Consider the following 867,838-nt stretch of genomic DNA (forward strand, 5'->3'; position numbering starts at 1 on the left):
ATCCTGGTCCTCCCGGGGCAAGTCCATCATCCGCGGCGCGCCCCCCGCCTCATGCGGCGCCAACCGGGCGGGAAAGGGGCGGCCGGCGAGGGCCTACGGCGGTAGCGCATGACCCGGATCAGCACAATCGCATCGGGAGGCGGGCGCTCCATTGCCGCAACCCGGGCCCGAGGGTACGGCCCAAGGAGTCGCCCACGTGCGAGAAGGCCGGCCCCGGATGTCCCCGGGGCCGGCCTCGTGTCTGTGCCGATCGTTTTGGGCGCGGGCCGGATTACATCCGGCCGCCGGCACCGCCCTGGCCGGCCTTGGCGCCACCGGTCTCGCCGCCCGGACGCGCGCCGCGCTGGGTGCTGCCGGTGGTCTCGGGGCCGGTGCCGCGGCCGCCCATCTGGCGGTCGTTGGCCTGACGCTCGTTCGCGCCGCCGCTCGTGCCGCGCTCGCCCGCGTCGCGGCCGGGCTGGCTGCCCGCCGCCTGCTCGGGCCGGGCGCCCTTGCCCTTGTCCATCTGGCGCTCGCCCATCTCGCGACGGTCCCTGCCGTCGGTCTTCATCTCGCCGCGGGACATGTCGCGGTTGCGCTCGCGATCCGCGGCGCCGTCGCGGCGCGACTCGCTCCGGCTCAGGCGGTCCTCGCGGCGCTCGCTGCCGCGCACGTCCTCACGGCCGCGGACGCTGCCGGTGACGCTGCTGCGCTCGCTGACCGACAGGCGGCGGTACTCGGGCGACCCGATGAGGACGCGCCGGCCCGAGATCGTCACGTAGCGGTCGGACCCGCCGCGCTCGGAGACGATCAGGCGACGGTATTCCGGCGAGCCGTAGATCACCCGCTGGCCGCGCACCACGACGGTGCGGCGCGGGCCGCTGCGCTCGCGGATCACCAGCCGGCGATACTCGGGCGAGCCGACCCGCACCCGGCGGCCCTGGATCTCGACGTACTCGACCCGGCCGGGGCGGGCGCGCTGCTCGCGCTGCTCGACGACGACGAGCCGGCGGTACTCGGGCGAGCCGTAGAGCACGCGCCGGCCCGAGATCGTCACGTAGCGCCGGCCGCCGACGGTCGTGACCCGGTCCTCGCGAGCCTCGCTGCGGAGGCCCGCCCGGCCTTCGCGGCGCTCGGCTCGCTCGTCGCGACGGTCGATCCGGCGATCGGCGTCGCGACGCTCGTCCATCGCCCGGCGGCCGTCGCGGCCCTCGGCCCGGTCGCGCATCCCGTCCTTGCGGTCCGCCATGTCCTTGCGGTCGGACGGGTCCTTACGGTCGGCCGTGTCCTTCCCGGACATGTCCTTGCGGTCGGCGCCGCGCTCCATGCCGGCAGCCTGCCCGTCACCCTTGCCGGCATCCTGTCGGGCCTGCTCGCCGCGCATCCCCGCCTGGCCGTCGGCCTTGCCCATCGCGCCATTGCCCATTTCGCCGCGGGCCTGCGACCCGGCCGCCGCGCCCGCCTTCGGGCCGGACTGGCTCGTCTCGCCGCCCCGGCCCGGCGCCCCACCCGCGCCCGGGCTCCCGGCCGTCTGAGCGTAAACCGAAGTGCTGAGGAGCAGCGCGGCCAGTCCAACTGTCAGTCTGTTCATGTTCGTCTGCCTCCCTGCGCGCCGGCACTTGGTAGGTCGGCGCCTCGAAGATGCTTCAAAACGCCGACTTCACAATATCGTTCCGGATTATGCGATCATCGGTGGGGGTTAGCATGTTAGATAATTGCCAAGCTTTCCGGCGACGACTTGACCCGACGGCCCGAGACGCCACCGAGACATGGTGCGGACTTCACTCGCCTGCGCGCTCTCGCGTGTGCGGGCGATCCCGCCGGAACTGTTTCCGTTGGGCCAACGTTCCAGGTGACCGTAGCCGTTCGCGCGGCCCGGGCCGTCCTCGCGCCGGCCGTCGGGGCGCGTCGGCGTCGAGGCCGGAGGTGATCGCGCAGGATGGTGGCGGAGCCGATGACGACGCAGCCCGGGAGGGACTGGCTCGACCTCGCCAGCCCGGCGGCGAAGCCCCGACGATCCGAGGCGCCGAGACCCGAGACGCCGGGAATCGAAGGAGCCGGGTCCCACCGGGCGATGTCCGGGACCGGGCCCGCCCCCTCACGCGTCTCCGCCGGGCGGCGCCGTATCTCCGAGGGCGTCGCGCAGGCGCGTTCCGTCGCGGCGCGGGCCGGCAGCGCTGCCGCCGGGCACCTCCAGCCGGTTCTGTCGGCCGCCGCGATGCCGCTGCGCCGGGTCGCTCCCGCCTGGCGGGGCGTGACGGATCGCGTCGGTTCCCACCCCCTCGCGTCCCGTGCCGCCGGTGCGGTGCGGCGGGCCGGGGCGGTGCCCTGGGGCCGCGCCCTCCTGGTCGGGAGCCTGGGACTGCTCGGCCTCGCCGCCCTGTTCCTCGCCTGGTGCGCCGCGACGCTGCCCCCGCTCGCCGGGCCACCCCACCCGGGCCGCACCCTCACGGTGCAGGCGCAGGACGGTACGCCGATCGCGCGCCGCGGCGTCGCGCAGGGGCGGGCGCTTCCCGTGGGAGCCGTCGCCCCGGTGATGCGCCGGGCCTTCCTGGCCGCGCAGGACCCGTGGTTCGAGGACCACTACCGGCTCGATGGGGCGGGCATCGCCGCGGTGATCAATCAAGCGTTCCGCGACACGATCAGCGACGGACCGCGGGCCGGCAGCCCGCGCCTGACCCAGCGCCTCGTCCGCCGCGACCTGATCGGGGCCGCGCCCGGGGCGCCGCGCAGCCTCGCCGACCGGGTGCGCGAGGCGATGCTGGTGCTGTGGCTCTCCGCCCGCGAGGACCGCCCGCGGATCCTCGGCCGGGCGCTGGACCTCGCCCGCTTCGGCCCCGGCCTCACGGGGATCGACGCCGCGGCCCGGTCCCTGTTCGGCAAGGAGGCCTCCGCCCTCGTGCCGGCCGAGGCCGCCTACCTCGCCGGGCTGTCCCTGGCGCCCGACCTCCAGCCCGACCGCGACGTGACGCGGATCCGGGCCCTCGGCCGCGACGTCCTCGACGGCATGGTGATGCGCGGCGACCTCTCCGCCGCCGGGGCCGCGGAAGCGGGGCTGGCGCTCGACGGCCTCAGCCCCGTCGGGACCAATCCGGTGACCCGCAGCGGCGTCCCGGACCTCGTCCTCGCCGAGGCCGCCGCCCGCCTCGGCCCCGAGCCGCCGCGCGAGGCGGTTCTGCGCACCACGCTCGACCGCGGCCTGCAGACCATGGCCGAGAAGGCGGTGGAGCGCCGCCTCGACGCCGCCGGGCGCGGCGCCCGGGCCGGCCTCCTCATCCTCGGGCCCGACGGCGCCGTGCAGGCGGTGGTCGCCGGCGGCAGCCCCCTCGCCGACACGCCGGAGGCTCGCCGCGCGGCGGCGGCCAGCCTGCGCCATCTCGGGCGCGACGGCCGCCCGGTCTACGACCGGCTCGTCGCCGGGCCGATGCCGGCGGCCGATCGGCGGACCGCCCTCCTCACGCTGCTCGCCGGCCTCGCCCGCCCGCCGGAGGGGAGCGACGATGCGGGGAGCCGGGACGGGCTGTTCGTCGGCACCGCCGACGACCTCCTGATCGGCACCTACCTGTCGGGCGCCTCGGTCGAGAACGGCGCCGGCGACGGCCCGGAGGCCCTGTTCCAGGACGTCGCGGCGCAGATCGCCAAGGCCCGCCCGGCGCCCCCGGTCGCGGAGCCCCGCGAGGCGGCGCGCGAGACCGGCGGCACGCCCCGCGGCGCGAGCCGCCCGGCCTGGCAGAACCCGGGCGAGCGCCCGTCCCCGGCCCCGACCTTGCGCGGCGTGCCGCGGGTGATCGATACCGGGCGGCTGCGCCTCGACGGCCAGGCGGTGCGGCTCGCCGGCGTCGAGGGCCAGGGCGGCACCTACGCCCGCGAGTTCCGCCAGTACCTGCGCCGGCGCGAGGTGACGTGCCAGCCGGCGGGGGCGGCGGACCTCTACCGCTGCCGGGCCGGAGAGCAGGACCTGTCCGAGGTGGTGCTGTTCAACGGCGCCGGCCGCGCCGCGCCGGGCGCGTCGCCGGACTTGCAGGCGGCGGAGGCGAATGCCCGGGCGCGCAAGGCGGGGGTGTGGCAGTGAGGGACGGGAGGCGGCGCCCGCCTGCCGGCATGCCGATCGGCACGTCGGATTCGCACGGAACCCGGCCCCTCACACCCCCAGATACGCCGCCGTCACCTCCGGGTTGCGGGCGATCTCGGCCGCCTGGCCCTGAAGGCGGATGCGGCCGGTCTCGAGCACGTAGGCGTAGTCGGCGATGGCGAGCGCCGCACTCGCATTCTGCTCGACGAGCAGGATCGTGCGCCCCTCCGCCCGCAAGGACGCGATGATCGAGAAGATCTCGTCGACGATGAGGGGGGCGAGGCCCATCGAGGGCTCGTCGAGGAGCAGGAGCACCGGCTCGGCCATGAGCGCGCGGCCCATCGCCAGCATCTGCTGCTCGCCGCCCGAGAGGTAGCCCGCCTGCTGGCGCAGCCGCTCGGCGAGCCGGGGAAAGCGCGCCTCGACCGCCTCCTGCCGCCGCGCGGCCTCGGGGCCCGGGACGTGGTAGGCGCCGAGCCGCAGGTTCTCCGCCACCGTCATGTTGGCGAAGACCTGGCGGCCCTCCGGCACCTGGACGATGCCGCGTCGGGCGATGCGGTGGGCCGCCTCGCCGGCGATGTCGACGGGCGCCTCGTCGCCGTACATCACCCGGCCGGCCCGGGGCTTCATCAGGCCCGACAGGCTGCGCAGGATCGTGGTCTTGCCGGCGCCGTTCGAGCCGATCAGCGAGACGATGCTGCCGCGCCGCACCGTCAGGCCGATGCCGTGGACCACGTCGGCCCGGCCGTAGCCGAGGCGCAGGCCCTCGACCGCCAGAAGCTCGCTCACGACACCGCTCCCCGGCTCGCGGCGACCTCGTGGCTGCCGGTGCCCAGATAGGCCTCGATCACCGCCGGGTGGGCACGCACCTCCGCGGGCGTGCCGTCGGCGATCCGGCGGCCGAAGTTCAGGACCGTCAGGCGGTCGCACAGGCTCATCACCAGGGGCATGTCGTGCTCGACGAGCAGCAGGGTCAGGCCGCGCTCGTCGCGCAGGCGGCGCAGGAGGCCCAGGAGGGCGTGGGTCTCGGCCGGGTTCATGCCGGCGGCGGGCTCGTCGAGGAGCACGAGGCGCGGCTCGCAGGCGAGCGCCCGGGCGATCTCGAGCCGGCGCTGGTCGCCGTAGGGCAGGTCGCCGGCGCGGGAATCGGCCGCCTCGGACAACCCGACGAAGGCGAGGAGATCGCGCGCCTTGGCCTTGGCCTGCCGCTCCTCGGCGCGAAAGGCCGGACCGCGCAGCAGGATGCCCCAGGTCGCGGACAGCCGCGTGTGAAGGCCGGTCATCACGTTCTCGAGCACCGTCATCTCGGAGAAGATGCGGATGTTCTGGAACGTGCGGGCCAGTCCCAGCGCCGTGCGCCGGTAGGGCGCCAGCCCGTCGAGCGGCTGGTCGCCGAGGCGCACGCTGCCGGCGCTGGGCGCCAGCACGCCGGAGACGAGGTTGAACAGGGTGGTCTTCCCGGCGCCGTTCGGGCCGATCAGGCCGTGCACGGTGCCGGGCTGGACGGTGAAATCGACGGAATCGACGGCGACGAGGCCCTGGAAGCGGCGGGTCAGGCCTTGGACGGTCAGGAGTGCCATCGGCGTCAGCCCGTCCGCGCGATGCGCCAGGGCAGGATGCCCCGCGGCATGAAGAGGACGGCGAGCACGATGATCAGGCCGTTCACCATCAGGCGGAAGTCGGCGAGCGGGCGCAGGACCTCCGGCAGCAGGGTCAGGATGGTCGAGCCGAGCACCGGCGCCAGCGGCGAGCCGATGCCGCCGAGGAGCGCGTAGCTCAGGATCGTCACCGCGGCCTCGAACCCGTACTCGTTCGGGCCGATGAACGAGGAGACGTGGGCCGAGAGGCAGCCCGCCACCCCGGCCATCGCCGAAGAGACGACGAGCGCGACGAGCCGGTAGCGCGGCAGGTTCACCCCCATCACGCCGGCCGCCGCCTCGTCCTCGCGCATCGCCTCCATGGCGCGGCCGACGCGGGAGCGCGCCACCAGCGTCAGGCCGACGAGCAGCACCGCGAGCGTGCCGTAGATCGCCGCGACGCCGCCGCGCTCCGGGATGCTCGACAGGCCGAGCGCCCCGCCGGCATAGTCCCAGTTGAGGAACACGATGCGGGTGATCTCGCCGAGCCCGATCGTCGCGATGGCGAGGTAGACGCCGGTGAGCCGCAGCGTCGGCCCGCCGACGACGAGGGCGAGCAGCGCCGGCACCAGGGCGGCGGCGACCATCGACACGCCGAAGGGCACGCCGAACTTCACCGTGAGGAGCGCGCCCGTATAGGCACCGACGCCCATGAAGGCGGCTTGGCCGAGAGAGAGCTGGCCCACCGCCAGCACCACGTAGACCGAGAGGGCCAGGATGCCGTTCACCCCGATCGCGTGGATCAGGCTCTGGTAGGTCCAGTAGAAGTCGTCGAGGGCTTCCCACATGACGGTCAGGCCCGCTTGGCGGCGGCGCGGCCGAACAGGCCGAGGGGGCGGAACCACAGGGTGGCGACGAGGAGCGCGAAGGCGATCATGTCCTTGAGGGTCGAGGAGAGGTAGGCGGCGGTGAGCACCTCGGCGAGGCCGAGGATGAGGCCGGCCAGCAGCGCGCCGCGCAGGTCGCCGAGCCCGCCCACGATGATGACCGCGAAGCCGCGCAGCATCATGTGCTCGCCCATGAAGGGCTGGATGGCGTTGAAGTTGAGCCCGACGAGCACGCCCGCCGCGCCCCCGATGGCGCCCGACAGGAACGACACCACCCGCAGCATCAGGGCGCCGTTGATGCCCATGAGGGAGGCGGCGTCCGGGTTCTCGGCCACCGCCCGGATGGCGAGGCCGATCCGCGAGCCGCGCACCAGCGCGAGCAGCGCCAGCATCAGCACGATCGCCGCGCCGAGGATCAGGAGCTGGGTCGTGCCGACCCGCACGTCGCCGAGGCTGTAGGCGCCGCCGGAGAACACCGCCGCCGGGAAGCGCCGGATCTCGGTGCCGAGCGCCGCCGCCATGCCGGCATAGAGGAACAGCGTGGCCCCCAGCGTCACCATCAGCGACGAGAGCTCGGGCGCCTTCGCCTTGCGCAGGCGGGTGAGGAGCAGCGTGTCGAGGACGACCGCGATCAGGCCCGCGATCAGCGCGCCGACGGGCAGCGCCGCCCAGATCGGCAGGTCCAGCCCTTGCGTGCTCCAGAGCGCCGCGAAGGCGCCGAGCGCGAAGTAGACCCCGTAGGTCAGGTTGATGACGCCCATCACCCCGAACATCAGCGTGAAGCCGATGGCGAAGAGGGCGTAGGTCGCGCCGAGCACGACGCCGTTGACGAGCTGCTGCTCAAGCATGGGTGAGGGCTTGGAACTTCGATGGGCGTCCGACGCCCGCTGCGGCCCGGCCTTCAGGGCCGAACAGGATGACGAGGGTGCGACGTGGCCGATATCGCGCGGCGGGTCAATCGGTTGGGGGCGAGAGGCGTAGGCCGCATCGCGTGAAGACAGGGCGCGGGTCCCCCTCTCCCGTTTGGGAGAGGGGATCCCGCGATTTATCCTTGGAAAGTTCTGGAACGGCGCCCGCTTACTGCAGCAGCTGGAACTTGCCGTCCTTCATCACCAGCACCACCACGCCCGACGTATCGGCCGGGTCGCGGCTGTCGGAGAAGGAGAACGGGCCCATCACGCCGGTGTACTTCACCTTGATCAGCGCATCCTTGATCTTCTCAGGCTCCGGGGCGCCGGCCGCGTCGATCGCCTTGGCGACGATGAACAGGGTGTCGTAGGCCTGGGCCGCGAACTGGTCGGGCAGGTCGCCGCCGTACTTGGCCTTGAAGGCGTTGACGAAGGCCTGGTTGGCCGCGTCCGGCTTGCCGATGAACCACGGGCTGCCGACGAGGGTGCCGTCCGCCGCCTTGCCGGCGATGTCGCCGAGCTTGGGCGAGTTCAGGCCGTTGCCGCCGATGAAGAACACCTTCTCGGGAATGCCGAGCTGGCGCGCCTGGAGCTCGATGCCGGAGGCCGCCTCGACCAGCGCCGACAGCACGATCGCGTCGGGGTTCAGCGCCTTGATCTTGGTGAGCTGGGCCGAGAAGTCCGAATCCTTCGAGCCGAAGGTCTCGGTCGTCAGGGTCTCGATGCCGAGCTTCTCGAGCGAGGCCTTCATCACGTCGTAGGCCGACTTGGTGAAGGCGTCGTCGTTGCCGTACATCACGGCGACGCGCTTGATGCCGAACTTCGCCTGCGCGGTCTTCAGCGTGACCGGGATGACGTCGGATTCCGGCAGCGAGGTGCGGAAGACGTAGGGGCCGATCGCCGTGATGCCGTTGGCGGTCGTCGAGGTGCCGACGATCGGCACCTTGCGCTCGTTGGCGACGGGGCCGGCGGCGAACATCTCGTTCGAGAGGGTCGGCCCGAGGATCAGCGGAACCTTGTCGCGGCCGATGAGCTTGCGGGCGGCGTTGAGCGCCTGCTCCTTGGCGCCGGCCGAATCCTCGTAGACGAGGGCGAGCGGACGGCCGCCGAGCACGCCGCCGGCCTTGTTGATGTCGGTCAGCGCCAGGTCGAAGCCGCGCTGGATGGCGACCCCGTAGCGGCTGTTGGGACCGGTCAGGATCTCGATCGCGCCGAGCTTCACCGGCGACTTGTCCTGCGCCTGCGCGCCGGCCAGGCTGCTCCCGAGCAACGCCGCCGCGAGCAGCACTCTCCTCGACATCGACCGCATCCCGGTTCCTCCTCGCATCCGCTGTTTCTGCTTAGCCCGCGCCGATGCCGTGCCGCACGGAAGGATCGGCGCCGACGCTGGATCGAAGAGCGCCTTAAAGCACTGAGAGGCGGCGGTAAATCGATTCCGGTGCCCGTGCCCATGCGCGAACGGCCCCGCCACGAGGGCGAGGCCGTTCCGGCATGCTGCGAAAGGATGACTCAGAGCGCGCGGTCGAAGCGCAGCTCGCCGGCCTGGCTCTTGATCACGAGCTGCGAGCCCACGAGGTCCCACTGGCCCGAGGTGCGCAGCGCCGTCAGGAACTGCATCTCCGAGGCGCCGACCACCTTGTCGCAGCTGCGCTTGGTCAGGGCGAGCGGGCCGACCGCCAGGTGCTGCTCCTTGAGCGGGAAGGCGGTCGCCGCGAAGGTGTTGCAGCCGCCGAAGCCGCGGGCACGGTACTGCTTGTCGATGATGAAGCTCGGCCGCTCGGCGCCGGCGAACGGCTTGCCGTTGAGGCTCACCGCAGTCCAGGTCGAGTCGAGCGGGAAGACCTTCTCCTGGGCCTTCAGCGGCGGGATGTACTGAGGCGCATTGGCCTTGTCCCGGTTCTTCTGTCCGTAGCCCAGCATGTTCTGCGCCGAAGCCTGCGTGGCCGACGCCAACAGCGCGACGGCGCCGGCGGCCAGCGCAACCTGCATCGCCTTCATCGCATTCCCCATCCGTCTTGTCGTGTTGGTCGCGGACCCTAGAGAGGCACTCCCCGACCCGCAACCCTGGCGGCCGAAGCGGCAGCCCCGCATCGGCATCTTGCCGACGACTGTTGCAATTATGCGGCAAGCTTGGCCGTAATGTGGCACGACTCGCGAAAGCTTGCCGGTGTGGCAACGAAAGCGGAGCCTCGCCGTTAGCCAAGGCCTGTGCGCGGCGCAGGAGATCCATCGGCGAGCGAGGGACGGGTTTCAGTGAACGGCGGAGACGACATCACGGCGGCGCAGCTGCGCCGCGCGCGGGACCTGCTCGGCTGGTCCGAGGACGAGCTGGCGCTGCGCGCCAACGTCGACGCGGAGAGCATCCGCCAGTTCGAGGCCGGCCGCTACCCGCCCTCGCCCGAGCAGCGGGCCGCGCTCCGCGGCGCCCTCGTGGCCGCCGGCGTGGAGCTGACCGACGGCGCCTACCCGGATGCCCGGCTGCGCCCGGACGACGCGCCGGACAAGGGCATCCACCCGAGCGAGCTCACCACCGAGAACGACCGCTGAGCCTCACGGCGCGCCCTCGATGACGGCCGCGACCGCCTCGACCGTGCCCGGGGCGAGGGGTAGGCCCGGATCCCGGTAGGCGGCGATGTTCGCGGCTCGGTCGTCTGGGGCGACCGCCTTGAACACGTGGTTGGCCTCCGGCAGCAGGGCGAGGCGCGAGGCCGGGTTCGCCCGGTGCAGCGCCTCCGCGTCGGCCCGGCCGACCTGCAGGTCGCGCTCCCCCTGGAGGATCAGCACCGGCGCCCGCACCTCCGCGATCAGCGCCGCCGGATCGACCCGCATCAGGCTGATCAGGAAGCCCTGCACCTCGGGCCGGAACAACGAAAGCAGCACCGGACTCACGGCCTCCACCCGCTCGCCGCCCTCGAGCCGCGCCAGGATGGCAAGGGCCTCGTCCATGATGACGGCGTTGGCCGGGTTGGCGGCGAGCTGCTCGCGCAGGACCGCGCCGAGCGGGCGCCCTGGCACCGCCGCCAGGATCAGGCCGGCGAGGTCCGACATGCCGCCGGCGGCCGCCGCCAGGGCCACCAGCCCGCCCTCGCTGTGGCCGAGGAGCCAGACCGGTGCCGCCGCGTCGCGGGCGCGGATCGCCGCGATCCAGGCGCGGACGTCGTCGACGTAGTCGCCGAGGGTGACGGCGTTGGCGTCGGACGCCGCCGGCCGGCTTCCGTACATGCCGCGCTTGTCGATCCGTAGGGAGGCGATGCCGCGCGCGCCTAAAGCATCGGCGAGGAGCCGGTAGGTGCCGGCCGCCACCCCGCCCGGATTGTTGCCGTCACGGTCGGTCGGGCCGGAGCCCGGGACGATCAGGACGACCGGAGCGCCGGCGGAGGCCGGCTGCCAGGTTCCCTCGAGCAGCCCACCCGGCCCCCTCGCGTGGATCTCGATGGCTTGCGCAGACGCCATCACGCGCATCTCCGGTGAGACATGACGATGCCTAGCATCGCCCCTCAGCCGAGCGCCAGGGCCTTGAGGTCGAAGCCGGGATCTGCCGCCTGGTCCGGGGCCGGGTTCCGTCCCGCCTGGAGCAGGCGGCGGGCGATCATGTGGTCGGCCGGGCGGTTGAGCGATTCGACCCCGGCGAGGCGCCCGTCGCGGTAGCAGAACACCGAGACTCCGCCTGCCTCCGGATCGCCCCGGCGCACCGCGAGGTCGTGCGGCTGGCACAGGCCGGCGATCTGGAGCTTGAGCGGGCCCTGGTCGCTCCAGAACCACGGCACCGCCGTGAAGGCGGCGGGCCGGCCGGTGAGGCGGGCGGCGACGCAGCGGGCGCCGTCGACGGCGTTCTGGACCGACTCGATCCGCACCCGCGCGCCGTCCGCGTGGGGCGAGGGGAAGCTGGCGCCGTCGCCGATGCCTGAGATCGCCGGGTCCTCGGTGGCGAGCATCGCGTCGACGGCGATCCCGTTCTCGATCCGCAGACCCGCCGCCGCCGCGAGATCGGCGTTCGGCAGGACGCCGATGCCGACGAGGATTAGGTCGGCCGCGATCTCGCGCCCGTCCGCGAGGGCGACCGCCCGGGCGCGGTCTGGCCCGAGGATGGCGGAGACCCCGCTGCCGAACAGGAAGCGCACCCCGGCCGCGAGGTGGGAGGCCTCGATCAGGGCCGCCATGCCGGCGGAGACCGAGCGGGCGAGGGGGCGCTCCAGCCCCTCGATCACCGTGACGGACACACCCTTCCGGGCGCAGACCGCCGCGAATTCGAGGCCGATGAAGCCCGCGCCCACCACCGCGACCGCCTTCGCCCCGGCGAGCGCCGCCTTCAGGGCGTCGGCCTCGGCGAGCGTGCGCAACTGGTGCACGCCGGCGAGATCCGCGCCCGGCACCGGCAGCGGGCGGTTGCGCGATCCCGTCGCCAGGACGAGGTGGTCGTAGGCCAGCGCCTCCCCGGAGGCGAGGTGGAGGCGACGCCCCGCCCGGTCGATCGCGACCGCCCGCTCACCGGCGCGCAGGGCGAGGCGGTGCTCGGCGAAATACGCCTCCGGTCGCAGGGAGAGTCCCGCCGCGTCGGTCTTGCCGAGCATGTAGGCCTTCGACAGCGGCGGCCGGCCATAGGGCAGGCCCGGCTCGTCGCCGACGAGGGTCACCGGGCCGGCATAGCCGCTCTCCCGCAGGGAAGCCCCGAGCTGAAACCCGGCCTGGCCGGTGCCGACCACCACGATTCCGTTCATGGGCACGGGCATATCCCGGAAGCCGGGCCGCCGTCGAGCGTGGCCGTCACCAGGCGACGCAGAGCTTGCCGAAATGGCCCCCGCTCTCCTGATGGCGAAAGGCCGCGGGCAGTTCATCGAAGGTGTAGATGCGGTCGATGACCGGGCGGATCCCGGTGCGGTCGAGGGCCGCGACGTAGTCCTGCTGCTGGCGCCGGCTGCCGACGATCAGGCCCTGGAGCCGGGCCTGCTTGGCCATCAGCGCGGAGGTCGGCACCTCGCCGGCCCTCCCGGTGAGCACGCCGATGAGCGCGATGTGGCCGCCGACGCGGACCGCCTCGATCGACTGCGCCAGGGTGCCGGGCCCGCCGACCTCGACGACGTGGTCGACGCCGCGCCCGCCGGTCCAGTCGCGCACCTGCCGGCCCCAGTCGGGATGGGTGCGGTAATTGACCGTGTGGTCGGCGCCCAAGCCGCGCACCCGCTCGAGCTTGGCGTCGGACGAGGAGGTGACGATCACCGCCGCACCCGTCGCCTTGGCGATCTGCAGGGCCGCGATCGAGACGCCGCCGGTGCCGAGCGCCAGCACGGCGTCGCCGGCCTTCAGGCCGCCGTCGCCGACGAGGGCCCGCCACGCCGTGAGGCCCGCGGTGGTGATGGTGGCGGATTCGGCGTGGGTCCAGCCGCGCGGCGCGCGGGTGAAGGCGGAAGCGGACCGGACCGCGTGGGTGAGGGCGAACCCGTCGACGCCGTCGCCGGGCACCTGCGCGAAGTTGCCGACCGGGGCCTGGGGCAGCCCGTCGGCCCAGTGCGGGAAGAAGCAGGAGACCACGGCGTCGCCGGGCGCGAACTCGGTGACGCCCGCGCCGACCGCCTCGACGGTCCCGGCCCCGTCCGACATCAGGATCCGGCCGTCCGCCGCCAGGGAGCGCCCGCTCGCCACCAGCAGGTCGTGGAAGTTGAGCGAGGTCGCGTGGACCGCGACCCGGATCTCGCCGGGGCCGGGCTGCCCGGGATCGGGCCGCTCGGCGATCTCCAGGCGGTCGAGGCCGCCGGGCGCTCGGACGACGAAGGCCTTCATCCTGTCCTCCTGACCGGTCGCCGCCACGCGGGCGGCGGGGTTCGGGTGAGGGGACGGAGGTAGAACGGGGGACGAGGGATTCGAGGCGGGGGATGCGGATTTCGAGGCCGGCGCAGCGAGACCCACCCGGTTCGCGACTTCCTGTTCATTCCGGGGCGGCGCAGCGGAGCCCGGACTGAACAGGAGGGTGAGGGGATCGACGGGCGGGCCGAGCAGCGCTCAATGCTCGGTCGCCGCCAGCACCGCCTCGGCGCGGATCTCCTCGGTGAGCTGCGCCTTCAGCCGGGAGAATTCCGGGCTCGTCTTCACCGTGTAGTGGCGCGGATGGCCGAGATCGACCGCGACGTCGGCCTTGATGCGCCCGGGCCGGGCCGTCATCACGATCACCCGCGAGGCCATGAAGATCGCCTCCTCGATGTCGTGGGTGACGAAGATCACGGTCTTGCGCTCGCGCTCCCAGATGCCGAGCAGCAATTCCTGCATCAGCCCGCGGGTCTGGTTGTCGAGCGCGCCGAACGGCTCGTCGAGGAGCAGGATGGCGGGATCGTTGGCGAGCGCCCGGGCGATGGCGGTGCGCTGCTGCATGCCGCCCGAGAGCTGCTTGGGATAATGCCCCTCGAAGCCGCGCAGGCCGACCTTGTCGATGAAGGCCGCGACGATCTCGCGGCGTCGGCTGAGCGGCACGCCGCGCTCGCGCAGGCCGAAGCCGATATTCTCGGCGACCGTCAGCCATGGGAACAGGGTGTAGGACTGGAACACCATGCCCCGGTCCGGGCCGGGCCCGCGCACCTCGCGGCCCTCGACGAGGACCCGGCCCGCGCTCGGCCGGTCGAGCCCGGCGACGATGCGCAGCAGCGTCGACTTCCCGCAGCCGGAGGGGCCGAGGATGGTGATGAAGTCGTTCTTGGCGACGGTCAGGTCCGTGGGGCTGAGGGCCTGCACGGGCCTGGCGCCCCGGGTCCCCGGGAAGACCCGCGCCACGCCCTCGACCGCGACCTCGATGGTGTCCCGCATCAGGCGAGCTTCCAGGGAAACAGGAGCCGGTTGGCCGCCTTGAACAGGAAGTCCGAGACGAGGCCGATCAGCCCGATGACGATGATGCCGAAGATGATCTGGCCGGTGGCGAGGAGCGCCTGGCTCTCGATGATCATGTGGCCGATGCCCGACGAGGAGCCGATCAGCTCGGCGACGATGACGTAGGTCCAGGCCCAGCCGAGCACGAGGCGCAGGATCTCGGCGATCTCGGGCGCGGTCGCCGGCAGCAGCACCCGGCGGATGATGCCGGCGTCGCTCGCTCCCAGCGTGTAGGCCGCCTCGACGAGGTCGCGCCGGACGTTGCCGACCGCGACCGCGATCATCAGGATGAGCTGGAACACCGAGCCGATGAAGATGACGAGGAGCTTCTGCGTCTCGCCGATGCCGGCCCAGAGGATCAGCAGCGGCACGAAGGCCGAGGCCGGCAGGTAGCGGGCGAAGGACACGAACGGCTCGAAGAACGCCTCGACCGGCTTGTAGGCGCCCATCATCACGCCGAGCGGCACCGCGATCACGGTTGCGAGCAGGAAGCCGCCGAGCACCCGCCACACCGTGATGCCGATATCCGACAGGAAGTCGAACCGGGTCAGCAGCAGCCAGCCGTCCTGCACCATGGTGACGGGGTCGGCCAGGAAGGTCTTCGGCACCAGCCCGCCGAGGGTCGCGGCGGCCCAGGCCGCCACGAACAGCACGAAGAAGCCGAGGCCGAGAACGACCTTCGCCGGGCCGCCGACCGGTTGCAGCGGGCGCACCATGCTCACTGCACGAAGCGGGGATCGGCGAGGGCGGCGATATCGGGCTTCTGCCGGATCACGCCGATCTCGAGCAGCAGGTCGGCCGCCTGCTCGGAGAACTTCTGGTGCTCGCCGGCGAAGAACGCCTTGTTGGCGGCGCGGTCCTGCCAGCGCAGGAATTGCGCGGACTTGCCGAAGGCCTCGCCCGTCTGCTTCACGTCGGCGCCCATGATCTCGTAGGATTTCTGCGGATCCTTGGCGATCATGTCGAGCGCCTCGAAGTAGCTGTCGGCGAGCGCCTTCGCGGCCTTCGGGTTCTGGTCGAGGAATTCGGGGGTGCAGCCGAAGGTGTCCATCACCATCGGGTAGTCGAGGGTGGTGGCGATGATCTTGCCCGATTGCGGCGCGGCGCGCACCGACGACAGGTAGGGCTCGTAGGTCATCGCGGCGTCGTTCTGGCCGGCGATGAACGCTTGCGCGGCCGGCCCCGGCTCGAGGTTGACGACCTTCACGTCCTTGAGCGACAGGCCGTTGGCCTTGAGGATCCAGGCCAGCCCGAAATACGGCGCGGTGCCGGGCACGGACGCCGCGACCGTCTTGCCCTTCAGGTCCTTGATCGACGCGACGTCGTTGCGCACGGCCAGGCCGTCGGCGCCGTAGGACTTGTCGAGCTGGAAGATCTGCTTCGTCGGCACGCCGTTGGCGTTCCACGCCACCCAGGTCTCGACCGTGGTGGCGGCGCATTGCACGTCGCCGGAGCGGATGGCGAGGTGGCGGCTCGCCTGCGGGATCTTCTTCAGCGAGACGTCGAGGCCGTTCTTCTTGAAGATGCCGGCCTCCTTGGCCAGCGTCAGGGGGGCGAAGCCGGTCCAGCCCGAGAGGCCGACCGTGACCTTCGTCTCCTGCGCCTGGACCGGAAGCGCCAGCGCCAGCGCTCCCACCACCCCTGCGGCCAACGCCTTCATCGTCCCCTCCCTGCCGGGTCCCGTCCGCCAGGCCGTTCCGGCCGGGCGCTCCTCGCGAGACTCGCCTGGTCAGGCGCACCTGCCGAGGCGCACCTGCCAAGCCTTTCCTGTCGTACCGGCACGCGAGCTTTGTGTATAGACATAATAGCGGGCAGCCTGCCCGCGGATCCGGCACCGCACCATCTCTCGTGAGGCTCTGCACCCGAAACGCCCCGGGCGCGTTGTCGGGGCTGACGCAATGTCATCGGGAGCAGTCGCATGAGCGGGAATTCGCGCCCCACCGTGGTGGTGACCGGCGGCAGCGCCGGGGTCGGGCGCGCGGTCGCGGTCGCCTTCGGGCGCCGGGGCTGGAACGTCGGCATCGTGGCGCGGGGCCGGGCCGGGATCGCGGCGGCGGTCGAGGAGGTCCGGTCGGTCGGCGGAACGGCGCTCGGCTACCGCGCCGACGTCGCCGATCCGAAGGCGGTCGACCGGGCGGCGGACGCCTTCGTCGAGGAGTTCGGCGGCATCGACGTCTGGGTCAACAACGCGATGGTGACGGTCTACGCCGAGGTCGAGCAGATGTCGGCCGAGGAGTTCCAGCGCGTCACCGACGTCACCTATCTCGGCCAGGTCCACGGCACGCTCGCGGCGCTCCGCCACATGAAGGCGTCGGACCGCGGCACCATCGTGCATGTCGGCTCGGCGCTCGCCTACCGGTCGATCCCGCTGCAATCGGCCTATTGCGCCGCCAAGGCGGCGGTGCGCGGCTTCGTCGACAGCCTGCGCACCGAGCTGCTGCACCACCGGAGCCACATCCGCCTGACCATGGTGCAGCTGCCGGCGGTGAACACGCCGCAATTCGACTGGGCTCGCTCGCGCCTGCCGCGCAAGCTCGAGCCGGTGCCGCCGATCTTCCAGCCCGAGGCGATCGCCGAGGAGATCGTGCGCGCCGCCCACGACGCGCCGCGCGAGCTCTGGATCGGCACCCCGTCCTGGCTGGCGATCTTCGGCGCGCAGGCGGCCCCCGCCTTCACCGACCACTACCTCGCCCGCCACGGCTACCGGGGCGAGATGACGTCGCAGGCGGCGCAGAAGGGCCGACCCGACAACCTGTTCGATCCGGTCGACGCGAAGCGCGATCACGGCGCCCACGGCCGCTTCGACGCGCGGGCCAAGGGCAGCGTCGTCGCGGCCGATCCGATGTGGCTGCATATCGGGATCATCGCGGCGGCGGGCCTGATCGGCGGTGCGGCGCTCGCGGCGGCGCGGCGCGACGGGCCGCGCTGACGCCGGCTCGACAGGCGCCCGCCCGTCGTGCAGCCTGACCACCGTCGGAGGAGGGGACGGGATGCAGACGGGCGGCCTGGATTTCGCCGGGGAGTTCCATCGCCTGGCCGGGCGGGGTGAGCGCGAGAGCACGACCGTGCTCGGCGGCGTCGCGGTCCGGCTGGTGCGGGTGGCCGGCGGCGGCGAGGGGCGGTGGGACAGCCACAACCGGACGACGGAGACGGTCGTGGTCTGGAGCGGCGACTTCCGCGTCGAGTTCCGCGACCACACCGTCGATCTCGGCCCCGGCCAGTGCTGCGTGGTGGCGGTGGGGGCCGAGCACCGGGGGACCTCCCGGGGCGGCGCCGAGGTCGTGCTGTTCACCGCCGCGGGCGGCTGAGGATCGCCGCGCGGTCGGCGTGTCCGGGCGGGCCGGTCCGCGACCTGCGGCCCGGTGGCTGTGCGGCCGGGCGGCGCGTCGGCTTCCCGCATGACGGGTAAGACCTTGACTGTCAGCGCCTGACCCGCACCCATGCCGGTCCGATGCCCGTCGACCGAAGCCGTCCCCGCCGCATGCCCGAGAGCCCCGCCCCCGCCGTCCCGCCCTTCCTCGCCGGCGGCGGGCAGGTGGGCGCGATGATGCGCGCCCACGACTGGTCGGGCTCCGTCCTCGGCCGGCCGGAGGCCTGGCCGGCCTGCCTGCGCGCCACCGTGAGCCTGGTGCTGGGCTCGCGCTTCCCGATGTTCGTGGCGTTCGGGCCCGAGCTCGGCTTCCTCTACAACGACGCCTACGCGGAGATCCTCGGCGACAAGCATCCGGCGGCCCTGGGCCGGCGCTTCCGCGACATCTGGTCGGAGATCTGGCCGAACATCGCGCCGCTCGTCGACCGGGCGCTGTCCGGCGAGCCGACCTGGTCGGAGGACATGCCGCTCCTGATGAACCGGCGCGGCTACGACGAGCGGACCTGGTTCACCTTCTCCTACTCGCCGCTGCGGGACGAGGAGGACCGGACCGTCGGCATGTTCTGCGCCTGCACCGAGACGACCGGGCGGGTGCAGGCCGAGACCGGCCTGCGCGAGGCGGAGGCGCGCCTGCGCGCCCTGACCGACCACCTGCCGGGCGGCTACGTGTTCCAGATCGCCACGCCCCGCGAGGGCGGCAGGACGCCCGTCGGCGGCGCGGAGCGGCGCTTCCTCACCGTCTCGCAGGGCTTCGAGCGGATGACCGGCGTGCCGGCCGAGGCCGTGCTCGCCGACCCGGCCGCGGCCTACGACCTGATCCTGCCCGAGCACCGCGGGCGGATCGCCGAGGCCGAGGCGACGGCGATCCGCGACCTCTCGCCGTTCGACGTCGAGGCGCCGATGCGCCGGCCCGACGGCGCCCTCGTCCACACCCGCATCATCTCGGCGCCGCGCCTTGCCGACGGCCAGGTGATCTGGGACGGGCTGCACCTCGACGACACCGCGCGCCGGCAGGCCGAGGACCGCTTGCGCGAGAGCGAGGCGCGGCTGCGGCTGGCCACCGAGGCGGCGGAAGTCGGCCTGTGGGACGTCGACGTCGTCGCCGACACCCTGTTCTGGCCGGCCCGCGTGAAGGCGATGTTCGGGATCTCGCCCGACGTGCCGGTCTCGATGGCCGACTACTATGCCGGGCTCCATCCCGACGACCGCGAGGCCACCAGCGCCGCCTTCGCGGCCGCCCTCGATCCCGTGCGGCGCGCCCTCTACGACGTCGAGTACCGCACGGTCGGCAAGGAGGACGGGGTCGTCCGCTGGGTCGCCGCCAAGGGCCGCGGCCTGTTCCGGGGCGAGGCCTGCGTGCGGGTCGTCGGCACCGCGATCGACATCACGGCGCGCCGGCAGGCCGAGGCGGCCCTGCGCGACAGCGAAGCGCGGTTCCGCGTGCTCTCGCAGGTGCTGCCCAACTTCGTCTGGGCCACCGACGCGATCGGCCGCGCCACCTGGTTCAACGAGCGGATCTACGCCTATGCGGGCGTCGCGCCGGGGGCGCTCGACGCCGCGGGCTGGCAGGGCATCGTCCACCCGGAGGACCGGGAGCGGGCGGCGGCGCAGTGGCGCGGCGCGGTCGCGGGCGGCGTCTCCTACCAGTGCGAGTACCGCCTGCGGCGCGCCGACGGGGCCTATCGATGGTTCCTGGCCCGGGCGCAGCTGGTCCTGTCCGACGACGGCGCGGTGGCGCGCTGGGTCGGCACCAGCACCGACATCGACGACCAGAAGCGGGTGATGGCCGAGCTGGTGCGGTTCAACGAGACCCTGGAGCAGCGCGTCGCCGAGCGCACCGCCGAGCGCGACCGGGTCTGGCGCAACTCCCGCGACCTGCTCGCCGTGGTCGGTGCCGACGGCGTGTTCCGCTCGGTCAACCCGGCCTGGGAGACGATCCTCGGCCACGGCCCCGCCGAGATGGAGGGGCGCAGCTTCCTCGACTTCATCTGGCCGGAGGACGCGGCGGCGACGCAGGCGGCGCTCGACGGCGCCGCCTCGGCCCGCGACCTGACGAATTTCGAGAACCGCTACCGCCACCGCGACGGCACCCCGCGCTGGATCTCCTGGCACTCCTCGGCCGAGGGCGGCCTGATCTTCGGCTACGGCCGCGACGTCACCGCCGAGAAGGCGCAGGCGGCCGCCCTCGCCCAGGCCGAGGAGGCGCTGCGCCAGTCGCAGAAGCTCGAGGCGGTGGGCCAGCTCACCGGCGGCGTCGCCCACGACTTCAACAACCTGCTCACCATCATCCGCTCCTCGGTCGATTTCCTGCGCCGGCCGGACCTGCCGGAGGCGCGGCGAAACCGCTACCTCACGGCGGTCTCCGAGACGGTGGACCGCGCCGCCAAGCTGACCTCGCAGCTCCTCGCCTTCGCGCGCCGCCAGGCCCTGAAGCCCGAGACGCTCGATGTCGGCGCCAGCCTGCGGGTCGTCGCCGACCTCCTCGACACGGTGACGGGCGCCCGGATCACGGTGGCGACGGATGTGCCGGAGCACCCCTGCTTCGTGCGGGTGGATGCCAGCCAGTTCGAGACCGCCCTGGTCAACATGGCGGTGAACGCCCGCGACGCCATGGACGGCGCCGGCACGCTCACCCTGCGCCTGGCCTGCGGGATGACCCTGCCGCCGATCCGGGGCCATGCCGGGGCGGAGGGGCCCTTCGCGGCGATCTCGCTGCACGATACCGGCTCCGGGATCGCCCCCGACCTGCTGTCACGGGTGTTCGAGCCGTTCTTCACCACCAAGGAGGTCGGGCGGGGCACGGGCCTCGGGCTGTCCCAGGTCTTCGGCTTCGCCAAGCAGTCGGGCGGCAACGTCGCGGTCGAGAGCAGCCCCGGCCGGGGCACGACCTTCACGCTCTACCTGCCCGAGGTCGAGGCCGAGTTCGCCGCCGCACCGGAGGCGGAGGCCGCCCCGGTCGATCCCGGCGGCGTCGGCCAGCGGGTGCTCGTCGTCGAGGACAACCTCGAGGTCGGGCGGTTCGCCACCCAGATCCTGGAGGATCTCGGCTACGCCGCGACCTGGGCGGTCAACGCCGAGGACGCGCTCGACAAGCTCGGGCCCGACGGCGCCGGCTTCGACGTGGTGTTCTCCGACGTGGTCATGCCGGGCATGGGCGGGATCGCGCTCGCCCGGCTCCTGGCCCGGCGCCTGCCGCACCTGCCGGTGGTGCTCGCCTCCGGCTACAGCCACGTGCTGGCGCAGGAGAACGCCAACGGCTTCGAGCTCCTGCACAAGCCCTACTCGGCCGAGCAGGTCTCGCGCATCCTGCGCAAGGTCACGCGGCGCAGGCCGGCGCCGGCCTGAGACGCCCGTACCGCGAGGTCGCGCGGGGTCGCCGACGGCTCCGGACGAATTCTCGGCAATCGTTCTCGCGGGACGACCGCGTCGGAAACCGGCATCGGCTGGCCGGGGACGGTCGTCGCCGTGGCGGGCGATCCGGCCCGGAACCTGCGTTCCCCTCACCGAGCACCGACCGCTAATAGTTGATCGTCGCCCGCAATCCCATGACGGTCGCGTTCTTCAGCCGGCGTCCCGTGTCGTCGGCAAGCCCGCCCCCGGGACGCATCACATATTGCAGGTCCGGCTGCAGGGTGAATCCCGGCAGCACCTCGGCCTGGTAGGTCGCCTCGAGCACCACCTCGCTGCTGCGGATCGGGCCGGTGCCCTGGCCGAACCGGATGGTGTCGCGATCGAAGGCCCGGGCCGCCGGGGAGATGCGCGAGTAGATCACGCCCAGCGCCGCGGTGTCGTTGGGCCGGCCGGGCAGCAGGCCTTTGTAGGCGATGCCGCCGTCGAGGTAGAAGTCGATCAGGTTGCGGTCGCCCGGCACCTTCGACAGCCGCAGGAAGGCGCTGGCGCCCTCGTCCTCGGTGCCGGGCTCGCGATAGAGCGTCTGGTCGACGATGCCGTAGACGCCGCGGTCGCCGCGGAAGCGCCGGGCGATGCCGCTCGCCTCCGGATCGGCGAGGAGGCGGCCCGAGACGCCGTCGAGGCGCGGGCTGTCGAAGCCGCCGAGATGGTTCCAGCCGCCGAGCGTCGCGGTGCCGTGCAGGTTCTCAGCCCCCAGGTTCAGCGTGTAGGCATACGCGACCTCGCCGATCAGCAGGGGCGGGTCGGCGATCCGGAAGCTGGTGCCGGTGCGGTTGATGCGCTGGGAATCGGTGTCGTCGCCCCGCCGCATTCCCGCCGGATCGCCGTTGAAGATCGCGGCCTGGAACGACAGGCGCTCGTCGGGGACGTACTTCACCCGGACCGCCGGCGTGGCCAGCGGATAGATCGGGCCGCCGCTCGGCAGCACCACGGCGCCGATATTCGGCCATCCGAAGCCGGCATTGAAGAACACCACCGCGGATTGCGCGATGGCGAACTCGGTGTCGGCCGAGACCTGGCCCAGCTTGATCGAGAGCGTGTCGTCGAACAGGCGCTGCTCCAGCCACAGCTCGAACAGCCGCGTCGCGGGCAGGGCCTCGATGCCGCTCACCGTCGTCAGGTTGTTGACGTAGGAGCGGGACATGCCGTGGCCGTGGATCTGGAAGAAGTCGGTGTGGAACCTCGCCCCGGTCCAGCCGGCGAGCTTGTCGAGGTCGACGTCGAGGGAGGTGTCGAGGCGCCCGCCGTAAGTGGCGCCGCGCCTCAGGCCCCCGCGCAGGTTGCCGAGCGCCTCGCCGATATACGTGATGGTGGTGGTGATGCCGCGCTCGGCGAGATAGGCGCGCAGGCCGAACGGGTCGCCGTAGGAGCCGAGCGACGACTGGATCGAGCCGCCGATCGTCACCGAAACCTGATCGGAGGTCCGCGCCTGGGCGATGGCGGTCTGGGGATCGCCGCCGGCGCCGGTCAGGGGAAAGCGGGCGAGGATCGGCAGGGTCGGGGCAGGGGTCTGCTGCGCGGCGGCCCCGCCGGCGGCGAGGACGAGGACGGAGATCGCCGCCGCGCGCGAGACCCCGCCCATGCGCCGCTCAGTACCGCGCCGGCACGTACATCTCGGCCGGGATCGGGCCGCGGACGTAGTCGGGGTTGCGCACCCGCTCGGGCAGGTGGACGGGCGGACGCTCGACGGTGCCGTAGGGCACCTGCGTGAGCAGGTGGCTGATGCAGTTGAGGCGGGCGCGCGGCTTGTCGACGGCGTCGACCACCCACCACGGCGCCTCCGGGATGTGGGTGCGGGCCAGCATGTCCTCCTTGGCCCGGGTGTAGCTCTCCCAGCGCCGGCGCGACTCGACGTCCATCGGGCTGAGCTTCCACTGCTTGAGGGGGTCGCGGATGCGCATCTCGAAGCGGTGGGCCTGCTCGGCGTCGGTGATCGAGAACCAGTACTTCACCAGGACGATCCCCGAGCGCACCAGCATGCGCTCGAATTCGGGCACCGAGCGGAAGAACTCCTCCACCTCCGCCTCCGAGCAGAAGCCCATGACGCGCTCGACGCCGGCCCGGTTGTACCAGGAGCGGTCGAACAGCACCATCTCGCCCCCGGTCGGCAGGTGGCTGACGTAGCGCTGGAAGTACCACTGGCCGCGCTCGCGCTCGCTCGGGGCGGGGAGGGCGGCGACGCGGCAGACCCGGGGGTTGAGGCGCTGGGTGATGCGCTTGATCACGCCGCCCTTGCCGGCGGAATCGCGCCCCTCGAACAGCACCACGACCTTGAGCCCCTGGGTGTGGACCCAGTCCTGGAGCCGGACCAGCTCGTGCTGCAGGCGCAGCAGCTCGCGGAAGTAGAGCCGGCGGTCGAGCGCCGGGCCGGCGCCCTCGGGCGGCGGGACGAGGCCGGCGAGGCGCTCCTCCTCGATCTCGAGCTCCAGCTCCTCGTCGTAGGCCTCGGCGATCTCGCGCCGCAGCGCCTCGATCACCGCCGATTGCCGCGATGCCTCGAACTCGCTCATGGTCGCCCCCGTCCTTCTCCCGTCACCGGTGCCGCCTTGAAGCAGCGGCCCATGACACCCGTGAGAAGACGCACCCGTGAGAAGACGCACCCGTGAGAGGACACGCGCGTGAGACGACCGGGTGAGGCCAGGCAGGGCCACGGCGCGGCGTCGCGCCGTGGCCTTCTCGGTTAGCGGCGGGTCGGGGAGCCGGTGCTGCCGGACTTCATGTCGCCGGTGCCGCGCGAGGTCGTCCCGGTCGTGTCGGACTTCATCTCGTGGCCCGGCGCGTAGCCTGACGCGCCGGGGCTGCCCTTCCGGCTGCCCCGGTCCTGCATCTCGTGGCCGGGCGAGCGGGCGGAGGCCCCGTACTGCCCGGCCGCCGAAGCGCCGCCGAGCCAAGCGCCGCCAACGAGCGTCGTCGCGGCCAGCAGGGTGATCGTGATCTGCTTCATGGCGGTCTCCCGTCGAAGATGGCCAGGAACGGCATGCCCGACGAAGTGGTTCCGCGGCATCTCCGTGCCGTCCCGCAATGATTTGGAAACGAAAGCTCTCGAGCGCGGGGCTGGAGATTGTGGAACGGTTTTCACGGCGGCGCCGTTGCTGGCGTCATTCGATCCGCATTTGACGCGATTCCGATGGAGATGTGCCGATGCGCAGGACCGTTCTTCCTCTCGCCTTCACCGCCCTGGCCGCGGCCGGCCTCCTCAGCGCCACCACGGCGGCCCAGGCCGATCCGCCCTGGGCCCGCGGCGGCTACGGCGAGGTCCGCGGCGGGCCGCCGTCCTGGGCGCCGGCGCATGGCTGGCGCCGCAAGGTCGAGCGCCGGGGCGACGACCGGCCCTACCGGGCGATGCGCTACCGGGAGGAGGGGCGCTCCTATGACCGATACTGAGCCGGCGACGCCGCGCGGGATCAGGCCCGGCCGCACCCGGCCGGGTCCCCTGCGCCGGCGCGGCGAGACCCGCGAGGGTTCCGGCTTCGTCGAGCACCGGCCGAGCTTCTATTGCCATCGACATTCGAACCGTTAAAAAGAGAGAATTCCGTCGCAATCAGGGGCTCTCTCGCGACAATGAAGACCGACTCGACCGCGCTCCCGTCCGAATTGCCCCAGCCCTCCGGCGCGCTTCCCGCCCACATCATCCAAGATCATCTCAGGCAGCCCCTGCAGGAGTACTTCCGGACCACTGACCAGGCTGTGCTGCCGGCGCGGCTCGCCGAGCTTCTGACCCGTTTCGAGGCAGCCCTGGCGGCGCGGGGCGAAGCGATCAGCTTCGACTTCCGTAACGCTTTGATGACGGCCCTGCCGGCCCTGCGCACCTTCGGCCTCTCGCTCTCGCACGACGTGGTGCGGGCCGACGACCTGGTTCAGGAAACCTGCGCCCGGGCCTGGGCCAACCAGCACCGGTTCCAGGCCGGCACGAACTTCACCGCCTGGCTGTTCACGATCATGCGCAACCAGTTCTACACGGAACTGCGGAAGGGGCGCCGGGAAGTCGAGGACAGCGACGGCCTGCTGGCGGGCCAACTGGCCGCGCCGGCCGACCAGGACCATGCCAGCACCCTGCGGGTGGTCCAGGAGCGGATGCAGGCCCTGCCGGAGGCCCAGCGCCAGGCGCTGCTGCTGATCGGCGCCGAGGGCTACACCTACGAGGAGGCGGCGGTCCGGCTCGGCTGCCAGGTCGGCACGGTGAAGAGCCGGGTGAGCCGGGCGCGGGCGTCCCTGCTGGCGGCCCTGGGCGAGGTGACGGAGCAATGACCCGCTGGCGCGGCATCCTCGCGGCCCGTTGCGATCATGAAGAGGAGGAGATGGTGGGGGAAGTAGGACTCGAACCTACGAAGGCATAGCCAGCGGATTTACAGTCCGCCCCCTTTGCCGCTCGGGACATTCCCCCACGCTGCCGTCGCCGGCAGGGGCCGCCGCGTCGGCGGCGGGTCCTTATGGTGGGGAGGCCTGCACCTGTCAAGGTGAGCACAACCCCAGCGATTCCCGTTACGGAGGCCTCGCGGCACCGTGATCACGGGACGAAGATCATGAAACGAAACTGTAAGATGAAGTGGTGGGGGAAGTAGGACTCGAACCTACGAAGGCATAGCCAGCGGATTTACAGTCCGCCCCCTTTGCCGCTCGGGACATTCCCCCACGCTGCCGTCACCGGCAGGGGCCGCCTGTCGGCGACGGGGCCCTTATGGTGGGGCGGCCGGGGGGTGTCAAGCCGGATACGGACCCGGTTCGCCCGGCAAAATTCCGGCGGCGCGCGGGTTGTCCGTCAGTCGGCCTCCGCCACGTCGCACAGCCGCAGCTCGACCCGGTCGGCCCCGCGCCAGCGGTCGCGGGAGAGGGTGCCGGCGGCGTGGACGTCGCGGCCGATATGCGAGAGCAGGAGCCGCCCGACCGGCGATTCCGCCGCCCGGAACGCGATGGCGCCGACCGCGACGCCGTCCCGGCCGCGCAGCTGCGCCTTGACGTGGCCGGTGCCGACGACGCGCGCATCGGCGACGCGGTGGCGGGCCAGCGCGAAGACCGGCTCCGGCGCGCCCTGGCCGAACGGGCCGGCCCGCTCGACGGCGTCGGCCAGGTCCGGCTGCACGCCGCCGGCGGAGACGAGGCCGTCGACGAGCAGCGCCTCGCCGAGGCGCGCCTCGGCCACGGAGGCCGCGAGGTCGCCCGACAGCGCCTCGCGAAACCGGTCGAGGTCGAGGGCGGCGAGCGTCACGCCCGCCGCCATGGCGTGGCCGCCGCCCTTGGCGGCGAGCCCGGCCTCGACGCAGGCCCGGACCGCGCGGCCGAGATCGGCGCCCGGGATCGAGCGGCCCGAGCCCGTGGCGGTGCCGTCCTGGCGCAGCGCGAAGGCGAAGGCCGGGCGGCCGAAGCGCTCCTTGAGGCGGGCCGCGATCAGCCCGACGACGCCCGGGTGCCAGTCCGGGCTGCCGGCGACGAGGACCGGCTGGTCGGGGTCGCGCTCGAGGCGCATCCCCATCTCGGCCTCGGCCTCGGCGACGGCAGCGGCCTCGATCGCCTGGCGCTCGCGGTTGAGCGCGTCGAGTTGCGCCGCGATGCCGGCGGCCTCGATCGGGTCCTCGCAGAGCAGGAGGCGGGCACCCAGCGTCGAATCGCCGATGCGCCCGCCGGCATTGATGCGGGGTCCGAGCAGGAAGCCGAGATGCCAGGCCTGCGGCGTCTCGGAGAGGCCGGCCGCGTCGAGGAGGGCGGCGAGGCCCCGCCGGCCGCGGCCGCGCATCACGGCGAGGCCCTGGCGCACGAAGGCGCGGTTGAGGCCGTGGAGCGGCACCACGTCGGCGATGGTGGCGAGCGCCACGAGGTCGAGCCCGGCCATCAGGTCGGGGATCGCGAGGCCGTCGCGGCGCAGGCGCCGGTTGAGCGCCACCAGCGTCAGGAAGACCACGCCGGCGGCGCAGAGATGACCGAGGCCCGAGAGGTCGTCGAGGCGGTTCGGGTTCACGACGGCGCGGGCCTGCGGGAGCACCTCGGGGGCGCCGTGATGGTCGAGCACCACCACGTCCATCCCGAGGCGGCCGGCCTCGGCGAGCGGCTCGTGCCCGGCGGTGCCGCAATCGACGGTGACGAGGAGCGTCGCGCCCTCCTCGGCCAGCATCCTGACCGCTGCGACGTTGGGGCCGTACCCTTCCGTGATGCGGTCGGGGATGTGGAGCCGGTAGGGTACGCCGAGGTCGCGCAGCGCGCTCGCCAGGAGCGCGGCGCTCGCCGCGCCGTCGACGTCGTAGTCGCCGAAGATCGCGACCCGCTCGCGCGTCTGGATCGCGGCGGCCAGCCGGTCGGCCGCCGCCTCCATGTCGACCAGCACGGCGGGGTCGGGCATCAGGTCGCGCAGGCGCGGCTCGAGGAAGCCCGGCACGGCGTGGAGGTCGACCCCGCGGCCGGCGAGCACCCGGGCCAGCACCTCCGGCAGGCCGTGCCCCTGCGCGATGGCGACCGCGAGCCCTTGCGCCTGCGCCGAGGCGCAGCGCTCGTGCCAGGGCCGCCCGAGGGCGGAGCGGTGAACGTCGAGGAGCGGGCGGGGCAGGTCGAGGAGCATGGACACGGGGCGGAGTGTAGCGGGATTCGCGGGTGCGCGCTGCCGCAGCCGGGCGACAGTGGGGGCGTTCGCTCTCTGATGGCGGCGCGTGAGAGCCCTCGCCCGCAGGAGGCAGGGCTGTCCGGGGAAAACCACCTTTAAAAACAAAGCGCGGGATCCCCTCTCCCGAGTGGGAGAGGGGTAGGGGTGAGGGTGGCGCGCTTCCGTGTGAAGCTGAAACCATTGAGCTGCGCAGCTCGACGGTCCTGGTTCATTGCGGAACCCGAGCCACCCTGCGCGATCTTCGATCGCCCCGACCCCTCTCCCACACGGGAGAGGGGAGGCGCCTCTTCTTTTCCCCGGACAGCTCTGCTGCAGAGGGGGGGAGGGTTCACCCGCGCGACCCCTTGAACGCGAAAAGCGGGGCACGAGGCCCCGCTTTCCCGGTCCGGAGCAGAGCGCTCCGGCAGATCGTGCCCTCGCGGGCCGACCGTCAGAAGTTCTTGACGATCTCGTCGACCACCTTCTTGGCGTCGCCGAACAGCATCATGGTGTTGTCGCGGAAGAACACCTCGTTCTCGACGCCGGCATAGCCTGAGCCCATGCCGCGCTTGATGAACAGCACGGTCTTCGCCCGCTCCACGTCGAGGATCGGCATGCCGTAGATCGGCGATTGCGGATCGGTCTTGGCGGCCGGGTTGGTGACGTCGTTGGCGCCGATCACGAAGGCCACGTCGGCCTGCGGGAACTCGCCGTTGATGTCCTCCAGCTCGTGCACCTCGTCGTAGGGCACGTTGGCCTCGGCGAGCAGCACGTTCATGTGGCCCGGCATGCGGCCCGCCACCGGGTGGATGGCGTACTTCACGTCGACGCCGGCCTTCTTGAGCTGGTCGGCCATCTCGCGGAGGGAGTGCTGGGCCTGCGCCACCGCCATGCCGTAGCCCGGCACGATGATGACCTTCTCGGCGTTCTTCATGATGAAGGCCGCGTCGTCGGCCGAGCCCTGCTTGACCGGCCGGGTCTCGACCTGGCCGCCACCGGCGCCGGCCGCCGCGGCGTCGCCGCCGAAGCCACCGAGGATCACCGAGATGAACGAGCGGTTCATCGCGTGGCACATGATGTAGGACAGGATCGCGCCGGACGACCCCACCAGCGCGCCGGTGATGATCAGCGCGAGGTTGCCGAGCGTGAAGCCGATGCCCGCGGCCGCCCAGCCCGAGTACGAGTTGAGCATCGAGACTACGACCGGCATGTCCGCGCCGCCGATCGGGATGATCAGGAGGCCGCCGAGCACGAAGGACAGGATCACGATCAGCCAGAACAGCACCTTGCTGCCGCCGCCGATGAAGCCGGCGAGGAGCGCCACCAGCACGATGGCGAGCACGATGTTGATGGCGTGGCGCTGCGGCAGCATGATCGGCTTGCCCGACATGCGGCCGTCGAGCTTCAGGAACGCGATCACCGAGCCGGTGAAGGTGATGGCGCCGATGGCGACACCGAGCCCCATCTCGAACAGCGACTGCTTGTGGATGGCGCCGTTCTCGATGATGCCGAAGGCCTGCGGCGCGTAGAGGGCGCCGGCCGCCACCGCGACGGCCGCGAGGCCGACGAGGGAGTGGAAGGCCGCGACGAGCTGGGGCATCGCCGTCATCGGCACGCGCTTGGCGATCACCGCACCGGCGCCGCCGCCGATGCCGAGGCCGAGCAGCACCAGGAACCACGCCCCGACGCCGGACGGCGCGTGGCCGACCAGCGTCGTTAGGATGGCGATGCCCATGCCGATCATGCCGTACAGGTTGCCCTGCCGGGAGGTGGTCGGGTGGGACAGGCCCCGCAGCGCCAGGATGAACAGGACGCCGGAGACGAGGTAGAGGAGCGAGGAGACGTTCTCCGACATCGCCTCAGGCCTTCTTCTTGTACATGCTGAGCATGCGCTGGGTGACGAGGAAGCCGCCGAAGATGTTCACGCTGGCGAAGACCAGGCCGATGAACCCGAAGAAGCGGGCCCAGCCGGTGCCCTTCTCGATCAGCGGCACGCCGACGGCGAGGAGCGCACCGACCACGATCACCGAGGAGATCGCGTTGGTGACGGACATCAGCGGGGTGTGGAGGGCCGGGGTCACCGACCAGACCACGTAGTAGCCGACGAAGATCGCCAGCACGAAGATCGCGAGGCGGAACACGGTCGGGTCGATGGCGCCGTGGGTCGCGGCGGCGACGCCGTGGCCGACGCTGTCGGCGATGATCGCCGCCTGGTCGGCGGCGCGGGCGGCGATGTCGGCCGCGTTGCGGGCGGCGGCGGCGGCGGCGCGCGCCTGCTCGGCCGCCTGGTCGGGGGGAAGGGTAGCCATGAGGTCTCCTCCGATTGCGGGCGAGGGCTTAAGCCGCCTTGGGCTGGAAGTTCGGGTGGACGACGGCGCCGTCGCGGGTCAGGCAGGTCGCCTTGACGAGCTCGTCGTCCCACTTCACCGCCAGCGCCTTCGAGGCCTTGTCGACGAGGGTCTCGACGAAGGCGTAGAGGTTGCGGGCGTAGAGGCTCGACGAGGTGGCGGCGAGCCGCCCCGGCACGTTGGCGTAGCCGACGATCTTCACGCCCCTCTCGGTCTCCACGACCTCGTCGGCCTTGACGCCCTCGACGTTGCCGCCGCGCTCGACCGCGAGGTCGACGAGGACCGAGCCCGGCCGCATCGCCGCCACCATGTCGGCGGTGACGAGCTTCGGCGCCGGCCGGCCCGGGATCAGCGCGGTGGTGACCACGATGTCCTGCTTGGCGATGTGGCTCGCCACCAGCTCGGCCTGCTTCTTCTTGTACTCGGCCGACATCTCCTTGGCGTAGCCGCCGGCGGTCTCGGCCTGCTTGAACTCGTCGTCCTCGACGGCGACGAACTTGGCGCCGAGCGACTCGACCTGCTCCTTGGCGGCGGGCCGCACGTCGGTGGCGGTCACCACCGCGCCGAGGCGGCGGGCGGTCGCGATGGCCTGGAGGCCGGCGACGCCGGCGCCCATCACGAAGATGCGGGCCGCCGGCACGGTGCCGGCCGCGGTCATCATCATCGGCAGCGCCCGGCCGTAGACGGCGGCGCCGTCGACCACCGCGCGGTAGCCCGCGAGATTGGCCTGGCTCGAGAGCACGTCCATCACCTGGGCGCGGGTGATGCGGGGCATCAGCTCCATGGCGATCGCCGCGACGCCGGCATCCGCCATCGCCTTGACCTCGGCCTCGTGGCCGTAAGGGTCCATGATGGCGACCACGATCGCACCGCGCTTCAGGGCCGGCAGCTCGTCGGCGCCGGGGCGGCGCACCTTGAGCACGACGTCCGCGCCCTCGGCCGCGGCCCTGGCGTCGGGCGCGATCGAGGCGCCGGCGGCCTCGTACTCGGCATCCGGCACGCCGGCCTTCAGGCCCGCGCCGGACTGCACGATCACCTCGGCCCCCAGAGCCTTGTACTTCTTCACCGTTTCCGGGACCGCCGCGACCCGCGGCTCCGCCGGATCGGTCTCGGATAGGACCGCGATCCGCATTCAGACTTCCTTTGGTCGATATCCGGCGCGGTGCGCCGATCCCCCCTAGGGGCCGGCATGTACAAGGCCACGCCTGCCCCACAACTGTAAAGCCGTTCCCTCGCGTGAGGGAACGGCTTCGGTTACAAATCTTCAACGATTAAGTCACGCGCAATTTATAGGCGCGGTGAGGAAAGGGCGGGCAGGCCGCCCGTCCCCTAGTAGAAGGCGAGAAGCAGCGCGAGCAGCACCGCCACGGCGGCGGGAGCGCGCCAGCGGATGCCCGGCGAGAGGGCGCCGATCGCTCCCGCGATGCCGCCGAGCACGACGCCGACGATGGCGGTGATCCAGGCCTCGCGCACGCCGCCGACGGCGAGCGACAGCACCCAGCAGATCACGACGCCGGTGGCGATCTCGACGAAGCTGACGAAGCCCCGGTAGGTGGCCTCGTGGGTCGGGCCGTCCATCTCCGGGCTGTAGGCGGAGTCGGTGGCGTGATCGATGTTGGCCATGATGCGGTAGACCCCGTCTTGTGCTCGTTGGGCGGGCTTTAGCGCAAGCTCAAGGTCCGGGCAATCAGCCGATGGGCGGGCCGCGGGCGCGGGACGAACAGGCCGGGTTTCGCCGTATGTCGTTGCGCCGGCACGCGTCTTGGGGGCGGGAACGGGCCCCGGATGCGATCCGGGGCCATCATGGATCAAGGGAGGGGGCGCGGATCCGCACCTTTTTCCAGTTCGAAGCGGCGGCGCACGCCGCGCCGCCCGCCGTCGCTCAGGCCGGCTGGGGCAGCCCCGCCTTCTCGAGAACCGCGTGCTGGCGCGCCGCGAGCTCGTCGAGGGAGAAGCGGTCGATCTGCGCCTCGAACAGGCGGTGGTAGTTCAGTTCCGAGCGCAGGTGGAGGAACACCGCGCCCAGGCCCACCGCCGCCCGGTCCATGAACACGAATTCCCGCGGCACCGTCACGGGCCCGCGCTCCTTGAGGGCGCGGTGGACCTCGAAGGCCTGGCGGCGGCCGTACTCGCTCGGCTTGACGCCGTCCGCCACCGTGCGGACCCGGTCCTCGAGCAGCGGGCCGTAGATGAAGCGGGCCCAGATGTTGAGGATGTCGACGAGCTCGCGGGTGAGGTTGCGGAAGCCCCAGCTCTCGTAGGCGTGGACGATGCGCGCCTCGTCGCCGTGCAGGAGCCCCTTGTAGAGATCGACCACGCCGCCGACGAAGCGGGGGTGGAAGATGCGGATGCAGCCGTAATCGAGCAGGTTGATGCCCGCGGGCTCACCCCCGTCCGAGAACACCGTGTAGTTGCCGAGATGGGGGTCGCCGTGGATCACCGCGGCGCGGCTGAAGGGGTGCCACCAGGCCTGGAACATCGCATGCGCCAGGCGGTTGCGCGTCTCCAGCGGCCCGCCGGTGAAATTGAGGATCTTCTCGCCCTCGAGCCAGCCCTGCGTGAGCAGGCGCTTGGTCGAGAGGTCGGGATGGACGACCGGGACCCGCACGGTCTCGACGCCCTTGAGCACGTCGGCGTAGAGGGCGGCGTGCTTGGCCTCGCGGGTGTAGTCGAGTTCCTCGCGCACCCGGTCGCCGATCTCCTTGGCGATCTCGCGGGTGTCGATGACCGAGCTGATGCGGCGGTGCAGGGCGAAGGCGAGCTCGAGCTGCTTGAGGTCCGCCTCGACGGCGGATTGCATGTCCGGATATTGCAGCTTGCAGGCGAGCGGGACGCCGTCCAGCGTCTCGGCGCGATGGACCTGGCCGAGGGAGGCGGCCGCCGCGGGGCGCAGGTCGAACTTGCCGAAGCGGCCCTGCCATTGCGGCCCGAGCTCGGCGGCCATGCGGCGCTTGACGAAGGCCGCGCCCATCGGCGGCGCCTCGGATTGCAGCTTCTGCAGCTCGGCGGCGTATTCGGGCGGCAGCAGGTCCGGCACGGTGGCGAGCAGCTGCGCCACCTTCATGATCGGCCCTTTGAGGCCGCCGAGCGCCTGGGCGAGGGCGGCGGCGCTCGACACGTCCTCGCCCTTGCGGCCGAGGAGCCGCGCCCCGGCCATCCGGGCGGCGACGCCGCCCACATTGGCGCCGACCTTCGCGTAGCGGGCGGCGCGGGCGGAGAAGCGATTGGCTTCGCTGTCGGAGGCGGACATGGAGGACGAGGCTCGTGCGAGGGGACGCGCGGGGCATCGCGCGTCGGGCATGGAGCCTAGATAAGACCGGGATCCGGCACCGCCAGGGCGACCGGACAGCGCGGGGGCGCCGGCCTCAGGTCTGCCGCAGGGCGGCGCGCAGCACCCGGGTCATCTCCTCGACGGCACCGTCGTGATCCTCGGCGCGCACCGCGTAGTCGACGGACGCGTCGAGATGCGTGCTGATGAGCTGCAGCACCGCCTCGCGCACCGCCGCCGTGATGGCGTTCATCTGCTGCACCTCGTCGAGGCAGTAGCGGTCCTCCTGCACCATGGCCTGGAGACCGCGCACCTGTCCCTCGATGCGCTTGAGGCGCTGGAGGATCGGCTTCTTCTCCTCCTCGGTCCGGCGGACCTGGAGATGGCCGTCGACGTACTGGTAATCCATGATGTGCCTTCCCCGACCGTGGGGCCGCTCGTCCGGGAGGGCGAAGTCGGCCCGGGCGACGTCGGGTCTGGTGATCGATTGCCGCCCTGTCCCTAAGGAACGGCAATCGATCTTACATCAGGGGCGCGCAGGTCAAGCTCAATCTTGGAGGCCCGACCGCGGGTGCGCCCCGTCCCGGTGGACTAGGTCTTGCTGTTGGTGACCGGCGCCGAGGCCATCTGCTCCTTCTGGGCGGCCGAATCGGGCCGGGCGGGCCCGAGCACCGGCTCCTCGCCGAGGGGCTCGAACGCCTTGAAGTGGAACTGGCCCTTGCCGTCGATCGACGGGCCCTGCGAGTAGCGGCCGGGCGGAACCGGCGTGCCGTTGCGCTCGGTGCCCATGAACATATAGCTGAATTCCTGCGCCTCCTTCGACTGGTCGAAGCTGTTGGGCACCGGCAGGCCTTCCTTCAGGCCGCCCATGTCCTCGATGATCGCCAGCCATTGCTGCTGGTGCATCGTGTCCCGGGCGATCAGGAAGCTGAGCATGTCCTGCATGCCCTTGTCGTGGGTGGAGTTGTAGAGCCGCACCGCCAGGGTGCGCCCGGTCGCCTCCGCGGCCACGTTGCAGAACATGTCGCCGACGAGGTTGCCGCTGGCATAGACGTGCGAGCAGTCGAACGGCGCGCCGTCGCAATCGACGGGCAGGGCCGCCATGCCGGTGGAGAGCAGGTGGCGCTGGAGCATGCCCTCGACGACGTGGCGCGGGCGCTCGCCGCCCATCACGGCACCGACGATCGGGTTGGCCTGGGCGGAGGTCTCCTGGAGCGTCGCGGGCGCGTCCTCGAGGTTGAGGGCGACCGCGGTCGACAGCATCTCGATGTGGCTGATCTCCTCGGTGGCGGTGTTCAGCAGCACGTCGCGGTACTTGGTGCTGGGTCCGCGGGCGCCCCAGGCCTGGAAGAAGTACTGCAGGCAGACGCGGATCTCGCCCTCGATGCCGCCGATCGCCTGCTGCAGCTGGCGAGCGAACAGGGGGTCGGGCTTCTCGACCTTGACCGGGTACTGCAGGCGCTTGTCGTGATAGTACATCGGGCTCTCCTGGCCGGTGTCCGGTGATCCCGGGCGCGGTTGCGCCGCTGGCTCCACTCCCGAGTGTTTATACTCAGTATGGGTATCGGGAATCGCCGACCAACGCCTCGCCGGTGGGGTGGTTCGAGCGTGGCGGAGGCATTTTTTCCGCGGTGCGGGAGCGGGGTGCGGGGCCGACGGGGAGGGCTGTGCTCGCCTCGTCGATCTTCCGTTCGCGGATTCGTCGGGCCGTGACGGCCGATCCGCTCACGACGAAGACCTTCGCCGGTCGGCCGATGCGAGACGCGACGAAACCGGGCTCCGGCCATCGCCGTCCCGGTCTCACGCCGTCAAGAACGAGTTCCGACCAAACAGAGGTTTGGTGGAGCTGAGGGGATTCGAACCCCTGACCTCCGCAGTGCGATTGCGGCGCTCTCCCATCTGAGCTACAGCCCCGCCGAAAGCGGGCATATGTCATATCGCCGAAGCGATGTCACCTACCCGGTGGCTTTCGCCACCTGCCCCGTCACCGGGCCAACCCTGCGTTAACCACGCTGGGCAGGCCTGGTGGAGCTGAGGGGATTCGAACCCCTGACCTCCGCAGTGCGATTGCGGCGCTCTCCCATCTGAGCTACAGCCCCGTCCGAGGCGGGTGCCTTGTAGGCCGGCCCTTCTCAGCCTGTCAATTCCCTTGGTGGCCCCGCCGCGTCGCGACTGCGCGCGGGCGCCCCGGGCTCGCACGGACCGCGCATGCGCTCGCTACTCTGGCTCTTCGACAACATCATCACGCTCTACGTGTACCTGCTCATCGCCAGCGCCGTGCTGAGCTGGCTCGTGGCCTTCAACGTGGTCAACGTGCGCAACCCGATCGTGTCGCAGATCGGGGAGTTCCTGTTCCGGGTGACCGAGCCGGCCCTGCGGCCGATCCGGCGCATCCTGCCGAACCTCGGCGGCATCGACATCTCGCCGATCATCCTGGTCCTCGGCCTGTTCTTCCTGCGCAACCTGGTGTTCGAGCTCTTCGCCAGCGTGGCGTGAGGCCGTGACGACCGCGGGGGCGGCGATGGCCGCGCCCTGGCGGATCACCCCCGGGGGGATCGAGGTCCGGGTCCGGGCCACCCCGCGGGGCGGGCGCGACGCCCTCGACGGCGTCGAGACCCGGGACGACGGCCTGCCCGTGCTGAAGGTGCGGGTGCGGGCGGCGCCGGAGGACGGCGCCGCCAACGCGGCGATCCGGGACGTGCTGCGGCGCGCCCTCGGGCTGCCGGCCTCGGCGGTGACCCTCGCCACCGGGGCCGCCGCCCGGATCAAGCTGTTTCGCGTCGCCGGCGACGGGCCGGCCCTGGCGGAGCGGCTCGCGGCCTTGACCGGCGGGCCACCCGCCGGTGGGGCTTGACCGGCCGGCGGGGCTGCCCCTCAACTCTCCCCGATGCACCGGCCGGACAGCGAAGCTTCCGGCCGGCCGAACGATCCGGAGCCTGCCCGGCGTCTCCCGCGCCCGGCAGGCTCTCGCACGAGAAGCGAAGATTCTCGCACGAGGGGCGACGATGAAGACCAATCCGGGCCGTTTCTTCGAGGATTTCCGCCTCGGGGAGACCATCCGCCACGCCACGCCGCGCACGGTGACCGCCGGCGACGTGGCGCTCTACACCGCGCTCTACGGCCCGCGCTTCGCGGTGCAATCCTCCGACGCCTTCGCGGCCGCCTTCGGCTACGCCCGGGCGCCCCTCGACGACCTGCTGGTGTTCCACGTCGTGTTCGGCAAGACGGTGCCGGACATCTCGCTCAACGCGGTCGCCAATCTCGGCTACGCGGAAGGGCGCTTCCTGCGCCCGGTCTATCCGGGCGAGACCCTGAACTCCGTCTCGGAGGTGATCGGCCTCAAGGAGAGCTCGAACCGCCAGACCGGCGTGGTCTACGTCCGCTCCACCGGGTACGACGCGCAGGGCGAGGCGGTGCTGAGCTATTGCCGCTGGGTGCTGGTGCGCAAGCGCGACCCCGAGGCTGGAATCGAGGCCGAGGCGGTGCCGAGCCTCGCCAAGGCGGTGGCGCCGGAGGAACTGGCGGCCGGCCTGCCGCCCCTGAATCCGGAGACCTACGATCTCGGCCTCGCCGGCAGCCCGCACCGCCTCGGCGACTACGCGGCCGGCGAGCGCATCGACCACGTCGACGGCATGACCGTCGAGGAGGCCGAGCACCAGATCGCCACCCGGCTGTTCCAGAACACCGCCAAGGTCCATTTCGACGGCTTTGCGGCCAAGGACACCCGCTTCGGCAAGCGGCTGATCTACGGCGGCCACGTCATCTCGCTCGCCCGGGCCCTCAGCTTCAACGGGCTGGGCAACGCCTTCTCGATCGCCGGCATCAATGCCGGGCGCCACGTCGCGCCCCTGTTCGCCGGCGACACGGTCTATGCCTGGAGCGAGGTGCTGGAGGTGGCCGACCTGCCGGGGCGCAGCGACGTCGGGGCGCTTCGCCTGCGCACGGTCGCGACCAAGAACCGGCCCTGCGGCACCCACCCGGACAAGTCCGGCGACGGCTACGACCCGGCGGTGATCCTCGACCTCGACTACTGGGCCCTGATGCCGCGCTGAGGACCGCCCGCGCGGCGTCGGGGCCGACGCCCCGACGCTGCGCAGCGAGCGGGTTCCGGCCGCGGCGACGAGGCCGGGACGCGAATCGATGGCGCTCCTGCGCTCGGGATCCCGGCCCATGACGTAACGTCCCCTTCACGGCTGCATCGTAGCGTCGTCGTCGATCCGAACGGAACGACGACCCGATGCTGAAGCGCTTCTCACGCCAGGACGGCTTTCTCGAACTGCTTGCGACCCGCGCCGGCGTCGGTTTGTGGGAGGTCATCCCGCACCAGGGCGACCTCGCGCATCCGAAGACCAAGGTCACCTGGACGCCGGAATTCCGCCGTGTCGTCGGCTACACGACGGCCGAGTCGTATCCGGACAAGCTGGAATCGTGGTCGAGCCGGATCTACTCCGAAGATCTCGTCCGGATCATGACCGCCTTCGCGGCAGCGATCAAGGACGTCAAGAACCAGGGCGCCTACGACGTCAAGTACCGGATCGTGATGCCGGACGGCCGGCCGCGCTGGTTCCGCGCCACCGGCGGCGCCGCCTACGACGCCCACGGCGTCCCGCTGCGGATCTGCGGCTCGCTCGTCGACATCCACGCCGAGATGGAGGCCAAGGCGAGGGACGAGACGCGGGCCCGCGAACTCGACGCGCTGATCGACGGCTTCGCCCGGGATTCCTCGGCCCTGTTCGCCAGCCTGTCGAGCGCCGCCGGGGAGATGCAGGCGGCGGCCTCTGCGATGGCCGGCACCGCCGACCAGACCAGCGCCCGCTCGACCGAGGTGGCGGGCTCGGCCACGCAGACCTCGGCCAACATCGACACGGTCGCGGCGGCCTCGGAGGAGCTGGGCGGCTCGGTCACCGAGATCGGGCGCCAGGTGCAGGGCTCGGCCACCCTCGCGGAGGCGGCGGTCGTCGAGGCCGACGGGACCGCGCGCCTGGTGCAGGAGCTGAGCGGCGCGGTGAGCAAGATCGGCGACGTCGTGAGCCTGATCTCGTCGATCGCCGGCCAGACCAACCTACTGGCGCTGAACGCCACGATCGAGGCGGCGCGGGCCGGCGAGGCGGGCCGCGGCTTCGCGGTGGTGGCCGCCGAGGTCAAGGAGCTCGCCAACCAGACCGCCAAGGCGACGGACGAGATCGCCTCGCAGATCACGCGGATCCAGGATTCGACGGCCCAGGCGGTGGCGGCGATCGGCGGGTTCGGGACGCGCATCCGCGAGATCAGCGGCCTGACGACGGCGATCGCCGCCGCGGTCGAGGAGCAGAACGCCGCGACCCACGAGATCGTCCGCAACGTCTCGCAGGCCGCCGCCGGGGCCGGCGACGTGATGGCCGGCACCGCGAGCGTGTCGGCCTCCGCCGAGGAGACCGGCAGGAATGCGGCGCGGGTGATCGCCGCCTCGTCCGAGGTCTCGGACCGCTCCCGCGAGCTGAGCGCGCAGACCGAGGGCTTCCTGCGAAGCGTCCGAGCGGCGTGAGGGACGTCCGCCGCCCGCCGGCGCTCAGGCGTCGGTCCGGGCGGCGGTGAAGCGGCGGAACGCCTCGAGGGTCTCGCGGCTGACGTGGTGCTCGATGCCTTCCGCGTCGCAGCGCGCCACGTCCGGGCTGACGCCGAGCGCGAGCAGGAACGATTCGACGACGCGGTGGCGCTCGCGCGCCTCCGCGGCCAGCGCCCGGCCGGCCTCGGTCAGGAACACGCCGCGATAGGGCCGCTGCTGCACCAGCCCGTCCTCGGCCAGGCGCTTGAGCATCTTGGCCACCGTCGGCTGCGCGACGCCGAGGCGGGCCGCGATGTCGACCTGCCGCGCCTCGCCGCCGTCGCCGATCAGGTCGGCGATCAGCTCGACGTAGTCCTCCACCAGCTCGAGCCGGCGCGCCTCGCGCACCTGCCGGAAGCCGGCGGAATGCGCCTCGGCATCGACCAGGGCGGCGGGCTCGGACGGGTGCTCGGGATCCTGCATGGGAGGGGGTCGTCGCCTCGTCGCTTGTCTCGGGATCACGCAGTCTTACCCGAGGACGGGCCGGGTGTGCAGAGGGGAGGGCCGGCGCGCCCGGGGCCTGCGCGGGCGCACCGGTATTTTCTCGCCCCTCGTCACTTCCGAGGAGAGACGCGGGCCGCCTTCCTCCGGATGAATGGGCCGCAAAGGAGCGCGGGGCGATCCCGGGCGGCGGAGGCGGCGGCGATGGATCACGGGCCCGGCGCCCTCGACGGGGAGACGCGCCCTCCGGCAGCGGAGCCCGGCGAGGACGATCACGCGGTCGCCGCCCCCCAGAGCCTGGCGGAGCGGCTGTCCGACAGCGTCGGATCGATGATCGTCGGGCTCGTCCTGGTGCCGCTCGCCTGCCTGGGCCTGCTCTGGAACGAGGGCCGCGCCGTGCGCGTCGCCCGCTCCCTGGCGGAGGCCGGCGCGGTGGTGCGCACCGTCCCGACCGATCGCCGCGACCCCGCCCTCGACGGGGCGCTGGTCCACCTCGCCGGCCCGGCCACCACCGTGGCCGGCGCCATCGACGACGAGCTCGGCCCGCGCTCGCGCGGGCTCGCCCTCGCGCGCAAGGTCGAGATGTACCAGTGGCGCGAGAGCGAGCAGGGCTCCGGAGCGGAGCGCAAGTTCGTCTACCGGCGCGAATGGTCGGAGCAGCCGGTCCACTCCACCGGCTTCCGCGTCGCCGGCCACGACAACCCGGCCTTCCCGGTGCGCTCGCGCAGCTTCGGCGCCGCCGACGCGCGGGTCGAGGCGGTGCCGGTCGGGGCCGAGGCATCCCGGCTGCTGCCGGCGCAGGGCGCGCTGCCGGCCGACGAGATCGGGGCCGCCGCCCTGCGGCAATCCCTCGGGCGCCCGGTGCGGGCGAGCGGCGGGGCCTACCACGTCGGAGCCGGCCCCGAGGCGCCGCGGGTCGGCGACCTGCGCGTCACCTACCTGCTGGCCCCCGAGGGACCGGCCTCGTTCCTCGGCCGCCAGGGAGCCGACGGCCTGACCCCGTACCGGGCCGCGAACGGCGAGGGCGTGCTGCTCGCGGCCACCGGCCTGCACCCGGCCGAAACCCTGGTCGCACGGGGCGAGGCGGACAATCGCCGCACGACGTGGCTCCTGCGCGGGCTCGGCCTCGTCTTCCTGTTCCTCGGCTTCGCCGGGCTGTTCGCGCCGGTCAACGTGCTGGCGCGCAGCCTGCCGGTGCTCGGCTCGATCGTCTCCGGCGCGGTCACGGTCGTGGCGCTCGCGGCGACGGCCCTGGTCGGCCCGGTGGTGATCGGCGCGGCCTGGATCGCCTATCGGCCGCTCCTCGCCAGCGGCCTCGTCGCGGGGGCGGTCCTCGTCTCCGTGCTGCTCTACGGGCTGGGGCGGCGCAGGTCCGCCGGTCCCGCCCGACCCGTCCCGGCCTGACCGCACCGTCGCGACTTTCCCCGACGCAGGAGAACATTCGTGGGACCATTCATGCTCCGGTTTCCCCTCGCGCTCGTTCTCGTGCTCTCGGCGAGCGCCGCCGGCGCGCAAACGAGCGGCGCACAGGCGAACGGCCCGCCGGGCTCGCCGCTGACGGGCCTGCGCTCCTTGCGCGTGGCGAGCGGCATCAACGCCCAGCCGGCAGTGCGGGAGGCCTGCGGGATCACGGCCGAGATCGATGCCGCCCTCAACGAGGCCTTGCGCGGCCGGGTCGCGCAGGCGGGCCTGGCCGTCGCACCGGGACGCCAGACGGTGCAGACCAGCCCCACCCTCACGATGCTCATCCCGCAGCCGAACGATCCGGCGGTGCCGGCCCTGCTCACGACGGTCAACGTGCAGGCCGTGCGGGCGGGGGAGGAGATCGTGTGTGCGGCGAGCGCCTTCACCGAGCTGCGGGCCGCGCTCGCCGGGGCCCGGGTGGTGGCGACCGGCCAGATGCTCGAGCCCAAGCCCATCGGCCTGTGGTCGCACGATTCCGCGCTGCTGATCGGGGCCGCGGCCCTGCCGGGCCGGCTGCCGGGCTTCGGCACGGCCGTCGCCGACGCTTTCGCGTCGGCCTGGACCAAGGCGAACCCGGCCCGCTGACGCGCCTCACACGATCGCCGATCGATTGCTTCGCGATGCGGATTTCGGCTTCGCTCATGCGCCGCGCGGGCTGGTGATGCGAAGTCCGGACGGGATCTTCCGGACTTCGCATCATTCCTCCGGCGCCCGCAGGTGGGCGACGAAATCCTGGGCGAAGGGGGGCAGGGCGGCGAGATCGCGCAGGCAGATCGTGAGGTCGCGCACCGCCCACGGGTCCTCCAGCGCCACGATGGCGACCGCCATGGTGCGGGCGGCCCGGCGCGCAGTCGTCTCCGGCACGATGCCCAGGCCGACCCGGCACTCGACCAGGCGGCAGACCGCGTCGAAGCCGCGCAGCTGCACCCGCAGGCGCAGGGGCTGGCCGCTGCGCCCGGCCTTCCCCGCGAGGAACCGGGTCAGCGCGCTCGCCCGGTCGAGCCCGACGAGGTCGTGGCCGAGCACCTCGGTGAAGGTCACCGAGTCCCGGGCGGCCAGCGGATGGTCCCTCGCCACCACCAGGACGAACCGGTCGCGGCGGAACGGATAGGTCTCGAGGCTACCGGTCTCGACCGTGCCGGCGACGAGGCCGAGATCCGCCGCGCCCTCGGCGACGAGGCCGACGATCTCGTCGGAGAGCCGCTCCTCGATGTCGACGCTCACCCCCGGATGCTCGGCGAGGTAGGCCGAGAGCACCTCGGGCAGGAACTCGGTCAGCGCGTTGGTGTTCGACAGGACGCGGATCTGCCCCGCCGCCCCGCCCGCGAAGGCGGCCAGATCCCCCTGCAGGCGCTCGACGCCCGAGAGGATCTGGCGGGCATGGGCGAGCAGCGTGCGCCCGGCCGGCGTCGGGGTGACGCCGAGGCGGGCCCGGGTGAGGAGGGCGGCGCCGAGCGAGGCCTCCATGCTGCGGATGCGGTGGCTCGCCGCGGCGAGCGCCAGGTTCGCGCGGTTCGCCCCGTGGGTGATCGAGCCCGCCTCGACGACGTGGCGGAACAGGCTGAGGTCGACGAGGTCGAAATGCATGGCGGCGCCTCCCGGGCGATCGACGAGGGGCGGTCGACCGTCCCGAACTCGACCGATCGTTTCGCCGGCCGCGAAGGTAGATCGGGCCGGCCGACGATGACCAGGGCCGGGATCGGCCTTCGCCGTTCGCGAAGCCTGGGTCAACGAGAACCGCATTGCGAATTGGACGCGTTCCAGGGAAACAGCTTGGGAAGTCTGTCACTCCCGTGCATCCGCGGCCACGTTGCGCTCCCGCGGCGGAGCCGTTAGGTGACCCAGTTTAGAGCCGGTACAGACCAGGGAACCCTGAGGATCACGATGGCGGACACCGCAAGGCCCACGAACCCCGCCGGCAGACCGGTCGTCCGACCGCTCTCGCCCCACCTCCAGATCTACCGCTGGACCTGGACCATGGCGATGTCGGTGGCGCACCGCATCACCGGCGTGGCGCTCTACGGCGGCACGGCTCTGCTGGCGCTCTGGCTCGTGGCGCTCGCCGCCGGCCCCGGCGCCTACGGCCCGGTGGCGTGGTTCTTCGGCTCGATCCTCGGGCGGCTGATCCTGTTCGTCTACACCTGGATCCTGCTGCACCACATGCTCGGCGGCATCCGCCACCTGGTCTGGGATTTCGGCCACGGCATGGAGCCCGGCACCCGCATCGCGATGGCCCGCTTCACCCTGATCGGCTCGGTCGCCCTGACCGTGGTGATCTGGCTCGTCGCCCTGGTGGCCCGCTGAAGGACGACGCAAGATGGTCGACAACCGCCCCGACATCCGCCCCTCGATCCGCACGCCCCGCGCCCGCATCAGCGGCCTCGGGCCCGCGCATCACGGCACCCGCGAGTGGTGGATGCACCGCGTCACCGCGGTCTCGAACGTGCCCCTCGTCCTCGCCTTCGTGGTGATCGTCGCCCTGATGGCCGGCCGGCCCTACCCGGAGGCGGTCGCCCTGGTGTCGCACCCGCTGGTGGCGATCCTGCTGATCCTTGGCGTCCTCTCGGTCACCAACCACATGCGGATGGGTCTGCAGATCGTCATCGAGGACTACGTCCACGACAAGGGCCTGCGCATCGCCGCGGTCATCGCCAACAACTTCTACTGCGTCGTCGTCGCGGTCGCCTGCCTCTACGCCATCGTGCGCGTGAGCCTGCGGGCCTTCGCGTAACGCCAGAACAGGATCACCGTCCATGGCCTCCACCGCTTCCGCCGCGCCGGCCCAGAACGGCAAGGCGTACACCATCATCGACCACACCTTCGACGTGGTGATCGTCGGCGCCGGCGGCGCGGGTCTGCGCGCCACCGTCGGCTGCTCGCAGGCGGGCCTGCGCACCGCCTGCATCACCAAGGTGTTCCCGACCCGCTCGCACACCGTGGCGGCGCAGGGCGGCATCTCGGCCTCGCTCGGCAACATGGGGCCGGACGACTGGCGCTGGCACATGTACGACACCGTGAAGGGGTCGGACTGGCTCGGCGACCAGGACGCGATCGAGTACCTGGTGCGCAACGCCCCGGCCGCGGTCTACGAGCTCGAGCACTGGGGCGTGCCGTTCTCGCGCACCGCCGAGGGCAAGATCTACCAGCGCCCGTTCGGCGGCATGACCACCGATTACGGCAAGGGCACCGCCCAGCGCACCTGCGCGGCGGCCGACCGCACCGGCCACGCCATGCTGCACACCCTCTACGGCCAGGCCGTGAAGGCGCAGACCAACTTCTTCATCGAGTACTTCGCCCTCGACCTGATCATGGACGAGGAGGGGCGCTGCCGCGGCGTCATCGCCATCGACCAGGCGACCGGCGAGATCCACCGCTTCCGCGCCGGCATGACGGTGCTGGCCACCGGCGGCTACGGCCGGGCCTACTTCTCGGCGACCTCGGCCCATACCTGCACCGGCGACGGCAACGCGATGGTGCTGCGGGCGGGCCTCGCGCTCGAGGACATGGAGTTCGTCCAGTTCCACCCGACCGGCATCTACGGCGCCGGCTGCCTCATCACGGAAGGCTCGCGCGGCGAGGGCGGCTACCTCACCAACTCCGAGGGTGAGCGCTTCATGGAGCGCTACGCTCCCTCGGCCAAGGACCTCGCCTCCCGCGACGTGGTCTCGCGCTCCATGACCATGGAGATCCGCGCCGGCCGCGGCGTCGGCAAGAGCAAGGACCACATCTTCCTCCACCTCGACCACCTCGACCCGAAGATCCTGCACGAGCGCCTGCCCGGCATCTCGGAGAGCGCGAAGATCTTCGCCGGCGTCGACGTGACCAAGGAGCCGATCCCGGTCATCCCGACCGTCCACTACAACATGGGCGGCATCCCGACGAACTACCACGGCGAGGTGCTGACCCTGAAGAACGGCAACCCCGACCACGTGGTGCCGGGCCTGATGGCGATCGGCGAGGCGGCCTGCGTCTCGGTCCACGGCGCCAATCGCCTCGGCTCGAACTCGCTCATCGACCTCGTGGTGTTCGGCCGCGCCGCGGGCCTGCGCTGCGCCGAGACGGTGGAGAAGGGCGGCCGCCTGCCGGAGCTGCCGAAGGACTCCGCCGACAAGGCGCTCGGCCGCCTCGACCGCTTCCGCTACGCCAACGGCGGCACGCCGACGGCGGAGCTGCGCCTCGAGATGCAGAAGACGATGCAGAACAACTGCGCCGTGTTCCGCACCGGCGAGGTGCTGGAGGAGGGCAAGGGCCTGATCCACAAGGTCTGGGCCGGCGCCGACGACGTGAAGGTGACCGACCGCTCGCTCGTGTGGAACACCGACCTGCTCGAGACCCTGGAATTCGACAACCTGATCGGCCAGGCCGTCGTCACCATGGAATCGGCCGCCAACCGGACCGAGTCGCGCGGCGCGCATGCCCGCGAGGACTTCCCGGACCGCGACGACAAGCAGTGGATGAAGCACACGCTCGCCTGGCTCGACCCCGACGCCCGCAAGGTCGCGATCGATTACCGGCCGGTCCACACCTACACGATGTCGAACGACATCGCGTATATCGAGCCGAAGGCGCGCGTGTACTGAGGCCACGTTGGAGGGATCGATGACCGAGTTCCCCCGGATCACCCGCGACCCGGCCGTCATGGCCGGGAAAGCCTGCATCCGCGGCAAGCGGGTGACGGTCGCGATGATCCTGGGGAATCTGGGCGAAGGCGTCGGCATCGACGAGTTGCTGGCGGCCTATCCCTACCTCGAGCGCGAGGACGTGCTCGAGGCTCTCCGCTACGCGGCCTGGATGGCGCAGGAGCGCGAGATCGGTCTCGAGCCGGCGGCGTGAGGATCGTGGTCGACATGAACCTTACCCCCGCCTGGGTTCCGTATCTCGCGAACCTCGGGCACGACGCGGTCCACTGGTCGGAGATGGGGGCGGAGGACGCGCCCGACACCGACATCATCGATTGGGCGCGGACGCACGGCCGCGCCGTCATGACGGCCGATCTCGATTTCGGGATTGCCCTGGCGCGGTCGGATGCGACCGCGCCGAGCGTCATCCAGCTCCGCACGGGAACCACGCTGCCCGGGCGCATCGGCCCCCTCGTCGCCCGCGCGATCGACGGGGCGCGGGCGGACCTCCTCGCCGGAGCCCTCCTCACCATCGAGACCGGACGGGTGCGAATGCGTCCCCTCGGGCTCGACCGCACCGATCAGGCATAGACAGATGGCCCAGTTCAACCTCCCCAAAGGCTCCCAGTACACCGAGGGCAAGACCTGGCCGAAGCCGGTCGGCGCCAAGAACGTCCAGGAGTTCCGGATCTACCGCTGGAACCAGGACGACGGTGCCAACCCGCGGATCGACACTTACTACGTCGATCGCGACGATTGCGGCCCGATGGTCCTCGACGCGCTGCTCTGGATCAAGAACAAGGTCGACGCGACCCTGACCTTCCGGCGCTCGTGCCGCGAGGGCATCTGCGGCTCCTGCGCCATGAACATCATGGGGCAGAACACGCTGGCCTGCACGCTCGGCATCGACGACTGCAAGTCGAACCAGGTCAAGATCTACCCGCTGCCGCACATGCCGGTGCTGAAGGACCTGGTGCCGGATCTCACCGCGTTCTTCGCCCAGCACGCGGCGATCGAGCCGTGGCTGCAGACCGAGACGCCCTCGCCCGAGAAGGAGTGGCAGCAGACCCCCGAGGACCGCGCGCGGCTCGACGGGCTCTACGAGTGCATCCTGTGCGCCTGCTGCACCACCTCGTGCCCGAGCTACTGGTGGAACGGCGACCGCTTCCTCGGCCCGGCGGCCCTGCTCCAGGCCTATCGCTGGCTGATCGACAGCCGCGACGAGCATACCGGCGAGCGCCTCGACGGGCTGCACGACCCGTTCCGGCTCTATCGCTGCCACACCATCATGAACTGCGCCAATACCTGCCCGAAGGGCCTGAACCCGGCGAAGGCCATCGCCGAGATCAAGAAGATGATGGTCGCTCGCGAGGTCTGATCCACCTCGCAGACCCTCTCCGGTGCGGCCGACTGGGTCCTGTCGGCCACACCCCCTCGAAAAGGCGCCTCCGGGCGCCTTTGTCGTTGGGGAAACCCCTGCGCGCGCCTTCGCGGGATCGTATTTCGCGGGGATCACCGATCCCCGACGATCGCCGCCCGCCCCAAGGCCCTCCACCCCAAGGCCCCCCACTCCAAGGCCCCGCAGGACCCCTCGATGCCGCGCCAGATCCTCTGCACCGTCGCCGCCCTGGCCCTCGCCGCGAGCGCCGGCGCCTGCTCCTCGTCGCGCTTCGACACCGGGGGAATCGGCGCCTCGACGCGCCCGGCGCCGCGCGTCGCCCGGCCGCTGCCGCCGGAGGAGCCGGATCTCGGCCCCGGCCTGTCCTCCGGCCCGGTGACCTCGGCCCCGCTGGCGCCGCCGCCCGGCGCCGCGGCGGTACCCGGCCCGGTCGTCGCCAACCCGTCCGGCCCGATCATGGCGGAGGCGAGCCCCCCGCCGGTGCAGCAGCAGGCCGCCATCGCCCCGCCGCCACCCCCGGTGGTCGCGAGCGGCGGACGCTCCGCGGTCGTCGGCGGCTGGACCGCCAAGGACGCCACCGGCGCGAGCTGCCGGGTCAGCCTGGCGAGCACGCCCGCCCTCGACCTCTACAAGGCGTCGTCCACGGGTTGCGCCAACAAGGACCTCGCCAAGGTCACGGCCTGGGATTTTCGCGACGGCGAGGTCTACCTCTACCAGCCCGGCGGCACGGTCGCGGCGCGCCTGCGCCCGGCGGGCGGCGCCATGGATGGCGCCCTGTCGAAGTCCGGCGCGCCGCTCGCAATGGTGCGCTGACCCGATCGTCGGCCATCACTCGGCAGCACTGAGCCGGAAGGCCTGGCGGCGAGGCGCCTCCGCCTCGCCAGCCGAGGGCCCGCCGGCCATCCGGCGGCAATCCGCGATGGTGGAGCGGGCGGTCTCGATCGCGATCATCACCGCCGCCATGGTGCGGGTGTCGGTCTCGCGCTCGCGGGTGTAGCGCACCACGTCGGCGGCGAGCGCATCGACCTCGCCGGTCAGCGTGTCGAGGCCGGCGGGATCCGCCCGGCGCGCCTCCGCCAGGATCTCCAGCAGGCGGTCCATCACCACGTCGATGCGCTCGCGCCGCAGGCGGCGCAGGCGCTGGCGCAGCCAGGCGAGCGCCGAGCCGAAGCCGCCGCCGAGCACCGCCAGCAGGTACACCCAGTCGCCGTAGCGCTCGATGAAGCCCTGCTGCTCGCGCTCGAAGTAGTCGATGGCGCCGGGATGGATCGGCAGGCGCGCGCTCGTCGCCTCGGCGGTGGTCTCGTAGGCGGGCGCCGCGACGTAATCCGCCGCCGGCGTCGCGTCGGAGAGGCGCGAGCGCAATTCGAACAGGTGCTGGGTCACGTCCGCCGCCACGGTGCGGCTCATCGAGGCCTTGGCCATCAGCCGGTAGGAGGCGCCGATGGTCTTCACCTCGTCCTCCGGCACCTTCGGGCTGCCGCCGAACAGGCCGGCCGGCACCGTCACCGCCTGGAGCCGGGGCAGGCGCTCGATGATCGCCGGCCCGTCCTCGACGCCGACGAAATCGACCTTGCGGGTCCGGCTCGCCGCCTGGACGGTGCCGACGAGGCGCAACGCCATCGGGGCGGCCGGGGCGATCACCGCCACCACCGCGTCGATGCGCTTGCTCGCGAAGGCCTGGGGCAGATCCTCCTCGGCCAGCGGCACCAGCCGCACCTGCCCCGCGGCGATCGGGCCCGTGCCGCCCTCCTGCAGGGTGAGGCCGTAGTAGCTCATCAGGCTCTTGAGCAGCCACAGATCCGCGTCGCGGTGAGCGACGATGCCGAGGCGCTTGCGGGCGAGCCCCGGGAAGGTGGTGATGCCAGAGGGCGCCGGCGAGGCGATCAGCATCGCCTGGTCGCGCAGGATCGCCAGCGTCAGGCCGTTCGCCGGCAGGTCGACGTCGGGCCGCACCACCGCGAGGTCGGCCCGTCCCTGCTCGAGCGCCCTCGCGCTCTCGCGCACGTCGTCGAAGGGCAGGATCTTGAGGCGCACGCCCTTGTGGGCGCTCTTCAGAGCTTCCGCGTAGGCGCGGATCAGCGCCGGCTCGGTGCCGTCCCGCGGCGCCACCGCGATGGTCAGCGTGGTCGCCTGCAGGAGGTACAGGGCCACCGCCGCCGCGACGGTCAGCACCAGGCTGGTGACCAGGAAGATGCGCTCGGGCCGGAACGCTGTCGTCATCGCGCGGACGAGCCCTCCCTCGGGAGCGGAGCCTTTGCGGCTCCGACCAGAGCTAACGGAGAGGAGGCGGTCCGGGTTGCGCAGCCTGCATGTCGCAGCGGAACCGGTGGTTAAAGCTCCAGTTCCACCGTCACCGGCACGTGGTCGGACGGCTTCTCCCAGGCGCGGGCGTGGCGCGCGACGGTGACGGATCTCACCGTGCCGGCGAGGTCCGGCGTGACCCAGATGTGGTCGAGGCGCCGTCCCTTGTCGGCGGCGGCCCAGTCGGGGGAGCGGTAGCTCCACCAGGTGTAGATCTTCTCCGGCGGCGGGCGCAGGTGGCGCATCGTGTCGATCCAGCCGGCCTCGCCGCGAAGGGTCTCCAGGCGCTCGGTCTCGATCGGGGTGTGGCTGACCACGTCGAGGAGCTGCTTGTGCGACCAGACGTCGTGCTCGAGCGGCGCCACGTTGAGGTCGCCGACGAGGATCGCCGGGCCGGAGGGGCGCCGCCCGCCCCAGGCGCGCAGCTCGTCCATGAAGGAGAGCTTGTGGGCGAACTTGTCGTTGAGCTTGGCGTCCGGCACGTCGCCGCCGGCCGGCACGTAGAAGTCGTGGACGGCGATGCCGGCGGCCGCTCCCGCCTCGGGCCCGAGCACCGCCGAGATGTGGCGCGCGTCCTGGCGCTCGCAGAAGCTCATCACCTCGCGGGTGACGAGCGGCAGCCGCGAGAGGATCGCGACGCCGTTATAGCCCTTCTGCCCGGCGAAGACGATGTGGGGATAGCCGAAGCCCTGCAATTCCTTGAGCGGGAAGCGGTCGTCCGGGCACTTGGTCTCCTGGAGGCAGAGCACGTCGGGCTTCGCCTCGTCGAGGAAGCGGCGCACGAGGTCGATGCGCAGGCGGACCGAGTTGATGTTCCAGGTGCTGACGGTGAGGCGCAACGGTCGGGTACTCGCGAGAAATCAGTTGGGGCGGGCCTGCTGCATCTTGGCCTCGAGCTCCTTGTCGACCGCCCGGCCGTAATTGATGACGAACATCATGCCGTCGACGGCGCGGCCGCGCTGGAGGTTGGAGAGCAGCACGGTGGTCTGGTAGCCCTGCGGGTCGGTGATCCGCCACTGGCTCAGGGTCTTCATCGCATCGTCGAAGTAGAGCGCGATGCGCGAGGTGCCCCCGAGCGTCGAGCGGTCGTCGAGCACGATGCGGATGCCGCCGGGCTCGGCCGAGACGTCGGTGACGGTGAGGTCGCGGGCGAGGTCGATCTTGTCGCGCAGCAGGAATTTCAGCGGCGTCTGCGAGATGAAGTAGAGGTCCTGGGTCGCGAGCTTGCGGTCGCGCACCGCCACCGAGGTCCCGTCGGCGACGACCTCGAGGGAGGAGGGCTGGTCGTAGTCGAAGCGCAGGCGGCCGGGCTTGGCGAGGGTGAGCTTGCCGCCGATCTTGCGCCCGTCGGCGCCGATCTGGACGAAGTTGCCGGTCAGGGTCGAGACGCCGTTGAAGTAGGCGTTGGCGCGCTCGATCACCGCGGCCGGGTTGGCCGGATCGACGGCCGCCGCGGTGGTCGCGGCGGCGACCTGCTGGGCGGGCCGGCCCGCTTCGGGGGCCGTCGGCACCGCGGCGGTCTCGACCGGCTCCGGCGCGGCGTTCTTGGTCCCCCCGAGGGAGGAGGGCCGGCGCGGCGGCAGCGGCGCCTTGGCGGACGCGCCGGAACCGGGCCCGGACGGTGCCGCCTGGGCCGGGGCCGCCTCGGGCTGGGCCTCGGGGCCTGAGTCCTTGCGGCCGAACAGGCCGTCGAGGAACGACGAGACCTGCGCCTCGGCCGGAGAGGCCGCGAGCACGGCCGGCATCGCGAGGGCGGCGACCGTGAGCGCGGCGCCGAGGGACGCCGCGCGGAGCGGGCCGGAGCGAGGACGGCCGTTCATCGGCAGGGTTCTCCGTGGTGGCGGACGGGGACGGACGGGCTCGCGCGGTCGAGCCGACGCCGCGCCCGCCCGACGGGTGGGTGTGCCGCAGGGGACCGGCGCCACGATAGAGCCGCCCCCTGTGGCGAATATGCGACGGCGGGGCCGCTCACGCCTCCTCGCCTCCCGCCTGCGGGGCGGGCTCGATCAGGATCTCGCGCTTGCCGGCATGGTTGGCGGGGCCGACGATGCCCTCGCGCTCCATCCGCTCCATCAAGGAGGCCGCCCGGTTGTAGCCGATCTGCAGGCGCCGCTGGATGTAGCTCGTCGAGGCCTTCTTGTCGCGCAGCACCACCGCCACCGCCTGGTCGTACAGGTCGGCCGCCGGATCGCCGAAGCTGCCCTGGTCCATGACCGGGGTGTCGGGGCTCGCTGCGGCCTCCTCGACCTCGTCGTCCGCCGTGACGGCGTCGAGATAGGAGGGGCGGCCCTGGCGCTTGAGGTGGGCCACGACCTGCTCGACCTCGTCGTCCGAGCAGAACGGCCCGTGCACCCGGGTCGTGCGCCCGCCGCCCGCCATGAACAGCATGTCGCCCTGGCCGAGCAGCTGCTCGGCGCCCATCTCGCCGAGGATCGTGCGCGAATCGATCTTCGAGGTCACCTGGAAGGAGATCCGGGTCGGGAAGTTCGCCTTGATCGTCCCGGTGATCACATCCACCGACGGGCGCTGCGTCGCCATGATCAGGTGCAGGCCGGCCGCGCGCGCCATCTGGGCGAGGCGCTGGATCGCCCCCTCGATGTCCTTGCCCGCCACCATCATCAGGTCGGCCATCTCGTCGACCACGATCACGATGTAGGGCAGGGCGGAGAGGTCCATGACCTCGTCCTCGTAGACCGCCTCGCCGGTCTCGCGGTCGAAGCCGGTCTGGACGGTGCGGGTGATCACCTCGCCGCGCGCGCGGGCCTCCGCCACCCGGGCGTTGAACCCGTCGATGTTGCGAACGCCGAGGCGCGCCATCTTCTTGTAGCGCTCCTCCATCTCGCGCACCGCCCATTTGAGGGCGATGACCGCCTTCTTGGGATCGGTGACGACCGGGGAGAGCAGGTGCGGGATGCCGTCGTAGACGGAGAGTTCCAGCATCTTCGGGTCGACCATGATCAGACGGCACTCCTCCGGCTTCATCCGGTAGAGGAGCGAGAGGATCATGGTGTTGATGGCGACCGACTTGCCCGAGCCGGTGGTGCCGGCCACCAGCAGGTGGGGCATGCGGGCGAGGTCGGCGATGATCGCCTCGCCGCCGATGTTCTTGCCCAGACACAGCGCGAGCTTCTGCTTGGTCTCGGTGAAGACCGGCGAGGTCAGGAGCTCGCGCAGGTAGACCGTCTCGCGCTTGAGGTTCGGCAGCTCGATGCCGATGGCGTTGCGGCCCTGGACCACCGCGACGCGGGCCGAGATGGCGGACATCGAGCGGGCGATGTCGTCGGCGAGCGAGATGACGCGGCTCGACTTGGTGCCGGGTGCGGGCTCCATCTCGTAGAGCGTGACCACCGGGCCGGGGCGCACCGCGAGGATCTCGCCGCGCACGCCGAAATCCTGGATCACCTGCTGCAGCTGCAGGGCGTTGTCCTCCAGCATCTCGGGATCGAGGTTGCTGCCGTCCGATTCCCGCGGCTCGGCCAGGAGGTCGACCGAGGGCAGCTCGTAGGGCACCTCGACCATGCGGGCGGCCGGGCGCAGCGGAATCGTGGCGACGGGCGCCAGGATGTCGTCCTCGTCCTCTCCGTCGTCGTCCGCGTCGAGGCCGAGATCGGTGACGAGTCCCGTCGTGCCGATGACGAGGCCGTGCGGCTCGGCGGCCGGTACCTCCGGCAGGGCGGCCGACCAGGCCGGCGTCACGGAATCCGGCTCGGGAGCGGGAGAGGCGGCCTCCATCGCGGCCGGCACCGGCTGCTCGGCCATCGGCACCGGTTGCGAAGCGATCGGCACCGGTTGCGAAGCGATCGGCACCGATGGCGAAGCGATCGGCAGGATGATGCGCGGCGGGCGCGGGGGGGCGGGCAGGGTCGGGGCCGGCGGCTGCGCGTTGAGGCGGCCGGTCGGCACGTACACGAAGGGCTGCGAGGCCGGCCGGCCGGCCGGCTCCGCCGCGGGATCCTCGACCGGCGCGGGCGCGAGGGCCGTCGCGGCCTGCGGTGCGTCGGCCTGCGCCGTCTCCTCGGCCATCGCGACCGGCAGCGTGCCGGCGGCGATGAACGACCACGGCACCGGGGCGAAGGCCATGGGCATGAAGGCGGGCTGGGGCGTTGCGGCCGACATCTCGTCGACGGGAAGAGGGGCGGCAAGGGGCAGCGGGGCGGCCGGAGGCTCGACCGCCACCGGCACGGAGATGATCGTCGCCTCCGGCGAGTCCGGCACGTCCGCCTCGTCGGCGAGGGGCGCGTAGGTGAGCGCCAGCATCGGAGCGGGCGCCGGCAGCAGGATCGTGGCGGGCAGCGCTCCCGCCACGGCGGAGAGATCCGACGAGGATGCCGGCTCGATCGCATCCGGCGTCGCCGCGGCGTTCCGCTCCGCCGCGGGAGCCGGCTCGCCCTCCGCGTCCGCCGGCACGATCACCGGGACGTCGGCCTCGATCACGATCTCGACCGGCGCGTCGCCGACCGATCCGGGCACGGCCCCAGCCTCCGCGACGACAACCTCGACCGTCGCTCTCGGCTCCTCGGCAGGGTGCAGGTTTTCGGCAGGTTGACGTTCGTCGGGCAGGGCCTCGATCGTCAGGACTTCGACTTGCAAAGCTTCGACTTGCAAAACTTCGACTTGCAAGGCCTCGACTTGCGGCGCCTCGACGACCGCCTCGGGCGGCAGCCGGTTGTCCTGCTCGGCCGCGGTCGGGAGCGGGCGGGTCCAGTCGTGCTGCAGCAGGCGGTCGAGGGCGTAGACCGGGCGCGGCGGCAGCGAGCGCAGGTGCGAGACGTCGACCGGCACCAGGATGGCGCTGTTCGGCACGTCGAAGACCTGCACCGGCGCCTCCATGGCGGTGGCGGGCTCGGGAATCGAGAGGTCCGGCGTCGACGGGAAGGTCCCGGCGAGGACGGCCGCGATCTCGGAAGCCGGAGCGGCGGGCTGCGGAACGGTGATCTCCTGGGCGCCGGCCCGGGTCTCCGGGGCAGCCGGTCCCTGTGCCGTGGGCTCGGCCACCGGCTCCATCATCGTGACGGGCTCGGTCGGCGCACCGGCGACGGCCGGCCCCTCGGCCGGAGACGTCGCCTCGGCGGTCGCAGCCGTCTCCAGGAACGTCACCGTCTCCCAGGACGCGACCGCTTCCCACGACACGATCGTCTCGTCGGACGCCGCCGTCTCCCGGGACACGCCGCCTTCTCGCGGCGCGGCCTCTCCCTGGGGAGCCGTCTCCTGGGGATGGCGCAGCAGGTGGTCCGGCGTGCGGGTGAAACGTACCCCCGGCGGCAGGACGTAGGGCTGGCGCCACAGGGGCACCGCCGCGGCGGCGGCCCGCGCCTCGGCTTCGGCCCGGGCGGCGTCGGCCTCGGCGCGCGCCGCCTCGGCGGCCGCGATCTCGGCGGCGGCGCGGGCGGCGGCCTCGGCCTCCGCGGCGAGCCGAGCCTCCTCCTTCTCCCGCACCGCCTGCTCGCGCCGGCGCTGGCGCGCCTGGAGCACGTGGTCGGGCGTGCGGGTGAAGCGCACGCCGGCCTCGGCGGGCCGTTCGACCGGCGCGGGGCGCGCCCGCACCTCCGGTGCCGCCTGGTCCGGCTCCGCCTCGCGGCGGCGGGCACGGGTCAGCACGGCCCGGGCCGGGCCGGCGGGGGGAATCGGCATCGACCAGCCGCCATCGGGCACGAGGGCGGGATCCGGCGCCCAGTGCGAGGCGCGGCGCGGGGCCGGTACTTCCGGCGCGACCTCCACGATCGGCGCGGCCACGGGCTCGGGCTGGGGCGCGGGATGGAGCACGGGCTTCATCACCGGCTCCTGGCGGTACGCCCGGGCCGGCTCGGCCGGGGGCGGGGGCACGAAGGCTCCGGGCGCGGGCGACCACGCGTCCGGGCCCGGGGAGAGGCGCGCGGCGCCGGCCCCCTCGACGGGGCCTCTGCCGTAACCGTCGTCAGCCCGGGCCTCGGGCTGCCGCGGCGGAGCGGCGCGCGCCGGCTCGGGCCAGGAAGCCGGCAGCGGTGCCGTCGGGCCCGGTTCCGGCGCCCAGGCCTCGGCCGGGGCGGCGAAGTGCGGCGGGGGAACCGCCCGCGCCGGGTGCGGGGCGGGATGCGGCCCCGGGGCGAACGGGCTCTCGCTCCACGGTTCCGGCGGCATCGCGGGAGCGGCGTCGGGCCGCGTCGCATCGGGCCGCACCAGGGCGTCGGCCATCCAGCTCGGAGCGGCGCGGCGGCTCAGGCCGTAGTCCCGCTGGGCCGGCGGCGCGGCCGGCGGCGCGAAGCGGCGGGCGAGGATCGCCCGCAGGCTCATGACGGTCTGGGCGAGGACGCCCAGCGGGCGCTCCCGGCGCCCGGGCGTGCGAAGATGGTCGCGCACCCGCTGGGGCGCGCGCGGCGAGGAGTCGGAGAAGGGTGGCCGTCCCGATTGTCTCATGATGCCGAAGGTGTGTGTGGGCGGCCCGCGGCCGCGTCGCGTGCCGCCAGTTAGCCACGGCATCGTTAACACCCGATTAGGCACGCGGGCCGGCGGCCGCCTCCGGGGTACCGGGCGACGCCCCGGCGCGTTAAGGACGAGGGGCATTTCCGGCGAGAAGGGACCTTTCGCGCGATGTTTCGATCCCTCTACCGGCACGGTTTCGCCCGCGTCGCGGCCTGCGTCGGCCGCAGCCACATCGCCGATCCGGACGCCAACGCGGCCGAGATCCGGCGGCTCGCCGAGACCTGCGACGCGCAGGGCGTCGCCGTGGCGGTGTTCCCCGAGCTCTGCCTGTCGGGTTACGCGCTCGAGGACCTGCTGCTGCAGGAGACGCTGCTGGAGCGGGTCGAGGCGGCGCTCCTCGCCCTCGTCGAGGCCAGCCGCGCGCTGATGCCGGTCCTCGTGATCGGCGCGCCGCTTCGCCACCGCAACCGGATCTACAACACCGCAGCGGTGATCCATCGCGGCCGGCTGCTCGGGGTGGTGCCGAAGAGCTACCTGCCGAACTACCGCGAGTTCTACGAGAAGCGCCACTTCGCCCCCGGCGTCGGGATCACGGCCGAGACCCTCCGCATCGGCGGGACGGAGGCGCCGTTCGGGACCGACCTGCTGTTTCCGGCCGAGGACCTGCCCGGCCTCGTCCTCGGGGTCGAGATCTGCGAGGACATGTGGATCCCGGTGCCGCCCTCGGCGCTCGCCGCGCTCGGCGGCGCGACCGTGCTCGCCAACCTCTCGGGCAGCCCGATCACCATCGGGCGGGCGGAGAGCCGCACGCTCCTGTGCCGCTCGACCTCGGCGCGCTGCCTCGCCGCCTACATCTACGCCGCGGCGGGCCCGGGCGAATCGACCACCGACCTCGCCTGGGACGGCCAGACCGCGATCTTCGAGGACGGCGAGACCCTCGCCGAGGGCGCGCGCTTCCCCGCCGAGCCGCAGGTGACGCTCGCCGACATCGACCTCGACCGCCTGCGCCAGGAGCGGGCCCAGATGGGCAGCTTCGACGACAACCGGGCGGCCCTGACGCCCGGCGCGCCGGCCTACCGCCGGGTGGCGTTCCGCCTGGCACCCCCGGACGCCGATCTCGGCTTCCACCGCACGGTCGAGCGCTTCCCCTTCGTGCCCGCCGATCCCGCCCGCCTCGCCCAGGATTGCTACGAGGGCTACAACATCCAGGTCGCCGGCCTCGCCCAGCGCCTGCAGGCGATCGGCACCCGCCGGGTGGTGATCGGCATCTCGGGCGGGCTCGATTCGACCCACGCGCTGATCGTGGCGGCCCGCGCCTTCGACCAGCTCGGCCTGCCGCGCTCGGACATCCTCACCTACACGATGCCGGGCTTCGCCACCTCGGACGAGACCAAGGGCAACGCCCACCGGCTGATGGCCTCCCTCGGGACCCGCGCGGCCGAGCTCGACATCCGGCCCGCCGCCCGGCAGATGCTCGCCGACATGGGCCACCCGTTCGGGCGGGGCGAGGAGGTCTACGACGTCACCTTCGAGAACGTGCAGGCGGGGCTTCGCACCGACTACCTGTTCCGCCTCGCCAACCAGCACGACGCGATCGTCATCGGCACCGGCGACCTGTCGGAGCTGGCGCTCGGCTGGTGCACCTACGGCGTCGGGGACCAGATGTCCCACTACGCGGTCAATGCGGGCGTGCCCAAGACCCTGATCCAGCACCTGATCCGCTGGGTGATCGCCTCGGGCCAGTTCACCGCTGAGGTCGGCCGCACCCTGGAGGCGATCCTCGAGACCGAGATCTCGCCCGAACTGGTGCCGGCCCGGGAGGGCGAGACGATCCAGAGCACGGAATCGAAGATCGGCCCCTACGCGCTGCAGGACTTCAACCTGTTCTACACGCTGCGCTACGGCTACCGGCCCTCGAAGATCGCCTTCCTGGCGCTGATGGCCTGGGAGGACGCCGCCCGCGGGCCCTGGCCGCCCGGCTTCCCGGAGGCGAAGCGGGGGACCTACGCCCTCCCGGAGATCCGGGCCTGGCTCGCGGTGTTCCTGCGCCGCTTCTTCGGCTTCAGCCAGTTCAAGCGCTCGGCCCTGCCGAACGGCCCGAAGGTGGCGGCCGGCGGCGCCCTCTCGCCCCGGGGCGACTGGCGCGCCCCCTCCGACGGCAACGCGCGGATCTGGCTCGAGGAACTGGAGAGCCACGTCCCGGAGGGATGATCCCGGACGCATGATCCCGCGGGGGCGATCCAGAAACCCCGCAGGAGTATGAGCGTTGGTCGGGCCCTGGGGCCGGAAAGAGCCCTCAGCACGGGAGCCCGACCCGCATGGCCGCCACGCCCGCCGACACCGACGCCCTGCCGAACGGCCCGCTCGACGAGACCGCGGTGCATGTCTGCGTCGACATGCAGAATCTCTTCGCCCGGAAGACCGCCTGGCATACCCCCTGGATGGGGCGGGTCCTGCCGCGGGTGCTGCACCTCGCGAGCGCCGTGCCGGAGCGCACGGTGTTCACCCGCTTCGTTCCGGCCCGGCATCCCGGCGAGGGCCGGGGCTGCTGGAAGCGCTACTGGGAACGCTGGGCCGAGATGACGGTGGACCGGCTCGGCGAGGAGATGGTCGAACTGGTGCCGGACCTCGCGGCGCTGACGCCCCCCGGCACGGTCGTCGACAAGACCGTCTACTCGCCCTGGATGGAGCCGGGCCTGGAGAACGCCCTGCGGGCGCGCCGGGCCGAGACCCTGGTGATCACCGGCGGCGAGACCGACGTCTGCGTGCTCGCGACCGTGCTCGGCGCCGTCGACCGCGGCTACCGCATCGTGCTCGCCACCGACGCGGTGTGCTCGTCGTCGGACGAGACCCACGACGCGATGATGACGCTCTATCGGCAACGCTTCGGCCAGCAGCTCGAAGTGGCGACGACCGACCAGATCCTGCAGAACTGGAATTTGTCCGAGTTGACGAAACGATGAGCGTGCCGCCTCCGGCGTTGCGCGAGCGTGACGCGCCCGTTTCCCATGTCGTTCCGAGGTTCCCGGCTCGCACGTTTTCGTGATTCGGCCCCGCTCGGCACCCACGCACCTAAGGTCATGGCCGAGATCGCGGTGGCGCCCGTCGGCGACGCCTGACATAGTCTCGGCCAAATCAGCCGGTAGCGATGGACGCCATGGCAGCACCTGCGAGCGGAGGCGATCCGATGCGAAGCTACAACCTGTTCTGCCTGAGGAGCATCGACGGCCTGGTCTGCGCCGTGCCGGAGGATTACGCCGTGCCGGCCTTCGTCACCGAGGCGCGCTGGGCCTTCGGCGGCAAGCTCGACGGCAGCACGCCCCGGCCGGTCGGCTTCGACGGCGCCGCCGCGGCGACCGCGGTCCGCTTCAACGGCTTCTACCTGTTCCAGCGCATGTCGGCGGCGCAGGGCTGACCGTGACCGGCCGGGAGAGGACCCGCGAGTCGGACATCGCGGCGAGCATTCCTTAAAGGTCGGTCAGGCATGATCGCGGCATCCGAAACCCGCGAGGCCGAACGGGGCTGGCCGCCATGTCCGACATGTCAGAGTTGCGCAGGGAGGCCCGCCTGCGGACGTTCCTGAAGGGACGCATCCTCTTCAACAACGGCAATTCCAGCATGGATTGCCTGGTGCGGGACCTCTCCGGCTCCGGCGCCCGCCTGATGCTGAGCCAGACCGCGACGCTGCCCGAAGGCTTCGACCTCCACATCCCGGCCAAGGATCGCACCCACCGGGTGACGCTGCGCTGGCGCAAGGAGGACAGCGTCGGCGTTACCTTCGCGGAGGAGCCCGTTCAACCGCCGGCGCCGGAGACCGATCCGGCGGCGCTTCTCGCCCGCATCCGCGCGCTGGAGGCCGAGAACGAATCCCTGCGTCGTCAGCTCAAGGAGGCGGAGACTCTCCTGCTCGAGCGCACGCCCTGACGCCTCGCACGGACGAGGCCCTCTGAACGACAGACGAGGCCCTCTGAACGACAAAGGCTTGAAACGGACGAAGGGCCGCCCCGTTGCCAGGGCGGCCCTTCCATTGCCGAACCGCGGTTCGACTCGTCGATCTGTCAGGATCTACCGATCCTGGACTGTTCGTCGTACGCTCAGGCCTTGAAGCCGGAGGCGACGATCCAGGTCCGGCGCGCAGACGACCGCGGCTGATGACAATGAGACACTGGATCACCTCCTTCCTGTTGTTGCCGATGATCCGAATGTAACCATCCGGCGGCGTTGTGCAATGCGGCCCGGGCGCGGCGAAGGGTCCGCGCATCCGCACCTTGACCTCGGCCTTCCCGCGGTCATCTCCCCCGCATGAAGAACCGCGGCTTCCTCAAATTCGCCAGCGCCATGACCGTGATGACGCTCGGCGGCGTCGGCTACGCCGCGCATCGGCGCAGCCGCAATCCCTATTACCGGGGCCCGGTCAGCGACCATTTCGATGGCGTACGGTTCTTCTCGCCGGGGCAGCCGCAGGACAAGGGCGTGGGCGAGGTGGCGCGCTGGCAGCTCGGCGGCGGCCGGACGGCCTGGCCCGCGAGCGTCCCGAGCCCGTTCCCGCAGGATACGCCGCCGGAGCGGGTCGAGGGCCTGCGGGTCGTCCACATCGGCCATGCGAGCTTCCTGATCCAGGTCGCCGGCCGCAACATCCTGATCGACCCGGTCTACGCCAGGCGCGCGAGCCCGGTCGGTTTCACCGGGCCGAAGCGCGTCAACCCGCCGGGCATCGCCTTCTCGGCCCTGCCGCCGATCGACGCGGTGCTGATCACCCACAACCACTACGACCATCTCGACGGGCCGATCCTGGCCCGGCTCTGGGCCGAGCACGCGCCGGCCTTCGTGGCGCCGCTCGGCAACGACGCGATCATCCGCAGCTACGACGCCACCATCCCGGTCGAGACCCGGGACTGGGGCGAGTCGGTCGATCTCGGCGCGGGAGTCACGGTGCACCTCGTGCCGGCCTACCACTGGTCGGCCCGGGGCGTGAACGACCGGCGCATGGCGCTGTGGTGCGCCTTCGTGCTCACCACCCCGCACGGCGTGCTCTACCATGTCGGCGATACCGGCTACGGCGACGGGGCGATCTTCCGGGCGGTGCGCGAGCGCTTCGGCGCGCCCCGCCTCGCCACCCTGCCGATCGGCGCCTACGAGCCGCGCTGGTTCATGCAGGCCCAGCACATGAACCCGGAGGACGCGGTGCGCGCCTTCCGGGAGGTCGGGGCCGAGCAGGGGCTCGGCCATCACTGGGGCACGTTCCGCCTCACCAACGAGGGCGTCGCCGAGCCGGCCGAGGCTTTGGCGCGGGCACTCGCGGAGGCCGAGGTGCCGGCGGAGCGCTTCCTCGCCCTGCGGCCGGGGCAGGTCTGGGGCGGGTGAGGGAACCTTGGTTCCTGTCGAGTGGCCCGACAGAGTTGAGACTCTCCTCGTCATACCGGGGCCGCGAAGCGGAGCCCGGGATCCGGAGCCGCAGGGCGTTCAGAAGCGAGCGGAACGCCATTCGCTTCATCCTGCATCATACCGCGGCTCTGGGCGTAGCCGCGGCAGAACTTCAAAAATGCGGAGGAGGCCAAAGACACCCTCTTGTCATTGAGGCGAGGATGTATAGCAAATTTTTTGATTCACCTCTTTAATATTAAATATATTTTATATATAAAATATGATATTAAATACAATGCCAGAATATGCGTAAAAAATATGTATGGAACAGCGAAAAACATCGCTTCTTTCGTATAGAAACGACTATCAAATGTATATTGAGCACATCCAAGAAGGCCGCACCAGAGATGTTTATTTATAATTAACAAGCAAACAAATATTATTGATAGCGGTACCAAATGCCCAATAATACATATCAAAATTGATATAATCATAGGGACAATGTCGCCGACCGTTGTAAATCTTAAATGATCCGGAGTTCTGAAGAAATTATCATTAACATAGGCATTATTTGCGATCAGTGGATAAAATATCAATGTCAATATTGCTATTCGTAGGCTGTTTCTGATAATTTTTACGGCTTTTTCCTTCGAAGGGGTTGTATATATATTCACTGTACTACCTTTCAAAAAATCATGGAATTATTGAGACATGTCTTCATTCCTTGTAACTTAGATCTTCATCATAATGCACGCAAGTGGATATAACGTACGTAGTTGATACTATTATTATACATTATCTGAAAATATCAAATATCCTGTAATATATATTAAGTAATATGAAAATTTTCAATAGTATAATATCACTTTCACATAGCAACTTGTTGAATGAACTTCAAATGTATACATTTTATAGATTACTCTTCAGCACCCCGGGCTCTCGCCTGCAGCGAGGCCCGGGATGACTCTGGGTGTGGGCGCGGTGTCGTGCACTTCAGACTACAAGATGAACCGACTCAGATCCGCGTTCTGCGCCAGGCTCTCGACGCGGTCACGCACGTAAGTCGCATCGATCGTCACCGTCTCGCCCGTGCGGTCGGGAGCCGTGAACGACACGTCGTCGAGCACCCGTTCCAGCACCGTCTGGAGCCGGCGTGCGCCGATATTCTCGACCGAGGAATTCACGTCGACGGCGACCTTGGCCAGCGCGTCGATGGCGTCGTCGGTAAAGTCGATCGTCACGCCTTCCGTCGCCATCAGCGCCACCGCCTGCTTGGTCAGGCTCGCCTCGGTCTCGGTCAGGATGCGGCGAAAGTCGTCGACGGTGAGCGGGCTCAGCTCGACCCGGATCGGCAGGCGGCCCTGCAGCTCCGGCAGGAGATCGGAGGGCTTCGAGACGTGGAAGGCGCCGCTGGCGATGAACAGGATATGGTCGGTCTTCACCGGCCCGTGCTTGGTCGCGACGGTGGTGCCCTCGATCAGCGGCAGCAGGTCGCGCTGCACGCCCTCGCGCGAGACGTCGGCGCCGGAGCGGCCTTCCCGGGCGCAGATCTTGTCGATCTCGTCGAGGAAGACGATGCCGTTGTCCTGCACGTCGCGCAGCGCCTCCTGCACCACGCTGTCCTGGTCGAGGAGCTTGTCGGATTCCTCGCTGATCAGCGGGGCGTAGGCGTCGCGCACGGTCATCCGCCGCGGCTTGCCCTTCTGGCCGCCGAGCGCCTTGCCGAGCATGTCGCCGAGGTTGATCGCGCCCATGGCGGCACCCGGCATGCCGGGGATCTCGAACATCGGCATGCCTTGGGGCACGCCCGCCGCCAGTTCGAGCTCGACCTCCTTGTCGTCGAGCTCGCCGGCGCGCAGGCGCTTGCGGAAGGCGTCGCGGGTGGCCTGGCTCGCGGTCGCGCCGACGAGGGCGTCGAGCACCCGGTTCTCGGCCGCGGCCTCCGCCTTGGCCTGCACGCCGCGGCGCTTCTCGTCGCGCTTCAGGCCGATCCCGATCTCGACGAGGTCGCGCACGATCTGCTCGACGTCGCGGCCGACATAGCCGACCTCGGTGAACTTCGTCGCCTCGACCTTCAGGAACGGCGCGCCGGCGAGCCGCGCGAGGCGGCGCGAGATCTCGGTCTTGCCGCAGCCGGTCGGGCCGATCATCAGGATGTTCTTCGGGGCCACCTCCTCGCGGAGCGGGCCCTGGAGCTGCTGGCGACGCCAGCGGTTGCGCAGCGCGATCGCGACCGCGCGCTTCGCGTCGCCCTGGCCGACGATGTAGCGGTCGAGCTCGGAGACGATTTCGCGGGGGGAGAAGGTGGTCATGAGGCTCTTCGAGCGGGCCCGCGGCCCTTGTGCGAGTGGGGTGGGTCGGGGAGCGGCTCAGGCCGCGTCCAGGCTCTCGATCACCAGGCTGCCGTTGGTGTAGACGCAGATCTCGGCGGCGATCCGCATGGCGCGGCGCACGATCGCCTCGGCGTCGAGATCCTGCTCCTCCAGCGCCCGCGCGGCGGCGAGGGCGTAGTTGCCGCCCGAGCCGATCGCCATCACGCCGCCCTCGGGCTCCAGCACGTCGCCGGCGCCGGAGAGGAGCAGGCTCACGTCCTTGTCGGCCACCAGCATCATCGCCTCGAGGCGGCGCAGGTAGCGGTCGGTGCGCCAGTCCTTGGTCAGCTCGACGCAGGCCCGGGTGAGCTGGCCCGGATACTGCTCGAGCTTGGCCTCCAGCCGCTCGAACAGCGTGAAGGCGTCGGCGGTGGCGCCGGCGAAGCCCCCGATCACCGACCCCTTGGCGAGGCGCCGCACCTTGCGGGCGTTGCCCTTGACGATGGTCTGGCCGAGGCTGACCTGGCCGTCGCCCCCGATCACCACCCGGCCGCCCTTGCGCACCATCAGGATCGTCGTCGCATGCATGCGGGGGGCGCCCCCCGCGTCGTCGTTGGCCAAGGATGTCTCTCCGGACGGGCTGTCTTTCGTCGTGCTGCGGCGTAGGTGGGGGTTGCGGGCGCGTTCGTCCAGCGGGGCTCAAGGTGCGGAGCGGGGATCGCGGCGCGGTAGCCGGCCTGGCGCCGGGTGATGTGATAGAGCCGGGCCGGAGGGGCGTGTCGCCGTCCTTCGCCTCGATCGCAATCGCCAGGAGCTCACGCCATGCTGATCGTGTTCGCGGGCCTGCCCGGCACCGGAAAGACCACCCTCTCCCGCGCCGTCGCCCGCGCCCTCGCGGCGACCCATCTGCGGGTCGACGTCATCGAGCAGGCGATCCGGGATTCGGGCGTGCCGGCGGACGCCGTGGGCATCTCCGGCTACGCGGTGGCGCAGGCCCTGGCGGGCGCGAATCTCGGCGACGGGCGGGTCGTCGTGGCCGATTGCGTCAACCCGGTCGCCGCCAGCCGCACGGGATGGCGGGCGGTGGCCGCCCGCGCCGCATTGCGGCTGATCGAGGTCGAGGTCGTGTGCCCGGACGCGCAAGAGCATCGCCGCCGCGTCGAGGAGCGGGTCTCCGACGTTCCCGGCCTCGTCCTGCCCTCGTGGGAGGCGGTCCGGCGCCTCGACTACCAGCCGTGGGACCGGCCACGCCTGGTCGTCGACAGCGCAGCCTCGTCGCCCTCGGAGGCGGTCGCCGCCGTGCTCGAGGTCATGGCGCAGGACCGGCCGGGCGTCAGGTGAGCGGCACGGCGGTGACGAGACGCCGCATCGATCCGTCCTGCGATTGCCACACGCTGCGGATCCGTGGCAGGCGGCCGTCCGGCGTCTCCGTCGGTCACTCGACGATCATCCGGCGGCAGGACCCGTGCTCCGCGGGGCGCAGGACGCACCGAGCGTCGGTGGCCTTGCACGATGAGAGCGTCCGCCATGACCTCGGGCTGCGCAGGATCGAAGCCGAAAGCCAGGAAGAACCGGGCTTTCGGACCGCCATTTGGAGGATCGACGTTCAGCAAGTAGGGAGCGAGCTTGCTGCCTGGCACTTCGAGGGCAGGACGCCACCCGTCCTCGCTCAAGGCCCCTACACCACCACCGTGATCGTCTCCGCCGCCCGGGTCAGCGCCGTGTAGAGCCAGCGCGCCCGGTGCTCGCGGAAGGCGTAGGACTCGTCGAACAGCACCACCTTGTCCCATTGCGAGCCCTGCGCCTTGTGCACGGTCAGCGCGTAGCCGTAGGTGAACTCCTCGGTCTCGCGCCGCAGGATCGCCGGCACCTCCTCGTCACTGGCGGCGATGACCGAGCGTAAGACCCGGATGTCCTGGGGCTTGCGGCGCAAGGCGGGGTCGTCCTCCGGCACCACCTCGAGGCGCACGAGGTCGGGGCGGGGGGCGGCGCGCAGGGCCTGCACGGTCCAGGTCGAGCCGTTGAGCAGGCCCTTGGTGCGGTCGTTGCGCAGGCAGACCAGCTTCTCGCCCACCGCCGGCATCGGGTCGGCATGGCCGATCAGCTCGCGGATGCGGCCGTTATAGAGCCGCCGCGTGCGGTTGAGCCCGACCAGCACCTGGTCGGCGGCGAGCACCGTCGCGGGGTCGATGTCGCGACGCGGGATCACCCGGCTCTCGCCGTAGGCGCCGTAGTCGAGCCGCCCGCCCTCCCGCACCGTCATGGCGAGGCGCACGATCGGGTTGTCGGCCGCCTGGCGGTGGACCTCCGTCAGCATCACGTCGGGCTCGGCCTCGGTGAAGAAGCCGCCGCCCTTCACCGGCGGCAGCTGCGCGGGATCGCCGAGCACCAGGACCGGCGTGCCGAACGAGAGCAGGTCGTTGCCGAGGTCGCCGTCGACCATCGAGCACTCGTCGATGACGACGAGGGCCGCCTTGCTCACCGGTCCGGTGCGGTTGAGGGTGAAGGCCGGCCCGCCCTCGGTATCCTCGCGGGTGCGGTAGATCAGGCTGTGGATGGTGGAGGCGTCCGGGCAGCCGCGGGCGCGCATGACGGAGGCCGCCTTGCCGGTATAGGCGCAGAACAGCACCCCGCCGTCGACGTCCTCGGCGAGGCGCTTCGCCAGCGTCGTCTTGCCGGTGCCGGCGAAGCCGAACAGGCGAAAGACCTGCGGGCTGCCGCGCTTGAGCCAGTCCGACACCGCCTTGAGCGCCGCTTCCTGCTGGGGGCCGACTCCGCTCACGATTCACTCACGGTCACTGGCGTCTCATGATCACTGGGGTTTCCCGACGGTGCGGCGGGCCTGGAAGGGAGCGGCTGGCGGCGCCTCCTTGCGGCGCAGGATCGCCCGGAACTCGTCGCGGCGCTCGTGGATCGAGGCGATGACGAGGCCCATCGGCACCCCGACATCGACCAGCACCGCCTCCGAGAGCTGGAGCGAGGCCTCGATCGTCTCCGGCACCGCGTCGTCGACGCCCATCTCGTAGAGGGCGGTGGCGTGGCGGGCGTCCCGGGCCCTCGCCACGATGGTCAGGTCGGGCCGCTCGGCGCGCGCGGCCGCCACCACCGCCTCGACGGCGCGGGGCTGGTCGAGGGTCACCACCAGGGCGCGGGCGGTGTCGATGCCGCAGCGGCGCAGGAGGTCGGGATTGGCCGAATCGCCGAAATAGACCGGGTTGCCGAGGCGGCGCTGGTCGGAGACGCGGGCGGCGTCCATGTCGAGGGCGATGTAGGGCACCTTGTGGCGGGCGAGCATCTCGGCGACGAGCCGGCCGACCCGACCGTAGCCCGCGACGATCACCCGGCCGGGCTGGCGCTCCGGCGGCGGCGGCTCGGCCCGCGCCCGGCCGAGCGACGTCCGGTCGATCCGCCGGCCGAGGCGGCGGGCGAGCGCCGCGAGCCCCGGGATCATCACCATCGTGGCGGTGGTGACGACGAGCGCCGCCTGGCCGAGATCGTCGGGCACGAGACCCGCGACGAGCGCGCTGCCGACGAGCACGAAGGCGAACTCGCCCCCGGGCCCGAGGAGGAGCGCCGATTCGAGCGCCACCGCCCGGGGCAGGCGCAGCAGGGTGGCGATCCCTAAGATCACCCCGCCCTTGAGGACGAGGAGGCCGAGGGCCAGCCCCAGGATGGTGAGCGGCGTCTTCATCAGCACCGCCGGGTCGATCCCCATCCCGACCGAGACGAAGAACACGCCGAGAAGCAGGCCCTTGAAGGGATCGATCGTGGCCTCGATCGCCCGGCGGTACTCGGTCTCGGCGAGGAGCAGCCCGGCCACGAAGGCGCCGAGCGTCATCGACAGGCCGCTCGCCGCCGCCACCAGCGCCGTCGCCGCGATGACGAGGAGGCAGGCCGCCATGAACAATTCGGGGCTGCGGGTGCGGGCGACGAGCTGGAACAGCGGACGCAGGCCCAAGCGGCCGGCGCCGACCAGCAGCGCCAGGGCCACCGCCGCCTGGCCGAGCGCGAGCGCCAGCCCGGTCACCGCGTCGCTGTCCTTGCGGCCGAGCACCGCGATGGCGAACAGGACGGGAGCGACGGCGAGGTCCTGGAACAGCAGCACCGCGAAGCTCGCCCGGCCGGCGGGCGTGTTGAGCCGCTTCTGCTCGGCGAGCACCGGCAGCACGATGGCGGTGGAGGACAAGGCCAGCGCCAGCCCGACCAGGATCGCGGCGGTGGGCGAGACGTCGAGCGCCATCAGCACCGCCCCGACGAGGAGGCTCGACACCACCACCTGCAGCGAGCCGAGGCCGAAGACGAGGCGGCGCAGGATGCGCAGGCGCTCCCACGACAGCTCGACCCCGATCATGAACATCAGGAACACCACGCCGAGCTCGGCGAGATGCGCGATCTCGGTGCGGTTCGCGATCGTCACCGCGCCGAGCCACGGCACCGTCTCGGTGAGCCGCCCGAGGCCCGACGGCCCGAGGAGGGCGCCGGCCCCGATGAAGCCGAGGACGGGGCTGACGCGCAGGCGATGGAACAACGGCACCACGATCCCGGCCGTGACCAGGAACAGGATGACCTCCTTGTAGGAGCCGGACGCGGCGTGCTCGGTCATCGGGAGCGGCGGGGCCTCTCTTCGCGGGCTGTCGGATGGGCGAGCGTCCCACCGCGCGGGCGGCCCAAGGAATCTCGCGGCCATCATGCGGAGGGAGGCCGGCGGGGCAAGCCGAAAGGGAGGGGCGGCGGGCGCTTTCGCGACCGCCGGCGCCGATTTTCAACCCAGCGTCGCGAGCGCCGCCTCCAGATCCGCCGCCAGATCCTCCGGATGCTCGATGCCGATCGAGACCCGGATCGTCGCGTCGGTGACGCCGAGGCGGTCGCGCACGGCTTTCGGCACCCCCGAATGGGTGGTCGAGGCCGGGTGGCTGGCGAGCGATTCGGTCCCCCCGAGACTCACCGCCAGCTTGAACAGCTGGAGCGCGTTGAGGACCCGGAACGCCCCCGGCTCGCCGCCCGCGACGTCGAACGAGAAGGTCGAGCCCGGCGCCGCGCATTGGGCGGCGTAGACCCTCGCCGCGCCGGAGCCGGGTTCGAGGTGGCCGAGATGGTGGAGCCGCGTCACCCTGGGGTGGGCGCGCAGGCGTTCGGCGATGATCTCGCCGTTGCGGTTCGCCTTCTCCATCCGCAGGGTCAGGGTCTCGAGCGAGCGCCCGAGCATCCAGCACGAATGCGGGTCGAGCTGGGTGCCGATCGCCGAGCGGAGCAGGCGCACCGGCTTCATCCGGGCGGCCGAGCCGAGAGCCGCCCCGGCGATGAGGTCGGAATGGCCGCCGACGTATTTCGTGAGCGAGTAGACCGAGATGTCGGCGCCGTGGCGCAAGGGGTGCTGGAAGAGGGGGCCGAGCAGGGTGTTGTCGCAGACCACGACCGGCGCCGGCCCGCCCTGGCGGGCGCCGATCCGGTCGGCCGCCTGGCGCACCAGCGCGAGGTCGACGAGCGTGTTCAGGGGATTGGACGGCGTCTCGACCATCACGACGCTGACGCGTCCGCCGCTCGTCCGCGCCAGCGCTTCCGCCGCCTCGGCGGCGGCCGCGACGCTCGCCTCGTCGGTGCCGTCCTGGAAGCCGACCGCGCCGATGCCGAATCCCGCGAGCGTCCTGGCGATCAGCGTCTCGGTGCCGCCGTAGAGCGGTTGCGAGTGCAGCACCACGTCGCCGGGCCGGGCATGCGCCAGGATCACGGTGGCGATCGCCGACATGCCCGACGAGAACAGGAGCGCGGCCTCCGCCTCCTCGAACACCGCCAGGCGGTCCTCGACGATCTCGCTGTTGGGATGGTTGAAGCGCGAATAGACGAGGCCCGCCGCCTCGCCGGCCGGCGGCTCGCGCCGCCCCGAGACGTAGTCGAAGAACGCCTTGCCGTGCTCGGCGGAGGTGAACACGAAGGTCGAGGTCAGGAAGACCGGCGGCTTCACCGCCCCCTCCGACAGGGCGGGGTCGTAGCCGTAGCCGAGCATCAGGGTCTCGGGCATCAGGCGGCGGCTGCCCAGGCGATCCTTGTGATAGCGGTCCTTGTGGTAGCGGTCGTCCGACATGCGGGGCCTCGCTCCGGTCTGGCGACGCCGCCTGAGCGGCGTCGGGTTCGCGGCGCGACGACCGCGCCACGCGCCAGTTCTAACGCGGGCGACGCGTTTTGCGGTGCGTAAACCGCCGCCCGGACGCTGCGCCGCGGCAAGCCCCACTCGCCCAGGGCGCATTTTCGGCGCAAAACCCGCTTAAGACGAAGGATTGAGAATCCGTGTACGCGGCCGCGGCCCCGGGCGGCCAGGCGAGGAGTGGTGCGAGGAGTGGTGATGAGCCGACAGCCTCCCGATCGGGTGGTGGTGCGCGAGCAGCGCGCCTGGACCGACGAGACCGACGCCTGGAAGCAGGACCGGGCGATCCGCAAGGGCTACCGCATCCGCTGGGGCTACGTCGCCATCGCGTACGTCGTCGAGGCGCTGGTGATCTGCACCTCGCTCGCCGGCGCCTGGTTCTTCGCCGAGACCTATGCCGACCGCAACGACCAGAGCTTCTGGTTCATGCTGCTGGCGCCGATCGTCTACGCGGCGATCGAGCTGTGCCGGGTGCCGCTCGGCATCCTGATCCGGGTCCAGCGCGACTGGCTGATCAAGAGCCTCGCGGTGATCGGCATCGTGATGGCGGCGGGCGTCACCACCAAGTCGGTGTCGCAGCTCGGCGAGATGATGTTCCATCCCCGCCTCGCCGAGGCCTCGAAGGCCCGCACCGTCCTGAAGGAGGCCGAGGCCGACCGCGGCACGATCGACAACCGCATCGCCCAGGCCGATGCCCGGGTGGCGCAGTACGCGGCGGAAGCCGCCGCGCTCGAGAAGCGCACCACCGAGGCCTCGTCCCAGCTCGCCGGCCTGCCGGGCCAGCGCTGCGAGCGCCTGTCGGGCACCAACAGCCGCGGCAAGCGCTACAATTACCTTCGCTGCGTCACCGACCCGCGCACCGCCACCATCGCGGGCAGCCTGAAATCCGCCGGCGACGAGCGGGCGGTGGTGGCCAAGAACCTGGCCGAGGCCCGCGCCGCCCGGGCCCAGCTCGACCGCGCCGCCGCCGACCGCCGGGTGACGGAAGCCGAAGGGGCCTACCGCGACGCGGTGCGGCGCTCGCAGCTCCACTCCTTCACCGCGATGGTCTACGGCGCCGATCCGGTCGACGTGACCGACCAGCAGGTCCACGCCTTCCTGCGCATCTTCGTCTTCGCGCCGGCTCTCTGCGCCGCCTTCGCCTCGACGCTGCTCGCGCTCTGCGCCGTGCAGCTGCGCCGGACCTACCGCGACGAGGACGACCTCGACGCGGTGATGCATGCCGAAGGCATGCCGCTCCTCCTCAACCAGATGGCCGAGAGCGCGACCCAGATCCAGGACGCGCAGCGGGCGATGCGCGAGGCCGCGGTGGCCTCGGGCGCCGCGATCCCCCTCGACCAGCGCCGCTCGCCGACCGTACCGCAGGCCGGCACGCCCCCGGCGCCGCCGGCGCGCGACGACGACCGCATCGAGAGGCCGAGACCGTGAGCTACCTCGCACCGGGCACGCCGGAGAACGTCGCGCTCGCCCAGCACGTCAACGGGCGCCTGCGGGCCGAGGCGCGGATCTCCAACGCCCGCGCCTTCCTGTTCCGGGCGATCGGGCTCGGGGCGCTCATAGGGCTGGCGGGCGCCGGCCTCGGCGCCGCCTTCTACGGCTACGCCACGATGAACGAGGTCGGCAACGCCTCCGACAAGCTCGCGAAGGCCCTGACCCAGGCCCTCGAGACCACGACGCTCAAGACGAGCGGCGAGGTCCGGCTCACCGACAACACCCTCAAGATCGAGGGCGCGGTGCCGGCGGCGAAGGGCCGACCCGACGTGTCCGCGCTCACCGGCAACCAGGGCAAGACCGAGGCGCCCGCGAGCGCCGCGGCCGCGGTGCGCACGAGCTTCACGGTGTTCAAGACCGTGCCCTACCTCGACGGCTCGATCGTCACCGGCTGGAACTTCAAGGGCGACGAGCAGAAGCCCGAGAAGCAGTATTGCTACGTGACCCGCCCCCAGACCTTCGGCGACGGCGCGACCTCGAACCAGACCACGGTCGCGATCGACGGCGAGCTGCTGCCCCAGCCGGCCCGCTCGGAGGTGAACTTCTCGGTGATCGCCCGCAGCTGCGTGTGGTTCGATCCGTCGAAGCTGTGAGGAGGGCGGGGCTCGCCAGCGCCGCCTTCGCCGCATAGGTTCGGGGAAATTCCCGAACGACAGGACTGACACGAGCCCGATGCGCTTCACCGGAACCGAGAATTACGTCGCCACCGGCGACCTCACCGTCGCGGTCAACGCCGCCATCACCCTGGAGCGCCCGCTCCTGGTCAAGGGCGAGCCGGGCACCGGCAAGACCGTGCTGGCGGAGGAGATCGCCCGGGGCTTGAACGCGCCGCTGCTCACCTGGCACATCAAGTCGACCACCAAGGCGCAGCAGGGCCTCTACGAGTACGACGCGGTCTCGCGCCTGCGCGACTCGCAGCTCGGCGACCCGCGGGTGTCGGACATCGCCAACTACATCCGCCGCGGCAAGCTGTGGGACGCCTTCACCGCCCCCGAGCGGCCGGTGCTGCTGATCGACGAGATCGACAAGGCCGACATCGAGTTCCCGAACGACCTGCTGCTCGAACTCGACCGGATGGAGTTCCACGTCTACGAGACCGGCGAGACCGTGCGGGCGGCGCGCCGGCCGATCGTCATCATCACCTCGAACAACGAGAAGGAGCTGCCGGACGCCTTCCTGCGCCGCTGCTTCTTCCACTACATCAAGTTCCCGGACGCCGACACGCTGAAAGCCATCGTCGACGTGCATTATCCGGGCATCAAGCAGCGCCTCGTCGAGGAGGCCCTGCGGATCTTCTTCGAGGTGCGCGAGGCGTCGGGCCTGAAGAAGAAACCCTCGACCTCCGAGCTCCTCGACTGGCTCAAGCTGCTGATGGCCGAGGATATCGGCCCGGAGCAGCTGCGCGAGCGCGACCCCCGCAAGCTGATCCCGCCGCTGCACGGGGCACTCCTGAAGAACGAGCAGGATGTCGGGCTGTTCGAGAAGCTCGCCTTCCTGAGCCGCCGCGAGGGACGCTAGAGCGATGCGCCGCCTGATCCTGCTCCGCCACGCCAAGTCCGACTGGCCGGACGGCGCCTCGGACGTCGACCGGCCGCTGGCGCCCCGCGGCCGGGACGCCGCGCCGAAGATGGCCGCCTACCTGGCGGCGGAGGGGCTGATCCCCGGAAGGGCGCTGGTCTCGCCGGCCCGGCGCACGCAGGAGACCTGGGATCTGGTCAAGCCGGCCCTCGGTGCGGTGCCGGACGAGACCGTGCCGCAGATCTACGAGGCGCCGGTCTCGCGCCTCCTCGACGTGGTGCGGGCGATCCCGGACGACGTCGCCACCGCCCTGATGATCGGCCACAATCCGGGCTTCCAGGATCTCGCCCGGCTGCTCGGCAAGCCCGGGGAGGCGCGCCGGGCGCTGACCAAGAAGTACCCGACGGCAGCGGTCGCGGTGATCGACCTGCCCGTGGAATCCTGGGTCGAGGTCGAGGCCGGGGAGGGCGATGTCGAGCGCTTCGTGACGCCGAAGAGCCTGGGGCACGGCGAGGACGAGTAGAGAGGTGGCGAACCGGATCGCCCCCGGGCCGTTTGAGAGAGCCCAAGCCTTGAACGGAGACCCACGGGCCCCGTGATCCTCGCCGCCTTCCTCGCCCTGAGCCTCGCGGCCGGACCCGCGGCCGACGCGGGCGCCGCCCTGGTCAGGGACGGCGCCGGGCGGATCGGCGACGGGCTCGCCGCGGCCTCCGCCCTGGCGGCACCCGTCCGCGAGAGGCCGGTCTACCGTCCCGAGGCGCGGGCGGTGTCGAACTGGCGAGCCGAGACCCGCGACGGGCTCAAGCCGCTCTCGCTGGCCTGGACCGCCTGGGCGGCGCCGGGCGATCCGGCCTTCGTGGCGCGCTGCGTCAAGCTCAACAACTACTGGTGCATCAAGCGGGCGCGCTGGGACGGCGAGATCGGCGGCGACCAGGAGGGGCATACCGGCTTCGCCACCGCCGGGCAGGGGGCGGATGCCGCGGTCTCGCTGCTGCGGCGCTACTACGGCGAGTACGGGCGGCGCTCGGCGCTCGCGATCGTCCGGCGCTGGGCGCCGGCCGAGTGCGGCGGTGCCACCGCGGCGCGCCCGGCCACCCCGGGGCGGGGGGCGGCCCCCGTGCGGGCCGCCTCGCCGGCTCTGGCGGCCCTGGCGCCCCAGGGCCTCGGCCGCACCCTACGGGCGCGCTTCCTCGCCACGCACGGCCGCGGCGGCGCCCCCCGGCGGGTCGTGCGCGCGCCGGGGGGCGCGGCTGCCGCCCGACCGGTCGCCGGCAACGCCCTGCGGGTCCAGCCCTGGTCGGCGCTCGCCCGGATGCAGGGGCGGCCGCGCCAGCCGGTGCGGGCCGTCAGGGCGGCCCCGCTCCCCGCCATCGCCACCGGCATCGGCGAGACGGCGCGCCCCGCGGCCGCGGTCGAGCCGGGCCGGATCCTCGACGGCGCCCGCCTCGCCGCGGAGGCCGCCGCCCTGCCGACGCTCGCCGTCGCCCCGGCCTCGTCGCTGCCGCCCTCCTTGCGCCCGCCGGCGCCGCTCTGCGGCTCCGACGAGATCCGCATCCAGAACTACGCCGCCCGCATCGCCGGCAGCGTCGGCGTCAAGCCCGGCGACGATCTCGGCCTGTTCACGCCCGACGGCCGGGCCACCGGGCGCCTCGCGCCCGTCCTCCTGGCGATGTCCTCGGTCGAGCTCGGGGCGCTCCGGGCGAGCCCGGCCCTCGTCGCCGCCGCGATCGCCCGGGCCGATGCCGAGCGCGGGGCGGCCGGCCGGCAGGCCGAGGCCGCGCCTTGAGGCCTCTCGCCCCGAGCCCTCTCGCCCCGAGCCCTCGCGCCCCGAGCCCTTGCGGAAGCCCGAGCGCCGCGCCACCTCCCGGATCACGATGAAGCGAGAGCGTACCGCGTGCCGCCCCTGACCGACCTCGCCGCGCGTGCCGGCTCCCTCGCCAAGTCCGTCACCGAGGCCACGCGTTCCCTGGCGGAGGCCTCGAACGATCTCCTGGTCCAGCCGACGGTGCGGCTCGGCGTCACCGGCCTCGCCCGCTCCGGCAAGACGGTGTTCACCACCGCGCTCGTGCACCAGCTCACCGGCCTCCACCCGCTGCCGGCGCTCCGCGCCTCGCAGGAGGGCCGCCTGCGCCGGGCTCGCCTGGTGCCGCAGCCCGACGACGCGGTGCCGCGCTTCCCCTACGAGGACCATTTCGCGGCGCTGACGGAGGCGCGGCGCTGGCCGCGCTCGACCGACCGGATCAGCCAGCTGCGCCTCGAGATCGACTACGAGCGCAAGAGCGGCTGGCGCACCGGTCCCGCGAGCCTGATGGTCGACATCGTCGACTACCCGGGCGAGTGGCTGCTCGACCTCGCGCTGATCGAGCAGACCTACGAGGGCTGGTCGCGCGAGACGATCGCCGCCGGCGAGCGCCCCGGCCGGGCCGCGATGGCGGCGCCCTGGTTCGCGTCCCTGCGGGCGCTCGACCCGAACCAGCCCCTCGACGAGATCGTTGCCGAGCGGGCGAGCGAGGCCTTCACCACCTACCTCGCCGCGGTGCGGGCCGGCCCCGAGGCGGTGGCGACGACGCCGCCCGGCCGCTTCCTGATGCCCGGCGACCTCGCCGGCTCGCCGGCGCTGACCTTCGCGCCGCTGATCCTGAACGGGCCGGTGAACGCGGACAGCTTGGGCGGCCTGATGCAGCGCCGCTTCGAGGCCTACAAGCACCGCGTCGTGACGCCGTTCTTCCGCGACCACTTCCAGCGCATCGACCGGCAGATCGTCCTCGTCGACGTGCTGGCGGCGGTCGATGCCGGGCCGGCGGCGCTCGCCGAGCTGGAAGAAGCCCTCGACCGGGTGCTGATGAGCCTGCGCGTCGGGCGCAACAGCCTCCTGTCGCGGTTCTTCGCGCCGCGGGCCGACCGGATCCTGTTCGCCGCCACCAAGGCCGACCACCTCCACCACGCGAGCCACGACCGGCTCGACGCGCTGCTGCGCCTCCTCGTCGCCCGCTCGCTTCGCCGCACCGAGGCCGCCGGCGCCCATGTCAGCACCCAGGCGCTCGCCTCGGTGCGCTCGACCCGCGAGACGGTGGTGCATGACGGGCCGGCCTCGTTCCGGGCGGTGGCCGGCACGCCGGAGGCGGGCGAGAGCATCGACGGCGAGACCTTCGACGGCGAGACCGAGGCCGCGATCTTCCCCGGCGAGCTGCCCGAGCGGCCCGAGGCCGTCCTGGAAGGGGCGGTGCCGCCGGGATCCTTGCGCTTCCCGCGCTTCCGCCCGCCGCTCGTCTCGCGCGATGCGCTCGGCCGCCCGGGCCGCCTGCCGCAGATCCGCCTCGACCGCGCCCTGCACTTCCTGATCGGCGACCGCCTCGCCTGAGGGTCTGATGACGAGTCCTCCCCCCCAGAAGCCCCGCGCCTTCCGCCTTCCGCCCGCCGGCACGGAGGCTCCGACCGCCCCGCCGCCCGGCACCGAGACGGCGCTCGCCGACGGCATCCGGGTGGTGGAGGAGCCGTTCGAGATCGTCGAGGCCGCCGACGGCGTGCCCGTGCCGGTGGCGCCGCGCTCGCGCGCGCCTTGGGCGACGCTGCTCCTCTCGGCCCTCGGGGGACTGGCCTCGCTCGGGATCGGCCTCGCGGTCGAGCGGCTGATCGCCGACCTGTTCTCCGCCGCGCCCTGGCTCGGGATCGTCGCCCTGGTGCTTCTCGCGGTCGCCGTGGTGGCGTTGCTCGCCATCGTCTGGCGCGAGGTGGCGGGGGTGCTCCGCGAGCGCCGCATCGAAACCTTGCGCGAGGAGGCCCTCGACGCGCTGCGCTCCCGCGACCACAGCGCCGCCAAGGCGGTGGTGCGCGATCTCTCCGCCCTCTACGCCGGGCGGCCGGCGGCCGCTGCCGCCCGCGCCCGGCTCGCCGCCCTCGACGACCAGATCCTCGACGTCGAGGACCGGATCGGCATCGCCGAGGCCGAGCTGCTAGCCTCCCTCGACCGCGCCGCCAAGGCGGCGGTGGCGGAGACCGCCAAGCAGGTCTCCGCCGTGACGGCGCTGAGCCCGCGGGCGATCGTCGATGTCGGCTTCGTCATCTTCGCGGCGGTCCGGCTCTTGCGCCGCATCGCCACCATCTACGGCGGCCGGCCCGGCCTGTTCGGCTTCCTGCGCCTCGCCCGGGCGGCCCTCGCCCATCTCGCCGTCACCGGCAGCGTCGCGGTCGGCGACAGCCTGGTGCAGCAGGTCCTGGGACTGGGGGTCGCCGCGCGGATCTCGGCGAAGCTCGGGGAGGGCGTGCTGAACGGGCTGATGACGGCGCGCTTCGGTCTCGCCGCCCTCGCCGTGTGCCGGCCGCTGCCCTTCACCCGCGAACCACCGCCGCGGCTCGGCGACGTGGCGGGAGAGCTGTTGCGGGGCGGGGGCGACGGGGAGGGGCGGGAGGCGACGCGGTAGGGCCGACGTGGAGCGAGCCGAGGGACCCCGCACGCCCATGGCCGGTGGTCCGGCACGGCCTCCCTCACATCCGGCGGACCTGCTCGGCTTGAAAACACCGATTTGGTGTTTTACTCTTCAGGCATGCCTCGCTCAGGAGCCTTTCCCTCCCGGCTGACGTACCGGCTCCTGCCCGGGCCCGAGGATCTCCGTGCGGTCCGGGCCCTGCTGGCGGCCTACCGGCGGATGTTCGTCGTCCTGGCGGAGATCCGGCGCGAGCACGGCCTGCGCGCCAACGTCGTCGCCCTGATCGAGCAGGGCTACCAGCGGGTGCGCGACGAGACGGGGCTGCCGGCCCGCCTCGTCACCCTGGGGATCCGCGACTTCGCCCGGCAGGCGGCGGACCTCGACCCGGAGCGGGTCACGTCCATGCCGCTCGACGACAAGCTGTTCAGCGTGAAGAGCGCCTCCGAGATCGCGCTCTCCACGCTCCATGGCCGGCGCACGATGCCCTACCGCGTCGAGGGCTACGACGGCCCGTGGCGCGACCTCGCGAGCGCCCGCCTCGCGCTCGCGGGCGACGTGCTCACCATCCAGGTGGGCGTCTCCGTCGCCGCACCGAAGGAGGAGACCCGCGTGACCGAGAACATCCTGACCCGCGTCGGCCGGATCATCGGCGGCCTGTCCAATGCCGCCCTCGACGCGGTGGAGGACCGCGCCCCCCTCGCGGTCGCCGAGCAGGCCCTGCGCGAGATCGATGCGGTGATCCAGGACGCCCGGCTCGACCTCGGCAAGGTCAAGGCGGAGGAGCACCGTCTCTCAGCCCGGTGCGGACAGCTCGACGCCGAGCTGTCCGCTCTGCCCGAGAAGCTGGCCCTGGCGCTCGCGAACGGGCGCGAGGACCTGGCGCGGGCCGGCATCGCGCGGCAGCTCGACCTGGAGAGCCAGATCGAGGCGATCGCCTCGAGCCTCGCCGACGTCGCCGAGCGGCACGCGGCGGCCGTCAAGGCGATGCAGGCCGCCACCGCCGCCCGGCGCGACGCCGAGCACCGGATCGCGCTGCTGCGCCGGCCTCCGGCCAAGGCGGCGGATCCCCTCGACGGCTACGGGAGCGAAGAGGCGGACCGCACCCGCCGGCTCGGGCAGTCGCTGCGGGCGATCGACCGGGCGACCGGCACCGCCGCGGCGGTCGCCGACCCCTCGATCGAGGAGCTGGACCGCCTCCACCGCGACGATGCCATCGAGCGGCGGCTCGCCGCGCTCAAGCAGGGCCGGTCGTCGTGACCGCGCTGGCGGGCGCGGTTGCCGGCCCGGGCCTGTTCCCCTTCGCCCTCGCGGCGGCGGTGATGGCCGGCCTCGTCGTGGTCGAGGCGGTCTCGCTCCTCGTCGGGCAATCCCTCTCGGGGCTGGTCGACGGGGCGCTCGGTCACGAGGCGGGTGGCGGCGGCGACCTCGCGACCGCGGCGGATGCGGACGGGGCGTTCTCGCCGGCGGCGCTGATGTCCTGGATCAATCTCGGCCGCGTGCCCTTCCTGATCCTCCTGATCCTGGGCCTCGCCGTCTTCGCGCTCGCGGGCTTCGCCCTCCAGGGCCTCGCCGCCGCGCTGCTCGCCCCCCTGCCGACCCCTGCCGCGGTCGGGCTCGCGGGCGCGGCGACGCTGCCCGCTCTGCGCGTCGCGACCCGGGCGCTCGCCCGGCTGATCCCGCGGGACGAGAGCTACGCCGTCACCGCCGACGACCTCGTCGGCGCGACCGCGGAGGTTACCCTCGGTCCCCTCGACGACGGGCTGCCCGGGCAGGTCCGGGCGATGGACCGTCACGGCAACCTCCACCTCCTGCGCGCCCGCGCCGCGTCCGGGACGCCGCCGATGCGGACCGGCACCCGCGTCCTGCTCGTGGACCGGGCCGACGCGGTCTACGTCGCGGTCCCGGCGACGCCGGACCTCTGATCCCTTCGCCTCCCGCAACCGAGGGAACGCCCCCGATGGACTTGGTCAGTTCCGGTCTCGTCAACCTGCTGGTGATCGCCGGCATCATCGTCGTCGCGCTCATCGGCATCGGCTTCGTGTTCAGCCGGCTCTACCGGCGCACCACCCGCGACACAGCCTTCGTCCGCACGGGCCTGGGCGGGCGCAAGGTCGTGGTCGACGGCGGCGCGGTGCTGCTGCCGGTGTTCCACTCCATCGCCATGGTGAACCTCAACACGCTGCGCCTCGAGGTGAAGCGCTCGGGCAACGAGTCGCTCATCACCAAGGACCGCCTGCGGGCCGACATCACCGTCGAGTTCTACGTCCGGGTCGAGCCCCGCGAGGAATCGATCGCGCTGGCCGCCCAGACGCTCGGCGAGCGGACCAACGACGCCATGCTCCTGCGCGAGCTGATCGAGGCGAAGTTCGTCGATGCGCTCCGGGCGGTGGCCGCCGGCATGACCCTGCCCGACCTCCAGGAGAAGCGCGCCGACTTCGTGAAGGGCGTGCAGGAGGCGGTCTCGGGCGACCTGCGCCACAACGGCCTCGAGCTCGAATCCGCCTCGCTGACCCGCCTCGACCAGACCTCGATCGAGCACTTCAACCCCGACAATTCCTTCGACGCGGAAGGGCTCGCCCGGCTGAAGGAGATCACCGAGCAGCGCCGCAAGGAGCGCAACGCCACCGAGCGCGACGCCGAGGTGGCCGTCGCCGAGAAGGACCGCGAGACCGCCTTGAAGCAGCTCGAGATCAAGCGCACCACCCGCGAGGCCCAGCTCGCCCAGGAGCGCGACATCGCCAACAAGACCGCCGAGACCCGCGCCGAGACCGCCCAGGCCGAGCAGCGCGCCCAGCAGAGCGAGGAGACCGCCCGGATCGAGCGCGAGCAGGCGGTACGCCTGCGCGAGGCCGAGGCGCGCAAGACCTCGGAGAGCGCCCGGATCGAGGCCGACCTCGCCATCTCTCAGCGCAACGCGGAGGCCGAGCGCGACCGCCAGTTGATCCTGCAGGACAACGCCATCAGGATCGCCGAGCGCTCGCAGAAGGAATCGGAGGCCCGCGCCGCCGCCAAGGAGGCGGAGGCCCTGGCGGTCGCGGCCGAGGAGCGCGTCGCGACGGCGAAGGCCAAGGAGATCGCCGAGCGCGAGCGCGAGATCGCCGTCATCGCGGCCCGCCGCGAGGCGGAGCGGGACGCCACCGGGGTCACCGTCACGGCGGAGGCCGAGCGGCGCGCGTCCGAGGACCGGGCCAACGCCATCACCACGCTGGCCGAGGCCGAGGCGACCGCCGCCGCCTCCAAGGCCGAGGCCATCGCGAGGCTCGGCCAGGCCGAGGCCGAGCGCGAGCGGGTGATGAACGAGGCCCGCAACGCCCTCTCGGCCGAGGCCCGTACCTACGAGACCGGCCTGAAGCGCCTCGGCATCATCCCGGAGGCCCTGCGCGAGAGCATGCGGGCGGTGGAGAAGATCGACTCGATCCGCATCTTCGACGCCGGCGGCCTGATGGGCGGGGGCGCCAACGGCGCCTCCGCGAGCTTCGGCGACAGCCTGTCCGGCCACCTGCTGCGCTACCAGTACAACAGCCCGATCCTCGGGGCGATCCTGAACGAGGCGGGCTTCGCCGAGGGCAACGGCAGTGTCGACGCACTGGTCGGCACGTTGCGTGGCGCCCGGTCACCGACAGCCAAGGGCGAGCGGATTGCCGCCGAACCATGAAGCCACGTCCACCGCATGCCGCCGGCTGGACATGGATGCCCCGGAGCCGGTTTGGCTGGACGAGCCGGCCGGTCCAGCGGCCCTGCGGGGACGTTCCGGCAGAAACCGGCCCTGGCGCGTCGACCCCTGAGCATCGCTCTTCCACTCGGGGCCGTCGTTCACCCCCTCACCGTTGCGCACCCGGCCCCATCGGCAACCCGACGTAGTTCTCCGCGATCACCGTCTGCGCCGCGTGCGACCCGCGGATGTAGGCCAGTTCCGCCACCTGCATCCGGCGGGCGAAGGCGTCCATGTCGGGGAAGCGGTGGGTGAGGCCGGTGAACCACCAGCTGAACCGCTCGGCCTTCCACACCCGGGCGAGCGCCCGGGCCGAGTAGCCGTCGAGGCCCGACGGGTCGCGATCGGCGTAGTGCAGGGTCAGGGCCTCGGCGAGCATCGCGACGTCGGAGACGGCGAGGTTCATGCCCTTCGCCCCCGTCGGCGGGACGATGTGGGCGGCGTCGCCCGCGAGGAACAGGCGGCCGTAGCGCATCGGCTCGGCGACGAAGCTGCGCAGGGGCGCGATGCTCTTCTCGAAGGAGGGGCCTCGCACGAGGCCCGCGGAGGCCTGCGGGCCGAGGCGCGTCTCGACCTCGTCCCAGAACCGCTCGTCCGACCAGTCCTCGATCCGCTCCTCGAGGCCGACCTGGACGTAGTAGCGGCTGCGGGTCGGCGAGCGCATGCTGGCGAGCGCGAAGCCGTTGGCGTGGTTGGCGTAGATCAGCTCGTGGTTGACCGGCGGCACCTCGGCCAGGATGCCGAGCCAGCCGAAGGGGTAGACCCGCTCGTAGACCTTGAGCACGTCGGCCGGGATCGAGGCCCGCCCGACGCCGTGGAAGCCGTCGCAGGCCGCCACGAACTCGCAGGCGAGGGTCTGCGCCACCCCGTCCTTGGTGAAGGCGACGCTCGGGCTGTTCCCGGCGAGGCCGTCGAGCCGCAGGTCCTCGGCCTCGAACACGATCTGCACGCCGCGGGGCTCGGCGGCGTCGAACAGGTCGCGCATCACCTCCTGCTGGCCGTAGACCGTGACGGCGGCGCCGCCGGTGAGCGCCGCCATGTCGATGCGGAAGATCTCGCCGTCATAGGCGAGGTTGGTGCCGGTATGGACGAGCCCCTCGGCCTTGAGGCGGGCGTCGAGGCCGAGTTCTTCCATCAACGCGACGGTGCCCTGCTCGAGCACGCCGGCCCGCACCCGGCCCTCGACGTAGTCGCGGGTGCGGCGCTCCAGCACCACCGCGTTGATCCCGGCCCGGGCCAGCAGGTGGGCGAGGAACAGGCCGGCCGGGCCGGCGCCGATGATGGCGACCTGTGTGCGCATGGGGCGTTTCCTCGGGTGTTTCCTTGACGGTGGCGCCACCGTCTCGGCGGTGGCTGCCCATGCCGGAGAAGGTGGCCGATGCAGGCTCCCTTGACGATGGACGGGGCGCGGGAAAAGTTGGATTTTCCATCCGTCCCGTCCGCCCCGCGAAGGCCCGCCCGCGATGCGCCTCGATCCGTCCCAACTCCCTGCGGTGCCGCATTTCTTCCTCTACGGCGAGGCGCCGCGGGACGCCGACGACCGCTTCCTGCACCTCGAGGCCTTGGACGATCGCAGCCGGCCGAACCGCTGGACCATCCGCCCGCACGTGCATTCCGGCCTGCACCAGGTGCTGCTCATCGCCGAAGGGGCGGGCGAGATGCGGGCCGAGGCCGAGCGCCTGGCCTTCGCGGCGCCGTGCCTGCTGGTGGTCCCGGCCGGCACCGCCCACGGCTTCCGCTTCGCCGACGGCACGGTCGGGGCGGTGCTGACCCTCTCGGCGCGCTACCTGCGCGACCTGTGCGGACGCGAGCCGGAGCTGGCGGCCCTGTTCGCCGGCCCCGCGGCACTGGCGCTCACGGAACCGGACCCGGTCGAGGAGGCCCTGGCCGAGCTCGCCCGGGAAGTCGCCTGGGCGGCGCCGGGCCGGCGCGGCGCGATCGAGGCGCACCTGATGCTGCTCCTGGTCGCGGGCCTGAGGCGGCTCGCGGCGACGAAGGCGCCGGCGACCCCGCCGGGCCCGCAGGCGCTCCTCGCCGCGCGCTTCCGCGACCTCGTCGAGGTGCAGCACCGCCGCGAGCGCCCGCTCTCGGCCTATGCCGACGACCTCGGGGTGACCGAGGCGCGCCTGCGGGCCGCCTGCCGGGCGGTGACGGGCCTGAGCCCGGGCCGGATCATTCGCGAGCGCCGCCTGATCGAGGCCAAGCGCAGCCTGCTCTACTCCGATCTCGGCATCGCCGAGATCGCCTACGGCCTCGGCTTCTCCGATCCGGCCTACTTCTCGCGCTTCTTCGCCAAGGGCACCGGGGAGTGCCCCCGGGCGTTTCGCGACAGGCGCGGCGCGGACAGGGGAGAGGCGCGATGAGCGTGGAGCACGGACTGACCCGGCAGGGTTTCCTCGGCGGCGCGCTGGCGGCCGCGGCGGCTCTCGGCGGCGGAGCGGCGCAAGGAACGCCGCAAGGAACGCAGCAAGGAACGCCGCAGGGCGCGGCCCTCCACCGGCGGCCGATCCCGGCGAGCGGCGAGACCCTGCCGGTGATCGGGCTCGGCACCTGGCGCGGCTTCGACGTCGGCGAGAAGCCCGCCGAGCGGGCGCCGTTGCGCGAGGTGGTGGCGACGCTGCTCGCGCAGGGCGGAACGGTGATCGATTCCTCGCCGATGTACGGCCGGGCCGAGGGGGTCACCGGCGATCTGGTGGCGGGGGCCGGCGCCCGCGAGAAGACCTTCCTCGCCACCAAGGTCTGGACCAGCGGGCGCGAGGCGGGAATCGCGCAGATGCGCCGCTCGCTCCAGCTCCTGCGCGCCGAGCGCCTCGACCTGATGCAGATCCACAACCTGCTCGACTGGCGCACCCACCTGCCGGCCCTGCGGGCCTGGAAGGAGGAGGGGCGCATCCGCTACCTCGGCGTCTCGCACTACACCGAGAGCGCCTACGACGCGGTCGAGGCGGTGCTGAAGGCCGAGCGGCTGGACTTCCTGCAGATCAACTACGCCCTCGACGACCGGGCGGCGGAGGCGCGCCTGCTGCCGCTCGCGGCGGATCGCGGCGGATCGCGGCGTGGCGGTGCTGGTCAACCGGCCCTTCGGCGGCGGCGGGCTGCTGCGCCGCCTCGGGGCGAAGCCGCTGCCGGACGAGGCGGCGGAGCTCGGCTGCGGCTCCTGGGCCGAGATCCTGCTCAAATACGTGGTCTCCCACCCGGCGGTGACCTGCGCGATCCCCGGCACCGCCGATCCCAGCCACATGGCGGCGAACCTGCGCGCCGGCACCGGCACGCTGCCGGACGAGGCCCTGCGCCGCCGCCTGGCGGCGATGCTTCCGGCCTGACTCCAAGCCGGACGCGTCGAACGGCCAAGCAGTATGGCCAAGCAAGCAGTATGGCCAAGTAGGTGAGCCGGCAGCTGAGCAGTACGCAAGCATTGGATCGCGCCCGATCTCAGTCGATCCGGTCAAGAGGCGCGATCGATCCGCCATATTGCTGCCGTTCTGCCAGCGTTAAGGATCCCCCATCCATATCGCTTCACGTCGAGGGCGCACCCGCAAGGCTTCATGCCGCAGCGTGTCGCGCTCCAAGCTCAAGAATCCGCCTGATCGGAACTCCCGGGGGTCTCATGCTCAAGTCGTCCGTCGCCGCTCTCGTCCTGTGCGCCGCCCTGCCGGCCAGCCTGCAGCCGGCGGCGGCGGAGGGGCGGAGCTACAACGGGACCTGGGCGGTGCAGCTCGTCACCGATTCGGGCCTGTGCGACAGCCGCTACACCGTCTCGCTGGCGATCAACGACGGCGACGTGCGGGTGGCCTCGGCGGGCGAGGGCGGCGCGATGGTGAGCGGGCGCATCGGCCAGGACGGCAATGTCGGGCTGACCGTCCGCCACGGCTCGGCGAGCGGCGCCGCCTCCGGCCGGCTCCAGGCCAATGCCGGCTCCGGCACCTGGAGCGTGTCGTCGCTGTGCTCGGGCCGCTGGACCGCCCAGCGCCGCTCGACCCGGGTCGCGCAGGCGGACTGATCCGGTCCCGGATCGCTGCAACAGGCAGCGATCCCCGTTCCTACCCGCCCGGGGTCGAGCGGGCGCAGAACCGGCTCCAGTGCTGCGCGTGCACGGTGCTGATGATGCCCGAGGCCCAGACCAGGCGACGGTCGGGCATCAGCGGGGCGTTGTGGCTCTCGAGGTGGTAGGCGCCCCGCTGCGAGCCGCGCAGGATCTTCTTCAGGAAGCGGTGCCCCTCCGCCGTGGCGACCGCGGCGTAGAGGTCGAGGAGGCGGTCCGGGCTCTCACCGGCCTCGGCGCAGAGCACCACATCGTCGGGCTCGTATTTCGGGTACATCGACAGCCCGGCGACCCGGAACGCGATGGTGCCGGGCGGGACCCCGAACGGCACCGTGATGCGGTAGAGGTCGCCCCCGGGCCCCAATTGCTCGTCCCCGGTGTCGATCAAGCCGCCGGCGCTGATCAATCCCTTCACTCCCACGACCACTCCCACGCTCTGGCCGCCCTCGGCGGGCGGCTCGGGCGCGTCGTCGTCGCCGAACAGCAGCCCCTTGGCGGTGACCTCGACGCCGTCGCGGCGGAAACGCGCGGCGTAGCGCTCGGCATCGTCCTGGCCGATCGTCCGGGTGCCGGCCTCGTGCGCCCGGTAGGTGCTCTCCGGCCAGGCATTCTGCAGGGCGGCGTCCCGCGCCGAGCGGTAGCCGGCGGCGATGCGCGCCTGCCGCAGCCGCTCCCCTTGCGCGGCCCGGACCCGGTTCTCTCCCGACTGGATCACCTCAGCGAACTTCCCCGACACTTGAGGTATTGAGCAAAATCATTACATCATGTAGCTACTGTGATCGCAAGCGGCGTATCAGGGCGTCGGCAAGCATCGTTGTTCGCGCGTGCCCCGCCCCGTCCTGTCCCCGAGGCATCCTACACCCCGGGCCGCCTTGCGCCGTATCCCTCGCTGCGGGAGTTCTTCCTATGGTCCACCGTTTCCTCGCGGCTCGCCGCGAACCGCCCGACGGCGAGGCGATCCGCCCGGGCAACGCCGGGGCGGAACGGGGCGATCCGGGGCGAGCGGCGCCGCGGCCGCCGGGCGGCGAATCGCCGCAACGGGGCGGGGTGGGGCGGCAGAGCCGCCGCGCCGCGGACGAAGGCGCTCGCGCGGCGCGCCGCCCCGGTGCAGGAGAGGCGGATGAAGGTTGCCCTGATCGTGCTCTGGACCCTCGCGGCGGGGGTCGGCCTGTTCCTGATGGTGCGCGCGCGGATCGTGCGCGCGACCGAGGCGCTGACGCGGAAGGCCGCGCGCGCGCGGATCGACCCGCCGGCGCCAGGTTCGCCGCCGGACCGCCCCGGCGGGGCCTGACCGCCGCCGAGTCCCGGACGGGGAGGGCGGCGTGACGGGCAAGAAGCGCCGCATCGCCCGCCGCCGCCGCGAGGCCCTTGCTCATGACCGCCCGCCCGACGCCGGCCGCGCCGCCGAGATCCGCCGCCGCCGCCGCCGGCGGCTGCGGCCCGCCCGGGTCGTGCTGGCGGCCGACCGGGTCTGGATGGTCGCCGAGACCAGGGCGCGCTGGGCCGCCCGGGCCGCCCGCGACCTCGAGGCCGCGGGCATCGCCGCCTTCGACCCGCGGGAGGAGGTCGAGCTGACCTCCGCGACCGGCCGGCGCCGCACCGCCCGGGTGCCGCTCCTGCACCGCACGCTCTTCGTGGGCCTGCGCGACGACGGCGACCTCGCGCGGGTCGAAGCGCATCCCGGCATCGACCGGATCCTGTTCCGCGACGGCCGCGCGGTCGTCGTCGCGGCGTCCGTGCTCCAGGGCTTCGCCGACGCGATCGCCGGGCATGACGGCGAAGAGGGCGGGGGCGAGGAGGCCGTGAGGGCGGTCCTGTTCGCCCTCGGGGACGGCGTGCGAGTCGTCGACGGGCCGCTCGCGGCCCTGCGCGGCACGGTCGAGGGGATCGAGCCGGGCCGCCGGCGCTACCGGGTCGCCCTGTCGCTGTTCGGGCGTGAGACCCCGGCCCTGCTCGACGAGGACAAGATCGCACGGGACTGACCGCCTGAGAAAATCGCGCCCCGTCGAAAAGAACATTTGACGAACATCGGCGGGGCGGGTACAAGGATCCCAGGTTATCCAGGTCTGCGGCCTGCTCTTCGAGGAAGTGGCCGCTCGACTGCCCCGCAATGCGGGGATGTGTCCCTGGACCCGGCCCACGGCATCACCGAGGCGAAGGGCGGCTCGTCCCCGCCGGCCGCGATTGCCGGTGCCTTCCGGGCCGCGCCGCGCTTCGGCGACATCCCCAAGAGGCGACATCCCCAAGAGGCGACATGGCCAAGAAGCACTCGGCACGGCGAGTCATCGACTGGGCGGGCATCGCGGCGGCCTACCGGGCCGAGCCGGGGGCCGGGCCCGCCATCGCGCGCAGGTTCGGCATCAGCCCGGCGACCCTGCGGCGCCGGGCACGGGCGGAGGGATGGGCGGGGGACGCCCCCGACGCTCCTGCCGCCGACGTGCGCGGCGGCCACCGCATCGTCGTGGCACAGGGCGCGGCCCTCACCCTTCGGCTGCTCGACGATCTCCAGGCAGCCTCCGCGGAAGATCCCGGATCCGAGGACGGCACCGAGGAGGGCGGGCTCGCCCGCGCGGCCATCCTGCAGAAGCGCGTCGCGGTCCTGCGCGACCTCGCCAGCGCGGCGCGGCTGTGGATCGCGCTCGAGCGCCAGGCCTGGGACATCGACCGCCAGGGAGAGGGCAAGCAGCGTGACGAGACCGCCTTCCCGGACCCCGAGGCCGCCTTCCGCCTCCTCGACGAGGGCCAGCGGGCCCAGCTCCGGGCCATCGCCGAGCGCCTGGCTGGCCGACCCGCCGGCCCTGCTGCGGGCCCTCGACCGGCTGGATAGCGAGGAGAGCCTGGCGGGCTTCGTGCGCCGGGCCTGGCCGGTGATCGAGCCGGGCGCCCCTTACGTCCACGGCTGGCACATCGATGCGGTCAGCGCCCATCTGGAGGCCGTCACCGCCGGCGAGATCACCCGGCTCCTGATCAACGTGCCGCCCGGCACGATGAAGAGCCTGCTCGCCGGCGTGTTCTGGCCGGCCTGGGAATGGGGTCCGAGAAACCGCCCGTCCTTGCGGACCGTCGCGGTCTCGCACACCGAGCGGCTGGCGCTTCGCGACAACCTGCGCACCCGGCGCCTGATCACCTCGCCCTGGTACCGGGCCCTGTGGGGCGAGCGCGTGCGGCTCACCCGCGACCAGAACCGCAAGGGCCGGTTCGAGACCACGGCGTCCGGCCTGCGCGAGGCGGTCTCGGCCGGCTCGATCACCGGCTCACGCGGCGACCGGGTGATCCTCGACGACCCGATCTCGGTCGAGGGCGCCAATTCCGAGCGGGTGCGCGAGGGGATCGCGCGGTGGTTCCTGGAGGCGGTGCCGACCCGCCTCAACGACCCCGTGCGCTCGGCCATCGTGGTCGTCATGCAGCGGCTGCACGAGCGCGACCTGTCGGGCGTGATCCTGGCGAAGAATCTCGGCTACGAGCACCTGATGCTGCCGATGGAGTTCGAGCCGGAGCGCGCCTGCGCCACCCGGATCGGCTTCTCAGATCCGCGCCGGGAGGCGGGCGAGCTGCTGTTTCCCGCTCGCTTCCCCCGCGCGGCGGTGGAGCGCGACAAGGCCGCGATGGGCGAGTACGCGGCGGCCGGCCAGTACCAGCAGCGGCCGGCGCCCCGGGACGGCGGGTTGTTCAAGCGCGGCTGGTTCACCCTCGTGCGGGCTCTGCCCGCCGGATGCATCCATGTGCGGGCCTGGGACCTCGCGGCGAGCGTGCCGAGGCCCGGGCGCCAGCCGGACTACACCGTCGGCGTCAAGCTCGCGCGCGGCCCCGACGGGCGGCTCTACGTCGTGGATGTCCGCCGCGACCGGCTCTCGGCCGGCGGCGTCGAGCGGCTGATCCTGGCGACCGCCGCGGAGGACGGGCCGTCCTGCCGGATCTCGCTGCCGCAGGATCCCGGCCAGGCCGGCAAGGCGCAGGCGCAGTACCTCGTCTCGCGCCTCGCCGGCTACGACGTCCGGGCGTCACCGGAGAGCGGGGACAAGGCGACCCGCGCCGCCCCGGTCTCGGCCCAGGCCGAGGCCGGCAACCTGCACCTCGTCGCCGGCCCCTGGAACGGGGCCTTCCTCGACGAGCTCTGCGCATTCCCCAACGGCGCCTTCCTCGACCAGGTCGACGCCCTCTCGCGCGCCTTCTCGGCGCTCGCCCGGCCTGGATACGGCCTGCTCGGAGTCCTGTGATGTGGCTCGCCGACCGCCTCGCCAACCTCGTCTCCGGCCTCGGCGGCCCGCGGGACAAGAGCACCGGCAACCTGCACGTCCACGTGCCCCGCGCGCCTGCAGAGCTCGACGCCGCCTACCGGGACAACTGGCTCGCCCGCAAGGTCGTCGACATCGTGCCGTTCGACATGCTGCGCGAGTGGCGCGCCTGGCAGGCGCCGCCCGAGGTCGCGGCGGCGCTCGCGGCGAGCGAGGAGCGCCTGGCCCTGCGCGACCGCCTGCTGCGGGGCTTGCGGCTCGCCCGCCTGCACGGCGGCGCCGCCCTCCTGATCGGCGACGGCGCGCCCGATCCGGCCCGGCCGCTCGATCCCGAGACGCTCGGGCAGGGGGAGTTGCGCTACCTCCACGTCCTCCCCCGCGGCCGGATCCAGGCCGGCGGCCTCGAGCGCGACCCGCTCTCGCCCTGGTTCGGCGAACCCCGGAGCTACACGATCGCGGGCGGGCAGGCGGTCCATCCCTCCCGGGTGGTGCGTCTCCTCGGCGCGGCCCTGCCGGACGACGCGGTGGGCGACGGCTGGGGCGACAGCGTGCTCCAGGCCCTCCTCGAGGCGATCGACCAGGCGACGGCGGCCGCCGCCCACATCGCCGCGATGCTGCCCGAGGCCAAGCAGGACGTAATCTCGGTGCCGGGCCTGTCGCAGCACCTCTCGACCGAGGACGGCACCCGCCACCTCACCGAGCGCTTCGCCTATGCGGCCCGGATGAAGGGCCTGTTCGGGATGCTGCTGCTGGAAGGCGACGGCCGCTCGCCGGAGGGCGAGCGCTACCAGCAGAAGCAGCTCGATTTCTCCGGCCTGCCGGAGGTGGCCCGGCTCTTCCTCCAGGTCGCGGCGGGCGCCGCCGACATCCCGGTCACGCGCCTTCTCGGCCAGTCGCCCGCCGGCCTCAACGCCACCGGCGAATCCGACACCCGCAACTACCACGACCACGTCGCGGCCCGTCAGACCGTCGAGCTCACCCCGGCGATCGCCCGCCTCGACCGTCTGCTCATCCGCGACGCGCTCGGCCGCTCCGACCCCTCCCTGCGCTACGCCTGGCGGCCGCTCGCCCAGGCGAGCGAGCGCGAGAAGGCGGAGGTCGGCCGCCTCAAGGCGGAGGCCGCCGCGATGCTCGCCCGCGAGGGCGTGGTCCCGGCGGGCGTGCTCGCCCGCGGCGTCGAGGGCTGGCTCTCCGCCGCCGACCTCTTCCCCGGCATCGCCGCGGCCTTCGGCCGGCCGGCGGGCTGAAGCCGCGTTCCCAACCCACTCCCGAGCGGGTCGAGACAGTCACGTTCACATCGCCGGACACGGCGCAGGTCCCCCCCTCTCCCGTGTGGGAGAGGGGCTGGGGGTGAGGGTGCTACGGTCCTGAGTCATGCTCTGACCGCCCCGCTACCAGCACCACGTTCAGTGCTTCACACTGAAGCGTGTCACCCTCACCCCTACCCCTCTCCCACACGGGAGAGGGGCCCGCGCCTGATCTTTGCAGCACTTCAATTGTGCCATCCGCACCCACCGATGCGACCGGTGGAGGCGGCGCATCCCGGCCTGTGACCTGACAAGCCCGAGCGGGAGCGAGACCACCCCCTCCCAACCCGAGACCACACCCCATGCACCTCTTCGACAGGCTCAGCCTCGGCCCCGCGGCCGAGATCGCGGGCGCGCGCCCGCTCGGCAACGGCGCCCTGGTGGTGCAGGCCCGCGCGGCGCGGGCCGGCAACGTGCAGGTCTATCGCGGCGACGAGGTCGCCCGGCCGGACCTCGCGGAGGTACGGATCTACCGCGACCCGGACGAGATCTTCCGGCCCGAGAGCTTGCGCAGCTTCGGCCACAAGCCGGTCACCCTCGATCATCCCTCCGAGGCGGTGACGCCGCGGACCTGGCGCGGGGTGGCGCGGGGCCATGTCGGCGACGAGGTGGCGCGCGACGGCGAGTTCGTCCGCATCCCGATGCTGCTCGCCGATTCCGCGGCCATCGCGGCCGTGCAGGGCGGGCGGCGCGAGGTCTCGGTTGGATACACCTGCGACCTCGACTGGACGCCCGGCACCGCCCCGGACGGCAGCCCCTACGACGCCCGCCAGACGAAGGTGATCGTCGACCACGTCGCCATCGTGGCGCAGGGGCGCGCCGGGCCGGAGTGCCGGATCGGCGATGCCGACCTGGCGCGGCGCCTCGCCGAGGCGGAACGGCGGGCGGAGACCGCCGAGGCGGTGCTGGCCGAGCGCGACGGCGAGGTGGCGGCGCTCCGCGCCCGGGTGCCGGACGCCGCCGCCCTCGACGCGCTCGCGGCCGAGCGCGGCGCCCTGGTCGCTGACGCCCGCCGGATCCTCGGCGACGCCTTCGACCCGGCCGGCCTGACGCCCGAGGCGATCCGGCGGGCCGCCGTCGCCCGGGCGCTCGGCGAGGCGGAAGCCGCCGCCATGAGCCCCGCAGCGATCGAGGGCGCCTTCCGGGTCGTCGCCGCCGGCCCGCCTCCCGCCACCCGCCACGCCCCTGACCCGCTGCGCGACGCCCTGCGCCAGCGCGCCGACGCCCCGACGCCCGAGGCGGCCCACGCCGCCATGGTCGAGACCCTCCGCACCGCCTGGAAACCCACCGGAGCCCGCTGATGCCCCCCGTCCAGACCAGCTATCCCGGTCGCCCGGCCGCCGCCTACGAGGGCATGGCCGCCGACCAGAACCCGGCGACCATCCTCAGTCGCACCGTCGAGACCCCGGAGGGGATCGGTTTCGGCCGGGCCGCCTTCCAGGGCGCCCGCGACGAGGGCATCGCCGCCGCGGGCGCGGTGTTCCGCGGCATCGTGCTCGCCGACCGCAACGCCCGGCCGAACGCGAGCGGATCCGACCTCCACGCCAAGGGCGAGACCGCCCCCGTGATGGTGCGCGGCGCCGTCTGGGTCGTCACCGCCTCGGCCGCGAGCGCGGGCGGTCCCGCCTACGTCACGCCCGCCGGCGCGGTCACGGCCACCGCCTCCGGCAACGCCCCGATTCCGAACGCCCTGTTCGACACCTCCGCCCCCGCCGGCGGCCTCGTCCGCCTGCGCCTGAACTGAGAGAGGCCCGCATGACCCGCACCCTCGTCACCGACGCGCCCCGGGCGCTCGCCTTCCTGGTCAGCCAGCAGGCCTTCATCGAGCCCACCGTCTACCGCGCCCAGTACCCGGCGATCCGCTACCCGCGCCTCGTGCCGGTCGACACCGCGGCGCCCGAATGGGTGCCGACCGTGACCTACTTCTCGGTCGACCGGGTCGGGCAGGCGACCTGGGTCCACGGCGGCGCCGCCGACGTGCCGAAGGTCGAGCTCACGCGCCGCCAGCACGAGACCGCCGTCGCGATGGCGGGGATCGGCTACGGCTACGACCTGGAGGAGCTCGGCAAGGCCCAGCTCCTCGGCATGACCCTCGACGCCGACAAGGCCGACGCGGCGCGGCTGGCGTCGGAGGAGTTCATCGACCAGGTCGCGCTCATGGGCGACCCCGCGAAGGGCTTCTCGGGCCTCCTCAACCACCCGGGCGTGACGGTCGGCAGCGCCGCGGCGACCGGCACGAACGGCAGCACCGCCTGGGCCCAGAAGACGCCCGAGCAGATCCTCGCCGACGTCAACGGCCAGCTGATCGGCATCTTCACCGGCTCGAACACCGTCGAGATGGCCGACACCCTGCTGCTCCCCTACGAGCAGATGCTCGGCATCGGCCTGCGCCGCCTCGACGGGATCAGCCCGCTCACCCTGCTCGACTGGATCCGGCGCCACAACGTCTACACCCTGGAGACCGGCCAGGAGCTGACGGTCTACGGCGTGCGGGCGCTCGAGACCGCCGGCACCGGCGGCACCGCCCGCCTCGTCGCCTATCGCCGCGATCCCTCGGTGCTGAAGCTGTGGCTGCCGATGCCGTTCCGGTTCTTCCCGGCCTGGCAGACCGGCCCGTGGCGCTTCGAGGTGCCGGGTGCCTTCCGGCTCGGCGGCCTCGACATCCGCCGCCCCGCCGCCTGCCGCTACCTCGACGGCATCTAGGGAGGGACGCGATGATGCGGGTGACGAACCACGCTGCCGGCCCCCGGCTGGTCTGGCCCAAGGGCGCGCGGGCGCCCCGGCTCCTGGTGCCGGGCGAGAGCGCGGTGATCGCGCTGCCCGACCGGCCCGATCCCTGCCTCGCCGCCTGGGAGGCGGCGGGGGAGGTGCGGATCGAGGCGGCGGAGCCCGGCGGGGATCCGCCGCGGCAGCAGGATCCGCGGCCCGAGCGCCGCCGCGGCCGCGAGCGGCCGCCCTTCGGCGGGGAGGCGTGAGATGGCGGATCCCACGCCCGCCGCCTTCCGGGCCCGCTTCCCGGCCTTCGCGTCCGTCCCCGACGCCGCGGTCGCGGGTGCGCTCGCGGAGGCCGCCCCCCGGATCGGCGTCGCCTGGCCCGACGCGGACGCGACCCTCGGACGGATGCTCCACGCCGCCCATACCCTGACCCTCGACGGGCAAGGGGGCCCCGAGGCCGAGCTCGCCCGGGCGGGCGCCCTCGACCTCAAGGGCTTTCGCAGCGGCACGCTCCACCTCGAGCGCCGCGACGGACCCGCCGAGGCGCTGCCCGGCACGCTCGGGCTGACCTCCTACGGGCGCCGCTTCCACGAGGTGATGCGCCGCAACGCCTTCGGCGTGGCGGTGGTGTGATGGGCCTCCTCGACGGACTCGGCCGCCATCTCGGCGGCGTCCTCGCTCCCCTGTTCGACGAGGCGGTCCTGCACCGGATCGGCCCGGACGGCATCGCTTCGGACACGCCCGTCCGGGCCCGGCGCGACGGCGTCCGGGAAGCGACCGAGGAGCCCGGACTGCCGGGCCGCCTCGTGCGGATGACCGTGCTGACGCCGAGCCTCCCCCCGAACCCCGACGACGAGATCACCCTGGCGGGGATCCGCCACCGCATCGTCGCGGTGGAGACCGACCCCGCCGGCAGCCACGCCCTCATCCAGGGGAGACCGTTGTGATCCAGAAAGTCGAGACCGGCCCGCTCCAGGCCCGGCTCGCGCGGCTCGCCCGGGCCGGCGGCGACGCCGCGCGGGCCCGGGCGCGGGCGGCGGCGAGCCTCCTCGCCGCCGAGATCGCGCAGGCGACCCCGGACGGGCGCGCCGAGGTCGCAGAAACGCCCGGCGGCGGCGCCGTCACGGTCGAGGCGCCGGGCCTGACCGGGCGGGAATTCGGCACCGCGACGCGGGCGGCCCGGCCGGTGATCGGGCCCGTCATCGCCCGCCTGCCGGGGAGGGGGTGATGGCTGGAACCGACCTGTCGCCCCACCTCCTGCGGGCGGTGCGCGCCCGCCTCCTCGCCGACCCGACCTTGCGCGCCCTCGTCGGCATCCGGGTGCGCGAGGCGGTGAGCGCCCGCGAGGAATGGCCGTTCCTGCGCGTCGATCCGCCGGAGGTCAGCCCCTACGAGGCGCAAGGCTGGCGCGGCTGCGCCTGTCGCCTGACGATCCACGCCTTCCTGCGCGACGCCCGGGACTTGAGGCCGGTGCAGGAGCTGCTCGCCGCCGTGGCAGGCGCCCTCGACGAGGCCGACCTGGCGCTCGCCCGCGGCGAGCTGCTGTGGCTGTCGCACGAGCGCAGCCTGGTGCTGCCGGAACCCCTCGGGCCCGGCTCCTGGCACGGCGTCGCCCGCTTCGGCGCGGTCGCCGCCGAAACCGTCTGACCTCCCTCTGTCCGGAGCGAACCCATGGCCCAGCCCACCACCCTGCCGTTCTCGGCCATCGCCGTGAAGCTCGAGAGCCTGACCAAGGCCGGGACCTTCGAGGCGCCCTGCGGCCTCACCGAGCGCGCGGCGCAATTCACCAAGGAGACCAACAGCTCGGTCGTGCCGGACTGTGCGAACGAGGACGCCGCGCCCTTCGTCGACCGGTTCGCGGTGTCGAAATCCGTGACGGTGTCAGGCAAGGGCGTGATGGCGCGCCAGAGCATCGCCCGCTGGCGCGCCGCCTACGAATCCGACGTCCCGGTCCGTGCCCGGGTCGAGGTGGGCGGCACGGGAGCCGACGGGGGCGGCGCCTGGGAGGGATTGTTCCACCTCACGAGCTTCGAGGTCGGTGCGGTGCGAGGCGAGCGCTGCACCGTCTCGGTGGCGCTGCAATCGACCGGGGCGGTGCCCTTCACGGCGGCGGCGTGAGCCGGTCATGAGCCGCGACGGCCATATCGACCTCGCCCTCGAGGACACCACCCATCGCTTCCGCCTCGCCATCGGCGACCTGGAGGCGCTGCAGGAAGCGACGGGCTCAGGGCCGGCCGACCTGCTGCACCGCTTTCATGCCGGCAGGCTTTATCGGTTCCGGGACGTGCGCGACGTGCTGCGCCTCGGCCTGATCGGCGGCGGCACCCCGGTGCCGCAGGCCCACGCCCTCGCCCGGCGCCTCGACGGGCTGCCCTGCATCCCGCTGATCGCCAAGGCCGCCCTGGTCCTGGCGGCGGCGCTGGAGGGCACCGAGGACGAGCGGGTCGGCCGCCCGGCCGACGCCGCCGGCCCCGAGGGGCGGATCGCCTTCGCGGCGTTCTACGGCGCCGCCGCCGCCATGGGCCTGCCCGCCGCCGACCTGCGGGCGATGAGCCTGTGGCAGCTCGCCGCCTACATCGACGGCTTCAACCGCGCCCGCGACCCCGACGCCGCCGACGCCCCCACGCCGCAGGAGGAGGACGCGCTCTGGGCCTGGCTGCAAGGCCTCCCGGGCCTCCCGGATGACGGATCCCCCGCATGACGACCGAGATCGAGCGCCTGGTGGTCTCCCTGGAGGCCAACGTCGAGGCCTACGAGCGCGAGCTCGCCCGGGCCGGCCCGCTCGCCGAGCGGGCGATGACCGAGGCCGAGCGCGCGGTCGAGGCCGGGGCCGGGCGCATCGCGGCCGCGATGGCGCGGGCCGGTGCCGAGGTGCGCGACGAGCTCGCCCGCATCTCCGCGCCGGAGGCCCTGGGGCGGCTCCAGCGGGCGATGGAGCAGGCGACCACCGTGCCCGCCGGCGACGGCGCCTCCTTGCGGCGGATCGACGATGCGGTCGGGAGCCTGGCGACCCGCCTCGGCGAGGCGGGATCCGCCTCCCGGGAGGCCGTGGCGGGGTTCGAGGCGGTGGCGGGCGCGGTCGGGGGCATCGCCGACAAGATCCCCGCCGCCGCCGACCTCGTCGCCGATCTCGGCCGGCGGGTGAAGGCCGCCGCCCAAGAGAGCGCTCAAGGGGGCGCGGCCATCCGCGCCCGCATCGCCGACGCCTTCGCGATCAGCGACGCCGCGCCCCGCGGCAGCCTCGCGCCGGCCGCGCCGGCCGCACCCGCCGCCGAGCCCGCGCGGGCGACCGTCCGGTCGCCGGCGAGGCCCGCCAGGGCCGCGGAGCCGGAGGACGACGCGTTTCGCGACGAGGTCGCGCGCCTCACCCGGCGCACCGGCCTCCTGAAGGTCGAGGCCGATGCCGTCGGCCAGGAGGAGGGCGCCGCCGCGAAGGCCGAAGCGGCCTTCCGCCTGCTGGAGGCGGCCAAGAAGGCCGACCTCGCGGTGACGCCGGCCCTGCGCGAGGAGGTCGACCGGGTGGCGGAGGCCTACGGCGCGGCGACCGCGCAGGTGGAGCGGGCGGAGGCCGCGCAACGCGCCGCCCACTCCGCCTCCCGGGAGCTCGGCTCGGCGCTCGCCGACAGCTTCAAGGGCGCGATCCTGCACGGCGAGCGCCTGACCACGGTCGTCGCGCGGCTCGCCACCACCCTGGCGAGCCGGGGCCTCGATCGGGCCTTCGACGGCCTGTTCGGCCGCGGCAGCCCCGGCAGCGACCTGGTCGGCGACGCCCTCGGGTCGCTCGGCCTGACCCAGAACCCGACCGGCCGCGCCGCCGGCGGCCCCGTCACCCCGGGCGTCGCCTACACGGTCGGCGAGAGCGGGCGCGAGACCTTCGTGCCGCTCCAGCCCGGTCGCATCCTGCCGGCGACGCACGGCGTCGCCCCGCAAGCCGCCGCCCCGACCGTCCAGGTCTCGGTGTCGATCGCCACCGCGGACGCCCCGAGCTTCCACCGCTCGGAGGCGCAGGTCAGCGCCGCCCTCGCCCGGGCGGTGCAGCGCGGCCTGAGAGGCCTGTGAGAACCGGGCTCGTCAGAACCAGGAGCCCGTGAGCCATGCCGAGCCCCTTCCACGAGGTCCGCTTTCCCCTCGCGCTGTCCTACGGCTCGCGCGGCGGGCCCGAGCGGCGCACCGAGATCGTCACGCTGGGTTCCGGCGACGAGGAGCGCAACAGCCTCTGGCGCCACTCCCGCCGCCGCTACGATGCCGGGCCGGCCTTGCGCTCGGCCGAGGACGTCGCCGTGCTCCTCGCCTTCTTCGAGGAGCGCCGCGGGCCGCTCTACGGCTTTCGCTGGCGCGACACCTTCGACCACGGCTCGGCCGCACCGGGCCGGGCGATCGCCCCCACCGACCAGCGCCTCGGCACCGGCGACGGGACCACCCGGGTCTTTCCGCTGACGAAGACCTACGGCGGCGCCTTCGCGCCCTATGCCCGCCCGATCACCAAGCCGGTCGCCGACTCGGTCACGGTCGCGGTCGGCGGCGTGGCGCTCGGGCCTTCCGCCTTCGCGCTCGATCCCGCCACCGGCCTCGTCACCCTCAAGGCCGCGCCCGGCCCCGGGGCCGTCGTCACCGCCGGCTTCCTGTTCGACGTGCCGGTGCGCTTCGCCACCGACCGCATCGAGATCGACCACCAGGCGCTGCGCGCCGGACTGGTCGCCGACATCCTGGTCCTCGAGATCCGCCGCTGAGCCCATGAAGACGCTCTCGTCCACCCTCGCCGCCAGCCTCGCGAGCGGGGTCACCACCCTGTGCCAGTGCTGGATCGTCACCCGCACCGACGGCCTGCGCCTCGGCTTCACCGACCACGACGAGGATCTGACCGTCGATGGCGTGAGCTGCTCGGCCGAGAGCGGCGCCGCCGGCACCGCCCTCGAACAGGGCACCGGCCTCTCGGCCGACAGCCTCGAGATCGTCGGGGCGCTGACCAGCGGGCGCCTGGCGGAAGCCGAGCTGGCGCGCGGCCTGTTCGACGGCGCCACGGTCGCGGTCTGGCGGGTCGACTGGTCGAGCCCGGCCGATCGCGTCCTCGTCCTCTCCGGCACCGTCGGCGAAGTCTCGCGCGGGCCCACCGCCTTCACGGCCGAGGTGCGCGGCCTCGCCGATCGCCTGAACCAGCCCCGCGGCCGGGTCTACCAGCGCTCGTGCGACGCGCTCCTCGGCGATGCCCGCTGCCGCCTCGACGCCACCGCCACCGCTTTCCGCGGCGCCGGGACGGTCGCGACGGTGCGGAGCGCCCGCACCGTCATCGCCTCCGGCCTCGCCGGGTACGCTTCCCGATGGTTCGAGGCCGGCCGGCTGGTCTGGACCTCCGGGGCGAATGCCGGCGCGGCGGTCGAGGTGCGGGCGCACGGCCGCGCCGGCACCCTCGCGGCTCTCGACCTGTGGGAACCGATGTCGGCGCCGATCGCGCCCGGCGACGCGTTCCAGCTCGTCGCCGGCTGCGACAAGTCCCTGGCGAGCTGCCGGGACAAGTTCGCCAACGTCGTCAACTTCCGCGGCTTCCCGGATCTTCCGGGCAACGACTACGCCGTGGCCTACGCGGTCCAGGGGGCAGACAATGACGGAGGCCGCTTCGGCTGACACTCGCGCGCGCGTCGTCGCGCTGGCGCGCACGTGGCTCGGCACGCCCTACCACCACCAGGCCAGCGTGCGGGGCGCCGGCTGCGATTGCCTCGGCCTGCTGCGGGGCGTCTACGCCGCGCTGTACGGCGCCGAGCCGGAGGTGCCGCCGCCCTATACGCCGAGCTGGGCGGAGGACTTGGGCGCCGAGACGTTGCGGGATGCCGCTGCCCGGCACCTGGTCGCGCTCGACCCGGCCGCGGCCGAGGCCGGCGACGTGCTGCTGTTTCGCTGGCGCGATGCCCTGCCGGCCAAGCATTGCGCGATCCTGGTCGCCCCGTCCGTGATGATCCACGCCTATGACGGCCATGCCGTGGTCGAGACGTGGATCCCGCCGGCCTGGTCCCGGCGCATCGCCTACGCCTTCCGCTTCCCGGACCCCTCGCCCGCGCCCGCCCCTTCGCCGGAGATCCCGACGTGAGCACGCTCGTCCTGTCCACTGTCGGCCAGGCGGTCGGCACCGCGATCGGCGGCCCGATCGGCGGCGCGATCGGCCAGATGGTCGGCGCTGCCGGCGGCAGCGCCCTCGACCGGGCCATGTTCGGCTCGCGCCCCAAGCCGCAGATCAACCTCGGCCCGCGCCTGTCTGACCTCCACGTCACCGCCTCGACCGAAGGGGCGGCCATCGCCCGCGTCTTCGGCCGCGTCCGCATCGGCGGGCAGATCATCTGGGCGACCAAGCTCAAGGAGGTGCAGAAGGTCGAGAAGGTCAAATCGTCCGGCGGCAAGGGCGGGGGCAGCCAAAAGCAGTTCAACGTGACGTATTCGTACAGCGTCAGCGTGGCGATTGCCTTGTGCGAAGGCCCGATCGTCGCCGTGGGACAGGTCTACGCCGACGGCAAGCCGATCGCGCTCGCCGCCCACGGCGCCCGGGTCTATCTCGGCGACGAGGCGCAGGGCCCGGATCCGAAGATTGCCGCGATCGAGGGCGCGGCGAGCGCCCCGGCCTATCGCGGCCTCGCCTACATCGTGTTCGAGGATCTGCCGCTCGCGGGCTTCGGCAACCGCGTCCCGGTCATCACCGCGGAGGTGATCCGGCGCGCACCCAACGCGTCGGGCCGGCCGAGGCTCGAGGAGCTGGTGACGGCGGTCACGATGATCCCGAGCATGGGCGAATTCACCTATGCGACGGTGCCGGTCAACGCCTCGACCTTCGGCGGGATCACCGGACAGAACACGGTCTCGGGCGGGGTCGACGCGTTGAAGGCGCTGGATCAGCTCGCGGTCGAGGCGCCGCGCTGCCGGCACGTCTCGCTCGTGGTCGCCTGGCAGGGCACGGATTTGCGGCTCGGGTCCTGCCGCATCGTCCCGAAGGCCGAGACGGCGAACAAGACCACGTCGCCGGAATGGATCGCCGGCGGGGTCGACCGGGCCGCGGCGGCGATCGTCAGCCGCGACGCGGCCGGCGCGCCGTTGCTCGGCGGCGCGCCGTCCGACCTGTCGGTGGTGCAGCTCATCCAGGCGCTCAAGGGCCGCGGTTACGCCGTCACCCTCTACCCGTTCGTGATGATGGACATTCCGGCCGGGAACGGCCTGCCCGATCCCTACGGGGCGGCGGAACAGGCCCCGTTCCCCTGGCGCGGGCGCGTGACCTGCCATCCGGCCCCCGGCCAGCCCGGCACGGTCGACAAGACCGCCGCCGCCGGCGACCAGGTCGCGGCGTTCTTCGGCACGGTGGCGCCGGCCGAGCTGGCGTGGAACGGCCGCACCGTGACCTGTGCCCGGGCCGAGTTCTCGTTCCGCCGCTTCATCCTGCATTGCGCGCGCCTCGCCGAGGCCGCCGGCGGGGTCGATACCTTCCTGATCGGCTCGGAGATGATCGGGCTCACCACATTGCGCTCAGACGCCTCGACTTATCCGGCGGTGGCGCAGCTCGTCAGCCTGGCGGCCGATACGCGCGCGATCCTGGGGGCTGCCACGAAGCTCGGCTACTCGGCCGACTGGACGGAATACGCCAATCACCGTCCGGCCGATGGAACCGGCGACGTGTATTTCCACCTGGATCCGTTGTGGTCGAGCCCGAACATCGACTTCGTCGGGATCGACAATTACATGCCGCTCGCCGATTGGCGCGACGGGTTCGACCATCTCGACGCCAAGGTGGGGGCCCCGTCGCCCTACGATGCGGGATACCTCACCGGCAACGTCGCGGCCGGCGAGCTGTTCGACTGGTACTACCCGACGCAAGCCGATCGCGACGCGCAGAACCGGGTGCCGATCGCCGACACCGCTTACGGCGAGCACTGGATCTTCCGGATCAAGGACTTACGCGCCTGGTGGGCGAACCCGCATCGCGACCGGCCGGGCGGAGTGCGCCAGACGAACGCAACCGGGTGGGTGCCGCAGGGCAAACCGGTTCGCTTCATCGAACTCGGCTGCCCGGCGGTCGACAAGGGCATGAACCAGCCCAACGTCTTCGTGGACCCGAAATCGTCGGAAAGCTTCCTGCCGTACTACTCGAACGGCCGGCGCGATCCGGCGGCGCAGAGGGCCTACCTGGAAGCCACCTTGGCGTACTGGCAGGCGCCGGCCGGCAACCCGGTGTCGACGGTCTACGGCGGCCGGATGGTCGATCCCGACCGCCTGTTCGTCTGGACGTGGGACGCCCGGCCCTATCCGGACTTCCCGCGCCAGGCGGCGGTCTGGAGCGACGGACCCAACTACCGGCTCGGCCACTGGATCAACGGGCGTCTCGGCCTGGCGCCGATCGCCGACGTGGTGGCGGAGCTGTGCGGGGGCCTCGGCGTGTCGATCGATGTCGGCCAGCTCACCGGCCTGGTGGAGGGCTTCGCCGTCACGGAGGTGCAGACGCCGCGCGCAAGCCTCGAACCTTTGCGCACGTGCTTCTTCTTCGACGCGGCGGAGTCGGCCGGGCGCCTGGTCTTCGCGCCGCTCGCCCGGGCGCCGGCAGCGGCCCTCACGGCCGACGACCTGGTGGCGCGGGGCGGCACCGGCGGCGACTACCGCCGCACCCGGGGAGAGGAAACCGCGCTTCCGGGGGTGGTGGCGCTGACCTACATCGATCCGCATCGCGGCTACCAGTCGGCATCCGTCGAGGCGCGCCGCACCAACGGCCGGGCGAATTCGGTGCAGCGGGTGGCGGTGCCGCTCTGCCTCGACGAGGGCGCGGCCCGGGGCATCGCGCAAGCGCTGCTCTATCAGGGCGTGGTCGAGCGCGAGCAGGTCGGGGCCACCTTGCCGCCGTCCTGCCTGGCGCTCGATGCCGGCGACGTCGTCACCCTCTCCCTCGCCGGGTCCTCGACCGACTACCGCCTCACCCGCCTCGGCCTGGAAGGGGGCCGGCCGGCGAGCGGCATCCGCACCGACCTGTCGGTGTTCGCCTACCGGGACGGCACCGCGACGCCGCGGCCGGCCGAGCCGCCGGCAACGGTGGGGGTGGCTTTGTTCCAGTTCCTCGACCTGCCGCTCCTGCGCTCGGACGCGGCACCGCACGCGCCCTACCTCGCCGCCTACACGGCGCCGTGGTCGCCCGTCGCGGTGCTGCGCTCGACCGCCGGCGGGGCGTTCGCGGACGACGCGACTTTGGGCGCCCGGTCGATCATCGGGCGTCTGACGGGCGAGCTCTACCCGGGCCCGGTCGCCCGGTGGGACCGGGTGAACACGGTGTTCGTGGAGGTGCCGCGCGGGGTCGAGCTGACCTCGGCTCCCGAGGTCGACGTGCTGAACGGGGCCAACGTCGCGGCCCTGCTGACGCCGTCGGGCGAGTGGGAGGTGCTGCAATGGGCGCAGGCCACCCTGCTCGCGCCCGGGCGCTACCGCCTCGCGACGCTGCTGCGCGGGCAGCTCGGGACGGACTTCGCGCTGGGCAACCCGACCCCGGCCGGGGCGCCGTTCGTGGTCCTCACCGATGCCCTCGTGCAGTCCGGGATGCCGCTGTCCTCGCGCACCCTGCCACTCGCCTGGCGCTGGGGGCCGCTCGGCCGGCCGTCCGACGATCCGAGCTTCGCCGGCGCCACCCTGGCGTTCCGGGGCGTGGGCCTGCGGCCCTACGCGCCGGTGCAGGCCCGGATGGTGCGGGCCGAGTCGGGCGACCTGGTGCTGTCGTGGATCCGGCGCACCCGGATCGACGGCGACCCGTGGGAACAGGTCGAGGTGCCCTTGGGCGAGGAGGGCGAGGCCTACGCCCTCGACGTGCTGGCCGGCTCCACCGTCGTCCGCACGTTCAGCCCGTCGGCGCCGTCCGTCACCTACAAAGCCGCCCACCAGGCGGCCGACTTCGGCGGGCCGGTCACCAGCCTGTCCGTCGCCATCCACCAAGTCTCGGCAACCTACGGCCGCGGCGCGGCCCTGAGGGCGACCCTGTATGCCTGACGCAGCCACCGCCAACCTCGCCCTGCCGCTGCTCCAGGCGGCGCAGGCGCAGAAGCACGTCACCCACAACGAGGCCCTCGTCGGCCTCGATACGCTGGTCCAGCTCGCGGTCCTCGACAAGGACCTGACGGCGCCGCCCGTCAGCCCGGCCGAGGGCGACCGCTACCTGATCGCCGGCGCTTCCCCGACGGGGGCGTGGGCGGGCTGGGCCGGCCGGGTGGTGCGCTACCAGGACGGGGCGTGGCGCAGCTTCGTGCCGCGCCCCGGCTGGCTCGCCTTCGTGGCGGACGAGGCGGACCTCTACACCTATACAGGTGTGGCCTGGGCCTCGTTCCGCTCCACCCTGACGGTGCTCCAGAACCTCACCCGGCTCGGGATCGGCACCACCGCCGACGCCCAGAACCCGTTTGCCGCCAAGCTGAACAAGGCGCTGTGGACCGCGCTCACCGTGCCTGAGGGCGGGACCGGGGACCTGCGCTACACCCTCAACAAGCAGGCCTCCGGCAACACCCTGTCGCTGCTGCTCCAGTCCGGCTTCTCCGGCCGGGCCGAGTTCGGCCTGACCGGCGACGACGATCTCCGGCTCAAGGTCTCGGCCGACGGGAGCACCTGGCGCGAGGCGCTGCGGGTCGAGGGCGCGACCGGCGCGGTCTCCGTCTCGGATGCGGTCACGTGCGGCAACCAGAGCCTCCAGTACGGCGCCGGTCTCGTCATCAGGGAGAGCGCGCACGCGAGCGGATCGAAGCGCGCGGCGATCAATCTCGGCACCCGCTGGAGCTTGTTGCAGGACAGCGGAGGAACCGGATATCGCGACTTCATGATCTTCAATGCCGGGACTGGCACGACAGCCCTGGTGCTGAACCCGCTCGACAACGCCCTGACGCTGAGTGGCGCGCTCAATACCACCGCCTCCCCCTTGGGGCAGACGGCTGGATCGGCGACGCGGCACGCCCGTTTGCAGCAGAACGCCGGCGGCAACGGCCTGTTTCTCGACGTCATCAATCGTCGGCATACCGCGGGCTCCGACTGGATAGGGACCAGCGCCCGCATACAGAGAACGGTCGACGTCACGCCGCACGGCTTCATCGATTTCGGGATCGACGGCCTCGCCGCCAATGCGGGTCTCGGTTTCGGCGTCGGCACCACGACGCTGCTGCGGGTCGATGGCGGCGGGGTCTCGGCCGCGGTTCCGCTGAGCGTCAGCGGCAGGCTGTCGTCGCTGGGCGACATCACCAATGGGGGATACATCGGGTTCGCTTTCGCGAATGCCGGTGGTCAGATCTACTGGGGCTGGGGCCTCGGGGACGCGCTCGGCGGCGGCAATGCGGGCGGAAACCTAAAGCTGTTCTCCTACGGCGACGGCGGCGGGTATCTCAGCGCTCCCGTCATCATCAACCGGGCGACCGGCCAGACGGGTCTCATGTCCCTGTCCGTCGTGGGCGGGACGACGCTCGGCGGCACCTTGCAGCTCGCCTCCTACACGGTGGCGACGCTGCCGGCCGGGCTGGCCGGGGGGCTGGTCTTCGTGGGCAACGCCCGCAAGCCCGGCGAGGGCGCCGGGGCCGGGACGGGCGTGGTCGCCTCCTACTCCAACGGCAACTGGCGGCGGCTGTCGGACGACGGCCCGGTCGCGGCGTGAGGGCAGCATGGATCACCCCTACCTGTACGAGTTCCTGTATCGCGGCCGGCCCCCGGGCTCGGCCGAGCCGCCGGCCTGGCACGTGGTGCTCGGCCGGCACGTGACGGCGCCGGGCGCGCGGGAGGCGCAGTTCCTGGCGAGCGGGGCGCTGACCCCGGCGCAAGCCGAGGCGGCGGGGTTCCCGCTCTCGGCGGTGCTGGCGGGGATCGACGCGGCGGCGCTGGCGGGGCGGGACGCGGCGCTGGCCGAGGCGGAGGCCGCGCGGCGGGAGCGCGATGCCGCGGCGGCCGAGCGCGACGCCCTGGCGGCGCAGCTCGCGGCGCTGCAAGCCGCGCCGGCGGCGGTGTCGGATCGGCAGTTCTTCCAGGCCTTGGCGCTCGCCGGCGCGATCACGCCCGACGAGGCGCTGGCGGCGGTGATGACGGGCGTGCTGCCGGCGCCGATCGCCGCGGCGGTGGCGGCCCTGCCGGAGGCGGAGCGGTTCGCCGCCCGGATGCTCCTGTCCGGCGCCACGGCGTTCGAGCGCAGCCATCCGATCGCGGCGCAGCTCGGCGCGGCGCTCGGCTACGACGCGGCGGAGCTGGACGCGCTGTGGCGCCAGGCCGCCGACCTCTGACTTTCCCCCGACCGCTGCGCCACCCGGCCCGGTCCTCGAGATCCCTGACAATCCGGAGAAGACGGTATGGCCGCGAGCACGTTCGAGCGGGCGCTTTCGCATGTCCTGCAGCACGAGGGCGGGTGGTCGGACGACCCGCACGACCCGGGCGGGGCGACGAACCTCGGGGTGACGATCGGCACCTTGAGCCTGTGGCTCGGCCGGCCGGCGACGAAGGCGGAGGTGCGGGCGCTGACGGTCGCGACCGTGGCGCCGCTCTACCGGCGCAAGTTCTGGGACGCGATCCAGGGCGACGCGCTGCCGGCCGGGCTCGATTACGCGCTGTTCGACTTCGCGGTGAATAGCGGGCCGAAACGCGCGGTGATCGGGCTCCAGCGGGCCTTAGGCGTGGCCGACGACGGACGGCTCGGCCCGGTGACGCTGGCGGCGCTCTCCGGCCGGGACGTGCCGGCGCTGATCGAAGCTCTGTGCGACGGGCGGCTGACGTTCCTGCGGGCCTTGTCGACCTGGCCGCGGTTCGGGCGCGGCTGGGGCCGACGGGTCGAGGAGGTGCGGGCGGCGGCGCTGGCCCTCCGGGTCGCCCCGGGCCCGGCCGCCTCCTGCCCGGCCTGCGGCCGGCGGTTCGCGGCCTGACCTGACGTTTCGAGACCCTCGCCACAGATCCGGCAGGAGACCTGCATGAACCAGGAACAGCTCACCACGTTGCTGCGCACCCTGCTGCAATTCGGCGGCGGCATCGCCGTCGGGCGCGGCTGGATCGATGCCGAGACCGCCACCGCCGTGAGCGGCGCGCTGGTGACGCTCCTCGTCACCGCCTGGAGCCTCTACGCGCGACGCAATGCCGGCCTCGTCGCCGCCGCAGCCGCGGTGCCCGCCGTCAAGGCGATCCTGGCCGACCCGGCGACCGCGCACGCGATCCCGAGCGCCAAGGTCCGGCCGGCGGAGTAGCGGCCGCTCCGGTTCCGGGATGCCGGGCCGTCGTCCCGGACGGTTCGCGGGTCCGTTCGCCGTGCTCCGGCGGATCATCGTCACCCGTAGGCGAGGCACCAGCCCGGGCCGCGCAGCCAGCAGCGGTCCTCGGGCAGCGCATCCCCGCGGTAGAGCGTCCGGACGGCCTCCTGGCCGCCGGCCGCCAGGGCGCGCGCCAAGGCCCGCTCGGCCTCCGGGTCGCGGGCACCGGCGCAGGGGTAGATCAGGGTCGGGGACAGGCAGCGGGCCGCGTAGCGTTCCTCCGCCTCGCGCTCGATCAGGAAGACGGCTCCGCGGGTGATCGGGGTGCCAGGCAACGCTCCGGCCGTGAGGGGCAGGATCAGCCGCCCGCCGGTCGCCAGCGCGTCGAGCCAGGTTTCGGCCGGGCGCGCCGCACCGGCATTGACCAGGATGAGGTCGGCCGCCGGCAGCGGCATCGCGGCGCCGTCGCCGGCGACGACGCGGACCTGCGGCAGGTCGCCGAGCGCCATGGTCGCGTGCTCCGCCAGGCCGGGATCGTGCTCGATGCCGAGCACCCGGCCCTCCCGGCCGGCGAGCCGGGCCATGAGAGCGGTGTAGTAGCCGGTCCCCGCGCCGACATGCACCGCGCTCATGCCCCGGCGCGGCCGTCCCCGGGCGACCAGGCCGGCGATGAAGGACGGCTGCCCGTTGTTGAGGTGCCGCTCCCGCCGGATCGCCACGGGCAGGTCCTGGTAGAGGGAGATCGGGTCGTCGTCGGGCGTCTCGGCGTAGCCGCCCTGCGGGCGGGCGAGGTGCCAGGGCCCGGGCGGCAGGAACCGCTCGCGGGGGATGGCGGCCAGGGCGGCCTCCAGGGCGCCCCGGAGGCCGGTATCGCCCGGCGCCGCCGCGTGGGCGACGTGCCGGGCGTAGATCTGCCGCGCCATGGCGGTCCGTACCTCCCGTGTCATGATGTCTGCTCCCGGTTCCGCTCTCGGGCCGACGCGGCGCGGCCACGGAAGAAGGCGCGGGAGCGGACCGGGCGCGGACCGGCCGGAATTCTTTATCGAGGCCTGTCCGCGCCCGGCTCGCCGGTGCGCATGACGCGGGGAGAGCGGGCAGGGCGGCGAAGAGTGACGGACGAGACCGATCAGCGGGACGTCGCGGGAGCGATCCGCGCCCTGTCGAACGTCGATCTCGCTCGGTTGCGGGCGCTCGCCCGGCTGCGGGTGCGCCGGCTTCCCGGAACCGACTGGGCCGACCTCCTGAACGAAGCGATCGTCCGGGCCCTCGATGGGACGCGGCTCTGGCCTCCCGAGGTTCCGATCCTGGCCTTCCTGGCCGGGTGCATGCGCTCGATCGAGCACGACCTTCGGCGCAGGGCGGCGCTGGAGCGGACGTGGCGGGAGCAGGACGAGCCGGCCGGGAGCATCGATCCCGAGCGGGCGATCGCCGCCGCGCAGGCGCTCGGCGCGATCGTGGCGCTGTTCTCCGGCGACGCGACGGTGCTGCGGATCATCGAGGAGCTGGGCTACGGTCGCTCCGCCGCCGAGATCTGCGCCCGGCACGGCCTGTCCCGGACGGATTACGCCAGCGCCCGCAAACGGCTGCGCCGCGCCCTGCTGCGGCTCGACACCTGAGGGAGGCCGATATGACGACCCCGTGGCGCCCCGACCGCGCGCTCGATCGGCTGACCGAGGCGCTCGAGGCCGAGATCCTGTCGGCCCCGCATCCGAGGTGCGCGCCCTCGTGGCGGAGACCCCGCGCGACGCGGAGGCCCTGCGGCGGTTCGTCTCGCAGGCCGTCGACCGCGCCGAGGAGGCGGCGGGCCTGCCCCCGGCCGCGGCCGGGGGACCGCCCGTCCTGCGGCGGCCCTGATCCGGCCGGCCGCGTCGGGCCTTCAGCCCAGCACCACCACCTGCGCGCCCACCGGCACCCGGACGTAGAGGTCGATCGCGTCCTGGTTGATCATCCGGATGCAACCCGACGAGACGCTGCGGCCGATGCTCTCCGGCTCGGTGGTGCCGTGGATGCGGTAGAGCGTGTCCTTGTTGTTCTGCCACAGGTAGAGGGCGCGGGCGCCGAGGGGATTGCGCGGGCCGCCCGGCACGCCGAGGCCGCTCTGGAGCTTGGATACGCTGCGGGCGAGCGCCGGCTGGCGGGCGATCATCTCCTTGGGCGGGTACCAGTCCGGCCAGGCCTGCTTGGAGTTGATGGTGGCCGCCCCGTTCCAGGCGAAACCCTGGCGGCCGACGCCGACGCCGTAGCGGCGGGCCCGGCCGCCCTCCTGGATCAGGTAGAGGTGGTGCGCCCGCGGATCGACCACGATCGTGCCGGGTGCGTAGCGGCCGCCATAGGCGACCTCCTGGCGCAGGAAGGACGGGTTGGCCCGGCGCCAGCGGAAGGCCGCCACCGGGAACGGCTCGGTGTCGAGCGCCGCGTAGGCGCGGGCGTAATCGATCGGCCCGTCATCGACCACCACGGTGGGAGACGGGTCGGCGGTGCCCTGCGGCGGCGAGTCGCTGCGCCGGCCGCCCCAGAAGGAATCCTCCTCCGGCGCCGGCGCGGCCTGGACGGGCTGGCCGCGATACGGGTCGGCGGGCTGAGCTCCGTACCCTTGCCCGCCATACCCTTGGCCGCCATACCCTTGGCCGCGGGTGTCGTAGAACGCCCCGTCCTCCGCCGGGACGGGATCGCGGGAGCGCCGGCGCCGGACGGGAGCGTAGTCCTGGTCCGTCCAGGCGAGGGCGGGGCGCGGCAAAGCGCCCGCCAGCAGCGTCGAGGCGAGGCCGGCGGCCGTGCCGGTGACCAGGAAGCGGCGGTTCTTGTCGGTCATGAGAGGTCTTGGCGATCGCGCTGACAGGACGGGCGCCGGATGGCGCAATGCAGCAACAGCTAGGGCATTTCCCCGGCGAGGGGAAACCGCCGCGCGCGAAAAAACCGTCAGGACCAACGGGCTAGCGCGACATCCCGGACGAGTGTGGCCCCGGTGCCGCCGGACCCGGAGCGCCTCCCGGAGAATGCGGAGCCTTTCGACAAATCGCGTACGATACTTTTTCTGTTCCGTATCGCGACTGATGAAATCTGTTGTTACGCATATCCTCTGTGGTTGACGCTCGCGAAAACACGTGGCCTCTTGAGCCGGTCACTTCGTTCTGGTGCGCCATGACCAACGATGATCCCACCCGATCGCTCGATATGATCGAGCTCGCCGCCGACGTCGTGTCGGCCTACGTCGCGAACAACTCGGTTCCGGCGGCGGACGTCCCCGGCCTGATCGCGTCGGTCCATGCCTCGCTGAGCCAGCTCGGCGCGCCGCCGGCGCCGGAGCCCGAGAAGGTGGCGCCACCGGTGCCGATCCGCCGGACCGTCACGCCCGATCACATCATCAGCCTCGAGGACGGCAAGCCCTACAAGACGCTCAAGCGTCACCTGGCCGGCCGCGGGCTCACCCCAGAACAGTATCGCCAGAAATGGGGCCTGCCGCCGGACTATCCGATGGTCGCCGCCAACTACGCCGCCCAGCGCTCCGAGCTCGCCAAGAGCTCGGGCCTCGGCCAGAGCCGGCGCGGCCGCGGCGCGGCGATGCGGGCGGCGGCCGATCCGGTCGTCTCCGAACCGGCCTCCGGGAAACGCCGGGGCCGCTGACCCGCGTCCGGGATGAGCGGAAGCCGACCGGCACGCTCATCGTGCATTCAGGTCGTTAGCCCTTTCCTGGGGCGGCAGGGCGGCCCGCGCGGCCGCCTTCACCTGAGGAGAGATCCCACGATGATGCACGTGAAGGTGCTCGGGATGGCGGCCCTCGTCGCCGGCAGCCTGGCCGGCGGCCTGGGCCTCGCATCGACCGCGCAGGCCGCCCCGATCGGCCTCGGTGCGGCGGGCACGCTCGCGACGGAGGCGGGCGTGATCCCGGTGGCCGGCGGCTGCGGCCCGGGCTTCGTCCCGAACCGCTTCGGCTATTGCCGGCCCTTCTACGGGCCCCGGCCGTTCTACGGGCCCCGGCCTTACGGTTACGGCCCGCGGCCGTACTGGCGGCGCCCGTATTACGGGCCGCCGCGCCGCTTCTACTACGGCTACTGATCAGGATTGCAGGAACGAGCGAGGCGCCCGACCGGCCGGTCGGGCGCCTCGTTTGCGTTCCGGGCCGAAGAAACCTCTCGATCCAAATGCCCGGCGCTGCGGCTAACCCGCACGCGCGGCCGGCTTGCGCCCGAACGGGTCGAACTCGATCACCGGCGCCTTGCGGCCGTGCAGGACCGGCAGCACCCGCTCGCCGAAGGCGTCGATGAAGGCCGGCTGGCTGCCGCCGACCTGATGCAGGTCGATGCTGTCGAAGCCGAGGGCCGCGCAGGCGGCGATGCGCTCGGTCAGCGCCGGCAGGTCGTGGGAGATCAGCACCGCCTCGTGCATGTCCTCGGGCCGCAGGTAGCGGGCGGCGGCCTCGAAATCGGCCGGGCGGGGCAGTTCCCAGGCCACCGAGGCCGGCAGGGCGTTGAAGCGCCACTCGGCATGGGCCTGGTGCAGGGCCTCGGCCGGATCGGGGGCGTAGCTCAGGTCCATCTTGAGGAAGACCGGCTTGTCGGCCCCGCCGTTCTCCCGGAAGGCGTCGACGATCGGCCCCAGGGTTTCGGGGCTCGTCCCGACGGTGAGGAGCCCGTCGGCCCAGGTGCCGAGCCAGGCCGCAGTCTCGACGCTGGTGGCGGCCCCCACGAGGCGGGTCGGGGTCTCGGGCAGGGACCACACCTTGGCATCCACCGCCGTCAGGCGGCCGCGCTGGGTCACGGTCTCGCCGGCGAGCAGCGCCCGCATGATCTCGGCGCCCTCGCGCAGGCGGGCGTTGCGCTCCGCCTTGTCGGGCCAGGGCCCGCCGGTGGCGCGCTCGTTCATCGCCTGCCCGCTGCCGAGCGCCACCCACGGCACCCGGCCCGGGAACATCTGCCCGAGAGTGGCCACGGCCTGGGCCAGCACCACCGGATGGTAGCGCCAGCCCCCCGGGACCGAGATGATGCCGAAGGTCAGGCGCTCGGTCGCCTGCAGGGCGGCGCCGAGCCAGGCCCAGGCGAAGCCGGATTCGCCCTGGCTCGGCGACCAGGGCTGGAGATGGTCGGAGGAGAAGGCCCCGTCGAAGCCGGCCTGCTCGGCCCTCTGGGCGAGCGCGAGCAGCGCCCGCGGCGGGCATTGCTCGTGGGAGATGTGGTAGCTGTACAGGGTCATCGCGGGGCTCCCGGCCCGGGGAATGCCCGAGCCCGGGCGGTCGTTCCGGGCGGGCGCGCTCGCGCCACGCCCCGTCGGCCGCTCCTCGGTGCTACATCCCCACCGCGACCCGGCGGCTGTTGCCCCGCTGGAGGTTGCGGTAGCGCGCCAGCGCCCAGAGCGGGAAGAACTTCGCGTAGCCGTGATAGCGCAGGTAGAACACCCGCGGGAAGCCGGTGCCGGTGTAGAACTCCTCGCCCCACAGCCCGTCCGCCCCTTGCGTGCGGGCGAGGTAGTTGACGCCGCGGGCCACCGCCGGGTGGTCGGCCTCGCCCGCCGCCATCAGGGCGATCAGCGCCCAGGCGGTCTGCGAGGCGGTGCTGCCGGCGCGCTCGTAGCCGCGATACTCGAGCTTGTAGCTCGCCGCGTCCTCGCCCCAGCCGCCATCCGGGTTCTGGATCGAGACCAGCCACTCCACCGCCTTGCGGATCGGCGCGGAGGCCGGATCCTGGCCGGCGGCGTTCAGCGCGCAGAGCGCCGACCACGTGCCGTAGATGTAGTTCATGCCCCAGCGGCCGTACCAGCTGCCGTCCTCCTCTTGATCGGCGAGCAGGTAGTCGCAGGCCCGGGCGAGGACGGGGCTCGTCTCCTTGGTCTCGCCGAGCTGGGCCAGCATCGAGATGCAGCGGGCGGTGACGTCGGCGGTCGGGGGATCGAGCAGCGCGCCGTGGTCGGAGAACGGGATGTAGTTCAGGTAGTGGTAGGTGTTGTCGGCGTCGAAGGCGGCAAAGCCCCCGTCGCGGCTCTGCAGGCCCTCGATCCACTCGCGGGCGCGGGCGATCGACTGGGTGTAGTCCGAGCCGCCCTCGCCGGGGCCGAGGCGGGTCTGGGCCCGGTCCATCGCCATCGCCACCACGGCGGTGTCGTCGAGGTCGGGGTAGTGCGGGTTGTTGTACTGGAACGCCCAGCCGCCCGGGCGGACGTCCGGCTTGCGGGCCGCCCAGTCGCCCTTGATGTCGAGGACCTGGAGGGGCTTGAGCCATTCGAGGGCGGCGCGGGCCTGGCGCTCGTTCTCCGGCCCGCCGGCCTCCATCAGGGCGTGGGCGGCGAGCGCCGTGTCCCAGACCGGCGACAGGCAGGGCTGGACGTAGGCCTCGTGCTCCTTGACGGTGACGAGCTTCTCCACCGCCGAACGCGCGGTGACCACCAGGGGGTGGTCCTCCGGGTAGCCCAGGGCCTCGTACATCAGCACCGAATTGGCGATGGCGGGGAAGATGGCCCCCAGGCCGTCCTCGCCGTTCAGCCGCTCGCTGACGAAGGCCACGGCCCTGTCGACCGCCTTGGCGCGGGGCCCGGCCGGGAACAGGGGCTCGACCACCCGCAGGACGTCGTCGATGACCGCGAAGACCGGGCGCCAGGGCGAGGATTCCTGGGCGCCGGAGGGCCAGCGCCGGATCCGCTCCGGGTCCTGGGTGAACAATTCGCGCACGCCGATGCCGCGCGGGTTCTTCGCCCGCGGCTTCTTCATCTGCAGGATGAAGAGCGGCACCATCACGGTGCGGGCCCAGTACGACACCTTGTCGAGGTGGAACGGGAACCACCGCGGCAGCAGCATCACCTCGACCGGCATCACCGGCACGGCGCTCCACGGCACCTCGCCGTAGAGGGCGAGCAGGGTGCGGGTGAAGACGTTGGCGTGGGCCGCGCCGCCGCGCTGCAGGATCGCGTCCCGGGCCCGGCGCATGTGGGGGGCGTCGATCGGGTCACCGATCATCTTCAGGGCGAAGTACGCCTTGACGGACGCGCTGATGTCGAGCGGTCCCTCGTGGACCAGCGCCCAGCCGTGGTGCAGCGGGCTCTGCGTGCGGCGCAGGTAGACGGCGATCTTCTCCTCCAGCTCCCGCGGCGGGATCGATGCGCGGAAGTGGTGGTAGAGGATGTACTCGGACGGGATGGTGGCGTCCGCCTCGAGCTCGAAGCACCAGTGCCCGTCGGCATGCGCCAGTTGCGTCAGCGCCCGGGACGCCGCCGACACCCGCCGCTCGACCTCGTCGAGGGTGATGTCCTGCGTGCTCTTGCGTTGCAGCGTCTCGACCTTGCCCACGGTGTCTCCGCCTTCCTCTCTGGCTGCGGCCGCCCCGCCGCCACGATTGTACCGCAGCGCACAAACGCTGCCCACGCCCACGCTGTTCCGGAACTCAGGCCCGGCGTCAAGCGGCTCCGCGCAACGCAGCGTTGCCGCCGCTGCCGGCTCCGGAGCCTGTCAGAACCTGCGCCGCGGCGGCGCCCGAGCGGATCGCCCCCTCGATGGTCGAGGGCAGGCCGGTCGCGGTCCAGTCGCCGGCGAGCGCGAGGTTCGCGATGTGCGTGCGCGCACCCGGGCGGCGCGCCGCCTCGGCGGGGGTCGCCGCGAAGGTCGCGCGCTTCTCCTTGACGATCTGCCACCGGGGCAGGGGCTCGCCGGCAAACCCTGAGAGCCGCGAGACCTCGTCCCAGATCGTGCGGGCGAGGTCCTCGCGCGGCACGTCGAGCAGGCGGTCGGCGCCGCTGATCGTCACCGAGAGCCGGTCCGGATAGGAGAACAGCCACTCGGTCACGCCGCCGACGACGCCGAGCAGCAGCGGCGCTCCCGGCTTCGGCGCCAGGGCGAAATGCGCGTTGACGATCGAGCGGTGGCTCTGCGGCGTCTCCAAGCCCGGCATCAGGTCGGCGGCGACCCAAGGAGGGAGCGCCAGCACCGCCGCGTCGTCGGGCCCGAGCTCCTCGGGTCCGTCCGAGAAGTCGAGCCGGGCGAGGCGCCCGCCCTCGATCCCGAGCGCCCGCAGGCGCCGGCCGAAGCGGATCTCGGTGCCGGCCTCCCGCAGCGCCGTCAGGGCCGGATCGACGAAGGCCGCCGACAGGCCCTCGACGGCGACGAGCGGCCGGCAGGCCCGGCCGCCGGCGCCGAGCGTCTCGCGCAGGATGGTGGCGGCGAGCCCCGCATCGCTCTCCTGCGGCTCGGTGTTGAGGGCGGCGAGCAGCACCGGGCGCCAGAGGCGGTCCCACAGCAGGCCTTCGCAGGCCATGCTCTCGCCGATCGTCGCGGCGCGGCCGGCGCCGCGGAAGATGCCGAGCGGCGCGAGGTAGTCGCGGGCGCGGCTGCCCGGCACCCGGCGGCGGGCATCGAGCACCCACCAGGGCAGGCGCCCGGCATTCGGGCGCAGGGTCCAGCGCTCGCCCGTGGCGAGGTCCGCGAAGGCGAAGGCGGCCTCCTCCGGCCCGGCGAGCACGCTCTCGGGCGCGCCGGCCAGCTTCAGGAAGTCGAGGGCGTCGCGGTTCCCCGACAGGAGCAGGTGGTTGCCGTTGTCGATCGTCAGCCCGAGGGCCGGATCGAAGTAGGAGCGGCAGCGCCCGCCGGCCTGCTTGGCCGCCTCGTGCACCACGACGCGCCGGCCGGCCTTGGCGAGCCGCAAGGCGGCCGAGATACCGGCGAGGCCGGCCCCGAGAACGTGAACCGTAGCCATCAGACGACCGCGTGGCGCAGGAGGACGCCGATCAGCGCGAGCTTGCCGGGCTTCACCCGCGCGCGGGGCGCCGCCCAGCCGCGCTTGCGCAGGCCGACGAGGATCAGGTGGTAGGCGGCTCCCATGATCCGCGGCGCCTTGGTGGCCCGGCGCGATTCGCGGTTCATGATCGCCCAGGAGGCGTCGTAGTGCCCTTGCGCCTCGTCGAGGAGCCGGGCGCAGACCTCCGCGAGGCGCGGATGGGCGAGCGCGCTCTCGGGGGCCGGATGGGACAGCCCGATCGCCGCCAGCGGCTCGGCCGGCAGGTAGAGCCGGCCGCGCTCGGCATCCTCGTCGATGTCGCGCAGGATGTTGGTGAGCTGGAGCGCCCGGCCGAGATGGTGGGCGAGCCTGATGCCCGGCTCCTCGGGCAGCCCGAAGATCCGCACCGAGAGCCGGCCGACGGCGCTCGCCACCCGGTCGCAATAGAGGTCGAGGGTGGCCGAATCGGGGGCGACGATGTCGGCCTCGGCGTCCATCGCCATGCCGTCGATCACCGCCTGGAAGTCCTCGCGCTTGAGCCCGAATTGCCGCACCGGGCCGACGAGGGCTTGCGTCCGCGGCACGGGGCGGCCCGCATAGAGCGCGTCGATGTCGGCGCGCCAGCGGTCGAGCTCGGCCGCGCGGACCTCGCGGGCGCCGCCGTCGTCGGCCACGTCGTCGACGGCGCGGCAGAATGCGTAGACCGCGTACATCGCGTCGCGCTGCTCGGCCGGCAGCAGCCGCATGGCGGTGTAGAACGACGAGCCGGCGGCCGGCAGGGCCGGGGCCTCGGTCGCGGCCTCGACGGGCTGGGAGGCGAGGGCGGTCACGGGCGGGCTCCCCGCAGGGCCGGATGGAGATGGCGGCGGAACGGCCGCCGGGCGAGCGTCGTGGCGGCGGCGCCGAGCGCGGTGAGCGCGAAGGCGGCCTTGCCGTGATGGACCTTCTCGCTCAGCGGATCGCGGACCAGGAGGCCGCGGGCGAGCAGCACCGCGAGGCGGTGGATCGCCGCGATCTCCATGGAGAGACGCGTGTCGTCGATCAGGTCGGGCAGGGGGCGGCCCTCATCGAGGAGGTCGAGGCAGCGCTGCGCCAGTTCGGCGATCACCGCGCGCAAACCCGGGGTGGCGCGCTCGGCCCCGAGATCCTCGATGCGGGCGCCGTGCTTCTCGAGGGTCTCCCGCGGCAGGTAGACCCGGTCGACGCTCCGATAATCCTTGCCGCAATCCTGCAGGTGGTTGATCACCTGGAGCGCGGTGCAGATCGCGTCGGAGGTGGTCCAGGTCCGGCCCGGATCCTCGCCGTGGACGTCGAGGACGAAGCGGCCGACCGGCACCGCCGAGTAGCGGCAGTAATGGGCGAGCTCGTCCCAATTGTCGTAGCGCGACTTGTGCGCGTCCATCCGGAACGCGTCGAGGAGCTCGAGCGCGTGGCGCGGCGGCAGCCCGCGCTCGGCGAGCGAGCGGCGCAAGGGGGCCGCCTCCGGATCGTCGGGGCCGCGGCCGGTCAGCGCGTCGGCGAGGCCGTCGAGAAGCGCGATCTTGCGCTCGGGCGACAGGCCGGCATTGTCCGCGACGTCGTCGCCGGCCCGGACGAAGTAGTAGAAATCCAGGATCGGGCCGCGGTGGCGCGGATGGATCAGGTGCGAGGCGACCGGGAAGTTCTCGTCGCGGTGCCCCTTGCCGGAGCGCGCCTCGGTGGCGGTTGTCATCGGATGTATCCAGCCTGACGGAACCAGGCGACGGCGTCGGTGAGGCCGTCGCGGTAGGGCCGGGCCGCGTAGCCGAGCTCGGCCCGCGCCTTGGCGTCGGAGAAGAACATGCGGTAGCGCGACATCCGGATGCCGTCGATCGTGGCGAGCGGCGCCTTGCCGGTGATCCGCGCGGCGAGCTCGGACACGAAGGCCACCGGATAGACCGCGGCTCGGGGCAGCCGCACGGTCGGGGGCTTTCGCCCGACGAGGCCGGCGATGTCGGCGAGCATGCGCGACAGGAGCACGTCCTCTCCCCCTAGGATGTAGCGCTCGCCGATGCGGCCCCGGTGCAGAGCCAGCAGGTGACCCTGCGCCACGTCGTCGACGTGGACGAGGTTCAAGCCCGTATCGACGAAGGCCGGCATCTTGCCGTTTCCCGCCTCGACGATGATCCGCCCGGTCGGGGTCGGCTTGACGTCGCGGGGACCGATCGGGGTCGAGGGGTTGACGATCACCGCCGGCAGGCCGTCGCGGGCGACCATCTCCTCGACCACCCGCTCGGCCACCACCTTGCTGCGCTTGTAGGCGCCGATGGCGGTCTCGGGCGTCAGCGGCCGGGTCTCGTCGGCCGGGGTGCCGTCGTCGTGCGGCCTGATGGTGGCGACGCTCGACGTGTAGACCACCCGCTCGACGCCCGCCTCCAACGCCGCCCGCATCAGCGCCCGGGTGCCGTCGCGGTTCGTGCGCACGATCTCGTCCGGGTCCGGCGCCCAGAGCCGATAATCCGCCGCCGCATGGACGAGGTAGCGCATGCCGCGCATCCCCGCGGCGGCCGCCTCGGGGTCGCGCATGTCGCCCTCGACGATCTCGACGTCGGGCCAGGTCAGGTTGGTGCGCGGGCTGGTCGCGCGCACGAGCACCCGGACCGGGAAGCCGGCGGCGCGGAACACGTCGACCAGGGCCGGGCCGAGGAAGCCGCTCGCGCCGGTGATCAGCACCGGGCCGGGCTCGAGGCCGGTCCCGGACGGGCTGCGGTCGGGCGAGGGGCGGTTCTGGGCCTCGGTCATGCGTTCCTTCTCGGGGGCTCGGGCGGCGGGCCCGATCGTCCGTCCGTCACTCAAGTCGGGAAGCCGGGCCGCTTCTGCCAGCCCGGCGCCATGCCTGCAAGGCATGGGCCGCCGATCGCGGGCAGGCGTGCTGCCCGCGCATCAGCATCGTGGCCCCGGGATGGGTATCTTGGCCCCGGGATGGGTCGGCCCGGCGAGACGTCTCAGGCGAGGCGCAGGCGCCCGCCCAGCTCGGCCGCTGCGCCGCGCGCCGGCAGGATCGCCTCGACGGCCGTGACGATCGACGCCGCGTCGAGCCCGGCCTCCGCGTACATCCGATCCGGCGTGTCGTGCTCCTGGTAGCTGTCCGGCAAGGTCAGCGTCCGCACCCGCACCTTGCCGTCGTCCAGCGCCCCGCGCGACGACAAAAGGTGCAGCACCATCGCCCCGAAGCCGCCCACCGACCCCTCTTCCAGCGTCACCAGGACCTCGTGGCTGCCCGCCAGGTCCAGGATCAGCGCCTCGTCCAGCGGCTTGGCGAACCGCGCATCCGCCACCGTCACGCCGATGCCTGCCGCTTCCAGACGCTCCGCCGCCTTCAGCGCTTCCGCCAGGCGCGTGCCGAGGCTCAGAAGCGCCACCCGCGCGCCCTCGGGACGCCGGATCACCCGGCCCTTGCCGATCGCCAGCGCCTCGCCCCGCTCCGGCAGCTCGACACCCACGCCCTCGCCCCGCGGATAGCGGAACGCGATCGGGCCGGTGTCGTGCGCGTGCGCGGTTGCCACCATGTGCACCAGCTCGGCCTCGTCGGCCGCCGCCATCACCGTCATGTTCGGCAGGCAGCACAGATACGCCAGGTCGAACGCGCCCGCATGCGTCGCACCGTCCGCACCCACCAGCCCGGCCCGGTCCAGCGCGAAGCGCACGGGCAGGTTCTGCAGCGCCACGTCGTGCACCAGCTGGTCGTAGCCGCGCTGCAGAAACGTCGAGTAGATCGCGCAGAACGGCTTGAACCCCTCCGTCGCCAGGCCCGCCGCGAAGGTCACCGCGTGCTGCTCGGCGATGCCGACGTCGAAGGTCCGCTCCGGATGCGCCTTCGAGAACAGGTCGACGCCCGTCCCCGACGGCATCGCGGCGGTGATCGCCACCACCTTGTCGTCGGCGTCCGCCGCCTTGATCAGGCTCTCGCCGAACACGCGGGTATAGGCCGGGGCGTTGGGCTTGGCCTTGGTCTGCTTGCCCGACACCACGTCGAACTTCACCACCGCGTGGCCGCGGTCGGCGGCGGCCTCGGCCGGCGCGTAGCCCTTGCCCTTCTGGGTCACGACGTGGACCAGCACCGGGCCGTCGGGCGCGTCGCGCACGTTCTTGAGGACGGGGAGCAGGTGGTCGAGGTTGTGGCCGTCGATCGGGCCGACGTAGTGGAAGCCGAGTTCCTCGAACATCGTGCCGCCGCCGGCCAGGATGCCGCGCGCGTACTCTTCCGCCCGCGCGGCGGTGTCGTAGATCGCCTTCGGCAGGAGGCGACCGAACTGCTTGGCGGTGTCGCGCAAGCTCCGGTAGGTGTCGCCCGAGACGAGCCGCGCGAGGTAGGACGACATGGCGCCGACCGGGGGCGCGATCGACATGTCGTTGTCGTTGAGGATGACGACGAGGCGCGACTTCAACGCGCCGGCATTGTTCATCGCCTCGTAGGCCATGCCGGCCGAGATCGAGCCGTCGCCGATGACGGCCACGACGTTGCGGCGCGGCGGCGTCTCGCCGCGGGCCTTCGCGGCGGCGTCCGCGAGGTCGCGGCCGATGGCCATGCCGAGGCCCGCGGAGATGGAGGTGGAGGAATGCGCCGCGCCGAAGGGGTCGTAGGGGCTCTCGGAGCGCTTGGTGAAGCCCGAGAGGCCGCCGCCCTGGCGCAGCGTGCGGATGCGGTCGCGGCGTCCGGTGAGGATCTTGTGGGGGTAGGCCTGGTGGCCGACGTCCCAGATGATGCGGTCGTCGGGGGTGTTGAAGACGTAGTGGAGGGCGACGGTGAGCTCGATGACGCCGAGGCCCGCGCCGAGATGGCCGCCGGTGACCGAGACGGCGTCGATGGTCTCGGCGCGCAGCTCCGCGGCGAGCTGCGTCAGGTCGCTCTCGGGCAGCTGGCGCAGGTCCGCGGGGACGCGGACGCGGTCGAGGAGGGGAAGAACCAGATCGGACACGTCGTGACACTCGCTCATTCGAAGGCGGACCCCGCCGGGCGTCGCGGCCCGGGATCCTCGCAGATGGCGGCCGTTATACCGCAAGCGAGGGATCGCGCCATCGGCGCCTCGCAGCCCCTAGGGTTGCGGCTGTGCGCGAGGCAACAACTCCCAAGAACATCCTGAACTCACGGTGAATTCCGGCCGCGAGGCGACAGGTGCGTGGGGATGCGTTAGAGTGACCGGGCGCGGCGCGATCTCGCCAATACGCATCCCACCAGGAGGTTCGATGGGACGGTCGATACCGGTGCGCGGGCTCGTCCTGGGCATCCTGCTGGCGGTGCCGGGTCAGGCGCGGGCGGTGCCGCTGTACCCGGCCCTGGACCCCGCCTGGCTGCCGCACTTGGCCCCTTGCACGCCCGCCGACCGCACCTGCGACACCGTCTCGCGGCGGCGTATTCCCGTCTGCACCTGGCGGGTGCGGCCGACGCCGGAGGGCCCGCGGCGGGTCCGGATCTGCGGGTGACCCGGATCGTGCCGCCGCCGGCCCGCGGCGCCCTTCTCCTCCTGCTGCTCGTCCTGCCGGGTCCGGCGCTGGCGCGCACCTGTCCGGAGCACTTCGCCGGCGGCACGCTCCCGGCGCTGTCCAATCCGCGCCTCTCCGCAGACACCGCGCTCCTGTGCTACCAGGCCTTCGCGGTGCTCTATTCAGGTCTCTCGCGCACGCCCCTCTACGCCGTCGAGCACCTCACCGCCGCGCGGGTCGAGGCCGCCCGCCGGGTCGACCGGGTCGACGCCTTCCACGAGGAGGAGCAGTTGCCGGAAGCGGCGCGCTCCGAACTCTCGGATTACGCCGGCAGCGGCTGGGACCGGGGCCACATGGCGCCCTCCGGCGACATGCCGACCCCGAGCGCGCAAGCCGAGTCCTTCAGCCTCGCCAACATCGTGCCGCAGAACCCGGACGACAACCGCCGGCTCTGGGCCGGGATCGAGAGCAGCGTCAGGGCGCTGGCGATCGAGCGCGGCGACCTCTTCGTCGTCACCGGACCGCTGTTCGAGGGCGCGAGCGTGCAATCCCTGCGCGGCCGGGTGCTGATCCCGACCCGGCTGTTCAAGGCGGTCTACGACGCCAATCGCGGCGAGGCGGGAGTCTACCTCGCCCGCAACGCCGCGGGCGACGCCTGGGAGGCGATCTCCCTCGAGCAGCTCGCCGCGATCGGCGGCATCGTCGCGTTCCCGGACCTGCCGGATTCCGTCCGCCGCCGCGTCATGGCGCTGCCCGAGCCGCGGCGCGACGAGTATGCCGGAGGCCCGCGCAGCCGCCGCGAGCCCGGCTTCCTCGACTGGCTCGCCGCCGAGCTGCGCCGCGCCGCCCGCCGCGCCTGGCGCGACTTCCTCCGCTCGCTGTTCTGACGAGGCCCTACCATGCCCGCGCGCGTGAAGCCCGCCTTCATCCCCTTCGCCGACGATGCCGGGGTCCAGACCCTCGGCGACCTGACCCTCGAGAACGGCACCGCGCGGATCGCGCTGCACGGCTCCCTCGATCTCGCCCGCGACCGCGAGAGCCTGGAGCGGGCACGCGCGCTGGCGAAGACCCTGGCGGCGATCGTGGCGGCGCTGGAGGGCGAGGCGGACCTGCCGGAGCGGGCGGACGAGGTCCGGGCGGCGACTCAGGCGGTGGAGAATCCGTTCGGGTGAGGGCGGTCCCGCGCCGCCTTGCACCCCCCCGGCGGCCCTGGTAAGCGCGGGAGCACTCCCCATTCCCACGCGCGGCCGGCCGCGCCGACGCCCGGCGATCCGATCGTGTCCCGGGGAACGGTTCGAATCCGGCAAGGATCGCTTCCGACAAGGATCACTCGGCCGGACCGCGCGCCAGAACCCGAAAAGGATCACCCCATGGCCCGTGAATTCATCTACCACATGCGGGGTCTGACCAAGACCTATTCCAGCGGCAAGAAGGTGCTCGACAACGTGCACCTGTCCTTCTACCCGGACGCCAAGATCGGCGTGCTCGGCGTCAACGGTGCCGGCAAGTCGACGCTCTTGCGCATCATGGCGGGCATCGACACCGAGTTCAACGGCGACGGGTTCGTGGCCGAGGGCGCGCGGGTCGGCTACCTGCCGCAGGAGCCGCAGCTCGATCCGGACAAGACCGTCCGCGAGAACGTGATGGAGGGCGTCGCCGAGTCCCAGGCGATCCTCGACCGCTACAACGAGCTCGCGATGAACTACTCCGAGGAGACGGCGGACGAGATGACCCGCCTCCAGGACGAGATCGAGGCCAAGGGCCTGTGGGATCTCGATTCCAAGGTCGACCAGGCGATGGATGCACTTCGCTGCCCGGGCGACGACGTGGCGGTGGCCACCCTGTCGGGCGGCGAGCGCCGCCGCGTCGCGCTGTGCCGCCTGCTGCTGTGGCAGCCCGAGCTCCTGCTCCTCGACGAGCCGACCAACCACCTCGACGCCGAGACCGTGGGCTGGCTCGAAGGGCACCTGCGCTCCTATCCGGGCGCGATCCTGATCGTCACCCACGACCGCTACTTCCTCGACAACGTCACGAGCTGGATCCTCGAGCTCGATCGCGGGCGGGGCATCCCCTACGAGGGCAACTACTCGTCCTGGCTGGTCCAGAAGCAGAAGCGCCTCGCCCAGGAGGGCCGCGAGGAGGAGTCGCGCCAGCGTACCATCGAGCGCGAGCAGGAATGGGTCTCGGCCTCGCCGAAGGCCCGGCAGGCCAAGTCCAAGGCCCGCATCGCCCGCTACGAGGACCTCGTCGCCAAGGCGCAGGAGAAAGGCCCCTCGACCGCCCAGATCGTCATCCCGATCGCCGAGCGGCTCGGCAACAACGTCATCGAGTTCGACCACCTGGAGAAGGCCTTCGGCGACCGGCTGCTGATCGACGACCTGTCGTTCAAGCTGCCGCCGGGCGGCATCGTCGGGGTGATCGGCCCGAACGGCGCCGGCAAGACCACCCTGTTCCGGATGATCAACGGCCTCGAGACGCCCGACAAGGGCGACATCCGCGTCGGCGAGAGCGTCAAGCTCGGCTACGTCGACCAGTCCCGCGACGCGCTGAACCCCGACGCCACCGTGTGGCAGGAGATTTCCGGCGGCAACGACATCCTGTATCTCGGCAAGCGCGAGATCAACAGCAGAGCCTATTGCGGCGCCTTCAACTTCAAGGGCTCCGACCAGCAGAAGAAGGTCGGCGTGCTGTCGGGCGGCGAGCGCAACCGCGTCCACCTCGCCAAGATCCTGAAGAGCGGTGCCAACGTGCTGCTGCTCGACGAGCCGACCAACGACCTCGACGTCGACACCCTCCGTGCCCTCGAAGAAGCGCTGGAGGATTACGCCGGCTGCGCGGTGATCATCAGCCACGATCGCTGGTTCCTCGACCGGATCGCGACCCACATCCTCGCCTTCGAGGGCGACAGCCACGTCGAGTGGTTCGAGGGCAACTTCGCCGATTACGAGGCGGACAAGAAGCGGCGCCTCGGCGTCGATTCCACCATCCCGCACCGGATCAAGTACAAGAAGTTCAGCCGCTGAGCGGCGTCGAGAGCGGCGCTCCGGCGCCGCCCTTCCTTCCCATATCGGGACCGACCGGAAAACGGGCCCCGCGGGGCCCGTCGTCGTTTGCGGGAATGCCCCGGGCCTACCGGGTCGCCGAGTAGAGCGAGGCGCCGGAGGCGAGCGGCGCGGTGACGGTGGAGAAGACGCTGAGCACCTTCTGGACCTCGGTGAAGGGCGCGTTCGAGACGTAGACGAGGTCGCGGTTGCGCATCCGGAACGCCTGGGAAACGAACAGGCTGTTGGGATCGCGCATGTTGATCCGGTAGACCACCGGCACGAAGTTCGCGGTCAGGAGCGGGCTTCCCGGGTGCAGGCGGCGCACCACCGAAGCCGGCTCGAACCGGAACACGAACACGCCGGCCGGGTCGGCCTGGAAGTCGCGAAGCCCCCCGGACTTGGCGAGCGCCTGGGCGAGCGTGATGCCCTCGGCCGAGAACGGAATCTCGTAATTCGCCCCCGTCGCGCCGACCGCCAGGAAGGTCTGCGGATCGCGCACCAGGGTGAGGGTGTCGCCCGGGCGCAGGAAGATGTTCTCGCGGGGGTTCGAGACGACCGCGGTGAGGGGCACCGTCGCGGTGGTCGCGCCGCGCGACAGCCGCACGAAGGTCTCGTTCACCGGCGCCGAGACGCCCCCCGCCGTGGCGATGACGTCGAGCAGGCGGTCGCCCTTCTCGGTCAGCGGCACGCGGCCGCCGCCGAGGTTGGACACCGGTCCGACGGCGCGGGACGCCGCCAGGCGGGCGGCGCCGCCTCCGGCCGCCGCCGCTTCGCCCAGCACCGTGACGCTGGTGCTGAGCGGCGAGTTCACGGTGAGGAGCACCTGCGGCTGGATCGCCTTGCCGGCGAGTTCCTGCTCGATCTGCGCCTGCACGTCCGGCGCGCGCTTGCCCGCGACCTTGATGCGGCCGGCATACGGCACCGAGATCGTGCCGTCGCGGGCCACGATCTGCTCGGGGATGCTGGAGGATTTCGAGCCGGTGGACATGCCCCCCATCATGGGGGCGGAGAACAGGCCGCCGCTGCCGGCCTCCCAGATCGTCACCGTCACGGCATCGCCGACGCCGATCACCGGCTGCACCGAGGGGCGCTGGTCGCCGAAGGAGGCGAGCAGGCTGTCGAGGGGCCGGCCGCGCAGGGCCTCGACCACGGCGGCGTTGACGTCCACGATCTCGTAGCGGGCGAGCAGGCCCTGGTCGGTGGCGATGTCGGCGCCCTCCGCGACCGCGCTCGCCGTCGGGCCGGCCGCAGGCAGGAAGCCGCTGCAACCCCCGACGAGGCAAGCCGCCGCCAGGACCGCTGGCAAACCGACGCGCACCATGCACCACCCTCCGAACCACGAGGGGACCGTCCGCGACGGGCCCTTCTCGGTCTTCACTCCATCGATCCCGGCCGCGGCCGGGCCGGCATCCGCAGCACCGCTCTGACGGCGCGGCGGCGCGTCCGCACGCGGCCACGCTTCGCCACCCTCCCTCTAGCATCCCGGATCGCTACGATCGAATGAACGGGACGCCGCGAGGGGCCTCGGCGTGCACGAGCGGCGCGTGTGTTGCGCCGGGCCCACGGCGGAGGGCGCGGTGCAGGAGGCCGTCGGCCGCAATTGCGTCGCGAGCGTGGCGGTAGGGGTGCGGTGCGTGGCGCGACCGCATCGCCTGGCTCCGCCCGGTGTGAATCCCGGGGAATGACCCCGGAATCTCCACGTTCCTGCCCAGATCGCAGGCCTTATGGCGGCGGTCGCTGGGATCGGCGCGAGGATGGCATCGGGCGCGTTCGCGACATCGCGATTTCTCGCAAGTGTTGCGAATTTGCCATTGCCCCCCGGGGTCCGGCCGATACTGTCCGCGTCGTCAGCGGCTCGCGCGCGGCTCGCGCGCCCCGAATGTCCGTCCGGGCAGGCTGGCAGCAGCCTGCTCGGGCCTTCGCCGTCCCAGGGCTCCGCCGGCAGACCGTGAGGGCGCCGGCTCCCGCCCCGACCCGAGGTGTGCCCGTGAGAGCTGATCCCGCGCGAACCGTCGAACCGAGCCGCCAGGAGTCCCTTCCGGACTCGCGCCAGGACTCGCGGAAGGAGGCCCGTCAGGGCCAGCGCCAGGTCTTCCTGTTCCTGCAGGGTCCGATCACGCCGTATTTCGCCCGGGTCGCCGACGCCCTGGAGGCGCGGGGCCACCGCTGCCTGCGGGTGAACCTCTGCTTCGGCGACTGGATGTTCTGGCGCCGGGCCGGCGGGGTCAACTTCCGCGGCACCCGGGAGACCTGGCCGGCCTTCATCGCCGACCTGATCGACCGCGAGGGCGTGACCGACCTGATGCTGCTCGGCGAGCAGCGCTACTACCACAAGGTCGCGATCGCCGCCGCCAAGGCCCGCGACCTGAACGTCACGGTGACGGATTTCGGCTACCTGCGGCCGGACTGGATCACGCTCGAGCGCGACGGCATGTCGGGCGACAGCTGCTTCCCCAAGGACCCGGACGCCGTGATGGCGCTGGCCGCGCAGGCGCCGGAGCCCGACCTGGTGCCGCGCTATCGCGACAGCTTCTGGCTCCAGGCCGTCTGGGACATGGGCTACCACCTGATGAGCAACTGGCTCTGGTGGCTCTATCCCGGCTACAAGTCGCACCAGGTGCACCACAATGCCCTGATCTATCTCGGCACCGGCCTGCACATGCTGCGCGCCAAGCGCACCGGCCCGCGGGTCGACGCCCTGGTGCGCCGCCTGCGGGAGGCCGGCACGACCTACTACGTGCTGCCGCTGCAGATGGAGAACGACTTCCAGCTGCGCGCCTACTCGCCGTTCTTCGACCTGAAGACGCCGATCCACGCGGTGATCCGCTCCTTCGCCGAGCACGCACCGGCCGAATCGCGCCTGCTGGTCAAGATCCATCCCCTCGATCCGGGCATCCGCAACTGGGCCCGCATCGTGCGCCGCTCGGCGGAGAAGTGGGGCGTGTCCGACCGGGTCGACTTCGCCGATGGCGGCGACCTCGGCGCGATGCTGGACGGCTGCCGCGGCGTCGTCACGGTCAACAGCACCGTCGGCCTGTGGTCGATGCGCGCCAACAAGCCGACCATGACGCTGGGTGCGGCGATCTACGACATCCAGGGCCTGACCTACCAGGGCGCGCTGGAGACGTTCTGGACGGAGGCCGAGCCGCCCCGGCGCGAGCTGTGGGACGCCTTCATCAAGGCGATCGTCGCCAACATCCAGATTCGTGGCGTCTACTACAAGGCCGAGGGCATGGCGGCAGCGGTGGAGGCGACGGCCTCCCGCCTCGACCTCACGCAGGGAGCCTGGCTCGAGGTCCGCTCGCGGGCCCGCACCCTGCCCGAGGCGGCCGACGAACTGTCGGGCATCGAGGCGCTGCAGAACGCCTGACCCGGGAAGCCCCGATCCCCGGATCGGGCCGGGCACGAGAAGAACCGGGCGGGGCCGTCGGCGGCCCCGCCCGGTTTTTTCGTTTCCGAGGCCCGGTCCTTCACCCCCGCCGCAGCACGCGGCGCCAGATCACCGACCAGACCTGCTTTGCCACCGCCTCGGGGGTGAGGGCGCGGCGCGCCAGCTCGGGATCGCCGGCGGCGAGGCGCTGCACCAGCACCTCGGGCGGGCAGGGCAGGCCGGTGCGCGGATCGACGTAGCGCGGGTAGAGGATCAGGGCGCCGGCCACCAGCTCGTCGAGGGTGAGGCGGCGGGTGCGGCGCGGGCAGCCGGGATCGTCGGTCAGGCCCCAGCCGGCGTAGAACGGCAGGCCGTGGGTGGTCACCGCCTTGCCGCGCAGGAGCGCCTCGAAGCCGATCAGCGAGGTCATGACCTCGATGCGGTCGGCCGCCTCGATGGCGTCGATCGCCGAGACATCGCGCAGGACCACGTCTGCATGGGCGGCGAGCTCGTCCGGCGGCACCCAGCCCGGCCTCAGGCCAGCCTCGACGTCGGGATGGGGCTTGAAGGCGATGACGGCGCCGGGGTTGCGCTCGCGGGCGAGGCGCAGGAGCGCGGCGTTGCCCGAGACGGTGGCAGCCCCGAGGCGGATCGAGGCGTCGTTCTCGACCTGGCCGGCGACGAGCACCACCGGGCCCGGCCGCGGCATCGCCGGCATCGCGGCGCTGCCGACATTGTACTTGCTCACCCGCGCGGCGACCACCGCCTCGCGTAGACGCGCCGCCCGGGCGAGGAGATCGGGCGGGAAGTCCCCGGTCTCGAGCAGCCGCTCGAGGTCGCTCGGACCGGTCGCGTCGTAGTAGACGCCGGCGGTGTCGAGAACGTGCGAGGCACCCGGCCGCAGGGCGACGCCGAGGCCGATCGAGCGCAGGAAGCCGTCCTCCATGCGCAGGAGCGGCACGCCGACCTCGCGGCAGACGGCCTCGGTTCCTGCCGGCATCCGGCTCGCCCAGGTCACCACGCGCCGGACCTGCGACAGCTCGCCCGCGGTGACAGGCGCATCGCCCCGGCGCACCACCGGGCGGTGGCCCGGCGCCGACAGGGTGCGGATGATCCAGTCCCGCTTCCAGGCCGAGAAGCCGACGCAGAGGGTCGGCACCGCGCTCTCGCGCCAGCGCGACGCCACGAGATCGAGGATCGCCACGGCGTCCTCGAACCGGGCCGGCGCGCCCGTATAGGGGTCGAAGTAGCGGGAGCAGACGAGGTAGGCGGCGGCGAAGACCTCCTCCGGCTGCCGCCGGCGGGTGCGCCGGGGCAGGTGGAGCCGGTCGTCGGTGAATCCCCAGCCGGCGTAGAAGGGCATGCCGAAGCAGGTCACCGGCGTGCCGGCAAGGGCCGCCTCGAAGCCGGCATGGGCCGAGACGACGTAGACCCGGTCGCTGGTCTCGGCCACCGACCAGGCGGCGACGGGATCGCTCACCAGGCGGGCGCCGGCCGCTTCCGCCGCCGCCGCGTCGATGTGGCCGCGCCGGCCGCTTCCGGCGGCGGGGTCCATCACCACCAGGCGCTCGGCTTCCGGCGCATCGGATGCGGCCGCTGCCAGCATCGCCGCGAAGGCACTGGCTCCGGCGAGGCCGAAGCCGACGGTCGGGTCGCCGACGGCCTGGTCGACGATGACGACGCGCCGGCGGCCGGCCTCGCGCGCCGGCAGGTCGCGGCGCCGGGGATCGTTGTCGAGGCTGAGCCGCCGCTCGCGCAGGCGCGCGATTCCGGATCGGGCGCGGGCCATGAGCTCGTCCGATTCCCAGCCGCCCTCCTCGAGCATCACCTCGAGCTCGCTCGGCGCCGTGGCGTCGTAGTGGATGCCCAGGCCGTCGATGATGTAGCTCAAGGAGCGCTCGGACCGGGCGTCGCCGAGACGCAGGAAGCCTTCGTCCCAGCGGTCGCTCAGGCGCACCCGCCGCGAGGTCGGCTCGCTGCCCAGGCGCCGCGAGCGCCGCGGGCCGGGCCCCTCCGACTCCGACGGCATCCGGGGCCACAACCGCTTCAGCTTGCCGCGATCCATCCGCCTCTCGCTCACTGCGGACCCGTGCCGCCCAGGCGCTGCGACCCGGAGCAGGGGCCGTTCCACATCGCCCCGGTCCCGTCAAGCACACGCACAGCGCGTGAAGGCGCCGGCGCCCGGGCCGCCTTCCGGCGCATCGGATACCGAGCCTTCCGAATTTCTCCTTAAAGCGGTTCCGATTACCCCATCCTGCCGCGACGGGATTTTTTCGCGACCCGGCGGAGGCCACCGTGCTACAGGCGCCGCCGTGCCGCCGCGTTCCGACAGTCCGGGAGAAGAGCCATGCCCGTCATCCTGATCACCGGCGCGTCGAGCGGCATCGGCGCGGCCCTGGCGCAGCATTACGCCGCGCCCGGCACGACGCTGGTCCTGAACGCCCGCGGGGCCGAGCGCCTCGAGGCGGTGGCGGAGTCCTGCCGGCGCAAGGGCGCCGCGGTCGAGGCCCGCGCCCTCGACGTGCGCGACCGGGATCGCGTGCGGGCCTGGATCGACGACGTCGCCGTGCGGCTCGGCCTCGATCTCGTCATCGCCAATGCGGGGGTCAATGGCGGCCACCCGGAGGGCGGGCTCGAAACCGAGGAGACCGCCTTCCTGGTGCTCGACGTGAACCTGATGGGCGCCCTCAACGTGGCGCTCCCGGCGGTCGCCCGGATGGCGGAGCGGGGGCGGGGGCAGGTCGCGCTGATCTCGTCGCTCGCGGCCTACGCGCCGCTCCCCGACGCGCCGGCCTATAGCGGCACCAAGGCGGCGCTGCTCGCCCACGGCCTCGCCCTGCGCGAGAAGCTGGCACCGAAGGGCGTGCGGATGAACGTGGTCTGCCCCGGCTACGTGAAGACCGCGATGGGCGCCGATTACGAGGGCTGGCGCCCGCTCGAGATGAGCGCCGAGGCGGCGGCGAAGCGCATCGCCAAGGGCCTGTCGCGCGACGAGGCGGTGATCGCCTTCCCGGGCCTCCTCGCCGCGGCGGCGCGGGGCGCCGCGCTGATCCCGGAATCCTGGCGTCGGCTGGGCATGCGCGGCTTCAGCTTCCGGATGAGCGAGCGCCAGCAGCGCTGACCTTTCCATTCGTCGCGGAGGCTTCGAAAAACCCGGTGCGGATCGCCCTGTTCACCCTCGAGGCCCTGCCCAACGCCCGGGCCGTGCGCCGCTTCGTCGCCGACAACGCCGCGCGGATCGCCTTCGTGGGCCTGTCCGACCCCGAGCGGCCGAGCACCGGCGGGCTGACCGGCCAGGTGCGGCGCCACCTGATGCGCTCCGGCCCCGGCTTCCTGCCGTATCTGGCGGTCAATTTCGGCCTGCCCGACCTCGCCCGCGGGCTGGCGCCGGCGACGCAGGCGCTCGCCGGCAGCCGCGACGTGCCGGAGGCGACGCCTCTCAGAACGTTGTGCCGGCGCCTCGGCCTGCCGCACGCCACGATCGCCGACGTGAACGGGCCGGAGACGACCGGGCACCTGCGGGAGCACCGGGCCGACCTGATCCTGTCGTTCCACTTCGACCAGATCTTCGACGCCGCGACCCTGGCGGCAGCCCCCCAGGGCGGGCTCAACGTCCATCCCTCGCTGCTGCCGCGCCATCGCGGCCCGGTCCCGACCCTGCACGCGCTCCTGGAGGACAGGCCGGATTTCGGCGTCACGGTGCACCGGCTCGCCCCGGCGATCGATGCCGGCGGCATCCTGGCGCAGGCGCCGGTGGCCCTCCCGGAGGATGTCACCGCCTCGCGGGCGGCGATCCTGCTGCACGAGGCCGGGCGGCCGCTGCTGGAGGGCGTGCTGGCCGAGGCCGCGCGGACGGGCGCGCTGCCGGAGGGGCGCAGCGTCCCGGTCCTGCCCTATTGCGGGTTTCCGACGCGGGCGCAGCTCAGTGACCTGAAGCGCCGGGGCCGGAGGCTCGTCGATGCCGGGGATCTGCGGGAGGCGATGAGCCTGTCGCTCAGGCCGTAGGCGGGGGCCCGTCAGGCCCCCGCACGAGTCCGTCACGCCCGCCGCGACATCAGCCGCTCGACCAGCGAGCCGCCCTGGTTCAGCTCGTCGAGCTCGTCGGCGAGTACCGTCACGGTCTCGCGGATCTGCTCGGGCGTGTGCTCGGAGGTGATGAAGAAGCGCAGGCGCGAGGAGCGCTCCGGTACCGCCGGATGGATGATCGGCTGCACGTTGATGCCGCGCTTGAACAGCCGGTCGGACAGGGTCACGGCCTTCAGCGAATCGCCGAGGATCACCGGCACCACGGCGAGGCCGAGGCTGGTACCGGTATCGAGGCCGCGCTCGCGGGCGCAGGCGAGGAACAAGGCGCCGTTGCGGCGCAGGCGGGCCACCCGCTCGGGCTCGCGGTGCATGAGCGCCAGCGACGCAGTCGCGGCGGCGGCGAGCGGCGGCGAGAGGCCGACCGAGTAGACGAAGCCGCCGGCGGTGCATTTCAGGAGTTCGACGAGCGCCGCGGCGCCCGCGATGTAGCCGCCGCATGAGGACAGCGTCTTCGACAGCGTGCCCATCCAGATGTCGACGCTGCCGGGGGGCACGTCGCACTGCTCGTGCAGCCCATGGCCGTCCCGTCCGAGGACGCCGAGGCCGTGGGCGTCGTCGACCATCAGCCAGGCCCCGTAGCGCTCCTTGAGGGCGACGACGCCGGCGAGGTCGGGGGCGTCCCCGTCCATGCTGTAGAGGCCTTCGATCACGATCAGCGCGCGGCGGTGCTCGTGGCGCGTCGCGTGCAGCAGCGATTCGAGGGCCTGGAGGTCGTTATGGGCGAAGCTGCGGCGCTGGGCGCCCGAGAGCTGCGCGCCGGTGACCACGGAATTGTGGATCAGGGCGTCGTGGTAGATCACGTCGCCGGGCTCGAGCAGAGCCGCGATGGTCGCCACGTTGGTGGCATGCCCGCTCACCATCACGACGCAGGCCTCGGTGCCGTAATGCGCGGCCAGCGCCTTCTCGAGCGTCAGGTGGCCCGGGCGCTCGCCGGCGACGATCCGGCTCGCCGAGGACGAGGTGCCGTAGGTCGCGAGCGCTTCCTGCGCCGCCGCGTTCACCTCCGGATGGCCGTTGAGCCCGAGGTAATCGTAGGACGAGAAGTTGGTGAAGGCGCGTCCGTCGATCCGCGTCGTCGCGCCGGCCTTGGCGTCGTGGACGCGGAAGAACGGGTTGCCGAGGCCGATCAGGTCGGCGGCGGAGCGCTGGAGCTTCAGCTCCTTGTAGGCCGGCAGGCTGTCGAAGCTCTGGGCCTGGGCCAGCGCCGGCTTGGGCTCCGGCCGAACTGGCGCGGGACGGACGGGAGCCTTGCCGAGGCGGGCGGCGACGAAGCCCGCCAGGGCCTCGCGCCCGCCCGCGCCGTTGGAGGATCCGCTGCTCATTGGGTGATGACCTTGATGTCCTGGCTGTTCTGCTCGACCAGCACCTGGAGGGACTGGAGCGAGGCCGCATCGACCGACTCGACCCCGCCGTGGCGCTGCGACAGGCTGAGCACCGCCGCCGCGCTCTCGTCGACCGGGGCCGCCACCGACTGGATCAGGGTGTCGGCGAGTTCGGTCACGGTCTGGCCGCTCGACACGCCGGAGGGCGGCGCGTCGAGGCCGAAGCGCTCCTGCAGGCTCGCGCCGAGCTCGACGCCCATCAGCGAGTCGAGGCCGATCTCCGAGAGCTGGCGCACCCGGCTGATATCGTCCTTCGGCAGGCGCAGGATGCGGGCGATGTCCTCCACGATGGCGTCCGCGACGGTCTTGCGGACGTCGTCGAGGTCGTGGGCCCGCAAGAGGCCCGGGATGCTGATCGCGACCTGCCCGCCGGCTTCCGCCTGCTGCTCGGAGCCGAGGCTGGCGTAGCTCGGCGAGCGCAGGGTCGCGAGGCGCTCGCGCGCCTTGCCCCAGTGCATCGCCGCGATGGCGATCACCGCGTCGTCGGGAGACGCGCCCTGCACCCCCAGCGCCTCGGCCATCAGGTCGAGGGACTTGCGGGCATCGACCGGGGTCACGCCGACGCGGCCGGCGAGCGTCTCCATCACCGCCTTGTTGCGGGCGAGCACGCCGACATCGCCGATGGCGCCCCAGGCCACCGCCAGGGCCGGCAGGCCGAGGCGGCGGCGCTGGCGGGCGAGGCCCTCCATGAAGCCGTTGGCGGCGACGTAGGAGCCCTGGCCCGGATTGCCGATGAAGGTCGTGGCCGAGGAGAACAGCACGAAGTAGTCGAGCGCCCGGTCGCGGGTCAGCGCGTCGAGATGGCCGGCACCGATCACCTTCGGGGCGATCACCGCCTCGAGGGCGGTGGGATCGAGGTTCGCGATCAGGCCGTCCTGCAGCACCATCGCGCCGTGGATGATACCGGCGAGCTTGCACCCCTTGGCCTCGACCCGCTCCAGCAGGCGCTGGACCGAGGCGCGGTCGGTGATGTCGCAGGATTCCACCTGCACGGCGACGCCGCGGGCCTTGAGGTCGGCGATGGTCGAGAGCGCCGGTTCGCCGGTCGGCGCCTTGCGGCCGACGAGCGCGATGTGGCGTGCCCCCCGGTCGGCGAGCCAGCGCGCCGCCTCGATGCCGAAGCCGCCCAGGCCCCCGGTGACGAGGTGGACGCGATCGGGCGCCACCACGAAGGGCTTCGTCGTCTCGGCCGGGATGGTGCCGGCCTTCGGCGGGGCGATCACGATCTTACCGACGTGGCCGGATTGCTGCATCAGCCGGAACGCGTCCGACACCTCTTCCGCCGCGAAGGGCTGGTAGGGCAGCGCCTTCAGGCTGCCATCGGTGAACAGAGCCATCACCTCGCGGAACAGCCGCTTGCCCTCGTCGGGCTGGAACTGGAGCAGCTGATCGAGGTCGACGCCGAAGTAGGACAGGTTCCGGCGGAACGGCCGCAGGCCGATATGGGTGTTGGCGACGTAGTCGCGCTTGCCGAGTTCCACGAAGCGCCCGAAGGGCTTCAGCGCGTTGAGGCTGCGCTCCATCGCTTCGCCGAACAGGCTGTTGAGCACCACGTCGACGCCGTCGCCGGTGATGCGGCGGATGTCGTCGACGAAGGCGAGAGAGCGGGAATCGAGCACGTGCTCGGCGCCCAGCGCCTTGACCAGCGCCCGCTTCTCGTTCGAGCCCGCGGTGGCGATGACCCGGGCGCCGCGCATCCGGGCGATCTGGAGCGCCGCGAGGCCGACGCCGCCGGCGCCGCCATGGACCAGCACCCACTCGCCGGCCTTGAGGCGGGCGAGCGTCACGAGGCCGTAATAGGCGGTGAGGAACGCCACCGGCGTGGTGGCGGCGGCCTCCGACGACAGCCCCTGAGGCGCGGCCGCAACAACCATCTCGGGCACCACGATGTGGGTCGAGAAGCCCGACTGGGCGAAGGCCACCACCCGGTCGCCGGGCTTGAAGGCTGTCACGCCCGCACCCGCCGCGGCGACGCGGCCGGCGCATTCGAGGCCGAGCCGCGGGCCGGCAAAGCCGTCCTCGAGGATTTCCTCGGGCAGCATCGACAGGGCCCAGAGCACGTCGCGGAAGTTGAGGCCGGTGGCCTCGACCGCGATCTCGATCTGGCCGGGGCCGGGCGCGACGCGCTCGGCCGGGCCCCAATGCATCTCGTTGAGGCCGCCGGTCGTGCTGCGCTCGAGCCGCGCGGCCGGCGCCGCCGGGCCGGAGCGCCGGGCGGACCGCGCGCCTTGCGAGAAGCGCACCACCCGGGTCGCGTCGTCGTCGACCACGATCTCGGTCTCCGGCGTGCCGGAGAGGATCAGGTCGCGCAGGCGCTCGGCGGCGCGCTTCGAGGCGATCGCCGTCGAGAGGTCGATGCGGCGCACGTCGAGCGAGGCCACCTCGTTGGCAAGCGTGCGGGTGAAGGCCCAGACACCGGCCTCGACGCCGCAGGCGAGCCCGCCGCGGTCGCGGGTGGCGCCGGGGCAGACGACCCAGAGACGGGTCGGGCGGGTGCCGAGATGCTCGACGCAGCGCTTGAGCCCGAGGCAGCGCTCGCGCAGCCGCTCGGCCGGCTCGCCGCCGCGGTTGAAGGCGCCGGCGAGGTAGACGACCGTGTCGGGCGTCTCGCGCTCCAGCTCGCGCAGGGAGGCCTCGGAGTCGAGGATGATCGAGACGTGGACCCCGCTCGCCACCAGGAGGGTCGCCAGCGACGAGGCGGTCTCGGCCGCGAACTCGTCCTCGGAGCCGATCACGAAGGCGAAGGTCTGGCCGGCGGCCGCCTTCGGCCGCGGCGGGGCTTCCGCCAGCAGCAGCAGGTCGTTGCCGTTGCGGGTGACGGCCCGGTCCGCCGCGACCTTGACGAGGCCGACGGCACTCAATGCGCGCTGCCAGGCGGCGACGTCGTCGAGGCGCCCGACCGGCACCTCCCCGACGTTCTCGAACCAGCCGGCATTCAGGCCGAACACCAGGTCGCGGAACAGCGAGGCACCGGGCTCGACCGCCGCGAACAGGCCGCCGGCCGCGAGGCTCGAGGCCAGGGGGCTGAGGAGGTCGCGGGAGGCGCGGTGGAGCACGTCGCTCGCCAGGACCGCGTCGAAGGCGGCGTGGCCGAGCGCCGCCGGATCCTCGACGATCGTGACGCCGGCCGGCAGGGCGAGGCGGGCGCGCTCGGCGAGGCGCCGGTCGGCCTCGAACACCGTCAGGCGCGCCTCGTGCATCCCCGCGAAGGTCGCGACCTGGGCCGAGAGCGGCCCGAACCCGACCTGGAGCAGGCGCAACGCCCGGTCGCGGGGGAGCGACGCGGCGCTCTCGGTGAGGAGCCGCATCACTGCGTCCGCCGAGGCCCGCACGGTGGCGCCGCGCAGGCAGAAGGCGTCGAGCGCCGCCTGCGGCAGGGACGGAGCGTCGGCGAGGATGCCCGCGAGGACGCGCGACACGACGGCGCCGAGATCGGCGCAGAGCAGGAGCTCCGCCGACAGCTCGGGATGGTCCGCCGCGATCCAGCGCATGATCTCGTCGGGCTCAGGGAGCGTCACGTCGGCGCGCAGGCGCCAGCGATCGCCGCCCATGCCTTCCGCGAGGCCGCTGACCTCGAGCGCCAGGAGCTGGTTGACGAGCCAGGGCCGCAAGCCCGCCGGCAGCCGGCGCGAGGCCGCGACGTCGACGACGCCGCCGACCGCGAGACCCCGGGCGAGCCGGTCGGCGAGCGAGGTCGCCCAGCCTTCGAGCAGCATGTGGCCGGCGCCGAGTGCCGCCTCGCCCTCGGCCGTCACGCTGCCTGCCTGCCGGCGGACCAGGGCCGCGACCGCGGGCTGCGGCTCGAGGGCGATCGCCGTCGGCTCGGTGGCGAGTTCGGTGAACTGGCGGATCGCGAACGCGTCGAGGTCGTTGCCCGCCTTCATCCGCAGGGCCTGGAACCGGCCCTCGCGCAAGGCCGCGATCACCTCGCCGGCCTCGTCCACCAGGGTGAAGTCGGCCAGGATGCTGCGCTCGTTGCAGCGCCGGGTGCGGATCACCGCCCGGGCGATCGCCGCGCCGGGGCGCAGGAGCCGGATCTCGCCGAAGCGGATCGGCACGTAGGCCCGGCTCGCCGCCTCGCCGAGGAGATCGGCGAAGAGCAGGATCAGCCCGTGGAAGCAGGAATCGAGGCGCGCCGGCGCCACGCCGTAGCGGGTGCCGCCCTCGGCCGGTAGAAGGTCGGAGACGATGGTGACGTCGTCGAGACGGGCCGAGCGGGCGACCTGGCGGAAGCTCGGGCCGAAGCCGAGGCCGGAAGCCTTGGCGCGGGCATAGAGCGCCTCGCCCTCGATCGTCGTCTCGGCAGGCAGGGCGGCGACGTCGCGGCCGGTCAGGCGCGGCGGCGGCAGGGTCTCGCCCTCGACCAGCTTGGCGACGGCGTGGAGCTGCCAGGGCGCCTGGCTCAGGCGCGGCCGGGACAGGATCTGCACCAGGTTGGCGCCCGGCGAGAACCGGGACAGCACCTCGCGCACCGCGTCCTCGGCGAAGACCATCGGCTGCTGGATCTCGAGATCGGCCAGCGTCACGGATTCGGAGCGCACGATCTCGCGGCCGACCGCCAGCGCCATCTCAGCAAAGCCCGCGCCGGGCAGGATCGCCTGGCCGTCGATGCGGTGGTCGTCGAGCTCGGGCACCGTCGCGACGTCGAGATGGGCCAGCCATTCCAGCCCGTCCGGACCCTGGCGGGTGCCGATCAGCGGGTGGTAGGGCCGGGCGCTCGCCGGGTTCATCGCCTCGGTGGTCTCCGGCAGGCGGAAGACCTTGCGCTGCCAAGGGTAGTGCGGCAGGGCCACGCCGCCGGCCGGGTCGGCGCCGAAGGCGATGTCCTTGTCGACCACGGCGCCGGCGGCGAGCGCTGCCGCGAGCGCGCGGCGGAACGGATCGGCCGAGAGCGCCTTCTTGGGCAGCACGCCGACGGTGGCGCCGTCGAGGCCGAGGGGCTCGAGGCAATCGCCGACATGGGGCAGCAGGGTCGGGCGCGGGCCGACCTCGACGAAGACCCGGGCCCCGGCTTGCGCCGCCGCCTGGATCGCCGCGCTGAATCGCACCGGCTCGCGGATGTTGCGCCACCAGTAGCCGGCGTCGAAGGCGCGGCCGTCGAGCACGTCGCCGGTCACCGTCGAGGCGAGGGCCACGGTGCCGGGGGAAGGAGCGATCCCGGCGAGGTCGCGCCGCAGCGGCGCCTCGATCGGGTTCATCAGCCGGCCGTGGAAGGCGTAGTCGAGGTCGAGCTTGCGGCCGCGGCGGCGCTTGCGCGCCAGCGCCTTCATGGCCGCGTCGATCACCGCCACGGGTCCCGCCACCGTCACGGCCTTGGGGCTGTTATAGGCGGCGATGTCGAGCTCGGGGAAGTCGGCGAGGAAGGCCTGCACCTCCTCGACGGGGGCGAGCAGCACCGCCATGGTGCCGAGGCCGCGGGTCGCCTCCTGGTGCTTCGAGCGGTAGTAGATGACCTTGACGGCCTGTTCGAGCGTCAGGATGCCGGCGGCTTCCGCCGCGCCGATCTCGCCGACCGAGTGGCCGACGATCGCGGTCGGCACGAGGCCGACCGCCCGCAGGGCCGCCGTCGAGGCGGTCTCGATGGCGAAGATCAGCGGCTGCGACACGCTGGTGAGGGCGAGCCGCTCCTCGAGGTCGTCGGCGTGCAGGACCTCCTTCAGCGACCAGCCGGCGAGGGGCCGGAACAGCGCGTCGGCCTCGTCGAAGCGGGCGCGGAAGACCGGGTTGAGGGCGTAGGCGTCCCGGCCCATCCCGGCCCACTGGCTGCCGTTGCCCGAATACACGAAGGCGACGCCGCCGGCGCGCTCGACCGCGGTGGCGACGACGGCGGCTTGCGTCTCCTCGCCCTCGGCGACCGCGCGCAGGGCTTCGGTCACGCCGTCGGAATCCAGGTCCTGCAGCGGGATCGCGGCCCGGACCGGCAGGCGCTCGCGGCGATGCGCCGCCGCGGCGGCGACGCGGGCGACCTCGGCAGCATTCGCCCCGTCGAGGCGGGTCGCGTAATCCTGGGCGAGATCGGCGAGCGCCGCCTTGGTCTGGGCCGAGACCAGCAGAACTTCCGGCGCCGGCTCCGCCGACGGCGCAGCCGCCGCGACGGGCGCCGGGTCGGTCAGGATGACGTGGGCGTTGGTGCCGCCGAAGCCGAACGAGTTGACGCCGGCGAAGCGCTCCCGGCCCGTGCGGGGCAAAGGCTGCAGCTCGCGGTTGACCGCAAGATTCAGCTCGTCGAACGGGATCGCCGGGTTGAGCTCGGCGCTGTGCAGCGAGGGCGGCAGCAGGTCGTGCTCGAGCGCCAGGCTGGCCTTGAGCAGGCCGGCGAGACCGGAGACCGGCTCGGTATGGCCGATATTGGTCTTGATCGAGCCGATCGGCAGCGGGGCCGAGCGACCGCGACCGAGCTTGCCGCCGATGGCGCCGGCCTCGATCGGGTCGCCGACCGGCGTACCCGTCCCGTGCGCCTCGACGAAGGCGATCGCGTCGAGGGCGACGCCGGCCTCGCGGTAGATCTCGTCGAGGAGCTCGCCCTGCGCGTAGCCCGAGGGCAGGGAGATGCCGGTGGTGCGCCCGTCGGAATTCACCTTCGAGGTGGCGATCACGCCGCGCACCGTCGCGCCGTTGCGGGCGGCCGCCGCCGCCGATTGCAGCACCAGGACGACGCCGCCCTCGGCGCGCACGTAGCCGTCGGCGCTGGCCGAGAAGGCCTGGCACAGGCCGGTGCGCGAGAGCATCGAGGCGTTGGAGAACGACACGAAGTTGAACGGGCTCACCAGCAGGTTGACGCCCGCCACGACCGCCGTGTCGATCCGCCCCGAGGCGATCGCCGCGACCGCGGCGTCGAGGGCGACGAGGGACGACGAGCAGGCGGTGTCGAGGGTGAAGCTCGGCCCCTTCAGGTCGAAGATGTAGGAGATGCGGTTCGACAGGATCGACAGCGTGTTGCCGGTCGCCGCGTAGGCGTCGCCGGAGGCGCTGTCGAGCACCCGCAGGTTGCCGTAATCGAGCGAGGAGGCGCCCACGAACACGCCGACCGGGCTGCCGGCGACCGCCGACGGCCGCAGGCCGGCGCTCTCCAGCGCCTCCCAGGTCAGCTCCAGCAGCAGGCGCTGCTGCGGGTCCATCTGCTCGGCCTCGCGGGGCGAGATGCCGAACACCGACGGGTCGAACGACCACGGATCGTCGATGACGCCCGCCGCCCAGGTGTAGCTCTTGCCCCGCTCCTGCGCCCGGGGATGGCCCATGCGCTCGAGGGACCAGCGGTCCTCCGGGATGCGCGAGACGGCGCACCGTCCCTCGACGAGCATCTGCCACAGGCTGTCGACGCCGGAGGCGCCCGGGAGCCGGCAGGCCCGACCGATGATCGCGATGTCAGGACGCTGTATCACGTTCGATTCGCTACACGCTCATTTACGGAGGACCGGACGCGACGGCGCCGCACCCGGGCAATTCAACCCAACCCATAGTATGAGGGCCGCATCGCGCCAACCCCGGACGGGCACCCCCCACCCCGGACAAGCAAGACATGGTCCACCTGTGACATGCCTTCATCAGTCGAAGTTCTGCCGCGCGGCCCGGCTTAAAGCCGACGTAACGGCAAACCATTGTCATCCGATAGACATGCGCGGCAGTGCATACGATCCGGTTGAGCTTGGTCGCGGGCCGGCCGGGCCGGAACGCGTCCGAGACGTTAGACCCGACGAATCGGGTCGCAATGCGGCAGACCCGGCCGGTCGCGACCCGGCACCGGGGACGCGGTCAGAATGCCTTGAAGGTGATGATGGTGCGGGTATCCTGGATATCCGCGATGGTCTGCACGTGCTCGGCCACGAAATGCCCGATATCGACGCCGTCATCGACGTGGAACTTGGCGAGCACGTCGTAGTGACCGGCCGTGGAATAGATCTCGGAGGCGATCTCGCGATCGGCGAGCGCGCTCGCCACGGTGTAGGTCTTGCCCAGGCGGCACTTGATCTCGACGAAGAAGGTCTGCATCGGCTCGCTCCCGGCGGCTGGCGGAATTCGCTCTATAAAAATTCGAAACGGCGGCGCCGTACTCTGCGGGACCGGCCCGGCCGGGACGCGGGCGGCGCCTCGACCCGGCCCCTCCTCGCCGGTCAGGGGCGCCCGACGCTGGCGTAGACGAAGCCGTGCTTGCGGACGTCCTCGGGCCGGTAGACGTTGCGCAGGTCGACGAGGACCGGCTCCGCCATCGCGCCACGCAGGCGCCGGAGGTCCAGCGCCCGGAACGCGTCCCACTCGGTCACGATCACGAGGGCGTGCGCTCCTTCGGCGCAGGCGTACGGATCGGCGGCGTAGTCCACCCCGCTCAGGTGGGTGCGGGCCTGCTCGACCCCCTCCGGGTCGTAGGCCGTCACCGCGGCACCCGCATCCTGCAGCCCGGCGATGATCGCGAGCGAGGGCGCCTCGCGCATGTCGTCGGTGTTCGGCTTGAACGTCAGCCCGAGCACCGCGACCCGCTTGCCCCGCACGCTCCCGCCGCAGGCTGCCACCACCTTGCGGGCCATCGCGCGCTTGCGTTGATCGTTGACCGCCACCACCGTCTCGACGAGGCGCACCGGCGAGCCCGCATCCTGCGCGGTCTTGACCAGCGCCAGGGTGTCCTTCGGGAAGCACGAGCCGCCGTAGCCCGGCCCGGCATGCAGGAACTTGCGCCCGATGCGGTTGTCGAGGCCGATGCCGCGGGCGACCTCCTGCACGTCGGCGCCGACCTGCTCGCACAGGTCCGCGATCTCGTTGATGAAGGTGATCTTGGTCGCCAGGAACGCGTTGGCCGCGTACTTGGTCAGCTCGGCGGTGCGGCGGCTCGTCACCAGGATCGGCGCGTGGTTGAGGTAGAGCGGGCGGTAGAGTTCGCTCACCACCGCGGCGGCCCGGGGCTCGTCGGCCCCGATGACGATGCGGTCGGGGCGCTTGAAATCGGAGATCGCCGCGCCCTCGCGCAGGAACTCGGGGTTGGAGGCGACCGCGATGGCGATCCCGGGCCGGGCCTCGCGCACGATGCGCTCGACCTCGTCGCCGGTGCCCACCGGCACCGTGGACTTGGTGACGACGACGGTCGGCCCGGTGACGGCGGCGGCGATGTCGCGGGCGGCCTGGTAGACGTAGGTCAGGTCGGCGAATCCGTCGCCGCGGCGGGACGGCGTGCCGACCGCGATGAACACCGCGTCGGCGCCGGCGACGGCTTGGGCGAGGTCGGTGGTGAAGGACAGGCGGTCCTGGCGCACGTTCTCGGCGACGAGCGTGTCGAGGCCGGGCTCGTAGATCGGGATGCGCCCGTCCTTCAGGGCAGCGATCTTCTCCGGCGCGGTGTCGACGCACACGACCGTGTGGCCGAAATCGGCGAAGCAGGCTCCGGAGACCAGGCCGACATAGCCAGCCCCCACCATCGCAACGCGCATCTCACGTCCTCTCGGCAGCGGCGCGGCCCGGCGCCCGCGGGCAACGCTGTAGCGTTGCAGTGCACAGCGAGCAACGGTGGCGCGGTCACCAGAGGCGGAACAGCGCCTTCGCCCGGGCGAGGTTCGGGTTGTAGTAGGGGTCGTTGCGCAGCTCCGGTCCCCAGCGCTCGGTCATGGTGGCGACCTCGGCCTCGAAGCGGGCGCGCTTCTCGGGCGTGTCCTCCTTGCCGCGGCTCTTCGATTCGTGGTGCGTCAGGGCGGCGTGCGGGGTCCAGATCACGCTGTAGCCGGCCTTGCGCACCCGCAGGCAGAGATCGATGTCGTTGAAGGCCACCGCCAGGCACTCGGCATCGAAGCGGCCCACCGCCTCGAACACCTCCCGCCGCATCATCAGGCAGGCGCCGGTCACCGCCGAGACCTCCTGCGCGATCACCATGCGGCCGAAATAGCCCGGATCGTCGGGACCGATATCGGGGTGGCTGTGGCCGGCGACGCCGCCCACCCCCAGCACCACGCCGCCGTGCTGCAGCGTGCCGTCCGGGTAGGACAGCTTGGCGCCAACCGCGCCGACCGCCGGCTCGACCGCGATCGAGGCCATCTCGGTCATCCAGCCCGGCTCGGCGATCTCGATGTCGTTGTTGAGGAACAGGAGCAGGGGGCCGCTCGCGGCCGCGGCCCCGTCGTTCGACAGGCCCGAGAAGTTGAACGGGCCGGGGCGGGAGAGCACCCGCACCCGCGGATCGGCGGCGGCCTCCTCCAGGAGCGCCAGGGCCGGGGGCTCGGTGCTGCCGTTGTCGACCACCACGACCTCGATGTCGGGATAGTCGGTGCCCGTGAGCAGCCCGTCGAGGACGACGCGCAGCAACTCGGCCCGGTCCTTCGTCGGGATGATCACCGAGACCCGCGGCGCCGGATCGGGCAGGGCGCGCACCAGCCGGTTGAAGCCGAGGGGCCCGCGCTCGACCCGGTGCGGCCAGCCGCGCCGCGCGACCAGCTCCTCGAGCGCCCTGAGGCGTGCCGCCTCGGCCCGGGCCAGGAACGCGTCCGAGAAGGTGCCGGAGCCGATCGCGGTGCGCCAGTGATAGAGGATCACCGGCAGGTGTCGCACGCGGGCGGGATCGAGCCGGTCGCTCAGGCGCAGCAGCAGGTCGTGATCCTGGCTGCCCTCGAAGCCCGGGCGCAAGCCCCCCACCGCCTCGACCAGGCTGCGGCGCACCACCGTCAGGTGGTTGAGGTAGTTCTGGCCGTAGAGGAGCTCCGGGTTCCAGTCGCCCTTGAAGTGGGGCTCGAACCGCCGCCCGGTCGCGTCGATCTTGTCCTCGTCGCTGTAGATCAGGTCGAGGTCGGGCTCGCGCCGGATCGCCTTCCCCACCTCGTAGAGGGCGTGGGCGGGCAGCACGTCGTCGTGGTCCATGAACGCGACGTAGGCGCCGCGCGCCAGCCCGAGCGCGGTGTTGGTGGCCGCCGCGATGTGGCCGTTCTCGGGCCGGCGCTCGACGCGGATGCGGGGATCCTCCGAAGCGGCCCGGGCGAGCAGGCGCGGCACCGCCGGATCGGTCGAGGCGTCGTCGGCGATGCACAGCTCCCAGTGCGGGTAGAGCTGGTCGCGCACCGAGCGCAGGGCCTCCTCGAGCACCTTCGGCCCGGGATCGTAGACCGGCATCACCACCGAGATCAGCGGAGGATCTCGCCATTGCGCCACCTCGGCGGCGATGCGGGCCCGGTCGGCCTCGCTCAAGCTGTCGAAGTGGCGGACCCAGGTGTCGTACCCGGTCAGCCCCGGGGGCACGAGGGCGCGGGCGAGGCGGTGCTGCGAGCGCACCCGCTTGCCGACCGCGCGCCAGAACAGCGCCTTCGCGGTGAGGACCGGCCGGCGCAGGGCCGCCCGGCCGACGAGGGCGAGGCGGCTTCGCACGGTGACGGTGAACTCGGCGATGCTGAGCGCCGGCTCCCCGAGCATCGGGGCCAGCCGCAGGGAGGTGGTGCCGGCGGGCAGCCGCCCGAGCCAGGTGAAGCGGCCGTGGCCGAAGGCGCGCTCCGACAGGCTGGTGCCCTGCGGCCCGTCCGTCCCCTCGGCGACCGCGCTCAGCTCGACCCGGCTGAAGGCGCCGTGGTTCTCGTCCTTGAAGGCGATGGAGACCCAGCGCGCGCCGAGGCCGAGATCCGCCACGTCGAGGCTCAGGGCCTCGACCCCGAATTCGAGCCGGACCCGGGCGAAATCCCGCGCGACGAGGCGCCCGCGCCCGAGGCGGAGCGAGGCGCGCAAGGGCGCGCGCAGGGGCGCATGAGTGGGCGCGGCGGGGGAAACGGTCTGGCCTGTCACCTGTCCTCGCGCCTCCCGGAGCCGCCTCGGCACCGCGCCATCATCGTCAATGAAATCAATTGGTTAGATCGATCGTTGCGGTGGTCCGTGTAGCAGGGGGGCCGCGCGGCTGGCAAGGGGGCGACCTCCCGCGGCAGCCCCCGCCGCGCCCGAAAGCCATGCCGGCGCAGGATCCCGCTTGTCACCCGCCGCAACAGCCTCTATACGCCCTCTCACACCGGGGCCGCGACACACGGCACCGAGGGCGCGTAGCTCAGCGGGAGAGCACTACGTTGACATCGTAGGGGTCACAGGTTCGATCCCTGTCGCGCCCACCATCACCGCTCCGGATGTCGGGGATTTGTCCCTCGGAGCGGTACCGGACCTGAACGGTCCGGAGCGGATGAAATCAGGAGATGGCCCCTCGGTCACGAGGGTTGCCGACCAAGGTCTCGGGCAGGCGTCGCGATCGTGACGCGCCGCGGGGCCGATGGGCGCGTAGCTCAGCGGGAGAGCACTACGTTGACATCGTAGGGGTCACAGGTTCGATCCCTGTCGCGCCCACCATCACCACCCCGGATCTGCCGCCGACATGACCGCCCAAGATCTCAGCTCCGAGGCGTCCGGCTCCAAGGCGACCAAATTCAAGGCGACCAGCTCCGCGACGACGGGGATGTCCCTCATGACGGAACAGGATGTCGGCGTGGCCTTCGCCACCCTGGCGACCGCGCTCGCGGTCGCGCTGCACAAGCAGGGCGTCGCCGACGGCGAGGCGTTGCTGGCCGAGACCGTCGGCACCCTCGAGGCCGTGCTGCAGGACGATTACCCGGAACAGGCCCGGGCGATCCTCTCCGCCTGCGCCCGCTCGCTGCGGGCGGCGGAAGGCTGAGGCGCTCAGCCCGCGGCAGTCACCGGGCGGCCCGCTCCATACCCGAGGGCGGGGCGAACCCGACCGTGTCCTTCTCGGCGTCGCCCGTCGGGGCTCCCACCCGCGTCGAGACACGGCCGCTCGCCGCGGACGCGACCGGCGGGGCGGGCTCGGGCTGCGCGCAGAACAGGCCGACCGTATCCTTCTCCGGATTTCCGGTCACCGGCCCGATCCGCATCGGCAGGTAGAGCGGGCAGCGCGCGACCGCCGGGCCGAGGCAGGCCAGCATCGCCAGCGGGATGATCAGCAGGCGCATGGTTTCCTCCTGAGACAAGTATTTTCGCCGATCCCGGTCGAGAGCCTGTCTCGTCTCGCCCCGATCACGTGCGGCACTGTCCTTCTTCTACCGTCGTCGCCCGAATTGCATCGTCAGATTGAAGGATTGTCATTGAAGGATCGCCTCGGCCGACGCGCCCCGGTCGGCGGCCGTCCGGCACGACGCGCCTCCCCGCTCGCCCACCGGCGCCTGTTTCCCAAAGGAGCGGACCGGAACGCCAGCTCGGCGCGGGCTGGAGCGCGCCGCGCATCCGTTCGGCAGTTCGGACGGCTCGCCGTGAACCGGGGGCAGGTCCGGCCCACACCGGCGATGGGTCGGGCACGCCCCGGTGAGCAGGACACGGGCCAAGCCCGGGCTCGGGCCGCACGAATCCCGGCACCCGATGCCCCGGCACCCGATGGCGACGGGCCTGCTGCGCGAACCCCGGCGAGACGGCGCGCGACCGCCTCGGCCAGGGAGCGACCGGCGCGGCGCCGACTTCCGCCGGACGCACGGACAGGCAGCGCTCGAACTGACGCGCAATCGGCGGTCTCGGTCGTGGAAGAATGCCGGGAGGACGCGCAGGGCGTCGATCGCCGGGCAGCGCCCAGAGCCACGGATCTAGAGCAAGCGTCTAGAACGATGCTGCATCCATCGACAAACGCGATGTCTCAGCTGCCGATGCCTGGAGAACCGAGTGGCTGGGGGACGTGGATTCGAACCACGACTAACGGAGTCAGAGTCCGCTGTTCTACCGTTAAACTATCCCCCAACGGGGCGCTGCGTGCGAGGGAGCAGAGGAAGGATCCGTCTGTCCGGGCCGGCACGTCACCGCCTCGGGTGCGGTGCTGATAGGCTGGTTCGCCGGGCCGGTCAAGGCCTTCTTGCGCGGCCGTCGTGGTCATCGGGTGAGCGGTGCGCCCGGCCTCGGCCGCGGCGGAATCGTTCCGCGCTCGCGCCGACGCCCCGCAAGGTTTCGGCGGGACGGGGAGCGACCACGCCGGTCTCGCTGTTCGGGTATGAAGGCTGAGGCAGGCGATGCTGCGATGCAACATGCAGAGTGCGCGGCGCGTGACCAACGGCGCGACCGCCGTCGCCCGGGAGAAGACCGATCGGGACGCGACCGAGCGCGCCCACGATACACAAGTTTTCCTTGGATCGACGATGGTTCCACTTGATGGCGACGCAGTTCGCCCGATATGCCTGGACGACTCGGAGCGTGCCGGGTTGCTCAGATCGGGATGGAACCTCGTGTCGGACGTCAACCTGGAGCAGCAGTCTGAGTTCGTCGGCCTCGCGGCCGACATCGTCTCGTCCTATGTCGCGAACAACAATGTTCAGGTGGCGGAGCTGCCGGCCCTGATCGCGTCGGTCCACGCCTCGCTGGCGGCGCTCGGCCAGCCGGCGGCACCGGCCGTCGAGGAGACCCGGGCGACGGCGGCACAGATCCGCAAGTCGGTCACGCCCGACCACCTGATCAGCTTCGTGGACGGCAAGCCCTACCGCTCGCTCAAGCGCCACCTCACCTCGCAGGGCCTGACACCGGCCGATTACCGGCAGAAGTTCGGCCTGCCGCACGACTACCCGATGGTCGCGGCGAGCTACGCCGCCCAGCGCTCGGCGCTGGCCAAGAGCCTGGGTCTCGGGCAGCGCCGCCGCGACGCCGCGGCGGCGGCCCAGGTCGCGGCGATCGAGGCCGAGGCGGCCGAGCCGGTGCCCGCGCCGGACGTCGCGGAGGAGAAGCCCGCGCCGCGTCGGCGCGCGCGCAAAGCCGCAGCCGAGTAGGATGGCGCTGGCCAATCCCTGGCGGCGGACGCGCGGACGGCGCCTCCCGTCGCGCGAGCAGGTGCTGCTGCTCGTCACCGGCGCGGTGATCGCGGCGGTCGGCGTCGCGCTGGCCGGGGGCGATCTCATGGGGAAGTGGCTCGGATGAGGCGGGCCTTCGGCACGGTCGGCCCGATGCTCGCCGTCGCGACCTCCGTCGCCGTCGCGGCGCCGGAGGGCAAGCCGGTCTCCACGACGGCCATCCTCCGCTCCTGCGCCGGCAAGGCGCTGCCGGAATACCGCAAGGGGGCCTGCCTCGACGATGCCGCCAAGGCGTTGCGGGCCCGGCTCGACGCGGCGGTGGAGCGCAAGCTCGCCGGCATCGCGGCGGTCGCCACCCGGCCGCCGAGTCCCGGCAGCCTCGCCGGCCGCGAGGATTCGGAGAACTGGCGCAAGGCCTTCCTGGCGGCACAGGCCGCCTGGGAGGAGTATTTCCGGCGCCACTGCGACAGCCTCTACGACTTCGACTACCATGGCGGCTCGGCGGCGGGGCAGCTCGCCTCGTCGTGCAAGATCCGGCTGCTCGCGGCGCGGATCGACGAGATGCGGGAGGGGACAGCCGTGAGCGACCCGGAAGGCCGCCGATGAGCGCGCCGCTGACCTTCGAGGACGACGTCGAGGCGCGCCTGGGCGCCCTCGAGCTGATCGTGACCGCCCTGCTGCGCGAGCGGGCGGAGCGCGACCCCGACGCGCGGGAGGCGGTGCTGCAGGCGCTGCGGCGCGAGGCCCAGGAGCCGGCCCCGCCGACGCCGAAGACCGAGGCCGCCCTGGCCAAGGCCCTCGCGCTCGCGGAGATCATCCTGGCGCCCTGACGGTGCTTCCCGGGACGCGCGGCGCGTCAGGCGCCGCCGATCGGCTCGGTCACCGTGCCGGTGCCGGCGCAGTCCGGGCAGGGCTCACCCGCGAGGCGGCCCGAGCCGGCGCAGCGCGGGCAGAGGTTCTCGCCGGTGCCGGGCGTCCCGGGATCGGCCTTGTCGCCGGGCTTGGGTGAATCGGCCATCACGTCACTCCCTGGAACCGGAGGGGCGAGCCGGGCGGAGGACCGCCCGGCTCGCCCCTCACGCGATTTCGTCCTCCGCATCGACCGCGTTGGACCGAGACAGGGCATCCGCCGCCGCGGTGCGGAAACCCAATGCGCTCACGCGTGCGAAGCTCCGCTCCACCTTTGCGGGCGCGCGAGACCGCCCGCGGCCGGTGGCGCGTCAGTAGCCGTAGCCGTAGGAGACGCAGGTCCCGTAGACCTCGTCGTAGGTCGCGTAAGGGCCGCAGCCGCCGTAATAGCCCCCGTAATACCCGCCGCCATAGCCGACGTTGGACAGGCCGTAGCCGAGCCCGAGACCCAGGCCGACCCCGGCGAGGCCGTAGCCGAGGCCGCGCCCGTAGCCGCCGCGATACCCGTAGCCGCGATACCCGCCGTAGCCGCCGCGATAGCCGCCGAAGCCGGCGCCGCGGTATCCGCCGAAGCCGCCACGATATCCGCCGCCGATCCCGACCCCGCGATAGCCGCCGCCGAAACCTGCACCCCGGAAGCCGCCGCCGAGGGCGCCGCCCCGGAAGCCGGCCCCGCCGAGGCCGCCGCGAAAGCCGCCGCCACCCAGGCCGCCACCCCGGAAGCCGCCGCCGCCGAAACCGCCGCCGTGGAAGCCGCCACCGCCGAAGCCGCCGCCCCGGAAGCCGCCGCGGGCATCGGCCCCTGCCGTGGACAGGGCGAGGGCGCCGGCGGCGAGCGCGGACGCGAGTACGAGATGCCTCATGGCACCATCTCCTGATCGTGAAGGAAGGTTTTCCTCAGAGCCTAACAACGTCGGCGGAGTAGGGCGGTTCGGAACGCTTTCGTCGCGCCCCGCCGTCTCGCGGGTTCGTGACCGGCAAGGCCGGTATCGGTGCCGGCGCGTCGGTAATCGGGAGATGGCGGGCTGATGCGCCCGACCGACGGCCCGAGAGGCTGACGCGTCAGGCGGTTGATCCATCGCGATTTTCCGATCGCAAGCCGAAGGCTTGGCGGCACTTCGAGAGCCGGGCCGGAGGTCGTTCTCAACGACCGTCGGTCTCAATCCCGGTGCATCACCCGCGGCTCGGCCAGGAGTGGCCAGGGACGGGCCGCCTCGAAGGCGCGCGAGGCGGCGAGCACCCGCGCATCCGCTCCCATCGGGCCGACGATCTGCAGGCCGACCGGCAGGCCGCTCCCGGTCAGCCCGCAGGGCACGCTCGCGGCGGGCTGGCCGGTGAGGTTGAAGGGATAGGAGAACGGCGTCCAGTTGAGCCAGTCGTCGCCGTAGCCCCCGTCCGGCGGGGTCAGGTTGCCGACCGCGAAGGACGGTATGGCGAGCGAGGGGGTGAGGAGCAGGTCGTAGGTCCGGTGGAAGCGCGCCATGGTGGTGAACAGCGCGCCCCGCGCGTTGAGGGCGGCGACGAAGTCCGGCGCCGCGATCGCGCGCCCGCGCTCGGCGGCTTCCCGCAGGGCCGGCTCGACGAGGCCGCGCCGCTCCTCCGGGATCCCCCGCAGCACGCACCAGGCGCCGACGAGCCAGATGCCGTTCAGGATGTCGACCGGGTCGGCGAAGCCCGGATCGGCCTCCTCGACGATCGCGCCGAGATCCGCGAAGGCTCTCGCCGCCGCCTCGGTCAGGCGGGCCACCTCGGGATCGACCGAGGCGGCGAAGCCGAGGCGCGGGCTCCAGGCGACGCGCAGGCCCCGCACCCCGTCCTCGAGGCCGGCCGCGTAGTCCGGCGGCTCAGCGAGGGAGGCGGCCATGTCGCGGGGATCGGGCCGGGCGATGGCCTGCATCATCAGGGCGGAATCGCGCACGGCCCGGGTCATCGGCCCGAGATGCGCCACTGGCCCGAAGGGCGAGGGCGGGAAGGCCGGCACCCGGCCGAAGCTGGGCTTCAGCCCGTAGACGCCGCAGAAGGCAGCCGGGATGCGGATCGAGCCCGCCCCGTCGGTGCCGATATGGAGAAGGCCGAGGTTGAGCGCCGCCGCGGCCGCCGCCCCGGCCGAGGAGCCGCCGGTGGTGGTGCGCGTGTCCCACGGGTTGCGGGTGGCCCCCGTGTGGGTCGAGTCGCCGAGGCCCTTCCAGCCGAATTCCGGCATCGTGGTCTTGGCGAGCGGGATGGCGCCGGCCTCGAGGAGGCGGTCGACGATGGGGGCGTTCTCGGCCGCCGGCGCGTCGGAGGTGGTGAGCGAGCCGCGGCGCATCGGCCGGCCGGCCCAGGCGATGTTGTCCTTGATCGTGAAGGTGACGCCGTCGAGGGGCCCGCGGGGCTCTCCCTTGGCCCAGCGGGCCTCGGAGGCCGCGGCGGCCTCCATCGCCCCGTCGCGGTCGACGAGCACGAAGGCGTCGAGGTCCGGGCCGTAGCGGTCGATGCGGGCGAGCGCATCCGCCACCACCTCGCGCGGGGAGAGGCTGCGGTCGCGGTAGGCCTGGAGCGTCGCGGTGCCGTCGAGGTCGCGGATCTCGGTCATGCTGTCCCTCTCGTGAGCGTCAGGCCGCCTGATGATTCACCCGGCCTGGCGATTCACCCCGCCTGGTAACTGCGCCCCTTCCAGGTGGCGACCCCGGCCCGGGCCGGGCGCAGGAGCGCGTTCCATTGCAAGGCCAGCGCCAGGGCCACGGTGAGGGGATGGAGCGGGATCGTCCAGGGGTCTTCGCGGGTGAACAGCGTGATCGCCGCCCGCGTGACGAGGGAGACGGCGAGGGCGGCCCCCGCCAGCGGCAGGCTGCCGGCCCCGAGGAGGGCGGCGAGAACCAGGAGCAGCGGCAGCACGTGGCCGCCGCCGAGCAGCAGGGTCCAGACCGGCAGGGCGCGGGGCGTCGCGAGGCCCTCGTGGGCGTTCTTCGAGAAGCCGGCCCAGGCCTGGGCAAAATCCGCGTACATCCGGCAGGTCGCGAGGTCGCTCGCGGCCACGAGGTCGGTGGTGAGGCCGGCGCGGCGAAACACCCGGGGCAGGCGCACGCCGTCGTGCAGGCTCCCGCGGATCGCCGCGTGGCCGCCGACCCGGCGATAGGCGTCCGCCTGCACCAGAACCAGCTGGCCGCACGCCGCCCCGAGGGCGGGATCGCGCAAGCGGCGCATCAGCGGGATCGGCAGGTAGCCGAGCAGCAGGAAGTTGATCATCGGCACGGTCAGGCGCTCGCCGACGCTGCCGGTGACCTGGCGGGGCACGCCGCTGACGAGCGCCGCGCCCGCCGCCTCGGCAGCGGCCACCAGGGACGCGGCGCCGTCGGGCGCGAGGCGCACGTCGGCGTCGATGAACAGCAGGTGGCGCCCGGTCGCTTCCTCCGCGAGGACGTGGCAGGCGTGGTTCTTGCCGGTCCAGCCCGGCGGCAGGGGCGGCACCGGGATCAGGCGCAGGCGGGGATCGCCGGCCGCCGCCTGCGCGACGATCGCCGCCGTCCCGTCGGTCGAGTGGTCGTCGGCGACGATCACCTCGATCGGGATTCCGGTGCTGGCGAGCGCCGCCGCCAGGGTCGGGCCGATGTTGCCGGCCTCGTTGCGGGCCGGGATCAGGATCGAGACCAGGCCGTCGGGTGCGGGCAGACCGGGCCGGGACTTGCGCAGGGCCAGCAGGTTGGCGAGGGCGAGGGCTGCCGGCAGCAGCGCCAGGGCGAGGGCGAGGATCGCCAGGACGGTCACGGCGCCCGGCCCTCGCGGTGGCCTGCCACGAAGCGGCGCCCGGCGAGGGCCGCGCCCAGCCGGTGCCAGGCGTCGTAGACGCCGCCGACGCCGCGCCGCCCGTCGAGCAGGGAGGTGAAGCGGGCGGGATCGCGGCTGCGCACGTCGGCGCCGAGGCGGTCGAGGGTGGCGGTCAGGTCGGCCTCCAGGCGGGCGAGGCGGTCCGGGCGGGGCAGGGCGAGGAGATCGCGGCCGGGAATTCCCGGCCCGAAGGCGGCGCAGGCCTCCGCCCCGCGCTCCTCCCAGAAAGCGTAGTCGAGGGCGAGCGGCACGAACAGGGCGTCGGGCGCGAGCTCGGCCAGGCGCGCGACGCCGGGGCGCAGCCCCAAGGGCCGCTCGCGCACGTCGCTGAAGCGGCCTTGCGCGGTGATCCACATCACCCGGCCCGGCCGGTCGAGGATCTTGCGCGAGGCGGCCATGAACGACGCCGCGCCGCGGGCCGAGTCGAGGTCGACCCCGAAGGCGCCCATGCGGGAAAAGATGCGGTAGCGGGCGAGCATCGCGGCGTCGAACGGCGCGTAGCTCTCGTCGTCGGGGAAGAAGCGCTGGGCGAGCAGGATGATCAGCGCCGCGTCCCACCAGGCCGGGTGGTTGGAATAGACCACCACCGGGCCGGCATCGGGCGAGGCCGGGGGCTGGCCCCATTGCACCAGCCGGACGGCGTTGAGGTGGCGCCTCACGTAGCGGGCGAAGTACACGCCCATGAAGCGCCAGATCAGGGGGGAGCGGGCCGCGACCGGATCCGGCGGCAGGCCCCCCCGGGAGGGCGAGACCCGCCGGGAGGGCGGGACCCGCCCGCTCACGAGGCCGCCTTCAGGTCCTCGGCGGTGCCGCGGGCATCCTGGTCGAGGGCGTCGGCGGCGATCCAGCCCGACATCATCACCATCGGCATGCCCGGCCCCGGATGGGCGGCGCCGCCGGCGAGGTAGAGGCCGCGCACCTCCCGCGAGCGGTTGCCGGGCTTGAACGCCCCCATGATCCGGCCGTGGGAGGCCAGGCCGTAGATCGCGCCGTTCAGCACCTTGTAGCGCGAATGGATGTCGGCCGGGGTCAGGTGGCGCTCGACGACGATGCGCTCCTCGATGTCCGGCATCCCGGCGGTGCGCTTGAGCTTGTCGAGGATCTTCTGGCGGTAGGCCGGGAACATCTGCGACCAGTCGTGGTGCGGGCGCAGGTAGGGCGTGTGGACCAGCACGTAGAGCGCCTCGCCGCCCTCGGGCGCCACCGACGGGTCGGTGCTGCTGGGTGCCGCGAGATAGGCGGTCGGGTCCGGCGCCGGCTCGCCCTTGCGGTAGATCGCGTCGAACTCCTCCTCGGGGTCGCGCGAGAACACGAAGTCGTGGTGGGCGAGGTGGTCGTAGCGCTTGTTCAAGCCGAGATACAGCACCACGCCCGAGCAGGCCGGCTCGAAGCTGCGCTTCTCGTACGTGCGCCCGACCTCGCCGCCGACGAGCTCGCGGTAGGTGCGCACCGCGTCCATGTTGGAGATGACCTTGTCGTAAGGCACGACCGTCCCGCCGACCCGCACGCCCTTGACGGCGCCGTTCTCGATCGCGACGCCTTCGACCTCGCTGTCGGCCTTCAGCGTCGCGCCGAGATCGCCGGCGAGCTTCATCAGCCCCTCGGCCACCGCCCTCGTGCCGCCCATCGGGTACCAGACCCCGTCGGCGGTCTGCATGTGGGCGATGGCGCAGAGCACCGCCGGCGCGCCGTAGGGCGAGGAACCGACATACTGCACGAAGTGGTCGAGCATCTGGGCGAGGCGGGCGTCGCGCACCTTGCCCCGGATGGTGCCGGCGACCGAGGCGTGCATGCGCAGCGAGAGCACGTCGCGCAGGGTGCCGGGATTGAGGTTGGCGCGGATGTCGATCGTGTCGAACAGGTCCTGGACCGGCTTCCAGAAGAAGAACTTCTCCGAGACGCCGTGCAGGTGCTCGGAGAGCGCGAGGAAGCGCTTGTAACCTTCGCCCGCCTTCTGGCCGGGGGCGAAGCGGTCCATCTCGGCCGCCATCGCCGAGACGTTCTCCATCAGGTCGATGCGGCTGCCGTCGTCGAAGAAGCAGCGCCATTGCGGGTCGAGGCGGCGCAGGTCCATGTAGTCGTGCACCGAGCGGCCGGACTCGGCGAAGATGCGCTCGAGGACGCGGGGCACCGTCAGGATGGTCGGCCCCATGTCGAAGCGGAATCCGCCCTCGCGCAGCACCGCGGCCTTGCCGCCGATCCAGGCGTTCTTGTCGTAGAGGGTGACGTCGTGCCCGCGCGAGGCGGCCACGCAGGCCGCCGCCAGCCCGCCCAACCCGCCGCCGACCACCGCGACCGAGGTCCCCGCCATCACAGCCTCTCCCGAGCGGGCGTAAGCGCCCGTTCCGGACAAGCTAGGCTCGGGCCGAGACGGGTCAACGCGCAGGCAACGGCACACGTTGCCGCGCCGGAGGCATGCCGGAGGGTCAGGAAACCGGCCCCGGCTCCGGCAGGTTGAACCGGCAGAAGGCGGCGGCACCGCCGCACCGGAGACACGCCACCATGAAGACGACACTCGCCCTCGTCGGCCTCCTCGGCCTCGGCCTCGCCGGCCCGGCCTTCGCCCAGGAAGCCCTCGACATCACCGTCAGCCCGCGCGCGACGCCGGTCGATCCGCTCGCGACCGGCAGCGTCCGGCCCCTGCGGCCGAACCCGAACGTCACGCCGAGCAACCCGATGGGCGTCGTCGGCTTCGACGGCCCGCCCGGCGGGACCACCAGCGTGATCGGCGACGACGAGCCCCTGGCCCCCGGCTCGCCCGCAGCGACCCCGGACGCGCCCTTCGCGCGGCCGTAAGAGGCCTTCGCCGCGACGTTTTCGCCGCGATCCGGTTGACTTTTCGGCCCCTCGCCGGGTAAGTCACGCGCCTCCGCACGGGCGGTGCTCCGCATCGCCCGGCGTCGGCGTTCGTCCTGGACCTTCTTCGTCCCGGGCATTCGCCGCGAGCCCGCTTTCCCATCCGCGCCCGGGCGTTCCGGCGCACCGACGTGAGACCAGACCGATGAAGATCCGCAACTCGCTGAAGTCGCTCCGCGGCCGGCACCGTGACAACCAGCTCGTGCGCCGCAAGGGCCGGGTCTACGTCATCAACAAGACCCAGAAGCGCTACAAGGCCCGCCAGGGCTGAAGCACGCGGATGGCGCGCCGCGGGGCGAACCGCGGCAAGCCATCGCGTTGACGGGACCGCGCCGGCGCCGGACAGTGCCGGCATGCGCCGTCTCCCTCTTCCGATCTGCATGATGGCCGGCCTCCTCGGAGCGCCGGCTTTCGTCGTTTCGGCGATCCTTCCCGTGGTCGCGGCACCGGATGCGCCTCGCAAGGATGCTCCGAAGGAGACGCCGCGCGCGCCCGTCACCCTCGACGACCTCTACGCCCGGCTCAAAGGCGCCAAGGACGATGCCGAGGCCCGCGGCGTCGCCCAGCTGATCGAGCGCCGCCTCGACCGGTCGGGCAGCGACACCGTCGACCTGCTGGCGAGCCGCGCCGCGGAGGCGATGCAGGCCAAGGACTATCCGCTGGCCGTCGAGCTCCTCGACCGGGTGACGGTGCTGGAGCCGGGCTGGGCCGAGGGCTGGAGCCGGCGCGCCACCGCCTTCTACCTGCTCGAGGACCAGGCGAGCGCGCTCGCCGACCTGCACAAGACGCTGACCCTGGAGCCGCGCCACTTCGAGGCCTGGGCGGCGCTCGCGCACATCTACATGGCGAGCGACGACAAGGCCCGGGCGCTCGCCGCCTTCCGCCGCGCCGAGGCGATCTATCCCCGCATGGGCAAGGTGCACGAGGCGATCGAGCGCCTCGCCCCCGACGTCGACGGCCGCGACCTGTGATCGCTCTCTCGCGGTCCGGTATCGCCTCGCCTGCCGCCCGGCCCGATGCGCCGGCGTAGAGGACGGATTTCCCGCGTGCTGACCCTGATCGCCGGCCTCCTCGGCGGCGCCGTCGCGGCGCTCGTCGCCGCCTGCCTCCTCGCCACCTGGATCATCACCCTGGTGGTCGAGGCGCGCTATCCCCCGGCCGGTCGGCGCGTGGCGGTCGAGGGCGGCCACCTCGCGGTGATCGAGGCCGGCCCGGGCGAGGGGGCACCCAGCCGCGGCACGGTGGTGCTGCTGCACGGGGCGTCGGCCAACGCCATGGACCCGATGCTGGCGATCGGCCGGCGCCTCGCCGGCGACGGCTTCCGGGTGCTTTCCTTCGACCGGCCCGGCTTCGGCTACAGCGACCGCATCGCCCCGGACGCCGCCTCGCCGGCGGTGCAGGCGCGGCTGATCGGCGAGGCGCTGGCGGCGATGAAGGTCGGCCCGGCCCTGATCGTCGGCCATTCCTGGTCCGGCGCGCTCGCCACCGCGATCGCCCTCGATCACCCGGAGCGGGTCGCCGGCCTGGCGCTGCTCGCCCCCGTCAGCCATCCCTGGCCCGGCGGCGGGGTGGGGGGCTATGCCGGCTGGTACCGCTCGCTCCCTGGGCGGATCCTGCTCACGATCGCCACCTACACGGTCGCCGCGCCCCTCGGCTACACGTGGCTCGACCGCTTCGCCGAGGCGGTGTTCCGCCCGCAGGGGCTGCCCGCGGGCTACCTCGACGGTGCGCGGGTGCCGCTGGTGCTTCGCCCCTCGACCTTCGCCGCCAACCTGCGCGACCTCGACGGGCTCTACGGTTTCCTGCAGCGCCAGAGCCCGCGCTACCGCGAGATCACCGCTCCCACGGTGATCGTCGCCGGCGACAGCGACCCGGTGGTGAAGACCGACGTGCACGCGAGGGCGCTCGCCCGCGAGGTGCCGGGCGCGAAGCTCGTGGTGGTGCCGGGCGTCGGCCACATGCTCCAGTACGTCGCCGCCGACACGGTGGTGGCGGAGATCGAGGCGCTGGCGGCGCGGGAGCGGGCGGGGGCGGGGGCGGAGTAGAGATCGAACTCGGCCCGATCGCGCAACGGGCCGGCGGGGCGGACGGCACGAATGGTCAGGCGCTGAAGGTCCATACGTCCAGCGTCTGGCCCGCCCGCGACGTCGTTCCCGTCCGTCGACCCCCGAGCCTGGCCGCCACCCGCGCAGACCCGTCGTTGCGCGGGTCGATCTGCGCCAGGATCGGCATGGTTCCGTGGGTCTCGCGGAACCATTGCAGGAACGCGCGACCGCCCTCGATCGCGTAACCCCGGCCCCATCCGCGCCGGGCCAGCGCATATACGAGGAGCGGATCCGCGGGCCCGGGCGGGTGGAACAACCCGAGACGCCCGACGAACCCTTCGGCATCCGCCACACCCATCATGCCGTAACCGCGCTGCGCCCATTGACGCAGCGATCCGGCGACACGGGCGGTGATATCCGCCATCGACGGCGGATTGCCCTCGTGCATGAAGCGGCCGACCGCGTCGTCATGCGCGAGCGCGTGTAGGGCGGCATGATCCGCCTCGCCGAGGGGCCGCAGCGTCAGCCTGTATGTGCGGAGGGTCGGGATCGCAGTCATGTCCATCGGTCATCGAGGATGCCTGAGCGCAGCTTCGCGCGAAAGTTCGGAGCGGGTGAGTTTGCGGATCTGATGCATGACGTCATCATCGGACTCATGGACAATGCCATCGCTACCACCGTCGCGCCGCTGATCGGCCTACCCTGCTGGCAGGTCGAGCGCGGGCAGGGCAGCATTCTCTCCTTCGAGTTCGGAGTTCCGCGCCTCTCCATCCGAGAGCCCTACGTTTCGAACTCATCGTCCGCCAGGTTGAGACAGTTGGCGGCGCGGCGGCTTGTCAGGCCGGTCGGCGAATGGAACCTCTTCATTTTCTGCTGCCAGTGGCGGGTCATGATCTCCGGGGAAGCTCTGGCGAATGACGGCAGTCCTCACGCGCAGATCGAGGCCGCTGCGCGTGTGATGGACGGGCAGAAGCTGACGGGGTTCACACTCGACACCGTCTCTGGCCAAACCGCGCTCTCGTTCGACCTCGGGGCGACCCTGACGATGTGGCCGCACGAAGCGAACGAGGAGGAGCAATGGTCACTGTATCGACCGGACAAGCGCGTCCTTACCTACCGGGCTGACGGTCTTGCCAGCCTCGCTGCCGACGATGCGAATTCGGAGTCGGAGGTCTGGCAGAGGGTCGCACGGAACGTCAGTGTTCCATAGCTCCCACGTCAGGGCAGCGGCCTGAGCCGGCGGGTGAAGTCCGTCAGCTCGTCGATGTCCCAGCTGGTGCCGTTGTTCCAGAAAACCAGCAGATCGGCGTGGTTGAGGCGCACCCAGGCCCGGACCAGGTCGGCAGCCTGCCGGGACTGGACGGTGCCGATGAAATCGTCGCGGACCACCGGGTCGGGGCCGATCGAGACGATGACGCACGGCGCATTGCCCTCCGGCTTCTCGGCCTACCACTTGACCCGCGGGCCGTGAGCGCCGAGGCGCGACGAGACGAAGATCACCCCCGGAACATTGGTGTGTTTCCAGCCGAGATTGGTCATCTCGAAGTCCACGTCCTCGGCGAAATCGTCCGGGGGCATCCGGCTGGAATATCCCGGTTCCGCAGCAGGGTGGCTGACATCTCGGCCTCCGTCGTCGCAGCCGATCCAGGATAGCAGCAAACCAGCCCTCACGCCTTCGCCGCGTGCTCCGGCGTCACGGTCGCGATCCGCACGAGGTTCGTCGCACCGGGCGTGCCGAAGGGCAGGCCCGCCACCACGATCACCCGATCGCCGATCCCGGCGAACGCCTCGCGCACCGCGAACTTGCAGGCGCGGAACGACATGTCGTCGATGTCGCTGGCGTCGTTGGTGACGATCGGGTGGGTGCCCCAGGCGAGCGCCAGACGCCGCGCCGTCTCGCGCTTCGGGGTGAGCGCGATCACGGTGGCGTCGGGCCGGGCGCGGGCGAGGCGCAGGGCCGTCGAGCCCGACGCGGTCCAGGCCATCACGGCCTTGAGCCCGAGCGTGTCGGCGATCTGGTGGGCGGCGGCCGCGATGGCGTCGGAGGCGGTCGATTCCGGCTGGTTGCGCTGGGCCGCGATGATCGACCAGTAGGTCCCGTCCTGCTCGACCTGCTCGGCGATGCGGTTCATCGTCGAGACCGCCTCGACCGGAAAGGCGCCGGATGCGCTCTCGGCCGAGAGCATCACGGCATCGGCGCCTTCGTAGACCGCAGTCGCCACGTCCGAGACCTCGGCCCGGGTCGGCACCGGGGCGGAGATCATCGATTCGAGCATTTGCGTGGCCACCACCACCGGCTTGCCGAGGCGGCGCGCCCCGCGGGTGATGCGCTTCTGCACGCCCGGCACCTGCTCGAGCGGCATCTCGACCCCGAGATCGCCGCGGGCGACCATCAGCCCGTCGGCCACCGCCATGATCGCGTCGAGGGCCGCCACCGCCTGCGGCTTCTCGATCTTGGCCATCACCAGGGCGCGCCCCTGCGCCACCGCCTTGACCTCGGCGACGTCCTCCGGCCGCTGCACGAACGACACCGCGATCCAGTCGGCCCCGGCGGCGAGGCCGGCCTCGAGGTCGAGGCGGTCCTTCTCGGTCATCGCCGCGACGGGAATCGTGGTGTCGGGGAGCGACACGCCCTTGCGGTTCGAGATCCGGCCGCCGGTCACCACCCGGGTCACCGCCCGGCCGGGCGCGACCTCGGTCACGACGAGGCGCAGCTTGCCGTCGTCGATGATGACCGCGTGGCCGGGCTCCAGCGCCGAGAGGATCTCGGGGTGGGGCAGGTGGACCCGGGTCGCGTCGCCGGGCGTCGGATCGTCGTCGAGGACGAAGCCCTGCCCGTTCTCGATCGTCGCGGCGTCCGCGGCGAAGCGCCCGACCCGGAGCTTGGGGCCCTGGAGATCGACCAGCACGGCGATCGGCCGCTTCAGCTTCTGCTCGATGCCCCGGATCGTCGCCACCCGCTCGCTCAGCCGTTCCCGGGGCAGGTGGCTCATGTTGATGCGAAAGACGTCGGCGCCGGCCGCGAACAGCGCCTCGATCACCGCCGGATCCTCGGAGGCCGGGCCGAGGGTCGCGACGATCTTGGTGCGGCGGGCGCGCTTCATGAGGGTGTCGTCCTGAGGAAGAGGGGTGAGGGAGGATGGACCGTACGGAAAGCCGGTCGGCGGCTCAGGGTCAATTGGCGATTTGGGACCGGGGAGGATGTCAGGCAACAGGGTAGGGTCGGGCGGGCGCACCTTGCCCGGATCTGTTTTTGTAGATACAAAAACCATGAAGATCGTGTTCGACGAGCCGAAGCGGCAGACGGTCCTCGCAAAGCACGGCTTCGACCTCGCCGATTTCGAGTGCTGTTTCGATCGTGACACCGCCCTGGTGCTGCCGACACGGCCGAGCCGCACGGGTCGTGCCCGCTACCTCTTCATCGGCCGTTGGAACGGCGAGATCGTCGTCCTCGCGGTCGTGTCGCCCCTCGGCAGCGAAGCGTTGTTCCTCGTCAGCCTTCGCCGCGCGGATGAACAGGAAAGGCAAGCCTATGACCGGTACTGCGCACCCTGAGCGGCCCTCCCTCCTCACCTCCGAGGAGGATTGGGACCTCGACGGCGAGATCCCGCCTCTGACCGCCGAGGAACTGGCCCAGCTGCGCCCCGCCCGCGAGTCCCTTCCCCCCGAGGTCTACGCCGCGCTCCCGAGTCGCGGCGGCCGACCGCGCTCCGAGCGGCCCAAGCAGCTCGTGAGCCTGCGCCTGGACCCGGACGTGGTCGAGACCTTCAAGGCCACGGGGCCGGGCTGGCAGACGCGGATGAACGAGGTGCTGGCGGAAGCGGCGCGGAAGTTGCGGGCGGCCTAGCGAGGTGCTGCGGTAACGGGCGACGAGGCGCGCGCGAGAGAGCCGCGACGGCATCCCGGCAAGCGCCCGTGCCTGCAACGAGCCCCTTCGCCGAGGCCAGGTTTTCGTATATACTGAAACTATGCTGTTCAGCTACGACGAGCCGAAGCGGCAAGCGAATCTGGCAAAGCACGGCTTCGACTTCGCGGAGTTCGAGGAGGCGTTCGATTTCGATCGCTACGCCGTCCTGCCGGCCAAGCCCAGCCATACCGGCCGCGCTCGGCACAAGCTGGTCGGCACGTGGTACGGCGTGACCGTCGTCATGGTGATCGTCTCTCCGCTCGGCTCGGAGGCGACCGACATCGTCAGTGTCCGTCGTGCCGACCGCAAGGAAAGGACCATCTATGACGCGCTCTAGGCACGCTCCCGGCTATGTTCCGAATCCGAATTACGGCCAGGAGGATTGGGACGAGGTGTCCGACAACCCGCCGCTGAGCGACGAGGAGCTGTCCCGGCTCCGGCTCGGGCCGGAGGGACTGCCTCCGGATCTCGCTGCCGCCTTCAGGAGCCGTGGCGGGCGCCCGAAGGCCGAGGTGAGACGCGTCCCGATCTCGCTGCGCGTCGATCCCGAGGTGCTGGCCGCGTTCAAGGCCACGGGACCGGGCTGGCAGACGCGGATGAACGAGGTGCTGGCGGAAGCGGCGCGGAAGTTGCGGGCCGCGTGAGAGCCGGCGGATCGGTCACGCGCGCGCGAGGCCGACGCCGAACGCCCCCTACGGCCCCGCCCGGCCCGGATCCGTGAGCTGGATCGTCCAGCTCTTCTGCTCCCCCGTATCGACCTCGAAGAAGCCGTTGCGGTCGTAGCCGCGGGCCAGGCAATCCTCGACGCCCCGGATGGTGAACTCGCGGTCGCGGGTGCACATCAGCGAGCGGCCGCTCCACTCGCCGCCGCGATCGTAGTCGACCGCGAAGACGTAGTAGAAGCGGGCGGCCAGCGCCCCCTTGAGCAGGGTCTCGCAGCCCTTGGCCGAGAGGTTCCACCAGCCCTCGGTGACCCAGCCGCCGGAATCGCGGTAGCCGAGCGCGATGCCGATGCGGCTGCCGGTCATGTTGCACATCCGCAGGTCCGCCCGCGCCGGCCCGGCCCCGAGGAGGACGAGGAGCGGGGCCGAGAGCAGGGCGGCGCGGCGCGGGCGGGAAAACAGTTCAGCCAACCAGGATGATGCGGAGGTCATTGACGTTGGTGCGGGTGGGCCCGGGCCGGACGAGGTCGCCGAGCCGGTCGAAGAACGGGGTCGAGTCGTTCTCTCCCAAGCTCGTCCGCGCGTCGAGCCCCAACGCCGCCGCACGGGCGAGCGTCGTCGGGTCGATCATCGCCCCGGCCGGGTCGGCGGCCTCGCCGCGGCCGCCATCGGTGCCGTCGGTATCAGCCGAGAGGGCGCTGATGCCGGGAGCGCCGTCGAGCGCGAGCGCCAGCGCCAGCGCGTATTCCTGGTTCGGCCCGCCCTGTCCCTCGCCCCGGATGGTCACGGTCAGTTCGCCGCCGGAGATCAGCGCCGCCTTCCGCCCGGCGGCGGCCATCTCGCGGGCGAGGCCGGCCTGCGCCCCCGCGACCTCGCGCGCCTCGCCCTCGAGGTCGGCGCCGAGCAGCACCGGCTCGTAGCCGGCCGCCGCCGCCGCCGCGGAGGCGGCGTTCAGGGCGTCGACCGGCCGGGCGACGATGCGGAACTCGCTGCGGGCGAAGGCGGGGTCGCCCGGCTTCGGGCTCTCGTTGGCGGGGTCGTTCAGCAGCGCCTCGGCGGAGGGAGGCAGGGGGATGCCGCGGCGGGCGCAGATCGCGCGGGCGTCGGCCAGCGTGGTCGGGTCCGGCACGGTCGGGCCGGAGGCGATCACCGCCGGGTCGTCCCGGGGCACGTCGGAGATCGCCAGCGTCAGGAGACGTCCGGCGTTGCGGGCGGCCCCGGCCAGGCGCCCGCCCTTGATGCGCGAGAGGTGCTTGCGCACGCAGTTGATCTCGTCGATCGCCGCGCCGGAGCGCAGCAGCGCCCGGGTGATGCCCTGCTTCTCCGCCAGCGTCAGGGCACCCGCCGGGGCGATCCAGTTCGCCGAGCCGCCGCCGGAGAGGAGCACCAGCACGAGGTCGTCCGGGCCGGCGGAGGCCGCGAGGTCGAGCGCCCGTTGCGTCGCCGCGATGCCGGCCTCGTCGGGGACGGGGTGGCCGGCCTCCACCACCTCGATCACGCCGGCCGGCTCGCCGTAGCCGTGGCGGGCCACCGCGAGGCCGGCGATGCGGGCCGGATCGACCCCTTGCGCCCGGTAGTGGCGCTCGGCGAGAGCCGCCATGCTGGCCCCGGCCTTGCCCGCGCCGAGGATCACCAGCCGCCCGGCCGGAACGGGCGGCAGGTGCGGCACCAGGCAGCCGCGGGGGTGGGCCGCCGTGACGCCCGCATCGAGCAGGCGCAGCAGCAGGGCGCGGGTCTCCGCAGGGGAGGCTTCTCGGGCGGGGGCATCGGTCACGGGACGGCTCCTCTCTCGGTATGGTCACGCTTCGGGCCGGCTTCGTGCCGGTCTCGTTCTAGTCTGTTAGGGCTAGGCTGTTCGGCGAGAGCGCTTCGGCCGCGCGACCGCGATGCCGGCCAGGATCAGGCCGCCGCCGAGCACCTGCAGGCCCCCGAGGGCCTCGCCCAGCAGGAGCCAGGCCAGGATCGCGGCGGCCACCGCCTCCAGGAAGATCACCAGGGAGGAGAAGCCGGCGGGCAGGCGCCCGAGCGCCACCGAGAGCAGGCCCTGGCCGCCGGCATGGCTGATCAGCGCCAGCGCCAGCAGGCCGGTGGCGGCACCGGGCGAGTGCGGCAGCACCGGCCGGGTCTCGAGCAGGGCGACCGCGCCGAGCAGCACCAGGGCGGTGATGCAGGAGGCCACGAAGGTGACGCGGGCCGCCCCCAGGCCCCGGGCCCGGGCGCGCTCCACCGTCAGGAAGTAGAGGGCGAAGAACACCGCCGTGATCACCCCGTCCCGGTCGCCCGCGAGGCGGGCGGGATCGACCTGCACCGACTGCCCGACCAGGGTGGCGCCGCCGAGGAGGCAGACGAGGAGGCCGAGGAGCGTGCGCCCGGCGGGCCGGCGGCGCAGGCCGGCCCAGGCGAACAGCACCACGAAGACCGGCGCGGTGGTGGCGAAGAAGGTGGCGTTGGCGACCGTGGTGCCCAGGATGGCGAGGTGCCAGAACAGGAGGTCGCCCGAGAAGGCGAGGCCGGCGAGCACCGCCGACGGGGTGAGCCCACGGCGCAGGTGCGGCGCCCGCGCCTCCTCCCAGCGCATCCAGGCCCAGAGCACCGGCAGCGCCAGGGCGACGCGCCAGAACGCGCTGGCGAAGGGCCCGACCTCCGGGCTGACGAACCGCACCAGGATCGGGGACAGCCCCATCGCCACCGCGCCGGCCACGAGGGCGGCGAGCGCGGGACCGAGGCCGGTTGGGCCGAGATCGGCGGCGGGACCGGCCGCGGCGCCGGGGGCGGCGAGATCGGGCAGGGGCGTGCGGGACATCGGCAGAGCCTTCGGAGGCAGGACCTTCGCGGGACGGCAGCCCGCCGCGGGATTCCGTCGATGGTCACTATGGCAAGACGCGCCCGGCGTCACCGTACGGAGCGGATGGAGGCGGCCCCGCCATTTGGCTATGAGGTGAGCGGACCACGACCAGCGATCGCCGATGACAGCCGCCACAGCGCCCCACACCCACCCGCCCCATCCCGTCGAGACGATCCCCGGCGATCCGGCCTGCGGCCTCATCCTCCTGTGCGACCACGCCTCGAACGCGGTGCCGCCGGATCTCGACCAGCTCGGCGTCGCAAGCCCGCATTTCGAGCGGCACATCGCCTACGACATCGGGGCGGCGGCGGTGACGCGCGCGCTCGCCCGCCGGCTCGGGGCCCCGGCGCTGCTGACCACCTTCTCGCGGCTCATCATCGACCCCAATCGCGGCCGCACCGACCCGACCCTGGTGATGCGCCTCTCGGACGGGGCGATCGTGCCGGGCAACGCCCGGATCGGGCCGGACGGCGTCGCGGCACGGCTCGCCCGCTTCTACGATCCCTACGACCGGGCGATCGACGCGGGCGTGGCGGCCGCGTTCGCCGCCGGCGCGCCGCCCGCCATCGTCACCGTGCACAGCTTCACCCCGGCCTGGCGCGGGGTGGCGCGGCCCTGGCAGGTCGGCATCCTGTGGGACCGCGACGACCGCCTCGCCGGCCCGTTGATCGCGGGCCTGCGGGCCGACCCGGCCGGGTTCACGGTCGGCGACAACCAGCCCTATGGCGGTGGCCTACCGGGCGACACGATCGACCGCCACGCCATGGCACGCGGCCTGCCGAACGCCCTGATCGAGATCCGCCAGGACCTGATCGGCGACGAGGCCGGGGCCGAGGAATGGGCGGCGCGGTTCGCCGCCCTGCTGGGGCCGTTGGTCGCCCGCGCTTGACCGGGCGGGCGCCCGCCCCGACCTCTCGCCTCACGACCTTCAAGGGAGACACACGATGGACGGCATCGACGAGACCACCCGCACCGAGCTCGAGGCCGCGGTCTTCCGCCGGCTGGTGTCGCACCTGCAGGGGCGCACCGACGTGCAGAACATCGACCTGATGAACCTCGCGGGTTTCTGCCGCAACTGCCTGTCGAACTGGCTCAAGGACGCGGCCGACGAGCGCGGCCTGGCCCTCAGCAAGGACCAGAGCCGCGAGCACGTCTACGGCATGCCCTACGACGCGTGGAAGGCGCGCCACCAGGGCGAGGCGAGCCCGGAGCAGGCGGCGGCCTTCGCGGCGCGGGTGGAGAAGCACTGAAGCCCACCCGCGCGGATGCGGGCGGAGAAGCACTGAAGCCCGCCCGCGCGGATGCGGGCGGAAGAAGCACCGAGGCCCGCCCGCGCGGATGCGGGACGCCGGCTCGCGCAAGAACTCGGTAAGGTTGCGCATCTATCAAGATCCGGGAGGGCGAGCCGCGAAGGCCGCCATCCGTCAGTGGGTTGGGGTGCCTGATGGCCGCGTCCGCCCGCGGCGGCACGACAGACCCATCGGCCAGGAGACCGTGAATGAACGCGCACAGCATGCCGGACGCCGACGTCGCCTCGTCGGGCGTCGCCGCCGAGGAGCTCAAGCAGTTCATCGAGCGCATCGAGCGCCTGGAGGAGGAGAAGGCCGGCCTCCAGGGCGACATCAAGGACGTGATGCTGGAGCTCAAGGGCCGCGGCTTCGACGTCAAGGCGGTCCGCACCATCCTGCGCCTGCGCAAGAAGGACCACTCGGAGCGCCAGGAGGAAGAGGCGATCCTGGAGCTGTACATGCAGGCGCTCGGCATGGCGTAGGCCGCCGCAATCCCGCATCACGCTCGTCGGTGAGGCGCAGGGTCTCTCCTCTCCCCGTTCGCGGAAAGAGAGGGGAGACCCTGCGCCTCTCCTGTTTCGCGGACGACCCTGTCCGCCGCGGGGGGAGGGCGCATATGCGCCGGGTAACCCCGTGCCCGTAACCTCGTGCCCGTCCGCGCGAGGAACCGGCGCCGTAGCCCCGGGCGTTTGGGACGGATGGAGACGATGCCCCACCCAGAGCCCGCCGACGGCTTCCGCTACGCCGACCTCACCCCGGCGACCGACTTCCTGAGCATCCTCGACGACGCGCAGTACCGCTCCGTCCCGGACGGCTGGTGGGTGGCGGTCACCGACGTGGTCGATTCCACCGGCGCCATCGCGGCGGGCCGCTACCGGGCGGTCAACTTCGTCGGGGCGGCGGTGATCGCGGCCCTGCGCAACACGCTCGGGCGGCGCGAGATGCCGCAAGAAATGCCCTTCGTGTTCGGGGGCGACGGGGCGAGCGTGCTGGTGGCCCCCGACGAGGCCGAGGCGGCGAAGGATGCGCTCGCCGCGACGGTGACGTGGTCCCGCGACGCGATGGGCTTGAGCCTTCGCGCCGCCCTGGTGCCGGTCGCCGAGATCCGCACCGCCGGCCACTCCGTCGAGGTGGCGCGCTACGCACCCTCGCCGGACGTCGCCTACGCGATGTTCATGGGCGGCGGCCTCGCCTTCGCCGAGCGCGCGCTCAAGCGGGGCCTCTACGCCGTGACGGCGGCACCGCCCGGCGCGCAGCCGGACCTCACCGGGCTGACGTGCCGGTTCGAGCCGGCCCGGGCCCGGCACGGCCTGATCCTGTCGATCCTGGTGGTCGCCGCTGATGGCGCCGACCGGGCCGCCGCCAGGGCGGCGATCGCCGACGTCGTGCGGCTCGCCGCCGAGGCGCCGGCCCGCGGCCATCCCCTGCCGCCCGGCGCGCCTCCCTTGCGCTGGCCGTCGGCCGGCTTCGCGAACGAGGTGCGGGCGCGCGGTCCGCTACGGGGCTCGCTGGCGCTGCGCGGCCTCCACGTGCTGGGCGCGACGCTCCTCGCGCACGGGATCTTCCGCCTCGGGCTGCGGTTCGGCGGGTTCTCGGCGCCGCGCTACCTCGACGAATTGGTGGCGAACGCGGATTTCCGGAAATACGACGACGGCCTGCGCATGACGATCGATTGCGGGCCCGACCTCGCGGCGCGGATCGAGGCGCGGCTCCAGGACGCCGAGGCGGCGGGCCTGGTGCGGTTCGGCCTCCACCGCCAGGCGGCGGCGCTCACCACCTGCATCACCCCGGTCGCGGCGTTGCGCGACCACGTCCACTTCGTCGACGGCGAGGACGGGGGCTACGCCCGCGCCGCCCAGGCGCTCAAGGCCAAGGACTCGGCGAAGGTCTTGGCCAAGGAATCGGCCAAGGAATCGGCCAAGGACGCGGGGCGCGTCCTCGCGGCCGGCGCGGGTCCCGGCGGCGAATCGGCCCGGGCGCCGGTTTGAGGCGAGACCATGGCCCCGGAGCGCGCGGGCAGGCGATCGGTCGCATCCCACCCCTGCGTCAAGAGAAGGGACTTGGTGAGGAGACTCACCGTATATCCCGCCTTTCCGATTCGAACTGGAACAGAGCCCCTTTGGAAATGAACGACGCGGTGTGGACGGCTGAGGCGACCGAGAAGGCGGTCGCGCTGTGGATCGAGGGACGGGACCCGGCGGAGATCGCCGGCGTGGTCGGCACGACGGTCGCCGACGTGATCGGCCGGGTGGCGCAGGCCGCCCTGGCGCGCCAGCAGGCCGCGGCCACGGGTGCCGAGCCCGCGGCTCCCAAGCCCGAGCCCGTGGCTCCCAAGCCCGTGGCCGCGGCGCCCGCGGCGAGGCCCGCCGCCCCGGCGGAGACGGTCGCCGGGATCATTCCGGCCAAGGTGATGCCGGCCAAGGTCATCCCGCCCAAGCCCGCGGCCGCGCCGGTCGCCAAGGCCGAGCCCAGCAAGGCCGAGCCCGCCAAGGCCGAGCCTGCCAAGACGCCCCGGATCCTGCCGTCCCGGATCCTGACCGCCGAGACCGCCCCCGAGGCGCCGGTACCGGCCAGGCCCGCGCCGGCCCCGAAGGTGCTGCCCTCCCGGCTGACGGCCGAGGCCGCGCCGGTCGCCAGGGTCGAGGCCGCCAAGGTCGAGGCCACCAAGCCCGCCGCCAAGGTCGAGGCCACCAAGCCCGCCGCCAAGCCGGTCGCGCCGCAGCCCCGCCCGGCGGCCCCGCAGGCCGAGAAGCCGGCGCCCCGCGTCGAAGCGCCCGTCTCGGCGCCGGTGTTGAGCGCGCGCGCCCTCGAGGAGGCCACCCGGGCCTTCCTCGCCGCCAACAAGGCGCCGGCGCCCGCCCGCAAGCCGGCGCCCGCCGTGAAGGCGGCCCCGGCCGTCAAGCCGCCGGTCGCGGTCCAGGCCGAGGCGCCGCGAGTCCAGGCTCCGGCGCCGCGTTCGGTCGAGGCGCCGCGTCCGGTCGCCCCCGTCGTCCAGGCGGCCCCGGCATCGGTTCAGGCTCCGGTGGCGACGGCCGAGGCGGGCGAGGGCGGCAGCGTCGTCGCGCTGCCGATGTCGCGCCGGGTCCCGGCGGCGGCGGCCGACGGCGGCGAGGGCGTGCTGTTCCTCAAGGCCGGCCTCCTCGACTGCACCTACCCGCTCTGGGCCGACGGCGACGGCACCGCGATCGAGACCAAGCGCGTCTGCGGCTGCCGCGTGCTCACCGGCAAGCGCTGGTGCCGCACCCACTACGCGACGGTGTTCGAGCCGCCGAAGCGGCCGATGCGGGCGGCGTAAGCCTCCCGACGCCGTCCGGACGGCCGGAAGTCCCGTGCCGGGCCCCGCGGGGGGCCCGGCTCAGCCGGGCAGCACCACCATCACGTCCGGCTCCCGCCCGGTGGCGAGGTGGCCCTGGACGCGCCGCCCCTCGAGGTCGACCACCGCGATCCGGTCGTCCTCCAGGGCCGCGAAGGCGAGCGGGCTCGACGGGTGCCGGGCGAGCGCCACCGGCGCCCCCTCGAGCGGCACCACCGCGATCTCCTTCAGGGCGGGATCGAGGAGCGACAGGCTCTTCTCGGCGTAGTTCGCCAGGATCAGGTCGCCCTCCGGCCCGCAATCGACCCGGACCACGTCCCCCCGCGTCGGCAGGGTGCGGGTCACCGTCATCGCCTCGGTGGCAAGCGCGGTCAGCGTCGCGCTGCGACGGTTGGCGACGTAGAGGGTCGCCTCGTCGGGGGAGAGCGCATTGCCCTCCGGCCACAGGCCGGTCGCGGCGATGCGCGGCGCGTCCGCCGGCGCGAACGGCCGGACCCGGCTCACGGTGTTCGACAGGATGTTGGCGACGTAAGCGGATTCGCCGTCCCGCGACAGCGCGAACAGGTGGCCCTTGATGCCGCCGGTCGCCACCGCCCGGTCCGGCCGCTCGGCCCGCTCCGGCGCGTCGAAGCCGAGGAGCACGTCGCGGTCCTCGCTCAGCACGAACAGCCGGTCCTTCGCGTCGAGCCGGATCCCGTGCAGGCGCCGGAACGGCGCGCAGGCGATGGTGCGCGCGAGGCTCCGCGTCCCCAGGTCGACGACGTGGACGGCGTCACCCCCGGGGCCCGGCGTGGTCGAGGACTTGGCGCCGTACAGGGCCGCGTAGGCGCGCGCGCCGGCCCGGTCGACGACGAATTCGTGCGGGTACTCCCCCGGCAGCTCGACCCGGCCGGTGCGCCGGCCGCTGGCGAGCTCGTAGAAGCTCAAGGACCGGTCGCCCTTCTCCATCACCAGGAGGGTGTCGGAGCGGCCGGCCGCGCCCTGCGCCCGGGCAGGGCCGGCCGACGGCGCGAGAGCGGCGATCCCCGACAGGCAGAGGCCCGACGTGAAGGCGCGGCGGTCGATGGGGGGCATGGAGGGTTCCTCGATCGTCCCCGACACAACCCGGCGGTGACGCAACGGTTCGCCCGCGACGGGCATGGTACGACCCGGCACGGCACGACCTGGCGTGGTGCTCCGGCCACACCGGCCGAGGAACGTGGCCGCTCCCGTCGAAGGTCGCAGCACCGTCACGGAATAACAGGCAGCGTTTGCGCGTTCCTGCTGCGAGGATCCGGCCATGTCGCACCGCACCCGCCCGCATCCGCGATCGCCCTGGCCGCTCGCCGCCCTCCTGCTCGCCGCCTGCAGCCTGCCCGCCGCCGCCGTCGAGGGCGTGCCCGGGCCCTTCGGCGAGCGCCTGACCATCGACGAGAAGGGCATCACCCTGAAATTCCCCGACGACGCCGCGACCCTGCGGATCGGCGGGCGCCTGCAGCTCGATTTCGGCACCGGGCGGGTGCAGCAGCGCGGCTTCGGCACGGTGTTCGACACGCCGATCGCCGTGCGGCGCTCCTGGATCGAGAGCTACCTGACGCTCGGCAAGGAGCTCGAGCTCGCCTTCCAGTACGATTTCGCCGAGCCGAACCGGCCGATCAACGACGCGGTCGTCGCCTACAAGGGCTTCAAGAACGTCATCGTCGCGCTCGGCAACATGAAGGAGCCGTTCAGCCTCGACCAGCTGATCTCCGACAACAACACCCTGTTCACCGAGCGCTCGCTCGCCGACGCCTTCGCGCCGGCCCGCAACTTCGGCCTCGCCATCGGCACCCACGGCGAGCGCTGGACCGCGGTGACGAGCGTGTTCGGCGGCAACATCAACAACGCCGCCATCGGCGACCAGGGCATCGCCTCGACCACCCGGATCACCTACGCTCCCTACCTCAGCGAGGACGGGAACGACGTCCTGCATGTCGGGCTCGCCGGCAGCTACCGCTCGCTGCCGAACGACGGCAGCGCGCTCACCCTGTCGAGCCGCTCCGAGGCGTTCCTGTTCGCGCGGCAATTCGTGAATACCGGGGGCATCCGCGACGCGGCGAGCATCGGCCGCATCGGGCTCGAGGCCGCCTGGCAGACCGGGCCGTTCCGGCTCCAGGCCGAGTACATCCTGACCGAGGTCGGGCGCTTCGGCGGCGCGCCTCCTCTAAGCTTCCAGGGCGGCTACATCCAGGCCGGCCTGCTCCTCAACGGCAAGGGCCGGCGCTACCAGATCGCCCCCAACTACGCCACCGAGTACGCGGTGTTCGGGGGCGTGCAGGTCGAGGAGGCGCAGCGCGTCAGCCGCGGCGGCACCGGCGTGTTCGAGCTGGGACTGCGCTACAGCGCCATCGACCTCGAGGACCGCGCCATCCGCGGCGGCATCGAGCAGGACTTCACCGCCGGCATCAACTGGTACCCGGACCGCAACATCCGCTTCGTGTTCGACTACGTCCGCTCCCACACCTCGCCCTCGCCGGCGAGCCTGAACTTCAACCGCCGGACGATCGACGCGGACGCGTTCATCGGGCGGGCGCAGCTGTATTGGTGAGATGAGCGTCGATCTCGTGTGCCGATCGGCGAGAAGCACATCCTCCGCGTCATCCCGAGGCGAGAACCCGGGAACCATGGACGCTGGGGATTGAGGAGGAAGCGAGACGCCTCGTCTCGAAGCACCAGCGGTCATGGATCCCGGGTTCCGCTGCGCGGCCCCGGGATGACCAGGATGGCGTGACTTCGGGCAGCCCGATCAGACAGGCCCTACGGCAGCACCGCGAACTTGCCCGTCAGGAAGAACGGCCGGCTCGGCGCGGGCGAGGCCGCGAGAGTCAGGCGGGACGGCTCCTCCGCCAGGCGCAGGCGCGAGAACGGCGACGGCTCGGTCTCGATCACCGGCAGCGGCACGAAGGCCGCCGCGACCTGGATCGGATGGATCGGCGGCGGCGGGCGCCGGCGGGCCGGGATCACCACCACCTCGCGGCCGGCGAGCGCCAGGGCCTCGGGCCGGCTGACGTCGCCGAGGCCGGCCGGCACGATGAAGGCCGAGAAGGGGCTCGCCGCCGGGGTGCCGTCGGCCGCGTAGGCGGTGGCGCTCGTCACGGCGCCGGTGACGGCGGCCGGGCTCGCCATCGCGGCGAAGGCCGAGGCGCGCTTGAGCATCGCGGTGAATGTCGGATGCTGGCCGCCATCGGCGTAGGTGGTGCGCACCGCCTCGACGCCGCCCTCGACCAGCGCCTGGATGCGGGCCTCCTCCTCCGTGCGACGCGCCACCGCCAGCGCCTCGACCGCCGGGTCGGGGTAGGGGGCGAAGACGTAAGCCCCGCCCTCGACGCCGACCAGCGGCTCGCGCCCCGTCGCCTCGAACCGGTCCGAGCCCTCCTTGAGCTGGCGCCAGAAGGCGATGTGCCGGTCGGTGCGGTGGCGCGCCATGGCGCGGGCGGTCATCCGGAACGGGAAGGCCTGGAACTGGAACGCCGCCTGCCCGCCGGCGAGCGCGTCGCGCACCAGCGCGTAGATCTCGCCGACCTGCCGGTCGGTCATGGCAAAGCAGCCCGCCGACGAGCAGGTGCCGTGCACCATCAGGGCCGAGCCGGTGCCGCCATGGGCCCGGTCGTAGGCGTTGGGGTAGCCGACGTCGAAGGAGAGGTAGTAGGCCGAGTTCGGGTTCAGCTGCCGGGCCGCCACGGCGTAGAACCCCTCCGGCGCCTGGCGGTCGCCGGCCCGGGTCTTGGGGCCGAGCTGGCCCGACCAGCGGCAGATCGGGAAGGTCCTGAGATGGACGAAGCGGCCGTCCGCCGCCCGCTTCCACACCTCGATCTCGGATTCCTGCTTGTAGGCCCGCAAGAGCACCGGCGCCGAGGGCGCCATGTTGCGCGCCGCCATCAGGGCGGTCGTGGCGGGCGGCACGGGAGCCAGGTGCTTCGGGGCGGCGCCGGCGGGTGCGGACCCGGCGAGGAGCGCCGCCAGGCACAGGATCGTCCTTCCCCGCACGCCCATCCCCCGCCGCTCCATCCTCGCCCGCGCCGACGCCTGCCATCGCAATGTGGCGGTTTTCGCGCGAGAGCCTGCCGGACAAGACTGACGAAATCGCTGACGGAGTGGATTTTTTCTCGGACCGCACCGGCTCCGTCCCGCGACGGACGGCATTCGCAAGGTTTCGTTAAGGGCTTGTTCGCGCCTGGCGCGCAGCATCGATCCGCTCGTGCCCGTCACGGGACACCGGAGCACGGAGGCGCCCATGCCCGAGACCGGACCACGCTGGCTGCGGCTGGTGGACGAGGAAGTCGGGGCCGAGGCCGACGGGCCGCTGCCGGGAGAGGCGGGGCGCCGCCGCCTCGCCGCCCTGCGCGGCCAGCTGCGCAACCAGCTCGCCGCCCTGCACGACACCCCGCTCTCCGCCGAGGTGCGGGCGACGCCCGAGGGCGCCGAGGCCGCCGCCGCGCTCGAACGGCTGGCCCTCGAGGTCACGCGCCTGGCGGAGGGCTGGGATCGCCTCGCGGCGGCCGTCGCCGCCCTGTCGGCGGGTGACGGGGCGACGCTGGAGGAGTAGGGTCCGGCCTCCTGCGGGCACCGACCGGACGACCATGGCGCCGACCATCAAGCTGCGACCGCTGGAACGCGAGGACCTGCTCTTCGTGCACCAGCTCAACAACAACGACAGCATCATGCGCTACTGGTTCGAGGAGGCCTACGAGTCCTTCGCCGAGCTGGCGCAGCTCTACGAGCGCAACATCCACAACCAGACCGAGCGGCGCTTCATCATCGCGACCCCGGAGAACGAGCGCGCCGGGCTGGTCGAGCTCGTCGAGATCAACCACCTGCACCGCTCCTGCGAGTTCCAGATCGCGATCCACCCGTCGTTCCAGGGCCGCGGCTACGCCAGGCGGGCGACCCAGATCGCGATGGACTACGCCTTCAAGGTGCTCAACATCCACAAGCTCTACCTGCACGTCGACAAGGACAACCGGCGCGCCATCGGCATCTACGAGGCCTGCGGCTTCGAGACCGAGGGGACCTTGCGCGACGAGTTCTTCGTCAACGGCAAGTACCGCGACGCGGTGCGGATGTGCATGTTCCAGCCGTCCTACCTCGCCCAGCGCGGCGGCGGCGACGTCAACGAGCCGGTGCTGAAGACCTGAGGATCTCGGGGCCGCAGGCCCTGGCGCATCCGGGCCCGGCTCCCCTATTGAGAGGGCCGACCGGAGCCCCCAGAGCCTTGCTGCGCGAAACCTACCACATCGAGATCATCGGCCCCGAGGACGCGCCGGTCCAGCGCGCCTCGATCCGCACCGCCGGCCTCGACGCCGCCCGCGAGCGGGCGCTTCGCCTGTTCCGCCGCGCCCGGGTGCCGCAGCGCTCCGGCCCCGCGGCCGAGGCCGTGCGCATCGTCGATGGTGCCGGCACCGAGGTCTTCCGCTGGAGCGTGTGGGACGAGGGGACCGGGCCGGGGCGGGGCCGGGGCTGACGCCGCGAGGCGCGTGGTGCCGGTTACGCGCCGGCCCCTCGGGCACGCCTCGCGGGATCGCGGCAAGGCGCAATCCCGCTCCGCCCCGATCCGCTCAGACGAAGAAGCGGTCGTTCACCTGCGCGGCCGCGACGCCCTGCAGCTCGATCGAGTTGCCGCCGCCGAGGTCGAGCAGCGCGTAGCCGGCGACGCTCGTCGACAGGGTGTAGGCCTGCCCGTTCAGGGCGATGCGGTCGCCCTGGGCGTAGGAGAAGTCGCGGATGAGGTCCTTGCCCTCGCCGCCGCCGAACACGAAGCGGTCGGCACCGGCGCCGCCGATCAGCACGTCGTTGCCGTCATTGCCGGTCAGCGTGTCGTTGCCGTAGCCGCCCACGAGGGTGTCCTGGCCCGACCCGCCATACAGGAAATCGCTGGCCAGGCCGCCGGTGATCTGGTCGTTGCCCGCGTCGCCGAACAGGACCACCGTCGAGGTATCGCTGTCGTAGCCGATGACGTCGTCGCCGTCGCCGCCGTAAACGACATCCGAGCCTTCGCCGAGACTGCCCCGGATGGTGTCGTTGCCGCCGCCGCCGTAGATGATGTCGTTGCCCTTGCCGCCGCGGATGGAATCGGCGCCGTCGCCGGAGGTCGAGTCCTTGCCGTCGTCACCGTAGATGACGTCGTTGCCCAATCCTCCGGTCAGGATGTCGTTGCCGCTGTTGCCGTAGATCGTGGACGCGTCGAGATCGTTGCCGTACCAGATCTTGTCGTTGCCGGCACCGCCATAGACCGTGTCGTTCCCGGTATGGATCGGCGATGCGCCGCCATCCGTGATGACGTCGTCATCGTCTCCGCCATCGACGAGATCGTTGCCGAGGCCGCCCAGGAGGGTGTCGCTGCCTGCCCCGCCGTAGAGCTGATCGTTGCCGCCACCACCGAGAATGCAATCGTTGCCGCCTTGGGCGCGGAGAATCACGCCATATGGCGCCGAAACGAAATCGAAGACATCGTCGACGTCGTCCTTGTCAGTGACTGTCGTCTCGTATCCCGTCACGTAGTTATAATTAGTCATCCCTAGCCCCATCTTTCTTGATTTAGGGACAACCCAATAAATCACCAAATGCGACCAAATTATGAACAGTCTTGACCGTCGATCGCAGGCGGCATCGACTGTGACGCGGCAGTCGCATCTTCGTCCTCGCAACACCAAGCTCAAGCTGGACTGTGCGAGGGAAGCCGAGCCCGGATTCCCGCCGAGCCGGGCAGTCCGGCCCGGAACCTGGCCCGATACCGGTCACAAGCCGGCGGGAAGGTGCGGCGACGCCGTCCGGCCCTGCCGGGCATCGGGATCCGCGGCCCTGCCGCGGGCGAGCCTGCACCTCCGGGGTTCTTCGTCATCGCGCGGGTGCCGGGAATCCGCCGGGATCGCGCCGGAAGGTCCGACGGCACGGCGGCGGGGCGGGTCTCACCCCCCCTCCGGCCCCGTCCGCGCCGCCAGTTCGTCGATCAGACCCTGCAGCGAGGGCGGCACCGCCTCCGGCACCCGCTCGGCATACATCGTCCGCAGCATCCGCCCGATCTCGTTGAGGGAGATGCTGCCCTTGACGATCACCCGCTCGGTGTCGCGGCCGAGCCGCTCCTTCTCGGCCGGCGTGATGTCCTTGGCGGTGAGCACCACCACCGGCACGTCGGCGCCGTCGGGGCGGGCGCGCAGGCGGGTGAGGAAGTCGAAGCCGTCCATCACCGGCATCATCAGGTCGAGGAGGATCAGGGACGGCCGGCCCTCGTCGAGGCGCTCGAGGCCGACGGCGCCGTTCTCCGCCTCGTGCACGGTCCAGCCGTCCCGGGCGAGGCTGCGGCGCAGGCGCTCGCGCGCATCGGCATCGTCGTCGACGAGGAGCACCGTGCCGGGGGAGTCGGACGGGCGGTAGCGCTCCATCAGGCCCTTGAGGTGGTCCCAGTCGATCGGCTTGACGAGGTAGTCGGTGGCCCCCAGCGCCCGGCCGAGGCCCTGCTCGTTGACCACCGAGGTCATGATCACCGGGGTCGCAGCGAGGTCCGCGTCGCTGCGGATGGCGTGCAGCACCGACCAGCCGTCCATCCGGGGCATCTCGATGTCGAGGAGGATCGCCCGGGGTTTCAGGGCCCGGGCGAGCGCGAGGCCGGCCTTGCCGTCGTTGGCGGTGCGCACCCGGAACCCCTCGCGCTCGAGGAAGCGGGAGAGCAGCTCCCGGGCCGCCGGGTCGTCGTCGACGAGGAGCACCACGTCGTGGCGCGCGGCCTCCGCCTTCGCCTCGGCGAGGGCCCGCACCTCCTCCGGGCTGGGCTCGTCGTCCCGTGCCGTCAGCACCGCCGGCAGCCGGATGGTGAAGGTCGCGCCCTCGCCGTAGGTCGAGGTCACCGTGATGTCGCCGCCCATGCGCCGGCAGAAGGCGCGGGTGATGGCAAGCCCGAGCCCGGTGCCGCCGAATTGCCGGGTGGTCGATTCGTCGGCCTGGGCGAAGCGCTCGAACAGCCGGCCGATCTGCTCCTCGGTGAGCCCGATGCCGGTATCGGCAACCGCGAAGGTCAGCCAGTCGGCGCCCTGCTCCACCTCGCGCCGGGCCGAGAGGATGATGGTGCCGCCTTCCGTGAACTTCGCCGCGTTGCCGAGGAGGTTGACCAGGCCCTGGCGCACCTTGCCCTGGTCCTGGCGCATGGCGCCGACGTCGTCGGGGATGTCGAGGACGAGGCGGTTGCGCTTCTTCCCCACCAGCGACTCGGTCGCCGACACCACGTCGTCGAGCATGGCGCGGACGGAGAAATCCTCCGCCGCCACGGTCATGCGTCCGGCCTCGATCTTCGAGATGTCGAGGACGTCGTTGATGAGGCCGAGCAGGTGGCGCGCGGACGCTTCGATCTTGCGCAGGTCGGGCAGCAATTCGGCCTGGCCCAGGTCCTCCAGCTCCTCGGCGAGCATCTCCGAGTAGCCGATCACCGCCGAGAGCGGGGTGCGCAGCTCGTGGCTCATGTTGGCGATGAACTGGCTCTTCGCGCGGTTGGCGGCCTCGGCGGCGTGGCGGGCGCGGTCGATCTCGGCCTCGGCCTCCTTGCGGTCGGTGATGTCGACATGCATGCCGACCCATTCGCGCACGCGGCCGTCCTCGGCGGTGACGGGGGCGGCGCGCACCTCCATGTAGCGCCAGGCGCCGTCGCGCCGGCGCAGGCGGTACTCGATCTCGAACGGCGAGCGCGTCTCGACGGCCCGGGACCAGGCGTCCGCCGCCTTGGCCTGGTCGTCCGGGTGCACGGCCTCGACCCAGCCCCAGCCTTGCGCCTCCTCGTCGCTCTGGCCGGTATAGGCGGTCCAGCGCCACTGCCCGATCGTCAGCTCGCCGCTCGCATCCGTCGACCAGATGATCGCCGCGGCGCTGTCGACGAGGGCGCGGAAGCGGTCCTGGGCGTGGCGCAGGCGCTCCTCGGCGGCGCGCCGGCGGGTGATGTCGGTGTTGGTGCCGTACCAGCGCACGATCTGCCCGGAGGCGTCGCGAAACGGCCGGGCCCGGGACAGGAACCAGCGGAAGGTCCCGTCGGCCCCTTTCAGCGGGAAGGTGTCCTCCCACGGCTCGCCGGTCTCGAAGGCGCGGCGGAAGCGGGTCTCGACCCGCGCGAGGTGATCCGGGTGGTGGACGGCGCGCCAGCCCCAGCCCTGCATCGTCTCGAACGTGGTGCCGGTGTACTCGTACCAGCGCTGATTGTACCAGACGATGGCGCCGTCGGCCTCGGCGATCCAGGCGAGCTGCGGCAGCGACTCGGCGAGGTTGCGGTAATCGTCCTCCCGTAGGCGCGCCTCGCTCATCGGATCGAGGCCCGGCGGGAGGGCAGGCGCAGGGTGTCGGGCATCCGGGCAGCTCCGTGGCGAGGCCCTGACACCGGGCCCCGGCACGGATCTATGCGGGCGCGCGCCGGCTTCCAGTGCGCCGCGATGCCGTAAGGTCGGGGTTCATCCGGTTTCGGTGAAGGGATCTTCCAGAAACCACATCAGCCGAACTGCTCGCGCAGGATGCGCTCGTCCATGCCCTGGCCGGGGTCGTGCAGCATCACGAGCTCGGTCGAGCGGTCGAGCTGGGTCTCGACCCGGGCGACGCGGCGGAACTCGGTGTGGTCGGCCACCGCGGCGACCGGCCGGTATTCCGGGTCCTTGACCTCGATGCGGATGCGGGCGTGGCTCGGCAGGAGCACGCTGCCCTGGCGCCGGGGCCGGAAGGCCGAGATCGGGGTGAGCGCGATGAGCTGGGAGGAGATCGGCAGGATCGGCCCGCCGACCGAGAGGTTGTAGGCGGTGGAGCCCACGGGCGTGGCCGCCAGCACCCCGTCGGCGATCAGCTCGGGCAGGCGCACCTGGCCGTCGATCGAGATCTTCAGCTTGGCGGTCTGGTGGGTCTGGCGCAGCATGTAGACCTCGTTGACCGCCCGCGCCGTGTGGGTGAGGCCGCCGACGTCGGTGACGACCATCAGGAGCGGGTGGACCACGCTGCGCTGCGCCACCTCCAGCCGCTCGACGAGGTCGTCGAGGTGGAACTCGTTCATCAGGAAGCCGACGGTGCCGCGGTTCATGCCGTAGATCGGCTTGCCCGTGCCCATGAAGCGGTGCAGCGCCTGGAGCATCAGCCCGTCGCCGCCCAACCCCACCACCACGTCCGCCTCCTCGGGCGGCACGTGGTCGTAGCGCTGCATCAGGAGCTCGGCCGCCTCGCGGGCGTCGGGCGTCGGGCTCGCGATGAAGGCGATCTGTCTGAAGCGCCGCGCCATGTGGTGTCCCGACCGCCGAACGATGAGGTCCTGGCCGCGCATCCCTCGACGCGAGCGGCCGCCGGGCCGTCGCCGGCCGCGTCGGGAGAGGCATAGCATGGAGCGTCCGCCTCTCGTCTACATCCCGTTCCCGGACGCGGTCAGCCGACCCGGCGACCCCGGCTCACCAGAGCGAGAATTCCGTGGCGAAATCCGTGGTCCGGAGCCGGGCGCAGGCCTCGGGCCGGCACTCGTCCCGCGGCCGGAGCGCGAGGCGTCCCGACGCCGCGGTCTCGAAGCGCAGCCGCACCGGCGGGTCGTCCTCCTTGGTGTAGACGAGGCTGACCTCGAACCGGACGAAGTCGTAGGCCTTGGCGTCGGCGTAGAAGATCGAATCGCGCGAGACCGCCTCGCCGGGGTTGAGGTCGGAGGGCTCGGCCCCGTCTGCCGCGCCGGAAAAGAGCTTGCCCTGGCGCAGGATCACGGTGCCGGGCTCGTCGAGGGCGTAGCCGCCGGCGAAGATCGTGCCCCCGTCCGGGCCCCGGCCGCCGGCATCCCGGCCGCCGGCGCTTGGGCCGCCGGCGCTTGGGCCGCCGGACGGGGCCGCGTCCGCCCCGAACCGCGCCCGGATGCCGGTCACGGTGTAGGCGAGGCCGAGGACCCGCACGCCGGTCTCGCCGACGTTGCGGCGGGTCACGGTCGAGCGGATGGCGACGTGGCCGTCGCGCTCGCCGGCCCTGGCGAGGCCGGTCGTCACCGACACCGTCGGCGGCGCCAGCCCGGGCTTGATGCGGGCCTCGTAGACGAAGGTGTAGACGCCCCAGGCCCCGGCGCCGAGGATCGCCAGGGTCTGGACCAGCGTGTTGACGCGGTCGAGGTCGAGGCGGCGGGCAGGACCGGTCACGCGGGGCGCCGCTCAGGCGAGGCCCAGCCCCCATTGCAGCGGCACGAACTCGTAAGTCCCGCCGGCCTTCGCGACGTGGCCGGCGGCCGGGAAGGGGGCGTGGTAGAACGCGACCGGCAGCCGCTCGTCGGCGATCAGCGCCAGCATCCGGTGGCGGGTGGCGCGGGCCTGGTCCGCATCCATGTCGAACAGGGCCGACCAGTCGGGGTGGCGCACGAACAGGGCCGGGTGGTTGGTGATGTCGGAGGCGATCAGCAGGCGGCGCCCGCCGGATTCGAGCCGGAACGAGGTGTGGCCCGGCGTATGGCCCGGCGTGCCGAGCGCGGTGAGGCCGGGCAGCACCTCCTGGTCCCAGGCGTAGCGCTCGACCTTGAGGCCGCCGCCGAAGGTCTTCTGCACGGCGCCGAGATTGGCCTTCAGGGCCTCGGGCGGGTTGGCGATGCGGCCGTCATCCATCCAGAAGCGCCACTCGGCCTCCGGTACCAGCACTTGCGCGTTCGGGAAGGTCGGCGAGCCGTCCTTGCGCTTGAGCCCGACGATGTGGTCGGGGTGGAAGTGGCTGATCACCACCGCGTCGATCGCGCCCGGATCGATTCCCGCGAGCGCGAGCCCGCGCAGGGTTCCGCCGGTGCCGGGCGGGCCCTGATCGGCGAAACCCGCATCGACCAGCACGCGCTTCCCCCCGAGGGTGAGGAGGAGCGGCGTGAAGGTGATCGGCAGGGTCTCGGTCGGCAGGAAGGCCCGGGACAGGGCGGCCTGGACCTCGGGCAGGGGCGCGTTGCGCACGAAGCCGGCGTCGAGCGGCCGCTTCACCCCGCCCTCGTGCAGGGCGGTCACCGTCGCGTCGCCGATTCCGTAGCGGTAGACTCCCGGCAGGTCGGCAGCGGGCGCGCTGCCTCCGCCGGCGAGGCCCGGGGCGCTGGTGAGGATCGGGCCGGCGAGGACGCCTCCGGCCATGAGGGTGCGGCGGGACATCGACATCGGGGCCTCCCTGTGCGTCTTCGTGCGTCTCCACCCGCAGCTAGAGCGCGAGCGGCGGAAGGGGATGCCGGGGGGCTTCGAAAAACCGTCCGCGCGATACAGTGGCGCGCCGCCCTCGTGTACCGTGGCGGCGAATCACGGAAGGGCAGGACGCTCATGGTCCAAAGGATGGCCTCGCACCAAAGGATGGCCTCGCACCACGGGATGGCCTGGCGCCACAGGGCCGCCCCGGTCGGCATCGGCCTCCTGGCGGCACTCCTCGTCGTCGCGGTGCCGCGGGAGGCCGCGATCGCCGCCTCGCGGGCGCCGGTCGCCGCCGAGCACGGCATGGTCGTCACGGCGCAGCACTACGCGACGCAGGTCGGCGTCGACGTGCTCAAGCAGGGCGGCAACGCCATCGATGCCGCGGTCGCGGTCGGCTACGCGCTCGCGGTGGTCTACCCGGCCGCCGGCAATCTCGGCGGCGGCGGCTTCATGACGATCCAGCGCGCCGACGGCAGCCGGACCTTCCTGGACTTCCGCGAGAAGGCGCCGCTCGCCGCGACGCGGGACATGTTCCTCGACAAGGCCGGCAACGTCGTCAAGGGCTTGAGCACGAAGGGCTTCCTCGCCGTCGGCGTGCCCGGCACCGTGGCGGGTCTCGAGGAGGCGCGCGCCAAGTACGGCACGAAGCCGCGCGCCGAGCTGATCGCCCCGGCGATCCGGCTCGCCGAGGAGGGCTTCACCCTCGACCAGGGCGACGTCGACATGCTCGCGACCGGCACCGAGGATTTCGGCAAGGACCCGGCCTCGGCCAGGATCTTCCTGAACCAGGGCCGGCCTTACGCCGTGGGCGAGCGGCTCGTCCAGACCGACCTCGCGGGCACGCTGCGGGCGATCGGCGCGCAGGGCAAGGACGGGTTCTACAAGGGCGCGGTCGCGGACGCGCTGACAGCGTCGAGCCGGGCGCAGGGCGGCCTCATCGTCCAGGCCGACCTCGACCGCTACGCCACCCGCGAATTGCCGCCGATCGAGTGCGACTACCGCGGCTACCGGGTGGTCTCGGCCCCGCCGCCGAGCTCCGGCGGCGTGGTGATCTGCGAGATGCTGAACATCCTCGAGGGCTACGACCTCGCCAAGCTCGGCTGGGGCTCGGCGCAGGCCGTCCACTACGAGATCGAGGCGATGCGCCACAGCTATCTCGACCGCAACAGCTATCTCGGCGACCCGGACTTCGTGAAGAACCCGGTCGAGCGGCTGATCGACAAGGGCTACGCGGAGAAGATCCGAGCGGCGATCGACCCGCAGAAGGCCGGCAACTCCGCCGCCCTCAAGCCCGGCGTACCGCCGCACGAGGGCAGCAACACCACCCACTACTCGATCGTCGACGGGCAGGGCAACGCCGTCTCGGTGACCTACACCCTCAACGACTGGTTCGGCGCGCGGATCGTCCCGGAGGGGACGGGCGTGCTGCTCAACAACGAGATGGACGACTTCACCGCCAAGGTCGGCGTGCCGAACATCTACGGCCTGCTCCAGGGCGAGGCGAACGCCGTCGCGCCCGGCAAGACGCCCCTGAGCTCGATGAGCCCGACCATCGTCACCAAGGACGGCAAGCCGGTCTTCGTGACGGGGACGCCCGGCGGCAGCCGGATCATCACGGTGGTGCTGCACAGCATCCTCAACGTGATCGATTACGGGATGAACGTGCAGGAGGCCGCCGACGCGCCGCGCCTCCACCACCAGTGGATGCCCGACGTCACCAACGTCGAGCGCTTCGCGCTCTCGCCGGACACCCGCAGGATCCTGGAGGGCATGGGCCACACCTTCGGCCCGGCCCAGCCGGCCAACCACCTCGCGGCGATCCTGATCGGCGCGCCGACCTTGGGCGGCAAGCCGGTGGGGGCGTTCCGGTACTACGGCGCCAACGACCCGCGGCGGAATACCGGGAGCGCGCAGGGGTACTGAGCCGGGACGTGAGGTCGGACGCGCCGCGGGGCCATCCGCTCCCGCGGCGCGCGCCGGAAGTTCGCCCGGGCGCGCGGGTCGCGACGGCTCTCGGGCGTCGCCCCGATGGCGCGCTCCGATCCAGGATGCCATCCATGGGGAGCGGGAGCGCGTCGGTCCGCGGTCCATCGGGCGGCCCCCGTCATCCGCCGCGCCTCGTGCATCGTGCCGTCGCGGCTCCCCACCGGGCCGAGGCCGACGCGATCGGACCGCCCTCGAAGACGCCGCGCGGCAGGGCCTCCACCCTCGTTCACGGTGCCGGCGGCCCGCAACCGCCCGCGATCGGCTCCGAGCCGTTAGCCGAGGCAGGACTGCCCTACGCCTTTCAGCTGACGTTGCTTCGTCGAAATGGGCGTTGCGCATCCTATTTTCGCGCGCACATGGTAGAAAGTGAGCGCGTCGGCTTGATATTACATACTTATTCGTCGTTGTAAAAAATCCCTATGCTATTTAGTCATTCATAAACAACACAACAATTCCTAAAATGTGAATAATACCGCCAAATCTTTGAAATTCGGCGCCGATCGCCGCTGGAGCAACAATCATGATTGCCGATCATTGCAGAGGTCTCGAGCATTCCCGTCACGACGTCTGCATCATCGGGTCCGGCCCGGCCGGCTTGTCCCTCGCCTTGGAGTTGCGGCGATTCGGCCTCTCGGCCCTGGTGCTGGAATCGGGCGGCACGCGCCCCGAGCCATTCACCCAGGACCTCTCCGGCGCCGACCTCACCGACCCGGATCGTCACGACGACATGAGCATCGCCGTGGCACGCCGCTTCGGCGGCACCTCGAACCTCTGGGGTGGGCGCTGCCTCCCCTTCGATCCCGTCGATTTCCGCCCCCGGCCCGGCATGCCCGACTGGCCGATCACGCTCGCGGATCTCACGCCCTTCCTGCCGACGGCCTGCCGCCTCGTCTCGTGCGGTGAGCCGGTCTTCGAGGCGCCCATCCCCGGCATCCGGGCCGCCGACGATCGCTTCTCGTTCGAGACCCTCGAGCGTTGGAGCGGACGGCCGAAGCTCCAGGTGTCCCACGCCGCCACCCTCGCGTCGGATCCGGGGATCGACATCCGGCTGCACACGACGGTGGTCGACGTGCTGTTCGACGAAGGCGGTGCCGCCCGCGCGGTGACGGTCGTGCGGCCCTCCGGCGAGCGGATGACGGTGCCGGTCACGCGCCTCGTGGTGGCGGCGGGCGGCCTCGAGACCACGCGCCTCCTGCTGAGCCTGCAGCGGAGCCGGCCGCATCTGTTCGGCGGGTCGGACGGACCGCTCGGCCGCAACTACATGGGCCACGTGATCGGGGAGATCGCCGACATCACCCTGGCGTCGGACGCCCTCGACGCCGCCTTCATGTTCGAGCGCGACCCCCAGGGCTGGTACGTGCGTCGCCGCTTCGTCCCGAGTCCGGCCCTGCAGGACGAGCACGACCTCCTCAACGTCGCGTTCTGGCCGGTCATCCCGCGCATGGCCGACGCCGGTCACCGCGACGCGCTGCTGTCGCTCGCCTTCCTGGCCCTGTCCTTCGAGCCCGTCGGCCGGGCCCTGCTGCCGCAAGCCCTGCGGGTGCGGCATATCCCGAAGGCCGTCGAGCGGTCGGCGCACCTGCGCAACGTCTGCCGGAACCTGCCGGGGGCACTGGTCGCGGGCGCGCGGGTCGCCTGGCAGCGGTACGGCGCACCGACGCGGCTGCCCGGATTGTTCGTGCGCAACTCCGGCCGGCGCTACGGCCTGTCCTATCACTCCGAGCAGTCGCCCTGGAGCGAGAGCCGCGTGCGGCTCGACGACCAGACCGACGCGACCGGATTGCCGCGCCTGCACATCGACTACCGGGTCCACGAGAGCGACGCCCGGGCGGTGGTGCGGGCGCACGACTTGCTGGCGGACTGGCTCGTCCGCACCGGCCTCGGCCGCCTCGACTACCGTCAGCCCGCCGAGCAGAACGTCGAGGCGGTGATGCGGCTGTTCGGGCACGGCACGCACCAGATCGGCACGGCCCGGATGGCCGACACGGCGGAACGCGGCGTCGTCGACCGCAACTTGCAGGCGTTCGGCGTCCCCAACCTGTACGTGGCCAGCGCCGCCGTACTCCCGCGCTCGGGCCAGGCGAGCCCGACCCTGACCGTGGTCACGCTGGCCGTGCGCCTCGCCCACCATATCGCCGCCGAGACGGCTCGGGTCGACGTTCTCCGCTCTGCGGCCTGATCCGCCGAGCATGTCGACATCGTCACGGATTACCGCGATCCCAACATCTCGTGCATGCGTCAAAGCTTGAACGTCTTCGACGGCCCTACGGCAATTTATCGACGTCTGGGAGCCTGTTTGATCGGGCCGACCGACTTGACGCCCTTCCTCGTCATACCGGGGCCGCGCCGCGGTCGCGCTCGGTAGCGGCGACGCGCACCGGGTCCGACTTACCCGGTTCCATCCGCCGGGCGCCTGCGAGCCGCCCGACGGTCAGGCCCGCCCGCCGGCCCGGCGTGCGGGACGCATCGCCTCCTCCTCGTCGTCCTGCGGCGCGCCCCAGAACGCCGCGACGCTCGGCCCGTCCGTCGCCCGCCGGTCGCGGACGAGGAAGCTCCGGATCTCGTGGAACCAGACCCGGCGGCCCATGCGGGCGTACCAGCGCATGGCGTGGCGCAGGGCCGGGTCGGGGTGGAACAGGGTGCGGGCCAGCGCCCGCGGCCGGGCCTGGAGCACCACCTCGGCGAGCTTGACCCAGGCGAGGACCCGCCAGGGCGGCAGGTGGCGGGTCGCCAGCACCTGGTGCTTGTAGTCCCAGAGCCGCCGGTCGGCCTGGATCACCCGGCGCTCCGCGGCGAGCCGGAAGTACGGCGTCCAGCGATGCGGCGTGACGTAGAGCATCTGGATCTGGTCGGGGTCGTAGGACAGGAGCTGACGCAGGCCGCGCCAGTGGTCGGCGTCCGTCTCCTCCTCGAACCCCACCACCCAGGTCGCCATCGACAGGATGCCGTTCTCGCGCAGCAGGCGGATCGCCTCGCGGTCGGTCGCGGTGGCGCCGCCCTTGCGGATGAGCGCCAGCGTCGCGGCATCGGTGCTCTCGAGCCCGAGGAGGAAGCGCTGCCAGCCGGCCCGGCGGTAGAGCGGCAGGATCTCGGCGTCGCGCACGATGTCGTCGGCCCGGGTCGAGCCGACGAGGATCAGGTCGACGTTCTCGGCCACCAGCGCCTCCAGGAAGGCGCGCCAGGCCTTCGGCGAGGCGGTCGGGTTCTCGTCGGCGAAGTTGACGACCCGGATTCTGTGCTCCCGGTGCAGCCGGGCGAGCTCGGCGGCGAAGCGGACGGGATCGCGGTGGCGCCAGCGGGTCCAGAAGCCGCGCTGGCCGCAATAGCTGCACGGATGCGGGCAGCCGCGGGAGAACTGCACCACCACCGCCCGCAGACCGCCCCAGTAGGAGTAGCGGGCATGGTCGATCAGCTCCCAGCCGACCCGGTAGGCGTCGAGGTCCCGGATCGCCGGGGCGGGAGCCGTGGCGAAGGGCTCTCCCCCGCGCCGGATCGCCAGGCCCGGCAGGGCCGCGAGATCCGCGCCGGCGGCGAGCCCCGCGACGAGGCGGCGGGCGGTCTCCTCGCCCTCGCCGCGCACGATCGCGGTGACGTGGGGCTCCTCGGCCAGGATCTCGCGCCAGTGGTAGGTCGGATAGACGCCGCCATAGACGATCGGCACCCCGGGCAGGCGGGATGCGACGGCGCGGGAGACCTCGGCGATCACCGGGTGGCCGGAGGTCGAGCCGGAATGGCCGAACAGCACCGCGTCCGGGCTCCAGGCCACCACCTCGTCGACGAGGTCGGCGGGCGCCATCGGCCCGAACTCGCCGTCGATCAGCCGAACCGCGTGGCCGTCGTCGAGGAGGGGCCCGCCGATGGCGAGAAGGCCGAGCGGCGGCAGGTGGTCGTCCGGGATCCGGCTGCCGATCGCCGGATGCGGCACGTTGACGAGGAGGACGCGCATGGCGAGGCTCACGCCGCCGCCGGCAGGCCGCCGAAGCGGCGCTGGCGCCCGCGGAAGGCCGTCATCGCGGCGGCGAGTTCCGCCTCGCCGAAATCCGGCCAGGGACAGGCGGTGAAGTGCAATTCGGCATAGGCGCTCTCCCAGAGCAGGAAATCGGAGAGGCGCTGCTCGCCGCTGGTGCGGATCACGAGGTCGACCTCCGGGGCGCCGTCGCCGGCGACGAGGCGGGCGAAGTCCTCGCGGGTGGCGTCGGGGGCGGCGAGGCGGGCGGCGGCCAGGATCGCGTCGCGGGCCGAGTAGTCGAGGGCGATGCGCAGGTGCAGGCGCGGGCCGTCCCCGGTCGCGGCCTCGGCGGCGGCGATCGCCTGGGCCAAGCCCGCGGGCAGACGATCGCGCCGGCCGATCACCGTGAGGCGCACGCCGTCGCGGCGCAACCGGTCGACCTCGCGCGTCAGGTAGAGGCGCAGCAGCCCCATCAGCCCGGCGACCTCGGCGGCTGGGCGGCGCCAGTTGTCGGACGAGAAGGCGTAGAGCGTCAGCGTGCCGATGCCCTCTCCGGGCGCGGCCTGGGCCACCCGCCGCACCGTCGCGACCCCGGCCTCGTGCCCGACGCCGCGGGGCAGGCCGCGGCTCTCGGCCCAGCGGCCGTTGCCGTCCATGATCAGGCCGACGTGAAGCTTCGCTTCTTGATTTGAAGTTCTTTGCATCGCAAAGTCTCCGGACAAATGAAAACGGGAGTTCAGGCGGGGAGGGGGTCGGCGTCGTCCCGGCCCTGGCCTTCGCCTTCACCTCGGCCTTGGCCTTGACCTTGGCGGGCCGCCTCGGCGGCGTCGCGGACCACGCGTTCCAGCACCGCGAGGTACTCGACGAAGCGCTGCCGCCCGGCGGGGGTGAGGCGGCAGGTGGTGAGTGGGCGCCGGCCCTCGTAGCCCTTGCGGATCTCGACGAGGCCGGCTTCCTCCAGCACCCCGAGATGGCGGCTGAGATTGCCGTCGGTCAGGCCGCAGAGCTGCTTGAGGTCGGCGAAGGCGAGGGGCTTGGGGTGGGCGGCGAGCGAGGTGAGCAGGCTGAGCCGTGCCCGCTCGTGCAGCACCCGGTCGAGCCCGTCATACGCGTAGGGGGCGGGCTCAGGCACGGTCGCCTCCCGGGGCACGATGGAGGATGAGGGCGAGGAGGCCCTGGCCGACCGCGAAGGGCAGGCCCATGGTCCAGGGCGAGAGCGCGTGCCCCTCGGCCGAGGCCGCGATGGTGCCGAGACCCGCGACGACGTACCAGCCCGCCGCCCAGGCCACCGGCCGCGGCAGGGCGCGCAGGGACGAGAACAGCCCGAGGCCGACCAGGATCTGCCACAGGCCCGGCAGCAGCCACAGGGTTTCCGGGGCGAGGCGCGCCAGCACCAGGAGCAGCAGCGCCCCGGCGGCGCCGGCCGGCATGAAGGCCTCGACGGCGTTGAGGACCATCGCGTCGGCGAGGCCGGAATGGTGCCGGCGGCTGCGCGCCAGCATCTCGGCGCCGATCACGCCCACGGAGACGAAAGCCGCGGCGACCCAGCCGAGCAGGAAGGCGAGGGGCCGAGCCGCCGGGTCGTCGAGGAGGAGAGCCTGCGCGCCGGCGGTGGCGAGCGCCAGGGCGCCGGTCACCGCGAGCGCGGTGGGGCCGTAACCCTGGAACGCGGTGCCGGCGGCGACCTGGAGGCGGATCGCCACGATGTCGGCCAGCACCTTGTCGAGATCGGTCCTGTCGAGGTCGCGCATCGGGGAACCCGCATCAACTTTCTGATGCAAAGTACGCCGATCCGCAAAGTTGCGCAAGCGGGTCCGGGCACGCCTCCTCGCTCGGTCGAAGGCGTGATCGTCCGCGGGAGGAAGAGGAGCGAGTTCCTCCCCTTCCCGCGGGCGGCCGGGCTGTCCGGGGAACACTGAAGCGCGGGACATCCCCTCTCCCCGCGGGCGGGGAGAGGCCTTCGCACCCCTCGTCGGGTGCGAAGGGAGCCCGCAGGGCGAGGGTGAGGGGGTGTTTCCGGTAAGAGCCTCATCCAGCACTTCCCCCTCACCCTCGGCTATCGCCTCGCTGTGTTCCCTGAACGGGAACACAGCCCTCTCCCCGCCCGCGGGGAGAGGGGGAAGATCCGCGCTCATCCCGTCACCGGGAAGCGGCCCGACACGCCCTTCCGCTGTCGGCGAGCCGCCCGTGCCTACCGGTTGGCCCGCGCCAGGGCGGCGTGAAGCAGCAGGTTCACGCCCGGCAGGGTCGGTTCGAGCGCGATGTCCTCGGCCTCGTTGTGGGTGATGCCGTCCCGGCAGGGGGTGAAGATCATGCAGGCCGGGGCGGCCCGGGCGACGTGATAGGCGTCGTGGCCGGCCTGGGAGCGCAGGTCCATGGTCGGGATGCCGAGGCGCGCGGCGGTCTCGCGCAAGGTGCCGATCAGCCCGTCGTCGAAGGAGAAGACCCCGAAGCCCCATTCCTCGGCGATGGAGATCTGCGTGAGCGAGCGGGCGGCGCAGTCGGGCAGGGCGGCGCGCAAACTCGCCTTCATGGTCTCGAGCGTCTCCAGCTTCGGCGCCCGCATGTCGATGAAGAGCTCGGCGTATTCCGAGAGCGTGCCGGGCAGGTTCGGCACCAGGTCGAGGCGGGCGGCGGTGGCCTTGGCGTCGGTGTCGGCATGCGCCCAGCCGATGTCGTTGACCGCCACCGCCACCATGGCGGCGCCGACGAGCGCGTTGTGGCGCTCGCTCATCGGGGTCGGGCCGGTATGGGCGGTGGCGCCCTCGACGGCGATGCGCATGCCGCAGCTCGGATAGCCGCCCGTCACGATGCCGACCGGCACGCCGGCCCGGTCGAGGGCCGGGCCCTGCTCGATGTGGAGTTCGAAATAGGCGTCGATGGTGCGGCCGCCGACGGGCTCGGGGCCGCGATAGCCGATGCCGTCGAGGGCGTCGCCGAAGCGGATCCCGTCGCGGTCGCGCCGGTTCTCGACCCAGTCCGGCGTCGCCTGGCCGGACCAGGCGAGCGAGCACAGCATCGGCGGCGAGAACCGCGCGCCCTCCTCGTTGGTCCAGTTCACCACCTCGATGCTGCGGCGCGTCGCGATGCCGAGGTCGTCGAGGGTGCGCAGGACCTCGAGCCCCGCCAGCACGCCGAGGATGCCGTCGAAGCGCCCGCCGGCCCATTGCGTGTCGAGGTGGCTGCCGATCACCACCGGCGGCAGGCCGGGCTCGGTCCCTTCGCGCCTGAGCACCATGTTGCCGAGCCCGTCGACGGTGAGGGGATAGCCGCCCTCCGTGGCCCAGGCCTTCAGCTGATCGCGCATCACCCGGTCCGGCTCGGTCAGGGTCAGGCGCCGCAGGCCCCCCCGGGGCCCGGTGCCGATGCCCGCCGACACCATCAGGGTGTCCCAGAGCCGGTTGCCGTTCACGGAGAGGTTGGTGGTCATCGCTCGGGCCTCGCACGGTGCTCAAGGTGGGTGAGCGCCAGCATGCGAGGCCCGTGCCCGGCGGACAAGCGCCGGGCGCAAGGGTGGGGTGCGCGCTACCCGAGCCGCGCCCGCGCCGCCGCGTATTCCGCCTTCAGCCGGTCGATCACCACGGACGTCGCCGGCGCGTCGTCGATGGTGCCGACGCCCTGGCCGGCGCCCCAGATGTCGCGCCAGGCCTTGGTGGTGCCCGAGCCGAAATTCATCTTGGTCTTGTCGACCTCCGGCAGCGCGTTGGGGTCGAGGCCGGCGGCGGTCACGCTGGGCGTGAGGTAGTTGCCAGGCACGCCGGTGAAGTAGGGGGTGTAGAGCACGTCCGCCGCCTTCGTGCCGACGATCATCTCCTTGTAGGCCGGGGCGGCGTTCGCTTCCTGCGTGGCGATGAAGCGGGTGCCCATGTAGGCCAGGTCCGCCCCCATCGCCTGGGCGGCGAGGATCGAATCGCCGGTGGTGATCGCGCCCGACAGGATCAGCGGTCCTCCGTAGAACCGCCGCACCTCGCTCACCAGCGCGAAGGGCGAGAGCGTGCCGGCGTGACCGCCTGCCCCGGCGCAGACCAGGATCAGGCCGTCGACGCCGGCCTCCAGCGCCTTCTCGGCGTGGCGCACCGTCGTCACGTCGTGGAAGACGAGGCCGCCCCAGCCGTGCACCGCCGAGACCACCGCGTCGGGCGCCCGCAGCGACGTGATGATGATCGGGACCCGGTGCTTGCCGCAGACCATGAGGTCGTGCTCGAGCCGGTCGTTCGAGGCGTGCACGATCTGGTTGACGGCGTACGGCGCGACGATCCGGTCGGGATCCGCCGCCTTCGCCTCGGCCAGCGCCGCGTCGATCCGGGTCAGCCACTCGTCGAGGGCTTCCTTGGGCCGCGCGTTGAGGGCCGGGAACGAGCCGACGATGCCGTTCACGCACTGGGCGATGACCAGCTCCGGCCCCGAGACGATGAACATCGGCGAGGCGATCACCGGCAGGGCGAGGGCGTGGCGGAGGCTGTCGGGCAGGGACATCGCGGCGTGGCTCCCGGGATCGCGTTCGAGCGGTATCGTTACGCTCTCGCATCGCACCGGGTCGGGATGCGGTCAACGGGCCTTGCAGCCCCCGGCAGGCCTTGACGGCGACGGGCGCGCCCGGTCTCTGTTCGCGCCTCTTGTCGCGGAGCGGGAGACGCGCGGTGCAGGTCGAGATCGGAACCCCGGAGGCGGTCGGCCTCTCGTCGGAGCGGCTGGAGCGGATCGTCCCGTGGATGCGGGGCTACGTCGAGGCCGGCAAGCTGCCGGGCCTGTCGGTGACCGTGGCCCGGCGCGGCCAGGTGGTGTTCTCGCGCTCGGAGGGCCTGCGCGACCTCGCCCGCTCCCTGCCGATGGAAGCCGACACCATCGTGCGCATCTACTCGATGACGAAGCCGCTGACCTCGGTGGCGATCCTGATGCTGTACGAGGAGGGCCGGTTCCAGCTCGACGACCCCGTCACCCGGTTCCTGCCGGAATTCCGGAACATGCGGGTGCTCGTCGGCGGCAGCCGCCTGCGCCCCGAGACGGTGCCGGCCGAGCGCGACATCACTTTCCGCGATCTCCTCACCCACACCTCGGGGCTGTCCTACGGCTTCATGGACGCGACGCTCGTCGACCGGATGTACCGGGAGGAGGGCGTCGACTTCCAGACCGCCGAGACCTCCCTCGCCGAGGTGGTGGCCAAGGCCGCGAGCCTGCCGCTGCTCGCCCAGCCCGGCGCCGAGTGGAACTACAGCATCGCCACCGACGTGCTCGGCCACCTCGTGGCGGTGATCTCCGGACAACCCTTCGACGACTTCCTGCGCGAGCGGATCATCCGGCCGCTCGGCATGGTCGACACCGACTTCCACGTCCCGGCGGAGAAGATCGCCCGGTTCGCCTCGAACTACGCGCTCGGCGAAGGCGGCCGGCTGACCCTGATCGACGACGCGCGGGACGGCCGCTACGCGCGTCCCCGCACCGTGCCCTCCGGCGGCGGCGGCCTCGTCTCGACGGCGTCCGACTACGCCCGGTTCTGCCGCTTCGTCCTGAATCGGGGCTCGCTCGACGGCGTGCGGCTCCTCGGGTCCAAGACCGTCGAGCTGATGACGGCCAACCACCTGCGCGGCGACCTCGCCGACATGGGCCAGCCGCGCTTCTCGGAATCGAGCTACAGCGGCATCGGCTTCGGCTTAGGCTTCTCGGTGATGCTCGATCCGGCCAAGGCCCAGATCCTCGGCACCCCGGGCGAGGTCGCCTGGGGCGGGGCGGCCTCGACGGCGTTCTGGATCGACCCCGCCGAGGACCTGTTCGTGATCATGCTGACGCAGCTCATGCCGTCCTCGACCTGGCCGATCCGGCGCGAGCTGCGGGTGCTGACCTACGCGGCGATCGAGGAGTGATCGCTCCGCGATCGCGCGTGATCACGGAGCGATCGCAGCCGTCGCGGCGTGAGCGTCAGCCCACTGCCCGGCGGTAGAGGTGCCAGGTGGCGTGGCCGAGCACCGGCAGCACCACCGCGAGGCCGACGAACAGCGACACCATGCCGAGAACCAGCATCCCGGCCACGATGGCGCCCCAGGCGAGCATCGGGCCGGGATTCTCGCGCATCAGCGCCAGCGAGGTCTCGATCGCGGTGCCGGCATCCGCGTCCTTGTCGATGATGAGCGGGATCGAGACCGCGCTCACCGCGAGCGCCAGGAGCGAGAAGGCGGCCCCCACGAGGTTGCCGGCGACGATCAGGGTCCAGCCCCGGGGCGTGGTCAGCACGTCGTCCAGGAAGGCGAGCAGGGAGGGCTCGGTGACCCCGCCGTAGAGCGCCCAGTACAGCCCCATGGCGGCGCAGAGCCAGGCGAGGAAGATCAGCGCCAGCACCAGGCCGACGCCCATGATCGCCCGCGCCGAGCGGCCGTGCAGGGGGGCGTAGGCGTCCGTCAGGGCCGCGGGCAGGCCCCATTCCCGCCGCCGGCTCATCTCGTACAGGCCGAGCGCCGCGAACGGCCCGATCAGCGCGAAGCCCGCGGCGAGCGGGAAGAGGATCGGGATCAGGTCCTGCTCGAAGGTCGCCGCCGCGATGACCACGCCGGCGATGGGGTAGATCAGCACCACGAACAGCACGTGGGTCGGCATCGCCAGGAAGTCGTCGACGCCCCGCGACAGGGCGGCCTTGAGATCCTGGATGCCGATCCGCCGCACGGCGGGGCGGGCGGCGGAAAAGCCGTGGGACAGGGGGAACGAGCTCGTCATCGGGTCTCCTCCGGGAGGGAGGCACCCGCGACGGGGAGGCCGGGCCGCGTTCGGGCCGTCTGTCGGCGGTCCTTCAGGCGCCCGGTCCGGCCCGCACGGGCACCGGACAGATCGGTCGCATCAAACCTGGGCTACTCGCTGTCGGGCGGGGGGTGGCCCCGCCGCACGCCGGGAGGCTAGCGCGGGACCCGCCCGCCCGCCAGGGGGGCCCGGACGGGGCCCCGCGCACGATCGCGCGACGATGCGCGGGGCCGGAACCGTCCCGGGCCCGGCCCCGTTCGCCCCGCATCGGGGACGCGGCGGGACAGGATGACCGACCTCGCGCAGCACCGCGCCGCCTTCGCGGCCCAGATCGCCGCCCGGGCCGGCACCGACGACCCGGCGATCCTGCACGCCTTCGCCGCCGTGCCCCGGGAGGCCTTCTGCGGCCCCGGCCCCTGGACGGTGTTCGGCGCGGCGGGGTCCGGGACGGTGACGGATCCGGCCGGGCTCTACCGCGACGTGCTGGTGGCCCTGCGCCTGGGTGCCGGCCTCAACAACGGCGAGCCGAGCCTGCACGCCCTCTGCCTCGCGGCGGCACGGCCGCGGCCCGGCGAGCGGGTGGTGCAGGTGGGCGCCGGGGGCGGCTACTACACCGCGATCCTGGCCGAGCTGGTCGGGCCTGCGGGCCGGGTCGACGCCTACGAGATCGAGCCGGGCCTCGCGGCGGCGGCCCGCTCCGCGCTCTCCGCCTACGGGCAGGTGGGCGTGCACGCGCGCTCCGGGGCGCGAGAGCCGCTGCCGCAGGCCGACCTCGTGACGGTGGCGGCCGGGGCCACGGCGCCGCTGCCGGTCTGGCTCGACGCGCTGGATCCCGGCGGCCGCCTGCTGGTGCCCCTCACCGCCGATCGCGGCGGCGGGATGCTGCTGGCAACGAGGCCCGAGGCGGATTCCGCTCCGTGGCCGGCCCGCTTCCTGTCGCCGGTGAGCTTCGTGCCCTGCACCGGCGCCCGCCGGCCGGAGGAGGCCGCGCGTCTCGGCCTCGCGTTCCGCGACCGGGACTGGCGCGCGGTGCGCCGGCTCCACCGGGGCGGGACACCGGGACCGAAGGCCTTCGTGGCGGGCGAGGGGTGGTGGCTGGGGTGAGGCCGCCGCCGGGGTGCCGCACCGCCCGCTTCCGGGCTACAAGGAGGCGATCGTCTCAACCCCCCGCCTCAATCCCCAAGGCCGACCATGCCGAGCACGCCCCGCGCCGCGATCATCCCGGTGACGCCGTTCCAGCAGAACTGCACCCTCCTGTGGTGCGAGGCGACGAAGCGGGCCGCGGTGATCGATCCGGGCGGCGACCTCGACCGGATCCGGGCGGCGATCGCCAAGGCCGGGGTCACGGTCGAGAAGATCCTGCTCACCCACGGCCACATCGACCACGCCGGCGGGGCTGCCGACCTGCGCGATGCGCTCAAGGTGCCGGTCGAGGGGCCGCACCGCGCCGACAAGCCGCTCCTCGACAGCCTGCCCGAGACCGGGGCGGCCTACGGCATCGACGGCGCCAAGGTCGTCGCGCCCGACCGCTGGCTCGCCGAGGGCGACACCGTCACGGTGGGCGAACTCACCTTCGACGTGCTGCACTGCCCCGGCCATTCCCCGGGCAGCGTCGTGCTGGTGAGCCGGGACGCCCGCTTCGCGCAGGTGGGCGACGTGCTGTTCCGCGGCTCGGTCGGCCGCACCGACCTGCCGGGGGGCGACCATGCCACGCTGATCGCCTCGATCAAGGAGAAGCTGCTGCCGCTCGGCGACGACGTCGCCTTCATCCCCGGCCACGGCCCGACCGGCACGATCGGCCAGGAGCGGCTGTCGAACCCGTTCCTTCAGTAAGATCCTCGCCTCCAGTAGGAGCCACCCATGGACCTGCGCCCCCTCGGCCGTTCCGGCCTCTCGGTCCCGCCCTTCTGCTTCGGCGGCAACGTCTTCGGCTGGACCGCCGACGAGGCGACCTCCTTCGCGCTCCTCGACCGCCTGCTCGAGACCGGCTTCACCTTCGTCGACACCGCCGACGTCTATTCGCGCTGGGCGCCGGGGCACCGGGGCGGCGAGTCGGAGGCCGTGATCGGGCGCTGGCTCAAGGACAGGGGCGCCCGCGACCGCATGACCATCGCCACCAAGGTCGGCATGGACATGGGCGACGGGCGCAAGGGTCTGAAAGCCTCGTACATCGAGGAGGCGGTCGAGGCGTCCCTGCGCCGCCTCGGGACCGACCGGATCGACCTCTACCAGTCCCACGCCGACGATTCCGAGACCCCGCTCGCGGAGACGCTGGCGGCCTACGACCGGCTGATCCGCGCCGGCAAGGTCCGGGCGATCGGCGCCTCGAACTACGCGCCCGCCCGCCTGCGCGAGGCTCTGGCCCTCTCGGCCCGGGACGGCCTGCCGCGCTACGAGTGCCTGCAGCCCGGCTACAGCCTCGCCGACCGCGAGGATTACGAGGCCGAGCTGGAGCCGCTGTGCCGGGAGGAGGGGATCGGGGTGATCTCCTACTTCTCCCTCGCGGCGGGCTTCCTGACGGGCAAGTACCGCGAGGCCGGCGCCGCGGCGGGCCGGGCCCGCGAGGCGCGGGTCGCGCCCTACCTCAACCCGCGCGGCCTTGCCTTCCTGGACCTCCTCGACGACGTGGCCCGCGACCACGGCGCCACCCCGGCCCAGGTCTCCCTCGCCTGGCTGATCGCCCGGCCCGGCCTGACCGCGCCGATCGCCAGCGCGACCTCGGTGGCGCAGCTCGACGAGCTCATCGGCGGCGTGCGCCTCACCCTCGACCCGGCCGCGGTCGCGCGGCTCGAGGAGGCGAGCCGAGGTTCGTTGAAGGGCTGACAGGGGCCCGTTGGCGGATCCTTAACGGGGTGCGGCGAAACGTAACCTCGGTTATGATCCGGCGGGGAGGAACGGGGCTCCCGGCCCGCTCCTCCGGAGACCGGAAAACGCGCCTTTCGGCGCCGAAAACCGATGCAATTTCAAGGCGGAATGCTTACATCAAGGATCCGCCGGGTTGTGCTCTCCACAGCCCGAGCCCCTTGAGACACGAGACCCAGACGGCGCCGGAGCGTGAACCGGCGCCGGCGCCGGCCGCGCCACCCGCGACGCGCGCCCGCCCGCACCAGGAACCGACATGGCCGAACCCGCCCGCGATCTGACCCCCGATACCTACGGCGCCGACTCGATCAAGGTCCTCAAGGGCCTCGACGCGGTGCGCAAGCGTCCGGGCATGTATATCGGCGACACCGACGACGGCTCGGGCCTGCACCACATGGTGTACGAGGTCGTCGACAACGCCATCGACGAGGCGCTCGCGGGCCACGCGACCCTCGTCACCGTCACCCTCAACGCGGACGGCTCGTGCACGGTCTCCGACAACGGCCGCGGCATCCCGACCGACATCCACCCGGAGGAGGGCGTCTCGGCGGCCGAGGTCATCATGACCCAGCTCCACGCCGGCGGTAAGTTCGACCAGAACTCCTACAAGGTCTCCGGCGGCCTGCACGGCGTCGGCGTCTCGGTGGTGAACGCCCTCTCGACCTGGCTGCGCCTGCGCATCTGGCGCGCCGGCCAGGAGCACGCGATGGAGTTCCGCCACGGCGACGCGGTCTCGCCCCTCGCCGTCGTCGGCCCGGCCGGCGACCGCCGCGGCACCGAGGTGACGTTCCTGCCCTCGACCGAGACCTTCACGATGGTCGAGTTCGACTACGCGACGCTGGAGAAGCGCCTGCGCGAACTGGCCTTCCTCAATTCCGGCGTGCGCATCGTGCTGACCGATGCCCGCCACGCCGAGCACAAGCGCGAGGAGCTGGTCTACGAGGGCGGCGTCGAGGCCTTCGTGCGCTACCTCGACCGGACCAAGTCGCCGCTGGTGAGCCAGCCGGTGGTGGTGCGCGCCGACCGCGACGGCATCGGCGTCGAGGTCGCCCTGTGGTGGAACGACAGCTACCACGAGACGGTGCTGCCCTTCACCAACAACATCCCGCAGCGCGACGGCGGCACCCACATGGCGGGGTTCCGGGCGGCGCTGACGCGCCAGATCACCGGCTACGCCGAATCCTCCGGCATCGCCAAGCGCGAGAAGGTCTCGCTCACCGGCGACGATTGCCGCGAGGGCCTGACCGCGATCATCTCGGTCAAGGTGCCCGACCCGAAATTCTCGTCGCAGACCAAGGACAAGCTGGTCTCGTCCGAGGTGCGCCCGGTGGTCGAGAACGTCCTCAACGAGGGCCTGTCGAACTGGCTCGAGGAGCACCCCTCCGAGGCCAAGACCATCGTCGGGAAGGTGGCCGAAGCCGCCGCTGCCCGCGAGGCCGCCCGCAAGGCGCGCGAGCTCACCCGCCGCAAGGGCGCGCTCGACATCGCCTCGCTGCCCGGCAAGCTCGCCGACTGCCAGGAGCGCGACCCCTCGAAATGCGAGATCCTCTTGGTCGAGGGCGACTCGGCCGGCGGGTCGGCCAAGCAGGGTCGCGACCGCACCTTCCAGGCGGTGCTCCCCTTGCGCGGAAAGATCCTCAACGTCGAGCGGGCGCGCTTCGACAAGATGCTGTCGAGCCAGGAGATCGGCACGCTGATCACCGCGCTCGGCACCGGCATCGGCCGCGAGGAGTTCAACCCCGACAAGCTGCGCTACCACCGCATCATCATCATGACCGATGCGGACGTTGACGGCTCGCACATCCGCACGCTGCTCCTGACGTTCTTCTTCCGCCAGATGCCGGAGCTGATCGACCGCGGCCACCTCTACATCGCCCAGCCGCCGCTCTACAAAGCCCAGAAGGGCAAGACCGCGATCTACCTCAAGGACGACCGGGCGCTCGAGGATTACCTGATCGACGGCGGCGTCGAGGGGGCGGTGCTCAAGCTCGCCACCGGCACCGAGTTCGGCGGCCCCCAGCTCAAGGCGCTCGTCGACGAGGCCAGAGGCGTGCGCCAGGTCCTGCACGGGATGCATTCGCGCTACGACCGCGTCGTGGTCGAGCAGGCGGCGATCGCCGGTGCCTTACGCCCGTCGGTGGCCGGCAACCCGGCCGAGGCCGAGGTGGTGGCCGACGAGATCGCCCGGCGCCTCAACGCCATCGCCGACGAGATCGAGCAGGGCTGGGAGGGCGAGGCGAAGGACGGCGGCTACGTGCTGTCGCGGACGCTCCGCGGCGTGCGCCAGGTCGCTGTGCTCGACGAGGCCTTGATCCACTCGCAGGAGGCGCGCCGCCTCGACGAGCGGGCCGAGACCCTCAGCGAGATCTACGGCGCCCCCGTCACCCTGGTGCGCCGGGGCGACCAGACCACGCTGTACGGCCCGGTCGCCTTGTTCGAGGGCATGATGGCGCTCGGCCGCAAGGGCCTGCAGCTCCAGCGCTACAAGGGCCTCGGCGAGATGACCGCCCAGCAGCTCTGGGAGACGACGCTCGACCGCGACGTGCGCTCGCTCCTCCAGGTGAAGGTCAAGGACACGACCGACGCCGACGACCTGTTCGTCAAGCTGATGGGCGACGTGGTCGAGCCGCGCCGGGAGTTCATCCAGGAGAACGCCCTGAACGTGGCCAATCTCGACGTGTGATGAGGAGCACGACCATGCAGGCGGCCGAGCTCGCGCCCTTCTCCGACTACATCCTGCCCGAGGCGGCCCTGCCGGAACTGCCGGGTCACTACCGCGGCAAGGTGCGGGACAATTACGACCTGCCCGACGGGCGGCGGATCCTGATCACCTCCGACCGGTTGAGTGCCTTCGACCGGGAGCTCGCCGCGATCCCGCTGAAAGGTCAGGTGCTGACCCAGACCGCGCGCTACTGGTTCGAGGCGACGCGGGACATCTGCGACAACCACGTGCTCGCCTATCCCGACCCGAACGTGGTGGTGGGCCGGCGTCTCACCATCCTGCCGGTCGAGATCGTGGTGCGCGGCTATCTCGCCGGCAGCACCGGGACCTCGATCCTGACCCTCTACAAGGCCGGGCGGCGCGAGATGTACGGCCACCGCCTGCCGGACGGGATGCGCCCGCACCAGGCTCTGCCCCAGCCGATCATCACCCCCACCACCAAGGCCGGCCACGGCGACCACGACGCGCCGCTCTCCGAGGCCGAGATCCTGGAGCGGGGCCTGCTGACGGCGGCGCAGTGGCGCACCCTGTCGGAGGCGGCGCTCGCGCTGTTCGCCCGCGGCCAGGCGATGGCGGCCGAGCGCGGCCTGATCCTCGCCGACACCAAGTACGAGTTCGGCACGGATGCCGAGGGGCGGATCGTGCTCGCCGACGAGATCCACACCCCCGACAGCAGCCGCTACTGGTTCGCCGGGAGCTATCCGGAGCATCTGGCGGCCGGCACCCTGCCGGAGAGCTTCGACAAGGACGTGGTCCGCAACTGGGTCGCGGCCCGCTGCGACCCCTACCGCGATCCCGTCCCGGAGATCCCGCCCGACGTGGTGCTGCGCACCGCCGCCACCTATGTCAGCGCCTTCGAGACGATCACGGGCCAGCCCTTCGCCCTGCCGGACACGAGCGAGCCGCCGCTCGCGCGCATCCGGCGCAACATCGCGGCCTTCCTGGAACGATAGGGGGCTCCGTCGCCTCCGGCCGACTCGGGTCGAGCGGCGCCGGGGCGGGAGTTCCGGAGGCGATCCACGAGCCTGACCGTCCGCTCGCGCGTCGGATGCCGGCCACCATCCCCGCGGAAGCGACGCGCACGATAGTGCCGGTCGTTTCCGCAGGCGGGCCGCATGACGCAGGATTGTGCTTGTACCGCGCGGGGCCGTCCGGCTATGACCGGGCGCAGGACAGAAAAAAGGCCGCCCTTGCGAGCGGCCCGAAGTCTAGGGAGGAAACGCCCAAAGAGGGCTGCACCGCCGCGACGCCATCGCTGCGGTGCGAAAACGTTTTCTCACGCTGCAGTGCACAACGCAACCGCTCCGCTTCGCCTGGCCGCCATGCGGACGATGCATGGCGGCTCGCGGCCTCCCGGGAGGACCGATGCTCGGGGATCGTTCTCGGCTCCGCGGGCGGCGCCCCTGCGCCCCGGCGCGCCTTGCGGCAGTGCTCCTCGCCTCGACGCTGCCGGCCCTGGCGTGTGCCGCCGCGCGGGCGGAGCCCGTCGCCGTCACCTTTCCGGGCCCGGACGGCACGATGCTGGACGGGCGGCTCTACCGGCCCGCGGGGCCGGGTCCTTTTCCGGCGGTCGTCGCGCTGCACGGCTGCGGCGGCCTGTTCGACCGGACGGGGGCGCCGAGCGCCCGGCACGCCGACTGGGGCGAGCGCCTGGCCGCGCGGGGGTTCGTGGTGCTGTTTCCCGATAGCTTCGGCTCTCGCGGCCTCGGCCCGCAATGCCGGGTCGCCCGTCGCGCGGTCCGGCCCGGCCGCGAGCGCGTCGCCGATGCGCAAGCCGCCGGCGCGTGGCTGCGCGGCCGTCCCGACGTGAAGCCCGGCGCGGTCTCGCTCCTCGGCTGGTCCAACGGAGGCTCGACGGTGCTCGCCGCCGCCCGGGCCGGGAACGGCTCCTTCGACCGCGCGGTCGCGTTCTACCCGGGCTGCCGCGCGCCCCTGGAGCACGGCTGGCGCGACGGCACGCCGCTCCTCATCCTGGTCGGCGGCGCCGACGACTGGACCGGGGCCGAGCCCTGCCGCGCCCTGGCGGAGGCGGCCCGCGCCCGGGGCGAGCAGGTCGAGATCACGGTCTATCCGGGCGCCGTCCACGATTTCGACGCGCCCGGTCGGCCGGTCCGCGAGCGGCGCGGCCTCGCCTACACGGTCAACCGGGACGGGGTCGCCCATGCGGGCACCGATCCGGCGGCGCGGGCCGACGCCCTGGCGCGGGTGCCGGCCTCCCTCGCGCGCTGACGCCTACCGCCGCAGGTCCATCTTCCGCAGGCCCCAGAGCGTGAGCACGGTCGCGGCGGCCGCGAAGGGCGCCGCGCCGATCACCGCCGCGACCGCCTCCGAGCCGATCAGCGCCCCGAGCCCCTTCACGAGGGCCATCAGCAGCAGGAAGCCGCTGACGCAGGCCAGCAGCACGATCGTGCCGCCCCACAGGGTGTAGCCGGAGACGATCCGGGCGATCCGGTCGACCTCGTCGGAGAACAGCGTGATCTCCTTGACGGCCAGGCTGCTCGCGAGGCGGACGGCCTCGGCGACCAACCTGATCGTGCTCACCTGCCGGTCGGACCGCACGACGTTACGCTCCCGCTGCGCCGCGGCTGGAACGCCTGCGGCGAGCGAGAACGCCCGAGCTTGACCGTCGTTCCCGGACCTCCGATCAGGGAGGCTTGCGATCAGGGAGGCCTGCGATCAGGCCGGCTCGCGGTCAGGCGGGCTTGAGCGGGCAGCTCTGCCGGCCGAGCAGCCGCCAGTCGCCGCCGTCCTTGAGCCAGACCTGCAGCACCGCGATGTAGGAGCGGCCGGTCTCGCCGTTGGGCAGGATATCGGCGCCGTCCCAGACGTGGCGGACCATCGCGGTATCGCCGACGACCTGGAACCACGGCTCGGAGAACGTCAGCGACTTGTAGTTCGTCTTGCCGGCGAGGCTGGCGATGAACTGCGCCTTGGTCTCGATCTTGCGCCCGCTCGAATGGCCGTAGCTGAGCTGCGGGTGGGTGAGGGCGTCGAGCGCCTTGGCGTCGCCGTCCACGATCGCGACCCGCAGGGCCTCGAGCCGGCGGCCCACCGCCTCGCTCTCGTCGGCGGCCCGCGCCGCCCCCGAACCGGCGGCGAGCAGCGGCACCGCCACGCCCGCGGCCATGCCGGCGAGCAGGGCCCGCCGCGAGCCGTTCTCCGTCTGCGTCATGTGTCTCCTCCCGTGCCAGGTCGCCGGCGGACCATGCTCTCCGGCGCCGCGCCGTTGCGCGCTGTTCGAGCTTAGCCCGGAGCCCGGGCGCTGACCATCGCGCCGGCACGAACGGAAGGTGTTTCGGCCGGACCGCGCTCAGCGGCCGTACCGCGAGGCCCCGGTGGTGTCCGGACCGGCCGCGGCGCCGGCGGCGGCGTCCAGCTCACCCTGGCAGGGCGGGCTGATGCGGTCGTAGTTGCGGCGCAGGCAGCGCTCGATGCGCCGCGTATCGGGCACGTCGCCCGAGCACAGCGTCATGGCGTCCGTCATGCAGGCCAGGCGCTGCCGCTCGGTGCCCTGGGCACCCGCCTCGGCGGGCACCAGACCCACGATGGCTCCGGCCGCCGCCGCCAGGGTGACGGCGCGGATCAACGGCATCGACATTCGACCTCTCCGGCTCTTTTACGAAGCGTCAACACCGAGCCGGGCCTTCCGGTTCGCGACGCAGCTGCGTTGCGTGGCCGGAAGGGCGGGGCGGGGCCGGGGCGGGGGCCTAGGTGTGGATCACCCGCCCGTAGGCGTCGAGCACGCTCTCGTGCATCATCTCCGAGAGCGTCGGGTGCGGGAAGACCGTGTGCATCAGCTCTTCCTCGGTGGTCTCGAGGTTCATCGCCACGACGTAGCCCTGGATCAGCTCGGTCACCTCGGCACCGACCATGTGGGCGCCGAGCAGCTGGCCGGTCCTGCGGTCGAAGATGGTCTTGACCAGGCCGTCGGGCTCGCCGAGCGCGATCGCCTTGCCGTTGCCCGCGAAGGGGAAGCGCCCGACCCGCACGTCGAAGCCCTGCTCCTTGGCCTTCGCCTCGGTGAGGCCGACCGAGGCCACTTGCGGCTGGCAATAGGTGCAACCCGGGATCTTGCCCTTGTCCATCGGGTGGGTGTGCAGGCCCTTGATCGTTTCGACGCAGATCACGCCCTCGTGCTCGGCCTTGTGGGCGAGCATCGGCGGGCCGGCGACGTCGCCGATGGCGTAGATCCCCGGCACATTGGTGCGGCCGAGCCCGTCGGTGGCGACGATGCCGCGCTCGATTCCGACGCCGAGCTTCTCGAGGCCGAGATTCTCGATGTTGCCGACGACGCCGACCGCCGAGATCAGCGTCTCCGCCGTGAGGCTCTGCGTCTTGCCGCCCTCGGTCTCGATCGTGGCGGTGACCGAGTCGGGGCCCTTCTCGACCTTGGTCACCTTGGCGCCGGTGAGGATCCTTATGCCCTGCTTCTCGAAGCGCTTGCGGGCAAGGCCTGCGATCTCGTGGTCCTCCACCGGCAGGATCTGCGGCAGGAGCTCGACCACCGTCACCTCGGCGCCCATGGTGCGGTAGAACGAGGCGAACTCGATGCCGATCGCGCCCGAGCCCATCACCAGCAGGCTCTTGGGCATTTTTTCCGGAACCATCGCCTCGTAGTAGGTCCAGATCTGCTTCCTATCCGGCTCGATGCCCGGGATCGCCCGCGGGCGGGCGCCGGTCGCCACGACGATGTGCTTGGCCTGATAGGTGCCGGCCGCCTTGGCGCCCTTCGGGGCCTCGGCGCGCTTCGTCTCCTTGACCACGACCCGGCCGGGCTCGTTGCCCTTCGGCGCCGCCTCGATCGCGGCCTCGCCCCAGATCACGTCGACCTTGTTCTTCTTGAGCAGCATGCCGACGCCGCCGTTGAGCCGGCCGGACACGCCGCGGGAGCGCTTGACGATCGCCGAGACGTCGAACCCGACATTGTCGGCCGAGAGGCCGTAATCCTTGGCGTGCTGCATGTAATGGTAGATCTCGGCCGAGCGCAGCAGCGCCTTCGTGGGGATGCAGCCCCAGTTGAGGCAGATGCCGCCCAGGTGCTCGCGGTCCACCACCGCCGTCTTGAAGCCGAGCTGGGCGGCCCGGATCGCCGCCACGTAGCCGCCGGGGCCGGCGCCGATGATGAGGACGTCGTAGGTGTCGGACATTCGGGTCTCCGGGGAGGGCGGGGCGACGGCGCTCAGACCAGCATGCCCATCGGGCTCTCGATCAGGCCCTTGAAGGCCGCGAGCAACTCGGCGCCGAGCGCCCCGTCGACAACCCGATGGTCGCAGGACAGGGTCACCGTCATCGCCTGGACCACCGCGGGGGCGCCGTTCCTCGCGACCACCCGGGCCTCGCCGGCGCCGACCGCCAGGATGGTGCCGTGGGGCGGGTTGATGACGGCACCGAACGACTTGATGCCGAACATGCCGAGATTCGACACCGCGGTGGTGCCGCCCTGGTACTCCTCGGGCTTGAGCTTCTTCGTCCGGGCGCGGGCGGCCAGGTCCTTCATCTCGGCCGAGATGGTCGAGAGGGTCTTCTGCTCGGCCTTCCGGATCACCGGGGTGAACAGCCCGCCCTCGATCGCCACCGCGACGCCGACGTCGGAGTGGCGGAAGCGTAAGGTACGGTCCTCGGCCCAGACGGAATTCGCCGCCGGCACCCGCTGCAGCGCCAGCGCCAGCGCCTTGATGACGAAGTCGTTGACCGAGAGCTTGAAGGCCGGCTTGCCGTCCTTGTCCTTCGTCGCCCCCGCATTGACCTGCTCGCGCAGGGAGAGCAGCGCGTCGAGCTCGACGTCGAGGGAGAGGTAGAAGTGCGGGACGGTCTGCTTCGACTCGACCAGGCGCTTGGCGATGGTCCTGCGCATGCCGTCGAGGGGCACCTCCTCGAAGGAGCCCGGCTCGAACATCCCGATCACCTGCTTGGCGGTGAGGCCGGAGGGCGGGGCGGCTGGCGCGGGCTTCGGGGCTTGCGCCTGGTCGGGCTTCGCGGTGGGGGCAGGGGACTCCTTGGCGGCCGGCTGCGGCGCGGGCTTGGCCGCTCCACCTTCGAGGGCGGCGCGAACGTCGCGCTCGATGATCCGGCCGTGCGGGCCCGAGCCCGTCACCGCACCGAGGTCGAGGCCCTCCTGCTTGGCGATGCGGCGGGCCAGCGGCGAGGCGAACAGGCGCCCTCCGGCCGACTGCCCGGCCGCGCCGTTCGGCTTGCCGGCCGGCTTGTCTCCCGCCGGCCGCGCGCCCTCCGGCGCGGTATCGACCCGCTCGTAGGACATCGTGCCGCCGCCGGGCGTCTCGTTGCCGGCTGGCGCTCGTGGCGTCCCAGTCTCGGATTCGGCATCCGCCGGCTTGGCGTCGGCGGCCTTGGCGGACGCCTTCTCCTGCCCGTTGCCGCCGGCCTGCACGCTCGCCGGATCCTCGCCCTCCTCGGCGATGAGGGCGATCAGGTCGTTGACCGGCACGTCGGCGGTGCCCTCCGGCACCACGATCTTGGCGAGCACGCCCTCGTCGACCGCCTCGACCTCCATGGTCGCCTTGTCGGTCTCGATCTCGGCCAGGATATCGCCCGACTTGACGGTGTCGCCCTCCTTCTTGAGCCACTTGGCGAGGTTGCCCTTCTCCATCGTCGGCGAGAGGGCGGGCATCAGGACGTTGATCGGCATGGATTCAGGTCTCGGCGGGAGGAGGGGCGGCCGGATCGTCAGGAGGCGCAATCTCGACAGGGAAGAGGTCGTCGAGCGGGAATGGAACGGTGTCGAAGGGCGGCAGGGCCACCGCCTCGCCCCGCTCCGCGGTGCCGAGGAGCAGCCAGCGGTCGCCGACGAGCGCGAAGCCTTCGAGCACGCCGTTGGCGGGATCGAGCAGCCAGAGGTGACCGACGCCGAATTCGGCGTAGATCCGGCGCTTCGGCCCGCGGTCGAGCCGAGTGGTGGAGGGAGACAGGATCTCGCAGATCCAGTCGGGCGCAGTCTCGATGAAGGCGGTCTTCGGAATGACCGGCAGGCGTTCGACGCGCCAGCCGGCGAGGTCGGGCACGACCACGTGCGGCCCGAGATGAAGCTCCGGCTCGATCATGAAGATCCAGCCGCCCGGGCCGCCGCGCCCACGGGAGAACGGGCGATCCAGCTCGCCCGACAATCGTGCCGATGCGATGCTGTGCAGCGGCCGCGGCCGCGGATGCGTCTCCAGCACCCCGTCGACGATCTCGGCGACGAGGTGGTCCGGCACCGCCTCGAGATCGGCGTAGGTGGCCCAACGCGGCGAGGCCTCGGCCATGGGGAGCCTCAGTTGAGGCTCTCGGGATCGAGGCTCTCGGCCTCCATCCCGGCGCGGATGCGCGCGAAGGCTTCCTCCTCGGACATCTCGGTCTCGCGGGCATAGACCCGCGCCGCCTGGCGGGCGAGATCGACGAGGAGCCGGCCCCAGGTCGCCGGGTCGTCGAAGGAGCGGCGGAGCGCGACGCTCACCGCGCCGTCGACCACCGCGGCGCGCAAGACTTCGATGCCGCCCTGCTCCCGCGCGTCGGGCGGGACGTCGAGGGCTTCGAAGCGGGGCTCGTCCTCTGCCATGGAATCCTCCAGCCTGCCGCTCACCGGTAGCAGACGGCCTTCGCCGCCTCGATCACCTCGGCGACGTTCGGCAGCGCGAGCTTTTCGAGATTCGCGGCGTAGGGCATCGGCACGTCCTTGCCGGTGATGCGCAGGACCGGTGCGTCGAGGTAGTCGAAGGCGTCGACCATCAGGCGGGCGGCGATCTCGGCGCCGATGCCGGATTGCGGGAAACCCTCCTCGACGGTGATGCAGCGGCCGGTCTTCTTCACCGAGGCCACCACCGTCTCCGAATCCATCGGCCGGATGGTGCGCAGGTCGATCACCTCGGCCTCGATGCCCGCCTCGGCGAGCTCGTGGGCGGCCTTCAGGGCGTAGGTCATGCCGATGCCGAACGAGACGATCGTCACGTCCTTGCCGTCCCGATGGACCTTGGCCTTGCCGATCGGCACCGTGAAGTCGTCGAGCTTCGGCACCGGGAAGGACTGGCCGTACAGGATCTCGTTCTCGAGGAAGACCACAGGGTTGGGGTCGCGGATCGCGCTCTTCAGGAGGCCCTTCGCGTCGGAGGCGGTGTAGGGCATCACGACCTTCAGGCCCGGCACGTTGGAGTACCAGGCGGCGTAGTCGTGGCTGTGCTGGGCGCCGACCCGGGCCGCCGCGCCGTTGGGGCCGCGGAACACGATCGGGCAGCCGAGCTGGCCGCCGGACATGTAGAGGGTCTTGGCCGCCGAGTTGATGATCTGGTCGATCGCCTGCATGGCGAAGTTGAAGGTCATGAACTCGACGATGGGCTTGAGGCCCGTGAACGCCGCGCCGACGCCGACGCCGGCGAAGCCGTGCTCGGTGATCGGGGTGTCGACGACGCGCTTAGGCCCGAATTCCTGCAGGAGCCCTTGGGTGATCTTGTAGGCGCCCTGGTACTCGGCGACCTCCTCGCCCATCACGAAGACCTTGTCGTCCCGGCGCATCTCCTCCGCCATCGCGTCGCGCAGGGCCTCGCGGACGGTCTGGGTCACCATCTCGGTGCCCTCGGGGATCTCCGCCATCGCCCGGTCGTCGCTGCGGCTGGTGATCACCGCCGGCGAGGCGGGCTTCTCGACCGGCTTGTCGTCCTGGGTCTTGGCGGCGGGGGCCGGGCGCTCGGCCTGGCCCTCGGCCTGCATGTCGGGGGCGGGCGCCTTCTGGCCTTCCTCCTTGCCCTTGCCGTTCGGCTTCGCCCCGCCGGCCTCGACGCTCGCCGGATCCTCGCCCTCGTCGGCGAGCACCGCGATCGGGGTGTTGACCGCGACGTTGTCGGTGCCGTCGGCGACCAGGATCTTGGCGAGCACGCCCTCGTCGACCGCCTCGACCTCCATGGTCGCCTTGTCGGTCTCGATCTCGGCCAGGATGTCGCCGGCCTTGACCGGGTCGCCCTCCTTCTTGAGCCACTTCGCGAGCTTGCCCTGCTCCATCGTCGGCGAGAGGGCGGGCATCAGGATGTCGGTCGCCATGGGGTACTCTGTCGATCCGGGTTTGGGGCGCGCCGGGTCGGGCGCCGGCCGAGTGGGCGAGGCCGTCCGCGCGCGGCGCGGACGGCCGGGGGCGTCAGAGCAAGGGGCCGCTAGAGCAGGATGTCGGTCCAGAGCTCGGACGGATCCGGCTCGGGGTCGCTGGTGGCGAAGTCCGCCGACTCGTTCACGATCTCCCGCACCTTGGCGTCGACCGCCTTGATCTCGTCCTCCGGCACCGTGTGGGCCCCGAGCAGGCGCTTGCGGACCTGCTCGATCGGATCGGATTCCTCGCGCATGCGGGCGACCTCGTCCTTGGTCCGGTACTTGGCCGGATCGGACATCGAGTGGCCGCGGTAGCGGTAGGTCTGCATCTCGAGGATGTAGGGGCCCTCGCCGTCGCGAGCGTGCGCGATCGCCCGCGTCGCCGCCTCGCGCACGGCGCGCACGTCCATGCCGTCGACCTGCTCGCCCGGGATGCCGAAGGAGACGCCGCGCTTCGAGAAATCGGTCTGGGCCGAGGCCCGCGAGACCGAGGTGCCCATGGCGTAGCGATTGTTCTCGATCACGTAGACCACGGGCAGCTTCCACAGCTGCGCCATGTTGAAGCTCTCGTAGACCTGGCCCTGGTTGGCCGCGCCGTCGCCCATGTAGGTGAGGCTGACCGTGCCGTCGCCGCGGTACTTGTTGGCGAAGCCGATGCCGGTGCCGAGGGAGACCTGCGCGCCGACGATGCCGTGGCCGCCGTAGAAGTTCTTCTCGCGGGAGAACATGTGCATCGAGCCGCCCTTGCCGCGGGAATAGCCTCCCTTGCGGCCGGTCAGCTCGGCCATCACGCCCTTCGGCTCCATGCCGCAGGCCAGCATGTGGCCGTGGTCGCGGTAGCCGGTGATGACCTGGTCGCCGTCCTTCGAGGCCATCTGGACCCCGATCACCACGGCCTCCTGGCCGATATAGAGGTGGCAGAAGCCGCCGATCAGGCCCATGCCGTAGAGCTGGCCGGCCTTCTCCTCGAAGCGGCGGATCAGCAGCATCTCGCGATAGGCATGCAGGTCCTCGTCCCGGCTGAAGGCCGGCACGTTCGAGGCCGAGGGCGGCGGGGCCGCCTTCTCGCGGGTCTTGTCGCTCCCGCGGCGCGCCTCTTTCGCGGCATCCATCGGCACCCTCCCGGCTGCTACCTTATGGGAGCGTTTCTAGGGCAGGAGGGCGCGCAAATCGAGCGGTTCGGGACGGAAAGCCGCTGGTTCGGCGGCCTTCATGCGTCAGGGCGTGATGATGACGACGTCGTTCGGGTGGACGCGGCCGAGCACCACCCGGGCGCGCTCCTCCAGGAGGTCGCGGTCGATCTGGTCGCTGCGCAGGAGCGCCACGCGCCGCTCCCACTCGGCCCGGTCGGCCTTGGTGGCGTCGAGCTCCTGCTGCAGGCCGTAGGCCTGGATCTTCAGCGCCCGCTTGGCCTCGAGGCCGCGGCTTCCGCTCTCGGCCTCGTGCAGGAAGTAGCCGACCACGAGGATCGACACGGCGTAGAGGCCGAGCGGCAACAGGACGGCACGGGCGCGACGACGGACTACCATGCGGGGGAGGATGGGGCGGGAGGGTTAAGGAAAGCGTAAAGGGGCTTTCGATCGATTGGCCTCGATCAGGGAAGCTTTCGGAATAAGAAGAGGCGCGGGATCCCCTCTCCCGGGTGGGAGAGGGGCAGGGGTGAGGGTGGCTCGGGTTCAGGATAAGCCTGAAACCGGCAAGCTGGGCAGCTCCACGGTTCAAGGTCTTTGCGGAACCCGGGCCACCCTCACCCCTGGCCCCTCTCCCACTCGGGAGAGGGGAGACCCGTGCCTCCTCTTCCGTCGATCAGTTCTCATCGAAGGAGGTATGATCGATGCCGCTGGAGACCTTTCCGCACGACACGGCGGTGCACCTGAGAACCGACGAGGACGTCGCCCACTACATCGAGGCGGTGCTGCAGGCGCTGGGCCTGCAGCTCAGCGTGAAGCGCGCCGACAAGCCGGCGGCGTGAGGAGGCCGATGAAAGGGCATTGTCCGCGCGACCTCACGCCGCCCCCCGCCACGCCGCCGGCGTGAGGCCGGTCGCCTGGGCGAAGCGGCGGGTGAAGTGGCTCTGCGAGGCGAAGCCGCAGGCGAGCGCGATCTCGGCGAGGCCCGTCGGCCCGTCCGCCCTCAGGTCCTTGCCCAGAAGGTCCTTGGCCAGCAGATCCTTGGCCAGCAGATCCTTGGCCAGAAGGTCCTTGGCCTTGGCGATCCGCCGCTCGGTCACGTAGCGGTGCGGCGCCAGGCCGAAGCTCGCCTTGAACATCTTGGCGAAGTGGAAGGTGCTCAGGCCCGCCTCGTCGGCCAGCACCTCGAGGGTCAGCGCCTCGGCGAGCCGCGCCTCGACCAGCTCCGCGATGCGGCGGCGGACCGACGGCGCGAGGCCGCCCCTCACCGTCCTCTGCCCGCCCGGGCCGGCATGGCGCCGCAGCAGGGCGTGGAGCAGCAGGTGGCAGGTGGAGCCGAGCGCCATCCGGTCGGCGCCCGCCGCCCAGTCGAGGGGCAGCACGGCGCCGCGCATCAGCATCGCGGTGGCGGGATCCTCCGCGAAGGTCAGCTCGCGCAGCGAGACGGCGCGGGGATCGAGATCGAGGGCGCTCACCGCCTGGTAGGCCAGGGTCTCGGGCGCGACGTAGAGGTGGAGCATCCGCAGGGGACCGCCGATCAGCCAGCGGCTCTGGTGGCCGGCCGGCAGCAGGCAGAGCCGGTCCGGCCCGCCGCCCGACACGGCGCCGTCCTCGCGCACCACGCCCTCGCCGCCCTCGAGGTAGAGGCTCAGGGTGTGGTGGTCCGGCCGGTCGTAGCGGGCGCGGTTGTCGCGGTTGTGCCACTCGGCGAGCGACAGCCCGCGCCCGATCTCGGCGCCGCGCAGGAGCGCCGCACCGGTGCGGGACAGGGCATCGCGGACGTCGGGATTCGGCTCGGTCATGCGGGGCGGGTCGGGATCGATGCCCGGACCGTAGCGGCCGGTCGCGGCCGGCGGCAATGCGCAGACCCGAGAAAGCGCCGAGAAAGCCCCAAGAATGGACAACGCCGCCGCCGGAACCGGGAAGCCGGCCGGGCCGGCAGCGCCTATGCCGGGGACACGCACCCGACCGGACATCGAAAACGCCGTGACCGCCTTCCTGTACGCCCTCACCGTGCTCATCTGGGGCACGACCTGGATCGCCATCAAGCACCAGCTCGGCCCCGTCGCCCCCGAGGCGTCGATCGCCTACCGCTTCGCGCTGGCCGGCCTCGTGCTCGCCGGCGCACTGGCCGTCACCGGGCGCCTCAAGGCCATCCCGTGGCGGCACCAGCCCTTCGTGCTGCTGCAGGCGCTCTGCCTGTTCTCGTGCAACTTCGCCTGCTTCTACCTCGCCACGCGCTCGATCCCGAGCGGGATCGTCTCGGTGGTGTTCTCGGCCGCCACCGTGTTCAACGTCGCCAACGCGTACCTGTTTCACCGCCGCCGCCCGGCCCCCCGGGTGCTCGCCGGGGCGGTGATCGGGCTCCTCGGCATCGCCTGCCTGTTCCGCGACACGCTGGTGAGCACGGCCCTCGACCGCGACACCGCGATCGGCCTCGGCCTGGCTCTCCTCGGCACCTGGTTCTTCTCGGCCGGCAACCTCGTCTCGGCGCGCAACCAGCGCCATGGGCTCCCGGTCGCCACGGTGAACGCCTGGGGCATGCTCTACGGGGCCGCCCTGGTGGCGACGGTCGCCGCCTTGCGCGGCGTGCCGTTCGGCTTCGATCCGTCGCCGGCCTACCTGGGGGCACTTCTCTACCTGGCGATTCCCGGCTCGGTGATCGGCTTCACCGCCTACCTGACGGTGGTGCACCGGATCGGGCCCGAGAAGGCCGCCTACATGACCGTGCTGTTCCCGGTCGTGGCGCTCACGATCTCGGTCTTCGCGGAAGGCTACCGGGTGACGCCGCTCGCCGGTCTCGGCTTCGCCCTGGTGCTCGCCGGCAACGCCGTGGTCTTCGCGCCGCGGCTCCCGCGGTTCGCCCAACGAAAAGGCCGCCCGGAGGCGGCCTGCGACGCGTGAGTTTCTCTCAAGCGCGGGGAGGGGCGTTCGAGCCCCTCCACCGGCAAGATCAGCCGATCTTCAGCGCATTGCGGCCGAGGTAGCGGGCCTGCGAGCCGAGGCCCTCCTCGATGCGGATGAGCTGGTTGTACTTGGCCAATCTGTCCGAGCGGGCGAGCGAGCCGGTCTTGATCTGCCCGCAATTGGTCGCGACGGCGAGGTCGGCGATGGTCGCGTCCTCGGTCTCGCCGGAGCGGTGCGACATCACCGCGGTGTAGCCGGCGCGGTGGGCCATGTCGACGGCGGCCAGGGTCTCGGTGAGCGAGCCGATCTGGTTGACCTTCACCAGGATCGAGTTCGCCGTGCCCTTGGCGATGCCCTCCGACAGGCGCGCGACGTTGGTCACGAACAGGTCGTCGCCGACGAGCTGGCAGCGGTCGCCGACGGCGTCGGTGAGCGCCTTCCAGCCGGCCCAGTCGTCCTCGGACATGCCGTCCTCGATCGACAGGATCGGGTAGGCGTCGACGAGCTTGGCGAGATAGGCGGCCTGGGCCTGCGGGTCGCGGGTCTGGCCCTCGCCCTCGTAGACGTACGACCCGTTCTTGAAGAACTCGGTGGCGGCACAGTCGAGCGCCAGCACGATGTCGCGGCCGGGCTCGAAGCCGGCGGCGCGGATCGAGTCCATGACGAAGTCGAGCGCGGCTTCCGCCGAGGGGAGGTTGGGGGCGAATCCGCCCTCGTCGCCCACGTTGGTGTTGTGGCCGGCCTTCTTCAGGGCGCCCTTGAGGGTGTGGAACACCTCGGCGCCCCAGCGCACCGCCTCGGCGAGCGAGTCGGCGCCCACCGGCATGATCATGAATTCCTGGAAGTCGATCGGGTTGTCGGCATGCGCCCCGCCGTTGATGATGTTCATCATCGGCACCGGCAGGATCCGGGCCTGGGTGCCGCCGACGTAGCGGTAGAGCGGCAGGCCGGAGGCCTCGGCGGCGGCCTTGGCGACGGCGAGCGAGACGCCCAGGATCGCGTTGGCGCCGAGCCGCGCCTTGTTGGGCGTGCCGTCGAGCTCGATCATCGCCTCGTCGATGGCGGCCTGCTCCTCGGCGTCCATGCCGCCGATCGCGTCCAGGATCTCGCCGTTGACGGCCTCGACCGCCTTCAGCACGCCCTTGCCGCCGTAGCGGGACTTGTCGCCGTCGCGCAGCTCCACCGCCTCGTGCGCGCCGGTCGAGGCGCCCGAGGGAACGGCGGCGCGGCCGAAGGAGCCGTCCTCCAGGAGGACGTCGACCTCGACGGTGGGATTGCCCCGGCTGTCGAGGATCTGGCGGGCGGCGATGTTGGTGATCGCGGTCATGAGAGGGATCTCTCGGGCAGGCTCTGAGGGTTCGCGCGGCTTATCGGCCAAGATGCCGCCTGCGGCAAGCCGCCCAAGGGTCCGGTGCTGGGGAAGAGCGCCGGGTGCGCGGACGGCGGCCCGGGCTCGTCCTGCGCAAGGCCGGCGGTTTCGCGCGGGCCCGCGCGGGTCTATGAGGGCGGCATGACCCAAGACATGACGCAACACGCCCGGCAGCTCGGGCAGCCCACCGCCCAGCCGCGCTCGCCCGAGGAGGCCCAGCTCGACCGCGTGCCGAACCCGCACCCGGACACCGATTACTGCGCCCGCTTCACCGCGCCGGAATTCACCTCGCTCTGCCCGGTCACCGGCCAGCCCGACTTCGCCATCCTGGTGATCGACTACGTGCCGGACCGGTGGCTGGTCGAGTCGAAGTCGCTGAAGCTCTACCTGCACAGCTTTCGCGATCACGGCGCCTTCCACGAGGATTGCACCGTCGGCATCGGCCGCCGGCTGACCGCGCTCCTGGAGCCGCGCTACCTGCGCATCGGCGGCTACTGGTACCCGCGCGGCGGCATCCCGATCGACGTGTTCTGGCAGACCGGCACCCCGCCGGCCTCGGTCTGGCTGCCCGACCAGGGCGTGCCGCCGTACCGGGCGCGCGGCTGAGGCGCACGAAGAAAAGGCGGCCGGGTCGCCCCGGCCGCCTCTCTCGGATTCACGTTCGCGTCAGGCCTCAGTAGCCGTACCCGTAGGCCGGGGCCGGGGCGCCGTAGCCATACCCGTAGCCGTTGCGGCGGGCCGCATCGGCCGCGGCGGCCGCACCGATCGCGCCGACCGCCGCACCCGCGATGCCGAGGCCGACCGCGGCGCCCGGCGAGATGCCGCGGCGACGGCCGCCATAGGCGTAGGGCCGGCCGGCATAGCCGCGGCCATACCCGTGACCGTATCCACCATGGCCGTAGCCGTGGCCGCGCCAGCCTTGAGCCTGCGCCGGCGAGGGCGCGACGGTGGACATGGCGCCGAGGGCGACGGCGAGGGCCGGGATGATCGCCAGCTTGCGCATCGTTGATCTCCTGTTTTCGTTCAAGCCATATGACCCGGATAACGACCTCGGCCGGCAAGGGTTCCGAGAATCGTCGGTTCCCGTAATCGTTCCGCCCGGGCCCGCCCGCCTGCGCTGCGACGAACCGGTGCTCCGGCTGCCGCAACGGGGGGCATGACTGATGCTGATCCTGCCGCGGGCCGCCTGAACTCCGGATGAACTTGCCCCGCGGGCGGATCGTCAGCCCGGGCGGGCCAGCCGGCGGGCGGTGACGAGCCCGAGGACCAGGATCGCGGCGGCGCACACGCCCAACGCCGGCAGCTGGCCGAGGGTTTCGAGGCCGAGGCCCAGCACCGCGACGCCGATCGCCTGGCCGCAGAAGAACGAGAAGGCGTGCAGCGCCACCGCCGAGGCCCGGGCCTCCGGCGCCACCTCGGTCACCTGCACCTGGAAGGTGTTGTGCAGCATGTAGAAGCCGAGCCCGAGCGCCACGAGGGCCGCGCAATCGGCCTGCCACGAGCCGGCGAGCCCGACGATCATCAGGGCGGCGCCCGAGACCGCGCCGCCGGCCATCAGCATCCGCGTCTGGCCGAGGAAGCGCAGGAGCAGCCCGACGGCGAGGGAGTAGGCCAGGCCCCCGGCGGCGAAGCCCGCGAGCACGAGGCCGGCCTCCTTGGGCCCGCCCTCGCCGCGCGCCTCGATCAGGTGGGCGAGGTGCGGGAAGATGCCGAACACCGCGATCGCCTCGACGAAGACGGCGGAAAACAGCACCCGGGCGCGGGGGTTGCGCAGGATGGCGCGGTAGCGCGAGAGCGCCGGCGCGAGGGCGAAGCGCCCGCCGGCGGCGCGCAGGCGCCGGGCGAAGCCGAGGGCGACGCCGAGAAGGCCCAGGCCCCCGACCCCGGCGGCGAGGCAGAACACGCCGCGCCAGCCGATCGCGCCCTCGATCAGCCCGGCGATCGTGGAGCCGGAGAGCTGCCCGAGGATCACCGCGACGAGGAAGCGGCCGATCGCGACCTGGCGCCGCTCCATCGGGATGCGGTCGCCCATCATGGCGAGCGAGAGCGGGATCACCCCGCCGGCCGCCGCGCCCGCGAGCATGCGCAGGCCGAACAGGGTGCCGATGTCGCCCGCCGCCGCGCAGGCCGCGAGCGCCAGGGTGAGCACGAACAGGCAGGCCACCACCACCCGCTCCTTGCCGAGCGCGTCGCCGACCGGCCCGAGCACCGGCTGGATCAGCGCGTAGGGCAGCGCGAAGGCGGTGGAGAGGAGCGCCACGGTGGCGGGCGGGCTCGCGAGGTCCCGGGCGAGCACGCCGACGAGCGGCTCGACCACCCGCCCCGCGAAGGTGCTGGCGAAGCCCCCGGCGGCCAGGACGGCGATCAGGCGGGACGGGGAATCGCTCGCGGCCTGCATCGCCGCCGCCCCGTCAGCCGCCGGTCCCCTCCGCATGTCGGGCCTTGGCCAGCCGGTCGAAGGCCTGGAGCTCGGCGAGCAGGGCCGGCATCTGCCGCAAGGGGACCATGTTGGGCCCGTCGGAGGGCGCCCGGTCGGGATCCTGGTGGGTCTCGATGAACACGCCGGCGACGCCGACCGCCACCGCGGCCCGGGCCAGCACCGGCACGAATTCGCGCTGGCCGCCGGAGGTGGCGCCCTGGCCGCCGGGCTGCTGCACCGAGTGGGTGGCGTCGAACACCACCGGCAGGCCGCCGCTCACCTGCGCCATGATCGGCAGGGCGCGCATGTCCGAAACGAGCGTGTTGTAGCCGAAGGAGGCGCCGCGCTCGGTCAGCAGCACGTCGGGGTTGCCCGCGCCGGTGATCTTGGCGGCCACGTGGGCCATGTCCCAGGGGGCGAGGAACTGCCCCTTCTTCACGTTGACGACCCGGCCGGTGGCGGCGGCCGCGAGCAGGAGGTCGGTCTGACGGCACAGGAAGGCGGGGATCTGCAGGATGTCGACGGCCTCGGCCGCCGCCGCGCAGTGGCCGGCCTCGTGCACGTCGGTGACGACCGGGAGCCCCAGGCTCTCGCGGATCTCGGCGAAGATCGGCAACGCCTGTTCGAGGCCGAGGCCCCGGCTCGACCCGGCCGAGGTGCGGTTCGCCTTGTCGAACGACGACTTGAAGACGAGGCCGAGCCCGAGAGCCGCCGTCATCTCCTTGAGGGCGCTCGCGACCTCGAGGGCGTGGCTCCGGCTCTCCAGGGCGCAGGGGCCGGCGATCAGGCTCAGCGGCAGGTGGTTGCCGAAGCGGACGGCGCCGGCCGTCACGGTGACGGGGGCGGCGGGGGCGGGCGAGGGAGATTGGGTCGGCATGACTCGGAGGGGTAGCGGGTTTCGGCGGGCGCGGGAAGGTGTGAGAGGGAAGCGGATCGTCCCCAAGTCCGGACGGGCCCAAGTCCGGACGGGCCGTGCATCCCCGCACCTGCGGGGACCATCGGGAACCGGCCGCTCATACCGGTCCGGTTGCAGGTCCATCCCGGCGCCCGCGAGGAGCCCCCTTCCGAGGAGCCCTCGGCGCGCGTTTCACGGGGTCGGGGAGCGTACCGGCCCTCATGGTTCCTTGCCGCTCCGGGATGCCGCGTGCCGGGGGCAGCATCCAGGGCCATCCGCCCTCCCGAGGAGCGGCGTTGTCCACGCCTGTTCCATCTCCGATATTTGACATTCATCCATCATAGGAGATGATTGCGGCACGACAGGAGCCGCATCATGCCGACCCGGCGCCCCCTCTCACCGACCCGAGCCGCCCGATGACCGGCGCGGCTCTCCTCTGCCTCGTCGCCGGGGCGGCGCTGGTTTTGCAGAACGCCCTGATGGGGGCGATCGTGGCGCGGGGAACCGGGCTGACCGGGGCGCTCCTGTGCAACTCGCTGGTCGGGCTGTCGCTGCTCGGCCTCGTCGAGGCCTGGCGCAGCGGGCCGGCCTTCCCGCTGCGCCTGATCGAGCGGGCGGAGCCGTGGTTCCTGGTGCCGGGGCTCCTCGGCACGCTGGTCGTGGCCGCGAGCCTCTACGGCTACCGCCAGCAGGGGGCGACCGTCACGGTGGCGCTGGTGGTGGCGGGTCAGCTGGCGGCGGGGATCGCCGGCGACGCGGCGGGCCTGACCGGCCGCCGCGGGGCTCTCGGCGTGGAGACCTGGATCGGGGCCGCGCTGCTCGTCGCCGGCGCGGTCCTGATCCTGCGGGGGCGGGGGGCGGCCTAACCCCGGACGCCCCGGGGTGCCTCGACGGCGCCGGACGCGGCGGCCAGGCCGTCCGGCGCAGGCCCGTGGCCGAACAGGTTGACGGCCACGTGGAGGCCGATGGCGGGTCCGAAGACCAGGGCCAGCATGAGAAGCAGCACGGTCACGACGCTGCGGTCGCGGGTGGCGGCGGCGCCGGAGCGGGCGCGCATCGTCATCAGGGTCATGGCTCACCTCGTTCGACCGGCCGCATCGGCGCCGGTCGCGGGCGAGCCCGATCAGCGATCAGGCGCGGGTCACGCGAGGCGGTACCGAGGCGGCGCGGTCCGTCGACTACTGTCGCTGGGCATGGGGGATCAGGGATTCCGGTGATGCCGCGCACGGCCGATTCGTCGACCATCCGCGGATGAGGGCCACATGCGGGCGAACCCCCGCCGCGTCAAGGGGCAGGGCGCGCTTTTTCCCCGCACCGCGCGGTCCCCACCATGCGTCCCGCGCCGTGCGCGTCCCGCCCGGCGCGGGATCCTCGACGCACAAGCCCTTTGTTCTCGCCGCATTTCTTTGCCACAAGCCGGGGCATCTGCGCCGGACGCCGAGCGGGCCGGCACCCCACCCGACAAGCAGCCTGCCGTCCATGCCCGATCCCGTGCCTGCCCCCACCGACGACGCGGCCCCGATCCCGACTGGGGTGCCGGGCTTCGACTCCATCCTGGAGGGCGGCTTCGCCGCCAACCGCGCCCACCTGGTCGAGGGGCGGCCGGGCTCGGGCAAGACCACGCTCGCGCTGCAATTCCTCCTCGACGGCGCGCGGCTCGGCGAGCGCTGCCTCTACATCACCCTGTCCGAGAGCCGCCGCGAGCTCGCCTCGGTGGCCTCCCGCCACGGCTGGTCGCTGGACGGCATCGAGATCTTCGAACTGGTGCCCCCCGAGCTCAGCCTCGATCCGCGCCAGCAGCAGAGCCTCGTCCACTCCTCCGACCTCGAGCTCGGCGAGACCGTGCGCCTCGCCATCGCGGAGATCGACCGGGTCAAGCCGCAGCGGGTGGTGTTCGACAGCCTGTCGGAGATCCGGCTGCTCTCGCAGGGCTCGCTGCGCTACCGCCGCCAGGTGCTGGCGCTGCGCAGCTACCTGCTGATCCACGACACCACCGCGCTCCTCCTCGACGACCTCACCGCCGAGCAGGACGACCTCAACCTGCACAGCCTCTGCCACGCGGTGATCCAGCTCGAGCAGCTTGCGCCCCTCTACGGCGGCGAGCGCCGGCGCCTGCGGGTGATCAAGATGCGCGGCACCCGTTTCCGCGGCGGCTTCCACGACTTCGTCATCCGCCGCGGCGGCCTCACGGTGTTCCCGCGGCTGATCGCGGCCGAGCACGGCCACCCCTACGAGGCCGACCGCCTCGGCAGCGGCAACGACGGCCTCGACGCGCTGCTCGGCGGCGGGCTCGACCGGGGCACCAGCACGATGCTGCTCGGCCCCTCGGGCGTCGGCAAGTCCTCGACCGCGCTCGCCTACGTGACGGCGGCGCTGGACCGCGGCGAGCGCGGGCTGATCCTGAGCTTCGACGAGCCGGCCGGGATCCTGCGGCGCCGGGCCGCCGGCCTCGGGATGGACATCGCCGAGCCGATCGCCGACGCCCGCCTGCGGGTCGAGCAGATCGACCCGGCGGAGGTCTCGCCGGGCGAGCTCGCCGCGATGGTGCGCGACGCGGTCGAGCGCGAGGGCGTGCGCCTGGTGCTGATCGACTCGCTCACCGGCTACCAGAACGCGATGCCGGGCGAGCAGTACCTCCTGCTGCAGATGCACGAGATCCTGACCTATCTGAACCAGCAGGGCGTGACGACGCTACTGGTGCTGGCCCAGCACGGGCTCGTCGGACAGATGTCCGCCACCGTCGACCTGACCTACCTCAGCGACACCGTGGTGCTGTTCCGGTTCTTCGAGGCGGACGGGCACTTGCGCCGGGCGGTGTCGGTGGTCAAGAAGAGGGTGGGGCCGCACGAGGACACCATCCGGGAACTTCGGATCGACCGCGACGGTTTGCGTGTCGGCGAGCCGCTGACGGGGTTCCGGGGCGTCCTGACGGGCGTGCCGAGCTTCCACGGCCGCCTTCTGGAGGCGGGCGCGGGCCCCGAGCGGGATGGGCCGGCGGGATCTGGACAATCATGAGAGAGAGCGACCCCCCGGTCCTGGTCCTCGCCCCGGCCGGGCGCGACGCCGCGGTGGCGGCCAGCATCCTCGACGAGGCCGGCCTGCGGGCGGAGGTCTGCGCCGACCTTCCGGGCCTGGTCGCCCGCCTCGACGAGGGCAGCTGCGCGATCCTGACCGAGGAGGCCCTGCGCGCCTTCGACCGGCACGGGCTCGCCGCCTACCTCGCCGGGCAGGAACCGTGGTCGGACTATCCCTTCGTGCTGCTCACCCTGCGGGGCACCCCGCCGGAGGCGCGGCTGATGGAATCCCTCGGCAACGTCACCCTGCTCGAGCGGCCGTTCCACCCCGCCACCCTGGTCACCGCGACCCGCTTCGCCGTGCGGGCGCGGCGGCGCCAGCGCGAGGCGGCGGCCTTCCTGCACGAGCGCCAGCAGACCGCCGAGCGCCAGGCCCTGCTGATCCGCGAGCTGCACCACCGGGTGAAGAACACGCTCGCCACCGTGCAGGCGCTGCTGGGCGCCTCGGCGCGCGGCGCCACCAGCGTCGACGAGTTCTACCAGGGCTTCTCGGCCCGGGTGATCTCGCTCGCTAAGACCCACAACCTCCTGACGGAGGATTACTGGCAGATGGCCTCGCTCCAGGAGATGCTGGAGAACGAGCTCGGCCCCTACAACGACGAGGCGGGCAAGCGCATCGCCCTGAAAGGGCCGCTGGTCGAGCTCACCGCCGACCTCGCGGTGCCGACCGGCATGGCGATCCACGAATTGACCACCAACGCCGCCAAGCACGGCGCCCTCTCGGTGCCCGAGGGGCGCATCACCGTGGCCTGGGACGTCGACCAGGGCGAGGCCGGCCGGCGCCTGCGGCTCGACTGGACCGAGCGCGGCGGCCCGCGCACCGAGACCCCGACCCGCAAGGGCTTCGGCTCGACCCTGCTGCAGCGGGTGCTCACCATGCAGTGCGGCGCCGACATCCGCTTCGACTTCAAGCCGACGGGCCTGCACTTCCGCATGGAGGCGCCGCTGGTCGAGCACCGGACGGTGCCGCACTACTAGACAGAAACGTGAGCGTGGCGCGTCGCCGCGGCCCCGGACGAGCGCCGCCCCGGAACCCCGGGGCGGCGCTCGCCCTGCCGGTCCCCGTCAGTTCAGCGCCTGGGGATCCGCTTCGGTGAGGAAGGCCGCGACCTCGCGGAAGAACTGCATCCGGTTCTTCTCCATCATCACCGTGTGGGTGCCCTCGCCGAGCTCGACGAAGCGTTTGTAGGGCGCGCGGGCGAGCCGGGCGAAATACTCCTGCGCCTGGTAGCTCGGCAGGTCGGCGTCCCACTCGGCGTGGATGACCAGCGTCGGCACCCGGATCTCGCCGGGATCGTAGAGCGGCTTGCCGGCCTGCCAGTAGTCCTGCGAGTCGACGACGACGCCGTTCGGCGCGCGCAGCACCGGCGGCGATTGCGCGGCCCCGGCGGCGTCGGTCGCGAAGGTGGCGTCGGCCCATTGCTCGAACCAGCCCGGCGGGATCAGCGCCGCCTGCTTGTCCTCCGGCACGCCCTTGAGCCACCGCGCCCGCGCGCTGTCGCGGCTCACGCTCCGGTAGGCGCCGAGCGCCCCGCCATCGGCCCCGATGAGCGAGGGCGTGCGCGAGAGCCATTGCGGCGCGTAGAGGACGAGGCGGTTGACCGTGTCGTTGTGGGTGCTGGTGTAGAGCCCCATGGTCGAGGTGCCCCAGGACCAGCCCATCAGGTCGATCTTGTCCACCCCGCGGCGCCTGCGGATGAAGTCGACGACCTGACCGACCAGAGCGGCGGCGTCCTTGGTGCGCATGAAGGGTTTCCCCTCGGCGGCCGGGCGGCTCATCGCGGCGGGGCGGCCCGAGAGGCCGTAGCCCGGCAGGTCGACGAGGTAGACGTCGAAGCCGAGGCCCGCGAGGTAGTCCATCATCGACAGGCCGGAGAGCGGCAGGTCGAAGGCGGTCGAGGCCGGGTAGGTCGCGCCGTGGACGTAGAGCAGGATGCGGTCGGCCGCGAAGCGATCGGTGCCGGCCGGGCGCTTGTTGCGCACGTAGACCGAGACGCCGTCCTCCGGACCGGGCAGGCGGAACTCCTCTGTCTCGAGCCGGGGCGGGGCGGGGCGCGCGGCGGCCGCCGGCAGGCCGGCTCCCGTCTGCGCACCGGCGCCTCCGGCGGCGGAGGCCGCCGCGACACCGGCGAGCCCGCCGAGCACGAGCCGGCGCGGCATCCGCCCCGGCCCGGACGGGGGCCGTGATGATCGGGTCATGGTCGTGTCCTCCCTCCCGCCTGTGGCCGGCGGATGAGGGCAGTCAAGCCGGCGCAGGCCTCGAGGACAAGCGCCGGCACGGCATGGACGGGCGCCGGCACGGCATGGAACGGATGCGGGATCCCCTGGCCCGATCCCGCCGATCGGGGCATAGACGCCGAACCCTTCCTCGCCGCGAGGCAAAGCCCGTGACCGCCTCCGACCCCGATCCCGCCCTGCGCGCCACCGTGCAGCGCGTCGCCATGCTCAATCTCGGCTATTTCGGGATCGAGGCGGCGGTGGCGGTGGCGATCGGCTCGGTGGCGCTCGTCGCCGACAGCGTCGACTTCCTGGAGGATGCGGCGCTGAACCTCCTGATCGTCGCCGGGCTCGGCTGGCGGCCGGCGGCGCGGGCGCGGCTCGGCACGGTCATGGCCGGCATCCTGCTGCTGCCGGGCCTCGCGGCTGTGTGGACCGCCTGGCAGAAGATCGGGGCCTTCGCGGCCCCGGCGCCGGTGCCGCTGACCCTGACGGGGCTCGGCGCGCTCGCGGTCAACCTCGCCTGCGCGCTGATGCTGGCCCGCCACCGCGAGGGGCGCGGCAGCCTGACCCGGGCGGCCTTCCTGTCGGCCCGCAACGACGCGGTGGCCAACGTCGCCATCGTGGCGGCCGGGCTCGTCACCGCCACGACCCTGTCTCCCTGGCCCGACCTGGTGGTCGGCCTCGGCATCGCGGCGATGAACGCCGACGCCGCCCGGGAGATCTGGCAGGCCGCGCGCGCCGAGCGCCGGGCAGCCCGCGACGCCGCCTGAGAGCCTGAGCGGCGGCCCGGGGCGCGGTCACGGCTCCGCCGCGCCGCCGGGCTCGCGGGCGATCAGCTCCCTCAGGGCCGCCCCGGTCGGGCTGGCCAGCACGTCCGCCAGGGTGAACCGGTCGAGCTCGCGGATGAAGCCCCGCTCGGCCGCGTCCAGGGCGTGCTTCAAGAGGCAGCGCCCGGCGAGCGGGCAGGGGCCGCGCCCGCACTCGGCGAGGCAGCCGAGCCCCTCGAGCTCCGCCACCACGGCGCCGAGCCGCACCTCTGCCGGCGCCTGGGCGAGGCGCACGCCGCCGGACCGGCCCTGACGCGCCTCGATGTAGCCCGCGCCCGTGAGCCCGCGCGCCACCTTCTGGAGATGGTTCAGCGAGACCCCGAAGCTGCGCGCGACCGCGGGCGTCGTCGTCCACGCGCCGGCCTCCATCGCCGCGAGATAGAGCAGCATGCGCAGCGACAGGTCGGTGTAGAGCGAGAGCCGCAGGGCGCTGTCCTTCCGTCCGAGAGGCGGCCCGGACCGCCCGCCCGCAACCCATCCGCAAGTGTCGCGCGATCATCGCGCGTCGGGACGCCGACGACGATCGACGCGCGATCGTATCGCGATCGACAGGCGTCGGCCAGGGCGTGCCGACCCCCGCGCAGGCACGGTTCCGGCGCGTGCGCCAGCAAAGATGTGGCAATCTGGTAGTTCATGTACTTGTTTGTTCCGTGAGGGAAATCGGCTCTGGATAAACATTTGCGAGGGCGGGTCCTGCCGATCCGGCCTAGAGAACCGTCGCCGCGGCCCCGATCGGCAGGGCCGATCGGCGGGTTCCGGGACATTCGGCCCGACAGCCCTCTCACACCTTTGGGGCAACCCGTGCCGCACTACTTCTTCGACATCAACGACCACGACCTGTCCCATCGCGACGACGAGGGCAGCGAGTGGCCGAACCGCGCCGCCGCCGGGGCGCACGCCATGCGGATCCTGGCCGACATCGCCCGCGACGAGGCCCGCCGCCAGGACCGGCTGAACCTGTTCGTCACCATCCGCGACCAGGGCCGGGCCGTCCTCGCCGTCGCGTCCCTGGCCGTCGCCTGCACCTGGCTGGATTAGATCCGGCTGGATCAGAGCAGGCTGGATCAGATCCGGCCGGATGAGTGCGGCCGGGCCGCTCCGGCCGGCCGGGCGGCGCAAACCGTCGCGCCCCGAAACCCGCCTCCCGACGGACCGTTACCCCCGCGCTTTAACCTGTGTTGGTAGCGAGGCGACGTGACGGACCGGCCGATCGAGGACTACGCCATCATCGGCGATACCTGCACGACGGCGCTCGTCGCCCGGGACGGATCGATCGACTGGCTGTGCTGGCCCTGCCACGACAGCCCGGCGTTGTTCCTGCGCCTCCTCGACGAGGACAAGGGGGGCGCCTGCGAGATCCTGCTCGAGGGATTGCGCGAGACGCGCCGCCGCTACCGGCCCGGCACCACCATCCTGGAGACCACCTTCGTCACCGCGACCGGCACCCTGACGCTCGCCGACTTCATGCCGCTGCATCCTCTGGACGAAGTCCCCGACGAGGGCCCGGACGGCGCCCCCCACGGCCGGATCGTGCGCCTCGCCACCTGCGAGGCCGGCACGGTGACGGGCCGCTTCCGGGTGCGCCCGACCTTCGACTACGCCCGCGACGGCGCCGCCCTCGAGCCCGAGGCGGGCGGGACGGTCCTGTGCCGGCGCCTCGCCAAGCCGGAGGGCGTGCGCGTCGCGGCCTCGGTGCCGCTGACGATCGCCGGCGACCGGGTCGAGGCGGCCTTCGCGTTGCGGGCCGGGGAGGGGGCGTCGCTGGTCCTCGCCCACCGGGAGGACGACGACGGCGACGTCGGGAGCGCCGCGGCGAGCCTGTCGGCGACGCAGGGGTACTGGGAGGAATGGTCCGGGCGCTGCACCTATCACGGGCCCCACCGCGACGACGTGCTGCGCAGCGCGCTCGTGCTGAAGCTCCTGACCCACGCGCCCTCGGGCGGGATCATCGCGGCCGCCACCACCAGCCTGCCGGAGGCGGTGCCGGGCACCCGCAACTTCGATTACCGCTACGTCTGGATGCGGGATGCGAGCTTCACCGTCACGGCCTTCGTCAATCTCGGCTACGTGCGCGAGGCGGCGGAGTTCCTGCGCTTCCTGCGCGACGCCGACAAGACCCGCGGGCGCGACCTCAAGCTGATGTACGGCATCAACGGGCGCGTGCCGGAGGAGGAGATCCTCGGCCACCTGCGCGGCTGGCGCGGCGTCGGGCCGGTGCGGATCGGCAACGCGGCCTCCGGCCAGGACCAGTACGACATCTACGGCGAGTTCCTGGTGGCGCTCCACGCCTTCCTCGACGCCGTCGACTACGACCCGCCGGTCAAGGTCAACGACCATCTGCCGGAGGCGCTGGGGCACCTCACCGACCACGTCATCCGCTGCCGCGACGAGCCCGACCACGGCATCTGGGAACTGCGCGACGAGAAGCGCCAGATCCTGCACACCAAGGGCATGCTCTGGGTCGCCCTCGACCGGGCGGTGCAGATCGCGCAGGAGGTCGACGTGGCGAGCCCGGAGCGGGTCGAGGAATGGCGCAGGGTCGCCGCCGAGATCCGGGCCGAGTACCACGAGAAGGGCTGGAATGCCCAAGTCGGCGCCTACACCCAAGCCTACGGCTCGGACGACCTCGACGCCGCGGTCCTGCGCACGGTGCTGTTCGGCGCCTTCGACGCCCACGCGCCCCGGGTCGCCGCGACGCTCGACGCCGTGAGCGCCGGGCTCGGCGACGGCGACCTGGTCTACCGCTACCGCAACGACGACGGGTTCGACCACCCGGAGGCGACCTTCGCGGCCTGCGCCTTCTGGCGCGTCGGCTGCCTGGCGCTCGCGGGGCGCACGGAGGAGGCCGAGCCGCTCTTCGCCCGCCTGCTGACGCGCGGCAACGACCTCGGGCTGTTCGCCGAGGAGATCGACGCCGCCACGGGCGAGCAGCGCGGCAACGTCCCGCAGGGCTTCACCCACATGGCGATCATCAACCACGCGGTCCGCCTCGACCGGGCGGCGCGCCACCGCGAATCCCGGACCGACGAGCCGTGCCAGTGGGCGGTGGGGGCGTGAGAGCGGCGCGGAAACGCCGCCGGAGGGGTGGGCACCGCTGCCCGAATTTGCTCTAAGGCTCGGGAGAGGGCGCCGCGCGAGGCGCCCCGCGATCCGAAGCCTACTCATCCGGGAAACCTGTCGTGGCGGGCGAGCCGTACTTCATCACCACCGCCATCTCGTACCCCAACGGGGTGCCGCATATCGGGCATGCCTACGAGGTGATCGCCGCCGACGCCATCGCGCGCTTCAAGCGCCTCGACGGCTACGACGTGTTCTTCACCACCGGCACCGACGAGCACGGCCTCAAGATCCAGCAGACCGCCGCCAAGGCCGGGATCAGCCCGCGCGCCTTCGTCGACGACATGGCGCCGCGCTTCCGCACCATGGCCGAGCGGCTCGACTGCGCGTTCGACCGCTTCATCCGCACCACCGACGCCGACCACGTCGCCTCCTCGCAGGCCCTGTGGCGCCGGATGGAGGAGAACGGCGACATCTACCTCGCCAAGTATGCCGGCTGGTACTCGGTCCGCGACGAGGCCTATTACGACGAATCCGAGCTCGTCACCGCACCCGACGGCAGCCGCCGGGCGGAGAAGACCGGCACGCCCGTCGAGTGGGTCGAGGAGGAGAGCTACTTCTTCCGGCTCTCGGCCTACGCCGAGCGCCTGCTCGCCCATTACGAGGCCCATCCCGACTTCATCGGCCCCGAGACCCGCCGCAACGAGGTCGTGAGCTTCGTCCGCTCCGGCCTGCAGGACCTGTCGGTCAGCCGCACCACCTTCGACTGGGGCGTGCCGGTGCCGGGCAACCCGGCCCACGTGATGTACGTCTGGGTCGACGCGCTGACGAACTACATCACGTCCTGCGGTTTCCCCGACGAGGCCGACCCGCGCTGGCGCCACTGGCCGGCGGACCTCCACGTCATCGGCAAGGACATCATCCGCTTCCACGCGGTGTACTGGCCGGCCTTCCTGATGTCGGCCGGTCTCCCGGTCCCCAGGCGCGTCTTCGGCCACGGCTTCCTCCTCAACAAGGGGGAGAAGATGTCGAAGTCGGTCGGCAACGTCGTCGACCCGGTCGGCCTCGCCGACACCTACGGCGTCGATCCCTTGCGCTACTTCGTGCTGCGCGAGGTGCCGTTCGGCCAGGACGGCAGCTACTCGCACGAGGCGATCGTCAACCGCCTCAACGCCGACCTCGCCAACGACCTCGGCAACCTCGCCCAGCGCTCGCTGACCATGATCGCCCGCAATTGCGGCGGCCAGATCCCCGCGCCCTTCCCGAGCGCGGGCGAGTTCTCGGCCGCGGACCGGGCGCTGCTGGCGCTCGCCGACGCGCTGCCGGAGAAGGCGAGGGGGCTGATGCAGGACCTCGCCCTGCACGCGGTGCTGGCCGAGATCTGGGCGGTGGTGGCCGAGGCCAACCGCTACTTCGCCGGCCAGGAGCCGTGGGCCCTCCGCAAGACGGACCCGGCGCGGATGGAGGCGGTGCTCTACACCACCGCCGAGGTGCTGCGGGCGGTCGGCATCCTGGTCCAGCCCTTCATCCCGACGGCCGCCGCCCGGCTCCTCGACCTCCTGGCGGTCGGCCCCGAGGCGCGCAAACTCGCCGATGTCGGACCGGACGGGCGCCTCGTGCCCGGCACGAGCCTGCCGGCGCCGAGCCCGATCTTCCCGCGCTACGTGGAGCCGGACGCCTGATGCCGGTCGACAGCCCGCGAGGCGTGAGCCTGGTCGACAGCCACTGCCACCTCGATTCGCCCGGCCTCGCCGAGCGGCTGCCCGAGGTGCTGGCCCGCGCGAGGAGCGCCGGGATCGACCGGATGGTGACGATCTCGACCCGGGTCGCCCGGTTCGAGACCTACCGGGCTCTCAGCGAGGCCCACCCGGAGGTGCTGTTCACGATCGGCACCCATCCGCACCAGGCCGGCGAGGAGCCGGACGTGACCGCCGACGAGATCGTCGCGCTGTCGCGCCACCCGCGCTGCGTCGGCATCGGCGAGGCCGGGCTCGACTACCACTACGACTACGCCCCGCGGGAGGTGCAGGCCAGCGTGTTCCGCACCCACATCGCGGCGGCGCGCGAGAGCGGGCTGCCGCTCGTCATCCACGCCCGCGAGGCCGACGAGGACGTCGGCCGGATCCTCACCGAGGAGATGGCGCGCGGAGAGTTCCGGGCGGTGCTGCACTGCTTCTCGTCGGGCCGGCGCCTCGCCGAGATCGGGGTCGAGCTCGGCCTGTTCGTGTCGTTCTCGGGCATCGTCACGTTCCGCAACTCCGACGAGATCCGGTCGATCGCGGCCTCGGTCCCGCGCGACCGCCTCCTGGTCGAGACCGACGCGCCCTACCTCGCGCCGGTGCCGCATCGCGGCCGGCCGAACGAGCCGGCCTTCGTCGCCGACACCGCCCGGGTGCTGGCCGCGACCCTGGGCCTCGAGCCCGACGACCTCGCGGCCCTCACCACCGACAACTTCTACCGCCTGTTCGACAAGGCCGCCGCGCACCGCTGAGGGTTTTCCCGCATGCCGACCCTGACCCTTCGCATCCTGGGCTGCGGCTCCTCGGGCGGCGTGCCGCGGGTCGGCTACGGCTGGGGCGCCTGCGACCCGGCCGAGCGCAAGAACCGGCGCCGGCGCTGCTCGCTCCTGGTCGAGCGCCGCGACGCCGAGAGCGAGGCGACGACCGTGCTCGTCGACACCTCGCCGGACCTGCGCGAGCAACTCCTCGACGCGAACGTGACGCGCCTCGACGGGATCCTGTTCACCCACTCGCACGCCGACCACACCCACGGCATCGACGACGTGCGCCCGCTGGTGATCCACATGCGCCGGCGCATCGCGGTCCATGCCGATGCGACGACCTCGGAACTGCTCAGGGCCCGCTTCGGCTACTGCTTCACCTCGCGGCCGGGCAGCCTCTATCCGCCGATCCTCGACCTGCACGCCCTCGAGACCGGCGCCCCGGTGACGGTCGAGGGGCCGGGCGGGCCGGTGACGGCGACCGCCTTCGTGATGGAGCACGGGCCCGAGGAGAAGGCCTTGGGCTTCCGCTTCGCCGACGCAGCCTACGCGCCCGACGTCAGCACGATGCCCGACGCCGCCAAGGCGTCCTTGCGCAACCTCGACCTCCTGATCATCGATGCGCTCCGCGACTCGCCCCATCCGACCCACTTCTCGGTCTCGGACGCCCTGGCGCTGATCGAGGAGGTGGCGCCGCGCCGGGCCATCCTGACCAACCTCCACACCGACCTCGACTACGAGACCCTGCGCCGGCGCCTGCCGCCGGGCGTGGTGCCGGCCTATGACGGGCTCTCGGTCGAGGTCGACGGCTGACCGGCCGGCGCGAGGTGCACCGCGAGCCAGACGGTCGGTTCGTCGGGGCTCGTCCACTCGACCCGGTGGCGCCGATGCGCCGGGATCATCAGGTGGTCGCCGGGGGCGAGACGCCGCGGCTCCGGTTCGTCGATAAGGCGCAGAAGCGCGGCGCCCGTGAGCAGTACGACCCACTCGTCCCACGTCTGGTCGTACCAGAAGCCCGGCGGGCTCGCCTGGCCGGTCGAGACGATGCGCTCGATGCGGGCCTGCGGCGTCCGGGCGAGGATGTCGACGCGTTCGTCGGCCTGGGGCGACGCCGGCAGGCCGGCGAGGAGGTTGGCGGTCGCGCGCGTCATGGCGCATCCGGCATCGTCGCGGGGTCGCGGGCACCCTGTCGGACGCCAACGACGACGACCTCGTCCTCGGTCAGGGTATAGAAGATCAGGTACGGTCTGGCCAAGGTCCGCCGCATGGGTCGAAGGTCGGTCGGCGGGCCGCTGCGGGGCTGATCAAGCAGGCGGTCGGTCGCTGCCTGGAGACGAGCCAGGACGCGGCGTCCGCCGCTCGGAGACTTTTTGGAGATTCCATCCAGGATCCGCTCGATTTCGTTCGCCGCTTCGGGCGTGTAGCGCAGCCTCACAGGCCGTGCTTCGCCCAGATGGCCCGCATCCGTTCGTCGCTCGCGAACTCGCCCCGGGCCGCCTGTGCGAGGGACTTCGCGAACGACGCCTTCTCGTCAGGGCTCAGAATGACGAGGCCCTGCTCGTCGTCGAGCACGGCCAGCATGGTGCGGGCGACCTCATCCTGGGTTTCAGGCGGGAGGGTGCGGACGCGCTCGATCGCTTGTTCGAGAAGGTCGGTCATGACACCATTATGCACGCGATCCGCGTCGGCATGAAGGGAAACCCGCGGCGTCGCGGCCCGGCGGCACCTGCCCCAGGCAGCCCGGATCCGGCCTACCGTTCCATAATGCTAATTATGCGAATCGTGCGGGCCCGGTCCGTGCGCAGGCACGAGGCTGGCGGAACGGCCTCCCCCGCCCGTCGATCGGGTCGGTGCGGCGCGGCCTCTCGGGCTGACGGCCCGGGAGGCCCTGTCGGCAAGGGGTCAGCGTGGTCCGCCACCGCGGCGCATGGCGATCTCCTGGCCCTCCTGCCCGAGCGCGCCGGACGGGGCCAGGGTCTCGTTCGGGATCGGGGCCATGCCCTCGTGCGCGGTGCGCGACTCCGGCCGGCCGGCGGCCGGGTCGCCGGAATTCCGCCGCATCTTCAGGGCGCGCCGGGCGTGCGAGACCAGGCTGCCGCGCGCCTCGGCGGCGCGGCGGCGCTCCCGCTCCTTGTTGGCGCGCTTGACCGCCGAGGCGAGCAAGGCCGCCTTCTGTCGCGAGCCGGTATCGTCCGCGGCCGGCCGCGCCCCCGAAGGCGCTGCCCGGCCGCGGATCTCGCGGCGCTGGCGATGCGCGATGCTGCGGGCGCGGTCCCGGCGCTCGCGCAGGCGATGGACCAGTTCGTCGAGGTCCCGGTCGGCGACATCCTGGATCCGGGGATGATGCGACCGGCCGACGAGTTCGGCCTCGTCGGCAGTCAGCAGGCGGGCTTCCTGGCGGCTCGAGATGGTCAAGGGCTGCTCCGTCGGTAGCGTGGCGGGTGCAGTCCGGGGCGTCGTCGTGCACGCCCCGTTCTCGCCCAGGGGAAGTCCGTGGGACGATCATTGTTCCTGTGCGATCATCTCCGAGAAGATGCCGTCGATCATGGGATTAAGGCTCCGGAGTGAAACGTCTTGGCTGGCGGGCGGCCGATTTCCGACGAAATCTTCTCGGCGCGTCCCGGTTCCTCCTGCCGCTCCGCACGGTCGCGTCAGTGCCCCTCCGCTGGTTGCGAGCCCGGCGCGCCGCCGGCGAGCCCGTCGAGCGCCCGCATCGCCGCCTCCGGCAGGTCCAGATCCGCCGCGTCCAGGTTCTCCCGCAGGTGCCCGCGCGAGGAGGTGCCGGGGATGAGCAGCAGGTTGGGCGACCGGCGCAGGAGCCAGGCGAGCGCCACCTGCATCGGCGTCGCGTCGAGCCCCCGGGCGATCTCCGACAGGCCCTGCGACTGGATCGGGCTGAAGCCGCCGAGGGGGAAGAACGGCACGTAGGCGGTCCCGTCCGCCGCGAGGGCGTCGATCAGGGCGTCGTCGGCCCGGTGGACGAGGTTGTAGTGGTTCTGCACGCAGGCGATCCCGGCGATCCTGCGCCCCTCGGCGACCTGCGCCGCCGTGACGTTGCTGAGCCCGAGATGGCGGATCAGCCCCCGGTGCTGGAGCTCGGCCAGCACGGAGAGCGGCGCTTCGATCGCGCCCTCGGCCGGGCCGTGCACGCTGAACATCGCCCGCAGGTTGACCACCTCGAGCACGTCGAGGCCGAGATGGCGCAGGTTGTCGTGCACCGCCGCGACCAGCGCCTCGGCCGAGAAGGCCGGGTTCCACGACGCGTCGGCGTCGCGCACCGCCCCGACCTTGGTGACGATCACGAGGTCGTCCGGGTACGGGTGCAGCGCCTCGCGGATGATCTGATTGGTGACGTGGGGGCCGTAGAAGTCGCTGGTGTCGATGTGGGTCACGCCGCGCGCCACCGCCTCGCGCAGGACCGCCACCGCCTCGGCCCGGTCCTTCGGCGGGCCGAACACGCCCGGCCCGGCGAGCTGCATCGCGCCGTAGCCCATCCGGTTCACGCGCCGATCACCCAGGGCCCAGGTCCCCGCCGTTCCGATCCCGCTCATGGTCCGTCTCCTCGCTCGATGACGACCCGGATCTAGAGGCTGGTCGACTGCGTGATAAGGCGGCACAATCCGGACGGGGCGTGCGAAACGGCGAACGATGGCGGCGGATCTGGGAGACTTGGCCGCCTTCGTGGCGGTGGCGGAGGCCGGCGGTTTTCGCGAGGCGGCGCGCGCCGGCAACGCCAGCGCCTCGTCCCTGAGCGAGGCCTTGCGCCGGCTCGAGGCGGGGTTCGGCGTCCGGCTCCTCAACCGGACGACCCGCAGCGTCGCGCCGACCGAGGCCGGGGCGCGGCTGCTCGAGCGGTTGAAGCCGGCTCTCGGCGAGGTCGCGGCGGCCCTCGACGTGGTCAACGGCTTTCGCGACCGGCCGGCCGGGAGCTTGCGCCTCAACGTGCCGGTGAGCGCGGCGCGGCTGGTGCTGCCGAAGATCGTCCCGCCCTTCCTCGCCGCCTATCCCGACATCCACCTCGACGTGGTCGCCGAGGACGGGTTCGTCGACGTGCTGGCGGCGGGCTGCGATGCCGGCATCCGCTACGAGGAGCGCCTGGAGCCGGACATGATCGCGGTGCCGATCGGCCCGCGCTCGCAACGCTTCGCGACGGCCGCGGCGCCGGCCTATCTCGACCGGCGCGGCCGGCCGGCGCATCCGCGCGACCTCCTGGAGCATGCCTGCCTGCGCGGCCGCTTCGCCAGCGGCGCCTCGACCGAGTGGGAGTTCGAGCGCGACGGCGAGACCGTGCGGATCGAGCCGGGCGGCCCGCTCACCGTGCGGGTCGGCACCGCGACCGACCTCGCGGTCGAGGCCGCGCTCGCGGGGGTCGGGGTCATCACCCTGTTCGAGGACTGGCTGCGGCCCCACCTCGACAGCGGGGCGCTCGAACCCGTCCTCGAGCCGTGGTGGCCGCGGTTCTCGGGGCCGTTCCTGTACTATCCGGGCCGGCGCTACCTGCCGGCGCCGCTGCGGGCCTTCGTGGACTTCATCGGGGCGCGGCGGGGGTGAGCGCCCTGCCCCGACCCCGGCCTCACGCCGCCCGCCCCTCGGTCTCCCGCGCGAGCGCATCCACCACCGCGGCGATGCCGGCCGCGTCCTCGCCGTCCTCGCCCCGCGCCGCCGCGTAGGCCGCGCGCTGGCGATCGGCGCTGGTGCCGTCGCGGGCGATGCGGCGGGCCTCGTCGAGGGCTTGCGCGCAGCCGAGCGCCGCCGCGTCCTCGGCGACGAGCGCCAGCACGCCCTCCAGGGCCTCTTCGAACGGCACCGCGCGGCCAGCGTCCGGATCGATCAGGGCGGCGCGCACGCCGTCGCGCTGGGCCCGCCACAGGTTCTCGCGGAGCAGAGCCCGGGCGACCCCGTCGAGGCCGGCATGGAGGTCGGGGCGGCGCTCGGCGGCGCGCACGAGGCAGCGGTAGAGGCCGGCGATCGCCACCGCGTCGTCGACCCGGGTGCAGCCGTCGGCGATGCGCAGCTCGAGCGTCGGGTAGCGGATCGAGGGCCGCAGGTGCCACCACAGGAAGCTCGCATCCTGGATGGCGCCCGCTTCCCGCATCACCGCGACGTAGCGCTCGAACTCGGCGTTGCTGGCGAACAGGTCGGGCAGGCCGGTGCGCGGCATCTCGCCGAACACGCTGAGGCGGTAGCCGCACAGGCCGGTGTCGCGCCCCTCCCAGAACGGCGAGGAGACCGAGAGCGCGAGCAGCACCGGCAGGAACGGCAGCAGCCGGTTCATCAGGTCGACCCGGTCGTCGGGCCGCGCGACCTCGACGTGGACGTGCATGCCGCTCACCAGCGTGCGCTGCCCGACCATCCGCACCTCGTCGAGGATGCCGTGGTAGCGCGCCCCGTCGGTCGGGGATTGCGCGTCCCAGGCGGCGCCCGGATGGGTGCCGGCGGCAAAGACCAGGATGCCGTGCGCCCGCCCGATCTCGGCGAGCCCCCGGCGCAGGGACGCGAGGCCGGCCCGGGCCTCCTCGGGCGTCGTCGCCGGCGGCGTCGCGATCTCGATCTGGCTCTGCAGCAACTCGCGCTCGGCTGCCGGCAGCAGGGCCTTGGCGGCGGCGTGGAAGCCCCGCACAGCGGGACCCGGCGTGCCGCGGGTCGCGGCATCCGCCAGGAAGAACTCCTCCTCGATGCCGAAGCGGTAGGCGGGGCCGGTCATGGATGCGAATGTCTCCGAGAGGCATCGGGATATAGGAGCCAGCGACCCGCCGGCCACGGCCTCAAGCCCGCATCGCGAGGAGCGCCAGGACGACGACGGCGAGGACGAGCGCGGCCAGGCCGGCCAGGACCACCGCCCGGTGCGCGCCGCCCCGGGCCGGTCCGGGCGCGGCCCTGCGGGGGGCCGGAGCCGAGGCCGCCGTCGCGGCGGGAGGCGATTCGGGGGTGGGCGCCGCGGCCTCGGGCGGCGGCGGCTCCGGCAGCCGGATCGCGCCGGCGGGCGGCAGAGGCCGGCCTTGCTGCAGCAGGACCTCGTCCGGATCGACCGGAACCCCGGCCTCCTCCAGCTCGATCAGCACCAGGGCGATGTCCTCGGCGCTCATCCGGTCGACCGGGAGCGCCCGGCGCAGGTCGTCGGGCGTCAGCCCGCCCCGGCTCCGGCCGAGGGCGATCAGGCGGTCGAGGGTGGTGCGGTCGAAGGCGGCCTGCATGACGCGGCTCCGTGTGTCGTCGGTGCCAACGCGCACCGGGCGGCGCGCGTTTCCCCGTCACGCTCACGCCCAGATGGGGTAGGAGACAAGGGGAAGGCTCCCGGTCACCGTCGGGACCGAACCCAGGCGAGCCATGAACGCGCACCCGTCCCAATTCCGTCCGGCGCCCGAGGGGCCGCCGCCGGTCCTCGCCCGGATCACGCCGCCGGCCCGGCCGCTCGGGCCGTGGCGGCTGTTCCGGACCATCGTGCGCAACCCGCTCGAGGCCTGGCCCGAGGCGATCTACCGCGAGCCGCTCTACGTCTCCGACTTCCTCGGCAATACCAGCCTGTTCGTGATGGCCCCGAACCTGATCCGGCAGGTGATGGTCGACGAGGCCGACGCGTTCGAGAAGTCGGAGGTCTTGCGCCGCGCCCTCTCTCCGGCGCTCGGCGACGCGATCCTGACCGCCGACGGGGCGCGCTGGCGCTGGCAACGCCGGGCGGCGGCGCCGATCTTCCGGGCCGAGCGCATCCGCAGCTTCGTGCCGGCGATGATCGCCGCCGCCGAGCGCACCCGCGACGCCCTCGCGGCGGATGCGGGCAGGGGTGAGGTCGATGTCGCCCAGACGATGATGCGCACCACCTTCGAGATCATCGTCGAGACGATGCTCTCGGGGGCCGGCGCCATCGACGCCGCCCGGGTCGAGCGCGGCATCACCGACTACCTCGAATCGACGAGCTGGGTCTTCGGCCTCACGCTTCTGCGCGCGCCGACCTGGATGCCCTATCCGGGCCGGGCCAAGGCCGAGCGGGCCAAGATGTACCTGCGCGACGCGCTGTTCCGCCTCGCCGCGGAGGGGCGCCGCGCCGGTACGGAAGGGCGCAACGACCTGATGAGCCTGCTGCTCGCCGCCCGCGACCCGGAGACCGGCCAGGCGATGGACGACCGCGACGTCGCCGACAACCTGCTGACCTTCGTCACCGCCGGCCACGAGACCACGGCGCTCGCCCTCACCTGGGCGTTCTACCTGCTCGCCCACCACCCCGAGAGCGAGGCGCGGGTCGCCGCCGAGGTCGAGGCGGTGACCGGCGGCGGGCCGCTCGAGGCCGACCACGTCGACACCCTGTCCTACACCCGCCAGGTGGTCCTCGAGGCGATGCGGCTCTACCCGCCGGTGCCGGTGGTGGTGCGGGCGGCACTCCGCGACGTCGACCTCGGCGGGACGCCGGTCAAGGCCGGCACGCCGATCACGGTCCCGATCTACGCCGTGCACCGCCACGCCGCCCTGTGGGACGAGCCGGAGCGCTTCGACCCCGCCCGCTTCGCCCCCGAGGCCGCCAAGGCCCGCGACCGCTACGCCTACCTGCCCTTCGCGGCCGGCCCGCGGATCTGCATCGGCATGGGCTTCGCGCTCTCCGAGGCGGTGGCGATCCTTGCGGTGCTGGTCCGCTCGTTGCGCTTCTCGCTCAGGCCCGGCTACCTGCCGGTGCTCAAGCAGCGCATCACTCTACGCCCGGCGGAGGGGATGCCGATGCGGGTGAGCCTTCGCTGAGCACGCCTTCCGCGGGCGGGAACCGGCGCGCGAACACCTCCTTGGCCGCGAAGAGACCGTTGAGGGCGGCCGGGAACCCGGCATAGACCGCCATCTGCACGACGGTCTCGGTGATCTCCTCGCGGGTGAGCCCGACATTCAGGCCGGCCTCGATGTGGACCCGCAGCTGCGGCGCGGCATTGCCCATCGCGGTCAGCGCCGCGATGGTGGCGATCTCGCGGTCGCGCAGGGTCAGGCCGGGCCGGGAATAGATGTCGCCGAAGGGGAACTCGAACAGGTAGGTGGCGAAGTCCGGCGCGATGTCGGCGAGGGCCGCCACCACGGCGTGCCCGGCCTCGCCGTCGATCTCAGCGAGCGCGCGCCGGCCGCGCGCGAGCCGGCTCTCGCCGTTGCTCCGGGGTTCCGTGCTCGGGGGTTCTGGGTTCCGGGGTTCTGCGTTCATGGGGTGGTGCGTCATCGTCGTCGGTCCTCTCGGGTGAAGCCTGTCGGGGCGCCGCGTAGCCGGCGATCTTGGCGTCGAGGGTGAGGAGGCAGGCCTGCAGGTCCGCGACCTGCGCCCGGACCCGGTCGCGATGGGTCTCCAGCAACGCGCGCCGCTCCGCGTCCGTCCCGCCGCCGCCCTCGCGCAGGCGCGCGTAACGCAGCATGTCGCGGATCGGCATCCCGGTCGTCTTGAGGCGCCGCAGGAAGGCGATCCAGGACAGGATCGAGGCGTCGTAGTCGCGCCGGCTCGACCGGTCCCGGCTCGCATAGGGCAGGAGCCCGATCTTCTCGTAGTAGCGGATGGTGTGGGCCGAGAGCCCGGACCGCTTCGCGAGCTCGCCGATCTTCATGAGGCGACCGTCCTCCCTTCAGGATGGTCACGACGCTACAGGTTCGAGTGCGCTCTCAGTCAAGGCCCGCCGCGGGCCGCGCCGTGCCGGACGCGGCGGGATCAGCCGGTCGGGTCCCCTGCCCTTCGCCGCCGCGCCGGTTTCGCCCGGTCGGCGCCTCGCGCCGCCGCGCAGGCCCGGCGCGCCCGGACCGCGAATGCCTCCGGGTCGTCGCCGAGCCGGTCCGGCGCCCGCCGGCAGGAGGCGATGACCGTCGTCCGGCCGTCCGCCCAGGCGTAGGAGAACGGCGCGCCGCCCTCCGCCGCGAAGGCGGCCCTCTCGTCGGGCGCCGCCTTCAGGGACGGCGCGCCGCGCGCGACGAGCCCGAACATCAGGCCCTCGCGGAACAGCCCGAGCCCGCCGAACATCCGGCGGACCGAGACGCCGCCGAGGGGCGCCAGCATTTCCTCCAGGAACGCCCGGTCTCCGTGCTCCGGCATGACGATTCACCCGCAGAACCCCTTTCGGCCGAGATTCACCGCCCGGTCGCGCGCGGGCAAGCCCGGCCGGACCCTCGGGCGCGAAGCCCAGTTCCGCAACGTCAGTGAGGCCGCTTCTCGTCGATCCAGCAAGATCTTGCCGGCCCGCCCCGGCCTCGTGCCAGCCAGGGTTGTCGTTGAGCCGATAAGATTCCACCTCGCGCAACTTGCCGTCACGCCGCCGAAACGATGCCCGCGCCGCAGGTCGGGCACGGCATCGGCCGGAATACGGCCCGGGCCGGATGCGATTTCATCCGCCTGTCACGAAACCGCCCGATGACGCAGCCGTCACGACAGCCCGGCGGACCCCTTTGACCCACGTCCTCGACACGATTCCGGCAGCGGTCCCGGCCGAGCCCCCCGCCGCACGCGCGGCAAGGCGGCCCTGGGCCGGCCTCGCCCTGCCGCTCGCGCTGCTGAGCCCGTCCCTCGTCTTCCTGGCCCTGTTCACCTACTGGCCTGTGGTCGAGGTCCTGTGGGACGCGACCCACGCGGTGACGCGCCGGGGCACCCGCTTCGTGGGCCTCGCCAACTTCGAGGCGCTGTTCTCCGACCCGACCTTCCGGCGCGCGCTCCTCAACAACGGCCTCTACGCGCTGGGCACGGTGGTGCCGAGCCTGGTTCTGGCGCTCGCCGTCGCGCTCGCGCTCAACGGGGCCGGCCGGGTCCGGGCCCTGATGCGGGCCGTGTTCTTCCTGCCGGTGATGATTCCGCTGGTGGCGGCCGCCGCGCTGTTCCTGTTCCTGTTCCTGCCCGGCATCGGCCTCATCGACCACCACCTCGCCCGGCTCGGATTCGCCGGCGCCAACTGGCTCGGCGATCCCGATCTCGCGCTCGCCGCCATCACGGTGCTGACCGTGTGGAAGAATGCCGGCTACTACATGCTGTTCATCCTGGCGGGCCTGCAGGCGATCCCCGACGAGGCCCGGGAAGCCGCGCTCCTCGACGGCGCAGGGCCCTGGCAGCGCCTGCGCTACGTCACGCTGCCGGCTTTGCGTCCCACCTTCGCCTTCGTCGGGGTGATCGCGCTCCTCAACGCGGTGACGCAGGTCGACCACGTCTTCGTGCTGACGAAGGGCGGTCCCTCGGACGCGACGAAGCTCCTCCTGTTCTACATCTACGAGCAGGCCGCCGAGCGCTACGATGCCGGCCGCGCCGCCGCCGCCACCGTCGTGACGCTGGGCCTCCTCGCAGCCCTCACCGCCCTGTCGCTCGCCCGCGGCCAGGGCCCGGAGGCGGCCCGATGAGCGCGCCGACGAGCCCCCTTGCCGGCCCGGTGACCCGCGAGGTCACGCCCCGCCTCGCCCGCTGGCTCGTCGCCGGCCTGGCGCTGGTCTGGGCGGTGCCGTTCTGGTGGATGCTGGTGGCGGCGTTCCGGCCGGCGGGGTCGGGGGCCGACGCCTCGCTCCTGCCCTCCTTGGCGCCGACGCTCGCCAACTTCGCCGAGGCCTGGGCCTCGGCCGACTTCCCGCTCTACTTCCTCAATTCCCTCGTGATCTGCGCCGGCATCCTCCTGGTGCAGCTCGTCACTGCCTCGCTCGCCGGCTACGTCTTCGCGCGCCTCGAGTTTCCCGGCCGCGGGCTGCTGTTCGGCCTGTTCCTGGTCCAGCTGATGCTGGTGCCGGTGGTGCTGCTGGTGCCGAACCTGAAGACCATCGCGGCGCTCGGCCTCTACGACACCCTGCCGGGCGTGATGGCGCCCTACTGCGCCACCGCCTTCGGCACCTTCCTGATGCGCCAGAGCTTCCGCGAGGTGCCGCGCGAGCTCGAGGACGCCGCGATGATCGACGGGGCAGGCTGGTGGGCGCGCATCCGCCTCATCTACCTGCCGCTGACGAAGCCCGCGCTCGTCGCCTTCTCGATCGTCTCCGTTACCAGCCACTGGAACGAGTTCCTGTGGCCGCTGATGGTCATCAACTCCCCCGACAGGCGGCCCCTCACCCTCGGGCTGGCGAGCTTCACGCTCAGCGCCGAGGGCATGCAGGCCTGGGGGCTGATCGCGGCCGGCACCTTCCTGGTCAGCCTGCCGCTGCTCGCCGCCTTCCTGATCTTCCAGCGCCGGTTCGTGAACAGCTTCCTCGCCTCCGGCATCAAGTAGAGGACACGACGATGATCTCCTGGTGGAAGGGCGCCGCCCTCGCGCTCGTCGCGGCGGCGGGCCTCGCCGCGCCGCGCGCGGCATACGCGACCGATATCGAGCTGTTCTTCCCCGTCCCGGTGGACGGGGCGCTCGCCCGCAACATGTCGGGGCTGATCAAGGAGTTCAACGACTCCCACCCGGACATCAAGGCGATTCCGGTCTTCACCGGATCCTACGACGACACGCTGCTCAAGACCCGCGCGGCGATCAAGGCCGGCAAGCCGCCGGCGGCGGTCATCATGTCGGCGAACTTCCTCACCGACCTCGCCATCGAGCGCGAGATCGCGCCGATGGATGACCTGATCGAGAAGGACGGCAAGAGCCAGGACGCCTTCACCGGCCGGTTCTTCCCGGCGCTCCTCCCCAACGCCGTCATCGACCGCAAGGTCTACGGCGTGCCGTTTCACAACTCGACCCCGCTGCTCTACATCAACGCCGACCACTTCAGGCAAGCCGGCCTCGACCCCGACAAGCCGCCGCGCACCTGGGCCGAGCTGTACGACGCCGCCCGCACGCTGACGAGGCGCGAGGGCGAGCGCACCACCCGCTGGGGCCTGATGATGCCCTCGAACTACGATTACGGCGGCTGGATCCTCGAAGCCCTGACGATGTCGAACGGCGGGCGCTACTACAACGAGGAGTACGGCGGCGAGGTCTATTACGACACCCCGACCATGCTCGGCGCCCTCACCTTCTGGTCGGACCTCGTGCACAAGGCCAAGGTGCACCCGGCCGGCGAGCAGAAGGGCCCGGCGGTGACCGGCGCGTTCCTGGCCGGCCAGGCCTCGATGATGATCATCTCGACGGGCTCGCTCACCTTCATCCGCGACACCGCCAAGTTCCCGTTCAAGGTCGCCTTCGTGCCGATGAACGTGCGCCAGGCGGTGCCGATCGGCGGCGCCTCGCTGGTGCAGCCGACCGGCCTCTCGCCCGAGAAGCGCGCCGCCGGCTGGACCCTGATCCAGTGGCTGACCTCGCCCGAGACGTCGGGCTGGTGGAGCCGCGCCACGGGCTACTTCGCCCCCAACAAGGCGGCCTACGACCTCCCCGAGATGAAGGCCTTCCTCGACAAGAACCCGGACGCCAGGATCGCGGTGGACCAGCTCGCCAACGCCAAGCCGTGGTTTGCCACCTACCGCACCGTGCCGGTGCGCAAGGCGATCGAGGACGAGCTGCAGGCGGTGCTCGCGGGCAAGCGCCAGCCGAAGGAGGCGCTCGCCGCCGCCCAGAAGGCCGCCGACGCCCTGATGCGCCCCTACGTCGAGGACACTGCGCTCCGCCTGCCGGGCGCGGAGTGAGGCGCGCCTCGGTTTAGACGCAACCCATTCCCGGAGTTCCGCCCGCTTCGCTCCCATCGTTCGTAGGACTGTCCGGGGAAAGATTCGTGGCGCGGATTCCCCTCTCCCCGCGGGCGGGGAGAGGCCTGAGCTCCGAAGGGGCTCAGGGAGCAGCGAACCGCAGGTTCGCCGCGAGGGTGAGGGGGTGTTTCCGGGGGAGCCTCATCCGGCGCCCCCCTCACCCTCGCTCCGGCTTTCGCCTCCGCTCCCCTCACCCCCGACGAGGGGGGTGAAGGCCTCTCCCCGCCCGCGGGGAGAGGAGAAACCCGCGCTTCTTCCTTCACCGGACAGGCCTGCGTCGTCCGGGAAAGGGCGTTGCGATCGAAGAACAAACGGACCCCCACCATGCTCATCGCCCAGATCACCGACCTGCACGTGCGCCCCCGCGGGCTGCCGGCCTACCGGGTCTCCGAGACCAACCGGATGGTCGCCCGCGCGGTGGCGCACCTCATCGCCCTCGATCCCCGGCCCGACCTCGTGCTGGTCTCCGGCGACCTCACCGATTGCGGACTTCGGGAAGAGTATGAGGAACTGCGCGGCCTGCTCGCCCGCCTGCCGATGCCGGTCCTCGTCGTGCCCGGCAACCACGACCGGCGCGAGACCATGCGCGAAACCCTGCCGGCGGCCTGGATGCCGGGCGCGACCGGGACCTTCGTCCAGTACACGATCGAGGATCACCCGGTCCGCCTGATCGCCCTCGACACGCTGGTCGCGGGCGCGAGCCACGGCGCGCTGTGCACGGAGCGCCTCGGCTTCCTCGAGCGGGCGCTCGCCGGCGGCGACGGCCGCCCGACCCTGGTGTTCATGCACCACCCGCCCTTCGCATGCGGCCTCGTCCACATGGACGAGATCCGGCTCCTCGACGGCGAGGCGCCGTTCCGGCGGCTGATCGCCGGTGAGACCTGCATCGAGCGGATCCTGTGCGGCCACCACCACCGGCCGATCGTGACCCGCTACGCCGGCACGATCGCCCAGATCGCCCCGAGCGTGACCCACCAGGTCGCCTTCGATCTGACGCCGGAGCACGAGGGTGCGCTCGTCTTCGAGCCGCCGGCCTACCTGCTCCACCGCTACGCGCCGGAGACGGGAATCGTGAGCCACATGGTCTACGTCGAGGCGTTCGACGGGCCATACCCGTTCGTGCTGGACGCGGCGTATCCGGGGCAGCACTGATACAATTTCAAAATACTAATCGATGCCGAATAAGCCGCGGGATCCCCTCTCCCGTCTGGGAGAGGGGTAGGGGTGAGGGTGAAGACGATTCCGGATTGAGCTCGACCGTCGAGCTGCGCAGCTCGACGCTCGGCGATTGACCATGAACCCGAGCCACCCTCACCCCTGACCCCTCTCCCAAACGGGAGAGGGGGACGTGCTTCATGTCGACGCTGTCATTCGAAGACTAAACCGCCATCAGGCGTTCTTCAGCGCCACGCGATACTGGCCTTGGGTCTTGGCCCGCACCTCGTCCTCGGTGACGCCGTCGGCGAGCTCGACCAGGCTCATGCCGCCGTCGCCCTTCTTGTCGATGGTGAAGACGCCGAGATCGGTGATGACCATGTCGACGACGTGGGTGCCGGTGAGCGGCAGGTCGCAGGCCTCGAGCAGCTTCGGGGATTCCGAGCCGTCCTTGGCCTTGGCGACGTGCTCCATCACCACGACGACCTTCTTGACGCCGGCGACGAGGTCCATCGCGCCGCCCATCCCCTTCACCATCTTGCCGGGGATCATCCAGTTGGCGAGGTCGCCGTTCTGGGCCACCTGCATGGCGCCGAGGATCGACAGGTCGATGTGCCCGCCGCGGATCATCCCGAACGAGTCGGCCGACGAGAAGTAGCTCGTGGTCGGCAGTTCGGTGATGGTCTGCTTGCCGGCGTTGATGAGGTCGGGATCCTCCTCGCCCTCGTACGGGAACGGGCCCATGCCCAGCATCCCGTTCTCGGACTGGAGCTGCACCGACATGCCGTCGGGGATGTAGTTCGACACCAGCGTCGGGATGCCGATGCCGAGATTGACGTAGAAGCCGTCCTCGAGCTCGCGGGCGGCGCGGGCCGCCATCTGGTCGCGGGTCCAGGCCATGGTGGTCTCCTCTCCGTTAGATGGCGCCGCCGCCCGTCGGGGCGGGCGCGGGCTCGGCGTTCGGCGCGGCGTCGCTGCGCTTGCGGGTGGTGCGCTGCTCGATGCGCTTCTCCGCGTCCGGCACGTGGATCATCCGCTTCACGAACACGCCGGGCGTGATGATGTGGTCGGGATCGATCTCGCCGGGCTTAACCAGATGCTCGACCTGGGCGACGGTCATGCGCGAGGCCGAGGCCATCATCGGGTTGAAGTTGCGGGCGGTCTTCCGGTAGACGAGGTTGCCTTCCGTATCGCCCTTCCAGGCGTGGACCAGCGAGACGTCGGCGAACAGGCCGCGCTCCATCACGTAGGTCTCGCCGTCGAACTCCCGGGTCTCCTTGCCCTCGGCGATCAGGGTGCCGACGCCGGTCTTGGTGAAGAAGGCCGGGACGCCGGCGCCGCCGGCGCGGATGCGCTCGGCCAGCGTGCCCTGCGGGTTGAACTCGATCTCGAGCTCGCCGGCGAGGTACTGCTTGGCGAAGGTCTTGTTCTCGCCGACGTAGGACGAGATCATCTTGCGGATCTGGCGGGTCTCGAGCAGCACGCCGAGGCCGACGCCGTCGATGCCGGCATTGTTCGAGATGACCGTGAGGTCCTTGGCGCCGCTCTCGCGCACCGCGTGGATGAGGACGTCGGGAATGCCGCAGAGGCCGAAGCCGCCGGCCATGATCGTCATGCCGTCCCGCAGGACGCCCGCCAGGGCGGCCGTGGCGTCGGGGTATACCTTCTTCATCCCTCGTTTCCCCAAATGATTGGCGCTGCCGGGGCTCGGATGCCCTCGTTCCCGCACGGATGCGGCGCCTCGCCGCCCTGTTTAGCATCGTTGCGGCGTCGCACCACCGGCATGCCCGAGGAAAATGTCCCGTCCGGGCCGTCGCTGGGCGACCCCGGAAAATCGTGCCGGGGAGACAAGGCGCGCACGAGGGATTATAGGGACGACGGGAAGGCGTATGCCGCCGGCGGGCCAGGAGGCCGGCCAGGGCGGCGCCCGGGGGGGCGCACGAGTTCTCGTCCACGCCGGCAGCCGGAGAGCGATGTCGCGCCGAACCACCCTGGCCCTGAGCGGCGCCGTCGTCGCGGCGCTCGCGCTCGCGGCCGCCTCGCGATCCTGGACGATCGCAGCCCCGCAGGCGGCCGCCTTCGCGGAGCGGGACCTGGCGCGGCGCTACGGCCTGGCCCTCTCGGTCGCGGGGCCCGCCACCGTGACGCTGCTGCCCGCCCCGGCCCTGCGCTTCTCCGGGGTGCGGCTCAGCCGCGGCACCCACGACCTCGTCGCGAGCGAGGGCCTGCAGGTGCAGCTCGGCCTCGCCGGGCTCCTCGCCGGCCGGGCCGAGATCACCGGCCTCGTCCTCGAGCGCGCCCGGATCGCCCTGCCTTCGGGCGCGGGCAGCGACTGGGCCGAGCCGGCGGCGCGGCTCGCCGCGCGCGTCGCCGCCGGCCGCGGCCGGCACCTGCGCCGCCTCGTCCTCGTCGACGCGACGCTGACCGGGCGCGATCCCCGCACCGGCCGGCCGGAGACGGTCACCGGCCTGAACCTCGCGGCGAACTGGCCGCGCCCGAGCGCCGGCCTCGATCTCTCCGCCGACTTCACCTGGCGCGGCGTGCCGGCGGCGCTGACCCTGTCGGACCTGCGCCCGCGCGAGTTCGCCGCCGGCGCCGAGACCCCGGTCACCGCGGCGCTCGCCTGGAGCGCGACCGGCCCCCACGCGGCCGAGGGCAGCGCCGAGATCGAGGGCAGCCTGGTCTGGGCGAGGACCGCCCCGGCCGACGATGCGGCGGCGGGCGGGCCCGGCCCGCGCCTGTCCGGCCAGGGCCGCTTCGCCACCCCGGCCCTGCCCGGCACCCTGGCCTGGCTCGGGATCGCGCCCGGCCCCGCCGCGCTCGCCGGCCCGGTGAGCCTCGAGGGCCGCTTCGCGGCCGGTCCCGGCGGCGTCGAATGGCCTGACATCCGCGTGCGGATCGGCGACAACCGCCTCGAGGGCGCCGGCGCCGCGACCCTGGCGCGGGGACGGCTCGCCGTCACCGGCACGCTCGCGGCCGAGCGGCTCGACCTCTCGGGGTTCATGCCCGAGCCCGAGCCCGGCGGCGGCTGGAGCCGGGCGCCGCTCGCCCTCGACGGCCTCACCCGCGGCGACCTCGACCTGCGCCTCTCCGCGGCCTCCGCCCGCCTCGGCCCCCTCGAGGCGCAGGACGTCGCCGCGGGCCTGCTGGTGCGCGACGGCACCGTGGAGGCGACGCTGGGGCGCGCCACCGTGCAGGGCGGCACCGTCAAGGGACGGGCGGCGCTGGCAGTCCTGCCGGCCGGCCTCGACGCGCGGCTCCAGGGCAGCGCCGACCGGATCGACCTCGGCGGCCTGTTCGCCGATCTCGGCTGGCCGCGCTGGATCCTCGGCCGGGCGCAAGGCTCGGTCGCCCTCGACAGCGCCGGGTCGAGCCTCGCCGACCTCGTCGGGCGCCTCGCGGGACGGGCCGCCGCGACGGTCGAGGGCGGGGAGATCCTGGGCTTGAGCCTCGCCGACCTCGCCCAGCGCCCCGAGGCCGCCGCCACCGCCCTGCGCCGGGGCGGGCGGACCCATTTCGAGCGCGCCCGGGTCAGCCTGACGGTGAATGGCGGCGTCGCCGAGATCGGCCAGGGCCAGGTCCGCGGCGGAGGCCTGACGGCGAGCCTCGGCGGCCGGGTCTTCCTGGCCGAGCGGCGCCTGGGCGCCGAGGCCCGGATCGAGCCCGGCCCCGACGGGCGGACCGGCGCCTTCGCCATCGAGGGGCCGTGGCTGCGCCCGGCGATCCGTCCGCTGGCCGTCCGCCTGCCGGCCGAGACCTCGCCCACCAAGACCCTGCCCGCCGCCGCCAGCGCCTACGCGCCCTGATCCGGGCGCCGGCCGCCCCTCGAGGAGCATCCCGGATGCGACCCCGCCGTTCCGGCCCCTGGATCGGGGCCCTCGCCTGCCTCGCGGCCCTGCCCTGCGCCGGCGCGCCGGCTCAACCCGCTCCCGGTCCGGCCGCTCCGGTTCCGGCTCCGGCCCCGCCGGAGGCATCGCCCGCCCCCGCCCCGGGCGGATTCCCCGCCGTCCCGGTGACGCCCTATTTCCGGGTCGTGCCGATGAACGAGGCCCGGGCCATCGGGTTCTTCACCAGCCTGTTCCCGGACTGCTCCGTTCAGGGGCCCGTGGTGGCCCGCCTCGTCGAGGGGCCGAAGCACGGCAGCGTGCGCTTCTCCGTCGAGGCGTCCTTTCCGCGCTACACCCCCGGCTCGGCCCTCGCCGCGTGCAACGCCCGCAAGGTCGAGGGCCTCAAGATGACGTTCGAGGCCGCCGAGAACTACGAAGGTCTCGACGCCTACCGCGTCCTGATCATCTACCCGGACGGCGGCGCCACCCATCTCGACGTCAGGGTCTCGATCCGCTGACCGGCCCTTCCCCGAGGATCTCCGCCACGAAATCCGGCACCGCGCGCGTCGCCGGCCCGTAATCGGCCGTGTCGAACAGCCCGGCGGTGTCGGAGGGCGCGAGGTTGATCTCGCGGGTCGGGATCCCGGCCGCGCGGGCCCGCGCCACGAAGCCCGCCGCCGGGTAGACCGCCCCGGAGGTGCCGATGGCGACGAACAGGTCGGCCGCGTCGAGGGCGTCTCCGATCGCCTCGAGGTGGAGCGGCATCTCGCCGAACCACACCACGTCCGGCCGCATCCCGCCCCGCCGCCCGCAGGCCGGGCAGGCCGTGCCGAGGCCCAGATCCTCGGCCGAGGGGCGGGACGCGCCGCAGGCGGTGCAGCGCGCCCGCATCAGCTCGCCGTGCATGTGGACGACCGCCCGCGAGCCGGCGCGCTCGTGCAGGTCGTCGACGTTCTGGGTGCACAGGAACAGCCGGCCGCCGCGGGCCGCGAGGCCCGCCTCCAGGCGCGCCAGCGCCGCGTGGGCGGCGTTGGGCTCCGCCTCCCGCACCCCCCGCCGGCGCAGGTTGTAGAAGGCGTGGACCTCCTCCGGCTCGCGGGCGAAGGCCTCGGGGGTGGCGAGGCGCATCGGGTCGAACCGTCGCCACAGCCCGCCGGGGTCCCGGAAGGTGCCGAGCCCGCTCTCAGCCGAGATTCCGGCCCCGGTGAGCACGAAGATGGTCACGCGCGGCCCTCCCCCACGGTCGACGACTGCGACACGATTGTAACGAACTTCGCGCGCCGCAGAACAATGTGGGCGCCGGACCACGCGGATGCCGTCACTGTGACCTCCGTTGAGACTTTATCAATTCTTGGCATGGACAATCCCGGTCACCCATCCTAAGTGAGGATCGTGCCCGCGCGCATCGCCGCGGGCTGCTGATTCCGAACAGATCGCTTCAGGACATTCAATGACGCGCCACCGCGCGAGACCGTCATTCACGGTCGAGATCAAGCGCAGCCGCACCTCCCCCCTGATCGACAGCGAGCGGCCTCAGGGCGAGCGCCCCGCCGTCAAGCCCGCGGCGAGCCTCGCCGTGCCGGCCGAGCCCGAACGCAAGCCCGCCGCCCCCGGCCGCAACCTCTGGGCCGGGACGGGCCTGTTCGAGGAGGCCGCCGCCGCCACCCAGTCCGGCCGCTTCGACCCGCCGGACCTCTCGGTCTTCGCCAAGACGCCTGTCAAGCCTTCCGCCAAGATCTCGGCTAAGCCCTCGGCCGACAGGTCCGCGGAGAAATCTCACCTCGACAAGGCCGCCGACGAGGTCTTCGCGGCGCCGGCCCAGCGGGCTTCCGCCAAGGCGACGTCGGCCAAGGCGGTTCCCGCCAAGCGCGTCCTGCCGAGCCTGATCGCCCCGCCGGAGCCCGAGCCCGAGCCGGAGGCCGCCCCGGAGCCCGAGGCCAAGCTGCCCCGCGTGCGGCGCTACCGGACCGCCGAGCCGGCGCCGCGCCGCACCGCCGGCCCGCGCCCGGCCTTCGTCTGGCCCGAGGACTGGCCCGACGAGGCGCCGATCCAGGCCCCCGCGCCGATCACCGTGCCGGCCGCCCCCCGGATCGAATCGAAGATCCAGGTTCCCGATCGCCAACTCCCCGATCGCCAGGTTCCTCATCGCCAGACCCCCGAGGCCGCGCCGCAGGCCGCCGAGGCCGGCGAGATCCGCCCGCGGGCCAAGCGCCGCCCCGGCGACGAGGATCTGCGCATCGGCCAGCGCTGGAAGCGCCGGCTGCCCCGCGTGTGCTGGTAGCCGAAAGGGGCGGCGCACCGGCGGGCCGGGACGGCGCGCCGCCCTACCGGCTCGTCATCCTCGACTTCGACGGCACCCTCGCCGACACCTTCCCGTGGTTCACCCGGGTGCTCCCGGCCGTCGCCGACCGCTACGGCTTCCGCCGGCCGGTACCCGAGGAGGTCGAGGCCCTGCGCGCCCTGGACGCGCGGGGGGTGATGCGGCGCCTCGGCGTCCCGGGCTGGAAGCTGCCGCTGATCGCCCGGCACATGCACGGCCTCGCCGCCCGCGACGCGGCGGAACTCGCGCCCTTCCCGGGCATCCCCGCCCTGCTCGCCCGCCTGCGGGCCGGCGGCATCGGGCTCGCGCTCGTCAGCTCGAACCGCGAGGACGTGGTGCGCCGGGTGCTCGGGCCGCACAGCGCCGGCCTGATCGACGCTTACGCCTGCGGCACCTCCGTGTTCGGCAAGGCGCGGCGGTTCCGGGCCGTGCTGCGGGCGAGCGGCTTGCCCTCCGCCGACGTGCTCTGCCTCGGCGACGAGCTGCGCGACCACGCCGCGGCGACGCGGGCGGGCCTCGCCTTCGGGGCGGTGACCTGGGGCTACACGAGGGCGCCGGCGCTGGCGGCCGCGGGGCCGGCCCACCTCTTCGCGACGCCCGAGGCGGTGGCGGCGGCGCTCCTGCCGGAGGCGGCGCGGACGGCCTGACCGGCCGCTGCCGGATCCTGCGCGAGCCTCTCCGGGTTCGCCGCCGAACTCGAATCCTCCGTCGTCGTAGAGAGCCTGCCAGCGCATCCAGCTCTGTGCTCCCGCTTCCAACTCCGACGTAGAGCGAGAAGGCACGGTCGCGCCGGGTGGGACGAACGGTCGAGCCAGGGAGAAGCGGCAGGCTGCGCAACCGGGCATGGGCCCCCTGGAGCCAGCGTTCGACGGCCTGCCGCACGTTGGTGAGCAGGTGCCATCGATCGGCGACCTGCTGAGCCTGGGGATCGCCGAGGCTTGCGCCTCGGGCATACTCGGTCGAGCGATCCTGGACGACGAGTTCGACGCCGGGATGCCGTTCGAGCCAGCCGGCCACCGTGGGTGCCGTACGATCCGGGAGGAGGTCGATGGCGCGGTGGCGGTCGAGATCGACGACGATCGTACCGTGACGGCTGCCCTTCCGGATCGCCCGGTCGTCGATCCCGACCCGGATAGGAGCCGGCGCGCCGGGCATCGGCATGCGGGTGACGAGCCGCAGCACGGTCGCACGGCTTGCCGGCATGTGGAGATGCGCGAGGAGACGCGTCCCGCCTGCACCGCCGCAGGCGGGGCCGACCCTGGCCTGCGCCTGGCATAGGCGCCGCGTGCGCCGGGCGCGCGGCGCGAGCAGGCTCATGGGCGCCGCGGCGAAGGTCCGGCGTCCGCAGGCCGGGTTGAGGCAGTAGAACCGCCGCACCTGGACGCGTAGCACAGTCCGCGAGGCCGACAGCGGCAGGTCGGCGGGATGGGGGGATAGCGGCGATGGACGGACCGGCTCGCCTGCCCGCACTCGGGGCAGCGGCCGCTGGCTGCGTCCAGCCGCAACGGGATGACGAGGTGATCGTCGTGTCGTTCGACGAAACGCGCGGCGCGACAGTTGGGCATGGCGGGGGGATATCCATGCCACCCACGATGGGGCGGGCGGGCCAACTCATCATCGGCCCGAGTCAATCCACCGCTAACCGCGCAAAGTGAGCAAGAACCACGGGGCAATCCCGGTCGGCATCTTCCCCGACGAGCGCTCGATCCGCCGCCTGGTCGGCCCGATCCTGCTGGAGCGGAACGACGAGCGGGCCGTGCAGCGCTGCCGCGACATGACCCTGGAACGCATCGCCCCGATCGGCGATGATCCCCTCGTCAGCCTGCCCACCCTGGCAGTCTGACCGTCCGGCCCTGCCGGTCATCGGGGTGGATCGGCCCCAGCTACACGACGCCCTGGGACACGATCGAAAGCCGTGTCGTGTACCGTGAGCGGAACCAAAGGTCGTTTTCAACGACCGTTGGCATCACGCCGCCCGCACGGTATCGAGGAAGCGGGCGACCTCGGCCGAGAGGTGCTCGGACTGGCGCGACAGCTCGCTCGCCGCGCCCAGTACCTGGCTCGCCGCGGCCCCCGTCTCGTCCGCCGCCCGGGCGACGCCGGTGATGTTCGTCGTCACCTCGCCGGTGCCGGACGCGGCTTGCGAGACGTTGCGGACGATCTCCTGCGTCGCCGCGCCCTGCTCCTCCACCGCCGCCGCGATCGAGGTCGCCACCCCGGAGATCTCCTCGATCCGCGCGGTGATCCCGCTGATCGCGCCGACCGCCTGACCCGTGGAGGACTGGATCGCCGCGATCTGGCTCGTGATCTCGTCGGTCGCCTTCGCGGTCTGGCCGGCGAGTTCCTTGACCTCGGCGGCGACCACCGCGAAGCCCCGTCCCGCCGCGCCGGCGCGGGCCGCCTCGATGGTGGCGTTCAACGCCAGCAGGTTCGTCTGCGCGGCGATCGAGGAGATCAGCCCGACGACGTCGCCGATGCGCGCCGTGGCCTCGGTCAGCGCCCGGACCTGGGCGGCGCTCTCGCCGGCCTCGCGGACCGCCGCGCCGGCCAGCCTGGCCGAGCCGTCGACCTGGCGGCCGATCTCCTGGACGGACGCGCCGAGTTCTTCTGCTGCGGCTGCGACGGTGCCGACGTTGGCGGCGGCCTGCGCGGCGGCCGCCGCGACGCCGCTCGACTGGCCGGCGGTCTCCCGCGCGGTGGCGGTCATCGTCTGGGCGGTGGCCTGCAGCTCGGTGGCGGCGGCCGTGACGGCGCCGACGATGCCGCCGACCGCCCGCTCGAAGCCGTCCGCCATCTCGCGCATCGCCTGCCGGCGCTGCGCCTCGGCCCCGGCCCGGGCGAGCGCAGTCTCCTCCTCGAGCCGGCGGGTGCGGATCAGGTTGTCGCGGAACACGGCGAGCGCCCCCGCCATGGCGCCGAGCTCGTCCCGGCGCGCGGCATCGGGAATCGCGGTGTCGGCGTCGCCCGCGGCGAGGCGGCGCATCGCGCCGGTCATGCGGCCGAGGGGCCGGACGATGCGGAGCAGGCAGAACAGCACCGCCCCGAGGGTAACGAGGACGGAGACCGCGAAGGCCGCCACGGTGGTGCGGGTCGCCTCCGCCCGCTCGGCCCGGGCCGCCTCGCCCGCCGCAGTGCCGGCGGCGGCGTTGATGGCGACGAGCTTGCCCGCGACGTCGATCGTCGCCCGGTAGGTCGCGTTCATCGGCCCGCGGAAGAAGGCGTCGATCTCGGCCCGGCTCGGGAGGCCCTTGAGGCGGGCCCAGTCGGCGCGGAACCCGGCGATCCTGGCGCTCAGCTCGCCGAAGGTCTCCCGCTCGGCGGGCGAGCTGATCAGGTCCCGGTAGCGCTCCATCCGCTCGCTCAGGGCGGCGTCCATCTCGGAGAAGCTCTTGGCCGAGAGCGCCGTCTCGGCCTCGGTCTCGGCGGTGATGAAACGGAACTGCCACAGCCGGGCGCGCATCACCAGGGCGTTGATCGCGTGCGCCTCGTTGATCGAGGGCACCGCGTCGTCGGCGAGCTTGGCGATGCGGGTCTCGATCGAATCGAGCTTCCACAGGGAGACGCCGCCCTGCGCGAGGGTCAGCAGCAGGAGGATCCCGAACAGGCCGGTCAGGCTGCTCTTGAGGGAGAGACGCATGGGGCGGGGGCCGTCAATGAGCGAACAGAAGAAGAAGGCTCTTCTTGCGTCGACAAAGCTAAAAATGGCTTAATCGGCCGATGCCGGACGACGGCGACAAGACCGCAATCATATCAAATCCGGACGTTGATCGACCTCCGGCAAGTGTTGGACGGGTACAAACTGACGCAGAGGAATAAAGCCTCTGTCCGGAACTGACCCTCACCGATCTTGCTGGCTGCCGAAGGGTCAGGTGTCGGGAGCCGCGCGGCCGAGAAGAACGGTTTTCGCTCCGCACTCCTCGCGGGCAGGGCCGGAGGGCCGGGCGGGCTCCGACCTTTCGCCACTGGATTTCCGCCCCCGTCCCGTGCGACCTCGGGAGTCCCGGCCGGGGCGCGACGGTGCCGCGAGCCCTCTCGGCCGCGGCACCCACTTGACCGGGAGCGACGCCGATGATGCCCGAACTGCGCGTGCTGTACTTCGAGGACCTGAGCGTCGGCCTGTCCGAGACGCTGTCGAAGACCATCGCGGCCTCCGACGTGGTCGGCTTCGCCGAGATCACCGGCGACCGCAACCCGATCCACCTCTCCGAGCACTTCGCCGCCCGCACGCCGTTCGGCACCCGCATCGCCCACGGCCTCTACACCGCCGGGCTGATCTCGGCGGTGCTCGGCACCCGCCTGCCCGGGCCGGGCGCGATCTACATCAGCCAGAGCCTCAACTTCCGCGCGCCCGTGCGCATCGGCGACACGGTGGACGTCACCGTCGAGGTGGCGGAACTCGTGCCGGAGCGCCGCCGCGCCCGCCTGACCTGCACCTGCTCCGTCAACGGCGAGACGGTGCTCGACGGCGAGGCCCTGGTGAAGGTGCCGACGAAGGCCGAATCCGATCCCCTGGCCACCCGCAAGGGCTAGGATGACGCCGACCCCGATCGACGACCCCGACGACCCGCGCCTCGACGCCTATACGAAGATGCGCGAGCGCGACCTCGTCGGGCGGCAGCGGCGGTTCATCGCCGAGGGCGAGGTGGTCCTGCGCGTGCTGCTCGCAGGGAATGCCCGGTTCCGGGTCGAGTCGGTGCTCGTCTCGCCCGAGCGCCTGCCCGGGCTCGCGCCGGCGCTGGCTCACCTCGACGCCCCGGTCTACCTCGCCGCCAAGAGCGTGATGGGGGCGGTGGCGGGCTTCCCGATCCATCGCGGCGTGCTGGCGGTGGGCCTGCGCGGGCCGGAGCCCGACCCCGACGCGCTCGTGCCGGCAGGCTCCGCCCTGCTCGTCGGCCTCGTGGGACTGGCCAACCACGACAATGTCGGCGGGCTCTTTCGCAATGCCGCCGCCTTCGGGGCCGACGCGGTGCTGCTCGATGCCGAGACCTGCGATCCCCTCTACCGCAAGGCGATCCGGGTCTCGGCCGGCACGAGCCTGACGATGCCGTTCGCCCGGCTGCCGACGGGGGACGACCTCCTGAACCTGTGCGAGCGCCAGGGGCTCGTGCCCGTCGCCCTCTCGCCCCGGGGCGAGGATATCGGGGGGCTGCCGCCCCTGCCCCGCGCGCTCCTCATGCTCGGCACCGAGGGCCCCGGCCTGCCCGAGGTGCTGATGGCCCGCGCCCGCCGGGTGGCGATCCCGATGGCACCGGGGGTCGATTCGCTCAACGTCGCGGTAGCGGGAGCGGTGGCGTTGCACCGGCTCGGGGGTGAGCGGCTGGCGAGCATCGCCGGTCGATGACGACGCCTCCCTGGACGGGCCCCTCTCGCCTTCAGGGAGAATGACGCAGCGATCCAGGACAGCCTCCAGGTCCTGCGGCGCGATCTCGCCAGCGACGGCTGCCGTGACGATCCCACCGGAGGCTGTCTAGGTCCGGCAGACCGAGGTCGTAGCCGTTCGCCCGCAGGAACGTACCCATGGCGAAGAAGGCCGTGCGCTTGTTGCCCTGCGCGAAGGCGTGAGGTTTCGCGATCGCGATCAGCAGCGACACGGCGAGGGTGAGGACGTCGTCCTCTCCTTCGTGGAGCAACAGGTTCGGCGGCCGTGCGAGGGCACCGTCGATCTTGCCTTGATCGTGGACGGGGACCGGCTCGCCGGTCGCGCCCACCTCGTGGGCATCGATGGCGACGGCTGCGCCGGCCGTGAGCCACTGCGGCTCACTCGGCAGCGATCTTCGGAAAGTGAGATCGGTTCCCGGTGCATGTTGACGCGCATGGGTGGACGTGTCCGCGATGACCTCGCGCGTGTCACCCCGATCGGGCGCGGGGTTGGTCCGTTCCGATGCCCGGCGCGCTCCATGACCATGCCGACCTCTCCTCTCGCCGATGCGGCGCCGACGGCAGCCCGTCGACGCGCCGCGCCGCCCCGCCACATTCCGGCGAGAACCCCCGTCCAGCCCCCACCGCGACAATGCGCAGCCATTGCCGGCTCGGGCCTGCGCACCACAACTAGACCGTACGAACGGGGCGACGTTTTTTTCGTCTGGCAGGAGGTGGGGCGTTGTTGCAGCCGCGGGATGGGTACCGCACCCTGTCGGGGCGTCGGGCGATCGTGGTCGGGGCGGGGCCGGGCGGCCTCGCGGTGGCGCTGATGCTCGCCCGCGACGGCGTGCAGGTGACGGTGATCGAGAAGGAGGAGAGCGTCGGCGGGCGCACCCGCACGGTGACGGCGCCGGGCGGCTACAGGTTCGACATCGGGCCGACCTTCTTCCTCTATCCGCGCATCCTGGCCGACATCTTCGAATCCTGCGGCGAGCGGCTGGAGGACCACCTCACCCTCGAGCGGCTCGATCCGCAGTACCACCTCGTCTTCGAGGGCGGCGGCGAGATCCGGGCGACGCCGGACGTCGAGCGTCTCGAGGCCGAGATCGCCCGCATCGCGCCCGACGACGCCAGACACGTCCGCCGCTTCCTCGACGACAACCGCCGCAAGCTCGCGGCCTTCATCCCGGTGCTGCAGCAGGCCTGCGACTCGATCCGCAGCTTCGCCTCGCCGGCGATGCTGGCGGCCCTGCCGCTTTTACGCCCCCACGCCACCGTCGACCGCGACCTGAAGCGCTACTTCAAGGATCCGCGGGTCCGCCTCGCCTTCTCGTTCCAGACCAAGTACCTCGGGATGTCGCCGTTCCGGTGCCCGAGCCTGTTCACCATCCTGAGCTTCCTCGAATACGAGCACGGGGTCTACCACCCGGTGGGCGGCTGCGGTGCGGTCTCGGAAGCGATGGCGGGGCTTGCCCGCCGCCTCGGCGTCGAGATCAGGCTCGGCACCTCCGTCGACCGGGTCCTGTTCGAGGGCAAGCGCGCCGTCGGCGTCGAGGCCGGGGGCGAGCGCATCGGGGCCGACGCGGTCGTCATCAACGGCGACTTCGCCAAGGTGGTGCCCGAACTCGTGCCGGAAGTTCGCCGGCCGCGCTGGCGGAACGCCAAGGTGGCGAAGGCCCGCCTCTCCTGCTCGACCTACATGCTCTATCTCGGCATCGAGGGCCCGATGCCGAAGAGCCTCGGCCACCACACCATCCTCCTGTCGGAGGATTACGCCCGCAACATCCGCGAGGTCTCCGACGGGGTGCTGCCGATGCAGCCCTCGATCTACGTCCAGCATGCCGGCTACACCGACGGCGGCATGGCGCCGCCCGGCCATACCAGCCTCTACGTGCTGGTGCCGGTGCCGAACCTGCGCGCCGGGATCGACTGGAAGACGGTGGGGCCGTCCTACCGCGCGCTCGTGCTCAAGCGCCTGGAGAAGCTCGGTCTCACCGACATCGAGTCGCGCATCCGCTACGAGCGCGTGGTCGATCCGACCCAGTGGCGCGACGAGTTCGCGGTGCACGAGGGCGCCACCTTCAACCTCTCGCACGACCTCGGGCAGATGCTGTACTTCCGGCCCCACAACCGCTTCGGGCCCGGGCTCTACCTCGTCGGCGGCGGCACCCATCCGGGCTCCGGCCTGCCGGTGATCTACGAGGGCGCCCGCATCACCGCGCGGCTGGCGGCCGAGGACCTGGCCCGGCAGCCGGTGCCGGCCCGCGGGAGGCCGCTCAGCCCCGCGCCGAGCCTGGGCGAGGCCTCGTGAGGCGCCTCGTCCTGGCGGTCCTCCTGCTGGCGGCGGGGCCCGCCGTCGCCGCCGACCTCGCGGTCGAGGTCGACGGGGTCGAGCCGGGGGCCGGCCGGGTCTTCGTCGCGCTCTGCACCGGGTCGCTCGCCGAGGAAGCCTGCCGCATCGGCCAGAGCGGACCGGCCGCAGGCCCCACCCTGCGCTTCGGCTTCACCGGCGTGCCGCCGGGCACCTACGCGGTGGCGGCGTTCCAGGATCTCGACGGCGACGGGCGGCTCGGCCGCACGGGCCTGGGCCTGCCGACCGAGCCCTACGGCTTCTCGAACGGCGCCGGCCGCCGCGGCCGCCCGGACTTTTCCGGTGCCGCCATCCGCTTGGCCGAGCCGGGCGCGAGCTTGCGGGTGCGGCTCGCCCGCGCCCTGCCGGCGCGGTAGCGCGTGCGGCGGGCGATGCTTCCCGGGCGGCCATCCCTCGGAAAGCCGCAAAGCCCTGCTGTCGTGACGGCATGATGCCCGACCCCGCGGCGGAGGTCCGCGACCTCGCCTTCTCGTACCGGAACCAGCCCGTCCTCGCCGGGATCGACCTCGCCCTGGCGCGGGGCGAGACCCTGGCCCTGCTCGGCCCCAACGGCGCCGGCAAGACCTCGCTGATGCGGCTCCTGGCCGGCCGCCTCGTGCCGGATCGCGGCCGCGTGCGCGTGGCGGGCGGCGATCCGGGACGCGAGCCCGGGGTCCGGCGCGCCATCGCCTGGGTGCCGCAGGAGATCGCCCTCTACCCGCGCCTGACCGTGCGGGAGAACCTCGACGTGTTCGCCCGTCTCGCGGGCCTGCCCCGGGGAGCGCGGGCGCCGGCGGTGGCGCGGGCACTCGCGCGGGCGGGCCTCGAGGACGTGGCCTCACGCCTCGTCGGCGTGCTCTCGGGCGGCTACCAGCGCCGGGCCAACATCGCGGCCTCGCTGCTGGCCGAACCCGCCCTGGTCCTCCTCGACGAGCCGACGCAGGGCGTCGACCAGGCGGCGCGCGCGGCGATCCACGCGGTGCTCGAGCGCCTGCCCGGATCCGGCGCGGCCGTGCTGATCGCCACCCACGACTTCGCCGAGGCCGAGCGCCTGGCCGACCGGGTGGTGGTGCTCCAGGGCGGCGCGCTCCGCCTCGACGGGCGCCTCGCCGACCTGCTCGCCGGCCTCAGGGCCGGCCCGCCCGAGCACGAGGTGGCGCTCGCCGAGGCCGCCGACCCGGCCGCCGCCGCCGCCCTGCGCCAGGCCGGCTTCCACCCGGCCTCGCCGCTCACCTGGCGGGCCGGCAGCACCGTGGCGGGCGGGCGCGACGGCGCGGCGCTCCTCGCCCACCTGCGCCGCCACGGCGTGCCGGTGCGGGAGATCCGGGTGCGCGAGCCGGGGCTCGACGTGCTCTACCGCGACGTGACGGCGGAGGAGCCTCCCCCCGCTCCCGCCCGCCTGGAGGTCCCGGCATGATCGTCGCGGCGTTCCGGGTGATGTGGCTCACCCTGTGGCGCGACCGGGCCGCCCTGGTGATGGCCTTCGTGCTGCCCACCGTGATCTTCTGCGTCTTCGCGGCGATCTTCTCCGGCGCGGTCGGCGAGCGCATCCGCATCCAGGTCGGGCTCCAGGATCGGGCCGGCACCGCCACCACGGCGCGCCTCGTGGCCGCTTTGCGGGCCGACCCGGCCCTGCGCACGGCGCTCCTCGACGGCGATCCCGTCTCGGCGGTGCGCCGGGGCGAGGTCGACGTCGCCCTGGTGCTGCGCGGCGACCTCGCGGCCGGGAGCAGTCAGGCGGACGCGCCGATCCTCGTCGTCGAGAGCCCGGCCCGGGCGCTCGCCACCCCGATCGCGCTCGGCCAGGTGCAGCGGGTGCTCAACGAGGCCCTGCCCGACGTGGTGCTGTCGCGGGTCGTCGCCGACGTCGAGCGCACCGGCAAGATCGGGCCGGACGAGCGCGCCTTCCTCGATCGTGCCTTCGCCGAGAGCCGGGAGAAGCGCGAGGCGTTCTCCTTCGCGGCCCTGGTCGCCCGGACCTCGACCGCGGAGGGACAGGGCGGCAACGCGCGGGTCGCCTACTATGCCGGGGCGATCGCCGCGGTGTTCCTGATGTTCGCCGCCATGCAGGGCGCCCTGTCCCTGGTCGAGGAGCGCCAGTCCGGCATCGCCGACCGCCTCGCCGCCGCCCCCGGCGGCCTGCCGGTCGTGGTGCTCGGCAAGTTCCTGTTCCTGGTGCTCCAGGGCACCGCTCAAGGGGGGCTGATCTTCGCCGCCGCGGCGCTGGTCTACGGCGTGTCGGTCGGGCCGCATTTCGCGGCCTGGCTCGTCACCGGGGTGCTGGTCGCCGCCATGGCGGCGGGCCTGGGGCTCGCCGCCTGCGCGGCCTCGCGCACCCGCCAGCAGGCCCACCTCGTCTCGACCTTCGGGGTGCTGCTGCTCTCGGCGGTGGGCGGCAGCATGGTGCCGCGCTTCCTGATGCCGCCCTGGCTCCAGAGCCTCGGCTGGCTCACCCCCAACGCCTGGGCGATCGAGGCCTACCAGGCGGCTCTGGCGGAGGGCGCGGGCGCGGCCTGGCCGGCCTGGGCGGTGCTCGCGGGGCTCGCCGCCGCGGGGCTCGGGCTGGCGGTCGCGCTCACCGCGCGGCCGGCCCCCGGGCCGGCGCGGGCGTAAGGGATCGCGGCGCAGAGCCGCGATCGTCCCGCGCGTCAGCCCTTCAGCCGCTTGTTGCATTCCGAGTAGTAGCCGCCGCCCTTCTCGATCCAGTTCAGGCCGCCGTTGCCGGCGCCGCCGGCCGCCTTGTTGGCGTTGTACTGGTCGAGGCAGGTGTGCTGGCGGGCGCTGCCGGCCGGCTCCTTGGCGTATTTCGGCGAGACGGCGGTGGGATAGACCGCGCCGGCGTCAGGCGCGTGCGCGGCAGGGCTCCGCCCGGCCGGCGCCTGCGCCGCCGGGGAGGCGGGCTTGGCGGGGATCGCGGGCGGGTTCGGCGGCGGCACCGGGCTCGGCTTCGCGGCGCCGGGGCCGAACGGGTTCGGGGCCGGGGCGGTCGTCTGGGCGAGGGCCGGGGCGGCGAGCGCGCCGACGAGCAGCAGGGAGGCGAGGGAGAGGCGCATCGAGGGTGTCCGGCTTCGGGCGGCGCGAGCTTAGCAGGCCGATCGGGCGAGGGCGACACCTGACGCTGCGGGACCTCGCGACGACCGTCGGCTACCTGTCGATGGCCTATTCGGACAGCATGCTCTACTCTCTGGTCCCGACCTGCTACATGTGGTTCGTCCCCGGTGGCGCCTGCGCGGCGCTGCGGCAGCGCCGGGCGGCCAGCTGGCGGCCGGTGCCGCTCCCGGCCTGACCCGTGCGGCGCGCCCGTGCGCGCCTCAGCGCAGGTGGAAGGCGATCCAGAGCACCGCGACGCCGACGAGCCCGGCGACGAGCCAGCGCGCCAGCCGCCGGGCGAGGGATGCGAGGACCGGGGACACCGGTCCCTTCCTCACGCGCCCGCCCTCACTCGGCCGGGCGCCGGATGGCCGCGCCCGCGATGATCGTGGCGAGCGCCGCCGCGCCCAGGCCGTCCTGCAACGCCCGCACCGGCTCGTCCGGCATCGCCAGCCACCACAGGGCGGCCGTGGCCGCGGCGCACACCGCGACGGCGCCGAAGATTCCCCGCTCGATCGCGCTCAAGACCCGCCTCCGCTCGCAAGGTGCCGATGCGCGCCCTTCCGGGCCGCATCCCCCTGCGCCAATCTCCCCCAAGCCGATCTCCCCCTAAGCCAAGCGGGCCGGCTTGGACAGCGCAAGGCTGCAACGGACGGTCCGGTCTGCGATCCTTAACCCTGCGCACCCGCCGCCGATTGAATTCCCGAGCGTCATGACGAATCTCGACCGCAGATGATTCGGCGTCGCCGGAGCATCGTGCCTGGAGCCGGCCCGGAGGGGGCGCGGCGGGCCGCGGAGACGGTGATGACGAAGCCCCTGGTCGTCGAGATTCCCCACCAGCTCGGCCGGGCCGAGGCCCGCCGGCGCATCGAGGCCCGCCTCGGCCAGGGCCGGGAGCTGGTGCAGAAGGCCGGCCTCACGATGCAGGATCCGGTCTGGGACGGCGACACCCTCGCCTTCGTGGTCGGCGCCATGGGCCAGACAGTCAGCGGCACCATCGCGGTCGAGGACGCGACCGCCCGCGTCGAGGTCCGGCTGCCGCTGCTGCTCGGGATGTTCTCGGGCAAGGTGCGGCAGGTGATCGCCGAGAAGGGCGGCGAGCTCCTGGCGGCCTGAACCGGTCGTCGTCGCGAGGTCGAGAACGATCGGCTCGGCCCGCCCCGACGCTGCTCACCCCCTCCCGCGTCATCCTGGGGCTCGCCGATGGCGAGAGCCCGGAATCGGGAAGCACCGGCGTGGCACGACGGGGCCATCCGGCCCGCCCCTCTGGAATCCTGATATTGCGGCCCGGCCGTCCGCATCGCTTCCCCATGCCCGCGCCCGCAAGAACTCCCGGTGAGGCGCACCGGGGTGATCGGATGGTTGGGGTTCACGGCCGGCGCGCACGCGCCGCGGCGACCGGAGGGTCCCGCCGCCTCGGCGGGGCGGGTGACGGTCGGCCGGCCCTGGCTCCCGTGCGCGCCGCATGCCGGCTCTGCGGCTTCCCCGTCCGCGGTTTCCTGAACGGCACCACCTGCGTGCTGCAGGTCGACGGCCGGGCGCTGCGGGATTCGTGCCGCGAGGCCGCGGGCGCCTGCCGCGAGGCCGCGGGCGCCTGCCGCGAGGCCGCGGGCGACTGCCGCGACCAGCACGCCTGCGCCGGGCTGCAGGAGGCGGTCCGCGCCGCCCGCAAGACCTAACGGAAACACGGACGGCGGCCCCGGAACCGGCCCGTCTTTATGCCGCCTTTATGGCGCGGGGCCTCGAGGCCTCTCGAATCCCTACGCGGTCGGGAGGATGTCCCGGTGTCGGGACCGCGAGCGCGGTCCGATCCGATGCGGCGCCGGTCCGGCGCCGCCCGACGGGGACACCGATGTTCGATTTCCTGATGCTGGCGGCCGGCCTGGGCTTCTTCGCCCTGTCGCTCGGCTACGTCTCCCTGTGCGAACGCCTGTGAGGAGGCCCGCGATGACCCTCGATTACGGGCTCGGCGGCCTGATGACCCTCGGGCTGCTCGCCTACCTCGCCTACGCCCTCGTGCGGCCCGAGCGGTTTTAGAGGAGCGCCCGAGATGACCCTCGCCGGCTGGATCCAGATCGCGCTGTTCTGCGCTCTCGTCCTCGCCCTGGTGAAGCCCCTCGGTCTCTACATGACCCGGGTCTTCACCGGCGCCTCCACCCCGCTCTCCCCCGTGCTGCGCCCGGTCGAGCGCGGCCTCTACCGCCTCGCCGGCATCGACGAGGCCCACGAGCAGCACTGGCTGACCTACGCGGGCGCCATGCTGGTCTTCCACGCCGCCGGATTTGTGCTGCTCTACGGAATCCTGCGGCTGCAAGCATTCCTGCCCCTCAACCCCGCCGACCAGGGCGCGGTGGCGCCGGACCTCGCCTTCAACACGGCCGCGAGCTTCGTCACCAACACCAACTGGCAGAATTACGGCGGCGAGAGCACCCTCTCGTACCTGTCGCAGATGCTGGGGCTGACGCCGCAGAACTTCCTCTCGGCGGCGACCGGCATCGCGCTCGCCGTGGCGCTGATCCGGGGCTTTGCCCGCGCGTCCGCCCGCACGGTGGGCTCGTTCTGGGTCGACCTGACCCGCTGCACCCTCTACGTGCTGCTGCCGCTCTGCATCCTCTACACCCTGTTCCTGGTCTGGCAGGGCGTGCCGCAGACGCTCGCGCCCTACGCCGAGGCCACGACGCTGGAGGGCGGACACCAGACCATCGCGCTCGGCCCCGTGGCGAGCCAGGTGGCGATCAAGATGCTCGGCACCAACGGCGGCGGCTTCTTCAACGCCAACGCCGCCCACCCGTTTGAGAACCCGACCGCGTGGTCGAACCTGATCCAGATGGCGTCGATCTTCGCCCTGGGGGCCGCGCTCACCAACGTGTTCGGCCGCATGGTCGGGGACGAGCGCCAGGGCTGGGCGATCCTCGCCGCGATGGGCGTGCTGTTCCTCGCCGGCACCGCGATCACCTGCGCGGCGGAGGGCGCCGGCAACCCGCTGCTGACTGCGCTGGGCCTCCAGGGCGGCAATCTCGAGGGCAAGGAGCTGCGCTTCGGCATCCCCGGCTCGGCGCTGTTCGCGGTGGTGACCACCGCCGCCTCCTGCGGCGCGGTCAACGCCATGCACGACGCCTTCACGGCGCTCGGCGGCCTGGTCCCGCTCGTCAACATGCAGCTCGGCGAGATCATCGTCGGCGGCGTCGGTGCCGGGCTCTACGGCATGCTGGTCTTCGTCGTGGTGGCGATCTTCGTCGCCGGGCTGATGGTCGGGCGCACGCCCGAATACCTCGGCAAGAAGATCGAGGCGCGCGAGGTCAAGATGGCGATGCTCGCCATCCTCTGCCTGCCCCTGATGATGCTCGGCTTCACGGGGCTGGCCACCGTGCTGCCGGCGGGCCTCAGCGGTCCCGCCAACGCGGGTCCGCACGGCTTCACCGAGATCCTCTACGCCTTCACCTCGGCGGCGGCGAACAACGGCTCGGCCTTCGCGGGCCTCTCGGGCAACACCCCGTTCTACAACCTGACGCTCGGCGCCGGGATGCTGGTCGGGCGGTTCTTCGTCATCATCCCGGCGCTCGCCATCGCCGGCTCGCTCGCGGGAAAGAAGACGGTGCCGGCCTCCGCCGGCACCTTCCCGACCGATGGCGGCCTGTTCGTCGGCCTGCTGGTCGGGGTGATCCTGATCGTCGGGGGCCTGACCTTCTTCCCGTCGCTGGCGCTCGGACCCATCGTCGAGCACCTGGCGGGCGCGGCCGGCCAGACCTTCGCGGCGGCGGGGAACTAAGGCCATGACCACCCACGCCGACCGCCTCCGCCGGGGCCTGTCCCGGCACCGGCCTCGCTCCGGCCCGCTCCCCGACCGGTCCGCCTTGCGGCCCTGCGACATCGTCCTGGCGCTCACCGGCCTCGCGCTGCTGGGCTCCGGCGCGATCTGGGCGGCGGTCGTGCTCGGGAGCGCGGCGCTCGCGCCGTGACGAGCCGTCCGAGTGAACGGGGCTCATCCCGTTCACGACCCCATCCTGAGGTGCGAACGGAGTGAGCCTCGAAGGAGGGCTCCAGAGGCCATAGCGATCACTGGAGCCCTCCTTCGAGATTAGTCGATCTTCGATCGACTAACGCCTCAGGATGAGGTTGTGGGTGGGAGATGACGGGGCCATTGGCGATCCGTCTAATCTCAGGAAAGCGCCCCTATCCGCTCGAAATTCGACACTTCACTTCTTGGTGCTGTGGCCACAGCCGCCTGCCCCACTCTCCCCGCCTCATCCGGATCCCAAGGATCATGGCCCAATCCCAAAAACCCTCTCTCCTCGACGCCGGCCTGATCGGCCCGGCCTGCCTCGGCGCGGTCGCGAAGCTCGATCCGCGCCAGATGGTGAAGAACCCCGTGATGTTCGTGGTCGAGGTCGTGGCGGCCTTCACCACGCTTCTGTTCGTCCGCGACCTCGTCACCGGCGGCCAGGATCTGATGTTCACCGGCCAGATCATCCTCTGGCTGTGGTTCACCGTCCTGTTCGCCAACTTCGCCGAGGCGGTGGCGGAGGGACGCGGTAAGGCGCAGGCCGAGTCCCTGCGCCGCACCCGCACCGAGACCACCGCCAAGCTCCTGACCGGCCCCGCCGCCGCACCCGGCGGCCCGCGGACGGCCTACGAGACCGTGCCGGGCGCCGGGCTCACGGTCGGCGACGTGGTGCTGGTCGAGGCCGGCGACGTGATCCCGTCGGACGGCGAGGTGATCGAGGGCATCGCCTCGGTCAACGAGGCGGCGATCACCGGCGAATCCGCCCCCGTCATCCGCGAATCCGGCGGCGACCGCTCGGCGGTGACCGGCGGCACGCAGGTGCTCTCCGACTGGATCCGGGTGCGGATCACGGCGGCCGCCGGCTCGACCTTCATCGACCGGATGATCGCGCTGGTGGAAGGGGCGGCGCGCCAGAAGACCCCCAACGAGATCGCCCTCAACATCCTGCTGTCCGGCCTCACCATCGTGTTCGTGTTCGCGGTCGGCTCGATCCCGAGCTTTTCGGCTTACGCCGGCGGCGCGATCCCGCTCGCGGTCCTGGTGGCCCTCTTCGTCACCCTGATCCCGACGACGATCGGCGCGCTGCTCTCGGCGATCGGCATCGCCGGCATGGACCGGCTGGTGCGGTTCAACGTGCTCGCCCTATCGGGCCGGGCCGTCGAGGCGGCGGGCGACGTCGACACGCTGCTCCTCGACAAGACCGGCACGATCACGCTCGGCAACCGCCAGGCGACCGAGTTCCGCCCCTTGCGCGGCGTCACCCCCGGCACGCTGGCGGATGCGGCCCAGCTCGCCTCGCTCGCCGACGAGACGCCGGAGGGGCGCTCGATCGTGGTTCTGGCCAAGGAGGCGCACGGCATCCGCGCCCGCGACATGGGAAGCCTGAACGCCGCCTTCGTCCCCTTCACCGCGCAGTCGCGGATGTCGGGCATCGACCTCGACGGCTCCTCGATCCGCAAGGGCGCGGTCGAGGCGGTGATCGCGAGCCTCGAATCCGCCCCGGCGCCGGTCGGTGCCGGGGCCGCCGCCCGGGTGCTGCAACCCCGCCTCGATCCGGCCGCCGCCCAGGAGGTTCGCAGCATCGCCGAGGAGATCGCCAAGGCTGGCGGCACGCCGCTGGCAGTGGCCCGCGACGGCCGGCTCCTCGGCGTCGTCCACCTCAAGGACATCGTCAAGGGCGGCATCGCCGAGCGCTTCGCGGAGCTGCGCCGGATGGGCATCCGCACGGTGATGATCACCGGCGACAACCCGATGACCGCGGCGGCCATCGCGGCGGAGGCCGGCGTCGACGACTTCCTCGCGCAAGCCACGCCCGAGGACAAGCTGGCGCTGATCCGCAAGGAGCAGGCTGAAGGAAAGCTCGTGGCGATGTGCGGCGACGGCACCAACGACGCCCCGGCGCTGGCCCAGGCCGATGTCGGCGTGGCGATGAACACCGGCACGGTGGCGGCCCGCGAGGCCGGCAACATGGTCGACCTCGATTCCGACCCGACCAAGCTCATCGAGATCGTCGAGATCGGCAAGCAGCTGCTGATGACCCGCGGCGCGCTCACCACCTTCTCGATCGCCAACGACGTGGCGAAGTACTTCGCCATCATCCCGGCGATGTTCGTCGGGCTCTATCCGCAGCTCCAGGCCCTCAACGTGATGGGGCTGGCCTCGCCCCAGAGCGCGATCCTGTCGGCGATCATCTTCAACGCGCTGATCATCGTGGCGCTGATCCCGCTCGCCTTGCGCGGGGTGAGCTACCGCGCGGTCGGCGCCGCCGCGTTGCTGCGGCGCAACCTCCTGATCTATGGTCTCGGCGGGATCCTGGTGCCGTTCGCCGGCATCAAGCTGATCGACCTCGCCGTGAGCGCCCTCCACTTGGCTTGAGAGACATCGCCATGCTCCGGCACCTCCGCCCCGCCCTCGTGCTCCTCACCGGCCTGACCCTCGTCACCGGCCTCGCCTACCCGCTCGCCATGACGGGAGCGGCCGGCGCGCTCTTCCCGGCGCAGGCGCAAGGCAGCCTGATCCGTGGGCCCGACGGCACGCCGGTCGGCTCCGCGCTGATCGGCCAGAGCTTCACCAGCCCGCGCTACTTCCACGGCCGCCCCTCGGCGACCGTGGCGCCGGATCCCGCCGACGCCTCGAGGACGGTGCCTGCGCCCTACAACGCCGCCAATTCCGGCGGCGCCAACCTGGGGCCCACCAACCCGGCGCTGATCGACCGGGTGAAGGCCGACCTCGCGACGCTCAAGGCCGAGAACCCCCACGACCCGGTGCCGCAGGACCTCGTCACCACCTCGGGGTCCGGCCTCGACCCGGACGTCTCGCCCGAGGCCGCCTTGTTCCAGGTGCCCCGGGTGGCGAAGGCCCGCGGCCTCTCCGAGGATGCCTTGCGCGCCCTCGTCGCCGGGCAGATCCGGGAGCCGAGCCTCGGATTCCTCGGCGAGCGGCGGCTCAACGTGCTCGCCCTCAACCGCGCCCTGGATCTCGGCCCCGTGCCCGCGCAACGGGCCCGATGAGGGACGCATTTCGGCCCTCCCCCGACGCTCTCCTGGCGCAGGCGCGCCGGGAGGCGCCCGGGCGCGGGCGCCTGAAAATCTTCCTCGGCGCCGCGCCGGGGGTCGGCAAGACCTACGAGATGCTGACGAGCGCCCATGCCCGCCGGCGCGAGGGCGTCGACGTGGTGGTGGGCGTGGTCGAGACCCACGGCCGGCCCGAGACCGAGGCCCTGGTCGCCGGGCTCGCGGTGCTGGCGCGCCGCACCGTCCCGTATGGCGGCTCCACGCTCTCCGAGATGGACCTCGACGGTCTGCTCGCCCGCAAGCCCCGGCTGGCCCTCGTCGACGAGCTCGCCCACACCAACGCCCCGGGCTCGCGCCACCCGAAGCGCTACCTCGACGTCGAGGAGCTGCTGCAAGCCGGCATCGACGTCCACACGACGCTCAACATCCAGCACGTCGAGAGCCTGAACGACGTCGTGGCGCAGATCACCCGGATCCGGGTGCGCGAGACGGTGCCGGATTCGATCCTCGACCGGGCCGACGACATCGAGGTGATCGACCTCTCCCCCGACGACCTGATCCGGCGCCTGCAGGAGGGCAAGGTCTACCTGCCGCGCCAGGCCGAGCGGGCGCTCCGGCACTACTTCTCCCCCGGCAACCTGACGGCTCTGCGCGAGCTGGCGCTCCGCCGCACCGCCCAGCAGGTCGACGACCAGCTCGTCACCCACATGCGCGCCCACGCGATCCCCGGGCCCTGGGCGGCGGGCGAGCGGGTGCTGGTCTGCGTCAGCGAGGATCCGCGCGCGAGCGGCCTCGTGCGCTACGCCAAGCGCCTCGCCGACCGGCTGCGGGCGCCCTTCACCGCGCTCACCATCGAGGGGCGGCGCAGCGCCTCCTTGAGCGAGGCCGAGCGCGACCGCATCGCCGACACCCTGCGGCTCGCCGAGCGCCTCGGGGGCGAGACCGCGACCCTGCCGAGCCAGGGCCGCATCGCCGACGACGTGGTGGGCTTTGCCCGCGAGCGCAACGTCACCCACGTGGTGATCGGCAAGTCGACCCGCTCGCGCTGGTTCGAGCTTCTCAACGGCTCGGTGGTGCACGACCTCCTGCGCCGCTCCGGCCCGATCAGCGTCCACGTCGTGGCGGGCGAGGAGATCGCCGGCGCACCCGCCCCCCACAAGGGCGTGCGCACCGCCCCGCCCGCGCCGAGCGCCCTGCCCTATGGTGCGGCGCTCGGCGCGGTCGCGGGCGCCCTGGGTCTCGGCCTCGCGCTGCAATCGTCCCTCGGGCACGAGAGCACCGACCTCGTCTTCCTCACCGCCGTGGTCGCGGTGGCGGTGCGCTTCGGGCTCTATCCCTCGCTCGCCGCGGTTCTGGCCTCGTCGCTCGCCTACAACTTCTTCTTCCTGCCGCCGCTCTACACCTTCACCATCGCCGACCCGACCAACGTCGTCGCGCTGTTCTTCTTCACCCTGGTGGCGGTGGTGGTGTCGAACCTCGCCGCGCGGGTGCGGGCCGAGGCGACGATCTCGCGGGCGCGCTCGCGCACGACGGAAGCGCTCTACGGCTTCTCGCGCAAGCTCGCGAGTTGCGGCACCCTCGACGACGTGCTCTGGGCCACCGCCTACCAGATCGCCCTGATGCTGCGCCTGCGGGTGGTGCTGCTCCTGCCGCAGAACGCCGGCGCGAACGACGGCACGGTGAGCGTGATGGCGGGCTATCCCCCGGAGGACTTCCTCGACGAGGCCGACCTCGCGGCGGCGAAATGGACCTTCGACCACGGCCGCCCGGCGGGCCGCGGCGCCGACACCCTGCCGGGGGCCAAACGCCTGTTCCTCCCCCTGCGCACCGGCCGCGGCATGGTCGGGGTGGTCGGGCTCGACGGCGACAAGCCGGGGCCGCTCCTCACCCCCGACCAGCGCCGGCTCCTCGACGCGCTGGCCGACCAGGCGGCGCTCGCCATCGAGCGGGTCCACCTCGTCGAGGACCTCGACCGCGCCCGGCGCTCCGTCGAGACCGACCGCCTGCGCCAGGCCCTGCTGTCGTCGCTCTCGCACGACCTGAAGACGCCGCTCGCCGCGGTTCTGGGCTCGGCCACGACCTTGCGCGACCTCGGGGACGCCCTCGACCCGGAGGCGCAGGGCGACTTGCTGGCGACGATGATCGACGAGGCCGAGCGCCTCAACCGCTTCATCGCCAACCTGCTCGACATGACGAAGCTCGAATCCGGCGCGCTCGCACCGAACCTCGCGCCCCACGACCTCGCCGAGATCGTCGGCACGGCGCTGGAGCGCGCGGCCAAGATCCTGGGCCATCACCGCGTCGCGCTGGCGCTCGGGGCCGGCCTGCCGGCTTTGAGCCTCGACGCGGTGCTGATGGAGCAGGTGCTGTTCAACCTCCTCGACAACGCCGCCAAGTACGCGCCCGAGGAGAGCCTGGTGCGGATCGAGGGCTGGCGCGAGGGCGACGCGGTGCACCTGCGGATCCTCGACGAGGGCGAGGGCCTGCCGGAGGGCGACGAGGAGCGGATCTTCGACACCTTCTACCGGGTGCGCAAGCGCGACCGGGTCCGGGCCGGGACGGGCCTGGGGCTCGCCATCTCCCGCGGCTTCGTCGAGGCGATGGGCGGGGGGATCACCGCCCGCAACCGGGAGGACCGATCCGGCGCCGCCTTCACCCTGACCCTGCCGGTGCCCCGCGCCGCCCTGGAGGACGCCGCGTGACGAACGATCCCCGCATCCTGGTGATCGACGACGAGCCGCCGATCCGCAAGCTCCTGCGGGTCGGCTTGAGCAGCCAGGGCTACGCGGTGGCGGAGGCGCAAAACGGCCGGACCGCCCTCGACCTCCTGGAGCGGGAGGCCTTCGCGCTCGCGATCCTCGATCTCGGCCTGCCGGACATCGCTGGCCACGCCCTCCTGGCGCAGATCCGCGCCAGGCGGCCGGACCTGCCGGTGATCGTGCTGTCGAGCCGCGACGACGAGGCCGGCAAGGTCGAGGCCCTCGATCTCGGGGCGGACGACTACGTCACCAAGCCCTTCGGCATGAACGAGCTGCTCGCCCGGATGCGCAACGCGCTGCGCCACCAGCTCGCGGTCGGCGGCGAGCGGCCGGTGTTCCGGGCCGGCGAGCTCTCGGTCGACCTCGTGCGCCGCATCGTCCGGGTGGGCGAGCGCGAGGTGAAGCTCTCGCCCAAGGAGTACGACGTGCTGCGCCTGCTGGTGCACCATGCCGGCAAGGTGCTCACCCACGCCCACCTGCTGCGCGAGGTCTGGGGCACGGCCGCCGACCCGCAATACCTCCGGGTCTACGTGCGCCAGCTGCGCCAGAAGCTCGAGCCGGAGCCCGAGCGCCCGCGCTACATCCTGACCGAGACCGGGGTCGGCTACCGGATGCGGGCGCCGGATTGAGGCGCCGGCCCGGGACCTTCCCTCGAGGGCGCTCCTCCCCTCAAAGGGCGCTCCTCCGGCGAGGACGGCGCGGCCGTGCCGTCGGGCGCGCGCCGCACCCAGGCGTCGAGGGCCCAGCCGATGCCGCGGCCGGCGGCGGCCACGAAGACCAGCGCCCCGGCGAGGTGGAGGAAGAGCGGCGCGTTCGATGTCGCGGGCAGCAGGGCTTGCAAAGGCGTCGGTCCTCGAATCTCACCGTGGAAGAAGGCCGCCGCGGGCCGCCGGACCGCCAGTGCTCCGGCGCCACAGGCCGCCGGGGCCCGACGACCGCCGGAGGGGCGCGGCGGCGGATGGGACGGCCGGTGTGGCGCTCCCGCCGCAGCCGCGGGAGCCGCGCGCCGCGATGCCGGGGGGCCTCGCGAATCAGCGCGGCCCGGTCGCCGGGGCGTGGGCCCGCGCCGCGTGGGTCCACGGGGTGATCGCGGCCGCCAGGGTCGCGCAGCAGCGGACCGGCAGCGGACAATCCTCCCCGGCGCCGCGGTGGCAGAGGCGGCGGGAGGGCGCGGGAGGGTGATCGTCCCCGGCCTCGCCGGCCAGGCTCGCGAGCAGCATCTCCTCGTGATGGTACTCGAGGCCGAGGGACACGCGGATCCCGCGCAGGACGTTCCGCTCGCGATCGGTCGGCAACCCGTCGCGCTCGCGGGTGTCGATCAATGAAGCCTGCCGTACCGCCCGGTCGCACGTCGCCCCGATGTTGGATTGGACTTGGGTGAGCAGCGCCCGCGCGTCCATCATGCCCCCTGCATTGTTGCATCCGCGGATCTGTGGTCGCCCGCGCTGTGGATAACCTGGTCCACCTCGCCGCGACTGGGGAGGGACATGACGGTTAGATGAGGGTGCGTGCGACGCGAGTGTGGCGCGGGCGCAACCCTCGGTACCCAGGCCCGACCGGAGACGGGGCGGTGCAACAGGCGGGGATCGGGAGGCGGGGATCTCGTGGCGGACGCCCCACAAAAAGCCATGCTCCTCGCGTCTCTATGGCGCCTACGGTGAGTCGTGAGGCGAAGAGCGAAGCCCGATGATGCAGATTGCCGCCTTCCTGGTGTTCCTGGCCATGGGCGTGACCAACCTCCTGGCGGTGCAGGCCGGGCTGACGGCGGTGCTGGGCGTGCCGGTGCTCGTCGCCCTCGTGGTCGCGGTGCCGGTGTTCTACTTCCGCTTCGTCGGCTCGGCGGCGGGCATCGTCGGGGCGATCGTCGGCTGGCAGATGTCGGCGCCGCTGGCGGTGCTGCTGTTCTGCTGGCCGGTGCTCGTCTACGGCTTCCTGCGCGGCGGGGCCGAGGCCCGGACCTTCCTCGCCCGGCGCGCGGCCTGATCGCGCGACCCCGCTCTCGGCGCCGCCCCGGGTTCGCTGCCCGAGCTTTCAGCGCTGCCCGAGCTTTCAGCGCTGCCCGAGCTTTCAGCGCTGCCGCACCACGGCGACGAGGTAGCGGCAGGGACGCTCGCTCCGGTTGGCGAAGCTGCAATCGGCGGGCGCGCCGAGCGCCAGGCAGTCGCCGGCCTCGAGCACGTGGGTGGCCTCGCCCTCCCGGAAGGTCAGGGTGCCGTCGAGCATCCAGACCATCTGCCGGATGAAGGCGTAGGAGGCCGCCGGATAGGCGATCTCGGCCCCGGCCGGCAGTTCCACCTCCGTCAGGTCGAGGGGGGTCTCGGCGAGGTGCGGCGAGACCTGGCGGCGGCGGTAGCCCGTCGCCGGATCGATCCAGACCGGCTGCGCGGCTTCACGCCGGACCTGGCCCGCCTCGCCCTCCGCCCGCGCCAGCAGGGTCGAGAGGGAGAGCCCGAAGGCCCCCGAGAGCCGGCCGAGCAGGGCGGCGGTCGGGCTCGCCTCCGCGCGCTCGACCTTGCTGATCATCGCCTTCGACACGCCGGAGCGGGCCGAGAGGTCGCCGAGCGACCAGCCCCGCGCCTCGCGCTCGAGCCTGAGCCGGCGCGCGAGGCCGTCGGTGGGGTCGGGCGCGGGCATCGTCGGGGCGATCGTCATGGCGCCAGCATACGGCATCCGGGCGGGCCGGGCACCCGTCCCGGCCGACCGGGCGCGTCGGTCCGGTGCCGCAGCGGCAGACGGCAAGGGGCGGGAGCGGCCATCCCCAGGTTTTTTGTCTAAGTCTTTGTCACGGACGCATTTTCCGCCGGAACGGGTGCATACTGGCCCGATCGCGCCGGGGGTTGCGCGCAGCGGGGCGGTGGAGCGTGCGAGACGGAAGCGGGCGATGGGGGCTCGGCCTGGCGGCGCTCGCGGCCGTCGCGATCCCGTTCGCCGTGATCGCGGCGCTCGATCCGCGCATCGGCTGGCTGCGCCCGCGTCCGGCGAGCGAGACGGTCCAGGCGCCGCCCTCCCGCCTGCCGGACCGATCGCCGGCCGAGGCGACGTCCGCGCCAAGGCCCGAGGCCAGATCCGAGACCAGATCCGAATCCTGGCCGCCGGCGCCCGAGCGGCCCTGCCCCGTCTGCGCGGCCGCCGACGCCCCGGCGCCGCTGCGGGGCGCGCTGCCGGATCCCGACATCCAGATCCCCGACGTCTCGGCCGAGCGCGCCGCCCAGCGCGAGCGGCTGATCGGCTGGACCGCCCATCCCGACCGGGTCTCGGGCTCGGCCGCCGCCCTCGACCTGATCGGCCTCGTCTTCACCGCGCCGCGGGACCCGGGCACCGGCTACCGGCCGCTCGCGATCGACCTCGCCGGGGCGCCCGACCGCGCCGTGGTGGTGGTGACCGAGCAGCCGCTGCGCCTCGCCCTGACGAGCCTGCCCCCCGACCGCGCCGGCGCGCTCGGCGTCGAGGCGAGCGCCGCCTTCGGGCTCGCGGACGGGCGGTCCGGCCTCCTCGCGGGCTTCCGCGCCCTGCCCTACGGCGCCGCCGCGGTCGCGCCGGTGCTCGATCCCTCGCGCTTCGGTCCCGGGACCCTGCGCGACTTCTGCGCCGCCCTGCGGCTCTGGGCGGTGCAGTTCGGCCTGCCGGTCGGTCGCACCCGCTACACCCTGATCGAGAACCCGACCCAGATCGCGCTCGCCGGCGAGGCGGTGCACACCGACGGGACGGCCCGCGGCCGGGTGTCGGGCCGCCGGCTCGCCCGGCTGTGCCGGGCGTGATACCGCCGCGCCTTCGAACGGATCCATTCGAAGGCGCTGGCTAAGCCCGAACAGGCGCCGGCGCTGATGCGCCGGACGCCGTGGCATCGACACGTCGATGCCACGGCGCGAGGCTGTGACTCACCGGCTCCGACATCCCCGGGGTCCTTCTCTCGACGGAGCCGAGATACGCGCGAGAACGCCGGCCCCTCGCGGGGCCGGCGCCTCGTCCCGTCTCCGGGTGGTCAGCCGTTCTTCGTCTGCAGGCCGATCGCCACGAAGCGGGTGCCCTTGTCGTTCTTGATCCGCATCAGCACCGCCTTGCGGCCGTCGGTCTCCGCAGCGCGGATGCGGGTGGCGACGTCGGACAGGCTCGAGACCGGCTGGCCGCCGACGTCGAGGATGACGTCGCCCTCCTGGATGCCCTTCGCCGCCGCCGGACCGTCGGGATCGACGGCCACCACCGCGACGCCCTCCTGGCCGGCGCCGACCTGACCCGCCGGGGCGAGGCTCAGGCCCAGCCGCGGCTGGCTGTCGCCGCGGCGCCCGCCATTGTCGTTGGCGCTCGCCACCTTGGTGTCGTTCGGCAGCGTGCCGAGGGTCACCTGGGCGGTCTCGGTCTTGTTCCCGCGGACGTAGGCGAGGTCCACCTTGGTGCCGGGCTTCAGCGAGGCGATCCGGCGGGACAATTCGCGGGCATCGCTCACCGGCTCGCCGTTGACCGCCTGGACCACGTCGCCGGACTTCAGCCCCGCCTTGGCGGCGGGGGTGCCGTCCTGGGCGCTGTTCACGAGCGCCCCCTTGGCCTTGTCGAGGCCGAGGCTGTCGGCGATGTCCTTCGTCACCGGCTGGATCTGGAGGCCGAGATAGCCGCGGGCGACCTTGCCGTCGGCGCGCAGCTGGTCAACCACCGCCTGCACGGTCTCGGAGGGGATCGCGAAGGCGAGGCCCACGTTGCCGCCCGACGGCGAGGCGATCGCGGTGTTGACGCCCACCACCTCGCCCGAGACGTTGAAGGTCGGCCCGCCCGAATTGCCCTTGTTGATCGGCGCGTCGATCTGCAGGAAATCGTCGTAGGGACCGGCGCCGATGTCGCGGCCGCGGGCCGAGACGATGCCGGCGGTGACGGTGCCGCCGAGGCCGAACGGGTTGCCGATCGCCACCACCCAGTCGCCGACCTGCGGCGCGCCGTGGGCGAGCTTCACGTAGGGGAACGGCGCGCCGTCGGTGACCTTGAGGAGCGCGAGGTCGGTCTTCGGGTCGGTGCCGATGATCTTGGCCGGCAGGGTGCGGCCGTCGTCGAGGGTGACCTCGACCGACTTGGCGTTGTTCACCACGTGGTTGTTGGTCACCACGTAGCCGTCGCCCGAGATGAAGAAGCCCGACCCCTGCGCCGCGCCGCCGCCGTGGCGCTGCGGGCGCTGCATGCCCCCGCCCATGCCCCCGCCGGGGCCGCCCTCGCCGAAGCGGCGGAAGAACTCGCGCAGCTGCGGCGGCACGTTCTGCAGGTTCTGCTGGCCGCCGCCGTCCTCGTCGTCCGAGGCGTCGTCCTTCAGCTTCACCTTCACCGAGACGACGCCCGGCTTCACCCGGTTGACGATCGGCGCGAAGCTGCCCGGCGGGTGCTCGGCCGTGGTGATCGGGGTCTGCGGCAGGGCCTGGGCGTAGGCCGGGGTGCTCGGCGGCAGGAAGGCGGTGCCCAGCGCCCCGGTGGCCATCAGGGTGACGGCCGCCACGGAAGCGAGGGCCTTGCGGTGGAAGCGAGAAGTCTCGGTGGTCTGGGGCATCGGGGTCTCTCTGGGCTCCGTCTGGCGAGGGCCGCGTCCGCGGCCGGTCGATGGGGCCATTATGGCCGGCGGCCCTGACCGGCCCGTGGCGCGAAGATTACGGTTTGGTCAGGCACCGGACGCTCCGGCCCGCCCCCGGGAACGACGGCCGCGGGTGCGGGCTTGACGGACGGCTCCCGCGCCGGGATCCCTGGCGCAGCCCCGACGCGCGGCGTCACGTTCCGCACCGCCACAAGGACATCCCATGGACGTCGTCGTCTCGGTCATCTCCCTGCTGCTGGTGCTCGTGCTGATCGCCCGGGGCGTGCCGGGCCGCAACCTGCTCCTCGTGCTCGCGGTGGCGCTGGCCGTGGTGGTGCTGGTCGTCGGCATCGAGCGGGCCGGCCTGTGGCCGGCCTCGTTCCACACCCGCTGAGCGAGCCCGATGCCCGCCCGCCCCCTGGTGCTCTACCCGGACCCGCGCCTGCGCCTGCCCGCGCCCCCGGTCACCAGTTTCGACGAGGCCCTGCGGGCCTTCGCCGGCGACCTCCTCGACACGCTCCTGTCCGTCTCGGCGCTCGGCCTCACCGGCCCGCATGTCGGCGCGCCGGTGCGGCTGACGATCATCCGGGCGGCGCTCGACCTCGCGCCGCGGGTCTACGTCAACCCTGAACTGGTCTTCGCCTCGCCCGAGACCGCCCGCCACCGCGAGGGCAGCGTCTCGATGCCGGGCGTCGACGAGGAGGTCGAGCGCCCGGCCCGGGTGCGGGTGCGCTTTTGCGACCTCGACGGCGCGGCGCACGAGGCCGAGGAGGAGGGCTTTGCCGCCGCCTGCCTGCAGCACGAGATCGACCAGCTCGACGGCGTGTTCTGGATCGAGCGATTGTCGCGCCTCAAGCGCGAGCGGGTGCTCAAGCGCTACGCCAAGGCTGCCGCGACGGCGCGGCGGGGCTGAAGGCCGCGGCACCGGCCACGAAGCCTTGAACCCCCCGGCCGCAAGGCTGCTCCCCACCACGCTGCCGGCCCGGGGTCGTGCCGGAACGGCAGGCCCAGCCTGGCCGTTGTCCCGGCAAGCATGACCGCTCCCCGCGGTCCCTACTCCTCGAAAGGAAGCCGATGCGCGCCCTCCGGACCCTCCTGATCCCGGCCGCCCTGCTGGCGACCACCGTCCTGGCTCCCCTGGCCGCCTCGGCCCAGCCCGGCCCCTCCTACCGCTCCCTCCCGCGCGACATCGACGCCACCGGCACCGTCGGCGGCCGCGCGCCGTGGTCCGCGCCCTGGGTGTACGACACCGGCGGCGACAACGACCGCCGCCCCGAGCTGCCGGCCTACCAGCAGGGCGGCGGCCAGCAGACCGGCGGCCCCGCCCGCAACCTCTTGCCGGATGACGGGCTGCACATCGTCCCGCGCTGAGCCCCCCTACTCCGCGTCGGCGGCCGGGTCGCCGGTCGCCGGCGCGGAGAGCCGCCGCGCGCTCGCCCGCTCGCCGGCTTCCGCCGCGCATTTGTCGGCGTGGCTCGCCCGGTTGATCACCTGGAGGTTCGGCACGCCCCAGTAGCCGAGGAGCTCGTGCCAGGGCCGCGCCCGCTCCTCGCGCCAGATCCGGTAGAGCGGCACCCGGTGGTCGACCTCGGCCGTCCGCAAGAGGCGCTTGCCCGACTGGGCGCAGCGGTGGCCCTGGCGGCGCTTCAGCGCCTTCACGTGGTCGGCGGGCGCGATCCAGAACTTCCAGGCCGCGACGCAGGCGGCGTGCCACGAGGCGTTGCGGTTGGGCGCGCCCGCCCCCCACAGGTCGCGGTGCCAGCCGAAGCGGTAGACCGGCCGGCCGCAGACGCAGCAATGCCCCTTCCCCAGGGCGTGCGGCGCCTCGCGGAACGGCGCCGGCGGCATCCGGAAGCTGAACGGCAGGCCCGTCTCCGAGAGGTTCTCGCCGGCCGTGCCGAGGCGCCAGCTCCAGCCCTCGGGCCCGCCCGCTTCCGCGGCGAGCGCCCGCGCCAGCCGGTCGGCCCGCAGGATGTGGTGGCGCCAGTAGCTCTCGACGGCGAGCCGCGGCGTCGGCGGCACCAGGGGCCGCGTCAGGGCGTGGCGCAGCACCGGGGCCGGGAAGACCGCCGGCAGGGACTTCTCCAGCCGCGCCCGGGCGGCGGCGTTGCGCGCCTCCCGCCACAGGGAGGCGGCCGAGGGCGGCCTGTCCCCGGGCCCGCTCCCCGCCGCCGCGATCGCCGGAAGCCTCTCCGCCAGGGTCATCCTGGCCGCCTTCGCCTTGGCGGTCTCGATCTTGGCGATGTCGATCTTGGCCGCTCGCTTCGCCATGCCGGTCCCGAATCGGCCCGCAGCGGCCGTCGCCGGGGCATAGCGCCGGAGCGCCGCCGCGCCAAACCGCGACACCCGCGCCCGCCTTTCGCCGCGCCTCATCCCGGCGAAGTCTCACCATGGGTCAGACTTCGCCGGACCGGATCCCCGGCCGGAGAGAGTTCGCACGGCTGAAGTCAGCAATCCTTAACCATCCCGCAAGGGTGTGCCGTTAGCGCTCGGAGAGGATCGAGGAGAACTCTCTGTGAAGACGGGTATTCGCACGCGCCTCTACGGCGGGTTCGGGGTTCTGGTGGCCCTCTCGGCGGGACTGGGGGCCTACGCGCTGAGCAGCGGCAGCGGCACCATGGCGCGCTACGAGCAGCGGGCGAAGCTGGAGCGCGTCGCGCTCCGGGTGTTCTCGGTCAACGGGCTCACCCACCAGCTCGCCGGCCAGGCGCTGACCTACCGCTTCACGCAGGACCCGCAGAGCCTCGAGGCGATGGGCCGGAGCCTCGCCCGCATCGAGGAGACCAGCGCCGAGCTCGAGCGCACGGCCATCGCCCCGGAGCGCAAGGCCCAGTACGTCGCCATCCTGGCGAGCGCGCGCAGCCTCAAGGCCGACACGGCGCGCCTGGGCACGTTCGGCGCCCTGATCCGCGACAGCAAGGCCAAGCTGTTCTCCGGCGGCGACGCCCTCACCAAGGCCTCCGGCGCCCTCGTCGCCGAGGTGCGGGCGAACGGCACCAGCGGCGATATCGGCCGCGCCGCGGCGGTCGAGAGCGCGACGCTGCTGGTGCGGATCGCCAACTGGCGCTTCCTCGCGACGATGGATGCCGGCGGGCCGGCGACCTTCGGGACCAACGTCCGCGCCGCCGAGGCCGCCCTGAAGGCGCTCGCCGACCAGGACGTGCTCGGCGCCTTCGCCAAGCCGGTCGCGGCGGTGCGCCAGGCGCTCGGCGCCTACAGGGAGCATTTCGAGGCGACCGCGACGGCGCTCGCCGGCAGCGCCGCGCTCTACGACCAGGGCTTCCAGCCGACCTTCGCGGCGATCGAGACGGCCGGCAACGCCGCCCGGGCCTCGATCGAGGCCGCCGTCGAGGGGATCAGCGCCTCGACCACCGCGGCGGCGGGCGCCGCGCAGGCCCTGCTGGTCGGGCTCATCGCCGCGGTGGTGGCCCTCGGCGCCGGCCTCGCGCTGCTCATCGCCCGCGGCATCCTCCGGCCGATCCGCGGCATGACCGGGGCCATGACCCGGCTGGCGCAAGGCGACCTCGCGGTCGACGTGCCCTCCCGCGACGCCGTCGACGAGATGGGCGACATGGCCAAAGCCGTCGACGTGTTCCGCGCCAACGCGGCGGCGCGCCGGGAGATGGAGGCGAGGGCGCTCGCCGACCAGTCGGACCGCGACCGGCGCGTGGCCGCCGTCGACGGCCTGGTGCGCGGCTTCGAGGCCGACATCCTCGCCTCCCTCGACGTCGTCGCGGCCGCCGCCGGCCAGCTCGACGCCACCGCCCACGCGATGACCGGGGTGGCCGAGGGCACCAACCGGCGCGCCGTCGCGGTGGGGGCGGCCTCCGAGGAGACCGCCGCCAACGTGCAGACCGTGGCGGTCGCCGCCGAGGAGCTGGCGGCCTCGCTCCAGGAGGTCGAGCGCCAGGTGCTGCGCTCGAACGAGGTCGCGGGCCTCGCCCGGCGCGAGGCCGAGGCGACCGGCGCCGCGATGGGCGACCTCGCCCGCGCCGCCGACGAGATCGGCACCGCCGTGACCATGATCTCGGCCATCGCCGGCCAGACCAACCTGCTCGCGCTCAACGCCACCATCGAGGCGGCGCGGGCCGGCGAGGCGGGGCGCGGCTTCGCGGTCGTCGCCGCCGAGGTCAAGGAGCTCGCCGGCCAGACGACGCGGGCGACCGACGCCATCGCCGGCCAGATCGCCCGGATCCAGGCCGCCGCCGGGCACGCCTCCGGGGCGATCCGGCAGATCGGCGAGACCATCGTGTCGGTCGACGAGATCTCCGGCGTGATCGCCGCCACCGTGACCGAGCAGACCGCGACCACGAACGAGATCTCCCGCACCATCGGCGAGGCCGCCCGCGGCACGCAGGACGTCTCGGGCACGATCGGCGAGGTGACGGCCTCGGCGCGCGAGACCGGCCACGCCGCCGGCCAGGTGCTCGACGCCGCCCGCAGCCTCTCGGCCCAGTCGATGACCGTGAAGGGCCAGGTCGACCGGTTCCTGGCGGCGATCCGGGCGGCCTGACGGCTCACGCGATTTCCGGCTGATCGCTTCGCGACGCGGAAATCGGCTTCGCTCGGGCGCGTGGAGCCGAAGGCTCCACCGCGCGGGCTCGTGATACGATTGCCGGAAGGGATCTTCCGAAAACCGTATCAAGGCTCCCGTGCAGGCTCGACGGCCCCGGGCGCCCGCCTCCGGGGCCGTTTTCCGTCTCCGGGCCCCGCTGGTCCGCGGCGGAACGCCGCCTATCTGCGACACGGCAACGCTCGCGGCGCCGTGAGGCGCCCCCCGAAGGAGCCCGCCGCCCGCCATGACCGCCCCTCTCCTCGGCCGCCTGCGGCTCGCCGTCCTGGCGCTCACCCTCGCCACCACCCTCTCGGCCTGCGACGCGGTCAACCGGGTGCCGACCCTGGAGGAGGCCGCCAAGTCGCGCTGGGGCGAGGTGCAGAACCAGTACCAGCGCCGCGCCGACCTGATCCCCAACCTCGTCGAGACGGTGAAGGGCTACGCCCAGCAGGAGAAGGACGTCCTGGTGCAGGTGACCGAGGCCCGCGCCAAGGCGACCTCGGTGAAGGTCGACGCCGCGACGGTGAGCGACCCGCAGAAGTTCCGCGAGTTCCAGGACGCCCAGAACCAGCTCTCCGGGGCGCTGGGCCGGCTTCTCGTCACCGTCGAGCGCTATCCCGACCTGAAGTCGAACGCCAACTTCCTCGCCCTGCAATCGCAGCTCGAGGGCACCGAGAACCGCATCGCGGTGGCGCGGCGCGACTACATCCAGGCGGTGCAGGCCTACAACACCGAGATCCGCACCATCCCGGGCCGCTGGATCGCCTCCACCCTCTACCCGGAGGCCAAGCCCATGGAGGCCTTCACCGCCACCCCCGACGCCAGCCGCCCGCCGAACGTGAAGTTCTAGGGACCGGCCCCGTGCGCAGGTCCCACTCCATGCGCAGGCCCCACCCGATGCGCAGGTTCCCGGGCGCCGGCCTCCTCGCCCTCCTCCTGGTGCTCTGGGCCGGGGCGGCGACCGCCCTCGACCTGCCGCCGCTCACCGGCCGGGTGGTCGACGGCGCCGGCCTGCTGGCGCCGGAGGAGGCGGCGGCGCTCTCCGCCCGGCTGAAGGCGCACGAGGACCGGACGACCGACCAGGTCGTCGTCGCCACCGTGCCCTCGCTCCAGGGCACCTCGGTCGAGGATTTCGCCAACCGGCTGTTTCGCGCCTGGGGCCTCGGCACCAGGGCGCGCAACAACGGCGTGCTGCTCCTCGTGGCGCCCGCCGAGCGCAAGGTGCGCATCGAGGTCGGCTACGGCCTCGAGGGCGCGCTCACCGACGCGCTGTCCAAGGTGATCATCGCGAGCGCGGTGGCGCCGAAGTTCAAGGCCGGCGACTTTCCCGGCGGCATCCGGGCCGGAATCGACGGCATCCTCGGCATCCTCTCCGGCGATGCCGCCGAGTGGCAGCGCAAGGCCGAGGTGCGCGAGGATTCGGGAAGCGGCCTCGATCCGGTCCTGGTGGTGATCCTGCTCGCGGTGATCGGCTTCGTGCTGATGCGGCTCCTCGCCGGAGGCCGCGGCGGTCCCGGCCGGCCGCACCGCCGCCCGGGCGGGAACTGGATCGTCGTGCCGGGCCCCTCGGGCGGTGGCTTCGGGGGCGGCATGAGCAGCGGGGGGATGGGCGGCGGGTTCGGCGACGGCGGCGGCTTCTCGGGCGGGGGCGGCTCGTCGGGGGGCGGCGGCGCCTCGGGGGATTGGTGATGCCGGAACGGGGAATGCCGGGGCCCTTGGGCGAGGCGGAGCGCGCCCGCATCGCGGCGGCGATCAAGGCGGCCGAGCGCGGCACGGCGGGCGAGATCGTCGTGATGGTGGCGGCCCGCTCGGGGGCCTATCGCAGCCTGCCCCCGGCGCTGGCGCTGGCCGGCGCCCTCCTGGTGCCCTGGCCGCTGATCCTCCTCACCGGGCTCTCCGCCACGCGGATCTTCCTGGTCCAGCTCGTCGCGGCCCTGGCGCTGCTCTTGAGCCTCGCGGCGGAACCGGTGCTCGCCCGCCTGCCCCGCGCCCTGCCCCGTCCCCTGCGCCGCGCCCGCGCCCGCGCCGCCGCCCGGCACGAGTTCCGGGCCCGGGGCCTCGCCCGCACCCGCGGCCGCACCGGCGTGCTGATCTACGTCGCCCTGGCCGAGCGCTATGCCGACGTGGTGACCGACACCGGGGTCGGCACCGCGCCGGATTGCTGGCGCCCCGTGCTCGACGACCTCGTGGCGGCCCTGCGCCGCGACGCCCTGGCGGACGGGCTGGTGCGGGCGGTGGAGGCCACGGGCGCGATCCTGGCCGAGGCCGCCCCCCCGCGCCCCGGCGACACCGACGAGCTGCCGAACCGGGTGATCGTGACCGACTAGGCGCGCCGATCGACCGCCGGGCCCGGAAGGGGCTCGCGCGGAGAAGGGGCTTGCGCGGAGCCGAGCGCGGCGCTAATACCCCGCTCGCCCTCAAGGGGCGTCGGAGCGTAGCGCAGCCCGGTTAGCGCACTAGTCTGGGGGACTAGGGGTCGGAGGTTCGAATCCTCTCGCTCCGACCATTTAAAATCAAGCACTTAGCCGGGAATGCAGGTGCTAGTGGCTTCCGGGGATTCAGGTTTAGGAAGCCAATCGGAAGCCAAGTGTTTGGTTCGGTAATCAGCCCCTTGGTGATTCTATGCCATATCAACGAGTTTCACCTGGCTCTCACCAAGCTATGAAGGTGATTGGTTGGTAGGCAGCTTCACAATGCCGACTTATGTATGCAGACGAGGAAAGGGCTGACTGCCTGAGTAGATCGTAGTTTTTTATTCGAGGGCGCGTTTTAGGATTTTCACGCGATTCACATCGTGAGTGGGTAGCGTATCGCATGGTAGCTTGATACAGGGTATCAGCATTTCCGTGAACAAGCCTACCGAGCGTTGTGTCAGTTGATTGGAATCGACCTTTTTTCCGGTTCGGGCGGTATGACGCTTGGCGCGACACTTGCTGGTGTCAAGGTCAAGGCGGCAGTAGAGATGAATGCGGCCGCCTGCAAAACTTATAGATCCAACCATCCGTCTATATCGCTAATAGAAGCCGACTTAAGAACATTGGAAAATATTGACGTTGGCAAAAGATCTGAGGATCTTATTATATTTGGTGGCCCTCCGTGTCAGGGCTTCTCAACATCAAACCAACGGACGCGCAATGCAGCGAACCTAAAGAACTCCCTTTATATGGAGTTTGTTCGTCTCGTTAGCTTCATGCGGCCAGAGTGGGTTGTCTTCGAAAATGTTGCAGGAATTTTGCAGACAGAAGCTGGTTTCTTCTCAGAGGCGTTTCAAGAGTCGTTGCATAAGCTTGGGTATGAGGTCTGCGATGCGCTTCTCAATGCCGCAGAATATGGCTGCCCGCAGCGGCGGACGAGGTATTTTGTCGTAGGCGCACTTGGCCGCAGGCCTCCCGATTTTCCGATCCCCGCCTTAGATGCAACGCCTACCTTACTCGAAGCAATAGGTGACCTGCCCAGCCTAATGAATGGGGCTTCAGTTGATGTGCTTCCCTACTCAGGTCCGCCTCAATCCGCCTACGCTGCGAGCCTGCGCGGACAATTAGAGGCATGTAGCGGCCACTTAGTATCCTGCAATGCAGATCATATTGTCGCCCGATACTCGTACATCCCCCAGGGCGGCAATTGGCGCAATGTGCCCGGCATGATGCGTGATGGCCACGACGACCGCCGACGATATCACAGCGGCATATACCGGAGGCTGCGTGAGGACGAGCCATCCGTCGTCATTGGCAACTTTCGCAAGAACATGCTAATCCACCCCCGGGAAGATAGAGGGCTTTCCGTCCGTGAGGCGGCGAGGCTCCAATCATTTCCGGACGAATACGTGTTCTGCGGCTCCATCGGGCATAGGCAGCAGCAGGTGGGAAATGCTGTTCCACCGATGCTAGCCCGCCGGGTATTCGAGCGCATTATGGCTTGCTCACAAGGTTCAGCGATCACCGATGTCAGCTCTACTACCCTTAGAGGAACTCCTCCAGAACTACTCAACGTCCAGAGCGGCGTCTTTCCCTAATAGGGATGGTGGATATTTCGAGAAATACATAGCGATTAAGAGGGCTCTTGATCGACAATATTTCTCTGTAGCAGGGGCAGGGCTTGCCTTGAAGGGCGAGCGATTCACTCGACATGACAAGAGCCACGTCGATGACGTAATCATGACAGCAGGGCGAATGCTTGGCATAGGAAGTGATGCCATCACTCCTGCGTTCAGGTCTCTCGAACCCTACGAGGTTTTTGCTCTTTTATTAGCGATCCTCTTGCATGATGCCGGAAATGCGAGTGGGCGTGAAGGGCATGAAAGACGCGCAGCAACCATAATTCAAGAACTTGGCACGACCGCAGATCTTGAGCAAGCTGAGAAGCGCCTTATTGCCTCAATCGCTAGAGCGCATGGAGGACGGACGCCCGCAGGCGATAAAGATACGATTTCTCATCTTCCGAGAAGAGCGGAAATCATACACGTACCTGTGCACGCGCAAAGGCTTGCTGCAGTGCTGCGCTTGGCAGACGAATTTAGTGAAAATCCGCGACGCGCTGATGAAGGCGCGCTTCGCGAAGGCTCTGGGGCACCACCCGAATCTATTATTCACAATCTGTATTGTAAAACTATCAATATTAGTTTTGACTATGTTGGTCATACGATTAAGACAGAATATGAAGTCGAAAAGCCAAATCTGTCAAGGCAATTCCAAGCCGACTCTAACCCAGCTTCAAGTATTTTATTGATCGACTATATTCGCGAGCGCCTCGAAAAAGGCGAGTTGGAGCGTCGATATTGTAATCGATTTCTAAACGGTTTTGTGACTTATGATCGTATTAGCGTCACATTGGATGTAACTCATGACGACGAAATCATCGATAAGATAGGATTTTATCTTGAGGACAGCGGCTATCCAACGAGCGGTGTTGACTGGGCAACAGTTGCGTCGAGACTGGATGGCGCATCGCTCAGAGATCATCTGATACCTTCGGTCCCGCAGGACGATCAATCATGAGCACTAATCCATTCAATGTCCGCAATCCAGAGCATGTAGACGCAGAATACATTGCCGAAAATTTTGTTGACGTTTTCACAGATTTCCCGCGTCTGCAAGACGCGGGAAATACTTTCATTCACGGCGCTCGCGGGACAGGGAAAAGTATGCTCCTGCGCAGCCTTGAGCCGCGTGTAATGATGCTCCGCCTTGGGCGCGGAACGACACTTACCTCGCTACCATTCTTAGCAGTACACGTCCCCCTGCGCCGAACAGAGTTCGCCGCTCCTGAATTAACCCGTTCACATGGGTATGCAGGAACGGCCCTCGGTGAACATCTCCTTGTTATGCAGGTAATGCTCCGCATTGCCACGCTTTTGCATAACCTCGCCGGCGAAATAGAATCAAAATCGGCTCGAATATTTTTTAGTCGCTTTGAAGAACTTTACAGAGATTGCGGAGGAAATCGCAACACGGACTGCCCCCTTGACGCGGAAAATGCTGCGATTTTCTTGCACATCGCTAGAATTTGTGAAATGGAAGCGATGGCTGTGCGTCAATATTATGTAAGATCTCCGTTCCAACCTGAAAGAACGGCATACAACGGTGCTCTCACAGGCTTTCTTGACTTTCTTGCGCCGTTAGCTTCGGCAGTACGTCAAATTAGTGGCCTACCTAATGTGCCGCTGTTTGTCATGCTGGACGATGCTGATAATTTGCCAAAAGCTATGCAGCGCGTGCTCAACAGTTGGGTGTCATCGCGAAGCACCTCAGATGTATGCCTCAAAATTACGACGCAGCTTGCTTACGCAACTCGCCGCACTCTAGATAATAGGGTCATTGAAAGTCCGCATGATTTTGCGGAAGTAAATTTGAGTTCTGTTTATACTTCTGATTATGGAAGTTATTCTGACAGAGTTCGCAAAATTATTTCGAAACGGTTGGCCAACGTAGGCTGCAACGAAGACGTTGACATATTTTTCCCCCGGGACGAACGCCAAGCTCAACGACTCGCGGAGATCCAAGCTGAGATCGATGGCGAACATGCCGCGCGCATTGACGAAGGTCTCACCAACGGGCGCCGCGGCGCCGCGCGGGCACGTGATGAGCGTACCCGCTACGCCGTGCCCCGCCTTATGCGTGAACTTACGGGCTCCTCTCGCTCTGGCCACACTTATAGCTACGCCGGCTTTAAATCTCTCGTTGATCTCTCATCAGGAGTGGTACGCTGGTTCCTAGAACCGGCTAGCCGTATGTATGACAGTGTCGTTAGTGAGGGGCAACCTGTCGTTGCTCAAATACCTGTAGCCATTCAGGATAAGGTTGTCCGCGAATGGTCTACTGAGTTTCTAGAATCACTTGTACCTTCACCAGATTCTGAAGATGCAGACCCTACTGGTCTGTCTAGTGAAGAGGCAAGTTTGCATGCCCTTGGCCACGAAACCGAAAGTTATACACATCTTCGCAATCTTGTTGAGGCCCTCGGGAGACTTTTTAGATCTCGCTTGCTCGACGGAGATATAAGTGAGCAACGCGTTATCTCGATCGTACTTCGCGATACTCCAACCAAAAAACTCAAAGAGGTTTTGGATCTGGGCGTTCGCCTTGGATATCTACAGCGGTCAGACAACGCTGCCAAAGAGGCGCTTGGCGGTAGGAAGCCAAGGTATGTCCTAGCGAAGCGATTGGGACCTCACTACCGTCTCGACGTTTCTGGCTATGCTGCCCATCTTTCTGTTACCTCATCGGATCTTGCGTTGGCACTCGACGATCCTGCAATTTTTGTAAGGCGCCGTGCGAAGCAAGATGATCATCCGATGCTCCCCCTCGATCTGTAGGAGAAATCGGTGATAAACGGTTTTCCTGTGCAAGACCTCCCCTCTCGTTGGAAGGGGAGGTCTGTTCACTTCGTGTCCCGTGTTAGTTTTGAGGAGCGATCGCTTGTAGTGGCGCGCTCGCTCATGGATGCTGACGTGTGTCGCTGCACTTGCTTCGTTTCTAGTCGTAGGAGTGAACGAACAGAAGGAAACTTAGCTGAATTTCGCCAACGCTTTCCTTCGGCCTCTGTCGAAGAGCTTGAAACATCTGACCCGCTTGCGACTGCGCAACGTCTGTTTAATGTTCTATCTGCCGAAGTGGCTGCTACAGGCTTTCGCGACCTGGTGCTTGATATTACGTCCTTTCGCCGCGAGGAGCTTCTCATGCTCCTGGCTGTTCTGCGAACACTTTCGTTGTCGTCAAGTGAGAAATCCGAAATATTATATGTTGGCGCTGGGGTCATGGCTGATTGGCTGTCGGGACAAGTCACTAGCTTGAGGTCAGTCGTTGGCTATGCTGGCGAGATGTGGCCGTCCCGCCCAACCTGTCTTGTTGTTTTGATAGGTTTCGAATTTTCTCGTGCTCGTAGTATCATAGAAAATTATGAGCCCAAAACCCTCATCCTTGGAAAAGGATTGCTGGCCGAATCGATCAATCCAGAGTTAGGCGCCAGAAATAATGATTTCTTTCGTGAACTTCATTCTCAATATGATAATGTCGCCGAAACTTTCGAATTTTCAGCCAGGGATCCGTTTTCCACAGCAGATAAATTAGAGCAGGTAGTTCCTCTTGATGCCTCCTCTAACGTGATTGTAGCTCCGCTGCACACAAAGCTGTCAACGCTGGGCGCAGGCCTGTTTGCAAGTCGACATCCGGAGGTTCAAGTGTGCTACGCATCGGTCGATACTTACAATGAGTTGGAATATTCAACGATTGGCACTGAGACTTTTTCAATCGGCCTAGACGCTTTGGTTCGTTGTTGAGTGCTACAGTTGACCTCTTAATATGAAAATTCCTAGGAATTCAGGTAAGCTAGAGCATAGCCATACCTGGGGACCGCGGTGATGCAAGTGGTGCCCCTTCTGGTAGCGCAGTGGCGATACATACTGCTTGAGCCAATAAAAGGCACGTCGGCTGGGATAGCCTAGGTTTCCTAGTACCCAGCGCGGTCACTCTCCAGTCGCCGCATGGCACCCTTGTCCATCAAAGGTCCAGCGAAAATTGCTCTCGCCTCTCGCCGGCGGCATGGGTGGCGTCATCGACTTGTCCCAGCCTTTGGCACGTAGATGCAGCTTGAGCCTCCGCGGTACAACCTGCCCCTACTGTACATCTGCCATTCAAATCATCGGGTCGCACCGCTTTGGATGCTTACCCCGACCATGCTAAGCCTCCTACAGAGCACCGTAATTAAGTGGTCCGCAGCTATGCGGACCACCCATAAGAAATTGTTCTTGTCTGCTCTCCTTAATTCATTATTTTTCATGTATTAATTTATTCAGAGCGTCCCATTCGCGCTTTGTCATGCCACTTTCTTCTAAGCTAACGTTATTGCCCGAAACTATTTTACGTATTACTGCAAGGGCCTGCTTGGAGAGACTGGCAGCCTCCATTCGGTAATCTCTGAAGGCTTCATAAGAAAGTGGAACCCACGCTTCAGTAAGTTTCAATATTTCGTCTGCATAAGCTCTAATTTCATACTGCGCGTGTGGATCGGCTCGCAAGCGTAGGAATCCGAAAAGATTATGTAAATCTGACTTCCAATACCACTGCGTGTATGAGTTAAGTGTTAAGTTCATTCGTGCCAACTCTCGAGCGAGACCTGCACGCTCATCATCAGGCCGACTTCCGTCTGCGCTTTCGTTCAACATCCAGACATAATGATCATAGTTTCTTTCGGCATCTGTACGTAGTATCTCCAAAACTTGCGCGGCTTCATCGGGGCCAAGTACCACACCGCGTCCTTGTCGATTAGTTGTTGATTGAGCTGCCATATTTTCATATGCCGGAAGATAAAACTCCCTGTCAAGAATTGAATAACGCGCAGAATACTCATTAACGCTCGCCATTCGGTGCCTTATCCATTGTCTCGCAACAAATATAGGCAGCTTTACGTGCAGTTTTATCTCCGCCATTTCAAATGGCGTGCTATGCCAGTGGCTCATTAGGTATCGGATAAGCGTTCTATCTTCGCTTATTCTTCTTGTTCCTCTTCCATATGAAACTCGGGCCGCCTGAACTACCGATGAATCATCGCCCATATAGTCGACGACTCGAATGAATCCATGATCAAGAACAGGTATTACATGGTGCAATACTGCCTCTAATGCTGCAACGGTAGGCCGACTAGTTTGCCGAATCTCCGCCCGTGCAGCGGAAATCTCCGTATCTTGTTCGGTGCTGAGTTTCATGTTGTGCTGTCCGAGTCGCGTCCGGGTTTCGTGAAACGACCATACCGAACGAGGTGCTCGCAGGCTACGTGGCTTGCCTCCCTAGCCTCTAAGTTCATATCTTCGCTTGATTAAATTCGAAATTTTATCCTGGCTCGCACATCCAAATCCGGGCATCGGTTGCACTATGCGGGCTGCGGCCTTTTGGCAATGATTGCGCTTGCTCGCGATTGGCACGCCCTGGCGGCGTTCGGGGCTGCTACGCGGCGCTAGAGAGCGCCCGGCGCAGCAGCGCCAGCACGTCAGCACGTCAGCATGAGCCGTCCCGGGATCGTCGTTGAACGCGGCCGGCCCGGTCATGTCCGGCAGCAGGCCCGATAGCTGGTCCTCTATCAGGTCGCCGATCGCTCGATCCTGTCCCGCCGCTCGATCGATGGCACCTTCCATGCTCCAGGCGACGGCCTTGGGGCTGGTGGGCGAGCAAGGCCGCCCGGTCGCATCCCGGGCGCCACCGCCGCGGCACCAGCGCGCCGGGTCGCTGAGCAGGGCGAGCATCCGAGCAAATGACCTGGTGCGCTGAGACGGGGCGCCGCGCCTCAAGCTCAAGGTCCCGGTCTCCGCCGCGCATCCATCCGACCTGCGATCCGTCCCCCTCGGGAGCGCCAAGCGACGGCTCGGCGTCGCCACTGTCCTCGAGGTCCGGGTCTTGGTCGAGCTGGTCCAGGATGCTGATGATGCGCTCGGCGGCCAGCTCAAGGGTGGCACGCATGGTCGGGCTAACGGGCATGGTATGTGACCTGCTCCCCGCTTTCCCGCCACGCGTAGGTTAGGTCTGTTCCTGTTCTGCCCCTTGCGGGGCGGGTGAGCAACAGGCTGGGGGCATGGAGCCCCCACGCGGCGCAGTGCCCCCAGTCTGTTGCATCGCGAGGGCACTGGCCTTGGCGGCGAACTCCATCGGGGTCAGCCCGGCGAGGCTCGTGTGTGGTCGGGCGGTATTGTAGTCGATCCGCCAAGCATCAATGATGCGACGCGCCTCGAACAACGTGCCGAAGACATGTTCGTTCAGGCATTCGTCGCGCAATCGCCCATTGAACGACTCCACGAAGGCGTTCTGCATCGGCTTGCCCGGCGCGATGTAGTGCCATTCAACGCCTCGTTCCTGAGCCCAGCGCAGGACAGCGGTCGAGGTGAGTTCGGTGCCGTTGTCGCTCACCACCATGGCAGGCAAACGACGCTCGGCAACGAGCCGGTCCAACTCGCGCACGACGCGCAGGCCCGAGAGCGAGGTGTCCACCACCGTCGCCAGCGCCTCGCGGGTGTGGTCGTCGACGACGTTCAGGACGCGGAAGCGCCGCCCGTCGGCGAGCGCGTCGCTGACGAAGTCCAATGACCAGCGCTGGTTGGCCTCCTGTGGGATCACCATCGGTGCTCTGGTCCCAAGTGCTCGCTTGCGTCCGCCGCGACGGCGCACGGTGAGCTTCTCCTCTCGATAGAGCCGGTAGACCTTCTTCAGGTTCACGCACGCCCCCTCCCGTTTGAGCAACATCGCCAGCCGCCGGTAGCCGAACCGGCGGCGCTCGCCCGCATGGTGGCGCAGCCGAGCTCGTAGCGCGTCATCGGTGCCGGGCCTGCGCTCATATTGGAAAGCCGAGCGGTCTACCCCGAGAAGCCCGCACGCACGCCGTTCCGAGAAGCCGTGATGTTTGATCACGGCTTCGACAGCAGCAAACCGTGCGGCGGGCGTGGTCAGTTTTTTGCCAGCAAATCCTTCAGGGCCGCGTTGTCGAGCACGGCCTCGGCCAGCAGCTTCTTCAGCCGCCGGTTCTCATCCTCCAGGGTGCGCAGTCGCGCTGCCTCGGACACCTTCAGACCGCCGTACTTGGCTTTCCAGTTGTACAGTGTCGCATCGCTGATCCCGTGCTTCCGGCACAGATCGGCGGTCTTCACGCCCGCGTCATGCTCGCGGAGCACCGCGATGATTTGCTCCTCGCAAAACCGGCTCTTGCGCATGGTCCATCTCCATCCCGATGGACCCAACTTACGGATGGCAGGAAATCAGGGGAGCAGGTCATATGGTCTCCGGGATTAGTGGGTGGCGGCGCGGCGAGTGGCATGAGCCGCCGCCCACGCGGTCTTGAGCCCGTGCGCCATCGCGGTGCGCCAGCAGCCGTGAGCGAGGCAGCCGTTCAGGACGGCCCGGGCGTGATGGACGGCGAAGGCCATGATTGCCCGGCGATCGAAGCCGCCCGCCGCCGTCCAGAGCCCGGCCTTGGTGCCGCTCGCGGCCCGCAGAGCCTTCACCCTGGTGGTTTGGACGCTCTCTAGGTAGCCGCGCCACGCCACTGCCGGCCCGCGCTCGGCCTGAAGCTCGCAGCGAACTGCCGGCTAGTGGAGCAGGAGGCATCGAAAAGTGCTGTTAGGGCGTTGAGGGGCTTCCCTCACAGCGGTGGGATCGCTCCATGACGACAGAGCAGATGCGCCTCATGACCCACCTCGATCACGTCGGAGGCTGGATCACGCTCTACGAGCTATCCGGGGCCACTCCCCTCGCTCAGGATGACGACCTCTTCGTCCCCAGCGTCGTCGCGCGAGGATGGGCCGACCATGATCCTGTCGGCGCCGCGGTTCGCATCACGAATGAGGGCCGCAGCGCGCTGGAGGACAGTGTTTTCCCGCAGCGTCGGCGATGAGGAGCTTCAGACCCGCTCGCTCTGCTGCGGCGGGCTTCCTTGTGGGCGCCCTGCAGCGTGCTCAGCCTCGACGGCGGCAAGGCGGGCCTGAAGCTCCTTGATCGTGGCGTGCAGCTCACCGGCATCAACAGCCAGCTCCACGCACTGCTCCTGCGCGTCAGCCAGTGCGAGGCGCAGCTCGGCGTTCTCGACAGCGAGTGCGAGCAGATCAGTCTCAGTGCTCATTCGTGATTCAGGCCAAGCCGCATCGCGGAAGGGAGCGGCAGCTACAGCAGGTCAGGACGCAGCCGCCGCTCTCGCCGGCTTGGGGAGGCCCCTGTCCGGCTCGCTGGCAAGGTCGGCTAACGCAGTTAACGAAACGTGGACAGGGGGCCGTTGCCGAACCGGCTGCTGCCATAATCCATCACGGTCCCGTGAACCGGCGAGGAGTTCAAGAAGTTAACGCACGCTAACCGAGCTCCGGGTCAGATGTCGAACGCCAGCGCCAACCTCACGAACGCCAATGTGCCGACAAGAAGCTTCGGCAGCGAACACGACCCGGTCCTCGACGGCATTACCCGTGGGCTCGAGACGCTGTTCCCGCCCGTCTACCAACTCGGGGGCGTAGACCTTAGATTGGAGTTGGTGCGGGACGACCTCACGAGCGACATCGCTCAGCGTTCGGACCTCAGCTGCTGAGCCTGCGCTGTCCAGCATCCCAACGCAGGACAATCACGCACGACCTTGTTGCCCTATATACAGTTGCGCATGGGCAATGAGGGCACGCTATGAACTTCCCCGACGCATCATCCGAAGCCGCACCGCTGGTAGCCGCCTTAGCTGAGGAGCTGGCCTTCGCCCTGACTGCCGACCTCATGGCCGAGCAGTATCGCCGGCCGAGCCCAGCCCTCGACAGGATCGCGGCAGCGAAGGCCTTCCTCGAACGGCAGCGACACCCTGTCGGCCCGACCGTGCTGGAGGTGGTGGAAATCGCCACTGCGCAGGGCGGGCTGCCGAGCTAGTGCCAGCAGCCCAACACTCTATCACTCTGACACCGCAGCAACCTCAACTTGGCGGTTGTCGAGCTTTCGCAACTCGGTGGCGATGTCCTGCAAGCTGGCGTTGCCTTTGCGCAGAACTTGATTCGCCTCGGACAAGCGGTCGCGTTCTGCGGCAGTGACATCGCGGGCGCTGAGCACCACCACGGGAACTTCGGCGCAGCCGGGCGTGACACGCAACTGGTCGAGGAACGAGAACCCGTCCATCACCGGCATGGTCAGGTCGAGGAGCACAAGCCGGGGCACACCGTGCCGGACTTGGTTAAGCGCCTCGCATCCATTCCCGGCTTCGCGAACGGTCCAGCCGTTGCGCTCTAGAACCGTCCGGAGGCGGTGGCGCATGTCGGCATCATCGTCGACCACGAGCACGTCGCCGTCCGCGGCTCGAAACTGGTCCAGGATCGTCCGGAGGCGTGTCCAGTCCACCGGTTTCGGCACAGCCTCGACTGCTCCGAGGGACGCACTGAGCGCCGCATCGGCAACGAAGCTGACCATCACCACGGGGATGCCGGCGGTCTCCTGGTCAGCTTTCAGGGCGGCAAGCACCGACCAACCATCCATCTCCGGCATCATCACGTCGAGCAGGATCGCCCGCGGCCGAAGCGACCGTGCAAGGCCGAGCCCTGTGTGCCCGTCTCCAGCTGTGCGGACGGCGAAGGACTGGCGTTCGAGGAACCGGGCCATCAGCTCGCGCTGACTGGCCTCGTCGTCGATCACGAGCACAAGGTCGCCTGACGTGACCCGGTTCTCGGAAGCCGCTGACTCCGCCTCGCTGGTTTGCTCCGGGGCCACCGCCGGAACTCGAAGGGTGAAGCTCGTGCCTTGACCCTCCACGCTCTCCACCGTGATGTCACCGCCGAGTAGCTGCGCGAAGGCGCGGCTCAGCGCCAGTCCAAGGCCAGTCCCACCGTAGTTGCGCGTGGTGCTCTCATCGGCCTGGGTGAAGCGTTGGAACAGGCGCCCGACCTGCTCCGGACTCATGCCAATGCCGGTATCCTGGACAGTGAACCGGAGCCACTCCCCGCTGGCGTCAGCCTCACGGCCGGCCCGCAGGGTGATGGTCCCACCCTCGGTGAACTTCGCCGCATTCGATAGCAGGTTGAACAGGCATTGGCGCAGCTTCACTGCGTCCGTACGCGCTTGGCCGATGTCGCCAGCCACGTCGAGCACCAGGACGTTGCCCTTCTTACCCACCAGGGCGTCGACGGTGGCCGCGGCATCGGTGACGAAAGTAGCAACGTCTACATCCTCTGGATAGATTTCCATCTTCTCCGCCTCGACCTTCGATAGATCGAGCACGTCGTTAATCAAGCCAAGCAGATGCTGTGCATTCGATTTGATCTTCCCGAGATCTTTTAGGAGGCTGTCCTGCCCGAGTTCTTCGGCCTCCTCCTCCAGCATCTCCGAGTAGCCAATGACCGCCGAGAGCGGCGTGCGTAGTTCATGGCTCATGTTGGCGAGGAAGCGGCTCTTGGCGCGGCTGTGCTCCTCGGCCGAATCGCGCGCCTCCTTCAGGGCTTGCTCATGTACGTGGCGCTCGGTGACGTCTACGTGCACTCCGACCCATTCCCGGATCGCCTCATCGGCATCACGCACGGGTACGGCGCGCACGGAATAGTGACGCCATGAGCCCTCCGGCGAACGGACCCGGTGCTCGACGACGTAGGGCGTTCCCTTCCGGACGGCCTCGACCCAGACCCGTTGTGTCTCCGCCAGGTCCTCGGGATGGATGGAAGCGGACCAACCGCCGCCCCGATACTCGGCGAAGGCCTGTCCGGAAATCCGCTCCCAGCCAGGCTGCTCCTCGACGAAGTTCCCGGCGGCATCGGTCGTCCACATCACACCGTCCACCGCCTGCACGGCCGAACGGAATCGCTGCTCGCTGACGTGGAGGCGCCGCTGCACCCGTCGCTGATCGAGCGAGCCAGCCATCATCGCCAGGAACAGGATGACGAAGGTCACACCCGCCACCGCGAGAGCCAGATTCTGCTGATCGACGCCTAGCGCGGTCACGTGTGCGGCATGGGCGCCGGCATCTTCGGCGGTGAAGGTCGCCGCAGCCATGCCCGTGTAGTGCATCCCGGCGACCGCCAGACCCATCACGCATGCCGCGGCGAGCTTCTGCCATGGCTTGTTCTGGCGGAATGTCAGCCAGAGGGCGGCGGTCGCCGCCGTGACCGCGATGGCAACGGAGGCCGCAACGATGGCAGGGTTGTAGGCGAGGTTGCCCGGCACCCGCATCGCGGCCATGCCGGTGTAGTGCATCGCCGCCACACCGAGGCCCATCAACGGGCCTGCCACCATCAGCGACGGGACGCTGGTTCCCTGGCGCTCGACCCAGGTGAGGGCGGCGGCCGTCGATCCGATCGCGATGACGAGGGACGAGAGCGTCAGGCCGAGATCGTAGGTGGCGGGCATGCCCATCTCGAAGGCCAGCATGCCGATAAAGTGCATCGACCAGATGCCGCCCCCCATGGCGACCGCCGCCCCTGCTCCCCAGACCCAACGCGGCCCTGGATCGGGCCGCCGAACACGCGCCCCAAGGTCGAGCGCGACGTAAGACGCGAACACCGCGATGATGATGGAGAGCGCGACGAACGCGGGATTGTAGCCGGTATGGACCATGGGACTTCCGGAAAGTTACTGGGGAAGCCATGCCACAGAAACGCAGCGGTGTTGGGTCAATCGCCTCTTCGTGAACATCATGGCTGGTGTGGCATCCTGACCGGGGAACAGGTCCGGACCCTCTAAGCGGAACAGCCTCACACCCCCAGGCGCGCACGGCCGAACCGCAACACCGCGACCACCACGTCCTGGCGGCGCGCGGCAGCCTCGAGCGCCATCAGGTCGACGCCGCAGGCCTCGAACGTGCCGGACACCAGCTCTTCGCGCCGCCGGGCCTCGCCCTCGGCAATGCCGGCTTCCTCGGGGTCGCCGATGACCCGGTACAGGGCCGCTTCGAGGTCCAAGCCGTCACCACCCTGGCGGCTCCAGATGCCGGGTGCGGCATAGAGGGCGAGCAAGGCATCGAGCACGTCAGCCACCGATGGCGGGGCGAGGTCCGCGACCGCGGCGGCGCGGTCGTCGGCTGTCTCGGCGAGGCGGTGGACGTGCAGCTCGGTCGCGCCGGCCGGGACGCTGCCGATTGCCAGCAAGGCCGCGGCGCCAGCCGCGTTGCGGGCTACCGCCAGCACCAGGGCCGCGGCATCCCCTACGAGGTCGCGGGCGGCGCTGGCGGGATAGACGCTGCAAACGTAGCGGCGCCCGGAGCAGCCCCGCCACGCGGTGAGGTCGCCAGTGGCCCCAGAGCGCAACCGCTCCTCGCGCACCGGCTGCCGGGCGGCACGGCTGGCCTTCATGCCATGGACGGCGACGCTCCAGTGAAGGGTACGGCGAGAGGTCATCGAGGCGTCCTTTTCATCAACATTTTATGTTGATATGAGTACGTACGGCCGATAGGGCCGTCAACAGAAAATGTTGATAGATGATGAATGCCGCTCAGTGCCGGGCCGCCCGGGCCCTCCTCAACTGGACACAGCCGCAGCTCGCGGAGGCCGCTGGTGTCGGCCTGTCCACCGTGGTCGATTTCGAGAAGGGGCGCCGCGCCGTCTCGTCGGAAGGCGTAGAGAAGTTGGCGACTGCCCTCGAAGCTGCCGGCGTGTCGCTTATAGCCGAGGGCAGCACCAGCACGGGCGGCGGCCCTGGCGTGCGCCTTCGGGACCGTGAGGAGGGAGTATAACTGTCGAAGTTCTGGTTAGAACCGAGATCTTGGTGGACACGCTCAACCTCAAGAGCGTGCGTGTCCTGCTCATCTAGTGAACAGAGCTACGCCGCTTGACGAACAGCAAGCCCGGCATGTGGTTCCTGATGTATTCGCAAATAAAATGTATAACAATGTATTTAGTGCGCCTTCAGAACTCTAATCAAAGAAACATATTTTATGACAATATTATATTGATGAGTTATTGCTTCAAACTCCTTAAGTATCGTTCTATGGCGATAGCGATAGCATCACTTCGAGATATGCCATTTTGTATTGCGAAAAGTTCTATACCCTTCAACAAGTCTCGATAGATCAACGTCTTTATTTTCACGTTTCCTGCGGCCGGAATTCCCTTTTTATCTTTTAGGCGCGGCTTTTTATCGCCTTTGTCTTCGTTGCTCATGACACACCATAATAGAATTGTGGTCCAAATCCGATGTTAATCACAAATATAATCGGTAGAAAGATTTTTATTTTTTATATCATAGGGAACGAATTCGATGGAAAGCACATAATGATATTGGATATTTTTACTTGTACGATTCGTACTTAGGATCGTTGCGACAGATCAATGCGGCTTGATCGCGCGATGAGCCCCGCATGCAAATCGCGCTGGCCTACTGCCCACTCGACCAGACGGGCGGTGCTACAGACGGAGAGACTAGACACCGGGCCGAAGGTCCCTTAGACCTTCCACCAAGGGGCACTGAGCCCTTGGTGGATGAGCGCATTGATCAGCCGCGCGCTCAATGACCGGACTACCGCACGCTGAACGGCCGGGGTCGCCCGTGTCGCAGCACGTCGCATCGCATTGGCGGCACCCCGAACAACTGACGCGCTTCAGGCGCATCAGCGGAGCCATATGCGATGACGACCACCTCTGCTCAGAACAGTGACCGTGAACACGCCATTCTCTCGGCGGTGACTGCGGCCTTCGTCTACTCGGACCACCTCTTGGGTAAGGCCAGAATCGGCGGCCTCTCAGATAACGAAGCGCGCCGCCTGCTGGCGGAGGCCCGGAAGGCTCGGGCGCGCCTCGCAGGCTGAGGTCCAAGCCGCGATGGAACGGCCCTTGGCCCCCCATCGCGGCTTACCCGCCGGCCGACACCCGCTTGATGAGCTGCTTGATCGCGCCGCCCCGCTGTATGTCGCTGCCGATGATGTGGACGATCTCGTTGGGGCCGGGCGGCGGCACCTGATCCCGATCGACCACATAGACGCTGGTCTCGGCCCGGGCCGAGCTGGCGAACCGCGACGGCTCCACCGGCGGAGCCTTCGCCATCACGCCCGCACCCATGGCGTTCATGCGGTCCAGGCTCTCCCGGCCGATCACGTCCACCGCGCTCCGCTTCAGGACGAACTCACCAGGCATGAGGGTCCGGGGGACGCTATCCCGGTTCGGCACCCCGCCCGTGACCAGGCCGCCGGTCGCCATGCCGGGCGCCGCTGGCGCTCCGATGAAGGCACCGAGGATGCTGCCGAGCAACCCGCCGCCCGCACCGGCACCGCCCATCAGGCCCCCGAACAGGGCCTTCATGATCTCGTTCGAGGCGGCCTTGCTCGCGATCTGGAGCATGTCGGTGAGGATCGACGTGGCGAAGGCCTTGAAGGCGTCCTTCCCCTTGATGGTGCCGGAGGCGAGCCCGGTGAACAGGTTCGTCATGCTGTTCGACATGCCGCCCATCGCCTGCTGCCAGTAGCCGGCCATCTCCTGCGCCGCCGTCTTGAACTCGCCGGTCTTGCGGTCGATCATCCCGGCCGACGTGAAGAAGTCGAGGGACCCGCGACTGAGCGCGGCCCCGAAGTCGTCCTTCCGCGCCTCCACCCCACGCTGGAGGCCCGCGTTGGCCGCGTACTCGGCCTCCTTTTTCTTCAGCTCGGTGATGCGCTCCTGGAGCGCCGCGCGCCCGGTCTCGGACACCAAGCCCTTGTCCCGGAGCTGAGCGAGCTGCTGTTCGAGCGCCAGTTCCTCTGCCCGCACCGCGGCGGCCTGGCCCTCCAGCTTCAGCCGGTCGGCCGCCTGGCGCGCCGCGGTGTCAGCGGCCTGCACCTCGCCGGCCGACACCTTGCCCGAGGTCTCCTCACCCTTGAGGAAGTCGGCCCGGGCCTTGGTGCGCTCGGCCTCTTCCCGGTAGGTCTTCAGCGTGGCCTCACCGATGGCCTTGGCGTTCTCCTCCACCAGCCTGGCGGCGCGGTCGGCATAGCTGCGCTGGATGCGCGCCACCTGGTCCGTCTTCTCGTCGGGCGCGAGGGACGTGAAGCGGTCGCTGGCTTTCTCCCGCTCCAGCTCCTTATCCCGGAGGGCCGCCAAGGCGGTGATGGTGCGGGAGGCCGGCGCGAGGTCGGCCGTCCGGCCCACGGCCCGCTTGTCGAGCGACAGCCGGTCGGACAGGGCCTGTTCGTCACGGGCGAGCTGGCGCTGCTCCAGCGCCAGGCGCTTCTGGCGGACAGCCCGGGTATTGGCTTCCTCGGTCGCCGCGGCCTCCGCCCGCGCCTTCCGGCCGGCGGCCTCGCCCTCATCGAGCGCATCCCCGGTGGGAGCCACCAGGCGGTCGGCCCGGGAGGCCTTGGCGTTGAAGGCGGCCAGCAGCCGGGTGACGAACTCGGCCGACGTGTCGTCGGCCCGGCCACCGTTGGCGGTGATGGCCTGCCGCGCCCGGCCCGCCTCCACCCCGGCATCGATCAAGGCCTGAACCGCGCCCTTGCCGGGGTTGCCCAGCAGCGCCGAGCCGCCGCCCTCGCCCTGGTTGTACAGGACATAGCGGTTGTCGTCGGACAGGTTCAGGCCCTTCGAGCGAAGGGTCTTGTCGATCTGGTCAAAGTACCGGATCGCGGCCAGGGCCGACTGAGCCACGTTGGTGGGGTCCGACAGGCCGAAATCGGAGGCGGTGCCTCTGGTGAACTGGAACACGCCGCGCGCCCCGGTAGAGCTGACGGCCTGCGGGTTGAAGTCGCTCTCGAACGACCCGAACCGCAGCAAGGTCCGCAGCCGGTCGTTCCGGCCCGCGCCCTCTGCCGCATCCGCGACCTGGCGCGCCACCGCGTTGGCGCTCTCGGACAGGGCCGGGGTCCGGTTGAACCCGACCGGGGCGCTCACCGCCTCCCGGGCCAAGCGGATCTGGCCCTGCTGGTCCACGATGCCGATGGCCTGCTGCAACAGCTCGCGCACCTTGGCGGCCAGCTCGGCCGCCTTGTCCACGGTGGTAGCCGGGTCGCGGATCTGCTTATCGAGCTGCGCCACCTGCGCGTCGATCACGGTCTTCTGCCGGCCGAGCGCCCGTTCCTGCGCGGTGAGCACCGCTTCCGTGACCCGCTTGCGGGCCTCCACCAGCCGGTCGGTGTAGCCGGCCAGGCGCGCGTCCAGCTCCTCATTCGCGGCGGCCAGACGCTCGCGCAGCTCGGCCCGGTTCACCACCTCATCCGGGTTGGCGGTCTCGGCCTCGATGAGCTGCCGGGCGATGGTGCGCTGGCGCTCCACCAGCGCCTTCACCTGCGCTTCGATCTCGCCCGGCCCTGCCGCGTCGCGCGTGGTGCCGGCGCGCTTCATGAGCGTGTCGATCTGCGCCGCGGTCGCCTTCCGCTCGGCCTGCAGCTCGCGCGTCAGGTCCGGCCGGATGCTGGACGCGATCTCGTCCAGCTCCTTCGTGACGCCGCGCCGGAGGCTCTTGAGCTGGTCCACGATGCGGGCACCGGCCTCGGTGACCGTCTTGTCCGCCGCACCGGCTGCCCGCAGGCCGTCCAGGTACTGGCCGAACTCGGCCTCCAGGCGCGCGGCGTCGCCCTGCGCCTCCCGGATCACGGCAACGATCCGGTCCTTCTTCTCGGTGCCGGACAGGCCGCGGTCCGCATCCACCGCCCGGCTGCGCTCGACCAGCCCCGCCTGGAGGTCGGCGGCTCGCTGGCCGAAGGCCTGGAACTCGGGAGCCTGCTGGAGGCGGGAGACATCGGCCCGGGCCGACAGCTCGGTGAGCTTGCCCTGCGCCGCCACCGCGTTGCTGTTGGTCTTCACCGCGTCTGCGAACAGGGCCGCGATCTTGTCGAGACGGTCGAGGGTGTCGGTGATCCCCGCGAGCCGCACCGGACTGGCGCCGTTGAGCCGGAGCGGCGCGGCCTCGCGCTCCAGGCGCTGGCGCTCATCAAGGATGAGCTGCTGGTAGCGGGACACCCCGAGCGGATCGTCCTTCCCGAGCGTGGCCGGGTTGCGGATCACGTCCAGCAGCGGCTTCAGCGCGGTGAGGCCGGCGCGGGCGAGCGCGGCGTCATCCGTCCGGGGGCCGGTGACCGGCCGCACCGGGTACCGGGGGTCGGCATACTCGGGAGCACCGCCGCCGAGCGCGTCCGCGATGCGCTGATCCGCCGAGCGCCGGTCCACGTTGCCCTTGGTGACCAGGGCGTCCAGCTCCTTCGCCGTCACCGCGAACTGGCGCTGCAACAGCTCGGTGTTCTGGCCCTGAAGCTCGGTGCGGAGCCGGCGGTAGGCCGCAATCAGCTCATCGATGCTGGCCGCGTTGGCCGAGATGGACAGCCCGAGGTCGCCGAACGCCTTCTGCGCCTCCAGGATGGTGTTGCGCCGCAGGACCGGATCAGCGTTCAGCTTCTCCCGGCGCTCCAGCAAGAGGCCGATCTGCTGGTCCACGCCCGAAATGCCGGTCTCGATGGACTGCTGTTCGGAGAGGACTTCGTTCCGGACGGCGCGCACCTGGTCCAGGGCGGCCTTGGCGCGCTCGGTGTCCGACAGGATGCGGGCGAGGTAGGCCCCGCCGCCGATCGCCGCGCCGGTCGCCGCGATGGCGAGCACCGCCGGGTTGGCGAGGCCCGCCAGGAGCGGGGCGAGGCTGGCCCCGAGCGCCCCGAGGCGCAGGCCGGCGGCGGCCACCGCGATGGTGCCGAGCCCGGTGCCGACGATGGGGAGCACCACCCCGAGCTTATCGGCGGCGGTGGTGAGAGCGGCAGCCCCGTCGACCGCACCGGTGAGCCCGGTGACCATCGGCCGAAGGCTCTTGTCGAGCACGCCGAAGGCGACGTTGTTGAACCGGGTGAGGCTGGCCGTCAGGCTCTCGTTGGCCTTGGCCGCGCCCTCGGTCGCCGCGCTCGACAGCGTGAGGTCGCCCCCGAGCCGCTTGATGGTGTCGAGCTGGCCGAGCATGGCCGAGAAGGCGGAGGCCGCCCGCAGGTCGAGCGAGCGCAGGGCCTCGGACGTGCCAAAGCCGGCCCGGCGCAGGTTCTCGATGACGCCGATGAGGCCGTTGGCCCGCAGGTCCACATCGGCGAGGCTGAGCCCGACCTGGCGCAGGCCGTCCTTGAGCTTGTCGGTGGGAGCGGTGAACTCCTGGAAGAACTGCCGCAGGCCGGTGCCGAGCGTCGAACCCGACTTGATGCCGGCCTGCGCCATGCCGCCGAGCGCCGCCGTCAGCTCGGTGAACGACACGCCGCTGTCGCGCGCCACGTTGGCGGCGTAGCTGATGCCGTACTGAAGCTGCTCCATCCCGAGCTTGGTGCGGTTCAGGGCACCCACGAACACGTCGGCCACGTCGCCCGAGCGGCTGGCCTCCAGGTTGTAGGCCCCGAGCACCGAGGTGATGGCCTCCACCGACTGCTGGAGGGTGGACCCGGACGCGGCGGCCAGGTCGAGCACCGGCTTCAGCGTCTGGCCCACGCCCTTGGCGGACAGGCCGATCTGGCCGAGCTGGATGGAGACGTTGGCCAACTCGATGACGCTGAAGCGCGAGGTGGCCGCGACGCTCAGGAGCTGGTCCCGGAAGCCGGCCAGCTCGGTGTTGGTGGTCTCGGTGATGGCCTGGAATTGGCGAAGCCGGTCATCGAACTCGGCGATGTCCCGGAGGCCGGTGCGCAGCACCGCGATGCCCGCGCCGATGGCGGCATAGTTGGCCGCGATCTGAGCTTGGAGCCCGAACAGGCTGCCGCCCGAACCGCCGGCACCGGCACCGCCGGGTGAACCACCAGGCGGGAGGGGCGGGAAGCCCGAACCCGAGCCGCCGGCACCACCCGAACCCGAGCCGCCCCCGGAGGCCGGTGCGGGCGACGGCGACGGGGCCGAAGCGGCCTGCCGGGCCGCCGTCAGGGCCGCGGTCGCGGCCCGAAGGTCGGTCTCGGCCTGGCGGAGCTGGTCCCGGAGCCCGGCCTGGACCGGGCTCGCGGCCAGCTCGGCCTTGAGCTTCGTGACCATGGTCAGCAGCGGTTCGACGGATCGCACCGTCCCCGCGAACTGTTCCTGGAGCGCCCGAGCGCCCTGGACCGTCTCGCGGATACCCTGCGCCGTGCGCTGGAGGCCGGAGTTCAGGGCGGCATCGTCCAGGACGATGTCCACACCCACCTGGCCGTTGTCGCTGCTGTTAGCCATTGACCATCTTCGCGAAGGCCAGCATGTCGTCCACGCTGGATAGGTTTTTCTCAGGCCCGGACTGCTTCGCCCCGAAGATCTGGCCCGCCGTGTAGAGAAGGCTCTCGGTGAAGGACATAGCCCTCACCATCTCGGACTGAATCTTCAAATCGGTGAGCGTGATTAGATCTTCGAGTGTGTGCGACCAATACACGGCCGGCAGGGCGCTCGGCTTGACGCCGAGCGTGAAGATCACCGTGTCTCGGAAGCTGAGCCCACCAAGCCATTCAGCGACGACCCGACACCCGTCAGTCGATCCCCGTTCGCCTGGAGGCTGAGCAGGTGCTTCTCCAGCCGCCCGAGAAAAAAATCCGACAGGTGCTCCTTCGCAAAGTCGAGCACCGCCGCCCCGTCCTCAATGGTGAGCCGGTGGAGGATGCCGGCGGCGGTCTCGCCGTCGATCCGCCGGCCGCGTTCGTCGCGGGGGGCCAGACAGATGTCCAGGACGGCCTCACGGGTGGGGGCGTGGAAGTCCACCTCGGGCAGCCGCTCGAAGCTGCCGACCATCTCGGCCAGCTCGTTGAGACGGCCGAAGTACATCGTCACTTCGTGCGGCTCGCCGCCGATCTTGATGTTGATGGTCGGGGCGGGGGAAGTTGCCGTCATTTTACATTCTCCGGATGGCTGTCGGAGAAATGGGTATTGTACAGCCCCGTTCAATACGGGATTAACTTACATTTCGATCACCTGCGAGGGGATCAACTTCAGCATCCGCAGAACAGCGACGTGGGACCACACTAGGCCACGCGGCGCCGGGATGCCGGCGCGGGTGAGGCCGGCGGCCAGGGCGGGGAGGCTGGTGGCCCCGGCTGCGCGCAGCTCGGCGACGATCGGGGCGAGTGCCGCCGCGCGCTGGCGCGCCCGCTCGGATCGGGCGACGGCAGAGGCGCGGCTGGCTCGGTGTGCGAGGGCGGGAAGGTGCTGGTGACGTGGCATGGCAGAGAGGTGGGCGCCGGCTTGGCAGCGAGCAAGGCAGTGGTGACTGGTGCGTCGGAGCGAAGATCTCACTTCCCCGGAAATGCCATGGAAATTCCGGGGTATTTCCCTGGAAGCGATGCAGAGCTGGGCCAGGCCAAACAGGGCTCGGGACGTCACTCGGCCTCGATGCCGGCTTGGGCGGCGACCTCGCGCGCACGCATCTGCGTCAGGTCGCGGCGGCCCCGCTCGATGTCCGAAAGGTGGCGCTGCGAGATCCCGAGCACTGCCGCCAGCTCGGCCTGGCTGCAGCCGTGGTGCTGACGCGCCGCCGTCACCGGCGAGCCGTACTCGGCCAAGAGCATGGCGAACCAGTGCGGGACGGTAGCCTATCCGGTCGCCCCACCGCCTGGCTGTGCAATCAGCGTGTCGTCGTCGCAGTGTTGGAGGAGATGCGCGGTTGGATCGCGCATCGTATTGGCTCGGGTCAGGCCTCCGTTGTTACGTCGACGCCGCGGATCGCATCAACCCACTCCTCAAATTCAGCGACACCGTATTTGTTCTTGGCCCAGTTGCAGGCGAGATGCGTGACTTGGACGTTGGTGTCGTCGTAAGCCCCGTTGGCGCTGTCAATCCGGTCGGCAGAGGCCTGCATCATCGGATTCTCCGTGCCCGGGAGGAGCGGCGCGCCGCACAGCGCGCAGCGACCACCCTGCTTCTGCCGCCAGATGCGGGTGAGGAGTGCGTAGAGGTCGGTAAATAGTGGTGCGCTGCGGATTGGATTGATGGTCACCCTCTCCTCGCCGCCCTTCTTCACGCGGTCGATGATGCGGTTGGCCATGCGCGTCGCTTCCTGCCTTACGTCTCGCGGTAAGTCGACGGCGACACTCTCGCGGAACTGAAGGTAGGCTTGCACGGCCGGGGTGAGATTGAGCGGAAGCTCTCGAACCGGGAGCACCATGACCGCGGCACGTTCATCGTCAAGGGCTTCTACCACGCCGCCGCGGCCAGCTCCGACCGCGAAGGCGCTGTAAGCCCTGGGGATGATCTGGCGAGCGAGCGGGAATGGTGGCCCCTCGATGCTGGCGGCGCGCACTACGGCGAGGGAATGAGGCCATTTATCGCCACCGTGCATCTCAACAGAGGCCGCCCAACTCTCCGCTGGGATGATGCGGCGGGTCTCGAGTATCTGGTTCGGCTCTGGAACGATGGCGGAGATGAGCCGGCTCTTGTGCTCCGGATTTTCCGTTTCTGGCCCTGATGTTCCAACGTAAATTAGGATATCTCGCCCCGGACGGAACTCTTTGCTTAGGTATTGACCAATAGACATCTTGCTAAAAGATAGTGCAGGCCAGTAATCACTGATGGGTGCCCATTCGCTCTTAAGGAAAATGCGGCCGTTTGGCATCATCATATCAGCAATTTTCATATCATCTTCCCCTACTACTATCCACGAGCGTGCCGAGCAGGCGCACCCGCCGAACCCATCTGACCGCGCCGCGTTGTCCTAGGGACACTCCCCGAAATAACCCCGGGATTTAGAGGGTATTTCAGGGGTATCGGTGCTGACCAGGGCGGCCTGAGGCCTGAGCCGCCCTGAGCACCCGTCGCACCGTTGTTAGGCTCCAAGCCGGTGTACCTGCGTCAGGCTCCGAGCCGCGACAGGGTCCGGCTCACCGCCATCGGGGACCAGGTGGTGCCCCGCGGCGGGGCGATGCCGGCCCGGTTCAGGCCAGCTGCCAGGGAGCGGAGGCTGGTGGCCCCGGACGCGCGCAGCTCGCCGATGATCGGGGCGAGGTCGGCGGCGCGGCTCTCGGCCCGGGCCTGGACCGCGGCAACCCCCTTGGCCTTGGCCTCAGTGGAGAGGGTGGCACCCCGGTCGCCCCCGAGCTTCACCCCGCGCGCCTTCGCTGCCGCGAGCGCGGCCTTGGTGCGGGCCGAGATGGCGCGGCGCTCCTCCTCCGCGACCATGGCCATCACCCCGACCGTGAGCCGGTTGGCGTTTGGCATGTCGGCGGCCACGAACTCGATGCCGGCCTTCTCCAGCCCGAGAAGGAAGCCGGCATCGCGGCTGAGCCTGTCCAGCTTCGCGATGAGGAGCTTGGCCCCATAGACCCGGCACGCCGCAATGGCGCGCTGGAGCTGAGGCCGGTTCGTGTCGGACTTGCCGCTCTCCACCTCCACGAACTCGCCGGCCACCGTCCAGGCCCCGCCGTTCAGGTAATCCGTCACCGCCCGCTGCTGAGCCTCCAGGCCAAGGCCGCTGTCGCCCTGCCGCTTGGTGGAGACGCGCAGGTAGGTGACGAACTTGCCCTGAGCCATGGCCGAACCTCTGTCACGAACCAATCATCGAACGTCGATTGGTTCGTGGCAGGAATGGCAGAGGCTGACCTTGTTGGTCAACCAAACAACGACACGAACAAATCAGACAAAGTGCTTGACATCCCGGTTTATCGGGGATGGGTGGGTGTTTTTTTACAGATACTAACGCACCTCAATAAATACTATCCGCCATCTATGCTTCCGGAAAATTTTGGTTTTAGCTGGATGATAACAGCGCCTTTACGCTTCGCGGTCCACGTAGGTCATCCATCCATCTAGGCCAGCGTATTCCTTCGCCATTCCGTCCAAGAGCACGATACGTTGCTTCTCAGACAGCCGATCCACAATCATCATCAAGAATGCCTGCTGACGGGGATGGTCGCTGTCCGACATAATCATGTCGTACACGTCGCGAAAGCCTTCATTCTTGGCTTCTGCGTTTCCTCGACTGGTGGTCACTTGCGCGATGTCGTAGACTTGGCCCTTCAATGCTTCGTACAGGGGAATGTTTAGAGCCATAGGACCTACCCGCACCAATACCTCGATGCAGGATCGCACAACCTGGCCTAGGCGGCCAGGAGCGAGGCGAGGTAGTCCCGGAACCCGGTCGGGGTGAAGGTCACGCCACCAGGGAGGCGGGGGCCGGCGGCGCGGGCATAGAGGTGCGCCAGCTTCCGCACCTCGGCTGGGTCCGTCACCTCCTGCCCGAGGTCGCGCGCGAGGCTGAGCCGCCAGGTGGTGGGGGTGTCGAGCTGGTCCCCGCGCCGGGCCGCGAGCCAGCTGAGGATGTCGGACACCCGGTAGACCAGGGGCGAGCCCGACGCGCGCCGGAACCAGGCGGAGGGTAGAGGAGCCGGTGTGAGGCGACGGTTGCGCCACACGTTCCAGGCCCCGGGGTCGGCCCCGATGGCGGTGGTGACGGCGGCGGAGGTGACCGGAGACCAGGAGAACACGCCCGGGAAGGTCACCTCGGAGGCCGCCGGCAGGTCCCTCAAGGGCGTCGCCGGCTTCCTCATAATAACCGCAGCGGGCCGCACTGAGCCGAAGCTGTTGTCCTGGATCATTACTACTCATCCTCCAGCAGTTCGGGGTTATTCTGCCTCCAACTCAGGTAACCGGACCACGCTGCCTGTGTTAGCGATAAATCAAGTCCGTACTCTTCCGAGGCAGCGCTTGGCCCAAGCTCCACAAGCGGTTGATGTTCTATCAGCTTCTCGCACACCTCTGCGAAGCTCATCCCTGTACCAGAAGTAGCCGCCTCAACGGCCGGGGCCTTGTCTAGAATTGATGTGGCATTACTCTTCATATCCACAAGTTCTCGTTTGGACACCACGCCTTTGAGCTGGTTGGGGGAAGGTCCTTTCACAGTCACATGGTAGGGAGAAACGCACCGGGGATTGACGCAACGGTCAAGCGCCGGCACGTCGTTGATCGGCGTGCAGGTGATAATAGAGTATATAGCCCGGTGCGCCGCAACTTTGCCACCGTATTTCGGGTCATGAACTTGAGGCAGAGCGCGATCTGCTTGGTGACATCCCGCAAAATTGCGGTGACCGCTGTATGTGTCAGAAACTTTGTACGGTCTGTACCTCAATTTGGCCTGCTTGGTGAAGCCGGTCCACTCCCAGCACTCCACCTTCTTCGAGCCCCGGACAGTGATTTTTTTCCTGATCCGCTCCGGCAAGTCGTTGAATTTGTACGATTTTATGAGCGGATCGATCGATTTTTCTGGGTGGGGGTACATGCCATTTCCTTCTTATATATTTTTGTACATCCCAGGGATGTACGAGTTTTCCCCATAAGCTGACTTACCCTTCCCCCCACCCCTATTAGAGAGGAGAAAAGAGAAGAAAGAAGTAAGATATATCTTATTTTTCAGTTTCTTAGATCGTGAACCCCCACCCATAAATCGCGTGCGCTAGCCGAGCCACCTACGGTCCCGCAGCCGCCCCCGCGCGCTTCTGGTCGAGCATGCGTAGGTGACGCCGTTTCTCCGCTCGCCAGAGCCGCGCGACCCTCCGGGTCAATACGTAAAGTTCGCTGTCTCTAGGCGCATAGTCGATTACAAAATCCATGAATGCGGGAGACATGCCTGTAAGATCTGCGTAATGCTTAGGCGGGAAAAGTCCAAACTTATCTCTATGATAGTAAATTGCACCAAGCGAAGATAGTATCATGCGGGACTGCCATCGATTTTTTAGTTCAAATTTTGCATATTTTGTCATTCTACCAAGTATAAGAGCACTACAACGATCGACATTTATGAAAGCTTCCGAGGATTCTGTGAGTGGCGCGTCTGGTCCCCGTAGACTATAACCGGTCTGTAGAGAAGGAAGGCGGCTTGAACGCTTAGCGGCCATGGGTTTGTCCTCCCGACAGCAGGCGATTGAGCGCGTCCACGGGGATCAGAACCTTGCGTCCAACGGTCACTCGAGGAAGGTGCTGATCGATGAACCGAAGGCTCCAGCCGGTCCGATCGCGAACTTGCTGCCTGGTCAGGAAGTTGTTGAGCGCGTCCACGAAGAATTTCTCCTGTTCCGAATGACACCGACGTATGCGTCGATGCACTCAGATTCCAGAGAATGCACTTCAGGCTTCCCGGGGAAATCAGGGGAAGCCTCCGTGAACTCCAATGCGTTTGGCGACAACGTCGGCACTGCCCGAACTGGGACCCTGCCCTCGGCAGAGCACCCGACGTTGCTGCACCGCCGCCGATCACAGGCCTATGCCTCGCCGTAGCCGCTCTATCGCAGCCTCGAGCGGCGACCCTCGCTCGTCCTCGCCCATAATCATCCTCCTTTCCGGGGAGCTTTGCTTTTGCGCGAGTTGGGGGGCGGGCATGGGCCTGACGACCGCATCGTGGGCCGTGGGCGCCCGTTGGGGCTCAGGATGCGGTATGGGCGCCGAACCGGCGCCGGGCTCCACGGGCCGCCTGAGCCCGTGCATTGGCCGCCGTGAACGCGACCGCGAATTTCTCGCCGCCGCCAAGATGTGGACGTTCAGCCGCCACAGCGCCGGCTATTGATCCACTCGTCCAGGTCATCGCGCCGAATGCCGATACGGCGCTCGCTCAGGCGCAGGATGCGCGGGCCGCACCCCGCCTTGACCAGCCTGCGCATGGTCGAGACGGAGAGATTGGCGGCCTCGCACGCGGCGTTGAAGTTGATGACAGGGGCGTTCGGGCGCGCTTCGCCCGCCGGTACGGTATGCGGCACGGCATGTCTCCAGCGTTGGAAGAAGCTGGGGATCGGTCTGCCGGGATCAGCAGCCTCTAATCTGACCCGCACCCAGCGTGCGCGCCCAAATTGTGATTGCGAGCTTGAACTGAGGCGACACTAGACAACCAAAAGCGGTCACGCAAGCTTATAAGCTGCCACCAGATGTCATTTCTGGTCCAGGCACATCCTTACGATGTGCTGTTCTGCGACTAGACATCCATTGCCGTTGAGAGTGGCTCTGCCATTGTGGCCCAGCACATCCCCGGCTGTGTGCCGGTGGTCCCCACCGGCACGACCTGAGAAAAAATTTAAGCGCTCGCTTGGGGAGGAGCCTCCTCCCGCATCTCGCAAAGGCCAGCCACATGGGCGGCCCATAGGTCCAGGGCTGCCCGCTTTTCAACCGCGTAGGACGCTCTGTTGTAGACGCCCGCGACACCGGCCCGGGCCCCGGAGACGTGGTTCAGGATTGCCTCGATGATGTGCGGCGCGACCCCGAGCCGATCCGCCATCATCGTCGCGGCCGTCCGGCGCAGGTCGTGCAGGGTCCAGGGCGCCAGCGGCGTCCCCGCCTCCGTGAGCCGGCTGTCCAGCGCATTCTTGGCTCGTGACCAGCCGGAGAAGCCACCGGCCCCCTCACCAAAGACGAGCGAGCGGCCCTCGAGGCGTGGCGCCTCTCGCAGGATTGCCACCGCGGGAGCCGAGAGCGGAACAAGGTGCTCTCGATGGTTCTTCGCCCGGGCAGCGGGCAGGGTCCACAGGGCGGCGTCCAGATCCAGCTCCGTCTCAGCCATCCCGCCCACCTCCTCCCGGCGCTGGGCCGTAAGGATCAGCATTCGGACGATGCGCCCATAGGCATCGTTGCGGCATGTCCCCCAGATCGCCTTCAGCTCGGCGTCGCTCAGGACACGCTCGCGCGTCTTCTCCTCGGCAGGCTTGTGGGTCCCGACTACCGGGTTGGCTTCCGTCAGCCCCTCCCCAATCGCCCACGCGAAGAGCGCCGAGAGAGCCGACCGGCTCCGGTTCGCGGACACCCCACCGCTGCTGTCGCGCAACTCCGTAAGCCTGGTGGCCACGTCGGCCCGCCGCACCTTATGCAACGGGAGGCCCCGCAGGGGCGCCCAATGCTTTGTCAGGTGGAGCTTGGTCTGATAGAATGTCCCGGGCTTCTGCCGGACCTCGCAGTGCTTCAGGTAGGCATCTGCAACGCTGCCGAGCGTGACAGCGGCAGCCTTTTTCGCGGCAGCCTTCTCGGCGTGCGGGTCGTTGCCGGTCAGGGCGTTGGCGAGAAGCGTCCGGGCCTGTCGCCGGGCCTCATCGACGCTAAGGGTGTCCACTGCACCGATGCTGAGCTTCTTCGTAGCTCGCTGCCCAGGCACCCGGTACTGGACGACGTAGCGGCGGCTTCCCCCGGCACTGGCGCGGACGCCGAAGCCCTTGACCTCTGCATCCCACAGGAACGCCTCAAGCTTGCCGGGCGGGACCGTCAGGGCGGCGACGGTCTGGCGGGTGAGGCGCTGCGCAGTCATTTTCCGGAAGCCAATCGGAAGCCACAGACCCGAATGCCTGTGGAATCAGGATACCGTTTCTGCGCTCTAAAAACTAGAGGTTCAGAGGGAAAATGACGCCGCTTGATGGCTTCCGGACACTTCTGAAAGCTCATCCTCGAAGACTGGGGGACTAGGGGTCGGAGGTTCGAATCCTCTCGCTCCGACCATTCACATCAAGCATTGAGGCTTGGTTCTCGAGGGTGCCGGACCCTCGGCTTCCAAAACGGTTTGCAAGGTTCAGCGCTCCGAACGGGGCGCTTTTCGCGTTTGCGGGCCCGCCAGGCCGCCTTCCGGTGCTCGAAGAGCGGAAGACTCGAACAGCAGCAGACCTGCGCAGCCGCTGACGCAGAGGCCGGCCGCCTCGCCGAGGTGCCTCCCCCCGAGCGCCCTAGCCGATCCTGCTCCGGCAGGAGGTGGGAGCGTGGTATCGTCCTCACCCTGAATCGCGTGCTGGGTGCCCACGCACGACCTCTGGCAGGCCGGACGACCGGGTCACCCCGCCACGGCGCGCTGAAGCGGCAGGACCCTGGCAGGCGGGCCGAGGAAGGCCGGAACGAGTCGCGGAACCGCAAGGAAACGGTCTGGCGGGCTATGCAACGGCTTGCGAGACCGTTCGCACCTGCAGGGTGGCGCGCTCGACCTGTGCGACGGCACCGGCGATGGCGCCCACCCCCGTGGAGATCTCCTGGGCACCACGAGAGGCCGTCTGCATCGATCCCGACATCTCCCGCGTCACCACGGCCTGCTCCTCGACTGCGGCCGCGATCGCCGCGGAGACCGCGTTCAGCTGCCGAATGGTCTCCTGGATCGTGCCGATGGCGAGGACGGCCTCGCCGGTGGCCGCGCGCGTGGCGTCGATCTGGGTGCGGATCCCTTCGGTCGCCCTGGCCGTCTGACCGGCCAGGGCCTTGACCTCGGCGGCGACGACGGAGAAGCCCTTGCCGGCCGGTCCGGCTCGTGCCGCCTCGATGGTCGCGTTGAGCGCCAGCAGGTTCGTCTGCTCGGCGATGGTCTGGATCAGGCTGACCACCTCGCCGATCTGCTGCGCCTGGCTGCTCAGGCCGGCGACGATCGCGCTGGTGTTCTGCGCCTGCGTCACGGCCGCCTGCGAGATCGCGGCGGCATGGGTGACCTGGTGGCTGATCTCGGCGACGGAGGCGGCCAGTTCCTCCGCTCCGGCCGCCACGGCCTGGATGTCGCCCGAAACGCGCGCGACGGCAGTGGCGGCCCGGCCGCTCTGCTCGGTGACGCCGCTCACCGCATTGCCGATGACGGCGAGATCGCCGGCGATCACGCGACCCGCCTCGGCGCGACGTTGCCGCTCACGGACCCGAGAGGTGACGTCGGTGGCGAACTTCACGACGCGCAGGACCCTGCCATGTGGATCGAGGATGGGGTTGTAGGTCGCCTGGATCCAGACTTCGCGCCGATCCTTGCCGAGGCGCCGATACTCGGCCGCTTGAAACTCGCCCGCCCGCAGGGCCGCCCAGAACTCCCGGTAGGCGGGCGTGTCCCACTCGGCGGGATCCACGAACACGTGGTGATGCAATCCGCGAACGTCCTCGAGGCGGTAGCCCAGGGCGTCGAGGAAGTTCCGGTTGGCGTCCTCGATCGTCCCGTCGGGGGCAAAGGTGATCACGGCCTGGGACCGGTCGAGGGCAGCCAACCGTCCCTCCGCTTCGAGGGCGCGCAGCTTCCATTCCGTCACGTCCGTCGCGAGCGTGACGATCCTGGTGATGCGCCCGCTCCGGCCGCGCACCGGCGTGTAGCTCGCCTGGAGCCACACCTCGCGGTCTCCCCTCGCGAGGCGCAGGACCTCCGCCTTGTGGGACCGGCCATCGCGCAGCGTATCCCAGAACGCCCGATAGGCCGCCGTCTCCCGCTCGAAAACGGGCACGAACATGCAGTGGTTCATGCCTTTTATTTCGAATAATTGATATTCCATTATTTCCAGAAATTTGTCGTTCGCGGAAACGATCGTTCCATCCGGATCGAACTCGATGATTGCTTGAGACCGGTGAATGGCGCGGAGCGTGGAAGGCGCGACGAAGCCATCGAGGTTGAACAACATGCCAGCTCCGTCCTCATGACCGGCGCGGCGGATCCCTGCATCCGGTATCGTTGTGACCGAAGGGCATTGATGGTTTTTAATGATGATAAAAAGATTTAAATTCGATCATCGCAAATTTTGCATCGCGTTTCGCGATCATGATATTCCGATGATCGAGCGCCCCCTGTCGCCGTCATCGCCGGCGCGTGTCCGTGGGCGTGCAGCCGAAGCGCTTGCGGTAGCGCTGGGTGAAGTCGCTGATATGCACGAAGCCCCAGCGACGCGCCACATCGGCGATCGATCGATCCGCATCGGCGTGGGAGCGAAGGTCCCCGTGGACCCGCTGCAGGCGCCTCTCGACGATGAAGCCCAGGGGCGTCGTGCCCAGCTCGCGCTTGAAGGAATTCTGGAGCGTTCGCACGCTGACGCCGGCGGCCGCCGCGATGTCGGCGAGCCTCAGGGGCTGCGCGAGATGGGCATCGATGAACGCCATGGCATCGCGCAATTGTGCCGACGAGGCCTTGAGGCTGTAGGATTCCGGCGCGGGCTGCCGACGAGGCCAGCACGACAGGAGCTGGTAGCTGACGATCTCTTCAAACAGCGTGAAGAACAGGTCGTGCCCTGGATCAACCTGCTGCAGTCGCCTGTGCAACCGCCGGAAGCACAGCAGGAAGGATTGCATGGCGAGCGTATCGACGGGCGCGACGGGTTCCAGGTCGGGGAACGCGGCATCGTCCTCGGCTTAGAGGGCCCGATGGCTGGCCAGGAGGGCGGACCGCGTGATCGTTCCGCTGATCGCCGCGAAATGGGCCGACGCCTCTTCGTTGCGCATGTCCTCGAAGGCGACGAACATGGCTTGGCCGGGATATCCGAGATGCTCGCTCGTCCGGCTCCGCCGGGTCATCCGGCCGCTGGTCACGAAGCGGATCGTGAACAGGTCGGCCTCGAGCTTCGGCACCGTGACGAAGCCCGTCCTCGTCTGCGTGAGCCACAGGCTCATCGAACGGCTTTGTCCACCCTCGACGGCCAGGTGTGGGCGTGTCTTGCGAAGAGCGTGGAAATCGACCGCGATACCGCCATGCTCGTTCAAAATCTCGAATGCTCGCGCGCTGTTCGATTGATGAGAAAAATAAGACTGCGGACGCCACGGGACGGATTTTTTTGCATCTCCCGACATCCGCATCATGCTCTCACTGCAGAACGACCAGTCCATGCATAAATTACAGTATCGATTTGTCTGTTGCAAGCCAATAAATCTGAATATATTCCTTTATTGAAGAAAATTTCGTAGATTTTTGATATTCGGAGTGTGTTTCAAGCGCGAGTTCATCGGCCGGCGAGGCGTCGTCTCCGACGACATGGATCGCGTTGCGACGGGAAGAGCGGGACAGGCTGGAATCGGCCCCGAGGCCGATCACCGCCGTCCCCGGCAATCCCGGCGCTCGTCCCGGCGCTCGCCGGGGCTTTTCGCGAGGACCGCGAGGCCGGGCGCTTCGGCCGGCTCGCGGCACGGGGGCGTTCGTGCGACAAGCCCGGGCCATGAGACCCGGCTCCCTCTCCCTCGACGCCTTCCTGGGCCGCCGTGCCGCCGACCGGCGGCTGGCGCGGCTGACCCACGACATGCCCCTGCCGGAGGCGCGCGGGCTCGAATTCGGGCCCGGGGACAACCCCACCCCCCTGCCCGAGGGCGTGCGCGTCGCCACGATCGACCACGCCCTCGATGCCGGCGCCGGGCTGCCGGGCGCCGCGCCGATCGACCACGCCTGGGCGGGATCCGGGGCGCTCGCCCCGATCGTCGGCCCCGAGCCATACGACTTCGCCATCGCCGCGCAGGTGGCGCAGTACGTGCCGAACCTGCTCGGCTGGCTGCGCGGCATCCACGGGGTGCTGCGCGCGGGCGGCGTGCTCAACCTGTCGCTGCCCGACAAGCGCTTCATGTTCGACGCCGCGCGGTCGCCGAGCACCCTGGCGGAGCTGGTCGAGGCGGACCTGCTCGGCCTTACGCGGCCGAGCCCGCGCCAGCTCTTCTCCCACGCGAGCGAGGCCCGGGCGGTGGCGCCGGAGCGGATCTGGGCCGGCGACGACCCGGCCGCGGCGCCGCGCCTCGCCGAGGGGGACGCCCTCGCCCACGCCTACGCGGAGACCTCGGCGGCGCTGGCGTCCGGGGCCTACGTGGCGTGCCATTGCTGGGTGTTCACGCCGGAGAGCTTCCTTGCCCTCGTCGCGGGGGCGACGCGGCTCGGGCTGTTCCCGTTCGTGCTGAACCGGATCGGCGCGACGGAGGCCGGCGGGTTCGAGTTCTACGTCTCGATGCGGCGCGACGGCGAGGAGGAGCCCGGCGCCCTGCGCCGGCTGCAGGAGGGGGCGATCGACCATCTCGACCGCGTCCTCTCGCAGCAGCACCGGATCGCGGCGCTGCTGGCGGGACGCTGAGACGCTCCCGGCCGAGGCGCTGCCGGGCCGGGCGCCGAATGGCCGCGCCCTGCGCGCCGGAACCTCGGCCGGCCCTCCCCCGTTCCAACCGATCCCATCGATCTCAACCGGAGGCCTCCCATGCGAGCTCTCACGATCCGGGCATCCGTCGCGGCGGCCCTCGTCCTCGGGACGGCGGGCGCGGCGCTCGCCCGCAACAGCGATTCCGGCAGCGGCCTGTCGCCCTACGCGGCGCTGAACGGCAACGACCGCTCGGCCGGCGTCAACAACGGCAATTACCGCCAGCCGCGCTACGACCCGTACCTGCGCACCTACGGCCGCCCGCCGGTCGGCACCTACTATCGCGAGGTGCCGCCGCCCGCCTATTACGGCTACCCCTATTGAGGCGGGCGCCCGCGGCCCCTTGATCCGGCCGCGTTTCCCGGCGACCACCACCCGGCGGCGAAGCGGCCGCGCCGCCGGGAGACGATTGATGCCGACACGACCCTGGCCGACACGACACATGGCCCCGGGCCGGACGCCGTGACTCCGCCGGCGATCCATCCACCGGGCATGGGTCCTCCGCCCGCGGCCGGCGGCCTGTTGGCGGCCCTGCGCCGGGGCGACCTCGCCGGGGCCCGGGAGCTGCGGCTCCTCGGCGGGCCGGAGGGGCGGCTCGCCGAGGTGCCGCCCGAGATCCTCGGCCTCGCCGACACGCTCGAGTTCCTCGATCTCGGCCACAACGACCTCGCGGCCCTGCCCGGCTGGTTCGGCCGCCTGCATCGGCTGCGGGTCCTGTTCTGCTCCGGCAACCGCTTCGCGCGGCTGCCGCCGGTCCTCGGCGATTGCGCGGCCCTGAGCCAGGTCGGGTTTCGCGGCTCCGGCCTCGTCGAGGTGCCGGGCGAGGCGCTGCCGCCGGCCCTGCGCTGGCTCACCCTCACCGACAACCGCATCGCGGCCCTGCCGGACGCGCTCGGCGCGCGCCCGCTGCTGCAGAAGCTGATGCTCGCCGGCAACCGCCTGCGGGCCCTGCCGGAAAACCTCGCGGGGGCGGAGAGCCTCGAACTCCTGCGCATCGCCGCCAACGGCTTCGAGGCGCTGCCGGCCGGCCTCGCCGCCCTGCCCCGGCTCGCCTGGCTGTCCTGGGCCGGCAACCCGTTCGAGGACCGGGCGGCACCGGCCCCGAATGCGGCGCCGCCGGTGGCGTGGTCCGACCTCGCGCCCGGCCCGCTGCTCGGCGAGGGCGCGTCCGGACGGGTGATGCGGGCGACGTGGCGGCGGGAGGGCGCGGAGCGGCCGGTCGCCCTCAAGCTGTTCAAGGGGGCGATGACCAGCGACGGGCTGCCCGCGCGCGAGATGGCGGCCTGCCTGACGGCGGGCGCGCACCCGCACCTCACCGGCGGCCTCGGCCGCCTCGTCGACCATCCGGAGGGCACGCAGGGGCTGCTGATGCCGCTATTGCCGGAGGGCTGGCGGGTGCTGGCCGGGCCGCCGAGCCTCGAGAGCTGCAGCCGCGACGTCTACGATCCGGCCTTGCGCCTGACGCGAGAGGCGGCCCTGCGGCTCCTGCGGGGCGTGGCGGCGGGCGCCGCCCACCTGCACGCCCGGGGGTTCGGCCACGGCGACCTCTACGGCCACAACGTCCTGTGGGACGGGACGCGCGGCGAGGCGGTGCTGAGCGATTTCGGCGCCGCCTCCGCCCTGGTCCCGGGGCCGGAGGGCGCGGTCCTGCAGCGCCTCGACGTGCGGGCCTTCGGGATCCTCGCCGAGGAGCTGCGCGGCCTCGCGCCCCTCGCCGATCCGGCCCTCGACGCGCTGGTGCAGGCCTGCACCGGGCCCGACCCGGCGGCGCGCCCCAGCATGGCCGAGGTGCTGCGTGCGCTCGACGCCGTCGCCGAGGAGGCGAGGCCGGCCTGAGCCGGCCCCGCTCCCGCCCTCAGCGGCTCTTCTTGTAGAGCTTGCTGGCGATCTCGAAGATCTCCTCGGGCTTGTAGTTCGGCGCGAAGGCGCCGTAATTGCCGTCGAGCTCCGGGATCTTGCCGCCCTCGGGCGCGCCGTCGACCACCTCGAGGTTGCCCGGCGGATCGCCCGGCAGCGCCACCTCGTCGTTCGACCACACGCCGGCCGCCTCCTGGTAGTCCGGCGAGTTGAACCGGTAGAGGCGGCGGTGGCTGCCCTCCTGGAGGTACTTCTGGCATTCCGGGATGCGGTCGAGGTTGATGTTGGGCGTCGGCAGCATCTGCTCGATGGCGACACCCGTGAGCTTCTTGAGCGCCAGCGCGTAGGCGTGGGCGTGGACCGAGCCGCGCACCAGGAGGTAGCCGCAGACCTCGCGCCCGGTCGGGTCCTTCAGGGTCTCGTAGACGCGCAGCTTGTGGATGCGCGCGCCGCATTCGAGGTGGAAGTTGTGCAGGAGGTCGATGATGATGTTCCCGGTCGTGGTGACCATGTCCATGTTCCACGACGCGGCGTTCGCGTTCATCGGCATCGCGCCGCCGCCGTTGCTCAGGAAGCTGCCGGCGAGGCGCACGTCCTGCATGTCGTGGAACGGGGCCTTCGACACGTCGACGTCCGGCGTCGGGTCGCCCGGGCCGTTGTTGAGCATCGACACGCCGGTCGAGACCAGCTCGACGTGGCCGAGCTCCTCCATGAAGATGCTCGAGACCAGGCTGTAGAACGGCCGCAGCTTGGACTTGTCGCGGAAGTTGAAGCTCTGGAACATGTAGTTCCCGAGCGTCGACATCTCGCCGTACTTGCCCCCGAGCAGCTCCTGCAGGGCGGCGGCGGCGTTCGGGTCGGGCCTCTTGGGCTGCGGCAGCTCGGCCTGCAGGCGGTCGATCCTCATGAACATGGGCACGGCACCTTCTTCGTCGGGGGTACTCCCCCGGTCCACCCGGGATAGTCCCGGGGGGCATCGGTTTGACCCATGTTGGGTTCCCGCCCGCTCAGGCGTCCGGGCGCATCGGTCGCAGGGGGAGGACGGGGCGCCCCGTGCACCGATTGGGGCATCCGCGCCGCATCGGTCGGCAAAGCACCGGGCGGCGGGGCAAGCTGCGCGATGGCGCTTGACCGCGGCGGGCCGGCAGGTCCCCCTTGAGAGATCGCCCCCTCTGGGGGAATCGCCGCCCGGCTCCGGGCCCCGACGATACGGACCCGATGACCGCCCCGATCGACACCGGCACCATCCTGACCCTGCTGCAGCGCGCGACCGAGACGGTGCGCGCCTCGACCGCCCGCGCCGTCGCGGCCGAGGCCCGGGCCGACCGGCTCGGCCGCGAGGTCGGCGCCCTGCTCGGCCGGGTCGAGGAGGCCCTGCGGGCCGCCGCCGCCGAGGCGGCCGAGGCGCGCCAGGCTGCCGCCGAGGCACGCCAGGCCGCCGCCGAGGCCGAGAACGCCGCCGCCGAGGCCGAGCAGGCCGCCGCCGAGGCCGAGAACTCCGCCGCCGAGGCGCAGGCCCGGGCCGGCGCGGCCGAGGTCAAGCTGTCGGCCGAGCGGGCGACGCTGCGCCGGCTGGAGGAGCGCCTGGCCGAGGCGACGGCCGAGACGAAGGCCGCCCGCCAGGCCGCCGTCGCGGCGGAGGCCGGCCGCGAGGCGGCGGAGGCCCGCCTCGCCCGCATCCGCGCGGCGCTCCTCGACGAGGCGGTTCCGCCGGCCGGGGCGGAGCGGCCGGCGGCCCTGCACTGACGCCTGCCCGGGACGATCGCCCGCGCGGGCAGTCCCCTCACCCCGCCTTCGACAGCGGATCGGCGATGCTCTCCAGCGACTTGCCCTCCGCGTCGACCCCGAGCCGCCACTCCGTCACCGCGGCGATCACGAGCAGCAGGGCCGCCCCCGCATAGCCCCCGGCGAGCGCCCAGTGCTGGCCGGATTCGATCAGGTGGGTGAACAGCCACGGCGCCATCACGCCGCCGGCGCCGGTGCCGAGCGCGTAGAACACCGCGATGGCGAGCGCCCGGGTCTCGAGCGGGAAGATCTCGCTCGCCGTGAGGTAGGCGGAACTCGCCGCCGCCGAGGCGACGAAGAAGATCGCGATCCAGGCGAAGGTCTGGGTCCAGGCGGTGAACAGGTCGAGACCGAACACTACCGCCGTCGCCATCAGCAGCACGCCACTGAGCGCGAAGGTGCCGGCGATCATCCGGCGCCGGCCGATCGTGTCGAAGAAGTGGCCGAGGAGCAGCGGGCCCAGGAAGTTGCCGACGGCGAGCGGCACCAGGAACACGCCGGCCTTGTTCTCCGGCACGCCGTAGAACTTCGCGAGCACCAGCCCGTAGGTGAAGAACACCGCGTTGAACAGGAACGCCTGGGCGATCATCAGCACCAGGGCGAGGATGCTGCGGCCGCGGTGCTTGTGCACCATCGACGTAAAAATCTCGCCGAAGCCGAAGCTCTTCCTCGGGTGCACCTCGAGGATGCCCTCGGCCTTCGGGAGCTTCCGGCCCGTCTCGGCCTCGACCGTGCGCTCGATCTCCGCCACCGTGCGCTCGGCCTCGTCCTCGCGGCCGTGGGTGACGAGCCAGCGCGGGCTCTCGGGCACGTAGCGGCGCAGGAACAGGATGCCGAGGCCGAGCACGCCGCCGATGCCGAAGCCGAGCCGCCAGCCGAAATCCGGGTCGAGGAAATCGGGATCGAGGAGGAGCAGCGAGGCCCCCGCGCCGGCCGCGGCGCCGAGCCAGAAGCTGCCGTTGACGATGAGGTCGACCCGGCCGCGGTACTTGGCCGGGATCAGCTCGTCGATCGCCGAGTTGATCGCCGCGTACTCGCCGCCGATGCCGAGGCCAGTGACGAGGCGAAACAGCGCGAAGCTCCAGAAGTCCCAGGCGAGCGCGCTGGCGATGACGCCGCCGACGTAGATCATCAGCGTGGCGTAGAAGACGAGGCGGCGCCCGAACCGGTCGGTGAGCCAGCCGAAGACCAGGGCGCCGACGACGGCGCCGACGACGTAGAACGAGGCCGAGGCGCCGATCTGCTGGAGGGTGAGGCCGAGCGCCCTTTGGTCCTGCAGCACCGGGCCGATCGCCCCGACGATCGTGACCTCGAGCCCGTCGAGCACCCAGGTGATGCCGAGCGCGACGACGAGGAGCAGGTGGAAGCGGCTCCACGGCAGCCGGTCCATCCGGGCCGGCACGTCGCTGCGGACCACGCCCGTTCCGGCGTCCCGCGCCGTTCCCGCTGCTGCAGCCACGTCGCATCCTCCCGCATCATCCGTGGGAGTGAGAACCGCAGCACGGCCGTTGCGTTCCGCCCGCGCCTCCCGCACACCGGGTGGAATCCGGCGCCGCCCCCATGCTCCGCATCGAATCCCTCCGCCGCGGCCGCTTCGGCCCCTTCGACCTCGCGCTGGCGCCCGGCGAGGCCTGCGCGGTCACCGGACCGTCGGGGGCGGGCAAGAGCGTCTTCCTGCGCATGATCGCCGACCTCGACCCGTCCGAGGGCCGGGTCAGCCTCGACGGGACCGACCGGGAGGCGATGGCAGCCCCGCTCTGGCGCCGGTGCGTGACCTATCTCGCCGCGGAGCCCGGCTGGTGGGCCGAGGGCGTGGCCGAGCACTTCCCCGCCGACGCCCCCTCCCGCCTCGCCCCCGAGCGGGAGGCCTTGCTTCTGCCACCGGAGGTGTTCGGCTGGCCGGTGGCGCGGCTCTCCACCGGCGAGCGCCAGCGCCTCGCGCTCCTGCGCGCGCTCGCCGGCGGGCCGCGGGTGCTGCTCCTCGACGAGCCGACCGCCTCCCTCGATCCCGACAGCGTGCGCGGCGCCGAGGCGGTGATCGCGGGGCGCCGCGCCGCCGGGCTGATCGTGCTCCTGGTCTCGCACGACCCCGCCCAGGTGGCGCGCCTCGCCTCGCGCCGGCTCGCGGTGGCGGGCGGGCGTCCCGCGTGACACGGTTCCCATGATCTCGTCGCCCGGCCCGCTCGATCTCGCCCTCGGGGCGGGCTTCGTCCTCGCCAATGCCGGCCTGTCGGCGATGCTGGGCTTGGGGCTCGCCCGCACCATGCTGGTGGCGGCAATCCGGCTGATGGTGCAGCTCACCCTGGTCGGGCTCGCCTTGCGCACGGTGTTCGGCCTCGGGGCGCCGGGGCCGGTGGTCGGGGTGGTCTGCGTGATGGCGCTCGCCGCCGCCTACGAGATCGGCGCCCGGCAGGAGCGGCCCTTGCGGGGGGCGTGGGCTTACGCGCTCGGCGGCCTCGTCACCGCGGGGGCGACCGTCCTCGCCGTCGCGGTCGGCCTCGCGGCGTTGCGCCCGCATCCGTGGTGGGACCCGCACGCGCTGATCCCGCTCGCCGGCATCGTGCTCGGCTCGGTGATGAGCGGGGTCGCGATCGGGCTCAACGGCTTCACCTCCGCGGTGCGGCGGGAGCGCGGGGGCATCGAGGCGCGGCTCGCGCTCGGCGCCACGCGGGACGAGGCGCTGGCGCCGCTCGTCCGCAGCGCGATCCGGGCCGGGCTGATCCCGGTGCTCAACCAGATGGCGGCGGCGGGGCTGATCACCCTGCCGGGGATGATGACCGGCCAGATCCTCGCCGGGCAGGACCCGCAAGGGGCGGCCTCGTCGCAGATCCTGATCCTGTTCCTGCTCGCGGGGGCGAGCGGCCTCGGGGTGACGGGTGCGGTCCTCGCCGCGTCGCGCCGGCTCACCGATGCCCGGCACCGCCTGCGGCTCGACCGGCTGGCGTGAGGATCAGCCCGGGCTGCGGCCGGTCTCGGCGGCGGCGACGCGGCAGACGTTGCGGGCCGGGCCGAGCTCGGCGAGCGGGGTCTGCTGGGTGCTGCGCGCGACCCGGACCGGGTGCGAGGTCCAGCGGGCGGCTCCAGCCGAGCCGGACTGGACTTGAGCGAGCTGGGTCGCGGCGGACGGCGCCCGGCGCGCGATCGTTCCCTCGCGGTCGTACCACGGGCGCTTCTCGTAGAAGGCGTTGCCGCCGGCGAGCGCGACGTAGTGCATGTTGCGGTAGGAGAAGGTGTAGCCGGCGGTGTGGAAGAACATCGCGCCGCCGACCTTCTCGTGGCGCTCGCCGGCCAGGATCGCGTCGGCGACCTGCACGGCCTTCTCGCGCTCGCGGTCGCGCATCGGCTTGTGCAGCACGCCGGCGGCGAACTGGCGCTTCTGGCCGACCACGCCGCAGATCGAGTTCGGGTAGGCCGGCGCCTCGAGCCGGTTCATCACCACGGTGCCGACCGCGAGCAGGCCCTCCTCGCTCGAGCGGTTGGACTCGAAGTACATCGCCCGGGCGAGGCAGTCCCGGTCGGCGCTGGTGACGGCGGCGAGCTGCTTGCGGTCCGGAAGGCTTCCCGTCGTGTCGACCCCGGCCGGCAACATTCCGCAGGCGCCGAGCTGGGGCGCCGTGGCGAGAACCGCGAGGGCGGCGGTGATGGGGAAAGTCCGGTTCCGCGTCATGCAGGCCCCTCTCGTTGCATTGGCCGGGCCCGGCCGGAACGGCCGCGCTCGAGGTCAAGCTTGGGGCGGAATGTGGCGAAGACGGGGCACGGATACGGTTCGTAAACCAATCCGCGAGCGTGGCAATAAGATAGGGGCGGCGTGGTGCAAACGGGAAACACCGCCGGCGCGCCGCCGAAGCGTCGCGCCACCGGCCGCGACAGGACGGCACGATCACGGCGCGATCATGGCCAGTCGACGGCAGCGCGGCGGTGCGGCGACGGGGCCGCGCGCCCGGTTTCGTCCGGCCCGCGACAGTCCTGCGGTGATGGAGCGGGTCGTCCCGCTCCGGCCGGATCGGCGCAGGACAGGGGCACGAAGTCGAAGCCCGCCGCGGAGGCCTCGCGGCGCAGGCCCATGTCGCGCAGCAACCTGTCGTCGAGGCCGGCCAATCTGGTGCGGTCGCGGACCTGCCGCAGCTTTCGCGCCCACGCGCCCTCCCCGGGCGGGCCGCTCCCGGGCGCGGGCGGGCGGCGAAAGGCGAGGAGGCGGCGAATCAGCGGCAGCATGGCGTAGGCTCTTCCCGGTTGCGGACGGGCCACCCTCGCCCGGGCTCCGGGCGCCGTGCTTCGGCCCCGGCCGAAGCGTCACAGCTCAGATTTCGGCCCCGGCCGAAGCGTCACGCCTCATGCTTCGGCCCCGGCCGAAGCGTCACGCCTCATGCTTCGGCCGGGGCCGAAGCGTCACGCCTCATGCTTCGGCCCCGGCCGAAGCGTCACGCCTCATGCTTCGGCCCCGGCCGAAGCGTCGGGCGCCGCCCCGGCCTATGATCGCCGGCGGAAAAAGAGGAGAGCCCCATGGTGACCGTCACCGCGCTGGCCCGCACCGCCGCCCTGGTGGGCGACCCGGCCCGCGCCGGCATGCTGGCCGTGCTGATGGACGGCCGGGCGCTCACCGCGGCGGAGCTCGCCCGCGCCGCCGGCGTGACCCCGCAGACCGCGAGCGGCCATCTCGCGCAGCTGACCGAGGCCGGCCTCCTCGCGGTCGCGCGCCAGGGACGCCACCGCTATCACCGCCTCGCCTCCCCGGCGGTGGCGCGGATGCTGGAGGGTGTGATGGCGGTGGCGGCCGGCCCGCCCGCGGACGCGGTCCGGTCGCCGTCGCTGCGCGGACCCCGGGACGCCGGGTTGCGCGAGGCCCGCACCTGCTACGACCACCTCGCCGGCCGCCTCGCCGTCGCGATGACGGACGCCCTCGTGGCGCGGGGCGCGGTCGAGCTCGGGGCCGATGGCGGCGCCCTCACCCCGGCGGGCGAGGATTTCCTGCGCGGCCTCGGGGTCGACCTCGCGGCCGCGCAGGCCGGTCCGTCCCGCCGGCGGGTGTTCTGCCGCCCCTGCCTCGACTGGAGCGAGCGCCGGCCCCACATCGCCGGCGCCCTCGGGGCGGCGCTGCTCGCGACCTGCCTCGACCGGGACTGGCTGCGCCGGATCGAGGGCAGCCGCGCCGTCGCGGTGACGCCCGGCGGGCGCCTCGCCCTGCGGCAGGCCTTCGGCTACGGGCGCGACTGCGCCTGCGGCGAGGCCTGAGCCGGGACCCGGGCGGCCCGACGGGGCGCGCATCGACCGCCGGCCGCGCGCAGGCCTCGGCGCGCCCAGGCGCCGTGCAGAGGACCGTTGCGGTTCGGGGGATCCCCGTTCAGACTGCCGCCAGCCGTCACCGCCCGGAGCATGTCGCGCAGTGCCCGATGAATCGACCAAGGGACCGGCTTCGTATTTCCCGTCGATCGAGAAGACGTACGGTCGGCCCGTGAGCGAGTGGCAGCAGCTCGTCCGTGCGAGGCTCCCGGCCAGGCACATGGAACTGGTCGCGATGCTGAAGGCCGACCACGGGATGGGCCACGGACACGCCAACGCGATCGTGGCGCACGTCCTGGCATCCGAGACGACGTGACGGTTCTTCGGTTCCCGTCGCTCGGCCCGCGCGACATCCGCCGTCAGACATCCCGCGCCGCGTGACGATCCGGCGGGAGGACGCCGAGGGCGACGCGAGGGGAGCCTTGCGGCGAACCTTGCGGCAGGGCCTTGAATCCGGCGCACATCCCCGCCACCTGCCGGTCGCGCCTGCGGTTGGGCGCTCTTCGGAGAAGATCATGCCGCACCACGACACCACCGCCCTCTCGGGCACGATCCAGCACGTCTTCGCGCACCGCTTCACCCTGGAGGCGGACGGCGCGGTCCACCTCGCCGATCTCGGGCCGAAGGGCGCGGAGGCCTTCCCCCTCGCCGCCGGCCTGCACGTGACCCTGGAGGGCGAGCGCCGCCCCTCCGAGATCAAGGTCGCGCGGATCGCCGCCCCGGGGCGGGACCCGGTCGAGATCCACCACAAGAAGCCGCATCATCCGGGCAGGAAGCCCCACCCGGACGCGCGCGTCGATCCCCTCGTGGATCCCTTGGCCGCCCTCGCCGCCGTGACGGCGGCGGGCTGGACGCCGACGGGCGAGCCGCGCAGCAAGCCGAAGCACGTCGAGGTGCTGGCGCGCCGGGGCGACGGGGCCTGGACCGAGCTCCACGTCGACGCGTCCGGTACCGTCTACAAGGAGAAGGCACCGGACGCGGCGAAGTGGGGCGCGGCTCTCGCCTGATCCCTTCGGCCCGAATTCCTTCGGCCTGATCCCAACGAGAACCGAATCGGGGCCGCGCGCGAGCGCGGTCCCTTCACGTCCGTACGGGTTCCATGCCCGTCCGCCGGATCGCCGCCGCGGCCTCGGCCGAGACGAGATGGGCGATCAGCGCCCGCGCCGGCTCGACCGCGCCCGAGCCCGCGACGATCGCCGCCGTGAAGGTCTGGACCAGCTGGACCTCGTCGGGCAGCGGCCCGACCACGTCGATCCCCGGCACATCGACGAGCTCGCTCACTGGCCCGAGGGCGAGGTCGGCCTCGCCCGCCGCCAGGGCGGCGGCGGAGTCGGTGCCGCGGGGCAGCATCGTCACCCGCACCGCCCCGGCGAGGCCGAGCCGCGGAAACACGCTGTCCCGGATGAACAGGCCGCTGGTGCTGCCCGGCATCACGACGTGGCGGGCCTGCGCCAGGGTGCGGGCGAGCGAAGCGACGGTGTCGATCGGGGGCCTCGGCGCGCCCGTCCGCACCGCGGCGGCGAGCGGCGCGGTGGCGAGCTCCACCGCCGACCCTTCGGCGATCCGGCCGTCCTGCGTCAGCTCGTGCAGGCCCTCGTTCGAGAGGATCACCACGTCGACGCGCGCGCCGTGCGCGAGCTGGTGCCGGATGGTCCGCGGCCCCTGCCCCTGCGAGGCGCCGGACAGGGTCCGGACCGTCAGCCCGGTCGCCCGCTCGAAATCCGGCAGCACCGCCCGGTAGGCGAGCGCGAAGCCGCCCGAGATCATGACGGTGAGGGCGGCGGTCTCGTCCGAAGGGGTCATCGCGGTCGCTCCCGGCCTCGAGGCGGATCTTTGGTGCCGGATCCTTGGGACGAGATCGCCCGCCGGCGCAAGCCCGGCCACGATCCGCGAGCCTCTCCTATTCCCGGACCCGCATCCGATCCTCTAAGGCCCTCCCGGGACACGCGGGATCATGGGGGAGACACGATGGAACCGGCGGAACGAAGCGAGGAGCGGGGCTTTCCCCGCTGGCGGCTCGCCCGGGGGGCGGTGGTGCTGCCGGACGAGCGCCCGCCGCTCGCGCAGGCCGTGGTGCTGGCGCTCCAGCACGTGGTGGCGATGTTCGGCTCCACCGCGCTCGCGCCCCTGCTGATGGGCTTCGACCCCAACCTCGCGATCCTGTTCTCAGGGCTCGCGACGCTGCTGTTCTTCGTCGTGGTCGGCGGGCGGGTGCCGAGCTACCTCGGCTCGAGCTTCGCCTTCATCGCCGTGGTGATCGCCGCCACCGGCTATGCGGGGAGCGGCCCGAACCCGAACCTGCCGGTCGCCCTCGGGGGCATCGTGGCGGCGGGCGCGGTCTACGCCCTGATCGGTCTCGCCGTGATGCGGGCGGGTGACGCCTGGATCGGCCGGCTGATGCCGCCCGCCGTCACCGGGGCGATCGTCGGGGCGATCGGCCTCAACCTCGCGCCGATCGGCGTGAAGGGCATCTCGGGCTCCGGCCTCGATGTCGGGATCGGGCTGTTCACGGTGCTGGCGGTCGGGCTTGCCGCCTCGTACCTGCCGGGCGCCGCGCGGCGCCTGCCGCTCCTCATCGGGGCCTTGGCCGCCACCCTGCTCTACGGCGTGCTGGCGAACGGGCTCGGGCTCGCCAAGCCCCTCGATGTCGGGCGGATCGCCGACGCGCCGTGGTTCGGCTGGCCGCACTTCGCGACGCCGGTCTTCGAGCCCTCCGCGATCTGGCTGATCGCCCCCGTCGCCCTGGTGCTGGTCGCCGAGAATCTCGGCCACGTGAAGGCGATCGGGGCGATGACCGGGCGCAACCTCGACCCCTGGCTCGGCCGGGCGTTCCTCGGCGACGGGCTCGCCACGATGCTGTCGGGGTTCTTCGGCGGCACCGGCGTGACGACCTACGCCGAGAACATGGGCGTGATGGCGGTGACCCGGATCTACTCGACCCTGGTCTTCGCCTTCGCGGGCGTCGTCGCGATCCTGTTCGGGCTGTCGCCGAAATTCGGCGCCGCGATCCTGGTGATCCCCGGCCCGGTGATCGGCGGCCTGTCGGTGGTGGTGTTCGGGCTGATCACCGCCGCGGCGGGGCGGATCTTCGTCGAGAACCGGGTCGATTTCTCGCGCACCCGGGTCCTGCTCACCGTCGGCACGGCGCTCGTGCTCGGCGCCGGCGACTTCACGGTCTCCCTGGGCAGCTTCAAGCTCGGCGGGATCGGCACCGCCACGGCGGCGGCCATCCTGCTCTACCACCTGCTGCGCGACGAGCCGGCCTGACGCGGGCGGCCGGCAAGGCCATCTCCTGCTTGCCGGCCCGTCCACGACGTGGCTGCCAGCTCCGGGAAAAGCTGACAGCCGGGCGAGACCAGTTCAGCCACAGTAGCATGGCGGTCGCGACCATGCTCTAATCAGGCCTTTCTCCCCTCTCGCCCGGGGCGTCAGGAGGCCGGCATGCAGCCAGGACTGCGCGCGCAGCAGCATCCGCCCCGCGGGGTGGCGCCGGGCGGCGGCACGGCGGACCGTCTCGCCGATCCCTTCGCCCATCCGCTCTCCGCCCCGCTCGCGGGCGACCTCGTCGCCGGGCTGATGCGCCGCCACGAGGTCGCGGCCGAGCGGCTGATCGGCTGGCTGCGGGTGGGGATCGGGGCCTGCGTCTTCGTCACGGTGATCGCCGCCGGCCACGTGCTGGACGGGGCGGTCGGCGCGTCGCTGGCGCTGTTCCAGCGCAACGCCTGGATCGCCGCCCTCGGCTTCCTCCTCGTCGGCGCCGCCAGCCTCGCGCTCGCGGTGCCGCAGCGCTGGCATCACGGCTACGCCTACCTGTTCATGGTCCTGGATGTCGGGCTGGTGCTGGCCATCACGGTCCTGGCGCTCGGCGAGCGCGGCCTGCCCGGCAACGCCGTGCCCTCCGCCCCGATCGCGTGGGCGATCCCCCTGGTCCTGGCGGTGGGCGCGCTGCGCTACGACGTGAAGGTCCAGCTCTCGGCGATCGCGCTCCTCGCCCTCGGCCTCGTCGGGATCGCGGCCGGGCTCGAGCACCCCCTGGTGCCGGATCCGGCCGCCGCCGGCATGCCGGCCTGGACGCAGGCGTTCTCGATGCCCGTCAACGCGATGCGGCTGACGCTGCTGCTGCTCGCCGGCGCCGCCACGGCCTTCGGCATCGTGCGCTCGCGGCGGCTCCTCGCCTCGGCGGTCCGGGACGCGGTCGGGCGCGCCAGCCTGTCGCGCTTCCTGCCGGCCGAGATCGCGCCCCGGCTGGCGGCGGGCGACGCCGCGCTGCGCCGCGGCCGCCGCCAGCGGGCGGTGATCGCCTTCGTGGACATCCGCGATTCGACCGGGATGGCCGAGGGCATGGATCCGGAAGGCCTGTCGCGGTTCTTCACCGCCTTCCGGACCCGCATCCTCGCCTGCGTGCGCCGGCATCACGGCTTCGTCGACAAGTTCATCGGCGACGGCGCGCTGATCCTGTTCGGCGTGCCCGACGAGGGCGGCGACGACGCGGCCCGGGCGCTCGCCTTCGCGCAGGACCTCACCGGCATCGTCGAGGCCTGGAACGAGAGCCGGGAGCTGCCCCACGCGGTCCGGATCGGCATCGGCATCCATGTCGGCGAGGTCTTCTGCGGCATCGTCGGCGACGAGGAGCGGATGGAGTTCACGGTGCTCGGCGACGCGGTCAACGTCGCCTCGCGCCTCGAACAGGCGACCAAGCGCTACGGCGCGGTCGTGCTCGCCTCGGAAGCCGCCGTCGCCGGCTCGTCGGATCCCGCCGCCTGGCGGGAGGTCGGCCGCGAGCCCCTCGCCGGCCGCAAGCAGCCCATCGCGATCTTCGCCCCGGTCCCTCCTTCGGGCGCCGGACGAAGCCTCCCCTGACGAAGAAGGCCCCGCCGCAGCGGGGCCCCTCGTCCCTCGTCCGGGTCGGGCGGCCGCTCACTCGCGCCCGGGGCGCAGCCGCACCGCCTGGGCGAGGCGGATCAGCTCGCGCGCGGTCAGGCCGCGGCGGTCCTGCGCGGACCAGATCTCCCCCACGGGCCGCGCCGCGCCGTGTCCCTCGCCCTGTTCCCGGCCCCGTTCCCGGCCGCGGCGCGTCTCGCGGGACCGGCCGGAGAGGCGGGGCTCCCCGCCCGACAATCCGCCCACGGACCGGTCGGCTCTCGCTGCCGTTCTCATGCGTGCTCCCATGCGAACCCCTCGGCGAACCGGGCGCATGGTTAGCGAAGCGTGGCTGTTTGCGGAATTCTTGAAGTGGCGCCGCGGCGCTCTACCCGGGCGATATCCCGGGCCGGGGCACGGGCGAATGTGTGGGCCATCAGCCGGCGACGCGGTTCCTGTTCCCCGCTGCGCCGACCCTCCCGCAACCACCCGGCCCACTGAGCCTCACAGGCTGGCGGGGAGAACTGGTCCACCGCCAACTCGTCGTCACGAGCTCCCTCACGGTCCAGCCTGTCGGCGGAGCCGGAGCGCCACAGGATACGTCCACGAGGGAGACGTGTCGTCTAACAGGTCACCGGCGGGGGGCAAGGGGCGGTTTGCCGCCGCGGCGGGCCGTCGCCCCCGCCGCCATGCTCGGCAAGCATGGCCGTCGTGCGGGGCCTCCGGTTGCTGTGTGCGCTGCAACATGGGAGAGGGTTTGTGCACCGCAGCGATGGCGTCGCGGCGGTGCAGCCCTCTTTGGGCGTTTCCTCCCTAGACTTCGGGCCGCCTCGCAAGGGCGGCCTTTTTTCTGTTGCGCGGGACCCCGGCGCGGCGACACTGGCGGCGCGGCGCCCGACGGGAGAGGTTGGCATGGATCGTCCACGAAGCGTCGGCATCGCCTGGTACGAGCCGGGCGACTATTCGCGGGTCCGGGAGGCGATGGCGGATTCCGGCCTGCCCGAGAGCTACGCGACCTGGCAGATGTCGGCGGTCCAGGTCGAGCGCGAGGTCTCGCGCAGCGGGGTCGCGGTCGCTCGCATCCGGATCGAGCCGGAGGCCTTCCTCGCCTGGTGCGGCGCGAGGGGCGTCGCGCCCGACGCGAAGGCGCGCGCCGCCTTCGTGCGCGAGACGCACGAGGCGCAAGGGGGCTGAGCGCCGGTCCGGCCGCGAGCGGAGCCGCCGGCCCCGCGAGGGGACCGGGCCCAGGATCGACCGTCGCCGTGCCGACGCAACGCGGCGAGCGGCCGGGCGAGGACGCGGACAGCCGCTCCGATCACGCCGCGGCCGCGACGGGATCGAGGACCGCCAGCGCCGCGGCCAGCGCGGCCTCCGTCTCCGGCCGCGGCCGCACCAGGGGCAGGCGCAGGTCGGGGGCGAGGCCCGGCCGCAGGAGCGCGAGGGCGAGCTTGACCGGGCCCGGATCGGTCTCACGCGACAGGGCGGCGATCAGCGGCATCAGCCCGGCCTGGAGCGCCCGGGCGCGGGCAAAGTCGCCGGCCCGGGCGGCGCGCTGCAGGGCGGCGCAGGCCCCCGGCACCAGGTTGGCGACCGCCGAGACGCAGCCCTGCCCGCCCAGCATCGCGTGGGCGGCGGCGGTGGCGTCGTCCCCGGAGAGCCGGAGGAGGTCCGGGCCGGCGGCCCGCCCGACGGTCGGCGGCCGGGCGAGGTCTCCCGTCCCATCGACGAATCCCGCGATCCCCGGCAGGGCGGCGAGGCGCGCCAGGGTGTCGGGGAGGCAGTCGATCCCGGTGCGGGCCGGCGCGACGTGGACGAGGAGCGGCAGGTCGACCGCGGCGGCGATCGCCGCGTAGTGCCGGACGAGGCCCTCCTGCGTCGGGCGGTTGTAGTAGGGCGTGACCGAGAGCGCGGCGGCGGCCCCGGCCTCGGCCGCCGCCCGGGTCCGGGCGATGGCGGTGCGGGTGCAGGGGCCGCCGGTGGCGGCGATCACCGGCACCCGGCCCCGCGCCGCCTCGAGGACGACGCGCAGGGCGAGGCCGCGCTCGGCCTCCGTCAGGGTCGGCCCCTCGCCGGTGGCGCCGCCGACCACCAGCCCCTCCGTGCCCTGCGCGACCTGCCAGGCGACGAGGTCGCCGAGCGCCCGCTCGTCGAGCCGGGTCCCGCCCGCCGCGAACGGCGTGACGAGGGCGGTGAGGGCGCCGCCGAGCCTGGGTGCGGGTGTCACGGGACGAGGGCCAGGGTGGTGTCGGCGAGGCGCACCGCGTCGGGCCGGCGGCCGGTCTCGGCGGCGGCGTAATGCAGCGCGTCGCGGCGGCTGCGGAAGATGCCGCCGCCGAGGCCGTGGGTCTCGACCGCGAGCCAGTGGCCCTCGGCGCTCCGGCCGACCAGGAAGGCGAGCGGCAGACGGGCGGGGGCGGCGACGTTCGCGGTGGCGTCGATCAGGGGTCGGGGCATCGGGGGGATCGGGTTCGCGCGGCCGTCCCGCGGCCGCACCCTCAAGGTGTCCCGGACGCCGTGAAGGATCGAGGCGGACGGACCGGCCCCGGCATCAGGATCCCGTATGGTTTTGCCGAGGCCCCGCGGGCGCTCCCCCACAGGGCGACGCCCCCGCGGAGGACCGCGAGGGCGAGGACGAGGCCGGCGAGGAGGCGGATCACCCCCATCGGTGCCTCACGGCCGCAAGTCGACCCGGCGGATCTCGCCGACCACCACGAGGTAGCACAGGCCCGCCACCAGGGCGTTGAGGCCGACGAAGACCAGGGCGCCGTTGAACGAGCCGGTCTGCTGCACGATGTAGCCGATGACGATCGGCGTGGTGATGCCCGCGAGGTTGCCGAAGGTGTTGAACAGCCCGCCGCTCAGGCCCCCCGATTCCTTCGGCGAGGTGTCCGAGACCACCGCCCAGCCGAGCGCGCCGATGCCCTTGCCGAAGAAGGCGAGCGCCATCAGGCCGACCACCAGGGCGTCCGCCTGGACGTAGTTGCAGCCGATGATCGCCATCGAGAGCAGCATGCCCGACACGATCGGGATCTTGCGGGCGGCGGTGAGCGAGTAGCCGCGGCGCAGGAGCTGGTCCGAGATCACGCCGCCGAGGATGCCGCCGAGGAACCCGCACAGGGCCGGCAGCGTCGCGGCGAAGCCCGCCTGCAGGATCGACAGGCCGCGCTCCTTCACCAGGTAGACCGGGAACCAGGTGAGGAAGAAGTAGGTCAGCGTGTTGATGCAGTACTGCCCGACATAGATCCCGAGCAGCATCCGCTCGGAGAGGAGCTGGCGCAGGGTGCGGCCGGCCCGGGTCGCGGTCTCCGCGCGGCGCCCGTCCATGTCCATCATGGCGCCGCCGGCCTCGAGGTAGTCGCGCTCGGCCGGGTTGATGCCGGGATGCTCGCGCGGCCCGTGCACCACCTGGGTCCAGAGCAGCGCGAAGGCGATGCCGAGCGCCCCCATCACCGTGAAGACGTGGTGCCAGCCGAGCGTGTGGACGATCCAACCCATCAGCGGCGCGAACAGCACGGTGGCGAAGTACTGGGCCGAGTTGAAGAAGGCCGAGGCCATGCCGCGCTCGTTCGCCGGGAACCAGGCCGCGGTGATGCGGGCATTGGCCGGGAAGACCGGCGCCTCGGCGAGGCCGACCGCGAGGCGAAGCGAGAACAGCACCGCGACGGCGGTAAAGCCGGAGAAGAAGCCGACGGCGCCCTGCATCAGCGTGAAGGCCGACCACAGGAAGATCGCCGCGGCGTAGACCCATTTCACGCCGTAGCGGTCGAGCAGCCAGCCGCCGGGAAGCTGGGCCAGCACGTAGGACCAGGCGAAGGCCGAGAACACGTAGCCCATGGTCACGGCGTCGAGGCCGAGCTCCTTGGCCATGGCCGGTCCGGCGATGGCGATGGTCGCCCGGTCGGCGTAGTTGATGGCGGTGGCGGCAAACAGCATCGCCAGGATGACGAGGCGGATGCGGCTCCGCTTCGCGGCCGAAAGGCCGGTGGCTGCGCTCGTGATTGCGCTCATGGGATCTCCTCCCGGGGGCCCGCGAGGGGGCCGACGGCGTCTTGTTCGCGCCCCGCATTCGGGCAGGGGCGTTCCGGGACGGGACACTAGGGGCGCGGCGCGCGGCAGGTCCAAGTCAAAGGCTGAATGGGTCGATGCGCCGGCCGCATCGACGAAGGCCCGGCGATGCGGATGGCGGCATCGATGCGGGGCGCGTCAGGAGGCGAGGCCGTAGACCGCGTCGCCGAGGCGGCGGAAGACGCTGCCGCTTCCCTGGGTGCGCTTCCACAGCCGGGTGTTGAGGGCGGCGACCGGGTCGTGGCCCGGCAGGGTCAGGCCGCGGGCGGCGAGCTGCTCCCAGATCTCGGCGGCGTGCATCGGCCGCCCGGCCCCGGCCAGGATCTCTTCGGCCGCCTCGATCAGCCGGCGGCCCTCCCGGCGCGAGGCGGCGCCCGGGGGCTCGGATTCGGCCTGCGAGGCGGGACCGGGCTGGGCAGGAGCGGGCCGGACGGGTGCGGGATCGGGCGCCTGGGTGGGGGCCGGCGCGGAACGCGGAGAGGGATCCGGGCCCGGGGCCCGTGCCGGAGCGGGCGCGGGACGGACCGGTTCCGCGGCGCCCGGCCGGGCGAGCCGGCGGCCGAGATCGAGGTAGAGTTCGTACTCGGCGATGGCCCGGTCGAGGGCGGCGCGCTGACGCCGCAGCTCGTCCAGCCGGGCCTCCGTCTCCGCTTCCGACAGGAACATGATACCCCCTTGGAATATTCCATATTCCTGGTCGGAGCCGAAGGCCCTCAGGATGATCGAGAATAAGAATATTCCACCCGGGCGCAAGCCCTGTGTCGCTCATCCTGCCTGCGTTCCACGGTCGATGGGCGGCGACGGGCCTGTGCCTCCCCGTCTCGGTGGGATCGGTCCCGACCTCGCCTCATTACGTGGAAAGAATTCGAAACATTCCATATTCTCGCAAGGGTTTCGCTGTCCCGCATTCCGTTGTCGCGGGATGGCATGGCGGTCCGTGACGCGACAGTCGCGAATGAGCGTATCGACCGAGCGGACGACCCTCTCCGAGGCCCCGCCCCTGTCCCGCACGAGAGCAGCGAAGAGCCGAATGAGACCCGGGAAAGGGCGGAGAGCACGGTCCACGACACTGGCGCAAAGCCTCGTGATCGTCAGGCTGTTCCCCTCTGCACCCTCATCCTGAGAGCCTGTTTGAGCGGGTTGTACTCGGTAAATCTGGTAGAATTTATGGGATATCCCATCCTCTCACCTCATCCTGAGATGAGAGGATGGGAGGCGGTGCCGCCGCGGCCAGAAAGCCGTGTCGTGGACCGTGGGCGGAGAGGCTTCGCGATCAGGCGGTGCCCACCCCTTGCGCAGCACCCCGACCCTGCCGCATGGCGAGGCCCGGGGTCCGGGGCGGACGACGAGACCGGCGGGAGCACGGGCGGCGTATCCGCTTTGCCTTCCGGTCCCTCGCGGCTCGGGAGCCCGGGGCGGCGCGTCGAAGCGGGAGCGCCCTCAGGCCGCCCCTGCCCCGGCGGCCTTGCGGCGCGTGGCTTTCGGCGGGACCAGGAGGGAGCCGGGATCGGTCGGCATCAGCTGCAGGCCGGCCTCGTCGAGGCTGATCGGCAGCTTCGGAAACACCTCCTTGACGTGGGCCACGTCGGCCTTGAAGGCCTGGCGGAAGCTCCTGAGGGAGGCGTTGTCGGCGCCGAACTGCTTGTGGACCGTGTCCCAGCTCAGGCGCAGCGGCCGCTGCAGGCTGCGCAGCCGGTAGCCGATCCAGAACAAGAGGTCGAGCTTGCGCGCCGAGCCCGAGAAGGCGCGGGCGGCCCGGATGTCGACCGGCAGGGCGTGCTGGACCAGGTTGTCGTAGAAATCCTGGTGGAACTGCACCGTCTTCGACCAGGCGATGCCGTCCTGGCCGCCGACGCGCCACAGGTCGAGCTGGCGGAACGGCGGCATGGTGATGGTCGAGGAGCGCGACTGCCCGTCCCACAGGCCGATCTGCATCGTGCAGGCGGCGAGCCGGTGCAGTTGCTCCTTGAACTGCCGGATCGTGCCGCGCTCGCCGCCGGTGACGGCAAAGCCCATCTCGCGCATGAAGCCCGACAGGCTGTCGGCGACCTCGACCGTGGGGCTGCGCTGGCGCACCGCCTCGGTGCAGAGGTGCAGCAGCACCAGCCGGGCCTTGGGGCCGTAGGGGAGCCCTTGCAGTTCCATCTGGCCGGTGGCCGGGTTCTTCAGCCGCCCGGCCAGGATGCTCAGCGTGTTGCGGCCGTATTCCCGGAAGAATTCGCGCTCGTCGCCGGGATCGCGGTACGGCAGCCCGCAGAGCGCCAGGACGGAATGGATGTGCTGGATCGTGTCCGGGGTGACGGGCTCGGCCTCGATCACCATCCGCACCGCGTCGCGCCGGCGCTGGTCGCGCCCCATCGCGGCGCGGGTCTCCTGCTTCCGGCCGGCCTCGGCCCGCTCGGCGTCGCGCAAGGCCTGGCGGTGGGCGATGTGCTCGACGATGACCGCGAACAGGAACCCGCCCCGGGCCGCTTCCAGCTCGGCCAGCAGGTCCTCGTCGTGGATCGCCGCGATCTTGGCCTCGATGCTCATGCCTGCCGGTGTCGCCTGGTGACGTTGGCCCGGTGCCGCGGCGCTCCCGCCGGTCTGGTCCCAAACCTTCATGCACGATTCGGCTCCCGGGATTCCGTAGCCCCGGGCGGGTTATCCCAAGATTCCCACCACTCGTCCCCGTTATCCCGCGGGGATTCCGGCCCCGGCATGCCCCGAGGCCGGCGACAGGCCCGTCCGGGCGCCCGGGAGCCCCGTGGAGGCCCGGATCGGGTTCGGAACGAGTCCGCACCCTTCCCCGCCCGGACGGGCCTGTGGGCCGCCTGTGCACGGCCCTGTCGGCCGGGCGGGACGAAGCCTGTGGCCGATCCGGGGCGAGCCCTGTGGCAAATCCTGTGGCGAGCCCTGTGGGTGGAGGGTGGCCGAGCCGGTGGAGACCCGGTGCAGGAGCGGCGCAGAGTTCGATACGGGGGCGGGTCGCGGGCCGGCGGCCCGCGCAGAGTTCGATACGCGAGGGCGGATCGAAACCGGCCGGATTCCGAGGGGTTGGGCGGGGCCCGACGCCGAATCCGATGCGCATCCACGCCGAATCCGATGCGCGAACCCCCGGAATCCCCGCAGAATCCGATGCGCGTCCACGCAGAATCCGATGCCGATCCACGCAGAGCCGTATGCGCAACCACCCTGCAAGCCACTGGTGGGTCAGCGAAATTCGCCCCTCCATATAATCCCCATAACTGACTCTCTGAGAATCCATGACTGATAAGTCACCTATAGGCCCGAGAGAGGGTTCGTTATGAAGAACGATCGGCCGCGCCTTCGGCGCCGATTGGATACAATCCCGCCGGTGAGGGAATTTATGGAATATGCGAGGAATTCCAGGCCCCTGCCCTGCCCGTCGCGGTGCTTCACCGAGGCCGCTCCGGCGCCTATGAGCGGGGTCGGGCGCCGTCCGATGCGGCGCGCAGGAACCGGCCGGACCATGAGCACCACCCCGATCGCGCGGCTCCTCGGGATCATGGCCGCCTTGCGCGACCCGGAGGGCGGCTGTCCCTGGGACCTGGCGCAGACCCATGCCAGCATCGTCCCCTACACGATCGAGGAGGCCTACGAGGTCGCCGACGCGGTCGAGGGCGGCGACCCGGAGGAGCTGCGCGACGAGCTCGGCGACCTCCTGTTCCAGGTCGTGTTCCAGGCCCGCATCGCCGAGGAGGCCGGCACCTTCGCCTTCGACGACGTCGCCACCGCCATCGCCGACAAGATGGTGCGCCGCCACCCCCACATCTTCGGCGAGGTCCGCGGCCTCGATCAGGCGGCGGTGAACGCGCAATGGGCGACGATCAAGGCCGAGGAGCGCGCCGCCAAGGCGGAGCGCGACGCGGCCTCCGGCCGGCCGCCGGCGGAGGGGACTCTCGCCGGCGTGGCCCTGGCGCTGCCCGCCCTCGCCCGGGCGGAGAAGATCTCGCGCAAGGCGGCGGCCGTCGGCTTCGACTGGCCGGATGCGGGGCAAGTCGTCGCCAAGGTGCGCGAGGAGACCGACGAGGTGGCGCAGGCGCTCGCCGGGGAAGGCCCCGAGGCGGTGGCCGAGGAGATCGGCGACCTCCTGTTCTCGGTCGCCAACCTCGCCCGCCACGCGGGCGTCGATCCGGAGGAGGCCCTGCGGCGGGCGAACCTGAAATTCCAGCGCCGCTTCTCCGCGATGGAGGCGGAGGTGACGCAGGACGGCCGCACCCTGCCGGAGGCCGGCCTCGACGCGATGGAGGCGGCCTGGGCCGCGGTGAAGCGGCGGGAGCGCTGACGGGCAGCGTCTCCATAACGAGGGACGGCCGGCCGTTCGGGCCCCGCCGGCATGACGCGGAGGGGGCGAGGAGGCCGGCGCGACGGCTTAGCGCCCCTGAGGACGGGCTGCGACGGGGAGCCGACATCCGGGCTTGACCGCCGATCGAACGTGAGAGAATTTCTCGATTATGAGAGACGCTCTCGCGCCCGATTCCCCGGCCTCCGCCATCGACCTGCGGCTCGCCGCCCGGCTCGCCTCGTTGCGCCAGGAGCACGGCCTGTCCCTCGACGCGCTCGCCGCCGCGAGCGGCATCAGCCGGGCGACCCTGTCGCGGCTGGAGCGGGCTGAGACCAGCCCGACCGCCTCCCTCCTCGGCCGGCTCTGCACCGTCTACGGCCGGCCGATGTCGCGGCTGCTCGCCGAGATCGAGGCCGACCCGGGCCAGGTGGTGCGCCACGACGACCAGGCCGTCTGGGTCGATCCGGAGACGGGCTTTCGCCGCCGGGGCGTCTCGCCGCCGGCGCGCGGCTTCGCGGCGGAACTCGTCCTCGGCACCCTGCCGGAGGGGGCGACCATCGCGTACGCGGCGCCGCCGGTCGGCGGCCTCGAGCATCACCTCTGGATGCTGGAGGGCCGCCTCGACCTCACCCTCGACGGCGTCGCCCACGCCCTCTCGCCGGGGGATTGCCTGCGCTACCAGCTCGCCGGCGCCTCGCGGTTTTCCTGCCCGGGCCCGGAGGCCCGCTACCTCATCGCGATCTGCCGGCCGTGAGACCCCCCGTCATGACATCGATCGAGACCCTGTCCCCCGCGGAAGCGGAGACCGCCCTGCCCGACCTCGCCGCCCTGCTCCGGGCCTGCGTCCTCGACGGGGCCAGCATCGGCTTCGTGCTGCCCTTCGCCCTGTCCGAGGCCGAGGCGTTCTGGCGCGACGGGCTGCCGGCCCTGCAGAGCGGCGCGCGCCGGCTGCTGGTGGCGCGTCACGAGGACCGCATCGTCGGCAGCACCCAGGTCGGCCTCGCGAGCCCGCCGAACGGCCGCCACCGGGCCGAGATCACCAAGGTGCTGGTCCATCCGGACGCGCGCCGCCGCGGGCTCGGCCGGGCCTTGATGCTCGAGGCCGAGCGGGTCGCCGCCGCCGAGGGGCGCACGCTCCTGATCCTCGACACCCGGGCCGACGATGCCGGCGAGGCGCTCTACCGCGCGCTCGGCTACGCCGTCACCGGCGTGGTGCCGGACTATGCCTGCTCGCCTTCGGGCGTGCCGGAGGCCTGCACCTTCATGCACAAGCGGCTGCCGGGGGCTCCGCGCCAGTTTGGAGCTTGACGAATTTTTGATGGGCGTTCGCTTGCGCGCAATCGAATCGTCGGGTCATGTCGCCCCGGGCCGACTCGGTTCTGTCAGGGGATCACCGACCATGACCCAGGCCCTCCCGATCCAAGCCATTCTCCGGCGCACGCTCCTCGGCGGCGCCCTGGTGCTCGCCGCGCCCGCCGCCTTCGTCCAGAAGGCCCGCGCTCAGGACGCCGCGACCACGGCCGAGCAGACCATCGCGGCCATGACCAAGATCTTCGGCGACCATCCGGGCAAGCGCTCGAACCACGCCAAGGGCGTGGTGGTGGAGGGTAGCTTCACCCCCTCGGCGGACGCCAAGACCTTGAGCAAGGCGAGCGTGTTCGCCGGCCCCGCCGTGCCGGTGACGGTGCGCTTCTCCGACGCGACCGGCCTGCCGCAGATCCCGGACGGCGCGCCGGAGGCCAACCCGCACGGCCTGTCGATCAAGTTCAAGCCCGCCGACGGCACCGAGATGGACGTCGTCGCGAACTCGCTGAAGTTCTTCCCCGTCGCGACCGGCGAGGAGTTCCGCGATCTCCTGGTGGCGATCACCCGGAGCGGCCCCGACGCCCAGAAGCCCACCCCGGTCGAGCAGTTCATGGCGGCGCACCCGAGCGCCCCGAAGGCGCTCGCCACCGCCAGGACCCCGTCGAGCTTCGGCCGCCAGGTCTATCACGGCGTCAACGCCTTCCTGCTGGTCGATGCCGTCGGCAAGCGCAACGCCTTCCGCTACCGCTTCGTCCCGGTGGCCGGCGAGGAGATCCTGAGCGCCGACGACGCCAAGGCTAAGGCGCCGAACTACCTCGTCGAGGAGATGCCGGCGCGCCTCGCCAAGGAGCCGGTGGCGTTCCGGGTCGAGGCGCAGATCGCTCAAGCCGGCGATTCGACCAAGGACTCGACGATCCCCTGGCCCGACGACCGCCGCTTCGTCGATCTCGGCACCCTGACCCTGACCAAGGCGGTGCCCGACAGCCAGACCGTCGAGAAGGCGCTGCTGTTCATGCCCAACAACCTGCCCGACGGCGTCGAGGTCTCGGACGACCCGCTGATCGACGCCCGGGTCCAGGCCTACGCGATCTCGTTCGGCCGCCGCTCGCAGTGAGCGATGACGGCGCGCGGCCCGGGGGCTCGCCCGGGCCGCGCGCCCTCACGCGGCCTCCCGCGCCAGGGGCCGGATGCGGTCGACCTCCGCGCCGATCCGCCTACCCCCATTGTCGACCCGCATCCCCCCGCCGACCCCCGCCCCATGACCCCCTTCCTCAAGGCCAACCTGCGCTGGCTCGCGGCCGGGTTCCTGCTCCTGTTCTGCTCCTGCTTCGGCCAGACCTTCGTGATCGCCCTGTCGGGCGGGGCGATCCGGCGGGACTTCGGGCTGTCGGACGGGGCGTTCGGGACGCTCTATGCCGGCGTCACCCTGGCCTCGGCCGCGGCGCTCGCGGGGCTCGGCGGGCTCCTCGACCGCTGGCCGGCCTCCCGGGTGGTCGGCCTCGCCGCTCTCCTGCTCGCGGCGGGCGCCGCCGGCCTCAGCGTCGCGCCGAACCTCCTCGTGCTGGCCTCGAGCCTGTTCCTGCTCCGCCTCGCCGGCCAGGGGCTGATGCTGCAGACCGCCTATACCCTGCTCGGGCGCTGGTTCTCGGCGGAGCGGGGCCGGGCGGTGTCGCTCGCCGCCACCGGGCTCAATGCCGGCCAGGCCTGCCTGCCGCTCGGATTCGTGGCCGCCGCGGCGGCGCTCGGCTGGCGCGGCGCCTGGCTGGGGGTCGCGGCCCTGCTGCTCGTCGGGGCGCTTCCCCTCGCCCGCCACCTCGTGCGGCGCGAGCGGGTGCCGGAGGCGGCGACCCGAACCGGCCCGGCCGAGGGGGCGACCCGGGCGGAAGCCCTCGCCGACCCGTTCCTCTACGGGCTGCTCGCGGCGATGCTGCCGCCCTCCTTCATCAGCAACACGATCTTCTTCCACCAGGTGCATCTCGCCGAGAGCCGGGGCTGGCCGCCGGAGGTGCTGGCCGCCGCCTTCCCGCCCTACGCGGTCGCGACCCTGGTCTTCCTGCTCGTGGCCGGCCGCCTCGTCGACCGGTACTCGGCCCTGGCGCTGCTGCCCGTCTACCTGGTGCCGTTCGGGTGCGGCTGCCTGATTCTCGGCGGGGTCGAGGCTCGTTCGGCCGCCTTCGCCTTCATGCTGCTCTACGGCGTCACCGACGGGATCTCGCTGACCCTGTTCGGCGCCCTGTGGCCGGAGGTCTACGGCACCCGCCATCTCGGGGCGATCCGCGCCGCCATCGTGGCGATCATGGTGCTGGGCACGGCGCTCGGCCCCGGCCTGTCGGGCCTGCTCGTCGATCGCGGCGTGCCCTTCGCCGGCATCGTGACCGGGATGGGCGCGTACTGCCTGATCGTCTCGGGCGCCCTCGTCCTGGTCCGGCGCCGGCTCGCCGCGCATCTGCGCGGGCGCCGCTTCGGAGGTGCGGCGGCGTGAGGGCCGTCTACCGCTTCGGCCAGGTCCAGGATGGCGGGTCGTGATCCGGCGCCAGGGTCTCGCCGAGGCGCTTCTCGAGCGTGATGCGGGAGGCGCCCTCCCGCTCCAGGGCCGCCACCAGGGCGGCGGCGTGCGAGACCACCAGGACCTGCGTGCTCTCGGCGGCCCGCGCGATCAGCCCGGCCAGCGGCGCCAGGAGGTCGGCGTGCAGGCTGGTCTCGGGCTCGTTGAGCACCATCAGGTCGGGCGGGCGCGGCGACAGGAGGGCTGCCGCGAGCAGGATGTAGCGCAGGGTCCCGTCGGAGAGTTCCGGTCCCCGCAGCGGCCGCAGCAGCCCGTGCTGGCGGAAGTCCAGCGAGAACTGCCCGTCATTCGCCGCGACCGACAGCACCGCGCCCGGGAACGCCTCGGCGACCGTCGCCGCGAGGGCGTCGGGGTCGCCGATCTCCAGGATGGTCTGGATCGCCGCCGCCACGTCGGCGCCGTCGCCGGCCAGCACCGGCGTGCGGGTGCCGATCTGCGGCCGGCGCGCCGGCGCGTCGCGGTCGGTGCGGAAATGGTCGTAGAAGCGCCAGGCCCGCATCCGCTCGCGCAAGGCCAGCACCTCGAGGGCGTCGCGGGGATCGGCGCTGTGGGTCATCAGGCTGTCGAAGGTCGCGAGGTCGCGAAGGGCCTCGCGCCAGGCGCCGGATTCGTCGCGCAGGCGCAAGAGCGGCCCGCGGCGCTCAGCGAACACGTTCGCCCGCCCGACGATCGGCCCGGTCCAGACGCTCTCCGCCTTGATCTCGGGATCGTGGGAAAAGAACGTGTCCTCGCGGGACGCCGCCGGCAGGCCGAGGGCGATGGCGTAGCCGTAATCGTCGTCGGAGAAGCCGAGCTTCAGCTCGACCGGGTGACGCCGCACCGTGCCCTCGACCCGGTGCGTGCCGTCGAGGACCCGGCGCCCGAACGTCTCGGGCCCGGCCCAGAGCGCCGAGGCAAAGCCCCCTTCCTGCGCGAGCGACGGGACCGCCCGCCCCTGCGCCACCTCGGCGAGGAGGCGAAGCGCGCGGTAGAGGCTCGACTTGCCGCTCCCGTTCGCCCCCGTCACCACGGTCAGCCGGTCGAGGCCGAGCACGCTGTCGCGCAGGGAGCGGTAGCCGGAGATGGCGAGGCGGTGGATCGGCACGGGATCTCGCCGCCTCGTCAGAGCGCGACGGGTACGAGATCGTCCGCCGCCACCGGTGCCAGGACGCCGGGCGGCTGCGCGAACTCGACCTCGTCGGCGGCACCGCCGCGCCAGACGGCCACCACGGTGCCCTCCGTGCCGGCGGGGATCCGGTCGCCCTCGTCCGTCGTGACGGGGAGGGTCACCAGGACCTGGTCGAGGTCCCGGAATCGCGACGGCTTTTCGCCGCATCGCACCAGATGGACCGTGTCGGGCAAGGGCGAACTCCGGCTGATCTGCATCGCGCGCCGCTCATCGCGGACACCGTCGGATCGCGAAATCACGACGCGAAGTTTGCACCAATGTGACGAAGCCGGCTCGATCGCCGTCGCCCGTCCGGCGCGGTCGGGACTGCCTCACCCACCCCCCCGCAACCGCCGCGCCGCGCCGAACCGGTTCAGGAACCGCGGCTCCTTCTCGGGCGCGACCCGCACGACGAGGTGCATGTCGCCCGACGCGTCCTCGCGCCGGTCGAGCACCTCGGCATTCTCGTAGAGCCAGTGCAGCTCGGCGCCCTGCGCCGGCTCCAGGATCACCGCGAAGCTCGTGCGGGTCGCGGCGATCCGGGCCTCGATCCGGCTCATCAGGCGGTCGATGCCCTCGCCGGTGAGCGCCGAGAGCAGGACCGGGCCGGCGCCCTTCGCGCCGTTCGGCCGGCTCAGGTTGAGCAGGCGCTCGCGCTCCGCCTCGTCGAGGAGGTCGGCCTTGTTCCAGACCTCGATGATGCGGTCGGTGTCGGGCTCGATGCCGAGTTCGGCGAGCACCTGCGCCACGTCGGCGCCTTGAGCCTGCGCGTCCTCGTGGGCGATGTCGCGGACGTGGAGCAGGATGTCGGCCTCGATCACGTCCTCGAGCGTCGCCCGGAAGGCGGCGATCAGCATCGTCGGCAGGTCGGAGATGAAGCCGACGGTGTCGGACAGGATCGCGGTCTCGCCGTGCGGCAGCTTGATCGCGCGCGCCGTCGGGTCGAGGGTGGCAAACAGCATGTCCTCGGCCAGGACCTCGGCCCGGGTCAGGCGGTTGAACAGGGTCGACTTGCCGGCATTGGTGTAGCCGACGAGCGCGACGATCGGGTACGGCACCCGGCGCCGGGAGCGGCGGTGCAGGCCGCGGGTGCGCGTCACGGTCTCGAGGTCGCGCTCGATCCGGGTCATCCGCTCCTGGATCATCCGCCGGTCGGCCTCGATCTGGGTCTCGCCCGGGCCGCCGAGGAAGCCGAATCCGCCGCGCTGGCGCTCGAGGTGGGTCCAGGACCGCACGAGCCGGCTGCGCTGGTAGGCGAGATGCGCGTGCTCGACCTGCAGCGTGCCCTCGCGGGTCGAGGCGCGCCGCCCGAAGATCTCGAGGATCAGCCCGGTGCGGTCGATGACCTTGACGCCCCAGGCCTTCTCCAGGTTGCGCTGCTGCACCGGCGAGAGCGCGCAATCCATCACGACGAGGCGGATGCCCTCGGCCTCGATCCGCCCGGCGATCTCCTCCACCCGGCCCTTGCCGAGATAAGTCGAGGGGCGGATCTGCTGGATCGTGACGAGGAGCTTGTCGGCCACGTCGAGCTCGATCGCGGCGGCCAGGCCCACCGCCTCGTCGAGGCGGGCGAGCGGGGCGCGGGGCTCGGCGCCGGCATCGCGCTTCGTCTGGTAGGGGCCGATCACCAGCGTGCGGGTCTCGGCCGCGATCGCGGCCTCCGCCTCGGCCTGGCGCTGCAGGCGGATCTCGCCCGGTATCCGCGGTTCCATCGTGTCTCCGGCTGCCCCCGTCTTCAGTCGGGAGTCCATCGGACAGAGGTTGGATGGAGGCGTGCGATAATCAAGCGGCGGGGCGCGCCCGCGGCCCGGGATTCGCGGGCCTCGCCGTCAAAAAACAGGCCGCGTCGTGCGGCCTGGACACTGGCATGGCGCGAAGGCGAGGAGCGTCGGCGCGGACGCGCGAACGGGGGCCGGATCGACGGGCCCGCGGCGCTCGCGCCGGTTCCTCCGCGGGGGATCAGGCCTTCTCGGCCCCTTCCTCACCCTGCTCGAACAGCTGCACGGGATGGCCCGGCATGATGGTCGAGATCGCGTGCTTGTAGACCAGCTGCGAGTGGCCGTCGCGCCGCAGCAGCACGCAGAAGTTGTCGAACCAGGTCACGACACCCTGCAACTTCACGCCGTTGACCAGGAAGATCGTCAGCGGAATCTTGTTCTTGCGAACGTGGTTGAGGAAGGTGTCCTGCAGATTCTGAGCGCGTTCGCCCGCCATTCTTCTTGTCCTTTGAACCCGCTGCCAGTCCCGGTTGACGGGTCGGTCCGTGTTGTTGTGCTGCGGGAGGCGCGACGCGCCGCCCGGGGAACCGGCCGCCCCATTACACGGTGAAGCTCGCCCGGGCGCAAGTGCAGACTGGCCGCAGGGGAGGTCCCCCGGGCCGCCGAATCCGCCGCGTCCGGCCGTGCCCGCGATCCTGTCGCGTCCCGGCCACAGGCCGCCTTAGCAGAACGACCCGAGCTTGGCACTTGCAAATGCGCGATCCCGGGTCTCGTCCCGCTCTCAGGCGCCGATGCCCAGCGACTTGAGCTTCCGGTGCAGGGCCGAGCGCTCCATGCCGATGAACTCGGCGGTGCGCGAGATGTTGCCGGAGAAGCGGGCGATCTGCGCCACCAGGTACTCGCGCTCGAAGATCTCGCGCGCCTCGCGCAGCGCCAGGCTCATCAGCTTCTCGCCGCCGGCGCCGCTCGGGGTGGTCGGCACCAAGGCACCGACCTCGCTCGGCAGCATCTCGGTCGTGACCTCGGTCTCGGGATCGCCCTGCGTCAGGATCATCAGCCGCTCGACGTTGTTGCGCAGCTGGCGCACGTTTCCGGGCCAGTCGTGCGACTGCAGCACCGCCATCGCGTCGGCGGCGATGCGCCGCTGCGGCAGGCCGGTGGCGCCCGAGATCTGCTCCATGAAGAACGCGATCAATTCCGGCACGTCCTCGCGCCGCTCGGCGAGCGAGGGGATGCGGATCGGCACCACGCTCAGGCGGTGGAACAGGTCCTCGCGGAAGCGGCCTCCCGCGATCTCCTCGGCGAGGTCGCGCGACGAGGACGAGATGATCCGCACGTCGACATGGACCCGGGTGGTGCCGCCGACGCGCTGGAAGTTCTGGTCGACGAGGACCCGCAGGATGCGGTTCTGGGTCTCGCGCGGCATGTCCGCGACCTCGTCGATGTAGAGGCTGCCGCCATGGGCCTCCTCGAGCGCCCCGACCCGGCGCGGCTTGCCGTCCTGGGCCTCGACCCCGAACAGCTCGGCCTCCATCGTCTCCGGCGTGATCGTGGCGGCGTTGATCACCACGAAGGGCCCGCTCGCCCGCGTCGAGGCGGCGTGGATGGTGCGGGCCGAGAGCTCCTTGCCGGAGCCCGGCGCGCCCGAGATCATCACCCGGGCGTTGGTGGGCGCCACCCGCTCGACGGTCTGGCGCAGCTGGTTGGCGGCGACGGAGGCGCCGACGATCCGGCTCGCCTGGCCGGAGCGCGCCTTGAGGTCGCGCACCTCGCGCTTGAGGCGCGAGGCCTCCAGCGCCCGCTCGGCGACCAGGATCAGCCGGTCGGCCTTGAACGGCTTCTCGATGAAGTCGTAGGCGCCCGCCTTGATCGCCGAGACCGCGGTCTCGATGTTGCCGTGGCCCGAGATCATCACCACCGGCAGGTCCGGGGCCTGGGCCTTGATCACGTCGAGCACCTGCAGCCCGTCGAGGCGCGAGCCCTGGAGCCAGATGTCGAGGAAGACGAGGTGGGGGCGGCGCGCCTCGATCGCCGCCAGCGCCTCGTCGGAGGAGCCGGCGGTGCGGGTGCGGTGGCCCTCGTCGTCGAGGATGCCGGCGACGAGCTCGCGGATGTCGGCCTCGTCATCGACGATCAGAATGTCGGCGCTCATGGCTCAGGGCTCCCCGCGACGCGGGCGGCCGGCCTGGCGGCCGCGCACCCGGTGCTGCATCGAATTCGGCTGTGTGGAAGGGCGGTGCGAGGTCCGGCGCCCCCGGCGATGGGCCGGGCGCGTCACGCGGCGGGCTCCGGCGAGGTCTCGGCCGGCCGCGCGGGCCTGGCGGCGCCGGCCGCCGCCGGCTCGTCGCGCCGCACCTCCCTGAGGACCCGCATGCGCACCTGCCCGCCGCGCCCGCGCGGGTTGTCGTTCAGCTCGATGCCGCCGCCGTGCTCTTCCAAGACCTTGCTCACGATCGCCAATCCGAGGCCCGTGCCCCCCTCGCGGGTGGTCATATAGGGTTCGAGCAGCCGCTGGCGCCCTTCCTGGGGGAATCCCTTGCCGGTATCGGTGATCTCGATCACCGCGGCCTCGCCCTCCTCGTAGAGCCGCACCGCGATCAGGCTCTCACCCCTGACGTCCTCGGGCACCGCCTGCACCGCCTCGACGGCGTTCTTGAGGATGTTGGTGATCGCCTGGGACAGGAGCCGCGTGTCGAAGGCGGCGCTGACGCGGTTCACCCCCTCCTCCAGCGTGAAGGTCACGTCGGGGTGGGCCACCCGCATCATGAACAGGTTCTGCTTCACGATCTCGGTCAGGTCGTTGCGGGCGATCGCGGGCTTCGGCATCCGGGCGAAGGACGAGAACTCGTCCACCATCCGCTTGATGTCGTCGACCTGGCGCACGATCGTGGCGACGCACTGCTCGAACACCTCCTTGTCGGCGGTGATCACCTTCCCGTACTTGCGCCGGATGCGCTCGGCCGAGAGCTGAATCGGGGTCAGCGGGTTCTTGATCTCGTGGGCGATGCGGCGGGCGACGTCGGCCCAGGCCGAGGTGCGCTGCGCGGTCACGAGGTCGGTGATGTCGTCGAGGGTGACGACGTAGCCCCGGTCGCCGTCCTGCGACTGCTCGCTCGTCGTGCGCACGTCGATGGTGCGCTCGCGGCCGTTGCGGGCGATCTGGATCTGCTGCTGGGTCGGGCGGGCGCGGGCGTCGCCCGGCAGGCCGCCGAACTCGGGCATCACCGCCTCCAGGGGCTCGCCGACAAGGTCGGCGACGGAGCGCCCGAGCATCCGCTCGGCGGACGGGTTGGCGATGGTGATGACCCCGCGCCCGTCGACGCCGATGATTCCGGCCGGCACCCCGGCCAGCACCGCCTCGGTGAAGCGGCGGCGGCTGTCGATCTGCTCGCTCTGCTCGATCAGGGTGGTGCGCTGGCGGCTGAGCTCCTGCGTCATCTTGTTGAAGCTCTCGCCGAGATGCTGCAGGTCGCCCTCGGTCTTCCGGAACGGCACCTGGGCGTAGTAGTTGCCCGACGCCACCTGGTCGGCGGCGTTGATCAGCCGGCGGATCGGCACCACGAAGCGGTTGGCGAAGTTGAGCCCGAACCACACCGCCGAGAGGAGCGCGATCAGGGCGATCAGCGCGAACATCGTCGCGAAGGCGATCTGGACGCTGCGCCGCCCGGCATCGATGGTCAGGAATTCGGTCGCCGCCGCCCGCGACACGCCCGGGAACTCGACGGCGAGCCGCGTCACCTCGCGCTCGACCAGCAGGAAGGCGTCGTCGTAGGCCGGCAGCCGCATCAGCGTGCCGAAGATCCGGCCCTCCCGCGGCAGCAGGCAGGTGGCGTCGGCGGATTTCGCCGCCTCCTCGAAGTCGTTGGCGGAGGGGAGCGGCGGGTCCTTGAGGATGTCGATGTTGGCCCGCGCCACGGTCTCGGTCGGCGAGCGCATGATCCGGGCGATCGGCAGGCCGAGCGAGGCGGCCCGCGCGGTGAGGAAGGTCTCGAACCAGACGCGCTCGACGTCGAAGGCGGGCCGGGCCCGGGTGAGGTCGTCGGAGAGGATGCGGGCCTCGCGGGCGAGGCTCTGGCACTGGTTGGTCAGGTAGGCGTCGGCCACGTCGACCGACATCAGCACGACGTTGCGCATCCGGTCCGAGAACCAGGGCGACAGGCCGCGCTCGAGCGTGATCGACGCCACCACGGCGAGCAGCACCGTCGGCAGGGTCGCGATCAGGCTGAACAGGCCGACGATGCGGGTGTGGAGCCGCGCCGCCGCCGCGTTGGTGCGGCGCGCCCGCAGGAAGACCCGGGCCTCCCAGGCGATCACCACCACGAGCAGCAGCACCAGGACGACGTTGCTCAGGAGCAGCGTCACCACCACCGTGTGGGTCGGCGCGATCGCGGTGGCGCCGACCAGGATCAGGAAGGTGGCGAGCGCCAGCGCCAGGGCGACGATGACCGCGAGCGCGCCGAACCAGCCCGGACCCCGCGGGGCGGCGTCCTGAGCCGGCCTGGCCGGGGCCGGGGCCGGGATCGGCCCGGGCGGGGTCGTCCCGTGATGAGGACCGACCGCGCCGGAAGGGGGCGCCGGAGCCCGGGGGCGTCGTGTGAACAGCATCCGTGGTGCAAGGCCACTACAGTGTGGCGAAATTAATACGGATGCCGCCGCGGCGGCAATCGGGCCGCCGGCGGCGTCGTGTGCGGACCGGCCCGGGGGCGGCCCGCGCGCAGGTCAGGTCAGGCGGCCTGCGTCGAGCGCGGGCGGCGCACCACCGGCTTCTGGCCGAGCCCGATGCTCTTGGCGAGCTCGGAGCGCTGGGCCGCGTAGTTGGCGGCGACCATGGGATAGTCCGGCGGCAGGCCCCACTTCTGGCGGTAGGCCTCCGGGGTGAGCCCGCGGCCGGCGAGGTGGCGCTTCAGCGTCCGGTACCGGCGCCCGTCCTCGAGGCTGATCAGGTAGTCGGGCGAGACGGTCTTCTTGATCGGCACCGGCGGGGTCAGCCGCTCGGGCTCCGCCGGAACGGCCGTGCCGAGCCGGCTCACCGCCTCGTGGACGCTGCGGATCAGGCTCGACAGCTCGCCCACCGGCACGCTGTTGTTCGACACGTAGGCCGACACAATATCGGACACCAGGCCGATCATCTGAGGCGTTTCGACGTGGTCAGCTGAACTCATTGCGGTCCTCGAGAAGTGCGGGCCCCCGTCCGAGGTGATGGATGTTACGCCAGTCTCCGTCAACTGCAAGGTGTCTGGATCAACACAAGAGGCGGATCTGCTTTAGAGGAATTTCATTCCGTAGGGGCATGAGTGCCCGTCGACGTGGCGGGCCGGACCGGGAAATACCGTCGCGGGACCGCGGGCGGGGCAAAGGCGGGACACCGCGAGCCGGTGCGAACTGGCCGCGAAAACGTTTTCAGATCAACGATTTGCGCGTGAGGCGGGCGCTCGCGGGCGCGGCGTTCGTCGGCGTGCCGTGCGCTCCGGCCGGGCGCGCCGCGCCGATCCGGCCCGCGGTTAATAAATGGTAATGTCGGCCGGCCAATACGTTTTCGGCATTCTCATCGGCGCGCAGAAGTCCAATCCAGGCCCGCCCGCTCCGGCCGTCGCGGCCCCGCGTGATCGCGCGAAACCGCGAGATCGACCTGCTCTCGCGGTCGCGTCCGCGCTCCCAGGCCGGCGGTCGATGTGATCGCCAGATCACGCGAAGTGTTTCGGCCGAACGTGGAACCTGGATGACTTTGCGTCACGCCGAATCGGCGCAGGAAAAGCTTCCTTGGCGGGTGCCATGCCGCCGGCTGATCGCCGGACGGACGGTCCCGGATCGAGGATGAGCGCGGGCACCGGCCATCCTCGCGTCGGGTCGGGTCGAAGGGCATGCGCTGCCCGGCAGGCCAAAAACGGGCCAGGCCGGCGCTTCCCCGGCGCGGCCTTGCCGGATTGTCCCGAGCGGCAGGGTCGCACGGCGCCCCGGTCACGTGGATGCGTCGGAATGCCGCGCGCGACCGGGCCGGTTGTCCACCGGCCCGGAGGCGGTCCGGCGGCCTCAGCGCGGGGTGCGGAAGACCTGCAGGTCGAGGTCGCGCACCTTCTTGCGCAGGGTGTTGCGGTTCACCCCCAGCAACTCGGCGGCGCGGATCTGGTTGCCGCGGGTCGCCGCCAGCGCCGCGCCGATCAGCGGGCCCTCGATCTCGCGCAGCACCCGGTGATAGAGGCCGGGCGGCGGCAGGGTGTCCCGGTAGCCGGAGAAGTACTCCGACAGGTGCCGCTCCACCGCCGCCGACAGGCCCTCGGCCTCCCCGTTCCCCTTGCGCGCATTCCCGCCTTGCGCGGGCGCGGCGAGCGGCAGGGTGTCGAGCTCGGCCTCGATCACCGGGCCGGTGATCGTCTCCTGGGGGTAGAGCGCCGCCAGGCGCCGCACCAGGTTCTCGAGTTCGCGGACGTTGCCGGGCCAGCGGTAGCGCTTGAGCTTCTCCATGGCGTCGCCGTCGAGCTGCTTGCGCGTCAGGCCCTCGCGCTCGACCAGGACGAAGAAGTGGCGCACGAGATCCGGCACGTCCTCGGAGCGCTCGCGGAGCGCCGGCAGGCGCAGGGGCACGACGTTGAGGCGGAAGAACAGGTCCTCGCGGAAGATCCCCTGCTGGATCGAGACCCGGAGGTCCTTGTTCGTCGCCGCGATGATGCGGACGTTGGTCTTGATCGGCACCCGGCCGCCGACGGTGGTGTACTCGCCCTGCTGGAGCACCCGCAGGAGCCGGGTCTGGGCCTCCATCGGCATGTCGCCGATCTCGTCGAGGAAGAGGGTCCCGCCCTCGGCCTGCTCGAAGCGGCCGGCGGAGCGCGCGGTGGCGCCCGTGAAGGCCCCCTTCTCGTGGCCGAACAATTCGGATTCGATCAGGTCGCGCGGGATCGCCGCCATGTTGACCGGCACGAACGGCCCGGAGCGGCGCCTTCCGTAATCGTGGAGGGCACGCGCCACCAGCTCCTTGCCGGTGCCGGATTCGCCCGTGATCATCACGGTCAGGTCGGTCGGCATCAGGCGGGCCAGCGAGCGGTAGATCTCCTGCATCGCCGGCGAGCGGCCGACGAGCGGGATGTCCTCGTTCTCCGGCGGCGCGCCGGGCGCCGTGCTGCCCCGCGGGCGCGACAGGGCGCGGCCGACGATCGCGGTCAGCTCCTTCAGGTCGAAGGGCTTCGGGAGATACTCGTAGGCGCCGCGCTCGGAGGCCCGGATCGCCGTCATGAAGGTGTTCTGCGCGCTCATCACGATGATCGGCAGGTCCGGCCTCACCCGCTTGATGCGGGGCAGGAGGTCGAAGGCGTTCTCGTCGGGCATCACCACGTCGGTGATGACGAGGTCGCCCTCCCCCTGCGCCACCCAGCGCCACAGGGTGGCGGCGTTGCCGGTCGAGCGGACCTCGTAGCCGGCGCGCGACAAGGCCTGGTTGAGCACGGTGCGGATGGCGGCGTCGTCGTCCGCCACGATGATGTGTCCGTTCGGCATGGCGCTCACTCGGTCTCGGCGGAGGATTCGCGCCCGTCGCGGGCATGCGACATCGGCAGGAGGACGCGGAAGGTGGTGCGGCGGGGGGCGGGGTCGCACTCGACGATGCCGCCGTGGTCGCCGACGATCTTGGCGACGAGCGCGAGGCCGAGGCCCGACCCTTGCGCCTTGGTGGTGACGAAGGGGTCGAACAGGTCCGGCAGGAGCTCGGCCGAGACGCCCGGGCCGTTGTCGCGGACGGCCACCTCGATCGGCAGGCTCACCCGCTCGCGCGAGCCCGGCACCTGGAGGCGAAGCCCCGTGCGGAAGGCGGTCGACAGGACGATCTCGCCGTCGACCGCGTCGGCGCCGATCGCCTCGGCGGCGTTCTTGACAAGATTCAGGATGACCTGGATCAGCTGGTCGCGGTTGCCGAGCACCGGCGGCAGCGAGGGATCGTAGTTCTCGACGAAGCGGATGTGGCGGGCGAAGCCCGACTGGGCCGAGCGCTTCACCTGGTCGAGGACGCCGTGGACGTTGACGGGCCCGCGCTCGACCGGACGCTCGTCGCCGAACAGCTCCATCCGCTCGACGATGCGCACGATCCGGTCCGATTCGTCGCAGATCAGCCGGGTGAGCAGCCGGTCGTCCTCGGCGGCCGACTGCTCGAGGAGCTGGGCCGCGCCGCGGATGCCGGCGAGCGGGTTCTTGATCTCGTGGGCGAGCATCGCGCCGAGCGCCACCATCGAGCGGGCGGCCCCCCGATGGGTGAGCTGGCGGTTCATCTTGTCGGCGATGGTGCGCTCCTGGAGCATCAGCACCACGAGGTCGTCGTCGAGATGGGTCGCGAACACGTCGACGCTGCGCTCGATGCCGGTGCGCGGCGAGGCGAGCTCGACCCGGTACTCGCTGACGCTGGCCCGGCGCCGGCGCACCTCGTTCACCAGGGCGATGATCGGCGAGGAGAACGGGATGATGTCGCGCAGGCGCTGGCGCTGCATCATCCGGCGCGAGTAGTCGAAGAAGTGCTCCGCCGCCATGTTGACCTGCAGGATGCGCTCGTCCGGACCGATGGTCAGGACGGGCAGCGGCAGGGCGTTGATGATCATCTCGCTCGTCGGGTCGCTCATGAGCGAGGCCTTCCGGGTGCGGGCGGCAGGGGGGGCTGGCGCATCGCTCATCCTCATGCGGCCTGCTGTGCAGACCGTGCGGCCTGATGCTCAGGCCGTGCGGCCGGGCCCTCGAAGGCGCGCCGCAGGAGCCGCGCGGCCTCGTCCGGGTCGGTGGTGGTGACGAGCCGGGTCCGCTCGGAGGGATCGAGCCCGCCGGCATGGTCGGCATAGGCCGCGAGGTGCTTGCGGGCGTGGCGCACGCCCATCCGGGCGCCGTAGAGCGCGAGCAGGCCGTCGTAATGCTCGGCGGCGAGCTCGGCTTTTGCCACGGCGTCGGGCTCCGCGACCGCCTCGCCGCCGAGCCCCGCGGCGACCGCCGCGACGAGCCAGGGCCGCCCGACCGCCGCCCGGCCGATCATCACCGCGTCGGCGCCCGAGGCCGCGAGGCAGGCCCGGGCGTCGTCGAGGTTCGCTATGTCGCCGTTGGCGACGACCGGGATCGCGACCGCCTCGCGGACAGGGCGGATCGCCGCCCAGTCGGCGCGGCCGGTGTAGAATTGCTGCCGGGTGCGGCCGTGCACCGTGACGGCGGCGTAGCCGAGCCGCTCGGCCCGCCGCGCCAGGTCGGGGGCGTTGCGGGTGGCGTCGTCCCAGCCGAGCCGCATCTTGACGGTGACCGGCACCGAGACCGCCTCGCGCACCGCGGCGAGCAGGCGCTCGGCATGGTCGAGGTCGCGCATCAGCGCCGAGCCGGCCTGGCCGCCGGTCACGGCCTTGGCCGGGCAGCCCATGTTGACGTCGATCACGTCGGCGCCGTTGGCTTCGGCGAGGCGCGCGCCCTCCGCCATCCAGCGCGGGTCGCAGCCGGCGAGCTGGACGATGTGGGGCAGCACGCCCTCCCCCTCGGCCCGCAGGCGAGCCTCCGCGATCCCGCGGGCGAAATCCTCCGCCGCCACCATCTCGGAGACGGTCGCGGTGGCGCCGAGCCGGCGGGCGATCCGGCGCATGTGCAGGTCGGTGACCCCCGACAGGGGCGCCAGCAGCGCCCCGCGAGCGAGCAGCGCCCCGCGCGCTGACCGCGCGGCGGACGGCGATCCCGTTGGCAGCGCTGCCGGCCCGGCCCCCGGGGCTTCGTCGCTCAAATAATGGTCAGTCGTCATTGTGCACAGCAAATAGCCAAAACCCGGTCGGACGCAAGCGCGTTCGGACTTCGATCCTCGAATTGCCCGTGAATGGGGTGGTGGGTGGCCCAGGCCCGAGCCCTGTCTCAAGACGGCGGCCGGCGGCCGGCGTGCGGTGGCGTTCCGCGGCGGCTCTCGCCTATGCGGAGCAGGATAAGGATGCATCGCGGCGAAATGGAAGCGGCGGCGTCCGGGCTTTGCTGCGCTGCGGATGGCTGACGAGTCCGAGCCGGTGCGAGACGGATGTCGCTTGCCCGCGCCAGCCGTAAAATGAGGTCGCTTGGTTTGAGATTTCCAGAAAAACGCCGTATCTCGCTCCGATTTTGCAAAGTAGAGCGCATCCCCCTCTCCCGTGTGGGAGAGGGGTCAGGGGTGAGGGTGGCGCGGCTTCAGAATTGAACTCAACCGTTGAGCTGCCAGCGCGACGGCCACAGCTTTATGCTGAAGCGCACCACCCTCACCCCTACCCCTCTCCCACACGGGAGAGGGGATCCCGCGACTTCCTCGTATTGGGAACATTGCGCGGAAACGACATCATGCATCGTGCGCAACCGGGGGTCTCGAATGTTGCGCGGACAAGCGCCGACTCCCCCGCCAGGACCCGCCCGCAGCGCGTGTTCTGTCCACGCGGTACCCCCCCTTCCCCTGGTGCATTTGCCTCGAATGAGCGCCGCCGCTAAGGAGCGGGCAATTCCGGGAGCGACCCTTTTGACCCTTTCCCAGATCGCCGCGGTGGTCGTCGCCGCGGGGCGCGGCATCCGCGTCGGCGGCGACACGCCCAAGCAGTATCGCCGCGTCGGCGGCCAGGCGGTCCTGACCCGGACCCTGGCGGCGCTCGCCGCCCATCCGGGCATCGACCGGATCCAGGTGGTGATCGCCGCCGACGCCGCCGCCTTCTACGACGAGTGCCTGGGCGATCTTCCGCCTGCGGCGCGGGCGAAGCTCGCCCGGCCGACCGAGGGCGGCGCCACCCGTCAGGCCTCCGTCCGGGCCGGGCTCGCGGCCCTGGCGCGTGACGGCGATCCGGACCTGGTGCTGGTCCACGACGCCGCCCGCCCCTTCGTCGACGGCGCGCTGATCGACCGCGCGATCGCGGCGGCGCGAGACCACGGCGCCGCCGTGCCGGGGGTGCCGGTGAGCGACACCATCAAGGTGGTCGAGCCGGACGGCCGGGTACGCGCGACCCCGGAGCGAGAATCCCTGCGCGCGGTGCAGACCCCGCAGGCGTTCCGCTTCGCGCTCCTGCACGCGGCCCACGGGCGCGCCGCGTCCGAGGGACTCGACGGCTTCACCGACGACGGCGCGCTCGCCGAGTGGGCCGGCCTGCCGGTGGCGGTCTTCCCCGGAGACCTGCGCAACCGCAAGATCACCCAGGCCGCCGACCTCGTCGAGGCCGACCGCGCCTTCTTGCCGGAGCCCCGCTCCGGTCGCCCATCCGTGGAAGACCCTGCCATGACCCTTCTCACCCGCCTCGGCACCGGCTTCGACGTGCACGCCTTCACGGAGGGCGACCACGTGTGGCTCGGCGGCGTGCGCATCCCGGCCGATCGCGGCGTGCTCGCCCATTCCGACGGCGACGTGGTGCTGCACGCGCTCACCGACGCGATCCTCGGCGCGCTCGCCGACGGCGACATCGGCGTGCACTTCCCGCCGAGCGACCCGCGCTGGCGCGGCGCCTCCTCCGACCAGTTCCTCGCCGACGCGGTGCGGCGGGTGTCCGAGCGCGGCGGGGTGATCGACCACCTCGACATCACGGTGCTGGCCGAGGCGCCGCGGATCGGCGCCCATCGCGACGCGATCCGGACCCGGATCGCCGAGATCGCCGGCGTGCCGCTCTCGGCGGTGTCGATCAAGGCGACGACGACGGAGAAGCTCGGCTTCGTCGGCCGGGCCGAGGGCCTCGCCGCCCAGGCCGCCGCGACCATCCGGCTCCCGGAGGCGCGCGCCTGATGTTCGATGCCGCCCTCATCACCCGGGCGAGCGTGCTGATCGCCGCCTATCGCGAGCGCCAGGCGCGCCTCGTCACCGCCGAATCCTGCACCGGCGGCCTCGTCGCCGCCCTGCTCACCGAGGTCGCGGGCTCCTCTCAGGTGGTGGAGCGCGGCTTCGTCACCTATTCCAACGAAGCCAAGGCCGAGATCCTCGGCGTCGACTTCAACCTGATCTCGGCCCACGGCGCGGTGAGCGAGCCGGTGGCGAGGGCGATGGCGGAAGGCGCGCTCGCCCATTCCCGCGCCGACGTGGCGCTCGCCATCACGGGCATCGCCGGTCCCGGCGGCGCGACGCCGATGAAGCCCGTGGGCCTCGTCCATTTCGGCCTCGTCGCCGCCGGCCGGGCGACCCGGCACATCGAGCGCCGCTACGGCGATCTCGGGCGCTCCGAGGTCCGGCGCTGCGCCGTCGAGGACGCGCTCGGCTTCCTGGAGATGGCGCTGGAGAAGGTGTGATACGGAAATCCGGAAGATCACTTCCGGATTTCCGTATCACCAGCCCGCGCGGCGGAGCCGGCGGCTCCGCACGCTTGAGCGAAGCCGAAATCCGCATCGCGAAGCAATCGGGCGGATTTCGTACGAGGGGGGGCTCCCTCACAGGTCCAGCACCCAGGTCTCCCCCACCAGGTCCCGCCCGAACGAGCGGTGCGGCGCGCTCTCGGCTAGGCGGAAGCCCGCCTCGGCGTAGATCCGCCGGGCGGCCGTGAGCACGTCGTTGGTCCAGAGGCTCAAGCACCGGTAGCCGCGCTCCCGGGCGCCGGCGATGCAGGCCTCGGTCAGGCGCCGGCCGAGTCCCTGGCCCCGGGCGGCGGGCTCGACGTAGAGCAGGCGCAGCTTCGCGACCGTGTCCGAGTGCGGCGCCAGGAACACGCTGCCCATGACGTCGCCCTCCTGCCCGGCGATCCAGGCCCCGGCCCGGGCCGGGTCGAAGTCGCGCACGAACCCGGCCAGGATCTCCGCCACCAGGGCCTCGAAGGAGAGGTCGAAGCCGTACTCGGCGGCGTAGAGCACGCCCTGGCGGTGGGCGATCCAGCCGACATCGCCGGAGCGCAGGCCGCGCAAGGTCGCGGGCTCCCCGCCCTGCGAGGGATCGCCGAGGAGCCGGCGCACCCGCGCCATCGCGCCGACGAGCGAGGCCCGGTCGCGGGGCGAGAGCCGCGCCAGCAGGGCGCCGACCTCCTCCCGCGCCGACGCGTCGAGCGGCGCGAAGGCGGCCCGTCCTTCGGGGGTCAGGGCCAGGACCTGGCGCCGCCCGTCGCCCGCGGCGGTCCGGCGGGTCACCAGGCCCTGGTCCTCGAAGCGCTTGAGCAGGCGGCTCAGGTAGCCGGCATCGAGGCCGAGATCCTGGCCGAGGACCGAGGCGGTCAGCCCGACCGAGGCGGTCAGACGATCGCGATGGGCGAGCTCGTAGAGCACCCGCGCCTCGGTGAGCGAGAAGGCGCTGCGGTGCAGCCCCTCCTCGAGGAGGCCGATCTGCCGGGTGTAGAACCGGCCGAAGGCCCGCACCGCCGCGACCATCTCCGGATCGACCTCCGCGTCCATCGCCACGTCATGCGCCACGTCATGCGCCATCGGCCCGCCTCCCGTTCGAAGGCAGGATCGTCCAGATATTTGACTCAGTCAACTGTTGGTGCCGCCCGCCGCCAGCTGCCCGACGAGGTCGCGCACCTGCCCGATCCGGAAGGGCTTTCGCAGGAAGGCGACGTACCCGGAGGCGCGCTCGCGCACGGTCTCCTCCGGCATCGAGCTCATCAGCACGACCGGGATGGCCCTCGTCCCCGGATCGGACGCGAGGGCGGCCAGCATCGCGGGTCCGTCCATCACCGGCATCATGAAGTCGAGGAAGATCAGGTCGGGCGGGCCGGCCGCGACGCGGGCGAGGCCCTGGCGGCCGTTGGCGGCGGTGACCACGCGGTGGCCGTCGTCGGACAGGACCGCGTCCAGCAATTCGGCGATGCCGAACTCGTCGTCCACGATGAGCACCGTCGCCACGGGCCTATTCCCCGCCGCTTCTCATGCGGTCCCGGTCGGCCAGGATCGCCTCGGCCCGGTCCGGGCCGTCGTCGATCGCCAGGCCGCCCGGCCGGATGTCGAAGACGCGCAGGTTCGGGTCGATCCGCGCGTCGCGCGCCTTGGCGACGGCGATCAGGCGGTGGACGCCGGAGCGCAAGGAGCAGGAGCGCATCAGCACCACGTTCTCCGCGACGCTGGAGGTCTGGCGCAGGGAGGAGCCGCCGGAGGGCGCGTCGATGAAGGTGCCGCGCAGGTCGGTCTCCCGGGTGTACATCGCCGTCGCGCCCAGCGCCCTGAGCTCCGCCGTGAGGGCGGCGAAGATGCGCAGGATCCGGTCCTGATCCCCTGCGATCCGGCACATCGCGTCCAGACCGTCGATGAACACGCGCCGGACCCCCCGGTTCCGGATCGCCTCGAGGAGGTCGGTGCAGACCTCGTCGATCAGCCCCTCGGTCGCCGGCTGCCACGTCACCGCGACCCGGCCCTCCTCGATCAGGCCGGCGACCGGCAGCCGCAGGGCCCGCGCCTTGGCGAGGATCGCGGCCTCGCTCTCGTAGAAGCCGCAGAAGAGGCCCGGCGCCTCCGGGTCGGCGCCGAGGAACTGCAGGCCGAGCGTCGTCTTGCCGATGCCGGCGGGACCGCCGACCAGGGTGGTGGAGTGGTGCGGCAGGCCGCCGCCCAGCATCGCGTCGAGGGCGGGGAGCCCGGTGGTGAGGGCTGCGCCCTCGACGTGGTCGCGCCGGCTCGGCACCCGCAAGGACGCCTCGATGCGCGGAAACACCCGGATCCCGCCATCGGTGATGCGGACGGCGTGGCGCCCGCGCAGGAAGCCGCTGCCGCGGAACTTGCACACTTCGAGCTCGCGCTCGGCCCGCCGGCCGACGAGCCGGCTCGACAGGGCGATCAGCCCGTCGACCATCGTGTGCTCGGCCGCCACCCTGTCGGCTCCGGCGGAGGCGCTGGTGAGGAGGAGCACGGTGGCGCCGGTGGCGGCGGCCTGGGTCTGCAATTCATGGATGAAGGTCTTGAACGCGAGCGTCGAGGACGCGGTCTCCTCCGCCGCCACCAGCCCGTCGAGGACGACGAGGCTCGCCTCGCGGCGGGCCGTCTCGCGGCGCAGCAGGGTCAGGAGGCCGGCCAGCCCCTCGTCCTGCAGGGTGCGGAAGGCGCTCAGGTACGCGATCCGGTCGGGGATCAGGGCGGGGTCGAAGAAGCCGAGCGGCGCGATGTGGCCGAGCATCCGGGAATGGCTCTCGGCGAGCAGCGTGACGTAGAGCGCCCGGTGCTCGGGCGAAGCGCCGGCTCGGGCACCCGCATGGGTGTAGCAGGCCTGGTTGCCGAAGATGGTCTTCCCCGAGCCCGGCGTGCCCTGGACGATGTAGACGCCGCCGCGGAACAGCCCGCCGCCGAGGATCGCGTCGAGGCCGGCGATCCCGGTCGGCACCCGTTCCAGCCCGCCATAGGCACCGGCCTGTCCCATGCTCGGTCCCACCCCCGTCATCCGCATGCTCGGTCGCCGTGTCGTCTAGAGCATTTTCCGACGAAGCGGATACCGGTTCGTCGAAGAAAATGCATCGAAATCAAAAACTTAGAGAGCTTCGCGATGGCAACGCGATCGTGAAGTGCCCTGGTCGTGAAGAGGCAGCGTGACCGTGAAGGTCGCGCCTTCGCCGGAGCGGCTCTCGACCGTCACGGTGCCGCCCATCGCCTCGGCGAGGCGGCGCACCAGCCACAGGCCGACCCCGAAGCCGATCGGAGCCGTCCCGGGATCGGCGACTGCGCGCTCGAAGCGCTCGAAGATGCGGGCCTGGTCGGCCGGCGGGATGCCGATGCCGCGGTCGGCGACCCGGATCCGCGCCGCCGCGCCGTCCCGGGCGCCCGAGACCGCGATCGCGCCGCCATCGCCGTACTTGATCGCGTTGGTGATCAGGTTGTCGAGGATCTGGTCGAGAGCGAGGCGCTCGCAGGAGAGCACCAGGTCGTCCGGCACCGTCACGCTCACCGCGCTGCCGGCATGGGCCGCCATCGGGCGCAAGGACGCCACGACCTCCTCCACCACCTCGGCGAGGGGCACGGGGGCGGCGAGCGGCGCGAGCTGCCCGGCCTGGACCCGGGAGACGTCGAGGAGGGTCGTCGCCCGGCGCACGTAGCGCTCGACGAGCCAGCGCAGCTGCGCCAGTCCCTGCGCCACCCGGCCTCCCGGCGCCTCGCGCTCGGCCGCACCCTGCAGGCGCTCGACCTGACCGAGGATCGGGGTCATCGGGTTGCGCAGTTCGTGCGCCACGCCGGCCAGGAACGCGTCGCGCTCGGCGAGCGCCCGGCGCAAGGAGGCGGCCTCCCGGCGCAAGGAGGCGACCTCGTCGGCGGGGTCGGCGGCCGGGATCCCGGCAAGCCCCGTCACCGGTGCGCTCATGCGCCCGCCCGCCCGCACCCGGAGAAGATCCGGAACGGCGGCGTCGGCGGCGCAGGGGGCGGGGTCGGCATCACCCGGTTGGCATAACAAATCGCAACCGGGCAGGCGAGCGGCCGCGGCCGCGCTCGGACCGCTCGTCGCGCGCCGGTTCCTGCGGGCTAAGGTCGCGGCGACCTGATGCAGCGACCTTCGGGCCGCGGCGGGCCTAGCGCCGCGGCGCCTGGACCAAGATCACCCGGGCGCCGCCGACCGGCCGCTCGCCGCCGTTGATGACGTAGAGAACCGGATCGGCCTTCGGCTGGGGCGGGATGCCGGAGACGGTCGGGATGCCGTAGGTCCCCTCGCCCCAGGCGGAGGGGACGAGCTCGTTCGGGCGCGGCAGCTTGAAGTACGGCTCGGCGACGAGGCCGGGCTCGAGCGCCCCGGCCGTGCCGTAGAGGCCGAGCGGCGCCGCGTAGGCCGTGCCCGCGAAGCCGCCGCCATAGGCCGCGAACCGCCGGCCTCGGAGATCTCCGCGCCGGACATCCCCGCCCTGGACATTCCCGCTGCGCCCGTGCAGCCCGCGCGCGTCGTAGATCGCGGCGCGACCGCTTCGCACCGGCTGGAACCGAAGGTGCCCGCCCTGTCCGACGGCGCCTCCGGCGGCCCCACGGCCCGCCGCGCCGGCCCCGCGCAACGGCTGCGCCTCGGCGCCGGCGCCCACCAGGGTGGCGGCGAGGGTGAGGACGATCAGGTCGCGACGCATGGTGTGTCTTCCCGGCTCCCGGCACTCGTCGAGGGTCAATGCCGGTCCGTCATCCTCGTTCCCGCGGGGGAGCCGCGCCAGCCGTGGCAGAGTGCGGATGCCTCGGGGCGAGGGCCCGGCTTCACCATGCGGAGGCTGCTCTCGACGTGAAGTGACGCCAGATCATTCCAGGCAACCGTAGATGTCAAAGCCGAGCCTCAGGCCGCGGCTTCCCAAGATCGACAGCAAGTGCGGATGCAACTCTACTCCCTCGTTGATCTCACGCATGAAGAGGCCGCAGAAGACGTCGCATTGGTAGCGGCGGGACAGGTCGAGCCAAACGGCCGGATCGTTCGGGAGCTTGGTGAGGAGTGCAGCGATCTGGGTGTTGAGATCGCCGACAGCGTCGGAAGCGAGCCGCCAGGATCCCGATCGGGCGACGACCTCGCGGCCCGATGCCGTGCGACGCGTGTCGCCTTGGCGTGCACAGCCGGTCGGCTCGACGCCCAGCAGCCTCGTGACCTCGTCCGGATCGAGCGCCGCTCCAAGGATGCGCAAGCTCACGGTGGTGCGTGCGAGTTCAGGCATCCGGCGCTTGCTCGAGGGTGATCCGCGCGATGTCGGCGCGAATCGTGCCGTACGCGCCGAAGCAAGGCCCGCACTCGATCATCCACTCGCCCGGGCGACACCCGACGCCAAGCTCCCACGGCTGCACCTCGCGCTCCTCCGCGCGGCGAAGCGTCAAGCTGCCGATGACGTTCTGATGACTGAAACCGCGCACGTCCGCGTCGATCCAGGCAGCCAGCTCGAACACGAAGGTTGCGCTTTTGCCATGGTGATCGAGCGCGATGCGAAGAGTGCTCGGGCCACGCCTGTCGAGAAGCAGGCTGACGACCTCGGCGTCCCCGAACTCGGGCGCGCCGTCGAACCAATCGATGAGGGCGCGGCCACCGGGAATGCGGGCGAGCGATGCGGCAAGGTCCTGCTGCGCCTGGGCCCGGATCTGGCGGATTTCATCCATGGACCGCATCATCGGTCCAGCGTGGCACGCCTTCCCCTGCGTTGTCGAGGCGTGGCAGCTTCCCGACCCCCGGCCCTCCTCGCGCGGTCGCCTCCCGGAACCCCCGACGGAAGTCTCACGACCTAAGTCTCACGACGAATTGTCGGATGGGCCGCGAAGGCCGGCTGGCTTAACGATTCGTGTCGGCGGCGGATCACGCGCGAGCGGGCGGTTTCAATCCCCCTGCCCCGCGGAAGGCGCCGCCCGACACCCGGTTCACCCTCAAGCGCGCCACCCCCGACGCGGCGAAGATTCGCGCGGCCGACGCGTGCCGTTTTCACGGAAACGCTCCTCAAGGAGGACATAACCCCATGGCAAGCTCAGCCGCCCTCGGGAAAGCCGGCGATGCCGCGCGCCCGATGACGCGGGAGGAGAAGAAGGTCATCCTGGCCTCCTCCCTCGGCACCGTGTTCGAGTGGTACGACTTCTACCTCTACGGCTCGCTCGCCGGCATCATCGGCGCGCAGTTCTTCTCGTCCTACCCGCCGGCGACCCGGGACATCTTCGCGCTGCTCGCCTTCGCGGCGGGCTTCCTGGTGCGGCCCTTCGGCGCCCTGGTGTTCGGGCGCGTCGGCGACATCGTCGGGCGCAAGTACACCTTCCTCGTCACCATCCTGATCATGGGCCTGTCGACCTTCATCGTCGGCATCCTGCCCAACGCCGCGCAGATCGGCATCGCGGCGCCGATCATCCTGATCGTGCTGCGCCTCGCGCAAGGCCTGGCGCTCGGCGGCGAGTATGGCGGTGCGGCGACCTACGTCGCCGAGCACGCGCCGCAGGGCCGGCGCGGCTTCTACACCAGCTGGATCCAGACCACGGCGACGCTCGGCCTGTTCCTGTCGCTGGTGGTGATCCTGGCGGTGCGGACCTTCACGGGCGAGGCCGCCTTCGCCGAGTGGGGCTGGCGCATCCCGTTCCTGGTCTCGGTGCTCTTGCTCGGCATCTCGCTCTGGATCCGGCTGCAGCTCAGCGAATCGCCGGCCTTCCAGCGCATGAAGGAGGAGGGCAAGACCTCGAAGGCGCCCCTCACCGAGGCCTTCGGCCAGTGGCGCAACGCCAAGATCGCGCTCATCGCGCTGCTCGGCCTCGTCGCCGGTCAGGGCGTCGTCTGGTACACCGGTCAGTTCTACGCCCTGTTCTTCCTGCAATCGATCCTGAAGGTCGACGGCTACACCGCCAACCTCCTGATCGCCTGGGCGCTCCTGCTCGGCACCGGCTTCTTCGTGGTGTTCGGCTGGCTCTCGGACAAGATCGGCCGCAAGCCGATCATCCTGGCCGGCTGCCTGATCGCGGCGCTGAGCTTCTTCCCGGTGTTCAAGCAGATCACCACGCTGGCGAACCCCGCCCTCGAGAAGGCGATCGAGAACGTCAAGGTGACCGTGGTGGCCGATCCGGCCCAGTGCGGCAGCCTGTTCAACCCCGTCGGCACCCGGGTGTTCTCGGCGCCGTGCGACCTCGCCCGCGACTACCTCGCCAAATCCTCGGTGCGCTACACCACCGAGGCCGGACCGGCCGGCCAGCCGACCGTGGTGCGGGTCAACGGCACCGAGGTCCCGTTCGCGGCGGGTGCGCCTGCGGCGGAGTTCAACAAGGCCGCGGCGAGCGCGCTCCAGGCGGCGGGCTACCCGAAGGCGGGCGACGCCCAGGTCGTCAAGATGTCGAACCCGTTCGACATCTTCCGGCCGCAGGTGGCCGGCGTGATCGGGCTCCTGTTCGTCCTCGTGCTCTTCGTCACGATGGTCTACGGCCCGATCGCCGCGGCCCTGGTCGAGCTCTTCCCGACCCGGATCCGCTACACCTCGATGTCCCTGCCCTACCATATCGGCAACGGCTGGTTCGGCGGCCTGCTCCCGGCCACCGCCTTCGCGATGGTGGCCCAGACCGGCGACATCTATTACGGCCTCTGGTACCCGATCGTCATCGCGCTGATGACCTTCGTGCTCGGCCTGCTCCTGGTGCCCGAGACCAAGGACCGGGACATCTTCGACGACCGGGACACCGCCGCGCGCTGACGCCGAGGATGGTGTGACGTGAGGGGCGCCCGCGGCGTGAGGCTGCGGGCGCCCTTTTCTTGTTCGGGCCGACGCCGTTCCCGCGCTTTACGTCGTCCCGGGGCTCGTCGACGACGAGAACCCGGGATCCATCACCGCTCACGTTGGAAAAGGAGGTGGATCACGTTCCGCCTCGTTCCTGAACGGTCGGCGGTCATGGATCGAGGGCTCCGCTGCGCGGCCCCGGGATGACCGACACCGTCGCGTGAACCACAGCGGGAGCGAACCGGACTCGTCCCCGAACGGGTCTCTTCCAGAACGGAAAAGGCCCGCCTCGGCGAGACGGGCCCCACCACTCACCCAAGCCGGTCGATCACCGGCAGGTCGTCACCCGGCGCACGATCCAGCCCTCGCCGTCGACGAAGAGCTTCTTGCGCGAGGTGGAGCACTGGGCGTCGTCGGCATCCGCGGCGGGCGCGGTGACGCTCGAGGTCGCGGCGACGTCGCGGGTGGTCCCGGCGCCGGCCTTCGGCGCCTTGTCGACCGCGGGCGCGGCGCTCGCGGCGAGCGGGGCGCCGGCCGTGGCCAGGGCGGCCAGCAGGGCGAGCAGGGGCAGTCGGGCGCAGGGACGCGCACGCATGGTCGGTGATCCCATCGGTTGAGTGCCGAGCGGCAATGTCCGGCGTGGTGGCTCTGGACCGCTCTCTCTTGCCATGGATAAGTCGCGAGCGCCCGAAGAGTTGCGCCGTGCAAGCGTGTCCGTTCCGAAAACGGTAAACACGGGGGTGCGACGCCGCGGTGACATTTCGCACGGCGGCCCATGACTTGACGCAACGCTCGCCGCGGGCAGGCCGGAGACTTGCGGCCGGCCGTCGGGGAGGCGGATCGGGAGGACTGTGACGTACCGGAGAACGGCCGAAGTCGCTCCGGGTTCCTGACCCAGGGAGCGGCCCGGCCGGATCGAGGCCTCTCCCTGCGTCAGGCCGGCACCGCCCGCCCCTGCCCGGCCTGGCGCTGCACCAGCCAGAGGGAGATGGCGACGTTGAGCAGGTTCCAGCCGATGCCGTTGGCGAAGGCCGCCGCGTAGGAGCCGCTGAGGTCGAAGATCACCCCCGACAGCCAGCCGCCGAGCGCCATGCCGAACAGGGTCGCCATGATGACCACCCCGACCCGGCCGCCGGCTTCGCTCGCCGGAAACAGCTCGCGCACGATGATCGCGTAGGCCGGCACGATGCCGCCCTGGAACAGGCCGAACAGGGCCGAGATCACGTAGAGCGAGGTCAGCCCGTCGAAGGCGAGGTAGAGGAGCAGCGCCACGCCCTGGAGCACCGAGCCGACCAGCAGCGTCGGCAGCCCGCCGATCCGGTCGGCGAGGAAGCCGGAGGCGACCCGGCTGACGATGCCGAAGCCGAGCATCAGCGAGAGCATCTCGGCGCCCCGGGCGACGCCGTAGCCGAGGTCGCCGCAATAGGCGACGATGTGGACCTGCGGCATCGACATGGCGACGCAGCAGGCCAGCCCCGCGACGACGAGGAGGCCCTGCAGCACGTTCGGCGGGAGCCCCAGCGTGCCGCCCGCCCCCGACGCCCCGCCCCGCTCGACGCCTGCGACCGGCGGGCGCGGGCGCATCAGGAGAGCGAGCGGCAGCATCGTGGCGAGGCAGAACAGCCCGATGCCGGCCTGCGTCGCGCGCCAGCCGTAGGCCGAGACCGCGTGCTGGACCAGCGGCGGCCAGATCGTGCCGGCGAGGTAGTTGCCCGCCGCGCAGATCGAGACCGCGATGCCGCGCCGGCGCGCGAACCACAGCGAGATGTCGGCCATCAGGGGCCCGAAGGCGGCCGACGAGCCGAGGAGCCCGATCAGGATCCCGTGCGCCAGCGCGAACTGCCACAGGCTCGTCGAGAGCGCGGTGGCGCCGTAGCCGAGGAACAGGCAGGCCCCGCCGAGCACCAGCGGCGTCAGGATGCCGAACCGGTCGGCGAGCTTGCCCATCAGCACGCCGCCGAAGGCGAAGCCGATCATCGTGAGGGTGTAGGGCAAGGCGGCGGCGCCCCGGGCGGCGCCGAACTCCGCCTGCACGGCGGGCAGCACCACCACCACCGACCACATGCCGACGCCCCCGATGGTGGTCAGCAGCACGGAGACGACGAGGCGGCGCCAGGCGGCGGCGGAATCGAGCCCGTCGGCGGGCATCGCTTGGGTCGGCACGGGCGTGTCCTCGAATCTTATGGCTTTGCCCGTGCTGTAGCAGCCGGGCGGGCCGGCGAGGAGCGTTCCGGGCGCAACCCCTGCCCGCACCGGGTCACGCCCCGGCGACCGTTCCGGGATACTTCGCTGCGAGGTCCCGGCGCATCGCCTCCCCCCAGTCGCGGCCGCGATCAAGCTTGGGCGTGCGCAGCGGCACGTCCGCCACCAGGCTCGCCGGGCGCCCGGAGAGCAGCAGCAGCCGGTCGGCCACGGCAAGCGCCTCCGGCACGTTGTGGGTCACCATCAGGACCGCCGCGCCGCGGGAGCCCGCGCTGCCGAACACCGCCGCCCGCAAGGAGGCGGCCGCCGCGTCGTCGAGGGAGACGAAGGGCTCGTCGAGGACGAGGAGGCCCGGCGCGAGCGCCAGCGCCCGGGCGAGCGCGACCCGGCGGGCCATGCCGAGCGAGAGCGCCCGCGGGTAGCGGTCGCGCCAGGCGCTCAGGCCGAGCTCGTCGAACAGCGCGTCGAGGGATTGCCGACGCTCCGGCCGCGGCAGGGAGAGGCGCACGTTCTCCTCGACGGTCCGCCAGGGCAGGAGCCTGGGCTCCTGGAACACCATGCCGATGCGCAGGTCCGGGCGCGTGGTCAGGCTGCCCTCGTAGTCGCGGTCGAGGCCGAGCAGGATGCGCAAGGTGGTGGTCTTGCCCGCCCCCGAGGGGCCGATCAGGCACAGGGTCTCGCCGCCCCGGACCGAGACGACGAGGTCGCGCACCGCCTCGACCGGCTCGGATCTCTCCGGGCGGTAGACCTTGCGGCGGACCGTTAGGGTCAGGATCGGGTCGGCCGCCGCGCGGCGGAACTCGGCGCCGGCGGGCATGGTCAGCGCCATCGGCGGGCCCGGGCGTCGAGGGGCTGGAGCAGCACGGCGTCGACCGCCAGCATCACGGCGCTGAACACGAGGCTGTAGCCGATCAAGGCCGCGACGTCGAAGAGCTGGAAGTAGTACGAGATCGCGTAGCCGACGCCGTTCGGCCGGCCGAGCAGCTCGACCACCAGCACGATCTTCCAGGCGAGCGAGACGCCGGAGCGCGCGGCGGCCACCGCGAAGGGCTCGAGCTGGGGGATGAGGACGTGGCGGATCCAGGTGCGGCGGTCGTAGCGGTAGGCCTGCGCCATCTCCTCCAGGCCCGGATCGAGCCCGCGGGCGCCCTCGCGCAGGATCACCGCGACGTTCGGCATCTTGTTCAGCGCCACCGCCAGGATCGCCGCCGTCTCGGTCAGGCCGAGCCAGATGTAGGCGAGCACCGTGATGACGAGGGCCGGGGTGTTGAGCAGCACGAGGAGCGGCGTGTCGAGGAGCCGGTCGGCCGCCCGCGAGCGGCCGAGCGCGATGCCGAGCGCCGCCCCCGTCGCCATGGCGAGGCAGAACGAGGCCGCGACCCGCCACAGCGTGACCCCGATGTTGCGCAGGAGATCGCCCGAGGCCGCTTCCCGCACCAGGAACGCCGCCACCGCCTCCGGCGACGGCAGGGTGCGGGGATCGACGCTGCGGCTCGCCAGCCACCAGGCGGCGAGGAGCAGGAGGGCCGAGCCGAGGCGGGCGAGGAGGGCCATCAGGCGCGCCGCCCCGGGGCCGTGCGGCGGCTCCCTGCCACCCGCGACCTCATCCTGAGGTGCCGGGCGATCGCAGATCGGCCGGCCTCGAAGGAGGGCACCAGGGGTCGCGAGGAGTTCCGGAGCCCTCCTTCGAGGCTCGCAGGCGCTCGCACCTCCGGATGCGGTCGTGGGTGGGAGAGAACGGGCACATCCCGAGATGTCGGCCAAGGCGCGGGCCAAGGCCCGGACCAGAGCGCCGGGCGGGCACCGCGCGGCTCAGCCATTCGGCCCGCCGTCCCAGTACAGCCCCTCCGGCAGGGTCGCGGCCGCGCCGACCAGGCGCTCGCCGCCGAGGCGGGCCAGCACCGCGTAGAGGCGCTCGGCGTCCGAGCGCTCGGACGCCGCCGTCCGGCGCGGGATGCCGTCGAGAAAGGCGCGCTTGAGGGTGGCGTAGGTCGCCTCGTCCTCCGCCGCCATCAGCGGGCGCACGGGAGCCCAGGCTGCCTCGCCCGCGGCCAGCGCCTGCTTGGCCCGGGCCGAGGCGCGGGCAAAGCCTGCGACGGTGTGGGGCTCGCGCTGCAAGAGCGCCTCGTCGAAGACGTAGCCGAGGAGCGCGATCGGGCCTTCGACCCCGAAGGCCTCGGCGATGCCGTCGGCGCCGATCAGGCGGCGGAAGCCCCGCGCCTCGAGCCGGGCGCAGAAGGTCCAGTACAGGAGCGCGGCGTCGAGCTCGCCCGATTCGAGCTTGCGCATCAGCAGCGGCGGCGCGCCGAAGACCGGTTGCGCCGCGCGCTCGAGGTCGAGCCCGTCCTTCTCGCGGGCCCGCGCCCGCAGGAGCAGCCAGTTCTTGTCGAGCGGGCCCCCCGCCACCCCGAGGCGCTTGCCGGCGAGGCCGGCGACCGAGGTCAGGGAGCTTCCCCCCGGCACCATCAGGGCGCCCTCGGTCGAGGAATAGGGCAGGAACTTCACCGCCCGCCCCTCGGCCCGCAGGCGCGCGGCCCAGAGCAGGTCCGACACGATGGTGTCGACCTGGCCGCCCTGGAAGGCGATGCGGGCGGCGTCGCTCCCGGCGAGGCGCACGCCCTCGAGCGACAGGCCCTCCGCCGCGTCGATCCCCTCCGCCTTGATGACCGCCGCCTCCCAGGAGACGGTGCCGAACGGCAGCAGCCCGACCTTGAGCGGCGCCGGTGCGGAGGCCTGCTGCGCCCCGGCCGCACGGAGCGCGATCGGCCACAGGCCGGCCGCCGCCATCAATCCGCGCCGTGAGAGCATGGGCCCCCTCCTCCTGTCCCCGTCCGTGTCGCCGGCCGTTTCCCGAAGAGAGGTAGGCGGCGCGGGCGGCGGCGTCCACCGCTTGCGCGCCGGGCCGAGAGGCCGCACCCTGGGCGGGTCCGCCGCCGCGGTCACTTGTACTCTCGTCAGGACGATGACGGCATGTCGAAGGACCAGGTACTCGACCCCGGCGCGATCGCCGCGCGCCTCGCCGACCTGCCGGCCTGGAAGGAGGCCGACGGCTGGATCGTCCGCACCTACCGGACGCACAGCTGGAAGGGCACCCTGATGGTGATCAATACGGTCGGCCACCTCGCCGAGGCCGCCTGGCACCACCCGGACCTCACCGCCTCCTACGCCTGGGTCGAGGTGCGGCTCACCACCCACTCGGCCAAGGGCCTGACCGAGAAGGATTTCGCCCTGGCGCGGAAGATCGAGGAGGTGGTCGGCTGGCAGCCGGGCCTGGAGGGGGGCGCGCTGGAGGGCACGCCCTCGGATCCGCGCTTCGCCTACATCAAGCACGGCCGGTAGGCTCACGCCGAGCGCGCCACCTCCCGTCCCGCGTGCTTGTCCCGATAGAGCGCCGTGTCGGCCGCGTGGACGAAATCCTCGAAGCTCATGCCGTCCCGGTACGGGGCGGTGCCGCAGGACATCGACAGGGTGAGGACGGCGCCGTCGTCGAGCGCGAGCGGCGTGCGGCGCAAGGCGCCGCGCAGGCGCAGCGCGATCGCGTCCGCCCGGTCGAGGTCGGTCCCGGGGAGCAGGACCAGGAACTCGTCGCCGCCGACGCGCCCGACGAGGTCGGGCTCGCGCAGGCCGGCGCGCAGGACCGCGACGAGGTGGACCAGCGCCCGGTCCCCCGCCCGGTGGCCGTGCCGGTCGTTGACCGCCTTGAACAGGTCGAGGTCGATCGCGATCAGGCTCAGCGGCGCGTGGGCCGGGATCCGCATCGCCGAATCCCGTATCGCCGAATCCCGTATCACCTGGAGCGCGGCGTCGCGGAACGCCGCGCGGTTGAGCGCGCCGGTCAGGTCGTCGGTGGCGGCCAGCCGCGCCAGCTCGGCCCCTTGCGCCCGCAGGGCCTCGGCGCTCCGCGACAGGGCGGCGAGGCTCTCGCCCCGGGCCGCCAGCGCCGCCGCCACCGGCAGGCAGGTCAGCAGCAGGCCGGCCAGGAAGATCTGCAGCAGGAGGGCCCGCTCGCGGGGATCCGCCCCGGGCGTGGCGATCGGGCCCTCTCCGCCCAGGGTCGCGACGGTGCCGATCAGCGCCACGATCATCACGGCGAGCTCGGTCCCGCGTCGCCCGATCCGGAACGTCGCCAGCATGACCGGGCAGAACAGCACGAACATCAGCGGTCGCGGGGCGACGAAGAACACCGCGTAGGCGCTCGCGGCGGTCAGCGCCAGCAGCCCCGCAGCCTCCGCGCGCCGCCATCCGCTCCGGGCGGCGAAGTCCCGGCGATGCCCGCCCCGCAGCAGGGCGCGGACGAACGGCGTGACGATCAGGAGGCCGAGGCCGTCGCCGAGGAACCAGACGGCGAAGGATGCCCCGGGATCCTGCCGGAACAGCAGCCGGGCGGTGACGGCGGCCCCGATCCCGCTCAGCGCCGGGGCGACGCCGCCGCAGACCGCGATGAAGCGTCCGACCGCGGACGGCGCGTCCAGGAGGCCCTCGTCCCGCGGGCCGGGCCGGCGCAGCAGGGCGGCGGCGAGGCAGAGCTCGACCAGGCTGCAGGCGGCGTGGAGGACCGAGCCGAGGCTGACGCCCCGCATCAGGCCGTCGGCGGCGACGCTCGCGAGCATGCCGAGCGCGAGCACCCCGGGCCAGGCGCCCGGGCGGCGCTCGAGCATCAGCGCCAGCAGGACCGCGTTGGCCGGCCAGATCACGGCGACCGCCCGGTCCGGGCCGGTGAGGCCGAGGGTCCCGGCGGCGAGCGCGAAGGACACTACGCCGGCCACGAGTTCCGCCTGTCCGATCCGCACCCCGCGCCTCCCCGGATGAGCGATGCAGCGCCCCGCGCACGGTCCGCTGATACATCAGTCGCGAGAAGGCGTTCTCCGGCCTTAAGGGGAGCCTAATGGGTCCGGGGCCTAGACCGGAATGCGGGCAGACAAGTCATGCCGTCTAGTCTGCTCGCGCCATGATTTGCTCCGGATCGATGTTACAACTGCCGGTTTGAAAGACGACGAGCGCGGGATTGATGTCGATGTTCTGGTCGTGTCTTGCTGCCTAGCAGGCGGGACTCGCCGTGGACTGGATCACCCGCTCGCCTTGATCCGCCGACATTGCGTCTTCAGGTAGGCCGTCCGCCCGATACCCTCCCGGACCTCCGAGCGGGCGATGATCTCCTGCCAGCCGGTGGCGCAGCCGATCTCGCTCGCGACCCTGGTCTTGAACACGTCGGTGGCGGTCGCCTCCTCGCAATCCTGCACCGGGACCGTGCCGGCGCAGATCAGCACCACCGCCAGGAAGCCGTTCATCGTCCCGATCCCCCGTTCACGGGGCATGATGATGGGGCGCGGCGGCGGCAAGCAAACCCGTACCTTGGGCAACTCCTGCCTTGGCCGACCCTCACCTTGGCCGACCCCCGCCTTGGGCCGACCCTCGCCCCAGTCCGGGATCTCAGGCCGGAACCTCGACCGACAGCCCGGGCGCGAAGGTGCGGCCCTCGACGGGGTTGGCGAGGCAGCGGGTGCCGTGGAGCGCGAGGTCGTGGCCGGCGTGGAAGTGGCCCGAGACCCACAGGGCCGGCCGGTGCGCCGCCGGCAGGTCGGCGAGCAGGGTGGTGGCGTAGAAGGCCGGCACCCACCAGGGCACGCCGGGGGCGTCGCGGAACCGGTCGGCGGCCTCGGGGATCGGCGGGTGGTGGGTGACCGCGACGGTCGGCCCCGGATGGGGCCGGGCGAGCGCGGCCAGCATCGCCGCCCGGTCGGCGGCGTGGGCCTCCATCGCGGCGTGCGGCGTCCAGGGCGTGCCGTCGCCGAGGCGGATCGCCCGGTACTCCCGGGAGCCGGTCGCCGGGTCGGTCATGCGGGCGGCGGCATAGGCCACCGGGTCCGCGGGCCGGTCGGGGGCGTCCGCGGGGAGCCAGCGCCCGGCGAGCCGCCAGTCGCTCCACAGGGTCGCGCCGACGAAGCGCACCCCGCCGATCACGCGCGCCGCGCCGCCCTGGAGCAGCACGATCCGCTCGCGGCCGGCCGCCCGGTTGATCGCCGCCACGCCGGCTGCGAGTGCCGCCAGCAGCTCGGGGGCGGTGCGGGGATCGCCGGACGGCGCGTAGCGCTCGTGGTTGCCCGGCACCAGCACCACCGGCCGCTCGCCGGCCAGCTGCAGCAGCGCGGCGAGCCCCCGCTCCGGCTCGCCCTCCCAGACGTCGCCGGCGCAGACCATCACGTCGAGGGGGTGCGTCGGGACCGGCACGGCACCGAGCGGCCGGCGCTCGAGATGCAGGTCGGAGAGCGGGAAGAGGCGCATCGAGTCTCAGGCGCCGAACAGCGACAGCACCACCGGCCGCCGGTCGAGGTTGTAGACCTGCGCCTCCCGGGCGGCCTTCGCGGCGCGCTCGGCGGCATCCGCCAGGGCGGCGAGGCGGGCCGGCGGCTCGCCCTGGCGCCGCTCGATCTCGGCGGCGAGCCGCCTTTGCACCGTGTCGAGGGCGGCGGCGTAGAGCGCGTCGGCCTCGCGGCCGGCGAGGCGCTCGGCGAGCTTCAGGGCCCGGCGCCAGTCCGGCCGGTCGCCCTGCGCCATGAGCGCCTCGACCTCGTCGACGACCCCGAGGGTGTCGGGATCGAGCAGCTCGAGGGCGCGGGCGACCGAGCCCTCGCTCAAGGACGCCGCCCGCTCGATCAGCGCCGGCGGGTGCCCGGCCTGCGGGCCGCCCAGGCCGCGCAGCACCTGCGCCACCGTCCCCGCCGTGAGCGGCTTCAGGGAGAGGCGGCGGCAGCGCGAGCGGATCGTCGGCAGCAGGCGACCCGGGGCGTGGCTGACGATCAGGAACAGCGAGCGCGGCGGCGGCTCCTCGATCACCTTCAGGAGCGCGTTGGCGCTGGCGAGGTTCAGCTCGTCGGCGCAGTCGACGATGCAGATCCGGTAGCCCGCATCGGCGGACGTCGCCGAGAAGAGGTGGAGCGCGCGCCGCGCCGCGTCGACGCCGATCTGGGTCGGGATCGTCTTCGATCCCGGCGCCTTCTGGCGGCGCAGCAGCACGAGGTTCGGATGGGCGAGACCCGCGACCTGGCGCGCGACCGTGTGGCCGGGGGGCAGCGCCAGGGTGTCGGGCGTGCCGTTGCCGTCGCCGCGCGCCAGCAGGTGGCGGGCGACCCGGAAGGCGAGCGTCGCCTTGCCGATGCCCTTCGGCCCGCCGATGAGCCAGGCATGGTGGAGCCGCCCGGCGCCGATCGCCTCGCGAAAGGCGCGCTCGGCCGCCTCCTGGCCGAGGAGGTCCTGCCGCTCGCGCGGGCGGGCGATCCCCGGGATCTCGCCGATCTCGAGGTCGTCGTCCCTCGTCTCAGGCGGCATCGGCGGCTCCGCGGGCAAGCTGCGGCAGCCGCTCCGCCACGGCGGCGCGGATCGCCTGGGCGACGGCGTCGGGGGTTCCTTGCGCGTCGATGACCGCGCAGCGCGCCGGCTCGGCCTCGGCGATGGCCAGGAACGCGGCCCGCAGGCGCTGGTGGAACCCTAAGGCCTCGGCCTCGAACCGGTCGGGCCCCCGGGCGGCGGCGCGGTCGCGCTGGCGCGCGCGAGCCAGCCCGATCTCGGCGGGCAGGTCGAGGATCAGGGTCAGGTCCGGCCGGGTCGCGCCGACCACCACCCGCTCGAGGGCGGCCAGGGTCTCGGGCTCGACCCCGCCGGCGGCGCCCTGGTAGGCCCGCGTCGAGTCGCTGAAGCGGTCGCACAGCACCACGGCGCCCCGGGCGAGGCTCGGGCGGATCAGGGTCGAGAGGTGGTCGAGGCGGGCGGCGGCGAACAGCAGCGCCTCGGCGAAGGGGCCGTAGGGCTTGGCGACGCCCGACAGCACCGCGCTCCGGATCCGCTCGGCCCGGGGCGAGCCGCCGGGCTCGCGGGTGGTCACGACCTCGCGGGCCTCCGCCCGGCCGTCCGCGCCCGCGCGCAGCCAGGCGGCCAGGCGGGCGATCTGGGTCGACTTGCCGGCGCCCTCACCGCCCTCGAAGGTGATGAAGCAGCCCGGACGGCCGGGCGCTCCGGTGGCGGCGACCTCGCTCACGACTTGCTGGTGATCCGGCTGAGGGCCTGGCGGAACCAGCCGGTGCCGACCTCCATCGCCGCGTCGAGGGCCCGCTGGGTCATGGTGCCGGCCGGCACGGATTCGGCGGTGTAGAGCGGCATGTCGAGCACCACCTGCTCGCCGCGGGTGACCTTGAGCCGGCCGACCTCGCGCCCCTCCTCCACCGGCGCGGTCAGCGGGCCCTGGTAGGTGGCGCGCGCCACCAGCCGGTCGCTGTTGCCCCGCGGCAGCATGAGCCGCACCGGCTTCTTCGTGACGAGCGGCACCCGGCCCTTCTCGGCGCCGTAGGTCTCGGCCTCGGCCACGGTCTCGCCGGCATTGAAGACCTGGCGCGCCTCGAAGGCGCGGAACCCCCATTCGAGGAGCTTGCGCGATTCCGCGGCGCGGTCGCGGGCCGTCTTGAGGCCGCTCACCACCAGGACCAGGCGCTGGCCGTTCTGCACCGCCGAGCCGGTCAGGCCGTAGCCGGATTCCTCGAGGTAGCCGGTCTTCAGCCCGTCGGCGCCGATGTCGAGGGAGAGCAGCGGGTTACGGTTCTGCTGGCGGATCTTGTTCCAGGTGAACTCGCGCTCGGAGAACAGCTTGTACTGCTCGGGGTAGGTCTCGATCAAATGAATGGAGAGCTTCGCGAGATCGCGGGCCGTCACCTTCTGGTCGGGGGCCGAGTAGCCGGTGGCGTTGCGGAAGGTCGAGCGCTCGAGCCCGATTTCCTTCGCGTGCCGGTTCATGATCTGGGAAAAATTGTCCTCGGTGCCGGCGACGCCCTCGGCCGCCGCGATCGCCGCGTCGTTGCCGGACTGGACCACGATGCCGCGCAGGAGGTCGGGCAGCTTCACCTTGCTGTTGAGCTGGGCGAACATCGACGAGCCGCCGCCGCCGGCGCCGCCGCGGCGCCAGGCGTTCTCGCTGATGGTGAACTCGGTGTCGGGGCCGAGCTTGCCCTTGCGCATCTCGTCGAAGAGCACCTCGACGGTCATCAGCTTGGCCATGCTGGCCGGCGAGAACGGCTCGTCGGCGCCCTTCTCGAACAGGACCGCGCCGGTATCGGCGTCGATCAGGATCGCGTGCGGCGCCAGGGTCTGGAAGCCTTGCGCCCGCGCGTCGGAGGCCGCCACCGCGGCTCCCAGGATCGCTGCCAGAGCCAGTCCCGCGGCGCGGCGCGCGAGCGCCCTGCCCGCTCCGGTGGTCGCTGTCGCACGCATGAACCTGCCACCTTGCCCGTATCGCTCGAAACCCGGGCAGATCGGGACACCTGCCGACCGGGAAACCCGCCGCACTGTGCCGCCCTGCTCGGGCCCGCGCAACCGCGCCTGTGCCGCAGTGCGGGATGGGGAACCGTTTCGGGTGCGGGTTCGTCCCACGCGCAACCTCATCCCGAGGTGCCGCGAAGCAGCCTCGAAGGAGGGCTCCCGCAGCCCCCGCGATCCCTGGAAGCCTGCTTCGAGGCTCCCCGCGGATCGCACCTCAGGGCGAGGTCGTGCAGGATGAGGTCGTGGACGGGGTCGGAGGATGCTTGCCCCTCGGCCCGCCCTCAATACATCCCCGCCACCTTCGAGCGCGGCGGCATGCCGGGCTTGTGACCGGTATTCTTGCCGTCGCTCCTGGCATCCTCCCGGTCGCCCTTCTGGGCGCCGGCGAGCCGCAGGGGCGGCGCGATCGGCAGCGGGCCGCCCTTCGCGACGACGGTGGTCCGGGCGGCCTTGGCCGGCATCGCGGCGGCGTGCATCGCCTGAGCGAGCGAGGCGCGGTCGGTCGCCGGGTGGGCTGCGAAGGCAAGCGCCTGGCCCGGTGCGGCGGGCTTGCGGGCCGGGGCGGCCGCGGCCGTCAGCGTGGCCGCCGGCTTGTGCGCCGGGCCGGGCGTGCGGGGCGCGGCGAGGCCCGGGTTCAGGCCCTCGACGGCGGCCACGCGCACGGGAGCGGGAACGGGAGCGGCCGGACGTGCCGCCGCCGGCACGCGGGGCGCCTCGGCGAGCCGCACCGGAGCGGCGAGGCGGACCGGCGCCGGGCGGCGGATCTCCGGCTCGGCCTCGGCGGCTTGAACAGAGGCGACCTGCACCGGGGCGACGACCCGCGGCCGCTCGACGATCGGCCGCACGGCGTCAGGCTCGGGCTGGCGGAACGCGAACGGCTTCGCGTCCTCACCGGCATCCGCCACCATGATGTTGGCGCCCATCGGCGAGCCCGCGGGCGTGCCGTCGGTGCGCAGGGTGGCCATCAGCTTGCGGTCGTCGCTGCCGCCCACCGAGGCCTTGCCGACATACTCGACCCGGACCTTGGTGGTGCCGCGGCGGCGGAAGTCGAGGGCCTCGGCCACCGCCTGCGACACGTCCATCAGCCGGTCGGCGTGGTAGGGCCCGCGGTCGTTGACCCGCACCACCATCGAGTGGCCGTTCGCCATGTTGGTGACCCGGGCGTAGCTCGGCAGCGGCAGGGTCGGGTGGGCGGCGGCGACCGAGAAGCGGTCGAAGATCTCGCCGTTGGCGGTCTGGCGGCCGTGGAAGGCGGTGCCGTACCAGGAGGCCAGGCCCTCGCGCACGTAGCCGCGCGCGTCCTGGCGCGGCACGTAGGTGCGGCCGGCCACCACGTAGGGCTTGCCGGTCATCTGCCGACCGCCGCCCTTGGGGATCTTGTCGTTCTCGCCGTAGAGCCGCGGGCTCGCGGCGACGCCGTATTTCGGGTCGATCTCTCGCCCGCCGCCCTTCACCGCGAGGGTCCTGGGCGTCGGCCCGGCGCAATTGGCCGCCGCTAGCGCGATTCCCGCCACCGCGGCCCACCGCACGACCGGCATCGGCCGGAGGGCCCCCCGCTCCGTCCCCGGGCGCGGAGAACCGCTCTTCGAAGATCCCGCCATCGACCCCTCGGATCCCGCGCCGCCCGGGCCGCCGCCGGCCCGGGAGGGCTCGAGAGGCGGGCCCCGGGGCCGCACAGGGTTACGCTGCACTTGTCGAAGACCCTGCCGGCCTTGCGTAAATGAAAGCGTAACGGTGGTTTCCGCGCGAGTCCCCTCCACCGCCGTCCACAGGTTCGCGCGTCCTACTCCGCCGGTTGCGGCGTGCCGGCGGGCCGGTCCGTCTCCTCGCCCGCCTTCTTGCGCCCGCCACCCGCCACCAGCCGCTCGGCCGCGACGTAGAAGACCGGGGTGACGAACAGGGTGAGCAGCGTCGCGACGAGCAGGCCCCCGATCACCACCGTGCCCATCGAGATCCGGGCGTTCGCACTGGCTCCGCTCGCGATGGCGAGCGGCACCGAGCCGAGGATGAAGGCGAAGGAGGTCATCAGGATCGGCCGCATCCTGAGGCGCACGGCGTCCTGCGCCGCCGTGACCGCGTCCTCGCCCTTCTCCCTCAGGTCGCGGGCGAAGGAGACGAGCAGGATCGCGTTCTTGGCCGCCAGACCGACGAGGAGCAGCAGCCCGATCTGCCCGAAGATGTCGAGGGGCAGGTCGCGGAGTGCCAGCGCGCCCACCGCCCCGAACATCGCGAGCGGCGTCACCAGGATCACCACGAAGGGCAGCCGCAGGCTCTCGTACTGGCCGGCGAGGAGCAGCACGATCATCACCACGCCGAGCCCGAAGATCAGCGGCGCCCAGCCGCCGGCGATCTTCTCCTGGTAGGCGACCTCGGTCCATTCCACCGCGTAGTCGGTCGGGAGCGCCGTGTCGGCCAGGCGCTCGACCGCTGCGATCGCCGCGCCCGAGCTCGCCGTGTCGGCGGTGTCGAGCGCGATCTCGATCGCCGGGTAGGTGTTGTAGGACAGGACCGCCGTCGGCCCGCTCACGAAGTGCGGCGTGACGAGCGACCCGATCTGCACCGGCTCGCCGCGGTTGTTCGGCACGGTGAGGCGCGACAGGTCCTCGATCGTGCGCCGCCCTTGCGACTCGCTCTGGACGTAGACCTGGTAGACGAAGCCGAACTTGTTGAAGAGGTTGACGTAGGACGAGCCGACATAGGTGCCGAGCGCGTCGAACAGCGATTGCAGGCTGACGCCGAGCTGCTCGGCCTTGGCCCGGTCGATGTCGAGGCGCAGCTGCGGCACGCCGTAGCTCGTGGTGGCGGTGGCGCCGCCGACCTCGGGCAGCTTCTTCAGTTGCGCGATGAAGCCCTCGGCGGTCCGGGCGAGCTTGAGCCCGCCCTCGCCGCTGCGGTCCTGCAATTCGAGGGTCAGGCCGCCGCGGGAGCCGAGGCCCGGCAGCGGGGACGGATCGACGATGCGCAAGACCCCGTCCGGGTGGTTCTTGAACTGCTTGCGCAGGCGCGCGACCACGTCGGTGACCGTCTCCTCGCGCTGGTCCCAGGCTTTGAGGGTCGGGATCTGGAAGCCGTAGAACGGGGCGGTGACGTCGGCCAGGATGCCGCGCCCGGCGACCCCGATCGTGCCGGCGACCGAGGGCTCGGCGAGCGCCGCCTTGCCGACCTCCTCCACCATCGCGGCGGTGCGGCCGACGGAGGCGCCCTTCGGCATCGCGATGTCGGCGAAGAAGTAGCCCTGGTCCTCCTGCGGCACGAAGGCGCTCGGGCGGCTCGCCACCATCCAGGCGGTCAATCCGGCGAAGACGAGAAAGACGAGGCCGGTGGCGATCAGGTGGCGCGACAGGCGCCCCGCTGAGCCGACCGCGACCCCGGTCGCCCGGTCGAGGGCGGCGTTGAACCAGCGCAAGGGGGCTCGCCAGCGGCTCCGATGCGCGGTCTTGTCGTGGGGCTTGAGCAGCAGGGCGCAGAGCGCCGGCGTCAGGGTGAGCGACACCACCGCCGAGATCAGCACCGAGATCGCGATGGTGAGCGCGAACTGGTTGTAGAGCTGGCCCGTCAGCCCCGGGATGAAGGCGACCGGCACGAACAGGGCGGCGAGCACCAGGGTGGTGGCGATGACCGGCCCCGCGACCTCGTTCACCGCCTCGGCGGCGGCCTCGCGGGGGGCCTTGCCCTCCTCCATCAGCCGCTCGGTGTTCTCGACCACGATGATCGCGTCGTCGACGACGAGGCCCACCGCCAGGACGAGGCCGAGCAGGCTCAGGGTGTTGAACGAGAAGCCGAGCGCTGCCATCGGCCCGAAGGTGCCGACGAGCGCCACCGGCACCGCGATCGCCGGGATCAGGGTCGCGCGCCAGCTCTGCAGGAACAGGTAGGTGATGACGACGACCAGCACGATCGCCTCGATCAGGGTCTTGATCACCTCGTGGATCGAGGCGGTGACGAACTCGGTGCGGTCGAGGGCGATCCGGTATTGCAGGCCCGGGGGAAAGCGCTTGGCCAGATCCTTCATCGTGGCGTGGACGCCCTTCATCACCTCGACGGCGTTGGCCTCCGGGTTCTGGAACAGGCCGAGCGAGGCGGCGGGCTTGTTGTCGTAGGTCGAGCGGCTACCGTACTGCTCCGAGCCGAGCTCGACCCGGCCGACGTCGCGGATGCGCACCACCGATCCGTCGGGATTGGCCCGGATCACGATGTCGGAGAATTCCCGGGCTTCCGTCAGGCGGCCCTTGGTGACGATCTGCAATTCGAAGGCGGGGGCGTCGCGCACCGGCTCCTTGCCGAGCGAGCCGACCGTGATCTGGGCGTTCTGCTGCTCGACCGCCTGGACGATCTGGCTCGGACCGATGCCGAGCGATTCCATCCGGGCCGGGTCGAGCCAGACCCGCATCGCGTAGCGCTTGTTCGAGAAGTTGACGATGCGGCCCATGCCGGTGACCCGGCGCAAGGGCTTGATCACCTGGGTCTCGGCCCAGTTCGACAGGAACAGCTCGTCGTAGCGGTTGTCGTCGCTGTAGAGCACCACGTTGCCGAGGCGCTGGCGCGACGACTTCACGATCTCGAGGCCCTGGTCGCGCACCGCCTGCGGCAGGCGCGATTCGGCGCGCTGGGCCCGGGTCAGCACGTCGGCGGCGGCCGCGTTGAGGTCGGAGCCGACCTCGAACGTCGCGTCCAGGTTGACGCTGCCGTCGGCGTTGCTGGTCGAGTTGATGTAGATCAGGTCCTGCGCGCCGTTGATCTCCTGCTCGAGCGGGATCGCGATCGCCTCGTAGGCCTGCTGCGCGGTGGCGCCCGGATAGGTCGCCTGGATGTTGATGATCGGCGGCGCGATCTCGGGGAACTGGGCGATCGGCAGGGCGAACCCCGCCACGGCCCCGATCAGGGTGATGAGCACCGAGATCACGCCCGCCAGGACGGGCCGGTCGACGAAATAGGCGAACATCCGGCGTCCCGGTGAGCCGCCGATGGCCGCCGGGGCCGGCCGCGGGCCGGGGCCTCGGGGCGGACCTCGAGGGCCTGCGACGGTGAGGTGAAAGCTCTCGTGCAACGCTATCGCGTCCAAGGGAGTTCCTGCGCGTCCAAGGGAGTTCCTGCGCGGAGGGGCCGGCGACCTTTCGGCGCGTCCCCGTCCCGGGCGGAACCGTGCCGGCGGGTCGGCACTTCCCCGCTCGGACGCCCGTCGCGGCCTTCGCGCGACGGGCGCGGACGCGATTCCGCGACATGTGAGGAGATCGGCATCGTGCGTGCAGGGCTTCGCTACGGCCTCATCGGGCTTGCCGGCCTCGCGGCCGGGGCCGGACTCTGGTGGGGCTTGGGCCACCCGCTGCCCGCCGGAATCTCCGGCGCCCTGCCCGGTCCGGTGGCGCAGTTCCTGGCACTGCCGGCGCCGCCGAAGAAGGATCAGGAGGCGCCCGAATTCGACGTCGCGGTGGCGCGGGCCGCCGCCGAGACCGTGCCGGTCGCCTTCTCGTATACCGGCACGGTGATCTCGCCGAAGGATGCCGCGCTCCAGCCGCGGGTCACCGGCGTGGTGGTGGAGCGGCCGTTCGAGCCGGGCGGCCACGTCAAGCAGGGCCAGGTGCTGTTCCGCATCGACCCGCGGCCGTTCGAGGTGGCGTTGCGCACGGCGGAAGCCCAGCGCGAGCAGGCGGTGGCGCAACTCTCCTTCGCGGATGCCGAGGTCGACCGCACCCAGACGCTCGCCGACAAGGGCTACGCCTCCGAGCAGCGCTACCAGCAGCTCGAGAGCAACCGCCAGGTCGCCCGCAGCCGGGTGCAGGAGGCCGAGGCCGCCATCGCCCGCCAGAAGCTCAACCTCGACTACGCGGTGATCCGCGCGCCCTTCGACGGGCGCTCCAGCCTCTCCGACGTCAATCTCGGCGACCACGTCAACGAGAACACGACCCAGCTCGTCAGCGTCGTCCAGGTCGATCCGATCGAGGTGCAGGTGGCGCTCTCGACCGAGGATTCGGAGGCCGTGCGCGCCGCGCTCAAGGAGAACCGCGCCTTCATCGAGACCCTCGATGCCCAAGGCAAGCCGGAGCGGAAGGCGACGATCTACAAGCTCGACAACCGCTTCGATCCCCGCACCGCCCGCCGCCTGGTCCGGGCCTGGCTGCCCAACGCCGACGAGCGCTACCTGCCGGGCGAATTCGTGCGCGCTCAGGTGCAGGTCGGGACGCAGGAGCGCCTGCTGGTGCCGACGGTCGCGCTCTCGGCCCAGCTCGACCAGCGCATCGTCTGGCGCGTCGGCGACGACGGCAAGGTGGCGATGACGCCGGTCGAGACCGGCCAGGAATTCGGCGACCGCACGGCGATCCTCAAGGGCTTGAGGGCCGGCGACCGCATTGCCACCGACCACCTCCAGCTCCTGCGCCAGGACCAGCGGGTCGGGATCAAGGCCGAGGGCCGGGAGAACGCCAAGGAGAGCGGCAACGAGAGCGGCAAGGACGCCCGGCAGGCCGCGAACGAGCCCGGCGGCGCGGTGCGGTAGCCCGGCGCGTCAGAACTTGCCCCGGGGAAGGCCCGGACGCTACGGTCGAGCGGACGACCCCGCCACGGCACGCGAGCGACCGGCCCCGCATGACCTCCCCCGAGACCGCGTCTCCCGAGGCCGCGCCCGCCGCGGCCCCGACCTCCGGGTCCCCTCCCGGCGGCGTGCGCTTCTCGGTCGTGACCGCCGGGCCGGACGCGCTCGAGCTCGTGGTGGCGTTCGGGTCGCGGGACTACGCGGTGCGCCTCGCCCCCGCGGAGGCCGCCGATCTCGGGATGGCGCTGCTCGCCACCGCCTCGGTCGCGGGCGATGCGGCGCAGGCCGTTCCGGCGGGCACGCGGGTCGAGAACTGCTTCTTCCCGGTCCTCGGCTGGACGGCCGGCGAGGTCGCCCCCGGGGTGCCCGCCCTGGCGCTGCGCCTCGCCGAGGGCACCGAGATCGCCGTCCAGTTCGACCGCGCCGGCGCCCGGGCCTGCGGCCGCGACCTCGCGCGCAGCGGCCGGGTGCCGTTTCGCGAGCGCCTGCGGCGCGTCTTCCGGCGGCGCTCCGGCGCGCCGCCCGCCCTTGATTCCGGTCGTCAGGGTGCGTGAGGCCGCGGCCCGCCGGCCCGCCACGCGAGATCGAGCGCCAATCCCCGCGGCAGGGTGTCGAGGAGCGGCGTGACGGGTAAGCCGGCCTCGTGGAGGAGGCCTGCGCTCCAGTGATTGCAGACGTTGAGCAGGCTGAAGCGCCCTCGCGCTTCGTAGAACAGGCTCGGGCCGTAGAGGCCGGGCCCCAGGATCGCCGGATGGCCGTCGCGGAGGGCGAAGGAGCGGCCGAGCGCCGCGACGAGCCGGCCGAAGCCCGCCCGCGACAGGGGCAGGCTCACGATCCCGGCGCCCGGGAAGGCGGCCTCGGGCTCGGCCGCGACCCCGACCACGTGCAGGACCGCCGGGCGCCCGCCCGGGGTGAACAGGGCCCGGAGCGCCAGCCGCCAGTCGAGGGCGTCGATCGTCGGCACGGCGCGGTAGAAGCCGGCATCGCCCCACCCGATCTCGAGGGCCGGATAGGCGCCGAAGCGCTCGGTCACCTCCACCAGCGCCCCGTCCCCGGCCTCGGCCGCCGCCCGGGCGAGGTCGCTCCGGGGCAGGAGCAGGCCGGAATGCCAGGCCCCTGCCACGAGCCGCACCGTGACCGTCTCCGCGCCGGGCGCCGGCGGGTAGAGGCCGGGATCCCCCGGCCGGGCGGTGAGCCAGGCCGCCAGCACGACGGCGACGACGAGGAGCGCGAGGAGCGACGCGGCCCGCCGGGCGAGGCGCGAGGTGCGGGGCACGATCAGGCCGCCATGGTCAGGCCGGTCCGATCGTGCCGCCATGGCGAGCCGTCACGCTTCCCCGTCCCGGGCCGACCCGCGTCAGCCCTGGAGCCGCGTCAGCGCCTCGCGCACCTTCTCGCGGCGGGCGATCGCCGTCTCGCGGCGCTCGCGCTGCTCCTCCACCACCTCCTCGGGGGCGCGGGCGAGGAAATCGGCGTTGCCGAGCTTGGCGTCGATCTTGCCCACCTCGCCGCCGAGCTTGGCATCTTCCTTCGTCAGCCGCGCCACCTCGGCGGCGAGGTCGACCACGCCCTCGAGCGGCAGCGCCGCGACCTCGCCGCGCACGATGAGCTGCACGGCGTTGCGCGGGCTCGCGTCGGTGATCTCGATCGAGGCGATGCGGCCCAGCCGCCGGACGGTGTCGCCCCAGCGCGCGACGCGCTCGCGCACCGCGTCGCTCGGGCCCACCAGCACCAGGGGGATCTGGGCGCCGGCCGGCACGTTCGTTTCCGAGCGGGCCGAGCGGATCTCCGACACGAGGTCGACGACCCAGCCGATCTCGGACTCGGCCTCGGGGCGGGCCAGCGCGCCGAGGTCGGGCCAGGCGGCGAGCGCGAGGAGCCCGCGCTCGATCCCCGCCTCGCGCGCCTTCGTCGCCCACAATTCCTCGGTGAGGAACGGCATGAACGGGTGCAGCAGCACGCAGATCTGGTCGATGAGATACGCGATCGTCCGGCGCGTCTCCTCCTTCGCCGGGCCGTCCTCGCCCTGGAGCACGGGCTTGGCCAGCTCCAGGTACCAGTCGCAGAAGACGTTCCAGACGAAGCGGTAGGCGGCGTTGGCGGCGTCGTTGAAGCGGTAGGCCTCGATCGCGCCCGTGACCTCGGCGACGGCGCGCGCGGCCTCGCCGAGCGCCCAGGCGTTCAGGGTCTGGGTCACGCCCTCGGGCGCGAAGGCCGGATCGAGCCGGCAGCCGTTCATCTCGGCGAAGCGGGCGGCGTTCCAGAGCTTGGTGGCGAAGTTCCGATAGCCCTCGACGCGTTGCACCGAGAGCTTGATGTCGCGTCCCTGCGCCGCCATGGCGGCCAGCGTGAAGCGCAGGGCGTCGGCGCCGTAGCGGTCGACGAGGTCGAGGGGATCGACCACGTTGCCCTTGGACTTCGACATCTTGGCGCCCTTCTCGTCGCGGACGAGGGCGTGGATGTAGATCGTGCGGAACGGCACTTCGTCCAAGGCGTGAAGGCCGAGCATCATCATCCTGGCGACCCAGAAGAAAATGATGTCGAAGCCGGTCACCAGGGCGCTGGTCGGGTAGTAGCGGGCGAGCTCCGGCGTGGCGTCGGGCCAGCCCAGCGTCGAGAACGGCCACAGGCCGGACGAGAACCAGGTGTCGAGCACGTCCTCGTCGCGGCGCAGGGTCACGGCGCGGCCGTGCCTCTCGGCCGCCTGCGCCAGGGCCTCCTCCTCGCTGCCGGCGACGAAGCAGTTTCCGTCCTGGTCGTACCAGGCCGGGATCTGGTGGCCCCACCAGAGCTGGCGCGAGATGCACCACGGCTCGATGTTCTCGAGCCACTGGAAGTAGGTCTTCTCGTAGGTCTCGGGCACGAAGCGGGTGCGGCCGTCGCGCACCGCCTGCAGCGCCCGCTCGGCCAGCGGCTTGACGTTCACGTACCACTGGTCGGTCAGGTAGGGCTCGATCACCACGCCCGAGCGGTCGCCGTGCGGCACCGCGTGGGTGTTGGGCTCGATGGTCACGAGCCGGCCGCGCTCCTCCATCAGGGCGACGACCTTGGCGCGGGCCTCGAAGCGGTCGAGGCCGTGCAGCGCCAGGGCCTCGGGCTCCGGGCTGGCATCAGCCAGGAAATCCGCGTTGCCCTCGAGGCTTATGCGGGCTTCCTCATCCAGCACGTTGATCTGGGACAACCCGTGCCGGCGGCCGACCTCGAAGTCGTTGAAGTCGTGGGCCGGGGTGATCTTGACCGCGCCGGTGCCCTTCTCGGGGTCCGAATACTCGTCGGCCACGACCGGGATCAGCCGGCCGACCAGCGGCAGGCGCAGCCGCTTGCCGACGAGCGCCCGGTAGCGCTCGTCCTCCGGGTGCACGGCGACCGCGGTGTCGCCCAGCATCGTCTCGGGCCGGGTGGTGGCGACCGTGATGGTCTCGCCCGTCTCGCTTCCGGCCTCGTCCACCACCGGGTAGGCGAAGTGCCAGAGATGGCCCTTCACCTCGACCTGCTGCACCTCGAGGTCGGAGATCGCGGTCTGGAACTTCGGGTCCCAGTTCACCAGGCGCTTGTCGCGGTAGATCAGCCCCTGCGCGTGCAGGTCGACGAAGACCTTCAGGACGGCCTTCGACAGGCCCTCGTCCATGGTGAAGCGCTCGCGCGACCAGTCGCAGGAGGCGCCGAGCCGCTTCAACTGGTTGACGATGGTGCCGCCCGATTCCGCCTTCCACTCCCAGACCCGGCGGACGAACTCCGCCCGGCCCAAGGAGCGCCGGTCGGGCTGCTGCTGCTCGGCGAGGCGGCGCTCCACCACCATCTGGGTGGCGATGCCGGCGTGGTCGGTGCCGGGCTGCCACAGCACGTCCTTGCCGCGCAGGCGCTCGAAGCGGGCGAGCACGTCCTGGAGCGTATTGTTGAGGGCGTGGCCCATATGCAGCGAGCCCGTCACGTTCGGCGGCGGGATCATGATGCTGTAGGGCTCGGCGCCGGCGCGGTCCGGGCGCCCGGCCCGGAAGGCCTGGGCCTCCTCCCATTCGGCGGCGATGCGCGCCTCGACGGCGGCGGGATCGAAGGTCTTGTCCATCATCGCTGACATAAGCCACTCGCACGGCGCTCCCGGAGCGCGTCCCGCCGGTGGACGATGCTCCAAGGGGGCGCCGGAACGTCAAGAACGAAAAAGGCCGGCCGCGCGAGCGACCGGCCCCCGAGCCCGCTTTCAAGCGGACCCGCACCGTTCCGTCAACTGGAGCGCGTCCGGATCGGCGCCCCGGGGCGATCGTCCCGGGGTTCGACCCTCCGCGCCCGGGCTCACCGCCCCCGCGCGACGCGCTCGATCTCGGCGCGGACCAGGCGCTCGACCAGGACCGGCAGGTTGTCGTCGAGCCAGGATTTCAGCATCGGGCGCAGCATGTCCTGCACCAGGTCCTCGATGGTGCGCGCGTTGCGGGTGAGCACCGTGCTGGCGAGCAGGTCGAAGGCGTGGGTGACCGTGGCGTCGGTCGCCTGGGACAGGAGCCGGTCCTCCATCGCCGGACGGGGCGGCTCCGGCGGCGCGGCGGGCGGCGGGGCGACGGCCTTCGGCGGCTCCGGCGGCGGGGCGGGCTCCGGCTCGATCTCGATCGCGTCGAAATCCATCGGCTCGTCGCGGAACGCGATCTCCGACATCTGGTCGAAGGCGTCGTCGAAGCTCGGCTCCGGCTCGGGCTTCGGCGGCGCCTTGGCGACCGGCTCGGGCTTGGGCTCGGGCTTTTGCGCCGGCTTCGGTTCCGGCTTGGGGGCGGGCGCCATCTCGGCGAGGTCGAGCACGTCGTCCTCGTCCGGCGCGGGCGGCGGCACCGCCACCGGCCGCGACCCGGCGGCAGGCGGCTCGGCCGGCTTCTGGTCGTCGGCGATGATGCGGCGGATGGAGGCGAGGATCTCCTCCATCGAGGGTTCCTGCGTCTTGTCCTGCGTCTTGGGGCTCGCGGCGCTCATCCGGCTCAACGCTCGAGTGCAGAGGATCGGGGGGTCTTGAGGTACGCAGTATTCCACAGGGCCGGCCCCGCACAAGCGAGGCGGCCCGCAACTCACAGGGAGGCGTGCCTCCCCCCGGCCGCCGTCCTCAGCGGCCGTCCGGCGTGCGCACGCCGTACCAGAGGTCCTTGACCTGGTCGTAATGCTGCTTGGCGCTGTACTGCGCCACCGGGACCGCGATGAAGCGGGTGGTGAGGCGGCCGACGGTCTGCACCACCTGGTAGGAGCCCACCACCCGGTCGCGCTGGGCGGCGATCAGGCTGACGCGGGCGGTCAGGAGCTCCTGCTGGGCGTTCAGCACGTCGAGGGTCGTGCGCTGGCCGACCCGGGCCTCCTCGCGCACGCCGTTCAGCGCCACCTCGTTGGCCTGGACCTGGGCCTGCGAGGCGATGACGCGGGCCTTGGCGGCCTCGAGGGCGCCCCAGGCGGTGACGATGCCGGCGCGGACCTGGTCGCGGGTCAGCTCGGCCTGGAGGCGGGCCTGGCCGACCTGCTCCTTGGCCTGGCGGATCTGCGCGTACTCGGCGCCGCCCTGGTAGAGCGGGACCGAGACCTGGCCGACGATCGAGCCCTGGAAGAAGCGGGTGTTGGCGATCTGCTGGTCGAAGACCTGCGCGGCGTTACCGGTCAGGCTGACCGTCGGGTACAGGCTCGATTCGGCGATCTTCACCTGCGCCTCGGCCGAGTCGACCGAGTGCAGGGCCGAGAGGATCGCCGGGTGCTCGGCGAGCCCGATATCGACCGCCGCCGTCAGGGTCGTGGGTACGTAGCGGTCGATCGGACGGCCGGGGGCGAGCTGGCGCGGCTCGACGCCGATCACCTGCCGGTAGGTCGCGATGCTGGTGCGCAGGTTCGCCTCGGCCAGGCTGACCTGGGCGCGGGCGCCGGCCAGCCGCGCCTCGGCCTGGGCGACGTCGGTGCGGGTGACCTCGCCGACGTTGAAGCGGTCGCGGGTCTGGCGGAGCTGCTCCTCGAGCACCTCGACGTTGTTGCGGTTGAGCTCCAGCGTGGCGGTATCCGCCAGCACGTTCATGTAGGCCTGCGCCGCCGAGAACAGCGTCTGCATCTCGGAGTTGCGCAGGGTCTCGCGGCCGCCCAGCACCTGCGATTCGGCCTGCCGGGTCTGGTTGTCGGTCCGGAAGCCGTTGAACAGGGTCTGGGAGACGGTGAGCCCGGCCGAGCCCGGGATCAGGGTCTGGGACGCGTCGCCGCCGCCGAGTTCCCCGCGCGCGACGCCGAGGCGCCCCGAGACGTTGCTCACGCCGACGCTGGCCGAGGCGCTGACCTGCGGACGGTACCCGGCCAAGGCCCGGGGCACGTTCTCGTCGTTGGCGCGCTGGCCGGCGCGCTGCGCGTTGAGCGTCGGGTTGCCCGCATAGGCCCGCGCGAGCGCGCTCTCCAGGGTTTCCGCAGCCGCGCCCTGGCCCGCCATGGCGAGGGCCATGGCGGCGAACCCGCCCAGCCGAAGCCCGCGGAACGCCCGAGTTCCTGTGTCAGTCACGCCTGTCTACCCTGTGCGGCTAGCCCACAATCGACCGTCTCTGCACCGTCGGGCCGCGGAGCCGGTTCGACATATCGCTGTGCCCACCTCGAGCGTGACATTAGCCGAGGGCGGTTCCGGGAGCACCGCCCCCGCGCTGTGGACGACCGTGTTTGGGCGCCGGTGCCGCATAAAAGCGACAGGTGCCTCAAGGGCAAGCGGCGGGAGCGACCCGGCGACGGGCGGTGATTCGCGCGCGGTCCCGAGCGGGCCTCGCCGCGGCCGCCGCACCCTGCAAGCCATTGATGAAGGAAGTGCTTCCGCGGGACGGTCCGGCACCCGCCGGCGACGGCCGAGGCCGTCCGGACTAGGCTGGCCCCGCGAGGAGGCGGCGCACCGGCGCCGGCGGGCGATGGGCCCGAACGATGCGCCAAGGAAATTCCGCGACGCGGGCCCGGATCGGGCCCGTTGGCCGGCCCCGCTCTTCGGGGGAGGGCCTACCCCTTTCGGAGATGGCCGCGCCGGGCGCGGGACCGGCCCGCGCCCGGCCGGGAGATCAGAACGCGAAGCCGGCCTCGACCGCGAAGGCGCGCAGCGGCGGCAGGGTGGCGTCGAAGAGCGGGCGCGAGCCGAAGGCGTCGCCCGAGCGCACCCACAGGGTCGCCTTGGCCGGGCGGCCCTGGCCCTGGACGCAGGCGAGCCGCCCGCCGTCGGCGAGCTGGTCGAGCAGGCTCTGCGGGCGCCGCTCGACCTGGCCCTCGACCAGGATCGCCGCGTAGGGGCCGTGGCCGGCCGCACCCTTGTCGAGCGGGCCGGCCTCGACGGTGACGCCGTCGCCGAGGCGCTCGCGCGCCGCCGCGGCGAGGCCGGGAAGCGATTCGAGGGCGACGACCTCGACGCCGAGGCGGCGCAGGATCGCGGCGCCGTAGCCGAGGCCGGCCCCGACCTCGAGGACGCGGTCGCCCGGCTTGAGGGCGAGCGCCTGGATCAGGCGCGCCAGCACCATCGGGGCCGGCATGTAGCGGGTCTCGCCGTCCTCGGTCCCGACCGCCTGGGGCTGGTCGATATAGGCGAAGGCCTGCCGGTCCTCCGGCAGGAACCGCTCGCGCGGGACGGCGTCGAACGCGTCGAGGAGCGCGATGTCGGTCACGTCGAACGTCCGGAGCTGGCAATCGACCATGAGGCGGCGCGCTTGCGCGTAGTCGAGCATGAACGTCTCTGAGGAGCTTGAGCGACGGTCAAGCCGTCGGGCGACGCGGTTGTGGTGGATCGCCGGGCAAAAGGCAAGGATCCGGCGCGAGCCTGGGATCGACCCCGGCGCCGGTCCGGTCGACGTCTCGATGAAGGAAGGAAAAGGATGGAGGCCTCGCCCGGAATCGAACCGGGGTGCAAGGATTTGCAGTCCTCTGCGTAACCACTCCGCCACGAGGCCATCCGGGCCGGCTCTGGCAGCCGGCGATCGGGCGGGCCGGGCTCGAAGCACCGGCTGCGCCGTCCCCCCGGCATCGGGCGGACGACCCGGGGACGAGGGGTCATTAGCAGAGCCCGCCCCGGCTCCGCAACAGGATCCGGCGGCAAAAACCGCGCTTCCGCCGAAATGAGCCGGCTCCGCAAAACCCCTTGCGTCCCCTGCCCGCCTCGGCTAGACGTCCCGCCGCGATCCCCGATAGCTCAGTTGGTAGAGCAGGCGACTGTTAATCGCCTTGTCGCAGGTTCGAGTCCTGCTCGGGGAGCCATTCCCATCCGCACAGCGTTGGTCCGCATGCGCGCCGCCCGTCCCGGGCCGGCGCCGTCTCGCGTGGTGCGGGTCTCACGGGCGGCGACCGGCTTTCATCCGAAAAAATCCGCGGAACCAGTCGCCCGGTCCGGCGGTTTCCAGTTCAACTTGCTGCAACGCTTCTCTGCACGGCGCCGCGAAGCAGTCCAGCAGCCTTCGAACGGGAGTTTCCAATGATCGGCTGGGCCATCACCTTCCTCGTCGTCGCCCTCGTCGCGGCTCTGCTGGGCTTCGGCGGCATCGCCGGCACCGCCATGGAGGCGGCCAAGATCGTGTTCTTCGTGGCGATCGTTCTGTTCGCCGTCTCGGCCATCTTCGGCCTGATGCGCGGCCGCTCGCCGCGAATCTGACGGCGCGGGCGACCGGCGGGCCCTCGGGCCCGCCTCCCCGATCGAGGCGGCCCGTCGGGGCCGCCTTTTTCTTTGGCCCGACGACTGTCGGTCGCGCGACGGGAGAAGCGCGGGCGCTCAGGCCTCGGCCAGGCGCCGCAGCTCGCCGGTCTGCGCCGGCAGCGGCCTCGGCCGCGCCCGGCGCGGCACCAGCCGGTGCACCGTCGCGGAAGGGCGCGCCTCCTGCCGCCCCGCGCGGGCGGCGTGGAAGTCGGACAGGAGGATCGCCGCGGCGATGTAGCCGAGGGGCGAGACCTCGATCCTGTCGGGACGGATCGGCCGTTCGAAGCGGGCGGTGGCCTTCATCGCTAATCCTCCCTGTCGGCGGCGCGGCTCGGCGCCGGGTCTCGGCGCGTTCTCGCGCGCCTGTGGCCGGGGCGGCAACCCCGAAATCCGCCCGAAATCCGTTCGAACCCGCGCGGGCGCGCGGATCCGCGTGCGGTCCGCCGCGGCGGACGGGCGGGCCAGGCAGCCCTCGGAGTCTCACTGCCTGGCCCGTCGACCGCGCCCGACCGTGCAAGGGAGAGTGGACACGGCGGGTGCAGTGAGAAGACACAGGCAAAGGGTGTGCCAGATCCGCGGCGTCTGGAGCGGAAATCGCGACGGGGGCATCGACCGGGCCTCTGCGCAAGAGGGAGCGCCCCCGTTCTAGGCAGGCCTCGGCGGCGCCTCGTTATCATTCGATAGCAAACCGCTCCCCTCGAGCGACGGCAGGAGCCTGCGCTGCCTGCGGCGCACGGCTTTCGCGCCCGGACGGGTGGCGGCGGCGCCCGGAATTCGGGCAGAATGCATCGACGGGCCGCGCGCGCCCGCTTTTCGGAGACAGACAGGCATGGCGATCGGCCCCTTCGTGACGGCGGACTGGCTCGCAGAGCGGCTCGCGGCACCCGACATCGTCGTGGTCGACGGCTCCTGGTACCTGCCGGCGATGGGCCGGGACGCGGAGGCCGAGTTCCGCGCCGGCCACATCCCGGGCGCCCTCCGCTTCGACATCGACGCCGTGCGCGACGAGGCAAGCGCCCTGCCCCACATGCTGCCCTCGCCGGAGGCCTTCGCCTCGCGGATGCGCCAGATGGGCATCGGCGACGGCATGACGGTGGTGGTCTATGACGGGATGGGCCTGTTCTCCGCCCCGCGGGTGCGCTGGACCCTGAAGGCGTTCGGCGCCCGGGACGTCGCGATCCTCGAGGGCGGCTTCCCGGCCTGGGTCGCGGGCGGGCACCCGGTCGAGGAGGGCGAGGCGCGCTCCCGCGACCGGCGCCACTTCACCGCCCGCCTCGACCACTCGGCGGTGGCGAATGTCGGCGACGTGCAGCGGGCGCTCGCCGGCCAGGCCCAGGTGGTCGATGCCCGCTCAAGCGCGCGCTTCGCCGGCGAGGAGGCCGAGCCGCGCCCCGGCGTGCGCCCCGGCCACATGCCCGGCGCCCTGAACCTGCACTACGCGGCGCTCCAGGAGAACGGCCGCCTCAAGGACGAGGCGTCCTTGCGCGAGGCGGTGGCCCGGGCCGGCATCGATCTCGACCGCCCGGTGGTCACCACCTGCGGCTCCGGCGTCACCGCGGCGATCGTCGGGGTCGCCCTCGAGACCCTCGGGCGGCCGCCCCGCGCCCTCTACGACGGCTCGTGGTCGGAATGGGGCGCGCGGGAGGACCTGCCGGTCGCGACCGGGCGGTAAGCCGCTTTCGCCCGGCCGTGAGGCCGGGCGTCGCCCTCAATGCAGGATCTGGCTCAGGAACAGCCGGGTCCGCTCGTGCTCCGGCGCGCGGAAGAACGCCTCCGGGGTGTTCGACTCGACGATCTGGCCCTCGTCCATGAAGATCACCCGGTCGGCGACCTGGCGGGCGAAGCCCATCTCGTGGGTGACGACCATCATGGTCATGCCCTCGTCGGCCAGCCCCACCATCGTGTCGAGCACCTCCTTGACCATCTCGGGGTCGAGGGCGGAGGTCGGCTCGTCGAACAGCATGATCTTGGGCGCCATGCACAGCGAGCGGGCGATCGCCACGCGCTGCTGCTGGCCGCCGGAGAGCTGGCCCGGATACTTGTGCGCCTGGTTCGGGATCTTCACCCGGGTCAGGTACTTCATCGCGATCGCCTCGGCCTCGGCCTTCGGCATCTTCTTCACCCAGATCGGCGCGAGCGTGCAGTTCTCGAGCACGGTCAGGTGCGGGAAGAGGTTGAAGTGCTGGAACACCATGCCGACCTCGCGGCGGATCTCGTCGATCCGCTTGAGGTCGTTGGTGAGCTCGATCCCGTCGACGACGATGCGCCCGGCCTGGTGCTCCTCCAGGCGGTTGATGCAGCGGATCAGGGTCGACTTGCCCGAGCCCGAGGGGCCGCAGATCACGATCCGCTCGCCCTTGCGCACCGTGAGGTCGACGTCGCGCAGGACGTGGAAGGCGCCGTACCACTTGTTGACCCGCTCCAGCGACACGGCGGTCGGCGCGCTGGCGAGCCGCGCCGCCGAGGTGTTGCGGGGCGCGAGGTCCGGGTCGGTCTCGGGCAAGGGAGACGTCGGGGCGGGAGAGGAAGCCATCGGGGAACTCACCGTGTCTGGCCCGCCGCGAGCCGCCGCTCCATGAAGCGGGCGTAGCGCGACATGCCGAAGCAGAAGACGAAGTAGAACAGCGCCGCGAAGGCGTAGCCGGTCATCACCACGGTCGGCGCCGCCCAGGCGGGGTCGACCCGGGCCGATTCGATCGTGCGGATGAAGTCGAAGATGCCGACGATCGAGACGAGGCTCGTGTCCTTGAACAGGGCGATGAAGCTGTTGACGATGCCCGGGATCACGATGCGCAGCGCCTGGGGCAGGATGATCAGTCGCATCCGGTGCCAGGGGCTGAGGCCCAGCGACATCGCCCCCTCGGTCTGGCCGCGGGGAATGGCCTGGAGGCCGCCGCGCACCACCTCGGCCATGTAGGCGGCGGAGAACAGCGCGATGCCGACGAGCGGCCGCGCCAGCCGGTCGACCGTGACGTCGCCGGGCAGGAACAAAGGCAGCATCACGTTGGCCATGAACAGCACGGTGATCAGCGGCACGCCGCGCCAGAACTCGATGAAGATGACGCAGAACAAGCGCACGATCGGCAGGCGCGAGCGCCGCCCGAGCGCCAGCAGGATCCCGAGCGGCAGCGAGGCGACGATGCCGACGAGGGACACGATCAAGGTCACCAGCATGCCGCCCCACAGCGCGGTCGGCACGGCGGGGAGGCCTAAGCTCGGCACCCCGGCGAGGAGCCCGTAGGACACGATCGGGAACACGACGAAGAAGTAGAGCGCCCCCCAAGCGCGCTTGGGCGCGTCGAGCCACAGCATCCAGCCCACCCCGACCGCCATCAGGGCGAAGAAGACGTTCGGCCGCCAGCGCTCCTCGATCGGGTACGAGCCGTAGATGAAGTAGTTGATCTTGCTCGCCACGAAGGCCCAGCAGGCGCCGACCGGGCGGCCCAGCACCTCGGGCCGGCAGGCGTCGCGGTTCTCGCCGGTCCAGACCGCGTCGATCACGAGGAAGCGCAGGAGCGGCGGCACCACGAGCGCGACGACCGCGAGCGCGGCCAGCGTCATCACGGCGTTGGCCGGGCTGGAAAAGAGGTTCTGGCGCAGCCAGGCGAGCGGCCCGCTGACCAGCGAGGGCGGGGCCGAGGCGGGCACCGCCTCGCGGCGGACGAAGGTGAGCGGCTGGGCTCCGGCGGTCATCGTCTGCCTCACCGCTCGATCAGCGCGACGCGCCGGTTGTAGAGGTTCATCGCGAAGGCGGTGACGAGGCTGATCGTCAGGTAGACCGCCATGGTGATCGCCACCACCTCGACCGCCTGGCCGGTCTGGTTCAGCACCGTGCCCATGAAGACCTGGACGAGGTCGGGGTAGCCGATGGCGACGGCCAGCGACGAGTTCTTGGTCAGGTTGAGGAACTGGCTGGTCAGCGGCGGCACGATCACCCGCATCGCCTGCGGGATCACCACCAGCCGCATGGTCGGGGCGGGCTGCAGGCCGAGGGCGCGGGCCGCCTCGGTCTGGCCCTTGTTGACCGCCTGGATGCCGGCCCGCACCACCTCGGCGATGAAGGCGGCGGTGTAGACCGTGAGCCCGACCACGAGCGCGACGAACTCGGGATAGAGCTGCATCCCGCCGCGCAGGTTGAAGGTGCCCTTCACGGGAAAATCGAGCGCCACCGGGGCGATGCCCATGAGCGCCAGCACCCCGTAGGTCAGGAGCGGCAGGCCGAGGACGAGGGCGAGCCCCACCGCGAGCACCGGCAGGCGCCGGCCGGTGCGGGCCTGCTCGCGCTTCGCGTGCGCCCGGAACGCCAGCGTGCCGACGATCCCGACGACGAGGGCGAGGGGCAGCGCCCAGGCATCCGCCGCCAGAAGGGGCTTGGGCAGGTACAGGCCGCGCTGGTTGAGGAAGACGGCGGTGCCGAGCGCGTAGGAATCGCGCGCCGCCGGCAGGCTCGCCAGCACCGCGACGTACCAGAACAGCAATTGCAGCAGGAGCGGGATGTTGCGCAGGACCTCGACGTAGACGGTCGCGAGCGTCCGCACGATCCAGTTCGGCGACAGCCGCGCCACCCCGACCGCGAAACCGAGGATCGTCGCCAGCACGATGCCGATCGCCGCGACCATCAGGGTGTTGGTGAGCCCGACCAGGAAGGCGGTGCCGTAGGTCGAGGTCGCGGCCGCGAACGGGATCACCGTCTGGTTGACGTCGAACCCCGCGGTGTTGCCGAGGAAGCCGAAGCCCGAGGCGACGCGGGCGTTGCGCAGGTTCTCGGCGGCGTTGCCGAGCGCGATCCAGGCCACCCCCCCGACCGCGACGAGCAGCAGGATCTGGTAGGCTGCCCCGCGGATACGGGGATCGTAGAGGGGCGACACCCGGGGCGGACCGGGGGCGGGATCGGCCGGAAGCTGCGTCGGCAAGGGGTGTGCTCGCGTCTGTGATTCTGGGGACGGCGCCCGGGGCTCCCGGGCGCCGCTCGTCACGACCTCAGCGGATCGGCGGGCCGTATTGCAGGCCGCCCTTCGACCACAGGGCGTTGAGGCCGCGCTGGATCTTCAGGGGCGAGCCCTGGCCGACGTTGCGCTCGAACACCTCGCCGTAATTGCCGACGAGCTTGATCACCCGGTGGGCCCAGTCGTTGGTCAGCCCGAGATCGGCGCCGTACTTGCCCTCGGTGCCGAGGATGCGCTTGATGTCCGGGTTGTCGGAGGACTTCGCCATCTGGTCGACGTTGGCTTGCGTGATGCCGGCTTCCTCCGCGTTGATCATCGCGTAGTGGGTCCAGCGGACGATGTCGAACCACTGGGCGTCGCCCTGGCGCACCGCCGGCGCGAGCGGCTCCTTGGAGATGATCTCGGGGAGCACGATGTTGTCGTCGGGGGCCGAGGCGCGCAGGCGCTCGGCGTAGAGGCCCGAGGCGTCGGTGGTGAAGGCGTCGCAGCGGCCGGAATCGTAGGCCTTGAAGGTCTCGTCGGCGCTGGCGAAGGCCACCACCTCGTACTTCATCTTGTTGGCCCGGAAGTAGTCGGCCAGGTTCAGCTCGGTGGTGGTGCCCTGCTGGGTGCAGACCGAGGCGCCGTCGAGCTGCTTGGCGGACGTCACGCCGAGCTTCTTCTTCACCATGAAGCCCTGGCCGTCGTAGAAGTTGACGGCCGGAAAGTCGAGGCCGAGCGCCGTGTCGCGCGACATCGACCAGGTGGTGTTGCGCGACAGGATGTCGACCTCGCCCGACTGGAGCGCCGTGAAGCGGTCCTTCGCCGAGAGCGGGATGAAGCGGACCTTGGTGACGTCGTTGAAGATCGCCGCGGACAGGGCCCGGCAGAAATCGACGTCGAGCCCGGTCCAGCGCCCCTGCGCGTCCGGCACGCCGAAGCCGGCGAGGCCGGGGTTCGAGCCGCAGGAGATGTAGCCCTTCTGCTTGATGCTGTTCAGCGTCCCCTGGGCCTGGGCGGCGCCGGCCAGCAGGGTGGCGCCGAGCCCGAAGGCCAGGGTCGCGACGATTCTCTTCATGGGGTCCTGGATCTCCCGTTCCGGTCGCGGCCCCGCGGCCGCCGCCCGTTTGCTCAAGCACGAATGCTGCCTAAGCAAGAGGCATTCCAGGCGAAGCGGGCTGCCCGGTCAAGGGGTTGGCGCGATAGACGAACAGACTAGGCGGGAGGCGGGAGGTCGCGTTGCGGCGCGAGGCTTGACGGCGGCGGGTGGCGCGGGATGTGCTCGGCTCCGGTTTTCTCACGCTCGATCCCCCACGCCAGAGGCCCGATGAGCATCACCCCGCCCCGCGACAAGAGCCGCCTCGGCACCCGCACCCGCCTCGTCCATGCCGGCCGAGACCCGTCGCAGCAGCACGGCTTCGTCAACACCCCGATCTATCGCGGCTCGACGGTGCTCTACGAGAGCTACGACGCGCTCAAGAACCGGCGGGCCGAGTATACCTACGGCACCACCGGCACGCCGACGATCCGCGCCCTCGAGAGCGCCTGGGCCGAGCTCGCCGGGGCCGCCGGCACGGTGCTGACGCCGTCGGGCCTCGCCGCCGTCACGGTCGGGCTGCTGTCCTGCCTCAAGGCCGGCGACCACCTGCTGGTGAGCGATTCCGCCTATCGCCCGACGAGGGTGTTCTGCGACGGGTTCCTCGCCCGGTTCGGGGTCGAGACCACCTATTACGACCCGACGCTCGGGGCCGGCATCGCGGCGCTGATGCGCGACAATACGACCGCCGTGCTCACCGAGGCGCCGGGCTCGCAGAGCTTCGAGATGCAGGACATCCCGGCCATCGCCGAAGTGGCGCACGCACGCGGCGCCTGCGTGCTGATGGACAACACCTGGGCGACGCCGCTCCTGTTCCCGCCGCACGAGCGCGGGGTCGACATCGCCATCGAGGCCGGCACCAAGTACCTGTCGGGCGGCTCCGACCTGCTGCTCGGCCTGACCTCGGCCAATGCCCGGTACTGGCCGGCCCTGCGGCGGACCTTCGACCAGCTCGCGATGTGCGCCGGGGCCGAGGACGTGTTCCTGGCGCTGCGGGGCCTGCGGACCCTGCCCCTGCGCCTGCGCGAGCACGGCGAGCAGGCGCTCAGGCTCGCCCGCTGGCTCCGGGACCGGCCGGAGGTCGCCCGGGTGCTGCACCCGGCCCTGCCGGAGGATCCCGGCCACGCGATCTGGTCCCGCGACTTCCTGGGCTCCTCCGGCCTGTTCTCGATCATCCTCAAGCCCTGCCCCGAGGCCGCGGTGGCGGCGATGCTCGACGGGCTCGAACTGTTCGGGATGGGCTTCTCCTGGGGCGGCTTCGAGAGCCTGGTGATCCCGTTCGACTGCGCGCCCTACCGCACCGCCAACCCCTGGGCCCCGGGCGGGCCGGGCCTGCGGTTCCAGGTCGGGCTGGAGGACATGGACGACCTGACGCGGGACCTGGAGGCCGGGTTCGCGCGGCTGCGGGACGCGAGCTGAGAGCCGTCCGACCGGTCCCCTGACGGCACCGACACCCGCCCCGTCATTCCGGGCTCCGCTTTCGCGGCCGCGGAACGACGCGGAGGATGTCGGTGCCGTCGCGTGACCGGGCCCGGCCCGAGGCTCTTCACGGCGCCAGCCACGTCGCCCCCTGCGCGTCCCCGTCCCAGGTGAACAGCGCCCGCCGGTGGCCCTGGCGGGCGAGGTACAGGAACTCGAGCCGGGCGGCCCGCAGCACGATCACCCGGAACTCCGAGAAGCCGGCCTCGACCGCCTCCTCGTCCCGCGGCTGGGCATAGGCGCCACCCGCGGGCAGCGAGGTGCCGGGGCCGGGCACGGTGCCGTAGCAGATCCGGCTCATCGGCCGCGACGCCTCCCAGGCGGCGCGGGCGACCGCATCCTGCCCGTGCAGGAGGGCCGTGCCCGCGATCCGCACCTGGAGCTTGGCTTTCGGGTCGTAGGCGTGGAGCGAGACCCGGGGGTCCGCGGCGATCTCGGCGGCCTTGTCGGAGCGGGCGTCGCAATGGACCCGCAACGTCCGGCTCTCCCGGTCGACGCCGCGCAGGACCACCGTGCGCAGGCGCGGGGTGCCGTCGCGCCCGAGGGTGGCGAGTGCCGGGGTGTGGAAGCCGCTCTGGTGCGCCGCCCCCTCCTCCAGCAGGCGCCAGGCCTCGGCGAGGCAGCCCGCGAGGTCGTCGTAGAACGGCGGCGTCTCGGTCATGCGGGAGCGGTCTCCGGTTCGTTCACCAATCTAGGTCACGGTCCGGGGAACCGGGATGCCCCGGCGAAGCTTGTCCGTACGACCGTTCCTGCCGAGGTTTCGACCCATGACGCTCCGCACGACGCCGGCCTGGTTGGCCTTGGCGGCCGCCCTCGCGGCCCTGCCGGCGATGGCCGCCGACATGCCGGCCGGGTATTCGGCGCGCGGCGGGGCGGAGTTCTCCGCCGGCTGGCGCGCGCCGCCCCCGCCGCCCCCGCCGCCCCCGCCCGCCGCGGTGGAGATGCAGGCCGAGATCGTCGTGGCGGAGCCCCCGCCCCGCCGGCTCCTCGGCTTCGGCTACGCGCCGGTCCTGCCCTATTACGGCGTCTCGGTCGGCCCCTACGGCTATCCGCCGCGGCGCGAGCCCGGGACCGGCGTCGGGCTGTTCTGATCGCCGCAACCTCGATCTCCAGACGCCCCGAGCCGCGCCGCCACTCGCGCCTGCATGGCGAAGAGGTGGCGGTCGCGGATGCCCGCCGCCTCGCAGGCCGCCACCGTGTTGAGCAGGTACTCGGCGCTCGGACCCGTCGGGCCGCAGGCCGCCGCGATGCGCTCGGCGATCGCCTCGTCGGTGAGCCGCCCGGCGTAGCGCGTCCCCGCCCGGTCGGCCACGAAGGCGAGGACCGGGACCGGCCCTTCCGCCGTCTCGGCGGCGAGCCAGCGCGAGGCGTAGCCGCGCCCGCGCATCTCCCGCCGCCAGACCGGCCGGATCGCCTCCCGCGGATCGTCGCCGGCGATCCGGTAGGCGAGCCCCCGGCACTGCCCGCCCCGGTCGAGGGCGAGCATCACGCCGGGACAGTCCGGCGTGCCGCGAAAGCCGGGCTGCCACAGGCAGAAGCGGCGGTGCCAGCCCCGCACCCGGGCCTCGCGCCGCTCGGCGAACGGGAATTCCGGCCGCCACATCAGGGCGCCGTAGGCGAACAGCCACAGGGAATCCGAGCCGCCCGGCTTCTGCGCCAGGGCGGCGTCGAGGCGCGCATCGGCCTCCGCCTCGCCCATCAGCGCCATGCCGTAGCCCGGGCCGCGTCCGTCGGGGACCACGGGCCGCGGATGGGCCCGGGCGATCAGCGCGGCGTCGAGCGTGAGGGAGCGTTTGGGCATCGCAACCGTTAGTCCGGTGGGGTGCGGCAGCGCGGCAGGGGGCTTCCCGGCTTTCCCGTCAAGCTGGCCGCCCCATGTTAGTGCCGTGCTAAGCCGCACAGGTCCAGGTTGTCCGGGAATGGAGGACGCGTCATGGCCATCACGGGTCGCTTCAATTTCCGCAAGACCCTCACCGGCAAGCTCGTGCTGCAGGTCGAGACCGAGCGCCGCTCCTGGTGGCCCTTCGCCCGCACGGCCTCGCCGGGCCACGTCTGGCGCGACGCCACGCCGAAGGACCTGACGGCGGTGGAGTTGCAGCAGCTGCTGAACCTGCGCCGCAACCCCGGCTACATGCCGCGCAGCCCGGTGATCTTCATGATGGGTCGCGACCAGACGGAAGCGCCCTCCGCCGAGGTGGTGACGCTCGCCGCCCACCGCGCCGCCGGCCAGCAGCAGGCCGGCTGACGCGGGCCGCCGGGACGACGGCACCGCTCGCGCCCGGCCGCGTTGTCCCGGTCCAAGGGGTAACAACCCCGCCGAACGGGAGAGCGCAGCATGGGCATGACCTCCGTGAACCAGGCCGTGATCGAGGCCCTGTCGGAGCAGATCGTCACCGCCTATTGCGACGCCGGCGAGCCCGCCGAGGACCGGGCCCGCGCCCGGCTGATGGACGAGATCATGAACGCCATCGAGGAGCCGGTGGGCACCCGCACCCTGGCCGAGCACGGCCCGGAGCGGGTCAACGCCGTGCTGGCCGACTGGGAGGCGCAGGAGGGCCGCAGCTTCGGCCTGCGGCTGATCGAGATCGATCCCGGCCGCACCATCGTCACGATGGCGTAAGCGCCGTCGTCACGATGGCGTAAGCGCCATCGCGACGGTGTCCTCGAGCGTCAGCCCCGGCCGAGCTCGACCAGGAGGTCGGCGAGCGGGCCGGGCGCGCTCACCATCGCGTCGTGGCCGGTGGCCAGTTCCCGCCAGCCCCAGCCGGGCTGGCGCCGCACCCATGCCTTGACGCGATCGAGGGTGGCGTAGGACGGCGCGGTGCAATCGACGTAGGTGCGGGCCAAGCCGTTGCCGACCGGGCCGCGGATCGGCAGCGGGCTCTCGTAGGTGCTCAAGGGGTGCGGGGTCAGGCGCCGCTCGACCCAGGCCGCATCCGCCGGATCGAGCACCCCGAAGGCCTCGGCCGGCGGCGGCGGCAGGCTCAAGCCCCCGCTCGACTCCGCGGCGGCGCGGCGGCGGGCGGCCACCACCTCGGGCGGCAGCCCGTCGAAGGGCGCGCGGCCGGCTTGCGCGATCAAGGCGTCGAGGTAGACGAGGTGGCGCAGCCGCTCGGGCATGGCCTCGGCCACGCCGCTGATCGCGAGGCCGCCGAAGGAGTGCCCGACGAGGACGACGCCCGTCAGCTCCTCGGCGGCGATCACCCCGGCGACGTCGCGCACGAAGGTGTCGAGGGTGATGTCCTTCGCGAGGAGGTGGGCCCGCTCGCCGAGCCCGGTGCAGGTCGGGGTGAGGACCCGGTGGCCGCGCGCCCGCAGGATGTCGGCGACGCGCACCCAGCACCAGCCGCCGTGCCAGGCGCCGTGCACCAGCACGAAGGTCAACCCGTCGCTCATCGCGCCTCTCCCGCTCTCTCCGAGGGGAGCCAAGCGCGAACGAGGCCCGGCGCGCAAGGGGGCTTCTCCTCCCGGTCCGCTACTCTCCGGCCTCGTCCCGGTCCTCGCGGTTCGCGTCGAACCCGGCGATCATCCGCTCGAGGGACTGGAAGCTGCGCACGGCCTCCTGGGTCCGGCCGGCGGCGCACTTGCCCTCCGCCGAGCGGTACCACAGCAGCATGCTGTTGAAGGCGTGCTGGTGCGGCGCTTCCGCCACGCGGGCGCGCCGCGCGGTCTCGGCGTCGAACCAGACCCGGACCGCGTGGCCGGCATTGGTGCAGACGTCGGCCGAGGGCGGCAGGGCGGCGCGGGAGACGGTGGGGTCGCACAGCATCGCGAACCAGATCGCGCCGGCCGCGAGGCTCGATGCGCCGAGCATGCCCGCGGCGCCGCGCAGGCGCCGGCGCCAGTCGGGCCGGGCCGCCTCGGCGGCCGGCAGCGCCTCGACCGTCTCGGGGTGGCAATGGGTGTAGTGCACCGAACCGTCGGTGTGATGATGGGGCCACGGGTGGGTCATCGGGCACCCCCTTCGGGCAGGGTGGGACTCCGGGGCCTCGCGTGGGCGATCAAGGGTGCCGGGTCGTGTCTGGCGGGTCGCGGCAGGACGAACGAAGCCGCGGCCGATCGCCGAACGATCTGCGGCGGCATCGGACCCTCGCGAAGTGGCCGGAGGGTAGGCCCGCTCTCCCCGCCCCCGGCGTGCTCCAGCGCACATTCCGCGCGCAGAGACTGGCGATTTTCCGGCCATCATGCTCTGCCTGTCGGCAAGGGGCGCGAGCCGGTGGACGCGGCAACGGCGCCCGTGGGAGGACTTGCGATGCGTTGGCGCGACGCGGCCGTGGCCGCTCTCTGCCTCGGGCTCCTCTGGGCCGCGCCGACCCGGGCGCAGGAAGGTCGGGCGCAGGATGCGCAGCGATGGGCGACCGCCTGGGCCGGCTCGGCCCAGGGCCCCTACCCGGTCGGCAATCCGTCCGCCCAGCCCGACCAGGGCTTCGCCTTCCCCGACCCCGCCGAGGGCGCCCGCGACCAGACCCTGCGGCTGGTGCTGCGGCCGGACGTGTGGGGCCGCGAGGCCCGCCTGCGGATCTCGAACGCCTTCGGCACCCGTCCGCTCACCCTCGACGGCGTCCATGCCGGGCTGCAGCTCGGCGGCGCCGCCCTGGTGCCGGGGACGAACCGCCCGGTGCTGTTCTCCGGCAAGGACCGGGTCACGGTCCCGCCCGGGGGCGAGGCCTGGTCCGATCCGGTCGCCCTGCCCTTCGCGGCCGATCCCGATGCCGCCCTGCTGGCCGGGCGCAAGCTCGCGGTCTCGCTCCACGTCGTGGGGTCGAGCGGGCCGATGACCTGGCACGCCAAGGCGCTCCAGACCTCCTACGCCACCGCACCGGGCGCCGGCGCGCACGGGGCCGACGAGGACGAGGCCGCCTTCCCGTTCTCCACCGCCTCGTGGTTCTTCCTCGACGCCGTCGACATGGCGGCGGCCACGCCCACGCCCGTCGTGGTCGCCTTCGGCGACTCGATCACCGACGGCACCGCCTCGACGATGAACGGCGACGACCGCTGGCCCGACGTGCTGTCGCGCCGCCTGCACGCGCGCTTCGGCAACCGGGTCGCGGTGGTCAATGCCGGCATCGGCGGCAACCAGGTGGTCGGCCCGGCGGAATATGGCCCCCAAAAGCCCTTCCCGGGCGGGCCCTCGGCGCTGTCGCGGCTCGACCGCGACGTGATCGGGCTGTCGGGGGTCGCCAGCGTGATCTGGCTCGAGGGCACCAACGATTTCAGCCGCAACGGCGAGGCCAGCCTTCAGGCGGTGCAGGACGGGATGCGCGCGGGCGTCGCCCGCCTGCGCGCCGGCATTCCGGGGGTGCGGGTGATCGGCGCCACCCTCACCTCGGCCAAGGGCAGCTCCAGCCCCGCCCACGGCCATCCCGAGCAGGACGAGAAGCGCCGCGGCCTCAACGCCTTCATCCGGGATTCGGGGCTGTTCGACGCCGTGGTCGATTTCGACGCCGCGACCCTCGATCCGGCGACCGGCGGTTTGCGCCCCGAGATGGTCCCGGAGAGCACCACCGGCGGCAAGGGCGACCGGCTGCACCCGAACCGGGCGGGCTATCTGGCGATGGGGAGCGGGATCGATCTCGGGGTGGTGTTGGGACGGTGAAACCTCAGTCGCCCCGTACCCGGGCGTAGAGGCGGCAGTCGCGCGGCTCGGGCTGGATGTTGGGATGGATCGTGTGACGGCGCAGCACGCCCTCGAAGCGCATCCCGGCCTTCTCCATCACCCGGGCCGAGGCGCGGTTCGCCACGTCGCAGGTGGCGACGGCGCGCCAGATCCCTTCTTGCGCCAGCGCCCAGTCGCCGAGCGCCCGCAGGGCTTCCGGCATCAGGCCCTGCCCCCAGGCGGCGCGGGCCAGGACGTAGCCGAAATCCGCGCTCGTCCCCTCCGGCCTGAGGGCAATGGCGCCGATCGGCCCAGCCCGATCCATCTCCTCCAGCAGGTAGGTGAAGCAGATCCCGGCCGCCCATTGGTCCGCGCAGGCGCGCAGGTAGGCCCGTGTCTCCTCGATGGTCCGGTGCGGGCGCCAGACCATGAAGCGGGCGACCTCCGGATCGGTCGTATAGGCGGAAAACAGTGCGTCGGCGTCGGCAGGCTGCGCCGGCCGCAGGCGGAGACGCGCCGTCGTGAGGTGGGGCAATGGGGTGAGGCTTGCTGCGGCCATGTCGTGACGTAAGCTCATAATGTCACGAATCGACCCGCAGAGGTTGGCACGTCATGCGCTTTCCCAGCCAGCCCGGTCTCATTGCCGGCCTCAGCCTGCAGGTAACCAGCCTGGAGCGGGCCACGCCGTTCTGGCGTGCTATCCTGCATCCGTTGGGATTCGGTCGCACCGGGGGCGCCGCCGACCATTGCCTCTGGGCCCGGGAGGGTGCGCAGGTCCTGATCTGGGAGCGACAGCCGTCGTCGTCAGGCACGCGCCTCATGCTGCGGGCGCCCGATCGGACGAGCGTGGACGCGCTCTGCGCGGCAGGAGTCGCGGCCGGAGGCAGCCTCGTGATGGAGCCAGCCGCACGTCCCTTCGCGACCGGGTACTACAGCGGCATCGTCGCCGATCCCGATGGCATCCGGATCGAACTGGTCCACGCCCTTAACGACCTGCCCGGACAGGACGGGGCCGAGCGGGTCCGAATGCCCGGTGTCGATGACGTGACACTCGGTGGCTATCTCTTCCGGCCGGACGGTGCCGAGGCACCCCGCGCCGGCGTGGTCGTGCTGCCCGGCTACGGATCGGACGCGACGGTGCATGTCAGGGACGGTCGCAATCTCGCCCGAGCCGGTCTCGCTGCGCTCTGCCTCTCGCAGCGGGGCTGGCTCGGCTCGACGGGTGACGAGGACCAGGGCTTTCGGCAGCCGGACGATGTGCTAGCTGCGGCCGACTGGCTGCGGCGGGAGGCGAATATCGAAAGCGTCGGTCTCCTCGGCTTCTCCCAGGGTGGGCAGACGGTCCTTCTGGCGGCGGCCCGGCCGGCCGCCTCGTTCGGCGCCGTGGTGTCGTACTTCGCGCCGACGGATCTCGCGGCGTGGCGCGAGCAGTCGGGCCCCGGGATCGGCGACTACCTCGACGACTTCGTCCCGCCGGAGCGTCTCGCGGCCTGCTCGCCGGTCACGGTTGCGCAGGCCCTCACCTGTCCGGTCATGCTCCTGCACGGCAGCGAGGACAGCGTCGTGTCGATCGCCCAAAGTCGGGCGCTGGTCGCCGCCAATCCGGCCATCGCGCTCCACGTCGTCGAGGGCGCCAACCACGGCTTTCCGCGCGAAGCCTGGGCCGAGACCTGGCCCGTCGCCCGGGACTTCCTGGTGCGGACCTTGTCCTGACGGTTCGTCACGCCCTCGCGTACAACCGGTCCGCCCGGCTCTCGAACGCGTCGGTGAACTTGCGGAAGGCGCGATCGAACATCTTGCCCATGAGGAGGCCGAGGGCCAGGCTCTTGAACTCGTAGGTGATGAAGAACTCGACCGTGCAGCCGCCGTTCGGGGCCTCGCGGAAGGTCCAGCGGTTCTCGAGGTGCCGAAACGGACCGTCGATGTACTCGGCGACGATCTTCAGGTTCGGGCGGTCGAGGCGGACCCGCGTGGTGAAGTGCTCCGAGATCGCCTTGTAGCCGACGCCCATGTCGGCCACCAGCGTCTCGGTCCCGTCCTCGCCCTCCTGCTTGCGCAGCACCCGGAGCGAGTCGCAGAGCGGCAGGAATTCGGGGTAGCGCTCGACGTCGGCGACGAGGTCGAACATCTCCGTCGGGCTGTGCCGGACGGTGCGGGTGGTGCGGAAGCTCGGCATCGGGTCAGACGGTCCCCAGCCGGTCGAGCCGGGCCTGCTTGAGCCGGGCGAAATCCTCGCCGGCATGGTGGGAGGAGCGGGTGAGCGGCGTCGCCGAGACGAGCAGGAAGCCCTTGGCGTAGGCGGTGGTCTCGTAGGCCTTGAACGCGTCCGGCGTCACGAAGGACAGGACCGGGTGGTGCTTCTTCGTCGGCTGCAGGTACTGGCCGATGGTCAGGAAGTCGACCTCGGCCGAGCGCAGGTCGTCCATCAGCTGGAGCACCTCGTTGCGCTCCTCGCCCAATCCCACCATGATCCCCGACTTGGTGAAGATGGTGGCGTCGAGCTCCTTCACCCGCTGCAGCAGGCGGATCGAGTGGAAGTAGCGGGCGCCGGGGCGCACCGTCAGGTACTTCGACGGCACGGTCTCGAGGTTGTGGTTGAACACGTCGGGGCGCGCCGCCGCCACGATCTCGAGGGCGCCGTCCTTGCGCAGGAAGTCGGGTGTCAGGATCTCGACGGTGGTCGCGGGGCTCAGGCGCCGGATCGCCCCGATCACCGCGGCGAAGTGGGCCGCGCCGCCGTCCTTCAGGTCGTCGCGGTCGACCGAGGTGATGACGACGTGGTGCAGGCCGAGCTTGGCCACGGCCTCCGCCACCCGCTCGGGCTCGGCCCCGTCGAGGGCGTCCGGCATCCCGGTGCGCACGTTGCAGAACGCGCAGGCCCGGGTGCAGGTATCCCCCATGATCATGAAGGTGGCGTGCTTCTTCTCCCAGCACTCGCCGATGTTGGGGCAGCCCGCCTCCTCGCACACCGTCACGAGCTTGTTCTCGCGCACGATGGCCTGGGTCTCGGCCCATTTCGGCGAGCCCGGCGCCTTGACGCGGATCCAGTCCGGCTTGCGCAGGATCGGCTGGTCGGGCCGGTGCGCCTTCTCCGGGTGGCGCGGGCGCTGGTCGTTGCGCAGGAGATCGAGGACGACGGCCATGGAATCCGAGGCGAAGGGGTTTCGAGGCGGGAAGCGCCGGCGAACCCCTCGCGGCGCAAGGCTGACTTAAGATGTCCGGGCCGCCGGGGCAAATGGGGCGTGACGCGCCGCCGCGCGGCGCGCCCGCCCTTTTTCGCCTCCGCAGGTCCCGCGAAGGCGGGCCGGCGTCCGTTCGCGCTTGCCGTCGCGCAAGGCGCGACGGTCCCGGGTCGGTCGGGGTCCCGGGTGGTCAGTAGCGCCGCTCGCCCCGGACCGCCCGCACCACCGCGATGATGATGACCGCCCCGACCGTGGCGGAGATCAGGTTGCGCCAGAAGCCGAAGATCGGGATGTGGAACTGCGCCGCCAGGAAGTTGCCGACCACGCCGCCGATGATGCCGAGCACGATGTTGCCGAGCAGGCCCATGTTCGAGTTCATGAAGCGCTCCGCCAGCCAGCCCGCCAGCGCGCCGATGACGATGGCCATCAGGAGGCCGACGCCCGGCTGTCCGAGCGCTCCGTACACGTGACCGTCCATGGTGTTCCCCTGTCTCGCCGCCCTTCGCGGCCGAAGCCCCCAGATAGGGGCGGCGTGGCCGCGTTGCACCATGCGGCCGCGCTTCAGGCCGCGGAAACGTGACGATGGGGAACCTTGGCGGTCCGGCACCGTTCTGCGCACGGCCCGCGCCGCCCCACGGGCGCCGGCTTCCCCGGAGAGTTCGATCCCATGACGCTGAAGACCGCCCTCGCGACGGCCGCCCTCGTGCTGACATCCCTGCCGGCCCTGGCCCAAACCGCGACGCAGCCGGGCGCGAGCGGAGCGATGACGACCCAGCAGGTCAAGACCGCCACGGTGCAGTTCATCACCCTCGAGCCCGCCGCGGCCGTGACCTCGCGCATCCTCGGCACCAAGGTGACCAACGCCCAGAACGAGTCCGTCGGCGACATCGCCGACCTCGTGATCGTCGACGGCAAGACCGTGAGCGCCGTGATCCTCGGCGTCGGCGGCTTCCTCGGCATCGGCGAGCGCTACGTCGCGGTCAGCCCCGACAGCGTGACGCTGGTCCGGGACGGCGACGGCTGGAAGGCGAGCGTGAACGCCACCAAGGACGAGCTGAGCAAGGCCCCGGTCTTCGACTACAAGAAGAAGAGCTGAGGGGGCGGCGCCCCGGGCGGGCCCGGGGCGCCCCTTACGCGCCCTTGTTCCGCCGCTCGCGGAACACCAGGGCGAGGTTGCGCAGGTAGATCACCGTGCCGAGGCTCTGGCCGAGGATGAAGACCGGGTCGCGGCGGTAGAGCGCGTAGCCGAGCAGCACCGCCGAGCCGCCGAGCGACAGGAACCAGAACGAGAGCGGGATCACGCTGCGCCCCGCCCGCTCGCTGGCGATCCACTGGACGAGGAAGCGGGCGGTGAACAGCCCCTGGCCGACGAGGCCGACCATGAGAACGAGGTCGAGGGGCCCGGTGAACAGCGACCAGAAATAGGCGCTGAGCCCGTGCATGATGTCGGCGACCATCGGGCTACTCCGTCCGGGCCGGGACGACGGTCTCGGCCGGGATCACCTGCGGCACCCGGCGCCGGCGGCGGATCAGCCACCACACCCCGGCGAGGTCGAGGATGCCGACCCAGAGCCGGTCGAACAGGCCGTAATTCGAGTGCCCGGTGAGCCGCGGCCGGTCGACCACGTCGCCGTGGACGACGGAGAACCCCTCGCGGGCGACGAGGGCCGGCATGAAGCGGTGCAGCGCGTCGAAATACGGCAGGCGCAGGTACACCGCCCGGCGGAAGACCTTGAGGCCGCAGCCGGTGTCGCGGGTGGCGTCCTTGAGGATGCGGCCGCGCACCCCGTTGGCGATGCGCGACTGGATCATCTTGCGCCGCCCGTCCTTGCGGCCGACCCGCTGGCCTTGCGCGAGCCCGGCCCCCGGCCCGGCCGCGACGAGCGCGGCGGCGAGGCCTGGGATGAAGGCCGGGTCGTTCTGGCCGTCCCCGTCGAGGGTCGCCACCAGCTCGCCGCGCGCCGCCAGCACCCCGCTGCGCACCGCCGCGCTCTGGCCGCAGCTCTCGCGGTGGCGCAGCACCCGCAGTTCCGGATGCCGCCCCCTGGCGTCGGCCAGCACCGCCGGGGTGGCGTCGGTCGAGCCGTCGTCGACGTAGACGATCTCGAACGGGCGCAAGGGCGCGCAGGCCGCCGCGATCTCGGCGAGAAGGGGCGCGATGTTGCCCGCCTCGTTCTTCACCGGCACCACGACGCTGAGGCGGATCGCCTCCCGATCCACTGTCACGTGCGCGTCCTCGGGCTGGATCTGGGTCACGGCGTCACCGCGTAGGCCGACAGGCCGACCGGCTTGCCGCCGTTGATGTTGAAGCCGGTCACGCGGCCGACCGGCCGGGGCGGCGGGACGGCATCGGCCGGGCCCGCCGCCTGCGCGCCGGCCGCCTGCGCGGCCGCGAACGCCGTGGCGAAGCGGTCCTCGACGTAGACGAGGCGGCAGCCGCCCCGGCGCAGGAAGGCGGCGGCCTCGCCCGCGGAATCGAGCATGGCGAGGTCGGTGCCGATCAGGAAGACCAGGCTCGGCTCGCGGTAGCCCAGCGTCGCGACCCTGGGATCGGCGCAGGGCAGCGCGTCGCGGATGGCGGCGAGCCGCGGCGAGACCTTCAGGGCGGCGAGCGCCGGCTGGGTGAGCCCGAACACCGCCGGTCCCAGCAGCGCGCCGGCGAGCACCGCGACCGCGAGCGCGCGCTCAGGGTACCCGTCCGCGAAGGCGCGCCAGGCGAGGAACGCCACCGCGCTCGCGGCGAGAAGCAGCGGCAGCCCCGCCCACGGGATCACCCCGTCGAGGCGCCAGGCCGCGACGCAGAGACCCACCGTCAGGCCGGCCGGGATGAACGGCACCAGCAGCGCCACGAGCCGCGCCCCCGGCCGGTCGCGGTGGACCGCCCCGCGGGCGACCGCCGTCACGGCGAGGATCGCCAGCGCGGTGCAGAGCGGCAGCACGTAGTGCGGCAGCTTCGTCGGCACCGCCTCGAAGACCAGCCACGACGGCAGCACCCAGGCGACCAGGAAGGCGACCCCGTCGTCGCGGCGGTTGGCCCAGGCGAAGGGGATCGCCATCGCCGCGAAGGCGGCCGCGGGCCAGAAGGTCGCGAAGATCACGAGGAGGTAGGTGCCGGGCGGCGCCCAGTGCTGGGTCTGGGCGGTGCCGACCTTGCCCAGCATGTCGTGGCCGACCGCCTCGCCGTAGAAGGCGCCGCCGCTCTTCAGCGTGATCGCGACGAACCAGGGCGCGACGAGGACCAGCACCAGGACGAGGCCGAGTCCTGGCCGGAGCACCTTCAGCCAGGCGCCGGAGCGGGCGAGAACCGAGAGGCACAGGGCCGCGAGGCCGGCGAACATCGGGACCATCGGCCCCTTGACCAGGATGCCGAGCGCCACCGCGAGCCAGAAGGTCAGGACGATGGGGGCCGGCAGGCGGACCTGCGTCGCGCGGGTCATCCACGCCCGGGCGAGCGCCCCCATGGCGGCGACCGCGCAGGCGGTGAGGAGCGCGTCGGTCTTGGCGAGCCGCGCCTCCGCCGACAGCATGACGCTCGCCCCCACCAGGGCGGCGGCGAGAAAAGCCCCGCGCCGCGGCAGGAAGGCGAGCGCGGCCCAGTAGCTCAGGAGCACCGTGGCGAGCGCGCCGACCAGCGAGGGGATGCGGTAGAGCCAGATCGCCGTGCGGGCGCCCGGCACGCCGAGCGCCTCGCCGGCGGCGACGACCGCGCTCTGGGCCCAGTAGATGCCGACCGGCTTCTTGTGCCGGGCCTCGCCCTGGAAGCGGATGTCGACGAGGTCGCCCGATTCGAGCATCTGCTTCGAGGCCTGGGCGAAGCGCGGCTCGTCCCGGTCCATCGGCTGGAGCGAGGCGAAGCCCGGCAGGAAGCAGACCAGCGACAGGACGACGAGCAGCGCGCAGGCCGCCCCGTGGCTGCGCGCCGCGAGATCGAGGAGGCGCTCCGCGAGGGACCCCACGGAGGCGGCGCGGCCGGGGCGGCGCCCGGCGGCAAGGCTCGTCAATGCACTGCTCCGAACCGGGAATCCCGACGCCCGCGGCGGGGGCCGGGCCGACCGACCGGCGCCGGTCGCGGCGGGCGCCCGTGTCGGTGATCCGGTTCGGAAAGTCAATTTTTGCCGGGATCGCCCGGTGCTTTCGGGAGGTGGCCGGGGTCGGTCCGGGCGGGTCGGGCTCGGCTTTCGCGGAGACGGACCGGCGGCCGACCGGCCGTCCCTCACGCCATCTCGAACAGGAACCCGTCCCGGGCCGGGATCGGCACCGACAGGCTCACCCCGCGCGAGGCCCGCGACAGGCGCCAGGGGCGCTCGCGGCCGGCGCGGACCGCCTCGGAGGGGCGCAGGCGGCGGGCGGCGCCGTCCTCGCCGACCTCGTCGATGGTGAGGAAGCCGTAGACGAGCAGGCGCGAGGCGAGGAGCTTGGTCTCGCGGTCGCCGGCCGCCACCGGCAGGGTGCCGGCCTCGTAGACCGTGTCCATCAGGCTGCGCTGGTCGCGCCGCGCGGCGGCCACCCGGGGGCTCGGCGCCAGCTCGTGCTCCAATTCGCGTCCGATCGGGGCCGGCCGCTCCTTGCGCCGGAACGCCACCACGGTCCCGCCCTCGACGGTGCTCCCCTCGCTCGACAGGTTACGCATACGCCCGACACCTTCAACGCGCCTTGAGAAGCCGATTCCCCGGGGGGAGCGCGGCGATGCGCAGGATTCGACGAATCGGCTTAACGCCCGATTGACCCTGCCGCGGCGCCCCCCGTGCCGGATCGGAGCACGGCTCCGCCCTCGCCCGCCGCTTCCGGCGCGTGTATGAAGCGCGGCGGCGAGAGCGCGCCGGCTGAGGATCCCGCATGACCGACCAGGCTCCGTCCCGCCCGGCCCCCGCCCTGGCGGTGGAGGACGTGGCCTGCCGCTTCGGCCGGGTGCAGGCGCTCGACGGGGTGTCGCTCGGCGTGCGCCCCGGCGAGGTGATGGCGCTGCTCGGCGATTCGGGCTGCGGCAAGAGCACCCTCCTGCGGGTGGTGGCCGGGCTCGAGGTGCCGGATGCCGGCACGGTGCGGCTCGACGGGCGCCTCGTCGCCGGCGCGGGCATCGTGGTGCCGCCGGAGGCGCGCGGCGTCGGCCTGATGTTCCAGGACTACGCCCTGTTCCCCCACCTCACCGTGCGGGAGAACGTCCGCTTCGGGCTGAGGGGCCAGCCGCCCGCCGCCCGCGCCGCGGCCGACGACCTCCTGGAGCAGGTCGGCCTCGCGGGCCATGCCGACGGCTACCCCCAGACCCTGTCGGGCGGCGAGCAGCAGCGCGTGGCGCTGGTGCGGGCGCTGGCCCCGGGGCCGCGGCTCCTCCTCCTCGACGAGCCGTTCTCCAACCTCGACCGGCGCATGCGCGACCGGGTGCGCGAGGACACGGTGGCGCTCCTGCGCCGCACCGGCACCACCGCCCTGATGGTGACGCACGACCCCGAGGAGGCCCTGGCGGTGGCGACCCGCATCGCCCTGATGCGCCGCGGCAGCGTCGTCCAGGTCGCCACCGGCGAGGCCCTGTACCGCCGGCCCGAGAGCCTGTTCGCCGCCCGCTTCCTCGCCGACGCGGCCGAGATCCCGGCCCGGGTCGCCGCCGGGCGGGCGCCGACGCCCTTCGGCGACGTGCCCGCCCCCCACCTGACCGAGGGCGCCGCGGTCCGGGTCTGCCTGCGGCCCGAGGCCCTGCGGGTCGGGCCGCCGGGCGAGGGCATCGCGGCGCAAGTCGCGCGCCGCACCTTCCTGGGGGCGGCGAGCGTGCTGCATCTCGGGGTGCCGGGCGTCGAGGGGAGCGTGCGGGCCCGCCTGCCCGGGCCGGGGCCGTACGGGCCGGGCGACGCCGTCGGGGTGACGCTGGTGCCGGATGCGGTGCTGGTCCTGCCCGACGAGGAGGCAGCTTAGTCCCGGGACGTTTCAGTCCCGGGACGTTCCTTGCCTTACATTGAAACAATGAAAATCTATCGCGTTTGCTTTTGTTTCGGGATTGCTTCTCAAGGAGGCGCCATCCCCGGGAGACGCCCTTGTCCCTGTCACGCACCGCGCTCGGCCTCATCGGTCTCGTTGTCCTCGCAGGCCCCGCCCGGGCCCAAGGCGCCCCTGAGGGCGCCCGCGAGGTGAACCTCTACACCACCCGCGAGCCCGGCCTGATCCGTCCGCTCCTCGACTCGTTCACCAAGGCTAGCGGCGTGAAGGTCAACACGGTGTTCGTCGACAAGGGCCTGGCCGAGCGCGTCGCCGCCGAGGGCGCCCGCTCCGCCGCCGACGTCGTGATGACGGTCGATATCGGCAACCTGATCGAGCTCGTCGACCGCGACCTCGCCCAGCCGGTGCGCTCGGCCGCCCTCGAGGCGGCGATCCCGGCCAACCTCCGTGATCCGGAGGGGCGCTGGTTCGCCCTCTCGACCCGCGCCCGGGTGGCCTACGCCGATCCCGACCTGCGCGACCTCGCCGGGCTGACCTACGAGGACCTCGCCGACCCGAAGTGGAAGGGCAAGGTCTGCCTGCGCTCGGGCCAGCACCCCTACAACACCGCGCTGATCGCCGCCTACCTGGTCAAGCACGGCGAGGCGAAGACCGAGGCCTGGCTGCGGGGCGTGAAGGACAACCTCGCCCGCAAGGCCGGCGGCGGCGACCGCGACGTCGCCCGCGACATCGTCGCCGACCTCTGCGACATCGGTCTCGGCAATTCCTACTATGTCGGCCTGATGCGCAGCGGCCGCGGCGGCCCCGAGCAGAAGAAGTGGGGCGAGGGCATCCAGGTGGTGCTGCCGACGTTCCAGGGCGGCGGCACCCACGTCAACGTCTCGGGCGCGGTGGTGGCCAAGGCTGCGCCGAACCGCGACAACGCCGTCAGGCTGCTCGAGTACCTCGCCTCCGACGAGGCGCAAGGCCTCTACGCCAAGGCCGATTACGAGTACCCGGTGAAGCCCGGCGTCGCCGCCGACCCGCTGCTCTCCGCCCTCGGGCCGCTCAAGGTCGACGCCACCCCGCTCGTCGAGATCGCCCGCAACCGCAAGGCGGCGAGCCTGCTCGTCGACAAGGTCGGCTTCGACCGGTGACGCGGCCCGCCCGCACCGTCGACGGGCGACGGTGCGGGCACGGGAGGGGCATCCGCGCCCGTGCCTTGACGGGACGGGCCCGTTCCTGGACGAGCGGAGCGCCGGCCGACGCCGCCACGCGTGGAACTCTACGATGCCTGAAGATCTTCGCCTTCCGACCCGCAGGACGCTCCTCGGCGGCGCGGCGGCCCTCTCCACGTTCCTCTCCGTCACGGGCGGTGCCGCGCAGTCGCCGGCCCCCAGCCCTGCCCCCGCCCCATCTCCTTCCCCGCGCCGCTCGCGGCTGATCCTGCTCGGGACGGCCGGCGGGCCGACGCCGAAGCCGAACCGGGCCGCCCCCGCCCAGGCCATCGTGGTCGACGGGCACACCTACCTGATCGATGCCGGGAACGGGACGGGCCGGCAGATGGTGCTGGCGAAGCTGAAGCTCGGCTCGCTCGATTCGGTGTTCCTCACCCACCAGCATTCGGACCACAACGCCGATTACGGCAACGTGCTCCTGCTCGCCTGGGCGACCGACCTCGCCCACCGGGTGAACACCTACGGGCCGCCGCCGCTCGCCCGGATGACGCACCAGTTCCTCGAGCTCAACGACTACGACATCAAGACCCGCATGGCGGACGAGGGCCGGCCGCCGCTGGCCGACCTGATCGTGCCGCACGAGATCGCCGGGCCCGGCCCCGTGATGCGCGACGAGCGCGTGAGCGTGACCGCCGCCCTGGTCCAGCACCCGCCGGTCGAGCCGGCCTTCGCCTTCCGCTTCGACTGTCCCGACCGCTCGATCGTGATCTCGGGCGACACCCGCTACTCGCCGAACCTGATCGCCCTCGCCAAGGGCGCCGACATCCTCGTCCACGAGGTCATGTACCTGCCCGAGCTCGAGAAGCTGATCGCCACCGAGCCCAACGCCAAGACCCTGCGCGAGCACCTGATCGCCAGCCACACGACGACCGAGGAGGTCGGGCGCGTCGCGACCGAGGCCGGGGTCAAGACGCTGGTCCTGTCGCATTTCGTGCCGGGCGGCTACCCGTTCATCAAGGACGAGGTCTGGCTCGACGCGGTGCGGCCGCACTTCAAGGGCGAGATCGTCGTCGGCCGCGACCTGATGGAGCTGTGATGGGGCACGACCTCGCGCCGTCGCCGTGCCGGGCGCGGCCAAGATCTTCGCCATGACCTTCGCCATGACGCGCCCCGGGCGGATCGCGACGGGCTCATGACGCAAGGGTCAGCATCGGGCCGCCTCTCCCCGGCAGGACCTCTGCCGGTGGGGCCTCCGCCGGCGCAGGTCGCGGCGGAGCGGGCGGCCGGCGTGCCGGCGAGCGCTCCGGCGGCGGGCGCCGCCGCGCCGCCGAGGCGCCCGCGGCCCCGTCCCGCCGGGCGGTCGCCGGGCCCGCTTGTCCCGGGCTGGACGCTCGTCGCCGGCCTCGTCGCCGTCCTGGTCCTCGCCCCCGTCGCGGCGCTCGGCCTCGAGGCGCTGCAGGGTTCCGGCGGGCTGTGGCCCCACCTCCTCGCCCACGTCCTGCCCCCGGCCCTCGCCGAGACCGGCCTGCTGCTCGCCGGGGTCGGGGGGGTGGTCGTCGTCGTCGGCACCGGGGCGGCCTGGCTCGTCGCGGCCTACGAGTTTCCGGGAAGGCGCCTGCTCGACTGGGCGCTGCTGCTGCCGCTCGCCGTGCCCACCTACATCGCGGCCTACGCCTATCTCGACCTGCTGCACCCGGTCGGCCCGGTCCAGGGCGCGATCCGCGCCCTCCTCGGCTATGCCCGCCCGCGCGACCTGATCCTGCCCGACCTGCGCTCGCTGCCGGGCTGCATCCTGCTCTTGGGCTTCGTGCTCTACCCCTACGTCTACCTGCCGACCCGGGCGCTGTTCCTGATGCAGTCGGCGACGCTCGTCGAGGCCGGGCGCAGCCTCGGGGCCGGGCCGGCGGCGGTGTTCCTGCGGGTCGCCCTGCCGCTCGCCCGCCCCGCCATCGCGCTCGGGGCCAGCCTGGCGCTCCTGGAGGCCCTCAACGACATCGGGGCGGCGGAGTTCCTGGGCGTCCGCACCCTCACGGTCTCGATCTACGACACCTGGGTCAACCGCTCCGACCTGGCCGGCGCCGCGGGCCTCGCGCTCGTCATGCTCGCCGCCTGCCTCGGGCTGATCGCGGTCGAGCGCCGGGCGCGGCGCGGGCGCGGCTATGCCGGGGCGGCGCAGCGCCCGCGGCGGATGAGCCGCACGCGGCTCTCCGGTCCCGCCGCGCTCGCGGCCCTGGGCCTCGGGCTGGTCCCGGTCGCCCTCGGCTTCCTGGCCCCGGCGAGCTACCTCGCGGTCGAGGCGGGAAAGCGCCTGCACTTCGCCGGCCTGTCCGGGGCGATCCTGTCCGAGAGCCTCAACACCCTGCTGTATGCCGGCCTCGCGACCGTCATCGCCACGGCGCTCGGCCTCGTGGTGGCGGCGGGCCCGAGGATCCTCGGCGGGCGCTGGCGCGGGGCGCTCCTGCGCTGCGCCACCTTCGGCTACGCGGTGCCGGGCGCGATCCTGGCGATCGGCCTCCTGCCGCCGCTCTCTGCCCTCGACGGCCTCCTCGACGGGCTGAGCCGGGCGCTCACCGGCGCGCCCCTCGCGGCGATGGGGCTGGGCACCGGGGCGGCCCTCGTCTACGCCTACGTGGTGCGCTTCCTCGCGGTCACCGCCGGCAGCAGCGAGGCGGGCCTCGCCCGGGTGCCGCGCTCCCTCGGCGACGCCGCCCGGATCCTCGGCCGCGGCCCGGCCGGCGCCCTGGCGCAGGTCCACCTGCCCCTGACCTGGCCGGCCCTGCTCGGCGGCGCCCTCCTGGTCTTCGTCGATTGCGTCAAGGAACTGCCCGCGACCCTGATCCTGCGCCCGCTCAACGTCGAGACCCTGGCCACCCACCTCTACGGCGAGGCCGCCCGCGGCACCTACGAGGACGGCGCGGTGGCCGCCCTCCTGATCGTCGCGGTCGGGCTCCTGCCGGTGGCCCTGCTCCTGCGGGTCTCGACGCCGAAGGCGTGACCCGTCAGCCCGCCCGAGGGTGCTCCAGGAAGAACCGCAGCATCTCGGCGCTGGCGTCGGGCCCCCGCGGCTCGGTGTAGGAGCCGTCCGGGCTGCCGCCGGACCAGGCGTGGCCGGCCCCGTGCAGCACCCACTTCTCAACGATTCCCCGCCCCTGCGCATCCGCGTGGACGCTGCGGGTGTATGGCATCCCGCCCGGCGACGCGCCCCGGGTCACGGTCTCGGTCAGGGGCGTGCCCGGCAGCGCCTGGGCGGCGACGCGCTCGCCGTTGAGCGGGTTCACGGTCCTGTCGCCGTCGCCGTGGAAGACGATGGTCGGCACGGTCGGGCCGGTCCGCGCCGGGGCGGCGGCACCCTGGCCCATCGCCGCGAGGGCCGAGGGGAGGTCCCGGGCCGCGCCGCAGGCCAGCCCCGAATGGATGCCCGCCGCCGCGAACACGTCCGGGTAGGTCGCCGCCAGGATCGCCGCCGCCGCGCCGCCGGCCGAGAGCCCGGCGACGTAGACCCGGGCGGGATCGGCCCCGAACTCCTCCACCACGGCCGTCGCGATCCCGGCGATCAGCGCCGGCTCGCCGGCGCCGCGGCCCTGGTCGCCGGGCTGGAACCAGTTCCAGCATTTCTGCGCGTTGGCCGAGCGCTCCTGGCGCGGATAGACGACGAGCGCGCCTTGCGCCTCCGCGAGCTCGTTCATCCGCGTGCCCAGGGCGAAGTCGTCGGGATCCTGGGTGCAGCCGTGCAGCATCACCACGACGGGCAGCCGCTCGCCCTGCCGGCCGCGCGGCACGTAGACCTTGTAGGTCAGGCTGCCGGCGGCGCCGGAGAAGCGCCGCTCCTCGAACCGGGCGCCCTCCGGCACCGGCACGGGGCGGCGCGGCTTCGGCCCGGCGCCCGGGAGACCGCCTCCGCCAAGTCCTCCGCTGAAGGCGTCACCCAGGCCTTGGCTCAGACCTTGGCTCAGACCTTGTAAGCCCTCGCGGAGCTTGCCGGCCAGGCCGGGTCCGGCGTCGCGCAGGGTCCGCATCGCCTGCGGCAGATCCGCGAGGCCCGGATCGGGAAAGCCCTTGCCGGGATCCGCCTTGCCGGGATCCGCCTTGCTGGACGGTCCTCGACCGGTGGAACCCGGCTCGGCCGGTGCCGTCCAGGCCCCGCCGGGCTCGGCCGGCGCCACGAGGTCGATGGCGGGCTCGGGCCCGCGCGGCGACGGCGCGGCCGGTCGCGATGCGGGCTCCGGCGCCGGGGCGCGGCCCTGGATCAGGGCCATCGCCTCGGCGAGGCGTCCGGCGCGGGTGAGGCGGGTCACCTCGGCCATGTCGACCTTGGTGAGGTCGACCTTGGTGAGGTCGACCGGGCCACCCCCGGGAAAGATGTCGAACGGGTTCATGAGCGTGGTCCTGCGAGAGGGAGCGGTCAGGCGATGCGGTCGGCCAGCGCCGCCTTCACGGCGGCGCTGGCATGGAAGGCGCCGAGCACGTGGATCGACGCGATGGCGGCGCGGGCGAGCTCGGGCGTGACGTCGTCGGCGATGCTGGCGAGGCCCAGCACCTGGATGCTGAGCGGCGTCCCGGCATCCCGCGCCGCCTCGAGCTCGGCCCGCGTGATGTGGGTCAGGCCGAGGCTGAGCTGGCGTCGCGCCACCGATTGGCGCAGCGCCTCGTCCTGGCGGTCGAGCTGGTTGCGGACCGCGGTGCGGATGAAGTCGGCCCGGTTGGCGTAGAAGCCGTCCCGTACCATCAGGTCGATGCGGCCGAGGTCGACGAAACCGAGATTGACCGTCACCTTCTCGCTGTCCGGCAGCCGCGGCCGCAGCTCGTGAACCTTGTCCGCCATCCTGATGACATCCCCTGACCATCCAACCGGATGGCCTAGAGATGGAGGCGGACTGCCGGGTCCGCAAGGGGCCGCATAAGCCGGAACGGCGGGCGGCCTTCCGTTCCTCCGAGCCGCTTTCCGGTGCGGTCGCGATCCGGACCATTCGGGGGGCCGCCCCGCGCTCCCTCCGGGAGCCTCCGGCCTCGACGCGTCGGCGTCCGCCGCGTAAGGCTTCGGCCCATCATGACAGCACCCCCATCGAGCCCGCCGGACCGGGGCACGACGCCTCGCCCCGCGGAGCACGGCCTCAACCTGGCCGACGGGCTCGCGGCCGGCACCGCCGCGCGCGTGCTGGCGATGCGGCTGATGATGCTGGGGGTGCTGGGGGTCTCGGCCCATCTCAGCGACGGCGTGCTGCATGCCGGCAGCCACTGGTTCATCCTCGGCGGCTACGCGGTGTCCTCGCTCTGGCTGGCGCTGACCGCGCGGCGGCGCAACAGCGGGCGGCTGGCCTGGATCGCCACGCTGCTCGACGCGGCGCTCGCTGCCTACATCGTCCTCGAATACATGATGGCCGCGTCCGAGGCCGCCGACGAGCCCGGCGCCCTGGCGAGCCGCCTGCCGGCCTTCCTGCTGCTGCTCGAATCCGGCCTGACCCTGCGGCCGCGCCAGACCGCGGTGTTCGCCGCCCTCGTCGCGGGGGTGTGGTCCGGGGCGCTCGGGCTGGGCCTCCTGAACCCCGGCCTCGGCCTGCCGCCGGCGGGGCCGCACGTCTTCGGGCTCCTGTCCTTCCTGGTGGCGAGCGCCTTCGTGATCGAGGGGGCGTTCCGCCTGCGCCGGGGCGTGGCGACGATGCTGCGCCTGGAGCACGAGCGCGCCACCCTCGCGCGCTTCGTGCCGGCGGGGATCGACCTCGTGCGGCGCGACGGCGCGACGGCGCTCCAGCCCCGGCACGCCTGCCTGCTCGCCCTCGACATCCGGGGCTTCTCGGCCCTGACCCGGGCCTGGGGCGAGGCCCGGGTGGTGGACTGGCTGCTGGCGGTGCGGGCGCTCGCCCACGCCGCCGTGACGGAGCGGGGCGGCCTCGTCGACAAGTACGTCGGCGACGGGGTCCTGGCGCAGTTCGTCGCCGGCGCGCCGGCCGAGCAGGCGGCGGCGGCGCTCGCCTGCGTGCGCGAGATCGAGGTCCGGATGCACCGGATGAACGAGGCCCGCCGGCGCGAGGGGCTGCCGCCCCTCGCCCTCACCGCCTCGCTCCATGCCGGCGAGGTCCTGGTCGGCGTGCTCGACGACGGCTTGCGGGCGGAGTTCACCGTGCTCGGCCCGGCGATGAACGCCCTCGCCCGGGTCGAGGCCCGGGCCAAGCGCGAGAACCTGTCGGCCGCGCTCTCGAAGCGGGTGATGCGGCTCCTCGGCCCCGCCGCGCCGCCGGCCCACCGCCTGCCCCGCCGCCCCGGCGAGGAGGATTGCCCGGACCTGTTCGGCCTCGAGCCGGGTGCGACGCCGCGAGCGAGTTCCGCATGACCGAGTTCAGAACTCCGCCCCGGCCCCTGCGGGCCGACGGGACGCCGCGCCGGGTCGGCGTCGAGATCGAGTTCATCGGCCCCTCGGCCCGGATCGCCGCCGCGGCGCTCGCCGCCGGCCTCGGCGGGCGCGTCGCCGAGGAGGATCCGCACGCCTTCAAGGTCGAGGGCTCGACGCTCGGCGACGTCCGGGTCGAGCTCGACCTGCGCGCCGCCCATCCGCAGCGCCGGGCGCCGGACCCGGGCGCGGTCCCCGCCTGCCGGTCCGCGCCGCCGGGCGCACGCTCGCGGCCCTGCTGAGCCCGGTGGTCCCGCGCGAGGCGATCACCGGCCCCCTCGCCTTCGACCGCCTGCCCGAGGTCGACCGCCTCGCCGCCCTGCTGCACGGCGCCGGCGGGCGCGGCCGCGGCGCGGTGATGCTGGGCTCGCTCGGCCTGCATTTCAACGTCGAGCCGCCGGACCTCGAGGCCGGCACCGTCGCGGGCCTGCTCAAGGCCTATCTGCGCTCCGAGCCGGCCCTCCGCCGGGCGACGGCCGCCGGCGGGTTCCTCGCCGCCCGCGGCCTGCCGCCGCCCTTCCCCGCTCCTTACGTGGCGAAGGTACTCGACCCGGCCTACCGCCCCGACCTCGACGCGCTCGCCCGCGATTATCTGACCGCCAACCCGACCCGCCACCGCGGCCTCGACCTCCTGCCGCTGCTCGCCCACCGCGACGAGGCCGGCGTGCGCGCGGCCCTGCCGCCGGACGAGAAGGTGAGCCCGCGCCCCGTGCTGCACTACCGGATGCCCCAGGCCCATGTCGGGCTGCCGGGCTGGAGCCTGGCCCCGGCCTGGAACCTCTGGGTCGGGGTGGAGGAGCTGGCGGAGACGCAAGCCGCGCCGGCGGCCGGTCCCGCCGCGGGGTGAGCCTTGCCCCGCCCGATCCCCGGGCGGGCCCAGCTCCGTCGCGGTGAGGGCGCGCCCCTCCGTGCACGTTTGCAAGCCCGTCCTTGCAATCGCGCGCATTTCAAACGCGTCCCCGCGCGTCCATCTTGGCCCGCATGACACAGACCCTGCAATTCGGCCTCGACACGTTCGGGGACATCACCTCCCGCGACGGGAAGCCCGTGCCCCACGGCCAGGTGATCCGCGACGTGGTCGCGGAAGGGATCCTGGCCGAGGAGGTCGGGCTCGATTTCTTCGGCATCGGCGAGCACCACCGCGAGGACTTCTCCGTCTCCTCGCCCGAGATGGTGCTGGCGGCGATCGCCGGGCGCACGGAGCGGATCCGCCTCGGCTCGGCCGTGACGGTGCTGAGCTCGGACGACCCCGTCCGGGTGTTCCAGCGCTTCTCGACCCTGCAGGCGGTCTCGAACGGCCGCGCCGAGGTGATCCTCGGCCGCGGCTCGTTCACCGAGTCGTTCCCGCTCTTCGGCTACGCGCTCGACCAGTACGAGACCCTGTTCGAGGAGAAGCTCGACCTGTTCGCGCGGCTGCGCGCCGGCGGGCCGGTGACCTGGCGCGGCACCACCCGGGCGCCGCTCGAGGACCAGGCCGTCTATCCCGTGCCGGAGACCCCGCTCACGGCCTGGATCGGGGTCGGCGGCAGCCCGAACTCGGTGGTGCGGGCGGTCCACCACGACCTGCCCCTGATGCTCGCCATCATCGGCGGCGAGCCGCAGCGCTTCCGCGCTTACGTCGATCTCTACCACCGGGCCTGCGCCCAGATGGGGCGCACCGTGCGCCCGATCGGCGTCCATTCCCCGGGCTATGTCGGCGAGACCGACGCGGGGGCCCGCGAGGAGTTCTTCGCCGATTACAAGCGCATGCGCGACCGCATCGGCGCCGAGCGCGGCTGGCCGCCGATGACGCGCGGGGAATTCGACCGCGAGGCCGATCACGGCTCGCTCTACATCGGCGGCCCGGAGACCGTGGCGAGGAAGATCGCCGCGACGGTGCGGGGCCTCGGCCTCGGCCGGTTCCAGCTCAAGTACAGCGCCGGCCCGCTCCCGCACGCGCGGCTGATGCGCTCGATCGAGCTCTACGGCACGAAGGTGGCGCCGCTGGTGCGCGAGATGCTGGGCTGAGGAGCCGCGCCCGCTTTCCGCGAGGGGCGGGCGCGGTTCGGTCGCGGCGGGACGGCGCTGGCGCGGGCGGGGAAACGTGCGATGGGCATCCCGCGCCGACCGACGACAGGAGCCCCCCATCTTCCACCTCATCTTCGCGACGCCGGCCCTCGTGGTGATCGCCCGCTGGCTGGCGCCCCTCGGGCTGCCGCTCGCCGCCAAGGGCGGCCTCGCCGTCCTGCTGCTCCTCGCCTCGCAGTTCCACCTCTGGAACCGGCTCTCCTCGGGCTCGGTCTTCGCGCCCGAATTCCCCCGCGCGGTCGTGCTCGCGCTCAACTGGGCCTTCGGGGCGATCGCGCTGCTGGCCGTCCTGCAGATCGTCCTCGACCTCGGCGCCCTGGCCACCGCTGTCGCGCAGCGAAGCCCGGTCGCGATCCCCGACGGGGCGCGGCTCGCCGCGGCCGGGCTCGCGGGCCTGCTCGCGGCGATCGGCGTCGCCGGGGCCGCGCGGGTGCCCCCGGTCCGGGACGTCGCGGTGGCGATCCCCGGCCTGCCGCCGGCCTTCGAGGGCTACCGGCTGCTCCAGCTCACCGACCTGCACCTGAGCCGCCTGTTCCCGGCGCCCTGGGCCCGCGCCGTGGTCGCGCGCGCCAACGCGGCCGGCGCCGACCTGATCGTGGTGACCGGCGACTTCATCGACGGCTCGGTCGCGATGCGCCGGGAGGACGTGGCGCCGCTCGCGGCCTTGCGCGCCCCGGACGGGGTCTACGCCATTCCGGGCAACCACGAGTACTTCTTCGACTACCCGGCCTGGATGGCCCACCTCGCCGGCCTCGGCCTGCGGCTGCTGCCGAACGCCCACGCGGTGCTCGCCCGCGGCGAGGCCCAGGTGGTGCTGGCCGGCGTCACCGACGCCTCGGCCCCCGCGGCGGGCGAGGCCGGGCCCGACCTCGCGGCGGCGCTCGCCGGCGCACCCCCCGGCGCGCCGGTCGTGCTCCTCGACCACCAGCCCAGGGGCGCGAAGCGGGCGGCCGCGCGCGGCGTCGCGCTCCAGCTCTCCGGCCACACCCATGGCGGCATGATCCTCGGCCTCGACCGGCTGGTGGCGCGCGGCAACAACGGCTTCGTGTCCGGGGCCTACGAGGTCGGCGGCATGACCCTCTACGTCGGCAACGGCACCGGGATCTGGCCCGGCTTCGCGCTCCGGCTCGGCCGGCCCTCCGAGATGACCCGCTTCACCCTGCGGGCCGCGGCCCCCTGATCCCGCCCGCGGAAAGGTGATTTCCGCGGAACGATGATTCCATGTCGCGCAACGATGCGCTGCCAAGAGCGGGCATTCTCATCGGGGGGCGGTGGTCCCACTCTGGTGGTGCAACGCGGGGTTGACCCCCGCCGCCACCGCCAGGGAGCGCGACGATGAAGCTCTACCACCATCCCCTGTCCGGCCACGCCCACCGGGCGCGCCTGTTCCTCTCGCTCCTCGGCGTCCCGCACGAGGCGGTCGAGCTCGACCTGAAGGCCGGCGCGCACAAGGCCCCGGACTTCCTGGCGCTCAACCCGTTCGGCCAGGTGCCGGTGCTCGACGACGACGGCACGATCGTCGCCGATTCGAACGCCATCCTGGTCTACCTCGCCAAGAGGCTCGGCCGCACCGACTGGCTGCCGGAGGACCCGCGGGGCGCGGCCGGCGTGCAGCGCTGGCTGTCGGTGGCGGCCGGCGAGCTCGCCTACGGCCCGGCCGCCGCGCGGCTCGTCACGGTGTTCGGCGCGGCCTTCGACCCGCAGGAGGTGATCGCCAGGGCGCATGGCCTGCTGCGGCGCCTGGAGGCGCATCTCGCCGGCCGCGACTGGCTGGTGGGCGCGCATCCGACCATCGCCGACGTCGCGCTCTACAGCTACCTCGCCCGCGCGCCGGAGGGCAACGTCGACCTCGCGGGCTACGGGGCCGTCCGTGCCTTCCTGCGCCGGATCGAGGCCCTGCCGGGCTTCCTGCCCTTCGCCGAGACGAAGGCCGGCCTCTCGGCCGCCGCGTGACCCCCGCGCGGGCGCGTGCCGCGCCCGCCCGAACCGGACGGGAGGACGATCATGAGCGAGGCATCCCTCCGCTCGCCCTGGCACCCGGGCGAGACGGCGATCCAGGCGACGATCGGCGCCGTCGGGCGCATGGCGGAGATCGGCCGGCGGGTGGTGCGGGACGCCATGCCCGACCAGCACCGGGCCTTCTTCACCCAGCTCCCCTTCGTCGTCCTCGGCAGCGTCGACCCTCGCGGCGAGGCCTGGGCGACCCTGCTGTCGGGCGCCCCCGGCTTCGTCGCCGCGCCGACGCCGACGACGCTCACCCTCGACGTCCGGCCCGATCCCGCCGACCCGGCGGCGGAGGGCCTGCACGCGGGCGAGGCCGTCGGGCTCCTCGGCATCGAGCTGCACACCCGCCGCCGCAACCGGGCGAACGGCGTCCTGGGCCTGGCCCCCGGCGGAACCCTGCGGGTCGCGGTCGAGGAGAGCTTCGGCAACTGCCCGCAATACATCACCCTGCGCGACGCCGCCCCCGTCGCCCCCGTTCCCGCCGGCGCGCCCCGCCCCGGCCGGGCCGAGGAGAGCGCCGGGCTCGACGACGCGGCCCGGGCCCTGATCGCCGCGGCCGACACGCTCTTCGTCGCGACCTACGCCGAGCCGGACGGGCACCGGCGGGTCGACGTCTCGCATCGCGGCGGCAAGCCCGGCTTCGTGCGGGTCGCGCCCGACGGCACGCTGACCATCCCGGACTTCTCCGGCAACCGGTTCTTCGCCACCCTCGGCAACATCTGGCTCAACCGCCGGGCCGGGCTGGTCTTCCCCGATTTCGCGACCGGCGACCTCCTGCAGGTCACCGGCGAGGCGGGGGTGATCCTCGATTCGCCCGAGATCGCGGCCTTCCGCGGCGCCGAGCGCCTGTGGACGCTTCGCCCGCGCCGGGTGGTGCGCCGGCCCGGCGCCCTGCCCCTGCGCTGGGCGACGCGGGATCGGGGGGCCTCGCCGCAATCCCTGGCGACCGGCGACTGGCGCGAGGCCGCCGACCGAATCCGCGCCGCCGGGGCGGCGGCGGGCTGGCGCCCCTACCGGGTGACGCGGATCGTCGCGGAGAGCCGCACGATCCGCTCGTTCCACCTCGCCCCCACCGACGGCGCCGACCCGCTCCCGTTCCTCGCCGGGCAGCACCTGCCGGTGCGCGTGACGCTCCCCGGCGCCGAGGCGCCGGCGATCCGCACCTACACCCTGTCGGCCGCGCCCTCGGACGAGGGCTACCGCATCAGCGTGAAGCGCGAGGGCGCGGTGTCGCGCCACCTGCACGACCGGATCCGGGTCGGCGACGTCCTCGAGGCGCGCGCGCCCGCCGGGAGCTTCACCCTCGACGCCGCCGAGACCCGCCCGGCGGTGCTGCTGGCCGGCGGCGTCGGGATCACGCCGCTGCTGGCGATGCTGCGCCACCTGGTCCACGAGGGCCGGCGCACCGGCCGCATCCGCCCGGCCACCCTGGTCCACGCCGCGCGCAGCCGGACCGACCGCGCCTTCGACCGGGAGCTCGCCGACCTCGTCGCGGCGGCCGGCGGCGCCGTGCGGGTGGTGCGGGTGCTCGGCGACGTGACGGACGCGCAGGCCGGCCGCGACTACGACGCGGCGGGCCGGATCGACGCCGATCTCGTCGCGCGGTTCGCCCCCCTTTCCGCTCCGGAGGCCGATCCCGACGTCTATCTCTGCGGGCCGGCGGCCTTCGCCCAGGCGCTCTACGACGGCCTGCGCGCCCGTGGCGTCCCCGACGCGCGGATCCACGCGGAGGCGTTCGGCCCCTCCGCCCTGGTGCGGACGGGCGCGCCGCCGCGCCGGCCGCCCTCGCCCGACCCCGTCGCGGTCGCGTTCGTCGCATCCGCCAGGGCGGCGCGCTGGTCCCCGGAATCCGGCACCCTGCTCGACCTCGCCGAGGCGAGCGGCCTCAGCCCCGCCCATGGCTGCCGGGAGGGCACCTGCGGCACCTGCCGGACCCGGCTCCTCGCCGGCGCGGTGACCTACCCGGTCGCGCCCGCCGCCGCGATCGCGCCGGACGAGGTGCTGCCCTGCCGCGCGGTGCCGGCCGCGGGCACGGACGACCTCCGGCTCGCGCTCTGACGCCAAGCCCCTTCGCACCTCGCCCGGTTGACGCGCCCGCGAGCCGCGCGACCCTACGCGGGCGGGCCGCCGTCGCGGCGTCGAGGGGCGAGCGGGAGGGATCATGGATCGCTGGCAGGCCATGCGCATCGTCGCGAAGGTCGCGGAGACGATGAGCTTCGCCAAGGCCGCGCGGCACCTCAACATGAGTCCGCCGGCGGTGACGCGGGCGGTGGCGGCGCTCGAGACGACGATCGGCGCCCGGCTGTTCACCCGCACCTCCCGCTCGGTGCGGCTCACCGAGGCCGGGAGCCGCTACGTCGAGGAGTGCCGGCGCATCCTCGTCGAGATCGCCGAGGCCGAGGCCGCGGCAGCGGGCCACACGGGCATGGTGACCGGCACGCTCTCGGTCACCGCCTCGGTGCTGTTCGGGCGGCTCCACGTCCTGCCGATCCTCACTGACTACCTCGACGCCTACCCGGCGATGACCGCCCGCACGCTGTTCGTCGACCGCCCGGTGAACCTCGTCGAGGAGGGCATCGACGTCGCGATCCGCATCGGCCACCTCCCCGATTCCAGCCTCACCGCGCTCCGGGTCGGCACGGTGCGCCGCGTCGTCTGCGGCGCGCCGAGCTACTTCGCCCGCCACGGCATCCCCAAATCCCCCGCCGACCTCAAGGCGCACCGCATCGCCGTCTCGACCGGCTCCTGGCCCTCGCCCGAATGGCGCTTTCGCAACGACGAGCGCGTGACGCTGCACCCGACCCTGGAATGCAACACCAACGAGGCGCCGATCGACGCGGCCTTGGCCGGGTGGGGTTTGACGCGGGTGCTGCACTACCAGATCGCCCCGGCCCTCGCCGATGGGCGTCTTCAAATCGTGCTCGGTGAGTACGAGGAGCCGCGCTTGCCGGTTCACGTGGTGTTTCCGGAGGGGCGGGATGCTGCGATGAAGGTCAGGACGTTTGTGGAGTTGGCGGTGGGGCGGTTGCGGGGGAATGGGGTATTGAATTAGACTGGTGTATTTCCTGATTAGTCGCCTCTCAATATTTGGTTGTACACCACATGATCGCAAATCTAAGGTTTTTATATAAGTTCGAGGCCGATCTTCTGTAGACTAGGGTCAATTCTTGCGATGCAAACCTGCAATTGCTTTCCTACATTGAAATCACTGTTTGCAGCATAGTCGCGCGGAAGCGAAGATGCCGGCACAAGTCCAGTAAGTGTCGGCTCAATATCAACAAAAAGCCCAAATGCCTTATTTCCTACGATTTTACCCACACGCTTACTACCTATCGGGTGGCGCTCGCGCAAGCCTATCCAGCTTCCGGATGCAAAACTCCTCTCATAGCGAACTAGATTGCTGTGCGCATTCACCAAATCAGTCAACGCCGAGAGTTCATTATTGTCAAATGTATTTTGCTGAACCGCGATCATTTTATCGCGAAAAGCGGAGATTTCATTGAATACGTCAACTGCATTGTAGAAAACGCTAGTTAGAGTGTAATGCGAGGACGGATCTCTGATCCTATCTGAGATTTGGACAGCTACATCCTCTCTTGTGAACCACGTATCTTCAGCTATCGTCGCGAGATAATGCACGTTGTCTGTAATTTGGAGATGAACAAATCCCGCGGGAGCGAGCGATACTAAATCATAATCATTCAGCTTCTCTGTTCTAAAATCCTCAGTATAGACGCAAAAAGCTTTCGCTAGGGTTTCTAACTCCCTAGAGAATGTTTGTGAACTAATTCCAAGACGCTCCATAACCTGCCTTAATTCAGCAACTTTGATATATCCACGCAGCCGATTGGGTCCTGAACTGTCCTTCTTGGTTTGAAGATATCTAAGAATGAGGAGTCGACTTAGGTAATTCGGGTGCTCGTCATGTTCGTCGATGGCATAGATGTTTTTCAGATAAGCGCCTTTGCTCGTATAAAATCTTTGATTTAGTCTAAGAAGAACGTTCGTAACCATTTCAAGAGGAAGGACGTGTTGTCCTTCAGATCTTCTAATTTTAAGAATTTCTTCCTCGGGGATGTGCCCGCTTTGGCAAAATTGTAAAAAAATTTCCAGCGCGCGACGTATGTTCCGCCCAGACAGGCCTACAATAAAACGCCGCACAAATCGATCATGTTCAAAGAGAGATCTTAGAATAGATCCAAGATAGTATGCTTGATCTGAGGCTGGATAATCAACACGCATACCGTTTGGAAGTGTATAGCTTAATATTCTTTTACCTTTTTTGTCAAGGGTGCTAAGTGCCAAAGAAATGCGTTCCTGCAGAACTCTTTGAAATAGAGGGGGCTCAATTCGAAAAACTAAATCCTTCAGTGCCGTATCCAAGGGAGGCTCATTATAGTGATTGTCGTATGTCTCCTCACGAAGAGGGAGTACAACTAGGCAGGCAAATTCTCTTTGTAGCCACTGTGCAGCCTCAAACATTAGAAGCTGCTCGTCTCGAAGACGCTTGTCGCAGTTGTCAAGAACTACTAGAGGAAGTTTATTTTCTTGCCCAGAAGCATATTTTATCATATTGATTGTTTGAAGGTGGTGATTTTCAAGTATATTATGCAAATACTCTCCTAGTTTTGTATTGTAAATATCCTTATTTGATTCATACAGACGACCAATGCCTTTTCTAAAAGCATTAACTTTTTCTGAGTTGACAGTTTTTATTACATCGATATCGTCGAAGTCTGTATCAGAACATGAATTTTTAATCGATGATATTATCTCCGCCCTCAGCCAACTATATATTTCATCTCTAGAAATGGGGGCAGGATTCATATTTATTCTTATCCAAATTGTTTTATCTCTTAGATCGCGTGGTAGTGCGACCTCCTGGAGGTAGTCAACAAATGTTGTCTTGCCTGCTCCAGCGCTGCCTATGATCAGAAGTATCTCATGTTCCAATTTTCGTACGCGACGCATCGCCCTAAAGACTTCCTTTGGGGCTGCGGTATCCTCGACAGTTTTGGATCGAGCCTCGGATACTGGAGCGGCGGCTCGAATAATTCGGTCAATTGGCTCCACATATCGCTCACGCCTTTTCGAAGGCACATATGCATGTTTTGCTATTGTCGCGCGGTCTTCAAGTGTCAATGGCTTAAATATATGAGAAAAATCGGTTGTTATATTTGCTCCGAATGAATTATAAGAAATTTCTTCATGTGTGATGGCCGATCCTCCGATAAGTCTGTTTGGCTTCCAAAATCTCCGCGGTCGAGTTTTTTTGGCAACAATTTTATATTGCTCTACAACAGATTCGAGACCAAAATGTTTGACAAAATTTGCCATCGAGTCTGAGTAAAGGCTAATATTTTGATCGTCGATTCGATACTTTGGTGTATCACTATCAACATATCCAGCTAAAATATTAAAACCATCTGTGGCCATGACAAAGCGAACTGGATTGATGTCTGTTTCAAATACAGCATTTAGTTCGCCAGCGTAAAGTCGTGCCTCCCGAAATGCCTCATCCAAATTTGCACCAGGGCCCTTTCCTTCACAAATCAAAATTGGAAAGGCATCGATAGTAACTACATAATCAGGTATATAGCTTTTTTTCTCAGCCCCCTTGCCAATTGCGAATCGGCGCAAATTCTTTTTAGTTTGAACGGTAACAGGATCAAAATTAAGCCCTAATTGACCTGCTCCCCTGATTTCCTGCCATCCGTAAGTTGGGTCCATCGGGATGGAGATGGACCATGCGCAAGAGCCGGTTTTGCGAGGAGCAAATCATCGCGGTGCTCCGCGAGCATGACGCGGGCGTGAAGACCGCCGATCTGTGCCGGAAGCACGGGATCAGCGATGCGACACTGTACAACTGGAAAGCCAAGTACGGCGGTCTGAAGGTGTCCGAGGCAGCGCGACTGCGCACCCTGGAGGATGAGAACCGGCGGCTGAAGAAGCTGCTGGCCGAGGCCGTGCTCGACAACGCGGCCCTGAAGGATTTGCTGGCAAAAAACTGACCACGCCCGCCGCACGGTTTGCTGCTGTCGAAGCCGTGATCAAACATCACGGCTTCTCGGAACGGCGTGCGTGCGGGCTTCTCGGGGTAGACCGCTCGGCTTTCCAATATGAGCGCAGGCCCGGCACCGATGACGCGCTACGAGCTCGGCTGCGCCACCATGCGGGCGAGCGCCGCCGGTTCGGCTACCGGCGGCTGGCGATGTTGCTCAAACGGGAGGGGGCGTGCGTGAACCTGAAGAAGGTCTACCGGCTCTATCGAGAGGAGAAGCTCACCGTGCGCCGTCGCGGCGGACGCAAGCGAGCACTTGGGACCAGAGCACCGATGGTGATCCCACAGGAGGCCAACCAGCGCTGGTCATTGGACTTCGTCAGCGACGCGCTCGCCGACGGGCGGCGCTTCCGCGTCCTGAACGTCGTCGACGACCACACCCGCGAGGCGCTGGCGACGGTGGTGGACACCTCGCTCTCGGGCCTGCGCGTCGTGCGCGAGTTGGACCGGCTCGTTGCCGAGCGTCGTTTGCCTGCCATGGTGGTGAGCGACAACGGCACCGAACTCACCTCGACCGCTGTCCTGCGCTGGGCTCAGGAACGAGGCGTTGAATGGCACTACATCGCGCCGGGCAAGCCGATGCAGAACGCCTTCGTGGAGTCGTTCAATGGGCGATTGCGCGACGAATGCCTGAACGAACATGTCTTCGGCACGTTGTTCGAGGCGCGTCGCATCATTGATGCTTGGCGGATCGACTACAATACCGCCCGACCACACACGAGCCTCGCCGGGCTGACCCCGATGGAGTTCGCCGCCAAGGCCAGTGCCCTCGCGATGCAACAGACTGGGGGCACTGCGCCGCGTGGGGGCTCCATGCCCCCAGCCTGTTGCTCACCCGCCCCGCAAGGGGCAGAACAGGAACAGACCTAACCTACGCGTGGCGGGAAAGCGGGGAGCAGGTCAGCCGCACCAGTGCTGCGGGGCGAATTCGTATGGGTGTCAGAGAAGTGGTGCCTGCCGTTGGCAGACACGAAAGTGCGGGCGAGATAAGTGGTGCCTGCCGCCGACGCTAGTGCGGCGCTGTCGATCGACGGGTTATATTATAGACTACGTTGGGCGGGTTGGATATAGGCTGCTTTTGCAGGATTGCCGCTTGGCTATTAGGGGATTTTGTTTGGTGTCCTGACTGTGTTTGTCCGCGGCGTTGCAGGAAGCGCATTGGGTCCGGGCCCGACGGCGAACCGGCCGCCGGGCCCGGATGTCATTGCGTAGATGAAGTGCTGGTTGTTGGTGCGATCAGGCGGCTTTGCGGCTGGGCGACGCTGCCGTACGGAGCCGATGGGCGGCGTCGGTGTCGAGTGCCGCCATGCCCTCGGTTGGTTTCTGCGTCGCGGCTGCTGCGGCGAGGTCGAGTTCGCCGTCGACGAGCCACCAGTCGGTGTAACGTCGATGAAGCGCGCGGGCGTGGTCCGGGAGGCCAGCGGTCGCGATGGCCGCGAATGCGTGCTCCAGCGTTGTGGGCACGAACGGTATCGGGCCGGCCTGGGGATCCGCAAGGTGGCGCTGGTAGGTCGCTGCTGCCGTGTGCGCGGACTGGTTGTGGGTGGGGGCGATGAAGACCAGGGTCGCTGTGTCCGCGAGCCCGGCTGTGAGCACCGCGCTCGCGAGGCAGTGTTGGCGGTAGAACTGCTGACAGGTAGATCCTGTCAGGGTCGGGTTGTCCGGGTCCACGAACAGGCCCGGGGTGGCGTGCGCGATCTGTGTGTGCCGCGGGTGGGGTGGGGGCGCGGGCTCGTGGCCAGGCTCGCTGTACTTGATCTCGATGCAAATCAGGCCGCGTGCGCCGGTCGCGCCCCGTCCGCGTATGACGACGTCGTAGGCGGTGCGGTCGGCGGTGAAGCGCGGGTCGCCGCGGCCCGGGCTGTGCTCGAACAGCACGTCGGTGACTTCCGTCAGCGTCCCCGGCAGGAACTCTGTGACGAAGCGGGTGGCGAGTTGCGAGTCGCCGGCGAGCGGGCCGAACAGGTTGAAGGCAAGCGGCTGGGAGGACAGCAGGTTCGTCTTGAGGCGGTCGACGTCATAGGCCGCGCCCGGCTCGCGGTAGGCCAGTGCGCGCGTGACCACCGGGACAATGTCGGGATGAAGGAAGTTGGCGCCGAGCGCGCCGGCCGCGGTCGAGATGCGCGAGCCGAGGCGGCGGGGGCGGTGCGGCTCGCGGGGGTTGACGTGGGTGCCCATCGCGAGGCCGCGGTCTTCGCGCCAGAGCGCTTGGAGGAAGCGGGCGGCGGCCTTGAAGCGGTGGTCGGCGGGGACGAAGACGTGGTGTCGGCGGCGAGCGGCCTCGGGGATGAGGGGCACGCGGTCGATCGGGCCGAGGCCGGAGGGGTCGAGGACGGCGCGGGCGGCGGTTGCGAGAGGGTTGGGGTCGTTAGTGGTGGCTGCCGGCAGGAGGGCGGTGATGTCCATCGGGGTGGTCCTGAATCACAGCCGCGGGGGTGCGGCTGGACCGGGGTTCCCGGAGGGGGCAGCGGGATGAACGACGAAGGGGACGGCGCGGCGTGGCTCCCTGCCACGCCGACTGTGCGCAGGGGCGTAGTCTGTCTGGTGCTTCGGCGTGATCGCCGGTGGAGGTGCCGGTCCGCCAGGCGGCGGTCGCAGCCGTCGTCCACGTCGGCGGTGGTACCGCAGGCATGCCGGCTCGTGTCGGCGTAGGGGTGGTAGGCGCAGGTAGTCCACTACCGCCGCCACCCGGCCGGCGGTGGGCGCCTCGTCCCTGGTCTGGTTGATGTTTTCGCGAAAATAGCGGGTCCGACAGCTGGGGTGCACCCGCTGCCGTGCGTCAAAGCGCCCTCGCCACTTCCGAGATGCGCCATCAGCAGACGTTCGGGCGAAACCACTCGAATGGCCGCTTAGTGCCCGACAGCAACCGTTGAGATGTGAATGCTGGGTCTGGCGCATACAACGTCCTAAGGTTCGGGTATCCGAGATCCTAGCCCGACGCGGTCCCCTGATGCCGACCGAGACCCTGCTGAAACTCAAGTCCGTGACGCTCCGTGGCGCCGCCCTGCACAAGGCGCGCCTGACGCCGAACACGCTCAGGAAGAAGATGGATGTCCGTGTCTCGTTTGGGTGGTATTTCGAGCTCTGCGAGGACGGCTGCAACACCCGCCGGGTCGGCTGAGGGCAGAAGGCTCGGACGGCCCCGGCGCGCCCGGCTCAGGCCGAGAGACGCCGCGTATTGTCCGCGACCAACTCCCGGTAGCGCGATACGACATCGCCGTGGCTGCCGCCCGCCATGAGGGTATTCGCGGCCTCCATCGCGGCCACGACCTTCTCGCCGACCATCGAGACCATCTCGGCCTGGGCCTCGGCCCCGCCCCATGCGATCCGCACCAGCCGCAACTCGATGACCTTCTGCGCCTCAAAGGCGAGCATGAGCGCGGGGAGGAAGGGGTTCAACATGAAGGCTCCGTACGACGGTGTCGTCGATAACCCCCATGCCCCAGCGAGGTATCCCGCGGCAGGTCGTCATGACGCGCCCAGGCGTCGGTCAGGGCAACCTTGGCCGTTAGCGCGCGTTGACGGACGCCCGAGTTGGTGGGCGCCTACCGGACGACCTCCCGATGCCCCTGGACACGATGCTGCAAACCGTCCGCGAAGAGACCGCCGCGGAGCAACTCCGCGCGGATGACCTGGCCGGGACGGTGACGGCCCTGCTCGGGGCAGGTCGCGACAGCGGCGACGCGGAGCGGGAGTTGTTCGGCGTCCTTGATGGGCTCGCCCTCCTTCGCATGCGGCAGCACGCCATAGGAGTCATGCGAACCTACGCCTTCACAGACGCCGTTGCGTAGGCCCCGTTCGGCGCCGCGTAGCGGCCGGATCACTTATTAGACAGTCGACGCCGTTATCTCGGCCGGCCTCGGGGTCGGCGCCCTGACGGCGCCGACCCATTCACTTACTTGGTGGTGCCGGCGGCCTGTTCCACGAAGGCCTTCCGCAGGTCGGCCACCACCGCGTCCTCGGCCTGCTTGGCCTTGACGACCACCGCGCCCATCCCGAAGAACTCGTGCGTGACGCCCGGGTAGTCGCGATAGGTCACCTGGCCGCCTGCGGCCCTCAGTTTGTCGGCAAGGGCCTTCCCGTCGTCGAGCAGCGGGTCGATCTGCGCTGTGACGACCGTGAACGGCGGCAGCCCCTTCAAATCGGCCTTGCCGACAACGTCGAGGCGCTGGTCGGCGCGGTCGGCGTCGTTGCGGACGGTTTGGTCGTAGAAGTACGCCATCATGTCCTTGTTCAGCGGCTTGGTCGACGTGTTGTCCTTGTAGGACTGCGTGTCGAGGTTCGTGCCGGCCATCGGGTAGACGGCGACGACGTAGTCCGGCTTCTCCAGGTTCTGGTCCCTGGCCGCGATGGCGACGTTCGTCGCGAGGTTGCCGCCCGCGCTCTCGCCGAGAAGGGCCACCTTCGACGGGTCGCCGCCGAAGCTCTTGGCGTTGGCCAGCACCCACTTGTAGGCCGCGAGCGCGTCCTCGTGCTGGGCTGGGAACTTGGCTTCCGGCGCGTGCCGGTACTCGACCGCCACCACGACCGCCTTCGCGCCCTTGGCGATGGCGCGCGGGGTGCTGTCGTAGGTGTCGATGTCGGCGATGACGAAGCCGCCGCCGTGGTAGTACACCACGACCGGCAGCGGCCCTTGCGCGCCCTCGGGGGTGTAGATCCGGATTGGCTGGGTGCCGCCCCCGGTCTCGTAGGTCATGTCCTTCGTCGTCACGCCCGGCTCGGGCGCGGTCGGCTTGCCCTGCTCCTTCAGCAGCTCCTTCACGCCGTCCGCTGGGGTCGGCTGCTGGCGCGCCTCCTGGGGAGACAGCTTCGGAAGCGGCTTCGGGTCGAGCTTACCCATGGCGTCGAGCACGTGCTTCATGTCGACGTCGAGGTTCGCCATGGGCGAGCCGGTCACCGTCGAGACGACGGCGTCGAGGCGGTCCTTGACGGTGGGTTTGGGCTGCTCCTGGGACCAGGCCGAGTTCGCTGCGAGCAGGGCCGTGCCGGCAACGAGCACGGACGCGAGTTTCGTCCGACGACGCATGAGGGTATCCGTTTTGGGAGGGGGAGCCGGCCGCGATCGGGCTCGGCGTCCCCCACCTAACCTCCAGGCCTCCTCGCCGTTCCCATCGGGAAGCCCGGCGCTCCTACGTGTCGGCGATCAGGTCCTTGATGCGGGTGGCGAGCGTCTCCAGCACGAACGGCTTCGTCAGGACCTGCATGCCGGGGTGCAGGTGCCCATTCCCAAGGACCGCGTTCTCGGCGTAGCCGGTGATGAACAGCACCTTCAGGTCGGGCCGCCGCTCGCGGCCGGCATCCGCCATCTGCCGGCCGTTCATGCCCCCGGGCAGGCCCACGTCGGTCACCAGCAGGTCGATGCGGACGTCCGATTGCAGCACCTTCAGGCCGGCGACGCTGTCGGCAGCCTCGATGGCGGTGTAGCCGAGATCCTCCAGGACCTCGGTCACCAGCATGCGAACCGAGGGCTCGTCGTCGACGATCAGCACCGTCTCGCCCTGTCCCGCACGCCCGACCTCCGCGAGCCGGCGCGCGACATCATCCTCGTCCGCCTCGCCGTAGTGACGCGGCAGGTAGAGGCAGACCGTGGTACCCTCGCCGACCTCGGAGTAGATCCGGACCTGGCCGCCGGACTGGCGCGCGAAGCCGTAGACCATCGACAGGCCGAGGCCCGTCCCCTGGCCCGTGGGCTTGGTCGTGAAGAACGGCTCGAACACCTTGTCGATGATGTCCGGCGCCATGCCGGTGCCGGTGTCGGTCACGCAGACGCTGAGGTACTGGCCCGGCGGCAGGTCGTGCTGACGCGAGCCGGCGTCGTCGATCCACTTGTTGGCGGTCTCGATGGTGATGCGGCCGCCGTCCGGCATGGCGTCGCGCGCGTTGATGCAGAGGTTCAGCAGCGCGTTCTCCAACTGGCCCGGATCGATCAGGGCCGGCCAGGCTCCCGAGAGACCGACGACCTCCAGGTGGATGCCGGGCCCGACCGTACGCCGGACCAGTTCCTCCATGTCGTGGACCAGGCGGTTCACGTTGGTCGGCTTCGGGTCGAGGGTTTGGCGCCGCGAGAAGGCGAGCAGGCGGTGGGTTAGCGCCGCGGCGCGCTTGGCCGCGCCCTGCGCCACGGTCATGTAGCGGTCGAGGTCGCCCATCCGCCCCTGCGACATCCGGGTCTGCATCAGCTCCAGGGAGCCCGAGATGCCGGCGAGCAGGTTGTTGAAGTCGTGCGCCAGCCCGCCGGTGAGCTGGCCGACCGCCTCCATCTTCTGCGATTGCCGCAGGGCGTCCTCGGTCTTGGCGAGGGCTTCCGCGGCCTCCCTCTCGACGGTGAAGTCGCGGCCCACCGCGTGGATGAAGCTCTCGTCCGGCACCGCCGTCCACGACAGCCAGCGGTAGCTGCCGTCCCTGTGTCGGTACCGGTTCTCGAAGCGCGGGATCACCGAGCCGGCGGAGAGGTCTCCCGCCGCCGCCGCGGTGGAGGCGGCATCGTCCGGGTGCACGAGGTCCATGAACGAGCGGCCGAGGAGCTCGTCCTCCGCCCAGCCGAACAGGGTCGTCCAGGCCGGGTTGACCGCCACGATGGTCCCGTCGAAGCGCGCCACCAGCATCACGTCGGTCGACAGGCGCCACATCCGGTCGCGGTCGCGGGTCCGCTCCTCGACCTGCTGCTCAAGGTTCTCGTTGAGGCTCTGGAGCTGCGCCGCCGCGCGCCTCCGGTCCTCGATGTCGGTGTTGGTGCCGACCCAGCGGACGACGGCGCCGTCGGCCCCGTGGATCGGCTCCGCGCGCACCAGGAACCACCGATAGGTCCCGTCGCGCCTGCGGATGCGGAACTCGGTCTCGTAGGGGTGGCCGGTCGCGAGCGCGTCGGCCCATGCGCGTCCGGCCGCCTCGACGTCGTCGGGATGGACGATGGCGGCCCAGGCCGTCCCATCGAGTTCGCCCGGCTCGACGCCGCAATAGGCGTAGACCTGCTCGTTGAACCAGTAGAGCGCTCCCGTGCCGTCCGCCGCCCATACATGGTTCGGCATCGCTTGCGCGAAGGCGCGGAACTGCGCCTCGCTCTCGCGCCGGCTCGCCTCGGCGCGCAGGCGCTCGATGGCGGCCCGGGTGCGCTCGGCGACGTCACGCACGAAGGCGAGCTTGTCCGGCCGCCAGTCCCGCGCTTGGCGGTCATGCAGGAAGAACAGCGCCACCACGCGCCCGCGCTCCATCACCGGCACGTTGATCAGCGCCCGCACGCCGATGCCGAGGAGAAGCTCCGGGGCGCCCGCGGTCCGCGGGTCGACGGTCACGTCCGCGATCACCACCTCGCGACCCTCCGTGAGGCCGGTTCGGACCTCGCCGTAGTCGTTGAGGCGATGACGGCCGGCTACGCTGGCGACGCCGGGGGCCGTCCAGTCCCGCTCGATCTCGACGGTGTCGAGGGTCTCGTCGACGGTGCCGTACCCGGCCCGGTCGAGGCCGAGGGTACGGGCCATGACCTCGGCGGCGGCGTAGGCCATTCCGGCGGTGTCGACGCACGCCTGGAAGCGGTCGCCGAGCTCGATAAGGGCGGTACGGAACGCCTCTTGGCGCCGACGCTCGGTCAGGTCGCGCGTCACCGTCCCGTAGCCGGCAAGCGTCCCTTGCGCGTCGCGGATCGGGAAGATGGTGTAGTGGACCGGGACCGCCGACCCGGTGGCGAAGTCGCGGAACGCGAGGTCGCCACCCCAGAAGCCGCTCTCCCGGACGGCCGGGAGCGCCTGTTCCAGAACGGTCGCCCGGTCCTCCGGGGCGAAGTAATCCACGATGTTGTGGGCGCAGGCCTCGTCGAGGCTCCCCAACCCGACCAGCCTCCGGCCGGCCTCGTTGACGAACTCGGGCATGCCCGCCGCGTCGGCGATGCCGATGAAGTCGCTCGATTGCTCCACGAGGGCCGCGAGGCGCCGCGCCCGTGCCTCCGCCGCGCGGGCCTCGGTGATGTCGCGCACGGTGCCGACGAAGCGCACGGGCTCGCCGTCGCGGAAGATCGTGTTGCCCTTGGCGGCAAGCACGCGCTCGATGCCGTCGCGCAGGCCGACGACGCGATACTCGGTGTCGAAGCCGTCGGTCGCGCCGATGGCGGCCTGGACCGTGCGGTCCGTGCGCTCCCTATCGTCCGGGTGCAGGCCCGGCAGAAAGGCTTCCTCGTACGAGACCGGGTCGTCCGGGGACAGGCCGAAAAGCGCCCGGGTGCGCGCGTCCCAGGTCAGCGCGCCGGTGACGAGGTCGTAGTCGTAGATGCCGGTCCCGGAGCTTTCCAGCGCCAGCCTGAGGCGGTCCTCGGCCTCGCGCAGGGCCGCCTGGGCGCGCTCGCGCTCGGCGATGTCGGTGACCATGACGAAGAAGCCGTCCACCACCCCGCCGGCGGTCCGGCGCGGGACGTAGCGGATCTCCGATTGCCGCCACTCGATTCCCCGGAACGGCATCTCGGCGTCGAAGGTGAGGTCCTCGCCGGCGAGCGCGCGCGCCATGAACGGGAGCCGGTCCGCGTAGGCCTTGGCGCCGACGACATCCTCGACCCGATGCCCGAGGATCTCACCCGCCGGCCGCCCGAACCAGTTCTCGTAATGCCGGTTCACGAAGCGATAGACGTGGTCCCGGTCGATGAAGGAGATCAGCACCGGCAGCGCGTCGGTGACGACCTGCAGCTCGTCCCGGACGCGCCGGGCCTCGCCCTCCGCGGCCGTCGCCTCGGTCCGGTCGCGCAGGATCTTGAGGAAGCCTATGTCGGCGCCGTCCGCGGCGCGGAGGGGCATCATCTCGCCGCTGGCCCAGAACCGGGACCCGTCCTTGCGGAGGTGCCAGCGCTCGTCGGAGGCACGTCCGGTCTCGGCGGCGCACCGCATCTCGATGGCGGGCCGCTCGGCCGCCCGGTCCTCCGGCGTGAAGAAGGTCGCGGCGGCCCGACCGAGCATCTCCCCAGCCGACCAACCCAGGAGGCGCTCGGCGCCCGGGTTCCAGGCGGTGATCACGCCATGAAGGTCACTGGTGATGATGGCGAAGTCGACGGCGCTGTCGAAGATCTCCCGGTAGTGCGATGCCTGGCTTTGGGTGCGCTCGTCGCGCAGGCGCGCCACCTCCGCCTCCAGCTCGCGCTCGCGTCGCCGGAGCCGCTCGATCTCAAGCTCGCTCACCGGCGCGTATCCCTTTCGACCGGAGCGGAAACCGGCCGGCCCACCGTGCGGGAACGTTCCGGGGTCGGGCGGCAGCGCGTACGACTGACGAGTGCGAGCGTGATCAAACCAGGTAACCGAATGCGGCGGCCGTGAGGGAATCGAGCGGCTGAATACTACGGAATGAGATCGGCCGCAGCATGGGCGTAGTCCGCACCCGCACCCTTACGCAAGCGTTCCCAGATGGCCCGCGGGCCGGGGATGCGTCGGTCGGCAACGGTCGTCCGGAGCCGGACAAGGGGGGCCTGCACGAACCCTTCGTGTCCGAATGGCCCGGCATGCGCTCCCGCAGGTCGAGCCATCGGTGATGCGGATCCGGTCCCGCGCGCGCGCCCGAACGGAGCGGGGAGGGATTCTACCGACCGTTGATGGGGCCAGGCGGCTGCGGCGCCGGCGGGTCGGCCGGCGGGTCGCCCTCGGGTGGGCCTGGGTCGGGCGGCGGGTCGCCGATGGGCGGCAAGGGGTCGTCCCCGGGGCGCGGCGTGTCCGATTGCATGTTGGATCCCCCATCCGCTTCCGAAACGGAAGCGAGCGTCAACGCACGTCCGGCCTGAACGTCCCGGGCTTGGTCGACCGTCCATGGGCAAAAGGGACGCTCGTCAGCCGTAGGCCAGCGAGGACCGTTCCCGCAGCGCCTTGCGCAAGGCCCGGCTGAGGTCAGCCACCGAGTACGGCTTGCCCAGGAGGGGAAAGCCGCCGGCTCCCTCCGAGGCCAGCACGTGGCTGTAACCGGACGTCAACACGACCGGCAGGTAGGGCCGGCGCCGTCGGATCTCACGGGCGAGGTCGACCCCGTTCATGCCAGGCATCACCACGTCCGAGAACACCACCTCGAAACGCTGCCCGACCTCGTCGATGGCCGCGAGCGCGGCCTGCGCGTCGGTCACCCATACGGCCTCGTAGCCGAGTTCCTTCAGCGCCTGCGTCGCGAAGGCGCCGACCTCCTCGTTGTCCTCGACCACGAGGACGGGAGTGCCGTGGCCGTCGATGAGCGGCTCCGTCTCCTCCTCGGGCTCCTCGCGCGTTTCCGCCCGGGCCGAGCGCGGTAGGTAGAGGGTGAAGGTGGTTCCGATCCCGAGGGCGCTGCTCACCGCGACTTCGCCGCCCGACTGCTTGGCGAAGCCGAACACCTGGCTGAGCCCGAGCCCCGTGCCGTGCCCGACGCCCTTCGTCGTGAAGAACGGCTCGAAGATGCGGTCGAGCAGGTCCGGCGGCATGCCCGCGCCGGTGTCCGAGACCGAGACGGCGACGAAGTCACCCGGTACGGCCGGATGGGCCCGCAGGGCCGGTATCCGGTCGGCGCGCCGGACCGCGATGCGGAGGCGGCCCTCGCCCTGCATGGCGTCGCGGGCGTTCACCACCAGGTTGACGAGGGCGGTGTCGAACTGGCTCGGGTCGGCGTCGACGTGGCAGCGCAGCCTCCGGCCGGCCTCGTCGGCGCCCGTATCCGTGTCGGTCTCCACCTGGATGCGGGCGCCGGTCAGCGTCCCGACCATGTCCGCGATGGCGGCCACCGACTGGGCGGCGTCGAATAACGCCGGGCGCAGGGCTTGGCGGCGCGCGAACGCCAGCAACTGGCTCGTGAGCTTGGCAGCCCGATCGACCGTGTCCGAGATGGCGTCGACGTACCGGCCCCGGCGCTCCTCCGCGAGGTTGGGTCGTTTCAGCAGGTCGGTCGAGGACTTGATGACGGTCAGCAGGTTGTTGAAGTCGTGCGCCACGCCCCCGGTCAGTTGCCCGACCGCCTCCATCTTCTGGGCCTGGCGCAGTTGCTCCTCCAGCGCCTTGCGCTCGGTGACGTCCCGCCCCGCCGCGTGAAGGCGATCCCCGAGCGGGATGGCGTTCCACGAGATCCATCGGTGGCCGCCGTCCGCGGTCATGACGCGGACGTCGAGGTTCGAGAGCTTCTCGCCCGCGCGGAGCGCCTCGAACGCGCGACCCGCGGCTCCCCGGTCGTCCGGATGCACGAAGGCGTCGAACCGGGCGCCGACCACCTTGCCGGCCGGCCAGCCAAGCATCTCCGTCCAGGCCGGGTTGGCCGCGCGGAAGAAGCCGTCGAAGCCGCATACGACCAGAAGGTCCCGGCTGTTGCGCCAGACCACGTCCCGCTCGGCCGCCCGGTCGCGGTCGCGTGCCTCGCGGCGGACCTCGTTCTCCTGCTTGTCGGTGACATCCTCGAACAGGAGCGCGACCCGGTTCGACGCGGGGTCGCCGACGCGCACCGCGCGGACGTCGAAGTGACGGCCGAACCGCGACGCCACCCCCCTGAAGTGCACGCCCCGTCCGGTACGCGCGACCTCGCCGTAGGTATCGAACCAGTGCCGCTCGTGGTCCGGCACCAGCTCGCGCATCCAGCGCCCTTCCGCGCCGGCCAGGACCGACTGTCGCTCGAAGGATGCGTTGACCTCGACGAACCGGTAGTCCTCGGCCCGACCCTCCTCGTCGAAGCGCACCTCGATGATGCAGAACCCGGCCTCGACGTCCTCCAGCAGGCTCCGGAACGACGCGCCACCGCCCGCGGCATCGGCGTCGCGCTCCTGGAAGCGGCTGACGTCGAGCTGGCTGCCGAAGAAGTACAGCAACTCGCCGTGCGGGCCGAAGACGGGGCTCACGTAAAGCTCGTTGACGAAGGCGGACCCGTCGCGGCGATGGTTGACCAGCTCGACGACGACGTCACGGCGGGCGGCGATGGCATCCCGGACGCGGGCCACGTCGGCCGGGTCGGTGTCGGGTCCCTGGAGGAAGCGGCAGTTGCGCCCGACGAGCTCCTCGGCCGCGTAGCCGGAGAGTTCCAGGAAGGCGCGGTTGGCGAAGACGATGGGGTTGTCCGGCAGGTTCGGGTCGGTGACGATCATCGCCATCCGGGTCTGCTCGGCGGCGGTGAACAGGAGATCGGACCGCGGCGAGCCCACGGGCGGCGTCCCGGCGCCGCGGAGCCGGGCCACCTCGTCCTCCAGGGCCCGTTCGCGCCCACGCAGTCGCTCGACCTCGGCCTGCAATTCAGCGGTGTCCATGACCCTCGTCTAGGTTTTGGCGCGATCTCCCGCCAGCCGGTACCGGGGGGCGTGCCATCCTGCCTGGGCGGCGGTCCATCACGCCGGCCCCGGATCCGAGGCCGCCATGCTCGTGGGGAACGCGGCGGATTTTGACGGCCGGGGCCCGCCGATGCCTCATCCTTGCACCCACATGCCAGGAATCCGTCCCGGTTTCCATAGTGCGCGATTCACCCCGAGGCGACCTGAGCCGGATCCTGCCGGTTCGGATCCGGCGCCGGTCGCCGGGCCCTTCGCGGGCACGGATGCCGCGGCCTTGGACCCCCGGATGCGGTCTCAACAATCCCGCAATCGTGAGCCATAAGGAGAGCCACGTGACGCGAGTGCGCGAGGCCACATGGCCCCGGCCGTCGAGCCACCGGCCACCGACGCCCACGGACCCGAGCACCATGACACGCTACCTCGTCACGCGCGCCAATTTCCTGGTCCTCGGCGTGCTCGTGGTCATCCTCGCCCTGGTCGGCGCGGTGACCTGGGAGCGCCTTAACGCGTCCCGGGAAGCCCGGCAGTGGTCGCAGCACAGCTACCGGGTGCTCGCCACCACCAAGGACCTCGCCATCGCCCTGAGGGATGCCGAGCGGGGCCAGCGCGGCTACTTGCTGACCGCCAGGGACGAGTACCTCGGCCCCTACCATGCAGCCCGCGACCGGATCGGCCTGCTCCAGGGCGAGTTGCTGAAGCTCACCGCCGACAATCCCGCCCAGCAGGAGCGCATCCGGGCGCTCGCTCCCATCCTCCAGCACAAGCTGGAGGAGCTCGCCCAGACCGTGCAGGCACGTCGCGACGGCGGGTTCGAGACGGCCCTGCGCATCGTCAACACCGACACCGGCCGCAACGACATGCGCGAGGCCGAGACGGCGATCACAGGCATGCTCGCCGACGAGCAACGGCTGCTCGACGAGCGCCTCGCCCAGAACGACGCCCGCGCGGGATGGGTGCGCTGGCTCGTCATCGCCGGTTCGGTGCTGGCCATCCTGACGCTGCTCTGGGCGGCCCGCCTCCTGAACCAGGCGTGGTCGCGCTCCTACAGGACCGAGGCCGAGCAGCGGGCGCTGGCCCTGCGGCTGCGCACCACCCTCGACAGCCTCAGCCAGGGCGTCGGCGTGTTCGGGCCCGACCGCAAGCTCGCGAACTGGAACGAGTGCTTCCAGGTGCTGCTCGACCTGCCCAAGGCGATGCTTCGTCCGGGCACCGCCTACGGCGCCTTCGTCGAGCACACGGCGGAGCCGGGGCGTCCGGCCCTGGAGACCGAGGACCAGGTTCGTCACGGTAGCCGGAACCCGGGCGAGGCGGTCACCTACGAGCGCGAGCGCGCCGACGGGCACCACCTGGAGATCCGTCGCACCCCGATGCCCGACGGCGGCTTCGTCCTCACGGTCTCGGACATGACTAAGCGCGCCCAGGCCGAGGGCGTGCTGCGCGAGGCCCAGAAGATGCAGGCCATCGGGCAGCTGACCGGCGGCGTCGCGCACGATTTCAACAACCTGCTTCAGGTCATCCTCGGGAACCTGGAGTTCGTCCGGGCCAAGCTCGATGGCGACGCCCGGATGCAGCAGCGGATCGAGCGGGCGGCCTGGGCGGCGCAGCGCGGCGCGACGCTGACGGGACAGCTCCTCGCCTTCGCCCGCAAGCAGCCCCTGGCGCCGGCGCCGATCGACCTCGCCGCGACCATGCCGGACCTAATCCCGCTCCTTCGGCGCACGCTCGGCGAGCCCATCGAGGTCCGCTACGTCGAGACCGTCGGGCTGTGGCCCGCGATGGCCGACGCGGCGCAGCTTGAGAGCGCGGTCCTGAACCTCGCCCTGAACGCGCGCGACGCCATGCCCGGCGGCGGGCGCCTCACCATCGAGCTCGGCAACAAGGTCCTCGACGAGGCCTATGCCAAAACCCACGCCGAGGTCGTGCCGGGCGACTACGCCATGGTGGCGGTGTCCGACACCGGCCACGGCATGACCCCCGAGGTGGTCAAGCGGGTATTCGAGCCGTTCTTCACGACCAAGCCCGACGGCAAGGGCACGGGGCTCGGGCTCGCCATGGTGTTCGGCTTCGTCAAGCAGTCAGGCGGGCACGTGAAGATCTACTCGGAGCCCGGCGAGGGCACGACCGTGAAGCTCTACCTGCCGCGTGCCATGGGTACGGTCGCCGCCAATGCGCGAACGAGTGCGCCGGTGGAACTGCCGCGCGGCTCCGCGACGGTTCTGGTGGTCGAGGACGAACCGGCGGTGCGCGAGATCGCCTGCGCGATCCTAGCCGACCTAGGCTACCGCGTCCTCCAGGCCCCCGACGGCGAGGAGGCGTTGCGCGTGTTCGGCGCGAACGCGGCGAGCGTCGACCTGCTGCTGACCGATGTCATCCTGCCCGGCAAGGTGCGCGGCCGCGAGCTCGCCGAGCGCGTTCGGGCGCTGCGGCCGGAGGTGAGGGTCCTCTTCATGTCGGGCTACACCGAGAACAGCATCGTGCACCACGGCCGGCTCGACGAGGGCGTGCAGCTCATCGGCAAGCCGTTCAAGCGCGAGCAACTCGCCCGCAAGGTCGCCGAGGCGGTCCGAGCCCCGGCGGTCCCGGCCGTCGAGGGTGGCAACGTCGTCGCGTTGCGGCCCGGCCGGGAGGCATAGCTCCTAGCGGGAGGACAACGGCATCCGGACCGAGACTCGGAGCCCGTCGGGGGCGAACGCCACGTCCACCGTGGCCCCTGTCTGGGATGCCAGGACCTTGTTGAGGAGGCGATGGCCGAAGCCTTCGCGGGTCGGGTGTCCCACCGGTGGGCCGTCGTGCTCCGCCCAGTCCCAGCGCAAGGCGCGCTCCGGCTGCGCCTCCTCGATCCACCAGGTCACCTGCAACCGCCCGTTCGGGTCGGCGAGCGAACCGTGGCGCAGCGCGTTGGTGGTGAGTTCGTGCAGGGCCATGCCGACCGGCACGGCGAGCTCCGAGGGCAGAACCACCCTCGGGCCCTCCAGGCTCAGGCGTCCGCGCTCGTCGTAGGGGCCGAGCTCCGCCCGTAGCAGCCCATCGAAAGAAGCGACCTGGGCAAGGTCCTCGGTGATCAGGGCGTGCGTTCGGGCGAGGGAGGTGATCCTGCCGGCCAGGGCACGGCTGAACTCCGAGATGGTCATTGACGAGCGGACGGTGGCGTTCACCACGGCCTGCACCGTGGCGAGCGTGTTCTTCACCCTGTGGTGAAGCTCGCGCACCATCAGCGCCTGCCGGTCCTCGTAGGCGCGCCGTTCGGTGACGTCGCGCTACGCGGATACCCAATGCGTGATGCGACCGTCCGGGTCGCGCACCGGCGTGATCACCCATTCGACCATGTAGGTCGAACCATCCTTGCGATAATTCAGTGCCTCGCCCTGGAACGGTTCGCCAGCCACGAGGGCGGCGCGTATGCTGTCGAGGACCGAACGGTCGGTGCCTGGTCCCTGCAACAGGCGCGGCGTGTGTCCGAGGAGTTCATGAGCCTCGTAGCCGCTCATCCGGATGAAGGCGGGATTGGCGTATTCGATGCGGGGACCGGGCTCGTCGGGGTCGGCGGTCGTGATGAGGATTGCCTCGCCGGAAGCCTCGACGGCGGCACGGAGCAGCCTGAGATCGGCCGCGGTCGCTTCAGTCTCGTCTCGCCCGACCACCCGCTACCTCTACCTTAGGCCGACGCAAGGCGGCTCGTGAGCCCGGACGCTGGTTCACGGCGGGCGTACGGTCCTAACATTCATCAAAGGCGCGGGTTGCCCAGGCGCTGCGTCCAGGGACGCGCCGCGGCGTCTCGGGCTGACCCTTTCGGAGGTTGCGGCATCGTGCCCGTAGGGGCGCGAGCGGCCTGCCGCGCTTTCAATTCCCGGTCTAGGAATATTCGCGTTGCTAGTCAGGCGAACGGGATATGACCTCCGCGGAAATCAAGGCTAAGGTGCAGGACACCCATCGCCGCGCGATGCAGAGCCGCTCGATCCAAATGTCGCGGGACTCCGGCATCCAACATATCTTCCAGGATGTGAGGTTGTTCGGTCGGGAAGCTGGGGCCGACTTCGTGGGGACTAACCTGGAGAGGATCGTCCGGGAGGCAGTCACAAGGGCGGAGTGCAGGGACAACGCGCTCGATGTCCCTGTTCACGGGTTCGGGCGCGCCGCCGTAGCCGGTATGGCGCAAGCGCTGCGTGAACTGACCGACCTCACGGTCGAAGAAAACGTAAACACCCTTCGGCTGATTTTGGCAGTGCCCAGCCCTGGATACGTTTAGACTTGATACGCCGGCCTGGTTCATGGAGTCTTGCCCCGCGCCTTCCGCGGCCTCGGCGGCGCGGTCGTGGCGCGGGCCCGGGACTTCGTCGGCTTCGATCCCGCCGAAGGTTTGGTGGTCGCCTTCGACCTGGCCTTGCCGAGGGCGCCTCCAAGCTTCGGCGGCTCGGCCGCGGCGGTCATTTCCCGGCGGACGGTGGTGACGACCCGCCGGATACCCCGGACGACGTCGAGCAGGGCCGCATCGACGCTTCGCCATTCCTGCAGGGTCCTCCCGTCCTCCGGCAGCAGCTTGAAGCCGGCGGCGGGGGTGGACTTCCAGTCGCAGGGTCGAACCACGACGGCAACGACCCGCATCGTGCCGCGGGCGCGTCGGTTCATGGCGCGCTTGTACTCGATGCTCCAGCAGTAGTGGCTGGCCAGGTAGTCCGAGCTGATCAAGCCCACGAAGACGTGTGCCTCGCGCAAGGCGCGGGAGATCTTGGTGTCGAGCTTGTCGCCCGCGTCCATGTCGCCATCGAACCAGGTCGTGACGTTGTCGGCCTTCAACGGGGCCAGGTGCGTCTCAAGCCGGCGCCTGACCTCCTTGTCGACATGCGAGTAGGATACGAAGATCCTGACCTCGGGCTTCCCGGGCTTGGGGAGGGCCGATGCGTGCTTGGGGGCCCGGGCCGGATTGCGCGTCGCGCCAGGCCGGGTGCCGGTCTTCCGGGTGGATGTCTGGGCGCGTGCGCGCATCGATGCCCCCGTCGAGATGGCGGCCAAGGTCGGGAGTCATGTTCCCTGGACCCTTTTTGTTCCGTGGGCCCAATTGGTTCGTGCGCCTCGAACGTGTCCCGGCAGCGGGTTCTTGGACGACGCTCCTATGGTCGCCGCACGGGTTACCCGGGCGAATGGGGGCCGGAACCCCTCCGGGGCGTGATCGAGCAGCGGGTCAAGTTCAAGAAGCTGTTCGCCTCCGAGGGGTCCAGCCGCTACCGCCGCCGGCCGGAGGACGACGCGTCCTGAGGCGACCCTTCGGCGGAAGGCCGGCGTCAATGCCTCGAAGTCCGACTGGAAGGCGTAACCGGGTCCTTCGCGCCCCACGAGGTCCTGGTCGGCTTCCCGAGCCTCCATGGTGCGATGGTGGCAGTCGGGTTGCGCATGTTGGTGCCGAGGGCTCCGCACATCGCCATGCGTCCGGGAGGGGCCATCCATCTCACGACAGGTCGCTAATGTGCCACGACCTGCTGATGTCGTGGCCACCGCTCATAGGTCCGCTTCTTCCTACCAAGCAGACTTCTGGGCTCCCAGGCTTGAAGGTCTGCAAGGGGTCATTTGGCAACCCGGGGGGCGACCATTCTGTTGGCACGCCGCGGCCATTTCGACCGCGGCGCTTGGATCAGATTTCGGTCTGCTCCGAGAGGATCAGCGCGTCGTCAACCTCAATGCCGAGATAGCGAACCGTGCTCTCCAGCTTGGTATGGCCAAGGAGCAGCTGGCAGGCTCGGATATTGCCGGTTCGCTTGTAGACCAGGGCGACCTTCGTGCGGCGCAGGCTGTGCGTACCGAAGGCTGACGGGTCCAGGCCGATCAAGGCGACCCAACGGTCGACCAGCCGACTATAATGGCGCGTCGTAAGATGCTCTCCGAGTCGACTCCGGCTTGGAAACAGCCAGTCACTGGCTTTCAATTTGCGCGTAGTCAGCCAAGCCGTGAGAGCCTCGCGCGTCGGCTCGGTGATCTCGAACGGAACCGGCCTGCCGGTCTTGCGCTGGCACACGGTCGCTCGGAGACGTACGGCGTCGCCCAGGTGGATGTCGCCCACGCGCAGGCCGACGAGATCACACCCGCGCAGCTTGCTGTCGACGGCAAGGTTGAACAGGGCAAGGTCTCGCGTGCGGTTGGCGAGCTGAAGGCGCGTGCGCAGGGCCCAGATGTGCTTCGGCTTCAAGGGCGGTTTGGGTCCGACAATACGGCCGCGGTTCCAGGGAACACGTGTGCTGGTGGGAACGGTAACGACTTCGGGCATGACAAGCTCCTAGGTTGAGGAGCTCGTCATGAGGAACCCGATAATGCCGCTAAGCCCAATCTCGAATGACGGTTATCTGCAGCATAAGCTGACATTGGCGACGGCGGGCCTGAACCGCTGCCCCCGACCCCTCTCGGACTTTCGGAAGGTCTGCCCTACGGCAATCTAATTAGGTCGAAGTGGTCGAGCTTGGCCTGGAGTGGAGCGACCGATTGTAGAAACGTAGGCGGACGAAGCGGACGCGCCGCTACCGGTGGACGCGCGAGGCGCCTCAATAGGCGGTCGAAGACCCAGGTTTCATCGCGTTGGCGTTCTATGCAGCACCCAGTTCAGCCCAAGGGCTGCGAGCGTGCACATGGCACCGGAGACGAGATAGGCGCCGACCGACCATAGGCCGAAGGTGCTCGCGAGCCAGAGGGCGACGAGCGGTGCGAAGCCGGCGCCGATGAACCAAGCGGCCGTCGCGGTTGTGCCCGCGCCTGTGTAGCGGTGCTTGGCCGAGAAGCTGGCGTTCAGCGCACCCGAGGATTGGCCGAAGGCGAGCCCGAGGAGGGCGAAACCCAGCAGCACGTAGGTCCATTCGCCTACGGGCCCCGCGTCGAGTAGCCGCGGCGCGAAGCCGCCATAGGCGCCGATCAGCACCGCGGAGAGTCCTAGCACGGTCCGCCCCCCGAGCCGATCCGCGAGGAGCCCGGACAGCGCCACGGTCGCCAGCCCGACGCCGGCCCCGACCAGCTCGATCACTAGAAAGCGCAAGGGTGCGTTGCCTCCAGCCAACACGACCCACGACAGGGGAAACACCGTGACGAGGTGGAAGAGCGCGAAGCTCGCCAGGGGGGCGAACGCACCTAGGACGACCGTTCGCCCCTCCTCGCGCACGAGGTCCGACAGGTGGGACGGCTGCAACTCTCGGCTCTCGTAGAGCCGGGTGAACTCGGGGGTGGAGATGAGGCGCAGCCGCGCGAACAGCGCGACGACGTTGATGACGAAGGCGACGAAGAACGGGTAGCGCCAGCCCCAATCGAGGAAATCCACCGGCTTCAGCGTCGCGAGCAGGAACGCGAACAGGGCACTCGCCACGAACATGCCGATCGGTGCGCCGAGTTGCGGGATCATCCGGAACCAGCCGCGCCGTTCCGGCGGCGCGCTGAGCGACAGCAGCGCGGGCAGGCCATCCCAGGTGCCGCCCTGCGCGAAGCCCTGCCCGATTCTGAGGATCGCCAAAAGGATCGCGGCGAGACCGCCGACCTGCGCGTGACCCGGCAGGAACGCCATGGCCGCCGTCGATCCCCCGAGCAGGAAAAGCGCCGCCGTGAGCTTGACCCCCCGCCCGTGCCGGCGGTCGATGGCCATGAACGTCAGCGCGCCGAAGGGCCGGGCGACGAAGGCCAGCGAGAAGATTGCGAAGGAGGCGAGCGTGCCGGTCAGGGCGTCGGCGTTGGGAAAGATCAGCGACGGGAACACTAGCACTGAGGCGATGGCATAGACGAAGAAGTCGAAGAACTCCGACGAGCGTCCGATGATGACGCCGACCGCGACTTCACCGGGCCGGATGCGGTGCTCGCGCGCGTTGACGAGCCGGGCGTCGCGCTCCAGCGGCGTCGAACTCGCGGGTCCGGCGGTCGTGGCTGCCATCCGTTCGGTCTCCTCAAACGTCCGCGCCCCATAGGGGGCGGACCGCGCCTCGGCGGCGATCGGTTCCCCCACGGCCTTAACAGCGGGCGATCCGAGGAGATTTGACCGCGGTCAAAGTCGGCGGGCGCCCGCGCAAGCTATTTCGGCGGCCATGTCCGACCCAGCATTCAGTCCTACAGAACGGGCTTTCGCCCGTCTTGCGCTCTTGGCGCTCTCGCCGCTCTGTCTCGGCGGCTGCGACATGGTGGTGATGAACCCGACCGGAGACGTCGCGCTGCAGCAGCGCAACCTCATCCTGTTCTCGGTCGGCGTGATGCTGCTCATCATCGGGCCGGTGATGGTGCTCACGGTGCTGTTCGCCTGGCGCTACAGGCGGGGCAACCCGAACAAGGTTTACGATCCGGACTTCGACCACTCGACTACGCTCGAACTGGTGATCTGGTCCTGCCCGCTGCTCATCATCATCGCGCTGAGCGCGGTGACCTGGACGAGCACGCATCTGCTTGATCCGTTCCGGCCCCTGGAGCGCCTCGCGCCGGGCGTTCCCGTTCCGCCCGGCACGAAGCCGCTGAACGTCCAGGTCGTCGCACTCGATTGGAAGTGGCTGTTCATCTACCCCGATCTCGGGATCGCCACCGTGAACGAACTGGCGCTGCCGGTGAACGTGCCGGTACGCTTCGCGATCACCGCGAGCGACCAGTTCAACACATTCTACGCGCCGACGCTTGCCGGCATGATCTACGCCATGCCGACCATGCGCTCGGAGCTGAACGCCGTGCTCAACAAGCCCGGCGAGAGTTGGGGCTACTCGGGCAACTACACCGGCCGCGGCTATTCCGACATGCGGTTCAAGCTGCGCGGCGTCGAGGCGGCCGACTTCGACCGCTGGGTGTCGGCGGTGAAGGCCGAAGGCGGCAGCCTCGCGCTCTCGAACCTCGTCGATCTGATCAAGCCGAGCGAGCGGGTGCCGGCGATGCGCTTCGCCTCCGTCGAGGAGGGGCTGTTCGACCGTACGCTCAATCGCTGCGTCGAGCCGGGCAAGCCCTGCATGATCGACCTCATGCGCCGCGACATGGAGGCGGATAGGGAGCCGGGTCGAGACCGCGCGCACCCGCATGGGGGGGCGGCGATGCGCTCCGGACGCGCAGCGGAGCCGCTCGTCGGCGGCAAGCCCAAGCCTGCCCTGGACAAGGCGCCCGAGGAGAAGGGCTCCGGCCCGAACGTCACCGCGCCTGCCCAGTCCGATCCCCCCGGCGCGCTCGAGCCGGGCAGCGCTCACAACCGCGACCACCAGTAATTCGGCGCCCTGCCCCTCCATCCCTCCGCTTGCGCGGGCACGCGATGCGCGGGATCGACTCTTTCTCATCGGGACCGTCATGACCGACATCCATCTGAAGACACTCTTCGGACGTCTGACCTGGGAATCCTTCCCGATCCACGAGCCGATCCTGCTCGGCACCTTCGCCGTCGTGGTGCTCCTCGGCCTCGCAATCGTCGGCGCGGTGACGTGGTACCGGCTCTGGGGCTACCTCTGGCGCGAATGGTTCACGAGCGTCGATCACAAGAAGATCGGCATCATGTACGTGATCCTCGGCATCGTCATGCTGCTGCGGGGCTTCGCCGACGCGCTGATGATGCGCGCGCAGCAGGCGATCGCCTTCGGGGCGAACGAGGGCTACCTGCCCGCCCACCACTACGATCAGATCTTCACCGCCCACGGGACGATCATGATCTTCTTCGTGGCGATCCCGCTGGTGGTGGGCATCATCAACTTCGTGATGCCGCTCCAGATCGGGGCGCGCGACGTCGCCTTTCCGTACCTAAACAACCTCAGCTTCTGGCTCACCGCCGCGGGCGCGGTCCTCACCATGGTCTCGCTGTTCGTCGGCGAGTTCGCCCGCACGGGCTGGCTGTCCTACGCGCCGCTGGCCGGCCTCGACTACAGTCCGGATACGGGCGTCGACTACTACCTGTGGTCCCTACAGATCGCGGGCGTGGGCACGACGCTGTCGGCGATCAACATGGTCGCCACCATCGTCAAGATGCGCGCGCCCGGCATGACCATGATGAAGCTGCCGGTGTTCTGCTGGACCGCGCTCTGCTCGAACGTGCTGGCGATCGCGATCTTCCCCGCGCTCACCGCCGCCTTCTTCCTGCTGATGCTCGACCGCTACGTCGGCACGAACTTCTTCACCAACGACCGCGGCGGCGCGCCGATGATGTACTGGAACATGGTCTGGATCTGGGGCCATCCGGAGGTTTACGTCCTCGTCCTGCCCGCGTTCGGCATCTATTCCGAGATCACCTCGACCTTCACCGGCAAGCGCCTGTTCGGCTACACGTCGATGGTCTACGCCACCGTCGTCATCACGCTGCTGTCCTACCTCGTCTGGCTGCATCACTTCTTCACGATGGGGGCGGGGCCCGGCGTGAATTCGTTCTTTGGCATCGCCACGATGGTGATCTCGATCCCGACCGGCGCGAAGATCTTCAACTGGCTGTTCACGATGTACCGCGGCGACATCCGCTTCGAGTTGCCGATGATGTGGGTCGTCGCCTTCATGCTGACCTTCGTCGTCGGCGGGATGACCGGCGTGCTGCTCGCGATCCCGCCCGCCGACTTCGTGCTCCACAACTCGCTGTTCCTCGTGGCGCACTTCCACAACACGATCATCGGCGGCGTCGTGTTCGGCCTGTTCGCCGGCATGGTCTACTGGTTCCCCAAGGCCTTCGGCTTCAGGCTCGACCCGTTCTGGGGCAAGGTCGGCTTCTGGGGCTGGGTCGTCGGCTACTGGGTCGCCTGGACGCCGATCTACGTGGTCGGCCTGATGGGCACCGCGCGCCGCGTGCGCCATTTCGACGATCCGAGCTTCCAGCCCTACTTCGTCATCGCGGCCATCGGCGCGCTCGTCATCCTGGTCGGCATCCTGGGCTTCGTGATGAGCATCGTCATGGGCTTCGTGAACCGGGCCGCGTTGCGCGACACGACGGGCGACCCGTGGGACGGCCGCACGCTCGAATGGTCGACCGCCTCGCCGCCCCCGGCCTACAACTTCGCCTTCCTGCCCGTCGTGCACGACCTCGACGCCTGGTACGACATGAAGAGCCGCGGCTACGCCCGGCCCACGCGCGACTTCCGCCCGATCCACATGCCGCGCAACACCGGCACGGGCGTGATCCTCGCCGGCCTGTCGCTCGGCCTCGGCTTCGGCATGGTCTGGTACATCTGGTGGCTCGCCGCCGCGAGCTTCCTCGCCCTGCTCGCCGTGGCGGTCGGGCAAACCTTCAACTTCGCGCGCGACACCTTCATCCCGGCCGACGCGGTCGCGGCGACCGAGGGCGAGCGCGGAACGCCGCTCGGCCGGGGAGCCTGACATGACCGATCGCGCATGGAACGCGGGCGAGCCCGAGATCGCCTGGCACGAGACCGGAGCGGAGGAGCACGACCACGGCGGGGGCGCCACGCTCCTGGGTTTCTGGATCTACCTGATGAGCGATGCGCTCATTTTCGCCTCGCTGTTCGCGATGTACGGCGTGGTGAGCACAGCCTATGCCGGCGGTCCGGGGCCACGCCAGCTGTTCGACTTGCCGCTGGTCGCCCTCAACACCGCGCTTCTGCTCGCCTCCTCGATCACCTTCGGGCAGGCGATCCCCCACATGGAGGCGGGACGGGTCGGCCCGACGCGGGCCTGGCTGGCGGTGACGGGCCTGCTCGGCGCGGCCTTCGTCGGCGTCGAACTCTACGAGTTCTCGCACCTGATCGCGGACGGGGCCGGCCCGCAGCGTAGCGCGTTCCTGTCGGCCTTCTTCACCCTGGTCGGCACGCACGGCGCGCACGTCACCGTCGGACTGATCTGGATCGCGACGATGCTGGTCCAGCTCAGCCAGCACGGACTCACCAGCGCGATGCGGCGCCGGATTATCTGCCTGTCGATGTTCTGGCATTTCCTCGACATCATCTGGATCGGCGTCTTCACCTTCGTCTACCTTCATGGAGTGATCCGGTGAGCCTGCATTCCGCCCCGACGATGCACGGCGCCTCGGGCGACGCGTGCCAAGACGCGCATGGGCACGGGCAAGGGCACGGGAGCCGGCGCGGCTACCGGATCGGCGTCGCGCTCTCCATCCTGCTGACGGTCGTGCCGTTCTGGCTCGTGATGTCCCGGGCGCTGCCCGATGCGCGGGTGACGACGGCGATCATCTTCGCCCTCGCGCTGATCCAGATCGTCGTCCATGTGGTCAGCTTCCTCCATCTCGACACGCGCTCGGAGGGCGGCTGGACGCTGCTCGCCTTCCTGTTCACGGCGGTGATCGTGGTGCTGACGATCGGCGGGTCGATCTGGGTCATGTACCATCTCAACGTGAACATGATGCCGATGCCGGACGCCGCGGCGGCGCCGATGCACTGACCGCGCCGGGGCCGGATGCGGAGGATGCCTCGGCTCCTCCTGCGTCCGGCGCCGATGCGGCCCGGAAGAGTCTCACAGCCGGGATCGCCTCATGGGATCGCCTCGACCTCCCGCCCCCCTCGCGGACCATTCCGGCCTCATCGCGGAGGCGGAACTCCATCGCCTCATGGCGCGGCATACGCGCTCGGCTGGCCTGTGCGACCACCTCGAAGCCTGCGCCGACGGGCTCCCCACCTGGCCGATCGCGGACGAGGCCGAGCGACTCCGCTCGGCCTTGAACGACTTCATCGGACAGGACGGGCCGAGCACCGCCGACCTTGCCGGGATGCTCGGACCCGGCGTTCCCGACGTCCTGACCGCGGCCTTGCTCCGTCACGTCGAGGCACGCCGCACCGACGATCTCGTCCACGCCGGGGACCTGTTGGCTGTGCTCGACGCCGCGGCCGGCAGAATCTCCGCCGACGCGCTCGGCTACATGCTGCGCTGCTTCTTCGCGGCGCGCCGACAGGCGATGGTGCTGGAGATCCTCACGGTCCTGACGCTCGGCCGGCATCGCCTGACGGCCGAGGGCCGATCCCTGCTCATTGACGGCCTGTGCCGCCGGACGGCGTGACTCACGCCGCCACGGCCCGCCTCCTGAGCCCGCGCGCATCGACGATCGTGACGGTCCGGGCGCCCGACAGGACGATCACCCCGGCGCCCTTCAGTTTCGTCAGCTGCCGGCTCACCGTCTCGATCGTCATCCCCAGCACGTCCGCCATGTGGCCGCGCGTCATCGGAAGCTCGAACGTAACCGGCCCCTCCAGGCCCGGCCGGCCCGCGGACGTCCCCGCTCGCACGGCCATGTCGAGCAGGAGCCCGGCCACCTTCTCTCCGGCGGAGAGGCGCGCCAGCGTCAGCATGCGCGCGCGGGCTTCGCTCAACGCCTTGAGCGTGTGCTGGAGCAGGAGGTTCCCCATCCGCGCGTGCTGCTCCAGGAAGCGCTCGAACGGGCGCCGCGGGAACGTGCACAGCTCCGCGTCGGTCAGCGCCGTGACGGTGAAACCGATCTCGGCCGCATAGGGCTCGCCGACGAAGTCCGCCGGGTACGACAGGCCGACGATCTGCTCGCGTCCGTCGGCCGTCGCCGCGACGGCCTTCAGGACGCCCGACAGGAGGTTGGCGCAGATCCGGCTGTCGTCGCCCGCCCACATCACGGTCTCACCCGCCGCGACGCGGCGGCGCTGGCAGAGGCCGGTCAGGACGACGCGCTCCTCGTCGTCGAGGCAGCGGCACAGCGCACGGTCGCGGACGGGGCAGCCCGCGCAGACATCGATCGACACTGGTCCGGTCCTTGGGTCACTGGCGCGGGCTTCCGCTTCGTGCGCGGAGCGCGCGACACGCGTCGTCGGTGGTCGGGGCAAGGCATGGCGCCTGCGCCCGAGGCCGTGCCGGTGCTCGCCGCGTCGAGGCGAGCGCCCGGGTCGGGCCAACGGAGGGCTCACGACGGACCGGGCTCCGGCGAGGAAGGCCGGCACGCGTGGGAGGGGGCATCGGGATCTCCGGGATCGACGCCTTCCAGCTGATCCCGCCGACGTTCCACCTCCTTGATTCAGATCAAGGCGGATCGTGCCTCGTACCCGAGGCCCCGCGCCCGCAGGGCGGCTTCCTCACCCGGCGAGGTGCTTGAGCCGGCCCAAGTCGAGCAGGCGGACGCCGCCGGGCACGATCAGGACGACCTTCTCGCGGTCGAGGCGCGTCAACGTACGGCTCACCGTCTCGATCGTGAGGCCGAGGTGGTCGGCGATGTCCTGCCGCCCCATCGGCAGTTCCAGCGTCACAGAGGTCAGGCCGATCCGCGCGTAGCGTGCGCGCAGCGCGAGCAGGAAGGTCGCGACCTTCTCCTCCGCTCCGCGGCGGCCGAGCAGCATCATCTGATCCTGTGCGAGGCCGAGTTCGTAGCCCGCGCGCTCGTGCAGGCGCTGCAGCAGATGCGGTTTCCGCGCCACGAGAGCCTGGAACGCCCGCCGCTCGAAGCGGCAGACGGCGACGGGCGACAACGCCTCGGCGGTCACCGTCTGCCGCTCCGGCAGCGCGAGGCCGAGGAAATCCCCGACGAGGGCGAAGCCCATGACCTGGCGGCGCCCGTCCGGAAGCAGGCGCGAGAGGCGCACCGCCCCTTCGGTGACGTTGAAGACGGCGGTCGCCTCCTCGTCCTGCGAGAAGAGGGTTTGGCGCGCATCGAGCGCGACGTGCCGGCTGAGCCCTTCGAGTTCGTCGAGTTCGTCGCCGGTGAGTGCAGCGCAGACGCTGACGAGGCGGACCCTGCACTCAGCGCACCCCCCCTCGGTCCGGCCGTGCCGGCACGGGTGCTGGTCTGGCGCGCAAGTCTCGCTCGGCATCAAGCAGCCCCCGGGTTTCCTCACGGAAACGCGAGCTTACCCGATCCTCGACCGGAACGCCTACCCGAGACCCGCCACCATTCCCATGCGGCTTCCCCGCGCCGGGCACCGCGAGCACCCTCGCCCCGCGACGGTCGCACCCCGCCGTCACCCGAATGCTACGCTGTGGACTGCGCCAAGGCCACGACCTCGCAGGTGTCGGCGAGCAGCCGCCAGTCCGGAATGCCCAGGGCTCGGCAGAAGATCGCCTTGGCCTCCCAGGCCGCACCCACGTCCGATCGGGCACGGACCCGCGCGCGGCGTTGCAGCACGTGTCGGTCGCGCCCGGCGCCGTCCAGGACGATCTTGTGAAAGGTGACGAGATATTCGCGCATCGTGGCACCCGCCTCCGGTTGGACAGGCCAAAGTCCTGCCGGTTTCGCCGTCCCGCGCTTTGATCCAGCGCAATGCATACGGCTACGCAGTCGAGCGTCACCACCGACTTGGTTGCGGACTGGCTCGGCGTCGCGAAGGAAAGGTCGCCTGGAATCCCCAGCCCTGCATCATGCCGACCTAGAAACGATCCATGGTCGACCCCTTCGCGCCCACTACGTCCGCTCTCGGTGTACGGTCAGGTTCACCTCAACGACCGTTACAGGCGCATTGCAGAACGTCCACTTGCGGGTGGTGGGTCAGCTTCCGCAGTCCACCCCCTCCGGACCTTCGACGGGCACAGGTCGAATGTCCGCAAGGGGTTAGGAGTTCGCATGCCGCTTGTGCCGCTGTGCGCCATGAGCTGACCTCTGGCTGACAGGCGCCGAACCGCCGCTCTCGACCCCATTCGGACCTTCAGCTGCAGCCTCCAGAATGTCCGTAAGGGGTCACGAGTTCGCGTCAGCCTCGCCCAGTTCTGCGGAATCGGGACCCGCTTCTCTCACGGGGGCGAGCTACAGGTCGCTGGCCGCCGTCGAGGCCGTATGTAGGCAGAACCGGCCCGTCGAGCGGTGCCAAGTTTCAAACACTTGGCGTGGTCGGGATCGGCGGAAAACCGGCGATGGTCCGGGTCGGGTGGTCTCGGTGCTGAGGTCAGCCGGGCGGAGAGCTCGAGAGTGCCAAGTCGGAGGGCATGGTGGCAGAGGTGCCGGGGGCCAAGGGGGTACTCATCCGCTCGCCGGAGGTACGCTGGCGTCCACCGGCAAAGGCGACGTAGGCGGCAGGGGGGCCTACCGGTCCAACTCGTCTGCCTCCGCCTGGGGTGATTTTCGTTGTGATGTAGTGGTCGCGACAGGCGCGAAACAGCCGTGGACGCGGTCGCCCTACGCAGCGATGCGAAGCTGGCATGTCGGACGGCTGGACGCTCAGCGCTCGCCGCTGTCCGCGGCCTTCGCTCGTTGTAGCTGCCAGATCGGTACGCGGTTCGGGTCGAGCCGGGTGCGCCGCTCTGTCATGAACCGGCTGAACGAGGACGTCGTCGACAGGACCGCGTCGCCGATTGCCAGCCGCAGTCGTCGCTGACCGCTTTCCTCAACGTCGTCTGTCGTGCGCAGCAGACCCCGTACGCAGTAGAGGTCGACCGTGCCGCCCACGATGAGCGCACTGGCGTTCATGGTATGGTCGGGACCCTCGGTGTGGCACCACAGCCAAAGCAGGTGCTCCGCGCTTGCCAGCCTTGCCTGGACGCCGAACCATTGGCGGGTGATCGCGTCCGCCAGCAACTGTGCCTCGACTGTACAGGTGCTGGGCCTCAGCGTCAGGACGATGGGGTGCTCGCACTGCCGCGGGTCCAGGTGTGCCGCGAATCGTTCCTGGGTCGCTCGTGTGAGGACCGCGATGCGTTCGTGCTCGTCTGCAGCGAGAGCTACGACGATCTCAATCTCGCGTACGGAGCGGGCCTGCTCATGAAGCGCCAGGGCGATGCGACCGACCACGGCGTAGGCGAGGCCAGCCGCGTCGAGACCCCCGATGATGTCGCGGAAGATGGCCGGCAGCATGCCGGGCGTCGGGTTGCTGAGGTCGTTGCCGTCGAACAGTAGTGCCTCGATCTCGGCCGAGCTGGCGGTCATATGAACTGCCCTCCGTCCCGGGTCCGATAGTGCACGTCTGAACGCACCGTGTGTCGCTCGCCGGCGAGGCCGAAAAGCCGGAGGATGTTGGTGACCGTCTCCGGCCGTTGCAGGTGCCGGTCGGCGTAGAGGGTGAAAAGCGCCGGTTCGCGCATGTAGACCACCCGCCCGCGCGGGAACGCCTCGTACTCGTGATTCACGATGGTCGGCGGCAGGCCACGGCGGCGCAGCGCCGTGGCTCCGAGCTTGCGCCATGCTTCCCAGACCTCGTGGTGCCCGCGCGGGTGGGTGAGGCAGTCGCCGTAGATCTCCGCTTCGGTCATGGGCGTGCGGTCGGTGACCAGCACGGTGCGCCCGCCGTCCGGCACGCCCCAGAAGATGCCAACGCTCGGTAAGGTGGCTCCCGTGTTGTCAGTGTGCTCCAGTCGGCATCCACCTGCTGGTTGCATTGCCTAGCTTCTCCAGCTGTTGAGTCGTTAGGGCACGGGCAGTTTACCGGACGTGCGGGCGGATCTCGTCCGCGCTGCACGTGTCGCGGCAGACGATTTTCAGAACCTCGAGCGTCTCCGGCTTGACGACGTAGTCCAGCGTCGCGCCGTCCGCGCGCTCCCAACGGCCGACGCAGTAGTCGGCGTAGCAGGCGCGGATCTCGGGGTATTTGCGGCAGAAGTCGCGCAAGCAGACCTCGTCCTTTGTGCGTGGGAGGGGCTTCGCCTTCGCGCCCAGAAGCTCCTGGCGGCGCTCATCGTAGTCCGCCGGGTAGGCTTGACCCTCGTAGTATTCGCCTGTGCGCAGCGGGGGCAGAATGTAGCGCGGCTGTGTCGGGTCCGGGGTGCCGGGCTTCGTCGCGACCTCGTTCGGGCGCTCGCACAAGACCAACTTCTCGGTGTGGGGCTCGCCGCCGACGAAGCGCGTCGTATACGTCAGCGTCTTCGGGCCGGTGCGCGTCGCCGTGGCCGTCGTCTCGAAGCTCAGCGGACCGTCGCTGCCGAAGTCGCAGATGAGCGCGAGCGCGACGCCCGTGCGGTGCGGGGTCGCGCGCTTGACGCGGCAGCTCAGGTTCTCCGCCGCGCGGCCGTCCGTGACCTGCTCGTACTCCGTGATGATCGTGACGCGCTGGTCCAGGTGCGGGCAGCCCTTCGTCGAGGCGGCCCAGGTGCCGGCGATCTGCGTCAGTGGGGCGGACATCTCGGGCGCGCGTGCGGCGGCCGGCGGCCCGTCCGCCAGGAACAGGGCGGCCGTCAGCACGGGGGCGGCGTAGTAACGGGGGCGGGGGTGGGGGCGGGCCAAGATGCGCGGTCCTGCGTCGTCCGCTGCCGTGCTTGTCTCAGCAGGCGGAGCAGGTTGAGGGAACGAACGATGTCTGAAGGGGCTAAAGCGCGACCGCGGCGTGGCACTCGCTCGGCGTCAGCCCTGAGCAACGGATCGCCCGCAACGTGTAGTCCGTGCGGACCGTCGCAAGTTTACGCACGGAGGTGCGGCGTGCGGCGCACAGGGCGGATGACGGGAATGGACTGGACATGACGAAGGGGTCTCGCCGAGGCTCCTGCGGAGCCGACGATATGTATTCCCGTTGACACCCCTCGGAATTTACCGCCGGACGCAGATTCCTGCCGCGGCCGGCGGTCGCACCCTAACTGGGTGGGCGCTGTCAGGCCGCGTCGGCGGGGCGGCGGAAGGCAGCCGTCGTGCGCCCGCCGGGGCGGCCGACCGCATAGACCTGTAGCCTGTGCTGCCCGCGCAGTTCGTCGATCACCGCCTTCAGTGCGCCGTCACGCTGATCGGCATCGAAGCCGAACACCACGAGCCGGGGCTCAATGTCGACCCGGAGCCGGCGCGCGCCGCGGGCGACCTCGTCCACCAGCGGATCAAGGGTCGGCACGGCGGCGAGGCCGCGGGCGGCACGCACCGTCCCGCGCAGGGCATCGAGGCGGACCAGGTCGCGGCACAGGGCCGGGTAGCTCTCTGCCAGCTGTTCCGCCTGCTCCGTCAACGTCGCGCGGTAGCGCGCGACCTGCGTGACGATCGCCGGAGTGGTCTTCGAACGAAGGCTCGGGTTCGCGGCGAGCTTGGCCTCGTGGAACACCAGCCACGCCTCGTCGGCCGCGCCCCGCTCCTCCAGGCTCGCGACGTCGAGCCGATCCTGGCGGGTCTGAGCCGGAGCTGGGGTGGCCGCGGCTTCTGTGTCCGGCGCCAGGAGCATGGCGTCCGCTTCCGCGCCCTCCCGCTCGGCGGACGCAGCCTCCACCGATGCGCCGGTGAGCGCGATCTCGACATCGACGACGTTCGGGCTGGCCTTCACCAGCGCGTGCACGCCCGCCTTCTCCAGGCCGGAGAGCGCGGCGGCGGCCCGCTTCATCTCGGCCAGCGTGCTGGGCCCCTCGTAGCGCGTCCACACCGCCGTGCTTGGGTCGAGCGCGAAGCCCCCGTCCTGGCCGAGCTGGGTTAGCGCCTGACGCTGGCGTACGAGGTACTTCACGTGTGTCTCGGCCGCGACACCACCGCCGGCCGGCGTGACCCGGAACAGCGACGCGCCACGGTAATAGACGTTGTGCGAGCGGTCGCGCACCGCCAGCAGCAGGTCCGGGTCGGCGAGAACATCGGCCCACCAGCCGCCATTCGGCGCAGTCGCGAGGGCTTCGAGCGCCGCGAGGAACGGCTCGCCCAGGGCCTTATAGGATATTGTCTCGCTCATGCCGTCGTGTCCCACCACTGTCCGTCCTCCTTGATGTCGACGCTGGCGCCGAACAGCGCTGGGAAGCGCTGCGGCTCGAAGGTGTGAATGGGCACGAGCCGCCGAGGCGCGATCGCTGCCACCAGGCGCTTGAGGTCTGGGATGCTGGCGTGGCCCGAGGTGTGAGCGTGGGTCAGCGGGATGTCGCGGGTGGCAAGGTCGGCGGCGAGCGCCTTCCCGCGGGGCTGCCGGAGGTAGCCGTCCCACTGTGACCAGATCGCCTCGGCGCCCGCGAGGCAGCCGGTCCGGTCGAGGTCCAGTAGCAGGGAGTGGCGGAACAGCACCGCCGCCCGGGGCGCGAGCGCCGCGAGGTGCTTCGCGTAGATGCGCTGCTGGCCGTGCCGCGCGAGCAGGTCGAAGCGGCTGGTGCGCTTGACGCGCACGCGCTGGTGGTGCGGGACGAAGACCGCAACGTTTGGCCAGTCGGATTGCGGGATGCTGGGGTGGCCGGTCGCGGCCAGGATCTCGGCGGCGTAGAGGTCGAGGATCAGCGTGCGGTCAGTGCGCTTGCAAGCGCGGTAGAGCGAGACGACGCGGTCGATGTTCTGGGCGGAAGCCGCGACGAGGGCCAGGCCCGTCATCTCGCGGAACCGCGCGACGAAGCGGTCCTCGATCTCGCTCTCGGTCGGGAAAAGCCGCTCGGCGTCGAGGCGGCCGAGGCTCGATCCTTCCATGAGGAGGGCGTCGATGGCGCGCGGCGGGCTGCGGACCAGACGCTCGAAGAGGGCGCCCTTGCGTCCGTGCGCGCGCAGGTCGCCGGAATAGAGCAGCCGCTGCCCGCCAGCTTCTACGAGGAGCGCGTAAGCGTCGAAGGCGGAGTGGTCGACGAGGATCGGGGTGACGGTGAACGGGCCGAAGGTGAGGGACTGGCCGTGGCCGAAGGTCACCGTGTTGGGTGGTACCCAGGTGTCGGGCACGAAGGTCGCGGCTGCCTGGAGGATGCGGAGTGTCGCCGCGCCGAGCGCAACCGGTAGGTCGGGACCGGCGAGGTGGCTCAGCCCGACATGGTCGCGGTGGCCGTGGCTGAGAATGAGCGCGAGGAGATCGCCGCTGCCGTCGAGTCCTTCGACCGGTGGGTGACAGGTCGCGTCGTTTGCCGTGGCGTCGAGGGGCAGGCCGAGGTCGAGGAGGAGCCGGGCTCCGTCGTGGGCGACCTCAACGCAGGAGCCCCCGATCTCCTTTGTCCCACGGTGAACACAGACCCGCATCTGCGCGTACGCCAATTTCGTGTCTGTGCGCTGCAAACGAACCGCACTTCGTTCGCGGCATAAGAGGCAAAGCCGCCTTCGTGGTCAAGCCTGTCTGACGAAGCCAGCGTTCGGGCATGACGGTCGATTTGAAGAAAAGCGTTGGGCTGAAGGTGCGCATCGCCCGCCAGCGGCAGAAGCTCACTCAGGAGGAGCTTGGTGCCCGGATCGGGCGGACGCCAGAGAGCATTTCGAACATCGAGCGCGGCTTGCAGCTGCCGAGCATCGAGACTCTCGTAGAGTTGGGGCAGGCACTCGGCATCCCGGCCAGTGAGCTGCTCGAAGGCGTTGGGGCGCCAGGGATCCAGCACTCCCCCAGGCGGCTCGAGCTGGAGCTTCGCTTACGCGATATCACCCGAACACTCAGTGATCGGGCGCTCGCGGTTGCCGTGGCTCAAGTCGATGTCCTGCTGCAGGAGCAGATTTGAGCGTGGGCTCAGCGACCGGCGCGGGTGGGAAACGAGCTTCACATCCAGCCACAGTTCGACCGGGTGGGTCCGCGGACGTCCGCTGATATCCACTCAAGCTGTTGGGGCCTGAGTTGGGGCCGACAGTCCAGCGTTTGAAATAACTCTTGCTTCTCAGGTGCTTAGAGAAAGTGCTGGCGGAAGGGGTGGGATTCGAACCCACGGTGGAGTCGCCCCCACGGCGGTTTTCAAGACCGCTGCCTTAAACCACTCGGCCACCCTTCCAAGCCTTTGACAGGGCTTGGCTTTTCGCCTCGCCGCGGTAGCCCCGAAAATCCGGATTGCTACCGCTTTGCTACCCTTTCATCGGGCATTCCTCTCTATGGCCTCTCGGAGCGCGACGTCAACCTTCGCGGCCGCGTCGGCCTGCATCCCCGGCAGCACGTGGCTGTAGAGGTCGAGGGTGATCCCGACGCTCGAGTGGCCCAACCGCTCCTGCGCGATCTTTGGGTGGACCCCACCGGCGAGGAGATGGGTCGCGTGGCTGTGGCGCAGGTCGTGGAAGCGGACCCGCGGCAGGTCCTTCGCCTGAGCCAGGATCCGCACGAACTCGTGCGTCAGGCTGTTCGGCTGCACGGGGGAGCCGTCGGCCTGCGCGAAGACGTGCGTCGCCTGGGTGATCTTCACTCCGACCAGCAGCAGCTCCTCGGCCTGCGCGACGCGGTGGCGCCGCAGCTCGTCGACCGCCAGCGACGGCAGGGCGACCACGCGGGCGCGCCCGTTCTTGGTCTCCTTCAGGCGCACCCCGGATCGGGTCTGCTCCGAGCTCGTCGCGATCGACAGCTGCCCCTTCTCGAGGTCGACCGCGCCCCAGGTCAGAGCCGTCACCTCCCCTCGCCTCAGGCCGCAGGTCACGCCCAGGAGCACGGGCGTGAACATGCGGGTCGGCTGGAAGTGTGCCAGGAGGCGCGCGGTCTCGGCGGCGTCGAAGGCCTTCATCGCCTGCCGTTCGACCTTCGGCGGCTTCACCAAGTCGGCTGGATTGTGATTCAGCAGCCGCCAGCGCACCGCCTGCTCCAGCGCCTGGCGCAGGATGCGGTGCATGTGGTGGACGGTGCGCGGGGCCAAACCCCCCTTCCCGTTCCGCCGCCCACTGGTCAACGCCTTCGCGTAGGCCGTGGAGATCTGCTCCGGCCGGAGCTTCGTCAGCGCGGCTTGGCCGAGGAGCGGCGTCAGGTTCTTGCGGGCGATCTCGGTGTAACGCTCGTGGCTGCGCGGAGCGACCTGCGAGCGCATGTGATCGAGCCAGCGTTCCAGGAACTCAGCGACCGTTGCCTTGGCTGGCTCGAGGTAGGCGCCCGAATCCATTTCCGCGATGAGGCGGGCGCATTCCCGCTGCGCCTCGCGTTTCGTGCCGGCGAAGGAATGCCACTTCCGACGGCGCTCACCGGTCTCAGGGTCCCGCAGGTCGAGGATGATTGCCCAGCGTCCGGGCGAGCGCTCGCGGATGTGGCCCTTCATTTCGATGTTTGTCCTTCAGCTGCATCGCCACTGTTGCGGCGATCGGCCTCCTCCGCATCTTTGATTCGGCGATCCCAATCTTCAAGCGAAGGCGCATCAAACAAGACGCGCTGCAGCGCGCGCGGGGCATCCTCTCCAAGTTTGCGCTTGATAGATGCTAACACATGGTCTGTGTCAGATCCTTCGTTGATAGGCAAATCTGGGTTGGCCAAATATATGCTTTCAAGTGTTGTCACCGCAACATGCGTCTGCCAGAAATTATTGGCCTCTTTTTTCTTATTGGTAGTCTGCGGTGCCGGTCCAGGTCTCAACGCTTCGAGCACGCCATTTACTATCTTCAACGTTGCATCAAAGGCTTCGGGGTCATTTCTCCATCTCTCTCCCTCTTGGTGCGTGATTTGAGCGTTATTGATTGCTAACGCAATCATCCGCATCAGCCAGAAATTTTCAACGCTTCCGAACGCATATTCCATGCGATCTTCAAGGCGAAAACTATCGCTTAAACGGCGCTCTACTTCTTGAGAAAGCGATCTTCCATTGCTTTCAGCTGATTCTGCCAGCCTATCTCTTAGTTCTGGTCTGATGCGCGTTGTGAATACGGCGCTCTTTCCTTTGAATTCGCCGCTCGGTGGGCGTCCGCGAGAACCTGCCATAGCGCACTCCAATTTGTCTTCGCATTTGTAGTCGCACCGCTTGTGATCGTCAACGACGCAGCGATATTGTCTGCGCATAGCGAAGCCAAAAAGGGATGCGCTGGTATGAAGCCGAACCAGATCGAGAGACCCGGTTGCCGGACAATCACCATCGAAGAAGCGGGAAGGCAGTTGGGCTTGAGCCGCAACAGCGCCTACCAGGCGGCTGGCAGGGGTGAGATTCCGACGATCCGGATCGGCCGCCGGCTGCTGGTGCCGCTCATCGCGTTCGAGCGGATGCTGGATCAGGCCACCGTCGTGAAAACGGAGGCCGCGTAATCAGCATGGCCCGAAACGTCGAAAGCCGAGGCGCTGGCGGGCGCACTCGGCTCTCGGGAAATGTCGTCTTGCAGGCCGACACCCGGGATATATCGCAGAGCCCCACTGATTTCCAGATGCGGCGACTGCTCTCCCGCTTCGACCTCTCGCCCGAACGTGCTCGCGCTATTGCCGAGCTCGCATTCGCCACGACCCGGGGGCGCGCATGAGCGCTCCCATCCCTAAGCCCGACCCCTTCCAGGATCTCGCTCACGGCAGCCTCGAGATGATGCGCGCCTGCATCGGAGAGACGGTCGCCGGGGCTGCCATTCATGCCGACTTGGCGGCGACCTATGCCGGTATTCAGGACGACGTCGGCCTGGATTACGCGCTCCGCTGCCTCGTCGCCGACGTCCGCGTCGCCGTCAGCCTCCTGGCTCACCTGAAAGAGCAGAAGGCCACCGAGCGAGTTCGGGCCGCTGCTGAGGAGTTGCGATGACCGACGATCCGTTCGCGGCAGAGATGGCGCGCCTCGGGCCCGTCGATCTTGATGGGGCGCCTGAGGCCCCTCAACGGCAGGAGGCGACCGGCATTCGGTGGCCGAACGGCTTTCGGATGCGCTCCTCCGGTCTTTGGTTCGATCCGGCCGGGGACGAGGAGCCGATGAGGCTGTCTGGTCCATTCCGGGTCCCAGGTCTCGCCCGCGATCCGGCCGGCGCCGGATGGGCGGTCACTATCGAGTGGCAGGACCGAGATGAGCGTCGCCACCGCGGCTTCATCTCCCATGCTGACCTCATCGGCGACGGTACCGAGTGGCTGCGGCCGCTCGTGGATGCCGGCCTTCCCATCTCGATTGGCCGCAAGCCGCTCGGCCTGCTTAAGCGCGCCTTGTACGAACTGGACTGCCAGGCTCGTGTCCGGCTCGTTCGTCGCTCCGGCTGGTTCAACAGCGTGTTCGTGCTGCCGGCGCGAACGATCGGCACAGCCGACGGCGAAGAGGTGATTTTCGAAGGCCGCGTGGATGCTGCGCGCTACGCCGAGGCGGGGGCCCTCGAGGAGTGGGTCTCAGCCGTCGCTGCCCCAGCGGCCGGCAACTCGCGCCTGCTCCTCGCGCTGTCGGTTGCCTTCGCCGGTCCGATCGCCGACCTGCTGCAGGACGAAGGCGGCGGGGTAAATCTCAAAGGCCCGTCGTCGGTTGGCAAGTCGACCCTGCTGGTGGCAGCCGGCAGCGTGTGGGGTGGCGGCGCCCGCTCCGGCTTCGTCCAGACCTGGAGGGCGACGGGCAACGGGCTCGAGAGCGTCGCGAAGGCGCATTCCGGCACGGTGCTGATTCTGGATGAGCTCGGCGAGCTGGAAGCCCGGGAAGCCGGCTCGACGGCGTACCTGTTGGTCAACGGCCAGGGTAAGGCGCGAGCGACGAAGGAAGCCGAGCTGCGCGCCCGGCACGAGTGGCGCGTGATGCTCCTCTCGGCCGGCGAGGTTGGGTTGGCCGACAAGATCAGCGAGACGGGCAAGCGGGCGCGGGCCGGGCAGCTGGTGCGCCTCGTCGACGTTCCGGCGGATGCCGGGCACGGGCTCGGCATCTTTGATCACACCAGCGGCGGTGAGCCTGCGGCCTTCGCCAATGGCATCAAGGCTGCGGCCCTCCGGTCATACGGCACGGCCGGTCCGAGCTTCGTGGAGGCGCTGGCCCGAAACCCGGATGGCACCGCATCGGCCGCCCGTAGGATGATCGCCGAGGTGACGAAGCGGCTGCTGGCGGACCTACCCGAAGCGGATGGCCAGGCATCCCGATCCGCGCATCGCTTCGCTCTGATTGCGGTTGCCGGCGAGATGGCGCGCGTCGCGCTGCAACTGCCCTGGGCTGAAGGCGAGGTCGAGCGGGCCATCCGGATATGCTTCGACGCCTGGCGCTCCGCACGCGGTGGTGACGGTCCCGGAGAGTTGGTGGCGGCCCTGGACGCGATCCGGTCCGCGATCGAGCGGCACGGCGAAGCGCGCTTCCGCAACCTGGAGGGTGTCGAGCCGAGTTCGGCGCCCATCCGTGATCTGCTCGGGTACCGGCTGAGCCGAGACGGAGTGCTCGTCTATGCCTTTACGGCGACGGGTTGGAGCGAAACGCTGGCCGGTGTCGCCGACCCCAAGAGCGTCGTCGGCATGCTGTTCGAACGCGGGCTGCTGCTCACCGGCAAGGATCGGACCCACCGCCATTTCGTGAAGGTGGATGGCCGCTCGGTGCCGACCTACGCGGTGCGGGCGAGCGCCCTCTTCGATGCGGAGGCACCGTGATGCCGGTCGATCACAGCGCCTTCGAGCGCCTGATTTCTCTCGCGAGTACCCCAAAAATGTGCGTGACGTGCGTGACGTGCGTGACTTGCGTGACCGCCAAAGATTTCAATGACTTAGGCAGTCACACGGGGCGTGACGAGCTCGTGACTTGCGTGACCGACACCAGGTCGTCAGCCGCTTGTCACGCGCTGAGTGACTGCATGACGCCAAACCTCGTGACCGACAAACATCAGCAAGATCAACGTCTTGCTGGCGCCAGTCACGCGGTCACGCGGTCACGCACGAAAAATCGAGAGCAGGAGAAATGTCGAGGTGACGGCCTCGAGGTGTGTCCGATTGAGCACAGCGATTGGTTCGCCGAGTTCGAGGAACGCGCAGCCATCCTGGAGTTCGAGGGCGGTCACGATCGCGCCTCGGCGGAGCGGCTGGCCGGCTTTGAGATGGTCGCGACCCCCGGTCCGATCCCGCGTGGGGCCGCCCGATGATCCCCGCCGCCGATCAGTTCGGCCCCTGGCTGCCGGGTCTCGACCGCACGGAGCAGGTGGCGCGGCTCCGCGCGCTGCGGGCCATCGTCCGCCTGCTCACCGGCTCGCGCGGCGCCGAGCTCTACCGGTTGCTCAAGGCCGCCGAGACACACCCCGAAGCCCTCGAGCCGGCAGCCCAAGCGCTCGCTCACCTCGAACCCCTCGACCGCCGGCAGGTGCTCGCCTGCTTCGCCGCCCTTCATCGTCCCGATCGAGGTGCGTCATGACCGAGGCCGAACGTGCCGTCCTGCAATCAATCATCGCGGACTCAGAGCGTGTCGCCGCACGTGCTCGGGCGCTACTCACCCAGCAAGGTGCTGCGCCCGTTCACGACCTTGTGCCGCTCGCCGAGGCCTGCCGGCGATGGAATATCTCGAAAGATGCCGGCTTGAAGCGCGCAAAGCGGGGCGCTGGCACCAAGCTGTTGGGCCGCTGGTTCGTCCGGCGAGAAGCATTCGGCCCATAGGCTGCTCGGATGCGTTGCTCTGTTCTTCACCTATTTTGCGGTTATCGTGTACTCTTTCGTCGCTGTAGGACAGCAACGAGGATCGTTCGGGCCGAGCGTGGTCAGCGTGACCTTGATTGATCCCGGGCCGAATCGGGCCATTCTTGGTGATGATCCATAGACATTCGGGACTTTCTTGACGAAGGAGAACCCTTTAGCGGTTCCCTTGAATAGAAACACATCTAAGCTCATAGAATTCCCGCCATTACGATCTTCATAATATGCAAATACAAGCGCATCGTCCTTAGCGTCAGAATTGTAATCACCGTAGAATGGCGTAATTTCAAGAGAGTTGACTTTTCCAACCCTCGCGGTGACTTGCGTGCGCAGCGCCGCTTTCTCGGGGCCGTTCCACTGTGCTGCTGCGCAGCTTGCAAACATCAATCCGATAACAAGTGGAAAAACAACAATAAGCTTCATCGCAGACCCTTTCTGATAAGTAGCGCGAGATAATAAACCAATAGCCAGCTCGCGGCTAACTAGGTTTTTGTTTATGCCTCTGCCGGCTTTGGGTGATTGTCTACTCGTCCGGTTTGTCCACTGGCGCTGTCCAGTTTCGTCCACTGCCGTTCGCTGTGAACTCGACGCAGCTTAGAGGGCATGAGTGACGACATCGCCTTCCTCTCCCGCCTGAGCGCCGCCGTCCCGGCCGACATGGCCGAGGCCGTGCGCCGCTCCGCCGACGCCCGCGGCATCACCGTGGCCGACTACCTTCGGGGCAGCGTCCAGGCACGTCTCCTCCTCGACGGCGCCCCGGTGCGCCTCCTCCCCAACCTGCAGCGCACCGCGAGCCGACCCGGCCGCGGTCGTGTGATCTGACTGGAGCCCACATGCGCCGTCCTAAGCTCGTCACCACCCCCGATGCCGCTTCAACAACCGATGCCGACCTCTCGGGCCTCCTCACCCGCCGCGAATCCCTGGTGATCCGCCAGGCCGGGCTGTCGGCGGAACTCGAGCGGGCCATCTCGGCGCGCCGCGAGCTGCTGATCCAGGGCGGTGACGCCGCCGCGATCGCCGACGCCGAACACGCGGTCCGGGACTTGGAGAGCACCGCACTCGGCGTGACCGACGCGGTCGCCGAACTCGACCGCCGCGTGGCCGCCGCCGAGGCGCGCATCGCCGCCGACCGCGACGAGGCGGAGCGCGAGACCGCCGCCGCCGGTCTGGAGCGGAACGCAACCGACATCGAGAAGGCTGCCGCTGGCCTGAAGCGGGCCCTGGAGGGCGTCGCCACCGCGCATGCTGCCTTGCTGGGCAGCATCGCCCCGGCCGCTGCCGGTCAGTACGATCCGCACATCGGCACCGCCAGCCCGGCCGACATCGCCCGCGCCTTCCTCCTCCACGGCCTTGCGGAGGCGCTGCCCAGCCTCGACGTCACGGCTGAGGTGCGGCGCTGGTCGACCTACGCCATGGCCGGGACGGTGGAGGGCGCGGACCCGGTCGCCATGGCCGCCGAGTTCGGGGCACGCCTGCGGGAGACGGCCGGCAGCATCCGGGAGCGTGTCATCGGGCCCGCCCTGCCGGTCCACGTCGAGGTGATGCCCCACATCGAGGTGCCGCGCCCCGAGATGCAGATCGTGGCCTTGGAGCCCTTCACCTTCACCGATGCCGCCGGCAGCCCCGCCTATCTCCCGGCATGGACGCACACGATCGCGACCCCGGCGGCCGAGCGGGCGATCGAAGCCGGTCTCGCCCTCGAACTGGACACCGAGGAGGGCCGCGACGCCTTTGAGAAGCTGAAGCGCCGGCGGGAGGGCAGCATGTCCACCAACCCGCCCGAGCATTACGTCGACCTCGGCTTCAGCTTGAAGGAGTGGCGCGCCACCGAGCTGTCCCAGCTCAAGGATGCCTGGCACGCCGGCCAGGAGCGCCGCGCCGCCTGATCGCTGCCCGCCGGGGCTTCCCCTTCCCCAGCGAGGCACCTGCGGGTGCCACCCGATCACCAGCAGTACGAGGGTCGTAATGACCATCCGCACCGAGACAGAGCGAGCCGCCGCGGTCGCCAAGATGCAGGAGATGATCTCCGCCGGCCGACAGGGCCGCCCGATGACCGACAGCGAGCACCACCTGTTCGAGAGCCTGGCCAGCGACGTTGCGGAGTTCGACGCGGCGCCGACCGCCGCGAAGGTAGAGCCCGCACCTCCGCCCAGCCCGGCCCCTGCTCCGTCGCCGCCGACGACACCCCCGGCGATGCAGGCTCAGGGCAAGATCGACACCGCTCACGCTGTCGAGATCTGCCGGATCTGCGAGGCAGCCGACGCCATGCACCTTGCCTCCGGCCTCCTCGTCGAGGGCGTCACCGTCGCGGAGGCCCGTGAGCGGGCCGGGGCGGTCAGCACCATCCGCGAGATGGTCGCGACGGCTCACCGGCTCTCGCCGGCCGCCGTGTCCATCGACCTCGCTGCGGCATACCTCGCCGAGCGTCGCAGCGTGCAGGCTGCCCGCGCTGATCTGTTCGCCCGCATGGTCGCTGCCGAGGAGGCCGTGGGCGAGATCTCCTCTCACCCACCCCCGCCCAGCATGGTCGCCTCAGGCATCGCCGACACGCGGGCCAGCATGGTCAAGGTGCTTCGCGCCCGCGGCATCGAGCCCAGGTCACCGTAGAGGCGAGAGAGCAGCCATCATGCCCCCGCTCCCTCGCACGTCGCCTCCCGCCATCCTGGTGCCGCCCCGCCCGGCGCCCATCCCGGATCACGCCTGCCGGTACGAGCTCGCCTGCATAGCTAGGACGATGGTCGGAGCCGGGTTCATCGAGTTGCTGCCGATGGCCCTGCTGACGGCACCCAGGGCATCGGACGTCGTCACGACAGGGCGACAGCAGTGACCCGATGGGGTGCCCAAGCATCAGCCCAGAACGTCAGGGCCCCTGGAGCGTCCGGACCTATACGGGTGGTCGGGGCCCAGTTCAATTATAGCGCCAGGGTCCCAAAACCCGTGAACGGTGAACGGTGAACGCCCCGGGTGAACGCCCCCCGGCGACGACGATCCCGGCTGGCACGACCGCCCTGCCGTACTTCGCCGACACCTGCAGCACCGATTAGGTTCCGTCGGTGCATTCCTACCCTCCCACCCTCACCACGAAGGCTTAGACATGCTGAAGCTGAACACTGCCGCCGTAGAGCCAGCCTGGATCGACCTCCTCCCGGGCGTCCGGGTGCAGGTCGCCCCCGCCCATACCCTCGACGTCATGATTGCCCGCGAGGCCGGCACTGCCGCTTGGCGCGACCGCGGCGACGCCGACGACGTGACGACGAGCGTCGCGGCCTACACGGCGGTTACGACCACCCTAGCGCGGCGGCTCATCCGCAGCTGGGAAGGCGTCGGCAACGAGGCGAGCGAGCCCGTCGAGCCGACCCGCGAGACGATCGCGGAGGCCATGACCGTGTGGCCGTTCTTCGAGGCCTTCGACGATCGCGTCGTTCGCCCGATCCTCTCCGCCGGCCCGCAGGCCGCCTGACCACCCCAACCCGGGAGCCACCATCATGCCCACGAGCATCGCAATCAGGTTGGGCGTCGAAGGCGGCCCCGAGCTTAAGCGCACCCTCGAGGACGCCGGCAGGACTGGCCAAGCCGCCTTCCAGGGCATCGCCACCGCGGCCGAGAATGCCGGCGGCGCAGTCGATCGACAGACCGCGCGCTACCAGCGCATGGCCGAAGTCGCCCGCCAGGCCGAGATGCAGGCGCGCGCCCAGAGCAACGTCAACAACCTCTTGGGCGTGGATCGCAACGGCGCCGGCTCGGCCCGGGCCTCCGCCTCCGCCTTCGAGGCCGCCTTCGCTCAGCAGGAGGCCGACGCCCGCCGCGAGGGGATCATCCAGCAGATCCGCGTGCGGGCCGTCGCCGAAGGTCAGGCTGCGGCCACGAAGGGGTTCGAGGAACAGACGCGGGCCAGCGCCGACCTGGAGCGCCGAGCTACGACCCTGCGCGCCAGCATCGATCCGCTTGGCGTTTCTCTGGCCCGGCAGAATAAGGAGGTGGCCGAGGCAGATGACCTGCTGAAGCGTGGCGCCATCACGCAGGAGGAGCACACCAAGGCGGTGACCCGGGCGCGGGACGCTCACACGAAGATGTCCGAGTCGCTGAAGTCGGTGAACGACAACAGCCGCCTCGCGGCATATCAGGTTCAGAACCTCCGCTCTCAGTTTCTCGACATCGGCACCACCCTCTATGGCGGGATGAGCCCGATGGCGGTCTTGGTGCAGCAGGGCCCGCAGATCGCGCAGATCTTCGGCCCGGGGGCCGGCGTCACCGGCATCCTCAAGGGTGTGGGGACCGAGCTATCCCGGCTGGTGCCCCTCTCCGTAGGCGTCGCTGGCGGCCTCGCCGGTGGTGCCGGCGCGATCGCGCTGGCCTATGCCAACTGGGACGCGTCGCAGAAGCAGATCGCCATCGGTATGATGGGGCTCGGCAAGCAGTCGGGCCTCACCGCCGGTGAGATCGAGAAGTTTGCCCGCTCGAGCGACCTCGCCACCGGTACGGCCCGGACCTTCGCCACCGCCTTCGCCTCGACCGGCAACGCCTCACGCGAGACGATCGACAAGGCGCTCGCCAGCACCCGCGACTTCGCTACCACCTTCGGCACCAGCCTGGAGGACGCGGCCAAGATCCAGCAGGACTTTTTCACCGACGCCTCCGGTTCCTTCGACAAGTACAGCACCCGTCTCGGCGTCTACAGCGCTACCACCTCCCGGTTCATCAACGACCTGCAGAAGCAGGGCCGAGGTGCCGAGGCGGTGCGGCTGGCCTTCGACACCATCAACCCGGCGCTCGCCCGCTACAACGATCTCGCCGGCATCGGCCAGAAGACGACGGACAAGCTCGGCGACGCGTGGGGCAACTTCTGGTCCAACGTCAGCCGCGGCGCGGGCGTGCTGAATTCGATGGCCGGCGGCCGGCCGATGCCGACCGTCGATCCGCAGCAGAGCGCCGAGGCGGCTGCGCAGGGCGAGCTCGCCCGGGCCCGGGCGGTGCAGGAGCGCGCGGAAGCGGTGCGCACCGAGGTATCTCGCGCCAACCAGGTCCTGCGCGAGAACCCGGTGCAGCGCGAGGTGCTGGCGAACCAGGAGCGGGCCGGCGTCCGCGACCGGTATCAGACCGTTGAGGAGCGCTTCGCGGGCGTGTTCGGCACCGCCGCCAATCCCAACCTCGGGTCCTATCGGAACGAGGTGCGCGAGCGCCCGAACACACAGTATTTCGGCGGTCAGACGCTCAAAGAAGTGGCCGAGCGCGCCGAGCGCTCGATGATCTCCTCGCCGGAGCAGCTGCGCGAGAGCATCGCCAGGACCACTGAGCAGAGCAACACCATCGCCCAGGCCCGGGTGCTGGACGACACCGCGAAGCAGGCGGCGCGGTCGCAGGAAGCACAGGCCGCCGCCATGGGCAAGACGGCCGGCGAGGCGGAGCGGCTGACGACCCGGGCAGGCCTCCTGAACCGCGCCACCGCCGACGGCATCCCGCTCGCTGAGGAGAACCGCCGCCGGATCGACGCAGTGGCCGCCGCGATCGGCGCCGAGACGCAGAAGCTGGCCGAGCGCAGCCTCCAGCGGGATCTCGATTTCCAGCGCGCGCAGCTCGGCCGCACCCCCACAGAACAGGCGGTGTCGGCCGGCCTGCGGCCAGTGTTCGGCGACAACCCGACCTCCTCCGCCTCGCGCGAGTACGCTGAGCAGATCCGCCTCAACGCCTCCATCCGCGACACGCAGATGGCAATGTCGTCATTCGCCCAGATGGGGAACAGCCTGATTGACCCTCTGGTAGACAGTACCCGCTCGTGGTCGGACTCCTTCCTCGACCTGTCGAAGAACATCTCTCGGGCGGCGCTTCAAGCGGCGCTGTTCGGTCAGGGACCGCTCGCGAGCTTCTTCGGCACGCAGGGCCAGGGTGCGGGACCGGGTGGGCTGTTCGCCACGGGGCTGAGCTACGCCAAGAGCTTGTTCAGCGGTGGAGGAGGCAACGGCTACGGCTCCGCCGACTACTTCAAGGCTGCAGCCGCGGCGTCCCCGGGGGCCTACGGCCCGGGGTTCTGGGGTGGCGGCTACACCGGCCCCGGCGGGCGCCTGGAAGCCGCCGGCATCGTCCACAAGGGCGAGGTGGTGTGGAGCCAGGACGACGTGAAGCGCTGGGGCGGCGCCGGTGTGGTCGACGCCATGCGACGGGGCGCCCGAGGCTACTCGGATGGCGGCATCGTTGGCAGCGACGCCTTCACCATGCCCCGGCCTGGGGCCATCGCGCCGGCAGCTCCGGGCGCGCCCACCATCAACTTCATCGACCAGCGCCCGGCTGGCTCGCCCGACATTCAGCAGGAGGTGACCCGCAGACCTAACGGCAGCATCGACGTGGTGGTGAAGGCGCTCGAGTCGAAGATGACAGCCCGGGCTCAAAGCGGCCGTGGAGGGTTGGCGCCGCACCTGTCGAACGCGGCCTACCGGAGCGGGTGATAGCCGCAGTACCACGCTCATCCATCAGGCCTGCGGCTTCGTGCAGGTGGCGTTCGCCAGGCCAGATGGACGCTAGACCTCATCGTGCGACCCTGAATGGATGTGGCTTTAGATCCAAACTCAAACGGCCGGGGAGGAACGGCACGGCTCTGGATGTAACCCGCCGACATGCCATCCACAAATTTTTGCGGAGCGGGAGGCGATCGATCTCGTTTCCATTGCGAGAGTTGAAGGGACATGCCACGAACCTGCGGATGGCACCGCGCATCGATCGAGTCGAATATGAACGGCATGTTGCCCCGCTGCATGGCTCTAGCGCTTCGCCCTTCAAGGCTGCTCGCAAGGAGGAAAGCATGACCGCGACTGTGGAGGCTAAGCTGGTCACTGCTTCTGAATTCGTCACAGATATTCTGTGCGAACTCGCCCTGCGTCAAGTAAAAAAGCTTCGCCTAGTCGATACTATGGAAGACGAACGGTTCGCTGCTGCCTACGAAATACTTCGTGGCCGACGCAAGGAGCTAAACCTTGCGCTTGATTTTTCGCTGGCAACCAATCCATATCATGGTGATTCCAGTACTTTGCGCGAGGCTATATACTCTCTTCGCGAGCGAGGCGTAGTAGCTATTAACAATCCTAGCTTCAAAACTGTAGAAATAAAAGTGGATGACGACGATGCAAATTACTATTTAGATCACTCCTCTATACCACGAGACGTTCTCGCCAGTGTTGTTGACCAAGTCTTCATGAATGGTGGCAGGTCTGATGTCGGCTCGGGATATACTGGCGCAATGTGAGGCATTCGCAAAAAGGTACGCTGAGGATCGGCTCCGACCGTACATAATTAGGCTATCTAAGCCTGGCGCGATAGGATCCTCCCCTAAAGAGATCAACGATGCCGTGTGGGGCACTGTTAAGGTGTCCCCGCTGGAAGTAGTCGTTATAGACAGTCCCCTTGTTCAGCGATTACGTCTGATTAAGCAGTTGGGGGTTGTCCACTGGATCTATCCTGGTGCTTCACACTCAAGGTTTGAGCATACTCTTGGCGTTCTTCATCAAGCGCAGCAACTTATAGTTTCTATCAATCAAGCATCGGGAACAAGCCCGGCAAATTCGCCAATCGACTCAAGTCGGGCGCAGCTCGTTCGATTGTGTGCTTTGGTGCACGATATTGGACACGGCGTATTTTCGCACGTGTCAGAACATTCTCTTGTGAGAAGAACAGATCTCAGATTAGCTTTGGCGGAGTTTGCGACTGATAAAGGTATAGATAAAGTACAGCTAAGTGAGCTTATTGCTCATGACATCGTCGGGGCCCCTGCTTTCATCGAAATGATTTCTGTGGCTTTGGATCGTATAGAGCACCCACTAAGGTATGGCGTAGGCGCGAAAGAAACAGCGCAGCACGTCTGTAGCTTAATTCAGAAAGCTATAGTAGGTCATCATATTGACGATCAAGTCCCGCTTTTACACGAAATAATCACTGGGCCTTTTGATGCAGATAAGCTCGATTACTATGTCCGCGATGCACACCATGCGGGCGTGCCATCTCTATTAGATATTTCGCGCTTACTGCAGAAGATTGTTACAAAGACAGTCCCAATGAAGGATGTTCCGGGTGATATTAAAAGAGCGTTAAAAGGGGGTCGTGATAATTGTGATCTATTCGGATTAAAGTGGTCAGGCGCTGCAATATTGGATGAGCTTCACCTTGCCAGAGTCTTGCTGTATGCTAAAATCTACAGACAGAAAAAAGTTCTTGCAGTCGAGGCAATGATAGATGCTATATTTGAGGCTTTAGGAACTGTAGACGGGGTTAGTCCTTTAAATCTAATTGAACTGTGTTACAAAATTTCCGATGATCAATTTATCGTGTCCGAAGCGAGTGCGATTTTTGAGGCAGCTAGTATTAAACCAAGTTCGCCTGGGTTGTTTAATTTTGTTGGCGGCACTCTGAGGCGCCTTCGCGATCGTGATCTGTTTGTAACGTCGCTTGCGCTGCTTGAGAAGTATCCGGATGACCCCTGGCAGTCAGACAAGAAGCAAGTGCTAGGTTTAACGACACTTGCCGCGGATTGCGAGAATACGCAAAAAAGAGGTGAGTTGCGGCAAGGTATAGCTAGCGAGCTTGCGTTGTTAGCGGGCGTGCTTCCTGATGCAATAGACGATGTTCCAACGAATACCCTTCAATATGGAGTGGTAATATCAGCAAAGCCAAGACTTTCTGGCGGTACTGAAATTGATAGAGCTTTGATACTTCAAAATAATAAATTTATACGAGGTAGAGATTTGGATCGCATCAATCAGCCTGCATGGGCAGACGCCTACAATTTTGGAAGCCCACAAGCTCACATCTTTGCGCCTCGTGAAACTGCCTTAGCAACTTTTGTTGCAGCAGAGCGATACATTAGGACAAAGTATAATGCTGTATTGCCGCGATCGGCCATCGAACTTAGCAAACAAAATTCGTCGGATGTGACTGCTCTGAAGCGTCGTCTGGAAGCAGTAGGTTGGTACAAAGGTATACCTATCGATATCAGACCGATTCCAGCTCGGCTGGAGATGGCAGATGTCTTCGATCGTGTTGAAGCGCTTGCTATCAAGTTAGAAACTATCGATGAGCCCGTCGGGACAACAATACCGAGGCGTGCGCCTAAGATGCGCGATCGTATCTTGGATTGGCTAAAGCAATTTCGCCACGACGAGTCAATTGAACGCGCATTGTCAATGTTAGAGTCTCTAAAAATATTGTCGAGAGAAGACAATTTTGAGGCGCTAAGGACTTTCATTGATAAATACCCTCAATTCAAGGGTGCAACTATTATACCTCTTGGGGACTTGAAAGATAGCGGTACCGTGCAAGCGTATATATCAAGAGATCTTGAAAGTGTTTTCCCAAGAACACTCACAGTTGAGCAGGCGGCTGAGCGAGGTGGCGACGAGCCTTTGGTATTTATTGATGATTTAATTGGATCGGGAGGACAGGCGTCGGATCTTATTGGCAGTTGGTTTGATAATGAGCAACTAAAGCAGGAACAGCTTGGTGAAAATCGTCTTCCATTCAATGCGCGCGAGCAAGACTTTTTGAAAAGTAGGCCGGTGGCGTTCGTCTTTCTAACGGGTTGGACAGACGGTCGTAGACGACTACAAGAGGCCGCGGACGCAGTCGGCATGAACGCAGTCGTGTACGTGCATATCGACGAAGGTAAGTTGCCATTTGCTTTCAAAAATATAGAAGATGGAAGCCCTCAGGCCCGCTTCCGTGACCAGTGTCGGCAAATTGGGGCCGCATTGCTTGAGTCAAATGGCAAGGATGCTGGTAAGCAGAGAGATCGTGCGCTTGGATATGGAAACCGAGCAATGTTGCTTGCAACTAGGCTCAATGTGCCTACTCAGACGCTCACGTGCATATGGATGGACGGAAGATATAACGGCGTAGATTGGCACGCATTAATTCGCAGAAGAAAAAAGAATTAGATTATTTTTAATATTATGGTATAGGAGTGCGTGTTCGTCGCCACATGGCTGCAATTTCTAAGATGTCGCAGGCATGTGAGGGGCATAATTCGCATACATAATAACGCCCATACGTCGAGCGCGTCGCGCGGTGCTCTTTCTATTGTTGGTGACAGCGTTCGGTGGTCCGATAAGAAGGCGAAGTACGGCCAGCGCCCAATGCTCCGCCTAAATCCTTGTGACGGCGTAAGGAAACTCGTTAGATATCATGGCCCTCCTCAATGTTTGAGATCGGCGATACGCCTCAGTATCGCGCGCACTCGGCATAAGGCAGCATCATCCTCAGCTCCGGCCGTTCCAGTCCCGAAATCCGACAGCGCTCGGCATAAGGCGATGGAGTAGGTCACCCAGGCAGCCTGTTCCTTGTTGAACGAAGCGCGTGCGCGATCGGCGGTCTCGCGACCGTTCGGCGGCCCATCGTCCTCGCTGCGCTTCGCGATCTCGCCGATAGCGAAGAGCTTCTGGCGCACGGCGGCATCGAACTGGCGCTTGATCCGGGCCTCCTGCTTATCGAAGCAGACCCTTCCCTCCGCCATGCTGGCGTTCGGCCCGAAGCAGTAGGACTGGATGCGGGTGGCCTCGTCGTCAGGAGCCTTCTCCTGAGCGCCGGCGACCAGCGGCCAGGCGCAGGCAACGAGCAGGCTCAGAGGCAGAGCGTTGCGAGCCTTCATCACAGGCGGTCCTCCGATCGAAATGGGCGACCGGCTGTTCCGATCGCAACACCGACCGGCAGTATCACGTCGGCTCCATCGGCAGATCGTGCGCCGCGCCTTGCACGCGGCCGTCGTAGCCCTCCATCCACTCCTCGCGTTCCTTGCTGTCGAGTGGGTACGGGCAGGCATCCCTCGGCCTACCCTGATGGCGAGCGCGCGCTCCCTCGGCGGTGGGATCTCGGGTCGGCTTCGTCGGATCGGGATCGCTGGTCGACATGCGCATGCTCCGGCCGAAGCTGGCATGTAGGGCGGTCGGCGGCCTCAGGCGATCGTAGCTTACTTGTCACACTCGCCTAGCCGCGCTGCCAGCTCATCGAGTGCCGACGGGCGAGTCCCACTGGATCGACCGGCCTCGTCTGTTGAGGCGCGACCCGGCCCCAGAGGCTGCAGACCAATGCCTATGGCCGAAGAAGAGCGGCAACGCACCGGCTGCCAGCATGACGACCATCACGAGCAGGAACAACTCCATCACATCCCCCTGTCTGCCTTACGTCCTTATCGGATCTGGCTGACAGTTGAGAGGGCGCAGACACGCTCTGCAAGCGTTGCCGCAGGGTCTATCTTGCATGAACACGACATCGAACAGAGACCGTTACGATTTGGCAACGGCTACTGGCGACCTTGGCTACAGCGACAGCACCATCGGGGCGATGCTCGGGCAGGCTGGCGGGACGACTACCAGCTGGTGCGTGCGTCACCTCGATGCGGCAGATCGGCTGACTGGAAGATTTATCGAATTAGTTGTCGTGGTTGTGTCAGCATCATGCGCCTTATAAGGTAATGCGCCACGGACTACGGATGGTCAAACTCAATTTGGCGATTCAATGACTATGTAGATTATCAAACCTCCTCTATATCCTTCTCATCATCGTCAGGAAATAGTTTCTTCACAATCTCAATATATCCAGAGATTTCTTTGACTCCTGGAACTATTATCTTTAGTCCGCTCCAAAGTGATTTGGCCAAGGAAATTTTATTATCCTTCAGATAGTCAATCATACCGCTATAATGCTCAGCGGCGTCTTTCTTTTTGCTTGCTTTGACTTTTTCGCCGACTTCTTCCAAGAATTTTGTGACAGAGCTATCATAATCTCCCTTAACTTTATTATAAGAATTGTTTATAATTGAGTCGACATTCTGGTGAATATCCTTTCCAATACCGATCACTGTATTAGTCATTTTGAGCCTCAAAGATATGAAGGGTGGCCTGCTGGGCGATATTTTTTGTAGCTCTTTGCCGATATGGTTAAACAAGGCTTCGTATCTGTCAAGAGCCCTGCTTTTTCGTTTCATTGTCAAACGCAAGAAGCTAAGTATAGTAGTAGGTATAGCCATAAATAGAGGCATCAAAAGTCCGGCATCTACCATGAATCGCACCGCATTATAGATTCTTCCGAAAATACTCGAATTGTTACTGCTCAGTAATTTCTTTATTTCATTCAAATCGTTAGCGAAATTATCGTGCGCTACCTGCGCGCCGATCATTAAATTTGACTCATCGCTTTTGAGAAGATACCAAAATGGTATCCAAAGTATCGCCGCCGCCGCAAATGATAGAATCAAACGCTTATCGACTAAAATATAATACCATGAATTCTTTATTCGCCATATCGCTTTTATGATATTATTATTGATCAGACTTACGTCCTTTATACAAATCAATGCTTTATAATCGTACACCTTATGTTCTGCTTCATAGTCGAATATCTGACTAATATAAGACGTTATTGGCGTGTAGGGGAATTTTCTTTCTTTTGCGATTTGACGTAAGTCTTTGATTTTATTTTCAAAAATTGTTGATGTATTTTGTTTAGCCTCGTCGAAAATATATATTTTTTCAGCATCGATTGAAACGCAGATTTGATGAATCTCAGTGAAAGCTGCCCTCGTCTGTCGAAGGCGATAATCTCCGCCAATAAATTTCTCGGAGTCAAAAAGATTAGATGCTACGAATTTGGCAGCCAATTCATATGTGCCAAGCCCTTCAATTTTTCGATTAAGGACTGCAGCAACGTTAAGCTCTCCAATGGCACTTAAAGATAATTCGTCAATTAGGACAGCGTCTCTGAGTTGATCTCGGCGTCGCAAAGGATGCCTCCTATGTATTTATGTGCGCCATAATAACGATGATTGTTGGCCACACGGCTTATTGAGTGTTGCTGATACTATCGCCATCTGTCTCCAGTTGCGCTCCGGGCTATCGGCCGAGAGAAATCACTTCAGACTGAATTCGGCCAAGTGCTCCTCGTCCTTGCGCTCCACCTTAAGAGCGTAGGTCACGAGGGCTCGGATGGCCTCCGGCCTCGACGGCTTGGGATCCGGCTGCCGCGCAACCAGGCGTCGAGGGGCGCAAGCTGCTCAGGCTGCATACGCGCGAGATCGCTACTCTGCATCATCCGCATCAAGGCTCCGGCCACGGCGAATCGGCGGCGCCTCTGGATAGACGAAGCGCCTCGAGACCCAGCCCTCTATCTTCCGGTAGCGGACGAACACCCAGTTCCCGTTGCGCTCGCCGCTGGCGACGATCCCGCGCCCATCCGGCGGAATGACCCCAACGATCCGCGCGTCCGTGGTCGGGTATTCGCGCACGTTCAGGACATCGTTGGGCGCCGTGTCGATCACGCGCAACGTCTGCTGCGCGTGCGCCGTGTCCGCCATTGCGCACGCGAACGCTGCAGCGATCAGGATACGCTTCATTTCAGGTAGCCCTTTGCCTTGAGGTGCTGTGCCAGGGCCTCGCGGATCGCCTCCGGGCGCGAAGGCTTTGGCTCGGGTTGGTCTGCGATCCAGGCATCAAGGGGCGCAAGCTGCTCAGGTGGCAGGCGCACGTTCACCGGGGTCGCGTCGATGCGGGGACGGCCTCGGGAGGAATTTCTAGCGCTAGCTATTGCCAACCCCCATTTTCTAGCGCTAATTATACCGGGCCGGACAAGTGGCTGCAACCACTCAACCGGCCCTGACCACGCACGTCGTTAGAGGACGTCCCATGGCTATCCGTCATTCTACAGCACCGGCCCGTGCCGGTGAACGCTCTCGCTCGCCTTCGTCCGGCCCTCTATACGCCTACGAGGCTCCGCTTCTCACGCCCGACGAGATCGAGGCCGCCGAGGCCTGGGAAGCCGTCCAGCCGGTTCGGCCCGATACGCCCCATGTCCGCGCCCTGCGCTTCGTGAACGCCACCGGCGAGCTGCTTTCGGCAATCATCCTCGTGGCCGGCACCATCGCCGGCTACGGCGTTCTGCGCCCGTTCTGAGGGAGGTGGCGATGAACAGCGACACTCCCGCGCCGGCGCCGGCCGATCAAGATCTCAGCGAGGACACCGACGCGCTCGCGGCGCTGCGCGATGGCCTGCGCCGCTACTTCTCAGCCCTGGGGCCAGAGGAGGGCCAGGCCTTCGATGCTCTCCTCGCTGAGGGAGGTCTGTGATGAAGGCCTCTCGCAAGATTGCCGCGACGCCGAGCCTCCGGGAGCGCGCGGCTGCGCTCTCTGCCAAAGCCTCGCAGGTACTACGGCCCGGGCCGATCACGGACGAGCCGGACCTCGGCCGGCGCGCGCTCGTCGTCGGCTCGCTCGCGGCTGGTGCTGCGCTCCCGTTGCCTGCTTTAGCGGCACCGGCCTCTGCGCCCGGCTCCCATCCAGATCATGAGCTGTTCGAGGCTGAGGCTGCGATGCGCACGGCTAGGCTGGACGCGAGAGCTGCTTCTGATGCGGCCGTGGCCGCGACGGAGGCTTTCTACAAGGCTCGCGGACGACCGCCGGTGGAGCTGATGATGAACTACCGGGAGGAGCACCTGTTCGCCTCTCTCCCGCGATGCCCAGGGGTCGGATTCGTGCCGACCTACATGGTTCACCGGCCGCCTGGCCCGGACGGCAGGTGGCGGAATCCGGGGCATGCCTGGACCGAACGAGGGCTGCAGCATGTCATCGCCCGGGCTGTCGATGTCTTCGGCCGAGGCGGACAGACCCCGCATCGGATCCGGCGATGGAAGGGTCTCTTACCGACTGCAGCTGAATTCGATGCCCACCATGAGCGGTTGCGGGAGCATTTCCGGCTCGCCGATTTGGGTGCTGCCCGGGACGCGGCAGACGGAAAGGTCGTCCTCGCGGTCGCGCGCTTCGAAGCGCTGGTTGCAGGGACCATCGATGGACTGGCAGTAAAGGTGCGCTACGCCGGCCGCACCTCGTGGGAGCAGATGCCGAAGTGCTGGAGCACGCTCTTGCAAAGCGCCGCAGCCGTGTCCGGCGTTGCGCTCGCTTCGCGTTCCGACTTCGAGGCTTGAGCCATGTCGAACATCATCCGCTTCCCTGCCGGCCGCATTTCGAGCGCTCAGGGAGACCCTGTCGCGCTCTCGGCGACGCGCATCCCCCGCGAGGAGTTCGAGCGCCTGGCCGAGCTCGCTCTCGACGTGGTCGACCGAATCATCCGTCTGCTCGACGAGGCAGACGGTGATCCGGACCTTGAGCTGGATGCTGACGCCGAGCCCTCACTTGCCGCCCCAATCGGTGGGCCGTCGCAGGTCTTATGGGCGATCGGAGCTGACCACGACGGCGAGGCTGACGAGGTGCCGGCCTGACCGCGGCCGGCACGAGAACAAACCGCGTTCCGCTGCTACCGAAATTGCTACCCAATTCGTTGGGATCTGCCGGTACGAGGCGGAACGGCTGTCGCGCGCCCTATCAGAAAACGCCGGAGTTTCAGGATGTTAAGCGACGCCATGGGATGGAAAAGAACAACGGAGAACGAATTTCAAGACCGCTGCCTTAAACCACTCGGCCACCCTTCCGGCCGCGGACGCGCGCGGGTCCGGGTGCCTCTTCTGTAGGGCGGGGCGGCGCGGTGCGTCAACCGTGGCCGGGGGTGTGCGGCGGGCGGGAGCGCCTATCGCGCCGCGCCCGCGCGCCTTAACCTGCGGGCCGTGACGGCGGGGCGCGATCGAGGCGTCCCGTGAAGGAGGGCCGCATGGGCTATCGGTACGACCATCTCCACCTGCGCAGCCGCGACGCCGTGGCGGCGGCGCGGTTCTACGGCGAGGTGCTGGGGGCGCGGGAGACGGCGCGCGAGGGCGGGGAACGCCCGAGCCGGATCGTGCTCGATCTCGGCGGGATGACGATGTTCATCGAGCAGGCGCCCGACGGCATCGCGCCGGCGGCCGTGCCGCCGCATCGCGGCATCGAGCATATCGGGCTCGGGGTCGAGGACATCGAGGCGGCGGTGGCGGATCTGGCCGCCCGCGGCATCCCGCTGGTGTCGGGCATCACCGACGTGCGGCCGGGCCTGCGCATCGCCTTCTTCGAGGGGCCGGACGGCGTGCGCATCGAGATCCTGCAGCGGGGCTGACGCCCCTCCCCCGGCGATCGCCTCCGGGATCCGTCCCTCGGAAAACTCCTGCGCCGGGGCCTACTCGGCGACGTGGACGACGATCGGCTGGAGGCGGCCGCGCAGGGTCAGGGGGAGCGCGCGGGTGAAGTGGGCCGCCGCCTCCGGGCCGGCGGCCGCGAGGCAGCAATCCGAGGCGACGATGCGGCCGTTGAGCTCGCGGGTGGCGGCCTCGAGGCGGCTCGCGACGTTGACGACGTCGCCGATCACCGTGAACTCCACCCGCTGGTCGGCGCCGATGTTGCCGATCACCACCGGGCCGCAATGCACGCCGACCGCGACCCGCACCGGCGCGGCGCCGCGGGTGGTCCGCTTGGCGTTCCAGGCGTCGATCTCGCGCTGGAGGTCGAGGGCGCAGGCGATCGCCCGGGCGGCGGCGTCGCCGCGCCCGTCGAGGCCGCCGAAGGTCGCCATGAAACCGTCGCCCAAAAACTTGTCGAGGGTGCCGGCATGGCGGAACACCACCTTGCAGCTGCGCTCGCGAAAGCCGCGCAAGAGCGCGAAGGCGCGCTCCGGCCCCAGATCCTCGCTCATGCCGGTGAAGCCGACGACGTCGGCGAACAGCACCGCCACCACCCGGGTCTGCGGCGCGCCGAAGCCGGCATGGGCCCGGGCGCTCAGCGCGTCGGCGACGTCGGGCGAGACGTAGCGGGCGAGGTCGGCCCGCACCACCTCGGACCGCACCTGGGCGAGAAGCAGCCCCCGCCCCCGCCACACCGCGATGGCGAGGAGCAGCGTGAACAGGCCGGTGGCGATGACTTGCGTCCAGAGCGGGGTCAGGCCGACATAGGCCGGATCGAGGAAGATCCGTAAGGACGCCTCGGCGCTCAGGCGCCCGTCATGGGCGACGGTGGCGAAGCGCACGCTGTCCGCGCGGGCGTAGACCAGCCAGACGCCGAGCGACCAGATCGCGGCGATCCAGGTCCCGGTCCACAGGACGGCGAGCGGCCGGTAGGTCAGCGCCGCCTCGCCCAGCAGCAGCAGCAGGTAGAGGAATTCCGGGGTGCGCAGCCGGGTCTGGATCGGCCAGTCGACCCCGAGCCCCGCCGGCGGCGGCACGATGATCGCGGCGGTCATCAGCGCCACGTCGAGCACCGTGAAGACGAGCTTGATCGCCCAGGCGTGCCGGTGCCGGCGCAGCGCGTAGGGCACGGTGCCGAGCACGAAGAACAGGGCGGCGACCGCGAGGTAGTAGAGGTCGCGCGGCCAGGGCACCAGCACCAGGAGCCACAGCGACACCACCACGATCGCGACGGCGCGGGCCCGGAACGCGAAGGCGAGGCCGGCGAGCTCGGCGGTGCGGACGTTCTCGGCCATCCGGCCGCGGGCCCGGGGCGGCAGCTTCCCGGCGAGCCAGTGGCGCAGGCGCGCGACCCGCAGGCTGGTGCGGAAGGCGAGCACGCGGGCGAGCCCGGTCCGGGCCAGGCTCTTGCGGGCCGGATCCTCGCGGGCCGGGGCCTCGCGGGCGAGCCCCGGGGGTCTCGGTCGAACTGTCGCGGCGTGCTCGGTCACGGATCCGGTCGCTGGCCTCCCGCTCCCCTCATGGTAGGGCGGAACGCCGCCGGGCGAAGCCCTCCGGGGTTGAACAGACCGTGAGCGTCACGGCGCGGCCCGCTCCCGGGCCGGCGCGCCTTCCAGGAAGTCCTCGGCGTAGTGGCAGGCCACCGCCCGGCCGGCGAGCGGGCGGGGGGCCGGCCGCTCCTCGCGGCAGCGGGCGGTGGCGTGGGGGCAGCGGGTCGAGAACACGCAGCCCTTCGGCGGGTTCAGCGGCGAGGGCAGCTCGCCCCGCAGCACGATCCGCTCGCGGGCGCGCGGGCCGACGCCGGGCGTGGCCGCCATCAGGGCCTGGGTGTAGGGGTGGAGGGGACGCGCGAAGATCGCCTCCTTCGGCCCCTGCTCCATGGCGAGCCCGAGATACATCACCAGCACGTCGTGGGCGATGTGGCGCACCACGCCGAGGTCGTGGGAGATGAACAGGTAGGCGAGGCCGAGTTCCCCCTGCAGGTCCGCCAGCAGGTTCAGCACCTGGGCCTGGATCGACACGTCGAGGGCCGAGACCGGCTCGTCGGCGACGACGAGCCTGGGCGACAGCATCAGCGCCCGGGCGATGGCGATGCGCTGGCGCTGGCCGCCGGAGAACATGTGGGGGTAGCGCGCGTCGTGCTCCGGGCGCAGGCCCACCTTGGCCATCATCGCCCGCACCCGCTCGCGGCGCTCGGGCCCCGACAGGCCGGTATTGATGGCGAGCGGCTGCTCCAGGATCGCGCCGACGCGCTTGCGCGGGTTGAGCGAGCCGTAGGGGTTCTGGAACACCAGCTGCACGGTGCGGCGCAGGCGGCGGCGCTCGGACGACGGCGGGGCGACGGCGTCGATCCCGTCGAGGGTGAGGCCCCCGTCGGAGGGCGGCTCGATCAGCGTCACCATGCGGGCGAGGGTCGACTTGCCGCAACCGGATTCGCCGACCACCGCCAGCGTCCGGCCGGGCGCGATCGCGAACGAGATGCCGCCCACCGCCTGGAGCCGGGCCGGCCGGCGAAACAGCCCGCGGCGGATCTCGTAGGTCTGGCGGAGATCGTCGGCGACGACGACGGGGGCGCTCAACGGATCGCCTCCGCGGTCGAGACGGCATCGGCGCTCGCGCCGACACGGTGGTCCTGGTCGATGCGGGCATCGCGCGAGGGATCGCCCAAGGGGTAGTGGCAGCGCACGAAGCCGTCCTGCCACGGGCGCAGGGCCGGGCGCTCGTCACGGGAATAATCGGTGGCGTAGGCGCAGCGCGGCGAGAACAGGCAGCCGCGCGGGCGGTCGTAGAGCCCCGGCACCACGCCCGGGATGGTGGAAAGCCGCCCGCCCTCGCTGCGCTCCGGCAGCGCCGCGAGCAGAGCCGCGGTGTAGGGGTGCTGAGGCGCGGCGAACAGCGCGGCGGCGCGGCGCTCCTCCATCACCTGGCCGGCATACATCACCATCATCCGGTCGGCGGTCTCGGCGACGACCCCCATGTTGTGGGTGATGAGCACGAGCGCCATGCCGCGCTCGCGCTGGAGCGAGAGCAGGAGGTCGAGGATCTGGGCCTGGATGGTGACGTCGAGCGCCGTCGTCGGCTCGTCGGCGATGAGGAGCTTCGGGTTGCAGGCGATCGCCATCGCGATCATCACCCGCTGGTTCATGCCCCCCGAGAGCTGGTGCGGATAGGACGACAACCGGCTCTCGGCCGCCGGGATGCCGACCTGCTCCAGCAGCTCGATCGCCCGCTTCTTCGCGGCCCTGCGGTCGAGGCCGAGATGCTGGCGCAAGGACTCGGTGATCTGGAAGCCGATCGTGAAGCAGGGATTGAGGCTGGTGGTCGGCTCCTGGAAGATCATCGCCACGTCGCGGCCGGTGAGGCGGCGGCGCTCGCGGGCGGGCATCCCCAGGAGGTCGCGGCCGGCGAAGGCGAGGCGGTCGGCGGAGACCCGGCCCGGATAGGCGACGAGGCCCATCAGCGCCATCATGGTCACGCTCTTGCCCGAGCCCGACTCGCCGACGACGCCGAGCACCTCCCCCTCCTCCACGGTCAGGCCGACGCCGTCGACGGCGCGCAAGGTTCCGCCGGCGGACGGGAACTCGACGGAGAGGTTCTGGATCTCGAGGAGCGGCATCGGGCGCCTCACCGCTTCAGCTTGGGGTCGAGGGCATCGCGAAGACCGTCCCCGACGAGGTTGAAGGCGAGCACGGTGACCAGGATGATGAGCCCCGGGAAGGTCACCACCCACCAGGCCCGCAGCACGAATTCTCGGGCATCCGCCAGCATCGTGCCCCATTCCGGCGAGGGCGGCTGGGCGCCGAGGCCGAGGAAGCCGAGGGCCGCGGCATCCAGGATCGCGGTCGAGACGCCGAGCGAGGCCTGGACGATGAGGGGAGCGGCACAGTTCGGCAGCACCTCGCCCACCATCAGCCGCAGGGGGCCGGCGCCGCTGACCCGGGCGGCGGTGACGTAGTCCTTCGATTTCTCCGCGATCACCGCCGCGCGGGCGATGCGGACGTAATGCGGCAGCACCACCACGGCGACCGCCAGCATCGCGTTCATCAGCCCGGGGCCGAGGATCGCCACGATGACGATGGCGAGCAGCAGGGACGGCAGGGTCAGGATGATGTCCATCACCCGCATGATGACGATGCCGGTGGCGCCGCCGATGAAGCCCGCGACGAGCCCCAGCATCGTGCCGACGAGGATCGACACCGCGACGACCGCGATGCCGATCGAGAGCGACAGCCGGGCGCCGTGGATCAGGCGCGAGAGGATGTCGCGGCCGATCGCGTCGGTGCCGAGCGGATAGGCGAGCGAGCCGCCCTCCTGCCAGAACGGCGGACGCAGGAAGGCGGCGTTGTCGGTGAGGTTCGGCGGGTGCGGCGCGACGACGTCGGCGAAGACCGCCATCAGCAGCACGGCGACGATCAGCACGAGGCCGATCACCGCGCCTTTGTTGGCGCGAAAGCTCGTCCAGAACTCGGCGAGCGGGTGCGGCGGGCCGGCGGGGGACGCGGCGGCGGCGGGGGTATCGAGGAGTTCGGCGCTCATCGGACGTGCGGGCTCATCGGGCGTGCCGGATGCGGGGGTTCACGAGGCCATAAGCCAGGTCGACGAGGAGGTTCACCGCCATCACCACCGCGCCGATCAGCAGGATGCCGCCCTGGAGGACGGGGTAGTCGCGCCGGCCGATCGCCTCGATCAGCCACTTGCCGATGCCGGGCCAGGAGAAGATCGTCTCGGTCAGGATCGCGCCGGTGAACAGCACGCCGACCTGGAGGCCGATCACCGTGACGACCGGGATCAGGGCGTTGCGCAGGGCGTGCAGCCCGACGATGCGCCAGGCCGGCAGGCCCTTGGCGCGGGCGGTGCGCATGTAGTCCTCCCCTAACACCTCCAGCATCGCCGAGCGGGTCATGCGGGCGATGACCGCGAGCGGCACCGTGCCGAGCACGATCGCCGGCAGGACCAGGTGAGAGAGGGCCGAGGCGAAGGCGCCGGATTCGTCCGACAAAAGCGTGTCGATCAGCAGGAAGCCGGTCACCGGCTCGATGAAGTACTGCACGTCGATGCGGCCCGAGACCGGCGTCCAGCCGAGCTGCACCGAGAACAGCAGGATCAGGAGCAGGCCCCACCAGAAGATCGGCATCGAGTAGCCGGTGAGCGACAGCCCCATCACCCCGTGGTCGAAGACCGAGTTGCGGCGGAGCGCCGCCAGGATGCCGGCCGGCAGGCCGACGAGGAGCGCGAACAGGATCGCGCAGACACCGAGCTCGATCGTCGCCGGAAACAGGCTGGCGAACTCGGCGACCACCGGCTCCTTGGTGCTGATCGAGCGGCCGAGATCGCCGTGGGCGAGCCGCTCGAGGTAGATGCCGTATTGCACGAGCAAGGGCTTGTCGAAGCCGTACTCGGCGCGGAGCGCCGCGTGCCGCGCCGGATCGATGCCCCGCTCCCCCGCCATCGTCTCGATCGGGTCGCCGGGCACCAGGCGGATCAGGAAGAACGCCACCAGGGTGATCCCGAGGAAGGTCGGGATCACCAGGGACGCGCGGGTCAGGAGGAAGCGGAGCACGCGGGCGCCCTTACTTCAGGCTGACGCCGTAGAAGGTGTGGCGGCCGAACGGCGACAGCTTGAAGTCCACCACCTCCTTGCGCACCGGCTTCAGCTGCACCGCGTGCGCGATGGTGAACCACGGCGCCTGCTCCTTGAACACCACCTGCGCCTGCTCGTAGAGCTTGGTGCGCTCGGCCTTGTCGGTGATGGTCTTGGCCTTGTTGACGAGGTCGTCGTAGGTCTTGTCGCACCACTTGGCGATGTTGCCGCCTCCGGGCTGGGCGGCGGCGCAGCCGAGCAGGGTGTGGAGGAAGTTGTCGGGATCGCCGTTGTCGCCGGTCCAGCCCAGCATCGCGGTCTGGTGCTCGCCGTCCTGGACGCGCTTGCGGTACTCGCCCCACTCGTAGGACTTGATCTCGGCCTTCACCCCGACCTTGGCGAGGTCGGCCTGCATCAGTTCGGCGATGCGGCGGGCGTTCGGGTTGTAGGGCCGCTGCACCGGCATCGCCCAGAGGTCGATCGAGAGCCCGTTGCCGAGCCCCGCCTCGGCGAGCAGCGTCTTGGCCGCGTCCGGATCGTAGGCGTCGTCCTTCACCGCGTCGTTGTAGGACCACAGGGTCGGCGGGATCGGGTTCTTGGCCGCGACGCCGGTCGAGAGGTAGACCGCGTCGATGATCGCCTTCTTGTTGATCGCGTGGTTCAGCGCCTTGCGCACGCGCACGTCGTCGAACGGCTTCTTCTTGGTGTTGTAGGCGAGGTAGCCGATGTTGAGGCCGGGCTGCTCCAGCACCTGGACGTTCGCGTCCTTGCGCATCGCGTCGACGTCGGCCGGGTTCGGGTACGGCATGACGTGGCACTCGCCCTTCTGGAGCTTGGCCCAGCGCACCGAGGCATCCGGCGTGATGGCAAAGACCAGGTCGTCGAGGGCGGCCTTGCCGGCATAGTATTGCGGGAAGGCGCGGTACCGGACGATCGCGTCCTTCTGGTACTGCAGCAGGTAGAACGGCCCGGTGCCGATCGGATCCTGGTCGAGCTTGTCCGGCGTGCCGGCCTTCATCATCGCGTCGGCGTATTCCTTCGACTGGATCGCCGCGAAGGGCATCGCGAGGTCGGCGAGGAACGGCGCCTCGGGCTGGGTCAGGGTGAAGCGGATCGTATAGTCATCGACCTTGTCGATCGACGAGAGGAGCTTCGGCAGCCCCATGTCGTTGAAGTAGGTGTGGTTGGCGCTGGTCACCCGGAAGAACGGGTGGCCCTCCTTCCACTGCCGCTCGAACGAGAAGATCACGTCGTCGGCGTTGAAGTCACGGGTCGGCTTGAACACCTTGTTGGAGTGCCACTTCACGCCCTTGCGCAAGTGGAAGGTGTAGACCTTGCCGTCCTCGGACACGTCCCACTTCTCGGCGAGGTCCGGCACCACGTTGGTGGTGCCGCGCTCGAAATTGACGATGTTGGAGTAGATCTGCGAACTGGCGTCGAACGAGGTGCCGGTGGTGTTGACCGCCGGGTAGAAGTTCTCCGGGCTGCCCTCGGAGCAGTAGACCAGCGTCTTGGCGCCGGCCGGCAGGCTTGCCGCCAGGGCGGTCGCGGCACCGAGAACCACCGCCAGGGACGCGCGCTTCATGCTCTGCTCTCCACTCTCGCGGGCGGGCGCCCGGCTGTCGCCCCTTCTGGCGGGTTTCCGCTCGGTTCCGCAAGGCCTTGGCGAGGGAGACGCACAGGCCCCGACCCCCGGGCGGTTGTCGCCCGGGCGATCTTGTGTCTGAATTCCGACGAAGGGGCGTCGCGAGCGCGCCCGGCGCGAAGGGGTGGAGATGCGGTGAAACCGGAGATCACGTCAGTCGCGAAGGATCCGACGGTCGCGGAGGCCTGTCGCAGCGTCGCGCGCCGGCTCGGCCGTCTGGACGAGTGCCGGCGCCGGGGGCTGCCGATCGAGGCCGAGGAGGAGGCGCTGCGCGCCCTGTGGACCGACCTCGGCCTCGCCTACGCGCGGGAGGCGGTCGGGGTGGCGGAGCTGCGGCACCGCAGGGCGGATCCCGGTTGAGCGAGGGATCGCGGGCCTTGGTCTTTCGAAAGCAAATGCCCGACCCCTTCCCCTGCAGAGGGGAAGGGGTCGGGCGGCGCTCTCACCTCTCCAGCGGCACCCCGCACGCCTCAGCGATCTCTTGCGACAACGCTGCACGCAGGTCCCGCACGGCCGGATGCCCGGCGCTGGGATAGTCCCGCTCCCCGATCCGCCGCACCGGCGCCACCAGCCGCAGGGAATTGGTGAGGAACACCGCCTCGGCCCCGGCCAGGTCTTCGGGTGTCATCGGGCGCTCGGCCGGTACGAGGCCGAGGCCGGGGGCGAGCGCCAGCACCCGGGCGCGCACGATCCCGGCGAGAACCCCGTCCTCCAGGGGCGGCGTAACGATCATGCGGCCGAACACCGCGAACAGGTTGCCGGTGCCGGCGCAGGCCACCCGGCCCCGCATGTTGAGGAACAGCGCCTCGTCGTGGCCTTGGCTCCCGGCGGCCTCGGCGGCGAGCACCGCGTCGAGGTAGCCGAGGGTCTTGTGGCGCGAGGCCGGGGTGGTCTCGTTGCGGCGGATCGCGCTCCAGCCGAGGGAGATCTCCGCGAACGCCGCGCCGGGCCGCAACGGCGCGGCGCTGGCCCACAGGATTGGGCGGGCTTCCGCCGGCGGGCGCAGGCCGCGCGGGCCGGAGCCGCGCGTCACCGTGGTCCGGATCGCCGCGCGCGGCAGCGCGGCCGCGAGCGCCCGCATCGCCGCGCGGGCCTCCGCCTCGTCGAACGCGAAGCCGAGGGCGGCGGCGGAGGCCGCGAGGCGCGCCAGGTGCGCTCCTTCCGCCACCACCGTGCCGCCGAGCGCCATCGCGGTGTCGAACACCCCGTCGCCGAGCAAAAGGCCGCGGTCGGCGAGGTCGAAGGGCGCGACCGTGCCCTCATGCACCCGCCCGTCACGCCACAGCACGGCGCGCCCCTCCCTCCGCGTGCCAGCGCCGGGCCAGTCCTAGGAAGTTGCCGAACAGGGCGTGGCCGTGCTCGGTCAGCACCGATTCCGGGTGGAACTGCACCCCGTAGGTCGGGTGAAGGCGATGCGAGAGGGCCATCACCTCGCCGTCCGGCGAGACGGCGTCGACGCTCAGATGCTGCTCCATGCCGGGTTCGGGCGCCACGATCAGCGAGTGGTAGCGGCCGACGGTGAGCGGCGCCGGCAGGCCGCGGAACAGGCCCTGCCCGCCATGGTCGATCGGCGTCGCGTGACCGTGGAGCGGGCGCACGGCCCGCGCGACCCGGCCGCCGAAGGCCGCGCCGACGCATTGGTGCCCGAGGCAGACTCCGAGAAGCGGCACCGTTCCCGACAGCTCGCGGATGACGGGGAGCGACACCCCGGCCTCCGCCGGGCTGCACGGCCCGGGCGAGATCACCACGGCCTCCGGCGCCAGGGCCCGGATGCCCGCGACGTCGAGGGCGTCGTTGCGCACCACCCGGACCGGGGCGCCCAGCTCCTTGAGGTAGCGCACCACGTTGAAGACGAAGGAATCGTAGTTGTCGATGACGAGGATCAAGCCTAGCCGACTTTTCTCTAGGCGCAGCAAGGGAGTAGCCGCCCTTTGTATCACGGTTTGTAGCACGGTCGGGGAGGCCTCTGAAAGGCAGACTAGAGGCGGAAAGGGGCGGGCTTCGCCCTCGGTTTTGGTGCTCGCTAGTCGCTCGCGAAGTGCCTCTCGGCTGGTAGACCCCCTGCCCTGGTGGTGATCCGGGCGGGAAGCCTCATGCCGCTTGAGGGGCTGCGAACGGGCAAGCTGCATCGCCCGATCTCCCGCCGGGTGCGGCCATGCGTGTGCGAGGCGGGGGAGGCCGGAGGGCCGTGCTTAAGGTGGCCGCTGGACCGGCCACGCGGGAGGCGGAGGCGTCGGGCGGGGCTACGGGAGGGGCTTCGGGCTCAAGGCGATGGCGGCCGAGATGGCGAAGATTGAGACCCCTGAGGCGGTGCAGGGCTGAGGTGGTCTGAGGCGGCAGCTGGTGCAGCAAAAAATCAAAGCGCTGGGTAAGCAACATGATCTGGAGTCATGCTACTGAAGGGTCTGAAACAGCGTTCTTGGAACGCATCTAGGTGCCCTCATGTTTCTAGCGCATGCAAGTCTTATCTCAAATTCTGGCGTATCTAGATTTTCATGGTCGTCTTTGCGCAGGTACCATCACGTACCTTCTGTGGCAGACGGAATATTATATGTGCATCACCTAGACAAATCGCACAGGCAAAATGCCACAAAGCAGGCATCGCAAATCCGACATTGCCTACTTCAAGCAAAGGAATACAGAGATGCTGCCGATGCAGTATCTTTGGCAACTAAGCCAGTTTTGCTGTACTACTCGGCCATGTGCCTTGCACTATCTCAGATATTATTCAAGGGCTCCGGAGCCGATAGCCTAGACAGAGCGCGTGAAGAGCACAAACATCATGGGCTTGTGTTCTCCAGCGCACCACAGCAGAAGTCGGACTACCGTCTGAAGTCCGCTGCGGCTGGGCTTGTAGCTCGGCCGATGCTAAACAACGGGCAGCGAACGGGCACCTTCGAGCTTTGGCATAGAACGGCACGCGAAGATCCGATCATCGGACAGCACAATACTAACAAAGGGGGGAACAGCACCACCAATCCGGTGAAAGTGCTATTTATCTCCGGTGATAATTCTTTGCCGCCGCTCCCAAAAACTGGTATCAGCTTTTGGGATTGTCTTATTGGCACCCCGGGAATGTCAGATTGGCTGAGACAAATTGGTATCAATTCTGATATTGTAAAAGCTACGATTGCTCTAGAGACTACTTCCGATGATGCGCACGCATTCATACTCGCTGTGCATCCACATGCAAGCAAAGAACGCATTGTTGAATTTCAGTCCGATATCGCCTGTCGCCCCTCTGACATCGATCGCCTTCATGTGAGCGAGGGAGAGGGCTTCTTCACGTTAAGGGCCAATGGCCGTGGCCTCGATAATCCGGTCTTCTCGTTGCCCTCGGCATCAACTTGGACGAACGAAGATATTCGCTTTCTTCCGCACAAAACTTCGCTGAACGAGTTTGGTTATATTTATGTTGGACTTTATATATTAGGAAACTATGCTAGATATTTCCCAGATAGATGGATGGTTGACTTCGAGTCTGGATCTCCTCTCGCCCTAGCCGCTGCGGAATTTGTATCAATGGCAGAGTGGCGTATGGCGCTTTTGACGTTATCGGAGCTGAGCCGGATTTATCACGTTTTACGAGAGTGAAGATCGTAGCAGCGGGAAGCCAGCCCTTAAGCCAGCTCCCTGCCCCCCTCTCGCCCTTCCCTCTACCGGGCCGGAAGGCCCCCCTTCCCAGATTCACTGCGGTCGCCCTGCCCAGCCGCTCCAGACACGCCTCACCCCTTCCCGCCCTGCACGACGCGCAGCTTCATGACCCCCGGAGGCAGGTCCGGTGGTCTTCCGGGCCGCTCCAGGTCCACGAAATGCGCCTTGCACTTCGGGACGTACTGGCTCTTCGCCCTCCCACTCGGCGCATCCCGCCAGGGGCAATCCATCGCGATCCGGTCCAGCACCTCGTCAAGCGGGGTCTCCGGGCCGAACTTCGCGGCCAACCTCGCGAGCCTGTAGCTGCCCTGCCGGTCGGGGCATTGAGGGCACCCTACCCGCACCACCACGTAGGGGTAGGTAGCGAGGTTGCTCGGCCGGGCCGGCGGTGGATCGTCAAAGCGCATCGCCGGTGTCGTCCAGGCGCCCACGGACGAAGTCCCGGGAGATGAGGCGGGATCGCTCGCGGGTCCGGCGCTCGGCCTCCAGGAGGTCCGCCAGGGCCTCCCTCATCGCCAACGCACGGCGCATGTTCGGATCGCGCATGAGGAGCTTCAAGCCGTAGACCCCGGCCTGCCTAAGACCGCTCCTGCACGGCCGACGAACGGGCCCGCGTCTCGCTATTCAGCCGACCCCTGGCACGTATGCGGCCACCATCATGGTCACGGCGGGCACAACCACCACGGCGGCTGGCACCATCACGGAGGCGGCGGGGGCGGTTACCACCGTCGCCCTCACATGGGCGGCGGGGCACGGCTCGCACTGGGGCGGTCGCCCGGTCATCGTCCACGGCGGCCCCCGGGTCTACGTGGATTGGTGCCCTATCATCTGTTGGTGGTGCTTACCCCGTCTACGCTCGGCCTGCCGGCTACGGACCCGGCTGCACGACCACCAAGCGAGTCGGCCTGACGCCTTGGGGCTGGCACAAGGTCGTGACCGCCCAGACCTGCATCGTGCCGTAGCTGGGTGGCGGAGAGCAGACTACAGGGTCGCCTTCCCGCCACCTCCTGGCTCCAACCGACTCAGTACGGCGACTTCGTTCCCACCGCGCCCGTATAGGGGTTCACGTTGCCGTGAGTCGAATAGTTATCCAGCTTCGTGCTGTTCGGGTTGGTCGCATGGTGCGGAGCCACGTAGGTCCCGTGGGAGTTCGTATAGCCCGAGACAGAATGGCTGTGTGAGCTATACCCGGTCCCATAGCCACCGTGGCCGCTATGACCACCGCCGCCCCGGGCCTGCGCCGCGGTCGAGACTGCAACAAGGCCTGCCACCAAGCCGGCCGCCATCCAAAACGTCTTCATTGAGCATTCCCCCGCAGGCTTTGGTCTTGATGCAGCCCGCCATGCAACTCTAAGCTCGGCCGCAGGAAATGCGCAACGGGGAGGCGAGTCGTGCGCTGGAGATCGTTAGGGGCACTCTTAACGGCTGGTGCCCTGGTGGTTGGCTTCGCGACCGGCCCGCAAGCCCGCGAGTACCAGAAGCCACGGGAAAGGGAGCTGACCACGCACCGGCACTATGTGAACGTGGATGGCCGCACCGTGCATTCGCCAGCTAAGACGAGGGATGGGCGCCGGCCTACCGGAGCATCCGCCAAGTGCCGCGATGGAAGCTGGAGCTTCAGCCGGCATCGTCGCGGGACGTGCTCGGGGCATCACGGGGTTGCCGCCTGGCTGCGATGATGAGCAGTAGGCTTCAGACCACCCCACCCCTTCCCGCCCTGCACCGCCCGCAGCTTCATGAGCCCCTGAGGGAGCGCGTCAATTGCGCAATGGCTCCGGGCGCTCGCCATCAGGAAACAGCTCCTTGAGGCGCGTATGGACCACTTCGGCCGAGAACGGCTTGTTGAGAAACACCGCGCCCTCCGGCATCTCGCCCGGCCCTGGCGAACGCGCTCCCGAGGCGACGAGGATCTTGATGTCTGGCCAGCGCCGTGCGGTCTCGCGGGCTAGATCGAAGCCGTCCCGGCCGCCAGGCATCTGCACGTCGGTGAATAGCAGGCTCACCCGCCCCGTGTGCTCCTCAAGAAGGCCGATCGCCTCGGCGACGTTGCCAGCCTCCAAGGCCTGAAATCCCGCCTCCTCGATGATCGCAGCGGCGTCCATACGGATCATCGCGTCATCATCGGTGACGAGGGCGAAGGGCTGGCGCGACGGATCACTCATCCGCTCACAATGCCGGCCGTGCCTGAGAGTTTCCGAGCATTGGGCGTATGCCACGAGCAACACGTTGGAGGGATACGCGGCGAAGCTGCTCGACCGGGGTGGTAATGGATCAATGAGGCGCATCGCCGTGGGTCGTACTCGGGGCGCCATGGGGCTGCCACCTTGCTGCGCCGACGCGGGCAAAAAAGAAGGCCCGACGATGCGGACCTTAGTATCATGCTGCGCTGCGGGAACTGATCGGCTTGGCGCCGAGTTTATCCTTTGCAGCCTGCGATGCTGTCGTCGGCTGCGCTTGCCCTCATGGGCGTTTCCTCCCTAGACTCTGGGCCGCCCTCACCGGGGTGGCCCTTTTTTCGATCTAGGCTAGCTGGTTAACAGCACGCTGGCTCATTTGGTTGCATGGTTGATTGACAATTAATCACCATGCCCCGTCAGTAGTCCGAAGGGCGCCTCATTAACTGCCTTGCTTGGTTGTGCGCAGTCTCAGTGCTGCGCCCGAAATGAAGCCGGTCAGAGCTGCCTCAGTGACAGGCTTTGGAATGAATGTCGCGCCAAGCTCACGCGCCTTGGAAATAATCTCATCCTGGACGTTCGCGGAGATGATCGCAAGAGGCATGTTTGGCCGCTCTGCACGAAGCGCTGATGCTACCTCAAGACCGTTCCTGCCGGGCATATTGTAATCCAAGAGGGCAATGTCTATGCCGCCGTCCTTCGCAATAGCCAGGGCCTCATCTGCGGTCCCAGCCTCACAAAGGTGCCAGTCGGACTTGATGTGAACCAGCAGCCTTTTGACGACCATTCGAGCAAGACGGCTGTCGTCAACAATCAGTACGGTGGTGGTCATGCGACGCAGGGGCCCTCATGGTGGTGCGGCTAGCTTTGCCGATGAACGCTTTGTGCCGACGCTATGAGGTGCCAATAGGCTCGCCTACTAAAGAAACGCAATGCGCGATTGGGGTGGGTCTAGGGCTCCTGTGCATCGCCGGTGTCGTTCAGACGCCCACGGACAAAACCCCGGGAGATGAGCCGGCTGCGCTCGCGGGTTCGGCGCTCGGCTTCCATGAGGTCGGCTAAAGCGTCCGTGATGGCGCACCGGAGGGCAAGCGCGGGGTCGCCGAAGGTCTGCGAGAGGTAGGCCGCAGCGATGACCTCGACGGGGCATGAGGTGCCGGCGGGAGCGGAGGGTTGGCCTTCCACGGGTCCGGTATGTCGCGCCAGCATCGTGTGCTCTCCGTCCGAATCACTGAGAACGAAGAGGGAACACGCCACGAGGCGGTTGGTTCGGTCAAGGTGGGCTCTGGGCCATCCTCTTGGCACCGAATGCTCCTACCTGCGTCAACGACGGTGAAACATAGGTACTCCCCCCGAGTTGGTGCGGGCGCTTAGACGCCTTCAGCGCCAACGAGGAATGCTCATGAACCGCCGTATCGCTCTCACAGCGTTCGCTTCGGCCATCGCGATTCCCTCCTTCATCAACGTGGCCTTCGCCCAGAACCCGACCAGCTCAGCTTCGTCCGCTTCAGGAAACACGGGTGCCAAGATGGGAGAGGCGGAGGCGAAGCACGCTGCTGACACTCTGGCGGCGGGCTCGATGTCTCTGGCGGCCAGCCGGGTGGCCCTGAAGAAGGCCAAGGACGATGATGTCAAGGAGTTCGCTCAGTTCGAGGTCGCAGAGCAGGAGACCATTGCGGACGTGCTGAAGGCGATGCGTGACCAGACGGTTGCGGCCAGCGGCAAGGTGATGCCGCCGTCCGAGTCCGAGGTTACCGGCCAGCTCGATGCCAAGGGTAAGGCGATGCTGGAGAAGCTGGAGAGCGCGAAGGCAGGCTCGGCCTTCGACAAGGAGTATATCAAGGGGCAGATTGAGGGCCACCAAGAGCTGCTGAAAATCCAGGAGGCGTACCTGGCGACCGGCAAGGATCGTGAGAACCTGAGCGTTGCGAAGCTAGCTCGCGGCCAGATCAAGGAGCACTTGGTGCTTCTTGCCGACATCGAGAAGGACCTTAAGGACTAAGCGCTGTAGCGAGCGGGGAGCAGGCACGAAGCCCGTCTCCCCGCCACCATCACGCCTCCGTCCCAGGGCCACGCCTCCAGTTCGCCTCTCGGCTTCCATAGACCCCCATCATCGAAGCTGCGCCTATCACGGAGGCTTAGAGGTGCCGCCAGGGGCCTGTAGGCTCATATACCCCTTCCCCTCCTCATCCACCACCGCAGGAGCGGCATTGGGGTGGCATCGAGCGTGTTGCTGGAGGCAGTGCTGAAGGTGACTATCAAGAGGATGGAGCAAGGAGGTGACCTTCAGCACAGTCTCTTGCCATCATCGGCTCCCTATGCCCCTCCCCTCCGAGCGGCTGCACCAAGCTACTAGGATGAGGGGTGATCCTTCACCGCCACCAGCCTGAGGGAGTCTGAAAGGCTGCCCTGAGGAGGGGCATGATGTTGGCCTTCAGGCAGTGACAAGGGAGTGGACCAGGGCGAAGGGATTGGCTGGAGTAACAACCACCTCATGGCCCTACCCGCATATAGCAAACACCAAAGCCACTCGAAGTCCACTAAGTCTCTGATGATAAACGGCATTCCTCGATTGACGGCCGTGCGCGTAGTCCTTCCCCATACAGCCCCGACACAATCTCCATCACGTCGCACACGCGGCTCGCCTCCGACCGGGGGCATAGGATGGCATCGTGCAGGGGCAGAGCGGTGACGTTCTCCTTGTGCAGCGCGTGCAGGCAATCGATGAGGATTGCGCTCTCGATGGCGGCCAACTGGAAACCCACGCCCGTCCAAAAGTGGTGCACGATGGGAGCATGATGGCGCTCTACGGCGGCGATCGCATCTTTGGCTTTAGTCCCTGGTGGCAAGGCAAACTGAACGTCCCGGGGTAGATTTTTAAGGCGCCTGCCCGCATTGAGCATCGCGTTCGTCAGCTTCTTGTACGCCTCTCTGTTTTGGCCTCCGCCTTCGATGTCATAGAGGTCACCGGGCGGAACGGGTTGGTTGGCGAGATGGTACGACGCCCGGACGTTGAACTGCTTGAAGTCGCAGGAGACAATCGGCTCTCCCTCGGGGTGCGCCGCTGATCCGAGGCGGAGGCGCTGGAAGCGGTCTACCTTCGGCATGTTGATCCAGAACGCCCCGTACAAGCGGCCGTTCTTCAACCAAGAGGCATCGTTGAAGACTCGCTTCACCGTCCGGCGCAACGGGTCCATTGGTTGACCCAGCGTGTCGAGGTCGCCGCCAGGCGGCCCCGGTAAGACAAAGATCGGCGCCTTAAGCAGGAAGCAGTTGATGCGCTCGACATCCCGCCGGAGCTTCTTAGTCCGACCCGTATCCTCAAACTCGATGCGCCGCTTTCCACTCTCAGGGCCTTCCCGAGGCTCCTTGAGGATCAGCACCTCGGGATCGGCCTCCCGCCGGAGGTCCCGCCACGTGAGGTCTGGAAGCGCATAGCGGGCCAGGAAAACGTCTGTAGGCCGGATGGTGGACGGGGCAGAATGGCCGCCCTTATAGCTGTAGCCGCGCGTCAGGTCGTGCGCGAGGTCCACCTCCGGGTGGGCTAGGAGGTCGAGCACGTCAGTGAATGCGAGCCCATAGCAGGCCGGCTTATAGCGGCTCTTGCCCCGGAGGGTCGCCGCATCCCGGGGTACGGCCAAAGGGCGGCCTAGCGGGTCCAGCGTGCTCCAGAGCAGGTTGGCGGCGATGGCTTCTACGGTGAGCTTAAAGCCAGCGAGTGCGGTCTGGGTCCGGCGGTGCTTGCGGAGTTTGAGGCGGGCTTCATGGGCCTCAAGGTCGGCGATGAGCGTGGCGATGGCGGCCTTCAGTTGGGCGGAGCCGGCACGCTTCTGCGGGTCGAACCGGACCCACCCATCCCGCTTGGAGTCGCGCGAAGGGTGTTCGAGGGGTTGAAGCCCCTCAAACTGTGCTGACCCGGGCGCTGTAACACTATCACACAGAGGCGTGACCCTTCAGTATCCCCGCGCCGCGATCAGCTTGCGCTGCCATGTCGGCTTCCAGCCAGGCATCTGGCTCGGGTGCGGGCCGTGCTTCTCCCGCTTGAGTTGCCGGATGGCCTCCTGGTCCCGCTCGGTCACCATCCGGCAAATCTCGTCCAGCTCCTCCCCAATGAACCGAAGCACCCGGCCGCTGGAGCGGGGATAGACGTGCAGCTCGGCCGGCGCCGTGGTCCCATCCGGGAGCGGCATTTCCCACCGCCAATGCGACCCAGACGCCAACCGATGCAGGGCCTTGGCGGTCTGGACGATGCGGAACTCCGGCACACGGTGGGCCTCACGGTCATCCTCGATGCACGCGGCCATCCCGAGGTGAACCGCGAGCAACCGGGCGGGCGGCACCTCGGCAGCGTGAAGCCGCATGAAGGCCACCCTCGCCCGGTACTTCGGGGATCGGCCCTTGATGTCGCTCGCCCGGGGCGCCGCTCCGCCGCCACCCGAGCCCCAGAGGAGACCATCGAGGCACTGAAGGACATGGGCGATGTTCGGGTCAGTTTTTTGCCTCTCCCTTATCCACGCCAGGGCGACCTTCACGTAGGGGCGGAGGTCAGTGGCCTTGACCGGCGGGGCGAACGGGGACCCGTGCCGGGCCCTCCGCTCGTTATGGTACTTGCAGAGGGCGGCCCCGAGCCCCACCCCGGCGGCCCGCATGGTTGGCCGGCCGCAGCCTAGGACGGTGCAGCGTTGATGGTGGTCCTCTGCCGGGGAGGAGATGCGGGCATCGAGGCGTGCTCGCTCTTTGCGGAGGCCGGACGGATTGGCCATCAGTAGCTAAGGCTTGCCCCGTAAGGATCAAGGTGCAGCTCATCGTGCAGTATGAAGAGCGCCCAGAGATTGCGCTCGTAGGCTTCGACATCGGCGCCAGCTTTGCGGGCGTTCTCTGTCGCATGGGCGACCGCGACCTCCCTAGCTTCTTTGATAGCCTTGCCGCCACCTGTCAGGCTCAAGCCCTCGGCTCGAAGGTCCCGGCGGTTGTCGGCGTTCATCACGCATTTAGCTCGAAGGCCGGCCCCAGTAACAAGTCGCTGGACGGTCTGATTATCTTCTGCGTTGCCCGCGAAGGTGATTCGGAAATGCGACTTCTCGTTCGGGCCGCCGTTACCGTTTGTGGCACCGCTATTTCCGTGCCGGGTTAGCTCGAAGAGGATGGCGCCAGAGCACACCCCGAGCATCCAAGCAGTTTTGGTTGGTGGTTTGCCGGGACGGGCCTTTGAGGTGCCTACCGCAATGGTGAGCACATCGCCCGCAAGACCCTCCTCGTTGGAGTCGAAGTCCTGTTCGGTGAAGCTGGGGGAACCAGCCCAGGCAGGCGCAACAGACAGCGCGTCCCGGTAATCGAGCTTCAGGCGCTCCGGCGTGATGAGCGGGGAAGAGGCGAATTCGTTGTCAGACATAGGCGCATTTCTCGTGAAAGGAGGGAGGTTTGCTCGCCGCACCACGGGAAGATGCACGAGGGTGCATCCTCATGAGGTCAGCGAATGCCGGGGGGGTGCTCCAGGCCCCGAGGTTGCCTCAACGGGCAAGCGTCATCGCCGGAGGGGCGCATAACTCGTACAGTCTGTTGCGTCTTCCTCGTCGGCAGCGGGGACGGGGCAATTCCTGCTCTCTCCTCTCGGCCTGATGGTTGTGCGATCGGTCCACCATGGGAGGCAGTTTTGGTAGTTGCTCTTGCCGATCCGGTAATTCCTGAAAGCCGCTCAGCCTCCCTCAACAAATCCTGCCGCTCTGCCTCGACACCCACTTTGTCTGCCTCTTCCAGGATGCTCATCGCTTGCCCTGCGCTAGCAGCATGCGTGACTAAGTGTTCAGGCTTCAGGCCTGTCAAAGCAATGCCACTCGCTTGCGCAGCCTGAATAGCCGCCAAAACTTTCTCTTGATGATGGCTGGATCGACGCTGCCAACGCGGGTGAGACTCTGTCGAAATCGGAAGGCGGGACTCAAATCGGTCAACAGCATCCAAGTAAGCCACCCACTCGAAGACTGCTGCTAGGGCCTGCCAAGGCTTGCTTGCGTCCATCCACGTACGATTTTCAAAGGGGGCCGCTGCAATCTGCCGGAACAATTCCTCCCGCTCGAAGGCCCAGGTGCATGCGGAGGCGCCACCATCACCTAAGAAACCGAAGCTAGACGAGAGGTGACGCGCAAGACATTGCTGGCCCTCGTTGCCACCCCCGCCGGTTTCTGCGTGAGGCTTTGTCACGGTCCGAGCGTCAGCAAACTCCAAGAGGGCACGCGCGAGGTCCGATCCGTGCGGCTGTAGATGGCGAGGGATCGACGTGAATTCAGATGACCTGCTCCCCGCTTTCCCGCCACGCGTAGGTTAGGTCTGTTCCTGTTCTGCCCCTTGCGGGGCGGGTGAGCAACAGGCTGGGGGCATGGAGCCCCCACGCGGCGCAGTGCCCCCAGTCTGTTGCATCGCGAGGGCACTGGCCTTGGCGGCGAACTCCATCGGGGTCAGCCCGGCGAGGCTCGTGTGTGGTCGGGCGGTATTGTAGTCGATCCGCCAAGCATCAATGATGCGACGCGCCTCGAACAACGTGCCGAAGACATGTTCGTTCAGGCATTCGTCGCGCAATCGCCCATTGAACGACTCCACGAAGGCGTTCTGCATCGGCTTGCCCGGCGCGATGTAGTGCCATTCAACGCCTCGTTCCTGAGCCCAGCGCAGGACAGCGGTCGAGGTGAGTTCGGTGCCGTTGTCGCTCACCACCATGGCAGGCAAACGACGCTCGGCAACGAGCCGGTCCAACTCGCGCACGACGCGCAGGCCCGAGAGCGAGGTGTCCACCACCGTCGCCAGCGCCTCGCGGGTGTGGTCGTCGACGACGTTCAGGACGCGGAAGCGCCGCCCGTCGGCGAGCGCGTCGCTGACGAAGTCCAATGACCAGCGCTGGTTGGCCTCCTGTGGGATCACCATCGGTGCTCTGGTCCCAAGTGCTCGCTTGCGTCCGCCGCGACGGCGCACGGTGAGCTTCTCCTCTCGATAGAGCCGGTAGACCTTCTTCAGGTTCACGCACGCCCCCTCCCGTTTGAGCAACATCGCCAGCCGCCGGTAGCCGAACCGGCGGCGCTCGCCCGCATGGTGGCGCAGCCGAGCTCGTAGCGCGTCATCGGTGCCGGGCCTGCGCTCATATTGGAAAGCCGAGCGGTCTACCCCGAGAAGCCCGCACGCACGCCGTTCCGAGAAGCCGTGATGTTTGATCACGGCTTCGACAGCAGCAAACCGTGCGGCGGGCGTGGTCAGTTTTTTGCCAGCAAATCCTTCAGGGCCGCGTTGTCGAGCACGGCCTCGGCCAGCAGCTTCTTCAGCCGCCGGTTCTCATCCTCCAGGGTGCGCAGTCGCGCTGCCTCGGACACCTTCAGACCGCCGTACTTGGCTTTCCAGTTGTACAGTGTCGCATCGCTGATCCCGTGCTTCCGGCACAGATCGGCGGTCTTCACGCCCGCGTCATGCTCGCGGAGCACCGCGATGATTTGCTCCTCGCAAAACCGGCTCTTGCGCATGGTCCATCTCCATCCCGATGGACCCAACTTACGGATGGCAGGAAATCAGGGGAGCAGGTCACAGACCACACATTCAATGCATGGGGAAAATAGAAGCGATCGAACCCCGCGTACTCATATGCAGCGGCAAGAACCTCGCAGCGCTGCCATTGCTCATAACGTTCGGGGCTATCTATCGGAGGCTCCTGGTCTGCTAGGTCCTCTTGCGGCAGCCCAGGCATCTCTAGTCCAAAGCGCTTTGCCTCTGATACAACCGCCAAGACACGCTGATTGATGCGCCAGGGGACCGCCTGGAAGGAATTAAGTGCAGCCGCAACAATGTCTGATCTTCCCCCAAATCTAGGGCCAAGTGGCGGGCAACGCGGATAAAACGGGTCAAGAGTCCAGTAGCCGCCATCCTCTTCGGCTGTCCACGCCCTCGGCGGAATGACAGTGGGTCGATAGAAACGCACTGAATGTCCATGCTTTGCGCGAGCAAGACCGCGGCGGAACACCTCCCCGACACTGCTTTGGCTTATAGGTGTGCCCCTCATTGCTGTAGGGGATAATTCGAACAAGGGGCGCATTCTCTGTTCTAAGCTAACTTGCCGGTCCCAAAGGGGATGAGCCCGCCCAACCAAATGGGCTTCTGAGCGATAGCCAGCAATGTCTGAGTGCATCAATCCAGGCTCCATGATCGTGACTGTTGAAATGCATCCGCGCTTTTTGGCTTCATCGGGCGGCCACGAGCCACGGGACAATAGCAGTCCGCTCGCCCATGCGAGTTTCCCCCACCGTCAGAGGGTCCGATAGATTTGGAAGCGCAGGCAAAGGCGGGTCGCGCCATTTCGCGACAGCCCATATCCCACGTTCAGCCGGGCGCCGCAAGCATTTTTTACAGTGAAACAGCCTGCACCCGGAATTTTCTTCGGGCTCCAGGGCCGTTCCTTCGTATATGCGGGCCCTCACGTGGCTAGGTGCCGGCCTAGAACGGATCGTATGTTGGGGCTGTATGGGGTCCTATGTGTGCCAGGTGTTGAGGGGGGGGTAGTTGGTGCCCTGAGTTCCTCGGGCTCACCTGGGTATCAACATGGGAGCCAAGTCGGGAGGGTTCCCATGACCTCCTCGGAGTTGTCAGGGTGGGTATCTCATGGGTTGGTGGGAAGCCCCGGTGGCTGCCATGTTGGCCCTCGTGGTTGCCCCATGGTGCCTCCCATGGTGCCCTTGGTGGCTCCCGAGTGTCAGCCCGTGACCTATCCCTGTCCCATGCTGGCCCTGCCCTCCCTTGGGTGGTGGTGGCGTTGGTAGCTAAGTGTTGGGGCTTACGGGGTAGTGGTCACGGGGCCACCCTGAGATGCCTCCGGCACGATGTCATGGGGGTTGGTAGGGTGGTTGCCGGCGGGTGCCCATTGCCGTCCCCATTCCCTCGCCACCTAGCCTGGTGCCATGTTGGTGGCGGGGTGGGCCTCAGGGGGTGGTGCGGTGGCCGGTGGGTACTCCCGGGATTCATGCCGGATGCCGGCTCTCTGGCCGCCGTGGGATGGACCCAACCGTCGCGCCGAGTTCATCCGCGATGCCGTCCTTGCAGAGCTGGAGCGCCGCGAGGCTGCCCGCTCGAAGCCCGACCCGCTGCCGCACCCAAAGCCCGACGCCTAGCCTACCGCCCGCCATCTCGGCTGCACCACGCCGAACGCTCGAAGCCCACGCGAGTTAGCCGCCTGGGTGCCCAGCGCAGAGGATGGCCATGGCCCGCTACTACTTCGACGTTCACGATGGGCAGGGCCTCGACCGGGACGACGTGGGCTCAGAGTGTCGCGACCGGGATGCCATCAGGAACGAGGCGATGGTGGTGCTCCCCTCAATCGCTCGCGATGCCATCCCGAAGGACGGCGACCGGCAGGCCTTCACGGTGCTTGTCCGCAACGAGAGCAATCTGACCGTCTATACGGCGACGCTGAGCTTTGCGGGCCTCTGGGTGGGCGAGGAGACCCCGCCTAGGGCAGAAGATCCGAACCCTGCACACCAACCGCAGGCATAGCCGGAACCGGCGCCGCTAGACCGACGTTGCCGGACCAGCAGACGATTCCCCTAATCGCCTAGCAGGACAGCTCGCCTGCCTGAGGTCCTATCCCTCTCGGCGGGCGTTCTGCTGTCTGAGTGGGCAGCTACCCCGAAGCTCAATCAAGTCGAACTTCCCGATGTCGGCCGCGTTGGTCCTCCAGAATTCTCAACGGAGACCACTATGCGCTCGATGCTCTTAGGCCTCACCGCGGTTCTAGCCCTTAGCGGCGCGGCTTCTGCCCAGACGACCGTTAGTCCCACCGCCCCGACAACTCCCGTTGCCCCGGGCGTGACCGGAACCGTCGCACCCTCGCCGGGCAATACCGGCTCCGATCCCAACGTGACGATCGCGCCGGGTGCCACGGGCGCCTCTACGGTGCAGACCAACTCGGCTACGGGCGGCAACGCCAGCCAGCCGGAGCGTGCCGTGCCGCAAGGCGGCGGCGGCAAGTAGGTCCAGGGACCGGAACCGGCGACCCTAAACCTACGTTGCCAAAGCAGTAGCCGGTTCCCCCAGCCGCTCGATATGACAGCCCGCCCGCCTGAGGTCCTATCCCTCTCGGCGGGCGTTCTGCTGTCTGGGGAGGGACGCTCCCCGGGCCGCCCCGGAACCGACCCAGCGGTAGAGCATTGCTCCGGCTGTGACAGCCGCCTCACGGCCTCTCGGCTGGCGTCACACGCGGGCCGGGCCTCGGATCTCTGAGGGGGCAACCCGGCCCGCTTCCTGCAAACCTTAACTAGGTCGCCCCAGCTTCACAGCTCGCCAACCATGAGGTAGCGTGGCCGAGAACCTTGAGCCGCCCCGACGCTTATCTTCTTCGGGAGAGGGCGGGCGCAGATGTTCTTCGTCTCTATGGCAGCACTCGGGGCGGGATTGGCGGCAGGGGCGTGGCTGATCGGTGAGAGCCTGTCCGCGATAGCCTCTGGGGTGGCGCTTACTGGTAGTGTTGGCGGGCTTTGCGCTCGCTCGTTGCTGTCGATCGTGACAAGGGATGCCCAGATGCTTGAGGATGGTGGCGGCACTGAAGAACCATCATCTTACCGGCCTTTCTGTTTGGCTCGGCCCGTGCTACCGCCCTTGGGTCGCTTCGAGTATCGGCCCCGCGATCTTACGCGACAGGCAGGCCGGGCCGGCGCAGTCTGAACAGCTTCCCGTTGTGCCCTGGCCTGCCGCTGGGTGCCCGGCCCCTAGGTGGGCATCTCAGGCGGGCGTTCTGCTGCATCAGGCTCCCATTCCGAAGTTAGCGTGAGCCTCACACGGAGCACAAGCTTTCCCTCACCATCTCGCACCGTGGTGGATGCTCTCTCGGGGAGGAGCCAGGCGGCCCTCGGGGAAAGGTGCTTCAGGAACTCATACAGCTACAGCGGAGTCTTCCGAATCAGTGAGGGGGTTGGCGCTAAGGGCCCATACGCCCCACCCATGTTCCCTGGGTTCTGAGGCTTCTCACCGCGCCCAGGCCGCCTCTGCTTCAATCCATCCTAGCGACGACCCAGCTCACCCGGAGGGCGGACCAGCGGCCACCCCGAGGCTTCATGCCGCCACCCGTGCCGGGGCCCTCTTCACCGCCGTGGTGGTCCAAGACCCAATCCCCCCGTGGCGTCGGGTGGTCCATCTCCATTGAGGCGCCGAGTTCATCCGCCATGCCGTCCTCGCCGCGCTGAAGCGCCGCGACGCTGCCCGCCCGAAGCCTAACCCAGCGCAGAGCCCGACGCCCAACGCCTAGGACCAATTATCTCGTGCTCTTCGTGCGATACCGCCGGGGAACATACCTTTGGGGCCGACGTTACTAGCCATCAGCTGTTCATCTAGGAAGCTCGCCCGCCAAGGTCCTATCCCTCCGGCGGGCGTTCTGCTGTCTGGAGGGTGCCAGCCCGGTTCTCCCTGGCACGCGCCATGATATTGGCCCCCGGGTCGCTTTGAGCATCGCCCCCGCGACCTCGTACGATAGGCAGGCCGGGCCGGCGCAGTCTGAACAGCTTCCCGTTGTGCCCCGGCCTGTCGCTCTGAGTATTCCGGGTGCCGCCTCAGTGCAGCCCAGCGCCCAGACACCTGCCCGCGATATCCGCCATCGAGAGGGCGAAGCTCGCCTTCCCGTCTTCGGCTTCGATTATGAGCACACCCTTGAGCCAAGCGTCGCAACGATTAGGAAAGCTGAGGAGTGCCCTTCCTATGTGCCAAGCCTGGGCGAGCGCAGCGTTCTCGTTGGCAAGCTCAATACCTATGCCGCTCTCAACGCAGCGGTCGTTGACTATCAGGCTGAAGCGGTAACGAGGCATTGCGTTCCGAGCGGTATCCCAGTGCCAAAGGTGAAGGTCGTCTCAAGGGTACCATACCGGAAATCGGCAGGAGCGCTAGGAACCGTCTCGGCTTTCATCAGCGTCAGCCCCGCCAACGGCTGCCAAGAATACCTCAACTAGCACTGTGTCAAATCAGATTGCGTGCAAGGCAATGGCGTGCGAAGAGGTGCCGCTGCGCTGCTTTCCCCTGTCAGTGCGGCCGGTGGGCTGAGCTTTCCCCCGAACAAGCTCGGCCCACCACTTGCTGCCCTCAAGCCTCCCACCGCGCCAGGGCCGCCTCAGCCTCCGCAGGGCTGCCCTTGATGCGGTAGACCGTCTGCCGGCTCAGGCCGGTCGCGGTGGCGACCTCCGAGACCCCCTGGCCCTGGCCCAAGGCCCCCTGCACGGCCTCGAACTGCTCCCGCGTGAAGCTGGGCTTCCGGCCCCGGTAGGCGTCCTCACGGGCCCTGGCGTGGTCTATGCCGGCCCTCTGCGCCTCCTTCGTGGCCTCCGCCTGGGCCTGCGCCGTGGCTGCCATGAAGCCAATCAAGGCGTCCCTCACGGCTTGCTGCATCGGGTCCTTGGTGGCGCCGTCGAAGGTGAGGCTGTTGATGACGGTGCGGATGATGACGCCCCTCCGCATCAACTCTCGGATGGTGTCGCACACGTCCCCGTAGTTGCGGCCCAGGCGGTCCACCCACCGCACCACCAGCACGTCCCCTCGGCGCAGCATGTCGAACAGGCGGCGGCCCTGAGGACGATCCTGAAGCGCGGTGGTGAGGCCAGACACCCCCTCGTCGGCGACCACCTGGTCAACCGTGAAGCCTGCCGCCTCGGCCTGTGTGCGTTGGTGGGCGAGGGTTTGGTCCGCGGTCGAGACGCGGGCATAGAGGATCGTCTGCATGTGAGCGGCAAGCCTGTCCGAATGGCCCTTGTCCGTAAGAATGGCTGTCCGTAGGCCGAAGTCAACCCTAGCGGACGGGCTTTCGGACAACTTCTTGGCCGTCCGCTACGGTATACCCTTGCGGACAAAAAGCATCGATGGCGGGGCCCGGCGGGAAGCTCGGCGCTTCGGCGGATGACGGGGCTCGGTGGTACGGCGGGAGGACAGCCTAAGGTCGGGCCGGGTGGCAGGCCTAGCGGTGGCCCTAGGTGCGAGGCGGCGGTGCTCCTCCAGGCGCGGGAGGGCGGGCCTCATTGCAGCGCTGCGCCGGCTCGGCGGCAGCCTCCCGGAGAGACCCCCGACTGGGCTCACGTTCGCCGCGGAGGGAATGGGCAGGCCGGGGTACGGGGGGAAACTCTGATCCGCCCGCACGAGGGTGAGGTCAGAAATCTGTGACCCCTACGGCTTAATCGGCACCCTCTCACATGCCGCATCCGACACGCGAGAGGGAATATCGCAAGGCCTACTCACTTGCCCTTGAGGGCATCCTTCACGCTACCAACGGCGTTCTGGACCTTGCCCTTGACTTGGTCAGCAATGCCCTCGTTCTTGAGCTTCTCGTCACCTGTTAGGTTGCCCGCGCCTTCTTTGACCTTGCCGCCCAAATTCGTGGCTGAGCCCTCAACGCGATCCTTATCGACTGCCATGTTGCGCTCCTGCTTATGCCTGCCCCCTTGCGGGGCTCCTGAAGCAAACGAGGAGGCAGCCGGAAGCGTTCCGGTGGGCATACGCGCTCCCGGTCGGGACTCACTACCGCCTCGTTTGCGGCGCCTCTCAACCGCCAAACCCGGCCGCCTGCTCGATGCGGCCTGAAGCCAAGCCAAAAGGGCACTAGCGTGCGTTTCATCCACATCTTCGGGGCGCTCCTCTCGATCGTTCTCGTTCTCACGGTCGGCGCCTTGTTCAACCTCGTGGCGGCTCCTCTCCGCGCAGTGCGAGCCCTCCGGCGGGCTTGAGGCGCCCCGACCACCCGACGCACTACCTCACGTCGATCCTCGGGAACTTCGCCATGGCATCCGCCAACGCCTTGATGCTCACCTCGCCGTAGCCCTCGCCCTCGGTCCGCGGGGCGTGGCCTTGGATGGCATCGAGCACGCGCCAGTCTATGCCCGCCTCCCGCCCGATGGTCTTGAAGCGGTGCCGCCAGCCGTGGTTCGGCGCCACGTTCGCATCCGTGATGGTCGCCCTGACGGTGAGCGCCATGCGGGACTTGAGGCTGCCTAGCGATTTCCAGATGGTCCCGTCCGCGGCCTCCTTGACGAAGAGGTGGCCAGCCGGTGCCTTCTGGACGAACTCCAGGAAGCCAAGTTCGATGAGGTGAGGGTGAAGCACGACCTCCCGGGCCTGGTTGGTCTTCACCGTGCCGGCATCAGGCGTGATGGTGACGACCCAGTGCGGGCCGTGCTGTCGGATATCCCGCTTCCGAAGTTGGCACATCTCACCGAGGCGTGCGCCGCTGTACGCGCAGAGCCAGGGCACCCACCGCTTGGCGGCGGCGGCCAGGGCCCCCTCCCCGCGCGGCGGCTTGTAGTCCAGGGCGGCCCTCAGGATCGCGCTCGCCTCTTCGTCGGTGAAGCCCTTCCCCCGTAGCTTCTGAGGCTTGCCGAGCTTCAGCGTCACGTCCTTGGCGGGGTTGCTCGCGAGTCGCTTGTTCGCGACGGCCCACCCGAAGATGACCTTGAGCCCGTTCAGGTCGCCGGACTTCACGGTTTGCGCCGAGAGCGTCTTCCCGGTGCGCGGGCTGATGCTGGCGAGGCGGTGGTCCTTGAAGCGGATCACATCCTCGACGGTGACACGGTCCGCATCATCGTGCTTGAGGAAGGCGCTGAGATTGGCCACGGCCTGGCGGTACCTCTCGAAGGTGCCTAGCTTCGTTCCCGCCGCCTTCCGCTCCGCCCACCAATCGGCAACGAGGCCGGATAGGGTGGTCTTGGGCGGCGCGGCATCAGCGGGGCGGTTGGTGCGGGCCGGCGGCTCGAACTCGGGGAACCGGGCGGCCTTGGGATCGGGGCTGTAGTCGCCCTCGGCGTTCCGCTCCCGGGAAGCGAAGGCGTCGCGCAAGGCTAAGCCGAACGTCTCCAGGAGCAAGAGCCGCGTGTCGTCGTCCACGCTGCCGATGCCGTGATCCCGCAACAGGCGGTCTATCAGCGGCCCGAGAGGGGTCTGAAGCGCGGACGGGTCGCCACTCTCCAGAGCAAGCTCCAGCTTCTCCCGTGCTGAGGCGAAGCCCGCTGCCTCCTCCTCCGGCGTAGCCCGGACGCGAGCCCAGCTCCCATCTGGCATGTGCTGGACGGCAAGGGTGCGGTCCGCCCCAGCGTCGGCCCACGAGCGGTAGAGGTTGCCGGCAAGGGCTGTTGCCTGGCGGTGGTTGAGGCTCGTGGGCGCCCCGTTGCGCAGAGCCGTCCAATGCCGCTCCAGTGCCGAAGCAACCTGCCCCTGCCGGGCTTTCACCTCGGCGGGATCGCGGGTGCGCAGCGAGAAGCGGATGCTCCGCATCTTCGGTGTCACGCGGACAAGGACGGTCTCGGTTCCGAGCGGCAAGCTGAGCGCACGGCCGGCCACGAGCGGGAGGATGTCGGTCGGGATGCGCTGGACGAACTGGGGGACGGAGGAGTCTGGCCGCTTCACCGGGCGAACGAGCCTGTAGAGCATGAGTGGCACACCGTTGTAGCACGGTCGGCCCCGGCTTAACACTCTGGCGGCACTCAACTATCTGCGGAGCATGATCTTTTGCAGGCAGTCGCTACCGATGACGAGGATCATGCATCCTCCCCGGTCGCGAAGGCCGAAAAAACCCGCTCGGCCTTGGTCAGGGTCTCGCGGTACTCGGCGTGCGGGTCCGACAGGAGCGTGACCCCGCCCCCGGCCTGGAGCACGGCGCGGGTCCCGTCGATCATCACCGTGCGGATCGCGATGCTGGTGTCGAGACCCCCGTCGAAGCCGATCCAGCCGATCGCCCCGCAATACGCCTCGCGGGCATCGCCCTCGATCTCCGTGATGATGTCCATGGCGCGCAGCTTCGGCGCCCCGGTGATCGAGCCGCCCGGGAAGGTCGCGGCCAGCAGATCGATCCCGTCCGCGCCCTCCCGCAGCGTGCCGGTCACCGCCGAGACGAGGTGGTGGACGCCGGCATAGGTCTCGAGCCCGCACAAGGTGGGCACCGCGACGCTGTGGGGGGCGCAGATCCGCGACAGGTCGTTGCGCAGCAGGTCGACGATCATCACGTTCTCTGCCCGCTCCTTGGGGTCGGCGAGAAGCGCCTCGGCCCGGGCCCGGTCCTCGGCCGGGTCGGCGGAGCGGGGCGCCGTGCCCTTGATCGGCCGGGTCTCGACCTGCCGGCCGTCGAGGCGCAGGAAGCGCTCGGGCGAGGACGAGGCGATCGTGAGACCGTCGAGTTCGAGATAGGCCGCGAAGGGCGCCGGGTTGCGCGCCCTGAGGCGGCGGTAGAACGCGAAGGCGTCGAAGCCCGGCGGCAGGGCCGCCTCGAAGCGCTGGGCGATGTTGGCCTGGTAGATGTCGCCGGCCCGGATGTAGTCCCGCACCCGCTCGACCGCGCGGGCATAAGCGTCGGGCGTGAAGTTCGAGCGCCAGGCGAGGGCTGCGACCGGGGCGGCCTCCGGCGTCGGCTCGGGGGCTGCCAGGGCCGCCTCCAGGGCGTCGAGGTCGGCGGCGGCCTTCCTTGCGCGGGCGGCCAGGTCGGTCTCGGGGAAGCCGGTGGCGATCAACCGGCAGGTGCCGGCCCGGTGGTCGAAGGCGACGATCGTGGCGTACAGATTGAAGGCGAGGTCGTCGGTGAGGCCGGCCCGGCGCGCGGGCGGCGTCACCCGCTCGAGGCTCGCGCCGAAATCGTAGGCGATGGTGCCGATCGCCCCGCCCTGGAACGGCGGCAGGTCGGAGTCCGGTTCGGTGCGGTACGGCGCCAGCACGGCGCGCAACGCGTTGAGGGGGGCACCCGGCACCGGGGCGCCGTTCCAGAACGCCCGGCCGCCGCGCACCCGGAACGACCCGAACGGGTCGGCGGCGAGGTAGGAGTGCCGCCCGAGGGTGTCGTGCCGCATGGCGCTGTCGAGGAGTGCGAGGCCGGGGCGACCGCGCAGGCGGGCGGCCGCGGCGGCGGGATCGAGCGGGGGGACGGGGCGGCTCCACATGGCGCCGTGATAGCGGAGGCCGGGGCCGCAGCGGAAGCCGGCCGTCGGGCCAAGATGGCGGCGACGAGCCCGCCCCGTGACGCCCGCCCTCCCCCGTGCTATGGGCCTGCCCCAGCACCCTTCCCTAAATCCTTGATCCCGCTCGCTGCCCTCTTGGCCGTGGGCCGGTCCGCATTCCCGCCCCCGCCATGAACGCACCTGCCCCAAAGATCTCCTTCGTGTCCCTCGGCTGTCCCAAGGCCCTGGTCGATTCCGAGCGCATCCTCACCCACCTGCGGGCCGAGGGCTACGAGCTGGCCCGCAAGCACGACGGCGCCGACGTGGTGATCGTCAACACCTGCGGCTTCCTCGATTCGGCCAAGGCCGAGTCGCTGCAGGCGATCGGCGACGCGATGGCGGAGAACGGCCGGGTCATCGTCACCGGCTGCATGGGCGCGCAGCCGGACGAGATCCGCGAGAAGTACCCGAACCTGCTCGCGGTCACCGGGCCGCAGGCCTACGAATCGGTGGTGGCGGCGGTCCACGAGGCGGTGCCCCCGGCGCACGACCCGTTCCTCGACCTCGTGCCGCCGCAAGGGGTCAAGCTGACGCCGCGGCACTACGCCTACCTGAAGATCTCGGAGGGCTGCAACAACCGCTGCACCTTCTGCATCATCCCGCAGCTGCGCGGCGACCTCGTCAGCCGCCCGGCGGCGGACGTGCTGCGCGAGGCCGAGAAGCTGGTGAAGGCCGGCGTCAAGGAGCTGCTCGTCGTCTCGCAGGATACCAGCGCCTACGGCATCGACACCCGCTACGCCACGAGCCCGTGGCGCGACCGCGAGGTACGGGCCCGGTTCTACGACCTCGCCAAGGAACTGGGCGAGCTCGGCGCCTGGGTGCGTCTGCACTACGTCTATCCCTACCCGCACGTCGACGAGGTCATCCCGCTGATGGCCGAGGGCAAGGTGCTGCCCTACCTCGACATGCCGCTGCAGCACGCGAGCCCGGCGGTGTTGAAGCGCATGCGCCGCCCCGGCAACCAGGAGAAGATGCTGGAGCGCATCCGCTCCTGGCGCACCACCTGCCCCGATCTCGCCATCCGCTCGACCTTCATCGTCGGCTTCCCGGGCGAGACCGAGGCCGAGTTCGAGGAACTCTTGACCTGGCTCAAGGAAGCCAAGCTCGAGCGCGTCGGCTGCTTCCAGTACGAGCCGGTCCGCGGCGCTCCGGCGAACGAAGTCGCGGAGGCGGTGCCGGACGCGGTCAAGGCCGAGCGCCAGCGCCGGTTCATGGAGACGCAGCAGGCGGTGTCGCTCCGCTTGCAGAAGGCCAAGGTCGGCAAGCGCCTGCCGGTCATCATCGACGCCGCCGGGCCGACGGTCGCCAAGGGCCGCTCGAAATACGACGCGCCGGAGATCGACGGCAACGTCCACGTCGCCTTCCGCCGCCCGGTCCGGGTCGGCGACATCGTGACGGTGAAGATCGAGTCGGCGGATGCCTACGACCTGCACGGGGTGGCGGTGTAGGACACGCCATTCGTGTGCATTTCTCCTCTCCCCGCGGGCGGGGAGAGGGCCTGCGTCTCCGGCCAGGAGATGCAGCAAGCGGAGGCGAAGCCGAAAGCGAGGGTGAGGGGGGCCCGACGAGTGAGGCTCTTCCGGAAACACCCCCTCACCCTCGCGGCGAACCTGCGGTTCGCTGCGCGGGCTTCCTGAGCCCCTTCGGAGCTCAGGCCTCTCCCGGCCCGCGGGGAGAGGAGAAGCCCCGCGTCTTTTCCGGCACAATCAGTGCTGTTGGTCCGATGCCGGCGTCTCCGTGGTCCGACCGGGCTTCATCCCCCGATCGCCCCGCTCTCCGCCCGCTCCACCCCCGCCGCCGCCATGTCGCCCCAGGCGCGCTCGAGCGAGCCGTCGCGGTCGATCGCCCGGCAGGCATCCTCGACCACCACCGCCTGGAACCTCGCCGCCCGCGCGTCGACCGCGCTCCAGGCGACGCAGTAATCGGTGGCGAGCCCGCACAGAAAGACCCGGGTGAAGCCGCGCTCGCGCAGGTAGCCGGCGAGCCCGGTCGTGGTTGTGCGGTCGGCCTCGCGGAAGGCCGAGTAGCTGTCGATTCCCGGCCGGTAGCCCTTGCGGATCACCAGCTGGGCGTGGGGCAGCGCCAGCCCCGGCGACAGCTCGGCCCCGGACGTGCCCTGGATGCAGTGCTTCGGCCACAGAACCTGCGGGCCGTAAGCCAGCGCCGTGGTCTCGAACGGCGCCTTGCCCGGGTGGCTCGCCGCGAAGGAGGCGTGGCCGGCTGGATGCCAGTCCTGGGTCAGGACGACGTGCCTGAAGATCTTTCCCAGCGCGTTGATCGGCGCGATCACCGCGTCCCCGTCCGGCACCGCGAGGGCGCCGCCGGGCAGGAAATCGGCCTGGACGTCGATGACGAGGAGGCAATCGGTCTCGGTCGCCGTCAGGGCGTAGGAATCCATCGCGTCCTCGTCTCCGCCGATCCGGGGCGAATGGCCCCGGATGCCGCTGCGTCAGCCTATCAGGGATGCATCACCGTCGCACCGGTCGTCTGGCGCCCGGCGAGGTCGGCGTGGACCTTCGGCGCGTCGGCGAGCCTGGCGCGGGTATGGACCGGGATCTTCACGGCGCCGCTCCGCACCACCTCGAACAGGTCGGCGGCCATCTCGTCCAGGGTCGCGCGGTCGGCGGTATGGGTGAACAGGACCGGCCGCGTGGCGTAGAGCGAGCCCTTCTGGCCGAGCAGGCTGATGTCGAAGGCGGAGATCGCCCCCGAGGCGCTGCCGAAGTTCACGAAGTACCCGAAGGGCCTGAGGCAGTCGAGCGAGGCCGGGTAGGTCGCCTGGCCGACGCCGTCGTAGACGACCTGGCAGCCTTTGCCGCCGGTGATCTCCTTGACCCGGGCGGCGAAATCCTCGTCCCGGTACAGGATGACGTGGTCGCAGCCGTGCTCGCGGGCGAGCGCGACCTTGTCCGGCGAGCCGACGGTGCCGATGACGGTGGCGCCGAGGTGCTTGGCCCATTGCGTCGCGATCAGCCCGACGCCGCCGGCGGCGGCGTGGAACAGGATCGTGTCGCCGGGCTGGACCTTGTAGGTGCGCCGCAGCAGGTACTGGGTGGTGAGGCCCTTGAGCATCATCGCGGCGGCGGTGTCGTCGTCGATGCCGTCGGGCAGGCGCACCACCGATTTCGCGTCGATCACCACCTCCTCGGCGTAGGTGCCGGCGGCCGAGCCGTAGGCGACGCGATCGCCGGGCGAGACGCCGGTCACGCCCTCGCCCACCGCCACCACGGTGCCGGCGCCCTCGTTGCCCGGGGTGAAGGGGAGCTGGGGCGCCTTGTACTGGCCGGAGCGGAAGTAGATGTCGATGAAGTTGACGCCGATCGCGGTCTGGCGCACCCGGACCTGGCCGGGCCCGGGCTCGCCGACCGCGACGTCCTCGTAGCGCATGACCTCGGGGCCGCCGTACTCGTAGATCCGGATCGCCTTGGGCATCGCCCGCTCCCACCTTGGTCTTGGTTTGCGGGCGGGATCATAGGTGGCGACACGGCTGCGGCAATGGCCGGGATGGCGGACCGGCCCCGCATGACACAGATCTCCCGCACGCGTGATCGAGGACCCGTTTCGTGAGCCAGACAGCCGACCCGAAGCCCCGAGGGTGCGATCCCGAAGGCCTCCTCTACGACGTGGCGGTGGTCGGCGCCGGCGCGGTCGGCCTCGCGGCGGCCCTGGCGCTCGCCCGCGACGGGGTGCGGACGGCGCTGGTCGGCCGCCACGCCCCCGTGGCCGACGGGCGCACGGTGGCGCTCCTCGACGGCTCGGTGCGGCTGCTCCGGGCGCTCGGCGCCTGGGAGGCGCTGGAGCCGCAGGCCGCCCCGCTCGCCGAGATGCACCTGATCGACGACACCGGCAGCCTGTTTCGCCCGCCGCCGGCCCGCTTCGTCGCCCGCGAGATCGGCCTCGACGCCTTCGGCTGGAACGTCGAGAACGCCCGCCTGGTCGAGGCCCTGCGCGCCCGCGCCCGGGCGATCCCGGAGCTGACGCTCGTCGAGCACGACGCCGCCGGCCGCACCCTCGAGGCGGACCGGACGGTGCTGGCGCTGGAGGGCGGGGGCCGCGTGGCGGCCCGCCTCGTCGTCGCGGCCGACGGCGGCCTCTCGCCCCTGCGCGAGGCGGCGGGCCTGAGCGCGCGGCGCTGGACCTACCCGCAGAAGGCGCTCACCACGATCCTCGCCCATGCGAGCGACCACCGCGAGGTCTCGACCGAGTTCCACACCCGCGAGGGGCCCTTCACCCTGGTGCCGCTGCCGGGCGGGCGCCGCTCCAGCCTGGTCTGGGTCTCGGCGGAGGCGCGGGCGGAGGCGCTCTTTACCCTCGACGACGACGCGCTCGCCCGGGCGATCGAGCGCCAGGCGCAGTCGATGCTGGGCGCGATGCGGATCGACGGGCCGCGGGGCCTGGTGCCGATGCGCGGCCTGTCGGTGCCGCGCCCGGTCGGGCCGCGCCTGGCCCTCGTCGGCGAGGCCGCCCACGTCTTCCCGCCGATCGGCGCGCAGGGGCTGAACCTCGGCCTGCGCGACGCGGCGGCGCTGCGCGACGCGGTCGTAGGCGGGCGCGATCCCGGAGGGGACGCGGTGCTGTCGCGCTTCGCCCGCGACCGGGCCCTCGACGCCCGCCTGCGCACCACCGCGGTCGACACCCTCAACCGCAGCCTGCTCACCGCCTTCCTGCCGAGCGACCTCGCCCGCGGCGCGGGGCTCCTCGCCCTCTCGACCATCGGGCCGCTGCGGCGCCTGGTGATGCGCGAGGGCGTGACCCCGCGGTTGGGGACGCCGACGCTGATGCGGGGGTGAGGGTGGTCGTCCTCCCCCCATCCACGGCCTCGGGATGAGGTCGTGGATGGGGGAGCGAAGGTTCGGCGGGGCTAGGGCGCGTTGCTCGCGCTCCGCCGGGTCGAGCTCGTCGCCATCGTGTCGGGCGACCAGTCGAAGGCGGTGCCGGCCTGGCCCAGCCGCTCGCCATGGGCGAACAGCGCCCGCATGTAGCCCTGCTCGAACGGCGCCTGCGAGACCTGGCCGAAGCGCTGGTCGATGGTGGCGACGTGCAGCGCCAGGCCGGTGCGGGCCGCGAAGGCCTTCGTCACCGCGAGGGCGCCGGCGGTCTGGGCCTTGATCATCGCCGAGAGCGAGCGGCCGAGGATGCTCAGCATCGAGCGCTGGGCGACCTGGAAATCCGGCGCCTGCGAGGTGTTGACGACGACGTAGATCGCCGGTGCCGGCAGCCGGTCGTCGGCGGGGGGCGCGCCCTCGACCTGCTCCAGCAGGCTCCGGCCCGGGGCGACGAAGAACGGCGCGGTGGCGCCGCCGTCGGCGTGCATCTCCTGGAAGCGCTTGGCCCCGGGCCCGACCGAATCGATCAGCACCGGCGGGAAGATGCCGGGGATCGCCGCCGAGGCCAGCATCACCTCGCGGAAGAGCTTGAGCCCGGCGGGACCGCCGGCCTGCGCGATGGCGCCCATGTCCCACAGGGTCGGGCGCAGGGAATCGAGCTCGGTGGTGACGACGAGGAGGCGCCGGCCCTTGCGGTGCTCCGCCGCCACCGCCTCGAGGAGCGCCGGCGTGACGCTGCGCTCGATGCCGCGCTTGAGCGGCCAGGTATCGGTGAGGCTGTCCTGCCCGCCGCCGAACTCGAACACGTCCGCCGCCGAGGTCTCGGTGTAGGCCTTCTCGAGCGCCGCATCCCCCGACGCGCCGACGAAGGCGAAGGGCGCGATGAGCGCGCCGGTCGAGACGCCGGTGACGACGCCGAAATCCGGGCGGGTGCCGGCCCGGGTCCAGCCCTTCAGGAGGCCGGCCGCGAAGGCGCCGTTCTCGCCGCCGCCCGACAGGGCGAGCCAGGGCGCGCGCGAGGCCATGGCGGCGCCGTCGAGGAAGGCCCGGAACGCCGCCGGGTCGTCCCCGGGCAGGCGCACGGCGGCGGGGAGCCCCTCGGGCCGTGCCGCCGCCAGGTCCGCCGCCGTGAAGCTCGCCCGCACGGTCGAGCGCTGCCGGTCCGCCACCGTGCCGGCCTCGGCCGGCATCGCGAAGCCCAGGGCGAGCATCGTCATCGCGGCGCCGGCCAACCCGCGCCGATTCATCTCTCGGGACATCGTGATTGTCCTCCGCCGCCCGCCTCGCCCGATGAACGCCTCGTGTGCGCCCGCGTTCCCTCTCGCAGGTGCGAAATGGCACCCGCACACAGGACTTCCCCCTGCCGGCCGCCAGATCACGGGGCCCGGGCCCGGCCCGGCGATCAGTCCGGACCGACGTGGCGTCCGGCGTCTTCTGTTCCGGACTGACGATCCGCAGGATAATCCCGAATCGAGCCGCCGCCAATCGACCGGTAGCGACTTGCGGGGCCGCCCTGGAGACGACCTTGGAGGCGAGGCGCGCCCCGCGTCGGGCGTAAGCCGGCGGGGCGATCCCCTCGAAAGCATGAGGCCGCCCCCCCGCTGCCTGCCGGGGCACGACCATCTGCCGAGGCGCGGCCCCTTTACGGCCGCGCCGCCCCTGCACTACCCCTCCGTCACGGCCGGGACTCTTCGCGATGCGGGAGGCCGGCCGTGCCGGAAGGTTGGAGACACGCCCATGAAACTGCCGCGCCGCTTCTTCCAGCCCCTGGCCACCGGGGCGCCGGCCCCGTTCCGCGAGCTGCCGGTGCGGCTCGAGCGGATGATCCACTTCGTGCCGCCGCACAACGACAAGGTCCGGGCCCGGGTGCCGGAACTGGCGGCCCAGGTCGACGTGGTGCTGGGCAACCTCGAGGACGCGGTCCCGGCCGACCAGAAGCTGAACGCCCGCAAGGGCTTCATCGCCATGGCGCGCGACACCGACTTTTCCGCCCACGGCACCGGCCTGTGGACCCGCGTCAACGCCCTCAACAGCCCGTGGCTGCTCGACGACCTGGTCGAGATCGTCGCCGAGGTCGGCACCAAGCTCGACGTCGTGATGGTGCCGAAGGTCGAGGGGCCGTGGGACATCCACTACGTCGACCAGCTGCTCGCCCAGCTCGAGGCGAAGGCCGGCGTCGCGAAGCCGATCCTGGTCCACGCCATCCTGGAGACCGCGGAGGGCGTGGCCAACGTCGACGCCATCGCCTGCGCCTCGCCGCGGATGCACGGGATGAGCCTCGGCCCCGCCGACCTCGCGGCGTCGCGCGGCATGAAGACCACCCGGGTCGGCGGCGGCCACCCGGATTACCGGGTCATCGCCGATCCCACGCCCGGCTCCTCGGAGCGGGCGAGCGTGCAGCAGGACCTCTGGCACTACACCATCGCCCGCATGGTCGATGCCTGCCAGGCCAACGGCATCAAGGCGTTCTACGGCCCGTTCGGCGACTTCTCCGACGCGGCCGCCTGCGAGGTCCAGTTCCGCAACGCCTTCCTGATGGGCTGCGCCGGGGCCTGGACGCTGCATCCGAGCCAGGTCGCGATCGCCAAGGGCGTCTTCGCGCCCGATCCGGGCGAGGTCGCCTTCGCCCGGCGCATCCTCGAGGCGATGCCCGACGGCACCGGCGCGGTGATGCTCGACGGCAAGATGCAGGACGACGCCACCTGGAAGCAGGCCAGCGTGATCGTGAACCTCGCCCGGCTCGTCGCCGCGAAGGATCCCGACCTCGCCCGGGCCTACGGCCTGGAGGCGTGACGCTCCCGGTATCGTGAGACGGGGGGCGGGCTTTCCGCCGCGCGCGGGGCCCCGCGCCGGTGCAAACCCGCCCCCGTTAGCCTATGTGACGCCCATGCCCCTCGGACAGACCCCCTCCGCCATGCCCGCCCCGCAGACCGACGCCGCGCCGTCCGGCGCGGTCATCCGCCTCGCCAAGTTCAACATCGGCGACGTGGTGCGCCACCGGATCTATCCGTTCCGCGGCATCATCTTCGACGTCGACCCGGTCTTCGCCAACACCGAGGAATGGTGGCAGGCGATTCCCGAGGATGTCCGCCCGTCCAAGGACCAGCCGTTCTACCACCTGCTCGCCGAGAACCAGGAGACCGAGTACGTCGCCTACGTCTCGGAGCAGAACCTGGTGCCGGACCATTCCGGCGAGGCCCTGCGCCACGCCCGCATCGCCGAGATGTTCGAGCGCGACGCGGAGGGGGGGTATCGCCTGCGGAGCGACGCCACGAATTGAGGCCGCGCGCCTCCGATCTCGAACAGTCCCGCGACGAGGGCCGGATGGCGCCATCCGGCCCTCGTCGCGTTCTCCATGTGCCTGGGCCCGGCCGAGGTGCAACTTATGTGAACGAAGATCGGTCGCTTTCTCATAGAATGCGGTCAGTCTTGGAATGCGATCAGTCTTGCGACAGACACCGATCTTGCAAGTATCCGACTGTCCGTCATCGCGGCGATCGTCGCGATGATGCGTCCCCGCGCGAACGGGAGGTGGTCATGAGCGGCGGGATCCAGCCCCACAATGCCAGGCCGGCCGGAATCTGGAACTCCGGCGGCGGCCGCTACGACGAGATCAGCCGCGGCATCGCCGACAGCATCGCGCATTGCGTGCTGCGCCTGGACCCGCAACCGGGCGAGCGGATCCTCGACCTCGCCACCGGGACCGGCTGGACCTCGCGCCTGGTCGCCCGCAGCGGAGCGCAGGTCGTGGGCGTCGATCTCGGCGCCGACCTGATCGCCTTCGCGGCCGGGCGGGCCCGGGCCGAGGGCCTCGACGTCGCCTACCGGGTCGGCGATGCCGAGAGCCTGCCCTTCGACGACGGCGCGTTCGACGCCGTGATCTCGACCTGCGGCGTGATGTTCGCCAGCCGCCCGGAGGCCGCGGCGGCGGAGCTGGCGCGGGTCTGCCGCCGGGGCGGGCGCATCGCTCTCACCACCTGGACGCCCGACGGCGCGGTGTTCGAGATGTTCGGGGTGATGAAGGCCTACATGCCGCCGCCGCCCGCGACGCACCCGCCCTCGCCCTTCGAGTGGGGCCGTCCCGAGCGGATCGCGGAGCTGCTCGGCCGGGACTTCGACCTCGCCTTCGAGACGGGCGTCTCGTTCTACCGCGAGCCCGGCCCCGAGGCGGCCTGGGAGACCTTCTCCACCGGCTACGGCCCGACCAAGGCCCTGGCCGCGAGCCTGGACGAGGAGCGCCGCGCCGCGTTGCGGCGCGACTTCATCGCCTTCCACGCGCGGTTCGCGACCCCGCTCGGCATCTGCGTGCCCCGCGAGTACCGGGTCACGCGCGGCCTGCGGCTCTAGGGCGCGACGAAGAAGGCCCCGGCATCGACGGGCGATGCCGGGGCCTTCGGTTTCCGGTCCGTCCCACCTCCGGGGCGAGACGGTGCGGGTGATCCTGGTGGCGCGAGCCCTTACTTGGCCGGAGCCGCCGCCGCCGGGGCGCCGCCCTTCTGCTCGAGCTGCTTGCGCATTTCCTCGGAGCGCTTCTCGAGCTCGGCCTGGAGCTTCTTCTGCTGCTCCTCGAGCACCTTCGGGTCGATCGGGGCGCCGTCGAAGGCCTTGCCGAAGCCGGCCAGCGGCACCGCGAAGGTGACCTCGCGCTGCATCTGGTTCTGCACGCTGACGTTCAGGGTCGTGCCCTTCTTCATCGCGGCGACGACGTCGTCCTTCAGGCCGGGGGCCTCGGCGAAGCAGCCGTTCGGGAAGCACACCGCGTAGCGGCCGGGGGTCGGCTGGCCGTTATCGACCGTGAAGCGGATGCCGGGCTGCAGCAGCAGGCCGAGCGGCATCAGGAAGCGCACGACCTTGGTGCCCTGCGGGCCCTTCATGTCGTAGACCGCGACGGCCAGCACCGCCTGGCCCTGGTCGGAGACGAAGTCGCGGGTGGTGTAGCAGACCTCGCTGCCGCTGCCCTGGTCCTTGCCGCAGACCTTGGTCCAGTCGGCCTGGGACGGTTCGGCCTTCACCTGCACGACCATCGGGCCGGTCTGCTGCTGGCCCTGTGCGGCGGGCGCCGCCTGCTGGGCGGGAGCGGCCGGCGCGGGGGCGGCGGGCTTCTTGGGCTGGGCGAGCGCCGGGGCGGCCGCGAGACCGAGCCCGAGGCCGGCCAGGGCGAAGGCGATGGCGGCCTGGTTCGGGCGCGCGGGACGATTCGCGAAGAACATCAGGAGTGGACCCCTCAAACGGCAGAAACGTCGGTGGCAAGAACGTCGGTGGATGCTGGCGCCAAGGAACCGGGTTACGGGTGCGCCGACAGCTGGCGGAGCGCGGCCGCAGGGCTCCGCCCGGCCTCCGGGGCGCCTGCTTTCCCCCGGATTGAGGCGAAGGCAAGGCCTTCCGGCTGCCGGCCGAGGGCCCCTTAGCCGATCCCTTCGCCGACCGCGAGGGGGCGGGAGGATTAAAACGCCCTTAACCATGCGGGGGCAGGATGCCCGGTGCGGCAGGCGGACGGGGTGACGGCGGTGGCGGCTCAGGCGACGGTGAGACGAGACGACGCGTCGTCCCTGCGCGTCCCGGCGCCGGCCGGTCCGGTCGGTGCGACCCCCGCCCCCGCCCCCGGCGCCGCCATGGGCCTGTGCGCCCTCCTGGCCGCCGTCGCCGACCGCCATCCCGCCCGCATCGCCTTCGTCGACCAGGCGAGCAAGCCGGCCTGGTGCGGCCGGCCCGCCATCGCCTGGACCTACGCGGCCGCCCGCGAGATCGTCGCCCGCCTGGCCGAGGGGCTGTCGCAGCTGCGGCTGCCGCCGCGGAGCCCGGTCGGCCTGTGCATGGCCGGCATGGCCGAGGCGCATCTCGCCTTCCTGGCGATCGAGCAGGCCGGCCACGTCCCCTGCCCGCTCCCGGTCACCTGGGACGAGGACCGCCTGCTCCAGGGTATCGAGGCGGCGCAGATCCTCGCCGTGCTGACCCAGGGCGTGCTCGGGGCCGAGCGGCCGGCGGAGAAGCTGTGCCGGGTCGCGGTGCGCTACTTCCCCTTGCGCTTCATCGCCGCCTTCGGGCCGCACGTGCCCGACGGCGTGCTCGGCCTCGACCAGGTCGTGCTCGACCACCGGGGCGACGCGGGCGCGCTCGGCACGGGTCCGGCCGCCGGTCTCGTCACCTTCGCGCTCCCGGGGGGAGGCCCCGGCGCCGGCGGTCCCCCGCCCGAGCCCGCGGGCATCCCCGTCCCGGTGCGGCGCGAGGCCGAGGCGCTGACCGCCGCCGCCGCCGCCTGCCTGGTGCCGCTGCGGATCGAGCCGGGCGAGCGGATCCTGAGCCTCCTGCCGCCGAGCGACCTCAAGGGCCTCGCCACCGGGCTCACCGCCGCGCTGCTGGCCGGGGCCACCCTCGAATGCCACCCGGTCTTCGATGCGGGCGCCCTCTCGGCCGCCCTCGACCAGCCGGTGGCGACCCACCTGATCGCGCCGGCCTGGATGGAGGCGGGGTTCTCCCGCACCAGCGTGCCGGGCCGCCTGCGCACCCTCGCCTACGTCCACCGGGCGCCCTGCCGCCTCAGCGCCCGCCTGCCGGGCCGCGCCGGAATCGTCGACGTCGTGGCCTTCGACGAGGTCGCCCTGCTCTGCGGCCGGCGCGACGCGCAGGATGTCGGCCTCGTGCTCGCGGCGCCGGAGCGGGCCGCCTCCGAGCGGGCCGGCCTGATCCAGCTCCGCCGCGACCCGGACGGGCGCCTCAGCTTCCGCGGGCCGGCCTGCGAGTCCCGCATGTTGCGCCGCGGTATCACCCTGGAGGAAAATCAGGACGACTGGGCCCTCACCCGTTTCCGGGCCTCGCTCTTCGCCGGCGTCGCCACGGCGATCGCGGAAGTGTAGGGGCCCGCCGAGATATTTTCCGCTGCGCTCCACCGATCGAAAACACCTTGTCTTCCGGGAGTTTGGCGGCGATCGCACGGCCCTCCCCGATGCGGCTCGGCGGGCTCCGGCGCCGCGTCGGCGGTGAACCTTTGTCGGCTCACGGCGTTACTGCCCCGGTGCCTTCACGAGAGGCACGCGATCGGCTAACGCTTGAACATGGGTGCGCTGCAAAAAGTTCTCGTCGTCGATGACGGCCGCCGCGCCGTCGACCGGGCCCTCTCCGCCGAACTGGCCGAGCTGGGCTATGCCAGCGTCACCGCCTCGCTCGAGGCGGCGGACGACGTGCTGGCGATGATGCCGCGCCCGGCCGCGGTGCTGCTGCACGTCCCGCCCCGCGATGCCGGCGGCGCCTTCCGCATGCTGTCCGAGCGCCTGCGCGAGCAGATGCGCGGCGCCGGCGTCCCGGTGATCGAGGTCGATGCCGCCGGCCACCAGACCGGCGCCCCGATCGACCTGCAGAGCCGCATCGGCACGCGGGTGCTGAACGAGCCGGAATTCTGAGGATCCGTCGCGGGTTGCCGTGACCCGAGTCTCTTCCACGACCTCACCCTGAGGTGACGACCGATCGAAGATCGGTCGTCACCTCAGGGTGAGTCGCGAGCAGGAGGCCGGACATGTCCGGCCGGCGGACGAACGACCGTCTCACCCCGCCTGCAGCAGCTTCACCGCCGCATCGCGCTCGAACAGGTAGAGCAGCGCCCGCAACGCCTGGCCCCGCTCGGTCTTGAGCCCCGGATCGCGCTCGACGATCAGCCTCGCATCGTCGCGGGCCGCCACGATCAGGTCGCCGTCGGCCTCCGGCCGGGCGAGGCGGAAATTGGCGAGGCCCGATTGCCGGGTGCCCAGCACCTCGCCCTCGCCGCGCAGGCGCAAGTCCTCCTCGGCGATGCGAAAGCCGTCCTCGGTCTCGCGCATCATCTCGAGCCGGGCGCGAGAGACCTGGCCGAGCGGCCCCTTGAACAGGAGGAGGCAGGTCGAGGCGCCCGAGCCCCGCCCGACCCGGCCGCGCAGCTGGTGCAATTGCGCGAGGCCGAAGCGCTCGGCGTGCTCGATCACCATGACGGTGGCCTGCGGCACGTCCACGCCGACCTCGACCACGGTCGTCGAGACCAGGATCTTGGTGTCACCGACGACGAAGCGCTCCATCGCCTCGTCCTTGTCCTTGCCCGGCATCTTGCCGTGGACGAGGCCGACCGCGTCGCCGAAGCGCTCGCGCAGGCCCGAGAACCGCTCCTCGGCGGCGGCCAGGTCGACGTACTCGGATTCGGCGACGAGCGGGCAGATCCAGTAGACCCGGTCGCCCTTGGCGAGCGCCCGCTCGAGGCCCAGCGTCACCTCCTCGATCCGGTCGGTCGAGACCAGCACCGTCTTGATCGGCTGGCGGCCGGCCGGCTTCTCGTCGAGGACCGAGACCTCCATGTCGCCGAAATAGGTCAGCGCGAGGGTGCGGGGGATCGGCGTCGCGGTCATCACCAGGATGTCGACGGCTTCGCCCTTCCCGCCCAGCGCCAGGCGCTGGTGCACGCCGAAGCGGTGCTGCTCGTCCACCACCGCGAGGCCGAGATCGTGGAACGCCACGTCGTCCTGGAACAGCGCGTGGGTGCCGACGACGACGTGGATCGAGCCGTCGGCGAGGCCGGCGAGCGTCGCGCGGCGCTCCGCCACCCGGTCGCGGCCGGTCAGCAGCGCGAGCGTAAGCCCCGCCGCCTCGACCAGCGGCCTTAAGCGCTCGGCGTGCTGGCGCGCCAGGATCTCGGTCGGCGCCATCATGGCGGCCTGGCGCCCGGCCTCGATCGCCGAGGCCATGGCGAGCAGCGCCACCGCGGTCTTGCCCGAGCCGACATCGCCCTGGAGCAGCCGCAGCATGCGGCGCTCCGAGCCCATGTCGCCGCGGATCTCGGCGAGTGCCCGGGTCTGGGCACCGGTGAGGCCGAACGGCAGCGCCGCCTCGATCCGCCGCGACAGGGCCCCGTCGCCGACATTGGTGCGCCCGGCCGGGCGGTGCATCCGGCTGCGCACCAGCGCCAGCGCCAGCTGCGAGGCGAGCAGCTCGTCGTAGGCGAGGCGGCGCCGGGCCGGGGTCTTCAGGTCCTCCTCGGTCTCGGCGGCCTCCGCCGGGCGGTGCTCGGTGCGAAGCGCGTTGGCGAAGGCCGGCCAGCCCTGGCGCTCGAGGAAGGCCCGGTCCTGCCATTCGGGCAGCACCGGCAGCCGGTCGAGGGCCGAGACCGCGAGCTTGCCGATCGCCCGCGAGGTCAGCCCTTCCGTGGCGCCGTAGATCGGCTCCACCGCCGGCAGGTCGGCGAGACCCTTCTCGTCGAGGATGCGCGAGGGGTGCACCATCTGGCGAAAGCCGTCCCACAGCTCGATCCGGCCGGAGACGTAGCGGTGGCTGCCGAGCGGCAGCATCTTCTCGATGCGGGCGCGGGGCAGGTTGAAGAACACCAGGGTGATGTCGCCGGTCTGGTCCTCGACCAGCACCCGGAACGGTTTGCGGCCCGCACTCTGCGGCGGGCGGTGCGCCACCACCGTGACGCCGAGCGTCACCGGCTCGCCGGGCGGCGCCTCGGCGATCGAGCCGCGCAGCTGCCGGGCGATGCCGCGCTGGGGCAGATGGAACAGCAGGTCGACCACCCGGGCCGGGCGTTCCGGCGTGCCGACGAGCTTGTCGATCAGCACGGCGACCTTGGGACCGGCCCCCGGCAGCACGGTCGCGGGGGCGAACAGGGGATCGAGCAGGGAGGGACGCAGCGACATCGGGACGGGTGCGGAGGGAATTGTCGGGGCTCTATACAGGACCGCGCCGCGGTTGCGGCCCCGCGGGTGTCGCAGGGCGCGGCGCGTCCCATATCAGTCGAGGGTTTCGCACCCGCGCCCCGGGCGGTAAAGCCGCTCCGGACCAGCCCGAGGATTTGTCTCGCGATGACCGGCACCACCCGCACCAGCGCCGACCTCGATCCGCGCCGCCGCCGCACCCTCTACCGCTCCTGGCACCGGGGCACCCGCGAGATGGACCTGATCATGGGCCGCTTCGCGGATGCCGAGATCGGGACGCTCACGGAGGAGGAACTCGACGATTTCGAGCTCCTGATCGAGGTGCCGGACCGCGACCTGTTCCGCTGGATCACCGACGAGGTCGAGGCGCCCTCGAACTACGACACGCCTGTCTATCGCCGGATGAAGGCGTTCCACCAGCACGGGGCGCCGGTGGATCTGTGAGGCGGTCCTGACTGGAAGACGTTTCAAGGTGAGGCGCGGGCTATCTCCTCTCCCCGCGGGCGGGGAGAGGGTCGTGTCCCCGTCCAGGGGATGCGACAAGCCCGAGCAGCGAACCGCAGGTTCGCCGCGAGGGTGAGGGGGTGTCTCCGAATGAGGCTCCTCCGGCACCACCCCCTCACCCTCGCTCCGGCTTTCGCCTCCGCTCGTCACGGCCCCGACGAGGGGGCCGTGGCCTCTCCCCGCCCGCGGGGAGAGGGGCAACCGCGCTTCCTCCTGAAGCGATATGTTCGCCGAAATCCCTCGCCGTTCCTCGACCGGCCCGCCCGCTCGCGTAAAGACCCGCTGAAGACCCGATGGCCAAGCCCGCTCCCAAGCCCCCCGCCCCGCCCGCAACTCCGAAGAAGCCCCCGGCCGCCCGCTTCGCCCTGCCGAAATCCGCGGCGCTGACCAGGGCCGTGGAGGCGCTGAAGGCCGGCGACAGCGCGACGCTGGCGCGGGTGCCGGACGGGTTCGACGCCCTGGTGGTGGCCGACCTCGCCCGGGCGCTCGCCCAGGTCTCGGAGGGGCCGGCGGTGCTGGTCCACGTCGCCCGAGACGGCACCCGCTCGGCGGCCTTCGCCAGCGCGCTCTCCTTCGTGGCGCCCGAGATCGAGGTGATGAGCGTCCCGGCCTGGGACTGCCAGCCCTACGACCGGATCTCGCCCAACGCAGGCATCGCGGCGCAGCGCATGACGGCCCTGTCGCGGCTTTCCCGCACCCGCTCCTCGGCCGAGAAGCCGCGCATCCTCGCCACCACGGTCAACGCCCTGGTGCAGCGCGTCCCGCCCAAATCCCGCATCGCCGTCGAGACGTTTTCCGCCGCCCCCGGCAACGCGCTCGACACCGACCAGATCGTCGCCTGGCTGGAGGCGAACGGCTTCCTGCGCACCGGCACCGTGCGCGACACCGGCGAGTACGCGGTGCGCGGCGGCATCATCGATCTGTCGCCGCCCGGCTTGGCGAACCCTGTCCGCCTCGACTTCTTCGGCGACACCCTCGAATCCATCCGCGCCTTCGATCCCGAGACCCAGCGCACCATCGGGCAATTGCGCTCCCTCGACCTCGTGCCGATGAGCGAGGTGCAGCTCACCACCGAGACGATCCGGCGCTTCCGCCAGGGCTACGTCACGACCTTCGGCGCCGCGACCCGCGACGACCGGCTCTACGAGACGATCAGCGAGGGCCGGCGCTATGCCGGCCTCGAGCACTGGATGCCGCTGTTCTACGACCACCTCGACACGCTGTTCGACTACGTCGCCGGCGTGCCGCTGGTCCTCGACCACCAGGTCGACGACGCGGTCGCCGAGCGCCTGTCCCAGGTGCAGGAATACTACGACGCCCGCTGCGAGGCCTTGAAGGAGCGCCAGAGCGGCACCGCCCCCTACAAGCCGTTGAAGCCCGACGCGCTCTACTTGTCACCCAACGAGTGGGCGAAGCGGATCGAGAGCGCCACCGTCGCCCGCCTCGCCCCCTTCGACGTGCCGGAGGTCTCGGGCCGCAAGCTGATCGACTGCGAGGGCGCGCCCGGCCGCGACTTCGCGCCGGAGCGCGCGCAGGAGGGTGTCAACGTCTTCGACGCGGCGGTGGGCCACGTCCGCGACCTGCAGGGCGCCGGCCACCACGTCGTCCTGGCGGCGTGGTCGGAGGGCTCGCGCGACCGGCTCTGCGGCGTGCTGACCGAGCACGGCCTGCCGAAGCCCAAAAGCATCACCCGCCTCTCCGACATCCTGGCGATGAGGCGCGGCCAGGATATCGGCGTCGCGGTCTGGGGCCTGGAGGGCGGGTTCTCCGCCGGCCAGCTCGCCGTGGTGGCGGAGGGCGACATCCTCGGCGACCGGCTGGTGCGGCCCAAGCGCAAGGCCAAGCGCCCCCAGGACGTGATCCTGGAGGTGCAGGCGCTGGCCCCCGGCGACCTCGTGGTCCATGCCGATCACGGCATCGGCCGGTTCGTCGGCCTCAAGACCGTGACGGCGGCCGGCGCGCCCCACGACTGCCTGGAGATCCAGTACAGCGGCGGCCTGCTGCTGCTGCCGGTCGAGAACATCGAGCTCCTGACCCGCTACGGCTCGGAGGATGCCGACGTCGCCCTCGACAAGCTCGGCGGCGGGGCCTGGCAGGCGCGCAAGGCCAAGCTCAAGCGCCGGATCATGGAGATGGCCGGCGCCCTCATCAAGGTCGCGGCCGAGCGGTTCCTGAAGTCGGCGCCCAGGATGGCGCCGCCGGAAGGGACCTACGGCGAGTTCGCCGCCCGCTTCCCCTACGAGGAGACCGAGGACCAGGAGGCGGCGATCGCCGCGACGCTCGGCGACCTCACCTCCGGCCGGCCGATGGACCGGCTGGTCTGCGGCGATGTCGGCTTCGGCAAGACCGAGGTGGCGCTCCGCGCCGCCTTCGTCACGGCGCTGTCGGGCAAGCAGGTGGCGGTGGTGGTGCCGACCACGCTTCTGGCGCGCCAGCACGCCCGCACCTTCGAGGCGCGGTTCAAGGGCCTGCCGGTCAACGTGGCGCAAGCCTCCCGCTTCGTCGGCAATGCCGACCTGAAGAAGGTCCGGGAGGGGCTGGCGGACGGCTCTGTCGACATCGTCGTCGGCACCCACGCGCTCTTGGCCAAAAACATCGTCTTCAAGGATCTCGGCCTCATCATCATCGACGAGGAGCAGCATTTCGGCGTCGCCCACAAGGAGCGGCTGAAGGCGCTGAAATCGGAAGTCCACGTGCTGACGCTGTCGGCGACGCCGATCCCGCGCACGCTCCAGCTCGCGATGACCGGGGTGCGCGAACTCTCGATCATCGCGACGCCGCCGGTCGATCGGCTCGCGGTGCGCACCTTCGTGATGCCGTTCGATCCACTGTCGATCCGCGAGGCGCTCCTGCGCGAGCGCTATCGCGGCGGCCAGGCCTTCTACGTCGTGCCGCGCATCGAGCACCTGGAGGAGGTCAAGCGCTTCCTCGACCGCGAGGTGCCGGAGGCCAAGGTGGCGGTGGCCCACGGCCAGATGGCGGCCGGCCAGCTCGAGGACGTGATGACGGCCTTCTACGAGGGCCAGTACGACATCCTGCTCGCCACCACGATCGTCGAATCCGGCCTCGACATCCCGACCGCCAACACCCTGATCGTCCACCGCGCCGACATGTTCGGCCTCGCCCAGCTCTACCAGCTGCGCGGCCGCGTCGGCCGCTCCAAGGCCCGGGCCTACGCGCTGTTCACGACGCCCGAGGGCAAGACCCTGACGGTGCAGGCGGAACGCCGCCTCTCGGTGCTGCAATCCCTCGACACGCTGGGCGCGGGCTTCCAGCTCGCCAGCCACGACCTCGACATCCGCGGCGCCGGCAACCTGCTCGGCGACGAGCAGTCCGGCCACGTCAAGGAGGTCGGCTACGAGCTCTACCAGCAGATGCTGGAGAGCGCGGTGGCGGCGCTCAAGTCCGGCAACGCGCTGCCGACCGACGAGCAATGGTCGCCGACCATCGCGCTCGGCGCTCCCGTCACCATGCCGGAGGAGTACGTCTCGGATCTCTCGGTGCGGCTCGGCCTCTATCGCCGCCTCGCGACGCTCGAGAACGACCGGGAACTCGAGAGCTTCGGCGCCGAGATGATCGACCGCTTCGGCCCGATGCCGCCGGAGGTGGAAGAGCTCCTGAAGATCGTGACGATCAAGATCCTGTGCCGCGAGACCAACGTCGAGAAGGTCGAGGCCGGCCCGAAGGGCATCGTCATGCACTTCCGCGACCGCGCCTTCGCCAACCCGGCCAAGCTCGCCGGCTACATCGCCGACCAGCGCTCCTTCGCCAAGGTGCGGCCGGACATGAGCGTGGTGTTCATCCGCGACCTCGCCACGGTGGCCGAGCGGCTGAAGGAGACGACCGCGATCCTGCGGGATCTGGTGAAGCTGATCACGCGGAAGAAGGCGGCGTGAGGGGAATGGGGGCGGCTTCAGGGCCGTCCCCCGTATCCCGCCGGAGGTGTCGCGGGGCGCGGCAACTCCGTAGACTGGCGTTCACGACGGCCCCATATTCGTGCTGTGAAGACGGTATCATGAGCGCGACCAAATTCGACATCAGCTACTCGGCTGCCGCCCAGCTCGGCTCGCTCGCATCAGCCGAGAAATCGGCTCTGCAGCGTCTGTTCGCGAGCGGCGAGATCGAGGATCCGGTGACGACTAGGCCGACCGATGATGGTCGGTTCGTCTCCCGCCTCGGCAGCAAGCTGGTGCTGTGGCGCAGGCTCTCGGCAGACGGCTGACCGGAAATTCTCTCGATCGTCGACCAATCGTATGCTCAAACCTGAGCAAACCGCATACCCCGTTTCTCTCAATAGAAGCAATCGAACATGTTGTTCCGGTCATTATGTATTGATTATATTGAAAAAATAATATATATTATTAACTTTTGATTTAATCATATGTTTTATCATCTATCGCCCGCTTTTTTCTCAAGGCGGTAAGAGACAGACCCTTCCCTTCGCTGATTTTCTACGCTCTTCCATGCCCATCTTGGAATTTGTGGAGCGTCACGATTAATTTCGTTCAGTCGCTGACGATAGATTTGAACTCGCTTGACCGCAGCTTCGCATTGGCTAGCGTCGGGAAAATCTGTTTCCCAATTCTTGCAGTCGCGCCACAGTGCATGCAGGCTCTCTGCAGCATTGCGATGCCGACTAGCAGTCTCGTTGAGGTTGAGAAATGCCGTGAGACCGCTTAGCAAAGATACAATCAAACTCAAGAACACAGGGATTCCTACAATGAGCGCTTCAACGATACCAGTGTCCGGTAGGGATGCTTGGGTCCGGCTCGATATAATCTAAGTTAATACAATCGAAAAAAGAGTTGCAGGAAGACCGAGATAAAATTTATGCACTCGCTCAAGCACTCTGGCAGCATGCCAATGAGCAAGTTTGGAAGACTCTGTATCTTCAAGGTGCCGCAGTACCTCCTGTTTGACCGCTTCAAAGTGCTTCTCATCAAACGCCACGCTGATCCCCTTTAAATTCGCATTCAAAGTGCCGTTTGACGTTTTCGCATCTACATTTTAGTAAATTCAATTGCGTCTTGTTTATCGAAAAATTTTCGTCCCACTCCGCCATAGTGCCAATGAGATGTGCAAACATTAGATCAGAATGAAAATTCCCAAGTCCTAAGTCTGATGTTGCTAGTACGAGTGCTTTGCGCGTGCTGGTATATCTGATATTTCGTAGAGAAAGTTGAGAAAATATAAATGTTCGAAGGGCGACCCATTGCATTGCTGCCGCTTGTTCCAAGAGCCCAGCGTTCTCAATAGCAAGCGCAGCTTTTAGTTGGTTGGCGGACAGGCGCTGCTTTGCATAAAATTCAGATTGATCTACCATTGAGGCGTATATTCTGAATGAATTGCGATTTGTTGTCGTTGAAATGGCTAATATTAATTGGGAAGCAGCTGATTAGTAAGCCGGTCCTGGCCGTCAGATTTGCCAGCGTCGGAGCTAAGGCGCTGGTTGCATCAAAAACTTCGATATCATCTGGAATGATTGCAGCGATATCAACATCTCCGGGAGATTCGCTGATTTCCGAAGATCCAAATATTATTATTTCCTGAGCGCAGGGCAGGGTCGCTTTAAGCTCCATCCCTATTTCAAGAAGGGTTTTGTCTATCGGACTTACCAAGATAGTTTCCGCCACGGTGCTCTCCCAAGCTCTGCCGGCTGGATATGTCAGGCTACCAGCCCGCACAGCCCACGTCGCCTGGAAATTTGGTTCACATTGGCATCAAATAGAAACTTCCGCACGCAGCCCGCAGCATGGTCAAACTGAAAGCGGAAGATAATTAGATACAGGCAGGGGTCGGCGTAGACACCTAGATCGGCAGAGATCGTCCGCGATCCCGTGCCCGTCACCCGCCCCCTACCGCGGCCCCACCTGCGGCATCTTCACGATCTTCCCATCGGGCAAGATGATGTCCCCGGGGCTCTGCCCCGCCTCGCACGGGCCCAGATAGGTGGCGTCGATCACCATCTTGCGCCGGACGGGCTCCTTCATGTTGGGGATGCCGGTCAGCGTCGTGTCCACGTCCATGTGGACCTTGCTGGCGAAGTCGCCGGTGATCACGCTGGTGCCGGAGGCCGAGATCGGCCCGATCTTGCACTCGGTCTCGCCCGTGTAGCCGGTGCTCGTCCTGGTGAAGATGCGCTTGGAGCACTGCCCGCCGCCGAGCGCGCCTTGAGCGAGCTGGTCCGTCTTCTCGTCGATGCACTGGCGGGCGGTCGTGTTGCCCTCCGCCGAGACGGTCTTGCTCTCCCACAGGCCGGCCTTGCGCGCCGGCAGGGTGTCGGCGGACAGGGGGCTGGCCGCGGAAAGGGCGAGGCCGAATCCGACGAGTCCGCCACCGATGAGACGCACGGGCATGAAGCCTCCCTTGAGCCGCGCGGCTCCCCGGCCGCCTCCGCGGAGGACTAGCCCAGGTGGCCTAGGCTCTCAAGGTCGGGCGGGGCCGAAGCCCCCCGCCCGGGCGGTCACGGGCCGGCCGACCCCCTCCCCCGATCACGCTCCTTGCGCCACCGCGACCCGCAGCCCCGAGAACCCGATCAGCTTGCGGGCCTCCTCGTCCCACAGCGCCAGCCCGAGGCAGCGCAGGCTGTCGCGCAGGGTCAGGCGGCCGACCTCGCCGAGCGTCGCGTGGCCGTCCAGGCATTCCTGGAGGCGGTAGTTCGGGATGCGGCTGTTGAGGTGATGGACGTGGTGCAGCCCGACATTGCCGGTGAACCATTGCAGCACCCGCGGCAGGACGTAGTACGAGCTGCCGCCGAGCGCCGCGCGGTGGAAGTCCCAGGCCTCGGGCCCCTCCCAGACGGTCTCCTCGTACTGGTGCTGGACGTAGAACAGCCAGCCGCCGATCCAGGCGGCGACGCTGACGACCGGCAGGAGCACCCAGAGCACCGGCCCGACCCCGCCGACGGCGACGGCCAGCAGCGCGATCACCGCGACGAGCGCGAGGTCGAGGGCGAGCACGTCCCGCCACGCGGTCCGCCAGGGCAGGCCGACGCCGGAGGGAAACCGCTGCAGGACCAGGAAGTTGAGCGGCGAGCCGAGCACGATCAGGATGAACGGGTTGCGGTAGAGCCGGTAGCGGAGCCGGTGCCAGCGCGACAGGGCGAGGTACTCGCGCACGGTCAGCGTGTGGATGTCCCCCGTGCCGCGGCGGCTGAGGTCGCCGGTGGAGGCGTGGTGCAGGGCGTGCGCCCGCTTCCAGCTGTCGTAGGGCGTCACCGTCAGGAGGCTCAAGGCCCGGCCGAGCCGGTCGTTAGCGGTGCGGGAGGGCAGGAACGAGCCGTGCCCGCAATCGTGCTGGATGATGAACAGCCGGACCAGCAGGCCGCCGGCCGGCACGGCGAGCGGCAGCACCCAGGGTTCGTAGCCCTGCGCCGCCGCCCAGAGCATGAGGGCGCAGAGGGCGAGGTAGGGCAGCAGGGTGTTGGCCACCTGCCGGAGCGCGAGCCGCGGGACGGGATCCCGGTAGGCGGCGCAATGGCGGGCCACCTCGCGCGCGAGCGCCGCGATGTCGGGCCGAGAGGGTCCATCCCCGGCCGTGCTCGTCGCGGCGGGGGGCGATCTATCGTCGGTCACGGGAGAGGGGCGATCCTGTCTGTCGAGCGGTCGGCCGCGGGGGCCTCGGGTGCGGGGTGGCGGGGGAAATCCCCCGTCACCGGCCGGGACGCCCCGACGCGACGACCCCGGATGCGGATGATCCACGGTTCGAGGCTCGGGGGCAGCCCGGGCCGCCTCAACGGCTGGCCGGTGCCCTTAGCATTCTTCGCGCCGGCTGGGAGGTGGGCTTGCCCCAAGGGCGCCGCGGCACGATCGCCCGGAAGACCGCCCTCACGGCCCCTCCCCCTGCGCGGCCGCCGCCATCCTGTCGGCATCCTCCCGCAGCAGCAGCCGCTCGGCGACGAGGGCGTCGGCCGCCTTCGCGACCGCCGCCGCGTACGTCGCCTTGTCCGGGTAGCGCTCCTCGAGCGAGGCGCGGGGGTCGCCGCTCGCCTCCCGCTCCGCCCTCGTGCGGGGAAGCGCGAACTCGCTGCCGTCCCGGTCGCAGAGCACGCCGGTCGGGTACGGGTCGGCGTAGAAGTTCCAGCCGGTATGGGTCGCGCGCGGCGCCGCCACGGCGGGGAGCCGGATGCCCGCCACCTCGTGCCCGTCGGCATCGACCCGCGGCACCAGCGGCCGGTATTGCGGCCCGGCCTCGGGGCGGGGATCGAGGTACGTCGGGAACCGCGCGACCGCGTTGCCGGCGCTCGGGACGGGCACGCCCGGGATGTAGGGGAAGCCGAGTTCCCCCGGCTCGACCAGGGTGCCGTCGGACACGCGCGGCACCCGGCTCTCCGGCGGGGCGCGGCCGGCGGCGACCCACTCCTCCAGCGCGACGAGGAGCGCCCGCAGGGCCGGGCCGGAGCTGAGCGTGCTGCGGGGGTTGGTGCAGGCGCCCCTGGCGTTGGTCAGGTGGGCGCGGCCGTTGTGGAAGCCGCTCGACACCAGGTAGGCGCGGGCCTTGTCCGGGAGCGCGACGTCGGCGCGGCCGAGAGGGTCGGTGGTCGTGAGCGAGGCGCCCTTCTGCCAGTACTCGGTGCCGGTGTTGACCTCGATCAGCAGCGGATCGGAGGCGTCGCCCTGCAGGAGCGCGCCCCGCTGCCCGGTCACCGGGTCCTGCATCGCCGCGGCCGAGAACGGGAAGGCGTTCTCCGGGTAGAGGTGGTCCTCGTGCTGGGTGTTGGTGCGCGAGGGCTGGGCGAAACGGGCGTTGAGGAAGATGCCGCCCGCCCCGGCGATGTGGGTCAGCACCCCGTCGAAGACCCGCCGGCCGGTCTCGTCGCGGTTGAAGCCCTGGTGGATGAAGTCGCGCAGGTAGCGCCCGCTCTGCGAGATGCCGAGGCCGACCGTGTGCCGGATCGTGCCCCCGTCCGTCCCGGTGCGCAGATGCGCGACGACGTCCCGCACGGCGGCAAAGCCGATGCCCTGCACCTTCGGGCCGCTCGTGCGGTAGGTGAACTGGTAGATCGTGCCGGGGCCGGGCTTGGTGCCCTTGGGCAGGAGCTCGACCTGGCGCGGGTTGGCGAGGCGCCAGGCCTGCGCCGGCACCGGCCGGGCGGCATCCGCCTCGCGGCGCTTCACGGTGAGGGAGGCCGCGTCGCCCGGCTCCGGGACGGGGTCCTGGAGCGCCTCGAAGGCGAGGTAGAACGGCGCCTCCGGCGGGCCGCGGGTGGCGCTCACCAGTTCGTCGCGCACCCATTCGGTGATCGGCTTGCCGTTGCGGGTCGCCACCGGCAGGTCGATCGCCATGCCGCCCTGCTGGCGCAGCGCGTTCGCCTCCCAGCCGGCCCAGGCCAGGATGTCGCCGCGGCGCAGGAACAGGCCGGTGCCGGCATCCGCCGCGCTGCGGGGATCGTTGATCGCCGTCAGCCCCGCCGCGGGCCGTGCATCCATGATCCAGTTGAACAGGAACTTGCGGCCGCGATTCGGCACCTCGAACAGCAGCGTGCCGCTCCCCCGGGCCGGATCCTTCGGGCGCAGCAGGAACAGGTCTGTCCTGTACTCGACCATCCCGCGGGCGTTGCGGGGCGCGAGCGCGATGTCGGCGATGCCCGCATTGGCCGGGTCGGCGGGGTCGAGCTCGCCCCGGGCGGTGCCGGTGACGCGCTCGTAGGCCCCCGCCTCGCCCCAGGCCGCTCCGTCGGCGAAGGGCTCGACGGAGGCGACCTCGATCGCGGTGATCCGCGCCTCGGCCGGTCCGCCGAGCAGCGCGCAGCCGAGTGCGCCGGCCAGAACGCGGGTCGTCCGCATGCTCATCCCCCCTCGTCCGGCCTGTCGCTGCGGCCGGTGACGACAGGGAGCACGGCCGGACACCGGTGTCGATAGGGACCCGGAACCGGGTGATCGGAACTCGTCGCTCAGAACCTGGCGATCACCTGCACCCGCACCGTCCGCGAGGCCCCCGGGGTGATGTTGTTGTTGGCATCCGCCGTCGCGATGTAGCGGCGGTCGAACAGGTTCTCGATGTTGACCTGCGCCCGCACCCCTTCCGAGACCTGGTAGAACAGGCCGAGGTCGAACCGGGTGACGCTCGGCAGGCGCACGGTGTTGTCGGACGAGGCGAAGGTGTGGGTCTGGTTGATGACGCCGACGCCGACCGCGAACTCGGGCGTCAGGCTGAACTTGTTCCACAGGGTGAGGGCGTTGAACGGCACCAGCGCCACCGTGTTGCCGGCCCGGATCACGGTCGAGCCGGAGCTGAAGCCGCTGACGATGCGCGCATCGGTGAAGGCGTAGCCGCCGGCGACCTGCCACCAGTCGGTGACGAAGCCGTTGGCGCCGATCTCGGCGCCCTTGGTGTTGGTCTGTCCCGTCGTGAGGAAGTAGCCCGGCCGGTTCGGGTCGGCGAAGCGCTGGTTGTAGCGGTCGAGGTCGTAGAGCGCGCCGGTGAGCTGGAGCACCGGCGAGACGTCCCACTTCACGCCGATCTCGCGGTTCTCGAACCGCTCCGGCACCGCGATCGAGAGGCCCGGGGTCAGGGAGGAGAACTGGTCGCCGGCCGAGGGCAGGTAGGAGACGCTGTAGCTGCCGTAGACGGCCAGGTTCTCCCACGGCTTCACCACCACGCCGGCCCGCGGCGAGACCAGGTCGTCGATGCGGGCGGTGGTGACCCGGGTGCCGCGGTCGGTCGCGGAGAAGTCGAAATGATCGTAGCGCAGGCCGCCGATCAGCTGCAGGTGCGGCCCGATCTCGACCTGGTCCTGCACGTAGGCGGCGGCGAGGCCGAGGTCGTAGCGGCTGTTGTTGCCGCCGTTGTAGCGGAAGTTCACCGGGACCCGCGAGACCGGCGAGAGCGGGTTCACCACCAGCGACGTCGTGCCGGTGGTCGAGAAGAAGCCGTCCTGCCGGAAGGCCAGCCCGGTCTGGCTGCCGAGTTCGAAGCCGCCGAGCAGGGTGTGGGCGAGCGGGCCGGTGGCGAACTTGTAGGTGAAGTCGTTCTGGCTGAAATAATTCGTGCGCGGCGTGGCGTTGTTGTAGGCGCTCAGGGTCATGCTGGTGCCGGCGGCATTGACCGCGCTGCCCGGGAAGACGTTCTGGTAGAACTTGTCGTAGTCGGCGAAGCGCAGCTGGCTGTGCAGCTGGACGCCGGTCTCGAAGCGGTGGTCGAGGGTCGCGGTGGCGATGTGGGCGTCGACCCGGGCGTAGCTGAGGTCCGGGTTGCCGAAATAGGTCGCGGTGTTCTGGCGGTAGCGGTAGGGCCGGCCGAACTGCGAGGGGATGCCGCGATCGGTGACGCGGTCGTCGTGGAAGTACTCGTAGGAGAGCTTGAGCGTGGTGTCGGGCCCGAGCAGGATCGTCCCGGTCGGGTTGAACCCGTAGCGGCGGATATGCCCGAAATCGCGGTAGGTGCCGGTCTCCTCGACCACGCCGTTGAGGCGGAAGAAGGCGCTGTCCGAGAACCGGTCGCCGATGTCGACGGCCAGGCGCTTGTTGTCGAACTGGCCGCCCTGGGCGACGATCTCGCGGATCGGGATCCCGTCCGCCTCCTTCAGCACCCGGTTGATGACCCCGCCGCCGCCGCCGCGGCCGAACGTCATGGCGTTCGGTCCCTTCAGCACCTCGATCCGCTCGACGTTGTAGAGATCGCGGAAGTACTGGACGTCGTCGCGGATGCCGTTGACGAAGAAGTCGGCGTTGGAGCGCTGGCCGCGGATCACGACGTCGTCGCGGTTGCCCTCGCCCTGGTGCGGGATCACCCCCGGGACGTAGCGGATCGCCTCGGTGAGGCTCTGGAAGCCCTGGTCGCGGATCTGGCTTTGCGTCACCACGCTGACCGATTGCGGCGTGTCGATCAGCGGCGTGTCGGTGCGGGTCGCCGTGGCGGTGCGCCGGGTGAGGTAGCCGACCGTGTCGCCGCGGCCGGCCCCGGCCGAGGGCCCGCTCACGTCGATCGTCTCGAGCGGCATCTCGCCCTCGAGCGGCGCCGGCTGCGCCTGCGCCGCGGTGACGGGGGCCAGCATCGTGGTGGCGAGCAACAGGGTGGCGCGAGTGCGCGCGACCGACTTCGTCATGACGGCAGTTCCGCAAGGTAGGATTGAAGTCTCGCGAGGGGCGCCCTGTTCTCGCGAGACCTTGTCCGCCATTGCAGGCGCCGCTCCGCCTCGCAATCCTGCCGCGGGCGAAACAAACACGACTTGTTTTTATCTGTTATAAGATGAAATCGACCAAATCCGGCGAAGCGCCTGGCGGCGCTCGGGTCCCGCCGGCCGATTGCAATGGCTCGAGGAAGCGCGGCCGTTGCGAACCGGTCTCATCGTTGCTGAAATGCATCACGATCGCGACGCGTCGTATCGGATGGATTGCGGCCCGTGTCCCGACCGTGGGGGCGACACGGGCCTTGCCGGCGACGTCAGGCGTCCAGGCGATCCCGCACCGGCATCGGCGCCGAGCCGGGGTGAGCGGGCCCGACCTGCGCGGCCCGCAGGCCCGCCGCCATCGCCTGCAGGCGCGATTGCGGGTCCTCGGGCTGGATCACGCCGGCCGACATCACCAGCTTGGCGGCGTCGTCGACGCTGATCGAGAGTTCGATCACCTCGGCGCGCGGCAGGTAGAAGAAGAAGCCGGTGGTCGGGTTGGGCGCGCAGGGCAGGAACACGCCGACATGGTCGTGCTCGGACCCGAGCGCCCCCTGCACGTCCGGGCCCGCCGGGGCCGACAGGAACACGATCGACCAGGTGCCCTTCACCGGGAACTCGACGAGGCCGACGGTGCGGAACGAGGTGCCGCTCGTGGAGAACAGCGTCTCGAAGACCTGGCGCAGGCCGCGATAGAGGCCCGAGATCACCGGCGTGCGGGCGAGCAGCACCTCGCCGAACTCCACCACCGAGCGGCCGACCAGGTTGGCGGTCAGCGCGCCCAGCGTCGTCAGCGCCACGAAGGCGATGAGGAGGCCCAGCCCCGGCACGCTGAACGGCAGGTAATGGTCGGGCAGGTAGGCCGAGGGCACCAGCGGCTTGACCCAGCCATCGATCAGGCTGATGCACCACCAGGTGATGTAGATCGTGATCGCCAGCGGGCCGGCGACGATGACGCCGGTGAAGAAGTAGTTGCGCAGGCGGCCGCGGACGCTGACCCGCTTGCGGGTGGCCGGAGCGTCCGGATCGGGCAACAACGGCGACGGTTCCGACACGATCTGCGATTCTCGATCCGAGCAGGCGCCCCCTGCTCCAGAAGAGGTAGCGGTTTGCTGCGCTGCGCTCAAGGCGGGGATGCCCCTTTGGTGACCGGACTGCGGCCGGATCCCGCCGCCCTGCGCGCCGTCCTGCACCGGTCCCTCGCCGATCCGGCCGCCGCCTGGAGCCTCGGCGGCTACGGGGCGGGTGCGACGTTCCGGCGCGAGGCCGGGGAACCCGCGGGCGCGCCCTGCGGGGGGCGCCCCGGCCTCGTCACCCCCCGCGGCGCCCTGGTGCTGGAGGGAGCCGACACCCTCGTGCCGGTCGCCTACGAGACCGCGCTCGGGGGCGGGGCGTGGAGCCAGGCGCTCGCCCTGTGCCGGCCGCTCCATCGTCCGTCCCCCGGGCCGGCGCCCCGCGTGAGCGAAGTCGGCGCCGACGCGGAGGCGGCGCGGGCGGCGGACCGGGACGGCGTACTGTTCTGCCTCGGCCTGCCGCTTCGCCAGGCCCGGCTCCTCGCCCGGGTGCAGGGCGAGGCCGTGCCCGCCTTGCGCGCCGCCTGCGGGGCTCCGGCCGACGCCGCCCTCTGGGCCTCGCTGCCCGGGCTCGGGGCGGTGCTGGTGGCGGCCCACGGCGGCGCCCGCATCGAGGTCGTCCTGCCCGACGCCCATCCGGGGCCGCGGGCGCACTGGTTCGACAAGCTCCTGCGCCAGGGCCGCCTGCACGCCGCCACGGCCCCGATCCCGGCGGGCCTCGCCCCGGTGATCCACCTGCACCCGCCGCATCCCCTGACCGAGGCCGGCTTCGAGGCTGGGCGCCACGCGGCGTTCCAGGCGCTGCTGGCGCGCTGGGGCGATCCGGCGCTGGTGGCGATCAAGCGCCGGATCCTCGCCGGGGAGGATGTGACCGTCCCGGACACGCGGGCGGCGCGGGGCGTGGCGCGGGTGGCGCGGGCGCAAAGGCGGTGGCCGGGAGCGGGCGGAGGGGCGGGATGAGCGTCGCTCCGGCGCGACACCCTCCGGGTCGTTCCGGGCCGCGCGAGCGGAGCCCGGATTGGCGAAGGCGCGCCCAGGCGCTCAGGTTTCCCGGAAACCGGCGCCAAGAAAAAAGGCCGCTCTTGCGAGCGGCCCGAAGTCTAGGGAGGAAACGCCCAAAGAGGGCTGCAGGGCCGCGACGCCATCGCGACCGTGCACTGCAGAAGGTAGTCGCCCGATCGCATTTCGCAAGTGCGAAATCGCACGTCGGTCAATGGCGCCCCAACCGATCGCCTCCGCTATCAACGGCGACACCCCCGCCGGGGGCCGGCGGGGGTGTCGTCGCGCCGCGATGCGGGCGAGGTCCTGGCTCTTTGATCTTGCCGCATTGTCTCTCGACGAACCGGGCTCCGCTTCGTCGGACAATGCTCTAGCGGCGCAGGATCTTGGTGACGAGGCGGCCGACGAGGTTGCCCGAGTCGTTGTAGGTGCCGCGGTCGTCGGGGCGGATGCGGGGGTCGTCGTTCCCCAGGATCTTGGTGACGATTCGGCCGATGAGGCTCATCGTATCCTCCGGAATGCGGTGCGCGAGGGCTGTCTCGTGGAAATAACGGCCGACCGGCTCGGCCGTTCCGGCCTCATCCCCGCGCCGCCATCGCCTCGAACACCAGGGCGTGGCGCGCCGCCAGCGCCTCGACGTCGGTCGCGTAGCCGCCGCCGATCACCGCGGCGAGCGGGATGCCGCGCCGGCGCACCTCGTCGACGACGAAGTCTTCGCGCCGGCGCAGACCCTCGTCGGTGAGCGCCAGGCGGCCGAGGCGGTCGTCGCGGTGGGGATCGACGCCGGCATTGTAGAAGACGAGGTCGGGGCGGAGCCCGTCGAGCAGGCGCGGCACGTGGAGGGCGACGGCCGCGAGGTAATCGTCGTCGCTCAACCCGTCGGGCAGGCCGACATCGAGGTCGCCCGGCACCTTGTCGGTGGGATAGTTCTTCTCGGCGTGCATCGAGAAGGTGAACAGGTCGGGTTCGTCGGCGAGGCAATCGGCGGTGCCGTCGCCCTGGTGCACGTCGAGGTCGATGACGAGCGCACGGCGGATCGTGCCCTCGCGCCTGAGGGCGAGGGCCGCCACCGCGACGTCGTTGAAGACGCAGAACCCCCGGCCCCCGTCCCGCCGGGCGTGATGGCTGCCGCCCGCAGTGCTGCCGGCGAGCCCGCCGGCGAGCGCCAGCCGCGCGGCGAGCAGGGTGCCGCCGGCCGAGGCCAGCGAGCGCCGCGCCACCCCGGCATCGACCGGCAGGCCGATCGCCCGCTCGATCGCCCGCGGCACCGTCGCGGTGACGACCTGCTCGACGTAAGGGCCGTCATGCGCGAGGCGGATCAGGTCCGGGCTCGCGGGCTCGGGCGTCACGAAGCCGTCCGGCACCAGGCCGCGCGCCGCGATCCGCGCGGCGAGCCGCCCGTACTTGCCCATCGGGAACCGGTGGCCCTCCGGCAGGACGGCCTCGTAGGCCGGATGGAACACGACCGGGACCATGGACGAAACCCTCGGACGGGACCCTGTGAGGAGCGGGGACAACACGAATGGGCACAACGCGCCGGCCGGCCCGGCGGCGGGCGCGACCGCGCGCCGCGGGCGGCGGCGATCCTGCCGCCGGTGACAGGGGGTTAGCGGGCCGCCCCGGACCGGTCGGACCCGTGCCCGGGCCGTCCCGGGCTTCGTCCTGGCCGGTCCATGCTCTAGCTTGTCCCGGGACCGGGCCGGTCCGCGGACACGGTTTGGACACGAATTGGCTCGACCTTAGGGTAACTCGACTCTTGGGCTCGACCCTTGGGTAAGAAGTCTCATAACGGGGGCGATGCGGCGCGGGGCGGGAGCCCGCGACGGGCAGGATCCGCCGAGAGGCGGACACGAGGCGCGCCGCCGGCGTGACCATCGAGTATCCGGCAGCGCCGTGTCGGGCGCCGCCTTGCAGCACGGCCGGGGGGCATGCGGGAACGGGTCGACCATCGCGGCGCGCGAGGAGCGCGTCCGTCAGCGGGAACGATGGGGGTCGGAGCCGCGAAGGCGCTCGGGCTCGGCCTCGCGCTCGGCCTCGGTGCGGCGGAGCCGGCGCGGGCCTTCGACCTGTTCGGCCTGTTCAATTCCGAGGAGGCGCCGCCGGCCCCGAGCCCGGTCGCCCTGCCTTACGCCATCCGCTTCCAGGGCGTCGAGGACGAGGACCTGCTGCGCGCGCTCCAGGACACGTCGAGCCTCTACCGCCTGCGCAACGACGCGCCGCCGGACGGCGAGGGCCTCCTGCGCCGGGCCGAGGCCGACGCGCCCCGCCTCGTCGATGCGCTCTGGGGCTTCGGCTACTATGCCGGCGCCGTGTCGTTCCGCATCGAGGACGTGGTGCTCGGGGGCGATGCCTCCACCCGCGCGGCGGTGCGCGCCGCCGAGGCCGCCCGCAACCGCACCCTCGTGGCGGTGCGGATCTCCGTCGACCAGGGCCCGCTCTATCACCTGCGGCGCATCGCGGTGCTGGACCCGGCCGGCGTTCCTTTCCCGCCCGAGGCCGTTCCCGCCCGCCTCACCCGCGTCAGTGACGACGTGCCGGCCCGCTCCTCGACCGTGCTCGCCCGCGAGGCGGCGCTGATCGACCGGTTCCGCCGCGAGGGCCACCCCTTCGCCAAGGTGCTGCGGCGCGAGCCGGTGGTGGACCACGCCGCGCGGGCCATGGACGTGACCTTCGTGGTCGATCCGGGGCCGAAGGCGGTACTCGGCCCGGTCACGGTGCGGGGCACGCAGACCATCGATCCGGCGGTGGTGCGCTCCTTCATCTACGCCGAGCCGGGCGATCCCTACTCGCCGCAGGCGCTCTCCGACATCCGCCGCTCGGTCTCGCGCCTCGAGGCGCTCGGCGGCGTGCGGGTGCGCGAGGGCACGGCGCTCGACGCGGATGGCGGATTGCCGGTCTTCGTCGACGTGACGGAGCGCGCGCCGCACATCGTCGGCGTCTCGGCCCGCTACTCCACCGTCGACGGGCCGGGCGTGCGCGCCTACTGGGCCGACCGCAACCTGTTCGGCGGCGGCGAGACCCTGCGCATCGACGCCGACCTGTCCTATCTCGGGCTGGGCACCGACTACTACGCCCGCCGCCGGCGCCTGGCCGGGATCGAGACCAACGGCCTCGGCGGGCGGCTTTCCGCCACCTTCGTCAAGCCCGCCCTGTTCGGCACCCGCAACGACCTCATCGCCAGCGCCTTCATCGGCCGCGAGGTCCAGCAATCCTATCTCAGCGACGCCACCGGCGGCACGGTCGCGATCCGCCACCGCTTCGCCGACGCGTTCTCGGCGCAGGTCGGGATCGACGGCCGGGTCGGCTCGGATCGCGACGCGCTCGGCCGGGTCGATTACGGGTTGCTCGGCCTGAACGCCGGCGTCACCTACGATTCGACCGACAGCCTGCTCGACCCGACGAGGGGCTTTCGCGTCACCGCCTCGCTCACGCCGTATGCGTCCTTGAGCAACGGCCCGGACCTCCTGATCGCCAAGGCGCAAGGCTCGACCTACTACGCCTTCGACGACGAGGCCCGCTACATCGTGGCGGCGCGCCTCGGCTTCGGCTCGGTCAGCGGTGCGAACCTCGCCGACATCCCGGCCTCGCTGCGGTTCTTCGCCGGCGGCGGCGGCTCGATCCGCGGCTACTCGTACCGCACCGTCGGTCCGATCGGCCCCTACCAGCTGCCGATCGGCGGGCGCTCGCTGCTCGAGGGCTCGATCGAGGGCCGGATCAAGATCACCGACACGATCGGCATCGTGCCCTTCGTCGATGCCGGCACGGCCTTCGCCGGCACCCTGCCCGATTTCGACGAGCGCATCCGCATAGCGGCAGGTCTCGGCCTTCGCTACTACACCGGCATCGGCCCGATCCGGGTCGATCTGGCGGTGCCGCTGAACCCCGACAAGCAGCTCAAGCAGCCGCCGGTCGCCCTCTACATCAGCCTCGGTCAGGCCTTCTGAATGATGCAGATGCGGGCCTCGCGCCTCCTCACCGCCGCCTTCGCCGTCGCGCTCCTCGCCGCGGCCTGGCTCGGCCACGCCGCCACCGGCGAGGCGGCGGAGGGCGAGACCACGATCCTCGGCGACCTCCTGTCCCGCGCCCTCTCGACCCCGACCTCGCGGGTCTCGATCGGCGCCGTTGACGGGGCGCTCTCCTCGGATGCCACGATCCGCGACGTCGCCATCGCCGACCGCAACGGCGTCTGGCTGCGGCTCGACAAGGCCCGGCTGATCTGGCGCCGCACCGCGCTCCTCTCCCGGCGCCTCGAGATCGACCGGCTGGAGATCGGGCGTCTGGAGGTGCTGCGCCGGCCCCTGCCCTCGGCGAGCCCGCCGTCGCAGGACAAGGAGGCGCTGCTGCCCGACCTGCCGGTCAAGGTGGTGGTCAAGGCCTTCGCGCTCACCGAGCTCGCCCTCGGCGAGCCGGTGGTGGGCGAGGCCGCCCGCATCGCCGGGGCGGGACAGGCCACCCTCGGCGACCCGCGCGAGGGCCTCGACCTCGGCATCGGCCTGCGCCGGCTCGACAAGCCCGGCACCGTCACGATCAAGCTCGCCTACGCGCCGGAGAGCGGCCGGCTCGAGCTGAAGCTCGCCCATGACGAGCCGGCCGGCGGCCTCGCGGCGCGGCTGATGAACCTGCCCGGCCTGCCGCCGGTCAGCCTCGACCTCGACGGGCGCGGCACGCTCGACGCCTGGAACGCGTCCCTCGACTTCCGCGCCGGCGAGGGCATCGGCGCCGAGGGCAAGGCCCGGATCACCCGGGCCGGGGCGGAGCGCCGCATGGGGCTCGACCTCGCCTCCCGGGTCGAGGGCCTGATGCCGGGGCCGCTCGCGGCGGTGTTCGCCGGCACCACCCGCCTCGACGGCGCTCTGCGCTTCGTCGACGACGGCGCGGTGCGGGTCGACCGGTTCGAGCTGACCTCGCGCACCGCCAGGCTGGCGCTGAACGGCGGGGTCGATGCCGCCCGCGCCGCCGACCTGACCCTGCAGGCCCGGGCGCTTCCCACCGAGGGCGGCGTCACCAAGGCCGGCGACGCGACCCTCGAGGCCCTGGTGCTCGACGCGAGCCTCAAAGGCCCCCTCGACGCGCCGGCATTGCGCGGAACCTTGCGCGCCGCCGGCCTGTCGGCGGCGGGCAGCCGGCTGGGCCGGGCGAGCGCCGACCTCGTCGCCGAGCCGCTGCCGCGCGCACCCGAGGGCCAGTCCTTCCGCCTGTCGGCCAGCGCCGACGTCGACGGCCTCCACCTCGCCGATCCCGCCCTGCGGCGGGCGATCGGCCCGAAGGCCGCCTTTCGCCTGTCCGGACGCATCGACCCGAACGGCGTCGCCGATCTCGAGACGGCGAGCCTGGAGGCGCCGACCGCCAGCGCACGCTACGCCGGCCGGATCGGCCGCGACGTCGTGGCGGGCACGCTCCGGGCGGAGCTGCCCGACCTCGCGGCGTTCTCGCTGGCCGCCGGCCGGCCTCTCGGCGGCCGCGTCGCCGCGACGGCGCTCCTCTCCGGCGATCCGGGCCGGGCCGGCGTCACCGCCGACGTCGAGGCCACGACCGAGAAACTGTTCCTCGGCACCCCCGCCCTCGATCGCACGCTCGGCCGCGAGCCCCGCTTCACGGGTCGCCTGACCCGGCTGCCCGACGGCTACGCCGTCCAGGCCGCGCGCCTGACCGGACACGCGGTGACCGCGACGATCGACGGCCGCGCCACCGAGACGAAGGCCGACATGGCCGGCCGGGTCGATCTCACCGACCTCGCCGCGGTCGATCCCGACCTCGCCGGAAAGGCCGGCCTCGACGCCCGCCTCACCGGCTCGCTGGAGCGCCCGGACGTCGCCCTCACCGCCTCGGCCCCCGAGGCGAGGGCGATGGGAAAGCCGATCCGCGACCTCGCCGCGCGCGCCACCCTCGCCGACGTCACCGGCGCCCTCGACGGGACGCTCGCCCTGTCCGGCCGGGTCGACGGCAAGCCGCTCTCCGGCGACCTCCACCTCGCGCGAAGCGGCGCCGACTGGCTGCTCGACCGCCTCGGCCTCACCCTCGGCTCTGTGGCGCTCACGGGCCGCGCCGCGATCGATCCGGCCTCCCGCCTCGCCGAGGGCGAGGTGTCGCTCAAGGCCGGCGACCTCGACGACCTCTCGGCCCTGGCGCTGACCCGCCTCGCCGGGCGCCTGGACGCCGCGATCACCCTGTCCCGCGCCGGCGGCCGGCAGGACGCCCGGGTGCGGGCGACCGGCGAGGGCGTGCGGGGTGCCGGCGTCGCGCTCTCGCGCCTCGACGCCGATCTCGCGGGCACCGACCTCTGGCAGGCCCCCCGGGTCTCGGGGAGGCTCAACGCCGATAAGCTCGTCGCCGGCTCCGAGACCATCGAGGCGATCCGCCTCGACGCGAAGCCCGCGCCCGACGGCAGCGACCTCGCGCTCCAGGCCCGCGCCCGGGGCTTCGCCCTCGACGGCGCCGCCCGGCTGGTCCCGGCCGGACATCCCCGCCTCGACCTCGCGCGGCTGTCCGCCGTGCGCGGGGCCGACCGGCTGGCGCTCGCGGGTCCCGCGACGATCACCTTCAGGGACGAGGGCGTGACGGTGGCGGGTCTCGCCATCGCGGCCGGCTCCGGCCGGGCCAGCCTCGACGGCACGATCGGCCGGCGTCTCGACCTGCGGCTCGGCCTCAGGAGCCTGCCGCTCGCCATGGCCCGGATCGCCTCCCCGAGCCTGACCCTGTCGGGCACCCTCGACGGCGAGGCCGCGCTCGCCGGCCCGGCTGCGAGCCCGGAGGGGCGCTATTCTTTAAGCGTGTCGCGCCTCGTGACGCCGGAGACTCGCTCCGCCGGGCTGCCGCCGATCGACGCCAGGGCCGCGGGACGGATCGAGGACGGCCGCGCCGGCCTCGACGGCACGGTGAATGCGGGCCGGGGCTTGCAGCTCACCCTGTCGGGCTCGCTCCCGGTCGAGGCCGGCGGCGCCCTGGCCTTGCGCACCCGCGGCACCGTCGACGCGGCGCTGGCCAACACGCTGCTGGCGGCGGGCGGCCAGCGCCTGACCGGCCGGGTCGCGCTCGATGCCGGGATCAATGGCACGCTCCAGGCCCCGCGGGTCGACGGCTCGGCGGTTCTCACCGGCGGCAGCTTCACCGATCCGCTCAACGGCGTGAGCCTCACCGACATCCAGGGCCGGGTGACCGGCCGCGGCGACACGCTCGTGTTCGAGCGCCTCACCGCCGCCACCCGCAACGGCGGCATCCTGCAGGCGCAAGGCCGCGTCGCCGTCGAGCCGGCTTCGGGGTTCCCGGGCAACCTGACCATCCGGGCCGACCGGGCCGAGCTGGTCTCGAGCCCGCTGATGACCCTGATCACCGGCCTCAACCTGTCGCTCACCGGCCCGCTCGCCCGCACCCCGCGGGTCTCCGGCCAGGTCGACGTCGTCTCCCTCGACGTCTCGGTGCCCGACCGCCTGCCCGCCACGGTGCAGCCGCTCCCCGGCATCCGCCACGTCAACGCGCCGCCCCAGACCCGCGCGCGCCTCGCCGCGCGGCAGAAGCGCGAGGCCGCTTCGCGCCGCGGCCGCAAGGCGCCGCCCTTCCTCGCCACCCTCGACCTCGCGGTGAACGCGCCCGGCCGCATCACCGTGCGGGGCCGCGGCATCGACGCGGAGCTCGGGGGCGCCTTGCGCCTCACCGGCACCTCGGCGGCCCCGGTGGCGAACGGCGCCTTCGCGATGCGCCGCGGCCGGATCCAGATCGTCGGCCAGCGCCTCGACTTCACCCGCGGCCGCCTGACCTTCGCGGGCGACCTGACCGCACCGGACCTCGACTTCCTGGCCCAGTCCCAGGCCGGCGACGTCACGGCGAAGATCGCCGTCACCGGGCCGGCGAACCAGCCCGACTTCGCGCTGACCTCCGAGCCGCCGCTGCCGCAGGACGAGGTCCTGTCGCGCCTCCTGTTCAAGAAGGCCTCGGGCGGCCTGTCGCCGTTCCAGGCCCTGCAGCTGGCGCAGGCCGTGGCCCAGCTCTCCGGGGGCGCCGGCGGGCCCGACGTGTTCGAGAGCGCCCGCAAGGGCTTGGGCCTCGACAGCCTCGACATCCAGGCCGGCGCGAAGGGCGGTGCCGCGGTCGGCCTGTCGCGGGCGATCAGTGAGCGGGTCAATGTCGGGGTGCGCGCCGGCGCGCGGCCGGAGGACAGTGCCGCGACCATCACCTACGACGTCACCGGGCGGATCAAGGTGCAGGGCGAGGCCGGGGCGGATGGACGGACGGCCGTGGGGGTGGGGGCGGAGTGGGAGTATTGAGAAACCCGGCAGCCCTACCCGGCTCACGGCCCTTTCAGGTGAGGAACCCATGACCCTCCGCACCGGCGTGTTCGTGTTGCAGGACAAAGATACTCTGGTGCCGATGCAGCCGGAGCCGTTCGCCGCCGAGGTCGATTTCCAGACGCTGCTCTCGAAGTTTCCCGCGCTGCTGGTCGGCGATCAGATCGACGAGGACAATCCGCGCCGGTTCCTGCTCGTGCAGCAGGAATTGCCGATCGGGCACGAGGACGCGGCGCGTCGATGGTCGCTCGACCACCTCTTTCTCGACCAGGACGGCGTGCCGACCCTGGTCGAGGTGAAGCGGCAATCCGACGGCCGCCTTCGTCGCGAGGTGGTCGGGCAGATGCTCGACTATGCCTCGAATTTTCAGGCGTCTTGGACCGCCGAGAAGATGCGGTCGGTGTTCGAGGCGACTTGCATCGCGGCCAAGGCGGAAGGCGATGCCGTGCTGAGCGAGTTCCTCGGTCCGGAGACCGCTTCCGACCGGTTCTGGGCCGACGTCGACAAGAATATCGGATCCGGGAAGCTGCGGCTGCTGTTCGTCGCCGACGACATCCCGTCGGAGCTGCGCCGCATCGTCGAGTTCATGAACAAGTACATGCAGCCGGTGGAGGTGCTGGCGATCGAGCTGCGGCAGTTCACCGGGCAGGGCTTGCGGACGATCGTGCCGATGGTCTTCGGTCAGACCCAGGAGGCGGCGGGCCGGAAGGAGCCGGCCAGGGGCGAACGCTGGACCGAGGAGCGTCTTCTCGCGCAGTGCGACGAGAGATTCCCCGCGACGGATGCCGCGGCCGCGAGGGCGATCCTGAACGGGATGAAGGGCTTCGGCCTCCAACTCGTCTTCGGCACCGGGCGCACCAGCGGATCGGTCTACCCGCTGCTGAAGCCGAGGGGTGTGGCGATCAATCCGGCCTACCTCTCGACCGAGGGCGAAGGCAAGGTGTGGCTGCAGCTCAAGCACCTCGAGGGCAAGCCGGTTCTCGGCAGCGTGGAGGAGCGGCGCGAGATCGTGAGGCGTTTCGCCGAGGTCCGGGATTCCGGCTTGAGCGAGGCGGCCGTAGACGGGTGGGCGACCATCCCGCTGGCGCGTATCGCCGCCGATCCGCGAGGGGTCGAGAAGGTCATCGCGGCCATGCAGTGGATCGTGGACCAGGTGAAGGCGGTCGGTACGAGCACCCGCTCGGGGGGATAGGCGTCCCATCTTCCGACGCTCCGCATCACCCCGGGGCTGCACACCTAAGCAGATTTCGCAAAAGTGGTTGCCGGGTTTGCGACAAAAATCTGCGACAAACCAAGCAACTAAGCGGACGAAGCTTTGGCCTGCCAACGCAAGTCTGCTTAGGACGGTCCAGAGCCGGCCGAGACCGTCAGAAGCAGCACGATCACGGCCCTCACCCCGCTATCCGACGCGAGAGCCGGATCGATCAGCGGATGCGCCCGTCCGCCTTCCAGCACAACGAGCCTACCTGCGCTGCGTCGCTCAGGGGCGTTGCGCAACCCGCCGTGATCCACGACATTCTGTCCTGAGGCTTCGGGATGAGACCATGGCGCTGTTCATCGTTCAAATCGCTTATGACGTGGACGCCGAGGTCTGGTACGTCGACAAAAGTGACGTAGAGGGCTTGAGAGCCGAAGCCCCCACATCCGATGCTCTGATTGCACGTATTCCGACCATGGCTGCGGAGCTCCTGGAAGAGAACGAGCCTGGTCTGGGTGAGGTGGCGATCGAGATCATCGCGCACAGGCACGCCCGCATTTCGATCTCTGCGGCAGCGTGAACGACTATACGAAGGCGGTCAAGGCGTTGCTGCTCGCCGCCGGCTGCGTCTTGAAGCGCCAAGGCAAAGGGGATCACGAGATCTGGTTCAGTCCCCTTACTGAACGTGCCTTCACGGTCGACGGTGCGATCAAGTCCCGGCATACCGCCAACGGCACGTTGAAGGATGCCGGCTTGCCGAAGGCGTTCTGAGCGAGGTCACCGCCCCCGCCGCGCCGTCAGCACGGACGCCCCCAGCACCGCCAGGCTCACCGCTCCGATCAGCAGCGTCGAGATCGCGTTGATCTCCGGGGTCACGCCGAGGCGGACCTGGCTGTAGAGGCGCATCGGCAGGGTGGTGGCGCCGGGCCCCGAGACGAAGCTCGCGATGACGAGGTCGTCCATCGAGAGGGTGAAGGCGAGGAGGAAGCCGGCGACGACGGCGGGTGCGATCAGCGGCAGGGTCACGGTGCGGAACACCGTCACGGGCGCCGCACCCAGGTCGGCGGCGGCCTCGAGGAGCGAGCGGTCGAGGGTGCGCAGGCGGGCCTGCACCACGACGGCGACGAAGCAGAGCGTGAAGGTCGCGTGGGCGATCACGATGGTCCAGAAGCCGCGCGGGATCCCGAGGCCCACGAACAGCAGGAGCAGCGACAGGCCGGTGATCACCTCCGGCATCACCATCGGGGCGTAGACGAGCCCGGTGAGGAGCGGCCGGCCGGGAAAGCGCCGGCGCCCGTCGAGCGCCAGCGCCGCCAGCGTGCCGAGCACGGTCGCGAGGCCGGCGGAGGCCAGCGCGACCTTGAGCGTCACGAGGGCGGAGTCGACGAGCGGACCGTTGTCGAGGAGCCCGGCGTACCAGCGGGTCGAGAACCCGGCCCAGACCGTGACGAGGCGCGACGCGTTGAACGAGTAGGCGACGAGGAGCAGGATCGGCCCGTACAGGAAGGCCAGGCCCAGGCCCAGGGCGGCCCAGGCGAGCGGGTGGGCGCGATGCATCTTAACGGCGCTCCAGGCGGCGCGCCTCGGCCTCGCGGAACAGCACCACCGGGCCGGCGACGATCACGAGCAGCACCACCGCGACCGCCGAGGCGAGCGGCCAGTCGCGGTTGGAGAAGAATTCGCTCCACAGCACGCGGCCGAGCATCAGGGTGTCGGGCCCGCCGAGCAGGTCCGGAATGATGAACTCGCCGGTGATCGGGATGAAGCACAGGAGCGCGCCGGCGACGAGGCCGGGCAGCGACAGGGGCAGGGTCACGGTGCGGAAGGCCCCGAGCCGGCTCGCCCCGAGGTCGCGGGCGGCCTCGATCAGGCCGCGGTCGAGGCGCTCCAGCACCGCGTAGAGCGGCAGCACCATGAACGGCAGGTAGGCGTAGACCACCCCGATCATCACCGCCGCCGGGGTGTTGAGGATCTCGAGCGGCTCGCGTACCAGCCCGAGCCCCAGGAGCGCCTGGTTGAGGAGCCCGTCGGCCTTCAGGATCGCGATCCAGGCGTAGACGCGGATCAGGAAGCTCGTCCAGAACGGGATCACCATCAGGGCGACGAGGAGCGGCTGCCAGGCCTTCGGCGCCCGCGCCATGGCGTAGGCGATCGGGTATCCGACGAGGACCAGGAGCGCGGTCGCGGCGAGGGCCACGCCGAGCGAGGTCAGGCCGGCCTCGAGGTAGAGCGGGTCGGCGACGAGCGTGCGGTAGTTCTCGAAGTCGAGGGCGGCGAGCACGTCGGCCCAGCCGGCGAGCCCCGCATCCCAGTCGAGCACCGGGGTGTAGGGCGGCAGCGCCGTCGCCGGGTCCGACAGGCTGATCTTCGCCACCACCAGGAACGGCAGGCCGAAGAAGGCCGTGAGCCACAGGAGCGGCACCGCCGGGAGGGCGAGCCGCCGCAGGGACTTGCGCAGGCGCTCCCTCATGCGGGCTCCGCCGGCAGCAGCGAGGCGGCCTCGGGCGCGAAGGCGAGGTGCACCGGGGCGCCGACACCCGGACCCGTGCCGGGAGGGCCCGAGGCGCGCAGCACCCGCCCGTCCGCCATCCCGACCCGGTAGAGGATCTTCTCGCCGAGATAGGTCGCGTCGAGGAGCGTGCCCGCGAGCCCCCCGTTCCCGTCCTCCCCGGCCAGCGTCAGGCGCTCGGGCCGCAGGGCCGCGAGCCCCGGCGTCCCGGCCGCGCCGGCGCCGTGATGGTCGAAGGCCCTCAAGGGCCCGAGCGGCGTGTCGAGGCCGCGCAAGGCTCCCGCTCCGCCCTCCCCGAGCCGGCCCTCGATCAGGTTCACGTCGCCGAGCAGCCCCGCGACGTAGCGGGTGGCCGGGCGCTCGTAGAGCTCGGCCGCCGACCCGACCTGGACCAGCCGGCCCGCCGCCATCACGCCGATGCGGTCGGCCAGCGTCATCGCCTCGGCGGGGTCGTGGGTGACGACCACGAAGGTGGTGCCGAGCCGCCGCTGCAGCGCCCGCAGCTCCCCTTGCGTCTCCTCCCGCAGGGCGCGGTCGAGGGCGCCGAGCGGCTCGTCGAGGAGCAGCACCCGGGGCCTCTTGGCGAGCGCCCGGGCCAGCGCCACCCGTTGGCGCTGGCCGCCGGAGAGCTGGTCGGGCCGGCGGGCGCCTAACGGTTCGAGCTGCACCAGACGCAGCATCTCGGCGACCCGGGCGGCGATCTCGGGGCGGCTCAGGGCTTCCCGCTCCAGCCCGTAGGCGATGTTCCTCGCGACGTCCCTGTGCGGGAACAGGGCGTAGGACTGGAACATCATGTTGACCGGCCGGCGGTGCGGCGGCACCCCGCCGAGGTCCTGCCCGTCGAGGAGGATCCGTCCGGCGCTCAGGCTCTCGAAGCCGGCGGTCAGGCGCAGGAGCGTGGACTTGCCGCAGCCCGACGGCCCGAGCAGGCAGAAGACCTGGCCGGGCGCGAGGTCGAGCTCGACGCCGTCGACGGCGAGATGGTCGCCGAAGCGCTTCGAGACCGCCTCGAAGCGGAGGCGGCCGGGGGCGGGCGGGGGCGCGGGGGAAGCGGGCGTCGTCACGTCGTCCGGGCGGCCTGGGCGGGAGGCCCGACATCTACCCCGGGAGGGGCCGGTGCGGGAAGGGGCGCCGCGACCGGATCTGCAAGGCCGCCGAGACCGGTGGCCTGCAAGGATTGCTGCAATGCCGACGGTAAGCCCGGGCGTCTAACCCCACCGGACCAAGGTCCATGCCCCAGCATCTTGCCGGGTTTGGGGCGGCGCGTGTATTGATGAGGGTGACACGCGTCGATCCCGTCCGCTGCGTCTCGCGACCCGGACGGCATCCGCATCTCCTCCCGAGACGTGTCGCAGACTTGGCGTCTCTCTCCGCCCGGGGAGGGGCGCCTTTGTTTGCGGCGGGGTCCGGCCTCCGTCCCGCCGGCGACCTCAGGATGAGGTCGCGGCCGGGAGGAACGAGGAAGGCGTCGTCAATGCGCGTCCGCCCCCGCCCCGCCCGGGCGCGGCCGGCGGATCATCGGCGTGGCGCAGGCCATCAGCACGAACAGCACGGTCAGGATCAGGAACACGTCGGCGAAGCTCATCAGCAGCCCCTGCATCCGCACGGTGTTCATCATGGCTTTGAGCGCCATGGCGTCCGGGTTGCCGGCAAGCCCCGCAAACCCCTTGGCCATGCTGTCGAGGCGTTCCAGCACCATCGGGTTGGTCCAGGTGAAGCGCTCGTGCAGGCGGGCGAGGTGGAGGTCCCAGCGGTCATTGAGCGCGGTGTTGATCAGCGCCAGCCCGACCGCGCCGCCGAGGTTGCGGGTGAGGTTGTAGAGGCCCGACGCGTTCTTCATCCGGGCCGGCGGCAGGGTGCCGAGCGCGATGTTGTTGATCGGGATCATGCACAGCATCAAGGAGCAGCCGCGCAGGACCTGCGGCCACAACAATTCGTAGAAGTCCCAGTCCTTGGTGATGCCGGTGACGATCCAGGTGCCGGCGGCGAACCCTGAGAACCCGATCGCCATCATGATCCGCGGATCGACCTTGGCCGAGAGGCGCCCGGCGATCGGGGCGGTGGCGAACATGCAGAGGCCCGAGACGAACATCGTCTCGCCGATCTGGAGCGCCGAGTAGCCGCGCACCCGGCCGAGATAGACCGGATAGAGGTAGGTCAGGCCGTAGAGGCCGATGCCCATGACGAAGCTGAACAGGCAGCCGCCGGCGAAGTTGCGGTCGGAGAAGGCGCGCAGGTCGACGATCGGCTGCTCGGCGGTGAGCGCGCGCCAGAAGAAGCCGATGCAGGCGATCCCGCAGACGATCGCGGCGATGAAGATCGCCTCCTCCTGGAACCAGTCGTGGGTCGGGCCCTCCTCCAGCACGTATTCGAGGCAGCCGAGGAACGCCGCCATCAGGCCGAGGCCGGCCCAGTCGAAGCGCTTGAGGAGGTCGAGGTTCGGCTTGTCGAAATCGACCAGGAAGTAGGTCGAGACCGTGACGAAGATGCCCGGCACGATGTTGACGAGGAACAGCCAGTGCCAGTTGAACAGGTCGGTGAGGTAGCCGCCGACCGTGGGACCGATGGTCGGCGCGAGCGTGGCGACGAGGCCGATCATCGGCGAGACGATGCTGCGCTTGGACGCCGGGAAGATCGTGAAGGCCGAGGCGAACACCGTCGGGATCATGCCGCCGCCGATGAACCCTTGCGCGGCGCGCCAGAGGATCATCTCGCCGATCGTCGACGAGGTGGCGCACATCAGGCTCATCAGGGTGAAGCCGCCGGCCGAGATCACGAACATCCAGCGGGTCGAGAGCACCCGCGACAGGGTGCCGGACAGCGGGATCGAGATCACCTCGGCGATGAGGTAGCTCGTCTGCACCCACGGGATCTCGTCGGCCGAGGCCGAGAGGCCGGCCTGGATCTCGGCGAGCGAGGCCGAGACGATCTGGATGTCCAGGATCGCCATGAACATCCCGAACACCATGCAGACGAACGCCACCATGCGGCGGCGGTCGATCGGCGCGTCGGCGGGCGCGGGGGTCGCGGCCATGTCGTGGGTGCCTGCTTGATTGTAGAGGTCAACGCGTCTGCTTGACCTGTCCTGACGATGTTGAGGCGCGTCTCCCCTCTCCCGTGTGGGAGAGGGGTCGGGGGTGAGGGTGTGACGCTTCCGTGTAAAGCTGTGGCCGTCGTGCTGGCAGCGGAACGGTTCAGTCCTCTTGCTGCACCGTCTCCACCCTCGCGCGATCTTCGATCGCCCCTACCCCTCTCCCACACGGGAGAGGGGATCCCGCGCTCGACGATGTCTCTTCCGGGTCAGCGCCCCGCCGTGCGCACCGACGGGCCCGCGGCCGTCCCCTCCGACACCGCCTGGTGCGGCTCGATCGGGGCCGGGGGCTTCGTCTCGTCGAGGCCGCGCGTGTCGACCCGCACCACCACCGAGAGGCCCGGCCGCAAGAGGCCCTCGCGGGCGACCGCCTCCGGCACCCGCACCCGCACCGGCAGGCGCTGGACGATCTTGGTGAAGTTGCCGGTCGCGTTGTCGGGCGGCAGCAGGCTGAACACCGAGCCGGAGGCCGGCGACAGGCTCTCGACGGTGCCGAGGATGTCGCGGTCGGGCCAGGCATCGACCCGGATATGGACCGGCTGGCCGACCCGGACCCGGCCGAGCTGGGTCTCCTTGAAGTTGGCGTCGACCCGGGCGCTCTGGAGCGGCACCAGGGCGGCGATGCGCGAGCCCGGCGCGACGTAGGCCCCGGCCTCCGTCGCCTTGTTGCCGATCACCCCGTCGAAGGGCGCGCGCAGGATCGTGAAGGTCAGGTCGCGCCTGGCCCGGTCGACGGCGGTGCGCAATTCGGCGGCGAGGTTCTCGGCCTCCTTGGTCTGCGCCTCCAGCACCGCGACGTTGGCCTGGAGCGCGATCAGGTTGGCCTCGGCTCCCTTCACGGTGGCGTCCGACCGGTCGCGGTCGGCGCGCGACTGCTCCAGGCGCGACTTGGCGGCGAACTCGGACTGGGCCAGCTGCTGCTGGCGCTGGTAATCGGCGGCGGCCCGGACCTGGTCGGCCTTGGCGGCGTCGATCTGGGCCTGGCCCTGGAGCACCTGAGCGCGGGCGGCCTCGGCCTGGCGGGCGATGCGCGCGATGGTGCTCCGTTGCGTCGCCAGCTTGTCCTCGGCGGCCTTGAGGGCCAGCCGGTAGTCGCCGTCCTCGATCCGCGCGATGACGTCGCCGGCCTTGACCGCCTGGCCGTTCACCACCGGCACCGCCTCGAGGTAGCCCGAGACCTTGGCGGCGAGCGTCGAGATGTCGGCCTGGACGTAGGCGTCGTCGGTCGTGACGAAGAAGCGGCCGGTCGTCCACCATTCGTGGCCCGCATAGGCGCCGTAGGCCCCGCCGCCGGCGAGGAGCGCGAGCAGGACCAGGCGGCGCAAGGGGCGCTTGCGCTTGGCGGGCGCAGCCGCAGGGGCCGGTGCGACGGCCTGGGAAGCGGCCTTCTGGATCGCGGGCGCGGCCTCGGCAGCCGCCTCGCCGGCGGGCCGGCCCTGCGCGTAATCGTCTCGGAACGCCATCGTTCAGTCCACCCGTCCTCGGGGAGCGCCCCCGGCACCATCCGCCGAATCGGTTGACGGCTCTCGAACGACCGCGATACTACGTTGACCGAACCGTTCGGTCAATCGATCCTGTGTGCGGTGCACAAGCCCGATTGATCGCCGCTGCCGCACCTCCCACATTGGCCTTCCGCCCTCATGGCCCCGACGACATGGCCCCGACGATGAGCTGGCCCCGACGATGAGCGACGCCTCCTTGAGCCCTCCGCCCGCCGACACCGACAAGCGCCGCCAGATCCTGGACGGCGCCCGCGAGGTCTTCCTCGCCAGCGGATTCGACGGCGCCAGCATGGGGGCGATCGCGAAGGCGGCGGGCGTCTCGAAGGGCACGCTCTACGTCTACTTCGAGAGCAAGGAGGCGTTGTTCGAGGCGCTGACGGTCGAGGAGAAGCGCTCGCTCGCCGAGAGCATCTGCCGCCTCGACCACGACGATCCCGACGTCGCCGCCGTCCTGCGCCGCCTCGGCACCAGCCTGATGGAGGCGATGGTGCGGCCCGACCACATCGCCTCGGTCAGGATGGTGATCGGCGCGGCGGAAAAATTCCCGCGCTTCGGCCGGGCCTTCTACGAGGCGGGGCCGCTGCTCGGCCGGGCCCGCCTGCGCGCCTATCTCGACGCCCAGGTCGCCGCCGGCCGCCTGCGCGCGATGGATACCGACCTCGCCGCCCGCCACTTCTTCGACCTCTGCGCCGCCACGACGATGCGCCGCCTGCTCTTCGCCGTCGGCGACCCGCCGACCGAGGCCGAGACGACCTACTGGGTGGCGGAGGCCGTGAGGGTGTTCCTGGCGGGGTACGGGCCGGAGGGGCGGTAGGGGCGGTCCCGGCGCGCCGCGTCCGCCCGCCGGTTCACAGGCCGATGTCGCCCTCGGTCAGCCGGCGGTCCCGCTCGGCGAGCTCGGCCTCGTCGGCGGGAAACAGCATCGACATGCCGTCGGTGGCCGCCCGGTTCTGGACCTCGTCGACGAACGGCCGAAGCCCGTCCTCGTAGTCGCGGAAACGCCGCCTCGTGGTCGTCCGGATGACGGCGCAGGGCCGCCGCCAGCCGCGCCGCGCCGATGAGCGCCATCGAGCCGCCCATGCCGGCGACCGGCGACACGCAGTATCCCGCATCGCCCACCAGCGCGACGCGCCCTTTCGACCACGCCGGGATCCTGATCTGGTTCGCCTGATCGAAGCAGAAGTCGTCGTCGCCATCCACGTGGGCGAGCATGTCGGGCACCTTCCAGCCCAGCCCGTCGAAACGGTCGCGGACGAGGCGGCGCAGCTGCGCCCGGTCGCGATGATCGTAGTCGATCCGGCGATCGGCGCGGAAGGCCAAGCCGATACCGCGCTCGCGAGCGAGGCCCTGAAGGCGCGGGCCCGCCAGATGAACCGCCCGGTCGGATCGCCCGGGCCGACGATCAGCCCTGCTCTGGCGATCAGGGCCGATCCGCCGAAGGCACGCTCGCAGGCGGCCTTGGCGGCGCCGTAGGGGCCGCCGTCCGCCGGCGCGAGGAGCGGCGCCGTATCCGCCCGCTGCCCCGGCGTCCGCGTGTCGGCGTAGACGCTCGTCGTCGACACGAAGGTCCAGTGCCCGATCCGGCCGTCGAGCGCCGCCAGCGCCCGCCGGACCTGGCTGGGCGCCCGCGACACGTCCACGGCCGCGTCGAAGGTGTCTCCCTTGAGCGCCGCGAGCCCGTCCGGCCGGTCGCGGTCCACGGTGACGAAGCGGGTGCCGGGCGGCGGCGATCTGGACACGCCGCGGGCGGCGCAGGTCACGGCGTTGCCGAGCCCGACCGCGTGCGTCGTGATCGCCCGCCCGAGGAACTGCGTGCCGCCCAGCACCAGCAAACGCATGTCCTGCTTCCGGCTGTCGAGGATGGGCCTGACCATGGCGGTGGCCGTCCGGGGCCGAGCGTGTCGGCGTGCGAGCGACGCACCGGTACCGCGGCCGATCGATCGGACGGTGCGCAGTGCCGCCTTCTGACATGGATGAGTTTGAAAATAATGAAATTATCCGTGAATTTTACCGACGGATCGAAAATTTATCAACCCGATGCGGTGGTATTGATTGGAGAAAACGATGTCATCAAATCGCTGGAAAGGGTGGAGGATGATGCAAGATCGGCCGGCTGGCCTGAGGTTCAAAAGGTGAAAAAGACTTTTGCGTTCCGAGGATCGCGATGGGAGCCGTTCGCGGCGCATTGGTCGCAGCATGCAGGGCGATCATCCGATCTCGATCAGGTTCGGCCGCGTGCATACCCCCCGGCCCTTCCCGGGTGTCCTCGCGCGATCGCCTTCTTGCGGCCACAGCGGCGGTTTATCTGCTGCTAAGCAGCGCGGACGGCTTGACGAAAGTACCCGTTTTCGAAAAGTGTGGTGCGACCACGCTCATCGCGAACGTGCGCCTCGATCTCTCGTTCGAAACGGGTCGAGGCGCGGAAGACACGAGGCAGCGCCGAATGAGTTCTTAATCCCGACGTCGGATGCTCGGTCATTTCGTGTCGATCCTGTCACGCGACGAGGGGCGATGAAGCAATTTTTTGATCCGCGGGCATCGATTTTCTGGCGGCGCACGTTTATCTATCGAGCGCTGGGTGCGGTGCGTCGGGAAATCGGTCCCAGGGGGTTTGATCGCTCTTCAGGGGTTCGAAGATGAAGATAGAAGTCACAGTTCGGGTCGAGGAAGATCGGAAGGCTGATCTTCAGAGAGTCGTAGAGGATCTGCGGCATGCCGGCCTGTCGAACGTCTCCTGCACGCAACGCTTCGGTATCGTGCATGGCGAAGTCGACGCATCCGGGCGAGACGCGCTGAAGGACGTCGACGGAGTTGCGTCGGTACGGCCTTCAAGCAGCTTCCGTGCGCTCTAGGTGGACAGGCTTCACCTTTTTTGCCGGCGACGAATACCCATCGCCGCAGTAGCATGACGCATGCACCCATCGAATGACGAACAAGGTACGACGATGCCTCCTCTTGTCAAGCAGCTCGGCGCTACGGTTCAGCCGAACGAGCCGATCATCAAGGTGATCATGCCCAGTACAGGGAAGCCTGTGACTTGGCAGCTCAACAGGGAGACGGCCAAGGCGATCGAGAGCGTCGAGCGCAGCAGCCGCAACGCCGAACGCCTGGCCATCAAGCTGTACGGTCGATAAAGCACTTTCTACGACGGAGCGGGCACCACTTCGCCGTAGAAAGTGCGGTAAACTTGACAATTTGAAGCGCCGCGCAATCACGCTGCCGGGGCGCGATACTGGCATGCCGTCCAGAGGGACCGCTCTCCCACCTGCGGTCCCGCGCTGACGCGCGAGGCGATCGGGTCTCGCAGGAAGCCTCCAGCCATCTCGGCGATATCCTGAATACCCCCTTCGAGGCTGCCGCAACCGCATCTCGGGATGAGGCTTCGGGCGCGAGAACCAGGCGTCGCAGATGAAGCGCCTGGTTCTCATGACGTGGTGCATGACGATCGATTGATACTCCAAGACAGTCGGGCGATGCGTCAGGCGCGCGAACCGACTCGGATTTCTCTAGGGAAGAATCGGAGTATATCTTGTTCTCTACGAAGCCGCGCTACGCCGTATTGCAGAGCGATGCCGACTGGAAGTGGCTGCGCAACGAGATCATATTGTCCGGCGATGAAGCGATCGCGGGATCTGACGGTGATCGTGCCGTGGACACGATCATCTCGCTCGTGAGCGGGTTGCCCGTCACGACGGTCGTGATCGAGGAGTTCTATATAGATCGCGATTTTAGCGACGAATATCGTGCTTTTTATGGCAGATTGTTCCGGCAATATCAGCGTGAAACGCGACGACTGCATTTCTTTGCTGACAATCTCACCGTGCCCCTGGAGGGTAACTACGATCACATCGCGAGCGGTCTCGAGGAATCTGCGGCTCGGGGACGGTATCTCGGCTTCGTCGTGCTGCGCCCGATTCGCGACGCGCCGATCGCTCGCGCGGTGTTGAGCGACACCCTCGTGGGCCCTGCCCTGCCCGAGTCCACCGTCCAGGTCAGAACGACCTACACGGCCCATCTGCTCGGAGCATCGCTGCCGGTCAGGACGGTGCCGTTCACCCAGCAGGATCGGCACATGAGCTCTTGCTCGCAGGCCGCCGCATGGGTCTGCGCCCGCCATTTCCACACGCGCCATGCGGAACCCTGGTTCTCCATGGCACGAATCCGCGAGGCCGTGGACCATGATCCCGACGCCGTGGCGGTGCAGTCGATCCCGGCAGGATCGGAGGGTCTGAACGTCGTCGGCCTTCAGCGCGTCCTGCGCCGGATGGGACGCCAGCCGTACTTCATGTCGACGACTTCTCCTGACGGCAAGAAGGTCGGGAGCGACGATCTCATCTGCGCCCTGCACCGGTATGTCGGCTCGGGCATACCGGTCATCGCCGTCATCAAGACCCCGAATTCCGGCGATGCGCATGCGGTCGTCGTCGTCGGCATGACGCATGGGAAGGCGCCGTCGAAGGGAGGGATGAAGCACGCGACGACTGCCATCTTCGTCGACAAGTTCATCGTCCACGATGACCAGCGGGGACCCTTCACGGTCCTGCCGCGCGAGGGCGGAACCAACGGTTACGATCTGCGGAACGTCCCGTTCATCATCGTGCCGCTTCCCGAGAGCGTGGTCGTGAGGGCCGAGGCCGCCGAGTTGAAGGCCTTCCAAGCCCTGGAGGATCTCGCGAAGGGCTGGCACGAGGTGTGTGACGCCAGCGCGCCTCTCCTCGGAACGGCGCCCGAGAACGGGGAGCCGTTCTTCGCGGCACTCGCCGCCGGGCGCGTCCTCGCCAGAACCTACCTGACCTCGGGCTGGAAGTATCAAGCCAGGCTTGCGAGAAACATCGCCCATCCGAATCTCAAATACCGCATATTGACCCAATCGCTGCCCAAGCTGATTTGGGTCACCGAATTCGGTATCGTCGACAACCTCGAGAAACCGGATCCTACGAAGCGCCTGATCTACGCGCATTGCGTCGTCGATGCCATGAGCACGGGAAACCAGGCGCCTCCGATCATGATTCACGTGCCAGGATTCCTCTACACCTGGGTGCAAGGATCCGACTCGTTCTATCCGTCCCATCAATTGGCGAAGTGGATGGTCGCCGACGACCGGCCGTACCGGCCGCGTGCCCGCTTCCTCGATCGGTCGTGACGGCAGCGGCGGGTTCGACCGCCTCGGCACCGCGGCCGGACGACTCCGCCGGGCCAAGTTGTGCGGGCCAAGTCGTGCGCGGATCCGGATGGGGCGGCGCCGCGCGACGTCATGCGAACGGCCGCCCTTGCGGACGGTCGGGAGAGGAGACATCCGGCCGCCGGCGCGTGCCGTCGCGCTGACGGCGCCGCGGAATTGCCGTGCTCCCACCCAGCCGCCTGGCGCCGAAACCTCCCCGGGGCGGCTCTCTCGCGGCGAACCGTCGCTTCCGCCGTCTCCGGGTCGGTGTTCTGTCCGGCTCTCGCACGAAATCCGGTCTTTTGCTTCGCAGGGCGGATTTCGGCGTCGCTCAGGCGTGCGGAGCCGTCGGCTTCACCGCGCGGGCTCGCGATCCCGGTTCCGGAGGTCATCGTTCGGAACCGGAACCATATCGGCGCGCGTTCGGGCTCGCCGCGCGCCTTCGAACGACTCCGGTCGAAGGCGCTGCGGTATCAGTTGCCCCTCAAGGAGCCTGCACCAGGCCGATGCCGATGTCGGACATGTCGCCCGGGATCGTCCGCCTTCCCCTCATGAGGGCGCCCCAAAGCGCCAGGCCTCGGTACGAGGCGTCGATTTCGGCGTAGAGCGCGGCGATGCCAGCGACATGAGGCGTCGCCATGCTCGTTCCTTGCAGGCGCGCGTATTCGCGTGGGCGGCAGAAGCTCGAATAGATGTCGACGCCCGGTCCGCTGATGTCGATGTTCCCGCCCGGACGTGCGCTCCGACCGGCGCAGGAGAAGGGCGCCACCCGCATCTGCGGGTCGACGGCGGCGACGGCCATGATCGAAGGACAGTTCGCCGGCGAGCCCACGGGGGCGACGAGGCCGGGCCGACGGCTCTCGTTGCCCGACGCCGCGATGATCAGGCTCTTGTTCCTCAGAGCATCGACTCCGATGAGCTCGTACTCTTCGAGGAACGGATCGTCCCCCTCGGTCGCCGCCCCGAGCGACATCGAGATGACGTCGCAGCCGTTGTCGAGAGCCCAGGCGAGCCCGGCGATGACCGTCCGGTCGGACCCGAGTCCCGTGTTGGAGAGAACCTTGCCGATGTACAGATCGGCGTCGCAAGCGATGCCGTAGCGAGGAGACCCGGAGGGGCCGGCCGGGCCGCAAGCCGTACCGGCGCAGTGAGTCCCGTGGCCCGCGATGTCGAGCACCAGCTCGCCCGTGAACGAAGCCTCGCCGGCGACACGGCCGACGAAGTCCTTGTGGCCGGTATCCAGGCCCGTATCGAGGATGGCGACCTTGATCGCCCTGCCGGTGAATTTCGAGGCCGGTGTCCGCGTGGCCTGGAGACCCCACGTATAGGCGGATTCGTCGGGCAGGGCCGTCGCGGCCGGAGGCACCGGTCCCGGAACGAGCCCGCCGGTTGCTGGCGCGACGCCGCCGAGCAGATGGCCTACCAGGCCGGACACCCCTTGCAGATAACCCGCGAGATAGTCTCTCGAGCCGGCGACCGGCAGGTCGGTACGGTCCAGGGACGAGATCCGGGCGCCAGAATCCATCTCCATGCCCAGCGCGCGGAAGATGCGCTCCGGCCGCTGGCCGAGGATGGAGCGCTCCTCGCTGCCGGCTGCAACGAAACTCCGGAGGCGCTCCGGGTCGCCGCCCACGACGGCGATGCCGAAGCGCTCGAAGTAGATTGCATCGGCGTCCGGATCGGGCGACGCCCCGCCCCGCTGCAGCTCGCTCGACGAGGCGATGCGCATGCCCGCGGCCTCGATGGCGCCCCGGCCCTTCTTGGCTCCCTCGGGGTTGAGACGGACGACCCGTGCCCCCGTCGTACCCGCGGACAGGTCCAGGCTGCGCACGAAGCGCGAATTCTGGGCCGTCTGCTGCTCCTCCGGTTCAACCTGAGCTGAAACCCGACGACGTCCCCCACCTGAGCTTGTCATTCGTGCCATTCCCTTGCGTCGATTGGCTTGACCGGGCATTCAGACGCACCCGTTGCCAGTGCGGACTTGCCCGGCATACCGGCCGGGTCCGCATCAGGCCACGCTTACTTAGGGACGAGGCGGTCGAGTTCTAGCCTGTGCGGCCGATCCGGCGCGATTTTTCCGATGTCCGGATAAGTATGATTATTGCTTGTGGAAATTCGAGGCGATCAGAATTCCAGAAAGGCAATTTATATTCGCATGGAGGCGTCCATCGTGCGGAATGACTATCTTGTGCGGGGTCGATATATTCCGCGTAAAATATATATATTGATAGTAATTAAAGACCGGGTGAGCCGTGATCCGAATTGGAGATGCTTGCGCACCGTGACTTGTGCGCCGTGACTTGCTCGGAGCGGTCGGGCGGGTCGCACGCGACTGCGTCCGGACGGTGCCGAGGAGCCGCCGGAACCTTCGGTGATGAGGACCGGACGGCTGGCGCCCGCAGGATCACGCCGGGCTGGCAGCCGTCGACAGCCGGAGGAGGCACCGCAGGGCTACGCGTCCTCCCGCAGCGCCTCCGCCACCCGCGCCTCGAGAATGTCCGGCCGGCGCAGGATGAGCGCGCCGCGGGTGCGGTCCACGAGGCCTTCCTGGGCCATCACGGTGAATTCCCGCGTCACCTGCTCGCGGCGGCAGCCGATGCGGGCGGCGAGCACGTGGTGGTAGGGCGGCGGGCTCACGGCGCGCTCGCCGTCGGTGCCGGGCCGGGGCGCGGAGAGGCGCAGCAATTCGGCGTAGAGCCGGTGGCGCAGGTCGAGGACCGCGTGCTCCATCAGCCGGGCGTTGAGCATCCGCACGCGCTTGGCGAGCAGCCGCAGCAGCCGGTCGGCGATCGGGGGGGCGGCGAACACGATCTCGCGAAAGACCGCGGCGGGCACGACGCAGAGCTCGCCGCGGGTGAGCGCCGTGACGTTGGCCGAGCGGCTGACCCCGTCGATGGCGGCGAGCTCGCCGAAGAACTCGCCGGCCCGCATCTCGCCCAGGATCACCTCCTTGCCGGATTGCGTCCGGTTGAGGATCCGCACCTCGCCGGCGGCGAGCAGGTAGACGTCGGTCGAGGCGTCGTCGAAATCGACCAGGATCTCGTTGGCGTCGAACCGGCGCCAGATGCAGCGCGACTCGTAGGAGGTCAGGTCGACGCCCGCATCCTTGAAGAAGGGAAACCCTGCGAGCCGACCCATCTGCTGCCCTCGACCCCCGCGCAACGCCGCGTTGCCCCGCTTATCTAGCCTGACGCCGCCCCGCTCGCCAGGGCGCGGGCGGGGTTCCACCCGGGGCATGTGCCGGACAACCCGCGGTTTTTCCGGTTCTACGCCTTCACGATCGTCGCACCCGTCAGTCCCTCCGCCAGTCCGTGCCGGGCCATGACGTTGCGGGTGTCGACGACGAGCCGGGCGTGCCGCGCCACCAGGGCGTAGTCGACGCCGTCGTGGTCGGTGGCGATCAGCACCGCGTCGACGGCGCCCAGGGTCTCCTCCGTCAAGGCCTCCGAGCGCCGCCCGGCGAGCTCCGGGTGCTCGCGGGTCGCCGGCAGCACCGGCACCAGGGGGTCGTGGTAGAGCGCGACCGCCCCCCGCCCCTCGATCAGCCGGATCAGCTTCAGCGCCGGGCTCTCGCGGGTGTCCTCGACGTTGCGCTTGTAGGCCAGCCCCATGACCAGCACCCGGGCGCCCGAGAAGGCGCGGCCGGTGCGGTCGACGGCCGCCGCCAGGCGCTCGACCACGTGGTAGGGCATCCGGGTGTTGACCTCGCCGGCGAGTTCCACGAAGCGGGCCGGCACGTCGAATTCCCGCGCCTTCCAGGCGAGGTAGAACGGATCGATCGGGATGCAGTGGCCGCCGAGGCCCGGCCCGGGCTGGAACGGCATGAAGCCGAAGGGCTTCGTGGCCGCGGCCTGGATCACCTCCCAGACGTCGATCCCCATGGCGTCGTAGACGAGCTTCAGCTCGTTCACGAGGGCGATGTTGACCGACCGGAAGATGTTCTCGGTGAGCTTCACGGCCTCCGCCGCCGCCGCCGAGGAGACCGGGACGGTGCGCACCACGAGCGCGCCGTAGAGCGCCTCCGCCAGCGCCCGCGCGGCGGCGTCGTCCGCCCCCACCACCTTGGGGATGCGGGCGGTGTCGAACTCGCCGTTGCCCGGATCCTCGCGCTCCGGCGAGTAGGCGAGGAAGAAGTCGTGGCCCGAGCGCAGGCCCCCTTGCTCCAGGATCGGCCGCATCACCTCGTCGGTGGTGCCCGGATAGGTGGTCGATTCGAGCACCACGAGCTGGCCCGGCCGCAAAGCGGCCGCGATGGCGCGGGCCGTGGCCTCGACGTAGGACAGGTCGGGCTCGCGGTGGCGGGTGAGCGGCGTCGGCACGCAGATCAGCACCGCGTCGGGCTCGCGAAGCCGCGCCATGTCGCCGGTGGCCTGGAAGGTGCCGGCGGCGAGCGCCGGACCGAGCGCCTCGCCCGGGATGTGGTGGAACGCCCCCTCGCCCCGGTTGAGCGCCGCGACGCGACCGGGATCGACGTCGAAGCCGAGCACCGGGAAACCGGCCCGGAGCGCGGCCAAAGCCAGCGGCAGCCCGACATAGCCGAGGCCGACGATGCCGATCAGGGCCCGGCGCTCGGCGAGGAGCGCGCTCAAGGTCTCGGAAGGGGACGTCATGGCGGGTCCGGGCTCAGGCATCATGGCTCCGCTTACACGGTGCGGTGCCCCGCGCTGTCAACACGGGTGCCCGCCCCTTGCCTCCGATGCGCGCCGCCCCCACAACGCCGCCATGCTCCGCGTCAACGACCTCACCTACCGGATCGGCGACCGCCTGATCCTCGACCAAGCCGGCTTCGCCCTGCCCGAGCGGGCGCGGGTCGGGATCGTCGGGCGCAACGGCGCCGGCAAGACCACCCTGTTCCGGATCATCCAGGGCGACATTCCCACGGAGGGCGGCACGATCGGCCTGCCGAAGGGCACCCGGATCGGCGGCGTGGCGCAGGAGGCCCCGGCCGGCCCCGAGACCCTGCACGCGGTGGTGCTCGCCGCCGACACCGAGCGCACGCGGCTGATGCAGGAGGCCGAGACCGCCGACGGCCTGCGCCGGGCCGAGATCGAGACGCGGCTCGTCGACATCGACGCCCATTCGGCCCCGGCGCGAGCCGCCGCGATCCTGCACGGCCTCGGCTTCGACGCCGACGCGCAGGCGCGGCCCTGCTCCGACTTCTCCGGCGGCTGGCGGATGCGGGTGGCGCTCGCCGCGGTCTTGTTCTCCGAGCCGGACCTGCTGCTCCTCGACGAGCCGACCAACTACCTCGACATCGAGGGCACGCTCTGGCTCTACGACTACCTCGAGCGCTATCCGCGCACCGCGGTGATCATCAGCCACGACCGGGACCTCCTCGATACGTCCGTCGACCACATCCTCCATCTCGACCGCGGCAAGCTCACGCTCTATCGCGGCGGCTACACCTCGTTCGCCCGCCAGCTCGCCGAGAAGCGCACGCTCCAGGCCAAGGCCCGGGTGAAGCAGGAGGCCGAGCGCGCCCACCTCCAGAGCTTCGTCGACCGCTTCAAGGCCAAGGCCACCAAGGCGCGCCAGGCCCAGTCGCGGATGAAGCGGCTCGCCAAGATGGAGCCGATCGCCGCGCTCATCGAGGACGACGTGCCGGTGATCCACCTGCCGAGCCCGGAGCGCGCCCTGTCGCCGCCCCTCGTCGCGATGGAGCGGGTCCAGGCCGGCTATCCCGACCGCACGGTGCTGACCGGCCTCAACCTCACGCTCGCCCCCGACGACCGGGTCGCCTTGCTCGGCGCCAACGGCAACGGCAAGTCGACCTTCTGCAAGCTCATCGGCGGCCGGCTCGATCCCCTGTCGGGCGAGGTGCGGCGCTGGGCCAAGATGAACGTCGCCTACTTCGCCCAGCACCAGCTCGACGAATTGCGCCCGGCCGAGAGCGCCTACGCCCATGTCCGCGACCTGATGCCGGACGTGCCGGAGGCGCGTGCCCGCGCGGCGGCGGCCCGCCTCGGCTTCCCCGGCCACAAGGCCGACACCCCGGTCTCGCAGCTCTCCGGCGGCGAGAAGGCGCGGCTCCTGATGGGGCTCGCCGCCTTCCACGGTCCCCACCTCCTGATCCTCGACGAGCCGACCAACCACCTCGACATCGAGAGCCGCCAGGCCCTCGTCGAGGCGATCAACGACTACGAGGGCGCGGTGATCCTGGTGAGCCACGACCGCTTCCTGGTCGAGGCCTGCGCCGACCGGCTCTGGCTCGTGCGCAACGGCACCGTGAAGCCCTTCGACGGCGACATGGACGATTACCGCCGCCTGGTGCTCGCCGGCCCGGAGAGCGAGGCGCAGAAGTCCCAGGAACCGACCGGCGGCGCGAAGGCGGTCGAGCGCCGCTCCAACGCCGAGCGCCGGGCGGCGCTCGCGCCGATGCGCCGCAAGCTCGAGGCCGTGGAGGCGCGGATGGCCAAGCTCTCGGCCGCCATCGCCAAGATCGACGCGGCGCTCGCCGACGGCACCGCCTTCCGCACCGACGCCGCCAAGGCCGGCGAGCTCGCCCGCATGCGGGCGGAGGCCGCGTCGGCCCTGGGGAGCGCCGAGGAGGAATGGCTGGAGGTGAGCGAGGAACTGGAGGGGGAGGCGTGAGTGACGATCATCGCGGCGTCCTCCCGGCGCTTGCCCGCCTTCCGCCTGCCGCCCTACACACAGTGCTCTCGCACCGGAGGATCGGGCCGTGACGGATCTGCGTCTGCTCTGCTTTGCCAAGGGGCGTCCCGGCCTGTGGGAGGCCGTCTGCGTCGATCTCGACATCGCCGTGCAGGCAGAGACGCAGGACGAGGTGCTGGCCCTGATGCGGACCTCCATCGACGCGTACCTGCATTCGCTCGAAGCGGAGGAGCCGGCGGTCCGCGAGCGCCTGCTGCGGCGGCGCGCGCCCTGGCACGTCCGCACGCGCCTGCTTCTCGGCTTCATGTGGCACACCCTCACGCGCCGCAGCCGGGACGACTACCGGGCGAGCTACGAGCTGCCGTGCCACGCCTGAAATGCACGTTCCAGGACGTACGCGACATCCTGCACGCTCACGGCTTCGTCCTCGTGCGCCAGAACGGCACCAGCCATGCGCAGTACAGAGGCGTCGTGAACGGCGAGGTCCGCATGACGACCGTGGCGGGGAAGCCGTCCGATGACGTCAATCCTGATACCTTGAGTTCGATCATCCGTCAGTCCGGCCTGCCGAAGAAGCTGTTTCGGAAATAAGGCAGCGCCCCGCCGCCCCGAGAAACCTCCAACATCCCTCGCGTGACGACTTCATCCATGACCACCCCCTCCTACGTCCTCTCCCTCTCCTGCACCAACGTCCCGGGGATCGTGGCCGGCGTGTCGGCCTACCTGTTCGAGGCCGGCTGCAACATCCTCGACGCGCAGCAATTCGACGACGTCGAGACCGGCCGCTTCTTCATGCGGATCGTGTTCAACCCGGTCCGGGGCGAGCCGGGGCGGGACGCCCTGGCGCAGGGCTTCGAGGCGGTCGCGGCGCGCTTCGGCATGGACTGGACCTTGCGCGACCGGGCCGAGCGGCGCCGCGTGATGCTGCTCGTCTCGCGCTTCGACCACTGCCTCAACGACCTCCTCTATCGCTGGCGCATCGGCGAATTGCCGATGGACATCTGCGCCGTGGTCTCGAACTACCCGCGCGAGATCTACGGCGCGGCCGATCTCGCGGGAGTCCCGTTCCACCACCTGCCGATCACGCCGGACACCAAGCCCCGGCAGGAGGCCGCCCTGTGGCGGCTCGTCGAGGAGACCGGCGCCGAACTGGTCGTGCTCGCCCGCTACATGCAGATCCTGTCGGACGACCTCTCCCAGAAGCTGTCGGGCCGCTGCATCAACATCCACCACTCGTTCCTGCCCGGCTTCAAGGGCGCGAGGCCCTACCACCAGGCCCATGCGCGCGGCGTGAAGCTGATCGGCGCGACCTCGCACCTCGTCACCGGCGACCTCGACGAGGGGCCGATCATCGAGCAGGACGTCGAGCGCATCTCGCACCGCGACACCCCCGACGACCTCGTGCGCAAGGGCCGCGACATCGAGCGCCGGGTGCTCGCCCGTGCCGTCCGCTACGTGCTCGAGGACCGGGTGATCGCCAACGGCGCCAAGACGGTGGTGTTCACGGACTAGCCGCGAGCGACGGGTCCTCCGCCAGGAGCCGGGCGATCGCCTCCTCCTGGTAGCGCTTCACGTCGAAGCGGTCGCCCGGCAGGCGCGCCATGTAGCGCTCCGCCGATTCGGTGACGAGGAGGTCGGGCCGCAGCCGCGCGACGAGGTCCCAGTCGACCTCCGCCGACCAGACGAAGTGCACCTCGCGGAAGGTCTCGGCGAGCATGGCGGTCAGGCCGCTCTCGCCGTAGCCCGAGTAGGACGAGCCGAACAGGAGCAGCCGGCGCGGGTCCGCCGTGGGATCGTCGTTGCGGTATCCGACCGCGACGCCGGTATGGAGGTCGAGCGCCGGATGGCGCCGGGCCAGGGCGTGGAGCGGGCTCCTCTCCGCCACGCGGGCCCGAAGCGGGATCACGTGCAGGTCGCGGGTCTCCGGCACCGGGAATTGCAGCTTCTCGCCGAGGTCCATGATCCGCGTGGCGGTGACGACCGGGCGGGTCGGCAGGAGGTCGTCGAGCGGCGCCGCGCCGCCGGCCGCGCAGAGCGCCCGGTAGGCGATGAGGGTGCCGTGCGAGGTCCAGTGGGTGTCGGTGCGGTAGTACAGGTCGGTCGTGTCGCGCGCGGCCCGCAGGGGCGTGAGGGCGTCCACCCACAGCCGCCGTCCGGCGGCCGAGAGGCGCAGGAGCCGGGCCAGCCGGCGCGCCGGCGAGCGCGCCGCCCGGACCGGGCCGCGGCCGAAGAAGTGCCGGTCGTAGACGCTCAGCTTCTCGGGCGAGACGAGGTGGAGGTAGCGCAGGCCGAGCCCCTCGGCCCGGGCGGCGCGCGCCAGCAGCAGCCGGCGCCAGCCCCGCAGCATCCGCCACACCGCGAGGTCGGTGCGGTAGAGGTCCGCCGCGCCGTTGCTGCCGCCGGTGAGGAACAGCCAGCCGTCCTTCCCGATGTGGAACATCCCGGGATCCCTCACAGGATCGTCCGGTTCGCCCGCGTCCGGCGGCCGATGACCGCGTAGAGCGTGCGCGTCCGGCCGTCGTGCCGGCTTCGGCGATACGCGACCCGCGTCTCGCTGAAGCCGATGACGTGGAGCCAGTGCACGACCGTCCGCGGCGGGATCCGCCACCAGGCCTCGAACGGGTTGCCGCGGCCCGGCCGGGGCAGGAAGACCAGGGGCGCGTCGCTCCCGCCCTCGGCGAGACGCCCGAGCAGGGAGCGGCGCGGCATCAGGCCGGTGATCACGGCGGTCTCCTGGACGAGGCGCAGGGCGCCGTGCAGGGCGCGGAACGGGTCGCGGAGATGGGGCAGCGCCCCGATCACCGCGGCATCGACCGGGCCGATCCCCGCGGGGATGTCGTAGAGGTCGCCCTCGATCCGCGCGGCGCGCGAGCCCAGCGCCGCGTGGCAGAACCGGTAGGCGCGGGCGATCCGGACCTGGTGCGCGTCGAGCAGGGGCACGAGGTGCGAGGCGGGCACGCCGTCGCAGAACGGCACGAGGTCCCAGTGCCGGCCTCCGGCGCGGTCGTAGGACACCACCTCGGCGCCGAGCGCCTCCAGGGCGAAGCTGGTGAAGCCGCTGAGGGCGGCGACGTCGAGCACCCGCTTGCCGTGGAGCGGCACGCCGGCGAGGCAGGCCGGGAAGGCGTCGCGCAGGTCGATCTCGCCCCGCAGGGTGCCGTGGCCCGGGACGTCGATCGTGTGCGTGAGATGCAGAGTCTCAGGCAACTCCTCAGAGTGGCCCGCGGCGGCGGGATCGCAGTCCGGCATGTCCGTCCGGGCCTCTCCCGTCCAGGCGTCGATACTGCCCGGGCGGGTACCATTTCGGTGCCGGGGCGGCAACGCGGCCGCCGCGCGCCGCTCGGCGTAAACTGCTCGGCGCTCGCCGCTTGGCGTCGCCCACCCCGGCAGGGTAAGCCCGCGTCACGATCCCCGAGCGGGCACCGCCCGCGCGACGACCCGGAGTTCCAAGACGATGTCCGACCTCACCCTCGACGCCGCCTCGACCATCGTGACCGCCGCCCTCGAGGCCGGCCGCGAGCTCGGGCTCAAGCCCCTGGCGGTGGTGGTGCTCGACGCCCGCGGCGCCCTCAAGGCGGCGGGCGTGGAGGACGGCACCAGCCTCAAGCGCTCCGAGATCGCCGCCGGCAAGGCCAACGGCGCGCTCGCCCTCGGCATCGGCTCGCGCGCCATCGCCAAGCGGGCCGAGGAGCAGGCCTACTTCGTCGCCGCCGTGACCCACGTCGCGGGGCCGGCCGGCCTGATCCCGGTCCCGGGCGGCGTGCTGATCAAGCGCGACGGCACGCTCGTCGGCGCCGTCGGCATCTCGGGCGACACCTCGGACAACGACGAGAAGGCGGCCCTCGCCGGAATCGCCGCCGCCGGGCTCCAGGCCGAGACCGGCGCCTGAGCCGAACGATGCGGCGGCGCGACGTCCTGGCGGCCTTGAGCGCCGCCGCCCTGGCGGCTCCCGCCCGCGCCGCCGCGCCCGCCGCCTACCGGCGCGGCAACGGCGCCGATCCCGAGACCCTCGATCCGCACAAGACCTCGACGGTGGCCGAGGCGACGATCCTCCTCGACCTCTACGAGGGCCTGAGCGCCTACGGCCCCGACGGCAACCTGGTGCCCGGGGCGGCCGCGGGCTGGACCACCTCGGCCGACGGCCTGACCTGGACCTTCTCGTTGCGCCCCGACGGGCGCTGGTCGAACGGAGACCCCGTCGTCGCCGACGACTTCGTGCACGGCTTCCGGCGCATGCTCGATCCGGCGACGGGGGCGAAGTACGCCAGCGTGCTGGCGCCGATCCTGAACGCCGAGGCGGTCAATCGCGGGGAGAAGCCGGTCGAGGCGACCGGCGTCTCCGCCCCCGACCCGCTGACCGTGGTGATCCGGCTGGCGCAGCCGACGCCCTACTTCGTCGAGCTGATGGCCCACCAGGCGAGCACGCCGGTCCACCGTCCCTCGCTCGCCCGCCACCGCGACGCCTTCACGCGGCCCGGCAACCTGGTGTCGAACGGCGCCTACCTGCTCAAGGACTTCTCGCCGAACGACCGCATCACGGCGATCCGCAACCCGCATTACCGCGAGGCCGCGACGGTCGCGATCCCCCAGGTCGAGTACATCCCGACGCCGGATCTCGCCGCCGCGGTGCGCCGCTTCGCCGCCGGCGAGATCGATTCGCTGGAAGACCTGCCCGCCGACCAGGTGAAGGCGCTGAAAGCCCGCTTCGGCGCGGGCGTGATCCTCAACCCCGCCCTCGGCGTGCTCGCGCTGATGGTCAACGTGAGGAAGCGCCCCCTCGACGACGCGCGGGTGCGCCGCGCCCTGTCGCTCGCCCTCGACCGCGAGTTCCTGGCCGAGGCGGTGTGGGGCGAGACGATGCTGCCGGCCTATTCCCTGACGCCCGACGGTCTCGACAACGCGCTCCCGCCCCCCGCGATGCCGGGCCGGGACCTCTCGCCGCTGGAGCGCGAGGACGCGGCGGTCGCGCTCCTGCGCGAGGCCGGCCACGGTCCGGGCGGGGCACCGCTCGCGGTCGAGCTGCGCTACAACATCACCGACAACAACCGGAACACCATGGTGGCGATCGCCGACATGTGGCGGCCGCTCAACGTGACGACCGCCTTCGCCGCCACCGACGCCAAGACCCACTTCGCCTACCTGCGCGACGGCGGCCCGTTCGACATCGCCCGGATGAGCTGGCTCGCCGACTACGCCGACCCGCAGAACTTCCTGTTCCTGGTCGAGAGCGGCAACGACGGCTTCAACTCGGGGCATTACGCCAACCCGGCCTACGACGCCCTGATGCGCGACGCCGCCCGCGAGACCGACCTCGAGGCCCGGGCCCGGATCCTGTACCGGGCGGAAGAGCTCTTCCTCGCCGACCTGCCCTGGATCCCGCTGCTGCATTACCGGCACAAGCACCTGATCGGGCCGCGCCTGCGCGGCTTTACGCCGAACCTGCGCGGCGTCTCGCCGACGCGCTGGCTCTCGCTCGCATGAGTGTCCCTCGCTTGAGTCTCCCTCGCTTGAGTCTCCCTCGCTTGAGTCTCCTTGGCGTGAGGTCCGGCGCATGATTCCCTACATCCTGCGCCGCCTCGCCCAGAGCGTCCCGACGCTCTTCATCGTCGTCACCCTGTCGTTCTTCCTGGTGCGGCTCGCGCCCGGCGGCCCGTTCGACCTCGAGCGGCCGCTGCCGGCCGCCGCGATGGAGAACCTGCGCCGGGTCTACGGCCTCGACCAGCCGCTCCTCGTCCAGTATGGCCGCTACCTCGCGGCGCTCGCGCACGGCGACCTCGGGCCGTCCTTCTCGGTGCGCGACCTCTCGGTGGCGGAGCTGTTCGCCCGCGGCCTGCCGGTCTCGATGACGCTCGGCGGCCTCGCCCTCCTGGCCTCGCTCGTCCTCGGCACGGGCCTCGGCGCGCTCGCGGCCCTGCGGCGGGGCGCGTGGCTGGACCACGCCGTGACCACGCTCGGCACCTTCGCGCTCACCGTGCCGGGCTTCGTGGTGGCGCCGCTGCTCCAGATCGCCTTCGGCCTGTCCCTGCGCTGGCTCCCCGTCGGCGGCTGGGACGACGGCGCTCCGAGACACCTCGTCCTGCCGGTCGTCACCCTGGCGCTGCCGCAGGTCGCGGTGATCGCGCGGCTGGCCCGGGCCGGCCTCGTCGAGGTGTTCGACCGGCCGCACTGGCGCACCCTGCGGAGCTTGGGCCTGCCGCCCCGGATGCTGGCGCTCCACGCCCTGCGGGGCGCGGCGCTTCCCGTGGTCTCCTATCTCGGGCCCGCCGCCGCCGGCCTCCTCACCGGCTCGGTGGTGGTCGAGACGGTGTTCGGCCTGCCCGGCGTCGGGCGCTACTTCGTCGACGGGGCGATCAACCGCGACTACACGCTGGTGCTCGGCACGGTGGTGCTGATCGCGGTCTTCGTCCTGGTACTCAACCTGATCGCCGATCTCGCCTGCGCCCTCATCGACCCGCGCTTGAGGGAATTCGGGTGATCCGGTCCGCGGACATCCCCGCCTTCGCCGAGGCCTCGCTCCTCGCCCGCGCCCGCCGGCGCCTCGTCGGGGACGGGATCGCCCGGGCCTGCGCGGCGATCCTCGCCCTCGTGACGCTCGCCTGCCTCGTCGGCCCGCTCCTCACCGGCCACCCCTACGACCGGCTCTACTACGACTATCCCGGCACCCCGCCCTCGCTCGCGCTCTACCCGAAGCCCGACGCGGTGCGCCCGGCCCTCGGCCGGCTCGCCTTCCGGATGCGGGTGCGGGCGGAGGACGTGAGCGTCACGGGCGATGCGGTGCGCGTGACGCTCGCCGCCGACAAGGCCGTCGATCCCCGGGTGCTGACCTTCTTTTCCCGCTCCGACACCTTCGGGGAGGCCCGCGTGCGCGCGCGCTCGGATGACGGGCGGCGGCTGACCGTCGAGGCGCCGCTACGGTCCTTGCGCTTCCTCGCCGGCACCGATTCGCTCGGGCGCGACCTCCTCACCCGCACCCTCGTCGCCGGGCGCCTGTCGCTGGCGCTCGGCCTGATGGCGACCGCGGTGGCGCTCGGCATCGGGGTCGCCTACGGGGCGCTCGCCGGCACCCTCGGCGGGCGGGTCGACGCGGCGATGATGCGCCTCGTCGACATCCTGTACTCCCTGCCCTTCGTGTTCTTCGTCATCATGCTGGTGGTGTTCTTCGGCCGCTCGGTGGCGCTGATCTTCGTCGCGGTCGGCGCCGTCGAGTGGCTCGACATGGCCCGCATCGTCAGGGCGGAGGCGCAAGCGATCCGCCGGCGCGACTACGTCCGGGCGGCGGAGGCGCTCGGCCTCACCACCGCGGCGATCCTGCGCCGGCACGTGGTGCCGAACCTGCTCGGCCCCGTCGTCGCCTTCGCGGCCCTGATGGTGCCCCGCGTGATCCTGCTCGAGAGCTTCCTGTCCTTCCTCGGCCTCGGCGTGCAGGAGCCGGCGACGAGCTGGGGCGTGCTGATCGCCGACGGCGCCCGCTCCCTCGAGACCGCGCCGTGGATGCTGGTCGTGCCGGCCGCGTTCCTGGTCGCCACCCTGCTCGCCCTGACGCTGCTCGGCGAGCGCCTGCGCGACGCCCTCGACCCGCGCGAGGGCGCATGACCCTGTTACGCCTGAGCGGCCTCACGGTGCGCTACCCCGACGCGGGCATCACGGCCCTCGACGGCCTCGACCTCGACCTCGCCCGGGGCGAGACTCTGGCCCTCGTCGGCGAATCGGGCTCGGGCAAGAGCCAGGTCGCCCTCGCCGCGCTGGGCCTGCTGCCGCCCCAGGCGCGGGTGTCGGGCTCCGTGCGCTTCGACGGCACCGAGCTGACGGGGCTGACGCGCCCCGCCCTCGACCGGATCCGCGGCGCCCGCATCGGCCTGGTGTTCCAGGAGCCGATGACCGCCCTCGACCCGCTCTTCCCGGTCGGCCACCAGATCGCCCTGCCGCTCCGCGCCCATCGGTCCTTGAGCCGGCGCCAGGCCCGTGCGCGGGCGCGCGAGCTCATGGATCTCGTCGGGATCCGCGACGCGGCCGCGCGCCTCACCGCCCATCCCCACGAATTGTCGGGCGGCGAGCGCCAGCGGGTGATGATCGCGATGGCGCTCGCCTGCGAGCCCGACCTCCTGATCGCCGACGAGCCGACCACGGCGCTCGACGTCACGGTGCAGGCCCAGATCCTGGCGCTGCTCGCCGACCTGAAGCAGCGCCTGGGGCTCGCGCTGCTCTTCATCACCCACGACCTGCGGCTGGTGCGGCGCATCGCCGATCGCACGGCGGTGCTGCGCGCCGGCCGCCTCGTCGAGGCCGGCCCGACCGAGCGGCTGTTTCGCGATCCGCGGGCGCCCGAGACCCGCGACCTGGTCGCCGCCGAGCCCGCGGGGCGAAAGGCCCCGGTGCCGGAGGGCGCCCCCCCGGTGCTGGAGGCGCGCGGCGTGTCGGTCGCCTATCCGGGCCGCCGGCGCTGGCTGCGGGCCGATCCGCCGCGCCTCGCGGTCGACGGCATCGACCTGACGCTCCGGGCCGGCCAGACCCTCGGGATCGTCGGCGAATCGGGCTCGGGCAAGTCGAGCCTCGGCCGGGCGCTGATCCGCCTCGAGCCCGCGGCCCACGGCCTGGTGCGGTTCGAGGACCGCGACCTCACCGTCCTGGATCGGGCCGCCCTGCGCCCCCTGCGGCGCGGCTTCCAGCCGGTGTTCCAGGACCCGATGGGCTCGCTCTCGCCCCGCCTCACCGCCGGCGAGATCGTCGCCGAGGGTTTGCGGGTCCACGCGCCCCACCTGAACGCCGCGGCGCGCGACGCGCGGGCGGCGGAGGCCTTCGCCGAGGTGCGCCTTGATCCGGCCTGGCGCCACCGCTTCCCGCACGCCTTCTCGGGCGGCCAGCGCCAGCGCATCGCCATCGCCCGGGCGCTGGTCCTGCGCCCGCGCCTCGTCGTCCTCGACGAGCCGACCTCCGCCCTCGACCGCACGGTGCAGCGCGACATCGTCGCGCTCCTGCGCGACCTGCAGGCGGCGCACGGCCTCGCCTACCTCTTCATCTCCCACGACCTCGCGGTGGTGCGGGCCTTGTCCGACACCGTGCTGGTGCTGCGCCACGGCCGCGAGGTCGAGCGCGGCCCGACCGACGCGGTGCTGGAGCGCCCGCGCGAGGCCTATACGAGGGCGCTGGTGGCGGCGGCCGACCGCGATCCGGGTCTCGCAGAGGCGTGAGGCCCCGGCTCCCCGCAGGCCCTTGAAGGGCCCGCCCGGGTGCGCCACTTCGCGCCTTCCGATAGGGCAAATCCTGGAGACCAAGACCGATGCGCTCCGCGCTCGCCCTCACGCTGCTCGCGCTCACGGCCGCGATCCCGGCCATCGCCCCGGCCGCCGCCCAGCCGGCCCCGAAGGGCCCGAAGCCACCGCCGCCGCCGAAGGAGGCCCCCCAGCCCGACCCGAAATCCGACCCGACCGCCGCGATGCTGTTTCCCTGCCGCACCCCGGAGGAGACCTGCTACGTCGGCGTGGTCAGGGACGGCAAGGTCACGGTGCTGTTCACCAACGACCGCAAGGCCGACGCGATCGCCGGCAAGCCGATGGCCGTCTCCGGCGACGGGATCGACCTGGCGAAGACCGAGAACCGGACCGTGATGCTGGTCGGCAGCTACGACCCGAAGGACGGCCTGACCAGGGCCGAGGTCGTCGACGTCGCGAGCCCGCTCGTCGCCTTCGCGCTGAAATCCACCATCGGCGGCGGCGAGCCCGACGAGGGCGCCGACGAGCCGCCCCCGCCGCCGGCCCCGCGCAGGAAGTGAGGCGCCGCTCCAACCCTCCCCCGCAGAAGGGGGAGGGTTCATGCCACCCGCGCCCGACGCCGACATCGCGGTTGATGTACTAAAACATTAGTGCTTCAATGCGCGCGTCACGAAGGCCGCCGCGTGCGCGGCCGCGGAGCGGCGAAGCCGTCCGGTGCGGTGGGGAGGATTCGGGTTCGGGGGCGCAGCCTCCCGGCGGTCCTTCCCGGCGTCCGCGGCCTCTCGCCCCGACCGGAGAGCCCCGATGCCCCTGAGCCCCGAGACCCGCGCGACGCTGAAGACCGTCAGCACCGCCACCCTGGCCACCGCCCTGTTCAAGCGCGGCCTGCGCAACCAGTTCATCCAGGACGTGCGCCCCCTCAACCCGCAGGCCGGGACGATGGTCGGCGAGGCCTACACCCTGCGCTACATCCCGGCCCGGGAGGACCTGAACACGCTGGCGGTCTTCCGCGACCCCGCGCACCCGCAGCGCGTCGCCGTCGACCAGTGCCCGGAGGGCGCGGTGCTGGTGATGGACAGCCGCAAGAACCCGCGCGCGGCCTCCGCCGGCGCGATCCTGGTGACCCGGCTGATGATGCGGGGCGCGGCGGGCGTCGTCACCGACGGCGGCTTTCGCGATTCGCCCGAGATCGGCGCCCTGCCCTTCCCGGCCTACCACAACCGGCCGTCGGCCCCGACCAACCTGACCCTGCACCAGGCGCTCGACATCAACGTGCCGATCGGCTGCGGCGACGTCGCGGTCTTCCCGGGCGACGTGGTGGTGGGCGACGGCGAGGGCGTGATCGTCATCCCGGCGGAGATCGCCGACGAGGTCGCCGCGGAGGCGGCCGAGATGACGGTGTTCGAGGATTTCGTGCTGGAGGAGGTCCGGAACGGCCGCGGCGTCGTCGGCCTCTACCCGCTCATCGACGAGCAGGCCAAGGCCGACTTCGCGGCCTGGCGCCAGAAGACCGGGCGCTAGGGACGCGCGCCTAGAGCATCATCCCGACCATCACCACCGCCACCAGGGTGGCGGTGGCGCCGAGCGCGGCCGCCCACAGGCCGGCCTCGGCGGTGGTGCCGGGGCGGGCATTGTCGTTGGCCGCCGGCGGCAGGGTGCTGGGAAAGCGGCGCCACTTGCGCAGGTGCGACGGCGCCGTGGCGATCAGGTGTGGCAGGGGAGCGACGGCGTTGTGGCGGCACGACATGGACTTGCGCTCCTGAGGGACGCCCGCGCTTGAGTGGCCGTCCTGTGCCCGGCCGCGGAACCGTTGCGGCAGGGCCCGATCAGAGAACGCCGATCCCGGCCCGACGATCCGTCCCTGCCGCAAATTCCCGCCGGCCTGTCTTAAAGGAACTTGCCGGCGCAGGGTCACGTCAGAACAGCGAGTTGCCGTTCGAGTAGCGGTCGGCCAGGCGGTCCGCCTCGCCGGCATCGTCGCGCAGCATCGGCTTCGCCTCGTTGGCGAAGGTGCGCCCGGCATTGCTGTCGCCGAAGCGCGAGTAGGTGTCGTAGAGCTGCACCGTGTCGCCCTGCGCCCGGGCCTGGTCGGCGGTGTAGAGCGCGTCGAAGCGCTTGCCGCCCTGGGCCGCCTGCAGACGCGCCAGGCGCTGCTCGCGCGCGGGGTCGAGGGCGACGCGGCGGCCCGGCGTGGCCGGATCGGTGTCGACGAGCGAGCGGCCGAAGGCGGGCTGGCCCTGGAGCACGTTGCCGACGACCGCGATCGGTGCGGTGGCGATGGCGAGCGGCGCGGTCAGCAGGTTGCCTGCGCCGAGGAGGCCGCCGGAATCGCCCACCACGGTGCCGGAGGCGCTGAGCGAGGTGCCGCGCGGCAGGAGCGCGTCGGTGGTGGCCCGGCGGTTGACGATCGTCTGCTCGGCGTAGTCGCGCACGGCGGGGTTGCGCGACTTCTGCAGCGCGATGCGGCTCGCCTCGATGGTGTAGGCGTCGCTGCGCAGGGCCTCGGCCCGGAACGCGTCGGTCGATTCGGCCGCCGGACGATCGGTCGGGAAGATCACCAGGTTCTGAGCCGCCGCCGGCATGATACCGGCGAACGTGAATCCGACGACGGCCAGAAGAGCAGTACGAGACATTGTGCGAGATCCATCAGACTATAGCCTCGCCGCGCTCCGATGTGCGCTGCGCGAGGCTCGACGCCCCTTCGGCTCCACAACCTTTCCCTTGCGCGGAAGTTCCGCAGGTGGAACCTGTCTCCGTTAGGGCCTGTCCGCCGGGTCGCGCTCCCGGTCGAGGAGCGCGCGCTTGCGCGCGACGCCCCAGCGATAGCCCGACAGGCTGCCGTCGCCGCGCACCACCCGGTGGCACGGCACCGCCACCGCGATCGGGTTGGCGCCGCAGGCGAGCGCGACGGCGCGGGCCGCCGCCGGCGCGCCGATCGCCCGCGCGACCTCGGCGTAGGTCGCGGTGCGCCCCGGCGGGATCGCCCGCAGGGCCTGCCACACCCGCTGCTGGAAGGCGGTGCCGCCGATGTCGAGGGGCAGGCCCGGCGCCGTCCCGGGGGCCTCGACGAGGCCGATCACCTGGCCCACCACCGCCTCGAACCCTGGATCGCCCCCGGTCAGCGCCGCCTTCGGGAACCGGTCCTGGAGGTCGCGCAGGAGGGCGTCGGGATCGTCCCCGAGCAGGATCGCGCACACGCCCCGGTCGGTCGCCGCCACCAGGACGTGGCCGAGCGAGCAGGCGCCGACGGCGAAGCGGATCGCCGCGCCCTCCCCGCCCCGCCGGTAGGCCGTGGGCGTCATGCCGAGCCGTCCCGGCGCCGCGGCGTAGAACCGGCTCGCCGCGCCGTAGCCGGCCCCGTAGATCGCCTCGGTGACCGTCCCGGCCTGCCGCAATTCCTCCGCCGCGCGCGTCGCCCGCCGGCCCTCGCCGTAGGCTCGCGGCGTCACGCCGGTGACCTGCTTGAACACCCGGTGGAAGTGGTAGGGGCTCAAGGACGCCGACGCCGCGAGGTCGGCGAGCGCCGGCGGGGTCTCGGCCGCCTCGATCGTCCGGCAGGCCCGGGCCACCGCCTCGGCCTGGCGCTCGGCCAGGCTCGCCTCGTTCGGCCGGCAGCGCCGGCAGGGCCGGAACCCCGCATCCTCCGCCGCCGCGCAGGTCGGGTGGAAGCTGATGTTCTCACGCAGGGCCGGCCGGGCGGCGCAGCTCGGCCGGCAATAGATGCCGGTGGTGCGCACCGCGTAGACGAACTGTCCGTCCGCGCTCCGGTCGCGGCGGGCGACGGCCGAGAAGCGCGCGGCGTCGTCGAGCGGCGGGACGGCGGGCTCGTCGATGCGGCGCGCCGCGAGGTCGGGATCCGGGTTGCGCATGGTCGTCCTTGCCTCCCTGTCCGGGCGATGGCGCCATCCTCGCCCGCCGTCCCGCGCGTCGCATCCCGGCGCTTGCTGCCGAATTCCGGGTTGCGGCTTGCCGCAGGTTTACTCCGGACGCGGTTTCGCCGTCGCCCCCCGAAACCCGGCAAGCGGCGGGATGTTGGGCACATGTCGGGCGGCCCCGGAGCCGCTCCGGTGCACCCGCCGGCTCCCACTCCTCCCCTGCCGGCGCGGGGCTCGTCTCTCGGATCTCCTCCACTTCCCCGCTGCCGAGGCCCTCGGCAGCGGGGTCTTTCGTGCGCCGGGTCCGCCTTCGCCGGCTCGCGAATGCGGTGGAGCGTGGCGCCGGGGCTCTTGGCCCGGCGGCGGCCCCGGGGGTAAGCCGGAGCCTTGAAGCGACGACACGCGCCGCCCCCCGCGCGGCCGTCCGTGCCCGAGGTGAGACGCCGCGTGACCGACGCGCTCGACGACATCGCCGCCATCCTGGAGCGCACCGGCGATTACCGGGTGCTGCGCCGGCTCGGGCCCTTCGTGCCCCCGGCCGAGGAGCCCGCCGAGCCGACCTTCGTCGGGCTGATCCTCGACACCGAGACCACCGGCATCGACGTCACCGCCGACGAGGTGATCGAGCTCGGCATCGTCAAGTTCGAGTACGGCGCCAGCGGCCGGATCTACCGGGTGCTGGAGCGCTTCAACCAGCTCCACCAGCCCTCCATCCCGATCCCCGAGGCGGTGGTGCGCCTCACCGGCATCACCGACGCCGACGTCGCCGGGCAGCGCATCGACGACGCGGCGGTCGAGGCCCTCGCCGCCGAGGCCCGGGTGATCATCGCCCACAACGCCCGCTTCGACCGCCAGATGTGCGAGCGCCGCTGGCCGATCTTCGTCTCGCGCAACTGGGCCTGCTCCTGCCACCAGATCCCCTGGCGGGCGGAGGGGCACGAGGGGATGCGGCTCGGCCACCTGCTCGCCGATCACGGCCACTTCCACAACGGCCACCGGGCGATCGACGATTGCGAGGCGCTGCTCGCCGTCCTTGCCCGGCCGCTGCGGCTCTCGGGGCGCCTCGCCCTCGCCGCCCTCCTCGAGGCGGCCCGGCGCCCGACCGTGCGGCTCTGGGCCTCCGACGCGCCGATCGCCCTCAAGGACCGCCTCAAGGACCGCAACTACCGCTGGTCGCCCCGGCGCCGCTGCTGGTACGTCGACCTCGACGAGGAGCAGATCGAGATCGAGCGCACCTTCCTGTCGCGGGAGATCTACCGCGGCACCCTGCCCTCCGGCCTGCCGGCCGACCGCTTCACGGCGCGCGACCGGTTCTCGACGCGGGCCGACCCGGAGGCGTAGGCGGGGCGGCCGAGGGGACGCGCTCGGGGGCGCCCGCTATCCATGGCGGACGCGATGATGAACGAAGTCTTTTCTCAGAGATCCGAAATCACGCCGATCGCATCAACCCGGCGATCATCCTGCCGCGCGAAGCATCGTCCGTCCCCGCTCCGATTAAGACTTGCGCCGCCCGCCGCGGCGTAGCCTGCGGCGAGATCACAGCAGCGCAGGCCGCAGACGATGTCCCTGGCGAGTCCTTCCCTACCCAGTCGCGTCGCGCCCGGACGCGACGACGCGGCGGCCATCCCGGGGCGCGACGAGGGCCCGCTGGTGCCCCTCGTGGTCGACCTCGACGGCACGCTCCTGCGCACCGACCTCCTGCTCGAGGGCGTGGTGGCGATCCTGCGCCGCAACGTCCTGATGCTGTTCGCGATGCTGGCCTGGCTGCCCCGCGGACGGGCCCACTTCAAGCGCCGGGTGGCCGAGCACGCCGCCCTCGACTTCGCCACCCTGCCGGCGAACGAGGAGCTGCTCGCCTATATCGAGCTGCAGAAGACGCTCGGGCGCGAGATCGTGCTCGCCACCGCGGCCGACGAACTGATGGCCCGCCGGATCGTCGAGCGCTTCCCCCTGTTCGACCGCGCCGTGTCGAGCGACGGGCTCGTCAACCTGAAGGGGGAGGTCAAGGCCAGGCGCCTCGCCGCCCTGTTCCCGCGCGGGTTCGACTACGCCGGCAACGCCGCGGTCGACCTGCCGATCTGGGCGCGCGCCGAGCGGGTGATCCTGGTCGAGACCCCGGCGAGCGTCGCCCGCGCCGCGCGGGCCGGCGGGCGCCCGATCGAGGAATTCGCCGCCGCGCCGCGCCTGCGGGCGCTCGCCAAGGGCTTGCGCCTGCACCAATGGGCCAAGAACGGCCTCGTCTTCGTGCCGCTGGTGCTCGGCGGGCTCGCGGGCAGCGCCGGTGCCTGGGCCGAGGCCGGGCTCGCCTTCCTGGCGCTCGGCCTCGTCGCCTCGGCGAGCTACCTCCTCAACGACCTGTGGGACCTGCCGCACGACCGGGCGCACTGGTCGAAGCGCCACCGGCCGCTCGCGAGCGGGCGGCTGCCCCTGGCGACCGGCCTCGCCGCGACGGTAGGCGGGCTGACCTCGGGCCTCGCCCTCGCGGCGCTGGCCGGCCCGGCGGTGCTCGCCGCGGTGCTGGCCTACCTCGCCGTGACGCTTGCCTACTCGTTCTCGCTCAAGCGCGTGCCGATGCTCGACGCGCTGATCCTCGGCGGCCTGTTCACCCTGCGCCTCGTCATCGGGGTCGCGGCGGTGGGCGTGGCCTGGTCGCCCTGGCTCCTCACCTTCTCGATGTTCCTGTTCACCTCGCTCTCCTTCGCCAAGCGCCACACCGAGCTGCGCGGGGCGGTCAGGCGCGGGCGCACCGGCCAGCTCTCGGGCCGCGGCTACCGCCCGGCCGACGAGCCGGTGGTGCTCGCCTTCGGGATCGCGGCGGGGCTTGCCAGCATCGTGATCTTCATCCTCTACCTCGCCAACGAGGCGTTCCGGCACGCGGTGCTCTCCGCGCCGCTGGCGCTCTGGGCCTTCCCGCTGGTGCTGGTGCTGTTCATGGGCCGGATCTGGCTGCTCGCGGGCCGCGACGAGCTCAACGACGATCCCGTCGCCTTCGCGGTCAGGGACCGGCCGTCCCTGAGCCTCGCGGCGGTCGCCGGCCTCGCCTTCGCGGTCGCGGCCTTCGGGCTGCCGGGCTGGGGCTACTGATGTCGCCGCAGGTCGTCCGCTTCCTGATCGCCGGCGGCTCGGCCGCCGCGGTCAACTGGCTGTCGCGCATCGCCCTGTCGCTGGTGATGCCCTACGTCGCCGCGATGCTCGTCGCCTACGGGATCGGCATGGCGGCGGGGTTCTGGCTCTACCGGACCTTCGTGTTCCGGGGCGCCGGCACCGGCCGGCTGTCGCGACAGGTCGCGGTCTTCGTCGCCGTCAACGCCGTCGGGGCCGGCGTGGTGCTGGGGGTGAGCGCGGCCCTCGTCGCGGTCCTCGCCGCCCTGGTGCCGGCCGTGCCGGTGCCGGTGGCCGAGGCGCTCGGGCACGGCGCCGGCATCGCGGTCGGCGCGGTCTCGAACTATTTCGGCCACCAGATCCTGACCTTCGGGGTGCGGCGCACCCAGGTCGAAGCCTGACGATCCGGGGTGCGGCGCACCCGGGGTCGAAGCCTGACGATCCGGGGTGCGGCGCACCCAAGTCGAAGCCTGGAAAATCCGGGGTGCGGCGCACCCCGGTCGAGGCATGAGTAGGACTCAGATCCGGTAGAGACTCGTCAGCAGCGTCACCGCCGCGTTGGCGAGGATGCCCCAGGTGACCAGCAGCGGCAGGGCCGCGAAGGCACGGGGCCGCTCGCCCCGCAGCATCAGCACGATCAGGATCGGCAGCCAGTCGAGGGTGTAGCGCTGGGTGGCGGTCTGGTCAGCGCCGTTCGAGTGGTAGAACAGGGTGATGCCGGCGATGATCGCGATGACGAGGGCGCCCGCCGCGAAGGCCCGGTCGAGGCGGGCGTAGAACGCCAGCAGCAGCCACGGGCTCATCACCAGCAGGCCCGAGCCCGAGCGGTCGATCCCGGTGAGCTGGGTCAGGTACGGCCCGCCGAACTCGAAGTGGATGCCCTGCAGGAACAGGTAGAGCGCGTTGAACAGCACGTAGTCGCGCGAGAACAGTCCGACCTCGGTGATGCGCCGCCAGATGAAGCCGGCGCTGCCGGGATTGTGGATGAAGGCGTAACCGGTCTCGGTCGGGCTGCCGAAGCGGGCGTAATTGTAGGCGACGTAGGCGAGGAGCGCGATCGCCACCGGGATCCCGGCGAGCAGCACCGGGCGCATGAGCCCCCGCGCCGTCTCGCGCCACCCCTCGTGCCGCGGCAGCGCCAGGAGGAGCAGGAACAGCGGGTAGAAGATCGCCATCTGCCGGCACAGGAAGGCGAGGGCCACGAACAGCCCGGCGAGCGGCAGCGAGCGCCGGCAGATCACCGCCCACAGGCTCAAGGTGGTCATCAGGAAGCCGACCGACTGGGCGTAGAACCACACGCCCTCCGCACGCAAGGTGACCTGGAACAGCGGGCTGGCGAAGGCGATCGCCGCGAGCAGCCAGAGCGCGTCGGGCTCCTCGACGTCGAGCGCCCGGAAGATGCGGTGCCAGGCCCACAGGCTGATGGCCCCGAGCGCCATCGCCAGCAGCACGAAGCCCTTGAAGCCCGGGAACCCGAACACGGCGACGAAGGGCAGCGCCACGAGCGCCGGCAGCGGCGGGAAGATCACGTAGGTGCGGCCCTGGAACAGGGCGCAGTCGATCTCCGGGCAGCTCTCGATCCACAGGCGTCCGTGCAGGAGCGCGTCGGCCAGCGCCCCGTGCGAGTTGAGGCCGGGATCGCGCAAGGCGCCCCGCAGGACCAGGAGGCCGAGGAGCGCGAGGGCGCCCAGCGCGGCGAGGACGGCGAGCGTCCGGTTGCGGTTGTCCTCGGAAGTGCGGTGCATGGGATCCTGGCGGGCGAAGGGCTATGGGCGCCGTCGCCGGCGATCCTCCGTCCAGCTTGTCCCGCTCAGGCTTAACCGGGACTTTCGCGCCGCCTCGTTCCCGTCCCGCGATGGGACCGGCCGCCGGCTACCAGTCCCGTCCCAGGCTGACGGCGATCCGGCTCGGGCGCGCCTCGACCAGGGCGGCCGCCAGGCTCGCGAGCGCGCGCGCCGCCGCGCCCCGGGCCGCGGCCTCCGTCCGCGACGGCAGGCCGTCCATCGCCGCCAGGCGCTCGCCCGCCGCCACGACCCGCTGCACGGCGCGCCGGATCCGCGGGGCGGTTTCCGTCAGGGCGCAGATGTCGGACAGGCTGCTGCGCACCGCGTGCATCGTCTCCCGCTTGTTGGCGCTCGCCGCCAAGTCGAGGACGGCGCGCTCGACCGCGTCGAGCAGGGCCCTGAGGGGCTGCGGCGCCGTGCTCGAACGATCGCCCGGTCCGGCAGCGGGGCGTTGCTGCTTCACGTCGGTATCCGAGCCGAGCATGGCGGATTCTCTGGTTGGACCGGCTGGCCGTTGCCCACGGCTCATCATGGCAAATCAACTTTTATCTTGCAACTGGGCAAAATGACCTCTGTGCATGGAAGGCAGGGCGGCCCGATCTAACGTAGAGAATGCCGCGTGCGGCGAGACATGGAAAGACCTGAGGTTGTAATGTCGCGCGCCGGAAGTTGTCCTGCGAGGTCGAGGCCGTTCCGCTGGATTGTCCGGTTGCTGGCGCGCTCGCGCCGGCATGGCCCCGGGGACGGCGTCTGTGCCCCCGATGACGTCGTCCCCAGGTCTTCGATCGACGTCAGAGAGACGTTTTGAGATAGATGATCTCCGTTTCTCGGCTGGGAATTAAAGAAAATAATCTTATTTGAGGTGCGCAACGGCAACAGTTGCAAGGTCCGGTCGAGCGATGTCCCACACCAGGGCGAGCGTTGCGGCCATTCGAGGTGTTCCCGATCCCATCCTCTCGCACCGCCCGCCTGCGCCGAGCCGGGATGTGGCGACCGATGCCGCGGTCCATGCCGGGGCATCCCGGGCCGCCTTCAGGGTTGCGCGCGTGCGGGCCCTGCTCGATGGCACGCCGGTCCTCCAGGCGCGCCGCCTCGGCCGCGCCCGGCTGGCCGCGAACGTCGTGGATCTCGATTGCCTGCAGCGGATAGGGCCGGAGGGGCGGGTCCTGTTCTACGAGGCCGCCTGAGACGGCTACCCGCATCGCGACAGCGATTGCGGAGCAATCGCCGCGCGATCGACCGGAACCCGGATCGGACGGCCTCCCCCTCCCCCGTGTCGCCGCGGCCACATGCCCGCCGCACCGACTCTGGTATGAGGACGGCCTCCCCCTTCCCCATCGAGAGATCCCCGGGCCCCGCATGATCGTCGTCGAGGACACCGTCGGTCCGAACGGACCCCATCCCGTCCTGGCCGTCACGGGCCTCGCCCGCGAGGCGCGGCTCGCCGCCGGGCCGGGCGTGGCGACCGTGGGCGCCGGGGGCGATCCGGAGCGGCTGCGGGACGTGCTGAAGGGGCGTGCAGGCCCGGGCTGCCGGGCGGTGATGAGCATCGGCATCGCCGGCGGGCTCGATCCGGACCTGGCGCCGGGCGACGTCGTGGTGGCGACCGGGGTGAGCGCGGGCGGGATGCGGCACTCGGCGCACGACCGGGTCGTCGCGGCGCTCGCCCGCCGGCTGGCGGACGCGCCGGCGCGGGTGGTCCTGGCCGATGTCGTGGGGGTGGAGGCGGCGGTCCTCTCGCCGCACGCCAAGGCGCGGCTGCGCGCCGAGACCGGCGCCGCTTCGGTCGACATGGAATCCCACGTCGCCGCCGCCTTCGCGGAGGCGCACGGCCTGCCGTTCTGCGCCGTCCGGGTGGTGTGCGACCCGGCCGACCGCGCCCTGCCGGCGGCGATCGCCAAGGCCCTCAAGCCGGACGGCGAGCCCGACATCCTCGCCGTCCTGGCGGCACTGGCGCGCCGCCAGGCCACGTTGGGCGGGCTCGTCCGCCTCGCCCGCGACTCGTCGGCGGCCTTCGCCTCGCTAGGCCGCTGTCGCGCGCTTCTTGGCGTCGGCCTTGGCGTCCCGGATCTCGGAGAGCTTCTGCGCGACGTTGCGTGAGAACACGAACTCGGCCGGGCGCTGGTTCTCGAGGGAGATCTCGGGAGCCATCTCGCCCTCGGTCTTGATCCCGCGCATGGCGTAGACCAGCGGCTTCCACGGCTTCTTCACCGAATCGACCACCGAGGAGGCCTCGTAGCCCGAATGCACCATGCAGTCGGCGCACTTCTCGTAGTTGCCGGTGCCGTAGGCGTCCCAGTCCGTGGTCTCCATCAGCTCCTTGAAGGTCTTGGCGTAGCCCTCGCCGAGCAGGTAGCACGGCTTCTGCCAGCCGAAGACCGTCCGGGTCGGGTTGCCCCACGGCGTGCAGTGGTAGGTCTGGTTGCCGGCCAGGAAGTCGAGGAACAGGCCCGACTGCTGGAAGGTCCACTTCTCGCGGCCCTTCTCCTTGCCGAGGCGGAACACGCCGCGGAACAGGTCCTTGGTCGCCCGGCGGTTGAGGAAGTGCTGCTGGTCGGGGGCGCGCTCGTAGGCGTAGCCGGGGGAGACGGTGATGCCGTCGATGCCCATCCGGGTCACGCTGTCGAAGAAGTCCGCGATCTTGTCGGCCGAGGAGTTGTTGAAGAAGGTGCAGTTGATCGTGACCCGGAAGCCCATCTCCTTGGCCTTCTGGATCGCCGCCACCGCCTTGTCGTAGACGCCGCGCTGGCACACCGACTGGTCGTGCATCTCCTTGTCGCCATCGAGATGGATCGACCAGGTGAAGTACGGGCTCGGCTTGTACTGCGCGATCTTCTTCTCGAGGAGAAGCGCGTTGGTGCAGACGATCGCGAACTTCTTCTGGGCGATGATGCCCTCGACGATCTGCGGCAGGTCCTTGTGCAGCAGCGGCTCGCCGCCCGCGATGACGACGACGGGTGCGCCGCACTCGCGGACCGACTCGAGTGCTTCGTCGACCGGCAGGCGCTTGTTGAGGATCTCGTCCGGATAGTCGATCTTGCCGCAACCCGCGCAGGCGAGATTGCACCGGAACAGGGGCTCCATCATCATGACCAGCGGGTAGCGCTTGCGGCCGGTGATGTGCTGCTTGAGAATGTAGCCGCCGATCTTCGCGACGTACCGGAGAGGAATGCCCAAGACCAAGGCTCCTTGTGTCGTGGTTCGTGTCGGGTGCTGTGCCAAGCGGGCTGATTAGCCCGAAAAGTGGCGGATTTCCAGCAAGCTAGGTTCGAAAGGGTCCAGGCTGTGTGCGGAAGGGCCTAAGTGTGGCCCAAACTCGACGGGAGCGGGAAGCTCGCGCTCTCGGTAACGCCCGGGAGCGTGGAGATCGTCAGGGGGGTGCGACGCTGCAGCGCAGCAATCACCTCGGCGATCACGACCTCCGGCGTCGAGGCGCCGGCGGTGAGGCCGAGGGTGCGGATGCCCGCGAGATCGATTCGCTCCAGGTCCTCCGCCCCCTCGACGAGGTGGCTCGGCCGGCCGGCCTCGGCGGCGATCTCGCGCAGGCGGTTGCAGTTCGAGGAGTTCCTCGCCCCCACCACCAGGATCAGGTCGGCGATTTCGGCGAGCGCCCGCAATGCGGCCTGGCGGTTCTGGGTCGCGTAGCAGATGGCCTTGGTGTCGGGGCCGACGAGGTCGGGAAAGCGCTGGTGAAGGACCGCGATGATCGCCCGCGCGTCGTCGACGCTGAGCGTCGTCTGGGTGACGTAGGCGAGCCGCGTGTCGGCGGGCAGGTCCAGGCCTTCCGCCTCCGCGACGCTGCCGACGAGGTGGACCTCGCCGTCGATCCGGCCGAGCGTGCCCTCGACCTCGGCGTGGCCCGCATGTCCCACCAGGATCACCGTGCGCCCCTGCGCGGCGTAGCGCCGTCCCTGCCCGTGCACCTTGGCGACGAGGGGACAGGTCGCGTCGATGACGGGCAGGCCCCGGCGCGCGGCCTCCGCCTCGACCGCCCGCGACACGCCGTGGGCCGAGAAGATCGTGGTGGCGCCGTCCGGGACGGCGTCGAGGCTCTCGACGAAGCGGGCGCCCTTGGCCTCGAGGTCGGCGACGACGCGGCCGTTATGGACGATCTCGTGGCGGACGTAGACCGGTCGGTCGCCCCGGGCGAGCACCCGCTCGACGATGTCGACCGCCCGCACCACCCCGGCGCAGAAGCCCCTCGGCTGGGCCAGCACGAGGGCGAGCCCGTTCTCCCGCCTGTCCGCCACCGGTCCTCCGTCCCGCCGCGACCGGGTCCCGCCCTCGAGCGGGGCGGAACCCTCCCCGGCTGCGACGTTTACGGCCAGGATCGCCGCCCGGTAAAGCCGCGCTCGTCGGGCGCGCGCCCGGCGGAACGGTCGCCCGGAGCCGGGATCCGTTTGCGGCCAACGCGTTGCAATCGGGCCTGCGGGTCATTACCTAGCGCGCCACGGACGTGCTGCTTCGGCCTTGCCGTGACGCGCGTACACACCGTGACCATGGGCGCCGCTGCCCTGCGCGCTATACTGGTCCCGGCCGGAGCGGGATTCCGTGGGGCGTCGCCGTCCTGGCGGGGCCGCCGGGCCGATTCATCAGGACTTCACCGGGCCGCCGCGATCCGACGCGCGGCCCGCGAGCTAGAGGCAGGCTTCGCATCGTGATCGAACGGCTCGTGGCGTTTTCCGTACACCGGCGCTGGCTCGTCATCGTGGCCGCGCTGCTGGTCACCGTCGCGAGCGCCCTGACGGCGGCGCATCTCTTCCGCATCAACACCGACGTCGAGCGCCTGATCACCGCGGACGTGCCCTGGCGCCAGGACGAGATCCAGTTCGAGAAGACCTTCCCGCAGCGCAGCAACCTGCTCGTCGCGGTGATCGACGCGCAGACGCCCGAGCAGGCCGAGGAGGCGGCCAACCGCCTGACCCAGGCCCTCTCGACGCACAAGAACCTGCTGCCGATCGTCTACCGGCCCGACAGCGGGCCGTTCTTTGACAAGAACGGCCTTCTCCTGATGCCCCAGAAGGACCTGGAGCAGACCACCGAGAAGCTGATCCAGCAGCAGGGCCTGCTCGGGCCGCTGGCCGCCGATCCGTCCCTGCGCGGCATCATGCAGGCGATGGTGATGGGGGCCCAGGGCGTGAAGGCCGGCCAGGCCAAGCCCGAGGACCTCGTCGGCCCGATGGGCCAGATGAAGGAGGTCTTCGACCGTGTGCTCAAGGGCGAGCGGGCCCAGCTGTCGTGGCAGCTGCTGCTGGCCGGCGGCAAGGCTGAGCCGAGCGACCTGCGCCGCTTCGTCATCGCCCAGCCGGTGCTCGACTACGACGCCCTCCAGCCCGGCGAGAAGGCGACTCAGCTCATCCGCGAGACCGCCCGCAACCTCGGCCTGACCGAGGCCAACGGGGTGCGGGTGCGCTTGACCGGCCAGGTCGCGGTGGCCGACGACGAATTCGCGACGCTCGCCGACGACGCGGGCCTGAACTATTCGGTCACCGGCGGCGCCATCGTGCTGTTCCTGTGGCTGGCCCTGCGCTCGACGAGCCTCGTCGTCGCCGTCCTCATCACCACCTTCGCGGGGCTCGTCGTCACGGCGGCGCTCGGCCTCGTGATGGTCGGCGAGCTGAACCCGATCTCGGTCGCCTTCGCGGCCCTGTTCGTCGGCCTCGGCATCGATTTCGGCATCCAGTTCGCCGTGCGCTACCGCGCCGACCGCTTCGCCGAGGAGGACCTCGTGCGGGCGATCCGCTCGGCCGCCCGCGGCGTCGGCTGGTCGCTGACGCTGGCGGCGGTATCGCTGCTGGCCGGCTTCTTCTCGTTCCTGCCGACCGACTTCCGCGGCGTGTCCGAGCTCGGGTTGATCGCCGGCGTCGGCATGATCGTCGCCTACCTGTTCTCGCTCACCCTGCTGCCGGCGCTGATCGCCGTGCTGCGGCCGCCGGGCGAGAAGCAGGAGGTCGGCACCGCCGGCATGGCCTCGGTCGACCACTGGATCCTCGCCAACCGCAAGCTGGTCCTGGTGCTCACCGGCCTCGTCACCGTGGCGGGCCTGCCGCTGCTCTACTGGCTGCCGTTCGACTCGAACCCGATGCACCTGCGCAGCGCGAGGGTGGAATCGGTCGCGACCTATCTCGACCTCACCAAGGACCCGAAGACCAGCCCCAACACCATCGACGTCGTCGTGCCCAGCCGCGACGCCATCGCGCCCATGGTGAAGAAGCTGACGGCCCTGCCGAGCGTCGCCGGGGTGATCGACATCGACACCTTCGTGCCGGCCGACCAGGACCAGAAGCTCGCGACGATCGAGGACGCCGCGCAGGTGATGGGCCCGGTGCTCAACCCGCCCCGCGTCGCCCCCGCGCCGAGCGACCGCGAGGTGGTGACGGCGATCCGCAACGCGGTCACGGCGCTCCGCGGGATCTCGCAGGGGGCACAAGGCGCCAACGCCTCCGGTCCGCTCGCCACGATCCAGGGCTTCACCGACACCCTCGATCGCCTCGCCGCCGCCGAGCCTCCCGTGCGCGAGGCCGCCGCCGCCGCGGTGGTGCCGAACCTCAAGGCCCTGCTGACCCGCCTGCGCAGCCTGCTCACCCCGGAGAAGATCACGCTGGAGAACCTGCCGGCGCAGATCCGCTCCGACTGGATCGCCGCCGACGGCAAGGCCCGGATCGAGGTGCAGCCCAAGGGCAACTCGAACGACAACGCGGTGCTGCGGCGCTTCTCCAAGGAGGTGCTGAGCGTCGCGCCCCACGCCACCGGCGCGCCGGTCGCCACCACGCGGTCGAGCCACACGATCCTCGGCGCCTTCATCGAGGCGGGCCTCTTGGCGCTGCTCTCGATCTTCATCATCCTGTCGGTGGCCCTGCGCCGGCCCTGGGACGTCGCCATGGCGCTCGGACCCCTGGTGCTCGCCACCCTGTGGACCCTGGAGGCGCTCTACCTCATCGGCATGCCGCTGAACTTCGCCAACATCATCGCGCTGCCCCTGATGCTGGCGGTGGGCGTGGCCTTCCACATCTACTACGTGATCGCCTGGCGGGCCGGCGTCGCCGACATGCTGGCCTCGAGCCTGACCCGGGCGATCTTCTTCTCGGCGCTCACCACCGGCACCGCCTTCGGCTCGCTGGTGCTGTCGAGCCACCCGGGCACCGCCAGCATGGGCAAGCTCCTCGCCCTGTCGCTGTTCTTCACCCTGGTGGCCGCCTTCTTCATCGTGCCGGCCTTCCTCGGGCCGCCGCCGAAGCAGAAGGCGAAGGACGGGGTGCCGGAGAACGCGGCCCGGCGGGATCCGCTGATCCCGGCCTGAGGGCCGGCTTACGCTCCGCAACGACAAGGCCCGTCCCTCCGCCGAGGGGCGGGCTTTTTTCATGATGGCGCGGGAAATCTCCTCTCCCCGCGGGCGGGGAGAGGCTTTCGTCCCCCTTGTCGGGGACGAAAGGAGCGCGAAGCGCGAGGGTGAGGGGGTGTTTCCGGATGAGCCTCACGCGTCGAGACCCCCTCACCCCCACTCCGGCTCTCGCCTCCGCTTGCCGTGCCTCCTGAACGGAGACACGGCCCCCCCACCTGCGGGGAGAGGAGAAGACTCGCGTTCTTCTCGTCCCTGTCGTCTCTGCGAATCAAGCTGCGCTCCGCAGTCGTGCTTTGATCCCTCCGCCCCGTTGCGCCGCAGCAAAGACCCGTGCTAGGCACGAGGCATGATGCAGGATCGAGCCAGACCGGTCTCGCGGCCCACGCCGCCGTAGCGCCCCGCTCTCCCGCGTCCCTTCTCCGCGCCTGTTCTTCCATGCCCGTCCGCACCGCGCGGCCGGTCGTCATCGCGCGCCCCGTCGCGCCTCGTCTCGAAAGCTCACGATCCATGAATCTCGTCCGCCTGCGGCGCGAATGGGCGCCCGACGTCACGCGCGAAATCCTGGCCGGCACCGTCGTGGCGCTCGCCCTCATCCCGGAGGCGATCGCCTTCTCGATCATCGCCGGCGTCGACCCGAAGGTCGGGCTCTACGCCTCGTTCTGCATCGCGGTCGTCACGGCGATCGCGGGCGGCCGGCCGGCGATGATCTCGGCCGCCACCGGCGCGATGGCCCTGGTGATGACGACGCTCGTCAAGGATCACGGCCTCGGCCACCTCTTCGCCGCGACGATCCTGACCGGCCTGATCCAGCTCGCCGCCGGGTTCCTCCGGCTCGGCAACCTGATGCGCTTCGTCTCGCGCTCGGTCGTCACCGGCTTCGTCAACGCGCTGGCGATCCTGATCTTCATGGCCCAGATGCCCGAGCTGATCGGCCGCGGGCCGGTCGTCTACGCGATGACCGCCGCCGGCCTCGCGCTGATCTACGGCCTGCCCTACCTGACGAAGGCCGTTCCTTCCGCGCTCGTCACCATCGTGCTGTTCACCGCGCTGTCGATGAGCCTCGGCCTCGGCATCCGCACCGTCGGCGACATGGGGGCGCTGCCGAGCGAATTGCCGAGCTTTGCTTGGCCCCAGGTGCCCCTCACCCTCGAGACGCTGCGGATCATCCTGCCCTACGCGCTCACCCTCGCCATGGTCGGCCTGCTCGAGAGCCTGATGACCGCGGCGATCGTCGACGAGCGCACCGACACCACCTCGAACAAGAACCGCGAATGCGCCGGCCAGGGCCTGGCCAACGTCACCGCCGGCCTGTTCGGCGGCATGGCCGGCTGCGCGATGATCGGCCAGTCGGTGATCAACGTGTCGTCGGGCGGCCGCGGCCGGCTCTCGACCCTGTGGGCCGGCGCCTTCCTGCTGTTCCTGATCGTGGTCCTCGGGCCCTACGTGGCGCAGATCCCGATGGCGGCCCTCGTCGCGGTGATGATCATGGTGTCGATCAACACCTTCCAGTGGCGCTCGATCCGCACGCTTCTCACCCATCCGACCACGTCGAGCGTCGTGATGCTCGGGACGGTCGCCGTGGTGGTCGCGACCCACGACCTCGCCAAGGGCGTTCTGTTCGGCGTGGTCCTGAGCGGGCTGTTCTTCGCCCACAAGGTCACCCGGTTCTTCGCCGTCGCGTCCGCGCGCGAGGGCCGCATCCGCACCTACCGGGTGACGGGTCAGATCTTCTTCGCGACGGCCGAGGCCTTCCATGCCGGCTTCGACTTCCGCGAGGAGGATCTGGAGCGCGTCGTGATCGACCTGACGGACGCCCATTTCTGGGACCTCACCGCCGTCAATGCGCTGGACCGCGTGGTGCTGAAGTTCCGCCACCACGGGGTGCCGGTGGACGTCGCCGGCCTGAACGCGGCCTCGGCGACGCTCGTCGACAAGCTCGGGACCCACGACAAGCCGGGGGCGGCGCTCGCCTCGGGGCATTGAGGGGAGATTCGATGGCCCGGCGGCATGGCGGGCCGCCGGGATTGATAGGCGCCCCTCGCATGGTCGGGCGACGAGCCGGAGCCCGCATTGTCTGTGGGTGAGTCCGTTCGACAAGCGAAGTGCCGAAGCCGGGGCTCGCCCCGGATGCAACCACAGGATAGTTATATCGCCTGTGGGTTGCGTCGGGGTCTGAGCGGGAGCGCCGAGACGATGTCGAACGGCATTCAACAGCCGACGCCTCCGGGCGCGACGGCGCAGGTCGGCGGGCGCTACCTCCTGGCGGACGGCCAGGAACATCCCTGCCGGTCCCGGCACGTCTCCCTGGACGAGGTCGAGATCGTCGCGCCGGTTTCAGGAGTGATCGGCGAACGCGTCACGGTCTATCTCGACCAGCTCGGCGCCGTGATGGGCCTGATCTCGTCGATCACGTCCGAGGGCTTCCGGGTGGCGGTGGACGTGACGCCCGAGCGACGGGCCCGGCTCGCGGCGCGTCTCGAATGGCTTGCCGAACACGGCCAGGGGCGGACGGACCAGCGCGGTGCGATCCGCATCGTGCCGACCCATACCGAGGCGGCCGTGCACCTGGTCGACGGCAGCGTCGTTCCCGGCACGATCATCGATCTCTCGATGTCGGGCGCCGCCATCAAGGCGCCCGTGCAGCCCGTCGTCGGCGAGCAGGTCACGCTGGGCAAGCGTCGCGCAATCGTGGTGCGCCACTTCGAGACCGGCTTCGCAGTGAGGTTCGTGCTGCCGTTCTGCAACGAAACCTTCAGCCCTCACGTCATGCTCTGAGCCGGCCGGTCTCCATTCGGGCTCGCTGCCCGGCCCCGCATGACGGGGGAAGCGTCGATCCCGACGCCCGGACCGAACGGGTCAAGGCCCGATCCCCTGCCCCGTCCGGGCCGTCGCCCCGTGCACCATCGCCAGCACCCCGGCGCGCAGCAGGTCGTACTTGGTCGGCAGGCCCGGCCCGGTCGGCAGGCGGCCGGCGGCGGCGAGCGTCGCGATGCCGTGGGAGAGCGCCCAGACCTCGAGGGCGACGAAGCGCGGATCGACGCCCGCCGAGAAGCCGTCCGGGAAGGTCGAGCGCAGGGCCTCGACCAGGAGGCCGAAGGCGTCGCGGTCGCGGGGGGCCTGCACCGGGGCGCAACCGTCGGGCCCGGGGGGCCGGGCCTCGAAGATCGCCGCGTAGTAGCCCGGCTCCTCCTCGGCGAAGGTCAGGTACGCCTCGCCCATCCGGGTGAAGCGCTCGAGCGGCGTGCCGGGGCCGCGCAGCGCCCGGGCGAGCCGCTCGGCCAGTTCGGTGAAGCCGCGCTCGGCCACCTCCTCCAAGAGCGCCTCGCGGCCGCGGAAGTGGCGATAGAGCGCCGCCGGCGAGACGCCGACGAGGCGCGCCGCATCGACCAGGGTGAAGCCGCCGATCCCGCGCTCCGCGATGAAGCGGCGCGCGGCCTCGATCAGGGCCTCCTTGAGGTTGCCGTGATGATAGCCGCGCCGGTCGGACGGGCCGCTGCGCCAGGGTCGCACCGTGTCTCTGTTCTCTTCGCGGGGCCGGGCCGGCCGCTCCCCGCAAGCCCATAGAGCATTTTCGCGCCCGCGGCAGGCTCAACCGGCGCGGATGTCCAGATGGAAGCGCGGCACGTGGTCCGGCCGCACCGTCGTGGTCGCCACCGGCAGGACCGGCCGGTCGCCGTCGAGGCGCAGGCGGAACGTGCGGGTGAGCCGCGCCAGGACCAGGGTCGCCTCGGCGAGCGCGAGCTGCGCGCCGATGCAGATCCGGGGGCCGGCGCCGAACGGCAGGTAGACGAAGCGGTCCGGCTCCGGACGATCGAGGAAGCGGCGCGGGTCGAACGTCTCCGGCCGGTCCCACCAGCGCGGGTTGCGGTGGAGCACCCAGGTCGGGATCATCACGATGCTGCCGGCCGGGATTTCGGCGCCCTCGACCGTGCTCGCCCGCGCGGCGCGGCGCGCGATGACGTAGACCGGGGGATAGAGCCGCAAGGTCTCCTGCGCCACGGCCTTGGCGAGAGCGAGGTGCGGCAGCGCCGCCGCGGCGCCCGCCTCCGTCAGGTCGAGCCCGGCGGCCTCGCGGCCGAGCGCGTCCTGCAAGCCCGGCTCGCGGGCCAAGAGCGTGCAGGCCCAGAACAGGGTCGAGGCGGTGGTCTCGTGGCCGGCGACGATCAGGGTGCCGACCTCGTCGGCGAGAAGCCCGCCCGGCGCCTCGCCGTGGGCCTCGACGAGGAGGTCGAACAGGTCCCGCGGCGCGCCCGCGCCGCCTCGCGAGGCCTCCTGCCCGCGCCGCGCCTCCAGCACCTCCCGCACCAGGGCGAGCCAGCGGCGGCGAAACAGCGCCCGGCGCGGGCTCGACGGGGTCGGCCAGCCCGGCGGCAGCAGGAAATCGGAGACGGTCGGCTTGCCCAGCCGGTCGAGGTAGCCCGAGACCAGCGCCCGGATCTCGGCGCCGAGGGGGCCAGTCTCGAGCGAGAACATCGAGGTGGTGGCGATGTCGAGGGCGACGCGCTGCATCTCGGAGCGCAGGTCGGCCGGCGCGCCGAGGCCGGCCGCGAGGCGGCGGCACGATTCCTCCGCGCTGCGCGCGACGAAGCGCAGCATCAGGGGCAGGGTGCGCGGCGTGAAGGCGGGAGCGAGCACCCGGCGCTGGTGGCGCCAGGCCTCGCCGTCGGCCAGCACCAGGCCGCGCCCGGCGATCGGTCCGATCACCCGCCGGCCGGCGGGCAGGCGCACGAAGTCGTCGGTGGCGGCGAGGAGGACGTGGCGGGCGCCGGCGGGGGTCGAGAGCAGCACCATCCGGCCGCCCCCGGGCAGCGGGATCGTCACCGCCGGATCGTCGAGGCAGGCGCGGGGGAACGCCTCCAGGGTGTTGCGCCGGAAGGCGCCGAGGAGCCTGAGCCAGCCGACCCGCTCGGCGAGGGCCGGCACCGGCGGCGCGTGGCGATCGAGCGTGCCGGGAGCCGTCATGGACAAGGGGTCGGGTCTCCGCAGCGCGTGCCGCCGATGTTTACGCGACCGGCTCCGCCTCCGCCAAGCCGAGATGGCGCGCGACCAGCCGACCGATCGCCGGGAAGCCGAGCGGCCCGAGGGGGCCGGGGGTCACGCCCGGCCCGAAGGCCAGCACCGGCACCTGCTCGCGGGTGTGGTCGGTGCCGGGGGAGGTCGGGTCGTTGCCGTGGTCGGCGGTGACGAGGCAGAGGTCGCCGGCTCGCAGCGCCGCCCGGATCTCCGGCACCCGCGCGTCGAAGCGCTCGAGCGCCGCGGCGTAGCCCGGCACGTCGCGGCGGTGGCCGTACTCGGTGTCGAACTCGACGAGGTTGGCGAAGACGAGGCCGCCGTCGGGCAGGTCGGCGAGCGCGGCCAGGGCCGCCGTGAGGCAGGCGTCGTTGCCGCCGGGCTTGACCTCGCGGCCGGTCGCCCGGTGGGCGAAGATGTCGCCGATCTTGCCGACGCTCACCACCGGCCGGCCCGCGGCGGCCAGGCGATCGAGGAGGGTGTCGGCGGGCGGCGGCACGGCGAAGTCGCGCCGGTTGGCGGTGCGGGTGAAGCCGGAGGTCTCGTCGCCGACGAAGGGCCGGGCGATGACCCGGCCGATGCGGTAGGGGTCGCAGAGCCGGCGGGCGATCGTGCAGAGGGCGATGAGCCGGTCGAGCCCGAACGCCTCCTCGTGGGCGGCGATCTGGAGCACGCTGTCGACCGAGGTGTAGCAGATCGGCCGGCCCGTCCGGACGTGCTCAGCCCCCAGTTCCTCGACGATCGCGGTGCCGGAGGCGTGGCGATCGCCCAGGATGCCCGGCAGCTCGCCCTCCGCGATCAGGGCCTGCACCAGCTCCGGCGGGAAGGCCGGTCGCGTCGCCGGGAAGTGGCCCCAGGAGAAGTCCACCGGCACCCCGGCGATCTCCCAGTGGCCCGAGACCGTGTCCTTGCCCCGGGCGCTCTCGACCGCGTGGCCCCAGGCGCCGGCGACCGGTCCGGGCGGCGCGAGGCCGGGCGGCATCCGGCCGCTCGCGCCTCGCGCGGCGAGCCCGAGGCCGAGGCCGGCGAGGTGCGGCAGGTGCAGGGGGCCTGAGCGCAGGCCCGCCCGGTCGCCGCGTCCGTCGGTGCAGGCCTCGGCGATGTGGCCGAGCGTGTCGGCGCCCGCGTCGCCGAACGCGGCGGCGTCCGGCGCTCCCCCGATGCCGACGGAGTCGAGGACGATGAGGAGCGCCCGGCTCATTCGCTCACCGCCCCGGTCGGGGCCGCCGCGAGGTCGAAGGCGGCGGCGAACAGGGCGCGGGTGTAGGCGGTGCGGGGCGCCGAGAAGATCTCCTCCGCCGCGCCCTCCTCCACCACCTGGCCGCCCTGCATCACCATCACGCGGTTGGCGAGCGTGCGCACCACCTTGAGGTCGTGGCTGATGAACAGGTAGCCGAGGCCGCGCCGGGCCTGCAAGTCGCGCAGCAACTCGACGATCTGGGCCTGGACCGACATGTCGAGCGCCGAGGTCGGCTCGTCGAGGACGACGAAGCGCGGGTCGAGCGCCATGGCCCGGGCGATGGCGATGCGCTGGCGCTGGCCGCCGGAGAATTCGTGCGGATAGCGGTCCATCGCGCTCGGATCGAGCCCGACATCGGTGAGCGCCCGGGCGACGATCTCCCGGCGCTCGGCGTCGCTGCGGCCCTTGCCCTGCACCTCCAGCCCCTCGACGACGATCTCGGCCACCGACATCCGGGGCGAGAGCGAGCCGTAGGGATCCTGGAACACCACCTGCATCTCGCGCCGCAGGGGGCGCATGGCGCCCGCCGACAGCCCGTCGATGCGCCGGCCGAGATAGACCACCGGCCCGTCCGACGCGATGAGGCGCAGGATGGCGAGGCCCAGCGTGGTCTTGCCGGAGCCCGATTCGCCCACCACCCCGACGGTCTCGCCCTCGCGCACGCTCAAGCTCACCCCGTCCACCGCCTTGACGTGGCCGGTGGTGCGCCGGAGCAGGCCGGTCTTGATCGGGAAATGCACCCGGATCGGCCCGGCCTCGACCAGGATCGGCGCAGCCTCCGGGACCGGGTTGCCGCGGCCCCGCGGCTCGGCGGCGAGCAGGCGCTTCGTGTAGTCGTGTTGCGGGTCGGAGAACACCTCGGCGACCGGGCCGGTCTCGACGATGCGGCCCTGCAGCATCACGCAGACCCGGTCGGCGACGCGGCGCACGATGCCGAGATCGTGGGTGATGAACAGCATCGCCATGCCGAGCCGCGCCTTCAGGTCGGCCAGCAGCGACAGGATCTGGGCCTGGACGGTGACGTCGAGGGCGGTCGTCGGCTCGTCGGCGACGAGCAGGTCGGGCTCGCAGGCGAGCGCCATCGCGATCATCACCCGCTGGCGCTGCCCGCCGGACAATTCGTGCGGGTAGGCGCCGAGCCGCCGCTCGGCGTCGCGGATGCCGACGAGATCGAGAAGTTCGAGCGTGCGGGCGCGGGCCGCCTCGCCGCTCATCCCCTTGTGCAGCCGCAGCACCTCGCCGACCTGCTCGGCGATGCGGTGCAGCGGGTTGAGCGAGGTCATCGGCTCCTGGAACACCATGGTGATGTCGGCGCCGCGGATCCCGCGCATCTCGGGCTCGGCGAGTGCGAGCAGGTCGCGGCCCTTGAACCGGATCCGTCCCTCCGGCACCGCGCCGTCGACGAGGCGCAGGATCGAGAGCGCCGTCACCGACTTGCCCGAGCCCGACTCGCCGACGAGGGCCACCGTCTCCCCCGGTGCGATGGCGAAGGAGACGCGATCGACGGCGCGGGTCTCGCGCCCGCCCTGGCGGAAGGCGACGGAGAGGTCCTGGACGGAGAGGAGCGGGTCGGTCATCGGCTCTGGAGATAGGGCGGCGGCGCGCCGGTGGACCGGTGTAGGTCATTCCCCGGCGGGCGGGAACCGGGGGCTCGGGGTGGGGCTGATCGGACGGAAGAAGGTCGTGGCGCTGGTTTCCCCTCTCCCCGCGGGCGGGGAGAGGCCTGAGCTCCGAAGGGGCTCAGGGAGCAGCGAACCGCAGGTTCGCCGCGAGGGTGAGGGGGTGTTTCCGCAGGAGCCTCATTCGTCGAGACCCCCTCACCCTCGCTCCGGCTGCGCCTCGGCTTGCCGCGTCTCCTGAACGGAGACACAGCCCTCTCCCCGCCCGCGGGGAGAGGAGAACCCCGAGTTTTACCGGTCTCGACACAGATCAGGCGGACACCGCCTCACTCGTCCACCCGCGGCGCCTGGCCGCGATCGATCGGCAGGGGCGTGAACTGCTTCAGCGCCTCCCCGCTCGGCAGGCTGCTGGTGTCCCAGCCGCCGCCGATCGCGCCGATCAGCGACACCGCGTTGGTGAAGCGGTTGAGGCGGACCTGCAGCTCCGTGACCTCGTTGTTGAGCTCCAGCGCCTGGGCGGTGACGACGGTGGTGTAGTTCTGGGTGCCGGCCCGGTACTCGTTGAGCGCGATCTCGACCGCCCGGCGCGACGACTGCACCGCCAGTTCCTGCGCCGCCTGCTGGCGGGCGAGGATGCGCTGGCCGGCGAGCCCGTTCTCGACCTGCTGGAAGGCGGTGAGCACCGTCTGGCGGTAATTGGCGACCGCCGCGTCGTAGGCCGCCTCGACGGCCTGGAGGGCGGCGGTGCGGGCGCCGCCGTCGAACAGCACCTGGCTGCCGGAGGCCGCCACCGACCAGAACGAGTTCGCCGCGGCAAAGAAGTTGCGCGCCGGATCGCCCGCGATGCCGCCGCTCGCCGACAGGGTGACGGTCGGGTAGAACGCCGCCACGGCGACGCCGATCTGGGCGCTCTGGGACTGCACGCTGCGCTCGGCGAGCGCGATGTCGGGCCGCCGCTCCAGGAGGTCGGAGGGCAGGCTCACCGGCACGGTGGGCGGGCGCGACGGCAGGCTGCCGCGGGCGAGCGACACCTCGGAGGGCGGGCGGCCGATCAGCGTCGCGATGGCGTGTTCGAGGTTCGCCCGCTGCAGCCCGACCGCGATGGCGTTGGCCTGGGTGGTCTGGAGCTGGGTCTGGGCGGTGATGACGTCGGAGCGGGCGGCGACGCCGGCATCGTACTGGTTCTGCGCGATGGTGAGCGAGCGCTGGTAGGCCTGGGCGGTGCGCTCGAGCAGGCTCTGGAGCGCTTCCTGGTAGCGGAGCTGGTAATAGGCGGTGGCGAGTTGCGTCTGGAGCGCGAGGCGCACCGAGGCGAGGTCGGCGGCGCTGGCCTGGGCGGCGGCAACGTCGCTCTCGATCAGGCGGCGGATGCGGCCGAACAAGTCGAGCTCCCAGGTCGCCGAGCCCTGGAGCGTCAGCACCGTGCGCTCGACCCCGCCGGTGCTGGTGCGGCCGATCGAGGGGGCGCCCAGCGCGGTCGGAAACAGCTGGGCGCGGGCCTCCTGCACCAGGGCCCGGGCCTGCCGGTAGGCGGCGACCTGGGCGCGCAGGTTCTGGTTGTCGACGTCGATGAGGCGGATCAGCCGGTCAAGGGTGGGATCGCGAAACACCCGCCACCAGTCGCCGCGCTCCGCCTCGTCGAGGGGCCGCACCGGCCGCCAGTGGCGCGGCGGCATCGGCCGCGCGCCGCCCTCCTTGAAGGCGGCGGGCGTCTCGACGGTGGGGCGGGTGTAGTCGGGGCCGACGAGGCAGCCGGCGAGCGCCATGGGGAGGATGGCCGTCGCGGCGAGGCGGAGAGGCGCGATGCGACGCTGCCGGACGGATCGCGCATCTCCCCCTCTCCCCGCGGGCGGGGAGAGGGTCACGGCCCCCTTGTCGGGGTCGTGACAAGCGCAGGCGCAGCCGGAGCGAGGGTGAGGGGGTGTTCCCGAAGGAGCCACATCCGGGGCTACCCCCTCACCTTCGGCTGCCGCCTCGTTTCGCCCCCGACGAGGGGGGCGAAACCCTCTCCCCGCCCGCGGGGAGAGGGCGCGCGCGTCGCTTGTCGCGTGAAACCACCCACGCACGGAGGCGAGGCTCGGGTGCGCGTCGCCGTCCAGCATCATTCGATCGTCGAAAACAGTCATTCGGCCGGCAGCGCCCGCGTGGCGGAATCCCCGCGCCGGCGGCGCCCGACCCAGAGCCGGAAGCGGTCGAGGTACAGGTAGACGACGGGGGTGGTGTAGAGGGTCAGGACCTGGCTCACGATGAGGCCGCCCACGATGGCGATGCCGAGGGGACGGCGCAGCTCGGAGCCCTCGCCGCCGTCGAGAATCAACGGCAGCGCGCCGAGAAGCGCGGCCAGGGTTGTCATCATGATCGGGCGGAAGCGCAAGAGGCAGGCTTCGCGGATCGACTCCCGCGGGCTCAAGGAGCGGGTGCGCTCGGCGTCGAGGGCGAAGTCGATCATCATGATCGCGTTCTTCTTCACGATGCCGATGAGCAGGATCACGGCGATGAGCGCGATGACCCCGAACTCCTCGCCGGCCAGCATCAAGGCCAGGATCGCCCCGATGCCGGCCGACGGCAGGGTGGAGAGGATGGTGAGCGGGTGCACCCAGCTCTCGTACAGGATGCCGAGCACGGCGTAGACGGCGAGCAAAGCCGCCAGGATCAGGAGCGGCTGGCGCGAGGACGAGGACTGGAAGCTCTTCGCCGCGCCCGCGAACTCGCCGTGGATGGTGGCGGGCAGGCGCAGGTCGCGCATGTGCGCGTCGATCGCCGCGGTGGCGTCGCTCAGGCTCTTGCCCGGCGCGAGGTTGAACGAGAGCGTGGTGGCGACGAACAGGCCCTGGTGGCTGACCTGCACCGGGGTCGAGCCGGTCTCGAAGCTGGCGAAGGCCGAGAGCGGCACCATCGTCTCCTTGGAGCTGCTGACCGCCGCGCTCGACGAGGCGCTGGAGCGGCCGGCCGCCGCGATGGAGTTGGTCGCGGCGTTGCGGGCCGAATCGGTCGCGACCGCGGCCGCCGCGCTCGTCGCGTCGGTGGGCGCGGTCGCGGCGCTCGCCACCGTGCCGGCGACCGCGTTGGTGGTGGCCGAGCCGCGGGCCCGCGCGCCGGACGTCGAGACGTAGATCATCTTCAGCGTCTCGGGGTTGTCGAGGTAGCGCGGCGCGATCTCCATCACGACGTGGTACTGGTTCAGCGGGTTGTAGATCGTCGAGACCTGGCGCTGGCCGAAGGCGTCGTAGAGGGTGTTGTCGATCTGGTCCGGCGTCAGGCCGTAGCGGAAGGCGGTCGGCCGGTCGATGACGAGGCGGGTCTCCAGGCCGCCCTGCTGCTGGTCCGACGTCACGTCGGTGAAGGTCGGGTCCTTCTGTAGCGCCTCCAAGAGCTTCGGGGTCCAGGTGTAGAGCTCCTCGCTGGTGTCGCCTTGCAGCGTGTACTGGTACTGCGAGAAGCTCTGGCGCCCGCCGACGGAGAAGTCCTGGCGCGGGAACAGGTAGAGCCGGGCGCCCGGGATGCCGGACAGCTTCGGCCGCAGGCGGGTCATCACCTCGCTGATCGGGTCGCGCTGGCCGAGGGGTTTGAGGCCGACGAAGACGTTGGCCGAGTTGGTGCCGCGCCCGCCGGTGAAGCCGACCACGCTCTCGACCGCCGGGTCGGCCTGGACGATCGCGGTGGCACGCCGGAGCTTCGCGCTCATCGCCTGGAACGAGATGCGCTGGTCGGCCTGGATGCCGCCGATCATCTGGCCGGTATCCTGCTGGGGGAAGAACCCCTTCGGCACGATGATGTACAGGTAGACGTTGAGCACGACCGCGGCGAGCAGCACCAGCATTACGGTCACGCCGTGGCGGAGCGCCCAGTCGAGGGTGACGCGGTAGCCCGACAGGAGCCCGTTGAACGCCCCCTCCAGCCCCCGCGCCAGCAGGCCCGGCCGGGCGCCGTGGACCTCGGGCCTGAGGAACCGGGCGCACATCATCGGCGTGGTGGTGAGCGAGACGACGAGGGAGATCAGGATCGCCAGCGACAGGACGACGGCGAATTCCTGGAAGAACCGCCCGATGATGCCCCCGGCGAGCAGGATCGGCAGGAACACCGCGATCAGCGACAGGCTCATCGACAGGACCGTGAACCCGACCTCGCGGGCGCCGATCAGCGCCGCCTCGACCCGCGAGCGCCCGTCCTCGATGTGGCGCTGGATGTTCTCCAGCACCACGATCGCGTCGTCGACGACGAAGCCCGCCGCGATGATGAGGGCCATCAGCGAGATGTTGTCGAGGCTGTAGTCGCACAGCCACATGGCCGCGAAGGTACCGACGAGCGAGATCGGCACCGCCACCGCGGGGATCAGCGTCGCGGGGCCTGAGCGCAGGAAGCCGAACACCACCAGGATCACGAGGCCGACCGAGATCAGCAGCGTGCGCTCAGCTTCCGCCAAGGAAGCCCTGATGGTGAGCGAGCGGTCGCCGGTGACGATGAGCTCGGTATCGCCCGGGAGCGCCGCCTTGAGCTGCGGCAGCGCCGCCTTCAGCCGGTCGATCGTCTCGACGACGTTGCCGCCGGGCTGCTTGTAGACGATCAAGAGCACGCCGCGCTGGCCGTTGACGAGGCCGAGGTTGCGCCGGTCCTCGACGCCGTCGACCACCTGCCCGACGTCGCGCAACCGCACCCCGGCGCCGTTGCGGTAGGCGACGACGATGTCCTGGTAGTCGGCGGCCTTGCGGCCCTGGTCGTTGGCGTAGAGCTGGTAGCGCCGCTCGCCCGCCTCGATCGCGCCTTTCGGCGAGTTGGCGTTGGCGCTGGCGAGCGCGGCGCGGATGCCTTCCAGGCCGATGCCGTAATGGAACAGGGCGTGCGGATCGAGCTCGACCCGCACCGCCGGCAGCGACGAGCCGCCGATATCGACGTTGCCGATGCCCTCCAGCTGCGACAGCTTCTGGGCGAGCACCGTCGCGGCGGAGTCGTAGAGCGCGCCGGGGCTCAGCGTCTTCGAGGTCAGGCCGAGGATCAGGATCGGCGCGTCGGCCGGGTTGAACTTGCGGTAGGTGGGGTTGGTGCGCAAAGCCGTCGGCAGGTCGGCGCGGGCGGCGTTGATCGCCGCCTGCACGTCGCGGGCGGCGCCGTTGATGTCGCGGTCGAGCCCGAATTGCAGCACGATCCGGGTCTGCCCGACGGAGCTCGTCGAGGTCATCTGGTCGACGTCGGCGATCTGGCCCAGCCGCCGTTCGAGCGGCGCGGCCACCGTCGTCGCCATGGTGTCGGGGCTGGCGCCGGGCATCTGCGCCTGGACCAGGATGGTCGGGAAATCGATCTGCGGCAGCGGCGCCACCGGCAGCCGCACGAAGGCGAACAGGCCGGCGAGCAGCACGCCGAGGGTGAGCAGCGTGGTCGCGACCGGGCGCAGGATGAAGGGGGCGGAGAGGTTCACGGGGAGGCCCCGGGGGCGCCGCCGCGAACCCTCCCCCCTCTGCGGGGGAGGGTGGCGAACGGAGTGAGCCGGGAGAGGGGAACCACGCATCCGGATATGGCGGAGCCGTTGTGAAGGGCGCCCACTGGATGAGCGTTGCGCTGCCCCTCTCCCGCCCGGCTGCGCCGGGCACCCTCCCCCGCAGAGGGGGGAGGGTTCATGCGCGCGACCGTTGCGCTTCTCACGGCACCGCCTCCCCGGGCGCCAGCCCGCTGCCCCGCCGCCCGGAGAGCCGCCGCCCGAGCCGGTCGAAGGCGAGGTAGATTACCGGGGTCGTGTAGAGCGTCAGGATCTGGCTGACGATGAGACCACCCGCGATCGAGATGCCGAGCGGCTGGCGCAGCTCCGAGCCGGTCCCCGTCCCGAGGATCAGCGGGACCGCCGCGAAGAGCGCCGCGAAGGTCGTCATCAGGATCGGGCGGAAGCGCAGGATGCAGGCCTCGTAGATCGCGTCGCGGGGATTCATGCCCTCCTCGCGCTCGGCCTGGAGCGCGAAGTCGATCATCATGATGGCGTTCTTCTTCACGATGCCGATCAGGAGAACGATGCCGATGATGCCGATGATGTCGAGGTCGTGGTTGAACAGCATCAGGCCGGCGAGCGCCCCGATGCCGGCCGAGGGCAGGGTCGAGAGGATCGTGATCGGGTGGACGAAGCTCTCATACAGAACGCCGAGCACGATGTAGACCGTGACGATCGCGGCGAGCACCAGGAACAGGGTGTTGTCGAGGGAGGCCTGGAAGGCCAGCGCCGAGCCCTGGAAGATCAGCCGGAAGCTGTCGGGCATGCCGAGTTCCTTCTCGGTGGCCCGGATCGCCTCCACCGCGGGACCTAGCGAGGCGCCGGGCGCGAGGTTGAACGAGATCGTGGTGGCCGGGAACTGGCCGAGATGGCTGATGAGGAGGGGGGCGCGGCGCTCGCTCACCTGGGCGATGGCGGTGAGCGGCACCTGGCCGTTGGTGGCAGTGGAGGACGGCAGGTAGATCCGCTGGAGCGATTCGAGCGTCCGGTGCAGCTCGGGATCGGCCTCGAGGATCACCCGGTACTGGTTCGACTGGGTGAAGATCGTCGAGATGATGCGCTGGCCGAAGGCATCGTAGAGCGCGTTGTCGACGGAAGCCGGGGTGATGCCGTAGCGGCCGGCCGTCGCCCGGTCGATGGTGATGTAGGCGGCCAGCCCGCTCGCCTGCCGGTCGCTCGCGACGTCGGCGAGGTCCGGAATCCGCTTCAAGCGGTCGACGAGGCGCGGGACCCAGGTGTCGAAGGCGGCCGGGTCCGGGTTCTCCAGGATGAACTGGTACTGCGTGGCGCTCACCGCCGTGTCGATGGTGAGGTCCTGGACCGGCTGCATGAACAGCGCGATGCCCGGCACGTCGGCGACCCGGGCGCCGATGCGCCGGATGATCGCGCTGGCATTCTCGGTCCGCTCCTCGCGCGGGCGCAGGTTGATGAGGAAGCGGCCGGAATTCAGCGTCACGTTCTGGCCGTCGACGCCGATGAACGACGACAGGCTGACCACGTCCGGATCCTTCAGGATCTCGGCCGCCAGGCGCTGCTGGCGCTCGGCCATGGCCCGGTACGAGACGGTCTGGTCGGCCTGGGTGATGCCCTGGATCAGCCCGGTATCCTGGACCGGGAAGAAGCCCTTCGGGATCACGACGTAGAGGTAGACGGTCAGCACGAGGGTGCCCACGGCGACCAGCAGCGTCAGCCCCTGGTGGGCGAGCACGCCCCGCAAGGAGCGGCCGTAGAAGGCGATGCCGCCCTCCATCAGCCGGCGCCCGGCATTGGACAGGCGCCCGGCGGCGCGGGCCTGCGGGGCCTCGTGGCGCAGGAGGCGCGCGCACAGCATCGGCACGAGCGTCAGCGAGACGACACCCGAGATCACGATCGTGGCGGCGAGCGTGATGGCGAATTCGTGGAACAGGCGCCCGACCACCTCGCCCATGAACAGCAGCGGGATCAGCACCGCGAGCAGCGAGACGGTGAGCGAGATGATGGTGAAGCCGATCTCGCGCGAGCCCTTGAGGGCCGCCTCCATCGGGCTGTCGCCCTCCTCGACGTGGCGGGCGATGTTCTCGATGACGACGATCGCGTCGTCGACGACGAAGCCGGTCGCGATAGTGAGCGCCATCAAGGACAGGTTGTCGAGGGAGAAGCCCCATAGGTCCATGACGGCGAGCGCGCCGACCAGCGACAGCGGCACCGACAGGCTCGGGATCAGGGTGGCGGGCAGCGAGCGCAGGAACAGGAAGATCACCAGCACCACGAGGGCGATGGCGAGGAGAAGCTCGAACTGCACGTCCTCGACGGAGGCGCGGATCGTCACCGTGCGGTCGGTGAGCGGGGTCACCTGGATCGCCGCCGGCAGCGTCGCCTGGAGCTGGGGCAGCAGCGTCTTGATCCGGTCGACCACCGCGATGACGTTGGCGCCGGGCTGGCGCTGGATGTTGAGGATCACCGCCGGCGTGGTGTCCATCCAGGCGCCGAGCTGGGTGTTCTCCGCCCCCTCCACCACCTCGGCCACCGCCGAGAGCCGCACCGGCGCCCCGTTGCGGTAGGCGATCACCGCGTCGCGATAGGCGGCCGGGTCCCGGATCTGGTCGTTGGCGTTGATGGTGAAGGACTGGGTCGGCCCGTCGATCGAGCCCTTCGGGGTGTTGACGTTGAGGTTGTTGATGGTGGTGCGCAAATCGTCGATGTTGAGGCCGTAGGCGGCGAGCGCCGAGGCGTTGAAGCGCACCCGCACGGCGGGCCGCTGCCCGCCCGCCATCGAGACGAGGCCGACGCCCGAGACCTGGCTGATCTTCTGGGCGAGCCGCGTCTCGGCGAGGTCGCGCACCTGCGTCAGCGCCAGGGTCTTGGAGGTGAGCGCGAGCGTCAGGATCGGCGCGTCGGCAGGATTCACCTTGGCGTAGACGGGAGGCGCCGGCAGGTCGCTCGGCAGGAGGTTGCCGGCGGCGTTGATGGCCGCCTGCACTTCCTGCGTCGCGATGTCGATGCCGAGGTCGAGGTTGAACTGCAGCGTGATGACGGAGGCGCCGGCCGAGGATTGCGACGTCATCTGGTTGAGGTTGGCGAGCTGGCCGAACTGCCGCTCCAGCGGCGCCGTCACCGCCGAGGTCATCACCTCGGGGCTCGCTCCCGGATAGAAGGTCTGCACCTGGATCGTCGGGTAATCGACGGAAGGAAGCGCCGAGAGCGGCAGGTTGAAGTAGGAGATCGTGCCGACGAGCAGGATCGCCAGCATGAGGAGCGTGGTCGCGACCGGGCGCAGGATGAACAGGCGGGAGGGGTTCATCGGGCCGTCCCCGTGAGGCGCGCGCGATCAACCCTCCCCCCTCTGCGGGGGAGGGTGCCCCGCGGCGAGTGCGAAGCACTCGTGCCCGGGGCGGGAGAGGGGACGACGTTTCCGGAGAGGTCACGCGCTTCATGAAAGGCGCCATCTGGACCAGCGTCGCGCGGCCCCTCTCCCGGCCTGGCACGAGTGCTGCGCACTCGCCGCAGGCCATCCTCCCCCGCGGAGGGGGGAGGGTTATCGGCGGTGCGCCACGTCATCACGGATTCTGGCTCTGCTGCCGGCGGCGGTGCGGGCGCTCACCCTCGGGACGCTGGCCCTCCTGACGCTGGCCCTCCTGCCGCCCCGGTGCCGCGCCCTCCCCGTTCGCCGGCTCCGCGGGCTTCGCCGCCTCCGGCCCGGCCGTCGTCTCGGGCCGCCCGCCGGTGACGCGCACCTGCGCCCCGTCCTTCAGCCGGTCGGTGCCGTCGACGACCACCCGGTCGCCGACGGCGAGCCCCTTGGTGACGACGGTCCGCACGCCGTCGCTCTCGCCGATCTCGATCGGGCGCACCGCGACCTTGTCCTCAGCCGTGAGGAGATAGACGTAGGTGCCGGGCGTGCCGCGCAGCACGGCGGCGGCCGGCACCAGGGCGGCGTCGCGCACGGTGTCGACGTCGAGCCGGGCGTTGACGAACTGGTTGGGAAACAGCCGGTCGTCCTTGTTGGGGAACAGGGCGCGCAGCTTCACCGTGCCGGTCGTCACGTCGATCTGGTTGTCGACGGTGTCGAGGGTGCCCCGCGCGATCTCGGTGGTGTCCGAGCGGTCGAAGACCCGCACCGGCAGGGTGGCGCCGGCGCGGAGCCGATTCATCACCCGCGACAGCACCGTCTCCGGCAGGGTGAACAGCACCGAGATCGGGTGGAGCTGCGTGACGACGACGATGCCGGTCGAGGCGGCGGTGACGTAGTTGCCCTGGTCGATCTGGCGCAGGCCGACCCGGCCCTCGACCGGGGAGGTGATGCGGCCGTAAGAGATGTTGAGCTTCTGCTGGTCGATCTGGGCCTGGTCGGAGGCGACCACGCCCTCGTACTGCTTGACCGTCGCTCCTTGCGTGTCGACGTTTTGCTTCGAGATCGAATCCTGCCGGTTCAGGGTCTGGTAGCGGGTCAGGTCGAGGCGGGCATTCTGCAAGAGGGCCTGGTCGCGCAGGAGCTGGCCCTGGTACTGGGCGAGCAGCGCCTCGTAGGGCCGCACGTCGATCTGGGCCAGGAAGTCGCCGGCCTTGACGGTCTGGCCCTCGCGAAAGCCGATCTGGGTCAGGTAGCCGCTCACCTGCGAGCGGATCGTCACGGTGGCGAGCGGCGTCACGGTGCCGAGGCCCGCCAGCACCACCGGCATGTCGCCCTTCTGGACGGTGGCGATGCCGACGGCCTGCGGCCCCTCCCCGCCCGCGCCGCGGCGCCCGCCGCCCCGGCGGCCGCCGCTCGCCTGCTGCGTCTCGGATTTCCTGAACCCGTCCGGCCAGGACGTGCGGTAGGCCCAGTATCCGCCCGCGGCGAGCGCCAGCAGCAGGACGAGCCAGACCGGTCCGCGGCCGCGCCGGCGGCGCGGCGACCCGACCGCGTCGTCGGTCCGGATGGGAGACAATTCGTTCATCGACCTGGACAACCCGGACTTAGGAAAACCGACCTCGCGCCCCCCGCGACGCCTCTCATGTCGTGCCGGCGGCGCGGACCCGCGCCTGCGGCACGTTCGCCTCCGCACCCCGCCCCCCTCGAGCCGCCCCCGGGGCCCGATCCGCACGGCCATTCCGCACGGCAATGCGTCGCCAGTACGACGGCGATGTTGCCTCACGATTGCTGAACGCCACCCGAGCGTTGCCCGGAATCGTCGCCCTGGAAGGGCCACGATCCCCGCGCTTATCTGAGGCCAGAGGGCGCGACACGGCGCCGCCACACCTCTACCGTCGACGGGACCCTTATGCACTTCCTCCACGACCTGCCGGTCGCCGACCTGATCTCGCATTACGGCTACTGGGCGATCTTCCTCGTCATCACGCTCGAGAGCGCCGGCGTGCCAATGCCGGGCGAGACCGCACTGATCTCGGCGGCGGTCTATGCCGGCTCGACCGGCCAGCTGCGCATCGGCCTCGTGGTGCTGGCAGCCGCGCTCGCCGCCATCATCGGCGACAATCTCGGCTACTGGGTCGGCCGGCGCTGGGGCATGCCGCTGCTCCTCAAGCACGGGGCGAAGATCGCCCTCGATCACCGGCGGCTCAAGCTCGGCCAGTATCTCTTCCAGCGCCACGGCGGCAAGATCGTGTTCTTCGGCCGGTTCACCGCGATGCTGCGCGCCTACGCGGCCCTGCTCGCCGGGGTGAACCAGTTCGACGCCCGCCGCTTCTTCCTGTTCAACGCCGCCGGGGGCATCGCCTGGGCCTCGCTGATGGGCTTCGGCGCCTACCTGTGCGGGCGCTCGATCGAGCACGTCGTCGGGCCGATCGGCCTCGGGCTCCTCGCCTTCGTGGTGTTCGGCGGCATCGCCCTGTGGCTGTTCGTGCGCCGGCACGAGGCGCGGCTGACGCTGGAGGCCGAGCAGGCGATCCCCGGCCCGCTGGCCTGAAGGGGTCCATTGCCGCCCGCCCGCGCGGGTGGCATGAGGCGCGCCAGACACTCCACCCGCCCCGCCTCCGTGCGGGGCGGCCGCGGCCCGCCGCGGCCCGCAAACCGGCACGATGACACAGGCTTCCCACCCCTTCGGCACCTACGCGCCCGCCGGGCTCGTGCGCTGGATCATCTCCCGCACCGAGCGCCTGCCCGACGAGAACTGGGGCGCGCGGCGCCTCGCCCTGATGCTGCGCCGCACCGCCATCCGCCTCCTGCGCGGCCGGCCCCTCGACGTCGAGCGCTACGGCGCGCGCATGCGGCTTCACCCCTACAACAACAACTGCGAGAAGAAGGTGCTCTTCACCCCGCAGTTCTTCGATCCGCTGGAGCGGAAGATTCTGGCCGGCCGCATCGGGCCGGACTGCGTCTTCCTCGACATCGGGGCGAATGTCGGCGCCTACGCGCTGTTCGTGGCGGCGCAGGCCGGGCCCGGCGCGCGGATCCTGGCGGTCGAGCCGCAGCCCGACATCTTCGACAAGCTCGCCTTCAACATCGCCCAGAACCCGTTCGGCAGCGTCAAGGCGGTGGCCTGCGCGGTCGCCGACAAGGCCGGCGAGATGACCCTGTTCGTCGATCCCCGCAACCGGGGCGAATCGAGCCTGAAGGTGGTGGGCACCAGCGAGGGCGCGGCGATCCGCGTGCCGGCGGTCTCGCTCCTCGACCTCGTGCGCGGCGAGGGGCTGACCCGCATCGACGCGATCAAGCTCGACGTCGAGGGCGCCGAGGACCTGATCCTCGAGCCGTTCCTGCGCCAGGCGCCCCCCGCCCTGCGCCCGCGCCTTCTCGTCATCGAGGACGGCACCGACCTGTGGCAGACCGACCTCGCGGCGCTGCTCGCCCGCAACGGCTACCGCCGCATCGCCCAGACCCGGCTGAACCTGATCTTCGAGCGGGAGGGGTAGCGGGGGGCTTCGGCACCTCAGGATGAGGTCGTGGGTGGAAGGATGGCGGGTGGATCCGGATCGTCACGGCGACGCCCCATCCTCCACTGTCACCCTTGCAGCCTCCCCGCCCCCTCCCGATCTTCACGGGCGCCGATGGCCGCCTTCGCCGCCCCCTCATCCTCCCGCTCCCCCGACGCCCTCGCGGGGTCGATCGAGCGCGTCACCTTCCACAACGCCGAGAGCGGGTTCTGCGTCCTGAAGGTCAAGGCGCGGGGCCGGCGCGACCTCGTGGCGGTGATCGGCCACGCGCCTGCGGTCGCGGCGGGCGAGTGGGTGACGGCCACCGGCGCCTGGGTCAGCGACCGCGAGCACGGGCTGCAGTTCCGCGCCGACACGCTGGCGGCGACCCCTCCCACGGGGGTCGAGGGGATCAGTCGCTACCTCGCCTCGGGCCAGATGCGCGGCATCGGGCCGGAAATGGCCAAGCGCATCGTCAAGGCCTTCGGGGCCGACACCTTCGCGGTGATCGAGGCGGCGCCTCAGCGCCTGACCGAGGTGTCGGGCATCGGCCCGACCCGCGCCGCGCGGATCACCGCGGCCTGGGCCGAGCACAAGGTGGTGCGGGAGATCATGGTGTTCCTGCACGCCCACGGCGTCGGCACCGCCCGGGCGGTCAGGATCTACAGGACCTACGGCACCGACTCGGTCCAGGTGATGACCGAGGATCCCTATCGGCTGGCCCGCGACGTGCGCGGCATCGGCTTTCGCACGGCCGACGCCATCGCGGGCAAGCTCGGCCTGGCGCCGACGGCGCCCGCGCGCCTGCGCGCCGGCCTCGCCTACGCGCTCCAGGCGGCGATGGATGACGGCCACTGCGCCCTGCCGGTGCCGGACCTGATCACCCGCGCCGCCGAATTGCTGGCGGTCGATGCGGCGCTCCTGCGCACCGCCCTCGTCGAGGAGATCGGCGGCGAATCGGTGGTGATGGACGCGATCGACGGCGTGCCCCACCTGTTCCTGCGCGGCCTGCACGCGGCGGAGGCCGCGATCGCCGAGCGGCTGATCGCCCTCGACGACGCGCCCCTGCCCTGGGACGAGATCGACGCGGGGGCCGCCCTGGCGAAGGTGGAGGGCGAGACCGGCCGGCCGCTCTCGCCCTCGCAACGCGCCGCGGCCGCGACGCTCCTCGATGCCAAGGTGGCCGTGATGACCGGCGGGCCCGGCGTCGGCAAGACCAGCACCCTCGACGCGCTCCTGCGGATGCTCGACGGGGCGGGGGCCGAGGTGCTGCTCGCCGCCCCCACGGGGCGGGCCGCCAAGCGGATGAGCGAGCAGACCGGCCGCGAGGCGAAGACCATCCACCGCCTGCTCGAGATCGACCCGCGCCACGGCGGCTTCCAGCGCAACGAGCACAGCCCGCTACCTTGCGATCTCCTGGTGCTGGACGAGGCCTCGATGATCGACGTGCCGCTGATGAACGCCCTCACCCGGGCCCTGCCGCGCCACGCCGCCCTCTGGCTCGTCGGCGACGTCGACCAGCTGCCCTCCGTGGGGCCGGGCCGGGTGCTCGCCGACGTGATCGCCTCGGGCCGGGTCGCGGTGGCGCGCCTCACCGAGGTGTTCCGGCAGGCCGCCGAGAGCCGGATCGTCACGGGCGCCCACCGGATCAATGCCGGGCAGATGCCGGAAGGCGCCGGCACCCCGGACGGCGACTTCTTCGTGGTCAGGATCGACGATCCGGAGATCGGGGCGGACAAGCTCGTCGAGATCGTCACGCGCCGCATCCCGCGCCGCTTCGGCCTCGATCCGGTCAGGGACGTGCAGGTGCTCTGCCCGATGACCCGCGGGGCGCTCGGGAGCCGGCACCTCAACCAGGCGCTCCAGCGCGTGCTGAACCCGAACCCGGCCGTCTCGGTCGAGCGCTTCGGCTGGATCTTCGCCCCCGGCGACCGGGTGATGGTGGGCCAGAACGACTACGACCGCGAGGTGTTCAACGGCGATCTCGGCGTGGTGCTGCGGGTCGATCCGGAGGAGAGTTTGCTGGTCGCGGGCTTCGACGGGCGCGAGGTGACCTGGCCGTTCGAGGAGCTCGACGCGTTGAGCCCGGCCTACGCCATCACGATCCACAAGTCGCAAGGATCGGAATACCCGGCGGTGGTGATCCCGGTGGCGCTCCAGCACTACACGATGCTCGCCCGCAACCTGCTCTACACGGGCGTGACCCGGGGCAAGCGGCTGGTGGTGCTGGTGGCGCAGACCCGCGCGGTGGCGATCGCGGTGCGGGGCGGGGCACGGCCGCGATTCACCAAGCTGGCGGAGTGGTTGCGGAAGCCGGCGAGGAAGAAAAGATAAGAGCCTGTCGATGCTCCCCTCCCATCGGGGTCGGCACCAACCGCTTAACTCGGGGTTCCGCTTCCGCGGCCCCGGACTGACGCGGAGGATGTCAGATCTGTCGGAGCCGATCGAGCGGGCTCGATCCGTCAATACCCCTTCTTCACCTCGGCGAGCGCCCGCGTCAGCCCGTCGGCCACGGTCTGCCGCTCCGTCGGCGAGGCGTCGCGGGCGACGAGCACCCGCTGGCCGCGCGACACGAAGGACAATGACAACAGCCCGTACTCCTCGTCCTCGACCTTGTGCAGCCGGGTCCAGAGCGGGTTGAAGCGCCACTCGGCCCGCTCGCCGCGATGGCTGACCCGGGCGACCAGCACCTCGATCTGGCTGATCACCACCTCCTCGAAGGAGCGGCCGCGGCGGGCGTTGAGGGTGAGCGCGAGCCACAAAGCCGCGATGTCGAGGCCGAAGAAGCCGGTGACCGGCCACATCCCCATCTGCAGGAAGGCGATTCCCGTGACGAGCGCGACGCCGCCGCAGGCCACCATCACGACCCGGAAGCCGAGGCGCGACAGCGAGCAGTGCGGCCGGATGGTCGCGGAGAAGACCGGGCGCTCGATCGCGTCCGGGTCACGCCCGTAGGGGTGCCGCGTCCTTGCGTCGTCCGGTGCCTTGCCGCTCGCCATCCGCCCCATATAAGGCACGCATGACTCGCCGGAAGCAGGCCGCCCCCGACAAAATCACCGCACCTGCCGAGGCGGGCCCCGCGAAGGCGGATCTTGCGAAGGCGGGGCTGGTGAAGCCCATGACCGCACGTGCCGGGACCTCCGGTGCGACCCCGCCGGAGCCGGTCGACGCCGCGACGCTGCGGGAGATCTTCTCCCGCCTCAGCGCCGCCAACCCGGAGCCGCGCTCCGACCTCGAGTACCTCAACCCCTACACGCTCCTCGTCGCGGTGGTGCTCTCGGCGCAAGCCACCGACAAGAGCGTCAACATCGCCACCGCGCCGCTGTTTGCCCGCGCCGACAACCCGGCGGCGATGCTGGCCCTCGGCGAGGAGACGGTGCGGCATCACATCCGCACGATCGGGCTGTTCAACACCAAGGCCAAGAACGTCATCGCGCTCTCGCGCATCCTGATCGAGGAGCATGGCGGCGAGGTGCCGCGCGCCCGCGCCCACCTGGAGGTGCTGCCCGGCGTCGGCAAGAAGACCGCCAGCGTGGTGCTCAACGTCGCCTTCGGCGAGCCGACCATCGCGGTCGACACCCACATCTTCCGGGTCTCGAACCGCGTGCCGCTGGCGCCGGGCAGCACCACCGACAAGGTGCAGGCGGGGCTGGAGGCGATCGTGCCCGAGCCCTACCGGCTGAACGCCCATCACTGGCTGATCCTGCACGGGCGCTACGTCTGCAAGGCGAGGAAGCCCGAATGCTGGCGCTGCCCGATCGTCGACCTGTGCCGGTACCCGGACAAGACGCCCGGACCGGCGTGAGCCGTCCCGGGCGCCCGCTTCCCTCCCGGCCCGAATCTGCTACCCTGGCGACATGACCCCGTCCCGTCGCCTCGCGCGCCTCCTGGCCGTGGTGATCGTGCTGATCGCCGCGTGCATCAGTGCGCCGCTGGTCGGGATCTCGTCCGCCCAAGCTCATCAGGGGCATGCGCACCAGGGGCATGCGCACCAAGGCCATGCGCATCAGGGTCATGCCCACCACGAGAGATCCCCGGGCGCCCCCGCCGCGATGGCACCGACGCTCGCCGAGGCGCGCTCCGCCGCGGAAGGCCCGCGCCTGACCGTCGCGATCTCGGACGAAGCGCCGGCTGCCCGGCCCTGCAACGGGCTGTGCTGCCTGATGGGGGCCTCCTGCTGCGTGCCCGGGCTGCTGCCCGACGGCCTGGCGGCGGTCCCGGGCCCGACCACGGCCCGCCGCCTGACCGCCGCCGAGGACGTGCCGCCCCCCGGCATCGCGCCGGATTCGCCCGCGAGGCCCCCGAGACCCTTCGCCTGACGCCCGCGCCCTGCGCCGGCGCGCCGCCCCGACGGGCCGCGCCGCCCGCGGGCGCTCCCCGACGTCCGCTCGCGAAGGTCTCCTCCCCCGATGCCCCCGTTCCGGCTGCCGGCCGCGCTCCGCGCGCTCGCCGCGGCGCTCGCCCTCACGGCGCTGCCGTTCCTCTCCCCCCTCGCCAGCGCCCATGAGGGCCACGACCACGGCGCCCCGTCGGCGCCGGTCTCGAAGACCATCGCGCCGCGGGGCGAGGCGGCGTCGGCCGCCTTCGAGCTGGTGGCGATCCCCCGCGGCGACGCGCTGGTGCTCTACCTCGACCGGTTCGCCACGGGCGAACCGATCACCGATGCCGTCCTGGAGGCCGAGACGCCGGCCGGTCCCGCCACGGCGCAAGCCGTGCCGGACGGCAGCTACCGCCTCCCCGCGCCCTGGCTCGCGACGCGGGACCCTCGGCAGGACCACCTCGACCTCGTCGTCACGGTGACGGCCGGCACCGACGTGGACGTGCTGCCGCTGACGGTCGCGCTGCCGGCCGCCGGGCCCGCCGCCTCCGCCTCGCCGGCGCATGACGGCGAGGGCTGGCTTCACCGGTCGATCGAGGGCCTGACCGAGCGGCTGTCCGCCCGCGACCCCGGCGCCGGCCTCGCCGCGGCCGGGGGCTTCGTGCTCGGCCTCGCCGCCATGGGGCTGATGCGGGCCGGGCGCCGGGCACCGGTCCTCGCCGTCATGGTGCTGGCCGCGACCCTGGTGCTCGGCGCCACAGCCTTCGCGCACGAGGAGCGGGGACCATCCGGCGACCGCCCGGAAGCCCGCGCGGCCTTCGTGCCGCCGCCCGTCGACCTCGCCCAGCGCCTCGCCGACGGGGCGGTGTTCGTGCCCAAACCCACCCAGCGCCTGCTCTCCCTGCGCACGCAGGTCGCGGCCGAGGATTCCTTCCGCCGCACCGTGTCGCTGCCGGGGCGCGTCATCCCGGACCCGAACGCCAGCGGCGTGGTGCAATCCTCCGTCGGCGGGCGCCTGGCGCCGCCGCCGTCCGGCACCTTCCCGCGCCTCGGCACGCGGGTGCGCCCGGGCGAGGTGCTGGCACTGGTCACCCCGCCGGTGCAGCGGGTCGATCTCTCCGACATGCGCCAGCGCCAGGGCGAGCTCGACCAGCAGATCGCCATCGTGCAGCGCCGGGTCGACCGCTACCAGAAGCTCAGCGTCGGCGGTGCCGTCTCGCAGGTGCAGCTCGACGAGGCGCAGGACGAGCTCAAAGGCCTCAAGGACCGCCGCACCGCCCTCGACCGCATCCGCCAGGAGCCCGAGGTGCTCACCGCCCCGGTCGGCGGCGTGATCGCCGAGGCCGCGGCGGTGGCGGGCCAGATGGCCGCGCCCGGCCAGATGGTGTTTCAGATCGTCGATCCGGGGAAGCTCTGGGTCGAGGCGCTGAGCTTCGACGCCCTGACGCCGGCCGCCGACGCGACCGCGCGGCTTCCCGACGGGCGCAGCCTGCCGCTCGCCTACCAGGGCGCGGGGCTCGCCGACCGCAACCAGGCGATCCCCGTCCAGTTCGCGATCGAAGGCGGGGTGCAAGGCCTGCGGGTCGGCCAGTTCGTCACCGTGCTCGCCGCGACCGACGCCGAGCGGAGCGGCCTCGCCCTGCCGCGGGGAAGCGTGGTGCGCACCGCCAACGGCCAGGACGTGGTCTACGCCCACACGGCCGCCGAGCGCTACGAGGCGAGGCCGGTGCGGGTCGCGCCCCTCGACGGCGCCCGGGTGCTGGTCGAGGCCGGGGTGAAGCCCGGCACCCGCGTGGTGGTCCAGGGCGCCGAGCTCCTGGACCAGGTCCGGTAGGAGGCGCGCCGATGTTCTCCGTCCTGGTCACGCAGTCGCTGCGCAACCGCCTGCTCGTCCTGGCGCTGGCCCTCGTGCTGGTGCTCTACGGCGCGTTCAGCCTCACCCGGCTCCCGGTCGATGTCTTCCCCGACCTCAACCGCCCGACCGTCACCATCATGACCGAGGCCGAGGGCTACGCGCCCCCGGAGGTCGAGCAGATGGTGACCTATCCGATCGAGACCCGGCTCAACGGCCTGCCCGGGGTGACCCGGCTGCGCTCGGTCTCCGGCGTCGGCCTGTCGGTGATCTACGTCGAGTTCGCCTGGGGCACCGACATCTACCGCAACCGCCAGCAGGTCGCCGAGCGCCTGAGCCTGGTCCAGGACCAGCTGCCCCGCGGGGTGACGCCGCAGATGGGCCCGGTCTCCTCGATCATGGGCCAGGTGCTCCTGATCGCGGTGACCGGCGAGGGCCTGTCGCCGATGGATCTGCGCGAGACCGCCGACTTCGTTCTCCGGCCGCGCCTTCTCACCGTGCCGGGCGTGGCGCAGGTCATCCCGATCGGCGGCGAGGTGCGCCAGTTCCGCGTCGCCCCGAACCCGGCGGCGATGCGGGCGCTCGGGCTCACCAACGCCGGGCTCGACGCCGCCCTCCAGCAGTTCGGCACCAATGCCGGCGGCGGCTTCACCGACCAGTATTCCCGCGAGTACCTGATCCGGAACATCGGCCGCACGATGAGCCTGGAGGACCTGAGCGACCTCGTGGTGGGGACGAGCGGCAGCGCCCCGGTGCGCCTGCGGCAGGTGGCGGAGGTCTCCTTCGCGGCCAAGGCCAAGCGCGGCGAGGGCGGCTACCAGGGCCGGCCGGCGGTGATCGTCTCGGTCGAGAAGCAGCCGGACGTCGACACCGTGGCGCTGACCCGCTCGATCGAGGCGGCGTTGAAGGACGTCGCGCCCTCGCTGCCGGCCGGCATCTCGGCCGACAAGATCCTGTTCCGCCAGGCCGACTTCATCGAGACCTCGATCGGCAACGTCGAGCGGGTGCTGGTCGAGGCGATCCTCGTGGTCGCCGTGGTGCTGTTCTGCTTCCTGCTCAACGTCCGCACCACGCTCATCTCGCTCACCGCGATTCCGGTCTCGATCCTGACGACCGCGCTGGTGTTCCATCTCCTCGGGCTGTCGATCAACACGATGACGCTCGGGGGCCTCGCCATCGCAATCGGCGAGCTCGTCGACGACGCGGTGGTCGACGTCGAGAACATTTTTCGCCGCCTGCGCGAGAACCGCGCCGCCGGCAACCCGCGCACCGTGTTCGACGTCGTGGTGTCGGCCTCGAACGAGGTGCGGTCGGGCATCGTCTACGCCACGGCGATCATCGTCCTGGTCTTCGTGCCGCTCTTCGCCCTCTCGGGCATCGAGGGGCGGCTGTTCGCGCCGCTCGGCCAGGCCTACATCGTGTCGATCCTGGCGAGCCTCGTCGTCTCGATCACCCTGACGCCGGTCCTCGCCGCCTGGCTGCTGCCGGGCATGAGGAGCCTGGAGGAGCACGAGAGCCGGTTCATCCGCGGGCTCAAGCGCCTCAACGCCGCGGCCCTCCGGGTGGCGTTCCGCCGCCAGCGCCTGCTCGTCGGCACGGTCGCAGGCCTCGTCCTCGGCGCCGGGCTCGCCGCCTGGCAGCTGCCGCGGGCCTTCCTGCCGCCGTTCAACGAGGGCTCGTTCACCGTCACCATGGCGTTCACGCCCGGCATCTCGCTCACCGAGAGCAGCCGGGTGGGCGCGGTCGCCGAGCGGCTGCTGATGGAGATCCCGGAGGTCGCCGCGGTCGGCCGGCGCACCGGCCGGGCCGAGCTCGACGAGCACGCCGAGGGGGTCCATTCCTCGGACCTCGAGGTGGCGCTGAAGGGCGGCGGCCGCCCGAAGGCGGAGCTCGTCGCCGAGATCCGCCGGCGGCTCGCGGTGCTGCCGGTCTCGGTCAATGTCGGCCAGCCGATCTCGCACCGGCTCGACCACATGCTGTCCGGCGTCCGGGCCGAGATCGCGCTCAAGATCTTCGGCGAGGATCTCGACGCCCTGCGCCGGGCGGCCAACGCCCTGCAGGAGCGCATGCGGGCGATCCCCGGCCTCGCCGACCTGCAGGTCGAGAAGCAGACCCGGATCCCGCAGCTCGAGATCCGGGTCGATTACGGCCGGGCGGCGCTCTACGGCGTGCAGCCGGCGGGGATCGTCGAGCAGATCAGCCGGCTCTCCAACGGGCGCCTGGTCTCGACGGTGGTCGACGGCACCCGCCGCTTCGACGTGGTCCTGCGGCTGCCGGAGGCGCAGCGCACCACCGCGACCTTGAGCGACCTCCTGGTCGAGACGCCGTCGGGCTGGGTGCCGGCGCGCCAGATCGCCGACATCCGCGAGACCGACGGCCCGAACCAGATCCTGCGCGAGAACGGCCGCCGGCGCCTCGTCGTGATGGCGAACACGACGCCCGGCGCCGACATGGGGAAAATCGTCGCCGGCATCCGCCGGGCGGTGGCGGCCGAGACCCTGCCGCCGGGGGTGTTCACGAGCCTCGAGGGCACGTTCCAGGCCCAGGAGGAGGCGAGCCGCACCATCGGGGCGCTGTCCCTCGTCTCGCTCGGGCTGATCTTCGCGCTGCTCGCCAGCCGCTACCGCTCGGGCGCGCTCGCGCTCATCATCATGGGCAGCGTGCCGCTCGCCCTCGTCGGCTCGGTGGCGGCGCTCTGGCTCGCCGGAGAGCCGCTCTCGGTCGCCTCGATGATCGGCTTCATCACGCTGACCGGCATCGCGGCCCGCAACGGCATCCTGAAGGTCAGCCACTACCTGAACCTCGCCCTGCACGAGGGCGTGCCGTTCGGGCCCGACCTCGTGGTGCGCGGCAGCCTGGAGCGCCTGACCCCGGTGCTGATGACCGCGCTCTCGGCCGGCGTCGCCCTGGTGCCGCTCCTCACCGACGCGGCGAGCCCCGGCAAGGAGATCCTGCACCCGGTCGCGGTGACGATCTTCGGCGGGCTCGTCAGCGCCACGCTCCTCGACGCGCTGCTGACGCCGGTCCTGTTCCTGCGCTTCGGCCGGCGCCCGCTGGAGCGCCTGGCGGCGGCCCGCGACGCCGCCGGACCCGGCGCCCACGACACCGCCCATGCCGGTCCCGCGCCGGCGGACGCGTTCTGATCCCGCCTCAGGAAACCCGGAGAACCCGATGCTGATCCAGAGATTCCTCGCCGCCGGCACCGTGCTGGTCGCCCTGCCGCTCTGCGCGCACCGCGCCTGCGCCCACGAGGGCGTCGGGCACAATGGCGGGCGCATCGCCGATGCCGGGCCCTACCATATCGAGCTCGTGACGAAGGACCGCAAGGTCGAGGTCTGGGTCTACGACGCCAAGGAGCGGGCGGTGGCGCCTGGCGGCTTCAAGGGCACGGCGATCCTCGTCGTCGGCGGCAAGCCCGCCCGGGTGGTGCTGGCGCCGGCCGAGGAGCGGCTCGCCGGCGAGGCCGAGGTGGCGCTCGGCGCGGCGCCGAAGGGCGTCGTGCAGATCACCGGGCCGGACGGCGCGGCGGCGAGCGGCAAGTTCAACTGAGGCAAGTTCAACTGAGGCAAGTTCGATTGCGGTAAGTTCAACCGGAGGCGGCGCTCCCGCGCCGCCGGCTCGTGACGCAGGGGAGCGCCCGCGTCGCGGGCCCCCTGTCCCAGGAAAGGACGATCCAGCCCGCCAACCGCGATCGCGGTCGGCGGCGGCAACGGTCCGGTCAGGCGGCCTTCCGCAGCACCTGGCTCGACACGAAATCCTGGATGTTGCGCACGGTCGAGAAGACCTCGCGGCTGAGCAGGTGTTCCGGGAACTCGATCTCGAAGTGCTCTTCCAGGTCCATCATCACCTGGACCGCCCCGAAGGAGTCGAGCCCGTTGTCGAACAAGCAATCGTCTTCCGAGAGGCGGTCGATGGTGCGGGCGAGGGTGCCGTGGCGCGCCAGTATCGTCCGTATTTCCTGCGCAGAAGCCATCGCTCTTCCTCGTTCTCTGCCAATACGGCTTAGACAGATACAAGTCGGAAATCAAACTCATTCTTCGTTACTGGTGAATCGTCCGCATACCGGTCGCCGCCGTCCGCATACCGGTCGCCGCCATCCGCGCCCCGGGGCCGCCTCCCCGCGCGGCACCGATCCTGCGGGAAGGCGGCGGAAGGCCGGCCCGGTGTCTCCGCACCGGGCAGGATCGTTCGGGAACGGCACGGGTGGCGGGTCATGCGCGGACAGGGATCAGGGCGGTTCGAGGCGCTGGATGCGGGGCGGGGCGTCTGCGCCCTCGCGGTCGCGTTCTTCCACATGCCGCTCGCCCACCCGCTGCAGCAGCAGGCCTGGTTCCCGAACCTGCAATTCTGCGTCGACTTCTTCTTCGTGCTGTCGGGCTTCGTGCTGCTGCACGCCTACGGCGACCGGCTGGCGACCGGCCGGCAGGGCCTGCGCTTCGTGCTGATGCGCTTCGGCCGGCTCTGGCCGCTGCACGCCGCGACGCTCGGCCTGATGATCCTCGTCGAGGTGGCGCGCCTCGCCTATCTCGCGCACCACGCCGACACGCCGGTCACGACGCCGCCCTTCGGGGCCGGGCACCGGCCGGTCGAGATCGTCACCCACCTGCTGTTCCTGCAGAACTTCCGCACCTTCGGCGATTACAGCTGGAACTTCCCGTCCTGGAGCATCGCGGTCGAGTTCTGGGCCTCGATGGTGCTCGCCCTGACCGTGATGGCGGCGGGCCCGCGGGCGCGGCGCGTCTTCGCCGCACTCGCGGCGCTGAGCGCGCTGGCCCTGTGGTGGCTGAGCCCGCGCACGCTGTTCGTGATCCAGAACTGGGGCATCGTGCGCTGCCTGTTCGACATGTTCGTCGGATGCCTCGCCTACAGCCTGCGCGACGCGTTGCGGCTGCCGCGCGCCGCCGCGACGACGGCCGAGGCGGCGGCCGGCCTCGCGATGCTCGCCCTGGTGGCGCTCGCGCCGCAGGGGATCGGGGCCTGCGCGGCGAGCCTCGCCTTCGGTGCCGCCATCGCGCTGTTCTCGCAGGGGCGGGGCGCCCTGTCGGACGTGGCGCGCCGGCCCGCCGCCCAGCGCCTCGGCCTGTGGTCGTTCTCGATCTACCTGCTGCACCTGCCGGTGATCCAGGTCTTCACCACCGCGATGCACTACGTCGAGCAGCGCACCGGCCTGCCGCGCACGGTGGTGCTCGGGCATGACCGCTACCTCGATTTCGGCTCCGGCGGCGCCAACCTCGCGGTCGCCGCCGGGCTGGTCGCCGCGACGGTGCCGCTCGCGGCCCTGACCTACCGCCTCGTCGAGCGCCCGGCCCTCGCCTGGTTCCGGCGCAACGACGCCCGGCTGGCCGCGGCAGCGGTGGAGCGCGACCGCGCGCCGGCCGTCGCCGCGGCGCTCCTCCCGCGCTGACGCCGGGCCGGCCTGTCTCAGTTTGGGATGGCGCGGCGGCCGAAACGGCTGGGGGATCGGTAACCGAACCACGACTAAGTTCCTGCCCGTACCCTGCCGGATCAGGGACGGTCGTCGGCCCGCGCGCCGCTCGGGAGCGGAGCCGGTTTTTCCGCGCCGCGGCGCAGCCGATCGAACACGCGCATGAGGCAGGGGCACGAGATGTCTTCGGCAGATCCCGCCGCGGCCACCACCCGCAGGACCGGCGGAACCCTCGCGGACCTGTGGGGCTCGGCGCGGCGGCGCAGCCTGTGGATCGTCGCGAGCGCCGGCCTGATGGCCTCGCTGGGCGGGCTCTACGCCCTGCGCCAGGTGCCGACCTACCGGGCCACCGTCGAGATCCTGATCGACCCGCAGGCGCTGCAGATCGTCGGGCGCGGCCTGTCGCGCCAGGACGCGCCGGCCCAGCTCGACTTCGCCAACCTCGAGAGCCAGGGGCTGATCCTGCTCTCGGCCAAGCTCCTCGACCCGGTCATCGGGCAGCTCGGCCTCGCCGAGGACCCGGTCCTGACCCGGGGCGCGCCTCCCGGCGCCGACCCGGCCGTGGTGGCGCTCGAGGCCCTGCGCAAGCGCATCGTGGTGAAGCGCGTCGAGAACTCGTTCAACTTCCAGCTCACCGTCGCCTACCCGGATGCGCGCCGCGCGGCCGAGATCGCCAACACGGTGGCGGCCCAGTTCTTCGAGGTCGGCGCCCGGGACCGGGTCTCGGCGGTGCGTCGCGCCAACGAGGCGCTCCTGACCCAGGCCGCCGACCTGCGCTCCCAGCTCAACCGGGCCGACGTCGCGGTCGAGCGCTACCGGGCCGAGAAGGGCCTGATCGCCTCCGGCGATGCCGGGCTCCTGGTGTCGCAGCAGCTCAAGGACCTCTACACCCAGATCACCGCCGCCGAGACCAACCTCGCCCGGCTCTCGGCGAGGCGCGAGCAGGTGCGCCAGCTTCGCGCCCCCGACGGCCAGGTCCAGGCGGTGCCCGAGGCCGATACCTCGCAGGTGATGGTCTCGCTGCGCACCCAGTACGCCCAGACCCTCCAGGAGATCGCCCAGCTCTCCCGCAGCCTGGGACCGAGCCACCCGCAGATGATCGCTCTCGCCGCCCAGCGCGCCGCGACCGCCCGGCTGATCGCCGCGGAGGCCGACCGCATCCGCCGCACCATCGAGGAGGACCTGCGCCGCGGCGAGGAGAGCCTGCGCCAGCTCCGCGCCCGCGCCGAGCGGCTGATCCAGAACCAGACCAGCAGCAACCAGGAGGGCATCCGCCTGCGCCAGCTCGAGAGCGAGGCGGAGGCGATCCGGCGCACCTACAGCCTCGTCATCGACCGGACGAAGGACCTCGAGCAGCAGCAATCGATCAACCCGAGCAACTCGCAGATCATCTCGCGCGCCACCCCGCCGCTGAAGCCCTCCGACACCCCGGCGCCGATCGTGATCGTCGCCGCCGGCCTGTTCGGCGCCGTGCTCGGGCTGATCCTCGGCTTCCTCTACGACCTCTGGCGCGGCAACATCACGACGGTCGCGGGCTTCGGGGCCGCCGGCGCGCCGGTCTGGGCCCGGCTGCAGCGGCCGGGCCGGGGCGGCCGGAACGGCAGCGCCGAGCAGGCCCTCGTCACCGCGGCGCGCGAGCTGCGCACCCGCCTCGCCGGCCGCAGCACGGCGGTGGTCGTCACCGTCGCCGCCGACGGCCTCGGGCCGGAGCGCCTGCACGCGGCGGAGGTGCTCACCGACCTCCTGATCCGCCTCGGCGAGCCGGCCCTGCTGGTGCCCGAGCAGGCCCATGCCCGGCTCGGCTTCGGCGACGGCCCGCGCACCGACGCGCCGGTCCGCGGCCGGCTCGCCGTCATCGAGCCCGTCCGCGGGCCCGAGCGGCTGATGCGGCCCGAGATCATCGTGGCGGAGCGCGACGTCGGGCGCGGCGACGGCTGGCTGTCGATCCCCGAGACCTCCGATGCGATCCTCCTCGTCGTCGCCCCCGGCCGGATGACCCGGACCCGCCTCGAGCGCCTGCTCGAGACCCTCGACGGCGCCGGCCGCTTCCGGGCGCAGGGGCTGTTCGGCCTCGTCGCGGTCGAGGGGCGGCGCGCACCGGCCCCGCGCCGGCCGGCGCCCGAGCCGGCCCCCGTGCCCGGCCGCGTGCGGGCGGCGTGAGGGGCGGACCATGATCCCGGCCACGGCCCTGCCGGCCGTCGACTGGCGCGCGCCCTACCAGGCGCGGGCGGCGTTCGGGGTGCTGATCGCCGCCCTCGTCTTCAACGCCGCCCTGTGCTTCCTCAACACCGCCGGGTTCCCGGTCTCGGGCGGCAGCGTCATCGGCGCCGAGATCGCGATCATCGCCCTCACCCTCGGCTTCTCCCTCGACGAGCGGCCCGGGCCGTGGCTGATCCTCGCCGGGCTCGTGACCTACGGGCTCCTGCTCCTGGCGCTTCGCGGCTCGACCGACGTCAAGGGCGTGCGCGACTTCCTGATCCCGGTCGTGTTCTACAATCTCGGCATGCGCTCGCCCGACCTGCGCGACGCCGACCGCGCGGTGCTGGCCTCCGGCATCGTCGTGGTGGCGATGGGGCTGTTCGAGTATTGCCTGTTCGACACCTACCAGCAGTACTTCAACATCGTCCGCTACTACGTGGCCCGCGGCAGCATGTCGGCGGCGGAGATCAGCGAGCTGACCGGCTCGCTGTTCACCAGCGGCATCCGGCCGGATTCACGCACCATCCTGCCGTTCCTCGGGCCGCACCGGGTCTCCTCGGTGTTCCTCGAGCCGGTCTCGGCCGGCAATTTCGGCGCCGTCCTGTTCGCCTGGGCGCTCTACCGCCGCACCATGCAGGGGCGGGCCTGGCTGTTCCTGTGCGCAGCCCTCACCATCATCCTGGCCGATGCCCGCTTCGGTGCGTACGTCTGCGTCGCGATCGCGGGGGCGATGCTGGTGGGATACCGCCTGCCGCGCCTGCTCTGGTTCGCCCTGCCCTTCACGATCCTGCTCGCGCTGACGGTCTACGGCTACGAGAGCATGCAGGTGACCTGGCAGAACGACATCGCCGGCCGGCTGCTCTGGGCCGCCCTGCTCATCACCTCGCTGCCGCCCGAGGGCGTGATGGGCATCCTGCCCGACAAGCTGTTCCTGTCGGATTCCGGCTACGCCTACGCGCTCACCCAGATCGGCGTCGCCGGCACCCTGGTGGCCTGGGGCCTGTTCGTGCTGATGCCGGCCCGCAACCCCCAGGGCTGGCGCCTGCGCTGCGCCATGGCGATCTACCTCTGCCTGCTCCTCGTCATCAGCGACTCGCCGTTCTCGATCAAGACGGCGGCCCTGGTGTGGTTCATGCTGGGAGCCGCGGACGGGGCGGAGCCGGAGGACGAGCGTCGCGAGACGGCTTGACGCGTGGCTCACCCCGGCGACGTGCAGGGGACGCAAGAAGGAGGGATGATGGCCCTGACCCGCAGCTTCAAGGACACCATCGAGGCGCGCGCCGAGCGCGACCCGGCTTTCCGCGATGCCTGCTGACCGAGGCCGTCGACCAGTTCCTCTCCGGCGACCTCGAGACCGGCAAGGCGGTCCTGCGCGACTACATCAACGCGACGATCGGCTTCGAGCGCTTGGCTCACGAAACCGGCAACTCGTCCAAGAGCCTGATGCGCATGCTCGGCCCGACCGGCAACCCCACTGCCGGCAACCTGCTCGGCGTGCTGCGCACCGTGCAGAAGGCCGCGGGTGTGCATCTCGTCGTCTCGACCGCGTCGCGCGGCTGATTACCCGCGATCCGCTTGCCGCCTGGGCACCCGTCCGAACCTCCACCAGGAACCCCGCCAGGGCCGCGACCCGCGAAGTCCCGTGGCGCCGTGACGGCCGGATCCAGGGGGCGGCCACCCGGGCCGGGCGCCGGGGCGTTCCCTCAGATCGCGTCCGGCGCCTTCCGTCATTCGTGATTGGCTCCCGCTCCCGTCCCGAGCGAGACTGACCGCCCGGTCGATTCCGTCCCGAGGGGGAGCGCCATGCCCGGCACCTTGTCGTCCACCGCCCCACCGGTGCTGATCGTCGGCGCCGGCCCGACCGGGCTCGTGCTGGCCCTCCAGCTCGCCCGGCGCGGCGTCGGCGTGCGGATCGTCGACCGGGCCGAGGGGCCGGGCACGGCCTCGCGGGCGATGGTGGTGCAGGCCCGCACCCTCGAATTCTACCGCCAGCTCGGCTTCGCCGAGGCGGTGGTGGCCGAGGGCGTGCGGATCCCGGCGGTCCGCCTGCGCGAGGGCGGCGAGGAGGTGGCGCGGGTGGCCTTCGGCGATCTCGGCGCCGGGGAGAGCCCCTACCCCTTCGTCCTCGCCTACCCGCAGGACGACCACGAGCGCCGGCTGGTAGCCGAGCTCGCGCGGGCCGGCGTCGCGGTCGAGTGGGGCACGGCGCTCTCGGGGCTGTCGCAGGACGGGGTGGGCGTCCGGGCGGTGCTCGAGCGCGGGGGCGCCGGGGAGGCCTGCACCGCGTCCTATCTCTGCGGCTGCGACGGCGCCCACAGCCGGGTGCGGGAGAGCCTCGGCATCGGGTTTCCCGGCGGCACCTACGACCAGCTGTTCTACGTCGCCGATGCCCGCGTCGCCGGAGGGTTCCACGAGGAGCTGTCGATCCACCTCGGCGCCCACGGCTTCGGGCTGATGCTGCCGGTGCGCCTCTCGGGCATGCAGCGCCTGATCGGCCTGGTGCCGGAGGCCCTGGCGGCGCGGGCGGGCCCGACCCTCGCCGACCTGACCTTCGAGGATCTGCGCCCGGGCGTCGAGCCGCTGATGGGCATCCGGGTCGAGGCGGTGAACTGGTTCTCGACCTACCGCGTCCATCACCGGGTGGCGGACGCGTTCCGGGCCGGGCGCTGCTTCCTCGCGGGCGATGCCGGCCACATCCACAGCCCGGCCGGCGGCCAGGGCATGAATACCGGCATCGGCGACGCGGTGAACCTCGCCTGGAAGCTCGCCGAGGTCGTGGCCGGCCGGGCCGGTCCCGCCCTCCTCGACACCTACGAGCCCGAGCGGATCGCCTTCGCCCGCAGCCTCGTCGCCACCACCGACCGGGCCTTCCGGGCGGTGACCGGCCCCGGGCTCGGCGGCCAGGTGCTGCGGACCTGGCTCCTGCCCCACCTCGTGCCGGCGCTCTGGGGTTTCGCGGCGGCCCGCAGGCGCCTGTTCGACACCGTCTCGCAGGTCCGCATCGCCTATCCCGACAGCCCCCTGAGCGCCGGGCGGGCCGGAACCGTGCAGGGCGGCGACCGCCTGCCCTACCTCGCCGAACCCGACAATTTCGCGCCGCTCGCCAGCCTCCGCTGGCAGCTCCACGTCCACGGGGCGGCCGGTCCCGACCTCTCGGCCGAGGCCGGGCGCGCCGGCCTGCCGCTCCACGCCTTCCCGTGGAGCGAGGCGGCGCGGGAGGCGGGCTTTGCGCGCGACGCCGCCTACCTGGTGCGGCCGGACGGCTACGTCGCGCTCGCCGGGGCGGAGGCCCGGACGCTCGCGGCCTATCGCGGGCGCTGGGGCATCGGCGAGGCCCGGGCGGGCGGCGCGCCCGCGGAGAGCCAACACCGTTAACCGGACCTTAAGGGGATGCCTGCCCTGGTTGCACGACGCGAGTGCCGCCGTCCGGCCGGCGCTCGCGGGTGGCGCCGTGGAACCCCGTTCATGCTGGACTCGGTCCGGATCTCGCTCAAGGTGCTGAACGCGGCCCAGCTCGCCGGGGTGGCGGCGGCCGCCTTCGGGCTGGCCTGGTACGGCGGCGCGCTCTCGACCGCCCCGCGCGAGGCCGGGAGCGAGCGCCCCGCCCTCGTCCAGGCCGCCCGGGCCTATGCCGACGCTCTCGACGAGGAGCTCGGCGCCTCGATCGGCGACGCCCGCAACGCCGCCCTGCTCCTGCGCCTCGACGATTCCGCCGTGCCCGACGCCTGGCGCGCCGCGCGGCTTCAGGACTGGCTCGCCCTCAACCCGCGCTACCGCGACGCCGTGCTCCTCGCCCCGGACGGGACCTTGCGCGCCTCCGGCGGGGCCGGGCCGCTGCCGCGGACGATCACCGCGACCTCGGCGCCGTCCCGCGGCGCCGAGGTCGCGGTGACGGCCGGGCCCGAGGAGGCGCCCTTCGCGCTGACGCTGGCGCTCGGCGCCTCCGGCCGGCCGGACCGCCTCGTGCTCCGGGCCGCGCCCGCCTTCTTCGACGGCATCGCCGAGCGGGTCCGCCGCGGTCTGGGCCGTGTCGCCTCGAGTGGCGGCGACGGCATCCGCTTCGCGGTGGCGGGGGCGGACGGGCGCGCCCTCCTCGGTCCCCTGCCGGCCGCCGACGACCCGCGCCCGCACGAGGCCGCGCCGACCCGCGGCAGCCGCGATCTCGCCAGCCCCGGCTGGCTCGTCACCGCCACCGCGCCCCGGATCCCCGTCGCGGTGCCGGCGGGGCCGGACCCGCGCCTCGTCGCCCTCGGCCTCGCGCTGGTGCTCGGCGCCGGCGGCCTCGGCTACGCCCTCGGCGGACGGGTCTCGGCGCGGCTGCGCCGGCTGGCCGACGCGTCCCCGGGCGATGCCCTTGCCGGTCCGCTTGCCGACCCTCCTGCCGATCCCCTCGCCGACGCGCCGGCCTCGCGGGTGCGCGAGATCGCGGCGATCTCCGGCAGCATGCGCGACCGGGCCCTGAGCGTCGATGCCCGGCTCGCCGGCGCCGGGACCGGCCTCGACCGCGTCCGCGGCCGGCTCACCACCTTCGAGACCATGTCGGGCTGGACCTGCTGGGAGATCGATCCCGAGACCCGGCAGGTGGCATGGTCGGATCCCGGCGCCGCCGCCGCCGACGGCGTCGCGGCGCAGTCCGACCGCGTCGCGACGCTCGCCGACCTCGCGGCCCGGTTCGAGCCCGCCGACCGCCCCCTCCTCGACCTCACCCTCGCGGCGGCGCTGGAGGCCGACGGCGCCCACGACGTCGTCCTGCGCACCCGCGGCCCCGGCCCGGAGACCGGCCGGCGCGTGCTCGTGCGCTTCCTGCGCGGGCGCGACGGCGCCGGCCGCATGCGGGTCCACGCCCTCAGCCGGGCGATTCGCGAGGGGGATGCCGCCGACACGCCGGCGGGCGCCAACGAGCGCCGCCGCAGCCTCGTCCTGCGCCGCGTCACCGACGGGATCGTCCACGACTTCAACGACGTGCTGACGGTGGTGCTGGCCAATCTCGGGGTGCTGCGGCGCCAGACCGCCCTCGACGCGCGCCAGGCCGCCCTGACCGACGCGGCGCTCGCCGGCGCCCAGCGCGGCGCGGCGCTCACCCGCCGCCTGCTCGGCCTGGTGCGCGGCGAGGAGCCGGGGGCCGATCTGGCCTCGTCCGACCTCGCGGCCACCGTCGCGGCGTTCCTGCCCTTCCTGCAGGGGAACGTGCTGCGCGACGCGCCCGTCGTCACCCGCATCCCCGACGGCCTGCCGCGGGCCGCCTGCGGCGAGCGGCTCGTCGAGCTGGTGCTGCTCAACCTCGCGTTCCACGTCCGGGACCTCGGCCTGCACGGCTTCGCGATCGGGGCGGCCGCGCAGCCCGCCGGCTCGCCGCCCCTGCCCGGGATGCCAGACGGCCCGGCCCTGCGGGTCCTGTTCGCGAGCGGGCGCCGCCCGGCCGGCGCGGGCGCGCGGCCCCAGGGGCGGGCGCTCGAGACCGTGGCGCAGCTCGTGCGCCGCAGCGGCGGCGGCTGGCGCCTCGTCTGCGACGGGAGCGGCGAGGAGGCGTTCCTCGCCGAGATCTGGCTGCCCGCCGAGGCGCGCGCGCCCGAGGCGGTCGCGGTCCCGGCGCGGGCGCCCCTGCGCATCCTCCTCGTCGAGAGCGACAGCCTCGTGCGGGCGAGCCTCGTCGAGGCCCTGAGCGAGCTCGGCCACGCCGTGGTCCAGGCGGCGTCGGGCGAGCACGCCCTGACGCTGCTCGCGGACGACGCCGCCTTCGACGCGATGATCGCCGACCAGGCGATGCCGGTGATGACCGGCCTCCAGCTCGCCGCCACCGTGGTCGAGCGCCATCCCGGCATCCGGGTGATCCTGGCGAGCCCGCACGGCCGGCTCCCCGCCGCGGCGCGCCGGTTCCTGCGGCTCGACAAGCCGTTCCGGCAGGAGGACCTCGCCGCCGTGCTCGGCGCGGCCGCGCCGCCGGCGACCCGCGCCGCCTGATCCGCCCGCCCTCCGGTCCGCGCGCGGGCGCCCGAATCGCCGCATGGGTAAAATTTGCCGGCACGAATCTCGAGGAGTGCAAGTGAAATTTAACCGTCCTCCCGCATAAATCGGTGCAAAGAGTACAGTTGTGTTGTGGAGCGAGCGGCGTTGATTGTCTCGAGCCCGAAACCGATCCGGCGCCGCCTCGGCGGCGCGATCCTGATCCTGCTGGCGACGGCCGGCATCGCCCCGGCCGCGGCGGCCGACCTGCGGGCGCCGAGCGCCGGCGCCGACTGGTATACCGGCGCGCCGGCCCAGACCGTCGACGACAGCTGGGCGATCGCCGTCGACGGCTCGACCAGCGTCACGTCGAACAGCTCGGCCTTCGGATCGATCACCGTCACGGCGCCCGTCGCCGGCTCGCCGACCCAGAGCGGGCCGCGGGTGCGGGTCGAGGCGATCGCCGGCACCTACTCCTATCCGGGCCAGGCCGTCGCCTCGCGGGTGACGGGCTACCAGGAGGAGGGCTCGGTGATGGCCGGCTACGAGTGGGTCTGGCGCGACGCCGCGCTCGCCGGCTTCATCGGCTTCAACGCCCGCAGCAACCAGCTCTCGATCGTCGATCCCGGCAACCCGGTGGTCGGCACCGGCGTCGGCCTGCGCGTCGCGGCGAACTTCTACGCCAACCCCACCGACCGCACCATGGTGTCGGCCTACGGCTCCTACTCGACCAAGTTCAACGCCTATTACTCCCGCGTCCGCCTCGGCTACATGGTCGCCGACGGCGTCTATATCGGGCCGGAGGCCCTGTTCCTCGGCGACGACTTCTTCCGCCAGTACCGGATCGGCGCCCACCTCTCCGGCGTGAAGTTCGGGCCGGTGCAGATGTCGCTGGCCGCCGGCTTCGTCCAGGACCGGGTCCAGGGCTCGGGCTATTACTCGAGCATCGAGGCGCGGGCGAATTTCTGAGCGCCTAGAGCATTTTCCGGCGAAGTGGATGCCGGTTCGTCGAAGAAAATGCGGAAAAAAATCAAAAGCTTAGAGAGCTTGGCGATTGCTGCGCGATCGTGACGTGCTCGAGCGAGGGTGGGCAGCATCGCGGGTGCCGGCCCCATCCCGTCTCATCCGGGGCGTCGGCCGTTCCAGGATCGGCCGACGCCCCGCAGCCCGTTCGAGCCGGAAACAACCTCGCGCCCGTTCCCGTCCCCCGCATCCGCAACGGATCGGATGACGACGCCTGCGAGGTCGCGGCGTTCGAGGTGAAGCCCGGGCTCCCCGGCCCGCATCGATCTAAAGCAAGTCGGCGCCTGTCGGTCCGGCTCGGCCGAGGGAGCGCTGCAACCGGCGCTGCAACCTGATCCGTTGTCGAAATTAATTCGCAATCTAAGGTTGATTTTCGCTGCGTTGCGGCAAGGGCGAGAACGCACTCTGGACTGTCGTGCCGGTGCGTTATTCGCTGGTGACTTTCCGCTGAACGCGTCGGAGCACGGATGATCTGAGGCAAGTGAGGTGCCTCGATTTATGAGCAAATGCGACTTTTTTTGCACGCGACGGCGACGAATCACGGCTTGAGTTGCTGATCGAAATCAGGTTTTCGTAACGAGAAATGGACATAATCTGATGGCTTAGGGGCTGGTGATTCTGGAGAGGCGGGCGTGGTGCGTGCGTTGCGATGGCTGGCCTGGATGGGGACGACGGCGGCCGGCCTCGCCCTGCTGAGCCAGCCCGTCGGCACCCAGAACCAGCTCGCGATGAGCCTCGCCGCCATGGCGGCGATGGCGGGGCTCTGGCTCCTGGTCGACGGGCCGCGGGCGCGCTTCGTCTTCCTGGCGATGGGCAGCCTGGTGGTCCTGCGCTACATCCTGTGGCGGGTGACCGACACCCTGCCCTCGCCGGGCGACCCGGTCAGCTTCGGCTTCGGCCTGCTGCTGCTGTTCTGCGAACTCTACTGCGTCTTCATCCTGTTCGTCAGCCTGATCATCAACGCCGAGCCGCTGCGCCGCCGCCCGCCCGTGGCCGCGCCGGCCGCCGACCTGCCCACCGTCGACGTCTTCGTGCCGAGCTACAACGAGGATGCCGAGATCCTGGCGATGACGCTCGCCGCCGCGCGGCAGATGAACTACCCGGCCGACAAGCTGACCGTCTGGCTCCTCGACGACGGCGGCACCGACCAGAAATGCACCGACTCGGATCCCGAGAAGGCCGCGGCCGCGCGGGCGCGGCGGGCCGAGTTGCAGGCGCTGTGCGGCGCGCTCGGCGCCCGCTACCTGACGCGGGAGCGCAACGAGCACGCCAAGGCCGGCAACCTCAACAACGGCCTGTCGGCGGCCACCGGCGACCTCGTCCTGGTGCTCGACGCCGACCACGTGCCGTTCCGCTCGCTGCTGGCCGAGACCGTCGGCTACTTCGCCGAGGATCCCAAGCTCTTCCTGGTCCAGACCCCGCACGCCTTCCTCAACCCGGACCCGATCGAGCGCAACCTCAAGACCTTCGAGCGGATGCCGTCGGAGAACGAGATGTTCTACGCGGTGACCCAGGCCGGGCTCGACAAGTGGAACGGCTCGTTCTTCTGCGGCTCGGCGGCGCTGCTGCGCCGGCAGGCCCTCGACGAGGCCGGGGGATTTGCCGGCATCACCATCACGGAGGATTGCGAGACCGCCTTCGAGCTGCATTCCCGCGGCTGGACCAGCGCCTACGTCGACCGGCCGCTGATCGCCGGCCTCCAGCCCGACACGCTCGCCGATTTCATCGGCCAGCGCTCGCGCTGGTGCCAGGGCATGTTCCAGATCCTGCTGCTCAAGAACCCGGCCCTGCAGAAGGGGCTCAAGCCGATCCAGAAGCTCGCCTACCTGTCGAGCATGACGTTCTGGTTCTTTCCGATCCCGCGGCTCGCCTTCATGTTCGCGCCGCTCCTGCACATCTTCTTCGATTTGAAGATCTTCGTCGCCAGCGTCGACGAGTCGATCGCCTACACGGCGACCTACATCGTCATCAACCTGATGATGCAGAACTACGTCTACGGCAAGTTCCGCTGGCCGTTCGTGTCCGAGCTCTACGAGTACGTCCAGGGCCTGTACCTGTCGAAGGCGATCGTCTCGGTGATCTGGTCGCCACGCAAGCCCACCTTCAACGTCACCAACAAGGGCGCGACCCTCGACCACGATCACCTGTCGTCGCTCTCGCTGCCGTTCTTCGCCGTCTACGGCCTCCTGCTGGTCGGCTGCCTGGTGGCGGGCTGGCGCTACCTGTTCGAGCCGGGCGTGACCAACCTGATGCTGGTCGTCGGCCTGTGGAACTTCTTCAACCTGCTCACCGCCGGCGCCGCGCTCGGGGTCTGCGCCGAGCGCCGCCAGCTCGAGCGCACGCCCTCGCTGGCGGTCGCTCGCCGCGGCCGACTCACCCTCGGGGGCCGGGCCGTGGACGTGGCGATCGAGCGGGTCTCGGCGGAGGCCTGCACCGTGCGGATGCCGGCCTCCCTCCTCGCGCCCGGCGCGGGCCACCATCCGGTCCCCGGCACCCTCGCGGTCGAGCCGGTGGCGGGCGCGGCCCCCGCCGGCGCCCTGCCGGTGATCCTCGGGCCGGTCACCCGCTCGGGCGCGGACGCGGTCTGCCGCCTCGCCTTCGGGGGCCTGCGCGTCCAGGACTACGTCGCGCTGGCCGGCCTGATGTACGGCGACGCCGAGGCGATGCGCCGGTTCCAGCTCCGCCGGCGCCGCCACAAGGACCTGTTCACCGGCACCCTGCAATTCATCTGGTGGGGCCTCGCCGAGCCCGTCCGGGCGCTACGCTACGCGCTGGCCGGCGACGCCCGCCCCGTCGCCGTCGAGGGCCCGGTCGCGGCTCCGGTCTACGACGAGCCCGTTCAAGCGCCCGTCCCGCCGCAGCCGGCCGACCTGCCCCTCGCAGCCCCCGCCCGGCCGACGGTGCCGGTGCGGGTCCAGGCTCCCGCGCAAACGACTGCCCAAGCTTCCGGCCAAGCTTCCGGCCAGGCCTCCACCCGGGTTCCGGTCCACGCCGAGGCGGAGGCCGACGGCGACTGGGTCCGCCTGATGCTCGACTACGAGAACGACCGCGCGCTCGGCGACCGCGCCCTTGCCGACCGCGCCCTTGCCGACCGTGCCCTTGCCGACCGCACCCTTGCCGACAGCACCTTTGCCGACCGGACCTTCGCCGACCGGCCCCGGCGCACCGATGCGGCGTGAGGCCGAGATGATCCTGCGCCGTCTCGTCGCCCCGGTCGCGATGCTCGCAGTGAGCGGCTCTCCCGCCCTTGCCCAGAGCTTCCTCGGCACCGGTCCGGCCGAGCGCCTGACCCTGCCGCCGACCGGCGAACCCCTGCGACCCGCCGCGCCGCGCCAGCCGGCGCTGCAAGGGTCTCAAGCGCCCGAGGCCGATCCCGCACGGCGCGGGATGCCGGTCGCGGCGGCGGTCGCGGCGGCGCGGCGGTTTCCCGCCGGCACGCGGGGCTACCGCCTCGCCGGCGAGGAGGATTCGCTGCAATTCCCGGTCTACCTCACCGAGGCGCAGGCGCGCGGGCCGGGAAAGCTCCGGGTGTCCTACCTCTCGGCGATCTCGGTCGCGCCGGAGGCCTCCGAGCTGTCGGGCAGCGTCAACGGCACCAAGGTCGGCTGGACGCGGATCCAGGCGCCCGGCGCCGTGAAGGTGGTGGAGTTCCCCCTGCCGGAGGGGCTGCTGAAAGCCGGCTACAACGCGGTCTCCCTCGCGGCGAGCCAGCGCCACCGGGTCGATTGCTCGACCGAGGCGACCTACGAGCTGTGGACGCAGATCGATCCGTCGCGCTCGGGCCTCGCCGTGGCGCAGGCGGGCGACCTCGACCTCAAGACCCTGGCGGCGCTCGAGCCGGACGAGAGCGGGGCGCTCCCGATCGGGGTTCTGCTCGCCGAGCGGCCGAGCCCGGAGCGGCTCGAGCGGATGATCGGCGCGGTGCAGGCGGTCGCCCTCGTCGGGCGGCTCGCCCGGCCGGCGGTGACGTTCGGCCCTGCCCTCTCGGGCCGCGCCGGCCTCACCCTCGTCGCCGGCACCGCCGCCGAGATCCGCGGCACCGAGGGGCTGGAGGAACTCGGGGCGATCACCGGCCCGCGGGTCGCGCTGCTGGGCCCCCGCGGCAGCCGCGCCCCGGTCCTGGTCGTCACCGGCACGAATGCCGCGGAGGTGCGCCAGGCGACCCAGACGCTCGCCGCTTCCGGCGACCCGTCCGGCACGCCGGCGGGGTCCCGGCTCGCCGAGCTGACGCGGGGCTATCCCGTCCAGGGCGGCGAGAGCCTGACCCTGGACCAGCTCGGGGTCGCGAGCCGCGAGTTCAACGGCCGGCTCCTGCGGGTCGGCTTCGAGGTGCGCTTCCCGGCCGATTTCGTCCCGGCCGATTACGGCAAGGTGATGCTGCACCTCGCCGGGGGCTACGCGGCCGGGCTCGAGCCGAGCGCCCGGATCGTCGTCGACATCAACGGCCGCAACGCGGCGAGCGTGCCGCTGCCCTACAGCCGCGGCGAGGTGTTCACCGACAGCGCGATCCCGCTCCCCTTGAGCCTGTGGCGGCCGGGCCTGAACCGGGTCGAGATCAGCGCCCAGCTCCCCACCGCCGCCGACCGGACCTGCGACACCCTGGCGCCGGCGGCCCGGCGCGCCCGCTTCCTGTTCCTCGACCGCACCCGCCTCGACGTGCCGGCGCTCGCCCGCGCCGTGCGCAGCCCCGACCTCGCCGCGGTCAAGGCCGGGGCGGTGCCGTTCCTGAGCCCGGACCTCGCGGCGCCCGGTCCGCGCCCGCACCTGGTCCTGCCGACCCCGGACCGCGACACGACCTCGGCCGCCGCGACGCTCGCGGCACGCCTCGCCATCGCGGCCGGCCGCGTGATCGACTTCTCGGTCGGCAGCGACGAGCGGGTCTCGGATGGCGGCGCCCGCCTCGTCGTCGCCCCGGTCCGCTCCCTCACGCCCGCCGCCCTCGAGGCGGTCGGTCTCGACCCGGCCCAGATCCGCGGGATCTGGGAGGGCCGGGCCGAGACCGTCGCCACCCCCGGCCCGTTCGGCGCCGAGGGCGTCGTCACCCTCGACCGCCTGCGCCGCAACATGCCGATGCGCTGCGCCCTGCCGGCCTTCACGACGCCCCTGCGCCAGGCCACGCCCGCGCAGGCGGCATCCGCGCCGGCCCGGCCGGCGCCGCAAGCCTCCCCTCAGGCCCCCCTGTCGCAAGCCTCCCTCGCCGGCGAGGCGCCTCCCGACAGCGACGCCGACCTCGTCGCGCGCTGGGACGAGTCGGCCCGCGGCCTCACCGTCGTCCCGGCGGTGCTCGCCAATGCCTGGGAGGGCCTGTCGCGGCGGGCGGCGGAGGCCCGCGACCTCACCCTGCGCGTCGCCGGCGGACCGCAGCCCGAGGGCGTGCCGCTCAACCCCCGCGCCTCGCTGATCATCGCGCAAGGGTCCGGCCAAGGGGCCGGCCAAGGGGCCAGCCAAGGATCCGCCCAAGGCGCGGGCCAGGGAGCGGGCCAAGGGGGAGGCCGGCTCGCGGACACGACCGTGCTGGTGACCGCGCCCAATCCCTCGATGCTCAGGGCCTCGGTCTCCTGCCTCGTCGACCCGGTGGTCTGGACCGGCCTGACCGGCCAGGCCGCCTTCCTCGACGCCTCGAACGGCAGCCTCACCACCGTGCAGCCCGAGCGCGTCGAGCTGATCGAGACGCAAGGGCGGGGCCTGTCCAACCTGCGTCTGGTCGCGGCCGCCTGGCTCTCCCTCAACCCCGGCGCCTACGTGGCGATGACGCTGGTCATGGCGCTCTGCCTCGGGCTCGCCACGACGAGCCTGGTGCGCCAGCTCGGCAGGAGGAATTCGTGAGGCGCCCGACGCTCCTCGCAGCGGCCTGCGCGGCATGCCTGCTCCTCGCGCCCGGACCCGGCCGGGCCCAGGCACCGCAAGCGCCGAAGCCCGCGCAGCCGCCCGAGAGCGCGCAGGGTCAGGGCGCGCAGGGTCAAGGCATCCCCGGGCAGGTCGCGCAAGGAATGGAGGCGATTCCCGTGCCCCCCGCCACCGCCGTGCCGAGCCTGCCCCGCGCGGCCGCCCCGGGCGAGGCGCCGGGCCGTGCCGCCGCGCCGACGCTCGCCGGCAGCCTCGGCGACGATCCGGGCTGGCGCGCCTACCGGGCGCGGTTCGTGACCGAGAAGGGCCGGGTCGTCGACACCGCCAACGGGCTGATCAGCCACAGCGAGGGCCAGGGCTACGGCATGCTGCTCGCGGTGGCGGCGGGCGACCGGGCCGCCTTCGAGCGGATCTGGGGCTGGACCCGCGCCAACCTGATGGTGCGCTCCGACGAGCTTCTGGCCTGGCGCTGGGCGCCCGACCAGCGCCCGGCGGTCGCCGACATGAACAACGCCACCGACGGCGACATCCTGGTCGCCTGGGCGCTGACCGAGGCGGCGGAGGCCTGGGGCGAGCCGTCCTACCGCACGGCGGCGCGGCGCATCGCCGTCGAGTTCGGCCGCAAGACGATCCTGTTCCGCGACTCCCACGGCCCCCTGGTGCTGCCGGCGGTCGCCGGCTTCTCGGCCCGCGACCGCGCCGACGGGCCTCTGGTGAACCTGTCCTACTGGGTCTTCCCGGCCTTCCAGCGCCTCGGCCTCGTCGCGCCCGAATACGACTGGGCCGCGGTGATCCGCAGCGGCCTCGAGATCCTGCGCCGCTCGCGCTTCGGCCCGAGCGGCCTGCCGACCGAGTGGATCTCGGCCAAGGACGACGCCTTGCGTCCCGCCGACGGCTTCCCGCCGCTCTTCTCCTACAACGCGATCCGGATCCCGCTCTACCTCGCCTGGGCGGGCATCGGCCGGCCGGAGGATTACGCGCCGTTCCGGACCCTGTGGGGCGGGATCGACCGCGAGCGCCTGCCGATCGTCGATACCGGGGACGGCCGCCCGGTCGAGTGGCTGAGCGAGGCGGGCTACACCGCGCTCCCGGCCCTCGTCGCCTGCGCGCAGGACGGCACGCCGTTCCCGGACGCCCTGCGGAGCGTGCAGGGCGGGCAGAACTACTACCCCACGACGCTCCACCTCCTCGCCCTGGTCGCGGCCCGGATGCGATACCCCTCATGCCTCAGATCGTGACCCGCCGCCTCTCGCTCGCCGCGATCCTCCTCGCGGCGCCCGCTTTCGCCCAGGCTCCCGAGGCGCCGGCCCCGCGGGTCGTCTACGGCGACGGCGCGCGCGCGCCCGCGATCATGGTCGAGCCCGAGACCGCCCGCACGCCCGGCATGGTCGACGAGAGCGCGCTGCGCTACTACGCCTCGCAGAAGCAGACCGCCCGGATGAAGGCGGAGATCGCCCGCCTGAAGCGGCTCTATCCGGGCTGGACCGAGCCGCCGGACCTCGACAGCCTGCAGCCGAGCCCGCCCGAGGAGGCGCCGCTCTGGGACCTGTTCACCGCCGGCCGCCTGCAGGACCTGCGGGCCGGGATCAATGCCCGCCGCTCCCTCGACCCGGCCTGGCAGCCCTCCGAGGAACTGGCGCGCAAGCTGCGCCGGGCCGAGTTCCGCTCGAGCGTCGCGGCGGCCTCCGGCAAGAATCCCGACGGCAAAAATCCCGACGGCAAGAATTCCGAGGAGATCGTCGCCCTCTACCGCGCCGATCCGGGCGCCCTCGACCCGGCCGACGTCGAGAGCATCTGGACCATCGCCGACGCGCTCGCCGCCTCGGGCGCGGCCGAGGACGCCTTCACGCTCTACAAATCGGTGCTGGACGGCGGCGCCGATGCCGGCGCCCGCCTCGCCACGATCCAGAAGGCGATGGCGCACCTCAAGATGGACCAGGCCGAGCGCCTGATCGCCATGGGACGACAGGAGCCGGGGCGCCAGGACCAGGCCGGGCCCTCCGAGTTCGACCCGATCCGCCTCGACATCACCCGGGCCCGCATCGCCGCCTTCCTGCACGACGAGCCGGCCCAGACCCCGACGCTGCCCGACCTCACCGCCTTCCAGGCCTATGCCCGCAAGACCGCCGAGCCGAGCCAGACGGGGCTGCTCGGCTGGTACGCCTACAAGCGGCGCCAGTTCCGCGAGGCGCTGGAATGGTTCAAGCAGGCGATCGCGCGCGGCGGCGACGCGATGGTGGCGCACGGCCTCGCTCACACCCTGCGCGAGCTCAACATGACGCGCGAGGCCGAGGAGGTGGCGTTCGCCTGGCGCGAGCGCTTCGTCGGCAACGAATTGCTGTTCATCGACCTCCTCGAGCGCAAGCTGACGCTGGCGAGCCCGCCCTTCATCGAGCCCGCCCGGATCGAGCGCTACGCCCGGGTCGTCAACGCCACCGCCTCCGGCGAGGGCGCCCAGGGGCTGGCCTGGTACGCCTACAATTCGTGCCAGTTCGACGCCGCCCTCGAGTGGTTCCAGCGCGCGGTGGCCTGGATGCCGAGCGAGAGCACGGTGTTCGGCTACGCCCTGACCCTGCAGCGGCTGAAGCGCCAGCGCCCCTATCTCGAGGTGGTCAACCGCTACGACGGGCTGTTCCCGAAGGTGGTGGAGCTCCTGTTCCGCGAGAGCCAGGGCGGACCGCCGCTCCCGTGCGCGGTGCAGGCCGCCCCCGCCGGCCGTACCGGGCCGCAGGCCGGCACGCCCCAGCGGCCGGAGGGGCAAGCCGCATCGCAAGCCTCGTCCCAGGCTTCCTCGCAAGCCTCCTCGCAAGCCTCCTACGGACGCGTGCCCCGGCCGAACGCGCCGGGCGCCGGGGGCCGGGCCGAGGCGGTGCCGCCGGCGGTCCAGCGCGGCGAGTTCCCCCTGGCGGTGCCCCTCGACAATCCCCTGCGCTACCCCGCGGCGGCGGCCCAGACCCCGGCTCCCGGGACCTACGCCCGCGAGCCGGCCGCGCCGGCCCCCCCGCTCGTGGCGCGCCGGGTGCCCGGCGCCGGGGCGATGCCCTACGAGCGCTACGGCTACGCGCTGCTGCCCGGCTATAACGGCCTCGACAAGCCGGAGGGCTTAGGGTCGCCTCCCCCCGGGACGCTGTGGCAGGACCAGCAGAGCGAGCGCGGGCCCTCGTCGGCGCCCGAGAGCGTCCGCTTCTCGGTGCCGGCCCGCACCACCTCGGAGCGCACGCTTCCCCCCGAGAAAGGTTATCCGTGAGCGGTCGCGCCCTCGCCGTCGTCCTCGCGCTCGGCCTGCTCGCCGAACCCGGGCCGCTCCTGGTCCCGCCGGCCGCGGCGCAGGCCGTCCCGGCCCTGCGGCTGCCCGGCGCCGGCCGGGTCGCCGCGGTGGTCGAGACGCGCCACCGCGACGGATTCGACCAGCGCATCGCCTACGAGGGCGGCGACGGGCGCAACCACGCCGAGATCGCGTTGCGCAACGAGACCGGCGACCTGCTCCTCGCCTTCCCGCCGCGGCTCGCCAAGCCGAGCGAGTTCGGCATCGCCGGCGAGATCGCCGTGCGCTTTCCCGGCGAGGCGATGCGGGTGGTCGCGCCGCGCCGCAACGCCTACGGCCCGGTCGGCATGGCGCTCGGCGCCGACTGCCTCTACGCCTGGCAGTGGTTCGAGCGGCCGCGCCCGGGCGCCCGCAACACGGCGCAGGGCGGGATCTTCGGCACCGATCCGTCCGCGTTGCGCCGGGCGCTGTCGCTGCGGATCCGCCTCTGCCGCACCGCGCAGGCGAGCCTCGACGACCTCGTGGCGGCGGTCGAGCACCTGACGGTCGCGCTGCCGGCCGACGGGATCGCCCCGGCGGCCGCGCCGCGCCGGCATCCCCGCCCGCGCCCCGCGAGGCCGCCCCGCCCGGCCCCGGAGGCCCGCAAGGCGCCCCCGCCCGAGCGTCCGCCGGAGCGCCCGGCGCCGCAGACGGAGCGTCCCGCCGTTCCGGTCCCGCCATCCGAGAGCGGGCGCCGCTACCTCGCGCCGCGCGCGCCGGAGCCGCGGACGCCCGAGGCGCCGCCCGCCCCGGAGGCCGCGCCCCGGAGCGGGTCGCAGCGCTACATCACCGACGCGCCCCCGCCCGCCGAGCCCCCCGGCGGCACCCCGGCGCCGGGCCCGGCACCGAACCCGACGCCCGGCCCCGCGCCCGGCCGCGGCACCGGCGAGACCCTGTCGCGCGATCTCCCGCCGGAGGCCTACCGGCCGCCGCCGGAGCGCAGCCCCGGGCGGTGAGGCGGTCTCCGCCTCAATAGAAACTGGCTCATACCCTCGCGCCGATGCATCGACACGTCGGCGCATCGGCGTTCGGCGCAGGGGCGCCGGCGCCCGCTCGGGCTCGCCCGGCACCGTCGAACGGGTTCGTTCGACGGTGCCGCGGCATCACACGCTCTCGCCGCGCCGGCGCCTTTCGGCGTCGTCCCAGGCGGTGAGCGGCTGGTAGTCGGGCACGAAGCCCAGCCCCTTGCGGGCGTCCGACGACACCGCGACCTGCGAGGTCGTCACGTCGATCAGCGCCGGGGCGTTGGCCAGCGCCCGCGCGATCGCCGGGGCCAGATCCTCCGGCCGCTCGACCCGCTCGCCGTGGGCGCCGAGCGCCCGGGCCATCGCGGCGTAGTCGGAATCGGCGAGCAGCGTGCCGACGACCCGGCCGCCGTAATTGAACTCCTGGTCGTAGCGCTCGATGTTCCAGGCGGCGTTGTTCGACACGATGATGACGGGCTTCGCCCCGTGGCGGACCGCGGTGTCGATCTCCATCGCGTTGATGCCGAAGGCGCCGTCGCCGGTGACGCAGATCACCTGCCGGTCGGGATGGGCGAGCGAGGCCGCGGTGGCGTAGGGCACGCCGACGCCGAGGCAGCCGAAGGCGCCGGCATCGAGGTAGGTCCGCGCCTCGAGGCCGACCCGGGCGAAGCTGAGAAGATCGCCGCCGTCGGCCACTGCGATGTAGTCCGGGGCCGCGACCTGACGGATCGCCGCGAAGATCGCCGCCGGGTGGACGCGGCCGTCCTCCCCCGTCTGCGGCACGCTCGCCCCGGTCGAGCGCTTGAGGTGGCGCTCGCGCAGCCCTCGCGCCCACGCCGTGTCGAGGGCGGGCGACCGGTTGCCGGCGGCGTCCACGATGGCGGCGAGCGCCAGCGCGGGCGTCGCGAGCAGCTCCGGCTCGCCGCGGCGGTTGTCGACGAGTTCGCCGGCCGTGTCGGCGATGCGCACGAAGCGGGCATTCGGGAACACCGCCGGCGAGCCGTAGCCGAGCTGGTAGTCGAGCTTGCGGCCGATCACCAGGACCACGTCGGCCTCGGTCATCGCGGCGGCCCGCATCGCGCCGACGGTGGCCGGATGGTCGGCCGGCACCAGGCCGCGGCTCTCCTGGGTGTCGAGGTAGACCGCACCCAGCGCGTCGAGGAGGCGGACCAGCTCCGGGCCGGCCGTCTTGGCGCCGCGGCCGCTCACCACCAGCGGGCGACGCGCGCCCCACAGCACCTCGACGGCCTTCGCGACCGCCGCCGGATCGGGCGGCAGCAGGCGGGGTTCCTTCGGCGCCATCCAGTCGTCGAGCACCAGCTGCGGCGGCACGTGGGCGCGCAGCACGTCGGTCGGGATCTCGATGTAGACGGGACCCGGTTCGCCGAGGTCGCCCATGGCGCGGGCCACCGCCTCGTCGAGCTCGCGGATCACCTGGTCGGCGACCCGGGCGGTGCGCGACTGGCGGGTGACCGGCCTCAGGATGTCGACGTGCGGGATGTCCTGGAGCGGGCCTAGATTGGCCTGCGCCCGCGAGGTGCAGCCGCCGATCAGCAGCACCGGCACGCGGGCGAGCGAGGCGTTGGCGATGCCGGTGACGCAGTTGGTGACGCCGGGCCCGGCGGTCGCCATGCAGACCCCGAGCTCACCCGTCAGCTCGGCGTGGGCGTGGGCCATGTGGACGGCGGCGCCCTCGTCGCGCACGTCGACGATGCGGATGCCGAGGCGGGCGCAATGGTCCCAGATCGGCTGGATGTGGCCGCCCTGGAGCCCGAACACCCGATCGACGCCCCGCGCCTTCAGGAACTGCGCGATCCAGGCGGCGCAGGATTGCGCGTCGGCGTTGAGGTCCTGGACGGTGTCGGTCGGCTGGCTCATCGGGTTTCTCCCTCCCGTTCGTGTCGTTGTTCGCGCCATCGGCGCGTCGTGCCCGCCTCGGAATTCATTCCGGGTGAGGATGGTATCTTCGCAGATCACGAAGCCCGGATCCGCTGCCCGCACCCATATAGAGCGCCCTTCCCCTCTCCCCGCGGGCGGGGAGAGGGCCGCTGACCCCTTGTCGGGTCAGCGGCAAGCGCAGGCGCAAGCCGGAGCGAGGGTGAGGGGGTATCTCCAGATGAGACTCCTCCGGCATTTCCCCCTCACCCTCGCCCTGCGGGCTTGCTGCGTTCCCTGAACGGGAACACAGCCCTCTCCCCGCCCGCGGGGAGAGGGGAGACCCGCGATCCATCCGTCGAAGGCCCGGAGTTGGTCGCCCCCTACCCCTCCCCGCGCACCAGCCTCTCCTTCAGCTTCCGGTGCAGGTTCTTCCCCGTCGCCGTGCGGGGCATCGCGTCGTCGGCCATGAACGAGACCGTGCGCGGGCGCTTGAAGCCGGCCAAGCGGTCCTTGCACCATCCGAGGATTTCGCCCTCGGTGGCGGAGGCGCCGTCGCGCAGCACGACGACGGCATGGACCCGCTCGCCCCAGGTCTCGTCCGGCAGGCCGACCACCGCGACGTCGTGCACCGCCGGGTGGCCGCCGAGCAGGGCCTCGACCTCGGACGGATAGATGTTCTCGCCGCCGGAGATGATCATGTTGCTCTTGCGGTCGACGAGGTGGATGAACCCGTCCGCGTCGCGCCGGGCCATGTCGCCGACGGTGCAGTACTCGCCGCGGAAGGCCTCCTTCGTCTTCTCCGGCAGCTTCCAGTAGCCGTCGAACAGGTAGGGGTTCGAGCAGAACAGCTCGCCGGCCTCGCCGTCCGGCACCTCGTTGCCGGCTTCATCCAGCAGCTTGATCGGCGCCGAGCCGACGCATTCGCGGCCGACCGAGCCGAGCTTGGTGAACTGCTCGGGCGGGTGCAGCATCGTCGCCCAGCCGACCTCGGTGGCGCCGTACAATTCGTAGAGCCCGGAATTCGGGAAGAACTCCATCACCGCCCGCTTGGTGTCGGGCCGGGCCGGGGCCGAGGAGATCATCAGCCGGGTGATGCGGGTGAGGTCGTAGCGGTCCCGGACCTGCTGGCTCAGACCCAGCATCATCGCGTAGTGGGTCGGCACCAGGGAGGTGAAGCTCGCCCCGCCCTCGGCGAGCGCGCGCACGCAATGCTCCGGGTCGAAGCTCTTGCGCGAGTACACGCTGGTGACGCCGCCGCAATAGCTGAACGCGCCGAAGAAGTAGAGCGAGTTCGCGTGACACATGGGCATGACCAGCAGTGCCGAATCGCGCCGGTGGATGCCGAGCTCGATCTCGGTGATCATCGACAGCATGGCGGCGCCGCGATGCGAGCGGATCGCCCCCTTCGGCTTGCCGGTGGTGCCCGAGGTGTACATCAGCATCCACGGGTCCGACGGGGCGATCACGGTGCCGGGCTCGTCCTCGCGGGCCCGGCCGATCAGGTCCTCGTAGGACGAGAAGCCCGCCGGGCACGGCGTCGCCCCGAACCACACCACGCGCGACTCCGCCACCGGCAGGTCGGCGCGGATCTCCTCGATCGTGCCGGCCAGCTCATCTTGCAGGATCAGGGCCGAGACCTCGGCATCCTCCAGGATGTAGCGCACTTCCCCGCCGACCAGCCGGAAGTTGATCGGCACCGCGACGAGGCCGGCCTTCGCCATCGCGGCGTAGATCTCGAGCCACTCGACGCAATTGTAGGCCAGCACCGCGACCCGCTCGCCCTTCGTCAGGCCGAGGCCGAGCAGGCCGTTGGCGAGGCGGCAGGCGCGGGCGTTCCACTGCCGGAACGTCATCTCGCGCTCGAGGTCGCGCGCGCCGATCCGGTCGGGCTGCAGGCGCGCCTGGACGGCGAGCATCTGCCCGGGCGTGAGCACATCCCTCATCGTGGTCGTCCTCGTCTGGTCTCTCGGGGCGAGATGGGTTCGTCGATCGTCTTGGCGGCCCGTCCCACTCGCGACCTCAGGATGAGGTCGCGAGTGGAAGAGGCAAGAATCTGCCGGAAAGGCCGAACCCTCAGCCGATGTCGCCTGCATATTTCTGCACCAGCGCCCAGGCCTCCGGCCCGAACTTCTCGCGCCACTGGCCGTAGAACTTGGTCGCCTTCAACGCCCCCTGGAAAGCGGCCGGGTCGGTGGCGTTGAACGTAAGCCCCCGTCCCTCCAGCTCCTTCTGGGTGTCGCGGTTGGCCTGGGCGATGTCGTCGCGCTCCCTCAACGCCGCGGCGTTGAGGTGCTTCTCCATGATCGCCCGCACGTCCGCCGGCACGCCCTTCCAGACCCGGCCGCTCGCCATCATCCAGAACCCGTCCCAGGCGTGGTTGGTGAGCGAGCAGTATTTCTGCACCTCGTAGAACTTGGCGAAATTGATCAAGGCCAGCGGGTTCTCCTGCCCGTCGGCGATCCGGGTCTGGAGCGCCGAATAGGCCTCGCTCAGCGGGATGCTGACCGGCGCGGCGCCGAGCGCCGAGAACATCGAGACCCAGAGCGGCACCACCGGCACGCGGATCTTGAAGTTCTTGAGGTCGTCGGGCGTGCGGATCGGCTTGGTGCTGGTGGTGATCTGGCGAAAGCCGTTGTCCCAGGTCGTCTCGAAGGGCACGAGGTTCGCCTTCTCGATCGCCCGGCGGATATAGCCGCCGACCTCGCCGTCCATCGCGGCCCAGACCTTGTCGTAGCTCGTGAAGGCGAAGCCGATGCCGGTGAGCGAGGTCGCCGGCACGAGCGTCGAGACCACGGTGCCCGGGAAGGTCGCGAGTTCGAGCGCGCCGGAGCGGATCTGGGACAGCATGTCCGAGTCGCTGCCCAGCTGGTTCGACGGGAACAGGCTGATCTCGACGGCGCCGTTGGTCTCCCGGCCGATCGCCGCGATCGCCTCCTTGAGGCGCACGTTCACCGGATGCGGCACCGGCAGGTCGGTGCCGAGCTTGAAGGCGAGCTTGGCGCCTTGCGCCAGGGCCGGCCGCGGGAAGCCGGTCGTCAACGCTGCGGCGGCACCGAGGCTTGATGCCAGCAGGTGCCGCCGGTGGAGACCCGTGGAGCGGGGGGTGTTCATGGCGTTTCTCCCTCGACCGAATTCCGAGCCGTCGTTCGGGCGCGTCCCGCTGCGGCATTTATTGAATTCAGAATTCGAATTTCGAATTCGGTATTGCACGGGCCTCCGGTTTGCGCAACACGTCCGGAACGAGTTTCTGCGTGAAGGGGGATCCGGCCATGGCCGGCGAGACCGACGCCCGCAGCCTGACGCGCCACCGGCTCGTCGAGCAGGTCTACGGCGCGATCTTCAGCGAGATCACCGAGGGGCGGCTGCCGCCCAACACCCGGCTGATCCAGGACGAACTGGCGGATGCCTACGGCGTCTCGCGCCAGCCGGTGCAGCAGGCGCTGCTGCTGCTGCGCAACCACGGCATCGTGCGCGACGCGCCCCGCCGCGGGCTGGTGGTGGCGCCGCTCGAAGCCGCGTTCGTGCAGAACCTCTACGAGGTGCGCGGCGTGCTCGAAGGCCTGACGAGCCGGCTCGCCGCCGAGCGCAACCCGGCCCGGGCCGGCCGAGAGGGTCTTCCCCTGGTGGCGGCGGGGCGCGCGGCGGCGCAAGCCGGCTCGGTGGCGGGGCTGATCGAGGCCGACATCGCCTTCCACCGCTTCCTCGGCGAGATCGCCGAGAACCCGATCATCGTCGAGACGGCGGCGCCGCACTTCAACCACCTGCGGCGGATCATGGGCGAGGTGCTGCGCGAGGACGAGGCGATGCCGACCCGCATCTGGGACGAGCACGCGGCGATCCTGGACGCCATCGCGGCGGGCGAGGCCGAGGCGGCCGACCGGTTGTCGCGCCAGCACATCGCCCGGGCCGCCACGATCTTCGTCGAGCGGCTTCAGGCGCAGGAGGATGCGTTCGCGCTGGAGGCGCGCAGCCGGCGGGTGCGGCGGTAACACGATCGGCGATGTAGCTGGCGCTTCATCGCTTCAAGGAAACCTTTCAACACCCTCCCCTTTCCCGGACGATCGGAGCGTCAGCGGAAGGAGATCCGGGAAAGGGCGCGGCGTTTGACGATGGGCGGGTGGATATCGGTGGCCGCCGTCAGCGTGACCGTCGAGGGCCCCCCTCCCACTCACCCCCGCGGAAACACCCGCGCCGCCCCGACCGCGAGCGCCACCCGGTCGCCCGGCTCGTAGACCTCCGTCACCTTCACCTCGACCGGGGCCTCGGCGCCGTCGAGGAGGATCTCCGCCACGGTGCCCCGCCCGGTGCGGCGCCATTCGCGCACGGTGCCGGGCAGCGTGCCGGGTCCCTGCCCGACCGTGAGGTCCCAGGGCCGCAGGCAGAGATCGACGGCTCCTTGCGGCCAGCCGGCCTCCGCCGCGATCACCGGGCGGCCGGCGACGCGGACCTCTCGGCCGACGACCTCGGCCGGCAGCCGCGCGGTCTCGCCGACGAACGACATCACGAAGCGCGAGGCCGGGTGGTCCTGGACCTCGTGAGGTGCGCCGACCTGCTCGATGCGGCCCTTGTTGAGGATCGCGATCCGGTCGGCGAGCTCCAGCGCCTCGTCCTGGTCGTGGGTGACGAAGATCGTGGTCTGGCCGGTCTCGCGGTGGATCTCGCGCAGCCAGCGGCGCAGGTCCTTGCGGACCTGGGCGTCCAGCGCCCCGAACGGCTCGTCGAGGAGCAGCACCGAGGGCTCGACCGCGAGCGCGCGGGCGAGCGCGACCCGCTGGCGCTGGCCGCCGGAGAGCTGGCCCGGATAGCGCCTGGCGAGGTCGGGCAGCTGCACCAGCTCGAGCAGGCGCTCGACCCGGCGGCGGATCTCGTCCTCCTTCGGGCGGTGGGCCCGGCGGCGCGAGCGCAGCCCGTAGGCGATGTTCTCGAACACCGTCAGGTGCCGGAACAGGGCGTAGTGCTGGAACACGAAGCCGACGCCGCGGCTCTGGACCGGGATGTCGGTGGTGTCCTGCGAGCCGAAGAACACCCGGCCGCCGTCGGGGATCTCGAGGCCGGCGATGACGCGAAGCAGCGTCGTCTTACCGGAGCCCGAGGGGCCGAGCAGGGCCAGGAGCTCGCCCGGCTCGATCGCCAGGCTGACGCCCTCGAGCGCCGCCGGGCCGTGGCCGCCGTAGCTCTTCACGATGCCGTCGACCCGCACCGCCGTGCCGGCGTGGCGCAGGCGCTCGGAGGACGCGGCCTCGACCGGACGGACTTGCGCGTCGCGGCGCAGGGACAGGGCGGTGGGAGCGAATCCGGCCGTCATCTCAATGGGCTCCGCGTCCGGCCAGCGCATCGGCATGGCGCCATTCGAGGAAAGATTTACCCGCCAGGGTGACGAGCGCGAGGAGCGCCAACAGCGAGGCGATCCCGAACGCCGCCACGTAATTGTACTCGTTGTACAAGATCTCGACGTGGAGCGGCATCGTATTGGTCAACCCCCGGATCCGGCCCGACACGACCGACACGGCGCCGAACTCCCCCATCGCCCGGGCGTTGCAGAGCAGCACGCCGTAGAGGAGCGCCCAGCGCACGTTGGGCAGCGTCACGGTGCGGAAGACCCGCCACGGGCTCGCGCCCAGGGTCAACGCGGCCTCCTCGTCGGTGGTGCCCTGGTCCTGCATCAGCGGGATCAGCTCGCGCGCCACGAACGGGAAGGTGACGAACACGGTGGCGAGCACGATCCCCGGCACCGCGAAGATGATCTCGATCCCGTGCCGGTTGAGGAACGGGCCGAACAGCCCCTGCGCCCCGAAGATCAGCACGTAGATCAGGCCCGCCACCACCGGCGAGACCGAGAACGGCAGGTCGATGAGGGTGATGAGCAGGTTACGGCCGCGGAACTCGAACTTGGCGATGGCCCAGGAGGCGCACAGCCCGAACACGACGTTGAGCGGCACCGCGATCACCGCGACGAGGAGCGTCAGGCGGATCGCCGCCAGCGCGTCGGGCTCGGCGAAGGTGGCGATGTAGGCGCCCAGGCCCTTGCTCAGCGCCTCGACGAACACCACCGCGAGCGGCAGCAGCAGGAACAACCCCAGGAAGGCCACCGCCAGGAGGGTGAGCGCGATGCGGACCGGGCGCGGCTCGGTCAGCGCCGCGTGCGGGCCGCGGGCGGCGGGGCGGATGGAGGGAACGGTCGTGTCAGACATGCCCGAACCTGCGGCGGCTGAAATCCTGGACCAGGTTGATGGCCAGCAGCGCGGCGAACGACATCAGCAGCATCACGGCGGCGATGGCGGTGGCGCCGGCATAGTTGAACTCCTCGAGCTTGATCACGATCAGCAGGGGCGCGATCTCCGAGACGTAGGGCAGGTTGCCGGCGACGAAGATCACCGAGCCGTACTCGCCGACCGCGCGGGCGAAGGCGAGGGCGAAGCCCGTGAGCATCGCCGGGATCAGGGGCGGCAGGATCACCGTGACGACGGCCCGGAAGCGCGAGGCGCCGAGGATCGCGGCGGCCTCCTCGCTCGACTTGTCGATCTCGGCCACCAGCGGCTGCACCGTGCGGACGCAGAACGGCAGGCCGACGAAGACCAGCGCCACCAGGATGCCGAGCGGCGTGTAGGCGACCTTGATGCCCATCGCCATCAGGGGCTCGCCGAGCCAGCCGTTCGGCGCGTAGAGGCTGGCGAGCGCGATGCCGGCCACCGCCGTCGGCAGGGCGAAGGGGAGATCCACCAGCGCGTCGATGATCCGCCGGCCGGGGAAGCGGTAGCGGGTCAGCACCCAGGCGATGAGGAGCCCGAACACCGCGTCGATCGCGGCGGCGGCCAGCGACAGGCCGAACGAGGTCTTGAGCGCCGCGAGGTTGCGGGCATCCGTCACGAGCGCCCACAGGCCGGCGGGGCCGACGCTGGCCGCGCGCAGGAGCAGCACCGCCAGCGGCAGGAGGACGATCAGGGTCAGGTAGGTGAGCGTGATCCCGAAGGTCAGGCGGAAGCCCGGGAGCGCGCTCGGCCGCCGGAAGCGGGGGGCGGCCCGCCCCGCGGGCAGGGCCGCGGCGTCGCTCATTGACGGGACTTCAGGATGGCGTCGAAGACGCCGCCGTCGTCGAAGTGGGTTTTTTGGGCCTTGGCCCAGCCGCCGAAGGTGTCGTCGATCGTGACGAGCTTCAGCTTCGGGAAGCGACCGAGGTCCTCCTTGGCCGCCGCCGACTCGTCGCGCGGACGATAGAAGTTCTTGGCGATGATGGCTTGCGCCTCAGGGGTATAGAGGAACTGCAGGTAGGCCTCGGCTTGGCGGCGGGTGCCCTTCTGGTCGACGTTGGCGTCGATCAGCGCCACCGGCGGCTCGGCCAGGATCGAGAGCGAGGGCACGATGATGTCGAACTTGCCCTTGCCGAATTCCTCGTCGGCGAGGAACGCCTCGTTCTCCCAGGCGACCAGCACGTCGCCGAGGCCCCGCTGCACGAAGGTGGTGGTGGCGCCGCGCGCGCCCGTGTCGAGCACCGGCACGTTCTTGAACAGGGCGGTGACGAAGTCCTTCGCCTTGGCGTCGTCGTTGTTGTTCTTCGACAGCGCGTAGGCGTAGGCCGCGAGGTAGTTCCAGCGCGCGCCACCCGAGGTCTTCGGGTTCGGGGTGATGACCTGGATCCCCGGCTTCACCAGGTCGTCCCAGTCCTTGATCGCCTTCGGGTTGCCCTTCCGGACCAGGAACACGATGGTCGAGGTGTAGGGCGTCGAGTTGTTCGGCAGGCGCTTCTGCCAGTCGGCCGGCAGCTTCTTCGAGCGCGCCGCGATGGCGTCGATGTCGCTGGCGAGCGCCAGCGTCACCACGTCGGCCGGCAGCCCGTCGATGACCGAGCGGGCCTGGGCGCCGGAGCCGCCATGGGAGGCGCGCACCGTCACGGTCTCGCCGGTCTTGGCCTTCCACTCCTTGGCGAAGGCCGCGTCGATCGCCCGGTACAGCTCCCGGGTCGGGTCGTAGGAGACGTTCAGGAGGGCCTGCGCCCGGGCCGGGGCCGGGGCCCCGGCGAGCGCGAGCAGCGAGGCCCCGGCGACGAGCGCGAGCGACGAGCCCCGGAACAGCCGCCGCAACGAGCCCAGGAGGCCGCCGCCGGCGGGAGCCACCTCGGCCTTGGCGATGTCGGCCTTGGCGATGTCGGCCTTGGTGACCTCGGCCTTGGCGACCTCGGCCCTCGTCTCGACCTTGGCACCGCCCTGCGGAGAGGCCTGCGGCGCCTGGACCAGACCCAGGGCCGCGGTGTCGGTGGTCGCCCGGTCGATCAGGATCAGGCTGCCGGTGTCGCGGTTCTGGCGGTAGGCATCGACCGCGACCTTGCGGTCGAGGCTGAGCGTCACGTCGCCGATGTCGTTGGCGCTCAAAGCGTCGGCCGGCACGCCCTGCCCGGTCTCGGTGTCGATGCGCGCGCGCACGGCCTCGACCACGGCGTTCGCCGTCACCGTCCCGACCTTGGCGAGGTAGGTCGCGCCCGGCGTCAGCTCGGCCTCGTTGGCCCAGAACAGCCGAACCTCGAGCCGGTCGCTGACGATCGGCGGTTGCGCCGCCGCCGTGATCACGCTGCCGCGCGAGGCGTCGACCTCGTCGGCGAGAACCAAGGTCACCGACTGGCCGGCGATGGCGCGTTCCAGGTCGCCGTCATAGGTGTGGATCCGCGCCACCGTGGACGGGGTGCCGGCGGGCGCCACCACCACGGCGTCGCCGACCGCGACCGCGCCCGAGGCGATCAGGCCGGAGAAGCCACGGAAGTCGGAATTCGGCCGGTTGACCCACTGCACCGCCATGCGGAACGGAGCGGCCTCCTCCTCGACGTGGGCGGGCACCTCCTCGAGGTACTGCAGCAGCGGTGCACCGGTATACCAGGGCGCGGCCGTGCCCGGCAGCACGACGTTGTCGCCGTTCGCCGCCGAGAGCGGGATGCCGGTGACGTCGGCGAAGCGCAGATCCTTGGCGAAGGCCTGGAACTCGGCCAGAATCGCCTCGAACCGACTTTCGGACCAGCCGATCAGGTCCATCTTGTTGACCGCCAGCACGACGCGGCGGATGCCGAGCATCGAGACCAGGAGCGCGTGGCGCCGGGTCTGCGGGCTCAAGCCCTTGCGGGCATCGACCAGCAGCACCGCGACCTCGGCGGTCGAGGCGCCGGTCGCCATGTTGCGGGTGTACTGGACGTGGCCCGGAGTGTCGGCGACGATGAAGGAGCGCCGCTCGGTCGAGAAGAACCGGTAGGCGACGTCGATGGTGATGCCCTGCTCGCGCTCGGCCTGCAGCCCGTCGACGAGGAGCGCGAGATCGAGTTCCCCTCCCCGCGTGCCGTGGCGGCGCGAGTCGCGCTCGAGCGCGCTGACCTGGTCGTCGAAGATCTGCTTGGTGTCGTGAAGCAAGCGCCCGATCAGGGTCGACTTGCCGTCGTCGACCGAGCCGCAGGTGATGAACCGCAGCACTTCCTTCCGCTGATGGGCGGCGAGAAAGGCCTCGTAGCCGAAGGCGCGGGTGGATTGGTGCACGGTCATCAGAAGTAGCCTTCCTGCTTCTTGCGCTCCATGGCGCCGGCGCCGTCCTTGTCGATCACCCGGCCCTGCCGCTCGGAGGTGCGGGCGGCGAGCGTCTCGCCGATGATCTCCGGCAGGGTCGCGGCGTCGCTCTCCACCGCCCCGGTCAGCGGGTAGCAGCCCAGCGTCCGGAAGCGCACCAGGCGCATCTCCGGCGTCTCGCCGGGCTGGAGCGGCAGGCGCTCGTCGTCCACCATGATCAGCTGCCCGTCGCGTTGCACCACCGGGCGCTCGGCCGCGTAGTAGAGCGGCACGATCGGGATGTTCTCCTGCTCGATGTAGAGCCAGATATCGAGCTCGGTCCAGTTCGACAGCGGGAACACCCGCAACGACTCACCGCGCTGCTTCTTCATGTTGTAGAGGTGCCAGGGCTCGGCGCGCTGGCGCTTGGGGTCCCAGCGGTGCTGCGCGGTGCGCAAGGAGACGATGCGCTCCTTGGCCCGCGAGGCCTCCTCGTCGCGCCGCGCCCCGCCGAAGGCCGCGTCGAACTTGTGCTTGTCGAGGGCCTGGCGCAGGGCCTGGGTCTTCATCACGTCGGTATGGACCTCGGAGCCGTGGCTCACCGGCCCGATGCCGCGGGCGAGCCCGTCCGGGTTGGTGTGCACGAGGAGGTCGAGGCCGAGTTCCTTCGCGCGCCGATCGCGGAACGCGATCATCTCGCGGAACTTCCAGGTCGTGTCGACGTGGAGCAGGGGGAACGGCAGCCGGCCCGGCGCGAAGGCCTTGAGGGCCAGGTGCAGCAGGACCGAGGAATCCTTGCCGATCGAGTACAGCATCACCGGGTTCTCGGTCTCGGCGACCGTCTCCCGCATGATGTGGATGCTCTCGGCCTCCAGGCGCTGGAGGTGGGTCAGGCGGTCGAGGCCGTCGGTCCGGGTCTTGAGGGCGGCGCTCATGCGGCCAGCTCCGGGTTGCTCTTGGTCGAGGATGATTCGGGCGAATGTCTAGTGCCGGACTGTGCCGGCTCGAAGGCGGCGGGCTCCTGTCCGGGCCTGATCTCCTGACTGGAGGGGATCTTCTGGCCGGGCGCTCCGGCGACGTGGAGGCCGCATTCCTGCTTGCCCGCCTGCTCCCACCACCAGCGGCCGGCCCGCTCGGGCTCGCCCACCTTCACGGCGCGGGTGCAGGGCGCGCAGCCAATCGACGGGAAGCCGCGATCGTGCAGCACGTTGTAGGGCACGAAGTTCTGATGGATCAGCTCCGCCAGCGCCTCGCGGGTCCAGTCGGCGATCGGGTTGAGCTTGATCAGGCCGCGGGCGTGATCGGCCTCGGCGAGCGGCGTCTCGGCGCGGTTGGCCGACTGCCCGGCGCGCAAGCCCGTGAGCCAGCCGGCGGCGCCGGCGAGCGCGCGGCCGAGCGGCTCGACCTTGCGGAAGCCGCAGCAGGCCTGGCGCGCCGCCACCGAGTGGCGAAAGCCGTTGATGCCGGATTCGGCGACGAAGCGCTCCTCGGCCTCGCGCTCCGGCGCGTAGGCGCGGATGCGGAAGCCGTAGGCGGCTTCCGTCTCGGCCCAGGTGTCGTAGGTCTCGGGGAAGAGCCGGCCGGTATCGAGGGTCACGATCTCGGCCCGCGACTTCGCCATGCGGAGCGCGTGGGTGAGGGCCTGGTCCTCGAGGCCGAAGCTCGTGGTGAAGACCAGGCGGCCGTCCACCGTCGCGTCGATGAGCGCGAGGCGCTCCGGCAGGGCGAGGGGACGCAGGCGCGAGGCCAGCTCCTGCGCCGCGCGGTCGAGGGGAAGGGTCATGGAGAGCCCGGGATTGGCTGCTTGTGTGACCGGGTAACTGTTCGCTATACCGAACACTGTCAAGGCATGGCTGGGATGCGATCCCGCTGTTTTTCGCAGCGGCAGGTCCGACCTCGCCGGCTATTCGAGGCTTGGCGAACGCCTTGGTCGAAAAACCGTTCCCTGACCGAGGGTCAGTCTTGAAAGATTCTTCTCCAAAACCGGAGCCGCGCAGTGGATGCCATCGACCTGAAGATCCTCGCCCTGCTCCAGAACGACGCGACGCTGTCGATCGCCCAGATCGGGGAGCGCGTCGGCCTGTCGCAGACCCCGTGCTGGAAGCGCATCCAGCGCCTCGAGGCCGACGGGGTCATCGACCGGCGCGTGGCGGTGCTCGACCCGGTCAAGCTGGGCCTGGGGCTGACGGTGTTCGTCTCGATCGAGACCAGCGACCATTCCCGCGAGTGGCTGGAGCGCTTCGCCGCCACGGTCTCGGGGATGCCGGAGGTGCTGGAATTCTACCGCATGGCCGGCGACGTGGATTACATGCTCCGCGTCGTGGTGGCCGACATGCAGGCCTACGACGCCTTCTACAAGCGCCTGATCGCGGTGCTGCCCCTGAAGAACGTGACGTCGCGGTTCGCCATGGAGAAGGTGAAGAGCACCACTGCGCTGCCGCTCCCGTCGGCACCGTTCGTCCAGCCGCTGGCGGCGAACGGGAAATAATCTTCTCCTGCTGCGCGTGCCGACGATAACGATGATCTCCCGCAGCCGCGTTCTTCAAAAAGAACATTTCGGTTGACTCCGGGGCGGCGCGGGCACATCTGTGCGGGCATGTCTCGCTCCGCGCTTCTTCCCCGCACGGCTCCCTTCGGCGACGCCGAGCGGGCCCATCTCGATGCCGCCCTCGGCTCCACCACCGCCCTGCAGCGCGCGTGGCTGGCCGGCTTCCTCGCCGGCCTCGACGCCGCGGGCGGCACTGCCGCCGCCGAGGCGCCCGCCCCGGCCGCCCCGCCGCGGGCCGCCGAGCCGGTGACGATCGTCTTCGCCAGCGAGTCCGGCAATTCGGAGAAGCTCGCCGGCGACGTGTCCAAGCTCGCCCGCAAGAGCGGCTTCAAGCCGAAGGTCGTCGATTTCGCCGACCTCGACGTGGCGGCCCTGGGGAAGGAGAAGCGCCTCGTCGTCATCGCCGCCACCTGGGGCGAGGGCGAGCCGCCGGCCCGCGCGGTGCGCGCCTACGGCGAGATCATGGGCGAGGGCGCGCCGCGCCTCGACGGGGTCGAGTTCGGCGTGCTGGCGCTCGGCGACACCTCCTACGCCGAGTTCTGCGCCATCGGAAAGCGCCTCGACGACCGCCTCGAGGCGCTCGGCGCCAGGCGCGTGCTGCCGCGGGTCGATTGCGACCTCGACTTCGACAAGCCGGCCGCCGCCTGGATCAAGGACGCCCTCAAGGCGCTGGCGCCGCCCGAGCCCGCCGGCAACGTCGTGGCGGTGGATTTCGCCCGCACGGCCGGCGCCGACGAGGAGGCCGAGGTCAGCCGCGAGCCCGTCGTCGTCGAGGTGATCGAGCACGTGAACCTCAACTCGTCGCGCTCCGACAAGGAGACGATCCACCTCGCGCTGGCCTTCGAGGATGCCGCCCCTCCTTACGAGCCCGGCGACTCGCTCGAGCTCTACCCCGAGAACGACCCGGCCCTGGTCGACCAGATCCTCAAGGCCGCCGGCCTCGAGGGCGATTCCGTCCTGCGCCAGGCGCTGCTCGCCGAGCGCGACATCACCACCCTGTCGGCGGCCACGGTCGAGCGCTTCGTCAAGGCCACCGGCCACGAGGAGGCCCGCCGCCTGATCGACTCGAACGAGGTCCGGGCCTGGATCGAGGGCCGCCACCTCGTCGACCTGATCGAGACCTACCCGGCGAAGCTCTCGGCTCAAGCTCTCTCGGACATCACCCGGCCGCTGCCGCCGCGGGCCTACTCGATCGCCTCCTCGCGGGCCGAGGTCGGCGACGAGGCCCACCTCACCATCGCGGCGGTGCGCTACACCACCCATGACCGCGCGCGCACCGGCGTCGCCTCGGTCCACGTCGCGGACCGGATCCGCACCGGCGCCAAGCTCCGGGTGCGGGTGAAGCCGAACAAGCATTTCCGCCTGCCGAAGGACCCGGCGACCGACGTGATCATGGTCGGCCCCGGCACAGGCGTCGCGCCGTTCCGCGCCTTCGTGCAGGAGCGCCGCGCCACCGAGGCGCCGGGCCGCAACTGGCTGTTCTTCGGCGACCGCCACTTCACCCACGACTTCCTGTACCAGCTCGAGTGGCAGGAAGCGCTGGAGGACGGTTCGCTCGCCCGCATCGACGTCGCCTTCTCCCGCGACCAGCCCGAGAAGATCTACGTCCAGGACCGGATCTGGGAGCAGCGGCGCGAGCTCGTCTCGTGGCTCGACGGCGGCGCCCACTTCTACGTCTGCGGCGACGCCAAGGCGATGGCCAAGGACGTGCGCGCGGCGCTGGTGCGTGCCTTCGCCGACGTGAAGGGCCTGGACGCGGCGGCGGCCGAGGCGGCGGTGGCCGGCCTGGAGCGCAGCCACCGCTACCAGCAGGACGTGTACTAGCACTGGAACTGCCTCCCCTCTCCCGTGTGGGAGAGGGGCCGGGGGATCGGAGATCCCGCGTGAGGGTGCTACGCGTCAGTGGAAAGCACTAAACTCGGTGCTTGCAGCGGCGCGGTCTGAGCCCGACTCGGAACCGTAGCACCCTCGCGCGATCTTCGATCGCCCCTACCCCTCTCCCACTCGGGAGAGGGGATCCCGCGTCTCATTCGGCGCTGTCACGTGCCGGGGATGCCGGTAAATTACGCGCCGGACCCGGCGCCCGAACGGACACCACCCCCATGGCCGACCACAAGACCGCCGACACCTCCACCACCGAGCGCGTCTACGAGACGCCGCCGGCCGAGCGCCCGATCACCGAGGCGGAGGCCGCCCGCGCCGCCAAGCTCTCGGCCAACGAGCACATCAAGATCGCCAGCGGCTACCTGCGCGGCACGCTCGCCGAGGGCTTGCTCAAGAACGCCACCGGCGCGATCTCGGACGATGACGGGCAGCTCGTGAAGTTCCACGGGATGTACCTGCAGGACGACCGCGACCTGCGCGCGGAGCGGACCAAGAAGAAGCTCGACAAGGCCTATTCCTTCATGATCCGCCTGCGCATCGCCGGCGGCGTCGTGACCCCGAAGCAATGGCTGATCCTCGACGAGATCGCCCGCACCTACGCCAACGGCACCCTGCGGGCGACGACGCGGCAGACCTTCCAGTATCACGGCGTCATCAAGTCGAACCTCAAGCGCACGATGGCGGCGATCGACTCGGCGCTGCTCGACACGATCGCGGCCTGCGGCGACGTCAACCGCAACGTGATGGCGGCGACGAACCCGGCCCAGAAGGGCGCCCACGAGGCCGCCTACAAGCTGGCGAAGGACATCTCCGACAGCCTGCTGCCGAAGACCAATGCCTGGCGCGAGATCTGGCTCGACGGCGAGCGCGTGGTCGGGGCTGAGGACGCGGCCGAGGTCGAGCCGGTCTACGGCAAGACCTACCTGCCGCGGAAGTTCAAGACCATCGTGGCGGTGCCGCCCTCCAACGAGGTCGACGTCTACGCCCACGATCTCGGCTTCATCGCGATCCTCGACAAGAAGGGCAAGGTGACGGGCTGGAACGTCACCGTCGGCGGCGGCATGGGCATGACCCACGGCGAGGCCGACACCTTCCCGCGCACCGCCGACGTGATGCTGTTCGCGGAGCCGGAATACGCCCTGAAGGTCGCCGAGGCGGTGATGACCGTCCAGCGCGACTGGGGCAACCGCACCATCCGCAAGAACGCGCGCCTCAAGTACACGATCGAGCGCTACGGCCTGAAGGCCTTCCGGGCCGAGGTCGAGAAGCGGGTCGGCCGCACCTTCCAGGACCCGAAGCCCTTCACCTTCACGGGCAACGGCGACCGCTACGGCTGGGTCGCAGGCGACGACGGCAAGCACCACCTGACGCTCTACGTGCCGTCGGGCCGGATCAAGGACGTCGAGGGCGGGCCGCAATTCCTGGCGGGCCTGCGCCGCATCGCCGAGGTGCACCAGGGCGATTTCCGCCTCACCGGCAACCAGAACGTCATCGTCGCCAACGTCCCGGCGGACAGGAAGGCGGAGATCGACGCGCTGGTGCAGGAATACGGCCTCACCACCGGAGCGGGCGCGCTTCGCCGCAACAGCCTCGCCTGCGTGGCCCTGCCGACCTGCGGCCTGGCGCTCGCCGAGAGCGAGCGCTACCTGCCGAGCCTGATCGACGAGCTGGAGGAGAGCCTGGCCTCCCACGGCTTGGCTGACGACGACATCACGATCCGGATGACCGGCTGCCCCAACGGCTGCGCCCGGCCCTTCATCGCCGAGATCGGCCTCGTCGGCCGCGGCCCCGAGCGCTACAACCTCTATCTCGGCGCCGCCTTCGACGGCTCGCGGCTGAGCAAGCTCTACGCCGAGGACGTCACGGCCTCCGACATCCGCCCGAAGCTCGACCCGCTCTTCGCGGCCTACGCCAAGGACCGGACCAAGGGCGAGCGCTTCGGCGACTTCGTGATCCGGGCCGGCTACGTGGCGAAGACCGGCAACGGGCCGGACTTCCACGTGCAGACGGGCGCGCGGAAGGCGGTGGCCTGACCGAGGATCGCGGCGGGCTCGGAGCGTCGAGGCGACCGGGCCTGCCGTCACTCCCACCCTCCCACCTCAGGATGAGGTTGTGGGTGGATGGAGGGGAGACGTTTCCCGCTTCCACTCTCGCGACCCGGAACCCCCCTACTCCGCCGCCTCCAGCTCCTTCACGATCGCCGCGATCACCCGCGGATCGGTCGGTTCGACCGGCGTGGCGAAGGCGGCGGCGAGGTGCCCGTCGCGGCCGACCAGGTACTTGTGGAAGTTCCAGCGCGGGGTCTCGGCCGGCTTCTCGGCGGCCGCCCAGCGGTAGAACGGGTGCGCCTGCGGGCCCGTGACGCCGGTCTTCGCCACGACCGGGAAGGTCACGCCGTGGTTCTTGCGCGCGGCCTCGGCGATCGCCAGCCCGTCGAGCGGTTCCTGTCGCCCGAAATCCGCCGAGGGCACCGCGATCACCGTCAGCCCGCGGGGGCCGAAGCGGGTCCAGAGCTGCTGCAGGCCGGCGAATTGCGGGGCGTAGCCACAGGCCGTCGCGGTGTTGACCACCAGGATCGGCTTGCCCGCCTGCTCGGCGAGCGCCAGGCTGCCGCCCTCGGGCCTCGTGAAGCTGAAGGCGGAGGCCGTGACGCCGCTCTGGAGCGGCGCGGCCCGGGCCGGAACGGCGAGCGCGCCGGCGATCAGGAACAGGGCCTCGCGGCGAACGACCGGCATCGGGGGCTTCCTCGGGAGTGTTCGCCCCGATTGTCTCGCGGCTTCCGCAGCGGCGCAAGCGGTCGCGTATGGTCAAGCTTGCGGCAAGTCCGGGACGCCGCGGCGGCGCCCCGTGAACTTCCACCCGACTGTCACGTTGTCTCGCCAGACCAATGGCAAGCGTGGTGGGAGGCGGCCGTGGACCGGCACGAGATCCTGAATTACTTCGAGCACCGGCGCGACGGCGCGTGGGTCTGCACCCGGCCGGTGACCCTGACCACCGCCCGCGAGAGCGTGGCGATCCGCCCCGGCGCGCGGTTCGATTACGGCAAGAAGGTCGGCGGCATCGACCTCGCCGAGTACCTGGAGCGGCTGGGCTCGCAGTTCGGGTCCTGACGGCGGTCCCGCCCGGGTGACGCAGATGCCACACCCGACGTTAAGGTCGCCGGAGCCTTTTGACCCCGACGCGATCGGCACGATAGGCTCCGCGGATGATCCCTGCCCTGTCCGCACCTCCACCGGTCGAGGAATCCCCGCCCGATACCCGCTGCCGCATCCTGGCGACGGCGGAGCGCTTCTTCCGTGAGATCGGCTACCAGAAGACCACGGTCGCCGACATCGCCAAGACCCTGCGGATGAGCCCGGCCAACGTGTATCGCTTCTTCGACTCGAAGAAGGCGATCAACGAGGCCGTGGTGGCGCGCATCATCGGCGAGGTCGAGGCGCGGATCGCCGTCGTGGCGGACCGGCCCGGCCTCCCGGCGGAGGCGCGCCTGCGCGAGATCATCGTGTTCCTGCACCGGGACGCCGTCGGCCGCTTCACCGGCCATCCGCGCATGCACGAGATGATCGAGGCGGCGATGTCCGAGAGCTGGAACGTCTGCCGCCACCACGTCGACCGCATCACCGCCGTGCTCGAGCGCGTCATCGCCGACGGCGCCGCGCGGGGCGAGTTCGCGGTCGAGGATCCGGCGGTGGCGGCGCGCTGCGTCCACACGGCGATCGTGCGCTTCTGCCACCCGGTGCTGGTGGTGCAGTGCCCGGAGGATTTCGTGCCGGCGCTCGACGCGATGATCGCGTTCCTGATGGGAGCGCTCAGGGCGGGGCCGCGGGTGGCCTGAGCCACCGCCACATCTCCCGAAATTTCTCGACGGACGCCGCCGGTGAACCCTCCCCCCTTACGCGGGGGAGGGTGGCGAACGCAGTGTGCCGGGAGAGGGGTAGCGCAACCACTCAGGATGGGGCGCCCTTCACCCTGGTCAGCGACCTCTCCGGAACCGTGGTCCCCTCTCCCGCCCCGCGCACGAGTGCTTCGCACTCGCAGCGGGGCACCCTCCGCCGCAGAGGGGGGAGGGTTCGGCGCGTCGCGCCAAATCGTGCCTACCTGGCCTCCGCCTCCGCCGGCGGCTCGCGCTCGACGGTGCGGAAGCCTTCGAGTTCGCCGAGGTAGCTCCGCGCCCACCAGTCGACGTCCTCGCGCGCCATGCGCTCGAACATCGGCTTCCACCGCTCCACGCGCTCGGCCTTGGGCATGTAGAGGGCGGCGCGGATCGCCTCCGCCACCTCGAACCGGTCGTAGGGGTTGACCAGCAGCGCCTCGGGCAGCTGGCGGGCGGCGCCGGCGAATTTCGAGAGCACCAGCACGCCCGGATCCTCGTCGCTCTGGGCGGCGACGTATTCCTTGGCGACGAGGTTCATGCCGTCGCGCATCGGGGTCACGACGCCGACGCGCGCCGCGCGGTAGAGCCCGGCCAGCACCGCGCGCGGATAGGCCTTGGTGACGTACTGGATCGGCGTCCAGGACGGCTCGCCGAGCGACCCGTTGATGTTGCCGAGCACCTCGTTCACGTCGCGGCTGAGCTGCTCGTACTCGGGCACCTCGGTGCGCGACTTCGGGGCGATCTGCAGGAAGACGACGTTGCCGCGCTGGTCGGGGTTCGAGGCGAAGAAGCGCTCCACCGCCTCCATCCGCTCCGGCACGCCCTTCGAGTAGTCGAGCCGGTCGACGCCGATGAGGAGCTTGCGGGTGCGCAGGCCCGCCACCGTGTCGCGCACGGTGCGGTTCATGCCGGCGCGCTCGGCGGCCTGGCGGAAGCCGTCGACGTCGATGCCGATCGGGAAGCTGCGGATGCGGGTGCGGCGCCCGTCGACCATCAGCGAGCCGCCGCCGAGGGGGATCGCCCTGAGCTCGTCGACGAGGTTGCGCGAGAGGTTGTGCACGTCGCTGTCGGTCTGGAGGCCGATCAGGTCGTAGTCGGAGACCGCGCGCAGCAGCTCGGTCGAGGCCGGCAGGGTGTTGAACACCTCGCCCGACGGCCACGGGATGTGGTGGAAGTAGCCGATCGGGTTCGAGACCCCGAGGCCCCTGAGCTCGGAGGCGAGCGGGATCAGGTGGTAGTCGTGGACCCAGATCAGGTCGCCCGGCTCGATCAGCCCGGCGAGCGCCTGGGCGAAGATGCGGTTGACCCGCTGGTAGCCGGCGTAGTCGGCCCGGGAGAACGCCGCCAGGCCGAGGCGGTAATGCATGATCGGCCAGAGCGCCCGGTTGGCGAAGCCGCTGTAGTACTCGCGGTGGTCCTGGGGCGAGAGGTCCATCACCGCGTACTGGACGCGGCCCCGGTCGGCGATCACCGGCTCGGAGGACGGGTTGTCGGTGATCTTGCCGCTCCAGCCGAACCACAGGCCCTTGTAGGCCGTGAAGGCCTCCTTGAGGGCGACGGCGAGCCCGCCGGCCGCGACCGCCTTGGACCCCGCATCCGGGACGGCGACGCGATTCGACACGATGATGAGGCGTGACACGGCGGGTATGGACTCCGGCTGCACGGACCTTGTGGGGCGGGAACGTCGCCGCGTCCATCCGCCCCGGACGGAGAAAACGCGCGGTGAGCAAGCGCGATCCCGCGGATTTGGTCAACCCTCCCGGCGAATCCGGGCCTGCCGCACCCGCACGGGCTGTGCCCGGCGCTCCACAGGAATCCCGCCATGATTCCTCCTCGGGTGAGGCCGGAACCGGGCGCCTTGGCTGCTGTTACCCGCAATATCGTCGCATGTGTTCGGCGCGGTGGCCGGTCCGGCCTGCCCGCCGCGCCGGAATGAGGATGGAGTGCCCTGATGAGCGCGGGTTACGAGAACGGACAGCACCGGGCCGACGACCGGGGTGCCCCCGGCGAGCGTTCGGCGGAGTGGAACGACCTGCGGTCCGACGTGCGCCAGCTCGGCGACGTCGCGATGGAGCGCGGTTTCAGCCTGGTCGAATCGGCCCGCGAGCAGGTCCACGGCTACGTCGACCGGCGCAAGGGCGACGCCGCCCAGTCGGTCTCCGACCTCGCCCAGGCCCTGCGCGATTCCGGCGGCAAGCTCGATCAGCAGCCGAACGTGAAGGCGTTCTTCGACAGCGCGGCGGAAGGCCTGGAGCAGCTCTCCGGCTCGATCCGCGAACGCAGCTTCGAGGATTTCTACGGCGAGGTCGAGGCGGTGGCCCGGCGCCGGCCCGCCGCCGTCGCGGTGGCGACCTTCCTCACCGGCTTCCTCGCCGCCCGCTTCATCAAGGCCTCGGCCCATCCCTCCCACGTCCTCGACGGCCGCCAGGCCTTTCGCGATGCGCGGGAGCGCGCCCGCGGCGCCGACGACCGGGCGACCGACTCGTTCGGCGCGCGCGACGCGGGCTATCGGGATGCCGGCTACCGGGACGTGCCCGGCGCCCATAGCGAGCCCGAGACCGCGCGGCCCGATCCCTACCGGACCGGCGCGTCCGGCCCGCGCTACTCGGCCTGACGGGAGGACGCCGCGATGGCCGACCCCACTGCCGGCCGCCCGCTCGGCGGCGACGGACCGAACGGGCATGGATCTCACGGGACCGGATCTCCCGGCAGCATCCAGGGCCTCCTCGGGGATGCCCTGCGCGAGACCACCGATCTCGCCCGCAAGGAGATCGCCCTCTTCCGCACCGAGATGTCGAACAACCTGAGGTCGCTGTTCCTCGGGCTCGGCATGATGGTCGGCGCCGCGGTCTTCGCGGTCGTCGCCCTCCTGGTGCTCACCGACGCCCTGGTGAAGTGGCTCGCCACGGTGGTCCATTCCGAGGCGCTCGCCGCCCTGATCGTCGGGGCGGTGTTCCTGGTGATCGGCATCGGGCTCGCCCTGTGGGGCCGCAGCGCGATGTCCCTGTCCACGCTGACGCCGACCCGCACGACGCGCCAGGTGCGCCAGGATGCGAGGGTCCTGTCTGAGAGGGTGTCGGGATGACCCAGTCGATCAACGAGCTCGAGCACGACATCGAGGAGACCCGCGCCCGCCTCGACCGGACCATCGACCAGATCCAGGGCCGGCTCTCGCCGGCCAGCATCGTCGACGAGATGCTCGGCACGGTGCGGCAATCGCCGGCGAGCGGCCTCTACGACGGGGCGCTCGACGCGGTGCGGCGCAACCCCGTCCCGGTGATGCTGATCGTCGCCGGGGTCGGCTGGCTGATCCACCGCGTCGCCCGCGAGTCGCAGCGCCGCCAGCACCTCGAGGCGACGATGAACGGGGCCGAGGCGGTGCCGGTGCTCAAGACCGGCGCGGCCCGGGTCTACGACCCCGACCGGCCGACCGCCCACCCCGCCGCCGACCGCGTCGCCGACGGCCTGCGGATGTGAGGGGCGCCGGCCCCGCGCCGGCGTCCCCGTCTTCGATCGACCGACTTGCCGCAGGCGTCCGACGCGACCGTCGCACCCTGTCCACGGAGTTCCCGAGCCATGGCAGAGCACACCATCAACCCGGCCAATCCCGGCGCGCCCTCGGCCCACACCCCGGCCACCGGCCCTGAGCGCACCCTGCACCAGGACCACGACACGGTGCGCCAGAACCTCGACGCGGCGCAGGGCGCCGCCGCTCACGCGGCGAGCACGGCCGGGCAGACCGCCCGCGATGCCGCCGACGCGGTGAAGGACGCCGCCTCCGACGCCTCCGAGCGGGCGAGCGACGCCGCCGCGGCGATCGGCGACCGCATCAGCCAGACCGCCGAGCAGCTGCGCGCCAAGGCCGACGCCGCCGCCGACCGGCTGAAGCAGGGCGCCAGCGACGCGGTGAACCGCGTCCACAGCCAGGCGAGCCAGACCTACGGCGCCGTCGGCGGTCGCAGCGCCGAGACGCTCGACCGCGCCCGCGACTGGGCCAACGACCGCATCGAGACCGGCTCGCGCCGCTACGCCGACCTGCGCGACCGCGGCAGCGACCGCCTCGCGCAAGGCCAGAGCGCCGTCGAGCGCTTCGTCACCGAGAACCCGGTGCTCGTCGGCGTCGTCGGGCTCGCCGCCGGCATGCTGCTCGGCTCGCTCCTGCCGCGCACCCGCCAGGAGGACCGGACCGTCGGCGCCTACGCCGACGAGGTCCGCGACCAGGGCCTGCGCTACGCCCGCGAGGCGACGGAGCGCGGCCGCCAGTTCGTCGAGAGCGCCCTCGACCAGGCCCAGGACGCCGCCGTCGCGGCCGCCCACGCCGCCTCGGACGAGCTGCGCAAGAACCAGCCGGGCCAGGGCCCGGGCCAGCCCGGCACCGGCGAGCCGGGCCGGCAGACGCACTGATCTCCGAATCCCCGCGGACGACCGGCCGGCCCCTCGGGGCCGGCCTTTTCACATCCCCGACTTCCTCCCGGAACCCTGGGACCCGCGACGCCCCGCGCCGCGTTGTCGGTCATGACCTCCGCCTCCCCCGTTCCCGGCCCCCGCCTCGGCTTCTGCTGCAAGTTCATCCCGGACGAGGAGCCCGGGCGGCACAAGACGATCAAGGCGGCCAAGGAGGCCGCGCTGGTGATGAACGTCACCACGGTGACGATCGCGCATCTGCGCCGCCTCGATCCGGCGGCCGCCCGCGAGAAGCTGGTCGCGGTGGTGACCCACAACCTCGCGGCGATGGGGCGGCAGGTCGCCTGGGTGGCGGCCCGGCCGCCGCTGGAGCGGCTCTTGCGCCTCGCGAGCTCGATCCTGCCGGGCTACACCCATCCCGAGGTGCGCGACCTCTACGCCGACCCCGACTTCCGCCGCGCCATCGAGGTGGGGCTCGCCGCGGTCGGCGAGGCGGCGCGGGCCGGCGGCGTTCGCCTGAGCATGCATCCGGGCCCGTTCTGCATCCTGGCGAGCCGCAACCCGGCTGCGCTGGAGAACGGCATCGCCGAGCTCGACTACCACGCCGAGGTGATGGCGATGATGGGCTATGGCGGCGGCTGGCACCCGCACGGCGCCCACGTCAACATCCATGTCGGCGCCCGCGACCCCGGGGTCGACGCCTTCCGGGAGAACCTGGACCGGGTCTCGCAGGTCGCCCGCGACCTCGTCACGGTCGAGAACGACGAATCGGCCTTCGGCCTCGACGAGGTCCTGCGCCTCTCGGACCGGGTTCCGGTGGTGCTGGACCTGCACCATCACTGGATCCACAGCCGCGGCGACTACATCGAGCCCGACGATCCGCGGATCGCCCGGGTGATCGAGTCCTGGCGCGGGGTGCGCCCGATCGGCCATGTCAGCGTCTCGCGCGAGGACGTGCTGCCGGGCCACGACCCCGACGCCCTGCCCGATTTCGCAGGCCTCACCGAGGCCGGCCTCAAGGGCCGCGATCTCGCCGCCCATTCCGACATGATGTGGAACCGCGCCTTCAACGATTACGCGGCCCGCCACCTCGCCTGGTGCGACATCGAGGTCGAGGCCAAGCTGAAGAACCTCGCCTCGACGGGCCTGGCGCTCCATGTCGGGCCCGCGCTGTCGGGCATCGCCCCGGCGGTGCCGCCGCTCGCCGCGGAGTAGCGAGGTGCGGGGTTACCCGCTCTCGACGCTGCCGCGTCCTCACTGTAACGGTGCGGCATGAGATCGGCCGATTGCGACATCCTCGTCGTCCCGGGCTACACCAATTCCGGGCCCGACCACTGGCAGAGCCGCTGGCAGGAGCGGCTCTCGACCGCGCGCCGCGTGACGCAGGAGAGCTGGGACCACCCCGAGCCCGAGGCCTGGCGCGACGCGGTGATCGCGGCGGTGCAGGCGGCGACCCGGCCGGTGGTGCTGGTCGCCCACAGCCTCGGGGTCATCTCCTGCGTGCAGGCCGCCCCCTATCTGCCCGAGGGCGCGGTCGCCGGCGCCTTCCTGGTGGCCCTGCCCGACATCGAGCGGCCCGACACGCCCGCCGCCCTGCGGACGTTCGCGCCGATCCCGCGTGAGCCCCTGCCCTTCCCGACGCTCCTGGTGACGAGCCGCACCGACCCCTACACGGCCTACGACCGGGCGGGCGAGTTCGCCGCCGCCTGGGGCGCCGAGCTCGTCGATGCCGGCGAATCCGGCCACCTGAACGCCGAGAGCGGGCACGGGCCCTGGCCCGAGGGGCTGATGCGCTTCGCCGGCTTCCTGCGCGGCCTCTAGCTCCGTGGTCCCCTCTCTCGACATGGTCGAGCCGGCGACGGCGGCGACCTTCCGCGAGGCCGATTACCTCGCGGCCAACCCGGACATCCACCTCGCGGTGCGCGAAGGGCGCCTCGCCAGCGGCCGGGCGCATTTCGACCGACACGGCCTGCGCCAGGGCCGGCGCCAGAGCCGCCTGCCCGAGGGGCTGGAGCGGATGCGGGCCGAGAAGCTCGCGCGGCTCGCTCCCCTGATGCGCGATGACCTGCCCCACCGCCGGATCGGCGAGAAGTACGACTACCTGAGCGAGGAATTGCGGGCGCTGGCGGGCGCCGAGGACAGCCCGAACGTCTCGCAGAACGCCTATGACGGCCACGTCCAGGAGCTGATCGCGTCCAACCCGGACGGGCTGATCCTCGATTGCGGCGCCGGCCGCCGCGACCGCTACTACGCCAACGTCGTCAACCTCGAGATCGCCGATTACGACACGACCGACGTGCTCGGCGTCGGCGAGGTGCTGCCGTTTCGCGATGCCAGCTTCGACGGGGTGATCTCGATCGCGGTGCTCGAGCACGTCCGCGATCCCTTCACCTGCGCCCGCGAGATCGCCCGGGTGCTCAAGCCCGGCGGCCGGCTGGTCTGCGCCGTGCCGTTCCTGCAGCCGTTGCACGGTTATCCGCACCATTACTACAACATGACCGGCGAGGGCCTGCGCAACCTGTTCGCCGGCCACCTCGCGGTCGACCACCAGTACGTCCCGGCCTCGCTCCTGCCGATCTGGAGCCTGACCTGGATGATCCAGTCCTGGGCCGCCGGCCTGCCGCCGGACGTGCGCAAGCGCTTCCTGTCGCGCCGCCTCTCCGACTTCACCGCCGACCCGCTCTCGCTCCTCAAGGAGCCCTACGTGACAGAGCTCAGCGACGCCAAGAACCTGGAGCTGGCGAGCGGCACCTACCTGTTCGCGCACAAGGAATAGTGCGCGGGTGCCCGAGATGGGACCTGTCGAGCCGCGGCTGGACGTCGAAGCCGATACTTCGCCAACCCTCCGGACTTCGACGCAAGGCGTGGGCCCGGATAGACCGACCGCTGAGGTTGAAGGAGAGAGCGGCGCGCCCGTCGCATCGGTCCACGCCTCGGGGTTCATGGGTCCGGGTTCCGTTGCGGGGCCCCGGGGTGACCGTGAGGGGCGGCAGGGCCGCCGGTGATCGAGCGGGCTCCGGCTCCACTCTCCTCCTGCGAGGCAATCCCCCGAGCTGTCATTCGGCTCCCGATATTCTTAACAGAAATATTCGGTTCTTATCAATACTGATGCCCGTTTGCGCAGTATTATACTTCAGGTTGTGCCCGGATAGGCGCATAAGTCCGCAGCGGCATCCAAGTCATAATCCGTTATCCGCGACCGATTACCGGATATAAAGGCGCCTACCCCAGGGTCGGACCTGCAACAACCGGATGATGGATTGCGACCCATAGCCATGTGGCCGGCCCTGAAGACCCTCGCGGCGCTCGCGATCAGCCTGCCCCTCTGGGGCATCCCCAGTACCGCCTCGGTCGAGCCGGGGACGACCCCTGCGGGCACGGAGCGGAGCGACCTCGATACCCTGCTCCGGCCGTCGGGCGGACCGTGGCGGATCGACCAGCGCGGCACGGCCCTGCGCCCGGCGGATCTGCGCGACCGGGTCGCCGTGGTGGCGTTCGTGGCCTCCGATTGCTCGATCGTCTGCGTCACCCGCCTCCTCGACCTCGACCGGGTCGCCGGGGCCCTGCCGGAACCGGTCCGCGACCGCGCGGTGTTCCTCGCCGTCTCCCTCGACGATGCCACGGGCGGGGCGGCGAAGCTCCGTGCCTTCGCCGAGGGCACCGTGGGAGCCGGATCGCGGCTCCGCTTCCTCGCCGGCGACGCGGCCTGGACCGCGGCGATCGCCGCGATGCTGCGCTACCCGGCGGCCTCGCTGCCAGAGCCCCCGCCGCAGGTCATGCTGTTCGACCGGCGCGGCGGGATCGCGATGACCTATGGGGGCGACCCGCTCGATCGCCCGCGGCTCGCGGGCGACATCGCCCTCCTCGACACCTTCGCGCAGGGGCTCGACTCGGGCCCGGCGCGAGACCCCCACGCCCTCTGACCCACAACCGAAAGCCTCTCCCGATGACCGCTCCGACCGAGGCCGGGCGCCGCGCGCGCCTGCGCGACGCCGCGTTCCTCTCCGCCACCATCCTGGGGGCGGGCCTGCTCTCCCCGGCCCACGCCGCGCAGTTCGGCGTCGTGGTGAACCAGGTCGCCGACCCGGTGCTGGGGAGCGTGCCGCTCCCCGACACCGCCCCCACGATGGGCGTGTTCTCGGGCGTGCAGAACTGGCCGATGAACGCCATCACCCTCGGCCTCCTGCCGAGCGGCAAGGTCGCGTCCTACGGGACCCCGGGCGGCAACCCCGGCACCCAGGACGGCCGCACCTTCGACATCTGGGATCCCAGCCAGGGCATCGCCGGCGGCCACGTCATGCTGCCGGGGGTGGCGGGCGTGAACAGCTTCTGCGCCGCGCAGGCCTTCCGGACCGACGGCTCGCTGTTCATCGCCGGCGGGATCTTCGACAACGGCAACGACAAGGGCAGCGTGCTGCTCAACAACACCGGCACCGGCGTCGGCGCGATCGGCGCCAAGCTCGCCAACGACCGCTACTACTCGAGCATGCTGACGCTGCCCAACGGCCAGCAGCTCATCATGGGCGGCTCCTACCCCTACCAGGGCGGCTGGAACGACCCGCAGGGCAGCATCGACAAGGGCCTGATGACCGGGATGACCCCGGAGATCTACGACGGCACCCGGTGGAAGAGCCTGTTCGGCGCCAAGAGCCGCGACGCGTTCGGGCCCGACAACAACAGGTGGTGGTATCCCCGCGCCTGGATCGCCCCGAACGGCAAGGTGTTCGGCATCACCTCCGAGAAGATGTGGTTCCTCGATCCGACCGGCAACGGCTCGGTCCAGGTCATGAACTTCAAGGAGCCGCAGCGCAACGCCGGTTCCGCCACCGACGCGCCGAATGTCGGCCCGGTCTCGACCGCGGCGATGTTCGAGACCGGCCGGATCCTGCAGGTCGGCGGCAACAGCTACGACAACGGGTCCGGCTTCCTGTCGAGCAGCCGCGCCACGGTGATCGACATCAACGGCGGCGCGCCGGTGGTGACCGACACCGCGCCGATGAGCGTCGGCCGCGCCTGGGCCAACGCCACGGTCCTGCCGACCGGCCAGGTCGCCGTCACCGGCGGCAGCAAGTGGAACGACCGCGGCGACGGCGACACCGTGCTGCAATCGGAGATCTGGGACCCGAGGACCGGCCGCTGGTCGCTCGGTGCCTCCGGCGGGGTCTATCGCGGCTACCACTCGACCGCGATCCTGATGCAGAACGGCGCCCTGCTGCTCGCCGGCGGCGGCGCGCCCGGCCCGGTGGCGAACCAGAACGCCGAGGTCTTCTACCCGCCCTACCTGTTCACCACCGTCAACGGGAAGACGGCGCTGGCGCCCCGCCCGCAGATCGTCAGCCTCTCGACCGCGCAGGCCCAGTACGGCCAGGCGTTCAAGGTCGAGCTCACCTCGCAGAACGGCCTGTCTCAGGTGGTGCTGATCGGCCTGAGCACGGTCACGCACAGCTTCAACTCGGGCCAGCGCCGCATCGTCGCCGCCTTCACCCAGGCCGGCAACGCCGTGACGGTGCAGGCGCCGGCCAGCGCCAACATCGCGCCCCCCGGCTACTACCAGATCGTCGCCATCGACCAGAAGGGCGTGCCCTCGCCCGGCGTGATCGTCGCGCTGGGGGCCGGCGTCGCGGCGCCGAGCCAGGTGGCGGCCCCGGGCGTGATCGCCTCCAACGGCGGGCAGACCGGCGGCGGCACCGGTGGCACGGCCGCCGGCGGCACGGGCGGGGGCACCGGCGGCACGGGCGGCGGGACGGGCACGACCGTCGCCACCGGCGCGGCCATGAGCCTGCAGGCGAGCAACTTCACCACGAGCTACCTCACCAACGTCGGCGGCACGGCGCGCCTCGTCACGCCGGCCAACGCCGCCGACAAGCAGCAGGCGACCTTCCGGATGGTCGCGGGCCTCGCCGGTTCGGGCGTGTCGTTCCAGGCGAGCACCAACGCCAACCAGTACCTGCGCCACCAGAACTTCCAGATCTGGCAGCAGCCCAACGACGGCGGCGACGGCTTCAAGCGCGGCGCGACCTTCACGCCGCGCGCGGCGCTCGCCGGCACCTGCGGCTGCAACACCGGCACCTGCTCGTCCTACGAGTCGATCGACTGGCCCGGCTACTACGTCCGGCACCAGAACTTCAGCTTCTCCATCGCGAAGCCGGATGGCGGCGCCAGCTACAACCAGGACGCCTCGTTCTGCACCGCGCCGCCGGCCGACGGCTCGGCCGCCGGTACGGGGGGCGGAACCGGCCTTCCGGCCGCGAACGGCCAGTGGACGCAGATCGGCGCGACCGCGTCCCGCGTCTCGATCGGGGCGGACGGGACCCTCGTCACCCTCAACGCCGACGCCAGGACGGCCTGGCGCTACGTGGGCGACAACAACTGGACGCAGCTGCCCGGCGCCTTCACCGACATCGCCGTCATCGGCGCCACCAGCATGTACGGCATCGGCACCGACACCAACGTCTACCGCTTCGACGGCCAGAACTGGACCATGGTCGGCACCAACGCGAAGTCCATCGCCGCCGCGGACGGCACGGTCCTCGTCACCAACGGCAACAACGACATCTGGCTCAAAGCCGCGGACGACAACACGAACGCCTGGCGACAGCTTCCCGGCAAGGCGCTCAGGGTCGCGGTCATGAACCGCAACAGCCTCTGGCACGTCGGCATCGACAACGGCGTCTACCGCGGCGACCAAGGCGGCAACTGGATCGCGGTCGGGAACGACGCGGCCGAGATCGCGACCTCGCCCGACGGCAGCGTCGTGGTGACGAACACCGCCAGCAAGCTGATGTGGCGCAGGACCGGCGACAACGCGGCCGGGAACTGGACGCTCGTCGACCCGAACTTCAAGGCGAATGCCCTGACGGTCCCGAACGCCCAGCGGGCGATCGTCGTCGGCGCCGACCGCAACATCTACCGCTGGTAGGGCGTCCTCGGGGGCTTCGGCGCGCCGAAGCCCCCGATCGCGGATCGTCCCGGCCCCGCGCCCGGCGCCGACGCGCCGGGCGCCTCTCTGCTCAGCCCTGCTCCCGCGCCCGCCGGGCCTCGTAGGCCTTGAGCTGGGTGTAGGCGGTCGCGAGGAGCGGCCGCGCGCCACCCGGATCGACTTTGCCGCCGCGGGCGATGAGGTCGCCGACGATGTGGTCGGCCTCGATCCGGGCGCCCCGCTCGATGTCGCGCAGCATCGAGGCGGTGAAGCCGGAGCCCGCCGCCGTCAGGGTGCCGCGGCTCGTCTCCAGGAACTTGTCCCGTGGCGCCTGGCCGGCGCCCGCCGCGATGCCGCGGCACTCGTCGAGCAGGCCCAGCATCACGTCGCGCCCGCCCGGCGCCGCCACGATGTCGCCGACGGTGGCCCGCATCAGGCAGGTGCCGCAGGCGAGCGTCGCGAGGAAGACCCACTTCTCCCACATCTCGAGGAGGATCCTGTCGCTGAGCCGCGCCGTGAAGCCCGCCCCCTCCATCACGCCGGCGACCCGGGCGATCCGCTCCGAGCGCGTCCCGTCCCGCTCGCCGAAGGTCAGCGCGTGCAACTCGCTCATCTGCACGATCTCGCCCTCGGGCGAGAGCGTCGCCGCGATGGCGCAGGAGCCGCCGAGCACCCGCTCCGGCCCGAAGCGGGCGTCGAGGGCGTCGAGATGCGCCATCCCGTTGAGGATCGGCAGCACCAGCGTGTCCGGACCGACCGCCGGGGCGACGTCGTCGAGGGCGCCCGCGAGGTCGTAGGCCTTGCAGCTCAGGAGCACGAGGTCGAAGGGCCCGGGGATCGTCCCCGCCGTCACGGTCCTCGGCGTCCCGATGCGGAAGCTCCCGAGCGGGCTGCGCACCGAGAGCCCTCCTTGCGCGAGCCGCGCCGCCCGGGCCTCGCGGACCAGGAAGGTCACGTCGCGGCCGGCCTCCGCCAGCCGCGCCCCGAAATACCCGCCGGTCGCCCCGGCCCCCACCACCAGCACCCGCATGCCGCCGCCTCCTGCCTTTGGGTCACGCCTGACCTGTTCCGGCGGAGCTTCGCATCGACGACGGATTCGTCCAAGGTGCCGGCTGGTCTGGATGGACGAGGGTTGCGGCGCGTGCGGGGACTGAGGGGGCGGCTGCCGGGATCGCGGGATCTCGTCGGGATCTGGGTCCGGCGCGGGCTGTTCGTGATCGGGGGCATCGCGGTCGGGGCCGCGGCGGTGCTGATGGCCTTCCTGGCGGACGCGGCGCAAGGCGCGTTCCGGGCGGTGCTCGGGATCTCGCCGCTGATCGCGCTCGTCCTCACCCCGTTCGGCTTCGGGCTCGCGGCGCTCCTCGCCCGCACGGTCTTTCCGCACTCGCAAGGCAGCGGCATCCCGCAGGTGATCGCCGCGCGCGACATCGAGGATGCCTCCGTCCGGCATCCGCTGGTCTCCCTGCGGACGGCCGCCGGCAAGATCGTCGTGATGACGCTGGGGCTGTTCTGCGGCGCCTCGACGGGGCGCGAGGGCCCGACGGTGCAGGTCGGCGCCGCCCTGATGGCGGCGGCGGGACCGCTGGCTCCGGAGCGCCAGCGCGGCCTCCTGCTGGCCGGCGGCGCCGCCGGGGTGGCGGCGGCCTTCAACACGCCGCTCGCCGGCATCGTGTTCGGCATCGAGGAGCTCAGCCGCGCCTACGAGGCCAAGACCTCGAGCCTGATCCTCGGGGCGATCATCGCGGCGGGCCTGACCTCGCTCGCGCTCGTCGGCAACTACACCTATTTCGGCACCACCGCCGACACCCTGCCGCCGCGGGCCTGGGCCGTGGTGCCGCTCTGCGGCGTGCTCGGCGGGTTGTTCGGCGGGGTGTTCAGCCGCATCGTCATCGCGGTCGCCCGCGGCCTGCCGGGCCTTGCCGGGCGGTTCGTCTCGGGGAGGCCGGTGGTGTTCGCCGCGCTCTGCGGCCTCGGCGTGGCCGTCTGCGGCCTCCTCACCGACGGGCACATCTACGGCACCGGCTACGAGGAGGCGAAGGCGCTGCTCCACGGCACCGCCGAGACGCATGCCTGGTTCGGCCCGGTGAAGTTCGTCGCCACGACGCTGTCGTCGGTCAGCGGCATCCCGGGCGGGCTGTTCGCCCCCTCGCTCGCGGTCGGGGCGGGCCTCGGCGCCGAGGTCGCCACCCTGTTCGACGGCGTTCCGGTCGGCGCGGTGGTGCTCGTCGGGATGGTGGCCTACCTGACCGGCGTGCTGCAGGCGCCGATCACCTCGTTCGTCATCGTGTCGGAGATGACGGAGAACCACGCCCTGGTGATCCCCCTGATGGTCGCGGCCCTCATCGCCGACGCCACCTCGAAGCTGGTCTGCCCGGAGGGGCTCTACCACGCGCTGGCCGAGCCGATCGTCGAGCGCCTCACCGGGCGCCGGGCGCACGCGCCGGAGGTGAGCGGGCCGGCGTGAGGGCGGCGGGCGTCCGCTCGCGGCGGCCGGCACGATCGGCCCGACCGGTCCCACCGCACGGGGTCGTTCCGGGCTCCGCGGCGCGGCCCCGGAACGACGATGGAGGATGATCCGGCGGCGGTTCGGGCGGGCGATGGACGCAGGTCCCGCCGTCTTCAGAGCGGCGGCATGCCGAACTGGGCGACCCGGCGGTTGTGCTCGTGCCAGAGGCGCAGCATCTCGGCGAGCAGGCCCGACTTGACGGAAGCCTCGGTCGAGGCCTTGGCGGCGGCGATACGGGTCGAGGCGATCGACGAGGAGGAGGCCATGGGTCCGGCTCCGAGTTGGGAGGTGGGGTGGAACTCTGTGGTTCCTGACCCCGACCATGACCTCCATGCTGCGTCGCAGCAATCAGCGATCTCGCGGCTGCGATATGCGCTCACGGCATGCAGGTTGCGCCATTGTGCTGAATTGCCCGTCAATCATGCACCATATGCCTGGCCGGCGGGCTTCGCGCGTGGTTCGACGGCAGGCGATCACCCGTCCAGGGCGGTCCGGTCCACCTCCGTCGTGACCGTGCCGAGGATGCGGGCGCGGGCGTGCTCCAGGGTCTCGCAGGCCTCCGTCAGGGTGCGCAGCGGGGTGCGGCCCCACTCGGTCATCAGCACCACGCCGTCGAGCAGCGGCGCGAGCGCCACGACCGCGGCCGAGCGGCCGACCGGCGGCAGGTCGACGATCACCACGTCGTAGGCCTCGGTGAGGCTGGCGAGCAGCGCCTCCATGGCGGGCGAGGCGAGCCAGTGCGGCGAGGGCAGCGCCTCGTGCGCCAGGGGGAGCACGTCGCATCCCTCCGCGAGCGCCGTGACGTGGGGGCGCCAGCGCTCGGCCGCCGCGGTCCCGAAGCCGCGCAGCTCCGCCACGATCCCCTCCCCGGCCTCGGGGTTGCGCAGGACCGGGTCGGCGGCGTCCGCATCGACGACGAGGACGCGGGCGCCCGACGCGGCGTAGAGCCGGGCGAGCTCGATCGCCGCGAGCGCCTTGGTGCGCCCGCAGGTGCGCCCCGCCGCCGTGAGGCCGATGGTGCGCAGCGGCGCGGCGTGGCTCGCCGCGGCGAGGGAGAGCCGGGTCCATTGCAGCCCCTCGGCGAGCCCGGCGCAGAGCCGCGCCTCGTCGGTCAGGCCGCGGCGGCGGGTGCTCGGCCGGGCCGGGATCCAGCCGAGGCAGTCCCGCCCGGTCGCGGCCCGGACCTGGCGCCGCGAGCGGGCGCGCCCGTCGAGCAGGAGGCCGGCGAGGCCGGCGGCGACGAACAGACCGGCCCCGGCCGCCGCACCGGCCGGCATCGTCAGCCGCAGGCCCGCATTGGAGCGGAACAGCGGCCGGGTCGCCGCGGTGATGACCCGGGAATCGGCGATCGGGGCGCTCTGGCGCTGCACCGCCTCGGCGAGCACCACGAGCAGGCTCTCGTAGACCTTGCGCGAGGTCTCGGCGGCGGATTCGAGCTCCTCGAGGGTGCCGGGCTCGTCGTCGGCGGGCGCGCGCGGGACGATCTGCGCGCCCGCGCTCGCCACCGGACCGTCGGCATCGTCGCGCCGGCCGCGCCGGATGCGATAGTTGTGCGTGGCGCGGAACTCCTGCACGGCGCGGATCGCCGCGTTCATCTGGGTCCGGAAGCGGTCGACGCGCTCGTTGAGCCAGTCGGTGGCGTAGCGCGAGGCCTCGATCCGGGCCTCCATCTTCTCGCGCAGGAACTGCTCGACCACCGCGTTGACGATGTCGGCCGCCTTCTGGGGGTCGCGGGCCGCGAAGGTGATGTCGAGGGCGTAGGCGAGGCCGGAGCGGCGCACGTCGAGCCGGGCCGCGAAGGTGTTGAGGAGGTGCCGCTCCGCCTCGAGGCCGGAATCGGCCGTCTCGCCCTCGCCCCGGCCGGTCGCGCCCTTGAACGCCGCGCGGGCGGTCTCGACGAGGCCGCCCAGGCGCTCCTGCGCGGCGACCACGAAGGCCGGCAGCCGGCTCGCGAGCCGGGCCCCGCCCCCGCCCCCGCCGAATTCCGGATCGCCCCGCAGCCCGAGCCGGTCGATCACCATCCGGGCGACCTTCTCGGAGCGCAGGATCGCGATCTGGTTGGCGATCTGGCCGGTATCGATGGCGAAGCGCGCGTCGCCGCCGGGCTCGGCGAAGAGCGGCGGCATCTTGGAATCGATCACGAGCTGCGCCCGGGCGGTGTAGACCGGCGCTGCCGTGAGCGCGTAGAGGGCGCCGAGCGCCGCCCCCGCGAGGGCGCAGGCGAGGATGCGGGCACGGCGGCGGCGCAGGAACGCGAGGATGTCGCGGACCTCGAGCGTGCGGGTCTCGGGCGGGTCGTCCCGCAGGCGCGGGGCCAGGGACGGGTCGGTCCAGATCGGATTGTTCAGCAAGATCGCGCTCTCTTCGGCTCGACCGCGGCGGGGAATGTCTGGATTCGGCGGCTCCCCCGCGGGTGCTGGTGGCCGCCGCGGGCCGGTGCGGGACTCTCTCGAGCCCGCACGATCCGCCCGTGACCTCGGCAGGGTACGTCCGGGCCGTCCCGGGCCGGAACGCCGCGGAACGGCGTAAGGACGCCGCCGGCAAGTCCGGGCGGCGGAGGCGGGTGTCGCCCGATCGGTCGCCCCTCGCGCCTTTCGGGGCGTGGACCGGCCGGCCGGCCCCGCCCGAGGGAGGAGCGTCCTACGCCTGATGGGGGAGGACCCGCCCTCTCCCCCCGCCCCGGCCGGGTGAGGCCGCCGGAGACCGGCGCCCCGAAAGCCGGTGCTGCGGCGCGGCGCGTGCGCCGCCTAGGCTCCCTGGTCTCGCGACCGATCCTTGAACGGATCCTTGAAAGGGGAGCCCGCCCGCATGCCGATCACCGACGTGTCCCTCGACGACGGCGCCAGCATCACGCATCCGGACCTCGTCGACCTCGCGGGCTGCCGCATCGGCGCCGGCGCCCGGATCGGGCCGTTCGTGCAGATCCGGCCCGGCAGCCGGGTCGGCCCGCGCTGCAAGGTCTCCTCGCACAGCGTGCTCGGCCCGGCGGTCGAGCTCGGCGAGGGCGTGTTCGTCGGCCACGGCGTGGTGATCGGCGACGCGCAGGCGCCGGACGCCGGGGCGCAGGACGCGACGCCGACCCGGATCGGTGCCGGCGCCTCCCTCGGCTCGCGCGCCACGGTGCTGCCCGGCCTGACGATCGGCCGGGGCGCGATGATCGGCGCCGGCGCCGTCGTCGAGACCGACGTGCCCGACTTCGCCCTGGCGGTCGGCGTGCCGGCCCGGGTGATCGGCGATGCCCGTGACCGGCGCGGCCTGCCGCCGCACGACCCGGCCGGCCGGCTCGACGAGGCGGCGGCCGGGTGAGGAAGCGGCCCCGGGCGGGGGCGCCGGGCGGCGGGCCCGACGCCGCCGGCGGCTCAGGGCGTCGCGGCGGCCCTCGGCATGCCGGTGACCTGCGCCGACGGCTCCTCGCTCAGCCAGCGGTACAGGACGCCGCCGAGGGCACCGCCGATGATCGGCGCGACCCAGAACAGCCAGAGCTGCGCCAGGGCCCAGCCGCCGGCGACCACGGCCGGGCCGGTGCTGCGGGCCGGGTTGACCGACAGGTTGGTGATCGGGATGCCGACGAGGTGGATCAGGGTCAGGCAGAGCCCGATCGCCAGGGGCGCGAACCCGGCCGGCGCCTTGCCGTGGGTCGCCCCCATGATCACGAACAGGAACATCAGGGTCAGCACCACCTCGGCGAGGAAGCACGCGACCAGGGAGTACTGCCCGGGCGAGTGCTCGCCGTAGCCGTTCGCCGCGAAGCCCTTGGCGAGGTCGAAGCCCGGCGCGCCGCCGGCGATCGCCAGGAGCAGGCCCGACGCCGCGACGGCGCCGACGAGCTGGGCGGCGATGTAGGGGCCGATGTCCCGGCCCGGGAAGCGCCGGCCCGCCGCGAGCCCGATCGTCACCGCCGGGTTGAGGTGGCAGCCGGAGATGTGGCCGATGGCGTAGGCCATGGTGACCACCGTGAGGCCGAAGGCCAGGGCGACGCCGGCAAAGCCGATCCCGAGCTCCGGGAACGCCGCCGCCAGGACGGCGCTGCCGCAGCCGCCGAAGGTGAGCCAGAAGGTGCCGATCGCCTCGGCCGCGCATTTTCGGATGTCCATCGGTCCTCTCCTCGTGCGGGACCCCGTCCCGGGCGGGCAGGGTCCGGTGCCGGACGTCGCGCCGGCTCTTGGGTGGGCGCGGAGGACGTCGGCCGCGGGCATCCGGCCCCGTGCGCGGCGGGGTGCGCCGGCCGGGATCCGTCGGGGGCGAGGCTGACCTGAGTCGGAATGCGATCCTTCGTGGTCGCTTTCGTTCCCTATACAGGAGATGTTGCTGAAGAGGAACGGGGCGATCCTGCAACTCTACTGAACGATGCTGCGACCGGTTGCCCGAAACTGCCGGCGAACGCCGTGACGCGCCCGCGCCCCGCGGGCGAGAGGCCGTTCCCGCCGAACCGCGACGCCGTCTCCCATCGCTGCGGCCGAGCCGGAACGATGCGCGTCCCCTCGCGGAGCCTCGCCGCCCTCCTCGGCGCCCTCCCGCGCCTGGCGGCGGCCCCGGGCGCACGCGATGCACCCGTCCGGTCTCAGGGATAGCGCACCGGCGGCGGATCCTCCGGCAGGGGGATGAACTCGGCGTCGTTCGGCACCGTGTCGAACCGGCCCTGGCGCCAATCCTCCTTGGCCTGGGCGATCCGCTCGGGCCGCGAGGAGACGAAGTTCCACCACAGGTGCCGCGGCCCGTCCATCGGCTCGCCGCCCAGCACCATGAATCGCGCCCCTTGCGTCGCCCGCACGCTGATGCGGTCGCCGGGGCGCAGGACCAGGAGCTGGCCGGGGCCGAAGCCGTCGCCGGCGATCTCGATCGCGCCCGAGACCGTGTAGATCGCGCGCTCGTCGTAGGTCGCATCGACCGGCAGGACGGCGCCGGCCTCGAGCGCCACGTCGGCGTAGACCATCGGGGTCGAGGTCCGCACGGCTGAGCGCGCGCCGTAGGCCTCTCCGGCGATCAGCCGCACGGTCTTGCCCTCGCCCGAGACGACCGGCAGCGCGGCGGCGTCGTAATGCTCGAAGGCCGGCGCCGTCTCCTCGTCGCGGGCCGCCAGGGCGACCCAGCTCTGGAGGCCGAACAGCCGCGAGCCGGTCCGGCGCAGGTCGCTCCCGGTCCGCTCCGAATGGGTGATGCCGCGCCCCGCGGTCATCCAGTTCAGCTCGCCCGGCCGGATCGGCAGCTCGGTGCCGAGGCTGTCGCGGTGCATGATCTCGCCGTCGAACAGGTAGGTGACGGTGGACAGGCCGATATGCGGGTGCGGCCGCACGTCCATGCCCTGCCCGAGCAGGAATTCCGACGGCCCCATCTGGTCGAAGAAGATGAACGGGCCGACCATCCGGCACTCGGCCGACGGCAGGGCCCGCCGCACGGCGAAGGAGCCGAGGTCGCGCGAGCGCGGCACGATCAGGGTCTGGATCGCGTCGCAGCTGAAGCGATCGCCCGGGATCGGATCGTCGGCACCGTGCCAGCTCATCGCTCTTGCTCCGTCGTCCTGCTCGCGCGGCCGGGACGCCGCGTCGACGAGCCGTACTCTGGCTCCGTCTCGTTGGATTGAAAACGGAAACGATCGAAACACATCGTTTCGAGTTCTGACGCTATCGACGCCGCCTCGCCGGTCGGGGGCGGTCCGCGGGCTCGCAAGCTCCGCGCAACCCACCTCATACACGCTCTGCGTTCATCGGCAGGAGGGTTCAAGCGATGAGCGAAGAAGCGCTGACGGAGGAGCGGGCGGCCGAGCGTTTGGCCCACCACCTGCTGCGGGAGGCCTATCACGACCTCGCGGCGGTGCTGCTGAGCGCCAACGCCAAGGCGGCCGAGAGCCTGTTCTACGCCATCGAGAAGCGCACGGCGGACGCGCTGCGCACCATCGTCGCCGACCGGGCCGAGGGCGCGGCCTCGACCCGCATCGCCCGCACGGTCGGCGTCGAGCTCGACGAGCTTTTCGCATGCGCGCACGGCCGCACCGGGATCCCGGCCTCGCAGCGGGTCGCCTCGCAGCGGGTGGCCTCGCAGCAGGTGGCCTAGCGGCGGTCGGGAATGTCGTGCCGGGCGGCAAGCTCGACAGCGGCCGGGCAAGGCCTTACGCTGGGGTAGAACGCCGCTTCCAACCCCCCGACGGTCCGCCATGCGCAGGCTCCTCGTCACCGCGCTCGTCCTCCTGTGCACGGCGGCGGGGGCCCGGGCCGCCGAGCGGCCGCCCTGGCTGCGCGAGCCGGCCCTGTCGCCGGATGGCGGCCGCATCGCCTTCCGCTACCGGGGCCGGATCTGGACCGTGCCGGCCGCCGGCGGCGAGGCCCGGGCGCTGACCGCCGCCGGCGCCCATGCCGAGACGCCGGTCTGGTCTCCGGACGGGCAAAGCCTCGCCTTCGCCTCCGACCGCTCCGGCGCCCTCAACCTCTACGCCGCGCCGGCCGAGGGCGGCGAGGCGCGGCGCCTGACCTGGTACTCCCTCGACGAGCGCCCGACGAGCGTCACGCCCGACGGCCGGTCGGTGCTGTTCGCCTCGCGGCGCCTCGGCGACGCCGCCCGCACCTTCGCGCCGCCGGGGCGCTCCGAGCACGCGACCCAGGTCTACGCCGTGCCGCTGGCGGGCGGGCGCGAGACCCTGGTGCTGCCCAACGCCGCCCTCGACGCCCGCTGGGATCCCGAGGGACGCCGCCTCCTCTACACCAGCCCCAACGTCGAGCAGCCCTTCCGCCAGCACCAGGTCTCCGCCGCGGTGCGCCAGGTCTGGCTCTACGACGCCGCCACCGGGCGCCACGAGCGCCTGACCGACGGCACCCGCGAGAACCGCGGCGCGGTCTGGCTCCCCGGCGGCGAGATCGCATACTTGAGCGAGGCCTCGGGCTCGCTCAACGTCTGGCGCCTGTCCCTGGCGGACCGGACGCCGCGCCAGGTCACGCGTTTCGACGGCGCGCCGGTGCGCTTCCTCTCCGCCTCCCGCGACGGCGACCTCGCCTTCGCCCGGGACGGGCAGGTCTACCGCCTGCGCGCGGGCACGACGGCGCCCGAGCCCGTGCGGGTCGCGGTCGCCGAGGCGACCTTCGCCGACGAGGTGCCGGGCCGCACCTCCGACTTCAACACCCTGGTGCCGTCGCCGAACGGCCAGGAATTCGCCCTGGTGGCCCAGGGCGAGATCTACGTCGCCTCGCGGGACGGGCAGTCGGTCAAGCGGGTCACCCGCACGGCCGGCGAGGAGCGCAGTCCCGCCTTCTCGCCCGACGGCCACCGCCTCGTCTACGCGGCCGAGCGCGACGGGCATTGGGGCCTCTACGAGGCGACGCCGGCGGATTCCGACGAGCGCGGCTTCGCGCAGGCGACCCGCCTCGTCGAGCGGGCGCTGCCGACCCCGCCGGGCGACGCCTTCCTGCCGACCTGGTCGCCCGACGGCCGCCGCCTCGCCTACATCCACGACCGCGGCACGGTCCGCGTCCTCGATCCCGCGACCGGGATCGACCGGGAGGTGGTGGGGGCGGGCCTGTTCTACCCCTACTACGACGGCTCGTGGTGGCTGTCCTGGTCGCCGGACGGGCGCTGGCTCGCGCTGCCGGTCCAGCTCGACCGCGGCTTCGCGCGCAACGTCGCGGTGGTGCCGGCGGACGGCTCGGCGCCGCCCCGGCGGGTGGCGCCCGCCGGCGAGGGCCAGAGCGAGGCGCAGTGGAGCCCGGATGGCGGGATGCTGGTCTGGCGCAGCGAGCCGGAGGACCTGCACTCCGCCTCGGGCGCCACCGACCCGGCCGACATCGACGCGGTGTTCGCCTCCCGCCGGGCCCGCGACGCCTTCGAGGCGCGCCTGCGCGCCCCCGCTCCCCCCGAGGCGGCCGGCACGCCCGCGCGGGCGGCGGAGCCGGGCGCCGCCGAGCCCGGACCGGCCCCGGAGCGGGCCGCGGCCCGCCCGGCGCCCGAGCCCCAGGCCTTCGACCCGGACGGGCTCGAGGACCGCCAGCACCGGCTGTCGCAGGGGCATGTCGACGTCGTCCTCGCCGCGATGATGCGCGACGGGGTGAGCCTCCTCGTCGTCGAGCGCAGCGAGCGGCCGAAGGGCGGGGGCTACGCCCTCACCGGCACGCTGCGCGACCTGCGCCAGGGCACGCGCCGCACGGTCTTCTCGGACCTGCCGTACAAGCGCTTCACCCCGGTGCGGCTGAGCCGCGACCAGCGCACCCTCGCCTTCCTCACCGGGACCGGCTTCACCGAGGTCGACCTCGCCAAGGGTACCCCGCGCCACGTCCGGGTCGAGGCGGAGGCCGGCCACGACCCGGAGGCGCGCCTCGCGGCGGCCTTCGCGCAGTACTGGCGCCTGACGCGGGCGAAGTTCCTCGATCCCGGCATGCACGGGGTCGACTGGGACGCGGTGCGGGCCCGCTACGCCCGCTTCCTGCCGGCGCTGGCCGACGCCCGCGATCTCGCCGAGCTCCTGTCCGAGATGGCGGGCGAGCTCGACGCCTCGCATACCCGCGCCTCCCTGAGCCCCGGCGTGCCGCCGGGCGAGGAGACCGCCTCCCTCGGCCTCTACTACGACGAGACGTTTCCGGGGCCCGGCATGCGCGTGGCGGCGATCCTGCCCGCCGGTCCCTTCGACGCCGGCGACACGCGGCTCTCCCCCGGCGACGTGATCACGGCGATCGACGGCGAGGCCCTGCCCGAGGCGGGCGGCCTGCGCCGCCTGCTGCGCGGGCGGAAGGACCGGCGGGTCGAGGTCGCGTTCGTCAAGCCGGACGGGAGCGTGGTGCGCGAGCGCCGGGTGCCGGTGAGCCTCGATCGCGAGCGCGACCTCGCCTTCGAGCGCTGGCGGCGCAACCGCCGCGACGCGGTGGCGGCCCGCTCCTGCGGCCGTCTCGGCTACGTCCACGTCAGGGCGATGAACGCCGCCTCCTACCGCAGCACCTTCGCGGAGGTGTTCGGGCGCTTCGGCGCGGCCGAGGGGCTGGTGGTCGACGTGCGCTTCAACGGCGGCGGCAACCTGCACAACCAGCTGCTCACGATGCTCTCGGGCCGCCCCTACCTGACCTTCGCGCCCCGCTCCGGTCCGGTCCAGAGCGACCCGCGCGACCGCTGGAGCCGGCCCTCCGCCGTGCTGATGAACGGCGCGAGCTACTCCGACGCCTCGATCTTCCCGCAAGGGTACCGCGACCTCGGCATCGGCCCGCTGATCGGCGAGCCGGTGGCCGGGACCGGCACCTTCGTCTGGTGGGTGGATTCGCCGATCGTGCCGCGCCTCACCTACGGCCTGCCGCAGGTCGCCACCCACCGCATCGACGGCACCCGGCTCGAGAACACCGACGTGCTGCCGGACCTCGCGGTCCCCGCCGACCCCGCCGCCTGGGCCGAGGGCCGCGACCCGCAGCTCGACGCGGCGGTGGACCGGCTGCTCGGGGGACGCGGTGCCTGCCGGCCGGCGAGCGCCGCGGCGGCGGCGCCGTGAGTCCTACAGGAAGCTCTGGGGATCGACGTCGATGCCGACCCGGAGGTTGCCCCGGACCTTCGGCCCGCGGGCGAGCCAGTCGCGCAGGTAGCCCTGGAGGTCGATCTCGCGCTCGGTCTTGACCAGCAGGCGGAAGCGGTAGCGGCCGCGCACCAGCGCCAGCGGCGCCTCGGCGGGGCCGAGCACCATCACGCCGGGCGGCGGCTCGGCGACGCGGGCGAGCGCCCGGCCGTGGGTCTCGGCCGCCTCGCGGTCGGTGCAGGAGATCACGAGCGCGGCGAGGCGCCCGAAGGGCGGCAGGCCGGCGACCTCGCGGGCGGCCGTCTCCTCGGAATAGAAGCGCTCGGCGTCCCCCGAGATGAGCGCCGCGATCACCGGGTGCTCGGGCTGGAAGGTCTGGACCAGCGCCCGGCCCGGCTTCTCGCCGCGCCCGGCCCGGCCCGTGACCTGCTGCAGGAGCTGGAAGGTGCGCTCGGCGGCGCGGGGATCGCCGGAGGTCAGCCCGATATCGGCGTCGAGCACGCCGACGAGCGTCAGGTGCGGGAAGTTGTGGCCCTTGGCGACGAGCTGGGTGCCCACCACGATGTCGCAGCCGCCCTCGGCCACGGTCTGGAGCTCGGCCCGCAGCCGCTCGGCCCCGCCGGGAAAGTCGCTCGACAGGACGATGACGCGCTTGTCCGGGAAGGTGGCGGCGACCTCCTCGGCGATGCGCTCGACGCCCGGCCCGCAGGCGGTCAGGTTGTCGAAGGTGCCGCACTCGGTGCAGGCTTCCGGGCGGCGCTCGGCGTGGCCGCAATGGTGGCAGACGAGCGCCCGGCGGAAGCGGTGCTCGACGAGCCAGGTCGAGCAGTTCGGGCATTGGTAGCGGTGGCCGCAGGCGCGGCAGAGCGTGAGGGGGGCGTAGCCGCGGCGGTTGAGGAAGAGGAGCGCCTGCTCGCCCCGCCCGTTGGTCTCGGCGATGGCCGCGACGAGGCTCGGCGACAGGTAGCGCCCGCGCGGCACCTTCTCGCCCCGCATGTCGATGGCGCGGATCTCCGGCAGGCGCCGGCCGCCGAAGCGCTCGGGCATCACCACCCGGCGGTAGCGGCCGCGCTCGGCGTTGACCCGGGTCTCGATCGCGGGCGTGGCCGACGCCAGCACCACGGCGGCGTTCTCGAGCTTGCCGCGCACCACCGCCATGTCGCGGGCGTGGTAGCAGACGCCGTCATCCTGCTTGTAGGCGCCCTCGTGCTCCTCGTCGACCACGATCAGGCCGAGCTTGGCGAACGGCAGGAACAGCGCCGAGCGGGCGCCGACCACCACCTGCACCTCGCCCGACGCCACGCCGGCGCGGATCTTCTCGCGACGCCGCCCGCCGATTCCGGAATGCCAGGCGGCGGGCCTGACCCCGAATCGCTTGGCGAAGCGGTCGAGGAACTGGGCCGTCAGCGCGATCTCGGGCATCAGCACGAGCGACTGCACGCCCCGGCGCAGGGCCTCGGCCACGACCTCGAAATAGACCTCCGTTTTCCCTGAGCCGGTCACGCCCTCGAGCAGCGTCACGCCGCCCTCGCCGGCCGTCCCGCCCGCGGCCGGCGGCGCGGTGAGCGTCGCGATGAGCGCGCGCGCCGCCTCGGCCTGGGGCTCGGAGAGGGCGTCGTGCGGGTGGTCGGGGTCCGGCGGCTCGGCGACCCGGTCGGGGGCGAGCGCCACGGTCTCGAGCACCCCGTCGTCGATCAGCCCGTCGATCACGCCGGCGCTGACCCCGGCCTCGAGCGCCAGCGCCCGCTTGCCCCGCACCGCGCCGTCGGCCGCCGCCGCCACCACCTTGCCCCGCGCCGGGGTCATCCGGCTCGGCGGCATCCCGGTCGCGCGCACGCCGACCTTGGCGGTCTCGGTGCGGCTCTCCTCCGGCAGGCGCAGCGCCATGGCGAGCGCCGAGCCCTTCGGCGCCAGGGTGTAGCGGGCGATCCACTCGACGAGGCGGCGCAAGGCGGGGCTCAGGGCCTCGACGCCGATCCGCCCGCTCACCCGGCGCAGGTTGGAGCCGGCGCCGTCGCGCAAGGCCCACACCACCCCGACGGTCTCGCGCGGCCCGAGCGGCACCTGCACCACGTCGCCCTCCGCGAGCGTCAGCTCGGGCGGCACGGCGTAGCTGTAGGCCTGGTCGAGGGCGAGCGGGATCAGGATTTCGGCGATCGGGGCGGTCATCGGGACTTCGGGATCGGGCGGTGCGTGAGCCCGTATATAGGAGCGGCCACGCCGTCGCGCTCACGCCTCCTCCGCGTCCGCGCTCTCCTGATCCGGATTCTCTCCGTCCACATTCTCCTCGCCGATCCGCCGGCGCACGCCCCATTCGGCGAGCACGGCGTTGAGGTCGTCGAGGACGAAGTGGCGGGCGCTGTCCTGGTCGTAGCCCTCCTCCAGGAGGGAATCGTACTCGGTGAAGACGTGGCGGGCGTACGACACCATGCCGAGCCAGGCCGCGGTCTCGGGTGCGGCACCCCGCAGGCCGGTGCTCGCCAGCGCCCGGTCGACGATCGCCTCGCCCTCGAAGTCCGGCACCCGGGGGCGAGGCGGGACAAGGCCGCCTCCACCGCCTCGCGGCGCGTCGGGGGCGCGGACGGGAGCGGATCGGAGCGGCTCATCGTTCGTCCTCACGGGGCGGGACGCCGACCCTGCCGGACCGGGCCGGGCCTGTCACCCCCGCGCGCCGCGGGTCGGGCACGCACAGCGGGGCCCGATCATCCCTCCGCTCGGCAAAACATTCGTAAGCATCATCGACGAATGCTGTGTCATCACTTCGATCGCGGCGCACCACCCCATGTCGGTCCTCACCCGCCTCACCGGACGCTTCCTCACGCTGTCGCTGCTTTTGGGCGGCATCATGGTGGCGCTCTGCGCCCACACGCTGATGCAGTTCGAGGAGAGCGCCGCGACCACGGCGCGGATCGGCAGCCGGATCCTGCCGATGGTCGACCGCCTCGGGGACCTGCGCGCCACCATGACGCGGGTGCGCCTCGGCGCCACCCGGGTGCTCGACGCGGGCGACGCGACCGGGATGGCGCGGGCGAGGGAGCGCAACGAATCCCGCATCGCGGAGATGCAGGGCCAGGTCGAGGGATTCCGCACCCTGCCGCTGACGCCGTCCGAGCGCGAGGCCTTCGAGGTCTTCTCCCGGACCTGGAGCGCCTACCTGGCGCAGCAGGCGGCGACCTTCGGGCAGGCGGCGCGGGATCCCCTCGCCGCCAAGGCCGCCTTCAACGGCCCGGCCAACGCGACCTACGACCAGGCCTGGAAGGAGCTGGAGCGCCTGAAGGGCAGCACCGCCGCGGAGGCCAGGGCCGCGGTCGTCGCCTCGGAGGCGGCCCGGATCGACACCGACCGGACGGTGATGGCGGCGACCGGATGCGGCGTGCTCGTCGCCATGCTGCTGATGGGCTGGCTCGCCCGCGACATCGCCGGTCGGGCGGTGCGGCTCGCCGCGACCATGCGGCAGCTCGCCGAGGGGCGGAGCGAGATCGAGATCCCGTGCACCGGGCGCGGCGACGAGATCGGCGACATCGCGCAGGCGGCGATCGGCTTCCGCGAGAGCCTGCGCCGCAACCGCGCCCTCGAGGCGGAGGCGGCGACGGCCCGGGCGGGCATCGAGGCCCAGCGCCGCCGGGCGATGGGCGAGGTCGCCGACGCCTTCGAGCGGGCGGTCGGCGGCGTCGTCGGCGCGGTCTCGGCCTCCGCCGAGCGGCTGCAGGACGCGGCCCGCACGATGAGCACGATCGCCGCCGAGACCTCGACCCGGTCGGGCGCCGCCGCGGCGTCGGCCCGGGACGCGGCGACCAATGTCGGCATGGTGGCCGCCGCCGCCGAGGAGCTCGGCGCCTCGGTGGACGAGATCGGCCGCCAGGTCGGCGGCTCGGCCGATCTCGCCCGGGCCGCGGTCGGAGACGCCGACGCCACCGCCCAGCACGTCCAGGCCCTCAGCGAGGCGGCCGCGCGGATCGGCGACGTCGTGAGCCTGATCTCCTCGATCGCCGGGCAGACCAACCTGCTGGCCCTCAACGCCACGATCGAGGCGGCCCGGGCCGGCGAGGCCGGCCGCGGCTTCTCCGTCGTCGCCGCCGAGGTGAAGCAGCTCTCGGCCCAGACCAGCCGCGCCACCGACGAGATCACGGGCCAGATCGGGCAGATCCAGGCCGCGACCGGCCGGGCCGTCGAGGCGATCGGCGGCATCGCGGGCCGCATCCGCGAGCTCAACGGCGTCGCCGCCTCGATCGCGGCGGCGGTGGAGGAGCAGGGCGCCGCGACCCAGGAGATCGTCCGCAACGTCTCCGAGGCCGCCGCCGGTACCGGCGCGGTCACCGGCACGATCGGCGAGGTCGCGGGCGCGGCGCGCGAGACCGGCGACGCGGCGGGCCAGGTCCTCGACGCCGCCTCGGCCCTGTCGCGGGAGGCCGTGCACCTGTCGGCCGAGGTCGGGCGGTTCCTGGCGACGGTCAGGGCGGCCTGAAGGGCGGCCTCCCGCGCGACGGCATGGAGGAGCGGCCGTGGAGGCGCGGCCATGGACGCCGGATGCGCCGATCGGCGCCGGTGTCGCGCCGGGCCGAAAAATGCAAAGGTGTCGGCCACCTTTCCCGTATCCGGCCTCCCGCGACCCCGCGGGCGGCCCCGAGACCCCGCCATGCGCCTCCTCCTCGCCGCCACCCTCCTCGCCGCTCCGCTCCTGGCCTTCGCCGGCGCCGCCGCGGCGCAGACCGAGACCCCCGCCCCGCTCGGGACCGCGCCCTCCGCCGTCGCCGCGCCCGACGCGAGCGCCGCTGCCGCCTCCGGCCGGCGCCAGCCGCGCCGGGTCGACGGGGCGCAGGCCGCGGCGAAGCCCGCGCCCGCCAAGGCCGATGCGGGCGAAACCCTCCGCAAGGCCCAGGCCGCCACCGCCGCCCGCGACAAGGCGTGGGACGCCCGGATGAAGCGCACCCTCGGGTCGATCTGCCACGGCTGCTGAGCCCGGCCGGGCTTTCCGAAGCGAGAGGCGCGCCGATGATCCGCTTCGAAGGGGCCGCCAAGACCTATCCCGGCCAGGCCCGGCCGGCGCTCGACGCCTTCGACCTCGCGGTCGAGGCCGGCACCACCTGCGTGCTGATCGGCCCGTCGGGCTGCGGCAAGTCGACGGCTCTGCAGATGGTCAACCGGCTGGTGGCGCCGAGCGCCGGCCGCGTCCTGGTCGAGGGGCGCGACGTCGCGGGGCTCGACCCGATCTCCTTGCGCCGGGGTATCGGCTACGTGCTCCAGGGCGTCGGGCTGTTTCCGCACCGGACGGTCGGCCAGAACGTCGCCACCGTGCCGGGGCTGCTGGGCTGGACGCGCGCGCGGATCGCCGAGCGGGTCGACGCGATGCTCGACCTCGTCGGCCTCGAGCCCGGCGAGTTCCGGGACCGGCGGCCGGACGCGCTCTCGGGGGGGCAGCGCCAGCGCGTCGGCGTCGCCCGGGCGCTCGCCGCCGACCCGCCGGTGCTGCTGATGGACGAGCCGTTCGGCGCCGTCGATCCGGTGGCGCGCACCCGCCTGCAGGACGAGGTCCGGGGGATCCTGGTGCGGCTGAGGAAGACCGTGCTGATGGTCACCCACGACATCGACGAGGCGGTGCGGATGGGCGACGCGGTGGCGCTGATGCGCGAGGGCCGGCTCGTCCAGGTCGCAGCCCCCGCGACCCTGCTCGCCGCCCCCGCCGACGCCTTCGCGGCCCGGTTCGTCGGCGCCGACCGGCTCCTGCGCCGCCTCTCGCTGCTGCCGGCCCGCGACCATGCCGAGCCGGGCCCCGCCGGCGCCGCGCCGCGCCTCGGTCCCGGCGCCTCGCTCAAGGACGCGCTGGCGCTGATGCTGGCGAGCGGGCAGGAGCGCGTCGGCGTGAGTGACGGCTCGGGCGAGGGCTCGGTGACGCTCTCGGCCCTGCTGCGCGAGGCGGCGGGCGGGTCCCCGCCCGCCTGAAACTTTATCTGCGGCCCCCGATGGTGTAGGCGCGACGATCCGTTCCGCCCGTCCGCGGCGCGCGCCCGTCCGGGAGCGCCGCGCCGCCCCCCAAGGCCCAGTCCAAGGTCGCCCCCGATGACCACCCGCCTCGCCGACACCTTCGCCCGCTGCCGCGCGGAGGGCCGCGCCGCCCTCGTCACCTACGTGATGGCCGGCGATCCGGACCCCGAGACCTCGCTCCAGATCCTGCGCGCCCTGCCGGAGGCCGGGGCCGACATCGTCGAGTTCGGCCTGCCCTTCACCGACCCGATGGCGGACGGGCCGGCGATCCAGGCGGCGGGCCTGCGGGCGCTCAAGGGCGGGCAGACCCTGGAGCGCACCCTCGACCTGGTGCGCCGCTTCCGGGCCGAGAATACTGGCACGCCGGTGATCCTGATGGGGTACTACAACCCGATCTACACCTACGGCGTCGCGCGCTTCCTCGAGGACGCCAAGGCCATCGGCATCGACGGGCTGATCGTGGTCGACCTGCCGCCCGAGGAGGACGACGAGCTCTGCCTGCCGACGCTCCAGGCCGGCCTCGCCTTCATCCGCCTGGCCACCCCGACCACCGACGAGGCGCGCCTGCCCGCCGTGCTCGCGAACACCACGGGCTTCGTCTACTACGTCTCGATCACCGGGATCACCGGCACGGCGACCCCGGATTTCGGCGCCGTGGCCGGCGCCGTCGCGCGCATCCGCCGCCACACCGACCTGCCGGTGGTGGTCGGCTTCGGCGTCAAGACCGGCGAGCACGCCGCCGCGATCGCCCGGGGCGCCGACGGCGTGGTGGTCGGCTCGGCGATCGTCGACGCGCTCGCCCGCTCCCTCGATGGCGAGGGCCGGGCCGGTGCGGGCTCGGTCGAGGCGGTGACGACGCTCGTGCGCGATCTCGCCGCCGGCGTGCGCGCCGGCCGGGCGGGCTGAGGCCGCAGACCCCATATCACCGAACACGATTCCGACGACCGAGGAGCGATCATGGTCGAGGCGATGAACTGGATCTCCGAGGTCGTGCGCCCGAAGATCAAGACGCTGTTCAAGCGCGAGACGCCGGAGAACCTCTGGGTGAAGTGCCCGGAGACCGGCCAGATGGTGTTCCACAAGGAGGTGGAGGCCAACGGCTGGGTGATCCCGGGCTCGGAGCACCACCTGCGCATCACCGCGCAGCAGCGCCTGAAGCTGATGTTCGACCAGGGCACCTGGCTCGACGTGCCGCTCCCCGACGCGCCGGCCGACCCGCTGAAGTTCCGCGACGAGAAGCGCTACGCCGACCGGCTCAAGGATGCCCGCGCCAAGACCGGCATGACCGACGCGTTCAAGATCGGGTTCGGCCGCGTCGCCGGCCTGCCGATGACCCTGGCGGTGCAGGATTTCGGCTTCATGGGCGGCTCGCTCGGCATGGCGGCCGGCGAGGCCTTCGTGCGCGGCGCCGAGACGGCGCTCGAGAAGCGCACCCCCTACGTGCTGTTCGCGGCCTCCGGCGGGGCGCGGATGCAGGAGGGCATCCTATCGCTGATGCAGATGCCCCGCACCACGGTGGCGGTGCGCCGGCTCAACACCGCCCGCCTCCCCTACCTGGTGGTGCTGACGAACCCGACCACCGGCGGCGTGACCGCCTCCTACGCGATGCTCGGCGACGTGCACCTCGCCGAGCCCGGGGCGCTGATCGGTTTCGCCGGCCCGCGGGTGATCGAGCAGACCATCCGCGAGAAGCTGCCCGACGGCTTCCAGCGCGCCGAGTACCTGAAGGAGCACGGCATGGTCGACCAGGTCGTGCACCGGCGCGACCTCAAGGGCACCATCGCGCGCCTGTGCGGGCTGCTGATGCAGGTGCCGGCGGAGGGCCCGGCCGTCGAGGCGCCGGCCGAGGCCCGGGCGGAGGCCAAGGTCGAGGCGAGGGCCGAGGCCAGGCCCGTCCCGGCCTGAGCCCTCGCGGCGCCCGTTTCTCTCCCTCCTCGCCCCTCCTCGCGTCCCGCCGCCCGCCTGGCGGCGGGACGGACGGAACGCCCCGATGGAATCCTCCGACGCCCTGATGGCGCGCTTCCTGGCGCTGCACCCGCGCACCATCGATTTGTCGCTCGGCCGGATCGAGCGGCTGCTCGCGGCGTTGGGCCATCCGGAGCGGCGCCTGCCGCCGGTGATCCACGTCGCCGGCACCAACGGCAAGGGCTCGACCATCGCCACCATGCGGGCGATCCTGGAGGCCGGCGGGCTCTCGGCCCACGTCTACACCTCGCCCCACCTCGTGCGCTTCCACGAGCGCATCCGCATCGGCGCCGTCGGCGGCGGCCGCTTCGTGCCCGAGGAGCGCCTGGCCGAGGCCTTCGCCCGCTGCGAGGCGGTCAATGCCGGGGCGCCGATCACGGTGTTCGAGATCACCACCGCGGCCGCCCTGCTGCTGTTCTCCGAGGCACCCGCCGACGTGCTGCTGCTGGAGGTGGGGTTGGGCGGCCGGGTCGACGCCACCAACGTCATCGACCGGCCGGCCTGCGCCGTGGTGACGCCGATCGGCCGCGACCACGCCGAGTATCTCGGCGATACCGTCGAGGCGGTGGCGGGCGAGAAGGCCGGCATCTTCAAGCGCGGCTGCCCGGCGGTGATCGCCCCGCAGGACTACGCCCAGGCCGACGCGGTCCTGTGCGCCCGGGCCGAGGCGGTCGGCGCCGCGCCGATCCTCGTCGGCAACCAGGACTTCTCCGCCCACGAGGAGCGCGGCCGGCTGGTCTACCAGGACGAGGACGGGCTCCTCGACCTGGCCCGGCCCAAGCTCGCCGGGCGACACCAGATCGTCAATGCCGGCACGGCGATCGCGGCCCTGCGGGCGTCGGGCTTCGGCGACATCGGGACGGAGGCCTTCGAGGCCGGGCTGGCGGCGATCGAGTGGCCGGGCCGGCTGCAGCGCCTGCGCCAGGGGCGGCTCGCCGGCCTGGTGCCGCCGGGCGCGGAGCTCTGGCTCGACGGCGGCCACAACATCGACGGCGGGCGCATCCTCGCCGCCGCGATGGCCGACCTGCAGGAGCGCGGCGACGCGCCGCTCGTGCTCGTCTCGGGGCTCCTCGGCACCAAGGACGCGGAGGGCTTCCTCGCCAATTTCTCCGGCCTCGCCCGCTTCCTGGTGGCGGTGCCGCTGCCGGGCCAGATGGCGGCGCGGCCGGCCGAGGAGGTCGCGGAGATCGCCGGGCGGGTCGGCCTCTCCGCCGCGACGGCGCCGAGCCTCGAGGCCGCCCTGGTCTCGCTGCGCGACCGGGCCTGGGAGCGCCCGCCCCGGGTGCTGATCTGCGGCTCGCTCTACCTCGCCGGGGCCGCGCTCGCCGCCAACGGCACGCCGCCGATCTGAAGGCCGCGACCTGACGACGAAAGACCTGTGCGCGCTGCCCGAACCGGCGCCACGCAGCCTGTGGGATCCGCTGGATCGTTTGCCGGCAGGCTTGACTTTTCCCCGTCGTCGCTCGGGCGGTCCGTGTCGTTGCCGCACCGATGTGGCTGAACTGCTACATCGTACCCGGCGGAAATGGTCTAGCTTCACCTCGATCGGGGAACCTGCTGGGGACCATCATGAAGAAACTCCTGAGTGCTTTCGCTGCCTTCACCGCGCTGACCGCCGCCGCCTCGGCCGCGGACCTGCCGCGCCGCGTCGCCCCGCCGCCGGTCTTCACGCCGGTGCCGGTCTTCACCTGGACGGGCTTCTACGCCGGTTTCAACGCTGGCTACGGCTTCAACACCGCTGACACCCGCGCCCCGACCGTGATCGGCGTGCCGGCCGGCGTGAACGCCGCCAGCAGCGTGTTCGTGACCGCCGCCGGCGTCCCGACCACCGGCGTCGTCGCCTTCAACAACCGCAACAGCAACGACGGCTTCGTCGGCGGCGGCCAGATCGGCTACAACTACCAGTTCACCCCGGGCTCGGGCGTGGTCGTCGGCATCGAGGCCGACGCCCAGTACGTCGACTTCGGCCGCAGCCGCAACCGCTTCGCCTTCGCCACCGTGCCGGGCGGCAGCGTCGCTCCGGGCGCCCTGGTGTTCAACCCGAACGGCATCTCGGGCCTGGACTTCTTCGGCACCGTGCGCGGCCGTCTCGGCTACGCCTGGGACCGCACCCTCGTGTACGCCACCGGCGGTTTCGCCTACGGCTCGGGCGGCGGTCGCGACTTCGGCCTGACCAACGCTTCGCGCGACGACTTCCAGACCGGCTGGACCGTCGGCGGCGGCGTCGAGTACGCCCTGCCCACCGACTCGTTCCTGAACTTCTTCCGTTCGTCGGCCGTGACCCTCAAGGTCGAAGGCCTGTACGTGAAGCTCGACCAGGGCAACCGCAACAACGGCGTGTTCGCCCAGACCCTGAACGGCACGCAGTACTCGGTGTTCTCGCCGGGCGTCGTGTCGGTCGGCCCGGCCAACCTGTACCGTCGCGAGACCGAGTTCGCGGTCGTCCGCGCCGGCCTGAACTACAAGTTCGGCTCGTACTAAGACCTGAACTTCCGTCACCTTCGACGGAGCGGAGCCCGGCCTCACGGCCGGGCTCTTCGCGTTTGGGGGGGCGTATGGGGTGTCCGGTACGGCGCGATGATCGCCCGATCCAAGCCCTCCTTCAAGCGTGCCTGGCCGGCGTAGCCGATCGAACCGGCACCTTCCCCGTCATACATCCCTGGTTTCGCTTCGCGGCTCCGGAATGACGGAGAGGGATCCGGAATCATCGAGCGTCGAGCCGGCGCCTCAAGCATCAGCCGATCATGATGCCGTCGGACGGTGCGACAGGGGTCGAAACCGACCCTTGGTAAAGGGCGGCCGAGCATGGACAGCGTAACTCCGCCGGTCGGTTCTGGACGTCCGGGTCGCGGACTGAAGCGGGCGTGATCCTGGGGCCGGCTTACGGGACGGCGCACCGGCCGAGAAACCGCGTGACCGCTTGCAGCACCGCATCCGGCCGCTCTCGGTGCGGGACATGCCCGCAATCCTCGATCAGCACGACCTCGGACCGTCCTCCAGCGTGGCGTGCGATGCGGTCAGGGTAGGCCCGCGAGCCGTACTCGTCCCGGTCGCCGTGGAGCGCCAGCAGCGGGCAACGCACGCGGGCGAGATCTTCATCGAGGGTCCAGCCGGCAAAGGCCGGATCGAGCCAGGTCTCCGTCCAGGCATCGAGAGCCCACCGCGCCTTGTCGCCGTGGTATCGGGCGATCCGTGCGAGCTGATCGGGACTCCGGAGCACGCGGCGCGCCTCGATGATCCCGGTCCGGGTGCGCTCCTCGACGAAGGCTTGTGCCCCCACGGTGATGACGGCGGCGCAGCGGTCGGGATCACGGGCGGCGGTGGCAACCGCCATCGCGCCGCCGACGCTGTGACCGAACGCGATCAACCGGCCGAGGCCGAGCCGAGCGATCAGGGCGGGGACGGCGCCGGCGGCTTCGTCCTGCATGAAGTCGAGCGGCAGAATGCCGGGATGCGGGTCCGACCGGCCGAACCCGAGCCGGTCGTAGGCGACGACCGGCAGGCCGGTGGCGGAGGCCAGCCGCTCCGGGAAGTCGCGCCAGACCTCGACGCAACCAAGGCTCTCATGAAACAGGAGAAAGCTCGGACGCTCGCCCGCGCCCCGTGTGTCGGGGGTCCAGGATCGCGCGAACAGCCGCCCGTGCGGGCCGTCAATCCAATCATCCGCCGTCTGCATCGCGTCCTCAACCTAGGAGATGTCGGAGCAGGCCGGCTGCCGCGACGCCGATCAGGACGGTGGGCAGCAAGGGCAGGCGCGTCGCCGCCGCCAGCGTGACCGCCAGCGCGACCAGGTCCGCCGGTCGGTTCACCACGAAGGCCGGGGCGATCACCGCGATCAGCACGCAACCGGGCGCGGCATCGAGAACCGCCGTCGTGCGGGCATTCAGCGCGCGATCGCGTAGGGCGACGTAGCCGAGGATGCGCGTTAGGTACGTGACCAGCGCCATCAGGCCGATCGTCAGAAGGGTCGAGGTCTGGATCATCGTGCCCGTCCCGCCTGAGCGTAAGCCCACGTCACGCCCGACAGCGCACCGGCGGCGACGTGCCAGGCTCCCGGCAAGAGCAGGTGGACGGCGGCGGCGACCACGAGGCTGATCAGCCACGGCGCAGCAGCCCTGGCCCCCTTCCACATGCCGCGCAGCAACACCAGGAACACGGCCGGGAAGGCCATGTCGAACCCGTAGACGGTGACGTCGCCGATCGTCGGCCCGAGCAGCGCACCCAGCGCCGTGAAGACGACCCACGTGAGGTAGAGCCCGGCGGAAACGCCGAGGTAGTAGAGCAGGCTGAACCCGCTCGCCCGTCGCTTGGCATCGGCCAGCCCCATGGCCCAGCTCTCGTCGCACATGAAGAAGAGGGCCGGGAGGGTGCGGCTTCTGGGCAGGTCGCGCAGATGCGGGGCGAGCGCCGCCCCCATCAGCAGGTGGCGGCTGTTCACCAGGAACGTCATCGCCACGATGAGCAGGAGGTGAGGCGGCGAGGTCCACAACTCGACGGCGGCGAACTCTGAGCCGCCGCCGAAGTTCAGGCCGGTCATCAGCGGCACCTCGATGGGGCTGATGCCCTTCCGGACCGCCTGCGCCCCCAGCACCAGTGCGAAGGGGATAAATCCCACCATCACCGGCAGCGCGGCGGTTGCGCCCCGCAGGAGTTCAGCGCCGCGCCCGGTGGCCGCGTCCTCCGTGATGCCAACGTCCAAGCCTGTCATGCCCCACCCTTCTCTCGAGGCAGTCTACGCCGGCGCCTTCGGCAGTTGGTTGCGTTCTACGACGGCAAGGGGCTCCAAGGCGCAATTTTGTTGCGCTAGCGATGGGTTCGAGGGCATGGTGTGCCGATGGAGCTCGACGCCATCGACCGCCGGATCCTGAGCGCCTTGCAGCGCGACGGCCGCTTGCAGAACGTCGACCTCGCGCAGGAGGTCGGGCTGTCCCCGTCCCCCTGCCTGCGGCGGGTCCGGCGGCTGGAGGAGGCGGGCGTGATCGCCGGCTACACCGCCCAGCTCGACCCGTCCAAGATCGACCTCGGAATGACCATCTTCGCGCGGGTCTGGCTGACGGGGCAGGACGAGGAAACGGTCAGCGCATTCGTTGCGGCAGTGCAGAAGCTGCCGCAGGTGGCGGAGTGTCACCTGATGGCGGGCGATTGCGATTTTCTGTTGCGCGTGCTGGTGAAGGATCTCGACGCCTACCGGCGGTTTCAGATCGAACACCTTGCCCGGATTAGGGGGTTGCGTAGCATCAAGACCGACATTCCCATGCAGACGGTCAAGCAGTCGGCCGCGTTCCCGATCCCGATCTGACGTCGAGAAGCCACGACGAGGGTTCGCGTCTCATCCGCCCTGGTCATGGCAGCCGGGATGCTGGAATATCGGCATGGCGCCGAGATCGGCTCCTCGCGCAGCCGGGCCGATCGCCGCGCACGACGGCCGGGCTCGGCCGTGCTGCTGGGGGCGCTGGGCCGTCCGCAGGCCTCACCCTCTCCCGGATCTCCTTCCGGTCCGCTCCGCCGAAGCGCTCCTAGCGGTAATCGTTCGGGTCGAGGCCGTGGCGGGCGATCTTGTCGTAGAGGGTCTTTCGCGGCGTGCCGAGGGCTTCGGCCGCCACCCGCACGTCGCCGCCGGCCATGATCAGCTCGTCGCGGATCAGGCCGCGCTCGTGGCGGTCCATCTGCTCGGCGAGCGTCGCCGCCTTCGCGGGCTCAGGCACGGCCGGGCCGGTGGGATTCAAGCCGAGCGCGCAGCGCTCGGCGAAGTGGCCGAGCTCGCGCACGTTGCCCGGCCAGTCGTGCCGGCTCAGGTGCTCGCGCATCGCCGGGGTCACCGGCGGCGGCTCGCGGCTGAAGCGGGCGGCGGCCTTGCGCAGGAAGTGCTCGAACAGCAGCGCCACGTCCTCGCGCCGCTCGCGCAAGGGGGGGATCGCCACCGAGACGACGTTCAGCCGGTAGTAGAGGTCGTCGCGGAACGTGCCTTGGGCCGCGGCCTGGCCGAGGTCGATCTTGGTCGCGGCCACCACCCGCATGTCGACGGGCTGGATCGCGTTGGTGCCGAGCGGCTCCACCACCCGCTCCTGCAGCACCCGCAGGAGCTTGACCTGGATGGTGAGCGCCATGCTCTCGATCTCGTCGAGGAAGAGCGTGCCGCCGTCGGCATGCGCGATGCGCCCGACCCGCTTCTTGAGCGCGCCCGTGAAGGCGCCGGCCTCGTGGCCGAAGAGCTCGCTCTCGACCACCGTGTCGGGGAGCGCCCCGCAATTCATCGCGACGAAGTTGCCCTTGGCCCGGCGGCTCCAGCGGTGGAGCGCGCTCGCCACCACCTCCTTGCCCGATCCCGTCTCGCCCAGCACCATGACGTCGACGTCGGCCTGCGCCACCTCGCGCACGAACTGGCGCAGGCGGGTGATGCCCGGGGAGATGCCGAGGAAGGCCGGGTCCTCCGCCACCGCGGCGTCGAGGCGGGCGCGCAAGCTGCGGTTCTCCTGCACCAGGCTGCGGCGCTCGAGGGCGCGGCGCACCGAGGCGACCAGGGTCTCGGCCGGGTAGGGCTTGGCCAGGAAGTCGTAGGCGCCCGAGCGCATCGCCCGGACCGCCATGGTGATGTCGCCGTGTCCGGTGATCAGGATCACCGGCAATTCGGGATCGGCCTCCTGGAGGGCCGAGAACAGCCCGAGCCCGTCGAGCCCCGGCAGGCGCACGTCGGTGACGACGACGCCCGGTGGATCGGCGAGGATCGCCCGCAGGGCCGATTCGGCGTCGGCATGGGTCTCGACCGTGAAGCCGGCGAGGTCGAGGCTCTGGCCGTTGGCGCGGCGCACCTCCTCCTCGTCGTCGACGAAGACCACGCGGTTGGCGCTTGAGCTCATGCGGCGGCTCCGGTCGATGCGGGGGGACCTCCGGCGCCGGCGGGGGCGAGCGGCAGATCGACCCGGAACAGGGCACCGCCCTCCGGCGAGGCGCCGGCCGAGAGCGTGCCGCCGGAATCCTCGACGATGCCGCGCGAGATCGCCAGCCCGAGGCCGAGGCCGTTGGCCTTGGTGGTGAAGAACGCGTCGAAGACCTGCCCTCCCCCGTCCGGCAGCCCGCCGCCGTTGTCGCCCACCTCCAGCACCGCGCGCTCCCCCGTGACCCGCACCGTCACGGCGATGCGTGGATTCTTCGCGCCCGCGACGGCGTCGAGGGCGTTCTGCACCAGGTTGACCACGACCTGCTCCAGCCGCGGCCCCTCCCCCAGGACATAAGGCGAGGGCTCGGGAAGCGCGAGGGCGAGGTCGATGCCGGAGAGCCGCCCCTCCACCACCTCCAGGCTCGCCCGCACCACGCTCACCAGCGCCACCGGGTCGCGGCGCCCGGAGGCCTTGCGGGCAAAGCCCTTGAGCTGGCGCGTCAGCCCGGCGATGCGCTCGGTCAGGCGGCCGACCGCCGACAGGTTCTCGGCCGCCTCCGGCAGCCGCCCGCGCTGGATCAGGATGCCGGCATTGTCGGCGTAGGAGCGGATCGCGGCGAGCGGCTGGTTGATCTCGTGCGCCATGCTGGCGGCGAACTGGCCTAAGGCCGCGAGGCGCCCGGCATGGGCGAGCTCGCGCCCGAGGCGCTGGCGGTCGGCCTCGGCGCGCCGTCGCTCGGCGATCTCGGCCTTGAGCTTCTGGTTGGCTTCCGTGAGGGCTTGCGTCCGCGCCCGCACCCGCTCCTCGAGCTCGGTGCGCCGCGCCGCCGCCTCGGCGAGGCTGTCCCGCAGGCGCCGGCGCCGGCCGACGATCTCGGCGAGGCCGAGGCAGGCGAGGCCGACCGCGAGGCCGGCGATGACCTGGGCCTGGACCCGCTCGCGCGCCACCGCGACGCCGATCCGCGTCAGGGTATGGAGCCGCCAGGTCGTGCCCGGGATCGGGGCGTCGAGGGGGAGCGCCAGGCGCGCCGGCTGCGCGCCGCTGCCGACCCGCACGAGGCCCGAGCCGTCCGAGGAGGGGTAGAGCGGCAGGGGGCTGAGCGGCGCCGCGCCGAATTCGAGCCGCTCGCGGATCAGCCGGCGCTCCTCGTCCGGCACCGGCCGCATCGTGCCGAAGCGCCAGGCCGGCTCGCTCGCCATCAGGACGATGCCGCGGGGATCGGTGACCATCACGGTCTCGCCGCCCTTCGTCCAGGAATCGCGCCAGGCGTCCTCGATGGCGTCGAACTCGACCTTGACCACCACCACCCCGGTCCGTCCGTCCGGCCCGGCGACCCGGCGGCTGAGATAGAGGCCGGGCCGGCCGCTGACGGTGCCGAGCGCGAATTGCCGGCCCGCCCCCTCGGCGAGCGCCTGCTGGAAGTAGGGCCGGAACGCGTAGACCGCGCCGACGAAGCTGCCCGGCTCGCCGGCATTGCTCGCCGCCACCGCCGTGCCGTCCCGGCGGATGACGTAGATGACGGCCGCCCCCGAGGCGCGGGCGATCTCGGCCAGGCGGTCGTCGACCCGGGCGATGAGCGCCGGATCCGGGGAGGCGCCCACCACCGCGGCGATCTCCGGGTCGCTCGCGAGCGCCAGCGGCAGCGAGCCCTGCTTCTGCATCTCGGTGCGGAACGCGGCGACCTGGAGCGCGAGCGTGGAATTCGCCGAGCGCCGCAGGTCGGCGAGCGCCGCCCGCTCGGCGATCCGGCCGGCGACGATCGCGGCCGCCAGCACCGCCGCGAGGCTCAAGGTCCATGGCAGCGCCGGGGAGCGCAGCCACGCGCGCCAGCCGGCCGGGGCCGCCCGGCGGGGCGGCGGACCCGGCTCCGGGGCGTTGCGGATTTCCGCACGGTTCCGCGGTCGACGTTGCGGCACACCGGAAGGTTCCACCGGGACGTCTCCTCCAGGTTTTGAAAAAGCCTTTTATTGGTCGTCACTTAACAAAAAATTGCGATTTTCCGCCGGCTGGCACGCCGGTTGCCATTGTGTATCCGTCCGCGGCCCGCCGGTGCCCGGCAGGACCGCGAAAAGGTCGATGATCGCTGCGAGGCAGACCCTGCCTCGCGGCCAAGAGCAAGAGCGTCACCGCGGCTCACCGCCGCCAACGCCGTCCCGTCACCCGCCATGCAGGGAGAACGTCCAATGGCCACCACCGTCCCGTCGCCGCTGACCGCGCCGCACGCGCCGCCGAAGCCCAAGCCGATCTACAAGACCCTCTACTTCCAGGTCCTGGTCGCGGTCGCGATCGGCATCACGCTCGGGCACTTCTACCCGCAGCTCGGCGCCGACATGAAGCCGCTCGGCGACGCCTTCATCAAGCTCGTCAAGATGATCATCGCCCCGGTGATCTTCCTCACCGTGGTCTCCGGCATCGCCGGCATGACCAACCTCGAGAAGGTCGGCCGGGTCGGCGGCAAGGCGCTGGTCTACTTCCTCACCTTCTCGACGCTGGCGCTGATCGTCGGCCTGATCATTGCGAACCTCGTCCAGCCGGGCGCAGGGATGCACATCGATCCGAAGTCGCTCGATCCCAAGCAGATCGCGATGTACGCCGAGAAGGCGAAGACGCAGACGATCACCGACTTCCTGATGAACATCATCCCGTCGACGGCGGTGGGTGCGTTCTCGGGCGGCGAGATCCTGCAGGTCCTGTTCTTCTCGGTGCTGTTCGGCTTCGGCCTCGCCTTCCTCGGCGAGCGCGGCAAGCCGGTCCTCGACTTCATCAAGATCCTGTCCGAGGCGATCTTTGGCGTCGTCCACATCATCATGAAGGTCGCTCCCATCGGCGCCTTCGGCGCGATGGCCTTCACCATCGGCAAGTACGGCATCGCCTCGCTCGCCAACCTCGCCTACCTCGTCGGCGCGTTCTACCTGACCTCGGCGATCTTCGTCTTCCTCGTCCTCGGTGCGGTGGCCCGCTACAACGGCTTCTCGATCGTCAAGCTGATCCGCTACATCAAGGAGGAGCTGCTGCTCGTCCTCGGGACCTCGTCCTCCGAGTCGGCCCTGCCCTCGCTGCTCGAGAAGATGGAGCGTGCCGGCTGCTCGAAGCCCGTCGTCGGCCTGGTGGTCCCGACCGGCTACTCGTTCAACCTCGACGGCACCAACATCTACATGACCATGGCGGCCCTGTTCATCGCCCAGGCGACGGACACGCCCCTCACCTACGGCGAGCAGGCCTTGCTGCTCCTCGTCGCCATGCTCTCGTCCAAGGGCGCGGCCGGCGTCACCGGCTCAGGGTTCATCACCCTCGCCGCGACCCTCGCGGTGGTCCCCTCCGTGCCGGTCGTCGGCATGGCGCTGATCCTCGGCATCGACCGCTTCATGTCGGAGTGCCGGGCGCTCACCAACTTCATCGGCAACGCGGTCGCCTGCATCGTGGTCGCCCGCTGGGAAGGTGAGGTCGACATGGACCGCCTGAAGGCCGCCCTCGACGGCAACCCGATGCCGCTCGAGGACGAGATCGGCCCGGTCCCGGCCCTCCAGGCCGCCGAGTAAGCGACCATCCGGGGCCCTCAAGGCCCCGGCCATCAGAAAAAGGGGGCGGCCCTGCGCGCGGCGCGGGGCCGCCCCTTGCCGTTCATGGGTTATCGTCCCGCAGGGAGCTTGTCCGACCGGAACGAGACGCGTCCTCCCGCCCGCGACCTCATCCCGAGGTGCGACCGACGGGAGCCTCGAAGGAGGGCCCCGGGGATCGCCGAGACTTCCGGACCCCTCCCTCGAGGCCTCCGGCACCTCAGGATGAGGTCGCGGGTGGGATGAAGAAGAATCCGTGGGACTGTTCTTGCCGGTCGGACACGCTTCGAAACTCTCTCGGAGGACGACGATGGCGGGTGGCGACTGGCGCGGGATGGACCGCGCGACGCTCAGCAGGGCCTACGACAATTCCGGTGCGGTCGCCGGCAGCAGCGCCTTCATGGCGGGCCTGCGCGAGCGCAGCGCGGCCTTTCGCGAGGCGAATGCCGGCGAGCTCGACCAGCCCTACGGCCACGGCGTGCGGCAGCGTTTCGACCTCTTCCGCTGCGGCCGTGCGGGAGCGCCTCTGCTGGCCTTCATCCACGGCGGCTACTGGCAGCGCAACGACAAGCACGGCTTCTCGGCGCTCGCCGAGGGCCCGCTGGCGCGCGGCCTCGACGTGGCGATGATCGGCTACACCCTCTGCCCCGAGGCGACGATGACGGCGCTCTGCGCCGAGATCCCGGCGGCCCTGGCCCGCCTGCGGGCCCATGCGAGCCCGCCGCGCCTCGTCGTCTCGGGCTGGTCGGCTGGCGGCCACCTCGCGGCGCTCGCCATGGCCTGTCCCGAAGTCGATGCAGGGCTGGCCGTCTCCGGCGTCTTCGACCTCGCGCCGATCCGCCGCACGGCCCTCGACGACGCCCTCCATCTCACCGACGACGAGGTGGCGGCGCTCTCGCCGATCCGCCACCTGCCGGCCCAAGCCGGGCCGCTCACCGTGGCGTATGGGGCTGGCGAGCTGCCGGAGCTGTGCCGCCAGTCGCAGGTCTACCAGGCCGCCTGGGCCGGGACCGGGCTCCCCGGCGACCTCCTGCCGCTGCCGGGCGACGACCATTTCACGGTGCTCGACCAGATGATCCGGCCTGACGGGGCGTTGACGGAGGCGGCCCTGCGCCTCGCCGCCGGCTGAGGCTCCCACCCCGCGGGGCTCGCCGTCCCGCGGGGTCCGCCCTAAAGATACGGGCGCGCCCGCCCGGAACGGCCCGGGCGCAGGATCAGGGACCGGGCATGGGCCAGCACCACGACCACGCGCACGGCGAACACGATCACTCCGGCCATGATCACTCCGGCCATGATCACTCCGGCCATGATCACGGTCACCGTCACCACGGCGGAGGCCACGCGCACGGCCCCGGCCACGTCCATGCCCCGGCGAATTTCGGCCGCGCCTTCGCGATCGGCATCGCGCTCAACACCGGCTTCGTGCTGATCGAGGGCGCCTACGGGTTCCTGACCGACTCGGTGGCGCTGCTCGCCGATGCCGGCCACAACCTGTCCGACGTGCTCGGCCTCGTCGTCGCCTGGGCGGCGGCGACGCTGGGCCGGCGCCGGCCGACGGCGCGGTTCACCTACGGCCTGCGCTCGTCCTCGATCCTCGCCGCCCTGTTCAACGCGGTGTTCCTGCTGGTCGCGGTCGGCGCCATCGCGCTCGAGGCGGTGCAGCGGTTCAGCGCCCCCGCCCCCGTCCCGGGCCTGACCGTCACGATCGTGGCGCTGATCGGCATCGCGGTGAACGGGATCACCGCCTGGCTGTTCGCGTCCGGCCGCAAGGGCGACCTCAACGTGCGCGGCGCCTACCTGCACATGCTGGCCGACGCCGCGGTCTCGGCCGGGGTCGTGGTGGCGGGCCTCGTGATCCTGTGGACCGGCTGGACCTGGGTCGATCCGGTGACCAGCCTCGTCATCGTGGCGGTGATCGTCGCCGGCACCTGGGGGCTCCTGCGCGACAGCGTCGTGCTCTCCCTCGACGCCGTGCCGCCGGGCATCGACCCGGCCGAGGTGCGGGCCTGCCTCGCCGGGCGCCCGGGCGTGGCGGAGGTCCACGACCTCCACGTCTGGCCGATGAGCACCACCGAGACGGCGCTCACCGCCCACCTGGTGATGCCCGACGGCCACCCCGGCAACGCCTTCCTCGACGAGTGCGCCGCGACCTTGCGCCGCCGCTTCGGCATCGCCCACGTGACGCTGCAGGTGGAACTGGCGGGAGGACCGGCCTGCGCGCTGGCGCCGGATCACGTCGTGTAGGGGGTCCTACCCCGCCTTGCGCACCGGCTGGCGCGCCAGCACCGCGTCGGCGGCGCGGCCTGTCAGCTCCGCGCGATGGTCGAAGCGGGTGGTGAAGGTGCCGACGCCCGCGGTGGCCGAGCGCAATTCGACGATCAGGTCGGTCATCTCGGCCTCGGGGATCAGCGCGTCGACCACGTCCCAGCCGGACCAGCCGGGGCGGGCATCGAAGCCGAGGATCTGGCCGCGGCGGGCGGTGACGAGGCCGGTGGCCTTCGCGGTGGCGCCGCTCGGCACCGCCATCGACACCGCCAGGATCGGCTCCAGCAGCACCGGCCCGGCCTTGGCGAGCGCGTCCTCCAGCGCCAGGCGCGTCGCGGCCTGGAAGGCGGCGTCCGAGGAATCGACCGCGTGGGCGGCGCCGTCCTTGAGCGTCACGGCGATGTCGACGACGGGGAAGCCGAGCGGCCCCTTGGCGGTGAAGGCCCGGGCGCCGGCCTCGACGGAGGCGATGTACTGGCGCGGCACCGCGCCGCCCACCACCTCGTCCTCGAACGAGAAGCCCTCGCCCCGCTTCAGCGGCCGCACCGCCAGGGCGACGTCGGCGAACTGGCCATGGCCGCCGGTCTGCTTCTTGTGCCGCGCCCGCGCCTCGGCGGGTCCCCGGACCGTCTCGCGGTAGGCGACCCGCGCCCGCTCGGTCTCGACCCCGATGCCGAAGCGCGAGGCCAGCCGCTCGACCGCGACCCGCAGGTGCATCTCGCCCTGGCCCGACAGGCGCAGGTCGCCGAGCTCGGCGCGGTGCTCGACGATCAGCGCCGGGTCCTCCTCGGCGAGCTTCGTCAGGGCGGCCGAGAGGCGGACGTCGTCCTTGCGGTCGCGCACCCGCAAAGCCAGGGCGTGGACGGGCTCGGGCGCCGGCAGGTCCACGAGGGCGCCGGGCGCCTCGGGGCCGGTCGTCAGGGTCTCGCCGGTGGCGACGGGATCAAGCTTGGCGAGGCCCGCGACCTCGCCCGCCCGCAATTCCGGGAGCCGGCTGCCGGCCGCCCCCGCGAGCTGGGTCAGCGCCGCCACCCGGGCGGTGCCGCCGCCCGCGCCCGTCACCCCCTCGCCCTCGCGGACGACGCCGCGCAGCACCCGGCCGACCGAGAGCTTGCCGCCGAAGCCGGTATGCAGGGTCTTCATCACCTGGACCAGCGGCGCCCCCTCCTCGGCGACGCCGAGGCGCCCTCGCGTCTCGGGCAGGCCCGGCGCCTCGTGACGGAGCGCCTTCAGCAGGCGGGTGATGCCGTGGCCGTGCTCGGCCGAGCCGAACAGCACCGAGACGACCTGGCCCCGGCGCAGCTCGTCGGCGAGATCGGCGAAGACCCGGTCGGCCTGCGGCTCGACCTCGGCGATCAGATCCTCCATCAGCGCGTCGTCGTGGTCGGCCAGGCGCTCCAGCATCGTGTAGCGCTCGGCCTTCTCCCGCGGCAGCTCGCCGTCGGGCAGGGCCACCACCTCGCTCTGCGCCTGCTCGCGCCAGATGAAGGCGCGCTCGAGCGCGAGATCGATGAAGCCGACCGCCGCCTCGCCCTCGATCAAGGGGATCTGGCGCATCAGCAGCGGCACCCGCGAGGCGGGCTGGAGCAGCGCCAGCGCGTCGCGCAAGCTACCCGCCGCGGTCTCGGCCTTGTTGATGAAGAGGAGGCGCGGGATGCCGGCGGCCTCGAGCGTGCGCAGGGTCAGTTCCAGGGCCGGCCGCTTGCGCTCGTCGGCTTCGCAGACCACGATCGCGGCGTCGCACGCCGGCAGCACCGCCGCGAGGTCGTGGCCGAACTCGATCGAGCCCGGGCAATCGACGAAGGTGAAGGCCTCGCCGAGGAAGCGCGCGGTGGCGAAGGCCGGCTCGACGCTCATGCCGTGGGCCCGTGCCTCGGGCGAGGTGTCGCCGACCCTGGCACCGGCGCGCCCGGGCCGGTCGATCGCGCCGGTGCGATGGAGGATGGCCTCGAGCAGGGCGGTCTTGCCGCTCTGGAACGGACCGACGATCGCGATGCACCTGTGCTGCGCAGCCACGTGACGTCTCCACCTTGGTCTTTGTTGACAGGAAGTTAAGCACCGGGCCGGGGCGCGGTCCAGGCGGCAGGTGTGCAGGCGCGAAGAGGGGCCGATATACGGTGGAGACGCCGGTACGGCGCGGCCGAGGGACTGAGGACACCGTGATGCCCGAGATTGACATCGACCACCTGCGCGGCTGGATCGGCCGGACCCGGGAGGTCGAGGACTTCGTGACGCCGCGCCTCGTGGCCGAGTACCGGGCGACGCTGGCGCCCCACCTCGCCCCGGTGGCCGACGGCGAGGCCCCGCTGGCGCTCCACTGGTGCCTCGCCCCCGAGACGCCGGCCGCCGACGCGCTCGGGCCCGACGGGCACGCGGCGAAGGGCGGGTTCCTGCCGCCGGTGCCGCTGCCGCGGCGGATGTGGGCCGGCGGCGAGGTCGAGACCCTGGCCCCCTTGCGCGTCGGCGACCGGGTCGTGCGGCGCGAGACGGTCTCGGACGTCCAGGTGAAGCGGGGCCGCACCGGCACGCTGTGCTTCGTCACCGTGCGGCACGAGTACCTGACCGAGCGGGGCCCGGCGATCCGCGACCGGCAGGACATCGTCTACCGCGAGGCGAGCCGGCCGGGCGACGCCGCGCCGGCGGCAAAGCCCGCCCCGGCGGAGGACGAAGCGGCCTGGTCGGTCGAGGCCAATTCCGTGCTGCTGTTCCGCTACTCGGCCATGACCTTCAACGGCCACCGCTTCCACTACGATCACCCCTATGCCACGCAGGTCGAGGGCTATCCCGGCCTGGTGGTGCACGGGCCGATGCAGGCGAGCCTGCTCCTCAACCTCGCGGCCGCGCGCCTCGGCCGGGTGCCGGCCCGGTTCCGCTACCGCGGCGTCGCGCCGATGATCGCGGGCGCACGCTTCGCGGTGGCGGGACGGCGGGAGGGCGAGGGCTTTCGCGGCTGGACGGCCTGCAACGGCCAAGTCCACATGGAGGCGGAATCCGGGGGTTAGGCGATCGGCGCATTGCGCCGGCGGGCCCGAACTGTCAGCCTCGCGGCCAAACCAGAACGAGGACGAGGAAACGCCATGCTGACTCTGACCCGCCGCGCCCTCGCGGCCGGCACTGCCCTGATGCTCCTGTCGGGGGCGGCGCTGGCGCAGGCGCCGATCGTGATCAAGTTCAGCCACGTGGTCGCGCCGGACACCCCGAAGGGCCGCGGCGCCGACAAGTTCAAGGAACTGGCCGAGAAGTACACGAACGGCAAGGTGAAGGTGGAGGTCTACCCGAACTCGCAGCTGTTCAAGGACAAGGAGGAGGTCGAGGCGCTCCAGCTCGGCGCGGTGCAGATGCTGGCGCCCTCGCTGGCGAAGTTCGGGCCGCTCGGCGCCAAGGAGTTCGAGGTCTTCGACCTGCCCTACATCCTGCCCGACAAGGCGGCCCTGCGGCGGGTCACCGACGGCGCGCTCGGCAAGCGCCTGTTCGACAAGCTGCAGTCGAAGGGCATCACCGGGCTGGCCTACTGGGACAACGGCTTCAAGGTGATGAGCGCCAACAAGCCGCTGCGGATGCCGGCCGACTTCCGCGGCCAGAAGATGCGGATCCAGTCCTCGAAGGTGCTGGAGGCGCAGTTCCGGGCGCTCGGCGCGATCCCGCAGGTGATGGCCTTCTCGGAGGTCTACCAGGGCATGCAGACCGGCGTGGTCGACGGCTCGGAGAATACGCCCTCGAACATGTTCACCCAGAAGCACCACGAGGTGCAGAAATACATCACGCTCTCCGATCACGGCTATATCGGCTACGCGGTGATCACCAACAAGAAGTTCTGGGACGGCCTGCCGCCCGAGGTGCGGACCGAGCTCGACAAGGCGATGAAGGAGGCGACCGTCTACGCCAACCAGGTCGCCGACAAGGACAACGCCGACGCCCTCGACGAGATGAAGAAGTCCGGAAAGACCACCTTCATCGAGCTGACCCCCGACGAGAAGGCGGCCTGGAAGGCGGCACTCGAGCCGGTCACCGCCGACATGGCGAAGCGCGTCGGCAAGGACGTGATCGAGGAGTTCCAGAAGGAAGCGAAGGGCGGGACGCAGTAAGGGCGGGCCGGATTCGCCGCTCGGTTTTCGATATTCCGTGTCATCCCGGGGTTCGGCGCAGCCGGAGAGCCCGGGGTGGCCTATCGAATATTTATTCTATTCGACATGACGACGAATCCGATGCGGTCGATCCGCTCGCTTCGTGTGCCGCACCGGAGCCGGCACTCTCCGCGTCCTCCCGAGGCTCGTCGAAGGCGAGAGCCCGGAATCCAGAACCGCAAGTCGTGCAGGGCGATGCGGAGCGCGGCCCGCTCATGTCTGAACCACCTGTGATTTCTGGATTCCGGGCTCCGCTTTCGCGGCCCGGAAACGACCGGGGGTGTCAGGCTCGTCGCGACGATCCGGCGGCGGCGTGCCTTGCCCGTGCCTCTCCGCGGACGTGACGCCTGGGAAACGAGCCGGCCGGGCTTCTTTCCGCGAACGAGCGACGTCTACGACCGCGCGCCCGAGAGCGGCTCCGGCAGCCCGCCGTCAACCTTCACAGCGCTGTCGCAAAACGCCCATACAGAGCGAACACAGTTCGAAACATGCTGTAACAAGGCAGCCTCGCCCTCCCGGTTAGACACGCCGAACGATCGCGGGCGAGCTCCCCGCCGCTGCGCGCCCTCCTCTCCCTGCAAGACCTAACAGCTTCGCGCTGAAGGGTGGCGCCGCGCCCGGTTGCCGCCGCCGTTCCCGCGCGCCCGGAGACACTGGAAGCCATGGCCACGACGCTCGTCAACGGCACCGCGATCTTCGATGCGGCGCCCTCGCTCCAGGGCCTGTCCGGCGCCACCGCCACGACGCCGCCGTCCGCGACGAACGCGCTCCGGCTCGTGCGGCTCGGCGCCTACGCCACCACCAACGACGCCGCCACGGCGATCGCGCCGAACGCCGAGGTCGTGGCCTACGATTCCTCGACGAGCCGGCTCTACGTCCAGAACACCAACGAGAACCGGATCGAGATCGTCGCCCTCGACGCCGCCGGCGGCTTGCGCAAGACCGGCGAGATCCTGCTGTCGGGTCTCGAGCAGTACGGCTCGGTCAACTCCGTCGCGGTCTTCAACGGCCTCGTGGCGGTGGCCTACGCCAACGCCACCGGGGACGCGCCCGGCCGCGTCGCGCTGTTCAACGCCGACGGCGCGCTCCAGCGCTCGCTCGCCGTCGGGGTCGGCCCCGACCAGATCGTCTTCACCCGCGACGGCGGCCGCCTCCTCGTCGCCAACGAGGGCGAGCAGGCGAGCGCCGGGAGCAACCCGCTCGGCAGCGTCTCGATCATCGACGTCTCGGGCGGGGCCGCCACGGCCTCGCTCGCCACGACCGTCGGGTTCACGGGCCTGAACGGCGCCGAGGCGACCTTGCGCGCCCAGGGGCTGGCGATCACGCCGGGCAACGCGGCCGCCGCCGACATCGAGCCCGAATACATCGCGATCTCGCCCGACAACCGCTTCGCCTACGTCACCCTGCAGGAGGTGAACGGCGTCGCGGTGATCGACCTGGCCAACCCGGGCACGGCGCCGATCGCGATCCAGCCGCTCGGCGCGGTCAACCACGCGCTGCCCGGCAACGAGTTCGACGCCTCCGACCGCGACGGTCCAGGCGGCACCGCCTCGATCCGGATCGCCACGACCCCGGCGAACGCCCCGATCTACGGCCTGCTCCAGCCCGAGAGCATCGCCTCCTTCACCACCGGCGGCGCGACCTACTTCGTGACCGCCAACGAGGGCGACCAGCGGGTCATCGGCGGCGCCGACGACGCGAACGACGTCGCCCGCCTGAGCACGATCGCCAACAGCCGCCTGACGCCGGAGCTGCAGGCGCTCAAGGCCGACCCGGCCTATGCCCGCCTCAACGTGCTGCTGCGCACCGGCGACACCAACGGCGACGGGGTGATCGACCAGCTCAACACGCTGGGCGGCCGCGGCATCTCGATCTTCCGCCAGAACCCGGACGGGACCATCACCAAGGTGCGGGAGACCGGCGGGGAATTCGAAAAGATCTTCGCCCAGATCGCGCCGGAGCGGTTCAACAACGACCAGACCGTCGCCAACACGCCGGACGACCGCTCCGACAACAAGGGCCCGGAGCCCGAGGGCATCACCGTCGGCACGGTCAACGGCCGGATCTACGCCTTCGTCGGCCTGGAGCGCCAGAGCGGCATCCTCGTCTACGACGTGACCGACCCGGCGAACGCCGCTTACGTCTCCTACATGCCGCCCCTCGCCGGCTCTCCCGCCGATCTCGGCCCGGAGGTGCTGACCTTCATCGCCGCCGACCGCAACCCGACCGGCACGAACCTGGTGGTTTCGGCGAACGAAGTGGCGAATGGCGGCGCGACCCTCTACGCCGCGCTGCCGCAGGGCGCGACGCAGGAGATCTCCTTCGCGCCCGGTTCGCTCAGCGTGAGCCAGGCCGAGGGCAACGGCGGCACGACGACTTTCAGCTTCACGGTCCAGCGCTCGAACGGCACGCTCGGCGCCGTCGCCTTCACGGCCGAGCTCACCGGCACCGGCACGAACCCGGCGAATGCCGCCGACTTCCCCGGGAGCCCTGCCCTGCCGCTCACGCTCGCCGGCACCATCCCGGCGGGCGCCGCCTCGGCGGTGGTCAGCGTCACGGTGCAGGGCGACGCAGTGCCGGAGCAGAACGAGACCTTCGCGCTCAAGCTCCTCGGCGCGACCTCGAACCAGACCGGCATCACCGCGACGTTGAGCGCCGGCAACGCCACCGCCACCGGCACCATCGTCAACGACGACGTCACCCTGATCTCGGCGGTGCAGGGCGCCGGCAGCGCGAGCCCCCTCGTCGGCCGGACCGTCACGGTCGAGGCGATCGTGGTCGGCGACTTCCAGAACGGCGACGCGGACGGAAAGCGCAGCATCGGCGGCTTCTACCTCCAGGAGGAGAAGGCCGACCGGGATGCCGACCCGCTGACCTCGGAAGGGCTGTTCGTCTACGAGGGCACCGGCAACCGCCTCGTCGACGTCGCCGAGGGCGACCGGGTCCGGGTCACCGGCACGGTCACCGAGTTCAACGGCGAGACGCAGCTCACGGTCAGCGCCGCCGCCGGCATCCAGGTCGTCCAGGCCGGCGCGCTCTCGGCCGCCGAGGTGAAGGCGCAGGCCGTCGACGTCACCCTCCCGGCCGCCGGCACCGTCGGCACCGGCACGACGGCGCAACCGGACCTCGAGCGCTACGAGGGCATGCTGGTCCGCTTCCCGCAGACGCTGTCGATCTCCGAGCAGTTCAACCTCGACCGCTTCAACGAGATCCGCCTCGCGGCGGGCGGGCGCCCCGAGACCTTCACCAACGAATTCGAGCCGAACGCGGCCAATTACGCCGCCTACCTCGCCCGGACCGCCGCGCGCTCGATCACCTACGACGACGGGTCGAGCGCCCAGAACTTGCCGATCGAGACCCTCGACGGGTTCGGCCCGACCTACTCGACCGCCACGGCGCCCCGGATGGGCGACACCGTGACCGGGCTCACCGGCACGCTCGGCTACGGCCCGACCAACGCCTTCCGGGTGCGGGCGATCGACGACGGCGACAACAGCTTCGCCAAGGCCAATCCGCGTCCCGGCGCGCCCGACGCGGTCGGCGGCACGCTGAAGGTCGGCAGCCTCAACGTCCTCAACTACTTCACGACGCTCAACGCCTCGTCGGGCTCGCTCACCGCGATCGGCCAGGCGCCGCGGGGCGCCAACACGAGCGAGGAACTGGCGCGCCAGACCGAGAAGCTCGTGACCACGCTGATCGGCACCGGGGCCGACGTGCTCGGCCTGACCGAGCTCGAGAACCAGTTCCAGCCCGGCAACCCGGGCAACGCGCTGGAGTACCTCGTCGGCCAGCTCAACGCCCGTGCGGGCGCCGGCACCTACGCCTACGTGAACCCGGGCAGCCAGCTCGACCGGGGCCAGTTCCTCGGCGGCGACGCCATCGCGGTCGGCTTCATCTACAAGCCCAGCAAGGTCACCGTCGCGCTCAACACCACGATCGAGGCGCTCGACGATTCGGACGTGGCGCGCCTCGATCCGTCGCTCCTGCAGCAGAGCACGATCGGCCACGTCTTCAACGGGGCGAATACCAGCCGCGCGTCCCTTGCGGTGACCTTCCGGGAGAACGCCACGGGCGAGGATTTCACGGCCGTCGTCAACCACCTGAAGTCGAAGAGCGGCACCGGCACCGGGGCGGACGCCGACCAGGGCGACGGCCAGGGCGCCTGGCAGCAGCAGCGCGAACTCGCCGCGCAGGCGCTCACCCGGTGGGTGGCGACGAAGCCGACCGGCACGCGGGACAGCGACGTGATCCTGCTCGGCGACTTCAACGCCTACCTCAAGGAGGACGCCCTCGACCTCGTCAAGGCCGGCGGCTTCACCAACCTCGCCGAGGACCGCCTCGCCGACCCGTATTCCTACGTCTTCGACGGGGCCTACGGCGCCCTCGACCACGCCTTCGCCAACGGCAGCCTCAACGGCCAGGTGACGGGCGTGACCGAGTGGCACGTCAACGCCGACGAGGCCGACGCGATCGACTACAACCTCGATTTCGGCCGCTCGCCCTCGTACTTCGACGGCCAGGTCGCGGCGCGGGAATCCGACCACGACCCGGTGCTGGTCGGCCTCAAGCTCGACCAGACCGCCCCGACCCTCGTCTCCGCCAACCCGGCCGACGACGCCACCGGAATCGCCCCGGGCGCCAGCATCTCCTTGCGCTTCAGCGAGGCGGTGAAGGCCGGCACCGGGTCGATCACCCTCACCGACGGGGCGGGCGACACCCGCACCATCGCGGTCGCCGACGCCGCCCAGGTCTCGATCCGCGGCGACACCGTGACGATCGACCCGAGCGCCGACCTCAAGGCGGGCACCGCCTACGACGTGATCGTGCCGCGGGGCGCGATCACCGACACCGCCGGCAACGCCTTCGCGGGCCTCGCCCAGGACCAGCTCGACTTCACCACCCGGCAGGCGGCTCCGATGACCTACACGCTCCAGATCCTGCACGCCTCGGACTGGGAGGCCGGCCTGCTGGCGACCCAGCGGGCGCCGAACTTCGCGGCGATCGTCGACAAGCTCGAGGACGCGACCCCGAACTCGATCACCCTGTCCACCGGCGACGGCTGGATCCCGAGCCCGTTCTTCATCGCCGGCGCCGACCCGCAGCTGAACGCGACCTATAACGGCGTCTACAACCAGCTCTACGGGTTGTCGGGCGCCAACGCCTACAACCGGCTCACCGCCTCGCCGGGCCGGGCCGACATCACGATCCAGAACATCATCGGCGTCCAGGCCGCGGTGTTCGGCAACCACGAGTTCGACTCAGGCCCCACCGAGGTCGCCAACATCGTCGGGGCCAATCTCGGTTCCGCGGCGGGTGCTTCCGACGACACCTGGGTCGGCGCGCAATTCCCCTACCTGTCGACGAACCTCAACTTCTCGCGGGAATCGGCGCTGTCGGGCCTCGTCCACCGGGACGGCGACGCCGCCACCTTCGCCCAGACCGGCCCGACCTCGACCCAGACCGGTACCGGCGCCGACAAGATCGCGAAGTCCACGATCATCGTCGAGAACGGCGAGACGATCGCCTTCATCGGCGCCACCACCCAGCTCGAGCCGCTGCTGACCACGCTCGGCAACGTGACCCTCGACGGCTTCACCGGCCGCGACGAGATCGCGCTGCTCGCCCAGCAGATCAACGCCGAGGTCGACCGGGTGCTGGCGGCCAATCCCGGCCTCAACAAGGTCATCGTCGGCACCCACCTGCAGCAACTCGCCAACGAGCAGGCGCTCGCTCCGCTCCTGCGCAACGTCGACGTGCTGATCGGCGGTGGCTCGCACACGCTCCTCTCCGACTCCAACGACCGGCTCCTGCCCGGCGACGTCCCGGGCGGCACCTACCCGCAATTCTTCACCAACGCCTCGGGCCAGACCCTGGCGCTGGTCAACACCGCCTCCGAGTACTCCTATGTCGGCCGCCTGACCGTCACCTTCGACGACAAGGGCAACGTGATCCGCGACTCGGTCACCCCGCAGAACTCGGGCGCGGTCGCGGTCGACGACGCCACGGTGGCGCAGCTCTGGGGCTCGACGGCGGCCGCCTTCACGCCCGGCAGCAAGGGCTTCCTCGTCCGCGAGATGATCGAGGGCCTCGACGTCAACAACGACGGCATCCAGGAGACCGCCGGCGTCGCCGACATCATCCGCCAGCAGGACGGCAACATCCTCGGCCGCACCGGCGTCTATCTCGAGGGGCGCCGCGGCGAGGTCCGCACCGAGGAGACGAACCTCGGCGACCTCTCCGCCGACGCCAACCTCTGGTACGCCAAGCAGTACGATGCCTCCGTCGCGGTCTCGATCAAGAACGGCGGGGGCCTGCGCGACTCGATCGGCTCGTTCTCGACCGCGGGCGGCGGCACCTCCGAACTGCCCCCGGCCGCGAACCCCTCCGCCGGCAAGCAGGCCGGCGACATCTCGCAGCTCGACGTCACCAACTCGCTGCGCTTCAACAACGCGCTCGCCGTCACCACGGTCTCGGCGCTGGAGATGAAGCGGATCCTGGAGCACGCGGTGGCGGCGACCGCCGCCGGCGCGACGCCGGGCCAGTTCCCGCAGATCGGCGGCCTGAGCTTCTCCTTCGACGCCACGAGGCAGTCCCAGACCCTCGACGCCAACGGCACCGTGACCCGCGAGGGCCAGCGGATCCTCAACGCCGCGATCATCGACGAGAACGGCCGGATCCTCGACACCCTGGTGCAGAACGGCCAAGTCGTCGGCGACCCGAACCGGGGCATCCGCACCGTCACCCTCGACTTCCTGGCGACCGGCACCGCGACCGCGCCGGGCCTAGGGGGCGACAACTACCCCTTCCCGGCCTTCGGCGAGAACAAGGTGGCGCTGGCCTCGGCGCGGCCCGGCTCCTCGCTGCCGAACTCCGCGACCTTCGCCGCGCAAGGAACCGAGCAGGACGCGCTCGCCGAGTACCTGCGCGCCTTCTACGCCACCACTCCCTACGGCACCGCCGACACCGCGCCGGCCGGCGACACCCGGATCCAGAACCTCGCCGCCCGCGGCGACACGGTGCTGGCCCGGGGGATCAACCGGAACGGCACGGACGGCAACGACACGCTCTCCGGCACGGCCTTCGACGACATCGTCAGCGGTGGGGCCGGCGACGACACCATCGTCAACTCGCCCGGCAACGACATCCTGCTCGGCGGCCGGACCCCGACGGGCCCGACCGGGACCGACACCCTGGTGTTCAACTCGCGGCTCGCCGACGCCACCGTCACCCGCGACGGCGCCTACACGCTGATCGTCGGGCCGGAGGGCCGGGACCGGGTCACCGGGTTCGAGCGCTACCTCTTCACCGACGCGACGGTGGTGACCGGCGACGGGGCGCCGCTCGTCGACGACCTGTTCTACCTCGCGAACTACAAGGACGTGCTCGCCGCCGGCCAGGACGCCGACACCCACTACGCGACCTACGGCTGGAAGGAGGGTCGCGACCCGAATGCCCTGTTCTCCACCGCCGGCTACCTCGCGGCCAACCCGGACGTGCGCGCCGCCGGCCAGAACCCGCTGGAGCAGTACGACCAGGCCGGCTGGAAGCAGGGCCGCGACCCGTCGGCCGCCTTCGACAACGAGCTCTACCTCGCCCGCAATCCGGACGTGAAGGCCGCCGGGATCGATCCGCTCAAGCACTACATCGAGTACGGCCAGGGCGAGGGCCGGCCGATCTACGACGCGATCGGCAGGACCTCCGACCTCGCCGTGCATCCGGGCTTCGACGCCGAGTACTACCTCCTGTCGAACCTCGACGTGGCCCGGGCCGCGACGGCCTCCGGCCAGGACGCGTTCGCCTACGCCTACGAGCACTACCGGACCTACGGGTGGAAGGAGGGCCGCAACCCGAATGCGGTGTTCGATACCAAGGGCTACCTCGACGCCTACGGGGACGTGAAGGCGGCCGGGATCGACCCGCTGATGCATTACGACCAGTACGGCTGGAAGGAGGGCCGCGACCCGTCGAAGGGCTTCGACTCGACGGCCTACCTCGCGGCCTACGGCGACGTGACCCAGGCCAGGATCGACCCGATGCAGCACTACCTGCAATACGGCGCGCTCGAGGGCCGCGAGCGCTTCGCCGACACCACCTTCGGCGCGGGCAACATCGGCTGACCCGTCGGGCTCGCCCCACACGTGAGACAGACCCGTGCGGCCGCCGCCGCACGGGTCTTTCCCCTTGTCAGGTCACCGCCGTCAGGCCGCCGCGCGGTCGTGGCGGCCCTCCTGGATCTCCTCGATGATCTTGGCCGAGAAGGCGTCGAGATCGCCCGGGTTGCGGCTCGTCACGATGCCCCTGTCGGTCACCACGGGCAGGTCGTGCCACTCGGCGCCGGCATTGATCACGTCGGTCTTGATCGAGGCGAACGAGGTCATCTTGCGGCCCTTGGCGGCGCCGACCTCGACCAGCAGCCAGGGCGCGTGGCAGATCGCGGCCACGACCTTGCCGCTGCCGAGGAAGCCGCGGAGGATCTCGAGCGCCTTCGGCTCGAGGCGCAGCTTGTCCGGGTTGATCTGCCCGCCGGGCAGCACCAGGGCGTCGTAGGCCGACGGGTCGATGCTCTCGATGTCGGCATCGACCGGCACCGGGCGGCCCCAGTCGGTCTCGTCCCAGCCGCGGATGCTGTCGGGCGTCCGGCGGGATTTCGGCGCCGCCACGGTCACCTGCGCGCCGGCCTCCGCGAGCTTGGCCTTCGGCACGTCGAGTTCCGACTGCTCGAAGCCGTCGGTCGCCATGATGAGGATCTTCGCCTGGGTGATGCTGGGCATCGCGTCGTACTCCGAGGGGGGATGTGCCCCGGCAACGACCCCGGGTCAGGCCGGTTCCGCGGCCCTGCCGCGGCGGAACTGCCCCGGCCCGGGCCGGTTGAGTCTCCACGATCCCATCCCCAGAGGAGGCACGATATGGCCAATCCAGGCCTGCCCGGCCGCGAGCCGAACCCGGGCGGCGGCATCCCGGGAGACATCCCGCCGCCGGTCGCCCCCGACGAACTGCCCGATACCGGCCCGACCGGGCCGCGCTCGCCCTACCCGGTGAACGATCCGGGCATCACCGACCCGACCGGGCCGGGCTCCGAGCCGGATTACCTGCCGGGCGGTCCCACCAATCCCGGGACGCGGTTCTGACGACGAAGGGCGCCCCGCGGGGCGCCCTTCTCACGTCGACGGCCCCGAAGTGCTGCGGTCAATGGCCGCCATGCGAGCTGCGCACGTCCCGCGGCGCGCTCAGGATCTCGTTGAGGGAGGCCGCGACGTGCCGCGCCTCCTCGTCGGTGAGGCGGAGCTGGAACGGCGGCAGGCCGCCGGCCTGGAGCGCCACCACCGCCTGGCCCTGCTCGTCGGTGCCGACCTCGATCGCCGGGGAGGTCACGTCGAGCATCGCCGAATCGTCGTCGCCGAGCTCGTCGGCCTCGCCCTCGTCCGGCTCGTTCATGACCGTGAGGAGCTGGCCCACCGCGCGCACGAGGGCGCGGGCCGCGCTGGCGTCCATGATGACCGCGGTCGCCTGGTCGTCCTTCTGGAACGAGAGCTGGATGTTGGAACCTTCGAGGGAAACCGAGATACCCGCCATGGAGCGTCCGACACTGTACGATATCGCCCGTATATGGGAGCAATCTGCCGGGCGCGACAGGGAATTCCACGCAGGGCTGCATCCCGGCGGCCGAAACGCCCGGGCAGCGACGGCGTTGACCGGACAGGGCGGGCGCGCCGCGCGCCCGCGAACCAGCGGATGACGCCGATGGCCGCACGCCGATCCCCCGAGGCCACCACGAAGGCCACTACCGAAGCCCAGAAGGGCACGATCGCCCGGGTGATGCACGAGTTCAAGGAGGGCGAGCTGGAGCGCAGCGACGGCGAGCCGGTCACCGACCGGCGCCAGGCGATCGCCATCGCGCTTCGCGAGGCCGGGGCCTCGAACCAGGAGAGCCCGGCCGACAACCGGTCGACCTTCCGCCGGACGCGGGCCAAGGAGCGCGACACGCGGTCCCATGCGACCCGCGCCGCCCTCTACGACGAGGCCCGGCGCCGCGACATCAAGGGCCGCTCGCGCATGAGCCGGGGCGAACTGGAGCAGGCCCTCAACCGTTAGGCGGGCTCATCGTAACGGAGCGCCCGCATGACCTCGAAGCAGCCCAAGACCACGACGCCGACGGACGCCGACCTGAAGGGAAACCCCGGCATCGGCACCTCGAAGGGCATGACGATGTCCGGCGGCGATCCGGAGGATCTCGCCGGCGCCAACACCGACGAGGGCGACGTGGCCAACGACACCACGGCGCAAGGCGGCGTCGACCCCAACCAGCGCGGGCGCACGAACCGCTGACACGCGCTCCGTGTGTCGAAGAGGGGCACCCTGCCTTGTTCCGGACAGACTGGCTCCCTACATGGGGGTCAGCGGCAACGGGGGGGTGGCCCCGGGCGATGCGCCCCGCAGGGTTCTTTCGAGCCCCGCGACCAAGCCCCCTTCCGGACAATTGACGCCGTCGCGCCGCGCCGCTCTCGCCCGAGGGCGGCCCGCTGCGACTTCTAACGAGACGAGGACGACCGCGTGAATACTGGTACTGTCAAGTGGTTCAACGACCAGAAGGGCTTCGGCTTCATCCAGCCGGATAACGGGGGCAAGGACGTGTTCGTCCACATCTCCGCGGTGGAGCGGGCTGGCCTGCGCGGACTCGTCGAGGGCCAGAAGGTCTCCTACGAGCTGCAGGCCGACCGGCGCGACAGCACGAAGATGTCGGCCGTGAACCTGCAGGTCGCCTGAGGGCGGCCCTCCGGCCCGGGTTTACGTGGCCTTAACGATAATCCCGTTAAGGTTACGGAACCTTGGCCGCGCTGGAGCGTTGTGAGCCTGCGGGCTCGCCACCGCTCCGCCGGCGGCCGCTCGGCCGCCTGCCACGCACAGTTGCTCCGATGAGGAGCGCCGCAACGATAGAAGAAAAGACATCATGTTGTTCGAGTTCACCCGGCGCGAAGGCGCGCCCTCCGTCTTCAACGACGGCACGACTTTCCACGTCGACCGGATCAATCGCTTCGGCGAGGCCGGCTCCACCGATGTGAGCCACCTGATCGACAAGAGCTACGGCTACCATTCCTCCCGCGAGCTGCGCTGGCACCTCGCCGAGCGCTTCGGCCTGACGCCGAACGCGGTGGCCGTGCGCGAGGCCCACTGAGGCTTCGCGGTCCGATAGACCGCCGTCATCGTACGAGGCGGGCCGCGCGCGAGCGCGGACCCGCCTTTGTCGTGTCCGGGGCAAGGAATTTTCTGGCCGCCGCTCAGGCGCCCGCCGGCTCGGCTGATACCCTCCCATGTCACCGGAATGACCCTGAGGCTGTGAGGGACGGTATGGCTCGAGGGATGGGCGTTCACCCGACGCCCAGCAGCCCCGCCAGCCTCGCCACATCCCCCGCATTGTCCGACATGAGCGCGTCGATCTCGCCGTTGGCGAGCGCCCGGACGTGCCGGCAATCGGGCCGGAACCGCGCACCCGCGCAGGAGCAGCGCAGGCGCAGGCCCTCGCGCCCCTCGATCAGACGTACGTCGTAAGGGGTGCCGGTGCTGCCCCGGACGACGAAGTGGAGGAGCGGCGTGCGGGTGCGGCTCGGCGCCACGCCGCGAAGCGCCCGGGCGGCGATGCCGTCGGGCGATCGTGACCCCTCCCCGGCCCGCTCGCGGGCGAGCCCGAGGCGACGGGCGAGGCTCGCGACGTCGGGTGCGCCCGCCTCGCGCATCACCGCGAGCGCGATCTCGGCGCAGGCATAGGCGTCCTCACCGGCATCGTGGTGGCGAAACGTCACGCCGACCCGCGCGGCGAGCGACGAGAGCCGGTAGGTGCCCTGCCCCTGCCCGCCTTCTCCCGGCCAGTGGCGGCGCGCGAGCTGCACCGTGCAGAGCGAGGTGTAGGCCGGCTGGTCCAGGCCGTAGGCCCGCAGCGTCGCGGCGAGAACCCCGACGTCGAAGCTGGCATTGTGCGCGAGCACGAGGCTGCCGGCGATCTCCGGCAGGAACGGCGCCATCGCCTCGGGAAAGGACGGCGCCCGCTCGACGTCCCGCGGCCGGATGCCGTGGACCCGGATGTTGCCGGGCGAGAAGCGCATCTCGGCCGGGCGGATCAGCCGCGATTCCCGGCGGACCACGCGGCCGCCCTCGATCCAGGCGAGGCCGACCGCGCAGGGGCTGTCGCGGCGCTCGTTGGCGGTCTCGAAGTCGATCGCGAGGGTGCGGAGGCTGGTCATGCCCGCGCTCTTCCCCGCGAAGACGCCGAATTTCAGGCGCTCGCCACCATCGCCAGCCACTCCTCCTCCGAGATCACCTTCACGCCGTGCTTCTCGGCATCCTTGAGCTTGCTGCCGGCGCCCGGCCCCGCCACCACGAGGTCGGTCTTGGCCGAGACCGAACCCGAGACCTTGGCGCCGAGCCGCTCGGCCGTGGCCTTGGCCTCGCTGCGGGTCATCCGCTCGAGGGAGCCGGTGAAGACCACGGTCTTGCCGCTGAACGCCGCTGCTTGCGTGGGCGCTGCCGCCCGCTCGGTCTCGACCTCGGCGAGCAGCGCCTCCACCGCCGCGACGTTGTGGCCTTCCGAGAAGAACTGGATCAGCGACGCGGTGGTGACGGCGCCGATCTCGCCGTCGTCGGCGAGCGCCCGGTAGGCGTCGCCGGGCACCTGCCCCGCCGCCCGCTCCACCACCGCGCGCACGCCGGCCGAGTCGCCGTAGGCCTCGACCAGGGCGGCGCGCTGCGGCGCCGACAGGCGGGCGACCGCGCCGCCGGCCAGCAGATCGGCCTCCGGTGCCTCGGCGGCCGCGGCGAGCAGCCGGTCGCGGGTGGTGGCGCCGACGCGGTCGAGGCTCGCGAGCGCGACCCAGTCCGGCCCGGGCTGGCAGGCGGCGGCGGCCGCGACGCCCGCCATCAGGGCCGGCATATCCGAAAAGTGCTTGGCCAGCGCCTTGGCGGTCGCCTCGCCGACCTGCTCGATGCCGAGCGCGAAGACGAACCGGTTGAGCGGGATCCTGCGGCGGGCCTCGACCCCGGCGAGGAGGTTCTTGATCGCCTTGTCCTCGTCGTCCTTCTTCTTCCCCGCCTTCTTCACCTCCTTGCCGGCGGCGAGCGCCCGCTCGGCCGAGAGTGCCTGGCGCCGGGCGACCACCGCGGCCTTCAGGGGCTCGAAGTCGAGGCGGAACAGGTCGGCGGGCTGGCGCACCAGGCCGGCCTCGAACAGGGTCTCGATGTAGGTCTCGCCGAAGCCCTCGATGTCGAAGGCGTTGCGCGAGACGAAGTGCTTCAGCCGCTCCTGGCCCTGCGCCGGGCAGATCAGGCCGCCGGTGCAGCGGCGCACCGCGTCGAGCTTGCCCGTGCGCGGGTTCAAGCCCCGCACCGCGTGGCTGCCGCAGGCCGGGCAGGTCTCGGGGAAGCGGTAGGGCACCGCGTCCCCGGGGCGGCGCTCCAGCACCACGTCGGCGACCTTCGGGATCACGTCGCCGGCGCGCAGGACCACCACGGTGTCGCCGACGCGCACGTCCGACCCGCGAGCGAGGTCGGCATCCTCCCGCAACGACTGCCCGTGCCAGATCGCCACGCCGCTGCGGATCGGCGCGCCGTCGGCATCGACGCCGTGGACGTAATCCTCGTTGTGGAGCGTGGCGTTCGACACCACGACGCCGCCGACCGTGACGGGCTTCAGGCGCGCCAGGGGGTTGAGCGAGCCGGTGCGCCCGACATTGATGTCGATCGCCTCCACGACCGTGGTCGCGCGCTGGGCCGGGAACTTGTGGGCGAGCGCCCAGCGCGGCGCCCGGGCGACGAAGCCGAGGCGGCGCTGGAGCGCGAAATCATCGACCTTGTAGACGACGCCGTCGATGTCGTAGCCGAGCTCAGGCCTCCGCGCCTCGATCATCCGGTAATGCGCCAGCATCGCGGGCGCGTCCGCGCACAGCACGGTCAGCGGGTTCACCGGCAGGCCCCACTCCCGGAAGGCCTCGATCATCTCGTACTGCGACTCCGCCGGCGGCTCGGACATCTCGCCGGCGGCGTAGGCGAAGAACCGCAGGGGCCGCGAGGCGGTGATGCCGGGATCGAGCTGGCGGAGCGAGCCGGCGGCGGCGTTGCGCGGGTTGGCGAAGAGCGGCTTGCCGGCCTCCTCCTGGCGCGCGTTGATGCCGGCGAAATCGGAATGCGACAGGTAGACCTCGCCGCGCACCTCGCACACGGCTGGCCAGTCCGAGCCGGCCAGCACCTCGGGGATCTCCCGGATGGTGCGCACGTTGGCGGTCACGTCCTCGCCGACCTCGCCGTCGCCCCGCGTCGCCGCGGTGACGAGGCGCCCGTTCTCGTAGCGCAGGGACAAGGACAGCCCGTCGATCTTCGGCTCGGCCGTGAAGGCGACTGGCTCGGCGGCCGACAGGCCGAGGAAGCGGCGCACCCGCTCGACGAAGTCGCCGATCTCCTCGTCCGAGAAGGCGTTGCCGAGCGAGAGCATCGGCGCCGCGTGCCGCACCTTGGCGAACTTGTCCGACGCCTTGGCGCCGACGCTGGCCGAGGCCTCGCCGGTGCCGGCGAGATCGGGAAACCGCGCCTCGATCGCCTCGAGCCGGCGGCGCAGGGCGTCGTACTCGGCATCCGAGATCGTCGGCGCATCCTCGCCGTGATAACGCCGGTCGTGCTCCGCGATCTCCGCCGAGAGGGCGGCGTGGAGGCTCTGGGCGCTCTTCGGGTCGAGGTCGTCGAGGGCGGGGTCGCGGGTCGGGGGCATGGACGCTCTTACGCGAATAAACGACTACGCGTGCGATACAGGATATGGGTTATGCAGATCCTGACGCCCGGCGCCTCAGCGACGCGGCCTCACGGCGCACCCGTTCCATCGTCAGAGTGAGGGGCCGACAGAAGGAAGGTGACTGCGCTCCGCAACGCTGGAAGCTCGTCCACGACGATGCCCCAGATGATACGGTCGGATAGGCTATGGTACTCGTGTCGCAGGATATTTCCGATGCCGCGGATCTTGCGCCACGGGATCTCGGGCCGCCGCGCCTGGATGTCGGGCGGCACTGTGCGACTGGCCTCGGAGATGATTTCGATGCCCCTCTGCACACCGTGTTTCAGCAGCCAGTCGCCAGCATAATTTGCGAGGTCTTTACCTGCCGTCGCGCGCTGGATGCCGTCGATTGCCGCGAGCATATCGTCGAGCGCGTGGCGGAACTCGCGCGGAGCCATCAAAAGACTTTCACTGCCGAACGCTCGATGCGCTCGCGCAGCCGCGGATGCAGGCTGTCGCGGGTGGTCACGTCGACCGCTCTCCCCAACTGGTCCTCGAGGAAGAGCTTGATGCCGACGAGATCGAAGCCGTTGAAGCAGCTCTCGGGGTCGTAGTCGATGAACAGGTCGAGGTCGCTGTCGGGCCGCGCCTCGTTCCGGACGGTCGATCCGAACAGGTAGAGGGCGGTGGCGCCCATCGCCCGCACGCTGTCGGCATGCGCCTCGAGGTGTGAGATGGCGTCGCCGCGGGTCATGCGCCCATCATAGCGCGCGGTTCGACGCGAGGCCACTGGCAGCCCTCAGGCTACTGCCTCACGCTTGCCGATCAACCGCGCCTTCCACCCCAATGCCGGCCGCTCGACGAACCGCCAGGACAGCCCCGCCACCGCGAGAGTGATGACCAGCGACGGTCCGAGCAGCGCCCACGCCGAGGCCGCGGGAAACAGCGCGTGCAGGCTCTGCTGCACCGGCCAGCCGTACAGGTAGGTGCCGTAGGAGAGGTCGGCCCGCGGGTCGAGGGCCGGGTGGCGGACCGGGGGCTCGAGGCCGAGGCACAGCACGCCGTAGGCCTCGGCGAGGAACAGCACCGGCGGGTAGAGGGCGGTGCCGTGGACGAGCCATGCCAGGACGAAGAGGGCCAGCGCCAGCGGCCAGATCAACCGGGCGCGGTCGGCGTAGAGGAACAGCGCCGCGCCGGCGGCGAAGATCAGAGGCAGGCGCAAGGACGTTTCCAGGGCCTTCGGCATCTCGCCCGCGCGCAGGCCGGCGACAGTCAGCGCCACCGCCAGGCCGGCGACGAGCAAGGGGGCGAGCCAGCGCCAGCGGAGCGTTCCGAGGAGCCCCGCCGCCAGGAGGCCGAGATAGCACAGGACCTCGTATTTCAGCGTCCAGACCGTCCCCATCGGGAAGCGGAACGGGTTCTCCGAGAAGACGCTCGGCAGGGCGGCGTTGCTCTTGAAGGTGGTGAGCGTGCCGGAGATGAACCGCCACAGCCCCGGATCGCCCCAGTAGGCGGAAAGCGGCAGGTTCGTCATCAGGCTGCCGAGGCCGAGCGAGACGACGAGGGCCGCCGCCACCAGCCCGGGAGCGATGCGAAGGGCTCGCGCCACGACGTAGTCGCGCGGGCCGCGGCGCAGCATGCTCATGGTGACGAGGAACCCTGAGACGGCGAAGAAGCCGTTCACCGCGTGCTCGCCGAGCGTGTAGCCGGTCAGGCGCGTCAGCGGCTCGTCGAGGAGCGCGCCGGTGGTGACGCTGAACGCGTGCGAGACCACGACGAGGAGCGCGAGCGTCAGGCGGACCGCCCCGAAGGCGTTGTGCGGCTGACCGAGTCCGGCGGCGAAGGTGCGGGTCACGCCTCGGTCTCCGGCGAACGAACGGGCGCTTCCTCGGCGAGCCCTTCGCGCGCCAGCGCCGAGCGGCCCTGTCGCGCCGCCCAGGCGCCGGCGACCGAGCCGCCGTAGCGCTCGAGGCCGGAGCTGCGGAAGACCAGGGCGGCGAGCCCCGCCTTGATGCCGTTCTTCGCCAGCATCGCGCCGGTCGGATCGGGCAGGCCGTACTTGCGGGAGACGTAGGCCCGCGACCAGGCCTGGTGCCAGCGCGAGCGGTGCACCCGGCCGGGCTCCGGCGCGCTCGAGGCGCCGCGCCCGTGCAGCGCCACCGCGCCGTGGACGTGGACGAGCGCCCGGCCCGCATCGGCGATCCGGCGGCAGAGGTCGTCGTCCTCGTAGAACAGGAAGATGTTCGGATCGAACCCGCCGAGCGACAGGAACAGGTCGCGCCGCACCATCAGGCAGGCGCCGGAGAGGAACGGCGCGCAGGCATCGCCCTCCGGCGGATGGAAGCGCCCGCCCGGATTGGTGAGGTAGGGCGCGAGCAGCGAGCGCGGCTGGTAGAAGAAGCGCCCGTCGGGCTCGACGATGCGGGGCGCGAACGCCCCCGCATCGGGATAGGCCTCGGCCGCGGCGAGCAGGGCGTCGGCGCTGCCTGCCTGGAGCTCGACGTCGGGGTTGACGATGAGCGCGTACTCGGCCCGCCCCGCCGCCCAGATCCCGGCATTGTTGGCCCGGCCGTAGCCCTCGTTGCGGGGCAGCCGCAGCACCCGCGCCCCGAGCGACGCGGCGAGGTCCGCCGAGCCGTCGCGGCTCGCGTTGTCGACGACGAGCGCCGGCACGTGCTCGCGGGCGAGCGCCGTAAGGCAGGCCGGCAGGACACCGGCGCTGTCATGCGCGACGACGACCGCGACGAGACCGGGCACGTCCGCCGATCAGCCCTGCTTCTGCGGCAGGTTGAGGCGGATGTGCAGCTCGCGCAGCTGCTTGAGGCCGACCTCGGAGGGCGCCCCCATCATCAGGTCCTCGGCGCGCTGGTTCATCGGGAACAGCACCACCTCGCGGATGTTCGGCTCGTTGCAGAGCAGCATCACGATGCGGTCGACGCCCGGCGCGATGCCGCCGTGCGGCGGCGCGCCCATCTTCAGCGCGTTCAGCATGCCGCCGAACTTCGCCTCGAGCACGTCCTTCGGGTAGCCGGCGAGCCCGAAGGCCTTCTCCATCACTTCGGGGCGATGGTTGCGGATCGCGCCCGACGACAGCTCGATGCCGTTGCAGACGATGTCGTACTGGAACGCCTTGATGCCGAGGATCGTCGCGTGGTCCTCCGGGTCGAGGGCCATGAACGCGTCGTGGTCGAAGTTCGGCATCGAGAACGGGTTGTGCGAGAAATCGACCCGCTTCTCGTCCTCGTTCCACTCGTACATCGGGAAGTCGGTGATCCAGCAGAAGGCGAACTGGTCCTTGTCGGACAGGTTGAGCTCGTCGCCGACCCGGATGCGAGCCTTGCCGGCGAGCCCCGCCGCCTTGGCCTCGGGCCCCGCGGAGAAGAACACCGCGTCGCCGGCCTTGAGGCCGGCCTTGGCGGCAATCGCCGCTTGCGCCTCCGCCGGCACGAACTTGGCGATCGGCCCGCGGCCGGTGAGCTGGCCGCCCTCCTCCTCGAACACGATGTAGCCGAGGCCGGGCGCGCCCTCGGAGCGGGCCCAGTCGTTGAGCTTGTCGAAGAACGAGCGCGGCTGGGACGCCGCACCCGGGGCGGGCACGGCGCGGACCACGCCGCCGGCCTTGATGGCGTTCTTGAACGCGTTGAAGGTCACGTCCTCGCGCAGGAACTCGTCGGTCACGTCGGCGATGACGAGGGGGTTGCGCAGGTCCGGCTTGTCGACGCCGTATTTCAGCATCGCCTCGGCGTAGGGGATCCGCACGAAGCTCGGCGAGACGCGCTTGCCGTCGGCGAATTCCTCGAAGACCGAGCGCAGGACCGGCTCGACGGCCTGGAACACGTCCTCCTGCGTGACGAAGCTCATCTCGATGTCGAGCTGGTAGAACTCGCCCGGCGAGCGGTCGGCCCGGGCGTCCTCGTCCCGGAAGCACGGCGCGATCTGGAAGTACCGGTCGAAGCCGGCGATCATCGTCAGCTGCTTGAACTGCTGCGGGGCCTGCGGCAGGGCGTAGAACTTGCCCGGATGCAGGCGCGACGGCACCAGGAAGTCGCGCGCGCCCTCCGGCGACGAGGCGGTGAGGATCGGGGTCTGGAACTCGAAGAACCCGCCCTCGCGCATCCGCCGGCGCAGCGAATCGATGATCGCGCCGCGGCGCATGATGTTGGCGTGCAGCTTCTCGCGGCGCAGGTCGAGGAAGCGGTACTTGAGCCGCGTCTCCTCGGGATACTCCTGGTCGCCGAAGACCGGCATCGGCAATTCGCCGGCGGCGCCCAGCACCTCGAGGTCGGTGATGTAGACCTCGACCGCGCCGGTCGGGAGTTCCGCGTTCTCGGTGCCGGCCGGCCGCTGGCGCACGCGGCCGTCGATGCGGATCACCCACTCGGAGCGCACGGCCTCGGCCGCCTTGAAGGCCGCGGAATCCGGATCGATCACGCATTGCGTGATGCCGTAATGGTCGCGCAGGTCGATGAACAGCACGCCGCCATGGTCGCGGACGCGGTGGCACCAGCCCGAGAGGCGGATGGTCGCGCCGACGTCGGAAGCGCGGAGCGCCCCGCAGGTATGGGAACGATAGCGGTGCATGGGCGTGTCTTCGCTGTCCAGAATTCTCGGCTGTCTCGACCGGGCCGGCAGGCCGGGCGCGCGAGCCGTCCGCTCGCACGCAGAAGCGTGCGGCACCCATTCGCGAAGGGGGAGGCGAAGTCAAGCGCGGGGCGCCGGAACAGGGTCCGCGCCGGGGCGTTCGCGCTTGTGGAACAAACAACGAACAACTATATTATCCCCATGGATCAGCACAGCTTTTTCGGCTCGTTCGAGCCCCACCCGGGCACCTTGCCCGACACCCTGCCGGACCCGCCCGGGGATACCCCGGTCCCGGCTCGCCCACCCGCTCCGGAGGCCCGCGCCATGCCCGTCGATCGTCGGGATTCGTTCATCGAACGCCAGGACGGCGCCTGGCGGGTGCTGCCGATCGAGGGGCGGTTCGAGCTCGTCTACGAGGATGGCAACGGCGCCTGGAGCGTGCGCCGGCTGCAGGCGCACGAGCTCAAGATCGGCCCGGGCCGGGTCCTCGTCGGCGGAACCGACCGCGACCGGGACGGCTACCGGGGGTTCCGGGCCGACCGCATCCACCGCCTGACCGACCGCGACACCGGCGAGCGGGTCGAGCGCAACATCCTCGACTGGCTCACCCGCCGGGCGGAAGGCACGCGGCGGGCCAGGTCCAGGGCGGAGGCGGGCGCCTCGCGTCGGGGCACGGGCGGATCGCGCGCCGCGTGATTTTCGGTTACCACGCCGCCCAATCCCCATAACCCACGCCGCCGGCGTCTCGCCCTCGGCGGCCGGCTCCGCTATAGCCGGACGTCATGAAGCTGATTACTTCGACGGAAGAACTCGCCTCCGCTTGCGCGCGCTTCGCCACGCAACCCTTCGTGACCGTCGACACGGAGTTCATGCGCGAGACGACCTACTATCCGAAGCTGTGCCTGATCCAGATCGCGGCACCGGACGGGTCGACCGCGCTCGTCGATCCGCTGGCGCCCGACATCGATCTCGCGCCGTTCTTCGCGCTCATGGGCGACGAGGGCGTGCTGAAGGTGTTCCACTCGGCGCGCCAGGACCTCGAGATCATCTGGCTGCTCGGCGGCCTGCTGCCGCAGCCGTTCTTCGACACGCAGGTCGCCGCGATGGTGTGCGGCTACGGTGATTCCGTCTCCTACGAGCAGCTCGTCAACGACGTCGCCAAGGCGAAGATCGACAAGTCGTCGCGCTTCACCGACTGGTCGCGCCGGCCGCTCTCGGACGCGCAGCTGAGCTACGCCCTGTCGGACGTCACCCACCTCATCAAGGTCTACGAGGTGCTGGCGCGGGAACTGCTCTCGACCGACCGCGGCGCCTGGCTCGACGAGGAGATGGCGGTCCTCACCTCCCCCGACACCTACCGGGCCGATCCGGACCAGGCCTGGCGGCGGCTGAGCAGCCGGATGCGCAAGGCCCGCGAGATCGCGGTGCTGATGGAGGTGGCGGCCTGGCGCGAGCGCGAGGCGCAGTCCCGCAACGTGCCGCGCGGGCGCATCCTGAAGGACGAGGCGGTGATCGACCTCGCCACCTCGGCGCCGCGCAGCGTCGAGGCGCTGGGGCGCCTGCGCACGATTCCCGCCGGGTTCGAGCGCTCGCGCACCGGCGCCGACATCCTGGCCGCCGTCGAGCGCGGCCTGTCGCGCGACCCCTCGACCGTGCCGACCCCCGAGCGGGGCCGCGCGCGCAGCGGCGGCAACGGGGCGCTCGTCGAACTCCTCAAGGTGCTGCTGAAGGCGGTCTGCGAGGACGAGCGCGTGGCGCCCAAGATCATCGCCACCGTCGACGACCTCGAGGCCCTGGCCGAGGACGACGCGGCCGACGTGCCGGTGCTGCACGGCTGGCGCCGCGGCCTGTTCGGCGAGAAGGCGCTGGCGCTCAAGGCCGGCCGCCTGGCGCTCTCGGCGGAGGGCGGGCGCGTGGTGGTGCGGGAACTGCCGTCGGAGCCATAAGGACGCTCGCGAGGGGCAAGGAGCAAGAGGGAGCCGCGGGCGATTGCCCCGCTCCCCTTGCCCCCTTCCCCTTGCGCTCCCGCATCGAACCCGACCGACCCGCGCGCCGGCTCGCACCCCGGGCCCGATCGTTCGCCGCTCCGCACTCTCGTCCGAGGAGGCCTCGGGCCTCCCCGCTCCCGGTTGCCGAACGACCGTCAGGCCGCCCGTACCCCGGCCAGGAACCGCTGCACCTCCGCGTTGAGATGCTCGGACTGGCGCGACAGCTCGGAGGCCGAGGCGAGCACCTGGCTCGCGGCCGCTCCCGTCTCCTCGGCCGCGTCGGCCACGCTAGCGACGTTCCGGGTCACCTCGCTCGTGCCCGTGGCCGCATGGGTGACGTTGCGCACGATCTCCTGCGTCGCCGCGCCCTGCTGCTCCACCGTCGCGGCGACCGCGGCCGCCACGCCGGCGATCTCGCGGATGCGCGTCCCGATCCCCCCGATGGCGGCGACCGCCTGGTCCGTCGAGCCCTGGATCTGCCCGATCTGCCGGGTGATGTCCTCGGTTGCCTTCGCGGTCTGGCCGGCCAGCGCCTTCACCTCGGCGGCGACCACCGCGAAGCCCCGTCCCGCCGCCCCGGCCCGGGCGGCCTCGATGGTGGCGTTGAGCGCGAGCAGGTTGGTCTGGGCGGCGATCGAGGAGATCAGCGCCACCACGTCGCCGATGCGGCTCGCCGCCTGGGCCAGGTCCTGCACCAGCCCCGCCGTGGCGTTCGCCTCCGCGACCGCGGCCTGGGAGAGGCCGGACGAGTCGGTGACCTGCCGGGCGATCTCGGCGATCGACGAGCCGAGCTCCTCGGCGGCGACCGCGACGGTACCGACATTGGCCGCCGCCCGGTCGGCGGCAGCGGCGGCGCCGGTCGACTGGGTGGCGGTCGCGCCGGCGGTCGCGCTCATGCTCTCGGCGGTCGCCTGCAGCTCGCTTGCCGCCGCCGAGACCATGCCGACGATGCCCCCGACCGCCTGCTCGAAGCCGTCGGCCATCTGGCGCATGCCGGTCTTGCGCTGCTCCTCGGCCGAGGCGCGGGCGAGCGCCGTCTCCTCCTCCAGCCGGCGGGTGCGGATCATGCCGTCGCGGAACACCGCCAGGGCGCTCGCCATGGCGCCGATCTCGTCGCGGCGCCCGTCATGCGGGATCGCCGAGGCGGTGTCCCCGCCCGCCAGCCGGCGCATCACCCCGGTCATGGTCGCGAGCGGCCGGATCACGCCGACGGCCACCCATGCCATCCCGCCGAGGCCGAGCACCAGGACGAGGACGAGGAGGCCTGCCTGGACCGCGAGCTCGGTGCGGGCCTCGGCGGCCGACGCGCCGGCGACCGCCTCGAGATGGCCGACCGCCGCGAGCGAGACCGCCGCGATCGTGTCGAGGGCCGGCGTCGATTGCGCCCGCGACTCGACGACCGTCGGCCGCGGCAGCGCCGGATCGAGCAGGGCGGGCATCAGGGCCCGGGTCCGCGCGTCGAAGGGGCCGTCGAAGTACCCGACCCAGGCCTTCTCCACCGCGGCCCTCACCTCGGCGGCGCCGGACAGGCCGCCGGCGATGTCGCGGGCGATCTTGAAGGCGAACAGCGTCTCGCGGCCGGTGAGCGCGAAGTCGAACTGCTCCTTCGCCGTCATCGCGCGGTGTTGCGCCAGGACGTCGTTGACCATCAGGGTGGCGTTGCCGGCGAGCACCCGGGCCGCCCAGCTCATCTCGCGCAGCCGCAGCAGGTCGGACAGGCTCGGATCCTCGATGCGCAGGCGCGTCTCGGTGGCGCGCATGAGGGCGTCGACGGCGGCGCTGAGGACCGCGTAGCCGTCGTTGACCCGCTTCACGAGGTCGGGCGCGCGCGCCGCCACCGGCTTTGCCAGGGCGGCGTCGAGGTCGGTCCGGATGCGCGTCCAGGCTTCATAGCTCTCCGAGACCGGGCGGACGTCGATGCCGTCCCGGTCCGCGCCGGAGGACAGGATGCCGAGGGCGCCGGACAGCGCGTCGCTCGACAGCGTCCGGCGCCGGGCCAGGTCGGTCAGGTTGGCGCCCAGCTTGGCCGGGTCGAGGACGAGCCCCGAGACCGCGCTGCCGCGCTCGAAGCGCAGCTGAGAGAGGGCATGGGTGAGCAGGCGGTCCGCTTCCGCGAGGCGCGAGGCTTGCGCCGACCGCGTCCATTGCTGGTGGGCACCGTGCAGGCTGCGGCTGGTCGTCAGCGTGAACATGACGGTGATCGCCGACAAGATGACGATCAGGCGTGTTCTTATCGACATGGTTTCGAGCCGCCTCCCGCGGTGCCGGACCGGCCCGCATCCGATCGGATATCCGTAGGGAAAGGCGGTTAAAAAATACCGGTAGAGCGTCGGCCTGCCCGGATCTGCCGGACCCTTCGTCCTTGGCCCGGAGGCGGCATCGGCGTCGCACGATCCCGGCGGCCGCGGTCAGTACACGTCCCCCTCCGCGGGTGCCGCCGGGACCGGCCTGGCGGTCGCCGGCGCCTGCGGCCGCGGGGCGGCCGGCGCGCGGGCGGCCGCCCCCGCCGGGCCCGCCGGTCCCCGGGGACCGGGCGGGCCCGCAGGCCCGCGCGGGCCGGGCTTGCCGGGTGCGCCCGCGAGGCCCGGCGCACCGGGCGGGCCGGCCTCGCCCTTCGGCCCGGCCTCGCCCTGCGGGCCGGCCTCGCCCGCGTCACCCTGCGGGCCGGCCGGGCCGGTGTCACCCCGCAAGCCCGCCTCGCCGCGGAGGCCGGCGGGCCCCATGGGCCCGGCCTCGCCCTTCGGCCCCGCTTCGCCGCTTCGACCGGTTTCGCCCCGAGGACCCGTCCCACCCTCCGGTCCCGCCTCGCCCCTGGGACCCGCCTCGCCCTTGAGACCCGCCTCGCCCTTGGGACCCGCCTCGCCCTTGGGACCCGCCTCGCCCCTGGGACCCGCCTCGCCCCTGGGACCCGCCTCGCCCCTGGGACCCGCTTCTCCTCTGGGCCCGGCCTCGCCCCTTGGTCCCGCCTCGCCTGCCGGGCCCGGGGGGCCGGGCGGCCCGGTCAGGGTCCTGAGGTCGGCCCGGCCCTCGGGCCCGGCCGGGCCCTGCTGGCCGCACTCGCCCACCACCGCGCCGCGCTCCTCGCGCCCGGCGCGCAGGGTCACGATGCAGGTCGCCGGGTGGTAGATCAGGCGGAACTCGAACTTGCCGCGGGCGTCGGCCCGCGCCGTGAAGCGGCCGTCGAGGCTGATCTCGGCGTCGGGCGCGTCGGCGGTGCCCAGCACCCAGAGCTCGCCGGCGGTGATCCGGGCGCCCAGCACCTGGATCTCGGCCCGGGCCGGCCAGGGAGCCATGGAGCCGGTTGCCAGGCAGGCCGCCAGCACCGCGGAGCGTCCGGTCCCGCCGCGCACCATCGTCCGCCCCCGCATCCGCGCGTGAAGTGAACCTCAACTGTTTTTCCGCGGGCGACAAAGTCAAGCGCGCGCGCGGGCCGAGCACAGGCGCGATGGTCGATGTCCCCCGCCGATGGGCGAGCTTGACCCGGCGGGCGTCACGGCTCCGGCCCGACATAGACCGCCCGCGGCCGGATCAGCCCGCCGGTCCGCCGCTGCTCCAGGGCCTGCGCGATCCAGCCGACCGAGCGGCCGAGGGCGAACAGCCCGAACGCCGCGCCGCGCGGCAGCCCGAGGTGCCGGCGCAACGCCACGAGGGCGAGGTCGAGGGCCGGCCGGGCCCCGGTCAGCTCCTCGGCCGCGGCCACCACCGCCCGCAGGCCGGGATCCTCCGCGAGGAGCGGCGCCAGCAGGGCGGCGGCCCGCGGGTCGCCGGCGGGGTAGAGCGGGTGGCCGAAACCCGGCAGGCCCTCGCGCCCGGCGAGCTGGCGGCGCAGGGACGGGCCCGGATCCGCCGGGTCGAGGGCGTCCCACAGCGCCTCGACCCGGTCGGTCATGCCGCCGTGCCGGCTGCCGCTCAGCGCCGCGAGCCCGGCGACGACCGCCGCTCGCAGGCTCGCCCCCGCCGAGGCGACGCAGCGCGCGGTGAAGCCCGACGCGTTCAACTCGTGGTCGGCGCAGAGCACGAGCGCCCGGCGCAAGGCCTCGGCGCCGGCCGGGCCGAGGCCCCAGGACACGGCGCAGTGCCGGTGGAGCGGTACGGCCTCGGGCGGTCCGCCGGTGATGCAGGCGCCGAGCACCCGCACCAGGGCGCCGCTCCCCGCCGCGAGCCGGGCCGGATCCTGCTGCCAGGACGCCGTCGGCTCGTCGCGCGTCGCGGCCGCGAAGGCGCCGAGGAGGTCGCCGCCGCTCGCCCCGCCCGGGGGCGCCCCCGGCCCGAAGGCGGCACCGGGCGGCAGATCCCCGAACGGCAGATCCCCTGACGGCAAGTCCCAGAGCCGCGCCGCCGCCTCCTCCAGGGTCGCGGTCTCGGCGAGCGCCACGGCGTCGGCGCCGCGGTAGTACAGCCGGCCGTCGCGGATCAGCGTGACGGCGGTCTCGAGCACCGGCAGGCCCCAGTCGAGGGCGGCGCGGGCGACCTCCCGCGGCCGGCGCCCGCGGTGCCGCGCCTCGGCGAGGCGCGCGACCGCCTCGGCCGGGTAGCGGCGCACCCGCGGGTCGTCGGTCGGGTGCGCCTCGATCAGCCCGCGGCTGACATAGGCGTAGAGGGTCTGGCGGCTGACCCCGAGGCGGGCGGCCGCCTCGGTGGCGGTGAGGTAGGCGGTCACGGCGGCTCGCGGGCGGTTGATGGGGGCGAGGTTGATTCGACGAATCAAGATTGACGATCTCGCCCGCCCGGCGCGCTCCTGTCACGACGAGCGGCCGAGGAGCGGCCGAGGAGCGGGCGAGGAGCGGGCGATGACGGGTGCGGCGGACGGTTCGGCCTTCGGAGCCCTCCTCGGGGGGATCGGGCAGGCCCTCGGGCTCGAGGCGCCGCATCCGGTGACGGTGACCGGCACGGGCGCCCTCCCCTCTGTCTACCCGGTCAGCGACCTCGCGGCGGCCTCGGTCGCCGCCGCGGGGCTGGCGCTGGCGGAGCTGGTCGAGGCCCGGTTCGGCCGGCGCCCGGCCGTGACGGTCGACCGGCGGCTCGCCGCGCAGTGGTTCTCCCGCAGCCTCGCGCCCCAGGGTTGGGAGCCGCCGCCGCTCTGGGATCCGGTCGCCGGCGACTACCGGTCGGCCGACGGCTGGATCCGGCTCCACACCAACGCACCCCATCACCGCGACGCAGCGCTGGCCGTGCTCGGCGCGGTGCCGGAGCGGGCGGCGGTGGCGGGCGCGGTCGCGCGCTGGCGGGCGGACGAACTCGAGGCGGCCGTGGTGGCGCAGGGGGGCTGCGCCGCCGCGATGCGCGCGGCGGAAGCCTGGGCCGTCCACCCCCAGGGCGCGGCCCTGGCGCGCGAGCCGCTGGTGTCGTGGGAGGTCGGCGAGGCAGGCGCCGAGGGCCTTGGCGCCGACGGCCTTGACGCCGACCGCCTTGGCGCGGCGCGGCCGGAGCGCCCGCTCGCGGGGTTGCGCGTCCTCGACCTGACGCGGGTGCTCGCCGGCCCGGTGGCGACGCGGGTGCTTGCCGGCTACGGCGCCACGGTGCTGCGCCTCGATCCGCCGGGCTGGGACGAGCCCGGCGTGGTGCCGGAGATGACGCTGGGCAAGGCCTGCGCCCGCCTCGACCTCAGGAACCCGGAGGGCCGCGCCCGCTTCGAGGCGCTGCTCGCCGGGGCCGACGTGCTGGTCCACGGCTACCGGGCGGAGGCGCTGGCCGGTCTCGGCTTCGATGCGGCGGCCCGCGCCCGCCTGCGGCCGGGCCTGATCGACGTCGCCCTCGACGCCTATGGCTGGACAGGGCCGTGGCGGGGCCGGCGCGGTTTCGACAGCCTGGTGCAGATGAGCTGCGGCATCGCCGAGGCCGGGATGCGGCGCGCGCGCGCCGACAGGCCGGTGCCGCTGCCGGTGCAGGCCCTCGACCACGCCACCGGCTACCTGATGGCGGCGGCGGTCCTGCGGGGGCTGACGCGGCGGCTCGCCACCGGGCGGGGCGCCGGAGCGCGTGCGGCGCTCGCCCGCACCGCCCACCTGCTCGCCGCCGCGCCCCCGGCCGCCCCCGAGGACCCGCCGGCCCCCCCGACCCGCGCCGACTACGCCGAGGCCCCCGAACCGACCGCCTGGGGTCCCGCCCTGCGCCTGCGCCCGCCGCTGACGCTCGACGGCGTCCCGATGCGGTGGGACCGGCCCGCCGGCCCGCTCGGCGCGGCCGATCCGGTGTGGTGAGGAACAGGGCGGGGAACAGGGCAAGGAACAGGGCAAGGAACAGGGCAAGACACGGGAGGTTGGCCCGGCTCATCCGCGGACAGGAGAAGCCCATGGCCGGCGAGAAGCCCCACGGCGACAAGACCCACGCGCAGAACATCCGCCTGATCGAGGGCAAGGACGGCCCCAACGTGCCGGCCGGCGGCGGCGCCCGCATCCGCACCAGCGCCGACCCGACCCGGCCGCCCTCGACCCACCAGGAGAGCCGCGACCACAACAAGCACAACAATCCGGGCCAGGACGGGCACCGGCCGCAGAAGCACGGCCCGGCGGAGGAGAAGCCGTAGGGGAGATCCATGCCGCCCGCCGGCATCGGTCGTTCCCCACCGACGCCCGACGACACCCGGGGTCGTTCCGGGCTCCGCTTGCGCGGCCCCGGAATGATCGGGAGGGCGTCAGATCCGCCTGAGCCGATCGAAGCGGACGACGATCCTCACCGCCCCGCCACCCGCGCCCCCGTCGATCCCCGGGCGATCAGCCGGCCGCTCAGCACCACCTTGCGCACCGGCTGGCCCGGATTCTTCAGCCGGTCGAACAGCAGCCCCATCGCCTGGGCGCCGATCTCGGCCACCGGCTGCTCGATCACCGTCAGGCCGGGCTCGACGAGTTCGGTCCAGGGCTCGTTGTCGAAGCCCGCGAGCGCGATGCCGCCGGGCCAGGGCACGCCCGCCGCCCGGACCGCCCGCACCGCCCCCATCAGGATCAGGCCGTTCGAGAGGACCAGCGCCTCGGGCCGGTCCGGCTCGGCAAGCCAGCGCGCCACCTCGGCTTCGGCCGGCTCGGCCTCCGGCGGCACGGTGCGGATCTGCGGCGCGAGGCCGTGGCGGCGCATCGCCGCGAGGTAGCCGTCGCGGCGCTCCTCGGCGGTCGAGCTCGTCGAGCCGAACAGGCCGGCGATGCGCGAGAACCCCCGCTCCACCAGGTGGTCGACGAGGGCCGCGCCCGCCGCGACGTTGTCGAGCACCACGCCGTCATGGCCGCCGGGCGGGCCGGTCCGGTCGATCAGCACCAGCGGGAAGGCGAAATCCTCCGGCCGCAGGCGCTCGGCGGTGCGCCGCGTCGGCGCGAAGACGACGCCGGTGACCCGTTCCTCCTGCATCAGCCGCAGGTACAGGGCCTCGCGCTCCGGGTCCTCGCCGGTGTTGCACAGGATCAGCCGCATCCCGGCCTGGTAGGCCGCATCCTCCACCGCCCGGCTGACCGCGGTGAAGAACGGGTTGCGGATGTCGGCGACGATGAGCCCGATGGTCTGCGTCGCCTGCGAGCGCAGGCGGCGGGCCGAGAGGTTCGGCCGGTAGCCGGTCGCCCGCACGGCCGCCTCGACCTGCTCGCGCAGGGCGTCGCTGACCGGGCCTTTCCCCAAGGCCCGCGACACGGTCGCGGTGGATACGCCCGCCGCGCGGGCGACGTCACGGATGCCGACGGTCATCGTCTAGAAAACGTTTTCAGCCTCATGGACGCCATGGTGGCACCCGACAGCGCCCTGTGCAAGCCCTCACATTCGCGGCCCTTGCGGCATCCCTTGCGACAAGGATTGACATAGGTGCTGAAAACGTTTTCATACGGGGAAACGATTGTTCAAGCAGAACCTCGACCAGAACCCATCGCCTTCCGGGAGGAAGCCTCGCCATGCTCGCGCCGACCCCGCCGCTGACGCCGCGCGTCCTGATCCGCACCGCCGCCGCTCCCGCCACCAAGGAGGCCGCCATCCGCGAGGCGGCCCAGCTCCTCGTCGCCGCCGGCTGCATCGACCCGGCCTACGAGGCCAGCATGCTGCGCCGGGAGGAGGTCGCGAACACCTATCTGGGCCACGGCGTCGTGATCCCGCACGGCATGGTCGACGACCGGGCGCTCGTGCGCGAGAGCGGGCTCGCCGTGCTGCAGGTTCCCGCCGGCGTCGCCTGGCACGACGGGCAGGACGCCCACCTGGTGGTGGCGATCGCCGCGCAATCCGACACCCACATCACGGTCCTGCGCCGCCTCACCCGGCTGATCCAGGACGAGGCCAGGCTGGCGCGCCTGCGCACCACGCAGGATGCCGGCGAGATCGCCGCGGCGCTCTCCGAGGATGCCGCCGCCTCCGGCAGCGCCGGCCCGGCCGCCGACCTCGCCCGGAGCTTTTCCTGGACCGTCGACTACCCCACCGGCCTCCACGCCCGCCCGGCCTCGGCCTGGGTCGAGGCCGCCCGCGCCAGCCCCGCCCGGATCCAGGTCCGCCACGGCGCCGAGGTGGCCGACGCCAAGAACCTCATCGCCCTGCTCCAGCTCGGCCTGCGCGCCGGCGACGAGGCGGTGATCTCGGCCGAGGGCGAGGACGCCCCGGCGGCGCTCGCCCGGCTCAAGGCCACGGTGACGGGCCTCTCCGCCGGCGAGAAGGCCGCGGCGGCTCGCGCCGCGGAGGCCGCCGTCAAGGCCGCCGCCCCGGTGGCGGGCTGGAACCCGGCCGATCCCTGCCGGGTGATCCCCGGCATCGGCGCGAGCCCGGGCCTCGCCATCGGGCCGATCCACGTGCTCGGGCCCACCGAGGTCGCGGTGCCGGACGAGCCCGAGCCGCTGACGAGCGGCGGCGACCGGCTGCACGCGGCGCTCGAGAGCACCGCGGCGCAGCTCAAGGCGCTCGTCGACGATACCGGCCGGCGCCTCGGCCAGGCCGATGCCGGGATCTTCAAGGCGCAAGCCGACCTCATCAGTGACACCGACCTGATCACGCTGGCCTGCCAGCTGATGGTCGAGGGCCACGGCGTCGCCTTCGCGTGGAACCGGGCGGTGGAGCGGATGGCGGGCCAGCTCTCGGCGCTCGGCAACCCGGTGCTCGCCGCCCGCGCGGCGGATCTGCGCGACGTCGGCCGTCGGGTGCTGGCGCAGATCGACCCCGCGCTCCGGGCCGGCCACTCCCTGCCGGAGACGCCCTGCATCCTGCTGGCTCCCGACCTCGCGCCCTCCGACACCGCCGGGCTCGACCCCGCGCGGGTGCTCGGCCTCGCGACCGCGCAGGGCGGGCCGACCTCCCACACGGCGATCCTCGCCCGGACCCTGGGCATCCCGTCGGTGGTGGCGGCGGGCGCCGGGCTCCTCGGCCTCGCCGCGGGCCGGACGGCGATCCTCGACGGCACGACGGGACGCCTCTACGTCGATCCGAGCGAGCGCGACCTCGACGCCGCCGCCGCGTGGCGCGAGACCCTGAGGGCGACGCAGGCCGAGGAGGCCCGCGAGCGCGGCCTGCCGGCCCGGACCCGCGACGGGCACCAGCTCGCCATCGGCGCCAACGTCAACACGCCGGACCAGGTGCCGTTCGCCCTGTCGCAGGGCGCCGAGGGCGTCGGCCTGATGCGCACCGAGTTCCTGTTCCTGGAGCGCGGCGACACCCCGGACGAGGACGACCAGTACGCCACCTACCGGGCGATGCTGGAGGCGCTGGCCGGCCGGCCCCTGATCGTGCGCGCCCTCGACATCGGCGGCGACAAGCAGGTGCCCCACCTCGCCCTGCCGAAGGAAGAGAACCCCTTCCTCGGCGTGCGCGGCGCCCGGCTGCTCCTGCGCCGGCCCGACCTGATGGAGCCGCAGCTGCGCGCCCTCTACCGCGCCGCGAGGGATGGCGTGCCGGCCGACGCGCCCAGGGGCAAGGACGCGCCGCTCTCGATCATGTTCCCGATGATCACCTCGGTGCCCGAGGTGCTGGCGCTGCGCGGGACGTGCGAGCGGATCCGGGCCGAGATCGGCGCGCCGCATGTGCCCCTCGGCATCATGATCGAGGTGCCGGCCGCGGCGATCCAGGCCGACGCGCTCGGCCCCCATTGCGACTTCTTCTCGATCGGCACCAACGACCTGACGCAGTACGCGCTCGCCATCGACCGCCAGAACACCGACCTCGCGCCGGAGGCCGATTCGCTCCATCCGGCGGTCCTGCGCCTGGTGCGGATGACCTGCGAGGGCGCCGCCCGGCACGGGCGCTTCGTCGGGGTCTGCGGCGGCATCGCCGGCGATCCGTTCGGGGCGGGGCTGCTCGCGGGCCTCGGCGTGCACGAGCTCTCGATGACGCCCCGCGACCTGCCGGCCGTGAAGGCGCGCCTGCGTGCCGCGTCCCTCGCCGACCTCAAGGCTCTGGCCGAGGAGGCGTGCGCCCAACCCGACGCCGCGTCGGTCCGGGCCCTCGACCGGGAGGCCCGCGCGTGACCCGCGTCCTCACCCTCACCCTCAACCCGGCGATCGACCGGACCGTCACCCTCGACCGGCTGGAGCCGGGCGCGGTCCACCGCGCCCGCGCGGTGCGGGACGATGCCGGCGGCAAGGGCGTCAACGTCGCGAGCTGCCTCGCCGATTGGGGCGTGCCGGTCACCGCCACCGGGGTGCTCGGCGCCGGCAACGCCGCCGCCTTCGAGGCCCTGTTCTCCGCCAAGGGCATCGACGACCGCTGCGTCTGGGTGCCGGGCGAGACCCGCACCAACCTGAAGCTCGTCGATCCGGCCGGCACCACCGACGTCAACCTGCCGGGCCTCACCCTCGACCCTGCGACCCTGCGGGCGATCCGCGCGGTGCTGGCCGAGGCCGCGGGCCCCGACACCCTCGTGGTGCTCGCCGGCAGCCTGCCGGCGGGCGTGGAGGCCGGCCTCTACGCGGAGCTGACGGCCGAACTGAAGGAGCGGGGCGCCCGGGTGCTGCTCGACGCCTCCGGTCCGCCGCTCGCCGCGGCGCTCGCCGCCAGGGTCCTGCCCGACGCGGTCAAGCCGAACCGGCACGAGCTCGAGGAATGGGCCGGCCGGCCCCTCCCCGCCCTCGCCGACGTCGTCGCGGCGGCGCGGGAACTCGTGCGGCGCGGCATCCCGCTCGTCGCGGTCTCCCTCGGGGCGGAGGGCGCGGTGTTCGTGCGCGGTCGAGGGACCCGGGACGAAGCCCTGCACGCGCTGGCGCCCGCGACCGACGTGGCGAGCACCGTCGGTGCCGGCGACGCCCTGGTGGCCGGCTTGGTGGCGGGCCTCTGCGCCGATCGGAGCCTCGCCGACACCGCCCGCCTGGCACTGGCCTTCGCGGCCGGCAAGCTGACCCGGGCCGGGGCCCACCTGCCCGGGCGCGGGGCGGTCGAGGCGATCGCCGAAGGCATCGAGGTCCGCGTTCTCCCTGCGTAAGTCAAGCCATCATCCACCCACCCGCGACCTCAGGATGAGGTCGCGGGTGGGACGATCCGAGTATCGCCGAAAAACTTCGAGCACGACGAACCTCGCAACCACAACAGATCCGAGGAGGAACACCCCATGACCCACCTGGTAGCCGTCGTCGGGGGCGGCGATCTCAGCACCCACGCGGTGCTGGCGGCCGAGGCCCTGCGCCGGGCGGCGGGGCGGCGCAACCAGCGCCTCGACCTCGAGCTGCGCGGCCGCGGCGCGACCGGGGCGCCGTTGAGCGACAGCGCGATCCGGGGCGCCGACGCGGTGCTCCTCGTCGGCTCCGGCGATCTCGGCGAGGGCCGCTTCGGCGCGTTGCGCCGGGCGAAGGCGGCGATCGAGGACGTTCTCGCCGACGTCGAGGGCGTGATCGACCGCGCGCTCGCCGGCGCGACCCCGGGCGGCGCACCCGCGGCGGGCGGCGCACCCGCGGAGAGCGCTCCCGGCAAGAAACGCATCGTCGCCATCACCTCCTGCCCGACCGGCATCGCCCACACCTTCATGGCGGCCGAAGGCATCCAGGCCGCCGCGCAGGCGCTCGGCCACGACGTGCGGGTCGAGACGCAAGGCTCGGTCGGCGCCCGCGACGCGCTGACGCCGGACGAGATCGCGGCGGCCGACATCGTGCTGATCGCCGCCGATACCGGGGTCGATCGCGGGCGCTTCTCGGGCAAGCGGGTCTACGCCACCACCACCAAGGCGGCGATCCGCGACGGCAAGGGCCTGATCGCCACCGCCCTCAAGGACGCCGAGGTGCAGGGCGCCGGCACGGCGGAGGCCGGCCCGGCCCGCCCGGCCGCCGCCGCCGAGACGAAGGCTGGCGCCTACAAGCACCTGATGACCGGCGTGTCGTTCATGCTGCCCTTCGTGGTGGCGGGCGGCCTCCTGATCGCGCTCGCCTTCGCGTTCGGCGGCATCGACGCGATGTCGCCCGAGAACAAGGGCACCCTCGGCTTCGCGCTCGGCGAGATCGGCGCCAAGGCGGCCTTCGCGCTGATCGTGCCGGCGCTCGCCGGCTACATCGCCTATTCCATCGCCGACCGGCCCGGCATCGCGCCCGGCATGATCGGCGGGATGCTGGCGGCGAACCTCAATGCGGGCTTCCTCGGCGGCATCGTGGCGGGCTTCATCGCCGGCTACACCGTCTCGTTCCTCAGCCGCGCGATCCGCCTGCCGAAGAACCTCGAGGGCCTGAAGCCCGTCCTGATCCTGCCGCTCATCGGCACCCTCGTGACCGGCCTCCTGATGGTCTACGTCGTCGGCGTGCCGGTGGCGGCGCTCCTCGCGGCGCTCACCGGCTGGCTCAAGGGGATGCAGGGCGCGAGCGCGCTGCTGCTCGGGCTGATCCTCGGCGCCATGATGGCCGTCGACATGGGCGGGCCGATCAACAAGGCGGCCTACGCCTCCTCGGCGGCGCTGATCTCGTCGGGCATCTACGCGCCGATGGCCGCGGTGATGCTCGCCGGCATGACCCCGCCGCTCGGCATCGCCCTCGCCACCCGCCTCTTCCCCGGCCGCTTCACGGCCGCCGAGCGCGAGGCCGGCAGCGCCGCGGCGGTGCTGGGCGCGGCCTTCATCACCGAGGGCGCGATTCCCTTCGCGGCGGCCGATCCGCTCCGGGTGATCCCGGCCCTCGTCGCCGGCTCGGCGGCGGCGGGCGCGCTCTCGATGACCCTCGGCGTCGCGCTGCGCGTCCCCCATGGCGGCCTGTTCGTGCTGCCGATCCCGAACGCCATCACCCCGGTGCTCGGCGCCGTGGTCGCCCTCGTCGTCGGCACCGCGATCACGGCGGTGCTGGTCGGCGTGTTCAAGAAGCGGGCGGCCTGACGCCGCCTTCCGCGGCGTGTCCCGCGGTGCTCCTCACCCCTGGATCGTCGCCGGGCGCCGCGTTTCCTGCTAGTCAGTGGCACCCGCCGGTTTCCCGGCGGGTTGTCTGCTCGAGATCATCCGGAACGGACGGCGCTGCGACATGGCGGTGATCGGTCAGGTCACCCTGGACCTGGTCCAGGCGGTGAAGGCGGCGCGCAGCGCGGCCGAGATCACGGCGGTGCTGACCCGTGCCGGCGGGATCTTCGGCTACGAGCGCTTCGCCATCGCCGGCGTGCCCCAGAGCGCCGGCGAGAACCTGCCCGACCGGCTGCTGCTGATGCACTGGCCCGAGGAATGGGCCGCCCGCTACGTCGAGCGGGGGTACGTCCAGCACGATCCGGTGATGGCCCATGTGCGCCGCACCACGACGCCGTTCCTGTGGTCGGAGGTGCGGGTCGACCGCGACGCGACCCTGCCCCGGCGGATCATGGGCGAGGCGCCGGCCTTCGGCCTCGGCGACGGCTTCTGCGTCCCGATCCACGACATCGACGGCACCGAGAGCGCCGCCTCGTTCGGCGCCCCGCGGATCGATTTGTCGGACGAGGCCCGGGCCGGGCTGCACCTCCTGGCGATCTACGCCCACCTCGCCTCGCGCGGCCTCGGCCCCGCCGTGCCAGCCCGGCCCTCCCGCCCGCTCGGCGGCCCGCGCTGCACGAAGCGCGAGATCGAGTGCATCCGCTGGGCCGCCGCCGGCAAGACCGGGTGGGAGACCTCCGAGATCCTGTCCCTGTCGCAGCGCACGGTCGAGGATTACCTGAGCAACGCCGCCCGCAAGCTCGGCGCCGTCAACCGGGTCCAGCTCGTCGCCCAGGCGATGCGCGAGGGGCTGATCGATTAGAGCGAGGCGTCGACCCGCCGAACGCGAGCGGGGCGGGCGCGGCCGATCCCTGCGAACGGCACGTCACGGCGACCGGATCGGGAGTCGCACCGGCCCAGCGCGAAAGACGATCGCGGCGGCTGATCCAGCCTGACGTTGAGGATGTGGGGCGGCGGCTCCGTCCGAGGGCGGCCGCTACCGCTTTCCGCCGCGTCTGATCTTATCGCAGCGTCGCGTGATCGCACCTTGAGTTACATATCGGTCCAAGCCGGTGTAAGAAGGTTCATCTCATTCCTGCCGTCGCGGTGAAAACCTTTACTCTGCATCGCCGTATGCTCAGTTGTAAATTCGAGCCGGCGCGCATCCCGTAAATTTACGGTCTATCTCATTCTAGGTTCAAAGATCATGAAGGGCGTCAGAGCAAGGAGCCCTGATCTTGATCACGATCATCGATCGCGAAAACTACCGCGACAATGCGGAGCTTCTCGACAGGATATACTGCTTCCGCCACCGGCTCTTCGTCGAGACGATGCGGTGGGAGGCGTGCCGCAAGCCCGACGGGCGCGAGCGGGACCAGTTCGACGGGCCGGACTGCATCCACGTCGCCGGGATCGACGACGGCGAGGTGGTGTCGTACTCGCGCCTCCTGCCGACGACCCGGCCGCACCTCCAGACCCACGTCTACCCGCAGCTTCTCCAGGGTGCGCCGGCGCCGAGCGGCCCGCGCCTCTTCGAGTGGACCCGCTGCGGCGCCGCGCCCTGGCGGCGGGCGTCGGCCACCGCGAAGGACCCGGTCGCCGGGCGCCAGTTCGTGGCGGTGGCGGAGCTGACCGGGATGCTCGGCCTCGACGGCTACCTGATCCAGGCCCACCCGATCATGATCACGCACCTCGCGACTCTGGGCTGGGACACCGAGCCCCTGGCGCTGCCGATGCTCTACGACGGCAATCCCCTGGTGCCGTTCCTCGCCCGCTGGACGCCGGCGACCGCCGACACCACCCGGGCGGTGTTCGGGCTCGACGGCACGCCCTACGACGTGCCGCGCGGCCTCGGGCCGGAGATCCGCGACCGGCGCCCCGGCTTGCGGGTCTCGTGACGCGCTACTCGACCCCCGCCGGGGGCTTCAGCGTCGCGCCGATGCGCGAGGAGACGATCACCGCCTGCGTCCGGCTCTCGACGCCGAGCTTCTGCAGGATCGCCGAGACGTGCGCCTTCACGGTCGCCTCCGAGACGCCGAGCTCGTAGGCGATCTGCTTGTTGAGCAGGCCCTCCGACAGCATCATCAGCACCCGCACCTGCTGCGGCGTCAGGGTGGCGAGCCGGCGCATCAGGTCGGCCGTCTCCTTGTCCTCGGAGGCCGACAGCTCGATGTCGGGCGGCGACCAGTTGCCGCCCGCGAGCACCTGGCCGATCGCCTCGCCGATGCGGTCGACTTCGAGGGATTTCGGGATGAAGCCGGCGGCACCGAAATCGAGGGCGCGGCGGATCACCACCGGGTCCTCGTTCGCCGAGACGATCACCACGGGGATCGCCGGGTGCTGCGCCCGCAGGTAGATCAGGCCCGAGAAGCCCTGCACCCCCGGCATGGTGAGGTCGAGGAGCACGAGGTCGATCTCGGGCTCGTCGTCGAGGATCTTCGTCAGCGGTTCGAGCCCGCTCGCCTCGATGATCCGGGCAGCCGGCATGATCGCCGTCACGGCGCCGCGAAGGGCGCCGCGAAAGAGCGGGTGGTCGTCCGCGACGACGATGGTGGTCTCGGAACCCAACGCACTCCCCACCACGGCTCCCGGCACTCTTCGGCCTGCTTCTTTGGTCTGTATAGCTTTTTCTGGCGGGCTTGAAACCGGAGGGTGTGCGTTCTCCACGCCGCGACGGGGCCGGGCAGACTGCGTAAGGACGGGCGAGGCGTCCGCTCGTCCGGTCGTTCCATCATCGCGGCGCGCCGGGCCCGGACCCGACGGCGGGAGCCGGGACGACCGGCGGGTCGTGCGCCGGTCGTCGCAGGTGGGGCTACCTGATCGCGCCGGTCAGGGCGGCCGCGATGGGTTCGACGTCTCGCTGCGCGATCAGATCGGCCTGGGGAGCGGCCGGACCGGGCCGGCGGGCCGCCGGAACCGGCTGCGGTGTCGTGGTCAGCTCCGCCCAAGGGCGTGCGGCGGCCGTGTCGCGCGCCGCTTCCCGCATGATCGGCGGAAAGACGGTCAGGGCCTGTGAACGATCCTGCGCATTCGCCGGCAATGCACTCAAGACAAGGAAGGAAAATGCAATATATTTCATGACCGCTCTCGCCGCGATATCTGGGAATCAACTTTCCTTTCGCAGTACATCACGGCCTTTGCTGCAATGCAATATGCGATGTGCGCCGCACCATGAGGGGTGGCCTGGCGAGGCCTGACCGGTAGGGGTTCGATGGCCGCGCCATGAGGCCGAGGATGTCGAGCCGCCGATCATATTATGAACGACGGTCGCCGACGGTGGAACGCAATGATGATGCAGGTCTATAAAGGACGTCGAAGATATAATACAGCGTGAAATCCTCTCCTGCACTGGAGAGGGGACGAATTATATTTATATTTACTTGTATTATGGACTATTTTATAAAATTTGCAGTACCGATTTCTCCTGCTTTCAATGCAAATCATACAACCGTCCGGCATCGTGCGCCGGCCGTCACGGCTCGGTCAGGCACCGACGAGATGCAGCACGACCTCGCGCCGGTGCGGCCGGTCGCGGTGCTCGATCAGGTAGATCCCCTGCCAGGTGCCGAGCGCCAGCCGACCCTCGACGAGCGGGATCGTCAGCGCCGCGTCGGTGAGGAGCGTGCGGATATGGGCCGGCATGTCGTCCGGCCCCTCGATGCCGTGAACGTACGGCTCGTCCCGCGGCGCCAGCCGGTCGAGGGCGGTCATCAGGTCGGTGCGTACGTCCGGGTCGGCGTTCTCCTGGATCGTCAGGGAAGCCGAGGTGTGGCGGCAGAACACGGTCAGCAGGCCGTGGCGCAGGCCGGCCTCGCGCACGAAGCCGGTCGCCTCGGCGGTGATCTCGGTGAAGCCGGGGCCCCGCGTCTCGACCACGAGGCGGCCGGTGGCCTGGCGGGCGACGGTGCTCTCGGCGACGATCTCGACGCGTCTCATCCGGCGATCTCCCGTCCGGGGTGAACCTCTTTCTCGCCGCGGGCCAGGATGCGCTCCAGCACGTCGATCCGGTCGGCCTCGGCCGGCGGCTTGTCCCAGCGGATCCGGCTGACGCGGGGAAACCGCATCGCCACGCCCGACTTGTGCCGGGTCGAGCGCTGCACGCCCTCGAAGGCGATCTCCAGCACCAGCCCCTTGGCGACCCCGTACTCGACCTCGCGCACCGGGCCGAAGCGCTTGGTGGTGTGGTTGCGGACGTAGCGGTCGAGCTTGCCCAACTCCTCGTCGGTGAAGCCGTGATAGGCCTTGCCCACCGGGACCAGCTCCTCGGCCCCATCCGGCGCCTCGCGCCAGATCCCGAACGTGTAGTCCGAGTAGAACGACGAGCGCTTCCCGTGGCCGCGCTGGGCGTACATCATCACGGCGTCGACGAGGTAGGGCTCGCGCTTCCACTTCCACCACGGCCCCTTCGGGCGCCCGGGCTGGTAGGCGCTGGCGAGGCGCTTCAGCATCACGCCCTCGATCGCGTCGGCATCGAGCCCGGCCCCGACCGAGGCCGGGTCGGCCCGGGCCGCGGCGAGCGCCTGCCAGTCGGCGAAGGGCACGAGCGGCGAGAGGTCGATGCGGGCATGATCGAGCCCGGCGACGAAGGCCTCGAGCCGCGCCCGGCGCTCGGCGAAGGGCAGCGGCCGCAGATCCTGCTCGCCCTCGGCCAGCAGGTCGTAGGCGCGGACATGGGCCGGGAAGTCCTGGAGCAGCTTTGGGGTCACGGCCTTCCGGTTGAGGCGCTGCTGCAGCACGTTGAAGCTCTGCACCCGCTCCTCGCGCAGGATCAGCAGCTCGCCGTCGAGCGCGCCGGCGAAGGTGATCGCCTCGGCGAGGTCCGGGAAGGCGCCCGTGATGTCCTCGCCGGTGCGCGAGTAGATCTTCTGGACCTGCTTGCCGTCGCGGTCGCGTCCGCCGGCGAGCTGGACCCGGATGCCGTCCCATTTCCACTCGGCCGAGAATGCGTCGGCGTCGAGCTTCTCGAGGTCCGCCTCCTCCTCGATCGGATGCGACAGCATGGGAGGGCGGAACGGTGCCGGGTTGACCGATTCCGGCGGGCCGGCCCGGCCCTCCACCCAGGCGAACAGCTCCGGATAGGGCGCCTGCAACCCGTGCCAGACCTCCTCGACCGCGTCGGCCTCGTGCCCGCCGAGGCTCGCCACCGCGGTCTTGGCGAGGCGCGCCGACACGCCGACCCGGAGTTCCCCGGTGATGAGCTTGAGGAGCGCCCAGCGCCCGGTCTCGTCGAGGGCGTCGAGCCAGGAGGCGAGCCGCGCCGGCAGCTCGCCCTTGCCGATCGTGCCCAAGGCCTCCACCACCTCCGACAGGGTCGGCACCGGCGGGTTGTTGTGGCCGATGCCGGGCGCGTCGCCCCTTCTCGGCCAGATCAGGGCGGTCGCCTCGGCGAGGTCGCCGACGTAGTTGTGCGACATCCGGAACAGCACCGGATCGACCCGCTCCTCGACGAGGCCGCGGATCAGCCCGGGCTTGGCCTCGCGGAAGCTGAGCGAGCCGGTCATCGCGGCGAGCGCGTAGCCGCGATCGGGATCGGGGGTGTGGCGGAAGAAGTCCTGGAGCAGGCGCAGCTTGGCGTTGCGGCGCGGCTCGTAGGCGAGGCGGTCGAGGAGGTGGGCGAAGTCGTTCACGCGGCGCTCTCCGCGGCCTTGCTCCCCGGGGTTTCTGCGCCGGCGGGCTCCTGCGGCTCGGGCTCCGCCTCGCCCTCGTCGCCGTAGCCCAGCATGTGCAGGGGCTTGGCCTTGATCCCTTGCGTGCCGCACCAGTGAACGAGGGCGTCCTCCTGGCCGTGGGTGACCCAGACCTCGCCCGCGCCGGTGTCCCGGATGGTGCGGCAGAGGTCGTCCCAGTCCGAGTGGTCGGAGACGATCAGCGGCAGCTCGACGCCCTTCTGGCGCGCGCGGGCCCGCACCTGCATCCAGCCCGAGGCGAAGCTCGTGACCGGATCGGGAAATTTCCGCGACCACAGGTCCTGGATCGCGGAAGGCGGGCAGATCACGATCCGGCCGCCGAGCTTCGGCCGCTCCGCCGCCACGACCTTGATCGTCTCGCCGAGCGGGATGCCCTCGCGGCGGTAGAGGTCGGTCAGCTTCTCCATCGCGCCGTGGAGGTAGATCGGGTCGGAGAAGCCCTCTTCCCGCAGGAGCGCCATCACCCGTTGCGCCTTGCCGAGCGCGTAGGCGCCGACGATGTGGGTGCGCTCGGGGAAGAGCCGCACCGAATCGAGCAGCTTCTTCACCTCGTCGCGGGCGACCGGGTGGCGGAAGACCGGCAGGCCGAAGGTCGCCTCGGTGATGAACACGTCGCAGGGCACCACCTCGAAGCCGAGGCAGGTCGGGTCGCGGGCGCGCTTGTAGTCGCCGGAATTGACGATCCGGCAGCCGCCCTGCTCGATCGCGATCTGGGCGGAGCCGAGGACGTGGCCGGCGGGGTGGAAGCGCACCGTGACGTCGCCGAGCCGGATCGCCTCGCCGAGCCGCGCCTCCTGGCGGGTCCGGCAGAACTCCTCGCCGTAGCGCACCGCCATGATGCGCAGGGTCTCGGGGCTGGCCAGCACCGCGCCGTGGCCGGCCCGGGCGTGGTCGGCATGCCCGTGGGTGATGAGCGCGCGCGGCACCGGGCGGACCGGATCGATGTGGAAGTCGCCCGGCGGGCAGTACAGGCCCTCGCGGGTCAGGGTGAGCAGATCGGTCGGGCGCGTCGCCATTGATCCACGGTCGGGGACGTGAGCCTCCCGGGGAGGCGGGCACAGCGTATATAGGCGGTCCTCCGCCTGCGTCCCCTCCCCCCGGACAGGCGGTTCTCCGCCTCCGTCGCCTCCCATGGAATCACGCGCGATGCCCGCCCCCGCCCGCTCCTCCGGCGACCTTCTCGCCGATCGCCGCTACGCCTGGGCCGAGGCGGCCCTGGCCGACGGCGACGCGGGTGCCGCCGCCGAGCTCGCGGCGCAGGTGCTGGAACTCGCCCCCGCCTACGGCCCGGCCTGGCTGCTCCTCGGCCGCGCCCGCGCCGCCGATCCGGGGGGGCGGGAAGCCGCCGCCGAGGCGTTCCGGGCGGCGCTCGCCCTCGACCCCGACGATCCCTTGGGCGCCCGCCTGCACCTCGCGGAACTCGGCGAAGCCGCGGGGGAGGCCGACGGGGACGCGATCTCGCCGGCCTACGTGCGGGCCCTGTTCGACGGCTATGCCGGCCGCTTCGAGCGCCACCTCGTCGAGGGCTTGGGCTATCGCGGCCCGGCGCTGATCCGCGAGGCCCTGGTGCGGCTGCGGGGGCCGCAGGCCCGGTTCGGCACCGTCCTCGACCTCGGCTGCGGCACCGGCCTGATGGCCCGGGCGCTCGACGGCCTCGCCGGCACGCTCGCCGGCGTCGATCTCTCGCCCGGCATGCTAGCCGAGGCTCGCCGCACCGGCCTCTACGCCCGCCTGCACGAGGGCGACCTGCGGGCGTTCCTCGACGCGGAGCCGCCGGGAAAAGCCGACCTCGCGGTGGCGGCCGACGTGTTCATCTACCTGCGCGCGATCGGCCCGGTCTTTTTGGAGGCCGCCCGGGTGCTGGCCCCCGGCGGCCTGCTCGCCTTCACGATCCAGGGCCATCCGGGCGAGCGCGGCGCCGTGCTCGGGGCCGACGGGCGCTACGCCCACGGCATCGCGAGCGTGCGGGAGGACGCGGCGGCGGCGGGGCTGACGGTCGCGCTGCTGGAGCCGGCGGAGATCCGGCGCCAGAACGGGGTGGGGGTGCCGGGGTGGCTGGCGGTGCTGGCGCGGTAGCGCGCCCTCGCGACGCGCCGGTCCTTCACCCGGTCCGGCCGCCTCCCGGATGGCCGCCGATCCGCTCCGCCGCGAAGCGCGCGCGCAGCCACGTGGCGGCGGGGCCGCAGGGCCGCTGCTTGTGCCAGACCAGCTCCAGGGCGACCGGCCAGTCGCCCTCGTCGAATTGCAGGTCCGGCGTGACGAGATGCGGCGCGGTCAGCGACGCGGCGATGACGTGGTCGGTGACGAAGGCCCAGCCGATCCCGTGCTTGACCATCTCGAGGATCACCCAGTGGCTCTCGACCCACCACACCTCGGCGGCCACCCGCAGGCGGCTCTTCTCCGGCCCGTCGCTGCGGGCGGCCACCAGGATCTGGCGATGGCGCTTCAGCTCCTCCCACTCCACCCGCTCCTTGGCGAGCGGGTGGTCGCGCCCGCAGACGAGCTTGAGCGGCACCCAGCCGATGGTCCGGAAGCCGAGCTCCGTCGGCAGAACCTCCTGGCGCCACATCACGCCGAGATCGGCGGCGCCCGACTGCACCATGCGGCTGACATCTTCCATCAGCGGGAAGAGCAGCTCCAGTTCCACGTGGGGGAAGGCCCGGGCGAACTCGGCGAAGAGGGCGCCGAGCGCGTGTTCCGGATAGAGCTCGTCGATGGCGACGACGAGCCGGTTCTCGATCCCCTGCTCCAGGCTGCTCGCCACGCCGATCAGGTGCTCGCGCCGGTCGAGCACGACCCGCGCCTCCGAGAGCAGCCGCTCGCCCGCCGGGGTGAGGACCGGGTTCCGGCCCGCCCGGCTGAACAGCGTCAGCCCGAGATCCGCCTCGAGGTTCGCCACCTGCGTGCTGACCGCCGACTGCGCCTTGCGCAGGGCGCGGGCGGCGCCGGAGAAGGAGCCGGCCTCGGCCGCCGCCACGAAGGCTTCGAGCTGGTCGAGCGAGACGGCCATCTATCCGATTTCCCGATACGTCCCAACTTGCCGATCAGGGTATCGCAGATAGAACGCGGCGAACCAATCACCGAATCCGAGGCCCGAGACCATGCGCAGCACGCGCGACCGCATCCGCCACGCCATCCTGTTCGAGGTCGTCGGCCTCGCGCTCATCATCCCGCTCGGCACCGTCGCGTTCGGGCTGCACGCCTCCGCGATGGGCGTGATCGGCATCGGCAGCGCCGTGGCGGCGACGGGATGGAACTACGTCTACAACCTGGGCTTCGACCACGCGATGCAGCGGCTCGCCGGGCACACGCGCAAGGGCCTGGCCCTGCGGGTCGCGCACGCCGTGCTGTTCGAGGCGGGCCTGCTGGTGATCCTGCTGCCGCCGATCGCCTGGTATCTCGGGATCGGCCTCGTCGAGGCCTTCGTGATGGATCTCGCGATCGCGGGCTTCTACGTGGCCTACGCCTTCGTGTTCAACCTGGCCTACGACCGCGCCTTCCCGGTCCCGGGCTGGGGCGAGGCCGCGGCGGCGCGCTGATCCGCGGCCCGTCGGGGGCGAGCGGCGCCCCTCAGCGCCGCCCCTCCCCCGACGCCTCCGACATCAGCCGGCCGAGGCCGCGCTGGTCGAGGCGGGCGGGGGCCGCGGCACCGGCCTTGCGGGGCGCGAGGGCGCCGGTGGTGGGCGGATCGATCGCCGCCGCGAGCGCCGGGCTCGGCGCCCGGTCCTTCTCGCGCAGGGCGATCCAGTTCGCGGCCGTGGTCAGCGCGGCGATCGCGATGATGACTTTGATTCCACCGGTGAGGAGGCGCCACATGACTGGTCGGGACCCGCGATCTCGTGTCGGGGCCGTCGATCCGACCCGTGCCGACAGTCTTTACGCCACAATGCTTAACGGGCGGCCCCCGCGGCTCGGGCCGGAGCCGTCCCACAACGGGAGGCGACGGCCCCGATCGACCGATGGTCTATCGGGCCGCCGAGGAAGTCTGGTGGGCCATGCGCCAGGGTCGCGGTTCCTGTTCCCCGAACCCGTGACGCTCCTGCGACTGCTCGGCCCACTGAGCCTCACAGGAATGGGTGCAGAGAACTGGTCCGCCCCATCCCGTCGTCGCCGACCTCTTTGCCGCACAGCCCGGATGGGTTCCGGAAGCCTCCGGACGCGCCGGCATCGAGGACCGCCCGTGTAAGCCAGACCGGGCCGGCGGGGCAACCGGAATGCGGGCCGGGGGCTTGCGTCGAAACGCGCTCCCTCGGCGAGCTTGACCAGAGCATGAAAAAGCCCGGCGGGCGCGGGCCCGCCGGGTTCGAATCAGGGTGCCGCGCCGCCCCTACGGGCTCGTCGCGCTCAGCGCAGCGAGCCGCAGAAGCGCTGGATGCGGTGGCAGGCCTCTTCCAGGAGCTGGTTCGAGGTCGCGTAGGAGATGCGCAGGTTGGGGCCAAGGCCGAAGGCCGAGCCGTGCACCGAGGCGACGCCCTCGGCCATCAAGAGCTCGGTGACGAAGTCCTCGTCGGTCTCGATCACCTTGCCGGATTCGGTGCGCTTGCCGATCAGCTCGGCGCAGGACGGGTAGACGTAGAACGCGCCCTCCGGCGTCGGGCAGCGCAGGCCGTTGGTCTGGTTCAGCATCGACACGACGAGGTCGCGCCGGGTCTGGAACGCGGCCCGGAACTCGGCCAGGTGGTCCTGCGGCCCCTCGAGGGCGGCGACCGCGGCCCATTGCGAGATCGTCGCGGCGCCCGAGGTCTGCTGGCCCTGGACGAAGTCCATCGCCTTGATCAGCTGCTCGGGGCCGGCGGCGTAGCCGATGCGCCAGCCGGTCATGGCATAGGACTTCGAGACACCGTTCATGGTCAGCGTCCGGTCGTAGAGCGCCGGCTCGACCTGGGCCGGGGTCACGAAGCTGAAGTCGCCGTAGACCAGGTGCTCGTACATGTCGTCGGTGAGCACCCAGACGTGTGGGTGGCGCACCAGCACGTCGGTCAGCGCCTTCATCTCGGCGTGGCTGTAGGCGGCGCCCGACGGGTTCGACGGCGAGTTGAGGATCACCCACTTGGTCTTACGGGTGATGGCGCGCTCGAGCTCCTCGGGCTGGAGCTTGAAGTTCGTCGCCATCGTGGTCTCGGCGAAGACCGGGGTGCCGCCGCACAGGCCGACCATCTCCGGATAGGACACCCAGTAGGGCCGCGGGATCACCACCTCGTCGCCCGGGTTCAGGGTGGCGAGCAGCGCGTTGTAGATCACCTGCTTGCCGCCGGTGCCGACGATGGTCTGGCTCGGCTTGTAGTCGAGGCCGTTCTCGCGCTTGAACTTGCGGGCGATGGCCTCGCGCAGGGGCACGATGCCGGAGACCGGCGGATACTTGGTCTCGCCGCGCGCGATCGCCTCGACGGCGGCCTGCTTGATGTGCTCGGGCGTGTCGAAGTCCGGCTCGCCGACCGACAGGCTGATGACGTCGCGCCCCTGGGCCTTCAGGTCCCGCGCCTTCTGGGTCATCACGATGGTGGCGGAGGGTTTCACGCGCGAGAGGGCGTCGGCCAGAAAGCCCATGATGATCGACTCCAGAACCTTGAAAGACACGCCCGGCTTGCCGGGTCTTCGAGCGGGCGGGACCCTAGTCGCGCGCGCAACCGCGGGCAAGCGGCGCGGTGCCCGAAGAACAGGCCGTCCCCGCCCGCGAAATCGGCGGGTCCGGCGCGCGTCCTGGACAGCCGTGCAGGCGGCGTGACACCGTGGCGGTCCGGCGCGGGAGGCCAGCGGGATCTCCCGGACCGGTGTCGGAGACGGCGGCGATGGGCGAGGCGGAGCGCGTGCACCGGGTGAGCGAGGAGATCGGTCTCGCGATCGACCACGCCGCCTGCGATCCGGGCGCCTGGGAGGCCGTGATGGCCGAGATCGGCCGCCTCCTGCCGGGGATCTGGCCGGTGCTCCAGGTCGTCGACGCCGCCGCCGGGACCGGCCTGCCGCTCGTCCACTGGGGCTGGGACCCGGCCGACGTCCAGGCCTACGAGGCGCATTACGGCGCCGTGAACCCGTGGATCTCGGTGATCCTGACGACCCCCGCGATGGTGGCGATGCATTCCGAGGAGCGGATGCCGGCCTCGTCCCTGCGCCACACCGAGTTCTACGCCGACTGGCTGTCGCGCCTCGGCGGCATGAAGGCCTCGAGCGGGATCAAGCTCATCGACGCCGACGGGCGCCTCGCGGTGCTGAACCTGCAGCACGACCTCGGACGGGCCGCCCGCGATCAGGGCCGGCTCGCCGCGATCATGGAGCGGATCGCCCCGCGGATGCGCCGGGCGATCGAGACCAACCGGGCCTGCTTCCCGACCCACGCCGCCCTCGGGCCCGGCGAGACGCTGCTCGCGCGCGTCGCCGATCCGGCCTTCGTGGTGACCCGCGACCTGCGACTCGTCGAGGCGAGCCGCGCCGGCCACGCCCTGCTGGCCGACGGCGAGACGGCCCGGGTCGGCGTCCTCGACCGGCTCGAGATCCGGGACAGGCGGCTCGCCGCCGCGACGGCGCGCGAGGTGACCCTGGCCTGCGGCGGGGTCGCGACCGGAAACGGGGAAACCGGCGCCGGGCCGGCGGGCGCGGAGGGCTGGTCCGTCACCGCGATCGGCCTGCGGCAGGACCTGCGCGGCGTCGTCGGCATGGCGCGGCTCCTCGTGCCGGACCACCTCGCCCTGGTCGTCCTGCGCCCAGTCGCCGGCGACGGCCGCCGGGAGACGGACCGCCTGGCCGAACTCGGCCTGTCCCCGGCGGAGACCCGGCTCGCCCTGCTGATGGACGGGTCGCGCTCCCTGGTGCAGGCCGCCGGGAGCCTCGGCATCCGCCACGAGACCGCCCGCTCGCAGCTGCGCCAGGTCTTCGCTAAGCTCGGGGTGTCGCGGCAATCCGAGCTCGCCGTGTTCATCCTCCGGCTCAAGGACCGTGCCTGAGCCGGAGGCCGCCCCGGTGCTCAGCCCGGGATCACGTCCACGATCTCGTAGGTGTCGGGATCGATGATGACGATGTCGTCCCCGACCAGCACGTAGCGGAACCCGCGATAGGCCGGCACCAGGGTGAGGATCGCCGGCGGCAGGGCGTGCAGCGTGACCGAGCGCGGTACCGCGGTGCCGACGTTGAGGGCGAAGTTGACCCCGGTCACCGGCCGCACGCCGGAGCGCACGATGGTCTGGCGGAACTCGGTGCGCCTCGTGGTGTCGAGGCGCGAGACGGCGCCCCGGGCCTCGGACCGGCCGCCGCCCCGCTCGCCGCGCTCGCCACCCCGCTCGCCACGTTCCCCGCCGCGCTCGCCGCGCTCACCCCGCTCGGCTCCGCGCTCGCCGCGCTCGGCACCGCGCTCCCCACGCTCGCCGCGCTCGGCGCCGCGCTCGCCGCGCTCCCCACGCTCGGCTCCGCGCTCGCCACCCTGCTCGGCTCCGCGCCCGCCGGCGCCCGGCTGGGCTCCGTCTCCGCCGGCCCGGCCTCCGGGTGCACCGGGCCGCTCGGCCGCGCCGCCCGCCGGTCCGGCCGCGCCGCCCGACTGCGCCGCACCGGCGCCGCCGCGGGGACCGGCCGCGCCGCCCGCTCCACCGCCGGCACCCACGCCGCCGGCTCCGCCACCCGCGCCGCCTGCACCACCCACGCCGCCGGCGCCGCCTCCGGCCCCTCCGCCCGCGGCCCCGCCACCGGCACCGCCACCGGCACCCCCGGCGCCGCCCTGCGCGAACGCGGTCGCCGCGCCGAGCACCAGCACGGCGGCCGTCATGGTTCCGCGAAGCACCTTGCCGCGATTCAGCTTGCTCATGAACCCTCTCCCGACACCGCACCCGCGCCGCCGACCGTGCCGGTTGCCGCAGTGCCGGCCCGCAACGAGGAGGTGCGGGAAATGGTTCCGGGAGCGCCCGGCCGGGCCGGGCGCCCTCCTCCCGTCAGCCGATGGCTTCCGCCACCGCGAGGCCGCAGGCCGCCGTGTCGGCGTTGCCGCCGAGGTCGCGGGTGCGCAGGGTGCGCTCGGCGAGCACCCGCTCGATGCCGGCGACGATCTCGGCCGCGGCCTCCTTCTCCCCGAGATGCTCCAGCATCATCGCGCCCGACCAGATCTGGCCGATCGGGTTGGCGATGCCCTGGCCGGCGATGTCCGGCGCCGAGCCGTGGACGGGCTCGAACAGCGACGGGAAGTCCCGGTCCGGGTTGATGTTGCCCGACGGCGCGATGCCGATCGTGCCGGTGCAGGCGGGACCGAGGTCCGAGAGGATGTCGCCGAAGAGGTTGGAGGCCACCACGACGTCGAACCAGTCCGGGTGCAGCACGAAGTGGGCCGTCAGGATGTCGATGTGGTACTTGTCCCAGGCGACGTCGGGATAATGGCGCGCCATCTCCTGCACCCGCTCGTCCCAGTACGGCATGGTGATGGCGATGCCGTTCGACTTGGTGGCCGAGGTCAGATGCTTCTTCGGCCGCGAACTCGCCAGCTCGAAGGCGAATTTCAGCACCCGGTCGGTGCCGCGGCGGGTGAAGACCGATTCCTGCACCGCGAACTCGCGGTCGGTGCCCTGGAACATCCGGCCCCCGACCGAGGAATACTCGCCTTCGGTGTTCTCGCGCACGACCCAGAAGTCGATGTCGCCGGGCTTGCGGCCGGCGAGCGGGCTCGGCACGCCGGGCATCAGCCGGACGGGGCGCAGGTTGATGTACTGGTCGAACTCGCGCCGGAACAGGATCAGGGAGTTCCACAGGGAGACGTGGTCCGGGATCTTCTCCGGCCAGCCGACGGCGCCGAAGAAGATCGCGTCGTGCCCGCCGATCTGCGCCTTCCAGTCCTCCGGCATCATGCGGCCGTGCTTGGCGTAGTAGTCGTAGGACGAGAAGTCGAACCAGTCCTGCTGCAGCGTGAAGCCGTGGCGCTTGGCCGCCTGCTCCAGCACGCGCACGCCCTCCGGCACCGTCTCCTTGCCGATGCCGTCCCCGGGGATCACGGCGATGCGGTAGGTGCGCTTGCCCGACGGATGCTTGGCTGCCGACATGGGATTCCCTCCTGTTATGGTCCCCTCGCCGTCGCGCATCCGGCTTTGCCGGTCAATCGCCGTTCACGCCACCTCTCCGACGCTCGCCCTGCGCTGGCGGTCGAGCTCGTCGCTGTAGCGCTTGAGGGTGTGCTTCTCGGTGAGGATGCCGATCACCCGGGCGGCCTGGCGGCTCTCGACCACCGCCAGGGCCTCGCTCTCGGCCTTGTCGAACAGCGCGACCGCCTCCTTGGCGTTCATCTGCGGCAGGAGCACCTGGTCGCGGTAGCGCACGAGGTCGGCGACCCGGGTCTCGGCGGCCTTGTCGTCGATCGGCGCGGCGTGGGCCTCGGCCACCAGCACGATGCCGGCATAGAGCCCGGCCTCGTCGACGGCGACGACCTGGGTGCCCGAGCCGAGCGGGAAGGCGCGCCGGAACGCCGCGAGCGTCGTGTCCGTCCGCACGCTGCGCACCTCGCGGCGCATCAGCTGGCCGACCGTGAGGGTGCGGATCCAGCCGACGTCGTGGGCGCTGCGGATCGACTCGCCGCGCAGGTGGAAGCGCCACGTCGCGAAGGAGTAGCCGAAGGTCTTGCGCACCGTGAGCGAGGAGGCGATCACCGCCACCAGCACCAGGCTGGCGATCGGGAAGTCGCCCGTGACCTCGAGGGCGAGGAACGTCATCGTCATCGGCCCGCCGATGATCGCGACCGCGAGCGCGCTCATTCCCACCACCGCGTAGGTGGCCGGCGGCAGCACCATGGCGACGAGGGGCGGGGCCAGCATCACGAAGGCCTTGCCGGCGAGCGCGCCGAGGAACAGCGAGGCGAAGAACAGCCCGCCGCGAAAGCCGGTGCCGATCGAGATCGCCGAGGCGAGCGCCTTGGCGAGGAAGAGCCCGACCAGCCCCGCCGCGCCGACCGTGGCGCCGTCATCGGTCAGGTTGAGGTGCAGCGCCCCGTGCCCGGCCGAGAGCACCTGCGGGGTCGCGACGAGCGCCAGCACCCCGACCGCGAGCCCCCCGAGGACCGGCCGGGCGAGGGGCGGCAGCTTCGTGCGGCGCACCCCCTCCTCCACCAGCGTGACGCCCTGCATGATCAGGATGCCGAGCCCGGCGCAGATCAGCCCGAGGCCGAGCGTCGGCAGGTAGTCGGCCGGGCCGACCGCCGGGGTCTGCCCGATGGTGATCACCGTCTGGTGCCCGAGGAGCGCGCGCGACACGAAGGCCCCGGCGAGCGCCGCGGTGACCACGGGGGTGAGCGAGGCGATGGCGTAGGTGCCGATGATCAGCTCGAAGGCGTAGAACGCCCCCGTGAGCGGGGCGCCGAAGGCCGCCGCGATGGCGGCCGCGGCGGCGCAGCCGACCAGCACCCGCATGTCGTTGCGGCGCAGCTCGAAGCTCAGCCCCAGGCGCGAGGCGAGCCCGGCGGAGATCTGGGTGTAGCCGGCCTCGAGCCCGACCGACGCGCCGCTTCCGTTCGAGATCAGGTTCTGCACCGCCACCAGCACCGAATCCCGCAGCGAGAGGCGGCCGCCATGCAGGGCGTTGGCCTCGATCGGGTCGATCACCGGGCTGCCCGGCACCCGCCGCAGGAAGCCGCCGAGCCAGACCGCCAGGCCGAGCACCGCCCCGCCGAGCGCCGGCACGCCGAGCGCCACCAGCGGCGGCACGTGGGGCGTCGCGCTCAGGCGCTCGTCGAGGTCGAGGCCGAACAGCAGCTCGTGGGCGCCCTGCGCCGCCCAGCCCATGAAGCTGACGAGCGCTCCCGACAGGCAGCCGACCAGGGCGGCGAGCAGGATCAGGCCGATCTCCCCGCCGCGCACCCAGGCGCGCAGCCGGCCCGGTGCCTGCACGAGGGCGCTCCCCGTGAGGGAGCGGCGGACCGTCTCGGATCTCGGCGTCATCGGACCGTGGTGGCGGGCATGGCGGGGGGCGTGGCGGGCGCTGCCCGGGGTTTAGGGCGCCGGGGCCGGCGGGTCGACCGGCATCGCGTTCGCGGCCGGCGCACTTTCCCGCCGGGGAACGCGGATCGGCGCTTGCCACGGCGCTCAGGCCGGACTACACAGCCCCCCGTCGCGAGCCGCCATAGCTCAGTTGGTTAGAGCGCTAGATTGTGGATCTAGAGGTCCCCCGTTCGAGCCGGGGTGGCGGTACCACGGACACACGGACCGAAGCCCGGGCGCTACGCGCCGCGGTGAAGCCGAACGGTCCGACTCAATCCTTTCAAATTTGTTAAAGCATTGCCCGAAGGGTCTGTGCACATCTGTCCCCAGAACAAGGGGAGGACGGTGTGCAGCGCTACTTCTTCGACCTGAGCGCCGGCGCCTGGCAATGCCGGGACGATATCGGGCTCATCCTCTGCAGCCAGGACGAGATCCGGGCCGAGGCGACCCGGACGGCGATCGCGTTCGCCGGGGCCGGCCTGTCCGGCGCCGATCTCTCCGACCTGAAGGTGCGGGTTCGCGATCGCGCGGGCGAGCCGGTGATGACCGTGAGCCTCGCCCTCACCGTGCGCGGGCCCGAGGAACCGGTCCGCCTCGGCCTGGCGCCGCGGCCCGCCCGTCCGCGGATGGTCCGGGCCGCCTGAGGCGCCGGACCGTCAGGTTCCTTGCCCGGCCGCGCGCCGGAAGCCCGCCAGGGCGCGTGCGACGGCGAGGCCCGCCAGGGCGCCGCCGGCGCTCGCCGCGAAGTCGATCGCCTGCGCCGTACGGCCCGGAACCCAGATCTGCCCGATCTCGAGCACGCCGGCGAGGCCCACGAGGGCGAGGCCGAGGCGCCGGGTCGGCGCGTGGGCAAAACCGAGGCCGAGGAGTCCCGCCGTGCCCGCATAGGCGACGAAGTGCTCGATCTGGCCGGCCGCGCCGGTCCGGACCTCCCAGTCCTTGGGAATCCACGACAGCCACACCAGCACCGGCAGGCAGGCGAGGCCCGCCGCTTGGGCAACGTGCTGGAGGCCCGGCCACCCGAGCGGCCACGTGAGCGGTGACGGCATGCCGGGCGGGATCTCGCCGGGCGCAACCTTGCCGGGGGCCTTGGCGGACGGAACCTGGCCGGACGGGATCTGGCCGGACGGGATCTGGCCGGACGGGATCTGGCCGAACGGGGTCATCGCCATGCTCTCCTCGGGCCGCGGCGCCGCTCCCGTTTCTTCGCCGGTGAGCCGGGCGGCGGCAAGCGCGCCATCCGGCGCGGCTCCCGGGCCCGAGCGTCCCGCAACGGGGTTAAGCCGATGGCGGTAGGCGGAGGCCCCCGGCGGAACGATCCGCCCCCCGGTGCGATACCCGGGAAAGCCGGAGGTGCCCGATGACCGATCCCGCCCAGACACCCACCGGGGAGACACCCGCCGGGATTCCACCGGCCCCCGCGGCGGCCGGGACCGGCACCGACGAGGAGGCGTTCCACATCCCGGACGACCTCGCCCTGGCGCTCACCGAGTTCGCGGCGGTGGAGCAGCTCTCCCGCGGCGAGGCGATCTGCCGGATCCTGCGCGAGTCCCTGCGGGTCAAGGGCTACCTCAGGGGCTCCGGCCCGGCCTGAGCCGGACCGGAACGCGACGACGAGGGCGGCGTCGCCTTGCGCCATCGATCGCGTGCGGGGCTCCTCGCGACGGGCCGGAGCCCGCCGCCTCCGTGCGCGCCGTCCGTCAGATCGCGCTGCGCAGCTGGATCTCCAGGCGTCCGACATCCTCCGTCAGGCGCTCGACGTTGCGCTGCGCCTCGTGGTCCTCGGGCGCGTTGCGCAGGGCGTGGGAGGCCGCCGCGAGGGAATCGCGCTTGGCCTGGAGCGCGAACTCGATCTGCGCCCGTGCCATCTCGGGTGTCCTGTCGGCCATCGGTCTCCTCCTCTCCGGTCCGGCGCCGCGACGGCGCTCGCGTGAAAGCACCGGCCCAACGCGCCAGGGCTGCGTCCGGGTACGGCCGGGAGGCTGCTGCGACATCCGGGCTCATTCGTCGGACGGGATTGCCGAGACGCCCCCGGCGTCGGTGCCCGCGCCAAGAAGCGCAGGCTCCCCCGCTTGGAGGAGCCTGCGCCGCGAGAGCCGAGGGTTCGCGGTCGGCCGGTGTCAGCAGTCGCCGGCCTGCTGCGCGGCGGTCTTCTCGCCCCTCGACTGCTTGCTGACGTCGGACGGCGAGGTCGCGGTCTGCGAGCCGACATTCTGCATCGCCCCGACCGTGCCGGGCGATTCGGCCTTCGCCCCGGGGTGACCGAGGCGGTGGCGGACGGATCGACGTTGGAGCTCTTGTCCATCTTCTGCGCGGTCTGGCCGGGCGCACAGGGTCCGGCGGCGGCGCCGAGGGTTCCGGCGAGCAGGACGAATCCGGCACCGATCATGGCGAGGCGTGTCATGGGATTTCCTCCACAGGTTGTCCCGCTTCAACCACGCCTGCGAAGGGCGGTTCCTCACCCTTTGGGATGCGGCGCTCCGGCGCGACCTTCGCTCCTCGTCGATCCGAAAGCCATCTGTCGGGTGCAGCGCTGCCATTCATTGCGATCGCGGCCGGAAACGAAAATTCCGCTTGCGTTTTGTGCGGCGCACGCTAGTTTGTGCATCGCACGGTCGCGATGGCGTCGCGGCCTTGCAGCCCTCTTTGGGCGTTTCCTCCCTAGACTTCGGGCCGCTCGCGAGAGCGGCCTTTTTTCTTTGTCGGCAGCGGCGCCCGGGGGTGCCGCGAAGGCCGGTACGATGCAGGCGATGCGATGGACCGCCGAGGGCCGGGTGCCGGAACGCGAGAAGGGGCCGCGCCCGGCGCAGCCCCTCCCACATCGTCACTCTGCAGTGCGATTTCCGGCAATCCGATGTCCGGCACGCCGTCCGTCACGGCCGACCGGAGTGAGGGGCGCCTCAGTTCGACAGGCCCTCGACCGGCCGCGACTGGGCGTAGAGGCTCGCCCCCGCATCGGCGCCGACGACCCGCACCAGGGCGGCCTCGTCGCAGGTGCCGGCGATCCGCAGGCCGAGCCGGTGCAGGTGGTCCTTGTCGGTGCAGTAGGCCGCCAGCCGCGCCCGTCCGGTCTCCGGCATGCGCGAGACCAGGGCGTCCACGTCGTCCTCCGTGGCGCGGTGCAGGACGGCCAGCAGCTCCAGCGGGATCGGGTAGCGCGCGAACGCCGTGGGCAGCGGGCGGGTCTGATGCTGCGGCATGGATCACCTCGGTGCGGTCAGGGTCGGACGATCCTCCGCCGGACATGGTTAGCGATCGGTTAAGGGCGTCCGCCGGCGCCCCGCATCATGCTGCCGGAGAGGAAACCGGCTCCTGCCGTGGCGGCACGGCCCTTGCCGGAACAGTCCGTCCCGGCCGTGCGCCGGGACCGGAGCGCCGTCGTGACGGGTCGCGACAATCAGGATCGGCCGTCCGATACCGATGCCGCAGGTTTCCCCAACATGAACCGATGGTGCCGCATGGCTGCATACGCATAACGTATGGAGCAACCATTCCCGTAGAAGATTGTAATGCGGACGCGGCGCCGGTCGGCGCCCTGGAAGATGTGCGATGAGCGAGCAACCCAGCGCGGAGCCCGTCCCGGCCGAAGCCGTGCGCCGCAGCCTCGACGGCTGCCTGCGCGCACCCGCGTTCCGGCGGTCGCCGAAGCTGGCCGCCTTCCTGAGCTACATCATCGAGGAGGAGCTGGCCGGCCGGGGCGAGGGCATCAAGGCCTACACCATCGCCACGCAGGCCCTCGGCCGGGCCGACAGCTTCGATCCGAGCAACGACCCGAGCGTGCGGGTCGAGGCCGGCCGCCTTCGGCGCGTCCTCGACGAGGTCTACGGCGACGAGGGCCGGGCCCTGCCGGTCCGCATCCAGGTGCCCGTGGGCGCCTACCGGCCGAGCTTCGAGATCCAGGCCGCCGAGGAGGCCCGCCGGACCGAGGAGGCGCCCCCACCCGCCGCCAAGCCGCCTGCCAAGCCGCCTGCCAAGCCCCCCGCCAAGTTCTCTCCCAAGCTCACTCCCAAGCCCGCTCCGGTCCCGCCCCTGCTGCGTGCGGCGGGCGCCCAGGCGCTCGCGCTGTTCGAGACCCGCGGCCAGGCCGTCCTGGCGCTGCTGCTCGCGGTGATCGCGGTCCTCCTCGCCGTCGAGATCATGCTGCAGATCTACGTGCTCGCCTCCGCCTGACCCGGTCTTCGCCGTGGATCGAGCATGATGGAACCGAGGAACGACCTGCGCTGTTCAGTGACGTCCATGACGTGACGTACGGGAGGTTGCCATGCGCAAGATGATCGCCGGTGCCGTGCTGGCCGTGGGTCTGGCCGGGTTCGCCGGGGCGGCGGAGGCCAAGGGCTGCATCAAGGGCGCCGTCGTCGGCGGCATCGCCGGCCACGCCGTCGGCCACACCTTCGCGGGCGCCGCCGCGGGCTGCGCCCTCGGCCGCCACCAGGCTAACAAGCGCCAGCGCACCCGCGACGACGCCGTGGCGCGCGCCGCCCGCTGAGCGCCCGCCTCGCTGCGGCGCAGCATCGTCCTCGCCAGTCGCCGGTCCGGTTCCGCAGGACAAGCTTGGCCGTTACGAGTTCCGAATGCTCGGGGCGGCTTACGGCGAAGCTTGTAGGTGGACGGACCTAAGCTCGGCGAGCGTCGCCGTCTTATCGCCACATCTCACCGGCTTCTTGCGCCTCACAGGCACGGAAACCGGGGCGATACATCAGATGCGACGTCGAGCGGACGGACCGGCGCAGCGGGGCGGCCTGCGGATGGCGGGGCCCCACGGGGACGTCCTCTCCCTCGGCGGCAGCCGGGCCGCCCAGGGCGGCATCCCCGTGATGGCGCGGGCGCTCCTCGCCGCGGGGTGCCTGGCGGCGGGCCTCTCCGCCCTGCTGCACCAGTACGGCAGCGACCTCGTCACCGCCCGCCCGGCCGTCACCATGATCATGGCCGACCTGCTGGTGATGCCGCAGCCCAAGATCCAGAACCTCAAGATCCAGAACCTCAAGCCGCCGACGGCGCAGCCCAGGGAGGCCGCCGTGATGGCGCCCCTGCGCGAGCCGGTGCACGACCTCGACACCGCCCTCGGCTCGTCGGGCGTCGACCGGGTCTCCTACGACGACCTGCTCGCCGCCAGCACCGGGGGCGATCCCAACGAGGTCCTGAGCTTCGGCCCGATGCGGATCCGCCGCCACCTCGTCCAGACCATCGTGCGGGCCGCCGCGACCGTGCGCACCGACCCCGTCCTGCTGATGGCGGTGGCCGACAAGGAATCGAGCTTCCTCACCGAGGTCCAGGCCCGGACCTCCTCGGCCACCGGCCTCTACCAGTTCATCGAGCGGACCTGGCTGCAGGTGATGCGGGAGTTCGGCGCCCAGCACGGCTACGCCCGCGAGGCCGGCCTGATCGGCGACGACAACGGCGTCGCCGACGCGTCCGACCGCGCCCGCATCCTCGACCTGCGCCGCGACCCCTCGCTCTCCGCCGTGCTGGCCGGCGAGATGCTGAAGCGCGATTCGGCCCGCATCGCTGCCCGGATCGGCCGCGAGCTCACCCTCGGCGAGACCTACCTCGCCCACTTCCTCGGGCCGGACGACGCCGAGCGCTTCATGGCCAAGGTGGTCGAGGAGCCGAAGGCCGAGGCCGCTGCCCTGCTGCCGAAGCCCGCCAAGGCCAACCGGCCGATCTTCTACGAGCGCGTCGGGCGCCGGAAGGCCCGCAGCCTGACGGTGGCGCAGGTCCACGACAAGTTCGAGGCGATGATGAGCACCCGCGGCGCCCGCTACCGCGACGTCGGCGCCCTGATGGGCGTGATGGCCTACGCCGCCGACACGCCCTGAGGGCGGGGATTTGATCGCCGCGGACCGGTCCTCCGCGATGAAGAACGTTGCGAAAAACTCCCGCTGCCGAGCTCCAGTTGCGGAAACCGCGGCGCCGGTCGTGGCTTATCCTCCTGACGACGGTTCAGCGATCAGGAGGTGGCGATGGGCGCGGCGGGCGCCGGATGCCAGACGGGCGGTACGCAACTCACTCCGACTCTCTCCCTCGACGCCCTCGGGGCGGGTCTCGCGGCGGCCTATGACGGCCTGATGCTCGAGACCGTGCCGGAGCGGCTGGGCGCCCTCCTGCGCGAGCTGGAGCACCGCCAGGCCGCGCAGCCCGCGAGCGCGGACGAGGTGCCGCGGCCCGACGACGCGGGCGGCGCGCCGGGGGGAGCGGCGTCCACCCGGCTCGCCCTGCTCGTCGGCGACGTGCCGGGGGCCGATGAGGCCGCTTCCCTGCTGGCGCGCGCCGGCCTCGAGACGCTGCGCTGTCCCGACCCGGATGCCGGCCTCGACGCCCTGCGCCTGCGCGGCGACGCCGTCGCCCTGGTCCTGATCGGCCTGCCGACCGGGCGGACCGGTGGGCTCGACGGTGCGGGGCTCGCCCGCGCGGTCGCGACGCTCTGGCCCACGATCCACCTCGTCGTCGCCCAGCCGCCGCGCGCCGACGGCCCGGTGCCCGACGCGCGCCTGCCGCCCCAGGCAGTGCCGCTGGACCGGGCGCCCGACCTGCTCGCCCTCGCCGAGCACGCGGCTCGCAACCCGCGCCCGCCCGTGGATTGAGCCGATCGCGGACGGGCGCCCCGGGTCCCGCGCCGAACGCCGGCGGCAAGGTGCGAAGCAAGGTGCGGGGAATGGCGGTCATCCGTCCGGCGAACCTCCATATGATGACCTCTGCCGATTTGATCGGCACGGTGGTCCTGGCTTAGGCTTCCGGGTCTCGGGCTCTCCAGGGGCGCTCCCTCCAGGGGAGTTCGGAGGTCGGAGGAACCGGCATCGAGACGGGCGTGGAACGGATCGGGGGATCTGGGGATGAAGACGAACGACCGCGACAGCTATCAGGCCGAGTACGCCGCGACGGCGGGGCAGCAGGCCGCCTTCTTCCGCGAGCAGGCGGAGCGGCACCGCCAGCAGGCCGAGCAGGCCCGGGTCTTCGCCGAGCTGAGCCCCGGCGAGGAGAGCCGGGAGCAGAACCGGCGAGCCGAGCGGCTCGAGACCCTGGGGCGGCACGGCGACACCATGGCGGCCGCCTTCGAGGCCCGCGCACGGCGCGGCTGACGATCCGAGGGGGCCCGACCGCCTCCACCGCCGAAGCCCTCGCCTCAACAAGTCCCTCACGCCAACGAGCCGCGGCCGGCGGCCGCGGCGAGACGGAACCCTCGTGCCGATCCTCTCCGTCGACCACGTCACCACCTACCGCTACCGGCAACCGGTCGGCTTCGGCGAGCACCGGCTCCTGTTCCGGCCCCGGGACAGCTACGACCAGCGCCTGATCGCGGCCTCCCTGGCGATCACGCCCGAGCCGCAGGCGCTCCACTGGATCCACGACGTGTTCGGGAACTGCGTCGCGGTGGCCCGCTTCCGCGGCCGCGCGGCGGAGCTTCGCTTCGCCTGCCGCATCACCCTCGAGCACACGCCCGAGCCGCCCCTCGCCTTCGCGCTCGCGCCGCGGGCGGCGCGCTACCCCTTCGCCTACGACGCCGACGAGGTGCCCGACCTCGCCCGCTGCATCGAGCGCCAGCACCCGGGCCGGACGGTCGAGGCCTGGGCCCGCGGCTTCCTCGATCCCGACGGCACCGCCGACACCCGCGCCCTCCTCGCCGCGATGACGGACGCCGTGCGCCGGGACTTCGCCTACGAGGCCCGGATCGAGAAGGGCGTGCAGGATCCGGCCGAGACCCTGCGTCTCGGCCGCGGCACCTGCCGCGACTTCGCGCTCCTGATGATCGAGGCGGTGCGCGCCCTCGGCCTGGCCGCCCGGTTCGTCTCCGGGTACATCTACGTCCCGGAGCGCGACGGTGCGACCACCGGTGACGTGCGCGACGGTGCGACCACCGGTGACGTGCGCGACGGCGCGACCAACGGTGACGCGCGCGACGGCGCGACCATCGTCGATGCGCGCGACGGCGCGACCGGGCATCTCGGCGGCGGCTCGACCCATGCCTGGGTCCAGGTCTACCTGCCGGGGGCGGGCTGGGTCGAGTTCGACCCGACCAACGGCATCGTCGGCAACCGCGACCTGATCCGCGTCGCGGTCGCCCGTCATCCGGGCCAGGCGGTGCCGCTCCACGGCAGCTGGATCGGTCGGCCGGAGGATTTCCTCGACATGGCGGTCACGGTCCGGGTGACCGAGATCCCCGCCGGCGAGGTCCGGGCCGGCACCCGCGCGGCGGACCGGCTGGCGGCGGATTAGCCGGGTCGACGAAACTTCGCCCAGCCCCTGCCGCTTCTTCGCGCAGCCCGCGGGGACGCCGAGGCCTTACCCTGCGTTGACTCTCGGCGCGCCGCCGTCACCAGGGAGCCAGCACCGTCATGAGGATCCGGACCGGGTACGCGATCACCTTCGATTCCCCGGCTCCGACGCCGATGCTGCTGATGCTCAGCGTCCATCCGTCCCGGCTCGGCGATTGCCTGACCTCGCCGGCCTTGCGCTTCGACCCGCCGATCCCGGCGCGGGACTACGCCGACCGCTACGGCAATACCTGCACCCGCATCCTCGAACCGCCGGGCCCGCTCACCGTCTCGGCCGATTTCGTGATCGCGGATGGCGGCCGGCCGGACGAGGTCGCCCCCGACGCGATCCAGCACCCGGTGCAGGACCTGCCCGACGACGTGATGGTCTACCTGCTGGGCAGCCGCTACTGCGACACCGACAAGCTGTCGAACACCGCCTGGCAGCTCTTCGGGAACACGCCGGAGGGCTGGGCCCGGGTGCAGGCCATCGTCGACTACGTGCACGAGCGGATCCGCTTCGACTACCAGCGCGCCGACGCCACCCGCTCGGCCTTCGACGGGTTCAACCAGCGCGAGGGCGTCTGCCGCGACTTCGCCCACCTCGCCGTCACCTTCTGCCGCTGCATGAACATCCCGGCGCGCTACTGCACCGGCTACCTCGGCGACATCGGCGTGCCGGCGGTGCCGGACCCGATGGACTTCTCGGCCTGGTTCGAGGTCTATCTCGGTGGGCGCTGGTACACGTTCGACGCGCGCCACAACCGGCCGCGGATCGGCCGCATCGTCATGGCGCGCGGCCGCGACGCCACCGACGTCGCGATCTCGACCCAGTTCGGGCCCTCGCTGCTCTCCGGTTTCCGGGTCCATACCGCCGAGGTGTTCTGACCCCTCGCCGCCCGGTCCCTCGGATGCCGTCGATCCGATCAACCGAACGTGAACGTTCCGGCCACGCTCAGTACTCCGCCGACGCGATAAGCGTCGCTTTAACCGGGAACCACCGAGCCGGGGACAGCATTGTACAGCAAAGGTAACTGCTGAGGTAAGGCTCCGGCCATGAAGATCTTCGCTACCGCCCTGGCGGGCGCTCTGAGCGTGTGCGTGCTTGCCTCCGCGCCGGCCAAGGCTGCGCCCTACGATCCCTTCGACGCCAACCCGGGCGAGGATTACTACGCCGGCCAGCCCTACGACGCGCCGAGCTACCGCACGCAGGGCTACTACGGCCAGGGTCAGGGCCAGTCCGCCGGCAGCACCGAGCAGGCCCAGGTCGCCCCGATCCCGCGGGAGCTGGTGCCGTTCAACGGCGGTTACGCCCCGGGCACGATCGTGGTCTCGACCGCCGAGCGCCGCCTCTACCTGGTGCTGGGCGACGGCATGGCGCTGCGCTACGGCGTCGGCGTCGGCCGCCCAGGCTTCACCTGGTCGGGCACCAAGACGATCACCGCCAAGCGCGAATGGCCGTCCTGGACGCCCCCGAAGGAGATGCTGGCCCGCCGCCCCGACCTGCCGCGCTACATGGCCGGCGGCATCGACAACCCGCTCGGCGCCCGCGCGATGTATATCGGCGGCACCCTCTACCGCATCCACGGCTCGAACGAGCCGGACACGATCGGCCAGGCGGTGTCCTCGGGCTGCATCCGCATGACCAACGACGACGTCACCGACCTGTACTCGCGGGTCAAGGTCGGCGCCAAGGTGGTGGTGCTGAACTGAGAGCCGGCCGTCAGCCGCCGCGCGACGCGATGAAAGGGCCGCCCTCGGGCGGTCCTCTTCGTGTTACGGCGCCACCCGGCCCGGCGCCGGCGGCTGCGGCGCGCTGAAGCTCGCGAGCGGCACGTCGCAGAAGCAGCGGGCGCCGAGCGGGCGCGGGCCCGGCAGCGGGCACGAATACGGCTGCGGGCCGGTGAAGCCGCGCTGCACCGCGTCGCAATTGTAGCCGACCGCGCGCCGCGGGGCCGGGCGCTCGTAGCGGTCGTAGCCGTAGCCGGGAGGCGTGTCCTCCCGGTAGTACTGGGCTTGCGCCGAACCGGTCAGGACCGCGACCAACAGGACGGCCGACGACAGGCCGGCGCGAACGAACCCTCGCATCATTGCGTTCCTCTCTGGCGGGGAGCTACCCTGCGGGACGCCGCGCGGGCCCCGGGGGGCCGCATCGGTAGCCGAACCGCCCCGCCCCGGCAAATCGCGGCCGGTGCGCCGTTCGCGAAAGTCGTCATCGCGTCGTCGTCATCGAGCTTCGTTATCCAGTCTCCGTCCTCGAGCCCGGGAGATCCGCCGTGACCACCTCGGCCCAATGGCAGCGCACCCTCGACGCGGTCGTCGAACTGGCGGAGGACATCGCCCGCATCTCGCCCGACTGCGCCGACCGGGCGGTGCAGATCGTCCGGCTGATCCGGGCCGTCGATCCGCCGGCCCGCGCCGTGGGCGACCTCGACGCCGACGATTGCCTGGACGAGCTCGACGTCGGTCCGCTGCGCCGCAGCAAGACGCCGGACGCGGTCTGACGAGAAAGGCCGCGCCCCCTCGCGGGAGCGCGGCCTCGACCGTGCCGGCCGGCGGCCCGGCGAACCGGGCCGTGCGCGTCCTTAGGACGCCGCGTCCTTGGCGGCGTTGGTCGCGTTGCTGGCGGTGTTGCGGGCCGCCTCGGCGCCCTGCTGCATGGCGTTGCGGGCCTGCTCGGCGCCCTGCTGCATCGCCTGCTTGGCGTTCTCGGCGCCCTGCTGCATCGCGCTCTGGGCGAGGCCGCCGAACTCGCGGGCCTGGGTCTGCATCGCGGCGAACTGGCTGCGCACGAACTCGGCCTGGTGCTGCATCGCCTCCTGCACGTCCTTCGAGCGGACGAGCTTCTGGGCGAGGTCGAACGCGGCGTTCACGTTCTGCTCGGCGTAGGAGATGCCGCGGGTCGAGACGTCCTGGGCGTTGTTGCGGGCGAGCTCGGCCGAGCCCTGCAGCGTGTCGGCGGTCTTGCGCGCCGCGCCGATGAAGGAGTCGAACGCCTTGCGGGCCTGCTCGACGCTCTTCTCCGCGAAGTCCCGCATCTCGGTCGGGATCTCGTAGTTCGGGGTCTGGGTCATGTTCGTCTCCTCGTGTTTTTCGGCGGCACGTTGTCGGCCCGGCACGCATTGTGCACCGCACAATAGCACGCCCGTGCCGAAATGCCACCTTTCCGTGGGTCGTTAAGGTTGACGGCGAGATAACGCTGCGACTGCGCATTTCGTGCCGGTGCGGGATAGGGTCAGTTGGTTTAAAGCAGGGCGTGTGATCCGGTTCTCGTTCGGGGCCGGCGCGGCGCGCAAGGCGTGCTCAAGGAGAGGCAGTGGGTCGGGACGTGCTCTTCGAGACGACGATCGAGGCCCTGCGGGCCGTTCCGGCCTTCGCGCAGCGGATCGACGGTCCCGACCGGGCCTTCCTGCTGCTCGACCGGGGCGCGACGCAGCTGCTCCACGCCTCCCCGGCCGCCGCCACCCTGCGCGAATCGATCGCCGACGCGGCCGGGCGGATCGATCCGGCCCTCGCCCTGCCGGCGCAGCTGCGGGGGTCCCTGGCCCTGCCCCCCGGCACGGCGCAGCCGCGGCTGGAGCGCCTGCGCCTCGCCGGCCGCCTCGCGCCGCCCCTGCTCTGCGCCTGCCTGCCCGCGACCCTGCCGGACGGCGGTCCGGGACTGGCCGTCGCGATCCTCGATCCGCTGCCCGCCCGCCGGCCGCGCCGCGCCGCGCCCGCGCCGACCCCCGAGCCCGAACCCGCCCCGGCGGAGCCGGCCGCCGTCCCGGCCGCGGCCCCCGCCCCGCCGGCACCCGGCCTGCGCTTCCTGTGGCGCAGCGACGCGCGCGGCTGCCTCGTCGAGGCGACGGCCGGTCTGCCCGAGACCGTCGGCGCCTCGCCGGTCGGCCGGGCCTGGGACGACCTCCTGGCCGGCCCCGTCGAGGCCGAGCCCGGCCTCGCCGAGGCCCTGGCGGAGCGCCGCACCTTCCGGGCCGTGCCGGTGCGCTGGCGCCGCGCCGGCACCCGCGAGGCGGTGGCGGTCGATCTCTCGGGCGCGCCGCGCCTCGGCGCTGGCCGCGCCTTCGCGGGCTTCAGCGGCTTCGGGGTGATCCATCCGGACCGGGTCGTCCCGGCGGCGGACCGGCCGGAATCCGCCGAGCCGAAGCCGCCCCGCCCGACCCTGCGCGAGCGCGCCGCCGCGGTGATCGCCGTCGGGCGCCCCGCCCCGGCGGAGGACCCCGCCGAGCCGGCCCTCCGGCCGGAATCCGGGAGCGCCCCCTCCTCGCCCCTCGCCCCGTCCGCGCCGGGCCGGGACGGCGACCCGCGCGACCTCGCCTCGCTCGCCGGAGCCACCATGGCGGAATTCGCCGGCCTGATGGCGGCGCCCTTCGCGCATCTCGGGATGAGCTGGGGTTTCGGCACCAGGCCGCCGGATTCCCACGCTCCGGCGGCCGGGGCGACGACCCCGGCCGCGCCCGACGCGGCGCACGCGCAGGAGGCTGCCGGGCGCGAGACTCCCCAAGAGTCTTTCCAAGAGTCTCCCCGAGAGTCTTTCCAAGAGTCTCCCCGAGAGTCTTTCCAAGAGTCTCCCCGAGAGGCTCCCCAGGAGGCTTCCCGAGAGGTTCTCGAAGACGCTCTCGTGGCGGCGCCCTCCGGGGAGCCGCAGGCGCCGGCCGCCACCGAGTCCCCCGACGAGAGCCCGCGCAACGCCTCGCTCTCCCTCAACGAGCACGCCGCGTTCCGGGAGATCGCCCGCGCCCTCGGCGCCCGCTTCGCCGGCGACCCGGACGGCGCCGAGGCCGCCGCGCCGCCGGCACCCGCCGCGCTCCATCGCGGCGCCGTGACCCCGTTCCGGGGCGCGCAGGCCCTCGCCCGCCTGCCCGAGCGCGGTGCCGAGGCGGCGCTCGCCCGCCTCGTCGAGCGACTGCCGGTCGGGCTCCTGGTCCATCGCGGCGACGAGGTGCTGCTCGCCAACCGCCATCTCCTGGGGCTCGCGGGCTACGACACGATCGAGGCCCTGGCGGCGGCCGGCGGCCCGGCGGTGATCTTCCGCGGCCGCGACCCCTCGGCGCAGGCCGGCCCCGGCGAGGGCGCCCCGATCGCGCTCGCGACCCGGGCCGGCGGCTCGGTGCCGGTCGGCGTCACCGTCGGGGTCGTCGAGTGGGACGGCGCGCCGGCGAGCGTGCTGACGATCCGCCGCCTGCCCGACGCCGACCCGGCCCAGTCCCTGGCGGCGGCCGAGGCCCATCTCGCCCACCGCGACGCGCACCTGCGCGAGACCACCGCCATCCTCGACGCGGTCACCGACGGGGTCGTGGTGCTCGACGACGAGGGCCGCGTCGTCGGGATGAACCGCGGCGCGCAAACCTTGCTCGGGGCCGATCCGCGCGAGGTCGCGGGCGAGGCCCTGACCGGCCTGCTGGCGCCGGAGAGCCGGCCCGTGGCCCAGGCCGCCCTGCTGCGGGCGAGCACCGGCGCCACCGCGACCACCGGCGAGGAGGTGCTGGCGCGGGGCCCGGACGGGCCGGTGCCGCTCGTCCTCACCCTGGCGCCGGTGGCGAGCGGGTCGCAGCGCCGGGTCGCCGCGGTCCTGCGCGACGTCTCGGCCACCCGGCGCACCGAGGCCGAGCTGGTGCGCGCCCGCCGCGAGGCCGAGCGGGCGAGCGCCCAGAAATCCGATTTCCTCGCCACGATCAGCCACGAGGTCCGCACGCCGCTCAACGCCATCATCGGCTTCGCCGAGGTGATGCTCGAGGAGCAGTTCGGCCCCGTCGGCAGCGAGCGCTACCGCGACTACCTGCGCGACATCCGCGCCTCCGGCGAGCACGTGGTCAGCCTGGTCAACGACCTCCTCGACCTCGCCAAGATCGAGGCCGGCCACCTCGACCTCGCCTTCGCGGGCGTCTCCCTCAACGACCTCGTCGCAGCGTCGGTCGCCCTGATGCAGCCGCAGGCGGCGCGCCAGCGGGTGGTGATGCGCACGAGCTTCGCCCCCGGCCTGCCGGCGGTGCTGGCCGACCAGCGCTCCCTGCGCCAGGCCGCCCTCAACGTGATCTCGAACGCGATCAAGTTCACCGACGCGGGCGGGCAGGTGATCGTCTCGACGGCGACGACCGACCGGGGCGGCGTGGCCCTGCGGGTGCGCGACACCGGCATCGGCATGAGCCCGGAGGAAGTCGAGACGGCGCTCCAGCCGTTCCGCCAGATCGCCACCGCGCAGCGCCGCGGCGGCGGCACGGGCCTGGGCCTGCCGCTGACCAAGGCGCTCGTCGAGGCCAACCGCGCCTCGCTCCGGATCACCAGCCGCAAGGGCGAAGGCACGCTGGTCGAGGTGCTGTTTCCCGGCGGGCGGGTGCTCGAATCCTGACCTATCGCCGGGGCGGGCCCGGGCGTAGGCTCGGGGCCGCCCCGTTTTCGGATTCGCCGCCTCAGGACCCGGCCATGCCGCCCCGCCCCGCCGTCACCGGCGCCCTCCTCGCCCTGCTGGCCCTCGTCCCGGGGGCCGCCGCCGCGGCGGACGGCCTGCCGCTGACCGTACTGACCGAGCGCAGCGGCCCGGCCGCCGCCGCGGGCACGCCGCTGGCGAACGGCCTCGCCGACTACCTGACCATGCTCGGCCGGCGCGACGGCGGCGTCGGCGGGATCGCCCTCGACGTCGAGGAATGCGAGACCGGGGGCGAACGCGCGCGGGCGCTCTCCTGCTACGAGGCGGCGGTCGCCCGCGGCAGTATCGCGCTGGTCCCCGGCAGCGCCGACGCGGCGCTCGCCCTGCTGCCGCGCCTTCCCGCCGACCGGATGCCCCTCGTCGCCTCGGGCTACGGCCCCGCCGCGATGGCCCGGGGCGACGTGCTGCCCTGGGCCTTCGCGCCCCCCGCCACGGTCTGGGACGCCCTGGGCGCCGCGCTCGCGTACTTCGCCCAGGACGGCAGCGAGGGCAACCCGCAGGGGCGCAGCCTCGCCTACATGCACCGCGACAGCCCCGCCGGGCGCGAGCCGGTGCCGGTGCTGCGGGCGCTCGCGGCGGAGGCCGGCCTCGCGTTCCGGGCCTACGCCCTGCCCGACGCGGAGGGAGCGCCAGGCGCGGATCCGTGGCGCGCCGCCCGGGCGGCGGATCCCGACGCCGTCATCCTGGACGCCACCGCCGGCCTCCCCGGCACCCCCTTGCGCGACGCAGCCGCGGCGGGCCTGCCCCTCAACCGGATCGTCACGGTGGGCTGGACCGGCGAGGACGACCTGCTGCGGCCGGGCGCCGGCGCCCGCGACCTGACGGCCAAGGGCCTGCGCACCGTGACCTGGCACGCCCTCACCGACAGCTTCCCGGCCTTCGACCAGATCGACCTCCTGGTGGTCGATGCCGGGCTGTCGCGCACGCCCAAGGAGGAGAGCGCCGGCCCGCTCTACAACCGCGGCGTCTATGCCGGGGTGATCCTGGCCGAGGGCATCCGCAACGCGCAGGGCCTCGCCGGCCGGGCGCGGATCGACGGGGCTCAGATGCGCCGCGGGCTCGAGGCGATCAACCTCGACCCGGTGCGCTGGAAGGAGCTCGGCCTCGTCGGCTTCGCCCGGCGCCTGCGCCTCACCTGCGCCGACCACAGCGGCCGGCGCCCGGTGACCGTGCAGGAATGGACCGGCGCCCGCTGGGTCCAGGTCGGCGACGAGATCTCGGCCCCGCGCGAGCGCCTGTCCCCCCACCTCGACGCCGCGATCGCGACCCATGCCGAGCGCGCCGCGACCGAGACCGGCAGCGCGGAGAGCCGATCGCGGGAGGCCTGCGCGGCCCGGCCGTGACAAGTCTTCGCAAGATTGCTGCGTTGCACAAGAACGTCCGTCCCGCTCCGGACGATTTCCAGGAAAGCATTTCGCGCCGGTTTCGCGCCGCAGGTCCACCGTGACGGGACCCTGCGTCACGCGCCTGTCCTTGGGACAAGAGGCTGCGGCATCGCGAAAATGCCGGACGAGTGCGGTGCGGGGCTGTACCCCGGCTCCTCATTCTCCTAGTGCGGGCACGGCGCGGGGTCCCACGGCCCGCGTCGCGCCGCCATCGCCCGCCCCCGGGAGGAGACACAACCCGCGATGACCAGCACCGCCCAGAGCCGGCCCCCCGCGGCCGACAGCCTCGCCTCGTCGAACCCGACCATCGCGGCCTACGACAACAAGGCGCGCATCAAGGCCATCATCGGCTCCTCGTCGGGCAACCTCGTCGAGTGGTACGACTTCTACGCCTACGCCTTCACGGCGATCTACTTCAAGGACGTGTTCTTCCCGGGCTCCGACCCGACGGTGCAGCTCATCAACACCGCGGCGGTGTTCGCCATCGGCTTCCTGATGCGGCCGATCGGCGGCTGGCTGTTCGGCCGCGTCGCCGACCGCTACGGCCGCAAGACCTCGATGCTGATCTCCGTGATGATGATGTGCGCCGGCTCGCTCGTCATCGCGATCCTGCCGACCTACGCGCAGATCGGGATCTTCGCCCCCGTGCTGCTGCTCTTCGCCCGCATGGCTCAAGGCCTCTCGGTCGGCGGCGAGTACGGCACCTCGGCGACTTACATGAGCGAGGTGGCGCTGAAGGGGAAGCGCGGCTTCTACGGCTCGTTCCAGTACGTCACCTTGATCGGCGGGCAATTGCTGGCCTCGCTCGTCGTGGTGCTGGTGACGCTCTCCCTCGACGACAAGGCGATGACCGCCTGGGGCTGGCGCATCCCGTTCTTCATCGGCGCCGGTGCCGCCGTGGTCGCGCTCTACCTGCGGCGCTCGCTGCACGAGACCTCGACCGCCGAGACCCGCACCTCGCGCGAGGCCGGCAGCATGGCGTCGATCTGGCGCAACCACCGCCGCGCCTTCCTCACCGTCCTCGGCTACACCGCCGGCGGCTCGCTGATCTTCTACACCTTCACCACGTACATGCAGAAGTACCTGGTGAACACGACCCACATGGACAAGAAGACCGCCAACCTGGTGATGACGGCGGTGCTGTTCACCTACATGGTCGTGCAGCCCCTGTTCGGCATGTTCGCCGACCGGTTCGGCCGCAAGACCGCGATGCTGCTGTTCGGCGCCTCGACCACGCTGCTGACGGTGCCGCTGCTGCACGCGATCGCCGGTGCGCAGAATCCGTTTCTCGCCTACGCGCTGATCACCGCGGCGCTGCTCTGCGTCTCGTTCTACACCTCGATCAGCGGGCTCGTGAAAGCCGAGATGTTCCCGGCCGAGGTGCGGGCGCTCGGCGTCGGCCTGTCCTACGCCATCGCCAACGCGATCTTCGGCGGCTCGGCCGAGTTCGTGGCGCTGAGCTTCAAGGAGGCCGGCCTCGAGACCACGTTCTACTGGTACGTGACGGCGATGTGCGCCGTGGCGTTCCTGGTCTCGCTGCAGATGCCCGACAGCCGCCGCTCCGGCTACCTGCAGGGCGACGGGACGGCGTGAGGTCCGGTCGGGAGTCATCCGCAGCGGATGCCTCCCGACGGTCCCGCTCCACAGGATCATTCGGGATCGGGAAACCAGGAAGGCCGGCGCGTCCCCGGATGCGCCGGCCTCTTGCGTCAGACGAACAGGCGCTCCTTCTCGAGCCCCTTGTACAGGTCGGCGACCTGGGCGCCGTAGCCGTTGTAGATCAGCGTCGGCACCCGCTCGTCGGTGCCCAGCACCCGCTCGCTCGCCTGGCTCCAGCGCGGATGCGGCACGGCCGGGTTCACGTTGGCCCAGAAGCCGTATTCCGACGCCTGCAGCCCCTCCCAGAAGGTCTTGGGCCGCTCCGCCGTGAAGGTGATGCGGTTGATCGACTTGACCGACTTGAAGCCGTACTTCCACGGCACGGCGAGCCGCAGGGGCGCGCCGAACTGGTTGAGGATCGGCTTGCCGTAGACGCCGGTCACCATGAAGGCGAGGTCGTTGCCGGCCTCGGCCATCGTCAGGCCCTCGGTGTAGGGCCACGGATAGAAGAAGGCGCGCTGGCCGGGCGCCATCGCCTTGTCCATGAAGGTCTGCATCTGGATGTACTTGGCGTCGCCTTTGGGCTTGGCCAGCGCTACGAGGGCGGAGAGCGGGAAGCCGGTCCACGGCACCGCCATCGACCACGCCTCGACGCAGCGGTGGCGATAGAGCCGCTCCTCCAGCGCCATCTTGCGCACCAGGTCCTCGAAGCCGATCTCGAACGGCGTCTCGACCAGGCCGTCGATCTTGATCGTCCAGGGCTGGACCTTCAGCGCGTTCGAGCCCGGCGTCACCGTCTTGTTGGTGCCGTACTCGTAGAAGTTGTTGTAATCGGCGCTGTAGCGCTCCGCGGTCAGCGGCCGGTCGAGTGTGTAGGCCGGGTTCTGCTTGGCCGGATAGAGGTCGGCGGTCTTGACCGCGCCCGTCCCCTCCCCCGGCAGCGCCGCGTGAGCCGGCCCGCCGGCGAGCGAGGCCGCCGCCATGCCGAGGCTGCCGCCCAGCAGCGCCCGGCGGTTGAGGAAGACCGCTTCCGGCGTGGCGAGGCGCTCGGGCATCTCCCAGCCGCGCTTGACCTTGATGTGCATGACGGTGGTCCCTGAAAGGCGGAGTGTTGCAGCGGACATCGGGGCGAACGCGCCACGGCGCAAGTCACGGTTCAGCGAGGCCGACGCCTCGTGTCGCGAGGCCGGCGAGGCCGCGTCGACGTGGGAAACCGGGGTGCCACCTCGGAGTGAGCGGCGACAGCGGCGGCGCACCGTGCGATAGAGCGTGATGCCCGCGAAGAACCCGTCCACCAAGAATCCGTCTGCCAAGAGCCCGTCTGCCAAAAATCCATCCGCCAAGAATCCATCCGCCAAGAACCAGTCAGCCAAGAAGCCGCCCGCCAAGAAGCCGAAGCACACCGCCTTCACCGTCGCGGTTTCGGCCGCCGACGACGGAACCAGCGCTCCCGCCTTGCGGGTCTACGTCGCCATGGCGGTCGACCCCCTGGCGGCCGTGGCCGCCGTGCAGGCGGCGATGCCGGAGGCGGCGGTGGAACTGAGCGGTACCCTGTCGGACCGCCTCGCCGCCCGGCTGAAGCTGAAGCCGGGCGAGGTCCGGCCGATCTGAGGCTCGATCCGGCGTGCGGATGGGCCCGCTCCCGTGTAGGCTGCCGCGCCATGAGGGATGCACCCCGGATCGACGCCATGGTCGGGCGAACCGTCGCCGCCCTCGGCCTGGCGGCCTCTCTCCTCGGCGCCGCTGCGGCGCAGGGCATCCCGCCCGCCGAGCGCCGCTCCGGCTTCGACCAGATGGCGCCCGAGACCCGGGCGATGCAGGCCGACGACACCGCCAATCCGGGCATGCTCTGGGTCCAGGACGGGGCTGACCTCTTCGCCCGCGCGCCGTCCCCGGTACCGCGCCCTGCGCCGGGTGCCACACCGGATCCGCGATGCGCGGCGTCGCCGCCCGCTACCCGGCCTGGGACGAGGCGCTGGCCCGCCCGGTCGACCTCGAGGGCCGGATCAACCTCTGCCGCAGCCGCCACCAGGAGGCGGCGCCGCTGCCGCGGGAGGGGCACGACCTCCTGGCGCTCACCGCCTATCTCGGCCACCTCTCCCGCGGGCAGCCGCTGGCGCCGCCGGCCGACTTGCGCCTCGCGCCGGCCCGGGCCGAGGGGAGAAGGCTGTTCACGACGCCGATGGGCCAGCTCGGCTTCTCCTGCGCCGGCTGCCACGACGATCGCTGGGGCCGCCGCCTCGGCGCCGCGACGATCCCGCAGGGCCACCCGACCGGCTACCCGCTCTACCGGCTCGAATGGCAGGATCTCGGCTCGCTGGAGCGGCGCCTGCGCAACTGCCTCACCGGGATGCGGGCGGAGCCGTTCACCCCGGGCTCCGCGCAGGCCGTCGCGCTCACCCTCTACCTGATGCAGCGCGCCGCGCCCCTGGCCCTGGAGAGCCCGGCCGTGCGTCCGTGACGGTGGCGGCGTGGGACCCGGGCGCGTATCCTCCCGGCCTCCGGGAGGCCCCGCATGGCGCAAGACCACGATCACCACCATCACGATCACGACCATTCGCACGACCATTCGCACGACCACGACCACCCGCACGGCAGCGAGCTGTCGCCGATGGACCTGCGGGTGCGCGCCCTCGAATCGATCCTGGTCGAGAAGGGCTACGTCGATCCGGCCGCCCTCGACACCCTGATCGAGACCTACGAGACCAAGGTCGGGCCGCATAACGGCGCCCGGGTCGTGGCGCGGGCCTGGGTCGATCCCGCCTTCAAGGCGCGGCTCCTGGAGGACGGCAGCGCGGCGATGCGCGAGCTCGACGTCGGCGGGCGCGGCGGCGAGCACATGGTGGTGGTCGAGAACACGCCGGAGGAGCACAACGTCGTCGTCTGCACCCTGTGCTCCTGCTACCCCTGGCCGGTGCTCGGCCTGCCGCCGGTCTGGTACAAGTCGCCGCCCTACCGCTCCCGCGCCGTCATCGACCCGCGCGGGGTGCTGGCCGAGTTCGGCACGGTGCTGCCGCCCGAGACGCGCATCCGCGTCTGGGACTCGACCGCGGAGCTTCGCTACATGGTGCTGCCGATGCGGCCTTCCGGCACCGACCACCTCGACGAGGCGGCGCTCGCCGGCCTCGTCACCCGCGACGCGATGATCGGCACCGGGCTCCCTTCGAGCCCCGACCGGGGGGACCGCGCATGAACGGCGGACAGGATCTCGGCGGCATGCAGGGCTTCGGCCCGCTGGGCCTGGAGGCGGACGAGCCGCGGTTCCACGCGCCATGGGAGCGCCGGGTCTTCGCGATGGCGATGGCGATGGGGCTCACCGGCACCTGGAACCTCGACGCCAGCCGCGCCGCCCGCGAATCGCTGCCGCCCGGCGAGTACCTGACCTCGAGCTACTACCGGATCTGGTTCCGGGCGCTGGAGAGCCAAGTGCAGCAGCACGGCCTCGTCGAGGCGGGAGAGCTCGCCGCCGGCGCCGCCCTGACGCCGCCCGCCCCGGTCGCCCGGGTGCTCAAGGCCGGGGAGGTGGCGCCGCTCTTCGCCCGCGGCTTCCCGAGCGACCGCCCGGTGGCGAATCCGGCCCGCTTCGCCCCCGGCGACGAGGTGCGGGCCAAGGTCGTCAACCCGACCGGCCACACCCGCCTGCCGCGCTACGTCCGCGGCCGCACCGGCACGGTCGAGCGGGTCCATGGCGGCTTCGTCTTCCCGGATTCCAACGCGGCCTTCGCGGGCGAGGCGCCGCAATGGCTCTACACCGTACGGTTCGCCGCCGTTGAATTGTGGGGCGAGGATGCCGATCCGGGCCTGACCGTCTCGGTCAACGCCTTCGAGAGCTACCTCGAGCCCGCCCGGGTCCAGGCCGCAGGGTCCTCCCGCGCATGAGCCGCCCGCCGGACGCCCCGGTCTTCGCGGCCCCCTGGGAGGCGCAGACCTTCGCGCTCGTGGTGTCGCTGCACGACGCCGGCCTGTTCACCTGGTCCGAATGGGCCCGGGCCCTCGGCCGCTCCGGCCACCGCACGGCGGATTACGCCCTCTGGCTCGAGACGATCGAGGCCCTGATCGCCGAGCGCGGCCTGACCAGCGCGGCGGCCCTGGCGGAGCGCCGGGCCGCCTTCGCCCGGGCGGCGGCGGCGACGCCGCATGGCGAGCCGATCCTGCTGGAGAACGATCCGGGGCCGGAGTGAGGCGTTCGGCCCCCGGAGGCGATAGTCCCCGCATCGATCCGGGGCCGCGCGACGGAGCTCGACATCGAGCTCCGGATCGACACGGCGATCGACGCTCAGCGTCGTGGGTCCTGCGCCGTGGGCGCGGTCAGCCTCACCGTCCCGCCCGCCGCGCCGACACGATCGCGAGCGCCGCCAGGTCCTTCTCCCCGTCGCCGTGCGCGAGCGCGTCGAGCAGGCTGTCGCGCAGGACGCTCGCGAGCGGCATCGGCACCCGGGCGGCCTCCGCGGCGGCGAGCGCCAGGCGCACGTCCTTGGCGCCGAGCGCCAGCCCGAAGCCCGGCGGCTCGTAGCGGGCGGCGGCGATCGAGGCGCCGTAGTTCTTGTAGACCGGCGCGGCGAAGATCGTGCTCGTCAGGAGGTCGAGGAGATCGGCGGCCGGCACGCCGTGCGCCTCGCCGAGCGCCGCGGCCTCGCCCATCGCCTCGACCGCCGCGACGATCATCATGTTGCCGGCGAGCTTGACGGCGTTGGCCCGGGCCGGCTCCTCGCCGAAGCGCCAGGTCCTCGCCCCCATCGCGTCGAGGAGCGGCTGGGCCCGGGAGATCGCATCGTCGGGTCCGGCGGCCAGGATGTTGAGCTTTCCCATCTCGGCGACGTCCGGGCGCCCGAAGACAGGGGCGGAGACGTAAGGAACGCCCGCACGGCCGTGGACCGCCGCCAGCTCCTCGGCGAGCGCGACCGAGATGGTGCTGGTGCCGACATGCAGCCCGGGCTTCTCGGCCTGGTCGAGCAGGCCGCCCTCGACGATGACCGCGCGGAGCGCGGCGGCGTCGGCCAGCATCGTCACGGCGGCATCGCCCCGGAAGGCGTCCGCAGGCGTCGCCACCGGCTCGGCGCCGTGGGCGCGCAGCGCCTCGGCGGCGGCGGGAGAGCGGTTCCACACCCGGACCCGGTGGCCGGCCTTGACCAGGTTGAGCGCCATCGGCCGGCCCATTCGGCCTAGCCCGAGAAATCCGACATCCATCGCGATCCGTCTCCCGCCGACATCCTCGCATCGTCGCGCGGGAGATAAGGCGGGCCCGCCGAGTGTCAGCCCTTGGTCGAGCCTGAGGACCTCACAGGCCGAGGAGCGCCGCCTTCTCGACGCCGAGCACCTCGGCGATCTCGGCCAGCGCCTTGTGCTCCAGCTCGCTGATGCCGCCCTGGTCGGCGACGTCGGCGGCGATCAGAAAGACGTCCTGGCGCTGCTCGAGCGCGCGGTCCGCGATGGCGCCGACGAGGCGCAGGTTCTCGAGCCGCCCGGCCCGGCTCTTCGCCCGGGCGATCGCCTCGTGCAGCTCCTGCTCGAGCTTCAGCACGCCGTAGGATTTCTGCAGGATCGGGTTGTTGCTGAGATCGGCCAGAGCCGTCTCGATCTCCTCCTCGTCGATCTCCTGGTCGGCCAGGATCACGGTGGCGGCCGCCGAGCAGGCGGCGTGGAGGAAGGCGGTGTCGCCCGCATAGGACATGACGACCCGGCCGACCCGGGAGAAGGCATCCTGAAACAGCCCCATGGCACGTCCTTGAGTGAAGATCCTTCGGGCCGGCCGCGGGCGGGCCCCTCGTCGCGGGAGGACGACCATCGATGCATGAGGGTGCCGCGACCGGCAAGTGCGGCGCCGGCCCGTCCGGCGGCCGGCGCGTCCGGGCGCCGGGATCGGCGCGAGAAAAACCGTGGGCGTGCTCCGTCCGACACGCGCGGGCCGCGCGACGGCCGCGACGTCCCCTGATCGGGGAGCGTCGAGACCGGCACCGTCACGGCCGGGGCCGGCCCTGGTCTCCCGGCGGGCCTGACGCCCCGGATTCGTCCGGGGATCCGCCGTCAGGGCTCCCGGAACGGTGCAGGGGGGGCGGCTTCGTCGGGCGGGCCGATCCCGCGATCACGTCTCACATCGCGATCACGTCTCACATCGCGATCACCTGCCGGATCGCCTCGCCGCGATCGAGCCGGTCGAAGCCCTCGTTGATCTGGTCGAGGGTCAGCGTGCCGGTCATCAGCTTGTTCACCGGCAGGCGGCCCTGGCGGTACATCGCGATGTAGCGCGGGATGTCCCGGGCCGGGACGCAGGAGCCCATGTAGCTGCCGCGCACCACCCGCTCCTCGCCGACGAGGCCGACCGGCGGGAGGGTGAAGCTGTGGTTCGGGTTGGCGAGGCCGGCGGTCGCCGTGGTGCCGCCGCGGCGGGTGATCCGGTAGGCGGTGTCGAAGGCCTTGACCGAGCCCGCCATCTCGAAGGCGTAGTCGACGCCGCCGTCGGTGGCGTCGCGGATCGCCGCGACGGCATCGGGATCGGAGGCCAGGAACGCGTCGGTGGCGCCGAGCTCGCGGGCGACCCGGAGCTTGTCCTCCGACAGGTCGACCGCGACGATGCGGCCCGCCCCGCTGGCCACCGCCCCGATCAGCGCCGAGAGGCCGACGCCGCCGAGGCCCACCACCGCGACGCTCTGGCCCATCTGCACCCGGCAGGTATTCACCACCGCGCCGACGCCGGTCATCACCGCGCAGCCGAACAGGGCCGCCTCGACGAGGGGAATCTCGGGATCGATCTTCACGATCGAGCGGCGCGAGATCACCGCGTACTCGCCGAAGGCCGAGACGCCGCTGTGGTGGCTGACCTCGACGCCGTCGCAGCGGATGCGCTTCTCTCCCGACAGGAGCGTGCCGCGGCCGTTGGCGGCGTTGCCGGGCTCGCACAGGGCGCCGCGCCCCTCGCGGCAGGGCGCGCAGCCGCCGCAGGTCGGCACGAACGACATCACCACGTGGTCGCCGCGCTCGAGATCGGTCACGCCGGGCCCGAGTTCCTCGACGACCCCCGACGCCTCGTGCCCGAGGGCCACCGGCACCGGCCGGATCCGGTCGCCGTTGATGACCGAGAGGTCCGAGTGGCACAGGCCGGCGCCCGCGATCTTCACCAGCACCTCGTCCGGCCCCGGCGGGTCGAGCTCGATCGTCTCGATGGTGAGCGGCCGGGTCTCGGCATAGGGCCGCGCCACGGGGGCGTGGTGCAGGACGGCAGCGCGAACGCGTAGGGGCACGGTGATCCTCCCGGCGGGGCGCCTCTTCGGCGGGGCCCCGGCGCGGAGCAGGCTGGCAGCGGCATTGCGGCCGGTCAACCGGCCGCGGCGCATGCCGCCCGGAGGCCCGCGTCAGGCCGCGTCGTCGGCGCCCGCCCGCCAGAACGGGCGGCGCGCCTCCGCCTCCGCCTCGCGGCGGCTCAGGCCGACATCGGCCAGGGTCTCGTCGGTCATCCAGGGCAGGTCGCGCGCCAGGGTGCGGCGGGCGGTCCAGCGCCGGAACCAGCCCCGCAGGATCGCCACGCCGGCGAGGCGCGGTTCGTGCGCGCGGCTCACGCTCGACACCCGCGGGAGCGCCGCGATGCGGTGCGTCGGGAACGGGATGAGTGTGGCGGCCACGGCGGATCTCCTTCTCGTGTCTGGCCCGGACGGGCTACCCGGGCGCGCGACCGCCGTCTATTGAGTTCTTGCGCGCGCTTCGTGCGTGAAGCTCACGGATGCCCCGATGCGCCGGCTGCCGCCCCTCTCCTCCCTGCGCGCCTTCGAGGCCACGGCGCGCCTCGGCTCGGTCACGCGGGCCGCCGACGAACTCGGGCGCACCCACGGGGCGGTGTCGCGCCAGGTGCGGGCGCTGCAGGAGCAGGCCGGCACCGCGCTGTTCGAGAAGGCCGGCACGGGCCTGCGGCTCACGCCGGCCGGCGAGGCCTTCCGGGATGTCGTCGGGGGCGTGCTCGACGACCTCGAGCGGGGTTACCGGCGCCTGCGCGACGCCGGGGGCGGCGCCAACGTCCACCTCGCCTGCGGGGCGACCTTCGCGATGCGCTGGCTGGTGCCACGCCTGGCCGGCTTCTACCGCGAGCGGCCGACGGTGCAGGTGCGCCTGTCGATGACCTCGGCCCGGGAGATCCGCGAGGACGGCGCCGACCTGGTGCTGACCTGGGACCGGCTCGCCCACCCGATCCGCGACGAGGCGCGGGCGATCCGCCTCGGCGACGTGGCGTTCGGCATCGTCTGCGCGCCCGACTATCCGGTTCGGGCGGAGGGCGTGCGGCTGCGGGCCGAGACCCGGATCGCCCACGAATACACGCCCCATTCCTGGCCGGCCTGGGAGGCGGCGACGGGCCGGCGCGTCCAGGCGGAGCGCGACCTCGCCTTCCCGCATAACGGGCTGTGCATCGAGGCCGCCCTGTCGGGCCTCGGGATCGCCGTCGTCGAGCAGATGCTGGTGCGCGACGACCTCGCCGCCGGCCGCCTCGTCGCGCCCTGCGGCTTCCACGGCTTCGCGAACGGCTTCGCGGCCCTGCCGGCGACGGACCGCCCGCTCTCGCCCGCCGCCGCGGCCTTCGTCGCGTGGCTGCGGCGGATGCTGGCCGAGGAGGCGTGAGCCCCCGGGGACCTGCCGTCGCCCGGCGCGGGCCGTCGGCGCGTTCCCGGCCCGTGATGCCGCCGAAATCGTGCATTTCAGCGCTGCCGCAGCGCCGGGACTGCGTAATCGTGCCGATCCCGGGCGTTGCCCAAGTAACGGCATGCGTTGCGCGAAAGACACGGCGCAGAAGTCACCCGCGCGTCAGGTCTTAAAATGCCTAATTTTTGAGCAAACGCACAATAAACAGTTTTGCCATGGTGCCGCCACACTGCCAGCTTGGCGGTACTTGGTGTCCAGATGGATTCTCCTCCCGTGGCAATGCGCTTCACCCTCAGCAGCCTGACCGTCGCCCTGCTGTCGTCCGGCTCCGCCTACGCCGCCGACCTCGCAGCCCCGGCCCCTGCCCCGGTGGCGGTTGTCGAGAGCTGCAAGGCGACCCTGTCGCTGCCGGCCTATGCCGGCATCATCAAGCCGAACCCGAACCCGTCCTGCTTCACCCTCGGCGGCTTCGGCGACATCTATGTCGGCGGCGCGCTCACCGGCTACGCCTACACCCAGACCAACCCGTTCCCGTTCTCGGCCGCGCCGCTGCCGAGCGACCGGGCGGGCCGGGTCGACTTCACCAACATCCAGGGCTGGATCCAGAAGGCCGACGGGCCGTTCCAGTTCTACGTCCAGGGCGGCGCCTACGCGATCCCGTCGCTCGGCTTCGTCAACTACAGCGCCCTGCAGCAGACCGACCTGCTGTTCACGCCGCTGCCGGTCGCCTTCGGCAAGTACGTGTTCAACGACAACTGGTCGATCCAGGGCGGCCGGATGCCGACCCTGATCGGCACCGAGGCGCCGTTCACCTTCCAGAACCTGAACATCTCCCGCGGCCTGCTGTTCAACCAAGAGAACATCATCAACCACGGCGTCCAGGTGAACTACAGCGACGGGCCGTGGTCGGCCTCGGTCGCCGGCACCGACGGGTTCTTCTCCGGCGAGATCAGCTGGCTCACCGGCGCCATCACCTACAAGCTCGACGACAACAACTCGTTCGGCATCAACGGCGGCACCAACCTCGGCCGCACCAACGCCTTCGCCCGCAGCCTGCGCTACCAGTACGCCACGCCGGGCCTGCAGCAGAACAGCGGCATCGTGTCGGTGAACTACACCTACGCGAACGGCCCGTGGGCGATCACGCCGTACTTCCAGTACACCAACGTCCCGCGCGACTTCCGCCTCGGCATCGTCGAGGGCGCCTCGACCTATGGCGGCGCGGTGCTGGCGAGCTACACCTTCACCGACAACTTCGCGCTGGCCGGCCGCGTCGAGTACATCGCCCAGACCGGCGACCGGCTGCTCGGCGGCACCAGCCTGCTCTACGGCGCGGGCAGCTCGGCCCTGTCCTTCACCGTCACCCCGACCTTCACCTTCGATCGCTTCTTCGTGCGCGGCGAGTACTCGCGGGTGCAGCTCTACGACATCACCCGCGGCGACCTCGCCTTCGGGACGCTCGGCACCGGCTTCGGCCGCACCGGCAACCGTACCTCGCAGGACCGCTACATGATCGAGGGCGGCATCACGTTCTGACGCCCCTCCCCGATCACCGGCACCGTCCGCGCCCGCCCGGGGTCCCCCCGGGCGGGCGATCCTCGTTCCGGCGGGCCCGCGCCGGAGGCCTTCCGGAGTTTTTCTCGGCGTGCGCCGAAGGTTTTCTCGGTTTGCGTCGGGCCCGGGTCGGATTACAGACCGGGGCATTCGTCCCGGAGCCGACCGATGAGCGTCCTGCCCGACACCCCGACGCTGCTGGCCTACCTCGCCGCCTGCCTGGTGCTGTTCGTCACGCCCGGGCCCGACATGAGCCTGACGCTCGCCCGCACCATCGGCTCGGGGCGGCAGGCGGGAATCGTGACGGTGCTGGGCACCAGCCTCGGCACGCTCCTCCACACGCTGGCCGCCGTGCTCGGCATCTCGGCGCTGATCGCGGCCTCGGCCACGGCCTTCACGGTGCTGAAGGTGGTCGGCGCGCTCTACCTCGCCTGGCTCGCCGTCGATGCCCTGCGCCGCGGCTCGGCTCTCACCGTGCGGCCCGAGACGGTGCGGGGCGGGCTGTGGCGCACCTTCTGCCTGGGGCTCGGCGTCAACCTCACCAACCCCAAGGTGGTGCTGTTCTTCCTGACCTTCCTGCCGCAATTCGTGCGCGCCGACGCCCCCGACCCGACCGGCCAACTCGCCTTCCTGGGTCTCGCCTTCGTCGGCCTGTCGCTGCCGCTCGGGATCCTGATGGTGCTCGCCGCCGCCCGGGTCACCGGCGCGCTCCAGGCCCGGCCGCGGCTGATGCGGGGCATCGACTGGCTGTTCGCCGGGCTGTTCGGGTCCTTCGCGGCCCGCATCCTCTTGACCGTGCGCTGAGCCCTCACGAGGCCGTGCCGGCGACGAGGCGCAGGTGGGGCGCGGGTGCCGGCGGCGCCTCGGCCCGGCAGGTGCGGTTGCGGCCCGCGCCCTTGGCGACGTAGAGCGCCGCGTCCGCCGCCCGGTAGAGCTCGGACGACGTACCGGACGGCGCGCCTTCCGCGAGCCCGATGCTCACCGTGACGGTGCCGGCCGCGATGCCGGCCGGCCCCACCGACAGGGCCGCCACCGCGTCGTGCAGGCGCTCGGCCACCCGGGCCGCTCCCTCCGCGTCGGTGTCCGGCAGGATCACGGCGAATTCCTCGCCGCCGATCCGGCAGACGAGGTCGTGCGGCCGGTGGATCGCCGCCGTGAGGGTGCGCGCCAGCCCGCGCAGGATCTCGTCGCCGACCGCGTGGCCGTGGCGGTCGTTGAAGCGCTTGAAGTGGTCGGCATCGACGATCAGCAGGGCGAGCGGCAGGCCGGTGCGGGCCGCCGCCCGCCCGGCCTGGTCCAGGGTCTCGTCGAAGCGGCGGCGGTTCGGCAGGCCGGTCAGCCCGTCGGTCATCGACAGGCGGGCGAGCTCGGCCTCGACGGCTTCGCGGCGCTTCAGCTCCCGCCCGCACAGGAGGGCGAGCAGCACCGCGAGGCCGAACAGCGCCAGCAGCACGGCGCCGATCATCAGCGCCTTGGCGTGCCAGCCGGCCTCGATCTCGTCCGTGCTGATCCCGATCGACAGGAACAGCGGCAGGGAGCCGACCTGCGCGAAAGTGAACAGCCGGCGCACCCCGTCGCGGTTCGCCCGCGCGGCGAAGCTCCCCTGCCGCTCGGCGATGACGCGCTGGAGGTTCGACGTCCCCGAGACGTCGGTGCCGACGTCGCGCACGTCGTAGGGGAAGCGCACGATCCGGATGCTGTCCTGGCGCACGAGGTTGATGCTGCTGTCGCGCCCGAGGCCGATCTGCGCGAGGATCTGCGTGAAGTGCGACAGCCTCATCGTGGCGACCGCCACCCCGCCGAACGATCCGTCGGGCTTCTCGATGCGCCGGCTGAGCGCGACCGTGTAGGCGCCCGACAGCCGCGACTGGTAGGGCTTGCTGATGTAGAGCCCGACATCCGGACTCGTCCGGTGGACCTGGAAGTAGTCGCGGTCGGCGAAGCTGCCCCCGGCGCCCGTGGGGTAGCGCGAGTTCAGGATGCCGATGCCGTGCTCGTCGAACAGGACCAGGATGCCCGCGCCGTCGGCGGTCACCACCTGATCGAACAGCACCAGCCTCCGCAGGGCCTCCGGCGCCGCGACGACGAGGGGGTTCTGGGCCTTGGCGATCAGGTCCCGCAGCGCCATGTCGGCGACCTCGATGCTGCGCACGAGGTCGATCTCGGCCACCCGCAGCAGGTTGCGGGAGGTCTCCTCGGCCCGCCCCCACATCTCCCGCCGCAGCTCGTGCAGCATGAAGCCGGCGACGACCAGCATGCCGAGGGGGATCAGCACGCCGAGCACGATCCAGACCCGGGCGGTCTGGAGGCCGGCGAGGAGGCGGCGCGGCGACGGCATCGTCGGGGTTCTCTCGGGAGGCGGTCTCACGTCAGGTGTACCTCGCGCCTCCAAGTCTAAGAAAGACTTTCACGCCGCGAGGTCGCCCTGCCTCTTCACAGCCTCGACTGCCGATCGACAAGAACTAACGAACCTGATCCCTAACGGTGCCTTGCCGGGATTGCCGACGTGCGGCCGTCCGGCGGCGCTGCCGCCGGAGCTTCTGGCGCCGTCTCTAGCGCCGCGGCGCGGCCCACATCGTCGCCGGGCCGCGCCCGGCGAAGCGGCCGGCGGCGAGCCAGTAGACCAGGCCCGCGATCCCGCCGGCGCAGAACAGGATCGCCGTCACCCGCCCCTCCCCGGCGCCCGCCGGCCCGGCGGCGCCGCGCATCAGCCAGGGCAGGATCGCGGTGAGGAGGCCGGTGGCGCCGCCGTACCAGGCGAGCGCGCGCCAGCCCAGCACCTCGCCGACGACGGCGTTGAGGGCGGGCGGCACCGCGACGAGGAGCAGGATCGCGCGGCCGAGGTTCAGCGCCCCCTCGACCATCCCGGGATCGGGCGCGTAGCCCTCGGCGAGGTCCGACAGCACCGCCTCGAGCCCCGACAGGCCGAGCTGGCCGAGCACGTCGCGCAAGGCCGGGTCCATCGCGACGCCGATCCCGAGGGCGAGCGCGCCACAGGCGACCGCCATCAGGAGCGCGGTCGCGATCGCCAGGAGACGGCCGAGGGACATCCGGCCCCGCCTCAATCGTCGTCGTGGCTGGCGGCGTAGACGCCTTCCGCCCCGATGCCCTCTTCCAGCATCATCCGGGCGCGGGCGCGCAGCTTCTCGGTCTCGCTCTTGAGCTGGCCGCAGGCCGCCAGGATGTCGCGGCCGCGCGGCGTGCGCACCGGCGAGGCGTAGCCGGCGTTGAACACGATCTCGGAGAAGCGCTCGATCCGCTCCCAGTCCGAGCACTCGTACCTGGAGCCGGGCCAGGGATTGAACGGGATCAGGTTGATCTTGGCCGGGATGCCCTTGAGCAGGCGCACCAGTTCGCGCGCGTCGGCGTCGGAATCGTTGACGCCCTTCAGCATCACGTACTCGAAGGTGATGCGCCGGGCGTTCGACACGCCCGGATAGTCGCGGCAGGCCTGGAGCAGGTCGCGGATCGGGTACTTGCGGTTGAGGGGCACCAATTCGTTGCGCAGGTCGTCGCGCACCGCGTGGAGCGAGATCGCCAGCATGGCGTTGGCCTCGAGGCCGAGCCGCTCGAATTGCGGCACCACGCCGGAGGTCGAGACGGTGATGCGCCGGCGCGACAGGCCGAGGCCCTCGTGGTCGCTCATCACGCCGACCGCGTCGATGACGTTGTCGACGTTGTAGAGCGGCTCGCCCATGCCCATGAACACGATGTTCGACACGAAGCGCGAGCCGTCGACCGGCACGAAGGCGCCCTTCGGCGGGGTCTTTCCGGGCCAGTCGCCGAGGCGGTCGCGGGCGACCACGAGCTGCGAGACGATCTCCTGGGCCGACAGGTTGCGCACCAGGCGCTGCGTGCCGGTGTGGCAGAACGAGCAGGTCAGCGTGCAGCCGACCTGCGACGAGACGCAGAGCGTGCCGCGGTCGTTGGCCGGGATGTAGACGCACTCGATCTCGGCGCCGCGGTTGTGGTCGTGCCGGCCGGTCGGCGGCATGCGGATCAGCCACTTGCGGGTGCCGTCGCGCGACACCTGCTCGCTCACCACCTCGGGCCGGTCGAGGGTGTGGATGCCGGCGAGCTGCCCTTTCAGCACCTTGCTGACGTTGGTCATCTCGTCGAAGGACGCCGCACCTCGCACGTTGATCCAGTGCCAGAGCTGGCCGGCGCGCATGCGCTGCTCGCGCTCGGGCACGCCGATGGCGGCGAGGCGCCCCTTCAGGGCCTCGCGGGTGAGGCCGACGAGGGAGGTCGGGCCGGTGGTCTCCAGCGCGTCTGGGCGGATCTCGGGCGTCTTCTCGATCGCCGGGACTTGCTGGGGTACGGCGCCATTCCCGCGCCGGGCGGTGTCGAACGACGCCGTCGCCATGATAATGCAGACCTTCGAATGAAGCGGATTCCCGCGGCATATAGGGGTATTCGGGCCGAAACGCGATGGGCCGACTTTGGAATCCCCCGAAGCCATGGCTGCCGGCAGCAGAAACGAAGCGCGGGATCCCCTCTCCCGAGTGGGAGAGGGGATCCCGCGCCACTTCTTTCCATGGGAGGTGCGATCTACTTGCACTCCTCGCGGGTGCGCTTCATCGCCTCGCCGAAGCCGTCGAGGGCGTATTCGTCGGTCGAGGCGTTGCCGCGCTGCGAGACCGCCTTGATCACCACCTTCTTGCCCCGGCCCATCTCGGCGACGACCTTGCCCTCGTCGGCCGGGTTCTGGACCCAGGCATTGGCGCCCTTCACCACCAGGGCGTAGCGGGCCGCGCCGATCGCGAGGCTCGGATCGGAGGCCGAGGAGGCCGGGGCCGGCACGGCGCCGTTCGCCGCCGCGGTCGTCGTGGCCTGGCCGCTGCCGGGCTTGGGCGCGAAGCCCAGCATCACCGCGACCTCGTTGTTGACCTTCTCGCCCTTGCGCACGGTGACGAAGAGGTAGGCCGGGTCGCGCTTGAGGCTCTTGGGCAACCGCACCTGCGGCTGGCTGATGGCGTAGCAGATCCGCGACTTGCCCTCGCCGGCGGCGAAGACGTTCCAGTCGCCGAAGGTCCCGATCGGGCTGGCCTGGAGGCTCGGGGGGGCGGCGTCCGCCTTCGGCTTCGGCCGGGCTTCGGCGGGCAGGACGAGGAGGGACAGGCCGGCGGCGGCGAGGACGGATGCGCGAATCATGCGGGCACTCTAGTCGCGGGGGGTGCGCTTGCCCACCCGATCGCCGGAAAATGCGGCGAAATCAGTGGGCTATCGACAGGTCCCGACGAATTGCTGCAGTGCAGGAATGACCCGGGGCAGCGGGTGGGGCATGGTCCGGGCCTCGAGACGCCAGCGAGAGGCCGCGAAGGTCGCATGACTGCCAACACCCCGTCAGACCTGCCCGAGACCATTCCGGTGCGCGAGGCCCACCGCTTCCCGACCGAGGCGCTGGAGGCGTTCCTCGCCGAGCAGGGGCTCGGCGCCTTGCGCGAGCTGCGGCAGATGCGCGGCGGGCAGTCGAACCCGACCTTCCTGGTGCTCGCCGAGGCCGGCGAGTACGTGCTGCGCAAGCAGCCGCCCGGCAAGCTCCTGCCCTCCGCCCACGCGGTCGACCGCGAGTTCCGGGTGCTGCAGGCCCTGTCGCGCACCGACGTGCCGGTGCCGCAGGCGGTGGCGTTCTGCGCCGATCCGGCGGTGATCGGCACCCCGTTCTACCTGATGGAGCGGCTCTCCGGCCGGGTGTTCTGGGACCCGATGCTGCCCGAACTGCCGCGCGAGGAGCGGGCCGGGATCTACTATGGCATGAACGAGGCCCTGGCGCGCCTGCACCTCGTCGACCCCGGGGCGATCGGGCTCGGCGATTTCGGCCGCGCCGGCAACTACTTCCAGCGCCAGATCGACCGCTGGTCGAAACAGTGGGCCGCCTCGAAGACCCGCGAGAACGTCGCGATCGACCGCCTCGCCGAGTGGCTGCCGGCCCACATCCCGGCCGACAGCGACGAGACCCGGATCGTCCACGGCGATTTCCGCCTCGACAACATGATCTTCCACAAGACCGAGCCGCGGGTGATCGGCATCATCGACTGGGAGCTGGCGACGCTCGGCCACCCGCTCGCCGATCTCGGCTACAACTGCATCGCCTACAACACCGATCCGTCGGCCTATCGCGGCATGCTCGGGCGCGACCTCCCGGCCCTCGGCATCCCGACCCAGGACGAGTACGTGCGCCGCTACTGCGAGCGCACCGGGCGGCGCGACGGCATCACGCCGTTCCACGTCGCCTTCGCGCTGTTCCGCCTGGCGGTGATCCTGGAGGGCGTGCTCGCCCGCTCGAAGGCCGGCAACGCCTCGAGCGACGAGGCGAGCCAGAAGGGCGCGCTCGGCGTCGCGCTCGCCGAGCGGGGCTGGGAGCTGGCGCGGGGTCAGGCTTGACGAACGCGTCCTGCCAAGGATACGCTTCGCTCCTCAGCAGAAGGACGGCAGACGATGGTTCGCGCTCTCGCACGAAAGGGGTTCCCCGGGCAGTGACGTGAGCGCACGTTTCGTCTGTACGCAACCCCGATGGCGCGAGCCCTCGGGGTTTTTCTTTGTCCGCATCAGGCTGCTGTGCCCCTGACAGAAGAGGAAAGGTCATGACCACGCACTACGTCCAGTGCGAGCTGTCCCGTCACCGGCTCGTGCAGATGACTTGGCTGCCGGAGCGTTTCGCCCGGGAGGGCGATTACGTGAAGCTGAAGGAGGCGGATGGCTGGCAGGACGGGTGGCGGGTCATGGCGGCCTATCCGGGCGTGCGGCTCAGCCACGACGTGCTGATGGAGCGCAGCCAGGACTACAAGCGCACCCGCGCGGCTTCGGACATCTGAGGATCCGAGGACGGGCCGCCGCGCGGCGGCCCGTCCTACGCCTGGGCGGCGTCGCGCTCGCGCCGCTTCTGCAGGCGGGTGACGCCGTAGATCGTCGCGAGGCGCAGGCGGGCGGAACGGACCGGCGGCGCGCTGCGCTCGGCCTGGACGGCCGCGATGGTGCGGAGCGCCGCCGCGACGGAGCGTTCGAGCGCGGCGGTCTCGTCCCCGCGCATGGTGCGGCCGGTCTGCATCCGGATGTCCCCTCTCGCGTCCAGGTGTCCACGTCCAGGGACGCAGTTTGAGCCGGAAAATCCGGCACCGGCGGGGCCGGATGGTGGCGAAGGGGTGCCTTGATTTAAGGGTTCGTTCATCTTTCGGTGACGCTGCCACGCGTCATCGCGACGCCATCGAGCGGTCCGATCCGGCGGACACCCCATATCCCCCTTTCTTAGGGTCATCCCGGTGCCGCGAAAGCGGAGCCCGGAATGACCGGGAGGGTCTGAACTCCGCAACCGCGGGTCGACGACGGTCTCACAGCGTCGGCCACGCCCCCGAAGCCGCCGCCGCCACGTCGAACAGGCTGCCCACGCCCTCGCTCCACAGCGAGAAGGCGGTGGGCGGGCTGAGCGCCAGGACGGCATGGACCTCCCGGCTGCCGGTGGCGAACTCGGCGCCGAGGCGCCGGGCCAGCGCCCGCATCGGCCGGTTGCCGGCAAGGCAGCGCAGGTGCAGCCGGCTCGTCCCGCCGTTGCGGGCGGCCTGGGCCAAACGGGCGCCGAGCGCCGCGCCCAGGCCCCGGCCGCGATGGCCCGAGGCGACCGCGAAGGCGAGCTCGGCTTCTCCGCTGGAACCGGCGGGGCGCAACTCGCCGACGCCGCGCAAGCGCCCGTCGATGAAGGCGCCGACGATCAGGCCCTCGGCGGAGACGGCCCGGGCGGCGTAGGCGGCCGCCGTCGCCTCGCTCACCGCGCCCATGAAGCGGTCGAAGCGGGACCCCGGGTCGAGATTCCGGAACAGGGTGACGACGGCGTCGCGATCCGCCGACCACAGGCGCCGGACCCATGTGCCGGCAGGGGGATGTGAGTTCTGCATTCTCGAGGTGCACTCCGGGCAGGGTCTGCCGTGAAGGGGCTGCACGTCTTCGAGCGTTTCCCGACCCCGGCCGCCGGCCGGGATTGTGCAATGCAGCATATGGGCATGCCGTTCCGGGGCTGCACGACACGACGGCCGTGCCGTTAGCGCATGGCGCCGCCATGATCTCACCGCATTGCGCGGGCTCGCGCGCCGCGATACTTCCCGTCGCGTGACCCAAAGCCCCGCTTCCGCCGCCCATGGCCCTGTCGCCGCCCGCTACGACGCCCTGGTCGAGTCGGGGGCGATCGAGCGCGATCCCGCCCAGACCGGTCTCGTCGCCCGGCTCGACGGGCTGATCCGCGACCTCGCCGCGGCGCCGCCGGCCGAGAAGCCCGGCCTCCTCGGCCGGCTGTTCGGGCGCCAGCCGGAGCCCGTGGCAGGGCCGCTCGGCCTCTACGTCTGGGGCCTGGTCGGCCGCGGCAAGACGATGCTGATGGACCTCTTCCACGAGGCCGCGCCCGGCCCGAAGCGCCGGGTCCACTTCCACGCCTTCATGGGCGACGTGCACGAGCGCATCCACCGCCACCGCCAGGCGGTGAAGCAGGGCACGGCGAGGGGCGACGACCCGATCCAGCCGGTGGCCGAGGCCCTGGCGGCGGAGGCGCGGCTCCTCTGCTTCGACGAGTTCACGGTCACCGACATCGCCGACGCGATGATCCTCGGGCGCCTGTTCACGGCGTTGTTCGCCCGCGGCACCGTGATGGTGGCGACCTCGAACGTCGAGCCCGACCGGCTCTACGAGGGCGGGCTCAACCGCGCCCTGTTCCTGCCCTTCATCGCGCAGCTCAAGGAGCGGGTCGCGGTGGTGCGGCTCGATTCGCGCACCGATTTCCGTCTCGAGAAGCTCGGCGGCAGCCCGGTCTACCACGTCCCGGCGGACGAGGCCGCGGCCGCGGCGCTCACGAACGCGTTCCGGGCCCTGTCGGGCGAGCCGAAGGGGCGGCCGACGACCATCACCGTCAAGGGCCACGAGGTGGCGATTCCCGAGGCTGCCGGCGGCGTCGCCCGCTTCACCTTCGCGGATCTCTGCGCCCGGCCGCTCGGCGCCGCCGACTACCTGGCGCTCGCCGAGCGCTTCCACACCGTGATCGTGGAGGAGATCCCGGTGATGGACACGCCCCAGCGCAACGAGGCGAAGCGCTTCATCATCCTGGTCGACGCGCTCTACGACACCCGCACCAAGCTGCTCGCCTCGGCCGCCGCCGAGCCGACCGGGCTCTACCTCGCCGATACGGGCCGCGAGGCGTTCGAGTTCGAGCGCACGGTCTCGCGCCTGATCGAGATGCGCTCGGAGGAGTACCTCGCCCTGCCGCACGGCCGGCCGGACGAGGCGACGGGCAGCACGACGGGGCTGGTGGAGACCTGAGGGCGAGAGCCGGCGCGCTTCTTGATTGCGCCGCATTCGGAGCGCCGAAGCGGTGGCTCAGTCCTGCTGTTAGATCGTTCGACCCGAGGCTTCCGATGACCCCCTCTCCCTCGCCCAAAGACGTCTCGCCGGAGCGCGCCGTCGCGGCCATCTCGCGCTGGCTGGCGGTGGAGAGCCCGACGGATTCGGCTGACGGCGTCAACCGGATGATGGACCTCGTCGCCGACGAGGCCGCCACCCTGGGCCTCGCCGCCGAGCGGGTGCCGGGCCGGGACGGTTTCGGCGACAACCTGATCCTGCGGGCCGGCCCGCGGACGGGCGGGCCCGGCATCCTGGTGCTGTCCCACCTCGACACCGTGCACCCGATCGGCACCCTCGCCCACGACCTGCCGGTGCGGGTCGAGGGCGACCGGCTCTACGGCCCGGGCGTCTACGACATGAAGGGCGGCGCCTGGCTCGCGCTCCAGGCCTTCGCGGCGGCGGCGCGCGGGACCGCCGCGCGGCGCCCCCTCACCTTCCTGTTCACCAGCGACGAGGAGACCGGCTCGCAATCGACCCGCGGGCTGATCGAGGATCTGGGGCGGCGAAGCGCTGCCGTGCTGGTGACCGAGCCCGGCCGCGACGGCGGCAAGGTGGTGACCGGGCGCAAGGGCGTCGGCCGCTTCGACGTCCACGTCGAGGGCCGTCCCTCCCATGCCGGCACCCGCCACGCCGACGGCCGCAACGCCATCCGGGAGGCCGCCCGGCTGATCCTCGAGATCGAGGGCCTGACCGACTATTCCCGCGGCGTCACCACCACGGTCGGCACGATCGGTGGCGGCACCGCCGAGAACGTGGTGCCGCAGCATTGCCGCTTCGCCGTCGACCTGCGGGTCGTCACGGCGGCCGACGGCGAGGACTATGCCGGCCGGATCCTGGGCTTGCGCGCCGCGGAGGATTTTCGCGTCGGCGTGACCGGCGGCATGAACCGCCCGCCCTACGACGCGAAGGCGGGTGCCGCGCTCTACGCCCGCGCGAGGGCGCTCGCCCGCGACGAGCTCGGGATCGATCTCGGCGAGGTGCCGCTCACCGGCGGCGGCTCGGACGGCAACTTCACGGCGGCCCTCGGCATCCCGACCCTCGACGGGCTCGGCATCGACGGCGACGGGGCTCACACGCTCCAGGAATACGGCCTGATCTCCTCGATCGCCCCGCGGATGCGGCTGGTGCAGCGGCTGCTGGAGACGCTGTGACCGGCGCCCGGGGCGGCGCCCGATCACGGTGCGACACGGTCCACGACACAGCTTTCAGGGTGCGGCGGCACCTCCTCCCACCCGCGACCTCAGGATGAGGGTGCAGCGGGGAAAAGCCTGACGATCACGGGCTTTGCGCCACGGTCGTGGACAATGGTCTACGACGAACCGGCATCGGCCTCGTCGGACGATGCTCCGGCCGCCGGTCAGATCCGGTAGGCGGTCCGGCAGGCGCCCCAGTGCCGGCCGAGCACCCGGATCGGCGCGTCGACCTCGCGCACCTGGACCGTCTCGCCGCCGACCGCGCGCCGGTAGGCCTGCACCGTGAAGGGGCGGGTCGAGCGGGCCGCCGTGATGCCGGTGCGGTCGTCGAAGATCCGCCGGTCTCGGCAATTCGCGTCGTTCCAGACCGGGTCGCCGGGCCGCTGCGGCTGCGACACGCGCCGATTGTGGATCGGCAGGAAGCCGTTGCGGTCGGTCGGGATGCAGAACAGCATCCGGTTGTCCTGGGCGAGCGGCGGCTCGATCAGCGGCCGCAAGGCGCGCTCGAGGGTCGCGACGGCCTCGTTGAGGAATTGCGGCGGGTTGCTCCCGGCGATCGAGCGGTAGGCGGTGTCGAACAGGGCGCCTTCGGTGATGCGCCCGGCCCGGATCTCCGCCTCCATCGCCGCCGCCATCGCGCCGGCGATGTCCTGCGCCCGGACGATCAGGGGCCGGTACTCCGCGGCGATCTCCTCGAGCATCGCGCGCAGGCGCTCCTCGGCCGCCGCGTCGAGATCCGCGAAGCGGGCGTGCAGGCCGACCGGGCTCTCGCCGACGACCCGGGCCGCGACCGCGCCGAGGCGGTCGATCTCGAGGGACAGCCGCGTCCCGATCGCGGGCGCCGGGCCCGTCACCGCCTCGAGGAGGAGGCCGCCGGCGCTGAGGTCGATGCTGCGGGTCCGCCTGCCGTCGGCGAGGCGCACGGCGAGGTCCACCGGGTAGCGGTCGAAGCGGCGGCGGTCGCCGAGCTCGCTCTGCCGGACCACGGCGACGAAGCGGCGCCCGAGTCCCTCGGCCTGGCCGGCGGCGCCGGCCGCCTCTGCTTCCGCCCGGGCGGCGAGGCCGTCGACCCGGTCGGCCGTGGCGCAGACATGGCGCGCCTCCCGGCTCACGCCGGCGACGAAATCGGCGGCGCGCCCGGCCTCGCCGGAGAGCCCGGCCACCGCGGCCGCCTGGTCGCCGGCGATGCCGATGACCGTCGCGAAGGCCGGCCGCATCGCCTCGACCGCGCCGGCGAGCGCCGCGATGGCGGTGCCCGAGGCGCTGGCGCCTTCCCGCAGCCGCGCGATCCGGTTGCGGACGTCCTCCGCGGCGCGGCCGGTCTCGACCGCCAGCGCCTTGACCTCCCCGGCCACGACCGCGAAGCCGCGGCCCGCCTCGCCCGCCCGGGCCGCCTCGATGGTCGCGTTGAGCGCCAGCAGGTTGGTCTGGCGCGAGACCGCCGCGATCGCGTCGACCACGCCGACGATCTCCTCGGTGGCCCGGGCGAGCGCCTGCATGAAGGCCTGCGCCTCGCCGGCCCGGTCGGCGGCGGTGCCGAGATGGCCGTCCGCCTCGCCCATCGCCGACGCGATCCGGTCCGAGGTCGCCGAGAGCGTGCGGCTGGTGTCGAGGATCTTGCCCGTCATCGCCTCGGCGTCGCGGGCGGCCTCGGCGAGCCCGCCCATCTGCGAGCGGATGTCGGCGATCCCGGCCTGCATGCCGCCGACCTCGGTCCGGGCGCCCGCGATGGCACCCCGGACCCGGGCGATGGCGGTGAGGACGTCGGCCTCCACCGCGTCCATGGCGTCCCCGGCCGGGCGCGTCGCCGCGGCCGCGGGATCGGACGAGGCGGGCGCGGCTGCCGGTTCGGGGGCCGGCGCCTCGTGCGCGGACGGTTTCGGGCGGGGCAAGGCGAAGAAGCGCATGGCGACAAATCTAGGGCGAGGATGTTAACGATGGATGATTCGATACCACTATAGACGGCCGTTCTTTGTCCTGTTCTTGACGCTCCGGTCGTTCCCAAGAAGAAGCTGCTGCCGCAACGGTACTTCCCGTCTTCGTCGTGCCGCGTAAGCTCCGCCCTCGTAGTAAGGCGGCGCGATCCCGCTCTTCCGTCCGATCCCCGGCCCCGGTGCATTGCAACTGATCGGACGGGAGTCGCAGCGAAGCCTTCGGCATCTGCGGCCAGGGCGGACCGATGCGGTCCGCGACCGGGCGGAACTCTGGAAGAATGAGGCCGGGCCGCCGGTCGACGCCCGCGGCACCCGCGGGCGGCCCGGCACCTTGCTCCTGAGGGCGACCGCCACAGATGACGGGCCGAGACCGGCGGCGCCCGCCCGCCGGCAGGAATCGGCGTCGCGCCGGGACCGGGCTTTCGCGCGGCCCCCCGGTCGCTGCGGGCAAGGAGGCTGGCAATGGCCGAGCGCGACGGTTCCCCGGTAACGTCCCCGCCCCGGGTGACATCCCCGCTCCAGGTGACATCCCTACCCGCGGCGGCCCGCTCGCCCTGGGTGACGCTCTCGCGAGAGCGCCGCTACGAGGACCGCTATCTCGGCGTCGACCTCGACCAGCTGCGCCACGAATCCGGCCGGGAGCACCCGCACGTCGCCCTGCGCTTCAAGGTGTTCGGGGTCGCGGTGCTGCCGGTCGATCCGCAGGGCCGGGTCACCCTGATCGGGCAGTACCGCTACGTGCTCGACCGCTTCACCTGGGAGCTGCCCCGGGGCTCCGGCCCGGTCTCCGACGACGCGCTCGCGACCGCCCGGCGCGAGTTGGAGGAGGAGACCGGCGACCGGGCCGGATCCTGGCTCGAACTCATGCGCCTCGACGCCTCGCCGGGCATCTCGAGCGAGCGCGTCCCGGGCTTCGTCGCCTGGAACCTCAGCCGCGGCCCGGCCCATCCCGACCCGCAGGAGAGCCTGCGGCTGCGCCGCCTCCCCTTCGCCGACGCCGTCACCGAGGCGCTGACCGGTGCGATCACCGACGGGCCGAGCGTGGCGCTACTGCTGGGCCTCGCCGAGCGGGCGCGGCGGGGGAATCTGCCGGAGGATCTGCTCGGGTTGGTGCGGGGGTAGCGGGCAGGCGCGGGCGCCTCCTCTCCCCGCGGGCGGGGAGAGGGCCGCTGACCCCTCGTCGGGTCAGCGGAGAGCCCGCAGGGCGAGGGTGAGGGGGTATCCCCGGAAGAGGCTCCTCCGGCACCACCCCCTCACCCTCGCTCCGGCTTCGCCTCCGCTCACGTCATCGACGACAAGGTCGACGAAGTCCTCTCCCCGCCCGCGGGGAGAGGGGGAGAGCCCGCGCTGTTTTCCTGTCCTGGAACACCCTGTGCGAAGGGGCGCGGACACCGCCTCACCGCGCCGCCAGTTCCCGCAGCAGCGCCTCGTGGAACCGGTCCGGCGCCTCGACCTGCGGCGAGTGGCCGAGGCCCTCGAAGATCACGAGCCGGGCGTCCCTGATCCGCCCCGCGACCTCCGGCCCGAGCCGGTCGTAGCGGCCCAGCGTCTCGGCGAGCGCCGGCGCGGCGCGATTGGCGCCGGGCGCGGTGCGGTCCTTCGTCCCGACCATCAGCACGGTCGGCACGCGCAGGCGGTCGAACTCGTGTACCACCGGCTGGGTGAACACCATGTCGGAGGTCTGGGCCTGGTTCCAGGCCACGCGCTCGGCGCCGGGGCCGGCGTAGAGCCCCGCCTGCATGTCGACCCAGCGGTCGTAATCCGGCTTCCACTGGCCGTCGTAGTAGAACTTGAGCTGGTAGGCCTTGATGCTCGCCGCACTCGTCTTGCGCTCGGCGGCGTAGGCTGCGTCGATCGTCTGGTAGGGCACGCCCTTGGCCTGCCAGTCCTCGAGCCCGAGGGGATTGACCATCACCAGCCGCTCGACGGAATCGGGGAACATCAGGGCGTAGCGGGCCGCCAGCATGCCGCCCATCGAGTGCCCGACGATGGTCGCCTCCCTGACGCCGAGGGCGGCGAGCAGGCCGTGGGTGTTGGTGGCGAGCTGCTGGAAGCTGAACTGGTAGCCGGCGGGCTTCGTCGACTTGCAAAAACCCACCTGGTCGAGGGCGAGCACCCGGTAGCCCGCCCGCGCCAGCACGCCGACGGTGTCGCCCCAGGTCGCGGCGCAGAAGTTCTTGCCGTGCAGCAGCACCACGGTGCGGCCGTTCGGCCGCTCCGGCGCCACGTCCATGTAGGCCATCGACAGGTCCTGCCCCTGCGACGCGAAGGCGTGGCGCTTCACCGGATAGGGATAGTCGAAGCCCTCGAGTTCGGGACCGTAGGAGGGCGCGGCGAGGGCGGCCGTGGCGGACAGGAGGGCGGCGGCGAGGAGCGGGAGGCGCATGCGGCGGGGGTCTCCGGGTGAGGTGCGAAGCTCTTACAACGCGCCGACGGCCCGCGGACGATGTGCGTCAGGCGCGCGGGCATGCGCACCGGTCGGTCCCGCGCTTGCGTTTCCAGCGCTCGCCCGCCATATAGGCCTCGGGAGGTTGGCGAGGGACGTTTCACTCGCCAACCGGGTCAGGTCCGGAAGGAAGCAGCCCTAACGAGACCGAGCGGGTTTTCGTCCAGCCTCCCACCCCACCCCGTTTCAGGAGCGCGTGCGCCCCCTCCCCGGGGGCCGCCCTCACGACCCTGCGAGCGCATGGACGAGACCTCCGGCACGCCCTCGATCGACGAGCCGGGTCTCCCCGGGTTCAGCGCAGCCCCGGCCAAGCCGGCTCCCGCCTACCGGGTCCTGGCGCGCAAGTACCGGCCGAAGGATTTCGACGACCTGATCGGCCAGGGCGCCATGGTGCGCACCCTGGCGAACGCCTTCGAGGCCGGCCGCATCCCGCAGGCCTGGATGCTCACCGGCGTGCGCGGGGTCGGCAAGACCACCACCGCCCGCATCCTCGCACGCGGCCTCAACTACGCGCTCCCCGACGATCCGAATGCCGGGCCGACGATCCGGCTGCCCCGGCTCGGCCTGCACTGCGCCGCCATCATGGAATCCCGGCACATCGACGTGCTGGAGATGGACGCCGCCTCGCATACCGGCATCGACGACGTCCGCCAGATCATCGACGGCATCCGCTACTCCCCGGTCTCGGCGCGCTATAAGGTCTACATCGTCGACGAGGTCCACATGCTGTCCGAGAAGGCGTTCAACGCCTTCCTGAAGACGCTGGAGGAGCCGCCGCCGCACGCGAAGTTCGTCTTCGCCACCACCGAGATCCGCAAGGTTCCGGTCACCATCCTGTCGCGCTGCCAGCGCTTCGACCTGCGCCGGGTCGAGGCCGGCGCGCTGATCGCGCACCTGCAGAAGATCTGCGACGCCGAGGGCGTCTCGGCCGAGGCCGAGGCGCTCGCCGCCATCGCGCGGGCCGCCGAGGGCTCGGTGCGCGATTCGCTCTCGCTCCTCGACCAGGCGATCGCCCACGGCGCCGGCCACGTCACCGCCGAGACGGTGCGCGACATGCTCGGGCTGGCCGACCGCGCCCGGGTCGTCGACCTGTTCGAGGCGGCGATGCGCGGCGACGTGCCGGCGACCTTCGCGGAGCTGCGGGCCCAGCACGAGGCCGGGGCCGATCCGGCGGTGGTGCTCTCCGACCTCGCCGAGTTCACCCACCTCGTCACGCGGCTGAAGCTCGCGCCGGACTCGGCCCGCTCCGACACCTCGCTCAGCGAGGTCGAGCGGGTGCGCGGCGGCGAATTCGCCGACCGGCTCTCGGTCCGCGCCCTGTCTCGCGCCTGGCAGATCCTGCTCAAGGCGATTCCCGAGGTGCAGGCGGCGTCCCGCCCGCTCGCCGCGGCCGAGATGGCGCTGGTGCGCCTGATCTACGCCGCCGACCTGCCGACCCCCGACGAGGCCCTGCGCCAGATCAGGGACGGCGGCAGCCTCGCCCTGCCGGCCCGAGCACCGGCGGCGGCTCCTGCGGGTGCGCCCGCGATGCAGGCCGCGCCGTCCGTCGCCCCGGCGATGCAGGCGGCGGCCCCCGCGCCCGTCACCGCCCTGCGTGCCACGGGCGCCGCGGCGCCGGCCCTGGCGCGCAGCCTGCCCGAAGCGCCTCCGGTCGAGGCCCCGCCCCGTCCCGCGCCGCCCCCGGCGATGCCCCGCCCGACGCTGGTCCAGTCCGCGCCCCCCGCCCGGGCCGAGGCCCGGCCCGCTTCCGGCCCGCGCCTGCGCCGCTTCGAGGACGTCGTGGCGCTCGCCGACGAGCGCCGCGACATCGGCCTCAAGATGGCGCTGGAGCGCGACGTCCACCTGGTGCGGTTCGAGGACGGCCGCATCGAGTTCCGCCTCGCCGAGGGCGGGCGGGCCACGCTCGGCACCGATCTCGCCCGCGCCCTCGAGGCCTGGACCGGCCGGCGCTGGGTGGTGGCGCTGTCGCAGGAGGACGGCGAGGCGACGCTCGACGCCCGCGCCAAGGCCGCGGTCCAGAGCCGCCACCAGGGCGCGGCGAGCCACCCGCTGGTCCAGGCGGTGCTCAAGAACTTCCCGGGCGCCCAGATCGTCGACGTGCGCGACAAGGCGCCGGACCCGGCACCGGGCGATCTCCCGCCGCCGGAGGCGGACGACCCGGACCTGGAGCCGGAAGGCCCGTAGCCGTCGCGCCGCCGGCGCCCCACATCTGTTCGACGAAACTCTCTCACACCGCGAGGACGCCGCCATGGACATCATGGGACTGATGAAGCAGGCCCAGGCCATGCAGCAGAAGATGGCCGACCTTCAGTCCGAGCTCGACGGCGTCCAGGTCACGGGCGCCTCGGGCGGCGGTTCCGTCTCGGTGACGATGACCGCGAAGGGCGACGTGAAGGCCCTCACCCTCGATCCCTCGCTGCTGGTGCCGGACGAGAAGGAGATCCTCGAGGACCTCATCGTCGCGGCGCTCACCGACGCCAAGGCCAAGGCCGAGCGCGCCGCGCAGGAGCGGATGCAGGAGCTGACCAAGGGCCTGCCGCTGCCGCCCGGCATGAAGCTGCCGTTCTAGCTTTCTGCTAGTCGACCCGGAGTTTCGCACGCCGGATCGTGCGCATTCTCCTCTCTCCGCGGGTGGGGAGAGGGCTGTGTCCCCGTCCAGGGGACGCAGCAAGGCGACAGCCGAGGGTGAGGGGGAGGCGCCGAATGATGCACTTCCGGAAACACCCCCTCACCCTCGCTCCGGCTTCGCCTGCGCTAGCCATGTCCCCTGAACGGTGGTGGGATCTTCGATCCCCAGGCCCTCTCCCCGCCCGCGGGGAGAGGGGAAGGTCCGTGCCTCCGCGTCCTGCGTACCGCACACCACGAAGGTCCCAAACCCCATGCCCCAGGCCGTCGCGGGTCCGGAGATCGAGCGGCTGATCCAGCTCCTGGCCCGCATGCCCGGCCTCGGGCCGCGCTCGGCCCGCCGGGCCGCCCTCCAGCTCATCAAGAAGCGCGAGACGCTGCTGGCGCCGCTCGCCGACGCCATGCGGGTCGCCGCCGACCGGATCGTGGTCTGCCACGAATGCGGCAACGTCGACACGCAGGATCCCTGCACGATCTGCCGCGACCAGAGCCGCGACCCCTCGATGCTGGTGGTGGTCGAGGACGTGTCGGACCTCTGGGCGCTGGAGCGCTCCGGCGCCGTGACGGCGCGCTACCACGTGCTCGGCGGCGTGCTCTCGGCCCTCGACGGGGTGCGGCCGGAGAACCTGAACCTCGGCCGCCTGGTCGAGCGGGTGAGCGCCCCCGAGATGCGCGAGGTGATCCTGGCGCTCAACGCCACCGTCGACGGCCAGACCACCGCCCACTACGTCACCGAACTCCTCACCCACCTGCCGATCAAGGTGACGCGGCTGGCCCACGGCGTGCCGGTCGGCGGCGAGCTCGACTACCTCGACGAGGGCACGCTCTCGGCGGCGATCCGGCAGCGCACCGCGTTCTAGCGGCGCTGCACCAACGGGTTTGACCCGGGGAGCGCGAAACCTTATCTCCCGGACACTTGCGGGCGTCGCAGCGGCGCCCGGTTCCCCGACCCTTGCTGGCGCCCGAATGAGCATCCGTCCCCTCGTCATCCTGCCGGACGCGCGCCTGCGCGAGATCTCGGCGCCGGTCGGCACGATCACCGGCGACGTGCGGAAGCTCGCGGCCGACATGCTCGAGACGATGTACGACGCCCCCGGCGTCGGCCTCGCCGGCATCCAGATCGGCGAGCCGGTGCGCATCGTCACCATCGACACCTCGAAGGAGAAGGAGGAGCGCCGTCCCCTCGTGCTCCTCGACCCCGAGATCGTCTGGACCTCGGAGGAGACCCGGCCCTACGAGGAGGGCTGCCTGTCGATCCCCGAATACTACGCCGAGGTGATCCGGCCCGACCGGGTGCGGGTGCGCTTCCGCACCCTCGACGGCGAGACCGTGGAGCAGGAGGCCGACGGCCTGCTCGCCACCTGCCTCCAGCACGAGATCGACCACCTCAACGGCGTGCTGTTCATCGACCACCTGTCGAAGCTCAAGCGCGACCGGGTGATGAAGAAGTTCGCCAAGGCGGCCAAGCGCGAAGCCGCGTAAGATGCCGCTCAGGGTCGTGTTCATGGGCACCCCGGATTTCGCGGTGCCGACGCTGGCCGAGATCGTCGGCGGCGGCCACGAGGTCGTGGCGGTCTATACCCGCGCGCCGGCGCCCGCCGGACGCGGCATGGCCCTGCGGCCCTCGCCGGTCCAGGCGCTGGCGGAGAAGTTCGGGCTCCCCGTCCTGACGCCGACGACGCTCCGCACGCAAGAAGCCGCCGAGGCGTTTCGCGCCCACGAGGCCGACGTGGCGGTGGTGGTCGCCTACGGCATGATCCTGCCGCCCGCGATCCTCGACGCGCCTTCCCTCGGCTGCCTCAACCTGCACGCCTCCCTGCTGCCGCGCTGGCGCGGCGCGGCGCCGATCCAGCGCGCCGTGATGGCGGGCGACGAGGAGACCGGCGTCGCGGTGATGCGGATGGAGCCGGGCCTCGATACCGGCCCGGTCGGCATGGTCGAGCGGGTGGGCATCACCCCCGACATGAGCGCCGGCGAGCTGCACGACCGGCTGATGCCGCTCGGCGCCGACCTGATGGCCCGGGCGCTCGGCGCGCTGGAGCGCGGCAACCTGCAGTTCCGGGCGCAAGGCTCCGAGGGCGTCGCCTACGCCCACAAGATCACCAACGAGGAGGCGCGGCTCGACTGGTCGGAAGGCGCCGAGACCCTCCACGACCAGGTGCGCGGCCTGTCGCCGTTCCCGGGCGCCTACCTGATGGCCGATCTCGGCCGCGGGCCGGAGCGGGTGAAGGTGCTGCGCGCCCGCCTCGCGGAAGGAACGGGCGAGCCCGGCACGCTGCTGGACGAGGCCGGCACGGTCGCCTGCGGCGAGGGCGCCCTGCGCCTCGTCACCGTCCAGCCCGCCGGCAAGGGCGCGATGCCGTTCGAGGATTTCGCCCGCGGCCGCCGGCTCGCGCCGGGCGCCCGCCTCGCCTGATGCCCCGCTACAAGCTCGTCGTCGAGTATGACGGCACCGCCTTCGCGGGCTGGCAGCGCCAGGCCGCCGACCGCTCGGTGCAGCAGGCGCTGGAGGAGGCGATCGCCCGCTTCGTCGGCGGGCCGGTGCGGGTCTACTGCGCCGGGCGCACCGACGCGGGCGTGCACGCGACGCACCAGGTCGTCCATCTCGACCTCGACAAGCCGTGGCGCACCGACACCGTGCGCGACGCCGCCAACGCCCATCTCCGCCCGGAGCCGGTCGCGGTGATCTCGGCCGCCGAAGCGAGCCCGGATTTCGACGCCCGCCACTCGGCGATCAAGCGCCATTACCGCTACCGCATCCTCAACCGCCGCGCACCCACGGCGCTCACCCGCGGCTTCGTCTGGCACGTGCCCTGGGCGCTCGATGCCGCCCTCATGCAGGAGGCGGCGCAGCTGATGCTCGGGCGGCACGACTTCTCGGCCTTCCGGGCGGCGGAGTGCCAGGCCAACAGCCCGGTCCGCACCCTCGACCGACTCGACGTCTCGCGCGACGGCGAAGAGATCGTCGTCGTCACCGCGGCGCGCTCGTTCCTGCACCATCAGGTCCGCGGCATGGTCGGTACCCTGATGCTCGCCGGCGGCGGCCGGCTGACGCCGCAGGGCGTGCGCGACGTGCTCGACTCCCGCGACCGCACCCGCTGCGGGCCGCTGGCCCCCTCGGGCGGGCTGACGCTGATCGGGGTGGATTATCCGGCGGAGTTCGGCTGACGCTGCGTCATCGAGACGGTTGGCCGATTCGAGCGTTTCTGGCATCGTGAGCATCGCCGCAGCCGAGCCGCCGACAATGACCGCCGTCGCCTTCGACACTTACGCCATGGTCCGCCGGCTCAAGGCGTCCGGTCTCTCGGAGGATCAAGCCGAGGCGATCACGGGAGCGCTGAAGGACGGGCGCGACTCGGATCTGGCTTCGCTGGCAACCAAGGCGGACCTGCGCGAGAGCGAGGTCGCGCTGCGGGCGGATCTGCGGGAGGTCGAGACCTCGCTGAAGTCGGATCTGCGAGGGACCGAGACCTCGCTGAAGTCGGATCTGCGGGAGGTCGAGACCTCGCTGAGGTCGGATCTGCGAGAGACCGAGGCCTCGCTGAAGTTGGATCTGCGAGAGACCGAGATTCGCCTGGAAGCGAAAATCGTCGATCTCTCCCAGAAAGTAGCGGACCTGTCCCATCGGACGGATCTCGGTCTGGCGGCGGGCCGAGCCGATATGAGACTTCTCGAGCAGCGGATGATCGTGAAGCTCGGCACGTTGGCCGCGGCGGGAGTCGGCATTCTGATCGCGGCCATCCGCTACTTGCCGCATGCCGGGCCTTGAGCGCCGATGTCGCGAAGGCTCAGTCAAACCAGCGCGTGCGCCCCACCGGCCATGCCGATGATGAGCCCGAAGCAGGCGAGCGTCACGAGCGCCGCAGCGGGCCCCGGCAGGCCGAGGATCGCCCGGGCGGCGCGGCCGTGCAGCCACAGCATCACCACCAGGAAGGCGGCGGCCTCGATCGCCGCGAGGCCCGGCGTGGCGAGGCCGAGGAGGAGCAGGCAGCCGGGCAGCGTCAGCGCCACGAGGCCCGCCGCCAGGAGCCAGTTGGTCACGACCACGAAGGGCACGTAGGCCCGGGTCCGGTCGAGGCGGCGCAGGATCGCGATCATCGCCAGCGGCACGGGCAGGAACGCCGCCGCGAGCCCGGCCAGCACCGCCGCGGTGACGTGGTCGAGCTGGAACGGTGCCGCACCGGCCCCGCGCTCCAGGGTGAGCGCCACCGTGACCGCCGGCGCCGTCAGCCACACCGCCCCGAAGGAGCGCCAGAAGCCCCGCTCGCTCACGTCGAAATGGCGCAGCGCATCCGGCCGGCGCCCGATCAGGCCGGCAGCGCCGCGCAGGGAGCGGGTCACCTCGTCGGCGCTCACGAACATCGGCGGCCTCCCGGGAAACGAGGCCGCCAGATTCAACTTTCGTCTAATGCCGGTCAAGCCCGACGGTGAGTCGCGGGCGCGTCGGGAAAATACGCGTCCAGCACCCGCCCGTAGATCGCCGCCAGCCGGTCGAGATCGGCCAAAGCCACCCGCTCGTCGACCTGGTGCATCGTCCGGCCGACGAGGCCGAACTCGATCACCGGGCAGGCATCCTTGATGAAGCGGGCATCCGAGGTGCCGCCGGTGGTCGAGAGGGCGGGACGGCGGCCGGTCTCGGCCTCGATCGCATCCGCCACCTGCTCCACGAAGGCGTCGGGCGCGGTCAGGAAGGCGACGGAGTTGGTCGGGCGCACGTCGAGGCTGTAGCGCACCGTGTTGCCGGCGGCCGCGGCGAGGCGGCGTTCCAGCTCGGCGGCCAGGGTCCCGGGCGTCCAGAGGTCGTTGAAGCGGATGTTGAAGGTCGCCCGCGCCTCGGCCGGGATCACGTTGGTCGCCGGATTGCCGACATCCATCGTGGTGAATTCGAGGTTCGAGGCGTCGAAATGCGCCGTGCCGGCATCGAGCGGTTCGGCGAGGAGCCCTTGGGCGAGGCGCAGGAGGCCGGGGATCGGGTTCTCGGCCCGGTGCGGATAGGCGACGTGGCCCTGCACGCCGTGCACGGTCAGGTTCGCCGTGAGCGAGCCGCGCCGGCCGATCTTGATCATCTCGCCGAGGGTATCGGGGTTGGTCGGCTCGCCGAGCAGGCAGTGGCTGAACCGCTCGCCGCGGGCCCGTGCCCAGTCGAGGAGCTTGACGGTGCCGTTCACCGCCGGTCCCTCCTCGTCGCCGGTGATCAGGAACGCGATGGCGCCCCCGAAATCGGGCCCGCGCCGCTCCAGGAAGGCCAGCACCGCCGCGAGCATGCAGGCGATGCCGCCCTTCATGTCGACGGCGCCGCGCCCGAACAGCTCGTCCCCCTCGACCGCCCCGCCGAACGGGTCGTGGCGCCAAGCCGCCGCGTCGCCCGGCGGCACCACGTCGGTGTGTCCGGCAAAGAGCAGGCAGGGCCCCTCGCCGATGCGGGCATAGAGGTTCTCGACGTCCGGCGTGCCCGCGTCCGAGAAGACCGGCCGCTCCACCGCGAAGCCGGCTCGGGCCAGGATCCCCGCCAGGTAGGCGAGCGCCCCGCCCTCGCTCGGCGTCACGGACGGGCAGCGGATCAGCCCCTGGGCCAGAGACAGCGGCGTAGGGGACGGGGGGGAGTGCAGGTCGGTCACGGGTCAGCCGGAGGTTCGAGCAGGGGTTCGAAGGACATGTCGGTCGCCGCGAGGCGTAGCGCCGAACGGCGCGGATGAGAACCGCCGCCGTCGAGGCCCTTTCCCGGGGCGTGCGTCTCGCCTACCTGTGCCGGATGACCGCGCTCAGCCCCGACGAGATCGAACGCTACGCCCGCCACATCGTGCTGCGGGAGGTCGGCGGCCCAGGTCAGGTCCGCCTCAAGGCGGCGCGGGTGCTGGTGATCGGGGCCGGCGGCCTCGGCGCTCCGCTGATCCAGTACCTGGCGGCGGCCGGGATCGGCACGATCGGCATCGTCGACGACGACACCGTCTCGCTCTCGAACCTGCAGCGCCAGGTGATCCACGGCACCCCCGATCTCGGCCGGCCGAAGGTCGAGAGCGCGGCGGACGCCGTGGCCCGGCTCAACCCGAACGTCCGGATCGAGGCCCACGCCACCCGGCTCACCCCCGAGAACGCCGAAGGGCTGATCGCACCCTACGATCTCGTCGCCGACGGCTCGGACAATTTCTCCACCCGCTACGCCGTCTCGGATGCCTGCTACCGCGCCCGCCGGCCCCTGGTGACCGCGGCGCTCGGCCAGTTCGACGGCTCGCTCACCACGATCCGCGCCCACGAGACCGGGCCGGACGGCCGGCCGAACCCGACCTATCGCTGCCTGTTCCCGAGCCCGCCGCCCGCCGGCTCGGTGCTCCCTTGCGCCGAGGCCGGGGTGCTCGGGGCGCTCGCCGGCCTGATGGGCTCGCTGATGGCGCTGGAGGTCATCCGCGCCGTCGCCGGTTTCGGCGAGCCCCTGGTCGGCCGCCTTCTGATGGTCGATGCCCGCGGCTTGCGCTTCGAGACCCTGTCCTACGCCTGGGACCCGGGCAACCCGCTGAGCGGGACGGAGGCCTGAGCGCCCGCGGGCGGAATGGAAGGACGTTGGTTCGATGCGCACAGGTCTCGTCGCCGTCGCGATGCTCGCGTCCATTCCGGCCCTCGCAGGCCCGGGGGTCGAGCGGTGGTCGGCCCTGAGCAGGACCGCCATGGCGATCACGGGCGACATCGCGCTGTCGCCCGCGCGCCTTGTCGCGGCGGGCCGGACCTTTCCCCTCTCCGTCTCGGCCGACGCCCCGGCCTTCGGCACCCCGTCCGGTCCGGTGCCGGCGCGCATCCTGAAGGTGACGAAGCCGGCCGACCCCAGGCTCCTCCACGGCAACACCCTGTGCGGGAAGCCGGTGCGCTGGCTCGTCGCCTATCGCAGGGATGCCGGCCGGTCGCTGACCCTCGCCGCGTTCAGCGGCGAGGCGTTCCCGGCCGGCGAGTCCGGTCCGGACCTCTGCGGGACGTTCTCCTACTTCCGGTGAGCCTCCCGCGCGTCACGCCGCCCGGATGTCGCCCAGGAAGCCGTCGACCTCCTGCTTGACGGTCAGGGACTGCGTCGCCAGGTCGGCCGCGGCCGTGAGCACCTGCGAGGCCGCGCCGCCGGTCTCGTCGGCGAGCGTCAGCACGCGGGCGACGCTCGCCGAGACGTCCTGGGTGCCGCGCGCCGCCTGGGTGGCGTTGCGGGAGATCTCCGCCGTCGCGGCGGTCTGCTCCACCACCGTCGCCGCGATGGCGCCGCTGATCTCGTTCAGCGTCGCGATCGTGCCGCCGATCTGCCGGATGGCGGCGCTCGCCTGGGCGGTGGCGGCCTGGATCGCGCCGATCTGCCCGCCGATCTCCTCGGTCGCCCGCGCGGTCTGGCCGGCCAGTTCCTTGACCTCGGCGGCGACGACCGCGAAGCCGCGCCCCGCCTCGCCCGCCCGCGCCGCCTCGATCGTGGCGTTCAAGGCCAGCAGGTTGGTCTGGCTGGCGATCGCCGAGATCGTGGTGACGGCGGCGCCGATCTGGCTCGCGGCGGTGCCGAGGCTCGCCATGGCGGCGTCCGTGGCCTCGGCCTCGTGCGCGGCGTGGCCGGCGACCTCCCGCGAGTGCATCACCTGCCGCTCGATCTCGCCCAGCGAGGCGACCATCTCCTCCGCCGCCGCCGCGACGGTCTGGACGTTGGCGGAGGTCTCCTCCGCGGCGGCGCTGGAGGCGACCGCCTGGGCGTTGGTGCCGTCGGCGACCTGGGTCATCGAGCGGGCGGTCGCGTCGAGTTCGGAGGCGGCGGAGGTCACGATCTCGAGCGAGCCGGCGACCCGGTGCTGGAAGGTGGTGATGAGCGCGTCGACCCGGTCGGCGCGGCGCTGCCGGGCGGAGGCTTGCGCCTCCCGGTCGGCCTCGAGGGCGAGGCGCTCCACGGCGTTGCGGCGGAAGACCTCCACGGCGCGGGCCATCTCGCCCATCTCGTCGGTGGCGTCCTGCGAGGGGATCGCGACGGCGGTCTCGCCCGCGGCCAGCCGGCTCATCGCCCGGGTCATCCCGGCGACGGGACGGGTGATGCTGCGCCCGATCAGGACCGCGAGGGCGGCGCTGAGGCCCAGGATGAGCCCGAGGAGCGCGAGCTGCACCTGCTTGGCCGTCGTCATCGTGTCGGTGCTGCGGGCGTCGATCTGCCGGACCGCCTCCTCGAGCTTGACGCGCGTGGCCGTCCCGGAGGCGGCGATGGCGTCCGCCTTGGGCTTGATGCTCTGCGCGAACAGCGCCTCGCTCTCGAGCATCGCGGCGGCCGCCGCCGTGATGTGGCGGTTGAGACGGGTCAGGGCCTCCTCGACCGTGCCGAGATCCCGCCGCTGCGCCGGGGTCAGGTTCAGGCCCTTCAGCTTCGCGATCGTCGCCTCGGCGCTGGTGAAGTGCGTGGCGGAGAGCGCCCGGGTCTTCGGATCGGTCGTCGCCAGGAAGCGCCAGTTCATGACGCGGAACAGCAGCAGGGTGCGCTCGATCTCCACCGCCTGCGCCAGCAGCGCCTCGTCGGTGCCCGACCGCAGCTGGACGACGAGGACGCCCGAGGCCTTGGTCAGGTCGTCGCCGGAGGTGTAGACGCCGGCCTTGCTCTCGCGGATCTGCGTGCCGAGCGCGATCATGCGCGGGAGCTCCGCGGCGAGGCGGCCGGCCTGCCGGCCCAGGTCGGCGTAGAGGGCGCGCCTCTCCTCGGTCATGGCCCGCTGGGCGAGGCCGTCGGCCAGCGGGCCGATCTCCGCCAGGCTGGACTGCATTCCGGCCTCCGCCTCCGGGGTCTGCATCGTCCGGTACTTGATGGCCTGCATCGTGAAACGGTCGATCAGGCCGTTGAGCGACAGCAATTCACGGGCCGCCTGCTCGATCCGTCCCTTGGCCCGATACGCCTCGTCGAGACTGCCGAGCTGCCGATACGAGAATCCACCCATCACGGCGGCGAGGATCGCCAGGAGCGTGAAGCCGCCGTACAAGCGAGCGCGCATGGGGATTTGCATCGAACGATCCATGACCCGAGGATTCCTGGGATGGAACCTTGCGTCAGTTTCTGACAAGTTTTCGTAAATTCCCGAGAGTTTTCGAGAAGGAATATTGTCTCATGTGAAGCAAAATGATCGTGCTTGATCGGTGGCACCCGGCCCGAACGCCGTGCGGCGGAGCCGGAATCGAGCACGCCGAGGGCGTTCGCGGCCTCGCGAGGACTCGGGCGATGGGCGTCTCGCCGGTGGGCCGATCGGGCGGGCCCGCGCTTGGCGACCGGGTCGGAGATGCCGTCGACCGGTTCCCGGGCGGCAGCCGCGACCCGGTCCGCCCCGCACCGCGGGGTCGCTCCCCCTCCATGCGGCCGACGGCCGTGCGGACGGTCCCGCGACGGCCCGGACCGGCGCGCGATCTCAGCGCCCGGGCGGCAGCGGCGGCAGGGCGGCCAAGCCCTGCTCGACCTTGTCGAGGCAGCACTTCTTGAACTTCCTGCCGCTGCCGCAGGGGCACGGATCGTTGCGGCCGACATCGCGGTAGGGATTGCGCTCCGGGATCGCGAACCCGTCCTCGTCCAGGTCGAGGCGGTGGTCGTGGGCGCCCTCGCGGGTGTGCTCCAGTGCCGCGACGGGGTCGTCGAGGTAGCCGATGTTGAGATTGGCGAATCGCGCCCGGCTCTTCGGCCGCAGGCGCGCCTCTTTCATCGTGTCCTGCACCGTCTCCCAGTCGACGAAGATGCCGGTATTGCGGCCGTCCTTGCGGGCCGCCGTGAGGCGGGGGACGAGGTCGCCGAAGCCGAGCAGCGCGACCGCGTCCTCCCACCCCTGCCAGGCTTCCTCGTCGGCACCGCCCAGGCGCTCGGCGTCGAAGCGGACCAGGAAGGCCCGCACGGTCTCGCGGTCGATCTCGCCGTCGGCGGTCAGCAGCGCGAGGGCGTGAAAGAGCTCCATCCGTGTCAGGCCGTCCGGGACCTCGCCGGCGATGGCGGCGAGCAGGCGGTCGACATCGCCGTCGAAGGTGCTGGCGACGACGCCCGAGAGGGTGACCTGGTAATCTTCACCGAGCGACGACGAGATCGCCTCGTCGTCGCGGCGCAGGAGGCGCATCAGCGGGTCGTAGATCCGGCCCTCGCCGCTCGCGGCGAGGGCGTGCATGCCCCAGAACAGCAGGTTCGACTCAGGCCCGCTCAGCGGCTCGGTGCCCTCCTCGATGCCGGCATCGGCGGCGCGGTGGAGCAGGATGAGGACCGGCACGGTGATCGGTAATTACCCAGGGGGTGTCGGGAGGGCGCGGCTCGGTCGCGGCGGGTTCGTTGGGTCGCCCCCCTTGCCGGAACGCGGTTTGGCTGATTCGCTGTCGGGATGAGCCGCAGTGACCTCGAGCGCCTGAGCAAGGAGGAACTGATTGAGCTGGTGCTGAAGCTGCACCGGCCCGAGAAGACCTCACGCACCTCGTCCAAGCCGCCGGCGAGCGACCGCAAGGAGCGGCGCGAGAAGGCCCGGCCGGGCGGCGCCAAGCCCGGGCACGAGGGCCACAAGCGGGCGCTGACGCCTGATCCGGATCAGGTCATGGAGCATCGGCCTGCCTCGTGTTCGGCCTGCGGCGAGCCACTGCCCACCGATCTGCCGGCCGAGGTGATCAGCGTGCATGAGCGGATCGACCTGCCGCTGGTTCGCCCAGCAGTCGAGCAGCACCGGCGCCTGTGCGTGACCTGCCCGGCCTGCCGGACCCGGGTCGCCGCCCCGCGACCGGCGGGGGCCGACGCGACACCCTTCGGGCCGCGGCTGCACGCGGTGGCGACGTACCTCAAGACCTTCCAGGCGCTGTCCTACGAACGGTTGCAGGCCGCCCTGTCGGACCTGTTCGGGCTCAGGCTGAGCCAGGGCGGGCTGATGAACGTGCTGCGCCGCGCCCAGGGTTGCTTTGCCGAGGGCCGGGACGCGGCACTGGCCCGGCTGCGGCAAGCCTCTGTCGTGGCCTCGGACGAGACCGGGGTGCGCATCGAGGGCGCCAACAGCTTCCACTGGGTGTTCCGCTGCGAGGACGCGGTGGTGCATCATGCCGCCCCGTCGCGGGCCTCGGCCGTGGTCGGCGAGGTGATGGCCGGGCACCGGCCGGCGGTGTGGCTCTCCGACCGGTACTCGGCTCAGCAAGGGCACGGCGAGCGTCAGCAGACCTGCCTGGCGCACCTCGCTCGCGACGTGGCCTACGCGGTCGAAGCCGGCAACGACCTGCTCGCGCTGCGGCTCCAGTGGTGGCTCGACAAGGCCTTCGGGCTGGCCCGGCGCCTGACGGAACTGGCGGCCTCGACCCTGGCGCGCAAGCGGCGCGAGTTGGAGCAGGACCTCGATGCCATCCTGAAGGCCCCGGCGACGTACGATCTAGCCCAGGCGATCCGGGCCCGGATGCAGCGAGCGCGCGACCAACTCCTGACCTTCGTGGCCTTCCCCGGCAAGGTGGAGGTGACGAACAACGCCTGCGAGCGCGACCTGCGGCCGGCGGTGATCCAGCGCAAGGTGACGAACGGCTATCGGGCGATGTGGGCCGCCAAGGGCGAGGCGGACGTGCGCACCGTCGTCGCCACCGCTGCCCTCAAGACCAAGGCAACCCCCTTCGCCACCCTACTCGCCACCATCACAGCCTGATCACCCCCCAACCCGGATACGAGGCGCCGACGAACCCGCATGCCGAAAAATACCCCCTGGGTAATTACGGTGATCGCTTCCGGATCCGCCACGGCCCATCGCAGGGCATCCTCCGGCAGGTGGATCGCCGCTGCGAGTTCCTGGACCAGAGCGAGATCGGTCCTGTCGGTGTCCATGTCCGCCTCCTCGCCTCGTCCCGGCGGCGCCCGTCGCGCCGCCGATTTCTCGTCTCGATCAGCCCCGCAGGGTCGCACCGGTCTTGCGCGTCACCTCGGCGACGATCTTCTGGCTCACCGCCTCGATCTCGGCGTCGGTGAGGGTGCGGTCGGTCGGCTGGAGCCGCACCGCCACGGCGACGGACTTCTGGTCCTCGCTGACGCCGGCGCCCTCGTAGACGTCGAACACCTCGACCCCCGTCACGAGGGTGCGTTCGGCGCTTTGCGCCGCCTTCAGGATGTCGCCGGCCGCGACCTTGCGGGAGACCACGAAGGCGAAGTCGCGGGTGAGCGGCTGGAAGTCGGGCAGGGTCGCCGACGGCTTCATCTTGGTCGGCCGGTGCTTGGGCAGCGGCAGGGCGTCGAGGGTGATCTCGCAGACCACCACCGGGCCCTTGATGTCGAGGGCCTTCAGCACCCGCGGATGCAGCTCGCCGAAGAACCCGATCGGGTTGCGCGGCCCGAATTGCAGCGTGCCGGAGCGGCCGGGATGCAGCCAGTCCGGTCCGCCGGCCACGACCTGGAGGCCGCCGGTCGGCACCCCGAGCGAGGCCAGCAGCGCCAGCGCGTCGGCCTTGGCCTCGAAGGCGTCGACGGGCTTCGCCGCGCCGTCCCAGTGCCGGCCGGCGCCGCCGTGGCGGGCCGAACCGCGGCGGAGGGCGGTCGCCTTGGTGGTCTGGCCCTCCGGCTGGTCGGAGGCGAAGCACTGCCCGACCTCGAACAGCGCGACGTCGCCGTATCCGCGGTCGGCGTTGCGCTGCGCGGCGCGGGCGAGGCCCGGCACCAGGCTCGGGCGCATGTCCGAGAGGTCGGCGGCGATCGGGTTCGCCAGCGCCAGCTCCGCCTTGCCGCCGCCGAACAAGGTCGCGTCGGGGTGCGCGATGAACGACCAGGTCACCGCCTCGACGAGGCCGCGCGCCGCGAATTCGCGCTTGGCCTGCCGGGTGCGCTTCTGCATCACCGTCAGCACCGGGCGGATGACGGTCGCCTCGATCCGCGGCAGGGGCTTCGGCTCGATCCGGTCGAGGCCGGCGATGCGCACGATCTCCTCGACGAGGTCGGCCTTGCCCTCGACGTCGGGCCGCCAGGACGGGGAGAGCACCTTCGCCCGGTCGCCCGAGCCGGCGACGTGGAAGCCGAGCGACTCCAGCGTGACCTTCATCTCCGGGCGCGGCAGGTCGAGGCCGGACAGCCGGCGCACCTCGGTCCACGGGAAGTCGATGATCCGGTCGGTGTCCGGCACCTCGCCCGACACGGTGGCCTGGCTCGGGGTGCCGCCGCAGAGGTCGAGCACCAGCTTCGTCGCGAGGTCCAGGCCCGGCAGGGCGAAGGCCGGATCGACCCCGCGCTCGAACCGGTAGCGGGCATCCGTCACGATGCCGAGGCGGCGCCCGGTGCGGGCGATGGTGAGCGGGTCCCACAGGGCCGATTCGATCAGCACGTCGGTCGTGCCCTCGTCGCAGCCCGAATGCTCCCCGCCCATGATGCCGGCGATCGACTCGACGCCGTTCTCGTCGGCGATGACGATGACGCCATCGTCGAGCCGGTAGGTCCGGCCGTCGAGGGCCAGCACCTCTTCGCCGTCGCGGGCGCGGCGCACGGTGAGGTCCCCCTTCACCTTGGCGGCGTCGAAGACGTGCAGCGGCCGGCCGCGGTCGAAGGTGACGTAGTTGGTGATGTCGACGAGCGCATTGATCGGCCGCAGGCCGATCGCGGCCAGGCGCCGGCGCATCCACTCGGGGGAAGGCCCGTTCCTGACGCCCCGCACCAGCCGCAACCCGAAGAGCGGGCAGAGATGCGCGTCCTCCGGCGCGAAGTCGCGGGTGACGGCGACCGGGCAAGCCCCCTCCCCCCTGACCGGCGGGAGCTGCTCGCGCTTGAGCGTGCCGATGCCGGCCGCCGCGAGGTCGCGGGCGATGCCGTGGATGCCGGTGCAGTCGGGCCGGTTCGGCGTCAGGTTGATCTCGATCACCGGATCGTCGAGGCCGGCGAAGGCCGCGTAGGGCTGGCCGACCGGCGCGGTCTCCGGCAGATCGAGGATGCCGTCATGGTCGTCCGACAGGCCGAGCTCGGAGCCCGAGCACAGCATGCCCCGGCTCTCGACGCCGCGGATCACGCCGACCGACAGGGTGATGTTCTTGCCCGGCACGTAGGTGCCGGGAGGGGCGAACACGGTCCTCATGCCGGCGCGGGCGTTCGGCGCGCCGCAGACCACCTGCACGGGCGCGCCCTCGCCGGTGTCCACGGTGCAGACGCGCAGGCGGTCGGCGTTGGGGTGCTGCTCGGCGGTGACGACGGCGGCGATGCGATAGGCCGACAGCGCCGCCGCCTTGTCCTCGACGCGCTCGACCTCCAGCCCGATGCGGGTCAGCGTCTCGACGATCACGTCGAGGGAGGCGTCGGTGTCGAGGTGGTCCTTGAGCCAGGAGAGGGTGAATTTCATCGGGATAAAACCTCTCGGCTCAGGCGAGCCGGGCCTTGGTGATGAGGAGGACGGCCAGGCGGCGGCACTGGTCGTCGTCGAGGGATTCGAGGTCGGCGATGGTTTTTCGGGCGCGGACGACGGTGCTTCGAGCCTCCGTCAGGCGGATCTCCAGACTCGGTGAGCTGTAATCTGCCAAGTGGCGAAGGGCCTGCAGTTCGGCGAAGTCGATGCCGATCCCGGCGACGACCGGGCCGAGCTCGGCCGCCTCGCGTCCGCTCAGCCGCTTCCTGATCTGCCCGTGGTCGAGCAGCCGGTAGACCGGCTCGGTCAACGACGCGTCGCGCCTCCAAAGGCCGAGCGCCCGCGTGCAGACGAAGCAGATCCCGTGGAAGGCGGCGTAATACGCGCTGCTCACGGCGCGCCGCATCGCAGCCTTTTGCAAGCTGCGGCGCCCGCGCTGCTCCGCGAGCAGATCGGCGACGGCGAGGAGATCGTACACGAGGGGATTGCCGAGGCGCGGCATCACGCGTTCTCTGTCCCGTCCCACTCGTCCTCGTCGTCATCTTCGCCGACGAGGTCGTCAGCGTAGATGAGCCGGAGATAGGGGAAGCGCTCCTCCCCCTTATCGAGTAGCGTCATCCGCAGCGCCACCTGGGCGGCGCTGGACTCCGCCCCGCCGGTCACTCCCGCGCCGGGCTTGAAGTGGGCAGTGAACAGCAACGCCGGATCGTCCCCATGGTCGTAGCCCGCGCGCAGCTCGGCCCGCTCGTAGCCGGAGGCGGCGAGGTGGCGGGTCAGGACATCGTCGGCGATCGCCAGGATCTCGCTCTCGGTCATCGGGCGCCTCTCGAGGGCAGGAGGATCAGCCGGTCAGGCCGCCGACCAGGCTCGGGATGTCGAGGGGCCGGAAGCCGTAATGCTCGAGCCAGCGCACGTCGGCCTCGAAGAACGGGCGCAGGTCCGGCATGCCGTATTTGAGCATCGCGATCCGGTCGATGCCCATGCCCCAGGCGAAGCCCTGGACGGTGTCCGGGTCGAGGCCGCAATTGCGCAGCACGTTCGGGTGGACCATCCCGCAGCCGAGGATCTCGAGCCAGTCGTCGCCCTCGCCGAAGCGGATCTCGCCGCCCTTGCGCGAGCACTGGATGTCGACCTCGGCCGAGGGCTCGGTGAAGGGGAAGAAGGAGGGCCGGAAGCGCATCTTGACGCTGCCGACCTCGAAGAACGCCTTGCAGAACTCCTCCAGGATCCACTTCAGGTGGGAGATGTTCGCCTGGCGGTCGATCACCAGGCCCTCGACCTGGTGGAACATCGGGGTGTGGGTCTGGTCGGAGTCGTGCCGGTAGGTGCGCCCCGGACAGATCACCCGGATCGGCGGCTGGACGTTGCGCATGGTGCGGACCTGCACCGGCGAGGTGTGGGTGCGCAGGAGCTTGCGCTTCCCGTCCCGGTCGGGCCGCAGGAAGAAGGTGTCGTGCATCTCCCGGGCCGGGTGGCCCTCGGGGAAGTTGAGCGCGGTGAAGTTCAGGTCGTCGGTCTCGACGTCCGGCCCTTCCGCGATCGAGAAACCCATGTCGCCGAAGATCGCCGTGATCTCGTCCATCACCTGGGTGATCGGGTGGATGCGCCCGCGGGTCTCCGGACCCTCCCGCACCGGGAGGGTCACGTCGACCCGCTCTGCGGAGAGCCGCGCGGCGAGCGCGGCCTCGGCGAGAGTCTCGCGCCGGGACTGGATCGCGCCCTGGACCCGGTCGCGCAGGCCGTTGATCAGCGGGCCCTGCTCCTTGCGCGCCTCGGGGCTCAGGCCTCCCAAGGTCTTCAGCAGCTCGGAGACGGCGCCCTTCTTGCCGAGGGCGGCGACGCGCACGCCCTCGAGCGCCGTCTCGTCGGCGGCGCCGGAGACCTGGGCGAGGAGATCGGTTTCGAGGCTGGTGAGATCGGTCATGGTCTGCTCAATCGGGGCTTGGGCGATGCCCTGCAACGCGCCGCCCCGCCCCGTCAACCCGGGCGACTGGATACGCCCCTCGCAACGCAAAACGGCCCGCGGGGGCGGGCCGTGCTGTCCGGTCGTCGAGGGGAGCCGGAAAGGGTCCGCGGAGGCGGACCCGCATGGAGGCTTGATGGAGGCTTACGCGGCCTTCACGAGCTCGGCCGGCAGGGCCGACTTGGCCTTCTCGACGACGGCGACGAAGGCCGCCGGCTCGTGGATGGCGAGCTCGGAGAGCGCCTTGCGGTCGACCTGCACGCCGGCCTTGGCCAGGCCGTCGATGAAGCGCGAGTAGGTCAGGCCGTGCGGACGGACCGCGGCGTTGATGCGCTGGATCCACAGGGCGCGGAAGTTGCGCTTCTTGTTCTTACGATCGCGGTAGGCATATTGCATGCCCTTCTCGACCGCCTGCTTGGCGATCCGGATCGTATTCTTGCGCCGGCCGTAATAGCCCTTGGCGGCCTTGAAAACCTTCTTGTGCTTGGCGTGGCTGGTCACGCCGCGTTTGACGCGGGCCATGGTGATCTCCTGGGGGTTCTACGAAACAGATCTACGGACGAAGCGTCTTCGGGTCGAAGCCGGTCCTTACCGGGCGTTCGGCAGGAAGTACTTCTTCACGTTGGCGGCGTCGCCCTCGAACAGGGTGGTCGTGCCGCGCAGGTTGCGGATCTGCTTCGTGGTCCGCTTGATCATGCCGTGGCGCTTGCCGGCCTGGGCGTACATGACCTTGCCGGTCCCGGTGATCTTGAAGCGCTTCTTGGCGCCCGACTTGGTCTTCAGCTTGGGCATTTTGCTCTCCTGACGCGAACTCCACCGGGGTTCCGCCACGGGCGGGCCCCGACGATCGCGACCGATCGATGGTGTGGAGCGACACGAACCGCCACGGCAGCCCTCACGGCCGGGCGGTTCGGCGAGGCGCGCGCTATAGCAGGGACCGGGGCATCGCGCAATCGGCGCATCGCCGGACCGGCCTCTCCTGTGTGTGACGGGAACAGACGCGGCTTCGCGGTAGCGTTGTGCGCTGCACCGGAACCATAAGCTCGGGTGCGCGGTTTCGTTCATGTCCCGCTCAGGCCCCATCCTGCTTAAGTCCCTCCAACGTGACCCGCCATCGTTGGGCGTCTCAGGAGAATCCGTCGTGCGCATTGCCCAGGTAGCCCCTCTCGCGGAGGCCGTTCCGCCGAAGTTCTACGGCGGCACCGAGCGTGTCGTCTCCTGGCTCACCGAGGAGCTGGTCCGGCAGGGCCACGACGTCACGCTGTTCGCGAGCGGCGATTCGGAGACGAGCGCGAAGCTCGTCGCCTGCTGCCCCGAGGGCCTGCGCCTCGCCGGCATCCGCGACCACGTCGCCAGCCACCTCGCCATGCTGTACCACCTGCGCCGGCGCGCGGACGAGTTCGACGTCATCCACTTCCACATCGACCTCCTGCAGTACCCGCTGTTCGAGGACCTGAACCACAAGTGCGTCACCACCCTGCACGGGCGGCTCGACGTGCCGGACTTCATGCCGGTCTACCGGACCTTCACGGGCATGCCGCTCGTGTCGATCTCCGACCACCAGCGCGGGCCGATGCCCGAGAACGCCAACTGGCTCCAGACCATCCATCACGGCCTGCCGGCGGAGAATTGCCGCTTCTCGGCCAAGCCCAAGGATGGCGGCTACCTCGCCTTCCTCGGCCGCATCTCGCCCGAGAAGCGCCCCGACCGCGCGATCGAGATCGCCAAGGCCTCGGGCGTGAAGCTGAAGATCGCCGCCAAGGTCGACAAGGCCGACCAGGAATACTGGGACGAGGTCATCGAGCCGATGACCCATCACCCGCTGGTCGAGTACATCGGCGAGATCAACGAGGACCAGAAGCACGAATTCCTCGGCAACGCCCTGGCGCTCGCCTTCCCGATCGACTGGCCGGAGCCCTTCGGCCTGGTGATGATCGAGGCGATGTCGGCCGGCACGCCGGTGATCGCGTGGCGCAACGGCTCAGTGCCAGAGGTCATCAAGGACGGCGTCTCGGGCGTCGTGGTCGACTCGATGGACGAGGCCATTGCGGCGGTCGAGACCTGCAAGGCGATGAGCCGCGAGGGCGTGCGCCGCTACTTCGAGACCCGCTTCACCGCGAGCGTCATGGCCCGCTCCTACGTCGCCGCCTACGAGTCGCTCCTCGCCGGCGACCTCGACGCGATCAAGATTCCGGGCCTGACGATCGGCGCCCCCGCCGCCCTCAACGGAGCGGCCAACGGTGCGACGGTGCGCCCGGTGCTCCGCGCGGTCTGATCCGCGTCACGGTCCCGACGACGACGAGGCCCGGTCCCCGCGAGGGGGCCGGGCCTTTTCGCTTGCGCGGTGCCTGCCTGAAATCCGGGCCGAATGCGCGCCGCACACCCCCTGGCGCCCGCCGCACGATGGCCCACATTCGCTCTAGCGTGGGGCCTGACGCGCGAATCGCCGCGGTCCCGCCCCCCGCTGCCGTCCGGGCTCCCGCCCGGCGCCCCAAGATCTCGCCTCGATCCCCGTGACGCCCCGCGACCCCTCGCGGAGCGAAGCCCCAAGGAGTCCACCGTGCCGATGGTCGCGACCGCCCCCGACGACGAGACGCTGCCGCAATACCACATCGAGGCCCAGACCTCGCTGGTGGAGCGCCAGCTGCGCTCGCTCAAGCACGGCGACGCCTTCGCGGTGCTCGACAGCTACGGCGACATCGGCGTCTTCCCGGGGCCGGAGGGGCTGTACTTCCAGGATACCCGCTTCCTGTCGCGCCTGGAGCTGACCGTCGAGGGCCAGCGGCCGATGCTGCTCGGCTCGGTGGTGCAGGACGACAACGGCGCCCTCTCGGTCGACCTGACGACGCCGGACATCCGGCTCGACGCCGGCGACGAGACCAGCATCCCGCGCGAGATCATCGCGCTCGAGCGGACCAAGTTTCTCTTCCGCGGCACCTGCTACGACCGCATCGGGCTACGCAACTACGACACCAAGCCCCGCCACCTGCGCGTCGCCCTGACCTTCGACGCGGACTTTCGCGACCTGTTCGAGGTGCGCGGCAGCGACCGGCCCCATCGGGGCAAGCGCGGCGTCGCGGTGACGGCTGGGAACGAGGTGACGTTCACGTATGACGGGCTCGACCGGCGCCGCCGCACCACCCGCCTGCGCTTCGGCCCGAAGCCCGTGCGGCTCGAGGCGCACAGGGCGGAGTTCGAGGTCCGGCTCTCTCCCGGCGGTCGCGCCTCGATCTTCGTGCGGGCGATCTGCGACACGGTCGATCACAGCCGGGACGGCGAGGCGGTGGTCGGCAACGCCCTGCCCTTCACCCACGCGGCCTATCCGAGCCCGCGCCGCGAGGACGGCCATCCGAAGGGCGAGGGCATGACCTTCGCGCTCGCCTACCGCGACGCGCGCCGCGACCTGCGCAAGGCCACCGCCAACATCACCACGATCGAGAGCTCGAACGACCAGTTCAACGAGGCCGCCTGCCGCGCGACGGCCGATCTCTACATGCTGCTCAGCCGCACGCCGAACGGCGTCTACCCCTATGCCGGCATCCCCTGGTACAGCACGGTCTTCGGCCGCGACGGCATCATCACGGCGATGATGACCCTGTGGATCGATCCCGAGATCGCCAAGGGCGTGCTGCGCCACCTCGCGGCGACGCAGGCCACCGCGATCGATCCGGCCGCCGATGCCCAGCCCGGCAAGGTCCTGCACGAGACCCGCAACGGCGAGATGGCGATCCTCGGCGAGGTGCCGTTCAAGCTCTATTACGGCACCATCGACGCCACGCCGCTCTTCGTGATGCTGGCCGGCCAGTATTACGAGCAGACCGGCGACCTCGCGACCATCAAGGCGATCTGGCCCAACCTCCTGGCGGCGCTCAACTGGATCGACGAGTACGGCGACCGCGACAAGGACGGCTTCGTCGAGTACGCCCGCGAGACCGAGAAGGGCCTGGCCAACCAGGGCTGGAAGGACAGCCACGATTCGATCTTCCACGCCGACGGCCGCATGGCGCAGGGGCCGATCGCGCTCTGCGAGGTCCAGGGCTACGTCTACGCCGCCAAGAAGGGCGCCGCGAAGCTCGCCGCGCTCCTCGGCGACGACGTTCTCTCGGAACGGCTGAAGGGCGAGGCCGAGCGGCTGCGCCAGGCCTTCGACGCGGCGTTCTTCCTCCCCGAGCTCGGCACCTACGCCATCGCCCTCGACGGCCAGAAGCGCCCCTGCGCGGTGCGCTCCTCGAATGCCGGCCACGCGCTCTTCACCGGCATCGCCTATCCGGAGCGCGCCGAGAGCGTCGCCGCGGTGCTGATGTCGAAGGACGGGTTCAACGGCTGGGGCGTGCGCACCATCGCGGTCGGCGAGGCACGCTACAACCCGATGTCGTACCACAACGGCTCGATCTGGCCGCACGACAACGCGCTGATCGCGCTGGGGCTCGCCCGCTACGGCCTGAAGGCGGAGGCAGCCCGGGTGTTCGAGGGCCAGCACGGCGCCTCGCTCTACCAGGAGGGGCGGCGGCTGCCGGAGCTATTCTGCGGCTTCATCCAGCGCAAGCAGCGCGGACCGACGAACTACCCGGTGGCGTGCAGCCCCCAGGCCTGGGCGGCGGCCGCACCGTTCGCGTTCCTGGCCGCCTGCCTCGGGCTCGAATTGCGCCACGACCGCAACCGGATCCGCTTCCGTGATCCGATCCTGCCGGCCTTCCTCGACGACGTGCTGATCCGCAACCTGAAGCTCGGCGACAGCCACGTCGACCTGCTGATCCACCGCCACGGCAGCGACGTCACCGTCAACGTGGTGCGCCGGACCGGCGACGCGCAGGTCGTCCTGCTGAAGTAGACAAGCGATGGGCCGGGACATGCCCGGCCCTTCGATGTTTCCTGGGTGCGGCCTCGTCGGTTCCCGCGCCCGGAACGCTCCGTGATCGCGGTGCCGTGCGGTGCTAGCGCGGCGCCAGGATCATGATCATCTGGCGGCCTTCGAGCTGCGGCTCGCTCTCCACCTTGGCGACTTCCTGGGTCTCGGCCTTGACGCGCTCGAGCAGGCGCAGACCGAGGTCCTGGTGCGCCATCTCGCGGCCGCGGAAGCGCAGGGTCACCTTGACCTTGTCGCCTTCCTCGAAGAACCGCTGCACGGCCTTCATCTTGACTTCGTAGTCGTGCTTGTCGATGCCCGGCCGGAGCTTGATCTCCTTGACCTCGACGGTCTTCTGCCGCTTGCGCGCCTCGGCCTGCTTCTTCTGCTCGTTGAAGCGGAAGCGGCCATAGTCGAGAAGCTTGCAGACCGGAGGCACGGAGTTCGGCGCGATCTCGACGAGGTCGAGGCCCGCTTCCTCGGCGACCTGCAGCGCCTCGAAGAAGCCCATGACGCCGCGGTTCTGCCCGGTATCGTCGATGAGCTGCACTTCGCGGACGCCGCGGATGTCCCGGTTGGCGCGCGGCCCGTCCTTCTGCGGGGCCGGCATGGCTCTCATAGGTCTGCGAATGGCTTCATTCTCCTCAATCACGTCGTCCGGCGGCGGCCCGCCGACCGAGACCCCCTCTGGGTCGGCCCCGAACCACCGCGCGGGCATATTCCGGTGTACGCTATCACCTTGGCGAGATCGCCCAGTTTGTCAACTCGCGGCCGGCCGAGTTGGTTGCGGAGCGGTCAAGCATCCGTGAAGTCTTGACCGGGCCGGGCGTGCCGGTCGCCTTAAGGCCCCTCCCCTGCGGGGGCCGTGCCGAGCAGTTCGGCGTAGATCGCCAGGGTATCGGCGAGCATCAGCTCGAGGGAGAAATGCGTCTCGACGTGGCGGCGGGCGCGGCGCACCAGGGCGTCGCGGGCGCTGGCGCCGAGCTGCAGGGCCTCGGCGAGCGCCCCGGCGAGGGCCTGCGGGTCGCCGGCCGGGACGCGCCAGCCGGTGCGCTCGTGCGCAGGCACCTCCGGGGGGGCGAGCACCGTCTCCGGCACCGCGCCGAGATCCGACACCACCACCGGCGTGCCGAGCGCCTGCGCCTCGACCGCCGAGCGGCCGAAGGCCTCGGGCTCGGTCGAGGGCACCGCCACCACCGAGGCGGCCCGGTAGGCCGCCGGCATGTCGCCGCAATGGCCGACCCGCTTCACCACGCCGGCGAGCCCGTGGGCCGCGATCATGGCGTCGAGCTCGCGCAGGTAGGCGGTGCGGCCCTGCGGGTCGCCGGCGAGCACCACGGTGAAGTCGCCGAGCCCTTGCGCGCGCAGGGCCGCGGCGGCCTCGATCATCACCCGGTGGCCCTTCCAGGGGGTGAGCCGGGCGGCGAGCAGCACCACCCGCTCGTGCGGGGCGACGCCCCAGGCCCGGCGCAGGGCCTCGACGCGCTGCGGGGCCACCTGGCCGGCCGCGAAGGCCGCGAGGTCGGTGCCGCGGTGGATCACCCGCACCCGGTCGCCGGCGACCTGCGGGAACAGGCGGCGGATCGCGTCGGCGGTGAAGTGCGAGTTGGCGATCACCACGTCGCCGCGGGCCATCACCGAATTGTACAGGAGCTTCACCGCCGAGCGGCCGGAATAGCTGCCGTGATAGGTGGTGACGAAGGGCAGGCGCAGCCGCCGCGCCGTCCCAAGGGCCACCCAGGCCGGGGCGCGGGACCGGGCGTGGATCAGGTCGACCCGCTCGGCCCGGCAGATCCGCGCCAGCCGCCCGACATTGAGCGCCATCGCGAACGGATTCTTGGCGCGGGCCGGGAACGGCACCCAGGCGCCGCCCTTGGCCTGCAATTCGCCGACGAGGCGCCCGCCCTCGGTGGCGACCAGCGCCCGGGCGCCGGCCGCGGCGAGCGCCGCCGCGACGTCGACGGCGGTGCGCTCGGCGCCGCCGGCGTCGAGTTCCGGGATGATCTGCAGGATGGTCCGGCCCGCCAGCGGGTGGCTCGCGGCCGGGAACGGCGTGGCCTGGCTCGACGGCATGGGACTCCGGCTCAGGGTCAGGGTTCTGATCGCAGCACTCGCGGCGTGACGGCGCCTGCTCCGCGCAGGAAGTGAGGGTGCGCCGACGGCAGGCGGTGTAGAAGCCGCCGGTCGCGGATCCGCACCGGGACGATGCATCAAGGTCGCCCGGCCCCGTTGCGGATCGGTAAACCTTGGGCGCCGGGGGCCCGCGACCAGGGCCGGCGCCGGAATAACGGGGATAACGCATGGCCGATCATCTGGACGCTACCGACCGGACGCCCGCCACGATGCTGACCGTCGGCGGTCGCCGCCTCGCCACCCTGGTGCGGCCGGGCGCCGGGCCGCCGGTGGTCTGGCTCGGCGGCTTCCGCTCGGACATGCGCGCCACCAAGGCCGAGGCCCTCGATGCCTGGGCGGCAAGGACCGACCGCGCCTTCGTGCGCTTCGACTACACGGGCCACGGCGAGTCGGAGGGCACCTTCGCCGATTGCACGATCTCGGACTGGCTCGCCGACGCGGAGGGCGTCGTCGCCGCGCTGGCGCCAGAGCGCCCGGTGCTGGTCGGCTCCTCGATGGGCGGCTGGATCGCGCTCCTCGCCGCGGCCAGGGTCCGCCCTTCCGGCCTCGTGCTCATCGCCCCGGCGACGGACTTCACCGAGGCGCTGATGTGGGAGCAGTTCCCGGAGGAGATCCGCCAGCAGGTCCTGCGCGACGGGGTGTGGCAGCGCGGGTCGCAATACTCGCCCGAGCCGACGCCCGTGACCCGCGCCCTGATCGAGGACGGGCGGCGCCACCTGATGCTGGGCGGATCCGTCGACCCGGGCTGCCCGGTGCACATCCTGCAGGGGATGGCCGATCCCGACGTGCCGTGGCGCCACGCGATGCGGCTCGTCGACCGGCTGCCCGCGGCGGGGGTGGTCCTGACGCTGATCAAGGAGGGCGACCACCGGCTCTCCGGCCCGGCCGATCTCGACCGGCTGGTCGCGGCGGTCGAGGGGATCGCGCCGCGGGAGGGGTAGCTCGGGCGCGTATCCGCCGGTCGACACCGCCCTCCCAGTCTTTCCGGGACCGCGACAGCGGGGTCCGGGGTGACGATGGAGTGTCGGACCGGCGATCGGGACCGATGGCGCCGGCTCCTCCACTCCGACGTCTGCACGACCCGCGCGGCCGGGTGCCGGCCGCGCGGTCGGCGTCAGTGCACGCTCACCGCCTGCAGGTCGTGCGCCCAGGCATTGGCGAAGGCCGCGTCGCGGCTGTCGGTCAGCAGGATCGGGGCACCGCTCGCCGACAGCACGGCGAACAGGTCGAGGCCGGGGGTGAGGTCCGGAGCCTCCGGAAACAGGCGCTTGACCTCCTCCGAGCGCATCGCGCGGATATAGGCCACGTGGCCCTCGCCGAGGGCCGCGAGCGATTCGGAATCCATGGTCTGGGTGATGTCGGACATGATGCGCCCTCCTCTGAAAGGCAGCAGGACGGTGGATCGGCTACAGGCCCCGAAGCGGCCCGCCGACCGGTGTCAACCTCATATGGTGATGCTCAGTCGCCGTCGCGCGACCCGATGTCGATCCGTCGCACGATGCGCTCCGGCTCGGGCCGGGCGAGGTCGATCGAGAGCAGGCCGTTCGACAGGTCGGCGCCCAGCACCTCCATGCCGTCGGCGAGCAGGAAGGCGCGCTGGAACTGGCGGGCCGCGATGCCGCGATGCAGGAAGGTCCGGCTCTTGTCGTCGGCCTGGCGGCCACGGACGATGAGCTGGCTCTCCTCCAGGGTCACGTCGAGCTGGTCGCGGGTGAAGCCGGCCACCGCGAGCGTGATGCGCAGCCGCTCCGGCTCCCGCTCGGTGCGGGGCAGCCGCTCGATGTTGTAGGGCGGGTAGCCGTCGTTCGCGGCCTTGGCGACGCGGTCGAGCGCTTGCTCGATCTCGTCGAAGCCCAGCAGGAACGGATGCCCGAACGGCGATGGACGCGTCATGATGTCGGCGAAGCCCTGTTGCGAAAGGCACTTCGGTCAGGTCCGGGCCCGCCTTCGCAGCACCCGCCGAGGCCGACCGCAACTCCGCCGGCCCTCCGGCGAGATATGAGGGGCGCTCCCCACAGCATCAAGGGGAGGCGCGGCCTCAGCGCTGCAGCGCTCCCGTCAGCCGCTGGCTGATGCGCTCGCGCAGCGCGCCCGGCAGTTCGAGGTCGACGAGGCGCCAGGTCCAGCCCCGCAGGCGCAGGCGCAGGCGGAACCGGTTCTCGATCGGCCGGTCGGGCGGGTAGCTCACCACCATGCCGCGAAAGCCCCGCGGCTCGGCCGAGCGGAACAGGGCGAAGAGCTGGCTCACCGTCGAGGCGTGCAGGCCGAGGCCTTCCTTCGGAGCCGAACCGTCCTTGGCCGTCGGGGTCTCGCGCGGGACCTCGCTGCTCGCGGTCGTGTCCTCGCCGGACGGGACCGCATCGGAGGCCCGGTCGCGGGCGTTGCCGTCGCGGGCGAGGCCCGCGCGCACCGGCCAGCCGTCGTCGAGGAGGTCGATCAGGGTCTCGGGCGTGACGAGGGACTCGACCAGCGGCCCGGCCAGCGCCCCGCTCGCCTCGGTCAGGATCGTGCGCTCCCGGGCCGAGAGGTCGCGGCGGGACGCGATGGCGTCGACCGCCGCGGCGAGCGCCTGCTTGGTCAGGGACAGCCGCAGGGTACGGAAGTTCACCCGCTGCGCCACCGCCGCCGCGTCGTGCGCCTGCACCGCCTGCGACAGCCGGTAGAGCGCCAGATAGGGCGAGAGGCCGTAGGCGATCCACAGCAGCAGGACCGCCAGGCCCGTGAGCCACCAGCGTGTCATGCGGACTCGCCGGCGGAAGGGCGCGCGGGTCCGGTCACGAAGGACGCGCGAGGTGGGCGAAGGCGGCGATCACCTGCTCGTAGACCGGGCGCTTGAACGGGATCACCAGCGCGGCGAGGTTGGCCAGCGGCTCCCAGCGCCAGCCGTCGAACTCCGCCTTGTGGGCGCCGCCGCCCGGCCGCAGGATGTCGATCTCGCGCTCGTCGCCCTCGAAGGCGAAGGCGAACCACTTCTGGGTCTGGCCGCGATAGCGCCCCTTCCAGGGCTTGCCCGCCGCGACGGTCGGCAGGTCGTAGGAGTACCAGCCCGGCGCCTCGGCGAGCAGGCGCACGGAGCCGGGGGACACGTTGGTCTCCTCGTAGAGCTCGCGCAGGGCGGCGTCGCGCGGCGCCTCGCCCTCGTCGATGCCGCCCTGCGGCATCTGCCAGGCATGGGCGCCGAGATCGGCCGATTCGTGCCGCCGGTGCCCGGCGAAGACCAGGCCGTCGCGGTTGAACAGGCTGATGCCGACGCACGGCCGGTAGGGAAGGTTGGCCAGGGCGGTCTCGGGGCGGTGGAGCGGTGCCATGGAGCGACCTTAGAGCAATTTCGCGGGGTGTGGACCGGCGATCCGGCGAAAATGCGGGGTCGCCGGGGCCAGGGCGCCGATTCAGGGCGCCGCACGCATGGCTCGGCTGGCCGGCACCAGCAGGATGCCGCGGGATTCGAGGTCCCGCGCCCAGCGGGCGATCCGGTCGATCGAGAGCGGCAGGGCGGTGGCGGAGCCGAGCGCGAAGCCCGACTTGCGCGCCGCCTCCTCCAGCCGGGCGAGCTCGCGGTCGATGGCGTCGGGACGCGGCACCGCGTCGACGACGAGCTCGGCCCGGGCCACCGGGACCTTGGCCTTGCGGCCGACCTCGCGGGCGAGCGAGCGCGGCGAGGTGCCGTCGTCGAGGAAGCCGAGGCCGCGCCCGCCGATCTCGCGCAGGACCGGCTCGAGCGCGCCGGCCTCGGCCGTGAGGCGCGCGCCCATGAAGTTGGTGACCCCGACCGCGCCGGGCACCCGGGCGAGCACGAAGGCGAGGCGGTCGAGGTTCTCGGCGGGCTTGGCGCCGGCGAGCAGGGTCTGGGGGCCGGGATCGTTGTCGGGATAGTCGAACGGCTCCATCGGCGCCTGCACCATCACCTCGTGCCCGGCCTCGCGGGCGCGGGCGGCGCTGCGGGTCACGTCGGCGCCGTAGGGGGCGAAGGCGAGCGTCACCGCGGGGGCCAGGCGCTGGATCGCGTCCTGGGTCGCCGCCTGGCCGATGCCGAGGCCCGACACCACGAGGGCGATGCGGCCCGCGACCGCGCCGCCGCGCTCGAGGCCGGCGGCCTCGGGCCGCGCGTAGACGTCGAGGGCGCGGGCGCCGTCCGGGCCGATCTTCGGCAGCACGCCGTAGCGGCCGCGCTCGGTCAGGCGCGGGTCGGGGGCGGGCTTGAGCTGGATCGGCCCGCTGCCCGGCACCCGGATCACCACCGAGTCCGGCGCGGCCGTGCCGTCCGGCCGGCTGACGGAGACGCCCGAGGCCCGCTCGACCTCGTCGGCGTTGCGGCTCGCCGGGTCGGGACGCACCGGGACCGCCGGTTCGGGCACGGGCGCGCTCGGCGCCCGGACCTCGATCGCGGCGACCGCGTAGGGCTCGCCGGCGAGGGGATCGTCGCCGAGTGCGAGGAACGCGGCGAGCGCGAGCGCGCTCGCGCCGAGGAGCGCGGCGGCGAGCACCCGGGGGCGCAGGGCGGCGCGCCAGCGGGCGGCGCGGGCGGTCGCCTCGTCCCGCAGCCCGAGGGGACGGGTCAGGATGGTGTCGGACGCGAGCGGCACAGGCGTGAGGTCCCGCGACCGTGTCGCTGCGAAAAAGCGGAAGGCCCGCAGCGCCGGTCGTTCGACCGGTATTGCGGGCCTTCGTGGTAAACGCGGCGTTAAGGCGGGCGCAGGACGCGCCCGGCCACCGGTCAGTTCGGCTTCGGCTCCGTGGTCTTGTCCGTGGTCTTGGCGGTGTTGGCCGCGCCCTTCTGCACGCCGTGCAGGAAGTCGACCGCGGCGATGAGCTGCTTGTCCTTGGCCGGGTCCGGCGGGACGTAGGCCGACGAGCCGCCGCGCTCCTCGGTGTCCTTCTGCTTGAGGTGGCCCTTCAGGCCGGCTTCGCCCTTGGTCTCGTCCTTGCCCTTCAGCTCGTCGGGCACGTCCTGCAGCACCTCCTGGTCGGGCTCGATGCCCTTGGCCTGGATCGAGCGGCCGGACGGGGTGTAGTAGCGCGCGGTGGTGAGCCGCAGGGCGCCGTTGCCGCCGAGCGGGATGATCGACTGCACCGAGCCCTTGCCGAACGAGCGGGTGCCGATGACGGTCGCGCGCTTGTGGTCCTGGAGGGCACCGGCGACGATCTCCGAGGCCGAGGCCGAGCCGCCGTTGACCAGCACGACGATCGGCTTGCCCTTGGTCAGGTCGCCGGACTTGGCCGAGAAGCGCTGGGTCTCGTCCGGGTTGCGGCCGCGGGTCGAGACGATCTCGCCGCGGTCGAGGAAGGCGTCGGAGACCATCACCGCCTGGTCGAGCAGGCCGCCCGGGTTGTTGCGCAGGTCGATGACGAAGCCCTTGAGCTTGTCGCCCGGCATCTCGGTCGACATCTTGTCGATCGCCGCCTTCAGGCCGTCATAGGTCTGCTCGTTGAACTGGGTCAGGCGGATGTAGCCGATGTCGCCGCCCTCGGTGCGCGAGCGCACCGGCTTGATCCGGATCAGGTCGCGGTTGAGCGTGACCTCGAGCGGCTCCTTGGCCTCCTTGCGGGAGATCTTGAGCTTCACCGGCGAGTTGACCGGGCCGCGCATCTTGTCGACGGCCTGGTTGAGGGTCAGGCCCTGGACCTGGTCGCCGTCGATCTGGGTGATGATGTCGTTGGCGAGCAGGCCCGCGCGGGCGGCCGGGGTGTCGTCGATCGGGGTGACGACCTTGATCAGGCCGTCCTCCATCGTGACCTCGATGCCGAGGCCCCCGAACTCGCCCTTGGTCTGGACCTGCATGTCACGGAAGCTCTTGGCGTCCATGTAGCTCGAATGCGGGTCGAGCGAGGTCAGCATGCCGTTGACGGCCGCCTCGATCAGCTTGGCCTCGTCGGGCTTCTCGACGTAGTCGGTGCGGATCTTCTCGAACACGTCGCCGAACAGGCTGAGCTGGCGATAGGTCTCGGCCGAGGCGGCGACGGCGCTCGTGCTCGAGAGCAGGTGGGTCTGGGTCGCCACCGTGGCCGTCCCGGCGCCCAGGATGGCTCCGAACAGGACGAGGGAAACTTTGCGCATTATCCGCGAACCTTCTCGCTTGACCCTTTGGCCCACCAAGGATCCGGGTCGATGGAGCCACCGTCTTTCTTGAACTCGACGTACAGGACGGGATCGTTCCGCCCACCGGCTCCTGCCGAAGGTGCGGAGCCCGTGTCTCCCATCACGGCGACCGGCTCCCCCGCGAGCACGAACTGACCCACCTCGACGTTGATCTGGTCCATGCCCGCCAGGAGCAGATAGTAGCCGTCGCCCGCGTTGATGATCAAGAGACGACCGTAGGAGCGGAACGCCCCCGCATAGGCCACCCAGCCGTCCGCCGGAGAGGAGACGACGCCCCGCGGGCGCGTCATGAGCGATATGCCGCGGCTGGTGCCCCCTGCCCCGTCGGCGCTGCCGAAGGTCCGCACCACCTCGCCGCTCACCGGTCGCGGCAGCAGGCCGCGTCCTTGCGCGAAGGGCACCTTGGGGGCGAGCCGGGCCGGATCGCGCAGCGCCGCCGCCGCGAAGCGCTCGCGGGTCTCGCGGCTCTCGGCCTCCGCCGCCTCCTTCGCCGCGCCGGCGGCGCGGCGGGCGTTGGTGAGGTCGCCGTCGAGACGGTCGACCAGGTCCTTGAGGGTACGGGCCTGGCCGGCGAGCCCGGTCGCGCGGTCGCGCTCGGCGGTGAGCCCGCTCTCGGCCTCGCCGAGGCGGGCCTGGCGCGCCGCGATGAGGGCGGTCAGGCGCTGGCGCTCGGCGGCCCAGCCCTTGATGTCGCCGCGCAGGGTCTCCTGGTCGGCGGCGATCAGGCCGCGCAGGCGCACGAGTTCGGCGAGGTCGCCGGCCAGGGTCTCGGCCTCGCCCTGGAGTTCCGGCACCACGGCGCCGAGCAGCATCGAGGTGCGGATCGCCGCCAGCACGTCCTCGGGCCGCACCAGCACCGCCGGCGGCGGGCGCCGTCCCATGCGCTGGAGGGCGGCCAGGACCTCGGCGATGACGCCGCGGCGGCCCTCGAGCGAGCGGCGCAGCGCCATCTCGCTACCCGCCATGGTCTGGAGCCGCGCCTCGAGCTCGGAGATCCGGCCTTCCGCCTCCTGCGCCTTGCGGGCGGCGTCGATCAGGGCCTGGTTGAGCCTCGCGCCGTCGCCCTTGATCTCGGCGACCTCGCGCTCGAGCCTGGCGCGGGTCTCGCCGCTCGCGGCCAGGGCGCTCTCGATCGCCCGCAGGCTCTCGGCCTTGCGGTCCTTCTCGGATTGCGCCTTCGCCACGGCGTCGACCGCCGGGTCGGGCACCGGCTGGGCGCCCGCGGAGACCGCGCAGGCGAGGGACGCCGTCAGCAGGGCGGGGAGAAGCGCTCGGGTCACGGGGCGCCGCGGTGATAGGGGTGGCCGGAGAGGATCGTCATGGCCCGGTAGAGCTGCTCGAGGGCCAGGACACGGACGAGCCCGTGCGGCAGTGTGGCGGCGCCGAAGGCGAAAACGAGGTCGGCCCTGGCCCTGACACTAGGGTCGAGCCCGTCGGCGCCGCCAATCACGATGGCGAGACCGGGCCGGCTGCCGTCGCGCCAGGCGCCGACCTGGGCGGCGAAATCCAGGCTGGTGACGGTACGCCCGCCCTCGTCGAGGACGACCGCCGCGGCGCCGGCGGGGATGGAAGCCAGGATCGCGGCCGCCTCCTCGGCGCAGCGGTCCAGCGCGCGCCGGGCCCGGCTCTCCGGGATCTCGGTCAGCTGCACGGCGGAGAAGCCGAGGCCGCGGCCGAGCGCGTCGGCGCGTCCGCGATAGTCCTCGGCGAGGTCGCGCTCGGGGCCGCGCTTGAGGCGACCCACCGCGACGAGGGCGAGCCGCATGGCGGCGTGTCCGTTCCTGGCGTCGCCTCAGCCGGCGAGACGGTCGGCCGGCCGGTCGGCACCCCAGATCTTCTCGAGATTGTAGAAGTGGCGCACCTCGGGCCGGAAGACGTGGACCAGGAGGTCGCCGGCATCGATCAGCACCCAGTCGCAGGCCGGCAGGCCCTCGACCCGGGGATTGCCGAAGCCGCGGGTCTTGAACTCCTGGATCACCTTGTCGGCGATCGAGCCGACGTGGCGCTGGGAGCGGCCGGAGGTGATGATCATGGCGTCGGCGAGCGAGGTCCGGCCGACGAGGTCGATCTCGACGGTGTCCTCGGCCTTCATGTCCTCGAGACAGGCGAGGGCAACCGACCTCATGTCCGCGGCCTCGAGCGCGTCCGTCCGGGATTCCTGACGGGTTTCCTGCGCCTCGGGCTGCACGGGAAGCTCGTTGTCGTGAGCTTCGTGAGAGATTGCGTCGTTCAGTGCCGACCCCTGTCGATGAGGCACCTGCCGGCGCCACGAGACGATGATGACCCGCGGCGCGCGACGGCGCCGATGCTGTTGAGAGATGACAGTGGCGCGCCGATGCCGGTTTTTCAAGCTCGGGCGCGCGGGAATCCCGGTCGATCGCCGGTCAGCGCGGGGTTTTGCCGGCCCGCAGCGCCGTCGAGGACAGGCTGTTGCGCGGCCCGTGCAGGAAGACCCAGGCCGGCGGCTCCCTCTCGGCCAGGGTCGGGGCGGCACGCTCGTCGATGCGCGCGCCCGAGAGCGCCCGTGCGGCGGGCGAGGCCATCGCCTTGAGGGTGTAGCCCGGCCGGTCGATCACCGCGAAGGGCATCCGGGCGGCGATCTCGCGCCAGCCGCGCCAGCGGTGGAAGCTCGCCAGGCTGTCGGCCCCCATGATCCAGACGAAGCGGACCTCCGGGTGCCGGTCCGTCAGCCAGCGCAGGGTCTCGACGGTGTAGCGGACGCCCAGGACGGCTTCGAAGTCGGTGACGGCGATCCGGGGATCGGCGGCGACCGCCCGGGCTCCCGCCGCCCGGGCCGCGGGGCCGGGCAGCCCGCTGCGGTCCTTCAGCGGGTTGCCGGGGCTCACCAGCCACCACACCCGGTCGAGGGCGAGGCGCCGCAGGGCCAGCCGGCTGACGTGCCGGTGGCCGGCATGGGCCGGGTTGAACGAGCCGCCGTAGAGGCCGACCCGCAGGCCCGGCGCGAGGGGCGGCAGGCGCGGGATCACGGGTGCATCCGAAACCTGCCGTCCCCTCGCTCAGACGGTCACGGGCGAATCTGCCCCGTGCCGCGGACCCGGTACTTGAAGGTGGTGAGCTGCTCGACCCCGACCGGCCCGCGGGCGTGCATCCGCCCGGTGGCGATGCCGATCTCGGCGCCGAAGCCGAACTCGCCGCCGTCGGCGAACTGGGTCGAGGCGTTGTGGATCACGATCGCCGAATCGACCTCGGCCATGAACCGCTCGGCCGCCGCCCGGTCCTCGGTCAGGATCGACTCGGTGTGGTGCGAGCCGTAGGTCTCGATGTGGTCGACCGCGGCCTCCAACCCGTCGACCACCCGCACGGAGATGATCGCGTCGAGGTACTCGGTGCGCCAATCCTCCTCGGTCGCCGGGCTCACCCGCGGGTCCACCGCCTGGGTCGCCGCATCGCCGCGCACGGCGCAGCCGGCCTCCAGGAGGTCGGTCACCAGGGGGCCGAGGTGGGTGCCCGCGCAAGGGCGGTCGACCAGCAGGGTCTCGGCGGCCCCGCAGATGCCGGTGCGGCGCATCTTGCTGTTGCGCACGATGCTGCGGGCCATGGCGAGGTCGGCGCCCGCGTGGACGAAGACGTGGCAGATCCCCTCGAGATGGGCGAAGACCGGCACCCGCGCCTCGTCCTGCACCCGCGCCACCAGGCTCTTGCCGCCGCGGGGCACGATCACGTCGATGGCGCCGTCGAGGCCGGTGAGCATGGCGCCGACCGCCGCCCGGTCCTTCGTCGGCACGAGCTGGATCGCGTCCGCCGGCAGGCCGTGGCGGGTCAGGCCCTCGACCATCGCCTGCGCGATGGCGGTGGCGCTGCGGTGGCTCTCCGAGCCGGCGCGCAGGATCGCGGCGTTGCCGGCCTTGAGGCAGAGCGCGCCGGCATCCGCCGTGACGTTGGGGCGGCTCTCGAAGATCACCCCGACGACGCCCAGAGGCGTCGCCACCCGCTCGATCGTCAGGCCGTTCGGCCGCTCGTAGGTGGCGAGCACCCGCCCGAGCGGATCGGGCAGGCCGGCGATGCTCTCGAGCGCCTCGGCGATCGCCTCGATCCGGGCCGGGTTCAGGGCCAGGCGGTCGAGGCTGGCGGCGGGCAGGCCCTTGGCCCGGGCCTCGTCGAGGTCGGCGCCGTTCGCCGCCAGGATCGCCGCGCTCGCGTCGCGCAGCGAGGACGCGGCCTCGCGCAGGGCCGCATCCTTGGTCGGGCCTGGGACCAGCGCCATCCGACGGGCGGCGGCGCGGGCACGCCGGCCGATCTCGCGCATCAGCGCGTCGACGTCCTCATGACGGGGCTTCAGGCTCAGCACGGACACGGCATCACATCCCGGCCGCGGCAGGCGGCCCAAGGTCTCGGAAGGGAACCGTCATGCCATGGCGGGTGGGCGGGCGACAAGGGCGGGCGGCGGCGGAGCGAGGCCGCGGCGAAGGCGACGCCAGGAGAGTGCGGCTGTTCACACCCATCGCACGACCCAGAGAAAAAGAGATTTCCTCATGTTAGATCAAAGATAGTCGGAGCGCGTCATCTCCTGCGGGTTGTGTCCCGTTCGCAACTCTCAGTGTTTTCGCGTGACGACACCCGCGTAGCGCTTGATCGCGCCCGCTTCCGTTCTATCAGTTTTCGTCTTCGTCCGAAGAGACGATCTGGGGGGCGTCATGTCTATCAAGACGATCAGCGCGTCCGTCCTCGTGGCGGTCAGTGTCGGCGCGTGCGGCAGCATCGTGCGCGGCACGACGGAGCAGATATCGTTCGTGTCCGTACCGTCGGGTGCGGCGGTGAGCACGGACAAGAAGTACGCCTGCCCGGTCACGCCGTGCACGCTCGAGGTCGACCGCTCGGACGAGTTCGTCGCGACCTTCACGAAGCCCGGCTTCCACCCGGAATCGATCCCGGTGCGCACGAAGGTCGTCGGCCGGGGGGCGGCGAGCGTCGCCGGCAACGTCCTGGCCGGCGGCGTGATCGGTCTGGGCGTCGATGCCTATACGGGTGCCGCCCTCGACCACGAGCCGAACCCGGTGGTCGCCACCATGCGGCCGGCCGGCGGCCCCCGCCGCCGCGGACCGGGCCCGAACGAGCCGGGCATGTGATGGACGCGCGGGAGCGCGGCGCCGCGCCGGACATCCCTCCCCGCGACCCGGCTCGGCTCAGCTTCTCGTCTGTTCAGTGATCGGATATCGACGATCCGAGACGCCTCCACGGCCCGGTCGGTCTCGGGCGAGCCCGAGACCGAATCGACGCCTCGGCATCTCGGGCCGTCGGTACCGGTCGCGAGCCCGCGAGGGCGCCGATCACTTCGCCAGCCCGACGGCGCTGCTCGTCGGCCCGAGGCCGTTGGGCACCGGCACGTCGGTGTCCGAGTAGCGCGTGTTGAGGGTCAGGCGAGGCCGGCGATTGAGATAGATCTTGTTGGCGACGATGGCCGTGTACTCCGACTGATCCGCCACGACCTGGTTCGCCCGCACCGAGAACGTCCCCCGCGGCAGGTAGATCGTACCGACGAGGCGACGGGCGCTGTCACTCAGGATGTCGAAGACCCGTCCCGCCGGCGACTGCCGGTCCTCGAACAGCAGCATGCCGGCCATCGGGCCGGTCCGCGGCGCGGTCAGCTCGACGACCGAGGCAGGAAGGAACAGCATCGGTCGCGAGATCGAGGACAACCCCTTCTGAGGATCTCCGGTGAAGTAAATGCCGACGCCGTCGCCTTTCAGGGAGCCGATGTTCTCGATGCGGACCTCGGCCTTGCACTGTGGCAGTGTCGTCGCGCCGGTCGGCTGATCACACATCTCGTAGGTCACGAAGATCTGCTCCGGCGGGCCCACGACCAGGGAGCCGTCCTTGATCACGTAGATGCCGGGCGCCATCACGACCGTCGCACCGACATCGACCAGGATGCCGCCGCAATAGGTTCCGGGATAGAGCGTGTGGCTTCCCCGGCGGAGCCGCAGGTTGGTCTCGCGGCATGGCCCGGCATCCGGCGCCGGCCGGTCGGCGAGGGGATCCTTGATGACCCGGCAGCCGGTCACGGGCAGCGGCTTGAAGCTGCTGGGATGCCCCGTGTAGCCGCCGACCGTGCAGGTCGTCGCCGCCGCGAGGAGGGTGCCGGAACTACTCACGATCGCCTTGGCATTCGCCGACAGGGCGTAGACCGCGCAGCCACGGGCGTCGATCTCGGAATCTCCGGCGAGCCGCATCGAGCGGTCGTCGGACGGATCGAGCGCGACGACGCAGAGCCTGGTGGTGCCGACCGCCTCGGCCGTGGCCGACACGCTGTTGTCGGTGAGCTGCGGCGTGACCAGCCGGCTCATGATCGCGTATTTGCGCTGCGTCAGCATGATGGTGACGGCGGTCGGCCCCCGCCCGGCGACCTGACCGGCAGGCACGAACGGCCCGCCCGGACGCTCGCGAGCCACCGGCGCGACGGTGACGTGGACCTCCCCGTCGCCGCGCTGCAGCTTCACGTTGCTCTTCACGTAGGCATCCGCGAGGGACTGCATCCGTTGCGTGTTCGTGCCGGAGACCTGCATGTCGGAGGCCACCGCGAGGGCCGCCGCATCCGCCGCCCGCTGCAGCGTCGCCCGCTGCATCGTCCAGGTCGCGTAATCGACGGCGAGGCCGACCGCGCCGAGGAGGACCGGGGCCAGCAGGGCAAAGATGATGACCACGCTACCGGATCGATCGGCCGAAAAGCGTTTGCAGCCGATAGATCTTGACCCAATCATCGCTCCCGGCAACTCCCCGCTCGCCCTGCGGAACCATGCCCTTGGCGAGTTAACATGCCGTTGCGGAACGCTACGTGATGAAATAAATACCCAGTACGAGTTTACGAAGCGGGAGTGATCGAGAAATATAAGATCGTGACTGCTTCTACGGTATTCGCCCTGTTAAATTGCCACCTGGGCCGGGGCGGTCCAGTCGCTCGTGACCGGAATCAAAAAGCCGCCGGCATGGCCGGCGGCTGGTCTCGCTGACGGATGGCCCGATCGGTCCGCCGGATCAGCTGTCCATCTTCAGGGCGGCGATGAACGCCTCCTGCGGGATCTCGACCTTGCCGAACTGGCGCATGCGCTTCTTGCCCTCCTTCTGCTTGTCGAGGAGCTTGCGCTTGCGGGAGATGTCGCCGCCGTAGCACTTGGCGGTGACGTCCTTCGACAGGGCCCGGATGGTCTCGCGGGCGATGATCTTGCCGCCGATCGCCGCCTGGACCGGGATCTGGAACAGGTGGCGCGGGATCAGGTCCTTCAGCTTCTCGCACATCGCCCGGCCGCGGCTCTCGGCGCGGGTGCGGTGAACCAGCATCGACAGCGCGTCGACCGGCTCGGCATTGACCAGGATCGACATCTTCACGAGGTCGCCCTCGCGATAATCCGAGATGTGGTAGTCGAAGGAGGCGTAGCCCTTCGAGATCGACTTCAGCCGGTCGTAGAAATCGAACACCACCTCGTTGAGCGGCAGGTCGTACACCACCATCGCGCGCTTGCCGACGTAGTTGAGGTCGATCTGGGTACCGCGCCGGTCCTGGCACAGCTTCAGGACGCCGCCGAGGTATTCGTCCGGCGTCATGATGGTGGCGCGGATCCACGGCTCCTCGATCGTGTCGATCTTCATCACGTCGGGCATGTCGGCCGGGTTGTGCAGCTCACGCTTCTCCCCGTCCTGCATGTTGAGGTGATAGACCACGCTCGGCGCGGTCGAGATCAGGTCGAGGTTGAACTCGCGCTCGAGCCTCTCCTGGATGATCTCGAGGTGGAGAAGCCCGAGGAAGCCGCAGCGAAAGCCGAAGCCCAGCGCGGCGGACGTCTCCATCTCGTAGGAGAACGAGGCGTCGTTGAGCCGCAGCTTGCCCATCGCGCCGCGCAAGGATTCGAAGTCGGCGGCATCGACCGGGAACAGGCCGCAGAACACCACCGGCTGCACCGGCTTGAAGCCCGGCATCGCCTCCTTGGTCTTGCGCTTGTCCTCGGTGATGGTGTCGCCGACGCGGGTATCGGCCACTTCCTTGATCGAGCCGGTGAAGAAGCCGACCTCGCCGGGGCCGAGCTCGGCCATGTCCTGCATCTTCGGCCGGAACACGCCGAGGCGCTCGACGCCGTAGGCCGCGTCCGCCCCCATCATGCGGATCGTCATGCCCTTCTTGAGCACGCCGTCGACGATGCGCACCAGCACCACGACGCCGAGATAGACGTCGTACCAGGAATCGACCAGCAGCGCCTTGAGGGGGGCCGCACGGTCGCCCTTCGGCGGCGGCAGGCGGGTGACGATCGCCTCCAGCACCGCCTCGATGTTGATGCCGGTCTTGGCCGAGATCGGCACCGCGTCCTTGGCGTCGATGCCGATCACCTCCTCGATCTGCTCCTTGACCCGGTCGGGCTCGGCCGCCGGCAGGTCGATCTTGTTGAGGACCGGGACGATCTCGTGGTTGGCGTCGAGCGCCTGGTAGACGTTGGCGAGCGTCTGCGCCTCGACGCCCTGGGAAGCGTCGACGACGAGGAGCGAGCCCTCGCAGGCGGCGAGCGAGCGCGACACCTCGTAGGCGAAATCGACGTGGCCGGGCGTGTCCATCAGGTTGAGGACGTAGTCGCGCCCGTCCTGCGCCTTGTATTCCAGGCGCACGGTCTGCGCCTTGATGGTGATGCCGCGCTCCTTCTCGATGTCCATCGAGTCGAGCATCTGCTCGCTCATGTCGCGCGCCGCCACCGCGCCGGTGATCTGGATCAGCCGGTCGGCGAGCGTCGACTTGCCGTGGTCGATATGGGCGACGATCGAGAAATTGCGGATGTTGTCGATGGGGGACGCGGTCATCGTGTGGCTGTCTCCGGCGCGCAGGCGCGGCGATGCGCGGGGCGCACGGCGGTGGGGATAAGAGTCGACGGGAGATAGCAGCGGCACCCCGCCGCGCCAAGACGGCGGCCGGACGCACGCGAGCGTTGGTGGGGGTGGGGATGGATGTCGGGTTAGCGGGTCGGTCGTCACACGACGAGCGTACCGACCATCCATCCACCCTCGACCTCATCCTGAGGTGCTGCCGCTTGCGGCAGCCTCGAAGGAGGGCTCCAGAAACCACGACGATCCCTGGAACCCTCCTTCGCGGTCAGTCGATCTTTGGTCGACCAACACCTCAGGATGGGGTCGAGGGTGGGACAGGTACGGCGCGAGGCTCGTCTGGGCGCCGGACGCGCGGTAACCCTCACGCCCCCAACCGGTCCGCCACGTCCTCGGCGAGCGACAAACTCGACGTCAGCCCCGGGCTCTCGATGCCGAAGAGGTGCACCAGCCCCGGCAGCCCGTGCTCCGCCGGCCCGTCGATCAGGAAGTCGGCGGCCCCCTCCCCCGGCCCGGACAGCTTCGGGCGGATGCCGGCATAATCGGGCACCAGCGCCCCGTCGGGGAGCCCGGGCCAGTAGCGGCGGATCGCGGCGGTGAACAACGCGCCTCGGCCGGGATCGACCTCGTAGTCGGGCGCGTCGATCCACTCGACGTCGGGGCCGAAGCGCATCCGCCCGGCGAGGTCGAGGGTGAGGTGGATGCCGAGGCCCCCTTCGACCGGGGCCGGGTAGATCAGCCGGGAGAAGGCCGGCCGCCCGGTGCAGCCGAAATAGTTGCCCTTGGCCAGCACCAGGCGCGGCACCCGGGCCTCCGGGTAGCCCTCGGTCGCCCGGGCGAGCCCCTGCGCGCCGAAGCTCGCGGCGTTCACCACCGCGTCGACCGTGATCTCGTCCGCCTCGCCGAAGCGGGCGACCCAGCCCTCGGGCGAGCGGGTCAGGCGCGTGATGGGGGTGTTGAAGGCGAGCGCGCCCCCCGCCCCCTCGATGTCGCCCTGCAGCGCCAGCATCAGGGCGTGGCTGTCGACGATCCCGGTCTCAGTCGAGAGGAGCGCGGCGTTGCAGGTCAGGTTCGGCTCGAGCCGCCGGGCCTCGGCGCCGTCGAGGAGCGCGAGGCCCTCGACGCCGTTCTCGACCCCTTGCGCGTGGATCGCCGCGATCTTCGCGCCCTCGGGCTCGGTCGCCGCGACGATCAGCTTGCCGATCTTGGAATGCGGGACCCCGTGGCTCGCGCAGAAGGCGTAGAGCCGGCGCCGTCCCTCGACGCAATGGCGCGCCCGAGCCGAGCCCGTCGGATAGTACATCCCGGCATGGATCACCTCGGAATTGCGCGAGGACACGCCGGTCCCGATGCCGCCCTCCGCTTCCGCCACGATCACCTCGTGGCCGCGCAGGGCCAGTTCCCGACCGATCGCGAGGCCGACCACGCCGGCACCGACCACGAGCACCATCATGGGCCGCTCCTCCCTCCGGTTTCTTCGTTCGTGCTTGTACGACGAAAAAGGGCCCCTCTCCGGGGAGAGGGGCCCTCAGGACGATCAAGCCCGCGAAATCAGGCCGCGATCGACATGGTCGGCTCGGCGGCCCGCACGTCGGCGTCGACATGGGCCTCGAAGCGCTTGAAGTTGTTCTGGAACATCTCGACCAGGCTCTTGGCCGTCTCGGCGAAGGCCGCCTTGTCCTGCCAGGTCTTGACCGGGTACAGGATGTGCGGCTCGACGCCCGGCACCGAGGTCGGGACCGCGAAGCCGAAATACGGGTCGCGGCGGAAATCCGCCTTGGCGAGCGAGCCGTCCAGCGCCGCGGTCAGCAGCCGGCGGGTGACGCGGATCGGCATGCGCCGCCCGGTGCCGACGCCGCCGCCGGTCCAGCCGGTGTTGACCAGCCAGCAATCGACGTGGTGGCGGGCGATCAGGTCGCGCAGCAGGTTGCCGTAGACCGAGGGGTGACGCGGCATGAACGGCGCGCCGAAGCAGGTCGAGAAGGTCGCCTCCGGGCCCTTCAGCCCCTTCTCGGTGCCGGCCACCTTGGCGGTGTAGCCCGAGAGGAAGTGGTACATCGCCTCGGCGCCGGTCAGCTTGGCGATCGGGGGCAGCACCCCGAAGGCGTCGCAGGTCAGCATGACGATGTTCTTCGGGTGCCCGGCCTGGCCCGTGGCGCTCGAGTTGCTGATGAAGGGCAGCGGGTAGGCGCAGCGGGTGTTCTCGGTGCGCGAGGCGTCGTCGAAGTCCGGCTGGCGGGTGACCGGATCGATGACGACGTTCTCCATCACGGTGCCGAAGCGCTCGGTGGTGGAGTAGATCTCGGGCTCGGCCTCCCGCGACAGGCGGATGGTCTTGGCGTAGCAGCCGCCCTCGAAGTTGAAGATGCCCTTCGAGCTCCAGCCGTGCTCGTCGTCGCCGAGGAGCACGCGGTTGGGATCGCTCGACAGGGTGGTCTTGCCGGTGCCCGACAGGCCGAAGAACAGGGCCGAGTCACCCTCGTGGCCGACGTTCGCCGAGCAGTGCATCGGCATCACGTTCGCCTTGGGCAGCACGTAGTTCAGGTAGGTGAAGACCGACTTCTTCATCTCGCCGGCGTAGGACGTGCCGCCGATCAGCACGATCTTGCGCGAGAAGTCGACCGCGATGACGGTCTCGGTGCGGCAGCCGTGCCGGGCCGTGTCGGCGCGGAAGCTCGGCAGGTCGATGATGGTCAGCTCCGGCTCGAAGGTCGCGAGGGTCTCGCGCTCCGGGCGGATCAGCAGGTTGCGGATGAACAGCGAGTGCCAGGCATACTCGGTGAAGACCCGGGCGCGGACCCGGTGGCCGACCTCGGCGCCGCCGACGAGGTCCTGGGCGAACAGTTCCTTGCCCTCGGCATGGGCCAGGAAGTCCTCGAACAGGGTCTCGAACTGGGGCCGGGTGATGCCGCCGTTGTTCTCCCACCACACCTCGTTCTCGGTGTCCGCGTCGCGGACCACGAACTTGTCCTTGGGCGAGCGGCCGGTATGGATGCCGGTCTCGGCCACCAGGGCGCCGCCGGCGGCCAGCTGGGCCTCGCCGCGCTGCAGCGCGTGCTCGTAGAGGCTCGGCGCCTCGAGGTTCCAGTTGACGCGTTTGAGGTTGCGGAAGCCGATCTTGTCGGCGCCGAACGCCTCGTTGAATACGCCGATGTCGTTCACGCCTGTTCCTCCTGGCGCCGACCTCGGGAAACACGGCCGGCAGCCGGTCCGGATCGGGCCGATTGACTTAACCCTCGCGCCGGGTGCGGTGACCGTGCCTGTCGTAGCAGGTCGCGCGCGTCCGCGCCGAGGCCGATCAAGGCTCCTCGGTGGGCTGCTTTAGTAGGTGGCGAAACTTCACGGTTCAATCGAATTCGCTCGCATCGGCCGTGACAAGCTCGACTTTGTGTCATGATCTGGGGATGGCGCGGGAATCGGGAACCGCGCGGGCCTTGGCCGCCATCGCCACCAGGGCCGGGCGCAGGGAAGCGGGATCGGCCAGGCGCTCCGGGAACGCGACCCGCGCGGTGCGCTCGCCCGCCATGAGGTCGAGCCCTTCGGGATCGAACCCGGTGAGGCGCCAGGGCCCGGGCTCCTCGCCGGCGAGCCGCGTCGCGTAGAGGGCGACCGCGTCCGCGTGGTCCTCGTTCATGTGGGCGACGGCGCCGGCCTCGGATTCGGCGAGCGCCTCGAGCCCGGAGAGGTCGGTGAGGAGTTCCGGCCCCGTCAGCGTCGCGGCGCGGGCGAACCCGCCGTTGAGGTGCCCGGCCCGGACCGCGAGCCTGAAGAACGCGAAGTCGGGGAAGTCGGCGTAGAGCGCGGCCTTCGGGTGGCGGGCGAGGAAGCGCGCCCGCACCCGCGCCTCGTCGCTGCGCTCCGCAATCCCCGTCACGGTCAGGCGCGGATGGGCGAGCGGATCGCCCTTGCCGCCTCGAGCGAGGAGGATCGAGCAGCGCGGATCGGCCTCGAGGTTGAGGGTGTGGGCCGACAGGCGCGAGAGCAGCAGGAGGGGCGTCCCGTCGAGATCGGTCGCCACGGTGACGAGGGAGGCGAAGGGCGCAGCCCCGTCCCGCTCCAGGGTCGCGAGCGCCCCCGAGCGGATCGTGCGCAGGAGCTCCTTGGCGAGGCCGATCGCGTCGAACGGCGCCTCGGCGGCCGGCAGGGGCGCGGCCTGCTTCCCGCCTGCCTCGGCCAGGCTCTTCTCGACCATGCCGTCTCCCCTCTCGCCCCGCGCGTTTGCCGCCTTACCTTGGCGTCGGTGCCTCGGCCCGTCCAGGCCGCGCGACGCCGCGGGCCGAGCGCCCGATCCGGCCAAACTGTGGCGGCCTCGCCACGGGTGCTCGCTTTTTCGGCGCGATGGCCTTAAGGGAGTCGAAATCGTGGCGTCGCGGCCACTGTCCAGCCTTTTCGGGCGGAGGGCCGCAACGCCCGAGATCTGCCGGGTCCGGAACCGGTTCCAGTCGGGTGACGTTCAGCAGGGCCGGCGTGTCCTGCGGGCGACGCCCGCGCCCCAGGGAATGCCCATGCCGACCATCGCCCTCGTCGATGACGACCGCAACATCCTGACCTCCGTGTCGATCGCCCTGGAGACCGAGGGGTACAGGATCCAGACCTACACCGACGGCGCGTCCGCCCTCGACGGCCTGAAGCACTCGCCGCCCGACCTCGCGATCTTCGACATCAAGATGCCGCGCATGGACGGGATGGAGCTGCTGCGCCGCCTGCGTCAGAAATCCGACCTGCCGGTGATCTTCCTCACCTCGAAGGACGAGGAGATCGACGAGCTGTTCGGCCTCAAGATGGGCGCCGACGACTTCATCCGGAAGCCGTTCTCGCAGCGCCTCCTGGTCGAGCGGGTGAAGGCGGTCCTGCGCCGCTTCGCCGCCAAGGAGGCCGGGCCCGGCGCCTCGGCCCGGGAGGCGGAGGCCGCCGCCGCCCGCTCGCTCGAGCGCGGCCAGCTGATGATGGACCCCGAGCGCCACACCTGCACCTGGAAGGGCGAGCCGGTGACGCTGACGGTGACCGAATTCCTGATCCTGCAGGCGCTCGCCCAGCGCCCCGGCGTCGTGAAGAGCCGCAACGCCCTGATGGACGCCGCCTACGACGACCAGGTCTACGTCGACGACCGGACCATCGACAGCCACATCAAGCGCCTGCGCAAGAAGTTCAAGGTCACCGACAACAGCTTCGACATGATCGAGACGCTGTACGGCGTCGGCTACCGCTTCAAGGAAATGTGAGAGACTTGACCGCGAAACATTCTCTCGCAAGAGATTTGCCCGCGTGAGCGAGGGATCGAGCCTCGGCACCGTGCGCCGCCTCCTGGGTGGCACGGGCCGGTACTTCCGCGGCGGCGGCCGGCTGCCGGACGGATCCGCCCCGAAACCGTCGAGCGAGATCGATCCGGATGCCGAGGCCGCGCGCGAGCCGTTCGGCCCGCGCACGATCCGACGCTGGATCGCCGAGCGCTTCGCCTCGAGCCTGACCCGGCGCATCGTGGTCCTGAACCTCGCCGGCCTGATCGCGCTCCTGATCGGCTTTCTCTACCTCAACCAGTTCCGCCAGGGGCTGATCGAGGCCCGGGTGCAGAGCCTGCTCACCCAGGGCGACATCATCGCGGGCGCGATCGCGGCCTCGGCGACCGTCGACACCGACGCGATCACCATCGACCCCGACCGCCTGCTCCAGCTCCAGGCCGGCGAGGGCGGCGGTTTCGGCGACGAGGCGCCGTCGGGCCTCGAATTCTCCCTCAACCCGGAGCGGGTGGCTCCGCTCCTGCGCCGCCTGATCACGCCGACCGGCACCCGCGCCCGGGTCTACGACCGCGACGGCACGATGCTGATCGATTCGCGCGGGCTCTACATCCGGGGCGACCTCAGCCGCGACCTGCCGCCGACGCGCAAGGACTCCCTGAGCCTGATCGAGCAGGCCTGGAACACGGTGCGCACGCACGTGCCGGGCCTCGGCCGCCCCTCCTCCGCCGACGAGCCGGGGCCGGCGGACGGGCGCACCCTGCCGGAGGTGCAGCGCGCGCTGGCCGGCGCCCGCGGCACCCTGGTGCGCCGCAACGGCCCGGGCGAGACCATCGTGTCGGTCGCGGTGCCGATCCAGCGCGGCCGCACGGTCCGGGGCGCCCTGCTGCTCTCGACCCAGGAAGGCGACATCGACAAGATCATCGCGGCGGAGCGCTTCTCGCTGCTGCAGGTCTTCATCATCGCGGCGCTCGTGATGGTGGTGCTGTCGATGCTGGTCGCCGGCCAGATCGTCGGCCCGGTCGGGCGCCTGGCCGAGGCCGCCGAGCGGGTGCGCACCGGCATCAAGTCGCGCCAGGAAATCCCCGACTTCACCCGGCGCACCGACGAGATCGGCCACCTCTCCGGGGCTCTGCGCGACATGACCCAGGCGCTCTACCGCCGCCTCGACGCGATCGAGAATTTCGCCGCGGACGTCTCGCACGAGCTGAAGAACCCGCTCACTTCGCTCCGCAGCGCCGTCGAGACCCTGCCGCTCGCCAAGACCGACGAGTCCCGCGGCCGGCTGATGCAGGTGATCCAGCACGACGTGAAGCGCCTCGACCGGCTGATCAGCGACATCGCCGACGCCTCGCGCCTCGACGCCGAGCTCGCCCGGGCCGAGGCCGGCCGGGTCGATCTCAGGAAGCTCATCACCACGGTGGTGTCGGTCGCCAACGAGCGCCGGCGCCGGGGCGACGCCTCCATCGACCTCGCGGTCGAGCCGGCGCCCGCCGGCATCGAGGACCCGTTCGCGATCCTCGGCCACGACAGCCGCCTCGGCCAGGTGGTCAACAACCTCCTCGACAATGCCCGCTCGTTCTCGCCCAAGGGCGCCAGTGTCCGGGTGGCCCTGCGGCGCCGGCGCAACGCCGTGGAGCTCACCGTGGAGGATGACGGGCCGGGCATCCCGCCCCACGCCCTGGAGCGGATCTTCGAGCGCTTCTACACCGACCGGCCGGAACAGGGCTTCGGCCAGAATTCGGGTCTCGGCCTCTCGATCTCGCGCCAGATCGTCCAGGCCCATCGCGGCACGATCCGGGCCGAGAACCGCCTCGGGCCCCCGGACGAGGAGGGCGAGCCGACCCTGCTCGGGGCGCGCTTCATCGTCCGCATCCCGGCCCAGAGCCGCTGACCGGCGTGGCCGGCATCCATGCCAGCTGCGTCGTGCTGGGCGAGGACGGGATCCTGATCCGCGGCGCGCCGGGGAGCGGCAAATCGACCCTGGTGCGTGACCTGATCGGGCTCGGCGCTATCTCGGGCACCTTCGCGGCCCTCGTCGGCGACGACCGCGTGGCTCTCACGCAGCGTCACGGGCGGCTCGTCGCCGCCCCGCACCCGGCCCTGGCGGGGCTCCTCGAGGTCCGCGGCCTCGGCCTGCAACCCGTTGAACCGACGATGCCTTCGGCGGTCCTGCGCCTCGTCGTCGACCTCGCCGAGGGTGCCCCGCGGATGCCGGAGGCGGCCGAGGAGACGATCCTTCTCCGGGGGGTGCGGCTGCCCAGGACGGTCCTGTCGCCGGGCCCCGGCCGGGCCGGAACGGTGTTGTGGCGTTGGCGCCGCCTCCGTGTCATGATGATGACCGATTGATGCGGATTTCGCCGCATTGCTCTTGCGCTCGCCTTTGCGCTGCACAAAATGGCGGCTCGGCTCCAACGGGGCGTCGGAACTCGTGTCGATGATTGGAATGGTGCTCGTCACCCACGGCCTGCTCGCGACGGAATTCAAGGCCGCGCTGGAGCACGTCGTCGGGCCGCAGGAGCAGCTCGAGACGATCACCATCGGCCCCGAGGACGACATGGAGGTCCGTCGCAAGGACATCATGTCGGCGGTGTGCCGGGTGAATTCCGGCGAGGGCGTCGTGGTGCTGACCGACATGTTCGGCGGCACGCCCTCGAACCTCGCGCTCTCCTGCATGAACGGCGGCTCGGTCGAGGTGGTCGCCGGGATCAATCTGCCGATGCTGATCAAGCTCGCGAGCGTGCGCGACGAGGAATCCCTCGGCGAGGCGGTGCTCCACGCCCAGGAGGCGGGGCGCAAGTACATCAACGTCGCCTCGCGGGTGCTGGCCGGAAAATAGCCGGCCCCCTCGCCTTCGGCCCCGTCCGCTCTAGCTTTCCGTGGCGGCCCGGCTACCCTGGCGGGCCGACATCCTCAGACGCGCGCGAGAGCCGGACGACCGCTTCAGGCCGGTGCGAACCGGCTCCGAGCAGGTGCCCCGCCGATGACGCCTTTCACCGACACCGACGACGAGGACGGCGAGCTTCCGCCGGTGCCCGAGGGCGCGAGCGCCCGCGACTTGGCCATCATCAACCGGCGCGGCCTGCACGCCCGGGCCTCGGCCAAGTTCGTGCAGACGGTGGAGAAGTTCGGCTCCGAGGTCACGGTGAGCCGCGGCGGCGAGACGGTGGGCGGGCGCTCGATCATGGGCCTGCTCACCCTGGGGGCCGCACAGGGCACCAGCATCCGCGTCACGGCGCTCGGCCCCGACCAGGAGGCCTGCATGGAGGCGATCACCGCGCTTCTCGCCAACCGCTTCGGCGAGGACGAGTAGGCGCCCTCGCGTCTCGCATCGGTAGTCGCGCGCCGTCAGGCCCGCAGGCGCAGCAGGCGGGTCAGGCCCGTCCGCTCCCGCGGCGCCTTGGCACGCCCTTGCGCCTCCACCGTCACCACCGCCTCGACGCGGGCGGGCTCCGGCGCGACGGCCGGTCCGTCGGTCAGGTGCAGTCCCGCCAGGTGCAAGCCCGCTTGGCGCCAGATCGTGTCGTGCCGCCCCGTGGCGAGGTGGATCGCCGCCGCCACCACCTCCCCGTCCTGCCGAACGAGGTCGACATGGGCCTGCCGCCGATGGGCGAAGCGCCGCGTCACCACCCGGAACGCCGTCGCGGCGGCCGGGTCGCCGAGCAGGCTCCCCGGCCCGCGGCGGGCATCGAGCACCAGGAAATGCTCGACGGCGTCGCGCAGGCGCACCGGATCGCGCACCCGCTCGAGGGAGGTGCGGCCCGAGGCCGGGGTCACGGGAACCGGCGGTGGCGTCGTCGGCGGTGCCTGGTCCGCGACCGCGAGGCGCCGCCCGGTGCTGCCGGCGACCGCGCCGAGGGCGACCGCGATCCCCGATTCCGGCCGCAGGTCGGGCCAGTGCAGGTCGACGAGGCGTAAGGACGACTGGCGCAGGTGGTCGAGGGCGGCGCGCAGGACCGCGGCGGCATGGTCGGCATCGACCGCCGCCTCGGCGGTGCCGGCGAGCGGCAGGCGCCACAGCTGTGCCCGCCCGGCCAGGCCCTGGCGCGCCGGCAGGCGCAGGGGCAGCACGCCGCGCAGGGTCGGGGTGCGCAGCCCCTCCTGCCAGACCATCAGCAGGGCCAGGGTCTGCCCGTCGGCGAGGTGCTGCGCCATCGTCAGCGCGAAGTCGGGATCGGCGTAGACGCTCGGCTCGAGCACCCGGCCCATCAGGCTGCGCCAGGCCTCGATCTCCGGCTCGCGCAGCGAGGAGGGATGGCGCAACTCCGCCCGCAGGCTCACCGCGCCGGCCAGTCCGCCCTCGATCAGCGTGAAGGGAGTGCTCATCGGCGCCTCGTTCCAGGTCACCCGTCCCGGATCGGGACAGGTGCGCGGCCCCAGCGGCCGCGCCAGACGAGACGCTTCAAGAGCCGTGCCCGCCGATGCGGGACCGGATGTCCGCCCTCAGCCGCCCGGGATCGCCAGCGGGTTCCCGGTCAGCGCCGCGGCGTCCGGCGCGTCGAGGACCGGGCGGCCCAGGAACGCGTCCCACAGCCGCCGCACGAAGGCGGGGTCGAGGTCGCGCACGATCAGCACCAGGCGCGAGCGGGTGTCGCCGTCGGGCCAGGCCGGCAGGGTCGCGGGCGTGTGGACGACGTGCTGCACCCCGTGCACCACCACCGGCCGGCCGGGATCGTCGGCGAGCGCCACCAGGCCCTTCAGGCGCAGGAGCTTGGGGCCGTGGGCGGAGCGCAGCAGGTCGAGGAACATCTCGAACGCCGCCCGCGGCACCGGCGCGTCGCTCACCAGGTGGAAGGCCCGGATCGCCGCGTCGTGCCGGTTGACGTCGTGGTGATGGGGGTGGCCGTGGTGATGGTGCCCGTGGTGGTGCGCCTCCGCGCCGAGCCAGGCGCGCACGTCCGCGACCTTGCCGTCGAGGTCGAACAGGCCGGACAGCAGCGCCTCGGGCGCGGTGTCCGGCGCCAGGATCAAGGCTCCCGGATTGATCGCCGCGAGGCGCGCCCGCAAGGGCTCCGCCTCCGCGAGGTCGGCCTTCGTCACCACCAGCCGGTCCGCCACCGCGACCTGGCGCAGGGCCTCCGGATGGGCGTCGAGGGTGCCGGCGCCGTTGACCGCGTCGACCACCGTGACGACGCCCTGGAGCGCGTACCGCATCGCCACGTAGGGGTGGTAGAGCAGCGCGTGCAGGATCGGCGCCGGGTCGGCGAGGCCCGTGGTCTCGATCACCACCCGGCGGAACGGCTGGATCCGCCCGTTGTCGCGCTTGCGCAGCAGGTCCTCCAGCGTCGCGATCAGGTCGCCCCGCACGGTGCAGCACAGGCAGCCGGCCCCGAGCAGGATCATCCCCTCGTCCACCGTCTCGATCAGCAGGTGATCGAGCCCGACCTCGCCGAACTCGTTGACGATGACCACGGTGTCGGCGAGTTCCGGCGCGCGCAGCAGCCGGTTGAGCAGCGTGGTCTTGCCGGCGCCGAGGAAGCCGGTGAGGATCGTGAGCGGGATCGGTGCGGGGCGGCCGGGTGTGTCGGTCATTGAGCTGAATCTCGTGAGGTACGGGACTGGAGATGGGGACTCCGGTGGCCATGCGGGATGGGCGAGGCGCGTGTCGAGCGCGTGCGATCGACGAGGCAAAGCCTGGGAACGTCCGTAAAGCGTAACTTGACGGGATACACCGCCGTGCTTACCTCAAGCCATGCACATCCGGAACGTTCTCCATCGTGGCCTGCGCCGCTTCATCGAGAACGATGATCACTCCGGGATGCCGTCCGCGATCATCCCCAAGCTGCGGCGCATGATCTCCTTCATTCAGGACATGCAGAACGAAGACGAGCTGAAGGCCGTCCCGAGCTGGAAGGCGCACCAGCTCTCAGGGGACCGCAAAGGCGTCTGGAGCTTGTCGGTGACGAGAAACTGGCGGCTGACATTCCGCATCGATCGGGATGGCGTCGAAATTTTGGACCTGAACTACGAGGATTATCATCAAGGAGCAGATCATGCATAAGGAGCAAGGATTGCGGTTGAAGAACCCCGCGCATCCAGGCGGGTTCGTGCGGGCTGAGATCGTCGAGGCCTATGGTCTGTCCGTTACCGACGCCGCGAGGGTGCTCGGCGTCACGCGTCCCGCCCTGTCGGCGCTGCTCAACGAACGCGCCTCCCTGTCGCCCGAGATGGCGCTCCGCATCGAGAAGGCGTTCGGGGTGGCCATGGACACGCTGATGCGGATGCAGACCAGTTTCGACATCGCGCAGGCGCGCCTGCGCGAGGGCGACATCATGGTCGAGCGCTTCACCGGATCACCGGTCGATGCGCAGCCCGTCACGGGCTGAGAGGGAAGCGGCTGAGACAGGTTCGCCCGTGAGCGGCACCCGCGCCAGCACGCCGCCGTCGAGCACGAGGTCGTCGGTGGCCCAGAGCAGCCACAGGGCGTCGAGCGTCAGGCGCAGGATCGGCCGGTCCCACCAGCGCGCGATCAGGTCGGCGAGCCAAGCGGCCTCCGCCGGGTCGAGGTCGTCGGTGAGGGCGTGCAGGCCGACGAGGTAGAGCCCCGTCGCCGGCCGCCCCATGATGCGCTGGATCGCCCCCAGCACGTCCGTGCCGTCGCGGCACTCGGGGTAGACCCGCAGGTAGAGGCGGCCGAGATTGACGGTGCCCGAGAACGGGCCCCGCAGCTCCACCGTGATCGGGCCGAGGGCTTCGAGCGCCGCCCGCTGCGTGGGCGCGAGCGCCGGCACCGCCTCGGGGCCGGTCGCCAGGGAGCCGCACAGGGTCGCGTGCAGGCGCTCGCGGCGGCGCGCGGCGACGTCCCAGGCGATCTTGCCGGCGAAGGGCGCGCCGCGAAGCGCACGGTCCAGCTCGAGGTAGGCCGGCGCGGCGGCCAGGTCCGCGTGGGGAACCGGCAGGACCAGGGACACCACCCGGGGATGGCGGCCGTGCTCGTAGGATCGCCCCTCCCGCGCCGGGATCACGCCGGGATGGCCGGGCGCCACCAGGGGCAGGTGCGCGAGGCGGTAGGCCTCGTCGAGCGCGAGCCCCTCGCCCGGCGCGAACCGCGTCAGGCTGCGGCGATAGGCCAGGACCTCGTCCGGGCAGAAGGCCGGCGCCGCGGGGGCGCCCACCGGCTCAATTGTCCTTGTTGCGCGCCGACTTCACGGCGGGCTTCGACGCGGTCTTGGAAGCGGGCTTGGCCTCGGCCTTCTGGGCCGGCTTCGCGGCAGGCTTCGCGTCCTTGGCGGCCGGCTTCGCCGCGGGCTTCACGGCCGCCTTGTGGCCCTTCGGCTCGGCGATCACCGCGGTGGCCGGCCCGGTCGACGCGAAGGCGGCGGCCGCGGCCGGGGTCGCGGGCTTCTGGCGGGCGAGGAGCCTGGGCTGCGGCACGGTGGCGCCGGTCGCCGCGATGCTACGGCTCGGGGCCGGCTTCTGCGGCTTGGCCACCTTCACCCGCGGGGCGGCAGGCTTGGCCGGGGCAGCGTCGTCGTTCGCCGCGATGGCGCTCTCGGCCGGGTCGCGGCCGGTCCAGACCAGCACCGGCTGCAGCGGCGCCCGGGGCGGCAGGGCGCGGTTGCGCAGCGCCGCGCTGTTCATGGTGGCGAAGGCGAGCGCCGAGGAGGGCGGCGCCCCGGCGGCCATCAGCTGCGCGTTGGCGTTGTCGGCGTTGCCGCCGGCCGCGGCCCCGGCGGTCACCGCGGAGGAATCGGCGTCGGTCGGCATCGGCCGGCGCTTGTCGCAGATGTAGGGCCGCATGTCGGGGGGCGCGGCGATGCTCGAGGTCGGCAGGTCGTTGAGGGTCTGGCCGCCCCAGCCGAAGCCCGACTGGCCGAAGCCGTAATCGAACAGGTCGGCGGCCTTCAGGTCGCGCTCGCGGGCGCTCGCCTGGCCCATCACCACGGTGAGGATGCGCCGGCCGTTGCGGTTGGCGCTCGCCACCACGTTGAAGCCGCCCGAGCAGATGAAGCCGGTCTTCATCCCGTCGACGCCGGCGTAGCGGCCGAGCAGGCCGTTGTGGTTCGGCATCACGGCGCGGCCGAACTGGATCGCCGAGATCGAGAACAGGTCGCGGTTCTCGGGGAAGTCGCGCAGGAGCGCGCGGCCGAGAACCGCCATGTCCCGGGCCGAGGTCCATTGCCGCGGGTCGGGCAGGCCGTTGGGGTTGGTCCAGCGGCTGTCGCGCATGCCGAGGCGCTGCGCGGTCTCGTTCATCTGGGCGGCGAAGCCGTCGATCGAACCGCCGAGATTCTCGCCGATCGCCCAGGCGACGTCGTTGGCCGACTTCACCATGATGATCTTGAGGGCGTTGTCGAGGGTGAGCTGGGTGCCGGGCTTGAAGCCCATCTTGGAGGGCGGCTCGGCCGCGGCGGCCTCCGAGATGGTCAGGAGCTGGTCCATCGAGGCGCGGCCCTGGCGCACCATGTCGAGGGCGACGTAGGTCGTCATCAGCTTGGTGATCGAGGCCGGGTACCACGGGTCGGTGGCGCCCTGGCTGTAGATCACCTTGCCGGAATCGACGTCGACGACCAGCATCGGCGCGGTGACCGCCCCCGCCGTTCCGGCGGCCAGGAGAGCGCCGAGGCCGATGAGGCGTCCGGCGAGGCGCGGCAGCAGCGCACGTGTGAGCATTCGGATGGGTTCCCGTCGTGCCGGTGCCGCCCCGCGGCGCGTCCCGCGACCGTCCGGCTCCGGTTGGGGCCGTCCGGTCGCGCCGCCCCCGGGCACCGCACGGCGGACCGACCGTGATTGTAGGGCAACGGCGAAGCTTTTGACAGCGCCGCGCGACACCCCCATGAACCGGCCATCCGTGGCGGGAGCATGGCGGCGCTGCCATCCCCGGCCCGTCCACAGGCGCGGGCCGGACCCGCGCCCGGTGCGCTTGCCGGGGCGGTCCCTATCTGACACGGCAGGGACACCACCCGAAATGACCTGGAGCAACGCGCGCGCGACGCCCCGTTGCGGCGCCCGACGACCGAGATCATGAGCTACGCCGTCAAGGAGATCTTCCACACCCTCCAGGGCGAGGGCGCCCAGGCCGGGCGCGCCTCGGTGTTCTGCCGCTTTTCCGGCTGCAACCTGTGGAGCGGGCGCGAGGCCGACCGCGCCGAGGCCGTCTGCCGCTTCTGCGACACCGACTTCGTCGGCACCGACGGGGTCGGCGGCGGGCGCTTCCGCGACGCGGAGGCGCTGGCCGAGGCGATCGCCGCCTGCTGGGGCGGGGCACGGGGCCGGCGCTACGTGGTGTTCACCGGCGGCGAGCCCCTGCTGCAACTCGACGCGGCGCTGGTGGCGGCGGTGCATGCGCGGGGCTTCGAGGTTGCGGTCGAGACCAACGGCACGCAAGCCGCGCCGGAGGGGATCGACTGGGTCTGCGTCAGCCCCAAGGCCGGCGCCCCCTTGCGGCTCACCCGAGGCGACGAGCTGAAGCTCGTCTATCCGCAGGAAGGCCTCGACCCGGACGCGCTCGCCGCGCTCGACTTCCGCCACCTCTGGCTCCAGCCTATGGACGGGCCCGACCGGGTCGCCAACACGCAAGGGGCGGTCGCCCACTGCCTGCGCGACGCCCGCTGGCGCCTGAGCCTGCAGACCCACAAGCTGATCGGGATCCCGTAGCGCCCGATCGCCCGCGGTTTCGCCCCGCCGATCATCGGTGCTAAGGGGCTGCCCACACCGAGTCCCACGCACAGTCCACAGATGAAGATCACCCAGGCCTTCACGTTCGAGGCGGCGCACCGGCTGCCGAACGTGCCCGCGACCCATCGCTGCCACCGCATGCACGGCCATTCCTACCGGGTCGAGCTGACCCTCGACGGGCCGGTCGATCCGGCGACCGGCTGGGTGGTCGACTTCTTCGACGTCGAGGCCGCCTTCGCGCCGGTGCTCGCGCGCCTCGACCATTACTGCCTCAACGAGGTGCCGGGCCTCGAGAACCCGACCGCCGAGCACATCGCGGCCTGGATCTGGGACGAGACGAAGGCGGCCCTGCCGCTGCTGGCCTCGGTCAAGGTGTTCGAGACGCCGATGTCGTGGGCGGAGTACACCGGCGCATGAGTCCCGGTCGGGTCGAACTCGCCGGCATATGAGCGACGCCGAGGCGGGGCTGCGCCGTCGCCTGGACGCGATCGTCCGGGCCGACCCGGACCTGATGCCGCTGCTCGCGGCGGCGCGCTCCCTCGCCCTGCCGCAATGGCGCCTCGTCGCCGGCTGCCTCTACCAGACGGTCTGGAACGTCCTGACCGGGCGCCCGCGCGGGTACGGGATCCGCGACTACGACCTGATCTACTTCGACGACGACACGTCCTGGGAGGCCGAGGACGCCGTTCTGCGCCGCGCCGCGCCCGTCCTCGCGGCCTGCATCGGCCCGGTCGAGATCCGCAACCAGGCGCGCGTCCACCTCTGGTTCGAAGCCCGGTTCGGCAGCCCCTACCCTCCCCTGGCCGACGCCGACGCGGCGCTCGCCCGCTACGCCGCGATCGTCCACGCGGTCGGGGTGCGGCTCGAACCCGACGACAGCCTCTCGATCGCCGCTCCCTTCGGGCTCGCCGACCTGTTCGGGCTGGTGCTGCGCCCGAACCCGGCGCTCGCGAACGCGCAGACCTACACCGCCAAGGCGGAGCGGATGCGGGCCCTGTGGCCCGAGCTCACGGTTCTGCCGTGGAATGGAGCGGGACCTCCGTCCGTCAAGTGCACGAAGGACACGCCGGCGATGTCCACCGGCCTGTCCCCCGGACCCTCCCCGTTCTCGACAAGCCGTTGAGCCAGCACGGCTCTCTCGTAAGGCCATGCCGCGGCTTCAACGAAACGGTCACGATTCCAGGACCTTGCCGCCGGACAGGCTGTGGACCGGGCGTGGGCGGACGTCTTGCGTAACGATCGGTTCACCTTGCGGACGATCGTTCCTGTTGCGAAGCATCCCCGGGCCGGCCTAGTTTTCCACTTGTGCCCGCCCTTCGCGCGGGTCTCGTCCCGCTCTCGATCGATCGACCGGACCCGCATCGCGGCGCGCCAGCCCGCGGGCGGATCCGTGTCGGGACCGCCAAGCCACGGCACCGCCTCGCGGTTTCCCAAGGGCCGCGGTCCTTAAGAGAAACGAGACCAGTTGTTGATAGACCGGGGTGAACCACGGGAAAAAGGCGGAGGTCCGTTGACTTCCTCAGGCCTTCGACCCGGCCGCCGGCCTCCGTCCGAGGCCTCGGCGGCAAGCGTATCTGCGTACGGGCCGGGAGCGGGCAGCCGCCACCGGGCCGAGAAGGGACCAGTC

General features: G+C 71.4%; 791 protein-coding genes, 12 tRNA genes, 1 other RNA gene and 7 pseudogenes. 405 read left to right on the forward strand and 406 right to left on the reverse strand.

Going from position 1 to position 867,838, the window contains the following annotated elements; translation table 11 throughout:
• Positions 1-271: 271 nt before the first annotated feature.
• Positions 272-1,570 (reverse strand): hypothetical protein, encoded by a 1,299-nt coding sequence (locus DK419_RS24425; protein WP_109961390.1) that lies wholly within the window; start codon positions 1,568-1,570, stop codon positions 272-274.
• A 363-nt stretch (positions 1,571-1,933) separates the two neighbouring features.
• On the opposite strand from DK419_RS24425, the gene DK419_RS24430 reads away from it, so the two are divergent.
• Positions 1,934-4,051: a transglycosylase domain-containing protein gene (locus DK419_RS24430; RefSeq protein WP_245442691.1), complete on the forward strand. Its 2,118-nt coding sequence runs from the start codon at positions 1,934-1,936 to the stop codon at positions 4,049-4,051.
• Between the two features lie 69 nt (positions 4,052-4,120).
• On the opposite strand, the gene DK419_RS24435 is transcribed toward DK419_RS24430, so the two are convergent.
• From DK419_RS24435 to DK419_RS24460, 6 genes are all read right to left on the reverse strand, one after another.
• Positions 4,121-4,840, reverse strand: coding sequence for an ABC transporter ATP-binding protein (locus DK419_RS24435; RefSeq protein WP_109961392.1), 720 nt, complete (start codon positions 4,838-4,840; stop codon positions 4,121-4,123).
• On the reverse strand, positions 4,837-5,631 hold the full coding sequence (locus tag DK419_RS24440; protein ID WP_109961393.1) for an ABC transporter ATP-binding protein: 795 nt from the start codon (positions 5,629-5,631) through the stop codon (positions 4,837-4,839). Before DK419_RS24440 ends, DK419_RS24435 begins: the two co-directional genes overlap by 4 nt.
• Before the next feature lie 5 nt (positions 5,632-5,636).
• Positions 5,637-6,476: a branched-chain amino acid ABC transporter permease gene (locus DK419_RS24445; protein ID WP_109961394.1), complete on the reverse strand. Its 840-nt coding sequence runs from the start codon at positions 6,474-6,476 to the stop codon at positions 5,637-5,639.
• A gap of 5 nt (positions 6,477-6,481) precedes the next feature.
• Positions 6,482-7,363 carry a branched-chain amino acid ABC transporter permease gene (locus DK419_RS24450; RefSeq protein ID WP_109961395.1) on the reverse strand — a complete coding sequence of 294 codons (882 nt, stop codon included), beginning with the start codon at positions 7,361-7,363 and terminating at the stop codon, positions 6,482-6,484.
• A 229-nt stretch (positions 7,364-7,592) separates the two neighbouring features.
• Positions 7,593-8,723 (reverse strand): ABC transporter substrate-binding protein, encoded by a 1,131-nt coding sequence (locus tag DK419_RS24455; RefSeq protein ID WP_245442692.1) that lies wholly within the window; start codon positions 8,721-8,723, stop codon positions 7,593-7,595.
• Positions 8,724-8,932: 209 nt separating this feature from the next.
• Positions 8,933-9,421 (reverse strand): META domain-containing protein, encoded by a 489-nt coding sequence (locus DK419_RS24460; protein WP_109962479.1) that lies wholly within the window; start codon positions 9,419-9,421, stop codon positions 8,933-8,935.
• Positions 9,422-9,676: 255 nt separating this feature from the next.
• Here DK419_RS24460 and DK419_RS24465 point away from each other — a divergent pair, with 255 nt between their 5' ends.
• Positions 9,677-9,970, forward strand: a complete 294-nt coding sequence (locus DK419_RS24465) for a helix-turn-helix domain-containing protein (protein ID WP_245442694.1) — start codon at positions 9,677-9,679, stop codon at positions 9,968-9,970.
• A 3-nt stretch (positions 9,971-9,973) separates the two neighbouring features.
• Here the strand turns inward: DK419_RS24465 and DK419_RS24470 are convergent, their stop codons facing one another.
• The 6 genes from DK419_RS24470 to DK419_RS24500 form a co-directional block, all read right to left on the reverse strand.
• On the reverse strand, positions 9,974-10,876 hold the full coding sequence (locus DK419_RS24470; protein ID WP_109961397.1) for an alpha/beta hydrolase: 903 nt from the start codon (positions 10,874-10,876) through the stop codon (positions 9,974-9,976).
• Between the two features lie 44 nt (positions 10,877-10,920).
• Complete coding sequence (locus tag DK419_RS24475; protein WP_109961398.1) at positions 10,921-12,153, reverse strand: NAD(P)/FAD-dependent oxidoreductase; 1,233 nt, start codon at positions 12,151-12,153, stop codon at positions 10,921-10,923.
• A gap of 34 nt (positions 12,154-12,187) precedes the next feature.
• A complete protein-coding gene (locus DK419_RS24480; RefSeq protein WP_109961399.1) occupies positions 12,188-13,201 on the reverse strand; it encodes a zinc-dependent alcohol dehydrogenase family protein in 1,014 nt (337 codons plus the stop codon).
• 219 nt (positions 13,202-13,420) lie between these two features.
• On the reverse strand, positions 13,421-14,215 hold the full coding sequence (locus DK419_RS24490) for an ABC transporter ATP-binding protein (RefSeq protein ID WP_109961400.1): 795 nt from the start codon (positions 14,213-14,215) through the stop codon (positions 13,421-13,423).
• Positions 14,215-14,991, reverse strand: a complete 777-nt coding sequence (locus tag DK419_RS24495; protein ID WP_162561391.1) for an ABC transporter permease — start codon at positions 14,989-14,991, stop codon at positions 14,215-14,217. The genes DK419_RS24490 and DK419_RS24495 overlap by 1 nt, the downstream gene beginning before the upstream one ends.
• A 2-nt stretch (positions 14,992-14,993) precedes the next feature.
• Positions 14,994-15,935, reverse strand: a complete 942-nt coding sequence (locus DK419_RS24500; protein ID WP_109961401.1) for an ABC transporter substrate-binding protein — start codon at positions 15,933-15,935, stop codon at positions 14,994-14,996.
• Positions 15,936-16,193: 258 nt separating this feature from the next.
• On the opposite strand from DK419_RS24500, the gene DK419_RS24505 reads away from it, so the two are divergent.
• From DK419_RS24505 to DK419_RS24515, 3 genes are all read left to right on the forward strand, one after another.
• Positions 16,194-17,204 (forward strand): SDR family oxidoreductase, encoded by a 1,011-nt coding sequence (locus DK419_RS24505; protein WP_109961402.1) that lies wholly within the window; start codon positions 16,194-16,196, stop codon positions 17,202-17,204.
• 61 nt (positions 17,205-17,265) lie between these two features.
• Positions 17,266-17,583, forward strand: coding sequence for a cupin domain-containing protein (locus DK419_RS24510; RefSeq protein ID WP_109961403.1), 318 nt, complete (start codon positions 17,266-17,268; stop codon positions 17,581-17,583).
• A gap of 173 nt (positions 17,584-17,756) precedes the next feature.
• Complete coding sequence (locus tag DK419_RS24515; protein WP_245442696.1) at positions 17,757-20,990, forward strand: PAS domain-containing protein; 3,234 nt, start codon at positions 17,757-17,759, stop codon at positions 20,988-20,990.
• 172 nt (positions 20,991-21,162) lie between these two features.
• Here DK419_RS24515 and DK419_RS24520 read toward each other — a convergent pair whose 3' ends face one another.
• The 3 genes from DK419_RS24520 to DK419_RS24530 form a co-directional block, all read right to left on the reverse strand.
• Entirely contained in the window at positions 21,163-22,638 is a 1,476-nt protein-coding gene (locus tag DK419_RS24520; protein ID WP_109961404.1) for a carbohydrate porin, read from the reverse strand.
• A 7-nt stretch (positions 22,639-22,645) separates the two neighbouring features.
• Positions 22,646-23,566: a polyphosphate kinase 2 gene (ppk2, locus tag DK419_RS24525; RefSeq protein ID WP_109961405.1), complete on the reverse strand. Its 921-nt coding sequence runs from the start codon at positions 23,564-23,566 to the stop codon at positions 22,646-22,648.
• Positions 23,567-23,736: 170 nt separating this feature from the next.
• Positions 23,737-24,000 (reverse strand): hypothetical protein, encoded by a 264-nt coding sequence (locus DK419_RS24530; RefSeq protein ID WP_109961406.1) that lies wholly within the window; start codon positions 23,998-24,000, stop codon positions 23,737-23,739.
• A 197-nt stretch (positions 24,001-24,197) separates the two neighbouring features.
• Here DK419_RS24530 and DK419_RS24535 point away from each other — a divergent pair, with 197 nt between their 5' ends.
• Both DK419_RS24535 and DK419_RS24540 read left to right on the forward strand, forming a co-directional pair.
• Positions 24,198-24,440 (forward strand): hypothetical protein, encoded by a 243-nt coding sequence (locus tag DK419_RS24535; protein ID WP_109961407.1) that lies wholly within the window; start codon positions 24,198-24,200, stop codon positions 24,438-24,440.
• Between the two features lie 177 nt (positions 24,441-24,617).
• Positions 24,618-25,304 carry a sigma-70 family RNA polymerase sigma factor gene (locus tag DK419_RS24540; protein ID WP_109961408.1) on the forward strand — a complete coding sequence of 229 codons (687 nt, stop codon included), beginning with the start codon at positions 24,618-24,620 and terminating at the stop codon, positions 25,302-25,304.
• 51 nt (positions 25,305-25,355) lie between these two features.
• On the opposite strand, the gene DK419_RS24545 is transcribed toward DK419_RS24540, so the two are convergent.
• The 12 genes from DK419_RS24545 to DK419_RS24600 all read right to left on the reverse strand — a co-directional run bounded on the left by DK419_RS24545 (position 25,356) and on the right by DK419_RS24600 (position 35,339).
• Positions 25,356-25,440: transfer RNA gene (locus DK419_RS24545), tRNA-Tyr, on the reverse strand.
• Positions 25,441-25,603: 163 nt separating this feature from the next.
• Positions 25,604-25,688 (reverse strand) — tRNA-Tyr (locus tag DK419_RS24550).
• A gap of 127 nt (positions 25,689-25,815) precedes the next feature.
• Complete coding sequence (gene recJ / locus DK419_RS24555) at positions 25,816-27,603, reverse strand: single-stranded-DNA-specific exonuclease RecJ (RefSeq protein WP_208642384.1); 1,788 nt, start codon at positions 27,601-27,603, stop codon at positions 25,816-25,818.
• A 472-nt stretch (positions 27,604-28,075) separates the two neighbouring features.
• The gene (locus DK419_RS24560) at positions 28,076-29,479 is read right to left on the reverse strand and encodes an NAD(P)(+) transhydrogenase (Re/Si-specific) subunit beta (protein ID WP_109961410.1); all 1,404 of its coding nucleotides are present in this window, start codon (positions 29,477-29,479) and stop codon (positions 28,076-28,078) included.
• A gap of 4 nt (positions 29,480-29,483) precedes the next feature.
• Positions 29,484-29,933 carry a proton-translocating transhydrogenase family protein gene (locus DK419_RS24565; RefSeq protein WP_048432898.1) on the reverse strand — a complete coding sequence of 150 codons (450 nt, stop codon included), beginning with the start codon at positions 29,931-29,933 and terminating at the stop codon, positions 29,484-29,486.
• A gap of 28 nt (positions 29,934-29,961) precedes the next feature.
• Positions 29,962-31,104, reverse strand: a complete 1,143-nt coding sequence (locus DK419_RS24570) for a Re/Si-specific NAD(P)(+) transhydrogenase subunit alpha (RefSeq protein WP_109961411.1) — start codon at positions 31,102-31,104, stop codon at positions 29,962-29,964.
• Between the two features lie 197 nt (positions 31,105-31,301).
• Entirely contained in the window at positions 31,302-31,595 is a 294-nt protein-coding gene (locus tag DK419_RS24575; RefSeq protein ID WP_048432900.1) for an aa3-type cytochrome c oxidase subunit IV, read from the reverse strand.
• A gap of 259 nt (positions 31,596-31,854) precedes the next feature.
• Positions 31,855-33,222, reverse strand: a complete 1,368-nt coding sequence (locus DK419_RS24580) for an ABC1 kinase family protein (protein ID WP_109961412.1) — start codon at positions 33,220-33,222, stop codon at positions 31,855-31,857.
• A 115-nt stretch (positions 33,223-33,337) separates the two neighbouring features.
• Complete coding sequence (locus DK419_RS24585; protein WP_109961413.1) at positions 33,338-33,649, reverse strand: metal-sensitive transcriptional regulator; 312 nt, start codon at positions 33,647-33,649, stop codon at positions 33,338-33,340.
• Between the two features lie 182 nt (positions 33,650-33,831).
• Entirely contained in the window at positions 33,832-34,719 is an 888-nt protein-coding gene (locus DK419_RS24590) for a manganese catalase family protein (protein ID WP_109961414.1), read from the reverse strand.
• A gap of 359 nt (positions 34,720-35,078) precedes the next feature.
• Positions 35,079-35,154 (reverse strand) — tRNA-Ala (locus DK419_RS24595).
• 109 nt (positions 35,155-35,263) lie between these two features.
• Positions 35,264-35,339 (reverse strand) — tRNA-Ala (locus DK419_RS24600).
• Between the two features lie 109 nt (positions 35,340-35,448).
• On the opposite strand from DK419_RS24600, the gene DK419_RS24605 reads away from it, so the two are divergent.
• The 4 genes from DK419_RS24605 to DK419_RS30055 all read left to right on the forward strand — a co-directional run bounded on the left by DK419_RS24605 (position 35,449) and on the right by DK419_RS30055 (position 38,764).
• A complete protein-coding gene (locus tag DK419_RS24605; protein WP_109961415.1) occupies positions 35,449-35,736 on the forward strand; it encodes a YggT family protein in 288 nt (95 codons plus the stop codon).
• Positions 35,737-35,761: 25 nt separating this feature from the next.
• On the forward strand, positions 35,762-36,094 hold the full coding sequence (locus DK419_RS24610; RefSeq protein WP_109961416.1) for a DUF167 family protein: 333 nt from the start codon (positions 35,762-35,764) through the stop codon (positions 36,092-36,094).
• 151 nt (positions 36,095-36,245) lie between these two features.
• Positions 36,246-37,292, forward strand: a complete 1,047-nt coding sequence (locus DK419_RS24615; RefSeq protein WP_109961417.1) for a MaoC family dehydratase — start codon at positions 36,246-36,248, stop codon at positions 37,290-37,292.
• 185 nt (positions 37,293-37,477) lie between these two features.
• Positions 37,478-38,764, forward strand: a complete 1,287-nt coding sequence (locus DK419_RS30055; RefSeq protein ID WP_109961418.1) for a methyl-accepting chemotaxis protein — start codon at positions 37,478-37,480, stop codon at positions 38,762-38,764.
• A gap of 24 nt (positions 38,765-38,788) precedes the next feature.
• Here the strand turns inward: DK419_RS30055 and mntR are convergent, their stop codons facing one another.
• Positions 38,789-39,247, reverse strand: a complete 459-nt coding sequence (gene mntR, locus DK419_RS28840; protein WP_162561392.1) for a manganese-binding transcriptional regulator MntR — start codon at positions 39,245-39,247, stop codon at positions 38,789-38,791.
• A 222-nt stretch (positions 39,248-39,469) separates the two neighbouring features.
• On the opposite strand from mntR, the gene DK419_RS24625 reads away from it, so the two are divergent.
• Both DK419_RS24625 and DK419_RS24630 read left to right on the forward strand, forming a co-directional pair.
• Positions 39,470-40,669, forward strand: a complete 1,200-nt coding sequence (locus DK419_RS24625; protein WP_162561393.1) for a TMEM43 family protein — start codon at positions 39,470-39,472, stop codon at positions 40,667-40,669.
• Between the two features lie 51 nt (positions 40,670-40,720).
• Positions 40,721-41,314: a hypothetical protein gene (locus DK419_RS24630; protein WP_109961420.1), complete on the forward strand. Its 594-nt coding sequence runs from the start codon at positions 40,721-40,723 to the stop codon at positions 41,312-41,314.
• Between the two features lie 111 nt (positions 41,315-41,425).
• Here DK419_RS24630 and DK419_RS24635 read toward each other — a convergent pair whose 3' ends face one another.
• Positions 41,426-42,316 (reverse strand): LysR family transcriptional regulator, encoded by an 891-nt coding sequence (locus tag DK419_RS24635; protein ID WP_109961421.1) that lies wholly within the window; start codon positions 42,314-42,316, stop codon positions 41,426-41,428.
• Positions 42,317-42,613: 297 nt separating this feature from the next.
• Here DK419_RS24635 and sdhC point away from each other — a divergent pair, with 297 nt between their 5' ends.
• The 7 genes from sdhC (at position 42,614) to DK419_RS24670 (ending at position 47,560) form a co-directional block, all read left to right on the forward strand.
• Complete coding sequence (gene sdhC / locus DK419_RS24640) at positions 42,614-43,033, forward strand: succinate dehydrogenase, cytochrome b556 subunit (protein ID WP_109961422.1); 420 nt, start codon at positions 42,614-42,616, stop codon at positions 43,031-43,033.
• Positions 43,034-43,046: 13 nt separating this feature from the next.
• Positions 43,047-43,460, forward strand: a complete 414-nt coding sequence (sdhD, locus tag DK419_RS24645; protein WP_109961423.1) for a succinate dehydrogenase, hydrophobic membrane anchor protein — start codon at positions 43,047-43,049, stop codon at positions 43,458-43,460.
• Between the two features lie 22 nt (positions 43,461-43,482).
• On the forward strand, positions 43,483-45,309 hold the full coding sequence (sdhA, locus tag DK419_RS24650) for a succinate dehydrogenase flavoprotein subunit (RefSeq protein ID WP_109961424.1): 1,827 nt from the start codon (positions 43,483-43,485) through the stop codon (positions 45,307-45,309).
• 19 nt (positions 45,310-45,328) lie between these two features.
• Positions 45,329-45,562: a DUF433 domain-containing protein gene (locus tag DK419_RS24655; protein WP_109961425.1), complete on the forward strand. Its 234-nt coding sequence runs from the start codon at positions 45,329-45,331 to the stop codon at positions 45,560-45,562.
• Between the two features lie 14 nt (positions 45,563-45,576).
• Positions 45,577-45,939 (forward strand): DUF5615 family PIN-like protein, encoded by a 363-nt coding sequence (locus tag DK419_RS24660; RefSeq protein ID WP_162561394.1) that lies wholly within the window; start codon positions 45,577-45,579, stop codon positions 45,937-45,939.
• A 4-nt stretch (positions 45,940-45,943) separates the two neighbouring features.
• Positions 45,944-46,726 carry a succinate dehydrogenase iron-sulfur subunit gene (locus DK419_RS24665; protein WP_109961427.1) on the forward strand — a complete coding sequence of 261 codons (783 nt, stop codon included), beginning with the start codon at positions 45,944-45,946 and terminating at the stop codon, positions 46,724-46,726.
• Between the two features lie 216 nt (positions 46,727-46,942).
• Positions 46,943-47,560: an AprI/Inh family metalloprotease inhibitor gene (locus DK419_RS24670; protein WP_109961428.1), complete on the forward strand. Its 618-nt coding sequence runs from the start codon at positions 46,943-46,945 to the stop codon at positions 47,558-47,560.
• A gap of 15 nt (positions 47,561-47,575) precedes the next feature.
• On the opposite strand, the gene DK419_RS24675 is transcribed toward DK419_RS24670, so the two are convergent.
• From DK419_RS24675 to DK419_RS30060, 4 genes are all read right to left on the reverse strand, one after another.
• Positions 47,576-48,970: a TAXI family TRAP transporter solute-binding subunit gene (locus DK419_RS24675; protein ID WP_109961429.1), complete on the reverse strand. Its 1,395-nt coding sequence runs from the start codon at positions 48,968-48,970 to the stop codon at positions 47,576-47,578.
• A gap of 110 nt (positions 48,971-49,080) precedes the next feature.
• Positions 49,081-49,890, reverse strand: coding sequence for an exodeoxyribonuclease III (locus DK419_RS24680; protein WP_109961430.1), 810 nt, complete (start codon positions 49,888-49,890; stop codon positions 49,081-49,083).
• Between the two features lie 21 nt (positions 49,891-49,911).
• On the reverse strand, positions 49,912-50,871 hold the full coding sequence (locus DK419_RS24685) for an outer-membrane lipoprotein carrier protein LolA (RefSeq protein ID WP_109961431.1): 960 nt from the start codon (positions 50,869-50,871) through the stop codon (positions 49,912-49,914).
• Positions 50,872-51,019: 148 nt separating this feature from the next.
• Complete coding sequence (locus tag DK419_RS30060; protein WP_425352612.1) at positions 51,020-55,387, reverse strand: DNA translocase FtsK; 4,368 nt, start codon at positions 55,385-55,387, stop codon at positions 51,020-51,022.
• A 231-nt stretch (positions 55,388-55,618) separates the two neighbouring features.
• On the opposite strand from DK419_RS30060, the gene DK419_RS24700 reads away from it, so the two are divergent.
• From DK419_RS24700 to DK419_RS24720, 5 genes are all read left to right on the forward strand, one after another.
• On the forward strand, positions 55,619-57,661 hold the full coding sequence (locus tag DK419_RS24700) for an NAD(+) synthase (RefSeq protein WP_109961432.1): 2,043 nt from the start codon (positions 55,619-55,621) through the stop codon (positions 57,659-57,661).
• A 107-nt stretch (positions 57,662-57,768) separates the two neighbouring features.
• On the forward strand, positions 57,769-58,413 hold the full coding sequence (locus tag DK419_RS24705; RefSeq protein ID WP_109961433.1) for a cysteine hydrolase family protein: 645 nt from the start codon (positions 57,769-57,771) through the stop codon (positions 58,411-58,413).
• A gap of 224 nt (positions 58,414-58,637) precedes the next feature.
• The gene (locus DK419_RS24710) at positions 58,638-58,865 is read left to right on the forward strand and encodes a hypothetical protein (RefSeq protein ID WP_109961434.1); all 228 of its coding nucleotides are present in this window, start codon (positions 58,638-58,640) and stop codon (positions 58,863-58,865) included.
• Between the two features lie 125 nt (positions 58,866-58,990).
• Positions 58,991-59,374, forward strand: coding sequence for a PilZ domain-containing protein (locus DK419_RS24715; RefSeq protein ID WP_109962483.1), 384 nt, complete (start codon positions 58,991-58,993; stop codon positions 59,372-59,374).
• A 378-nt stretch (positions 59,375-59,752) separates the two neighbouring features.
• Complete coding sequence (locus DK419_RS24720; RefSeq protein ID WP_109961435.1) at positions 59,753-60,814, forward strand: MBL fold metallo-hydrolase; 1,062 nt, start codon at positions 59,753-59,755, stop codon at positions 60,812-60,814.
• A gap of 998 nt (positions 60,815-61,812) precedes the next feature.
• On the opposite strand, the gene hslU is transcribed toward DK419_RS24720, so the two are convergent.
• Positions 61,813-63,126 carry an ATP-dependent protease ATPase subunit HslU gene (hslU, locus tag DK419_RS24725; RefSeq protein ID WP_109961436.1) on the reverse strand — a complete coding sequence of 438 codons (1,314 nt, stop codon included), beginning with the start codon at positions 63,124-63,126 and terminating at the stop codon, positions 61,813-61,815.
• Positions 63,127-63,183: 57 nt separating this feature from the next.
• On the reverse strand, positions 63,184-63,714 hold the full coding sequence (hslV, locus tag DK419_RS24730; protein ID WP_048431164.1) for an ATP-dependent protease subunit HslV: 531 nt from the start codon (positions 63,712-63,714) through the stop codon (positions 63,184-63,186).
• A 234-nt stretch (positions 63,715-63,948) separates the two neighbouring features.
• On the opposite strand from hslV, the gene DK419_RS24735 reads away from it, so the two are divergent.
• The gene (locus tag DK419_RS24735) at positions 63,949-64,467 is read left to right on the forward strand and encodes a P-loop nucleotide/nucleoside kinase family protein (protein ID WP_109961437.1); all 519 of its coding nucleotides are present in this window, start codon (positions 63,949-63,951) and stop codon (positions 64,465-64,467) included.
• Here DK419_RS24735 and DK419_RS29925 read toward each other — a convergent pair.
• The 4 genes from DK419_RS29925 to DK419_RS24755 all read right to left on the reverse strand — a co-directional run bounded on the left by DK419_RS29925 (position 64,353) and on the right by DK419_RS24755 (position 69,208).
• Positions 64,353-64,916, reverse strand: coding sequence for a DUF6883 domain-containing protein (locus DK419_RS29925; protein ID WP_342587201.1), 564 nt, complete (start codon positions 64,914-64,916; stop codon positions 64,353-64,355). The two genes, DK419_RS24735 and DK419_RS29925, sit on opposite strands and share 115 nt — an antisense overlap.
• Complete coding sequence (locus DK419_RS24745; protein WP_109961438.1) at positions 64,805-65,908, reverse strand: ATP-dependent DNA helicase; 1,104 nt, start codon at positions 65,906-65,908, stop codon at positions 64,805-64,807. Before DK419_RS24745 ends, DK419_RS29925 begins: the two co-directional genes overlap by 112 nt.
• A gap of 30 nt (positions 65,909-65,938) precedes the next feature.
• Positions 65,939-67,729 (reverse strand): cation:proton antiporter domain-containing protein, encoded by a 1,791-nt coding sequence (locus DK419_RS24750; protein ID WP_109961439.1) that lies wholly within the window; start codon positions 67,727-67,729, stop codon positions 65,939-65,941.
• Between the two features lie 159 nt (positions 67,730-67,888).
• Complete coding sequence (locus DK419_RS24755; protein WP_109961440.1) at positions 67,889-69,208, reverse strand: cystathionine gamma-synthase family protein; 1,320 nt, start codon at positions 69,206-69,208, stop codon at positions 67,889-67,891.
• A 258-nt stretch (positions 69,209-69,466) separates the two neighbouring features.
• On the opposite strand from DK419_RS24755, the gene DK419_RS24760 reads away from it, so the two are divergent.
• The 10 genes from DK419_RS24760 (at position 69,467) to DK419_RS24805 (ending at position 80,359) form a co-directional block, all read left to right on the forward strand.
• Entirely contained in the window at positions 69,467-70,696 is a 1,230-nt protein-coding gene (locus DK419_RS24760) for an ATPase (RefSeq protein ID WP_245442698.1), read from the forward strand.
• Entirely contained in the window at positions 70,693-71,352 is a 660-nt protein-coding gene (locus DK419_RS24765; protein ID WP_109961441.1) for a hypothetical protein, read from the forward strand. Before DK419_RS24760 ends, DK419_RS24765 begins: the two co-directional genes overlap by 4 nt.
• A gap of 79 nt (positions 71,353-71,431) precedes the next feature.
• Entirely contained in the window at positions 71,432-72,277 is an 846-nt protein-coding gene (locus DK419_RS24770; protein ID WP_109961442.1) for an AAA family ATPase, read from the forward strand.
• Between the two features lie 4 nt (positions 72,278-72,281).
• On the forward strand, positions 72,282-72,800 hold the full coding sequence (locus tag DK419_RS24775; protein WP_109961443.1) for a SixA phosphatase family protein: 519 nt from the start codon (positions 72,282-72,284) through the stop codon (positions 72,798-72,800).
• Between the two features lie 72 nt (positions 72,801-72,872).
• Positions 72,873-74,063, forward strand: coding sequence for a hypothetical protein (locus DK419_RS24780; RefSeq protein ID WP_109961444.1), 1,191 nt, complete (start codon positions 72,873-72,875; stop codon positions 74,061-74,063).
• Between the two features lie 108 nt (positions 74,064-74,171).
• Positions 74,172-75,638, forward strand: a complete 1,467-nt coding sequence (locus DK419_RS24785) for a YcjX family GTP-binding protein (RefSeq protein ID WP_109961445.1) — start codon at positions 74,172-74,174, stop codon at positions 75,636-75,638.
• A gap of 7 nt (positions 75,639-75,645) precedes the next feature.
• Entirely contained in the window at positions 75,646-76,698 is a 1,053-nt protein-coding gene (locus tag DK419_RS24790) for a YcjF family protein (RefSeq protein ID WP_109961446.1), read from the forward strand.
• Between the two features lie 123 nt (positions 76,699-76,821).
• Positions 76,822-77,961 carry a PspA/IM30 family protein gene (locus DK419_RS24795; protein ID WP_109961447.1) on the forward strand — a complete coding sequence of 380 codons (1,140 nt, stop codon included), beginning with the start codon at positions 76,822-76,824 and terminating at the stop codon, positions 77,959-77,961.
• On the forward strand, positions 77,958-78,626 hold the full coding sequence (locus DK419_RS24800) for an OB-fold-containig protein (protein ID WP_109961448.1): 669 nt from the start codon (positions 77,958-77,960) through the stop codon (positions 78,624-78,626). Before DK419_RS24795 ends, DK419_RS24800 begins: the two co-directional genes overlap by 4 nt.
• Positions 78,627-78,661: 35 nt before the next feature.
• Complete coding sequence (locus DK419_RS24805; RefSeq protein WP_109961449.1) at positions 78,662-80,359, forward strand: flotillin family protein; 1,698 nt, start codon at positions 78,662-78,664, stop codon at positions 80,357-80,359.
• A 166-nt stretch (positions 80,360-80,525) separates the two neighbouring features.
• On the opposite strand, the gene pobA is transcribed toward DK419_RS24805, so the two are convergent.
• Positions 80,526-81,716 carry a 4-hydroxybenzoate 3-monooxygenase gene (gene pobA, locus DK419_RS24810; RefSeq protein WP_109961450.1) on the reverse strand — a complete coding sequence of 397 codons (1,191 nt, stop codon included), beginning with the start codon at positions 81,714-81,716 and terminating at the stop codon, positions 80,526-80,528.
• Between the two features lie 163 nt (positions 81,717-81,879).
• Between pobA and DK419_RS24815 the strand changes: the two genes are divergently transcribed.
• The 3 genes and pseudogenes from DK419_RS24815 to DK419_RS24825 all read left to right on the forward strand — a co-directional run bounded on the left by DK419_RS24815 (position 81,880) and on the right by DK419_RS24825 (position 84,416).
• On the forward strand, positions 81,880-82,779 hold the full coding sequence (locus tag DK419_RS24815; protein WP_109961451.1) for a helix-turn-helix domain-containing protein: 900 nt from the start codon (positions 81,880-81,882) through the stop codon (positions 82,777-82,779).
• Positions 82,776-83,739, forward strand: a pseudogene (locus DK419_RS29645) (aldo/keto reductase). The gene DK419_RS24815 and the pseudogene DK419_RS29645 overlap by 4 nt, the downstream one beginning before the upstream one ends.
• A 284-nt stretch (positions 83,740-84,023) precedes the next feature.
• Positions 84,024-84,416 (forward strand): hypothetical protein, encoded by a 393-nt coding sequence (locus DK419_RS24825; protein ID WP_109961452.1) that lies wholly within the window; start codon positions 84,024-84,026, stop codon positions 84,414-84,416.
• Between the two features lie 40 nt (positions 84,417-84,456).
• Here DK419_RS24825 and DK419_RS24830 read toward each other — a convergent pair whose 3' ends face one another.
• Complete coding sequence (locus DK419_RS24830; protein WP_245442700.1) at positions 84,457-85,173, reverse strand: LexA family transcriptional regulator; 717 nt, start codon at positions 85,171-85,173, stop codon at positions 84,457-84,459.
• Between the two features lie 405 nt (positions 85,174-85,578).
• On the opposite strand from DK419_RS24830, the gene DK419_RS28845 reads away from it, so the two are divergent.
• The 24 genes from DK419_RS28845 (at position 85,579) to DK419_RS24945 (ending at position 105,911) form a co-directional block, all read left to right on the forward strand.
• The gene (locus tag DK419_RS28845) at positions 85,579-85,749 is read left to right on the forward strand and encodes a hypothetical protein (RefSeq protein WP_162561089.1); all 171 of its coding nucleotides are present in this window, start codon (positions 85,579-85,581) and stop codon (positions 85,747-85,749) included.
• A 31-nt stretch (positions 85,750-85,780) separates the two neighbouring features.
• Positions 85,781-86,440: a transcription termination/antitermination protein NusG gene (gene nusG, locus DK419_RS24835; RefSeq protein ID WP_109961453.1), complete on the forward strand. Its 660-nt coding sequence runs from the start codon at positions 85,781-85,783 to the stop codon at positions 86,438-86,440.
• Between the two features lie 272 nt (positions 86,441-86,712).
• On the forward strand, positions 86,713-87,285 hold the full coding sequence (locus DK419_RS24840) for a hypothetical protein (RefSeq protein WP_109961454.1): 573 nt from the start codon (positions 86,713-86,715) through the stop codon (positions 87,283-87,285).
• 22 nt (positions 87,286-87,307) lie between these two features.
• The gene (gene terL, locus DK419_RS24845) at positions 87,308-88,675 is read left to right on the forward strand and encodes a phage terminase large subunit (RefSeq protein ID WP_109961455.1); all 1,368 of its coding nucleotides are present in this window, start codon (positions 87,308-87,310) and stop codon (positions 88,673-88,675) included.
• Positions 88,675-89,940 (forward strand): DUF1073 domain-containing protein, encoded by a 1,266-nt coding sequence (locus DK419_RS24850; protein WP_109961456.1) that lies wholly within the window; start codon positions 88,675-88,677, stop codon positions 89,938-89,940. The genes terL and DK419_RS24850 overlap by 1 nt, the downstream gene beginning before the upstream one ends.
• 362 nt (positions 89,941-90,302) lie before the next feature.
• Entirely contained in the window at positions 90,303-91,301 is a 999-nt protein-coding gene (locus DK419_RS24855; protein WP_109961457.1) for a DUF2213 domain-containing protein, read from the forward strand.
• Complete coding sequence (locus DK419_RS24860; RefSeq protein ID WP_109961458.1) at positions 91,301-91,744, forward strand: structural cement protein Gp24; 444 nt, start codon at positions 91,301-91,303, stop codon at positions 91,742-91,744. Before DK419_RS24855 ends, DK419_RS24860 begins: the two co-directional genes overlap by 1 nt.
• An 11-nt stretch (positions 91,745-91,755) precedes the next feature.
• On the forward strand, positions 91,756-92,703 hold the full coding sequence (locus DK419_RS24865) for a DUF2184 domain-containing protein (RefSeq protein ID WP_109961459.1): 948 nt from the start codon (positions 91,756-91,758) through the stop codon (positions 92,701-92,703).
• A gap of 11 nt (positions 92,704-92,714) precedes the next feature.
• The gene (locus DK419_RS24870) at positions 92,715-92,975 is read left to right on the forward strand and encodes a hypothetical protein (RefSeq protein ID WP_109961460.1); all 261 of its coding nucleotides are present in this window, start codon (positions 92,715-92,717) and stop codon (positions 92,973-92,975) included.
• 1 nt (position 92,976) lies between these two features.
• The gene (locus DK419_RS24875; protein ID WP_109961461.1) at positions 92,977-93,348 is read left to right on the forward strand and encodes a DUF4054 domain-containing protein; all 372 of its coding nucleotides are present in this window, start codon (positions 92,977-92,979) and stop codon (positions 93,346-93,348) included.
• Positions 93,348-93,662 (forward strand): hypothetical protein, encoded by a 315-nt coding sequence (locus tag DK419_RS24880; protein WP_109961462.1) that lies wholly within the window; start codon positions 93,348-93,350, stop codon positions 93,660-93,662. The genes DK419_RS24875 and DK419_RS24880 overlap by 1 nt, the downstream gene beginning before the upstream one ends.
• Complete coding sequence (locus tag DK419_RS24885) at positions 93,659-93,943, forward strand: hypothetical protein (protein WP_245442702.1); 285 nt, start codon at positions 93,659-93,661, stop codon at positions 93,941-93,943. The genes DK419_RS24880 and DK419_RS24885 overlap by 4 nt, the downstream gene beginning before the upstream one ends.
• Positions 93,943-94,362 (forward strand): DUF3168 domain-containing protein, encoded by a 420-nt coding sequence (locus DK419_RS24890; RefSeq protein ID WP_109961463.1) that lies wholly within the window; start codon positions 93,943-93,945, stop codon positions 94,360-94,362. The genes DK419_RS24885 and DK419_RS24890 overlap by 1 nt, the downstream gene beginning before the upstream one ends.
• A 24-nt stretch (positions 94,363-94,386) precedes the next feature.
• A complete protein-coding gene (locus DK419_RS24895) occupies positions 94,387-94,833 on the forward strand; it encodes a phage tail tube protein (protein ID WP_109961464.1) in 447 nt (148 codons plus the stop codon).
• A 7-nt stretch (positions 94,834-94,840) separates the two neighbouring features.
• The gene (locus DK419_RS24900; protein WP_109961465.1) at positions 94,841-95,416 is read left to right on the forward strand and encodes a gene transfer agent family protein; all 576 of its coding nucleotides are present in this window, start codon (positions 94,841-94,843) and stop codon (positions 95,414-95,416) included.
• On the forward strand, positions 95,413-96,774 hold the full coding sequence (locus DK419_RS24905; RefSeq protein WP_245442704.1) for a hypothetical protein: 1,362 nt from the start codon (positions 95,413-95,415) through the stop codon (positions 96,772-96,774). The genes DK419_RS24900 and DK419_RS24905 overlap by 4 nt, the downstream gene beginning before the upstream one ends.
• Before the next feature lie 35 nt (positions 96,775-96,809).
• Positions 96,810-97,445, forward strand: a complete 636-nt coding sequence (locus DK419_RS24910; protein WP_109961466.1) for a DUF2460 domain-containing protein — start codon at positions 96,810-96,812, stop codon at positions 97,443-97,445.
• A gap of 4 nt (positions 97,446-97,449) precedes the next feature.
• On the forward strand, positions 97,450-98,337 hold the full coding sequence (locus tag DK419_RS24915) for a DUF2163 domain-containing protein (RefSeq protein WP_109961467.1): 888 nt from the start codon (positions 97,450-97,452) through the stop codon (positions 98,335-98,337).
• On the forward strand, positions 98,315-98,797 hold the full coding sequence (locus DK419_RS24920; protein WP_109961468.1) for an NlpC/P60 family protein: 483 nt from the start codon (positions 98,315-98,317) through the stop codon (positions 98,795-98,797). The genes DK419_RS24915 and DK419_RS24920 overlap by 23 nt, the downstream gene beginning before the upstream one ends.
• Positions 98,794-102,708, forward strand: a complete 3,915-nt coding sequence (locus DK419_RS24925) for a baseplate multidomain protein megatron (protein WP_109961469.1) — start codon at positions 98,794-98,796, stop codon at positions 102,706-102,708. The genes DK419_RS24920 and DK419_RS24925 overlap by 4 nt, the downstream gene beginning before the upstream one ends.
• Positions 102,701-104,347, forward strand: a complete 1,647-nt coding sequence (locus tag DK419_RS29655) for a DUF2793 domain-containing protein (protein WP_245442705.1) — start codon at positions 102,701-102,703, stop codon at positions 104,345-104,347. The genes DK419_RS24925 and DK419_RS29655 overlap by 8 nt, the downstream gene beginning before the upstream one ends.
• Positions 104,348-104,354: 7 nt before the next feature.
• Positions 104,355-104,963, forward strand: a complete 609-nt coding sequence (locus DK419_RS28850; protein ID WP_162561395.1) for a hypothetical protein — start codon at positions 104,355-104,357, stop codon at positions 104,961-104,963.
• Between the two features lie 66 nt (positions 104,964-105,029).
• Positions 105,030-105,596, forward strand: coding sequence for a glycoside hydrolase family 108 protein (locus tag DK419_RS24940; RefSeq protein WP_109961470.1), 567 nt, complete (start codon positions 105,030-105,032; stop codon positions 105,594-105,596).
• Between the two features lie 45 nt (positions 105,597-105,641).
• The gene (locus DK419_RS24945; RefSeq protein ID WP_109961471.1) at positions 105,642-105,911 is read left to right on the forward strand and encodes a Pam3-gp28 family putative phage holin; all 270 of its coding nucleotides are present in this window, start codon (positions 105,642-105,644) and stop codon (positions 105,909-105,911) included.
• Positions 105,912-105,991: 80 nt separating this feature from the next.
• Here DK419_RS24945 and DK419_RS24950 read toward each other — a convergent pair whose 3' ends face one another.
• Entirely contained in the window at positions 105,992-106,861 is an 870-nt protein-coding gene (locus DK419_RS24950; protein WP_109961472.1) for a protein-L-isoaspartate O-methyltransferase family protein, read from the reverse strand.
• A 162-nt stretch (positions 106,862-107,023) separates the two neighbouring features.
• Between DK419_RS24950 and DK419_RS24955 the strand changes: the two genes are divergently transcribed.
• The gene (locus tag DK419_RS24955) at positions 107,024-107,530 is read left to right on the forward strand and encodes a sigma-70 RNA polymerase sigma factor region 4 domain-containing protein (protein ID WP_245442706.1); all 507 of its coding nucleotides are present in this window, start codon (positions 107,024-107,026) and stop codon (positions 107,528-107,530) included.
• Between the two features lie 109 nt (positions 107,531-107,639).
• A complete protein-coding gene (locus tag DK419_RS29875) occupies positions 107,640-107,768 on the forward strand; it encodes a hypothetical protein (RefSeq protein ID WP_280953913.1) in 129 nt (42 codons plus the stop codon).
• 22 nt (positions 107,769-107,790) lie between these two features.
• Here the strand turns inward: DK419_RS29875 and DK419_RS24960 are convergent, their stop codons facing one another.
• Positions 107,791-108,726: a L,D-transpeptidase gene (locus DK419_RS24960; protein ID WP_109961473.1), complete on the reverse strand. Its 936-nt coding sequence runs from the start codon at positions 108,724-108,726 to the stop codon at positions 107,791-107,793.
• Between the two features lie 329 nt (positions 108,727-109,055).
• Here DK419_RS24960 and DK419_RS24965 point away from each other — a divergent pair, with 329 nt between their 5' ends.
• A complete protein-coding gene (locus tag DK419_RS24965; protein WP_109961474.1) occupies positions 109,056-109,538 on the forward strand; it encodes a Ros/MucR family transcriptional regulator in 483 nt (160 codons plus the stop codon).
• A 120-nt stretch (positions 109,539-109,658) separates the two neighbouring features.
• The gene (locus DK419_RS24970) at positions 109,659-109,970 is read left to right on the forward strand and encodes a GCG_CRPN prefix-to-repeats domain-containing protein (RefSeq protein WP_109961475.1); all 312 of its coding nucleotides are present in this window, start codon (positions 109,659-109,661) and stop codon (positions 109,968-109,970) included.
• Between the two features lie 102 nt (positions 109,971-110,072).
• On the opposite strand, the gene DK419_RS24975 is transcribed toward DK419_RS24970, so the two are convergent.
• The 7 genes from DK419_RS24975 to dxs all read right to left on the reverse strand — a co-directional run bounded on the left by DK419_RS24975 (position 110,073) and on the right by dxs (position 119,544).
• Entirely contained in the window at positions 110,073-111,104 is a 1,032-nt protein-coding gene (locus DK419_RS24975; RefSeq protein ID WP_109961476.1) for a TIGR03885 family FMN-dependent LLM class oxidoreductase, read from the reverse strand.
• 91 nt (positions 111,105-111,195) lie between these two features.
• On the reverse strand, positions 111,196-113,187 hold the full coding sequence (gene shc, locus DK419_RS24980; protein WP_109961477.1) for a squalene--hopene cyclase: 1,992 nt from the start codon (positions 113,185-113,187) through the stop codon (positions 111,196-111,198).
• Between the two features lie 106 nt (positions 113,188-113,293).
• The gene (gene hpnE, locus DK419_RS24985) at positions 113,294-114,589 is read right to left on the reverse strand and encodes a hydroxysqualene dehydroxylase HpnE (RefSeq protein WP_109962489.1); all 1,296 of its coding nucleotides are present in this window, start codon (positions 114,587-114,589) and stop codon (positions 113,294-113,296) included.
• A complete protein-coding gene (gene hpnD, locus DK419_RS24990; RefSeq protein WP_109961478.1) occupies positions 114,586-115,437 on the reverse strand; it encodes a presqualene diphosphate synthase HpnD in 852 nt (283 codons plus the stop codon). The genes hpnE and hpnD overlap by 4 nt, the downstream gene beginning before the upstream one ends.
• Positions 115,434-116,318, reverse strand: a complete 885-nt coding sequence (gene hpnC / locus DK419_RS24995) for a squalene synthase HpnC (RefSeq protein WP_109961479.1) — start codon at positions 116,316-116,318, stop codon at positions 115,434-115,436. Before hpnC ends, hpnD begins: the two co-directional genes overlap by 4 nt.
• Complete coding sequence (gene hpnA / locus DK419_RS25000; protein WP_109961480.1) at positions 116,315-117,367, reverse strand: hopanoid-associated sugar epimerase; 1,053 nt, start codon at positions 117,365-117,367, stop codon at positions 116,315-116,317. The genes hpnC and hpnA overlap by 4 nt, the downstream gene beginning before the upstream one ends.
• Before the next feature lie 203 nt (positions 117,368-117,570).
• Positions 117,571-119,544 (reverse strand): 1-deoxy-D-xylulose-5-phosphate synthase, encoded by a 1,974-nt coding sequence (gene dxs, locus DK419_RS25005; RefSeq protein ID WP_109962490.1) that lies wholly within the window; start codon positions 119,542-119,544, stop codon positions 117,571-117,573.
• A 268-nt stretch (positions 119,545-119,812) separates the two neighbouring features.
• On the opposite strand from dxs, the gene DK419_RS25010 reads away from it, so the two are divergent.
• The 4 genes from DK419_RS25010 (at position 119,813) to ettA (ending at position 123,072) form a co-directional block, all read left to right on the forward strand.
• Entirely contained in the window at positions 119,813-120,049 is a 237-nt protein-coding gene (locus DK419_RS25010) for a hypothetical protein (protein WP_245442707.1), read from the forward strand.
• A complete protein-coding gene (locus DK419_RS25015; RefSeq protein WP_245442708.1) occupies positions 120,046-120,936 on the forward strand; it encodes a DNA/RNA non-specific endonuclease in 891 nt (296 codons plus the stop codon). The genes DK419_RS25010 and DK419_RS25015 overlap by 4 nt, the downstream gene beginning before the upstream one ends.
• Before the next feature lie 12 nt (positions 120,937-120,948).
• A complete protein-coding gene (locus tag DK419_RS25020; RefSeq protein WP_109961481.1) occupies positions 120,949-121,221 on the forward strand; it encodes a hypothetical protein in 273 nt (90 codons plus the stop codon).
• A gap of 198 nt (positions 121,222-121,419) precedes the next feature.
• Positions 121,420-123,072, forward strand: a complete 1,653-nt coding sequence (gene ettA / locus DK419_RS25025; RefSeq protein WP_048426435.1) for an energy-dependent translational throttle protein EttA — start codon at positions 121,420-121,422, stop codon at positions 123,070-123,072.
• A gap of 106 nt (positions 123,073-123,178) precedes the next feature.
• Here the strand turns inward: ettA and DK419_RS25030 are convergent, their stop codons facing one another.
• The gene (locus tag DK419_RS25030; RefSeq protein ID WP_109961482.1) at positions 123,179-124,414 is read right to left on the reverse strand and encodes a polysaccharide biosynthesis/export family protein; all 1,236 of its coding nucleotides are present in this window, start codon (positions 124,412-124,414) and stop codon (positions 123,179-123,181) included.
• Positions 124,415-125,080: 666 nt separating this feature from the next.
• Between DK419_RS25030 and DK419_RS25035 the strand changes: the two genes are divergently transcribed.
• Positions 125,081-126,463, forward strand: coding sequence for a capsule biosynthesis protein (locus DK419_RS25035; RefSeq protein WP_109961483.1), 1,383 nt, complete (start codon positions 125,081-125,083; stop codon positions 126,461-126,463).
• Positions 126,464-126,563: 100 nt separating this feature from the next.
• On the opposite strand, the gene DK419_RS25040 is transcribed toward DK419_RS25035, so the two are convergent.
• A complete protein-coding gene (locus tag DK419_RS25040; RefSeq protein WP_109961484.1) occupies positions 126,564-128,528 on the reverse strand; it encodes a capsular polysaccharide biosynthesis protein in 1,965 nt (654 codons plus the stop codon).
• A gap of 282 nt (positions 128,529-128,810) precedes the next feature.
• Here DK419_RS25040 and DK419_RS25045 point away from each other — a divergent pair, with 282 nt between their 5' ends.
• Positions 128,811-129,584: an SDR family NAD(P)-dependent oxidoreductase gene (locus DK419_RS25045; RefSeq protein WP_109961485.1), complete on the forward strand. Its 774-nt coding sequence runs from the start codon at positions 128,811-128,813 to the stop codon at positions 129,582-129,584.
• Between the two features lie 35 nt (positions 129,585-129,619).
• On the forward strand, positions 129,620-130,468 hold the full coding sequence (locus DK419_RS25050) for a formyltransferase family protein (RefSeq protein ID WP_109961486.1): 849 nt from the start codon (positions 129,620-129,622) through the stop codon (positions 130,466-130,468).
• A 32-nt stretch (positions 130,469-130,500) separates the two neighbouring features.
• Here DK419_RS25050 and DK419_RS25055 read toward each other — a convergent pair whose 3' ends face one another.
• The 5 genes from DK419_RS25055 to DK419_RS25075 all read right to left on the reverse strand — a co-directional run bounded on the left by DK419_RS25055 (position 130,501) and on the right by DK419_RS25075 (position 143,670).
• The gene (locus tag DK419_RS25055) at positions 130,501-131,871 is read right to left on the reverse strand and encodes an aminotransferase class I/II-fold pyridoxal phosphate-dependent enzyme (RefSeq protein ID WP_109961487.1); all 1,371 of its coding nucleotides are present in this window, start codon (positions 131,869-131,871) and stop codon (positions 130,501-130,503) included.
• Positions 131,868-139,313, reverse strand: coding sequence for a type I polyketide synthase (locus DK419_RS25060; protein ID WP_109961488.1), 7,446 nt, complete (start codon positions 139,311-139,313; stop codon positions 131,868-131,870). The genes DK419_RS25055 and DK419_RS25060 overlap by 4 nt, the downstream gene beginning before the upstream one ends.
• A gap of 370 nt (positions 139,314-139,683) precedes the next feature.
• The gene (locus tag DK419_RS25065; RefSeq protein ID WP_048426071.1) at positions 139,684-139,920 is read right to left on the reverse strand and encodes an Lrp/AsnC ligand binding domain-containing protein; all 237 of its coding nucleotides are present in this window, start codon (positions 139,918-139,920) and stop codon (positions 139,684-139,686) included.
• Between the two features lie 122 nt (positions 139,921-140,042).
• Positions 140,043-141,347, reverse strand: coding sequence for a UDP-glucose dehydrogenase family protein (locus DK419_RS25070; RefSeq protein ID WP_109961489.1), 1,305 nt, complete (start codon positions 141,345-141,347; stop codon positions 140,043-140,045).
• A gap of 85 nt (positions 141,348-141,432) precedes the next feature.
• Positions 141,433-143,670, reverse strand: coding sequence for a glycosyltransferase family 2 protein (locus DK419_RS25075; protein WP_425352613.1), 2,238 nt, complete (start codon positions 143,668-143,670; stop codon positions 141,433-141,435).
• A 242-nt stretch (positions 143,671-143,912) separates the two neighbouring features.
• Between DK419_RS25075 and DK419_RS25080 the strand changes: the two genes are divergently transcribed.
• The 3 genes from DK419_RS25080 (at position 143,913) to DK419_RS25090 (ending at position 144,538) form a co-directional block, all read left to right on the forward strand.
• A tRNA-Val gene (locus DK419_RS25080) sits at positions 143,913-143,987 on the forward strand.
• A gap of 154 nt (positions 143,988-144,141) precedes the next feature.
• Positions 144,142-144,216 (forward strand) — tRNA-Val (locus DK419_RS25085).
• A gap of 115 nt (positions 144,217-144,331) precedes the next feature.
• The gene (locus DK419_RS25090; protein WP_162561396.1) at positions 144,332-144,538 is read left to right on the forward strand and encodes a hypothetical protein; all 207 of its coding nucleotides are present in this window, start codon (positions 144,332-144,334) and stop codon (positions 144,536-144,538) included.
• 19 nt (positions 144,539-144,557) lie between these two features.
• Here DK419_RS25090 and DK419_RS25095 read toward each other — a convergent pair whose 3' ends face one another.
• On the reverse strand, positions 144,558-144,833 hold the full coding sequence (locus tag DK419_RS25095) for a hypothetical protein (protein ID WP_109961491.1): 276 nt from the start codon (positions 144,831-144,833) through the stop codon (positions 144,558-144,560).
• A 698-nt stretch (positions 144,834-145,531) separates the two neighbouring features.
• A tRNA-Gln gene (locus tag DK419_RS25100) sits at positions 145,532-145,605 on the reverse strand.
• Positions 145,606-146,084: 479 nt separating this feature from the next.
• On the opposite strand from DK419_RS25100, the gene DK419_RS25105 reads away from it, so the two are divergent.
• The 4 genes from DK419_RS25105 to DK419_RS25115 are packed head-to-tail and all read left to right on the forward strand — an operon-like array spanning position 146,085 to position 147,469.
• Complete coding sequence (locus DK419_RS25105) at positions 146,085-146,618, forward strand: Ros/MucR family transcriptional regulator (RefSeq protein ID WP_245442709.1); 534 nt, start codon at positions 146,085-146,087, stop codon at positions 146,616-146,618.
• A 1-nt stretch (position 146,619) separates the two neighbouring features.
• Positions 146,620-146,766: a hypothetical protein gene (locus tag DK419_RS28855; protein WP_162561397.1), complete on the forward strand. Its 147-nt coding sequence runs from the start codon at positions 146,620-146,622 to the stop codon at positions 146,764-146,766.
• Complete coding sequence (locus DK419_RS25110) at positions 146,763-147,245, forward strand: lysozyme inhibitor LprI family protein (protein ID WP_109961493.1); 483 nt, start codon at positions 146,763-146,765, stop codon at positions 147,243-147,245. The genes DK419_RS28855 and DK419_RS25110 overlap by 4 nt, the downstream gene beginning before the upstream one ends.
• The gene (locus DK419_RS25115; protein ID WP_109961494.1) at positions 147,242-147,469 is read left to right on the forward strand and encodes a hypothetical protein; all 228 of its coding nucleotides are present in this window, start codon (positions 147,242-147,244) and stop codon (positions 147,467-147,469) included. Before DK419_RS25110 ends, DK419_RS25115 begins: the two co-directional genes overlap by 4 nt.
• 26 nt (positions 147,470-147,495) lie before the next feature.
• Here the strand turns inward: DK419_RS25115 and DK419_RS29090 are convergent, their stop codons facing one another.
• The 6 genes from DK419_RS29090 to DK419_RS25140 all read right to left on the reverse strand — a co-directional run bounded on the left by DK419_RS29090 (position 147,496) and on the right by DK419_RS25140 (position 153,666).
• Complete coding sequence (locus DK419_RS29090) at positions 147,496-147,657, reverse strand: hypothetical protein (protein ID WP_167450846.1); 162 nt, start codon at positions 147,655-147,657, stop codon at positions 147,496-147,498.
• Between the two features lie 202 nt (positions 147,658-147,859).
• Entirely contained in the window at positions 147,860-148,411 is a 552-nt protein-coding gene (locus tag DK419_RS25120; RefSeq protein ID WP_109961495.1) for a hypothetical protein, read from the reverse strand.
• Positions 148,412-148,707: 296 nt separating this feature from the next.
• Positions 148,708-150,123, reverse strand: coding sequence for an amidase (locus DK419_RS25125; RefSeq protein WP_109961496.1), 1,416 nt, complete (start codon positions 150,121-150,123; stop codon positions 148,708-148,710).
• Positions 150,124-150,176: 53 nt separating this feature from the next.
• The gene (locus tag DK419_RS29660) at positions 150,177-151,295 is read right to left on the reverse strand and encodes a glycosyltransferase family 2 protein (protein WP_109961497.1); all 1,119 of its coding nucleotides are present in this window, start codon (positions 151,293-151,295) and stop codon (positions 150,177-150,179) included.
• Positions 151,292-152,038: a lysophospholipid acyltransferase family protein gene (locus DK419_RS29665; protein ID WP_109962494.1), complete on the reverse strand. Its 747-nt coding sequence runs from the start codon at positions 152,036-152,038 to the stop codon at positions 151,292-151,294. The genes DK419_RS29660 and DK419_RS29665 overlap by 4 nt, the downstream gene beginning before the upstream one ends.
• Before the next feature lie 95 nt (positions 152,039-152,133).
• Positions 152,134-153,666 carry a phytoene desaturase family protein gene (locus DK419_RS25140; RefSeq protein WP_425352614.1) on the reverse strand — a complete coding sequence of 511 codons (1,533 nt, stop codon included), beginning with the start codon at positions 153,664-153,666 and terminating at the stop codon, positions 152,134-152,136.
• A 191-nt stretch (positions 153,667-153,857) separates the two neighbouring features.
• Between DK419_RS25140 and DK419_RS25145 the strand changes: the two genes are divergently transcribed.
• The 4 genes from DK419_RS25145 (at position 153,858) to DK419_RS25160 (ending at position 156,256) form a co-directional block, all read left to right on the forward strand.
• Positions 153,858-154,151, forward strand: a complete 294-nt coding sequence (locus DK419_RS25145; RefSeq protein ID WP_109961499.1) for a hypothetical protein — start codon at positions 153,858-153,860, stop codon at positions 154,149-154,151.
• A 205-nt stretch (positions 154,152-154,356) separates the two neighbouring features.
• Positions 154,357-154,482 (forward strand): type B 50S ribosomal protein L36, encoded by a 126-nt coding sequence (gene ykgO / locus DK419_RS25150; protein WP_012334921.1) that lies wholly within the window; start codon positions 154,357-154,359, stop codon positions 154,480-154,482.
• An 82-nt stretch (positions 154,483-154,564) separates the two neighbouring features.
• Positions 154,565-155,182, forward strand: a complete 618-nt coding sequence (locus DK419_RS25155) for a tetratricopeptide repeat protein (RefSeq protein ID WP_109961500.1) — start codon at positions 154,565-154,567, stop codon at positions 155,180-155,182.
• A gap of 45 nt (positions 155,183-155,227) precedes the next feature.
• Positions 155,228-156,256, forward strand: a complete 1,029-nt coding sequence (locus DK419_RS25160) for an alpha/beta fold hydrolase (protein WP_109961501.1) — start codon at positions 155,228-155,230, stop codon at positions 156,254-156,256.
• A 55-nt stretch (positions 156,257-156,311) separates the two neighbouring features.
• Here the strand turns inward: DK419_RS25160 and DK419_RS25165 are convergent, their stop codons facing one another.
• Positions 156,312-156,821 carry a GNAT family N-acetyltransferase gene (locus DK419_RS25165; protein WP_109961502.1) on the reverse strand — a complete coding sequence of 170 codons (510 nt, stop codon included), beginning with the start codon at positions 156,819-156,821 and terminating at the stop codon, positions 156,312-156,314.
• 12 nt (positions 156,822-156,833) lie between these two features.
• Here DK419_RS25165 and DK419_RS25170 point away from each other — a divergent pair, with 12 nt between their 5' ends.
• Positions 156,834-157,466, forward strand: coding sequence for a hypothetical protein (locus DK419_RS25170; RefSeq protein ID WP_109961503.1), 633 nt, complete (start codon positions 156,834-156,836; stop codon positions 157,464-157,466).
• Between the two features lie 8 nt (positions 157,467-157,474).
• Here the strand turns inward: DK419_RS25170 and DK419_RS28860 are convergent, their stop codons facing one another.
• From DK419_RS28860 to pyk, 3 genes are all read right to left on the reverse strand, one after another.
• Positions 157,475-157,645, reverse strand: coding sequence for a hypothetical protein (locus DK419_RS28860; protein WP_162561398.1), 171 nt, complete (start codon positions 157,643-157,645; stop codon positions 157,475-157,477).
• A gap of 57 nt (positions 157,646-157,702) precedes the next feature.
• A complete protein-coding gene (locus DK419_RS29880; RefSeq protein WP_280953914.1) occupies positions 157,703-157,834 on the reverse strand; it encodes a hypothetical protein in 132 nt (43 codons plus the stop codon).
• Between the two features lie 89 nt (positions 157,835-157,923).
• Positions 157,924-159,360: a pyruvate kinase gene (pyk, locus tag DK419_RS25175; RefSeq protein WP_109961504.1), complete on the reverse strand. Its 1,437-nt coding sequence runs from the start codon at positions 159,358-159,360 to the stop codon at positions 157,924-157,926.
• A 166-nt stretch (positions 159,361-159,526) separates the two neighbouring features.
• On the opposite strand from pyk, the gene DK419_RS25180 reads away from it, so the two are divergent.
• From DK419_RS25180 to DK419_RS25195, 4 genes are all read left to right on the forward strand, one after another.
• Positions 159,527-159,811: a BrnT family toxin gene (locus tag DK419_RS25180; protein WP_109961505.1), complete on the forward strand. Its 285-nt coding sequence runs from the start codon at positions 159,527-159,529 to the stop codon at positions 159,809-159,811.
• Positions 159,789-160,103, forward strand: coding sequence for a BrnA antitoxin family protein (locus DK419_RS25185; RefSeq protein WP_109961506.1), 315 nt, complete (start codon positions 159,789-159,791; stop codon positions 160,101-160,103). The genes DK419_RS25180 and DK419_RS25185 overlap by 23 nt, the downstream gene beginning before the upstream one ends.
• 121 nt (positions 160,104-160,224) lie before the next feature.
• Positions 160,225-160,500: a BrnT family toxin gene (locus tag DK419_RS25190; RefSeq protein ID WP_109961507.1), complete on the forward strand. Its 276-nt coding sequence runs from the start codon at positions 160,225-160,227 to the stop codon at positions 160,498-160,500.
• Positions 160,487-160,807, forward strand: coding sequence for a BrnA antitoxin family protein (locus DK419_RS25195; protein ID WP_109961508.1), 321 nt, complete (start codon positions 160,487-160,489; stop codon positions 160,805-160,807). The genes DK419_RS25190 and DK419_RS25195 overlap by 14 nt, the downstream gene beginning before the upstream one ends.
• 48 nt (positions 160,808-160,855) lie before the next feature.
• Here DK419_RS25195 and DK419_RS25200 read toward each other — a convergent pair whose 3' ends face one another.
• The 3 genes from DK419_RS25200 to DK419_RS25210 form a co-directional block, all read right to left on the reverse strand.
• Positions 160,856-161,317 carry a DUF1036 domain-containing protein gene (locus DK419_RS25200; RefSeq protein WP_425352615.1) on the reverse strand — a complete coding sequence of 154 codons (462 nt, stop codon included), beginning with the start codon at positions 161,315-161,317 and terminating at the stop codon, positions 160,856-160,858.
• Complete coding sequence (locus DK419_RS25205) at positions 161,289-162,599, reverse strand: glycerate kinase type-2 family protein (protein WP_109961509.1); 1,311 nt, start codon at positions 162,597-162,599, stop codon at positions 161,289-161,291. The genes DK419_RS25200 and DK419_RS25205 overlap by 29 nt, the downstream gene beginning before the upstream one ends.
• Before the next feature lie 72 nt (positions 162,600-162,671).
• Entirely contained in the window at positions 162,672-163,628 is a 957-nt protein-coding gene (locus tag DK419_RS25210) for a DMT family transporter (protein WP_109961510.1), read from the reverse strand.
• 163 nt (positions 163,629-163,791) lie between these two features.
• Here DK419_RS25210 and DK419_RS25215 point away from each other — a divergent pair, with 163 nt between their 5' ends.
• The 5 genes from DK419_RS25215 (at position 163,792) to DK419_RS25240 (ending at position 168,254) form a co-directional block, all read left to right on the forward strand.
• Positions 163,792-164,559, forward strand: coding sequence for an N-formylglutamate amidohydrolase (locus DK419_RS25215; RefSeq protein ID WP_109961511.1), 768 nt, complete (start codon positions 163,792-163,794; stop codon positions 164,557-164,559).
• A gap of 55 nt (positions 164,560-164,614) precedes the next feature.
• A complete protein-coding gene (locus DK419_RS25220; RefSeq protein ID WP_109961512.1) occupies positions 164,615-164,920 on the forward strand; it encodes a DUF1244 domain-containing protein in 306 nt (101 codons plus the stop codon).
• A 263-nt stretch (positions 164,921-165,183) separates the two neighbouring features.
• Complete coding sequence (locus tag DK419_RS25225; protein ID WP_236012505.1) at positions 165,184-165,441, forward strand: DUF2312 domain-containing protein; 258 nt, start codon at positions 165,184-165,186, stop codon at positions 165,439-165,441.
• Positions 165,442-165,666: 225 nt separating this feature from the next.
• Complete coding sequence (locus tag DK419_RS25230) at positions 165,667-166,947, forward strand: DUF3095 domain-containing protein (protein WP_245442710.1); 1,281 nt, start codon at positions 165,667-165,669, stop codon at positions 166,945-166,947.
• A 137-nt stretch (positions 166,948-167,084) separates the two neighbouring features.
• Positions 167,085-168,254 carry a hypothetical protein gene (locus DK419_RS25240; RefSeq protein ID WP_162561399.1) on the forward strand — a complete coding sequence of 390 codons (1,170 nt, stop codon included), beginning with the start codon at positions 167,085-167,087 and terminating at the stop codon, positions 168,252-168,254.
• Positions 168,255-168,314: 60 nt separating this feature from the next.
• Here the strand turns inward: DK419_RS25240 and DK419_RS25245 are convergent, their stop codons facing one another.
• Positions 168,315-169,346 carry a YncE family protein gene (locus tag DK419_RS25245; protein WP_109961516.1) on the reverse strand — a complete coding sequence of 344 codons (1,032 nt, stop codon included), beginning with the start codon at positions 169,344-169,346 and terminating at the stop codon, positions 168,315-168,317.
• 205 nt (positions 169,347-169,551) lie between these two features.
• Here DK419_RS25245 and DK419_RS25250 point away from each other — a divergent pair, with 205 nt between their 5' ends.
• A complete protein-coding gene (locus DK419_RS25250; protein WP_109961517.1) occupies positions 169,552-170,838 on the forward strand; it encodes an OprO/OprP family phosphate-selective porin in 1,287 nt (428 codons plus the stop codon).
• A 209-nt stretch (positions 170,839-171,047) separates the two neighbouring features.
• Here DK419_RS25250 and DK419_RS25255 read toward each other — a convergent pair whose 3' ends face one another.
• Positions 171,048-172,283: a L,D-transpeptidase family protein gene (locus DK419_RS25255; RefSeq protein ID WP_245442711.1), complete on the reverse strand. Its 1,236-nt coding sequence runs from the start codon at positions 172,281-172,283 to the stop codon at positions 171,048-171,050.
• 241 nt (positions 172,284-172,524) lie between these two features.
• Between DK419_RS25255 and DK419_RS25260 the strand changes: the two genes are divergently transcribed.
• From DK419_RS25260 to DK419_RS25270, 3 genes are all read left to right on the forward strand, one after another.
• Positions 172,525-172,836, forward strand: a complete 312-nt coding sequence (locus DK419_RS25260) for a hypothetical protein (protein ID WP_109961518.1) — start codon at positions 172,525-172,527, stop codon at positions 172,834-172,836.
• A gap of 34 nt (positions 172,837-172,870) precedes the next feature.
• Positions 172,871-173,425 carry a spermidine N1-acetyltransferase gene (gene speG, locus DK419_RS25265; protein WP_109961519.1) on the forward strand — a complete coding sequence of 185 codons (555 nt, stop codon included), beginning with the start codon at positions 172,871-172,873 and terminating at the stop codon, positions 173,423-173,425.
• 80 nt (positions 173,426-173,505) lie between these two features.
• Positions 173,506-173,751: a hypothetical protein gene (locus DK419_RS25270; RefSeq protein WP_048445919.1), complete on the forward strand. Its 246-nt coding sequence runs from the start codon at positions 173,506-173,508 to the stop codon at positions 173,749-173,751.
• A 94-nt stretch (positions 173,752-173,845) separates the two neighbouring features.
• Here the strand turns inward: DK419_RS25270 and DK419_RS25275 are convergent, their stop codons facing one another.
• The 5 genes from DK419_RS25275 to DK419_RS25295 form a co-directional block, all read right to left on the reverse strand.
• Positions 173,846-174,784, reverse strand: coding sequence for a calcium-binding protein (locus tag DK419_RS25275; protein ID WP_162561400.1), 939 nt, complete (start codon positions 174,782-174,784; stop codon positions 173,846-173,848).
• A 411-nt stretch (positions 174,785-175,195) separates the two neighbouring features.
• Positions 175,196-177,568 (reverse strand): PAS domain-containing hybrid sensor histidine kinase/response regulator, encoded by a 2,373-nt coding sequence (locus tag DK419_RS25280; protein ID WP_109961521.1) that lies wholly within the window; start codon positions 177,566-177,568, stop codon positions 175,196-175,198.
• A 182-nt stretch (positions 177,569-177,750) separates the two neighbouring features.
• Positions 177,751-178,521, reverse strand: a complete 771-nt coding sequence (locus DK419_RS25285) for an NAD kinase (protein WP_109961522.1) — start codon at positions 178,519-178,521, stop codon at positions 177,751-177,753.
• A 163-nt stretch (positions 178,522-178,684) separates the two neighbouring features.
• Entirely contained in the window at positions 178,685-179,404 is a 720-nt protein-coding gene (locus DK419_RS25290) for a hypothetical protein (RefSeq protein WP_109961523.1), read from the reverse strand.
• A gap of 12 nt (positions 179,405-179,416) precedes the next feature.
• Positions 179,417-180,385: an MBL fold metallo-hydrolase gene (locus tag DK419_RS25295; protein WP_109961524.1), complete on the reverse strand. Its 969-nt coding sequence runs from the start codon at positions 180,383-180,385 to the stop codon at positions 179,417-179,419.
• 186 nt (positions 180,386-180,571) lie between these two features.
• Between DK419_RS25295 and ggt the strand changes: the two genes are divergently transcribed.
• Together ggt and DK419_RS25305 are read left to right on the forward strand one after the other, a co-directional pair.
• Positions 180,572-182,332, forward strand: a complete 1,761-nt coding sequence (gene ggt, locus DK419_RS25300) for a gamma-glutamyltransferase (RefSeq protein ID WP_245442712.1) — start codon at positions 180,572-180,574, stop codon at positions 182,330-182,332.
• Positions 182,333-182,990: 658 nt separating this feature from the next.
• Positions 182,991-184,574: a GMC oxidoreductase gene (locus tag DK419_RS25305; RefSeq protein WP_162561401.1), complete on the forward strand. Its 1,584-nt coding sequence runs from the start codon at positions 182,991-182,993 to the stop codon at positions 184,572-184,574.
• A 252-nt stretch (positions 184,575-184,826) separates the two neighbouring features.
• On the opposite strand, the gene bchE is transcribed toward DK419_RS25305, so the two are convergent.
• From bchE to DK419_RS25335, 6 genes are all read right to left on the reverse strand, one after another.
• On the reverse strand, positions 184,827-186,341 hold the full coding sequence (bchE, locus tag DK419_RS25310) for a magnesium-protoporphyrin IX monomethyl ester anaerobic oxidative cyclase (protein WP_109961526.1): 1,515 nt from the start codon (positions 186,339-186,341) through the stop codon (positions 184,827-184,829).
• Between the two features lie 8 nt (positions 186,342-186,349).
• On the reverse strand, positions 186,350-187,048 hold the full coding sequence (locus tag DK419_RS25315; protein ID WP_109961527.1) for a di-trans,poly-cis-decaprenylcistransferase: 699 nt from the start codon (positions 187,046-187,048) through the stop codon (positions 186,350-186,352).
• Positions 187,049-187,080: 32 nt separating this feature from the next.
• Positions 187,081-187,476: a winged helix-turn-helix domain-containing protein gene (locus DK419_RS25320; RefSeq protein ID WP_109961528.1), complete on the reverse strand. Its 396-nt coding sequence runs from the start codon at positions 187,474-187,476 to the stop codon at positions 187,081-187,083.
• Positions 187,469-188,095, reverse strand: a complete 627-nt coding sequence (locus tag DK419_RS25325) for a hypothetical protein (protein WP_109961529.1) — start codon at positions 188,093-188,095, stop codon at positions 187,469-187,471. Before DK419_RS25325 ends, DK419_RS25320 begins: the two co-directional genes overlap by 8 nt.
• A gap of 440 nt (positions 188,096-188,535) precedes the next feature.
• Positions 188,536-189,774 carry a Zn-dependent hydrolase gene (locus tag DK419_RS25330; RefSeq protein WP_109961530.1) on the reverse strand — a complete coding sequence of 413 codons (1,239 nt, stop codon included), beginning with the start codon at positions 189,772-189,774 and terminating at the stop codon, positions 188,536-188,538.
• 95 nt (positions 189,775-189,869) lie between these two features.
• Complete coding sequence (locus DK419_RS25335; RefSeq protein WP_109961531.1) at positions 189,870-190,820, reverse strand: NAD(P)H-dependent flavin oxidoreductase; 951 nt, start codon at positions 190,818-190,820, stop codon at positions 189,870-189,872.
• Positions 190,821-190,984: 164 nt separating this feature from the next.
• On the opposite strand from DK419_RS25335, the gene DK419_RS25340 reads away from it, so the two are divergent.
• Positions 190,985-192,205, forward strand: a complete 1,221-nt coding sequence (locus DK419_RS25340) for a serine hydrolase domain-containing protein (RefSeq protein ID WP_167450847.1) — start codon at positions 190,985-190,987, stop codon at positions 192,203-192,205.
• Positions 192,206-192,260: 55 nt separating this feature from the next.
• Here DK419_RS25340 and DK419_RS25345 read toward each other — a convergent pair whose 3' ends face one another.
• A complete protein-coding gene (locus DK419_RS25345) occupies positions 192,261-193,049 on the reverse strand; it encodes a DUF2189 domain-containing protein (RefSeq protein ID WP_109961532.1) in 789 nt (262 codons plus the stop codon).
• A 309-nt stretch (positions 193,050-193,358) separates the two neighbouring features.
• On the opposite strand from DK419_RS25345, the gene DK419_RS25350 reads away from it, so the two are divergent.
• From DK419_RS25350 to DK419_RS25375, 6 genes are all read left to right on the forward strand, one after another.
• Positions 193,359-194,174: a protein-L-isoaspartate O-methyltransferase family protein gene (locus DK419_RS25350; protein WP_109961533.1), complete on the forward strand. Its 816-nt coding sequence runs from the start codon at positions 193,359-193,361 to the stop codon at positions 194,172-194,174.
• A gap of 87 nt (positions 194,175-194,261) precedes the next feature.
• Complete coding sequence (locus tag DK419_RS25355; protein ID WP_109961534.1) at positions 194,262-194,903, forward strand: MBL fold metallo-hydrolase; 642 nt, start codon at positions 194,262-194,264, stop codon at positions 194,901-194,903.
• Between the two features lie 27 nt (positions 194,904-194,930).
• On the forward strand, positions 194,931-195,893 hold the full coding sequence (locus DK419_RS25360) for an aldo/keto reductase (RefSeq protein ID WP_109961535.1): 963 nt from the start codon (positions 194,931-194,933) through the stop codon (positions 195,891-195,893).
• A 295-nt stretch (positions 195,894-196,188) separates the two neighbouring features.
• The gene (gene gyrB, locus DK419_RS25365) at positions 196,189-198,615 is read left to right on the forward strand and encodes a DNA topoisomerase (ATP-hydrolyzing) subunit B (protein ID WP_109961536.1); all 2,427 of its coding nucleotides are present in this window, start codon (positions 196,189-196,191) and stop codon (positions 198,613-198,615) included.
• Between the two features lie 14 nt (positions 198,616-198,629).
• Entirely contained in the window at positions 198,630-199,607 is a 978-nt protein-coding gene (locus DK419_RS25370; RefSeq protein ID WP_109961537.1) for a phosphoribosylaminoimidazolesuccinocarboxamide synthase, read from the forward strand.
• Between the two features lie 412 nt (positions 199,608-200,019).
• A complete protein-coding gene (locus DK419_RS25375) occupies positions 200,020-200,883 on the forward strand; it encodes a dienelactone hydrolase family protein (RefSeq protein ID WP_109961538.1) in 864 nt (287 codons plus the stop codon).
• 3 nt (positions 200,884-200,886) lie between these two features.
• Here the strand turns inward: DK419_RS25375 and DK419_RS25380 are convergent, their stop codons facing one another.
• From DK419_RS25380 to DK419_RS25425, 10 genes are all read right to left on the reverse strand, one after another.
• Positions 200,887-201,195: a phage holin family protein gene (locus DK419_RS25380; RefSeq protein WP_245442713.1), complete on the reverse strand. Its 309-nt coding sequence runs from the start codon at positions 201,193-201,195 to the stop codon at positions 200,887-200,889.
• 151 nt (positions 201,196-201,346) lie between these two features.
• Positions 201,347-201,826, reverse strand: coding sequence for a nuclear transport factor 2 family protein (locus DK419_RS25385; RefSeq protein WP_109961539.1), 480 nt, complete (start codon positions 201,824-201,826; stop codon positions 201,347-201,349).
• Positions 201,827-201,964: 138 nt separating this feature from the next.
• The gene (locus DK419_RS25390; protein WP_109961540.1) at positions 201,965-202,252 is read right to left on the reverse strand and encodes a hypothetical protein; all 288 of its coding nucleotides are present in this window, start codon (positions 202,250-202,252) and stop codon (positions 201,965-201,967) included.
• Positions 202,253-202,361: 109 nt separating this feature from the next.
• Positions 202,362-203,801 (reverse strand): dihydrolipoyl dehydrogenase, encoded by a 1,440-nt coding sequence (gene lpdA, locus DK419_RS25395; RefSeq protein ID WP_109961541.1) that lies wholly within the window; start codon positions 203,799-203,801, stop codon positions 202,362-202,364.
• 32 nt (positions 203,802-203,833) lie between these two features.
• Positions 203,834-205,300, reverse strand: coding sequence for a pyruvate dehydrogenase complex dihydrolipoamide acetyltransferase (locus tag DK419_RS25400; RefSeq protein ID WP_109961542.1), 1,467 nt, complete (start codon positions 205,298-205,300; stop codon positions 203,834-203,836).
• A gap of 4 nt (positions 205,301-205,304) precedes the next feature.
• Positions 205,305-205,913, reverse strand: a complete 609-nt coding sequence (locus DK419_RS25405; RefSeq protein WP_109961543.1) for a Uma2 family endonuclease — start codon at positions 205,911-205,913, stop codon at positions 205,305-205,307.
• Positions 205,914-205,921: 8 nt separating this feature from the next.
• Complete coding sequence (locus DK419_RS25410; protein ID WP_109961544.1) at positions 205,922-206,206, reverse strand: DUF5076 domain-containing protein; 285 nt, start codon at positions 206,204-206,206, stop codon at positions 205,922-205,924.
• Between the two features lie 20 nt (positions 206,207-206,226).
• Positions 206,227-207,678, reverse strand: coding sequence for a pyruvate dehydrogenase complex E1 component subunit beta (locus DK419_RS25415; protein WP_109961545.1), 1,452 nt, complete (start codon positions 207,676-207,678; stop codon positions 206,227-206,229).
• A 110-nt stretch (positions 207,679-207,788) separates the two neighbouring features.
• The gene (pdhA, locus tag DK419_RS25420; protein WP_109961546.1) at positions 207,789-208,832 is read right to left on the reverse strand and encodes a pyruvate dehydrogenase (acetyl-transferring) E1 component subunit alpha; all 1,044 of its coding nucleotides are present in this window, start codon (positions 208,830-208,832) and stop codon (positions 207,789-207,791) included.
• Between the two features lie 105 nt (positions 208,833-208,937).
• Positions 208,938-209,249 carry an FtsB family cell division protein gene (locus DK419_RS25425; RefSeq protein ID WP_109961547.1) on the reverse strand — a complete coding sequence of 104 codons (312 nt, stop codon included), beginning with the start codon at positions 209,247-209,249 and terminating at the stop codon, positions 208,938-208,940.
• 305 nt (positions 209,250-209,554) lie between these two features.
• Between DK419_RS25425 and DK419_RS28865 the strand changes: the two genes are divergently transcribed.
• Positions 209,555-209,692 (forward strand): hypothetical protein, encoded by a 138-nt coding sequence (locus tag DK419_RS28865; RefSeq protein ID WP_162561402.1) that lies wholly within the window; start codon positions 209,555-209,557, stop codon positions 209,690-209,692.
• Between the two features lie 33 nt (positions 209,693-209,725).
• Here the strand turns inward: DK419_RS28865 and DK419_RS25430 are convergent, their stop codons facing one another.
• The gene (locus DK419_RS25430) at positions 209,726-210,652 is read right to left on the reverse strand and encodes a helix-turn-helix transcriptional regulator (protein WP_109961548.1); all 927 of its coding nucleotides are present in this window, start codon (positions 210,650-210,652) and stop codon (positions 209,726-209,728) included.
• 184 nt (positions 210,653-210,836) lie between these two features.
• On the opposite strand from DK419_RS25430, the gene DK419_RS25435 reads away from it, so the two are divergent.
• On the forward strand, positions 210,837-211,754 hold the full coding sequence (locus tag DK419_RS25435; protein WP_109961549.1) for a DMT family transporter: 918 nt from the start codon (positions 210,837-210,839) through the stop codon (positions 211,752-211,754).
• Between the two features lie 49 nt (positions 211,755-211,803).
• On the opposite strand, the gene eno is transcribed toward DK419_RS25435, so the two are convergent.
• On the reverse strand, positions 211,804-213,084 hold the full coding sequence (gene eno, locus DK419_RS25440) for a phosphopyruvate hydratase (protein ID WP_109961550.1): 1,281 nt from the start codon (positions 213,082-213,084) through the stop codon (positions 211,804-211,806).
• A gap of 195 nt (positions 213,085-213,279) precedes the next feature.
• Here eno and queF point away from each other — a divergent pair, with 195 nt between their 5' ends.
• Positions 213,280-213,732: a preQ(1) synthase gene (queF, locus tag DK419_RS25445; RefSeq protein ID WP_109962499.1), complete on the forward strand. Its 453-nt coding sequence runs from the start codon at positions 213,280-213,282 to the stop codon at positions 213,730-213,732.
• Between the two features lie 67 nt (positions 213,733-213,799).
• Here the strand turns inward: queF and DK419_RS25450 are convergent, their stop codons facing one another.
• From DK419_RS25450 to kdsA, 3 genes are all read right to left on the reverse strand, one after another.
• Entirely contained in the window at positions 213,800-214,129 is a 330-nt protein-coding gene (locus tag DK419_RS25450) for a hypothetical protein (RefSeq protein ID WP_109961551.1), read from the reverse strand.
• Between the two features lie 219 nt (positions 214,130-214,348).
• Positions 214,349-215,560 (reverse strand): MFS transporter, encoded by a 1,212-nt coding sequence (locus tag DK419_RS25455; RefSeq protein ID WP_425352616.1) that lies wholly within the window; start codon positions 215,558-215,560, stop codon positions 214,349-214,351.
• Positions 215,538-216,422 (reverse strand): 3-deoxy-8-phosphooctulonate synthase, encoded by an 885-nt coding sequence (kdsA, locus tag DK419_RS25460; RefSeq protein WP_109961553.1) that lies wholly within the window; start codon positions 216,420-216,422, stop codon positions 215,538-215,540. The genes DK419_RS25455 and kdsA overlap by 23 nt, the downstream gene beginning before the upstream one ends.
• A gap of 434 nt (positions 216,423-216,856) precedes the next feature.
• Between kdsA and DK419_RS25465 the strand changes: the two genes are divergently transcribed.
• Complete coding sequence (locus tag DK419_RS25465; protein ID WP_162561403.1) at positions 216,857-217,306, forward strand: DMT family transporter; 450 nt, start codon at positions 216,857-216,859, stop codon at positions 217,304-217,306.
• Here DK419_RS25465 and DK419_RS25470 read toward each other — a convergent pair.
• Positions 217,303-217,512, reverse strand: a complete 210-nt coding sequence (locus tag DK419_RS25470; protein WP_109961555.1) for a hypothetical protein — start codon at positions 217,510-217,512, stop codon at positions 217,303-217,305. The genes DK419_RS25465 and DK419_RS25470 overlap by 4 nt on opposite strands.
• 407 nt (positions 217,513-217,919) lie before the next feature.
• Here DK419_RS25470 and DK419_RS25475 point away from each other — a divergent pair, with 407 nt between their 5' ends.
• Entirely contained in the window at positions 217,920-219,455 is a 1,536-nt protein-coding gene (locus tag DK419_RS25475) for an ATPase domain-containing protein (RefSeq protein WP_167450848.1), read from the forward strand.
• Entirely contained in the window at positions 219,452-220,492 is a 1,041-nt protein-coding gene (locus DK419_RS25480; protein WP_109961556.1) for a sensor histidine kinase, read from the forward strand. The genes DK419_RS25475 and DK419_RS25480 overlap by 4 nt, the downstream gene beginning before the upstream one ends.
• An 87-nt stretch (positions 220,493-220,579) precedes the next feature.
• On the opposite strand, the gene DK419_RS25485 is transcribed toward DK419_RS25480, so the two are convergent.
• The gene (locus DK419_RS25485; protein WP_109961557.1) at positions 220,580-221,713 is read right to left on the reverse strand and encodes an alpha/beta hydrolase; all 1,134 of its coding nucleotides are present in this window, start codon (positions 221,711-221,713) and stop codon (positions 220,580-220,582) included.
• 242 nt (positions 221,714-221,955) lie between these two features.
• Here DK419_RS25485 and DK419_RS25490 point away from each other — a divergent pair, with 242 nt between their 5' ends.
• Positions 221,956-222,504, forward strand: coding sequence for a cation efflux transmembrane domain-containing protein (locus tag DK419_RS25490; protein ID WP_245443064.1), 549 nt, complete (start codon positions 221,956-221,958; stop codon positions 222,502-222,504).
• 27 nt (positions 222,505-222,531) lie between these two features.
• On the opposite strand, the gene DK419_RS25495 is transcribed toward DK419_RS25490, so the two are convergent.
• Positions 222,532-222,951 (reverse strand): RrF2 family transcriptional regulator, encoded by a 420-nt coding sequence (locus tag DK419_RS25495; RefSeq protein ID WP_109961558.1) that lies wholly within the window; start codon positions 222,949-222,951, stop codon positions 222,532-222,534.
• A 411-nt stretch (positions 222,952-223,362) separates the two neighbouring features.
• Between DK419_RS25495 and DK419_RS25500 the strand changes: the two genes are divergently transcribed.
• The 5 genes from DK419_RS25500 (at position 223,363) to DK419_RS25520 (ending at position 228,931) form a co-directional block, all read left to right on the forward strand.
• Positions 223,363-223,599 carry a DUF6894 family protein gene (locus tag DK419_RS25500; RefSeq protein ID WP_109961559.1) on the forward strand — a complete coding sequence of 79 codons (237 nt, stop codon included), beginning with the start codon at positions 223,363-223,365 and terminating at the stop codon, positions 223,597-223,599.
• A gap of 156 nt (positions 223,600-223,755) precedes the next feature.
• Entirely contained in the window at positions 223,756-225,618 is a 1,863-nt protein-coding gene (locus DK419_RS25505; protein ID WP_109961560.1) for a glycoside hydrolase family 15 protein, read from the forward strand.
• Positions 225,619-225,740: 122 nt separating this feature from the next.
• Positions 225,741-227,300, forward strand: a complete 1,560-nt coding sequence (metG, locus tag DK419_RS25510; protein ID WP_109961561.1) for a methionine--tRNA ligase — start codon at positions 225,741-225,743, stop codon at positions 227,298-227,300.
• Positions 227,300-228,109 (forward strand): TatD family hydrolase, encoded by an 810-nt coding sequence (locus DK419_RS25515; RefSeq protein WP_109961562.1) that lies wholly within the window; start codon positions 227,300-227,302, stop codon positions 228,107-228,109. Before metG ends, DK419_RS25515 begins: the two co-directional genes overlap by 1 nt.
• 12 nt (positions 228,110-228,121) lie before the next feature.
• Positions 228,122-228,931, forward strand: coding sequence for an MBL fold metallo-hydrolase (locus DK419_RS25520; protein WP_109961563.1), 810 nt, complete (start codon positions 228,122-228,124; stop codon positions 228,929-228,931).
• On the opposite strand, the gene DK419_RS25525 is transcribed toward DK419_RS25520, so the two are convergent.
• The 5 genes from DK419_RS25525 to DK419_RS25545 form a co-directional block, all read right to left on the reverse strand.
• Positions 228,898-229,269: a cupin domain-containing protein gene (locus DK419_RS25525; RefSeq protein ID WP_109961564.1), complete on the reverse strand. Its 372-nt coding sequence runs from the start codon at positions 229,267-229,269 to the stop codon at positions 228,898-228,900. The two genes, DK419_RS25520 and DK419_RS25525, sit on opposite strands and share 34 nt — an antisense overlap.
• Entirely contained in the window at positions 229,266-229,553 is a 288-nt protein-coding gene (locus tag DK419_RS25530; protein WP_245442714.1) for a type II toxin-antitoxin system RelE/ParE family toxin, read from the reverse strand. The genes DK419_RS25525 and DK419_RS25530 overlap by 4 nt, the downstream gene beginning before the upstream one ends.
• Positions 229,550-229,777, reverse strand: coding sequence for a hypothetical protein (locus tag DK419_RS25535; protein ID WP_109961566.1), 228 nt, complete (start codon positions 229,775-229,777; stop codon positions 229,550-229,552). The genes DK419_RS25530 and DK419_RS25535 overlap by 4 nt, the downstream gene beginning before the upstream one ends.
• A 243-nt stretch (positions 229,778-230,020) precedes the next feature.
• Positions 230,021-230,533: a hypothetical protein gene (locus tag DK419_RS25540; RefSeq protein ID WP_109961567.1), complete on the reverse strand. Its 513-nt coding sequence runs from the start codon at positions 230,531-230,533 to the stop codon at positions 230,021-230,023.
• Between the two features lie 236 nt (positions 230,534-230,769).
• A complete protein-coding gene (locus DK419_RS25545) occupies positions 230,770-231,669 on the reverse strand; it encodes an aldo/keto reductase family oxidoreductase (RefSeq protein WP_109961568.1) in 900 nt (299 codons plus the stop codon).
• A 97-nt stretch (positions 231,670-231,766) separates the two neighbouring features.
• Here DK419_RS25545 and DK419_RS25550 point away from each other — a divergent pair, with 97 nt between their 5' ends.
• On the forward strand, positions 231,767-232,669 hold the full coding sequence (locus DK419_RS25550; RefSeq protein ID WP_109961569.1) for a LysR family transcriptional regulator: 903 nt from the start codon (positions 231,767-231,769) through the stop codon (positions 232,667-232,669).
• Between the two features lie 22 nt (positions 232,670-232,691).
• Here the strand turns inward: DK419_RS25550 and DK419_RS25555 are convergent, their stop codons facing one another.
• Positions 232,692-233,822: a carboxylate-amine ligase gene (locus tag DK419_RS25555; RefSeq protein WP_109961570.1), complete on the reverse strand. Its 1,131-nt coding sequence runs from the start codon at positions 233,820-233,822 to the stop codon at positions 232,692-232,694.
• Positions 233,823-233,883: 61 nt separating this feature from the next.
• The gene (locus DK419_RS25560; protein ID WP_109961571.1) at positions 233,884-234,312 is read right to left on the reverse strand and encodes an RNA polymerase sigma factor region1.1 domain-containing protein; all 429 of its coding nucleotides are present in this window, start codon (positions 234,310-234,312) and stop codon (positions 233,884-233,886) included.
• A 133-nt stretch (positions 234,313-234,445) separates the two neighbouring features.
• Between DK419_RS25560 and DK419_RS25565 the strand changes: the two genes are divergently transcribed.
• Positions 234,446-235,846 carry a cytochrome P450 gene (locus DK419_RS25565; protein WP_109961572.1) on the forward strand — a complete coding sequence of 467 codons (1,401 nt, stop codon included), beginning with the start codon at positions 234,446-234,448 and terminating at the stop codon, positions 235,844-235,846.
• Here DK419_RS25565 and DK419_RS25570 read toward each other — a convergent pair.
• From DK419_RS25570 to DK419_RS25580, 3 genes are all read right to left on the reverse strand, one after another.
• Positions 235,797-236,288, reverse strand: coding sequence for a carboxymuconolactone decarboxylase family protein (locus DK419_RS25570; RefSeq protein WP_109961573.1), 492 nt, complete (start codon positions 236,286-236,288; stop codon positions 235,797-235,799). The two genes, DK419_RS25565 and DK419_RS25570, sit on opposite strands and share 50 nt — an antisense overlap.
• Positions 236,194-236,679: a MerR family transcriptional regulator gene (locus DK419_RS25575; RefSeq protein ID WP_109961574.1), complete on the reverse strand. Its 486-nt coding sequence runs from the start codon at positions 236,677-236,679 to the stop codon at positions 236,194-236,196. Before DK419_RS25575 ends, DK419_RS25570 begins: the two co-directional genes overlap by 95 nt.
• 101 nt (positions 236,680-236,780) lie before the next feature.
• Entirely contained in the window at positions 236,781-237,158 is a 378-nt protein-coding gene (locus DK419_RS25580) for a TfoX/Sxy family protein (RefSeq protein ID WP_245442715.1), read from the reverse strand.
• Between the two features lie 440 nt (positions 237,159-237,598).
• On the opposite strand from DK419_RS25580, the gene DK419_RS25585 reads away from it, so the two are divergent.
• From DK419_RS25585 to DK419_RS25600, 4 genes are all read left to right on the forward strand, one after another.
• Entirely contained in the window at positions 237,599-238,444 is an 846-nt protein-coding gene (locus DK419_RS25585) for a carbohydrate ABC transporter permease (RefSeq protein ID WP_245443065.1), read from the forward strand.
• The gene (locus DK419_RS25590; RefSeq protein ID WP_109961577.1) at positions 238,441-239,295 is read left to right on the forward strand and encodes a carbohydrate ABC transporter permease; all 855 of its coding nucleotides are present in this window, start codon (positions 238,441-238,443) and stop codon (positions 239,293-239,295) included. The genes DK419_RS25585 and DK419_RS25590 overlap by 4 nt, the downstream gene beginning before the upstream one ends.
• A gap of 11 nt (positions 239,296-239,306) precedes the next feature.
• On the forward strand, positions 239,307-240,635 hold the full coding sequence (locus DK419_RS25595) for an ABC transporter substrate-binding protein (protein WP_109961578.1): 1,329 nt from the start codon (positions 239,307-239,309) through the stop codon (positions 240,633-240,635).
• 384 nt (positions 240,636-241,019) lie between these two features.
• A complete protein-coding gene (locus DK419_RS25600; protein ID WP_109961579.1) occupies positions 241,020-241,847 on the forward strand; it encodes a phosphodiesterase in 828 nt (275 codons plus the stop codon).
• A 237-nt stretch (positions 241,848-242,084) separates the two neighbouring features.
• Here DK419_RS25600 and DK419_RS25605 read toward each other — a convergent pair whose 3' ends face one another.
• Complete coding sequence (locus DK419_RS25605) at positions 242,085-242,750, reverse strand: 3-oxoacid CoA-transferase subunit B (protein WP_109961580.1); 666 nt, start codon at positions 242,748-242,750, stop codon at positions 242,085-242,087.
• A 16-nt stretch (positions 242,751-242,766) separates the two neighbouring features.
• Positions 242,767-243,522 (reverse strand): CoA transferase subunit A, encoded by a 756-nt coding sequence (locus DK419_RS25610; RefSeq protein ID WP_109961581.1) that lies wholly within the window; start codon positions 243,520-243,522, stop codon positions 242,767-242,769.
• A gap of 301 nt (positions 243,523-243,823) precedes the next feature.
• Between DK419_RS25610 and DK419_RS25615 the strand changes: the two genes are divergently transcribed.
• Complete coding sequence (locus DK419_RS25615) at positions 243,824-245,656, forward strand: AsmA family protein (protein ID WP_109961582.1); 1,833 nt, start codon at positions 243,824-243,826, stop codon at positions 245,654-245,656.
• A 35-nt stretch (positions 245,657-245,691) separates the two neighbouring features.
• The gene (locus DK419_RS25620) at positions 245,692-246,195 is read left to right on the forward strand and encodes a hypothetical protein (protein WP_162561404.1); all 504 of its coding nucleotides are present in this window, start codon (positions 245,692-245,694) and stop codon (positions 246,193-246,195) included.
• On the opposite strand, the gene DK419_RS25625 is transcribed toward DK419_RS25620, so the two are convergent.
• Positions 246,176-246,901 carry an NAD-dependent deacylase gene (locus DK419_RS25625; protein ID WP_109961584.1) on the reverse strand — a complete coding sequence of 242 codons (726 nt, stop codon included), beginning with the start codon at positions 246,899-246,901 and terminating at the stop codon, positions 246,176-246,178. The genes DK419_RS25620 and DK419_RS25625 overlap by 20 nt on opposite strands.
• Positions 246,902-247,127: 226 nt before the next feature.
• Between DK419_RS25625 and DK419_RS25630 the strand changes: the two genes are divergently transcribed.
• Both DK419_RS25630 and DK419_RS25635 read left to right on the forward strand, forming a co-directional pair.
• Positions 247,128-247,958 carry a hypothetical protein gene (locus tag DK419_RS25630; protein WP_109961585.1) on the forward strand — a complete coding sequence of 277 codons (831 nt, stop codon included), beginning with the start codon at positions 247,128-247,130 and terminating at the stop codon, positions 247,956-247,958.
• Positions 247,949-248,644 carry an HAD hydrolase-like protein gene (locus tag DK419_RS25635; RefSeq protein WP_245442716.1) on the forward strand — a complete coding sequence of 232 codons (696 nt, stop codon included), beginning with the start codon at positions 247,949-247,951 and terminating at the stop codon, positions 248,642-248,644. The genes DK419_RS25630 and DK419_RS25635 overlap by 10 nt, the downstream gene beginning before the upstream one ends.
• Before the next feature lie 241 nt (positions 248,645-248,885).
• Here the strand turns inward: DK419_RS25635 and DK419_RS30065 are convergent.
• A pseudogene (locus DK419_RS30065) lies at positions 248,886-249,584 on the reverse strand (ISL3 family transposase); the annotation flags it as partial.
• Between the two features lie 91 nt (positions 249,585-249,675).
• Between DK419_RS30065 and DK419_RS25645 the strand changes: the two are divergent.
• Positions 249,676-249,840, forward strand: a pseudogene (locus DK419_RS25645) (IS256 family transposase); the annotation flags it as partial.
• A gap of 123 nt (positions 249,841-249,963) precedes the next feature.
• Here the strand turns inward: DK419_RS25645 and DK419_RS25650 are convergent.
• Entirely contained in the window at positions 249,964-251,634 is a 1,671-nt protein-coding gene (locus tag DK419_RS25650; RefSeq protein WP_109961586.1) for a methyl-accepting chemotaxis protein, read from the reverse strand.
• Positions 251,635-252,065: 431 nt separating this feature from the next.
• Between DK419_RS25650 and croR the strand changes: the two genes are divergently transcribed.
• Together croR and DK419_RS25660 are read left to right on the forward strand one after the other, a co-directional pair.
• On the forward strand, positions 252,066-252,527 hold the full coding sequence (gene croR, locus DK419_RS25655) for a 3-hydroxybutyryl-CoA dehydratase (protein WP_109961587.1): 462 nt from the start codon (positions 252,066-252,068) through the stop codon (positions 252,525-252,527).
• Position 252,528: 1 nt separating this feature from the next.
• Positions 252,529-253,338 (forward strand): TrmH family RNA methyltransferase, encoded by an 810-nt coding sequence (locus DK419_RS25660; protein WP_109961588.1) that lies wholly within the window; start codon positions 252,529-252,531, stop codon positions 253,336-253,338.
• Between the two features lie 31 nt (positions 253,339-253,369).
• On the opposite strand, the gene DK419_RS28870 is transcribed toward DK419_RS25660, so the two are convergent.
• On the reverse strand, positions 253,370-253,705 hold the full coding sequence (locus DK419_RS28870; RefSeq protein ID WP_162561406.1) for a type II toxin-antitoxin system death-on-curing family toxin: 336 nt from the start codon (positions 253,703-253,705) through the stop codon (positions 253,370-253,372).
• Between the two features lie 392 nt (positions 253,706-254,097).
• On the opposite strand from DK419_RS28870, the gene DK419_RS25670 reads away from it, so the two are divergent.
• The 4 genes from DK419_RS25670 to DK419_RS25685 all read left to right on the forward strand — a co-directional run bounded on the left by DK419_RS25670 (position 254,098) and on the right by DK419_RS25685 (position 258,321).
• Positions 254,098-255,669, forward strand: a complete 1,572-nt coding sequence (locus DK419_RS25670; protein ID WP_109961590.1) for a phytoene desaturase family protein — start codon at positions 254,098-254,100, stop codon at positions 255,667-255,669.
• Entirely contained in the window at positions 255,666-256,085 is a 420-nt protein-coding gene (locus tag DK419_RS25675; protein ID WP_109961591.1) for a DUF2141 domain-containing protein, read from the forward strand. The genes DK419_RS25670 and DK419_RS25675 overlap by 4 nt, the downstream gene beginning before the upstream one ends.
• 74 nt (positions 256,086-256,159) lie before the next feature.
• Positions 256,160-257,125, forward strand: a complete 966-nt coding sequence (locus DK419_RS25680; protein ID WP_109962503.1) for an ABC transporter ATP-binding protein — start codon at positions 256,160-256,162, stop codon at positions 257,123-257,125.
• Positions 257,122-258,321 (forward strand): ABC transporter permease, encoded by a 1,200-nt coding sequence (locus DK419_RS25685; RefSeq protein WP_109961592.1) that lies wholly within the window; start codon positions 257,122-257,124, stop codon positions 258,319-258,321. The genes DK419_RS25680 and DK419_RS25685 overlap by 4 nt, the downstream gene beginning before the upstream one ends.
• 35 nt (positions 258,322-258,356) lie before the next feature.
• Here DK419_RS25685 and DK419_RS25690 read toward each other — a convergent pair whose 3' ends face one another.
• Both DK419_RS25690 and DK419_RS28875 read right to left on the reverse strand, forming a co-directional pair.
• A complete protein-coding gene (locus tag DK419_RS25690) occupies positions 258,357-258,761 on the reverse strand; it encodes a hypothetical protein (protein ID WP_109961593.1) in 405 nt (134 codons plus the stop codon).
• Between the two features lie 385 nt (positions 258,762-259,146).
• Positions 259,147-259,323, reverse strand: coding sequence for a hypothetical protein (locus DK419_RS28875; RefSeq protein ID WP_162561090.1), 177 nt, complete (start codon positions 259,321-259,323; stop codon positions 259,147-259,149).
• A 279-nt stretch (positions 259,324-259,602) separates the two neighbouring features.
• Between DK419_RS28875 and DK419_RS25700 the strand changes: the two genes are divergently transcribed.
• The 9 genes from DK419_RS25700 (at position 259,603) to DK419_RS25740 (ending at position 269,203) form a co-directional block, all read left to right on the forward strand.
• Entirely contained in the window at positions 259,603-259,914 is a 312-nt protein-coding gene (locus DK419_RS25700; RefSeq protein ID WP_109961595.1) for a polyhydroxyalkanoic acid system family protein, read from the forward strand.
• A gap of 338 nt (positions 259,915-260,252) precedes the next feature.
• The gene (locus DK419_RS25705; protein ID WP_109961596.1) at positions 260,253-260,477 is read left to right on the forward strand and encodes a hypothetical protein; all 225 of its coding nucleotides are present in this window, start codon (positions 260,253-260,255) and stop codon (positions 260,475-260,477) included.
• Between the two features lie 268 nt (positions 260,478-260,745).
• Complete coding sequence (locus tag DK419_RS25710) at positions 260,746-260,835, forward strand: K(+)-transporting ATPase subunit F (RefSeq protein WP_099905332.1); 90 nt, start codon at positions 260,746-260,748, stop codon at positions 260,833-260,835.
• A 13-nt stretch (positions 260,836-260,848) separates the two neighbouring features.
• Positions 260,849-262,567, forward strand: a complete 1,719-nt coding sequence (kdpA, locus tag DK419_RS25715; protein WP_109961597.1) for a potassium-transporting ATPase subunit KdpA — start codon at positions 260,849-260,851, stop codon at positions 262,565-262,567.
• Positions 262,568-262,571: 4 nt separating this feature from the next.
• Positions 262,572-262,757 (forward strand): hypothetical protein, encoded by a 186-nt coding sequence (locus tag DK419_RS25720; RefSeq protein ID WP_109961598.1) that lies wholly within the window; start codon positions 262,572-262,574, stop codon positions 262,755-262,757.
• 305 nt (positions 262,758-263,062) lie between these two features.
• On the forward strand, positions 263,063-265,177 hold the full coding sequence (kdpB, locus tag DK419_RS25725; RefSeq protein ID WP_109961599.1) for a potassium-transporting ATPase subunit KdpB: 2,115 nt from the start codon (positions 263,063-263,065) through the stop codon (positions 265,175-265,177).
• An 11-nt stretch (positions 265,178-265,188) separates the two neighbouring features.
• The gene (locus DK419_RS25730) at positions 265,189-265,812 is read left to right on the forward strand and encodes a K(+)-transporting ATPase subunit C (RefSeq protein WP_109961600.1); all 624 of its coding nucleotides are present in this window, start codon (positions 265,189-265,191) and stop codon (positions 265,810-265,812) included.
• Positions 265,809-268,517 (forward strand): sensor histidine kinase, encoded by a 2,709-nt coding sequence (locus DK419_RS25735; RefSeq protein ID WP_109961601.1) that lies wholly within the window; start codon positions 265,809-265,811, stop codon positions 268,515-268,517. Before DK419_RS25730 ends, DK419_RS25735 begins: the two co-directional genes overlap by 4 nt.
• Positions 268,514-269,203, forward strand: coding sequence for a response regulator transcription factor (locus tag DK419_RS25740; RefSeq protein ID WP_109961602.1), 690 nt, complete (start codon positions 268,514-268,516; stop codon positions 269,201-269,203). The genes DK419_RS25735 and DK419_RS25740 overlap by 4 nt, the downstream gene beginning before the upstream one ends.
• 402 nt (positions 269,204-269,605) lie before the next feature.
• On the opposite strand, the gene DK419_RS25750 is transcribed toward DK419_RS25740, so the two are convergent.
• Complete coding sequence (locus DK419_RS25750; RefSeq protein WP_109961604.1) at positions 269,606-269,977, reverse strand: hypothetical protein; 372 nt, start codon at positions 269,975-269,977, stop codon at positions 269,606-269,608.
• Positions 269,978-270,260: 283 nt separating this feature from the next.
• On the opposite strand from DK419_RS25750, the gene DK419_RS25755 reads away from it, so the two are divergent.
• Positions 270,261-270,557 carry a hypothetical protein gene (locus DK419_RS25755; RefSeq protein WP_109961605.1) on the forward strand — a complete coding sequence of 99 codons (297 nt, stop codon included), beginning with the start codon at positions 270,261-270,263 and terminating at the stop codon, positions 270,555-270,557.
• An 84-nt stretch (positions 270,558-270,641) separates the two neighbouring features.
• On the opposite strand, the gene DK419_RS25760 is transcribed toward DK419_RS25755, so the two are convergent.
• Complete coding sequence (locus DK419_RS25760) at positions 270,642-271,208, reverse strand: helix-turn-helix domain-containing protein (RefSeq protein ID WP_109962504.1); 567 nt, start codon at positions 271,206-271,208, stop codon at positions 270,642-270,644.
• A gap of 227 nt (positions 271,209-271,435) precedes the next feature.
• Between DK419_RS25760 and DK419_RS25765 the strand changes: the two genes are divergently transcribed.
• Complete coding sequence (locus DK419_RS25765; protein ID WP_109961606.1) at positions 271,436-272,332, forward strand: hypothetical protein; 897 nt, start codon at positions 271,436-271,438, stop codon at positions 272,330-272,332.
• Between the two features lie 224 nt (positions 272,333-272,556).
• Here DK419_RS25765 and DK419_RS25770 read toward each other — a convergent pair whose 3' ends face one another.
• Positions 272,557-274,098, reverse strand: a complete 1,542-nt coding sequence (locus tag DK419_RS25770) for a Do family serine endopeptidase (protein WP_109961607.1) — start codon at positions 274,096-274,098, stop codon at positions 272,557-272,559.
• 244 nt (positions 274,099-274,342) lie between these two features.
• Between DK419_RS25770 and DK419_RS29100 the strand changes: the two genes are divergently transcribed.
• From DK419_RS29100 to DK419_RS25780, 3 genes are all read left to right on the forward strand, one after another.
• The gene (locus tag DK419_RS29100; RefSeq protein WP_167450849.1) at positions 274,343-274,513 is read left to right on the forward strand and encodes a hypothetical protein; all 171 of its coding nucleotides are present in this window, start codon (positions 274,343-274,345) and stop codon (positions 274,511-274,513) included.
• Between the two features lie 9 nt (positions 274,514-274,522).
• Positions 274,523-275,032, forward strand: a complete 510-nt coding sequence (locus tag DK419_RS25775) for a peptide deformylase (RefSeq protein ID WP_109961608.1) — start codon at positions 274,523-274,525, stop codon at positions 275,030-275,032.
• A 161-nt stretch (positions 275,033-275,193) separates the two neighbouring features.
• Positions 275,194-275,490, forward strand: coding sequence for a hypothetical protein (locus DK419_RS25780; RefSeq protein ID WP_109961609.1), 297 nt, complete (start codon positions 275,194-275,196; stop codon positions 275,488-275,490).
• A 6-nt stretch (positions 275,491-275,496) separates the two neighbouring features.
• On the opposite strand, the gene DK419_RS25785 is transcribed toward DK419_RS25780, so the two are convergent.
• A complete protein-coding gene (locus DK419_RS25785) occupies positions 275,497-276,390 on the reverse strand; it encodes a hypothetical protein (RefSeq protein WP_245442718.1) in 894 nt (297 codons plus the stop codon).
• Positions 276,391-276,634: 244 nt separating this feature from the next.
• On the opposite strand from DK419_RS25785, the gene DK419_RS25790 reads away from it, so the two are divergent.
• The 9 genes from DK419_RS25790 to DK419_RS25825 all read left to right on the forward strand — a co-directional run bounded on the left by DK419_RS25790 (position 276,635) and on the right by DK419_RS25825 (position 286,448).
• Positions 276,635-278,632, forward strand: coding sequence for a methyl-accepting chemotaxis protein (locus tag DK419_RS25790; protein ID WP_109961610.1), 1,998 nt, complete (start codon positions 276,635-276,637; stop codon positions 278,630-278,632).
• A gap of 286 nt (positions 278,633-278,918) precedes the next feature.
• Positions 278,919-279,524, forward strand: coding sequence for a LemA family protein (locus DK419_RS25795; RefSeq protein WP_109961611.1), 606 nt, complete (start codon positions 278,919-278,921; stop codon positions 279,522-279,524).
• 47 nt (positions 279,525-279,571) lie between these two features.
• On the forward strand, positions 279,572-280,363 hold the full coding sequence (locus tag DK419_RS25800) for a TPM domain-containing protein (RefSeq protein WP_245442719.1): 792 nt from the start codon (positions 279,572-279,574) through the stop codon (positions 280,361-280,363).
• Positions 280,364-280,377: 14 nt separating this feature from the next.
• Positions 280,378-281,001 (forward strand): TPM domain-containing protein, encoded by a 624-nt coding sequence (locus tag DK419_RS25805; RefSeq protein WP_109961613.1) that lies wholly within the window; start codon positions 280,378-280,380, stop codon positions 280,999-281,001.
• A 101-nt stretch (positions 281,002-281,102) separates the two neighbouring features.
• Positions 281,103-281,180: transfer RNA gene (locus tag DK419_RS25810), tRNA-Pro, on the forward strand.
• A 369-nt stretch (positions 281,181-281,549) separates the two neighbouring features.
• Positions 281,550-282,686, forward strand: coding sequence for a DNA cytosine methyltransferase (locus DK419_RS25815; RefSeq protein ID WP_109961614.1), 1,137 nt, complete (start codon positions 281,550-281,552; stop codon positions 282,684-282,686).
• 142 nt (positions 282,687-282,828) lie between these two features.
• A complete protein-coding gene (locus tag DK419_RS28880) occupies positions 282,829-283,668 on the forward strand; it encodes an HD domain-containing protein (protein WP_162561408.1) in 840 nt (279 codons plus the stop codon).
• Entirely contained in the window at positions 283,665-285,485 is a 1,821-nt protein-coding gene (locus tag DK419_RS25820; RefSeq protein ID WP_109962506.1) for an ORC-CDC6 family AAA ATPase, read from the forward strand. The genes DK419_RS28880 and DK419_RS25820 overlap by 4 nt, the downstream gene beginning before the upstream one ends.
• A 108-nt stretch (positions 285,486-285,593) precedes the next feature.
• Complete coding sequence (locus DK419_RS25825; RefSeq protein WP_245442720.1) at positions 285,594-286,448, forward strand: hypothetical protein; 855 nt, start codon at positions 285,594-285,596, stop codon at positions 286,446-286,448.
• 489 nt (positions 286,449-286,937) lie between these two features.
• On the opposite strand, the gene thyX is transcribed toward DK419_RS25825, so the two are convergent.
• The 4 genes from thyX to DK419_RS25840 all read right to left on the reverse strand — a co-directional run bounded on the left by thyX (position 286,938) and on the right by DK419_RS25840 (position 290,153).
• A complete protein-coding gene (thyX, locus tag DK419_RS25830) occupies positions 286,938-287,873 on the reverse strand; it encodes an FAD-dependent thymidylate synthase (protein WP_109961616.1) in 936 nt (311 codons plus the stop codon).
• An 81-nt stretch (positions 287,874-287,954) separates the two neighbouring features.
• Positions 287,955-288,407, reverse strand: coding sequence for a DUF6197 family protein (locus DK419_RS30070; RefSeq protein WP_425352617.1), 453 nt, complete (start codon positions 288,405-288,407; stop codon positions 287,955-287,957).
• 271 nt (positions 288,408-288,678) lie between these two features.
• Positions 288,679-289,862, reverse strand: a protein-coding gene (locus DK419_RS25835; protein WP_425352611.1) for an IS3 family transposase whose coding sequence is annotated in 2 segments (ribosomal slippage) — positions 288,679-289,610 and positions 289,610-289,862 — 1,185 coding nt in all. Because the reading frame shifts where the segments join, the coding sequence is not laid out codon by codon here.
• A gap of 75 nt (positions 289,863-289,937) precedes the next feature.
• Positions 289,938-290,153 carry a hypothetical protein gene (locus DK419_RS25840; RefSeq protein ID WP_109961617.1) on the reverse strand — a complete coding sequence of 72 codons (216 nt, stop codon included), beginning with the start codon at positions 290,151-290,153 and terminating at the stop codon, positions 289,938-289,940.
• Between the two features lie 158 nt (positions 290,154-290,311).
• Between DK419_RS25840 and DK419_RS25845 the strand changes: the two genes are divergently transcribed.
• The 4 genes from DK419_RS25845 to DK419_RS25860 all read left to right on the forward strand — a co-directional run bounded on the left by DK419_RS25845 (position 290,312) and on the right by DK419_RS25860 (position 291,543).
• Entirely contained in the window at positions 290,312-290,542 is a 231-nt protein-coding gene (locus DK419_RS25845) for a hypothetical protein (RefSeq protein ID WP_109961618.1), read from the forward strand.
• Between the two features lie 57 nt (positions 290,543-290,599).
• Positions 290,600-290,773: a hypothetical protein gene (locus tag DK419_RS28885; RefSeq protein WP_162561410.1), complete on the forward strand. Its 174-nt coding sequence runs from the start codon at positions 290,600-290,602 to the stop codon at positions 290,771-290,773.
• A 237-nt stretch (positions 290,774-291,010) separates the two neighbouring features.
• Positions 291,011-291,220, forward strand: coding sequence for a hypothetical protein (locus tag DK419_RS25855; protein WP_109961620.1), 210 nt, complete (start codon positions 291,011-291,013; stop codon positions 291,218-291,220).
• Between the two features lie 89 nt (positions 291,221-291,309).
• Positions 291,310-291,543, forward strand: coding sequence for a hypothetical protein (locus DK419_RS25860; protein ID WP_109961621.1), 234 nt, complete (start codon positions 291,310-291,312; stop codon positions 291,541-291,543).
• A 21-nt stretch (positions 291,544-291,564) separates the two neighbouring features.
• Here DK419_RS25860 and DK419_RS25865 read toward each other — a convergent pair whose 3' ends face one another.
• Together DK419_RS25865 and DK419_RS29675 are read right to left on the reverse strand one after the other, a co-directional pair.
• On the reverse strand, positions 291,565-294,204 hold the full coding sequence (locus DK419_RS25865) for an MHYT domain-containing protein (RefSeq protein WP_109961622.1): 2,640 nt from the start codon (positions 294,202-294,204) through the stop codon (positions 291,565-291,567).
• 137 nt (positions 294,205-294,341) lie between these two features.
• Positions 294,342-294,983, reverse strand: a complete 642-nt coding sequence (locus DK419_RS29675) for a hypothetical protein (RefSeq protein WP_245442721.1) — start codon at positions 294,981-294,983, stop codon at positions 294,342-294,344.
• Between the two features lie 83 nt (positions 294,984-295,066).
• Between DK419_RS29675 and DK419_RS25875 the strand changes: the two genes are divergently transcribed.
• Together DK419_RS25875 and DK419_RS25880 are read left to right on the forward strand one after the other, a co-directional pair.
• Positions 295,067-295,318, forward strand: coding sequence for a helix-turn-helix transcriptional regulator (locus DK419_RS25875; protein ID WP_109962507.1), 252 nt, complete (start codon positions 295,067-295,069; stop codon positions 295,316-295,318).
• Between the two features lie 891 nt (positions 295,319-296,209).
• Positions 296,210-296,389, forward strand: coding sequence for a hypothetical protein (locus DK419_RS25880; RefSeq protein ID WP_109961623.1), 180 nt, complete (start codon positions 296,210-296,212; stop codon positions 296,387-296,389).
• Positions 296,390-296,432: 43 nt separating this feature from the next.
• On the opposite strand, the gene DK419_RS25885 is transcribed toward DK419_RS25880, so the two are convergent.
• The 15 genes from DK419_RS25885 to DK419_RS28905 form a co-directional block, all read right to left on the reverse strand.
• Positions 296,433-301,703 carry a phage tail tape measure protein gene (locus DK419_RS25885; RefSeq protein WP_162561412.1) on the reverse strand — a complete coding sequence of 1,757 codons (5,271 nt, stop codon included), beginning with the start codon at positions 301,701-301,703 and terminating at the stop codon, positions 296,433-296,435.
• Positions 301,696-301,938, reverse strand: a complete 243-nt coding sequence (locus tag DK419_RS25890; RefSeq protein ID WP_109961625.1) for a hypothetical protein — start codon at positions 301,936-301,938, stop codon at positions 301,696-301,698. The genes DK419_RS25885 and DK419_RS25890 overlap by 8 nt, the downstream gene beginning before the upstream one ends.
• Positions 301,935-302,348 carry a hypothetical protein gene (locus DK419_RS25895; protein ID WP_109961626.1) on the reverse strand — a complete coding sequence of 138 codons (414 nt, stop codon included), beginning with the start codon at positions 302,346-302,348 and terminating at the stop codon, positions 301,935-301,937. Before DK419_RS25895 ends, DK419_RS25890 begins: the two co-directional genes overlap by 4 nt.
• 485 nt (positions 302,349-302,833) lie before the next feature.
• Entirely contained in the window at positions 302,834-303,022 is a 189-nt protein-coding gene (locus DK419_RS25905) for a helix-turn-helix domain-containing protein (protein ID WP_109961628.1), read from the reverse strand.
• A 122-nt stretch (positions 303,023-303,144) separates the two neighbouring features.
• Positions 303,145-304,086 (reverse strand): hypothetical protein, encoded by a 942-nt coding sequence (locus DK419_RS25910; protein ID WP_208642245.1) that lies wholly within the window; start codon positions 304,084-304,086, stop codon positions 303,145-303,147.
• A gap of 215 nt (positions 304,087-304,301) precedes the next feature.
• On the reverse strand, positions 304,302-304,979 hold the full coding sequence (locus DK419_RS25915; protein ID WP_109961629.1) for a recombinase family protein: 678 nt from the start codon (positions 304,977-304,979) through the stop codon (positions 304,302-304,304).
• A 240-nt stretch (positions 304,980-305,219) separates the two neighbouring features.
• Positions 305,220-305,438 (reverse strand): hypothetical protein, encoded by a 219-nt coding sequence (locus DK419_RS28890; RefSeq protein ID WP_162561414.1) that lies wholly within the window; start codon positions 305,436-305,438, stop codon positions 305,220-305,222.
• Positions 305,439-305,545: 107 nt separating this feature from the next.
• The gene (locus DK419_RS25920) at positions 305,546-305,974 is read right to left on the reverse strand and encodes a hypothetical protein (RefSeq protein ID WP_162561416.1); all 429 of its coding nucleotides are present in this window, start codon (positions 305,972-305,974) and stop codon (positions 305,546-305,548) included.
• Between the two features lie 71 nt (positions 305,975-306,045).
• Positions 306,046-306,723: a hypothetical protein gene (locus DK419_RS28895; protein ID WP_162561417.1), complete on the reverse strand. Its 678-nt coding sequence runs from the start codon at positions 306,721-306,723 to the stop codon at positions 306,046-306,048.
• A gap of 605 nt (positions 306,724-307,328) precedes the next feature.
• Positions 307,329-307,499, reverse strand: a complete 171-nt coding sequence (locus DK419_RS28900; RefSeq protein WP_162561418.1) for a hypothetical protein — start codon at positions 307,497-307,499, stop codon at positions 307,329-307,331.
• 479 nt (positions 307,500-307,978) lie between these two features.
• On the reverse strand, positions 307,979-308,194 hold the full coding sequence (locus DK419_RS25930; protein ID WP_109961632.1) for a helix-turn-helix transcriptional regulator: 216 nt from the start codon (positions 308,192-308,194) through the stop codon (positions 307,979-307,981).
• A 311-nt stretch (positions 308,195-308,505) separates the two neighbouring features.
• The gene (locus DK419_RS25935; protein WP_109961633.1) at positions 308,506-309,723 is read right to left on the reverse strand and encodes a tyrosine-type recombinase/integrase; all 1,218 of its coding nucleotides are present in this window, start codon (positions 309,721-309,723) and stop codon (positions 308,506-308,508) included.
• A 610-nt stretch (positions 309,724-310,333) separates the two neighbouring features.
• Entirely contained in the window at positions 310,334-311,815 is a 1,482-nt protein-coding gene (locus DK419_RS25940; protein ID WP_109961634.1) for a methyl-accepting chemotaxis protein, read from the reverse strand.
• Between the two features lie 172 nt (positions 311,816-311,987).
• On the reverse strand, positions 311,988-312,476 hold the full coding sequence (locus DK419_RS25945) for a helix-turn-helix domain-containing protein (RefSeq protein WP_109961635.1): 489 nt from the start codon (positions 312,474-312,476) through the stop codon (positions 311,988-311,990).
• 60 nt (positions 312,477-312,536) lie between these two features.
• The gene (locus DK419_RS28905; protein WP_162561419.1) at positions 312,537-313,007 is read right to left on the reverse strand and encodes a hypothetical protein; all 471 of its coding nucleotides are present in this window, start codon (positions 313,005-313,007) and stop codon (positions 312,537-312,539) included.
• 326 nt (positions 313,008-313,333) lie between these two features.
• Here DK419_RS28905 and DK419_RS25955 point away from each other — a divergent pair, with 326 nt between their 5' ends.
• The 3 genes from DK419_RS25955 to DK419_RS25965 all read left to right on the forward strand — a co-directional run bounded on the left by DK419_RS25955 (position 313,334) and on the right by DK419_RS25965 (position 316,123).
• Positions 313,334-314,227, forward strand: a complete 894-nt coding sequence (locus DK419_RS25955) for a class I SAM-dependent methyltransferase (RefSeq protein WP_109961637.1) — start codon at positions 313,334-313,336, stop codon at positions 314,225-314,227.
• Positions 314,228-314,347: 120 nt separating this feature from the next.
• A complete protein-coding gene (locus DK419_RS25960; protein ID WP_109961638.1) occupies positions 314,348-314,611 on the forward strand; it encodes a hypothetical protein in 264 nt (87 codons plus the stop codon).
• A 168-nt stretch (positions 314,612-314,779) separates the two neighbouring features.
• On the forward strand, positions 314,780-316,123 hold the full coding sequence (locus DK419_RS25965; RefSeq protein WP_109961639.1) for a leucine-rich repeat-containing protein kinase family protein: 1,344 nt from the start codon (positions 314,780-314,782) through the stop codon (positions 316,121-316,123).
• A gap of 19 nt (positions 316,124-316,142) precedes the next feature.
• Here the strand turns inward: DK419_RS25965 and DK419_RS25970 are convergent, their stop codons facing one another.
• Complete coding sequence (locus tag DK419_RS25970) at positions 316,143-317,057, reverse strand: manganese catalase family protein (RefSeq protein WP_109961640.1); 915 nt, start codon at positions 317,055-317,057, stop codon at positions 316,143-316,145.
• A gap of 305 nt (positions 317,058-317,362) precedes the next feature.
• On the opposite strand from DK419_RS25970, the gene DK419_RS25975 reads away from it, so the two are divergent.
• Complete coding sequence (locus DK419_RS25975; protein ID WP_109961641.1) at positions 317,363-317,890, forward strand: hypothetical protein; 528 nt, start codon at positions 317,363-317,365, stop codon at positions 317,888-317,890.
• A gap of 37 nt (positions 317,891-317,927) precedes the next feature.
• On the opposite strand, the gene DK419_RS25980 is transcribed toward DK419_RS25975, so the two are convergent.
• Positions 317,928-319,319 carry an MFS transporter gene (locus DK419_RS25980; protein ID WP_109962509.1) on the reverse strand — a complete coding sequence of 464 codons (1,392 nt, stop codon included), beginning with the start codon at positions 319,317-319,319 and terminating at the stop codon, positions 317,928-317,930.
• Between the two features lie 170 nt (positions 319,320-319,489).
• Here DK419_RS25980 and DK419_RS25985 point away from each other — a divergent pair, with 170 nt between their 5' ends.
• Both DK419_RS25985 and DK419_RS25990 read left to right on the forward strand, forming a co-directional pair.
• Entirely contained in the window at positions 319,490-320,080 is a 591-nt protein-coding gene (locus tag DK419_RS25985) for an ABC transporter ATP-binding protein (protein WP_109961642.1), read from the forward strand.
• 10 nt (positions 320,081-320,090) lie between these two features.
• Positions 320,091-320,876, forward strand: a complete 786-nt coding sequence (locus DK419_RS25990; protein ID WP_109961643.1) for an ABC transporter permease — start codon at positions 320,091-320,093, stop codon at positions 320,874-320,876.
• Positions 320,877-320,879: 3 nt separating this feature from the next.
• Here DK419_RS25990 and DK419_RS25995 read toward each other — a convergent pair whose 3' ends face one another.
• Positions 320,880-321,596, reverse strand: a complete 717-nt coding sequence (locus DK419_RS25995) for a cell wall hydrolase (protein ID WP_109961644.1) — start codon at positions 321,594-321,596, stop codon at positions 320,880-320,882.
• Between the two features lie 224 nt (positions 321,597-321,820).
• Positions 321,821-322,144 carry a hypothetical protein gene (locus tag DK419_RS26000; protein ID WP_109961645.1) on the reverse strand — a complete coding sequence of 108 codons (324 nt, stop codon included), beginning with the start codon at positions 322,142-322,144 and terminating at the stop codon, positions 321,821-321,823.
• A 288-nt stretch (positions 322,145-322,432) separates the two neighbouring features.
• Between DK419_RS26000 and DK419_RS26005 the strand changes: the two genes are divergently transcribed.
• From DK419_RS26005 to DK419_RS26015, 3 genes are all read left to right on the forward strand, one after another.
• Positions 322,433-323,161 (forward strand): ArsR/SmtB family transcription factor, encoded by a 729-nt coding sequence (locus DK419_RS26005; protein ID WP_109961646.1) that lies wholly within the window; start codon positions 322,433-322,435, stop codon positions 323,159-323,161.
• A 151-nt stretch (positions 323,162-323,312) separates the two neighbouring features.
• A complete protein-coding gene (locus tag DK419_RS26010) occupies positions 323,313-323,525 on the forward strand; it encodes a DUF4287 domain-containing protein (protein ID WP_109961647.1) in 213 nt (70 codons plus the stop codon).
• A gap of 199 nt (positions 323,526-323,724) precedes the next feature.
• Entirely contained in the window at positions 323,725-324,216 is a 492-nt protein-coding gene (locus tag DK419_RS26015; RefSeq protein WP_109961648.1) for a hypothetical protein, read from the forward strand.
• Between the two features lie 73 nt (positions 324,217-324,289).
• Here the strand turns inward: DK419_RS26015 and DK419_RS26020 are convergent, their stop codons facing one another.
• Complete coding sequence (locus DK419_RS26020) at positions 324,290-325,012, reverse strand: substrate-binding domain-containing protein (protein ID WP_109961649.1); 723 nt, start codon at positions 325,010-325,012, stop codon at positions 324,290-324,292.
• 165 nt (positions 325,013-325,177) lie between these two features.
• Between DK419_RS26020 and DK419_RS26025 the strand changes: the two genes are divergently transcribed.
• From DK419_RS26025 to DK419_RS26035, 3 genes are all read left to right on the forward strand, one after another.
• A complete protein-coding gene (locus DK419_RS26025; RefSeq protein ID WP_109961650.1) occupies positions 325,178-326,476 on the forward strand; it encodes a solute carrier family 23 protein in 1,299 nt (432 codons plus the stop codon).
• Positions 326,477-326,650: 174 nt separating this feature from the next.
• Positions 326,651-328,069, forward strand: coding sequence for an adenylate/guanylate cyclase domain-containing protein (locus tag DK419_RS26030; RefSeq protein ID WP_109961651.1), 1,419 nt, complete (start codon positions 326,651-326,653; stop codon positions 328,067-328,069).
• 912 nt (positions 328,070-328,981) lie between these two features.
• Positions 328,982-329,263 (forward strand): hypothetical protein, encoded by a 282-nt coding sequence (locus DK419_RS26035; protein ID WP_109961652.1) that lies wholly within the window; start codon positions 328,982-328,984, stop codon positions 329,261-329,263.
• Positions 329,264-329,384: 121 nt separating this feature from the next.
• On the opposite strand, the gene dapA is transcribed toward DK419_RS26035, so the two are convergent.
• The 5 genes from dapA to DK419_RS26060 all read right to left on the reverse strand — a co-directional run bounded on the left by dapA (position 329,385) and on the right by DK419_RS26060 (position 334,666).
• A complete protein-coding gene (gene dapA / locus DK419_RS26040; protein ID WP_109961653.1) occupies positions 329,385-330,293 on the reverse strand; it encodes a 4-hydroxy-tetrahydrodipicolinate synthase in 909 nt (302 codons plus the stop codon).
• Positions 330,290-330,523 (reverse strand): hypothetical protein, encoded by a 234-nt coding sequence (locus tag DK419_RS26045; RefSeq protein ID WP_109962510.1) that lies wholly within the window; start codon positions 330,521-330,523, stop codon positions 330,290-330,292. The genes dapA and DK419_RS26045 overlap by 4 nt, the downstream gene beginning before the upstream one ends.
• A gap of 216 nt (positions 330,524-330,739) precedes the next feature.
• Positions 330,740-332,077 (reverse strand): MFS transporter, encoded by a 1,338-nt coding sequence (locus DK419_RS26050; RefSeq protein ID WP_109961654.1) that lies wholly within the window; start codon positions 332,075-332,077, stop codon positions 330,740-330,742.
• 195 nt (positions 332,078-332,272) lie between these two features.
• Entirely contained in the window at positions 332,273-332,800 is a 528-nt protein-coding gene (locus tag DK419_RS26055) for a winged helix-turn-helix domain-containing protein (protein ID WP_109961655.1), read from the reverse strand.
• Positions 332,801-333,574: 774 nt separating this feature from the next.
• Complete coding sequence (locus tag DK419_RS26060) at positions 333,575-334,666, reverse strand: replication protein RepA (RefSeq protein ID WP_109961656.1); 1,092 nt, start codon at positions 334,664-334,666, stop codon at positions 333,575-333,577.
• Positions 334,667-335,606: 940 nt separating this feature from the next.
• Between DK419_RS26060 and mazG the strand changes: the two genes are divergently transcribed.
• The 5 genes from mazG to DK419_RS26085 all read left to right on the forward strand — a co-directional run bounded on the left by mazG (position 335,607) and on the right by DK419_RS26085 (position 340,209).
• On the forward strand, positions 335,607-336,422 hold the full coding sequence (gene mazG, locus DK419_RS26065) for a nucleoside triphosphate pyrophosphohydrolase (protein ID WP_109961657.1): 816 nt from the start codon (positions 335,607-335,609) through the stop codon (positions 336,420-336,422).
• A 169-nt stretch (positions 336,423-336,591) separates the two neighbouring features.
• On the forward strand, positions 336,592-337,176 hold the full coding sequence (locus DK419_RS26070; protein WP_109961658.1) for a helix-turn-helix domain-containing protein: 585 nt from the start codon (positions 336,592-336,594) through the stop codon (positions 337,174-337,176).
• Between the two features lie 11 nt (positions 337,177-337,187).
• Positions 337,188-337,730 carry a GNAT family N-acetyltransferase gene (locus DK419_RS26075; protein WP_109961659.1) on the forward strand — a complete coding sequence of 181 codons (543 nt, stop codon included), beginning with the start codon at positions 337,188-337,190 and terminating at the stop codon, positions 337,728-337,730.
• Between the two features lie 91 nt (positions 337,731-337,821).
• The gene (locus tag DK419_RS26080; RefSeq protein ID WP_109961660.1) at positions 337,822-338,841 is read left to right on the forward strand and encodes a catalase family peroxidase; all 1,020 of its coding nucleotides are present in this window, start codon (positions 337,822-337,824) and stop codon (positions 338,839-338,841) included.
• A 144-nt stretch (positions 338,842-338,985) separates the two neighbouring features.
• Positions 338,986-340,209 (forward strand): MFS transporter, encoded by a 1,224-nt coding sequence (locus DK419_RS26085; RefSeq protein ID WP_109961661.1) that lies wholly within the window; start codon positions 338,986-338,988, stop codon positions 340,207-340,209.
• A 7-nt stretch (positions 340,210-340,216) separates the two neighbouring features.
• Here the strand turns inward: DK419_RS26085 and DK419_RS26090 are convergent, their stop codons facing one another.
• The 10 genes from DK419_RS26090 to dusB all read right to left on the reverse strand — a co-directional run bounded on the left by DK419_RS26090 (position 340,217) and on the right by dusB (position 352,897).
• Positions 340,217-341,377 carry an AAA family ATPase gene (locus DK419_RS26090; RefSeq protein WP_109961662.1) on the reverse strand — a complete coding sequence of 387 codons (1,161 nt, stop codon included), beginning with the start codon at positions 341,375-341,377 and terminating at the stop codon, positions 340,217-340,219.
• 17 nt (positions 341,378-341,394) lie between these two features.
• A complete protein-coding gene (locus tag DK419_RS29230) occupies positions 341,395-341,658 on the reverse strand; it encodes a DUF4926 domain-containing protein (protein WP_245442722.1) in 264 nt (87 codons plus the stop codon).
• A gap of 114 nt (positions 341,659-341,772) precedes the next feature.
• On the reverse strand, positions 341,773-343,152 hold the full coding sequence (gene hflX / locus DK419_RS26100; RefSeq protein WP_109961663.1) for a GTPase HflX: 1,380 nt from the start codon (positions 343,150-343,152) through the stop codon (positions 341,773-341,775).
• A gap of 247 nt (positions 343,153-343,399) precedes the next feature.
• Positions 343,400-343,654, reverse strand: coding sequence for an RNA chaperone Hfq (hfq, locus tag DK419_RS26105; protein WP_048429571.1), 255 nt, complete (start codon positions 343,652-343,654; stop codon positions 343,400-343,402).
• 285 nt (positions 343,655-343,939) lie between these two features.
• A complete protein-coding gene (gene ntrX, locus DK419_RS26110) occupies positions 343,940-345,310 on the reverse strand; it encodes a nitrogen assimilation response regulator NtrX (protein ID WP_109961664.1) in 1,371 nt (456 codons plus the stop codon).
• A 122-nt stretch (positions 345,311-345,432) separates the two neighbouring features.
• The gene (locus tag DK419_RS26115; protein WP_109961665.1) at positions 345,433-347,763 is read right to left on the reverse strand and encodes a sensor histidine kinase NtrY-like; all 2,331 of its coding nucleotides are present in this window, start codon (positions 347,761-347,763) and stop codon (positions 345,433-345,435) included.
• 119 nt (positions 347,764-347,882) lie between these two features.
• Entirely contained in the window at positions 347,883-348,320 is a 438-nt protein-coding gene (locus DK419_RS26120; RefSeq protein WP_109961666.1) for a Ros/MucR family transcriptional regulator, read from the reverse strand.
• An 868-nt stretch (positions 348,321-349,188) separates the two neighbouring features.
• Positions 349,189-350,646: a nitrogen regulation protein NR(I) gene (gene ntrC, locus DK419_RS26125; RefSeq protein ID WP_109961667.1), complete on the reverse strand. Its 1,458-nt coding sequence runs from the start codon at positions 350,644-350,646 to the stop codon at positions 349,189-349,191.
• A gap of 5 nt (positions 350,647-350,651) precedes the next feature.
• The gene (locus tag DK419_RS26130; RefSeq protein ID WP_425352618.1) at positions 350,652-351,812 is read right to left on the reverse strand and encodes a two-component system sensor histidine kinase NtrB; all 1,161 of its coding nucleotides are present in this window, start codon (positions 351,810-351,812) and stop codon (positions 350,652-350,654) included.
• Positions 351,809-352,897 (reverse strand): tRNA dihydrouridine synthase DusB, encoded by a 1,089-nt coding sequence (gene dusB, locus DK419_RS26135; RefSeq protein ID WP_109961669.1) that lies wholly within the window; start codon positions 352,895-352,897, stop codon positions 351,809-351,811. Before dusB ends, DK419_RS26130 begins: the two co-directional genes overlap by 4 nt.
• Before the next feature lie 729 nt (positions 352,898-353,626).
• Here dusB and DK419_RS26140 point away from each other — a divergent pair.
• Together DK419_RS26140 and DK419_RS26145 are read left to right on the forward strand one after the other, a co-directional pair.
• Positions 353,627-354,868, forward strand: coding sequence for a bifunctional 2-C-methyl-D-erythritol 4-phosphate cytidylyltransferase/2-C-methyl-D-erythritol 2,4-cyclodiphosphate synthase (locus DK419_RS26140; protein ID WP_245442723.1), 1,242 nt, complete (start codon positions 353,627-353,629; stop codon positions 354,866-354,868).
• Complete coding sequence (locus tag DK419_RS26145) at positions 354,865-355,365, forward strand: CinA family protein (protein ID WP_109962512.1); 501 nt, start codon at positions 354,865-354,867, stop codon at positions 355,363-355,365. The genes DK419_RS26140 and DK419_RS26145 overlap by 4 nt, the downstream gene beginning before the upstream one ends.
• Before the next feature lie 138 nt (positions 355,366-355,503).
• Here DK419_RS26145 and DK419_RS26150 read toward each other — a convergent pair whose 3' ends face one another.
• From DK419_RS26150 to DK419_RS26180, 7 genes are all read right to left on the reverse strand, one after another.
• On the reverse strand, positions 355,504-356,481 hold the full coding sequence (locus DK419_RS26150; RefSeq protein WP_245442724.1) for a bifunctional helix-turn-helix transcriptional regulator/GNAT family N-acetyltransferase: 978 nt from the start codon (positions 356,479-356,481) through the stop codon (positions 355,504-355,506).
• A 48-nt stretch (positions 356,482-356,529) separates the two neighbouring features.
• Positions 356,530-356,901, reverse strand: coding sequence for a response regulator (locus tag DK419_RS26155; protein ID WP_109961671.1), 372 nt, complete (start codon positions 356,899-356,901; stop codon positions 356,530-356,532).
• Between the two features lie 4 nt (positions 356,902-356,905).
• On the reverse strand, positions 356,906-358,402 hold the full coding sequence (locus DK419_RS26160; protein WP_245442725.1) for an RAD55 family ATPase: 1,497 nt from the start codon (positions 358,400-358,402) through the stop codon (positions 356,906-356,908).
• Between the two features lie 108 nt (positions 358,403-358,510).
• A complete protein-coding gene (locus tag DK419_RS26165) occupies positions 358,511-359,335 on the reverse strand; it encodes a sensor histidine kinase (RefSeq protein WP_109961672.1) in 825 nt (274 codons plus the stop codon).
• A gap of 205 nt (positions 359,336-359,540) precedes the next feature.
• Complete coding sequence (locus tag DK419_RS26170; RefSeq protein WP_109961673.1) at positions 359,541-360,080, reverse strand: hypothetical protein; 540 nt, start codon at positions 360,078-360,080, stop codon at positions 359,541-359,543.
• Between the two features lie 162 nt (positions 360,081-360,242).
• Positions 360,243-360,647, reverse strand: a complete 405-nt coding sequence (locus DK419_RS26175; protein WP_109961674.1) for a DUF4279 domain-containing protein — start codon at positions 360,645-360,647, stop codon at positions 360,243-360,245.
• Positions 360,640-361,080: a hypothetical protein gene (locus DK419_RS26180; protein WP_109962515.1), complete on the reverse strand. Its 441-nt coding sequence runs from the start codon at positions 361,078-361,080 to the stop codon at positions 360,640-360,642. Before DK419_RS26180 ends, DK419_RS26175 begins: the two co-directional genes overlap by 8 nt.
• Positions 361,081-361,478: 398 nt before the next feature.
• On the opposite strand from DK419_RS26180, the gene DK419_RS26185 reads away from it, so the two are divergent.
• Positions 361,479-363,131 carry an MFS transporter gene (locus DK419_RS26185; protein WP_109962516.1) on the forward strand — a complete coding sequence of 551 codons (1,653 nt, stop codon included), beginning with the start codon at positions 361,479-361,481 and terminating at the stop codon, positions 363,129-363,131.
• 352 nt (positions 363,132-363,483) lie between these two features.
• On the opposite strand, the gene DK419_RS26190 is transcribed toward DK419_RS26185, so the two are convergent.
• The 5 genes from DK419_RS26190 to DK419_RS26210 all read right to left on the reverse strand — a co-directional run bounded on the left by DK419_RS26190 (position 363,484) and on the right by DK419_RS26210 (position 368,165).
• Positions 363,484-363,750 carry a hypothetical protein gene (locus DK419_RS26190; RefSeq protein WP_109961675.1) on the reverse strand — a complete coding sequence of 89 codons (267 nt, stop codon included), beginning with the start codon at positions 363,748-363,750 and terminating at the stop codon, positions 363,484-363,486.
• 338 nt (positions 363,751-364,088) lie between these two features.
• Entirely contained in the window at positions 364,089-365,303 is a 1,215-nt protein-coding gene (locus tag DK419_RS26195) for an MFS transporter (RefSeq protein ID WP_109962517.1), read from the reverse strand.
• A gap of 109 nt (positions 365,304-365,412) precedes the next feature.
• A complete protein-coding gene (locus DK419_RS26200; RefSeq protein WP_109962518.1) occupies positions 365,413-366,174 on the reverse strand; it encodes an ATP-binding cassette domain-containing protein in 762 nt (253 codons plus the stop codon).
• A 2-nt stretch (positions 366,175-366,176) separates the two neighbouring features.
• The gene (locus tag DK419_RS26205) at positions 366,177-366,911 is read right to left on the reverse strand and encodes an ABC transporter permease (RefSeq protein ID WP_109961676.1); all 735 of its coding nucleotides are present in this window, start codon (positions 366,909-366,911) and stop codon (positions 366,177-366,179) included.
• Positions 366,912-367,169: 258 nt separating this feature from the next.
• A complete protein-coding gene (locus DK419_RS26210) occupies positions 367,170-368,165 on the reverse strand; it encodes an ABC transporter substrate-binding protein (RefSeq protein ID WP_109961677.1) in 996 nt (331 codons plus the stop codon).
• Positions 368,166-368,327: 162 nt separating this feature from the next.
• On the opposite strand from DK419_RS26210, the gene DK419_RS26215 reads away from it, so the two are divergent.
• Positions 368,328-368,696: a 4a-hydroxytetrahydrobiopterin dehydratase gene (locus tag DK419_RS26215; RefSeq protein ID WP_109961678.1), complete on the forward strand. Its 369-nt coding sequence runs from the start codon at positions 368,328-368,330 to the stop codon at positions 368,694-368,696.
• Positions 368,697-368,698: 2 nt separating this feature from the next.
• On the opposite strand, the gene DK419_RS26220 is transcribed toward DK419_RS26215, so the two are convergent.
• From DK419_RS26220 to DK419_RS26255, 8 genes are all read right to left on the reverse strand, one after another.
• Positions 368,699-370,147 (reverse strand): sensor domain-containing diguanylate cyclase, encoded by a 1,449-nt coding sequence (locus DK419_RS26220; RefSeq protein ID WP_109961679.1) that lies wholly within the window; start codon positions 370,145-370,147, stop codon positions 368,699-368,701.
• Between the two features lie 276 nt (positions 370,148-370,423).
• Positions 370,424-370,645: a hypothetical protein gene (locus DK419_RS26225; protein ID WP_109961680.1), complete on the reverse strand. Its 222-nt coding sequence runs from the start codon at positions 370,643-370,645 to the stop codon at positions 370,424-370,426.
• 142 nt (positions 370,646-370,787) lie between these two features.
• Entirely contained in the window at positions 370,788-371,639 is an 852-nt protein-coding gene (locus DK419_RS26230; protein ID WP_109961681.1) for a metallophosphoesterase, read from the reverse strand.
• Between the two features lie 6 nt (positions 371,640-371,645).
• On the reverse strand, positions 371,646-372,683 hold the full coding sequence (locus DK419_RS26235; RefSeq protein ID WP_109962519.1) for a DNA polymerase III subunit delta': 1,038 nt from the start codon (positions 372,681-372,683) through the stop codon (positions 371,646-371,648).
• The gene (gene tmk, locus DK419_RS26240) at positions 372,673-373,389 is read right to left on the reverse strand and encodes a dTMP kinase (protein WP_109961682.1); all 717 of its coding nucleotides are present in this window, start codon (positions 373,387-373,389) and stop codon (positions 372,673-372,675) included. The genes DK419_RS26235 and tmk overlap by 11 nt, the downstream gene beginning before the upstream one ends.
• On the reverse strand, positions 373,386-374,612 hold the full coding sequence (locus tag DK419_RS26245; protein WP_109961683.1) for a D-alanyl-D-alanine carboxypeptidase family protein: 1,227 nt from the start codon (positions 374,610-374,612) through the stop codon (positions 373,386-373,388). The genes tmk and DK419_RS26245 overlap by 4 nt, the downstream gene beginning before the upstream one ends.
• 329 nt (positions 374,613-374,941) lie before the next feature.
• Positions 374,942-376,198: a septal ring lytic transglycosylase RlpA family protein gene (locus DK419_RS26250; protein ID WP_245442727.1), complete on the reverse strand. Its 1,257-nt coding sequence runs from the start codon at positions 376,196-376,198 to the stop codon at positions 374,942-374,944.
• Between the two features lie 245 nt (positions 376,199-376,443).
• A complete protein-coding gene (locus DK419_RS26255; RefSeq protein ID WP_109961685.1) occupies positions 376,444-379,602 on the reverse strand; it encodes an efflux RND transporter permease subunit in 3,159 nt (1,052 codons plus the stop codon).
• Positions 379,603-379,899: 297 nt separating this feature from the next.
• On the opposite strand from DK419_RS26255, the gene DK419_RS26260 reads away from it, so the two are divergent.
• The gene (locus DK419_RS26260) at positions 379,900-381,153 is read left to right on the forward strand and encodes an efflux RND transporter periplasmic adaptor subunit (protein ID WP_109961686.1); all 1,254 of its coding nucleotides are present in this window, start codon (positions 379,900-379,902) and stop codon (positions 381,151-381,153) included.
• An 89-nt stretch (positions 381,154-381,242) separates the two neighbouring features.
• Positions 381,243-381,743 carry a hypothetical protein gene (locus DK419_RS26265; RefSeq protein ID WP_245442728.1) on the forward strand — a complete coding sequence of 167 codons (501 nt, stop codon included), beginning with the start codon at positions 381,243-381,245 and terminating at the stop codon, positions 381,741-381,743.
• On the opposite strand, the gene DK419_RS26270 is transcribed toward DK419_RS26265, so the two are convergent.
• The 6 genes from DK419_RS26270 to DK419_RS26295 form a co-directional block, all read right to left on the reverse strand.
• Positions 381,731-382,507: a DUF2459 domain-containing protein gene (locus tag DK419_RS26270; RefSeq protein WP_109961687.1), complete on the reverse strand. Its 777-nt coding sequence runs from the start codon at positions 382,505-382,507 to the stop codon at positions 381,731-381,733. The two genes, DK419_RS26265 and DK419_RS26270, sit on opposite strands and share 13 nt — an antisense overlap.
• A gap of 39 nt (positions 382,508-382,546) precedes the next feature.
• Complete coding sequence (locus tag DK419_RS26275) at positions 382,547-385,258, reverse strand: valine--tRNA ligase (RefSeq protein ID WP_109961688.1); 2,712 nt, start codon at positions 385,256-385,258, stop codon at positions 382,547-382,549.
• Between the two features lie 221 nt (positions 385,259-385,479).
• Complete coding sequence (locus tag DK419_RS29930) at positions 385,480-386,145, reverse strand: PopZ family protein (protein WP_342587203.1); 666 nt, start codon at positions 386,143-386,145, stop codon at positions 385,480-385,482.
• A 127-nt stretch (positions 386,146-386,272) separates the two neighbouring features.
• Positions 386,273-387,628: a TolC family outer membrane protein gene (locus DK419_RS26285; protein WP_208642246.1), complete on the reverse strand. Its 1,356-nt coding sequence runs from the start codon at positions 387,626-387,628 to the stop codon at positions 386,273-386,275.
• Positions 387,629-388,220: 592 nt separating this feature from the next.
• Entirely contained in the window at positions 388,221-388,874 is a 654-nt protein-coding gene (locus DK419_RS26290; protein WP_109961690.1) for a protein-L-isoaspartate O-methyltransferase family protein, read from the reverse strand.
• A 148-nt stretch (positions 388,875-389,022) separates the two neighbouring features.
• Positions 389,023-389,096, reverse strand: a tRNA-Cys gene (locus DK419_RS26295).
• A 228-nt stretch (positions 389,097-389,324) separates the two neighbouring features.
• On the opposite strand from DK419_RS26295, the gene DK419_RS26300 reads away from it, so the two are divergent.
• Positions 389,325-389,400: transfer RNA gene (locus DK419_RS26300), tRNA-Asn, on the forward strand.
• Between the two features lie 214 nt (positions 389,401-389,614).
• Positions 389,615-389,791 (forward strand): DUF1328 domain-containing protein, encoded by a 177-nt coding sequence (locus DK419_RS26305; RefSeq protein ID WP_048431004.1) that lies wholly within the window; start codon positions 389,615-389,617, stop codon positions 389,789-389,791.
• Between the two features lie 117 nt (positions 389,792-389,908).
• On the opposite strand, the gene DK419_RS26310 is transcribed toward DK419_RS26305, so the two are convergent.
• Positions 389,909-390,136: a hypothetical protein gene (locus tag DK419_RS26310; RefSeq protein WP_109961691.1), complete on the reverse strand. Its 228-nt coding sequence runs from the start codon at positions 390,134-390,136 to the stop codon at positions 389,909-389,911.
• 526 nt (positions 390,137-390,662) lie between these two features.
• On the opposite strand from DK419_RS26310, the gene sseA reads away from it, so the two are divergent.
• Entirely contained in the window at positions 390,663-391,505 is an 843-nt protein-coding gene (gene sseA / locus DK419_RS26315) for a 3-mercaptopyruvate sulfurtransferase (protein WP_109961692.1), read from the forward strand.
• Positions 391,506-391,541: 36 nt separating this feature from the next.
• Here sseA and DK419_RS26320 read toward each other — a convergent pair whose 3' ends face one another.
• The 4 genes from DK419_RS26320 to DK419_RS26335 all read right to left on the reverse strand — a co-directional run bounded on the left by DK419_RS26320 (position 391,542) and on the right by DK419_RS26335 (position 395,836).
• Positions 391,542-392,366: an amino acid ABC transporter ATP-binding protein gene (locus DK419_RS26320; RefSeq protein ID WP_109961693.1), complete on the reverse strand. Its 825-nt coding sequence runs from the start codon at positions 392,364-392,366 to the stop codon at positions 391,542-391,544.
• 8 nt (positions 392,367-392,374) lie between these two features.
• Positions 392,375-393,526, reverse strand: coding sequence for an amino acid ABC transporter permease (locus tag DK419_RS26325; protein WP_109961694.1), 1,152 nt, complete (start codon positions 393,524-393,526; stop codon positions 392,375-392,377).
• Positions 393,527-393,534: 8 nt separating this feature from the next.
• Complete coding sequence (locus DK419_RS26330; RefSeq protein WP_245442729.1) at positions 393,535-394,746, reverse strand: amino acid ABC transporter permease; 1,212 nt, start codon at positions 394,744-394,746, stop codon at positions 393,535-393,537.
• 67 nt (positions 394,747-394,813) lie between these two features.
• Positions 394,814-395,836: an amino acid ABC transporter substrate-binding protein gene (locus DK419_RS26335; protein WP_109961695.1), complete on the reverse strand. Its 1,023-nt coding sequence runs from the start codon at positions 395,834-395,836 to the stop codon at positions 394,814-394,816.
• Positions 395,837-396,085: 249 nt separating this feature from the next.
• Between DK419_RS26335 and metC the strand changes: the two genes are divergently transcribed.
• On the forward strand, positions 396,086-397,273 hold the full coding sequence (gene metC / locus DK419_RS26340) for a cystathionine beta-lyase (protein WP_109961696.1): 1,188 nt from the start codon (positions 396,086-396,088) through the stop codon (positions 397,271-397,273).
• A 127-nt stretch (positions 397,274-397,400) separates the two neighbouring features.
• On the opposite strand, the gene DK419_RS26345 is transcribed toward metC, so the two are convergent.
• Positions 397,401-397,994, reverse strand: coding sequence for a pyridoxamine 5'-phosphate oxidase family protein (locus DK419_RS26345; RefSeq protein WP_109961697.1), 594 nt, complete (start codon positions 397,992-397,994; stop codon positions 397,401-397,403).
• Positions 397,995-398,100: 106 nt separating this feature from the next.
• Between DK419_RS26345 and DK419_RS26350 the strand changes: the two genes are divergently transcribed.
• Positions 398,101-398,424, forward strand: coding sequence for a hypothetical protein (locus DK419_RS26350; RefSeq protein WP_109961698.1), 324 nt, complete (start codon positions 398,101-398,103; stop codon positions 398,422-398,424).
• Here DK419_RS26350 and DK419_RS26355 read toward each other — a convergent pair.
• On the reverse strand, positions 398,379-399,134 hold the full coding sequence (locus DK419_RS26355) for a gamma-glutamylcyclotransferase (RefSeq protein ID WP_109961699.1): 756 nt from the start codon (positions 399,132-399,134) through the stop codon (positions 398,379-398,381). The two genes, DK419_RS26350 and DK419_RS26355, sit on opposite strands and share 46 nt — an antisense overlap.
• Before the next feature lie 132 nt (positions 399,135-399,266).
• Here DK419_RS26355 and DK419_RS26360 point away from each other — a divergent pair, with 132 nt between their 5' ends.
• The gene (locus tag DK419_RS26360; protein WP_109961700.1) at positions 399,267-399,578 is read left to right on the forward strand and encodes a hypothetical protein; all 312 of its coding nucleotides are present in this window, start codon (positions 399,267-399,269) and stop codon (positions 399,576-399,578) included.
• A gap of 90 nt (positions 399,579-399,668) precedes the next feature.
• Entirely contained in the window at positions 399,669-399,953 is a 285-nt protein-coding gene (locus DK419_RS26365) for a hypothetical protein (RefSeq protein ID WP_109961701.1), read from the forward strand.
• Positions 399,954-400,003: 50 nt separating this feature from the next.
• On the opposite strand, the gene DK419_RS26370 is transcribed toward DK419_RS26365, so the two are convergent.
• Both DK419_RS26370 and DK419_RS26375 read right to left on the reverse strand, forming a co-directional pair.
• Positions 400,004-400,729 (reverse strand): alpha/beta fold hydrolase, encoded by a 726-nt coding sequence (locus DK419_RS26370; protein WP_109961702.1) that lies wholly within the window; start codon positions 400,727-400,729, stop codon positions 400,004-400,006.
• A 79-nt stretch (positions 400,730-400,808) separates the two neighbouring features.
• A complete protein-coding gene (locus DK419_RS26375) occupies positions 400,809-401,285 on the reverse strand; it encodes a hypothetical protein (protein ID WP_109961703.1) in 477 nt (158 codons plus the stop codon).
• Positions 401,286-401,585: 300 nt separating this feature from the next.
• Between DK419_RS26375 and DK419_RS26380 the strand changes: the two genes are divergently transcribed.
• Positions 401,586-402,929 carry a GDSL-type esterase/lipase family protein gene (locus DK419_RS26380; protein WP_109961704.1) on the forward strand — a complete coding sequence of 448 codons (1,344 nt, stop codon included), beginning with the start codon at positions 401,586-401,588 and terminating at the stop codon, positions 402,927-402,929.
• A 4-nt stretch (positions 402,930-402,933) separates the two neighbouring features.
• On the opposite strand, the gene DK419_RS26385 is transcribed toward DK419_RS26380, so the two are convergent.
• Positions 402,934-403,488, reverse strand: coding sequence for a GNAT family N-acetyltransferase (locus DK419_RS26385; protein ID WP_208642247.1), 555 nt, complete (start codon positions 403,486-403,488; stop codon positions 402,934-402,936).
• Positions 403,489-403,541: 53 nt separating this feature from the next.
• Between DK419_RS26385 and DK419_RS26390 the strand changes: the two genes are divergently transcribed.
• Positions 403,542-404,642 carry an alpha/beta fold hydrolase gene (locus DK419_RS26390; protein WP_109961706.1) on the forward strand — a complete coding sequence of 367 codons (1,101 nt, stop codon included), beginning with the start codon at positions 403,542-403,544 and terminating at the stop codon, positions 404,640-404,642.
• 7 nt (positions 404,643-404,649) lie between these two features.
• Here the strand turns inward: DK419_RS26390 and DK419_RS26395 are convergent, their stop codons facing one another.
• The 3 genes from DK419_RS26395 to DK419_RS26405 form a co-directional block, all read right to left on the reverse strand.
• A complete protein-coding gene (locus DK419_RS26395; protein ID WP_048446424.1) occupies positions 404,650-405,105 on the reverse strand; it encodes a type II toxin-antitoxin system RatA family toxin in 456 nt (151 codons plus the stop codon).
• Between the two features lie 4 nt (positions 405,106-405,109).
• Complete coding sequence (gene lipA, locus DK419_RS26400) at positions 405,110-406,072, reverse strand: lipoyl synthase (protein WP_109961707.1); 963 nt, start codon at positions 406,070-406,072, stop codon at positions 405,110-405,112.
• Between the two features lie 229 nt (positions 406,073-406,301).
• On the reverse strand, positions 406,302-406,589 hold the full coding sequence (locus DK419_RS26405) for a GlsB/YeaQ/YmgE family stress response membrane protein (protein ID WP_109961708.1): 288 nt from the start codon (positions 406,587-406,589) through the stop codon (positions 406,302-406,304).
• A gap of 189 nt (positions 406,590-406,778) precedes the next feature.
• Between DK419_RS26405 and DK419_RS26410 the strand changes: the two genes are divergently transcribed.
• A complete protein-coding gene (locus DK419_RS26410) occupies positions 406,779-407,207 on the forward strand; it encodes a PRC-barrel domain-containing protein (RefSeq protein ID WP_109961709.1) in 429 nt (142 codons plus the stop codon).
• A 34-nt stretch (positions 407,208-407,241) separates the two neighbouring features.
• Here DK419_RS26410 and DK419_RS26415 read toward each other — a convergent pair whose 3' ends face one another.
• The 4 genes from DK419_RS26415 to DK419_RS29685 all read right to left on the reverse strand — a co-directional run bounded on the left by DK419_RS26415 (position 407,242) and on the right by DK419_RS29685 (position 410,741).
• Positions 407,242-407,568: a lipid-A-disaccharide synthase N-terminal domain-containing protein gene (locus DK419_RS26415; protein ID WP_109961710.1), complete on the reverse strand. Its 327-nt coding sequence runs from the start codon at positions 407,566-407,568 to the stop codon at positions 407,242-407,244.
• Positions 407,569-407,572: 4 nt separating this feature from the next.
• On the reverse strand, positions 407,573-408,337 hold the full coding sequence (locus DK419_RS26420; protein ID WP_245442730.1) for a glycosyltransferase: 765 nt from the start codon (positions 408,335-408,337) through the stop codon (positions 407,573-407,575).
• 26 nt (positions 408,338-408,363) lie between these two features.
• Positions 408,364-410,112, reverse strand: coding sequence for an ArnT family glycosyltransferase (locus tag DK419_RS26425; RefSeq protein ID WP_109961712.1), 1,749 nt, complete (start codon positions 410,110-410,112; stop codon positions 408,364-408,366).
• A gap of 212 nt (positions 410,113-410,324) precedes the next feature.
• The gene (locus tag DK419_RS29685) at positions 410,325-410,741 is read right to left on the reverse strand and encodes a hypothetical protein (protein WP_245442731.1); all 417 of its coding nucleotides are present in this window, start codon (positions 410,739-410,741) and stop codon (positions 410,325-410,327) included.
• Between the two features lie 206 nt (positions 410,742-410,947).
• Here DK419_RS29685 and DK419_RS26440 point away from each other — a divergent pair, with 206 nt between their 5' ends.
• From DK419_RS26440 to DK419_RS26455, 4 genes are all read left to right on the forward strand, one after another.
• Positions 410,948-412,018, forward strand: a complete 1,071-nt coding sequence (locus DK419_RS26440) for an ABC transporter ATP-binding protein (protein ID WP_109961713.1) — start codon at positions 410,948-410,950, stop codon at positions 412,016-412,018.
• Positions 412,019-412,167: 149 nt separating this feature from the next.
• Positions 412,168-413,175, forward strand: coding sequence for an extracellular solute-binding protein (locus DK419_RS26445; RefSeq protein ID WP_109962524.1), 1,008 nt, complete (start codon positions 412,168-412,170; stop codon positions 413,173-413,175).
• Positions 413,176-413,308: 133 nt separating this feature from the next.
• On the forward strand, positions 413,309-414,292 hold the full coding sequence (locus DK419_RS26450) for an MBL fold metallo-hydrolase (RefSeq protein ID WP_109961714.1): 984 nt from the start codon (positions 413,309-413,311) through the stop codon (positions 414,290-414,292).
• A gap of 318 nt (positions 414,293-414,610) precedes the next feature.
• Positions 414,611-416,191: an ABC transporter permease gene (locus DK419_RS26455; RefSeq protein WP_245443068.1), complete on the forward strand. Its 1,581-nt coding sequence runs from the start codon at positions 414,611-414,613 to the stop codon at positions 416,189-416,191.
• 4 nt (positions 416,192-416,195) lie between these two features.
• On the opposite strand, the gene DK419_RS26460 is transcribed toward DK419_RS26455, so the two are convergent.
• Positions 416,196-417,500, reverse strand: coding sequence for an extracellular catalytic domain type 1 short-chain-length polyhydroxyalkanoate depolymerase (locus DK419_RS26460; protein ID WP_425352683.1), 1,305 nt, complete (start codon positions 417,498-417,500; stop codon positions 416,196-416,198).
• Between the two features lie 98 nt (positions 417,501-417,598).
• A complete protein-coding gene (locus DK419_RS26465; protein ID WP_109961717.1) occupies positions 417,599-418,018 on the reverse strand; it encodes a CopG family transcriptional regulator in 420 nt (139 codons plus the stop codon).
• A gap of 225 nt (positions 418,019-418,243) precedes the next feature.
• On the opposite strand from DK419_RS26465, the gene DK419_RS26470 reads away from it, so the two are divergent.
• From DK419_RS26470 to DK419_RS26500, 8 genes are all read left to right on the forward strand, one after another.
• Entirely contained in the window at positions 418,244-419,524 is a 1,281-nt protein-coding gene (locus DK419_RS26470) for an adenylate/guanylate cyclase domain-containing protein (protein WP_109961718.1), read from the forward strand.
• A complete protein-coding gene (locus DK419_RS29885; RefSeq protein WP_280953916.1) occupies positions 419,521-419,823 on the forward strand; it encodes an amidoligase family protein in 303 nt (100 codons plus the stop codon). The genes DK419_RS26470 and DK419_RS29885 overlap by 4 nt, the downstream gene beginning before the upstream one ends.
• Before the next feature lie 5 nt (positions 419,824-419,828).
• Positions 419,829-420,428: an amidoligase family protein gene (locus DK419_RS26475; RefSeq protein ID WP_280953917.1), complete on the forward strand. Its 600-nt coding sequence runs from the start codon at positions 419,829-419,831 to the stop codon at positions 420,426-420,428.
• A gap of 134 nt (positions 420,429-420,562) precedes the next feature.
• The gene (locus DK419_RS26480) at positions 420,563-421,588 is read left to right on the forward strand and encodes an LLM class flavin-dependent oxidoreductase (RefSeq protein ID WP_109961719.1); all 1,026 of its coding nucleotides are present in this window, start codon (positions 420,563-420,565) and stop codon (positions 421,586-421,588) included.
• A 118-nt stretch (positions 421,589-421,706) separates the two neighbouring features.
• Entirely contained in the window at positions 421,707-422,828 is a 1,122-nt protein-coding gene (locus DK419_RS26485; protein WP_109962525.1) for a metallophosphoesterase, read from the forward strand.
• Positions 422,829-422,983: 155 nt separating this feature from the next.
• On the forward strand, positions 422,984-423,601 hold the full coding sequence (locus DK419_RS26490; protein WP_109961720.1) for a glutathione S-transferase family protein: 618 nt from the start codon (positions 422,984-422,986) through the stop codon (positions 423,599-423,601).
• A 51-nt stretch (positions 423,602-423,652) separates the two neighbouring features.
• Positions 423,653-425,710, forward strand: a complete 2,058-nt coding sequence (locus DK419_RS26495) for a 2Fe-2S iron-sulfur cluster-binding protein (RefSeq protein ID WP_109961721.1) — start codon at positions 423,653-423,655, stop codon at positions 425,708-425,710.
• A gap of 103 nt (positions 425,711-425,813) precedes the next feature.
• On the forward strand, positions 425,814-426,704 hold the full coding sequence (locus DK419_RS26500) for a LysR family transcriptional regulator (protein WP_109961722.1): 891 nt from the start codon (positions 425,814-425,816) through the stop codon (positions 426,702-426,704).
• A 71-nt stretch (positions 426,705-426,775) separates the two neighbouring features.
• Here DK419_RS26500 and DK419_RS26505 read toward each other — a convergent pair whose 3' ends face one another.
• Positions 426,776-429,382 carry a S1 RNA-binding domain-containing protein gene (locus DK419_RS26505; RefSeq protein WP_109962526.1) on the reverse strand — a complete coding sequence of 869 codons (2,607 nt, stop codon included), beginning with the start codon at positions 429,380-429,382 and terminating at the stop codon, positions 426,776-426,778.
• Between the two features lie 17 nt (positions 429,383-429,399).
• Between DK419_RS26505 and DK419_RS26510 the strand changes: the two genes are divergently transcribed.
• Positions 429,400-430,583, forward strand: a protein-coding gene (locus tag DK419_RS26510; protein ID WP_425352611.1) for an IS3 family transposase whose coding sequence is annotated in 2 segments (ribosomal slippage) — positions 429,400-429,652 and positions 429,652-430,583 — 1,185 coding nt in all. Because the reading frame shifts where the segments join, the coding sequence is not laid out codon by codon here.
• Positions 430,584-430,949: 366 nt separating this feature from the next.
• Here DK419_RS26510 and DK419_RS26515 read toward each other — a convergent pair.
• Positions 430,950-432,119 (reverse strand): PGN_0703 family putative restriction endonuclease, encoded by a 1,170-nt coding sequence (locus DK419_RS26515; protein WP_245442732.1) that lies wholly within the window; start codon positions 432,117-432,119, stop codon positions 430,950-430,952.
• Between the two features lie 544 nt (positions 432,120-432,663).
• On the opposite strand from DK419_RS26515, the gene DK419_RS29105 reads away from it, so the two are divergent.
• Positions 432,664-432,834, forward strand: coding sequence for a hypothetical protein (locus tag DK419_RS29105; RefSeq protein ID WP_167450851.1), 171 nt, complete (start codon positions 432,664-432,666; stop codon positions 432,832-432,834).
• Positions 432,835-432,869: 35 nt separating this feature from the next.
• Here the strand turns inward: DK419_RS29105 and DK419_RS26520 are convergent, their stop codons facing one another.
• Positions 432,870-433,115, reverse strand: coding sequence for a hypothetical protein (locus DK419_RS26520; protein ID WP_109961723.1), 246 nt, complete (start codon positions 433,113-433,115; stop codon positions 432,870-432,872).
• A 161-nt stretch (positions 433,116-433,276) separates the two neighbouring features.
• Here DK419_RS26520 and DK419_RS26525 point away from each other — a divergent pair, with 161 nt between their 5' ends.
• Positions 433,277-433,504 carry a hypothetical protein gene (locus DK419_RS26525; RefSeq protein ID WP_109961724.1) on the forward strand — a complete coding sequence of 76 codons (228 nt, stop codon included), beginning with the start codon at positions 433,277-433,279 and terminating at the stop codon, positions 433,502-433,504.
• Between the two features lie 104 nt (positions 433,505-433,608).
• Here DK419_RS26525 and DK419_RS26530 read toward each other — a convergent pair whose 3' ends face one another.
• From DK419_RS26530 to DK419_RS26540, 3 genes are all read right to left on the reverse strand, one after another.
• Positions 433,609-434,712, reverse strand: a complete 1,104-nt coding sequence (locus DK419_RS26530) for an alpha/beta hydrolase (RefSeq protein ID WP_245442733.1) — start codon at positions 434,710-434,712, stop codon at positions 433,609-433,611.
• Between the two features lie 130 nt (positions 434,713-434,842).
• Positions 434,843-438,868, reverse strand: coding sequence for a PAS domain S-box protein (locus DK419_RS26535; RefSeq protein ID WP_245442734.1), 4,026 nt, complete (start codon positions 438,866-438,868; stop codon positions 434,843-434,845).
• A gap of 638 nt (positions 438,869-439,506) precedes the next feature.
• Positions 439,507-441,921, reverse strand: a complete 2,415-nt coding sequence (locus DK419_RS26540) for a PAS domain S-box protein (RefSeq protein ID WP_208642249.1) — start codon at positions 441,919-441,921, stop codon at positions 439,507-439,509.
• Between the two features lie 428 nt (positions 441,922-442,349).
• Between DK419_RS26540 and DK419_RS26545 the strand changes: the two genes are divergently transcribed.
• On the forward strand, positions 442,350-444,575 hold the full coding sequence (locus tag DK419_RS26545) for a CHASE3 domain-containing protein (RefSeq protein WP_109961726.1): 2,226 nt from the start codon (positions 442,350-442,352) through the stop codon (positions 444,573-444,575).
• 3 nt (positions 444,576-444,578) lie between these two features.
• Here the strand turns inward: DK419_RS26545 and DK419_RS29690 are convergent, their stop codons facing one another.
• Positions 444,579-445,154: a sensor histidine kinase gene (locus tag DK419_RS29690; RefSeq protein WP_245442735.1), complete on the reverse strand. Its 576-nt coding sequence runs from the start codon at positions 445,152-445,154 to the stop codon at positions 444,579-444,581.
• 45 nt (positions 445,155-445,199) lie between these two features.
• Positions 445,200-445,583 carry a PAS domain-containing protein gene (locus DK419_RS29695; protein ID WP_245442736.1) on the reverse strand — a complete coding sequence of 128 codons (384 nt, stop codon included), beginning with the start codon at positions 445,581-445,583 and terminating at the stop codon, positions 445,200-445,202.
• 248 nt (positions 445,584-445,831) lie between these two features.
• Between DK419_RS29695 and DK419_RS26555 the strand changes: the two genes are divergently transcribed.
• On the forward strand, positions 445,832-446,188 hold the full coding sequence (locus DK419_RS26555; RefSeq protein WP_109961727.1) for a hypothetical protein: 357 nt from the start codon (positions 445,832-445,834) through the stop codon (positions 446,186-446,188).
• A gap of 20 nt (positions 446,189-446,208) precedes the next feature.
• Here the strand turns inward: DK419_RS26555 and DK419_RS26560 are convergent, their stop codons facing one another.
• From DK419_RS26560 to DK419_RS26570, 3 genes are all read right to left on the reverse strand, one after another.
• Positions 446,209-446,925, reverse strand: a complete 717-nt coding sequence (locus tag DK419_RS26560; RefSeq protein ID WP_109961728.1) for a toll/interleukin-1 receptor domain-containing protein — start codon at positions 446,923-446,925, stop codon at positions 446,209-446,211.
• A 643-nt stretch (positions 446,926-447,568) separates the two neighbouring features.
• On the reverse strand, positions 447,569-448,198 hold the full coding sequence (locus tag DK419_RS26565) for a tyrosine-type recombinase/integrase (RefSeq protein ID WP_109961729.1): 630 nt from the start codon (positions 448,196-448,198) through the stop codon (positions 447,569-447,571).
• Positions 448,199-448,495: 297 nt separating this feature from the next.
• Positions 448,496-449,833, reverse strand: a complete 1,338-nt coding sequence (locus tag DK419_RS26570) for an MFS transporter (RefSeq protein WP_109961730.1) — start codon at positions 449,831-449,833, stop codon at positions 448,496-448,498.
• A gap of 250 nt (positions 449,834-450,083) precedes the next feature.
• On the opposite strand from DK419_RS26570, the gene cyoA reads away from it, so the two are divergent.
• The 5 genes from cyoA to DK419_RS26595 all read left to right on the forward strand — a co-directional run bounded on the left by cyoA (position 450,084) and on the right by DK419_RS26595 (position 454,855).
• Complete coding sequence (gene cyoA / locus DK419_RS26575; protein ID WP_245442737.1) at positions 450,084-451,130, forward strand: ubiquinol oxidase subunit II; 1,047 nt, start codon at positions 450,084-450,086, stop codon at positions 451,128-451,130.
• A 79-nt stretch (positions 451,131-451,209) separates the two neighbouring features.
• Positions 451,210-453,207, forward strand: coding sequence for a cytochrome o ubiquinol oxidase subunit I (gene cyoB / locus DK419_RS26580; protein ID WP_109961732.1), 1,998 nt, complete (start codon positions 451,210-451,212; stop codon positions 453,205-453,207).
• Between the two features lies 1 nt (position 453,208).
• Entirely contained in the window at positions 453,209-453,841 is a 633-nt protein-coding gene (gene cyoC, locus DK419_RS26585; protein ID WP_109961733.1) for a cytochrome o ubiquinol oxidase subunit III, read from the forward strand.
• Positions 453,838-454,242 carry a cytochrome o ubiquinol oxidase subunit IV gene (cyoD, locus tag DK419_RS26590; protein ID WP_425352619.1) on the forward strand — a complete coding sequence of 135 codons (405 nt, stop codon included), beginning with the start codon at positions 453,838-453,840 and terminating at the stop codon, positions 454,240-454,242. Before cyoC ends, cyoD begins: the two co-directional genes overlap by 4 nt.
• A 274-nt stretch (positions 454,243-454,516) precedes the next feature.
• The gene (locus DK419_RS26595) at positions 454,517-454,855 is read left to right on the forward strand and encodes a hypothetical protein (protein WP_208642250.1); all 339 of its coding nucleotides are present in this window, start codon (positions 454,517-454,519) and stop codon (positions 454,853-454,855) included.
• 1 nt (position 454,856) lies between these two features.
• On the opposite strand, the gene DK419_RS26600 is transcribed toward DK419_RS26595, so the two are convergent.
• The 8 genes from DK419_RS26600 to DK419_RS26635 form a co-directional block, all read right to left on the reverse strand.
• Positions 454,857-455,564 carry a Crp/Fnr family transcriptional regulator gene (locus tag DK419_RS26600; RefSeq protein WP_109961735.1) on the reverse strand — a complete coding sequence of 236 codons (708 nt, stop codon included), beginning with the start codon at positions 455,562-455,564 and terminating at the stop codon, positions 454,857-454,859.
• Positions 455,565-455,891: 327 nt separating this feature from the next.
• Complete coding sequence (locus DK419_RS26605) at positions 455,892-456,623, reverse strand: Crp/Fnr family transcriptional regulator (RefSeq protein ID WP_109961736.1); 732 nt, start codon at positions 456,621-456,623, stop codon at positions 455,892-455,894.
• A 158-nt stretch (positions 456,624-456,781) separates the two neighbouring features.
• Positions 456,782-456,997 carry a hypothetical protein gene (locus DK419_RS26610; protein ID WP_109961737.1) on the reverse strand — a complete coding sequence of 72 codons (216 nt, stop codon included), beginning with the start codon at positions 456,995-456,997 and terminating at the stop codon, positions 456,782-456,784.
• Positions 456,998-457,960: 963 nt separating this feature from the next.
• Complete coding sequence (locus tag DK419_RS26615; protein WP_109961738.1) at positions 457,961-458,665, reverse strand: hypothetical protein; 705 nt, start codon at positions 458,663-458,665, stop codon at positions 457,961-457,963.
• Entirely contained in the window at positions 458,662-459,012 is a 351-nt protein-coding gene (locus DK419_RS26620) for a hypothetical protein (protein ID WP_245442738.1), read from the reverse strand. Before DK419_RS26620 ends, DK419_RS26615 begins: the two co-directional genes overlap by 4 nt.
• A gap of 145 nt (positions 459,013-459,157) precedes the next feature.
• Complete coding sequence (locus tag DK419_RS26625; protein WP_109961740.1) at positions 459,158-459,955, reverse strand: hypothetical protein; 798 nt, start codon at positions 459,953-459,955, stop codon at positions 459,158-459,160.
• A gap of 361 nt (positions 459,956-460,316) precedes the next feature.
• Positions 460,317-461,360, reverse strand: a complete 1,044-nt coding sequence (locus tag DK419_RS26630; protein WP_109962530.1) for a hypothetical protein — start codon at positions 461,358-461,360, stop codon at positions 460,317-460,319.
• A complete protein-coding gene (locus tag DK419_RS26635; protein ID WP_109961741.1) occupies positions 461,357-462,607 on the reverse strand; it encodes an MBL fold metallo-hydrolase in 1,251 nt (416 codons plus the stop codon). The genes DK419_RS26630 and DK419_RS26635 overlap by 4 nt, the downstream gene beginning before the upstream one ends.
• 116 nt (positions 462,608-462,723) lie before the next feature.
• On the opposite strand from DK419_RS26635, the gene DK419_RS26640 reads away from it, so the two are divergent.
• Entirely contained in the window at positions 462,724-463,074 is a 351-nt protein-coding gene (locus DK419_RS26640; protein ID WP_109961742.1) for a helix-turn-helix domain-containing protein, read from the forward strand.
• Positions 463,075-463,248: 174 nt separating this feature from the next.
• Here the strand turns inward: DK419_RS26640 and DK419_RS26645 are convergent.
• From DK419_RS26645 to DK419_RS26655, 3 genes are all read right to left on the reverse strand, one after another.
• Positions 463,249-463,338 (reverse strand) — tRNA-Ser (locus tag DK419_RS26645).
• A gap of 78 nt (positions 463,339-463,416) precedes the next feature.
• Positions 463,417-464,574, reverse strand: coding sequence for a tyrosine-type recombinase/integrase (locus DK419_RS26650; RefSeq protein WP_109961743.1), 1,158 nt, complete (start codon positions 464,572-464,574; stop codon positions 463,417-463,419).
• Positions 464,571-465,227 carry an Arc family DNA-binding protein gene (locus tag DK419_RS26655; RefSeq protein ID WP_162561421.1) on the reverse strand — a complete coding sequence of 219 codons (657 nt, stop codon included), beginning with the start codon at positions 465,225-465,227 and terminating at the stop codon, positions 464,571-464,573. Before DK419_RS26655 ends, DK419_RS26650 begins: the two co-directional genes overlap by 4 nt.
• A gap of 105 nt (positions 465,228-465,332) precedes the next feature.
• Between DK419_RS26655 and DK419_RS26660 the strand changes: the two genes are divergently transcribed.
• The 5 genes from DK419_RS26660 (at position 465,333) to DK419_RS26675 (ending at position 468,564) form a co-directional block, all read left to right on the forward strand.
• On the forward strand, positions 465,333-465,545 hold the full coding sequence (locus DK419_RS26660; protein ID WP_109961745.1) for a helix-turn-helix domain-containing protein: 213 nt from the start codon (positions 465,333-465,335) through the stop codon (positions 465,543-465,545).
• Positions 465,546-465,750: 205 nt separating this feature from the next.
• On the forward strand, positions 465,751-466,023 hold the full coding sequence (locus DK419_RS26665) for a hypothetical protein (RefSeq protein ID WP_109961746.1): 273 nt from the start codon (positions 465,751-465,753) through the stop codon (positions 466,021-466,023).
• Complete coding sequence (locus DK419_RS26670) at positions 466,020-467,813, forward strand: DUF927 domain-containing protein (protein WP_109961747.1); 1,794 nt, start codon at positions 466,020-466,022, stop codon at positions 467,811-467,813. Before DK419_RS26665 ends, DK419_RS26670 begins: the two co-directional genes overlap by 4 nt.
• Positions 467,813-468,298 (forward strand): hypothetical protein, encoded by a 486-nt coding sequence (locus tag DK419_RS28910; RefSeq protein WP_162561422.1) that lies wholly within the window; start codon positions 467,813-467,815, stop codon positions 468,296-468,298. The genes DK419_RS26670 and DK419_RS28910 overlap by 1 nt, the downstream gene beginning before the upstream one ends.
• Positions 468,295-468,564 carry a hypothetical protein gene (locus DK419_RS26675; RefSeq protein WP_109961748.1) on the forward strand — a complete coding sequence of 90 codons (270 nt, stop codon included), beginning with the start codon at positions 468,295-468,297 and terminating at the stop codon, positions 468,562-468,564. The genes DK419_RS28910 and DK419_RS26675 overlap by 4 nt, the downstream gene beginning before the upstream one ends.
• Positions 468,565-468,833: 269 nt before the next feature.
• Here the strand turns inward: DK419_RS26675 and DK419_RS28915 are convergent, their stop codons facing one another.
• Complete coding sequence (locus DK419_RS28915) at positions 468,834-469,262, reverse strand: hypothetical protein (protein WP_162561423.1); 429 nt, start codon at positions 469,260-469,262, stop codon at positions 468,834-468,836.
• 180 nt (positions 469,263-469,442) lie between these two features.
• Between DK419_RS28915 and DK419_RS26680 the strand changes: the two genes are divergently transcribed.
• From DK419_RS26680 to DK419_RS26710, 7 genes are all read left to right on the forward strand, one after another.
• The gene (locus DK419_RS26680) at positions 469,443-469,661 is read left to right on the forward strand and encodes a hypothetical protein (RefSeq protein WP_109961749.1); all 219 of its coding nucleotides are present in this window, start codon (positions 469,443-469,445) and stop codon (positions 469,659-469,661) included.
• A gap of 11 nt (positions 469,662-469,672) precedes the next feature.
• Entirely contained in the window at positions 469,673-470,725 is a 1,053-nt protein-coding gene (locus tag DK419_RS26685) for a coiled-coil domain-containing protein (RefSeq protein ID WP_109961750.1), read from the forward strand.
• A gap of 79 nt (positions 470,726-470,804) precedes the next feature.
• Positions 470,805-471,446 (forward strand): hypothetical protein, encoded by a 642-nt coding sequence (locus DK419_RS26690; RefSeq protein WP_109961751.1) that lies wholly within the window; start codon positions 470,805-470,807, stop codon positions 471,444-471,446.
• Positions 471,447-471,933: 487 nt separating this feature from the next.
• Entirely contained in the window at positions 471,934-472,299 is a 366-nt protein-coding gene (locus DK419_RS26700; RefSeq protein WP_109961753.1) for a hypothetical protein, read from the forward strand.
• Between the two features lie 25 nt (positions 472,300-472,324).
• Positions 472,325-475,279 carry a phage tail length tape measure family protein gene (locus tag DK419_RS26705; protein WP_109961754.1) on the forward strand — a complete coding sequence of 985 codons (2,955 nt, stop codon included), beginning with the start codon at positions 472,325-472,327 and terminating at the stop codon, positions 475,277-475,279.
• A gap of 254 nt (positions 475,280-475,533) precedes the next feature.
• Complete coding sequence (locus tag DK419_RS28920) at positions 475,534-476,073, forward strand: hypothetical protein (RefSeq protein ID WP_162561424.1); 540 nt, start codon at positions 475,534-475,536, stop codon at positions 476,071-476,073.
• A 187-nt stretch (positions 476,074-476,260) separates the two neighbouring features.
• A complete protein-coding gene (locus DK419_RS26710; protein ID WP_162561425.1) occupies positions 476,261-478,753 on the forward strand; it encodes a phosphoribosyltransferase-like protein in 2,493 nt (830 codons plus the stop codon).
• Between the two features lie 257 nt (positions 478,754-479,010).
• Here DK419_RS26710 and DK419_RS26715 read toward each other — a convergent pair whose 3' ends face one another.
• The 4 genes from DK419_RS26715 to DK419_RS26730 all read right to left on the reverse strand — a co-directional run bounded on the left by DK419_RS26715 (position 479,011) and on the right by DK419_RS26730 (position 482,202).
• Positions 479,011-479,463: a lysozyme inhibitor LprI family protein gene (locus tag DK419_RS26715; RefSeq protein ID WP_162561426.1), complete on the reverse strand. Its 453-nt coding sequence runs from the start codon at positions 479,461-479,463 to the stop codon at positions 479,011-479,013.
• Positions 479,464-479,527: 64 nt separating this feature from the next.
• The gene (locus DK419_RS26720; RefSeq protein WP_109961756.1) at positions 479,528-479,722 is read right to left on the reverse strand and encodes a ribosome modulation factor; all 195 of its coding nucleotides are present in this window, start codon (positions 479,720-479,722) and stop codon (positions 479,528-479,530) included.
• Positions 479,723-480,345: 623 nt separating this feature from the next.
• Positions 480,346-481,593, reverse strand: coding sequence for a hypothetical protein (locus DK419_RS28925; protein ID WP_162561427.1), 1,248 nt, complete (start codon positions 481,591-481,593; stop codon positions 480,346-480,348).
• A 294-nt stretch (positions 481,594-481,887) separates the two neighbouring features.
• Positions 481,888-482,202: an SH3 domain-containing protein gene (locus tag DK419_RS26730; protein WP_109961757.1), complete on the reverse strand. Its 315-nt coding sequence runs from the start codon at positions 482,200-482,202 to the stop codon at positions 481,888-481,890.
• Between the two features lie 289 nt (positions 482,203-482,491).
• Between DK419_RS26730 and DK419_RS26735 the strand changes: the two genes are divergently transcribed.
• The 5 genes from DK419_RS26735 (at position 482,492) to DK419_RS26750 (ending at position 484,843) form a co-directional block, all read left to right on the forward strand.
• On the forward strand, positions 482,492-482,758 hold the full coding sequence (locus tag DK419_RS26735) for a hypothetical protein (RefSeq protein ID WP_109961758.1): 267 nt from the start codon (positions 482,492-482,494) through the stop codon (positions 482,756-482,758).
• Positions 482,759-482,769: 11 nt separating this feature from the next.
• Entirely contained in the window at positions 482,770-482,931 is a 162-nt protein-coding gene (locus tag DK419_RS28930; protein WP_162561428.1) for a hypothetical protein, read from the forward strand.
• Positions 482,931-483,785, forward strand: coding sequence for a hypothetical protein (locus tag DK419_RS26740; RefSeq protein WP_109961759.1), 855 nt, complete (start codon positions 482,931-482,933; stop codon positions 483,783-483,785). Before DK419_RS28930 ends, DK419_RS26740 begins: the two co-directional genes overlap by 1 nt.
• 3 nt (positions 483,786-483,788) lie before the next feature.
• On the forward strand, positions 483,789-484,079 hold the full coding sequence (locus DK419_RS26745) for a hypothetical protein (RefSeq protein ID WP_109961760.1): 291 nt from the start codon (positions 483,789-483,791) through the stop codon (positions 484,077-484,079).
• 386 nt (positions 484,080-484,465) lie between these two features.
• Complete coding sequence (locus DK419_RS26750; protein WP_109961761.1) at positions 484,466-484,843, forward strand: VOC family protein; 378 nt, start codon at positions 484,466-484,468, stop codon at positions 484,841-484,843.
• A gap of 60 nt (positions 484,844-484,903) precedes the next feature.
• Here the strand turns inward: DK419_RS26750 and DK419_RS26755 are convergent, their stop codons facing one another.
• From DK419_RS26755 to DK419_RS26780, 6 genes are all read right to left on the reverse strand, one after another.
• On the reverse strand, positions 484,904-486,394 hold the full coding sequence (locus tag DK419_RS26755; protein WP_245442739.1) for an adenylate/guanylate cyclase domain-containing protein: 1,491 nt from the start codon (positions 486,392-486,394) through the stop codon (positions 484,904-484,906).
• A gap of 87 nt (positions 486,395-486,481) precedes the next feature.
• Positions 486,482-487,483, reverse strand: coding sequence for a peptide ABC transporter ATP-binding protein (locus DK419_RS26760; RefSeq protein WP_109961762.1), 1,002 nt, complete (start codon positions 487,481-487,483; stop codon positions 486,482-486,484).
• A complete protein-coding gene (locus DK419_RS26765) occupies positions 487,480-488,520 on the reverse strand; it encodes an ABC transporter ATP-binding protein (protein ID WP_109961763.1) in 1,041 nt (346 codons plus the stop codon). Before DK419_RS26765 ends, DK419_RS26760 begins: the two co-directional genes overlap by 4 nt.
• An 8-nt stretch (positions 488,521-488,528) precedes the next feature.
• Complete coding sequence (locus tag DK419_RS26770) at positions 488,529-489,440, reverse strand: ABC transporter permease subunit (protein ID WP_109961764.1); 912 nt, start codon at positions 489,438-489,440, stop codon at positions 488,529-488,531.
• Between the two features lie 13 nt (positions 489,441-489,453).
• Entirely contained in the window at positions 489,454-490,464 is a 1,011-nt protein-coding gene (locus DK419_RS26775) for an ABC transporter permease subunit (protein ID WP_109961765.1), read from the reverse strand.
• A 10-nt stretch (positions 490,465-490,474) separates the two neighbouring features.
• On the reverse strand, positions 490,475-492,070 hold the full coding sequence (locus tag DK419_RS26780; protein ID WP_109961766.1) for an ABC transporter substrate-binding protein: 1,596 nt from the start codon (positions 492,068-492,070) through the stop codon (positions 490,475-490,477).
• Positions 492,071-492,265: 195 nt separating this feature from the next.
• Between DK419_RS26780 and DK419_RS26785 the strand changes: the two genes are divergently transcribed.
• The gene (locus DK419_RS26785) at positions 492,266-492,490 is read left to right on the forward strand and encodes a hypothetical protein (RefSeq protein ID WP_109961767.1); all 225 of its coding nucleotides are present in this window, start codon (positions 492,266-492,268) and stop codon (positions 492,488-492,490) included.
• Between the two features lie 82 nt (positions 492,491-492,572).
• Here DK419_RS26785 and DK419_RS26790 read toward each other — a convergent pair whose 3' ends face one another.
• Positions 492,573-493,418, reverse strand: coding sequence for an aminotransferase class IV (locus DK419_RS26790; RefSeq protein ID WP_109961768.1), 846 nt, complete (start codon positions 493,416-493,418; stop codon positions 492,573-492,575).
• A complete protein-coding gene (locus DK419_RS26795) occupies positions 493,405-494,016 on the reverse strand; it encodes an anthranilate synthase component II (protein ID WP_109961769.1) in 612 nt (203 codons plus the stop codon). The genes DK419_RS26790 and DK419_RS26795 overlap by 14 nt, the downstream gene beginning before the upstream one ends.
• Positions 494,017-494,572: 556 nt before the next feature.
• Between DK419_RS26795 and DK419_RS28935 the strand changes: the two genes are divergently transcribed.
• Positions 494,573-495,724 (forward strand): YaaC family protein, encoded by a 1,152-nt coding sequence (locus DK419_RS28935; protein ID WP_425352620.1) that lies wholly within the window; start codon positions 494,573-494,575, stop codon positions 495,722-495,724.
• Positions 495,725-495,855: 131 nt separating this feature from the next.
• On the opposite strand, the gene DK419_RS26800 is transcribed toward DK419_RS28935, so the two are convergent.
• Both DK419_RS26800 and DK419_RS28940 read right to left on the reverse strand, forming a co-directional pair.
• Positions 495,856-496,191, reverse strand: a complete 336-nt coding sequence (locus tag DK419_RS26800) for a hypothetical protein (protein ID WP_109961770.1) — start codon at positions 496,189-496,191, stop codon at positions 495,856-495,858.
• Positions 496,181-496,330 carry a hypothetical protein gene (locus DK419_RS28940; protein ID WP_162561091.1) on the reverse strand — a complete coding sequence of 50 codons (150 nt, stop codon included), beginning with the start codon at positions 496,328-496,330 and terminating at the stop codon, positions 496,181-496,183. Before DK419_RS28940 ends, DK419_RS26800 begins: the two co-directional genes overlap by 11 nt.
• An 890-nt stretch (positions 496,331-497,220) precedes the next feature.
• On the opposite strand from DK419_RS28940, the gene DK419_RS26810 reads away from it, so the two are divergent.
• A complete protein-coding gene (locus tag DK419_RS26810; RefSeq protein WP_245443069.1) occupies positions 497,221-497,463 on the forward strand; it encodes a DUF3761 domain-containing protein in 243 nt (80 codons plus the stop codon).
• A 78-nt stretch (positions 497,464-497,541) separates the two neighbouring features.
• Here DK419_RS26810 and DK419_RS26815 read toward each other — a convergent pair whose 3' ends face one another.
• From DK419_RS26815 to DK419_RS29700, 3 genes are all read right to left on the reverse strand, one after another.
• Entirely contained in the window at positions 497,542-498,069 is a 528-nt protein-coding gene (locus DK419_RS26815) for a response regulator (RefSeq protein ID WP_342587204.1), read from the reverse strand.
• A gap of 331 nt (positions 498,070-498,400) precedes the next feature.
• A complete protein-coding gene (locus DK419_RS26820; protein ID WP_109961773.1) occupies positions 498,401-498,790 on the reverse strand; it encodes a response regulator in 390 nt (129 codons plus the stop codon).
• 119 nt (positions 498,791-498,909) lie between these two features.
• Entirely contained in the window at positions 498,910-499,167 is a 258-nt protein-coding gene (locus DK419_RS29700; protein ID WP_109961774.1) for a hypothetical protein, read from the reverse strand.
• 193 nt (positions 499,168-499,360) lie between these two features.
• Here DK419_RS29700 and DK419_RS26830 point away from each other — a divergent pair, with 193 nt between their 5' ends.
• Positions 499,361-499,960, forward strand: a complete 600-nt coding sequence (locus tag DK419_RS26830) for a DUF4142 domain-containing protein (protein ID WP_109962534.1) — start codon at positions 499,361-499,363, stop codon at positions 499,958-499,960.
• 538 nt (positions 499,961-500,498) lie between these two features.
• On the opposite strand, the gene DK419_RS26835 is transcribed toward DK419_RS26830, so the two are convergent.
• The 5 genes from DK419_RS26835 to DK419_RS26855 all read right to left on the reverse strand — a co-directional run bounded on the left by DK419_RS26835 (position 500,499) and on the right by DK419_RS26855 (position 505,460).
• Entirely contained in the window at positions 500,499-501,518 is a 1,020-nt protein-coding gene (locus DK419_RS26835; RefSeq protein WP_162561430.1) for a hypothetical protein, read from the reverse strand.
• A gap of 393 nt (positions 501,519-501,911) precedes the next feature.
• Positions 501,912-502,490, reverse strand: a complete 579-nt coding sequence (locus DK419_RS26840; protein WP_162561431.1) for a hypothetical protein — start codon at positions 502,488-502,490, stop codon at positions 501,912-501,914.
• A 230-nt stretch (positions 502,491-502,720) separates the two neighbouring features.
• Positions 502,721-503,350, reverse strand: a complete 630-nt coding sequence (locus tag DK419_RS28945) for a hypothetical protein (protein WP_162561432.1) — start codon at positions 503,348-503,350, stop codon at positions 502,721-502,723.
• A 77-nt stretch (positions 503,351-503,427) separates the two neighbouring features.
• Positions 503,428-504,156, reverse strand: a complete 729-nt coding sequence (locus DK419_RS30075) for a DNA-directed RNA polymerase (protein WP_162561433.1) — start codon at positions 504,154-504,156, stop codon at positions 503,428-503,430.
• 120 nt (positions 504,157-504,276) lie between these two features.
• A protein-coding gene (locus DK419_RS26855) for an IS3 family transposase (RefSeq protein ID WP_425352611.1) occupies positions 504,277-505,460 on the reverse strand; the annotation gives its coding sequence in 2 pieces (ribosomal slippage) (positions 504,277-505,208 and positions 505,208-505,460; 1,185 coding nt in all).
• Positions 505,461-507,183: 1,723 nt separating this feature from the next.
• Here DK419_RS26855 and DK419_RS26860 point away from each other — a divergent pair.
• Positions 507,184-507,477 carry a DUF6894 family protein gene (locus DK419_RS26860; RefSeq protein ID WP_109961779.1) on the forward strand — a complete coding sequence of 98 codons (294 nt, stop codon included), beginning with the start codon at positions 507,184-507,186 and terminating at the stop codon, positions 507,475-507,477.
• 2,048 nt (positions 507,478-509,525) lie between these two features.
• Here DK419_RS26860 and DK419_RS30080 read toward each other — a convergent pair.
• From DK419_RS30080 to pabB, 5 genes are all read right to left on the reverse strand, one after another.
• On the reverse strand, positions 509,526-509,777 hold the full coding sequence (locus DK419_RS30080) for a DUF6894 family protein (protein WP_109961782.1): 252 nt from the start codon (positions 509,775-509,777) through the stop codon (positions 509,526-509,528).
• 271 nt (positions 509,778-510,048) lie between these two features.
• Positions 510,049-510,681, reverse strand: coding sequence for a recombinase family protein (locus DK419_RS26880; protein ID WP_109961783.1), 633 nt, complete (start codon positions 510,679-510,681; stop codon positions 510,049-510,051).
• A 506-nt stretch (positions 510,682-511,187) separates the two neighbouring features.
• Positions 511,188-511,367 carry a CsbD family protein gene (locus DK419_RS26885; RefSeq protein WP_109961784.1) on the reverse strand — a complete coding sequence of 60 codons (180 nt, stop codon included), beginning with the start codon at positions 511,365-511,367 and terminating at the stop codon, positions 511,188-511,190.
• 331 nt (positions 511,368-511,698) lie between these two features.
• On the reverse strand, positions 511,699-513,372 hold the full coding sequence (locus DK419_RS26890) for a DUF6538 domain-containing protein (protein WP_109961785.1): 1,674 nt from the start codon (positions 513,370-513,372) through the stop codon (positions 511,699-511,701).
• Positions 513,373-513,479: 107 nt separating this feature from the next.
• Positions 513,480-514,868 (reverse strand): aminodeoxychorismate synthase component I, encoded by a 1,389-nt coding sequence (gene pabB, locus DK419_RS26895; protein ID WP_109961786.1) that lies wholly within the window; start codon positions 514,866-514,868, stop codon positions 513,480-513,482.
• A 188-nt stretch (positions 514,869-515,056) separates the two neighbouring features.
• Here pabB and rimO point away from each other — a divergent pair, with 188 nt between their 5' ends.
• Complete coding sequence (gene rimO, locus DK419_RS26900) at positions 515,057-516,373, forward strand: 30S ribosomal protein S12 methylthiotransferase RimO (RefSeq protein ID WP_109961787.1); 1,317 nt, start codon at positions 515,057-515,059, stop codon at positions 516,371-516,373.
• A gap of 305 nt (positions 516,374-516,678) precedes the next feature.
• Here rimO and pncA read toward each other — a convergent pair whose 3' ends face one another.
• Positions 516,679-517,323 carry a bifunctional nicotinamidase/pyrazinamidase gene (gene pncA, locus DK419_RS26905; RefSeq protein ID WP_208642251.1) on the reverse strand — a complete coding sequence of 215 codons (645 nt, stop codon included), beginning with the start codon at positions 517,321-517,323 and terminating at the stop codon, positions 516,679-516,681.
• A gap of 59 nt (positions 517,324-517,382) precedes the next feature.
• Positions 517,383-518,357 carry a quinone oxidoreductase family protein gene (locus tag DK419_RS26910; protein WP_109961788.1) on the reverse strand — a complete coding sequence of 325 codons (975 nt, stop codon included), beginning with the start codon at positions 518,355-518,357 and terminating at the stop codon, positions 517,383-517,385.
• Between the two features lie 191 nt (positions 518,358-518,548).
• Between DK419_RS26910 and DK419_RS26915 the strand changes: the two genes are divergently transcribed.
• Entirely contained in the window at positions 518,549-519,715 is a 1,167-nt protein-coding gene (locus DK419_RS26915; protein ID WP_425352684.1) for an FAD-dependent monooxygenase, read from the forward strand.
• A 71-nt stretch (positions 519,716-519,786) separates the two neighbouring features.
• Here DK419_RS26915 and DK419_RS26920 read toward each other — a convergent pair whose 3' ends face one another.
• Positions 519,787-521,010 carry a patatin-like phospholipase family protein gene (locus DK419_RS26920; protein WP_109961790.1) on the reverse strand — a complete coding sequence of 408 codons (1,224 nt, stop codon included), beginning with the start codon at positions 521,008-521,010 and terminating at the stop codon, positions 519,787-519,789.
• Positions 521,011-521,488: 478 nt separating this feature from the next.
• Here DK419_RS26920 and DK419_RS26925 point away from each other — a divergent pair, with 478 nt between their 5' ends.
• From DK419_RS26925 to DK419_RS26935, 3 genes are all read left to right on the forward strand, one after another.
• A complete protein-coding gene (locus tag DK419_RS26925) occupies positions 521,489-522,544 on the forward strand; it encodes an HpcH/HpaI aldolase/citrate lyase family protein (protein WP_109961791.1) in 1,056 nt (351 codons plus the stop codon).
• Positions 522,545-522,665: 121 nt separating this feature from the next.
• A complete protein-coding gene (gene hspQ, locus DK419_RS26930) occupies positions 522,666-523,031 on the forward strand; it encodes a heat shock protein HspQ (protein ID WP_109961792.1) in 366 nt (121 codons plus the stop codon).
• A 257-nt stretch (positions 523,032-523,288) separates the two neighbouring features.
• Positions 523,289-524,098, forward strand: coding sequence for a class I SAM-dependent methyltransferase (locus DK419_RS26935; protein ID WP_109961793.1), 810 nt, complete (start codon positions 523,289-523,291; stop codon positions 524,096-524,098).
• Between the two features lie 110 nt (positions 524,099-524,208).
• On the opposite strand, the gene DK419_RS26940 is transcribed toward DK419_RS26935, so the two are convergent.
• Positions 524,209-524,961: an invasion associated locus B family protein gene (locus DK419_RS26940; RefSeq protein WP_109961794.1), complete on the reverse strand. Its 753-nt coding sequence runs from the start codon at positions 524,959-524,961 to the stop codon at positions 524,209-524,211.
• Between the two features lie 270 nt (positions 524,962-525,231).
• On the opposite strand from DK419_RS26940, the gene DK419_RS26945 reads away from it, so the two are divergent.
• Together DK419_RS26945 and DK419_RS26950 are read left to right on the forward strand one after the other, a co-directional pair.
• The gene (locus DK419_RS26945; RefSeq protein ID WP_245442740.1) at positions 525,232-526,605 is read left to right on the forward strand and encodes an AMP-binding protein; all 1,374 of its coding nucleotides are present in this window, start codon (positions 525,232-525,234) and stop codon (positions 526,603-526,605) included.
• 198 nt (positions 526,606-526,803) lie between these two features.
• The gene (locus tag DK419_RS26950) at positions 526,804-527,148 is read left to right on the forward strand and encodes a hypothetical protein (protein ID WP_109961795.1); all 345 of its coding nucleotides are present in this window, start codon (positions 526,804-526,806) and stop codon (positions 527,146-527,148) included.
• 141 nt (positions 527,149-527,289) lie between these two features.
• Here the strand turns inward: DK419_RS26950 and recG are convergent, their stop codons facing one another.
• Positions 527,290-529,401 carry an ATP-dependent DNA helicase RecG gene (gene recG / locus DK419_RS26955; protein ID WP_109961796.1) on the reverse strand — a complete coding sequence of 704 codons (2,112 nt, stop codon included), beginning with the start codon at positions 529,399-529,401 and terminating at the stop codon, positions 527,290-527,292.
• 165 nt (positions 529,402-529,566) lie between these two features.
• On the opposite strand from recG, the gene DK419_RS26960 reads away from it, so the two are divergent.
• The 3 genes from DK419_RS26960 (at position 529,567) to DK419_RS26970 (ending at position 534,145) form a co-directional block, all read left to right on the forward strand.
• Positions 529,567-529,863, forward strand: a complete 297-nt coding sequence (locus DK419_RS26960; RefSeq protein ID WP_093567541.1) for an FAD assembly factor SdhE — start codon at positions 529,567-529,569, stop codon at positions 529,861-529,863.
• 353 nt (positions 529,864-530,216) lie between these two features.
• A complete protein-coding gene (gene mfd / locus DK419_RS26965) occupies positions 530,217-533,819 on the forward strand; it encodes a transcription-repair coupling factor (RefSeq protein WP_109961797.1) in 3,603 nt (1,200 codons plus the stop codon).
• 119 nt (positions 533,820-533,938) lie between these two features.
• Positions 533,939-534,145: a hypothetical protein gene (locus tag DK419_RS26970; RefSeq protein ID WP_109961798.1), complete on the forward strand. Its 207-nt coding sequence runs from the start codon at positions 533,939-533,941 to the stop codon at positions 534,143-534,145.
• Positions 534,146-534,312: 167 nt separating this feature from the next.
• Here the strand turns inward: DK419_RS26970 and DK419_RS30085 are convergent, their stop codons facing one another.
• The 8 genes from DK419_RS30085 to DK419_RS27000 form a co-directional block, all read right to left on the reverse strand.
• Positions 534,313-534,630: an SLATT domain-containing protein gene (locus tag DK419_RS30085; RefSeq protein WP_162561434.1), complete on the reverse strand. Its 318-nt coding sequence runs from the start codon at positions 534,628-534,630 to the stop codon at positions 534,313-534,315.
• Between the two features lie 232 nt (positions 534,631-534,862).
• Entirely contained in the window at positions 534,863-535,246 is a 384-nt protein-coding gene (locus DK419_RS28950) for a hypothetical protein (protein ID WP_162561435.1), read from the reverse strand.
• Positions 535,230-535,556, reverse strand: coding sequence for a hypothetical protein (locus tag DK419_RS28955; protein WP_162561436.1), 327 nt, complete (start codon positions 535,554-535,556; stop codon positions 535,230-535,232). The genes DK419_RS28950 and DK419_RS28955 overlap by 17 nt, the downstream gene beginning before the upstream one ends.
• 222 nt (positions 535,557-535,778) lie before the next feature.
• The gene (locus DK419_RS26980) at positions 535,779-536,279 is read right to left on the reverse strand and encodes a DUF3617 domain-containing protein (RefSeq protein WP_109961800.1); all 501 of its coding nucleotides are present in this window, start codon (positions 536,277-536,279) and stop codon (positions 535,779-535,781) included.
• Between the two features lie 135 nt (positions 536,280-536,414).
• Positions 536,415-537,431: a fatty acid desaturase gene (locus DK419_RS26985; RefSeq protein WP_425352685.1), complete on the reverse strand. Its 1,017-nt coding sequence runs from the start codon at positions 537,429-537,431 to the stop codon at positions 536,415-536,417.
• A 318-nt stretch (positions 537,432-537,749) separates the two neighbouring features.
• Complete coding sequence (locus DK419_RS26990) at positions 537,750-539,708, reverse strand: alpha/beta hydrolase domain-containing protein (RefSeq protein WP_109962537.1); 1,959 nt, start codon at positions 539,706-539,708, stop codon at positions 537,750-537,752.
• 107 nt (positions 539,709-539,815) lie between these two features.
• Positions 539,816-541,969, reverse strand: coding sequence for a TonB-dependent receptor (locus DK419_RS26995; protein WP_109961802.1), 2,154 nt, complete (start codon positions 541,967-541,969; stop codon positions 539,816-539,818).
• A 338-nt stretch (positions 541,970-542,307) separates the two neighbouring features.
• Positions 542,308-543,087, reverse strand: a complete 780-nt coding sequence (locus DK419_RS27000) for a DUF502 domain-containing protein (protein WP_109961803.1) — start codon at positions 543,085-543,087, stop codon at positions 542,308-542,310.
• Between the two features lie 90 nt (positions 543,088-543,177).
• Here DK419_RS27000 and DK419_RS27005 point away from each other — a divergent pair, with 90 nt between their 5' ends.
• Positions 543,178-544,065 (forward strand): DUF6925 family protein, encoded by an 888-nt coding sequence (locus DK419_RS27005; protein WP_245442741.1) that lies wholly within the window; start codon positions 543,178-543,180, stop codon positions 544,063-544,065.
• Between the two features lie 409 nt (positions 544,066-544,474).
• Here the strand turns inward: DK419_RS27005 and DK419_RS27010 are convergent, their stop codons facing one another.
• Positions 544,475-544,609 (reverse strand): TFIIS helical bundle-like domain containing protein, encoded by a 135-nt coding sequence (locus DK419_RS27010; RefSeq protein ID WP_109961804.1) that lies wholly within the window; start codon positions 544,607-544,609, stop codon positions 544,475-544,477.
• A gap of 73 nt (positions 544,610-544,682) precedes the next feature.
• Complete coding sequence (locus DK419_RS27015) at positions 544,683-545,579, reverse strand: histone deacetylase family protein (protein WP_109961805.1); 897 nt, start codon at positions 545,577-545,579, stop codon at positions 544,683-544,685.
• 510 nt (positions 545,580-546,089) lie between these two features.
• Between DK419_RS27015 and DK419_RS27020 the strand changes: the two genes are divergently transcribed.
• The 5 genes from DK419_RS27020 (at position 546,090) to DK419_RS27040 (ending at position 554,355) form a co-directional block, all read left to right on the forward strand.
• Entirely contained in the window at positions 546,090-548,048 is a 1,959-nt protein-coding gene (locus DK419_RS27020; RefSeq protein ID WP_245442742.1) for an autotransporter assembly complex protein TamA, read from the forward strand.
• 9 nt (positions 548,049-548,057) lie between these two features.
• Positions 548,058-552,365: a translocation/assembly module TamB domain-containing protein gene (locus DK419_RS27025; protein WP_245442743.1), complete on the forward strand. Its 4,308-nt coding sequence runs from the start codon at positions 548,058-548,060 to the stop codon at positions 552,363-552,365.
• Complete coding sequence (locus DK419_RS27030; RefSeq protein ID WP_162561437.1) at positions 552,322-553,578, forward strand: hypothetical protein; 1,257 nt, start codon at positions 552,322-552,324, stop codon at positions 553,576-553,578. The genes DK419_RS27025 and DK419_RS27030 overlap by 44 nt, the downstream gene beginning before the upstream one ends.
• Before the next feature lie 352 nt (positions 553,579-553,930).
• Positions 553,931-554,164, forward strand: a complete 234-nt coding sequence (locus DK419_RS27035; protein ID WP_109961809.1) for a DUF1902 domain-containing protein — start codon at positions 553,931-553,933, stop codon at positions 554,162-554,164.
• Positions 554,161-554,355: a type II toxin-antitoxin system HicA family toxin gene (locus DK419_RS27040; RefSeq protein WP_109961810.1), complete on the forward strand. Its 195-nt coding sequence runs from the start codon at positions 554,161-554,163 to the stop codon at positions 554,353-554,355. The genes DK419_RS27035 and DK419_RS27040 overlap by 4 nt, the downstream gene beginning before the upstream one ends.
• Before the next feature lie 6 nt (positions 554,356-554,361).
• On the opposite strand, the gene DK419_RS27045 is transcribed toward DK419_RS27040, so the two are convergent.
• The 5 genes from DK419_RS27045 to DK419_RS27065 form a co-directional block, all read right to left on the reverse strand.
• The gene (locus DK419_RS27045) at positions 554,362-555,141 is read right to left on the reverse strand and encodes an ABC transporter permease (RefSeq protein WP_109961811.1); all 780 of its coding nucleotides are present in this window, start codon (positions 555,139-555,141) and stop codon (positions 554,362-554,364) included.
• Position 555,142: 1 nt separating this feature from the next.
• Positions 555,143-556,054, reverse strand: coding sequence for an ABC transporter permease (locus DK419_RS27050; RefSeq protein WP_109961812.1), 912 nt, complete (start codon positions 556,052-556,054; stop codon positions 555,143-555,145).
• Complete coding sequence (locus DK419_RS27055) at positions 556,051-557,157, reverse strand: ABC transporter ATP-binding protein (protein ID WP_109961813.1); 1,107 nt, start codon at positions 557,155-557,157, stop codon at positions 556,051-556,053. The genes DK419_RS27050 and DK419_RS27055 overlap by 4 nt, the downstream gene beginning before the upstream one ends.
• 407 nt (positions 557,158-557,564) lie before the next feature.
• Positions 557,565-559,127 carry a DHA2 family efflux MFS transporter permease subunit gene (locus DK419_RS27060; protein ID WP_109961814.1) on the reverse strand — a complete coding sequence of 521 codons (1,563 nt, stop codon included), beginning with the start codon at positions 559,125-559,127 and terminating at the stop codon, positions 557,565-557,567.
• A gap of 266 nt (positions 559,128-559,393) precedes the next feature.
• Positions 559,394-560,647, reverse strand: coding sequence for an HlyD family secretion protein (locus DK419_RS27065; RefSeq protein ID WP_109961815.1), 1,254 nt, complete (start codon positions 560,645-560,647; stop codon positions 559,394-559,396).
• A gap of 220 nt (positions 560,648-560,867) precedes the next feature.
• Between DK419_RS27065 and DK419_RS27070 the strand changes: the two genes are divergently transcribed.
• Positions 560,868-561,500, forward strand: coding sequence for a TetR/AcrR family transcriptional regulator (locus DK419_RS27070; RefSeq protein WP_109961816.1), 633 nt, complete (start codon positions 560,868-560,870; stop codon positions 561,498-561,500).
• A gap of 34 nt (positions 561,501-561,534) precedes the next feature.
• Here DK419_RS27070 and DK419_RS28960 read toward each other — a convergent pair whose 3' ends face one another.
• Positions 561,535-562,560, reverse strand: coding sequence for a Rossmann-fold NAD(P)-binding domain-containing protein (locus DK419_RS28960; RefSeq protein WP_162561438.1), 1,026 nt, complete (start codon positions 562,558-562,560; stop codon positions 561,535-561,537).
• Positions 562,561-563,598: 1,038 nt separating this feature from the next.
• Between DK419_RS28960 and DK419_RS28965 the strand changes: the two genes are divergently transcribed.
• Together DK419_RS28965 and DK419_RS27080 are read left to right on the forward strand one after the other, a co-directional pair.
• Entirely contained in the window at positions 563,599-563,820 is a 222-nt protein-coding gene (locus tag DK419_RS28965) for a hypothetical protein (protein ID WP_162561439.1), read from the forward strand.
• 395 nt (positions 563,821-564,215) lie between these two features.
• Positions 564,216-565,829 (forward strand): hypothetical protein, encoded by a 1,614-nt coding sequence (locus tag DK419_RS27080; RefSeq protein WP_162561440.1) that lies wholly within the window; start codon positions 564,216-564,218, stop codon positions 565,827-565,829.
• Between the two features lie 502 nt (positions 565,830-566,331).
• On the opposite strand, the gene DK419_RS27085 is transcribed toward DK419_RS27080, so the two are convergent.
• The 3 genes from DK419_RS27085 to DK419_RS27095 form a co-directional block, all read right to left on the reverse strand.
• Entirely contained in the window at positions 566,332-567,678 is a 1,347-nt protein-coding gene (locus DK419_RS27085; protein ID WP_245442744.1) for a S8 family serine peptidase, read from the reverse strand.
• Between the two features lie 620 nt (positions 567,679-568,298).
• Positions 568,299-568,985: a Crp/Fnr family transcriptional regulator gene (locus DK419_RS27090; RefSeq protein WP_109961818.1), complete on the reverse strand. Its 687-nt coding sequence runs from the start codon at positions 568,983-568,985 to the stop codon at positions 568,299-568,301.
• A gap of 128 nt (positions 568,986-569,113) precedes the next feature.
• Complete coding sequence (locus tag DK419_RS27095; RefSeq protein ID WP_109961819.1) at positions 569,114-570,457, reverse strand: nucleotide sugar dehydrogenase; 1,344 nt, start codon at positions 570,455-570,457, stop codon at positions 569,114-569,116.
• A 112-nt stretch (positions 570,458-570,569) separates the two neighbouring features.
• Between DK419_RS27095 and DK419_RS27100 the strand changes: the two genes are divergently transcribed.
• The 4 genes from DK419_RS27100 to purU all read left to right on the forward strand — a co-directional run bounded on the left by DK419_RS27100 (position 570,570) and on the right by purU (position 573,971).
• Positions 570,570-572,438, forward strand: coding sequence for an ABC-F family ATP-binding cassette domain-containing protein (locus tag DK419_RS27100; protein WP_109961820.1), 1,869 nt, complete (start codon positions 570,570-570,572; stop codon positions 572,436-572,438).
• Between the two features lie 88 nt (positions 572,439-572,526).
• Positions 572,527-572,835: a hypothetical protein gene (locus DK419_RS27105; protein WP_109961821.1), complete on the forward strand. Its 309-nt coding sequence runs from the start codon at positions 572,527-572,529 to the stop codon at positions 572,833-572,835.
• A complete protein-coding gene (locus DK419_RS27110) occupies positions 572,823-573,050 on the forward strand; it encodes a type II toxin-antitoxin system HicA family toxin (protein WP_245442745.1) in 228 nt (75 codons plus the stop codon). Before DK419_RS27105 ends, DK419_RS27110 begins: the two co-directional genes overlap by 13 nt.
• Positions 573,051-573,107: 57 nt before the next feature.
• Positions 573,108-573,971 carry a formyltetrahydrofolate deformylase gene (gene purU / locus DK419_RS27115; RefSeq protein ID WP_109961822.1) on the forward strand — a complete coding sequence of 288 codons (864 nt, stop codon included), beginning with the start codon at positions 573,108-573,110 and terminating at the stop codon, positions 573,969-573,971.
• On the opposite strand, the gene DK419_RS27120 is transcribed toward purU, so the two are convergent.
• A complete protein-coding gene (locus DK419_RS27120; RefSeq protein WP_109961823.1) occupies positions 573,961-574,899 on the reverse strand; it encodes an alginate O-acetyltransferase AlgX-related protein in 939 nt (312 codons plus the stop codon). The genes purU and DK419_RS27120 overlap by 11 nt on opposite strands.
• A gap of 11 nt (positions 574,900-574,910) precedes the next feature.
• On the reverse strand, positions 574,911-575,666 hold the full coding sequence (locus DK419_RS27125) for a class I SAM-dependent methyltransferase (RefSeq protein WP_162561441.1): 756 nt from the start codon (positions 575,664-575,666) through the stop codon (positions 574,911-574,913).
• 247 nt (positions 575,667-575,913) lie between these two features.
• Between DK419_RS27125 and DK419_RS27130 the strand changes: the two genes are divergently transcribed.
• The 7 genes from DK419_RS27130 (at position 575,914) to DK419_RS27160 (ending at position 583,189) form a co-directional block, all read left to right on the forward strand.
• Positions 575,914-576,348 (forward strand): GlcG/HbpS family heme-binding protein, encoded by a 435-nt coding sequence (locus tag DK419_RS27130; RefSeq protein WP_109962542.1) that lies wholly within the window; start codon positions 575,914-575,916, stop codon positions 576,346-576,348.
• An 8-nt stretch (positions 576,349-576,356) separates the two neighbouring features.
• A complete protein-coding gene (locus DK419_RS27135; protein ID WP_167450852.1) occupies positions 576,357-577,940 on the forward strand; it encodes a peptide ABC transporter substrate-binding protein in 1,584 nt (527 codons plus the stop codon).
• Positions 577,941-578,010: 70 nt separating this feature from the next.
• Positions 578,011-578,934 carry an ABC transporter permease gene (locus DK419_RS27140; RefSeq protein ID WP_109961825.1) on the forward strand — a complete coding sequence of 308 codons (924 nt, stop codon included), beginning with the start codon at positions 578,011-578,013 and terminating at the stop codon, positions 578,932-578,934.
• Positions 578,931-580,052 (forward strand): ABC transporter permease, encoded by a 1,122-nt coding sequence (locus tag DK419_RS27145; RefSeq protein WP_342587205.1) that lies wholly within the window; start codon positions 578,931-578,933, stop codon positions 580,050-580,052. Before DK419_RS27140 ends, DK419_RS27145 begins: the two co-directional genes overlap by 4 nt.
• Entirely contained in the window at positions 580,049-581,647 is a 1,599-nt protein-coding gene (locus tag DK419_RS27150; protein ID WP_109961826.1) for an ABC transporter ATP-binding protein, read from the forward strand. Before DK419_RS27145 ends, DK419_RS27150 begins: the two co-directional genes overlap by 4 nt.
• A gap of 89 nt (positions 581,648-581,736) precedes the next feature.
• Positions 581,737-582,228 (forward strand): hypothetical protein, encoded by a 492-nt coding sequence (locus DK419_RS27155; protein WP_109961827.1) that lies wholly within the window; start codon positions 581,737-581,739, stop codon positions 582,226-582,228.
• Between the two features lie 244 nt (positions 582,229-582,472).
• Entirely contained in the window at positions 582,473-583,189 is a 717-nt protein-coding gene (locus DK419_RS27160; protein ID WP_109961828.1) for a ribonuclease activity regulator RraA, read from the forward strand.
• 10 nt (positions 583,190-583,199) lie between these two features.
• On the opposite strand, the gene DK419_RS27165 is transcribed toward DK419_RS27160, so the two are convergent.
• The 3 genes from DK419_RS27165 to ada form a co-directional block, all read right to left on the reverse strand.
• A complete protein-coding gene (locus DK419_RS27165) occupies positions 583,200-583,415 on the reverse strand; it encodes a hypothetical protein (protein ID WP_109961829.1) in 216 nt (71 codons plus the stop codon).
• Between the two features lie 169 nt (positions 583,416-583,584).
• Entirely contained in the window at positions 583,585-584,250 is a 666-nt protein-coding gene (locus DK419_RS27170; RefSeq protein WP_245442746.1) for a DUF4142 domain-containing protein, read from the reverse strand.
• Between the two features lie 174 nt (positions 584,251-584,424).
• Positions 584,425-585,537 (reverse strand): bifunctional DNA-binding transcriptional regulator/O6-methylguanine-DNA methyltransferase Ada, encoded by a 1,113-nt coding sequence (gene ada, locus DK419_RS27175; RefSeq protein ID WP_109961831.1) that lies wholly within the window; start codon positions 585,535-585,537, stop codon positions 584,425-584,427.
• Between the two features lie 453 nt (positions 585,538-585,990).
• On the opposite strand from ada, the gene DK419_RS27180 reads away from it, so the two are divergent.
• From DK419_RS27180 to DK419_RS27190, 3 genes are all read left to right on the forward strand, one after another.
• Positions 585,991-586,884 carry a 3'-5' exonuclease gene (locus DK419_RS27180; RefSeq protein WP_109961832.1) on the forward strand — a complete coding sequence of 298 codons (894 nt, stop codon included), beginning with the start codon at positions 585,991-585,993 and terminating at the stop codon, positions 586,882-586,884.
• A 219-nt stretch (positions 586,885-587,103) separates the two neighbouring features.
• A complete protein-coding gene (locus DK419_RS27185) occupies positions 587,104-588,627 on the forward strand; it encodes a UbiA family prenyltransferase (protein WP_109961833.1) in 1,524 nt (507 codons plus the stop codon).
• The gene (locus DK419_RS27190) at positions 588,627-589,046 is read left to right on the forward strand and encodes a GtrA family protein (protein ID WP_109961834.1); all 420 of its coding nucleotides are present in this window, start codon (positions 588,627-588,629) and stop codon (positions 589,044-589,046) included. Before DK419_RS27185 ends, DK419_RS27190 begins: the two co-directional genes overlap by 1 nt.
• 117 nt (positions 589,047-589,163) lie before the next feature.
• On the opposite strand, the gene DK419_RS27195 is transcribed toward DK419_RS27190, so the two are convergent.
• Together DK419_RS27195 and DK419_RS27200 are read right to left on the reverse strand one after the other, a co-directional pair.
• Complete coding sequence (locus DK419_RS27195; RefSeq protein ID WP_109961835.1) at positions 589,164-590,390, reverse strand: hypothetical protein; 1,227 nt, start codon at positions 590,388-590,390, stop codon at positions 589,164-589,166.
• Positions 590,391-590,517: 127 nt separating this feature from the next.
• Positions 590,518-590,913, reverse strand: a complete 396-nt coding sequence (locus DK419_RS27200; protein ID WP_109961836.1) for a hypothetical protein — start codon at positions 590,911-590,913, stop codon at positions 590,518-590,520.
• A gap of 502 nt (positions 590,914-591,415) precedes the next feature.
• Between DK419_RS27200 and DK419_RS27205 the strand changes: the two genes are divergently transcribed.
• The gene (locus DK419_RS27205; protein ID WP_109961837.1) at positions 591,416-591,616 is read left to right on the forward strand and encodes a hypothetical protein; all 201 of its coding nucleotides are present in this window, start codon (positions 591,416-591,418) and stop codon (positions 591,614-591,616) included.
• Positions 591,617-591,788: 172 nt separating this feature from the next.
• Positions 591,789-592,529 carry a phosphorylase gene (locus tag DK419_RS27210; protein WP_109961838.1) on the forward strand — a complete coding sequence of 247 codons (741 nt, stop codon included), beginning with the start codon at positions 591,789-591,791 and terminating at the stop codon, positions 592,527-592,529.
• Here the strand turns inward: DK419_RS27210 and hpnH are convergent.
• The gene (gene hpnH, locus DK419_RS27215; RefSeq protein WP_048442592.1) at positions 592,452-593,606 is read right to left on the reverse strand and encodes an adenosyl-hopene transferase HpnH; all 1,155 of its coding nucleotides are present in this window, start codon (positions 593,604-593,606) and stop codon (positions 592,452-592,454) included. The two genes, DK419_RS27210 and hpnH, sit on opposite strands and share 78 nt — an antisense overlap.
• Positions 593,607-593,728: 122 nt before the next feature.
• Positions 593,729-594,679 carry a 4-hydroxy-3-methylbut-2-enyl diphosphate reductase gene (ispH, locus tag DK419_RS27220; protein WP_109961839.1) on the reverse strand — a complete coding sequence of 317 codons (951 nt, stop codon included), beginning with the start codon at positions 594,677-594,679 and terminating at the stop codon, positions 593,729-593,731.
• A 407-nt stretch (positions 594,680-595,086) separates the two neighbouring features.
• Here ispH and DK419_RS27225 point away from each other — a divergent pair, with 407 nt between their 5' ends.
• The 3 genes from DK419_RS27225 to DK419_RS27235 all read left to right on the forward strand — a co-directional run bounded on the left by DK419_RS27225 (position 595,087) and on the right by DK419_RS27235 (position 600,546).
• A complete protein-coding gene (locus tag DK419_RS27225) occupies positions 595,087-597,729 on the forward strand; it encodes an MMPL family transporter (protein WP_109961840.1) in 2,643 nt (880 codons plus the stop codon).
• Positions 597,730-598,278: 549 nt separating this feature from the next.
• Positions 598,279-599,754 (forward strand): SulP family inorganic anion transporter, encoded by a 1,476-nt coding sequence (locus DK419_RS27230; RefSeq protein WP_109961841.1) that lies wholly within the window; start codon positions 598,279-598,281, stop codon positions 599,752-599,754.
• 210 nt (positions 599,755-599,964) lie between these two features.
• Positions 599,965-600,546, forward strand: coding sequence for a PilZ domain-containing protein (locus tag DK419_RS27235; RefSeq protein ID WP_109961842.1), 582 nt, complete (start codon positions 599,965-599,967; stop codon positions 600,544-600,546).
• Between the two features lie 81 nt (positions 600,547-600,627).
• Here DK419_RS27235 and DK419_RS27240 read toward each other — a convergent pair whose 3' ends face one another.
• From DK419_RS27240 to DK419_RS27275, 8 genes are all read right to left on the reverse strand, one after another.
• The gene (locus DK419_RS27240) at positions 600,628-601,281 is read right to left on the reverse strand and encodes a TetR/AcrR family transcriptional regulator (protein WP_109961843.1); all 654 of its coding nucleotides are present in this window, start codon (positions 601,279-601,281) and stop codon (positions 600,628-600,630) included.
• Between the two features lie 78 nt (positions 601,282-601,359).
• A complete protein-coding gene (locus DK419_RS27245; protein WP_109961844.1) occupies positions 601,360-602,733 on the reverse strand; it encodes a cytochrome P450 in 1,374 nt (457 codons plus the stop codon).
• Between the two features lie 40 nt (positions 602,734-602,773).
• Positions 602,774-603,982: a phosphopentomutase gene (locus DK419_RS27250; protein ID WP_109961845.1), complete on the reverse strand. Its 1,209-nt coding sequence runs from the start codon at positions 603,980-603,982 to the stop codon at positions 602,774-602,776.
• Positions 603,979-605,598: an ABC transporter ATP-binding protein gene (locus DK419_RS27255; protein ID WP_109961846.1), complete on the reverse strand. Its 1,620-nt coding sequence runs from the start codon at positions 605,596-605,598 to the stop codon at positions 603,979-603,981. Before DK419_RS27255 ends, DK419_RS27250 begins: the two co-directional genes overlap by 4 nt.
• 368 nt (positions 605,599-605,966) lie before the next feature.
• Positions 605,967-607,406: an efflux transporter outer membrane subunit gene (locus DK419_RS27260; protein ID WP_109961847.1), complete on the reverse strand. Its 1,440-nt coding sequence runs from the start codon at positions 607,404-607,406 to the stop codon at positions 605,967-605,969.
• Between the two features lie 356 nt (positions 607,407-607,762).
• Positions 607,763-611,053, reverse strand: coding sequence for an efflux RND transporter permease subunit (locus DK419_RS27265; protein ID WP_109961848.1), 3,291 nt, complete (start codon positions 611,051-611,053; stop codon positions 607,763-607,765).
• Positions 611,054-611,273: 220 nt separating this feature from the next.
• The gene (locus DK419_RS27270; protein ID WP_109961849.1) at positions 611,274-614,393 is read right to left on the reverse strand and encodes an MdtB/MuxB family multidrug efflux RND transporter permease subunit; all 3,120 of its coding nucleotides are present in this window, start codon (positions 614,391-614,393) and stop codon (positions 611,274-611,276) included.
• 256 nt (positions 614,394-614,649) lie between these two features.
• A complete protein-coding gene (locus DK419_RS27275) occupies positions 614,650-616,029 on the reverse strand; it encodes an MdtA/MuxA family multidrug efflux RND transporter periplasmic adaptor subunit (protein WP_109961850.1) in 1,380 nt (459 codons plus the stop codon).
• A gap of 324 nt (positions 616,030-616,353) precedes the next feature.
• On the opposite strand from DK419_RS27275, the gene DK419_RS27280 reads away from it, so the two are divergent.
• The 3 genes from DK419_RS27280 to recD2 all read left to right on the forward strand — a co-directional run bounded on the left by DK419_RS27280 (position 616,354) and on the right by recD2 (position 620,275).
• Positions 616,354-616,995 (forward strand): DedA family protein, encoded by a 642-nt coding sequence (locus DK419_RS27280; RefSeq protein ID WP_109961851.1) that lies wholly within the window; start codon positions 616,354-616,356, stop codon positions 616,993-616,995.
• Positions 616,996-617,107: 112 nt separating this feature from the next.
• Positions 617,108-617,941, forward strand: a complete 834-nt coding sequence (locus tag DK419_RS27285) for an FkbM family methyltransferase (protein WP_109961852.1) — start codon at positions 617,108-617,110, stop codon at positions 617,939-617,941.
• A gap of 135 nt (positions 617,942-618,076) precedes the next feature.
• Entirely contained in the window at positions 618,077-620,275 is a 2,199-nt protein-coding gene (gene recD2, locus DK419_RS27290; protein ID WP_109961853.1) for an SF1B family DNA helicase RecD2, read from the forward strand.
• 128 nt (positions 620,276-620,403) lie between these two features.
• On the opposite strand, the gene DK419_RS27295 is transcribed toward recD2, so the two are convergent.
• Positions 620,404-620,940, reverse strand: coding sequence for a DUF2244 domain-containing protein (locus DK419_RS27295; RefSeq protein WP_109962545.1), 537 nt, complete (start codon positions 620,938-620,940; stop codon positions 620,404-620,406).
• A gap of 119 nt (positions 620,941-621,059) precedes the next feature.
• On the opposite strand from DK419_RS27295, the gene nth reads away from it, so the two are divergent.
• The 5 genes from nth to DK419_RS27320 all read left to right on the forward strand — a co-directional run bounded on the left by nth (position 621,060) and on the right by DK419_RS27320 (position 627,660).
• The gene (nth, locus tag DK419_RS27300) at positions 621,060-621,746 is read left to right on the forward strand and encodes an endonuclease III (RefSeq protein WP_109961854.1); all 687 of its coding nucleotides are present in this window, start codon (positions 621,060-621,062) and stop codon (positions 621,744-621,746) included.
• Between the two features lie 247 nt (positions 621,747-621,993).
• Positions 621,994-622,260: a hypothetical protein gene (locus tag DK419_RS27305; protein ID WP_109961855.1), complete on the forward strand. Its 267-nt coding sequence runs from the start codon at positions 621,994-621,996 to the stop codon at positions 622,258-622,260.
• 90 nt (positions 622,261-622,350) lie between these two features.
• A complete protein-coding gene (locus tag DK419_RS30110; RefSeq protein ID WP_109961856.1) occupies positions 622,351-624,093 on the forward strand; it encodes an efflux RND transporter periplasmic adaptor subunit in 1,743 nt (580 codons plus the stop codon).
• 11 nt (positions 624,094-624,104) lie between these two features.
• Positions 624,105-627,254, forward strand: a complete 3,150-nt coding sequence (locus DK419_RS27315) for an efflux RND transporter permease subunit (protein ID WP_109961857.1) — start codon at positions 624,105-624,107, stop codon at positions 627,252-627,254.
• A gap of 28 nt (positions 627,255-627,282) precedes the next feature.
• A complete protein-coding gene (locus tag DK419_RS27320; RefSeq protein ID WP_109961858.1) occupies positions 627,283-627,660 on the forward strand; it encodes a hypothetical protein in 378 nt (125 codons plus the stop codon).
• Between the two features lie 169 nt (positions 627,661-627,829).
• On the opposite strand, the gene DK419_RS27325 is transcribed toward DK419_RS27320, so the two are convergent.
• A complete protein-coding gene (locus DK419_RS27325; RefSeq protein WP_109961859.1) occupies positions 627,830-628,084 on the reverse strand; it encodes an acyl carrier protein in 255 nt (84 codons plus the stop codon).
• Between the two features lie 240 nt (positions 628,085-628,324).
• Between DK419_RS27325 and DK419_RS27330 the strand changes: the two genes are divergently transcribed.
• The 12 genes and pseudogenes from DK419_RS27330 (at position 628,325) to bcsN (ending at position 648,808) form a co-directional block, all read left to right on the forward strand.
• Positions 628,325-629,515: an acyltransferase family protein gene (locus DK419_RS27330; RefSeq protein WP_109961860.1), complete on the forward strand. Its 1,191-nt coding sequence runs from the start codon at positions 628,325-628,327 to the stop codon at positions 629,513-629,515.
• 201 nt (positions 629,516-629,716) lie between these two features.
• Positions 629,717-631,696 carry a GumC family protein gene (locus tag DK419_RS27335; protein ID WP_162561442.1) on the forward strand — a complete coding sequence of 660 codons (1,980 nt, stop codon included), beginning with the start codon at positions 629,717-629,719 and terminating at the stop codon, positions 631,694-631,696.
• Positions 631,697-631,706: 10 nt separating this feature from the next.
• A complete protein-coding gene (locus DK419_RS27340; protein WP_109961862.1) occupies positions 631,707-632,924 on the forward strand; it encodes a UDP-phosphate alpha N-acetylglucosaminyltransferase in 1,218 nt (405 codons plus the stop codon).
• A gap of 48 nt (positions 632,925-632,972) precedes the next feature.
• Positions 632,973-633,295 (forward strand): annotated as a pseudogene (locus DK419_RS27345) (helix-turn-helix domain-containing transcriptional regulator).
• Positions 633,296-633,538: 243 nt separating this feature from the next.
• On the forward strand, positions 633,539-635,110 hold the full coding sequence (locus tag DK419_RS27350; RefSeq protein ID WP_245442747.1) for an FAD-dependent monooxygenase: 1,572 nt from the start codon (positions 633,539-633,541) through the stop codon (positions 635,108-635,110).
• A gap of 90 nt (positions 635,111-635,200) precedes the next feature.
• Positions 635,201-637,696: a response regulator gene (locus DK419_RS27355; RefSeq protein ID WP_109961863.1), complete on the forward strand. Its 2,496-nt coding sequence runs from the start codon at positions 635,201-635,203 to the stop codon at positions 637,694-637,696.
• 210 nt (positions 637,697-637,906) lie between these two features.
• Positions 637,907-638,647, forward strand: coding sequence for a cellulose biosynthesis protein BcsS (gene bcsS, locus DK419_RS27360; protein ID WP_245443072.1), 741 nt, complete (start codon positions 637,907-637,909; stop codon positions 638,645-638,647).
• Between the two features lie 716 nt (positions 638,648-639,363).
• Complete coding sequence (gene bcsA, locus DK419_RS27365) at positions 639,364-641,880, forward strand: UDP-forming cellulose synthase catalytic subunit (protein ID WP_245443073.1); 2,517 nt, start codon at positions 639,364-639,366, stop codon at positions 641,878-641,880.
• Between the two features lie 7 nt (positions 641,881-641,887).
• On the forward strand, positions 641,888-644,527 hold the full coding sequence (locus DK419_RS27370; RefSeq protein WP_245442748.1) for a cellulose biosynthesis cyclic di-GMP-binding regulatory protein BcsB: 2,640 nt from the start codon (positions 641,888-641,890) through the stop codon (positions 644,525-644,527).
• Positions 644,528-644,691: 164 nt separating this feature from the next.
• Complete coding sequence (locus tag DK419_RS27375) at positions 644,692-645,786, forward strand: family 8 glycosyl hydrolase (RefSeq protein WP_109961866.1); 1,095 nt, start codon at positions 644,692-644,694, stop codon at positions 645,784-645,786.
• On the forward strand, positions 645,771-647,795 hold the full coding sequence (locus DK419_RS27380) for a hypothetical protein (protein ID WP_109961867.1): 2,025 nt from the start codon (positions 645,771-645,773) through the stop codon (positions 647,793-647,795). Before DK419_RS27375 ends, DK419_RS27380 begins: the two co-directional genes overlap by 16 nt.
• Complete coding sequence (gene bcsN, locus DK419_RS27385; RefSeq protein ID WP_109961868.1) at positions 647,792-648,808, forward strand: cellulose biosynthesis protein BcsN; 1,017 nt, start codon at positions 647,792-647,794, stop codon at positions 648,806-648,808. Before DK419_RS27380 ends, bcsN begins: the two co-directional genes overlap by 4 nt.
• Positions 648,809-648,955: 147 nt before the next feature.
• Here bcsN and DK419_RS27390 read toward each other — a convergent pair whose 3' ends face one another.
• The 3 genes from DK419_RS27390 to DK419_RS27400 all read right to left on the reverse strand — a co-directional run bounded on the left by DK419_RS27390 (position 648,956) and on the right by DK419_RS27400 (position 653,806).
• Positions 648,956-650,695, reverse strand: coding sequence for a thiamine pyrophosphate-binding protein (locus tag DK419_RS27390; RefSeq protein WP_109961869.1), 1,740 nt, complete (start codon positions 650,693-650,695; stop codon positions 648,956-648,958).
• Between the two features lie 380 nt (positions 650,696-651,075).
• A complete protein-coding gene (locus DK419_RS27395; protein WP_109961870.1) occupies positions 651,076-652,638 on the reverse strand; it encodes a class I adenylate-forming enzyme family protein in 1,563 nt (520 codons plus the stop codon).
• Between the two features lie 130 nt (positions 652,639-652,768).
• On the reverse strand, positions 652,769-653,806 hold the full coding sequence (locus DK419_RS27400; RefSeq protein ID WP_109961871.1) for a TRAP transporter substrate-binding protein: 1,038 nt from the start codon (positions 653,804-653,806) through the stop codon (positions 652,769-652,771).
• A gap of 158 nt (positions 653,807-653,964) precedes the next feature.
• On the opposite strand from DK419_RS27400, the gene DK419_RS27405 reads away from it, so the two are divergent.
• Entirely contained in the window at positions 653,965-654,684 is a 720-nt protein-coding gene (locus DK419_RS27405) for a GntR family transcriptional regulator (RefSeq protein WP_109961872.1), read from the forward strand.
• 179 nt (positions 654,685-654,863) lie between these two features.
• On the opposite strand, the gene DK419_RS27410 is transcribed toward DK419_RS27405, so the two are convergent.
• The 7 genes and pseudogenes from DK419_RS27410 to DK419_RS27435 form a co-directional block, all read right to left on the reverse strand.
• Positions 654,864-656,000: a sulfate/molybdate ABC transporter ATP-binding protein gene (locus tag DK419_RS27410; RefSeq protein ID WP_109961873.1), complete on the reverse strand. Its 1,137-nt coding sequence runs from the start codon at positions 655,998-656,000 to the stop codon at positions 654,864-654,866.
• Position 656,001: 1 nt separating this feature from the next.
• Complete coding sequence (cysW, locus tag DK419_RS27415; RefSeq protein WP_109961874.1) at positions 656,002-656,886, reverse strand: sulfate ABC transporter permease subunit CysW; 885 nt, start codon at positions 656,884-656,886, stop codon at positions 656,002-656,004.
• Positions 656,879-657,748 (reverse strand): sulfate ABC transporter permease subunit CysT, encoded by an 870-nt coding sequence (cysT, locus tag DK419_RS27420; protein ID WP_109961875.1) that lies wholly within the window; start codon positions 657,746-657,748, stop codon positions 656,879-656,881. Before cysT ends, cysW begins: the two co-directional genes overlap by 8 nt.
• Positions 657,745-658,773, reverse strand: coding sequence for a sulfate ABC transporter substrate-binding protein (locus DK419_RS29710; protein ID WP_342587227.1), 1,029 nt, complete (start codon positions 658,771-658,773; stop codon positions 657,745-657,747). Before DK419_RS29710 ends, cysT begins: the two co-directional genes overlap by 4 nt.
• Positions 658,759-660,210, reverse strand: a pseudogene (gene cysN, locus DK419_RS29715) (sulfate adenylyltransferase subunit CysN); the annotation flags it as partial. The gene DK419_RS29710 and the pseudogene cysN, both read right to left, overlap by 15 nt.
• Positions 660,210-661,145, reverse strand: coding sequence for a sulfate adenylyltransferase subunit CysD (gene cysD / locus DK419_RS27430; protein ID WP_109961877.1), 936 nt, complete (start codon positions 661,143-661,145; stop codon positions 660,210-660,212). The pseudogene cysN and the gene cysD, both read right to left, overlap by 1 nt.
• On the reverse strand, positions 661,142-661,993 hold the full coding sequence (locus DK419_RS27435; RefSeq protein ID WP_109961878.1) for a phosphoadenylyl-sulfate reductase: 852 nt from the start codon (positions 661,991-661,993) through the stop codon (positions 661,142-661,144). Before DK419_RS27435 ends, cysD begins: the two co-directional genes overlap by 4 nt.
• A 213-nt stretch (positions 661,994-662,206) precedes the next feature.
• Here DK419_RS27435 and DK419_RS27440 point away from each other — a divergent pair, with 213 nt between their 5' ends.
• The 3 genes from DK419_RS27440 (at position 662,207) to DK419_RS27450 (ending at position 666,675) form a co-directional block, all read left to right on the forward strand.
• Positions 662,207-662,698: an Lrp/AsnC family transcriptional regulator gene (locus DK419_RS27440; protein WP_109961879.1), complete on the forward strand. Its 492-nt coding sequence runs from the start codon at positions 662,207-662,209 to the stop codon at positions 662,696-662,698.
• A 108-nt stretch (positions 662,699-662,806) separates the two neighbouring features.
• Positions 662,807-664,582: a diflavin oxidoreductase gene (locus DK419_RS27445; protein WP_109961880.1), complete on the forward strand. Its 1,776-nt coding sequence runs from the start codon at positions 662,807-662,809 to the stop codon at positions 664,580-664,582.
• A gap of 278 nt (positions 664,583-664,860) precedes the next feature.
• The gene (locus DK419_RS27450) at positions 664,861-666,675 is read left to right on the forward strand and encodes an NADPH-dependent assimilatory sulfite reductase hemoprotein subunit (RefSeq protein WP_109961881.1); all 1,815 of its coding nucleotides are present in this window, start codon (positions 664,861-664,863) and stop codon (positions 666,673-666,675) included.
• 135 nt (positions 666,676-666,810) lie between these two features.
• On the opposite strand, the gene DK419_RS27455 is transcribed toward DK419_RS27450, so the two are convergent.
• Positions 666,811-667,377, reverse strand: coding sequence for a glutathione peroxidase (locus DK419_RS27455; RefSeq protein ID WP_109961882.1), 567 nt, complete (start codon positions 667,375-667,377; stop codon positions 666,811-666,813).
• A gap of 177 nt (positions 667,378-667,554) precedes the next feature.
• Here DK419_RS27455 and DK419_RS27460 point away from each other — a divergent pair, with 177 nt between their 5' ends.
• Complete coding sequence (locus tag DK419_RS27460; RefSeq protein ID WP_060847913.1) at positions 667,555-667,752, forward strand: hypothetical protein; 198 nt, start codon at positions 667,555-667,557, stop codon at positions 667,750-667,752.
• A 95-nt stretch (positions 667,753-667,847) separates the two neighbouring features.
• On the forward strand, positions 667,848-668,477 hold the full coding sequence (locus DK419_RS27465; RefSeq protein ID WP_109961883.1) for a TetR/AcrR family transcriptional regulator: 630 nt from the start codon (positions 667,848-667,850) through the stop codon (positions 668,475-668,477).
• 259 nt (positions 668,478-668,736) lie between these two features.
• Here DK419_RS27465 and DK419_RS27470 read toward each other — a convergent pair whose 3' ends face one another.
• The gene (locus DK419_RS27470; protein WP_109961884.1) at positions 668,737-670,155 is read right to left on the reverse strand and encodes an alpha,alpha-trehalose-phosphate synthase (UDP-forming); all 1,419 of its coding nucleotides are present in this window, start codon (positions 670,153-670,155) and stop codon (positions 668,737-668,739) included.
• A 312-nt stretch (positions 670,156-670,467) separates the two neighbouring features.
• Here DK419_RS27470 and DK419_RS27475 point away from each other — a divergent pair, with 312 nt between their 5' ends.
• From DK419_RS27475 to DK419_RS28970, 9 genes are all read left to right on the forward strand, one after another.
• The gene (locus DK419_RS27475) at positions 670,468-671,130 is read left to right on the forward strand and encodes a hypothetical protein (protein WP_425352621.1); all 663 of its coding nucleotides are present in this window, start codon (positions 670,468-670,470) and stop codon (positions 671,128-671,130) included.
• A 15-nt stretch (positions 671,131-671,145) separates the two neighbouring features.
• Positions 671,146-671,601 carry a phage holin family protein gene (locus tag DK419_RS27480; protein WP_245442749.1) on the forward strand — a complete coding sequence of 152 codons (456 nt, stop codon included), beginning with the start codon at positions 671,146-671,148 and terminating at the stop codon, positions 671,599-671,601.
• Entirely contained in the window at positions 671,598-671,993 is a 396-nt protein-coding gene (locus DK419_RS27485) for a DUF3618 domain-containing protein (protein ID WP_109961885.1), read from the forward strand. The genes DK419_RS27480 and DK419_RS27485 overlap by 4 nt, the downstream gene beginning before the upstream one ends.
• Positions 671,994-672,092: 99 nt before the next feature.
• The gene (locus tag DK419_RS27490; protein WP_245442750.1) at positions 672,093-672,920 is read left to right on the forward strand and encodes a hypothetical protein; all 828 of its coding nucleotides are present in this window, start codon (positions 672,093-672,095) and stop codon (positions 672,918-672,920) included.
• 111 nt (positions 672,921-673,031) lie between these two features.
• A complete protein-coding gene (locus tag DK419_RS27495; RefSeq protein WP_109962549.1) occupies positions 673,032-674,135 on the forward strand; it encodes an apurinic/apyrimidinic endonuclease family protein in 1,104 nt (367 codons plus the stop codon).
• 57 nt (positions 674,136-674,192) lie between these two features.
• Positions 674,193-674,741 (forward strand): RBBP9/YdeN family alpha/beta hydrolase, encoded by a 549-nt coding sequence (locus tag DK419_RS27500; protein WP_109961886.1) that lies wholly within the window; start codon positions 674,193-674,195, stop codon positions 674,739-674,741.
• Positions 674,742-674,745: 4 nt separating this feature from the next.
• The gene (locus DK419_RS27505; protein ID WP_109961887.1) at positions 674,746-675,696 is read left to right on the forward strand and encodes a class I SAM-dependent methyltransferase; all 951 of its coding nucleotides are present in this window, start codon (positions 674,746-674,748) and stop codon (positions 675,694-675,696) included.
• A 499-nt stretch (positions 675,697-676,195) separates the two neighbouring features.
• The gene (locus DK419_RS27510) at positions 676,196-676,843 is read left to right on the forward strand and encodes an SCO family protein (protein ID WP_109961888.1); all 648 of its coding nucleotides are present in this window, start codon (positions 676,196-676,198) and stop codon (positions 676,841-676,843) included.
• Positions 676,844-676,866: 23 nt separating this feature from the next.
• Positions 676,867-679,839, forward strand: coding sequence for an AbfB domain-containing protein (locus DK419_RS28970; protein ID WP_162561443.1), 2,973 nt, complete (start codon positions 676,867-676,869; stop codon positions 679,837-679,839).
• A gap of 91 nt (positions 679,840-679,930) precedes the next feature.
• On the opposite strand, the gene panE is transcribed toward DK419_RS28970, so the two are convergent.
• Entirely contained in the window at positions 679,931-680,869 is a 939-nt protein-coding gene (gene panE / locus DK419_RS27530; protein ID WP_109961889.1) for a 2-dehydropantoate 2-reductase, read from the reverse strand.
• Between the two features lie 102 nt (positions 680,870-680,971).
• Between panE and DK419_RS27535 the strand changes: the two genes are divergently transcribed.
• Positions 680,972-682,303 (forward strand): chloride channel protein, encoded by a 1,332-nt coding sequence (locus DK419_RS27535; protein WP_425352622.1) that lies wholly within the window; start codon positions 680,972-680,974, stop codon positions 682,301-682,303.
• A gap of 155 nt (positions 682,304-682,458) precedes the next feature.
• On the opposite strand, the gene DK419_RS28975 is transcribed toward DK419_RS27535, so the two are convergent.
• Positions 682,459-682,611 (reverse strand): hypothetical protein, encoded by a 153-nt coding sequence (locus DK419_RS28975; RefSeq protein WP_162561444.1) that lies wholly within the window; start codon positions 682,609-682,611, stop codon positions 682,459-682,461.
• Between the two features lie 207 nt (positions 682,612-682,818).
• Positions 682,819-684,696: a Wzz/FepE/Etk N-terminal domain-containing protein gene (locus DK419_RS27540; RefSeq protein ID WP_109961890.1), complete on the reverse strand. Its 1,878-nt coding sequence runs from the start codon at positions 684,694-684,696 to the stop codon at positions 682,819-682,821.
• Positions 684,697-685,153: 457 nt separating this feature from the next.
• On the opposite strand from DK419_RS27540, the gene DK419_RS27545 reads away from it, so the two are divergent.
• Positions 685,154-685,651 (forward strand): acyltransferase, encoded by a 498-nt coding sequence (locus DK419_RS27545; RefSeq protein ID WP_109961891.1) that lies wholly within the window; start codon positions 685,154-685,156, stop codon positions 685,649-685,651.
• A 53-nt stretch (positions 685,652-685,704) separates the two neighbouring features.
• Here the strand turns inward: DK419_RS27545 and aqpZ are convergent, their stop codons facing one another.
• Both aqpZ and DK419_RS27555 read right to left on the reverse strand, forming a co-directional pair.
• Positions 685,705-686,439 carry an aquaporin Z gene (aqpZ, locus tag DK419_RS27550; RefSeq protein ID WP_109961892.1) on the reverse strand — a complete coding sequence of 245 codons (735 nt, stop codon included), beginning with the start codon at positions 686,437-686,439 and terminating at the stop codon, positions 685,705-685,707.
• 467 nt (positions 686,440-686,906) lie between these two features.
• A complete protein-coding gene (locus DK419_RS27555; RefSeq protein ID WP_109961893.1) occupies positions 686,907-687,845 on the reverse strand; it encodes a pirin family protein in 939 nt (312 codons plus the stop codon).
• A 224-nt stretch (positions 687,846-688,069) separates the two neighbouring features.
• On the opposite strand from DK419_RS27555, the gene DK419_RS27560 reads away from it, so the two are divergent.
• Complete coding sequence (locus DK419_RS27560) at positions 688,070-688,396, forward strand: hypothetical protein (RefSeq protein ID WP_109961894.1); 327 nt, start codon at positions 688,070-688,072, stop codon at positions 688,394-688,396.
• 100 nt (positions 688,397-688,496) lie between these two features.
• Positions 688,497-691,796, forward strand: coding sequence for a S41 family peptidase (locus DK419_RS27565; protein WP_109961895.1), 3,300 nt, complete (start codon positions 688,497-688,499; stop codon positions 691,794-691,796).
• 3 nt (positions 691,797-691,799) lie between these two features.
• Here DK419_RS27565 and DK419_RS27570 read toward each other — a convergent pair whose 3' ends face one another.
• A complete protein-coding gene (locus DK419_RS27570) occupies positions 691,800-693,986 on the reverse strand; it encodes a primosomal protein N' (protein WP_109961896.1) in 2,187 nt (728 codons plus the stop codon).
• A gap of 60 nt (positions 693,987-694,046) precedes the next feature.
• Positions 694,047-694,423 (reverse strand): annotated as a pseudogene (locus DK419_RS27575) (DUF2293 domain-containing protein).
• Between the two features lie 176 nt (positions 694,424-694,599).
• Here DK419_RS27575 and DK419_RS27580 point away from each other — a divergent pair.
• From DK419_RS27580 to DK419_RS27610, 7 genes are all read left to right on the forward strand, one after another.
• Positions 694,600-696,282 (forward strand): methyl-accepting chemotaxis protein, encoded by a 1,683-nt coding sequence (locus tag DK419_RS27580; RefSeq protein WP_109961897.1) that lies wholly within the window; start codon positions 694,600-694,602, stop codon positions 696,280-696,282.
• 171 nt (positions 696,283-696,453) lie between these two features.
• Entirely contained in the window at positions 696,454-696,774 is a 321-nt protein-coding gene (locus DK419_RS27585) for a hypothetical protein (protein ID WP_109961898.1), read from the forward strand.
• Positions 696,775-696,809: 35 nt separating this feature from the next.
• Positions 696,810-697,757 carry an ABC transporter ATP-binding protein gene (locus tag DK419_RS27590; RefSeq protein WP_109961899.1) on the forward strand — a complete coding sequence of 316 codons (948 nt, stop codon included), beginning with the start codon at positions 696,810-696,812 and terminating at the stop codon, positions 697,755-697,757.
• 117 nt (positions 697,758-697,874) lie between these two features.
• Positions 697,875-698,705: a tryptophan synthase subunit alpha gene (gene trpA / locus DK419_RS27595; protein ID WP_109961900.1), complete on the forward strand. Its 831-nt coding sequence runs from the start codon at positions 697,875-697,877 to the stop codon at positions 698,703-698,705.
• 51 nt (positions 698,706-698,756) lie between these two features.
• The gene (accD, locus tag DK419_RS27600; RefSeq protein WP_245442752.1) at positions 698,757-699,704 is read left to right on the forward strand and encodes an acetyl-CoA carboxylase, carboxyltransferase subunit beta; all 948 of its coding nucleotides are present in this window, start codon (positions 698,757-698,759) and stop codon (positions 699,702-699,704) included.
• Between the two features lie 85 nt (positions 699,705-699,789).
• Positions 699,790-701,115, forward strand: coding sequence for a bifunctional folylpolyglutamate synthase/dihydrofolate synthase (locus tag DK419_RS27605; RefSeq protein ID WP_109961901.1), 1,326 nt, complete (start codon positions 699,790-699,792; stop codon positions 701,113-701,115).
• A gap of 218 nt (positions 701,116-701,333) precedes the next feature.
• The gene (locus DK419_RS27610) at positions 701,334-702,245 is read left to right on the forward strand and encodes an outer membrane protein (protein WP_109961902.1); all 912 of its coding nucleotides are present in this window, start codon (positions 701,334-701,336) and stop codon (positions 702,243-702,245) included.
• A 400-nt stretch (positions 702,246-702,645) separates the two neighbouring features.
• Here DK419_RS27610 and DK419_RS27615 read toward each other — a convergent pair whose 3' ends face one another.
• The 3 genes from DK419_RS27615 to DK419_RS27625 are packed head-to-tail and all read right to left on the reverse strand — an operon-like array spanning position 702,646 to position 704,472.
• Positions 702,646-703,440, reverse strand: a complete 795-nt coding sequence (locus tag DK419_RS27615) for an alpha/beta fold hydrolase (RefSeq protein WP_109961903.1) — start codon at positions 703,438-703,440, stop codon at positions 702,646-702,648.
• A gap of 7 nt (positions 703,441-703,447) precedes the next feature.
• On the reverse strand, positions 703,448-703,747 hold the full coding sequence (locus tag DK419_RS27620) for an AzlD family protein (RefSeq protein ID WP_109961904.1): 300 nt from the start codon (positions 703,745-703,747) through the stop codon (positions 703,448-703,450).
• The gene (locus DK419_RS27625) at positions 703,744-704,472 is read right to left on the reverse strand and encodes an AzlC family ABC transporter permease (RefSeq protein ID WP_109961905.1); all 729 of its coding nucleotides are present in this window, start codon (positions 704,470-704,472) and stop codon (positions 703,744-703,746) included. Before DK419_RS27625 ends, DK419_RS27620 begins: the two co-directional genes overlap by 4 nt.
• A 126-nt stretch (positions 704,473-704,598) precedes the next feature.
• Here DK419_RS27625 and DK419_RS27630 point away from each other — a divergent pair, with 126 nt between their 5' ends.
• Positions 704,599-705,063, forward strand: a complete 465-nt coding sequence (locus DK419_RS27630) for an Lrp/AsnC family transcriptional regulator (protein ID WP_109961906.1) — start codon at positions 704,599-704,601, stop codon at positions 705,061-705,063.
• 217 nt (positions 705,064-705,280) lie between these two features.
• Here DK419_RS27630 and DK419_RS27635 read toward each other — a convergent pair whose 3' ends face one another.
• On the reverse strand, positions 705,281-706,621 hold the full coding sequence (locus DK419_RS27635; RefSeq protein WP_109961907.1) for a sigma-54-dependent transcriptional regulator: 1,341 nt from the start codon (positions 706,619-706,621) through the stop codon (positions 705,281-705,283).
• Positions 706,618-708,432, reverse strand: coding sequence for a sensor histidine kinase (locus DK419_RS27640; protein ID WP_342587206.1), 1,815 nt, complete (start codon positions 708,430-708,432; stop codon positions 706,618-706,620). Before DK419_RS27640 ends, DK419_RS27635 begins: the two co-directional genes overlap by 4 nt.
• Before the next feature lie 393 nt (positions 708,433-708,825).
• On the opposite strand from DK419_RS27640, the gene DK419_RS27645 reads away from it, so the two are divergent.
• Positions 708,826-710,181 (forward strand): dicarboxylate/amino acid:cation symporter, encoded by a 1,356-nt coding sequence (locus tag DK419_RS27645; protein ID WP_109961908.1) that lies wholly within the window; start codon positions 708,826-708,828, stop codon positions 710,179-710,181.
• Positions 710,182-710,509: 328 nt separating this feature from the next.
• Positions 710,510-711,328, forward strand: a complete 819-nt coding sequence (locus tag DK419_RS27650) for an alpha/beta hydrolase (protein WP_109961909.1) — start codon at positions 710,510-710,512, stop codon at positions 711,326-711,328.
• A 41-nt stretch (positions 711,329-711,369) separates the two neighbouring features.
• Here DK419_RS27650 and DK419_RS30095 read toward each other — a convergent pair whose 3' ends face one another.
• On the reverse strand, positions 711,370-711,564 hold the full coding sequence (locus DK419_RS30095) for a hypothetical protein (protein ID WP_245442753.1): 195 nt from the start codon (positions 711,562-711,564) through the stop codon (positions 711,370-711,372).
• Positions 711,565-711,621: 57 nt separating this feature from the next.
• Between DK419_RS30095 and DK419_RS27655 the strand changes: the two genes are divergently transcribed.
• On the forward strand, positions 711,622-712,443 hold the full coding sequence (locus DK419_RS27655) for a cation diffusion facilitator family transporter (RefSeq protein ID WP_245442754.1): 822 nt from the start codon (positions 711,622-711,624) through the stop codon (positions 712,441-712,443).
• A 6-nt stretch (positions 712,444-712,449) separates the two neighbouring features.
• On the opposite strand, the gene DK419_RS27660 is transcribed toward DK419_RS27655, so the two are convergent.
• Positions 712,450-714,480 carry an elongation factor G gene (locus DK419_RS27660; RefSeq protein WP_109961911.1) on the reverse strand — a complete coding sequence of 677 codons (2,031 nt, stop codon included), beginning with the start codon at positions 714,478-714,480 and terminating at the stop codon, positions 712,450-712,452.
• A 146-nt stretch (positions 714,481-714,626) separates the two neighbouring features.
• Between DK419_RS27660 and DK419_RS27665 the strand changes: the two genes are divergently transcribed.
• The 3 genes from DK419_RS27665 to DK419_RS27675 all read left to right on the forward strand — a co-directional run bounded on the left by DK419_RS27665 (position 714,627) and on the right by DK419_RS27675 (position 724,705).
• Positions 714,627-715,466: an HTD2 family dehydratase gene (locus tag DK419_RS27665; RefSeq protein WP_109961912.1), complete on the forward strand. Its 840-nt coding sequence runs from the start codon at positions 714,627-714,629 to the stop codon at positions 715,464-715,466.
• Positions 715,467-715,541: 75 nt separating this feature from the next.
• Complete coding sequence (locus DK419_RS27670) at positions 715,542-716,549, forward strand: TRAP transporter substrate-binding protein (RefSeq protein WP_109961913.1); 1,008 nt, start codon at positions 715,542-715,544, stop codon at positions 716,547-716,549.
• 761 nt (positions 716,550-717,310) lie between these two features.
• Positions 717,311-724,705 carry an ExeM/NucH family extracellular endonuclease gene (locus tag DK419_RS27675; protein ID WP_425352686.1) on the forward strand — a complete coding sequence of 2,465 codons (7,395 nt, stop codon included), beginning with the start codon at positions 717,311-717,313 and terminating at the stop codon, positions 724,703-724,705.
• An 81-nt stretch (positions 724,706-724,786) separates the two neighbouring features.
• Here DK419_RS27675 and DK419_RS27680 read toward each other — a convergent pair whose 3' ends face one another.
• A complete protein-coding gene (locus DK419_RS27680) occupies positions 724,787-725,359 on the reverse strand; it encodes a type 1 glutamine amidotransferase domain-containing protein (protein WP_109961914.1) in 573 nt (190 codons plus the stop codon).
• Positions 725,360-725,494: 135 nt separating this feature from the next.
• On the opposite strand from DK419_RS27680, the gene DK419_RS27685 reads away from it, so the two are divergent.
• Complete coding sequence (locus DK419_RS27685) at positions 725,495-725,716, forward strand: hypothetical protein (protein WP_109961915.1); 222 nt, start codon at positions 725,495-725,497, stop codon at positions 725,714-725,716.
• Between the two features lie 58 nt (positions 725,717-725,774).
• Here the strand turns inward: DK419_RS27685 and DK419_RS27690 are convergent, their stop codons facing one another.
• Entirely contained in the window at positions 725,775-726,161 is a 387-nt protein-coding gene (locus tag DK419_RS27690) for a hypothetical protein (RefSeq protein ID WP_109961916.1), read from the reverse strand.
• 168 nt (positions 726,162-726,329) lie between these two features.
• Between DK419_RS27690 and DK419_RS27695 the strand changes: the two genes are divergently transcribed.
• The 4 genes from DK419_RS27695 (at position 726,330) to DK419_RS27710 (ending at position 727,761) form a co-directional block, all read left to right on the forward strand.
• On the forward strand, positions 726,330-726,680 hold the full coding sequence (locus DK419_RS27695) for a DUF6496 domain-containing protein (protein WP_109962554.1): 351 nt from the start codon (positions 726,330-726,332) through the stop codon (positions 726,678-726,680).
• Positions 726,681-726,707: 27 nt separating this feature from the next.
• Positions 726,708-726,914, forward strand: coding sequence for a hypothetical protein (locus DK419_RS27700; RefSeq protein ID WP_109961917.1), 207 nt, complete (start codon positions 726,708-726,710; stop codon positions 726,912-726,914).
• 225 nt (positions 726,915-727,139) lie between these two features.
• Positions 727,140-727,352 carry a cold-shock protein gene (locus DK419_RS27705; RefSeq protein ID WP_048429112.1) on the forward strand — a complete coding sequence of 71 codons (213 nt, stop codon included), beginning with the start codon at positions 727,140-727,142 and terminating at the stop codon, positions 727,350-727,352.
• 184 nt (positions 727,353-727,536) lie between these two features.
• Positions 727,537-727,761, forward strand: coding sequence for an AsnC family transcriptional regulator (locus DK419_RS27710; protein WP_109961918.1), 225 nt, complete (start codon positions 727,537-727,539; stop codon positions 727,759-727,761).
• A gap of 193 nt (positions 727,762-727,954) precedes the next feature.
• Here DK419_RS27710 and DK419_RS27715 read toward each other — a convergent pair whose 3' ends face one another.
• The 7 genes from DK419_RS27715 to aspS all read right to left on the reverse strand — a co-directional run bounded on the left by DK419_RS27715 (position 727,955) and on the right by aspS (position 735,918).
• Positions 727,955-728,824 (reverse strand): 3'-5' exonuclease, encoded by an 870-nt coding sequence (locus DK419_RS27715; RefSeq protein WP_109962555.1) that lies wholly within the window; start codon positions 728,822-728,824, stop codon positions 727,955-727,957.
• A gap of 32 nt (positions 728,825-728,856) precedes the next feature.
• On the reverse strand, positions 728,857-731,337 hold the full coding sequence (gene ligA, locus DK419_RS27720) for an NAD-dependent DNA ligase LigA (RefSeq protein WP_109961919.1): 2,481 nt from the start codon (positions 731,335-731,337) through the stop codon (positions 728,857-728,859).
• A gap of 89 nt (positions 731,338-731,426) precedes the next feature.
• On the reverse strand, positions 731,427-731,795 hold the full coding sequence (locus DK419_RS27725) for a HepT-like ribonuclease domain-containing protein (protein ID WP_109961920.1): 369 nt from the start codon (positions 731,793-731,795) through the stop codon (positions 731,427-731,429).
• Positions 731,795-732,091 carry a nucleotidyltransferase family protein gene (locus DK419_RS27730; RefSeq protein ID WP_109961921.1) on the reverse strand — a complete coding sequence of 99 codons (297 nt, stop codon included), beginning with the start codon at positions 732,089-732,091 and terminating at the stop codon, positions 731,795-731,797. Before DK419_RS27730 ends, DK419_RS27725 begins: the two co-directional genes overlap by 1 nt.
• Before the next feature lie 45 nt (positions 732,092-732,136).
• Positions 732,137-733,192 (reverse strand): acyltransferase family protein, encoded by a 1,056-nt coding sequence (locus DK419_RS27735; protein ID WP_109961922.1) that lies wholly within the window; start codon positions 733,190-733,192, stop codon positions 732,137-732,139.
• Entirely contained in the window at positions 733,189-734,094 is a 906-nt protein-coding gene (locus DK419_RS27740; protein ID WP_109961923.1) for a glycosyltransferase family 2 protein, read from the reverse strand. The genes DK419_RS27735 and DK419_RS27740 overlap by 4 nt, the downstream gene beginning before the upstream one ends.
• 9 nt (positions 734,095-734,103) lie before the next feature.
• Complete coding sequence (gene aspS, locus DK419_RS27745) at positions 734,104-735,918, reverse strand: aspartate--tRNA ligase (protein ID WP_109961924.1); 1,815 nt, start codon at positions 735,916-735,918, stop codon at positions 734,104-734,106.
• 324 nt (positions 735,919-736,242) lie between these two features.
• Between aspS and DK419_RS27750 the strand changes: the two genes are divergently transcribed.
• Positions 736,243-736,614 carry a hypothetical protein gene (locus DK419_RS27750; RefSeq protein WP_109961925.1) on the forward strand — a complete coding sequence of 124 codons (372 nt, stop codon included), beginning with the start codon at positions 736,243-736,245 and terminating at the stop codon, positions 736,612-736,614.
• Between the two features lie 86 nt (positions 736,615-736,700).
• On the forward strand, positions 736,701-737,864 hold the full coding sequence (rnd, locus tag DK419_RS27755; protein ID WP_109961926.1) for a ribonuclease D: 1,164 nt from the start codon (positions 736,701-736,703) through the stop codon (positions 737,862-737,864).
• 197 nt (positions 737,865-738,061) lie between these two features.
• Here rnd and DK419_RS27760 read toward each other — a convergent pair whose 3' ends face one another.
• From DK419_RS27760 to DK419_RS27770, 3 genes are all read right to left on the reverse strand, one after another.
• On the reverse strand, positions 738,062-740,098 hold the full coding sequence (locus DK419_RS27760; protein ID WP_245442755.1) for a methyl-accepting chemotaxis protein: 2,037 nt from the start codon (positions 740,096-740,098) through the stop codon (positions 738,062-738,064).
• A 216-nt stretch (positions 740,099-740,314) separates the two neighbouring features.
• Positions 740,315-741,259, reverse strand: a complete 945-nt coding sequence (locus DK419_RS27765; RefSeq protein ID WP_245442756.1) for a collagen-like protein — start codon at positions 741,257-741,259, stop codon at positions 740,315-740,317.
• Between the two features lie 137 nt (positions 741,260-741,396).
• The gene (locus DK419_RS27770) at positions 741,397-742,566 is read right to left on the reverse strand and encodes a citrate synthase family protein (protein WP_109961928.1); all 1,170 of its coding nucleotides are present in this window, start codon (positions 742,564-742,566) and stop codon (positions 741,397-741,399) included.
• Between the two features lie 130 nt (positions 742,567-742,696).
• Here DK419_RS27770 and DK419_RS27775 point away from each other — a divergent pair, with 130 nt between their 5' ends.
• Together DK419_RS27775 and DK419_RS27780 are read left to right on the forward strand one after the other, a co-directional pair.
• A complete protein-coding gene (locus DK419_RS27775; RefSeq protein ID WP_109961929.1) occupies positions 742,697-744,106 on the forward strand; it encodes a CoA transferase in 1,410 nt (469 codons plus the stop codon).
• A 92-nt stretch (positions 744,107-744,198) separates the two neighbouring features.
• The gene (locus DK419_RS27780; protein ID WP_109961930.1) at positions 744,199-744,432 is read left to right on the forward strand and encodes a hypothetical protein; all 234 of its coding nucleotides are present in this window, start codon (positions 744,199-744,201) and stop codon (positions 744,430-744,432) included.
• A gap of 146 nt (positions 744,433-744,578) precedes the next feature.
• On the opposite strand, the gene DK419_RS27785 is transcribed toward DK419_RS27780, so the two are convergent.
• Positions 744,579-745,574, reverse strand: a complete 996-nt coding sequence (locus tag DK419_RS27785; protein ID WP_109961931.1) for a LacI family DNA-binding transcriptional regulator — start codon at positions 745,572-745,574, stop codon at positions 744,579-744,581.
• A gap of 200 nt (positions 745,575-745,774) precedes the next feature.
• Here DK419_RS27785 and ptsP point away from each other — a divergent pair, with 200 nt between their 5' ends.
• The 5 genes from ptsP (at position 745,775) to DK419_RS27810 (ending at position 753,086) form a co-directional block, all read left to right on the forward strand.
• Positions 745,775-748,318: a phosphoenolpyruvate--protein phosphotransferase gene (gene ptsP / locus DK419_RS27790; protein WP_109961932.1), complete on the forward strand. Its 2,544-nt coding sequence runs from the start codon at positions 745,775-745,777 to the stop codon at positions 748,316-748,318.
• Positions 748,315-749,268: a 1-phosphofructokinase gene (pfkB, locus tag DK419_RS27795; RefSeq protein WP_109961933.1), complete on the forward strand. Its 954-nt coding sequence runs from the start codon at positions 748,315-748,317 to the stop codon at positions 749,266-749,268. Before ptsP ends, pfkB begins: the two co-directional genes overlap by 4 nt.
• 126 nt (positions 749,269-749,394) lie before the next feature.
• Positions 749,395-751,131, forward strand: a complete 1,737-nt coding sequence (locus tag DK419_RS27800; protein WP_109961934.1) for a PTS fructose transporter subunit IIC — start codon at positions 749,395-749,397, stop codon at positions 751,129-751,131.
• A gap of 142 nt (positions 751,132-751,273) precedes the next feature.
• On the forward strand, positions 751,274-752,011 hold the full coding sequence (locus tag DK419_RS27805) for a LuxR family transcriptional regulator (RefSeq protein WP_109961935.1): 738 nt from the start codon (positions 751,274-751,276) through the stop codon (positions 752,009-752,011).
• Positions 752,012-752,426: 415 nt separating this feature from the next.
• Positions 752,427-753,086, forward strand: coding sequence for an acyl-homoserine-lactone synthase (locus DK419_RS27810; RefSeq protein WP_162561446.1), 660 nt, complete (start codon positions 752,427-752,429; stop codon positions 753,084-753,086).
• Positions 753,087-753,090: 4 nt separating this feature from the next.
• Here the strand turns inward: DK419_RS27810 and DK419_RS27815 are convergent, their stop codons facing one another.
• The 5 genes from DK419_RS27815 to DK419_RS27835 all read right to left on the reverse strand — a co-directional run bounded on the left by DK419_RS27815 (position 753,091) and on the right by DK419_RS27835 (position 757,891).
• Positions 753,091-753,756, reverse strand: coding sequence for a LuxR C-terminal-related transcriptional regulator (locus tag DK419_RS27815; RefSeq protein ID WP_109961937.1), 666 nt, complete (start codon positions 753,754-753,756; stop codon positions 753,091-753,093).
• 244 nt (positions 753,757-754,000) lie between these two features.
• Complete coding sequence (locus DK419_RS27820; protein ID WP_208642253.1) at positions 754,001-754,267, reverse strand: hypothetical protein; 267 nt, start codon at positions 754,265-754,267, stop codon at positions 754,001-754,003.
• 404 nt (positions 754,268-754,671) lie between these two features.
• Positions 754,672-755,124 (reverse strand): secondary thiamine-phosphate synthase enzyme YjbQ, encoded by a 453-nt coding sequence (locus DK419_RS27825; protein WP_109961938.1) that lies wholly within the window; start codon positions 755,122-755,124, stop codon positions 754,672-754,674.
• Entirely contained in the window at positions 755,121-756,815 is a 1,695-nt protein-coding gene (locus tag DK419_RS27830; RefSeq protein ID WP_109961939.1) for a cisplatin damage response ATP-dependent DNA ligase, read from the reverse strand. The genes DK419_RS27825 and DK419_RS27830 overlap by 4 nt, the downstream gene beginning before the upstream one ends.
• Positions 756,812-757,891 carry a ligase-associated DNA damage response exonuclease gene (locus DK419_RS27835; protein WP_109961940.1) on the reverse strand — a complete coding sequence of 360 codons (1,080 nt, stop codon included), beginning with the start codon at positions 757,889-757,891 and terminating at the stop codon, positions 756,812-756,814. Before DK419_RS27835 ends, DK419_RS27830 begins: the two co-directional genes overlap by 4 nt.
• A 130-nt stretch (positions 757,892-758,021) precedes the next feature.
• On the opposite strand from DK419_RS27835, the gene DK419_RS27840 reads away from it, so the two are divergent.
• A complete protein-coding gene (locus tag DK419_RS27840) occupies positions 758,022-758,951 on the forward strand; it encodes a class I SAM-dependent DNA methyltransferase (protein ID WP_109961941.1) in 930 nt (309 codons plus the stop codon).
• Positions 758,952-758,976: 25 nt separating this feature from the next.
• Here the strand turns inward: DK419_RS27840 and DK419_RS27845 are convergent, their stop codons facing one another.
• On the reverse strand, positions 758,977-759,885 hold the full coding sequence (locus DK419_RS27845; protein ID WP_109961942.1) for a LysR family transcriptional regulator: 909 nt from the start codon (positions 759,883-759,885) through the stop codon (positions 758,977-758,979).
• Between the two features lie 91 nt (positions 759,886-759,976).
• Here DK419_RS27845 and DK419_RS27850 point away from each other — a divergent pair, with 91 nt between their 5' ends.
• Positions 759,977-760,414 (forward strand): PACE efflux transporter, encoded by a 438-nt coding sequence (locus tag DK419_RS27850; protein ID WP_109961943.1) that lies wholly within the window; start codon positions 759,977-759,979, stop codon positions 760,412-760,414.
• 31 nt (positions 760,415-760,445) lie between these two features.
• Here DK419_RS27850 and DK419_RS27855 read toward each other — a convergent pair whose 3' ends face one another.
• Both DK419_RS27855 and DK419_RS27860 read right to left on the reverse strand, forming a co-directional pair.
• Entirely contained in the window at positions 760,446-760,691 is a 246-nt protein-coding gene (locus DK419_RS27855; protein ID WP_109961944.1) for a hypothetical protein, read from the reverse strand.
• Between the two features lie 528 nt (positions 760,692-761,219).
• The gene (locus tag DK419_RS27860; protein ID WP_109961945.1) at positions 761,220-762,422 is read right to left on the reverse strand and encodes a pyridoxal phosphate-dependent aminotransferase; all 1,203 of its coding nucleotides are present in this window, start codon (positions 762,420-762,422) and stop codon (positions 761,220-761,222) included.
• A gap of 224 nt (positions 762,423-762,646) precedes the next feature.
• Between DK419_RS27860 and DK419_RS27865 the strand changes: the two genes are divergently transcribed.
• Complete coding sequence (locus tag DK419_RS27865) at positions 762,647-763,813, forward strand: helix-turn-helix transcriptional regulator (RefSeq protein WP_162561447.1); 1,167 nt, start codon at positions 762,647-762,649, stop codon at positions 763,811-763,813.
• Positions 763,814-763,833: 20 nt separating this feature from the next.
• On the opposite strand, the gene DK419_RS27870 is transcribed toward DK419_RS27865, so the two are convergent.
• From DK419_RS27870 to DK419_RS27880, 3 genes are all read right to left on the reverse strand, one after another.
• On the reverse strand, positions 763,834-764,664 hold the full coding sequence (locus tag DK419_RS27870) for a DUF1236 domain-containing protein (protein WP_109961947.1): 831 nt from the start codon (positions 764,662-764,664) through the stop codon (positions 763,834-763,836).
• Positions 764,665-764,788: 124 nt separating this feature from the next.
• Positions 764,789-765,883, reverse strand: coding sequence for a tartrate dehydrogenase (locus tag DK419_RS27875; protein WP_109961948.1), 1,095 nt, complete (start codon positions 765,881-765,883; stop codon positions 764,789-764,791).
• Positions 765,884-765,946: 63 nt separating this feature from the next.
• Entirely contained in the window at positions 765,947-767,767 is a 1,821-nt protein-coding gene (locus DK419_RS27880; protein WP_109961949.1) for a chloride channel protein, read from the reverse strand.
• 175 nt (positions 767,768-767,942) lie between these two features.
• Here DK419_RS27880 and DK419_RS27885 point away from each other — a divergent pair.
• Together DK419_RS27885 and DK419_RS27890 are read left to right on the forward strand one after the other, a co-directional pair.
• Positions 767,943-768,019, forward strand: a tRNA-His gene (locus DK419_RS27885).
• 134 nt (positions 768,020-768,153) lie between these two features.
• Positions 768,154-768,450: a DUF6894 family protein gene (locus DK419_RS27890; protein WP_109961950.1), complete on the forward strand. Its 297-nt coding sequence runs from the start codon at positions 768,154-768,156 to the stop codon at positions 768,448-768,450.
• 12 nt (positions 768,451-768,462) lie between these two features.
• Here DK419_RS27890 and DK419_RS29725 read toward each other — a convergent pair whose 3' ends face one another.
• Positions 768,463-768,972, reverse strand: coding sequence for a VanZ family protein (locus tag DK419_RS29725; RefSeq protein WP_245442757.1), 510 nt, complete (start codon positions 768,970-768,972; stop codon positions 768,463-768,465).
• Between the two features lie 194 nt (positions 768,973-769,166).
• Here DK419_RS29725 and DK419_RS27900 point away from each other — a divergent pair, with 194 nt between their 5' ends.
• Positions 769,167-769,400 carry a hypothetical protein gene (locus DK419_RS27900; protein ID WP_245442758.1) on the forward strand — a complete coding sequence of 78 codons (234 nt, stop codon included), beginning with the start codon at positions 769,167-769,169 and terminating at the stop codon, positions 769,398-769,400.
• Between the two features lie 106 nt (positions 769,401-769,506).
• Here the strand turns inward: DK419_RS27900 and DK419_RS27905 are convergent, their stop codons facing one another.
• Together DK419_RS27905 and DK419_RS27915 are read right to left on the reverse strand one after the other, a co-directional pair.
• Entirely contained in the window at positions 769,507-769,695 is a 189-nt protein-coding gene (locus DK419_RS27905; protein WP_109961951.1) for a hypothetical protein, read from the reverse strand.
• A gap of 1,011 nt (positions 769,696-770,706) precedes the next feature.
• Positions 770,707-771,006 carry a hypothetical protein gene (locus DK419_RS27915; RefSeq protein ID WP_109961952.1) on the reverse strand — a complete coding sequence of 100 codons (300 nt, stop codon included), beginning with the start codon at positions 771,004-771,006 and terminating at the stop codon, positions 770,707-770,709.
• A gap of 349 nt (positions 771,007-771,355) precedes the next feature.
• Here DK419_RS27915 and DK419_RS27920 point away from each other — a divergent pair, with 349 nt between their 5' ends.
• The 8 genes from DK419_RS27920 to DK419_RS27960 all read left to right on the forward strand — a co-directional run bounded on the left by DK419_RS27920 (position 771,356) and on the right by DK419_RS27960 (position 777,768).
• Entirely contained in the window at positions 771,356-771,976 is a 621-nt protein-coding gene (locus DK419_RS27920) for a hypothetical protein (RefSeq protein WP_109961953.1), read from the forward strand.
• 91 nt (positions 771,977-772,067) lie between these two features.
• On the forward strand, positions 772,068-772,292 hold the full coding sequence (locus DK419_RS27925) for a hypothetical protein (RefSeq protein ID WP_109961954.1): 225 nt from the start codon (positions 772,068-772,070) through the stop codon (positions 772,290-772,292).
• A 214-nt stretch (positions 772,293-772,506) separates the two neighbouring features.
• On the forward strand, positions 772,507-773,622 hold the full coding sequence (locus tag DK419_RS27930; protein WP_109961955.1) for a transglycosylase SLT domain-containing protein: 1,116 nt from the start codon (positions 772,507-772,509) through the stop codon (positions 773,620-773,622).
• A gap of 144 nt (positions 773,623-773,766) precedes the next feature.
• On the forward strand, positions 773,767-774,387 hold the full coding sequence (locus DK419_RS27935; RefSeq protein WP_109961956.1) for a response regulator: 621 nt from the start codon (positions 773,767-773,769) through the stop codon (positions 774,385-774,387).
• 249 nt (positions 774,388-774,636) lie between these two features.
• Positions 774,637-774,882, forward strand: a complete 246-nt coding sequence (locus DK419_RS27940) for a hypothetical protein (RefSeq protein ID WP_245442759.1) — start codon at positions 774,637-774,639, stop codon at positions 774,880-774,882.
• Between the two features lie 103 nt (positions 774,883-774,985).
• Positions 774,986-776,017 carry a transglutaminase family protein gene (locus tag DK419_RS29730; RefSeq protein WP_245442760.1) on the forward strand — a complete coding sequence of 344 codons (1,032 nt, stop codon included), beginning with the start codon at positions 774,986-774,988 and terminating at the stop codon, positions 776,015-776,017.
• Positions 776,018-776,136: 119 nt separating this feature from the next.
• Complete coding sequence (locus DK419_RS27955; RefSeq protein WP_109961958.1) at positions 776,137-776,943, forward strand: transglutaminase-like domain-containing protein; 807 nt, start codon at positions 776,137-776,139, stop codon at positions 776,941-776,943.
• Between the two features lie 168 nt (positions 776,944-777,111).
• A complete protein-coding gene (locus DK419_RS27960) occupies positions 777,112-777,768 on the forward strand; it encodes a L,D-transpeptidase (protein WP_109961959.1) in 657 nt (218 codons plus the stop codon).
• A gap of 63 nt (positions 777,769-777,831) precedes the next feature.
• Here DK419_RS27960 and DK419_RS27965 read toward each other — a convergent pair whose 3' ends face one another.
• On the reverse strand, positions 777,832-778,143 hold the full coding sequence (locus tag DK419_RS27965) for a hypothetical protein (protein WP_109962559.1): 312 nt from the start codon (positions 778,141-778,143) through the stop codon (positions 777,832-777,834).
• Positions 778,144-778,331: 188 nt separating this feature from the next.
• Here DK419_RS27965 and DK419_RS27970 point away from each other — a divergent pair, with 188 nt between their 5' ends.
• Positions 778,332-778,559: a hypothetical protein gene (locus tag DK419_RS27970; protein WP_109961960.1), complete on the forward strand. Its 228-nt coding sequence runs from the start codon at positions 778,332-778,334 to the stop codon at positions 778,557-778,559.
• Between the two features lie 81 nt (positions 778,560-778,640).
• Here the strand turns inward: DK419_RS27970 and DK419_RS27975 are convergent, their stop codons facing one another.
• Entirely contained in the window at positions 778,641-779,129 is a 489-nt protein-coding gene (locus DK419_RS27975; RefSeq protein WP_109961961.1) for a phasin, read from the reverse strand.
• 242 nt (positions 779,130-779,371) lie between these two features.
• On the opposite strand from DK419_RS27975, the gene DK419_RS27980 reads away from it, so the two are divergent.
• From DK419_RS27980 to DK419_RS27990, 3 genes are all read left to right on the forward strand, one after another.
• Complete coding sequence (locus DK419_RS27980) at positions 779,372-782,404, forward strand: PAS domain-containing protein (RefSeq protein WP_109961962.1); 3,033 nt, start codon at positions 779,372-779,374, stop codon at positions 782,402-782,404.
• Positions 782,405-782,478: 74 nt separating this feature from the next.
• On the forward strand, positions 782,479-783,825 hold the full coding sequence (locus DK419_RS27985; RefSeq protein WP_109961963.1) for an ABC transporter substrate-binding protein: 1,347 nt from the start codon (positions 782,479-782,481) through the stop codon (positions 783,823-783,825).
• A 285-nt stretch (positions 783,826-784,110) separates the two neighbouring features.
• Positions 784,111-785,460 carry an MFS family transporter gene (locus DK419_RS27990; protein ID WP_109961964.1) on the forward strand — a complete coding sequence of 450 codons (1,350 nt, stop codon included), beginning with the start codon at positions 784,111-784,113 and terminating at the stop codon, positions 785,458-785,460.
• A 116-nt stretch (positions 785,461-785,576) separates the two neighbouring features.
• On the opposite strand, the gene msrP is transcribed toward DK419_RS27990, so the two are convergent.
• A complete protein-coding gene (gene msrP / locus DK419_RS27995) occupies positions 785,577-786,551 on the reverse strand; it encodes a protein-methionine-sulfoxide reductase catalytic subunit MsrP (protein ID WP_109961965.1) in 975 nt (324 codons plus the stop codon).
• A 187-nt stretch (positions 786,552-786,738) separates the two neighbouring features.
• Here msrP and DK419_RS28000 point away from each other — a divergent pair, with 187 nt between their 5' ends.
• The 5 genes and pseudogenes from DK419_RS28000 to DK419_RS28020 all read left to right on the forward strand — a co-directional run bounded on the left by DK419_RS28000 (position 786,739) and on the right by DK419_RS28020 (position 789,647).
• Complete coding sequence (locus DK419_RS28000; RefSeq protein ID WP_245442761.1) at positions 786,739-787,077, forward strand: hypothetical protein; 339 nt, start codon at positions 786,739-786,741, stop codon at positions 787,075-787,077.
• Between the two features lie 77 nt (positions 787,078-787,154).
• Positions 787,155-787,927 (forward strand): annotated as a pseudogene (gene soxA, locus DK419_RS28005) (sulfur oxidation c-type cytochrome SoxA).
• 54 nt (positions 787,928-787,981) lie between these two features.
• A complete protein-coding gene (nthA, locus tag DK419_RS28010; RefSeq protein WP_109961966.1) occupies positions 787,982-788,659 on the forward strand; it encodes a nitrile hydratase subunit alpha in 678 nt (225 codons plus the stop codon).
• Positions 788,656-789,345, forward strand: a complete 690-nt coding sequence (gene nthB / locus DK419_RS28015) for a nitrile hydratase subunit beta (RefSeq protein ID WP_109961967.1) — start codon at positions 788,656-788,658, stop codon at positions 789,343-789,345. The genes nthA and nthB overlap by 4 nt, the downstream gene beginning before the upstream one ends.
• Positions 789,342-789,647, forward strand: coding sequence for a nitrile hydratase accessory protein (locus DK419_RS28020; protein ID WP_109961968.1), 306 nt, complete (start codon positions 789,342-789,344; stop codon positions 789,645-789,647). The genes nthB and DK419_RS28020 overlap by 4 nt, the downstream gene beginning before the upstream one ends.
• Before the next feature lie 133 nt (positions 789,648-789,780).
• Here the strand turns inward: DK419_RS28020 and DK419_RS28025 are convergent, their stop codons facing one another.
• From DK419_RS28025 to DK419_RS28040, 4 genes are all read right to left on the reverse strand, one after another.
• The gene (locus tag DK419_RS28025; RefSeq protein WP_109961969.1) at positions 789,781-790,653 is read right to left on the reverse strand and encodes an NAD(P)-dependent oxidoreductase; all 873 of its coding nucleotides are present in this window, start codon (positions 790,651-790,653) and stop codon (positions 789,781-789,783) included.
• 91 nt (positions 790,654-790,744) lie between these two features.
• Positions 790,745-791,182, reverse strand: a complete 438-nt coding sequence (locus DK419_RS28030) for a tellurite resistance TerB family protein (protein WP_109961970.1) — start codon at positions 791,180-791,182, stop codon at positions 790,745-790,747.
• 391 nt (positions 791,183-791,573) lie between these two features.
• The gene (locus DK419_RS28035) at positions 791,574-792,704 is read right to left on the reverse strand and encodes a zinc-dependent alcohol dehydrogenase family protein (protein ID WP_245442762.1); all 1,131 of its coding nucleotides are present in this window, start codon (positions 792,702-792,704) and stop codon (positions 791,574-791,576) included.
• Positions 792,705-792,815: 111 nt separating this feature from the next.
• Entirely contained in the window at positions 792,816-793,082 is a 267-nt protein-coding gene (locus DK419_RS28040) for a YjiS-like domain-containing protein (protein ID WP_245442763.1), read from the reverse strand.
• Positions 793,083-793,188: 106 nt separating this feature from the next.
• Here DK419_RS28040 and DK419_RS28045 point away from each other — a divergent pair, with 106 nt between their 5' ends.
• The 3 genes from DK419_RS28045 to DK419_RS28055 all read left to right on the forward strand — a co-directional run bounded on the left by DK419_RS28045 (position 793,189) and on the right by DK419_RS28055 (position 796,446).
• The gene (locus DK419_RS28045) at positions 793,189-794,067 is read left to right on the forward strand and encodes a LysR family transcriptional regulator (RefSeq protein WP_109961972.1); all 879 of its coding nucleotides are present in this window, start codon (positions 793,189-793,191) and stop codon (positions 794,065-794,067) included.
• Positions 794,068-794,361: 294 nt separating this feature from the next.
• Positions 794,362-795,624 (forward strand): porin, encoded by a 1,263-nt coding sequence (locus tag DK419_RS28050; protein ID WP_109961973.1) that lies wholly within the window; start codon positions 794,362-794,364, stop codon positions 795,622-795,624.
• A gap of 186 nt (positions 795,625-795,810) precedes the next feature.
• Positions 795,811-796,446 (forward strand): LysE family translocator, encoded by a 636-nt coding sequence (locus DK419_RS28055; protein WP_109961974.1) that lies wholly within the window; start codon positions 795,811-795,813, stop codon positions 796,444-796,446.
• A gap of 4 nt (positions 796,447-796,450) precedes the next feature.
• Here DK419_RS28055 and DK419_RS28060 read toward each other — a convergent pair whose 3' ends face one another.
• From DK419_RS28060 to DK419_RS28075, 4 genes are all read right to left on the reverse strand, one after another.
• Positions 796,451-797,980 (reverse strand): sensor domain-containing diguanylate cyclase, encoded by a 1,530-nt coding sequence (locus DK419_RS28060; protein ID WP_109961975.1) that lies wholly within the window; start codon positions 797,978-797,980, stop codon positions 796,451-796,453.
• A gap of 214 nt (positions 797,981-798,194) precedes the next feature.
• Positions 798,195-798,692: a hypothetical protein gene (locus tag DK419_RS28065; protein ID WP_109961976.1), complete on the reverse strand. Its 498-nt coding sequence runs from the start codon at positions 798,690-798,692 to the stop codon at positions 798,195-798,197.
• Positions 798,693-798,703: 11 nt separating this feature from the next.
• Positions 798,704-800,008 carry a dual-specificity RNA methyltransferase RlmN gene (rlmN, locus tag DK419_RS28070; RefSeq protein WP_109961977.1) on the reverse strand — a complete coding sequence of 435 codons (1,305 nt, stop codon included), beginning with the start codon at positions 800,006-800,008 and terminating at the stop codon, positions 798,704-798,706.
• Positions 800,009-800,193: 185 nt separating this feature from the next.
• On the reverse strand, positions 800,194-800,796 hold the full coding sequence (locus DK419_RS28075; RefSeq protein WP_109961978.1) for an invasion associated locus B family protein: 603 nt from the start codon (positions 800,794-800,796) through the stop codon (positions 800,194-800,196).
• A 174-nt stretch (positions 800,797-800,970) separates the two neighbouring features.
• Here DK419_RS28075 and DK419_RS28080 point away from each other — a divergent pair, with 174 nt between their 5' ends.
• Both DK419_RS28080 and DK419_RS28085 read left to right on the forward strand, forming a co-directional pair.
• Complete coding sequence (locus DK419_RS28080; protein ID WP_109961979.1) at positions 800,971-802,029, forward strand: phosphotransferase; 1,059 nt, start codon at positions 800,971-800,973, stop codon at positions 802,027-802,029.
• 200 nt (positions 802,030-802,229) lie between these two features.
• Positions 802,230-802,460, forward strand: a complete 231-nt coding sequence (locus DK419_RS28085) for a hypothetical protein (RefSeq protein WP_109961980.1) — start codon at positions 802,230-802,232, stop codon at positions 802,458-802,460.
• 35 nt (positions 802,461-802,495) lie between these two features.
• Here DK419_RS28085 and DK419_RS28090 read toward each other — a convergent pair whose 3' ends face one another.
• Both DK419_RS28090 and DK419_RS28095 read right to left on the reverse strand, forming a co-directional pair.
• Positions 802,496-802,693, reverse strand: a complete 198-nt coding sequence (locus DK419_RS28090; RefSeq protein ID WP_109961981.1) for a hypothetical protein — start codon at positions 802,691-802,693, stop codon at positions 802,496-802,498.
• Positions 802,694-802,973: 280 nt separating this feature from the next.
• On the reverse strand, positions 802,974-803,534 hold the full coding sequence (locus DK419_RS28095) for a GNAT family N-acetyltransferase (RefSeq protein ID WP_109961982.1): 561 nt from the start codon (positions 803,532-803,534) through the stop codon (positions 802,974-802,976).
• 211 nt (positions 803,535-803,745) lie between these two features.
• Here DK419_RS28095 and zapE point away from each other — a divergent pair, with 211 nt between their 5' ends.
• Together zapE and DK419_RS28105 are read left to right on the forward strand one after the other, a co-directional pair.
• Positions 803,746-804,942: a cell division protein ZapE gene (zapE, locus tag DK419_RS28100; RefSeq protein WP_109961983.1), complete on the forward strand. Its 1,197-nt coding sequence runs from the start codon at positions 803,746-803,748 to the stop codon at positions 804,940-804,942.
• A 95-nt stretch (positions 804,943-805,037) separates the two neighbouring features.
• Entirely contained in the window at positions 805,038-806,174 is a 1,137-nt protein-coding gene (locus DK419_RS28105) for a M20/M25/M40 family metallo-hydrolase (RefSeq protein WP_109961984.1), read from the forward strand.
• Positions 806,175-806,380: 206 nt separating this feature from the next.
• Here the strand turns inward: DK419_RS28105 and DK419_RS28110 are convergent, their stop codons facing one another.
• A complete protein-coding gene (locus DK419_RS28110) occupies positions 806,381-808,000 on the reverse strand; it encodes a methyl-accepting chemotaxis protein (protein WP_162561448.1) in 1,620 nt (539 codons plus the stop codon).
• A 672-nt stretch (positions 808,001-808,672) separates the two neighbouring features.
• Here DK419_RS28110 and DK419_RS28115 point away from each other — a divergent pair.
• The gene (locus DK419_RS28115; protein ID WP_162561449.1) at positions 808,673-809,272 is read left to right on the forward strand and encodes an NUDIX domain-containing protein; all 600 of its coding nucleotides are present in this window, start codon (positions 808,673-808,675) and stop codon (positions 809,270-809,272) included.
• 274 nt (positions 809,273-809,546) lie between these two features.
• Here the strand turns inward: DK419_RS28115 and DK419_RS28120 are convergent, their stop codons facing one another.
• On the reverse strand, positions 809,547-810,536 hold the full coding sequence (locus DK419_RS28120; protein ID WP_109961987.1) for an alpha/beta fold hydrolase: 990 nt from the start codon (positions 810,534-810,536) through the stop codon (positions 809,547-809,549).
• 139 nt (positions 810,537-810,675) lie between these two features.
• On the opposite strand from DK419_RS28120, the gene ffs reads away from it, so the two are divergent.
• From ffs to DK419_RS28160, 8 genes are all read left to right on the forward strand, one after another.
• Positions 810,676-810,772, forward strand: an RNA gene (gene ffs / locus DK419_RS28125) — signal recognition particle sRNA small type.
• A 64-nt stretch (positions 810,773-810,836) separates the two neighbouring features.
• Complete coding sequence (locus tag DK419_RS28130) at positions 810,837-812,780, forward strand: DNA polymerase III subunit gamma/tau (protein ID WP_109961988.1); 1,944 nt, start codon at positions 810,837-810,839, stop codon at positions 812,778-812,780.
• Between the two features lie 64 nt (positions 812,781-812,844).
• Positions 812,845-813,165 carry a YbaB/EbfC family nucleoid-associated protein gene (locus DK419_RS28135; RefSeq protein ID WP_064503959.1) on the forward strand — a complete coding sequence of 107 codons (321 nt, stop codon included), beginning with the start codon at positions 812,845-812,847 and terminating at the stop codon, positions 813,163-813,165.
• Positions 813,166-813,475: 310 nt separating this feature from the next.
• On the forward strand, positions 813,476-814,081 hold the full coding sequence (recR, locus tag DK419_RS28140) for a recombination mediator RecR (RefSeq protein ID WP_099898585.1): 606 nt from the start codon (positions 813,476-813,478) through the stop codon (positions 814,079-814,081).
• Between the two features lie 106 nt (positions 814,082-814,187).
• The gene (def, locus tag DK419_RS28145) at positions 814,188-814,703 is read left to right on the forward strand and encodes a peptide deformylase (protein WP_109961989.1); all 516 of its coding nucleotides are present in this window, start codon (positions 814,188-814,190) and stop codon (positions 814,701-814,703) included.
• 1 nt (position 814,704) lies between these two features.
• Positions 814,705-815,637, forward strand: a complete 933-nt coding sequence (gene fmt, locus DK419_RS28150; RefSeq protein WP_109961990.1) for a methionyl-tRNA formyltransferase — start codon at positions 814,705-814,707, stop codon at positions 815,635-815,637.
• Positions 815,637-816,389, forward strand: coding sequence for a tRNA pseudouridine(38-40) synthase TruA (gene truA / locus DK419_RS28155; protein WP_109961991.1), 753 nt, complete (start codon positions 815,637-815,639; stop codon positions 816,387-816,389). The genes fmt and truA overlap by 1 nt, the downstream gene beginning before the upstream one ends.
• A 19-nt stretch (positions 816,390-816,408) precedes the next feature.
• Positions 816,409-816,990, forward strand: coding sequence for a coiled-coil domain-containing protein (locus tag DK419_RS28160; protein ID WP_162561450.1), 582 nt, complete (start codon positions 816,409-816,411; stop codon positions 816,988-816,990).
• Positions 816,991-817,013: 23 nt separating this feature from the next.
• Here DK419_RS28160 and DK419_RS28165 read toward each other — a convergent pair whose 3' ends face one another.
• Entirely contained in the window at positions 817,014-817,583 is a 570-nt protein-coding gene (locus tag DK419_RS28165; protein ID WP_109961993.1) for a hypothetical protein, read from the reverse strand.
• A gap of 53 nt (positions 817,584-817,636) precedes the next feature.
• Positions 817,637-818,830: a succinyl-diaminopimelate desuccinylase gene (gene dapE / locus DK419_RS28170; RefSeq protein WP_109962561.1), complete on the reverse strand. Its 1,194-nt coding sequence runs from the start codon at positions 818,828-818,830 to the stop codon at positions 817,637-817,639.
• 143 nt (positions 818,831-818,973) lie between these two features.
• On the opposite strand from dapE, the gene DK419_RS28175 reads away from it, so the two are divergent.
• A complete protein-coding gene (locus tag DK419_RS28175) occupies positions 818,974-819,753 on the forward strand; it encodes a HesA/MoeB/ThiF family protein (RefSeq protein WP_109962562.1) in 780 nt (259 codons plus the stop codon).
• 34 nt (positions 819,754-819,787) lie between these two features.
• Positions 819,788-820,204: an acyl-CoA synthetase family protein gene (locus DK419_RS28180; RefSeq protein ID WP_109961994.1), complete on the forward strand. Its 417-nt coding sequence runs from the start codon at positions 819,788-819,790 to the stop codon at positions 820,202-820,204.
• 12 nt (positions 820,205-820,216) lie between these two features.
• Here DK419_RS28180 and DK419_RS28185 read toward each other — a convergent pair whose 3' ends face one another.
• Both DK419_RS28185 and DK419_RS29240 read right to left on the reverse strand, forming a co-directional pair.
• A complete protein-coding gene (locus DK419_RS28185; protein WP_245442764.1) occupies positions 820,217-822,202 on the reverse strand; it encodes a methyl-accepting chemotaxis protein in 1,986 nt (661 codons plus the stop codon).
• Between the two features lie 408 nt (positions 822,203-822,610).
• Positions 822,611-823,447, reverse strand: coding sequence for an SEC-C metal-binding domain-containing protein (locus DK419_RS29240; protein WP_109961995.1), 837 nt, complete (start codon positions 823,445-823,447; stop codon positions 822,611-822,613).
• A gap of 108 nt (positions 823,448-823,555) precedes the next feature.
• Between DK419_RS29240 and tnpC the strand changes: the two genes are divergently transcribed.
• Positions 823,556-824,839: an IS66 family transposase gene (gene tnpC / locus DK419_RS28195; RefSeq protein WP_109961996.1), complete on the forward strand. Its 1,284-nt coding sequence runs from the start codon at positions 823,556-823,558 to the stop codon at positions 824,837-824,839.
• 234 nt (positions 824,840-825,073) lie between these two features.
• Here tnpC and pheT read toward each other — a convergent pair whose 3' ends face one another.
• The 6 genes from pheT to rpmI all read right to left on the reverse strand — a co-directional run bounded on the left by pheT (position 825,074) and on the right by rpmI (position 830,255).
• Positions 825,074-827,497: a phenylalanine--tRNA ligase subunit beta gene (gene pheT, locus DK419_RS28200; protein WP_109961997.1), complete on the reverse strand. Its 2,424-nt coding sequence runs from the start codon at positions 827,495-827,497 to the stop codon at positions 825,074-825,076.
• A 19-nt stretch (positions 827,498-827,516) separates the two neighbouring features.
• On the reverse strand, positions 827,517-828,002 hold the full coding sequence (locus DK419_RS28205) for a hypothetical protein (protein WP_109961998.1): 486 nt from the start codon (positions 828,000-828,002) through the stop codon (positions 827,517-827,519).
• The gene (locus DK419_RS28210; protein WP_109961999.1) at positions 828,002-828,316 is read right to left on the reverse strand and encodes a hypothetical protein; all 315 of its coding nucleotides are present in this window, start codon (positions 828,314-828,316) and stop codon (positions 828,002-828,004) included. The genes DK419_RS28205 and DK419_RS28210 overlap by 1 nt, the downstream gene beginning before the upstream one ends.
• A 25-nt stretch (positions 828,317-828,341) precedes the next feature.
• On the reverse strand, positions 828,342-829,424 hold the full coding sequence (pheS, locus tag DK419_RS28215; protein WP_109962000.1) for a phenylalanine--tRNA ligase subunit alpha: 1,083 nt from the start codon (positions 829,422-829,424) through the stop codon (positions 828,342-828,344).
• Positions 829,425-829,607: 183 nt separating this feature from the next.
• Complete coding sequence (rplT, locus tag DK419_RS28220) at positions 829,608-829,985, reverse strand: 50S ribosomal protein L20 (RefSeq protein WP_048428158.1); 378 nt, start codon at positions 829,983-829,985, stop codon at positions 829,608-829,610.
• Between the two features lie 66 nt (positions 829,986-830,051).
• Entirely contained in the window at positions 830,052-830,255 is a 204-nt protein-coding gene (gene rpmI / locus DK419_RS28225) for a 50S ribosomal protein L35 (protein ID WP_007561407.1), read from the reverse strand.
• 349 nt (positions 830,256-830,604) lie between these two features.
• Between rpmI and DK419_RS28230 the strand changes: the two genes are divergently transcribed.
• A complete protein-coding gene (locus DK419_RS28230) occupies positions 830,605-831,738 on the forward strand; it encodes a glycosyltransferase family 4 protein (RefSeq protein WP_109962001.1) in 1,134 nt (377 codons plus the stop codon).
• A gap of 291 nt (positions 831,739-832,029) precedes the next feature.
• Positions 832,030-834,294, forward strand: coding sequence for an amylo-alpha-1,6-glucosidase (locus DK419_RS28235; protein WP_109962002.1), 2,265 nt, complete (start codon positions 832,030-832,032; stop codon positions 834,292-834,294).
• Between the two features lie 103 nt (positions 834,295-834,397).
• Here DK419_RS28235 and infC read toward each other — a convergent pair whose 3' ends face one another.
• Together infC and DK419_RS28245 are read right to left on the reverse strand one after the other, a co-directional pair.
• Complete coding sequence (gene infC, locus DK419_RS28240) at positions 834,398-834,919, reverse strand: translation initiation factor IF-3 (RefSeq protein WP_063928361.1); 522 nt, start codon at positions 834,917-834,919, stop codon at positions 834,398-834,400.
• Positions 834,920-835,149: 230 nt separating this feature from the next.
• On the reverse strand, positions 835,150-836,382 hold the full coding sequence (locus tag DK419_RS28245; RefSeq protein ID WP_109962003.1) for a glycosyltransferase family 4 protein: 1,233 nt from the start codon (positions 836,380-836,382) through the stop codon (positions 835,150-835,152).
• 227 nt (positions 836,383-836,609) lie between these two features.
• Here DK419_RS28245 and DK419_RS28250 point away from each other — a divergent pair, with 227 nt between their 5' ends.
• A complete protein-coding gene (locus DK419_RS28250) occupies positions 836,610-837,383 on the forward strand; it encodes an alpha/beta hydrolase (protein ID WP_109962004.1) in 774 nt (257 codons plus the stop codon).
• Positions 837,384-837,556: 173 nt separating this feature from the next.
• Here the strand turns inward: DK419_RS28250 and DK419_RS28255 are convergent, their stop codons facing one another.
• The 11 genes from DK419_RS28255 to DK419_RS28305 form a co-directional block, all read right to left on the reverse strand.
• Entirely contained in the window at positions 837,557-837,808 is a 252-nt protein-coding gene (locus DK419_RS28255) for a BQ00720 family protein (RefSeq protein WP_109962005.1), read from the reverse strand.
• A 92-nt stretch (positions 837,809-837,900) separates the two neighbouring features.
• On the reverse strand, positions 837,901-838,335 hold the full coding sequence (locus DK419_RS28260; protein ID WP_048430358.1) for an Hsp20 family protein: 435 nt from the start codon (positions 838,333-838,335) through the stop codon (positions 837,901-837,903).
• 145 nt (positions 838,336-838,480) lie between these two features.
• The gene (locus DK419_RS28265) at positions 838,481-839,182 is read right to left on the reverse strand and encodes a DUF2939 domain-containing protein (protein WP_109962006.1); all 702 of its coding nucleotides are present in this window, start codon (positions 839,180-839,182) and stop codon (positions 838,481-838,483) included.
• 34 nt (positions 839,183-839,216) lie between these two features.
• Positions 839,217-839,750, reverse strand: a complete 534-nt coding sequence (locus tag DK419_RS28270; protein WP_109962007.1) for an RNA pyrophosphohydrolase — start codon at positions 839,748-839,750, stop codon at positions 839,217-839,219.
• A gap of 81 nt (positions 839,751-839,831) precedes the next feature.
• Positions 839,832-841,025, reverse strand: a complete 1,194-nt coding sequence (locus DK419_RS28275) for a divergent polysaccharide deacetylase family protein (protein ID WP_109962008.1) — start codon at positions 841,023-841,025, stop codon at positions 839,832-839,834.
• A 131-nt stretch (positions 841,026-841,156) separates the two neighbouring features.
• Entirely contained in the window at positions 841,157-842,497 is a 1,341-nt protein-coding gene (locus DK419_RS28280) for a S41 family peptidase (RefSeq protein WP_109962009.1), read from the reverse strand.
• Complete coding sequence (locus tag DK419_RS28285) at positions 842,497-843,819, reverse strand: murein hydrolase activator EnvC family protein (protein ID WP_109962010.1); 1,323 nt, start codon at positions 843,817-843,819, stop codon at positions 842,497-842,499. Before DK419_RS28285 ends, DK419_RS28280 begins: the two co-directional genes overlap by 1 nt.
• Entirely contained in the window at positions 843,816-844,304 is a 489-nt protein-coding gene (gene rlmH / locus DK419_RS28290) for a 23S rRNA (pseudouridine(1915)-N(3))-methyltransferase RlmH (protein WP_109962011.1), read from the reverse strand. The genes DK419_RS28285 and rlmH overlap by 4 nt, the downstream gene beginning before the upstream one ends.
• Before the next feature lie 27 nt (positions 844,305-844,331).
• Positions 844,332-844,664, reverse strand: coding sequence for a ribosome silencing factor (rsfS, locus tag DK419_RS28295; RefSeq protein WP_109962564.1), 333 nt, complete (start codon positions 844,662-844,664; stop codon positions 844,332-844,334).
• 259 nt (positions 844,665-844,923) lie between these two features.
• The gene (locus DK419_RS28300; RefSeq protein ID WP_208642393.1) at positions 844,924-845,493 is read right to left on the reverse strand and encodes a nicotinate-nucleotide adenylyltransferase; all 570 of its coding nucleotides are present in this window, start codon (positions 845,491-845,493) and stop codon (positions 844,924-844,926) included.
• Positions 845,494-845,564: 71 nt separating this feature from the next.
• Positions 845,565-846,854: a glutamate-5-semialdehyde dehydrogenase gene (locus tag DK419_RS28305; RefSeq protein ID WP_109962013.1), complete on the reverse strand. Its 1,290-nt coding sequence runs from the start codon at positions 846,852-846,854 to the stop codon at positions 845,565-845,567.
• A gap of 340 nt (positions 846,855-847,194) precedes the next feature.
• Here DK419_RS28305 and DK419_RS28310 point away from each other — a divergent pair, with 340 nt between their 5' ends.
• The gene (locus DK419_RS28310; protein WP_109962014.1) at positions 847,195-847,626 is read left to right on the forward strand and encodes a translation initiation factor 2; all 432 of its coding nucleotides are present in this window, start codon (positions 847,195-847,197) and stop codon (positions 847,624-847,626) included.
• 201 nt (positions 847,627-847,827) lie between these two features.
• Here DK419_RS28310 and DK419_RS28315 read toward each other — a convergent pair whose 3' ends face one another.
• The 5 genes from DK419_RS28315 to DK419_RS28335 form a co-directional block, all read right to left on the reverse strand.
• Positions 847,828-849,201 (reverse strand): TadE/TadG family type IV pilus assembly protein, encoded by a 1,374-nt coding sequence (locus tag DK419_RS28315; RefSeq protein WP_245442765.1) that lies wholly within the window; start codon positions 849,199-849,201, stop codon positions 847,828-847,830.
• Between the two features lie 331 nt (positions 849,202-849,532).
• Entirely contained in the window at positions 849,533-851,338 is a 1,806-nt protein-coding gene (gene lepA / locus DK419_RS28320) for a translation elongation factor 4 (protein WP_109962016.1), read from the reverse strand.
• A 385-nt stretch (positions 851,339-851,723) separates the two neighbouring features.
• Positions 851,724-852,812, reverse strand: coding sequence for an NAD(P)/FAD-dependent oxidoreductase (locus DK419_RS28325; protein ID WP_109962017.1), 1,089 nt, complete (start codon positions 852,810-852,812; stop codon positions 851,724-851,726).
• 98 nt (positions 852,813-852,910) lie between these two features.
• The gene (locus tag DK419_RS28330) at positions 852,911-854,521 is read right to left on the reverse strand and encodes a phosphoenolpyruvate carboxykinase (protein ID WP_109962018.1); all 1,611 of its coding nucleotides are present in this window, start codon (positions 854,519-854,521) and stop codon (positions 852,911-852,913) included.
• A gap of 229 nt (positions 854,522-854,750) precedes the next feature.
• Entirely contained in the window at positions 854,751-855,551 is an 801-nt protein-coding gene (locus tag DK419_RS28335) for a HugZ family pyridoxamine 5'-phosphate oxidase (protein ID WP_167450854.1), read from the reverse strand.
• Between the two features lie 313 nt (positions 855,552-855,864).
• Between DK419_RS28335 and DK419_RS28340 the strand changes: the two genes are divergently transcribed.
• The 5 genes from DK419_RS28340 (at position 855,865) to DK419_RS28360 (ending at position 859,906) form a co-directional block, all read left to right on the forward strand.
• Positions 855,865-856,581 (forward strand): response regulator transcription factor, encoded by a 717-nt coding sequence (locus tag DK419_RS28340; RefSeq protein ID WP_048430384.1) that lies wholly within the window; start codon positions 855,865-855,867, stop codon positions 856,579-856,581.
• 205 nt (positions 856,582-856,786) lie between these two features.
• A complete protein-coding gene (locus tag DK419_RS28345; protein WP_245443078.1) occupies positions 856,787-858,487 on the forward strand; it encodes a sensor histidine kinase in 1,701 nt (566 codons plus the stop codon).
• Positions 858,488-858,492: 5 nt separating this feature from the next.
• Positions 858,493-858,942: an HPr kinase/phosphorylase gene (locus DK419_RS28350; RefSeq protein WP_245442766.1), complete on the forward strand. Its 450-nt coding sequence runs from the start codon at positions 858,493-858,495 to the stop codon at positions 858,940-858,942.
• Between the two features lie 88 nt (positions 858,943-859,030).
• Positions 859,031-859,432, forward strand: coding sequence for a PTS sugar transporter subunit IIA (locus DK419_RS28355; RefSeq protein ID WP_048430373.1), 402 nt, complete (start codon positions 859,031-859,033; stop codon positions 859,430-859,432).
• A gap of 144 nt (positions 859,433-859,576) precedes the next feature.
• Entirely contained in the window at positions 859,577-859,906 is a 330-nt protein-coding gene (locus DK419_RS28360) for an HPr family phosphocarrier protein (RefSeq protein ID WP_109962019.1), read from the forward strand.
• A 35-nt stretch (positions 859,907-859,941) separates the two neighbouring features.
• On the opposite strand, the gene DK419_RS28365 is transcribed toward DK419_RS28360, so the two are convergent.
• Both DK419_RS28365 and DK419_RS28370 read right to left on the reverse strand, forming a co-directional pair.
• The gene (locus tag DK419_RS28365) at positions 859,942-860,919 is read right to left on the reverse strand and encodes a GNAT family N-acetyltransferase (RefSeq protein ID WP_208642255.1); all 978 of its coding nucleotides are present in this window, start codon (positions 860,917-860,919) and stop codon (positions 859,942-859,944) included.
• A gap of 117 nt (positions 860,920-861,036) precedes the next feature.
• Positions 861,037-862,125 (reverse strand): CobW family GTP-binding protein, encoded by a 1,089-nt coding sequence (locus tag DK419_RS28370; protein WP_109962020.1) that lies wholly within the window; start codon positions 862,123-862,125, stop codon positions 861,037-861,039.
• A gap of 160 nt (positions 862,126-862,285) precedes the next feature.
• Here DK419_RS28370 and DK419_RS28375 point away from each other — a divergent pair, with 160 nt between their 5' ends.
• On the forward strand, positions 862,286-862,594 hold the full coding sequence (locus tag DK419_RS28375) for a type II toxin-antitoxin system RelE/ParE family toxin (protein WP_109962021.1): 309 nt from the start codon (positions 862,286-862,288) through the stop codon (positions 862,592-862,594).
• Positions 862,587-862,919, forward strand: a complete 333-nt coding sequence (locus tag DK419_RS28380) for a HigA family addiction module antitoxin (protein ID WP_109962022.1) — start codon at positions 862,587-862,589, stop codon at positions 862,917-862,919. Before DK419_RS28375 ends, DK419_RS28380 begins: the two co-directional genes overlap by 8 nt.
• Here the strand turns inward: DK419_RS28380 and DK419_RS28385 are convergent.
• Both DK419_RS28385 and DK419_RS28390 read right to left on the reverse strand, forming a co-directional pair.
• Entirely contained in the window at positions 862,887-863,708 is an 822-nt protein-coding gene (locus DK419_RS28385; protein ID WP_208642256.1) for a hypothetical protein, read from the reverse strand. The two genes, DK419_RS28380 and DK419_RS28385, sit on opposite strands and share 33 nt — an antisense overlap.
• Positions 863,709-863,712: 4 nt before the next feature.
• A complete protein-coding gene (locus DK419_RS28390) occupies positions 863,713-865,206 on the reverse strand; it encodes a D-alanyl-D-alanine carboxypeptidase family protein (protein ID WP_208642257.1) in 1,494 nt (497 codons plus the stop codon).
• A 351-nt stretch (positions 865,207-865,557) separates the two neighbouring features.
• On the opposite strand from DK419_RS28390, the gene queE reads away from it, so the two are divergent.
• The 3 genes from queE (at position 865,558) to DK419_RS28405 (ending at position 867,334) form a co-directional block, all read left to right on the forward strand.
• Complete coding sequence (gene queE, locus DK419_RS28395) at positions 865,558-866,190, forward strand: 7-carboxy-7-deazaguanine synthase (RefSeq protein WP_109962569.1); 633 nt, start codon at positions 865,558-865,560, stop codon at positions 866,188-866,190.
• A gap of 81 nt (positions 866,191-866,271) precedes the next feature.
• The gene (queD, locus tag DK419_RS28400) at positions 866,272-866,628 is read left to right on the forward strand and encodes a 6-carboxytetrahydropterin synthase QueD (protein ID WP_109962023.1); all 357 of its coding nucleotides are present in this window, start codon (positions 866,272-866,274) and stop codon (positions 866,626-866,628) included.
• A gap of 28 nt (positions 866,629-866,656) precedes the next feature.
• Positions 866,657-867,334, forward strand: a complete 678-nt coding sequence (locus DK419_RS28405) for a nucleotidyltransferase family protein (protein ID WP_109962024.1) — start codon at positions 866,657-866,659, stop codon at positions 867,332-867,334.
• The last annotated feature ends 504 nt before the right edge of the window (positions 867,335-867,838 follow it).

This window comes from Methylobacterium terrae (assembly GCF_003173755.1).
Taxonomy (GTDB): Bacteria; Pseudomonadota; Alphaproteobacteria; order Rhizobiales; family Beijerinckiaceae; genus Methylobacterium; species Methylobacterium terrae.

What these genes read in the sequence shown, in the direction of transcription:
- DK419_RS27825 (WP_109961938.1), bottom strand. Translation starts at nt 755,124, where the DNA reads ATGAGACGCGTCGAGATCGTCGCCGAGAGCACCGTCGCCCGCCAGGCC.
- DK419_RS27155 (WP_109961827.1), top strand. Translation starts at nt 581,737, where the DNA reads ATGCGCTCCGCGCTCGCCCTCACGCTGCTCGCGCTCACGGCCGCGATC.
- DK419_RS26525 (WP_109961724.1), top strand. Translation starts at nt 433,277, where the DNA reads ATGCCCCTGGACACGATGCTGCAAACCGTCCGCGAAGAGACCGCCGCG.
- DK419_RS26735 (WP_109961758.1), top strand. Translation starts at nt 482,492, where the DNA reads ATGGCTATCCGTCATTCTACAGCACCGGCCCGTGCCGGTGAACGCTCT.
- DK419_RS26470 (WP_109961718.1), top strand. Translation starts at nt 418,244, where the DNA reads ATGACAGCACCCCCATCGAGCCCGCCGGACCGGGGCACGACGCCTCGC.
- DK419_RS24675 (WP_109961429.1), bottom strand. Translation starts at nt 48,970, where the DNA reads ATGACGACAGCGTTCCGGCCCGAGCGCATCTTCCTGGTCACCAGCCTG.
- DK419_RS26890 (WP_109961785.1), bottom strand. Translation starts at nt 513,372, where the DNA reads ATGCTCTACAGGCTCGTTCGCCCGGTGAAGCGGCCAGACTCCTCCGTC.
- DK419_RS28255 (WP_109962005.1), bottom strand. Translation starts at nt 837,808, where the DNA reads ATGTCCGACATCACCCAGACCATGGATTCCGAATCGCTCGCGGCCCTC.
- DK419_RS28205 (WP_109961998.1), bottom strand. Translation starts at nt 828,002, where the DNA reads ATGCCGCGCCTCGGCAATCCCCTCGTGTACGATCTCCTCGCCGTCGCC.
- DK419_RS26035 (WP_109961652.1), top strand. Translation starts at nt 328,982, where the DNA reads ATGGATCGTCCACGAAGCGTCGGCATCGCCTGGTACGAGCCGGGCGAC.
- DK419_RS24665 (WP_109961427.1), top strand. Translation starts at nt 45,944, where the DNA reads ATGGCCCAGTTCAACCTCCCCAAAGGCTCCCAGTACACCGAGGGCAAG.
- rlmH (WP_109962011.1), bottom strand. Translation starts at nt 844,304, where the DNA reads ATGCGGCTCGCCCTCGTCGCGGTGGGTCGCCTCAAGCGCGGCCCCGAG.
- DK419_RS27835 (WP_109961940.1), bottom strand. Translation starts at nt 757,891, where the DNA reads ATGGCGACGCGCCCGACCGATCTGCTCACCCTGACCCGCGAGGGCCTG.
- DK419_RS26745 (WP_109961760.1), top strand. Translation starts at nt 483,789, where the DNA reads ATGTCGAACATCATCCGCTTCCCTGCCGGCCGCATTTCGAGCGCTCAG.
- DK419_RS24805 (WP_109961449.1), top strand. Translation starts at nt 78,662, where the DNA reads ATGGACTTGGTCAGTTCCGGTCTCGTCAACCTGCTGGTGATCGCCGGC.
- DK419_RS26185 (WP_109962516.1), top strand. Translation starts at nt 361,479, where the DNA reads ATGACGCGGGAGGAGAAGAAGGTCATCCTGGCCTCCTCCCTCGGCACC.
- DK419_RS26370 (WP_109961702.1), bottom strand. Translation starts at nt 400,729, where the DNA reads ATGAGCGACGGGTTGACCTTCGTGCTGGTGCACGGCGCCTGGCACGGC.
- DK419_RS26770 (WP_109961764.1), bottom strand. Translation starts at nt 489,440, where the DNA reads ATGAGCGCCGAACTCCTCGATACCCCCGCCGCCGCCGCGTCCCCCGCC.
- DK419_RS28360 (WP_109962019.1), top strand. Translation starts at nt 859,577, where the DNA reads ATGACGCCTTTCACCGACACCGACGACGAGGACGGCGAGCTTCCGCCG.
- DK419_RS25550 (WP_109961569.1), top strand. Translation starts at nt 231,767, where the DNA reads ATGGCGGCGGATCTGGGAGACTTGGCCGCCTTCGTGGCGGTGGCGGAG.
- DK419_RS25195 (WP_109961508.1), top strand. Translation starts at nt 160,487, where the DNA reads ATGACGCGCTCTAGGCACGCTCCCGGCTATGTTCCGAATCCGAATTAC.
- ntrX (WP_109961664.1), bottom strand. Translation starts at nt 345,310, where the DNA reads ATGAGCGCCGACATTCTGATCGTCGATGACGAGGCCGACATCCGCGAG.
- DK419_RS26960 (WP_093567541.1), top strand. Translation starts at nt 529,567, where the DNA reads ATGACCGGCACCACCCGCACCAGCGCCGACCTCGATCCGCGCCGCCGC.
- gyrB (WP_109961536.1), top strand. Translation starts at nt 196,189, where the DNA reads ATGGCCGAACCCGCCCGCGATCTGACCCCCGATACCTACGGCGCCGAC.
- mfd (WP_109961797.1), top strand. Translation starts at nt 530,217, where the DNA reads ATGGCCAAGCCCGCTCCCAAGCCCCCCGCCCCGCCCGCAACTCCGAAG.
- DK419_RS28935 (WP_425352620.1), top strand. Translation starts at nt 494,573, where the DNA reads ATGTTTCTAGCGCATGCAAGTCTTATCTCAAATTCTGGCGTATCTAGA.
- recG (WP_109961796.1), bottom strand. Translation starts at nt 529,401, where the DNA reads ATGTCGCTGCGTCCCTCCCTGCTCGATCCCCTGTTCGCCCCCGCGACC.
- DK419_RS27880 (WP_109961949.1), bottom strand. Translation starts at nt 767,767, where the DNA reads ATGACGCCGAGATCCGAGACGGTCCGCCGCTCCCTCACGGGGAGCGCC.
- DK419_RS25525 (WP_109961564.1), bottom strand. Translation starts at nt 229,269, where the DNA reads ATGACGCGCGCGACCGCCAACCTCCTCGCCGGCCTGCCGGCGTCGCCC.
- DK419_RS26500 (WP_109961722.1), top strand. Translation starts at nt 425,814, where the DNA reads ATGGATCGCTGGCAGGCCATGCGCATCGTCGCGAAGGTCGCGGAGACG.
- DK419_RS27370 (WP_245442748.1), top strand. Translation starts at nt 641,888, where the DNA reads ATGATCCTGCGCCGTCTCGTCGCCCCGGTCGCGATGCTCGCAGTGAGC.
- DK419_RS25860 (WP_109961621.1), top strand. Translation starts at nt 291,310, where the DNA reads ATGAACTTCCCCGACGCATCATCCGAAGCCGCACCGCTGGTAGCCGCC.
- DK419_RS25595 (WP_109961578.1), top strand. Translation starts at nt 239,307, where the DNA reads ATGATCTCCTGGTGGAAGGGCGCCGCCCTCGCGCTCGTCGCGGCGGCG.
- DK419_RS25475 (WP_167450848.1), top strand. Translation starts at nt 217,920, where the DNA reads ATGCCCGATCCCGTGCCTGCCCCCACCGACGACGCGGCCCCGATCCCG.
- DK419_RS27900 (WP_245442758.1), top strand. Translation starts at nt 769,167, where the DNA reads ATGACCGATCCCGCCCAGACACCCACCGGGGAGACACCCGCCGGGATT.
- DK419_RS25450 (WP_109961551.1), bottom strand. Translation starts at nt 214,129, where the DNA reads ATGCGCAAGCTGGCGATCATCCCGGCCCTCGCCGTCGCCCTCGGCGCC.
- DK419_RS28970 (WP_162561443.1), top strand. Translation starts at nt 676,867, where the DNA reads ATGACCGCTCCGACCGAGGCCGGGCGCCGCGCGCGCCTGCGCGACGCC.
- DK419_RS27260 (WP_109961847.1), bottom strand. Translation starts at nt 607,406, where the DNA reads ATGGCGCTCGCCGGCTGCCTCGTCGGCCCCGACTACACCCGCCCCACC.
- DK419_RS25615 (WP_109961582.1), top strand. Translation starts at nt 243,824, where the DNA reads ATGTCGCGCCGAACCACCCTGGCCCTGAGCGGCGCCGTCGTCGCGGCG.
- def (WP_109961989.1), top strand. Translation starts at nt 814,188, where the DNA reads ATGAGCATCCGTCCCCTCGTCATCCTGCCGGACGCGCGCCTGCGCGAG.
- DK419_RS26940 (WP_109961794.1), bottom strand. Translation starts at nt 524,961, where the DNA reads ATGTTCTTCGCGAATCGTCCCGCGCGCCCGAACCAGGCCGCCATCGCC.
- DK419_RS26570 (WP_109961730.1), bottom strand. Translation starts at nt 449,833, where the DNA reads ATGGCAGCCACGACCGCCGGACCCGCGAGTTCGACGCCGCTGGAGCGC.
- DK419_RS26460 (WP_425352683.1), bottom strand. Translation starts at nt 417,500, where the DNA reads ATGGCCGAGGTGACCCGCCTCACCCGCGCCGGACGCCTCGCCGAGGCG.
- DK419_RS28855 (WP_162561397.1), top strand. Translation starts at nt 146,620, where the DNA reads ATGGCGCTGGCCAATCCCTGGCGGCGGACGCGCGGACGGCGCCTCCCG.
- DK419_RS25775 (WP_109961608.1), top strand. Translation starts at nt 274,523, where the DNA reads ATGCCCGCCCGCCCCCTGGTGCTCTACCCGGACCCGCGCCTGCGCCTG.
- DK419_RS25210 (WP_109961510.1), bottom strand. Translation starts at nt 163,628, where the DNA reads ATGTCCCGCACGCCCCTGCCCGATCTCGCCGCCCCCGGCGCCGCGGCC.
- DK419_RS28110 (WP_162561448.1), bottom strand. Translation starts at nt 808,000, where the DNA reads ATGGACGCGGTGGAGGCCGACGTCCTCACCGCCATCGCCCGGGTCCGG.
- DK419_RS26665 (WP_109961746.1), top strand. Translation starts at nt 465,751, where the DNA reads ATGAGCGCTCCCATCCCTAAGCCCGACCCCTTCCAGGATCTCGCTCAC.
- DK419_RS25400 (WP_109961542.1), bottom strand. Translation starts at nt 205,300, where the DNA reads ATGCCGATCAACGTCCTGATGCCCGCCCTCTCGCCGACGATGGAGAAG.
- hpnC (WP_109961479.1), bottom strand. Translation starts at nt 116,318, where the DNA reads ATGACAACCGCCACCGAGGCGCGCTCCGGCAAGGGGCACCGCGACGAG.
- DK419_RS25590 (WP_109961577.1), top strand. Translation starts at nt 238,441, where the DNA reads ATGAGCGCGCCGACGAGCCCCCTTGCCGGCCCGGTGACCCGCGAGGTC.
- DK419_RS26565 (WP_109961729.1), bottom strand. Translation starts at nt 448,198, where the DNA reads ATGCCCGAAGTCGTTACCGTTCCCACCAGCACACGTGTTCCCTGGAAC.
- pheS (WP_109962000.1), bottom strand. Translation starts at nt 829,424, where the DNA reads ATGACCGATCTCACCAGCCTCGAAACCGATCTCCTCGCCCAGGTCTCC.
- DK419_RS26320 (WP_109961693.1), bottom strand. Translation starts at nt 392,366, where the DNA reads ATGGCTTCCTCTCCCGCCCCGACGTCTCCCTTGCCCGAGACCGACCCG.
- DK419_RS27400 (WP_109961871.1), bottom strand. Translation starts at nt 653,806, where the DNA reads ATGAACACCCCCCGCTCCACGGGTCTCCACCGGCGGCACCTGCTGGCA.
- DK419_RS27990 (WP_109961964.1), top strand. Translation starts at nt 784,111, where the DNA reads ATGACCAGCACCGCCCAGAGCCGGCCCCCCGCGGCCGACAGCCTCGCC.
- DK419_RS25200 (WP_425352615.1), bottom strand. Translation starts at nt 161,317, where the DNA reads ATGACCTCCGCATCATCCTGGTTGGCTGAACTGTTTTCCCGCCCGCGC.
- DK419_RS25410 (WP_109961544.1), bottom strand. Translation starts at nt 206,206, where the DNA reads ATGGCAGAGGACGAGCCCCGCTTCGAAGCCCTCGACGTCCCGCCCGAC.
- DK419_RS24890 (WP_109961463.1), top strand. Translation starts at nt 93,943, where the DNA reads ATGGCTGGAACCGACCTGTCGCCCCACCTCCTGCGGGCGGTGCGCGCC.
- DK419_RS26075 (WP_109961659.1), top strand. Translation starts at nt 337,188, where the DNA reads ATGACATCGATCGAGACCCTGTCCCCCGCGGAAGCGGAGACCGCCCTG.
- dusB (WP_109961669.1), bottom strand. Translation starts at nt 352,897, where the DNA reads ATGACGACTGACCATTATTTGAGCGACGAAGCCCCGGGGGCCGGGCCG.
- DK419_RS25970 (WP_109961640.1), bottom strand. Translation starts at nt 317,057, where the DNA reads ATGTTCATGAGGATCGACCGCCTGCAGGCCGAGCTGCCGCAGCCCAAG.
- DK419_RS25145 (WP_109961499.1), top strand. Translation starts at nt 153,858, where the DNA reads ATGAAGACGACACTCGCCCTCGTCGGCCTCCTCGGCCTCGGCCTCGCC.
- DK419_RS25690 (WP_109961593.1), bottom strand. Translation starts at nt 258,761, where the DNA reads ATGCGCCTCTCCCTCGCCTCCCTGCTGCTCGTCGGCGCGCTCGCCGCC.
- DK419_RS26860 (WP_109961779.1), top strand. Translation starts at nt 507,184, where the DNA reads ATGGCCCGCTACTACTTCGACGTTCACGATGGGCAGGGCCTCGACCGG.
- DK419_RS26360 (WP_109961700.1), top strand. Translation starts at nt 399,267, where the DNA reads ATGGCCATCACGGGTCGCTTCAATTTCCGCAAGACCCTCACCGGCAAG.
- DK419_RS27665 (WP_109961912.1), top strand. Translation starts at nt 714,627, where the DNA reads ATGCCCGAGATTGACATCGACCACCTGCGCGGCTGGATCGGCCGGACC.
- DK419_RS25095 (WP_109961491.1), bottom strand. Translation starts at nt 144,833, where the DNA reads ATGCGCCTGCTGATCATCCCGCTGGCGATGCTGGCCTGCCTCGGCCCG.
- croR (WP_109961587.1), top strand. Translation starts at nt 252,066, where the DNA reads ATGATGCCCGAACTGCGCGTGCTGTACTTCGAGGACCTGAGCGTCGGC.
- DK419_RS25405 (WP_109961543.1), bottom strand. Translation starts at nt 205,913, where the DNA reads ATGGCCGAGGCCTCGCCGCGTTGGGCCACCTACGCCGATCTCGAGGCG.
- DK419_RS25800 (WP_245442719.1), top strand. Translation starts at nt 279,572, where the DNA reads ATGCGCAGGTTCCCGGGCGCCGGCCTCCTCGCCCTCCTCCTGGTGCTC.
- DK419_RS28905 (WP_162561419.1), bottom strand. Translation starts at nt 313,007, where the DNA reads ATGGACTGGTCGTTCTGCAGTGAGAGCATGATGCGGATGTCGGGAGAT.
- DK419_RS25465 (WP_162561403.1), top strand. Translation starts at nt 216,857, where the DNA reads ATGACCGGCGCGGCTCTCCTCTGCCTCGTCGCCGGGGCGGCGCTGGTT.
- DK419_RS26675 (WP_109961748.1), top strand. Translation starts at nt 468,295, where the DNA reads ATGATCCCCGCCGCCGATCAGTTCGGCCCCTGGCTGCCGGGTCTCGAC.
- DK419_RS24450 (WP_109961395.1), bottom strand. Translation starts at nt 7,363, where the DNA reads ATGCTTGAGCAGCAGCTCGTCAACGGCGTCGTGCTCGGCGCGACCTAC.
- DK419_RS27590 (WP_109961899.1), top strand. Translation starts at nt 696,810, where the DNA reads ATGATCCGCTTCGAAGGGGCCGCCAAGACCTATCCCGGCCAGGCCCGG.
- DK419_RS27100 (WP_109961820.1), top strand. Translation starts at nt 570,570, where the DNA reads ATGCTCCGCGTCAACGACCTCACCTACCGGATCGGCGACCGCCTGATC.
- truA (WP_109961991.1), top strand. Translation starts at nt 815,637, where the DNA reads ATGCCCCGCTACAAGCTCGTCGTCGAGTATGACGGCACCGCCTTCGCG.
- DK419_RS25495 (WP_109961558.1), bottom strand. Translation starts at nt 222,951, where the DNA reads ATGCTGCTCTATCTCGCGGCGATGGAGGCCGGCGCGTGGACGACGACG.
- DK419_RS24505 (WP_109961402.1), top strand. Translation starts at nt 16,194, where the DNA reads ATGAGCGGGAATTCGCGCCCCACCGTGGTGGTGACCGGCGGCAGCGCC.
- DK419_RS24565 (WP_048432898.1), bottom strand. Translation starts at nt 29,933, where the DNA reads ATGGCTACCCTTCCCCCCGACCAGGCGGCCGAGCAGGCGCGCGCCGCC.
- DK419_RS27170 (WP_245442746.1), bottom strand. Translation starts at nt 584,250, where the DNA reads ATGCCGGCGGCGGCTCAGAACCTGGTGATCTTCCCGACCGATCGTCCG.
- DK419_RS27095 (WP_109961819.1), bottom strand. Translation starts at nt 570,457, where the DNA reads ATGACGTCCCCTTCCGAGACCTTGAGCGCGCTCCTCGCCGAGCGCCGG.
- DK419_RS25240 (WP_162561399.1), top strand. Translation starts at nt 167,085, where the DNA reads ATGAACGACGCGGTGTGGACGGCTGAGGCGACCGAGAAGGCGGTCGCG.
- DK419_RS26765 (WP_109961763.1), bottom strand. Translation starts at nt 488,520, where the DNA reads ATGCCGCTCCTCGAGATCCAGAACCTCTCCGTCGAGTTCCCGTCCGCC.
- DK419_RS27335 (WP_162561442.1), top strand. Translation starts at nt 629,717, where the DNA reads ATGTCTTCGGCAGATCCCGCCGCGGCCACCACCCGCAGGACCGGCGGA.
- DK419_RS25480 (WP_109961556.1), top strand. Translation starts at nt 219,452, where the DNA reads ATGAGAGAGAGCGACCCCCCGGTCCTGGTCCTCGCCCCGGCCGGGCGC.
- ada (WP_109961831.1), bottom strand. Translation starts at nt 585,537, where the DNA reads ATGCGCAACCCGGATCCCGACCTCGCGGCGCGCCGCATCGACGAGCCC.
- DK419_RS24960 (WP_109961473.1), bottom strand. Translation starts at nt 108,726, where the DNA reads ATGACCGACAAGAACCGCCGCTTCCTGGTCACCGGCACGGCCGCCGGC.
- DK419_RS26440 (WP_109961713.1), top strand. Translation starts at nt 410,948, where the DNA reads ATGACCGACCAGGCTCCGTCCCGCCCGGCCCCCGCCCTGGCGGTGGAG.
- DK419_RS26150 (WP_245442724.1), bottom strand. Translation starts at nt 356,481, where the DNA reads ATGGCGCATGACGTGGCGCATGACGTGGCGATGGACGCGGAGGTCGAT.
- DK419_RS24920 (WP_109961468.1), top strand. Translation starts at nt 98,315, where the DNA reads ATGACGGAGGCCGCTTCGGCTGACACTCGCGCGCGCGTCGTCGCGCTG.
- kdpA (WP_109961597.1), top strand. Translation starts at nt 260,849, where the DNA reads ATGACCCTCGCCGGCTGGATCCAGATCGCGCTGTTCTGCGCTCTCGTC.
- DK419_RS26925 (WP_109961791.1), top strand. Translation starts at nt 521,489, where the DNA reads ATGAAACTGCCGCGCCGCTTCTTCCAGCCCCTGGCCACCGGGGCGCCG.
- DK419_RS27380 (WP_109961867.1), top strand. Translation starts at nt 645,771, where the DNA reads ATGCCTCAGATCGTGACCCGCCGCCTCTCGCTCGCCGCGATCCTCCTC.
- DK419_RS25770 (WP_109961607.1), bottom strand. Translation starts at nt 274,098, where the DNA reads ATGCCCCAGACCACCGAGACTTCTCGCTTCCACCGCAAGGCCCTCGCT.
- DK419_RS27975 (WP_109961961.1), bottom strand. Translation starts at nt 779,129, where the DNA reads ATGACCCAGACCCCGAACTACGAGATCCCGACCGAGATGCGGGACTTC.
- DK419_RS27030 (WP_162561437.1), top strand. Translation starts at nt 552,322, where the DNA reads ATGGACGGACGGCCGTGGGGGTGGGGGCGGAGTGGGAGTATTGAGAAA.
- DK419_RS24735 (WP_109961437.1), top strand. Translation starts at nt 63,949, where the DNA reads ATGCTGATCGTGTTCGCGGGCCTGCCCGGCACCGGAAAGACCACCCTC.
- DK419_RS26310 (WP_109961691.1), bottom strand. Translation starts at nt 390,136, where the DNA reads ATGAAGGCCACCGCCCGCTTCGAACGGCCGATCCGTCCCGACAGGATC.
- DK419_RS27455 (WP_109961882.1), bottom strand. Translation starts at nt 667,377, where the DNA reads ATGCCGGTCGTTCGCCGCGAGGCCCTGTTCCTGATCGCCGGCGCGCTC.
- DK419_RS26670 (WP_109961747.1), top strand. Translation starts at nt 466,020, where the DNA reads ATGACCGACGATCCGTTCGCGGCAGAGATGGCGCGCCTCGGGCCCGTC.
- DK419_RS27920 (WP_109961953.1), top strand. Translation starts at nt 771,356, where the DNA reads ATGAGCGAGCAACCCAGCGCGGAGCCCGTCCCGGCCGAAGCCGTGCGC.
- DK419_RS26335 (WP_109961695.1), bottom strand. Translation starts at nt 395,836, where the DNA reads ATGAAGAGAATCGTCGCGACCCTGGCCTTCGGGCTCGGCGCCACCCTG.
- DK419_RS24855 (WP_109961457.1), top strand. Translation starts at nt 90,303, where the DNA reads ATGCACCTCTTCGACAGGCTCAGCCTCGGCCCCGCGGCCGAGATCGCG.
- DK419_RS25805 (WP_109961613.1), top strand. Translation starts at nt 280,378, where the DNA reads ATGCCGGGGCCCTTGGGCGAGGCGGAGCGCGCCCGCATCGCGGCGGCG.
- DK419_RS25730 (WP_109961600.1), top strand. Translation starts at nt 265,189, where the DNA reads ATGCTCCGGCACCTCCGCCCCGCCCTCGTGCTCCTCACCGGCCTGACC.
- DK419_RS26060 (WP_109961656.1), bottom strand. Translation starts at nt 334,666, where the DNA reads ATGAGCATCGAGGCCAAGATCGCGGCGATCCACGACGAGGACCTGCTG.
- DK419_RS25350 (WP_109961533.1), top strand. Translation starts at nt 193,359, where the DNA reads ATGACCGACCTCGCGCAGCACCGCGCCGCCTTCGCGGCCCAGATCGCC.
- DK419_RS28055 (WP_109961974.1), top strand. Translation starts at nt 795,811, where the DNA reads ATGAGCGTCCTGCCCGACACCCCGACGCTGCTGGCCTACCTCGCCGCC.
- DK419_RS26230 (WP_109961681.1), bottom strand. Translation starts at nt 371,639, where the DNA reads ATGCGCCTCTTCCCGCTCTCCGACCTGCATCTCGAGCGCCGGCCGCTC.
- DK419_RS26180 (WP_109962515.1), bottom strand. Translation starts at nt 361,080, where the DNA reads ATGGATGAAATCCGCCAGATCCGGGCCCAGGCGCAGCAGGACCTTGCC.
- DK419_RS25785 (WP_245442718.1), bottom strand. Translation starts at nt 276,390, where the DNA reads ATGGCGAAGCGAGCGGCCAAGATCGACATCGCCAAGATCGAGACCGCC.
- DK419_RS28370 (WP_109962020.1), bottom strand. Translation starts at nt 862,125, where the DNA reads ATGACCGACACACCCGGCCGCCCCGCACCGATCCCGCTCACGATCCTC.
- DK419_RS25610 (WP_109961581.1), bottom strand. Translation starts at nt 243,522, where the DNA reads ATGAAGAAGGTATACCCCGACGCCACGGCCGCCCTGGCGGGCGTCCTG.
- DK419_RS27480 (WP_245442749.1), top strand. Translation starts at nt 671,146, where the DNA reads ATGGCCGACCCCACTGCCGGCCGCCCGCTCGGCGGCGACGGACCGAAC.
- DK419_RS28020 (WP_109961968.1), top strand. Translation starts at nt 789,342, where the DNA reads ATGAGCCGCCCGCCGGACGCCCCGGTCTTCGCGGCCCCCTGGGAGGCG.
- pheT (WP_109961997.1), bottom strand. Translation starts at nt 827,497, where the DNA reads ATGAAATTCACCCTCTCCTGGCTCAAGGACCACCTCGACACCGACGCC.
- DK419_RS28920 (WP_162561424.1), top strand. Translation starts at nt 475,534, where the DNA reads ATGGCACCGCGCATCGATCGAGTCGAATATGAACGGCATGTTGCCCCG.
- nth (WP_109961854.1), top strand. Translation starts at nt 621,060, where the DNA reads ATGACCGCACGTGCCGGGACCTCCGGTGCGACCCCGCCGGAGCCGGTC.
- DK419_RS27685 (WP_109961915.1), top strand. Translation starts at nt 725,495, where the DNA reads ATGGCCAATCCAGGCCTGCCCGGCCGCGAGCCGAACCCGGGCGGCGGC.
- DK419_RS24975 (WP_109961476.1), bottom strand. Translation starts at nt 111,104, where the DNA reads ATGACCCTGTACAGCTACCACATCTCCCACGAGCAATGCCCGCCGCGG.
- DK419_RS24865 (WP_109961459.1), top strand. Translation starts at nt 91,756, where the DNA reads ATGACCCGCACCCTCGTCACCGACGCGCCCCGGGCGCTCGCCTTCCTG.
- DK419_RS25795 (WP_109961611.1), top strand. Translation starts at nt 278,919, where the DNA reads ATGACCGCCCCTCTCCTCGGCCGCCTGCGGCTCGCCGTCCTGGCGCTC.
- DK419_RS25680 (WP_109962503.1), top strand. Translation starts at nt 256,160, where the DNA reads ATGCCCGACCCCGCGGCGGAGGTCCGCGACCTCGCCTTCTCGTACCGG.
- DK419_RS27860 (WP_109961945.1), bottom strand. Translation starts at nt 762,422, where the DNA reads ATGGGCTTTCTGGCCGACGCCCTCTCGCGCGTGAAACCCTCCGCCACC.
- DK419_RS24915 (WP_109961467.1), top strand. Translation starts at nt 97,450, where the DNA reads ATGAAGACGCTCTCGTCCACCCTCGCCGCCAGCCTCGCGAGCGGGGTC.
- DK419_RS27610 (WP_109961902.1), top strand. Translation starts at nt 701,334, where the DNA reads ATGAAGAAACTCCTGAGTGCTTTCGCTGCCTTCACCGCGCTGACCGCC.
- DK419_RS27545 (WP_109961891.1), top strand. Translation starts at nt 685,154, where the DNA reads ATGCCGATCACCGACGTGTCCCTCGACGACGGCGCCAGCATCACGCAT.
- DK419_RS27645 (WP_109961908.1), top strand. Translation starts at nt 708,826, where the DNA reads ATGGCCACCACCGTCCCGTCGCCGCTGACCGCGCCGCACGCGCCGCCG.
- DK419_RS26415 (WP_109961710.1), bottom strand. Translation starts at nt 407,568, where the DNA reads ATGGTCGCCGACATCATGCACGGGCTCAGCGCCTATTTCTGGTCGCTG.
- DK419_RS24750 (WP_109961439.1), bottom strand. Translation starts at nt 67,729, where the DNA reads ATGACCGAGCACGCCGCGTCCGGCTCCTACAAGGAGGTCATCCTGTTC.
- DK419_RS30080 (WP_109961782.1), bottom strand. Translation starts at nt 509,777, where the DNA reads ATGCCTCGTTACCGCTTCAGCCTGATAGTCAACGACCGCTGCGTTGAG.
- infC (WP_063928361.1), bottom strand. Translation starts at nt 834,919, where the DNA reads ATGCCGGCCCCGCAGAAGGACGGGCCGCGCGCCAACCGGGACATCCGC.
- DK419_RS29090 (WP_167450846.1), bottom strand. Translation starts at nt 147,657, where the DNA reads ATGGCCGATTCACCCAAGCCCGGCGACAAGGCCGATCCCGGGACGCCC.
- rpmI (WP_007561407.1), bottom strand. Translation starts at nt 830,255, where the DNA reads ATGCCCAAGCTGAAGACCAAGTCGGGCGCCAAGAAGCGCTTCAAGATC.
- DK419_RS25490 (WP_245443064.1), top strand. Translation starts at nt 221,956, where the DNA reads ATGCTCAATCTCGGCTATTTCGGGATCGAGGCGGCGGTGGCGGTGGCG.
- DK419_RS24480 (WP_109961399.1), bottom strand. Translation starts at nt 13,201, where the DNA reads ATGAAGGCCTTCGTCGTCCGAGCGCCCGGCGGCCTCGACCGCCTGGAG.
- DK419_RS28310 (WP_109962014.1), top strand. Translation starts at nt 847,195, where the DNA reads ATGTCTATCAAGACGATCAGCGCGTCCGTCCTCGTGGCGGTCAGTGTC.
- DK419_RS26650 (WP_109961743.1), bottom strand. Translation starts at nt 464,574, where the DNA reads ATGAAGGGCCACATCCGCGAGCGCTCGCCCGGACGCTGGGCAATCATC.
- DK419_RS28895 (WP_162561417.1), bottom strand. Translation starts at nt 306,723, where the DNA reads ATGTACCCCCACCCAGAAAAATCGATCGATCCGCTCATAAAATCGTAC.
- recD2 (WP_109961853.1), top strand. Translation starts at nt 618,077, where the DNA reads ATGGCCGCCTTCGCCGCCCCCTCATCCTCCCGCTCCCCCGACGCCCTC.
- DK419_RS28185 (WP_245442764.1), bottom strand. Translation starts at nt 822,202, where the DNA reads ATGCGCGCTCGCTTGTACGGCGGCTTCACGCTCCTGGCGATCCTCGCC.
- trpA (WP_109961900.1), top strand. Translation starts at nt 697,875, where the DNA reads ATGACCACCCGCCTCGCCGACACCTTCGCCCGCTGCCGCGCGGAGGGC.
- DK419_RS24585 (WP_109961413.1), bottom strand. Translation starts at nt 33,649, where the DNA reads ATGGATTACCAGTACGTCGACGGCCATCTCCAGGTCCGCCGGACCGAG.
- DK419_RS27565 (WP_109961895.1), top strand. Translation starts at nt 688,497, where the DNA reads ATGCGCAGGCTCCTCGTCACCGCGCTCGTCCTCCTGTGCACGGCGGCG.
- DK419_RS25605 (WP_109961580.1), bottom strand. Translation starts at nt 242,750, where the DNA reads ATGGCCTGGACCCGCGACCAGATGGCGGCCCGCGCCGCCCGCGAGCTC.
- aqpZ (WP_109961892.1), bottom strand. Translation starts at nt 686,439, where the DNA reads ATGGACATCCGAAAATGCGCGGCCGAGGCGATCGGCACCTTCTGGCTC.
- DK419_RS28390 (WP_208642257.1), bottom strand. Translation starts at nt 865,206, where the DNA reads ATGCTCACACGTGCGCTGCTGCCGCGCCTCGCCGGACGCCTCATCGGC.
- DK419_RS24475 (WP_109961398.1), bottom strand. Translation starts at nt 12,153, where the DNA reads ATGCCCGTGCCCATGAACGGAATCGTGGTGGTCGGCACCGGCCAGGCC.
- DK419_RS25370 (WP_109961537.1), top strand. Translation starts at nt 198,630, where the DNA reads ATGCAGGCGGCCGAGCTCGCGCCCTTCTCCGACTACATCCTGCCCGAG.
- DK419_RS26480 (WP_109961719.1), top strand. Translation starts at nt 420,563, where the DNA reads ATGACACAGACCCTGCAATTCGGCCTCGACACGTTCGGGGACATCACC.
- DK419_RS24520 (WP_109961404.1), bottom strand. Translation starts at nt 22,638, where the DNA reads ATGGGCGGGGTCTCGCGCGCGGCGGCGATCTCCGTCCTCGTCCTCGCC.
- DK419_RS30110 (WP_109961856.1), top strand. Translation starts at nt 622,351, where the DNA reads ATGCCCCCGTTCCGGCTGCCGGCCGCGCTCCGCGCGCTCGCCGCGGCG.
- DK419_RS28335 (WP_167450854.1), bottom strand. Translation starts at nt 855,551, where the DNA reads ATGGTCGAGAAGAGCCTGGCCGAGGCAGGCGGGAAGCAGGCCGCGCCC.
- DK419_RS26995 (WP_109961802.1), bottom strand. Translation starts at nt 541,969, where the DNA reads ATGACGAAGTCGGTCGCGCGCACTCGCGCCACCCTGTTGCTCGCCACC.
- DK419_RS27495 (WP_109962549.1), top strand. Translation starts at nt 673,032, where the DNA reads ATGACCTCCGCCTCCCCCGTTCCCGGCCCCCGCCTCGGCTTCTGCTGC.
- DK419_RS25960 (WP_109961638.1), top strand. Translation starts at nt 314,348, where the DNA reads ATGCGAGCTCTCACGATCCGGGCATCCGTCGCGGCGGCCCTCGTCCTC.
- DK419_RS24490 (WP_109961400.1), bottom strand. Translation starts at nt 14,215, where the DNA reads ATGCGGGACACCATCGAGGTCGCGGTCGAGGGCGTGGCGCGGGTCTTC.
- DK419_RS24720 (WP_109961435.1), top strand. Translation starts at nt 59,753, where the DNA reads ATGAAGAACCGCGGCTTCCTCAAATTCGCCAGCGCCATGACCGTGATG.
- DK419_RS28235 (WP_109962002.1), top strand. Translation starts at nt 832,030, where the DNA reads ATGGTCGCGACCGCCCCCGACGACGAGACGCTGCCGCAATACCACATC.
- DK419_RS27965 (WP_109962559.1), bottom strand. Translation starts at nt 778,143, where the DNA reads ATGCGAGGGTTCGTTCGCGCCGGCCTGTCGTCGGCCGTCCTGTTGGTC.
- DK419_RS24460 (WP_109962479.1), bottom strand. Translation starts at nt 9,421, where the DNA reads ATGAAGGCGATGCAGGTTGCGCTGGCCGCCGGCGCCGTCGCGCTGTTG.
- DK419_RS26365 (WP_109961701.1), top strand. Translation starts at nt 399,669, where the DNA reads ATGGGCATGACCTCCGTGAACCAGGCCGTGATCGAGGCCCTGTCGGAG.
- DK419_RS25330 (WP_109961530.1), bottom strand. Translation starts at nt 189,774, where the DNA reads ATGACCACCAACCTCTCCGTGAACGGCAACCGGCTCTGGGACACCCTG.
- DK419_RS26380 (WP_109961704.1), top strand. Translation starts at nt 401,586, where the DNA reads ATGCGTTGGCGCGACGCGGCCGTGGCCGCTCTCTGCCTCGGGCTCCTC.
- DK419_RS29930 (WP_342587203.1), bottom strand. Translation starts at nt 386,145, where the DNA reads ATGAGCGCCGCGAGCCCCAAGACGCAGGACAAGACGCAGGAACCCTCG.
- DK419_RS26255 (WP_109961685.1), bottom strand. Translation starts at nt 379,602, where the DNA reads ATGTTCGCCTATTTCGTCGACCGGCCCGTCCTGGCGGGCGTGATCTCG.
- DK419_RS26070 (WP_109961658.1), top strand. Translation starts at nt 336,592, where the DNA reads ATGAGAGACGCTCTCGCGCCCGATTCCCCGGCCTCCGCCATCGACCTG.
- DK419_RS28120 (WP_109961987.1), bottom strand. Translation starts at nt 810,536, where the DNA reads ATGCGCCTCCCGCTCCTCGCCGCCGCCCTCCTGTCCGCCACGGCCGCC.
- DK419_RS26270 (WP_109961687.1), bottom strand. Translation starts at nt 382,507, where the DNA reads ATGGCGGCACGATCGGACCGGCCTGACCATGGCGGCCTGATCGTGCCC.
- DK419_RS25570 (WP_109961573.1), bottom strand. Translation starts at nt 236,288, where the DNA reads ATGAACGCAGAACCCCGGAACCCAGAACCCCCGAGCACGGAACCCCGG.
- DK419_RS24615 (WP_109961417.1), top strand. Translation starts at nt 36,246, where the DNA reads ATGAAGACCAATCCGGGCCGTTTCTTCGAGGATTTCCGCCTCGGGGAG.
- pncA (WP_208642251.1), bottom strand. Translation starts at nt 517,323, where the DNA reads ATGGATTCCTACGCCCTGACGGCGACCGAGACCGATTGCCTCCTCGTC.
- DK419_RS26085 (WP_109961661.1), top strand. Translation starts at nt 338,986, where the DNA reads ATGACCCCCTTCCTCAAGGCCAACCTGCGCTGGCTCGCGGCCGGGTTC.
- DK419_RS26290 (WP_109961690.1), bottom strand. Translation starts at nt 388,874, where the DNA reads ATGCTCGACTACGCGCAAGCGCGCCGCCTCATGGTCGATTGCCAGCTC.
- DK419_RS24870 (WP_109961460.1), top strand. Translation starts at nt 92,715, where the DNA reads ATGATGCGGGTGACGAACCACGCTGCCGGCCCCCGGCTGGTCTGGCCC.
- DK419_RS25230 (WP_245442710.1), top strand. Translation starts at nt 165,667, where the DNA reads ATGCCCCACCCAGAGCCCGCCGACGGCTTCCGCTACGCCGACCTCACC.
- DK419_RS26780 (WP_109961766.1), bottom strand. Translation starts at nt 492,070, where the DNA reads ATGAAGCGCGCGTCCCTGGCGGTGGTTCTCGGTGCCGCGACCGCCCTG.
- DK419_RS25180 (WP_109961505.1), top strand. Translation starts at nt 159,527, where the DNA reads ATGAAGATCGTGTTCGACGAGCCGAAGCGGCAGACGGTCCTCGCAAAG.
- DK419_RS24655 (WP_109961425.1), top strand. Translation starts at nt 45,329, where the DNA reads ATGACCGAGTTCCCCCGGATCACCCGCGACCCGGCCGTCATGGCCGGG.
- DK419_RS25325 (WP_109961529.1), bottom strand. Translation starts at nt 188,095, where the DNA reads ATGCGCGACCTCGACAGGACCGATCTCGACAAGGTGCTGGCCGACATC.
- DK419_RS28105 (WP_109961984.1), top strand. Translation starts at nt 805,038, where the DNA reads ATGACCCCCTCTCCCTCGCCCAAAGACGTCTCGCCGGAGCGCGCCGTC.
- DK419_RS27940 (WP_245442759.1), top strand. Translation starts at nt 774,637, where the DNA reads ATGAAGACGAACGACCGCGACAGCTATCAGGCCGAGTACGCCGCGACG.
- DK419_RS26225 (WP_109961680.1), bottom strand. Translation starts at nt 370,645, where the DNA reads ATGAACGGCTTCCTGGCGGTGGTGCTGATCTGCGCCGGCACGGTCCCG.
- DK419_RS26660 (WP_109961745.1), top strand. Translation starts at nt 465,333, where the DNA reads ATGAAGCCGAACCAGATCGAGAGACCCGGTTGCCGGACAATCACCATC.
- DK419_RS25255 (WP_245442711.1), bottom strand. Translation starts at nt 172,283, where the DNA reads ATGGGCGTGCGGGGAAGGACGATCCTGTGCCTGGCGGCGCTCCTCGCC.
- DK419_RS24840 (WP_109961454.1), top strand. Translation starts at nt 86,713, where the DNA reads ATGGCCAAGAAGCACTCGGCACGGCGAGTCATCGACTGGGCGGGCATC.
- DK419_RS25735 (WP_109961601.1), top strand. Translation starts at nt 265,809, where the DNA reads ATGAGGGACGCATTTCGGCCCTCCCCCGACGCTCTCCTGGCGCAGGCG.
- DK419_RS24705 (WP_109961433.1), top strand. Translation starts at nt 57,769, where the DNA reads ATGGCCGCCACGCCCGCCGACACCGACGCCCTGCCGAACGGCCCGCTC.
- DK419_RS26130 (WP_425352618.1), bottom strand. Translation starts at nt 351,812, where the DNA reads ATGAGGATGAGCGATGCGCCAGCCCCCCCTGCCGCCCGCACCCGGAAG.
- DK419_RS27330 (WP_109961860.1), top strand. Translation starts at nt 628,325, where the DNA reads ATGCGCGGACAGGGATCAGGGCGGTTCGAGGCGCTGGATGCGGGGCGG.
- DK419_RS24425 (WP_109961390.1), bottom strand. Translation starts at nt 1,570, where the DNA reads ATGAACAGACTGACAGTTGGACTGGCCGCGCTGCTCCTCAGCACTTCG.
- DK419_RS27320 (WP_109961858.1), top strand. Translation starts at nt 627,283, where the DNA reads ATGCTGATCCAGAGATTCCTCGCCGCCGGCACCGTGCTGGTCGCCCTG.
- bchE (WP_109961526.1), bottom strand. Translation starts at nt 186,341, where the DNA reads ATGCGCGTCCTCCTCGTCAACGTGCCGCATCCGGCGATCGGCAGCCGG.
- DK419_RS27775 (WP_109961929.1), top strand. Translation starts at nt 742,697, where the DNA reads ATGACGGGTGCGGCGGACGGTTCGGCCTTCGGAGCCCTCCTCGGGGGG.
- DK419_RS28000 (WP_245442761.1), top strand. Translation starts at nt 786,739, where the DNA reads ATGCCCGCGAAGAACCCGTCCACCAAGAATCCGTCTGCCAAGAGCCCG.
- DK419_RS25385 (WP_109961539.1), bottom strand. Translation starts at nt 201,826, where the DNA reads ATGACGCAGACGGAGAACGGCTCGCGGCGGGCCCTGCTCGCCGGCATG.
- DK419_RS26450 (WP_109961714.1), top strand. Translation starts at nt 413,309, where the DNA reads ATGCCTGAAGATCTTCGCCTTCCGACCCGCAGGACGCTCCTCGGCGGC.
- DK419_RS25125 (WP_109961496.1), bottom strand. Translation starts at nt 150,123, where the DNA reads ATGACCGAGATCCGCGACCTCGACGGCACCGCGACGCTCCAGGCCTAC.
- DK419_RS25285 (WP_109961522.1), bottom strand. Translation starts at nt 178,521, where the DNA reads ATGGCGCGGCGCTTCAGACAGATCGCCTTCATCGCGAGCCCGACGCCC.
- rnd (WP_109961926.1), top strand. Translation starts at nt 736,701, where the DNA reads ATGAAGCTGATTACTTCGACGGAAGAACTCGCCTCCGCTTGCGCGCGC.
- DK419_RS27235 (WP_109961842.1), top strand. Translation starts at nt 599,965, where the DNA reads ATGTCGAACGGCATTCAACAGCCGACGCCTCCGGGCGCGACGGCGCAG.
- DK419_RS24790 (WP_109961446.1), top strand. Translation starts at nt 75,646, where the DNA reads ATGACGAGTCCTCCCCCCCAGAAGCCCCGCGCCTTCCGCCTTCCGCCC.
- DK419_RS27960 (WP_109961959.1), top strand. Translation starts at nt 777,112, where the DNA reads ATGAAGATCTTCGCTACCGCCCTGGCGGGCGCTCTGAGCGTGTGCGTG.
- lpdA (WP_109961541.1), bottom strand. Translation starts at nt 203,801, where the DNA reads ATGTCCGACACCTACGACGTCCTCATCATCGGCGCCGGCCCCGGCGGC.
- DK419_RS25580 (WP_245442715.1), bottom strand. Translation starts at nt 237,158, where the DNA reads ATGCCGGAGCACGGAGACCGGGCGTTCCTGGAGGAAATGCTGGCGCCC.
- queE (WP_109962569.1), top strand. Translation starts at nt 865,558, where the DNA reads ATGAGCTACGCCGTCAAGGAGATCTTCCACACCCTCCAGGGCGAGGGC.
- DK419_RS26880 (WP_109961783.1), bottom strand. Translation starts at nt 510,681, where the DNA reads ATGCAGACGATCCTCTATGCCCGCGTCTCGACCGCGGACCAAACCCTC.
- DK419_RS29725 (WP_245442757.1), bottom strand. Translation starts at nt 768,972, where the DNA reads ATGACCCCGTTCGGCCAGATCCCGTCCGGCCAGATCCCGTCCGGCCAG.
- DK419_RS27020 (WP_245442742.1), top strand. Translation starts at nt 546,090, where the DNA reads ATGGGGGTCGGAGCCGCGAAGGCGCTCGGGCTCGGCCTCGCGCTCGGC.
- DK419_RS26635 (WP_109961741.1), bottom strand. Translation starts at nt 462,607, where the DNA reads ATGCGGGTCTGTGTTCACCGTGGGACAAAGGAGATCGGGGGCTCCTGC.
- DK419_RS28965 (WP_162561439.1), top strand. Translation starts at nt 563,599, where the DNA reads ATGCACCCATCGAATGACGAACAAGGTACGACGATGCCTCCTCTTGTC.
- DK419_RS27090 (WP_109961818.1), bottom strand. Translation starts at nt 568,985, where the DNA reads ATGGGTCGGCTCGCAGGGTTTCCCTTCTTCAAGGATGCGGGCGTCGAC.
- DK419_RS26990 (WP_109962537.1), bottom strand. Translation starts at nt 539,708, where the DNA reads ATGCGGACGACCCGCGTTCTGGCCGGCGCACTCGGCTGCGCGCTGCTC.
- ettA (WP_048426435.1), top strand. Translation starts at nt 121,420, where the DNA reads ATGGCCCGTGAATTCATCTACCACATGCGGGGTCTGACCAAGACCTAT.
- DK419_RS28180 (WP_109961994.1), top strand. Translation starts at nt 819,788, where the DNA reads ATGCGCACAGGTCTCGTCGCCGTCGCGATGCTCGCGTCCATTCCGGCC.
- DK419_RS28850 (WP_162561395.1), top strand. Translation starts at nt 104,355, where the DNA reads ATGGATCACCCCTACCTGTACGAGTTCCTGTATCGCGGCCGGCCCCCG.
- DK419_RS27510 (WP_109961888.1), top strand. Translation starts at nt 676,196, where the DNA reads ATGTGGCCGGCCCTGAAGACCCTCGCGGCGCTCGCGATCAGCCTGCCC.
- DK419_RS27245 (WP_109961844.1), bottom strand. Translation starts at nt 602,733, where the DNA reads ATGACGGCTCCCGGCACGCTCGATCGCCACGCGCCGCCGGTGCCGGCC.
- DK419_RS28175 (WP_109962562.1), top strand. Translation starts at nt 818,974, where the DNA reads ATGACCGCGCTCAGCCCCGACGAGATCGAACGCTACGCCCGCCACATC.
- DK419_RS24940 (WP_109961470.1), top strand. Translation starts at nt 105,030, where the DNA reads ATGGCCGCGAGCACGTTCGAGCGGGCGCTTTCGCATGTCCTGCAGCAC.
- DK419_RS26345 (WP_109961697.1), bottom strand. Translation starts at nt 397,994, where the DNA reads ATGACCGAGACGCCGCCGTTCTACGACGACCTCGCGGGCTGCCTCGCC.
- DK419_RS24455 (WP_245442692.1), bottom strand. Translation starts at nt 8,723, where the DNA reads ATGTCGAGGAGAGTGCTGCTCGCGGCGGCGTTGCTCGGGAGCAGCCTG.
- DK419_RS28960 (WP_162561438.1), bottom strand. Translation starts at nt 562,560, where the DNA reads ATGGTCAGGCCCATCCTCGACAGCCGGAAGCAGGACATGCGTTTGCTG.
- DK419_RS26655 (WP_162561421.1), bottom strand. Translation starts at nt 465,227, where the DNA reads ATGGCAGGTTCTCGCGGACGCCCACCGAGCGGCGAATTCAAAGGAAAG.
- DK419_RS28075 (WP_109961978.1), bottom strand. Translation starts at nt 800,796, where the DNA reads ATGATTCGCGCATCCGTCCTCGCCGCCGCCGGCCTGTCCCTCCTCGTC.
- DK419_RS28845 (WP_162561089.1), top strand. Translation starts at nt 85,579, where the DNA reads ATGAAGGTTGCCCTGATCGTGCTCTGGACCCTCGCGGCGGGGGTCGGC.
- DK419_RS27690 (WP_109961916.1), bottom strand. Translation starts at nt 726,161, where the DNA reads ATGGCGGGTATCTCGGTTTCCCTCGAAGGTTCCAACATCCAGCTCTCG.
- DK419_RS24635 (WP_109961421.1), bottom strand. Translation starts at nt 42,316, where the DNA reads ATGCATTTCGACCTCGTCGACCTCAGCCTGTTCCGCCACGTCGTCGAG.
- DK419_RS27210 (WP_109961838.1), top strand. Translation starts at nt 591,789, where the DNA reads ATGATCGTCGTCGAGGACACCGTCGGTCCGAACGGACCCCATCCCGTC.
- DK419_RS28910 (WP_162561422.1), top strand. Translation starts at nt 467,813, where the DNA reads ATGCCGGTCGATCACAGCGCCTTCGAGCGCCTGATTTCTCTCGCGAGT.
- DK419_RS26235 (WP_109962519.1), bottom strand. Translation starts at nt 372,683, where the DNA reads ATGCCGCCTGAGACGAGGGACGACGACCTCGAGATCGGCGAGATCCCG.
- DK419_RS25345 (WP_109961532.1), bottom strand. Translation starts at nt 193,049, where the DNA reads ATGACGAGCTCGTTCCCCCTGTCCCACGGCTTTTCCGCCGCCCGCCCC.
- DK419_RS24905 (WP_245442704.1), top strand. Translation starts at nt 95,413, where the DNA reads ATGACGACCGAGATCGAGCGCCTGGTGGTCTCCCTGGAGGCCAACGTC.
- DK419_RS27635 (WP_109961907.1), bottom strand. Translation starts at nt 706,621, where the DNA reads ATGAGCTCAAGCGCCAACCGCGTGGTCTTCGTCGACGACGAGGAGGAG.
- DK419_RS25945 (WP_109961635.1), bottom strand. Translation starts at nt 312,476, where the DNA reads ATGCAATCCTTCCTGCTGTGCTTCCGGCGGTTGCACAGGCGACTGCAG.
- DK419_RS27855 (WP_109961944.1), bottom strand. Translation starts at nt 760,691, where the DNA reads ATGTGGCGCCTCCTCACCGGTGGAATCAAAGTCATCATCGCGATCGCC.
- DK419_RS27780 (WP_109961930.1), top strand. Translation starts at nt 744,199, where the DNA reads ATGGCCGGCGAGAAGCCCCACGGCGACAAGACCCACGCGCAGAACATC.
- eno (WP_109961550.1), bottom strand. Translation starts at nt 213,084, where the DNA reads ATGACCGCGATCACCAACATCGCCGCCCGCCAGATCCTCGACAGCCGG.
- DK419_RS29100 (WP_167450849.1), top strand. Translation starts at nt 274,343, where the DNA reads ATGGACGTCGTCGTCTCGGTCATCTCCCTGCTGCTGGTGCTCGTGCTG.
- DK419_RS25185 (WP_109961506.1), top strand. Translation starts at nt 159,789, where the DNA reads ATGACCGGTACTGCGCACCCTGAGCGGCCCTCCCTCCTCACCTCCGAG.
- DK419_RS26630 (WP_109962530.1), bottom strand. Translation starts at nt 461,360, where the DNA reads ATGAGCGAGACAATATCCTATAAGGCCCTGGGCGAGCCGTTCCTCGCG.
- DK419_RS24540 (WP_109961408.1), top strand. Translation starts at nt 24,618, where the DNA reads ATGAAGACCGACTCGACCGCGCTCCCGTCCGAATTGCCCCAGCCCTCC.
- DK419_RS25880 (WP_109961623.1), top strand. Translation starts at nt 296,210, where the DNA reads ATGACGACCACCTCTGCTCAGAACAGTGACCGTGAACACGCCATTCTC.
- DK419_RS26200 (WP_109962518.1), bottom strand. Translation starts at nt 366,174, where the DNA reads ATGCCCGCCGGCGCCGAGTTCCGCCGCGCGGCGGCCGACCCGATCCTG.
- DK419_RS25515 (WP_109961562.1), top strand. Translation starts at nt 227,300, where the DNA reads ATGCCGGTCGACAGCCCGCGAGGCGTGAGCCTGGTCGACAGCCACTGC.
- lepA (WP_109962016.1), bottom strand. Translation starts at nt 851,338, where the DNA reads ATGACCGCGTCCCCCATCGACAACATCCGCAATTTCTCGATCGTCGCC.
- DK419_RS25780 (WP_109961609.1), top strand. Translation starts at nt 275,194, where the DNA reads ATGCGCGCCCTCCGGACCCTCCTGATCCCGGCCGCCCTGCTGGCGACC.
- DK419_RS25020 (WP_109961481.1), top strand. Translation starts at nt 120,949, where the DNA reads ATGCCCGCGCGCGTGAAGCCCGCCTTCATCCCCTTCGCCGACGATGCC.
- DK419_RS25430 (WP_109961548.1), bottom strand. Translation starts at nt 210,652, where the DNA reads ATGACCGAGCCGAATCCCGACGTCCGCGATGCCCTGTCCCGCACCGGT.
- DK419_RS30095 (WP_245442753.1), bottom strand. Translation starts at nt 711,564, where the DNA reads ATGGACGTGGCCGGGGCCGTGCGCGTGGCCTCCGCCGTGGTGACGGTG.
- DK419_RS28245 (WP_109962003.1), bottom strand. Translation starts at nt 836,382, where the DNA reads ATGCCGTCGAGCCAGGCCACGCCGTTCCCGGCCGCGAGCCACCCGCTG.
- DK419_RS25110 (WP_109961493.1), top strand. Translation starts at nt 146,763, where the DNA reads ATGAGGCGGGCCTTCGGCACGGTCGGCCCGATGCTCGCCGTCGCGACC.
- DK419_RS26175 (WP_109961674.1), bottom strand. Translation starts at nt 360,647, where the DNA reads ATGCCTGAACTCGCACGCACCACCGTGAGCTTGCGCATCCTTGGAGCG.
- DK419_RS25885 (WP_162561412.1), bottom strand. Translation starts at nt 301,703, where the DNA reads ATGGCTAACAGCAGCGACAACGGCCAGGTGGGTGTGGACATCGTCCTG.
- sdhC (WP_109961422.1), top strand. Translation starts at nt 42,614, where the DNA reads ATGGCGGACACCGCAAGGCCCACGAACCCCGCCGGCAGACCGGTCGTC.
- DK419_RS27375 (WP_109961866.1), top strand. Translation starts at nt 644,692, where the DNA reads ATGGAGGCGATTCCCGTGCCCCCCGCCACCGCCGTGCCGAGCCTGCCC.
- pdhA (WP_109961546.1), bottom strand. Translation starts at nt 208,832, where the DNA reads ATGGATGCCGCGAAAGAGGCGCGCCGCGGGAGCGACAAGACCCGCGAG.
- DK419_RS25905 (WP_109961628.1), bottom strand. Translation starts at nt 303,022, where the DNA reads ATGCTCTTGGCCGAGTACGGCTCGCCGGTGACGGCGGCGCGTCAGCAC.
- DK419_RS26055 (WP_109961655.1), bottom strand. Translation starts at nt 332,800, where the DNA reads ATGTTCCTGTCGGAAGCGGAGACGGAGGCCCGGCTGGACGAGCTGCGG.
- sdhA (WP_109961424.1), top strand. Translation starts at nt 43,483, where the DNA reads ATGGCCTCCACCGCTTCCGCCGCGCCGGCCCAGAACGGCAAGGCGTAC.
- DK419_RS26505 (WP_109962526.1), bottom strand. Translation starts at nt 429,382, where the DNA reads ATGGACCCAACTTACGGATGGCAGGAAATCAGGGGAGCAGGTCAATTA.
- DK419_RS24815 (WP_109961451.1), top strand. Translation starts at nt 81,880, where the DNA reads ATGCGCCTCGATCCGTCCCAACTCCCTGCGGTGCCGCATTTCTTCCTC.
- DK419_RS27585 (WP_109961898.1), top strand. Translation starts at nt 696,454, where the DNA reads ATGCGCCTCCTCCTCGCCGCCACCCTCCTCGCCGCTCCGCTCCTGGCC.
- DK419_RS27725 (WP_109961920.1), bottom strand. Translation starts at nt 731,795, where the DNA reads ATGGCTCCGCGCGAGTTCCGCCACGCGCTCGACGATATGCTCGCGGCA.
- DK419_RS24795 (WP_109961447.1), top strand. Translation starts at nt 76,822, where the DNA reads ATGCCTCGCTCAGGAGCCTTTCCCTCCCGGCTGACGTACCGGCTCCTG.
- DK419_RS25375 (WP_109961538.1), top strand. Translation starts at nt 200,020, where the DNA reads ATGCTCGGGGATCGTTCTCGGCTCCGCGGGCGGCGCCCCTGCGCCCCG.
- DK419_RS27015 (WP_109961805.1), bottom strand. Translation starts at nt 545,579, where the DNA reads ATGGTCCCGGTCGTGTTCCATCCGGCCTACGAGGCCGTCCTGCCGGAG.
- DK419_RS24685 (WP_109961431.1), bottom strand. Translation starts at nt 50,871, where the DNA reads ATGAACGGCCGTCCTCGCTCCGGCCCGCTCCGCGCGGCGTCCCTCGGC.
- DK419_RS26005 (WP_109961646.1), top strand. Translation starts at nt 322,433, where the DNA reads ATGGTGACCGTCACCGCGCTGGCCCGCACCGCCGCCCTGGTGGGCGAC.
- DK419_RS25250 (WP_109961517.1), top strand. Translation starts at nt 169,552, where the DNA reads ATGTCGCACCGCACCCGCCCGCATCCGCGATCGCCCTGGCCGCTCGCC.
- DK419_RS27195 (WP_109961835.1), bottom strand. Translation starts at nt 590,390, where the DNA reads ATGCACCGCACTTCCGAGGACAACCGCAACCGGACGCTCGCCGTCCTC.
- DK419_RS27390 (WP_109961869.1), bottom strand. Translation starts at nt 650,695, where the DNA reads ATGAGCCAGCCGACCGACACCGTCCAGGACCTCAACGCCGACGCGCAA.
- DK419_RS27925 (WP_109961954.1), top strand. Translation starts at nt 772,068, where the DNA reads ATGCGCAAGATGATCGCCGGTGCCGTGCTGGCCGTGGGTCTGGCCGGG.
- DK419_RS28375 (WP_109962021.1), top strand. Translation starts at nt 862,286, where the DNA reads ATGCACATCCGGAACGTTCTCCATCGTGGCCTGCGCCGCTTCATCGAG.
- DK419_RS26465 (WP_109961717.1), bottom strand. Translation starts at nt 418,018, where the DNA reads ATGGCGGACAAGGTTCACGAGCTGCGGCCGCGGCTGCCGGACAGCGAG.
- DK419_RS24605 (WP_109961415.1), top strand. Translation starts at nt 35,449, where the DNA reads ATGCGCTCGCTACTCTGGCTCTTCGACAACATCATCACGCTCTACGTG.
- DK419_RS27805 (WP_109961935.1), top strand. Translation starts at nt 751,274, where the DNA reads ATGGCGGTGATCGGTCAGGTCACCCTGGACCTGGTCCAGGCGGTGAAG.
- DK419_RS28250 (WP_109962004.1), top strand. Translation starts at nt 836,610, where the DNA reads ATGGCCGATCATCTGGACGCTACCGACCGGACGCCCGCCACGATGCTG.
- DK419_RS26910 (WP_109961788.1), bottom strand. Translation starts at nt 518,357, where the DNA reads ATGCCCAAGGCGATCCGGATCTACGAGTACGGCGGCCCCGAGGTCATG.
- DK419_RS26030 (WP_109961651.1), top strand. Translation starts at nt 326,651, where the DNA reads ATGCAGCCAGGACTGCGCGCGCAGCAGCATCCGCCCCGCGGGGTGGCG.
- DK419_RS26120 (WP_109961666.1), bottom strand. Translation starts at nt 348,320, where the DNA reads ATGAGTTCAGCTGACCACGTCGAAACGCCTCAGATGATCGGCCTGGTG.
- DK419_RS24515 (WP_245442696.1), top strand. Translation starts at nt 17,757, where the DNA reads ATGCCCGAGAGCCCCGCCCCCGCCGTCCCGCCCTTCCTCGCCGGCGGC.
- DK419_RS26970 (WP_109961798.1), top strand. Translation starts at nt 533,939, where the DNA reads ATGAGCGCGACCAAATTCGACATCAGCTACTCGGCTGCCGCCCAGCTC.
- DK419_RS26640 (WP_109961742.1), top strand. Translation starts at nt 462,724, where the DNA reads ATGACGGTCGATTTGAAGAAAAGCGTTGGGCTGAAGGTGCGCATCGCC.
- DK419_RS28260 (WP_048430358.1), bottom strand. Translation starts at nt 838,335, where the DNA reads ATGACGCGTCCATCGCCGTTCGGGCATCCGTTCCTGCTGGGCTTCGAC.
- ppk2 (WP_109961405.1), bottom strand. Translation starts at nt 23,566, where the DNA reads ATGAGCGAGTTCGAGGCATCGCGGCAATCGGCGGTGATCGAGGCGCTG.
- ptsP (WP_109961932.1), top strand. Translation starts at nt 745,775, where the DNA reads ATGCTCGCGCCGACCCCGCCGCTGACGCCGCGCGTCCTGATCCGCACC.
- cyoB (WP_109961732.1), top strand. Translation starts at nt 451,210, where the DNA reads ATGACCGACATCCATCTGAAGACACTCTTCGGACGTCTGACCTGGGAA.
- DK419_RS26170 (WP_109961673.1), bottom strand. Translation starts at nt 360,080, where the DNA reads ATGCGTCGCGACCTGATCGTCCTCACCCTCGCCGCCACCCTGGTGGGC.
- DK419_RS28085 (WP_109961980.1), top strand. Translation starts at nt 802,230, where the DNA reads ATGACCACGCACTACGTCCAGTGCGAGCTGTCCCGTCACCGGCTCGTG.
- DK419_RS25010 (WP_245442707.1), top strand. Translation starts at nt 119,813, where the DNA reads ATGGGACGGTCGATACCGGTGCGCGGGCTCGTCCTGGGCATCCTGCTG.
- DK419_RS25030 (WP_109961482.1), bottom strand. Translation starts at nt 124,414, where the DNA reads ATGGTGCGCGTCGGTTTGCCAGCGGTCCTGGCGGCGGCTTGCCTCGTC.
- DK419_RS24670 (WP_109961428.1), top strand. Translation starts at nt 46,943, where the DNA reads ATGCCGCGCCAGATCCTCTGCACCGTCGCCGCCCTGGCCCTCGCCGCG.
- purU (WP_109961822.1), top strand. Translation starts at nt 573,108, where the DNA reads ATGACCACCCCCTCCTACGTCCTCTCCCTCTCCTGCACCAACGTCCCG.
- DK419_RS27340 (WP_109961862.1), top strand. Translation starts at nt 631,707, where the DNA reads ATGATCCCGGCCACGGCCCTGCCGGCCGTCGACTGGCGCGCGCCCTAC.
- DK419_RS25140 (WP_425352614.1), bottom strand. Translation starts at nt 153,666, where the DNA reads ATGGCGGGGACCTCGGTCGCGGTGGTCGGCGGCGGGTTGGGCGGGCTG.
- DK419_RS29675 (WP_245442721.1), bottom strand. Translation starts at nt 294,983, where the DNA reads ATGACCTCTCGCCGTACCCTTCACTGGAGCGTCGCCGTCCATGGCATG.
- DK419_RS26555 (WP_109961727.1), top strand. Translation starts at nt 445,832, where the DNA reads ATGACCTCCGCGGAAATCAAGGCTAAGGTGCAGGACACCCATCGCCGC.
- recJ (WP_208642384.1), bottom strand. Translation starts at nt 27,603, where the DNA reads ATGCTCCTCGACCTGCCCCGCCCGCTCCTCGACGTTCACCGCTCCGCC.
- DK419_RS27750 (WP_109961925.1), top strand. Translation starts at nt 736,243, where the DNA reads ATGCCCGTCGATCGTCGGGATTCGTTCATCGAACGCCAGGACGGCGCC.
- cysW (WP_109961874.1), bottom strand. Translation starts at nt 656,886, where the DNA reads ATGTCTGACACGACCGTTCCCTCCATCCGCCCCGCCGCCCGCGGCCCG.
- DK419_RS25220 (WP_109961512.1), top strand. Translation starts at nt 164,615, where the DNA reads ATGGACGGCATCGACGAGACCACCCGCACCGAGCTCGAGGCCGCGGTC.
- DK419_RS28930 (WP_162561428.1), top strand. Translation starts at nt 482,770, where the DNA reads ATGAACAGCGACACTCCCGCGCCGGCGCCGGCCGATCAAGATCTCAGC.
- DK419_RS25245 (WP_109961516.1), bottom strand. Translation starts at nt 169,346, where the DNA reads ATGCCCCCCATCGACCGCCGCGCCTTCACGTCGGGCCTCTGCCTGTCG.
- DK419_RS27850 (WP_109961943.1), top strand. Translation starts at nt 759,977, where the DNA reads ATGCGCAGCACGCGCGACCGCATCCGCCACGCCATCCTGTTCGAGGTC.
- DK419_RS29690 (WP_245442735.1), bottom strand. Translation starts at nt 445,154, where the DNA reads ATGGTGCGCGAGCTTCACCACAGGGTGAAGAACACGCTCGCCACGGTG.
- DK419_RS26715 (WP_162561426.1), bottom strand. Translation starts at nt 479,463, where the DNA reads ATGAAGGCTCGCAACGCTCTGCCTCTGAGCCTGCTCGTTGCCTGCGCC.
- DK419_RS25280 (WP_109961521.1), bottom strand. Translation starts at nt 177,568, where the DNA reads ATGAGCGAGGCGCGCCTACGGGAGGACGATTACCGCAACCTCGCCGAG.
- DK419_RS25190 (WP_109961507.1), top strand. Translation starts at nt 160,225, where the DNA reads ATGCTGTTCAGCTACGACGAGCCGAAGCGGCAAGCGAATCTGGCAAAG.
- lipA (WP_109961707.1), bottom strand. Translation starts at nt 406,072, where the DNA reads ATGGCCGTCGTCCTCGATCTCCTGCGCAACGACCAGCGCCCGCGCCAC.
- DK419_RS24660 (WP_162561394.1), top strand. Translation starts at nt 45,577, where the DNA reads ATGAACCTTACCCCCGCCTGGGTTCCGTATCTCGCGAACCTCGGGCAC.
- DK419_RS28265 (WP_109962006.1), bottom strand. Translation starts at nt 839,182, where the DNA reads ATGACACGCTGGTGGCTCACGGGCCTGGCGGTCCTGCTGCTGTGGATC.
- DK419_RS26705 (WP_109961754.1), top strand. Translation starts at nt 472,325, where the DNA reads ATGCCCACGAGCATCGCAATCAGGTTGGGCGTCGAAGGCGGCCCCGAG.
- DK419_RS25565 (WP_109961572.1), top strand. Translation starts at nt 234,446, where the DNA reads ATGAACGCGCACCCGTCCCAATTCCGTCCGGCGCCCGAGGGGCCGCCG.
- DK419_RS28325 (WP_109962017.1), bottom strand. Translation starts at nt 852,812, where the DNA reads ATGATGGTGCTCGTGGTCGGTGCCGGCGTGGTCGGCCTCGCGATCGGT.
- cysT (WP_109961875.1), bottom strand. Translation starts at nt 657,748, where the DNA reads ATGAGCGACGCCGCGGCCCTGCCCGCGGGGCGGGCCGCCCCCCGCTTC.
- DK419_RS27555 (WP_109961893.1), bottom strand. Translation starts at nt 687,845, where the DNA reads ATGAGCTGGCACGGTGCCGACGATCCGATCCCGGGCGATCGCTTCAGC.
- DK419_RS25055 (WP_109961487.1), bottom strand. Translation starts at nt 131,871, where the DNA reads ATGAGCAGCGGATCCTCCAACGGCGCGGGCGGGCGCGAGGCCCTGGCG.
- DK419_RS26395 (WP_048446424.1), bottom strand. Translation starts at nt 405,105, where the DNA reads ATGCCGAGCTTCCGCACCACCCGCACCGTCCGGCACAGCCCGACGGAG.
- DK419_RS24590 (WP_109961414.1), bottom strand. Translation starts at nt 34,719, where the DNA reads ATGTACTATCACGACAAGCGCCTGCAGTACCCGGTCAAGGTCGAGAAG.
- DK419_RS24710 (WP_109961434.1), top strand. Translation starts at nt 58,638, where the DNA reads ATGCGAAGCTACAACCTGTTCTGCCTGAGGAGCATCGACGGCCTGGTC.
- DK419_RS24530 (WP_109961406.1), bottom strand. Translation starts at nt 24,000, where the DNA reads ATGAAGCAGATCACGATCACCCTGCTGGCCGCGACGACGCTCGTTGGC.
- rlmN (WP_109961977.1), bottom strand. Translation starts at nt 800,008, where the DNA reads ATGGCGACGGCGTCGTTCGACACCGCCCGGCGCGGGAATGGCGCCGTA.
- recR (WP_099898585.1), top strand. Translation starts at nt 813,476, where the DNA reads ATGCCCCAGGCCGTCGCGGGTCCGGAGATCGAGCGGCTGATCCAGCTC.
- DK419_RS28060 (WP_109961975.1), bottom strand. Translation starts at nt 797,980, where the DNA reads ATGCCGTCGCCGCGCCGCCTCCTCGCCGGCCTCCAGACCGCCCGGGTC.
- DK419_RS25720 (WP_109961598.1), top strand. Translation starts at nt 262,572, where the DNA reads ATGACCACCCACGCCGACCGCCTCCGCCGGGGCCTGTCCCGGCACCGG.
- DK419_RS25820 (WP_109962506.1), top strand. Translation starts at nt 283,665, where the DNA reads ATGAGCACTAATCCATTCAATGTCCGCAATCCAGAGCATGTAGACGCA.
- DK419_RS24575 (WP_048432900.1), bottom strand. Translation starts at nt 31,595, where the DNA reads ATGGCCAACATCGATCACGCCACCGACTCCGCCTACAGCCCGGAGATG.
- DK419_RS26515 (WP_245442732.1), bottom strand. Translation starts at nt 432,119, where the DNA reads ATGGACATCACCGCCCTCCTGCCGGCAGCCACCACTAACGACCCCAAC.
- DK419_RS25660 (WP_109961588.1), top strand. Translation starts at nt 252,529, where the DNA reads ATGACGCCGACCCCGATCGACGACCCCGACGACCCGCGCCTCGACGCC.
- DK419_RS24470 (WP_109961397.1), bottom strand. Translation starts at nt 10,876, where the DNA reads ATGGCGTCTGCGCAAGCCATCGAGATCCACGCGAGGGGGCCGGGTGGG.
- DK419_RS28950 (WP_162561435.1), bottom strand. Translation starts at nt 535,246, where the DNA reads ATGGTAGATCAATCTGAATTTTATGCAAAGCAGCGCCTGTCCGCCAAC.
- DK419_RS26050 (WP_109961654.1), bottom strand. Translation starts at nt 332,077, where the DNA reads ATGAGCGCAATCACGAGCGCAGCCACCGGCCTTTCGGCCGCGAAGCGG.
- DK419_RS25940 (WP_109961634.1), bottom strand. Translation starts at nt 311,815, where the DNA reads ATGTTGTTCAACCTCGATGGCTTCGTCGCGCCTTCCACGCTCCGCGCC.
- DK419_RS26490 (WP_109961720.1), top strand. Translation starts at nt 422,984, where the DNA reads ATGAAGCTCTACCACCATCCCCTGTCCGGCCACGCCCACCGGGCGCGC.
- DK419_RS27625 (WP_109961905.1), bottom strand. Translation starts at nt 704,472, where the DNA reads ATGACAGGCTTGGACGTTGGCATCACGGAGGACGCGGCCACCGGGCGC.
- DK419_RS25700 (WP_109961595.1), top strand. Translation starts at nt 259,603, where the DNA reads ATGACGAAGCCCCTGGTCGTCGAGATTCCCCACCAGCTCGGCCGGGCC.
- DK419_RS27465 (WP_109961883.1), top strand. Translation starts at nt 667,848, where the DNA reads ATGATCCCTGCCCTGTCCGCACCTCCACCGGTCGAGGAATCCCCGCCC.
- DK419_RS27285 (WP_109961852.1), top strand. Translation starts at nt 617,108, where the DNA reads ATGACACAGGCTTCCCACCCCTTCGGCACCTACGCGCCCGCCGGGCTC.
- DK419_RS27190 (WP_109961834.1), top strand. Translation starts at nt 588,627, where the DNA reads ATGTCGCCGCAGGTCGTCCGCTTCCTGATCGCCGGCGGCTCGGCCGCC.
- DK419_RS25040 (WP_109961484.1), bottom strand. Translation starts at nt 128,528, where the DNA reads ATGGATCGCGGCAAGCTGAAGCGGTTGTGGCCCCGGATGCCGTCGGAG.
- DK419_RS25260 (WP_109961518.1), top strand. Translation starts at nt 172,525, where the DNA reads ATGCCCGAGACCGGACCACGCTGGCTGCGGCTGGTGGACGAGGAAGTC.
- DK419_RS26215 (WP_109961678.1), top strand. Translation starts at nt 368,328, where the DNA reads ATGTCGAAGGACCAGGTACTCGACCCCGGCGCGATCGCCGCGCGCCTC.
- DK419_RS27395 (WP_109961870.1), bottom strand. Translation starts at nt 652,638, where the DNA reads ATGAGGGATGTGCTCACGCCCGGGCAGATGCTCGCCGTCCAGGCGCGC.
- DK419_RS26410 (WP_109961709.1), top strand. Translation starts at nt 406,779, where the DNA reads ATGACGCTGAAGACCGCCCTCGCGACGGCCGCCCTCGTGCTGACATCC.
- DK419_RS26390 (WP_109961706.1), top strand. Translation starts at nt 403,542, where the DNA reads ATGCGCTTTCCCAGCCAGCCCGGTCTCATTGCCGGCCTCAGCCTGCAG.
- DK419_RS27620 (WP_109961904.1), bottom strand. Translation starts at nt 703,747, where the DNA reads ATGATCCAGACCTCGACCCTTCTGACGATCGGCCTGATGGCGCTGGTC.
- DK419_RS27065 (WP_109961815.1), bottom strand. Translation starts at nt 560,647, where the DNA reads ATGGCGTTCCGAGACGATTACGCGCAGGGCCGGCCCGCCGGCGAGGCG.
- DK419_RS25990 (WP_109961643.1), top strand. Translation starts at nt 320,091, where the DNA reads ATGATCTCGTCGCCCGGCCCGCTCGATCTCGCCCTCGGGGCGGGCTTC.
- DK419_RS24570 (WP_109961411.1), bottom strand. Translation starts at nt 31,104, where the DNA reads ATGCGGATCGCGGTCCTATCCGAGACCGATCCGGCGGAGCCGCGGGTC.
- DK419_RS26285 (WP_208642246.1), bottom strand. Translation starts at nt 387,628, where the DNA reads ATGGCCCTCGCCATGGCGGGCCAGGGCGCGGCTGCGGAAACCCTGGAG.
- DK419_RS24950 (WP_109961472.1), bottom strand. Translation starts at nt 106,861, where the DNA reads ATGACACGGGAGGTACGGACCGCCATGGCGCGGCAGATCTACGCCCGG.
- DK419_RS28340 (WP_048430384.1), top strand. Translation starts at nt 855,865, where the DNA reads ATGCCGACCATCGCCCTCGTCGATGACGACCGCAACATCCTGACCTCC.
- DK419_RS25470 (WP_109961555.1), bottom strand. Translation starts at nt 217,512, where the DNA reads ATGACCCTGATGACGATGCGCGCCCGCTCCGGCGCCGCCGCCACCCGC.
- DK419_RS27270 (WP_109961849.1), bottom strand. Translation starts at nt 614,393, where the DNA reads ATGAACCCCTCCCGCCTGTTCATCCTGCGCCCGGTCGCGACCACGCTC.
- DK419_RS29685 (WP_245442731.1), bottom strand. Translation starts at nt 410,741, where the DNA reads ATGCGTAACCTGTCGAGCGAGGGGAGCACCGTCGAGGGCGGGACCGTG.
- DK419_RS26820 (WP_109961773.1), bottom strand. Translation starts at nt 498,790, where the DNA reads ATGACCACCACCGTACTGATTGTTGACGACAGCCGTCTTGCTCGAATG.
- DK419_RS25620 (WP_162561404.1), top strand. Translation starts at nt 245,692, where the DNA reads ATGCGACCCCGCCGTTCCGGCCCCTGGATCGGGGCCCTCGCCTGCCTC.
- DK419_RS27715 (WP_109962555.1), bottom strand. Translation starts at nt 728,824, where the DNA reads ATGACCAGCCTCCGCACCCTCGCGATCGACTTCGAGACCGCCAACGAG.
- DK419_RS27870 (WP_109961947.1), bottom strand. Translation starts at nt 764,664, where the DNA reads ATGAGCAAGCTGAATCGCGGCAAGGTGCTTCGCGGAACCATGACGGCC.
- DK419_RS26205 (WP_109961676.1), bottom strand. Translation starts at nt 366,911, where the DNA reads ATGGCCCTCCTCGCCCGCCTCGGCTCGGCCCTCCTGCTCCTCGCCGCC.
- DK419_RS26615 (WP_109961738.1), bottom strand. Translation starts at nt 458,665, where the DNA reads ATGACCGCCAGCTCGGCCGAGATCGAGGCACTACTGTTCGACGGCAAC.
- DK419_RS26350 (WP_109961698.1), top strand. Translation starts at nt 398,101, where the DNA reads ATGACGCTCCGCACGACGCCGGCCTGGTTGGCCTTGGCGGCCGCCCTC.
- sseA (WP_109961692.1), top strand. Translation starts at nt 390,663, where the DNA reads ATGGCGATCGGCCCCTTCGTGACGGCGGACTGGCTCGCAGAGCGGCTC.
- hpnA (WP_109961480.1), bottom strand. Translation starts at nt 117,367, where the DNA reads ATGACCGAGGCCCAGAACCGCCCCTCGCCCGACCGCAGCCCGTCCGGG.
- DK419_RS28280 (WP_109962009.1), bottom strand. Translation starts at nt 842,497, where the DNA reads ATGCGCAAAGTTTCCCTCGTCCTGTTCGGAGCCATCCTGGGCGCCGGG.
- DK419_RS24860 (WP_109961458.1), top strand. Translation starts at nt 91,301, where the DNA reads ATGCCCCCCGTCCAGACCAGCTATCCCGGTCGCCCGGCCGCCGCCTAC.
- DK419_RS27875 (WP_109961948.1), bottom strand. Translation starts at nt 765,883, where the DNA reads ATGTCGGCAGCCAAGCATCCGTCGGGCAAGCGCACCTACCGCATCGCC.
- DK419_RS25155 (WP_109961500.1), top strand. Translation starts at nt 154,565, where the DNA reads ATGCGCCGTCTCCCTCTTCCGATCTGCATGATGGCCGGCCTCCTCGGA.
- DK419_RS27630 (WP_109961906.1), top strand. Translation starts at nt 704,599, where the DNA reads ATGGAGCTCGACGCCATCGACCGCCGGATCCTGAGCGCCTTGCAGCGC.
- DK419_RS28355 (WP_048430373.1), top strand. Translation starts at nt 859,031, where the DNA reads ATGATTGGAATGGTGCTCGTCACCCACGGCCTGCTCGCGACGGAATTC.
- DK419_RS28940 (WP_162561091.1), bottom strand. Translation starts at nt 496,330, where the DNA reads ATGCGCGATCCGAACATGCGCCGTGCGTTGGCGATGAGGGAGGCCCTG.
- DK419_RS29665 (WP_109962494.1), bottom strand. Translation starts at nt 152,038, where the DNA reads ATGGGCGTGTACTTCGCCCGCTACGTGAGGCGCCACCTCAACGCCGTC.
- DK419_RS27130 (WP_109962542.1), top strand. Translation starts at nt 575,914, where the DNA reads ATGTCCGACCTCACCCTCGACGCCGCCTCGACCATCGTGACCGCCGCC.
- DK419_RS24700 (WP_109961432.1), top strand. Translation starts at nt 55,619, where the DNA reads ATGTTTCGATCCCTCTACCGGCACGGTTTCGCCCGCGTCGCGGCCTGC.
- DK419_RS27410 (WP_109961873.1), bottom strand. Translation starts at nt 656,000, where the DNA reads ATGACGGCCGGATTCGCTCCCACCGCCCTGTCCCTGCGCCGCGACGCG.
- DK419_RS26165 (WP_109961672.1), bottom strand. Translation starts at nt 359,335, where the DNA reads ATGAGCGCACCGGTGACGGGGCTTGCCGGGATCCCGGCCGCCGACCCC.
- DK419_RS25065 (WP_048426071.1), bottom strand. Translation starts at nt 139,920, where the DNA reads ATGCAGACCTTCTTCGTCGAGATCAAGTGCCGCCTGGGCAAGACCTAC.
- DK419_RS26830 (WP_109962534.1), top strand. Translation starts at nt 499,361, where the DNA reads ATGAACCGCCGTATCGCTCTCACAGCGTTCGCTTCGGCCATCGCGATT.
- DK419_RS25575 (WP_109961574.1), bottom strand. Translation starts at nt 236,679, where the DNA reads ATGAAGATCGGCGAGCTCGCGAAGCGGTCCGGGCTCTCGGCCCACACC.
- DK419_RS25545 (WP_109961568.1), bottom strand. Translation starts at nt 231,669, where the DNA reads ATGAGCGGGATCGGAACGGCGGGGACCTGGGCCCTGGGTGATCGGCGC.
- DK419_RS27435 (WP_109961878.1), bottom strand. Translation starts at nt 661,993, where the DNA reads ATGACCCTTCCCCTCGACCGCGCGGCGCAGGAGCTGGCCTCGCGCCTG.
- DK419_RS28045 (WP_109961972.1), top strand. Translation starts at nt 793,189, where the DNA reads ATGCGCCGGCTGCCGCCCCTCTCCTCCCTGCGCGCCTTCGAGGCCACG.
- queD (WP_109962023.1), top strand. Translation starts at nt 866,272, where the DNA reads ATGAAGATCACCCAGGCCTTCACGTTCGAGGCGGCGCACCGGCTGCCG.
- DK419_RS28065 (WP_109961976.1), bottom strand. Translation starts at nt 798,692, where the DNA reads ATGTCCCTCGGCCGTCTCCTGGCGATCGCGACCGCGCTCCTGATGGCG.
- DK419_RS24875 (WP_109961461.1), top strand. Translation starts at nt 92,977, where the DNA reads ATGGCGGATCCCACGCCCGCCGCCTTCCGGGCCCGCTTCCCGGCCTTC.
- DK419_RS27250 (WP_109961845.1), bottom strand. Translation starts at nt 603,982, where the DNA reads ATGAGCCGGGCGCTCCTCATCGTCCTCGACTCCGTCGGCATCGGGGGA.
- DK419_RS25895 (WP_109961626.1), bottom strand. Translation starts at nt 302,348, where the DNA reads ATGACGGCAACTTCCCCCGCCCCGACCATCAACATCAAGATCGGCGGC.
- DK419_RS29655 (WP_245442705.1), top strand. Translation starts at nt 102,701, where the DNA reads ATGCCTGACGCAGCCACCGCCAACCTCGCCCTGCCGCTGCTCCAGGCG.
- DK419_RS29700 (WP_109961774.1), bottom strand. Translation starts at nt 499,167, where the DNA reads ATGCTGGCGCGACATACCGGACCCGTGGAAGGCCAACCCTCCGCTCCC.
- DK419_RS27985 (WP_109961963.1), top strand. Translation starts at nt 782,479, where the DNA reads ATGCCGCCCCGCCCCGCCGTCACCGGCGCCCTCCTCGCCCTGCTGGCC.
- DK419_RS25750 (WP_109961604.1), bottom strand. Translation starts at nt 269,977, where the DNA reads ATGATGGACGCGCGGGCGCTGCTCACCCAAGTCCAATCCAACATCGGG.
- DK419_RS27255 (WP_109961846.1), bottom strand. Translation starts at nt 605,598, where the DNA reads ATGACCGACCCGCTCCTCTCCGTCCAGGACCTCTCCGTCGCCTTCCGC.
- DK419_RS26520 (WP_109961723.1), bottom strand. Translation starts at nt 433,115, where the DNA reads ATGTTGAACCCCTTCCTCCCCGCGCTCATGCTCGCCTTTGAGGCGCAG.
- DK419_RS25760 (WP_109962504.1), bottom strand. Translation starts at nt 271,208, where the DNA reads ATGCCCGCGCCCGACCCCACCGACGGCCTCGCGCGCCGGCTCAGGCTC.
- DK419_RS27500 (WP_109961886.1), top strand. Translation starts at nt 674,193, where the DNA reads ATGAGATCGGCCGATTGCGACATCCTCGTCGTCCCGGGCTACACCAAT.
- DK419_RS26700 (WP_109961753.1), top strand. Translation starts at nt 471,934, where the DNA reads ATGCTGAAGCTGAACACTGCCGCCGTAGAGCCAGCCTGGATCGACCTC.
- DK419_RS24910 (WP_109961466.1), top strand. Translation starts at nt 96,810, where the DNA reads ATGCCGAGCCCCTTCCACGAGGTCCGCTTTCCCCTCGCGCTGTCCTAC.
- DK419_RS27670 (WP_109961913.1), top strand. Translation starts at nt 715,542, where the DNA reads ATGCTGACTCTGACCCGCCGCGCCCTCGCGGCCGGCACTGCCCTGATG.
- DK419_RS27605 (WP_109961901.1), top strand. Translation starts at nt 699,790, where the DNA reads ATGGAATCCTCCGACGCCCTGATGGCGCGCTTCCTGGCGCTGCACCCG.
- msrP (WP_109961965.1), bottom strand. Translation starts at nt 786,551, where the DNA reads ATGCACATCAAGGTCAAGCGCGGCTGGGAGATGCCCGAGCGCCTCGCC.
- DK419_RS29230 (WP_245442722.1), bottom strand. Translation starts at nt 341,658, where the DNA reads ATGCAGATCAGCCGGAGTTCGCCCTTGCCCGACACGGTCCATCTGGTG.
- DK419_RS25360 (WP_109961535.1), top strand. Translation starts at nt 194,931, where the DNA reads ATGGACCTGCGCCCCCTCGGCCGTTCCGGCCTCTCGGTCCCGCCCTTC.
- DK419_RS26045 (WP_109962510.1), bottom strand. Translation starts at nt 330,523, where the DNA reads ATGCCCCGACCCCTGATCGACGCCACCGCGAACGTCGCCGCCCCCGCC.
- DK419_RS26540 (WP_208642249.1), bottom strand. Translation starts at nt 441,921, where the DNA reads ATGGACACCGCTGAATTGCAGGCCGAGGTCGAGCGACTGCGTGGGCGC.
- DK419_RS27820 (WP_208642253.1), bottom strand. Translation starts at nt 754,267, where the DNA reads ATGAAATATATTGCATTTTCCTTCCTTGTCTTGAGTGCATTGCCGGCG.
- DK419_RS26685 (WP_109961750.1), top strand. Translation starts at nt 469,673, where the DNA reads ATGCGCCGTCCTAAGCTCGTCACCACCCCCGATGCCGCTTCAACAACC.
- DK419_RS25995 (WP_109961644.1), bottom strand. Translation starts at nt 321,596, where the DNA reads ATGACGCGGAACCGGACTTTCCCCATCACCGCCGCCCTCGCGGTTCTC.
- speG (WP_109961519.1), top strand. Translation starts at nt 172,871, where the DNA reads ATGGCGCCGACCATCAAGCTGCGACCGCTGGAACGCGAGGACCTGCTC.
- DK419_RS27150 (WP_109961826.1), top strand. Translation starts at nt 580,049, where the DNA reads ATGACCCTGTTACGCCTGAGCGGCCTCACGGTGCGCTACCCCGACGCG.
- DK419_RS24970 (WP_109961475.1), top strand. Translation starts at nt 109,659, where the DNA reads ATGATGCACGTGAAGGTGCTCGGGATGGCGGCCCTCGTCGCCGGCAGC.
- DK419_RS25980 (WP_109962509.1), bottom strand. Translation starts at nt 319,319, where the DNA reads ATGGACCGGCTGCCGTGGAGCCGCTTCCACCTGCTCCTCGTCGTCGCG.
- DK419_RS26000 (WP_109961645.1), bottom strand. Translation starts at nt 322,144, where the DNA reads ATGCTGCCGCTGATTCGCCGCCTCCTCGCCTTTCGCCGCCCGCCCGCG.
- DK419_RS24535 (WP_109961407.1), top strand. Translation starts at nt 24,198, where the DNA reads ATGCGCAGGACCGTTCTTCCTCTCGCCTTCACCGCCCTGGCCGCGGCC.
- DK419_RS27765 (WP_245442756.1), bottom strand. Translation starts at nt 741,259, where the DNA reads ATGGTGCGCGGCGGGACCGGACGCTCCGCGGTGCTGGCGGCCTGCCTG.
- DK419_RS30070 (WP_425352617.1), bottom strand. Translation starts at nt 288,407, where the DNA reads ATGCTCGCCCTGCTCAGCGACCCGGCGCGCTGGTGCCGCGGCGGTGGC.
- DK419_RS25120 (WP_109961495.1), bottom strand. Translation starts at nt 148,411, where the DNA reads ATGAGGCATCTCGTACTCGCGTCCGCGCTCGCCGCCGGCGCCCTCGCC.
- rplT (WP_048428158.1), bottom strand. Translation starts at nt 829,985, where the DNA reads ATGGCCCGCGTCAAACGCGGCGTGACCAGCCACGCCAAGCACAAGAAG.
- DK419_RS24880 (WP_109961462.1), top strand. Translation starts at nt 93,348, where the DNA reads ATGGGCCTCCTCGACGGACTCGGCCGCCATCTCGGCGGCGTCCTCGCT.
- DK419_RS27280 (WP_109961851.1), top strand. Translation starts at nt 616,354, where the DNA reads ATGCACTTCCTCCACGACCTGCCGGTCGCCGACCTGATCTCGCATTAC.
- DK419_RS27305 (WP_109961855.1), top strand. Translation starts at nt 621,994, where the DNA reads ATGGCACCGACGCTCGCCGAGGCGCGCTCCGCCGCGGAAGGCCCGCGC.
- DK419_RS27315 (WP_109961857.1), top strand. Translation starts at nt 624,105, where the DNA reads ATGTTCTCCGTCCTGGTCACGCAGTCGCTGCGCAACCGCCTGCTCGTC.
- DK419_RS26605 (WP_109961736.1), bottom strand. Translation starts at nt 456,623, where the DNA reads ATGCCGAGCGAGACTTGCGCGCCAGACCAGCACCCGTGCCGGCACGGC.
- DK419_RS26885 (WP_109961784.1), bottom strand. Translation starts at nt 511,367, where the DNA reads ATGGCAGTCGATAAGGATCGCGTTGAGGGCTCAGCCACGAATTTGGGC.
- rsfS (WP_109962564.1), bottom strand. Translation starts at nt 844,664, where the DNA reads ATGAGGTCGGTTGCCCTCGCCTGTCTCGAGGACATGAAGGCCGAGGAC.
- DK419_RS26680 (WP_109961749.1), top strand. Translation starts at nt 469,443, where the DNA reads ATGAGTGACGACATCGCCTTCCTCTCCCGCCTGAGCGCCGCCGTCCCG.
- DK419_RS25600 (WP_109961579.1), top strand. Translation starts at nt 241,020, where the DNA reads ATGCTCATCGCCCAGATCACCGACCTGCACGTGCGCCCCCGCGGGCTG.
- DK419_RS28380 (WP_109962022.1), top strand. Translation starts at nt 862,587, where the DNA reads ATGCATAAGGAGCAAGGATTGCGGTTGAAGAACCCCGCGCATCCAGGC.
- DK419_RS26265 (WP_245442728.1), top strand. Translation starts at nt 381,243, where the DNA reads ATGACCTCCCCCGAGACCGCGTCTCCCGAGGCCGCGCCCGCCGCGGCC.
- DK419_RS27760 (WP_245442755.1), bottom strand. Translation starts at nt 740,098, where the DNA reads ATGTTCACGCTGACGACCAGCCGCAGCCTGCACGGTGCCCACCAGCAA.
- DK419_RS25485 (WP_109961557.1), bottom strand. Translation starts at nt 221,713, where the DNA reads ATGACCCGATCATCACGGCCCCCGTCCGGGCCGGGGCGGATGCCGCGC.
- DK419_RS26740 (WP_109961759.1), top strand. Translation starts at nt 482,931, where the DNA reads ATGAAGGCCTCTCGCAAGATTGCCGCGACGCCGAGCCTCCGGGAGCGC.
- DK419_RS27650 (WP_109961909.1), top strand. Translation starts at nt 710,510, where the DNA reads ATGGCGGGTGGCGACTGGCGCGGGATGGACCGCGCGACGCTCAGCAGG.
- DK419_RS26195 (WP_109962517.1), bottom strand. Translation starts at nt 365,303, where the DNA reads ATGCCCGCCGACGGGCTCGATTCCGCCGCCGCCTGGCGCCGCCTCGTC.
- DK419_RS25985 (WP_109961642.1), top strand. Translation starts at nt 319,490, where the DNA reads ATGCTCCGCATCGAATCCCTCCGCCGCGGCCGCTTCGGCCCCTTCGAC.
- DK419_RS26545 (WP_109961726.1), top strand. Translation starts at nt 442,350, where the DNA reads ATGACACGCTACCTCGTCACGCGCGCCAATTTCCTGGTCCTCGGCGTG.
- DK419_RS25865 (WP_109961622.1), bottom strand. Translation starts at nt 294,204, where the DNA reads ATGGTCCATACCGGCTACAATCCCGCGTTCGTCGCGCTCTCCATCATC.
- DK419_RS25090 (WP_162561396.1), top strand. Translation starts at nt 144,332, where the DNA reads ATGACGGAACAGGATGTCGGCGTGGCCTTCGCCACCCTGGCGACCGCG.
- DK419_RS27325 (WP_109961859.1), bottom strand. Translation starts at nt 628,084, where the DNA reads ATGGCTTCTGCGCAGGAAATACGGACGATACTGGCGCGCCACGGCACC.
- panE (WP_109961889.1), bottom strand. Translation starts at nt 680,869, where the DNA reads ATGCGGGTGCTGGTGGTGGGGGCCGGGGCGACCGGCGGGTATTTCGGG.
- cysD (WP_109961877.1), bottom strand. Translation starts at nt 661,145, where the DNA reads ATGAGCGCCGCCCTCAAGACCCGGACCGACGGCCTCGACCGCCTGACC.
- DK419_RS24560 (WP_109961410.1), bottom strand. Translation starts at nt 29,479, where the DNA reads ATGTCGGAGAACGTCTCCTCGCTCCTCTACCTCGTCTCCGGCGTCCTG.
- hfq (WP_048429571.1), bottom strand. Translation starts at nt 343,654, where the DNA reads ATGGCGGGCGAACGCGCTCAGAATCTGCAGGACACCTTCCTCAACCAC.
- DK419_RS26160 (WP_245442725.1), bottom strand. Translation starts at nt 358,402, where the DNA reads ATGGGACAGGCCGGTGCCTATGGCGGGCTGGAACGGGTGCCGACCGGG.
- DK419_RS24895 (WP_109961464.1), top strand. Translation starts at nt 94,387, where the DNA reads ATGGCCCAGCCCACCACCCTGCCGTTCTCGGCCATCGCCGTGAAGCTC.
- DK419_RS25560 (WP_109961571.1), bottom strand. Translation starts at nt 234,312, where the DNA reads ATGCAGGCCGCCTTCGACCGCACCACCCTCGACCGCCTGATCGCCCTC.
- DK419_RS25685 (WP_109961592.1), top strand. Translation starts at nt 257,122, where the DNA reads ATGATCGTCGCGGCGTTCCGGGTGATGTGGCTCACCCTGTGGCGCGAC.
- DK419_RS25115 (WP_109961494.1), top strand. Translation starts at nt 147,242, where the DNA reads ATGAGCGCGCCGCTGACCTTCGAGGACGACGTCGAGGCGCGCCTGGGC.
- DK419_RS26950 (WP_109961795.1), top strand. Translation starts at nt 526,804, where the DNA reads ATGGGTGCGCTGCAAAAAGTTCTCGTCGTCGATGACGGCCGCCGCGCC.
- bcsA (WP_245443073.1), top strand. Translation starts at nt 639,364, where the DNA reads ATGGGGACGACGGCGGCCGGCCTCGCCCTGCTGAGCCAGCCCGTCGGC.
- DK419_RS24850 (WP_109961456.1), top strand. Translation starts at nt 88,675, where the DNA reads ATGTGGCTCGCCGACCGCCTCGCCAACCTCGTCTCCGGCCTCGGCGGC.
- sdhD (WP_109961423.1), top strand. Translation starts at nt 43,047, where the DNA reads ATGGTCGACAACCGCCCCGACATCCGCCCCTCGATCCGCACGCCCCGC.
- DK419_RS26025 (WP_109961650.1), top strand. Translation starts at nt 325,178, where the DNA reads ATGGAACCGGCGGAACGAAGCGAGGAGCGGGGCTTTCCCCGCTGGCGG.
- DK419_RS29925 (WP_342587201.1), bottom strand. Translation starts at nt 64,916, where the DNA reads ATGGGACAAGGTGGTGCTGTTCGACGAGTCCTACGCCTTCCGCGAGCA.
- pabB (WP_109961786.1), bottom strand. Translation starts at nt 514,868, where the DNA reads ATGTGGAGCCGCCCCGTCCCCCCGCTCGATCCCGCCGCCGCGGCCGCC.
- aspS (WP_109961924.1), bottom strand. Translation starts at nt 735,918, where the DNA reads ATGCACCGCTATCGTTCCCATACCTGCGGGGCGCTCCGCGCTTCCGAC.
- DK419_RS24495 (WP_162561391.1), bottom strand. Translation starts at nt 14,991, where the DNA reads ATGGTGCGCCCGCTGCAACCGGTCGGCGGCCCGGCGAAGGTCGTTCTC.
- DK419_RS25215 (WP_109961511.1), top strand. Translation starts at nt 163,792, where the DNA reads ATGACAGCCGCCACAGCGCCCCACACCCACCCGCCCCATCCCGTCGAG.
- DK419_RS28975 (WP_162561444.1), bottom strand. Translation starts at nt 682,611, where the DNA reads ATGGCCTCCTCCTCGTCGATCGCCTCGACCCGTATCGCCGCCGCCAAG.
- DK419_RS28095 (WP_109961982.1), bottom strand. Translation starts at nt 803,534, where the DNA reads ATGCAGAACTCACATCCCCCTGCCGGCACATGGGTCCGGCGCCTGTGG.
- DK419_RS29105 (WP_167450851.1), top strand. Translation starts at nt 432,664, where the DNA reads ATGCCGACCGAGACCCTGCTGAAACTCAAGTCCGTGACGCTCCGTGGC.
- DK419_RS27120 (WP_109961823.1), bottom strand. Translation starts at nt 574,899, where the DNA reads ATGTTCCACATCGGGAAGGACGGCTGGCTGTTCCTCACCGGCGGCAGC.
- DK419_RS27295 (WP_109962545.1), bottom strand. Translation starts at nt 620,940, where the DNA reads ATGGCGAGCGGCAAGGCACCGGACGACGCAAGGACGCGGCACCCCTAC.
- thyX (WP_109961616.1), bottom strand. Translation starts at nt 287,873, where the DNA reads ATGAAACTCAGCACCGAACAAGATACGGAGATTTCCGCTGCACGGGCG.
- DK419_RS27845 (WP_109961942.1), bottom strand. Translation starts at nt 759,885, where the DNA reads ATGGCCGTCTCGCTCGACCAGCTCGAAGCCTTCGTGGCGGCGGCCGAG.
- DK419_RS25965 (WP_109961639.1), top strand. Translation starts at nt 314,780, where the DNA reads ATGGGTCCTCCGCCCGCGGCCGGCGGCCTGTTGGCGGCCCTGCGCCGG.
- DK419_RS27475 (WP_425352621.1), top strand. Translation starts at nt 670,468, where the DNA reads ATGAGCGCGGGTTACGAGAACGGACAGCACCGGGCCGACGACCGGGGT.
- DK419_RS26980 (WP_109961800.1), bottom strand. Translation starts at nt 536,279, where the DNA reads ATGCCCGTGCGTCTCATCGGTGGCGGACTCGTCGGATTCGGCCTCGCC.
- DK419_RS25335 (WP_109961531.1), bottom strand. Translation starts at nt 190,820, where the DNA reads ATGTCCCTGCCCGACAGCCTCCGCCACGCCCTCGCCCTGCCGGTGATC.
- DK419_RS25710 (WP_099905332.1), top strand. Translation starts at nt 260,746, where the DNA reads ATGACCCTCGATTACGGGCTCGGCGGCCTGATGACCCTCGGGCTGCTC.
- DK419_RS26560 (WP_109961728.1), bottom strand. Translation starts at nt 446,925, where the DNA reads ATGCGCGCACGCGCCCAGACATCCACCCGGAAGACCGGCACCCGGCCT.
- DK419_RS27025 (WP_245442743.1), top strand. Translation starts at nt 548,058, where the DNA reads ATGCGGGCCTCGCGCCTCCTCACCGCCGCCTTCGCCGTCGCGCTCCTC.
- DK419_RS27560 (WP_109961894.1), top strand. Translation starts at nt 688,070, where the DNA reads ATGAGCGAAGAAGCGCTGACGGAGGAGCGGGCGGCCGAGCGTTTGGCC.
- DK419_RS27800 (WP_109961934.1), top strand. Translation starts at nt 749,395, where the DNA reads ATGACCCACCTGGTAGCCGTCGTCGGGGGCGGCGATCTCAGCACCCAC.
- DK419_RS26920 (WP_109961790.1), bottom strand. Translation starts at nt 521,010, where the DNA reads ATGTCCCGAGAGATGAATCGGCGCGGGTTGGCCGGCGCCGCGATGACG.
- fmt (WP_109961990.1), top strand. Translation starts at nt 814,705, where the DNA reads ATGCCGCTCAGGGTCGTGTTCATGGGCACCCCGGATTTCGCGGTGCCG.
- DK419_RS26800 (WP_109961770.1), bottom strand. Translation starts at nt 496,191, where the DNA reads ATGCGCTTTGACGATCCACCGCCGGCCCGGCCGAGCAACCTCGCTACC.
- DK419_RS24500 (WP_109961401.1), bottom strand. Translation starts at nt 15,935, where the DNA reads ATGAAGGCGTTGGCCGCAGGGGTGGTGGGAGCGCTGGCGCTGGCGCTT.
- DK419_RS29885 (WP_280953916.1), top strand. Translation starts at nt 419,521, where the DNA reads ATGACCGAGTTCAGAACTCCGCCCCGGCCCCTGCGGGCCGACGGGACG.
- DK419_RS26730 (WP_109961757.1), bottom strand. Translation starts at nt 482,202, where the DNA reads ATGAAGCGTATCCTGATCGCTGCAGCGTTCGCGTGCGCAATGGCGGAC.
- hspQ (WP_109961792.1), top strand. Translation starts at nt 522,666, where the DNA reads ATGCCCGCCCCGCAGACCGACGCCGCGCCGTCCGGCGCGGTCATCCGC.
- DK419_RS27165 (WP_109961829.1), bottom strand. Translation starts at nt 583,415, where the DNA reads ATGTCGTGCCGCCACAACGCCGTCGCTCCCCTGCCACACCTGATCGCC.
- DK419_RS25170 (WP_109961503.1), top strand. Translation starts at nt 156,834, where the DNA reads ATGCCTGAGCGCAGCTTCGCGCGAAAGTTCGGAGCGGGTGAGTTTGCG.
- DK419_RS28945 (WP_162561432.1), bottom strand. Translation starts at nt 503,350, where the DNA reads ATGTCTGACAACGAATTCGCCTCTTCCCCGCTCATCACGCCGGAGCGC.
- DK419_RS25415 (WP_109961545.1), bottom strand. Translation starts at nt 207,678, where the DNA reads ATGGCGACCGACATCCTGATGCCCGCCCTCTCGCCGACGATGGAGCAG.
- DK419_RS24630 (WP_109961420.1), top strand. Translation starts at nt 40,721, where the DNA reads ATGCTCCGGTTTCCCCTCGCGCTCGTTCTCGTGCTCTCGGCGAGCGCC.
- DK419_RS25975 (WP_109961641.1), top strand. Translation starts at nt 317,363, where the DNA reads ATGACCGCCCCGATCGACACCGGCACCATCCTGACCCTGCTGCAGCGC.
- DK419_RS26115 (WP_109961665.1), bottom strand. Translation starts at nt 347,763, where the DNA reads ATGCTGTTCACACGACGCCCCCGGGCTCCGGCGCCCCCTTCCGGCGCG.
- DK419_RS27955 (WP_109961958.1), top strand. Translation starts at nt 776,137, where the DNA reads ATGAGGATCCGGACCGGGTACGCGATCACCTTCGATTCCCCGGCTCCG.
- kdpB (WP_109961599.1), top strand. Translation starts at nt 263,063, where the DNA reads ATGGCCCAATCCCAAAAACCCTCTCTCCTCGACGCCGGCCTGATCGGC.
- DK419_RS25295 (WP_109961524.1), bottom strand. Translation starts at nt 180,385, where the DNA reads ATGTCGATGTCCCGCCGCACCCTCATGGCCGGAGGCGTCCTCGCCGGC.
- DK419_RS26210 (WP_109961677.1), bottom strand. Translation starts at nt 368,165, where the DNA reads ATGCTCTCACGGCGCGGATTGATGGCGGCGGCCGGCCTGTGGCCGATC.
- DK419_RS24445 (WP_109961394.1), bottom strand. Translation starts at nt 6,476, where the DNA reads ATGTGGGAAGCCCTCGACGACTTCTACTGGACCTACCAGAGCCTGATC.
- DK419_RS28130 (WP_109961988.1), top strand. Translation starts at nt 810,837, where the DNA reads ATGGACGAGACCTCCGGCACGCCCTCGATCGACGAGCCGGGTCTCCCC.
- DK419_RS26190 (WP_109961675.1), bottom strand. Translation starts at nt 363,750, where the DNA reads ATGCGTGCGCGTCCCTGCGCCCGACTGCCCCTGCTCGCCCTGCTGGCC.
- DK419_RS27570 (WP_109961896.1), bottom strand. Translation starts at nt 693,986, where the DNA reads ATGACCGCCCCGATCGCCGAAATCCTGATCCCGCTCGCCCTCGACCAG.
- cyoA (WP_245442737.1), top strand. Translation starts at nt 450,084, where the DNA reads ATGAACCCGACCGGAGACGTCGCGCTGCAGCAGCGCAACCTCATCCTG.
- DK419_RS28915 (WP_162561423.1), bottom strand. Translation starts at nt 469,262, where the DNA reads ATGAAGCTTATTGTTGTTTTTCCACTTGTTATCGGATTGATGTTTGCA.
- rimO (WP_109961787.1), top strand. Translation starts at nt 515,057, where the DNA reads ATGAACGCACCTGCCCCAAAGATCTCCTTCGTGTCCCTCGGCTGTCCC.
- DK419_RS25650 (WP_109961586.1), bottom strand. Translation starts at nt 251,634, where the DNA reads ATGCGTCTCTCCCTCAAGAGCAGCCTGACCGGCCTGTTCGGGATCCTC.
- DK419_RS26375 (WP_109961703.1), bottom strand. Translation starts at nt 401,285, where the DNA reads ATGACCCACCCGTGGCCCCATCATCACACCGACGGTTCGGTGCACTAC.
- kdsA (WP_109961553.1), bottom strand. Translation starts at nt 216,422, where the DNA reads ATGCCGACCCAATCTCCCTCGCCCGCCCCCGCCGCCCCCGTCACCGTG.
- DK419_RS25315 (WP_109961527.1), bottom strand. Translation starts at nt 187,048, where the DNA reads ATGCAAAGAACTTCAAATCAAGAAGCGAAGCTTCACGTCGGCCTGATC.
- DK419_RS28025 (WP_109961969.1), bottom strand. Translation starts at nt 790,653, where the DNA reads ATGGATGTCGGATTTCTCGGGCTAGGCCGAATGGGCCGGCCGATGGCG.
- DK419_RS25455 (WP_425352616.1), bottom strand. Translation starts at nt 215,560, where the DNA reads ATGCGGAGGGGACCGGCGGCTGACGGGGCGGCGGCGATGCAGGCCGCG.
- DK419_RS24755 (WP_109961440.1), bottom strand. Translation starts at nt 69,208, where the DNA reads ATGTCGGACGACCGCTACCACAAGGACCGCTATCACAAGGATCGCCTG.
- DK419_RS30055 (WP_109961418.1), top strand. Translation starts at nt 37,478, where the DNA reads ATGCTGAAGCGCTTCTCACGCCAGGACGGCTTTCTCGAACTGCTTGCG.
- DK419_RS27680 (WP_109961914.1), bottom strand. Translation starts at nt 725,359, where the DNA reads ATGCCCAGCATCACCCAGGCGAAGATCCTCATCATGGCGACCGACGGC.
- DK419_RS26495 (WP_109961721.1), top strand. Translation starts at nt 423,653, where the DNA reads ATGAGCGAGGCATCCCTCCGCTCGCCCTGGCACCCGGGCGAGACGGCG.
- DK419_RS25855 (WP_109961620.1), top strand. Translation starts at nt 291,011, where the DNA reads ATGTCGAACGCCAGCGCCAACCTCACGAACGCCAATGTGCCGACAAGA.
- DK419_RS26750 (WP_109961761.1), top strand. Translation starts at nt 484,466, where the DNA reads ATGGGCTATCGGTACGACCATCTCCACCTGCGCAGCCGCGACGCCGTG.
- metC (WP_109961696.1), top strand. Translation starts at nt 396,086, where the DNA reads ATGAGCATCACCCCGCCCCGCGACAAGAGCCGCCTCGGCACCCGCACC.
- DK419_RS25520 (WP_109961563.1), top strand. Translation starts at nt 228,122, where the DNA reads ATGCCGACCCTGACCCTTCGCATCCTGGGCTGCGGCTCCTCGGGCGGC.
- DK419_RS25910 (WP_208642245.1), bottom strand. Translation starts at nt 304,086, where the DNA reads ATGAAAATTGCTGATATGATGATGCCAAACGGCCGCATTTTCCTTAAG.
- DK419_RS26020 (WP_109961649.1), bottom strand. Translation starts at nt 325,012, where the DNA reads ATGACCCCTTCGGACGAGACCGCCGCCCTCACCGTCATGATCTCGGGC.
- DK419_RS25160 (WP_109961501.1), top strand. Translation starts at nt 155,228, where the DNA reads ATGCGCCGGCGTAGAGGACGGATTTCCCGCGTGCTGACCCTGATCGCC.
- DK419_RS24510 (WP_109961403.1), top strand. Translation starts at nt 17,266, where the DNA reads ATGCAGACGGGCGGCCTGGATTTCGCCGGGGAGTTCCATCGCCTGGCC.
- DK419_RS28135 (WP_064503959.1), top strand. Translation starts at nt 812,845, where the DNA reads ATGGACATCATGGGACTGATGAAGCAGGCCCAGGCCATGCAGCAGAAG.
- DK419_RS26080 (WP_109961660.1), top strand. Translation starts at nt 337,822, where the DNA reads ATGACCCAGGCCCTCCCGATCCAAGCCATTCTCCGGCGCACGCTCCTC.
- DK419_RS24610 (WP_109961416.1), top strand. Translation starts at nt 35,762, where the DNA reads ATGGCCGCGCCCTGGCGGATCACCCCCGGGGGGATCGAGGTCCGGGTC.
- DK419_RS25555 (WP_109961570.1), bottom strand. Translation starts at nt 233,822, where the DNA reads ATGACCGGCCCCGCCTACCGCTTCGGCATCGAGGAGGAGTTCTTCCTG.
- DK419_RS25535 (WP_109961566.1), bottom strand. Translation starts at nt 229,777, where the DNA reads ATGACCGACCTTCTCGAACAAGCGATCGAGCGCGTCCGCACCCTCCCG.
- DK419_RS27405 (WP_109961872.1), top strand. Translation starts at nt 653,965, where the DNA reads ATGGCCGGCGAGACCGACGCCCGCAGCCTGACGCGCCACCGGCTCGTC.
- ykgO (WP_012334921.1), top strand. Translation starts at nt 154,357, where the DNA reads ATGAAGATCCGCAACTCGCTGAAGTCGCTCCGCGGCCGGCACCGTGAC.
- DK419_RS27700 (WP_109961917.1), top strand. Translation starts at nt 726,708, where the DNA reads ATGACCTCGAAGCAGCCCAAGACCACGACGCCGACGGACGCCGACCTG.
- DK419_RS27035 (WP_109961809.1), top strand. Translation starts at nt 553,931, where the DNA reads ATGGCGCTGTTCATCGTTCAAATCGCTTATGACGTGGACGCCGAGGTC.
- DK419_RS25915 (WP_109961629.1), bottom strand. Translation starts at nt 304,979, where the DNA reads ATGGCTCAGGGCAAGTTCGTCACCTACCTGCGCGTCTCCACCAAGCGG.
- DK419_RS24430 (WP_245442691.1), top strand. Translation starts at nt 1,934, where the DNA reads ATGACGACGCAGCCCGGGAGGGACTGGCTCGACCTCGCCAGCCCGGCG.
- hslV (WP_048431164.1), bottom strand. Translation starts at nt 63,714, where the DNA reads ATGCATGCGACGACGATCCTGATGGTGCGCAAGGGCGGCCGGGTGGTG.
- DK419_RS25390 (WP_109961540.1), bottom strand. Translation starts at nt 202,252, where the DNA reads ATGTCGATGCCGTTGATCCGCGCCGTCACCCTGGCGGCGGCGGCCGGA.
- DK419_RS27445 (WP_109961880.1), top strand. Translation starts at nt 662,807, where the DNA reads ATGTCTCGCTCCGCGCTTCTTCCCCGCACGGCTCCCTTCGGCGACGCC.
- DK419_RS26245 (WP_109961683.1), bottom strand. Translation starts at nt 374,612, where the DNA reads ATGCGTGCGACAGCGACCACCGGAGCGGGCAGGGCGCTCGCGCGCCGC.
- DK419_RS27275 (WP_109961850.1), bottom strand. Translation starts at nt 616,029, where the DNA reads ATGAACGAATTGTCTCCCATCCGGACCGACGACGCGGTCGGGTCGCCG.
- DK419_RS27450 (WP_109961881.1), top strand. Translation starts at nt 664,861, where the DNA reads ATGGCCGACCACAAGACCGCCGACACCTCCACCACCGAGCGCGTCTAC.
- DK419_RS25955 (WP_109961637.1), top strand. Translation starts at nt 313,334, where the DNA reads ATGAGACCCGGCTCCCTCTCCCTCGACGCCTTCCTGGGCCGCCGTGCC.
- hslU (WP_109961436.1), bottom strand. Translation starts at nt 63,126, where the DNA reads ATGACCACCTTCTCCCCCCGCGAAATCGTCTCCGAGCTCGACCGCTAC.
- DK419_RS28405 (WP_109962024.1), top strand. Translation starts at nt 866,657, where the DNA reads ATGAGCGACGCCGAGGCGGGGCTGCGCCGTCGCCTGGACGCGATCGTC.
- DK419_RS26610 (WP_109961737.1), bottom strand. Translation starts at nt 456,997, where the DNA reads ATGCGCGAATATCTCGTCACCTTTCACAAGATCGTCCTGGACGGCGCC.
- DK419_RS27355 (WP_109961863.1), top strand. Translation starts at nt 635,201, where the DNA reads ATGCTGGACTCGGTCCGGATCTCGCTCAAGGTGCTGAACGCGGCCCAG.
- DK419_RS26720 (WP_109961756.1), bottom strand. Translation starts at nt 479,722, where the DNA reads ATGTCGACCAGCGATCCCGATCCGACGAAGCCGACCCGAGATCCCACC.
- DK419_RS25755 (WP_109961605.1), top strand. Translation starts at nt 270,261, where the DNA reads ATGATGCAGATTGCCGCCTTCCTGGTGTTCCTGGCCATGGGCGTGACC.
- ligA (WP_109961919.1), bottom strand. Translation starts at nt 731,337, where the DNA reads ATGCCCCCGACCCGCGACCCCGCCCTCGACGACCTCGACCCGAAGAGC.
- DK419_RS26935 (WP_109961793.1), top strand. Translation starts at nt 523,289, where the DNA reads ATGAGCGGCGGGATCCAGCCCCACAATGCCAGGCCGGCCGGAATCTGG.
- DK419_RS25070 (WP_109961489.1), bottom strand. Translation starts at nt 141,347, where the DNA reads ATGCGCGTTGCGATGGTGGGGGCTGGCTATGTCGGCCTGGTCTCCGGA.
- DK419_RS27350 (WP_245442747.1), top strand. Translation starts at nt 633,539, where the DNA reads ATGCCCGGCACCTTGTCGTCCACCGCCCCACCGGTGCTGATCGTCGGC.
- DK419_RS26355 (WP_109961699.1), bottom strand. Translation starts at nt 399,134, where the DNA reads ATGCCCAAACGCTCCCTCACGCTCGACGCCGCGCTGATCGCCCGGGCC.
- DK419_RS26385 (WP_208642247.1), bottom strand. Translation starts at nt 403,488, where the DNA reads ATGGCCGCAGCAAGCCTCACCCCATTGCCCCACCTCACGACGGCGCGT.
- DK419_RS26250 (WP_245442727.1), bottom strand. Translation starts at nt 376,198, where the DNA reads ATGCCGGTCGTGCGGTGGGCCGCGGTGGCGGGAATCGCGCTAGCGGCG.
- tnpC (WP_109961996.1), top strand. Translation starts at nt 823,556, where the DNA reads ATGAGCCGCAGTGACCTCGAGCGCCTGAGCAAGGAGGAACTGATTGAG.
- ggt (WP_245442712.1), top strand. Translation starts at nt 180,572, where the DNA reads ATGGCCTCGCACCACGGGATGGCCTGGCGCCACAGGGCCGCCCCGGTC.
- DK419_RS24580 (WP_109961412.1), bottom strand. Translation starts at nt 33,222, where the DNA reads ATGTCCGCCTCCGACAGCGAAGCCAATCGCTTCTCCGCCCGCGCCGCC.
- DK419_RS27930 (WP_109961955.1), top strand. Translation starts at nt 772,507, where the DNA reads ATGCGACGTCGAGCGGACGGACCGGCGCAGCGGGGCGGCCTGCGGATG.
- DK419_RS27050 (WP_109961812.1), bottom strand. Translation starts at nt 556,054, where the DNA reads ATGAGGGAGCGCCTGCGCAAGTCCCTGCGGCGGCTCGCCCTCCCGGCG.
- DK419_RS24625 (WP_162561393.1), top strand. Translation starts at nt 39,470, where the DNA reads ATGGATCACGGGCCCGGCGCCCTCGACGGGGAGACGCGCCCTCCGGCA.
- DK419_RS26305 (WP_048431004.1), top strand. Translation starts at nt 389,615, where the DNA reads ATGATCGGCTGGGCCATCACCTTCCTCGTCGTCGCCCTCGTCGCGGCT.
- DK419_RS25935 (WP_109961633.1), bottom strand. Translation starts at nt 309,723, where the DNA reads ATGACTGCGCAGCGCCTCACCCGCCAGACCGTCGCCGCCCTGACGGTC.
- nthB (WP_109961967.1), top strand. Translation starts at nt 788,656, where the DNA reads ATGAACGGCGGACAGGATCTCGGCGGCATGCAGGGCTTCGGCCCGCTG.
- DK419_RS25630 (WP_109961585.1), top strand. Translation starts at nt 247,128, where the DNA reads ATGACGCGCCACCGCGCGAGACCGTCATTCACGGTCGAGATCAAGCGC.
- DK419_RS26015 (WP_109961648.1), top strand. Translation starts at nt 323,725, where the DNA reads ATGCCGCACCACGACACCACCGCCCTCTCGGGCACGATCCAGCACGTC.
- DK419_RS26405 (WP_109961708.1), bottom strand. Translation starts at nt 406,589, where the DNA reads ATGGACGGTCACGTGTACGGAGCGCTCGGACAGCCGGGCGTCGGCCTC.
- cyoC (WP_109961733.1), top strand. Translation starts at nt 453,209, where the DNA reads ATGACCGATCGCGCATGGAACGCGGGCGAGCCCGAGATCGCCTGGCAC.
- DK419_RS27490 (WP_245442750.1), top strand. Translation starts at nt 672,093, where the DNA reads ATGGCAGAGCACACCATCAACCCGGCCAATCCCGGCGCGCCCTCGGCC.
- DK419_RS27160 (WP_109961828.1), top strand. Translation starts at nt 582,473, where the DNA reads ATGCCCCTGAGCCCCGAGACCCGCGCGACGCTGAAGACCGTCAGCACC.
- DK419_RS27710 (WP_109961918.1), top strand. Translation starts at nt 727,537, where the DNA reads ATGTTGTTCGAGTTCACCCGGCGCGAAGGCGCGCCCTCCGTCTTCAAC.
- ntrC (WP_109961667.1), bottom strand. Translation starts at nt 350,646, where the DNA reads ATGCCGAACGGACACATCATCGTGGCGGACGACGACGCCGCCATCCGC.
- DK419_RS25355 (WP_109961534.1), top strand. Translation starts at nt 194,262, where the DNA reads ATGCCGAGCACGCCCCGCGCCGCGATCATCCCGGTGACGCCGTTCCAG.
- DK419_RS28270 (WP_109962007.1), bottom strand. Translation starts at nt 839,750, where the DNA reads ATGGCACCGCTCCACCGCCCCGAGACCGCCCTGGCCAACCTTCCCTAC.
- DK419_RS27010 (WP_109961804.1), bottom strand. Translation starts at nt 544,609, where the DNA reads ATGAGCCTCATCGGCCGAATCGTCACCAAGATCCTGGGGAACGACGAC.
- DK419_RS24715 (WP_109962483.1), top strand. Translation starts at nt 58,991, where the DNA reads ATGTCAGAGTTGCGCAGGGAGGCCCGCCTGCGGACGTTCCTGAAGGGA.
- queF (WP_109962499.1), top strand. Translation starts at nt 213,280, where the DNA reads ATGACGCAACACGCCCGGCAGCTCGGGCAGCCCACCGCCCAGCCGCGC.
- DK419_RS26275 (WP_109961688.1), bottom strand. Translation starts at nt 385,258, where the DNA reads ATGATGGACAAGACCTTCGATCCCGCCGCCGTCGAGGCGCGCATCGCC.
- DK419_RS26690 (WP_109961751.1), top strand. Translation starts at nt 470,805, where the DNA reads ATGACCATCCGCACCGAGACAGAGCGAGCCGCCGCGGTCGCCAAGATG.
- DK419_RS24900 (WP_109961465.1), top strand. Translation starts at nt 94,841, where the DNA reads ATGAGCCGCGACGGCCATATCGACCTCGCCCTCGAGGACACCACCCAT.
- DK419_RS27200 (WP_109961836.1), bottom strand. Translation starts at nt 590,913, where the DNA reads ATGCTCGGCTCGGATACCGACGTGAAGCAGCAACGCCCCGCTGCCGGA.
- DK419_RS25045 (WP_109961485.1), top strand. Translation starts at nt 128,811, where the DNA reads ATGCCCGTCATCCTGATCACCGGCGCGTCGAGCGGCATCGGCGCGGCC.
- DK419_RS27840 (WP_109961941.1), top strand. Translation starts at nt 758,022, where the DNA reads ATGCCCGCCCCCGCCCGCTCCTCCGGCGACCTTCTCGCCGATCGCCGC.
- pyk (WP_109961504.1), bottom strand. Translation starts at nt 159,360, where the DNA reads ATGAAGCGCGCCCGCCGCACCAAGATCGTCGCGACCCTCGGCCCGGCC.
- DK419_RS24825 (WP_109961452.1), top strand. Translation starts at nt 84,024, where the DNA reads ATGCTCAAGTCGTCCGTCGCCGCTCTCGTCCTGTGCGCCGCCCTGCCG.
- DK419_RS27695 (WP_109962554.1), top strand. Translation starts at nt 726,330, where the DNA reads ATGGCCGCACGCCGATCCCCCGAGGCCACCACGAAGGCCACTACCGAA.
- DK419_RS27905 (WP_109961951.1), bottom strand. Translation starts at nt 769,695, where the DNA reads ATGGCCGACAGGACACCCGAGATGGCACGGGCGCAGATCGAGTTCGCG.
- DK419_RS27140 (WP_109961825.1), top strand. Translation starts at nt 578,011, where the DNA reads ATGATTCCCTACATCCTGCGCCGCCTCGCCCAGAGCGTCCCGACGCTC.
- mazG (WP_109961657.1), top strand. Translation starts at nt 335,607, where the DNA reads ATGAGCACCACCCCGATCGCGCGGCTCCTCGGGATCATGGCCGCCTTG.
- DK419_RS28880 (WP_162561408.1), top strand. Translation starts at nt 282,829, where the DNA reads ATGACAGCAGGGCGAATGCTTGGCATAGGAAGTGATGCCATCACTCCT.
- DK419_RS27915 (WP_109961952.1), bottom strand. Translation starts at nt 771,006, where the DNA reads ATGCCGCAGCATCAGACCCGCCCGCTGCCCACGGCGTTCGCGCGCTAC.
- DK419_RS27485 (WP_109961885.1), top strand. Translation starts at nt 671,598, where the DNA reads ATGACCCAGTCGATCAACGAGCTCGAGCACGACATCGAGGAGACCCGC.
- DK419_RS28165 (WP_109961993.1), bottom strand. Translation starts at nt 817,583, where the DNA reads ATGTTCGTGAGCGCCGACGAGGTGACCCGCTCCCTGCGCGGCGCTGCC.
- DK419_RS28090 (WP_109961981.1), bottom strand. Translation starts at nt 802,693, where the DNA reads ATGCAGACCGGCCGCACCATGCGCGGGGACGAGACCGCCGCGCTCGAA.
- DK419_RS24770 (WP_109961442.1), top strand. Translation starts at nt 71,432, where the DNA reads ATGCGCTTCACCGGAACCGAGAATTACGTCGCCACCGGCGACCTCACC.
- DK419_RS27785 (WP_109961931.1), bottom strand. Translation starts at nt 745,574, where the DNA reads ATGACCGTCGGCATCCGTGACGTCGCCCGCGCGGCGGGCGTATCCACC.
- DK419_RS25225 (WP_236012505.1), top strand. Translation starts at nt 165,184, where the DNA reads ATGCCGGACGCCGACGTCGCCTCGTCGGGCGTCGCCGCCGAGGAGCTC.
- DK419_RS26325 (WP_109961694.1), bottom strand. Translation starts at nt 393,526, where the DNA reads ATGACCGCCGGAGCCCAGCCGCTCACCTTCGTCCGCCGCGAGGCGGTG.
- accD (WP_245442752.1), top strand. Translation starts at nt 698,757, where the DNA reads ATGGTCGAGGCGATGAACTGGATCTCCGAGGTCGTGCGCCCGAAGATC.
- pobA (WP_109961450.1), bottom strand. Translation starts at nt 81,716, where the DNA reads ATGCGCACACAGGTCGCCATCATCGGCGCCGGCCCGGCCGGCCTGTTC.
- DK419_RS24775 (WP_109961443.1), top strand. Translation starts at nt 72,282, where the DNA reads ATGCGCCGCCTGATCCTGCTCCGCCACGCCAAGTCCGACTGGCCGGAC.
- DK419_RS24760 (WP_245442698.1), top strand. Translation starts at nt 69,467, where the DNA reads ATGAGCCGACAGCCTCCCGATCGGGTGGTGGTGCGCGAGCAGCGCGCC.
- DK419_RS28365 (WP_208642255.1), bottom strand. Translation starts at nt 860,919, where the DNA reads ATGAGCACTCCCTTCACGCTGATCGAGGGCGGACTGGCCGGCGCGGTG.
- DK419_RS29880 (WP_280953914.1), bottom strand. Translation starts at nt 157,834, where the DNA reads ATGCCCCCGGACGATTTCGCCGAGGACGTGGACTTCGAGATGACCAAT.
- DK419_RS25845 (WP_109961618.1), top strand. Translation starts at nt 290,312, where the DNA reads ATGACGACAGAGCAGATGCGCCTCATGACCCACCTCGATCACGTCGGA.
- DK419_RS28865 (WP_162561402.1), top strand. Translation starts at nt 209,555, where the DNA reads ATGCCGCTGGAGACCTTTCCGCACGACACGGCGGTGCACCTGAGAACC.
- DK419_RS24440 (WP_109961393.1), bottom strand. Translation starts at nt 5,631, where the DNA reads ATGGCACTCCTGACCGTCCAAGGCCTGACCCGCCGCTTCCAGGGCCTC.
- DK419_RS24945 (WP_109961471.1), top strand. Translation starts at nt 105,642, where the DNA reads ATGAACCAGGAACAGCTCACCACGTTGCTGCGCACCCTGCTGCAATTC.
- DK419_RS27615 (WP_109961903.1), bottom strand. Translation starts at nt 703,440, where the DNA reads ATGCAGACGGCGGATGATTGGATTGACGGCCCGCACGGGCGGCTGTTC.
- DK419_RS27185 (WP_109961833.1), top strand. Translation starts at nt 587,104, where the DNA reads ATGTCCCTGGCGAGTCCTTCCCTACCCAGTCGCGTCGCGCCCGGACGC.
- DK419_RS27135 (WP_167450852.1), top strand. Translation starts at nt 576,357, where the DNA reads ATGCGGCGGCGCGACGTCCTGGCGGCCTTGAGCGCCGCCGCCCTGGCG.
- DK419_RS28210 (WP_109961999.1), bottom strand. Translation starts at nt 828,316, where the DNA reads ATGACCGAGAGCGAGATCCTGGCGATCGCCGACGATGTCCTGACCCGC.
- DK419_RS26815 (WP_342587204.1), bottom strand. Translation starts at nt 498,069, where the DNA reads ATGCGCCTCATTGATCCATTACCACCCCGGTCGAGCAGCTTCGCCGCG.
- mntR (WP_162561392.1), bottom strand. Translation starts at nt 39,247, where the DNA reads ATGCAGGATCCCGAGCACCCGTCCGAGCCCGCCGCCCTGGTCGATGCC.
- DK419_RS28030 (WP_109961970.1), bottom strand. Translation starts at nt 791,182, where the DNA reads ATGGGGCTGTTTCAGGATGCCTTCTCCCGGGTCGGCCGGGTCGTCATG.
- DK419_RS25875 (WP_109962507.1), top strand. Translation starts at nt 295,067, where the DNA reads ATGAATGCCGCTCAGTGCCGGGCCGCCCGGGCCCTCCTCAACTGGACA.
- DK419_RS24965 (WP_109961474.1), top strand. Translation starts at nt 109,056, where the DNA reads ATGACCAACGATGATCCCACCCGATCGCTCGATATGATCGAGCTCGCC.
- DK419_RS25165 (WP_109961502.1), bottom strand. Translation starts at nt 156,821, where the DNA reads ATGGACATGACTGCGATCCCGACCCTCCGCACATACAGGCTGACGCTG.
- DK419_RS28080 (WP_109961979.1), top strand. Translation starts at nt 800,971, where the DNA reads ATGACTGCCAACACCCCGTCAGACCTGCCCGAGACCATTCCGGTGCGC.
- hflX (WP_109961663.1), bottom strand. Translation starts at nt 343,152, where the DNA reads ATGGAACCGCGGATACCGGGCGAGATCCGCCTGCAGCGCCAGGCCGAG.
- DK419_RS27580 (WP_109961897.1), top strand. Translation starts at nt 694,600, where the DNA reads ATGTCGGTCCTCACCCGCCTCACCGGACGCTTCCTCACGCTGTCGCTG.
- DK419_RS27060 (WP_109961814.1), bottom strand. Translation starts at nt 559,127, where the DNA reads ATGGCCGCGACCCCCGCGCCCGCCGACGCGCCGATCGACCGCCGCCGC.
- nthA (WP_109961966.1), top strand. Translation starts at nt 787,982, where the DNA reads ATGGCGCAAGACCACGATCACCACCATCACGATCACGACCATTCGCAC.
- DK419_RS25425 (WP_109961547.1), bottom strand. Translation starts at nt 209,249, where the DNA reads ATGGTAGTCCGTCGTCGCGCCCGTGCCGTCCTGTTGCCGCTCGGCCTC.
- DK419_RS27230 (WP_109961841.1), top strand. Translation starts at nt 598,279, where the DNA reads ATGAATCTCGTCCGCCTGCGGCGCGAATGGGCGCCCGACGTCACGCGC.
- DK419_RS27935 (WP_109961956.1), top strand. Translation starts at nt 773,767, where the DNA reads ATGGGCGCGGCGGGCGCCGGATGCCAGACGGGCGGTACGCAACTCACT.
- DK419_RS27045 (WP_109961811.1), bottom strand. Translation starts at nt 555,141, where the DNA reads ATGCATCGCGCCCACCCGCTCGCCTGGGCCGCCCTGGGCCTGGGCCTG.
- DK419_RS27730 (WP_109961921.1), bottom strand. Translation starts at nt 732,091, where the DNA reads ATGACCCGCGGCGACGCCATCTCACACCTCGAGGCGCATGCCGACAGC.
- DK419_RS27070 (WP_109961816.1), top strand. Translation starts at nt 560,868, where the DNA reads ATGAGCGACGCCTCCTTGAGCCCTCCGCCCGCCGACACCGACAAGCGC.